This window comes from Clostridium zeae (assembly GCF_017312485.1).
GTDB classification, from domain to species: Bacteria; Bacillota; Clostridia; order Clostridiales; family Clostridiaceae; genus Clostridium_AR; species Clostridium_AR zeae.
The window spans coordinates 749,728-1,672,473 of record NZ_BMBA01000001.1 but is presented as its reverse complement, the minus strand read 5'-3'; the positions used below and the strand labels follow the sequence as shown (position 1 = coordinate 1,672,473).

At 31.1% G+C, this 922,746-nt stretch carries 863 protein-coding genes, 3 tRNA genes, 1 other RNA gene, 6 pseudogenes, 5 riboswitches and 4 other annotated features (1 of these 882 only partly in view); of the genes and pseudogenes, 669 read left to right on the top strand and 204 right to left on the bottom strand.

What is annotated here, in order from left to right:
* The first annotated feature begins 81 nt into the window (after positions 1–81).
* Positions 82–1,776 carry a methyl-accepting chemotaxis protein gene (locus J3477_RS07765; RefSeq protein WP_206869152.1) on the top strand — a complete coding sequence of 565 codons (1,695 nt, stop codon included), beginning with the start codon at positions 82–84 and terminating at the stop codon, positions 1,774–1,776.
* Here the strand turns inward: J3477_RS07765 and J3477_RS07760 are convergent.
* Positions 1,773–1,961 (bottom strand): hypothetical protein, encoded by a 189-nt coding sequence (locus J3477_RS07760; protein ID WP_206869150.1) that lies wholly within the window; start codon positions 1,959–1,961, stop codon positions 1,773–1,775. The two genes, J3477_RS07765 and J3477_RS07760, sit on opposite strands and share 4 nt — an antisense overlap.
* Positions 1,962–2,247: 286 nt before the next feature.
* On the opposite strand from J3477_RS07760, the gene J3477_RS07755 reads away from it, so the two are divergent.
* From J3477_RS07755 to J3477_RS07735, 5 genes are all read left to right on the top strand, one after another.
* Positions 2,248–2,946, top strand: a complete 699-nt coding sequence (locus J3477_RS07755) for a DUF2161 family putative PD-(D/E)XK-type phosphodiesterase (protein WP_206869148.1) — start codon at positions 2,248–2,250, stop codon at positions 2,944–2,946.
* A 311-nt stretch (positions 2,947–3,257) separates the two neighbouring features.
* Positions 3,258–4,904, top strand: coding sequence for a SulP family inorganic anion transporter (locus J3477_RS07750; RefSeq protein ID WP_228731231.1), 1,647 nt, complete (start codon positions 3,258–3,260; stop codon positions 4,902–4,904).
* Positions 4,905–5,026: 122 nt separating this feature from the next.
* A riboswitch (SAM riboswitch) is annotated at positions 5,027–5,139 on the top strand.
* An 86-nt stretch (positions 5,140–5,225) separates the two neighbouring features.
* Positions 5,226–5,891 carry an ECF-type riboflavin transporter substrate-binding protein gene (locus tag J3477_RS07745; protein WP_206869147.1) on the top strand — a complete coding sequence of 222 codons (666 nt, stop codon included), beginning with the start codon at positions 5,226–5,228 and terminating at the stop codon, positions 5,889–5,891.
* Between the two features lie 14 nt (positions 5,892–5,905).
* Positions 5,906–7,606, top strand: coding sequence for an ABC transporter ATP-binding protein (locus J3477_RS07740; RefSeq protein WP_206869146.1), 1,701 nt, complete (start codon positions 5,906–5,908; stop codon positions 7,604–7,606).
* The gene (locus J3477_RS07735) at positions 7,599–8,423 is read left to right on the top strand and encodes an energy-coupling factor transporter transmembrane component T family protein (RefSeq protein WP_206869145.1); all 825 of its coding nucleotides are present in this window, start codon (positions 7,599–7,601) and stop codon (positions 8,421–8,423) included. Before J3477_RS07740 ends, J3477_RS07735 begins: the two co-directional genes overlap by 8 nt.
* A 166-nt stretch (positions 8,424–8,589) precedes the next feature.
* On the opposite strand, the gene J3477_RS07730 is transcribed toward J3477_RS07735, so the two are convergent.
* Positions 8,590–9,489, bottom strand: a complete 900-nt coding sequence (locus J3477_RS07730; RefSeq protein ID WP_206869144.1) for a DMT family transporter — start codon at positions 9,487–9,489, stop codon at positions 8,590–8,592.
* Positions 9,490–9,770: 281 nt separating this feature from the next.
* Between J3477_RS07730 and J3477_RS07725 the strand changes: the two genes are divergently transcribed.
* The 15 genes from J3477_RS07725 to J3477_RS07660 all read left to right on the top strand — a co-directional run bounded on the left by J3477_RS07725 (position 9,771) and on the right by J3477_RS07660 (position 29,050).
* On the top strand, positions 9,771–11,930 hold the full coding sequence (locus tag J3477_RS07725; protein ID WP_206869143.1) for a YhgE/Pip domain-containing protein: 2,160 nt from the start codon (positions 9,771–9,773) through the stop codon (positions 11,928–11,930).
* An 18-nt stretch (positions 11,931–11,948) separates the two neighbouring features.
* Positions 11,949–14,105, top strand: coding sequence for a YhgE/Pip domain-containing protein (locus J3477_RS07720; RefSeq protein WP_206869142.1), 2,157 nt, complete (start codon positions 11,949–11,951; stop codon positions 14,103–14,105).
* Between the two features lie 264 nt (positions 14,106–14,369).
* The gene (locus J3477_RS07715; RefSeq protein ID WP_206869141.1) at positions 14,370–16,076 is read left to right on the top strand and encodes a diguanylate cyclase domain-containing protein; all 1,707 of its coding nucleotides are present in this window, start codon (positions 14,370–14,372) and stop codon (positions 16,074–16,076) included.
* 19 nt (positions 16,077–16,095) lie between these two features.
* Positions 16,096–16,767 carry an MgtC/SapB family protein gene (locus tag J3477_RS07710; protein ID WP_206869140.1) on the top strand — a complete coding sequence of 224 codons (672 nt, stop codon included), beginning with the start codon at positions 16,096–16,098 and terminating at the stop codon, positions 16,765–16,767.
* Positions 16,768–16,940: 173 nt separating this feature from the next.
* The gene (locus tag J3477_RS07705; protein WP_206869138.1) at positions 16,941–18,113 is read left to right on the top strand and encodes an NAD(P)-dependent malic enzyme; all 1,173 of its coding nucleotides are present in this window, start codon (positions 16,941–16,943) and stop codon (positions 18,111–18,113) included.
* Between the two features lie 106 nt (positions 18,114–18,219).
* Positions 18,220–19,779: a 2-isopropylmalate synthase gene (locus tag J3477_RS07700; protein ID WP_206869137.1), complete on the top strand. Its 1,560-nt coding sequence runs from the start codon at positions 18,220–18,222 to the stop codon at positions 19,777–19,779.
* Between the two features lie 70 nt (positions 19,780–19,849).
* Complete coding sequence (locus tag J3477_RS07695) at positions 19,850–20,332, top strand: hypothetical protein (protein ID WP_206869136.1); 483 nt, start codon at positions 19,850–19,852, stop codon at positions 20,330–20,332.
* 129 nt (positions 20,333–20,461) lie between these two features.
* Positions 20,462–20,584, top strand: a complete 123-nt coding sequence (locus J3477_RS26280; RefSeq protein ID WP_284691985.1) for a hypothetical protein — start codon at positions 20,462–20,464, stop codon at positions 20,582–20,584.
* A 388-nt stretch (positions 20,585–20,972) separates the two neighbouring features.
* Positions 20,973–21,977 (top strand): ABC transporter ATP-binding protein, encoded by a 1,005-nt coding sequence (locus J3477_RS07690; protein WP_206869135.1) that lies wholly within the window; start codon positions 20,973–20,975, stop codon positions 21,975–21,977.
* Positions 21,961–22,758, top strand: coding sequence for an ABC transporter permease (locus J3477_RS07685; RefSeq protein ID WP_206869134.1), 798 nt, complete (start codon positions 21,961–21,963; stop codon positions 22,756–22,758). Before J3477_RS07690 ends, J3477_RS07685 begins: the two co-directional genes overlap by 17 nt.
* Positions 22,742–23,539, top strand: a complete 798-nt coding sequence (locus tag J3477_RS07680; RefSeq protein ID WP_206869133.1) for an ABC transporter permease — start codon at positions 22,742–22,744, stop codon at positions 23,537–23,539. Before J3477_RS07685 ends, J3477_RS07680 begins: the two co-directional genes overlap by 17 nt.
* A 372-nt stretch (positions 23,540–23,911) precedes the next feature.
* Positions 23,912–26,149, top strand: coding sequence for a DNA helicase RecQ (gene recQ / locus J3477_RS07675; protein WP_206869131.1), 2,238 nt, complete (start codon positions 23,912–23,914; stop codon positions 26,147–26,149).
* An 18-nt stretch (positions 26,150–26,167) separates the two neighbouring features.
* Positions 26,168–26,959, top strand: a complete 792-nt coding sequence (locus J3477_RS07670; RefSeq protein ID WP_206869129.1) for an EFR1 family ferrodoxin — start codon at positions 26,168–26,170, stop codon at positions 26,957–26,959.
* Positions 26,960–27,419: 460 nt separating this feature from the next.
* Positions 27,420–28,652, top strand: coding sequence for an ammonium transporter (locus J3477_RS07665; protein WP_206869127.1), 1,233 nt, complete (start codon positions 27,420–27,422; stop codon positions 28,650–28,652).
* Between the two features lie 32 nt (positions 28,653–28,684).
* On the top strand, positions 28,685–29,050 hold the full coding sequence (locus tag J3477_RS07660; protein ID WP_200272677.1) for a P-II family nitrogen regulator: 366 nt from the start codon (positions 28,685–28,687) through the stop codon (positions 29,048–29,050).
* A gap of 294 nt (positions 29,051–29,344) precedes the next feature.
* Here J3477_RS07660 and J3477_RS07655 read toward each other — a convergent pair whose 3' ends face one another.
* Complete coding sequence (locus J3477_RS07655) at positions 29,345–30,352, bottom strand: polysaccharide deacetylase family protein (RefSeq protein ID WP_228731230.1); 1,008 nt, start codon at positions 30,350–30,352, stop codon at positions 29,345–29,347.
* Positions 30,353–30,733: 381 nt separating this feature from the next.
* On the opposite strand from J3477_RS07655, the gene J3477_RS07650 reads away from it, so the two are divergent.
* The 3 genes from J3477_RS07650 to J3477_RS07640 all read left to right on the top strand — a co-directional run bounded on the left by J3477_RS07650 (position 30,734) and on the right by J3477_RS07640 (position 35,842).
* Positions 30,734–33,367, top strand: coding sequence for an EAL domain-containing protein (locus J3477_RS07650; RefSeq protein ID WP_206869124.1), 2,634 nt, complete (start codon positions 30,734–30,736; stop codon positions 33,365–33,367).
* A 391-nt stretch (positions 33,368–33,758) separates the two neighbouring features.
* Complete coding sequence (locus J3477_RS07645; RefSeq protein WP_206869122.1) at positions 33,759–34,721, top strand: serine hydrolase; 963 nt, start codon at positions 33,759–33,761, stop codon at positions 34,719–34,721.
* A gap of 134 nt (positions 34,722–34,855) precedes the next feature.
* Positions 34,856–35,842, top strand: coding sequence for a Gfo/Idh/MocA family protein (locus J3477_RS07640; protein ID WP_206869120.1), 987 nt, complete (start codon positions 34,856–34,858; stop codon positions 35,840–35,842).
* Between the two features lie 302 nt (positions 35,843–36,144).
* Here J3477_RS07640 and ytaF read toward each other — a convergent pair whose 3' ends face one another.
* Both ytaF and J3477_RS07630 read right to left on the bottom strand, forming a co-directional pair.
* Positions 36,145–36,792 carry a sporulation membrane protein YtaF gene (ytaF, locus tag J3477_RS07635; RefSeq protein ID WP_228731254.1) on the bottom strand — a complete coding sequence of 216 codons (648 nt, stop codon included), beginning with the start codon at positions 36,790–36,792 and terminating at the stop codon, positions 36,145–36,147.
* A gap of 246 nt (positions 36,793–37,038) precedes the next feature.
* A complete protein-coding gene (locus tag J3477_RS07630; RefSeq protein ID WP_206869117.1) occupies positions 37,039–37,884 on the bottom strand; it encodes a C1 family peptidase in 846 nt (281 codons plus the stop codon).
* Between the two features lie 269 nt (positions 37,885–38,153).
* Between J3477_RS07630 and msrA the strand changes: the two genes are divergently transcribed.
* Both msrA and J3477_RS07620 read left to right on the top strand, forming a co-directional pair.
* The gene (gene msrA, locus J3477_RS07625) at positions 38,154–38,627 is read left to right on the top strand and encodes a peptide-methionine (S)-S-oxide reductase MsrA (RefSeq protein ID WP_206869115.1); all 474 of its coding nucleotides are present in this window, start codon (positions 38,154–38,156) and stop codon (positions 38,625–38,627) included.
* 409 nt (positions 38,628–39,036) lie between these two features.
* Positions 39,037–39,897 (top strand): hypothetical protein, encoded by an 861-nt coding sequence (locus J3477_RS07620; RefSeq protein ID WP_206869114.1) that lies wholly within the window; start codon positions 39,037–39,039, stop codon positions 39,895–39,897.
* Between the two features lie 276 nt (positions 39,898–40,173).
* Here J3477_RS07620 and J3477_RS07615 read toward each other — a convergent pair whose 3' ends face one another.
* Positions 40,174–40,776, bottom strand: a complete 603-nt coding sequence (locus J3477_RS07615; RefSeq protein WP_206869112.1) for a hypothetical protein — start codon at positions 40,774–40,776, stop codon at positions 40,174–40,176.
* A gap of 176 nt (positions 40,777–40,952) precedes the next feature.
* On the opposite strand from J3477_RS07615, the gene J3477_RS07610 reads away from it, so the two are divergent.
* Together J3477_RS07610 and J3477_RS07605 are read left to right on the top strand one after the other, a co-directional pair.
* On the top strand, positions 40,953–41,228 hold the full coding sequence (locus J3477_RS07610) for a putative Se/S carrier protein (RefSeq protein ID WP_206869111.1): 276 nt from the start codon (positions 40,953–40,955) through the stop codon (positions 41,226–41,228).
* Positions 41,229–41,249: 21 nt separating this feature from the next.
* Positions 41,250–42,395 (top strand): aminotransferase class V-fold PLP-dependent enzyme, encoded by a 1,146-nt coding sequence (locus J3477_RS07605; RefSeq protein WP_206869110.1) that lies wholly within the window; start codon positions 41,250–41,252, stop codon positions 42,393–42,395.
* Positions 42,396–42,527: 132 nt separating this feature from the next.
* Here the strand turns inward: J3477_RS07605 and J3477_RS07600 are convergent, their stop codons facing one another.
* Together J3477_RS07600 and J3477_RS07595 are read right to left on the bottom strand one after the other, a co-directional pair.
* The gene (locus J3477_RS07600; protein ID WP_206869109.1) at positions 42,528–44,162 is read right to left on the bottom strand and encodes a GumC domain-containing protein; all 1,635 of its coding nucleotides are present in this window, start codon (positions 44,160–44,162) and stop codon (positions 42,528–42,530) included.
* Positions 44,163–44,302: 140 nt separating this feature from the next.
* On the bottom strand, positions 44,303–45,628 hold the full coding sequence (locus J3477_RS07595; protein WP_206869108.1) for a hypothetical protein: 1,326 nt from the start codon (positions 45,626–45,628) through the stop codon (positions 44,303–44,305).
* A 229-nt stretch (positions 45,629–45,857) separates the two neighbouring features.
* On the opposite strand from J3477_RS07595, the gene J3477_RS07590 reads away from it, so the two are divergent.
* From J3477_RS07590 to recJ, 7 genes are all read left to right on the top strand, one after another.
* On the top strand, positions 45,858–46,124 hold the full coding sequence (locus J3477_RS07590) for a DUF1294 domain-containing protein (protein WP_183278534.1): 267 nt from the start codon (positions 45,858–45,860) through the stop codon (positions 46,122–46,124).
* Between the two features lie 256 nt (positions 46,125–46,380).
* Positions 46,381–47,793 carry a glycosyltransferase family 2 protein gene (locus J3477_RS07585; RefSeq protein ID WP_206869107.1) on the top strand — a complete coding sequence of 471 codons (1,413 nt, stop codon included), beginning with the start codon at positions 46,381–46,383 and terminating at the stop codon, positions 47,791–47,793.
* A 583-nt stretch (positions 47,794–48,376) separates the two neighbouring features.
* Positions 48,377–50,329 carry a DNA gyrase/topoisomerase IV subunit B gene (locus tag J3477_RS07580; RefSeq protein WP_206869106.1) on the top strand — a complete coding sequence of 651 codons (1,953 nt, stop codon included), beginning with the start codon at positions 48,377–48,379 and terminating at the stop codon, positions 50,327–50,329.
* Positions 50,330–50,346: 17 nt separating this feature from the next.
* On the top strand, positions 50,347–53,277 hold the full coding sequence (locus tag J3477_RS07575; RefSeq protein WP_206869104.1) for a DNA topoisomerase IV subunit A: 2,931 nt from the start codon (positions 50,347–50,349) through the stop codon (positions 53,275–53,277).
* 15 nt (positions 53,278–53,292) lie between these two features.
* On the top strand, positions 53,293–53,853 hold the full coding sequence (locus J3477_RS07570; RefSeq protein WP_206869103.1) for a DJ-1 family glyoxalase III: 561 nt from the start codon (positions 53,293–53,295) through the stop codon (positions 53,851–53,853).
* Between the two features lie 57 nt (positions 53,854–53,910).
* Positions 53,911–55,122, top strand: coding sequence for a M16 family metallopeptidase (locus J3477_RS07565; RefSeq protein WP_206869102.1), 1,212 nt, complete (start codon positions 53,911–53,913; stop codon positions 55,120–55,122).
* 13 nt (positions 55,123–55,135) lie between these two features.
* On the top strand, positions 55,136–56,914 hold the full coding sequence (recJ, locus tag J3477_RS07560) for a single-stranded-DNA-specific exonuclease RecJ (protein ID WP_206869101.1): 1,779 nt from the start codon (positions 55,136–55,138) through the stop codon (positions 56,912–56,914).
* A gap of 43 nt (positions 56,915–56,957) precedes the next feature.
* Here recJ and J3477_RS07555 read toward each other — a convergent pair whose 3' ends face one another.
* Positions 56,958–57,140 carry an alpha/beta-type small acid-soluble spore protein gene (locus tag J3477_RS07555; RefSeq protein ID WP_206869100.1) on the bottom strand — a complete coding sequence of 61 codons (183 nt, stop codon included), beginning with the start codon at positions 57,138–57,140 and terminating at the stop codon, positions 56,958–56,960.
* Positions 57,141–57,339: 199 nt separating this feature from the next.
* On the opposite strand from J3477_RS07555, the gene murG reads away from it, so the two are divergent.
* From murG to J3477_RS07240, 63 genes are all read left to right on the top strand, one after another.
* Positions 57,340–58,422, top strand: coding sequence for an undecaprenyldiphospho-muramoylpentapeptide beta-N-acetylglucosaminyltransferase (gene murG / locus J3477_RS07550; RefSeq protein WP_228731229.1), 1,083 nt, complete (start codon positions 57,340–57,342; stop codon positions 58,420–58,422).
* A gap of 271 nt (positions 58,423–58,693) precedes the next feature.
* Entirely contained in the window at positions 58,694–59,119 is a 426-nt protein-coding gene (locus J3477_RS07545; RefSeq protein WP_206869099.1) for a flavodoxin, read from the top strand.
* A gap of 127 nt (positions 59,120–59,246) precedes the next feature.
* Positions 59,247–62,768 (top strand): pyruvate:ferredoxin (flavodoxin) oxidoreductase, encoded by a 3,522-nt coding sequence (nifJ, locus tag J3477_RS07540; RefSeq protein ID WP_206869690.1) that lies wholly within the window; start codon positions 59,247–59,249, stop codon positions 62,766–62,768.
* Between the two features lie 352 nt (positions 62,769–63,120).
* Positions 63,121–63,495 carry a DUF1292 domain-containing protein gene (locus tag J3477_RS07535; protein ID WP_206869098.1) on the top strand — a complete coding sequence of 125 codons (375 nt, stop codon included), beginning with the start codon at positions 63,121–63,123 and terminating at the stop codon, positions 63,493–63,495.
* Positions 63,496–63,736: 241 nt separating this feature from the next.
* Complete coding sequence (locus tag J3477_RS07530) at positions 63,737–64,561, top strand: aminotransferase class IV (protein ID WP_206869097.1); 825 nt, start codon at positions 63,737–63,739, stop codon at positions 64,559–64,561.
* A gap of 102 nt (positions 64,562–64,663) precedes the next feature.
* Positions 64,664–66,565: a flagellar assembly protein A gene (locus tag J3477_RS07525; protein ID WP_206869096.1), complete on the top strand. Its 1,902-nt coding sequence runs from the start codon at positions 64,664–64,666 to the stop codon at positions 66,563–66,565.
* Between the two features lie 11 nt (positions 66,566–66,576).
* A complete protein-coding gene (locus J3477_RS07520; RefSeq protein WP_200272629.1) occupies positions 66,577–67,026 on the top strand; it encodes a chemotaxis protein CheW in 450 nt (149 codons plus the stop codon).
* 9 nt (positions 67,027–67,035) lie between these two features.
* Positions 67,036–67,524, top strand: a complete 489-nt coding sequence (locus J3477_RS07515) for a chemotaxis protein CheD (protein ID WP_206869095.1) — start codon at positions 67,036–67,038, stop codon at positions 67,522–67,524.
* Between the two features lie 13 nt (positions 67,525–67,537).
* The gene (locus J3477_RS07510) at positions 67,538–68,578 is read left to right on the top strand and encodes a protein-glutamate methylesterase/protein-glutamine glutaminase (RefSeq protein WP_206869093.1); all 1,041 of its coding nucleotides are present in this window, start codon (positions 67,538–67,540) and stop codon (positions 68,576–68,578) included.
* 10 nt (positions 68,579–68,588) lie between these two features.
* Positions 68,589–69,353: a CheR family methyltransferase gene (locus J3477_RS07505; RefSeq protein ID WP_206869092.1), complete on the top strand. Its 765-nt coding sequence runs from the start codon at positions 68,589–68,591 to the stop codon at positions 69,351–69,353.
* 326 nt (positions 69,354–69,679) lie between these two features.
* The gene (locus J3477_RS07500; protein WP_206869091.1) at positions 69,680–71,731 is read left to right on the top strand and encodes a chemotaxis protein CheA; all 2,052 of its coding nucleotides are present in this window, start codon (positions 69,680–69,682) and stop codon (positions 71,729–71,731) included.
* Positions 71,732–71,751: 20 nt separating this feature from the next.
* Complete coding sequence (locus tag J3477_RS07495; RefSeq protein ID WP_206869090.1) at positions 71,752–72,354, top strand: chemotaxis protein CheC; 603 nt, start codon at positions 71,752–71,754, stop codon at positions 72,352–72,354.
* Positions 72,355–72,369: 15 nt separating this feature from the next.
* Entirely contained in the window at positions 72,370–72,729 is a 360-nt protein-coding gene (locus J3477_RS07490) for a response regulator (protein ID WP_206869089.1), read from the top strand.
* Between the two features lie 15 nt (positions 72,730–72,744).
* Positions 72,745–73,146: a chemotaxis protein CheW gene (locus J3477_RS07485; protein WP_206869088.1), complete on the top strand. Its 402-nt coding sequence runs from the start codon at positions 72,745–72,747 to the stop codon at positions 73,144–73,146.
* A 21-nt stretch (positions 73,147–73,167) separates the two neighbouring features.
* Entirely contained in the window at positions 73,168–74,163 is a 996-nt protein-coding gene (gene fliM, locus J3477_RS07480) for a flagellar motor switch protein FliM (RefSeq protein WP_206869087.1), read from the top strand.
* Positions 74,156–75,322: a flagellar motor switch phosphatase FliY gene (gene fliY / locus J3477_RS07475; protein ID WP_206869086.1), complete on the top strand. Its 1,167-nt coding sequence runs from the start codon at positions 74,156–74,158 to the stop codon at positions 75,320–75,322. The genes fliM and fliY overlap by 8 nt, the downstream gene beginning before the upstream one ends.
* Before the next feature lie 426 nt (positions 75,323–75,748).
* The gene (gene flgM / locus J3477_RS07470) at positions 75,749–76,027 is read left to right on the top strand and encodes a flagellar biosynthesis anti-sigma factor FlgM (RefSeq protein ID WP_206869085.1); all 279 of its coding nucleotides are present in this window, start codon (positions 75,749–75,751) and stop codon (positions 76,025–76,027) included.
* Between the two features lies 1 nt (position 76,028).
* Entirely contained in the window at positions 76,029–76,439 is a 411-nt protein-coding gene (locus tag J3477_RS07465) for a flagellar protein FlgN (RefSeq protein ID WP_206869083.1), read from the top strand.
* A 14-nt stretch (positions 76,440–76,453) separates the two neighbouring features.
* Entirely contained in the window at positions 76,454–78,274 is a 1,821-nt protein-coding gene (gene flgK, locus J3477_RS07460; protein WP_206869082.1) for a flagellar hook-associated protein FlgK, read from the top strand.
* 15 nt (positions 78,275–78,289) lie between these two features.
* Positions 78,290–79,285 (top strand): flagellar hook-associated protein FlgL, encoded by a 996-nt coding sequence (gene flgL, locus J3477_RS07455; protein WP_206869081.1) that lies wholly within the window; start codon positions 78,290–78,292, stop codon positions 79,283–79,285.
* 19 nt (positions 79,286–79,304) lie between these two features.
* Positions 79,305–79,733 carry a flagellar assembly protein FliW gene (gene fliW / locus J3477_RS07450; protein WP_206869080.1) on the top strand — a complete coding sequence of 143 codons (429 nt, stop codon included), beginning with the start codon at positions 79,305–79,307 and terminating at the stop codon, positions 79,731–79,733.
* 1 nt (position 79,734) lies between these two features.
* Positions 79,735–79,950 (top strand): carbon storage regulator CsrA, encoded by a 216-nt coding sequence (gene csrA, locus J3477_RS07445; protein ID WP_206869079.1) that lies wholly within the window; start codon positions 79,735–79,737, stop codon positions 79,948–79,950.
* A gap of 10 nt (positions 79,951–79,960) precedes the next feature.
* Positions 79,961–80,317 (top strand): flagellar protein FlaG, encoded by a 357-nt coding sequence (locus J3477_RS07440; protein WP_206869078.1) that lies wholly within the window; start codon positions 79,961–79,963, stop codon positions 80,315–80,317.
* Positions 80,318–80,346: 29 nt separating this feature from the next.
* Positions 80,347–80,652, top strand: coding sequence for a hypothetical protein (locus J3477_RS07435; RefSeq protein ID WP_206869077.1), 306 nt, complete (start codon positions 80,347–80,349; stop codon positions 80,650–80,652).
* A gap of 9 nt (positions 80,653–80,661) precedes the next feature.
* Positions 80,662–81,048 (top strand): flagellar export chaperone FliS, encoded by a 387-nt coding sequence (gene fliS / locus J3477_RS07430; RefSeq protein ID WP_206869076.1) that lies wholly within the window; start codon positions 80,662–80,664, stop codon positions 81,046–81,048.
* Position 81,049: 1 nt separating this feature from the next.
* Positions 81,050–81,388: a flagellar protein FliT gene (gene fliT, locus J3477_RS07425; protein WP_206869075.1), complete on the top strand. Its 339-nt coding sequence runs from the start codon at positions 81,050–81,052 to the stop codon at positions 81,386–81,388.
* 15 nt (positions 81,389–81,403) lie between these two features.
* Positions 81,404–83,272 carry a flagellar filament capping protein FliD gene (gene fliD, locus J3477_RS07420; protein ID WP_206869074.1) on the top strand — a complete coding sequence of 623 codons (1,869 nt, stop codon included), beginning with the start codon at positions 81,404–81,406 and terminating at the stop codon, positions 83,270–83,272.
* Positions 83,273–83,946: 674 nt separating this feature from the next.
* Positions 83,947–85,197, top strand: coding sequence for a flagellin N-terminal helical domain-containing protein (locus J3477_RS07415; protein ID WP_206869073.1), 1,251 nt, complete (start codon positions 83,947–83,949; stop codon positions 85,195–85,197).
* Between the two features lie 269 nt (positions 85,198–85,466).
* A complete protein-coding gene (locus tag J3477_RS07410) occupies positions 85,467–85,643 on the top strand; it encodes a carbon storage regulator (RefSeq protein WP_206869072.1) in 177 nt (58 codons plus the stop codon).
* A gap of 106 nt (positions 85,644–85,749) precedes the next feature.
* Positions 85,750–87,000, top strand: coding sequence for a flagellin N-terminal helical domain-containing protein (locus tag J3477_RS07405; RefSeq protein WP_206869071.1), 1,251 nt, complete (start codon positions 85,750–85,752; stop codon positions 86,998–87,000).
* 118 nt (positions 87,001–87,118) lie between these two features.
* Positions 87,119–89,209 (top strand): glycosyltransferase family 2 protein, encoded by a 2,091-nt coding sequence (locus J3477_RS07400; protein WP_206869070.1) that lies wholly within the window; start codon positions 87,119–87,121, stop codon positions 89,207–89,209.
* Positions 89,210–89,408: 199 nt separating this feature from the next.
* Entirely contained in the window at positions 89,409–90,863 is a 1,455-nt protein-coding gene (locus tag J3477_RS07395) for a nucleoside-diphosphate sugar epimerase/dehydratase (RefSeq protein ID WP_206869068.1), read from the top strand.
* A gap of 424 nt (positions 90,864–91,287) precedes the next feature.
* A complete protein-coding gene (locus J3477_RS07390) occupies positions 91,288–91,605 on the top strand; it encodes a hypothetical protein (protein WP_206869065.1) in 318 nt (105 codons plus the stop codon).
* 207 nt (positions 91,606–91,812) lie between these two features.
* The gene (locus J3477_RS07385; protein WP_206869064.1) at positions 91,813–92,673 is read left to right on the top strand and encodes a flagellin N-terminal helical domain-containing protein; all 861 of its coding nucleotides are present in this window, start codon (positions 91,813–91,815) and stop codon (positions 92,671–92,673) included.
* 432 nt (positions 92,674–93,105) lie between these two features.
* Positions 93,106–93,504, top strand: coding sequence for a flagellar basal body rod protein FlgB (gene flgB / locus J3477_RS07380; protein ID WP_206869062.1), 399 nt, complete (start codon positions 93,106–93,108; stop codon positions 93,502–93,504).
* Positions 93,505–93,510: 6 nt separating this feature from the next.
* Positions 93,511–93,918: a flagellar basal body rod protein FlgC gene (gene flgC, locus J3477_RS07375; RefSeq protein WP_206869060.1), complete on the top strand. Its 408-nt coding sequence runs from the start codon at positions 93,511–93,513 to the stop codon at positions 93,916–93,918.
* A gap of 12 nt (positions 93,919–93,930) precedes the next feature.
* Positions 93,931–94,236, top strand: coding sequence for a flagellar hook-basal body complex protein FliE (gene fliE / locus J3477_RS07370; RefSeq protein ID WP_206869058.1), 306 nt, complete (start codon positions 93,931–93,933; stop codon positions 94,234–94,236).
* Positions 94,237–94,254: 18 nt separating this feature from the next.
* On the top strand, positions 94,255–95,826 hold the full coding sequence (fliF, locus tag J3477_RS07365) for a flagellar basal-body MS-ring/collar protein FliF (protein ID WP_206869057.1): 1,572 nt from the start codon (positions 94,255–94,257) through the stop codon (positions 95,824–95,826).
* A gap of 3 nt (positions 95,827–95,829) precedes the next feature.
* Positions 95,830–96,846 carry a flagellar motor switch protein FliG gene (gene fliG / locus J3477_RS07360; RefSeq protein ID WP_183278485.1) on the top strand — a complete coding sequence of 339 codons (1,017 nt, stop codon included), beginning with the start codon at positions 95,830–95,832 and terminating at the stop codon, positions 96,844–96,846.
* Positions 96,830–97,579: a FliH/SctL family protein gene (locus tag J3477_RS07355; protein ID WP_206869056.1), complete on the top strand. Its 750-nt coding sequence runs from the start codon at positions 96,830–96,832 to the stop codon at positions 97,577–97,579. Before fliG ends, J3477_RS07355 begins: the two co-directional genes overlap by 17 nt.
* 13 nt (positions 97,580–97,592) lie before the next feature.
* Positions 97,593–98,903, top strand: coding sequence for a flagellar protein export ATPase FliI (fliI, locus tag J3477_RS07350; RefSeq protein ID WP_284691984.1), 1,311 nt, complete (start codon positions 97,593–97,595; stop codon positions 98,901–98,903).
* Positions 98,904–98,909: 6 nt separating this feature from the next.
* On the top strand, positions 98,910–99,350 hold the full coding sequence (gene fliJ / locus J3477_RS07345) for a flagellar export protein FliJ (RefSeq protein ID WP_206869054.1): 441 nt from the start codon (positions 98,910–98,912) through the stop codon (positions 99,348–99,350).
* Positions 99,351–99,355: 5 nt separating this feature from the next.
* Positions 99,356–101,032 carry a flagellar hook-length control protein FliK gene (gene fliK, locus J3477_RS07340; protein ID WP_206869053.1) on the top strand — a complete coding sequence of 559 codons (1,677 nt, stop codon included), beginning with the start codon at positions 99,356–99,358 and terminating at the stop codon, positions 101,030–101,032.
* A gap of 11 nt (positions 101,033–101,043) precedes the next feature.
* On the top strand, positions 101,044–101,730 hold the full coding sequence (locus tag J3477_RS07335) for a flagellar hook capping FlgD N-terminal domain-containing protein (RefSeq protein ID WP_206869052.1): 687 nt from the start codon (positions 101,044–101,046) through the stop codon (positions 101,728–101,730).
* 10 nt (positions 101,731–101,740) lie between these two features.
* Complete coding sequence (locus J3477_RS07330) at positions 101,741–102,127, top strand: TIGR02530 family flagellar biosynthesis protein (RefSeq protein WP_206869051.1); 387 nt, start codon at positions 101,741–101,743, stop codon at positions 102,125–102,127.
* A 90-nt stretch (positions 102,128–102,217) separates the two neighbouring features.
* The gene (locus J3477_RS07325; RefSeq protein WP_206869049.1) at positions 102,218–104,950 is read left to right on the top strand and encodes a flagellar hook-basal body complex protein; all 2,733 of its coding nucleotides are present in this window, start codon (positions 102,218–102,220) and stop codon (positions 104,948–104,950) included.
* A 55-nt stretch (positions 104,951–105,005) separates the two neighbouring features.
* Positions 105,006–105,194 carry a flagellar FlbD family protein gene (locus J3477_RS07320; RefSeq protein ID WP_206869047.1) on the top strand — a complete coding sequence of 63 codons (189 nt, stop codon included), beginning with the start codon at positions 105,006–105,008 and terminating at the stop codon, positions 105,192–105,194.
* A gap of 13 nt (positions 105,195–105,207) precedes the next feature.
* Positions 105,208–106,017 (top strand): motility protein A, encoded by an 810-nt coding sequence (locus tag J3477_RS07315; protein WP_206869045.1) that lies wholly within the window; start codon positions 105,208–105,210, stop codon positions 106,015–106,017.
* Positions 106,010–106,717: an OmpA/MotB family protein gene (locus J3477_RS07310; RefSeq protein WP_206869044.1), complete on the top strand. Its 708-nt coding sequence runs from the start codon at positions 106,010–106,012 to the stop codon at positions 106,715–106,717. Before J3477_RS07315 ends, J3477_RS07310 begins: the two co-directional genes overlap by 8 nt.
* The gene (locus J3477_RS07305; RefSeq protein WP_206869043.1) at positions 106,717–107,217 is read left to right on the top strand and encodes a flagellar basal body-associated FliL family protein; all 501 of its coding nucleotides are present in this window, start codon (positions 106,717–106,719) and stop codon (positions 107,215–107,217) included. The genes J3477_RS07310 and J3477_RS07305 overlap by 1 nt, the downstream gene beginning before the upstream one ends.
* 14 nt (positions 107,218–107,231) lie before the next feature.
* Positions 107,232–107,600, top strand: coding sequence for a flagellar biosynthetic protein FliO (locus J3477_RS07300; RefSeq protein ID WP_206869042.1), 369 nt, complete (start codon positions 107,232–107,234; stop codon positions 107,598–107,600).
* Entirely contained in the window at positions 107,590–108,363 is a 774-nt protein-coding gene (fliP, locus tag J3477_RS07295; RefSeq protein WP_206869041.1) for a flagellar type III secretion system pore protein FliP, read from the top strand. The genes J3477_RS07300 and fliP overlap by 11 nt, the downstream gene beginning before the upstream one ends.
* Before the next feature lie 11 nt (positions 108,364–108,374).
* The gene (gene fliQ / locus J3477_RS07290; protein ID WP_206869040.1) at positions 108,375–108,644 is read left to right on the top strand and encodes a flagellar biosynthesis protein FliQ; all 270 of its coding nucleotides are present in this window, start codon (positions 108,375–108,377) and stop codon (positions 108,642–108,644) included.
* Positions 108,645–108,655: 11 nt separating this feature from the next.
* A complete protein-coding gene (locus tag J3477_RS07285) occupies positions 108,656–110,485 on the top strand; it encodes a fused FliR family export protein/FlhB family type III secretion system protein (protein WP_206869039.1) in 1,830 nt (609 codons plus the stop codon).
* Positions 110,486–110,505: 20 nt separating this feature from the next.
* The gene (gene flhA, locus J3477_RS07280; protein ID WP_206869038.1) at positions 110,506–112,569 is read left to right on the top strand and encodes a flagellar biosynthesis protein FlhA; all 2,064 of its coding nucleotides are present in this window, start codon (positions 110,506–110,508) and stop codon (positions 112,567–112,569) included.
* Positions 112,569–113,786 (top strand): flagellar biosynthesis GTPase FlhF, encoded by a 1,218-nt coding sequence (flhF, locus tag J3477_RS07275; protein ID WP_206869036.1) that lies wholly within the window; start codon positions 112,569–112,571, stop codon positions 113,784–113,786. The genes flhA and flhF overlap by 1 nt, the downstream gene beginning before the upstream one ends.
* Positions 113,780–114,640, top strand: a complete 861-nt coding sequence (locus J3477_RS07270) for a MinD/ParA family protein (RefSeq protein ID WP_206869035.1) — start codon at positions 113,780–113,782, stop codon at positions 114,638–114,640. Before flhF ends, J3477_RS07270 begins: the two co-directional genes overlap by 7 nt.
* Before the next feature lie 11 nt (positions 114,641–114,651).
* Positions 114,652–115,290 (top strand): flagellar brake protein, encoded by a 639-nt coding sequence (locus J3477_RS07265; RefSeq protein WP_206869034.1) that lies wholly within the window; start codon positions 114,652–114,654, stop codon positions 115,288–115,290.
* A gap of 13 nt (positions 115,291–115,303) precedes the next feature.
* The gene (locus J3477_RS07260) at positions 115,304–116,029 is read left to right on the top strand and encodes a FliA/WhiG family RNA polymerase sigma factor (protein ID WP_206869033.1); all 726 of its coding nucleotides are present in this window, start codon (positions 115,304–115,306) and stop codon (positions 116,027–116,029) included.
* Between the two features lie 13 nt (positions 116,030–116,042).
* Positions 116,043–116,489, top strand: a complete 447-nt coding sequence (locus J3477_RS07255) for a hypothetical protein (protein ID WP_206869032.1) — start codon at positions 116,043–116,045, stop codon at positions 116,487–116,489.
* Between the two features lie 77 nt (positions 116,490–116,566).
* Complete coding sequence (locus J3477_RS26275) at positions 116,567–116,689, top strand: hypothetical protein (protein ID WP_284691983.1); 123 nt, start codon at positions 116,567–116,569, stop codon at positions 116,687–116,689.
* Positions 116,686–117,459: a flagellar hook-basal body complex protein gene (locus tag J3477_RS07245; RefSeq protein ID WP_206869031.1), complete on the top strand. Its 774-nt coding sequence runs from the start codon at positions 116,686–116,688 to the stop codon at positions 117,457–117,459. Before J3477_RS26275 ends, J3477_RS07245 begins: the two co-directional genes overlap by 4 nt.
* Before the next feature lie 12 nt (positions 117,460–117,471).
* A complete protein-coding gene (locus tag J3477_RS07240; protein WP_206869030.1) occupies positions 117,472–118,251 on the top strand; it encodes a flagellar basal-body rod protein FlgG in 780 nt (259 codons plus the stop codon).
* Positions 118,252–118,346: 95 nt separating this feature from the next.
* Here the strand turns inward: J3477_RS07240 and J3477_RS07235 are convergent, their stop codons facing one another.
* Positions 118,347–119,987, bottom strand: a complete 1,641-nt coding sequence (locus tag J3477_RS07235) for a putative manganese-dependent inorganic diphosphatase (RefSeq protein ID WP_206869029.1) — start codon at positions 119,985–119,987, stop codon at positions 118,347–118,349.
* Positions 119,988–120,207: 220 nt separating this feature from the next.
* On the opposite strand from J3477_RS07235, the gene J3477_RS07230 reads away from it, so the two are divergent.
* Complete coding sequence (locus J3477_RS07230) at positions 120,208–122,757, top strand: calcium-translocating P-type ATPase, SERCA-type (protein ID WP_206869028.1); 2,550 nt, start codon at positions 120,208–120,210, stop codon at positions 122,755–122,757.
* 152 nt (positions 122,758–122,909) lie between these two features.
* On the opposite strand, the gene J3477_RS07225 is transcribed toward J3477_RS07230, so the two are convergent.
* Positions 122,910–123,326 carry a hypothetical protein gene (locus J3477_RS07225; protein ID WP_206869026.1) on the bottom strand — a complete coding sequence of 139 codons (417 nt, stop codon included), beginning with the start codon at positions 123,324–123,326 and terminating at the stop codon, positions 122,910–122,912.
* Between the two features lie 596 nt (positions 123,327–123,922).
* On the opposite strand from J3477_RS07225, the gene J3477_RS07220 reads away from it, so the two are divergent.
* The 13 genes from J3477_RS07220 to holA all read left to right on the top strand — a co-directional run bounded on the left by J3477_RS07220 (position 123,923) and on the right by holA (position 138,694).
* The gene (locus tag J3477_RS07220) at positions 123,923–124,876 is read left to right on the top strand and encodes a DUF4003 family protein (protein ID WP_206869024.1); all 954 of its coding nucleotides are present in this window, start codon (positions 123,923–123,925) and stop codon (positions 124,874–124,876) included.
* 90 nt (positions 124,877–124,966) lie between these two features.
* Positions 124,967–125,335, top strand: a complete 369-nt coding sequence (locus J3477_RS07215; RefSeq protein WP_206869023.1) for a hypothetical protein — start codon at positions 124,967–124,969, stop codon at positions 125,333–125,335.
* Between the two features lie 318 nt (positions 125,336–125,653).
* On the top strand, positions 125,654–126,328 hold the full coding sequence (deoC, locus tag J3477_RS07210) for a deoxyribose-phosphate aldolase (RefSeq protein ID WP_206869022.1): 675 nt from the start codon (positions 125,654–125,656) through the stop codon (positions 126,326–126,328).
* Positions 126,329–126,657: 329 nt separating this feature from the next.
* Positions 126,658–128,952: an AAA family ATPase gene (locus tag J3477_RS07205; RefSeq protein ID WP_206869021.1), complete on the top strand. Its 2,295-nt coding sequence runs from the start codon at positions 126,658–126,660 to the stop codon at positions 128,950–128,952.
* 266 nt (positions 128,953–129,218) lie between these two features.
* Positions 129,219–129,554 carry an anti-sigma F factor antagonist gene (gene spoIIAA, locus J3477_RS07200; protein WP_206869020.1) on the top strand — a complete coding sequence of 112 codons (336 nt, stop codon included), beginning with the start codon at positions 129,219–129,221 and terminating at the stop codon, positions 129,552–129,554.
* 15 nt (positions 129,555–129,569) lie between these two features.
* On the top strand, positions 129,570–130,001 hold the full coding sequence (spoIIAB, locus tag J3477_RS07195) for an anti-sigma F factor (RefSeq protein ID WP_284691982.1): 432 nt from the start codon (positions 129,570–129,572) through the stop codon (positions 129,999–130,001).
* A gap of 10 nt (positions 130,002–130,011) precedes the next feature.
* Complete coding sequence (gene sigF, locus J3477_RS07190) at positions 130,012–130,770, top strand: RNA polymerase sporulation sigma factor SigF (RefSeq protein ID WP_206869019.1); 759 nt, start codon at positions 130,012–130,014, stop codon at positions 130,768–130,770.
* Between the two features lie 391 nt (positions 130,771–131,161).
* Positions 131,162–131,620 carry a stage V sporulation protein AC gene (gene spoVAC / locus J3477_RS07185; RefSeq protein ID WP_200272511.1) on the top strand — a complete coding sequence of 153 codons (459 nt, stop codon included), beginning with the start codon at positions 131,162–131,164 and terminating at the stop codon, positions 131,618–131,620.
* Between the two features lie 53 nt (positions 131,621–131,673).
* Positions 131,674–132,717, top strand: a complete 1,044-nt coding sequence (spoVAD, locus tag J3477_RS07180) for a stage V sporulation protein AD (protein WP_206869018.1) — start codon at positions 131,674–131,676, stop codon at positions 132,715–132,717.
* 14 nt (positions 132,718–132,731) lie between these two features.
* Positions 132,732–133,091 carry a stage V sporulation protein AE gene (gene spoVAE / locus J3477_RS07175; RefSeq protein WP_206869017.1) on the top strand — a complete coding sequence of 120 codons (360 nt, stop codon included), beginning with the start codon at positions 132,732–132,734 and terminating at the stop codon, positions 133,089–133,091.
* Between the two features lie 173 nt (positions 133,092–133,264).
* Positions 133,265–135,793 (top strand): P-type ATPase actuator domain-containing protein, encoded by a 2,529-nt coding sequence (locus J3477_RS07170; protein WP_206869016.1) that lies wholly within the window; start codon positions 133,265–133,267, stop codon positions 135,791–135,793.
* A 293-nt stretch (positions 135,794–136,086) separates the two neighbouring features.
* Entirely contained in the window at positions 136,087–137,673 is a 1,587-nt protein-coding gene (locus tag J3477_RS07165; RefSeq protein ID WP_206869015.1) for a ComEC/Rec2 family competence protein, read from the top strand.
* Positions 137,666–138,694, top strand: a complete 1,029-nt coding sequence (holA, locus tag J3477_RS07160; RefSeq protein ID WP_206869014.1) for a DNA polymerase III subunit delta — start codon at positions 137,666–137,668, stop codon at positions 138,692–138,694. Before J3477_RS07165 ends, holA begins: the two co-directional genes overlap by 8 nt.
* A 344-nt stretch (positions 138,695–139,038) precedes the next feature.
* On the opposite strand, the gene rpsT is transcribed toward holA, so the two are convergent.
* Positions 139,039–139,302, bottom strand: coding sequence for a 30S ribosomal protein S20 (gene rpsT / locus J3477_RS07155; protein WP_128212528.1), 264 nt, complete (start codon positions 139,300–139,302; stop codon positions 139,039–139,041).
* A gap of 587 nt (positions 139,303–139,889) precedes the next feature.
* On the opposite strand from rpsT, the gene gpr reads away from it, so the two are divergent.
* The 9 genes from gpr to dnaJ all read left to right on the top strand — a co-directional run bounded on the left by gpr (position 139,890) and on the right by dnaJ (position 151,075).
* Complete coding sequence (gene gpr / locus J3477_RS07150) at positions 139,890–140,864, top strand: GPR endopeptidase (protein ID WP_206869013.1); 975 nt, start codon at positions 139,890–139,892, stop codon at positions 140,862–140,864.
* Positions 140,865–141,066: 202 nt separating this feature from the next.
* A complete protein-coding gene (locus J3477_RS07145; protein WP_206869012.1) occupies positions 141,067–142,152 on the top strand; it encodes a stage II sporulation protein P in 1,086 nt (361 codons plus the stop codon).
* A 79-nt stretch (positions 142,153–142,231) separates the two neighbouring features.
* The gene (locus tag J3477_RS07140) at positions 142,232–142,621 is read left to right on the top strand and encodes a sporulation-related protein NgaS (RefSeq protein WP_206869011.1); all 390 of its coding nucleotides are present in this window, start codon (positions 142,232–142,234) and stop codon (positions 142,619–142,621) included.
* A 121-nt stretch (positions 142,622–142,742) separates the two neighbouring features.
* Complete coding sequence (gene lepA / locus J3477_RS07135) at positions 142,743–144,548, top strand: translation elongation factor 4 (RefSeq protein WP_284691991.1); 1,806 nt, start codon at positions 142,743–142,745, stop codon at positions 144,546–144,548.
* Between the two features lie 75 nt (positions 144,549–144,623).
* The gene (gene hemW, locus J3477_RS07130; protein ID WP_206869008.1) at positions 144,624–145,751 is read left to right on the top strand and encodes a radical SAM family heme chaperone HemW; all 1,128 of its coding nucleotides are present in this window, start codon (positions 144,624–144,626) and stop codon (positions 145,749–145,751) included.
* A gap of 413 nt (positions 145,752–146,164) precedes the next feature.
* Entirely contained in the window at positions 146,165–147,190 is a 1,026-nt protein-coding gene (gene hrcA, locus J3477_RS07125; RefSeq protein ID WP_206869006.1) for a heat-inducible transcriptional repressor HrcA, read from the top strand.
* 106 nt (positions 147,191–147,296) lie between these two features.
* Positions 147,297–147,920 carry a nucleotide exchange factor GrpE gene (grpE, locus tag J3477_RS07120; protein WP_206869004.1) on the top strand — a complete coding sequence of 208 codons (624 nt, stop codon included), beginning with the start codon at positions 147,297–147,299 and terminating at the stop codon, positions 147,918–147,920.
* Positions 147,921–147,981: 61 nt separating this feature from the next.
* On the top strand, positions 147,982–149,835 hold the full coding sequence (gene dnaK / locus J3477_RS07115) for a molecular chaperone DnaK (RefSeq protein WP_206869002.1): 1,854 nt from the start codon (positions 147,982–147,984) through the stop codon (positions 149,833–149,835).
* Between the two features lie 88 nt (positions 149,836–149,923).
* A complete protein-coding gene (gene dnaJ / locus J3477_RS07110; RefSeq protein ID WP_206869001.1) occupies positions 149,924–151,075 on the top strand; it encodes a molecular chaperone DnaJ in 1,152 nt (383 codons plus the stop codon).
* Positions 151,076–151,325: 250 nt separating this feature from the next.
* Here the strand turns inward: dnaJ and J3477_RS07105 are convergent, their stop codons facing one another.
* On the bottom strand, positions 151,326–151,523 hold the full coding sequence (locus tag J3477_RS07105) for a hypothetical protein (RefSeq protein ID WP_206869000.1): 198 nt from the start codon (positions 151,521–151,523) through the stop codon (positions 151,326–151,328).
* Positions 151,524–152,022: 499 nt separating this feature from the next.
* On the opposite strand from J3477_RS07105, the gene prmA reads away from it, so the two are divergent.
* The 17 genes from prmA to ppdK all read left to right on the top strand — a co-directional run bounded on the left by prmA (position 152,023) and on the right by ppdK (position 168,236).
* On the top strand, positions 152,023–152,964 hold the full coding sequence (gene prmA / locus J3477_RS07100) for a 50S ribosomal protein L11 methyltransferase (protein ID WP_206868999.1): 942 nt from the start codon (positions 152,023–152,025) through the stop codon (positions 152,962–152,964).
* A gap of 20 nt (positions 152,965–152,984) precedes the next feature.
* Positions 152,985–153,737 carry a 16S rRNA (uracil(1498)-N(3))-methyltransferase gene (locus J3477_RS07095; RefSeq protein ID WP_206868998.1) on the top strand — a complete coding sequence of 251 codons (753 nt, stop codon included), beginning with the start codon at positions 152,985–152,987 and terminating at the stop codon, positions 153,735–153,737.
* Positions 153,734–155,038, top strand: a complete 1,305-nt coding sequence (gene mtaB / locus J3477_RS07090) for a tRNA (N(6)-L-threonylcarbamoyladenosine(37)-C(2))-methylthiotransferase MtaB (RefSeq protein ID WP_206868997.1) — start codon at positions 153,734–153,736, stop codon at positions 155,036–155,038. Before J3477_RS07095 ends, mtaB begins: the two co-directional genes overlap by 4 nt.
* 117 nt (positions 155,039–155,155) lie before the next feature.
* Positions 155,156–155,500 carry a histidine triad nucleotide-binding protein gene (locus J3477_RS07085; RefSeq protein WP_206868996.1) on the top strand — a complete coding sequence of 115 codons (345 nt, stop codon included), beginning with the start codon at positions 155,156–155,158 and terminating at the stop codon, positions 155,498–155,500.
* Positions 155,501–155,633: 133 nt separating this feature from the next.
* Positions 155,634–155,810: a 30S ribosomal protein S21 gene (gene rpsU / locus J3477_RS07080; RefSeq protein ID WP_072897356.1), complete on the top strand. Its 177-nt coding sequence runs from the start codon at positions 155,634–155,636 to the stop codon at positions 155,808–155,810.
* A gap of 26 nt (positions 155,811–155,836) precedes the next feature.
* A complete protein-coding gene (locus tag J3477_RS07075; protein ID WP_206868995.1) occupies positions 155,837–156,286 on the top strand; it encodes a GatB/YqeY domain-containing protein in 450 nt (149 codons plus the stop codon).
* A gap of 354 nt (positions 156,287–156,640) precedes the next feature.
* A complete protein-coding gene (gene yqfC, locus J3477_RS07070; protein ID WP_206868993.1) occupies positions 156,641–156,922 on the top strand; it encodes a sporulation protein YqfC in 282 nt (93 codons plus the stop codon).
* Positions 156,923–156,926: 4 nt separating this feature from the next.
* Positions 156,927–158,057, top strand: coding sequence for a sporulation protein YqfD (gene yqfD / locus J3477_RS07065; RefSeq protein WP_206868991.1), 1,131 nt, complete (start codon positions 156,927–156,929; stop codon positions 158,055–158,057).
* 114 nt (positions 158,058–158,171) lie between these two features.
* Positions 158,172–160,169: an HD family phosphohydrolase gene (locus tag J3477_RS07060; RefSeq protein ID WP_206869685.1), complete on the top strand. Its 1,998-nt coding sequence runs from the start codon at positions 158,172–158,174 to the stop codon at positions 160,167–160,169.
* Positions 160,170–160,649: 480 nt separating this feature from the next.
* Positions 160,650–161,156 (top strand): rRNA maturation RNase YbeY, encoded by a 507-nt coding sequence (gene ybeY / locus J3477_RS07055; protein ID WP_206868989.1) that lies wholly within the window; start codon positions 160,650–160,652, stop codon positions 161,154–161,156.
* Positions 161,157–161,167: 11 nt separating this feature from the next.
* Positions 161,168–161,866 (top strand): diacylglycerol kinase, encoded by a 699-nt coding sequence (locus J3477_RS07050; RefSeq protein ID WP_206868988.1) that lies wholly within the window; start codon positions 161,168–161,170, stop codon positions 161,864–161,866.
* 89 nt (positions 161,867–161,955) lie between these two features.
* Positions 161,956–162,351, top strand: coding sequence for a cytidine deaminase (locus J3477_RS07045; RefSeq protein WP_206868986.1), 396 nt, complete (start codon positions 161,956–161,958; stop codon positions 162,349–162,351).
* A gap of 12 nt (positions 162,352–162,363) precedes the next feature.
* Entirely contained in the window at positions 162,364–163,251 is an 888-nt protein-coding gene (era, locus tag J3477_RS07040; RefSeq protein WP_206868984.1) for a GTPase Era, read from the top strand.
* A gap of 17 nt (positions 163,252–163,268) precedes the next feature.
* The gene (gene recO, locus J3477_RS07035; RefSeq protein WP_206869684.1) at positions 163,269–164,009 is read left to right on the top strand and encodes a DNA repair protein RecO; all 741 of its coding nucleotides are present in this window, start codon (positions 163,269–163,271) and stop codon (positions 164,007–164,009) included.
* A 5-nt stretch (positions 164,010–164,014) separates the two neighbouring features.
* Positions 164,015–164,653 carry a DUF4342 domain-containing protein gene (locus J3477_RS07030; protein WP_206868982.1) on the top strand — a complete coding sequence of 213 codons (639 nt, stop codon included), beginning with the start codon at positions 164,015–164,017 and terminating at the stop codon, positions 164,651–164,653.
* A 192-nt stretch (positions 164,654–164,845) separates the two neighbouring features.
* A complete protein-coding gene (gene ccpN, locus J3477_RS07025; RefSeq protein WP_206868981.1) occupies positions 164,846–165,481 on the top strand; it encodes a transcriptional regulator CcpN in 636 nt (211 codons plus the stop codon).
* Between the two features lie 124 nt (positions 165,482–165,605).
* Positions 165,606–168,236 carry a pyruvate, phosphate dikinase gene (ppdK, locus tag J3477_RS07020; protein ID WP_206868979.1) on the top strand — a complete coding sequence of 877 codons (2,631 nt, stop codon included), beginning with the start codon at positions 165,606–165,608 and terminating at the stop codon, positions 168,234–168,236.
* 248 nt (positions 168,237–168,484) lie between these two features.
* Here ppdK and J3477_RS07015 read toward each other — a convergent pair whose 3' ends face one another.
* A complete protein-coding gene (locus tag J3477_RS07015) occupies positions 168,485–169,549 on the bottom strand; it encodes a CotS family spore coat protein (RefSeq protein ID WP_206868978.1) in 1,065 nt (354 codons plus the stop codon).
* 420 nt (positions 169,550–169,969) lie between these two features.
* Here J3477_RS07015 and J3477_RS07010 point away from each other — a divergent pair, with 420 nt between their 5' ends.
* The 8 genes from J3477_RS07010 to J3477_RS06975 all read left to right on the top strand — a co-directional run bounded on the left by J3477_RS07010 (position 169,970) and on the right by J3477_RS06975 (position 178,251).
* Entirely contained in the window at positions 169,970–170,998 is a 1,029-nt protein-coding gene (locus J3477_RS07010) for a deoxyguanosinetriphosphate triphosphohydrolase (RefSeq protein ID WP_206868977.1), read from the top strand.
* Positions 170,999–171,219: 221 nt separating this feature from the next.
* Positions 171,220–173,001, top strand: coding sequence for a DNA primase (dnaG, locus tag J3477_RS07005; RefSeq protein WP_206868976.1), 1,782 nt, complete (start codon positions 171,220–171,222; stop codon positions 172,999–173,001).
* 8 nt (positions 173,002–173,009) lie between these two features.
* Positions 173,010–174,164, top strand: coding sequence for an RNA polymerase sigma factor RpoD (gene rpoD / locus J3477_RS07000; RefSeq protein WP_206868975.1), 1,155 nt, complete (start codon positions 173,010–173,012; stop codon positions 174,162–174,164).
* Positions 174,165–174,298: 134 nt separating this feature from the next.
* A complete protein-coding gene (locus tag J3477_RS06995) occupies positions 174,299–175,186 on the top strand; it encodes a PH domain-containing protein (protein ID WP_206868974.1) in 888 nt (295 codons plus the stop codon).
* A 165-nt stretch (positions 175,187–175,351) separates the two neighbouring features.
* Positions 175,352–176,041 carry a tRNA (adenine(22)-N(1))-methyltransferase gene (locus J3477_RS06990; protein WP_206868972.1) on the top strand — a complete coding sequence of 230 codons (690 nt, stop codon included), beginning with the start codon at positions 175,352–175,354 and terminating at the stop codon, positions 176,039–176,041.
* Between the two features lies 1 nt (position 176,042).
* Complete coding sequence (locus J3477_RS06985; protein WP_206868970.1) at positions 176,043–176,846, top strand: Nif3-like dinuclear metal center hexameric protein; 804 nt, start codon at positions 176,043–176,045, stop codon at positions 176,844–176,846.
* 310 nt (positions 176,847–177,156) lie between these two features.
* On the top strand, positions 177,157–177,954 hold the full coding sequence (locus J3477_RS06980; protein WP_206868968.1) for a TIGR00266 family protein: 798 nt from the start codon (positions 177,157–177,159) through the stop codon (positions 177,952–177,954).
* A gap of 21 nt (positions 177,955–177,975) precedes the next feature.
* Positions 177,976–178,251, top strand: a complete 276-nt coding sequence (locus tag J3477_RS06975; protein WP_206868966.1) for a hypothetical protein — start codon at positions 177,976–177,978, stop codon at positions 178,249–178,251.
* A 242-nt stretch (positions 178,252–178,493) separates the two neighbouring features.
* On the opposite strand, the gene J3477_RS06970 is transcribed toward J3477_RS06975, so the two are convergent.
* Positions 178,494–178,802: a hypothetical protein gene (locus J3477_RS06970; protein ID WP_206868964.1), complete on the bottom strand. Its 309-nt coding sequence runs from the start codon at positions 178,800–178,802 to the stop codon at positions 178,494–178,496.
* A gap of 456 nt (positions 178,803–179,258) precedes the next feature.
* Here J3477_RS06970 and J3477_RS06965 point away from each other — a divergent pair, with 456 nt between their 5' ends.
* From J3477_RS06965 to J3477_RS26380, 37 genes and pseudogenes are all read left to right on the top strand, one after another.
* Positions 179,259–180,152: a LysR family transcriptional regulator gene (locus J3477_RS06965; RefSeq protein ID WP_206868962.1), complete on the top strand. Its 894-nt coding sequence runs from the start codon at positions 179,259–179,261 to the stop codon at positions 180,150–180,152.
* A 247-nt stretch (positions 180,153–180,399) separates the two neighbouring features.
* Positions 180,400–181,146, top strand: coding sequence for a DUF554 domain-containing protein (locus J3477_RS06960; RefSeq protein WP_206868961.1), 747 nt, complete (start codon positions 180,400–180,402; stop codon positions 181,144–181,146).
* Positions 181,147–181,362: 216 nt separating this feature from the next.
* Positions 181,363–181,735: RNase P RNA component class A (rnpB, locus tag J3477_RS06955), an RNA gene on the top strand.
* 813 nt (positions 181,736–182,548) lie between these two features.
* On the top strand, positions 182,549–183,184 hold the full coding sequence (locus J3477_RS06950) for a 4'-phosphopantetheinyl transferase family protein (RefSeq protein WP_206868960.1): 636 nt from the start codon (positions 182,549–182,551) through the stop codon (positions 183,182–183,184).
* Between the two features lie 34 nt (positions 183,185–183,218).
* Positions 183,219–184,307, top strand: a complete 1,089-nt coding sequence (locus tag J3477_RS06945) for a cysteine peptidase family C39 domain-containing protein (RefSeq protein ID WP_206868959.1) — start codon at positions 183,219–183,221, stop codon at positions 184,305–184,307.
* 29 nt (positions 184,308–184,336) lie between these two features.
* Positions 184,337–185,155: a hypothetical protein gene (locus tag J3477_RS06940; protein WP_206868958.1), complete on the top strand. Its 819-nt coding sequence runs from the start codon at positions 184,337–184,339 to the stop codon at positions 185,153–185,155.
* Positions 185,156–185,173: 18 nt separating this feature from the next.
* On the top strand, positions 185,174–185,944 hold the full coding sequence (locus J3477_RS06935) for an SDR family NAD(P)-dependent oxidoreductase (RefSeq protein WP_206868957.1): 771 nt from the start codon (positions 185,174–185,176) through the stop codon (positions 185,942–185,944).
* A 46-nt stretch (positions 185,945–185,990) separates the two neighbouring features.
* Positions 185,991–186,728, top strand: coding sequence for an SDR family oxidoreductase (locus J3477_RS06930; protein WP_206868956.1), 738 nt, complete (start codon positions 185,991–185,993; stop codon positions 186,726–186,728).
* A 99-nt stretch (positions 186,729–186,827) separates the two neighbouring features.
* Entirely contained in the window at positions 186,828–188,123 is a 1,296-nt protein-coding gene (locus tag J3477_RS06925; RefSeq protein ID WP_206868955.1) for a B12-binding domain-containing radical SAM protein, read from the top strand.
* Positions 188,123–188,881 (top strand): PIG-L deacetylase family protein, encoded by a 759-nt coding sequence (locus J3477_RS06920; RefSeq protein WP_206868953.1) that lies wholly within the window; start codon positions 188,123–188,125, stop codon positions 188,879–188,881. Before J3477_RS06925 ends, J3477_RS06920 begins: the two co-directional genes overlap by 1 nt.
* Positions 188,882–188,923: 42 nt before the next feature.
* A complete protein-coding gene (locus J3477_RS06915; protein ID WP_206868952.1) occupies positions 188,924–190,117 on the top strand; it encodes a beta-ketoacyl-[acyl-carrier-protein] synthase family protein in 1,194 nt (397 codons plus the stop codon).
* A gap of 18 nt (positions 190,118–190,135) precedes the next feature.
* Positions 190,136–191,119 carry a beta-ketoacyl-[acyl-carrier-protein] synthase family protein gene (locus J3477_RS06910; RefSeq protein WP_206868951.1) on the top strand — a complete coding sequence of 328 codons (984 nt, stop codon included), beginning with the start codon at positions 190,136–190,138 and terminating at the stop codon, positions 191,117–191,119.
* Between the two features lie 54 nt (positions 191,120–191,173).
* Positions 191,174–191,563, top strand: coding sequence for a hotdog family protein (locus J3477_RS06905; protein WP_206868950.1), 390 nt, complete (start codon positions 191,174–191,176; stop codon positions 191,561–191,563).
* 33 nt (positions 191,564–191,596) lie between these two features.
* On the top strand, positions 191,597–192,028 hold the full coding sequence (gene fabZ, locus J3477_RS06900; protein WP_206868949.1) for a 3-hydroxyacyl-ACP dehydratase FabZ: 432 nt from the start codon (positions 191,597–191,599) through the stop codon (positions 192,026–192,028).
* Positions 192,029–192,112: 84 nt separating this feature from the next.
* The gene (locus tag J3477_RS06895) at positions 192,113–193,057 is read left to right on the top strand and encodes a glycosyltransferase family 2 protein (protein ID WP_206868948.1); all 945 of its coding nucleotides are present in this window, start codon (positions 192,113–192,115) and stop codon (positions 193,055–193,057) included.
* Positions 193,058–193,077: 20 nt separating this feature from the next.
* Positions 193,078–194,094, top strand: coding sequence for a beta-ketoacyl-[acyl-carrier-protein] synthase family protein (locus J3477_RS06890; RefSeq protein ID WP_206868947.1), 1,017 nt, complete (start codon positions 193,078–193,080; stop codon positions 194,092–194,094).
* Positions 194,095–194,141: 47 nt separating this feature from the next.
* On the top strand, positions 194,142–195,335 hold the full coding sequence (locus J3477_RS06885; protein WP_206868945.1) for a beta-ketoacyl-[acyl-carrier-protein] synthase family protein: 1,194 nt from the start codon (positions 194,142–194,144) through the stop codon (positions 195,333–195,335).
* A 14-nt stretch (positions 195,336–195,349) separates the two neighbouring features.
* Positions 195,350–196,648: a hypothetical protein gene (locus J3477_RS06880; RefSeq protein WP_206868943.1), complete on the top strand. Its 1,299-nt coding sequence runs from the start codon at positions 195,350–195,352 to the stop codon at positions 196,646–196,648.
* Positions 196,649–196,664: 16 nt separating this feature from the next.
* Complete coding sequence (locus J3477_RS06875; protein ID WP_206868941.1) at positions 196,665–197,390, top strand: SDR family NAD(P)-dependent oxidoreductase; 726 nt, start codon at positions 196,665–196,667, stop codon at positions 197,388–197,390.
* On the top strand, positions 197,371–198,423 hold the full coding sequence (locus J3477_RS06870) for a radical SAM protein (protein WP_206868939.1): 1,053 nt from the start codon (positions 197,371–197,373) through the stop codon (positions 198,421–198,423). The genes J3477_RS06875 and J3477_RS06870 overlap by 20 nt, the downstream gene beginning before the upstream one ends.
* 37 nt (positions 198,424–198,460) lie before the next feature.
* Positions 198,461–199,765, top strand: a complete 1,305-nt coding sequence (locus J3477_RS06865) for a condensation domain-containing protein (RefSeq protein ID WP_206868937.1) — start codon at positions 198,461–198,463, stop codon at positions 199,763–199,765.
* 90 nt (positions 199,766–199,855) lie between these two features.
* Positions 199,856–200,146 (top strand): acyl carrier protein, encoded by a 291-nt coding sequence (locus J3477_RS06860; protein ID WP_206868935.1) that lies wholly within the window; start codon positions 199,856–199,858, stop codon positions 200,144–200,146.
* 129 nt (positions 200,147–200,275) lie between these two features.
* Entirely contained in the window at positions 200,276–200,566 is a 291-nt protein-coding gene (locus tag J3477_RS06855) for an acyl carrier protein (RefSeq protein ID WP_206868934.1), read from the top strand.
* A gap of 202 nt (positions 200,567–200,768) precedes the next feature.
* Positions 200,769–201,467, top strand: a complete 699-nt coding sequence (locus J3477_RS06850; protein WP_206868933.1) for an ABC transporter ATP-binding protein — start codon at positions 200,769–200,771, stop codon at positions 201,465–201,467.
* 16 nt (positions 201,468–201,483) lie between these two features.
* Positions 201,484–203,703, top strand: a complete 2,220-nt coding sequence (locus tag J3477_RS06845) for an ABC transporter permease (RefSeq protein ID WP_206868932.1) — start codon at positions 201,484–201,486, stop codon at positions 203,701–203,703.
* Between the two features lie 118 nt (positions 203,704–203,821).
* Positions 203,822–205,444, top strand: a complete 1,623-nt coding sequence (locus J3477_RS06840; RefSeq protein WP_206868930.1) for a phytoene desaturase family protein — start codon at positions 203,822–203,824, stop codon at positions 205,442–205,444.
* 5 nt (positions 205,445–205,449) lie between these two features.
* Positions 205,450–206,592, top strand: coding sequence for a DUF4872 domain-containing protein (locus tag J3477_RS06835; protein WP_206868928.1), 1,143 nt, complete (start codon positions 205,450–205,452; stop codon positions 206,590–206,592).
* A 54-nt stretch (positions 206,593–206,646) separates the two neighbouring features.
* Positions 206,647–207,705, top strand: coding sequence for a BtrH N-terminal domain-containing protein (locus J3477_RS06830; RefSeq protein ID WP_206868926.1), 1,059 nt, complete (start codon positions 206,647–206,649; stop codon positions 207,703–207,705).
* A gap of 20 nt (positions 207,706–207,725) precedes the next feature.
* Positions 207,726–208,475 (top strand): flavodoxin family protein, encoded by a 750-nt coding sequence (locus tag J3477_RS06825; RefSeq protein ID WP_206868925.1) that lies wholly within the window; start codon positions 207,726–207,728, stop codon positions 208,473–208,475.
* Positions 208,456–209,217 (top strand): MBL fold metallo-hydrolase, encoded by a 762-nt coding sequence (locus tag J3477_RS06820; protein WP_206868924.1) that lies wholly within the window; start codon positions 208,456–208,458, stop codon positions 209,215–209,217. Before J3477_RS06825 ends, J3477_RS06820 begins: the two co-directional genes overlap by 20 nt.
* Positions 209,218–209,276: 59 nt before the next feature.
* A complete protein-coding gene (locus J3477_RS06815; protein WP_206868923.1) occupies positions 209,277–210,875 on the top strand; it encodes a B12-binding domain-containing radical SAM protein in 1,599 nt (532 codons plus the stop codon).
* A 370-nt stretch (positions 210,876–211,245) separates the two neighbouring features.
* Entirely contained in the window at positions 211,246–211,686 is a 441-nt protein-coding gene (locus J3477_RS06810) for an acetyl-CoA carboxylase biotin carboxyl carrier protein (RefSeq protein WP_206868922.1), read from the top strand.
* Between the two features lie 17 nt (positions 211,687–211,703).
* Complete coding sequence (locus J3477_RS06805) at positions 211,704–213,077, top strand: acetyl-CoA carboxylase biotin carboxylase subunit (protein WP_206868921.1); 1,374 nt, start codon at positions 211,704–211,706, stop codon at positions 213,075–213,077.
* A complete protein-coding gene (accD, locus tag J3477_RS06800) occupies positions 213,061–213,882 on the top strand; it encodes an acetyl-CoA carboxylase, carboxyltransferase subunit beta (protein WP_206868920.1) in 822 nt (273 codons plus the stop codon). The genes J3477_RS06805 and accD overlap by 17 nt, the downstream gene beginning before the upstream one ends.
* Complete coding sequence (locus J3477_RS06795; RefSeq protein WP_206868918.1) at positions 213,866–214,684, top strand: acetyl-CoA carboxylase carboxyltransferase subunit alpha; 819 nt, start codon at positions 213,866–213,868, stop codon at positions 214,682–214,684. The genes accD and J3477_RS06795 overlap by 17 nt, the downstream gene beginning before the upstream one ends.
* Before the next feature lie 490 nt (positions 214,685–215,174).
* Entirely contained in the window at positions 215,175–216,332 is a 1,158-nt protein-coding gene (fliB, locus tag J3477_RS06790) for a flagellin lysine-N-methylase (protein ID WP_206868917.1), read from the top strand.
* 5 nt (positions 216,333–216,337) lie between these two features.
* Positions 216,338–216,409, top strand: a pseudogene (locus J3477_RS26380) (AraC family transcriptional regulator); the annotation flags it as partial.
* 163 nt (positions 216,410–216,572) lie between these two features.
* On the opposite strand, the gene J3477_RS06780 reads toward J3477_RS26380, so the two are convergent.
* Entirely contained in the window at positions 216,573–217,424 is an 852-nt protein-coding gene (locus J3477_RS06780) for a patatin-like phospholipase family protein (RefSeq protein ID WP_206868916.1), read from the bottom strand.
* A gap of 204 nt (positions 217,425–217,628) precedes the next feature.
* Here J3477_RS06780 and J3477_RS06775 point away from each other — a divergent pair, with 204 nt between their 5' ends.
* Positions 217,629–217,982 (top strand): MerR family transcriptional regulator, encoded by a 354-nt coding sequence (locus J3477_RS06775; protein ID WP_206868915.1) that lies wholly within the window; start codon positions 217,629–217,631, stop codon positions 217,980–217,982.
* 155 nt (positions 217,983–218,137) lie between these two features.
* Here J3477_RS06775 and J3477_RS06770 read toward each other — a convergent pair whose 3' ends face one another.
* A complete protein-coding gene (locus J3477_RS06770) occupies positions 218,138–219,877 on the bottom strand; it encodes an ABC-F family ATP-binding cassette domain-containing protein (protein WP_206868914.1) in 1,740 nt (579 codons plus the stop codon).
* Between the two features lie 486 nt (positions 219,878–220,363).
* Here J3477_RS06770 and truA point away from each other — a divergent pair, with 486 nt between their 5' ends.
* On the top strand, positions 220,364–221,110 hold the full coding sequence (gene truA / locus J3477_RS06765; protein WP_206868913.1) for a tRNA pseudouridine(38-40) synthase TruA: 747 nt from the start codon (positions 220,364–220,366) through the stop codon (positions 221,108–221,110).
* 232 nt (positions 221,111–221,342) lie between these two features.
* Positions 221,343–222,341, top strand: a complete 999-nt coding sequence (locus J3477_RS06760) for an oxidoreductase (RefSeq protein ID WP_206868912.1) — start codon at positions 221,343–221,345, stop codon at positions 222,339–222,341.
* 136 nt (positions 222,342–222,477) lie between these two features.
* Here J3477_RS06760 and J3477_RS06755 read toward each other — a convergent pair whose 3' ends face one another.
* The 4 genes from J3477_RS06755 to J3477_RS06740 all read right to left on the bottom strand — a co-directional run bounded on the left by J3477_RS06755 (position 222,478) and on the right by J3477_RS06740 (position 225,324).
* Positions 222,478–222,957: an HIT family protein gene (locus tag J3477_RS06755; protein ID WP_206868910.1), complete on the bottom strand. Its 480-nt coding sequence runs from the start codon at positions 222,955–222,957 to the stop codon at positions 222,478–222,480.
* A 117-nt stretch (positions 222,958–223,074) separates the two neighbouring features.
* Positions 223,075–223,965: a serine hydrolase domain-containing protein gene (locus J3477_RS06750; RefSeq protein WP_206868909.1), complete on the bottom strand. Its 891-nt coding sequence runs from the start codon at positions 223,963–223,965 to the stop codon at positions 223,075–223,077.
* Positions 223,966–224,044: 79 nt separating this feature from the next.
* A complete protein-coding gene (locus J3477_RS06745) occupies positions 224,045–224,605 on the bottom strand; it encodes a DUF6652 family protein (protein ID WP_206868908.1) in 561 nt (186 codons plus the stop codon).
* A 68-nt stretch (positions 224,606–224,673) separates the two neighbouring features.
* The gene (locus J3477_RS06740; protein WP_228731228.1) at positions 224,674–225,324 is read right to left on the bottom strand and encodes a class I SAM-dependent methyltransferase; all 651 of its coding nucleotides are present in this window, start codon (positions 225,322–225,324) and stop codon (positions 224,674–224,676) included.
* 336 nt (positions 225,325–225,660) lie between these two features.
* On the opposite strand from J3477_RS06740, the gene J3477_RS06735 reads away from it, so the two are divergent.
* Complete coding sequence (locus tag J3477_RS06735; protein WP_206868907.1) at positions 225,661–225,906, top strand: hypothetical protein; 246 nt, start codon at positions 225,661–225,663, stop codon at positions 225,904–225,906.
* Between the two features lie 171 nt (positions 225,907–226,077).
* Here the strand turns inward: J3477_RS06735 and J3477_RS06730 are convergent, their stop codons facing one another.
* Both J3477_RS06730 and J3477_RS06725 read right to left on the bottom strand, forming a co-directional pair.
* The gene (locus J3477_RS06730; RefSeq protein WP_206868906.1) at positions 226,078–226,362 is read right to left on the bottom strand and encodes a DUF4183 domain-containing protein; all 285 of its coding nucleotides are present in this window, start codon (positions 226,360–226,362) and stop codon (positions 226,078–226,080) included.
* Positions 226,363–226,452: 90 nt separating this feature from the next.
* The gene (locus tag J3477_RS06725) at positions 226,453–227,433 is read right to left on the bottom strand and encodes a DNRLRE domain-containing protein (RefSeq protein ID WP_206868905.1); all 981 of its coding nucleotides are present in this window, start codon (positions 227,431–227,433) and stop codon (positions 226,453–226,455) included.
* A 528-nt stretch (positions 227,434–227,961) separates the two neighbouring features.
* Here J3477_RS06725 and J3477_RS06720 point away from each other — a divergent pair.
* From J3477_RS06720 to J3477_RS06705, 4 genes are all read left to right on the top strand, one after another.
* A complete protein-coding gene (locus J3477_RS06720; RefSeq protein ID WP_206868904.1) occupies positions 227,962–228,828 on the top strand; it encodes a DMT family transporter in 867 nt (288 codons plus the stop codon).
* Positions 228,829–228,991: 163 nt separating this feature from the next.
* Positions 228,992–229,249: a binding site (T-box leader), on the top strand.
* 139 nt (positions 229,250–229,388) lie between these two features.
* A complete protein-coding gene (locus tag J3477_RS06715; protein WP_206868903.1) occupies positions 229,389–231,158 on the top strand; it encodes an alanine--tRNA ligase in 1,770 nt (589 codons plus the stop codon).
* A gap of 361 nt (positions 231,159–231,519) precedes the next feature.
* Positions 231,520–232,044, top strand: a complete 525-nt coding sequence (locus tag J3477_RS06710; protein ID WP_206868901.1) for an RNA polymerase sigma factor — start codon at positions 231,520–231,522, stop codon at positions 232,042–232,044.
* A gap of 1 nt (position 232,045) precedes the next feature.
* On the top strand, positions 232,046–233,080 hold the full coding sequence (locus J3477_RS06705) for a DUF4179 domain-containing protein (protein WP_206868900.1): 1,035 nt from the start codon (positions 232,046–232,048) through the stop codon (positions 233,078–233,080).
* Positions 233,081–233,320: 240 nt separating this feature from the next.
* Here J3477_RS06705 and J3477_RS06700 read toward each other — a convergent pair whose 3' ends face one another.
* Positions 233,321–233,860: a MarR family transcriptional regulator gene (locus J3477_RS06700; protein ID WP_206868899.1), complete on the bottom strand. Its 540-nt coding sequence runs from the start codon at positions 233,858–233,860 to the stop codon at positions 233,321–233,323.
* Between the two features lie 240 nt (positions 233,861–234,100).
* Between J3477_RS06700 and J3477_RS06695 the strand changes: the two genes are divergently transcribed.
* Entirely contained in the window at positions 234,101–234,910 is an 810-nt protein-coding gene (locus J3477_RS06695; RefSeq protein ID WP_206868898.1) for an EFR1 family ferrodoxin, read from the top strand.
* On the opposite strand, the gene J3477_RS06690 is transcribed toward J3477_RS06695, so the two are convergent.
* Complete coding sequence (locus J3477_RS06690; protein ID WP_228731227.1) at positions 234,884–235,705, bottom strand: Cof-type HAD-IIB family hydrolase; 822 nt, start codon at positions 235,703–235,705, stop codon at positions 234,884–234,886. The two genes, J3477_RS06695 and J3477_RS06690, sit on opposite strands and share 27 nt — an antisense overlap.
* 177 nt (positions 235,706–235,882) lie before the next feature.
* Entirely contained in the window at positions 235,883–236,770 is an 888-nt protein-coding gene (locus tag J3477_RS06685; RefSeq protein WP_206868897.1) for a helix-turn-helix transcriptional regulator, read from the bottom strand.
* A 378-nt stretch (positions 236,771–237,148) separates the two neighbouring features.
* On the opposite strand from J3477_RS06685, the gene J3477_RS06680 reads away from it, so the two are divergent.
* From J3477_RS06680 to J3477_RS06660, 5 genes are all read left to right on the top strand, one after another.
* Entirely contained in the window at positions 237,149–237,595 is a 447-nt protein-coding gene (locus J3477_RS06680) for a GNAT family N-acetyltransferase (protein ID WP_206868896.1), read from the top strand.
* 30 nt (positions 237,596–237,625) lie between these two features.
* Entirely contained in the window at positions 237,626–238,513 is an 888-nt protein-coding gene (locus J3477_RS06675; RefSeq protein WP_206868895.1) for a PHP domain-containing protein, read from the top strand.
* A gap of 134 nt (positions 238,514–238,647) precedes the next feature.
* Positions 238,648–239,262: a sugar O-acetyltransferase gene (locus tag J3477_RS06670; protein ID WP_206868894.1), complete on the top strand. Its 615-nt coding sequence runs from the start codon at positions 238,648–238,650 to the stop codon at positions 239,260–239,262.
* A 254-nt stretch (positions 239,263–239,516) separates the two neighbouring features.
* Positions 239,517–240,191 (top strand): hypothetical protein, encoded by a 675-nt coding sequence (locus J3477_RS06665; RefSeq protein ID WP_206868893.1) that lies wholly within the window; start codon positions 239,517–239,519, stop codon positions 240,189–240,191.
* A gap of 334 nt (positions 240,192–240,525) precedes the next feature.
* Positions 240,526–241,302 carry an SDR family NAD(P)-dependent oxidoreductase gene (locus J3477_RS06660; protein ID WP_206868891.1) on the top strand — a complete coding sequence of 259 codons (777 nt, stop codon included), beginning with the start codon at positions 240,526–240,528 and terminating at the stop codon, positions 241,300–241,302.
* A gap of 133 nt (positions 241,303–241,435) precedes the next feature.
* On the opposite strand, the gene J3477_RS06655 is transcribed toward J3477_RS06660, so the two are convergent.
* The 3 genes from J3477_RS06655 to J3477_RS06645 all read right to left on the bottom strand — a co-directional run bounded on the left by J3477_RS06655 (position 241,436) and on the right by J3477_RS06645 (position 246,079).
* Positions 241,436–241,942 carry a hypothetical protein gene (locus J3477_RS06655; RefSeq protein ID WP_206868890.1) on the bottom strand — a complete coding sequence of 169 codons (507 nt, stop codon included), beginning with the start codon at positions 241,940–241,942 and terminating at the stop codon, positions 241,436–241,438.
* A 262-nt stretch (positions 241,943–242,204) separates the two neighbouring features.
* The gene (locus J3477_RS06650) at positions 242,205–243,812 is read right to left on the bottom strand and encodes a xylulokinase (RefSeq protein WP_206868889.1); all 1,608 of its coding nucleotides are present in this window, start codon (positions 243,810–243,812) and stop codon (positions 242,205–242,207) included.
* A gap of 899 nt (positions 243,813–244,711) precedes the next feature.
* Entirely contained in the window at positions 244,712–246,079 is a 1,368-nt protein-coding gene (locus J3477_RS06645; protein WP_206868888.1) for a metallophosphoesterase, read from the bottom strand.
* Between the two features lie 374 nt (positions 246,080–246,453).
* Between J3477_RS06645 and J3477_RS26100 the strand changes: the two genes are divergently transcribed.
* The 5 genes from J3477_RS26100 to J3477_RS06625 all read left to right on the top strand — a co-directional run bounded on the left by J3477_RS26100 (position 246,454) and on the right by J3477_RS06625 (position 253,004).
* Complete coding sequence (locus J3477_RS26100; protein ID WP_228731226.1) at positions 246,454–247,023, top strand: hypothetical protein; 570 nt, start codon at positions 246,454–246,456, stop codon at positions 247,021–247,023.
* A gap of 6 nt (positions 247,024–247,029) precedes the next feature.
* Positions 247,030–247,356 carry a phosphodiester glycosidase family protein gene (locus tag J3477_RS26095; RefSeq protein ID WP_228731225.1) on the top strand — a complete coding sequence of 109 codons (327 nt, stop codon included), beginning with the start codon at positions 247,030–247,032 and terminating at the stop codon, positions 247,354–247,356.
* Positions 247,307–247,588, top strand: coding sequence for a hypothetical protein (locus J3477_RS06635; RefSeq protein WP_206868887.1), 282 nt, complete (start codon positions 247,307–247,309; stop codon positions 247,586–247,588). The genes J3477_RS26095 and J3477_RS06635 overlap by 50 nt, the downstream gene beginning before the upstream one ends.
* A gap of 625 nt (positions 247,589–248,213) precedes the next feature.
* A complete protein-coding gene (locus J3477_RS06630; RefSeq protein WP_206868886.1) occupies positions 248,214–250,877 on the top strand; it encodes a DEAD/DEAH box helicase in 2,664 nt (887 codons plus the stop codon).
* Positions 250,878–250,886: 9 nt separating this feature from the next.
* Positions 250,887–253,004 (top strand): ATP-dependent helicase, encoded by a 2,118-nt coding sequence (locus tag J3477_RS06625; RefSeq protein ID WP_206868885.1) that lies wholly within the window; start codon positions 250,887–250,889, stop codon positions 253,002–253,004.
* A 166-nt stretch (positions 253,005–253,170) separates the two neighbouring features.
* On the opposite strand, the gene J3477_RS06620 is transcribed toward J3477_RS06625, so the two are convergent.
* The 4 genes from J3477_RS06620 to J3477_RS06605 form a co-directional block, all read right to left on the bottom strand.
* The gene (locus J3477_RS06620) at positions 253,171–254,097 is read right to left on the bottom strand and encodes a DUF2935 domain-containing protein (protein WP_206868884.1); all 927 of its coding nucleotides are present in this window, start codon (positions 254,095–254,097) and stop codon (positions 253,171–253,173) included.
* 240 nt (positions 254,098–254,337) lie between these two features.
* Positions 254,338–254,763 carry a flavin reductase gene (locus tag J3477_RS06615; RefSeq protein ID WP_206868882.1) on the bottom strand — a complete coding sequence of 142 codons (426 nt, stop codon included), beginning with the start codon at positions 254,761–254,763 and terminating at the stop codon, positions 254,338–254,340.
* Positions 254,764–254,908: 145 nt separating this feature from the next.
* The gene (locus J3477_RS06610; protein WP_206868880.1) at positions 254,909–256,420 is read right to left on the bottom strand and encodes an MDR family MFS transporter; all 1,512 of its coding nucleotides are present in this window, start codon (positions 256,418–256,420) and stop codon (positions 254,909–254,911) included.
* 17 nt (positions 256,421–256,437) lie between these two features.
* Positions 256,438–257,007: a PadR family transcriptional regulator gene (locus J3477_RS06605; RefSeq protein ID WP_206868878.1), complete on the bottom strand. Its 570-nt coding sequence runs from the start codon at positions 257,005–257,007 to the stop codon at positions 256,438–256,440.
* A gap of 268 nt (positions 257,008–257,275) precedes the next feature.
* Here J3477_RS06605 and J3477_RS06600 point away from each other — a divergent pair, with 268 nt between their 5' ends.
* The 10 genes from J3477_RS06600 to J3477_RS06555 all read left to right on the top strand — a co-directional run bounded on the left by J3477_RS06600 (position 257,276) and on the right by J3477_RS06555 (position 268,028).
* Positions 257,276–258,094 carry a TIM barrel protein gene (locus J3477_RS06600; protein WP_206868876.1) on the top strand — a complete coding sequence of 273 codons (819 nt, stop codon included), beginning with the start codon at positions 257,276–257,278 and terminating at the stop codon, positions 258,092–258,094.
* A 236-nt stretch (positions 258,095–258,330) separates the two neighbouring features.
* Positions 258,331–259,446 carry a cellulase-like family protein gene (locus tag J3477_RS06595; protein ID WP_206868874.1) on the top strand — a complete coding sequence of 372 codons (1,116 nt, stop codon included), beginning with the start codon at positions 258,331–258,333 and terminating at the stop codon, positions 259,444–259,446.
* Between the two features lie 63 nt (positions 259,447–259,509).
* Positions 259,510–259,896, top strand: a complete 387-nt coding sequence (locus J3477_RS06590) for a MerR family transcriptional regulator (protein ID WP_206868872.1) — start codon at positions 259,510–259,512, stop codon at positions 259,894–259,896.
* Positions 259,897–260,171: 275 nt separating this feature from the next.
* Positions 260,172–261,101, top strand: a complete 930-nt coding sequence (locus J3477_RS06585; RefSeq protein WP_206868871.1) for an ArsR/SmtB family transcription factor — start codon at positions 260,172–260,174, stop codon at positions 261,099–261,101.
* A 308-nt stretch (positions 261,102–261,409) separates the two neighbouring features.
* On the top strand, positions 261,410–262,423 hold the full coding sequence (locus J3477_RS06580) for a hypothetical protein (protein WP_206868869.1): 1,014 nt from the start codon (positions 261,410–261,412) through the stop codon (positions 262,421–262,423).
* Between the two features lie 110 nt (positions 262,424–262,533).
* Positions 262,534–263,799 (top strand): extracellular solute-binding protein, encoded by a 1,266-nt coding sequence (locus tag J3477_RS06575; protein ID WP_206868867.1) that lies wholly within the window; start codon positions 262,534–262,536, stop codon positions 263,797–263,799.
* Between the two features lie 210 nt (positions 263,800–264,009).
* Entirely contained in the window at positions 264,010–264,879 is an 870-nt protein-coding gene (locus J3477_RS06570; RefSeq protein ID WP_206868865.1) for a carbohydrate ABC transporter permease, read from the top strand.
* Positions 264,880–264,897: 18 nt separating this feature from the next.
* Positions 264,898–265,740 (top strand): carbohydrate ABC transporter permease, encoded by an 843-nt coding sequence (locus J3477_RS06565; protein ID WP_206868864.1) that lies wholly within the window; start codon positions 264,898–264,900, stop codon positions 265,738–265,740.
* 33 nt (positions 265,741–265,773) lie between these two features.
* Positions 265,774–267,546, top strand: coding sequence for a glycoside hydrolase family 2 protein (locus J3477_RS06560; RefSeq protein ID WP_206868863.1), 1,773 nt, complete (start codon positions 265,774–265,776; stop codon positions 267,544–267,546).
* Positions 267,547–267,626: 80 nt separating this feature from the next.
* The gene (locus tag J3477_RS06555; protein WP_206868862.1) at positions 267,627–268,028 is read left to right on the top strand and encodes a hypothetical protein; all 402 of its coding nucleotides are present in this window, start codon (positions 267,627–267,629) and stop codon (positions 268,026–268,028) included.
* 123 nt (positions 268,029–268,151) lie between these two features.
* On the opposite strand, the gene J3477_RS06550 is transcribed toward J3477_RS06555, so the two are convergent.
* A complete protein-coding gene (locus J3477_RS06550; protein ID WP_206868861.1) occupies positions 268,152–269,477 on the bottom strand; it encodes a hypothetical protein in 1,326 nt (441 codons plus the stop codon).
* A complete protein-coding gene (locus J3477_RS06545) occupies positions 269,470–269,949 on the bottom strand; it encodes an RNA polymerase sigma factor (protein WP_228731224.1) in 480 nt (159 codons plus the stop codon). Before J3477_RS06545 ends, J3477_RS06550 begins: the two co-directional genes overlap by 8 nt.
* Positions 269,950–270,194: 245 nt before the next feature.
* Here J3477_RS06545 and J3477_RS06540 point away from each other — a divergent pair, with 245 nt between their 5' ends.
* Positions 270,195–270,587, top strand: coding sequence for a hypothetical protein (locus J3477_RS06540; RefSeq protein WP_206868860.1), 393 nt, complete (start codon positions 270,195–270,197; stop codon positions 270,585–270,587).
* 27 nt (positions 270,588–270,614) lie between these two features.
* Positions 270,615–271,403 (top strand): hypothetical protein, encoded by a 789-nt coding sequence (locus J3477_RS06535; protein ID WP_206868859.1) that lies wholly within the window; start codon positions 270,615–270,617, stop codon positions 271,401–271,403.
* A gap of 230 nt (positions 271,404–271,633) precedes the next feature.
* On the opposite strand, the gene J3477_RS06530 is transcribed toward J3477_RS06535, so the two are convergent.
* The 3 genes from J3477_RS06530 to J3477_RS06520 all read right to left on the bottom strand — a co-directional run bounded on the left by J3477_RS06530 (position 271,634) and on the right by J3477_RS06520 (position 274,824).
* Positions 271,634–272,032 (bottom strand): hypothetical protein, encoded by a 399-nt coding sequence (locus J3477_RS06530; protein WP_206868858.1) that lies wholly within the window; start codon positions 272,030–272,032, stop codon positions 271,634–271,636.
* Positions 272,033–272,123: 91 nt separating this feature from the next.
* Positions 272,124–273,527: a multicopper oxidase domain-containing protein gene (locus J3477_RS06525; RefSeq protein WP_206868857.1), complete on the bottom strand. Its 1,404-nt coding sequence runs from the start codon at positions 273,525–273,527 to the stop codon at positions 272,124–272,126.
* Positions 273,528–273,777: 250 nt separating this feature from the next.
* On the bottom strand, positions 273,778–274,824 hold the full coding sequence (locus J3477_RS06520) for a glycoside hydrolase family 43 protein (RefSeq protein WP_206868856.1): 1,047 nt from the start codon (positions 274,822–274,824) through the stop codon (positions 273,778–273,780).
* A 437-nt stretch (positions 274,825–275,261) separates the two neighbouring features.
* On the opposite strand from J3477_RS06520, the gene J3477_RS06515 reads away from it, so the two are divergent.
* The 9 genes from J3477_RS06515 (at position 275,262) to J3477_RS26345 (ending at position 288,991) form a co-directional block, all read left to right on the top strand.
* Positions 275,262–278,408: an alpha-mannosidase gene (locus tag J3477_RS06515; protein WP_206868855.1), complete on the top strand. Its 3,147-nt coding sequence runs from the start codon at positions 275,262–275,264 to the stop codon at positions 278,406–278,408.
* 250 nt (positions 278,409–278,658) lie between these two features.
* Complete coding sequence (locus tag J3477_RS06510; RefSeq protein WP_206868854.1) at positions 278,659–279,105, top strand: MarR family winged helix-turn-helix transcriptional regulator; 447 nt, start codon at positions 278,659–278,661, stop codon at positions 279,103–279,105.
* A 273-nt stretch (positions 279,106–279,378) separates the two neighbouring features.
* Positions 279,379–279,738: a (2Fe-2S)-binding protein gene (locus J3477_RS06505; protein WP_228731223.1), complete on the top strand. Its 360-nt coding sequence runs from the start codon at positions 279,379–279,381 to the stop codon at positions 279,736–279,738.
* A 267-nt stretch (positions 279,739–280,005) separates the two neighbouring features.
* The gene (locus tag J3477_RS06500) at positions 280,006–280,527 is read left to right on the top strand and encodes a nitroreductase family protein (protein WP_206868852.1); all 522 of its coding nucleotides are present in this window, start codon (positions 280,006–280,008) and stop codon (positions 280,525–280,527) included.
* A gap of 19 nt (positions 280,528–280,546) precedes the next feature.
* Complete coding sequence (locus J3477_RS06495; protein ID WP_206868851.1) at positions 280,547–281,131, top strand: hypothetical protein; 585 nt, start codon at positions 280,547–280,549, stop codon at positions 281,129–281,131.
* A gap of 296 nt (positions 281,132–281,427) precedes the next feature.
* Entirely contained in the window at positions 281,428–283,083 is a 1,656-nt protein-coding gene (gene hcp, locus J3477_RS06490; RefSeq protein ID WP_206868849.1) for a hydroxylamine reductase, read from the top strand.
* Positions 283,084–283,477: 394 nt separating this feature from the next.
* Positions 283,478–283,921, top strand: a complete 444-nt coding sequence (locus tag J3477_RS06485; RefSeq protein ID WP_206868848.1) for a MarR family winged helix-turn-helix transcriptional regulator — start codon at positions 283,478–283,480, stop codon at positions 283,919–283,921.
* 4 nt (positions 283,922–283,925) lie between these two features.
* Positions 283,926–285,653: an ABC transporter ATP-binding protein gene (locus J3477_RS06480; protein WP_206868847.1), complete on the top strand. Its 1,728-nt coding sequence runs from the start codon at positions 283,926–283,928 to the stop codon at positions 285,651–285,653.
* A 1,475-nt stretch (positions 285,654–287,128) separates the two neighbouring features.
* Entirely contained in the window at positions 287,129–288,991 is a 1,863-nt protein-coding gene (locus J3477_RS26345; RefSeq protein ID WP_371876589.1) for an ABC transporter ATP-binding protein, read from the top strand.
* Positions 288,992–289,159: 168 nt separating this feature from the next.
* Here J3477_RS26345 and J3477_RS06470 read toward each other — a convergent pair whose 3' ends face one another.
* A complete protein-coding gene (locus J3477_RS06470; RefSeq protein WP_206868846.1) occupies positions 289,160–289,498 on the bottom strand; it encodes a winged helix-turn-helix transcriptional regulator in 339 nt (112 codons plus the stop codon).
* Positions 289,499–289,892: 394 nt separating this feature from the next.
* On the opposite strand from J3477_RS06470, the gene J3477_RS06465 reads away from it, so the two are divergent.
* The 11 genes and pseudogenes from J3477_RS06465 (at position 289,893) to J3477_RS06430 (ending at position 295,812) form a co-directional block, all read left to right on the top strand.
* Complete coding sequence (locus J3477_RS06465; protein WP_206868845.1) at positions 289,893–290,090, top strand: DUF1450 domain-containing protein; 198 nt, start codon at positions 289,893–289,895, stop codon at positions 290,088–290,090.
* Positions 290,091–290,378: 288 nt separating this feature from the next.
* A complete protein-coding gene (locus J3477_RS06460; RefSeq protein WP_206868844.1) occupies positions 290,379–290,882 on the top strand; it encodes a flavodoxin in 504 nt (167 codons plus the stop codon).
* A 584-nt stretch (positions 290,883–291,466) separates the two neighbouring features.
* Positions 291,467–292,000 carry a flavodoxin gene (locus J3477_RS06455; RefSeq protein ID WP_308483198.1) on the top strand — a complete coding sequence of 178 codons (534 nt, stop codon included), beginning with the start codon at positions 291,467–291,469 and terminating at the stop codon, positions 291,998–292,000.
* 149 nt (positions 292,001–292,149) lie between these two features.
* Positions 292,150–292,320, top strand: a pseudogene (locus J3477_RS06450) (iron-containing alcohol dehydrogenase); the annotation flags it as partial.
* A gap of 61 nt (positions 292,321–292,381) precedes the next feature.
* Positions 292,382–293,362, top strand: coding sequence for an aldo/keto reductase (locus J3477_RS06445; protein ID WP_206868840.1), 981 nt, complete (start codon positions 292,382–292,384; stop codon positions 293,360–293,362).
* Between the two features lie 47 nt (positions 293,363–293,409).
* The gene (locus J3477_RS06440; RefSeq protein ID WP_206868838.1) at positions 293,410–293,826 is read left to right on the top strand and encodes a (R)-mandelonitrile lyase; all 417 of its coding nucleotides are present in this window, start codon (positions 293,410–293,412) and stop codon (positions 293,824–293,826) included.
* Between the two features lie 265 nt (positions 293,827–294,091).
* Positions 294,092–294,250, top strand: a complete 159-nt coding sequence (locus J3477_RS26085; RefSeq protein WP_228731221.1) for a hypothetical protein — start codon at positions 294,092–294,094, stop codon at positions 294,248–294,250.
* A 403-nt stretch (positions 294,251–294,653) separates the two neighbouring features.
* Complete coding sequence (locus J3477_RS26265; protein WP_284691981.1) at positions 294,654–294,776, top strand: hypothetical protein; 123 nt, start codon at positions 294,654–294,656, stop codon at positions 294,774–294,776.
* Positions 294,758–294,883, top strand: a complete 126-nt coding sequence (locus tag J3477_RS26260) for a hypothetical protein (protein WP_284691980.1) — start codon at positions 294,758–294,760, stop codon at positions 294,881–294,883. The genes J3477_RS26265 and J3477_RS26260 overlap by 19 nt, the downstream gene beginning before the upstream one ends.
* Positions 294,884–294,894: 11 nt before the next feature.
* Positions 294,895–295,209 (top strand): annotated as a pseudogene (locus tag J3477_RS26255) (recombinase family protein); the annotation flags it as partial.
* Positions 295,186–295,812, top strand: coding sequence for a recombinase family protein (locus J3477_RS06430; RefSeq protein ID WP_308483200.1), 627 nt, complete (start codon positions 295,186–295,188; stop codon positions 295,810–295,812). The pseudogene J3477_RS26255 and the gene J3477_RS06430, both read left to right, overlap by 24 nt.
* Positions 295,813–295,864: 52 nt before the next feature.
* Here the strand turns inward: J3477_RS06430 and J3477_RS06425 are convergent, their stop codons facing one another.
* Complete coding sequence (locus J3477_RS06425) at positions 295,865–296,746, bottom strand: LysR family transcriptional regulator (protein WP_206868834.1); 882 nt, start codon at positions 296,744–296,746, stop codon at positions 295,865–295,867.
* 268 nt (positions 296,747–297,014) lie between these two features.
* Between J3477_RS06425 and J3477_RS06420 the strand changes: the two genes are divergently transcribed.
* Positions 297,015–297,551, top strand: a complete 537-nt coding sequence (locus J3477_RS06420) for a cysteine hydrolase family protein (protein ID WP_206868832.1) — start codon at positions 297,015–297,017, stop codon at positions 297,549–297,551.
* A gap of 259 nt (positions 297,552–297,810) precedes the next feature.
* On the opposite strand, the gene J3477_RS06415 is transcribed toward J3477_RS06420, so the two are convergent.
* The 3 genes from J3477_RS06415 to J3477_RS06405 all read right to left on the bottom strand — a co-directional run bounded on the left by J3477_RS06415 (position 297,811) and on the right by J3477_RS06405 (position 302,034).
* Positions 297,811–299,070, bottom strand: coding sequence for an MFS transporter (locus J3477_RS06415; protein ID WP_206868831.1), 1,260 nt, complete (start codon positions 299,068–299,070; stop codon positions 297,811–297,813).
* 560 nt (positions 299,071–299,630) lie between these two features.
* Positions 299,631–300,998 carry a glycosyltransferase gene (locus tag J3477_RS06410; protein ID WP_206868830.1) on the bottom strand — a complete coding sequence of 456 codons (1,368 nt, stop codon included), beginning with the start codon at positions 300,996–300,998 and terminating at the stop codon, positions 299,631–299,633.
* Between the two features lie 103 nt (positions 300,999–301,101).
* Complete coding sequence (locus tag J3477_RS06405) at positions 301,102–302,034, bottom strand: phosphotriesterase family protein (protein ID WP_206868829.1); 933 nt, start codon at positions 302,032–302,034, stop codon at positions 301,102–301,104.
* A gap of 282 nt (positions 302,035–302,316) precedes the next feature.
* Here J3477_RS06405 and J3477_RS06400 point away from each other — a divergent pair, with 282 nt between their 5' ends.
* From J3477_RS06400 to J3477_RS06380, 5 genes and pseudogenes are all read left to right on the top strand, one after another.
* Positions 302,317–303,240 (top strand): helix-turn-helix transcriptional regulator, encoded by a 924-nt coding sequence (locus tag J3477_RS06400; protein ID WP_206868828.1) that lies wholly within the window; start codon positions 302,317–302,319, stop codon positions 303,238–303,240.
* Positions 303,241–303,271: 31 nt separating this feature from the next.
* Positions 303,272–303,562: pseudogene (locus J3477_RS06395) on the top strand (winged helix-turn-helix transcriptional regulator); the annotation flags it as partial.
* Positions 303,563–303,836: 274 nt separating this feature from the next.
* Complete coding sequence (locus J3477_RS06390) at positions 303,837–304,757, top strand: ABC transporter ATP-binding protein (RefSeq protein WP_206868827.1); 921 nt, start codon at positions 303,837–303,839, stop codon at positions 304,755–304,757.
* 1 nt (position 304,758) lies between these two features.
* Positions 304,759–305,595 (top strand): ABC transporter permease, encoded by an 837-nt coding sequence (locus J3477_RS06385; RefSeq protein WP_206868821.1) that lies wholly within the window; start codon positions 304,759–304,761, stop codon positions 305,593–305,595.
* Positions 305,596–305,942: 347 nt separating this feature from the next.
* Entirely contained in the window at positions 305,943–306,284 is a 342-nt protein-coding gene (locus J3477_RS06380) for a zinc ribbon domain-containing protein YjdM (protein ID WP_206868820.1), read from the top strand.
* Between the two features lie 97 nt (positions 306,285–306,381).
* Here J3477_RS06380 and J3477_RS06375 read toward each other — a convergent pair whose 3' ends face one another.
* Positions 306,382–307,641, bottom strand: a complete 1,260-nt coding sequence (locus tag J3477_RS06375; protein WP_206868819.1) for a DUF2334 domain-containing protein — start codon at positions 307,639–307,641, stop codon at positions 306,382–306,384.
* 240 nt (positions 307,642–307,881) lie between these two features.
* Between J3477_RS06375 and J3477_RS06370 the strand changes: the two genes are divergently transcribed.
* From J3477_RS06370 to J3477_RS06360, 3 genes are all read left to right on the top strand, one after another.
* The gene (locus tag J3477_RS06370; RefSeq protein WP_206868818.1) at positions 307,882–308,670 is read left to right on the top strand and encodes a gluconate 5-dehydrogenase; all 789 of its coding nucleotides are present in this window, start codon (positions 307,882–307,884) and stop codon (positions 308,668–308,670) included.
* Positions 308,671–308,780: 110 nt separating this feature from the next.
* A complete protein-coding gene (locus tag J3477_RS06365; protein WP_228731220.1) occupies positions 308,781–311,192 on the top strand; it encodes a histidine kinase N-terminal 7TM domain-containing diguanylate cyclase in 2,412 nt (803 codons plus the stop codon).
* A gap of 69 nt (positions 311,193–311,261) precedes the next feature.
* Positions 311,262–312,131: a helix-turn-helix domain-containing protein gene (locus J3477_RS06360; protein WP_206868816.1), complete on the top strand. Its 870-nt coding sequence runs from the start codon at positions 311,262–311,264 to the stop codon at positions 312,129–312,131.
* Between the two features lie 74 nt (positions 312,132–312,205).
* Here J3477_RS06360 and J3477_RS06355 read toward each other — a convergent pair whose 3' ends face one another.
* A complete protein-coding gene (locus J3477_RS06355; RefSeq protein ID WP_206868815.1) occupies positions 312,206–312,598 on the bottom strand; it encodes a pyridoxamine 5'-phosphate oxidase family protein in 393 nt (130 codons plus the stop codon).
* A gap of 764 nt (positions 312,599–313,362) precedes the next feature.
* On the opposite strand from J3477_RS06355, the gene kdpF reads away from it, so the two are divergent.
* From kdpF to J3477_RS06285, 14 genes are all read left to right on the top strand, one after another.
* Positions 313,363–313,440: a K(+)-transporting ATPase subunit F gene (gene kdpF, locus J3477_RS26375; protein ID WP_206869679.1), complete on the top strand. Its 78-nt coding sequence runs from the start codon at positions 313,363–313,365 to the stop codon at positions 313,438–313,440.
* A gap of 35 nt (positions 313,441–313,475) precedes the next feature.
* Positions 313,476–315,155 carry a potassium-transporting ATPase subunit KdpA gene (gene kdpA / locus J3477_RS06345; RefSeq protein WP_206868813.1) on the top strand — a complete coding sequence of 560 codons (1,680 nt, stop codon included), beginning with the start codon at positions 313,476–313,478 and terminating at the stop codon, positions 315,153–315,155.
* A gap of 51 nt (positions 315,156–315,206) precedes the next feature.
* Positions 315,207–317,264, top strand: coding sequence for a potassium-transporting ATPase subunit KdpB (gene kdpB, locus J3477_RS06340; RefSeq protein ID WP_206868811.1), 2,058 nt, complete (start codon positions 315,207–315,209; stop codon positions 317,262–317,264).
* Positions 317,265–317,283: 19 nt separating this feature from the next.
* Positions 317,284–317,922: a K(+)-transporting ATPase subunit C gene (locus J3477_RS06335; protein WP_206868809.1), complete on the top strand. Its 639-nt coding sequence runs from the start codon at positions 317,284–317,286 to the stop codon at positions 317,920–317,922.
* A 183-nt stretch (positions 317,923–318,105) separates the two neighbouring features.
* A complete protein-coding gene (locus tag J3477_RS06330; protein WP_206868807.1) occupies positions 318,106–318,645 on the top strand; it encodes a transcriptional regulator in 540 nt (179 codons plus the stop codon).
* Positions 318,646–318,665: 20 nt separating this feature from the next.
* Positions 318,666–320,492 (top strand): ATP-binding protein, encoded by a 1,827-nt coding sequence (locus J3477_RS06325; protein ID WP_206868805.1) that lies wholly within the window; start codon positions 318,666–318,668, stop codon positions 320,490–320,492.
* 116 nt (positions 320,493–320,608) lie between these two features.
* Complete coding sequence (locus J3477_RS06320) at positions 320,609–321,220, top strand: response regulator (RefSeq protein ID WP_206868804.1); 612 nt, start codon at positions 320,609–320,611, stop codon at positions 321,218–321,220.
* A 92-nt stretch (positions 321,221–321,312) separates the two neighbouring features.
* On the top strand, positions 321,313–322,401 hold the full coding sequence (locus tag J3477_RS26250; protein WP_206868803.1) for a sensor histidine kinase KdpD: 1,089 nt from the start codon (positions 321,313–321,315) through the stop codon (positions 322,399–322,401).
* Between the two features lie 63 nt (positions 322,402–322,464).
* Positions 322,465–323,601 carry a sensor histidine kinase KdpD gene (locus J3477_RS06310; RefSeq protein ID WP_206868802.1) on the top strand — a complete coding sequence of 379 codons (1,137 nt, stop codon included), beginning with the start codon at positions 322,465–322,467 and terminating at the stop codon, positions 323,599–323,601.
* A gap of 294 nt (positions 323,602–323,895) precedes the next feature.
* Positions 323,896–324,858 (top strand): mevalonate kinase, encoded by a 963-nt coding sequence (gene mvk, locus J3477_RS06305; RefSeq protein ID WP_206868801.1) that lies wholly within the window; start codon positions 323,896–323,898, stop codon positions 324,856–324,858.
* 17 nt (positions 324,859–324,875) lie between these two features.
* Positions 324,876–325,853, top strand: a complete 978-nt coding sequence (gene mvaD / locus J3477_RS06300) for a diphosphomevalonate decarboxylase (protein ID WP_206868800.1) — start codon at positions 324,876–324,878, stop codon at positions 325,851–325,853.
* Between the two features lie 13 nt (positions 325,854–325,866).
* Entirely contained in the window at positions 325,867–326,142 is a 276-nt protein-coding gene (locus J3477_RS06295; protein WP_206868799.1) for a hypothetical protein, read from the top strand.
* A gap of 1 nt (position 326,143) precedes the next feature.
* Positions 326,144–327,502, top strand: coding sequence for a tripartite tricarboxylate transporter permease (locus J3477_RS06290; protein ID WP_206868798.1), 1,359 nt, complete (start codon positions 326,144–326,146; stop codon positions 327,500–327,502).
* A 131-nt stretch (positions 327,503–327,633) separates the two neighbouring features.
* On the top strand, positions 327,634–328,758 hold the full coding sequence (locus J3477_RS06285) for a phosphomevalonate kinase (protein WP_206868796.1): 1,125 nt from the start codon (positions 327,634–327,636) through the stop codon (positions 328,756–328,758).
* A gap of 210 nt (positions 328,759–328,968) precedes the next feature.
* On the opposite strand, the gene J3477_RS06280 is transcribed toward J3477_RS06285, so the two are convergent.
* Together J3477_RS06280 and J3477_RS26075 are read right to left on the bottom strand one after the other, a co-directional pair.
* A complete protein-coding gene (locus J3477_RS06280) occupies positions 328,969–329,406 on the bottom strand; it encodes an ImmA/IrrE family metallo-endopeptidase (protein ID WP_200265984.1) in 438 nt (145 codons plus the stop codon).
* 23 nt (positions 329,407–329,429) lie between these two features.
* Positions 329,430–329,834: a helix-turn-helix domain-containing protein gene (locus J3477_RS26075; RefSeq protein ID WP_228731219.1), complete on the bottom strand. Its 405-nt coding sequence runs from the start codon at positions 329,832–329,834 to the stop codon at positions 329,430–329,432.
* Between the two features lie 261 nt (positions 329,835–330,095).
* On the opposite strand from J3477_RS26075, the gene J3477_RS06270 reads away from it, so the two are divergent.
* The 32 genes from J3477_RS06270 (at position 330,096) to J3477_RS06115 (ending at position 355,493) form a co-directional block, all read left to right on the top strand.
* On the top strand, positions 330,096–330,320 hold the full coding sequence (locus tag J3477_RS06270; RefSeq protein ID WP_206868795.1) for a helix-turn-helix transcriptional regulator: 225 nt from the start codon (positions 330,096–330,098) through the stop codon (positions 330,318–330,320).
* 126 nt (positions 330,321–330,446) lie between these two features.
* Entirely contained in the window at positions 330,447–330,593 is a 147-nt protein-coding gene (locus J3477_RS06265; protein ID WP_206868794.1) for a hypothetical protein, read from the top strand.
* Between the two features lie 122 nt (positions 330,594–330,715).
* A complete protein-coding gene (locus tag J3477_RS06260; protein ID WP_206868793.1) occupies positions 330,716–330,991 on the top strand; it encodes a hypothetical protein in 276 nt (91 codons plus the stop codon).
* 250 nt (positions 330,992–331,241) lie between these two features.
* On the top strand, positions 331,242–331,703 hold the full coding sequence (locus J3477_RS06255; protein ID WP_206868792.1) for a DUF722 domain-containing protein: 462 nt from the start codon (positions 331,242–331,244) through the stop codon (positions 331,701–331,703).
* Between the two features lie 171 nt (positions 331,704–331,874).
* Positions 331,875–332,378: a terminase small subunit gene (locus tag J3477_RS06250; protein WP_206868791.1), complete on the top strand. Its 504-nt coding sequence runs from the start codon at positions 331,875–331,877 to the stop codon at positions 332,376–332,378.
* Positions 332,365–333,621 carry a PBSX family phage terminase large subunit gene (locus J3477_RS06245; protein ID WP_206868790.1) on the top strand — a complete coding sequence of 419 codons (1,257 nt, stop codon included), beginning with the start codon at positions 332,365–332,367 and terminating at the stop codon, positions 333,619–333,621. Before J3477_RS06250 ends, J3477_RS06245 begins: the two co-directional genes overlap by 14 nt.
* A 13-nt stretch (positions 333,622–333,634) precedes the next feature.
* Positions 333,635–335,125, top strand: a complete 1,491-nt coding sequence (locus J3477_RS06240; protein WP_206868788.1) for a phage portal protein — start codon at positions 333,635–333,637, stop codon at positions 335,123–335,125.
* Positions 335,118–336,998 (top strand): phage minor head protein, encoded by a 1,881-nt coding sequence (locus J3477_RS06235; protein ID WP_206868786.1) that lies wholly within the window; start codon positions 335,118–335,120, stop codon positions 336,996–336,998. The genes J3477_RS06240 and J3477_RS06235 overlap by 8 nt, the downstream gene beginning before the upstream one ends.
* Before the next feature lie 28 nt (positions 336,999–337,026).
* The gene (locus J3477_RS06230; RefSeq protein WP_206868784.1) at positions 337,027–337,515 is read left to right on the top strand and encodes a hypothetical protein; all 489 of its coding nucleotides are present in this window, start codon (positions 337,027–337,029) and stop codon (positions 337,513–337,515) included.
* A gap of 498 nt (positions 337,516–338,013) precedes the next feature.
* Entirely contained in the window at positions 338,014–338,637 is a 624-nt protein-coding gene (locus J3477_RS06225) for a phage scaffolding protein (RefSeq protein ID WP_206868782.1), read from the top strand.
* Between the two features lie 16 nt (positions 338,638–338,653).
* Positions 338,654–339,469 carry a phage major capsid protein gene (locus J3477_RS06220; protein ID WP_206868780.1) on the top strand — a complete coding sequence of 272 codons (816 nt, stop codon included), beginning with the start codon at positions 338,654–338,656 and terminating at the stop codon, positions 339,467–339,469.
* 108 nt (positions 339,470–339,577) lie between these two features.
* Complete coding sequence (locus tag J3477_RS06215) at positions 339,578–340,135, top strand: hypothetical protein (RefSeq protein WP_206868779.1); 558 nt, start codon at positions 339,578–339,580, stop codon at positions 340,133–340,135.
* Positions 340,135–340,461, top strand: a complete 327-nt coding sequence (locus J3477_RS06210; RefSeq protein ID WP_206868778.1) for a phage head completion protein — start codon at positions 340,135–340,137, stop codon at positions 340,459–340,461. Before J3477_RS06215 ends, J3477_RS06210 begins: the two co-directional genes overlap by 1 nt.
* Positions 340,461–340,895: an HK97-gp10 family putative phage morphogenesis protein gene (locus J3477_RS06205; RefSeq protein WP_206868777.1), complete on the top strand. Its 435-nt coding sequence runs from the start codon at positions 340,461–340,463 to the stop codon at positions 340,893–340,895. Before J3477_RS06210 ends, J3477_RS06205 begins: the two co-directional genes overlap by 1 nt.
* On the top strand, positions 340,892–341,260 hold the full coding sequence (locus J3477_RS06200) for a hypothetical protein (RefSeq protein WP_228731218.1): 369 nt from the start codon (positions 340,892–340,894) through the stop codon (positions 341,258–341,260). Before J3477_RS06205 ends, J3477_RS06200 begins: the two co-directional genes overlap by 4 nt.
* A gap of 3 nt (positions 341,261–341,263) precedes the next feature.
* Positions 341,264–341,872 carry a hypothetical protein gene (locus J3477_RS06195; protein WP_206868776.1) on the top strand — a complete coding sequence of 203 codons (609 nt, stop codon included), beginning with the start codon at positions 341,264–341,266 and terminating at the stop codon, positions 341,870–341,872.
* 40 nt (positions 341,873–341,912) lie between these two features.
* Positions 341,913–342,350, top strand: a complete 438-nt coding sequence (locus J3477_RS06190) for a hypothetical protein (protein ID WP_206868775.1) — start codon at positions 341,913–341,915, stop codon at positions 342,348–342,350.
* Positions 342,351–342,358: 8 nt separating this feature from the next.
* Positions 342,359–342,625, top strand: coding sequence for a hypothetical protein (locus J3477_RS06185; RefSeq protein WP_206868774.1), 267 nt, complete (start codon positions 342,359–342,361; stop codon positions 342,623–342,625).
* A 4-nt stretch (positions 342,626–342,629) separates the two neighbouring features.
* Positions 342,630–344,846: a phage tail protein gene (locus J3477_RS06180; protein ID WP_206868772.1), complete on the top strand. Its 2,217-nt coding sequence runs from the start codon at positions 342,630–342,632 to the stop codon at positions 344,844–344,846.
* Positions 344,843–345,562, top strand: a complete 720-nt coding sequence (locus J3477_RS06175) for a distal tail protein Dit (protein ID WP_206868770.1) — start codon at positions 344,843–344,845, stop codon at positions 345,560–345,562. Before J3477_RS06180 ends, J3477_RS06175 begins: the two co-directional genes overlap by 4 nt.
* 20 nt (positions 345,563–345,582) lie before the next feature.
* Positions 345,583–345,966, top strand: coding sequence for a phage tail fiber protein (locus J3477_RS06170; protein WP_206868769.1), 384 nt, complete (start codon positions 345,583–345,585; stop codon positions 345,964–345,966).
* Between the two features lie 13 nt (positions 345,967–345,979).
* Positions 345,980–346,798, top strand: coding sequence for a hypothetical protein (locus J3477_RS06165; RefSeq protein ID WP_206868768.1), 819 nt, complete (start codon positions 345,980–345,982; stop codon positions 346,796–346,798).
* Positions 346,798–347,127 carry a BppU family phage baseplate upper protein gene (locus J3477_RS06160; RefSeq protein ID WP_206868767.1) on the top strand — a complete coding sequence of 110 codons (330 nt, stop codon included), beginning with the start codon at positions 346,798–346,800 and terminating at the stop codon, positions 347,125–347,127. The genes J3477_RS06165 and J3477_RS06160 overlap by 1 nt, the downstream gene beginning before the upstream one ends.
* Positions 347,127–347,945, top strand: coding sequence for a gp53-like domain-containing protein (locus J3477_RS06155; protein ID WP_206868766.1), 819 nt, complete (start codon positions 347,127–347,129; stop codon positions 347,943–347,945). Before J3477_RS06160 ends, J3477_RS06155 begins: the two co-directional genes overlap by 1 nt.
* Positions 347,946–347,955: 10 nt before the next feature.
* Positions 347,956–348,237, top strand: coding sequence for a hypothetical protein (locus J3477_RS06150; RefSeq protein WP_206868765.1), 282 nt, complete (start codon positions 347,956–347,958; stop codon positions 348,235–348,237).
* Positions 348,237–348,383, top strand: coding sequence for a hypothetical protein (locus tag J3477_RS06145; RefSeq protein WP_206868764.1), 147 nt, complete (start codon positions 348,237–348,239; stop codon positions 348,381–348,383). The genes J3477_RS06150 and J3477_RS06145 overlap by 1 nt, the downstream gene beginning before the upstream one ends.
* A 26-nt stretch (positions 348,384–348,409) precedes the next feature.
* The gene (locus J3477_RS06140) at positions 348,410–350,431 is read left to right on the top strand and encodes a phage tail spike protein (RefSeq protein WP_206868763.1); all 2,022 of its coding nucleotides are present in this window, start codon (positions 348,410–348,412) and stop codon (positions 350,429–350,431) included.
* Between the two features lie 11 nt (positions 350,432–350,442).
* Entirely contained in the window at positions 350,443–350,709 is a 267-nt protein-coding gene (locus J3477_RS06135; RefSeq protein WP_206868761.1) for a hypothetical protein, read from the top strand.
* Between the two features lie 60 nt (positions 350,710–350,769).
* Positions 350,770–351,201: a phage holin family protein gene (locus tag J3477_RS06130; RefSeq protein ID WP_228731217.1), complete on the top strand. Its 432-nt coding sequence runs from the start codon at positions 350,770–350,772 to the stop codon at positions 351,199–351,201.
* A 39-nt stretch (positions 351,202–351,240) separates the two neighbouring features.
* The gene (locus J3477_RS06125) at positions 351,241–352,137 is read left to right on the top strand and encodes a peptidoglycan recognition protein family protein (protein WP_206868758.1); all 897 of its coding nucleotides are present in this window, start codon (positions 351,241–351,243) and stop codon (positions 352,135–352,137) included.
* 331 nt (positions 352,138–352,468) lie between these two features.
* Positions 352,469–354,460, top strand: coding sequence for a methyl-accepting chemotaxis protein (locus J3477_RS06120; RefSeq protein ID WP_206868757.1), 1,992 nt, complete (start codon positions 352,469–352,471; stop codon positions 354,458–354,460).
* Positions 354,461–354,512: 52 nt separating this feature from the next.
* Positions 354,513–355,493 (top strand): substrate-binding domain-containing protein, encoded by a 981-nt coding sequence (locus J3477_RS06115; protein ID WP_206868756.1) that lies wholly within the window; start codon positions 354,513–354,515, stop codon positions 355,491–355,493.
* Between the two features lie 523 nt (positions 355,494–356,016).
* On the opposite strand, the gene J3477_RS06110 is transcribed toward J3477_RS06115, so the two are convergent.
* Positions 356,017–356,439: an HIT family protein gene (locus tag J3477_RS06110; RefSeq protein WP_206868755.1), complete on the bottom strand. Its 423-nt coding sequence runs from the start codon at positions 356,437–356,439 to the stop codon at positions 356,017–356,019.
* A 1,202-nt stretch (positions 356,440–357,641) separates the two neighbouring features.
* Complete coding sequence (locus J3477_RS06105) at positions 357,642–358,031, bottom strand: YmaF family protein (RefSeq protein ID WP_206868754.1); 390 nt, start codon at positions 358,029–358,031, stop codon at positions 357,642–357,644.
* 311 nt (positions 358,032–358,342) lie between these two features.
* Here J3477_RS06105 and J3477_RS06100 point away from each other — a divergent pair, with 311 nt between their 5' ends.
* Positions 358,343–358,519: an aspartyl-phosphate phosphatase Spo0E family protein gene (locus J3477_RS06100; protein WP_206868753.1), complete on the top strand. Its 177-nt coding sequence runs from the start codon at positions 358,343–358,345 to the stop codon at positions 358,517–358,519.
* 145 nt (positions 358,520–358,664) lie between these two features.
* Positions 358,665–359,783, top strand: a complete 1,119-nt coding sequence (gene ald, locus J3477_RS06095; protein WP_206868752.1) for an alanine dehydrogenase — start codon at positions 358,665–358,667, stop codon at positions 359,781–359,783.
* A gap of 106 nt (positions 359,784–359,889) precedes the next feature.
* Here ald and J3477_RS06090 read toward each other — a convergent pair whose 3' ends face one another.
* Positions 359,890–361,062 (bottom strand): 3D domain-containing protein, encoded by a 1,173-nt coding sequence (locus J3477_RS06090; protein WP_206868750.1) that lies wholly within the window; start codon positions 361,060–361,062, stop codon positions 359,890–359,892.
* A 366-nt stretch (positions 361,063–361,428) separates the two neighbouring features.
* Positions 361,429–362,130: a hypothetical protein gene (locus J3477_RS06085; protein WP_206868749.1), complete on the bottom strand. Its 702-nt coding sequence runs from the start codon at positions 362,128–362,130 to the stop codon at positions 361,429–361,431.
* A 939-nt stretch (positions 362,131–363,069) separates the two neighbouring features.
* Here J3477_RS06085 and J3477_RS06080 point away from each other — a divergent pair.
* The 8 genes from J3477_RS06080 (at position 363,070) to J3477_RS06045 (ending at position 372,003) form a co-directional block, all read left to right on the top strand.
* Entirely contained in the window at positions 363,070–365,160 is a 2,091-nt protein-coding gene (locus J3477_RS06080) for a PAS domain-containing sensor histidine kinase (RefSeq protein ID WP_206868747.1), read from the top strand.
* Between the two features lie 307 nt (positions 365,161–365,467).
* Entirely contained in the window at positions 365,468–366,631 is a 1,164-nt protein-coding gene (locus tag J3477_RS06075; protein WP_206868744.1) for an ABC transporter substrate-binding protein, read from the top strand.
* 36 nt (positions 366,632–366,667) lie between these two features.
* Entirely contained in the window at positions 366,668–367,543 is an 876-nt protein-coding gene (locus tag J3477_RS06070) for a branched-chain amino acid ABC transporter permease (RefSeq protein WP_206868743.1), read from the top strand.
* An 8-nt stretch (positions 367,544–367,551) separates the two neighbouring features.
* Positions 367,552–368,508: a branched-chain amino acid ABC transporter permease gene (locus J3477_RS06065; protein WP_206868742.1), complete on the top strand. Its 957-nt coding sequence runs from the start codon at positions 367,552–367,554 to the stop codon at positions 368,506–368,508.
* A complete protein-coding gene (locus tag J3477_RS06060; RefSeq protein WP_206868741.1) occupies positions 368,508–369,284 on the top strand; it encodes an ABC transporter ATP-binding protein in 777 nt (258 codons plus the stop codon). The genes J3477_RS06065 and J3477_RS06060 overlap by 1 nt, the downstream gene beginning before the upstream one ends.
* Before the next feature lies 1 nt (position 369,285).
* Positions 369,286–369,990: an ABC transporter ATP-binding protein gene (locus tag J3477_RS06055; RefSeq protein WP_206868740.1), complete on the top strand. Its 705-nt coding sequence runs from the start codon at positions 369,286–369,288 to the stop codon at positions 369,988–369,990.
* 204 nt (positions 369,991–370,194) lie between these two features.
* Positions 370,195–371,154 (top strand): UV DNA damage repair endonuclease UvsE, encoded by a 960-nt coding sequence (gene uvsE, locus J3477_RS06050; RefSeq protein WP_206868739.1) that lies wholly within the window; start codon positions 370,195–370,197, stop codon positions 371,152–371,154.
* A gap of 321 nt (positions 371,155–371,475) precedes the next feature.
* The gene (locus J3477_RS06045) at positions 371,476–372,003 is read left to right on the top strand and encodes a WYL domain-containing transcriptional regulator (protein WP_206868738.1); all 528 of its coding nucleotides are present in this window, start codon (positions 371,476–371,478) and stop codon (positions 372,001–372,003) included.
* A 149-nt stretch (positions 372,004–372,152) separates the two neighbouring features.
* Here J3477_RS06045 and J3477_RS06040 read toward each other — a convergent pair whose 3' ends face one another.
* Positions 372,153–373,058 carry a DMT family transporter gene (locus tag J3477_RS06040; RefSeq protein ID WP_228731251.1) on the bottom strand — a complete coding sequence of 302 codons (906 nt, stop codon included), beginning with the start codon at positions 373,056–373,058 and terminating at the stop codon, positions 372,153–372,155.
* Between the two features lie 140 nt (positions 373,059–373,198).
* On the opposite strand from J3477_RS06040, the gene J3477_RS06035 reads away from it, so the two are divergent.
* Complete coding sequence (locus J3477_RS06035) at positions 373,199–373,714, top strand: peptidoglycan recognition protein family protein (protein ID WP_206868734.1); 516 nt, start codon at positions 373,199–373,201, stop codon at positions 373,712–373,714.
* A 135-nt stretch (positions 373,715–373,849) separates the two neighbouring features.
* On the opposite strand, the gene J3477_RS06030 is transcribed toward J3477_RS06035, so the two are convergent.
* The 3 genes from J3477_RS06030 to J3477_RS06020 form a co-directional block, all read right to left on the bottom strand.
* Positions 373,850–375,082, bottom strand: coding sequence for a DEAD/DEAH box helicase (locus tag J3477_RS06030; RefSeq protein ID WP_206869677.1), 1,233 nt, complete (start codon positions 375,080–375,082; stop codon positions 373,850–373,852).
* Positions 375,083–375,425: 343 nt separating this feature from the next.
* Complete coding sequence (locus J3477_RS06025; RefSeq protein ID WP_206868732.1) at positions 375,426–376,784, bottom strand: PFL family protein; 1,359 nt, start codon at positions 376,782–376,784, stop codon at positions 375,426–375,428.
* 34 nt (positions 376,785–376,818) lie between these two features.
* Complete coding sequence (locus tag J3477_RS06020) at positions 376,819–377,088, bottom strand: ACT domain-containing protein (protein ID WP_206868730.1); 270 nt, start codon at positions 377,086–377,088, stop codon at positions 376,819–376,821.
* A gap of 201 nt (positions 377,089–377,289) precedes the next feature.
* Positions 377,290–377,381: riboswitch (glycine riboswitch) on the bottom strand.
* Positions 377,382–377,742: 361 nt separating this feature from the next.
* Between J3477_RS06020 and J3477_RS06015 the strand changes: the two genes are divergently transcribed.
* The 4 genes from J3477_RS06015 to J3477_RS06000 all read left to right on the top strand — a co-directional run bounded on the left by J3477_RS06015 (position 377,743) and on the right by J3477_RS06000 (position 382,822).
* Positions 377,743–378,705, top strand: a complete 963-nt coding sequence (locus tag J3477_RS06015) for a cobalamin biosynthesis protein (protein ID WP_206868729.1) — start codon at positions 377,743–377,745, stop codon at positions 378,703–378,705.
* Positions 378,686–379,744, top strand: coding sequence for a pyridoxal phosphate-dependent aminotransferase (locus J3477_RS06010; protein WP_206868728.1), 1,059 nt, complete (start codon positions 378,686–378,688; stop codon positions 379,742–379,744). The genes J3477_RS06015 and J3477_RS06010 overlap by 20 nt, the downstream gene beginning before the upstream one ends.
* Before the next feature lie 310 nt (positions 379,745–380,054).
* Positions 380,055–380,615: a nitroreductase family protein gene (locus J3477_RS06005; protein WP_206868727.1), complete on the top strand. Its 561-nt coding sequence runs from the start codon at positions 380,055–380,057 to the stop codon at positions 380,613–380,615.
* 257 nt (positions 380,616–380,872) lie between these two features.
* Positions 380,873–382,822: a GTP-binding protein gene (locus tag J3477_RS06000; RefSeq protein WP_206868726.1), complete on the top strand. Its 1,950-nt coding sequence runs from the start codon at positions 380,873–380,875 to the stop codon at positions 382,820–382,822.
* A gap of 173 nt (positions 382,823–382,995) precedes the next feature.
* Here the strand turns inward: J3477_RS06000 and J3477_RS05995 are convergent, their stop codons facing one another.
* Both J3477_RS05995 and infC (J3477_RS05990) read right to left on the bottom strand, forming a co-directional pair.
* A complete protein-coding gene (locus tag J3477_RS05995; protein ID WP_206868725.1) occupies positions 382,996–383,478 on the bottom strand; it encodes a CarD family transcriptional regulator in 483 nt (160 codons plus the stop codon).
* 213 nt (positions 383,479–383,691) lie between these two features.
* Positions 383,692–384,225: a translation initiation factor IF-3 gene (infC, locus tag J3477_RS05990; RefSeq protein ID WP_371876570.1), complete on the bottom strand. Its 534-nt coding sequence runs from the start codon at positions 384,223–384,225 to the stop codon at positions 383,692–383,694.
* A gap of 243 nt (positions 384,226–384,468) precedes the next feature.
* Here infC (J3477_RS05990) and J3477_RS05985 point away from each other — a divergent pair, with 243 nt between their 5' ends.
* The 4 genes from J3477_RS05985 (at position 384,469) to J3477_RS05970 (ending at position 386,966) form a co-directional block, all read left to right on the top strand.
* Positions 384,469–384,717 carry a hypothetical protein gene (locus J3477_RS05985; RefSeq protein ID WP_206868724.1) on the top strand — a complete coding sequence of 83 codons (249 nt, stop codon included), beginning with the start codon at positions 384,469–384,471 and terminating at the stop codon, positions 384,715–384,717.
* Complete coding sequence (locus J3477_RS05980; RefSeq protein WP_206868723.1) at positions 384,699–385,163, top strand: chemotaxis protein CheX; 465 nt, start codon at positions 384,699–384,701, stop codon at positions 385,161–385,163. The genes J3477_RS05985 and J3477_RS05980 overlap by 19 nt, the downstream gene beginning before the upstream one ends.
* A gap of 429 nt (positions 385,164–385,592) precedes the next feature.
* Positions 385,593–386,060 (top strand): chemotaxis protein CheX, encoded by a 468-nt coding sequence (locus tag J3477_RS05975; protein ID WP_206868721.1) that lies wholly within the window; start codon positions 385,593–385,595, stop codon positions 386,058–386,060.
* A 30-nt stretch (positions 386,061–386,090) separates the two neighbouring features.
* A complete protein-coding gene (locus J3477_RS05970) occupies positions 386,091–386,966 on the top strand; it encodes a DMT family transporter (protein WP_206868720.1) in 876 nt (291 codons plus the stop codon).
* A 72-nt stretch (positions 386,967–387,038) separates the two neighbouring features.
* On the opposite strand, the gene J3477_RS05965 is transcribed toward J3477_RS05970, so the two are convergent.
* On the bottom strand, positions 387,039–387,542 hold the full coding sequence (locus J3477_RS05965; protein ID WP_206868719.1) for a folate family ECF transporter S component: 504 nt from the start codon (positions 387,540–387,542) through the stop codon (positions 387,039–387,041).
* A gap of 67 nt (positions 387,543–387,609) precedes the next feature.
* A riboswitch (THF riboswitch) is annotated at positions 387,610–387,711 on the bottom strand.
* 280 nt (positions 387,712–387,991) lie between these two features.
* Between J3477_RS05965 and J3477_RS05960 the strand changes: the two genes are divergently transcribed.
* The 4 genes from J3477_RS05960 to J3477_RS05945 all read left to right on the top strand — a co-directional run bounded on the left by J3477_RS05960 (position 387,992) and on the right by J3477_RS05945 (position 392,829).
* Positions 387,992–388,813, top strand: a complete 822-nt coding sequence (locus tag J3477_RS05960; protein ID WP_206868718.1) for a YdcF family protein — start codon at positions 387,992–387,994, stop codon at positions 388,811–388,813.
* A gap of 337 nt (positions 388,814–389,150) precedes the next feature.
* On the top strand, positions 389,151–389,624 hold the full coding sequence (locus tag J3477_RS05955) for a MarR family winged helix-turn-helix transcriptional regulator (RefSeq protein WP_206868717.1): 474 nt from the start codon (positions 389,151–389,153) through the stop codon (positions 389,622–389,624).
* Positions 389,608–391,068, top strand: a complete 1,461-nt coding sequence (locus tag J3477_RS05950; RefSeq protein ID WP_206868716.1) for an MFS transporter — start codon at positions 389,608–389,610, stop codon at positions 391,066–391,068. Before J3477_RS05955 ends, J3477_RS05950 begins: the two co-directional genes overlap by 17 nt.
* A gap of 396 nt (positions 391,069–391,464) precedes the next feature.
* The gene (locus J3477_RS05945) at positions 391,465–392,829 is read left to right on the top strand and encodes an APC family permease (protein ID WP_206868715.1); all 1,365 of its coding nucleotides are present in this window, start codon (positions 391,465–391,467) and stop codon (positions 392,827–392,829) included.
* Positions 392,830–392,942: 113 nt separating this feature from the next.
* Here J3477_RS05945 and rpsD read toward each other — a convergent pair whose 3' ends face one another.
* A complete protein-coding gene (gene rpsD / locus J3477_RS05940) occupies positions 392,943–393,521 on the bottom strand; it encodes a 30S ribosomal protein S4 (RefSeq protein WP_206868714.1) in 579 nt (192 codons plus the stop codon).
* Positions 393,522–393,837: 316 nt separating this feature from the next.
* Positions 393,838–394,278: a tellurite resistance TerB family protein gene (locus tag J3477_RS05935; RefSeq protein ID WP_206868712.1), complete on the bottom strand. Its 441-nt coding sequence runs from the start codon at positions 394,276–394,278 to the stop codon at positions 393,838–393,840.
* 309 nt (positions 394,279–394,587) lie between these two features.
* Between J3477_RS05935 and J3477_RS05930 the strand changes: the two genes are divergently transcribed.
* From J3477_RS05930 to J3477_RS05895, 8 genes are all read left to right on the top strand, one after another.
* The gene (locus tag J3477_RS05930; protein ID WP_206868711.1) at positions 394,588–395,568 is read left to right on the top strand and encodes a ribonuclease Z; all 981 of its coding nucleotides are present in this window, start codon (positions 394,588–394,590) and stop codon (positions 395,566–395,568) included.
* 111 nt (positions 395,569–395,679) lie between these two features.
* On the top strand, positions 395,680–396,666 hold the full coding sequence (locus tag J3477_RS05925) for a Gfo/Idh/MocA family protein (RefSeq protein WP_206868710.1): 987 nt from the start codon (positions 395,680–395,682) through the stop codon (positions 396,664–396,666).
* A 70-nt stretch (positions 396,667–396,736) separates the two neighbouring features.
* The gene (locus J3477_RS05920) at positions 396,737–397,633 is read left to right on the top strand and encodes a DUF2156 domain-containing protein (protein WP_228731216.1); all 897 of its coding nucleotides are present in this window, start codon (positions 396,737–396,739) and stop codon (positions 397,631–397,633) included.
* A 12-nt stretch (positions 397,634–397,645) separates the two neighbouring features.
* On the top strand, positions 397,646–398,197 hold the full coding sequence (locus tag J3477_RS05915; protein ID WP_206868709.1) for a GNAT family N-acetyltransferase: 552 nt from the start codon (positions 397,646–397,648) through the stop codon (positions 398,195–398,197).
* A gap of 373 nt (positions 398,198–398,570) precedes the next feature.
* A complete protein-coding gene (locus tag J3477_RS05910; RefSeq protein WP_206868708.1) occupies positions 398,571–399,563 on the top strand; it encodes a DUF4003 family protein in 993 nt (330 codons plus the stop codon).
* A gap of 342 nt (positions 399,564–399,905) precedes the next feature.
* The gene (locus J3477_RS05905) at positions 399,906–402,227 is read left to right on the top strand and encodes a VIT and vWA domain-containing protein (RefSeq protein WP_206868707.1); all 2,322 of its coding nucleotides are present in this window, start codon (positions 399,906–399,908) and stop codon (positions 402,225–402,227) included.
* 130 nt (positions 402,228–402,357) lie between these two features.
* A complete protein-coding gene (locus J3477_RS05900) occupies positions 402,358–403,218 on the top strand; it encodes a DegV family protein (RefSeq protein ID WP_206868706.1) in 861 nt (286 codons plus the stop codon).
* Positions 403,219–403,846: 628 nt separating this feature from the next.
* Positions 403,847–405,580, top strand: a complete 1,734-nt coding sequence (locus J3477_RS05895) for a ferredoxin hydrogenase (protein WP_206868705.1) — start codon at positions 403,847–403,849, stop codon at positions 405,578–405,580.
* Positions 405,581–405,652: 72 nt separating this feature from the next.
* Here J3477_RS05895 and dusA read toward each other — a convergent pair whose 3' ends face one another.
* Complete coding sequence (gene dusA, locus J3477_RS05890; protein WP_206868704.1) at positions 405,653–406,678, bottom strand: tRNA dihydrouridine(20/20a) synthase DusA; 1,026 nt, start codon at positions 406,676–406,678, stop codon at positions 405,653–405,655.
* Positions 406,679–407,032: 354 nt separating this feature from the next.
* A riboswitch (Lysine riboswitch) is annotated at positions 407,033–407,205 on the top strand.
* Between the two features lie 227 nt (positions 407,206–407,432).
* On the opposite strand from dusA, the gene J3477_RS05885 reads away from it, so the two are divergent.
* On the top strand, positions 407,433–408,632 hold the full coding sequence (locus tag J3477_RS05885; RefSeq protein WP_206868703.1) for an aspartate kinase: 1,200 nt from the start codon (positions 407,433–407,435) through the stop codon (positions 408,630–408,632).
* A gap of 189 nt (positions 408,633–408,821) precedes the next feature.
* On the opposite strand, the gene J3477_RS05880 is transcribed toward J3477_RS05885, so the two are convergent.
* A complete protein-coding gene (locus J3477_RS05880; protein ID WP_206868702.1) occupies positions 408,822–409,502 on the bottom strand; it encodes a DUF554 domain-containing protein in 681 nt (226 codons plus the stop codon).
* A 31-nt stretch (positions 409,503–409,533) separates the two neighbouring features.
* On the bottom strand, positions 409,534–410,646 hold the full coding sequence (locus tag J3477_RS05875) for a M20 metallopeptidase family protein (protein ID WP_206868701.1): 1,113 nt from the start codon (positions 410,644–410,646) through the stop codon (positions 409,534–409,536).
* Between the two features lie 289 nt (positions 410,647–410,935).
* On the opposite strand from J3477_RS05875, the gene J3477_RS05870 reads away from it, so the two are divergent.
* The gene (locus J3477_RS05870) at positions 410,936–412,210 is read left to right on the top strand and encodes a DL-endopeptidase inhibitor IseA family protein (protein ID WP_206868700.1); all 1,275 of its coding nucleotides are present in this window, start codon (positions 410,936–410,938) and stop codon (positions 412,208–412,210) included.
* A gap of 233 nt (positions 412,211–412,443) precedes the next feature.
* On the opposite strand, the gene trhA is transcribed toward J3477_RS05870, so the two are convergent.
* Complete coding sequence (trhA, locus tag J3477_RS05865; protein WP_206868699.1) at positions 412,444–413,091, bottom strand: PAQR family membrane homeostasis protein TrhA; 648 nt, start codon at positions 413,089–413,091, stop codon at positions 412,444–412,446.
* Positions 413,092–413,318: 227 nt separating this feature from the next.
* On the opposite strand from trhA, the gene J3477_RS05860 reads away from it, so the two are divergent.
* From J3477_RS05860 to J3477_RS05850, 3 genes are all read left to right on the top strand, one after another.
* Positions 413,319–413,900: a DUF1836 domain-containing protein gene (locus tag J3477_RS05860; protein ID WP_206868698.1), complete on the top strand. Its 582-nt coding sequence runs from the start codon at positions 413,319–413,321 to the stop codon at positions 413,898–413,900.
* Positions 413,901–413,930: 30 nt separating this feature from the next.
* On the top strand, positions 413,931–414,659 hold the full coding sequence (locus tag J3477_RS05855) for a PAS domain S-box protein (RefSeq protein WP_206868696.1): 729 nt from the start codon (positions 413,931–413,933) through the stop codon (positions 414,657–414,659).
* Positions 414,660–414,725: 66 nt separating this feature from the next.
* Positions 414,726–415,115: a hypothetical protein gene (locus J3477_RS05850; protein ID WP_206868694.1), complete on the top strand. Its 390-nt coding sequence runs from the start codon at positions 414,726–414,728 to the stop codon at positions 415,113–415,115.
* Between the two features lie 58 nt (positions 415,116–415,173).
* On the opposite strand, the gene J3477_RS05845 is transcribed toward J3477_RS05850, so the two are convergent.
* Complete coding sequence (locus J3477_RS05845; protein ID WP_371876569.1) at positions 415,174–415,659, bottom strand: HD domain-containing protein; 486 nt, start codon at positions 415,657–415,659, stop codon at positions 415,174–415,176.
* Between the two features lie 356 nt (positions 415,660–416,015).
* Here J3477_RS05845 and adhE point away from each other — a divergent pair, with 356 nt between their 5' ends.
* Entirely contained in the window at positions 416,016–418,616 is a 2,601-nt protein-coding gene (gene adhE, locus J3477_RS05840; RefSeq protein ID WP_206868692.1) for a bifunctional acetaldehyde-CoA/alcohol dehydrogenase, read from the top strand.
* Positions 418,617–418,727: 111 nt separating this feature from the next.
* On the opposite strand, the gene dapF is transcribed toward adhE, so the two are convergent.
* Complete coding sequence (gene dapF / locus J3477_RS05835; protein WP_206868689.1) at positions 418,728–419,696, bottom strand: diaminopimelate epimerase; 969 nt, start codon at positions 419,694–419,696, stop codon at positions 418,728–418,730.
* A 529-nt stretch (positions 419,697–420,225) separates the two neighbouring features.
* Here dapF and J3477_RS05830 point away from each other — a divergent pair.
* The 4 genes from J3477_RS05830 (at position 420,226) to speE (ending at position 422,728) form a co-directional block, all read left to right on the top strand.
* Positions 420,226–420,792 (top strand): hypothetical protein, encoded by a 567-nt coding sequence (locus tag J3477_RS05830; RefSeq protein WP_206868687.1) that lies wholly within the window; start codon positions 420,226–420,228, stop codon positions 420,790–420,792.
* A 116-nt stretch (positions 420,793–420,908) separates the two neighbouring features.
* Positions 420,909–421,082: a small, acid-soluble spore protein, alpha/beta type gene (locus J3477_RS05825; RefSeq protein ID WP_206868685.1), complete on the top strand. Its 174-nt coding sequence runs from the start codon at positions 420,909–420,911 to the stop codon at positions 421,080–421,082.
* Positions 421,083–421,442: 360 nt separating this feature from the next.
* Positions 421,443–421,859, top strand: coding sequence for an adenosylmethionine decarboxylase (speD, locus tag J3477_RS05820; RefSeq protein WP_284691988.1), 417 nt, complete (start codon positions 421,443–421,445; stop codon positions 421,857–421,859).
* A 17-nt stretch (positions 421,860–421,876) separates the two neighbouring features.
* On the top strand, positions 421,877–422,728 hold the full coding sequence (gene speE / locus J3477_RS05815) for a polyamine aminopropyltransferase (RefSeq protein ID WP_206868682.1): 852 nt from the start codon (positions 421,877–421,879) through the stop codon (positions 422,726–422,728).
* Between the two features lie 141 nt (positions 422,729–422,869).
* Here the strand turns inward: speE and J3477_RS05810 are convergent, their stop codons facing one another.
* Positions 422,870–423,139 (bottom strand): acylphosphatase, encoded by a 270-nt coding sequence (locus J3477_RS05810; protein WP_206868680.1) that lies wholly within the window; start codon positions 423,137–423,139, stop codon positions 422,870–422,872.
* Between the two features lie 252 nt (positions 423,140–423,391).
* Here J3477_RS05810 and ndk point away from each other — a divergent pair, with 252 nt between their 5' ends.
* The gene (gene ndk / locus J3477_RS05805) at positions 423,392–423,808 is read left to right on the top strand and encodes a nucleoside-diphosphate kinase (RefSeq protein WP_206868678.1); all 417 of its coding nucleotides are present in this window, start codon (positions 423,392–423,394) and stop codon (positions 423,806–423,808) included.
* Positions 423,809–423,830: 22 nt separating this feature from the next.
* On the opposite strand, the gene J3477_RS05800 is transcribed toward ndk, so the two are convergent.
* From J3477_RS05800 to J3477_RS05780, 5 genes are read right to left on the bottom strand one after another with little or no spacing between them, the layout of a single operon-like run.
* Positions 423,831–424,880, bottom strand: coding sequence for an ABC transporter substrate-binding protein (locus J3477_RS05800; RefSeq protein WP_371876588.1), 1,050 nt, complete (start codon positions 424,878–424,880; stop codon positions 423,831–423,833).
* Between the two features lie 10 nt (positions 424,881–424,890).
* Positions 424,891–425,667, bottom strand: a complete 777-nt coding sequence (locus J3477_RS05795; protein ID WP_206868677.1) for an ABC transporter permease — start codon at positions 425,665–425,667, stop codon at positions 424,891–424,893.
* Positions 425,661–426,500, bottom strand: a complete 840-nt coding sequence (locus J3477_RS05790; RefSeq protein ID WP_371876587.1) for an ABC transporter permease — start codon at positions 426,498–426,500, stop codon at positions 425,661–425,663. Before J3477_RS05790 ends, J3477_RS05795 begins: the two co-directional genes overlap by 7 nt.
* Positions 426,497–427,546 (bottom strand): spermidine/putrescine ABC transporter ATP-binding protein, encoded by a 1,050-nt coding sequence (gene potA / locus J3477_RS05785; protein ID WP_371876586.1) that lies wholly within the window; start codon positions 427,544–427,546, stop codon positions 426,497–426,499. Before potA ends, J3477_RS05790 begins: the two co-directional genes overlap by 4 nt.
* Before the next feature lie 16 nt (positions 427,547–427,562).
* Positions 427,563–428,102, bottom strand: a complete 540-nt coding sequence (locus J3477_RS05780; protein ID WP_206868674.1) for a helix-turn-helix domain-containing protein — start codon at positions 428,100–428,102, stop codon at positions 427,563–427,565.
* A gap of 349 nt (positions 428,103–428,451) precedes the next feature.
* On the opposite strand from J3477_RS05780, the gene J3477_RS05775 reads away from it, so the two are divergent.
* From J3477_RS05775 to J3477_RS05765, 3 genes are all read left to right on the top strand, one after another.
* The gene (locus J3477_RS05775; RefSeq protein WP_206868672.1) at positions 428,452–429,543 is read left to right on the top strand and encodes a GNAT family N-acetyltransferase; all 1,092 of its coding nucleotides are present in this window, start codon (positions 428,452–428,454) and stop codon (positions 429,541–429,543) included.
* A 108-nt stretch (positions 429,544–429,651) separates the two neighbouring features.
* A complete protein-coding gene (locus J3477_RS05770; protein WP_206868670.1) occupies positions 429,652–430,077 on the top strand; it encodes a DUF2721 domain-containing protein in 426 nt (141 codons plus the stop codon).
* Positions 430,078–430,122: 45 nt separating this feature from the next.
* A complete protein-coding gene (locus J3477_RS05765) occupies positions 430,123–430,521 on the top strand; it encodes a hypothetical protein (RefSeq protein ID WP_206868668.1) in 399 nt (132 codons plus the stop codon).
* 57 nt (positions 430,522–430,578) lie between these two features.
* Here J3477_RS05765 and J3477_RS05760 read toward each other — a convergent pair whose 3' ends face one another.
* Entirely contained in the window at positions 430,579–433,086 is a 2,508-nt protein-coding gene (locus J3477_RS05760) for a transglycosylase domain-containing protein (RefSeq protein WP_228731214.1), read from the bottom strand.
* Positions 433,087–433,178: 92 nt separating this feature from the next.
* On the opposite strand from J3477_RS05760, the gene yunB reads away from it, so the two are divergent.
* The gene (yunB, locus tag J3477_RS05755) at positions 433,179–433,838 is read left to right on the top strand and encodes a sporulation protein YunB (protein ID WP_206868667.1); all 660 of its coding nucleotides are present in this window, start codon (positions 433,179–433,181) and stop codon (positions 433,836–433,838) included.
* Between the two features lie 17 nt (positions 433,839–433,855).
* Here yunB and hpt read toward each other — a convergent pair whose 3' ends face one another.
* The gene (gene hpt, locus J3477_RS05750; RefSeq protein ID WP_206868666.1) at positions 433,856–434,383 is read right to left on the bottom strand and encodes a hypoxanthine phosphoribosyltransferase; all 528 of its coding nucleotides are present in this window, start codon (positions 434,381–434,383) and stop codon (positions 433,856–433,858) included.
* Positions 434,384–434,704: 321 nt separating this feature from the next.
* Here hpt and hflX point away from each other — a divergent pair, with 321 nt between their 5' ends.
* The 7 genes from hflX to J3477_RS05715 all read left to right on the top strand — a co-directional run bounded on the left by hflX (position 434,705) and on the right by J3477_RS05715 (position 441,461).
* Complete coding sequence (gene hflX / locus J3477_RS05745; RefSeq protein ID WP_206868665.1) at positions 434,705–436,495, top strand: GTPase HflX; 1,791 nt, start codon at positions 434,705–434,707, stop codon at positions 436,493–436,495.
* 77 nt (positions 436,496–436,572) lie between these two features.
* A complete protein-coding gene (locus J3477_RS05740; RefSeq protein WP_206868664.1) occupies positions 436,573–437,157 on the top strand; it encodes a hypothetical protein in 585 nt (194 codons plus the stop codon).
* A 52-nt stretch (positions 437,158–437,209) separates the two neighbouring features.
* Complete coding sequence (locus J3477_RS05735; RefSeq protein ID WP_206868663.1) at positions 437,210–437,431, top strand: hypothetical protein; 222 nt, start codon at positions 437,210–437,212, stop codon at positions 437,429–437,431.
* Between the two features lie 112 nt (positions 437,432–437,543).
* Positions 437,544–438,437: a nucleotidyltransferase domain-containing protein gene (locus J3477_RS05730; protein WP_206868662.1), complete on the top strand. Its 894-nt coding sequence runs from the start codon at positions 437,544–437,546 to the stop codon at positions 438,435–438,437.
* Between the two features lie 43 nt (positions 438,438–438,480).
* On the top strand, positions 438,481–439,917 hold the full coding sequence (gene pdxR / locus J3477_RS05725; RefSeq protein ID WP_206868661.1) for a MocR-like pyridoxine biosynthesis transcription factor PdxR: 1,437 nt from the start codon (positions 438,481–438,483) through the stop codon (positions 439,915–439,917).
* Positions 439,898–440,545, top strand: a complete 648-nt coding sequence (locus tag J3477_RS05720) for a YigZ family protein (RefSeq protein ID WP_206868660.1) — start codon at positions 439,898–439,900, stop codon at positions 440,543–440,545. Before pdxR ends, J3477_RS05720 begins: the two co-directional genes overlap by 20 nt.
* Positions 440,546–440,720: 175 nt before the next feature.
* Positions 440,721–441,461 carry a YebC/PmpR family DNA-binding transcriptional regulator gene (locus J3477_RS05715; protein WP_206868658.1) on the top strand — a complete coding sequence of 247 codons (741 nt, stop codon included), beginning with the start codon at positions 440,721–440,723 and terminating at the stop codon, positions 441,459–441,461.
* 583 nt (positions 441,462–442,044) lie between these two features.
* Here the strand turns inward: J3477_RS05715 and J3477_RS05710 are convergent.
* From J3477_RS05710 to J3477_RS05690, 5 genes are all read right to left on the bottom strand, one after another.
* A complete protein-coding gene (locus J3477_RS05710; protein ID WP_206868657.1) occupies positions 442,045–444,270 on the bottom strand; it encodes a sensor domain-containing diguanylate cyclase in 2,226 nt (741 codons plus the stop codon).
* A 310-nt stretch (positions 444,271–444,580) separates the two neighbouring features.
* Positions 444,581–445,576, bottom strand: coding sequence for a substrate-binding domain-containing protein (locus tag J3477_RS05705; protein ID WP_206868656.1), 996 nt, complete (start codon positions 445,574–445,576; stop codon positions 444,581–444,583).
* Positions 445,577–445,592: 16 nt separating this feature from the next.
* Complete coding sequence (locus tag J3477_RS05700; protein WP_206868655.1) at positions 445,593–446,609, bottom strand: ABC transporter permease; 1,017 nt, start codon at positions 446,607–446,609, stop codon at positions 445,593–445,595.
* A gap of 33 nt (positions 446,610–446,642) precedes the next feature.
* A complete protein-coding gene (locus J3477_RS05695) occupies positions 446,643–448,148 on the bottom strand; it encodes a sugar ABC transporter ATP-binding protein (RefSeq protein ID WP_206868654.1) in 1,506 nt (501 codons plus the stop codon).
* On the bottom strand, positions 448,149–448,943 hold the full coding sequence (locus J3477_RS05690; protein WP_206868653.1) for a DeoR/GlpR family DNA-binding transcription regulator: 795 nt from the start codon (positions 448,941–448,943) through the stop codon (positions 448,149–448,151). It abuts the gene before it with no gap.
* A gap of 438 nt (positions 448,944–449,381) precedes the next feature.
* Here J3477_RS05690 and chvE point away from each other — a divergent pair, with 438 nt between their 5' ends.
* From chvE to mmsB, 3 genes are all read left to right on the top strand, one after another.
* Positions 449,382–450,461 carry a multiple monosaccharide ABC transporter substrate-binding protein gene (gene chvE, locus J3477_RS05685; protein ID WP_206868651.1) on the top strand — a complete coding sequence of 360 codons (1,080 nt, stop codon included), beginning with the start codon at positions 449,382–449,384 and terminating at the stop codon, positions 450,459–450,461.
* Between the two features lie 155 nt (positions 450,462–450,616).
* Positions 450,617–452,179, top strand: a complete 1,563-nt coding sequence (gene mmsA, locus J3477_RS05680) for a multiple monosaccharide ABC transporter ATP-binding protein (protein ID WP_206868649.1) — start codon at positions 450,617–450,619, stop codon at positions 452,177–452,179.
* On the top strand, positions 452,172–453,338 hold the full coding sequence (mmsB, locus tag J3477_RS05675; protein WP_206868647.1) for a multiple monosaccharide ABC transporter permease: 1,167 nt from the start codon (positions 452,172–452,174) through the stop codon (positions 453,336–453,338). Before mmsA ends, mmsB begins: the two co-directional genes overlap by 8 nt.
* Positions 453,339–453,656: 318 nt before the next feature.
* Here the strand turns inward: mmsB and sufU are convergent, their stop codons facing one another.
* Genes sufU through sufC form a run of 5 tightly spaced genes read right to left on the bottom strand, consistent with a single transcriptional unit; the run spans position 453,657 to position 458,575 of the window.
* On the bottom strand, positions 453,657–454,085 hold the full coding sequence (gene sufU, locus J3477_RS05670) for a Fe-S cluster assembly sulfur transfer protein SufU (protein WP_206868645.1): 429 nt from the start codon (positions 454,083–454,085) through the stop codon (positions 453,657–453,659).
* Positions 454,072–455,298 carry a cysteine desulfurase gene (locus J3477_RS05665; RefSeq protein WP_206868643.1) on the bottom strand — a complete coding sequence of 409 codons (1,227 nt, stop codon included), beginning with the start codon at positions 455,296–455,298 and terminating at the stop codon, positions 454,072–454,074. Before J3477_RS05665 ends, sufU begins: the two co-directional genes overlap by 14 nt.
* Entirely contained in the window at positions 455,291–456,400 is a 1,110-nt protein-coding gene (gene sufD / locus J3477_RS05660) for a Fe-S cluster assembly protein SufD (protein ID WP_206868641.1), read from the bottom strand. Before sufD ends, J3477_RS05665 begins: the two co-directional genes overlap by 8 nt.
* A 13-nt stretch (positions 456,401–456,413) precedes the next feature.
* Positions 456,414–457,814: a Fe-S cluster assembly protein SufB gene (gene sufB / locus J3477_RS05655; RefSeq protein ID WP_206868639.1), complete on the bottom strand. Its 1,401-nt coding sequence runs from the start codon at positions 457,812–457,814 to the stop codon at positions 456,414–456,416.
* Between the two features lie 8 nt (positions 457,815–457,822).
* Positions 457,823–458,575 carry a Fe-S cluster assembly ATPase SufC gene (gene sufC / locus J3477_RS05650; protein WP_206868637.1) on the bottom strand — a complete coding sequence of 251 codons (753 nt, stop codon included), beginning with the start codon at positions 458,573–458,575 and terminating at the stop codon, positions 457,823–457,825.
* Positions 458,576–458,783: 208 nt separating this feature from the next.
* On the opposite strand from sufC, the gene J3477_RS05645 reads away from it, so the two are divergent.
* The 20 genes from J3477_RS05645 to J3477_RS05550 all read left to right on the top strand — a co-directional run bounded on the left by J3477_RS05645 (position 458,784) and on the right by J3477_RS05550 (position 478,463).
* Positions 458,784–459,371 (top strand): hypothetical protein, encoded by a 588-nt coding sequence (locus tag J3477_RS05645; RefSeq protein ID WP_206868636.1) that lies wholly within the window; start codon positions 458,784–458,786, stop codon positions 459,369–459,371.
* Positions 459,372–459,993: 622 nt separating this feature from the next.
* Positions 459,994–460,599: a Holliday junction branch migration protein RuvA gene (ruvA, locus tag J3477_RS05640; RefSeq protein ID WP_206868634.1), complete on the top strand. Its 606-nt coding sequence runs from the start codon at positions 459,994–459,996 to the stop codon at positions 460,597–460,599.
* Between the two features lie 25 nt (positions 460,600–460,624).
* The gene (gene ruvB / locus J3477_RS05635) at positions 460,625–461,650 is read left to right on the top strand and encodes a Holliday junction branch migration DNA helicase RuvB (protein WP_371876585.1); all 1,026 of its coding nucleotides are present in this window, start codon (positions 460,625–460,627) and stop codon (positions 461,648–461,650) included.
* Between the two features lie 11 nt (positions 461,651–461,661).
* Complete coding sequence (gene queA / locus J3477_RS05630; protein WP_206868632.1) at positions 461,662–462,687, top strand: tRNA preQ1(34) S-adenosylmethionine ribosyltransferase-isomerase QueA; 1,026 nt, start codon at positions 461,662–461,664, stop codon at positions 462,685–462,687.
* A 23-nt stretch (positions 462,688–462,710) separates the two neighbouring features.
* Complete coding sequence (gene tgt / locus J3477_RS05625) at positions 462,711–463,850, top strand: tRNA guanosine(34) transglycosylase Tgt (protein WP_206868631.1); 1,140 nt, start codon at positions 462,711–462,713, stop codon at positions 463,848–463,850.
* Between the two features lie 27 nt (positions 463,851–463,877).
* Positions 463,878–464,156, top strand: a complete 279-nt coding sequence (yajC, locus tag J3477_RS05620) for a preprotein translocase subunit YajC (RefSeq protein WP_206868630.1) — start codon at positions 463,878–463,880, stop codon at positions 464,154–464,156.
* A 53-nt stretch (positions 464,157–464,209) separates the two neighbouring features.
* Positions 464,210–464,578 (top strand): TIGR04086 family membrane protein, encoded by a 369-nt coding sequence (locus tag J3477_RS05615; RefSeq protein WP_206868629.1) that lies wholly within the window; start codon positions 464,210–464,212, stop codon positions 464,576–464,578.
* A gap of 69 nt (positions 464,579–464,647) precedes the next feature.
* Positions 464,648–464,785, top strand: coding sequence for a six-cysteine ranthipeptide SCIFF (scfA, locus tag J3477_RS05610; RefSeq protein ID WP_128212712.1), 138 nt, complete (start codon positions 464,648–464,650; stop codon positions 464,783–464,785).
* Positions 464,786–464,855: 70 nt separating this feature from the next.
* Positions 464,856–466,217 (top strand): thioether cross-link-forming SCIFF peptide maturase, encoded by a 1,362-nt coding sequence (gene scfB, locus J3477_RS05605; RefSeq protein ID WP_206868628.1) that lies wholly within the window; start codon positions 464,856–464,858, stop codon positions 466,215–466,217.
* A 76-nt stretch (positions 466,218–466,293) separates the two neighbouring features.
* Entirely contained in the window at positions 466,294–467,559 is a 1,266-nt protein-coding gene (secD, locus tag J3477_RS05600) for a protein translocase subunit SecD (protein ID WP_206868626.1), read from the top strand.
* 5 nt (positions 467,560–467,564) lie between these two features.
* A complete protein-coding gene (gene secF, locus J3477_RS05595) occupies positions 467,565–468,434 on the top strand; it encodes a protein translocase subunit SecF (RefSeq protein ID WP_206868624.1) in 870 nt (289 codons plus the stop codon).
* Between the two features lie 146 nt (positions 468,435–468,580).
* Positions 468,581–469,432 carry a DHH family phosphoesterase gene (locus tag J3477_RS05590; protein WP_206868622.1) on the top strand — a complete coding sequence of 284 codons (852 nt, stop codon included), beginning with the start codon at positions 468,581–468,583 and terminating at the stop codon, positions 469,430–469,432.
* A 38-nt stretch (positions 469,433–469,470) separates the two neighbouring features.
* Entirely contained in the window at positions 469,471–469,989 is a 519-nt protein-coding gene (locus J3477_RS05585; protein ID WP_206868621.1) for an adenine phosphoribosyltransferase, read from the top strand.
* 181 nt (positions 469,990–470,170) lie between these two features.
* A complete protein-coding gene (locus J3477_RS05580; RefSeq protein WP_206868619.1) occupies positions 470,171–472,354 on the top strand; it encodes a RelA/SpoT family protein in 2,184 nt (727 codons plus the stop codon).
* A 15-nt stretch (positions 472,355–472,369) separates the two neighbouring features.
* Positions 472,370–472,819 carry a D-aminoacyl-tRNA deacylase gene (gene dtd / locus J3477_RS05575; RefSeq protein WP_206868618.1) on the top strand — a complete coding sequence of 150 codons (450 nt, stop codon included), beginning with the start codon at positions 472,370–472,372 and terminating at the stop codon, positions 472,817–472,819.
* A 12-nt stretch (positions 472,820–472,831) separates the two neighbouring features.
* Positions 472,832–473,431 (top strand): MBL fold metallo-hydrolase, encoded by a 600-nt coding sequence (locus J3477_RS05570; protein WP_206868616.1) that lies wholly within the window; start codon positions 472,832–472,834, stop codon positions 473,429–473,431.
* A 26-nt stretch (positions 473,432–473,457) separates the two neighbouring features.
* Complete coding sequence (locus tag J3477_RS05565) at positions 473,458–474,882, top strand: coproporphyrinogen III oxidase (protein ID WP_206868615.1); 1,425 nt, start codon at positions 473,458–473,460, stop codon at positions 474,880–474,882.
* 16 nt (positions 474,883–474,898) lie between these two features.
* On the top strand, positions 474,899–476,155 hold the full coding sequence (gene hisS / locus J3477_RS05560; RefSeq protein WP_206868614.1) for a histidine--tRNA ligase: 1,257 nt from the start codon (positions 474,899–474,901) through the stop codon (positions 476,153–476,155).
* 11 nt (positions 476,156–476,166) lie between these two features.
* The gene (gene aspS / locus J3477_RS05555; RefSeq protein WP_206868613.1) at positions 476,167–477,951 is read left to right on the top strand and encodes an aspartate--tRNA ligase; all 1,785 of its coding nucleotides are present in this window, start codon (positions 476,167–476,169) and stop codon (positions 477,949–477,951) included.
* A gap of 215 nt (positions 477,952–478,166) precedes the next feature.
* The gene (locus J3477_RS05550; RefSeq protein WP_206868612.1) at positions 478,167–478,463 is read left to right on the top strand and encodes a metal-sensitive transcriptional regulator; all 297 of its coding nucleotides are present in this window, start codon (positions 478,167–478,169) and stop codon (positions 478,461–478,463) included.
* A 55-nt stretch (positions 478,464–478,518) separates the two neighbouring features.
* Here J3477_RS05550 and J3477_RS05545 read toward each other — a convergent pair whose 3' ends face one another.
* Both J3477_RS05545 and J3477_RS05540 read right to left on the bottom strand, forming a co-directional pair.
* Positions 478,519–478,983 (bottom strand): threonine/serine exporter family protein, encoded by a 465-nt coding sequence (locus J3477_RS05545; protein ID WP_371876584.1) that lies wholly within the window; start codon positions 478,981–478,983, stop codon positions 478,519–478,521.
* A gap of 4 nt (positions 478,984–478,987) precedes the next feature.
* Positions 478,988–479,755: a threonine/serine exporter family protein gene (locus J3477_RS05540; RefSeq protein WP_206868610.1), complete on the bottom strand. Its 768-nt coding sequence runs from the start codon at positions 479,753–479,755 to the stop codon at positions 478,988–478,990.
* Between the two features lie 458 nt (positions 479,756–480,213).
* On the opposite strand from J3477_RS05540, the gene glyA reads away from it, so the two are divergent.
* The 3 genes from glyA to ymfI all read left to right on the top strand — a co-directional run bounded on the left by glyA (position 480,214) and on the right by ymfI (position 483,507).
* A complete protein-coding gene (gene glyA / locus J3477_RS05535; RefSeq protein ID WP_206868609.1) occupies positions 480,214–481,449 on the top strand; it encodes a serine hydroxymethyltransferase in 1,236 nt (411 codons plus the stop codon).
* Positions 481,450–481,766: 317 nt separating this feature from the next.
* Positions 481,767–482,702 (top strand): dipeptidase, encoded by a 936-nt coding sequence (locus J3477_RS05530; RefSeq protein ID WP_206868608.1) that lies wholly within the window; start codon positions 481,767–481,769, stop codon positions 482,700–482,702.
* A 61-nt stretch (positions 482,703–482,763) separates the two neighbouring features.
* On the top strand, positions 482,764–483,507 hold the full coding sequence (gene ymfI, locus J3477_RS05525; protein ID WP_206868607.1) for an elongation factor P 5-aminopentanone reductase: 744 nt from the start codon (positions 482,764–482,766) through the stop codon (positions 483,505–483,507).
* Between the two features lie 135 nt (positions 483,508–483,642).
* Here the strand turns inward: ymfI and J3477_RS05520 are convergent, their stop codons facing one another.
* Both J3477_RS05520 and J3477_RS05515 read right to left on the bottom strand, forming a co-directional pair.
* Positions 483,643–485,136 carry a sensor histidine kinase gene (locus J3477_RS05520; protein ID WP_206868606.1) on the bottom strand — a complete coding sequence of 498 codons (1,494 nt, stop codon included), beginning with the start codon at positions 485,134–485,136 and terminating at the stop codon, positions 483,643–483,645.
* Positions 485,133–485,807, bottom strand: a complete 675-nt coding sequence (locus J3477_RS05515) for a response regulator (RefSeq protein ID WP_206868605.1) — start codon at positions 485,805–485,807, stop codon at positions 485,133–485,135. Before J3477_RS05515 ends, J3477_RS05520 begins: the two co-directional genes overlap by 4 nt.
* Before the next feature lie 314 nt (positions 485,808–486,121).
* On the opposite strand from J3477_RS05515, the gene J3477_RS05510 reads away from it, so the two are divergent.
* From J3477_RS05510 to J3477_RS05500, 3 genes are read left to right on the top strand one after another with little or no spacing between them, the layout of a single operon-like run.
* Positions 486,122–487,393 carry a M16 family metallopeptidase gene (locus J3477_RS05510; RefSeq protein ID WP_206868604.1) on the top strand — a complete coding sequence of 424 codons (1,272 nt, stop codon included), beginning with the start codon at positions 486,122–486,124 and terminating at the stop codon, positions 487,391–487,393.
* Positions 487,386–488,027, top strand: coding sequence for a recombination regulator RecX (recX, locus tag J3477_RS05505; RefSeq protein ID WP_206868603.1), 642 nt, complete (start codon positions 487,386–487,388; stop codon positions 488,025–488,027). The genes J3477_RS05510 and recX overlap by 8 nt, the downstream gene beginning before the upstream one ends.
* Positions 488,028–488,033: 6 nt before the next feature.
* A complete protein-coding gene (locus J3477_RS05500; RefSeq protein ID WP_206868602.1) occupies positions 488,034–489,203 on the top strand; it encodes a transglutaminase-like domain-containing protein in 1,170 nt (389 codons plus the stop codon).
* A 13-nt stretch (positions 489,204–489,216) separates the two neighbouring features.
* On the opposite strand, the gene J3477_RS05495 is transcribed toward J3477_RS05500, so the two are convergent.
* Positions 489,217–489,573, bottom strand: a complete 357-nt coding sequence (locus J3477_RS05495) for a tetratricopeptide repeat protein (RefSeq protein ID WP_206868601.1) — start codon at positions 489,571–489,573, stop codon at positions 489,217–489,219.
* Positions 489,574–489,748: 175 nt separating this feature from the next.
* On the opposite strand from J3477_RS05495, the gene J3477_RS05490 reads away from it, so the two are divergent.
* From J3477_RS05490 to J3477_RS05470, 5 genes are all read left to right on the top strand, one after another.
* The gene (locus tag J3477_RS05490) at positions 489,749–494,023 is read left to right on the top strand and encodes a 2-hydroxyacyl-CoA dehydratase (RefSeq protein ID WP_206868600.1); all 4,275 of its coding nucleotides are present in this window, start codon (positions 489,749–489,751) and stop codon (positions 494,021–494,023) included.
* A gap of 56 nt (positions 494,024–494,079) precedes the next feature.
* Positions 494,080–494,379: a binding site (T-box leader), on the top strand.
* Positions 494,380–494,550: 171 nt separating this feature from the next.
* On the top strand, positions 494,551–497,193 hold the full coding sequence (locus J3477_RS05485; RefSeq protein WP_206868599.1) for a valine--tRNA ligase: 2,643 nt from the start codon (positions 494,551–494,553) through the stop codon (positions 497,191–497,193).
* Between the two features lie 14 nt (positions 497,194–497,207).
* Entirely contained in the window at positions 497,208–498,515 is a 1,308-nt protein-coding gene (locus J3477_RS05480) for a bifunctional folylpolyglutamate synthase/dihydrofolate synthase (RefSeq protein ID WP_206868598.1), read from the top strand.
* A 309-nt stretch (positions 498,516–498,824) separates the two neighbouring features.
* Complete coding sequence (locus J3477_RS05475; protein WP_206868597.1) at positions 498,825–500,684, top strand: LTA synthase family protein; 1,860 nt, start codon at positions 498,825–498,827, stop codon at positions 500,682–500,684.
* Between the two features lie 12 nt (positions 500,685–500,696).
* Positions 500,697–500,999 (top strand): hypothetical protein, encoded by a 303-nt coding sequence (locus J3477_RS05470; protein ID WP_206868595.1) that lies wholly within the window; start codon positions 500,697–500,699, stop codon positions 500,997–500,999.
* Between the two features lie 583 nt (positions 501,000–501,582).
* Here J3477_RS05470 and J3477_RS05465 read toward each other — a convergent pair.
* Both J3477_RS05465 and J3477_RS05460 read right to left on the bottom strand, forming a co-directional pair.
* A complete protein-coding gene (locus tag J3477_RS05465; RefSeq protein ID WP_206868594.1) occupies positions 501,583–502,323 on the bottom strand; it encodes a TIGR03915 family putative DNA repair protein in 741 nt (246 codons plus the stop codon).
* Positions 502,324–502,335: 12 nt separating this feature from the next.
* Entirely contained in the window at positions 502,336–503,691 is a 1,356-nt protein-coding gene (locus tag J3477_RS05460; protein ID WP_206868593.1) for a putative DNA modification/repair radical SAM protein, read from the bottom strand.
* A 293-nt stretch (positions 503,692–503,984) separates the two neighbouring features.
* On the opposite strand from J3477_RS05460, the gene J3477_RS05455 reads away from it, so the two are divergent.
* A complete protein-coding gene (locus J3477_RS05455) occupies positions 503,985–505,181 on the top strand; it encodes a glycosyltransferase family 4 protein (RefSeq protein WP_206868592.1) in 1,197 nt (398 codons plus the stop codon).
* 132 nt (positions 505,182–505,313) lie between these two features.
* On the opposite strand, the gene J3477_RS05450 is transcribed toward J3477_RS05455, so the two are convergent.
* From J3477_RS05450 to J3477_RS05430, 5 genes are all read right to left on the bottom strand, one after another.
* Positions 505,314–506,330 (bottom strand): lysylphosphatidylglycerol synthase transmembrane domain-containing protein, encoded by a 1,017-nt coding sequence (locus J3477_RS05450; RefSeq protein WP_206868591.1) that lies wholly within the window; start codon positions 506,328–506,330, stop codon positions 505,314–505,316.
* The gene (locus tag J3477_RS05445) at positions 506,331–507,368 is read right to left on the bottom strand and encodes a glycosyltransferase family 4 protein (protein WP_206868590.1); all 1,038 of its coding nucleotides are present in this window, start codon (positions 507,366–507,368) and stop codon (positions 506,331–506,333) included.
* Between the two features lie 360 nt (positions 507,369–507,728).
* On the bottom strand, positions 507,729–508,373 hold the full coding sequence (locus J3477_RS05440; protein WP_206868589.1) for a hypothetical protein: 645 nt from the start codon (positions 508,371–508,373) through the stop codon (positions 507,729–507,731).
* A 421-nt stretch (positions 508,374–508,794) separates the two neighbouring features.
* On the bottom strand, positions 508,795–509,046 hold the full coding sequence (locus J3477_RS05435) for a TIGR03905 family TSCPD domain-containing protein (RefSeq protein ID WP_206868587.1): 252 nt from the start codon (positions 509,044–509,046) through the stop codon (positions 508,795–508,797).
* A gap of 360 nt (positions 509,047–509,406) precedes the next feature.
* Complete coding sequence (locus J3477_RS05430; protein ID WP_206868585.1) at positions 509,407–509,937, bottom strand: DUF4364 family protein; 531 nt, start codon at positions 509,935–509,937, stop codon at positions 509,407–509,409.
* A gap of 137 nt (positions 509,938–510,074) precedes the next feature.
* On the opposite strand from J3477_RS05430, the gene J3477_RS05425 reads away from it, so the two are divergent.
* Complete coding sequence (locus J3477_RS05425) at positions 510,075–510,827, top strand: polysaccharide deacetylase family protein (protein ID WP_371876567.1); 753 nt, start codon at positions 510,075–510,077, stop codon at positions 510,825–510,827.
* Positions 510,828–510,943: 116 nt separating this feature from the next.
* Positions 510,944–511,603: a single-stranded DNA-binding protein gene (locus tag J3477_RS05420; protein ID WP_183278219.1), complete on the top strand. Its 660-nt coding sequence runs from the start codon at positions 510,944–510,946 to the stop codon at positions 511,601–511,603.
* A 95-nt stretch (positions 511,604–511,698) separates the two neighbouring features.
* Here J3477_RS05420 and dapD read toward each other — a convergent pair whose 3' ends face one another.
* Positions 511,699–512,409 carry a 2,3,4,5-tetrahydropyridine-2,6-dicarboxylate N-acetyltransferase gene (gene dapD / locus J3477_RS05415; RefSeq protein ID WP_206868583.1) on the bottom strand — a complete coding sequence of 237 codons (711 nt, stop codon included), beginning with the start codon at positions 512,407–512,409 and terminating at the stop codon, positions 511,699–511,701.
* Between the two features lie 479 nt (positions 512,410–512,888).
* On the opposite strand from dapD, the gene cobO reads away from it, so the two are divergent.
* Positions 512,889–513,428, top strand: a complete 540-nt coding sequence (cobO, locus tag J3477_RS05410; protein WP_206868582.1) for a cob(I)yrinic acid a,c-diamide adenosyltransferase — start codon at positions 512,889–512,891, stop codon at positions 513,426–513,428.
* 1 nt (position 513,429) lies between these two features.
* A complete protein-coding gene (locus J3477_RS05405) occupies positions 513,430–514,569 on the top strand; it encodes a pyridoxal phosphate-dependent aminotransferase (RefSeq protein WP_206868581.1) in 1,140 nt (379 codons plus the stop codon).
* 70 nt (positions 514,570–514,639) lie between these two features.
* Here the strand turns inward: J3477_RS05405 and dapB are convergent, their stop codons facing one another.
* Genes dapB through J3477_RS05390 form a run of 3 tightly spaced genes read right to left on the bottom strand, consistent with a single transcriptional unit; the run spans position 514,640 to position 517,328 of the window.
* Complete coding sequence (gene dapB / locus J3477_RS05400) at positions 514,640–515,401, bottom strand: 4-hydroxy-tetrahydrodipicolinate reductase (RefSeq protein WP_206868580.1); 762 nt, start codon at positions 515,399–515,401, stop codon at positions 514,640–514,642.
* A 13-nt stretch (positions 515,402–515,414) separates the two neighbouring features.
* Positions 515,415–516,296, bottom strand: a complete 882-nt coding sequence (dapA, locus tag J3477_RS05395; protein ID WP_206868579.1) for a 4-hydroxy-tetrahydrodipicolinate synthase — start codon at positions 516,294–516,296, stop codon at positions 515,415–515,417.
* Positions 516,297–516,338: 42 nt separating this feature from the next.
* Complete coding sequence (locus J3477_RS05390; protein ID WP_206868578.1) at positions 516,339–517,328, bottom strand: aspartate-semialdehyde dehydrogenase; 990 nt, start codon at positions 517,326–517,328, stop codon at positions 516,339–516,341.
* A 540-nt stretch (positions 517,329–517,868) separates the two neighbouring features.
* Here J3477_RS05390 and J3477_RS05385 point away from each other — a divergent pair.
* From J3477_RS05385 to J3477_RS05310, 16 genes are all read left to right on the top strand, one after another.
* The gene (locus J3477_RS05385; protein WP_206868575.1) at positions 517,869–518,120 is read left to right on the top strand and encodes an alpha/beta-type small acid-soluble spore protein; all 252 of its coding nucleotides are present in this window, start codon (positions 517,869–517,871) and stop codon (positions 518,118–518,120) included.
* A 388-nt stretch (positions 518,121–518,508) separates the two neighbouring features.
* Positions 518,509–519,258 (top strand): class I SAM-dependent DNA methyltransferase, encoded by a 750-nt coding sequence (locus tag J3477_RS05380; protein ID WP_206868574.1) that lies wholly within the window; start codon positions 518,509–518,511, stop codon positions 519,256–519,258.
* A 2-nt stretch (positions 519,259–519,260) separates the two neighbouring features.
* Positions 519,261–520,145 carry an Hsp33 family molecular chaperone HslO gene (gene hslO, locus J3477_RS05375; RefSeq protein WP_206868572.1) on the top strand — a complete coding sequence of 295 codons (885 nt, stop codon included), beginning with the start codon at positions 519,261–519,263 and terminating at the stop codon, positions 520,143–520,145.
* Between the two features lie 59 nt (positions 520,146–520,204).
* Positions 520,205–520,281: transfer RNA gene (locus J3477_RS05370), tRNA-Asp, on the top strand.
* 3 nt (positions 520,282–520,284) lie between these two features.
* Positions 520,285–520,360 (top strand) — tRNA-Phe (locus tag J3477_RS05365).
* A gap of 18 nt (positions 520,361–520,378) precedes the next feature.
* A tRNA-Cys gene (locus J3477_RS05360) sits at positions 520,379–520,453 on the top strand.
* Positions 520,454–520,722: 269 nt separating this feature from the next.
* Positions 520,723–521,382 carry a nucleoside deaminase gene (locus J3477_RS05355; protein ID WP_206868570.1) on the top strand — a complete coding sequence of 220 codons (660 nt, stop codon included), beginning with the start codon at positions 520,723–520,725 and terminating at the stop codon, positions 521,380–521,382.
* Entirely contained in the window at positions 521,366–522,049 is a 684-nt protein-coding gene (locus tag J3477_RS05350) for a hypothetical protein (RefSeq protein ID WP_206868568.1), read from the top strand. Before J3477_RS05355 ends, J3477_RS05350 begins: the two co-directional genes overlap by 17 nt.
* Before the next feature lie 215 nt (positions 522,050–522,264).
* On the top strand, positions 522,265–522,585 hold the full coding sequence (locus J3477_RS05345) for a rhodanese-like domain-containing protein (protein WP_206868567.1): 321 nt from the start codon (positions 522,265–522,267) through the stop codon (positions 522,583–522,585).
* A gap of 143 nt (positions 522,586–522,728) precedes the next feature.
* Entirely contained in the window at positions 522,729–523,013 is a 285-nt protein-coding gene (locus tag J3477_RS05340) for an ArsR/SmtB family transcription factor (RefSeq protein WP_228731249.1), read from the top strand.
* A 70-nt stretch (positions 523,014–523,083) separates the two neighbouring features.
* The gene (locus J3477_RS05335) at positions 523,084–523,539 is read left to right on the top strand and encodes an 8-oxo-dGTP diphosphatase (protein WP_206868563.1); all 456 of its coding nucleotides are present in this window, start codon (positions 523,084–523,086) and stop codon (positions 523,537–523,539) included.
* 84 nt (positions 523,540–523,623) lie between these two features.
* On the top strand, positions 523,624–524,160 hold the full coding sequence (locus J3477_RS05330; protein ID WP_206868561.1) for a cysteine hydrolase family protein: 537 nt from the start codon (positions 523,624–523,626) through the stop codon (positions 524,158–524,160).
* A gap of 537 nt (positions 524,161–524,697) precedes the next feature.
* Positions 524,698–526,158: a TROVE domain-containing protein gene (locus J3477_RS05325; RefSeq protein WP_206868558.1), complete on the top strand. Its 1,461-nt coding sequence runs from the start codon at positions 524,698–524,700 to the stop codon at positions 526,156–526,158.
* Complete coding sequence (locus tag J3477_RS05320; protein ID WP_206868557.1) at positions 526,139–527,359, top strand: RtcB family protein; 1,221 nt, start codon at positions 526,139–526,141, stop codon at positions 527,357–527,359. The genes J3477_RS05325 and J3477_RS05320 overlap by 20 nt, the downstream gene beginning before the upstream one ends.
* A gap of 104 nt (positions 527,360–527,463) precedes the next feature.
* Complete coding sequence (locus tag J3477_RS05315) at positions 527,464–528,747, top strand: WYL domain-containing protein (RefSeq protein WP_206868555.1); 1,284 nt, start codon at positions 527,464–527,466, stop codon at positions 528,745–528,747.
* Positions 528,731–529,738 carry a WCX domain-containing protein gene (locus J3477_RS05310; RefSeq protein WP_206868554.1) on the top strand — a complete coding sequence of 336 codons (1,008 nt, stop codon included), beginning with the start codon at positions 528,731–528,733 and terminating at the stop codon, positions 529,736–529,738. Before J3477_RS05315 ends, J3477_RS05310 begins: the two co-directional genes overlap by 17 nt.
* Before the next feature lie 103 nt (positions 529,739–529,841).
* Here the strand turns inward: J3477_RS05310 and J3477_RS05305 are convergent, their stop codons facing one another.
* Both J3477_RS05305 and zupT read right to left on the bottom strand, forming a co-directional pair.
* Positions 529,842–530,360 carry a nitroreductase family protein gene (locus J3477_RS05305; protein WP_206868553.1) on the bottom strand — a complete coding sequence of 173 codons (519 nt, stop codon included), beginning with the start codon at positions 530,358–530,360 and terminating at the stop codon, positions 529,842–529,844.
* 270 nt (positions 530,361–530,630) lie between these two features.
* Positions 530,631–531,425 carry a zinc transporter ZupT gene (gene zupT / locus J3477_RS05300; RefSeq protein ID WP_206868551.1) on the bottom strand — a complete coding sequence of 265 codons (795 nt, stop codon included), beginning with the start codon at positions 531,423–531,425 and terminating at the stop codon, positions 530,631–530,633.
* 512 nt (positions 531,426–531,937) lie between these two features.
* Here zupT and J3477_RS05295 point away from each other — a divergent pair.
* The 12 genes from J3477_RS05295 (at position 531,938) to J3477_RS05240 (ending at position 545,044) form a co-directional block, all read left to right on the top strand.
* Positions 531,938–532,684 carry a nitroreductase family protein gene (locus J3477_RS05295; RefSeq protein ID WP_206868550.1) on the top strand — a complete coding sequence of 249 codons (747 nt, stop codon included), beginning with the start codon at positions 531,938–531,940 and terminating at the stop codon, positions 532,682–532,684.
* Positions 532,685–533,271: 587 nt separating this feature from the next.
* Entirely contained in the window at positions 533,272–534,630 is a 1,359-nt protein-coding gene (locus tag J3477_RS05290; protein ID WP_206868549.1) for an ABC transporter substrate-binding protein, read from the top strand.
* A gap of 495 nt (positions 534,631–535,125) precedes the next feature.
* The gene (locus tag J3477_RS05285) at positions 535,126–535,968 is read left to right on the top strand and encodes a carbohydrate ABC transporter permease (protein WP_206868548.1); all 843 of its coding nucleotides are present in this window, start codon (positions 535,126–535,128) and stop codon (positions 535,966–535,968) included.
* Entirely contained in the window at positions 535,968–536,801 is an 834-nt protein-coding gene (locus J3477_RS05280; protein WP_206868547.1) for a carbohydrate ABC transporter permease, read from the top strand. The genes J3477_RS05285 and J3477_RS05280 overlap by 1 nt, the downstream gene beginning before the upstream one ends.
* A 40-nt stretch (positions 536,802–536,841) precedes the next feature.
* Positions 536,842–538,320 carry a 4-alpha-glucanotransferase gene (malQ, locus tag J3477_RS05275; protein WP_206868546.1) on the top strand — a complete coding sequence of 493 codons (1,479 nt, stop codon included), beginning with the start codon at positions 536,842–536,844 and terminating at the stop codon, positions 538,318–538,320.
* 151 nt (positions 538,321–538,471) lie between these two features.
* Entirely contained in the window at positions 538,472–539,500 is a 1,029-nt protein-coding gene (locus tag J3477_RS05270; RefSeq protein ID WP_206868545.1) for a LacI family DNA-binding transcriptional regulator, read from the top strand.
* A gap of 177 nt (positions 539,501–539,677) precedes the next feature.
* Positions 539,678–539,902, top strand: coding sequence for a hypothetical protein (locus tag J3477_RS05265; protein ID WP_206868543.1), 225 nt, complete (start codon positions 539,678–539,680; stop codon positions 539,900–539,902).
* 87 nt (positions 539,903–539,989) lie between these two features.
* Complete coding sequence (locus J3477_RS05260; RefSeq protein ID WP_206868541.1) at positions 539,990–540,880, top strand: NUDIX hydrolase; 891 nt, start codon at positions 539,990–539,992, stop codon at positions 540,878–540,880.
* Between the two features lie 19 nt (positions 540,881–540,899).
* Positions 540,900–541,691: a phosphoribosyltransferase family protein gene (locus J3477_RS05255; RefSeq protein WP_206868539.1), complete on the top strand. Its 792-nt coding sequence runs from the start codon at positions 540,900–540,902 to the stop codon at positions 541,689–541,691.
* Positions 541,692–541,703: 12 nt separating this feature from the next.
* Positions 541,704–542,243, top strand: a complete 540-nt coding sequence (locus tag J3477_RS05250; protein WP_206868538.1) for a cysteine hydrolase family protein — start codon at positions 541,704–541,706, stop codon at positions 542,241–542,243.
* Positions 542,244–542,306: 63 nt separating this feature from the next.
* Positions 542,307–543,776, top strand: a complete 1,470-nt coding sequence (locus J3477_RS05245) for a nicotinate phosphoribosyltransferase (RefSeq protein ID WP_206869669.1) — start codon at positions 542,307–542,309, stop codon at positions 543,774–543,776.
* 578 nt (positions 543,777–544,354) lie between these two features.
* Positions 544,355–545,044 carry a putative ABC transporter permease gene (locus J3477_RS05240; protein WP_206868537.1) on the top strand — a complete coding sequence of 230 codons (690 nt, stop codon included), beginning with the start codon at positions 544,355–544,357 and terminating at the stop codon, positions 545,042–545,044.
* Here the strand turns inward: J3477_RS05240 and J3477_RS05235 are convergent.
* The 3 genes from J3477_RS05235 to J3477_RS05225 form a co-directional block, all read right to left on the bottom strand.
* Complete coding sequence (locus tag J3477_RS05235) at positions 545,026–545,601, bottom strand: GNAT family N-acetyltransferase (RefSeq protein ID WP_206868536.1); 576 nt, start codon at positions 545,599–545,601, stop codon at positions 545,026–545,028. The genes J3477_RS05240 and J3477_RS05235 overlap by 19 nt on opposite strands.
* A 284-nt stretch (positions 545,602–545,885) precedes the next feature.
* The gene (locus J3477_RS05230; RefSeq protein ID WP_206868535.1) at positions 545,886–546,281 is read right to left on the bottom strand and encodes an HsmA family protein; all 396 of its coding nucleotides are present in this window, start codon (positions 546,279–546,281) and stop codon (positions 545,886–545,888) included.
* 347 nt (positions 546,282–546,628) lie between these two features.
* Positions 546,629–547,333, bottom strand: a complete 705-nt coding sequence (locus J3477_RS05225) for a DUF6873 family GME fold protein (protein ID WP_206868534.1) — start codon at positions 547,331–547,333, stop codon at positions 546,629–546,631.
* A gap of 265 nt (positions 547,334–547,598) precedes the next feature.
* On the opposite strand from J3477_RS05225, the gene ytxC reads away from it, so the two are divergent.
* The 13 genes from ytxC (at position 547,599) to J3477_RS05160 (ending at position 563,219) form a co-directional block, all read left to right on the top strand.
* On the top strand, positions 547,599–548,489 hold the full coding sequence (gene ytxC, locus J3477_RS05220; protein WP_206868533.1) for a putative sporulation protein YtxC: 891 nt from the start codon (positions 547,599–547,601) through the stop codon (positions 548,487–548,489).
* A 42-nt stretch (positions 548,490–548,531) separates the two neighbouring features.
* Positions 548,532–548,655: a sequence feature (ribosomal protein L20 leader region), on the top strand.
* A gap of 36 nt (positions 548,656–548,691) precedes the next feature.
* A complete protein-coding gene (infC, locus tag J3477_RS05215) occupies positions 548,692–549,204 on the top strand; it encodes a translation initiation factor IF-3 (protein WP_206869668.1) in 513 nt (170 codons plus the stop codon).
* Positions 549,205–549,224: 20 nt separating this feature from the next.
* Positions 549,225–549,422 carry a 50S ribosomal protein L35 gene (rpmI, locus tag J3477_RS05210; protein ID WP_183278181.1) on the top strand — a complete coding sequence of 66 codons (198 nt, stop codon included), beginning with the start codon at positions 549,225–549,227 and terminating at the stop codon, positions 549,420–549,422.
* A gap of 25 nt (positions 549,423–549,447) precedes the next feature.
* The gene (gene rplT / locus J3477_RS05205; RefSeq protein WP_183278180.1) at positions 549,448–549,807 is read left to right on the top strand and encodes a 50S ribosomal protein L20; all 360 of its coding nucleotides are present in this window, start codon (positions 549,448–549,450) and stop codon (positions 549,805–549,807) included.
* Positions 549,808–550,365: 558 nt separating this feature from the next.
* A complete protein-coding gene (locus tag J3477_RS05200) occupies positions 550,366–551,712 on the top strand; it encodes a TrkH family potassium uptake protein (protein ID WP_206868530.1) in 1,347 nt (448 codons plus the stop codon).
* A gap of 11 nt (positions 551,713–551,723) precedes the next feature.
* Entirely contained in the window at positions 551,724–552,389 is a 666-nt protein-coding gene (locus J3477_RS05195; RefSeq protein ID WP_206868528.1) for a potassium channel family protein, read from the top strand.
* Positions 552,390–552,405: 16 nt separating this feature from the next.
* Positions 552,406–553,182 carry a TrmH family RNA methyltransferase gene (locus tag J3477_RS05190; RefSeq protein WP_206868526.1) on the top strand — a complete coding sequence of 259 codons (777 nt, stop codon included), beginning with the start codon at positions 552,406–552,408 and terminating at the stop codon, positions 553,180–553,182.
* 50 nt (positions 553,183–553,232) lie between these two features.
* Positions 553,233–553,438, top strand: a binding site (T-box leader).
* A gap of 60 nt (positions 553,439–553,498) precedes the next feature.
* Positions 553,499–554,518, top strand: a complete 1,020-nt coding sequence (pheS, locus tag J3477_RS05185; protein WP_206868524.1) for a phenylalanine--tRNA ligase subunit alpha — start codon at positions 553,499–553,501, stop codon at positions 554,516–554,518.
* A 12-nt stretch (positions 554,519–554,530) separates the two neighbouring features.
* Positions 554,531–556,909 (top strand): phenylalanine--tRNA ligase subunit beta, encoded by a 2,379-nt coding sequence (gene pheT / locus J3477_RS05180; protein WP_206868523.1) that lies wholly within the window; start codon positions 554,531–554,533, stop codon positions 556,907–556,909.
* 288 nt (positions 556,910–557,197) lie between these two features.
* The gene (zapA, locus tag J3477_RS05175; protein WP_206868522.1) at positions 557,198–557,872 is read left to right on the top strand and encodes a cell division protein ZapA; all 675 of its coding nucleotides are present in this window, start codon (positions 557,198–557,200) and stop codon (positions 557,870–557,872) included.
* Positions 557,873–558,033: 161 nt separating this feature from the next.
* Positions 558,034–560,391: a U32 family peptidase gene (locus J3477_RS05170; RefSeq protein WP_206868521.1), complete on the top strand. Its 2,358-nt coding sequence runs from the start codon at positions 558,034–558,036 to the stop codon at positions 560,389–560,391.
* A 12-nt stretch (positions 560,392–560,403) separates the two neighbouring features.
* Positions 560,404–562,761 carry an endonuclease MutS2 gene (locus J3477_RS05165; protein WP_206868520.1) on the top strand — a complete coding sequence of 786 codons (2,358 nt, stop codon included), beginning with the start codon at positions 560,404–560,406 and terminating at the stop codon, positions 562,759–562,761.
* 17 nt (positions 562,762–562,778) lie between these two features.
* Positions 562,779–563,219 carry a 2-thiouracil desulfurase family protein gene (locus J3477_RS05160; RefSeq protein ID WP_206868519.1) on the top strand — a complete coding sequence of 147 codons (441 nt, stop codon included), beginning with the start codon at positions 562,779–562,781 and terminating at the stop codon, positions 563,217–563,219.
* 115 nt (positions 563,220–563,334) lie between these two features.
* On the opposite strand, the gene J3477_RS05155 is transcribed toward J3477_RS05160, so the two are convergent.
* Positions 563,335–564,798: an aminotransferase class I/II-fold pyridoxal phosphate-dependent enzyme gene (locus J3477_RS05155; RefSeq protein ID WP_206868517.1), complete on the bottom strand. Its 1,464-nt coding sequence runs from the start codon at positions 564,796–564,798 to the stop codon at positions 563,335–563,337.
* Positions 564,799–564,945: 147 nt separating this feature from the next.
* On the opposite strand from J3477_RS05155, the gene J3477_RS05150 reads away from it, so the two are divergent.
* The 10 genes from J3477_RS05150 to J3477_RS05105 all read left to right on the top strand — a co-directional run bounded on the left by J3477_RS05150 (position 564,946) and on the right by J3477_RS05105 (position 575,950).
* Positions 564,946–565,530 carry a 50S ribosomal protein L25 gene (locus tag J3477_RS05150; protein WP_206868516.1) on the top strand — a complete coding sequence of 195 codons (585 nt, stop codon included), beginning with the start codon at positions 564,946–564,948 and terminating at the stop codon, positions 565,528–565,530.
* Between the two features lie 309 nt (positions 565,531–565,839).
* Positions 565,840–567,570 (top strand): phospho-sugar mutase, encoded by a 1,731-nt coding sequence (locus J3477_RS05145; RefSeq protein ID WP_206868515.1) that lies wholly within the window; start codon positions 565,840–565,842, stop codon positions 567,568–567,570.
* A 311-nt stretch (positions 567,571–567,881) separates the two neighbouring features.
* Positions 567,882–568,970 (top strand): tetratricopeptide repeat protein, encoded by a 1,089-nt coding sequence (locus J3477_RS05140; protein WP_206868514.1) that lies wholly within the window; start codon positions 567,882–567,884, stop codon positions 568,968–568,970.
* A 3-nt stretch (positions 568,971–568,973) separates the two neighbouring features.
* Positions 568,974–569,639 (top strand): YveK family protein, encoded by a 666-nt coding sequence (locus J3477_RS05135; protein WP_206868513.1) that lies wholly within the window; start codon positions 568,974–568,976, stop codon positions 569,637–569,639.
* Between the two features lie 12 nt (positions 569,640–569,651).
* Entirely contained in the window at positions 569,652–570,332 is a 681-nt protein-coding gene (locus tag J3477_RS05130) for a CpsD/CapB family tyrosine-protein kinase (protein ID WP_206868511.1), read from the top strand.
* 5 nt (positions 570,333–570,337) lie between these two features.
* Positions 570,338–571,108 carry a tyrosine-protein phosphatase gene (locus J3477_RS05125; protein ID WP_206868510.1) on the top strand — a complete coding sequence of 257 codons (771 nt, stop codon included), beginning with the start codon at positions 570,338–570,340 and terminating at the stop codon, positions 571,106–571,108.
* 288 nt (positions 571,109–571,396) lie between these two features.
* Complete coding sequence (locus tag J3477_RS05120; protein WP_206868508.1) at positions 571,397–572,791, top strand: sugar transferase; 1,395 nt, start codon at positions 571,397–571,399, stop codon at positions 572,789–572,791.
* 53 nt (positions 572,792–572,844) lie between these two features.
* Positions 572,845–574,068, top strand: coding sequence for an O-antigen ligase family protein (locus tag J3477_RS05115; protein WP_206868506.1), 1,224 nt, complete (start codon positions 572,845–572,847; stop codon positions 574,066–574,068).
* A gap of 12 nt (positions 574,069–574,080) precedes the next feature.
* The gene (locus tag J3477_RS05110; RefSeq protein WP_206868504.1) at positions 574,081–575,211 is read left to right on the top strand and encodes a glycosyltransferase family 4 protein; all 1,131 of its coding nucleotides are present in this window, start codon (positions 574,081–574,083) and stop codon (positions 575,209–575,211) included.
* A gap of 1 nt (position 575,212) precedes the next feature.
* Positions 575,213–575,950 (top strand): WecB/TagA/CpsF family glycosyltransferase, encoded by a 738-nt coding sequence (locus J3477_RS05105; RefSeq protein ID WP_206868502.1) that lies wholly within the window; start codon positions 575,213–575,215, stop codon positions 575,948–575,950.
* 162 nt (positions 575,951–576,112) lie between these two features.
* Here J3477_RS05105 and J3477_RS05100 read toward each other — a convergent pair whose 3' ends face one another.
* The 4 genes from J3477_RS05100 to pdaA all read right to left on the bottom strand — a co-directional run bounded on the left by J3477_RS05100 (position 576,113) and on the right by pdaA (position 579,849).
* Positions 576,113–576,748: a cyclodeaminase/cyclohydrolase family protein gene (locus tag J3477_RS05100; protein ID WP_206868500.1), complete on the bottom strand. Its 636-nt coding sequence runs from the start codon at positions 576,746–576,748 to the stop codon at positions 576,113–576,115.
* Positions 576,749–576,806: 58 nt separating this feature from the next.
* The gene (locus J3477_RS05095) at positions 576,807–577,718 is read right to left on the bottom strand and encodes a glycosyltransferase family 2 protein (RefSeq protein ID WP_206868498.1); all 912 of its coding nucleotides are present in this window, start codon (positions 577,716–577,718) and stop codon (positions 576,807–576,809) included.
* Between the two features lie 12 nt (positions 577,719–577,730).
* Positions 577,731–578,783 carry a glycosyltransferase family 4 protein gene (locus J3477_RS05090; protein ID WP_206868496.1) on the bottom strand — a complete coding sequence of 351 codons (1,053 nt, stop codon included), beginning with the start codon at positions 578,781–578,783 and terminating at the stop codon, positions 577,731–577,733.
* A 244-nt stretch (positions 578,784–579,027) separates the two neighbouring features.
* Entirely contained in the window at positions 579,028–579,849 is an 822-nt protein-coding gene (pdaA, locus tag J3477_RS05085; RefSeq protein WP_206868495.1) for a delta-lactam-biosynthetic de-N-acetylase, read from the bottom strand.
* A 272-nt stretch (positions 579,850–580,121) separates the two neighbouring features.
* Here pdaA and ychF point away from each other — a divergent pair, with 272 nt between their 5' ends.
* From ychF to J3477_RS04975, 22 genes are all read left to right on the top strand, one after another.
* Positions 580,122–581,219 carry a redox-regulated ATPase YchF gene (gene ychF, locus J3477_RS05080; RefSeq protein WP_206868494.1) on the top strand — a complete coding sequence of 366 codons (1,098 nt, stop codon included), beginning with the start codon at positions 580,122–580,124 and terminating at the stop codon, positions 581,217–581,219.
* A gap of 385 nt (positions 581,220–581,604) precedes the next feature.
* On the top strand, positions 581,605–582,033 hold the full coding sequence (mraZ, locus tag J3477_RS05075; RefSeq protein WP_206868493.1) for a division/cell wall cluster transcriptional repressor MraZ: 429 nt from the start codon (positions 581,605–581,607) through the stop codon (positions 582,031–582,033).
* An 11-nt stretch (positions 582,034–582,044) separates the two neighbouring features.
* Positions 582,045–582,983 (top strand): 16S rRNA (cytosine(1402)-N(4))-methyltransferase RsmH, encoded by a 939-nt coding sequence (rsmH, locus tag J3477_RS05070; protein WP_206868492.1) that lies wholly within the window; start codon positions 582,045–582,047, stop codon positions 582,981–582,983.
* A gap of 38 nt (positions 582,984–583,021) precedes the next feature.
* Positions 583,022–583,516, top strand: a complete 495-nt coding sequence (locus J3477_RS05065; protein ID WP_228731248.1) for a septum formation initiator family protein — start codon at positions 583,022–583,024, stop codon at positions 583,514–583,516.
* A gap of 409 nt (positions 583,517–583,925) precedes the next feature.
* On the top strand, positions 583,926–586,130 hold the full coding sequence (locus J3477_RS05060) for a stage V sporulation protein D (RefSeq protein WP_206868490.1): 2,205 nt from the start codon (positions 583,926–583,928) through the stop codon (positions 586,128–586,130).
* A gap of 171 nt (positions 586,131–586,301) precedes the next feature.
* Positions 586,302–587,774 carry a UDP-N-acetylmuramoyl-L-alanyl-D-glutamate--2,6-diaminopimelate ligase gene (locus J3477_RS05055; protein WP_206868489.1) on the top strand — a complete coding sequence of 491 codons (1,473 nt, stop codon included), beginning with the start codon at positions 586,302–586,304 and terminating at the stop codon, positions 587,772–587,774.
* Positions 587,768–589,132, top strand: a complete 1,365-nt coding sequence (locus J3477_RS05050; protein WP_206868487.1) for a UDP-N-acetylmuramoyl-tripeptide--D-alanyl-D-alanine ligase — start codon at positions 587,768–587,770, stop codon at positions 589,130–589,132. The genes J3477_RS05055 and J3477_RS05050 overlap by 7 nt, the downstream gene beginning before the upstream one ends.
* 36 nt (positions 589,133–589,168) lie before the next feature.
* Positions 589,169–590,131, top strand: coding sequence for a phospho-N-acetylmuramoyl-pentapeptide-transferase (mraY, locus tag J3477_RS05045; protein ID WP_206868486.1), 963 nt, complete (start codon positions 589,169–589,171; stop codon positions 590,129–590,131).
* Positions 590,132–590,151: 20 nt separating this feature from the next.
* A complete protein-coding gene (gene spoVE, locus J3477_RS05040; RefSeq protein WP_206868485.1) occupies positions 590,152–591,270 on the top strand; it encodes a stage V sporulation protein E in 1,119 nt (372 codons plus the stop codon).
* A gap of 392 nt (positions 591,271–591,662) precedes the next feature.
* The gene (locus J3477_RS05035; protein WP_206868483.1) at positions 591,663–592,412 is read left to right on the top strand and encodes a cell division protein FtsQ/DivIB; all 750 of its coding nucleotides are present in this window, start codon (positions 591,663–591,665) and stop codon (positions 592,410–592,412) included.
* A gap of 12 nt (positions 592,413–592,424) precedes the next feature.
* Positions 592,425–593,138 carry a DUF881 domain-containing protein gene (locus J3477_RS05030; RefSeq protein WP_206868481.1) on the top strand — a complete coding sequence of 238 codons (714 nt, stop codon included), beginning with the start codon at positions 592,425–592,427 and terminating at the stop codon, positions 593,136–593,138.
* Positions 593,139–593,151: 13 nt separating this feature from the next.
* Positions 593,152–593,490, top strand: a complete 339-nt coding sequence (locus tag J3477_RS05025) for a small basic family protein (protein WP_206868480.1) — start codon at positions 593,152–593,154, stop codon at positions 593,488–593,490.
* 12 nt (positions 593,491–593,502) lie between these two features.
* Positions 593,503–594,243, top strand: a complete 741-nt coding sequence (locus tag J3477_RS05020) for a DUF881 domain-containing protein (RefSeq protein WP_206868478.1) — start codon at positions 593,503–593,505, stop codon at positions 594,241–594,243.
* 79 nt (positions 594,244–594,322) lie between these two features.
* Entirely contained in the window at positions 594,323–594,976 is a 654-nt protein-coding gene (locus J3477_RS05015; protein ID WP_206868476.1) for a YggS family pyridoxal phosphate-dependent enzyme, read from the top strand.
* A gap of 15 nt (positions 594,977–594,991) precedes the next feature.
* Positions 594,992–595,441, top strand: coding sequence for a cell division protein SepF (locus J3477_RS05010; RefSeq protein WP_206868474.1), 450 nt, complete (start codon positions 594,992–594,994; stop codon positions 595,439–595,441).
* Between the two features lie 38 nt (positions 595,442–595,479).
* Positions 595,480–595,818, top strand: a complete 339-nt coding sequence (locus J3477_RS26370) for a YggT family protein (RefSeq protein WP_503826900.1) — start codon at positions 595,480–595,482, stop codon at positions 595,816–595,818.
* 1 nt (position 595,819) lies between these two features.
* Entirely contained in the window at positions 595,820–596,584 is a 765-nt protein-coding gene (locus J3477_RS05000; protein WP_206868470.1) for a YlmH family RNA-binding protein, read from the top strand.
* A gap of 14 nt (positions 596,585–596,598) precedes the next feature.
* Positions 596,599–597,201: a DivIVA domain-containing protein gene (locus J3477_RS04995; protein WP_206868468.1), complete on the top strand. Its 603-nt coding sequence runs from the start codon at positions 596,599–596,601 to the stop codon at positions 597,199–597,201.
* A gap of 369 nt (positions 597,202–597,570) precedes the next feature.
* The gene (locus J3477_RS04990; protein WP_206868466.1) at positions 597,571–598,182 is read left to right on the top strand and encodes a TraR/DksA C4-type zinc finger protein; all 612 of its coding nucleotides are present in this window, start codon (positions 597,571–597,573) and stop codon (positions 598,180–598,182) included.
* Positions 598,183–598,214: 32 nt separating this feature from the next.
* Complete coding sequence (locus J3477_RS04985) at positions 598,215–599,117, top strand: RluA family pseudouridine synthase (protein ID WP_206868465.1); 903 nt, start codon at positions 598,215–598,217, stop codon at positions 599,115–599,117.
* Positions 599,118–599,170: 53 nt separating this feature from the next.
* Positions 599,171–599,707 (top strand): bifunctional pyr operon transcriptional regulator/uracil phosphoribosyltransferase PyrR, encoded by a 537-nt coding sequence (gene pyrR, locus J3477_RS04980; protein ID WP_206868464.1) that lies wholly within the window; start codon positions 599,171–599,173, stop codon positions 599,705–599,707.
* A 28-nt stretch (positions 599,708–599,735) separates the two neighbouring features.
* Positions 599,736–600,851 carry a THUMP domain-containing class I SAM-dependent RNA methyltransferase gene (locus tag J3477_RS04975; RefSeq protein ID WP_206868463.1) on the top strand — a complete coding sequence of 372 codons (1,116 nt, stop codon included), beginning with the start codon at positions 599,736–599,738 and terminating at the stop codon, positions 600,849–600,851.
* 37 nt (positions 600,852–600,888) lie between these two features.
* On the opposite strand, the gene J3477_RS04970 is transcribed toward J3477_RS04975, so the two are convergent.
* Positions 600,889–602,604, bottom strand: a complete 1,716-nt coding sequence (locus tag J3477_RS04970) for an Rqc2 family fibronectin-binding protein (protein WP_206868462.1) — start codon at positions 602,602–602,604, stop codon at positions 600,889–600,891.
* An 81-nt stretch (positions 602,605–602,685) separates the two neighbouring features.
* Between J3477_RS04970 and J3477_RS04965 the strand changes: the two genes are divergently transcribed.
* From J3477_RS04965 to scpB, 42 genes are all read left to right on the top strand, one after another.
* A complete protein-coding gene (locus tag J3477_RS04965; protein WP_206868461.1) occupies positions 602,686–603,684 on the top strand; it encodes a hypothetical protein in 999 nt (332 codons plus the stop codon).
* A 250-nt stretch (positions 603,685–603,934) separates the two neighbouring features.
* Positions 603,935–605,338, top strand: a complete 1,404-nt coding sequence (locus tag J3477_RS04960) for a GspE/PulE family protein (protein WP_206868460.1) — start codon at positions 603,935–603,937, stop codon at positions 605,336–605,338.
* A complete protein-coding gene (locus J3477_RS04955; protein ID WP_206868459.1) occupies positions 605,335–606,363 on the top strand; it encodes a type II secretion system F family protein in 1,029 nt (342 codons plus the stop codon). The genes J3477_RS04960 and J3477_RS04955 overlap by 4 nt, the downstream gene beginning before the upstream one ends.
* Positions 606,309–606,800, top strand: a complete 492-nt coding sequence (locus tag J3477_RS04950) for a prepilin-type N-terminal cleavage/methylation domain-containing protein (protein ID WP_206868458.1) — start codon at positions 606,309–606,311, stop codon at positions 606,798–606,800. Before J3477_RS04955 ends, J3477_RS04950 begins: the two co-directional genes overlap by 55 nt.
* Entirely contained in the window at positions 606,781–607,254 is a 474-nt protein-coding gene (locus J3477_RS04945; RefSeq protein ID WP_206868457.1) for a hypothetical protein, read from the top strand. Before J3477_RS04950 ends, J3477_RS04945 begins: the two co-directional genes overlap by 20 nt.
* Entirely contained in the window at positions 607,254–607,721 is a 468-nt protein-coding gene (locus J3477_RS04940; RefSeq protein WP_206868455.1) for a hypothetical protein, read from the top strand. Before J3477_RS04945 ends, J3477_RS04940 begins: the two co-directional genes overlap by 1 nt.
* The gene (locus J3477_RS04935) at positions 607,700–607,876 is read left to right on the top strand and encodes a hypothetical protein (protein ID WP_206868453.1); all 177 of its coding nucleotides are present in this window, start codon (positions 607,700–607,702) and stop codon (positions 607,874–607,876) included. Before J3477_RS04940 ends, J3477_RS04935 begins: the two co-directional genes overlap by 22 nt.
* Entirely contained in the window at positions 607,866–608,474 is a 609-nt protein-coding gene (locus J3477_RS04930) for a hypothetical protein (RefSeq protein ID WP_206868451.1), read from the top strand. Before J3477_RS04935 ends, J3477_RS04930 begins: the two co-directional genes overlap by 11 nt.
* Before the next feature lie 85 nt (positions 608,475–608,559).
* Positions 608,560–608,904: a hypothetical protein gene (locus tag J3477_RS04925; protein ID WP_206868449.1), complete on the top strand. Its 345-nt coding sequence runs from the start codon at positions 608,560–608,562 to the stop codon at positions 608,902–608,904.
* Positions 608,901–609,314, top strand: a complete 414-nt coding sequence (locus J3477_RS04920; RefSeq protein WP_206868448.1) for a hypothetical protein — start codon at positions 608,901–608,903, stop codon at positions 609,312–609,314. Before J3477_RS04925 ends, J3477_RS04920 begins: the two co-directional genes overlap by 4 nt.
* Entirely contained in the window at positions 609,307–609,825 is a 519-nt protein-coding gene (locus tag J3477_RS04915; RefSeq protein ID WP_206868447.1) for a shikimate kinase, read from the top strand. Before J3477_RS04920 ends, J3477_RS04915 begins: the two co-directional genes overlap by 8 nt.
* A 249-nt stretch (positions 609,826–610,074) precedes the next feature.
* Positions 610,075–610,632: an elongation factor P gene (efp, locus tag J3477_RS04910; protein ID WP_183278123.1), complete on the top strand. Its 558-nt coding sequence runs from the start codon at positions 610,075–610,077 to the stop codon at positions 610,630–610,632.
* A gap of 221 nt (positions 610,633–610,853) precedes the next feature.
* Positions 610,854–611,219, top strand: a complete 366-nt coding sequence (locus J3477_RS04905; protein WP_206868446.1) for a CD1247 N-terminal domain-containing protein — start codon at positions 610,854–610,856, stop codon at positions 611,217–611,219.
* Between the two features lie 217 nt (positions 611,220–611,436).
* Positions 611,437–612,351: a stage III sporulation protein AA gene (gene spoIIIAA, locus J3477_RS04900; protein ID WP_206868445.1), complete on the top strand. Its 915-nt coding sequence runs from the start codon at positions 611,437–611,439 to the stop codon at positions 612,349–612,351.
* Complete coding sequence (spoIIIAB, locus tag J3477_RS04895) at positions 612,341–612,862, top strand: stage III sporulation protein SpoIIIAB (RefSeq protein WP_206868444.1); 522 nt, start codon at positions 612,341–612,343, stop codon at positions 612,860–612,862. Before spoIIIAA ends, spoIIIAB begins: the two co-directional genes overlap by 11 nt.
* A gap of 14 nt (positions 612,863–612,876) precedes the next feature.
* The gene (gene spoIIIAC / locus J3477_RS04890; protein ID WP_128212850.1) at positions 612,877–613,074 is read left to right on the top strand and encodes a stage III sporulation protein AC; all 198 of its coding nucleotides are present in this window, start codon (positions 612,877–612,879) and stop codon (positions 613,072–613,074) included.
* An 8-nt stretch (positions 613,075–613,082) separates the two neighbouring features.
* Positions 613,083–613,472, top strand: a complete 390-nt coding sequence (spoIIIAD, locus tag J3477_RS04885; protein WP_183278119.1) for a stage III sporulation protein AD — start codon at positions 613,083–613,085, stop codon at positions 613,470–613,472.
* A 2-nt stretch (positions 613,473–613,474) separates the two neighbouring features.
* Complete coding sequence (spoIIIAE, locus tag J3477_RS04880) at positions 613,475–614,635, top strand: stage III sporulation protein AE (RefSeq protein WP_206868443.1); 1,161 nt, start codon at positions 613,475–613,477, stop codon at positions 614,633–614,635.
* 5 nt (positions 614,636–614,640) lie between these two features.
* Positions 614,641–615,186: a stage III sporulation protein AF gene (gene spoIIIAF, locus J3477_RS04875; RefSeq protein WP_206868441.1), complete on the top strand. Its 546-nt coding sequence runs from the start codon at positions 614,641–614,643 to the stop codon at positions 615,184–615,186.
* A 7-nt stretch (positions 615,187–615,193) separates the two neighbouring features.
* The gene (spoIIIAG, locus tag J3477_RS04870) at positions 615,194–615,790 is read left to right on the top strand and encodes a stage III sporulation protein AG (protein ID WP_206868439.1); all 597 of its coding nucleotides are present in this window, start codon (positions 615,194–615,196) and stop codon (positions 615,788–615,790) included.
* Between the two features lie 38 nt (positions 615,791–615,828).
* Complete coding sequence (locus J3477_RS04865; RefSeq protein WP_206868438.1) at positions 615,829–616,332, top strand: SpoIIIAH-like family protein; 504 nt, start codon at positions 615,829–615,831, stop codon at positions 616,330–616,332.
* Positions 616,333–616,417: 85 nt separating this feature from the next.
* Positions 616,418–616,810: an Asp23/Gls24 family envelope stress response protein gene (locus J3477_RS04860; protein ID WP_206868437.1), complete on the top strand. Its 393-nt coding sequence runs from the start codon at positions 616,418–616,420 to the stop codon at positions 616,808–616,810.
* A 639-nt stretch (positions 616,811–617,449) separates the two neighbouring features.
* Positions 617,450–617,854 carry a transcription antitermination factor NusB gene (gene nusB, locus J3477_RS04855; RefSeq protein WP_206868436.1) on the top strand — a complete coding sequence of 135 codons (405 nt, stop codon included), beginning with the start codon at positions 617,450–617,452 and terminating at the stop codon, positions 617,852–617,854.
* Between the two features lie 26 nt (positions 617,855–617,880).
* Entirely contained in the window at positions 617,881–618,753 is an 873-nt protein-coding gene (locus tag J3477_RS04850) for a bifunctional 5,10-methylenetetrahydrofolate dehydrogenase/5,10-methenyltetrahydrofolate cyclohydrolase (RefSeq protein ID WP_206868435.1), read from the top strand.
* Positions 618,719–619,918, top strand: coding sequence for an exodeoxyribonuclease VII large subunit (xseA, locus tag J3477_RS04845; protein WP_206868434.1), 1,200 nt, complete (start codon positions 618,719–618,721; stop codon positions 619,916–619,918). Before J3477_RS04850 ends, xseA begins: the two co-directional genes overlap by 35 nt.
* Before the next feature lie 8 nt (positions 619,919–619,926).
* Positions 619,927–620,148 (top strand): exodeoxyribonuclease VII small subunit, encoded by a 222-nt coding sequence (gene xseB / locus J3477_RS04840; RefSeq protein ID WP_206868433.1) that lies wholly within the window; start codon positions 619,927–619,929, stop codon positions 620,146–620,148.
* A gap of 44 nt (positions 620,149–620,192) precedes the next feature.
* Positions 620,193–621,065, top strand: coding sequence for a polyprenyl synthetase family protein (locus J3477_RS04835; protein ID WP_206868432.1), 873 nt, complete (start codon positions 620,193–620,195; stop codon positions 621,063–621,065).
* A 22-nt stretch (positions 621,066–621,087) separates the two neighbouring features.
* Positions 621,088–622,947 (top strand): 1-deoxy-D-xylulose-5-phosphate synthase, encoded by a 1,860-nt coding sequence (gene dxs, locus J3477_RS04830; RefSeq protein WP_206868431.1) that lies wholly within the window; start codon positions 621,088–621,090, stop codon positions 622,945–622,947.
* 247 nt (positions 622,948–623,194) lie between these two features.
* On the top strand, positions 623,195–624,004 hold the full coding sequence (locus J3477_RS04825) for a TlyA family RNA methyltransferase (protein WP_206868429.1): 810 nt from the start codon (positions 623,195–623,197) through the stop codon (positions 624,002–624,004).
* Between the two features lie 13 nt (positions 624,005–624,017).
* The gene (locus tag J3477_RS04820) at positions 624,018–624,854 is read left to right on the top strand and encodes an NAD(+)/NADH kinase (RefSeq protein WP_206868428.1); all 837 of its coding nucleotides are present in this window, start codon (positions 624,018–624,020) and stop codon (positions 624,852–624,854) included.
* Between the two features lie 12 nt (positions 624,855–624,866).
* The gene (locus tag J3477_RS04815; protein ID WP_206868427.1) at positions 624,867–625,319 is read left to right on the top strand and encodes an arginine repressor; all 453 of its coding nucleotides are present in this window, start codon (positions 624,867–624,869) and stop codon (positions 625,317–625,319) included.
* Positions 625,320–625,340: 21 nt separating this feature from the next.
* Entirely contained in the window at positions 625,341–627,038 is a 1,698-nt protein-coding gene (gene recN / locus J3477_RS04810) for a DNA repair protein RecN (protein WP_206868426.1), read from the top strand.
* A 220-nt stretch (positions 627,039–627,258) separates the two neighbouring features.
* Positions 627,259–628,446 (top strand): SpoIVB peptidase, encoded by a 1,188-nt coding sequence (gene spoIVB, locus J3477_RS04805; protein WP_206868425.1) that lies wholly within the window; start codon positions 627,259–627,261, stop codon positions 628,444–628,446.
* Between the two features lie 162 nt (positions 628,447–628,608).
* Positions 628,609–629,424: a sporulation transcription factor Spo0A gene (spo0A, locus tag J3477_RS04800; protein ID WP_183278102.1), complete on the top strand. Its 816-nt coding sequence runs from the start codon at positions 628,609–628,611 to the stop codon at positions 629,422–629,424.
* Positions 629,425–629,704: 280 nt separating this feature from the next.
* The gene (locus J3477_RS04795; RefSeq protein WP_206868424.1) at positions 629,705–630,163 is read left to right on the top strand and encodes a MerR family transcriptional regulator; all 459 of its coding nucleotides are present in this window, start codon (positions 629,705–629,707) and stop codon (positions 630,161–630,163) included.
* 292 nt (positions 630,164–630,455) lie between these two features.
* A riboswitch (SAM riboswitch) is annotated at positions 630,456–630,556 on the top strand.
* A gap of 103 nt (positions 630,557–630,659) precedes the next feature.
* The gene (locus J3477_RS04790; RefSeq protein WP_206868423.1) at positions 630,660–631,013 is read left to right on the top strand and encodes a hypothetical protein; all 354 of its coding nucleotides are present in this window, start codon (positions 630,660–630,662) and stop codon (positions 631,011–631,013) included.
* A 193-nt stretch (positions 631,014–631,206) separates the two neighbouring features.
* The gene (locus tag J3477_RS04785) at positions 631,207–631,731 is read left to right on the top strand and encodes an NUDIX hydrolase (RefSeq protein WP_206868422.1); all 525 of its coding nucleotides are present in this window, start codon (positions 631,207–631,209) and stop codon (positions 631,729–631,731) included.
* A gap of 116 nt (positions 631,732–631,847) precedes the next feature.
* Entirely contained in the window at positions 631,848–632,477 is a 630-nt protein-coding gene (gene spoIIM / locus J3477_RS04780; RefSeq protein WP_206868421.1) for a stage II sporulation protein M, read from the top strand.
* An 11-nt stretch (positions 632,478–632,488) separates the two neighbouring features.
* Entirely contained in the window at positions 632,489–633,358 is an 870-nt protein-coding gene (locus J3477_RS04775) for a tyrosine-type recombinase/integrase (RefSeq protein WP_206868420.1), read from the top strand.
* A gap of 235 nt (positions 633,359–633,593) precedes the next feature.
* Positions 633,594–634,757 carry a D-alanyl-D-alanine carboxypeptidase family protein gene (locus tag J3477_RS04770; protein ID WP_206868419.1) on the top strand — a complete coding sequence of 388 codons (1,164 nt, stop codon included), beginning with the start codon at positions 633,594–633,596 and terminating at the stop codon, positions 634,755–634,757.
* Positions 634,758–635,216: 459 nt separating this feature from the next.
* Positions 635,217–635,963, top strand: coding sequence for a segregation/condensation protein A (locus J3477_RS04765; RefSeq protein WP_206868418.1), 747 nt, complete (start codon positions 635,217–635,219; stop codon positions 635,961–635,963).
* Between the two features lie 46 nt (positions 635,964–636,009).
* Positions 636,010–636,558: an SMC-Scp complex subunit ScpB gene (gene scpB / locus J3477_RS04760; protein ID WP_250648845.1), complete on the top strand. Its 549-nt coding sequence runs from the start codon at positions 636,010–636,012 to the stop codon at positions 636,556–636,558.
* A gap of 193 nt (positions 636,559–636,751) precedes the next feature.
* Here the strand turns inward: scpB and ytfJ are convergent, their stop codons facing one another.
* Complete coding sequence (gene ytfJ, locus J3477_RS04755; RefSeq protein WP_206868415.1) at positions 636,752–637,165, bottom strand: GerW family sporulation protein; 414 nt, start codon at positions 637,163–637,165, stop codon at positions 636,752–636,754.
* Positions 637,155–637,730, bottom strand: a complete 576-nt coding sequence (locus J3477_RS04750; RefSeq protein ID WP_206868414.1) for a DUF2953 domain-containing protein — start codon at positions 637,728–637,730, stop codon at positions 637,155–637,157. Before J3477_RS04750 ends, ytfJ begins: the two co-directional genes overlap by 11 nt.
* 333 nt (positions 637,731–638,063) lie before the next feature.
* Here J3477_RS04750 and J3477_RS04745 point away from each other — a divergent pair.
* Positions 638,064–638,897 (top strand): annotated as a pseudogene (locus J3477_RS04745) (D-alanyl-D-alanine carboxypeptidase family protein); the annotation flags it as partial.
* A gap of 608 nt (positions 638,898–639,505) precedes the next feature.
* On the opposite strand, the gene J3477_RS04740 reads toward J3477_RS04745, so the two are convergent.
* The gene (locus J3477_RS04740) at positions 639,506–641,101 is read right to left on the bottom strand and encodes a recombinase family protein (protein WP_206868413.1); all 1,596 of its coding nucleotides are present in this window, start codon (positions 641,099–641,101) and stop codon (positions 639,506–639,508) included.
* A gap of 147 nt (positions 641,102–641,248) precedes the next feature.
* Between J3477_RS04740 and J3477_RS04735 the strand changes: the two genes are divergently transcribed.
* Positions 641,249–641,404, top strand: coding sequence for a hypothetical protein (locus J3477_RS04735; protein ID WP_206868412.1), 156 nt, complete (start codon positions 641,249–641,251; stop codon positions 641,402–641,404).
* Positions 641,405–641,605: 201 nt separating this feature from the next.
* Complete coding sequence (locus J3477_RS04730; protein ID WP_206868411.1) at positions 641,606–642,784, top strand: helix-turn-helix domain-containing protein; 1,179 nt, start codon at positions 641,606–641,608, stop codon at positions 642,782–642,784.
* 646 nt (positions 642,785–643,430) lie between these two features.
* Here the strand turns inward: J3477_RS04730 and J3477_RS04725 are convergent.
* Positions 643,431–644,339: an IS1/IS1595 family N-terminal zinc-binding domain-containing protein gene (locus J3477_RS04725; protein WP_206868410.1), complete on the bottom strand. Its 909-nt coding sequence runs from the start codon at positions 644,337–644,339 to the stop codon at positions 643,431–643,433.
* Positions 644,340–645,050: 711 nt separating this feature from the next.
* Between J3477_RS04725 and J3477_RS04720 the strand changes: the two genes are divergently transcribed.
* The 12 genes from J3477_RS04720 (at position 645,051) to J3477_RS04665 (ending at position 655,266) form a co-directional block, all read left to right on the top strand.
* Entirely contained in the window at positions 645,051–645,356 is a 306-nt protein-coding gene (locus tag J3477_RS04720) for a hypothetical protein (RefSeq protein WP_206868409.1), read from the top strand.
* A 68-nt stretch (positions 645,357–645,424) separates the two neighbouring features.
* Positions 645,425–646,510, top strand: a complete 1,086-nt coding sequence (locus J3477_RS04715; protein WP_206868408.1) for an ABC transporter permease — start codon at positions 645,425–645,427, stop codon at positions 646,508–646,510.
* 2 nt (positions 646,511–646,512) lie between these two features.
* Complete coding sequence (locus tag J3477_RS04710; RefSeq protein WP_206868407.1) at positions 646,513–647,826, top strand: ABC transporter permease family protein; 1,314 nt, start codon at positions 646,513–646,515, stop codon at positions 647,824–647,826.
* 6 nt (positions 647,827–647,832) lie between these two features.
* Positions 647,833–648,516: an ABC transporter ATP-binding protein gene (locus tag J3477_RS04705; RefSeq protein ID WP_206868406.1), complete on the top strand. Its 684-nt coding sequence runs from the start codon at positions 647,833–647,835 to the stop codon at positions 648,514–648,516.
* A gap of 5 nt (positions 648,517–648,521) precedes the next feature.
* A complete protein-coding gene (locus J3477_RS04700) occupies positions 648,522–648,911 on the top strand; it encodes a hypothetical protein (protein WP_206868404.1) in 390 nt (129 codons plus the stop codon).
* Positions 648,912–649,454: 543 nt separating this feature from the next.
* Complete coding sequence (locus J3477_RS04695; RefSeq protein ID WP_206868402.1) at positions 649,455–650,015, top strand: sigma-70 family RNA polymerase sigma factor; 561 nt, start codon at positions 649,455–649,457, stop codon at positions 650,013–650,015.
* Position 650,016: 1 nt separating this feature from the next.
* Entirely contained in the window at positions 650,017–651,426 is a 1,410-nt protein-coding gene (locus J3477_RS04690; protein WP_206868400.1) for a DUF4179 domain-containing protein, read from the top strand.
* Positions 651,427–651,718: 292 nt separating this feature from the next.
* Positions 651,719–653,095, top strand: coding sequence for a glycoside hydrolase family 1 protein (locus tag J3477_RS04685; protein WP_206868399.1), 1,377 nt, complete (start codon positions 651,719–651,721; stop codon positions 653,093–653,095).
* Positions 653,096–653,215: 120 nt separating this feature from the next.
* Positions 653,216–653,644, top strand: a complete 429-nt coding sequence (locus J3477_RS04680; protein ID WP_206868398.1) for a YfjL-like protein — start codon at positions 653,216–653,218, stop codon at positions 653,642–653,644.
* Positions 653,645–653,791: 147 nt separating this feature from the next.
* Positions 653,792–654,241 (top strand): helix-turn-helix transcriptional regulator, encoded by a 450-nt coding sequence (locus J3477_RS04675; protein ID WP_206868397.1) that lies wholly within the window; start codon positions 653,792–653,794, stop codon positions 654,239–654,241.
* A 136-nt stretch (positions 654,242–654,377) separates the two neighbouring features.
* Positions 654,378–654,722, top strand: coding sequence for a DUF2651 family protein (locus J3477_RS04670; RefSeq protein ID WP_206868396.1), 345 nt, complete (start codon positions 654,378–654,380; stop codon positions 654,720–654,722).
* A 52-nt stretch (positions 654,723–654,774) separates the two neighbouring features.
* Positions 654,775–655,266, top strand: coding sequence for an HAD-IA family hydrolase (locus J3477_RS04665; RefSeq protein WP_228731212.1), 492 nt, complete (start codon positions 654,775–654,777; stop codon positions 655,264–655,266).
* A 214-nt stretch (positions 655,267–655,480) separates the two neighbouring features.
* Here the strand turns inward: J3477_RS04665 and J3477_RS04660 are convergent, their stop codons facing one another.
* Both J3477_RS04660 and J3477_RS04655 read right to left on the bottom strand, forming a co-directional pair.
* Complete coding sequence (locus tag J3477_RS04660; protein ID WP_206868394.1) at positions 655,481–656,686, bottom strand: AGE family epimerase/isomerase; 1,206 nt, start codon at positions 656,684–656,686, stop codon at positions 655,481–655,483.
* A 280-nt stretch (positions 656,687–656,966) separates the two neighbouring features.
* Positions 656,967–658,685 (bottom strand): methyl-accepting chemotaxis protein, encoded by a 1,719-nt coding sequence (locus J3477_RS04655; RefSeq protein ID WP_206868393.1) that lies wholly within the window; start codon positions 658,683–658,685, stop codon positions 656,967–656,969.
* Between the two features lie 308 nt (positions 658,686–658,993).
* Here J3477_RS04655 and J3477_RS04650 point away from each other — a divergent pair, with 308 nt between their 5' ends.
* The 13 genes from J3477_RS04650 (at position 658,994) to J3477_RS04590 (ending at position 674,235) form a co-directional block, all read left to right on the top strand.
* Positions 658,994–659,287, top strand: coding sequence for a hypothetical protein (locus J3477_RS04650; RefSeq protein WP_206868392.1), 294 nt, complete (start codon positions 658,994–658,996; stop codon positions 659,285–659,287).
* 195 nt (positions 659,288–659,482) lie between these two features.
* On the top strand, positions 659,483–660,202 hold the full coding sequence (locus J3477_RS04645; RefSeq protein WP_206868391.1) for a phosphatase: 720 nt from the start codon (positions 659,483–659,485) through the stop codon (positions 660,200–660,202).
* 67 nt (positions 660,203–660,269) lie between these two features.
* The gene (locus J3477_RS04640; RefSeq protein ID WP_371876566.1) at positions 660,270–661,442 is read left to right on the top strand and encodes an AI-2E family transporter; all 1,173 of its coding nucleotides are present in this window, start codon (positions 660,270–660,272) and stop codon (positions 661,440–661,442) included.
* Between the two features lie 543 nt (positions 661,443–661,985).
* Entirely contained in the window at positions 661,986–664,154 is a 2,169-nt protein-coding gene (locus tag J3477_RS04635; protein WP_206868389.1) for an alpha-amylase family glycosyl hydrolase, read from the top strand.
* A 219-nt stretch (positions 664,155–664,373) separates the two neighbouring features.
* The gene (locus J3477_RS04630; protein WP_206868388.1) at positions 664,374–665,291 is read left to right on the top strand and encodes a LacI family DNA-binding transcriptional regulator; all 918 of its coding nucleotides are present in this window, start codon (positions 664,374–664,376) and stop codon (positions 665,289–665,291) included.
* Positions 665,292–666,017: 726 nt separating this feature from the next.
* Positions 666,018–668,111, top strand: coding sequence for a sensor histidine kinase (locus tag J3477_RS04625; RefSeq protein WP_206868387.1), 2,094 nt, complete (start codon positions 666,018–666,020; stop codon positions 668,109–668,111).
* A 602-nt stretch (positions 668,112–668,713) separates the two neighbouring features.
* Positions 668,714–669,061: a hypothetical protein gene (locus tag J3477_RS04620; RefSeq protein ID WP_206868385.1), complete on the top strand. Its 348-nt coding sequence runs from the start codon at positions 668,714–668,716 to the stop codon at positions 669,059–669,061.
* A 38-nt stretch (positions 669,062–669,099) separates the two neighbouring features.
* Positions 669,100–669,279, top strand: coding sequence for a DUF4177 domain-containing protein (locus J3477_RS04615; RefSeq protein WP_206868384.1), 180 nt, complete (start codon positions 669,100–669,102; stop codon positions 669,277–669,279).
* Positions 669,280–669,322: 43 nt separating this feature from the next.
* Positions 669,323–669,493: a hypothetical protein gene (locus J3477_RS04610; protein WP_206868383.1), complete on the top strand. Its 171-nt coding sequence runs from the start codon at positions 669,323–669,325 to the stop codon at positions 669,491–669,493.
* A 53-nt stretch (positions 669,494–669,546) separates the two neighbouring features.
* Positions 669,547–670,524, top strand: coding sequence for a sulfide/dihydroorotate dehydrogenase-like FAD/NAD-binding protein (locus J3477_RS04605; RefSeq protein ID WP_206868382.1), 978 nt, complete (start codon positions 669,547–669,549; stop codon positions 670,522–670,524).
* Positions 670,521–671,798 (top strand): FAD-dependent oxidoreductase, encoded by a 1,278-nt coding sequence (locus J3477_RS04600; protein WP_206868381.1) that lies wholly within the window; start codon positions 670,521–670,523, stop codon positions 671,796–671,798. Before J3477_RS04605 ends, J3477_RS04600 begins: the two co-directional genes overlap by 4 nt.
* 1,661 nt (positions 671,799–673,459) lie before the next feature.
* Positions 673,460–673,600 carry a hypothetical protein gene (locus J3477_RS04595; protein WP_308483197.1) on the top strand — a complete coding sequence of 47 codons (141 nt, stop codon included), beginning with the start codon at positions 673,460–673,462 and terminating at the stop codon, positions 673,598–673,600.
* Positions 673,601–673,884: 284 nt separating this feature from the next.
* Positions 673,885–674,235 carry a DUF898 domain-containing protein gene (locus J3477_RS04590; protein ID WP_228731211.1) on the top strand — a complete coding sequence of 117 codons (351 nt, stop codon included), beginning with the start codon at positions 673,885–673,887 and terminating at the stop codon, positions 674,233–674,235.
* A gap of 29 nt (positions 674,236–674,264) precedes the next feature.
* On the opposite strand, the gene J3477_RS04585 is transcribed toward J3477_RS04590, so the two are convergent.
* The 12 genes from J3477_RS04585 to J3477_RS04535 form a co-directional block, all read right to left on the bottom strand.
* Entirely contained in the window at positions 674,265–674,741 is a 477-nt protein-coding gene (locus J3477_RS04585) for a hypothetical protein (RefSeq protein ID WP_206868380.1), read from the bottom strand.
* 172 nt (positions 674,742–674,913) lie between these two features.
* Entirely contained in the window at positions 674,914–675,492 is a 579-nt protein-coding gene (locus tag J3477_RS04580) for a hypothetical protein (protein WP_206868379.1), read from the bottom strand.
* Between the two features lie 89 nt (positions 675,493–675,581).
* On the bottom strand, positions 675,582–675,710 hold the full coding sequence (locus J3477_RS26245) for a hypothetical protein (RefSeq protein ID WP_284691977.1): 129 nt from the start codon (positions 675,708–675,710) through the stop codon (positions 675,582–675,584).
* 283 nt (positions 675,711–675,993) lie between these two features.
* Positions 675,994–676,323 (bottom strand): DUF6572 domain-containing protein, encoded by a 330-nt coding sequence (locus tag J3477_RS04575; protein WP_206868377.1) that lies wholly within the window; start codon positions 676,321–676,323, stop codon positions 675,994–675,996.
* A gap of 138 nt (positions 676,324–676,461) precedes the next feature.
* Positions 676,462–676,947 (bottom strand): hypothetical protein, encoded by a 486-nt coding sequence (locus tag J3477_RS04570; RefSeq protein ID WP_206868376.1) that lies wholly within the window; start codon positions 676,945–676,947, stop codon positions 676,462–676,464.
* Between the two features lie 119 nt (positions 676,948–677,066).
* Positions 677,067–677,471: a DUF7668 domain-containing protein gene (locus J3477_RS04565; RefSeq protein ID WP_206868372.1), complete on the bottom strand. Its 405-nt coding sequence runs from the start codon at positions 677,469–677,471 to the stop codon at positions 677,067–677,069.
* Between the two features lie 70 nt (positions 677,472–677,541).
* Positions 677,542–678,045, bottom strand: coding sequence for a hypothetical protein (locus J3477_RS04560; RefSeq protein WP_206868370.1), 504 nt, complete (start codon positions 678,043–678,045; stop codon positions 677,542–677,544).
* A gap of 142 nt (positions 678,046–678,187) precedes the next feature.
* Entirely contained in the window at positions 678,188–678,628 is a 441-nt protein-coding gene (locus tag J3477_RS04555; RefSeq protein ID WP_206868368.1) for an SMI1/KNR4 family protein, read from the bottom strand.
* 54 nt (positions 678,629–678,682) lie between these two features.
* Positions 678,683–679,096, bottom strand: a complete 414-nt coding sequence (locus tag J3477_RS04550; protein ID WP_503826899.1) for a YfbO family protein — start codon at positions 679,094–679,096, stop codon at positions 678,683–678,685.
* 91 nt (positions 679,097–679,187) lie between these two features.
* Positions 679,188–679,586, bottom strand: a complete 399-nt coding sequence (locus J3477_RS04545) for a hypothetical protein (protein ID WP_206868366.1) — start codon at positions 679,584–679,586, stop codon at positions 679,188–679,190.
* Between the two features lie 136 nt (positions 679,587–679,722).
* The gene (locus J3477_RS04540) at positions 679,723–680,205 is read right to left on the bottom strand and encodes a hypothetical protein (protein WP_206868365.1); all 483 of its coding nucleotides are present in this window, start codon (positions 680,203–680,205) and stop codon (positions 679,723–679,725) included.
* 93 nt (positions 680,206–680,298) lie between these two features.
* Positions 680,299–680,766 carry a helix-turn-helix domain-containing protein gene (locus tag J3477_RS04535; protein WP_206868364.1) on the bottom strand — a complete coding sequence of 156 codons (468 nt, stop codon included), beginning with the start codon at positions 680,764–680,766 and terminating at the stop codon, positions 680,299–680,301.
* An 84-nt stretch (positions 680,767–680,850) separates the two neighbouring features.
* On the opposite strand from J3477_RS04535, the gene J3477_RS26365 reads away from it, so the two are divergent.
* Positions 680,851–681,027, top strand: coding sequence for a helix-turn-helix domain-containing protein (locus J3477_RS26365; RefSeq protein WP_206869664.1), 177 nt, complete (start codon positions 680,851–680,853; stop codon positions 681,025–681,027).
* Between the two features lie 205 nt (positions 681,028–681,232).
* A complete protein-coding gene (locus J3477_RS04525; protein ID WP_206868363.1) occupies positions 681,233–682,345 on the top strand; it encodes a DnaD domain protein in 1,113 nt (370 codons plus the stop codon).
* A gap of 241 nt (positions 682,346–682,586) precedes the next feature.
* On the opposite strand, the gene J3477_RS26070 is transcribed toward J3477_RS04525, so the two are convergent.
* The 5 genes from J3477_RS26070 to J3477_RS04500 form a co-directional block, all read right to left on the bottom strand.
* Positions 682,587–682,913 carry a PD-(D/E)XK nuclease family transposase gene (locus tag J3477_RS26070; RefSeq protein WP_228731247.1) on the bottom strand — a complete coding sequence of 109 codons (327 nt, stop codon included), beginning with the start codon at positions 682,911–682,913 and terminating at the stop codon, positions 682,587–682,589.
* Positions 682,914–683,145: 232 nt separating this feature from the next.
* Positions 683,146–683,361, bottom strand: coding sequence for a DUF2922 domain-containing protein (locus J3477_RS04515; RefSeq protein WP_206868362.1), 216 nt, complete (start codon positions 683,359–683,361; stop codon positions 683,146–683,148).
* A gap of 46 nt (positions 683,362–683,407) precedes the next feature.
* Complete coding sequence (locus J3477_RS04510) at positions 683,408–683,632, bottom strand: DUF1659 domain-containing protein (protein WP_206868361.1); 225 nt, start codon at positions 683,630–683,632, stop codon at positions 683,408–683,410.
* Positions 683,633–683,775: 143 nt separating this feature from the next.
* On the bottom strand, positions 683,776–683,964 hold the full coding sequence (locus J3477_RS04505) for a YvrJ family protein (RefSeq protein ID WP_206868360.1): 189 nt from the start codon (positions 683,962–683,964) through the stop codon (positions 683,776–683,778).
* 47 nt (positions 683,965–684,011) lie between these two features.
* Positions 684,012–684,512, bottom strand: a complete 501-nt coding sequence (locus tag J3477_RS04500; protein WP_206868359.1) for a hypothetical protein — start codon at positions 684,510–684,512, stop codon at positions 684,012–684,014.
* Positions 684,513–684,850: 338 nt separating this feature from the next.
* Here J3477_RS04500 and J3477_RS04495 point away from each other — a divergent pair, with 338 nt between their 5' ends.
* The 3 genes from J3477_RS04495 (at position 684,851) to J3477_RS04485 (ending at position 685,775) form a co-directional block, all read left to right on the top strand.
* Positions 684,851–685,114 (top strand): hypothetical protein, encoded by a 264-nt coding sequence (locus J3477_RS04495; RefSeq protein WP_206868358.1) that lies wholly within the window; start codon positions 684,851–684,853, stop codon positions 685,112–685,114.
* Positions 685,115–685,189: 75 nt separating this feature from the next.
* Complete coding sequence (locus tag J3477_RS04490) at positions 685,190–685,411, top strand: DUF1659 domain-containing protein (protein WP_206868357.1); 222 nt, start codon at positions 685,190–685,192, stop codon at positions 685,409–685,411.
* A gap of 142 nt (positions 685,412–685,553) precedes the next feature.
* Entirely contained in the window at positions 685,554–685,775 is a 222-nt protein-coding gene (locus J3477_RS04485) for a DUF2922 domain-containing protein (protein ID WP_228731210.1), read from the top strand.
* A 238-nt stretch (positions 685,776–686,013) separates the two neighbouring features.
* Here the strand turns inward: J3477_RS04485 and J3477_RS04480 are convergent, their stop codons facing one another.
* The 4 genes from J3477_RS04480 to J3477_RS26240 form a co-directional block, all read right to left on the bottom strand.
* Entirely contained in the window at positions 686,014–686,583 is a 570-nt protein-coding gene (locus J3477_RS04480) for a flavin reductase family protein (RefSeq protein WP_206868356.1), read from the bottom strand.
* A gap of 379 nt (positions 686,584–686,962) precedes the next feature.
* Positions 686,963–687,130 (bottom strand): HTH domain-containing protein, encoded by a 168-nt coding sequence (locus J3477_RS04475; RefSeq protein WP_206868355.1) that lies wholly within the window; start codon positions 687,128–687,130, stop codon positions 686,963–686,965.
* Positions 687,131–687,249: 119 nt separating this feature from the next.
* Positions 687,250–687,750, bottom strand: coding sequence for a hypothetical protein (locus tag J3477_RS04470; protein WP_206868354.1), 501 nt, complete (start codon positions 687,748–687,750; stop codon positions 687,250–687,252).
* A gap of 39 nt (positions 687,751–687,789) precedes the next feature.
* Positions 687,790–687,921: a hypothetical protein gene (locus tag J3477_RS26240; protein ID WP_284691976.1), complete on the bottom strand. Its 132-nt coding sequence runs from the start codon at positions 687,919–687,921 to the stop codon at positions 687,790–687,792.
* Between the two features lie 450 nt (positions 687,922–688,371).
* Here J3477_RS26240 and J3477_RS04465 point away from each other — a divergent pair, with 450 nt between their 5' ends.
* Positions 688,372–688,539, top strand: a complete 168-nt coding sequence (locus J3477_RS04465; RefSeq protein ID WP_206868353.1) for a hypothetical protein — start codon at positions 688,372–688,374, stop codon at positions 688,537–688,539.
* A gap of 316 nt (positions 688,540–688,855) precedes the next feature.
* Here the strand turns inward: J3477_RS04465 and J3477_RS04460 are convergent, their stop codons facing one another.
* Positions 688,856–689,839 carry an aldo/keto reductase gene (locus J3477_RS04460; RefSeq protein ID WP_206868352.1) on the bottom strand — a complete coding sequence of 328 codons (984 nt, stop codon included), beginning with the start codon at positions 689,837–689,839 and terminating at the stop codon, positions 688,856–688,858.
* Between the two features lie 152 nt (positions 689,840–689,991).
* Between J3477_RS04460 and J3477_RS04455 the strand changes: the two genes are divergently transcribed.
* Positions 689,992–690,579, top strand: coding sequence for a TetR/AcrR family transcriptional regulator (locus J3477_RS04455; protein WP_206868351.1), 588 nt, complete (start codon positions 689,992–689,994; stop codon positions 690,577–690,579).
* A gap of 167 nt (positions 690,580–690,746) precedes the next feature.
* On the opposite strand, the gene J3477_RS04450 is transcribed toward J3477_RS04455, so the two are convergent.
* Both J3477_RS04450 and J3477_RS04445 read right to left on the bottom strand, forming a co-directional pair.
* Positions 690,747–691,154, bottom strand: coding sequence for a GNAT family N-acetyltransferase (locus tag J3477_RS04450; protein ID WP_206868350.1), 408 nt, complete (start codon positions 691,152–691,154; stop codon positions 690,747–690,749).
* 118 nt (positions 691,155–691,272) lie between these two features.
* Positions 691,273–691,527 carry a hypothetical protein gene (locus tag J3477_RS04445; protein ID WP_206868349.1) on the bottom strand — a complete coding sequence of 85 codons (255 nt, stop codon included), beginning with the start codon at positions 691,525–691,527 and terminating at the stop codon, positions 691,273–691,275.
* Between the two features lie 733 nt (positions 691,528–692,260).
* On the opposite strand from J3477_RS04445, the gene J3477_RS04440 reads away from it, so the two are divergent.
* On the top strand, positions 692,261–692,716 hold the full coding sequence (locus J3477_RS04440; RefSeq protein WP_206868348.1) for a hypothetical protein: 456 nt from the start codon (positions 692,261–692,263) through the stop codon (positions 692,714–692,716).
* Positions 692,717–692,895: 179 nt separating this feature from the next.
* On the opposite strand, the gene J3477_RS04435 is transcribed toward J3477_RS04440, so the two are convergent.
* On the bottom strand, positions 692,896–693,348 hold the full coding sequence (locus J3477_RS04435) for a MarR family winged helix-turn-helix transcriptional regulator (protein WP_206868347.1): 453 nt from the start codon (positions 693,346–693,348) through the stop codon (positions 692,896–692,898).
* A 211-nt stretch (positions 693,349–693,559) separates the two neighbouring features.
* Here J3477_RS04435 and J3477_RS04430 point away from each other — a divergent pair, with 211 nt between their 5' ends.
* The gene (locus J3477_RS04430; RefSeq protein ID WP_206868346.1) at positions 693,560–694,846 is read left to right on the top strand and encodes an amidohydrolase family protein; all 1,287 of its coding nucleotides are present in this window, start codon (positions 693,560–693,562) and stop codon (positions 694,844–694,846) included.
* A gap of 340 nt (positions 694,847–695,186) precedes the next feature.
* Here J3477_RS04430 and J3477_RS04425 read toward each other — a convergent pair whose 3' ends face one another.
* Genes J3477_RS04425 through J3477_RS04415 form a run of 3 tightly spaced genes read right to left on the bottom strand, consistent with a single transcriptional unit; the run spans position 695,187 to position 696,196 of the window.
* Entirely contained in the window at positions 695,187–695,414 is a 228-nt protein-coding gene (locus J3477_RS04425) for a hypothetical protein (RefSeq protein ID WP_206868345.1), read from the bottom strand.
* Positions 695,415–695,442: 28 nt separating this feature from the next.
* On the bottom strand, positions 695,443–695,766 hold the full coding sequence (locus tag J3477_RS04420) for an ArsR/SmtB family transcription factor (protein ID WP_206868344.1): 324 nt from the start codon (positions 695,764–695,766) through the stop codon (positions 695,443–695,445).
* Complete coding sequence (locus tag J3477_RS04415; protein WP_206868343.1) at positions 695,744–696,196, bottom strand: SRPBCC family protein; 453 nt, start codon at positions 696,194–696,196, stop codon at positions 695,744–695,746. Before J3477_RS04415 ends, J3477_RS04420 begins: the two co-directional genes overlap by 23 nt.
* A 537-nt stretch (positions 696,197–696,733) precedes the next feature.
* Here J3477_RS04415 and J3477_RS04410 point away from each other — a divergent pair.
* From J3477_RS04410 to J3477_RS04400, 3 genes are all read left to right on the top strand, one after another.
* Positions 696,734–697,498: an EFR1 family ferrodoxin gene (locus tag J3477_RS04410; RefSeq protein ID WP_206868342.1), complete on the top strand. Its 765-nt coding sequence runs from the start codon at positions 696,734–696,736 to the stop codon at positions 697,496–697,498.
* A gap of 418 nt (positions 697,499–697,916) precedes the next feature.
* Entirely contained in the window at positions 697,917–698,261 is a 345-nt protein-coding gene (locus J3477_RS04405; protein WP_206868341.1) for a nuclear transport factor 2 family protein, read from the top strand.
* 91 nt (positions 698,262–698,352) lie between these two features.
* Positions 698,353–698,508, top strand: coding sequence for a hypothetical protein (locus J3477_RS04400; RefSeq protein WP_228731209.1), 156 nt, complete (start codon positions 698,353–698,355; stop codon positions 698,506–698,508).
* Positions 698,509–698,921: 413 nt separating this feature from the next.
* On the opposite strand, the gene J3477_RS04395 is transcribed toward J3477_RS04400, so the two are convergent.
* From J3477_RS04395 to J3477_RS04375, 5 genes are all read right to left on the bottom strand, one after another.
* Complete coding sequence (locus J3477_RS04395) at positions 698,922–699,581, bottom strand: ABC-2 transporter permease (RefSeq protein ID WP_206868340.1); 660 nt, start codon at positions 699,579–699,581, stop codon at positions 698,922–698,924.
* The gene (locus J3477_RS04390; RefSeq protein WP_206868339.1) at positions 699,574–700,437 is read right to left on the bottom strand and encodes an ABC transporter ATP-binding protein; all 864 of its coding nucleotides are present in this window, start codon (positions 700,435–700,437) and stop codon (positions 699,574–699,576) included. Before J3477_RS04390 ends, J3477_RS04395 begins: the two co-directional genes overlap by 8 nt.
* Complete coding sequence (locus tag J3477_RS04385; RefSeq protein WP_206868338.1) at positions 700,430–700,813, bottom strand: GntR family transcriptional regulator; 384 nt, start codon at positions 700,811–700,813, stop codon at positions 700,430–700,432. The genes J3477_RS04390 and J3477_RS04385 overlap by 8 nt, the downstream gene beginning before the upstream one ends.
* A gap of 436 nt (positions 700,814–701,249) precedes the next feature.
* Positions 701,250–701,465 carry a DUF2922 domain-containing protein gene (locus J3477_RS04380; protein WP_206868337.1) on the bottom strand — a complete coding sequence of 72 codons (216 nt, stop codon included), beginning with the start codon at positions 701,463–701,465 and terminating at the stop codon, positions 701,250–701,252.
* 42 nt (positions 701,466–701,507) lie between these two features.
* Positions 701,508–701,732 (bottom strand): DUF1659 domain-containing protein, encoded by a 225-nt coding sequence (locus J3477_RS04375; RefSeq protein ID WP_206868336.1) that lies wholly within the window; start codon positions 701,730–701,732, stop codon positions 701,508–701,510.
* A 243-nt stretch (positions 701,733–701,975) separates the two neighbouring features.
* On the opposite strand from J3477_RS04375, the gene J3477_RS04370 reads away from it, so the two are divergent.
* Positions 701,976–702,365, top strand: coding sequence for a hypothetical protein (locus J3477_RS04370; RefSeq protein WP_206868335.1), 390 nt, complete (start codon positions 701,976–701,978; stop codon positions 702,363–702,365).
* Positions 702,366–702,675: 310 nt separating this feature from the next.
* Here the strand turns inward: J3477_RS04370 and J3477_RS04365 are convergent, their stop codons facing one another.
* Both J3477_RS04365 and J3477_RS04360 read right to left on the bottom strand, forming a co-directional pair.
* Positions 702,676–704,067: a sensor histidine kinase gene (locus tag J3477_RS04365; protein WP_206869660.1), complete on the bottom strand. Its 1,392-nt coding sequence runs from the start codon at positions 704,065–704,067 to the stop codon at positions 702,676–702,678.
* On the bottom strand, positions 704,067–704,780 hold the full coding sequence (locus tag J3477_RS04360) for a response regulator transcription factor (RefSeq protein WP_206868334.1): 714 nt from the start codon (positions 704,778–704,780) through the stop codon (positions 704,067–704,069). Before J3477_RS04360 ends, J3477_RS04365 begins: the two co-directional genes overlap by 1 nt.
* A gap of 356 nt (positions 704,781–705,136) precedes the next feature.
* On the opposite strand from J3477_RS04360, the gene J3477_RS04355 reads away from it, so the two are divergent.
* The 8 genes from J3477_RS04355 (at position 705,137) to J3477_RS04320 (ending at position 710,064) form a co-directional block, all read left to right on the top strand.
* Positions 705,137–705,382 carry an SHOCT domain-containing protein gene (locus J3477_RS04355; protein WP_206868333.1) on the top strand — a complete coding sequence of 82 codons (246 nt, stop codon included), beginning with the start codon at positions 705,137–705,139 and terminating at the stop codon, positions 705,380–705,382.
* 178 nt (positions 705,383–705,560) lie between these two features.
* Positions 705,561–705,881, top strand: coding sequence for a rhodanese-like domain-containing protein (locus J3477_RS04350; RefSeq protein ID WP_206868332.1), 321 nt, complete (start codon positions 705,561–705,563; stop codon positions 705,879–705,881).
* 128 nt (positions 705,882–706,009) lie between these two features.
* A complete protein-coding gene (locus tag J3477_RS04345) occupies positions 706,010–706,372 on the top strand; it encodes a C-GCAxxG-C-C family (seleno)protein (RefSeq protein ID WP_206868331.1) in 363 nt (120 codons plus the stop codon).
* Between the two features lie 203 nt (positions 706,373–706,575).
* A complete protein-coding gene (locus J3477_RS04340; RefSeq protein WP_206868330.1) occupies positions 706,576–707,751 on the top strand; it encodes an ROK family protein in 1,176 nt (391 codons plus the stop codon).
* Between the two features lie 22 nt (positions 707,752–707,773).
* Positions 707,774–708,607 carry a sulfite exporter TauE/SafE family protein gene (locus J3477_RS04335; protein ID WP_206868329.1) on the top strand — a complete coding sequence of 278 codons (834 nt, stop codon included), beginning with the start codon at positions 707,774–707,776 and terminating at the stop codon, positions 708,605–708,607.
* 26 nt (positions 708,608–708,633) lie between these two features.
* Entirely contained in the window at positions 708,634–708,996 is a 363-nt protein-coding gene (locus J3477_RS04330; RefSeq protein WP_209016907.1) for a DUF1634 domain-containing protein, read from the top strand.
* Positions 708,997–709,157: 161 nt separating this feature from the next.
* Positions 709,158–709,754 carry a sulfurtransferase-like selenium metabolism protein YedF gene (gene yedF / locus J3477_RS04325; RefSeq protein ID WP_206868328.1) on the top strand — a complete coding sequence of 199 codons (597 nt, stop codon included), beginning with the start codon at positions 709,158–709,160 and terminating at the stop codon, positions 709,752–709,754.
* 97 nt (positions 709,755–709,851) lie between these two features.
* Entirely contained in the window at positions 709,852–710,064 is a 213-nt protein-coding gene (locus J3477_RS04320; RefSeq protein WP_206868327.1) for a PF20097 family protein, read from the top strand.
* Positions 710,065–710,157: 93 nt separating this feature from the next.
* On the opposite strand, the gene selD is transcribed toward J3477_RS04320, so the two are convergent.
* On the bottom strand, positions 710,158–711,195 hold the full coding sequence (selD, locus tag J3477_RS04315) for a selenide, water dikinase SelD (protein WP_206868326.1): 1,038 nt from the start codon (positions 711,193–711,195) through the stop codon (positions 710,158–710,160).
* A 391-nt stretch (positions 711,196–711,586) separates the two neighbouring features.
* Here selD and mnmH point away from each other — a divergent pair, with 391 nt between their 5' ends.
* Both mnmH and J3477_RS04305 read left to right on the top strand, forming a co-directional pair.
* Entirely contained in the window at positions 711,587–712,693 is a 1,107-nt protein-coding gene (mnmH, locus tag J3477_RS04310) for a tRNA 2-selenouridine(34) synthase MnmH (protein ID WP_206868325.1), read from the top strand.
* A 668-nt stretch (positions 712,694–713,361) separates the two neighbouring features.
* On the top strand, positions 713,362–714,309 hold the full coding sequence (locus J3477_RS04305) for a metallophosphoesterase family protein (RefSeq protein WP_206868324.1): 948 nt from the start codon (positions 713,362–713,364) through the stop codon (positions 714,307–714,309).
* Positions 714,310–714,496: 187 nt separating this feature from the next.
* Here J3477_RS04305 and J3477_RS04300 read toward each other — a convergent pair whose 3' ends face one another.
* A complete protein-coding gene (locus J3477_RS04300; RefSeq protein ID WP_206868323.1) occupies positions 714,497–714,889 on the bottom strand; it encodes a hypothetical protein in 393 nt (130 codons plus the stop codon).
* Positions 714,890–715,002: 113 nt separating this feature from the next.
* Positions 715,003–715,719 (bottom strand): GNAT family N-acetyltransferase, encoded by a 717-nt coding sequence (locus J3477_RS04295; protein WP_206868322.1) that lies wholly within the window; start codon positions 715,717–715,719, stop codon positions 715,003–715,005.
* Between the two features lie 632 nt (positions 715,720–716,351).
* On the opposite strand from J3477_RS04295, the gene J3477_RS04290 reads away from it, so the two are divergent.
* The 5 genes from J3477_RS04290 (at position 716,352) to J3477_RS04270 (ending at position 722,748) form a co-directional block, all read left to right on the top strand.
* Positions 716,352–716,573, top strand: coding sequence for a YdbC family protein (locus J3477_RS04290; RefSeq protein ID WP_206868321.1), 222 nt, complete (start codon positions 716,352–716,354; stop codon positions 716,571–716,573).
* A 62-nt stretch (positions 716,574–716,635) separates the two neighbouring features.
* Complete coding sequence (locus tag J3477_RS04285) at positions 716,636–717,631, top strand: tetratricopeptide repeat protein (RefSeq protein ID WP_206868320.1); 996 nt, start codon at positions 716,636–716,638, stop codon at positions 717,629–717,631.
* Between the two features lie 708 nt (positions 717,632–718,339).
* On the top strand, positions 718,340–719,047 hold the full coding sequence (locus J3477_RS04280; RefSeq protein ID WP_206868319.1) for a TMEM165/GDT1 family protein: 708 nt from the start codon (positions 718,340–718,342) through the stop codon (positions 719,045–719,047).
* A 29-nt stretch (positions 719,048–719,076) separates the two neighbouring features.
* Positions 719,077–719,946, top strand: a complete 870-nt coding sequence (locus J3477_RS04275; RefSeq protein ID WP_206868318.1) for a cation diffusion facilitator family transporter — start codon at positions 719,077–719,079, stop codon at positions 719,944–719,946.
* 1,122 nt (positions 719,947–721,068) lie between these two features.
* A complete protein-coding gene (locus J3477_RS04270; protein WP_206868317.1) occupies positions 721,069–722,748 on the top strand; it encodes a ribonuclease J in 1,680 nt (559 codons plus the stop codon).
* Between the two features lie 187 nt (positions 722,749–722,935).
* Here J3477_RS04270 and J3477_RS04265 read toward each other — a convergent pair whose 3' ends face one another.
* Positions 722,936–723,385 carry an NUDIX hydrolase gene (locus tag J3477_RS04265; protein WP_206868316.1) on the bottom strand — a complete coding sequence of 150 codons (450 nt, stop codon included), beginning with the start codon at positions 723,383–723,385 and terminating at the stop codon, positions 722,936–722,938.
* Positions 723,386–723,678: 293 nt separating this feature from the next.
* On the opposite strand from J3477_RS04265, the gene J3477_RS04260 reads away from it, so the two are divergent.
* The 21 genes from J3477_RS04260 (at position 723,679) to J3477_RS04160 (ending at position 774,447) form a co-directional block, all read left to right on the top strand.
* Complete coding sequence (locus tag J3477_RS04260; protein ID WP_206868315.1) at positions 723,679–723,906, top strand: single-stranded DNA-binding protein; 228 nt, start codon at positions 723,679–723,681, stop codon at positions 723,904–723,906.
* A gap of 438 nt (positions 723,907–724,344) precedes the next feature.
* Entirely contained in the window at positions 724,345–724,701 is a 357-nt protein-coding gene (locus J3477_RS04255) for a YmaF family protein (protein ID WP_206868314.1), read from the top strand.
* Between the two features lie 278 nt (positions 724,702–724,979).
* Positions 724,980–726,590 carry a beta-N-acetylhexosaminidase gene (locus tag J3477_RS04250; protein WP_206868313.1) on the top strand — a complete coding sequence of 537 codons (1,611 nt, stop codon included), beginning with the start codon at positions 724,980–724,982 and terminating at the stop codon, positions 726,588–726,590.
* 199 nt (positions 726,591–726,789) lie between these two features.
* Positions 726,790–727,488 (top strand): response regulator transcription factor, encoded by a 699-nt coding sequence (locus J3477_RS04245; protein WP_284691975.1) that lies wholly within the window; start codon positions 726,790–726,792, stop codon positions 727,486–727,488.
* A gap of 1 nt (position 727,489) precedes the next feature.
* Positions 727,490–728,425, top strand: coding sequence for a sensor histidine kinase (locus J3477_RS04240; protein WP_206868312.1), 936 nt, complete (start codon positions 727,490–727,492; stop codon positions 728,423–728,425).
* 147 nt (positions 728,426–728,572) lie between these two features.
* On the top strand, positions 728,573–729,496 hold the full coding sequence (locus J3477_RS04235; protein WP_206868311.1) for an ABC transporter ATP-binding protein: 924 nt from the start codon (positions 728,573–728,575) through the stop codon (positions 729,494–729,496).
* Complete coding sequence (locus J3477_RS04230; protein ID WP_206868310.1) at positions 729,489–730,184, top strand: ABC transporter permease; 696 nt, start codon at positions 729,489–729,491, stop codon at positions 730,182–730,184. The genes J3477_RS04235 and J3477_RS04230 overlap by 8 nt, the downstream gene beginning before the upstream one ends.
* Positions 730,185–730,241: 57 nt before the next feature.
* Positions 730,242–730,976: a thioesterase II family protein gene (locus tag J3477_RS04225; protein WP_206868309.1), complete on the top strand. Its 735-nt coding sequence runs from the start codon at positions 730,242–730,244 to the stop codon at positions 730,974–730,976.
* Positions 730,977–731,128: 152 nt separating this feature from the next.
* Positions 731,129–732,472 (top strand): serine hydrolase domain-containing protein, encoded by a 1,344-nt coding sequence (locus J3477_RS04220; protein WP_206868308.1) that lies wholly within the window; start codon positions 731,129–731,131, stop codon positions 732,470–732,472.
* A 58-nt stretch (positions 732,473–732,530) separates the two neighbouring features.
* Positions 732,531–733,385 carry a CPBP family intramembrane glutamic endopeptidase gene (locus J3477_RS04215; protein ID WP_206868307.1) on the top strand — a complete coding sequence of 285 codons (855 nt, stop codon included), beginning with the start codon at positions 732,531–732,533 and terminating at the stop codon, positions 733,383–733,385.
* A 1,324-nt stretch (positions 733,386–734,709) separates the two neighbouring features.
* A complete protein-coding gene (locus tag J3477_RS04210; protein WP_206868306.1) occupies positions 734,710–736,011 on the top strand; it encodes an AMP-binding protein in 1,302 nt (433 codons plus the stop codon).
* A 752-nt stretch (positions 736,012–736,763) separates the two neighbouring features.
* Positions 736,764–742,442, top strand: a complete 5,679-nt coding sequence (locus J3477_RS04205) for a non-ribosomal peptide synthetase (protein WP_228731208.1) — start codon at positions 736,764–736,766, stop codon at positions 742,440–742,442.
* 18 nt (positions 742,443–742,460) lie between these two features.
* Positions 742,461–755,945, top strand: a complete 13,485-nt coding sequence (locus J3477_RS04200; protein WP_206868304.1) for a non-ribosomal peptide synthetase — start codon at positions 742,461–742,463, stop codon at positions 755,943–755,945.
* A 144-nt stretch (positions 755,946–756,089) separates the two neighbouring features.
* A complete protein-coding gene (locus tag J3477_RS04195) occupies positions 756,090–762,317 on the top strand; it encodes a non-ribosomal peptide synthetase (protein ID WP_206868303.1) in 6,228 nt (2,075 codons plus the stop codon).
* A gap of 98 nt (positions 762,318–762,415) precedes the next feature.
* The gene (gene fabD, locus J3477_RS04190) at positions 762,416–763,666 is read left to right on the top strand and encodes an ACP S-malonyltransferase (protein ID WP_206868302.1); all 1,251 of its coding nucleotides are present in this window, start codon (positions 762,416–762,418) and stop codon (positions 763,664–763,666) included.
* Positions 763,667–763,838: 172 nt separating this feature from the next.
* The gene (locus J3477_RS04185) at positions 763,839–767,408 is read left to right on the top strand and encodes a beta-ketoacyl synthase N-terminal-like domain-containing protein (protein WP_228731246.1); all 3,570 of its coding nucleotides are present in this window, start codon (positions 763,839–763,841) and stop codon (positions 767,406–767,408) included.
* A 12-nt stretch (positions 767,409–767,420) separates the two neighbouring features.
* Positions 767,421–768,677: an MFS transporter gene (locus J3477_RS04180; RefSeq protein ID WP_206868300.1), complete on the top strand. Its 1,257-nt coding sequence runs from the start codon at positions 767,421–767,423 to the stop codon at positions 768,675–768,677.
* Between the two features lie 303 nt (positions 768,678–768,980).
* Positions 768,981–771,560, top strand: coding sequence for a UvrD-helicase domain-containing protein (locus J3477_RS04175; RefSeq protein ID WP_206868299.1), 2,580 nt, complete (start codon positions 768,981–768,983; stop codon positions 771,558–771,560).
* A gap of 183 nt (positions 771,561–771,743) precedes the next feature.
* Positions 771,744–772,166, top strand: a complete 423-nt coding sequence (locus J3477_RS04170) for an SRPBCC family protein (RefSeq protein WP_206868298.1) — start codon at positions 771,744–771,746, stop codon at positions 772,164–772,166.
* A 143-nt stretch (positions 772,167–772,309) separates the two neighbouring features.
* Positions 772,310–773,089 carry a PD-(D/E)XK nuclease family protein gene (locus tag J3477_RS04165; RefSeq protein ID WP_206868297.1) on the top strand — a complete coding sequence of 260 codons (780 nt, stop codon included), beginning with the start codon at positions 772,310–772,312 and terminating at the stop codon, positions 773,087–773,089.
* Positions 773,090–773,838: 749 nt separating this feature from the next.
* A complete protein-coding gene (locus tag J3477_RS04160; protein WP_206868296.1) occupies positions 773,839–774,447 on the top strand; it encodes a histidine phosphatase family protein in 609 nt (202 codons plus the stop codon).
* 179 nt (positions 774,448–774,626) lie between these two features.
* On the opposite strand, the gene J3477_RS04155 is transcribed toward J3477_RS04160, so the two are convergent.
* Both J3477_RS04155 and J3477_RS04150 read right to left on the bottom strand, forming a co-directional pair.
* A complete protein-coding gene (locus J3477_RS04155) occupies positions 774,627–775,052 on the bottom strand; it encodes a hypothetical protein (protein ID WP_206868295.1) in 426 nt (141 codons plus the stop codon).
* 460 nt (positions 775,053–775,512) lie between these two features.
* Positions 775,513–776,109 carry a methyltransferase family protein gene (locus J3477_RS04150; protein WP_206868294.1) on the bottom strand — a complete coding sequence of 199 codons (597 nt, stop codon included), beginning with the start codon at positions 776,107–776,109 and terminating at the stop codon, positions 775,513–775,515.
* Between the two features lie 484 nt (positions 776,110–776,593).
* On the opposite strand from J3477_RS04150, the gene J3477_RS26065 reads away from it, so the two are divergent.
* The 6 genes from J3477_RS26065 (at position 776,594) to J3477_RS04125 (ending at position 780,961) form a co-directional block, all read left to right on the top strand.
* Positions 776,594–776,743 carry a hypothetical protein gene (locus J3477_RS26065; protein ID WP_228731207.1) on the top strand — a complete coding sequence of 50 codons (150 nt, stop codon included), beginning with the start codon at positions 776,594–776,596 and terminating at the stop codon, positions 776,741–776,743.
* The gene (locus J3477_RS04145) at positions 776,721–776,966 is read left to right on the top strand and encodes a DeoR/GlpR family DNA-binding transcription regulator (RefSeq protein ID WP_228731206.1); all 246 of its coding nucleotides are present in this window, start codon (positions 776,721–776,723) and stop codon (positions 776,964–776,966) included. The genes J3477_RS26065 and J3477_RS04145 overlap by 23 nt, the downstream gene beginning before the upstream one ends.
* A 72-nt stretch (positions 776,967–777,038) precedes the next feature.
* Positions 777,039–777,791 carry a DeoR/GlpR family DNA-binding transcription regulator gene (locus J3477_RS04140; protein WP_206868293.1) on the top strand — a complete coding sequence of 251 codons (753 nt, stop codon included), beginning with the start codon at positions 777,039–777,041 and terminating at the stop codon, positions 777,789–777,791.
* 96 nt (positions 777,792–777,887) lie between these two features.
* Positions 777,888–778,697 carry a Cof-type HAD-IIB family hydrolase gene (locus J3477_RS04135; protein WP_206868292.1) on the top strand — a complete coding sequence of 270 codons (810 nt, stop codon included), beginning with the start codon at positions 777,888–777,890 and terminating at the stop codon, positions 778,695–778,697.
* A gap of 326 nt (positions 778,698–779,023) precedes the next feature.
* Positions 779,024–779,557 (top strand): sigma-70 family RNA polymerase sigma factor, encoded by a 534-nt coding sequence (locus tag J3477_RS04130; RefSeq protein ID WP_228731205.1) that lies wholly within the window; start codon positions 779,024–779,026, stop codon positions 779,555–779,557.
* A gap of 9 nt (positions 779,558–779,566) precedes the next feature.
* Entirely contained in the window at positions 779,567–780,961 is a 1,395-nt protein-coding gene (locus J3477_RS04125; protein WP_206868291.1) for a DUF4179 domain-containing protein, read from the top strand.
* Between the two features lie 116 nt (positions 780,962–781,077).
* Here J3477_RS04125 and J3477_RS04120 read toward each other — a convergent pair whose 3' ends face one another.
* Positions 781,078–781,392, bottom strand: coding sequence for a demethoxyubiquinone hydroxylase family protein (locus J3477_RS04120; protein ID WP_206868290.1), 315 nt, complete (start codon positions 781,390–781,392; stop codon positions 781,078–781,080).
* A gap of 319 nt (positions 781,393–781,711) precedes the next feature.
* Between J3477_RS04120 and J3477_RS04115 the strand changes: the two genes are divergently transcribed.
* On the top strand, positions 781,712–782,902 hold the full coding sequence (locus tag J3477_RS04115) for a trans-sulfuration enzyme family protein (protein WP_206868289.1): 1,191 nt from the start codon (positions 781,712–781,714) through the stop codon (positions 782,900–782,902).
* Positions 782,903–783,262: 360 nt separating this feature from the next.
* Here J3477_RS04115 and J3477_RS04110 read toward each other — a convergent pair whose 3' ends face one another.
* Positions 783,263–783,643, bottom strand: a complete 381-nt coding sequence (locus J3477_RS04110) for a nuclear transport factor 2 family protein (RefSeq protein WP_206868288.1) — start codon at positions 783,641–783,643, stop codon at positions 783,263–783,265.
* A 344-nt stretch (positions 783,644–783,987) separates the two neighbouring features.
* Between J3477_RS04110 and J3477_RS04105 the strand changes: the two genes are divergently transcribed.
* The gene (locus J3477_RS04105) at positions 783,988–784,491 is read left to right on the top strand and encodes a DUF6323 family protein (RefSeq protein ID WP_206868287.1); all 504 of its coding nucleotides are present in this window, start codon (positions 783,988–783,990) and stop codon (positions 784,489–784,491) included.
* Positions 784,491–785,849 (top strand): DUF6179 domain-containing protein, encoded by a 1,359-nt coding sequence (locus J3477_RS04100; protein WP_206868286.1) that lies wholly within the window; start codon positions 784,491–784,493, stop codon positions 785,847–785,849. The genes J3477_RS04105 and J3477_RS04100 overlap by 1 nt, the downstream gene beginning before the upstream one ends.
* 139 nt (positions 785,850–785,988) lie before the next feature.
* Here J3477_RS04100 and J3477_RS04095 read toward each other — a convergent pair whose 3' ends face one another.
* Positions 785,989–786,552: a hypothetical protein gene (locus tag J3477_RS04095; RefSeq protein ID WP_206868285.1), complete on the bottom strand. Its 564-nt coding sequence runs from the start codon at positions 786,550–786,552 to the stop codon at positions 785,989–785,991.
* A 279-nt stretch (positions 786,553–786,831) separates the two neighbouring features.
* On the opposite strand from J3477_RS04095, the gene J3477_RS04090 reads away from it, so the two are divergent.
* The 6 genes from J3477_RS04090 (at position 786,832) to J3477_RS04065 (ending at position 797,160) form a co-directional block, all read left to right on the top strand.
* A complete protein-coding gene (locus tag J3477_RS04090; protein ID WP_183277995.1) occupies positions 786,832–787,149 on the top strand; it encodes a PadR family transcriptional regulator in 318 nt (105 codons plus the stop codon).
* Complete coding sequence (locus J3477_RS04085) at positions 787,146–787,721, top strand: DUF1700 domain-containing protein (RefSeq protein ID WP_206868284.1); 576 nt, start codon at positions 787,146–787,148, stop codon at positions 787,719–787,721. Before J3477_RS04090 ends, J3477_RS04085 begins: the two co-directional genes overlap by 4 nt.
* 484 nt (positions 787,722–788,205) lie before the next feature.
* On the top strand, positions 788,206–788,514 hold the full coding sequence (locus J3477_RS04080) for a nucleoside triphosphate pyrophosphohydrolase (RefSeq protein ID WP_206868283.1): 309 nt from the start codon (positions 788,206–788,208) through the stop codon (positions 788,512–788,514).
* Between the two features lie 798 nt (positions 788,515–789,312).
* Positions 789,313–795,837, top strand: a complete 6,525-nt coding sequence (locus J3477_RS04075) for a glycoside hydrolase domain-containing protein (protein WP_206868282.1) — start codon at positions 789,313–789,315, stop codon at positions 795,835–795,837.
* A gap of 14 nt (positions 795,838–795,851) precedes the next feature.
* Complete coding sequence (locus J3477_RS04070) at positions 795,852–796,286, top strand: hypothetical protein (RefSeq protein ID WP_206868281.1); 435 nt, start codon at positions 795,852–795,854, stop codon at positions 796,284–796,286.
* Positions 796,287–796,539: 253 nt separating this feature from the next.
* Positions 796,540–797,160, top strand: coding sequence for an RHS repeat-associated core domain-containing protein (locus J3477_RS04065; protein ID WP_206868280.1), 621 nt, complete (start codon positions 796,540–796,542; stop codon positions 797,158–797,160).
* A 203-nt stretch (positions 797,161–797,363) separates the two neighbouring features.
* Here the strand turns inward: J3477_RS04065 and J3477_RS04060 are convergent, their stop codons facing one another.
* The 5 genes from J3477_RS04060 to J3477_RS04040 form a co-directional block, all read right to left on the bottom strand.
* Positions 797,364–798,158: an ABC transporter permease subunit gene (locus tag J3477_RS04060; RefSeq protein WP_206868279.1), complete on the bottom strand. Its 795-nt coding sequence runs from the start codon at positions 798,156–798,158 to the stop codon at positions 797,364–797,366.
* Positions 798,159–798,197: 39 nt separating this feature from the next.
* Positions 798,198–798,998 (bottom strand): ABC transporter permease, encoded by an 801-nt coding sequence (locus J3477_RS04055; RefSeq protein WP_206868278.1) that lies wholly within the window; start codon positions 798,996–798,998, stop codon positions 798,198–798,200.
* Positions 798,999–799,002: 4 nt separating this feature from the next.
* Positions 799,003–799,884 (bottom strand): ABC transporter ATP-binding protein, encoded by an 882-nt coding sequence (locus J3477_RS04050; RefSeq protein WP_206868277.1) that lies wholly within the window; start codon positions 799,882–799,884, stop codon positions 799,003–799,005.
* Between the two features lie 118 nt (positions 799,885–800,002).
* On the bottom strand, positions 800,003–800,617 hold the full coding sequence (locus tag J3477_RS04045) for a TetR/AcrR family transcriptional regulator (protein WP_206868276.1): 615 nt from the start codon (positions 800,615–800,617) through the stop codon (positions 800,003–800,005).
* Between the two features lie 450 nt (positions 800,618–801,067).
* Positions 801,068–803,299 (bottom strand): serine hydrolase domain-containing protein, encoded by a 2,232-nt coding sequence (locus J3477_RS04040; protein WP_228731204.1) that lies wholly within the window; start codon positions 803,297–803,299, stop codon positions 801,068–801,070.
* A gap of 282 nt (positions 803,300–803,581) precedes the next feature.
* On the opposite strand from J3477_RS04040, the gene J3477_RS04035 reads away from it, so the two are divergent.
* Positions 803,582–803,824, top strand: coding sequence for a hypothetical protein (locus tag J3477_RS04035; protein WP_206868275.1), 243 nt, complete (start codon positions 803,582–803,584; stop codon positions 803,822–803,824).
* 482 nt (positions 803,825–804,306) lie between these two features.
* Here J3477_RS04035 and J3477_RS04030 read toward each other — a convergent pair whose 3' ends face one another.
* Positions 804,307–804,876: a TetR/AcrR family transcriptional regulator gene (locus tag J3477_RS04030; RefSeq protein WP_206868274.1), complete on the bottom strand. Its 570-nt coding sequence runs from the start codon at positions 804,874–804,876 to the stop codon at positions 804,307–804,309.
* Positions 804,877–805,334: 458 nt separating this feature from the next.
* Between J3477_RS04030 and J3477_RS04025 the strand changes: the two genes are divergently transcribed.
* From J3477_RS04025 to J3477_RS04010, 4 genes are all read left to right on the top strand, one after another.
* Complete coding sequence (locus J3477_RS04025; RefSeq protein ID WP_206868273.1) at positions 805,335–806,606, top strand: tetratricopeptide repeat protein; 1,272 nt, start codon at positions 805,335–805,337, stop codon at positions 806,604–806,606.
* A gap of 92 nt (positions 806,607–806,698) precedes the next feature.
* A complete protein-coding gene (locus J3477_RS04020) occupies positions 806,699–806,839 on the top strand; it encodes a hypothetical protein (protein WP_206868272.1) in 141 nt (46 codons plus the stop codon).
* 341 nt (positions 806,840–807,180) lie between these two features.
* Positions 807,181–808,689, top strand: a complete 1,509-nt coding sequence (locus J3477_RS04015) for a hypothetical protein (protein ID WP_206868271.1) — start codon at positions 807,181–807,183, stop codon at positions 808,687–808,689.
* A 260-nt stretch (positions 808,690–808,949) separates the two neighbouring features.
* Positions 808,950–810,329, top strand: a complete 1,380-nt coding sequence (locus J3477_RS04010; protein WP_206868270.1) for a tetratricopeptide repeat protein — start codon at positions 808,950–808,952, stop codon at positions 810,327–810,329.
* A gap of 89 nt (positions 810,330–810,418) precedes the next feature.
* Here the strand turns inward: J3477_RS04010 and J3477_RS04005 are convergent, their stop codons facing one another.
* Positions 810,419–810,730: a DUF3784 domain-containing protein gene (locus tag J3477_RS04005; protein ID WP_206868269.1), complete on the bottom strand. Its 312-nt coding sequence runs from the start codon at positions 810,728–810,730 to the stop codon at positions 810,419–810,421.
* Positions 810,731–811,061: 331 nt separating this feature from the next.
* Here J3477_RS04005 and J3477_RS04000 point away from each other — a divergent pair, with 331 nt between their 5' ends.
* The 4 genes from J3477_RS04000 to J3477_RS03985 all read left to right on the top strand — a co-directional run bounded on the left by J3477_RS04000 (position 811,062) and on the right by J3477_RS03985 (position 815,365).
* Positions 811,062–811,550, top strand: coding sequence for a hypothetical protein (locus J3477_RS04000; protein ID WP_206868268.1), 489 nt, complete (start codon positions 811,062–811,064; stop codon positions 811,548–811,550).
* A 657-nt stretch (positions 811,551–812,207) separates the two neighbouring features.
* Entirely contained in the window at positions 812,208–813,686 is a 1,479-nt protein-coding gene (locus tag J3477_RS03995; protein WP_206868267.1) for an Lsa family ABC-F type ribosomal protection protein, read from the top strand.
* A gap of 631 nt (positions 813,687–814,317) precedes the next feature.
* Positions 814,318–814,809 (top strand): DUF5643 domain-containing protein, encoded by a 492-nt coding sequence (locus J3477_RS03990; protein ID WP_206868266.1) that lies wholly within the window; start codon positions 814,318–814,320, stop codon positions 814,807–814,809.
* Complete coding sequence (locus J3477_RS03985) at positions 814,796–815,365, top strand: hypothetical protein (RefSeq protein ID WP_206868265.1); 570 nt, start codon at positions 814,796–814,798, stop codon at positions 815,363–815,365. Before J3477_RS03990 ends, J3477_RS03985 begins: the two co-directional genes overlap by 14 nt.
* A 144-nt stretch (positions 815,366–815,509) precedes the next feature.
* On the opposite strand, the gene J3477_RS03980 is transcribed toward J3477_RS03985, so the two are convergent.
* From J3477_RS03980 to gdhA, 3 genes are all read right to left on the bottom strand, one after another.
* Positions 815,510–815,953: a hypothetical protein gene (locus J3477_RS03980; protein WP_206868264.1), complete on the bottom strand. Its 444-nt coding sequence runs from the start codon at positions 815,951–815,953 to the stop codon at positions 815,510–815,512.
* Between the two features lie 444 nt (positions 815,954–816,397).
* Entirely contained in the window at positions 816,398–818,449 is a 2,052-nt protein-coding gene (nrdJ, locus tag J3477_RS03975) for a ribonucleoside-triphosphate reductase, adenosylcobalamin-dependent (RefSeq protein WP_206868263.1), read from the bottom strand.
* A gap of 607 nt (positions 818,450–819,056) precedes the next feature.
* Positions 819,057–820,388 carry an NADP-specific glutamate dehydrogenase gene (gene gdhA / locus J3477_RS03970; RefSeq protein ID WP_206868262.1) on the bottom strand — a complete coding sequence of 444 codons (1,332 nt, stop codon included), beginning with the start codon at positions 820,386–820,388 and terminating at the stop codon, positions 819,057–819,059.
* Positions 820,389–820,943: 555 nt separating this feature from the next.
* Here gdhA and J3477_RS03965 point away from each other — a divergent pair.
* From J3477_RS03965 to J3477_RS03935, 7 genes are all read left to right on the top strand, one after another.
* Positions 820,944–821,372 carry a DUF4829 domain-containing protein gene (locus tag J3477_RS03965; protein ID WP_206868261.1) on the top strand — a complete coding sequence of 143 codons (429 nt, stop codon included), beginning with the start codon at positions 820,944–820,946 and terminating at the stop codon, positions 821,370–821,372.
* Between the two features lie 247 nt (positions 821,373–821,619).
* Positions 821,620–823,929, top strand: a complete 2,310-nt coding sequence (locus tag J3477_RS03960; protein WP_206868260.1) for a VWA domain-containing protein — start codon at positions 821,620–821,622, stop codon at positions 823,927–823,929.
* A gap of 165 nt (positions 823,930–824,094) precedes the next feature.
* Complete coding sequence (locus J3477_RS03955) at positions 824,095–826,875, top strand: tubulin-like doman-containing protein (protein ID WP_206868259.1); 2,781 nt, start codon at positions 824,095–824,097, stop codon at positions 826,873–826,875.
* A gap of 14 nt (positions 826,876–826,889) precedes the next feature.
* Positions 826,890–829,028 carry a zinc metalloprotease gene (locus J3477_RS03950; protein WP_206868258.1) on the top strand — a complete coding sequence of 713 codons (2,139 nt, stop codon included), beginning with the start codon at positions 826,890–826,892 and terminating at the stop codon, positions 829,026–829,028.
* Positions 829,025–830,092, top strand: coding sequence for a hypothetical protein (locus J3477_RS03945; protein WP_206868257.1), 1,068 nt, complete (start codon positions 829,025–829,027; stop codon positions 830,090–830,092). The genes J3477_RS03950 and J3477_RS03945 overlap by 4 nt, the downstream gene beginning before the upstream one ends.
* A 62-nt stretch (positions 830,093–830,154) precedes the next feature.
* Positions 830,155–830,307, top strand: a complete 153-nt coding sequence (locus J3477_RS03940) for a hypothetical protein (RefSeq protein ID WP_206868256.1) — start codon at positions 830,155–830,157, stop codon at positions 830,305–830,307.
* A 114-nt stretch (positions 830,308–830,421) separates the two neighbouring features.
* A complete protein-coding gene (locus tag J3477_RS03935; RefSeq protein WP_206868255.1) occupies positions 830,422–830,700 on the top strand; it encodes a DUF3892 domain-containing protein in 279 nt (92 codons plus the stop codon).
* Between the two features lie 109 nt (positions 830,701–830,809).
* Here J3477_RS03935 and J3477_RS03930 read toward each other — a convergent pair whose 3' ends face one another.
* Positions 830,810–831,241, bottom strand: coding sequence for a DUF6442 family protein (locus J3477_RS03930; RefSeq protein WP_206868254.1), 432 nt, complete (start codon positions 831,239–831,241; stop codon positions 830,810–830,812).
* A 5-nt stretch (positions 831,242–831,246) separates the two neighbouring features.
* Positions 831,247–831,444 (bottom strand): helix-turn-helix transcriptional regulator, encoded by a 198-nt coding sequence (locus J3477_RS03925; RefSeq protein ID WP_206868253.1) that lies wholly within the window; start codon positions 831,442–831,444, stop codon positions 831,247–831,249.
* Between the two features lie 455 nt (positions 831,445–831,899).
* On the opposite strand from J3477_RS03925, the gene J3477_RS03920 reads away from it, so the two are divergent.
* Positions 831,900–832,523 carry a class I SAM-dependent methyltransferase gene (locus tag J3477_RS03920; protein ID WP_206868252.1) on the top strand — a complete coding sequence of 208 codons (624 nt, stop codon included), beginning with the start codon at positions 831,900–831,902 and terminating at the stop codon, positions 832,521–832,523.
* 169 nt (positions 832,524–832,692) lie between these two features.
* Here the strand turns inward: J3477_RS03920 and J3477_RS03915 are convergent, their stop codons facing one another.
* Positions 832,693–834,099: an MATE family efflux transporter gene (locus J3477_RS03915; RefSeq protein ID WP_228731203.1), complete on the bottom strand. Its 1,407-nt coding sequence runs from the start codon at positions 834,097–834,099 to the stop codon at positions 832,693–832,695.
* A 452-nt stretch (positions 834,100–834,551) separates the two neighbouring features.
* On the opposite strand from J3477_RS03915, the gene J3477_RS26235 reads away from it, so the two are divergent.
* The 7 genes from J3477_RS26235 to J3477_RS03885 all read left to right on the top strand — a co-directional run bounded on the left by J3477_RS26235 (position 834,552) and on the right by J3477_RS03885 (position 841,603).
* Positions 834,552–834,683: a hypothetical protein gene (locus J3477_RS26235; protein WP_284691974.1), complete on the top strand. Its 132-nt coding sequence runs from the start codon at positions 834,552–834,554 to the stop codon at positions 834,681–834,683.
* A gap of 362 nt (positions 834,684–835,045) precedes the next feature.
* Positions 835,046–835,738, top strand: a complete 693-nt coding sequence (locus J3477_RS03910; RefSeq protein ID WP_206868251.1) for a response regulator transcription factor — start codon at positions 835,046–835,048, stop codon at positions 835,736–835,738.
* Positions 835,739–835,742: 4 nt separating this feature from the next.
* Positions 835,743–836,795, top strand: coding sequence for a HAMP domain-containing sensor histidine kinase (locus tag J3477_RS03905; RefSeq protein WP_206868250.1), 1,053 nt, complete (start codon positions 835,743–835,745; stop codon positions 836,793–836,795).
* 327 nt (positions 836,796–837,122) lie between these two features.
* Entirely contained in the window at positions 837,123–838,289 is a 1,167-nt protein-coding gene (locus tag J3477_RS03900; protein ID WP_206868249.1) for an alpha/beta hydrolase, read from the top strand.
* Between the two features lie 595 nt (positions 838,290–838,884).
* A complete protein-coding gene (locus J3477_RS03895) occupies positions 838,885–839,250 on the top strand; it encodes an ArsR/SmtB family transcription factor (RefSeq protein WP_206868248.1) in 366 nt (121 codons plus the stop codon).
* Between the two features lie 24 nt (positions 839,251–839,274).
* The gene (locus tag J3477_RS03890; protein ID WP_206868247.1) at positions 839,275–840,144 is read left to right on the top strand and encodes an aldo/keto reductase; all 870 of its coding nucleotides are present in this window, start codon (positions 839,275–839,277) and stop codon (positions 840,142–840,144) included.
* Positions 840,145–840,307: 163 nt separating this feature from the next.
* Positions 840,308–841,603, top strand: a complete 1,296-nt coding sequence (locus J3477_RS03885) for a hemolysin family protein (RefSeq protein WP_206868246.1) — start codon at positions 840,308–840,310, stop codon at positions 841,601–841,603.
* 383 nt (positions 841,604–841,986) lie between these two features.
* On the opposite strand, the gene J3477_RS03880 is transcribed toward J3477_RS03885, so the two are convergent.
* The gene (locus tag J3477_RS03880; RefSeq protein WP_206868245.1) at positions 841,987–842,328 is read right to left on the bottom strand and encodes an SH3 domain-containing protein; all 342 of its coding nucleotides are present in this window, start codon (positions 842,326–842,328) and stop codon (positions 841,987–841,989) included.
* A 676-nt stretch (positions 842,329–843,004) separates the two neighbouring features.
* Between J3477_RS03880 and J3477_RS03875 the strand changes: the two genes are divergently transcribed.
* Positions 843,005–843,565: a sigma-70 family RNA polymerase sigma factor gene (locus tag J3477_RS03875; protein ID WP_206868244.1), complete on the top strand. Its 561-nt coding sequence runs from the start codon at positions 843,005–843,007 to the stop codon at positions 843,563–843,565.
* 1 nt (position 843,566) lies between these two features.
* Positions 843,567–844,916, top strand: coding sequence for a DUF4179 domain-containing protein (locus J3477_RS03870; protein WP_206868243.1), 1,350 nt, complete (start codon positions 843,567–843,569; stop codon positions 844,914–844,916).
* An 80-nt stretch (positions 844,917–844,996) separates the two neighbouring features.
* Here the strand turns inward: J3477_RS03870 and J3477_RS03865 are convergent, their stop codons facing one another.
* Positions 844,997–845,185, bottom strand: a complete 189-nt coding sequence (locus J3477_RS03865; protein ID WP_183277956.1) for a YvrJ family protein — start codon at positions 845,183–845,185, stop codon at positions 844,997–844,999.
* A 159-nt stretch (positions 845,186–845,344) separates the two neighbouring features.
* Here J3477_RS03865 and J3477_RS03860 point away from each other — a divergent pair, with 159 nt between their 5' ends.
* Positions 845,345–845,590: a DUF2922 domain-containing protein gene (locus tag J3477_RS03860; RefSeq protein WP_228731202.1), complete on the top strand. Its 246-nt coding sequence runs from the start codon at positions 845,345–845,347 to the stop codon at positions 845,588–845,590.
* Between the two features lie 116 nt (positions 845,591–845,706).
* Here J3477_RS03860 and J3477_RS03855 read toward each other — a convergent pair whose 3' ends face one another.
* From J3477_RS03855 to J3477_RS03845, 3 genes are all read right to left on the bottom strand, one after another.
* Entirely contained in the window at positions 845,707–847,056 is a 1,350-nt protein-coding gene (locus J3477_RS03855; RefSeq protein ID WP_206868242.1) for a helix-turn-helix domain-containing protein, read from the bottom strand.
* A 202-nt stretch (positions 847,057–847,258) separates the two neighbouring features.
* Positions 847,259–847,951, bottom strand: coding sequence for a GNAT family N-acetyltransferase (locus J3477_RS03850; protein ID WP_206868241.1), 693 nt, complete (start codon positions 847,949–847,951; stop codon positions 847,259–847,261).
* Between the two features lie 131 nt (positions 847,952–848,082).
* Positions 848,083–849,003, bottom strand: a complete 921-nt coding sequence (locus J3477_RS03845; RefSeq protein ID WP_206868240.1) for a LysR family transcriptional regulator — start codon at positions 849,001–849,003, stop codon at positions 848,083–848,085.
* 143 nt (positions 849,004–849,146) lie between these two features.
* Between J3477_RS03845 and J3477_RS03840 the strand changes: the two genes are divergently transcribed.
* Positions 849,147–849,659, top strand: a complete 513-nt coding sequence (locus J3477_RS03840) for a GNAT family N-acetyltransferase (protein WP_206868239.1) — start codon at positions 849,147–849,149, stop codon at positions 849,657–849,659.
* Positions 849,660–849,686: 27 nt separating this feature from the next.
* Positions 849,687–850,028 (top strand): GlpM family protein, encoded by a 342-nt coding sequence (locus J3477_RS03835; protein ID WP_206868238.1) that lies wholly within the window; start codon positions 849,687–849,689, stop codon positions 850,026–850,028.
* Positions 850,029–850,119: 91 nt separating this feature from the next.
* On the opposite strand, the gene J3477_RS03830 is transcribed toward J3477_RS03835, so the two are convergent.
* Positions 850,120–851,061: a DMT family transporter gene (locus tag J3477_RS03830; protein ID WP_206868237.1), complete on the bottom strand. Its 942-nt coding sequence runs from the start codon at positions 851,059–851,061 to the stop codon at positions 850,120–850,122.
* Between the two features lie 309 nt (positions 851,062–851,370).
* Between J3477_RS03830 and J3477_RS03825 the strand changes: the two genes are divergently transcribed.
* From J3477_RS03825 to J3477_RS03810, 5 genes are all read left to right on the top strand, one after another.
* A complete protein-coding gene (locus J3477_RS03825) occupies positions 851,371–851,823 on the top strand; it encodes a VOC family protein (protein WP_206868236.1) in 453 nt (150 codons plus the stop codon).
* 89 nt (positions 851,824–851,912) lie between these two features.
* The gene (locus J3477_RS26230) at positions 851,913–852,035 is read left to right on the top strand and encodes a hypothetical protein (RefSeq protein ID WP_284691973.1); all 123 of its coding nucleotides are present in this window, start codon (positions 851,913–851,915) and stop codon (positions 852,033–852,035) included.
* Positions 852,020–852,217 (top strand): hypothetical protein, encoded by a 198-nt coding sequence (locus J3477_RS26060; protein WP_228731201.1) that lies wholly within the window; start codon positions 852,020–852,022, stop codon positions 852,215–852,217. Before J3477_RS26230 ends, J3477_RS26060 begins: the two co-directional genes overlap by 16 nt.
* A gap of 39 nt (positions 852,218–852,256) precedes the next feature.
* Complete coding sequence (locus tag J3477_RS03815) at positions 852,257–852,772, top strand: 2'-5' RNA ligase family protein (RefSeq protein ID WP_206868235.1); 516 nt, start codon at positions 852,257–852,259, stop codon at positions 852,770–852,772.
* A 69-nt stretch (positions 852,773–852,841) separates the two neighbouring features.
* Positions 852,842–853,615, top strand: a complete 774-nt coding sequence (locus tag J3477_RS03810) for a class I SAM-dependent methyltransferase (RefSeq protein ID WP_206868234.1) — start codon at positions 852,842–852,844, stop codon at positions 853,613–853,615.
* Positions 853,616–853,689: 74 nt separating this feature from the next.
* Here the strand turns inward: J3477_RS03810 and J3477_RS03805 are convergent, their stop codons facing one another.
* A complete protein-coding gene (locus J3477_RS03805; RefSeq protein WP_206868233.1) occupies positions 853,690–854,199 on the bottom strand; it encodes an HXXEE domain-containing protein in 510 nt (169 codons plus the stop codon).
* Positions 854,200–854,352: 153 nt separating this feature from the next.
* On the opposite strand from J3477_RS03805, the gene J3477_RS03800 reads away from it, so the two are divergent.
* The 13 genes from J3477_RS03800 (at position 854,353) to J3477_RS03740 (ending at position 867,177) form a co-directional block, all read left to right on the top strand.
* Positions 854,353–854,922 carry a TetR/AcrR family transcriptional regulator gene (locus J3477_RS03800; RefSeq protein ID WP_206868232.1) on the top strand — a complete coding sequence of 190 codons (570 nt, stop codon included), beginning with the start codon at positions 854,353–854,355 and terminating at the stop codon, positions 854,920–854,922.
* Positions 854,923–855,232: 310 nt separating this feature from the next.
* Positions 855,233–855,508, top strand: a complete 276-nt coding sequence (locus tag J3477_RS03795) for a CD3324 family protein (RefSeq protein ID WP_206868231.1) — start codon at positions 855,233–855,235, stop codon at positions 855,506–855,508.
* 206 nt (positions 855,509–855,714) lie between these two features.
* Positions 855,715–857,268, top strand: coding sequence for an ABC-F family ATP-binding cassette domain-containing protein (locus J3477_RS03790; RefSeq protein WP_206868230.1), 1,554 nt, complete (start codon positions 855,715–855,717; stop codon positions 857,266–857,268).
* Between the two features lie 100 nt (positions 857,269–857,368).
* Positions 857,369–858,655, top strand: coding sequence for an MFS transporter (locus tag J3477_RS03785; protein WP_206868229.1), 1,287 nt, complete (start codon positions 857,369–857,371; stop codon positions 858,653–858,655).
* A 229-nt stretch (positions 858,656–858,884) separates the two neighbouring features.
* A complete protein-coding gene (locus J3477_RS03780; RefSeq protein WP_206868228.1) occupies positions 858,885–859,064 on the top strand; it encodes a hypothetical protein in 180 nt (59 codons plus the stop codon).
* 81 nt (positions 859,065–859,145) lie between these two features.
* On the top strand, positions 859,146–859,304 hold the full coding sequence (locus J3477_RS03775; protein WP_206868227.1) for a hypothetical protein: 159 nt from the start codon (positions 859,146–859,148) through the stop codon (positions 859,302–859,304).
* Positions 859,305–859,726: 422 nt separating this feature from the next.
* Positions 859,727–860,284 carry a GNAT family N-acetyltransferase gene (locus tag J3477_RS03770; RefSeq protein WP_206868226.1) on the top strand — a complete coding sequence of 186 codons (558 nt, stop codon included), beginning with the start codon at positions 859,727–859,729 and terminating at the stop codon, positions 860,282–860,284.
* Between the two features lie 663 nt (positions 860,285–860,947).
* Positions 860,948–861,592, top strand: coding sequence for a TetR/AcrR family transcriptional regulator (locus tag J3477_RS03765; RefSeq protein WP_206868225.1), 645 nt, complete (start codon positions 860,948–860,950; stop codon positions 861,590–861,592).
* An 83-nt stretch (positions 861,593–861,675) separates the two neighbouring features.
* Positions 861,676–862,692, top strand: a complete 1,017-nt coding sequence (locus tag J3477_RS03760; RefSeq protein WP_228731200.1) for a fumarylacetoacetate hydrolase family protein — start codon at positions 861,676–861,678, stop codon at positions 862,690–862,692.
* 281 nt (positions 862,693–862,973) lie between these two features.
* Positions 862,974–864,098 (top strand): radical SAM protein, encoded by a 1,125-nt coding sequence (locus J3477_RS03755; RefSeq protein WP_206868224.1) that lies wholly within the window; start codon positions 862,974–862,976, stop codon positions 864,096–864,098.
* A 205-nt stretch (positions 864,099–864,303) separates the two neighbouring features.
* Complete coding sequence (locus J3477_RS03750; RefSeq protein WP_206868223.1) at positions 864,304–865,380, top strand: helix-turn-helix domain-containing protein; 1,077 nt, start codon at positions 864,304–864,306, stop codon at positions 865,378–865,380.
* Positions 865,381–865,501: 121 nt separating this feature from the next.
* Positions 865,502–866,074 carry an RNA 2'-phosphotransferase gene (locus J3477_RS03745; RefSeq protein ID WP_206868222.1) on the top strand — a complete coding sequence of 191 codons (573 nt, stop codon included), beginning with the start codon at positions 865,502–865,504 and terminating at the stop codon, positions 866,072–866,074.
* 221 nt (positions 866,075–866,295) lie between these two features.
* On the top strand, positions 866,296–867,177 hold the full coding sequence (locus J3477_RS03740; protein WP_206868221.1) for an AraC family transcriptional regulator: 882 nt from the start codon (positions 866,296–866,298) through the stop codon (positions 867,175–867,177).
* Between the two features lie 145 nt (positions 867,178–867,322).
* Here J3477_RS03740 and J3477_RS03735 read toward each other — a convergent pair whose 3' ends face one another.
* Entirely contained in the window at positions 867,323–867,643 is a 321-nt protein-coding gene (locus J3477_RS03735) for a winged helix-turn-helix transcriptional regulator (protein WP_206868220.1), read from the bottom strand.
* A 106-nt stretch (positions 867,644–867,749) separates the two neighbouring features.
* Here J3477_RS03735 and J3477_RS03730 point away from each other — a divergent pair, with 106 nt between their 5' ends.
* Complete coding sequence (locus J3477_RS03730; protein WP_206868219.1) at positions 867,750–868,538, top strand: amidohydrolase family protein; 789 nt, start codon at positions 867,750–867,752, stop codon at positions 868,536–868,538.
* Positions 868,539–868,886: 348 nt separating this feature from the next.
* The gene (locus tag J3477_RS26055; protein ID WP_228731199.1) at positions 868,887–872,192 is read left to right on the top strand and encodes an ATP-binding protein; all 3,306 of its coding nucleotides are present in this window, start codon (positions 868,887–868,889) and stop codon (positions 872,190–872,192) included.
* 105 nt (positions 872,193–872,297) lie between these two features.
* Here J3477_RS26055 and J3477_RS03720 read toward each other — a convergent pair whose 3' ends face one another.
* Positions 872,298–873,293, bottom strand: a complete 996-nt coding sequence (locus J3477_RS03720) for an AraC family transcriptional regulator (RefSeq protein ID WP_206868218.1) — start codon at positions 873,291–873,293, stop codon at positions 872,298–872,300.
* A gap of 261 nt (positions 873,294–873,554) precedes the next feature.
* On the opposite strand from J3477_RS03720, the gene J3477_RS03715 reads away from it, so the two are divergent.
* The gene (locus tag J3477_RS03715; RefSeq protein WP_206868217.1) at positions 873,555–874,922 is read left to right on the top strand and encodes a PTS transporter subunit EIIC; all 1,368 of its coding nucleotides are present in this window, start codon (positions 873,555–873,557) and stop codon (positions 874,920–874,922) included.
* Positions 874,923–875,206: 284 nt separating this feature from the next.
* Entirely contained in the window at positions 875,207–877,864 is a 2,658-nt protein-coding gene (locus tag J3477_RS03710) for a glycosylhydrolase-like jelly roll fold domain-containing protein (RefSeq protein ID WP_206868216.1), read from the top strand.
* 157 nt (positions 877,865–878,021) lie between these two features.
* On the opposite strand, the gene J3477_RS03705 is transcribed toward J3477_RS03710, so the two are convergent.
* On the bottom strand, positions 878,022–878,606 hold the full coding sequence (locus tag J3477_RS03705; RefSeq protein WP_206868215.1) for a TetR/AcrR family transcriptional regulator: 585 nt from the start codon (positions 878,604–878,606) through the stop codon (positions 878,022–878,024).
* A gap of 209 nt (positions 878,607–878,815) precedes the next feature.
* Here J3477_RS03705 and J3477_RS03700 point away from each other — a divergent pair, with 209 nt between their 5' ends.
* Positions 878,816–880,225, top strand: coding sequence for an MDR family MFS transporter (locus J3477_RS03700; protein ID WP_206868214.1), 1,410 nt, complete (start codon positions 878,816–878,818; stop codon positions 880,223–880,225).
* Between the two features lie 204 nt (positions 880,226–880,429).
* Here the strand turns inward: J3477_RS03700 and J3477_RS03695 are convergent, their stop codons facing one another.
* Positions 880,430–881,311 (bottom strand): LysR family transcriptional regulator, encoded by an 882-nt coding sequence (locus J3477_RS03695; protein ID WP_206868213.1) that lies wholly within the window; start codon positions 881,309–881,311, stop codon positions 880,430–880,432.
* Positions 881,312–881,615: 304 nt separating this feature from the next.
* Here J3477_RS03695 and J3477_RS03690 point away from each other — a divergent pair, with 304 nt between their 5' ends.
* The 3 genes from J3477_RS03690 (at position 881,616) to J3477_RS03680 (ending at position 884,513) form a co-directional block, all read left to right on the top strand.
* Entirely contained in the window at positions 881,616–881,960 is a 345-nt protein-coding gene (locus J3477_RS03690; protein ID WP_228731245.1) for a LysE family transporter, read from the top strand.
* A gap of 222 nt (positions 881,961–882,182) precedes the next feature.
* Positions 882,183–882,716: a CDP-alcohol phosphatidyltransferase family protein gene (locus tag J3477_RS03685; protein WP_206868212.1), complete on the top strand. Its 534-nt coding sequence runs from the start codon at positions 882,183–882,185 to the stop codon at positions 882,714–882,716.
* Positions 882,717–883,034: 318 nt separating this feature from the next.
* Positions 883,035–884,513: a DUF4153 domain-containing protein gene (locus J3477_RS03680; protein WP_206868211.1), complete on the top strand. Its 1,479-nt coding sequence runs from the start codon at positions 883,035–883,037 to the stop codon at positions 884,511–884,513.
* A 21-nt stretch (positions 884,514–884,534) separates the two neighbouring features.
* Here the strand turns inward: J3477_RS03680 and J3477_RS03675 are convergent, their stop codons facing one another.
* A complete protein-coding gene (locus J3477_RS03675; RefSeq protein WP_206868210.1) occupies positions 884,535–885,119 on the bottom strand; it encodes a hypothetical protein in 585 nt (194 codons plus the stop codon).
* A 76-nt stretch (positions 885,120–885,195) separates the two neighbouring features.
* Entirely contained in the window at positions 885,196–886,062 is an 867-nt protein-coding gene (locus J3477_RS03670; protein ID WP_206868209.1) for a LysR family transcriptional regulator, read from the bottom strand.
* A 116-nt stretch (positions 886,063–886,178) separates the two neighbouring features.
* Here J3477_RS03670 and J3477_RS03665 point away from each other — a divergent pair, with 116 nt between their 5' ends.
* The 6 genes from J3477_RS03665 to J3477_RS03640 all read left to right on the top strand — a co-directional run bounded on the left by J3477_RS03665 (position 886,179) and on the right by J3477_RS03640 (position 891,313).
* Entirely contained in the window at positions 886,179–886,730 is a 552-nt protein-coding gene (locus J3477_RS03665; protein ID WP_206868208.1) for a cysteine hydrolase family protein, read from the top strand.
* A gap of 159 nt (positions 886,731–886,889) precedes the next feature.
* On the top strand, positions 886,890–887,210 hold the full coding sequence (locus tag J3477_RS03660) for a hypothetical protein (protein WP_206868207.1): 321 nt from the start codon (positions 886,890–886,892) through the stop codon (positions 887,208–887,210).
* A 176-nt stretch (positions 887,211–887,386) separates the two neighbouring features.
* Positions 887,387–888,166 carry a glutamate racemase gene (gene murI, locus J3477_RS03655; RefSeq protein ID WP_206868206.1) on the top strand — a complete coding sequence of 260 codons (780 nt, stop codon included), beginning with the start codon at positions 887,387–887,389 and terminating at the stop codon, positions 888,164–888,166.
* Between the two features lie 284 nt (positions 888,167–888,450).
* A complete protein-coding gene (locus J3477_RS03650; protein WP_206868205.1) occupies positions 888,451–889,194 on the top strand; it encodes a MurR/RpiR family transcriptional regulator in 744 nt (247 codons plus the stop codon).
* A gap of 87 nt (positions 889,195–889,281) precedes the next feature.
* The gene (locus J3477_RS03645; RefSeq protein ID WP_206868204.1) at positions 889,282–890,733 is read left to right on the top strand and encodes a 6-phospho-beta-glucosidase; all 1,452 of its coding nucleotides are present in this window, start codon (positions 889,282–889,284) and stop codon (positions 890,731–890,733) included.
* Positions 890,726–891,313, top strand: a complete 588-nt coding sequence (locus J3477_RS03640) for a DUF6198 family protein (RefSeq protein WP_206868203.1) — start codon at positions 890,726–890,728, stop codon at positions 891,311–891,313. Before J3477_RS03645 ends, J3477_RS03640 begins: the two co-directional genes overlap by 8 nt.
* Before the next feature lie 362 nt (positions 891,314–891,675).
* Here J3477_RS03640 and J3477_RS03635 read toward each other — a convergent pair whose 3' ends face one another.
* Complete coding sequence (locus tag J3477_RS03635) at positions 891,676–891,999, bottom strand: pyridoxamine 5'-phosphate oxidase family protein (RefSeq protein WP_206868202.1); 324 nt, start codon at positions 891,997–891,999, stop codon at positions 891,676–891,678.
* A gap of 127 nt (positions 892,000–892,126) precedes the next feature.
* Between J3477_RS03635 and J3477_RS03630 the strand changes: the two genes are divergently transcribed.
* From J3477_RS03630 to J3477_RS03615, 4 genes and pseudogenes are all read left to right on the top strand, one after another.
* The gene (locus J3477_RS03630) at positions 892,127–893,050 is read left to right on the top strand and encodes a helix-turn-helix transcriptional regulator (RefSeq protein ID WP_206868201.1); all 924 of its coding nucleotides are present in this window, start codon (positions 892,127–892,129) and stop codon (positions 893,048–893,050) included.
* 172 nt (positions 893,051–893,222) lie between these two features.
* Complete coding sequence (locus J3477_RS03625) at positions 893,223–893,963, top strand: DNA/RNA nuclease SfsA (RefSeq protein WP_228731198.1); 741 nt, start codon at positions 893,223–893,225, stop codon at positions 893,961–893,963.
* Between the two features lie 378 nt (positions 893,964–894,341).
* Positions 894,342–894,590 (top strand): annotated as a pseudogene (locus tag J3477_RS03620) (hypothetical protein).
* Positions 894,591–894,607: 17 nt separating this feature from the next.
* Positions 894,608–895,267: a M15 family metallopeptidase gene (locus tag J3477_RS03615; RefSeq protein ID WP_206868200.1), complete on the top strand. Its 660-nt coding sequence runs from the start codon at positions 894,608–894,610 to the stop codon at positions 895,265–895,267.
* A 168-nt stretch (positions 895,268–895,435) separates the two neighbouring features.
* Here J3477_RS03615 and pdxT read toward each other — a convergent pair whose 3' ends face one another.
* Positions 895,436–896,032 (bottom strand): pyridoxal 5'-phosphate synthase glutaminase subunit PdxT, encoded by a 597-nt coding sequence (gene pdxT, locus J3477_RS03610; RefSeq protein ID WP_206868199.1) that lies wholly within the window; start codon positions 896,030–896,032, stop codon positions 895,436–895,438.
* Between the two features lie 2 nt (positions 896,033–896,034).
* On the bottom strand, positions 896,035–896,904 hold the full coding sequence (gene pdxS, locus J3477_RS03605; RefSeq protein WP_206868198.1) for a pyridoxal 5'-phosphate synthase lyase subunit PdxS: 870 nt from the start codon (positions 896,902–896,904) through the stop codon (positions 896,035–896,037).
* 190 nt (positions 896,905–897,094) lie between these two features.
* On the opposite strand from pdxS, the gene J3477_RS03600 reads away from it, so the two are divergent.
* The 7 genes from J3477_RS03600 (at position 897,095) to J3477_RS03570 (ending at position 903,544) form a co-directional block, all read left to right on the top strand.
* Complete coding sequence (locus J3477_RS03600) at positions 897,095–897,649, top strand: biotin transporter BioY (RefSeq protein WP_228731197.1); 555 nt, start codon at positions 897,095–897,097, stop codon at positions 897,647–897,649.
* Between the two features lie 19 nt (positions 897,650–897,668).
* Positions 897,669–898,652 carry a biotin synthase BioB gene (gene bioB / locus J3477_RS03595; protein ID WP_206868197.1) on the top strand — a complete coding sequence of 328 codons (984 nt, stop codon included), beginning with the start codon at positions 897,669–897,671 and terminating at the stop codon, positions 898,650–898,652.
* On the top strand, positions 898,645–899,370 hold the full coding sequence (gene bioD, locus J3477_RS03590; protein ID WP_206868196.1) for a dethiobiotin synthase: 726 nt from the start codon (positions 898,645–898,647) through the stop codon (positions 899,368–899,370). The genes bioB and bioD overlap by 8 nt, the downstream gene beginning before the upstream one ends.
* An 18-nt stretch (positions 899,371–899,388) precedes the next feature.
* Positions 899,389–900,750, top strand: coding sequence for an adenosylmethionine--8-amino-7-oxononanoate transaminase (gene bioA / locus J3477_RS03585; protein WP_206869648.1), 1,362 nt, complete (start codon positions 899,389–899,391; stop codon positions 900,748–900,750).
* A gap of 206 nt (positions 900,751–900,956) precedes the next feature.
* Positions 900,957–901,367, top strand: coding sequence for a peptide deformylase (locus J3477_RS03580; protein ID WP_206868195.1), 411 nt, complete (start codon positions 900,957–900,959; stop codon positions 901,365–901,367).
* Positions 901,368–901,512: 145 nt separating this feature from the next.
* Positions 901,513–902,523: a sensor domain-containing diguanylate cyclase gene (locus J3477_RS03575; RefSeq protein ID WP_206868194.1), complete on the top strand. Its 1,011-nt coding sequence runs from the start codon at positions 901,513–901,515 to the stop codon at positions 902,521–902,523.
* Positions 902,524–903,031: 508 nt separating this feature from the next.
* Positions 903,032–903,544: a GNAT family N-acetyltransferase gene (locus tag J3477_RS03570; protein WP_206868193.1), complete on the top strand. Its 513-nt coding sequence runs from the start codon at positions 903,032–903,034 to the stop codon at positions 903,542–903,544.
* 95 nt (positions 903,545–903,639) lie between these two features.
* Here the strand turns inward: J3477_RS03570 and J3477_RS03565 are convergent, their stop codons facing one another.
* Positions 903,640–904,104, bottom strand: coding sequence for a DUF8821 family protein (locus J3477_RS03565; RefSeq protein WP_206868192.1), 465 nt, complete (start codon positions 904,102–904,104; stop codon positions 903,640–903,642).
* A gap of 21 nt (positions 904,105–904,125) precedes the next feature.
* Positions 904,126–904,605, bottom strand: a complete 480-nt coding sequence (locus tag J3477_RS03560; protein ID WP_206868191.1) for a GyrI-like domain-containing protein — start codon at positions 904,603–904,605, stop codon at positions 904,126–904,128.
* A 109-nt stretch (positions 904,606–904,714) separates the two neighbouring features.
* On the opposite strand from J3477_RS03560, the gene J3477_RS03555 reads away from it, so the two are divergent.
* The 7 genes from J3477_RS03555 to J3477_RS03525 all read left to right on the top strand — a co-directional run bounded on the left by J3477_RS03555 (position 904,715) and on the right by J3477_RS03525 (position 910,438).
* Positions 904,715–905,677: a helix-turn-helix transcriptional regulator gene (locus J3477_RS03555; protein WP_206868190.1), complete on the top strand. Its 963-nt coding sequence runs from the start codon at positions 904,715–904,717 to the stop codon at positions 905,675–905,677.
* Positions 905,678–905,933: 256 nt separating this feature from the next.
* Positions 905,934–906,389 (top strand): AraC family transcriptional regulator, encoded by a 456-nt coding sequence (locus tag J3477_RS03550; protein ID WP_206868189.1) that lies wholly within the window; start codon positions 905,934–905,936, stop codon positions 906,387–906,389.
* 85 nt (positions 906,390–906,474) lie between these two features.
* The gene (locus J3477_RS03545; RefSeq protein WP_206868188.1) at positions 906,475–907,362 is read left to right on the top strand and encodes an alpha/beta fold hydrolase; all 888 of its coding nucleotides are present in this window, start codon (positions 906,475–906,477) and stop codon (positions 907,360–907,362) included.
* A 50-nt stretch (positions 907,363–907,412) separates the two neighbouring features.
* Positions 907,413–907,940: an NUDIX hydrolase gene (locus J3477_RS03540; RefSeq protein ID WP_206868187.1), complete on the top strand. Its 528-nt coding sequence runs from the start codon at positions 907,413–907,415 to the stop codon at positions 907,938–907,940.
* A 325-nt stretch (positions 907,941–908,265) separates the two neighbouring features.
* The gene (locus tag J3477_RS03535) at positions 908,266–908,664 is read left to right on the top strand and encodes a hypothetical protein (RefSeq protein WP_206868186.1); all 399 of its coding nucleotides are present in this window, start codon (positions 908,266–908,268) and stop codon (positions 908,662–908,664) included.
* 79 nt (positions 908,665–908,743) lie between these two features.
* Complete coding sequence (locus tag J3477_RS03530) at positions 908,744–909,241, top strand: GNAT family N-acetyltransferase (protein ID WP_206868185.1); 498 nt, start codon at positions 908,744–908,746, stop codon at positions 909,239–909,241.
* Positions 909,242–909,493: 252 nt separating this feature from the next.
* Positions 909,494–910,438, top strand: a complete 945-nt coding sequence (locus J3477_RS03525) for a GNAT family N-acetyltransferase (RefSeq protein WP_206868184.1) — start codon at positions 909,494–909,496, stop codon at positions 910,436–910,438.
* A gap of 51 nt (positions 910,439–910,489) precedes the next feature.
* Here J3477_RS03525 and J3477_RS03520 read toward each other — a convergent pair whose 3' ends face one another.
* The 6 genes from J3477_RS03520 to J3477_RS03495 form a co-directional block, all read right to left on the bottom strand.
* A complete protein-coding gene (locus tag J3477_RS03520) occupies positions 910,490–911,242 on the bottom strand; it encodes an ABC transporter permease (RefSeq protein ID WP_206868183.1) in 753 nt (250 codons plus the stop codon).
* Positions 911,232–912,173 (bottom strand): ABC transporter ATP-binding protein, encoded by a 942-nt coding sequence (locus tag J3477_RS03515; protein WP_206868182.1) that lies wholly within the window; start codon positions 912,171–912,173, stop codon positions 911,232–911,234. The genes J3477_RS03520 and J3477_RS03515 overlap by 11 nt, the downstream gene beginning before the upstream one ends.
* The gene (locus tag J3477_RS03510; RefSeq protein ID WP_206868181.1) at positions 912,170–912,352 is read right to left on the bottom strand and encodes a PLDc N-terminal domain-containing protein; all 183 of its coding nucleotides are present in this window, start codon (positions 912,350–912,352) and stop codon (positions 912,170–912,172) included. The genes J3477_RS03515 and J3477_RS03510 overlap by 4 nt, the downstream gene beginning before the upstream one ends.
* 201 nt (positions 912,353–912,553) lie before the next feature.
* A complete protein-coding gene (locus tag J3477_RS03505; protein WP_206868180.1) occupies positions 912,554–912,934 on the bottom strand; it encodes a hypothetical protein in 381 nt (126 codons plus the stop codon).
* A 1-nt stretch (position 912,935) separates the two neighbouring features.
* Complete coding sequence (gene sigY / locus J3477_RS03500) at positions 912,936–913,472, bottom strand: RNA polymerase sigma factor SigY (RefSeq protein ID WP_206868179.1); 537 nt, start codon at positions 913,470–913,472, stop codon at positions 912,936–912,938.
* Positions 913,473–913,630: 158 nt separating this feature from the next.
* Positions 913,631–914,599 (bottom strand): AraC family transcriptional regulator, encoded by a 969-nt coding sequence (locus J3477_RS03495; protein WP_206868178.1) that lies wholly within the window; start codon positions 914,597–914,599, stop codon positions 913,631–913,633.
* 307 nt (positions 914,600–914,906) lie between these two features.
* Here J3477_RS03495 and J3477_RS03490 point away from each other — a divergent pair, with 307 nt between their 5' ends.
* Positions 914,907–915,950, top strand: coding sequence for an oxidoreductase (locus J3477_RS03490; RefSeq protein ID WP_206868177.1), 1,044 nt, complete (start codon positions 914,907–914,909; stop codon positions 915,948–915,950).
* Between the two features lie 207 nt (positions 915,951–916,157).
* Here J3477_RS03490 and J3477_RS03485 read toward each other — a convergent pair whose 3' ends face one another.
* The 6 genes from J3477_RS03485 to J3477_RS03460 form a co-directional block, all read right to left on the bottom strand.
* A complete protein-coding gene (locus J3477_RS03485) occupies positions 916,158–916,736 on the bottom strand; it encodes a serine/threonine protein kinase (RefSeq protein ID WP_206869646.1) in 579 nt (192 codons plus the stop codon).
* 99 nt (positions 916,737–916,835) lie between these two features.
* Positions 916,836–918,317: a family 1 glycosylhydrolase gene (locus J3477_RS03480; RefSeq protein ID WP_206868176.1), complete on the bottom strand. Its 1,482-nt coding sequence runs from the start codon at positions 918,315–918,317 to the stop codon at positions 916,836–916,838.
* Positions 918,318–919,802 (bottom strand): family 1 glycosylhydrolase, encoded by a 1,485-nt coding sequence (locus J3477_RS03475; RefSeq protein ID WP_206868175.1) that lies wholly within the window; start codon positions 919,800–919,802, stop codon positions 918,318–918,320.
* A gap of 168 nt (positions 919,803–919,970) precedes the next feature.
* Positions 919,971–921,263, bottom strand: coding sequence for a PTS sugar transporter subunit IIC (locus J3477_RS03470; RefSeq protein ID WP_206868174.1), 1,293 nt, complete (start codon positions 921,261–921,263; stop codon positions 919,971–919,973).
* A 19-nt stretch (positions 921,264–921,282) separates the two neighbouring features.
* Entirely contained in the window at positions 921,283–921,582 is a 300-nt protein-coding gene (locus J3477_RS03465; RefSeq protein WP_206868173.1) for a PTS sugar transporter subunit IIB, read from the bottom strand.
* Between the two features lie 18 nt (positions 921,583–921,600).
* Positions 921,601–921,909 carry a PTS lactose/cellobiose transporter subunit IIA gene (locus J3477_RS03460; RefSeq protein WP_206868172.1) on the bottom strand — a complete coding sequence of 103 codons (309 nt, stop codon included), beginning with the start codon at positions 921,907–921,909 and terminating at the stop codon, positions 921,601–921,603.
* Between the two features lie 380 nt (positions 921,910–922,289).
* Here J3477_RS03460 and J3477_RS03455 point away from each other — a divergent pair, with 380 nt between their 5' ends.
* Positions 922,290–922,746: the 5' portion of a DUF3284 domain-containing protein gene (locus J3477_RS03455; RefSeq protein ID WP_206868171.1), read on the top strand. 41 nt of this gene lie beyond the right edge of the window; only the first 457 of its 498 coding nucleotides appear in the window; it begins with the start codon at positions 922,290–922,292; its stop codon lies beyond the right edge, outside the window.

The window sequence follows — 922,746 nt, the reverse complement described above, 5'->3', positions numbered from 1 at the left end:
AAAATATGGCGATAAAATAAATAAACAAGTATAATTGTAATTGGTAAAATTTGCAGCAATTGTAGAAAGAGGGGAAAAAGAATGAGATTAAAATGGAGAGTTACTTTAATTATATCGTTAACACTTCTTATATTTTCTTCACTACTTGGAGGTATTATTTACTATAAAGTTACCAAAGTAATTGAAATGAAGATATCAAATGAACTGGATACTAATTCAAATATGGGATTACTTATCTTAGATAAGAAGTATCAAGGAAGTTGGAAGATACAAGATGGAAAACTATATAAAGGAGATAATCTTATTAACGAAGATTATTCTGTTATAGACGAAATTAAAGAAAAAACAGGTATGTATGTTACTATCTTTATGGGTGATACTAGAGTGGCTACCAATGTTAAAGATAAAGATGGTAAAAGAAGTATAGGGACAAAAGCAAGTGAAGTGGTTGTAGACAAAGTTATTAAAGGCGGAAATTCTTATGTAGGTAAAGTAAATATACAAGGAATTGATGTACAAGCTAACTATGTACCTTTAAAAGATAAAGATGGTACTGTGGTAGGTATGTGGTTTGTTGGTATAGCGCAAGAAGATGTTCAAAAGGAATTGACATCTATGGCAATATACATCGGTGGATTTAGTATTGCTGTAATAGTTATAGGTGCTTTCATCGCATTTGGTATAGCTAAGTATATAACTAAAGATTTAGAAATATTGGAAAACAAAATTGAAGTATTTTCATCTGGTGATTTTAGTAGTGACATTGATAAAAGAGTACTAGGAAGAAAAGATGAAATAGGTAATATAAGTAAAGCAGTAGCAGGAATGCAGGATGGTATTAGATCTATAGTGAAAAAGGTTATGGAAGAGACTAAAACTATAGAAGATAATATTGAAACTATTAATTCAAGGCTTGACAATCTACAGGTTGATATAGAAAGTATTTCTTCAACAACTCAAGAATTATCTGCAGGATTGGAAGAAACCTCTGCTTCAGCACAAGAGATGAATGAGACCTCCGAGATGATTGAAACATCAATAGAAGAGACTTCGGAAAAAGCTAAGAGTGGTAAAGATGCATCTGAGCAAATAAATAAAAGAGCAGACGAATTGAAGAAAAAAGCTGTGAATTCCCAAAGAATAGCGAAGGATATATATGATAAGACTCAAAAAAATATGATTGTCTCTATAGAAAAAGCAAGATCAATTGAAAAGATAAAATTGTTATCTGAAACTATTCTTACAATAGCTTCACAAACAAATTTACTGGCTTTAAATGCAGCGATTGAGGCAGCAAGTGCAGGTGATGCAGGAAGAGGTTTTTCTGTAGTAGCTGAGGAAGTAAGAAAGCTTGCTGAAAATTCACAAAAGGCAGCTACAGAAATTCAAAATGTTACAAAGTTAGTTATTGATTCCGTAGATAATTTAACTGAAGACTCTCAAAATATGCTTAAATTTATGGATACCACTGTTTTTAATGACTATAATGTATTTGTTCAAACAGGAGAACAGTATAGAGAAGATGCAGTTTTCGTAGAAAGACTAGTATCAGACTTCTCATTAACCTCAGATGAATTGGCGAAGTCAATAAGTAATATGGTAACAACAATTAATGAGATAACTAGTGCTGCTAATGATGGAGCAATGGGGTCAACTAATATAGCTGAAAAGACAATGACTATGGTGGAAAATGTAAACAAGTTAGTTGAAGAAGCAAGATGTACCAAGAATAGTTCAGAGAATCTAGAAAAAAGTATAAGTAAATTTAAAATTTAGGTGTTATTAAAGCACTGTGTTGAAATTAAGAGGTTATACATCCGATGCTTTAATGAGCTTACGCAAAGAATTAATATGATTTTGTCATATTCCATGGCTAAAACTGTAAACTCACTACGTTCGAACAGTACAGTTTTTACGCCATTCCATCTGAAAAAATCATTTAATTCTAATAGCTCGCTCATATAGCATCTCCTTTATAACCACTTAATTTCAAAAATACTCTTAAACATAGTCAAAATTTAATAAATATGAATTATATACCACTTCAATGTAAAAACATATGAAGTGGTATATTTATATTACTGTAAAGTTTTTATAGTAATATATTGAGAAATTGATTATTATGAAAATATGTTAAATAAAAGTAACTTGTAATAATCAACGAGATTTTTAGTAGAGTATATTACCAGGTTAGTTTTGTTGTAAATAGTTATAGGAAAGACTAATTAACATGTGGAGAGTTGAATAATGAAGAAGGATTTTTTATTTGAAGAAGAATTGTATAAACCTGTTAGAGAATATTTATTAAGCATTGGGTATGATGTCAAAGCTGAAGTGGGTAATTGCGATGTTTTTGCTATGAAGGATGAGAAAATAGCTGTAGTAGAGCTCAAAAAAGGCTTAACCATAGAGTTATTAGTACAAGCTACAAATAGGCAAAAATTTGCCGACTTAGTATATGTAGCTATTCCTAAGCCTAAAATTAATTTTTTCAGTAAGAAGTGGAAAGATATCTGTAATTTAATAAGAAGACTACAACTAGGACTTATATTAGTTTCTAAAAAAGATAATGAGTATGCGGTAAAGATTGCTATAGAACCTGCTCCTTTTGATATAAAGAAAAGCATAAACTCAGGAAAGAAAAAAAGAAATAGTTTAGTGAAAGAATTTAAAGGACGAAGCCTTGAAGATAATGTCGGAGGTAGCAAAGGTAAAAAGTTAATGACAGCTTACAGAGAGCAGTCTATAAAGATAGCAGAGTATATGATGGAAAATGGTCCTACTTCTGCTGCAAAGCTTTCAAAAGTCGGGTTCGAACATAAGAAAACTTATTCTATTCTTTATAAGAATTATTATGGATGGTTTAAGAAACTGGATAAGGGGATGTATGAATTAAGTGAAGTAGGAGTAGAAGAGATTAAAAATAGATTATTGTTAATAGGTTAATTTAAAATAGAAAAGCAAACCTAGAAGGATTGGAAAATGAATAATATATCCACAAATGTGATGAAGCTTGTAGGAAGTTATTCAATAGATAAACAATTAAAAAAATTGGAACATTTACTTTAAAGTTGGATTTATGTGTTATAATTTCTACGGCTTAACAATGTACATCTAAAGAAGTGCTACTTCAATCAAAAAGTCATTTTAAGAATTATTGCGTGTGGTGAGTTCTTATATGACGTTGAAAAGACAGAAGATATAAAGTAGTAAATCTGTAGATGTATGTAATTAATTAAAATATCGGGGGGATAAAAATGTTATTAGTTCCGAAGTCTGTAACCTGCATGAAAGGATATACAAAGGAACAATTTACAAAAGATTTTATTTCAGGAATTATAGTTGCTATCATTGCACTACCTCTATCTATAGCGTTAGCTATTGCCTCAGGAGTATCACCTGAAAAGGGGCTGTATACAGCGATAATTGGAGGGTTTATTGTATCTATGCTTGGGGGAAGTAGGGTACAAATAGGTGGACCCACAGGTGCATTTGTAGTTATAGTTTATGGAATAATACAAAAATATGGATTAGATGGTCTTATAGTTTCTACTATAATGGCGGGGATTTTCTTAATAATAATCGGCGCATTAAAACTGGGTAGTTTTATTAAGTTTATACCATCTTCAATTACAACTGGATTTACAAGTGGAATAGCCATAACAATTTTTTCAACTCAGATTAAGGATTTGCTTGGACTCAAAATACAGTCCGTACCTTCAGAGTTTATAGGCAAATGGGAAGCTTACATTAGAAATATAGGAACTATCAATTTATCAAGTGCGCTTATAGCATTGCTTACACTTGCTATTATAATTACCTGGCCTAAAATAAATAAAAAAATACCAGGAACTTTTGTTGCCATAATAATAGTAACTATAATTACTGTTGTATTTAATCTGCCAATTAATACTATAGGAAAACAGTTTGGACATATATCCTCGTCTCTACCAAGTTTTTCAATGCCAAGAATAAATATGAAGATGATAAATGAACTTTTAATGCCATCATTGACAATAGCTATTCTTGGAGGTGTTGAATCATTACTTTCTGCTGTAGTAGCAGATGGAATGATTGGAGGAAAGCATCGTTCAAATATGGAATTGATTGCTCAGGGAACTGCTAATATATTTTCTGCAGCCTTTGGTGGTATTCCTGTCACTGGAGCAATAGCAAGAACTGCCGCTAATGTTAAAAATGGTGGAAGAACTCCTGTTGCAGGAATGGTTCATTCACTTGGATTACTTGTTATACTATTAGTCTGCATGCCATATGTAAAGTTAGTTCCGATGTCAGCTTTAGCCGCAGTTTTAGTAATGGTTTCTTACAATATGGGAGAGTGGTCTGCTTTTAAAGATATATTTAAAGCACCAAAAAGTGATTATTTGGTTTTCATTGTTACTTTTATCTTAACAATTGTACTAGATTTAGTTGTAGCAATTGGTGTAGGTGTGGTTCTTGCTTCATTATTATTTATGAAAAAGATGGCTGAAGTAACAGAAGTTAAATACATATTAGATGATGATATAAGCGAAGATGAAGAAAGCTCTATGAATGAGCAAGAAAGTTTGGAAGAGGGAGTTGCTGTGTTTGAAATTACAGGTCCATTTTTCTTTGGAGCTGCTAACAAATTCGTTAGCGCTATAACTGAGATGGGGGCTCCGCCTAAAACCTTAATAATAAAAATGAGCAAAGTACCTTATATGGATTCTACTGCATACCATTCTTTCGAAATGTTGATTGATATATGCAAAAGAAATAACACAACACTTAAGCTCATGAATATTCAAGAACAACCAATGAAGATGCTTAGGAAATATGGCTTTATTGAGATGCTTGGAGAAGAAAATATCATTGACAATATTGAAGGTAATATTGTAAATAAAGATATGAAAGTTAGTTAGTTAAATGTCAAATGTAAAACACATAACAATAATAACATATATTGACATAAAAGCTTTTGCGCAATATAATTAAGTACATAGTAAAACATGTGTATATAAAATATTTAAAAATTAATAATGTTCACTTATCAAGAGTGGTGGAGGGACTGGCCCTGTGAAACCCAACAACCGGCATTTTAATTGTATCGGTGTTAAATCCTGCAGATAGTTATATATAACTTCTGGAAGATAAGATAGATAGAAATTGTTTATTTTAAGCTATTCTTCTTATTTTTAGGAAGAATAGCTTTTTAATTTAAAAAAATTTAAGGGGGCTTTTTTATGGAAGGAATCAAAAACTTTTTTACATCAGTAGCAACATCTCAAGGTATTATTTCTTTTATACTTGTAGCAGTGCTAATCATAGCAGTAGTATATTTTGCAAAAGCAAAAGGTTCTAAGATCTCGCTTTCAACTAGGGATGTTGTAGCTATAGGTATTGGGGCTGCTTTGTATACCGCTTTATCCTTTATATCTATTCCTATAGGTCCAAATACATCCTTTAGAGTTGCAGTGGCTTTACTAGCAATTTTTGGAGCAATCTTCGGTCCAATAGTAGGTTTTTTAGTGGGATTTATAGGGCATGCGCTAAATGATGCTCTAGCTTATGGCTCAGTTTGGTGGAGCTGGGTATTCATGTCGGCATCTATTGGATTACTTGCAGGCTTTATTAGATTTGATAAGAAGTTTAATCCATTGATAGGAGCTATTTCAAAGAAGAATTATATACAACTATATATTTATTCTTTAGCGGGTATAGTAGTAGGAAGTATTATTTCATACTTTGGAGATGTCTTTTTATATGGGGAGCCAGCAGATAAGGTATGGCTTCAGATTATATTAGCAGGTGCTACTAATTTGGTAATTCTTGCAGTGATAGCTAATCCAGTAATTATAGCCATAGCAAGATTAAGAAAGAGTAATAGCAATCTTGAGGTAAGTGAGTAAGGAGGAAGTTTAATTTGGAGGCTATAGAGTTTCAAGAATTTAGTTTTAGGTATAACAACTTAAAGGAGTATACCTTAAAGAATATAAATCTAAAACTTAATATAGGAGAAAAAATTCTAATAGCTGGTCCAAGTGGTAGTGGAAAATCAACTTTAGCCCATTGTATAAATGGGCTAATTCCTTTTATGTATGAAGGTGAGATAAAAGGAAAGATAATGGTTGATGGAATAGAACCACATAGGAGCAGCTTGCATGATGTAAGTAGATATGTAGGGACAATACTTCAGGATCAAGATGGACAGTTTGTTGGAATAAGTGTTGGAGAAGACGTAGCGTTTTTTTATGAAAACCATAATATACCAAAGGAAGAGATGGTAGAAGGTGTTAGAAAAGTATTAACTGAGGTAGGTATGCTTGACTATATTAATGAGACTCCTCAAAATCTCAGTGGAGGACAAAAGCAAAAGATTTCTATGGCGGGGATACTAACTTCGGACTGTGAGATACTTTTATTTGATGAGCCTTTAGCAAATTTGGACCCTGCAAGTAGCAAAAAGGCAATGAAGAAAATAGCGGATATAAATAATAGAACTAAAAAAACAGTTATAGTTATCGAGCATAGAATAGAAGACGTACTTGAGCAAAACTTTGATAGAGTAATATTGATTGATAATGGAGAAATAAGATATGATGGTACACCGGATGAATTATTAGCACTTGACTTATTGAAAAAGTACGGAATTAGAGAGCCTCTTTATATTGAAGCGATTAAGAAATGCGATGTGAATATCACTGTAGAAGATAAAATTTCATACATAGCCAATACAATTAAATTCAAAGAGGCATTAATAAGGAATTTTGAAGAATATAATATGCAGCAGGAACAAAGACAAAATCGTGAGCTACTAACTATTGAAAATATAAATTTTAAGTATTTTAAGGAGCAACACAATATATTAGAGAATGTTAGTTTTTCAATTAATAAAGGAGAGCTAGTTGCTATATTAGGAAATAATGGGGCAGGAAAATCTACGCTTATGAAGATACTTACTGGGATTGAAAATCAGAAAAAAGGTTCCGTTAAATATCTTGGAAAACCCATAGATAAATGGTCTATTAAGAAAAGAGCTGACATAATAGGCTATGTAATGCAGAATCCCAATCATATGATAACCCAAAATATGATTTTTGATGAAGTAGCTTTCGCACTTAGAAATAGAAAATATGATGAAAAGTCTGTGGAGGAAAAGGTTTTAAAGGTGTTAAAGCTTTGTGGGTTATATAAATACAGAAATTGGCCAGTAGCATCTCTTAGCTATGGGCAGAAAAAAAGAGTAACAATAGCATCAATATTAGCGGTAGAACCTGAAATTATAATTCTTGATGAGCCTACTGCAGGACAAGATTATAGAACTTACAAAGAATTCATGGGATTCATAGAAGAGGTAAAGAGTGCTGGAGTTACAATAATTATGATAACTCATGATATGAATTTATCCTTAGAATATTCTGATAGAGCTATTGTGTTATCTGAGGGAAAGGTTATCGGAGATGGTTCATTATTTTCATTAATTTCAGATGAAGTTTTAGTAAATAAAGCTGATTTGCAACAACCGTCATTATATAAAATGGCAGAAATATTTGATATAAAAGAAAAAGGGGCATTTGTTGCACATTTTATAAAAAAGATGAGGGAGGGCTTTGTTTATGAATAGAAGCGGATCACTTTATATAGAAAAAGAGTCTTTATTTCATAAGCTTGATGGAAGTGTAAAACTGTTAATGTTAATTTTATGGACAATATTCATATTTATGTTTATGGATATTAGGATATTTATTTTAATGTCCTTAATAGGCTTTGCTTTTATAAGTATAGCTAAATTACCGTTAAAAAATATAGCTCCACTTTTAGTATTCATAATAATATTTACTTTCATGAACTCTCTGTTACTCTTTATCATAACTCCGCAATATGGATCAAGCCTAACAGGCAGATATACAGTATTATTAAATTTATTTGGCTATAAATTAACCTATGAAACTTTATTCTACGCTATAACTTTATCTGTGAAATATTTATCTATACTACCTATTACAATAATATTCATATTTACCACTCATCCAAGTAAGTTTGCTAGTAGTCTTAATAGAATAGGAGTATCCTATAAGGTTGCTTATGCTGTTAATATAGCTCTTAGATATATTCCAGATGTAAAGGACGAGGTTAGAAATATAGTCAATGCACAGCAAGCTAGAGGAGTAGCCTTTAAAAGAGGAGATGCCTCAGTTTACAGGATATTAAAAAATTATATAGTAATTTTGATACCATTAATTATATCTTCTTTAAATAGGGTTGAGGTTATATCTAATGCTATGGAGCTTAGAGGCTTTGGCATAAGTAAAAAAAGAACCTGGTATAATAGAGAGCCATTGCACAAGAACGATTTGATTTTTATAGTTTTATCTATTGTACTTGTTATACTTGGTATATTTTTAAAACAAAACTTTTCTATAGGGTTTTGGTACCCGTAGTAGATTGGATTAGAAGTATATAAGTTTAATTAAGGAGAAGATGAAGTTAGATTACTAGCTATTTATTGGCAGCGTGATAGACTGTGTAAGTAAAATAAAAAGGTGATTCAAAATAGTAAGTTAATATTTTGAATCACCTTTTTATTTTTGCATATATTTAGAGAAGTTATTTAAACTTATTTGTTCCCCAAACCCCAGTAAGTATCAAAGCAGAACCTATAAAATGATATATATGAAAGCTTTCTTTTAGTATTAGAACGCCAGCAACTATTGATACAATGGTTGATACATTAGAGAACACTGACATTTTGGAAGCTTGAATCTTTGAAAGGGTAAAGTTAGTTAGGAAGTATGCGATTATAGATGATACTATTCCTAAATATAGTATGGAGATTATAAAAGTAAGACTTTTTAATGGTTCAAAGTATTTATGAATATCCCCGTTTATATATACATCAATTAAGTTCATCACGGTAAAGCAAAGTGCTGCAAAAAACATCATAAAGTAGGTGATTTCAATTGGTGTATAATGCTTGGATACTTTTCTTGATATTATAGTATAAAAACCAGCTGAAGTTACTGCTCCAAGTAATAAAAATATTCCTAAGGGAGAAGTTTCTTGTCCACTAGTACTGCTCATTATGCCAATAAGTGCAACTCCTAGAACTGAAATTATTATAAAAACAACTCTGGTTATAGAAGGAATTTCGTTTAAGATGTAGATTCCCAGCAGGGTAACAGCAATAGGAATTAATGAAAGCATTAACCCTGAAACAGAGGAAGAAGCATTCTTTACTCCATAGGTCTCAAAGATAAAATATACTACTGGTTCAGCTAAACCTAAAACAAGTAATCCTCCAAGTGGTTTATTTCTGTAATCAACTTTTATCACCCTAAATATAATAAACACAGTCATAACTAAAAAGGCTAGTAAAAAACGAAAGGATACAAGCATAAAAGGACTTGCAACCGTAAGTGCCTGTTTTGAAAATAAAAAACTAAGACCAAAAATTATTGAACTTATAGATACTGCAACATAAGGCAGTAGATTATTTTTCTTATCCATTAAATATAATCTCCTTAAATTTTAAATATACATATAAATATATTCACATATATTTGTAAATTATATAAAGGTACACTAGGTGAAAAGTTTGTCTATCTTTAATCCAAGAAGTTATTATATTTTAATAAGTTAGTTATGTCAAACATTGATGCTAATCTCTAAACAATTATTTAGTTTTGGTTGTAAATTGTCTTATTGTAAAAATTACTATATAATACTTAAGTTGAGAGAGGACAACTATTAGATATATGAAAAGATAATATATCTGTAAGGGGGATACAATGAAGAATATTTTAAAAGTTTTTAAGAGAGATATGAAAAGCATAGCCAAAAATCCTATTGCGTTATTAATTGTTGGTGGACTATGTATAATTCCTTCATTATATGCTTGGGTCAACATAAAAGCTTGTTGGGATCCATATGAAAATACAAGCACTATACCAGTAGCAGTAGTAAATAATGATAAGAAGGTAACCTTTAGAGGGAAAGACATCAATATTGGGGATGAGGTTGTTAAGAAACTAAAAGAAAATAAAAAAATAGGGTGGACCTTTGTTAATTCTAAATCTGCAAGTTTAGGGGTGGTTGATGGAACTTATTATGCAGTTATTGAGATTCCAGAAGATTTTTCTTCAAGCTTTCTAAGTGTATTATCAGGTAATCCTAAAAAACCTCAAATTAACTATAAGGTAGATACAAAAGCAAACCCTGTGGCAACTAAGATTACTGGAGTTGCAAAAAATACATTAACTGAAGAAGTGACTTCAAATTTTGTTGAGACAGTAAATGAGACTATCTTTTCATCCCTAAATGATGTAGGTCAAAATGCTGAAAAAAATAAACAAGATATAATAAAATTAAAAGACAATATAATAAATATGAACAAAAATATGGATTTTATCTTAAGTACCCTTCAAAATATTAATACTAGATCTGGAGATCTAAGCAAGTTTATGACAGAGATAAAATCCACACTGCCTTCTATAAGCAGTGGTCTTGATGCTGCAGTACAAAGTAATGAGAATAATAAAAACTTGATAAAGTCTACTCAAAATTCAATGAATAGTTCCTTTGATAATATTAATACTACATTAAATGAATCACAGGCTTCATCGTATAGAATTCAAGCCTCCATAAAAGAATTGAATGCGTCTACTTCTAGTGCTGCAGAGACTCAGACTAATACAATTATTGGGCAAATCACTATGGAGATAAGCAATATAAACAATGGGATTAATTCTGCAATAGATTTCCTTCAAAAAGTGAATGAGGCAAGTCCTAATAGTGAAGTTACTAAAATGATAACATCACTAAAGAATATTCAATCAGCTTTAAATGATGAAAGAGGCAGGCTCGATACAGCAAGAACTCAGTTAAATGAGGCAAATAAGATAAATAAAGATATGGTTGATTCTATAAACAATGGAGCAACTAATATGAATACTCAAATAATAAATGCAACTAAACAATATAACACTAGCACGAGGGCTTCATTAAACAGCATAGCTAATAATCTTATTACTGCTACAAGCGATGCTAATGATTTGTTAAAGTCAGCAAAGGAACTTAACAATCAAATAGATAAGCTTATGAATACTGCAATAGATGGTAGCAATTTAGCAAATAAGGTATCTGGAGATATGAATTACAGGTTGCTTGAGTTTAAAGATACTATAAGAAAGTTAAGTGAGAAGCTTGAGCTAGTAAATAATAATGATTTAGTTCAGATAATAAGTATCCTGCAAAGTAATCCTAAGTTTATGGGAGATTTTGTAGCAGATCCTATAAACTTAAAGGAAGAGGCTATAAATGCAATTCCAAACTATGGTTCTGCAATGGCACCAATATATACAGTATTAGCCCTTTGGGTTGGCTGTTTACTGCTTACGTCCTTATTAAAAACTTCTTCAGCACCTTTTGAAGGAAGTGATGCCATATCCTTGAGAGAAAAACATTTTGGCAAGATGCTGACCTTTGTGACCTTAGCTTCTATTCAGGCCTTTATTGTTTCAGTAGGTAATAAGGTGTTATTAGATGTTTATACAGTAAATACAGCATTGATGATAATCTTTGCTATCGTATCCTCAATAACCTTTGCAATAATAACCTTTACCTTAGTTTCAATACTCGGAAATATAGGTAAGGCAATAGCAATAATATTTATGATAATACAGTTAGCAGGTAGTGGTGGAACATATCCAATTCAAGTGGATCCTATGATTTTTAGAATACTTCAGCCATTATTTCCATTTACCTATAGCGTAGGAGGCTTTAGAGAGGCAATAGCTGGTCCGCTTATAAGCAGTGTAGTGCTTGATTTTACTGTATTAATTATAATTGCAGCAGTATTTATTTTGATAGGTTTCTTTCTTAAAGAACCTTTACATGATAAGATTCACAAATTTGAAACTAGATTTGAGGAATCTGGTATTGGAGAATAAGAGTAGAAGGAGCGAGTTATGGGAAAAGTTTTTAAAGTATTTAAAAGAGATCTAAGAACTATAGTCAAAAATCCTGCAGCTTTAGCTATAGTAATTGGGCTATGTGTATTACCATCTCTTTATGCATGGATAAATATAAAGGCCTGCTGGGATCCGTATGCTAATACAGGGAATCTACCAGTAGCTATAGTAAATAATGATGAAGGTACAACTTTTAATGGTAAAAATATAAATGCAGGAGAGCAGATAGTTACAGAATTAAAGAAAAACAAATCAATTGGTTGGGTCTTTGTAGATCAGTGGCAAGGAAATTATGGGCTTAATGAAGGAAAATATTATGCTCTTATAGAGATACCTTCTGATTTTTCAAAAGGACTTGTAAGCCTTACCACAGTGACACCAAAGAAACCTGATATAGTGTATAGAGTAAACCAGAAGCTAAATGCTATAGCTGCTAAGATTACTAATGCAGCAAAAGATCAAGTAGCAAAAAGTATCAAAAGTAACTTTGTTGATACTGTAAACAAAGAGGCTTTAAAGACTATAAATTCAGTTGGAGAAGAATTTAATGTAAATAAAGCTCAGATAATTCAATTAAAAGACACAGTTTCACAAGCTAGTAGCGATGTAGAAGGGATAAAAAAGTACATAACAGAGGCAAATTCTAATTCAGAGGCGCTTCAGAAGTATTTAGGCGATGTAAAAACTAAATTACCTAAAATAACAGAGCAGATAAATAGTTTGCAAAAGGCTACTGAGGCAAGTAAGGAACTAACAATATCAACTAAACAAAGTATAAATTCACTAGCCTCAACCTTAAACAGCGACATAGGAAGAATTGAAAATATAAATAGCCAAAATCAAGCTCTTTTACAAAAATTGAGGGATATTAATAACGGAACAAGTACAGATAATTTCACCACAATCCTAGGTGAAATGTCCAATATAATGGATTCCTTAGATAAATTGGTAGATGCAGATATTAAAAGTTTAGAGGCATTAAATGAAAGTCATCCTAATAGCCAGATTACTTCACTTATAAACTCATTAAAAACTCTTAAGATTATAATTGGAACAGAAAAAACAAATCTTAATAATTTGAAGTCTTCTATAAATAATGGAGCAACAAAAGATAGCATTAATACATCATTAGATCAGATATCTAAGGTAAGTAATGAATTAACAAATCAGGTTGTTAGTATCTCAAACAGTTTTTATTCCAGTGCAATTGGAGTTATGAATGCTATTGCTGATGGGATGACAGCAAATCTAGATAATATAAATTCAGTCTTAGAATCTACAAAGGTTATAGTACCTCAATTAGATGCTTTAGCCAATTTTGGCATAGCTAGCAGCAAAGCGACGGTTGATCAAGCAAATGATCTTAATAGCAAACTTTCATCGCTTCAGATAGAATTGAATAAATTAAGTGATAAAATGAAGGATCTAAATAATGATAATATTGATCAAATAATTAAACTAATGAAGATGAATCCAGATGAGATAGCTGGTTTTATATCGTCTCCAATAGATGTAAAAGAAATAGAGGTATACGATGCTGGAATTTTTGGAATAGGGCTTACTCCATTTTATACAGTACTTGCAATATGGGTTGGAGCTTTGCTATTATCATCATTACTAACTGTAGAAGCAAAAGATTTTGAAGCTGAAGAAAAGATGAATCTGGTGCAGAAACATTTTGGGAAGATGCTACTTTTTCTTATGATTTCTATGATTCAAGCAGTAATAGTAACTTTGGGAGATAAATATATATTAGGTGTTAATGCAGTAGACATGAGATTAATGATTATATTTGCACTACTTTCTGCAGTAACCTTTACTATAATAATTTTTACTTTAGTCTCTATCTTTGGAAATGTAGGTAAAGCTGTAGCAGTAGTAATAATGGTATTTCAAATTGCTGGTGCTGGAGGTATATATCCTATACAAACTAATCCGAAAATATTTGGCGTATTGCAGCCTTTATGGCCTTTTACCTATGCAATAAATGGATTTAGAGAAGCCATAGCAGGCCCAGTTTGGGATGCAGTTTATAAAAATTTCAGTGCATTAGCTATGTTTGCTCTAATTTTTCTAATGCTTGTGATACTTAAAAAGCCATTTCATAAACTAACTGAATTTATGGAGCACAAATTTAAAGAAGCAGGTATTTAAAAAAAGCCATTATCATGTTCTTGTAAAGCTTTATGCAATTATATGAACTGATAGTGGTTTTTTGTGTTATTATAATTTATAGTGAAGTATAAGGAAAATTAATACTAGATTTGTTAGATTTAACTACTAATTTTATTTAGGTAACCAGTTGGATATTAATAGAGCTATTATTAAATTTGAGGATAGTGGGATATAATTTTTAAATATATAAAATTATATTAAAATACAATCGATAATATAAAAAAGACTATGGAGGGGAAATAGTTGCATTTACTAAAACCATCGATTAGATTAATGGGAAACCTAACTTATATAAAAAAATTTGCCTTAATATTTGCAATAATTCTTTTGCCCATGTCTATAATGATGGGAATGTTTATACTGCAAATAAGTAAGCAGCTGGATTATGCAAAAAAACAAAAAATAGGCTTAGAGTACAATATAGCTTTAAACAACCTCACTACGGATATCCAAAAACATAGAGGGTTAGTTACGGTTTTTCTAAGCGGAGATGCAGATTTTCAGAGATTCATAGAAAAAAATGAAGATAATATAAATCTTGATATAGAAAAGATATTAGAACTAAACAAACGGTATGACCCACAGCTAAAGGTTCAGGATAAATGGAACTTGTTGGATAAGGAATGGATTGAGGTAAAGAATAACTTAAATTTTTCACCGTTAGAAAAATCCTTTGAAGAGCATACAAAATTAATTGGAGACATAAATGATTTAGTTCAGTATGTTGCAGATATTTCAGAGTTAAGGATACAAAGTAAGATAGAGAACTATTATTTAGCTGATAACTTAATAAATGTACTCCCTCAGATAACAGAACAAATGGGAGAGGTAAGAGCAATTGGGACTAGATCTGTAGCAAAGAAAAGTTTAACGGCGTATGATAGAGAGTCACTAGAATTTATAACTAAGCTTATAAAGCAGGAACTAAAAGATACTGAAAAAAGCATGCAGATAATATCAAATCACACATCAAATAAGGAATTTGTAGAACAATATTATAAAGAAGCTGTAGAGGGTGCTGAAGAGTTTATTTATAGTCTAAATAATAATCTGCTTTCTACAAAGAATATAACAATTGACGCTGAAAGTTATTTTAGTTATGCAACAGATATGCTTGGAAGGATTGATAAATTATCATTAACTGAGGCTAGTATGCTTCAAATTGACTATAACGAACAAATAAAACAATTAGAATTAAGTAGAAATATAATAACACTCATAATTTTTACTATTTTGTTTTTCATAATTTATCTTTTTGTAGGTTTCTATAAGTCTATCTTAGGAAGTATTTTATCTATAAAATCAGCTGCGGGAAGAATAGCAAAGGGGGATTTATCTGGTAGAATACAACTAGAATGCAAGGATGAAGTAAAGGAGATAGGGGATTCTGTAAATAAGATGCTGGATAAACTCATTGACAATTATTACGAAGTTGAAAAGGCAAGAGCTTTATCGGAAAAGGTAGCTAATCATGATTGGCTAACTGGGGTACCAAATAGGGCTTTTTTTATGAAAAAACTGCAAGAGACCATAGAAGAATGCAGAGAGGTAGATGGCAAGTTCACTCTTTTATTTTTAGATTTGGATAGATTTAAATGGATTAATGACAATTTAGGTCATCAAATAGGAGATATAGTTCTAAAAGAAATTGCTAAGAGATTGGTGGAAACAGTAAACAAGAAAGGAATTGTGTGTAGATTAGGCGGAGATGAGTTTACAATAATTCTAAAAGGCATTTTTCAAATAGAAGATGTTAAGGAATATATTAATATGATAGAGGAATCCATTGAACAACCTTTAAGCTTAAGTGATGATAGATGCAGTGTAGGAGCAAGTATAGGGTATGTAACATATCCTAATGAAGGAAAGGAACTTGATGAGCTTATAAGTAAGGCAGATACAGCAATGTATTTAGTGAAAAAAGAAAAGAAAGTTAGAGCTAGAGATTAATAACAGGTAAGGTGATATAATGGATTACAATCTAATGTTAGATCAACTACTTAAGCTTCTTTTAGCTTCTTTTTGTGGCATACTCGTGGGTTGGGAAAGAAAAAGTAGAATGAAGGAAGCGGGAATAAGAACTCATTTCATTGTTGCCCTTGGGGCTGCATTGATGATGATAATTTCAAAATATGGCTTTCAAGATCAGGCTGAGCTTTTAAAAGTACCAATTGATCCAACCAGAATAGCTGCACAGATTGTCAGTGGAGTTGGTTTCTTAGGTGCTGGAGCAATATTTATGCAAAAAAATACTATTAGGGGGCTTACCACTGCTGCAGGTATATGGGTAACAGCAGGTATCGGAATGGCTGTTGGTGCTGGAATATATTCCGTTGGATTTGCTGCTACAATTATAATTATAATAGGTCAGACAGTTCTTCATAGAGACTATAAATGGTTGTCATCTCCCAAAGTAGCACAGATTAATATAACAGCTGTAAATCATGAAAAAGTGGTAAAAGATATAAATGAAAGATTGAAGAATAACGGAATTAATATCTTAAAGATTAAGATATTAAAAAGACATGAAGATGAATTGATAGATTTAAAAATAGTAGTTAAAATTAATGCATCTGTTACTCCTATTGATATAGTTGATATTATAGAAAGTGATAAAAATGTAAGATCGGTAGAAGTATAAAACAGTAAGAAAAATTACCTATATTTAAGAATTTTATCTTTTTCTTAAAAATATAGGTGTTTGCTATAGAAATAAATTTATTTTTTAAGTAATATTAAAGAGGCAGAGCTTTTAATACGTAAAATTAGTGTTTATCTTTATTGAAAAGACTAATTTGTGGGAGGAGACAAGTAATGAATTATTTTGAAGAAAGCCTAAAGGTACACGAAGAGAATAGGGGAAAGATAGAAGTTATATCCAAACTAAAGGTTGAAACAAGAGACGAACTAAGTATTGCTTATACTCCAGGAGTAGCTGAGCCTTGTAAAAAAATTCATGAAAATAAAGATGATGTATACAAATATACTGCGAAAGGAAACCTAGTTGCAGTTGTAACTGATGGAACGGCTGTGTTAGGACTTGGAGATATAGGACCAGAAGCGGGACTTCCAGTTATGGAAGGGAAAGCTATTCTTTTTAAAGAATTTGCAGGAGTTGATGCATTTCCTATAGCACTAGATTCTAAAGATCCTGATGATATTGTTAAGACGGTGAAGCTTATTGCTCCAGGTTTTGGTGGAATTAATCTGGAAGATATATCTGCTCCAAGATGTTTTGAGATAGAGGAAAGATTGAAAAAGGAATTGGATATTCCAGTTTTTCATGATGACCAGCATGGAACAGCTGTAGTTGTTTTATCTGGAGTAATAAATGCGTTGAAAATAGTGAAAAAAAATATAGAGGATATAAAGGTAGTAGTAAATGGGGCTGGTGCTGCTGGAACAGCAATAGCTAAATTATTATTGTCACTTGGTGTTAAAAACCTTATAGCTTGTGATAAAGTTGGTATTTTATATGACGGAATAGAAAACGTAGATGATGCTAAAAAAGCTTTAGCAAAGATATCTAATCCTGATAAAATACAAGGAAGTTTATCTGATGCATTAGTAGCTGCAGATGTATTTATAGGGGTATCTGCTCCAGGCATATTAAAGCCAGAAATGATAAAACGTATGAATAAGGATGCCATAGTTTTTGCAATGGCAAATCCTATACCTGAGATTATGCCAGATGAAGCTAGGGAAGCTGGAATAAAGGTTATAGGAACTGGAAGATCAGACTTTCCAAATCAAATCAATAATGTTTTAGCTTTTCCAGGTATTTTTAGAGGGGCTCTAGATGTGAGAGCGAAAGAGATAAATGAAGAAATGAAGATTGCAGCTGCTTATGCTATTGCAAACTTTGTTAAGGAAGAGGATTTATCTCCAGATAATGTAATTCCAAGTGCTTTGGATAAGGGAATAGCAAAAGTAGTTGCAGAAGCTGTTGCTAAGGCAGCAAGGGAAACTGGAGTTGCTAGAATTTAGAAAACAATATTGAATAAGATAAACTGTAGAAAAATAAAAGAATTAAAAGATATGTCTGATCAATTTGGGCATATTTTTTTATTATAGTAAGTTGGGGGTTAGATATATGACAAAGAAAATTTTGGTACTAGATACTACCTTGAGAGATGGTGAACAAGTTCAAGGTGTGAAGCTTAATCTGTATGAAAAATTAAAAATAGCTGATCAGCTAAAGAATTTAAATGTAGATATAATAGATGCAGGTTTTCCGGCAAGTTCTACTCAAGAATTTAAGACAGTAGAGACCATTTCAAAGAAACTTGGTAGCCACACATCAATATCTGCAATAGCAAGAGCTGTAAGAGAAGATATAGATCTGGCGTATAAATGCTTAAAGTACGCAGAAAATCCTTTGATTCATATATCTTTAGGAGTTTCAGATATACACATTAATAAGAAGCTTAGAAAAACTAGAGAGCAGATATTGCTACAAAGTGAAGAGGCTATAAAGTATGCAAAGAAATTTTGTGATGACGTACAATTTTCTTTTGAAGACTCAATAAGAGCAGATTTTGATTATCTATGGAACAGTATAGAAAATGCAGTAAAAGCAGGTGCTACAGTAATCAATATAGCAGATACAGTTGGTTATGGAGTTCCAGAGGAATTCGGTCAGTTGATAAATAAAATAAATTACCGATTAAAAAATCTAAATGATAGCATTATCTTGAGCGTACACTGCCATAATGATATGGGGCTGGCCACTGCAAACACTTTAGCGGCTATAAAAAATGGTGCGGACAAGATAGAGGGAACTATAAATGGTGTAGGAGAAAGAGCTGGTAATGCTGCCATAGAAGAAATAGCTATGTCACTAAAGGTACGTGAAGATTATTATAAAGCTCATACTAACCTAATAACTACAGAAATTAAGAAAACTTCTAGTCTTGTAAGTTATATTATGGGATTAGATGTTTCAGCAAATAAGCCTATTGTGGGAGCAAATTCCTTTAAACACTCTTCCGGTATACATAAGGCAGGTGCGATAAAGAGTAGAGATGTGTATGAAATCATTCATCCAGAAGACATAGGAAGAGAAGACTCAGATATAATCTTGACCATGCATTCTGGAAAAAGTGAACTTAGAGATGCGCTCATAAAGATGGGATTTGAAAAGTTTACTGATGAAGAATTTAATCATATATTTGATAAGTTCCAAGAAATAGTAGAATTAAAGAAAGAAGTATACGACTATGATATTTACTTTCTTATAGAAGACATTGTTGATTTAAATACTGATTTAGGCGATGAAATAATTGAGAAGCGTAAAAATCTTTATGAGCTTGTAGATCTTCAGGTAATAAGTAATAGTATTTTTCCCTCCGCCAGTGTTAAGCTTAAGAGAGGAGACAAGATTTACAAAAAGAGTAGTATAGGTAACGGTGCAGTAGATGCTTTATATACAGCTATAAAAGAAGTTGCTGAGCTTGATGTAGATTTAAAAGAGTATAAAATAAGCAGTATTTCAAGAGGTAAAGAAGCACTTGGAAAGGTGACGATTAACCTAAGTCATAATAAGAAAAATTATATTTCTAGAGCTATAGATACAGATATAATAAAAGCTAGTGCAATGGCTTTTATTAATGCACTAAATAATATTCTAATGGACAAAATAAAATATAATTAGAGTGTATGGAAAGTTTTAAAAAATAGTGTATAATTTATTAGGGAACAAATGTTTTTGGAGATGTTATGAAATGTATACTATTATTGATTTATTGGAAAAGTTAATTGTTATAGAAAAAAATTCGGAAGAAGGATATCTAATACTAGCTAGTAATGAGGACATTAACGAAAGAGTAAGGATATTAGCAAGAGTTTTCGCTAAAAAGCATGGAAGACATTCTGAAAGATACAAAGAGATGAAGAGTAAAATTAATGGGAACAAGGAAATAGAGATAGATTTCTTCACCTATGATAAAGCTGCTAAGCTTATTTATGAATTTATAAGCTTAAAAAAGAGTAATCTGCATTGTACTAGGACTAAAGATGTTTTAGATATCGCATTGAAATTTCAAAAGGAACAATTATCTCTAGTTTTAAGCATAAGAGGTCTCTTAGTAAAATCACAAGCTGATATAGGGACTGAGAACTATAAGATACTTACTAGTATAATAGAAGAAGAAAAACAACATATAAAAGATTTAGAAAACCTTCGAAATAAAGCGATTGAAAAATAAGTAGAAGCATCGATTCATTTAATATTGTGGATGATGCTTCTACTTATTTTTTTGAGCTGATAAAGCACCGTATTGAAATTATGGGATTAAATATATTTAAATTTAAAATCCTAAAAAGTAAATAATTTAATGTATGAATTTAGCGCTACTTCTGAAGTTGTGGATAAGGTTAAGGTAATAGAGGATAGTATTTTAAAAAGTAGAGAAAGCGCAGAAGGTCTTAGAGATATAGTATCAAGATTTAGATTATAATATAGCTTAAGTTTAAGTAAATCTTGAGCTAAGGCAGAATTATGAAAAGTTATTTTTTAAAATAATAAAAAACTGACATATTAAATAATAATGTACTTGTTTTAAATTATATATTTTTAAGATGTAGCAATTATTTCTTTAAATTTGTATAAATATTACAAAAGTGTGAACTAGATGTGAATTGGCGTTTACAACTGCTTACAAATAATGTATAATAACTTTAATATGAGAGTGTATCTAGGGTTCCGGTGTAACTACGTCTGGTCCGAGCGATACAGGATTTTTTCTACACTTTTAGGATAAAAGCCTAAAGGACGAGTCTCAAGATGAGATTTGTCTTTTGGGCTTTTTTTTGTTTTTTAAACATCAATATAAGGAGATGGTATATGTGGAAATAATTACAGTAAGGAACTTGTACAAAAAGTTCAAGGTGAAAACTAAGGCACCAGGATTAAGAGGAAGTTTAAATTCTATTATTTCACCAAAATACAGAGAGGTTGAAGCGGTAAGAGATGTATCTTTTACTGTGGAAAAGGGTGAAATACTAGCCTTTATTGGGCCAAACGGAGCAGGAAAATCCACTACTATAAAAATGATGACAGGAATACTTCATCCAACTGATGGGCATATAGAGGTTGCAGGTATGAATCCTGCAAAAGAGCGAAAGCGGTTAAGCTATCAGATAGGAACTGTATTCGGACAAAAGTCGCAATTGTGGTTTCATTTACCTCCAATAGATAGCTTTAATTTACTGGGAAATATTTATGATATGGATAAAAATAAATTGAAAAAAAGAATAAATTTTCTTAAAGAGATCTTTGAGATAGAGGAGCTTATGGATATTCCAGTTAGAAAGCTTTCCTTAGGTCAGAGGATAAGGTGTGAGATTGCTGCTTCCATACTACATGAGCCAGATATAATATTTTTGGATGAGCCAACAATAGGATTAGATGTAGTAGTAAAGCAAAATATAAGGGATCTAATTCTTAGATTAAATAGTGAAGAAAAGACAACCATATTTTTGACTTCCCATGATTCAGGTGATATAGAGCAGTTATGCAAAAGAGCAATAATAATAAATCATGGAGAGATAGTTTTAAATGAAAGTATAAAAGATCTTAAACATAACTATCTAAACAAGAAAGTTATAGATATAAAATACGATTGCCATATTGATTTGCTTCAGGAGGAATTTAATGTAATTAAGAAAAAGGATAGTGCTTTAAAGGTAGAGGTGGACACTTCAAACCAAGATATTGAGGCTGTTTTAAATTGTTTAATCAATAAAGGTAAGGTAAAGGATATAACCATATCAGACCCTCCATTAGAAGACATAATATCACATATATATAAAGCTAATAGGAAGGGGGATGGGTATGCGGTTAATTCGTAAATATCTTCAGATTTCAAAGATAAATATGTCTAATAATCTGGTTTATTTTTGGAACTTTATAAGTAAAAATTTATTTTTTGTATTTATAATGTTTATATATTTGATGCTTTGGAAGAATATTTATGGCAGCAAAGGCAATTTAATAGCAGGCTTTAGTTTAAATCAAATGATATGGTACTTGATATTTACAGAACTTGTAACCTTATCACGAACGGATATTCATCTACAAGTAAATGATGATGTAAAGACCGGTAATATAGCCTATCTTTTAAATAAGCCTTATAATTACATTGCATATTGTTTTTCATATTTTGTGGGGGAATTAGGAATTAAACTATTAACAAATGCTATTATAGGAGTAATAATAGGAGTAATATATGTAGGTCCACTTAATAGTTTTAACTTAATTACTTTACCTTTTATATTCATATCATTGGTAGTGGGATGTATAATAAACTTTTTTATTTATATAACTATTGCGCTAACCTCATTTTGGTTTGAAGATAATAATGCTTTCTTTTGGATTTATTCAAAACTTATCTTTACATTAGGGGGAATGCTTATGCCTATAGAACTTTTCCCTAAATGGCTAAAGAATATCTCTAATTTTCTTCCTTTTTCCTACGTAACTTATGTACCTGCAAAATTAGCAGTTAATTTTTCTTTTTATGATTTTTCAAGGCAGTTTATGATTCAACTTCTATACCTTTGTATATTTATTTTGCTGTCAGCGACAATGTATAGAAAGGGGGCAAGGAATTTAAATGTTAATGGAGGTTAGAAAATCAATAAAATTAATATTATATTACTTTAAATTCAACTTATCTGCTGTTATGGAGTATAGAGTAAGTTTTCTAGTACAAGTATTTGGAATGATACTAAATAATTCTGCGTTTATATTTTTCTGGTGGGTATTGTTTAAAAATGTAAATTCTATAGGAGGCTACGGATTTAAGGATGTTATGATGCTTTGGTCTATAATGTCCACTAGTTTTGGTGTAAGTTTTTTAGTTTTTGGTAATGTAGGAAATATAACAAAAATGATACTAAATGGAGAATTAGATACTTATCTTCTTCAACCTAAGGATGCTCTAATAAATATACTTTGTTCTAAAACAATAGTTTCAGCATGGGGAGATACTCTTTATGGAGTAATATTATTTATTATCATGAATGGGTTTCATATTAAAAGTTTTATGTTGTTTATACTATTTTGCATTACAGGAGCACTTATATTTGCATCAGTACTTATAACCTGTCATAGTTTTAGTTTCTATGCGGGAAATTTAGAAAGTTTAGCTCAGCTTGTGACTGAATTTATGATTAGTTTTGCAATATATCCAGAAGGAATATTTAAAGGTGCGGTAAAGTATGTACTTTATACAGCTATACCAACGGTATTTATGGTTTATATTCCGGCAGAGATTGTAATAAATTTTTCATTAATAAAAGCATTAGAAGTTTTAGCAGTTACTGTAGTGTGGATAATTATTGCCTACGCAGCGTTCTATAAAGGACTGAAAAAGTATGAATCTGGTAACTTGATAATAAATAAGCTATAAAAAGTGTAAGCTTTCACAAAGAAACATAGAACTTGGAGATGTTAAAGAACCAGGGTGAAATTGAATGGTTATACATCCGATGCTTTAATGAGGCTTCGCAAAGAAATAATATAATTTTGTCATATTACATGGCGTATGGGTGGTATTTGTATTTAAAAGACTGACTTTACAAATTATGAAGAGTCAGTCTTCTTTATTTGTTTAATGGTTGTTTATAATGTTGAATGATATTCTTTAACATAAAAAATTAAATTAATGAAGTTGTGATATAATTAAAAACATAATGATATAAGGGCGTTGTACAGTGAAAAAATTGGATATAATCTTTAATATGATACGAGTAGGTTTCTTATAGAAGGAGTAACATTAATAATGAATTTAGATTTTAATAAGGATATTACAGATTTAAATGATAAAGCTTTAGAGATATTAAATAAATATTATGGATATAGTTCTTTTAGAGCTGGACAAAAACAAATAATAGAAGAGATCCTAAAAGGTAATGATGCCGTAGCCATAATGCCAACAGGTGGAGGAAAATCTATATGTTATCAAGTACCTGCAATGATTGTAGAAGGCCTTACAATTGTTGTTTCTCCTTTGATATCGCTCATGAAGGATCAGGTAGATGCAATTAGAGATATAGGAATTGAGTCAGCATATATAAATAGTACCTTATCAAGTAGAGAAATAGATGAAATTTTTCAATTAGCATTATCAGGGAATTTGAAAATACTATATGTAGCCCCAGAAAGACTGGAAACTTCACAGTTTTTGGACTTAGTCTCAAAAGTGCATGTTGGTTTTGTTGCTATAGATGAAGCCCACTGTGTATCACAATGGGGACATGATTTTAGAACCAGTTATAGATTTATTAAAAGTTTTATAGGTATATTAAAAACAAGACCTATAGTAGCGGCATTTACTGCAACAGCTACAAATGAAGTAAGAGAAGATATAATAAAGCTTTTAGGATTAAGGGAACCTAAAGTTTTTATATCTGGTTTTGATAGAGAAAATATAAAGATAAATGTTGTTAAAGGAATTAATAAAAAGAAATATATAGTTGATTTTATAAAGAAAAATATAGATTCGGCCGGAATTATCTATGCCGCTACAAGAAAAGAAGTCGATTCTCTTTATGATCAATTCAATGATAAAGACATAAGTTGTACTAGATATCATGCTGGACTAAGTGATGATGAAAGAAGTAAGAACCAAGAAGATTTTGTTTATGATAGATATAATGTAATGATTGCTACAAATGCTTTTGGTATGGGAATTGATAAACCCAATATTCGATATGTTATTCATTATAATATGCCTAAAAATATAGAAGGATATTATCAAGAGATTGGTAGAGCGGGAAGAGACGGAGAAGAGAGTGAGGCTATACTTTTATTTTCTCCAGGGGACATACATACACAAAAATATATTATTGATATCGGAACTAGTAATGAGGCTAGAAAAGCTAACGAATATAAGAAGCTTCAAAATATGACTGATTTGGTTTATAGTAATGACTGCTACAGAAAATATATATTAAATTATTTTGGAGAACAGTATGATACACACTGCAATAACTGCAGTAATTGTGAAGTAGAAGGTGAGCTTACAAATAAAACCTTAGATGCCCAAAAAGTTCTATCCTGTGTGTACAGGATGAAAAGATCATATGGAGCAACGGTATTGATAGATACCTTAAGAGGCTCAGAAAATAAAAAGATAAAAGATCTAGGTTTTCATAGACTTACAACATATGGAATAATGAGAGATTACTCAAAGGATGATCTTAAAAACTTCATAAACACTTTAGTTTCACATAGGATATTGAGCTATGATGAAGGAGAGTATCCAGTAGTAAGGCTTAATGAAAAGTCAATGGCAGTGCTTAGAGGAGAAGAAGAGGTTTGGTTTAAAGAAATTCAAAAGACCAGCAAGATTGTTGAAGATAATGCATTGTTTGATATATTAAGAAATCTTAGAAGAGAGATTGCTTTAGAAGAAAAGGTTCCACCATATATAGTTTTTGGTGATGCAACTCTAAAAGAAATTAGTGGAAGATTCCCTGAAACTATGGAACAGCTTAGTGATATATCCGGTGTAGGAGAGTTAAAGTTAAATAAGTATGGAGAAAGATTTCTTGATGTAGTTTTAGAATATGTGGAAAGCAATAAAATTGAAGTTCAATTTGAATACAAAAAGAAAGAAAAGAGTATAAAGAGTAATGATGAACCAACGGATTTAGATGAAGAGACTTCTAAAAAGGGAAAAACAGCAAAAGAACAAAAAGAAGGAAAGAAAAAATCATATATGTTAACAATTGAAATGCTAAGAGAAAATCTTAGTTTGTTAAATATAGCAAAAGAGCGTGAAATAACTATTTCTACAGTATGCAGCCATTTAGAGCAGTATGCTTTAGAAGGAAATCAAATAGATTTTTCAGTAGATTTTAGTGATATACTTAGTAAAGAGCAAGAAATAGTTATACTAGAAGTTGTCAAAGAAGTTGGGGCTGATAAACTTAAACCAATAAAAGAAAAAGTTGATGACACCATAACTTATGATCACATAAAGGTGGCATTGTTAAAGAAGAGACTAGCAATATAATTTTTATGGGGTGATGGAATGATATTTTACTTTTCAGGTACAGGTAATTCACTATATGTGGCTAAGACTATAGCTAAAAATATAGGCGATGATTATACGTCAATAGCATCAATAATAAATGCTTCTAGTGAAGAATATGTTTATTGCTTAAAAGAAAATGAAGCAATAGGCTTTGTTTTTCCAACTTATGCTTGGGCAACACCTAAGGTTGTAGAAGCTTTTATAGATAAATTAATATTAAAAAATTATAAAGATAATTTCATCTATTCTATAGCAACTTGTGGAGGAAATAGTGGAAATTTATTAAAAGCCTTTGGAAAATTAATAAAGGAAAAAAATATGAACTTAAATAGTGGATTTGTGGTTCGCATGCCAAATAACTATATTATATCTTCAGATATTGATAATGAGAAGATTACTGAAGAGAAGCTTAGCAAAGCAAAAGAGTATATAGAATATATAAGTGAAAACATAAAAAGTCGAAGGGCAAACGTATTTGAAAGTGTAAATGCTTTTTACGATAAGCCTTTAACAAAGCTAGTTAGCCCTCTTTTTAACAAGTTTGCACTAAATAATACAAAAAAGTTTTATGTAAACAGTAACTGTACTTCTTGTGGATTATGCGAGAAGATTTGTGTTTCAAATACTATAAAAGTTAGTGTAAAACCTGTATGGGGAGACAAGTGTACACAATGTTTAGCATGCATAAATTGGTGTCCTGTTAAAGCGATACAATACGGAAAAGGAACAGAGAAAAGGAAAAGATATAATAATAAAAATATAAGCGCAAATGAATTAGTAATTAGATAATCATAATTATTTATGAAGTTTGAAATCTAACTACAAGTAAAAATAAAATTAATTTAAAGGACGGAATTTCCTTATTTTTATTTGGATATACACACTTGTAAAAGGATCACTAATGAAAAATGTATTAGTGATTTTTTTATTTACTCTTTATGAAACTATAATATTAATAATTACAGTTTGTATTTAATAAAGATAAATATTATATCAAGTTTATTCTTAAAATACAATGATTATAGTCATAAAATATGAAATAATATTAATTTAATCAATACATACTAATGAAAACGTTAGTAAAATCTTATTTTCATAAAAAAGTGCTGTTTTTTGTTGAAAAATTAGCATTTTGTTGATACCCCCCTTTAAGATTTATAAAATAAGAACATGAAATAATTTAAATTTTAAATTTGTAGTTTAATAATTTTAACTACTGAAAAATAATATTAAAAAGGGGGAAATTTTTATGAACGGGGTAAACGGAGCAGATACGACCTTTGTAATCTTTGCAACAGCATTAGTTATGCTGATGACTCCAGGACTTGCATTATTCTATGGAGGAATGGTAAGAAGAAAAAATGTACTAAGTACTACAATGCATAGTTATGCAGCAGTAGCAATAGTATCAATTCAATGGATTCTGATTGGATATTCATTATGCTTTGGAACAGATATTGGGGGAATTCTAGGAGGATTCAATTTCTTAGGATTAAATGGTGTAACATTTGCACCAAATGCTGATTATGCAGCTACAATACCTCATCAAGCGTTTATGTTATTCCAACTTATGTTTGCAATAATAACTCCAGCATTAATATCTGGAGCAGTAGCTGAAAGAGTTAAATTTTTATCTTTTGCAGTATTCATACTACTTTGGAGTACTTTTGTGTATGATCCTGTTGCACATTGGGTATGGGGTGTAGGTGGTTGGATTAGAAATCTTGGTGCATTAGACTTTGCAGGAGGTAATGTTGTTCATATAAGTTCTGGTGTTTCGGCATTAGTTTTCGCAATAGTACTAGGTAAGAGAAAGAGATTAGAAACAATAACTCCACACAATATACCAATGACAGTTCTTGGGGCAGGAGTGTTATGGTTTGGTTGGTTCGGATTTAATGCAGGAAGTGCTTTAGCTATAAATGATGTTGCACTTAATGCATTTATAACAACAAATACATCAGCTGCTATGTCAGCAATCAGCTGGGGATTATGTGAGTATTTACACAGAAAGAAGGTTACTTCATTAGGAATAGCTAGTGGAGCTGTAGCAGGACTAGTAGCAATAACTCCAGGTGCTGGTTTTGTAACACCTTTCTCAGCTTTAGCAATTGGTCTTATAGGTGGAGCTGTATGCTTCTATGCTGTAACTGTTCTTAAGAAAAAATTCGGATATGATGATGCTTTAGATGCATTTGGATGTCATGGAATAGGCGGTATCTGGGGTGGTATAGCAACTGGTATATTCGCTTCAAAAGCAGTAAATTCAGCAGGAGCAGATGGATTAATATACGGAAATCTACATCTTTTAGGTGCTCAATTAGTTGCTATACTGGCAACAGTTGCATATTCTGCTATAATTACATTTATAATATTAAAAGTAATGAATGCAGTATCAGCTTTAAGAGTAAAAGATGAAGATGAACAAGCAGGATTAGATGTATCACAACATGGTGAAGATGCTTACGGTGGAATTATCTAATTAGCAATATGAATGAAAAGGAGGCTATATAAATGGGAGAAAAACTTAGCAAAATTGACATAATAATATCACCTGCTAGATTTGATGAATTAAAAGATGCATTGTGTGCTATTGGCATAACAGGGATGACAGTATCTAATGTATTAGGCTGCGGCATGCAAAAAGGTCATAAGGAATATTATAGAGGCTTAGCAGTAGAAATGAATTTACTTCCTAAAATAAAACTAGAAATCGTTGTTTGTGATGTTCCAGTTGATTTAGTAGTGGAAACAGCTAAGAAGATACTTCATACAGGAAAAATTGGGGATGGAAAGATTTTTGTCTATGATGTGGAAAATGTTATAAGAATAAGCACTGGACAAGAAGGAAGAGATGCGCTTCAGTATTCAAAAGAATAAATTTTATTTACTCAACAAAAAAGATCGAACGGGATTAATTCCTGTTCGATTTTTTTACTGTAAAAGAAATTATAAAATTTTAATTTTAGTTAAAATTAGATATTTCAATATTTTCAGAAGTTTATTATAGCTATACAGTAAAAAATAGAACTTATTCGCCTGCCAGAATTTCCTCACATACGTTCAGAAAAGGCAGATGCGCAAAAAAAGCTCGCTGAAGAAGGACGCTTCAGCGACTTTTTTATTCTAGTCTCTGTAAATCACCGTGTTGAATATAGCCATTAAAAAAACAAATTACTCTAATGTCTTAAATTCGTAGCCTTGAGTGCTTAGATATTCAATTATGCTAGGCAAGGCTTTTGCTGTTTCTTCTTTGCCATAGGTATCGTGCATAAGTATGATTACTTTATTCTTATTTGACACTGATTCCTTTACCATTTGAAGTAATTCTTGTGAATTCTTTTTCTTTCCTTCTGCATCTGAGTCAGAGGCATTCCAATCTACAGAGAGATATTTTTCTTGTTTTAATCGTTGATCAAAGTGTGGAAGATTGGGATCATGATAATAGGATCTACTCATGTATCCACCAGGTAGTCTTATAAGCCTTGTATTGAATTTATTTCCTAGGATGTCCTTTAAAATAGTATTAGTTCGATATACTTCTGACATAAAGTAGTCTGTATCTATCTTGTTATTAGGATATAACTTGTTTAAATCATGCGAATAGGTGTGATTTCCGATAGAGTTACCATCAGAATATATCTTGCTTACTAGGTTTCTACTTTGATCATTTTTTTGTATATTGTTGCCCAATAGAAAAAATGTTGCATTTATCTTATATTTTTTCAATGTGTCTAACACTTTTGGAGTAATAGTAGTTGAGGGACCATCATCAAAGGTTAAATAGGCAGTTTTCTTACCATCCTCTAAGAGAGCATCTTCAAACCTAGTTGAAGCTTTAGTTGGATTTATAGGACTTATATCATTAACAGGAGGATTAGTATAAGTGGAGTCGGAAATATTTTTAGAAGATAGTATAGAGTTTAGCTCAAGATACTTGAAGTTAAAAGTAGTATTTGTACTTTCGGAGCTAGTTATAACATTCTTTTCGTTATAGAGATACGAAGAATCACCCTGTGTGACAGTGAGACTATAATTATTGCTAATGAGATACCTATCGACTAGGATTATAGTGGAAAGTATTAGAGCTAGAGTAATAAAAATAATTGAAAATACTACGAACCTAAACATCTTCATAAGTTTTGTAAAAGTCTTATTTACAAACTTAAAAATCTTTAACATAATTAAACTTATTACCTCCCCAAATGAAAAGTAATTGTCTGATTGCTAGCCTGTTAATTTCAATATGGTGCTTTAATATTGATAATTTATAATATGCTTAAGAAATTGAAAAGGGAATAGAGATATTATTACAATGTTGTTACTTATTTCATATGGCTTCATGGTAGAATTTTAGAAAGATGATGTACAAAGAGTTAAGATTAGGTTTAACCATGTTCATTAGGATAGTGTAAAGTTTTTAACTTGAAAATAACATCTTCAATAAATAGTTTTAAGTTTAAAGTTGTCCATCTTTATTGATAACTGCATAGTTAATAAGGTATAATTTTAAAATATAGATGTCTAGATTTGATACAGTTACCAAAACTAGGAGGATTAAAAATGAATTTTATGTATAGATTAAGGATGAGATCAAAACTCATAATAGCATTTACGGTAATTTCACTTTTCAGTGGAGTAATAGGAGTGGTTGCATTAAAAAATATTAAAGATCTCAATAATAATAGTTCGATTATGCACGAAAGAAATTCAAGAGTAATAAAAGACATTACATTATTTAAATCTAATTTGGTCCAAATTAATCTTGATATTTATATGATAATAGATAAGAAAAATTCAGATAAAGTAAAAACTTTAGTAGACGAAATAAATAGCTTGAAATACCAGGATGATGAATTACTAGCTGATTATGAGAAACATATAGTAGACACTGATGATAGGAAATTATTTGGTGAATTAAAAAATATATTGAGCGTATATAGGGAATATAGAGAAAGATTATTAGCATACATAGATGAAGAAAACTATGATAAAGCGTGGACCATATATAATGATTTAGAAATAATAAGTGATAATATAGTAAAAAATACTGAAAATTATATTGAATTTAACTCAAGAGTTGCTGAGAAGTATGACAATTATAATAAGCAGTTATATCATGATACTATTATATCAACAATTACTATAGGGGTATTAGGATTTATAATTTCAATACTTTTAGGTTATTTTATAGCCTATAGAATTTCTGGTAAAATAAAGATCATATTAGATTTTGCAAAATCTTTAACTGAAGGTAATCTGGAACACAAAATAACTATGAAATCTAGAGATGAGATTGGTCAGTTAGCAATCGCATTAAACAAAGCTGCGGATAAAAGAAAAGAGTACGAAGAAAACTTAATGAGTAGTTATGAGGAACTTGAAGCATCCTATGAAGAAGTGAGAGCTTTAGAGCAGGAGTTAAGAGAAAAATATAATGATCTAGAAGCTTCATTCGAGGAAATAACAGCTCTAGAACAAGAGTTAAGAGAAAAGTATACAGAAATATCAATCAATGAAGAATTACTAAGAAATAATGAAGAGTGGTACAAGCTTATAACAGAAGCATCTTATGATGCACTATGGGATTGGAGTATAAAAGAAGGAAAAATGTTTTTTTCAGATCAATGGTACAAGATATTAGGCTATGATAAGGAAAAGACAAAAAATATAGATTGGACTACGTTAGTTAATGAAGAAGACCTAGAAAGGCTTCAAAATGTTATTAAAGAGAATTGGGAAAATAAAAGTTCAGTCTTTACAATAGAGTATAGAATTAAAGATGTCAATGGAATATACACATGGATGCAAACTATAGGGAAAACATTATTTAATTCAGAAGGAAAGCCATATAGGTTAGCAGGATCACATAAAAATATAACAGATATAAAGGAATATCAACATCGTTTAGAATACATAGCATACCATGATTATTTAACGGATTTGCCTAATAGGCAGTATATGCATAAAGTAGCAGAGAAGTATTTTGGTAAGAAAGATGGGTGTGAACGTAGTAAAAGTGCATTAATATTTGTAGATATTGATAATTTTAAATACATAAATGATACTTTAGGTCATAACTTTGGCGATTTTTTAATTTGCGCTATTGCTGATAGACTTGATAGAATCAAGGGATCAGAGGATTTATTGATTAGATTAGGTGGAGATGAGTTTGTAATAATATTAAATTCAATTGAAGATATAGAGCAAGTAGAGGATTTCTGCAATGCTATGTTAGCGTGTTTTGAATCATCATTTAATGTAGATAACAATTACTTACAGGTCACATCCAGTATTGGAATAGCAATTTACCCAGAAGACGGTAAAGGAATAGATGATCTTTTGACTAAAGCAGATATAGCAATGTATAAATCGAAAAGTTTAGGTAAAAACAACTATACATTCTTCCATTCAGGAATGAATGACAAAGTGATTGAAAGAATGGAAATAGAAAGATACTTAAGAAATGCATTAGATAAAAATGAATTTGTCCTTTATTATCAACCTCAAGTTGATGCTAATACTGGTATGATATGTAGCTTTGAAGCTCTAATTAGATGGAATAGTCCAGAATTAGGCTTTGTACCTCCAGATAGATTTATTACGTTAGCAGAAGAAAATCATAAGATAATAGATATTGGAAACTGGGTACTTAGAAGTGCATGTGAGTTTATAAAAGAAGTACATACAAATGGTCATGATAAATGTTATATATCAATAAATGTATCAGTAATCCAATTAATGCAAAGTGATTTTGTAGATAATGTTTTAAAGATTATAAATGATATTACAATAGATCCAAATTGTATCGAACTAGAGATTACAGAATCTATATTTATTGAAACTTATGACAGCATAAGTGACAAGTTGAATAGATTGAGAGAGATAGGAATTAAAATAGCTCTTGATGACTTTGGTAAGGGATACTCCTCGTTAAGTTATCTGAAACAGCTACCTATTAGTACTTTAAAAATTGATAAGACATTCATAGATGATGTTGCGGAAGAACACAAGGTATCTTTAGTTGAGAATATAATAGATATAGGACATAAAATGAATCTAAAAGTTGTTGCAGAAGGTGTAGAAACTGAGGAACAATTAGATTACCTAAATAAATATAGTTGTGATAGGATACAAGGATATTACTTTAGTAGACCAGTTCCTCAAAGGGAAGCCATCAGTTTGCTTAATAGGTAAGAAAAAAGCTTAGCAGTGAATAATATTTCAATGCTAGGCTTTTTTACTGTTAAGGAATGATGTGTCTTCTGCCATAATAGATTTCGAATAAAATAATCCATATAAGCTAAGTCTATATACGAGAGACGAAAGGGGTGTTTCTATGTTTGGAAAATATGTAGAAATAATTTTTACAGCCATATCTGTTCTTATTGTTGTATGGACTGTTTTAGTACTTGTTGTTGATAGGGAAAAGGCATAAATAGTTGATTAGTTTTTATATAAATTATGTGTTAAATTTGTGTAATAATTATTTAAATGCACACAATTTCACACACTCATCTCACAGTTATTATAAAAATACCTTCTATAATAAATTAAGAAGGTATTTTTATATGAGAGGTTGATAGGTGTGAAAAAGAAATACGTGTATGCCTGTATGGTTGCAGTTATTGTCATAATAGTTTTTATAGGCTATAAAAATAATGGACAGGCTGAGGTTTTGGCTAATCAAAATGCAGTTGCTACAAATTCTAATACAAATACTATAGAAGATACAGATACGTTAATAGCTGAGCATAAAGAGATAGACGATGAAAAGCTTGCAGAGTTAAAAGAGGCTGAGGAAATAAAAGTAAACAAACAAAAAAAACTAGATGAACTTAAAGCAAAGGTTGAAGAATTTATAAAAGATAATAAGGACAATGTTGGAATAGCTTATTATGATTTAAATTCATCTTTAGGCTTTAGTATAAATGGGGACAAGACGTTTAAAGCTGCTAGTACTGTAAAGGTTCCTATTAGTATGGCTACTGTTGACCTTATAAAAGAAAATAAATTGACTATGGATCAAGGTGTTATTTACTCATCTCAGGATTATGAGGATGGAGCTGGTATATTGCAGGGTACCAGTAGACTAAGGAAACCCATAGATATAAATACATTAATTGACTACTCGATAAAGTATTCCGACAATATAGCAGTAAATATGCTTTTAAGGACTATTACACCAGAGTATAAATACTCATACATTGAGAATATAGTAAAGCATACAGTAAACAGAGCTGAAAATGAATCATCAGCTTTAGATTCTTTAGAAATATTAAAAAAGTTATATTTTAATAATGACAATAATGCTTATTACAAGAGAATTATAGACGACATGAAAGATACAATCTATCATGATAGAATTGATAAGTACATACCACAAGAAATCGTTGCACATAAGATTGGAGATTATGAAGATTACGTAAATGACATAGGAATAATATATGCAGATGAACCTTATATATTAACAGTGTTCACAAAAAACACCAATGGAAATCCTAATGAACTTATAGCTAAGCTTTCGAAGTATATATATGAAAATAGATAAAGTTGAAATCTTGTACTATTAATATTACAATTGTTTTAATATACAATTATATGCTTAGATTATAATAATGTTGGGTTATATAAATTATTTATAAACTTAAGTATATAATATTATTCTTACATTAGGAGGAAGGTATGATTAGATTTGGTGTTATAGGTACAAGTTGGATAACGCACGCATTTATTAAAGGTGCTAGTAATGTACAGGATTTTAAGCTGTCAGCTATTTATTCTCGTGATTTAGAGAAAGCAAAGGAATTTGGTAAGGCGTATGAGGAAATAACTTATTTCACGTCACTAGAAGAAATGGCTCAAAGTGATATTATAGATGCAGTATATATAGCGAGCCCTAATTCACTACACTGCCAACAGTCAATATTATTTCTTAAGAATAAAAAACATGTAATATGTGAAAAGGCCTTTGCTTCTAACTCAATGGAAGTGGAAGCTATGATAAATGAGGCAAAAAAGAACAAGGTTGTATTGATGGAAGCTTTGAAATCGCATTTCTTTCCTAATTTTAAAGTTATAGAAGAAAATATCTATAAGTTAGGCAAAATAAGAAGATACATAGGCAACTATTGTCAGTATTCATCAAGATATGATACTTACAAATCTGGAATAAGAGTTAATACTTTTGATGCAAGTTTCTCAAATGGATCAATAATGGATATAGGAATATACTGTATTCATCCAATGGTGAAGCTTTTTGGACTTCCAAAACAAATAACTGCATCTGCGTATCTTCTAAAGTCTGGAGTAGATGGAGAAGGTTCGGTGCTAGCAAAATATGAGGATATGGATGCTGTTATAATGCACTCAAAGATAGCCTATTCTTATTCACCAAGTGAGATACAAGGTGAGAACGGAACAATGATTATAGACAAAATAGGATCTCCAGAAAATATTGAAATAATTTATAGGAATGGAGAAAGAGAAGTTTTGACTGTGCCTCAGATAGAAGATAATATGTTTTATGAGGCAGAGGAATTTATTAACCTCATAAATGAAGGAAAAATTGAATCAAAGGTTAATTCACACGAACATTCTCTAAATGTGATGAAGTTAGTGGACGAGATAAGAAGCCAAACAGGTGTCAAATTTCCTGCTGATAGTGAATAAAGATGAAACATTTCAATCCGAAATCAATTTCTAAAACTCCTCTGGGTTCTGAGAGGAAAATTTGGAAATATAAATTAAATTATGAAGTGGTTCATCTATATAGGATTCCTAACTCAACTATTAATTTATACGTGCCCAATAATCACTAGAAGTCGGGAGTATCGAACAAGTATAACTTAAGTTTCGATATAGGAATCCTTTAGTTTGATTATATATAAAACACCAATTTAAATCTTTAAATTGGTGTTTTACTATTTTGAAAGTATATTATTAGATATTAAAAACTTGTAGCTTTTATATTTTTAATTTAGGGCAAGTTCAAATAAGCCTAATGATATTAATATTAATGCTGAAATTAATGGAGCTGCACTACCTAATTTTTTTGCTAGGAACTTATTACCTAAGAACATACCAATTGGAATAACAATTATACTAAAGATAAAGGTGAATAAGGTGGTTCTAATAATATCTAAGCCAGCTATACTTCCACCGATACCTAGTCCTACATTGTTAATTGCTAATGCTACAGATAGTGAAAACGATTCTTTTAAATCTATTGTACCAGAATGATCAAAATCAGCTACTTCAGGATTATCCAGTAGATTCATACAACTTCTGTTATTACTAGAATCTGATTGGTTGATTGATTGTATGTTTTTAATGGACCTATAATAATCATATAAAAACCATAATCCAATTAGCAATAAAATAGTACTACCGATAATGTTGGCTGTTTGGGGAGCAAGTAAATTTGCAAGAGCCAAACCTAGAGACATTGATATAAATGTACCTAAAGAAGAAACTATGCTTATGACTAAATTACTAAAAAAGCTTATTTTTATATTCTTTACTCCATAGGCTAGAGCCACAGTAAAGTTATCTATACTACTTGTAAAAACAAATAGTATTATTGCAAGTAAATTCATGTTATCCCTCCTTTGTGACTTAATTTTAATATATTGGAAAGAAGGGATATGTGTTACAGGTATTCATGCTTGTAAATTAAAATAAACATATAGATATGTTGAAAATTTTTATTAAAAATTTATCACTTAAAACAATATAACAACTCATATTTTGAAACTGGGATTTTATAAATGTTCGAAAATCACTAAGTGACATGATTTTCGAACAAGTATAAATCTAGTATTTAGTCAATAAGCATAAATTGCTATTTTAACAAGGAATAAGTTGAGTTAAAAAGACCAATCCTTGTTTAGAACATACCAAAAATCATTTGCAAGTCCTTTTAAGATATATTCGTAAGGAAGATAACCATAACCATCTTCACCCCAGTTTTCTCCCCAGGAATTTCTTATTATTAAGGCTCCATAGCTAGAATTTCCTGTTAACTTATTAATTGACAAGTATTTATCATCATAACCTACAGCCATAACTGAATGTCCACCAACTAGCTTGTTATGGATAGTTGGAAATAATATCTCCCCTGATTTTTCTGCGTAGTCAATGCAGTCGTATACGGAAAAACCAAAAATACATGGAAGCTGTAAACATAATAGTTCTTTAATTTTTTGAAGAAGATTCTCTGAATCTTTGTTTGTATCTAGTTTGAAAAAAATCAAATCCTTATAGTTATCTCTAAAACCATAACAAAAGGCCTTTGGTTCTTCATCAATTTGAACAGAGTTTTTTGAATAATATCTTTCAGGAGGCATACCAAATTGAATTAAGGAGTTTAGCGCAGATCGAAATGATACACCAGTATCTCCGATGTTGCCCAAAAGGGACCTGGAATTTTTATAAACAAAAAGAGATGAACCTTCGGTGTTTTTTCCGAACACCCTATTTTCAAAGTATTCAATTAAACTTACCAACGCTTCAGTTGTAGAAGAGTTGAGTAGTTCTTGATTTTTTATTGGTGAACACCATTTTCTGAGATCTATAAAGCTTGGGTGATTGTCTTCAGTTTTTTTATTTGATGCGCAAAGGTTGTTTATAATAGCTTTGACTTCAGGGGTATCCTCTGTATAATCATTTATGTCGTTGTAGTCAGGAATCCAGCCTAATCTATGATGTAGCATAAAAAAAACCTCCTTAGTAAAGAAATAGTTTGTAAATAATTATTTCTCTCATATACATATATGCAAGAAAAGTGTAATTTGAAATAGAAAAAAGTCAAAAAAACACAAATAAAGGTGAAGATATTGTATTATAGTTATATTTTGATAAAATATAATTACAATTAATTAATATTTACTACAAGTTGGTTTGCGGAATTTAGTGAGTTAGGTATAAATTAGTATTGTGCAGAAAATCCTATATAAAATATAGGAATAAGGAGGGGATATATATGAAAGAAATAGTATTTGCAGGTGGTTGTTTTTGGGGAGTAGAAGAGTTTATGTCTAGAAAAAATGGTGTAAAAGAAACTAAAGTTGGATACGCAAATGGAGAAAAAAGTGATCCTACTTATGAAGAAGTATGTACAGGAACTACTGGCCATGCAGAAGCTTGTTATGTAAAGTACGATGAAGAAAACTTATCTTTAAATGAGCTACTAGATGAATATTGGAGCATAGTAGAACCAACAGTAATTAACAGGCAAGGAAATGATATAGGACATCAATATAGAACTGGAATTTACTATATTGATAAGGATGATTTGAAAGTTATTGAACAAAGTAAGGAAGAACAACAAAAAAATTATAATAAACCTATTGTGACTGAGATAATACCATTAAAATGTTTTTATAATGCAGAAGAATATCATCAAAAATATTTAAAGAAAAACCCAGGCGGTTATTGCCACATAAAATTAGATTAGTAAGCTAATTTATTTAAAGTTCACTATGGATTCTAGAAAATAGAATTAGTAGTGAACTTTATTTTTTAAAAAATAATTTATAAAAAATTTCAAATTTTTATAAATTATAGATAACAAATAGAGAAGCTTTTGAATATTATATACCGAACGACTTAGTAATTATGTGTAAGGATTAATTCAGTAGGAATTTACTGTATAAAAAGGTCTTAAATGATGGCAGATTTATTTACAATATTTAATAAGTTGCAAAGATTTTTTTATAATTGATTGCCTATTTATTCAAATTAAAGCAATATATAAAAAAATTAGCAAAATGATTCTATATCACAAGGTAATAAGAACACTTTTATATTAGCAACATAATATATTATTGAAGTGTCTAACGTAAAATGGAATAGGAGGATATATTATGCAAGAAAATTTTGAGGTAAAAGGAATGGCTCCATGCCCTTCACCAATCAGCGATGAATGTATAATAGCCCACAGAGTATATGGGAAATGCAGACAACAAGATTGCTTGAGACCATTTGATAGCACAGTTTTAACACCACCTCCAGGAGCAATAGAAATAAGTTCATCTAGATTAGGAGAGGTTGGCACTATTAGTGGTAGTGTAATAGTTGGCGGACCTATCGCTCCAGGTGAAATAATTGCTTTTAATAGCTCAGTAGCTGCAGTAAGGATTGTGCCAGGATCATTTAGAGTATCTGACATAAGAGTTACAATTAATCCAAGCGCATTTGGACAAGATGGATTTTATGACGTAACAATAGTATATACTTTTACGTATTTAATCAATTTGCTTGATGCGACTGGAACTCCAATACCAGTAACTCTTACTGTAACTGGAGAAACACCAACTTCAATTACTAACATTTGTGCTTTCACAACTTACACAAAAACTCTATGTCTATTCGGTGGAGAAGCTAGTGAACAAACAATTACTACAGCTAATACTTTATATAGTCCACAAACATCAAGTGTAAATTTTGGAAATTTACCATACGCACTTGTTCAAGCAATTGCTAATCCATTACAACAACCTATAATTGGAGTATATGAAAATGGTTCAGGAACAATTGAATATCATGCTGATGTTGTTATAGGATTATTTACAATTATCAAACTTTACAGAATAGTCAACATGACAGTTAGCTCAAGTGGAGATTGTGATATACCTGAATGTGAACCTATCACAGGAGATCCATGTGAATTCTTTAATAGCTTGCCATTCCCATTCGAAGACTTTGACCCACCAACAACTTTATAGGAATATGAGTGCCAACATACTTAGATATGTTGGCACTTTTTTTCATTATAGGAAAATATAAAATTTTAATACTAGCTAAACCTAGAAGTTTCAACAGCTTTGATAGCTCTTTTAGCATATAGTAAAAAAATAAAACTTGTTCTCCTGTAAGTTTCTACATGTATATTTGGAAAGGCAGATGCACAAAAAAATCATTGAAGAAGGACGTTTTAGCTATTTTTTAATAAAGTATATTTTTAAAAACAAAAAGGGCTGCCAGAAGGCAGTCCCTCATAATTATCCTATTATAGGTGGTATTACAGGTGGTATTAGAGATGCTGTAGTTGTTGTAGGTGTAACACAAACACAGTTTACTTGAGTAAGTGGAATGCCTGGTTTTTCTTCAGCGATAATATTATAGAATAAACCTTGAGCAACACTATTAACAGTTAAAGTAGCTAAAGCAACTGTAATTCCAGAAGTAATTACATAAACTCTAAAGAAATAGCTAGCACTACCCGCACATTGTGAAACAGTTGGATCATCTACAAACTGGAATGGTAGAACATCATAAATTGTTGCACCGGCTAAAAGAGCTAATCCGCTAACAATAGTTTGTCTTGATCTAAATATTGGAGTAGTAGATGTATTACTTCTAAAAACTTCTAAAACTACATCAAGTGATCCAGTTGCAGCTATGGTTGCGAGTGTAGTAAATACTAGAGGAATTGTACCTTCAATAAAAACTCTATTACCTCTTGTAGATAAAGGTAATGTTAAACTTCCTATAGTTACTGGAGTACCAATACCAGCTACAGCAGGAACTGGAATAGGAATAGTAGTTGTACCTGTTATTGAAACGAAATTAGTTGGGGTCTCAATTAAAAAAGGTGTAGCCATGAATTAAAAACCTCCCTTTCATGTAAATCTATTATATATTATGATATTTGTCGTATTTCGGTTACTAATGGAATAACAAGAAAAAATCTATTATGCACTTTATTTTTGGATATCAGTGTAGTTTTTATCTATTATTGAATATATTATATTAAATTGTTTTATAGCAGGTGATTTAAATGAGAGACTTAAATGTATGTATAATAGCTTTTTCTTCTACTAGTCAGAGTGTAAATCTTTATAAGATATTAAAAAACAAAAAATACAATGTGGTTATGATACAAACTCCTTGTACTATATCAGCAGGCTGTGCCAGGTCAATAGAACTTAAAGAAAAGGATTTAGATGCAGTAGTAAACGAGATAAAACAAAATAACCTTGAGATTAAAGGCATATACAGAAGGGTTCTAAATGATAGTACAAGGCGTTATTATTACTCAGAAATTGATATTTAAAAATTATTTAGGGAGGTTAATATGGTTTATATAGATAATGCCGCTACATCTTTCCCAAAGCCAGAATTCGTTTATGATTCGGTTTTAGATTGCATGAAAAGATATTGTGCAAACCCTGGAAGAGGGTCACATAAATTATCACTGGAATGTGAGCTGAAGATAATTGATACAAGACAAAGGATAAGTGAGTTATTCAATATAGATGATATTATGAATATTATTTTCACTAGCAATACTACTGAAGGCCTGAACATAGCAATTAAAGGGGGATTAGAGAGTGGAGATCATGTAATAACTACTTCTATTGAGCATAACTCTGTATATAGGCCTTTAAGAAAGCTGAAGGATATAGGAGTTGAAGTCTCAATTATTTCTGTTGATAAAAAGGGATATGTAAATTTAGAGGAACTACAAAAAAGTATAAAAGTAAACACTAAGGCATTGATAATAAATCATGGATCAAATGTATTAGGGACTGTTCAAAATATTGAGGAGATAGGAAAAATAGCAAAAGAAAACAATCTTATATTCATTGTAGATGCAGCCCAAACAGCTGGAATTTTTAATATAGATGTAAAGAAAATGAATATTGATATTATGGCTTTTCCGGGACATAAATGTTTATATGGGCCACAAGGAATTGGAGGTCTTTATATAGGTGATTCAGTTAAGATTGATACTTTTAAGGAAGGCGGAACTGGCAGTAATTCAAATATAATGGAACAGCCAAGTTTTATGCCCGATAAATTTGAGAGTGGTACATTAAATACTCCTGGAATTGTTGGACTCGGTGCTGGAATAGATTTTATTTCAAATATAGGTGTTAATAAAATACGAAAGCATGATCAAGAAATGTCTTTGTACCTAACATCAGAACTACAAAAGCTACCATATGTTTTTATGTATGGAGAAGATGATTGTGAAAAGAAGTGCCCCGTAGTCTCTTTCAATGTAGATGGTTATGATAGCTCGGAAGTAGGTGAGTTTTTAAATAGTAAAGAGATATACTTGCGTACAGGATATCATTGTGCTCCTATTATACATAATATAATAGGAACTAAGAATCTGGGCACAGTTAGAGCAAGTTTTGGATATTTTAATACAACTGAAGATGTAGAAAAGTTAATATCTGCAGTGAAAGAATTGTATGGCTTAAAGAGGATATAACATATAAAAATTGGAGGAGTAGCAAAGATCGTAATCTTAAATGCTACTCCTATTAATTATTGGCTGAAGATGTAATTGTATGCTTAAAATAAAAACCAAATTTACAATTGAAGAAATTTATTTCCTATAAAATTACTCTTCATCGTTAAATATACGTTTTATAAATGAAGATTTCTTTTGCTTAGCACTAAGCTCTTCTATTGAGCTATTTAAATTATTTACCTGACTTAGAAGTTCTGAGTTCTTTTGTGTAAGTGATGATAAAGTTTTCTCTTTACTTGTTAACTGTTCTTTTAAGGTTTCGATTGTTTTGGTTAGAGTATCTATTTGATTAGTTTCGGAGGATTTTAAAGATTGTGCTTGAATCAAATTAGAAGCATTTTTGTAGGTATTTACTTGACTATCTAAATTAGATATTACCTTATTTAGCTCTTCTATTTTATTCTTATATGTTGAGACGGAACTATGCTTATCTGCTAGTCTTTTTTCAAGATCAGTTATTTTATTTTCTTTATTAAGTAAGTTTTGATATAAAGATGAAATATTTGCCTTTAGTTTTAGATTTTCTTCATCGTTTATATTAGTGGTTTTTGATAAATTCTTTATTTTATCTTCGTTGAGTGCTGTTTTATATTTCAGATCTTTAAGTGTATTTTCAAGTGTAGTTATATGTTGTTGTTTTTCAAAGAGTTGTTTTTCGTATTCGATCAACTTTAATGCATTTATTTTTAGTGAGTTGTAGCTATTGGCATCTTTTGTATCATCAGATCTTTCTTTATTTGATAGTGAAAGATCTATATAGTAAGAACTTCCAATAATCATGTTACTGTTGTTGTTTTTTGAAAAGAATATATTATTTACTACTATCGGATTATTGGTTTGGTAGTTTACTTTGAATATTAGATTCTTTGGTTCAAGTTGTATATCATTAGAAGAAGAGTCTCCTTTTAAAAAGTCTATAATCTTGGTTGAAATCGCTTGATCAGTCACTGATGTAAAAAAGAATTTGCCGTGAAAAAAAGCTGTTGAGCAGGCTAATAATCTAGAATTACTAATTATATCGCTTTTAACCATATTAGAAGGAATTCCATATCCATATTTAAGTTGGCCTCTTTTTTGGCTATTAACCTTATAGCAATATGATAATACTTCACCTTCAGCTACAATAAAAGAGTAGTCTTCAATCGGAAGGTAAGAGGTATCTAAGATGTTAAAACCTTCCCAGTTATTTTTAACAGCGTCATATTTTTTAAAGCCTAGGCAGCTGTTTTTCATTTTTTTGTTATAGCATAAGTATATATTATTGCCTACAGTACACGATATAAACGAATAAGGAATGGAACTATCAATTAGGTCCAACATAAGTGGAGAAGTAAGTTTTAAATCTGGTGTAATAAGTCTATGATATAAAAAGGTTGTGCTATCTGTTGTTTTTGAATAAATAATATTTAAATGATTATTAAGTGAAATTATCTCTATGTAATCGCTGGCTAAATGATTATTTGTGATTATTGAACTTGTCAAGGTTTCGTCAACCATGCAATGCATGATTATGCTATTATTTGAACTCTGAGTAAATATATATATGGTATCATTTTTTGTTAAGATAACACTAAGTAATGCTTTGCAACTGTCAATAATAACTCTTTCATTACCAAAGCCATTATTATCAAAAATTCTAAGGCAAATTTGAGATTCATTCTGATAGATATACCAGATAGAATCTCCTATTTCTAAGGTGTATTCGTTATATTTATTAGCTAACATAATATAATTACATCCTCCATTCTTATATATTAATAATGATTAAATTACTCTAACAGATATCATTCTAAATGATTTGCATTTCAAAATGATAAATCTATTAATATAGAATATGCAGTGACAACGTAGAGATAGTACTTGTTTTACTTATTATTCTTATTGTTGAGTCTTAACAATTCGTCTATAATTTTACTCTTATCATCTATCACATTTAATAAGTTTGATATCAAGTCTTCATAGTATTTTTTAGTTTTTATATTAAAACTCATAAATCTAGATAATTTTTTCTCATATTGCTTATTTGTTGAATCAAGAGAGGTTTTTAAAATATCAATTTCCTTATTTTTTTGTTGAAGTAATTTTATATAATTTGAAGTAAGAGAATTCATAGTGGATAACAAGTGATTAATAAATTTATCATTACTTTTGGTTAATATATTTTCGGTACTATCAGTATTTGTAGTTGATGTAGGTAAAGTTAGTGCAGTTTGGGCACTAAGAATTTTATTGTTTTTTAAGAGTTCATTATCAAATAGTGATTTAGCAAAAACTTTTTCTGATATAAAGCCGCTGTATTCAGAAAATGTAGAAGAAATCTTAAATATTGTTGCTGCAATGTTGTTGTTATTGTTTTCAATATTAACGACACTTGTCCAATTTTTAAGGTCATAGGAAGTTGTCATATATAAATTAAGTCCAGTAGACCAATTTATATAAAATTTGTTGTTATAAAAAGATAGCATTGGTTTTGTTATAGGTGCATTGACATTAATCTGATTTTCTTCGGAAAAAAGAAATTTGTCTTTGAAGAAAGTAATAGATCTTTGAAAAAGAAAAATATCTTTATTAATTGTTTTATTATAAAAAATAACAATCTCATTTTCAGCTGACAAAACATTTATAGCGAAAGCATTAGGAATATCAAAAGATCGTATTTTAGTTAAATCAGTATCGTTTATAAGGCTTAGAGAATAAATATTTTTGGTATAGTCTTCACATATTAATAAAATTAATTTATCATCTAAAAAACCGGTATATAAAGGATAGGAATATCTTAAACAATTAATTTTACATAATTCGTATGATTGACAACTATTTGACACAATTCCGTGGTAAATATATGATATAGTATTCTTTAAATTAGATAATCTATAGAAATAATGGATGGATGTTTTAGTAACTTCTAGTGATATGAAGTCCATTTTTCTGTATGGATAGTTTGAGGTTTTAAGCCATTGAGTTTCTATTTCATCTAATTGCGAAATATTGAGTTTCAGTAGCCCTAGCTTAGAATCAAAGGTTAGGAATAGTATAAAAATAAAATTTGAATTATATTTTACATCAAACATCTCTACATTTTGTTGAAGTATCCAATGAAATGTAGAATTATAAAATTCTATTGATGCATTTTTAAGTTTTATGTAAAAAATATTATTGTTAAAATTAATAACTAAAAACTTATTATTCATAAAATCACCACAATCTATTATTTTGGATATATAATCTGAAAACATACAAACTTGTACTTAATATAAAATTATGATATAGATGCAGTATTTAGCACATAAGTAGAATAAATAATGTTTTGGATGTACAACTTCTTAATAAAATTTATATTTTCAAATTCTCCTCTCAGAACCCAGAGGAGTTTCGAAAATAGTTTTCAGATTGGAGTGGCACATCTTTAGAGGAGTAAAGATGATAATATATTATTTTTTATTTATAAACCTTATAGGTTTTTTAATTATGTATATAGACAAGAGAAGAGCCATAAAAGGTAAGTGGAGAATTTCAGAAAAGAGCTTATTCTTGGTTGCCATAATTGGAGGAAGCTTAGGTGCAATTATCTCAATGAATTTATTTAGGCATAAAACCAAGCATTGGTATTTTAAATATGGACTACCATTTTTATTTTGTGTACAAATAATATTAATAATTATTGGGAAAAATATTTTTGGGAAATAAGAATTTTATATTTAAAAGTCAAAAAAAGATGAAAATATCAATAAACAAACGATTACATTTTTTATATGCAAATACAGCACCGCTTTAAAATGAAAAAGTATAAATATTAATATGTAGATGGACTTGATTTTTTCTTGTGATTGAAATATAGTATATAAGGATTTTGAACTGTATTTATAATCGAGATTTTTAATGGTTATTGTTATAAAATAGAAATTTCAGTATATGGTACTAATAAAAAATGGGAGTGAATTACATGGGGAATTTTGTGTATTATATAACCGCTGCAACCAAGGTATTCCAAATTGTAGTCTACACACTAACTTTGTATTATTTAATGTTAAGCTTGTTTGGGCTATACAGACGAAAAGAGAAGAAGAACTATACTCCAAATAAAAAATTTGCTATGATAGTTGCTGCTCATAACGAAGAAGTGGTTATTGCAAACCTTATTGAAAGTTTAAAACATCAAGACTATCCAAAAGAGCTATATGATATTTTTGTGATTGCAGATAATTGTACTGATTCAACTGCAGATATATCAAGAAAACATGGCGCTAAGGTCTTTGAAAGAATGAATAAGGAAAAAAGAGGTAAAGGTTATGCACTTGAATGGATGTTCGATAAGATATTCAAGATGGACAAGAAGTATGATGCTATAGCAATATTTGATGCTGATAATTTAGTTTCACCTAATTTTATCAAAGAAATGAATTCAAAGATGTGTGAAGGATACAAGGTTGTACAAGGATATTTAGATAGTAAGAACCCAGAAGATTCATGGATTACTCAAAGTTACTCTATATCCTTCTGGTCTTCAAATAGAGCCTTTCAGTTAGCTAGAGCTAATCTGGGTCTATCTAATCAGATAGGCGGCACAGGATTCGCGGTTGATGTAGAAATACTCAAAAAATTAGGATGGGGCGCTACATGCCTTACTGAAGATTTAGAGTTCACTTGCAAACTAGTGCTAAATGGAGAAAAAGTAGGATGGGCTCATGATGCCATAGTATTTGATGAAAAGCCTCTTACTTTAAAAGACTCTTGGAATCAGAGAAAAAGATGGATGCAAGGTTTCTCAGATGTAGCTTCCAGATTTTTTGTTAGACTTATAAAAAAGGCAGTTAAAGATAGAGACTATGTAGCTTTTGACTGCGCGCTTTATGTGGCTCAGCCTTTTATGACTTTGATGGTAGCATTATCACTTTGTCTTACTGTTATCCAAAGTAATTTTGGTATTGGATTATTTACTATTGATCAAATGTTCTCTAAAGATAGTATATGGATATGGAGAAGCTTTAGTATGTTCCAATTTCTACTAACTCCTTTTATATTAATAGTGGATAAAAAGCTTACAAAGAAATTCTTTGCTGTTCTCCTATTATATTCAACAAATGTTTTAGTTCTACCATGGTTTATAGAAGCTATGGAGAAGACTAAGGATTTTACTTTTATAGCATCAGTGAACATAGTATTTACACTTGGATTCATAGCCGTAATTATGGTTATTATGGGTAAGAAAGCTACTTTGTTATTCTTTAGATATCTTTTATATGGAATATATACTTTAACTTGGGTACCAATAACAATACAAGGTATAATGAATAAAAATAACAAAGAATGGTCACACACTAAACATGTAAGACAAATTGGAATATATGATGTATAAATTGATACCCAATGCTTAAGCATTGGGTATTTTGTTTTACTAATGTGTTTAAATAAAGTCTTATTTTATTGATGGGTTGAATTAAGTGTGGTCTTATATGTAAGATAACTCTGATATTTATTGGAATTATATTTTCGAAGTAGCTCATTATTAAGGAAGCTTTTAAAATATAGATATAAACGGAAGTAATATATATAAAAAAATTGATAATATATAGAAATTTAAGGTGGATTGAGGTTTAAAAATATATAAAATTTCAATATTATTACAATTATCTTGATAATAGTTGAAATATTAATTACAATTACATGATGTAGTATATCTATAATAATAATATGGAATAGATATATGCGAACAAATGTTTGACATAATTTATTAAAGTATTTATACTTTGATAATGAGGAATTGAAATCTTTGTGTAGACATGATTGAATCTCGAAAATGAAGTCGCTAGTCTACTATTATTAGATTATAGTTAGGGAATTCATAAATTCTGTACTTATAATTCAAGAATTGAAATACAGGATACGAAAGAATAATATAAAGTGTGTTATATAGGTATTAATTACTTTGGAGGAGAATGATGGAAAAGGAAATTTTAAATAGCAGTTATGATGTTACAGATCTTACGTCACTTGAAAAACTTGAACCGGTAAGGATAAGACCTGGAATGTATATAGGTTCTACTGGGAGTAAAGGACTGCATCATTGTGTATGGGAAGTTCTTGATAATGCTATTGATGAAATAACAAATGGGTTTGGAGATACAGCAATTGTATTATTAAATAAAGATAAAAGTGTAACTGTTCTTGATAATGGAAGAGGTGTTCCAACAGGGATACATCCTATTAAGAAAAAATCTGGTGTAGAGATGGTATATACTGAGCTTCATACAGGTGGTAAGTTCAATAATAAAAACTATAAGACTTCTGGAGGTCTACATGGAGTTGGAGCTGCTGTAGTAAACGCATTGTCAAAATGGCTAGAAGTAGAAGTGTATCAGAATGGTAAGATATACAGACAAAGATTTGAGTATGCAATGGATAAGCAATTAAAAAAGCTTATGCCGGGTACACCTGTAACTAAGTTAGAGATTATAGGTGAGACTGATAAGACTGGTACTAAAGTAACCTTTATGCCTGATGATGAAATTTTTTCCAGTACAGATTTTAAATTCGATGTAATAGATGAAAGATTAAAAGAGTTAGCTTTCCAGAATAAAGGAATAAAGCTTAAATTTATTGATGATAGAAAAGAAGAAAGTGTAATAAAAGAGTACTATTCAGAAAGAGGTCTATTAGATTTTATAGAATATCTTAATGAAAGTAAAACACCTATCCATCAAGAACCGATCTTGTTTTCAGGTGAAAAAGAGATAGATGGGATAAATATGTATGGGGAAGCATGCATACAGTTTACTGATTCGTCCACTGAGTATATAGCCAGCTATGTAAATAATATACCTACAACTGAAGCTGGAACTCATGAAACTGGATTTAAGACAGGAATGACAAGGGCCTACAAAGAATGGGCTAAAAAGCTTGGCTTAATTAAAGAGAAAGATAAAGAATTCGAAGGTGATGACTTAAGAGAGGGCATGACCGCAATTGTAAGAATAAAGATATCTAATCCTATGTTTGAAGGACAAACTAAAACTAAGCTTGGTAATAATGAAGCTTATACTATGATGAATGAACTTGCATATATAAGATTTTCTGAATGGATTGAAGATAACAAGGAAACAGCTACAGCTGTAATTAATAATGCACTTGATGCTGCTGCAAGAAGAGAGAAAATAAGAAAAATAAATGAAGCAGAAAAGAAAAAAATAGGAAAAGGTGCTGCGCCTCTAGCTGGAAAAATAGCAGTTTGTACTTTGAAGGACAATACTCAAACTGAGTTTATAGTAGTGGAAGGGGATTCTGCTGGTGGTTCTGCTAAACAGGCTAGAGACAGAAGATTTCAGACTATAATGCCTTCAAAGGGAAAGATAATGAACACCGAGAAGCAAAAACTAGAAAATGTACTTGCTAGTGAAGAATTAAAAATATTTAATGCAGCAGTAGGTACTGGAACTTTAGATAACTATAAAGAAAAAGATTTAAGATATGATAAGATTATAATAATGAGTGATGCTGATGTTGATGGATATCATATTAGAACCTTGTGGATGACATACATATACAGGTATATGAGACCGTTAATAGCCAATGGACATCTATATCTTGCACAACCTCCACTTTACAAGGTATATAAGAATACTAAGAATGGCGAGGTTTCTGAGTATGCTTATAGTGATGAAGAATTAGAGCAAGCAAAGAAAACCATTGGAAAAGGTGCTTTGATACAAAGATATAAGGGACTTGGAGAGATGAATCCAGAACAGTTGTGGGACACTACACTTAATCCGGAGACAAGAACCCTTTATCAGGTTAATATAGATGATGCTGCTAAGGCTGAAAAAATGGTCTCTTTACTTATGGGGGATGTTGTTGAGCCACGTAAAAAATATCTTTATAAATATGCTGAGTTTTAGATAGGAGGAGTATTTAAATGGCGAAAAAGAATGAAGCGATTCCTAAGGATAATAATATAATTCCTATAGCTATAGAAGAGGCAATGCCTGATAACTACCTGCCTTATGCAGTTGAGGTAGCTAAGGATAGAGCATTACCGGACGTAAGAGATGGATTAAAACCAGTTCATAGAAGAATTCTTTACGGAGCGTACCTTCTAAGAGCTTTCCCTGATAAGCCATACTATAAATCTGCAAGAATAGTTGGAGATATTTTAGGTAAATTTCACCCACACGGTGATTCTTCTGTTTATGAATCAATGGTAATTTTGGCTCAAAACTTTACTACTAGAGAACCATTGATAGATGGACATGGAAACTGGGGATCAATTGATGGTGATAGTGCAGCTGCTATGAGATATACAGAAGCGAGACTTGCACCTATTGCTATGGAAATGATTAGAGATATAGATAAGGGAATAGTTGAGATGGTTCCTAACTATTCTGACACTGAATTGGAGCCTAAGGTTTTACCTAGTAGATACCCAAATCTTTTAGTGAACGGAGCTTTCGGGATAGCTGTTGGTCTTGCTACAAATATACCACCTCATAATCTAAAAGAGGTTTCAGATGGAGTTTTGGCTTATATAGAAAATCCAGAAATAACAACAAAAGAATTAATGAACTTTATAAAAGGACCTGACCTTCCAACTGGTGGCATATTAATAGGCAAAAATTCTATGCTTTCTGCTTATGAAACTGGTGAAGGAAAAGTTACATTAAGAGCTAAGACAAGTATCGAGAAGCTAGAAAATGGGAGATTAGGCATTGTTATAACTGAGTTTCCATATAGAAGAAATAAGGCTAAGCTTCTTCAGCTTATTTCTGAGATGACAGGAGATAAGAGGCATGCTAAAGCTTTAGAAGCTATAACAGATATAAGGGATGAATCTGATAGAACAGGTATCAGGGCTGTAATTGAACTAAGGAAAAATGCTGATGAAAATATTGCTGATAAAGTATTAAAATATTTATTTAAAAAGACAGACCTTCAGTGCAATATAAGCTTTAATATGGTTGCTCTTGCAGACGGTAAACCTGAAACAATGGGACTAAAGACTATAATAGGGCATTATGTTAACCATCAAAAGGATATTGTTACAAAACGAACTATAAGAGAATTAGAAGTAGCAGAAAAGAGATTTCATATCGTAGAAGGCTTTATAAAGGCTATCGATATAATGGATCAAATAATCGAAACAATTAGAGCTTCTAAATCTAAAAAAGATGCATCTATAAATCTAATAGACAGATTTGGATTTAGCGAGATTCAAGCTGAAGCTATATTGGAATTAATGCTTTATAGATTGACGGGCCTTGAAATAAAAGAGTTCCAAAAGGAACATAAGGAACTAGATAGGATTATAAAGAGATTAAGAAAAATATTAAGTGACGAAAAAGAACTTTTAAAGGTAGTAAAAGAAGAATTAAAAGAAGTTACGGATAAATTTGCTAGTGCTAGAAGAACTGCAGTGATAGAAGATGATAGTGAAGCTAAAATAGATATAGAGGAACTTATAATAGCTGAAGATGTTATGCTAACCCTATCAAATGATGGATTTATAAAGAGAGTGCCTTTAAAATCTTACAATAGATCAAATTCAAATCCAGAAGATATTGAATATAGAGAAGGAGATTACCTTAAGTATTGTTTCAGTTCTAACACGAAGGATAATATATTATTTTTCACTGATAAGGGTAATATGTATCAAGCTAAGTGTAACCTTATACCAGAGTACAAGTGGAAGGATAAGGGAGAAAGAATTGATGAAATTATAAAGGTATTATCTATAGATGAAGAAAAGATAATAATGGCTTTATCAGTAGACAACTTTATGCCAAATAAATGTTTTGAATTTATAACTTCGAAAGCAGTTATAAAGAAGACTGCTATGGACAAATTTGTAACTGCATACTCTAAACTTTTGGCTATTAGATTAAAGGAAAATGAAAAGCTAGTAGATGTAAGATTAATAGATTTTGAAAAAGAAGCTAAGTTTATACATTTGAAAACAAAGTTAGGTTTGGACTTTCAAGTTGAAGAACCTGAATTGGAGCTTGTTGATAGAAATATAATAGGAATTCCTTTGAGTCCTATAAGTCAAGAAGACGAAGTTGTAAGAATAGAGTACATAGATGAATATAATTTTGCTGATTTTATAGTTGGTGTAAATAAAAAAGGAAATATGAAAATATATAAGAAGGCATTAAAAGACGTCTTTATGAAGACTGCTACACTTTCAAATGAGCAAATTTTGATATTTACATCAAAAGGTAATATGTACAAAATTCCAAGCTATTTAATACAAACCATTTCAGATGAGATAAATATAAGAATGTTAGTAGATGGATTTAGTGATGATGAAGTGGTATTAAGTTTGAGCTCTGAAAAAGATTTTAATGAAGAAAAGTCTGTAATGTTCTTTACAAAGAATGGACTAGTAAAGAAAACGATAATGAAAGAGTTTGAAGGAAATAGCAGTAGCCAAGTAGCATACAAGTTGAAAAATAATGATGATGAAGTAGTTGCAGTTAAGGTGTATAAAAACATAGGTAATGCAGACATTCTAATGGCAACTAAGAAGGGTATGGTTATAAAGTTCTCTGAAGAAAATGTTTCACCTATGGGAAGAGTTGCTTCTGGAGTAACAGGGATAAGTTTGAAGGAAGATGACTCAGTTGTTTTTGGATCAGTGTTAAAGTCGGTTATTGAAAGTAAAAATAACAAGAGTTATAATGAAATTGCAGCAGAAATGGTAGCAGCAGAGAAAGTTATTTTAGTTTCAAATAATGGTGACAAAAAGGAAATTATGTTAGAGGAAATCAAGACACAAAATAGAGCTGGTAGAGGGAATTGTCTAATTGTTGTACTGCAAAATGATTATATAAAAGAAGTGCAACTTAAATAGGAGGTTAGAGGTTATATGAAAAAGGTATTGGTATTACTAGCGGAAGGCTTTGAAGAAATTGAAGCGCTTACTGTAGTTGACGTGCTTAGAAGAGCAAATGTAGAGTGTCAAACATGCAGCATTAAAGATAAAGAGGTATCTGGATCTCATGATATATTAGTATTGGCAGATATAACTTTAGAAAGTGAAGAATTAAATAGCTATGATGCTATAGTTTTGCCAGGAGGTATGCCGGGAGCTTCTAATCTTAAAGAAAACTTAAGAGTTATTGAGCTTGTTAAGGATTATTATGCTTCGGGAAAAATCGTTGCAGCAATTTGTGCAGCACCAATAGTCTTAGCTAAAGCAGGAATAATTGACGGTAAGTTATTAACTTCATATCCGTCTTTTGATAAGCAATTAGAGCACTGTATTTATAAAGATGAGCTAGTTGTGGTAGATGGAAATATAATAACAAGTAGAGGTCCAGCTACAACATTACCTTTTGCATTTAAACTACTAGAGAAACTAGGGTATGAACAAGAAGCTAATGATTTAAAAGAAGGTATGATGTTCAATTTTTTACTTAACAAATAGTATTTGTTCCTAGAGGGGATCCTCTAGGAACTTTTAAATTTTCTTTTGGAGGTTTTTATGGAAAAGCTTGTTTTAAATAATGGAGTTAGACTCTTATATGAACATAGAGAGTCGTACGTAACCTCATTTTGTATCGGGTTTGAAGCTGGTGCTAATGCAGAAGTGAATTTCAAGCTTGGAACTGCACATGCGCTTGAACATATGCTGTTTAAAGGAACGACTACGCTAGATGAAGATGAAATTAATTTAAAGTGTGATAGACTTTTTGGATTTAATAATGCTATGACAAATTTCCCCTATTGTATTTATTACGGAACTTCCTCTAATGAAGATTTTGTTGAAGCTTTCTCTTTATATTCGGATATAATACTAAATCCTACTTTAAGTGAGGTTGGATTTAAAGAAGAGATGGATGTAATATTACAAGAATTTAATGAATGGAAGGAAGATTTTAGCCAGTTTTGTGAAGATGAATTGTTTTATAATTCATATGAAGGAAAAAGGTTAAAAGATATTATCATTGGCACTGAAGACTCAATAAAAGAAATTAATATAGATGATTTAAAGAACTTCTACAAAAAATATTATGTACCGGAAAATTGTGTGATTTCAGTGGTTACAAGTATTTCTTTTGATAACGTAAAATCGGTAGTTAATAGCTTGTTCTCAAGTTTTGAAGGAAGATATAGTAAACAAATAGCTAGTGATGAGTCTATAAAATCAGGGATTCACTACAAGGAGGTCAGTGGTTTTGATGGGGCAAAAATACAGTATATATATGATATAAGCATGTTAGATACAAAAGAAGTAGAAGCTCTTAGAATATTTAATATGTGGTTTGGTGAAGGCGTAAGTTCTAGATTGTTTGATAAGGTTAGAACAAAAAGCGGATTAGCCTATGAGATATTCAGCACTGTGAAAAATGAATTAAATATAAAGTTGATTTCTATTAATTGCAGTACATCTAAAAATAGTGTTGATAAATGTCTTAATATTATAGATTTACTTGTTGATAATGCGATTAACGATTTTCAGATGCTAACGCAAGAAGATATTAATTATTTAATAAAGAGATTGAAACTTAAACGTGCACTAGACTTAGAAAAGAGTATTGTATTAGCAAATAGACTTACAATCTACGAGCTTATGTACAAAAAAGGTAAAATGGTTTTTGATGAATTGGAATTTGAATACGAGATTAATAAGAAAGATATAATTAGCGTGATGAAAAAAGTATTTGTAAACCCTTCAAAACAAGTACTTTGGTGATGGAGATATATATATGAGTGAAAATTGGCTTTTGATAAACAAAGGAGTTGCAGATGCAAATAAGCTTATAAAGGAATTAAATATAAGCCAATTCACTGCAAGATTGTTGGTAAATAGAGATCTAACTAATGTAAAGCTAGCTGAGAAATTTCTATATGGCGAGATAAATGAATTGTATGATGCGCACCTTATGAAAGATATGGATAAGGCAGTAGCTATGATAAAGCATGCTATTGAGAATAATAGAAAAATTATAATATATGGAGATTATGATTGTGATGGAGTTAACAGTACTGTAATTCTAAATAATGCTTTAAAGAATTGCAATGCAAACTACAGTTATTATATTCCTAATCGAGAAGACGAAGGTTATGGAATGAATAGCAATAGAATAAAAAAGTTAAAGGAAGAAGGATACGAGTTAATATTGACCTGTGATAATGGAATTGCTGCTTTTGAGCAGGTTGATTTAGCTAAAGCTTTAGGTATGGATGTAATAATAACTGATCACCATGATATTCCTATTTTTAAGGAGGAAGATGGGAGTATTATTGAGAAGTTCCCTAATGCAGATGCAGTCGTAAATCCTAAAAGAAGTGATTGTCAGTATCCCTTTAAGAAGTTATGTGGTGCAGGGGTAGCTTTTAAATTAGTTCAGTGTTTGTATGAAGCTTTAGGGATTTCAAAGGATAAGGTTTATGATTTACTTGAATTTGCGGCTATAGCTACTGTATGCGATGTAGTGGATTTAGTAGATGAAAATAGAATACTAGTAAAAGAAGGTTTAAAAAGGATTAATAATACTAAAAATATAGGCTTAAAAGCATTGATGAAGCAAACTAATCTAGAGGGTAAAGTAGTAGGTGCATATCATCTTGGATTTGTAATTGGACCTTGCGTAAATGCTACTGGTAGATTAGAAACCGCAGATTTATCCGTTGAACTGCTTATTACAAATGAGAATGATAGAGCATCTGAACTTGCAAAAGAACTACATGAATTAAATCAAAGAAGACAAGAAATGACTACTGAGAGTGTCGAACTAATTGAAGAGCAAATTGTAAGAAATCATATGGAAAAAGATAAGGTGTTAGTAGTTTATAATAATACAATTCATGAAAGTATTGCGGGGATTGTAGCTGGTAGAATTAGAGAAAAATATAATGTTCCAGCTTTGATTTTGACACAAGGAAAAGAAATGGCTAAAGGTTCAGCACGGTCTATAGAAGAATATAATATGTTTGAGGAATTATCTAATTGTAAGGAATTATTAGATAAGTTTGGCGGCCATCCAATGGCGGCAGGATTGTCTGTTAAAGAAGAAAATATACCTAAACTTAGAGAAAAGTTGCTAGAAGGCTGTAATCTAAAGGATGAAGATATAGTTCCAAAGGTTAGAATAGACTTACGACTTCCTTTAGCATATGTAAATGAACAGGTTGTAGATGAATTAGAGAAGCTTGAGCCATTTGGAAAAGGAAATAATACTCCTTTGTTTGGAGAAAAGTCTGTGGAAACTATTAGAATATGGGCTATAGGGAAAGAAAAAAATATATTAAAGTTTAGATTTAAGATGCTAGGTAGCAATTATAGTATGGACGGAATTTGCTTCAATAAATATGAAGAATTTAAAGAACAATTCATAGATAAATATGGAGAAAATGAATTTCTTAACGTTTTAGATACTTCATTTTGTAACTTTAAAATGGATTTTCTTTTTTATCCGTCTATAAATGAGTATAACGGTAATAGAAGTATTCAAGCCATAATTAAAAGTATTAGACTATGCTAAAAAGGGGTACGAAATATCGTATCCCTTTTTTTGTGTGGAAAAACTATAAACTCTTCTCATACTGTTCAATCATTCTTTTTACCATTTCTCCACCAACTTTACCACATTGGTTAGCAGAAACGGTTCCATTATAGTCTGAAAATTGAACCCCTAATTCATTAGCTACTTCATATTTGAATTTAGATAAGCCGTTTTTAGATTCTGGTATTAATACTTTTTGAGCCATATAATATACCTCCTATCTAATTAATTTATTAATCATACGATAATATTTTGTCCTTAAAGCAATAAATTGATAATATAGGATTGATGGAATAATAGTCATTAAATTTATATTAAAAAATCTAGTTCATCTTTTTAGTTGATTTTAATATAATATAGATGGCTATAATTCAATTAGGGAAAAATTTAAGGGGATGATTTTTTTGAAAAAATATAAAATAATTATGACTGGTGGAGGAACTGCAGGACATGTAACTCCTAACCTTGCGCTAGTACCTGAGCTGATGAAAGAAAACTTTGATATAAAATACATAGGAAGTAAAGATGGCATAGAGAAAGATATAATAAAAAATTCCTCTAATATGGAGTACTTTGGTATATCTAGTGGTAAGCTTAGGAGATATTTTGATGTGAAAAATTTCTCGGATCCGTTTAAGGTCGTAAAAGGAATGGTAGAGGCTTATAAAATAATAACAAAAGAAAAGCCGGATATAGTATTCTCCAAGGGAGGATTTGTTACTGTTCCTGTTGTTATAGCAGCATCAATTAAAAAAGTACCAGTGGTGACTCATGAATCAGATATAACTCCTGGGCTTGCTAATAAGCTTGCAGCACCATTTTGTAATAAGCTCTGTGTAACTTTTTCAGAAAGTTTAAAATATATAAAAGATGACAAAGGTGTTTATACAGGCACGCCTATAAGAAAAGAATTATTTGAAGGCAGTGCTATTAAAGGGAAAAAATTATGCGGATTTAATGATAATAAACCAGTACTATTTGTTATAGGTGGAAGTCTTGGATCAAAAGTAATAAATGAAACTGTAAGAAGCTCATTAAATGATTTGGTAGGAAAATATAATATAATTCATATATGCGGAAAAGGAAATTCTGATTCATCTTGCAAGGATATAAAAGGGTATGTTCAATTTGAGTATGTGTCAGAAGAATTGCCAGATTTAATGAATGCTGCAGATTATATTATTTCAAGAGCAGGGGCAAATGTAATATTTGAAATACTAGCTTTAAAGAAACCTAATATTCTCATTCCATTATCAGCAAAGGTTAGCAGAGGGGATCAGGTTTTAAATGCGAAGTCATTTAAAAATAGCGGATTTAGTCTTGTTATAGAGGATGAAGAGCTAACAAAAGAAAGACTTTTAGAGCAACTGGAGATATTAAAAAGTGACAGAAATAAATATATAACCAATATGCGTGAGAGCAAAGGTAAGGATGGAGTAGCTAATATAGTTGAGGTAATAATGAATTGCGTTAGAGAGAAAAAATAATTTCTCCAAAAATGCGGAATTGAGAGAAAATTTAAAAAATAGTCCGATAAAATAGAATAATTAGCAATAACAAGGAAATAAGGGGTTTTGTAATGAAAATAGGCGGTATTATACCGGTTTGTGCTCTGCAAGAATAAATTTACGGAATATATTAAAATATGAAACTTGAAAAATAATTTCCATACTGTATAATATTTATGTGGACAAAGGGCAGAATTTGTAGCCACAACAAGTTGTTAAGAATTTAACAAGCGAATGAGGTGCTGTTACGATGAAGAAAGTATCAATAATTTACTGGAGCAACGGGGGAAACGTTGAAGTTTTAGCAGATGCAATAGCAGCAAGTGCCAAAGAAAATGGCGCAGAGGTTATGATTAAACATGTAACTGATGCTACTGTTGATGATGTTATGAATGCCGATTCAGTTGCTTTTGGAAGTCCATCAATGGACAATAATAGAATAGAACAACAAGAGATGGAACCTTACATAAACCAATTTAAGTTACTGCCTAACAATGGCAAAAAACTAATTCTTTTTGGATCATACGGCTGGGATGAAGGACAATTCATAATCGATTGGTCTGATAGAATGAAGGATTATGGTTTTAATGTAGTTGATATTCTTGCAGTTAAAGAATCACCTAGTGAAGAACAACTTAGAAAAGCTAGAGAACTAGGAAAAGAACTTGCGAGATAGAACTCTCAGTAAATAATCAAAAATAACAGTCAATCTTATTTTTCTAAAATATTTATTATTTTAGAATAACTCATCATACAAAACAATTATCAAAACAATATAAGAAAGAGGGGTCAACTCGATGGCAATTAGAAAAATGAAAACTATGGATGGTAATACTGCTGCTGCACATATCGCATACGCATTTACAGACGTAGCAGCTATATACCCAATAACACCATCATCACCAATGGCTGAACATGTTGATGAATGGGTTGCTCAAGGAAGAAAGAACATATTTGGACAAAAGGTAAAGGTAATGGAAATGCAATCAGAAGCTGGTGCAGCTGGTGCAGTTCACGGTTCATTACAAGCAGGAGCTTTAACTACAACTTTTACAGCTTCTCAAGGTTTACTATTAATGATCCCAAATATGTACAAAATTGCTGGTGAATTACTACCAGGAGTATTCCATGTTTCAGCTAGAGCATTAGCTGCAAATTCATTAAATATATTCGGTGACCATCAAGATGTTATGGCTGCAAGACAAACTGGTTTTGCAATGTTAGCTGAAGGTTCTGTACAAGAAGTTATGGATTTATCAGCAGTTGCTCACCTTACAGCTATAAAATCAAGAATACCATTTGTTAATTTCTTCGATGGATTCAGAACATCACATGAAATACAAAAGATAGAAGTTTTAGAGTATGATGAATTAGCTAAACTTCTTGATACTGATGCAGTAGAAGCGTTCAGAAGAAGAGCTTTAAATCCTGATCATCCAGTTACAAGAGGTACAGCTCAAAACCCTGATGTATACTTCCAAGAAAGAGAAGTTGTTAATAAATATTATGATGTTATACCAGAAATAGTTGAAGGCTATATGGCTGAAATAACTAAATTAACTGGTAGAGAATATCACACATTTGACTACTATGGAGCTCCAGATGCTGATAGAGTTATAGTTGCTATGGGTTCAGTTACTGACCTTATAGAAGAAACTATAGATTACTTAAATGCAAATGGAAACAAAGTTGGTCTTGTAAAGGTAAGATTATTCAGACCATTCTCAGTTGAAAGAATGTTAAAGGTTATACCTGCAACTGTTAAGAGAATAGCTGTTTTAGACAGAACTAAAGAACCAGGATCAGCTGCTGAACCATTATTCTTAGAAGTTAAGAATGCTTTCTACGGAAAAGAAAATGCTCCAGTTGTAGTTGGTGGAAGATATGGTTTAGGTTCAAAGGATACAGTTCCAGCTCACATAGTTTCAGTTTATGAAAACTTACTTAAGGATGAGCCTAAAGATGGATTCACAGTTGCTATAGTTGATGATGTTACTAATACATCATTAGATGCTATAACTGCTGATATAGATACAACTCCAGAAGGAACTAAAGCATGTAAGTTCTGGGGACTTGGATCAGACGGTACTGTTGGTGCTAACAAGAGTGCTATAAAGATAATCGGAGACCATACTGATATGTATGCTCAAGGTTACTTTGCATATGATTCAAAGAAATCTGGTGGTATAACTGTATCTCATTTAAGATTTGGTAAGAAAGCTATAAAATCACCTTACTTAATAAATAAAGCTGATTTCGTTGCTTGTCATAACCAATCATATGTATACAAATACAACGTATTAGATGGATTAAAGAAGAATGGATCATTCTTACTTAACTCTATCTGGACACCAGAAGAAGTAGAAGCAAATTTACCAGCAAGCTATAAGAGATATATCGCTAAAAACAACATTAAGTTCTACACTTTAAATGCTGTTAAGATAGCTCAAGAAATTGGTCTTGGTGGAAGAATAAACATGATAATGCAATCTGCATTCTTCAAGTTAGCTGACATAATTCCAGTAGAAGATGCTATTAAATACTTAAAGGACGCTGTTGTTTCTTCATATGGTAAGAAGGGACAAAACGTTGTTGATATGAACAATGCTGCTATAGATAAGGGTGTTGATTCAGTTGTTGCTATAGAAGTACCTGCAAGCTGGGCTGATGCAGTTGATGCAGAAGTTGTTGATGCTAAGGTTAAACCAGAATTCGTAACTAAGATAGTTGAACCAATGAACAGACAAGAAGGAGATTCACTTCCAGTATCAGCATTCTTAGGTGGAATGGAAGACGGAACTTTCGAAAATGGTACAGCTGCTTACGAAAAGAGAGGTATTGCTATAAACGTACCAGAATGGCAAGCAGATAAGTGTATACAATGTAACCAATGTTCATATGTATGTCCACATGCTGTAATCAGACCATTCTTATTAAGCGAAACAGAAAAGAACAATGCTCCAGAAGGAATGAAGATAGTAGCAGCTAAAGCATTAAAGACTGCTGAACCTATGTCATTCACAATGGCAATAAGCCCACTTGACTGTTCAGGATGCGGAAACTGTGCTCAAGTTTGTCCAGCTCCAGAAAAAGCTTTAATAATGAAGCCACAAGCTTCACAACATGTTGAAATTCCAGCTTGGGAATATGCTACTGAAGCTGTTGCTCCAAAAGCTAACCCTATGAGCAAGACAACATTAAAAGGAAGCCAATTTGAACAACCATTACTTGAGTTCTCAGGTGCTTGTGCTGGTTGTGGAGAAACTCCATACGCTAAGCTTGTAACTCAATTATACGGTGATAGAATGATGGTAGCTAATGCTACTGGATGTTCATCAATTTGGGGAGGATCTGCTCCTTCAACACCATACACTAAGAACCATCTAGGACATGGTCCAGCATGGGCAAACTCATTATTTGAAGATAATGCTGAGTTTGGAATGGGTATGTACCTTGGAGTTGCTGCTATAAGAGAAAGATTAGCTGTAACAGTTAAATCTGCTTTAGAAGCTGATTTAAGCGAAACAACTAAGGCTGTTTTAGGTGATTGGTTAGAAAATATAAACAACGGTGAAGGTACTAGAGATAGAGCTGACAGAGTTATAGCTGCTTTAGAAACTGAAACTGCTGAAATAGCAAAAGAAATATTAAACGAAAAAGATTTCTTAGTTAAGAGATCACAATGGATCTTCGGTGGAGACGGTTGGGCTTACGACATCGGTTTCGGTGGATTAGATCACGTTCTTGCATCAGGAGAAGATATAAATGTTCTTGTATTTGATACAGAAGTTTACTCAAATACAGGTGGTCAATCATCTAAGTCAACTCCAACTGCTGCTATAGCTAAGTTTGCTGCTAGCGGTAAGAGAACTAAGAAGAAAGATCTTGGAATGATGGCTATGAGCTATGGTTATGTATATGTTGCTCAGATTTCAATGGGTGCAGATAAGAACCAAACTCTTAAAGCTATAGCTGAAGCTGAAGCTTATCCAGGTCCATCATTAATAATAGCTTATGCTCCATGTATAAACCATGGATTAAAAGCTGGTATGGGTAACAGCCAATTAGAAGCTAAGAAAGCTGTTGAGTCAGGATACTGGGCTATGTACAGATACAACCCAACTCTTAAGGAACAAGGTAAGAAGTCATTCTCACTTGATTCTAAAGAACCAACTGCTGACTTCAAGGCATTTTTAATGGGCGAAGTAAGATATGCTTCACTTGCTAAGGCATTCCCAGAAGCTGCAGATGCTTTATTTGAAAAGACTTATGAAGATGCTATGGAAAGATTAGAAAACTATAAGAGACTTGCTACTCAAGAATAGTTGAATGATGATAAGGGAACTAGCTCTGCTAGTTCCCTTGTTTTTTGAAAAGTATGATGCATAGAACTTTTGTAAAAAAATTATGAAATTATGCATTATAAGGATAAAAATTTATCATAATATGAAGGTTGGAAGTTAGATAATATAAAAGTATTTTCTATAGTAGAAGTTGTTATAAAAAATAATAGATATATACACTAATTTTCTATGTCTAAAGTCTTATTAAAAGTAATAATATTTATTAAAGAATAAAAAAAGCTTTTATTAATCCTAATATTAGGGTAAAATTAAAACATACTATTTTATTAAAGGAGGTGAATTTCACACATCATTTAGATTGTGTGAATCACATATGTCAGATAAAGAAAAAGATACTTGCGGATGTGGCTGTGGCTGCGAAGATAATGGTTTAGAATTAAAAGAAGAAAATACATGTGGCTGTGGCGACGAAGGTTGTGGAGATGACGATTGCGGATGTGGCCATGACCATGATCATGATCATGAAAGTTTCGTTGTAGATTTAGAAGATGAAAACGGCAATGTAGTAAGTTGTGAAGTTATAGATGCTTTTGAATATAAAGAAAAAGAATATGTTTTAGTTCAAAACCCTAATGATGGATCAGTATACTTATTTAAATCAGAGGGTGAAGAAGGAGAACTTTCAATACCTGATGATGAAGAATTTGAAGAAGTTACAAAGTACTATGAGTCTGAATTAGCTCAATAGTTGAAGAAGGCGGTTTATACCGCCTTTTTTTTATTCTTTAATAAATTAAACTTCATTTTAAATTTAATTGATGATTTTAAAATTGTATACAATTATTTAATCACATAATTGTATGGTATTTATTAATTAATATATAATATAAAGTAGATAAAGATATATCACTTCAATATGAAAATATAAATTTAATTGTGAAGTGATACATCAATGCAAATTAATAAAATTGTGAATTGAGGGGATAAAAATGAGTGAATGTTATTCAAATAAATTTATTTTAAATGGTACATCTAGAGTTAAAGAAAAATTTGACGATAATATACTAAGAAGAAAAGGAATAGTGTATGAAGTTATAAGAGTAATAGATGGAGTACCTCTTTTTTTAGAAAAGCATCTAGAAAGGATGAATAATTCATTCTCTTTAATAAATAAAGAGATCAAGTATGATAAGGAGGAAATAAAGGAACAAATTGAAACTCTAATAAAAGAAGTTAATGTATTTGAAGGAAATATAAAATTATTAATGGATTCAGAAAGCGATGATAGAAATCTTTTAGTATACTTTGTTAAACATTCATATCCTACAAATGACCAATACGAAAATGGTGTAAATACTACACTGTTCTTTGGTGAAAGAGAAAATCCTAATGCAAAAATAGTGAATACAGATTTCAGAACATTAGTAAATGAGCAAATAAAAGAAAAAAATTGCTACGAAGCTATTTTAGTAGATAGAAATGGTTTTATAACAGAAGGTAGTAAATCTAATATATTTATGGTAAGAGAAGATGAGATATTAACATCGCCATTGGAAGATGTTCTTCCGGGGGTTACAAGAGGTTCTATCATAGATATATGTAAAGATAATAATATATCAATAAAGAAAGAAAAGATATCTTACAAAGATATTGGAACCTTAGATGGTATGTTTATAACAGGTACATCTCCTAAGATTCTTCCTATTGCGAATGTTGATAAAATAACTTTAAATTCGCCAAAGAACACAGTGATTTTAGAACTAATAAGATTATATAATAAAAAAATTGATGAATATATTAAATCTGCTAAATAATATTTGAATGAAATTATAATTCACATTAAAATTTAAATTACAATTAAACCTTAATATGGTATACTAAAAGCAGTAAATGACTCTTGGGGGGTGTGAGTAATTATGGAATATGTATATGAAGCATTAACTATTGAAGAATGTATCAAATTAGCAGAAGCGGAACTTAATATATCTGCAGAAGATTTTGATTATGAAGTGATTGAGAAAAAGGGTATGCTTAGAAGAAAATACAAAATTAGAGTTTCACCCAAGAATAATACCCCAAACCATGATGGAAAGGTAGCTGTGAAAAACGGAAGTTTTATAGTTACTAATCCTTTAGAACAGGGATCACCTGCAAAAGTATTCACAAGTGACAATGTCATTCTATATATAGATAATAAAAAAGTTGAAGATTTTTGTAGTATAACCGAAAATAATTCTATAAGGTATGATATTATAAATCAAGAAGCAAAAAGAGAAATGAATATAGTTACTTCGGATGACGAAATGACTGCAATGGCTTCGGTTAAATATATTCCTAAAAGAGTATATAAATTATGTGATTCAGAAAGCGTGAGTGTATTAAATTTAAAGACAGAACTTGACTACGAAGAATATCCTCCAAAGTTTAATGAGCTTGAAATTAAAAAGGTTTTATCTGAAAGAGGGATTGTAAGTGGTATAATTTTAGAGAACTTAAAATCTTTGTGCACCGGAGATGAACAAGGTGAAATCTTAGTTGCAGAAGGTAAAAAAGTGAAAGATACAGTACACGACCAATTGACTATACTTTTCAGAGATAAACAAAAAAGAATAGTGTCTGAAGATGAGACAATTGACTTTAGAAATATGAATCAGATAGTTACTGTTCAATCAGGAGAACTAATAGCTACATTAGTAAAAGGTTCAGAGGGAAAGCCAGGAATAAATATAAGTGGTAAGGTTGTAAAGCCTGAAAAGTATAAAGAATTACAATTGAATGCAGGCGAAGGATGTAAAATTGATGGTAGTAATATAATCGCCACAGCTGATGGAAGACCGGACTTTAAAAATAATACTATTTCAGTGAATAAGATATACGAAGCAACATCTGATGTGAATCTAGCTTCAGGAAATCTTAATTTCACTGGTGATATACATATAGGAGCAAATGTTAGTCAAGGAATGACTATAAAAGCTGGAAAATCTATAACGATTGATGGTTCTGTAGAGGGTTCTCATATTATTTCAAACGATCAAACTTTAATAAAAGGTAGTATTATTGGATCAACCATTGAAGCTGGTGGTAAAGACTTCTTAATACAACAACAATTAGATGAATTACAAAACTTAAAAAATTCAATGTTACAGCTGACTAGTACAATACTAGAGATTAAAGAACATAATTTATTGGGTGTTGATAGAAGCGATGGTGAAATAATTAAGGTTCTAATTGAAAACAAATTTAAGAGTATAACAACTAATTCGTTAAACATAATCAGATTATTCTCTAAATCTGATGAAGAAGGTAAAAATATAAGCAGGTTAGTAAAGCAAATGCTTATAGGTCTTGGACCAACCACAATTAAGCATTTTAGCGAGTTGGACAAGTTAGTGGTATTAGCAGATGAGTATATTAAAGATATTCAAGGGAAAGTTAATATCCCTGCTGACATTAGTATAAATTATTGTCAAGATTCTACAATAAGTTCGTCAGGAAGTATATACTTAAATGGTAAAGGACAATATATATCTCATTTAACATGCAGTGGAAGTATAATTTTTACTCAAAGCGGCAGCGTGTCTAGAGGGGGATATTTGAAAGCTGAAAATGAAATAAGATGTAAGACTATTGGTAGTACTGGCGGAGTTAAGACAAAAGCTTCTGTTTCGAAAATCGGGCACATATATGCTGATATTGCATATCACAATACTATTTTTGCGATTGGAGAAAGAGAAATAGTCCTAGAAGAGCCTTCAAGGGATGTTCATGTATACATGGATGAACTTGGAGATATAATAATAGATAAGTTTCGCTTATAAGGGGGATTAAAATGGCTAACAAGGAAATAAAGTTACTGATTTTTAGTTTAAATGGAGAACATTACGCTACTGATATAATGGAAGTAGAAAGAATATTAGGTTATGAAACACCAACGGTGTTACCTGATGTACCAAGTTTCGTTGACGGAGTTATTAATTATGAAGAAAGCATTTTACCTGTAGTTAATTTGTCTAAAAAGTTTGGGTTTAATACTAAAGTAAATTTAGCTGAAACAAAGATTATTGTAGTTAAAGAAAGTGAATCTAAGATGGGCATTATCGTAGATAATGTTTATGAAGTCAAAGATGTGGAAGTTAATTTAATAGAAAACCCTCCAGCAATTGCTGCAAGTATTTCAAGAAGATACATAAAAGGACTAATAAGATTAAAGGAAAATATAGTAATCCTCTTAGATTTATCTAAAATTTTAACAGAGGAAGAAAAAACTAAGTTGCTATAAGGTGGTTCTATGATAGATGCAGAAGTTAAAGTAGGTATTGCTGATTTAAATACTGTAAGTAATCCAGATAAAATAATGACCATAGGACTAGGTTCTTGCGTTGGAATAGCAGTATTTGATAAAGTTAAATTGATTGGTGGTTTGTCACATATAATGTTACCTGATTCAACTCAGTTTAAAGAAGTGAAAAATCCATATAAATTTGCTGATTTAGCTATTCCGATTCTAATTGAAAAGATGGAAAAGTTAGGGTGCCAAAAAAGAAATTTGGTTGTAAAAATAGCTGGAGGAGCATCCATGTTTAATTTTTCTGATAAGAGCATGATAAGTGATATTGGAAAAAGAAATGGTGAAGCTGTAGCGAAGACTTTAAAAGAATTACAACTTCAAGTTCTTGCTTCTCACCTAGGTGGAAACAAAGGTAGAACAATGGTTTTAGATTCAAAAACTGGCAAGGTAATAATAAAGATTGTAGGACAAGGTATTATAGAACTTTAATGGAGTGATAATCTTGAATAAAATAAGAGTTATGGTAGTAGACGATTCTGCACTTATGAGAAAAATAATTTCTGACATGATAAATGAAGAGACAGATATGGAAGTTATAGCTACTGCAAGAAATGGTGAGGAGTTCGTTGACAAGGTTGGAGGTTATAATCCAGATGTAATTACCTTAGACGTAGAAATGCCGAAAATGGATGGTATTACTGCGCTGAAAAAATTGAAACTCACAAATAGAAATGCTAAAGTTATAATGTTAAGTAGCTTAACCACAAGCTCTTCTAGAACAACATTGGATTGTTTAGATGCTGGTGCTGCCGATTTCGTGTCAAAGCCATCAGGATCGATTTCGCTTGATATTAATAAGGTTAAGCTTGAGTTAGTACATAAAATAAGAGCAGTAGCATCCATAAAAAGATCATTGTTTGATTTTAAAGTTGAGGCAAAGGAGCCTGCAAAATTTATTACTACTAAGAAAGCTTCTAATAAAATAGAGGCAGTGGTAATTGGTGCATCTACAGGTGGCCCTAGAGCACTTCAAACTGTATTGACAGAACTTCCTAAAGATTTAGAGGTTCCTGTGTTAGTGGTTCAGCATATGCCAGCAGGATTTACAAAGACCTTCTCAGAAAGATTAAATAATCTTTGTAACCTTAAGGTTGTAGAAGCAGAAAACGATATGAGAATTGAAAAAAATGTTATATATATTGCTCCAGGTGGTTATCACATGGAAGTATCTAAGGATAAAAGAATTTCGTTAAATCAAGAACCAAGTATATGGGGAGTAAGACCAGCAGTAGATAAACTATTTAATAGCTCAGCTGCTGTCTATGGTAAGAACTTATTATCTGTGGTACTCACTGGAATGGGAAAAGATGGTGCACAAGGTACAGTATCTATAAAAAATGCTGGAGGACATACTATTTCAGAGGATGAGTCTACATGTACTATTTATGGAATGCCTAAAGCCACTTTTGAAACAGGGAAAGTTGATGAAGTATTACCATTAGGATATATAGCAAAAAAAATCGTTACATTAATGAAAGGATAGTAGATAAACTATGGATTTTAGCCAGTTTCATCAATGGGTACATAAAGAACTAGGTATTAATCTATCTGCGTATAAACCAACCCAGCTTAATAGAAGAATAGAAAGTTTAATGACAAGATTGGGCGTAAAATCATTAGAAGAATATACGAAGTTGATTAAAACGGACAGAGAGCATAGACAAAGATTCTTGGACTTTATAACTATAAATGTTACAGAATTTTTTAGAAATCCAGAATTATTTGAAGAGTTAGAGGCTATCTTGAAAAAAGAGTCTGCAGCTAATAATAGTCTTAAGATCTGGAGTGCAGCTTGTTCTATTGGTTGTGAGCCGTATTCGATCTCTATGATTTTGAATAATGTAAGTCCCAATGGCAGACACAAGATATTAGCTACTGATATCGATAATACAATTCTTCAGAAAGCTAAGCTTGGAGAATATACTGATAACGAAATGAAAAATGTAAAACCTAGAGAAATGGAAAAGTACTTTAAGAAAGTTAAAGATAAGTATTATATCGAACAAAGTGTGAAAAACATGGTTACTTTCAAAAAGCATGACCTTATATTAGATAGTTATGAGAGTAACTTTGACTTAATCGTATGTAGAAATGTAGTTATTTATTTTAATGTAGATGTTAAAAATGATATATACAAGAGATTTGCAGCATCCCTTAAAAAAGGTGGTTTATTATTTGTAGGTGCTACTGAAAGTATATATAATTATAAAGATTTTGGTTTTGAAAAGGCTTCTACTTTTATTTATAGAAAATTATAAAAGTTAATAATTGCTATAAAGAAATTAACTACTTCATACGAATAATAAGTGTTGAATAACTGAAAAGGTTAGGCAATTTTCACATATTTTAAATAAATATATGATATATAATTGCTGTATATTACAAAAAAATGACTATTCTAATTTATTATTTAGCTATAATTGATATTTACTGATTAGTTAATTTTGCTAATAATAACTGTTAAGTGCTAAAAAGGAATACAGGAGGCATGACAATTAATAATTGTCATGTGCTACGGAGAATAACAGGAGGCGTAACAATTGATAATTGTTACGTGCTTCGAAGAATAACAGGAGGGATAACAATGGACACATCTCAATATCTTTCAATGTTCTTAGAAGAGTCCATGGACAATTTGCAGACTCTAAATGAATCTTTACTTGACTTAGAACAAAAACCAGATGATATTGACAAGTTAAATGAAATATTTAGAGTAGCTCATACTATAAAAGGTATGGCAGCAACAATGGGATTTAGTGATATAGCAGAACTAACTCATAAAATGGAGGATGTTCTTTCTAAATTTAGAGAAGGTGAACTGAAAGTTACTCAAAATGTAGTTACAGTTCTTTTTGATTGCTTAGATACTCTTGAAAGAATGGTAAATAACATATCAGAAGGTATAGAAGAAAAAGTTGAAATAGAAAATATAATGAAAGCTTTACATGATATAAGTACTAATGAACAGCAAGACAGTGTTGCTGTGGATATAGTAGAAGAAATATCAGAAAATAAGAGTTCATCAGATTATGTAATAGACATAAATGAATATGACATGAATGTAATTAAGCAAGCTCATGAAAAGGGCTATAAGGCTATAAGAGTTTTCATAAGTCTTAATGAGAATACTTTATTAAAGTCTGCTAGAGCTTTTTTAATATTTAAAGAGTTAGAAGAGCATGGAGAAGTTATAAAATCATATCCTTCTACAGAAGATATAGAAAACGAAAACTTTGATTTTAGCATTGAACTTATTGTAATTACTACACTAAATGCTGAAGAAATTGAAAAACTTGTTAAAAATATTTCAGAAGTGGATAAAGTTTCTACAGAAGAAGTCGAATTAAGAATAGAAAAAGTAAATGAAATTGCAACCACTAAAGATGAATCAGTAGCTAAGGCTGAAGTAAATGAAACGTCAAAAACGGTAGCGCCTAAATCTATAGTTACGAATAAAGAAAAAGTTGAAGAAAAAAAGAGCAATAGTCCATCTGGTCAAACCAAAAAGGTTCATCAATCAGTAAGAGTTGATTTGGAACGTCTAGATAAGCTAATGAACATGGTTTCTGAGTTAGTTATACATAGAACTAGATTAGAACAAATAAGCACAAGTTATAGAGCTCAAGAGCTAAATGAAACTCTTGAACAAGTTGCTAGAACAACCTCTGACTTGCAAGATCTTGTTATGAAGATAAGAATGCTTCCTCTAGAAGTTGTATTTAATAGATTCCCTAGAATGATTAGAGATCTTTCTGTAGAATTGAATAAGGAAATTAACTTCATTGTTGAAGGTCAAGATACAGAATTAGATAGAACTGTAATAGATGAAATTGGGGAACCATTAATCCACTTATTAAGAAATGCTGCTGATCATGGAGTAGAAAGCAAAGAAGATAGAGCTAAGTCAGGTAAAGATCCTGTAGGTACAATAAGATTGTCCGCTTATCAAGAAGGTACAAAAGCTGTAATAAGAGTAGAAGATGATGGTAATGGTATTGATGTTGAAAAGGTTAGACGTAAAGCTGAAAGAGTAGGCATAAACACTGAAGGAATGACTGAAAATGATATAAAGAATTTAATTTTCTCTCAAGGCTTTAGCACTAACGAAGTAGTAACAGATATATCAGGTAGAGGCGTAGGTATGGATGTTGTAAAAACAAAAATATCTGCACTTGGAGGAACTGTTGATGTAGTAAGTGAAATAGGAAAAGGTTCAAGTTTTATAATAAGACTTCCTCTTACTCTTCAAATAATTCAAGCGTTGCTTGTTAAGGTTGGAGAAGAGACACTTGCAATTTCTTTAGGGTTTATCGACAGAGTTATAGATTATAAAGAAGATAGAATAAAGAAGACTAATGGAAGAGAAGTTATAGTATATAGAGAAAATGTTATACCTCTAATTAGGCTTAATGAAACTTTACAAATTGATACTAGCAAAAAGGATAAGAATTTTATTATAATAGTTAAGGTTGGAGATAAAGTTGTTGGTCTTTTAGTTGATTCTTTATTAGGACAGCAAGAAATAGTAATAAAACCTTTAGGAAAAACTCTTGAAGGATTAAATGAGTATATTGGAGCGACAATACTTGGTAATGGTCTTGTTACACTTATACTTGATGTAGGTGCTTTAATCTAGGAACTAGAAGGAGGATTGTGATGGATTATACTCAATTAAGTGCACTTCAACTAGATGCTCTTAAAGAAGTAAGTAATATTGGTGCAGGAAATGCAGCAACGGCTCTTTCTCAATTGCTAAATAGAAAAATTGATATGACAGTTCCAAATGTTAAGGTAATAGATTTTATGGATATTTATAATTTTGTTTCTGAGGAAGAATTGGTGGCAGCGGTACTAGTAAAAGTACTTGGTGATGCACCAGGAAATATATTATTTGTATTTGAAAAATCTATAGCTTCTAATATAATAGAAGTACTGACTGGAATGAAGGAAGATGAGTTTAGTGAGATGGGAAATTCAGTGCTATGTGAAATAGGTAATATTATTTCAGCAGCATATATGAATGCAATAGCAAGACTTACAAACTTGAGCATTATGCCATCAGTTCCAGCTGTGGCGTTTGATATGCTAAGTGCGATATTAAGCTCTACCTTTGTAGAGTCAGCACAGTATTCAGATAATGTATTGGAAATAGAAACAATGCTATTAGGCGAAGATTCAGAAAACATTGGTGGACATTTTTACTTTGTTCCTAATCCTGGATCTTTAGAAAAAATATTAAATTCAATAGGCGTAATATAGATAGGGGGATTCTAAATGGCTAGAGTATTAATTGTTGATGACGCGGCATTTATGAGAATGATGATAAAGGATATTCTTGAAAAAAATGGATTTGAAGTTGTAGGTGAAGCAAGTAATGGAATTAAGGCTGTAGAGCTTTATAAGAAGGAAAGACCAGATGTAGTAACTATGGATATAACAATGCCAGACATGGATGGGATTGAAGCAGTTAAAAACATCAAAGCATTTGATCCAGCAGCTAAGGTAATAATGTGCAGTGCCATGGGCCAACAAGGTATGGTTATGGATGCAATAAGAGCAGGTGCAAAAGATTTTATAGTAAAACCATTCCAAGCAGATAGAGTGTTAGAAGCAATCAAAAAGGCAATTGGTTAATAAGGGGGCATGAAAATGCAAGTTGTTGTTTTTAAGATAAGTGATGAACTTTTTGCTGTAGAGACATCTAAAGTTCAGAGCATTACTGATATGACAGAAGTGACCAAAGTACCAAAAGCCCCAGAGCACATTAGAGGACTTATAAACCTTAGAGGTAGCATAATACCTCTACTGGATATAAATCTACTACTTAATATACCAAAGTCGTCAAAAGTTCAAAGTAACATAATAATATTGAATGTTGATGATGAGCAAGTAGGTATATCTGTTGATGAGGTTGAAGAGGTTTTAGAAATTGATGAAAAACTTATTCAAAGACTTGAGAATGAAAAGTATCAAAGCTATGTAAAAGGTATAGTGAATTTTGATGATAAACTAGTTACATTAGTAGATATAAGTAAAATACTAAAAATTTAATTAGTGAAGTGAGGTAAGCGTATGGCAGATGTATTATCACAAAGTGAAATAGACGCCCTATTGTCTGCCTTGTCTGCTGGAGAGCTTGAGCCAGAGGAATTGCAAAAAGATGAAGAAAAGCAAAAAGTGAAAGTTTATGACTTTAGGAGTCCTCAAAAGTTTTCTAAAGAGCATATAAGGGCACTTGAACTTATACATGATAATTTTGCAAGAATAATATCTAATTTTCTTACTGCTCAGGTGAGAAAAAATACAAAGGTTAAAATAGAAAACATAGAGCAGGTAACCTATGAGGAGTTTATACATAGTGTATCTAATCCAACTACACTGCTTTTGTTTAAAATGCCACCTTTAAATGGTTCAATTCTTTTTGAGATGAATCCTAGTTTCTCCTTTCAAGTTATTGATATACTGTTAGGAGGAACAGGAGAGCGAAGACATGTAAGTAAAGAATTTACAGATATAGACAAAAATATAATCACTCAAGTAGGAACAGGAGTATTATCAAATCTAAAGCTTGCTTGGGAAGATGTGATGGATATTGATATAGAAGTAGAGAGTTTAGAAACTAATCCTGCTTTAAACCAGACATTAGCTCCAAATGAGCCAGTAGCATTAATAACTTTTTCAGTAGAAATGGGTAAGAGTAATACTTTTATAAATCTTTGTATACCTTACTTAAGTATAGAAAAGATTCTTGATAAACTAGTAATGAGAAACTGGTTCCAAGCAGGTGCTGAGGAAGATCTTGAACATACAAGACATGATTTAGAAAAGAGATTGGATGTCGTAGATGTAAATGTTAAGGTAGAGCTTGGTAGTACAGAAATTAGTATAGATGATTTCTTAAGATTGGTGACTGGTGATGTGATTAAACTTGATAACAAGTATAATAGTCCTGTAACAGTAGTAGTTGAAGAAGAAAAATGTTACCTGGCCAAACCAGGTATAGTTGGTAAAAATATGGGAGTAGCCATACTTGACATTATAGGTAAGGATGTGGAAGATTATGAGTAATGGATTTCTTACACAAGAAGAGATAGATTCTTTGTTAAATGGTCCATCAACACCAGCCGAATCCACAACAGGTAACACTGAAGAAAGTATTTCAGATATAGATAAAGATCTGTTAGGTGAGATAGGAAATATCTCAATGGGTTCAGCTTCAACAGCTCTTTCCCAGATAATTAATCAGTCGGTTAATATTACTACTCCAGTAGTAAGCACAACAACTTTGGGAGAGCTAAAAGAGCAATTTCATATTCCTAATATAGTACTTGAAGTAGAATATACTTCGGGAATATTAGGTAAGAATATATTAATAATGCAAATCAATGATGCTGCAGTAATAGCTAACCTTATGATGGGTGGAGATGGTACTGTAAATACTACAGAATTATCAGAAATAGAACTAAGTGCAGTTCAGGAAGCAATGAACCAGATGATTGGTTCTGCAGCAACCTCTATGGCTACTATGTTTGCAAGAGAAGTAAATATATCACCGCCTATTTCAAAGACTTGGGATGAAGCAAATGAGCCAATTTCAGAAGGTATTACTGATGACGATATTTTAGTTAAAGTATCCTTCAAACTAACAATTGGTGATTTGGTAGATAGTAACATAATGCAGTTATTACCACTAAAAACTGCTAAAAAGATTGTTTCAATAATGATGGGGGAAGAGCAGCAAAGTGAACCGGCTATTGAGCAACCTAGAGTGGAAGAAAGAGCACCACAACAGGAAGTAAGAGCGGCTAGTAATCACGAACCATCTAATACATATCATGCCCAAGAAAGTCGAAATGACTATAATAACTTTGTACAAGAAAAACCTATATATCAAGAGCAAAGAACTCCTGTGGAAGTTCATCAAGCATCTTTTGATAATTTAGCTTCAAGTCCTTCTGGGCCAGCACATAAAAATATAGATTTAATATTAGATGTTCCATTAGAAATATCTGTGGTTCTTGGTAGAACTAAGAAAAGTATTAAAGATATTTTATCTCTAAGTAATGGATCGTTAATTGAACTAGATAAAGTTGCTGATGAACCTGTAGAGATTTTAGTTAATGGCAAAAGAGTAGCTTTTGGTGAAGTTGTGGTAGTTGATGAAAACTTTGGAGTAAGAATCACAAGTATCGTAAGCAACGCAGAGAGAATAAAGTCTTTGAAATGATAAAAAGCACTGTTCCTGAATCAAGCAGGAAAGTGCTTTTTATTATTTCAAAATTATTTCAATATTAAGCGTTGTTTGAAATTAAATGGTTAAACATATTTTAATATTAATGTATATTATGTGTTTTAACTGTATAGATAACTTGAATTAAATAAGTAAACTTATATTTTAAAGCTATAATATATAAGTTTGAGTAAAAAATAAAATAAACTTTAGTAGTTTTGGAAACAATATAAATGTTAAAATTTTGTTAATAAATTGTGACTTTTTCTAACAGGTTCATAATAAGGTATAGGATGTCAAAAATGGCACTTAAAATGAGTTTTAATAATTAGGAAATTTTTACAAATATAAAAACTAAGTATAAACTAATTTATTCAATGCACGATAATATAAGTAGTGAATACAGTACAGTGGAGGTAAGTTATGAATATCAAAGGAGTAGGACCAACTAGAAATGTAATTGATATATATAATGTTAACAAAGTAAAAGCAACTCAAAAAGCTGAAAGCGTGAAAAAGGATAGTTTAGAAATATCAGGAGCAGCTAGAGCTTTAAGTAACTTTTCTTTAGGAGATGATGTAATGCCTAGAAGTGAAAAGGTTGAAGCATTAAGAATGCAAGTTGCAAATGGAACATATAAACCAAACAATGAAAAAATAGCACAGTCAATGATTAATTCTATAAGTGAAGGAAGGGTTTAATATGTACGAAGAGCTTATTAATGTAATACTTAGTGAAAAAGAAGCACTTAATAAGCTTCTTTCGTTACTAGACAATCAATATTTATTTATAATTAAAAAAGATGTATTTGGATTAGATGATGTTGCAAACAAAATACAGGCTTGCAATAAAGAAATTGCTGAAGAAGAAGTGAAAAGAAGAAAGCTTGTTAAAAGCAATTCTATGAAAGAAGTTGTATTTTCTTCAGGGAACGAAAGACTTGAAGAAAGTTATAGAGATATTTTGAAACTTTTAGAAGCAGTGAGACTTCAAAAGGATACAAATGATTTACTCTTAAAGCAGCAACTTTCATATACTAATCAAATGTTAAGTTATATAAATCCAAACAGAGAAATGAAAACTTATAACTCATACGGAAAAATGTCAAGGTAGTAGGGGGAGGAAATATGTCAGGTTTATTTTCTACATTTAATATAGCAAAAAGCGGTATGGCAGTTCAGCAAAAATCAATTGATGTAACTTCGCATAATATAGCAAATGCGAATACAGCTGGATACTCTAGACAAAGAGCAAACATAGAAACCACAAGACCACAATCTTTAGGTGGTATGGAAGCAGGACAACTAGGAACAGGAGCTCAGGTTTCAACAGTTGAGAGAATAAGAGATACTTTTTTAGATTATCAAGTAAGAAATGAGACTAGTATATCTGGTCAATATAGTACTAGAGATAATTTTTTAAGCCAGATTGAAGATGTTTTTACAGAACCATCTGATACTGGTATATCATCATTGATGGGAAAATTCTTCGATTCATGGCAACAATTGTCCAAGCAACCACAGAGTTCAAATGCAAGAACTGTAGTTGTTCAGCAAACTTTAGCTCTTACTGATTCATTAAATCATACATATACACAACTTAGAGATTTAAAAAATAATGCACAAAGTCTTATAAAGAATACTGTAACTGATATGAACAGTACTTTAAATCAAATTGGTGAACTAAATAAAGAAATAATAAGTGTTAAAAATGCTGGAGATACGCCTAATGATTTAATGGATAAAAGAGATCTGTTAATAGACCAGTTATCTAGCAAATTTAACCTAACTATAGATAAGAAAGCTTTTGAAGGAATTAATTTAAAGCCTGCAGATGTAAATGGTATGAAGGCTCCAGAACTAGTTAAAGCTGATGGAGATACCCAAGTTGCTAGATTTTCATATATAAGCAGTATGGAAAAAGATCCAAGTGATGATTCTGGTACTACTTATAAGATAACCTATTATAAGCTTGGAAATATGGACAATGAAAATAATAAACAAACAATAACTTTAACTAATGTTAGTCCTGATCAAGCTAAAGAAATTGAAGAGACAAGAGTTATTTGGGGAAATAGTGATGGAGTTGCAACTAAAGCAGATGGATATCCATTAAAAGATGGATCAACTGTAGATGTACAAGAACTTAAATTGTTTTCACCTGCATCTGGAGAAGTAAAAGGAAATATAACAATACAAAAAGATATTGATAATTATATAGATCAAGTAAACAAGTTAGCTAAATCTATAGCATTTACAGTTAATGCTATACATAGTGGTATGTCAAGTACAACTAGTAATGGATTTCCAGATAAAGATTATATGCCTTTATTCGTAAATAAATCAGTAGCTAGATATAGTGTTAATGGTCAGATGATAAATCTTGATGATACTTTAAGTAATGAATCAGAAATAACAGCAGAAAATATAACGGTAAATAAAGAAATTCTTAGTGATGTTATGAAATTAAAGACAAAAACAAGAGATTCTGATTTTGCGTATGCTTCACAAAATACTGTAGATGGTGAAGGTGATGGAGCTAGAGCCTTGGCCATTGCTCAGCTTAAGAATAATTTAATTGATATTCAGGATGTTGGGACTACAGTGAAATCTAGAGCAGACCTTTTCAATATGTCAAAAGGAAAAGCAGTGCTAAAGGATAACGGCATGACAATCGAAAATAATAATAATGGAACTACTTTAGAAGCGTACTTTAAAGATTCTATAGATAAATTAGGGGTACAAGCTCAAGAAGCAACCAGAATGGTAAGTAACCAGCAACAACTTTTAGATTCGCTAAATCAAACTAAAGATAGTGTGTCTGGAGTTTCACTTGATGAAGAGATGGCTAACTTAGTGCAATTTCAACATGCATATAGTGCAAATGCAAAGGTTATAGCTACAGTAGACGAGCTTCTTGATGTAGTAGTAAATGGATTAAAGAAATAGTAAAGGAGTATTTAAATGAGAGTTACTAATAGAATGTTATCAAATAACTTCCTAAGTGATATGAGAACAAATCTTAATAATATGAAAACTCTTCAATCTCAGTTATCATCAGGAAAAGAGATAAGAAGACCATCAGATGATCCTTTTAAAGTTGCAAGAGCGATGCAGCTTAATACAGATATATCTGCCAATAAGCAGTACAATGAAAATATAAGTGATACTATAAACTGGCTAGATGCTACAGATACATCTTTAGATCAAATCACTCAATCTGTTCAAAGAATAAGAGAACTTGTAGTATCATCTGGAAATGCAGCTTATGGTTCAGATGAAAGAAGAGCTATAAAGGATGAGCTTAATCAGAAGGTTTCAGAAGTATCTCAAATATTAAATTCAAATTTCGATGGTAAGTATATCTTCGGTGGTAGTAAGGTAACATCAAAACCAATGGGAGTAAAGGATTTTGATGCAAATGGAAATAAAGGATTATTCTTTGCAGGAAAAGATGGTGAAGAGCTTTCGGTAAACTCCACAGATATTACTATGTCAAGTCAGATGGATATGATAAAAGCAAAGCTACCTGTGGAAGTATCACAAGGTGTAACTATGGATTACAATGTAAGTGCATATGATGTGTTAAATTTCACAAGTGAAAAAGGAAAGCAAATAAATGTTAGCAATTTGTTGAATAATATAATTACTAACTTAGATTCATCTTCTCCTGATGCACAAAGCAAACTTACAGGAGAAAACCTAGATGACTTAACTGCTGCAGCTAGTAATATACTGAAAATCAGATCAGAAGTTGGAGCAAAAGAAAATAGAATGGATTCTGCAAAAGATAAAAATGATCAAGAAAATTACAATTTAACTGAAGTATTATCAAATACTGAAGATATAGATATAACTCAAAAAACAATGGAATACAGCACAATGCAGACTGTGTATATGGCATCACTGCAAACAAGCGCAAAAATAATTCAGCCATCTCTAATGGATTACTTGAGATAGCAGTATTGGAGGGGATTTTATGAAACTAGAGACTAAATACCATGGTATATTAAATTATGAAGAAGAGGATATAATAACTTTTGCTAAAGGATTACCAGGCCTTCAAGATTTGAAAAAGTTTATACTTGTTGATTTTGAAGAGAATCCGATTTTTAAGATACTACACTCAGTTGAAGATGAGGAGGTTGGGTTAGTCACAGTTTCCCCTTTCGATTTTATAAATGAATACGAATTTGAACTTAAGGATTCTATAGTAGAAAGACTTGCAATAAAGGATTCTAATGAAATCCTAGTATTAAATACAGTGACCCTAAGTTCTAAAGTTGAAAATATTACTACTAACTTAAAAGCACCTATAATAATAAATACAAAAGCAAAGCTTGGGGAACAAATAATCATAGACAATGAAAAGTATATGATAAAACATCCTCTACTAAGGAGTGAGTAATATGTTAGTACTAACTAGAAAGAAAGGTCAATCATTACTGATTGGTGATGATATAGAAATTTCAGTTATAAAGCTTGATGACGGAAGTGTAAAACTCGCAATAAGAGCACCGAAAGAACTAAGTATTCTTAGGAAAGAACTTGTTAAAGAAATTGAAGATGAAAATAAAAATGCTACTATAATAGATTTAAGTATTCTTAAAAATCTCAATAAATAGAGGTGTACGTATGGAGATAAGAGTTAATCAAGGAACTGGAATGCAGACAAATGTAGATGCAACTACCCAACCAAAACCAATAACAACTGATATATCTGTACAAGACGATAAAAATTCCATAGATACTAAAGATAAAAGTGATGAACGTGAGATAAAAAAAGCTGTAGATAAACTTAATAAGTTCCTTGAAGGGGATAATGCTCATGCAGTATATGAAATGCATGATAAATTTAAAAATGATTTAATGATTAAAATAGTTGATGATAAAACAAAAGAGGTGCTTATGGAAGTGCCTCCTAAAAAGATTTTGGACATGGTTGCCAAGTTATGCGAATTAGTAGGAGTAGTTTTCGATAAAAAGGCATAGATATAATTAAATATTTGGGAGGAATCTATATGGATTTTAAGTTGAATAAGATAGATACCGACCTAAGAGAAAAGCTCAAAGAACAAACTAGGGATGGTAAGGTTCATTCTAAGGATGGAATAAAGATTGAAACACAAGTTGATAGCTATAAATATAGAGAACCGAATAAACAAAAAAAGAAAGACAAGCATAAAGAGTCTTTTAAAGAGATAATAAAAGAACAGAAGACAGTAACTGTAGACGGATATAAGCCTGATACTGTTGAAGTTCAAGTAGTGAAAGAAAAAGACTCGAAAGAAAACTATAGAGGTGTATTTATAGATGTTAAAAAATAGGAGGATATTATGTACGCAAATAATGGATATAATGTATATAAAAACAACAGTGTAAATTATGCATCCAAGGAACAACTATTACTTATGCTGCTTGATGGAGCGGTAAAATACTCTAAGATAGGTAGACAAGCAATTGAAGATAAGGATATAAAAAAGGCTAATGAGAATATAAAAAGAACTGAAGATATATTTACAGAACTTATGGTAAGTCTAGATACAAATGCTGGTGAGTGGGCAAAATCACTATTTGCAGTATATGAATTTATAAATTATCAACTTATGCAAGCTAATATAAAGAAAGATACTTCAATAATGGATACAGTAATTCCGATGATAGAAGATATAAGAAATACTTGGCAGGAAGCAGAAAAACTTTCAAAGGCAGCAGTAAGATAATATGAGTTCCTTGAGAGAAATACTATCAGATTATAGGGAACTAACTGATAAGTTGATTTTATCTATAGAAGAAGAATCGGAAGAAAACTTTCTTAGACTATTAGAAGCTAAACAAGATTTAATTGATTCAATTAATGAAATTGGGTATGATTCAAAAATGTTTAGTGAAATTTCTAAAGAACTAGGATTGCTAGAGCAAGATAAAAAGCTACATCAGATTATTGAAGAGAAAAAGCTTTCTATTAAGGAAGAGATAAAGAAAATTAATGATAAAAAGAATGCGACTAATGCATATAATAATACTTATAAAGGTTTTAACCTAATAAACAAAAAGATTTAGAATGGAGGGATTTTCTTGAATATATCAGGAGCGTCTGGTAGTAGCAGCAGTACTACCGATTACACCAGAATAACAGGACTTGCCAGTGGATTGGATGTTGATGGGCTAGTAAAACAAGCTTTAAGTGCCGATCAAACAAAAATAGATAAGGTGAAGCAGGATTCTCAATATGTTCAGTGGCAACAAGAGGCTTATGTAGGATATATAAAAGACCTTAAGGATTTTGCGAGCTCTTTTGACATACTACAAACAGATAACATGATGACTTCATCAACCTATACCGGAACTTCAGTTTCCAGCGTTATGGCATCTACAGGTGTAGCTGGAGATAATTACTTAACGGCATCTACATATCCAGGAGCAGTAAAGGGAAACTATCAAGTTAAGATAAATAGTTTGGCTCAAACTGCAAAAAGTCAAAGTTATTTTAATACTTTAAATTCAACTTCTTCTAATCCAACAGATTGGAGTGGACAGCAATTATCTTTTACAGTAGGGGCTGATCCTACAGTTAGGACTATTACATTAGGTAATTTTACTGGTGCAAATGTAATGGATGATGTAATCGCTGACTTAAACAATAAGATTAGTGCTAATCCAAGTTTAGCTGGGCAGATAAGTGCTGGTAAGGATTCAACAGGAAAGTTGAATATATCATCAACCTCTAATAGTGATATAACATATGTAGGTAATGCAGGTGGAGATTTAATTTCCACAAGTAATAAAACGCTTAAGACCTATACAGGTGATACAAAGCTATCGGATTTAGGTATAAATTCAGGTTCTTTTACTATTTCTATCAGTGGGCAAGACTTTAATGTAACAGTTGATAGTACGAAGACAATAAGTCAATTTGAAAGTGATATGCAAAATATTAAGTCGGGAAATACACCGATAACTCAATATTTTAACATTAACTTTAGTGATTTGACTAAGAAACTAACTATAGAGACTAAAAACACAGGTTCAACAAATAATTTTACTATAAAAGCTGATACTACTGGAAATGCTACAGCTATATTAGGGATAAATGGATCCTATACTGGACAAGATGCTAGTGTGTCAATTAAAGCTCCTGGAGAAGCAAACTTTACTCAAGTGACTAAGGGATCAAATAGCTTTACTTTGGATAATGTTACTTACAATTTGCAAAATGCTACAGCAGGAGATACTGTTAATTTAAATGTAAAAGCTGATGCTTCTTCTGCAGTTGATAAATTTAAAAAGTTTATAGATAAGTATAATGCTTTAATAGATAAAATAAATACAAGCATAACTCAAAAGAAAAACTATGATTATAAACCTTTAACAGACGCTCAAAAGTCTTCAATGACAGCAGATCAAATAACTGCTTGGGAGACTAAGGCTAAGGAAGGTATATTAAGAAGAGATGATACTTTAAGTAATTTGGTTTCAAGTATGAGACAAGCAGTTTATGATGCAGTTAGCGGTGCAGGAATAAGTATAACTGATATTGGTATAACAACTACTTCTAACTACATGGATGGTGGTAAATTAAAAATAGATGAAACTAAGTTAAAGGCTGCAATTGAGCAAAAAGGCGATTTGGTTAAAAACTTGTTTACTAAATCTGGTACTACTAATAGTGATAAGGGAATATTCCAAAGATTTAAGGATGTTTTAAACAATGTGGCAGGAACTGACGGTACTTTAATTAAAAAAGCTGGTTATATAAATACTAGATGGGTAAGTCAAAATGATTTATCTAAGAGTATAGCTCAAAAAACTCAAAAGATAAAAGATATGCAGGAAACTATGAAAGCAAAACAGCAACATCTTTATAATATGTATTCTACTCTTGAGAGTAATTTAAATAAATTAAATTCTCAAAGTAGTTGGCTTACATCGCAAATGAGCGGTTAAAGGTTAGAAGATACTAATAGTATCTTCTTTTTTATTTTGACACTGCTAAAGTACTATGCTGAAATTAAATATAACCTTTATATTAAAGATTATCATTAAATAAGTTTTTATAAAAAAACTATAAAGTGTTGTTTGAAGTTAACGATTAATATAGTATAAAGATAAAAAATATTAATAAACAGAAGTTGTTAATTAATGTAATTATCTGAAAATTTATAAGAAGAGCAAAATCTTATAAAAGAGTTTAAAGAAGTAGTAAAGTATCACAGAAATGCAACGATAATAAAATACAAAGATAAAAAATATTAATAAACAAAGATTGTTAATTGATATAATTATCTGAAACTTTATAAGAAGAACAAAATCTTATAAAAAAAGTTTAAAGAAGTTGTAAAGTATCACAGAAATGCAACGATAATAAAGTATAAAGATAAAAAATATTAATAAACAAGGATTGTTAATTAATATAATTATCTGAAACTTTATAAGAAGTAACAAAATCTTATAAAAATATTTTAAAAAAGTAGTAAAGTATCACAAAAACCTAACGATAATAAAGCATAAGGGTGATAAACACTACTTAAAAGATCTTAATATGTTAGTAAGTTCAAAGAACTTAACTATAAATAAAAATTGGACATGGATGTCCGTTAAAAATCAGGGAGGGTTTTATAATGATAATCAATCACAATTTAGCAGGTAACAATGCAATTAGACAAATGAATACTAACTCAACAAATGCTAGTAAGTCTATGCAAAAGCTTTCTTCAGGTCTTAGAATAAATGGAGCTTCAGATGATGCAGCAGGATTAGCAATATCAGAAAAAATGAGAGGCCAAATAAGAGGTCTTGATCAAGCATCAAGCAATGCTCAAGATGGTATCTCTATGGTACAAACAGCTGAAGGTGCATTAAATGAAACAACATCAATTCTTCAAAGAATGAGAGAACTTTCAGTTCAATCAGCTAATGATACATCTACTAACGATGATAGAACTGCTATCCAATCAGAAATGGGACAATTAGAAAATGAAATTGATAGAATAGGTAACACAACTCAATTCAACACTAAGAACCTTTTAGATGGATCAATGGGTAAGGCTGTAAACACAGCAGTAGCTAACATAAACACAAGTGATGTATTAAAGACTGGTGGTGCAGCAGCAGCAGCAGCTGATACTTTAGTAGGATTACAAGATAAGAATGGTAACAGCTTAGGAATCACTGCAACTGATACAGTTACAATATCATATGTTAAGGGCGGAACTACAGTTTCAAATACTTTTACAGCAGCAGCACTTACTGTAGCAGCTCTTGGAACTACTGATGGAACAACAGCAAATACTGACTATGCAGTAGCTGCTAATGCAAATGGATCAATGAGTGTTACAGCTGCAACAGCTGGTATATCAAACGCTGTTGAAGGATTTACTGTATCAGTAAAAGATTCAGCAGGAAATACAAAAACTGCAGCAACAAATGCATTATCTTCATTCGCTGAAACAACTTCAGCTGCAGATGTAAGAACAGATGGAAGTGCAACACTTCAAATAGGTGCAAACACTAACCAAAGCTTAAGTATTGATATCAACGATATGAGATCATCAGCTCTAGGAGTATCAGGACTTCAAGTTACTACTCAAAACCAAGCTAACGTAGCTATCAAAGTTATAGATAACGCTACACAAAAGGTATCAGCAGAAAGAGCTAAATTAGGTGCTTACCAAAACAGATTAGAGCACACAATCAATAACTTAGGAACTTCAAGTGAAAACTTAACATCAGCTGAATCAAGAATAAGAGACGTTGATATGGCTAAAGAAATGTCTACATTCTCTAAGAACAACATTCTTAGCCAGGCTGCTCAAGCTATGCTTGCACAAGCTAACCAACAACCACAACAAGTTCTTCAATTATTAAGATAATAGAGTAAAGTATTTAGTAAGTTTTATATTTAAGAGTCAGAGATTTAGGTCTCTGACTCTATATTAAAAAAATATAAAAAAACTTAAAAAAATTTCAAAAAAAGTATAAAGTTTATCTTTAGATATACGAATTAATAAATATAAAGTGAAAATTACATAAATACAATTAATAATCATGGATGATTAATAGACTTATCTCATTTTGCAGGAGGCAAAGGGTAGATAAGTATATTAATCATCCGTTTTTTGCGATTTCAAGGAGGAAGAGTATGTTAGTATTAGGCAGGAAGCCAGGGGAATATGTAGTGATAGGTGATAATATCACTGTAAAGGTAGTGAAAAGCGAAAACGGAGATTTAAGACTTGCAATTGACGCTCCTAGAGATATAAAAATCACAAGAGGTGAAGTTTGGGAGCAAGAACATAAAAATGGACAAGCAATATAAAAATAAATAATGTAAACTCATTAGGTAGTAATGCCATCAAGGCTTTAACTATAAATAAATACAGTGGAAAAGGATGTCCACTTTAAAATCAGGGAGGGAATTTACTATGATAATTAATCACAACTTAGCAGGTAATAATGCTATAAGACAAATGAACACAAACTCAACTAATGCTAGCAAGTCTATGCAAAAGCTTTCTTCAGGTCTTAGAATCAATGGAGCTTCAGATGATGCAGCAGGATTAGCAATATCAGAAAAAATGAGAGGCCAAATAAGAGGTCTTGATCAAGCATCAAGCAATGCTCAAGATGGTATCTCAATGGTACAAACAGCTGAAGGTGCATTAAATGAAACAACTTCAATTCTTCAAAGAATGAGAGAACTTTCAGTTCAATCATCTAATGATACTTCAACTAACGATGATAGAACAGCTATCCAATCAGAAATGGGTCAATTAGAAAATGAAATTGATAGAATAGGTAACACAACTCAATTCAACACTAAGAACCTTTTAGATGGATCAATGGGTAAGGCTGTAAATGCATCAGTTGCAAACGTAAATACTAGTGCAGTATTAAAGACAGGTGCTGCAGTTCCAATAGCTGCTATGACTGTAACTCTAGGTACATTAGAAGATTCTAATGGAAATAACTTAGGTATTCAAGCAGGAGATTCATTAACATTATCTTATGTTAAGAATGGTACTACAGTAACAACATCATTAGCAGGAAATGTTGCTGCAACAACAGCTCTTTCAGATGTAAGTTCATTACTAGGAGCAGATGGAGCATTAACTATAAGTGGTGGTGCTTTAGTTGCAACAGCAGCTACTGCAGGTGTTGCAGGTGCTATAGAAGGTCTTACTATAACAGTTAAGGATGCTTCAGGAAACACAAGAACAGCAGCTACAAATGGTTTATCTTCATTTAAAGAAACTACTTCAGCTGCAGATGTAAGAGCTGATGGAAGTGCTACACTACAAATAGGTGCTAACACTAACCAAAACTTAACAATAGACATAAATGATATGAGATCAGCTGCTTTAGGAGTTGCAGGTTTACAAGTTAATACTCAAACTCAAGCAAACGTTGCTATAAAAGTTATAGACAATGCTACTCAAAAGGTTTCTGCTGAAAGAGCTAAACTTGGTGCTTACCAAAACAGATTAGAACACACTATCAACAACTTAGGAACTTCATCTGAAAACTTAACTTCAGCTGAATCAAGAATAAGAGACGTTGATATGGCTAAAGAAATGTCTAACTTCTCTAAGAACAACATTCTTAGCCAGGCTGCTCAAGCTATGCTTGCTCAAGCTAACCAACAACCACAACAAGTTCTTCAATTATTAAGATAATTAATATAAAGTAAGAACGAGAGAGTCAGAGAATATCTTTTCTCTGGCTCTTTTATTAAATTAATGATATATTTTCATAAGTATGTATTATTAATTTAATAAACTATGTGGGGGTGCAATGGTGAGTATAAAGGTAAGTGTATGTATAATGATTAAAAATGAAGAAAAGAATTTATATAGATGCCTAAAAAGTATACAACCAATTCTAGATGCTGGGATTGGTGAATTGATAATAGTTGATACTGGATCAGAAGATTCATCTATTGATATAGCTAAGCAGTATACGGATAGGATATATGAGCACAAATGGACAAATGATTTTGCGGAAATGAGAAATATAACTATTTCATATGCTGTTGGAGAATGGGTTTTTATAATCGATGCAGACGAAGAAATAGAGAACCCAGATGATTTAGTAAAGCTTTTGACTCAGGATTTAGCTGGGTATAATACAATAAGAATTAATCTTAAGAATTATCTTACTACGAACAATAAGGAAAGTGAAAACTCTTATAATGTTTGTGCTCTAGATAGATTGTTTAGAAAAACTAATGACTTCAAATTTGTAGGGAAAATTCATGAGCAGCCAAAATCTAAACCTATGGTACTATTTAGTGATGTTTTTGTGGGACATTATGGATATATATGGGAAGATGAGGAGTTTACTAGATATAAATGTGAGAGAAACTGTACCTTGCTTATAAGTGAAATTGAGAAAGACCCTGATAATGTGTATCTAAATTTTCAACTAGCGGCTTCATATTCAACGGTTGATATTGAAAAAAGTCTATACCAAATAAGGAAGACATATGGATTGGTGAAAAAAGTCTCTTTGGTGGAAAAGCAAAGGTATCTGTATATATATAATTTATATGGGAGAATAGCTGTTGGATTAAGAAAATACAGTGAGGCTATTGAAATATGTTCTGAAGGCTTAAGTGTTAATAGTGATTATATAGATTTGTATTTTATTATTGGAATCTGCTATAAAAATTTGAGTGCATTTGATAATGCGCTAATTTATTTAAATAAATTTTTAGAATGTAAAAACAACTTCGGTAAAACTCAATTATCTAAGAATTCTACAGTTGCGATTTACTATAATAATGAAGGATCTGGCCAATTGGCTTTATATAATATCTGTCTTATATATTTAGAGTTGAAGGAATTCGATGAATTAGTTAAATATATTGAAAAAATGAAAACAGGAGATCTTAAGGCTTCAATAATAGTGGAATTGTTTGAATATGAAGAATATGAAAAAATATTTTTTAATTATTTTTATGAAATATTCAATGATTTAGATATGAGAAAAGCTTTTGTAGGATCACTAGAAGTGAAGAGGACAAAAGAAGATGTGAAATCTTTGTTTTCAAAAAAGATAATTAAATTTTATAATAACTTTGGTTTAGAGTATGATGAATATTATCTGTTAAATTTGACTAGAAATAGCATTGAAGAGAGCGTGTTTTTACCACAGGAAAGTTTTTATGCTATAAAGAAGCTCGATTATGATATGTTGCCTGATTATTATGGAGATATATTATTGTACATTATAGAGTTTGATTTGAACTTAAGCAGCATTAAAAATTATCTTAGTATAATTGATTTAATAAGATTTATGAGTTATATACTTGAAAACTACAAGTCTAAAAAGGTATATAATTCGATAGTTAATTATCTATATAAGTATAATGATGAAGGATATTTAGGATATTGGATTGCAATTGCTAGTAATTTGCTACTTAGTGATAAGTTAGAAGATAAAGATTATATAACATTATTTGATATGTATATGCCTAAAGGAATAAGCTATATACATAAATTATACAATCCCATTATCTTCAATGAGGATTTACAGGATAATATAACAAACCTTGAGCATAGGTTTTTTATGTATTTAGAAAAGGCTGAAAATAATAAACAAGATACTGCTAAATATATACTATACTTAAGGAAAGCATTGAAAGTATTCCCTATGAAAAAGGCTATAGAAAATAAACTTAAAGATATAAAGGAAAAACAGAATCAGGAAAATATGAGCTTTGAGCATAAAGATGAATTAATTGAGTACAAAAAAATATTTAAGAGAAATATTAAAGTTTTAATAGAAGCTCAAAAGTTGGATGAAGCGAAGAGTTTTATTGAAGAATTCTTGAAATTATTTCCAGACGATTCGGAAATTATGGCGCTTGAGTATAACTTATAAAATTATATTATTATTGAGTAGGGGTTATAATTATTACATTAAGCTAATAGGTGAACTTATAGTGTACTTTGAGGAGTATATTATGCTTAAAAAAGATATTAAAAATAAGAACTAAGCGTAATATTATAAAATCGTTAGCAGATATTCCTTTTAAATAATAAAACGTAAAGCTCGAAGTTATCGTAGAAAGGAAAAAAGATTGGTTAATTTTATAGAGATTGAAATGATAGCTAAGAATATTAATATTATTATTAATATGACAAGTGAAAAAATAGATGATGATCCATATTCTAAAGAGGTTATTGATACAATAAATTCTTTAATTAGTGCTTTTGTTCATTTAAATAATGAAATGAACCTTGTTTTTTTACAATATCCCAAAAGTAATTTAAATGAAGACATGAATGAAATAGCTAATAATTTTGAAGAATTGATTAAGTGTTATGAATCAAGAGAGAGTATTTTAATTAAAGATATATTCATGAATAAATTAGTATTGAAATTTAATGTATTATATAAAAATTTAAGTGAATTTTTTTCTAATATCACTGGAGTAAAAAAAATAATAGTTATTGGAGTAAATAAATTATCTAATAAAATAGGGAGTTTAATAGACAAGGGAAAATATGAAATAATTGCGTTTATTAGTGATGATGTTGAATTAAGAGGAAAATGGTTAAATGGCATTCCTATCCATGGAAGTGAAGAATCTAAATGGATTAAATATGATTATGTAATAAGCGCAAGTAACTCCAATTGGCATTTACAAGAAAATAATTCTATTAATATCTATGATTATATAAAAAGATATTATGACTATGAAATTTATAGAGCTTATGATTATTACGTTAAATGTAAAGGGTCACTTGATTCATTTGTAACAGGAATATCCTATGCAGAGGTTGCAATAAATACGCAACAGTTACCATACAACATAATAAATCTAGCAGTTTCTAGCCAAGATTTATTTTATGATTATGAATGGGCGAAAATGGTGTTAAATAATAACGAAATAGCGAAAAACATAAAGTTTGCAATTATAGGACTGAGTTATTATAGCTTTGAATACGACCTTTCTAAGAGCAACTTTAAGGATCGGGTATATATGTATTATTCAATATTTAAAACTTGTCATAGTCATCCTTATTATGATGAGATAATTAAAAGTTATAATAAATTTCACAAGGTTGCATCAAAGATATTCAAAAGGGATTACATGGATTCAATTTATAGTCTATTGAAAGAAAATAGCGATTCTTTATGGGAAAGTTTGGTTAGCGGAGTTATGGATGAAGAAGTAATTGAAAGGGATAAATGGATGGTTGAAAAAGATTGTGATAAAAATTATCCATTAACAGTTGAAGAAAATACTATGATTCTTAAAAAGTATTTATCATTACTTAAATCAAAAGAAATTAAACCTATTGTAGTTATATGCCCAGTAAGTAAGCATTATTATTCAAAGTTTTCGCCTAGAATAAAGGCTGAGTTTATTGACATTATGAATAAAATTAAAAACGAATTTGATATAGAAGTACTTGATTATTTTGAATCTAAAGAATTCACAGATCAAGATTTCTATAATGTATCTCACTTGAATAAAGATGGTGCTAAAAAATTTACAAAACTATTGAATGATAGTATAAAAATTTGAAGTTATAAAATATACATTAACTTGGCGACTGAGTTTTTTGACTTTTTATTAGATTAATGTAGGGGAACGCCAATGAATATTTTGTGTGTCATAACAGCAATTTCGGTGTAGCTTAAGTTATCTTTGTATTCAAAAAAATTATTAAAGAAATTGTGGAATAATAGTGGAAGGGATAGTGATGAAGCTATTCCTTTTTTTATGTTGTAGAATCTTTATTAACATTCTTAATACTGAAAACCAATTATTGGGAAAGTTTTTATCTATATGCGAACTATATAGCAATTAATTCTAAAGTAATCAGAAAAAAGCACGATAAAATACCATAGAATGATTATATAGTAATAAAATGGATTGTAGGATGTTTACTACTTTAGTGTAGACATTTGATATATTATATAATTCAAACGGAATAGAGGTGAGTCCCATGTATTTTGATGAATATATTGTTTTAAGAAAAGATGATGTTGAAAAAATAAAAAATAAACTCAATATATTAAAGCTTCTGGTAGAAGATCCTTATGCAAAAGAAAAGGTAGAAGAGGTTCTTGGTATTGTAAATACGGATCAGTCAAAGAGTGAAAGTAAATCAATAGATGAAGTTATTTATAATAAAATGAAAGAAACCAAAAGCACTAATCCAGAATTAAGTGCTGACTTATATGTGATATATAGAAAGCTTCAAGAAAAGAAGATAAATCCAGCAGAAGCTATACGATTATATAAAATCTACATAAGTGATTAGAGGGGTTATAGAAGTTTGAACAAATATAGAGCAATATTAAATTTAAGCTAAAGTAATCTAATAACTTAGACGATATAAATATATATAAGTTTTGATAAAATTATATTTAGTGGAAGTTTGAAAATTAATTTTAAGTATATGTTGACAGCTTTGTTATAATGAGGCATATTTTGAATAATTATAAAAAATAAGTACGGAGTGATGAAGATGAGATTATATCATAATTTGGCGTCTTTAGATTTATACAGGAATTATAAGAAAGGTTTAGTGGACCAAAATGCTGCTATGGGAAAAATATCTTCTGGTTCAAAACTAAATTCTTCTAAAGAAAATCCTAACGCTATCGGTAGAAGTGAGCTTATTAGAATGCAGATAAGAGGCACTGATGCAGCTAGCAAGAACGTACAGGACGGGGTGTCCATAATGCAGACGGTTGATGGCGCATTGAGTTCAGTTAGTGATTCTCTTGTTAGAATGAAAGAACTAACAGTGCAAGGTAGCAGTGGCACTTTGAGTAACGATGACAGGCAGTCAATACAAAAAGAGATAGATCAGCTTAAACAGCATATAAATGAAGTAGGTACTAACACTGAATTTAATGGATTGAAGTTATTGAGCAGTGACTTAGTAACTGACAATAGTAAGCCTTATATGCAAACAATGATGTCTGGTGCCAATGTAGGAGATAATATTGATATTCCAATGTACAATATAAGAGTTGATCTGATTAAAAGCAGTAATGGAAGCGACATAAGTCAATTAGATGTTACTGATCCTAGTAAAAGCAATACCAATCTACAAACAGTAGATGATGCTATTAATCAAATTAATGGGATGAGAAGTAAATATGGAGCACTACAAAACAGATTTGAAACAGCAGCAGATAATTTAAGCAGTAGTAATGAGGTTTTGCAAAGAGCAGATAGTCAACTTAGAGATGCAGATATAGCTCAAGAGATGATGGAATTTTCGAAAAGCGGTATTTTAGTACAATCAGCTACAGCGCTTATGGCTCAGTCAAATAAGTTCCCACAAGATGTTTTAAATGTATTAAGTAGAGTAAAGTAGATACTACAAATTATGTAGTATCTACTTTTTCTTTAATTTAATTTAAGTATGGTAAGAAAATCTAAATTACTCAATAAAATTATAAATTATTTCTGATGACAAAATTCGATATTTTATATATAATCAATTCATGATGACGAACAATTCAAATCAGTTTGAATATTCTGAAAATTATCGCTAAGGTGTATCTTGTAAAAATTTAAATGCACAAATTTAATTATTTTTTACATTTAGTTAAAATTTAATCTAGAAAAATATGAGAAATTGAGATATAATTTTTAACATAAGTAGTTTTATTACAAAAAAGCTTAGTTTATTACAAAAAAGTATATAAAAATTACTTTATTTTTAAAACGTTAATAGTAAAATATAAATAAATAGAAAATATTTTTAAGATTACAGTAAAAAACATTCGAATGGTGGTGGAATTTAATGACGATTAATAGAGTGGATTCAGATAATTATACTTATAATCTTATTAAGAGAGGATTAGACGTTTCTTCATTAAGATCTAAGGTAATCGCTAATAACATGGCAAATATAAATACAGCTGGTTATAAGAGAAGTACAGTTTCTTTTGAAGATACACTTAAAGATGCATCAAGTGATATAGAGAATACAGGATACACTAATGTTGATGAAAATAGCTATGGACAAGTTAAATTGGACAAAGATACATCTTCAAGTATGAGAACAGATGGAAATAATGTAGATTTAGACTCAGAAAAAGTAAATCAAGCGGCTAATACACTGCTTTACAATGCTTTGATAACTCAAGCTAATAATAAGCTTAGTATGACTAGATATGTTATTACTGGTGGTGGGAGGTAATAGATAATGGGAAGTTTGTTCAGTGCTCTAAGAATAAGTGCAAGTGGTTTATCTGCAGAAAGATTAAGATTAGATACGATATCTTCTAATATAGCTAATGCAAATACTACAAGAGGTGAAAATGGTAAGCCTTATGTTAGAAAAGTAGCTGTATTCCAGGAAAACTTAGACGGTGCATTAGGTATGAACGGGGTAAAGGCTGTTGGTATAGAAGAGGACAAGTCACCTCTAAAGAAAGAGTATGATCCTACAAATCCTGAAGCAGATAAAGATGGATATGTAACTATGCCAAACGTAAATATATTAAATGAAATGGCCGATATGATCGCAGCATCAAGATCATATGAAGCTAACGTTGATACTTTAAACGCAGGAAAAAGTATGTTTATGAAAGCTTTAGAAATAGGTAAATAAGGAGAATAAAATATGAGAATAAATAGTTTTGTACCAGATACAAAGGTCTTTGAAAAAGATATAACACAAAATACTCAAGATAATGCTGGAAATGGTGGAGTAAGTTTTCTGGATACATTAAAAGAGAAGTTAAATGAGGTTAATGATCAACAAATACAAGCAAATGATTTAACTGATAAATTAGTAAAAGGCGATAATGTAGATGTACATCAAGTAATGTTATCTACTGAAGAAGCTAAAATGAGTTTAGAATTAGCCGTACAAGTTAGAAATAAGTTATTAGATGCTTATCAAGAAATAAATAGAATGCAGTTGTAATAGATAGGAGTGCTACTAATGAATAAGCTATTAGAGAGCCTTAAAGGTTTTATGGAAAAAATTAAAGCTATGAGTAAAGGTAAAAAGATAGCTTTAGGCATCTCCATTTTAGCTGTGGTGATCGCAATCATAACTTATACTATTATATCCGGTAATAATAAGTACGGAATACTATTTTCTAATTTGGCTGCAGATGATGCTCAAGTTGTTACAACAAAGCTAAAGGCAGACAAAGTTGATATGAAGATATCAGGTAGTAGTATTCTTGTGCCTAAAACTCAAATCGATGAGTTGAGACTGGAACTTGCGCCACAGCTAACAGATGGGAGTAAAGGATACGAACTAATGGATAGTGGTAGCTCCTTCGGTATGACTGATGAGGAGTTCAAATTAAAGAAGTTAAGAATGCAGCAAGGAGAGCTTGAAAAGACAATCAAGAGCTTTAGTGAAATTGAAAGCGCAAGAGTACATATAACCCCTGCTGAAGATTCTGTTTTTGTAAAAGATAAAACACCTGGTAAAGCGTCTGTATATTTGAAACTTAAAACTGGAGCTAAAATATCAAATGACCAAGTTAAAGCTATGGTTTCTTTAGTGTCAGGAGCTACTGAAAATATACCTAAGGAAAACATAGAAGTAGTAGATGATAAAATGAATCTTTTATCAAAGGGTTTATACGACGAAAATGGTCAAGAAGCAGCATCTTCAAGCATTGAAAAGAGACAAGGGGCACAAGCAGATTACGAAAAGAATTTAGAAAAGAACATAGTAGAGCTTTTAGAACCTGTAATAGGTAAGGATAAGGTTAAAGCTAAAGTAAGTGCTACGCTTGATTTAGATTCTAAACAAAAAACTGTAGTAACATATGATCCTAATAAGGTTGTAAATAAACAACAAACAACTAAGCAAACTGGAACTGATAGTAATGGAACTACTTCTCAAAGCCCAGTTGATAACAATTCTTCTAATACAATCGCTGCAACTACTGGGGGACAAAATGTTAGTTCAAATGAATCTCAGAATGTTGAATATTCAGTTGGAAGCACTGAAGAAAAGACCATAAGTGCTCCAGGAGAAGTAAAGAGAGTAACAGCTTCAGTAATAGTTGATGGAAAAATGGACTCTGCAACACAAGATGCTATAAAGAACATAGTTTCAAGCGCAATTGGATTTAAGCAAGATAGAGGAGATGAAATAAATGTCCTTGGAATGAGCTTTGATCCAACAGAAAAAGCAGCAATTCAAAAACAGATAGATCAAATGAATGCTGATGCAGCTAATGAAAAGAAGATGGCTCTTTATAAGACTCTAGGGGTTGCTGGAGCAGCAGCTTTAGTCTTGATAATAGGGATAATATTAGTAATTAGAAGGTTTAGAAAACCAGCTGAGGAAGAAAGACAACATATACTAGATGTAGTTGTGAATGATAGAATAGATCCAAAGGATATAGAGAGATTTGAACCAATTAACTTTGATGTCAATAATGAAAAGACTCATATGGAAAACGAAATTAAAAAATATGCTACTGATAAACCAGAACAAGTAGCTGAGATAATTAAGTCGTGGTTAGCAGAGAATGAGAGGGGATAGGTAATGCCAAGAGAAGGTACTAAATTAACTGGAATGCAAAAAGCAGCTATACTTTTTATCACTCTTGGTCCTGAAGCTTCTGCAGGAATAATTAAGAAGTTACCAGAGAGTGAGATACAAAAGATTACGTATGAGATAGCTAATATCACTTCAGTTAGTGCAGAACAAAGAGAAGAAATATTAAATGAATTTCTTGAAATGAATAAAGCAAGAGATTATATAGTTGAGGGTGGAATGGATTATGCAAGAGTCTTGTTATCAAAGGCTCTTGGACAGCAAAGAGCATCAGAAATTCTGGAGAAAGTAACAGAAGTAACTCAGCAGTATAGACCGTTTTCTATTGCTAGAAAAGCTGATGCACACCAATTACTTAATGTTATTTCAAATGAACACCCTCAAACTATTGCCTTGATTTTATGCTATCTTCAAGCAGAAAAAGCAGCGCAAGTTATAGCGGAATTACCTGAGGAACTACAAAGTGATGTTGCATTTAGAATTGCAAGCATGAACAATACCTCACCTATGGTAATAAAAGAAATTGAGAAGGTTTTAGAAAGTAAATTATCATCTATAGTTAGAACAGAAGTAACTAGCTTAGGTGGAGTTGATACTTTAGTTGATATATTAAATCAGGTTGACAGAACAACTGAAAAGAATATAACTGAAAGCTTAGAAAGAGAAGATGCAGATCTTGCTGAAAAGATTAAGAGCAGCATGTTTGTATTTGAAGATATCATCACTCTTGATGATGTATCAATTCAAAGAATACTTAGAGAAACAGATGCTAAAGAGTTGGCACTGGCGCTTAAGGGTTGTTCAGAAGAAGTGGCAAATGCTATATTTAAAAATCAATCTAAGAGAGCCGCTGCTTCATTAAAAGAAGATATGGAATTCTTAGGACCAGTAAGACTTATGGATGTTGAAAAAGCACAACAAAAGATTGTTTCTATAATTAGAAGATTAGATGAAGCTGGAGAAATAATTCTAGCAAGAGGTGGAGAAGATGCAATCATCCTTTAGTGTTATTAAAAGCAATATTGTAACTTCAGGAAATAGTAGAAAAATAAATACAGATTATGAGCAAAAGAGCCTTATGGAAGAGATGTTTTTGAACGATCCTGAAGAAGCTGCAAGAATGGTTGAAAGTTACAAGAATATTAGTGAAAATATAATAAAAAATGCTCAAATACAAAAAGATGCAATACTAGAAGCCGCATATGTACAAGCTCAAGAATTAGAACGAGAAGCCTATGAAAAAGGTTATAGGCAAGGTACTGAAAATGGCTATGAAGATGGATATAAAGAAGCTTATGAAAAAAACATAGAATTAGCTAAAAATGAAGCTAATTCTATCATAAGCAATGCTAACAATATGCTGTTTTCTGCAAAACAACAATATGAAGCATATCTAGAAGAAAAAAAGGAACAGATCATAAGACTATCAGTGGAAATGACTGAGAAGATATTAAAAGAAAAATTGGGAACGGAGCATGGGCTGGACTCTATAGTTGAGGATGTTATAGCTGAATCTAAGGGAACAAAAACTTTTGTTATTAAATGCAATTCTATACATATCGAATCTGTTAAGGCACAACTTGAACTATGGAAGAGTAGATTTGTTATACAGGGGGAGATTTTTGTTATAGAAGATTCTTCACTTAATCCAGGTAATGCAGTGGTAGAAAAGGAAAACGGAACTGTAAAAGTAGGTATTGATATATCAATGGAAAAGTTAAGAGAGGCACTTCTATAGCAGGAGGTATATGATGATCTCGATTGATTTTGAAGCAATAATCAATAATTTAGATGAAATAAACTTCAATCATTATGAAGGTAGAGTCAAGAAGGTAATAGGTCTTACTATTGAAGTAGAGGGAATTAGGGCTTTTGTAGGAGAACTTTGTACCATATATAATGAAAGAAATAAACCAATAAAATGTGAAGTTGTAGGTTTTAGAGATGATTCCGTTATATTAATGCCCTTAGGTGAGTTAATTGGCATTTCACCAGGATGCAAGGTAGTACCTGAAGGAAGACCCTTAAGTGTTAGATGTAGTGACGAGCTTCTTGGTAAAATGTTAGATGGCTTAGGAATACCTTTTGATGGCAAAGAAATAAATAGTGGAGAATACTATCAGCTTGATAATTCACCTCCTGATCCTATGAGAAGAAGAAGAATTAAGGATGTACTCCCAACTGGAGTAAGAGCAATTGATGGATTTCTAACTTGCGGTGATGGACAAAGAATTGGAATATTTGCAGGTAGTGGAGTTGGTAAAAGTACAACTTTAGGAATGATTGCTAGAGAAGCTGAAGCAGATGTAAATGTAATTGCATTGATAGGGGAAAGAGGAAGAGAAGTTCTTGACTTTATTGAAAAAGATCTTGGCCCTGAAGGTATGAAAAGGTCAGTAGTTATATGTGCTACATCAGATCAGCCAGCGCTTGTAAGATTAAAAGGAGCCTTAACAGCAACTGCAATAGCTGAATATTTTAGAGATAAAGGAAAAAAAGTTATTCTAATGATGGACTCGGTAACTAGATTTGCAATGGCACAAAGAGAAGTTGGTCTAGCGATTGGAGAGCCGCCAGCTACTAAAGGATATACACCATCTGTTTTCGCAATGCTACCTAAACTCATGGAACGTGCAGGTACCTCAGATAAAGGTTCGATAACAGCTTTCTATACTGTACTTGTTGATGGTGATGACTTTAATGAACCAATTGCTGATGCTGTAAGAGGTATACTTGATGGACATATAGTGCTTTCCAGAGCATTAGCTCATAAAAATCACTATCCTGCTATAGACGTACTAAATTCTGTATCAAGACTTATGCCTACTATAGCAGAAGAGGTTCACAAGGAAGTAAGTTCTTTTGCCAGAGATCTTTTAGCTACATATAAAGAATCAGAGGATTTGATAAATATAGGAGCTTACGTAAGAGGCAGTAACAGAAAAGTGGATATGGCAATTGATTATCATGACTTCATAATAAACTTTTTAAAACAAGGAATAGATGAAAAATCTACATACGAAGAAAGTAAAAATAGACTTATTTCAATGTTTAAAGGATAGGATATCATGGCAAATGGATTTAAGTTTAGTCTTCAAAAAGTTCTAGATATTAGAGTAGAAAAGGAAGAGGAAAGCAAAAGACTTTTTCAAAATACTCAAAGAGAAAAGATAATAATTGAACAAAACATTAAAGAGATGAACGAAAGTTTTGAACAATACAAAAGCATAAAAAGTGGTGAATCAGCAGCTTATCAGAAGATTAAGAGAAATTATTTAAATGCTTTAAGTGTAGGAATACAAAATAAAGAAAAAGAACTTGAGAATAAAGACAAAGAGTTGAACTACAGAAGAGAAGATCTCAAGAAAAAACAGATAGATAAAAAGACTGTTGAAATACTTAAGGAGAAAAGATATGGAGCTTTCATCAAAGAGCTTGATAGACAAGAGCAGATTACAAATGATGAATTTGCTTTATACGCTCACCTTAGGAACATTGAAAGGAGGTGAATAAAGTGAATATAAGTGGAGTTAATAATGTACTTGATTTAATGCAGGTGAATACAAGTAGTCAAAGTAACCAAGCTGTAAACAGTAAAAATGAAAGTAATCAAAGCGATTCCAAGTTTTCATCAATTTTGTCTAAAACAGCAGCAAATAAGAATGATATAAAAAACAACGATGTAGTTGATAAATCAGATGATAACAAATTAGACAATACTTTATCGGAGCTTAAGCAAATTAAAGAACAGTTGGATAACAAGGGTGATAGCTTACAAAAACAAGTATCTGAGATTTTTCCAAAGGAAAAAACTGAAGTTATAGATTCAATCGTTGATTCTATAAAGCAAATTATTAAAGAAGTCTCTGAAGGAGACAAAGATATTAATAATTTACTAGGGGCACCTACTAATAATACACAAGATAAAACTGATGTAGATAATAGTAATTTCCAAGGAAATAATCAGACTGATAAAGATAATGTAGAAAATGATATAGATAAACTTGTTGCAATTTTGACTATGTTCTTGATGGGCAATAATACTCAGGTAAATAATGAAACTACAGCAGATGCTACTACTAGTAATAATGCTAAAGGTTCTGATTCTGAAGGTGTGTTATCAATAAAAGAAGCATTAAGCAATGTAAAACTTATGGATTTAGCTGTTAAGGATTTTGCTAATAAGGGTCAGAACATTGATTCTGAAGCAAGTGTACAGGCAAAATCATCAAGTATAGTTACAGAAATAATGAGTCTATTGGAAAAGGTTGATGATTCACAAACTCAAGGAGCCATACAATTAGATAGCAAAACAAAGGAAAATCTACAAAATTTAATTGAAACTGTTGTAAATGACAAACCACAAGAGGAGAAGTCATTAAAAACAAATGCAGATACAAAAGATGTTAAACAAGTTATTCTTGACTTAATTAATATAAAAAATAATGTTAAGGAAAGTGATTTACAAAAGGATGGTACTAATAAAGACAAAGTATCAGCAAATGTAAATAACTTGTATGTAGCTGCTAATAGATTCAGAACAAATGAAAGTAATGTAACTGTTGATAATTCAACAAAGAAGCTAACTTCTGATTCTAATGATGGTGATAAATTACTAAAATCTATCATTGGTGATAAGGATAACAATGTTCAGAGTAAGTTTTCAATGATGGTTGATCAGATAAAAAATAATACTCAAGCTGTTGCTACCCCAAATGAACAACCTGTTATTAATAAAAACACAATGATAAATGATATAGTTAAATCAATAAAGTACATGGAAAAATTAGATGTTAAAGAATTAACTTTAAAGACTAATCCAGGAAACTTAGGGGAAATAACTATAAAATTAACTTTAGATACAAATACAATGAAAGCCACATTAACAGCTAACACAAAAGAAGCTTATGGCCTTTTGAATGATAATCTAAAGGAACTACAAAAGAGTTTAAGCTCTAATGGGATTAAGATACCAGAAGTTGCTATAGAGCTTAGAAATGACAATTACAATAATCCAAACAGAGATCCAAACTCTCAAGCAGCGAACTTTGGATTTGGAAGTGAACAAAAAGAAAATAGAAATCAAGGAAATAGTAGTAGAGGTGGTAGCAATTCATCAGATGATGAGATAAGTATTGAGGATAATACTAGGCAGGCTACCATAAATAATAATCTTAATTATTTAGTATAGGAGGTGTTATAATGGCTACAGATATAAATTCAACTAGCTATGTACAAAATTATGATGGGTCAAGAGCTACTTCAAGAGGTACAACAATAATACAACCTGGTAAGGATATGGACAAGAATTCATTTTTGAAAATTTTATCTGCAGAGTTATCAAACCAAGATCCAGATAACGCAAAGGATAGTACACAGTACATATCACAGATGGCACAGTTCACTTCAATGGAACAAATGGCAAACTTAAATACTACAATGAGTTCATTCGCATCTAACTCACTTGTAGGCAAAGGTGTTACTATGAAAGACCTTGACGAAACAGGAACTCCGTATACAGGAGTAGTTAAGGCTGTATCTACTAAAAATGGTGAAACTACAATCAGCGTTGCTGTAAGTGTCAATGGACAAAATCAGTATAAAGATTTTTCAATGAGCAATATTGATACTGTCTTAGATGTACCAGATAGCACAATTGGACCTATATCAAATATCAATGGAAATATGTCTTTCTTATCAGCAGCATCACTAATTGGTAAGCAAGCAGAGTTCTCAGATAAAGATAGTGCAGGTAATGCTTATAAAGGAATAGTAAAAGGAGTATCAAAGGAAAATGGAGTTATAAACTTATCAGTTAAGGTTGATGGATCAGATACGCTTAAGACCTTCACTTATGATAAGTTAACAAAAGTAAATTCTGTAGAATAGGGTGATAGGTGTGAGTTATAGAATAGTAAATGGTAAGCCGTATTTAGTTGGTAACCTTGCTGCACCTTCACAAACATCAAAAAGTACAACTGATGTAAGTAAAAAGAGTTTTAAAGACATACTTAATGAAAAAGTAAATTCAAAAAATTATGGGTATAAGATATCTAACCATGCATCAGAAAGACTGAAAGATATAAATTTCTCAAATGCAGATTACATGGAAATTCAAAGAGGATTTGATTTAGCCAAGGAGAAGGGTGCAAAGAATACGGTCATGGTATACAAGGATGTGGCTTTGATTGCCAGTGTAGAGAATAATACAATAATAACTGCGGTAGAGAAGAACAGAGCTCAAGAAAATGTATTCACTAATGTAGATAGCGTAGTAATTTTATAAACAAGAGGCTGGACCTAAGATAGGGGGCCTCACCTTGTGGAAGGATAGAAGCAAGGTATTTTAAATTAAAATTTTGGGAGGTCAATATATATGTTAAGATCAATGTATTCAGGAATTAGTGGAATGAAAGCAAACCAAACTAAGCTAGATGTTATAGGTAATAATATAGCCAACGTTGGAACTACAGGATTTAAATCTTCAACTGCAAGATTTCAAGATATGCTTAGCCAAAGTGTTAAGGATTCTATGGCGCCAAATGCAAACCAAGGTGGTGTAAACTCAGCGCAAGTTGGTCTTGGAGTTAAACTTGCGAGTATAGATTCAGTAATGAAGCAAGGTAACTTACAACCTACAGGAAGAGCTTTAGATATGGCTATCGATGGAGATGGATTCTTCATGGTTAGTAAAGGTTCAGCAGTATTTGGGGACAATCAGTTAGAAGTAAACCAGAGATCTGGAGCACATAATATAACTGCTCAATCAATGACAAATTCAGGTGCTCAGCTTATGTACACTAGAGATGGAGCTTTTAGCTTGGATGAACAAGGAAACTTAATAACTGCAGATGGATACAGAGTTATGGGATATGCATTAAGCAATGATGATACATCAGTTGCTCCAAGTGGTCAAACACCAAACAAAGTTAATTTAGATGGTTTAGATATTAAGTTTGGTCCTGGAGCTGCTTTAAATGGCTATAAGGTTGTTGCTGGTCAAATAGGACCACAGACAGTTACTTCTGCGGTAGTAGATAAAGCAAATAAGCAAATTGTAGTTAATGGAGATTTTGCAACTACTGGAGCTCTAACAGCAGCACAGGTAGAATCAGCTGTTAACAAGGCTCTTGACTCAGCTGGAATAGCTCAGAGCGTAACAGTTGCAGGTAAACCAGATCCAATAGCTAAGTTAGCATCTGATAAAACTTTAGGAGGTTTAGACGATGCAGCACCAGGTAATGTAACTGCTGGAGGCTTAACTTTCCAATTTGGTAATGGAAGCCAATTGGAAGGATATACCATAGAGCTTGGTAAAATAGGAGCTAATACAACAACTGATGCCCACGTTCAAACTACAGCTCCAAAGAAAATTATAGTAGATGTAGATATGGTAAATGGAAATGTAAGTAATGATGATATAAAGAATATTATAAATCAAAGATTAGGCGAGCAAAAGATTACTCAAACTGTGGACAAGGTAACAGGATCACTTGCAAGCTTATCACAATCAAATGTAGCTACTGATAAACTTGGTTCTTATAAGGCGCAACCAGGAACTGTAGATACAACAACTGGAGCTGCAAAAGCTAATATCGGCGGATTGGCATTTGATTTCACTAACGGTGGAAAATTAAATGGTTATACAATAAAGTATGGTGATACTACTCCTACGTCAGCTGTTGGTGTAACTGTAGATAAATCAAACATGGTTATAACAATCACAGGAGATTATACTACAGCAGGAACTTTAGGTGCAAATCTTACTGCTTTAAAAACTTCATTTAATAATGAATTAAGTAAGAATGGCATAAGTGCTCCACAATTAAACAATGTAACAGGAAGTGTAACAACTTCTCCAGTTACAGACTTAGGAAAGATAGATAATGGTAGTGATGACAGCAAGCCATCAGATATTACAGTTGCAAACTTAAAGTTATCTTTCCCTGTTGGATCAACTTACAACGGATATAGATTCCAAATAGCTGACGTAGCACCAGCTACTCCAGGAGTAACTGCACAATGTGATGCTACAAATAAGGTTATAACAATTTCAGGAGATTTCTTGAATCCAAATGGAGTGAGTTCAACACAATTACAGAATGCAATAAAATCTGCAATATTAAGTGCTTCTCCAGCAGTACAAACAAATGTTGCAGCTGATCCAGTGGTTAATGCTGCAAACTATGATACTAATTATGCTATTACAGTAGGAAGCGGTACTGGAAAGACATACACAAGCCTTGTATCAGATAATATTTCTGGAGGTTCAGATAAGCAAGCTCCTCAAATAAAGGGTGAAGTTTTAGGGTTAACTTTTGCTGCAGGTCCAGGAGCAGCTTTAAATGGATATACAGTACAAATTGGTAAGGTTACACAAGGAACTGATACTTCAGTAGATGTTGACACTGTTAATAAAAAGATAATAATAAATGGTGATTTTGTAACTCCAGGTATTGCTATAGACAGATTAAATAGAAAGATAAATGATGCTTTAAGTAGTGCTCAAATAAATCAGACTCTTTCAGTACCAACTACTTCAAGTGTAAGGAAATTAAGTGATTCACAAGCCTTTTCTGATATTTCAGATGGAGGTACTCCAGTTGAAAGTTTAGATAGCAATGGAGACGTTACTTTTGTTGATGGAACTAAGGCTGTAAAAGCATACGATGGAGCATTAAAAACTTTAAGAATCCCAGAAAAGGTTAAAATACCTGGAACAGATACAGAACTTAGAATAAAAAGCTACACAATAGATAAAAATGGTATAATAAACGGAGTTCTTGAAGATGGAAAGGTTGCAGCATTAGGACAGGTAGCAATGGCTGGATTTAAGAATTCATCAGGACTTACTAAACTTGGTGGTAACCTTTATGCTCAATCAGTAAACTCTGGAGAAGCTACTATAAAGAGTGGATCAAACACTAGAGATGATGATAACAGTAAGGGATTTGGAGATGCACTTCAAGGTATGCTTGAAATGTCAAACGTTGACCTTGCAGAACAATTTACTGATATGATAACTGCTACAAGAGCTTTCCAAGCAAGTAGTAAGATGATCAATACTGGTGATGAAATACTTCAAGATATAATCAACTTAAAGAGATAATAAAAAATATATGGGACATCTAAATGATGTCCCATACAACTAATAGGAGGCTTTTATGATTAATGTTACTGGTATGAATAATCAGGAATTTGTTTTAAATGCTGAACATATAGAGAAAATTGAAGAAGTTCCAGAAACTATAATTACTCTTACTAATGGAAAGAAATATATTGTACTTGAAACTGTAGAAGAAGTAGTAGATAAAGTTGTAAGGTACAAGAATAAAATATTTACTCTAAAGTAATGGGAGGTAAGCTATGAAGAAGTTTGATTCGCTTACTGTAATAGGGCTAGTAGCTGGAGTAATTATGTTGATTTTTGGAATGCACAATAGTGCGGGGTTCAAAATATTTTTTGATTTTCCGTCTGTGTTAATAGCAGTAGGGGGATCATTTTGTGCACTAATAGTAAATTATTCTTTAGATGAAATTAAGAATATTATTAAAATATTCATTTCAGCAACAAAGGATACTGAGATTTCAGGAAGTGAAATTGTAACTAAGTTTACCGATATATCAAAAAAAGCAAGAAGAGATGGACTACTGTCTTTAGATGATTATATAAATACCCTGGAAGATGAATTTCTCAAAAATGGTTTAAGAATGGTTATTGATGGAACAGAGCCAGAAATGATTAAGGAAATAATGGAACTAGAAATTGATGAGATGATAAATAGACATACTAAAGGAGCAAACATCTTTAAGTCTTGGGGCAACTATGCACCAGCCTTTGGGATGATAGGTACTTTAATTGGACTTATACAAATGCTTAATAACTTGAATGATTCAGGTTCTTTAGCTTCAGGTATGGCTATGGCTCTTGTACCAACTCTTTATGGAGTTATTTTAGCTAATGTAATACTTAATCCTATTTCAGCTAACTTAGTTGTTAAAAGCGAAAAAGAAGTTGCAACGAGAGAGATGATAGTGCAAGGGGTTATTTCAATACAAGCAGGAGTAAATCCTAGAATGATGGAACAAAAGCTTGTTAAGTATCTTTCACCTAAGGAAAGATTGGAATATCTAAAAAATACAAGCAGTCTAAAAGGGGCTGTATCTAATGGCTAGGAGAAGAGTACAGAAGGAACAAGTTAAAAATGACCAATGGCTAATCCCATTTTCAAGTACTACATTAGTTCTTTTGATACTTTTTATATTATTATATTCCTTTTCAACTATGGATGAGAAAAGTTTGTCTTCAATACCGGCTTCACTACAAGGTCTATTAGCGGGACAAGGTGCAAAGGGTAAAGCACAGAGTACGGTTACTGTAGAGAATACTGTAAGTGACTTGGAAAAGAAGGCAAATATCGATGAAATATATACAAAGTTTAAAAAAGTTATAGAAGATAATAAGCTTGGAGCATCAGTTGAAGTAAAACAAGATGATAGAGGGGTTATACTGCAACTTAAAGATAGTATGTTATTTGAATCAGGTAAAGCTGATTTGATTCCAGATAGTAAAAATTTGCTTGATAAACTTGGAAATCTAATTAAAACTGTTCCAAATAATATAATTGTTGAAGGGCATACTGATAATGTGCCTATAAACACATATAAATTTCAGAGCAATTGGGATCTTTCTGCTTCGAGAGCAGTTAATGTTGTTAAATTTTTTATTGATCAAGAAAATGTGAATGCTGCTAGATTTACAGCTGCAGGGTTTGGAGAATATAAACCTATTGTTGATAATTCCACAGCTGAAAATAGAGCTAAAAATAGAAGAATAAATATCTTGATAGTTGCAATAGAAAGGGAGAAGAAGTAATGGCTGAGAAGAAAGAAAAAAAAGAAAAAAAAGAAAAGGCAGAAAAAACCGGGGGGGGGAAGAGTAATATTATCATAATAGTTTTACTTGTCCTAATCCTAGCTGGTATGGGCTTTTTTGGAGGATACTACGTTCTTTACGTAAAGGGAAAAGACAGTTCAAGTACCTCTAGTTCAAAGGTAGTTGCTAAAGTTTCAGAAGCTTATTTGGAACTTGGAGAATACACAGTAAATCTAAATGATGACAAAGAAAAGCATTATCTTAAAACAAAGGTATCAATTGGTTATGATAAAACTAATAAAAAGCTTACAACAGAAGCAACTGATGATCTAATTGCACTACAATCAACAGCGCTTGAATACCTACAATCAAAAAAGGCTGAGGATTTTAAATCTGCAAACTTAGAACAAGTAAAGAAAGAACTTATTGATAATCTAAATAAAAGAGTAACAAAAGGGCAATTTACTGAGGCATACTTTCAAGAACTTATAGTACAGTAAGGGATGATTAAATTATGGATTTATTTTTTCTAATTATAAAATTAGTGTTTAGTTTTCTACTTATATTATGTTTGGCACTAATTTCGCTAAAACTTACTGGAAACAAGTATAATAGTCTTCAAAAAGGTAGATATATAAAGGTAATAGAGAAGATTCAGTTATCTAAAGAAATATCCATAGTGCTTCTTCAGATTGGTAGCAGAGGTATTGTAATGAGTTGCTCTCAAAACAGTACAGAAAAACTAGAGGAAATTGATGAAGAGACTTTGAAAAATATATTGGAAAGCAAGGATCAGTTTCAACAGGATATGATGAAGAAGTACTCGGATATTATCGGAAATATTAAGGTAAAAGGATTTAAAGGAAAACAAGATGAAATTTAAAAAGAAATACATATTTATTTTAATACTAGCTTTTGTCTTAATAGGACTTACTACATATAAAGCACAAGCGGCGCCACAGGATACCCCTGTACCTAATGTTAATATTACTGTGGGAAATACAACTAATCCTAAGGATTATGTGTCAAATATAAAACTTTTGGTAATGTTAACATTAATTTCAGTACTACCATCCTTTCTAATCATGATGACCAGTTTTACTAGGATTGTAGTAGTTTTCTCTTTCCTTAAAAATGCAATAGGAGCACAACAGTCTATACCTAACCAAGTTTTGATTGGGTTGGCATTATTTTTAACTATATTTATTATGCAACCAGTGTATAATGATATTAACACCAATGCATTGCAGCCTTATATGGACAATAAAATAACTCAGCAGCAAGCTATAGATGTTGGTTCAAAACCATTAAGGCAATTCATGTTGAAACAGACAAGACAGAAAGACTTAAAGCTTTTCATTGAAGCTGCAAAATTGGATGCGACTAAAATAGATGAAACTACAGTTCCTCTATATGTTGTAATTCCGGCTTTTGCTATTAGTGAGTTAAAAACAGCTTTTCAAATTGGCTTTTTGATTTTTTTGCCTTTTTTAATAATAGATATGGTAGTTTCCAGTGTTCTAATGTCTATGGGTATGTTTATGTTACCGCCAGCTATGATCTCTCTACCATTTAAGCTTCTTTTGTTTGTTTTGGTAGATGGATGGTACTTACTAGTGAAATCGTTAATTATGAGTTTTTCTTGAGGTGAGCTAATATGAGTGAACAATTAGTTATAGGAATAATAAAGGATGCATTAACAACCGCATTATATCTTTCAGCACCTTTTTTGGTGATTTCACTAGTACTTGGTTTATTAATAAGTATTTTTCAAGCGTCTACTCAGATACAAGAGCAGACACTTACTTTTGTCCCAAAACTCGTAGCAGTTGCAGCTGTTGGATTACTATTAGGTAGTTGGATGTTGACACAACTAATGTCTTTCACTGAGCGAATATTTCAAATGATCTCAAATATAGTACATTAAAGGTGATAGACTTGATAGATACAGCGTACTTTTTAGCGATATTTTTTATCTTTTTAAGACTCTTAACATTCTTTACAATAATACCTAATTTTTTTCCTTCAGGAACACCTGCAACCTTTAAAATATCTTTAAATCTTATATTATCAATGATACTAGTAGGAACAATAGACATAAGTGCGATTCAAAATATCCAAAGCAATTATACAATAATAATTTATGCGTTAAATGAAGTTATGACAGGAATAACCTTGGGCTTTGTAACGTCTATTATATTCTATGTTGTAGAAATGGCGGGAAGCCTTATGGATCAGCAGATAGGTCTTAGTATGATATCTATGTTTGATCCAAACACAAAGTCTAACTCAAGTTTATTATCTAGAGTTTTATATTGGGTAGCTATATTGATTTTTTTCATAGTAGATGGGCATCACATGCTTATCAAAGAACTTTCTAGCAGTTATAAGATTGTAGGTATAGGTAAAAGTATTATATTTCAAAACAGCATTATGAGCATACTTAATTCTTTTACTCAGTATTTTATAATAGGTTTGAAAATTGCAATACCAATAGTATTGATAATAATAATAACTGATTTAACTATGGGACTTATATCAAGAACAGTGCCACAGCTAAATATAATGATACTTGGAATGCCTATCAAGATGTTAGTTGGAATAGCTTCATTTATGATAGCACTTCCTATGATAATAAAAGCAATTGTAGCAGCTTTCAGTTATCTACCAGATGTATACCAAAATATATATAAGGCGTTGCCCCTAGTATTCATATTCGCTGCAGAAGATAAGACTGAAGAGGCAACTCCTAAGAAGAAATCTGAAGCGAGAAAGAAAGGTCAAATACCTCGTAGTAAGGATGTAAACCTTGCATTGACTTTAGTGGCGTGCACACTTGTAATAGCTGCACTTGGTGGATATATAGGAAATGATCTAAAATATAATCTTATATATTTTTTATCAAATAACTTTCACCAAGAAATTAATTTAAGATATCTAAGTGGTTTATCCTTAATGGTGACTTATAGGATAATGAAGGATTTAATACCTATAGTGGTACCTATAATGGTTATTGGTATTGTAGCTTCAGTTGCACAAAGTGGTTTCTTGTTTACAAGTGAACCGCTTAAACCATCCTTAGGAAAACTTAATCCACTAAAAGGAATAAAAAATATGTTCTCTAAGAAAAATTTCGTCGACTTAGGGAAAAACTTTATAGTAGTTTGCATATTGTCATATATTGGCTATGACTTTGTAAAATCAAACTATTCAGAGATTATAAACATTGGAAACTTCTATTTACCATCCTTAGGGGGAGAGTTCAAAAGATTATTACTTAACATCTTTATGAAAATTACTTTAGTTTTGGTGGTAATAGCAGCAGCAGATTATTTTATGCAGAGAAGAATGTATAATAAAGAAATGAGGATGTCCAAACAAGAAGTAAAAGAAGAGTTTAAGCAAATGGAAGGGGACCCTCAGATTAAAAATAGAATAAAACAAAGACAAAGAGAAATGGCGACTAAAAGAATGATGCAAGCTGTTCCAGATGCAACTGTAGTAATAACAAATCCTACTCATCTGGCCATAGCAATAAAATACCAAGAAGGAAATATGGAAGCGCCAAAGGTAATAGCAAAAGGTGCTGATAATATAGCTCTTAGAATAAAAGAAATAGCTAAGGAAAATGATATTCCTATATTAGAAAACAAGCCTTTAGCAAGACTTATATATGAGCAGGTAGATGTAGATAGAGAGATACCTGCAGATATGTATCAAGCGGTAGCTGAGATACTAGCAATAGTTTTTAAGATGAAGAAAAAGTAGGAAAGGGATGAGATTAATTTATGGAAGGTAGCAGAAAGATAAGCTTGAAAAAGAATCTAGACGTAGTTGTTGCGTTAGGTGTAATAGGCATAATATTAATGATAATAATACCTTTCCCGGCAGCTATGCTAGATATACTAATAGCACTGAACATAACCTTATCAGTGGTTATAGCTCTTATAACTATGTTTACAACAAATGTATTGCAGTTATCCGTTTTTCCAACCTTATTGTTGGTTACAACACTATTTAGACTTGGACTTAACATATCTTCCACAAGACTTGTATTAACTGGTGGATATGCTGGGCAAGTAATAGATGCCTTTGGTGAATTTGTTATCAGGGGTAACTATGTGGTAGGTATTATAATATTTCTAATCATAATGGTTGTTCAGTTCGTTGTAATAACTAACGGTTCTGGAAGAGTATCAGAAGTAGCAGCTAGATTTACACTGGATGCATTGCCAGGTAAACAAATGAGTATTGATGCTGATTTGAATGCAGGGCTTATAGATGAAATGGGTGCTAAGAAAAGAAGATCAGACCTTCAGTCTGAAGTTGATTTCTATGGAGCCATGGATGGTGCTTCTAAGTTCGTTAAAGGAGATGCCATTGCAGCTATCATTATAACCTTAATAAATGCACTTGGAGGTATAATAATTGGTAGTGTTATGATGGGACTTCCTATAGCGGAAGCCGCGCAAAAGTTTGTAAGACTTTCTATAGGTGATGGTTTAGTGAGTCAGGTTCCAGCCCTATTAATATCTACAGCTTCAGGTATACTAGTAACTAGATCTGGTAATGCAGAGAACTTTGGATCAGTTGTTTCAAAGCAGCTTACAGGCTTCCCAATAGTTTTAGGACTTGCGTCAGTATTAATGTTATTCTTAGCATTAATACCTGCAATGCCAAAACCGCCGTTTTTAATAATGGCTGTTGGTTTTGGAGCAGGAGCTTATGCATTATATAAAGATGAACAAGAAAAGATTGTACGAGAGATTGTCCAAGAAGAAGAAGCTATTGCTGAAGTAGAAAGAAAAGAGCCTGAAAATGTAATGACTCTTATACAAGTTGAGCCTATGGAAGTAGAGATTGGATACGGTCTTATTCCATTGGCGGATGAAAGCAACGGTGGAGACTTATTACAAAGAATCGCTTCAGTAAGAAGACAATGTGCTATAGAAATGGGAATAGTGGTTCAACCTATAAGAATTAGGGACAACCTTCAACTTAAAACAAATGAATATGTTATAAAGATTAGAGGAACAGTAGTAACAAGTTCAGAAATGATGCCAAACATGCTTTTATGTATGGATCCATCTGGTGAAAATGCAGATATACCAGGTATTAGAACAATTGAGCCTACCTTTGGACTTCCAGCTATGTGGATAAACAAGGATCAAAGGGAGGAAGCTGAAATTAAGGGGTTAACAGTTGTAGATCCAACTACTGTAATGGTTACTCATTTAACTGAAACGATAAAAGCACATTCTTATGAATTATTAGGAAGACAAGAAGTTAAACTAATAGTGGATAATACTAAAGAAAAGTATAGTGCCGTTGTAGATGAACTTATACCTGACTTAATGACAATAGGAGAATTACAAAAAGTATTACAAAGCTTATTAAGGGAGAAGGTTCCAATAAAAGATATGGTAACTATTATGGAATCTTTAGCAGATAACTCAAGAAATACGAAAGATATTGAGCTTCTCACTGAGTATGTTAGATTTGCATTATCAAGAACTATATGTAATCAGATAATTGATGAAAATAGAAGAGTATCTGTTGTAACATTGGATCCACAGATTGAAGAAGTGATAGTAAGCAACATTCAAAAGTCTATCAATGGATCTTTCCCAGCAGTTGATCCAGATACTACTACAATAATATTTAATTCAATAAAAAACACTTTAGATTCTGTTTACTTTTTCAATAATCAAGCAGTTATTTTAGTATCACCAAATGTGAGAGCTCCTTTCAGAAAGCTAATAGAGATGGTATTTCCTCATGTTATGGTAATATCTCTAAATGAGATTCCTAATGATGTAGAGATTAGAACTGAAGGAGTAGTGACGTTTTAATGATTATTAAAAGATACATGGTTAAAAACATGAATGAGGCGATGACAAGAATCAGATATGAGCTTGGAAAAGATGCCGTTATAATAAGTCAGAGAAAAGTAAAAAAACCTGGATTCATTGGCATCTTTTCACCAAAAATGATAGAGGTAACAGCTGCAGTAGAAAATGCATCAAAAAAAGACGGAGCTGATAATAGAAAAAAAGAAGATACTTTGGAAGACTCCATAGAGAGTATAAAAAAGTTAATGAATGATCAGATTTCTAGTACCAAAAATGGTGCAAATTATAAAACAGATAGAGAAGATGATGGGAATTTTACAAGCAGTGCAAGCTCTAAAAGGTTGATAAATGAGACATTAAAGGATTCGTATTCTCCAAATAATACTCAAGACTATATAGTAAAAGAAATGAGAGAAATGAAAAGTTTAATTTCTAAGGTGATATCTGGTGAAGATGCTAAAGAAAAACCCTATGAAAATATCCGAAAAAGCCTTATAAATAATGATATAGAAGAAAATTTAGCGGAAACTTTAATTAAAGATATACCTTTATCTGCAGAGCATGATGAGCAAGCTTTAGAAAATGTTATAGAAAAAAGAATTAAAGTCGAGAACGTGGATTTAAATGGACCGGTAGTATTAGTAGGGCCCACCGGTGTCGGTAAAACTACTACTATAGCAAAGCTTGCAGGTAGAATGGCATTAATCGAAAAGAAAAAAGTAGGACTTATAACAGTAGATACATATAGGATTGGTGCTGTAGATCAATTAAAGACTTATGCAGAAATCATGAATTTAGAGTTTAAAGTAGTTATAACAATCAAAGAGATGGAAGAGGCGGTAAACTCCATGAAAGATTGTGATGTAATACTTATAGATACTACAGGAAGAAGCAGTAAGAACTCAATGCAAATATCTGAACTAAGAGCCTTTGTACAAAAAGTCAATTCAGATAACATACATTTAGTTATAAGTGCTACTACCAAAAATCGTGATATAAAGTCAATCGTTGAAGGTTTTAAGATATTAAATTACAATCACGTGATAATAACTAAACTAGATGAGACTTCCGTATATGGATCCATTTTAAATATATTGCAATTGGCAGATAAACCAATAAGCTTTATGACTACAGGCCAAACAGTTCCAGATGACATAACTATTTTTACAAAAGAACAGATAGCTAAGCTCATTATGGGGGAGGATAATATATGTTAGATCAAGCTGAGAGCCTTAGAAAGCTTGCGCAGAGTAGCAATCCTTCTTTTACAAAAAAAGGAAAAATAATAACTATAACCTCAGGAAAAGGTGGAGTTGGGAAAAGCAACTTTGTAGTAAATCTAGGGATTCATTTGCAAAAGATGGGTAAAAAAGTATTAATCTTCGATGCTGACATAGGAATGGCAAATGATGATGTTTTAATGGGAATCTCTTCGAGGTATAATATATTTGATGTTATAAATAATAATAAAAACTTAAATGATGTTTTAGCAACAGGACCATTCGGTATAAAACTATTACCAGGAGGCTCAGGGCTTAACAAGGTAGAAGATTTATCAGATGAAGAGAGAGAAGTGTTCTTAAGTAAAATTTCTGAGATAGAAGATTTTGATTATATATTTATGGATACTGGAGCAGGTATTAATAGAACTGTATTGGCATTTATATCTTGTTGTGATGAGCTTATCGTTATAACTACACCAGAACCTACTTCTTTGACAGATGCTTATAGTCTTTTGAAAGCTACAAGTCATTTTAAGATAAAAGATAGGGCAAATGTAGTAGTAAATAAAGCTCTTTCATATAAAGAAGGAGAAGAAACGTTTTCTAAGTTTGAAAACGTAGTAAATAAGTTTCTAGGCATGAACTTAAAATACTATGGATGTGTGCTAGATGATAAGAAATTAGTTCAAGCTGTTAGAGAACAGATGCCTTTTATAGTAAGATATCCAGGCTCAGATGCTGCAGAATGTATTCAAAATATAGGAAATCATTTACTCGGATCTGCTGAAAAAGAAAATGGAACTGGAGTTCAGGGATTGTTCAAAAAGATATTTAAGATATTTTCGTAGGAGTGAATTAGATGGGCAATTTAACTTTATTAGTAAACAACAGACTAGATGTATTGTTTGAAGAAAAAATATACCGATGTCAGATTCAAGACATAGGGGAAAATTTCTTTAACATAAATTTACCTGCAAGCGAGGGTCAATACCTAACTGTTCCAAGGGGATTAGATTTAGAATTTATGAGCTTTTGTGATGATGGAGATGTTTTCAAGTTTAAATCTACAATAATTTCTAGGTCACAAGAGAATAATATACCTATGTATGTTATGACTAATCCATATGACATACTAAAAATACAAAGAAGAGATTATGTAAGAGTTAAAGTTGCTCAAATAATAAGTTATATTACTGGGGATTATAAAGTAGAGGATGTAGAACAGCTTAAACTAAATACTGCAATATTATTAGACTTAAGTGGCGGAGGAATGAGAGTAAAGCTTAAGGAAAAGCTATCAAAGGGTGATAGTATTATCTCTGAACTTAAATATGGTAATCAACAAGTATTAATAAAGGGAACTATCGTAAGGGTAGAAACCACTGAAGATAAACAATGGATTTATGGTGTGATTTTTGATAACATAGATGAAAGAACTAGAGATAAGATCATAAGAATGGTGTTTGATATAATGAGAAAACAAAGAGAATTACTCTAAGGGAGGAATTTATATGGCAGTACAAGGTGCTTTAGCGTATAGAGACAAAATAGTAGAAAAATACATACCATTAGTTAAGTATATAGCATCTAGAGTTATTCTTGGCAAAAGCAAATATGTTGAGTATGATGATCTAGTTGGTTATGGTATGGTTGGTCTCATGGACGCAATGAACAAGTTTGACGAGAGTAAAGGAATGAAGTTTTCGACCTATGCTTCTATAAGAATAAAAGGTGCAATGATTGATGAAATAAGAAGAAATAGCCCTATATCAAAGGGTGCTATGGATAAACTTAATAGATACAATGAAGTAATAGACTCTCTTCAAAAAAGCTTAGGTAGAGAACCAAGCAATGAGGAAATAGCTAAAGCACTTAATATGTCATTAGAGAGTGTAGGGGAAATTGAAAACTACATAAACTACATATCCATAGTGTCATTGGAAAATATTATATTTTCAGATGATGATGATATTTCAATCATGGGCATAATAGAAGATAAAAACAGTCCTAGTCCTGAAAAAACCTTGGAAGAAAAAGAAGAGGTTGAGATGTTAAGTAAGGCTTTAGGCTTATTAAATGAAAAAGATGGAATTGTATTAAGCTTATATTACTATGAAGGTCTTACACTTAAAGAAATAGGTAAGGTATTAGAAGTATCAGAGTCAAGAGTATGTCAATTACATAGTAGAGCAATAAGAAATCTAAGAGCAGCTATGAAGAAGCTTCATTACATATAAAGAGGTAATTAAAATGCCATTTGTACTTATTATTATTGGAGTATTGCTTATTATAATAAATTATAGAGCTTTAAAAAAAGAAGACGGTTCCTTTGAGAAAATCCTTGAGCAAAGAGGAGAAAGAGTAGAAGAGCATGATATAGAAATTGGTAATCTAAGAAGAGAGTTTAGCGAAACTATATTAGAGCTCCAGTTGGAAATAGAAAGATTAAAAGCTATTAAGAATAGTGAAGAATCTGTCGATAATAAAAGTGGTGCTATCGATTATCGTATAGATGACGAAGCATCATACCAAGAATCTGTTTCTATGACTAAAAACTCAAATAAAAATATGATTTCTGATAAAGCAAGGTCAGTGAAGGAACTTTTAGATAAGGGCTTCACTGATGACCAGATTTGCGAAGAACTTGCTATTGGAAAGGGGGAAGTACTATTAATAAAAGGATTATACAAAAAGTAAGAGAAATATTTCTATTTCTAGCTGATAAAAAAATATTACTTGGAATTGGTATAGGAATTTTAATAGGTACTTTCTGCATGTTTGGTTATCAATACAATGTAAGTATGTCAAAAGAAAGAATTGAAGAAAAAGCTAGAGGCTATGGAATGATATACCAGGATGAGAGCAAAGTAATATTTGATAAGGATGTGAAAAAGTGATTAGAGGGTTATATACAGCTGTAAATGCTATGGTGACTTTAGAAGCAAAGCAAGATGTTATTACAAACAATATGGCGAACGCCAATACAAATGGATACAAGGCTGAAGATTTGAAGGTAAAAAAATTTCAAGATGTGTTAATACAAAATAAAGATAAAGTTGTTGGCGGTCAAAACGTAAAAAATACAATAGGAAGTTTGAGTCTTGGAGCGAGTATTGATGGAACAGATGTAGAATTTACTCAAGGTACTCTTTCAAGTACTGATAATGATACAGATATGGCTATCGATGGAAGAGGTTTCTTTTCTGTAAAGAGAGGAGATAAAACATATTTCACAAGGGATGGTCAGTTTAGGATTAATACAGCTGGATATTTAGTAACTAGCGAAGGTGATAGCGTTATGGGACAAAATATAAAAACTGGTGCCTCTGAGCCTATTTATGTTGGAAATGGTAAACTTACTGTTGATAACAATAATAATGTTATTGTCAATGGTGTGCCTCAATATAAAATGCAGGTTGCTGATTTTAATGATTACAAAAATCTTAAAAAACTTGGAGATAATTTGTATGAATCAAGTGAAACTCCTAATTACAACGGACAAGTTTATGTAAAACAAAAGACACTTGAAAAATCAAATGTTAATATAGTAAATGAAATGGTAAATATGATGACTGTCATGAGAAGCTTTGAAACAACTCAAAAAGTAGTACAAACTATGGATGAGACTTTATCAAAAGCAGCTAATGAAGTTGGATCAGTTAGATAATAGGAGGTAAGCATGTTTAGAGTTTTATGGAATGGAAAAAGCGCAATGCTTGCAAACCAAGAAAAGTTAGATTCAATATCTAATAACTTAGCAAATGTCGGCACTACAGGATATAAAAGAGTAGATGTATCCTTTAAAGATTTAATGCAGGAAAGTTTAGATAAGCAAGGTTATCCTGTTAATGATAAAACAGCTTATACCGGTACAGGTGTAAGAGCATCCTCGTGGGTTAGAGATGACTCTCAGGGACAGTTGCAGGAAACAAAAAAGTCTTCTGATTTAGCTTTAGACGGTGAAGGATATTTTAGAGTTAAACAGGCAGATGGGTCTGTGGCTTATAGTAGAGATGGATCCTTTAAGGTTGACACCAATGGGAATTTAGTTGACGCTAAAGGTAATTTTTTAGATGTTGAATATGCCGCTGGGTATAATAAAGATAATGTAGCGTTACAGGATAAACTAAGTAGTGACAACTTCACAATAGATAAACAAGGAACTATAACTTTAAAAGATAGTAATAAAGTTGTAGGACAAGTTCCTATATATACTGCAGTAGGAAACGACGCATTTACATCTGTAGGTGAGAGCTTGTATGTTCCAAAAGCTGGTGCTCAAGTTGTAAAGAGCACTAATGTTGATGTACTTCAAGGCTATGTAGAAAATGCAAATGTTGACATGGGTAAAGAGTTTGCAGATATGATAGTAACGCAAAGAGCATTCCAATTAGGCTCAAAAGCAATAACTACTGCTGATGAGATGTGGGGAATGATAAATAACTTAAAATCAAGGTAAAGATACTTCTTTACCTTGATTTTTTATGTTATAGTTACTTGATATTTTAATACTATAGCAAAAAAAATCAGCTAGAAATTCTAGCTGATTTTTTGTTATAGATTTGCTATTGCATTAGTTATAGGTGGAATAACTTGTTTCTTTCTTGAAAGAACGCCAGGAAGATAAGCAGTACTTTCACTTAAAGTTACTTTAAATGCTCTTTCAGCAATTTCAGGAAGTTTTCCTGCAACTAAAAGTTGAGAACCTTCATTTATAATGTCTGTTAGAAGAAGCATTACTACCTTTAAACCTGATTCCTCAGCTTTTCTTTCCATGTATGCAAGCATTTCATCCTTTAATGGCATAAAGCCTTCTATGTCCATTGTATTTACTTGAGCCACACCAACTTTAATTCCTTCTATTGTAAAAGGTTTAAAGTCTTGGTTGAATATTTGTTCAACAGTTTTTCCTTTTAATGATGTACCTGCTTTAAACATCTCTTGTGCATAAGCTTCTGCATCTATACCAGCTATTCCAGCAAGCTTTAAGCAGATTTCTTTATCTACTGGAGTACAAGTAGGAGATCTGAATAGTAATGTATCTGAAATTATAGCACTAGCAAGTAATCCAGCAGCTTCTTTAGATGGAGTAAGTCCGTTCTCGAAGAATCTCTTTGCTACTATAGTAGAGGTACTTCCAAGAGGCTCGTTTCTAAAGTAAATCGGATTTCCAGTTTGGATGTCTGCAACTCTATGATGATCTATTATTTCTAATATTTCTGCATCTTCAAGACCATTTACTGATTGACCTCTTTCATTATGATCTACTTGAATTACCTTTTTCTTGTGGTTAGAAATCAAGTGGTATCTTGATATACTACCTACAACTTTATTTTCTGCATCTACTACTGGATAACTTCTGTATCTAGTTTCCGCCATAACATGCTTTATATCATCAGCTAATTCATCAGTTGAAAATGAAACTAAGTTATCTGTAGCCATAACATATTCAACAGGAATTGATTGAACTATAAATCTTGAAGCGGTAAATGAATCATAAGGAGTAGAGATTATTGTAACTCCATTAGATTTTGCCTTTTCAAGAATGTCAGCATTCATTTTATGAGAACCTGTGATTATTATTAATGAAGCTTTTATATCAATAAGAGCTTCTTGGGTTTCAGCTCTATCACCAACGATTGCTATATCTCCAGCTGCAACCACTTGTTTCATTGTATCTGGTTGCATAGCTGCTACAACAATTTTACCAGGATAAGTGGTATTATCAGGATTTATGTATAGTGCTTCACCAGAAAGTGCATCTAATATATTTTCTATAGGAGTATTGCTTTTTCCTAATATGCAATTATCCCATATATCCATATAGCTTGAAGTTAAGTTTGCTGTTGAAAGAATTCCTATTAAGTGCTTGTGGGAATCTACTACAGGTATAGACTTAACATTGTTATCCTTCATAACATGCCAAGCTTGCTTTAATGAAATCTCAGGTGTAACTGACTCGATTCTATCAAATTCTAAATCCTCTACCTTTAATTTAACTGTTTCTAGGAATTTAGGCTTTTCTACTCCAAAATAGTTTAGTACAAATTGAGTTTCTTGGTTAGGTTCACCAAGTCTAACAGGTATAGCAGGAATGTCTCCGCTTTTGTTTTTAAATTCTGCGTATCCTATTGCAGCACATATTGAGTCTGAATCAGGATTTTTGTGACCAGTAACATATATAATGTCTTTCACTGAACGAATCCTCCTTTGTGATAATTTATTATACTAATATATTCTAATAGTTAGTATGTAAATTGTAAAGATTGTTACTGTAAACTTATATATAAACTACTTCATATTTGGAGTTTAAGGATCGAAGTAGTTTATCTATATAAACACTATTACAATGTTCTAACTAATAGCCTGTCTACATATATTATTATAGATGTTACAGAGAAAAGGGGGAACTAGAGTGATACAGGAAAAGGAACTTATAAGAGGGCTTTCTTCTTCGGAAGCGGAAAGAAGAATCAAAAATTTTGGCTTAAATGAGTTAAGTCATAAAAAAAGCGTCTCTCCTGTGATATTATTCCTATCCCAGTTCAATGATTTTATGGTTTGGGTTCTTATGGGGGCAACCATTGTATCAGGACTAATGGGAGAAAAGGCAGATGCAATCACTATATTAATAATTGTGATAATCAATGCTATACTGGGATTTATTCAGGAGTTTAGAACAGAAAAATCTTTAGAAGCGCTTAAATCTTTAGCTGCACCTACGTGTAAGGCGTATAGAGATGGAAATATAAAAGTTATTAATGCTAAATATCTTACCCTTGGAGATATCGTAGTATTGGAATCAGGTGATAGGATTCCTGCTGATGGTGAAGTTATAGAAAGTACAGCTTTGATGGTGGACGAGTCTCTCCTTACTGGAGAATCAGTAGGCGTAAACAAAAGTGTAAATAAAAAAGATTGTAATGTTTATATGGGTACAAACGTATTAAAAGGAAAAGCTTTTATTAAGGTTACTCAAATTGGTATGAATACTGAGATGGGTAAGATAGCTAATCTTCTTCAAAACATTGAAGAAGAAAAATCACCGTTAAAAGAACGATTAGAATCACTAGGAAGAGTATTAGTTATTTTATGTTTAGTAATATGCGCAGTAGTTACTGTGATGGGAATAATAAGAGGAAATGACTTAACTGAAATGTTCTTACTAGGAATAAGCTTAGCAGTAGCAGCTATACCTGAAGGTTTACCAGCTATTGTAACAGTTGCTCTTGCTTTAGGCGTATCTAGAATGCTAAAGAGAAATGCCTTAGTTAGAAAACTGCCAGCAGTGGAAACTTTGGGTTGTACGTCTATAATATGTAGTGATAAAACAGGTACCTTGACTCAAAATAACATGACTGTAAAAGAAGTATATATGAATGGGAAAATATTTAATTTAAATGAAGAGAAACTTCCTCCAAATCCAATGCTCACTAGATCATTTGTATTCTGTAATGACTGCAATTATAATTTTAGTGAGAAATATGTGGACAAGGCTCTTCATGGAGATCCAACAGAAACCGCACTTATAAAGCTTTATTTTAAAGAGGTTGGAACTTTAAAAGGATTTTTAGCAAGTGGACATAGAGTATTTGATATTCCATTTGATTCTACAAGAAAAATGATGAGTGTAATAATGAAGGAAAATGGAAAAGAAATATGTTACGTAAAGGGAGCTCCTGAAAGATTATTAGAAAAGTGTAATTATATATATGAAGACGGTAAAGTAAAACCACTGACATATCAAAGGAAAAGGCAGATTGGAACTTTTGTTGACTCCATGTCAAATAGAGCCTTAAGATGTATTGGAGCTGCTTACAAAGATACTAATATTCAAAGAGATGACTCACTTGAGAGTAATTTAATATTCTTAGGAATTGCAGGAATAATAGATCCTCCAAGATTAGAAGTAAAAGATGCTGTATTAAGATGTAGATTAGCTGGTATAAAGCCTGTAATGATAACTGGTGACCACCAGAATACAGCCTTTGCTATAGCAAAGGATCTTAATATATGTTCAACTCCAGATCAAGTAATTACTGGAGAAGATATTGAAAAAATGAGTGATAAAGAACTATATGAAAAGGTCCAAAAGATAAGAGTTTTTGCTAGAGTAAGTCCAAATCATAAATTAAGAATAGTAAAAGCATTCAAAAAGAATGGTAATATAGTAGCAATGACTGGAGATGGAGTAAATGATGCTCCTGCTATAAAGGAAGCAGATATAGGTATATCTATGGGGATATCAGGAACTGATGTTACAAAAGAAGCATCTTCTATGATATTAATGGATGATAATTTTGCCACTATCGTAGCAGCTGTAGAAGAGGGAAGAGTTATATACTCAAATATTAGAAAATTTATAAGATATCTATTGTCTTGTAATATAGGTGAAGTATTAACTATGCTCCTAGCATCAATTTTTTATCTTCCAACCCCATTAGCACCAATTCAGATATTGTTTGTAAACTTGGCTACAGATGGGCTTCCAGCCATAGCCTTAGGAGTTGATCCAGCAGATCAAGATATAATGAAGCAAAGACCTAGAGAAAAAAATGAAAGTGTATTTTCAAGAGGCCTTACTGAAAAGATAGTTGTTAGAGGGACACTTATTGGTATATGTACACTGTTCTCATTTATGGTAGGCATATATTACGGATGGGATCTTAATACAAGCAGAACGCTAGCATTATGTACTTTAGTAATGTCTCAGTTAATTCACGTTTTCGAGTGTAGATCAGAAAGACATTCTATATTTGAAATAAAGTTTTTGACAAATCCATATTTGGTTGGAGCGGTAAGTATTTCGGTAACAATGCTACTAGCCATACTTTATATACCTTTCTTCCAGGGGATATTCCATACTACACCACTGATGATAGGACAATGGCTTATAGTACTGTTCTTCTCAGGAGTAATAGCCTTTATAAATAGTGTTTATCTATATATAAAAGTCAAAAAATAGGTTTTGGCTAGATAGAAAAATAAAAATTAGGTGCATCTCCAGTAAATACTATATGAACAAGCAGTTAGAATTAAATGATTTATGGACATGTGCCTAATTTTTAAAGTAATATTAGCCAAAATGAAAAAGAATTGCGAAGGTTCGCAATTCTTTTATTTTGTTCTAGTAACTTGCTGTTGTTTAGCTTTCTTTATTTGTGAATGATCTACTGGGAATAAATCCTTCTTAGTAGTGAAGTTTATAACGTTCATTATCTGAATTACATCACCGGATGATTTTGATTTTTTATCACTCTTTAAACCTTGGATCATAACATTATGACCTTGATTAATTGCTATAAATTCTGGCTTTTTAAACCATCTATTCTTTTTGTAAGAACATTTAATAACTGCCTTACTTCTCTCTGGTCTTATTATTAGGGTAGCTGCTATTGTATGAAATATCCAAAGAATAGTTTTTTCTTCAACCTTAGCTGATATAACTGTTCCTTGAAATTGAGCCATTCTATCACCATACTTTTTTATGTATGAGTCAGTATAATATTTCGATAGTTTTTCCTTAAAACCCATAGTTAAAACTCCTTTTCATATTCAAATATTATAAGTCCATTTTAGTAGTTTAACTTAAACAATTAACTAAGGCCAGAAAATCTTTTATTCTAAATCTAATTCATTTTTAAATTATCATATATCAAGAATTGTGGTTAATATATAGATAAAAAACAGTATTCACACACTAATCTTGATAAGTAGGACCTATATAAAAAGCATATGTACGTTTCAATTAATATTTATAATTTAGCTAGTTTACAAAAAAATAATTAATTTCACATAATGCCAATTATATTTTTCAATAAAATAATTATAAGAATTAGAAATTTATTAAATAAAGAGCACATATGTCTACAGTTAAGTTTAAGCGTTAAAACCTATAAAACATAATAAACAACTAGTATTATAGCATACAATTGATGTTAATAAAATAGCAAAGTAGAAAATCAACCTTATACTTTATTATAAGCAAAAACTTAACTAATAATCATAAATATAATTAACAACATTGTTACAATTTATTAATTGATATTATGGAGAATAAATAATACAATTAGTATATGATATTTAATAACCTTTAAAAGGATAAGCAGGACTTAGAAAGAGGTAAAGCTATGGATAGTATACTTAAAAAGAATGTGGATTTAATGATAAATAATTATATAAAAAGTAAAAATAAATTGAGGTATGATGGAGATTTGTTAAATCATTTTGCAGCACTGATACTTACGAGCTCAGCTAAAGAGTTAAATTATGAGAAAATTAGAGCTATAAGAAAATTTATAAAAGATAGTACAAGCTGGTTTTCTACTTTTAGGGGAAATAATTTATATGTCATTTCAATATTGTTATCACTTGAAGAAGAGTGGCAGCAAAGATTTATAAGAATACAAAAGTGGGAAGAACATTTAAAAGATAATGGTTTTGTTGAAAGCCCATATTTATCCATAGGTATATGGATTTTGACGGAAAATTTTAAGGATGAAGAGATGTATACGGTATCAGAAAGAATGAGAGAAATCTTTTTATTGATGAAAGAAGAATATCACAATGTAACTTCTTCAGATGACTATATTATATGTGCGATTTTGGTGACTCAAGGGTTGAGTAGTCGTACATATATGGACATAACTAACAAAGCCTATGATAAGATAACTGATTATGATTTTACTACTAATAATGGTTCTCAAACTTTAGCAACAATATTATGTACAAATCCAGATCAATGGAATAATAATTTAGAAAAGACTATTGATATATGTAAACTAGTAAAGAATAATGTTGGAAGTATACAGCCTCAATATGTAGGGGTTATTGGTGTTGCATCTACGGTTATAAACGATGCTGATGGTTTCATGAGAGAAGTTTATAGTGTGGAAAAATACTTGAATGGACTTCCTGATTATCAATTTTTTATGGATAGAGGCTTTAGATTGATGATTTCTATGTTTATGGTTATACTTAGTAAGAAGCAGCTTAAAACTAATTATTTAAATTCAATAATGGCTCTTATAATAAATTACAGTTTAGTGAGTCAGCAGCAGGCTATAATATCTAGAGCAAACTAAGAGATGGATTATCTCTCTATATAACTTAGAAAGTATAAATTAATTAAGAAGTGGTATACATAAGGTGTACCACTTTAACAGGGAGTAATGATGAAAAATAGCTTAAAGAATTATAGAGTAGTTTTCTTAACTATTCTCTTTTTAGAATGTTTTTTTATGAGTGGGGTTTACTTCTATAAACAGCTGAGTGTGCCAGTTTTGGCAGGAATGATACCAACTGAAAGTCAAACTATAGTGTTAAGTACACTGTATATTCTAAAACTCATTCTGCTTATCTTCGTAATATTTAAGATGAGAAGTACATATAAAATCTTTATAATAATAAGTATGATAATAGGTATTTCTACTATATTATATGAGAAAATGAATTTGATCTTCATTTTAGCTGAAGGAGTACTTTGCATAGTAAGTATATTAACTATAATCTGCTCATCTGAAAGAATTAAAGTTCGTAAGTAAATAGATTAACATTTAAATTTTAGGCTATGTTTAAGCATATTGTTGAAATTAATTCTTTTCGTAAGTCCATTAAAGCATCGAATTGATAAACACTTAATTTCAACACGGTGCTTCAACATCGCCAAATTTTATTACAAAGTGATACATCTATAAAGATGTAGACTAAAAATATATATAAGATTATAATGAATATGTGTTTCGATACTTACTTCAATATTATATATTTAAGAAGAAATAAAATAATTGTTGAAGCTGAAACTATATAAAAACTATGAAATATAAAAATTTATTAAAACTTTTAATAAATAGGAGGAAGAAATGAATAAAGAACAATTAGCTAGAATGATCGATCATACTTTACTTAAACCAGAGGCTACAAAAGCTGGTGTAGAAAAACTTTGTAAGGAAGCACTTGAATATAACTTTGCATCAGTATGTGTAAACCCTTCCAATGTAGAATTGGCAGCAAAGTTATTAAACGGAAGTGAAGTAAAGGTTTGTACTGTAATCGGATTCCCTTTGGGAGCCAATACTAAAGAGGTTAAAGCCTTTGAAACAAGTGATGCAATACTTAAAGGTGCAAACGAAGTAGATATGGTTATAAATATAGGAAAATTAAAAGATAAAGATTATGAGTATGTAAAAGAAGATATAAAAGCAGTTGTAGATGCTGCTAGAGGGAAAGCGCTTACAAAAGTTATAATAGAATCTTGTTTATTGACTGATGATGAGAAAGTAATTGCTTGCAAACTTTCTAAGGAAGCAGGAGCAGATTTTGTTAAAACTTCAACAGGTTTCTCAACTGGTGGAGCAACCGAAGCTGATATTAAGTTAATGAGAGAAACTGTTGGTCCAGACTTAGGCGTTAAAGCTTCTGGTGGAGTTAGAAGTCAAGAAGGTGCTTTAAAAATGATTGAAAATGGTGCTACAAGAATTGGTGCATCAGCTTCTATAGAAATATGTGAAGGCAAGAAATCTGACTCTACTTATTAAGATATACACATATATATGGATAACTTTAAAACTAAAGCTAGTTTTAAAATTCTGATTAATTGTAATCAGAGGATTAAAAGGATTTTATCTACTGTGTAGAATATAAATGAATTCTATAATTAAATATAAAATTGATTAAAAGGTATAGATTATGTGTAATGGTCTATACCTTTTTCGTATTTTGATGAAACTTGATGAAATATATTGAAAAATTTTATACCTAAAATTAAAAAAATAGAATATTAATATAGTAAATTACTTTATAGAGGAGGGAACTGCTCTAATAAATTGGGGAAAGATTAACTTTTGCAATTTTTGAGTGGGACGTTATGAAGAGAGAGTTAACTCCACAAGAGGTCGTTTATAATGTAGATTTTAATCGATTATCTAGAACAGAGGATAAAAAGTTTATACCAGAATATACTGAGGTCTATAAGAATATTGAAACTGCTTTACACATAGAGAAAGAGGGATTTAACGTTTATCTTATAGACTTATTTTCTAAAGAAAAACTTGAAAATATAATTAGTTTTATTGAAGATAGTCTTAGTAGTAGGTCATGTCCAAAGGATATTTGTTATGTAACACTAGAGGATCCTAGATATCCTACTCCATTGTTTATTGCTAATGGTAAGGGAAAGAAATTCAAAGACAGATTAGAAGCAATCAAAAGCTTTTATCTGGAGAAAATATTTAATTTTTATAACTCATCATCAAATAAAGAAAAAGAAACAATAATAGAGGAAATACAGAGAAAGAGAACTGATTATATTGAAGATCTTGTTCAAATGGCTAAGAATGAAGGGTTTGATGTAAAAGCCACTACCAATGGATTTGCATTTATACCTCTAAAAGAGGGTGAAGCCATGACTGAAAAAGAGTATGATGGGTTAGAACAAAATTCAAAAGAACAGATTGTAACAAAGGCAAGTAAACTTAAAACTGGAGCAGAAGATGTCTTGGAGCAGTTAAAGGATATTGAATTAAACTCAATAGATAAAATAAAGAGAATATTTAAAAGTTATTTGGATGAAGAATCAAAAGATATTAAGGAAGATATATTTAAAGAGTTTATAGAAGAAAAGGAAGCTTTAGAATATTTAAATAATGTCTGCAGTTTAATAGAAGAAGAAACTATTGAAAATTATTCTATGAACTATGAAGATGATATGGAAAAGATAGATGAAATAGTAAATAGAAATAATATCAATCTTCTAGTTGATAATAAGGATGTAAAATATCCTAAAGTTATATTTGAAGAGGATCCAAGTGTAAACAACTTGATCGGAAGCATTGATTATGAAAATCATAATGGAGTATATTCAACAGATGTATCACTTATCACAGCAGGTTCATTATTAAATGCTAATGAAGGGTGTTTGATAATTAGAGCAAGTTCGCTTCTAAATAACGCCGGAAGCTATTATTATTTGAGAAAAACTCTTATGAGTAATAAAGTAAGCTATGATTATAATAGAGGTTATTTGGAGTTCTTAGCTCTAAATGGTATGAAGCCAATACCAATTGATATAAATTTGAAGATTATAATAATAGGGGATAGTGAGACATATGATACTTTATACACTTATGATGAAGATTTTAAGAACCTTTTCAAAATAAAAGCAGAGTATAATCCTTATGTGCTCATAAATGAAGAAGTGAAAAATTCATTGGCCACTATGATAGATGAAATTAAAACGAAAAACAATTTGTTAAGTATAAGTAGCGAAGCAATTAATGAAATAGGAAAATTTCTATCAAGAAAAGCTCAAGATAAGCACAAGATATTTATCGATGATGAAGAGATAGGAAGAATACTTATACTAGCAAATAACGTGGCAAAGAAAATTGATAAAAGATTAATAGGACGTAAAGAAATAATTGCAGTAGCTTATAATGAACAGTTGATAGAAAAAGATATAATTGAAATGTTTAAAGAAAGAAAGATGTTAATTGATGTAAAGTCAAAGGTAGTTGGAAGTATAAATGGTTTATCGGTTTTAGATACAGGCTATTATAGTTTTGGTAAGCCTACTAGAATAACCTGTATATGTTATAAAGGTGTAGGAAGAATCGTAGATGTGCATAGGGAAAGCAATTTAAGTGGTAATATACATGCAAAATCTATCGATATCTTAAAAGGTCTATTAAATACTCTTATAGATCCTTATTCTAGAATTCCTGTTGATTTTCATGTGAGCTTTGAACAGACTTATGGCATGCTTGAAGGCGACAGTGCATCTATTGCTGAGCTGGTCTGCATGATTTCCGCTATAAGTAAAATCCCTATAAAGCAAAATATAGCTGTCACAGGCTCCTTAAACCAATTTGGAGAAGTACAGCCTATAGGTGGAGTTAATGAGAAGATAGAAGGATTTTATAAGGTATGTAAAAGTATTGATACAGTTTTTGGTAAAGGAGTAATTATTCCATCATCTAACGTAAATGATATTATACTGAATAATGAAGTAGAAAGATCTATAGAAAATGGGGAATTCCACCTTTATGCCATCAACGATATAAATGATGCAATTCAAATTCTTATGGCTGATGAGACATGTACTTTAGAAGATATTTTGAGTTCAATAAAAAGTGAAATAGCCTTGTATAATAAAATTAAATAAGAACTTGTAATTAAGTGAAAAGAGAGGTGAATTGCCTCTCTTTTTACTTTAACACAGATATGAAAACTATGTATTACTTAATTTTTTATGATCGTTACTGGTAGTATCTATAATTACATTTATACTAAAAAATACCATAAAATAGAAATATATGATAAATATGTTTGACTTAGTACAAATTTTTATGATAGAATTATGGAAAAAGAAGGAAACTAAATTGGCAAAATAGCTAAGGAGGTGAATTACTCTATTTTAGAGTAATATTTATGGATTTAAATTTTAAAAAAGTTGAAGATAATTTGATTGTGGCACTGACAGGTGAATTAGACCACCATAGTGCAGAGGAAATAAGAGTGAAAGTTGATGATAGAATTGATAGGGATGGAGTGAAAAGTCTTGTCTTTGATTTTTCAAGAGTAACTTTTATGGATAGTTCAGGAATAGGAATGGTTATAGGAAGATATAAGAGACTTTCAATGAGAAATGGTAAAGTAAGTGTAGTGGCAGCAAATAAAAATGTAAAGAGAGTATTTGAATTATCGGGTATGTTCAAAATTATTAATTCTTACGAAAGCATAAACGATGCTATTAAATGCATTTAACAAGGGGGAATTAGCGTGGAAGGAAATAAAATGAAGATAGAATTTTTAAGTAAATCTCAAAATGAGGGTTTTGCAAGAGTTGCTGTAGCTGCTTTTATATCTCAACTTGACCCAACAATAGAAGAATTAAGTGATGTCAAAACTGCTGTATCAGAAGCTGTAACCAATTCAATAATTCATGGCTATGAAGAGAAAGAAGATGGGATAGTTAGTATAGAAACCATATTGGAGGGTAGTGAAGCTACTATTATAATTGAAGATGCTGGAACTGGAATTAAAGACTTAAATGTAGCAATGCAACCACTGTATACTTCTAGACCTGACTTAGAAAGATCTGGTATGGGATTTACTGTTATGGAGACTTTCATGGACTCTTTAGAGGTGTTTAGTAATGGAGTAAAGGGAACTAAGATAGTAATGAAAAAGAAATTCAATTCTGTAGGTTAGGTGATAATCTATGGAGTATAATAATTTTAAAAGAGAAGAGTTCAATTATAATGACAATACAGAACTTATAAGGCAGGCAAAAAAGGGCAGTACAGAAGCAATGAATAGACTTATTGAGATTAATATGCCTTTAGTTTCATCTATTAGCAGAAAATTTCTTAATAGGGGCTATGATTATGAAGACATATTTCAGATAGGATCTATAGGGCTTGTAAAGGCTATCAATAATTTTGATGATTCCTTCAATGTAAAATTCTCAACATATGCTGTACCGATGATTATGGGAGAAATAAAAAGATTTTTAAGAGATGATGGTTTTATAAAAGTATCTAGAAATACAAAAACCTTAGCAAGAAAACTTCACTTCAGTAGAGAAGAGCTTTCAAAAAAGTTGGACAGAGAGCCTACTATTGAAGAGTTAGCAGAGTATTCAGGGATAGACAAGGAAGAAATTGTGTTTGCTTTAGAATCCGCTAATAGTATGCAATACCTGTATGATACAATACACCAAGATGATGGTTCACCAGTGCTATTAATCGATAAGATAGCTGAAAATGGTGAAGAAGATGCAGAAATGGTAGACAGGTTAGCTTTAAAGGAAGCATTAAAAAGTTTAGAGCCAAAATCAAGACAGATAATACTTCTTAGATATTTTAAAGATAAAACCCAGATACAGGTAGCAAAGATGCTTGGGATTAGCCAAGTACAAGTTTCTAGGATAGAAAAGAAAGTACTTCAGCAAATGCGGAAAAAATTATCTGAATTTTAAAAAACGGATGGATAACCACCGTTTTTTTTGTTTAAAAGCTTTCAAAGTACTGTAATGAAATTAAATGATTAATCATCCGATGTTTTAATAAGCTTGCTTAACCATTTAATTTAAATAATAACTTTGATACTTTATTAATGATAAGAAAACTTAATACGTATAACTAATTATAATAGTAAAGATCGATAATGAAAATTAGCGGTCTTTATTTTGCATTTTTTAGAAACTAAATTTTGGTGCTTATAAATATTCTATAATTCCACAAAATATAACCATAATAATTGAAATTTGGTTTTTAAGTTGGCATAACAATAATTAAATCATACAAGGTTCTAGTTGATATAAATATGTATCCAAAGTTAAAAAAGTTTAAAAAGGAAGAAGGGAGCATATGGAAGCAAAAGAAGAGAAAATAAAGAAAAGGTTTGATCAGCTGTCAAAGGAATCTGAGCCTAAGCCTAAACTACTTAGGAATTGTATCAATGCTTTTATAGTCGGCGGTATTATTTGCGATATTGGTGAATTTTTTTCTAACACTCTTACATCCTGGGGTGTGGCAAAAGACGATACGGCTACATGGGTTGCTATAATAATGGTGTTTATAGGAGCATTGTTAACTGGTGTAGGGATATATGACAAGATAGCAGCATTTGCAGGAGCAGGTACTGTAGTTCCTATAACAGGATTTGCAAATTCTATAGTATCTCCAGCTATTGAATTTAAAAAGGAAGGTTTTATTTTTGGGCTTGCAGCAAAAATGTTTACTATAGCTGGTCCAGTATTGGTGTATGGCATTGGGACCTCTGTAATAGTAGGAATAGTCTATTATATAATTGATTTGTTTTATTAAAAATAAAATCTGTATAATCTAATGATTTAAGCCATAAAAAGTGAGGGATAGTTATGAAAAATGCACATAAGAAGGTAGGAAAGCAGACAGTAAAACTGGATAATCCACCTAAGATAATTTGTACTACAAGCATTGTTGGACCTAAAGAAGGAGATGGACCATTAAAAGATTATTTTGACATAATACTTAGTGATGATACCAATGGTAAGGAAACTTTTGAAAAAGCTGAGACATCGATGATGTACACTGCTATAAAAGAAACTATAGAAAAAGCAGGATTAAATGAAGAAGACATTGACTATTTATTTGCAGGAGATTTACTTAATCAATTAGCTTCATCAAGTTTTGCAGCAAGAGACATAAATATCCCTTTTGTAGGGTTGTACGGAGCTTGCTCAACAATGGCTGAATCTATTGGACTTGCATCACTAATTATGGATGGTGGATATGCAGAAAATGTAATTGCAGCTACCTCTTCACATTTTAGTGCGGCAGAACGACAATTTAGGTTTCCGCTTGAATATGGTTCGCAGAGATCAGAGGTAGCACAATGGACTGTAACAGGTGCTGGTGCTATGTTATTATCCCACAGCGGCAACAAACCAGCAGTGACATACGTGACTACTGGATTAGTTAAGGATTACGGAATAAGAGATGCTTCAAATATGGGAGCAGCTATGGCACCAGCAGCAGTTGATACAATTTATAGACATTTCCAAGATACTGGTCGAACTCCAGAAGACTATGACATAATTGCTACTGGTGATTTAGGTCTTGTTGGTAAAGAAATAACAAGCAAGTTGCTATTAGAATATGGTTATGATATAAGAGATGTTTATGTGGATTGTGGATCTGTTATATATGATAATGAGAGACAAAAAACTAACTCAGGAGCTAGTGGATGTGGGTGTTCTGCAGTAGTGACCTGTGGATACTTTTATAAAAAGATGCTAAAAGGGGAAATAAAGAGATTGTTATTGGTTTCAACTGGTGCTCTTATGAGTACTACAACCTCTCTTCAGGGAGAGTCAATTCCAGGAATAGCTCATGCAGTAGCTATTGAGTATGACGATAAGCTATCTTGTGACAGTGATTAGGAGGATATATACCAATGAGTGAATATGTATATGCATTTGTAATTGGAGGAGCTATGTGTGTAATAGCTCAGATATTAATGGATAAGACAAAACTTACGCCAGCAAGAATATTGGTTGCATTTGTTACTATTGGAGCTATACTTGGAGCATTTAATATATATGATAAACTTATAGACATAGGAGGAGCAGGTGCTACTGTACCTTTACCAGGCTTTGGAAACTCACTATCCAAAGCTGCAATTAAAGAAGTAAAAGAAAAAGGAATAATAGGTGCTTTTACTGGAGGAATAAAAGGAACAGCTGGCGGAATAACTGCTGCAATCTTCTTTGGTTATATAATGGGACTAATATTTAATCCTAAAACGAAGTCTTAGTGATGAATTTAAGAAAAAATAAGTTTGTTCACTAGAAATACTATCTCTGTTATAATGCTTATATAAAATGATTTTTTGATAGTTTATTTACTATTATTACATATATGTAATAAAGTGTTACAGTCTATTAAACGAAAATTAACTAGCAAATAAATGTGACAGGAGCAAAAATTGTGGAGAGATGGTATAACATTCCTTGGAGTAAGGTGATTGATAAATTAGAAAGTGATTTAAATAAAGGATTAAGTAGTGATGAGGTAAATAAGAGAAGAGAATTAAATGGAACGAACATAATGCCTATATCAGTAGAGCAAACTTCAAGAACTATACTTCTAAAGTTGCTGCTTAAACCATGGTTTTTTATAATGCTGGCTACAACAGCAATTTTTATCTTTTTTCATTTCTTTCTACAAGCAGGTGTGATAATTTTATTAGCCTTAGCAACAATGGCAATAAGATATTATGAAGTTTTAAAAAGCAGGAAAGAACTAAATGTATTAAATGGATTAGATTATACATCTACTCGTGTTTTAAGAAATGGCGTAAGAGGAGATATAAAATCTGAAGAATTAGTGGTTGGGGATATTGTAGTTCTTAAAAAGAATCAATTAGTACCAGCAGATATAAGAGTAATAGAAAGTGAAGAATTAAAAGTTAATGAGAAAAATATCACTGGAGAAGATTTTATAAGTGAAAAGTATGAAACTATGATAGAGGGTGCGGTTAACTCTTTATCTGAGATGAAAAATATAGTATTTAAAGGAAGTACAGTTGTTCATGGCGATGGATTAGGTATAGTGGTAGCTACAGGAGCCACTTCTCAACTAGGGAAAAATATGGCCTTACTAAACAGCTCTGGAATAAGAAAAAATACCTTAGGCATAGAATTGGAACAAAAGCTTAACTCAATTACAATTTATTCAACATTAATTGCTGGAGCTATTGCTTTGCTTATTAATGCAGTTTCTGGAAAGAGTGCAGATGTAAACTTAGTAGTTTCCGAAGTATATTCTGTTCAAACCTTAGGATATGTAGTTATAGTAATACTTTTCATATATTTATATAAAAAATATCTAAAACAAGATGGAATTGAAGTGATAAACCTCTCAGTTTTAAGTGATCAAAAGAAAATAGATATAATTTTTCTAGAAAAAATAGGAGCGATATCTATTAATAAGATGATCGTAAAGAAAATGTATACAGATGAAAAAGTTTATAACGAAGATGAAGGTGATAACAATGATATAAACCTTCAAAGAATGATAAATATAGGCTTGCTGACAAACAATGCTATATATAACGTTAACGATGATACTGGAAAAGGTGATATAACAGAGATTGCCCTTCTTAGAATTGGAGCTAATAGAGGTATTTATAAGGGAATGCTTATGACTAAGCAAAGAAGGATTTTTGAGATTCCATTTGATTTAGAAAGAAGAATGGTAACAACTTTAAATAAAGTAGAAAGAAATTATAGAGCTAATTTAAGAGGCGCCTTAGATGAAGTTTTAAGCAGATGTACTCATATCATGAAAGAAGGCGTAGAAAAGGAAATAACGGAAGAAGATATAGAAAATATAAAGAACTGTGATTATAACTTTTCTAATGATGGTCTTATAACAATGGGATTTGCCTATCGAAGCTTTGGATATCAGCCGACACCAGACGAAAATATTGAAAGTAATTTAGTTTTTGTAGGAATAATGGCATTTCTTAATCCAGTGGTTGATGAAAGTGATGATATAATAAATACTTTAAAGAGGAACAATATTGCTCCCATGCTTATAACAGAAGATAATAAAATAGCTGCGGCAAAGACTGCAAGTGATATATCTTTAATTAATAGTATGGATGAAGTGATATCAGGAGTTGAGTTAGATTCTATTAGCGATGATGAGATGATAAGTTTACTTTCTAAAGTAAAAGTATTTTCAAGAATCTCCTATGAAATGAAAAATAGGATAATAAATATGTTTATAAATGATGGATATAACGTGGCGGTAGTTGGAGATAATTTAACAGACCTTCCATCATTAAGTGCAGCTCAACTAGGAATATCTTATGGCGATAAGTGCTCTAGTTTAGTGAAGAAATTATCAGACGTGTATATAAAAGAAGACTGTTTACATAAATTTTTAGAACTAAAAATGAAGCTTACTATATTAAGAAGAAATATATATATTGGTAGTAGCTTACTAAAATATTTATTAGCATTACAAATTTCATCAATAATAATCCCTGAAATATTAAATCTCAGCTTCACTAAGGATATTTATTTGATAGCTGCAGAGAATATAATAACAATTCCACTTTTAGCTGTTGGTCTTTTATTTAGTGATAAGTATATAAAAAGAGAACCTAGTTCAATTTATTTAGTTGCTACAGCTTTAAGTCAAACATTCTTAATAGGAGTGATATGTAAGCTGGTAGCTGGTATGAACTATGGAATTATGATAACAAGCTGTTTCTATCTGCTTCTATTAATAAAAGCAGTGGTTATTTTTGATATAAAGCTAAATGCAACTGAAATAGTAAAAAGGTTGTTGATTTCGAGTATTAGCGTTTATGTGGGAATAACTACAGCAGCATTATTAATAGCATATAAAGCAGATGTAAAAGGTATAGTAGTTTCAATAATATTTATAGCTTTATGTGGTATTGCTGAAATTTTATCGAATAAGTGGAAAGAATATATGATATAGCACTTATTTGAAAGGAACAAGTATTATATATAGTTTAAGTTATTGAATGATTCTTAAGTGAAGATACTTAAAATAGAATTTTAATAATTAAACTATTATATAAAATACTTTTATTTAAAATGATAACTAAATTTATAAACAACGAAGAGATAAGTAGACCGGCAGTTAGTATATTAATTTCTTGTATAACGGGTATTATAACTTTCAATTTTATTCAAAAAAATATCTATGGTGCAGTGTTAGTTGCTGCATCATTTTTTTTATTACATTTTATTATATATGGGAAAAAGTTCATGGTGGTTATTTGTATATTTTTTATAGCTTCATATATAAATTGCTTAATATACTATTCCTTAGATTCTGAATATAAAACTGTATTTAAAGTAATTGCTGTTAATCCTAAAAATAAAATTGTAGAGATAGGCAGGCAAAGTTTTAAAATTGAAGGAATGAACACAGACCTTAAAGATGGAAGTAAGTATTTGATATATGGAAGTTATAGGCATGAACCAGATATTGAAAAAGGTATAGTTGGAAATATTAAGGTTGAAAAATATAATTTTTTAGAATATGGATTTAGTGGAAGCGTTAATTCTAAACAAGACGATTTTTATAATATATTGAAAAACTATATAGGGGAGGAAGGCTCGGCATTAGTATGTTCTGCTGCCTTTGGATACACAAAATACATTAAAAATGAGCAAAATGTGCTTATGAGTAAATATGGAATAATCCATGTAGTATCAGTTTCAGGCTTTCATATCGCAGTGATATATTCTATTATAGAAAAACTACTTGGTTTCAAATTTGCTTTAGTGTTAAGCTTTATATATACATTATTTAGTGGTGGAAAGTCTTCAACTTGGAGAGCTTTTTTAATGATATTTATTCTTAAACTTTCCAAAAAGGTATATAGAAAGTATGATTCCATATCTGCATTAAGCTTCTCGGCTATACTATTGTTGGTTTATAAACCATACTTCATATATGATATAGGTTTTAATTTATCGTACTTGTCTACCTTAGGTATATTACTGTTTTATAATAAGTTGAAAATAAAACTCTATAAATTACCACAAATACTAAGTGATACTTTCTGTATTTCAATAGCAGCACAAGTTTTTTCCTTTCCAGTAGCTACTTTAGCCTTAAATAACTTTTCTCCAAATTTCATGTGGGGAAATCTTTTTCTATTACCGTTATTTACGCCTATAGTAATCTTGGGAAATATAGCTTTTATGCTAATGTGGAACGGAACGCTTCTTAAGGTTACAGCTTATATAATAAAAGTATTTATAATAGCTTTACAGGGAGGTATATCAGTTATTGATAAATTTTCTTTGAATATTACAACAATAAATCCTAGTATTGTATATGGATATGTATTGTTGCTTATATGCTTTTACATGTACAAAAACGGTTGTAAAAAAGCTAAGCATGTTCTGTGGATGGTGGCTTTTGTTGTTATTTTATCAATGTACAAATTTGAAACTAAGGTAACTATTATAACTGATGGCAAAACAAAAGCAGTATTGCTGGAACAAGGTTTTCGTAGGGCCTTAATCACTAAGACCTTATCAGGGTACAATTATAATATCTTGAATAAAAATTACTATCCTACTGAAAGTATAGAATGGAAGAGTAAAAAATTGTATTCATACAATGGTATAACAATAATTCCTAAAGATGAAGAAAAGGAAATAGCAATATTAAGCAACAAAAATAGTTATATTCTAACTATTAATAATCAACCTTATGTTTGTAATCAATCCTATGATATAATAAAAATTGATGAAAATAAAAGCTTTATATTAGATCAAAATGATGCTAGAGCTTTAAATGATAATATATTAGACTCTGAAGGTGATAACAGTGATTGATTTAGATGGATTAGATAACTCTATAAAAAAAGGAAAATTAGAAGGCTGTTATGTTTTTGTTGGATTAGACGAAATGATAATAAATGAAAACATAGATAAAATAATTGATAAAACTGTGGATGGTCAATTCAAAGACTTAAATTACGTGAAATTAGATGGTATGAAAACAACTTTTGATGAAATGATGAATGCCTGTGAGACTATGCCTTTCTTTAGTGATAAAAAGGTAGTTGTAGTATATAGAGCAAATTTTTTAAGAGATAAAGCTGATGCTGCAGGAACTAAAGTTTACAATCAGTTGGTGGAATATTTGAAAAATCCACCTCCTCACTGTATATTAGTTCTTTACTATCTGCAAAACGATAAAAGAGAAAATCCTAATAGGAATAAGAAACTAACTACCATGGAGAAGAGTGCTACTGTTGTTAAAGTAGATAAATTAAAAGGCGATAAGTTATATAAAAAGGTCAACTCGATCTTTGAGGAAAAAGGGAAAACAATTGGTAAAATAGAATTAAGATATTTTTGCGATGCAGTTGAAAATAACTTTAATATAATTGAGAGAGAAATTGATAAACTAATAAGCTATACGGAAGGAAGAGACATTACTCGAGAAGATATAATAAAGATGCTTCCGCACAAAAGTGAAGATGATGTTTTTGATTTAGTTGATTTTATAAGCCAAAAGAAGTCGGAAAAATCTATAGATATAATGAATGAGCTTATAAATAAAGGTGAAAATTTAATGTTGATATTATCTCTTATACAAACTCAATTCACTATGCTATATAAAATAAAGCTCGGAATAGATAAAGGTAAAAATAAAGATGATCTAGCAAAAGAAATAAGAAGACCAGCTTTTATTTGTGAAAAGCTTATGGCGCAGAGTAGAAAGTTTTCATATAAGCAGCTTTATAATTGTATGAAGTTGTGCATAGATACAGAAAAGAAATTGAAAAGCACTGGGTTTGACAAAAAGACAGAGATGGAAATTATGATAATGAGTACCTTGATGGTTTAATAAAAAGGCACTATTAAAGTACCTGAAATTAAGTGGTTATCCATCCAATGCTTTAATGAGCTTACGCAAAAAATCATTTAATTCTAATAGCTAGCTCATATAGCATCTCCTGTATAACTGCTTAATTTGAAAAATTGTATTAGTATTTTAAAACAAAAAAGAAGTTAGTATAATACTAACTTCTTTTTTCGTTGAGAACCAGCTTCTAACTATTAATTTATGGATGCTCGAAAATAATAACATTGTTATTTTTGAACATGCATAAATTAAGTTTTTATTCTGGAGCTCAAAAATAGATATTGAGAGAAATAAATAACCGGTCTTTAGACCGGTTTACAAGCTTATTATGCTATAGTGTTTAACTTAGCAGCTAATCTTGATTTCTTTCTAGCAGCCATATTCTTATGGATTACTCCTTTAGCAGCAGCCATATCTAAAGCTCTTGCAGCGTCCTTATAAGTAACCTTAGCTTCTTCAACATTGTTAGCGCCAGCAGCTACTTCAAACTTCTTTATAGCTGTTTTAAGAGCAGATTTTATAATCTTATTTCTTAAAGTTTTAGTTTCAATAACTTTAATTCTCTTTTTAGCTGATTTAATATTTGCCATTCATGTTCACCCCCTTCAATTTTATAGGGTCTCTGCAGCTTTGGGGAAATCTGCGTACGAGTTCATATTCAACAAGTGATATTATAGCATTGATAAATGGCTAATTCAAGTACTATTTTATTTTTTTAAGCCAACCAATCTAGTTTATTCCAGTTAATATTATACAAAAACTAACATCACGTAAGTTATTTATTACATATTATTTGTTGTCAAAAAACATTAAATTTATACAAAAATTTTAAAATCAATTTACTAAATATAACTATATACTATTCTTAATGCCATAGAATCCTTAAGTTAACTATTAATTTATTGTGCCTAATAATCAGCAAAAGCCTTGATTATACAACAAGTATAGATTAAATTTTAGTATGTAAATTTTATAAAATACTTTAATTCTAGTAGAAATTCATTTGTACATATATAAAATATTTGCAAGATTTGATTAAAGATAAAAATCTCCATGGCTCAAATATGGTGATTTTTATGTGAAGTAATACAGCATCAGCTTTGAAATATATATAATTAATAATTATCACTTTTATGGGATAAAATATGTATAAAATATTTTGTATAGAGGTGACTATATGATAAACGTAAGAACTGATTTAGCTGTAGAGGCACGAGAGTTATATAAGCAAATAAATAAGAGAGAAGCTGATGGGATTATTTCTGAAGAAGAAGAGATAGATAATATAAAAATAACTACTGTTAAGATAATGAATGAAGATGGTGCGGCTAAGATTGGAAAACCGATAGGTACATATATTACTATAGATATACCAGAATTTACCCATTATGATGGAGAAATAATGGATGATGTATCTGAAGTGTTAAATAATAGTATGCAAAAATTGATTGGTTCAAATACTTCTAAGACTGCGCTAGTAGTTGGACTTGGAAATTGGAAGGTAACTCCCGATGCTCTAGGCCCAAAGGTTGTAGAAAAACTAATGATTACAAGACACTTAAAAGCTGTAATGCCAGATTCTATTGACGAATCAGTAAGACCTGTATGTGCTCTAGCTCCAGGAGTTCTAGGCATTACTGGTATAGAAACTGGGGAAATAATTAAAGCAGTAGCAGATAAAATAAAACCTGATATGGTTATATGTATAGATGCATTAGCTTCAAGAAGTATAAGAAGAGTTAACAGAACTATACAAATTGCTAATACTGGAATTTCTCCAGGCGCTGGGATTGGCAACAAGAGAATGGAGATTAATGAAGAAAACTTAGGCATTCCGGTCATAGCAATAGGAGTTCCTACTGTAGTTGATGCCGCTACAATAGTAAATGATGCTATGGATTTAGTTTTAGATGAAATGGTGAGTCAATCTACTGAAGGTGGAGAGTTTTATAACATGCTTAGAAGTATTGATAAAAATGAAAAAAGTCATTTAATTAAGTCTTTATTAAATCCGCATGTTGGAGATTTAATGGTTACTCCGAAGGAAGTGGATGTAGTTATAGATTCAGTTTCGAAAATAATATCTAACGGATTGAACATGGCATTACAATCTAATTTAGATATGGATGATATAAATAAATTCATGAGTTAATAACTAGGAGCTGTTAAAGCAGTTAGTTGAAATTAAATGGTTAAGCATCTCCTGCATAACCATTTAATTTCAATAATAGTTTTAAACGTAGCCTAAAATTAAGTGATACACCTATAACTAAAATCATATTTAAATTGTAATTTAGGTTAACATAATCTATAGACTTGTCTCATATAAATATTTAATATGAGGAGGGGATATAGTGTATTATAATAGAAGGAGAGTAAAAGAGCATAATTCATTAAAAACTATGTTGCTTATGGGTATCTGCTTAGTAATTGCTGTTACTATGTTATTTACTAATGTAAGAACATCATTACTAAAGAATTCATTTCTATATATCAAGGCTATTGAAACATCTATACCGTATTTTGGCGTAAGTGTACAAGCTGATAATAGTAGTTTTAAGAACATATCTTTGAGAGATAGTATTTATGACAAGATTAGCTCTGATATAGTAAGTCCGTCTAAATTATTATCTGCTGAAATACCATTCTTAAACATTGGCAGTGATGAAAAAGAATATGAGGAAAATTTCGCTACAATAAATCCTTTTAATCTTTCAGATGCAGCTGTTGCTAAAATTAATCCAGAAGAGCTTCAGCAGCAGCAAGGGCAACAACCGAATAGTCAAACTCCAGTAAAGGTATCGGCAGCATTTAACCCAAATTTGAAAAAACAATTAAATGAATCTAAGCCAGAAATCTTAATATATCATACTCATACAACTGAGGCATATAAGCCTGCTGGTGCTGATTCCACTGAGGAACAGTATAGTGTTGTAGGTGTTGGAACTCAATTAGAAAAAGAACTTGAAAATTATGGGATATCAGTTATCCATGATAAGACAATGCATAGCATGGTGTATAATGATAGTTATTTAAGATCCGCTGAAACTGTAAAGAAATATCTAAATAAATATGGTAATAATTTTAAATTGATTATAGATCTCCATAGAGATTCTGCAGAAAGTAAGAGTTCTAGTACCACAAACTTAAATGGTGAAAATGTATCAAAGATGATGTTTGTAACAGCACAAAATACACCTTATTATCAGCAGAATAATGCAATAACAGAGAGTTTGAATGAAACAGCTAGAAAGCTTTTTCCTGGATTTTCGAAAGGTATACTATCATATAAGAGAGGTATGAATTCCTTTAACCAAAATCTTAGCAATCATTCAATCTTAATAGAAATTGGTTCAGATATAAATACTAGTCAAGAGTCTCAAGGTTCAGCAAAGTATGTTGCTAGAATTATTGCAGAATATTTAAATGGTAAAAAATAAGATGAATTGGCATAAGTGAATAAATTTTCCAAAAATTGAACATCCTTATAGATATAAATCATATCTTGGGGGTGTTTTTTTGAGAAAGATAGCAAATATTATTATAGTAATGATGGTTATCTCCTTCATGCTGTGGGGAATTATAAATATAAATATTATAAATACAGCTTCTCTGAGCAAAGGTACAGACGGTGTAAGTTCCATATCACAGGCTGATTACAAAGAATTAAAAGATGAATTTGGACAGGATTTCTTAGGTCTTTTAGAGGATGACTGTGAGGTTAAGATTCATGATGAAGATGGAAGTTACAAGTTAGAGTTCAATGGTAAGTACTACAATATAGACGCCATAGGATCAAAACTGAAGTCACTTGGCATAATAAAAGAAAAAGGCTATTGGGTTTTTAATAAAATTAGCGATGGTGTAGAGTACTTTTATGAAAAAGTTAGTAATAAGATTAGTGGTTAAATAACATAATTTTATAGTTATTGACAATCAAGCTGGATACTATGATATAATTTAACAAGATTTAATCTACATGGGGGTGAAAACTGTTCCAAGGATATTCCTTGAGGATGGGTTTATGAATATGCAAAGTAATAGACAGAAACACATAAGAAACTTTTCAATAGTTGCACATATCGATCATGGTAAGTCTACTTTAGCAGATAGACTTCTTGAAACAACAGGAACTTTAACACAAAGAGAAATGGAAGAACAAGTTTTAGATAATATGGAGCTTGAAAGAGAAAGAGGCATTACAATAAAATCGCAGGCTGCAAGACTTGTTTATAGAAGAGAAGATGGAGAAGAGTTTATATTAAACTTGATAGATACTCCTGGACACGTAGATTTTAATTATGAAGTATCTAGAAGCTTGGCTGCTTGTGAGGGTGCTGTTCTAGTAGTTGATGCGACACAAGGAATACAAGCACAGACACTAGCAAACTGTTATTTGGCTTTAGATAATAATCTAGAGATTGTTCCAGTAATAAATAAAATTGATCTTCCTAGTGCGAGACCGGAAGAAATAAAGCAAGAGATAGAAGACGTTATAGGAATTGAATCTCATGATGCACCTCTTATATCGGCAAAGACTGGACTTAATATAATTGATGTATTGAATTCAGTAATTGAAAAAGTTCCAGCACCAAGTGGAGATGAAGAGGCACCATTGCAAGCACTTATATTTGACTCGTTTTATGATAGTTATAAGGGCGTAGTTTCTTATGTAAGAGTTAAAGAAGGAACCGTTAAGGTTGGAACTAAAATAAAACTAATGGCTACAAACAAAGTTTATGAAGTTACAGAGGTAGGTGTATTTACTCCAGGATTTATGCCTATTTCAGAACTTAGAGCTGGTGATGTTGGATATGTTACCGGTTCAATAAAAAATGTTAGAGATGCTAGAGTAGGTGATACTATAACTGAAGCTGATCGACCTACTAGTATTGCACTTCCAGGATACAAACCTGCAGTTCCTATGGTTTTCTCAGGTATATATCCTGTAGACGGAGCTAAGTATGAAGAGCTTAAGGAAGCTTTAGAAAAGCTTCAAATAAATGATGCAGCACTTTCTTTTGAACCAGAAACTTCAGTTGCTTTAGGTTTTGGATTTAGATGTGGATTCTTAGGATTACTACATATGGAAATAATACAGGAAAGAATTGAAAGAGAATTTAATCTAGATATTATTACTACAGCACCGTCCGTTATATACAAGGTTATAAAGACAGATGGTGAATTAATAGAACTTACAAATCCAACAAATCTTCCTGAGCCAACTGAAATTGACTATATGGAGGAGCCTATAGTTAAGGCTTCTATAATAAGCCCAACAGAATACGTTGGACCGATAATGGACCTTTGCCAAGAGAGAAGAGGAAAATATATTGATATGGAATATATTGAGACAACAAGAGTTGTTATCAATTATGAGATTCCTCTAAATGAAATAGTTTATGATTTCTTTGATGCGCTAAAGTCAAGAACTAAAGGTTATGCATCTCTTGATTATGAGCTAAAAGGTTATGAAACTTCAGAGCTTGTTAAGTTAGATATTCTTCTAAACGGAGATACTGTTGACGCATTGTCAATGATAGTTCCAAAAGAAAGAGCATATCATAAGGGTAGAGGAATAGCTGAAAAGCTAAAGGAAATAATTCCAAGACAGCTATTTGAAATTCCAATACAAGCTGCAGTAGGATCTAAAATTATTGCAAGAGAAACAGTAAAAGCAATGAGAAAAGACGTACTTGCAAAATGTTATGGTGGAGATATATCCAGAAAGAAGAAACTTTTAGAAAAGCAAAAAGAAGGAAAGAAGAGAATGAGACAGGTTGGTTCTGTTGAAGTTCCACAAGAAGCATTTATGTCTGTTTTAAAAGTTGATTAGAAAGTTCCTATATCAAAACTATAGGTTTTATTATGAAGTCGTGCATCTAAAGATGATTTGATTGGAGGTAACAGTATGGAAAAAATAGCGCTTTATGTACATATACCATTCTGTAAACAAAAGTGTTTTTACTGTGATTTTCATTCATTTCAAGGTATGGAAGAAGCTATGGAGAGATATACTAAAGCTCTTATAGAAGAAATAAATAGAAAAGCTCAAAAATATGAAATTACAAGTGTTTTTATAGGTGGGGGAACTCCCACCTATTTATATTTACCTCTATTTGAAGAACTTTTAAAGTGTATAGGAAGCTTAAATCTTTCAAAAGACATTGAATACACTGTTGAGTGCAATCCAGGAACCTTGAATGATGAAATTTTAGAAGTTATGAAGAAAAATAAAGTTAATAGGCTTTCACTTGGGTTACAGGCATGTCAAGATAATCTATTAACTGTCATAGGTCGAATACACAACTATAAGGAATTTGAAGAAAACTATCATCTAGCTAGAAGCAAAGGGTTTGATAATATAAATGTGGATCTTATGTACGGGCTTCCTGGTCAAAAGGTTGACCAATGGAAGGAAAGCCTAAGTAAGATAATAAAATTAAATCCAGAGCACATATCAGCTTATAGCCTCATAGTAGAGGAAGATACGGTTTTTTATAGATGGTACGAGCAAAATAAACTAAATCTTCCAACAGAAGATCAAGAACGAGAGATGAATGATTTGACACATTCGTTATTAAAAGATAGTGGGTACGATAGGTATGAGATTTCTAATTATGCTAAGGAAGGAAAAGAATGCAAACATAACTTAGTATATTGGAATTTAGAAGATTATATAGCCTGCGGTACAGGGGCGTCCTCATATATAAGTGGAATAAGATATAAAAATTTATCCAATATGAACAAATATATGGAAGCAATTGAAAAGAATTTAGAAGAATATGAAGAAGTAATAAAAAATTCATCAGAAGATAATATTGAAGAATTTATGTTTATGGGACTAAGGAAATTAGAAGGAATATCAGAGGATAAGTTTAAGAAAAGATTTAAGATTTCTATAGATGATGTTTTTAAAGATGTTATAGATAAACATGTAAAAGAAGGGCTTTTAATAAGAGAAAGTGGTATGATTTTCTTAAGTGAAAAAGGAATAGAACTATCAAATTATGTTATGAGTGATTTTATGTTAAATTAAATAAAAAATATAGGTGCTGTTAAAATATAAAAGAATGTATGAATTCATATGCTATATAAATTCATACATTCTTTTGAATTTTGTGGAGAGAAAATGGGGATATTAAGTTGATTATGAGCAGATAAGTGCTTGTAGATAAGAAATATAGTTATAAGTATATATAAAAAATATAGATTAGAAAGTGAGGATAGGTAATAAAAAAATATCATTGATTTTTACAAAATAAGCATTTAGGAGAAATCAAGAGGAATTGTGAGAATATAAGAGTAAATCTGTAAATAATAGCTCAAATTAATTTAATCTATAGATTTATTAACTTAATTCAAATTGACAAAAAATTATATAAATAATATATTTAAATCGTAGTCATTAGCACTCGACTTAAGTGAGTGCTAACAAAAGAGGTGATATTAGTGATAGATGAAAGAAAAATTAAAATTCTTGAGGCAATAATAAATGACTATATAATGACTGGAGAACCAGTAGGATCAAGAACTATCGCTAAAAAATATGATTTAGGAATAAGTTCAGCTACAATCAGAAATGAAATGTCTGACTTAGAAGAGTTAGGATATCTTGAGCAACCTCATGCATCTGCTGGTAGAATTCCATCAAGTAAAGGATATAGATTATATGTTGATAAATTAATGGAATTTCAGGGTGTTAGTTTAGAAGAAGAACTTCTAATTAAGAAATATCTTATAGATTCTGCTCTTTTTGAAGTGGATAGAATGATAAAGCAAGCAAGTACACTTTTATCACAATTAACAAAGCTTACTTGCGTTGTAAATGCACCTTCTGTTAAGAAAAGTGTTATAAAGTCTATACAACTTATGATTGTAGATCAATTTAACCTTCTTTGTGTTATTGTTACTGATAGCGGAGCTATAAAAAATAGTCTTATTAAGGTAACTAATATACCTACATTAGAAACATTATCAAAGATAAACGATATATTGAATATAAGACTTAAAGATCTAACTATAGAACAAATAAACTTAGTTACTATTAACAAGCTAAAAAAAGATTTGTTAGGTTTTGATGAAATATTTAATGCATTGATACCAGCATTGTATGAAACCTTAAATACATCTGAAGGTGAAGTATTTATGGAAGGTACAACTAACATATTTAACTATCCTGAGTACAATGATATAGAAAAAGCTAAGGAGATATTATCTCTTCTTTATGATAAGGACAATGTTTCTAAATTGATAGTAAGTGATGATAATATTTCTATAAGAATAGGTGACGAAAATTATCTTCCTGAGGCAAAAGATTGCAGCGTAATTTCTGCTGTATACACCTTAGGTGGTAAAAATACTGGGACCATTGCTTTAATTGGACCTACAAGAATCAACTATCCTAAGGTATTATCCATTATGGCTGAAGTTATGAAAGAACTTAATGAGTCGCTTAAGAATCAACGCTTGAAATAAATATAAATAATTATATTTTTATAGTATAAAGTAAAGAATAGCAATGGGTTTGATATATTAAGAAAAACCTATTTCATAAAAAAGAGATGAGGTGTAGTAACAAGATATGAAAGAAGTGAATAACGAAAATATCAATGAACAAGAAGATGTAAATACTTCAGAAGTTGAAAATGAAAATTTAGAAGAAAAAGATACTCTAGAAGAAGTTCTAGAAGGTGAGATTTTAGAAGATATTGAATTTGAAAGTAGTAACGACAATGTTACATCTTTTAAAGATGAAATAACAAAACTTAAGAATGAAAACTCGAAATTAAACAATGAATTAGATGCATTAAAAGAAAGACTTTTAAGATTAAATGCAGAGTATGAAAACTTTAGAAAGAGAACTTCTAAAGAAAAAGAAGGTATTTATACTGATGCTTGTGAGGACGTACTTAAAGAAATGTTCCCAGTATTAGATAATCTTGAAAGAGCTGTAACTGTTGATGGAAGTGTTGATGACCTTAAAAAGGGTGTAGACATGACTGTAAGGCAGTTCAAAAATGCCTTTGAAAAACTAGGAGTAGAGGAAATAGAAGCTAACGGTGAATTTGACCCGAATTTACATCAAGCAGTAATGCATATAGAAGATGGAAATTTAGGTGCCAACACCATAGCAGATGTCTTTCAAAAAGGCTATAAAAAAGGTAGCAAGGTTCTTAGGTTCACTATGGTTAAAGTAGCAAACTAGTAAACATACTTTTATTTGAATAAATTAATTAAATTCGTGATTAATGAGGAGGAAATAGCAAATGTCAAAGGTTATAGGTATCGATTTAGGAACAACTAATTCTTGTGTAGCTGTTATGGAAGGAGGAGAACCTGTAGTTATAGCAAACTCAGAAGGTGCAAGAACAACTCCTTCAGTAGTATCTTTCCAAGCTAACGGAGAAAGATTAGTTGGTCAAGTAGCTAAAAGACAAGCGATTACAAATCCAGATAAAACAATAATATCAATAAAGAGACATATGGGAACTAACCATAAGACTACTATTGATGGTAAGGACTATACTCCACAAGAAATATCAGCTATGGTTCTTCAAAAGATAAAGGCTGATGCTGAAGCATACTTGGGAGAAACTGTAACTCAAGCAGTTATAACGGTTCCAGCATATTTCAATGACTCACAAAGACAAGCGACTAAAGATGCAGGTAAGATAGCTGGTCTTGAAGTTTTAAGAATAATAAACGAACCAACTGCAGCATCATTAGCTTACGGTCTTGATAAGACAGACCATAGTCATAAAATATTTGTTTATGACTTAGGTGGTGGTACTTTCGACGTATCAATACTTGAACTTGGTGATGGAGTATTTGAAGTTAAAGCGACAAACGGAGATACTCGCCTTGGTGGAGATGACTTTGATCAAAAGATTATAGATTATATAGCAGCTGATTTTAAATCACAACATGGAATTGATTTAAGAAATGATAAGATGGCTTTACAAAGACTTAAAGAAGCAGCTGAAAAAGCTAAGATAGAGCTTTCGTCTTCAACTCAAACTATAATAAATCTTCCATTTATAACAGCTGATGCTACAGGTCCAAAACATATTGAATTAACTCTTACAAGAGCTAAATTCAATGAAATAACTGGCGACTTAGTTGAAAGAACAATAGAGCCAATGAGAAAAGCACTAGCTGACTCAGGATTAAGCTTAAATGATATAGATAAGATAGTATTAGTTGGTGGTTCTACAAGAATACCAGCAGTTCAAGAAGCTGTTAAGAAGTTTACAGGAAAAGAACCTTCAAAGGGAGTTAACCCAGATGAATGTGTTGCAGTAGGTGCTGCTATACAAGCTGGTGTATTAACTGGAGATGTTAAGGATGTATTACTTCTAGATGTAACTCCATTAAGCCTTGGTATAGAAACATTAGGAGGAGTAGCAACTCCATTAATAGAAAGAAATACAACTATACCTACAAGAAAGAGTCAAGTATTCTCAACTGCAGCAGATAACCAAACATCAGTTGAAATACATGTTGTTCAAGGTGAAAGACAAATGGCAGCTGACAACAAGACTCTTGGTAGATTTACGCTATCAGGAATACTTCCAGCTAGAAGAGGAGTTCCTCAAATAGAAGTTACTTTTGATATAGATGCTAATGGTATCGTAAAGGTATCTGCAGTTGATAAAGGAACTGGAAAAGAAGCTAATATAACTATAACTGCTTCAACTAACCTAAGTGATGATGAAATTGATAAGGCAGTTAAGGAAGCTGAAAGATTTGCAGAAGAAGATAAAAAGAGAAAAGAATCAATAGAAGTTAAGAACAATGCAGATCAAGTTGTATATCAAACAGAACAAACTTTAACTGAATTAGGTGATAAGGTTTCTGCTGAAGATAAGGCTAAGATACAAGCTAAACTTGAAGATGTTAAGAAGGTTAAAGATGGAGAAGATATAGAAGCTATAAAGAAAGCTACAGAAGATTTAACTCAAGAATTCTATGCTATTTCATCTAAGATATATGGTGATGCAAATGCACAAGGTGGTGCTGGATTTGATCCGAATGCTGCTAATGCAGGCGGAGCAAACACAGGAGCTGCTCATGATGACAATGTAGTAGATGCTGACTTCAAGGTTGATGAAGATAAATAGTTGTAACAAAGCGAGTATTTAATATATAATATGACAGGGAAGGCAACTCGTCTTCCCTTTAATATTATAACTTAGGTGGTGGAGATAATTGGCAGGCAAAGACTTTTACAGTGTACTTGGGCTTGAAAAAGGTGCAAGTGATGATGAAATAAAAAAAGCATTTAGAAAGCAAGCTCTAAAATATCATCCAGATAGAAACCCTGGTGATCATGAGGCTGAAGAAAAATTTAAAGAATTAAATGAAGCTTACCAAGTTTTAAGTGATCCTCAGAAGAAAGCTCAATATGACCAATTTGGAACAACAGACTTTAATGCAGGTGGTGGTGCATCAGGTTTTGATGGATTCGATTTTGGTGGTGGATTTGGTGATATATTTGAAAGTATCTTTGGTGGAGGTTTTGGCGGCGGTGGAGCTAGAAGAAACGGTCCACAAAGAGGTAATGATATAGAATATACTCTTAATCTTTCTTTTGAAGAAGCTGTTTTTGGTATGGAAAAAGAGATATCTATAACTAGAAGTGAAAATTGTGAAACTTGTAGAGGTTCAGGAGCAAAACCAGGAACATCACCAAAGACATGTTCTAAATGTGGTGGTACTGGACAAATAAGAGCACAAAGACAAACTCCTTTTGGTAACTTTGTTTCTCAATCCGCTTGTGACAAGTGTGGAGGAAAAGGTCATGTGATTGAAGATCCATGTCCAGACTGTAGAGGAAAAGGTAAAGTTAGAAAAACAAGAAAGATAAAAGTTAATGTTCCAGCAGGGGTTGATACTGGCAATGTAATGCCGCTAAGAGGACAAGGAGAACATGGTGATAACAATGGTGCTCCAGGAGATTTGTATCTAAGAATCAACGTAGCTCCTTCTAAGGTGTTTAAAAGACAAGGTTTTGATATTTACTTAGATTATCACTTAGATATGATAAGAGCGACGATGGGAACAGAAATAAAGGTTCCTACTGTTGACGGAGATGTTAAGTACACAGTACCAGCTGGTACACAACCTGGAACTTTGTTTAGACTTAAAGCTAAAGGTGTTCCTAGAGTTAATTCATCAGGAAGAGGAGATCAATATGTTAATGTAATAGTTGATATTCCTAAGAGCCTTAATGAAAAACAAAAAGAAGCTCTAAATATGTTCTTAGAAGCATCAGGAGAAAAGATTCAGCATGATTCCAATGAGAACAAAGATCACAAAGACAAAGATAAAAAAGGTTTTATGGGAAAAATATTCGGATAGAAAGCCTTTTTAAAAAGCCAAGAATACAATTTAGTATTCTTGGCTTTTAGATTTTTGCTCTGTTAAAAGGCTGTACTAAAATTAAGTGGTTAGTTATCCGATGATTTAATGAGCTCACGCATATAGAGTCTACAACCTAACCACTTAATTTTAACAATATCTTTAAACATAGCATAATTTTTTATAATTATTTGAATAAAAGATCATTTGAAAAATTAGTTTTAGGGAGGTATTGGGGAGTTGTATAAATTTATAGAAGAATATTAGTATTTAATTCAGTGACTTCTAATTGATGCTTTAGTTTTAGAAATTCCATTTCTAAAACATCGATACTTTTTTCATATCTATCCTTATCAGCAGGATTTTTAGCACTAGCTAATAATTTTCCTAAATCGAACATCTTAGAATCAATTTCAATTATTCTTTTCATTGCTTCATAACAATTCATGTTATCTACCACCTATTACGAAATATTTACTTGTTATGATATGCAAATAGTTATATAAAGGTGAGTTGTTTTTTGGTAAGGGTAAGTTACGAAAAGGTTTAAATAGGTGCTATTTCGTAACTAAATATATTTTGAACCTCAAATGAACTATAAATTTAAGATGAAGTGGTTCATCTAAAGATGAATTACTTCAATCAGAAAACTATTTTTAAAACTCTCACGGTTTCTGGTGAGAAAATTTAAAAATATAAACTTAAGAAGAGGTGGTTAATCTATATATATTTACAGAAGGTATGGTAAAGTGTAAAATATATTAGTTGTGATAAGCTAATATTTTGTATTAAAATATTACATATGTTTTAAGTGGACAGTATATGTTCAAGATTGTAGTATGAGTATTTATTTAAGTAATACTTGTTAAATATTCTATATTTAAGTACATTGTGTGTATTTTTTGGATAGAAAATATATTAACCAAAGCAAGAAAGGATTGATTTATATGAACGGAACATGGATAGAAATAAAGGTAATAAGTAAAAGTGAGGCTTTAGAACCAGTTTCAGGTATATTCTATGGATTAGACTGCAAAGGGGTTGCTATAGAAGATCCAAATGACATATTAACAAGAGAGCAAGGGCCTCTTACTTGGGATTTTGCAGATATAAATATATTAGAACATAAGGGGAAAGCTGCGGTTGTTAAGGGGTATTTCTCTGATGAAGATAATATAGCAGAAGTGGTTACATATATTAAAGAAAAACTTGTAGAACTTAAAGAGTCTGGAATAGATATAGGTGAAGGTGAAGTTATAGCAACTGAAATGAAGGAAGAAGATTGGGCTAATAACTGGAAGCAATATTATAAGCCTACTAAAATAGGTGATAGAATAGTGATAAAACCTATATGGGAACAGTATGAAAATGCTGGAGATGATCTCGTAGTTGAAATAGATCCAGGAATGGCTTTTGGTACAGGAACACATGAAACTACAAGAATGTGTGTTGAGTCACTTGAAAAAAATGTGAAAGAAAATTCGGTGGTTTTTGATATAGGTACAGGATCAGGAATACTTGCAATAGTTGCATCTATGCTTGGTGCAAAACATGTTGTAGGTGTAGATCTAGACCCAGTAGCAGTAGACTCTGCGAAAGAAAATATAGGTTTCAATAATTTAAATAATATTGAAATATTAGAAGGAAATCTTTTAGATGTAGTAAATGGGAAAGCTGATATAGTTGTAGCAAACATAATAGCAGAGATAATATGCATACTTGTTGATGATGTTAAGCAAGCAATGAACCAAGGTGGATTATTTATAACTTCAGGAATAATCCATGATAGAAGACAAATGGTTATAGATAAATTAGAAGCTTCAGGCTTTGAAGTTGTTGAAGTGAACAAAGATGGAGAATGGAACTGTATTGTAGCAAGAGTAAAATAGACTTTTAAGGAGAATGTGGAATGCATAAATTTTTCACACCAAAGGAGACCTTTACTGATACACATGCTATTATTTCTGGAGATGACGTAAAGCATATTTATAGAGTTCTAAGATTAGAAGCCGGAGAAAAGATAGCTATAAACAATTTAGAAGGTAAAGAATACCTTGGAGAAATTGAAGAGATTACAAAACAATACGTTAAGGTTAAAATCGTTGAAGAATTAGGTTGTAATAATGAAAGTAATATAAATATCACGTTGTTTCAAGGTTTACCTAAATCAACAAAGATGGATTTGATAGTACAGAAGTGCACTGAATTAGGCATAAGGAAAATTACTCCTTTAATTACTAGTAGAGTGGATGTAAAGTTAAAGGGTGAATTTAAAAAGATTGATAGACTGCATAGAATAGCATTAGAGGCGTCTAAGCAGTCTAAGAGAACAATTATACCTGATATAGATGAGCCTGTTGAATTTGGTTCTATGATTGATATGTTAGGTAATATGGATATGATAGTAGTACCGTATGAGAATGCTACGGGTTATGGAATAAGAAATGCTATAAGTGAAATAGGTGATAAGACAATTAAAAATATAGCTATTGTTATAGGACCTGAAGGCGGATTTGAAGAATATGAAATAGATAATCTTAAGAAAAGTGGAGCTCATATTGTAACTTTAGGACCAAGAATCTTAAGAACAGAGACTGCTGGATTTACAGCAGTATCTCTATTGCAATATGAACTTGGAGATATAGGAGGAAATGATCAATGAAAGTAGCTTTTTCTACATTAGGTTGTAGAGTAAATCAATATGAATCAGAAGCTATGGCAGAAAAGTTTATAAGGGAAGGGTATGAAGTTGTTGATTTCGATACTTTTGCTGACGTATATGTGATAAATACATGTACTGTTACTAATATGGGTGATAAAAAGTCAAGACAGATAATTGGTAGAGCTAGACGTGAAAATGAAGCTGCTACAATTGCAGTTGTTGGCTGTTACTCTCAAATCGCCCCTAATGAGGTTGGAAATATAGAAGGGGTAGATGTTGTACTTGGCACAAGAAACAAAGGAGAGATAGTTTATTGGGTAAATAAAGCTATCGATGAAGGTAAACAACAAGTCCAAGTTTCACCTGTGCTTAAAAACAATGTGTTTGAAGATTTAAATATAGAAGAATATCAAGATAAAACTAGAGCTTTTTTAAAGATACAAGATGGCTGCAATAGATTTTGCTCTTACTGTTTAATTCCATATGCTAGAGGGGCTGTTTGTTCTAAGGATCCTGAAAAAATAAAGGAAGAAGTACAAAAGCTTTCAGAGCATGGTTTTAAGGAAATAATACTATCAGGTATACATACTGCTTCTTACGGAGTTGACTTAGAAGAAAAGATTACTTTAGTGGATATATTAGAAGTTATTGAAGCAATAGACGGTATTGAAAGAGTAAGAATAGGTTCAATTGATCCTACATTCTTTACTGAAGAAGTAGTGGCTCGTATATCAAAGCTAAAAAAATTATGCCATCATTTCCATCTTTCCTTACAAAGTGGTTCAGATGAAACTTTAAGAAGAATGAATAGAAAATATACAGCTAAAGATTATAAAGATATAGTTAACATATTAAGAAACTCTTTTGCGGATGTATCCATAACTACTGATGTAATTGTTGGTTTCCCAGGTGAATCTGAGGTAGAATTTAAAGAAACTTATGAATTCTTAAAAGATATTAAACTAACGAAAACTCATGTGTTTAAATACAGTCCAAGAAAAGGTACAAGGGCTGCAACAATGGAAAAACAAGTTGACGGAAATATCAAAGAAGAAAGAAGTAAACTTTTAATTGAATTAAATGAATATAATGAAGGTAAGTTCACCGAAGGTTTAATAGAAACAGAGCAAAAGGTATTATTTGAGCAAGCAGTTCAATCAATGGAAGGTTATTACGAAGGATATACTGAAAATTATGTAAAAGTAGTTGCAAAATTTGATTGTGATTCTGTGATAGGTAAGATAATGCCAACAAAGCTTTTAGAAAATAAAAATGATTATGCTATTGGAGAAATAATATAGTTTTTGTTTAGAATATTATGGTTAAATTACTGTTTTTAGTGGTAAGATATATTTAGAAAGATATTTTTGCTATCAACTGGTAAGAGTTTTGTAGTTTTTAAAAGGAGGTGAACTATTATGGAAAATTGTATCTTTTGTAAAATAGCAAAAGGTGAGATACCTTCAAAAAAAATATATGAAGATGAAGATGTGATAGCTTTCAATGACATTAGTCCTGAGGCTCCAACACACTTTCTAGTGATTCCTAAAAAACATATAGAAAGTGTTAATCATATTGATGATGAAACCAATAAAGTGATTGCACATATATTCAGTGTTATTAATAAACTAGTAAGAGAGCTTAACATAGCAGATTCTGGATATAGAGTTGTTAATAACTGTGGTAAGGATGGAGGACAAACAGTTAATCACATGCATTTTCATGTGTTAGGTGGAAGAGAATTAAAATGGCCTCCAGGTTAAAAACTACGTAAAATTAGCGATGAAATTCTTGACAGTATTGAAAGCTCTATTGTATAATATAGCGTGTGTTGTTAAGCCCACAGCTGTGATATATTAGAACAGTATATAGCTAGCGGAGGGAGGGAAAAAAGGAATGTCAGAAATTAGAGTTAGAGAAAACGAATCATTAGATCAAGCACTTAGAAGATTTAAAAGACAATGTGCTAGAGCGGGTGTTCTTTCTGAAGTTAGAAAAAGAGAACACTATGAAAAGCCAAGCGTAAAGAGAAAGAAAAAGTCAGAAGCTGCTAGAAAAAGAAAGTTTAAGTAAGAATTTCTTTGGAAGAAGGTAGAATGATGCCAACAATAAAAGAAAGACTTCAAGAAGACTGGAAGCAAGCCTTAAAGGCGAGAGATAAATTTAAAGCTGAAACATTAAGCACTGCTAGGTCTGCAGTACTTTTAGTTGAAAAAACTGAAGTAGTACAGCTTGAGGACGAACGAGTTATAGAAATTCTATCTAGAGAAGTCAAGCAAAGAAGAGAGTCTATGCTTGAATTCGAAAAGGGAAATAGACAAGATCTTGTAGACAAAGTAAATGCTGAAATCCAGATTTTGTTAAATTACCTTCCTCAGCAGTTAAGTGAAGACGAAATTTTAGAAATCATCAGAGAAGCAGCTATCGAAGTGGGCGCGAATAACATGAAAGACATGGGTAAGGTTATGTCAGCGGTAAGACCTAAAATAGTAGGTAGAGCTGATGGTAAACTTGTTAGTCAAATGGTAAAAGATTATTTAAATAAATAAAAAAGAACTCAATTTGAGTTCTTTTTTGTTTTTTAGCCTTAAACTTTAGATAGTAATAAATTAAATTTAATAATAATTAAAAAAAATAAGTAGCCCTTAAAAAAACTCTATACCTTTTGATTATATTATCATAATTAAAAGGTATAGAGTTTTTTTATTATAGATGAACCATTTCATAATTAAACTTATATTTTCAAATTATCCTCTCAGAAACCTGCGGAGTTTTGAAAATAGATTTCAGATTGAAGTGTTTTATCTTTAATATACATTTTCAAAATGCAATGTATAAAATTAGCATTTATAAAGCGTTCGACTCATAAACTAATATGAAAGTACTTATCGGGAGTTTTATGAATGGAGCGTAAAATAGATAAAGTTAAAGAGGGACTGGCAGAAAAACTAGATTTGCCACGTGATATCGTGCTTAATATTCCTAAAATAGTTATAACTGGTGATAATGAGATTATTATTGAAAATCACAAAGGGATAATATCCTTTGATAGTAGTGAAATAAAAATAAATTCCAAAGTAGGAACAATCACATTAGATGGAGTTAATCTGGAAATTTTATTTATAGGAGGTAATACAATAACTATAAGTGGTAAATTTAAATCTTTAATATATGAGGGGTTATGATGATATGGATTTTAAAAAGTACAGTAAAGGTATAGTGAAGCTTGAGGTTAAGGTTTTATATCCTGAAAAGTTTATAAATCTTCTATGGAAAAATGGTATACTTGCTAAAAATATTCAAAAGATAGATATTTCAACTATAACTATTGAGGTGGAATTAAATGATTATAATGCAGTTATAGAATGTGCCAAAAAAGTAAAGGCGCGTGTTAAAGTAATAGGTAGAAAAGGAATTACATTTTTACTTTTAAGGATGAAAAAAAGAAGCACATTGATGGCGGGGGCAGTTCTATTTTTAGCAATATTGTTTTATCTCTCAACATACATATGGAGTGTTCAAGTTGATACTGGTAAGTATTTATCGCCTTATGAAATAAGACAACAGTTGGCAAGGCTTGGTATTAAACCAGGGGTAAGGAAGTCTCTAGTTGATTTTAGAGATTTGGAAAAGAAACTAGAAGATGGAAATGGAGAGATAATGTGGGTGAGAGCCAGAATAGAAGGATCAACTTTGAAGATTAAAGTTGAAGAAAAAATAAATCCTCCAGAGATAGTAAAAAACGTTAATGAAAATGATGTTGTAGCGAAAATGGATGGAGAAGTGGTTAGGGTTTATACGACCTCTGGTACTGCAGCGGTTAATCAAGGAGAATTGGTAAAAAAGGGACAAGTTCTTATAAGGGGGATACAAGGAAAAGAAGGCGCCGAATATAAGGTGAATGCTGATGGTAAGGTTCTTGCAAATACTTTTTACGAGAAAATAATTGAGTTGCAGGTAAGTGGAAATGTAGAAGAAAGGACCGGTAATAAACAGGAAGCTTTATACATTGAATTATTCGGTAAGAAAATTTATCTAAAAAAACCTACAAAAGAATTTAGTGACTATGATAAAATAGAAAATAAGGGTAAAATATTAAATAAAGTAGTATATTATGAGAAAAGTTCTAAACCTATAAGTGAAGACAAGGAGAGTATGATAGAAAAAGCCTCAGATACTTTATATGATTCTATAATGAAGGATATTGATAAACAAGGTAAGTTTGTAAAAAAACTAGTAAACACAGAGGATATTGGAGAGGGAAAAATTAGACTTAAAGTAGCTGTAGTCATAGAACAGAATATAGCGATGAAACCATAAACTAAAAGAGGATGTAAAGTGGTTAACTGAAAATAAGCCTAATAAGAAGGTGTGATTTTGAGTAGAGAAAGAAAATTTATTATTAAATTTATAAAAAACCCTAAAAGAATAATTATGTTTACATTAACCTTTATAATAGTATATCTATGTACTATATCTTCTCTTGTAACCAAAAAATATGATTTAAGAGAGGGAGATATTTCAAAAGTAGATATAAAAGCTCCGAGGGAGATAGTTGATCAAGATGCAACTACAAAGAGACAGCAAGCAGAGGCTGACAAGTATGGACAACAGTATACCTTAAAAACGGATATACAGAAGGATGCTGAGGATAATGTAAGAACTTTTTTTAATAAAATAAGCACGTTAAAGGATTCAACTATACCCGATGCAGAAAAGATAAATCAAGTCAGTAAATTAACCGCTGTTAAGCTGGACAGTGATGAAATAGGAAGCTTAATAGCTTTGCCAAAAGAAAATATTAAGTCAATATCTGATTTGGTAATATCGGGTTTGGAGAAGGCTTATGAGAAGAATATACAAGAAGATCAACCTTCAGACTTACAGAATGCAAAGAGTATATTTGACAATGAAATATCAAATTCTAATTACAATAGAAATATAAAGGATATTTTAAAGAATATAGGTTATTATCAAATCAAAGCAAATCTGTTTTTTGATAAGGATAAGACTGAAGAAAAGAAGAAGGAAGCAATTAAAGAAGTTGCGCCTATTGTTATAAAAAAGAATCAAACTATCATAAAAGAAGGAGAGCCTGCAACAGAAGATCAGATAAAGATCTTAGACTCTCTTGGTTTACTTAATAACTCAGGTATAAATATAATTATATATCTTTCTACAGCAGTATTTGTTGCTGCTATACTATCTCTACAATATAGATATTTAAACAAATACTACAAAAATATCTATGAGGATAATAGTAAGTTGTTGCTTATTAATATAGTTAATATAACTTCATTGATATTAGCTAGGACTTTAGCTATAATATCACCATTTTTGATACCGTTAGCTTGTGCTCCAATACTGCTAACTTTACTTATAAACTATAAAGTATCCTTAGTTTTAAGTTTGTTCAATTGCATACTTATAGCTGGAGCTGTGAACTTTAATCCAGAAGTTATAGTGTTAGCAGCTTTAAATTCAATTATCGGAGCTACATCATTAAGAAAAATAGAACAAAGAAATGATATATTATATTCAACACTATTCTTGTCGATTATTGTTGCTATAGTATGCTTTACTCAAGGGATGATACTTTCAAATAATATTTTAGATGTGTTATTAAAATCAGGTTTTGTCATAATAGGATGTTTATTTTCTGGAGTTATGGCAGTGGGATTGTTGCCTTTCTTTGAAAGTACTTTTGATGTAGTAACTACAGTTAAGCTTTTAGAACTTTCAAATCCCAATAATCCTCTCTTAAAGAAGCTACTTATGGAGGCTCCTGGAACTTATCATCATAGCATGATGGTTGCAAACCTATCTGAAGTAGCAGCAGAAGAGGTTGGGGGAAATCCTGTGTTAGCTAGGATTGGATCTTACTATCATGATGTGGGAAAAACAAGAAGACCATACTTTTTTAAAGAAAATCAAATTGGCAAGGAAAATCCTCATGATAAAATAACTCCAAATTTGAGTACACTTATAATAATTTCACATGTAAAAGATGGATTAGAGCTTGCACGAGAATATAACCTTCCACAGGTGATAAGAGATATAATTGAACAACACCATGGAACAACTTTAGTTAAATATTTTTATGTAACTATGAAAAATAATGCTGAAAATCCTGGTGAAATAAAAGAAGAAGACTTTAGGTATCCAGGACCAAAACCAGAGAGCAAGGAAGCTGCAATAATAATGCTTGCTGATAGTGTTGAAGCTGCAGTTAGGTCGATAAGTGATCCTACTAAGGGCAAGATAGAAGAAATGGTAAATAAGATAGTAAAAGATAAACTATATACTGGTGAACTAGATAACTGTGATCTTACCCTTAAAGATATTAATAAAATTTCTAAGTGCTTTTTAAAAGTACTAAATGGAATATATCATCAGAGAATAGAATATCCAACAGAGAAAGATAAGCTTTAAGATACTATTAACTACGGTATTGAAATTGAGGTGTCACTCCTCCGATACTTAGATGAGCTTCGCAAAGAATTAATATGATTTTGGTAGGATTACATAGCTAAAACTGCATAGCTCACTACGTTCGGACAATGCAGTTTTACTCTTTATTAATCAAGCTTTCATATAAGTTTTTTATATATAAAACTTTAAGAAATTAAAAAAGTATATATAAAGAGTAAAAAGTGAGAATATGTCGCCTGACAGAATTTCTTCACATACGTTCAGAAAAGGCAGATGCGCAAAAAAATCACTAATGAAGGACAATTAGCGATTTTTTGAAGCTATTCCACCTACCAAAATTATTTAATTCTAATAGCTTGCTCATATAGTATCTTCCGTAGTAACACCTCAATTTCAATAGAAGCTTTAACTTAATATATTTAATATATGAAAAAGAATAAATAACTAGATCTAATATAAAGTGATTTACGGAGTGATAATATGATTTTTATAGACAATAGACAGGATAAGATGTCAGTAGACAGTGAGTTTGAAAAAATAATTGAGGAAGTAATACTAGCAGCTCTTAAAGAGGAATTGGTTGATAAAGCTTGTGAGATAAGTGTGATTTTTGTAGATAATGATTCTATTAAAGAAATAAACAAGGAAACTAGAGATATAGATAGAGAAACAGATGTACTTTCTTTTCCGATGTTAGATTATCCTAAGGGGAAAGTATACAAGGATGCTTACTTGAATTATAACTTTGATGCATCTTTCTTTAATGAAGGAGACTTAGTTTTAGGCGATGTGGTACTGTCTTTGGAGAAGGCAAAGGAACAAAGTGAAGATTTTAATCACTCTTTTACAAGAGAATGTTGCTATTTAGTGGTTCATTCTATTTTGCACCTTTTAGGATATGATCATATGGAAGAAGATGAAAAAAAGATTATGAGAGAAAGAGAAGAAAGTATACTTGGAAAACTAAATATAACTAGAGAGGTTTAATAGGGGGAAATATGAAAGTAAGAAAATTGGTTGATAGCTTCAATTATGCAATTAACGGTATTATACATTCAGTAAGAACCCAACGGAATATGAGGATTCATATAGCAGTAGCCCTTGTGGTTCTTACTGCTTGTTTTATATATGATATTAAGAAGTTTGAGTTCCTTATTTTAGCAGTAACAATAACAATGGTTATTGCGGCAGAACTTATGAATACTGCTATAGAGCATGTTGTTGATATGACTACAAATTATTATCATCCGTTAGCAAAGCTTGCAAAAAATGCAGCAGCAGGTGGGGTATTGGTTACAGCAATAAATGCTATTTTGGTTGGTTATGTGATATTTTGGGATAAACTTACCAATGTGACATATCATACAATCGGAATGATAAGGCAGTCAGAACCATATACTATTTTTATCGTTTTAGTAATTGTATGCTTAATGACAATAGCTGCTAAAGCTTTTTTCGGAGAAGGAACTCCTCTTAAGGGTGGAATGCCTAGTGGGCATAGTGCGCTGGCATTTTCTTTGGCTACTGCTATAGCCTTAATAACTGAGGAACCTTTATGCATTATGCTTAGCTACTTAATGGCTTTTATAACTGCTCAAAGCAGGGTGGATTCAGAAGTTCATAGTATATGGGAAGTTATTGTAGGAGCGATATTTGGTACTTTTCTAACTTTAATTGTATTTAAACTATTTAATTAAATTCCTGTAAGGAAATCCTCTAGCTTGTAAATAATATTAATAGTGCTATAATTTATTTTGCACCAAAAAACAATTGGGGGTAATAAAAAATGTATGAAGAGCTTATAAAAGCAGCTATAAATGCGAGAAGTAAGGCTTATGCACCTTATTCGAACTTCCCTGTGGGAGCCGCTATAATGAGTGATGGAAAAATCTTTGAAGGATGCAATATTGAGAATGCTTCTTTTGGAGCTACTAACTGTGCTGAAAGAACTGCTATATTTAAGGCTGTTTCTGAAGGACATCAAACAATAGAAGCTGTGGCTGTTATTGGAGATGTAAATGCTTTTACATATCCTTGTGGAATATGCAGACAGGTTATTGCTGAATTTGCAAAAGATAAAAAGATCCCTATTATAATAATCAAAAATGAGAAAGAATATATAGTGAAGACTTTAGAGGACATACTACCAGGTATATTTTCAAAAGAAGACTTAAATAAATAACTAGGAGGACAAATGTTTAAATCAGGATATATAACTATTGTAGGTAGACCAAATGTGGGGAAATCTACGCTTTTAAATCACCTAATGGGAGAAAAATTATCAATAGTCTCCAACAAACCGCAAACAACTAGAAACAACATTAAGACTATATTAACGGCAGAGGATTATCAGATGATATTCGTTGATACTCCTGGAATGCATAAACCTAAACATAAATTAGGTGAATATATGATGACTTCAGCTAAAGAATCTTTAAATGAAGTTGATTTAGTTTTATTTTTAATCACTCCAGATGTAGAAATTGGCAGAGGTGATTCATATATTATTGAAGGTCTTAAGGATATAAAAGCGCCAGTTATTCTAGTTGTAAATAAGGTGGATGAAAATACTAAAGAGAGAGTTGCAGAGACTCTAAAGAACTATTCAGAGACAATGAGCTTTGCGGAAATAATACCAATATCAGCTCTTAAAGGAAAAAATACAACTACTCTTTTAGATTTAATTGTAAAATATCTTCCTGAAGGACCAAAATTTTATCCGGAAGATATGATTACTGATGTTCAGGAAAGGTTTGTAATTTCTGAAATAGTTAGAGAAAAGGCACTTAGAACTTTAAATGAGGAAGTTCCTCATGGAATAGCTGTTGATATAATTCAAATGAAACAAAATGAAAGAGGCTTGTATAATATTGAGGTTGACTTAATCTGTGAAAAAGATTCACATAAGGGAATAATCATAGGTAAGAATGGTCAAACACTAAAACGTATAGGTGAAAGTGCTAGATACGAAATTGAGAAATTTTTAAGAGAAAGAGTAAACTTAAAGATCTGGGTTAAGGTAAGAAAAGAATGGAGAGATAATCCTTTATTTTTAAGAGAACTTGGATATAAGAAAAAATAAGTAGGAGATGAGGATTTCTGTCTATTTTTGAAACGAATGGTGTAGTAATTAAGGCTCAAGATTTTAAAGAAAATGATAAATTAATATGGTTATATACAGAAAAGTTAGGTAAGATAGCGGTTATTGCTAAGGGTGCCAAAAAAAGTAAAAGTAGACATTTATCTCTTACTCTCCCATTATGCTACGGTGAATTCGTAGTTTTTAAAGGGAAAAATCTGTACACTCTCTCAGAAGGGAGAATAACCAGCTCTTTTCAAGGATTACTAAATAATTTAGAAAAACTTACATATTCAACATACATTTGTGAACTAATAGATATATGCGTAACAGATGAAGAGGATAACGGGAAGTTATTTAAAGATTTTGTTACCTGTCTATATTTATTAAATACGGATGCTCTTGACTATGAGCTTTTAATTAGGAGTTTTGAACTTAAAATATTAAAGGCTACAGGATATGGATTAAATCTAGATAATTGTGCATACTGTAAAAAAAGTATAAATTCTGCCGCATACATAAACATGTCTTTTTATGGGGGTGTGTGCGAAGAATGTCCGAAAGAACATGGCATATCTTTGTCTAAAGGTGCATACAGTGCATTAAAGTATTTAAATACCGCACCAATGGATAAAATATATAGACTTAATATTAATAAGACAGTAAAAGATGAAATTGCAAAAATTACAGCATACATTATTAATTCTAATTATTCTAAAAAACCAAAAAGTTTAGAAATGCTAAATTATATTAAGGAGTGATAAAAATGAGTGAAGTTACTTTAGAAAAAGTTGACCAAGTAAGACAAAGAACAGGTGTTAGTTATGCTGAAGCAAAAAATGCTTTAGAAGTAAATAATGGAGAAGTTCTTGATGCTTTGATTTATATTGAAGAAGTAAAGAGTCATGATAAAAATTATGAAAGTGAGTGGAAATCCGAAAAAGAAGAAGGCTCACAAAAATACGAAACAATAGAAGAATTTAAAGCTTGGTTATCTGAATTAATTAAAAAGGGAAATGTATCTAGAATTAAAATAAGAAAAGATGAGAAAGTATTAATCGATGTACCGGTTAATGCTGGAATTGCTGCGGGAGTTATTGCTTTAGTTTTACCTCAATTATTAGCTATAGGTATAATTACAGCTATTGCTACTAAGATCACAATAGAAATAACTAAAGAAGATGGGTCTGTTGAAGTTGTAAATAAGGTGGTAAAAGAGACTGTTTCTGATGTAAAAGATATGGCTAATGATCTAAAGGATAAAGCAACAGATTTGGCTGAAAACTTAAAAGATAAGTTCAATTCAGTGAAAAATGAGAAATCTGCTGGCAAAAATGTTCATGTAGATAATGATTCACCAGTTTATACCTATACAGTTAAATTTGATGAAGTGGATAAAGAATAAGGAATTTAAAGAAAAATAAGAAAATTCAGATGAAATAAGAGGGAAATGAGGAATATTCAAAGAATTTGAAAGATTATTCAGAAAATTTGGCATAGTCAAACTTTGATATAGTGATATAATAAGTTATGTAAAACGTATACGGTTCTGAATAATCAGAATATTCCTCTATTAAAACGAAAGAGGGGAAGGACATTGAAGTTATCACCGCGTCAGGAAGAGATAATAAAGCTTGTAAAAGAGGGACAGCCTATTACCTCAGAAGCGCTAGCTTCAAAGCTTGGGGTTACTAGAGCAGCATTAAGGCCAGATTTAGCAGTACTTACTATGATTGGTGCCTTAGATGCAAGACCTAAGGTAGGTTATGTTTATACTGAGAAGCCAATGAATAACCTCTTGTATGAGCACATCGCCAATATAAAGGTTAAAGACATAATGTCTAAGCCTGCATTTGTAAACGAAGAAACTATGGTATATGACGCGATAGTTAATCTTTTTTTAACGGATGTAGGAACACTATTTGTTGAGAGTGATGGCTTTTTAATAGGTGCAGTTTCAAGAAAAGATTTCTTGAAGATAGCTATAGGTGGAACAGATATACATAAAGTTCCTGTAGGAGTCATAATGACTAGAATGCCTAATATAATATTTGTAAGCAAAGAAGAAAGCGCATATAATGCAGCAAAAAAGATAATAGAGCATGAAATAGATTCTATTCCGGTGGTTGAAAAAGTTCTTGATGAGGAACAAAAGGATCAATATAAGATAATTGGAAAGATATCTAAAACAAATATAACAAAATTGTTTGTAAAAATGGGAAATGGTCAATAATTAAGGGTAAGTAATACAATCTATGGTTCACAGTTCAATTCGTCAGCTTTCGGAGCATTAGCTCTGTTAAGTATATATATATAAACATATTAATATAAATAGTATTGAACGGAGGAGTATTGAGATGGAGATCAAAAAATATGTTTACCTCTTCAAAGAAGGTAAGGCATCAATGAAAAATTTACTGGGAGGTAAAGGTGCTAATTTAGCTGAGATGACAACTTTGGGTATACCTGTTCCACAAGGATTTATAGTAACTACAGAAGCTTGTAATAAATACTATGAAGATGGAAGAAAGATTTCACCAGAAATAATAAATCAAATTCATGAAAAACTAGCTCAGTTAGAAGAAATATCAGGTAAAAAATTCGGTGATTTAAGTAAACCTCTTTTAGTTTCTGTAAGATCTGGAGCAAGAGTATCAATGCCAGGTATGATGGATACAATATTAAACCTTGGTTTAAATGATGATGCTGTTGAAGCTATGGCAAGTCTTACAAACAATCCAAGATTTGCATATGATTCATATAGAAGATTTATTCAAATGTTCTCAGACGTTGTTATGGGGATAGAAAAGAGATTATTTGAAGCTAAAATCGATGAGATGAAAGAAGAAAAGGGTGTACATTTCGATACAGATTTAACTGCTGATGATCTTAAAGAATTAGTTGTAAGATTTAAGGCACTTTATAAGAAAGAAAAAGGTGAGGACTTCCCACAAGATCCTAAAGATCAGCTTATAGAATCAATCACTGCTGTATTTAGATCATGGGATAACCCAAGAGCTATAGTATATAGAAGACTTAATGATATACCTGGGGATTGGGGAACTGCTGTAAACGTTCAAGAGATGGTTTTCGGTAATAAAGGAGAAACATCAGGTACAGGAGTTGCGTTCTCAAGAGACCCTTCTACAGGAGAAAATGCAATATATGGTGAGTACTTAATGAATGCTCAAGGTGAGGACGTTGTTGCTGGTATAAGAACTCCTCAACCAATTGCTAAATTACAGGAACAAAATCCTGAAATTTATAAGCAATTCGAAGACATAGTTAATACTTTAGAAAAACATTATAGAGATATGCAAGATATGGAGTTCACAATAGAAGAAGGAACTTTATATTTCTTACAAACTAGAAATGGTAAGAGAACTGCTCAATCAGCATTAAAGATTGCTGTAGATCTAGTTGAAGAAGGAATGCTTACAAAGGAAGAAGCACTTCTAAAAGTTGATCCAAAGCAATTAGACTCATTACTTCATCCAACTTTTGACCCTGCTGAAATGAAAAAGGTTGAAGTTGTAGCTAAGGGGTTACCAGCTTCACCAGGTGCTGCATGTGGAAAAATAGCATTCTCAGCTGAAGAAGCTAAAGAAAGAGCAGCAAATGGAGAAACTGTAGTTTTAGTAAGACTTGAAACATCTCCAGAAGATATAGAAGGTATGATAGCTGCAAGAGGTATCTTAACTGTAAGAGGTGGTATGACATCACATGCTGCAGTTGTTGCTAGAGGTATGGGAACTTGTTGCGTTGCTGGTTGTGGAGAATTAAAGATTAGCGAAGCTAATAGAACATTAGAAGTTGCAGGTAAGACTTTAACTGCTAATGATTGGATATCAATAGATGGTTCAACAGGTAATATATATGCTCAAGCTATAAAGACAGTTTCACCTGAAATAAGCGGGTATTTCGCAACATTTATGGGATGGGCTGATGAAACAAGAAAGTTAAAAGTTAGAACAAACGCTGATACACCAAGAGATACAGTTCAAGCAGTAGAATTTGGTGCAGAAGGTATTGGACTATGCAGAACAGAGCACATGTTCTTCGCTGAAGATAGAATTGCTGCTGTTAGAGAAATGATAGTTGCTAAGACTGTAGAGCAAAGAAGAAAAGCTTTAGATAAGCTTCTTCCAATGCAAAGAGGCGATTTCGCATCTATGTACGAGGCTCTAGAAGGAAGACCAGCTACTATAAGATTCTTAGATCCACCACTACATGAATTCTTACCTCAAGCTGAAGAAGATATCATAGCTTTAGCTAAGGAAATGGATATAACTTATGAGGAGCTTAAAGCAACTTGTGAGGAGTTACATGAATTCAACCCAATGATGGGTCATAGAGGATGCCGTTTGGCTGTTTCATACCCAGAAATAGCTGAAATGCAAACAAGAGCTGTTATCGAAGCTGCTATTGAAGTTAGAAACAATAAAGGCTATGATGTAGTTCCTGAAATAATGATTCCATTAGTTGGCGAAATAAAAGAATTAAAATATGTTAAAGATATAGTAGTAGAAACTGCTAAGACAGTTATGAGTGAAAAAGGTGTAGAAATACCTTTCAAAGTGGGTACAATGATAGAAATTCCTAGAGCTGCTTTAACAGCAGATATTATAGCTAAAGAAGCTGAATTCTTCTCATTTGGTACTAATGACTTAACTCAAATGACTTTTGGTTTCTCAAGAGATGATGCTGCTAAGTTCTTAAAAGACTACTATGAAAAGAAGATCTATGAACAAGATCCATTTGCTAAGATTGACCAAACAGGTGTTGGTCAATTGATGAAGATAGCAGTTGAAAAAGGTAGATCTGAAAGAGCTGATATCAAGCTTGGTATCTGTGGAGAACACGGTGGAGATCCTTCTTCAGTAGAATTCTGCCATGCATTAGGTTTAGATTATGTATCATGTTCACCATTTAGAGTTCCAATAGCTAGATTAGCTGCTGCTCAAGCTCAAATTAAAAATCCAAGATAGTATTTAAATAAAAAGAAACCTAATTTCAATTAGGTTTCTTTTTTAATGTATAGGAAACTACAAAATTAAACCCCATGAATAGATAGAAATATAGATTTCCATGTATTCATGGGGTTTAAAGTTCCTAACTCAACTATTAATTTATACATACCCGAAAATTCCCATTAGCCAGGATTTTCGAACAAGTATAAATTAAATTTCGATTAATGGACTCTTTAGTTCACTAATATTTTGAATATAACTTCTAATTATATATCTAATGCATAATGATTTCTTAAATGATCGGTTAATTCAGAGATAAAGTTAAGTTGGTAATCAGTTTTGTTAACTGTTTTTTCTAATAAGTTGCAGAAAGAATTCTTATTACATTTCTTTATGTTGTTATAATAGTCTTTAGAGATTCTCCAATATTTTTGAGGGAAGGATAAGTATACTAAAATATACTTAATATCATCAATAGTCAGTTTGTTTATCTCGTTATAATTTTTTATACAATTGATAGCTATTTCTACATCCCACTTGGTATTGTCTCTTTTTAGAAGTCGTCTTAGATAATAAGAAATATCATGTGCAATGTAGTCGTATGAGCACTTATCAAAGTCAATAATCCAAATGCCTTTTGACTTATCAAAGATAATATTCTTATTTACATAATCACCGTGACATAGGGAGGATGTAAGATTATCTCTATTAATGGTAGAAGCAGTTTCTAACGCTAACTTTGCTAAATCTATGTTTTTATCAAAGCTATCCAAGAACATTTTAGAAAACTTATCTTTATACAAGTATGCAGAGTTTGAACATATTAAAAGTTTTTGAAAATGTTTATTGATGGATATGTATAAGTCATCATATCCTTTCTTTATTTTACTACCTGGTATTGGGAAAAAATCTTTTGACGAATAATGCATTTTTGCTAAGTATTTTGAAGTTTCAACTATGTTGTCTATGTCGTCATAATTACATTTTTCTCCATCTACCCATGGAGTAAGTACGAAAAGCATATCATTATAATTTACAAATCTACTTTTATTTACTGTTGGCAAAAATCTTGGGACATTAATACCATTCCTATAAAGCCATTCCATAGCAGAATAGACAAAGAGTAACTCTGGTTCTGTATAATAAACTTTTTTTAAACAATAAGTTTTGTTGTTGTAATCAATTTTATAAACGGCTCTCTGCTTGTCTGTATTCTTCAACTTTATTTGCTCTATGGAGGCTTCTTTCAAATTGTAGTAAGGTAAGACGTGCTTTCCTACATTTGATTCAGATAATAAGCTGGCAGCAGCTGCATGCAATTCCTTTGGCATAAATACCTCCTTCACATAAAAATTCATATTATATTAATATTATGAAAATTATTACATTATACGTATGTTTTATAATTTTATTTTTACTATGTTTAATTATCATGATGAATTTAAAAAGGATCTCTCTGAAAGTTTGATTTTTAATGATTGGTTATAGGATATTTTGATATGAATATCTGAGTTTCAAAAAGTTATTAAAAAGAGGAAGCTTTATATAACAAGAATAAACTGAAGTGTAAGAGGGGGTTTTGTGTAAGGGAATAAAATTTTAGAAAAAAATTTTCTTGATTTGAATAATAATTTTATATTAATAATTATAAAATTGTAATAGTTTGAAAAAAATTGCAAATGATAAATAGTAGCATAATTTTGAAGGATTTTAAGAAAATATATAGAATATCTATAAAAGGAGGTGATTATATGACTATAAGGGAAAAAATTGAAGGTTTTGAAAGTTTGACACTGATTAAAGAGGCTTCTTTTTCTAACAAAACAAAGGGAAGGGAAAAAAGTGAAGAACAAGATCATATAAGAACCTGTTATATGGTTGATAGAGACAGAATACTTCATTGTAAATCTTTTAGGAGGCTTAAACATAAAACACAGGTTTTTATAAAGACGTCTTCAGATCATTATAGAACTAGACTTACACATACCTTAGAAGTTTCTCAAATAGCTAGGACAATTGCTGTTGGCATAGGATTAAATGAATATCTAGTTGAAGCTATAACACTTGGTCATGATTTAGGTCATGTAGCCTTTGCACATATGGGTGAAGAAGTATTAAATGAATTCTTAAAAGATGGTTTTAGACATAACGAACAAAGCGTTAGAGTAGTAAAACGACTTGAAAAAGAAGGAAGAGGGTTAAATTTATGCTTTGAGGTTATAGATGGTATAGAACATCATAGCGGCTTTACGAATGGTATTGCTAAGGCAGCAACCTTAGAAGGTCAAGTGGTGAGATATAGTGATAAGATGGCATATGTGAACCATGATATAGATGATTCTATAAGAGCAGGACTTCTTAGGGAGGATGAAATCCCTAAAGATATAATTAATATATTAGGTAAAACTAATTCTGAAAGAATAAATATTTTGGTAACGGATTGTATTGAAAATACACTGAACAACATAAAAAAAGGTGATATAAAGGTTTCTTTAAGTGACGAGGTTGGAGATGCAATGACTAAATTAAGAAGCTTTATGTTTAAAAAAGTGTATCTTGGGGATATATTAAAGATTGAAAGAGATAAAGCTAAATTTGTATTAAGACATGTGATTGAATATTTTATGAAACACCCTGAAGAGATGCCTAACATATATCAACAAATTTCGGAGCAAGAAGGTTTAGAAAGAGCTGTTGCTGATTATGCGGCTGGTATGAGTGATGATTATTGTCTTAATATGTTTAATAAAATATATGTACCTAAATTTGTGATTTATTAATAAATTTAGGACTAAAAGTTATATAATCATAAAAAAATATTAGTTATTTATATATAAGAAGGAAAATTAAAGGAAATAACGAATAATAAACATTACTTGAAGTTATAAAGTTTAATAATAAATTTGAAAAAATGTAGAACATAAAGAAGGATTTTATCAACTTATGTCGAATATTATAAAACTTGCAAAGAAATAAATTTATTTTAAGGTGGTTATGCTCCTTGAAAATATCAGAAGAACTTTTAGAAAAGATAAAAGAACAAAATGATATTGTGGATGTAATCTCAGAAACAGTTAGACTTAAAAGAGCTGGAAGAAACTATTCAGGACTATGTCCTTTTCATAGTGAAAAAACTCCATCTTTTTCAGTTACACAAGAAAAACAGATATATAAATGTTTTGGTTGTGGTGAAGCTGGTAATGTTATTACTTTCATAATGAAAACTAGAAATTTATCTTACTTTGATGCGGCTAGATTTTTAGCAGAAAGAGCCAATATACCGCTAGAAAGTGAGAGCCCAGGTAAGAGTAAGATAAATTGGAAGAAAGATTTACTTCATAAAATTAATACCGAAGCTGCAAGATATTTCTTTTCTAATCTTCAAAACGTCAAAATGCCAAAAGAGTATTTCCTACGAAGAGGTATTACTGAAAATACAATAAAAAAATTTGGATTAGGATACTCGGCGGATAGTTGGAATTCTTTGCTTAACTTCCTAAAAAGGAAGGGATATAAAGAAGAGGTAATAATTGAATCTGGGCTAGCTGTAAAAAGTGAAAAAGGAAGAGTCTACGATAGATTTAGAAATAGAGTAATGTTCCCAGTGTTCGATTATAAAGGAAAAGTTATAGGGTTTGGTGGAAGAGTGCTTGATGATTCTAAGCCTAAGTATTTAAACTCTCCAGAAACCTTAGTATTTCAAAAGGGTACTAATTTATATGGTCTAAACTTTGCTATAAAACAGGGAATACCAGAAAGATATTTTATTATGGTAGAGGGATATATGGACTGTATTTCACTTCATCAGTATGGAATAACAAATGTAGTGGCATCGTTAGGGACTGCATTAACTACAGGTCAGGCAAGACTTTTGAAAAGATATGCTGATAGAGTAATAATATCTTATGATGCAGATATAGCAGGTCAAAATGCTACTATAAGAGGATTGGAAATACTGAGAAGTGCTGGGTTTGATGTTAGAGTTCTGACAGTTCCTCAAGGAAAAGATCCAGATGAATACATAAGAAGCAATGGAAGAGAGGCATTTTTAAGGTTAATTGATTCAGCACAGCCTCTAATAGAATATAGATTGTTTAGAGCAAGAGAAGGAATAAACTTTAATGATAATGAAGAAATTATTAAATATGGAGAAAGAGTTACAGAGATAATAGCTGACTTGAATCCTGTGGAAAAAGATGTGTATGTAAAAAAAATCGCTGAAGATACAGGACTCCGTGAACAGTCATTGTACGACTTATTATCAAAAAAAATGACAAAAAACAATGAATCTTCTCTTAACATGAATAATAAGGAAGAATTTGGAACAAAATTATATGTAGAGCCAGCTTATATTAAGTCTGAAAGAAGTTTGCTTAAAATTATGTCAAATAAAGAATTCTATCAATATATAATTGGGCATATATCTAGAGAGGACTTAATTTTAGATTCTCATAAAAAAATATTTTCAATAATAACATCTTTATTTGAAGAAGGGAAAGAAGATATACATTCCCTAATAGAATTTAGATGTGATGATGGTGAAAGTTTAAAAGAATGGATACTTATAAGAGAAATTGAGACGATGATTTCAGAAAGTAATATGGAGAAAATCATCAATGATTATATAAAAGAAATTAAAAAGCAAAGTTTAGAAAATCACAAAAAAGAAATCTTACATAAGCTGAAACAATATGAAGACAAAGGATTGTTTCGAGAATCAATTGAGCTAGTAAGAGAAGCTAAAGAAGTAGACGAGAAACTTAAAAGATTAGAAAGGGGTTAAGTACGGATATGGCGGAAGGAGGTATTAACATGGAAACTATTGAAAAGGCAAATAAAGCTAAACCAACAAAGGATAAAGCAGTAGCCGCTAAAGTTGACGCTAAAGACAAAAATGCTAAGATGGGGATTGTTAAGAAACTCATAGAAAAAGGTAAGAAGAGTGGTACTTTAACATATAAAGAAATTATGGATGAATTAGATGAAATAGATCTAAGTCCAGACCAAATCGAAAAAATCTATGAAGTTTTAGAATCTATGGGAATAGAAGTAATAGGTGATATTGCTGAATCAGAGAATATCGAAGAAGAATTAGATCTTTCTATACCAGAAGGGATAGCAATAGATGACCCTGTTAGGATGTATCTTAAAGAGATAGGTAAAGTTCCTTTGTTATCATCCGATGAAGAAATCAGACTTGCTGAAAGAATCGAAGAGGGAGATCAGTATGCAAAGAAAAAGCTTGCTGAGGCTAACTTAAGATTGGTTGTAAGTATAGCAAAAAGATATGTTGGAAGAGGAATGCTTTTCCTAGATCTTATCCAAGAAGGAAATTTGGGATTAATAAAGGCTGTTGAAAAGTTTGATTATAGAAAAGGCTTTAAGTTCTCAACTTATGCTACTTGGTGGATAAGACAGGCGATTACTAGAGCAATAGCAGATCAGGCTAGAACTATAAGAATACCAGTTCATATGGTGGAAACTATAAATAAATTGATAAGAGTACAAAGACAATTACTTCAAGAGCTTGGAAGAGATCCATTGCCAGAAGAGTTATCAAAACATATGGATATGCCTGTTGATAAGGTAAGAGAAATATTAAAGATTGCTCAAGAGCCAGTTTCATTAGAAACACCTATAGGTGAAGAAGAAGATAGCCATTTAGGTGATTTTATACCTGATGATGAAGCTCCAGCACCAGCAGAAGCAGCAGCATTTACTATGTTAAAAGAACAACTTATCAATGTACTTGATACATTAACTCCTAGAGAAGAAAAAGTATTAAGACTTAGATTTGGTTTAGATGACGGAAGAGCAAGAACTCTTGAAGAAGTAGGAAAAGAGTTTAACGTAACTAGAGAAAGAATAAGACAAATAGAAGCTAAGGCATTAAGAAAGCTAAGACATCCAAGCAGAAGCAAAAAGCTAAAGGATTATCTAGACTAAAAGCACCTACACATGGTGCTTTTAATCTTAGGTAGGGCGAATTCTTTAACAATTTATAAACAATACCAAAAATTGGTGGTAACATTGTTAGGAAGGCCATAGATTTATGATATAATGACTTTGAGGTGGTAGGTTTGGAAATTTATAAACCCCGTAGAGGGATTGCCATTTATGAGCTGTTGTTTTTTATAATAGCTGTAAATATAATAATATATTTTGGAGTACAATATTTTAATACATATACAGAGATAAGTCTTGTTAAGATTTTTTCTGTTGCTTTCTCTATATATTGCTTATTTTATGTACTACAGACAGTTACTCTAAGATACAAAATACACTCAAATGGTGTTGAGATAAATGCTCTTTGGGGGATAAAGAAAATTTTTATACCATATGAAAAAATAGATGGATATAATGTTCAAACAGGAGCTATAAAGGGAATGAATCTTTCTGGGGTTGGTAGGACTATGTACAACTACGGAAGATCAGTGATAGAGGATGTTGGAACAAGCCATATGTTTGTTACTTCTAGCAAACAGGTATTATATATTCATACTGATGAGATAAGTTACGGTATTTCACCAAATGATATAGATTCATTTTTAACTAAGTTCAAGGAAAAAGATATCGAGCAAAAAAACTTTGATATTAAATACAATAAAAACAGGGATTTGTTCAAAGAAAAAAGCTTTCTTTTCCCATTTATGCTTGTGGCACTTATAATCGTATATATGACACTTAACCCTTTTGTTCTTTATTTGATGAATAAGCTTCCGGATAGTATGCCTCTATTTTTTGATGCAACATTTAGACCGGTAGTAGAGGGAACAGGAAAACAGTTTGCTTTTAGACAAATGACTTATGGAGCACTAAATATGATAATACTATTTTGTATGCATTATGCAGCATATTTTTGTGCTAAGTATGACAAGAGATCTGCTTATAAATATATCTATATAGCTTTACTTATTTCTTCAGTATTTTTAGCTATACAAATTAGAATACTACACTTATATCTATAATAAAAAACTTGAAGTAGGTAAGTTTTTAGAAGCAAAGATATGATTCTTAACTTTTTAAAAAATTTACCTAAGAAGGTTTATATCAATAATAGATAGGATAGTGTTATGTTTAATATAGTAGAATTTTTTATAAGCAAATGATGGATTTATAGAAAGGTGAACTTGATGGAACTTAGTAAAAGGTTACAAACCATAGTTAATAATATTGATAAATGTGACAGCATAGCTGATATTGGTACAGATCATGGATATGTACCAATTTATTGCGTAAAAAATGAAATTTGCAGTAAAGCTATAGCATCTGATATAAATAAAGGTCCTATTGAAAAAGCAAAATTCAATGTGTCAATGGATGGACTTGAGAAGAGTATAGATTGTAGACTTGGACCTGGACTTTCTACTTTAAAAGAAAATGAAGTAGAAGCGGTAGTTATAGCAGGGATGGGTGGTAATTTAACTAGAGATATATTACTAGAAGATATAGATAAGATTAAGAAATGCTCATTCATTATACTTCAGCCTGCTCAAAACCCTGAAGTGTTAAGAGAGTTTTTATATAGTAGCAAATTTGAAGTGCTTGATGAAGATATTTGCTTTGATGAAGGAAAATACTATGAATTGTTTAAAGTTAGGTTTAATAAAAGTAATAGACCTTTAGAGTTTGATGATTCTATCTACTTTGAGATAAGCCCTGTAATTTTGAAAAAGAAAAGTGAAACCTTCATAAGTTTTATAGAGTCAAAGATATCAAAATATGAAAGCATATTGAGTTTTATAAAAGAAGATACTATTCATGCAAAACAAAAGAGAGCTGAGCTAGAAGTTAAAATTTCTAAACTTAAGGAGATATTGTAGTATGAAGGTATTTGAGATATCAAAAATAGTAGAAGAACTTGCACCTAAAGCTTTAAAAGAAGATTTTGATAATGTTGGGCTTATGGTTGGAGATAGTGATGCAGAAGTATCTACTATATTAGTTGCTTTAGATTGTACCCTGAGTGTAATTGAAGAGGCAAAGGAAATTGGTGCACAGATGATACTAACCCATCATCCAATACTTTTCCTAAAGCCTAAGACAATTACTAAGGATACCTTATTAGGCAAAAAACTTATAGAACTTATAAAAAATGATATAAATGTATACAGTGCTCATACTAATTTAGACTCCACTAAAGATGGTATGAATGATACTATAGTTAAAATGTTAGGGTTTAAGATTGATAAAATCCTTGAAGTTTCTAATAGCTCAAAGAATGGAGATGCTGGTATAGGCAGATTAGTTTCTTTAGATACTCCTATGGAATTATCAGAGTTAGTGAATATAATAAAGAAAAAACTATCAATTCAAAACCTAAGATTTAGTGGAGACTTAAATAAGAAGATAAAGAAAATCGCTATAATAAATGGTAGCGGACAAGATTTTTTTGCAATTTCTAAAAGATATGGTGCAGATTGTATCATAACTGGAGACACTACTTATCATTATGTAAGTGATTATACAGAAGAAGGAATTTCAATTTTAGATATAGGACATTTTGGTTCGGAATGGCCATTGTTTATAGATATATGTGATAGGTTAACAGAAAAGATCCTTTCGGTTGATAAGAATGTAAGAGTTGTGGTTTCAAAAACCAATAGAGATCCATATAATTTTATATAGTAATATTTAGAACAGCTTAATAGAAATTAGGCTGTTTTTTTATTTTTTAGTAAATTGTGATTCATTTAAATCTATGGATAAGTATGCGTAATAGAGTTAAAACACAATATAAGTTAAAGAATAAAAAAAGAAGAATATGTCCTCATAATAAATAAATCGTCATATGGAACAATAAATATGTATAAGATGTTATTATATTTTAACATTAACTTATAGATAACTTAAAATTTTCTTAAGTTACTAAAAATATATTTTATTTGCACAAATTTTCAAATAGAATATTATTATAAACATATAAGGAGTGATTTTATTGTATTCACATGAAATAGACTACAAAATCTATGGAGATGATATGCAGTTCGTAGAAATAGAGTTAGATCCAAATGAAACTGTATTTGCAGAAGCAGGTGCGATGATGATGATGGATCAAACCATGAAGATGGAAACAATCTTTGGTGATGGAACAAATGCTAACAGTGGATTTATGGGCAAGTTGTTTTCAGCAGGAAAAAGAGTTATAACTGGTGAAAGTTTATTTATGACTGCATTCACTAACACAGGTTATGGAAAGGCACAAGTTTCTTTTGCAGCTCCTTATCCTGGTAAGATAATACCTATGGACTTATCAAAACTAGGTGGAAAGCTTATATGTCAAAAAGATGCTTTTTTATGTGCAGCTAAAGGTGTATCTGTAGGAATTGACTTTAGACGAAAATTAAGCGTAGGATTCTTTGGTGGAGAAGGATTTATACTTGAAAAGCTTGAAGGAGATGGATTAGCTTTCGTTCATGCTGGTGGAACGATAACAAGGAAAGATCTTATGCCAGGGCAAACTTTAAAGATAGATACTGGATGTCTTGTAGCAATGACAAGAGATGTTCACTATGATATCGAATTTGTAGGTGGAATAAAGAACACTTTATTTGGTGGAGAAGGATTGTTCCTAGCTACCTTAACAGGACCAGGATCTGTATGGGTTCAAAGCTTACCATTCTCAAGATTAGCTTCTAGAGTATTTGCAGCTTCAGGTATGCGTGGCGGCGGAAGAAAAGATGAAGGAAGCATATTAGGTTCATTAGGTAATTTTTTAGATGGTGATGGTTTCTAACAATTTTTGGGGTTGAGAGGTGTGTCAAAAAAGAAGAGTTACAAGAACTATGACTTTAATAACACTGGCAAAAGTTATGATGATCTAGGTGAAGATTTTAAAAAGTTAGGTACTGATATTAAGAACATATATAAAAAGGTTGATTACAAAGTACCTATGAAGTTCAAAAAAAGTACAAATTTATTAAAGTATCTAATAATATCAGCTATAATTGTATTGCTTGTGTTTACAAGAATAGGTATACCAATAGCCATACTAATGCTTATAGCTGCTTTGTATATGAGTAATAAGCATTAGAAATTAAGAGTAAGTACTAAAAATATATAATCTTATAATAAAGCTTTAAAGAATTAAAGTTGATATGAAATCTAAAAAGATGACTCTTGCATTAAGCGGAGTCATCTTTCATTTTAAACATAATATTTATTTAGGTTATTTTAAAATAAGGCGATGTGAAATTAAGTGGTTATACATCCGATGCTTTAATGAGCTTACGCAAAGAATTAATATGATCTTATCATATTCCATAGCTAAAATAATTATTTATATTCTATATAACCTCTCTTTTTGCTTTGTAATAACAATAAAAAATTTATAGTATAAAATCCAGCAAGTCCTAATATAACAAATATACTATCAAGATTAAAAACAATTATTAAAAATCCATAGGCAATAAGATATATAGTATTTATAATAGCAAAGTTAAATTGTAAAGCCAAAAATTCATATGATTTTACAACTTTGATTTTTGATCTTCTACTATAATAATTAAGCTTGTTTTTACATAAAACAGAATATATTAAGTAGATTACTCCAATAAATACAGGTATTAAACCAATAAAATTCATTTCAATCCTTCCTTTCATACTTAGAATAGAATTAAGTTATTATATGTTTAATTATAACATGTATTACATTATTTGAGATTAGGGCGCTTTAAATTTTTGAGGGTTTTAAAGCACCAAGCTGAAATTAATTGATTAGTAATTCAACTCTATATGAAGATTTGCATTAAAAGATTATTTGATTTTTCACAAGATGTTTATTATGCTTAAATAGTTACACATTACAAAGGTATTTAAGTATTATAATACTAATAAGTTATTTAGTATGGCTTATTTTGAGTATTTTGACTTTATTTAGTTATGCCATAGATGAAGAGCAGCAATTTAATATATTTTAAAGAATGATTAAAGATGCACCAGTTCAATGAAAAATCTATTTTTAATACTCTCACTTATTCTGGTGATAGAATTTAAAAAGAAATTTTGTTACGAAGAGGTACATTTATAGTAGGAGTAGCTATGGAAATCCGTCAATTGAAGTTTTTTATAAAAGTAGCAGAGTATAAAAATTTTACTTTAGCAGCAGAAGAAATTTGTATATCTCAATCCTCCTTATCAAAACACATTAAGACTTTGGAAAATGAATTAGGAGTAAAGCTTTTTGATAGGAGCAAGAGAAGCGTAAAGCTTACTGAAGCTGGTATAGAACTTTTAAATTATGCTAATGTAATGATTAATACATATAATGAGATGCATATAGCAATGAATGAATATAAGGAAAGTAATAGAAAAACTTTAACAATAGGTACGATTCCAGTTATGACTCAATATGGAATCCCATCACTAATTGCAAGCTTTGCTAAGAAAAATATTGATATTGATATCAACATTACTGAGGGCACTGGTCCTGAGATCTTATCATTTCTTGATAATGCGAAAATTGATTTGGCATTAATTCGTACAGTTTCATTATCAGGAGATAGTTATAAAATAAACCCACTGATAGATGATGATTTAGTAATGATTGTTTCAAAGAATCATCAGTTCGCAAAAAAAACTTCTGTTGATTTAGCTAAGGCATCTAAAGAAAATTTTATATTTTTAGATTCTGGTGCAGGAATATATGATATTAGCTTAAAAGCCTGCAGAGAGTCAGGATTTGAACCTAAAATTATATATAACTATAGCAGAATAGAAACTATCATTGGAATTGTAGCTGAGGGGATAGGAATATCCTTATTAATGAGAAAAGTAGTAGAGTTTTTCAATAATAAGGATGTAGTAATGGTAGACTTAGAACAAAGAGTTACTACTAATTTAGCTTTAGTTGCGCAAGCTCAAAAAAAGTCAACTGAAGCTATGAGAAAGTTCTATTCCTATACAGATGAATGGCTTAAAGCAAACAAAGCGTAGTGGATAAATAAATAATAAAACTTAAATAATTAATAATCACAGTAGAATCATATTTATAAGAATATGATATCAGTTGTTTAAGGCATATTAAGAAAAGATATATTCCAAAATGGAATATATCTTTTCTAATTCTGAATTGCTTCATAGTAATGGTCTAAATTATAATAAAATGAGGTTTAGACTAGAAGGTGTTTTGAATCCTTTTTAGTTATAAATTATATGAGTTAGTTAATGGAGGATAATTAAAATGCCAATTGGAGTAATAGTTAATGCATGTACAGTACTTTTTGGAGGAATAATAGGAGCAATTTTAGGTGATAAAATACCAGTGAGATTAAGAAAAGCTTTGCCATTAACTTTTGGAGTAGCATCAATGGGAATGGGCGTGAATTATATAGTAAGAGTACACACTCTTCCTGCCGTAATCCTAGCCTTAATACTTGGAAGCGCTATTGGTGAATTGATTAAGTTAGAAGAGATAATAGGTAAGTGGGCTAAAAAAGCTAAAGAACCTATTGAAGGATTATTTTCTAGTAATAAAAACGATGTTTATGATGAAGTTGCAGTTACCTTAGAAAATCAAGATGCTTTTATGGAGAAGTTTGTTGGAATATTGATTTTATTTTGTGCCAGTGGAACTGGTATATTTGGTGCATTAAATGAAGGTATGACAGGAGATCACTCAATATTAATTACAAAGTCAATTCTAGACCTTTTTACAGCAGGAATATTTGCAGCTAGTCTTGGAATATTAGTAGGATTCATTTGTATTCCCCAAATAGTTATATTACTTACTTTGTTTTTTGGAGCGACCTTTATATTACCAATGACTACACCAAATATGATTGCTGATTTTACTGCATGTGGTGGAATAATAATGTTAGCAACAGGTTTTCGCATAAGTGAGATTAAGAACTTTCCAGTAGCCAATATGATACCAGCACTTATCTTGGTGATGCCTATATCACATTTATGGGCTGTATTTATTCATTAATTTGTGATTATTTACTAGGGATTGATAACTCTAAACTTAGGACTATCTTTTTGAGATTTTTTAAGTTTTGAAAAGAGTTTTTTAAATATAGGCTTAATTATAGGGTTGTCCATATAAAATTATAAACTGATAGTAGAAAAATTTAGTCATATTATATTAAATATACTAAGAAAAATTATTTGCTTTATGTCGATTATTATGATAAGATAAATCTTGCGAGTAAGCCAGACAATCGCTGCTGACGACAGTCAGGAGAGGAAAGTCCGAGCTCCGCAGGGCAGGGTGCTGGATAACGTCCAGTCGAGGCGACTCGAAGGAAAGTGCAACAGAGATATACCGCCAGAATTCTTTTTAAGAATGAGTATGATATTTATATCATCTGGTAAGGGTGGAAAGGCGAGGTAAGAGCTCACCAGCGTGATGGCGACTTCACGGCTCTGTAAACCCCACCTGGAGCAAGATCGAATAGAGAGGCATTATGGGATTGCCCGTCCCGCCTCTGGGTGTATCGCTGGAGCCCCTCGGCAACGTTGGGCCTAGATAGATGATTGTCAAATACAGAACTCGGCTTACAGACTTATCTCGCATATATGAAAACCACCACGTTAAAGCGTGGTGGTTTTCTTTTTCTTATTTTAACAATATTTTAAGTTATTTAAAAGCTTTCTTTAAAAAACTGAGTATATGGCTTGTCTTCGTTTAACTTAATTGTCTTCGATGATTCCTTTTATAAATCTAACTATTACTAATAAGTATGGGGATAAAGAGATTGAAAAATTATAGATGAAAAAAATTCAACTATTATATTGAATATTATTAGCCGGTATTAATAAATAGCGATGTTACAAATTTAGTTATATTTTGAATCTTTATAACACTATGAGACATAAAAAAAGCTATAAAGTAACGAATTTACATAGATGTAACAAAGAAAATGTAAATATATATATAATTTACAATAAATGCTTGTTTTTTATAGAATAATGTAGTAATGTAAGTGATATAAAAGTATTTGTCGTTAAGTGGAAAAATGAAATATAAATGGAAAAAATAATACACAATTCTATGGAACAATTAAAAACATATAGATAAAATCTAAAATAATTAACCTGAGAGAAGATTTGAAACATATCTTAACAAAAACATTCCAAAAATAAAAATAATTTCAAAAGTAAATTAACCTAAATTAATAAAGGTGCGTTGCAATATTGTTATGTATCTTGTAAGAAGAATAATGCTTCAATATCCCAAAACTATTATAAAAGATATTTATATTAAGAAAGAAAATTGATTGCTTTAATGGAGAGGGTGTGTAGTAAAAAATATAATTATGTTCAAAGAAGTAAATGAAAAATTGAATACTTGTATTGCAATATGTTCACAATTTGTAGATGCGCGAAGTATGAAAGAAAGTTTATCTGAGAAGGAAAATATTCATTTTTTAAATTTACATGGAAAGATTAAAAAAAAAGAATTTTTAATTGGTAGATATTCAGCTAAATGTGCCGTGAGTGGATTGGCAGATAATTTGTCAATGAATGAAATAACTGTGAGAAATGGTTTTTCTGGCGAACCTCTGATAGACACGAATGGCGAACAACAATATTATATATCTATCTCTCATAAAGGTAATGTAAGTGTTTCAATTGCCTCTAATTTAACAGAGTTTTTAGGCATTGACTTAGAGTATGATGATAAGAATCGTTTTGAAGCAATAGAGCTTATATGTTCAGAGAAAGAAAAAATAAAATTTCTTCCATATGGATTACATATAATTTTGTGGACTGCAAAGGAAGCTTTATCGAAGGCACTTAAGACCGGATTAATAGAAGGTTTAAGGAAATATGAGATAGAGAGTATAAGATTAGAAAATGATGTTTGGTATGGTACATATTCTTATTTTAAACAGTTTAAATTTCAAACTATTGTTTTATATGGATATGTAGTAACAATAGTGTTACCTACGTTTATTGATATAAATATTGATACGAAGAGTATCAAACAATTTTTTGAGTCCTTGGAAGATATAGAAAACTAAAATGTATGAATTTGATTTTGAGAGGTTATTGTAAATGATTGAGAAATATAAAGATATTCATAGGATAGGTATGCATTGCGAGACTGTGGCAGTGCGTGACATTATACATTACTATGGCACTGATTTAACTTTTCATGATTTACTTGGACTAGCAGGTACACTTGCTACATTTTGTTGTAAGCCGCATTCTTATAATGCTGATGTACCATATTTAAGCTTAAGTGGTTATACATCCAATATTACAATTGATGCGGCAAATACGCTAGGGTTAGATGTAATAACTTACAATTATGATACATTTGAAAATTCTTTTAAGCTGATTTGTGAGTATGTTGGCAATAAAATACCAGTAATTGTACGTTTATCTTATAATGAGTATGCACCTAAAATATATGAACAGAGGCCATTTTCTAGTGAAATAGAAGAGTGTGTTGATATTAATTTTGGGGTTCATTATATACAAATACTTGCTTTTAATGAAGCGGAGCAGTGTGTATATTTTGCAGAGAGTGATAGGCCAGATATACAGTCAATGCCAGTACAATTGTTGAAAAATGCAATGAATGCAAAAGCCAAGGAGATGCCAGTTGAAAATGAGTTTATGGTCATAATGCCACCAACTAAGCCAATTACTTTAGGAAAAAATCAGATCCTTTCATCATTTCAAAAAATGTACCTAAAGACATGTAATAATTTTAATTTCGGAGATCAAGCATTTGTTGGAGTAGGAGGGGTTGAAAAGTTTAGGAAGGAATTTCTTGAAATATTAAATACCTGTGACGAAGCATATATACGTGCCAATGTGGCGTGGTTACTAATATCAACAGGAGCAGTCTTCAAAAGTAATATTTTATATAAGAGCTCATTAAAACGCTATTGTGATACTGCTCAAAAGATAACTAATAATATTAGATTTGTGAATCTTAGTAAAATAGCTGGAAAGCTAGAGAGAAGCTGGAGAGCATTCAATAATGATTTGTATAATTATATCTATGACAAAGAAATCGATAAACTTAAGTATAGGATAGAGAATATGGATGATCTTATGTCCTTGGAAAATGAGTACTCAGATGAACTCAGAAATACTATGCACACTATTTTTGAGGATGCAAATATTGTATGATTCAATAAGATTTGAGGTGAAATATAAGAGTGAGATTCTATTCAGATGAGATAATCCTAAGTAAATATATGCAAAATTATGACAAGGAAAAATTTACAGAGACAGTTTGTTTTGGTTTAGGGTGTGGTTTGCAATTTGATTATGATTCAATGACAGGTGTTATTTCACCACTTCGCAGAAATGTTATAGAACGTTTTTTTCAAAGGATGGCCTATCCAGTTAAAGTAATATGTATCAAGGAAAGTTATTCATATCCAATTAAACAGATACGAGAATATATAAACAATGGATGCATACCAATAATACAATTTAAGGAACAGTATGGATTAATAAATGACATAGATTCTAAAAATAATTTTTTTATACAAGATTATGAAGGAAAACAAGAAAAACTTCTAATCAGTGAAGTGTTACAAGCTAGTAGCGTATGCAGAGTGTTTCTTATTGATAACTGCTTTAATGAGCATTTTCCATCAAATTATGATTTAAAGATTATATATCGTAGTGCAATTTGGATAGATGCTTCAGAATGCCTTCGTTCAACTTCTTATTTAATGGGATTAAGAGAATATGATGATTATAGTGATGATATGAAATACAGTTTGACTTCTTTATTCCAAATGACACGGAGTAAATACGCAGATTGGTTAGATAAAGTATCTGATGAATTGGAGGATAATTCTTTTTCAATTGCTTCGGAGAAATGCCGTTTGATAGCAGAGTTGTGGAGTAAATATCAAGAATCTATTAGCCAAAGCAAAAATGGAAAGTTATTGCTGAAGGATATTTATGCTCATGAAAACGAGCTGTGTAAAGATTTATGTAATATAGTTCAAGTAAAAATATAAGTGGCAGGGTGTGAGAATTTGAGTGAAGAGTATGAAAACAAAGATCATATAAAGAAGACCATTATAGTTACTGGTGGGAGTAGAGGAATTGGAAAAAGCATTGCAAAAGAATTGGCGGAACTTGGTTTTAATATAGCAATATTATATGAAAAAGATAGTAAAGCAGCTGAAGAAACTGCTTTTGAGATTGAGAAAGATAGTGGTATAGAATGTTTAACATATCAGGCATCTGTTGCAGATGTCACAGCTATCAATCAATGTGTTAACGACATTGAATGTAAAGGCGGCAAAATATATGGTTTGATTAATAATGCAGGAATTATTAGAGATGGATTTCTTATGACTATGCCTGAAAATGATTGGTTGAGTGTTATAAATACAAATTTGTTTGGTACGTTTAACTGCTCAAAGGCAGTACTTCCTTTAATGAAAAAGAATGGTGGCGGGATCATTGTAAATATTGCATCTATAAGTGGAATAAAAGGTGAAGCAGCACAGGTTAATTATTCGGCAACGAAGTCTGCAATAGTTGGATTCACACGTTCTCTGGCAGTTGAACTTATCGAACATTCAATAAGTGTTTATGCAATCGCGCCTGGTTTTATTGAAACCGAAATGGTAAAAGTATTATCGCCTAAGATTGTAGAGAACAATATAAAAAATATTCCTATGCACAGATTTGGAAAAACAGATGATATTGCAAATATAATAAGGTTTATTTTTAAAGAAAATCCAAGTTATATGCAAGGACATGTTTTTATACCGGACGGAGGCTTGAATTGCATTTAAGCTTTGCAGAATTGAAAAATAGTGTAATGGAAAAGAGGGAGAACTAGTGAACTTTTTGATTATATGCAAATTGAATGAATTGGACTACATGATATGCAAATCAATGGCTAAGAATGGGTACAATGTTTATTTTAGTTATGCTGCTGAAAATAGCGGCTATGCGGAAAAATTAATTTCTGACTCTACAGTGGAAGGGAATTTTCACGGCAAGCTTATCGACGTAAGTAGAAAGGAATCTATAATTGCGATGTTAGAGGAGTTTTCAACATTAAAAGTTTCGTTGGATTGTTTTGTGACATCAATAAATTTATGTTTTTCAAAGTCATTTGAAGAAATTAGCATCGAAGAGATGCAGCTAATGATTAATGAAAATATTAACAGCATGTTTTATGCTTCAAAGCATGCTTTACCTATGTTGATGGAGAGCAAAGCTTTATATTGTAATATCATAGATTCATGTGCATACAACTCCGTAAAAGGTTTGACAGCATATTCAATGACACAGGCTGCAAGTATAGGTTTTATGAAATCTTTTTCTAAAGAGTATGCAAGGTATGGTGTACGAATGATTAATATAGTAACTGATATCATAAGTAACAATCAGCTATCAAGCTACTTAAGCAATGTAGAGATGAAATCATTAAAAAAGAGAAAATTGTCTATGAAACTAAGTGAAATTAGCGAAATATGTGAAGAGATTACTAATATATTGTGTACTTCGAAACATATCACAGGTCACAGTATATTTGTAGATAATTTAGCTACTGACTACATATTTTGTTGATTTTACTGTATATCTAAAAATGATAAAAATCAAACAATACAAAGAAAATTATTTTTGTAAAGTGTTTACTAAGTAAGCGGAACAAAAGGGGGGGATTTAATGAAGGTATTGCTAATAATGCCAACTGTTCATAAAGAAGGTATTGAACGTGTAAAACCATTTTGGCTACCACCACTAGGACTTGCAACAATTGCATCATATATACCAAATGATGTTGATGTTGAAATTATTGATGAGAATATAAAGGATATCGATTTTAATATTAATGTGGATTTAGTTGGAATATCATGTATGACAAGTCAAGCAAATCGCGCTTATGATATTGCAAGAGAATTTAGAAAACGAAATGTAACAGTGGTCATAGGAGGGTATCATCCAAGTTCATTACCTGAAGAAGCAGCAAAGCATGTTGATGCTGTAATGGTTGGTGAGGGAGAAGGAATATGGGAACGTTTAATTAATGATTTTAAAAATAACGATGTGAAAAAATATTATAGACATGAAGATGGCTTCCCAGTATTATGTGAACTACCAAGACCAAGACGAGATCTTTTGGCTGATGGATATCAGATGATTAACACAATTCAAACAGCTCGAGGATGTCCATATGCTTGCGAATTTTGTAATGTTTCTACCTTTTTTGGAAGACAGTATAGAGTGAAACCTATTGATGAAATTGTTGCTGAAGTTAAAGAAATGAAAGAAAAGTATGGCGATATGTTTTTCTTTGTGGATGATGAAATTACAGCAAATCCTAAACGTAGCATAGAATTGTTCAAAGCACTTACCCCATTAAAAATTCATTGGTGGAGTCAAGCAACATTGCGAAATATGACAAGTAACCCTGATGTTATTAAATATGCTAAAGATAGTGGCTGTTTTATTATGGTTGTTGGGTTAGAGACTATTAATGAAAAAAATATGGAAAAAATGAATAAAGCACATAATTCTATTGCTAGTTATGAAGAGCAAATTGCAATGATTCAAGAGAATGGTATATACCTGAACCCCAGTTTTACATTTGGACATGATAATGATACTGCTGAAACTTTTGAGAATGTGCATAAATTTATAAATAGAAATAATATTGCAATGGCTACCTTTAACATTTTAACTCCATTACCAAATACTAAGTTTTATAATCGCCTAATGGAGGAAAATAGAATTTTTGAACATGATTGGAGTAAATATAACATGGGGAATTGTGTGTTTAATCCAAAAAGTATGTCAGCACAGGAGCTTGACAGATGCTTTCAAGAATTTTGCAGAAAGTTCTATTCAATTCATGAGATAGGTATTAGGGTTAGTAAGGTAAGAAAAGAAGACAGGGGACTTTTGTATGGATTTAACCTTGGATATAAAAAGATGCTTGATAAATTTGGAGTGATAATGTAATGATACAAATTCTAAATAAAATCTTAAGTAGAACTACAAAAGTTATTCCAATTCCAAAGTATTGCTTGCCAAGTATCTCTAAAGCACTTATAGTAGCACCGCATATGGATGATGATATCGTAGGGTGTGGTGGAACAATACATAGGATAGGACAAGCTGGCGCTGAAGTTAGTGTTTTATATCTTACTAATGGATGCCGTGGAAACTCAAATATGCAATATGATGAACAGCTTGGGAATGTAAGAAGATTAGAAGCAGAAAAAGCTTTTCACTACATCACTGGAGAAAGGTTCAAGAACTTATTTTATATGGATATTTGTGATGAGTGTGTATCAAAACATCTTGAGGAAACGGATGACTTGAAAAAAATTCTTATGAAGGATGAATATGATGCGATTTTTGTTCCATATGTTCTTGATATTCACCCAGATCATCGTGCAGCAAATTATCTGTTGACCAATGTGTTGGAGAAAATTGATAAAAAAATAACGATATATTTCTACGAAGTATGGGTCCCTCTTATACCAAATTTGATAGTAGATATAACTGCAAGTTTTTCAGAAAAGTGCAATGCGATGAAAATGCATGAATCTCAAATGGCAACAAAAAATTATATTAAGATGATTAGTTGTTTAAACGGATATCGTGCAAATTTTGCAGATAGAGATGAAATGTTATATGCAGAGGCATTTTATAAATGCTCAATTGATGAATACATTCAGATAATTAGCGAAGTGCGACAGGGTTTGGTTTACTAACAGGGAATTTAATATAATTAAGTTTTGGAAGGAAGGCCTGATATGAAAATAGTTGTAACAGGACTTGGAGTCCTAAATTGTATAGGTAAAAATAAGGATGATTTTTGGAAAAATCTTTGTAATGGTGAAAGTGGTTTAGCTACAGTTTTTCCTAATGCGATAGATGAGAGTAACATCATGAAGATTGGTGGATTCATACATGATGAAGACAGCAGGTTGATAGACCCTGGATGCAATCGGACAACAGCATTAGCAATGGTAGCATTTGATGAAGCAATCAAGGACGCTGGAATTGTTATTGATGAAAGTAACAAGGAACGTGTAGGTATATCTGTAGGAACGTCGATTGGTGGGTATCAAGAAGTCGAAAAATATCAAAGAAGTGTGAAAAATGAGTTTGAGTATGATACTAAAAATAGCGTTCAAATATATCCTGCTTACACAGCACACAAAATTGCTGATAAATATGGTATTGAAGGTCCATTAGTAACAAATGGAGCAGCTTGCGCAGCTAGTTCAAATTCCTTTGGAAGTGCACTTGCACTTATGAAAAGTGGAGAATGTGATGTTATTATTACAGGTGGCTGTGACCCAGCTTCTTATATGTCACAATATGGTTTTTTTGCACTAAAAGCACTGGCTAAAGAATTATGTAGACCGTTTAACAAGGACCGAAAGGGAGTACTTATTGGTGAGGCAGCAGCTTTTCTTGTTTTAGAAACATATGAACATGCTAAGGCGCGTAACGCAAAAATATACTGTGAAGTTGCTGGTTATGGTTGTAGCAATGATTCATATCATGCAACGGCTCCTGATCCTAAGGCTGGTGGGGCTATAAGAAGTATAGAACGCGCCCTAGATTATGCAGGGATTAAGGCCTGTGATATTGAGTATATCAATATGCATGGAACAGGAACTAAGCTTAACGATGTTATGGAACTTCTTGCATTAGATATGGTATGGGGTGAACATGCAAAAAGTGTTTACTTTTCATCTATAAAGGGATCAGTTGGTCACACCCTTGGATGTGCAGGAGCATTGGAGGCATTAGCAAGTGTATTATCGTTGTATAACGGTGTAATCCCTCCAACAGCATTGCTTGAAGAGCAGATTGCAGAGGGATACTCAGTGGTTAAAGATAAAATGATTCATAAAAAAATGAATTTTGTTATGTCAAATTCATTTGCGTTTGGTGGAAATTCTTCTTGTGTAATTTTTAAAGCAGTTAAAAAATAGAAAGGGGCGAAAGTTTAATTGAAAGATATTGTTATTACGTCGATAGGAACTGTCTCATCACTTGGTATCGGTTTTGATGATTATACACGAAGGTATAAGAATAAAGAGCTAATAAAGTTTGAAAATATTGATATTGATATGTACTGCGGAGATATGGCAATTAGACGCAATGATCGATTTACTAAATTTGCTCTTGCTGCATTTAGAGATATGATGAATAACTCAAGTTATCTTGATATTGATCCTGATGAACGTGGGATTATTGAAAATACAATTTTTGGACCCTTAAATACAGTAAATGATTTTATGCATACAGCAATGGATGGCGGGTTGAGTGAAACAAGCCCAATGCTATTTTCAAATACAGTAATTAATGCAGGGCTTGGAAAGATTTCTATTGAGTACAAGCTTAAGGGCGTTAGTTATATGCTATGTGGAACAAATCCGTTGTTTTACGCTATAAGTGATTTAGAATCTATGCATTCAAAAGTTTTGTTCGCTGGTGGTGTAGATGATGCAAAAAGTAAATTAGTATTTGTAGATGATGAAGAACGAGTTTTTCATGAAAGTGCTGCTTTTATAGGCCTTGAAAGAAGAGTTGATGCAGTGGCACGAGGTGCATCAATTATAGCACATATAAATGGTATTGGGACTACAAACTTTATTAATTATTTTGATGATAGAAATATCTCGCAGAAAAAGATATATGATTCAATGAAAAAAGCAATTGATGATGCAGACATAAAAACTGAAGAGATAGGAAGGATATATTTATTCTCAGTAGAGGAAAGTACAGAAACAGAGGCAGTCAGAGCTTTATTTAATGGATGTAGTAATAATATGATATTTAGTCGCAATAATTATGATGCATTTTTGAGTGCCGGAGAATTTTTTACATTGTTTGATGCAATCATTGATATGGATTCAGATGAACATACAGCTCCTGCATTGGTAAATATTAAGGCATTCAATTGTATCATTAGTTTGGTTATTAATTTGTAATGTATTGAAATTTTAAAAGCTGAAAAGATGGCTTTTATGCTGATGAGGTTCAAGATGAGCATATTGTTACAAAAATTTCCTATGATTTATGTTGATAGATTCAAGAAAAATAATGGAGAAGATTATTTTGTTGGAATTGCGAATTTTACTATAGATGAGACTGAAGGAGATTTTATGCCAATACTTTTAATAGAAGGTATGGGGCAAACCGTTGAGTATAACCTTCGTTCAAAGTTGGACTTAAACGGAAAAAAATTGATATTAGCTGCAGTGAAAAGTTTTGAAATACTTTTGTTGAATTTTAAAAATGAAAATCTTGAATATCATGTAATTGATATTAAAAGCCAGTTTGGATTCTTTACTTCAAATGTTGTAGTATGGGATACTACTGCAGAAAATGCGGTTGTAATGTCGGCAGAAGTTGTACATAAACTTGAGAAGTGATTTCATTAAATATAACGAAAAAGGATGTTGTATATGGTTTTAGAAATTAAGGATATTATGAAGGCTCTTCCTCACCGGTACCCGTTTCTATTATGCGACAGAATACTTGAGGTTGAGTATGGTAAGGCGGTAAAAGGAATAAAAAATGTTACAATAAATGAACCTTTTTTTCAAGGACATTTTCCTGATGAACCAATAATGCCAGGAGTGCTTATACTTGAGTCAATGGCACAGGTTGGGGGGTTCATTTTTTACAAATCAGATGAAATTGAAAAATCGTTAAAAGGTAAGATTGTGAAAATAAATGAAGCTAAATTTCTTAGAACAGTTTTGCCAGGGGATGTTCTTGAAGTGACAGGCAAATTGGTTGAACGTAGTGGTAATTACTCACAAGTAGATTTGTTTGCGAAAGTAGGCGGTAGAGTTGTTGCGAAAGCAATGATTACATATGCTTTTAACATATAGAGATAGTTTCTAATTATAATGTATGACAATTTGAGTGGGTATTCTTAAAACTCATAATCTATATTCATTGAGAGGAGAAGTAGTATGAAGCTAAGTGTTATTATACCGACATATAATAATTTGCAAAGACTTAAGATTTCACTATCATATCTTGAGCAGCAAGATATGGATAAGAGTGAATATGACATTATATTGGTTGATGATGGATCAAATGATGGTACATCAGAGTACCTGGGCTCATTAGAAACTGAAATGAATTTATTAGTGGTTAGACAAGAAAATATGGGACAAGCTAAAGCACGAAATGTCGCGCTTTCATTAGCTGAAGGTGAGTATGTACTTTTTATCGATGATGATGTTATAGCTGACAGGGATTTTCTCACAAAACACTATGAAAGTCATATGAATTATAACGATCCAAACCTTGTTGTGGTAGGTCAGATAAAAAATATCCCATTTGCCAATTATGAAGCTGCTATAGAGTTGATTAATAGTAAGGATTATTTAAAATGCAATGAGTTGGATACATTTGTAAAGCAAGACCCTTACCTAAATATTAGAAACTGGGTTTGGGATTATAGCTTGGAATATGTATCATGGCTTGCATTTACAACAGCAAATGCATCCATGAGTAGAGATCTTGTTAGGAATGTTGGTGGTTTTGATGAGGGATTTGTTGGATGGGGCCCAGAAGATGTTGAGATGGGATATCGTTTGAAAGATGCTGGTGCCGTATTTGAGTTCAAAGAGAATATAAAAAACTATCATCTAGATAAAGCTAAATCGCAGGATACATTTTATTCTGGCTTGAAAAGAAACCTTAGATATTTGACAGAAACTAAATATCCAGGAAATGAAGAGATAGGTAAGTATATTCTGTTTATTGGAGGTCAAATAAGTATCGAGGAATTTAATGCTTTTTGTTCAAAAGGAGCATTAATTTATAATCAAAATGGAAGCGAGCATCATTTCGAATTTATTAATTACTTTTTAAATAAAGTTAAAGAGAGAGAACTGGTAGCTATTTAAAAGAAGGGATGTAAAGCTATATGTGCAAAAAGAGTGAAATATATATAACTGGCATTGATATCGGCATAAAAGAATATGGGGACAGCTTTTTAAATCTTACTGAAGATATTCCATATTTAATTGCACGGCGTATGGATGATTTTTCACTTATGCTTGTGCAAGCAGCAAAAAATGCTATTAAAGATTCTGGGCTTGATAATATGGAAAAGCAAAATTGTGGTGCTGTTTTTAGCACATATTGGGGACCACTTAAATCTACAGAGAAGTTTTTTCTTTCGCTGATAAACGAAGGTGCAGAAAATGTTCCGCCTTCATTATTTCCTAATTTAGTTACAAATGCTGCTCTAGGCCAAGTATGTAAGATATATAAAATATTTAATTGCACTTCCTTTTTGATTGCAACGGCTCCAGTTGAATATGCAATGGAATTAATGAAGGAAAAAGGGAATCGATATATGCTGATAGCAGAATGCGATGAATTATTTGAAAGTAATATTGCAGCATGTGTTTCAGCAGGGATACTTGATCAAGATGATTTTACATTTAAAGACACTGACGTAAAATGTGCTGGCGGCTATTCAGCATTTGTTTTACAAAAACTAGACGATTTGAAGGAGTATAGTGGGAAAATATACGCGAAGATTTTGGCATCATCAAGTATATATGCTCCTATGATTATAAATCAGCTTGATGTTGATACTGTTGCGGAAAGATTTGAAATTGCAGCAAGAAGTGCGTTGAAAGAAGCTGAAATTTCTATAGATGAAATCGGTAGTATTGTATCTTTTTCAAATGGCAGTGAGTATACAGAAGAAATTGAAAACAAAGCAATGAGTAAATTGTTTGGTGAAAGATTTTTAGATATTAAAACTGTAAAACCAAAGAAGAAAATAGGTGAAGTTTTTGGAGAGGGTTCCTCAATTGCGATGAAAACTGGTATAGATTTGATTAGTGCAGTTAATTATGATGGCAGGGGAATTATGTGTTGTTCGTATACACCTGGTAATAACATAAATGTAACTATCCTATGTAAGTAAATTTATAAATATAATGAATTTCTAGGGTTTTTGAAAGGAATGATTGTATGGAAAGGCGAAGAATTGTTGTTACTGGAATAGGAATTGAAACATCTATCGGGGCAAATATTAAAGAATTTACTAGTTCGCTAATGCAAGGAATATCTGGAGTTGACAAAATAAATATATTTGATGCACAGAGTTATAGGACTAATAAAGCAGCATATATAAAAAAAGTTACATGTAAAGACAACACTCGCGGGAGGATATTTGCAATACTAGACAATATTTGTGATCAGGCTGTACGCGATAGTGCATTAAGTGTTAGCGGTGCTGATATAGGAGTCTCAATTGGAAGTTGTCTAGGTAACGTTGATTGTCTTGATAAATATTATGATGAGCTTGTACATGAAAATGATATATCGCCTCTGACAATTATGGACCAGCCTCATATACATGCAGCTTCGTATATAGCGCAAAAATATAATTTCTATAATATTGCATCAGTATCAGATACTGCGTGTTCATCAGCAGCTAATGCTATTGGATTTGCAATTGAGCGAATTAGGAGTGGAAAAGCAGAAGTGATGTTGACTGGTGGAGTTGATCCATTCAGCCGTTTATCACAGGGAGGATTTGGAGCACTTAAGAATTTAACAACTTCTACAAATCGTCCACTTTCAGATGATTGTGATGGAATAGTTCTCGGAGAAGGTGGAGGAGTTATGATATTTGAGGAACTTCAGCATGCACTGAGACGAAACGCGAAGATATATTGTGAGATTGGAGGATATGGGATTGGAAATGATGCATATCACGAAACGAAGCCAGATCCAAAGTCTGGAGGAGCAATACGTGCTTTAACAGATTGTCTACAAGACAGCAGTATAGACATATGTGATGTAGATTACATCAATGCTCATGGAACTGGAACAAGACTTAATGATTCAATGGAATTAAATGCTATTTCTAAAGTATTCGGTAAGTATGCGAAGCAAATACCTGTTAGCACAATCAAACCAATGGTTGGACATACACTTGGAGCATCAGGTGCAATTGAACTAATAGCATGTATAATAAGTATTCAAAATAAGTTCATACCACCAACCATAAATCATCTGAAAAGTATGAAGGCTTTTGAGGACATAGATGTTATTCCAAATAAAGCACGAATAGTTAAAAAGTTAAATGTTGCACTAAGCAGTTCATTTGCGTTTGGTGGTAATATGGCAGTAATTTCATGCAAAAAATATAACTCGTAATGAGGGGTTAAATTATGAAAAGGTATAATACAGTTATTGTAGGAAATAGCATAACAAATTTGATATGTAGCGCACTACTAGCTAATTCAGGACAAAAAATAATGTACATACGGATAAAGAATAAAGATAGAGGTGTTGGATATTTTCCTGAACGCAATGGTGAATTCCCTATTTGTGAATATTCTTTTGACTGCGAGTCAGGTATATTCCATGAATTACTACAAGAGCTTAAACTTGGAGAAAAAATTCATTGTGAAAAGGAACTTCCTTATTTAGGTTATATTTTAAACGATGAAAAATTAAGTTGCGAATATAGCTGGGATGGATTTAAGCAGCTTATAATAGCGAGATTTAGGGAAGAACAAGAAGCTATTAGAAATTTCTTCTCACTTATAGAAAAGCTTAGTGATGAGTGGATATACATGGTGAATTCTAGCGAATTTCCGAAGTTGGAAAAAATAATGAATATGGCAAAGTATTCGCATGTAAAGTATGTAGATCATATTCATAAAACTTTTAATGATATAAGCCTAATAAAAATATTAGAACAGGAAGTTGTATCCAAAGATGTATCTTTGCCTGTAATGGCTGGATATATAATGCAGTTATTTAATGGCAAAAGAATTGAAGGTGGGTATAAGGAGCTTGAAAATCATTTGTATTCAATTGTATATAAATCATCCTATGTAATAGAAGCTGAAGAAGCTGATGTTAAATATGAATATTATTCAGAAGAGAAATGTTTTAATGTGAGTATAGATGAAAATAATTATTTAAGCGATACATTGGTTTTGAATACCGATTTTCTAGGGATGTTTGTACCCAAAAAAGAGGACGTATCTAAACACCATATATTTTATATAAATTGTTTAATAGATAAAAAAAGTAGTCCAAATGGAAATATATATAAATATTGTGGAGGTTTAATTGGAGGTGACAATGATAAGTCAGATTATTATTGTGTGATTTCTGAAAGTGAGGATAAAGTTCAGGCTCGTGTATTCATTTCTGATGCAAAAAATATTGATGTAGATTTGGTGGTAGAGGATGTCATAATGCAGGTTACTAATTTATGTGGAGTAGTAATTTCGTATGATATAGTTGACGAGTCAGAAATCAACCAATATTTCCAGTGGCATAATGGGCAGATAAATGAATGGAGTTTTTCGCCTACCGATTTTAAGGAGAATCCACTTACAAAAAAATATAGTCCTTCTGGATTATATTTAACTAATACTTGGGGGCGCGCGTTTATAACCTCTGCTAAAATAACTGCTAAAAATATAATAATGAGTAGTAAGGAGTTTAACTGAAAAGAGGGGAAAATTCTTGAAAGAGGATGAAAAAAAAATATATCTGGTAACAGGTGGCTCTCGCGGTATAGGAAAAGCCATATGTGAAAAACTGGCTGGTGAAGAATCAATTGTAATTATAAATTATCGAGATAATGATGAAATGGCAGCAGATACATTAAAACGAGTTGAGAATCATGGTGGACATGGAGAATTATTTAAATGTGATGTTTCTGATTATTATGCTGTAAAAAATATGATTAATGAAATTATTAAAAAATATAAAAAAATAGACGGTCTTGTGAATAATGCAGGTATTTTACTTATGAGATATTTTATGTTTACATCAAAGGAAGATTGGAATAATGTTATGAATACTAATCTTAACGGCGTGTTTAACTGTGTGAAGTGTGTACTACCCGAAATGATACGACGTGAAAAAGGGAGAATTATAAATATTTCATCTGTTGCAACACGTAAAGTAATAGAAGGAAGCGTTGCATATACTGTATCTAAATATGCTATAAATGGATTTACGAAATCTCTTGCAAAAGAAGTAATGAAATATAATATTACAATTAACGGTATTAGCAGTGGGTTTATTGATACTGATATGATAAAAGGTTGTGAGGGGTATGGTATTAATACTGAAAAAAAGGGAAAGGCAGAAGACATAGCGGAATGGGTAAAGTTTCTTTTGAGTGATAATTGTAGATTTATTTCAGGAGACATTATATCAGTAGATGGTGGCAGTTCACTCTAAGGATTTTATATATTCGAAAGGAATAGAGATGATGGATAAATCAATTAGAATGGTTTGTGTTAAGTTAACCTATAAGTGTAATTTAAATTGTTTTATGTGTGGACAGAGGAAAATGCAATATGAAAAAAGGTGTCAGGAAATTGATTTAGAAAACATAAAAAAAGTAATAGAAGAATGTGGGGACTTAAGATATGGAGTGTACCTATGGGGCGGAGAGCCGCTTGTATACTCACAATTTGGTGAATTACTGAGTTATTTATATGATAACAGAATTTTTACTACAATTAATACAAATGGCGTTAATTTAAACAAGTTTACTGAATTGATGGCAAGTTATGAAGGTTTTTCAAAAATCATAGTTTCGATAGATGGAATTGGAGAAACTCATGATAGAATACGTGGAATTAGCGGGACATTTAATCGTATCAGTAACAATCTTGCAAAATTAAACAGCATGAGAAAAAAGAATCTTATGATAGCATCTAATACAGTAGTAACATCAGAGAACTACGGAAGCCTATTTGAAATTATTAATGGAATTTCTGAATTAGGTGTTGATACGATGGAATGTCAGTTACCAATGTTCTTTAGTGATTTATGTGGAGCTAATTATGAAAATGTACTTATGTCTGAATTTGGTATGCAAGCAGATACATGGAGTGGATTTAGAGGTGACTATAGTAATATTGAGATTCCAATACTATTATCGGAACTTAAAAAGATACAGCAGAAATTTGGAAGACGGTTTAGACTTGTACCAAATCTCTCTGAAACCGACTTACAATCATATTTTACCACTCCAGATGATAATTTAAAAACGCATAAATGTTCTTTGCCATTCAGCCAAGTTAGTATTGAGCCTAATGGAGATGTCGTAATATGTCCAGACTTTCCTGATTATATTGTGGGAAATATTTACGACGAAAGTATTAATTCAATTTGGCAGAATGAGCGGATAAATCAGTTTCGCAAATATATTATGAAAAATAATCTTTCATTATGTAGCAGATGCTGTAATTTCTATCAATTTTAATTTTACATTAAAAATATAAAAATAGGAGAAAATTTACATGGAAAAAAAGAGTCCTTTGTTGGCAGAAAGAATACATTATCGCTCGGTGGCCACAAATATGACATTCTCTGCTGAATTGTTAGGGAAATATAATCATACAGCAATGTTATCAGCTGTCAAGCGCCTTCCTCAAATTCATCCTATATTAAATATAAATGTAGTTCAAGAAGATGATGGAAATATTTATTATACGTATGGTAAACATTATCCCACATTAAGATTATACTCAGAAGACACTAGGGTATTGATTAAAGTAGAGAGTAAGCGTAGTTTTTCATTAAAAAATGAGTGTTTATTGAGAATTTTTGTGCAGTATTATGAGGATTACTTTTCAGTTGTTATGGTTGCCCATCATATTATGGGTGATGCAAGGTCCATAATGATTTTGTTAAATGATCTACTGGAACTTTATGGAGGAAAATCAGTTGAAGCAATAGATGAGCCGGTTTTACTGCCTTTATCTGATCAGTTTCCTGAAGAGGCAAAATTATCAACGAGACAACAGTTTTATGTTGATTATTTAAATACAAAATGGAAAAAAGAAAAACGTTTATTTAGTGATAAAGAATTTGATAAAGTATATTCTAAATTTTATGAATCTCATGATATCTGTTTTGAAAGCTTATGTTTAAAAAAAGATGAAACAAATGTGTTACATTCAAAATGCAAGGAACATAAGGTTACTATAACATCAGCATTAGCTATTTGGGTTTTAAGATCTATATATGAAACATTGTCTGACTTTTTTTCTAAAGATATGCAGGTTAATATCCCAGTAAGTGTTAAGAAAGAATTTAATTTTATACCTCAACGATGCGTAGGAAATTATTGCTCTAATATTAGTTTGAAATATACTTATAAAGAAATGCTGGATTTTTGGGAAGAAATAGAATGGTTTCATGAAAAAATGACACAAAAACTCAATGATAATAAAGAAAAATATATGTCTCTTAATATGATGATGGCAATAGATGGAAGTCTTCAGGATGCAATATCTTTTTCAACATTTGGAGATTTCGACAGTCTTATAGCTAAGCAAATGGCTGAGTTATTTAATGTATCGCACAGTTCTTCAAATATTGAAATATCTAATGTAGGACAAACTTCTATCAATAAATTAATAGGAAAGAATGAACTAAGAGATATATTGTATATACCGCCTCGAGATTTATCTAATATATTAACACTTGGAGTTATAGGATTCCATGACAGGATTAATTTATGTGTGGTTTATGATGCTGCTGTTATACCAAAATCAAAAATTACAGATTTAGTAAATAGTATTATGAAAATATGTAATTAGAATTTATAAGGATCCTACATTCAGAATATATATTAATGCAATGATTTCTGGATGTTTGAAATACAATTAAATAAAAGGGAGGAGTATAAAATGAGTGAAATGATTAGTTACAGAGTAAAGAAATGTATTATTGAAAGGCTTAATCTTAGAATTGAGCCTGAAAATGTTGATGATGAAGCTGCAATTTTTGCTTCAGATGACATGGAAGAACAGGAGGACGGTGGAATTATTAAAAATCTTGGTCTTGATTCCATTGATGCGCTTGAAATTATTGTTGCCGTAGGTAAAGAATTTGATATAAAAATTGATGATGAAGATATGCATGTTCTTCAAAATCTAAAAACACTTACTGATTATGTAACAGGTAAGTTAGAACAATAATTTTATTTTTATCAATAAGTAGGTGAAGTAATAGCTTTAAATTATTATATATGTATTCAAAAACATACATATAATTAAATAATTATTAGATTTCTAAAATAAATTTATATAAAAGTGGAGGAATAAAAGATGAATGAAACAATTAGTTACAGAGTAAAGAAGAGTATAATTGAAAGGCTTAATCTTAGGATTGAACCTGAAAATGTTGATGATGAAGCTGCAATTTTTGCTTCAGATGATATGGAAGAACAGGAAGATGGTGTAATTATTAAAAATCTTGGGCTTGATTCCATCGATGCACTGGAAATTATTGTTGCTGTAGGCAAAGAATTTGATATAAAGATTGATGATGAAGATATGCATGTTCTTCAAAATCTAAAAACACTTACCGATTATATAACAAGTAAAATAGAGCAATAGTTTTGCTTTTATATTAAAAATATTAAATTTAATATATTTGATTAGCATTATTCTATATTAAATCATTAATTTATGAAATGTATAAAATTCTCTTCTGGTAAAATCCAGAGGAGAATGCTTTATACATAAGATTAAAATTAGTTTTTCAATGAAAGAAATTCGCAGGAGTATTAAAAGATATAGGCCTGCTAGCGGAGGAAATATGCAACTTGTTATTAATAATCTTTCAAAAAGCTATGGAACTAAAGAATCTAATAATAAGGTGTTAGATAATATTAGTTTTGAAATTGAAAAGGGACAGATTTGTACGATTATAGGACCATCAGGTTCAGGAAAGTCAACTTTACTCAATATTATTGGCGGTTTGGATTACGCAGATTCAGGTAGAATTGTTTTTGATGATGAAGAACTTACTGCAATGAATAAAACACAGCTTGGACTATACAGAAGAAATAATTTAGGTTTCATTTTTCAATTCTATAATCTTATACCCAATCTCACTGCTAAAGAAAATATTGAAGTTTGTCAGTATCTATCCAAAGATGCAATTGAAATAGATGAATTATTAGAAACACTTGAATTGAGCAATCATGCATCAAAATTTCCAAATGAGATGTCAGGAGGACAACAACAACGTGTGGCTATTGCACGTGCATTAGTAAAAAATCCTAAGCTTTTGCTATGTGATGAACCAACTGGTGCACTTGATTACAAAAACTCAAAAGAAGTTCTACGTTTAATTGAGAGATTAAATAAGAAATACGGTACTACTATCGTAATAGTAACGCATAATACTGCAATAAGTCATATGTCAAATGTGGTCTTGAAACTTAAAGATGGAAAGATAGATCAGTTAATCTATAATACAAGTGTTGAAAGTGCTGATAATATCGATTGGTAAGTGGAAGGATAAAGAGATGTTAATTAATAAAAGAAATATTCGTGATTTGCGGAAAAACTTTATACGCCATTTTGGAATTTTCATTTTCATATTGATTAGTAGTATGGTGATGGTGGGAATATCAAGTTCAATAGACTCAGTAATATCCACTGTTTCTAACTTATTTGTGCAAAGTAATGTTGAGGATGGTTATTTTGAATCCACTAAGCCATTATCAAATAAAACGTTAGATGAAATTTCTGTAAGTGGTATAAATATTGAGGATGAGTCATATCAAGATGAAAAAAATGATAATGGAAAAGTACTAAGAATTTTTAGAAATAGGAGTGAAATTAATTTACTAAAATTAATTCAAGGAAGAGATGCCTTAAAAAGTGGTGAAATTGTTCTTAGTAGAGGTTTTGCAGAAAATAATAATTATAATATTGGAGAAAAGATAAAAGTAAAAGATAAAGACTATTTGATAGTAGGATATGCTACTACCCCGGATTATGTAAATGCAATAAGGGAGCCGTCGGATGTTATAGCGGATTATAGTACATTTGGGCTTGGTTATATGTATATATCTGATGCAAATGATTATTTTGATTCGGCAAAAGTTAAATACCATTATTCTTATCGTCTAAACGGTCATAATAAGGACTCCTTGAGTAACATTATTAAGAAAGATTATAATATTATTTCTATGGTAGATAAGTTAGATAACGTCAGAATTACTGGTTACGAGTCTGATATAAAAATGATAAAAAATGTATCTATTATCATGGCTGCAGTTTTAGTGATATTAGTTGCTTTTTTAATATGTAACTATATCGCATCAGTAATTGAGTCTGAATGTGTTGTAATTGGTACCCTCTTTTCTTTAGGGTATTCCCGCAGAGAGTTATGCAGACATTATATCTCCCTTCCAGCAATAATAGTTACATTTGGTAGCATTGTTGGAACTTTGTGTGGATTCTTATTTGGTGATGTATTCGTAAAATCAGCAATACAATCGTATAATTTTCCTGTTATTAGAAGAGTGCTTCAACCTTATCAACTGATGCTTGGTATTGTATTTCCGATAGTATTTGTATTGATAATTAATATTAGATTATTGCTAAGTAAATTGTCAATTGAGCCGCTAAAACTTTTGCGTAAAGACATAAAGAAAAAATCACACCTTTCTTATATTAGAATCAAGAGATTTAATTTTTTAAAGCGTTTTAAAATAAAAGAAATGCTTAACAATATAAATAATTTCTTTGTGTTAACCTTAGGTGTTATACTGACAGTTTTTCTTATGATGTTTAGTTTAGGTATATGGAGCTCTATGAAAAACTATACGAACGATATTGGTAGTGAAATAAAGTACAATTATAGTTATTATCTTAATTTCACAGATGGTCTTCGAAGCTTTGAGGATGCTGAAAAAATAAATAATACTGAGATGACACTTGTTTTAAAAGATGATAATTCCGATAAAATAATTTTATCTGGTATAGATTCTGATTGTAAGTTTTATAATTTCTCAATAGCTGATAATGAAACTGGTGTATATGTCTCTACGAACGTTAGTCAAAAATTTGGCATTAACGTAGGAGATGATATTACGCTTATGGATTCTAATAGCAAAAAAAATTATAGTACTAAAGTTAAAGCGGTTGTAGAAAGCAAAAATGGGCTTTATTTATTCATGAATCGTGAAAAAATGAACGAATTACTTGGAAAGAGCTCAGATTACTATAATATGATTTTAAGTAAAGACAAATTGGATATTGGGAAAAATTATATTTATAAGGAAGTAACAAAGGATAGCTTGATTTCAGATGTTGAGAGTGTTATGAATAGGCTGATTCCATTGTGTATATTGATCATGGCTATTTCAGTTTGTATTTGCATAGTACTCATTCTAATACTTATAAAAATACAGTTTGATCAGAGTTCATTTTCGGTATCACTTGTTGGATGTGTTGGTTATAATCCAAGTGAAATATCCTCTGTATATACATTTACAATAAAAGCAGCGCTTGCTACAGGGGTGTTTATTGGTATTCCATTATCATATTTTATTTTCAGAGCATTATGGCCTAAGCTCATCATGTCGATGAGCACTTATATCAATGTCCGTTATAATTGGTATTGTTACTTGTTGATATGCGGGATGTATATAGTCTGCTATTTTATTAGTTTACTAAGGTTTAGAAAAAAAGTGAAAACAATCGACTATGTTACAGTTATGAAAGCAAGAGAATAATTATTAACTGATAGGAAAAGAAATGTAATTGAAAATTATAACATGTGGCATTTTAGCATGTTATAGTTTTCTATCAAAAAATTTTTAAATAAATAAAGAGAAAATGCGAGGGATAAATATGTATAAAAAAAGCTATGATTGCGTTATAGTCGGTTCTGGTCTTGGAGGATTGTCTGCGGCAGCATATCTTGCAACACATGGAAAATCTGTTTGTGTTTTGGAACAGGCAAAGAATTTTGGTGGTTACGGTCAGACTTTTGTGAAGGATGGGTTTGCATTTGACTGCGCAATACATTCTGTATTTAGTTGGAAATTCGTTCGTTCTTGTCTTAAAGAATTAGGTGGCAATACTAGTTTAGGTGTTGTTCCTGCAAGACGTGGAGATCATATTATCTTTGAAGATGGTGATTATTGGGCAACTACATTTCCTTACATGACAAAAACTCTACAGGAGAAGTTTCCAGAGGAGAAAGAGGCAATTGAAAAATATTTTGGAGACCTTGTAAAAAGTATGACAGCTTTGCTAGAAATAAGTTCTAAAACAGACGCAAGTAAAGAAGAAATTCTAAATGCAGTCAGAAAGTATCCATATCTTTGGCTTAATTCGCTTGAAGATGTAATGGATCACTATTTTACTTCTTCTGACGTGAAGGCATATATTTTAGGAACACATGACGCATATCTCTATGACTATGCGTGGAATTACTCAGCTTATCATCTGTTTCATATAAAGCAAATTAATCAAGGACATGCAATAAAAGGTGGAAGCCGTAATTTAGTTGATGAGTTTGTTCGTATAATTAAGATAAATGGTGGAGAACTATATAATTCTTCACTGGTTACAAAAATTGGAGTTGAGAATAATAAAGCCACTGGAGTTGTTCTTGATGATGGAACCGAAATAAAAGCAAATACTGCAGTCATTTCCAACGCTGATGCTAAATTGACAATAGAAAAAATGATTGGGATAGAGAACGTACCTAAAACAATGCTTGATGAGTTTAAATTATGGGACAAGAGTGGATATTCTCTCTCTTATTACATAGTTAATCTTGGTCTTGATATTGATTTACATGAGAAATATGGCATGGAGCATGATCTTACAATATACTTCCCTTCAAAAGATATTCCACGTGTGCATAAGGATATTAATAATAATATTTTACCAGAGGATTTTTGGCTATGGATGGTATTTCCATCAGTTAACGATCCGACTGTTGCGCCTCCAGGGTGTTCAACAGCTATTATTTCCATGCTTGTTCCTTATACGATGCTTAATGAGACAGAGTGCGAAAAGGATTATTTCGATGGATTCCGTCAAGTAAAAGATAAAGGTGAAAAATATTATGCTAAAAAAGAGGAAGTTGCTAATGAGATGATTGCCATGGCAGAACGTGTATTACCTGAATTATCTGAACATATTGTAGTTAAAGAAGTATGGACGCCTCAGAGTTTTCAGGATGCTACACTCAACCATCATGGAGCTACAATTGGATTTATAAAGTTACCTCCTACATCAGAAACTAAGCATCAGATGGACAAGCTAGGAATGCCAGCATGTACTGATATTGATTCTTTATATATGGTTGGTCATTGGACTGAATTTGGTCTATCAGCAGGCTCAGTTATAAACTCAGGTAGAAGTGTTGCTTATAAAATTCTTGGCATTCCTCTACCACCTAAATGTACTTCAGATAAGAATGATAGAGTAAAGAACTTTAGTAAGGAAATTTTGGTGTAATCGCAATGTTGTTAAAAAAAATTATAAGAAATCATGAACCAACATCGTTTGATGTTCCGCATATAGCACGGCTATATGCGGAAATATGTAATTATTATGGTTATAACATATCTCCACACATGGCTTTCGGGATAGGTATGGGAATGTCATTTGAGTATATGAGAGGTGAAAAGTATCAACTTTCACCGGATTTTATAGTCGAAGGAACATATTTCGCTGGCAGTTTCTCAAAGGATAGACGGCGCCTTGCAAAACATTTACGCGTATGGCTTGATGTTTATAGAGGTAATTCTGATAAAAAGGCGTATGAAAGTTATGTTGGTATGCTATCGCAAGGTATTCCAATTATTGCTGAGGTAAATTTAACGTTGTATCACGGTTTCCTTAGGCAGAGTTATCAAACAACTATTGAAGATTGCAAATATGCTGAACGTATATTTAATATTCATCACGGTTACTATTTAAATGGGTATTCCATAATTATTGCAGGAATTGACGAAGAAACTCGCGATATCATTTGTCTTGATGTAAATCTTAATGGAACAATAATAATTCCTTACAATGAATTTATGAAAATGCATTCTCATAGAGAGGCGTATATAAATGCTGAGTATGAATGGATAGATATATTGATTCCTAAGCATAAACAACTTAACCCACCTAAATTTGCTTTACTTGAATCAATAAAAGATGATATTAGCAATCTAGAGTCGCCTGTTATTTTTAATGATGATTATATTATTGGGATAGATGGAATGAAGCAACTTTATTTAGATATAAAAGAATGTATGTGTCAGCATATAGATAAAAAACTAAAGGATGCCATTGAAAAGATCTATTATACTAGTGAAATACAATATGGAAGAACAGGACTATATAGAAAGACGTATGCTCAATTTCTTTATGAAGCTAGCGAGTATTATCCAGTACTTTTAGAGCCGGCACGTCTTTATGAAAAACTTGCTGAAGAGTGGAGTGAAGTACTTAACTTGATAAGAAATAGTACTTTAGTAAAAGATGAAGTAAATGATATTGTACAGGCTTTGGAACGGATAGTTAAGCTAGAAGTGGAGGCATGCACACTATTAAAATGTACTACTGATGAGGTATATGAAAAGCTTAGCAAAAGCAAATTGACAGTTAGTTAATGTGAAGAGTATTTACTAATACTGGTTTCATGGAAATAAGGAAGGGTGATTTTAATGATGAAATATGTCTCCAATATAGATCATTATATTGGTTCGCATTGCAGCTCCACTTTGATGAGCGATGTACTAAGGAAATATAATATTAATCTAAGTGAAGAAATGTGTTTTGGAATCGGTTCAGGACTTGGTTTTTTATATAGAAAATGCTGGTCACCATCCTACTATATGATACTTGGGAGAGGGCATGATATTGAGGAAAAAATAGGCCAGCACCTAGGCTTTTTTACTGACATCAATATATCATACGATAATGATGTGGCGTGGAACGAGGTGAAAAAATTAATTGATTCGGACCGACCTGTAATCTTAGATGTTGATGCAGCACTTCTTCCTTATATGAAATCACGTTTTTCTCTTTTTGATTATGTACGTTATGGTGGTCACAAGGCATGCCTCGTAGGTTATGATGATGATGCTCATAAAGTTGCTCTCGTTGATTATGCTTGGCAAAATATACAGATTGTAAGTTATGAGGAGCTTGCTAAGGCACGTAATTCTGATATCGGTGAATTTCCATCAGCAAATATGTGGATAAGTTTTTATTTCCCACAAAAGAAATTAGAAGTAGAGGATGCTATTTTTCGTGGAATTGGATACAACATACATACAATGAAGCATCCAGTAACTACTCAGACAGGGCTCAGTGGAATGGAAAAATTCTTGCGTCAGGTAACATATTGGCCTATTGAGAAAAATGAAGAGCAAGTAAGAAAAAATGCATATATAGCATATATGATGTTAGAAACTGTTGGAACAGGCGGAGGAAATTTTAGAAAGATATATGCAAGATTTCTTAAAGAAGCTGGTAATCTACTTGGTATAAATGACTTAACTCATATGAGTGATATATATTTCAATTTAGCTAGTAATTGGTCAGAAATAGCAAAGCTTCTTAAAAAAAGTAGTGATGATATAAAAACAGGTATTTTTAAAGAAGACAATTATGGGCAGAGGCTTTTGGAGGAAACTAGTATAACTGAAAAATTGGCAATTGATGAACTTGAACGTATCGTAATTAAAAACTTTGCAAGTGGTTACTTGTTTATTAGTTAAGGAATAGATAGGAGAAATAAATGGACAAGATAAGGATTTTAATGATTAATGGTACACAAGCATCTAAAGAAAAAATAGGCTTTAAGAGAGGTAAGAGCAATACGGGTTTCGTATTTAACCACATAGAGAACCGGCTTAGAGGGGTTTTTCCTAATTGTGATATCGAAACTTTATTATTGAATGATTATAATATAGTGCCTTGTAATAGCTGCGCAATATGTTGCGTTCCAGGAGGGAAATGTCCATTGCAGGATATGCCTGATGATAGTGTAGAGTTTATAGTAAATAAGATGCTTGATGCAGATGTGATAGTATTTGGAGTACCAGTCTATTGCATGGGAATTCCAGGTAAGACGAAAAGTTTTTTTGATAGATTGGCAGAATATTTTCATATTCCTAAATTCATTGCAAAACCATGCATTTCTGTAACAACCTATAACCTATCTGATGAACTTGCAAAACTGTTCATGTCTAAAGCATTTAAAATGTTAGGGTCACAGTATATTGGGAATCTGAGTGCTAGCGTACTAGGAGATGCTTTCGGTAATTTATTAATTGATAATATGGATGATTTTGAAGTCGATCTAAGTACAATTCTTTCCACATTAAAGAAGGTAGTTGATAAAGAAATAACTATAGAACCTTCGGAGAGTGATAAGGCTATGTTTGAGAAGGTAAAACAGCGCTGGATTAATAATAAAAGATATACAAAAGTCATCTACAAATATTGGAAGGAACGTGGTTTATTGGATGCTGAATACTATTACTAATGTGAAAATAATCCTAAAGGGAGTGGGGTTTCCTGAATTTTCTGGTACATGTACTTATATTAAGACTTTGAATCATAACATTCTTGTGGACACTGGTTCATTTGAACATAGGGGACAACTTTTGGAGAATTTAAATAAGTTAGATCTAAATCCATGTGACATTGATGCTGTTATATTGACACATATGCATATAGATCATTTTTCAAATTTGAGCATGTTTGAGAATGCTAAGATTTATACAACAAAAGCTGAGCTTAAAGCATATGAAAATGTTGTTTTGATGAAGAAAAAATATACAGAAACTGATGCAATGGATGAAGTATTTAATGATTCTAATTGGAAAAAATTTTATAACAGCGGATTTATGGATAGCCAGAAAAAGAAAATATATCAAAGCATAGCCCCATTATCTCAAAAGCAGTATGATAATATAGTTTTCATTGATGATGTTGAAAAATTATTTGATACATTGGAGTTTATCCAGTTCTATGGACATTCTGATGATCCGAGAGGTGTCAGAATAAATTATGGATGTAGATCAATTGTTATATGCGGAGATGCTGTTACAAACAAGCGATGGTTTGATCGCGTTATTGGTCAAGGTGATTTACCTAAAGGTGATTATAAAGATATTGTTCGCAATATCACTATAGCTTCAGAGAAGACAAATGTTATAATACCAGGCCATGGACTTCCGTTTGATTTGAAAACGAATGAATACGATAAAAGCTTTTTATTATAAACGTTGCGTAAAATTAAATATATAAAGGATAAGCGATTTATTAGTAAAGGGGTGAACTAATGAAGTTGTTATTAGTAAATAGTATAGTTAAGAAGGATTATTGTGAGCCTGTTGGAATATTGTTCTTGGCAGCTTATTTGAGAGACAGAGGTTTTAATGTTAGGGTGTACGATCCTCAAATATATGGAGACGAAGACTATAAGGGGTTAGCAAAAGAATGTAGTGAAGAAGAATATGAATTTGTGGGGATATCAGTTTTGTCATCAACTGATATATCGCTTAAATTGATAAAAGAAATGAGTGATGTAATCCGAAAGCAATTGCCTAATACAATAATTGGCTGTGGCGGTGGAGGGGCATCATTAAGATATAATGATCTTTTGGACTTGGATAATATAGACTTAGTAATGGTAGGTGAAGGGGAACTAACAATTGTAGATGTGGCATATGCAATAAATAGGGGATATAAATTTGAAGCTATACCTGGAGTTGTCACTAAAAGTTGTAGAACATATAAGAAGCGGGAACTAATCCAAAATTTAGATGCCATCCCATTCATGGCAAGAGACACGTTGGAAGAGAGAATAAAAGAATTAAACAGTGATAAAGTAAGACATTTTGAAGTAAGTATAGTTTGTGGAAGAGGTTGTTTGGGAGGATGTACTTTTTGTACTAATATAAGTGTTGCAAAATTGTGTAAGGGAGATAGATATAGAAAAAGAAGCATTGAAAGTCTAGCAAAAGAAATGGAGATGTTAAATAGTAAGTATGGTGTAACACGTTTCAGTTTTTGGGATGATAGTTTCATCCCAAAAGGAGAAGAAGGATACGAAAAAGCTGATAACATCTTAAGGGTTTTTAATAAATTAAGTTTTAAACCAGCATTTGGAATACAGATGAGAATTGATGCAATTGATGAACAAACAATTGATAAATTGCAAAAAGCAGGAATGCAAAATATATACATTGGTGTGGAAAATATCAATGAAGAGGAATTGAGAGTATTAGGAAAGAATGTTTCAAGCGAAGAAATAAAAAATGCATTAGATATTTTGTATAAATATGGTTATTCTTATAATAGTGAAGATCCATATCATATTAGAATTGGGTATATTGCTTTTACACCATTTACAAGTGTAAAAAAAATATGCCAAAATATTGAATTTGTTAATGAATACAAAATTCCAGTGGATGTATTAAATAGAAAGCTTATGGCTTTATACGATACGCCAGTTAGAAAGTACTTAGATAGCAAGGGGTTGCTAGTAGGGGATTTTGAATGGAAATTTATTGATGCAGATGTGGAAGTACTTTATAAGATTGTTGATAAAATAACGAAGTCGTATTCATTTTGGTATGATTCTGTAAGATATATAAGCAAAATAGCTAAGCACAATGGAATAGAACTAAAATGGAATGAGATTAATAAAATAGAAGAAGAATTAACGACAATAACAAGAAATGAATTGAATATATTATCAAGCAAATTATTATGTGATAAACGAGTATTTAATATGCTTGATGACATAATAAATGATGCAATACGTAAGATTGAACAGGTTTCTATAAAGTACAGCGTCAAGCAAATGTATGATTCATTTATTGAGAACTATGAAAAAGAAGTAAATGAATATGAAAAGATACATATGTATTTTTGAATTTAAAATTTTCTTATAGATTTTTTATAAGCTTTTAAAAGAAATAATTATCATTGTTAGATAATTTAGATACAAATCATCTTGTTTTAGTAAGAATACATTTACTGAAAGCCTTTCTTTTTTACCAAAATACTAAAGTCTTACTAATAATATATTAAATTAGTCACATTCGTAGTTTTAAGTATTAGTGCTATAGTATTGTCATAATATTAAGGAGTTGTCCATATTACGTTAATATTATTCATACAGAATATGTTAATAATGTATAGTTCTTATATAGACTCAATCCATAATATTATAAGGTTAATAATTTTAAATAAATGTTTTTATCGATATTGGTACAATTTTGTATATTTTAGGGAGAATAAAAATGGATATTGGAGATATTAAGGAATTATTAAATTTTATAGAAAAATCTAGTTTTTCTAAAGTTGAGCTTAATATAAAAGGCGATTCTATTAAGCTGGAGAAGATAGACAATCAGGAGATAAGTGTAGATAGCATTTCCTCTTTTAGAGATGGTGAATACAAAGGCTGTAAAGAATCATATTGTATTAATGAAAACTCAAAGATAGAAGAAATTAAGGCTCCTATGGTTGGAGTGTTTCATAACTCGGTAAATCCTGAAGAAGAGCCTTTTCTTAGTGTAGGTGCAAAAATAAAAAAAGGTGATGTAATAGGAATAATAGAAGCTATGAAGCTTATGAATGAAATAGAAAGTCAGTATGAAGGAGAAGTATTTGAAATCTGCAAAAAAGAAAATGAAGTTGTAGGATATGGTGATGTACTTGTAAAGATTAAGATCAGTTAGGTGGTGATGGGGGAATTATGGAGGGAAATGGTATAAAAAAGGTATTAATAGCTAATAGAGGCGAAATTGCAGTAAGGATCATAAGGGCCTGCAAGGAATTAGGTATAAAAACTGTTGCAGCATATTCTGAAGAAGATAAAGATGCACTTAGTACTACTCTCGCAGATGAATCAATTTGTATAGGTGGGGCTCCAGCTAAAGATAGTTATTTGAATATTCCAAATATAATAAGTGCATGTGATGTAACTGGAGCAGATAGCATACATCCAGGGGTAGGTTTCTTATCAGAAGATCCTAAGTTTGCGAGGATATGTAAAGAATGCGGGATAAACTTTATTGGTCCTAATAGTGAAACTATATCAATGATGGGAGATAAAGCTAGAGCAAAAAAAATAATGAAAAGCTTAAATGTTCCTATAATACCAGGTTCTGATGGAGAGATAGACTCTTTAGAAGATGCAATAAAAATAGCGAATAATATAGGTTATCCTGTAATGTTAAAAGCATCCTTTGGCGGTGGTGGGAAAGGTATAAGAGTAGTTAATAATGATGATGAGCTTAAGAAGGAGTACTACGTTTCAAAGTTAGAGTCTAAGGCATGCTTTGAAAGTGAAAAAATATACATTGAAAAAATTATAAAAGCTCCAAAACATATCGAATTTCAGATAATGGCGGATCAATACGGAAATGTAGTACATCTAGGAGAAAGAGATTGTTCGATGCAGAGGAATAATCAAAAGGTTATTGAAGAATCTCCTTGTAATTATATATCAGATGAACTGAGAAAAGAGATTGGAGAAGTTGCCATTAAAGTTGCAAAAGAAGTTGGTTATGTTAATGCAGGTACTGTTGAATTTTTGCTTGATAATAAGAATAATTACTATTTTATGGAGATGAATACAAGAATTCAAGTAGAGCATCCAATTACAGAATCAATTACTAGCATTGACCTAGTTAAGGAACAAATAATGGTAGCAGGTGGTAGAAAGCTCTCTTTTACCCAGGATGATATTAATTTAAGAGGACATGCAATTGAATGTAGAATAAATGCAGAAAATCCTAGCAATGGCTTTAAGCCTTGTTCTGGAAAAATATATACACTTATATTTCCAGGAGGCGCAGGGATTAGAATTGATAGTAGTGCATATAGTAACTGTACTATATCTCCATATTATGATTCTATGATTGCAAAAATAATTGCTTATGGTAGGGACAGAAATGAATCCATTCAGAGGATGAGGAGAGCACTTGGTGAACTTAAACTTGAAGGAATTATTACAAATATAGAATTTCAAACTTGGTTGTTGGAACAAAAAGAATTTTTAAACGGAAGTTATAATACAGAATTTTTATCGAATAAGTTGGTGGGAATGAATGGATTCGTTAAGTAGAGTTATGATTAAAAAAGGAATGTGGACAAAATGTAAGAAGTGTTCAAATATTATATATACAAAGGAATTGAAAGAAAATCAAAGTGTTTGTCCTAAATGTAGTAATCATCTAAGATTGAGTGCTAAAGATAGAATTGATCAGATTATAGATGATGGTACTTTTGAGGAGATGCATGCTGAGATTGAAACTAAGAATATTTTTAAATTTGAGGGTTATGATGAAAAGTTAAAAGAGAACAAAGAAAAAAATTCAATAAATGAGGCTGTAATTATAGGTTGTGGCAATATACATGGAATAAAGGTAGCTATTGGAGTAATGGATAGTAATTTTATGATGGGTAGTATGGGAACTGTAGTAGGAGAAAAAATTGCGAGATTAGTGGAGTTTTCTAGTAAAGAAAAATTGCCTATGGTATTGTTTTGTACTTCTGGAGGTGCAAGAATGCAAGAGGGAATCTTATCACTAATGCAAATGGCAAAGATATCATTTACGTTAGCAAGATTTAAGGAACAAGGTGGATTATATATATCAGTACTAACAGATCCAACAACAGGGGGAGTTAGTGCAAGTTTTGCAATGCAAGGAGATATAATAATTAGTGAACCAAATGCGTTGATAGGTTTTGCAGGTAAAAAAGTAATACAGAATACTATAAAAGAAGAGCTACCAAATGATTTACAAAGAGCCGAGTTTTTATTTAAAAAAGGATTAATAGACAAAATAGTTAATAGGAAAGAAATGAAAAAGTTTTTGTTTGATATACTTGATATAAACAAGGGGATATACTATGAACCAAGAAAATAATGTAATAAATAATGCATGGGAGAAAGTTAAACTTTCTCGTAATATAAACAGACCTAGTTCAGAGTATTATATAAATAATATTAGTGATAAGTTTGTTGAATTACATGGAGATAGATGTTATGGTGATGATAGCGCTGTTATTGCTGGTATTTGTAAAATAGATGGCATATCTGCAACAATTATAGGTATAACGAAAGGAAATAATACTAAAGAAAATATAAAAAGAAACTTTGGCATGCCGAAACCAGAAGGTTATAAAAAGTCTTATAGACTAATGAAGTATGCGGAAAATCATAATATGCCAATCTTATGTTTCGTAGATACTCCTGGTGCATATTGTGGTGTTGAAGCGGAAGAAAATGGACAAGGTATGGCTATTGCAAATAATTTGTTAGAAATGAGTAGATTAAAGGTTCCCATAATATCCATCTTTATAGGAGAAGGTGGTAGTGGAGGGGCATTAGCCTTAGGGATTGCAGATAAAGTATTAATGTTAGAAAATGCAATATACTCAATTTTATCTCCAGAAGGTTTTTCTAGTATATTATGGAAGGATGCAAGTAGAACTGCCGAAGCAGCTAGTGTTATGAAGTTGACAGCAAATGATTTGAAAGAAATAGGCATTATTGACCGAATAATTGAAGAACCAGATGGCGGTGCGCATAATAATAGACAGCAGATGACAAGTACATTAAAGTTGATTATTGTTGAAGAATTAAAAAAGTTAATGGAGTGTAATATAGACATCATTTTAGAAAGAAGATATGATAAATTTAGAAAAGTAGGAAATACATTTGACTAAGCAATTAAATAACTCCACTTACAAACTTATTGCTTATCTATATTAAAACCGTCATGGTAATTCATGATGGTTTTTTGCTCATACTAGCACCTTTAGTTATCAATCTCCGAATTTCTATCAGTCGTGTGGATATGAAGTTTTTGCAGAGTTAGATAACTATCCTGATAACATAACACAGTACTTTCTGAAAAAAACTTTTAGTAGTAAAAAATAAGATACTCAAACTGAGCATCTTATTTTAATTGCATTAACTCGCATATATGGTATTCATAATTTCAACAATAATTCTACCTAGTTAAAATAGAGTTTGTACTAAAAACATATAGATTGCCGTTCCTCTTACCTAATAAAAATATACCAATATTTAAGTGAAAACTTTGTTTCAAAGTCTACAGGTGCCTATTACAAATACTTGTTTACTTGATGATATAATCAATTGGTATTAAAATAAAGGAATAACTTAAAAAATATAAATAGGATGAGGTAAAAAATGAAGATTCGAGTACCAGATTATTTAAAAAAATTCAAATGTATAGCCTCAGAATGTGAAGATACATGCTGTGCTGGGTGGGAAATTGTAATTGATGATGAAACATATAGTAAATATAAAAGGGTAGATGGAGAGTTTGGAAAAAGACTACGAAATAAGATAGTGAACCGTGATGGAGAAAATATATTTGTATTAAAAGGCAATGACTGTGCATTTCTAAATGAAAACAAAATGTGTGATATATATACTGAGCTTGGAGCTGATAGTCTATGCTATACTTGCAGACAGTTTCCAAGATACACTGAAGAGTTTGGAGGATTACGTGAGATAGGGATATCACTGTCCTGCCCGGAAGCAGCAAGAATAATATTAAGAGATAATAAAAAGGTAAAGTTTGAAGTAAGTGAAATTCAAGAAGAAATAACTTCATATAATGATATTAACGCTATGCTTTTTATAAATCTTTTGCAAAGTAGAAAAATCGTTTTGGATATGCTTCAAAATCGTGATATTGTTCTAGAGGATAGAGTTTCTCTAATTCTGAAATTTACTAGTGAAATTCAGTCAGTAATAGATGAAAATAATATACTGGGAATAAAGAATGTAAATGAAAAATACTTAAACAATGACATTAAAAATGAATTTATTAATAGTTTAGATAAGTATAAAAATAAGGGGACTATCAAATATAATAACATCTATGAATTTTTTAAAGTCTTCAAAGAATTAAAACATATAAACCCTAATGATCCATTAGGATTACATAAGGTATTAAGTTATTTTTGGCAGTGCAATAGTGATGCAGAGCTCTATTTAGATAAACATAAACAATTTAATAAGTATTATAAAGATAAATTATACAAGTTTGAAAATCTGTTAGTTTACTTTGTATTTAGATATTTTATGAAGGCAGTTTTTGATTATGATGTATCTGCAAAAGTGAAAACAGCGGTGGTTAGTTATATAATGATTAAGGAATTATTTTTGTTTAGGTGGATAGAAAGTGGAAAGCTTACTGATGAAGATGCAGTAGACATAATGCACATGTATTCTAAAGACGTTGAACATTTGGAGGAAAATATAGAAAAGCTAGCAGAGATATTTGAAACTAACAATGTGTTTAACTTAGATGGATTTTTAAGCGTATTGATGAACTAATAGCTTTGGAGGCAGGTTTTAATGGAATAAGTTATTTTGGAAAAGTATTTAAAAAATATATGAATTGTACTCCTTCTGAATATAGAAATAAATATGGTGTAAAAAAAGCACAAAAAACCGTACTGATTTTTTTCAGTACGGTTTTACTATTTTTTATATCAGAGTTAACACCTTTTATTCTTAGGGGTACCTTTTCTCCAGCAATATTAAAGAAGGTTAAGGATAGTGTATGTTTAATAATTATTCCCAAGTTTTATAAACACCTGCAACTTCTCTTATCCCTTGTTCAAATCCAGCCTTTGCAGAGGAAGCAGCATGAGTTGGAGCATAAGGATTTTTGCCAATTGCTAAAATACTATCGTTGTCAGGAATTATAAGAGATACAGCAGCTCTTTTTCGCATCTCTTCAACATCTTCTTTAACGCTCGGAACTAAGCCATACTTTTGTGGCATAGGGGATAAAATCACCACTTTGTCATAAGAACCAGATAAAAATGCATTTGTACTTGAAACCATACCTCCATCAATCCAATCCCTATCATTAAAAGCTACAAAAGGCCAAAGGCCTGGCACAGCACCACTTGCATTCACTGCATCTATGAGTGAAGTATCTGAATCTTTATCAAATACATGTAGATCTCCTGTTTCTGCATCTACTGCAGTGACTTTTAATTTTGATGGCCAGATAGTTGTAGTAAGTCTTGATTCTACAACTGCCTGACGCTCTTCTTTTGAGATTTTGGAAGGATATTTTTTAGCTATGTCCCCAAACAGCTTCCCAATCTTCTTTTTATCATCTTTTCCGTATATAAAGGCTGCAGTCCATAATTTCATAATTTCTGAGCCAACTGATACATTAACTTCTGATTTATTTGGGATGAATTGAGAATCATAAAGCTTTCTCATATCATAACCACTTGCCAATGCAGTTCCAACAAATGAACCTGCAGAGGTGCCAATAATTACATCTGCCTCTGATAAATCAATACCTTCCTGTAACAAGGCCGTAATTATTCCAATCTCCCAAGCTATGCCGGTTACACCTCCACCGCCTAATACAACTGCTCGTGTTTTTTTATTAGTATTTTGCATTATAATCCTCTCCATTTCTTTTAGAATAGATAAAATACTTCAGTCATTGGACTCAAAATAAAGATTTCGATGATTCTACGAATCTTTATTTTGATCAATTCTAATAGGAAGTAGTTTATCTATATGTTGACTAATTAATTGATCAAAATGTATTATAAACTATGAAGTAAGGTTTAGAGTCAAGGGAATTCAGCGAGGTTTTTTATGAAAATAAATGAAGTATCAAAAAGAACAGGATTATCTATCTCTACTATTAGATTTTACGAAAAACAAGATTTGATCCCTGAAAAGTATTTTAGTAGAGACTCAAATAACTATCGTAATTATTCTGAAGATATAATAGACTACCTCATAATGATAAAGACAGTTCATTTAGTAGGTTTCTCCCTAGGAGAGATTAGAGAGATTCAAAAAAGTAATTCGAATTTGATTTCTATTGATACAAAGATTGAACTTTTACAAAAAAAGATAGAAGAAGTGCAAATCCAAAAAGAAAATCTAGATAAAACTGAGGCAATATTGAAGAAAATGCTTAAAAATAAATTGAATCTTTTGTAATACAGTGGTTCAATGTACATCGCACACAAAAAAACCACTATAAAAATATAGTGGTTTTTTATGTTTAAATTTAGAATATTAATTTGAACTAATATAAATTTTTATTTTACAAATTCAATGTTTCCTTATATTGATTACATTGCCACTAACTAAATTTAGAGTAACTTAATTAGCTCTTCTAACTCTTCTGACAAAGTTTTTGCAAGCGTAAAATCAGTAGCTTTTAAAGCTAATTCTATTTTTGTTTCAAGTGATTTTTTATTTTGTTCAATTTCCAAATAGTCTTTGCCGAAATGATTAGCATAAATCATTTTTTTAAATTTGCGCATATTCATTTTCCTAATAGTCTTATCTTCAATGATTAAAAGAGAATCCATACAGTTTACTATAGTATAGAAATCATGAGAAATCATTAAAATCGAACCATTATAGTTTTTTATGGCTTTTTCTAAGGCTATTTGTGAATAGGTGTCTAAATGACTTGTTGGTTCATCAAGAAGCAACAGATTTGCGTCACTAGCAGAAAGTTTAGCCAATTGAAGCATATTTTTTTCGCCACCAGATAAAGTTCCTATCTTTCTATTAATCATTTCTTCTTCAAAACCATAGTCTAAAATATGTGATTTAATATCTTCATAAGTTTTAAAACCAGCATCAAAGAACTCTTGAAGGATGGTATTAGAATCATTTAGCGTCTTATTTTGGATCTGAGATAAATAAGCTACTTTAGCCTTTTCATTTAGCTCAATAGAATCATGATTATTTTCAAAGATTTCTTGAAGTAAAGTGGTTTTTCCTGTACCATTTGAACCGATAATTGCTACCTTTTCAGTAGCTTTAACCTCAAAGTTAACATTTTCTAGAAGTACATCATCAAAGGAAACACTATAATTATTAACTTTTAAAGCAATGTCTTCTTTGATTTTATTACCTGTAACTAAACCGATATCCACTTCCTTAATATCTACAAAAGGTGCTTTAATTCTGCGTTTTTCTAATCTTTCTTGAATTTTAACTCTAGCATTTAGAGTTCTACCTCTAAAAGCTTCAGCGTTCTCAGTAGCAATAATTCTTAGTTTATTTATTAATATCTCGTTTCTCTCAATTTCTTCAGTATCAGCAGCAGCTAGTTCTTGTAATTCAATTTTAGTTTGAAGTAATGTGAAGTTATAATCAATATAGCTTCCATCAAACTCTTGTAACTCCATGTTTTCAAGGTGAATAATTTTGTTGAAACAATGATTCAATAGATATCTATTGTGTGTAATAACTAACATTGTTCCCTTGTGTGAATTAATTAGATTTTTAAGAGAATTAAGGTTTCCGAAGTCTAAAAACACATCTGGTTCATCCATAATAATTAAGTCTGGACTATTTAGCATTGCCTTTATTACTTGGATAAGCTTGAATTCCCCGCCACTAAGTTCAGATATCATTAAATCTTTATAATTGATTAAATTTGCAAGATTTAAATTTTTATTAATAATATCTTCGAAATTATCCCCATTAATTGCAGTAAATGCGTCTAAAGCTTGTTGATACTTTTCTAGTAGAGTATCAATATCCGAAGATGTTTCCATTTCAGTGCAAATAGATGTTATTTCATTTTGTAGTTTAATAAACTCTTCTCCTACATATTCAAAAACTGTAGTGTCTTTTATCTTGTCCAGTTGAGAGAATTGGCTTACATACCCAATTCTAGAATTTGGATACATATCTAACGTACCATCGAACATATATTTTTCTGGATCCATAATTATATCTATTAGCGTACTTTTTCCACTGCCATTTGTTCCTATAAAAGCACAATGTTGACCATATTCTAATGTAAATGAAATATTTTTATATAGATCCTTCTCTGGAAATGAGTAGGACAAATTATCGATTTTTAGCATAGTATACCTCGCTTTATAATTAAAAAAGAGCCTATAAAAATAGGCGCTTTAATATAATATTTTAGTAATTGAAATTTTACATTTGATTTTTATGTAATAAATACATTTTACTAAGTTTAATATTGACAGCATAACACCTTTTTAAACTAAGTTCAATCATTTCTAGGGTTCCAATTTCAATTGTTAATATATACATGTACAAAAATATTAAGATGTCAGGATTTTTGAGCAAGTATGGATTAAATTTCCTTAGAGGAACCCTATAATATAAGCAACAACAAATTGGAGAAGCACTTTTAACTTCAAATACAGCCTTAGCAATTATGGTATCCATAAGACTGGTTACTTCATCTTTTGTTACAAGATATTTTTTATAAAGAGAGTAAACCTCATAAAGAATTTCTAAAAACAAAGTTTACATATATAAACTTATCTTGGTATATGATAAAATGTATTGATTGGTATTTAGTAAAAAGGAGGATTCAAATGCAAAATTATAAGATGATGATAGCCTATGACGGTAGAAAATATACAGGGTATAATAAATCCAAAGATAACGCGGAAAAGAGTATTGAAGGTAAGTTAGAATTGATATTATCAAAACTCTATGAAAAGGAGATAGAGGTTATTGGTGCGGTTAATACTGATGCTGGGGTACACGCTAAAGGGCAAATTGTTAATTTTATAGCACCAGATAGTAGGTTAAGCGAAAAAGAAATTTTTGAGTATTTCGAAAAATATTTAACTGATGATATTATTATATTATCAGTAGAAACTGTTGATGAAAGATTTCATAGTAGATATTTAATGAAAAGTGCAACTTACGAATATCGATTATGGAAGAAAGATGCTCCTAATCGTCCTTTGTTTGAAAGACAATATGTTAACTTAATGAATCAAACAATAAATGTAGCTAAAAGTAAAGAAGCTGCAAAGCACCTTGTAGGTGAGCATGATTTCTTAGCTTTTACTACTAATAAGAAAACAAAGAAATCAATTAAAAAAATACTTTCTCTTGATGTAAGGGAAACTACAAATGAAATTATTATTACTATGACAGCAAATGGATTTTTATTAAATATGGAAAGAGTAATAGTAGGTACAATAATTCAAGTGGGACTTGGTCAATTACCTATGAATACAATTGAGAAAGCTTTTGAGTCTAAGGATTTGAAGGATGTAGGTCATAAAGCAAGTGCAGACGCGCTTTGTTTATTAAGTATTCAATATTAGTACATATATTTTTTAAAAGTTTATGTTATGGATGTACCACTTCATTGTAAAATTTATATTTTCAGATTGAAGTGGTACATCTTTTTTATATAGACTATAGTTATATAAGTGTTGATATGACTAAGATTTTTCATTGGACTCACGTTAAAATTATATATTAAATAGTTGTACTAGCTATGTTGTTTTGTCATTTATGATATGAAAGAAAAAGATTAGCGAAGGATGTGGAAAAATGAGTAATAGATCGATTCTACTTAAAAATCTTATAGTTAAAGGATTTACTTTTGAAAACAGATATGCTTGTGCCCCTTTTGACATAGCAACGGCAACAGAGGATGGATTGATTACAGAGGAATTATTATCAATCTACAAACAACGCACGGGTCCATCTCTTATAGTTGTTGAACAGGCAGCTGTAGCACGTGCCGGCCAATATAGAGAGAAGCTTATATATGTTGATAGAGATGAATGTATAGAAGGATTAGCAAAGCTTGCAGATATTATACATAAGAATAACCAAGTTGGAATTGTTCAGATAAATCATGCGGGAAGTGCTGCTAACGTTGAACTGACAGGAATGGAAGCTGTCGCTCCATCTGCTGTAATAAACCCTGCCTTCAAACGTACATTACCAAAGGCTTTGAATATTGAGGAAATTCAAAAAATAAAAGAGGATTTTGTGAAGGCTGCGCTGAGAGTTAAAAAGGCAGGGTTTGATGGTGTAGAAATACACAATTGCCATGGATTCCTATTGACTCAATTTTTGTCTCCAATAACTAATTTAAGAACTGATGAATATGGTGGAAGCCTGGAAAATAGAAGTCGTCTTCTTTTAGAGATAACAACAGAGGTGAGAAAGGCTATAGGCGAGGACTCCCTATTACTAGTTCGTCTTGGATTGGATGATCTGCTTCCAGGAGGGCTAACTCTTGAAGAAGGATGTCAGGTGGCAGAAAAACTTGTTGAAGCGGGAATAGATATTCTTGATACCTCATCAGGTATGCTTCCGCCACTTGTATTAAAAGGCCCAGCGATGCTAAGAGATATGATTAAAACTGTAAAGTCAAGAGTAACAGTTCCGGTTATTGGTGCTGGTGATTTGGAAGATGTTGAAATATCAGCGGATATGATTGAAAAGGGTGAGGTTGATTTTATAGCGCTTGGAAGACCTATATTAAAACAGCCAAACTTTGTGGAAGGCTTATTAGAAAAAATAAAGAATGAAGCCTAATTGACTTAGATGAGTATTTTTCTTAGCATTAATAAGAAAAATACTTAATTTCAATGTAGACGATTCAGAATCAATTTCATCAGGATTAAGTTCTTCAAAAGAATATATTCCTACATTGCAATAATCACTCATTCAATTAGGTCGCATTTATTCTTTTCTTACTAAAATACTCCTTTAGTTTTTGTGCGTATTCTATTCGCTCTTCTGATTTAGAATTTACTCTATCTGTTTTATAAAAATTATCATCTTTGTATCTCGGAAACACATGTAAATGATAATGCCATACATCTTGACCTCCACAAGGTTCATTGTGCTGTCTTGAAGATACACCGTCACATCTATATGTTTCCTTTAATGCAAGTGCAACTTCCTTCTCCATATCATGTATTCTATGAGATAATTCTGATGGTAAATCATAAATATTTTCTATATGTTTATTAGGAATTATTATTATATGACCTTTATTATTCTCCCACCAACCAGATGCAATGAAAACAGTAATATAATCATCTCTAAACACTATATCATCTTGTTTAGTATTTAGATGTTCATTTTCAACCCCTTCGACTATTAAGCAGAAAGGACAAGTGTAGCCTATTGGTTCATGATTGTACATAGATTTCCTCCTAAATGATTAATTCGCTATAATTTACTCATACGACACAGCATAAGATGATGATTTATTCCTCTATGAAAGAAGTTATAAAACCCAACCAATGCTAGTAATTTTATCTTATAACTTTGGAAGAATATAACTCCACATTGCACGCAGGATATCCTTATGGTTGATTTCATTATGGGATGTAACAGTAATAACAGCGTTATAATCAGTTAAAACCACACACAATTGACCATACATGCCGTCTGCTCGATAAGTGTTGGGGGGAGTACACTTCCAAACCTGATATCCATAGCCACCTCTTGTTTCAGCATCATTTTTGGAGGTGGTATCTACCCAATCAGAATGCATTAGGTTTACATAATCAACAGGAACGATTTGTTTATCCTTATATACGCCATTTTGTAGTAAGGTTATCCCAATGCGAGAAAACTCTTCAGTTGTTAGATACAAACCGCCTGAGCAGGATGTATGTCCATGTTGGCAGGTGTTCCATTGAGGATTTACAATTTCCAACATATCAAAAATGCGAGGTTTTAAATATTCCAGCATTATTTTACCGCTCACTTTTTCTACAAGCCGACCAAGCATGTAACTACATAAATCCTCATAATAGAAATTAGAACCAGCTTCTTTTTTCATCTCGGAGATAAAGAAAAGCTCTGCTCTGTCTTTAGAATTATATTGACTAAAATCCTCAAACATGTGTCCAGAGCTCATCCGTAACAAATGTCGGATAGTTATTTTTTCTGAACCTGAATAGGCGATATCCTTGTATTCTGGAAAAAAATCTAGGACATAATCGGACAATCGTAAACGACCTTCGTTTTCAGCTATGCCAATTCCCACAGATGCAAAGGTTTTTGATGCAGAGTAGAGATTTTCTCTATCATTACTTCGGAATCGATGTTCATCCAGCATTTTTCCGTTTTGATAAACATGAATGCCGTATACCCATAGATTTTTTTCAATTACAGAAAGTTGGAAATCCGATAACAATCCCATTTGAATCCCTCCATATTGTTTATTGTATTAATTTTATTCACTTGAACCTTGATGCATAAGCTATTATTATAGATAATTTCTATTCATTAATTTTCACGACTTTATTTTTGACTAGTAAAATTACTGTATCTATTACATCTAGAACAAAACATAGTTGTAGTATTATGTGTAGTATCAGTTTTCCTGTCTTAACCCTTTTTTCTTTATATAAAATTAATGAAAAACCTATTCCATAACTTGATGTAAATATCACTGTAAGGTATGCAAAAAAAACAGGAATTAAAAATAATAATGGTATAGGTGTGAACAAAATAAATCCTCTAGATGCAGCAAAAAATAGTAAAAACAATAAAACATATATAATAAAATTAATAACAAAGTAAGGAATTACTCCAAATTTAAGTGCTTTCATATTCTTTCTCATGGAGTCATAGTCACTGTTTTTTAAAAGAATAAAAGAGTTTACAGTGTTTATTCCTGCAAAAATTATGTTGAAAATTTCTGAAACAATAAGTGCAACTACTAATAGCCACTTTACTGTATTACCATGTATTAATCCTCTCACCAGAAAAAATAATGATAAGATTACTATAGAAAGGTTAAAGTATAGCCCTATCAGTGTGTTTCTAGTATTTTTCATAGATCTCCTCCCGCTTAAAGTTCACTGTATATTACAATATGCAGTAAACTTAGTCATATTAGTAATTGTTACTTTACCGCTTTGATTAACGAAGCACTAGTCCATCTTTTCTCCACTGAAATATTACTAAAGCCAACATCAGAAAGGAGAGTGAGCTCAGTATCTAAGGCAAGAGGAACATCAATATGAATAGTTCCAAAAGGAGCTTGTTGCTTCCTATATAACTCTTCTGCATTTTTAAGTAAGTTAATTTCAGTGTCTTTGTCTTTGCAAACAGTATCACCATTTATGAAATATGCACCTATTTTCAAACAAGCATATATTTTTTTATAGAGTTTAGTTTTTTGCTCTATATTAAAATGATGAAGGGAATAAGTTGAAAGCACAAGGTCAAAGCTGTTTTCTGTGAATGGAACATCAAAATATGAACCACAAATTGTATTTAAGATCATCCTTTGATGTAAGTCTTTTTTTTGTAGCTGTTCTAGCATGCCTTGAGAAATATCGATGGCAGTAACTGTTGAAGAATGTTTAATTCTTTCTATTTCTAACCCTGTACCACAGCCAAGAACTAAAATATTCTTAGGTTCTCCGCAGATATTGAACTGTTTCTCGATTTCATCATAGAATTCACTCATACCAAGATCTTGATAAAAGTTTCTATCATAATCTGAAGCACATTTATTAAAATGTACATCCATATTTTCCACTTTAAGCACTATTAGTTACCCCCTTCTTATTTAGAATTTTTTAATGGAATAGTTTTCTATTTATCTAATTATATATTAGATAATTGAATATATACAAATATTTTACAAAAAACAATAGATAAATTTATTTATAAACCTATTTAATGTATTTAAAGATTTGGTTTCAAAAGACAGGTGTAAATAGGTGCAACCTATAAATTAATTTTTTTGTGATTATATAACATAGGCCGCTTTATATGGGGAAGGTTTAGAATTTTCTGTATTATAAGTATTTATTATTATGTTTTTCCTACGATAATTATAATAGAAACATTCAATTGAATATCCAAGGAAGGAGTTTTATGTATGGCTGATGAAAAGAAAGTAGAACGCATTATTTCAGTATCTAAAGTCCGTGTCATACAGAAAGAGTATAAGTTTAGGAATATTCTCCTTAAAAAGAAGAAACAGTGGCGTAACAAGGATGGTAAAGCTGCTGAAGATAAAAATGAAGAGGACTATATGGCTCATAAGAGTTATGTAGAGGAAGTAAAGACAGCCTTAATGTATGGAGATGTTGGGCACGGTGTGATATTAGATAAAAAAGTCTAGTAGCAAAAGTGTAGCTATTTTAGTTTAGTTATGATGTAATTTTCATAAAATATGAAACCCACCACGGTAAAACGTGGTGAGTCTCTGTTTCAAAAGATATATGATAAAAAGTGCTACATAGTAGCAATAAATTTTGTTTGATAGAAAAATTTTAATATAAATGATAATATACTAGCTTACTACAAATTGGACTGTAATTGGAGTGCCAGCATCTAATGCATCTCCTCCAGGAATAGTTATCGCTGTGGTAGTTACAGAAGAAGTATCAGCTGTTTGAAGTATTCCATTAATGAACAGATTGTAGTAGCTGAATGTGCTTGGAAATGCTGTAGCTGCAGTACCAGCATCATTTGTAAAAGCTGTGGCAGCAATTGCAAAGGTCGCTCCTGTTCCTGTACCAGCTCCAATTGTAGAAGCGAATCTTCTGCTGTTTTGATATGGTGTTGTTATTGGCATTTTTTCGCCCCCTTTCTTTATCAGTATATTCATGAGTCACTAATTAGTTACTAATTAGTGACTTATAAAAGAAAATATATACACTACTAATTAAGAAACTAAAGAAGAAAATTGAATGATCTCTACAATTATTGGGGTGCCTTCGTAAATTGTGGTGCCTTCTGTATTTAAAGTCAATGCATTTGAAGTTATACTGTATATTTGTCCTATTTGTAATATTCCGTTTATGAATAGGTTAGTATAGCTATTAGGACCAAGCCCTGAAAAAGATGAAATAGGATTTCCAGAATCATCTTTGAAGGAGTTAGCCGGAATGATTATTGGATCTGGTGAAGACAAATCTGATTCCGCAATATAATAATATCTATTGGCTGAAGGGATAATGGTTATTTGTGGGAGTGGTCCGGTAGGACCAGTGACTCCGGTCGCGCCAGTAGTTCCAGTAGGACCGGTAACTCCAGTCACACCAGTAAAACCAGTAGCTCCAGTAGGGCCAGTGACTCCAGTCGCACCAGTAGCTCCAGTTGCGCCAGTAATTCCTCCAGCACTTGATGATATATAGTTAACAATTAACTTTGGTGCTAAGGTACTAATAGAAAACTCATTGCTATAAAAACCTAATAATCCACTGAAAATATCTTCACTAATTAATTCAAGTCCATAATTTATGAAATTACCATTTATCCATCCTATAACTAATTCTGTAACATCAATATCAATATAATTATTTAATGAATCATTTGAGACATAATAACTGATGGATGTTTTAGAAATTCTTGGTTGGGTATCGTAGGTAACTGTATCGGCACTAAAACTATCAGTAACTCGATAGATATTAACCTTTTGAATTCTAAGTCCATCTTTTCTGTAGACGTAGAGTCGAAGATATGCATTTGTTAATATATCTCCAACTGTTATCTGTGGAGTATTAAAGATTAGTAAACTTCTATAGATATGCTTGGTATAGATAGATTTCCCAACCAATAAAGCACCAATGTTTCCAAAGTTAGTATCAGGATGTGAATTAGTAATAAAAGTATCCCCGGTTGGTATTTGTTCGATCACCGGCATTTTAAATCATCCTCTCAAAAGATTAATATATATTAAATTTTATATTATACAATCAAATAATTATAAAATTTCTCTATTGTATGATATGTGGAACTTGCTAGTTTTGTTCAAATTTCTAAATGATTTTAGATACAGATATGCGAATAAGTGGATGTGGTAAATCAACAAATTCTTTTGAATTCATAAAAAGAAACACTGACATGAAATATATGATTTTAGTTCCTATAAAGTTTACTGAGGTATGAAGAGAGTGTATATTTATTATTTCTGAGTTCACTCATAAAATAAACCTTTTAAATGTTCTTTGATTATTAAAGGCTATCTTGATACTTAACCTACATTATGATAATTTATTAAAGGCGGCATAACTCAATTTTTAATTTAGATTATGTTTACGAGTATTGTTGAAATTAATTCTTTGCGTAAGCTCATTAAAGCGTTGGATGATTAACCAATTAATTTCAACACGGTTCTTTAACTGAGTCAAAAGCAATGTGAAATTATCTTATAGAAAGTAGGTTTATACTTATGAAACTTGGCTACATTACTTCTATACTTTCAGCCATTTTATTCGGACTTGCAGGGGTTCTTATTAAGCTTATATTCTCTTTTAATATAGACTCTATTGATCTTATAATATTACAATATACATTTGTTGTGATTTTACTGTTTATCCCGTTATCAATATTTAATATTAAAATATTAAAAGTAGGGAAGACAGATTTTTTAAGGCTTATGGTACTTGGTGTATTGGGGGACTGCTTTATGACAGTGTTTTATTATAAGTCCTTTTACTATCTTCCAGTAGGGATAGCTACAGTACTCTTATATACATCACCGATTTTTATTTATTTATATTCGGTATTTTTTGAAAAGAATAAGTTTACTATTAAGAGCTTTATTTTACTTATTGCAATATTTATTGGTTGTTCAATGGTTATTGGAATTTTACCTTTTTCATATTCAACTACAGGCATAATTTACGGCGTTTTAGCAGCTGCATGTTTTGGTTTTATGAATGTATATTCCTCTAAAAAGCTTAAGGATATTAATTCAATAAGTCTAACCTTTTATTCTATGCTATTCTCTTTGATTTTTCTTTGTATATATAGATTGCCTACTAAGGGCTTAGAATTAAATCTGCCGATAAAGGTTTATATTTATATAATGATATTGTCTTTGTTATGTGCTTTTTTACCACTGATGTTATTTTATTATTCTATAAAACGTATTGGATCTTTTAATACTTCTGTCATTGGTAACTTAGAGGTACCTACAGCTATCCTATCTGGGTTTCTTATATTTAATGAGGAAATAGGAGTGATTCAATTAATAGGTACTATGATAATATTACTGGGTGTGTACAATATAGAAAAACACAGTGCCATTGAATAGATATATATCATATCCTTATATTAAGGTCTATTGTTGAAACGGAGCTTAAATATAATAAGAGTTTAATAAAGATAATATATAAGAGGAACTGTTTCCTTTATTAATTTAGGCTTATATGTTGACATTAGTTTCCTGTTGTGGTAACTTTAATACAACTTAAAATTCAAAGGCTATGATGAGAAGTAGTAAATATAAGCTGAAGTTACAGAGAGAAGAGGTTGGTGGAAGTCTTCACGAAAGCTATATTGAAGCAGTCTCTGAGCTATGGACCGAAAAGAGAGATCTTAGTAGGCTTCTTCGGATTTTCTACCGTTAAAAAGAAACTTGTATCAGGTGACATTTTGAGCACCTCGTACTTGCAGAGTGCAGAGTTAATCTCTGAATTTAGGTGGTAACACGGATTGTATAGTTCGCCCTAAGCTGAAAGTTTATTCAGCTTAGGGCTTTTTTACTTTATAAGAAATTATAAAACATTCAAGTTAGCTAAAGCCAGATGTTTCAATGGCCTTAGAAGTTTTATATGGCTATATTTTTCATTTTTAGTGTAAAGGAGAATTAAAATGAAGGCAAATGAATTAAGAAAGATGTATGTAGAGTTTTTTGAAAAGAGAGGGCATAAAGAAATAAATTCAGCATCTTTGCTTCCTGACAATGATCCAAGTGTACTTTTTACTACAGCAGGAATGCATCCCCTTGTTCCGTACTTGTTAGGAGAAAAACACCCACAAGGAAAGCGGCTAGTAGACATTCAAAAATGTGTTCGAACCTGTGACATAGATGAGGTAGGAGATGATACCCATTTAACCTTTTTTGAGATGCTTGGCAACTGGTCTCTAGGAGATTATTTTAAGGAAGAGTCTATTACAATGAGCTATTTATTTCTTACAGAGTATTTAAATATACCTGTAGAAAGACTTGCAGTCACTGTATTTGAAGGTAATTCTCTAGTGCCGAGAGATACAGAATCAGCAGAGATATGGATTAGAAATGGACTTAAGAAAGAACAGATTTATTTTTATGGTAGAGATGAGAATTGGTGGGGGCCAGCTGGAAAAACTGGGCCATGTGGTCCTGATACAGAAATCTTCTATGATATGGGCAAAGAAAAATGTGGAGAAAATTGTGGACCTGCATGTAGTTGTGGAAAGTATGTGGAGATATGGAATAATGTTTTCATGGAATACAATAAAAATGAAGACGGAACTTATTCTGAGCTTCTACAGAAGAATGTAGATACTGGAATGGGATTAGAGCGTGTACTAACGATTTTTAACGGTTATAAGAATGTATATGAAACCGAATTATTTCAACCTATTATAGAAAAGATAGAAAGTCTTACAGGTGTAAATTATACAGAAGAAAATAAGAATACCTTTCGTATAATCAGTGATCATATGAGAGCATCAACTTTTATCTTAGGAGATCCAAAGGGAGTAACACCATCAAATTCTGAACAAGGATATATACTAAGAAGACTTATAAGGCGTACCATCAGGTTAGTAAAAAAACTTGGAGTAAATAGCAATATTATTTGCAGTATTGCTGAAGTAATTATTGAAAATTATGGGGAGATATATTCTGAATTAGTCAAAAACAAAAGTTTTGTTTTAGAGCAACTTGAAAAGGAATATCTATTATTCTCAAAAACTCTAGATAGCGGTTTGAAGATGGCTGAGAGATATTTTTCTAAATTAGAAGAGGGCAATAGCTTAAGTGGAGATTTAGCTTTTAAATTATATGATACCTTTGGATTTCCAATTGAATTTACTGTTGAACTTGCCTCAGAACGAAAGATAAATGTAGATATACCTGTTTTTGAAGAAAAATTTAGAGAACATCAAGAAAAGTCTAGAAAAGGTGCAGCTGAGAAGTTTAAAGGAGGGCTTGCAGACAACAGCGAGAGGACGACTAAGCTTCATACAGCTACTCATTTATTAAATGCTGCTCTTCGAAAGGTGCTAGGAAACACTGTATACCAAAGGGGAAGCAATATTAACTCAGAAAGACTGAGATTTGATTTTTCCTTTGACAGAAAGCTCACTAAGGACGAGTTAGAACAGGTAGAAAAAATAGTAAATGAAGCTATAGAAAAAGGAATAGATGTTATGTGTACCGAAGAAACCTTAGAAGAAGCAAAGGCAGAAGAAGCAATTGGAGTTTTTGAGAGTAAGTATGGTGAGATTGTAAAAGTATATGCTATTCCTGGATACTCCAAAGAGATATGCGGAGGACCACATGCTTCAAATACAGAAGAGCTAAAGAGTTTCAAAATATTGAAGGAAGAAAGTTCATCTTCTGGGGTAAGAAGAATTAAGGCTACTATAGGATAATGAAATCCAGATTAGCATGTATATATACTTTTTATAATAACGGGTATGGATATTAAAACGACACATGTAATCCCTTTGTACCGTAATCAGATTTACGTGCAAGGCACTACATGTGTCGTTTATTTGAATTAATTATTTACTATTTAATTTTTAGATTAGCAGGTAATATATTATATTTTCGAAAAAATCAAGCTAATCAGTAGATAAGAGTTTTGAAAATATTGTAGGATTAAAAGTGTATCTTAAAAAATTATAAGTTTGTAAATAAATATATGCAACTAATTTTATGGTAGGTTTGTCTAATATATGTATGGAAAATTCAGTATGCGCATATTGATATATATCTTCATGGGAGGAATTTATGGAGAAATTGATATTAAAAGCACAAAAGGGTGATAGTGAAGCCTTTATTGAAGCTATTAATTATATCTTGCCTCAGCTTTATAAAATAGCTAAAACTAGATTAAATTCTGAGGAAGATATAGGTGATGCTATTCAAGATACAATTATCAGTGCTTTTGAGAATATAAGCACTTTAAAGAATCTAGAGTTTTTTAAAACTTGGGTAGTTAGAATATTGATAAATAAATGTAATGATATTTATAAGAAGAATAACAAGGTAGTTTATCTGGAAACGCTAGATAATTGTTCTGAAATTCACTGCTCAAGCAATGATGCGGCTATAGATAAGATAGATATTCAAGATGCAATTAAGCATTTGTCCAAAGATTATCAAAATACAATTAACTTATATTATGGCAGTGGTTTTACTACTAAAGAGATTGGACAAATCCTCAATGAAAGTGAAGGCACTATTAAATCAAGACTTTCAAGAGCTAGAAATATTCTTAAAAATTATTTGTTGAATTATAGGGAGGTAAGATAAAATGGATGACTTCTTAGATAATCAGATAAAGATATTATTAAATGAAGATGAAGGTATTCCAGAAGGAGTAATGAATAAAATTAATACTTCCTTTGAAATCATAAGAGAAAAAGAAAGGTCGGCTAAAGCAAAGAAAAATAGAGTAAGGAGAAGATTTTCAGCAGTTGCTGCAGTTCTTTTGCTTATTGTAGGAATATCTTCATATAAGCCAGTTTTTGCTGCAGTTAAGGGATTTTTATTCGGAGCTGGTGACAGAGGATTACAAAGAGCTGTTGACAATAACTACATGCAAAAGCTTTCAAACATATATACTGAAGCTGATTCCATACGGATTGAAGCTACAGATATAGTTGTGGACTCAAGTAAACTTGCTATTAATATAAAGTTAAACTTTAAAGATGCTAGTATTATAAAAGACAAGGATAATATAATGTTTGCCTTTAATTTAAAAGATGAAAAGGGAAATATAATAATAGATGATGGAGGTGGTATAGTAAAAGGCTGGATGCAAATGCCAGATTTAAGCAGAAAAGAATTTGGAGAAGCTGTAGTTTCTATAGTAATGGATTCGTCAGAAGCAAAGATTCCTAAGAGCAAGAATTTATTGTTAGAAGTTCGTAGAATCTATTTAGAGAAGAACAATGAATTGGAGAAGAGGATTAATGGAAGTTGGCAATTAAATATACCTTTGGAAGCAACCTTTGTGAATAGTAAAACTATTAAATATGAACCTTTAGATAATAACAGTAGATTAGAGGTAATAAGCGCTGAAGCTTTTCCTACAGGAATGGTAGTTAAATTCAGAGCTAAAAATAATGGACAGGAACAGTTAGTAAATAAGGCGAAACTAATTGGAAGTAATGATAAAAAATATACAATAGCTGGTTCGGCTTCAATGGAGGATCTACCAGAAAGCAAGGCTCTTGTAATTATGAACTTTGATGCAACTTCTTTTGATGATTTAGATGAGCTAAAACTTAAGGTAGAAAACTTGGATGGCAAGGATGAAGTTGTTACTTTAAGAAAGGTGAAATAAGCTTGTTATTATACAGGAATTGGTAGTTATAATTAAAATATAACATTAGTGAAAAAGACTGCAAAAATAATAAAAATCATGTAAGGTTATTACCAAGATTACAGAAGAAAATTGTAACTATCATTATAAAAGTCATGAGTTTGATGTTGATGATTATAACGAGTAATTTCATCTAGTATAAAAGATTTAAGAGCTGATGATTTTCTGAAAAATAAGATGTTCATATTGGACATCTTATTTTTAGTGAGTATCTTCGTTTGCCCATGTTACCTCTTGAAAATCTTTAAGGAAACGAATAAGAAACTGTAACTCAGTATGATCGTATTTTTTCAAGAAACTGTTGATTCCTGAGTCAATTTGTTTATGCAAAGCTTCATGTAGTTCAAAAAGTTCTTTACCTAGAGGAGTTATATAAAAATTGCTCTCTTTTTTATTATTAGGCAATGGCGTCTTGATAATAAGCTTTTTTGAAATAAGTTTTTTTATGATTTTAGACACAGTGCCTTTAGGAATGGCAGTTTCTTTAGAAATAGTTATGCTGTTTACTGGTTCAAATCGACCGATTGCATCTAATACATGCAGTCCTATACCTGAAATTTCTTGAAGAATTTCGGCATTTACTGTACTGTTGCAATTTTCTAACAACCACTTTTTCTCATCATCTTCTTCTGAAGCATGTCGTGCTACTGTATTTGAAAACTGCATTCTTATCTCTTTTATAAGCTTTTCTTTATTTTCATTGCTATTTAAATCTTTATAATTATCAGATAAGTTACTCATGTTAAATCTCCTTGGTAGTTGGATTTATGGAAAGAAAAATATTTAGAGTTCTTATATTTATTTGTAAGTTCATATTTTTCAATATGAATTTTTTGATTAAACAATACAATTATATATTATAACATAAAAATGTCATTAGTTTCGTGGAAACTATATTGACAAAATTAAGGTGAATCGCTATTATTGTTTCTAGGAAACTATTTTTAAAATTGACTACGATTAATGAAAGGAATAATTTTTATGAATACAATAATATACTACTTTACTGGTACAGGCAACAGTTTGAAGGTCTCAAAAGATTTATCTCAATACCTTGATAATTCAGAATTGATACAAATCAGACAAGAAGGTTTATCACATCAGTTATTTGCTGATGCAGATACTATTGGTTTTGTAGTACCAACAATTTTTAGTGGAATACCTAAGCTAGTAGATCAATTTATAAAACAGTTAGAGTTTAGAAAAAAATCACCATATATATTTGTTATTTCTACCCATGGAGATCCTAACGGTATTGGGATTGTATTTGAACAAATCGAGAAACTATTAGCAGAAAAAGGGCTTTGTTTAGCTTCATGTTTTGATATAAGAATGCCTCATAACGTGCCAGAAAAAGACCATTTAACAACTAATGAGGAGAAAAAGCGACTTTTTCAAGAAGAAACTACTAAAATTCCTATTATTGCAGAGAGTATTAAAAGAGGTGAATTGATTCAACATAAACATAAAAAAATTAAAAGTATTTTTGAACGTATGATTTATAATACTACATATAAATCTACCATTAGCAATTCTTTTGATAAAGGCTTTTATGCTGATGAAAAATGTATAAACTGTACAACTTGTAATAAGATTTGCCCAGCTCAAAATATTGAAATGAGAGATGGAAAGCCAATGTGGAAACAACATAATTGTCAATTGTGTTTTGGGTGTTTACAATGGTGTCCTAAAGAAGCTATTCAGTACAAGAAAAGAACAGTGGGAATAGAGCGTTATCATCATCCGGAAATAAAAGCAAAGGAATTATTCTATGATCCCATGTTCTTCTAAAAAAACAGCAATACCATCGTTGTCATTATCAGCAGTAACAAAATCGGCAACGGATTTAGATTTTTCGCTTCCATTGGCCATAACTACACCAATACCTGCATTTTCTATCATATCGGCATCATTATCTGCATCTCCGAAAACAAGGAGATCGCCCAAGGTAAGTCCGTGCAAATTCATGACTTCTTTAAGACCATTTGTTTTGGTTACTCTTGGGTCCATATATTCATAGAGAATGCTTGCAGTTTTTAGGCTTGCACATTTATAATTTGGATTACTAAAAGTCTTGCTGCGTTCTATTACCTTGTCCATATATTCTGGATTACAAATGATCATAATTTTGCCCTGTGGAGTCTTTAGAAGCTCATGGAAATCTACAATTTCATAAGGCAGTTTATCTAGCTTTGATAGTAATTTTATATATTCATCATCTTTGTAGCCAATCAAAATTCCATCCTTAGGTATACAGAAGTTTAAATCCATATGTTCATAATGCTTAATGATTTCCCAAATCAATTCTCCATCAAGCGGAAAACTGGACTTTTGTATCCCAAGAGACATATCATCAATTTCACTACCACCCATTCCTACAATGCAGTCTACAAGGCCTTCGATATTCCATTCTTTCAATAAGTTTTGGCAAGATACCGCATCTCTGCCTGTTGAAAGACCAAAAAGAATTCCTTTTTCTCTAACTTTTTTAATTGCGGTTACTGTCTTTTCTGTTACATAACCTTCGTTGCATAGAAGTGTTCCATCTACATCAACCATAATTGCTTTAAATTGATCTATCACCATATTATTACCCCCATTTCAAATTATTTAATTTGTTTCTTAATATATATGATAATTAAGCTTTTACTATTTATAAATTTTTGTTTGTACTAATAATGCTGTAATTATAGTCTGAAAAAAATGTTTAAGCTATAAGATTGTTCTATAAAAATATAACAATAGTATTTTTATAAATTAAATTCAAATAAGCTTCTTTTTTCTATATTGCATTGGTGTAAAACCAAAATTTTTATGGAATATTTCAGTAAAATAGCTGGAACCGTTAAAGCCGCACTGAAGAGCTACTTCAGTAACTGAAAGTGAAGGGATATATAAAAGTTCGATACTTTTTTCTAATCGATATTCTGTCAGATAAGAAATTGGGGTCTTATGTAAAATTAATTGAAAAATGTCACAACAACTACTACGGCATACATTTCCAGCGGCAGAGATCTCCTTTAGAGATATTTTTCTCTGATAATTCTTCTGTATAAAACCTATCATGTTATGCATAGCTTCTAATTTTTTATTATCAGTGTTTTCATTAGTTGAGATATTGTTTTTCATATCTTGGTGAAGCCTATAACATAAGGAATGAAGGAGGCTCATAAGCTGTAGCTCAAAACCATCTTGTTCGTCTTCACATAATTTATATATTTGTTCTAGAATGTCCATTAAATTTCTTTGCCAAGATATTTCTTGAGTCAATATAAAAAAAGGATGTGAAGTATCTGAACATATTGGAAGTACATAAGCATCTCTAATTCTTTCAATTGTAGAAATAAGATAAGGGTGTATCAGTATGCAGATAAAATTACAGTCAGAACCATCTGCAGAAAAACCGTAATGCATCTGTTCGGAATTTACAAAAATACACTGACCCTCTTGTATTTCATATACTTTTCCGTTTACGCAATAAGACATTTTTCCTTTTAAAACTAGTGTGAATTCCCAATCCTTATGCCAATGATTTGCAGCAGCCATATTTGGATAGTCTGAAAGTAAGGCTTGCTTTGCACGAATAGGAAAGTCAGTGAAATTATATGAAACAATTTCTGAATTATCACTTAATAATTGTATTTCTAACATAGATTTTCCTCCAAACGTTATAAGTTCTTAGGACGTGTTTGAAAATATGGACTGTTCATTTAAACCTAATTAGTATATCTTTAAAAGTTATATATCAATTTTAACTCATTACCTTAATATAAATCTATATACGATTGTTATAAAAATTAAAACTATTTTTATATAATTATCATAAATTACAGAATATTATTATATTGTAAGTTAAATATGAAAAGAAATGAAAGAGTTTTGCTTGGGAGGTAGATTATTATTAAAAATAATAATATAAATATAAGAAAATATCGACATGATGATAAACCATATCTAAGGAGTATATGTAAGGAAACTGCATGGGATGAATATAAGATAAATGATAATAAACTTGAGGGTGTATGTGTTATGTTTAATGATTATTTCACAGAACAGGAGCCTGAACATATATGGGTGGCAGTTGATAAAGATGATAAACCTATAGGATATGTAATCTGCAATACGGATTATATTAGGTATAAACAATTGATGTATCAAATATATTACCCAAGACTTAAGGAGTTATCACCAGAAGATATTGAGTTTTTTGAAAGCTTCTTATTTGATTTAGATAAAGTTGCATATAATCATCCAGCACACTTTCATATTGATATACTACCTGGACATCAGAGGGAGGGGATTGGTCACAAGCTATTAGACGCATTAGGAAAACAACTTATAAGTGAAGAGTTTGAAACCATGATGCTATACGCAAGTTCTAGAAATTCTGTGGGATACTATTTTTATTTAAAATATGGATTTAAAGAAATTTATAATTATAAAAAAGATGCAGTAGCGTTGGCGTATTATTTATAAAATAAACTTATGAAAAAGGAGATAGAGAAGATGAGTTATATAGATTTGCATATGCATTCTTGTTATAGCGATGATGGAGAGTTTAAGCCTCAGAGACTAGTGGATTTTTGCTTAGATAAAAACATAAGATATTTTTCAATTGCAGACCATAACTCTGTAAGAGCGATAAAAGAAGCAAAAGAGTATTGCATTGGTAAAGCTATTGAAATTATTCCTGCCATAGAACTGGATTGTACTATTGATAAGGTCAATTTACATGTTTTAGGGTATGGGATAGATTATAGTAAAAAAGTATTTAATGAAATTGAAGAGAACATTATTAACCAAGAGCAAATTGCTTCAAAAGAGCGCATGAGGTTAGTTAGAGCGCTAGGCATAGACTTTTCAGATGAAATTATTAGTTCTTTATCAAGGAATGGAGTAGTTAATGGTGAGATGATTGCTGAAGCTGCTATGATATTTGATAAGGACCATGAAAATCAGTTACTTATGCCTTATTATGAAAATGGATCTAGGAGTGATAATCCATATGTGAATTTTTATTGGGATTATTGTGCACAAGGTAAGCCTGCTTATGTTGAAGTAAAGTTCATAAGCTTGAAAGAAGCAGTTAAGATCATTAAGGAAAGTGGAGGAATACCAGTTTTAGCTCACCCTGGAAATAATGTTAAGGAAAACGCAAAGCTATTAGAAGACATAATTGGATGTGGAATTAAGGGTATAGAAGTTTATAGCAGCTATCATAATAAAGAACAAGTAGCTTTTTATAAAGAATTTGCAATAAAACATAAATTGCTTTTAACTTGTGGAAGTGATTTTCACGGAAAAACTAAACCTAGTATATCTTTAGGTGGAACGGAATGTAATCACAATGAAGATAGGATAATATCAGAATTAAAGGCTAGTATAAATTTGTAAATAGATACAAAAGGAAATTGCATAATAACAGTAGAATAATGGATAAAGAGCTGTGTGAATGCGAAGTAGAGCTCATTGTTAAATTACATGTTACTAAAAATAATAGTTTACTTATAGAAAAGGAGAATTGAGAAATGAATCAAAAGGAAAGAATGTTAGCAGGGTTGCCATATAAAGCTTGGTTAGATGGACTTTCAGAAGAAAGAATGGAAAATAAACTAAAAATACATGAGTACAATTTATTAAGTCCAGATAAGAAAGATAAAATAGAGGAATTAATTAAAGATATATTGGGAAAAACCGGTGATAACATTGTTGTAGAGCAACCGTTCCACTGCGATTATGGTAAAAATATTGAAGTTGGCAATAATTTTTTTGCTAATTATAATTTAACAATATTGGACGTTGGTAAGGTGATAATCGGTAAAAATGCACAGTTTGCACCCAATGTTTCTCTGTATACAGCAGGGCATCCAATACATCCTGATTCACGAAATTCTGGATATGAATATGGGGTTGGTATAACAATCGGAGATAATGTTTGGCTTGGTGGAAGTGTTGTTGTGAACCCTGGAGTTCATATCGGCAATAATGTTGTTATTGGTTCTGGGAGTGTGGTAACAAAGGATATACCTGATAATGTTATCGCTGTAGGAAATCCATGTAAGGTTATTCGTGAGATTACAGAAGAAGATCGTAAGTATTATTATAAAAACTATGAGTTTGATGTTGAGGATTATAACGAGTAAGTTCAACTAATATAAAAAAATTAATAATTGAGAGTTAAAAAATAAGATGTTCATAATGAGCGTCTTATTTTTATCTAGATAAAGCTTATAAAGAAGTTCATATAAAAATGAATGATTGTAAAGTTGACATAATAGTAAAATATTGTTATTGTAGTTAAAGAGAAATATTTTGTAAAATTTTAACAGAAATCATTTCGATATGGGAAATTTATTTTCTGTATTATTTGAGTATATAAAGTGAGGAGAAAAATAAAATGAATAAAAATATTATAAAAACAAGAGCGATTATTTCTATTCTGATTTGCATGATGACTTTTACTGTTTATGGATGTAGTGCAAAAACTTCAAAAAATAGCACTTCTTCTAATAGTGGTACAAGCCAAGATAATAAGGCTGCAGAAACGAAAGTAGATAATACAACAGATACTAAAGCTGATAATACAACTGACTCTAAAGCAAATACTACAGCAGACACTAAAGTAAATGCACCAACAACACCTAAAGTAAATACCACCACAGGAACTAGTGATGCAGAAGATTTAATTAAAGTTCCTGATAAGATAGTGTATTATAATAAAGGAAAACAAACAGTTATAGATAAAAAGAACAAGAAGTTTGATAAGATAGTAAAGCTAGTAAAAGCAAGAGTTACCAGTGCAAATGATATTTATAAAACTTCTATAAGCAGTAAAGATATAGAAAAACAGGAAAAAAGCAATAATGTTGTAGAATTTATATATACCAGTAAGATAACTATGAACTGGAAGTATGGGAAAGACAATAAGTCTGATTGTAAATTAGTATACAACTCTATAGTATTTCCGTTAGATGGTCAAAATAGCAAGATGGCTATTTTCACTCCTACTTCAGCTGGCCCAATAGGACCATTGAAGGATGCAAAAGAATTATTAAATTATATTAAAAGTTAGAAGATTCCTTTAAAAGGGTAAATTTGAATATATTATCCTAATATGCATCCGTGAAGACAGATAAGCAAAAAGCCGCTAAAGAATGTCACTTTAGTGGCTTTTGCACTGTAATTTATATTTTTTCATCTTATATTCCTTTTCTCCAGGATCATTGCCCACATCTATTTAGAATAAGATTTAAATAATCCATTTTATCCATGGCGGAATTATTAAGCTGGAGTTTTTTGGATTGCAATTTCTTTCCTGTGTTATTAGAATAAGACTTAACAGTTACTTTCGTTGAGTATGCATTATTAGAATGTAGAACAAATTAGTTTAAGAAGAGGTGTTAGAAATGTTAAAAGACAAAATAGTTTTTATAAGTGGCGCTAGTAGCGGTATAGGTGAGGCTGCGGCAATAAGATTTGCAAAAGAAGGAGCGATTCTTGTTCTTTGTGCAAGAGATCTAGAGAAGCTTGATAATTTAAAAAATCAATTAGTGAAAGAGTATAAAGCTGAGGTTCACACATATAAGCTAGATGTTCGCGATAAAAAGGCTATTGATAGTGTTTTTGAAAGTATGCCTGAAAACTTAAGAAATATAGATATATTGGTTAATAACGCAGGTCTTGCTCAAGGTCTTGAAAAGGTTCATGAAGAAAGCGTTGATGATTTTGATGTTATGATAGACACTAATATCAAAGGTCTTCTGTATCTTACAAGAAAAGTAGTTCCGATAATGATTGAAAATGGAAGAGGCCATGTAATTAATATCGGATCTACAGCTGGAATAGTTGCATATCCAGGAGGAACTGTTTACTGTGCTACAAAGGCTGCAGTAAAGTTTATCAGTGACGGTTTGAGAATGGATGTGGTTGACACACCTATAAAAGTAACAAATATACAACCTGGTATGGTAGAGACAAACTTTAGTGTTATAAGATTCCATGGAGATCAGGAAAAAGCAGATGCTGTTTATCAAGGAATTGAACCATTAACAGCAGAAGATATAGCAGACGTAATACTATATACTGCCTCTGTGCCTGCACATGTGCAAATATGTGAAGTGACGGTAACGCCAACTCATCAAGCTACAGCTGGCGTGGTTCACAAAGAGAAAGTATCAAAATAGTTTAGTGATTTATTATACGATTAAAATGTAAGAGCTACTTAATTAGTAATAAAGTAATTGCTAATTAAGTAGCTCTTTAATCAAGTTTCGATAATTTAAATTTGAATAGTAAGTGATAAATCCATGTTTCAATTTATATTGTAATAATACGGGAAGTGCCTATGACTTGCCCACAAGCGTTTAAGGCATTTACCTGTATATATTTAGATGGAGTATCAACTTTAATTGCTGTTTCAAATCCAGTGCTAGGAGTACTATTATTTACTACTAATAAGCAATTAGGTGATGGACCAGTTAATACCTGCCAAGCAGTAGTTTCTGTAGAGCCGTTCCATGAAGCAAAAACTATTACAGAGTTAGAATCCTCTTTTGCTACAACTGTAGGGGGATAAAGGGGCAAGCCTATCCATTCATTTTTAAAAGCGCGATAAGAAATATTTTCATTAGGAAACTGCATATCATATAAAAAATTTAATGAAGGATCGTCCACAGTATTTCCTTTGTATGAGGATTCAGATAAATAAGGTTGCTGTCCCCATCCTATAAACTGATTTCCATTTGTTAGTTTTTGCATGTTTCCTTGACTTGGAACATATAGTAGCTTGTCATTATAGTAAGTGTTAGTTGCATGAGCTATCATGTTTTTGAAATCAAGCTTATGAAATTAATTTATGTTTTGACATCTTTCGGAGAGCTTAAGGGGAATTAAATGAATATCTAAAAAATGGAATATTTGCACAAAGCATAGTATTTTGAGGATTTTAAATTACATAGCAAAAGCACCACAAAATCGAGTTTTGTGATGCCTTTAGTTAATGATTAAAATATACCATTGATTTTAAAGTGAATTACACATTTATTCGGAAGTAAAGCAAGCTTAACTTGCTAAATAGATCAATAAGCTATTTAAGGTTATCAACAGCAGCTCTTTCGATAGTAAGTCCATTGGTGTAACGCTTCATGAACTCATCAAAGCCTTTTACATCCTTCGCATCTGGATACATCTTTGTAACCACTTCTCCTGCAAATACTTTCTGTGATAAATAATCATCTAGGGTCTCATTTTCAGTCTTGTTAAGCATATAGGCAGCAAGTACCGCAATTCCCCATGCTCCACCTTCTCCAGCGGTTTCCATTACAGATACAGGAGCATTAATAGCAGCAGCCATAATCTTTTGTCCAACTCCCTTAGTCTTAAACAATCCACCGTGACCAAGCATCTCCTCAACCTTAACACCTTCTTCTTTAAGAAGAATATCTAGGCCAGTCTTTAGTGCACCTAAAGAAGTAAATAGATGTACACGCATGAAGTTGGATAAATTAAATTTACTTTCTGGAGTACGTACAAATAATGGACGGCCTTCTTCAAAATTAGTTATATGTTCACCTGAGAAATAGTTATAAGCAAGCAAACCGCCACAATCTGCATCACCTTCAAGAGCTTTGTTATATAAGGTTGCAAATAGCTTATCCATGTTAACTTCCATACCCATTGCCTCAGAATACTCTTTAAATAATCCAACCCAGGCATTAAGATCAGAGGTGCAGTTGTTACAGTGAACCATAGCTACTAGGTTACCTGTAGGAGTTGTAACTAAATCTATCTCCTCATATGCCTTTGTTAAATCTTTCTCCAGTACAATCATTGCAAAGACAGAAGTTCCTGCTGAGACATTACCAGTACGTTGTGCGATGCTGTTAGTGGCAACCATACCTGTTCCAGCGTCACCTTCTGGAGGACAAAGTGGAATGCCTGGTTTTAAGTTTCCAGTAACATCTAGAAGCCTTGCGCCTTCTTCAGTAAGAACACCAGCATTTTCACCAGCTAATAAAACTTTTGGGAAGATATCTGTAAATTTCCATGAGAATTTTTTATGAGCAATTAATTCATCGAACTGTTCAACCATTTTTCCATTGTAGTTTTTAGTTTCTATATCAATAGGGAACATTCCAGAAGCTTCTCCGATACCTATAACCTTTTCACCTGTCAGCTTCCAATGTACATATCCTTCTAAGGTTGTTTGGAAATCTATATCAGACACATGTTCTTCGCCATTTAATATGGCTTGATAAAGATGAGCGATACTCCATCTTTGAGGAATATGGTAGTTGAAAACTTTAGTCAATTCTTCTGAAGCTTTTTCAGTAATAGTGTTACGCCATGTACGGAAAGGTACTAAAAGTTCTCCTTCTTTGTTGAAAACCATGTAACCATGCATCATAGCACTAAAACCTATTGCACCAATAGTTTGAAGAGGCACACCGTATTTTTCTTTTACGTTGTTAGCCATGTTTTGATAACTTTCCTGTATGCCTGTCCAAACTTCGTCTAGGCTGTATGTCCATATATTGTTTATATAGCTGTTTTCCCAGTCATGACTACCAGAAGCTATAGGTGTATTATTTTCACCAAGTAGAACTGCTTTAATTCTAGTAGAACCAAGTTCAATGCCAAGTACTGTTTTTCCGTTGATAATGGAATTTTTAATATCATTTTTTGTAATACTCAATTTTTATTCCTCCATTAAAATATTGTAATAATAATATTTAAATAATCATTATTGAAAACTTATTGATGGTTACATTTATTAAATAAATGTTTAAATCGTATACATAATGTACGTACAATTACAATCGAAATCTTAAAATTAAGTAGCTATTCATACAATGTTTTAATGAACTTACGCAAACAATTAATATGACAAAATCATATTCCACCGATGCACCACTTCATAATAGATTTTATATTTTCAAATCCTCTGCTCAGAACCCAGCAGAGTTTTGAAAATAGTTTAATGATTGAAGTGTTGCATCTTTGGCTAAAACTGTAAACTCACTACGTTCTAACAGTATAGTTTTTACTCTTTATTAAGCATTCTTTTTTGTAGATATCTCATAATCTAGTAATCTAATAGTTACTTATAGTAGGAAACGCTGATTTGTATTGTTGTAATAAAATAACATTCATACAAAACAAGTTTTTTGTACGTACAATTTATAGTGTTATTGTACTATTAAAAAAACATTTAATCAATATGATTTTAGGAAGAATTAAAATTTTTAATTTGTTAAGAGCATTGTCCAATGATGATGAGTGTGAGTAACTTTTACTATTTATACAATGCTGCCATAGGTCAGCAGTTAAATATAAATGGTCCAAGCTTTCTTTATTTTTGTAATTAGAGAGCGGAGTTACCTAGGTGCAACAGAAAGTGGATGAACTAAGATCAATCCAATAATCCACTCCCTAAATTTATTGGATTATCAAGACCAGATAAAAATCTAGTTGATAGGTTGGCTAGTTTTTCTGAAGAATCTTCAAAGTCAATCTTTACCCATAAAGAAAGAAGTGAGCAAATAGTGGAAGCAATAAATCCTAATACATACACTTCTAGCTTAAGCAACTTTTTTATTTGCTTTTAGAAACCTTATTATGAAGTTTAATGTATAAATTATTATCATCAGTATCTTTATCACTTGATATGCTTTGAACATAATTCTTAAAGAAACCTTCTGCTGAATTAGTCAAAAGTTTAAATCCTTCGGAGTTTATGACATCCTTAGAATTCAAATTTTCAGTTCCTGCAAAATATCTTAGATTTAAGGTTTTCATCGTTGCAGACATTAATCTTATCTCATCATCCGAGTAGTTATCTGTTACAGTAAAGTGTTTAGAAATCATATTATAAGCAAAATTACCAAAATAGTCTTCTGAATACTTGGTAAAATTATTAAGTTTTTCATCTACTATCCCGTTGCTTTTTGCCCAATCTTCTACATCTACTTTAGTAGTATTATAAGTATAACTGTCATCTTGAGCAGAATACTTAAGTATTCCGTATTGATGAGGATATGTGGCCAATGAATTTGTGGCGATATCGTACAGTTCAGGTTTGTCCTTATTATCAGAAGCGATGTCCTGAATGTGGATATGCCCGCTTAGAACTAGATTCAAATTATCCTCTTTAAAGTTTTTAAGAACTACCTCGTTGTTATCTATGGTAAACCCTTTACGTACAATCTCACTGTGATCCAGGATATTGTGGTGCATTACAGTTATTATATTTGCTCCTTTTTCTTTAGCTAAGTCACTACATTTCTTTATCCAGGTTAAGGTTTTGGAAGATAGTTCACCACCTAACTGAGGAGCTCCTGAACCTATATTGCTCTTATATTTATTAGTATCAAGCATGAGAAGCCAGACGTCTTTGCTTGGAGTAGCAAGATAACTTAGGGAGTCATCATCCTTTGAAATTGCTTCATCATAACCGAAATCAGAATATATTTCACTGAAATCTTTAGCAGTTATATAGTCTGTAACATACTGATTATCTCCTTTGAAGCCTCGAGCATAAGGATTTAAGATGTCATGATTTCCAGGAATAACATATACTGAAGTGCCGCTTTCCTCGATAGCTTTGAGTTTTTTTGCTAAATCTAGATGGCTTTGCTTTTCTCCGTTGGAGGTAAGATCGCCGCTAATTATAAGTATATCTGGTTTTTTATCTTTAATATTTGAAACAAATGCCTCAGTTATTGGCTCTATTTCTTCAAGCTCTTTACCATCTCCTGAAGCAACAAATTTTTGAAAGGCTACTCCATTGTCTGTAAGGCTCTTGGATAAGTAATGCAAATCCGTAGTTATATAGAAATTTATATCCTTGCCAGGTTTTATCCTATAATCTTTTTTTAGGTTTATAGATGAACTACTGCAGCCAGCTAAAATGAAAATACCAGCGGTTAAAATTATTAATTTACATACTTTTGAGATATTCATATACTCGCCATCCTTGATTAAGATATTTTTATATTGTTTTTTACACTGATCTATTCACTTTAAGAGCATCAAATATAGTGCTTGAAGATGCTTGTCTATCAAGATACCGTGGATTCATTATATAGTCGCAGAAAGGAAAAATCAAATGAAATTTAATTACATTTAAGTTTCATTTAAGCTTTAAAATATATTATTTATACATGATAGTAATTGTGCTTTGAAACGCAGTAAGGTGAATAACTTATTAGATAATAATGAGTTTAAAAGAAACAAGGCAATTATAATTTACAAGGTAATATAAGAAGTTGTATTTTATGCGAAGTTATGAAGAGTAAAATTATTACTTATTACATCAAGAAAGGATGAATTGAAAAATGAAAAAAATTTTATCAAAACCTTATAGATGGGCTGGTATTTTTTCTGTTTTATTTACAGCCGCAGTTACGTTTACTTTGATGGAGACTTTTGTGTTGACTAAATCTATGGCAAAAGTTACAACAACATCATCTGTTGTAAGTCAAAGCACAACATCTAAATCAGCACAAGCAGCTACCCAATCAAATTCGACCGTTACTGATAATTCATATCAAGATGAAAATATTAAAATTACAATTGATACAGTTCGCAAAGATAACACAACTATGTATGTGGCAGATATTCAGGTATCAGATGTTTCGTACTTAAAAACAGCACTAGCTAATGATACTTATGGGAGAAATATTAAGGCTACAACTTCAGAAATGGCAGCAGGAAAGAACGCTATCTTCGCAATAAATGGAGATTATTATGGTTTCAGAGATACTGGCTACGTATTGCGAAATGGTACTGCATATAGAACTACAGCTGGTGAAAATGAAGGGCTCGTTATAGATAAGGAAGGAAATTTATCAGTGGTTTCAGAAGATACTGTAAGTTTACAGTCTTTAAGTGATAAAGGAGCATGACAGGTATTGTCCTTTGGACCTGGCCTTGTAGAAAATGGTCAAATTACTGTGGATAGTTCAAGTGAAGTGGGCCAATCTATGAGTAGCAACCCAAGAACTGCCATTGGGCAGATTTCAAAGCTGCATTATATTGTAATAGTATCTGATGGACGTACAAGCGAGAGTGCTGGACTTTCCCTTCTTCAACTTGCTGAAGAGTTTAAGGAAAGAGGATGCACTACAGCTTATAACCTGGATGGAGGTGGATCATCTACAATGTATTTTAACGGTAGCAATGACTTGGATGTTTTTATACCCACTGATTGGAGGAACTTTATTCTATTTCGCAATTAATGGATTTGCAAACAAGATTAGTAGATTTAGTGGTTATAGATTAACTTGTAATTTATACAATTCTGGTATAGCAACCTTGACCTTTGGCAGTTTTTTAAAGGGAGTTATTCAGATAGCAGGGGCAAGCTCGCCATACATAGTGTTTTATTATGTAGTGGGAAGTCTGTTCGTTGCAGCAGGTTTGATTTTGATGCTAGTGATGGTTGCAAATCAGAAGAGAGTTAATATATAAAAAGTAATACTAAAACTTTTATTGATCAGGTGCATTTAAGCCGTCTACGCATATTTATCTACGGCTTTATCTTTAATATAAATTCCTATAGAATAAAAAAATCATAGTTATAAATGATGAAGATTTATTTGATTAACGGACAAGATCCCGCGGCAGAAATGTCGTGGAATTTTGTAAGATAAAATGTTAGGATCATTGCCATTAAAAAAAGTAGTAAACTAATTAATATTCCAACCGCAGACGACTTTTTTTGATTTTCTGAATTAATGTTATTATTTAGATTTGTAATTTATGCAACTCCTTCTTAGTATTTAGGTGTAGTTAAAGCACTGTGTTGAAATTAATTGGTTAATCGTCTTTAATACGCCTGCGCAATAAATTTATAATGCTTTAATGGTAATTGAGGATCTATACAGAATATGTTAATGAACTGAGATGTAATTATGCACGCTTTGGGCTATAATTAATATGAATAACTTCGATATGAAGAAACTTGCAATTTATAGAGTTCCTAGCTCAACTATTAATTTATACATGTCCGAAAATCCCCAGAAGCCGGGATTTTCGAACAAATATAAATTAAGTTTCGACATAGGAACTCTTTAGTAGAACAGGAGCAACTTTAATGAAGATAGATGATTTAATCATATACAATAAGACAATGCCAAAAAGAGATGCAAAGTATGAGGACTTTCCAAGTAATTTATCACAGGAACTCTGTGGGTATCTTTCTGAAAAAGGAATTGATAAATTATATTGTCATCAAGCAGAGATGTTTGAAAAAGCAATGGATAGAAATAATGTTGTAATAACCACATCTACTGCTAGTGGAAAGACTCTTAGTTTTTTACTTCCGGTTATTCAGGAAATTCTAGCTAACCCACTTGCAAGAGCAATTTTTATATATCCTACAAAAGCATTGGCAAGTGATCAATATCGTGCCATTTTACCTTACTTAGAATATTTCGGAGAAAATAGGATTTCAGCAGGTGTTTATGATGGAGATACAACTGTAAATGAAAGAAGCAGAATCAGAAAAAATGCCAACATTATCTTAACAAACCCGGAGATGATAAATGCCGCATTTTTACCGAATCACAGTAAGTTTGGATTCGATTTTATATTTTCTAATCTTAAGTATGTGGTAATTGATGAACTACATACCTATAGAGGTGCTTTTGGTTCGCACCTAGGAAATGTTTTTAGAAGACTAGGAAGAGTATGCAGATATTATAATTCATCACCGCAATATCTATGTAGTTCGGCAACCATAGCTAATCCTGTTGAACTGGCAGAAGAAATCTGCGGACAAAAATTTATTAGAGTAGACAAGGATGGTTCGCCAGCTGCAAAAAGGAGGTTCATGCTTGTACAACCTCCTAAGATTATGGGTAAGGATAAAAAATATTATGGGCAGGTTCAAACAACAACAGTTGCTGCTGATTTAATACCTGATTTAGTAGAAGCTGATAACAGTTTTATTGCTTTTGCAAAGTCAAGAAGAAACGTGGAAGTCGTATTAAAGGAATCAAGAGATAAATTAGAAGTGGAGAACTTTTTTGGAGCATCCTTAGCAGATAAGATATCAGGATATAGGGGTGGTTATACCCCATTAGAGCGTAAAGAAATTGAAAACAAAATGATCACTGGAGTTTTACGAGGATTAATCTCTACCAACGCCTTAGAATTAGGTATAGATATTGGTAAGATTGATACCACAGTGCTTGTTGGATATCCAGGAACAAGAGCATCTTTTTGGCAGCAGACAGGAAGAGCAGGTAGAAGTGGAAAAGAAAGCTCCAATTATTTAATTCTTGATAGTCTGCCTTTTGATCAGTATATAGCAATTAATCCAGATTGGCTTTTTGAAAGTGGAAGTGAAAATGCAGTAATTGATAAAAATAATCTTCTGATTGAATTAGCACACATACGTGCTGCAGCAGCTGAAATACCATTAACTTTGGATGATATCTCGATTTTCCCTGATCTTGGAGAAACAATTCCTGTTTTAATAAGAGCAAAGGAGTTGACAAATCAGAGTGGAAAGTTTGCATGGAACGGTAATTCCTTTCCAGCAGGAGATTTTAGTTTAAGAAACATTGATAAGTTTCGATACAAACTCATTAATAAAGAGAATAATAAAGAAATTACTGAAATGGATGAAATGCAGGCCTTCCGTGAGATTCATAATGGGGCGATTTACATGCATGATGGAATTCAGTATCAGGTTATCAAGCTTGATTTGGAAAGTAAAACTGCATTCTGCATACCTTTTAACGGAAACTATTATACAATGCCAGGAGCTAATACAGATATCAGGATTATTCAAGGCAGTAAAGATACAGATTATAACCGTGTTAAGATTACTTTTGGTGATGTAAATGTTAATGAAGTTGTGTATATGTATAAAAAATTGCAGTTCCACAATCATCAAAATTTAGGTTTTGAGCATTTAGAAAAACCATTATCTAAAGATTTTGATACTGAAAGTACTTGGATAAGGATTCCGGACAATGTGGTTACGGTATATAGAAGATTGCTTCAGGAGAGTCAAAATGGCATGATCATAAGAAACAATCATTTTGAAGGTTTGTGCTACGCTATTAAAAATGCAGCAATGATGTCTACTATGACAGAACAGGAAGACATGGGAGTTGTAATGTCAAATAACGCAACAGAAATAAGTGGAAATTTTAATGAAGAAGTATATATGTTTGTTTATGATAAATATATAGGGGGCCTCGGGTATGCGGAAAAAGTATTTGATTTAACTACACAGATTATAGAAGCTGCAATTAAACTGGTAGGTGGATGTGTCTGTGAAGGTGGTTGTGCTGCATGCATAGGTGATTATAAATTGGATAAAGCCATGGTTCTATGGGGGTTAAAGAATTTATTAGAGGAAATTGAAGCTCCAAAGGGCACTAAGCTTATTGAATACGCTCCATCAACATTTATTAATAAACAATTTAGATTTAATGAGCTTGGAGAAAAATGGCAAGAATTCTGTGAATATATGCAGGGAAATGGAGATTCATTTGCAAAGTTTTTAAGTACAATTACTGAGGTAGAGATAGATAATCGCACTTTAACTTTAGTTTTGCAGAATGCTTTTTATAAAGAATGGGCAATGGAAGAAACTAATAGGAAAAGTATAATAAATATTATATCTTTTCACACAGATGCTCCGTCAGGACTCCAATTAAAAGTAAGACTTGAAGACACCGCTGATGATAGAAGCAATATAAAAAATAAATTACAAAGAAGATATGAAGATCTTGTGGAATAGGAGGACTACATGCATTACCAAAAAGAAATTGAGAGATTAAATGAATATCAAAAAGAAGCGGTTTTAGATGAAAGTGATGCATGTGTTGTAAATGCAAACGTAGGTAGTGGTAAAACAACAGTGCTAATTTCAAAGATTGTATATCTTCACTATGCCAAAAACATCAGTTATAAAGATATGATTGTATTGACCTTTACTAATAAAGCGGCTAATGAAATCAAAGAAAGATTACTTGCTTTAGATCGCAGTATACAATTAGAAGAATTAAAGGGGTTTGGAACTTTTCATAGTGTTGCACTTCATTTGCTTAAAGATAGATTATCTGTGGAGAAAAAAGGATATACAAAGGATTTTTTAGTAATAGAGCCTGAAGAAGAGTTAGATATTGCCATGGAAATCATACATGAAGAAAAACTGACAATTAAGTATAAAAATAGGCTGAAAAAACGACTGGAACAGGCAAGTGCTGTAGAGAGAGAAGAGGAAAAGGTTTCTAAGTATAATGATGATATATTTAAGTTAGTTCAGCTGCTAAGAGAAGGGAAAATAAAACAAAATAAAATGTCCTTTTCAGATATATTGGAAAATGTAAATCTTTTATTGGAGGATAACATAGTATCTCCAAAGTGGATTATTATTGATGAGGTTCAAGACAGTGACAAACAGCAGCTTGAGTTTATTGATAGATTAAAAAGTTCGGATGCTAAATTATTTGCAGTTGGTGACCCTAATCAGGTTATTTATAGCTGGCGAGGAAGTACATTAAATGTATTTTATACATTAAAACATAAATATAAAGCTAAGGAACTGTCTCTTCCAATTAATTACCGCTCCAGTAGTTCTATTTTAGAAGCAGCTAGGTGTTTTTTACTAGACGGAAGTGAATTAAAAGGAATGCGTGAACCTGGAAGTAAGATTATAGTGAAAAAGCAGTATAATCCATTTAATGAAGCTTGTTATCTTGTTGATAAAATTAAGGAAATACATAAATCAGGTGTAAGGTATAGTGATATTGCGATTTTTTATCGGTTGCAGAATCAATCTCAGGTTTTTGAAGATGTGTTTTTGAAAAATGAAATTCCTTATGAAGTATCTATGAAGAAAAATATACGTGATATTCCTGTGCTTAATTGGATGATTAAACTCTTACGGTTTTCTATGAATCCAAATGATTTTTCATCTGTAGTGCATGTTCTTAGTAATAAAGATTATGGTGAACGAATAAAGGAAGCTGTTGCGAGAAAGATAGTGAGAGAGCAAAACATAGAAAAATCAGAGCTATATATGAAAATGTATCAGTTTCTTAAGGAATGTTCTGAAATAACCAAAGCTAAAGAAATATATGACTATTTTGAATTAGATAAATATATAAGACCAACTTCCGCTACTTACAAAGAGGATAAAGAATCTATTTGTACTTTGCTTGATATTATTATGGAATACGTGAAAGAAAAGCAAATGAAATTTCTTGATGGGCTTAGGGATTTTGTAAACTCTTCTGCCTTATATGGTGTTAATATACTGAAGAAGGATATAAGTAGTGATACAGATTCAATTAAGCTTATGACCTTACATGCTTCTAAGGGGTTAGAGTTTTCGCATGTATTTATTACAGGTGTAAATTACGGATTGATTCCATTGAATACAAGAGATATGGAAGAAGAAGAGGAGATGAGGCTATTTTTTGTTGGTATGACGAGAGCAAAGGATTATCTAGAGCTTTCCTATTATACAAATCCTGATTATCAAAGGGTAGCCTCGGGGGAAAGTAGATATATTCACATGATACCAACCAAGCTCATAGAGAGTGATGAGGTTAAAAGCTCTAATGTTAATTTACAAGAGCTAAAAAAGCAGATTCAAGAAGCAAGAAATGAATACAAGGAAGAAACAGTAACAACAAAAGTAGTGGTTGGAGAAGTAAATATCGCAACTGAACCAGAAATTGAGGTGGCAGTTGAAATAGATAATGAAATAGTAGCGGAAGTATCCATAAAACTGGTTCGTCATAAAAAATATGGAACAGGAAAAGTTCTTAAAGAAGATGATATGATGATTGAAGTGGATTTTGAGAATTACGGAATAAAAGAATTTATAAAAGCTTTTAGTGAACTTGAATTTTTATAAATATGTTTAGCGATGTTAAAGCACCGTGTTGAAATAAAGTGGTTATACATCCGATGCTCTTTAGATGAACAACTCTACAATTAAACTTATATTTTTAGGATTAGAGTTGTTCATCATGATTATCTTAGTTAAGGCTGCTTTGGAAAAATACTGAATATAATGGAGCTTATTCAGATTTACTGAATATTTTTAATAGACGTAGATAATGATTTGCTTCACGCAATGTATGATCTGCTAAAAGTGGTATTATAATAGATTTGATCTTGCATTCTAATAAGCCTTGAGTTCCTTGTGCTTTAAACTTACTAATTTCTATAGTTGCATTAAGACTGTCTTCTGTAACTTGGGAGCTTGGTATTGTTTGTTGCATAGCTTCTTTTGCTTCTTTTGTCAATTGATCAAATTCATTTCCAAAGTTATCAGCTGTCTTAATAAGTTCATTTTCTGTTGGATCAAGAAGTCCACGAATAAATTTGGAATGTTCTGCCATAATTCGGTTCCAAAAGATTTCTTGAGTATAAGTTTCTTTTTGTAAGTCAACTTCTTCTCTATTCTGTAAGCTCAGAATAATATTAGAATAAAATTTAGCTTCTCTTAAAATATGATCTATAAGTAAAGGATAATTAACTGTGAACATTTTGCAAGATAAAACATTTGATAGTAGCAGGGTTTTAAATTTTATTAGGGAATTTACCAAGGACATAATTCTGTGATTAAGGGAAAATACTCTTTGCTCAAGAACAGCACTATCAATTTTGAAAGTACCTCCAACTAAATTGCCTTCTGCTTCAGTTAAGTTAACAGGGATATTTACTCCAGTGAAATATGCTGAAGCTGCTTCAGCCTTCGATGTGAAAGGCGTTATTACTTCTCCAGAACATAATACCTCAGAGCTAACAATACCGTTAGACAATGAAATGGCTTCTGCTAAAAGTCTGTCAAATTCCATACGAAAGTTATCTGCATGTGTCATATAATCTGAATCTTTTGGAGTGAAGCCTATTTGTAAAAAGAATGAATGCTCTTTCATGATACGTGCGAAAAAGAGATGTAATTCTAGTGATTGTCTTATAAAATCACCTCTAGAAAGCATATTAAGATCTCCTCTAATAATTTGATTCAATATTATTTTATTAAAGAATTAAGAATATGATACTACTAAATAAAAAACCGCACACTTTTATAATTTTAGTGTGCGGTTAAAATACTATGTTTTCAGATATAGGGTTCCAACTTCAACTATTAAGTTATGCATGCCTGATAATTCCCAGAAGCCGCGATTATCAAACATGTATAACTTAAGTTTTCGTAATGGAACCCTTTGGTATTATTGTTATAAAGTATATTTTTTGCTATCATTGCTTTCAAAGGATTTTACAAGACCATAGATTAAATTATCTTGTTCAATTCCTTCAAGATGCAATACATCCAGAACTTCTACAAGCATACAATTGGTTGCGTCATCAATTAATATGGCAGAATCATTAACTGTATATTTGATATCTGTAAATTTATCTGTATCATCTGAATGGCTGTTGCCGAGTGCATCAACTACATCCTGTTGATTTTCATTCAATGCACTAACTCCTATGATATCGCCTTTACTAATATTCTTTCCGGTTACACTTTGAGTACCTAGTAGCATTAGAACTTTATCGTAATCAGCCTGCATTGACCACGCGCATATCATACCATATTTCTTTTCGTTTTTTATAAAGCTAATAGCATTAGCTCCGTAATTAAAAGCACTAAGATTCATTTTTTAGCTCCTTAAAATTTTTTGTTTAGCATGTAATTACTTTAATTATATCAATTTATATGGAAAAATAAACATTAAGGTTTATTTTTACCATTAAAGGTTGATTTTGCTTTAACATGTTTTGAATCAAATACTTAGTTATAAATTAAACGGCCATTTCTTGATCCAAATTATTATTATTTATAAGTGCTTTATTTTTCTTCTTATCATTTAAAAAGAAAGATAAGACTAAAGAAATTACAGTTAAAGCTATAACGAACAAAAAAGTAGTATTGATGCCTTTAATTGTGGCGTTCAAGATTTCTGATTTATAAAGTAATGCATTTGTCTTCATAAGTGCTTTGTCAGGGGCATTGGATTTAGCCACATTAGACATTACAGTTATCAAAATTGCAGATCCAATTGAACCTGCCACTTGTTTAGACATATTAACAACTGCAGTGGCATGTGGAAGTAGTTTGTTAGACAAATCATTCATTCCTGCAGTCTGCATTGGCATTATAACAAGTGCGATTCCAACATATCTAATTGAGTATAATACAGTAATATAAGTAGTAGATACATCTTGATGCAAATTTGCAAAAGGTATAGAGGCAATAATCAAAAGTATAATACCTGGTATGGCTAATTTTTTTGCACCAATCTTATCAAATAGACGTCCGGATACTAGCATCATTACTGCCATTAATAATGCACCTGGCAAAAGTACTAATCCGCTTGTAAAAGCTGATTTACCTAGTATAGTTTGAAGGAAAATTGGTAATATAATGCTTGATCCAACAGATGCTATATTTAAAATACTTCCTATTATAGTAGTTAGGGTAAATATCTTAGATTTGAATACGCGCATTTCAAGCATTGGGTTCTTCATTGCAAGTTGTCTCCATATAAATAAAGCACTAATAATTGCACCAGAAATTATGCTAACAATAACAGTAGCATCAGTCCAACCGTTGTTTCCAGCATTACTAAAACCATATAACATTGCTCCGAAACCTAGGGTGGATAGAGAAATGGATAAAAAATCTATCTTAGGACTTTTAAGTGGTATAACATCTTTCATGAAGAAAGTTAGGAAAATCATATCTAAAATTATTATTGGAATTAGCATGTAGAATAAATAATGCCAGCTTAATCTGTCGATAATAATTCCTGCTAAGGTAGGTCCTATTGCGGGGGCAAAGCACACAACCAAGCCATATAAGCCCATTGCAGAACCTCTTTTTTCAGGAGAAAAAATAAGAAGAAGCACAGTGTTAATTAGTGGTGCCATTATTCCGGCCCCTATAGCTTGAACGACTCTTCCGATTAAAAGAACTTCAAAGCTTGGAGAGAAAGCGCATATTATTGTTCCGACTCCAAAGATTAACATTGAAAATATGAATAGTTTTTTTGTTGAAATCTTTTCAAGTAGTAATGCTGTTAAAGGAATCATTATAGCATTAACAAGCATAAATGCTGTTGTAAGCCACTGTACTGTACTTGCTGTTATTTTGAAGTATCCCATTATTTGAGGTAATGCAGTAGATAGTATTGATTGATTCAAAATTGAAACAAAGGATCCAACCATAATTGCAATAATGAGTAGTGTTTTGTTGTACTCTTTTCCATGAATATCTCTATTAAAGGATTGTTTTTCTAAAACTCTTGCTTCCATTAATTTGTCTTCCCTTCTTAATTAAAATCTTCATCTAAAAAACTGAAGTCTTCCAGTTTGTATACTTTTTTCACCCAATGGCACCACTTTAAACCCAGTATAGCGTCATTTAAAGCTCTTTGAGTTAATATATAACCACCAAATAATGATGAAGAGGTGTTCTTTAAAGTGTCACTTGACATAAGTTTAAGTTTCTCTATTGAACCTTTATAATGATCAATTTTTTTCTTGTATTTTATTTCAAGTTCATCAAGAAGCTTTTCTCCTGCATCAGTATCCATACATTTAATGCAATATAATTTTAAAGTCATCTCATCTCTAACAACTGCTTCATCTGTATCGGATAGGAACCAATCCTGCAAAACTGATTTCCCTTGCGTTGTTAAGTTGTATATCTTTTTATCAGGCTTTCCGTTTTGATTTACTAAAGTTAAAGCTATTAGTTCTTTTTCTTCTAGTTCAGAAAGTAAAGGATATATGGCACTGTGAGTAGAGCGCCAAAATCTATTTATTTTTGTGGTCAAATCATAACCTGTCATTGGTTCTGTAGATAATAGGCTGAGAAGCCCATAAGACAATTTATTCATAAACTTAGTCTCCTTAGTATAGTAGCACTTCATATGTGCATTAATTTATTTAAAACTAATTTCTATATGTCAAAAATGACATATGTTAATCAATAATTTATATAGTATATTAATATTAACTATATGTCAATAATGACATATAGCATTACGAATTTTCTTCTGTTTTTTACTAATCTAAATTAAGATTTAATTCGTTATAATAGGAAATAATAAAATGAACCAAATAATTTGGTAATTAGTATTTGAAAATACTGTGAGGATAAATTAAATGGATGAATTATTATTTGGAATTTCAGGGTTACCAATTTGGAGTGGAATAAAAAATATTAACTATGCTTCGGGAATAAAGTATATAAAGTCCATAGGGTTAGATGCAATGGAGCTTCTTTTTGTGAGAAACGTTAATGTAACAGACAAAAATAAGGAGGCGATCTTGAAAGCTAAGATGGATAACAATATTTATCTATCAGCTCATGGATCGCATTATATCAATCTAAATGCGTATGAAACTGAAAAACAAGATCAGTCGATAGAAAGAATTATAAAAGCTGCTGAAGGATTGGCAAAGGTTAAGGGGAGAAGCCTAGTATTTCATCCAGGATTTTATTTGAAAGATTCAAAAGAGGAAGCATACAAAATGATAAAAGAAAATTTGCAAAGGCTTAATGAAAATGGAGTAGATTATAGACTTGAGACAACAGGGAAAGGAACTCAGTTTGGTACACTTGAGGAATTAGTTTCTATTTGCAAGGAAGTTAACACATGTAAACTATGTATAGATTTTTCTCATATTCATGCAAGAGGAAATGGGTGTTTAAAAGGTTATAATGATTTTGCAAAAATACTTCAATATATTGGTGAGCAGCTTGGTCGTCCTGCTTTAGATGATATGCATATTCACATGGGAGGAATAAATTATAATGAAAAAGGTGAGAAGCATCATCTTCCTTTATTAGAAAGCGATTTTAATTATCTAGAATGCCTAAAAGCTTTAAAAGATTTTAAGATTAAGGGCTGTGTTATTTTAGAAGGACCAATGGTTGAAAAAGATGCGTTATTATTGAAGGATACTTACAAAAAAATATAAACTGAAGAACTCTCTAATTAGTTGTAAAAAGTTCTTGGATTATATTTATTGATTCTTGTACTTAAATGTGTTAAATTCAAATTGGAAAAATTGTGAAATAATATAAAATATTGAAATTAGTATTCTGATTTTTAATACAATTCAGCTAAAAGCTTGAGTTAGAAAGTTGATAGTATATATAAACGTTTTTAATTTAATTTGTATATGGAATTATTGTAATAGAGAGGAGAGAAATTATGGGGAGACTAAATTTAGATCGACCATTAGCAATAACTATGTGGGATTTTTCATGGCTTGAAAGACGATGGCCTGGTGCGGGATACGAGGATTGGGACAAGATTCTTGAAGAATTAAAAGAGAGAGGATATGATGTGGTGAGAATTGATGCATATCCGCATCTCCTAGCTACTGATGCATTTAAAGAGTGGACTTTGATACCGTTTTGGAATTTGCAGACCTGGGGGAGTCAATCTGTAAATAAGGTAACAGTGTATAATAATCTCAAGGAATTTCTAGAAAAATGTAAGAAATATGAGATAAAAGTAGCCTTATCTACCTGGTTTAGAGAAGATGAATGTAAAACAGCTATGAACATAAGAACTCCAGAAGATCATGGACAAGTGTGGAAGATTACTTTAGATTATATAAAAGAATGGGGGCTTATAGATAATATATTATATGTAGATTTATGCAATGAATTTCCACTAACTTGCTGGGCGCCATTTTTAGAAGGTGTATATGGAAAAGATCAATTTGTTAGAGATTCCGAGGAAATTAGTAATTGGATGAAGGAATCTATAAAATATTTAAGGCAATACTATACTGATATTCCTTTATGTTATTCGTTTGTAATACCATATACCAACAGCGAAGAAGATGTATCTTATATGGATTTAATAGAACCGCACATTTGGATGGCTCAATCAAGTGATTTTTATGAAGTTGTAGGTTATAACTATGAAAGATTTGATTCTATTGGATATGATAACCTTGCGAAGTATGGTGAGAAGACGTATAGAGAAAATCCATCCTATTGGAAGAACTGTTTGGCAAAGAACATAGAGAATGTGGCACAATGGTCTATAAAGACAGGAGAACCAATTATAACTACTGAATGCTGGGGAGTGGTAGATTATAAGGATTGGCCTCTTCTTAATTGGGATTGGGTGAAAGAGCTCTGTGAATTTGGAGTTAAAGAGGCAATAAGTACTGGAAGATGGATTGCAATTGCTACTAGTAACTTCTGCGGACCGCAATTTAAAGGAATGTGGAGAGATATTCAGTGGCATAAAAAACTCACGGATCTGATACATGAAAGTAGATTAACCTTAGATTTTGTGGAGTCGGAATAAAATTCCATTGACTTGGAGTTAACTCCAAACCTTATAATGTTAAATACTAGGAGGTGAAATGATATGACGATTGCAGAAGTAAGTGAAAAATTTGATTTATCACAGGATACACTCCGCTATTATGAACGTATCGGATTGATTCCTCCTGTGAACCGTAGTAAAAGTAAAATAAGAGATTATACAGAAGAAGACTGTAAATGGGTTGAATTCATAAGATGTATGAGAAGTGCTGGTCTTCCTATTGAAGTGTTAATTGAGTATGTTACCCTATTCCAAGAAGGTGATGGCACTGTTGAAGCAAGAAAAGAACTCCTAATGGAGCAGCGTGATCAGCTTGTATTAAAGATGGAAGAACTGAAAAGTACTATAGAACGTTTAAACGGTAAAATTGCAAGATATGAAGATACAATAGGAAAAAAGGAAAAGGGATTAAAAAGATCCCAAGATTAAGTTTCTTATGATAAGAGTGATGATGGCATTAAACGCTACTTATCACTCTTTTAATTCGTCAAAAATTTAAATTTTCTATTAACTGGTAGAAGTCTTAAACTAGACTTGTTATACTTATATTTAAACATACCAAAAAGTATGGAATAAAGTTAAAAATGTGAAATAAATACCTTGATTTTCCAAAAAAATAATTATATAATAAAGGTGTAATAAAACATAAATATTGTAATAAATATTTTGTTTGATGTTACCTACACAGAAGGGAAGATAAATCAATGAGTAAGATTGTAGATTTGGATTTAGAAAGAAGCGATGAATTGTACAACATAGCTAAAGCCTTAGCTTCTGAAGTTAGATTAGAAATAATAAAACTTTTGAATTATAACAGTCATAATGTAAACGAAATCGCGGAAAAACTTAATATACCTACTTCAACTGCTGCGCTTAATGTAAAAATTCTTGAGGATGCTGGTATTATCAATACAGAACTTCAACCTGGTGTGAGAGGATCCATGAAAGTATGTAGTAGGAAGATGGATAAAATCAATATACAACTTGATACGGTGAATCTGCATTCGCAAGATAATTCTTTCTATATTAATATGCCACTTGGAAATTTCGTTGATTGTGAAGTTCATCCTACATGTGGTATGGTAAACGAAAATGGGTTTATAGATTCGGAAGATGATCCTAGAAGATTCTATAATCCGATGAGAACAACAGCTCAACTTATTTGGTTTCACAAAGGCTATATAGAATACCGTTTTCCGAATAATGTTCTCCAGATAGGAAAAGAAAAATTATTTGAAGTGTCTATGGAATTATGTTCTGAAGCACCAAATTATAGAAACAATTGGCCTTCGGATATAACGATGTGGGTAAATGGGATAGAAGTTGGAACTTGGACTAGTCCTGGAGATTTTGGTGGTAGAAGAGGAAGGTTGAACCCTATATGGTGGTCTGATGGTTGTACGCAATATGGACTGTTGAAAACCTGGAGAGTAAACAAGGAAGGGTCTTTTATAGATGAGACTAGAATGTCAAGTGTCAAAATCGAGGATTTAAAGCTTAAAGAGGACAAATTTATAACTGTTCGAATTGGAGTAAAAGAAGATGCTAAACATGTAGGTGGAGTGAATATCTTTGGTGAAAAGTTTGGTGATTACGAACAGAATATAGTTATGAGAATAGATTATAGTATGTAAGATATATGTGATTTTTGGAATGAATTTTTAAAACTCTCACCAGTTTTGGTGAGAGTGGTAGAAAAAGTGCATTTAATTCAGAGTGGTACATGCATAGTGAGGTTAGTATAAATGAATGTAGTATTTTTTTACTTAATCCTACATAAAAATTATTATATTACAATAAATGTGTTTTATATTGCTTTTTTTATGAAAAGTATTTATTCTGCAGGCTTACAAAATAAATTTTGATGAAAACGATGTCAAATACTGATGGAGATAAAGTTGATTGTATTAAATTTACCAAATTACAAAACAAGAGGTGAACGATGGGAAGAAATTTTTCAATAGATATATTTAAAGGGCTTCTGGTTATTGGGATGGTATTGGTGCATATTATGCAGTTCTTTTCAGATCCAGCTATATCACCCTCGGTACAATATGTAATTAATATAGGAAATGTAATCACTTTTTCTGGATTTGTATTTTGTTTTGGTTATGTTGCCGAAATTTCATATCTTGAAAAAGATTTGAAGTGTGTATACAAAAAAATAATAAAAAACAGTATAAAAACATTAATAGCTTTTTATGTCTCTGGCAGTGCATTTCAGCTATTTGTAGCAGGCCGTCCAATTGAATGGAACACTTTTAAGGAGATAATTCTATTAAATACTATGCCAGGATGGTCAGAATTTTTAGCCTCTTTTGCTTATTTTAGTCTTGTAACCTTAATACTTTTTAGACCTTTTAAGAAAGTTCTAAGTATTAAAATTTTATTTTGGATAATTTTCTTTAGCTTATTTTTAACCTGTTTTATACCATACGAAAAGATAACAATTAATCAATTAGGTGTACTTATAGGAACTAATAAATTTGCAGCTTTCCCAGTGCTGCAGTATATGCCTTTTTATATGCTAGGAATGTACTTTAAAAAGTATGACATAAAGTTCAATTTAGCCTTTGCAGGAGGTGCGCTATTATTAAGTGTGTACCCTATATACGAGATAATTGTTTTAAAAGCACCTCCTTGCAGATTCCCCCCTTCATTGTCGTGGATAGTTGCGCCAATGTTTATATTATATTTGTACTATTTGGCAGCAATAATGCTTGAAAGATTCATTTTATATTTAAAGCCTATTATAGCTTTTGGACAAAATGTACTTTTTTGTTTAGTAGTAAGCAATATATTCATTTTCTCTCTAGATTCAAAATTCAACAAATTAATACTAAAGCCTTTAGAGTGCATATATATGGAAGTAATTTTTTTAGCTATAGTATATTACTTTGTATCAATAGTATCAAAGGTAAAGAAATCATCTGATAATATTGTTAAAACTTCTTAGTGGACAAATATGTTATTAATCAGTAAGTGTAAATTTTTTTGCTTGTATACGTAAACCTTATCATAGATTTACGTTTAAATATACAATACATTATTTTTGGAGGAGATATTATGAATCGTAAAATTAAAACAATACTTAGCGTTGTCCTTTCGACCTTAACTATTACCTCACTATTTGCTGGATGCGGTAAAGGGGGCAGTTCTGCCACTTCAGCATCTACATCCAAGAATGAAATCGTACTTTGGACGCCACTTACTGGCCCAGATGGTGACACAATGACTTCGATAATAGCTGAATATAATAAGACAAATCCAAAATATAAAGTTAAACACGTACCTATAGAAGCAAATGATATGTATACGAAGATACCTAGTGTTGTAAGCTCAGGTAAAAATGTTCCTGATTTAACAATTGTACATGCTGAAAGAATTCCTTTATTCGTAAAAAATGATATGCTAGTTTCTTATGATGATGCTATATCAAAGGATGGAAATAATATTAAGGAAGAGAATTATTTAAAAGAAGGTTGGAGAGTTGGAGCTGTAGACAACAAGAGATATGGTATTCCACTTGATGTTCACTCATATATTACTTACTACAATCCAGACCTACTAGCTAAGTATGGTCCTCACGTACTTGATGATGGAGTTATAACAATGGATGAAGTTAAAGAAGTAGGTGAAGCAGCTAAAAAAGATAAAATTGCAGCAATTGGTGTTGACTGGATGAGAGTTATGACATTAGCTTGGATAAAGCAATTAGGAGGAGATATAACTTCTGATGGAACAAAACCAACTGTTAACACTCCTGAAGCTGAAAAGGCTTTAACAACAATGAAGAGTTTTGTTACAGACAAAATTGCAACACAAGATGGTGATGATCCACAACAATTATTTATGAATGGAAAATTAATCTTCTGGCCAGAAGGAATTTGGATGCGTAATGGCTTAAAAGATGCAAAAGCACCTTGGAAAATGACTAACTTTATAACTTTTGATAAGAATAAACTAGTTAACTGGTCATCTTCTCACAACTTTGTAATGTTTAAAAACCCTGCAAGAGATGAAGCTAAAACACAGGGTGTTATAGATTTCTTAAAATGGATGCAAGCTAACTCATTAAAATGGGCTACAGATGCAGGACAAAACCCAGCGTCAATGGCAGTTCAAACAAGTGCTGAATTTGCAAAGGAACCACAAGCTTTCCTAGCTAAAGAACCAGAGGCTCTTCATGTATTCAATTATCAATACTATGGATATGTAGCTGAGTCCCTAGATAAGATTGTATTAGATACAGTTTTCGGTAAGATGGATATTAAAAAAGGACTAGAACAAGCACAAAAGGAAACAGAAGATAGAATAGCTAGCGGTAAGTAGTTATATATTAGGGATTGTGTTGAAGTTAAGGTGTCATCTCTTGTAGAAATATCTTAATTTCAACAATAATATCAAATATGAACACCTAAACTCGAAATATATTTTTAAAACTTCGCTAGATTCTCGTAGGAGAATTTAAAAATATAAATTACTTAAAAAAGTGAGTTATCTATAAATACAACTCTATAATAGGTGAGGTGAAACAATGTAATGGAGAAAAGAAAGTACACACCATATGTGTTTATAGCACCGCATTTGATTCTATTTATAGTTTTTTTCGGTATTCCAGCTATATTCGGAATAATAATTTCTTTTACTCAATGGAATCTTATGGGTACTCCTCAGTGGGTAGGACTTAAAAATTACGCTGAAATATTAGCTAATTCTAAGTCAACCTTTTATACCCAGTTTCATAATGGATTAAAGAACACTCTTACTTTTACCTTGTTCAGTGTACCTTTTTGTGTAATAGTTCCGTTATTGTTGGCTGCAGCTCTTAATGCGAAACCTAAGGGACACAAGATATTTCAATCTATATTTTACCTTCCAACCCTTTTTTCAATTTCATCAGTTATATTGGCTTGGGGATTTTTGTTTAATAAGAATTTTGGACCAATAAACAAGATTTTAGGTCAATCTATCAATTGGGGTGGCATTCAACCATATGTATGGATTGCTATTATAACTATCACTGTTTGGTGGTATATAGGAGGAAATATGGTTATATATCAAGCAGCCATAGCGGGCGTGCCTGCGGATTTATATGAAGCTGCATCGCTTGATGGAGCTGGAGCTGTGATGAAGTTCCTAAAAATCACGCTACCTTCAATCAAAAATCAACTTGCTTATACCCTTGTTATGACAACCATTGCTCAACTTAATATATATGGACAGCCTCTAATGTTTAGTAAAGGGGGACCAGCAGGGTCAACCACTGTACTTTTGATGTATATAAGACAAACAGCATTTGGTACTGGTGAATCAATCGCTGGTATAGCATCTGCCATGGCAGTTATGCTTGGATTGTGTATAGTTTTTGTCGCATCACTGCAATTCTATTTTCTTAGAGATAAAGATTAATTAAAGAGGTGATGAAGAATGGTATGGATTAAAAAGAAGGGCCCAAAAGTTGCCGCGTTTATATTTCTTTTTGCAATGGCGCTTATTTGGATACTTCCAGTCTTATATGCAGTATTATCTTCGTTTAAATCAAACGTTGAGATCAATTCAATGGGCTACAAATTATTACCACAGCAGTGGATAGTGGAAAACTATGTAAAAGTATTAACTAACTTTGACAGTGCACCTATAGTTAGATGGTTTCTAAATTCTTTACTTATAGCAGTATCTCAAACTGTCTTAGTGCTAATAATAGCTTCTTCTGCAGCTTACGCATACTCAAGACTTAAGTTCAAAGGAAGAGATTTTATATTCTGGATTCTTTTAAGCACTATGATGTTTCCAAGTATAGTTAATCTTATTCCACTATATAAAATAGTAAGTATGTTTAACTGGATAGACACGCCTCTTGCTATTATAGTTCCAGGTGTCTCAGGTGTATTTAACATATTTTTAATAAAACAGTTCATGGTAAGCATACCTAAAGAATACGATGAATCAGCAAGAATAGATGGTGCTAGCGATTTTCAGATATATACTAAAGTAATTTTACCACTTATAAGACCTGTATTAACAGTGGTAGCATTATTTACTTTCACTGGGGCTTGGAATGACTTTTTATGGCCATCAATTGTATACAACAATATTGAGAACTTACCATTAACCCCTGCTTTACAACTTTTCCAGGGTATGTACACAACAGATTATGGTCGTTTAACTACTTCGGCAGTTATAGCCATAATACCAACATTTATATTATATTTATTTACTCAAAAGTATTTCTTAGAAGGACTTAATTTATCATCTGGTATTAAGGGATAGAATAAAAACAAAACAACAGTAGGAGGAACTGATATGGCAATAAATATTGTTAGAAATGAACATCCACGTCCAAATTTTGAAAGAGAAACGTGGTTAAATTTAAATGGAGATTGGGATTTTGAATATGATGATAATGATTTAGGCTTAAAAAGCAAATGGTACCAAAACAATTCCTTTAGTAAAAAGATAGTGGTACCTTATGTATTTCAAAGTGAGCTTTCTGGTATAAATGAACAAGAGGTTCATGATATTGTATGGTATTCAAGAGAGCTTAATATTCCAGAAAAGCTAAAAAATAAGAGAATAAATCTTCATTTCGGCGCTGTTGATTATAAAGCGGATGTATGGGTAAATGGAAATCATGTTATAACTCATGAAGGAGGACATGTTCCTTTTTCAGTAGAAATTACTGATGTACTTAAAGATAGTGGAAATAAATTAGTGATTAGGGTAGAGGATTATACGTATGATTTAGAACTTCCTAGAGGTAAGCAGTACTGGAGGGAAAAATCAGAAGGAATATTTTATACTAGAACAACAGGAATATGGCAAACTGTATGGCTTGAGGCTGTTTCTGATAATTACTTACAAAACACATGGATTACTCCAGACCTTGATAATAAAAAAGTGCATGTGGAGTATGAGTTAGATAAGGCTTCAAGTAACACATATTTAGAAGTTACAATATCATTAAGAGACAAAGTGATTGTTCAAGATAAAATAGGTATAATAAATGGAAGAGGAAAAAGAGATTTCTGGTTAGATCAGAATATTACTATAGATTGGAATCATCAAGAATCCTGGGCTTGGACACCTGAAAATCCAGTACTTTTTGATATAAATTTTAAGGTTATAGTTGATGATGAGTGCATTGATGAGGTTAATTCATACTTTGGACTCCGAAAAGTTTCAATAGTTTCAGGAAAGTTCATGTTGAACAATAGACCTTATTTCCAAAAATTATTATTAGATCAAGGCTATTGGGAGAAATCACTATTAACCGCTCCAAGTGATGAGGATTTTGTAAAGGATATAAAATTAAGCAAGTCCATGGGATTTAACGGTGTTAGAAAACATCAAAAAATAGAAGATCCTAGATATCTTTATTGGGCAGATAAACTTGGCTTCCTTGTTTGGGGTGAAATTGCCAGTGCATATAATTATTCAAGAACTTATGTTGATCGTATCACTAAAGAATGGATGGATATGATAAAGCGTGATTACAATCATCCTTGTATAGTGGCGTGGACTCCTTTAAATGAATCTTGGGGAGTTGAAGGTATAATGAATAATAAGAATGAACAGGCTCATTCAGCATCCATGTACTGGTTAACTAAATCTTTGGATCAAACAAGGCCTGTGATATCTAATGATGGATGGGATCATACTAAAACAGATCTTCTTACAATCCATGACTATGAATGGAAAAATGAAGTTTTGAAAAGTAGATATGCATCTTTAGACAACATACTTAATTCTACACCAGCAGGAAGAACCATAGTTGCTCAAGGGTGGGAATATGAAGGACAGCCAATTATCGTATCTGAAATGGGTGGAATATCCTATCAAAAAAGTGATTGGAAGGGATGGGGCTACTCTTCAGCATCCTCAGATGAAGACTTTATTAAGAGATATTACGATGTAATTTCTCCATTACTTGAATCACCTTTGGTACAAGGTTTTGTATATACCCAAATAACTGATGTTGAACAAGAAATAAATGGATTACTTACTTATAAAAGAGAACCCAAGGTGGATGTGGATATAATAAAATCAATAAACGATGGAAAATGGAAACCTAATTAATATTCCTTTTAAGCAGTAATCTATGTTGATATATGTAGATTACTGCTTGTGTACATATTGAAAATGGAAGGAGCATATCTATGGATAGAAAATTTGAAAAGATACTAGCTTATATAGGAGGTTCATGGCAGATAATATCAGGATTAATCACTATAATTCCATATTCAACTATGATAAAAAGGCAAGGGTTTAACGTAACAGGTAGTTCGCAATTATCAATAAGTGCAACACAATCTGTTATTGATAGCATATATTCCTTTAGTACAACCATAGGAATATTATTTGTTGGAATAGGCCTACTTAATTTATATCTATCTAAAAGATTAAGAAGTGGAGAAGTGGAAAAGAAGATTCCTACTTGGTTTATATGTTGTGGAATAATATCTTTATTTGTGATGGATTTCATAAGCTGTGTAGTTTTTGTTGCATCAGGTTTAGTTGCTATGGCTAGGAATAAGTCAATAATTGCTATTAATAATTAGCTAAAATATGAAAAGAGGCTGATGTAATTGTTTTGATTGCATCAGCCTTCTTGTAAAATATCTTTATTATTGTTTTAATGTTTTAAAAGAAAGTTAGATGACTATATCAACACCTAATGGCAATCAATCATCTTGTCTATAAGCGGTAAAATCAGCTCGCAAGCCAGTATTATCTGGAGAGCTAGACATGAATACATCAATTATCTTTGAAGGATCCACACCTTTAAACTCATAAATTTTATTGATTCCAAATGTTCCTATTTGTTCCCCTTTTACATGATTTGGATCTCCACCTCCGATTATATAATCGTGACCATCGAACTTAATTATATCTGCAAACATGAAATTATATCTTAAATAAACCTTGTTATTTTTTACTATAATTGATTTGGTGGTGTCTTCACCTTTCATTTCATATAATTCGTAAGAGTAATTATCGACTTTTATAGTATCTAATTTATTTCCAATCTGTTCTTTTGAAGGGCTGTGATTAGTTTCACCATCAAAAGAATAAATTCCATGTTTTCTCCATTGTATTGAAGCGAATATTGGAAACATAGACTCTTCATCGCTTCCATATTTTGAAACGGGTAAAGGTTCTTTGTCTGTAAGGGTAGTGGTGTCTGCTATAACCTCTTCAGAATCATTTATATGGACAACTATGGATTTAGTAATATCATTCTTACTATATCTATAAGCTTTATAAGGACCGGCCATGCCTATATATTCTTCAACAGAATCTTTACTAATTGGATTTTTTTCAGTTTTAAGTTCATAGTTTATGCCATTCAGTTCTACATAGGAGAGATATTGATATGCTTTGAAGTAGTCATTCCCTATTTTTACGAAAACTTCACTAGAGGTATCATGATCTGAAACTTCATAAATGCTATAGTCATCAACTTTTCCTAAATATTTTCCGGGAGTTACATCGTTTATTGGATTATTTTGTATATACTGACTTTGAGTTATAAGGTAGGATTTATTATTAAATAAGATTGTATCTTTATGAGTATAATCTAAGCGGTAGTAATAGCCATTTGCAAACAATGCAATGCTCTTTGAAGATGGCATGTTTTTAATTTCATAAAAACCATCATATAAATGTTTAGAAATATTTTTTTGTATATCAGGATAGGCATCTTTTAATTTGTAGTAACTACCATTGTACCTATAATACTTACTCATTGAGACTCCATTTTGAATATTTTGTTGAGGTATAGGAACGCTTTCATTTTTAATTATATCTGAATTGGTGAAGGTGTAAGTTTTGGTTATTATGATACATAAAATGATGATTAAGAATGTTGCTAAACTGTACTTAGGTAAGATGATATGTTTTGTGGATGGAATATTACCTTTATGACTTATTTTGCTTTGAATATCGTCTATAAGTTCTAGTTTGATAGGTATCTTATTATTAGCGCTTTTATATACATCTTTAAACATCTCCATACTCTCCTTTCAATTTTATTTTTAAAAGAGCTTTTGCTCTATGCAATTGCGACTTAATGGTAGATTCTTTTATTTTTAATATTTTGCTCATATCAGAAATAGACATGTCTTCGTAATAATGTAAATGAATAACTGTTCGATATTTTAACGGCAGTTCTAATACACTTATATAAACTTCATTTTCTTCCTCAGTAAATTCAATATCATCAACAAGAGGAACTGTTCTTCTAAACCAAGCAGTAGTAAAAAGTTTATTGCTACAATTTATTGTAACTCTAAGTAACCAAGCTTTTATATGGTCTTCACTTTGAAATTTTATTTTTGAACTGAAATATCTGTAAAACACTTCTTGGAATATATCCTCTGAATCCGCTGTACTTTTTGTTCGTGATAATGCTAATTTATATACCATATCAGCATGCTTTTGTATTATTCCATTATCTATTTGTTTAGTTATATTCGTCAATGTCTATGCCTCCTTTCATTAATAATACGCCATAACTATATGAAAAGGTTGCATAGATGAAAAAAATAATTGAAGTATTTTACATATTGATATTTTATCTAAAATAAAAAAGTTGATGAAACTAAAAATTATCTTCGACTATAATTCAAGCATAAATTAATTTTGAAACAAACTATATGAGCCTACCCCCTAAAAGGGAGAAATGTTTTCGTATATATTAGCAAAAGAGTTTGGGAGAGGGTTATATGAAAGGGAAAGTTGTAGCATTATTATTAAGTACTGCATTCTTATTAGTTGGATGTGGGAGTCAAGAAAATTTAAATAAAGTTGAGCAGGGAAACAAGGCTAGCAGCGCACAATCGAGCACTGCAGAAACTAGTAAAACCCAGGCAAGTTCAACACAATCGGGTTCTACGACACAGTCAGGTGATACAGCACAAAATGGTACAAATGGACAAACTGGATCAAGTGTTACCACAGATTCTAACTCTGCTAAGACTAAAAATGTAAAAGCATTAACACAAGATCAAAAATCAGAGGTAAAGCAAAAAGTTGGAACAGCGATAAACAATGTAAATAATGCCTTACAATCAACACAAAATGTACCTGATGTAGATATAAGTGAAGCAAATAAATAGAAAAACAATAATAGGGGGATTAAATTTATGAAAACAAACAAGGTAGTATCTTTAATTATTGCAGGATTAATGCTTATGCCAAGTACAATGGTGTATGCAAAAGGTAATGATCAAGCCCATGGGAAAAGTACCCAAGCGAAACAACAAGTTACTCAAGTACAAACTACACAAAGTAATTCAACTGCAGTATTACATGGAAAAGGCAATTCTCAAACACAAGGTTCAAGCGCAAATAGCGTAGGAGCTAGCAAAAAAGAAGAAGCACAAGCTAAAAGAGATAGCAAACAACAGGAAATATCGGTTTTTAAATCGCAAATAAAATCATTACATACACAGATGACAACTTTAAGACAGCAAATAATTCCTTTACAAAAGGAAGTAGGTCAAAAGAAAGAGCAACTACAAACCATATTGCAACAATTGGAGTCTGGAGAAAAAACTTTGCCTGCTGATATGTTGAATTCTTTAATAACTCAGTCTCAAAAGCTTCTTGTGGATGGAACAAATTTAAAGGCTACTTCTGGAGTAACAAGTGATGCTACTGAGTCAGAAAGTAACTTAAAAAGTGGTAAGTTTAGTAATGCTATAAATTCATTAAATAATGTAATTGCAAAGTTTCAGGCAAGGCTTACTGCACTTAAGCAACTTAACACAGACCTTGATGCAATGCTTGCAATAGCTAATCAAGCTACAGTTCCAGTACCTGAAACAGGCACAACTACTCCAGCTCCAACAGAACCAGCTACATCAAATGGAGATACTTCAAATACAACCACTACACAACCTGTAGATAGCACAACTACAACTAATCAGTAATATAATCTGATGAAAATTAATGAAGAATTTTAGTGTACTATTAAAATATTATAATTAGAAAAATAATGGGCTGTTGAAAATGAACTAAATTAGTTCATTTTCAGCAGCCCATTAATTATATATGTTTAGGATGGCCTTACTTTGTTATATAGAAAAGGTACAGAAAGTTTACCATCCAATAAACGTAAATATATTTGAGAAAGTACTTTTAATATAAATCTTTAAGCTTTCTAAATTATAGTAACATGTTTCTTTTGATAGTCACTGAAGGTTACAGTAACTTTGGAATCATGTTTTATAACCTTACCAATATTCACAAACATCATATAACCGTTTCTGCCCCTACGGCCTTTTTGAGTAATCATTTTGCCGAATTTTGGTAGACTCAGAATCGGAAACTTTATTCCAGTAGCTTCATCTGTAATATAAATCTCACGGGGATCTTTAGCGATATAACCTGTTCTGTTAATTTTAAAACTAATACTTATAATATTATCATCGGCAGTTAAAATGCAACCGGTTATTTCAAAGGGACGATTCTTGGGTATCCAATTATAGTAATAGTATATGGAAAGAAGTGTTCCTGCGATGGCGGTTAAAACAATGATGGTAATTAATACCGTAATCATACATACCTCCCTTGGAATATTAGGAGTGCCTTAAGAAGGCACCCCTTAAATAATCTTTAGATATTAAAAATGCAAAGCTAGAACGATCGGTTTACTTGCATTTTGGACTAGGTTCTGGATCACAAGGATGATGAGGCCTTTCGTTTGGTAAATCGGTTTGAATAAATATCAATTGACCTCCTGGATATACACCATTATTTGTAACTTTATAATCATCGTGGTTATGGGCAATATAGAATTGAGGGAAGAAGAAATTATCTGATTCACCATAGTTGTGAAGTTCAAAGTTTCCTGGGAATGGACACAATGTGGTGCCTCCTTCCTCTGGAGTGTTAGCCCATAAGGTATTTGAACCTCCAAAGCCAGGCATAAAAGTACCTGCTGCTTTTGATTCAGTAGTGGCGTTATCAACCTGAGTCATTAAAGAAGGAAAACCTCCTTTACCGCAGAAAATATAATCAGCATAAAGTGGTCGTTTATCGTCTGCAATAAATAGAATGTCGTAGCTTTCTCCAGAACCAACTAATTGGGTGAAAACTTGTTCCCAGTGTGGTTGAGGATGTGCATCTTTATTTACTATTCTTCCATGCCAACCGTGTGTATGCCATGGAACTGGTTGATAACCCATGTTGATGAGACGAAGTAGAAATCTTTGTCCATTTTTAACATGAACATATGAGTCATATCCTGCTGGTATTTTATAAGCACCACCGCCTACTGAAACACCAGATGGTAAGAGTGTATCTGGAAAGGCACGTCCATTTACCAACCACCAATCAGGTTTAAAATCCACCGGATTAAAATCAGTTTGGTTCTGAACAGCGTCGTGCCATGTGGAATCTATATCAGATAAAAGTATTATATATTCTTTATCAAAAAAGCTTGTAAGCTCTGAGTTTGCAAAATTCCTATTAGTTATTCCTTTTGAGTTGGTAAATTTGGAGAGTTCTTCAGCTGAAGGATATACTATTAGCGCTCCATACATACCCATTTGTACATGTTCAGCAGCTTCCTGATGACAGTGGTAGAAATAACTTCCAGGGGATTCGGGTTTAAAGTAATAGGTTACACTTATCGAAGGTGTACCTATAGGAGTTACTGGTACTCCAAAGGAAGTTTCAGGTACTCCGTCAAGTTGTGTTGCTACGTGACCTCCATGGATATGAATGGTATGAACATCTAAAATCGGTTCTGCAGCTCTTAGTAAACCAAGGTTAGTTAGTGTTATAAATAGTTCATCATCCATGTCCATTTTTATTAGAGGAGAAGGAATTACAGCTGTTCCTCTTAGAGCATCTCGTGCTGTTATATTTGATGGATCGAGGCTTGGTTCAACAATTGTACATTTTCCTGAACATTTATCTTGAAACTTCCATAATCCTCCTACAAAGCCAAAAACATAGATGCTTCTACGTGGTAAACATCCTGTCGGATCAGTTGGAAGATCAATAAAACCATCAGTCGCATATAAGCTATAAAAAAGTTTTCTTCCCATGTTGCTTTTCCCCTTAATTATTTTATTTATAAATTTGTTGCTAATATAATATATGTACTCTTAAGATAAAAAGCTACATGACTTTTCTTTATAGAACATTTTTTTATAAAATAAAACAGCCTCTGATATACTGAAAACTGACTATTATAACATTTTTTGGAGCTGTAATATATTGTGGATAATTAAAATGTAAAAAGGGTGAAGATAATTAGTTTTTTTGTAACTATCTTTACCCTTTTCTTACTAAATATTAATCCTGCTTAGGTGTACCTGAAGGAACCTCAATAGTTTTTTGAAGATTAATAGGTTCACCAAATTTAGGATAATCATTTTCCCAGGTGAATTTTTGAGCTCTTATGCTTCTTCCATCCCATCCACCGTTAGCTGCTTCGCAAGCATGATATACAATCCAATCCTCATTACCATCTGTTGATTTTACAAAGGATGCATGGCCTGGACCGTATGCGGTTTCAGCTTTAGAGAAAACAGGTCCTGATTTTTTCCAGGAAGAAGGATTAAGTAGATCACCATCTGTATTTGTTAAAAGACCTAGACAATAATCTTCAGTCCAACTTCCGCTGGCAGAGTAAACTATATGGATGTTATTACCTTTTCTTAATATCTCTGGACCTTCATTGACATAAGGTTGTCCGATTGTCTCCCAAGTTTTTTCTGGCTTAGATATAAGTATTCTCTTACCGGATATTGTATATGGATTGCTCATTTCTGCAATATATAAATTTTGACTTACATTTGTATCGCTGTCCCATCCAGACCAAATAAAGTACAATTTGCCTTTGTTCTCTAGCACAGTTCCATCAATAGCCCATTTGTTTGTATCATCGCTTACTTTACCTTTAAAAGTGTATTCGCCTTGTGGATCTTCGGTTTTACATTCCAATACATACATTCTATGAGTTTCATTTTTTCCATCATCTGCAGCAAAATAGATATACCATTTATTATCTATGAAATGTAATTCAGGTGCCCAGGTTCCTTTGGAATAGTCTTTACCCAAAGGTGAGGTCCAAACGTTTACAGGTATGTCAACATCAATATCTTGAAGTCTTTTAGTTTTAGTTATGAAAATTTTATTATTTCCATTTGAATAGCAATAATAGTAATATCCGTCTTTTTGAATAACCCAAGGGTCAGCGCTTGGTGCAGATCTTATTGGATTTATAAAGGTTTCTTTCATCTCTTTTTTACCTCCTGCAAAATGATAGATTAATGTAATTGCTGCGATTAGTAATAAACTCAAAATTAATATAAATGTAAGCATTCTAGATTTTTTCATAAAACACCTCCTTATAATGAACAAGTCTTTCTGACTTTAGGGGCTGTTAAAGCACCGTGTTGAAATTAAGAAATAAAACCTATTCAGATATAGCGTTCATAATATGATGTGGATACAGTTATATTATAATATATTTTGTGGTAAAATATAACAAAAATATTATATTAAAACCATAATTTTGGATATATTTATATTGCTGAATTATGAAAAGCTTTCAATTAATATTGTTATAAAAAATATATGTAAAATGGCTTAATAGTTCGATTTAGATGCTAAATTATATTGTTCTTTTGTCCACTACTTAAGCATAGAATTGTAGTAGCGTATAAGATTGACAACTTAGTTTAATGTCTATTTTGAACAATAAATATGTAAATAAACATTTTTTATTCTAGCTAAATATTTATATAGCATCTAATAAAGAAAGGAAGAGAGTTATGTATTTTGCTATGGAAAGAATAAAGAGAATTTTATCAGAACTTAAGGATTATATCTGCATTAATAGATTAGACATTGATAACTACAAAATGAAAGCCTGTGGATATAATGAGTTTCTACTTCTAAATGAAGATACAGATCAATGGGAAGACTTTGAAAAAGGACAACTATGGGGAGGCAGAGATAAACACTTTTGGTTTAGAAAAACGGTTATTATACCTAAAGAATATGAGGGAAAAGCAGTTGTTTACGAAGTAACAACAGGTAAAGAGGGGCAGTGGGATGCTACAAATCCTCAATTTTTAGCATATGTAAATGGAAGTTTGATTCAAGGCTTGGATGTTAATCACAGGCAGATTTTATTGACTGAAAATGCAAAGGCAGATGAAAGCTACGAAATTTCATTATATGCTTATTCAGGAATGCTAGAAGGTTTAGTAGAGTTAAATACGTTTATTGCCATTCTAGAGACTGAAACTGAGAAATTATATTACAACATAAAAGTACCAATAGAAGTAGCAGAACTGTTAGATGAGGATGATAAAAGAAGAATCAATATATTGAGCTTTATGACAGAGGCCGTAAATATGTTGGATCTCAGATTAGCATTAAATGAAAGTTATTATAAATCTATAACAGAAGCTAATAAATATTTGGAGGAAGAATTCTATAGCAAATATTGTGGAGCTGACGAGGTTATTGAAGTATGCGTTGGACACACTCATATTGATGTAGCTTGGTTGTGGACTTTAGCTCAAACGAGAGAAAAGGTAGCGAGAAGTTTTTCTACAGTTTTAAGTTTAATGGAAAAATACCCAGAATATATTTTTATGTCTAGCCAACCCCAGCTATATAAATTTATTAAAGAAGATCACCCTGAGATATATGCACATATAAAAGAAAAGGTAAAGGAAGGCCGTTGGGAAGTTGAAGGAGCTATGTGGCTAGAGGCAGATTGTAACTTAACCTCTGGAGAATCTTTGGTTAGACAGATAATACATGGTAAGAACTTTTTTAAAGATGAGTTTGGAGTAGACAGTAAGCTTTTATGGTTACCGGATGTTTTCGGATATAGTGCAGCTCTTCCTCAAATTCTCCAAAAAAGTGGAGTAAATTACTTTATGACAACAAAGATAAGCTGGAATGAATACAATAAGATGCCTTATGATACTTTTACCTGGAGAGGAATAGATGGTTCTGAGGTTTTAACTCATTTTGTATCTACAACAGATTATAAAAAGGATGGAATTCCTGGGACAGGCACTACCTACAATGGTAATACTAATGCTTCTCAGATTATGGGTTGCTATCAGAGATATCAGCAGAAGGAGATAAATAGTGAGGTTTTAAATTGCTTTGGATATGGCGATGGTGGTGGTGGTGCCACAAAGGAAATGCTAGAAATGGCAAAACGTTTTGAAAAAGGGATACCTGGTGCCCCTAAGGTAAAGATGGGAAAAGCTTTAGATTTTTTCAATAACTTAAATGAAAATGTAAAAGGAAATAATAAACTTCCTAAATGGGTAGGAGAGCTTTATCTTGAATATCATAGAGGTACTTATACTTCTATGGCAAGAAATAAGAGATACAACAGAAACTCAGAATTTTTAAATTTGGAAGCTGAAATGCTCTCAGTATTAAATAGTGTTGTTACAGGAACAAGATATCCTAATGAGGAGTTGAAGGAATGCTGGGAAACTACACTTTTAAATCAATTCCATGACATAATTCCTGGTTCATCAATTAAGGAAGTGTATGAGGATTCTAAAACACAGTATGAAAAAATTAATGAAATCGCAAAGAAAGTTATAAGTACAGCAGTAGAAAATATTGCTTCAAAGCTGGAACTAGCACAAACCTCTGTAGTGGTATTTAACCATTTAGGATTTTTAAGAAATGATATAGCTGAGTTTGAACTTCCTTGTGGATGGGATGATGCTGAAATCTCTGATGGCGAAAGACCTATTGAGTCTCAGAGAATAAATGGTAATAAGATTGTGTTTTATGCAGAAGATATACCAGCAAAAGGCTATAAAACATTTAGTATCAGGAAAACACAGGAAGTAAAACCTGATGCAATTGATATTAAAATAGGAACTAAAAACATAGAAACAGAGTTTTTTAAAATACAATTAGATGAGAAGGCTCATTTTATTTCAATATATGACAAATTAAATGAGAGAGAAGTATTACAAGAAGGACAAAGAGGAAATGTTATACAGGCTTTTGAAGATAAACCACATAACTGGGACGCTTGGGATATTAATATCTACTATCAAGAGAAGATGTGGGAGATAGATGATGTTTCAAGTATTAAGATTATAGAAAAAGGAAATGTGAGGTCTTGTTTAGAAATTACTAGAAAGTTTTTAAATTCCACCTTAATTCAAAGGATTTATATATATAAGAATATTCCAAGGATTGACTTTGAAAATACAATAGATTGGAAGGAAAACCACATTCTTTTGAAGGTAGCTTTTCCTGTAGATGTTCATGCAGATAAGGCGACCTATGAGATACAATATGGAAATGTAGAGAGACCTACTCATTGGAATACTAGCTGGGACTATGCTCGTTTCGAGGTTTGTGCGCACAAATGGGCAGATTTATCTGAGGGAGGATACGGCGTTAGTATTCTGAATGACTGCAAGTATGGACATGATATAAAAGATTCTGTGATGAGATTATCCCTTTTAAAATCTCCTTCATACCCTAATGTTGACGCTGATAGAGAAATACACAAGTTTACCTACTCTCTTTATCCACACAGTGGAGATTTTAAGGAAGGTGGCACAGTAAAAATGGCATATAATCTTAATAGTCCACTTACTTCAAAAGTGGAAGAAGCACATATTGGAAACCTGCCACAGCATATGTCACTATTCAGTGTAGATAAAGAAAATGTAATGATAGAAGTTATAAAACAAGCTGAAGCAAGTGAAGACATTATTGTTAGAGTTTATGAATATCACAATAAAAGAACAAAAGTAAAGTGTAGCACTTCAAGTAACTTTGAAAGCTTATTTGAATGTGATCTGCTTGAAAATAATCTTAAAGAGCTGTTGCTGAATAATGGAGAATTTAGTTTTGAAATAAAACCTTATGAGATAAAGACCTTCAAGCTTAAGTGTAAAATAGAAATTTAGTTTATTTTATAGTAAATATTTGTTTTTGGAAATTTTTTTGAAGGTATAGTTATGCCAGCATCGATTAACTTTGATGCTGGTATGTTTTTTTACGAAAGGTTATTAAGTGCTTTTTAATTTTTTGCGTAAACTCATTAAAGCATGGGATGTATAACCAATTAATTTCAAAACGGTGCTTTAACAGCTCAAAAAATTAAAAATCTGCAAAAAATGATTGACGATATTACTAATTAGTAATATAATTCATAACATGGATAAAAAGAAGATATCATATGGTAAACTCAATGACTTAAATTTAAAGGTTGTAATCGCGCTAAACAGAGGAACTCAACATGTACATAAAAAAGAACTAAAAATAATCAAAGAGGGAGGACTAACATTTTCTCAATTTGGTGTTCTTGAGCTCTTGTATCATAAAGGTGATTTAAGAATCTCTGAAATTCTTGAAAAAATTCTAGCTACTGGAGGTAATATGACTGTTGTCATAGATAATCTAGCTAAGGATGGACTTGTTACGAGATGTAGTGACCCAAATGACAGACGAGTTAATTTGATTAGTATTACAGAAAAAGGAAAGAAGCTTATGAGCGATCTTTTTCCTAAACATGTAGAAAATATAAATGAGATATTAAGTGAATTATCTCAAAGTGAAAAAGAAACCTTAATTAGTATATTAAAGAAATTGCAAGGTGTATAACAAGATACACCTTTTACTTTGAAGATATATTACTAATTAGTAATATACTATTTAGTAATACTAAAAGATTAATATATACATAAGCAAAATCATTTTTATAACAAACTGGAATTATAAAAATTATATAGAAGTTTAAAAAGCAACATTAACATAAGATATAAATTTAAATTTATATATAGATAAATAGTACATTAAATTATTTTAAATAGGGGAGATAAAGCAATGCTAAAATCATTAATTTCAAAATTTTTTAAATCTAAAGGGGAAGATAAAATGGAAAACAAAGTAGTGTGTGGATGTTATAAAGTTACTGTACAAGATTTGAATAATGCAATTAAAAATGGAGCTAAATCCTTTGAAGAAGTACAAGACATTACAAAGGTAGGTACTGGTTGTGGTAAGTGTATTAACGGCAATAAAGAATTGGTAAATGAATTAATAATTAAAAAGAGAATAGATGAGAACCAAATTGTATGCGGATGCTTTAAGGTTACTGCACAAGATATAGTTGCGGCTGTAAAGAATGGTGCAAAATCTTTTGAAGAAGTACAAGCTGTTACTAAGATAGGTACTGGCTGTGGAGGATGTATTGAAGGTAATAAAGCATTAGTAAGCTACTTACTAAAAAAGTAATATTTTTAATTTATATAATATTAGAGACTATGATTGCGTCTAGCGGTTATAGTCTCTAATAAATTGTGAAGTTTAAGCAAATATTGGTAGAAGATTTTTATGTAAATAAGGTAACGCAAAGAAGGGGAGTATAATATGGATTATTTAAATAACATTGAAAGAAGTGTTAAAGAAATATGTAATGATGTATTTAGCTGGAGTATCAAAGCAAAAGCCAGAGTTTGCTGAATTAATAAAAGAAGAATATATGAAAATCGGGTAATTTTAATGAAAAATTTTGAGCAAATATGCAAGGATAGAAGTTCAATTAGAAAATTTATTGACAAAGAGATAGAAAAAGAAAAACTTTATCAAGTATTAAATATCATTAAAACTGCACCTTCAGCTGGAAATTTGCAGGCTTATGAGGTTATAGTAATGAAATCTAGTGATTTAAAAGAAAAGCTGTCTGAAGCAGCCCTTAATCAAGATTTTATAACCAAGGCTCCAATAGTACTTGTATTTGTTGCAAAGACAGCTGAATCTTTTATAAGATATGGGGAAAGAGGAAAAGTGCTTTATAGTATTCAAGATGCTACCATAGCGTGTACTTATGCAATGTTAGCTTGCGAAGCTTTAGGAATATCTTCAACTTGGGTCGGTGCATTCGATGAAGAGAAAGTAATAAAACTTCTTCATTGTAAAGAGGAAGAGACGCCGATTGCACTGCTACCTATAGGATATACATTAGCTCCAAAGATTTCTCTTACGAGAAGAAAAGAGAGTAATGAACTATTTAGAGAGATATAATTTCTAAGAGGGGAAGACAATGGATAAAGAAATGAAGGACAAATTTAATAAACTTATCAAAATGGTTCCATACTTTGATGATGAATATTGGACCTACTTTGGACATGGGGAGAGTTGGGGGAACAAGTGCTCTAGATGTTATATTAAAACAAAATCATATAATTCTCCTAATATTGAATGTATAAACTGTTGGAAGTTTGAGATATGGGAAGATAACCTGACTAGTTTAGATGATGCTATATTATTTCTTCTGGAAGAAGCAGAGAAGGATCATAATCTTAGTGGAAAGGTGATGAAAAATAAAGCTTTAGCTTATGAAGAAAAGGGAAAAAGATTAGGATCTGGAATTAGTCATTCGATACCAGAGAGTGCTAAACCTGATCGTTATTTAAGTGGTGAAATAACTAGTGACAGAGTAATATTGATATATAACCAGTCCATTGAAGAGAGAGAGATGAGAATGGATAGAATACTATTAGGGCTAAAAGAGAGAGGAATCTATAAAAAGGATAGTTTTCCTTATAGGAGAGGATGTATAGAGCCTCACGAAAAACTTTTTGGCCCTTGGGAGAATTGGTTTGAAATGAATAAAGACTACAAATAATATGTAAAAAATAAGATTATGTCGCCTGCCAGATTTTCCTCATATGCATTCGGAAAGGCAGATGCGTGAAAAAAGCTCGCTGAAGAAGGTCACTTCAGCGACTTTTTTATTGTATAGAAAATTATATAACAATGACTAGGGGATGGGGCACAGAAGTATGAAGGTTATTTTTTTTAGATGGAAAAGTGTATAAAGAATTTTGAATAGTAAATAATAAAGTGGTGAAATATAGGAGAAAACATTAAAGAACGGCTTATTACTTCGGAAATTAAAAATGTTAAAAAGGAGCTATAAATATGGAGAATTCAATGTTTTGTTATCAATGTGAGCAAACCTTTGGCGGTAAGGGATGCACTAAAAGTGGAGTTTGCGGGAAAACACCAGAAATAGCTAATCTGCAGGATTTGCTTGTATATCAATTAAAAGGAATATCTTGCTATGCAAAGCCATTGATTGAACAAGGGAAAATTATTGATAAGGAAATAGTTAAATTTGTAGAAAATGGACTTTTTACAACGCTAACAAATGTAAATTTTGATGCTGCTGTACATGTTAGATTATTGAAGGAGTCACAAAAGATAAAAGAAGCTTTAAGGGATGAGGCACCAGAAGGAAAATATCCTGATCAAGCTACATATAACCTTAGTGACACAAAAGAAGAAATGTTAAGAGATTCGGTGAAAGCAGGAATAATGTACGACGAAGATCTTAATGAAGATGTACGATCTTTAAGATCAACAATTTTATATGGCTTAAAAGGTGTAAGTGCATATGGACATCAAGCTAGGTTTCTTGGATACACTAGTCAACAAGTGGATAATATCTATTTTTTAGGTCTAGAAGCCACTACAAATGATGATTTGACTGTTGAAGAGCTTATTCGTATGACCATGAGGGTAGGGGATATGAGTGTAGAGGTAATGAAAACTCTAGATGATGCCAATACTACTACATACAGTAACCCATCACCTCATAAAGTAAATGTTAATATTGTAAAAGGACCATTTATTATAGTTTCTGGCCATGATTTGAGAGACTTAGAGATGCTTTTAGAGCAAACTGAAGGCAAGGGAATTAATATATATACTCATGGAGAAATGTTACCTTCACATGGATATAAAGAATTAAAGAAATACAAACATTTAGTTGGAAATTATGGTTCTGCATGGCAGAATCAGCAGAAAGAGTTTGACGGAATTCCGGGATGTATTCTAATGACTACTAATTGCTTGATGAGACCAAGAGAGACCTACGAAGATAGGATATTTAGCACAAGTGTTGTAGGTTGGGATGGAATAAAGCATATAGATATGAAAGAAGATGGAACTAAGGATTTTAGTGAAATAATAAATAAAGCATTGGAGCTTGGCGGTTTTGAAGAAAGTGAGGAAGAGAAAGAAATACTTGTAGGTTTTGGACATCATGCAACTTTATCACATGCTGAAACTATTGTTAATGCAGTTAAAGAAGGAAAGATAAGACACTTCTTCTTAATAGGTGGATGTGATGGAGCAAGACCAGGAAGAAATTATTATACTGAATTTGCAAAAATGGTTCCAGAAGATTGTGTGATACTTACATTAGCTTGTGGTAAATATAGATTCAATAAATTAGACTTTGGAACTGTAGCAGGATTGCCTAGGTTATTAGATGTAGGTCAATGTAATGATGCATATTCAGCAGTTAGGATTGCTACAGCTTTAGCAGATGCATTCGAGACAAGTGTAAATTCACTACCTTTAACAATTGTGCTTTCGTGGTATGAGCAAAAAGCAGTTGCTGATTTGTTAGCTTTATTATCACTTGGAATTAAAGGAATGTACTTAGGACCTAGTTTACCTGCATTTATATCTCCAAATGTATTGCAGTATTTAGTAGATACCTTTAACATAAAACCTATAAGTACTCCACAAGATGACTTACATTCTTCATTAAAGCAGGCTATGTGTTAGAAATATCCATATAACAACATGAATTATATCAAATAATTCTATTAACCCATATAAGTGCATTTAATTTATTTGCTTAGCTAGATAATCTAGCTAAGTTTTTTTTGTTTTCCAAGGATTTGAAATTGTATTTGTTTTTCCCTACATATATAAGTATGGTAATCAATTTTTGCAGACACAGTAAAAAATTATTTGGCTATAAGATTATAAATATATTTTCGAAGAGTGATATGTGTGAAAAATATGAAATAAATAAATATTTTCTGTAATCGTATTCCTGGTAAAAGCATATCTTGACTATATTAATTACGGTGATATAATTATTTCGTGTACGAATTAATTGGTTCCGAACAATTGCTATACGAATTAATTCGTTTGAAAAATAGGAGGAGGTAAAATGGATAAAAGCGATATCAATAGAGATATAACAAGGCTTTTCTTTGAAGTAAGTAAGACTATTCAACAAACCATGCGTAAAAACTTTGAAAAAAGTGAAGTAACTATGCCTCAAGGGATGGTACTACATATGCTAAGTGAGCATGGGGAAATGAAGATTAGTGATTTGAGCGATAAAGTTCATCTATCAAAGAGTACAGTTTCAGGTATAGTTGATAGATTAGAAAATCATGGATTAGTTGAAAGAACAAGAAATTCTGAAGATAGAAGAACTGTTTACGTAAAAGTGACTAAAAAGTTTGAAGAACAGCATAAGGGAATACATAGAAAAGCAGAAGAAAGCTTTGAAGATTTACTTAGCTCTGCAACTCCTGATGATAAGGAGAAAATAGTTCAAGGACTCAATACTTTGAAGAGAGTATTAATTGATAGAAAGGAGAGGTAGCTTTATGTTAAGACTTTATAAATTCTTAAAGCCATATACTGCTATGGTAATAGGAGTAGTGATTTTAGTAGCTTGTCAAGCTATCGGTGATCTTTACCTTCCTACTTTAATGTCAGATATAATAAATGATGGCGTTATGCAGGGAGATACAAGCAAGATTTTCCATATTGGAGGAGTGATGCTTCTAGTTGCTTTAGGAGGGGTTATATGCTCAGTTATAGCAAGTATGTTGTCATCTATATCTGCCTCAGGTCTTGGCGAAATAATTAGAAGCAAGGTATTTAGAAAAGTTGAGAGCTTTTCATTACATGAATTTGATAAGTTAGGTACAGCTACGCTTATCACTAGAACAACAAATGATATAACTCAAATTCAAACAGTTACAGTTATGATAATGCGTATGATGATAAATGCACCGATTATGTGTGTTGGTGGTATCATAATGGCTTATAGAAAAGATGGTTCTCTTACATGGGTATTAGGCGTTTCTATACCAGTTCTTATACTTGTTATAGCAATACTAGCATTAAAAATGATGCCACTTTTCAAAATGGTACAAGTAAAAATTGATAGAATTAACCTTGTATTGCGTGAAAAACTTACAGGAATAAGGGTTATACGTGCCTTTAATACTGTAGATAGAGAAACAAAGAGATTTAATGAAGCAAATAATGATCTAACAAATAATTATATCAAAGTTAATAGAATTATGGCCTTTATGATGCCTTCTATTATGCTTATAATGAACTTTACTTCTTTATCAATCCTTTGGTTTGGTGGATTACGTATAAGCGAAGGAAGCATGGATTTAGGAGCACTTTCTGCTTTTACTCAATACGCTATGCAAATCATGTTCTCAATGATCATGCTTGCAATGATGTTTATCATGGTTCCACGTGCTCAAGCAGCTGCAGTTAGAATAAATGAAGTGCTTGATACTGTACCTGAGATAACAGATGCAGAAAAGGTAAGAGAAGACTTTGAAGGTAGAGGATATGTTGAATTTAAGGATGTAAGCTTTAGCTATCACGGAGCTGAAGAAGCAGCACTTAGAAATATTTCCTTTGCAGCAAAACCAGGAGAAATTACTGCTATTATAGGAAGTACGGGTTCAGGTAAGTCTACATTAATAAACTTAATAACTAGATTCTACGATGTAAAAAGTGGAAGTGTATTAGTTGATGGAGTGGATGTTAGAGAGATTACTCAAGAATCACTAAGAAGCAAGATAGGTTTTGTTCCTCAAAAGGCAGTTTTATTCTCAGGAACAATAGCTGAAAATATAAAGTTTGGAAGTGACAATGCTACTGATGAAGAAATTAGGTATGCGGCTGAAGTAGCACAGGCTGCAGATTTTATAGCAACTATGGATGGAGGCTATGATCACGAAATAGCTCAAGGTGGTACAAACGTATCTGGTGGTCAAAAGCAGAGACTTTCTATAGCTAGAGCCTTAGTAAGAAAACCTGAGATTTACATTTTTGATGACAGCTTCTCAGCTCTTGACTTTAAGACAGATGCAAAACTTAGAGCTGCTCTTAAGAAAGAAACACAGGAATCAACCGTAATTATAGTTGCACAAAGAGTTGGTACAGTTATGGATGCAGATAGAATAATAGTTTTAGATGAAGGTTCTGTTGTAGGAATGGGAAATCATAAAGAATTATTACAAACCTGTGATGTTTATCGTGAAATTGTATCCTCACAACTTTCAGAGGAGGAGATAGCATGAGTGAAAACAGAGGAAATAGACCTGCTGGAGGAAGAAGAGGCGGAGGTCCAATGGGACCGATGGGAAGACCAGTAGAAAAAGCTAAGGACTTTAAAGGCTCTTTTAAAAGACTTTTAAGATATTTAAAGCCTCATAGAACAAATTTAATTGTTGTTCTTATATTTGCAATTTTAAGTACAACTTTTACGATAGCAGCACCAAAGATAACAAGTAAAGCAATGAATAAGCTTCAGAATGCTTATATGGCTCGTAAGATGCTTTCTGAGATGTCAAAGGGCCAAAATGAAGCTATGGACCAAATGAACAGCAAAATGGGTGATGTTCAAAAGGAAGTTTCTGATAAAATCGTTGATAAGATGGCTGATGGTCAAAAAACTGCTGTAGATAAAATAACTACAAGCATGGGTGATGGTCAAGCCAAAGCAGTTGATGAAATCTACAATAATGTAGCTATACAAATGTATCAAGGAGTAGTTACAGGACAAAAGACTGCTGTAGATAAAATCACTGCTCAAATGGCTACAGCTCAAAAGACAATGGTAGCTCAAGTTCAAAAGCAAATGCAACAAGCACAGCAAGCACAACAAGCTGCTCAACAGGCAGCACAAAGTGGAACAAGTGCTCAAGGTGCAGCTCAAGCTTCACAACCAGATGCACAAACTTTGGCAGCAATTCAAAGCTTAATGAAGCTTCCTATGATTGATGCTACAAATGATAGAGCAACAAGAGTTAAAACTACTCTTGATTTTATCAATCTACTTAAGGCTATGCCAGCTAATGGACAAATAGATAAGAATTCTTTAACTACATTAGAAGAATTATTAAATATTCCAATGCTAGATAAAGCTAAAGTTGGAAATGATAAAGTTAATGTAATTAAAAAATTCATGAGTACAGCTAAGAAATTACCAGGAGGCAGTTCTTCATCTAGCTCTATGAGTCTGGATACTGCTCAAATGAATGAAGTATATAACAGAATAGCAAAGATGACAGATTTTACTGCTAAAACATCAAGTTCAAGCACTAAAATGGATCAAAAGGCAACTGATGCCGTTCAAAAATTGCTAAAACTTCCTTTAATAAATGATATTAAAGATGCTACTGAAAAGAAGAATACACTAAATCAACTTATAGATATATTCAAGGATATGCCTGATATGTCAAGTGACAGTAGTTCTTCTGGTACTCAAATAAATAAAGCGGATTTAGATACTATTAAGGATTTATTAGCAGTGCAACAAATAAGCACAATCACTGACTCAAAAGAAAAGACAGCTGCGGTAATTAAACTAGTTGATATATTTGGCAAGATGCCTAAAAATGATACTACTTCAACTACAGATACAATGAATCCAGATCAGCTAAACAGTGTAAAACAGTTATTAGCTTTACCATCGTTAAATGCAATAACTGATGCAAGTGAAAAAGCTAAGGTTACAAGCCAGATGCTTGATATCTTCAGCAGTATGCCAGATATGGGTACTACAACTGATACAGATTCAAAGAATAAGATAGATACTAAGAGCATAAAGTCAATTCAGAAGTTTATAGCACTTCCTAAACTAGATACCTTGACAGATGCAAATCAAAGAGCAGAAGTATCTAGACAAATTATTGATTTAGGTAGTGAGTTATCTAAGACAATGGACAACGCTCCTACAAGTCCTAAAGATAATGTAAAGTTTACTGATGATCAAATTGACTCAGTAATTAAGGCTATAAAGGAAACAAACGGAGAGTATGACTTTAAATACATCGGAAACATAGCTATAGTTCTTATAGGAATGTATATAATTAGTGCAATTTTCAGCTTAATAATGGGTCTTGTAATGTCAGGGGTTGCTCAGAAGACAGTTAGAGACTTAAGAATGGAAGTTGATGAGAAGCTTTCAAGATTGCCACTTAAGTATTTTGATTTGCATGCTCACGGAGATATATTAAGTCGTGTTACAAATGACGTTGATACTATCGCAACTACCTTACAGCAAAGTTTAACACAAATAATTACATCTGTTATTACTATAATTGGTTATATCATAATGATGCTTACAATTAGTCCTATTTTAACACTTATTGTTATAGCAACATTACCACTATATGTTATAGCTACTGCTACAATTGCAAAGAAATCACAAAAGTACTTTGCAGCTCAACAAAAAGAAATTGGATTACTTAGTGGACATGTTGAAGAAATGTACACTGGACATAAGATAGTTAAAGCCTTTGGACATGAAAAAGATTCTATAGAAGAATTTGAAGCAATAAATAAGAGACTTAAGAATTCAGGTTGGAAAGCTCAATTTGTTTCAGGTATAATGTTCCCACTTATGAACTTTATAAGTAACTTAGGTTATGTTGGAATAAGTATGGTTGGTGGTATTTGGATAACAAAGAGTTTACTTGGTTTAGGTGATATACTTGCCTTCATACAATACTCAAGATCCTTTACTATGCCAATCGTTCAAACAGCAAATATAGCGAATGTAATTCAATCGACTATAGCTTGTGCTGAACGTGTCTTCCAAGTGCTTGATGAAGAAGAAGAAATTCCAGACAGCGCTGATGCAGTAGTAATAGAAAATCCTAAAGGTGAAGTTACATTCGAACATGTTGACTTTAGATATGTAGAAGATGTACCACTAATAGAAGATATGAACCTTGATGTTAAGCAAGGACATACAGTTGCTATTGTTGGACCTACTGGTGCTGGTAAGACCACACTTGTTAATCTTTTAATGCGTTTCTATGAGATAAATGCAGGTAAGATAAAAGTTGACGGTGTTGATATTAATGAAATTAAACGTAGTGAATTACGTAAGATGTTTGGTATGGTTCTTCAAGATACATGGCTATATAATGGATCTATTAAAGATAATATAGCATATGGAAAAGAAGGCGCTACAATGGAAGAGATTGTTCGTGCAGCAAAAGCAGCGCATGCTGACCACTTTATTAGAACACTGCCAGAAGGTTATGATACAGTTCTTAATGAAGAAGGAACAAATATTTCACAAGGTCAAAAGCAGCTTTTAACAATTGCCCGTGCAATACTTGCAGATCCTACAATCTTGATTCTTGATGAAGCAACAAGTAGTGTTGATACAAGAACAGAAGTGTTAATACAAAAGGCTATGAACAACTTAATGCAAAATAGAACAAGCTTCGTTATTGCTCATAGACTTTCAACTATTCGTGATGCAGAGCTTATCTTAGTTATGAATAAAGGAACAATAATAGAAATGGGTAACCATAACGAATTATTGAATAAAGGCGGCTTCTATGCTGATCTTTACAACAGTCAATTCTCAGGTGCAGACTTGGAAGTAGAGACTGTATAGTATAATATCAATTTTATAAAAATTAAAGTGGCTCATATGTGGGTAAAAATACTTACTCACATATGGCCACTTTTTTACTGTATATGAAAGTATAAAATTTTTAAGTTAGCTAAACCTATATATATCAATAGGTTTAGAAGTTTTTTATTTCTATAAGTATTTTATACATTACTCAAAGGATTTGGTGTCTTTGAAGGTCTCTTTTGCCCATTGCTCAATCATTTTTAAACTAGGAAGAATTTGTTTACCTCTTTCAGTTAAAAAATATTCTACACGTGGAGGAAGTTCAGCAAAAACTTTTTTTTCAATAAGACCATCTAGTTCAAGCTCATTAAGTTTTTCAGTCAATACCTTGTGACTAATATTGCCTGTAAATCTTTGTAGTTCTAAAAATCTTTTAGAGCCTTCATTTAAATTACATAGAATAACTGCTTTCCACTTTCCCCTTATTATTTCAAATGCTAAATCTAAATAACATACAAATTCTTTACCATTATAGCTGACCATGGTTTCTCCTTTCTAGATATATAGCTTCGTAATAAAACTTACCGTTTTCAATTCTCCCACCCAAAATCGTGATTATCTTACAAGTATAAATTAAGTTTCAGTATAGGAGCACTATATTAATATATCAAAGTTATAGATAAAATCAAATTAGATCTATAAAATAATTTGAATCTAGTAATTATCTAGTATTCAAAGGCTAATTACTTACTTTTAGGTAACCTCACTTACCTAAAAGTGCATACTTGTTTGTTTTATATTTATAAATTAAACTAGTTTCATTAAGATTTAAATACTTAGATTTCATAAATATTTTAGCGCACAAATATAGATATATAAGTGTTTCTATAATTAATGAAAATATCTTAATAGTAAAATATTTTAGGAGGAACAAGGAATGATTAAAGTTTGCCCAAATTGTTCAGGCGTTGATGTTGAAGAATTAAAGAAGAGTGTAGGAGAAGAAAATTTATATTTAGGCTGCATAGGATTGTGTGGACAAAATACAGGAAAAAGCTTTGGATATATAAATGATCAACTTGTTATTAAGGATTCAAGTGAAGAATTTATTGAAGCTGTAAAGATTGCAAATTAAATTTGTTAAAATAACTAAAATTATATAAAGATTAAAAGTGGCTAGGTCATTATTGGACTAGCCTTTTTTGTGTTTATGAATTATTAAGCATACAGAGTAAGAGTGAATTCAGTAGTGATTCAGTGATTTTTTCATTTTGCAACATTATTAAACATTAATTGAAGATGATTCAACATATACTGTATTAAATGAAAAAATTTAAGAAACACAATCACTACAGCAATATTATTTATTGATTGAAAAATAATTAGACAGATATCAAGAATACAAATATAAGGGGTGAAACCTATGTCAAAGACAGAGAATATACTTATAGCTTACTTTTCATATTCAGGAAATAGCAGAAGAGTTGCTGAATTAATTCAAGAAAAGACAGGGGGAGATATTTTTAGGATTGAGACAGTAAATCCGTACCCAACTGATTATAATGAAGTTGTTGATCTGGCTAAAAAGGAGCAGGAATATAACTATAGACCTAAACTTGCAACACAGGTTAATGACATGGGGGCATATGATGTAGTTTTTATTGGTTATCCTAACTGGTGGATAACAATGCCTATGGCTGTATTTACATTTTTGGAGGAATACGATCTTTCTGGGAAGATGGTGATACCTTTTTGTACACATAGGGGGAGTGGATTTGGTGGAAGTGTAGACGATATAGTGGAGCTTTGCCCAAATTCAACGATTATAGAGGGACTAGAAATCATGGATGACGAAAACATTGATCAACAAATTGATAGTTGGCTAGATAGAATACCTATTTCAAGTAGATTAAGCGTAAATAATTAGAATTAATTTTAACTACAATCTGATTGTAGGATACGTTAATTAGAATATGTATTTATTTAGCCGTAGAAGGAATGGTATAGCTAAAATATAGATAAACCATTAAAAAATAATAAAAGTATAAATGATATTTTAAATTTTAATGCTAATTTATGTAAACGGTTGGATATTGTATTTGCTAGTAAAATAAGACCTGAATTGTCATTACTAAGTATTTCATGATTTTTGGATATTTAGTCTGCAATTTTGGTCTTTTTTACTATCTAGAAAATTAAAAATACTTACATCAATAAAAAAGTATTTTGAATTTCATTTAAGGTACATCTTGTGCAAAGATAAACTCTAGTTTTTGTGCAAAACTAAATTCTAGAGTTATGTAAGATTAAATTCTACTTACATTAATAAAGAGTATTTTGAGTTTCATTTAAGGTTTATTTAAGGCCACAATTTGTGCAAGACTAAAATCGCTTAACACGAATTTAACCTTGCATTCACGAATTTACCTTTTCATTTTACAGAGCTACTACAAATTGTTGTTGACTTGGAGCTAACTCCAAGGAGTAAAGTTATTTTAGAAGAGGATGAAAGTGAGGAATAAAATAATGGATAGAAAATCTCTAATTGCTTATTTTTCAAGAGAAGGAAATAACTATGTGAGTGGTAATATTATAAATTTACCAGTGGGTAATACGGAAGTAGCAGCAACAATAATTCAGAAAATAACAGAAAGTGATATTTTTCGTATTGAGTCAATAAGCACTTATCCAAAGGATTACCATGAGACTACAGATGTGGCGAAGAAAGAACTTCGAGAAAGTGCTAGACCTGAGTTAACTAGTGAGGTTTCTAATATGGATTCATACGATGTGATATTTTTAGGATATCCGAATTGGTGGGGAACTATGCCAATGGCAGTTTTTACTTTTTTAGAATCATATGACTTTTCAAGAAAGACAATAGTTCCATTTTGTACTCATGAAGGAAGTGGGATGGGGCATAGTGAAAGCGATATAAAAAAACTTTGCCAAGGTGCTACAGTGGAAAGAGGTCTTCCGATTAAAGGCTGCAATGTTAAGGGAGCAGAAAAAGAGATTTCGAAGTGGGTTGAACGTATGGTTTAAGCTCTATAAGCCTGATTGTTACTATATATTTATATAAATATTTAATTATATGAATATATAATTTTATGATTATATAATGAAATGATTTTGATAGATATGGAGGATTAAGTATGAGTTTTAATATGTATATACCAACAAGAACTTTGTTTGGAGCAGGCTTAATCATACTAAGTAAAGCGTATTTCACTCATTTCATAAGCAAACATGTCTGTGATGATCGTTTTATACGTATGGCTAAAGCAATGGGTGGATTATTCTTAGTAGATAGATGTGAACTTAGTATAGAAGATTGTATAGATATCTATGAAGTTTATTCATAGATAAAAGTAATAGAAAAAAGGGTTAAATTTAAAGATAAATTAGAAGGAGAGGGTCAATAAAATGGAATACGTAAAACTAGGAAATACAGGTTTAGATGTATCAAGATTATGTCTTGGTTGTATGAGCTTTGGGGTGCCAGAAAGAGGAATAGCACCATGGTCACTTAATGAAGAAAATAGTAGACCTATAATTAAAAGAGCTATTGATTTAGGTATCAATTTTTTTGATACAGCTAATGTATATTCTGATGGAACCAGTGAAGAAATTGTAGGAAGAGCTTTAAAGGATTATGCTAAAAGAGATGAAATTGTCTTGGCGACTAAGGTTTATTTCCGTATGCATGAAGGTCCAAACGGAGCAGGACTTTCTAGAAAAGCTATTATGAACGAAATTGATAATAGTCTTAGTAGACTTGGAACTGATTATGTAGATTTATATCAGATTCACAGATGGGATTATAATACTCCAATTGAAGAAACTATGGAAGCCTTAAATGATGTTGTAAAGGCTGGGAAGGCAAGATATATCGGAGCTTCCTCAATGCATGCATGGCAATTTCAAAAAGCATTGCATATAGCAGATAAAAATGGCTGGACTAGATTTGTAACTATGCAAAATCTTTTAAATCTTTTATATCGTGAAGAAGAAAGAGAAATGCTGCCACTATGTAAAGAAGAAAAAATCGGTTTGATTCCTTGGAGTCCCCTTGCAAAAGGAAGATTAACTCGTGACTGGAATGAAAAAACTGAACGTTCATCCAACGATGAAGTTGGAGAAAAGTTTTTTCCTACATCAAATGAAGCTGATAGAAAAGTGGTTGAAAGAGTAGCACAATTGGCACAAAAGAGGGGTGTATCAAGAGCTCAAATAGCACTTGCATGGGTACTCCAAAAGGAACCAGTTACTTCTCCTATAATTGGATCTACTAAAGTATCTCACCTTGAAGATGCAGTAGCAGCACTTTCAGTAAAGTTAACAGCTGAAGAGATTGCGTTTCTAGAAGAGCCATATGTTCCTCACCAAGTCATAGGCTTTCAATAATAGTAGAAACATAATTATAAATTAAAGGTTTTAAAGGAGAATTAGATATGGATAAATTAAATGATTTAAGTGAAAGTATAATATTCTCGAAGGGTCAAAAGATTACCAATAATTATTTTATAGGAGATACATGGCTTGAAATGCTAGTAGGGAACGACAGTACTTTCAATTGCCCTATAGGAAATGTAACTTTTTCCCCAGGTGCAAGAAATAATTGGCATAAGCATCCAGGTGGACAGATTCTATTAGTTACTAGTGGCAAAGGATATTATCAAGAAGAAGGTAAGGAAGCTCAATTGCTTCAGGCTGGAGACGTGGTAAAAATATCTCCTAATGTGAAGCATTGGCATGGTGCTACAGCAGATAGCTGGTTTGCACACATAGCAATAAGTACTAATGTAAAAGAGGGAAATGCAGAATGGCTTGAACCAGTAACTGATGATGAATATAGTAGGTTAAAATGATAGTTTGATATACTTTTGGTTATTAATAATTGTGTATAAACCTTGATATAATTTGTGTGGTGGAGTTTCGCCTCCACCATGAAAGCCACAGTAGAAATGCTGTGGCTTTTTCAATTTATTGGTTTAGAATTATTTATGGTGAACCGTATCATAAATGACGTAGACTTTTTTGAAATAATTGAATTTGTAAATATATATTATAATATTGAAAACTCTTACCTTAGTGAAATGGGTAAGAGTATTTTTATTTTTTAAGGAGGTAGTAATGATGATAGAAGTAAGCTATTTAAGAGAGTATGGAAAGGTAAAGTCCTTACCAATGGAGGTGCAAGAAACTATTCAAGGTATATTGCAGATACTAGATACCGAATATGGAGCAGACAGAAATAAATATGAAGATGATGGAGGGTATGTGCTAGTTTAGAGTAAGAGAAAGACTTTTAAGAAATAAAGAACAAGACATATATTGATTGTACTGATGTTATTACTGAATATGTTGATAAAATAGTATGTAGTAACAGTGAAATTTACACAAATTCATTGATAATCTGTAATAATGATTATTCTATATTGCTAATAATTCCAATAGAACTAACATCACGAAATTTAAAAGATGATATAATAAACTAACAAGCCTTAATTGCCAATAGAACGGTGATTAAGGTTGTTATTATTGTAAAACTATAGGTGGTTGCCATGCTGAGGTAAGTAATTAACGACTCTAAAATATCGGAACTATGATGGTATTTACAGTGCTGATAGTGCTGATATCAAAGGTAATAGGAGTAAGACTACTCCATAGTTGACTATTAAAGGAGGAAGCTGTAATGGATAAGGAAAATGTAAGTTATGAAATATTTATAGATGTAATCGCAAAGATGGTTAAAAGGTATATAGATAATATACAAGCAACTAAGGAGGATGATGATAAATGCTTAAACGTAGGATAGCTGCTTACCTAAGAGTATCTACTGCTGAACAAGCTGAGGAAGGATATAGCATTGATGCACAGGAAAATGTAATAGCACAAAGATGTGAACAAGAAGAGGGTAATTAGTTGCTGTATATGCTGATAAAGGTATTAGCGGTAAGTCAATGACCAATAGACTTCAACTACAGCAAATGCTTAAAGATGCTAAGGAAGGCAAATTTGATGAAGTATGGGTATGGAAAACTAATCGTTTGGCACGTAACCAGTATGACTTACTAACAGTAGTTAGGGAACTTGAAAGATATAATGTAGCTTTTAAAAGCTGTTCAGAAGCATTTGAGACAACAACATCAGCAGGAAGACTTATGATGAATCTATTAGCTTCAATAGAAGAATTTGAAAGGGAAACAATAGTAGATAATGTAAAAATGGGAATGAAACAGAGAGCTAGAACTGGAAAGTGGAATGGTGGTATTGTTTTGGGTTATAAGTCGGTAATAGTAAATGAAAATAATACAAGATTAGAGATAGTTTCAGAAGAAGCTTCTACAGTAAGAAAGATATTTGAACTATATGCTTCTGGTAAGGGGTTAAAGGCTAGTACTAATCAGTTAAATCATGAAGGATATAAAACTAAAAAGGGGAATATGTTTGGAACTGGTGGTGTTAAAGATATTCTAATGAAGCCTGTATACATTGGTAAAATACGTTATAATGTAAGGGAGAATTGGAGTGAAAAGCGAAGAAAAGGATACAATAAAAACCCAATAATTGTTGATGGAGAGCATGAAGCTATAGTTCCTATAGAACTTTGGGACAAGGTTCAAGAAATGTATAAGTTCAAATGTGGCAAACCAAAGAAAGCTTTTGAAAGTAATTACATTCTAACTGGACTAATGAAATGCCCTGTTTGTGGTGCTTCAATGGTGGCAGGAAGGACTAAGAAGAAGCGAAAGGATGAAAAGGTACAGAAATATTTCATAAATAATAAGGAAGGAGAATCCTCTGATGACGGGGCTTCTTCTTCTTTTATTTTATTTACAATTAGAATATAATTAAGCATTGCAAATATAATATTTAGATATTGTTTGGTGGAGTTGAGTAATGCTAGCGAAGAAAAGAGGATGGTTTAAACTCATTCAACCATCGACTTACTGCTACCGAATTATTTCGCTGCTTGTTTAGTAATATGTAGCTTTCCATTCTTGGCGGCTTGCTTTCGAGAAGCTTTACTTCTACTAGTGAACCTTCTTCCAGAGATTTTCTAGCGGCGGACTCCATCATGAAGCTAAAGCCAATCCCTTCCTTTAAGAATGTAATGATGTTACTACTAATATTGATATCCAGTGGATATACGTAGTTTTTCGGAAAAACTGAATAGAACCATTCTTGAAATGATTCAGTCAGAATTGCAGAGGATAATAAAGGAAGATTTCTAAGCTCATCGTCTGTGATACCGCATGCAGCATAACTATTCTGTGCCCCAGTAACCAATATGATTTTGTCACTATAGAAGGGTTCACATAAAAATTGGGAAGATTTAATGTCCAAATATGTAAATGCAATATCTAATTGATTCTCATGAAGCATTTGTATCAGTTCTTCACTATGTTCAATAGTAACTTTTATTGCAATTCTTTTATTTTGCTGCATATATTTAAGAATCATGCCTTGAACATGACAATCGTAAATAGAGTGAACAGCACCTATATTAAGTGTATCTTTGAATAATTCCAGAGCTTTAAGCCGAGAAATAGCAGACTCATGTATGCTTAACAATTGTTTAGCATAGGGAAGAAAAACTTCTCCTGCATTTGTCAGTATTACATTTTTATTTGTACGTATAAATAAGGTTTCGCCAATATTATGTTCCAGATGTTTTATCCTGCTGGTGATGGTAGATTGAACCACATGTAGTTGTTCCGCTGTTTTAGTAAAGTTTTTCAGCTTAGCTAAGCAAATGAAGGTTTTTAAAAGCTCATAGTCCATGCTGCAAATCACTCCTCTCTATAATTAATATTTTCGATAGATGCAATTAAATATATTCGTTATACAAATAGAAAAACCTCTTTTATAATAAAATTTGTAAATAACAGATGCAATTATTCTATAAGGAAGTGAGAATATCATGTATATAATGAATTCAGAAATTTTAGTCAATATTATCTTGTGGTAATCAATTAAGACAAGCAATATAATGTTTGCTAATTTGAAATAATTAAGAAAAGATTATTTAAGAGCGAAAGGAAGAAAGTATATGAATAATATTGTTTTGTTGGTTGTAGATGTGCAAAATGCATTGATTAAGAAACATCCTTATAATGAAAAGAAAGTAATTGAAAATATTAAGAAACTTATTTTAACTGCAAGAAGTATTAATAAGGAAGTTATATATGTACGTCATGATGATGGAAAGGGTACCGAATTTGAGAAAGGTACAGATGGTTGGCAGATTTATTATGACGTAGCACCTAATAATAATGAGTATATCGTTGAAAAGGAGTATAATAGTGCTTTCCATAAAACTGGATTGAGAGAGTATTTAGAAAGTAAAAAGATAGATACTATTATACTTGTAGGACTTCAAGCAGAATATTGTATGGATGCTACTTTAAAAAGTGCATTTGATTATGAATATAAAATAATTATTCCAGAAGAAACAAATACAACTTTCGATAACGAGTTTCTATCTGGTGAGAAACTTTATGAATTTTACAATTATAAGATTTGGAATAAACGTTTTGCTAATGTTCTTTCAATGGACGATGTAATAAAAATTTTACTAGGTAATTAATGAATATAAGATGGCTTATCTTAAAGAGGATAAGCCTTTATTTGTTTAAGTTTTGGAAAAAGTCTACGTTAGAACTGATACGGTGAACCGTACCACAAGTAACGCAGACTTTTGCTTAAAGCCCTGGTATGACCAGCATAAAGAGGATTTATTTTAAATAAAACTGTAATAATATATGCTTATTTCAAAAATAGTAGATAACTAATTATGTAGTGCTACTATTTTTGATTTGTGTTGTACACAACACTATTGATATTCATTAGGTGGACATATTAATAACTTCTTGTTTGCTAACATAGCTTAGCAAAATAGCTTCAATAATAGCTCCAACTAGTACCATTAATAGGGGATAAAATATTTCAACTTTTCCATATAGTAATCCAAAGAAATTTATTCCTAGTAATTCTGCAACAGAATAAAACATAAATCGAACGCTGGCAAAACGGCCTAAATATTCATTTGGAACTCTTCTTTGAAAATATGAATTTAAAAATACAAAGCCGCTTGAATTAAACATTGTTGCTAGAAAACATATAACAGAAAAGTATATAACTAAAAGTATAATATGTATATTTAGATATTTTGAAAAATCATTGAATCCAGCAGCTAGTAAAATAGTAAATGGAATAATTTTACCCATTCGACTAACTTTAAGTGAAATAGCATCTGTGAACCTCCTTGTTAGTAAGATAACAATTACAGGTGATACTAAAGTTCCTACAATAATAAATGACTGAGTAATGCTCAGGGCATATACTGGAGCTTTAAATAAGTTGATGATAATAAGAGGTAAACCAATAGTATAAATTGGATTAATAAAAAATCTTGAAGAGCAAATGCCAAGTGTAGCAAATAATAAGTCTTTATTTTTAAATACTAAGTTTACACCTTGTTTAAAGTCCTGCAATAGATATATGCTTTTTTTGATATGATTACTTATCTTGTTAAACCTTAGGAAAATTGTAAATGTCATAACAAGAAGAAATGAAATTGCATCACAGATTAGTACAAATAAAATTCCTGAATTTGAATAAATTGCTGTGCCAAGTATAGGACCAACAAGCAAAGATAAATTTTGAACCCATGAAGTAAAAGAATTTGTTGCAATATAGTCTTTTTCATCAAATAGAAATGGTATTATTGAATTAGTAGCTGGATTATAAAAAGTATCTGCAATAGCATATGTAAACACAATAGAATATATCATTAATAAACTAATTTCTCCATTTACATAAATCATAAACAGCAATAATAATAAAAATAAACCTCTGAATCCGTCAAAAAATATCAGTAATTTTTTACGTTCTATCTTATCAACAATAACACCTGAAAAAGGATACAAGAAAATTTGAGGAATATATTTGGCGGATAAAATGAAAGCAAACATGCTTGATGATTTTGTATGCTCTAATACATAAAGTGATAATGCATAGAAGGTCATAGTACTTCCTAAATTAGAAATTCCTTGACCCAATGAATAGAGTAGAAAATTGCGATTTTTAAATAAATTAAAATTCATTATTATCTCTCCTTTTTAATAATGTATAAGCTTATGTTTTATAAGTCTTTAATATCAATGTGACTTTTAAAGTTTAACGTAGATTGACATCAAAGAAAATGTTTGATAATGCACATTTATTGCCTTCTATTGCTTATAAGATATTTGTTCTCAATCAAAGAGAGATTTCCATAGATTGCCTAGATATTACTTGACAATATTGTATTTTTACAATAAGATATGATTATTATATTAAATGAAAATATGGTATTTTGAGGTTTTTCTACTAATCCATATGTAAAAAAATACCAATTTAATGGTTTTATCGTAAATAGAACCCTTTGGAGTAATTCCAAGGGTTTTTGTTTTAACTTAAATAGTGGATAGAATTATCAATTATTATAATTAAGGTGACAGTCTCATGAGTTATTCTATAGCTTATAATTTAATTATGCATCCTTTTAGAGATTTATCTCTAAAAGGATGTTTTTATTCGTTAGTATCAATTTAATTTCTGTTAAATGAATTTTATGAAATAAGAGCTTTTCTATATCAATAAAGAATAAAAAATACTCATCTTTTTAGTTTATTCTTTGTGCTTTAACAATATATTGATATGCATCTAATTGCCATTTTAAGCTATCATCGATTAATTCTGATATTTTATTGATAAATTCATCATCTTGAGGTCCTCTTCCTATAAATACCTTTAGACAATATCTATCAATATATCCAGTACTAATAAACATTCTTCTGATTTCATTATAAGTAAAGAATTTTAAATGTGTTCTATCTAGTATTCCAGCATCTTCGTAAGTCCAGTTTCCATTTAAAAGCCCTCTTATAACACTATAATGCATAACATTCGGTATGCTAGCTAATATAAAGCCATCTTTTTTTAGAAACCTCTTTAAATCTAATAATACCTTAGAAGAATCATGCAGGTGCTCTAGTACATCTCCAAATATAATATAGTCAAAAAATTCTTCTTCACATTCTATTTTATCGGTTTCTATATTGTACCCTAGTATTTTGGCATTTTTTTGGGCTATTTTTGCAGCATTTAAGTTATACTCGACACCATATATATTAGCATTTTTATAAATATCTTTTATTCTCATTAATGTAGCTCCACAAGCACAACCAACCTCTAATACATTTATCGCCTTATCCTTTGGTGAATCCATTAAGCTTATAATGTTATGATTAACTCCACAGGAATATCCTATATCAAAGCCCCATTTATCTTTAAATTTAATGCTATTAGTAACCATTAAATTATTAAAAGCAAGTGAGTCTGCACCGAAGCTTACACTTCCATAGTGATGAATAAAGGTATCTTTACATAAAATTAGTTTGTATCCTGCATCAGTAATTCTAAAGCAATAGTCATCATCTTCATAATTTCCAGGTGAAAACCTTTCATCTAGGAGACCTATCTTAGCAACAACTTCTTTTTTTACAAGTAAACAAAATCCTATTAAAATAAGTCTATGCTCCCAATTTTCACTATTTGATTTATTATATTCTTCCGCAAATGCTTTCATTTCTTCTAAGTTATTGTAAGTTACAGCTATATTTTGAAAGTTAGAACAGTTGTTAGTAACAGGACCAACTGCCCCTACACTTTCATCACTATATAAAGCAGTAATTAAATTATCAAGCCAATTTTTTGTCACTACAGTATCATTATTAAGAAGTAAGATATTATCTCCTATTGCTATCTCTATTCCTTGATTACACCCTTTGGGAAATCCCTTATTATCTTCATTAAATATTGTTCTTATGTCCTTTTGCTCTTCTAACCACTTAGATGTTTCGTCAGTTGAATTATTGTCTACAACTATCAATTCATATGAATCTTTCTCTGTAAATTCTCTAATACTTTCTATACATTGTTTTGTATGTTCAAATTTATTATAAGTTAGTATGATTATACTAGTTTTCATCTATTTCTCCTAAATTTTCATTTACTATATAAATTATTATTAAACCTCTTTACCTGTTCATGAAATTTATAATTTATATATATAAACTATATGTTTTTACTTCTTAAAAGTCATAAAAACGTGAAGGATTCTCTATCAAAAGGCATTCAAGTTGTGACATAGTCAATCCATGCTGAAGACAATGTGGAACAAAGTCCTTAATCAAGGCACAATAGCGTTGAGTTCCATTTTCTTTATCACTTTCTTCATACATATCGTAGTCCTGTGATAATAATACCTGATGATTATAGCCGTGTGCAAAGGCATGCTTAAGCAAGTTTAATCGATCTGCATAGGTACCTTCTTGAATGATATCGAAGCCAACCCAATAGCCACTTTGAGCTACAGCTAAAATAGTTTTGAGATTGCTCTCTTTGTCTGCATGAGCCCAAACAAATTTGTGAGGAGGAACCTTCATTTCGTATAGAATGGACATAACCTGCTTCATTTGTTCAGCTTCCAGTACATGACAATGAATTGGAAGTCCAGTTGCTTTAGATGCTAGTGCAGCCGCTCTTAGCATAGCTTCATCCACTTCACTAATCTTCCCTCGATCAAAAAGTAGTTTGATATAGCCTGGCTTGATTTTTACACCTTCGATGGTATCTATACCTTCTTTAAAGTCCTCAATCCACCTTTTGGCTAAGCATTTCTCGAATTCTTCCTTGAAGATCAGATAAGTGTATTTCGGAATATTTGTGCCTGTGCAAGGAATAATCTTGACTTTAGAGGCTTTTGAAAGTTCATAAAGCAGTTTCAGGTTTTGTCCGCCTATAGGCGGAGAAGCTTCAACAACAGCATCACAGCCAGATGCTTTTAATGCTTTTAATATAGGTAGCACCTTCTCGGCAATTTTTTGGTTATACAGTTCATCATATTGTTTATTAAAATACATATTGCTGGCAAAGTTCTCATCAGATTCCCATTTAAAGTGCTCATGCGCCATCATCATACCCATACTAGTCCTATCTACTGGGCCGGTTACTGTATAAATCATAATGACCTCCTATTAATACTTTACTTTTAATTATATTATAGTGCTTAATAGCTGACAGCAGCATGTCAGTGAATGTAATTTAGTTTATGGCGAACTAATAAAAGACATAAATAACGGTACTTGCTGATGATATGTCTGATAATGTAGTATTATATTAAGGAAATTGAATCTTTATTTCGGATATGTTATTTGAGTATTAGGTAAATAAAATGCACAACAGGATTAATGCTAGATTTAGTTGATATAAAAATTCACTAAACTTATTTAAAGGAGATTTATTTTATGAAACAAGGAAGGCTATTATCGATTTTAATAATAATATCTCAAAAGGGTTTAGTAACAGGAAGAGAACTTGCTGAGCATTTTGAAGTATCATTAAGAACGATATATCGCGATATAGAAGAAATAAGTGAAACAGGGGTTCCTATAGCCGCTATTGGCGGAAAAGGTGGCGGATATTATATTATGGAAGATTATAATATAAATAATATCTTCATAAATAAGAAGGAAGTCGAACCCATAATTGCTGTAATGGATAATTTAAATTCTTTATTTGGAAAGAACCCTAAATTCAATGATATGGTTCTTAAGATTGAAACCTTACGTAATAAAGAAGAACACAGATATAGCAATCTTAATATAAATATGTCTCATTTTGCTATGGAGCAGGAACTTAGAGAATATTTATATTTGATTAATAAAGCCATTGAAGAAAGCAGAGTATTAGAATTTCAATATATAAACAGAAGAATGGAATATTCAAAAAGAATAGTGGAGCCTATTCAGATAGAGTTTAGTGTTGGACAATGGTTTATTATTGCCTTTTGCAGAGAAAGAAAAGACTATCGAAAGTTTAAGCTTATTAGAATAAGAAATATGAAATTAGGAGGCGACTTTATTAAAAGGCAAATTTCGCAACAGGAAATTAAAAAAATATTTGAGTATAGTTATGAAAAAAATAGTATTTTAGTAAAAATGAAGTTTTCTAGCAAAATTGGAGAACAATTAACTGAATATTTTCCAAAGGATAAAATTATACTTTTGGAGGATGGAGGGTATATTGTTGAGAACTTCTTTCCTAATGATGAAGGGTTGAAAAAGTTTATTTTAAACTTTGGAAAGGAATGTGAAGTTATAACTCCACTGAAACTAAGAAAAGAAATATTGGAATACATAGAAAGTATACGTATAAAATACAATGACTAAAGACTGACATGTTGCTATTAGTCATTAACATCTTGGTCACAAGTGGAAAGTTCTTATTTTAAGAAATTTACATGATGATGGGACACAAAGATTTAACCAACTGGAGAATGGAATTAATGGAATAAGTCAAAAAATGTTAACTCAGCAGCTTCGGCAAATGGAATCTGATGGATTAATTATTAGAAAGGTATACCCTGAAGTACCACCTAGAGTTGAATACTCACTTTCAGAATTAGTGAAGAGCTTAAAGCCAGTTTTAGATTCTATGAATATTTGGGGTGGAAATTATATTAAAGCTAATAGACACCTTTATAAAGATTAAAATGCTGATATAACTAGCTTTAATGAAACTGAAGTTACAGTAAGCTATGGTAATATGGCAAAGGTAACGTTATAATACTATTAAATCTCGTTATAATCTAATAAAGTGATTAAAATGTGGATTATAAGACATAATTAAGGATGTACCATTTCGTAATAAAATCAAATTTTTTAAATTCTCTCACCAAAATTCATGAAAGTTTTAAAGATAGGTTTCTGATCGAAGTGGTACATCTTTAATACAAAAGTTAAAAGCATGTGAAGGGGATGATGAAATGAATCCGATAATTGAAGTTAAAAATTTCACCAAAGAATATGGTGATTTTACAGCTGTAAATGATATTTCTTTTACAGTGGAGGAGGGGAGTATTTTTGCTTTTTTAGGGCCAAATGGAGCTGGAAAGAGCACTACGATAAATACTCTATGTACAATATTTGATAAGACATCAGGTACACTTATAATAGATGGAAAAGATGTTACTACACAAAAAAGTCAAGTTAGATCAACAATTGGAGTGGTATTTCAGGATTCAACGCTAGATTCAAAAATGACAATCGATGAAAATCTTAAAATGCATTGTGTCTTTTATAATGTTCCTAAAAAAGAAGTTGAAGAACGTATCCAGTTTGTTTTAAATTTAGTTGATTTATTGGGTGAAAGAAAGAAATTAGTTGGTGCTTTGTCAGGGGGAATGAAACGTAGAGTAGAAATTGCTCGTGGGTTAATTCACTATCCAAAAGTTTTATTTCTTGATGAGCCTACAACAGGGCTTGATCCACAAACACGAGCTCATATTTGGGAGTATATTTTGAAGCTTCAAAAAGAGAGAAATATAACTATTTTTCTTACGACCCATTATATGGAAGAGGCGGAAATATGCGATAAGATTGCAATTATGGATGGTGGAAGGATAGTAGCTCATGATACGCCATATGCTTTGAAAAAAATGTACACTAAAGATAAGGCTTATATCACTACAAAAAATGAAACTGAACTTGAAAAGTTGCTCACAGAATTTGAAATGAGTTATGTAAAAAAAGATACATACTATAAGGTTGACGCTGAAAACATAAATAGTTTATTGAAGGTTTTAAGTATGCAAAAAGATGTAATTACTGATATTGAAATAAAAAAAGGTACCTTTAATGACGTTTTCTTAGAAATAACCGGAAGAAAAATTAGGGAGGAGGCATAATATGAATACTGTATTTGCATTGTGGAAAAGAGGATTGAAAGCTTTTATAAGAAATAAAACAGGTTTGATTTTTTCACTTGTGTTCCCTTTTTTCTTTGTTTATGTATTTGGTGCTATTTTTAAAATTAACTCAATAGAAAACCCTATTGCATATATGCTCTCAGGAGTTATTATAACAACAGTGTTTGAAGGTTCACTTAATCTAGCCTCATCCACCGTTGATGATATGGTAAGCGGCTTTATGAAAGAAGTTTTAGTTTCTCCAGCTAAAAGAATAACTGTTGCTATGGGGCAATTATTATCGGCAGCAACCGTATCTACTATACAAGGAATTATGATATTAATTCTTGGATTATTTATAGGAATTAAATTTACCTCATGGGTAACACCGCTTTGGGTGCTTTTAGCTATGATAAGTGTTGGACTTGTTTTTTCAGGTGTTGGATTATATTTAGCTACCATTGTGCGTAATGGTCAAACGTTTCAAATAGTTAAAACTGCTGTAACTATGCCTTTAACCTTTATATCAGGAGCATATATTCCGTTATCTATGCTGCCTGATACTCTTAGATATGTTGCTTATATCAATCCAATGACCTATGCAACTGCTTTTTTCCGTATGGTTGTTTTGGAAAAAACAAATTTATCCTCTGCAGAACTTGTGAAACAGGGATTAGCTATTGAAATTCACGGATTTGTTGTTACTCCTATTATATCTTTTACTATCATCATGGTTATAGGGGTCATATTTTTGATATTATCAACTTATTCATTTGTGAAAACAGATTTTTCCCGTCTTAATAGAAGTTCAAGTGATGCCAGTGCATTATGGGGGTAATAAAAATCAGTTGATGCCCACAATATTTGTAATTCCTAAGTAGTAAGATCAAACCAACATATCATTAGAAAGATAATTAATGAGGTCTTCTAACTGTTTGTTAATTGAAAAAGAATATGGTATTATGTAATTTCGTAAAGTACTTATTATATATTTTAGATTTATAATTGCTATTTTTACGGATTTATAAAAATCAAAAATAATTCATTGATATAGAGAACAACTTTAAATTTAAAGCTTTTTAAAAACTCTAACGTATTGTGATCAGAGGCTTTACAAATATTGATTGAATATAAAGTGATTCATCTATCTTAGAATTAATAATAACAAACGGAGGAATTGAATTAATGAATAATTTGCCGAACTGTCCAAAATGTAATTCAGAATACACTTATGAAGATGGAGAGGTCCTAATTTGTCCAGAATGTTCTCATGAATGGACTGTAGGATCAGAAACTGAAAATAATGAAAATGTTAAAGTTGTTAAAGACTCCAATGGAAATATTTTAAGTGATGGTGATTCTGTAACAATAATTAAAGATCTTAAAGTGAAAGGTGCTTCATCAGCTTTAAAGAAGGGAACAAAAGTAAAAAATATACGCTTAGTTGATGGAGATCACAATATTGATTGTAAAATTGATGGATTTGGAGCAATGAGTTTAAAGTCTGAATTCGTTAAAAAGATATAAATATGCACCACTTCAATTTTGAAATATAAATTCTAAAATGAAGTGGTGCATTTTTGTATATTAAATATAAATACAGTTCTGATTCGCTAAAATTATTTTATACTTTAATTTTAGATTTCAAAAGTTTACATAATTTAGAGAAACTAAAGAAAGATTTAATAGATGTATTTTTCTCATTATTTATGCTTAAGTTTGTGATTTTTGAAAAGCTATACTTTTTATCGTATAAGGCTTTTACAATTTGGTGAAGCGGAGAATTCTCTGAATACTGGCTCAAGGGGTAGCCGTTAGTACCTTTTTTAAGAGTTATGTATTCAAAATCCTTATATGGGTGATAAAATAAACTAGCTAAGGTTTCCTCATCTAAATTATTTATTCTTTCAAGCATTTTCTCCGTACCGTCTTTTCCTTCTACGTAGCTTAAAGGTGTAGGGATATATAAAGTTCTGTGATTTCTTGGACTTTTAACAATTTCATCGCCCCAAATTCCTACACAGCCTTCATAAATTATGTCAAAATATTGTTCAAATATACTTTGCTGAAACTCAGTGGATGCATAATGAGGACTCTCAAAAAACTTAAATGGAAGTTCCAATGTCTTTGCGGTATTAATAGAGACTTCAACTCTTTTTCTTATACTTTTCTCATCATTATTACGTTCTTCATTAAATTCAGTACCTTCTGCACTTACTTCATAACCATACTGATGAGTATAGCCGTGTAAACCAATTTGGCCACCTTTATTTAGTAAATACTCAATTGTGAAAAGAAAGTTGGCGTTTGGCATGCTATAATGCTTAGATATATCATTGTCAATGCTATTTGGAGGATCAACAAATCGCGGTATCCATGCTATATGAAAGGGCACACCGGCTAAAAACATAAAATCTGCAACTACTCTGAATTTCTCCAAATTGTCAGAATTCAAATACTCATCACCTGCAGTTATGTCTTCAAATCTTATTAAAGCAACTTTTCCAGTAGGTCTTGTATCGAGCTCACTTTTATCTTTATTCCAATAAAGTGAAATAGATCTGCTATTATAATCCCATCTAGATTTAGCATTTAATATTCTGCATATATCAAATAGCGATAAATACAATACATCATCAACTATTGTAAATTTATAATCATCAGTCTTATAATTTATACATATTGAAGATTTCTGTTTAAATTGTATATTTATTTTACCTCTCGTTATATTAGACTCGCCTCCTAGTTGGGTAATAAACTCCAATAGGGGAAGAAAATAACGATTGATATCTCGGTATATAGGACTTTTAAACTTTAATGATTTTCTTTCAAAACTTATTTTTAAATTGGTTTCTATTAAAGATAATTGTTTATCATAAACCATTGCATCACTTCAACTCACTAAAGATTACTATGTACTACTAAAGTATGTTCATAGGTTTATAATTGCTATAAGATTAATAGCTTTTTAGCATTAAATTTAAGTGTGAAGTAGTTCATCTATATAGTTAGCAGTTCAAAATTTGCAATATTTTTTAAATAATATAACAAGAAATAGTTTAAATTTAAATGTATAATTAGTATATCAAAGGAAAAGATAATGAATTTTAGGAGGAATAGAGTAATGAGTATATTAAAAAGTTTTTCACTAGAAGGTAAAATTGCATTTGTTACAGGTGCATCATATGGTATAGGATTCGGTATTGCAAAGGCTTATGCAGAAGCTGGTGCAACTATAGTATTTAATGATATTAATCAAGAATTAGTTGATAAAGGAATAAAGGCTTATGAAGCAGAAGGCATAAAAGCTTTTGGTTATGTATGTGATGTTACAGATGAGCAAAAGGTAAATGAGACTGTTGAAAAGATAGAAAAAGAAGTTGGAGTTATTGATATTCTTGTAAATAACGCTGGAATAATTAAGAGAATTCCTATGATTGAAATGAAAGCTGAAGATTTTAGAAAAGTTATAGATGTTGACTTAAATGCACCATTTATCGTTTCTAAAGCTGTAATTCCTGGAATGATTAAAAAGGGACATGGAAAGATAATAAACATATGTTCAATGATGAGTGAATTAGGAAGAGAAACAGTTTCAGCATATGCAGCTGCAAAAGGTGGACTTAAGATGTTAACAAAGAATATTGCTTCTGAATATGGAGAATACAATATTCAATGTAATGGACTTGGACCAGGATATATAGCAACACCTCAAACGGCACCACTTAGAACAGAAGGACATCCTTTTAATAGCTTCATAATATCAAAGACTCCAGCAGCACGTTGGGGAGAAGCAGAAGATTTAACTGGACCAGCTATATTCCTAGCATCTGATGCCTCAGACTTCGTAAATGGTCATGTTTTATATGTAGACGGAGGGATCTTAGCTTACATCGGAAAACAACCAGAATAAAATAAAAACATATGAAATAACCCACAAAAATCTAAAAATTTTTGTGGGTTATTTTAATGGTAGAGATTTTTAGTAAATGTTTAGTATAATAGATAATTGGGGTGATATTTTTGAAGGTTAATATTTTGTTTAGTTTAGTGTTAATAGTATCAGCAATTGCACTTCTTTATATAGGATATTTTTCATGGAGGAGAGACAAAATATATGTTTCTATAGCTTTGCTTCCAGTATCAATTTATTCATTTGGATATGCTTTTGAGATATTATGTACAAGCATTGAAAACGTAAAGTTTTGGATTAAGGTGGAATATTTAGGGATATCATTTCTACCTGTAGTATGGTTATTATTTGCGCTTAAATTTAATGGGCATAGAGAAAAAATAAAAAAAAGCACAGTAGTACTATTATTTACTATCCCTGTTATAACATTAGTACTTAATTATACAAATGATTTTCATCACCTTTTTTATAAAGATATATACATGAATAATAGTGGTATATTTCCGATTGCAAATATAATAAGAGGGCCATGGTATTGGGTTAATATTATTTATACATATATATTGATGATTATAGGTCTAATAATTTTTATATTTGCTTATTTTAAAGCAGTGTCGATTATAAGAAAGCAAGTTTTATTTTTAATAATAGCCTGGATAATTCCATGGATTTTAGATATTATTTACATGCTACGAGTGTTTCGTTTTGAATTGGATTTATGTCCACTTGCCTTTTCTATTTCAGGAATAATTTCTTCTTATGCTATATTTAAATTTAAATTATTAAAAATTACCCCAATAGCGCTAGAGAAAGTTTTTTCAAATATGTTAGATGGAGTTATAATATTAGATTCTGAAAACAACATAGTTAATTTTAATAATGCATCAAAAAATATTATTTCTGAATTGAAGCACACAGAGGCAGGAGATAAAAAGATTGATGAGGTATTGAAAGCACATAAGGCATTATTAAAAGCTATAAGCAGTGATTCGTATACTGAAAATTTAATCAGTATAAAGGATAAAGGGCAATTAAGATATTACAAGTTAAATATTAATAATATATATGAAGGCTCTGGTGAAAGTATTGGAAAAATACTGATTTTAAACGATGTTACTGAATTTGAGTTACAGCGAGAAAAGTTATATAACAATCTTAAATTTATTGAAACTGTTATGGATGCTATCCCTAATCCTATATATTCTAAGGATGAGTACGGCATATATAATCATTGTAATAATGCATTTACAGAATATCTAGGGATTACTAAGGAAGACCTTATTGGAAATACTGCATATGCAGTATTTGAAGAGAAATTAGCAGAAGTATATGACAAAGCTGATATGGGTTTAATGAAAGAAGAAGGAACTCAAATTTATGAATCAAAGTTAATGCATAGGGACGGCACACAGCATGATGTGATGTTAAGCAAATCAGTTATTATAAATGAACAAGGTAGTGATAAAGGATTAGTTGGTGTTATATTAGATATTACAGAACAAAAAAAGAATAGGGAAAGAATAAATAAATTATCAACACTAAAGGAAGCAATGATAGACATTGGATATTGCATTAATGAAATATCAGATATCAATGATTTACTACAATTAATATTAGATAAGGTTATTAATTGTATTGATCCAACTAACTGTGGTTCTATATTGCTTTTAGACGAATGTGAAAGCTTAAAAATAGTTGCAGCTAAAGGGTATAATTCAGAACAAATCAAGGCATTCAAAATTTACTTGAAAGATGCATGGTTTAAAGATGGGGAAATTATTGATAGAACTGTTATTTTTAATGATATTGATAAAATGGAAATTGTAAGTATGTTAGATACAGCAGAAGGAAAGAAAATAAAATCTTTTATTAGTTCACCAATTTTTATTGATGGTAAGTGCTATGGATTTTTAAACATTGATAGTATATTTAATAATATTTTTGGCGAAGTGGATATAGAATTGATGGAATATATGACAAACCAAACATCTATTGCTATTACTAAGCATAAGCTTTACGAGGAAACTATATATTTATCTCGATACGATAAATTAAGTAATGTATACAATAGAAGCTATTTTGAACAATTACTTCACAACAATATTTATAATGAAAATGCAGACAAAAAAGAGTTTTTTGCAGCTATTTTTGATTTAAATGAACTTAAGTTTGTTAATGATAATTATGGACATTTAGCTGGAGATGAGTTAATAAAAACATTTGCAAAGGGGCTAATCAGTTTAGTCGGAGGTTCTGATATTATAGGAAGATTTGGAGGAGACGAATTTGTTGGAGTTTTCTTTAATGTGGATACCAAGAGTTTAATTGATAGATTTGAGAAATTGAGTGAACATTTTAAAAACAACCCAATAATCTTTGGGGAAAACAAAATAATTTGTAGCTATAGTTATGGTATTGCTAACTTCCCCAAAGATGGAGTTGAGTTTGATCAAATAATAAAAATTGCCGATAAACGTATGTATGAGTATAAGAGTAAAGTAAAAAATAAAGTGAATAAATAACTAGATTGTATATTAATATTGATTTTTAAGTTTGAGAGAAAATGTTTCCATGAATAAGAGGGTAATAAAATGGATTATATGTATTTACACTATTTTACGAAAGATACTAACTTTCCTTTCTTTATACAAACTGGTGAGCATGATATGGGGATGCCTATACATTTTCATTCGGATTTTTCTGAGCTAGTGATTGTATTAAACGGTACAGCTACTCATATTGTAAACTCAGAAAAGTATTTTATAAAAAAAGGAGATGTATTCGTGATAAATGAAAATACTTCTCATGGATACGAAGAAACTTGCGACTTTAAAATTTGCAACATTATGTATAAGCCAGAACATTTACACCAGGTTGGTAATGATCTAAAAAAATCTTCAGGATATGAGGCTCTTTTTGTTATTGAACCATTTTTAGCAAAAGAATATAGTTTTAAGAGTAAACTTAAACTAACTCTTTCTGATTACGAAAAAGTAAGAGAAATTATTTTTGATATGCTTAATGAATATCAAAATAAATATCAAGGATATCAGACAATGATATATTCTCACTTTATGGAGCTGGTAGTGTTTTTGTCCAGGCAGTATGATATTATCAGTTCAGAATTTAAAGATAATGTGATAAATATAGCGAAAGCGGTAGCCTATATGGAAAATCATTTTCGAGAACATATTAATTTAAAGGAGTTAGCTGATAAAGCAGAGCTTTCAGTTAGGCATTTCAATAGAATTTTTAAAGAAAATTATAAAACAACTCCTATGAATTATGTTATTAGACTACGTATTCAGTATGCAGGTTTATTATTAAGAAAAAGCAAGCTTTCAATATCTGATATAGCATATGAAAGTGGCTTTGATGATAGTAATTATTTTACAAGACAATTCAAGAAGGTTGAGGGAGCGTCACCAAAAGAATATCGTTTAAGCAGTGAGAAATTATAGTGTTATATTGAAATGCAACAAAACCACCATGCTTGAAGTATGGTGGTTTTTGTTAGAATTTAATTTATTAGTTATTATAGTGAAAAAGTTTCAGGTTCGCCAGTAAAGGAATAAATAGTAGCAGTTCCTTTAGTAAAATATAATACTGCAAAAATTCCGTCTTCAATGTTGTACATTGATTTTAAGGATGGAATAGTTTCAAGTGCAAGTTCTTTTACTTCACGTCTATCGTCATGGGCAACTTCTCCAGCTAAACGAATCCATTTTCCTTTATTCATAGCAGATATTTCAACCTTAGGGTTTTCTAACATTTGCTTAAAACATTCTTTTTTATTATTTGTAACAATGTATAGCTTTCCTTCATATTCAAAAACAGCACCAAAAGGTCTAACCCTTGGTTGATCTCCCTCTGTAGTTGCTAAATAAAAAGTACGGCTTTCTTGTAAGAATTCTAATGCTTTTTTCATAATTATTGCTCCTCTCCATTACTCATGCAAAATTCACGACATAGTAATAATAACATGTACAACTAAAAAAACAAGTACTATTTTTATGTATTGCTAGGATAAAAAATATACCGTAAAAGAAGCTATTATGGAGAATATCACACAAGCAACATTAACAAAACAACTGTGAATGTTGAAAGATTTTGGGTTTAATAGTGAGAACATTACACAAAAGTGTAGTGTTTTTTTGTTTTTACAATAAATAATGCTAAAAAATTTTTACACAATAAGTTTATATATATAGCTTAAAAATTAGAGAAAACGTTGCAAACACAACAATAACAAGAATAATTTCAAATAACAATGATTAGTTAACACAAAAAAAACTTACATCAGTTTTTATTAACTTTAAAAATTAAACTTTTATGGATAGCAACGCTAGATTGAAAATCAGAAAAGTAAAGAGAGCTAGAAGGTACTAGTTTCTTATAATTAACTCTAACAATGCCAAGAAAAATTATACATCGCTTTTTGGCGATTTTTGTTTTTTATAAGAAGGGTACTATAATGAACCTACAAAGAACAGATAAGGATTTTAGGGGGAACTACAAATGGGAAAAGATATTATTTTTATTGTTTTAATGATGGGGTTGTATTGTTCATTTAACTTACTAGTAAGATTTTGTGATAATGCAATTACTTCAAATCAAATTGATGAATAACTAGTAACAAAAAACGAAAATATAAGCTTATGCAATATGTCAATGCAATTAGGAGGTTAAGGTATGATCTTTTTAGGAATTTTAGTGGTAGCACTGTTTATTTATCTTGGGTATGCACTTCTTAATCCTGAGAAATTTTAAAAATGAAAGATTAAAAGTAATTTTGGAGGTTTATCATGGACATTTTACAAATAGTAATAACTTTAGTTTTATTTATACTATTAATTTTGCCAATGAGCAGATATTTATATAAGGTAGCAACTGGTGAAAAATCTTTTGTTGATCCTGTTTTGGACAAAGTAGATAATTTCATTTTCAAAATAACTGGCGTAAATAAAGAGGAGATGAATTGGAAAAAGTATGCTGCTACATTATTAATAAGTAATGTAATAATGGTAGTTATAGGATATGTAATTTTAAGAGTGCAGGGAATTGGACTTTTGAATCCTAATAAAATAGGAGGAATGGAACAAAGTCTCAGTTTCAATACTGCAATAAGTTTTATAACAAATACAAATCTTCAGGACTATAGTGGAGAGTCTGGACTTTCGTATCTTAGTCAAATGATTGTAATAATATTTTTGATGTTTACTTCTGCTGCTACAGGGTTTGCAGCTGCCTTAGCTTTTATAAGAGGACTTACAGGTAGAACAAAAACTGTTGGTAATTTCTTTGTGGATATTGTAAGAATAATAACAAGAGTCTTTATTCCACTTTCAATAGTAGTTTCAATTATTTTAATGTGGCAGGGGGTTCCTCAAACCTTATCACCTAACATTACAGTGAACACTATTGAAGGCAAATTACAGGATATTGCTGTTGGTCCGGTTGCGGCGTTAGAGGCAATAAAACATATTGGGACAAACGGAGGAGGTTTTTTTGGAGCAAATTCAGCTCATCCTTTTGAGAATCCAACTCCAATAACAAATTTGATCGAAATTCTTTCAATGATGCTTTTACCTGGTTCTTTAGTATTGACCTTTGGACTAATGCTTAAGAATAAAAAACAGGGATGGACAATATTTGCTGCAATGGCATTATTATTTATTATTGTACTTCCAGTAGCTTATTTTGCTGAAAAAGCAGGGAATCCTGTACTTGCACATATTGGTTTATCACAAGCGTTAGGAAATATGGAAGGCAAAGAAGTTAGATTTGGAATAGCTCAATCCTCATTATTCACTACGGTAACTACTGCTTTCACCACAGGAACAGTAAATAATATGCATGATTCACTTACTCCGCTCGGAGGTATGGTAGCACTTTGGAATATGATGATTAATGTAGTCTTTGGCGGTAAGGGTGTTGGCCTTATGGGGATGATAATGTATGCTATTTTGTCAGTATTCTTGTGTGGACTTATGATCGGAAGAACACCTGAATTTCTTAGAAAAAAAATTGAAGGAAAAGAAATGAAGCTAATCGCATTAGCAATAATAGTTCATCCTTTAATAATATTAATACCAACTGGATTAGCACTTGTAACTAAAAGTGGGCTTGCTGGCATCACCAATCCTGGGTATCATGGATTATCGCAAGTACTTTATCAATTTACATCTTCAGCAGCTAATAATGGTTCTGGATTTGAAGGCTTAGCGGATAATACAGTATTTTGGAATTCTATAACCGGATTTGTTATGCTTTTCGGAAGATATGTTTCAATGATACTACTATTAGCAGTTGCGGGTTCACTAGCACAAAAGCAACTCTTGCCAGAAAACGAAGCTTCTTTTAAGACAGATAATAAGATGTTCGTGTTTATATTAGTAGCGATAGTAATTATAATAGGTGCTTTAACATTCCTTCCAGCACTTGCTCTAGGACCTGTATCAGAGCATTTAACTCTAGGAAGGTAGGAATATCCTACTTAAGGTTACTTCATATATAGAATAAAGGAGTTAATTAAAATGAGTAAGAATGAAGGTAAAAAATTTATAAGTAAAGAAATAGCATTAAATGCTTTTAAAGATTCCTTTAAAAAATTAAATCCTAAGAGCATGGCAAAAAATCCAGTAATGTTTATTGTAGAGATAGGATTTATAATTTCTTTAATACTCACTGTATTTCCAGATGCCTTTGGAAAAAGTGGTGGAAACTTAAGGATTTACAACGGTATTGTTTGTTTTGTACTATTTATCACTGTGTTATTTGCTAATTTTGCTGAAGCTGTAGCAGAGGGAAGAGGAAAAGCACAAGCAGAAACCTTAAAAAAGACTAGAAAAGATACAAAAGCAAAACTTTTGAGTAAAAATGGAGAAATAACTGAAATTAGTGCAAGTGATTTAAAAAAGGGAGACATCGTGCTAGTTGAAACTGGTGACCTAATTCCAAATGACGGTGTTGTAATTGAAGGTCTTGCATCAGTAGATGAATCTGCAATTACTGGTGAATCTGCTCCAGTGTTAAAGGAAGCTGGTGGTGATTTTAGTTCAGTAACAGGAGGCACTAAAGTTCAGAGTGACTGGCTTAAAGTTGAAATATCAGCATCTCCAGGCGAATCCTTTTTAGATAAGATGATAAGTTTGGTTGAGGGCGCATCAAGGCAAAAGAGTCCAAATGAAATTGCATTAAGTACAGTTCTTGTTAGTTTAACAATAATATTTTTAATTGTTATTGTTTCACTTTTACCTATGGCTAAATATTCGAAAGTTGATATTCCTGTGTCTACACTTATAGCACTTTTGGTTTGTTTAATACCTACTACAATAGGGGGACTTTTATCTGCAATAGGAATTGCTGGAATGGATAGAGTTACAAGGTTTAATGTTATTGCAATGTCAGGTAAAGCAGTAGAAGCTTGTGGTGATGTAGATACAATGATCTTAGATAAGACAGGAACCATAACCTTTGGAAACAGAATGGCGGCTGAGTTTGTAGCTGTTGGTAAGCATACAGTAGAAGAAGTTACAAGATTTGCAGCACTTTCCTCAGTGAAGGATGGAACTCCTGAAGGAAGATCAATAGTAGAACTAGCAAAAAAGAATAATGTAATAATTGAGGAAAAAGAGTATAAAGATAGCGAGTTTATTGAGTTTACTGCTCAAACAAGAATGAGTGGAATGGATATAAGCGGAGGTGTGAAAATTAGAAAAGGAGCTACTGATGCAATTAAAGGTTTTGTTAAAGAATATGGTGGAGAAATTCCTGAAGAATTAGATAGTATAACAGAAAGAATTTCAAAGCTTGGAGGTACACCTTTAGTAGTTGCAGTTGATAAGCATATAGTTGGTGTTATATATCTAAAAGATACGGTAAAACCAGGTTTAGTTGAAAGATTTGCAAGGCTTAGAGAAATGGGAATAAAGACAGTAATGTGTACTGGAGATAACCCACTTACTGCTGCTACTATAGCAAAAGAAGCTGGAGTAGATGACTTTATAGCAGAATGTAAACCAGAAGATAAGATTTTTGTGATAAAGAAAGAACAATCACAAGGTAAAATTGTAGCAATGACTGGTGATGGTACAAATGATGCTCCTGCTTTAGCTCAAGCTGATGTTGGGCTAGCCATGAATAGTGGAACTCAATCAGCAAAAGAAGCTGCAAATATGGTTGATTTAGATTCAGATCCTACGAAAATTTTAGAAGTTGTAGAAATAGGAAAGCAGCTGCTTATAACAAGAGGTGCATTAACCACATTCAGTATAGCAAATGATATAGCTAAATATTTCGCAATAATCCCTGCTATATTTGCAGTTGCTATACCTGAAATGAATAAAATAAATATAATGGGACTTGCGACACCAACTAGTGCAGTTCTGGCAGCATTGATATTTAATGCAATTATAATACCGCTGCTAATACCTATAGCAATGAAAGGCGTAAAGTATAAGCCTATGAAAACTGAAAGAATGTTACTTAAAAATATAATGATTTATGGAGTAGGTGGAGTGATTGTACCCTTTGTAGGAATCAAATTAATTGATATATTAGTTTCACCACTTCTTAGAACACTAGGTATATAGCTATTGGAGGATATAAAATATGAAAAGTATAATAAAAAGTTCTTTATTGATGACTTTAGTGTTAATTGTGATATGTGGAGTTGCATATCCACTTCTTGTAACAGGTATAGGGCAAGTAGCCTTTAAAGATAAAGCTAATGGAAGTATAATTGAGTTTAATGGAAAGGCAACTGGTTCAAAGCTAATTGGTCAAAGCTTTACAGATCCAAGATTTTTTCAAGGAAGAGTATCAGCAGTTAACTATAATACCTATACTGAAGATGATAAAAAATTAGATAATAGCGGAAAAGCAGCTTATACTGGAGTAGCATCAGGTTCAGCGAATTTAGCACCTTCAAATCCAGCATTGACTGAAAGAGTAAAGAAAGATCTGGAAGCTTTCTTAAAAAGTCATCCAACTATTAAGCAAGAGGATATACCAGCGGATTTACTTACTAGCTCAGGTTCAGGTCTAGATCCAGAGATAAGCCCTCAAGCTGCAAGAATACAAATTGATGCGGTTTCAAAAGCTTCAGGCATTGATAAGAAGACATTAGAAGATATAGTGGTAAAGCATACAGAAGGAAGAAGTCTAGGAGTATTTGGAGATGAAAGAGTTAACGTATTGCTTGTTAATCTTGATATTGCAGATATTTTAAAAGGTGAAGGAAAGCTGTAGGTTAAAATAGTAGAGGATTTAAAAATATAAATTTTATTACGAAATGGTACATCAATAAATACACCACTTCAGAGCTAAATATTCTTTAGGAGAGGAATATTTGGAAAGAGGTGGTGTGTCTATATGTATTTATATCAAATTAAGGAATAAATTGGGTATTGATAAGCGTTGAGAGGTGATTAGATGCTTTCAGAAGATTATTCAAAAGTAATTGGATTAAGTGAGTTTAAAGCAGAACCATTGATGATTTTAGATAATGGATATAAAGTAAAGTATATAAATGATTCTTTCAAACAATATTTCAAGGTTGATGAGGGAAAGGCAATAGGTGAACATTTATTTAATATAATAAAAAATGTAGATTTCTTTAATTTTATTTTTGATTCAGTAAAATATAATTTGGACAGAATTTATCAAATAAGTGTTATATTTAATAAAAGACTATATTACTTTAACGTATCAGTAAAATCAATAGTGGATGATAAATCCTTTATAATGGTGTTGTTTACTAGGTTAAGTGAAACTGAGATAATTAGTATTATAAATAAAGAAACGGTTAAATGTATTTATGAAGATTTAATTGAGCCAGTAGCATCTCTAACATTAGCAGCGGATATGCTTAATAATATGTTAGAAGGATTAACGGATAAACAAATTCAAGCAATTAATGTAATATGGGAAGAAGTAGAGAAGATAAGTTGTATCATTAAAGGTTACGTTTGATTTTAATTGAGGTGAAGGATTTGAAAACTATTAAAGGTAAATTGACGGTAGTGTATATTGCTTTAATATTGATTATATTAGTTGTCGGAGCGGTTTCAGTTTTTAATGTATATACTCTTGGTAAATCAATAGATGGATTGATTACAGATAATTATAAAAGTATAGATGCAGTAGATAAGATGAGAAGAGCTATAGATGCACAAGATAGAGGAATACTAAAATATCTTCAGGGTGAAAAAGAAGATGCAGTAGAACTATTTTATGAAAACAATGATCAGTTTAATAAGTGGTATTATTTTGAGGAATATAACATTACTGAAAATGGTGAAGAAGATGCCGTTAAAAAAGTGAATACAAAATATGTTCAATTTAATAAAATGTTGTCTGAGCTTCAGGAAAAAGATAATGTGGCAGCTAACGATTTTTATAAAAAAGATATAACTCCTACACTTAATGAATTAAAAACAGATTTAGATGCATTGTCGGAATTAAATGAAAAAGCTATGTTTGATAAAAAACAACTTACAAGTAGCAGCGCTGAACATTCTATTTATATAATTTTTATAGTTTCTATAACTGCAGCGGCAGTTGGACTTTTCTTATCTGTAATCTTTACTAATAAATTTATTAGACCTATATATCTTCTAATAAATGCAGTTAAGTCGGTTAAAGAAGGAGAAGTAAATAAGCAGGCGGCTATTGTGTATGATGATGAGATTGGTCTTTTAGCCAGAGAATTTAATAATATGACCTATCGATTGTATGAATTTGAAAAAAGCACTAAAGGAACACTTTTAGCAGAAAAAAATAGATCTACAAGCATCATAAAAAGTATATCTGACCCATTGATGGTTCTTGATGCTAGCTTTAAGATTAAATTCGTGAATGATGCATGTGAAAGCTTTTTTGGTATTGACGAAGAAAACATCTTTAATAAACACTTTCTTCAAGTTGTTAAAAGAGTAGATTTATATGATTATGTATTTAAGATAGTTAGTGAAGGCAGTGAAGATGAGGGCGAAATAATTGATATAAAAAGAAATAATAAAACCTACTTTTTTAATGTTACTACTAGACCGATTAAAGATAAGGACTTGAAAATTGATGGCGTAATAGTATTGTTTAAAAATGTAACCGAATTAAAGCAACTAGAGATGTTAAAAACAGATTTTATTGGTACTGTTTCTCATGAATTAAAAACTCCACTTACATCTATAATGATGGGGGTAGGACTGTTAAAAAACAATAAAGTAGGAAGTTTAAACGAAAAGCAATTAAGAATAATCGAGACCTTTCAGGAAGATGTAGAAAAACTTAATGAATTAGTTTCGAATCTATTAAAGATATCTAAATTAGAAACTGATAGGGCGGTTTTTGATATAGAACCATGTAATATATTAGATGTAATCAATAAATCAATAGATGGATATACAGAGCTACTACAAGAAAAACGATTATCTGTTTATTATGAGTTATCAGAAAACCTTCCGAACGTAATGGCTGATCAGGAGAAGGTAACTTGGGTTTTAAATAATATAATTTCAAATGCTATAAGATATACGGAAAAAGGTTATATAACCATAGGAGCTTATAGTGATGAAAGTAAAATATATATTTACGTTAAAGACACAGGAAGAGGAATACCATTTGAGTATCTAGAAAAAATATTTGAAAAATTTGTGAGAGTTGAAGGCGTTCAGATAATGCCTGAAAGTACTGGACTTGGTCTCTCTATCGCAAAAGAAATAGTCGAAGCTCATGGAGGAGAAATATGGTGTGAAAGTAACGTTAATGAAGGTAGCAAATTTATTTTTACTTTGCCAATAGAGAGTAGAGAAAATGAATAGAAGTTGTACCAAGTGGTTACTTATGGAGTAATTATCTGGACATCATAAGCTAATTAATAATTCTATAAATATGCCAAGTTAAAAATGCTATTATTAGACATATGAAAGGAGTTTGTATGAAAAAGGTATTAATTATAGACGACACCAAGAATATTAGATCAATGCTAACAACTTGTCTTGAGATACGAGATTATGAGGTTATGGCAGCAGAAAATGGTATTGTAGCTCTAGAGATTCTAGAGAAGGCTGGAAAAGAAATAGACTTGATCTTTTTAGATATTAGAATGCCTGGACTCAGTGGTACAGAAGTATTGAAGGTATTGAGAGAAAAAAATATAAATAGTGCAGTTATCATAATGACAGCTTATGCAACAGTAAAAAATGCCATAGATTGTACAAAGCTTGGAGCTTTTGCGTATCTTCAAAAACCTTTCTCGCCAGATAGAGTTAATGCAATTATAGATGAAGTTGAAAATACGTATACTCCTAGTGAAGGAGAAGAGGGAAATTATAAAGAAAAGACTTGGAATGATGAAGCATATATAATTGAAGCAAAGGAAAATATTGAATTAAACAAATACAAGGAAGCTTTTGAAGTGTTGAAAAAAGCTTTAGCTAGTAATCCTTATAATAAAGAAGTTTACAAGCTAATTGGGAAGATAAACGAATTAGAAGGAAGCGAAGAAGAAGCAAACAGATTTTATGCAATTTCTGAATTGTTTTCGTGAGCATGAATTTGTTCATCTATAAAAATTAGACGCTGTTAACTTCAATAATACTTTTAAACATATCTAAAAATTAAATTTTATATGAGGTAAATATGAGTAATGAAACTGAAAGGGGAAAGCTTAAGATATTTTTAGGCTATGCACCTGGAGTTGGTAAAACTTATACAATGCTTAGAGAAGCAAATGAGATGCATGAAAATGGTGAGGATATTGTTATCGGCTATCTAGAGACTCATGGAAGAGCTGAAACGGAACAGCAAATAGGCAATTTATTTATTGTTCCTAGAAAAGAAATAGAGTATAAAGGGAGAAGTCTTGAAGAACTTGATAAAGAAGCAGTATTAAAACTCCATCCTAAATTTGTTCTTATCGATGAATTGGCGCACACTAATATACCTGAATGTAAAAATACAAAAAGATACGAGGATGTAGTAGAAATATTAGATGCTGGAATAAATGTAATATCTACATTAAACATTCAACATTTAGAGAGCATAAATGATGTTGTAGAGCGAATAACAGAAGTAAAAATTAGAGAAACAATTCCGGATAGTGTGTTAAGCTTAGCTGATGAGATAGTATTGGTTGACTTAACACCAGATGCGTTAATAAATAGGCTTTCAAGGGGCAAGATATATAAAAAAGATGTAATCACCAATGCATTAGGAAATTTTTTTAGAAAAGGAAATTTAACGGCTCTAAGAGAGATTGCTTTAATGGAAATGTCACTAGGAGCAAGCAAATTAGTACAAAATGTGGATGATGATTTTAATGTTACTCAATTTAGAGAAAATGAGTTCATTGTAGTTTGCGTTAGTTCAAATCCACTTGGGATAAATTTAATCAGAAGAGGATCAAGAATAGCTAAAACATATAAATGTAATTGGGTAGTAGTGGCTGTAGATTGTACTCATAGATTTGCTCCAACACCTTCAGAAAATGATAATAAGATTTTAGAAGGACATAAAAAATTGGCATTATCTCTTGGGGGAGAATTTACAATGCTTAAAGGTAAAAGTATCTCTGGAGAACTTAGTAAATTCATAAAAACAAGTAATGCTACTCAGGTGATAATTGGAAAAAGCAGACGGACTAAATTACAAACTTTAGTAAGAGGATCAACTATATCCAAACTTTTAAAATTTACTAGAAATGTAGAGTATCACATAATTCCTTATTAAAGATGTATCATTCTTATGTGAGATTAACAAATTAAACACATTTTATTTTAATGAGGTAGTATAATGTCAAATAAATTCACAAGAACAAGTCCAGAGATGGCATTAAGAATAGCTTCTAAAGAAAAAAGAGGTAAGTTGAAGATTTTCCTAGGTTATGCACCTGGGGTTGGAAAAACTTATTCTATGCTCAATGAAGCTAAAAGGAGAATCAAATATGGGCAAAACGTGGTGATTGGTTATATAGAACCTCACTATAGAAAAGATACTGAAAGAAATAAGCAAGGTATAAAGGAAATCCCTTTAAAAGAAATATCTTATAAAGGAAAGATATTCTATGAACCAGATATCGAAAAAATAATAGAATATATGCCGGAAACAGTTCTCATAGATGAATTAGCACATTCTAATGCTCCAACTAGTAAAAATTCTAAAAGATATGAAGATGTGTTAGAAATATTATCAAAAGGTATTAACGTATTAACTACCCTAAATATTCAGCATATAGAGACCTTAAATTTCCTAGCTTATAACATAACTAGAGTTGATGTTTCTGAAATAGTACCCTACGAAGTAGTAGATAATGCTGATGAAGTAATAGTAGTTGATGTTTCTCCAGAAGAGCTAATAAAGAGATTACAGGAGGGTAAGATTTTTAACAATAATTATAAAAATGCAACGGAAAATTATTTTCAAAAAAATACTTTAAGTGCCTTAAGATCTATTTGTTTAAAAGCTACAGCTGATGAAGTTGAAGATGACCTTTTTTCTTACATGCAACAAAAAAACATAACCTTAAACTGGCATGTAGCTGAAAGAATAATGGTATTTGTAGATTCAGAAGTTTCTTCCCAAAAATTAATAATAAGAGGAGAAAGGATGGCAAAGAAGTTTAATTCTGATCTTTTTGTTGTTTACTTAAAAAGAGAGAGCTTTTTTGATTTTACAAATAGCAAAAATACATCAATCGAAGAACGGTTAAAAGAAGTTTCTGAGAGTCTTGGAGCTAAATATTTCGTTATTCAAGAAAAAGAATATATAAAAACCTTATACAATTTTATTAAGGCGAATTATATCACATTTGTCCTTATAGGAAACAGCGAATCTATAAAGGGGAAATTTAAAAATTTCATTAAAATGTCTATGATTACAAAGTTGATTAAAAAGACAGATGGAGTAGAGTTTCATATTGTTCCTATTTAAAACGATTATGAAAATATATTATGGTGTGGTATTTGTTTTGACTTATAAAAATTGTAGAGCTAAATAGAAAGTAATAATCTACAGTGAATGAATTAAAAGGCGAGTATGTATAAATAATAATTAATATACATACTCGCCTTTTGTTATGCATATTAATTATTTAATGAAAATAAGTATTATTTGACAATTAAATTCTAATCGATTATTATTATCAATAGATATTTAATTGCGATTAGATGAAGTGAAAAGAGAAAGGCTATTTAATATTTATTATTTGATAAAGGAAGGTTTTATATGCGTACAGTTTCTACTAAGTCAGCCATCTGCGAGGCTCATAGTAAGTTGATTTTAGTTGGTGAACATGCAGTTGTTTACGGCAAGCCTGCTATAGCTATTCCATTTCCATTAAAGGTAAGAGTAATAATTCAAAAAGCGGTTGGGCCAATTATGTTTGAATCTTCTATTTATACTGGTCCTATTGACAAAATACCAGCGAAAATGGAAGGAATAAAAGCTTGTATAGAGGAAACACTGAGATATGCAAATCAACCTTTTGAAAATTTACGAATTAGAATTGATTCAGATATACCATTAGGTCGTGGACTGGGGTCTAGTGCAGCAATTGCAATTGCTATAGTTAGAAGTTTATTTTCTTTATTTGAACAAAAGCTTTCAAAGGAGCATTTATTTTCTCTTGTCCAAATTGCTGAAACTTATGCACATGGAAAACCAAGTGGAATTGATACGGTTGCAGAAATAAGCGAACATCCAATATGGTTTCAGAAGGAAAAAGAGATAGTTCCTTTGACTATAGGAAGGCCTTTATATATAGTTGTTGCTGATACTGGTAGAAATGGGGATACACATACCGCTGTTGATAATGTTAGAAAAAGATATGCTTCTGAAACTGCAAAAGTTCAAAATTCATTAGATGAAATAGCGAGAATTGTAGAGTTAGCAAGGGAAGCTATTCTTAATGGCGATATATATTTACTTGGGGATTTGCTTTATCGTAATCAAGAAGAACTTAAGATTCTTGGTGTCAGTGATGATGAATTAAATCACTTAATAGATATAGCTAGGAATGAGGGGGCTCTAGGTGCAAAGCTTACAGGAGGAGGTTTAGGTGGATGCATGCTAGCTCTTGGGAAAAGTTTAGAACATGCTGAAGTGATAGCAAAACGGTTGATGGATTCAGGAGCTTCTAATGTATGGTATTTTTCAACTGAAGAAAATATCTTGTATAGTCCAAAGTAGTAAAAGAGGTGATTTTGATGAAGGCTACGGCTATAGCCAATACTAATATTGCACTAATTAAATACTGGGGAAAACGGGATGAAACACTTTTTTTACCTATGAACAGTAGTTTATCTATAACCTTAGATAGTTTTTTTACTGTAACAACTGTTGAGTTTTGCAAAAATTTTGATAAGGATGTATTCTTTCTTAATGAACTACAGGCAACCGATAAAGAATCAAATAAAGTTTTTATCTTCCTCAATAAAGTAAGGGATCTTGCAGGGACTAACTTACATGCTAGGATATGTTCTGAAAATAGGGTTCCAACAGCAGCTGGTTTCGCTTCCTCTGCATCAGGCTTCGCAGCATTAGCTGCAGCAGCAACAAGAGCCCTTGAATTACAATTAAGTGAAAAGGAGTTATCAATGCTTGCTCGTCAGGGGTCAGGTTCTGCTTGCAGATCAGTTTATGGAGGATTTGTTGAATGGCAAAAAGGTATACAAATTGATGGAAAGGATTCTTTTGCAAAACAGATTTTAAGTGAAAAATCTTGGGATATTAGTATTCTTTCAGTGTTATTAGTTGCGGAGCCAAAAAAGGTGTCTAGTACAGAAGGGATGAAAAGAACCGTTAAAACTTCGCCTTTTTATTCAGGTTGGCTTAGTACTGTTGAAAAAGATCTTGAGGAAGCAAAAGAGGCAATAAGTTCTAGAGATTTTGAAAAGTTAGGAATTATAGTTGAAGCAAATGCAATGAAGATGCATGCAACAATGCTTGGAGCAAATCCACCAATTTTATATTGGCAAAAAGGAAGTATTGATGTAATTCACCATATTCATAAACTAAGATCAGAAGGAATTTATGCTTACTTTACAATTGATGCTGGACCAAATGTTAAAGTTCTATGCTTACCTAAAGATGAAAAGATAGTATATGAATCACTGTTAAGCTTGACTGATGTACAAGAGGTTATTATATGTCATCCAGGATCTGGAATTAAGTATTTGGAATAGGTAGGAGTTGAGTATGATGGAAAATTTAAATAATAGAATAAAGAAATCATCTACTAGTGATGATTTAAGAACTAATATTGAAGTGTGGGAAGACCTTGTTTCTATAAAAGAGCTTATTCTATCTCTCGTAATTTGCAGTGTTACTGCATTTGGTGGATATTTTCTTGCTCCTAAAGAACGCCCTAAACAACTATTTTTAGGCTTACTGGGAGCAATAATTGGATTTGTGATTTGCAGTATTATAATAAAGCCGAAAAGAGCATTTATAGAAATATCACAGGAGGATTAGTATGACTACTACTTTAATTTTACAAATGATTTTAGCAGCTGTTATTGCTGCAATTATATACACTATTATTGGTGTAGCACCAGGTACAGATGAAACTGCAACTATTGCTCCAGTAACACTGGTGTTGGTTTTATCAGGACTACAGCCAGCTGTAATATTATCTTTCTTTATCTCAGCAATAGTAGCAAGCAAATTGACTGATGCAATTCCAGTTTCTATAGCGGGAATCCCAGCAGGAGTTATGTCAACCCCAATGATAGAACATGCTATGGTGCTCAAGAGGTTTGGATTAACTGATACAAGTATTAGAAAGATGGCTTCAGGTTCTATTATTGGGACAATCGTTTCAGTACCAGTTAGTTTGTTACTAGCTCATGCATTAATTCCATTTGCTACAGTAATAAAGCAATATGGAGATCCAGTATTTTTTGTTGGAGCAATATTTTTAGCGTTGATGAGCAAAAATAAATGGGGAGCGCTTGTAGCTATAGTACCATTTGCTTTGTTAATCCAAGGACTTCGTCATCTTTATTGGGGGATGGGGGTAGTTCCTAAAGGCACTAATGTATCTATTTCTTTCTTCTTAGGAATAACAATAGGACCTGTTATTTTAACTCTATTTGAACTTTTAAATAAAGGAAAAAGAGATAACCTTGAAAGATTTGATAAAAAGAAAATTTATTTCAAAAAGGCTGAAAAAATTAAAACGGTTCCTAACCCATTTAAGATCCTAACAAAAAAAGAGACTATTTATAGTGCTATAACCTCCTTAATTGGTTCAGTGACCTTTATATTAAGTCCTGTTGGACTAACAACTTTCTTAGGAGAGCTGTTTTCTAGTCGAACTAAGGATCCAGTTGCTAAAGCTTCTCTTGCCATTTCCTGTATGGAAGCTTTAGCACATGCAACATATATTTCTGGAACATTGATACCACTTATTGCGCTGGGTATACCTCTATCACCAATGGCACTTGGACCAGCAAATCCACTTTTTAATGCTCCACCAGTTTATACATTAAAGAATAATATGCATCACCTATTATCTAATTCAGACTATATATGGGCAACTCTTATCGGTGCTATAGTAGCATTAGCGATCACATATTATATTACTGTAAAATATTCTGAGCAGATTTGCAGATTTGTATTTACCAAAATACCACATGAGGCAATGTTAGGTCTATTCTTTAGTTTAGTATTATTACTGGCTTATATGGATGCAGGGTTTATAAATGTTGCAGGAGTTTTATTAATAGGGATAGTAGGGGGAATTCTATATAGACTAGGAATCAATTATGGGGTTCAATTCATGGTACTGTACTCAGCACCATGGATTATAACAAAATTAGTAGGTATTTAAGCGGAATAGATCTCCCAGTTCTAGTCTACAAAATTTAGTTGCTGATTATATTAACTATTAATTGAAACTAAATTACTTAGTTAGATATTATTTGTAACTGGTGTATCTAATATCTTAATGGAGGAATTAAAATGTCTTATCTAAATTATAAAGTAAGAGTCCCGGGTAAGCTTATGGTTGCAGGTGAATATGCTGTTTTGGAACCAAATCAGAAATCTGTGGTAATTGCAGTTGATCGGTATGTAACAGCGAATATTCAACCATCCAAGGAAAATAAAATCTCTATTCCAAAGCTAGGGGTAGAAGATATTGCTTGGGAAATAAATGAAGAAAAGGTTCAATTTAATATTGAAGATTCGAGGCTAAACTTTATCGAAAACTCAATCTCGGTGGTGAATAGATTTTTACAGGAAAAATCTATTGATGTCATTCCATTTGAATTGCAGATTAAAAGTGGACTTGATGATCCTTCAACAGGTGAAAAGTATGGACTAGGTTCAAGTGCAGCAGTTGTAGTTGCTGTAATTTCAGCTATGTTAGCACTATATAGTGATGGAAAAGAGCAGCCTTCGCTTGATCAAATCTTTAAACTTTCAGCAATAGCTCATCTAAAATCACAAAAAAGTGGTTCAGGAGCCGATATTGCTGCTGCAGTTTATGGAGGTTGGCTTGAATATTCAGCATTTATGGGGAAATGGGTATTAAGTCAATTAGATCAAGGAACAAAACTAACGGAAATGATACAAAGTGACTGGCCAAACTTATCTATTAGAAAAATAACTCCTCCAACTTTACTTAAGTTAGCTGTTGGGTGGACAAAATCATCAGTAGCTACTGGGCCTATGATTAGGAAGATAGAAAATTTTCGTGAGCATAATTTAGAAGCTTATACCCAGTTTCTAATAGAAAGCTCTATTGCAGTGGAAAGACTGATAAAAGGCTTTGAGGTGGATGATTGCATAGAAGCGATTAATGCACTTAAACAAAATCGTAAAGCGCTTCAGAAGTTAGGTGATAATGCTAGAATTGATATTGAAACAGAAAAGCTGAAAGTCTTGTGTATAATTGCAGAAGAGTTTGGAAGTGGTAAATCGTCAGGTGCAGGAGGAGGAGACTGCGGAATTGCTTTTCTAAAAGATACCATCTATATGAAGGCTATGTATGAACAATGGAAAAATGCTGATATTAGTCCTTTAGACTTAAAGGTGTCTGAACTGGGATTATTTGTAGATGATATGATTGAGAAGGATTTTTAAGATAAAGAGAAATTCAAAAGGCCAATTAATGGCTTGATAGTTTCTCTACAATGATAAAACCATATCTTATAAGTTTATTGAAAAAGATTATATACTAAAAAAATAGCAGAAAAGATCTATAGTATAGATTGTAGATCATTTTCTGCTATTTTAATTAGGAACTAAATACGAACAAAGAAATACTTTTGTGAACATATGTTCGCTTGAAGTTTATAAATTAACCAGTTGCTTTAAAGGCTCATAGGGAATCTCTAAACAACTGGCGATTTGTTCTAGGGTCATCTCTCTTAATTCAACTTTGTCAAAAGAGATATCGCTTAGTTTAAATGCAAAATAGTTTGCTTGTTTTTCTAGTTTGTGTATATTAGAATATAGAAAACCTGCTGATAAAATACCAGTGTGGCATAATGCGTGACCTAGTTCATGCTTTAATACAAATTCCTTTAATGGATTTTCAAGTTTATTACTTATAAAAATTATTTCTGCACCGTTAAAGTGTCTGTAATAAAAAGCTTCATGACCATTAAGTATGATACTAGATGGATCCAGTCCTCTAATCTCTATTTCTAGACAGTCACATAGTTCGTAAACATCTCTCGTACCATACTCATCGACTAACCCTAATACAATGTTATCTATCCATTGCATCCTCATCACCTCTTTATCCAATGTTACTTTTTATATTTATGACTAATTAGCTCAAATTGATGTAACAACTCGTTAGCAAATTCTATAATCTCTTCATCTGACATCTTATTTATATCATAACCTCCAAAGGCAGCCATAGAAGGGAGTTTTAGAAGATACTCAGTGGCTTCCTTGGCAGTAGTGAATTCTTTATTTTCTTTTTCGGTTTCTTCATTCCAACCCATTAAATATGAAGGTGTAGTTTTTAAAGCTTTGGAAACTAAATCTAATTTATCTATAGCTAAATTCTTAATAAAACCTGTTTCGTATCTTTGCCAAGTTGACTTACTTATTCCAGTTAAATCTTGCATATCCTGATAGGATAATCCCAATGCTAATCGTCTGTTTTTGATTCTATCTATAACGTTACTAAGATCTTTATCATTCATTTTTTTACTCCTCTTTAAGCCTATGTGGATTTACCACTTTGTTTATATCTCCAAGTTCTGATTTCAAAAATTATATGAGCTTCGAAGATAATTTTTAGCTTGAGCTAATATATCCTCATATATATATTATAAAGTGTTTTTTCATATATGCAACGATATTTTTATAAAAAATAAAAAAATGTTGCATATATGACTTGATTTTGAAAAACAAACCATTTATAATAAAATCATCCCAAAAATGCAACGAAAGGAGAAATTATAATGCAAATCAACAAATTAAAAGCACGAATGATTGAGCAAGGATATACACAAAGAAGACTAGCAGATAGCATGGGAATAACAGTACAAACGCTAAATTCCAAAATTAATGGAAGGTCAGTATTTTCATTGAATGAGGCAATATCCATAAGTAAAATCTTAGATATTAAAAATCCAGAGGAAATTTTTTTTACAAGTACATCTCAAAAATGCAACGATATGAGTTAAGTAAACTTGAATTAAAGTTCATAGCTGTAAAAATAAGGGGGGGAAGTAAAGCACTTTATTAAAAAATTATAAAACATAAAAATATAGGATTAAATTTTTAAATAGTATGAGAAAGGATATTTAAGCATGGGAAAAATGATGTTGTTTTACCTAGAAGTAGGTAGAGAAGTTGAGAGGCTAACGGCTAAAGGATTAGAGTTTAATGCAGCATTAAGAGAAGCAAAAGAAACCTACAAAATAAAAAAAGAGTTGCCTAAGCAACTAAAAAAATAAAATTAAAAACCAAATTTATTATATTTCAAAAAATAAATATTTACAAGGCATAATTGTACAGTCTTTTTATAAATAGAGAAAAGAAAGATATTATATATAGAAAAATGGAAGGCAGGAATAATATGCTGAAACTAGAAAAGAATTTTAAAAATGACCCTGAGGTACCTCATGAGTTAGATATTGATGTGGATATGGTATCAATAGCTTTTGAAGTTCCTTATGAATTTGATATAAAACTTTTATTACATGACAAAACGTGGACAAGCCTAGAAGATGAATACCATAGACTTCGAGGTGAAGCTACCTATGAAGAAGTTGAGGACAAACTTCTTAGCTTTGAGGTTAGAATTGAAGAGTTAGAAGAGAAACTACAACAGCTCAATAATTACTTTAGTTAGGAGATAAACAGGGCAAGACCGCAAAAATTATAATAATAATGAAGTTAATACTAACATTAATATCCAAAGTAAATAAAAGGAATGTAAATTAGATAAAAGTAAAAAAGATAATAGGTAGTCTCAAGAAGTTAAGACTGTAATTTATAAGAAACAAAAATACTTTATGGATTATAAGCAAAGAGATTATTACTATGATCAGTTAGAAAGAAGATTATTAGGATGGGACAAATAATTAAGGAGTTGATATTTAATGAAGAATGAAGAGTTATTTAAGAAGCTTGAAGGAACTTTATATAATTATGAAAATATGGAAAAGGAAATTGAAAACCTGCAGCTAGAAATAGAAAGCATTAAAAATGAATATACTGGGTGCGGAGCTATAACCTATGAGGAAAGAACTGGACCAACCAATAAATTCAATTCAAGTGTGGAAAATGAAATCATATATAAAGAAAAGATGATAAATAATCTAAACAAAATGATTGAAGGTCGGAAGATTACTTTAAAGAAAATCGATAATGCTATCAATAGCAATGTACTCACCGATGTGGAGAAGGATTTGATTTATAAAAGGTATATAAAAGGACATGGAAGAGATTCCTGGTGGAAAATAGCTGTCGAATTAAATCTTACAGAAGCCAGAATATATCAATTAAGAGATAGTTCAATAAATAAGCTTGTTCCCATAGTGTACGTAGGACTTGTAGGGTAAAAACTATAGTAAGTATAGAGTATTAGCTATATTTTATAGGTGAAAATATGTGTTAAACTATTATTGTGGAATAAGGCAGGAACAAAGAATAAATAAAAAAATTATATGCTTTATTTTAAAAGCACTCATTTAATTGGGTGCTTTTATTCTACTAAAAAGGAGGTGGCATTAATGGCCAAATTAACAGCCAAACAGAAAGCATTTTGTGACGAATATTTAATCGACCTTAATGCTACTCAGGCGGCAATTAGAGCAGGATATAGTCCTCACTCAGCATCAGATATAGGATGTGAAAACCTTAAGAAGCCTTATATAAAAGAGTATATAGACAAAGCTATGGCAGAAAGATCTAAAAGAACTGGAATAAATCAAGACAGAGTTTTGAGGGAGCTTGCAAGACTAGGTTTTGTTAATGCCAGTGATTTAATTGATGTAGATACAGCTGAAGTAAAAAATAATATCAGCAGGGATGATGCAGCAGCTATAGCTTCTATCAAGGTTAAGATAACACCTACAGAAGATGGAGAAGAGATAATTGAAAGGGAAGTAAAACTCTATAACAAAACAAAGAGTTTAGAACTTCTAGGTAAACACTTAGGCTTATTTACTGAAAAGATAAAAATTGAAGGAACAGTACCTGTTAAAATAGTGGATGATATAGATGAAGGCTATTAACTTAAGATCTATAATAGCACCTAGTTTTTACGAGGCTCACAAACACATAAAGAGAAGGCTTCATACTCATTACTGGTTTAAAGGCGGTAGAGGTAGTGCGAAGTCCTCTTTTATCTCTATAGAAATAATCCTTAACCTGATGAAGGATTCTCTTAAGGGGGAGATTACCAATGGAGTAGTGTTTAGAAGGGTTAAGGATGTACTTAGAGGTTCTGTTTTTGAACAGATGCTATGGGCCATAGAAAAACTAGGCGTTAATAATGAATGGGAAGTAAATTATTCTCCTCTAAAATTAACTTATAAGCCAACAGGTCAAGTGATTCTTTTTAAAGGTGCAGATAATCCTAAGAAGCTTAAGTCCATTAAAGTATCTAAAGGCTACCTAAAATATATATGGTATGAAGAAGTAGATGAGTTTGAGGACTACGATAAAATAAGGAACATCAATCAGTCATTAATGAGAGGTGGTCCTTATTTTTTTGTATTCTATTCCTTTAACCCGCCAGAAAGTCAGAAAAATTGGACCAATATAGAAGTGCTTGAAGAGAGAAAAGATAAATTTGTTCATCATAGTACTTACTTAATGGTTGAAAAAGAATGGTTAGGAGAGCAGTTCATAATTGAAGCTGAGCATATGAAAAAGGTTAATCTAAATAAATATGAGCACGATTACCTAGGCCGCGTTACAGGTAATGGAGGAGAAGTATTTAGAAACCTAACTATAAGAGAAATAACGAAGGAAGAAATAGAAGTATTTGATAGGCTGAAGAATGGTTTGGATTTTGGTTATGCTGCAGATCCTTTGGCGTACTTACTTATGAACTATGATAAAACCAGAAAAAGACTATACATCTTCGGTGAAATTTATAAGGTTCAGTTAAGCAACAGTAAAGCAGTAGAGGAAATAAAAAAATTGAATCCTTCTAATAAGAGAATAACAGCAGATAGTGCAGAACCAAGAACTATAAATGAATTTAAAAAGTTAGGGCTAAATATAGCTGGCGCTAAAAAGGGTCCTGATAGCGTAGAGCATGGTTTAAAGTTCTTAAGCGAAGAGCTAGAAGAAATAATAATTGATCCAGTTAGATGCCCAAATGCTAAAAGAGAATTTCTTGGATACGAGCTTGAAAAAGATAAGGTGGGTAACTTTAAAGGGGAGTATCCTGATAAAAACAATCATACTATAGATGCTGCTAGATACGGTATGGAAGATGAAATTAATAATAAGAAGTGGTTAATTTAGGAGGTGAAGGAAGTTGTTATTAGATGTACTTTCAGAAAATAGCAGCTTAGCTGCTAGGGCCTTAGATAAGGCTATATTACAAGATAGAAGTTCAGAGTTTAAAAGAAAAGCCAGTTTAGGATTGAGTTACTATAAAGGTGAACATGAAATCCTAAATTATAGGCTTTTTTATTTTGATGCAAATGGTGTACTTAAGGAAGATAAGTATAAATCAAATGTAAAGATTCAGCATCAATTTCACACAGAGCTTGTAGATCAAAAGGTTCAGTATCTATTATCTAATCCAATAGAGGTTATAGCAGAAGAGGAAGAATTTCAAGAAAAACTTAAGGAGTATATTAATGAAGAATTCCATGAGCTGCTTCAAAATGCTCTAGAGGGTGCAAGTAATAAAGGTTTTGAGTATGTATATGCATACAAAGATGAAAATAATAAAATATCCTTTCAAATAGCAGATAGTTTAGGGGTTATCCCTGTTTATGATGAAGTTTATAACAGCAGACTAAAAGCTATAATCAGATACTATGATGCTGTAGCTTATGACAATGACAATGAAGTTATTATAACTAAAGCAGAGGTATGGACAGATAGTGAGGTCACTTACTATAGTCAGGATAAAAATAGACAAGGTTTTAAGATGGATATGGATATAAAGCCAAATCCTAAGCCTCATATAATATTAGAAGATGATAAAGCTATTTATGATGGCGGAGGCCTTGGATATATACCGTTTTTCAAACTTGAAAATAACAAATATCAAAAAACAGATTTAGATCCAATCAAATCACTTATAGATGATTATGACTTAATGGCCTGCAGTCTTTCAAACAATCTACAAGATTTCCAAGAAGCTATATATGTAGTTAAAGGATATTCTGGTGATAGTTTAGAGGAGCTTACAACTAATCTAAAGACTAAAAAGACTATTGGAACCGATGCAGAAGGTGGACTAGAGGTAAAAACCATAGATATACCAACAGAAGCTAGAAAAACTAAAATAGAACTGGATAAAGAAGCTATCTATAAATTTGGTATGGGTTTTGACAGTAGTCAGTTAGGTGATGGAAACATAACCAACATAGTAATAAAGTCTAGATATGCATTACTAGATTTAAAGTGCAATAAGGCAGAAACAAGACTAAGAAGGTTAATTAGAAATTTATTAAAGGTAGTAGTGGATGATATTAATTCTAGGTATAACACAAGCTATGATTGTAATTCTATTGAGATAAATCTAGTAAGAGAAACCATGGTAAACGAAGACTCAGTAGTTGTCAATGAAAAGACTAAAGCAGATACTAAAGGGGTGCTTATAAACAATGTACTTCTCGCAGGGAATACTATAAGTAGTGATACTAAGCTGAGACTTTTATGCGAGATCCTAGATCTTGATTATGAAGAAGAGAAGAAAACTTTAGAAACCCAAGAACCTTATGTAGATATGAATGCTCTAAGCGACCAGTTAATCAGCAAAGCTAATTCTGGTGGTGATGTAGTTGAGTAAATATCACGAAGAGCTTTTGAAATTAGCAGAAAAGGATGAAGATAGCACTAAAGCTTTACTTATGAAAGCTCATGTTTCAGCCATAGCTGATATGAAAAGCTCAATTGGAGATTACCTTCAAACAAATGAAAATATCCCTTTTGCAAAGCAGCTGGAGCTGAAAAAGATAGACAAGCTTTTAGATCAAATGAATGATATCTTAGGAAAGCTTTATGATAAAAACTATAACTCTATAGCTACTTATGGTAAAAGTACTCTTAACCGTGAATACTTTGGAGTTTTCTATGAAGTTGAAGGGGTATTAAATAGTGAACTTAATTTTGGTGGGCTAAAGGAAGATGAGATTAAAGAAGTCCTAGAAGCACCAGTAGCAGGTCTAAAACTCTCAGAAAGGCTTTATGATAAGCATCTAAATGAAATAAAACTAAAGGTAAAAGGTGCTGTAACAGAAGGGTTAATCAATAATAAAGGCTATGGAGAATTAGCTAAAAATCTAAGTGATATAGGAAATTCTAATTACAATAACACTGTAAAAATAGCTGTAACTGAGGCAGGAAGGATAAAATCCTTAGCAAAACAAAAAGGCTTAGAAGAAGCAGTAAAAAGTGGAGTTAGTTTAAAGAAAAAATGGATTGCAGTTTCAGATAAGAAAACAAGAGTAGATCACCAACAATTAAATGGACAAGTAGTTGATATAGATGAAAAGTTTCACTTACATGGCTATTCAACCTCTCAGCCTAGATTATTTGGAGTGGCTAAGGAGGATATAGGTTGCAGATGCGACTGTGAGACAGTGGTGGAAGAAGATTCTGTTATAGCTGAAAATAATAAGGTCTCAGAAGTTAAGAAGTATGATAATTTTGAACAGTGGTATAAGGATAGAGTAAATAATAATGAAAGATTAGATGATGGCAAATCTAGTAGTACTTCAATTAAAGATAAAACTGCTTCTGCAAATAAACAAGATAATGAAGGGCTTTTAGAGAAAGATGGAATTAGGTATAATGATATTGGAAATGTAGCCAGTGTTTTTGAACATAAGTATGGTAAGCTTATACAAGTTGAAAGGTTAAAATATTACGAAAAATTGAAAGAAGGCGTAATCGATGATACTGCATGGAGCAAATTAAGTAAATATGCTGATGAAAATGATGTTAACTTAAATAGTATTTCGTGGGATGAAAAAATGTCGATGATAGAGAAATTTAAATCTGAGATAATTGCGGATTTGAACTCTATGCGATATGTTAAAGATAATTCTAATGAATTATTAAAATTATCTGATGTTAGGCTGGATGATTGCATAAATAATGGATATAATCCTGAAGATTATTATAGAATACTAAATGAAGATAAAAATAATAGAACCCCAGATGATTACTTAACATCGTTAAAAAATACGAAATTGACCGAAAATTGGAGAGAGGCATTTTATGGTAATGGCAGTAGTGTTGTAATTAGTTATATGCCTAAAGATGCTTATAATAATTTTGTTTTAGGATATGGAACAATTGGTAGACCAGGTGAAAAAGGTGGACAGTTCGTACTTCCACAAAAAATTGGTGATTCAATTGAAAGTAAGTTAGCTAATCTAGGGTCTATTTCAAATTCTAATGAAGAATTTAAAGTGCAACTCGCAAAAGAATTAGGCTTGCCTGAAGATGTATTTGCTAATGGTGTAGTAAGAGTGGAAATTCCATTAGATGGGGATATTAATTTACACATTGTAACTGGAGTTGAGGATGGTTGTAATTATCAATGGATTCCAGGTGGAAAGACATTAGGAGGAACTACTGAAGGTATAATTAGGCAGATTACTAGGGATAAAGATATGGAGCTGTTTAGAAAAATCACAGATAATGTAAAAAAATGATTTTTAAAATAAGGAGAGATATTAATATATGAATGAAAAATTAAACAGACAGGGGCTAGTTCTTGCAATTGATAGGAATGAATTAGATGAATTTTTAAGTGGAAGTGGAATGTATAGACTTGGCTATAATTCATATGCTCCTGGTAGCACAATGCTAAATTTATCTCCTGCAATGAAATCTATTTATGATTATTATATTGATGAACCAGAAAAAAGGGTAGATTTAGAGTTAGAAAAAACATTATTAAATTGGTTAACTTGGAAATCAGGAGTTGGAGTATTTGCTGTATTTTCTGTTTTAAGTTATCAATTAAAAATGGAACAAAGTGATAAATCACCATTTAATATAAATAAAGATAAAATTATTATAGCATTAAAAGAGGCGATTAATATATATAGTGATAAACTGAAAAATATTAAGAGATATGAAGGCGTGTCGTTAAACGAGGGGCTATGGGAAGCTATGCAAATTGAAGATAAAATGAATATTGATAATTATGGAATAAAGATATTATAAGGTATTAAATTCATGGAATGATACATTACATTTCAAATGATATAATTATGAAAATAAATATTTTTACAATAAAATGAGTTAATTCATAACAAGTATTCTATATAATGTCATACAACACAAAAAGATTAATTAACCTAAAATAGAAAAACTAGAAAAGAAAGCACAAAGTAAAAACTATAGTAAGTATAGAGTATCCACTATATTTCACAGCCCAAAATCTGTGTTAAACTATTATTGTGGAATAAGGCAGAAATGAACAAGTAATAAAAATTTAATAGTTATATTATTTTCTATGTAAGCACTCATAAGTTTGAGTGCTTTTATTATACCCCAAATTAAATATATGTAAAGAATAAGGCTTTAACTTAATTAAATAAAGTCTGGTTCTTATAATATTCCACCACATCTTTTTATAACTATTGCAGATGTAAAAGAACAAAGGTTGAAACCTAACTTGGACACATACCAAGTAAAAAAGTGTATTAGGAGGGAAAGTAGATGGACTTAAAGGAATTGTTAAAAGCTCAAGGGTTAAATGAAGAAATTGTAAATAAGATAACTTCAGCAATGAAGGAAAATAAGGTTTACGCAACTTCAGAAGAAAATGCTGATATAAGGATTTTGAAGCTTAAGGAAGAAAGAGATCAAGCTCAGAATGACCTAAAAGAAGCAAATAAAACCTTAAAAGAGCTTAAGAAAAGTAATGCTGATATCGAGAGTCTTCAAAGCACCATATCAAAATATGAGGGAGAGATGAAGGATCTTGAAAAAGCAAGAACTAAAGATAAGAAGGAATTTGACGTAAAAAGTAAGCTTAAGGATGCTGGCTGTAAGGATATAGATTATATACTCTACAAACTAGGTGATATTGAAAATCTGGATGTAGAGAAGGAACTTGATGTTAAGATAAAAAAGCTTAGAGAAAGTCATATAGATTTCTTTAATAATCAACAAGATTTAGTAAAACAACAACAAAGACAAGATCCTAAGGTTATTGTAAACAAGCTTCCAGGATTGGAAGGTCAGGTAAAGACCTTTAGCAAGGAAAATGTTTCAAGAATGTCTCCAAAGGAGATTAACGCTAATTGGGATCTAATAAAAGATTTAGATTTAAGTAAATAAGAGAGGATGATGTTAAATGGCAGTATCAAATTTTATACCAACAATATGGGAGGCTAGATTAATAGCAAATTATCACAAGGCATCTGTTGCTGATGTGGTTACAACTCCACCAACTGAAATAAAAGGAAACAAAGTTATATTTAATAATGTAGGCTCAGTGGCAATAAAGGATTATATAGGAGAAGTTCAATGGGATGACTTAGAGACTCCTACTGTTGAGATTGACATGGATCAAAAAAAATATTGGGCTATAAAGCTTGATGATGTAGATAAGATTCAAGCAGCAGGAGAGTTAATTGATGCCCATACAGCTGAAGCTGCTGCAACTCTAAACGAACTTATAGATACTCATGTTCTTTCAAAGGTAGCATTAGGTGCAGGAAAGAAACTAGGTGCTAAGACTGTAAATGGAAGCAATGCTTATGACTTGCTTGTAGATATGGGAACTGAGCTGAATAAGAGGAAGGTGCCAAAGGTTAATAGATATGCAGTTATTAACTCTGACTTCTTAGGCTTACTATCAAAGGATGATAGATTTGCTAAGCAGCCAGTAACTTTAGAAAATGGAGTGGTTGAAGGTCAGATTATAAATGGCTTCCAGCTTATAGTATCTGAAGAACTACCTGTTAACGCAGGAGCAGTTACAGTTATAGGGCTTTATAAAGGTGCAACAGGTCATGGAAAGCAGCTTGAAGAAACAGAAGCAATGAGACTTCAAGGAGCTTTTGCAGATGGTATGAGAGGTCTTTGTGTACATGGCACAGGAGTTATTAAAAAAGAAGGCATAGTAACTGCAGAAGTGACTATACAAAATGCAGCTGCTGGAGCTTAATATGTAATTTATTTGCCCTTCAGCTTTAGCACATGTAGTTGGAAAGAAATATGGGCAAAAAAATTAGTAAGAAGCTTCACACTAGCATTTGCATAAGGTGGTGATTAGTTGATAATTACTTTAGATAAAGCAAAGAAATTAATACCTGTAGATGATACATCAAAAGATTTTGAGCTAGAAGAAAAACTTAAAGCTCTAGAGATAATGGTAAGAAACCTAACGAACAATAAATTTCTAGATAATAAGATAAGAAGTTATAAAAAACTTAATTTTCAAGTTGAAGGCAATGTTATCTCAGGAAATAATTTTTTGAAATTAGGCTTTAGACAAGGCGATTCAATAGATATAGATGAATGTTTATTAAATAAAGGCATCTTCACTATATCAGAAGTAACAGATACTTATATAAAGGTAGATGAAGCTATACTGGAGGAGCAAGGTTCTGCACTTGTAACTAAGATAGCTTATCCTTATGACTTAGTACAAGGGGTAATAAAGTTAATACAGTATGATCTTAAAATGGCTGACAAGTTAGGGATTAAACAGGAAAGCATATCAAGATATTCAGTGACTTATTACGATGTGAATTCTACTGAAAGCATAGAGGGATATCCAGCAGTTTTAATGAAATTTTTAAACAAGTATAAAAAGCTGAGGTGGGCTTAATGAATTTTGATGATTGTGATCAATACTCAGTTTGCGTTATAAATAAGCTTGAAAATGGAATTGGGGGATTTATAGAGGTTCCGACAGAGTTGTTTAAAGTTAAAGGATTTTTAGATCTTCTAAGTGGAGAAGAAAAAACAACTAATAATTCTTTTATGGAAGAATCTACTCATATCTTCTTAACTGAGTATATAGAAGGTATAAAAAGAAAAGTACATTATATCAAGGATGAGCAGGGCAACAGATATGATATCACTTTGGTAGATGATCCAATGAAGTTTCATAGGCATCTAGAAATATACTTAAAGTTCATTGGTGACAAGTAATGTTTCAAGATAACTCTGATGCATGTAAAGAAGCTATAAGGCAGGTACAAGTAAAGTGGCTTAAGGAAGTTGGAGAATTATTAGTGAGCGCCATAAAACCACTGGTTCCAGTTGATACCTCAAAACTTAAAAATTCAATTTCATACAAGGTTAATGAAGGTGATATGTCTGTAATAATAGGTACTGGGGAAGATTATGCTATATATGTTGAGTTCGGAACTGGTGAATTTGCAGAAAATGGGCAAGGGAGAAGAGGCGGATGGGTATACAATGATCCCATAACAGGAGAGAAAATATTTACCTATGGCGAACATCCTAAACCTTATATGAGGCCAGGATACAGAGGTCAGAAGAAAAATATACAAGCTTTACTAGAAAAGTGCCTAAAAGATATTGGGGCTAATGCTAGTATAGGCTTTAAGAAGGTGAAATGATGATACCTTTTTTGGAAGAATTAAATAAAGAATTTAAAAATTTATGCTCTGAAAGTTATTTAGAATATAATACCTCGGAAAGTGTCAAATATCCATATTTGACCTATTCACTTTCCAGTGAAAATTTAGAAGATCAAGAAGGCTTTTATATTGATGTAGATATATTTGATGATTGTGGAGCAAACACAATTGAATTAGAAAATTTAATGCATGATATAAAGCAGCACTTTAAAAGTAACTATATACTTACTGATAAAGTGCTGCTTCAGTTTAAGTATAATACTACAAGAAATATTCCAACTGGTTCAGAAATGATTAAAAGAAGGAATATTCAATTATATTGTAAAGTTGATTGGAGGAAATAATAAATGGCAACAACAGATTTAAAAACTACAGGATATAGCTCAGACACAGCAAAGCATTACTTACTTGATGCAGGGGCTATTTTTAAGAATGTAAAGTATGATAGCACATCAAAAAAATATACAGGTGATCCATTAGGGGCTACTGTAGGTGGAAGTAAACTTAATATTGCAATTGGTTTAAGACAACCAGAAGTTGATGGTTTATTAACTGAGGTAAAAGGCAATGATGTAATCGAAAGTGTGAAGGCTACTTTAGAAGGGACTTTAAAGGAATGGAAGAAGGAAAATATAGCTAGTGCCTTATTTGCTGATATTAAAGATGCTGATGGAACAACAGCTCCAACTGGTTATAAGATAATTACAGGAAGAAATAAGGTTTTAGATAGTGATTATATATCCAATATAGCTTATGTAGGGAAAATAGCTGGAGAAACTAACCCAGTTATAATAATTCTTAAAAATGCTTTAAATACTGCTGGGCTTTCAGTAGAAACTAAGGATAAAACAGAAGCTGGAATACCAATAAAGTTTGAGGCTAGAGCTGATGCGGACAAACCTGAAGACTACAATGGTATATGGCAGATCATATATCCAGAAACAATAACAACTTAGACTAGGAATTAATTCCTAGTCTTTTAATTTAGGAGGAACCATGGAAAATATTAAATTAGAGATGAGAAAGTTAAGTGGTCAAGATTTATTTCCTATGATGAAGATTTTAGCAAAGGTTAAAGTCAAGGATATGATTCTTGATTTCATAAAGAAAAGAGCTGAAGTAGCTAAGAAAAGCCAAGAAGCCTTAAGTGTAGAAGATAGTGAAGGAACTAAAGAGTACACAGAAGAAGAAAAGATGGAGATAGGTATGGAGCTGTTTGCAGATATACTAAATACAACTATGTGTAACTTAGACTTAGCAAAAGAAGATATAAATCTATTATTATCTTCAGTATGTACTGTAGATGTAAAAGATATTAGAGAGCTTGGAATGCTTGAGTACACAAATCTAGTTATGGAGTTCTTTTCTAAGGAGGAACTTGTTGATTTTTTCAAATGTATTGCTTCATCCAACGTGTTTCAGAGTTTAAGATAAAGGATTTATTGTTTAAAAGATATGCAAATGTAAATGAGCTTTTAGAGACCTTTAATGATTTTGGAGACCTAAGAGATTATTTGCTTTCATTATTAGATAAATCCATGGATGAAGAGATGTACGAATATTATATTCATAAATCAATTTTGTCTGATATAACTTATCAAGACTTTAAGGACAAGATAATAAATCAGATAAATGCATCACAACTGACAGCTAAGGATGTAGACGAAATTATGGAAGATGCCTTTAAATATATAGAGCCAAGGAGGTGATATTATGGGAATGATGGAGCTATTCACCATGGGAGGCAGAATAGTAACCAATGCTGATGAGGCACATGAAGGTTTAGATAAGGTTACTAATAAAGCTAAAGAAAGCGAAGGTAAAATGGGCAGTGCCTTTAAACGAATAGGAAATGCTATTGTTGAAGCCTTTGATGTAGATAAGGTAATAGATTTTGGTAAGAAGATGGTTGAAACAACTGCTAATATCCAAGCTTTAGATTCACAGTTCACTCAAACCTTTAAAGGTGATCAAGCTAAAGCTATGGAGCTTATCACAAAACAAGCTAAGGATCAAAATATATTTGTTGATAGACTTAAAGGAACATGGTCAAGCTTTTATGGAACCTTTAGAGGAAATGGGGCTAATGCTAATGAATCATTGGATTTGACAAAAAGGTATATGAAGTCAGCGGCAGATGCAGCAGCATATTATGATACCTCTCTTGAGGATGTAGTTGGAAGCCTAAAATCAATTACTATGGGAAATTTTGAAGCAGGAGATGCTATTGGAGTCAATATCAATGCAACAAAAATGGATACTATTGCAAAAGAAAAGTATAAAAAATCCTGGGAAGATCTAAATGATACTCAAAAGGAGTTTTTGCTAATAGACACAGTGGAGGGAATCTATAAAAATTCAGGGGCAATGGGGCAGGCTTCTCGTGAAGCTAGTAACTATTCAAATGTGGTTGAGAATCTGAAAGCTACTTGGGAGAGATTCATATCAGTATTTGGAGCTCCTGTACTTGATGTGGTAGTTGGAGTGTTAAAAAATATAACTGATACAATTCAGCAACTTACAGCTAAAGCTCAGAGCTTTAACCTAGGTACCTTTATGTCACAATTGTCAGATGCAGGAGGAATAGCTGGAAATTTAGGAAATACTATAAATAGCTTAAAGAATATTTTCTTTACATTAAGGGATGGGTTTATAGAAATAGTCTCAGATATTACGAAAACAGCTCAAGATTGGTATAACAAGAATCAAAATACCATTAATAAAATTATTCAAACCTTTAACGATTGTTTAAATGTAGTGAAAGGGATAATACAGGATAGTATAAAATTAATAATGAATATATGGGATGCTTTTGGAGCCCATATATTAGATGGAACAGCAAGTTCTTTACAGACTTCTTTAGAATGGATACTAAATATTCTTACAATTCTTAGAGAAGGCTTTTTTCAGTTAGTTTCAGCCATAATTAAGACCGCTGAGGATTGGTTCAACAATAACCAAGATACTGTTAATAGGATTATTCAAATATTTAATAATTGTCTTACTATGGTTAAAAGTATTATACAAGATGGAACAACTATAATAATGGCAATATGGAATACTTTCGGTAAATACATTTTTGATATTGCAGTAGCCTATTTAGGGTGGATACTTGAAAAAGTTCAAGCTGTACTTCTAATTATAAGTGGAGTATTTCATGTTGTTGCATCATTAATAAAAGGCGATTGGCAAGGAGTATGGGATGGCATTAAGGCAATCTTGTTTGGTGCATTAGAATATTTATATATGCTAATAATTGAGAAACTAATTGGAGCAATAGTAAATCAAATAAAAGGCTTTGGTAGCAAAGTTTCAGAAGTTTTCAGCAGCATAAAAAATTATATTGCAGAAATTTGGACTAGCATATCTAGTTCTGTCTCTGGTGCGGTAGAAAGAATTGCAGCTAAACTTGAAGGAACCTTCGGGGGACTAAAAGGTACTGTATCAAAAATATGGAGTGGAATAAAGGATGCAATATGGTCACCAATATCTGAAGCAGAGCAATTGTTACAAAAGTTTGTTGGTAAGGTAAAAAGTTGGTTTACAGATTTATTTCCTAAGATTAAGCTGCCACATTTTACTTTAAGCGGAAGTATAGATCCACTAAAGTGGTTTACTCAAGGAGTTCCAAAGTTAGGTGTTGAATGGTACGCTGAAGGAGGAATAATGACTAAGCCAATGGCTTTTGGTATTAATCCAACTACTGGCAATGTGATGGCTGGAGGCGAGCCGAGTACAGGAGGAGAAGCAATAATGCCTCTAAATAAGCTTCCAGAATTAATGGCAGAAGCAATAAGAAAAGTAGGTTTTGGAAATAATATTGTTCAAGTCATGCTTCCTGATGGCAGAATTTTAGCCGAGCTAGTAGCGGAAAATCAAGATGTAATTGATAGATATAATAGCAGAGAATTAGGAGGGAGCTTTAAGTGATAACAAGCCTTATATTTAATAAATGTGATAGTGTTAAGGACTTTGGATTATATCTAACTGAACGACCTTCTATACCATTAACCCTTGAAGATAGTGAGAGTATTACTATAGATGGGCGAAGTGGTACATTAACAAGGAGTTTAGGAACATATAAGGATAAAACAATACCTTGTAAGTTTCGAGTGATTTCAAAAGAAAATTTTTATAGAAACCTAGACAGAATAATAGAATGGTTTAACTATATAGAAGATAATAATCTGATTTTTAGCTTTGATGAAGAAAGAATATACAAAGTTAAAAAAGTAAATTGTAGTGATAATATAACGCAGCAATTAGATTTATATGGGGATTTTGAGGCTAAATTTATATGTGAGCCTTTCAAGTATCAAGTGAATGAAGATTTTATTACGCTAACAAACAATAGCACTATATATAATGTAGGAAACGTATATAGTGAGCCTTATTATAAGGTGTATGGTACTGGAAATCTTACTTTAACCATAAATGATAATACTATATTTTTGAATAATATTAATGGATATATAGAATTAGATGTTTTAAAGGGATTAGCTTATAAAGATATTTATAACTATAACTATATGGATAGTACTAACGGAGAATTTAAGGATCTACAATTACAAAGAGGTAAGAATACTATTAATTTAAGTAGTAATGTGACAAAGATAGAAGTAAAACCAAGATGGAGATTTTTATAATAGAGAGGAGATATTAAATTATGAGTATGAGCAATTATTTAGAGGATAAATTACTAAATTTAGTGTTAAGAAACACAGCTTACACACAACCTACGACAGTTTATTTAGCGTTATACACAAGTGATCCAGGAGAGGCAGATTCAGGAACTGAGGTAAGCGGTGGAGCTTATGTAAGACAAGCTATAACTTTTGGAGTACCTTCTTCAAACACTGTAAGTAATACAAATACAATAACTTTCCCAGTAGCAACAGCTTCTTGGGGCACAGTAACTCATGTAGGAATAAGGGATGCTGTATCAGCAGGCAATTTGCTATTTAGTGCAGCTCTAGGAACTAGCCAAGCGGTTGGAGTTAATAATCAGATGATATTTAACGCAGGGCAAGTAACGGTTAATTTAGATTAAGGGGTGATGCTTCATGGCAGACCTCATTTATAATTCGGTTTCTATAAAAGTTATTGGAAGCTTACAAGGTAATAGTAGCTATGCTAATTTAGTTAATTTTACTTTTGGTCAATTAAATAATTATCGATATGATTCGCTAACCTTTGAAGTTCTTAAAATGATGTTTGTAAATGCAGTAAGTATAAATAGTGTTACTTCAATAACAGCTAATGCTATAAATGCTACCGTAAAATACAATAATACAAGCATTACTGGAAAATCAACAATTACAGCGAATTGTATAGTGAAAAAATATGTATATTCAGATATATTGGGAGTTTCCAATACTTTAGTAAATGCGCTTAATAAATTTTATGTTGATGTAGATATGACGGGGACTTCTAGCATTTTAACTAATGCAATAACAATGCGATATAGTTCTGCAAATGTCATAAGTAATACAATAATAATAGCTAATGCAACTTTAAGGCTAATTAGATATTCTACAGCAGCGATAACAGCAAAAACAGCAATTGGGTTTATTGGATGGAAAAAGACCTTAATATACAGAAATGCAAGTTTTGTTGGAAGATATTCTATTGTAGCAGGTAGCCAAAATATTAAACCTAGTAAGCAGACCTTATTATTTAATTTACCACTTAAGAAAATAATGGAAAATATTATCAATTTTAATAAATTCACTAATTTGAATACAAGTTTTGGATTTGATGCGAATTTAGACTGGGATAACTATTCAACGCTAAACGGTATGAATTTTGGACAACTAAATGCAAAGAAATATATAGATTTAGCTACTATTGATATAACGTTAGAGAGAGGAGTGATTGTTTAATGCTTAAAGTAGCAAAAGGAGATAAAGGAATAAATTTTAAACTTACTTTTTATGATAGTTCTGGTGCAAATATTTCTTTAACTGGTGTTACCATTAGAGTTAAATTGTTTAAAGATGGAGCTCTATTAAAGAATATAACTAGCGTGGATAATAATAGCCACGTTATTATTTTGGATCAAATTAATGGCATATGCCAGTATACTTTGCAAGGAGAGGATACCGCAGCAGCAGGTATTTATACTCTATATATTAGTATAGAAACTATAGATTTTATAATAACTGGTGAGCAAACAATACAATATCAGGTTTACGAGGAAGGAGTGGTATAATGCCTTTAATAATACCAAGTAAAACAATAAATGATAGTTTTAATTTATCAGATTTTCAAAATGATTTTAACTATTTAAACAACAATAAATCCAACAATGATGGAAGCAGTATTTATTATTTAGCCGGTGCAGGATCTACTGGAAACAATTATTGGGCGAAAGTATGTAGTGTTACATTAACTTATCAGTACGCGAATTCAGAAGTAAGATTTGAACTGTTTGGAGGAGCTAGTGGAAGCGGTGGCATATTTCCTAGGGCTACTGTGGAATGCAGAGTAAAACAACAAAATCCTCTAGGTCAAAATCCAAGCGTGGACTTAAATATCAGTAATGCCACTATAATTGGTAATGCCAACGTAAAAGCTGTCACTACTGTTAGTGCTACAAATTGCATTACAGATATATATGTGCAATATACAAATTATTATGAAAACTATTGTATATGTCCTATTTTTAATGCAGGTGGATTTATCTTTTATAACAATTTATCGATAATCAGTGTACTGCCAACTGGAACATTTCAAACAGTATCTAGTCTCAAATATGCAACTAACTTCAATGGTAATGGATATAAAGTATTAGATAGTGGAATAATCCTTCAATGGGGGGGATTAAGTGTAAGTACTGGTATAACGGTAACATTCCCTATAGCATTTCCTAATATATGCCTAAAAGTGTATTCACAGGTTGCATCAACAGATGGAAGATATGGTTGTGTAGCTCCAGGCACAGTTACAAGTTCTGGATTTACTGCTTATGTAAATGGTGTAACCAGCGGTGATTTTAGGTGGTATGATTACTGGGCTATAGGATATTAGGAGGTTTAATATGCAATATTTATTTATGCAAAATGGGAAAATTGGGTTTAAAGATAGTTTAGTTCATGAAATATTAGAGACTGATATACCAATAAGTGGTGAAATTTATAAACAATTTTTTGATGAATTAGGCAAAGGAAAAGAATATGGAATCAATGATGTAAATGGACAAACTTTTGAAGAAATATTTAAAGAAGTTGAGATAACTCATATAGAAATACCAAAAAGCGAATTTGAATTAAGAATCGAAGCTTTAGAAAATTTACAGTTGACACAGGGGGGCTTGATATAATGGTTAATCAAATATATGTAGATATGTTAGTAAGAAAAATTAAAAATGGTGAAATAAATCCCACTACAAATGAATTTTTTAAGATTGAAGATATTAAGATTAAAGAATATCAGGATGCAGTACAGGCTAAACTTGAATCACAGTAGAATTTTACCTAAAAGAGGGTGATATAGTGATAACTATTTATAATATGCTTAGTTCTAGGGATGAAATCTTAAATACTAATGGACTGGCAATACTAGATGATATCTGCATAAGTGGAAAAATAACAGAGAAATTAAATGGTGAATATGGGTTACAAGCAACTTTTTTAATGGATAAGGAATTTAATAGACACAATTACATTGAACAAGAAGCTATTATAAGATGTAATGATATATATGGATATGAGATATTTAGAATAGCTAAATTGACTAAAACTTTGAATGGTAGAATAGAAGTTTATGCTAGACACATAACATATGATACTACTAATATGTGGCTTGAAGATGTAAGACCAACTGAGCTTAATGGATATGAATTTTTAAACTGGATTTTCACACATACTACAACGCCAAATTTAGGATTTACTTATTCCAGTGATATAGCAGAGCAAGGAACAAGTTATTTTTTAAATAAAAGCGTATATGAAGCTATATTCAGTGCTGATAACAGTTTTCTTAACAGACTAGGTGGAGAAGTATCGAGAAGACAATATAATATTGCAATTAATAATTCGATAGGTTCAGATAATAATGTGATTATCAAGAGTAGAAAAAATTTGACAGGATTTGAGGCATATACAGATATAGACACAGTTATAACAAGAATTTATCCAAAGGGGAATAATGGATTAAATATAGCGGGCAAGTATATAGATTCTCCTTATTTAGGGAATTATGCTACTGTTAAGAGTGCTGAAATACAGTTTAATATCGGTATAGATGATAAAAATGGTATAACTGAAACTATGGCTAAACAGCAATTACTTGAAGCAGCACAAAAGAAATTTAGTGCAGATAAGATTGATATTCTTAAAGCCCAATATAAAATAAATTTTGTAGATATTTCAAAAACAGAGGAATATAAAGACTTTGCAATATTAGAGGAAATTAGGCTAGGTGATATAATCACAGTATATGAAGATAATTTCAAAATGAATGTTAAGGTTAAAGTCATAGAACGGTACTGGGACATTAAAAGGCAAGAGCACACAAGCATTACTTTAAGTAATTATGCTATTCAAAGCAATGTAACTACAATAAATAAAATAATAAATACTTTAAATCAGTTTAAGGATCCTCAAAGTGGATTTATAAATCAAGCTAAAGAGCAAATGAAAATGGGATTAGATAATAGTCATGTAATAGTAAAGCTAAATGAAATCTTAGCTATGGATACTACAGATAAAGCTACTGCAAAGGAAGGGTTACAACTTTGTAAAGATGGTTTGTTAGCATATAATAACGGATTTGATTCTGATCCTGTAGTGGCAATTATGATAGACGGTACAATAAATGGGAGTTTAGTTCGTACTGGCGTAATTCAATCTCTTGATGGAACTTTTAAGCTTGATTTAGGTGGTGGAAAGCTTAAAACCTATGATTCTAGTGGCCTAAAAGCTATAGAAATGGTTAATCAAGACATAAAATTCTACGATTTTCAAAGTGGTTCAAATGCACAAACTGGTGCAATAATGTCTACCTATAGTGGTAATGATACCAGTAAAAATGGATTGACTATAGGAGCAGAGAATAACAAATATATAGCTATTGGAAAACATACGAGTCCAACTAATACAGAAAGTTTTATTGATTTTGATATGGGAGCTTTAGGAAATCCGTACCCTATAACGTTCTATAAAGACGTATATGCTTATGGAGATTTTAAACAGAAACTAAATAATAACTATTATTATCCTATTACTATTGTTCAGAGTGGTAATGTATGGATAACAACAAACCAAGAAGTTAGAATAAACTTAGATGATTCTTTTAATTATTGTAGTTTTAAAAGTGTTAATGTCTCAATAATTGTAACATATAGAAATACCTATAGTTCACTTGGAGAATTTTATTTAAATAGCTATTATATAGAAAATAATCAACTTATATTAAAAGGTGGAGTAACTCACTTATTAATAAACAATGGAACAAATACTTGGGTTACTGATGGTAAAATGAATGTTCAGTATCAGGTAATAGGTTCAAAATAGGAGGAAGTAAAATGATATTTATAACATATTATAAAAGAGATGGAGAAATAACTTCACCTTGCATAGTAGATGAAAATGAACAGACTCTTGAAAGCCTTTTCGGCGATAGAGCAGGAGATATAAAACAAATTTGTGATTCTATATCATTTAGTTTAGAGGATGGAAGTAAAGAGAGTGGTTTCCTAAATGAAATAATAAGAGGAAATTATAAAGTAAATCTTGAAACTAAGCAGTTAGAGAAAAAGAGTTCAGAAGAATTTAATATTAAGTATATGTAAGCAGTTAGGTTAGCTAATTGCTTTTTTATTTTATTAAATAGTATGAAGGAAGGGGTAAAAGTGGACAAAGAAAATATTTTAAAAACAAGCATCGCAGCAATAGGCACAGGAGTGACTTGGGCCTTTGGAGCTTGGGATACTGCACTTATGGTATTAATAGCATTTATGGCATTAGATTATTCAACAGGACTTTTGAAGGCTTATATTAATAAAGTAATATCAAGTGATGTTGGATTAAGAGGTATAGCTAGAAAAGCAGTTATATTTATAGTACTTATAGTTGCAGTACTTTTAGATAGGCTGCTAAATACAGGGACATGGGTATTTAGAACCTTGGTTTGCTATTTTTATATAGCAAATGAAGGAATAAGTTTATTAGAAAACTGTACAGGTCTTGGGTTACCAATACCTGTACAGTTGAAAGATGCCTTAGTTCAACTAAAAGAAGGAAATAAGAAAGAAATAATAACTGATAAAAAAGAGGCTCAATAGAGCTTCTTTTTTATTGTATATGATATGAGGAGAATAGCAATGAATATAATAGAAACTCAATTAAATTGGAATGGGAACTTCCTAGAAGGAGAAAACAAACCTTCAAGAATAGTATTGCATCATGCTGAGGCTTCAAAATGTACCGTATATGATATACACAGCTGGCATTTAGCTAGAGGATGGGCAGGCATAGGATATCATTACTTAGTCAGAAAAGATGGTACAATCTACAGAGGCAGAAAAGAAAGTTGGAGAGGTTCGCACTGCCCATCAGCTAATTTTAATAGCATAGGGATTTGCTTTGAAGGTTCTTACATGCTTGAAGAAATGCCTCAAGCTCAATTAAATTCAGGATTAGAGCTTATTAACGATATAAAGAGGAGATATGGAAATTTGAATGTATATGGTCATAGAGAACTATATCAAACATCTTGCCCAGGAGATAAATTTCCATTAGAAGCAATGAAAAATCAAATCATAAGCTCTCAGGTTATAACCTCGGCTTCATCAGAACAGTCTACTATTGAACAAGCTAAATTTACTTATCCTAATAATGCGAAAATACAAGGAGATTGGTTTTACGTTAGAGATAAAGATGGTACAGTAGTTCCAGCAAGAAGAGTTGATGACGGTGATCATATAACTGTATTGAATGTATTTTTCTCTAAGCAGTTAGTAGAGATTGAATATCCAACTGCTTCTGGAGTTAGAAAAGGATATATAACTAACAGTAGACTAATAAACTATTATAATCCTTATAATTGGATAAATGAGGATTTATCAAAGGAAACATATGAATCACCTAATGGTATATGTATAGGTTCATTAAATCCAAATGAAAGAGCTACTATACTTTATAAAGTTGGTGAGTGGATTCATGTAGTTTATACAACTGCAAAAGGGGAATTCACTAAAAGTGGTTATATAAGAGTTTAAAAAATAATTTTCAGATTGAAGAATGTATTTCTATATCTTTAGATATGAAGGTTTATATCGAAGCGATCTATCAATGTAGAAAATATTGTTCTTTGTACTTGGAATAGTAAAATAAGTTCACTATATGTTATAAAGTGGTAACAATATTGTTGATTTGTTAGAAATATAATAAAAAATAAAAGAAAAATTACTGGAGCACATTGAGGAAAATAAAAAATATGTCGAAAAATATCAAAAAATGTGCAACACCCTCTAAATTATTCATAAATGTTACGATAATTAGATTGGGGAAAAGGATGAATAAACGATTTTTTATTGAAGGGAGATTCTTATGAATACAAAACAAAAGAAAAGCAAGAGTTCTATCAAGATAAAGCTGCTTGCAATTATTATTCCACTTATGGCTATAGCTGTTTCCTTGCTCATTGTCATATCCTATACAAAATCCAAAAACATTATTACAAATTCAGCAAATGATCTTTTGGAGACATCTAGCAAGAAGCAAGTTAATCAAATTGAGTCTTGGCTAAATGAGAATTTAGCATCATTTAGTTCCATTAAAGCTTCAATTGAGAGCACACAACTAAATGACAGCCAGGTGCAAGGTTTACTAAATAAGTCCTATGGATATAACAGCAATTATCCAGAAGGATTTTACATTGCTGATGAAAAGGGAAATTTATTTAAAGCAGAAAAATCTAATAAATCTGATAAAGATGTTTTAGGTTCAACTTGGTATAAACAGGGAATTACACGAATTAACATGGGGTTTGGTACTCCTTATAAGAATTCAGAAGGCAAAAATATTATTAGTGCATCAGGTATATTGAATGATAAATCAGGTAAGATAAAGGTTCTTTCAGTAGATCTTTCTTTGGACAAAATATCAATAATAGTAAATTCAATGACTGATATGAAAGATTCAGAATCATTGCTAGTAGATAAAAACGATAAAACAATATTAGCATACGGTGATAATGCACTTATCTCCACTAAACTTGATTCAAATAATGATAATAAGTTTTTAAAGGAAGTAGCAGAAAAGTTAGATAAGAGAGAGTACAATTCAGAAGAATTAGACAATAATATGGTTGCGTTTAAGCAAGTGGAAGGAACTAACTGGGTACTTGTATCATATGTTCCAACAAAATCTATTTTAGCAGAGCTCTTAAAACTTCGTACTTTTATGATAATAATCGCTATTATATCAATTATAATTTTGGCAGTTCTAGTAGAAAGAGTAGTACAAATTGTAATAAAGCCAATTAAGAAGCTTACAGATACTATTGTTGCAATGACTCATGGTGATTTTACAGTAGATGTAGAGTTAAAAGGTAACGATGAAATTTCTGTTATGTTAGAAAGTGTAAAGGAATTTATAACAGTTATGAGGAGTATGATAAATAATATTGGTATTATGTCGGCTAATTTAAATGTACAAGCTGAGGGAAGTAATGCAATTTCTAAAGAGTTATATGATTCATCAAAGATTCAATCGCAGTCTATGGAGAGCTTAAATCTTACTGTAGAACAGTTAGCAAGCTCAGTGAGTGAAGTAGCACAAAATACAACTACATTAGCAAACGTGGTATCTACAACAAGAGATGACAGCATTAATGTAGATGAAAAGATGAAGGAAACAATTAGTGTTTCAGAAAAAGGACGACAAGATATGGAGAAGGTAAATGCAGCAATGGCAAACATAAGAGATTCCATAAGATCTCTTGAAGGTGCTATAGGGAATGTAGGGAAATCTTCTACTGAAATAACTAATATTATTAATGTCATCGGAAGCATTGCAGAACAGACAAATCTCTTATCATTAAATGCATCCATCGAGGCTGCGAGAGCAGGAGAAGCAGGAAAAGGTTTTGCAGTTGTTGCTATGGAAATTGGAAAATTAGCAAAAACAAGCTCAGATTCAGTTAAAGATATATCAGAGCTTGTAAATGGAATAAATAGACTTGTTTCAGATACTGTAAGCCAAGCACGTGAGAGTGCAGAGCATATAGCTGATAGTAGTTACTTAATAAGTGGTACTGCAGATACCTTTGATAGTATTTTTGATATGATCAATGAAACAAACAAGTTAATACAAGGTATGATTGATAAAATAGGAAATTTAGATGAAGTTGCAGCATCAGTAGCAGCTATAGCTGAACAACAAGCAGCAAGTTCGGAAGAAATTCTAGCTACTTCAGAAGTGATGGTTATTCAGGCAAATAGTACCACTCAAAATAGTGAAAAGGTAGCAGTTGATGCCGAAACGTTATCGGCTACAGCTGATGAGCTTGGTAAGCAAGTTAAGATATTTAAGTTGTAAGAGGCAAAGATTGATTGGAAAAGCCTGCATAATAAAATCAGGGGGAAAACATATGAGGAAAAAGATATCATTAATGTTAATTATAATTATTAGTTTAGTTATATTTTCAGGTTGTAGCACAAAGAATAATACAGTTTCGAATAAGAAAGTTAAGATTTTATTCGCTGTTTCAAACGCTTCTGATTCATATCGTAAACTGCTAGCAGATAGTGCTAAGAGTTATGCTGAAAGTAAAGGGATTGAGTTAGATGTCAAGGATGCAGCTGGAGTAATAGAAACTCAAGTTTCTCAAATAAAAGAGGCTGTTTCTAGTGGTTATAATGTAATTGTATGTGCACCAGTAGACCCAACTACAGCACTAGAGCTTGAAAAAGTTGCAAAAGGAGTACCTATAGTTTTTATGAATAGTGAACCAGATGGGAAGCTGTTAGAGAAGAATAAGTATATTTATGTTTCTTCAAATGAAGAGGTTGCTGGGCAGTATGAAGCTGAGTATATCCTAAATTACTTGAAAAATAAGAGTGATATTAAAGTTGTCTTATTGAAAGGAGAGAAGGGACATAGAGCTACAAAAGGACGTACAGAGGCAGTTAAGCAAACTTTTGCTGATAAAGGTATAAATGCTGAGTATGTATTTGAAGATAATGCGGATTGGAGCAGAGAAAAGGCTAAAGAGATGCTTAAAATATTTTTAACTACAGGAAAGAAATTTGATTGCATAATTGCCAATAATGATAATATGGCACTGGGAGCTATGGATGCTTTAAGAGAGAGTAATATTGATCCTTCGACAGTTCCTATTTTAGGTGTAGATGCCACGAGTGATGCATGTAAAGCTATAAAAGATGGAAGTATTCAGCTTTCGGTATATCAATCTGCAAAAGGACAAAGCATAAGTGCGGTGGAAGCTGCAATTAGACTAGGATCAGGAAATAATCTCTCTGGGATAGAAAACTTAACTAGTGATGGTAAATATATATGGATACCATTTGAGAAAGTAGATAAAACTAATGTTGATAAATATATGAATTAAAACAATAAAATACATTTTTTATATGAATTTTATGAGGCTTCACTATTTACTAGTGAGCCTTTTTTACTATTTAAATTTTTTATTAGGGCTCCTAAAATTACTAGTTAGTTAAACTATACTCAGCATTATAAAAATTACTATGAATATTACCTTTTCAAAAGGAAAAGCTAACTTCTGAAAGGAGTGAGTATTTATGGTTAAGTCTAAAAACAATTTAAAAGAACAGAACAAACAAAACACTAATGTAGGAACTAAAAGAACTGAAAGTGGTGAAGGACAACAAAAGAAAAACAAGCCAAAGTAATAACTAATTAATATATAATTTGATGATATAGCTTTATAGTAGCACTAATTATATAATTTATTTTTAAAAGAAGCTATTGCAAAATGCATAAAGTACTTAGAAAAAGGCCGTGCATAAAAAGGAAAACAAACCTCCTTATATGCAGGGCTAATTTTATATGAGAATTTAAATATATTCTATTGTTTTTGATGTAATAGTTTTTTTGTAGGTCATGAAGTTTTATAGATTTGCTTTTATTGCATCAATTATCTCTGCATATTCTTTATCACTAAGCTTAAGATTGTTTGTAGGATTCATTTCGAAAGTTCCACCCCAGCTATAGCCGTCTTTATATTTTGGTACAACGTGGAAGTGAAGATGTGGAAGCTTGTCTGAATAAGCACCAAGGTTCATTTTATCAGCACCAAATGCTGTCTTAATAGCTTTTGCAGCTGTCGCTACATCTTTCATAAATAAAGCAAGTTCACTTTCACTTATTTCAAATAATTCATTTACATGATTATCATAAGCAACAACACATCTGCCTTTATAGGTTTGCTCTTTGAATAAATATAGAGTTGAAACATTAAGTTTGGTTACCTTTAACATCAGGATATCTAATCTTTCATCTTTTTCACAATAAAAACAAGTATCTTTTTCCATCAATAACACCTCATTAAGTTAATTTGCACACGTGTGCAATTATATATATTGTAACTCTTTTTATATACGTTTACAACATGCTAATATAAAGATAATAATTGAATTTATATTTTTTTCTTCTATTGAAATCTAGTTACGTACATTAACTATGACAAATATTATGATTCTAAAGGTGGTTAAAAGTTTATAAATGTGTAAGCAAAAGAAAAGCCTATACAGGCTTTTTCAACAAAATATCCCTATTAACAGGCTACCATTAATAAGTTATATTTATTTAAATATCTATTTTGCTGATATAGAGTGATTAATATCTTGTATACAGAGAAGCGTTATGGCTAAGTAAAGTAATTACTAGTTAAATTAGTATTTTTTTTGTTACTAATACGTAGTATTTATAACAAAATAAAAGTGGAAAAGAATATGATAGAAAAGAAAAAAATATGTTCCAATTATTAAAGTAAATGACTCTTCCCATTAATACACCGCAACCTTCAGCTGCAGTTATTAAAAATGCACCTACTATCATGGTTACATAGGGATTAAAATTATACTTTTTACATATGTATATACAAGTACAAGGAAAAGTACAAAACAAACCTAAATTAAATGGTGTTCCAGCAAGGTCGGATAGTTCAAATGGGTAAAGGTTCCAGAAAAAATAAAAACCAAAATCGTTACTAAGAAAAGCTAACGTGCTAGCTAAAGGAGCAACAATATAAATGATTTTTCGATCTTTAACAATAATCAATGTTACTATCCATGGTATGATAAACCCTAAAAAAATATTTATAAGAATAAAAATCACCTCTCAAATTAACTTTGAATAAGTTAACATTTATTATTAAGCGATGTATTTTAATTGATATATCTTTCTACAGTGTATTCAATTTAGGAAGTCAGGAATTGTTAAACAAATGAATTAAATTGTAATGCATGTTTTGATGTGTATTTAGTAAAAATAAGTAAAGTGTAAAAATAGATTGAAATTTGAATTATGCTAAGGTATAAAAAATCTCATGTTACTATTTTATCTACAAAAAAAGATATTATTCATTACTCTAATATTTGTAAAAAATCATTAAAATAAGTTGAAGAAATTATTATATTGGCACTTCAATATTTTTATGAAAAAACTTTTTAGAACTTATATATTATTTTACTTATGATAAATAAAAAGGAGAGGTCACCCTCTCCAAAAAATATTAAGTCAATGGACTTTCAATTAGTGTTGCAAATATAAATTTGTGACGATGACCATCATTCATTGTTGTGATGCCAGTAACTAAATGAACGTGCTTACCATTTCCAACATCGATTGCTGGTCCAGTAGTCATGCTGATCACATGGAAATGATCGAAAAAGTCAGTGTTTACATACAATCTATGAACATGTGATCTTCCACATGGTATGGCTTGTCCTGTAACTCCTGCGAAACGATGATTGTGTCTTTCGTCATTTTCTTCAGCAAGTTTTGTACTTCCTAAGAATTCATGAACATGTCTTTGTTTGGTAGATGGATCAACATATCTCTCATTATAGTCATCAAGGTCATTATAGTCATCATAAGGTCCTTTTGAGTGTTCATATGCCATATGAATCTCTCCTTTATCTTTAGTATCACTACATTATATGCAACAGATATTAAAGTGTTCATTAAAATTAATTGAATTTGCTAGTAATCTAAAAATTGGAAGGAATTATTACTGTAATAATCATCAATACTAATAAAGTAATGATTTGTCTAAATATATAAATATCAAAGATTTTTAAATTTTTTTAATAGTATGCAGGATTCATAGTATAGAGTCTAAAGATATAAATTCAATTAATATAGCTTAAGAGTGAAGCGACTGAAATTAGTTCAATTATTATAGCTATATTTTGATTATTATGGAGGATAACAATGGCAGAATTAGAAGATTTATTAAAGGATATTGACAAATTAAGAGAAAGGCTACAGTTTTTAATTGAAAAAAAACAGTGGAATTTAGTTGATGATGAAGTTGTTACTGCAAGCAAAGCTTTAAATTTTGCTTTAAATCAGTACAATAAATTTTTAAAAGAAAAGATTGGTGAATAGTAGTATCAAACATAAACGAATAAAATATAATATAGTATAACAAAGAAATTATATACTAATATAAATTAATGTCATAGAATACAATGGTGTTGCAGATAATTTGAACTTCTGTGCACTTTTTTTTTGAATATATAGGAGGGGTACTATGATTATCGGGCTTGTTAAAGAGATAAAAAATAATGAGAATAGAGTAGGACTTACACCTAGTGGAGTTTCCGTATTAGTAAAACGAGGGCATAAGGTTTTAGTAGAAAAATCAGCAGGAATAGGCAGTGGTTTTGAAGATGAGCAGTATTCAAAGGCTGGCGCAGAGTTAATTAATGAAAAGGCTTCTGTATTTAATAATTCTGATATAATTGTAAAAGTTAAGGAGCCACTAGAAGAGGAATATGATCTATTCAAAGAAGGGCAAACGTTATATACCTACTTACATCTTGCACCAAATCTAAAGCTTACTAAAGCCTTACTAAAGAAAAAAGTGATAGGAATTGCATATGAAACTGTACAGTTGAAGAATGGAAGACTTCCATTACTTGTACCAATGAGTGAAATAGCAGGAAGAATGTCAGTTCAAATTGGAGCAAACTTACTTCAAAAGTATAACGGAGGCTCAGGTATATTGCTAGGAGGGGTTCCTGGTGTAATTCCAGGTGAAGTAGTTATAATTGGGGGAGGTATAGTTGGAACAAATGCAGCAAAGATAGCTTGTGGATTAGGCGCAAAAGTAACAATAGTTGATATAAATAATGAAAGATTAGCTTATCTTGATGATATATTTTTTGGAAGAGTTACTACTCTAACCTGTAACGAATATAATGTAGCTAAAGCTGTTGAGAAAGCAGATTTATTAATAGGAGCTGTTTTGGTTGCTGGAGCAAGTGCACCTAAAATTGTTACGAGCGAAATGGTTAAATCAATGAAAAAAGGTTCAGTTATTGTAGATGTAGCCATAGACCAAGGTGGATCTATTGAAACTATTGATAGAGTTACCACACATGATAATCCATGTTATGAGAAATATGGAATCGTTCATTATTCGGTAGCAAATATGCCGGGTGCAGTTCCAAGAACTTCGACTTTGGCATTAGAATCAGCTACTCTACCTTATTTAATAGAGTTAGTGGATAATGGTGTAAGAGAGGCTATGATAAAGGATGAAGCGCTTTTGTTAGGACTTAATACGTATCTTGGTTCAGTAACTTGTGAAGCAGTTGCAGAAAGTTTAAAGCTTCCATATACAAATCCAGAAACCTTATTAAAATAAAGTCAGAAAAAGATCATAATAAGTGAAAATAGGAGTGATAATTGAATTTGGAATTATCACTCCTATTTTGATTTTGTATTAAATGTTTCAGCTTTAAAAAGAGGTATTACCACTCATTAGGATAAGCTACTATATGAACAGTAATGCTTCTTCTTCCCCAAGAAGTGCATTCAGTTTCAGAATTAAAGTATAAATCTACTATATTTCCTCGGATGGCCCCTCCAGTATCAGCGGCAATAGCAGTACCATATCCTGGAATAAATAGTTTTGAACCAAGTGGTATAACGGAAGGATCAACGGCTACTGTACTAATGCCATCAGGTGAACGCAGCGGCTTTAATCCTATGGCAGTAACATAACCACCAGTATATGCAGTGGAACTCATACTAAGTGTAGCTTTATATTGATCATTTGAGCCTCTTGATATAACAGTATCAGAAGTAGATTTACTGGCTATAATTGCTGATAACTTATTTTTGGCAACACCTAAGTATTTTTGTGCCTTAGATTTAACAGAAGAAGTGCTTATTTGAGGTATCAATCCACTTAATGTGCTGATAGCATTCCTTACATCTGTTTCTGACGAACTGTCAGAGTCTATTATAGCTATGGAATGAGATATTAATTTTGTCTCATTTGCTTCAATTACTGCAGCTAAAGCCTCTTTTTGCAATGAAAATTGTTTTGCTAGCTGTTGTTGTTGTTGTTTTTTATCATTTAATGTTTTCAAACTTGCTTCAGTGTCTTTTTTTAATTCTTTAAGTTGCTGATTTTTCTTATTCAAATCTTCCATTGATTGATTTACAGTTTCTTTCTCAGAATTAAGCTGATTTATTAGTTGCTTATCCAAAGAAATGATTTTTCCTACTGCAGATAATTTGGAAAAGAAATCACCTAAGTCGGTAGAACTTAAAAGGATTGAAAGATAGTTGTTATCTAAGCCACTCTTATACATACCTCTAAGCCTATTCCCTAAAATGTTTTTATTTGCCTCGATTTCTTTTTTATATTGATCTAATTTACTTTCAGTTAATTTTATTTCTTTTTCTGTCTGGGCTATATTTTGGTTATCATCATTGAGTTTATTATTAAGCTTGTCCATTTCTGAGTTAATGCCTGCCATTTCAGCATTAAGTTCTTTAATCTTATCATCCAATTGCTGAAAACTTTTTTTGCTCTCTGCTATGGTTTGCTCTGTATTATCTGAAGCTAGTACGTTAATACCACAACTTAATGTAATAACAAATGCTAAAACCATATAAAAAATCTTTTTACACATAGCAAAATTCTCCTTTTATACTTACAGTGGCTTATTGATATTATAACATAGTTTTTGAATATTCCAAATTTGTGTAATACAAACTTTGTGTATCATACTATAAACTACATTTATAAGTTTATGCATTCAATATACATAAACATTCAAGTTTTTTTCTAAAATTTTTATTAAATATAATCTTAATAGATTTTGTGAATATGGTGATACATTATTATATACGTATGTAGCTAGGTAAATTGAGTGGTAACTAGTTGTATTATTTTATAGATACTAATGTATATAAGTACTGAAGTTTAAATCAAACATAAATTAATTTAAGACAACTCAAGCTAATGGGTTGTCTTAAACTAATTGTTTTATATTCTTTTAAAGTATTGAGCCTAGTAAAAACCAAGGTAATGGATTGAAACCAGGATTATAATAGTATGGATAATGGTATGGATATTTGTATCCGTAATTATATCCGTAATATGGATAATGATGACCATGACCATGGCCGTACATATTATATGGTCTAGCAATTACTTGTTGAGAAGCATCTGATGTATCAGTCATGTCATCAGGGGAAGTGCTTTGATTAGTTTGAGCTCCTATATTAGTTTGCCCCATAGAAGGCATAGGAGACATAGAGCTAGGATTCATTTGTCCCATAGGGGTCATAGGAGACATAGAACCAGGCATCATCTGACCCATAGGAGTCATAGGAGACATAGAACCAGGCATCATCTGACCCATAGGAGTCATAGGAGACATAGAACCAGGCATCATTTGTCCCATAGGAGTCATAGAAGACATAGAACCAGGCATCATCTGACCCATAGAAGTCATAGAAGACCCCATCATTCCAGTTAGATGAGCACTTCCTTGGTAGTATGGATTAGGTAAAAATGGTAAGTTACATAGATTATTGCTCCAATTAGTATAATCAGTTCCAGGCACTGAACCTTGCATAGTACCTTGCATAGTACCTTGGTTGGTATAATTTGGTGTAGTTCCTTGAACATTGGGATTCATTTGATATTCATCATTTCTTAACTCTTCATTTATTTCATATTGCTCGGTGTACATTGTTTCCTCCAAAAGAATATATCTTACACTTAATGTTATATGAAATACAATTCATTTTGTTCTTGTTAATAATAAAAATTACCATAAATATATGTGAAATAGATAGTGTTTTGATAAAAATAATAAAGATGTACCGCTTTAACATGAAAACTATTTATAAAATTGCGATAGATTTTGAGAGGAGAATTTAGAAATAGCAATTTTTTTGTGAGGAGATACATCTCTATAGGATTTAGGATAATTAAATCGAAATAATAATTAACGAAAATATAGATTCAAAACAAAATCACTAATTAGTAAGACTACTAGACCTATAATAATTGTTATCGTTACTTCTGGTGGTATAAAGCTTCTTATCTTCATATTGTTCACCTCTTCAATTTAATTAGCACTTCCAAATAAACAGGCCTCATAAAAACAAAATTCTGGAAAATCAGTGTAGAAATAAAAAAAGTGAATAGGAAGTGGTTACTATTAGTATTGTCACTCTATAACTAATTAATCTATTTAATATTATTTTGAAAACAAATATTTATTTTAGGCTATGTTAAAGCACCGTGTTGAAATTAAGTGGTTATCCATCTGGAAAAATCATTTAATTCTAATAGCTCGCTCATATAGCATCTCCTTCATAACCACTTAATTTCAACAATACTCTTAAACATAGCCAAATTTTAAAATAATAAAATTGCATAAAAATTTTGTAACTAAGTTTTATAAATCAATTGAACTAATAACTACCTTTAAGTAACATTTGATTTTTCTACATTAAATTCAACTATTTTTAGAGAGTGAAAAAATGATCTAAAGTAGGCTTATATGACGAATGATGTCGTAAAAAATATGTAACAAATTGGTAAGTAAAATAAAGGGAAATCATACCGATTATAGAATAATATAATTAATAATTTAGTTGCTTATAGAGGAGATGATTAAGATATGGTAAGGAACAACCAGCAGTTGTTAAGCACCTACAATAGTAAGAATAATTCAGAAATGCTCCACGATTCGTTAAGCTATTTTATGAGAAATAATAAGTTCTATGTTGATTTACTAGATGGGTTATTAGAAGCAGTTATAATCCACAGGAATAATAAGATTGTCTTTGCCAACAGATTTGCATTAAAGATGTTTTCTATAAGCTCTTTTGATAAAATCATAGGTAAAAACTTTACAAAATTTGTAGACAATTACTTTGTTTCGAATAGTAATTCAAGTGAGGAGAATCAAGAGAGTAGTAATTATAACGCTAAATTAATTGATGATGATTGCGAACAAGATGTAAAGATAAAAAATTCTAGTATTACATTTGATTATGAGGAATACAATATTACATATATTCAACCTAGTATTAATGTGAAAAAAAATAATTCTAATAAAGAGATAGTTCATAAAGAGATTGTTGAAAAGAACAATTATGTTGAAAATAATATAAAGGAAGCAATTGACGATGAAGCAAGTAATTGGGAGATAATTAATAACTTAAAAAAGGGGATCGCTGTCTATAGAAGTTATAATAAAGGTAAAGATTTTTCAATAGTATTTATGAATGTAGTAGCGGAGGAATTGATAGATATTAAATATTCTGACTACCTCAATAAAAATATAATTGAAGTATTTCCAAACTTGGTTAATAGTAGGTTCTTAAGAGTAATTAAGCGGGTATATACTACTGGTAATAATGAGAATGCATCATTTAAATTATACAAAGATAATAAGTATAAACTTTTTAATGGTAACTATTTCTTTAAGTTAAAAAATGGAGATGTTGTTTCTGTTTTTGAAAACATTCAGGAAGATATATTTTACGATTCAAAATATAGAATGCTTTCTATGTTGTTTGATAAATCAAAAGATATGATATTATTTATTGGCAACGATGGAGAAATCTTAGACGCCAATAAAGCTGCATTAAAACTTTATGGGTATACAAAAAGGGAAATTATTAATAAAACTATATTTGACCTATCTGCTTCAAAAGCAAAAGGAATAATAAATAAACAAATACAGTTAGCTTCTATAGGTGGGACTTTATATAATACAGTCCATAAGGATAAAGATGGTAGAGACTTTATTGTTGAAGTAAGTTCAGTAGGGATTATGATTAATGAGAAGAAAGTGGTTTGTAGTATAATTAGAAATATTTCTAGTAGAAATGCATCCTATATAGATATGGATGTGATACGACAAAATGAAATAAATCAAAATAGATATGAGGATTATATATCCAAGCTTATACCAATTCTAGCTCATGAACTTAGGACTCCACTTAATGTTTTGATGTGTTCCCTGCAAGTTTTAAATCTTTATATGAAGGATTCAAATACCATAGAAAATAATTTATCAAAAATAAATTACAATTCCTCAGTAATGCAGCAAAGTAGTTATAGATTATTAAAATTGATTAATAATATAATCGATTCAACTATAATCGATTCAAATGGCTTAAGGCTTAATTATAGATTATATGATGTTGTGGAAATTATTGAGGATACAGTTTTTATTGTAAGTAATTATGTAAATGAAAATGTTAAGAGTAAGAATATTGAGATTAATTTTTTTACTAGCTTAAGTTCTAAATTTGTATATCTAGATTTAGAAAGGCTTCAAAATATACTATTAAAAATACTATCAAATTCAGTTAAATTTTCAGAAGATAGAAATAAAATATACATTTCTATTGGTGAAGATATGTCTGAGAACTTAGAAATAGTGATTTATAATATGGGAGCAACAATGGATGGTGGAGATATCCAACATATATTTGATAAGTTCTCCTTCAATAAAAATAAATTGGCAAAGAGTCATGAAGGCATTGGACTCGGATTATTCATAGTAAGAAATATAGTAGAACTACATGGATGGAGTATTGAGGCTCGTAATTGTGTAGATATGTCTGGTAGTAAATTTGTATTAAAAATACCATACAATAAACATCTGAAAGCAGATGAGTTAGATAGAAAGACACAATATGATATTTTAGAAGAAGAATTAATTCAAAAAATAAAAATCGAATTTTCAGATATATAGCTTCATTTTTAACAATTTGATCATATACTAGGTGTATGATTGAATTGTTTTTTTATTTATTAACATATTATTAATATTTTTATCATTTTAAAATTGAAGTATATAAAAAAACGTTTACTGGAAAGGGTTATTTATTAAAATGTTAAAAACATGGCTATTTATGTGTGTAATATCTAAAATATGAACGCTAATTATGAATAATTATTAAAAAAATATGAAAAATCTTATTGATTTTTCATTAATTAATTGTTAATATTAATAAAAAGACATGTATAAAAAAGCAATATATAAAAAGGGGGACTCAATTATGAAAAAGAAGATACTTGTAGCTACATTAGCGGTAGCAATGGTTGCTAGCTTATTTGTAGGTTGTAGCAGCAAAAAGGATGGAGAAGCAGGAACAAGTGGAGATGTTATTAAAATTGGTTCTATAGCGCCACTTACAGGTAAAGTTGCAACTTATGGACAATCAGTTAAGGAAGGGGTTCAATTAGCTGAGAAGGAAATTAACGATAAGGGCGGTATTAACGGAAAGAAGGTTCAAGTAGTTTTTGAAGATGACCAAGCTGACCAAAATGCAGCTATTAATGCTTTTAATAAATTAGTTGATGATGAAAAAGTTTCAGCAGTAATTGGGGCGGTTACATCTGGAGCTACTCTAGCAGTTGCACCAAATGCAACTCAAGCTAAGATTCCTCTAATAACACCAACTGCAACTGAACCAACGATCACAAAGGTTGGCGGTGAATATGTATTTAGAGGTTGTTATGTAGATTCATATCAAGGTCAAGTTATGGCTAACTATGCAGCAACTGATCTTGGAAAGAAAACGGCAGCAGTTCTTTACAATGTTGGATCTGATTACTCAAAAGGTATAGCTGAAGCTTTCAAAAAGCAATTTGAGGCAAAAGGCGGAAAAGTTGTAGAGTTTTCAACATACAACAATGACGATAAAGATTTCAATGCTCAATTAACTAAAATAAAGGGTTCAAATCCAGATGTATTACTTTTACCAGATTACTACAACGTAGTTGGTCTTATAGCTAAACAAGCTAAGGCTGTAGGAATAAATTCTCAATTACTAGGTGTAGATGGATGGGATTCATCAGATCTATACAAAATCGGCGGAGATGCAGTTAAGGGTGCTTTATTTATAAATCACTACTTCCCTGGAGATACAGCTAAAGAAGTGCAAGATTATGTTGCAGCATATAAGAAAGAATATAACAAAGAACCAGATGCTCTTGCTGCTTTAGGGTATGACTCAGCAAAGATACTATTTAAAGCTATAGAAAATGCTAAGAGTACTGATGGAGATAAAATAAAAGATGCTCTTGCTAAGGTTGAATACACAGGAGTTACAGGTAAATTACAATTTAACTCAGAAAGAACAGCTGTAAAAGGCGCTGCTATATTAAAGGTTGAGGGAGATAAGAATTCACTTGTAACAAAAGTTGATCCTGTTAAGTAAAGATAATTAAGGATTAAGATATATAGGGGGACTACTATGGAGTTACTACAGCAATTGATTAATGGACTATCACTTGGAAGCATATATGCTCTTCTAGCGTTAGGATATACTATGGTATATGGTATAATCCAGCTTATAAACTTCGCACACGGAGACATATATATGATTGGTGCCTTTGCAGGCTTCTTCGTGGCTACAAAGCTTAACCTATCATTCCTACCTACTTTGATAATAGCAATGATCGTATCAGCAGTTTTAGGAATAGTTATAGAAAAGGTAGCGTATAAACCACTTAGAAAATCACCTAGAATTACGCTTCTAATCACAGCTATAGGTGTATCGTTATTACTGGAAAATGGAATGAGATTTATAGTGGGACCTGCTCCTAAGAGTTTCCCAAGTCTCATCGAATCTGCAAAAATAAATATAGGTTCACTTCAAGTAACCAACATACAACTTATAACTTTGGGTGTTTCATTGCTCTTAGTTGTATTGCTCCAGTTTATAGTTTATAGAACCAAAGTTGGTAAGGCTATGAGAGCAGCTTCTTTTGACATTGAAGCTGCATCCCTAATGGGGATTAACGTAAATAATACAATATCATTTACCTTTGCTTTAGGATCTGCACTTGCAGGTGCAGCTGGTGTTTTAGTAGCACTTGCTTGGACAACAATAGATCCTTACATGGGAATGATGCCTGGAATTAAGGCCTTTGTGGCAGCTGTACTTGGCGGAATAGGGGTTATTCCAGGAGCACTTATTGGTGGGTTATTTATGGGAGTAGCTGAAACTTTGACTAAAGCATATATATCCACAAGACTTTCAGATGCAATAGCATTTTCAATATTAATTATAGTTCTACTTATCAAGCCTTCAGGTCTTTTAGGTAAGATAACTAGAGAGAAAGTGTAGGTGACAGCATGAAGAAGATAGTGAATTACTTAATATACGCAGTTCTAATAGTAGGCATTTTCTTTTTGCTTAATTATTTATTGCAAGAAAGAATTATAAACAGATTTTATGGTGGACTTATTACCTTAGTATGTATAAATATAATATTAGCAGTTTCCTTAAATCTTATAACTGGTTTTACAGGACAATTATGTTTAGGACATGCGGGATTTATGTCAATAGGTGCATACACCGCAGCTATCCTTACATCTAAGCTTCAGTATAACTTTCCAATTGCATTAATTGCAGGTGGAGTGCTTGCAGCAGTTGTAGCTTTAATAGTAGGATTGCCTACTCTTAAACTAAAAGGTGATTATTTTGCAATAACTACTTTAGGTGTAGGTGAAATCATAAGAGTTATTCTTACTAACATTGATTACACTGGAGGGCCAAGAGGGTTTACAGGTATACCTCCAAAAACAACTTTTACTTGGGCATATTTTGTAATGGTTGCGGTTGTTATAATAGTTTTTAATATAATACACTCAGCTCAAGGAAGAAGTATGATAGCAGTAAGAGAAAATGAAATTGCAGCAGAAGCAATGGGGGTTAATACAGCAAGATATAAAGTAACTGCATTTATAATAGCAGCATTTTTAGCTGGTGTTGGTGGCGGCCTTTATGCCCATTACTCTAAGTTTTTAATACCAAGTTACTTTGATTTTATGAAATCCATAGAAGTTTTAACTTTTGTAGTTTTTGGTGGTATGGGTTCTTTATCAGGATCAATAATAGCAAGTGGTATATTAACTTTTTTACCAGAACTACTAAGACCTATAAAGGATTTCAGAATGATTATATACTCAATTGCATTAATAGTTCTTATGATATTTAGACCACAAGGATTACTTGGAACTAAAGAAGTAAGCTTAAGTGTATTTAATAAGTTTTTAAAAAAGGAAAGTAAGGAAGGAGGGGTAGTGTAATGTTAAAAGTTGAAAACTTAACTATTCAATTTGGTGGACTTAAAGCAGTATCTGAGTTCGCACTAGAGATAAATGAAAAAGAAGTTGTTGGTCTTATAGGACCGAATGGGGCTGGAAAGACTACGGTATTTAATATGCTTACAGGGGTTTACTCTCCAACTGAAGGGTCAATATCTTATAAAGGTGAAAAGATACATGGGTTAAAGCCATATTGCATTACTCAAAAGAAGATAGCAAGAACCTTCCAGAATATAAGACTTTTTAAAAGCCTTACTGTACTAGATAATGTGAAAATATCTTTTGGCTATAGTGTTAAATATAATTTATTTCATGCAATTTTTAGAACTCCTAAGTTTTTTAAGATTGAAAAAGAAATTGAAGAAAAATGTCTTGAGCTTTTAGAGGCTTTTGGATTAAGAGAGAAAGCTTATGATTTAGCTAGCAACCTTTCCTATGGAGAGCAAAGAAGACTGGAGATAGCTAGAGCTTTAGCTGCTGGCCCAGAACTACTTCTGTTAGATGAACCTGCAGCTGGAATGAATCCACAAGAAACACAAGATTTAATGAGAATGATAAATTGGATTAAAGATAAATTCGGTGTATCAGTACTTCTAATTGAACATGATATGAAATTAGTTATGGGTATTTGTGAAAAGATTGCGGTATTAGATTACGGTAAGAAGATTGCTGAAGGAACACCAGAACAAATTAAAAATAATCCAAGAGTTATAGAAGCTTACTTAGGTGAAGCTTATACAAGTGAGGAGGCTATTTAGAATGCTTAAGGTTAACAACTTGAATGTTTACTACGATGGAATACACGCCCTTAAGGATATAAATATAGAAGTTAATGAAGGGGAAATAGTTACGCTAATTGGAGCTAATGGAGCAGGAAAGACATCTACGCTTAGAGCTATTTCTGGACTTACTCCTTACAAAACTGGTGATATTCAGTTCAATAATAAGACTATAAAGAGTGTTCAACCTCACAAATTAGTGGGTTATGGAATAGGTCATGTACCAGAGGGCAGAAAGATTTTTGCTAATCTTTCAGTTAAGGAAAATCTTGAACTTGGTGCTTATCTTCGTAATGACAAAGATGGAATTAAAAAAGATTATGAAATGATATATGACAAATTCCCTAGACTAAAAGAAAGAATTAACCAACTAGCTGGTACTCTTTCAGGTGGTGAGCAACAAATGCTTGCTATTGGTAGAGCTCTTATGAATAGGCCAAAACTATTACTTTTAGATGAGCCATCAATGGGACTTGCACCTATAGTAGTAAAGAACATTTTTGATACAATACAGGAAATAAACAAAGGTGGAACTACCATATTATTAGTTGAGCAAAATGCTCATATGGCTTTATCCATTGCAAATAGAGCATATGTTTTAGAAACAGGAAATGTAGTTCTAAGTGGAAATGCTGATGCAGTGCTTAAAGATGAAAAAGTAAGAAGTGCATATCTAGGCGAATAGAAAGCTTAAGAATATCTCAATACTTTAAAACATGGTTTAGATTAATAATAAAATAGAGAAATATTAAAAAGTATTTTAATTATATGATTAAGATACTTTTTTTATTGTATTACAATATTTTATTATTTGTTTTTTCGTAGTGGTAGCATATAAAAATAATAATTTTAGAGAAACATAATTACAAATATTAAGGGAGATGATAAAGTGATTTTAAGATTAGGCTATGTGGCTATTGCTTTAAAGTTACCTAAAACAACCTCATCAAGTACAGTTACTTATGCAACCTATAGTAAACTTACTAATGAAGAGAGTAAGCTGAATAAGCTAAAAGCAACCACGCTTTCAAATTTAGATAATCTATATAAAATACTGCAATATAATGTTGAAAACCAGTTGCATTTTTATAGAATAACTTCTGCTTTAATACCACTTGCTACTCATCCTGAGGTTATGTGGAAATATAGAGAGCTGTTTTCTAAAGATTTTAAAAGAATAGGAGATTTAGTTAGAAAAAATCAAATGAGAGTAGATACACATCCAGATGAATTTAATGTTATTAATTCTCTTAGAGAAGATGTAGTTGTTGCAACAGAGAGAAACTTGTGGCCGCATGTACATCTGTTTCAAGATATGAACTACCAAGAAGGAAAGATGGTTCTTCATGTTGGAAGTAGTGCAGGTGGAAAAGAAGAGGCGTTAGAGCGGTTTAAAGTTAATTTTAGAAAGTTTCCTAAGGAAATAACTTCAAGGCTTATGATAGAAAATGATGATAAAACCTTTAATGTAAGAGAAGTGCTTTCGCTATGCAGAGATATAAATGCACCAATGGTATTAGATGCTCATCACCACCTGTGTAATAATGATGGGGAAGAGCTTAAGGATTACATAAGCCATATTTTTGATACTTGGAAAGACCAGAGTCTTCCAGCAAAGTTTCATTTTTCTTCTCCAAAGGAAGGTGAGATGGATAGAAAACATGCAGATTTTATTGACCCTGAAGCTTTTGTAAGATTTATAGAATTATGCAGAAACGTAAATAAGGATATGGATGTTATGCTTGAGGCAAAACAAAAAGATCTTGCAGTATATCAGCTAGCTGATGATATAGAAAAAATAAAACCAGAATGGAAAAGAATTGATGTTAGTACCTTTGAAATAAAATAATGGTTCTGTTTATAACAGTTGTTAAATTAATTTGTTAGTCATCCGATGCTTTAATGAGCTACGCAAAGAATTAATATGATTTTGTCATATTCCATGGCTAAAACTGTAAACTCACTACGTTCGAACAGTACAGTTTATTAACGCCATTCCATCTGAAAAAATCATTTAATTCTAATAGCTTGCTCATATAGCATCTCCTGAATAACAAATTAATTTCAACGATACTCTTAAACATAAGCATAATAATATAAAATAAATATATTGTTATTTGCCACTGTGGATTTTATAATATAAATAAAGTATATGGAAAAAGGTGATGTTATGGCTAGTAACTATATTAAGTTTTATACCTTTTTTGACATTTTAAGTAAACACAGTGATGATAAGAACATGCTATCTATGAAAAAAATATTACTGATGATGGAAGAACGAACCGGAGATAAGATTGACAGAAGGACTATATATGAGTACATAAAAAATTTAAAAGAACTAGGTTATGACATAAGTGACTATTCAGAAAACAAGAGAGGGTATTTTTTGAAGCAGGCGGTGTTTAGTTCGAACGATACTGCTAAGAAATTTACTGATTATAGAAAACAAATTAAAACTGATATCACAATTGAATTTCATAATGACCTGAAGCCTGAACTTATAAGTGAGTTTAAAGAAAATATTGATTTAATTAGAGAAGCAGATACAACATTTTTAGCTGTAGTTCATATGGTATATGATGAATCTGCTATTGGATGGATATTAAGCTTTGGTAGCAAAGCAAAAGTTGTGGAACCACCTGAATTAAAATATGCAATCAAAGAAGAGATTAATAAGTTAAATGACATATATTCCTAAGAAAATATAAAGCACCATCAGAGATTAAGGTTTAATTGCTCTGATAGTGCTTTTATTGTTTCGTGTTAAAGTAACATGTTGAAATTAAGTGGTTATCAAGCCTATGCTTTAATGAGCCTACGCAAAGAATTAATATGATTTTGTCATATCTATAAAAATAAAATACCTACACCAACTATTGTAATTAAAGCACCTATTACTTCTTTTACAGTAGTTTTTTCTTTAAAAATTACAATTGAAGCAGGTATAATCAATATCCTTGAAATGGATGTTATGGTTGAAGAAATCCCCGTTGTAGTATATTGTACTGATAAAAGGGATAGTGAAACTCCTAAAAATGGGCCAAATAATGAACCTATTGTTATGTTTCTCATAGCAGTGGTATCCTTACAGGCTTTAAAAAGGTTCTTCCATCCTTTTGCAAAAGTTATAACTATGCCGAAACCTATTATAGCAGCAATTATACGTATTTGAGTGGCAGCAAAAGGATCGTAGTTTCCCATTCCGAATTTGCTAAAAATCAAACCAAATGCTTGTCCGAAAGCTCCTATAAGTGCGTATATTAATCCTTTTATAGGATGAGAAAGCTTGATTTTTTTCTCGCCTGAATCTTTAACTAAAATAACTAAAGCGATACCGCCTAAAGTTATGAACATACCAAGTAAATCCTTTAAAGACAAGGTTTCACCTAAAATTAGAAAACCTGCTAAAGCTGATATTGGTGGAACTGTGGCCATAATTAAAGTTGATAATCTAGAACCTATTTCTACATACGCTTGAAATAAAAAGAGATCACCAATAACAAATCCTATAAGTCCAGAAACAAAAAGCCATGTCCAATTCTGTAAAGAAGCATCGAAAGGTAGAAACATACCTCTAGTAACTAAAGTATAGATACCAATAAAAATGAACGCCAATATTAATCTTATGTAATTTACAGATAGAGATCCTACCTTCTTGCCAGCTGTTTCAAAAGCTATTGGTGAAACAGTCCAACATACAGCTGTGGCTAAAGCTGCTATTTCTCCTATGTTTGAATGAAACAAATTGCCCACCTCCGAAGTTGATAAAAAATTTTTCACGTACAACCTATATTAACACAGTATCACGGTAAATTGCTATATCAATTTATAAATTTGTGTCACTAAGAGTTAGAAAACATAAGCTAATATAGAGAAATATTAAGGAGAACAAAATGAATAAATTTCAAAGAGCTTTTAATCGTTTATTCAATAGACAAATTCAACCAAAGATAGTTGAGGTGAACTACAAATGGGCAACTCCATTACAATTTACAATGAAGCCTCAGATGTTGGTGTATCATCATACTGTAGAGCTTGGTAAAACACCTCAGGAAATACATCAATTACATGTAAATAGAGGGTGGGCTGGAATAGGCTATCACTTCTATATAAGAAAAGATGGGACAATTTATAGAGGAAGACCTGAAAATGCAGTTGGATCTCATGCACCGGGATTTAATAATATAGCGTTAGGAATAGCTTTTGAAGGAAATTTTATGGTAGAAAAACCAACACAGCAACAAATAGATTCTGCTATAATATTATCTAAATACTTAGTGAAGAAGTACGGAATTAAGGATCTTAGAAGGCATAAAGATGTGAAACCAACCACTGAGTGCCCAGGAGTTAACTTCCCATTTGATTATATTAAATCACAGGTTTTAGGGGGAGGCAGCAGAGCCTTATAGATATATGTAGATTTGTGAGAAGTACACAAATTTAATAAACTATATCATTGAAACAATGTTCAGTGATATAGTTTTATTTTTTATTCTTATGTCAAAAAGTAGCTTTAGCAATTTTTTTGACATAAGAGCAATAAATTACTTTTTCTTATGGACTACATTCTTAGTTGTAGATTTTTTCTTTTTATTAGGATTAGATTGATAATTATCATGCTTAAGCTCTTTTGCTTCATCTAACTCTAATATTTCTCCTTTATAGATGGCCTTTTGTGACATCTTGATATTGAAGGTGCTTTCAAATTTATGTATTGTTGGTAGTTCTCTATCGGTAACTATTGAAAGAGCAGTTCCGCTTTGACCAGCTCTACCAGTTCTACCTACTCTATGTAAGTACTCTTTAGGATCCTCTGGGAGGTCTAAATTAAAGATATGAGTAACACCCTTTACATCAAGTCCTCTGGCAGCGATATCTGAAGCTACTAATACTTGATATTTACCACTTCTAAAGCCTTCTAAAGCCTTTTTTCTTTCTTCCTTAGTGCTAGTTCCATATATTCCATAAGCTTTTACTTTGTGAAACTGAAGCTTTAGTGTAGTGTCTTCTGTTTCTTCACTTTTGTTTATAAAGACAATTGCTTTTTTCGTACCGGAAGCATGGATTAATTTTCTAAGCACTTCCATCTTATCTCTACGCTCGGTTACTACAAATAGGTGATCTATAGTGGAACTTACGCTATTATCCTCATCTAACTTAATTAGTACAGGGTCCTTCATTATTTCCTTTGCTACCTTTTCACTTTCTGGAGTTATGGTAGCTGAGAAGATCATTATTTGTCTATCTCTAAGTGTAGACTTAATTATATCTTTTACTGGAGCGATATTATTATCATTTAATAATCTGTCTCCCTCGTCTATAACTATGGTTTTAACTGTATGGGCACTTATTTTTTTTAGCTTAATTAGCTCCAATACTCTACCAGGAGTACCTACAATTATATGTGGTTTAACTTTTAAGTTTTCTATCTGTCTTTTTATATTAACTTCACCAATTATAGAAGTTGAGCTTACTGGTAAAGTGGAATTTGTAGCTAGAAGTTTTATCTCTCTATCTATCTGCATTACTAGTTCATGAGTAGGGGCCAATATAACTGCCTGCATTTCTCTTTTTGAAGAATCTATTTTGTTAAATATAGGTAGTAAATAGGCTAAGGTTTTTCCACTTCCAGTTTGTGATTTACCTATAATATCCTTGTTTTCTAAAGCAATAGGAATAACCTTTTCTTGAATTTCAGTAGGGGTTGATATTTGTGACTTCGCTAATCCCTCAATAAGAGTTACAGGAAGTAATAGTTTTTCGAATGAGCTCACAATAATAATCTCCTTTATTATACGATTTAAATATGAAGTGGTACATCCATATTTAATTATTAATCATAGATATACAGTTAATAAGTATAGTAAAAAAACTTGCATAAGTCTATACATAGTATAGTAATTTGTCAAATATAAGTTTTTTTATTCTTTTAAAATTTATAATTTACTTAAATATGTACATAAGTATGCGTAATAGTCTTAAAACATAGAAGCTGTTAAACAATCGTCTAGAAATTAAGTGGTCATTTATCCGATGCCTTAATGAGCTTATGCAAAGAATAAAAAAACCACTGGTAATATTAAAATATCAGTCCAGTGGTTAATACTCTAAATTATTATTTTAGTTCTTGAAGCTATGGATTGGTGCAGGTATTCTACCGCCTCTTTTTATAAAATCTTCAGAAGAATATTTGCTTACAGCCATTATTGGAGCAGTTCCTAGAAGTCCTCCAAATTCAACTTCATCACCTAAAGTTTTTCCGTATACAGGGATGATTCTTACCCCAGTAGTCTTGTTGTTTATAACTCCTATAGCAGCTTCATCAGCTATTATACCTGAAATTGTAGAAGCAGGAGTATCTCCTGGTATAGCAACCATGTCAAGTCCAACAGAACATACACAAGTCATTGCTTCTAATTTTTCTAAGCTTAAAGAACCGTTCTTTACTGCTGCTATCATACCTTCATCTTCGCTTATAGGAATGAAAGCACCACTTAATCCACCTACATGGTAAGAAGCCATTACGCCTCCTTTTTTAACTGCATCGTTTAGCATAGCTAGTGCAGCAGTTGTTCCGTGGCAACCACAGCTCTCTAATCCCATTTCTTCTAATATTCTTGCAACTGAATCACCAACAGCTGGAGTAGGCGCTAATGATAAATCGATGATACCAAAAGGAGTATCTAATCTTCTTGAAGCTTCATGTGCGATAAGCTGACCAGCTCTTGTTATCTTGAAAGCAGTTTTCTTAATTGTTTCTGCCAAAACATCGAAGGATTCACCTCTAACTGACTCTAAAGCTGCCTTAACAACTCCTGGACCACTGATACCTAAATTTATTATTGCTTCTGCTTCTCCTACACCGTGATATGCTCCTGCCATAAATGGATTGTCATCAACTGCATTTGCAAATACAACTAGTTTAGCGCATCCGATAGAATCTCTATCTCTTGTTAAATATGCAGCTTGCTTTATTATTTCTCCCATATGTGCAACTGCATCCATATTTATTCCAGATTTAGTACAGCCAACATTTATAGAAGCACACACTTTGTCAGTAACTGCTAGAGCTTCTGGGATAGAATCAATCAGTATTCTATCACCTTTAGAATAACCTTTCTGAACTAGAGCAGAAAAACCACCGATAAAGTTTACTCCAACTTCTTTTGCAGCTTTATCAAGAATTTTAGCATATTCTACATAGTTAGTATCACTAGAACTTTGGGCTACCAATGATATGGGTGTAACTGCTATTCTCTTATTTATAATAGGAATACCGAATTCAGCCTCAAGCTGATTTCCTACTTTAACAAGATTTTCAGCTCTCTTAGTGATTTTATCATATATAAGTTGTCTTGATATCTTTCCATCGCTATGACAACAATCTAAAAGAGAAATTCCCATAGTTATAGTTCTAATATCAAGTTTTTCTTTTTCAATCATGTTTATGGTTTCAAGTATGTTTTGAGTATTTATCAAAATTAATTCCTCCAGTACGATGATATTTAGTTTTTTAGATAGTATGCATTGAGTTGAAAAGAGCTTCTTGTTGAATTCTTATTGATACATCTAAGTTAGTTCCTAAAGTATCTAAAGCGATTTTTAGCTCTGCGAAATCTATAGTTGCTTTTGAAAGATCAGCAAGCATTATCATTGTGAAGAAGCCGTCGAGTAAAGTTTGAGTTATATCTAAAACATTTACGTTACTTTCTTTTAATACAGAAGTAACCTCATATATTATTCCTACTTTATCCTTTCCTATAACAGTTATTAGTGATCTCATAGAATCATCTCTCCTTAATAATTTTATTTTGTAATAATTACATGTTTTATGTATTGGAAATAAAAGAGTCGCTGAATCTAGAAAAGTAACTAAAATTGGTATGTATCTAGATCCTATATAGTAAAAAAGAGCCTAATAATAGTATTAGCCTCTGAAGATCGAATATTAAAAAGGATTATACATGAAAAAATGCATAAACTTTTTTAATGCTCTGTCCTTTTACCTGAGAGTTTCGCCATGAAAATGGTTTTCCCCTTCGGTGCTCAAAAAAGAGTCTCTCCAGAGTTCCGTCCAATAGCGGTTTAAAATATATCCCGCCACCTTCAACCGGAATTATTAAATTAATAAAATTATATCATAAATATTTATATTTTCAATAAGTAAAACTAATTTATATTAATTATTGACTAAATACTACCTAAAGTGCTACGATTTATGTGATTTTATGCTTTATATTATAGATAGTCGATTATAAAGATGAAACCCTTCAATCCTTGAACTCAAAATACAGATTTAGATGAAACTACAAATCTTTATTTTGATAGATTTAAATATGAAGTAGTGTATCTATAGTTGAATAATTATAAAATGGACTATCAATATAAGATGAGGAATTTATTAAATAAGCTTAATAAGAATAAGGAAGTATGGTTTATGATAAGTATATGTATAGCATTAATAGTTGATTTTATTTTAGGAGATCCATATTGGTTTCCTCATCCGGTAAGATTTATAGGTAAATACATAAGCATGTTTCAAAATTTAATAAAGAAGATGAACCTAAAAGATATGGCTTTAAAGGTTGCAGGAATTGTTTTAACTTTAACAACAGTATGTTTATGTTTTGGAGTGACCTATTTTGTACTTAAGATAAGCAAGAGTATTTCAATTTATTTATATATAGTATTCAATATATTTATAATGTGGACAACTATCGCAGCAAAGTGTTTAGCAAGTGAAGGACTTAAAATATACAAGATACTAAAGCAAGGAAACATAGTTGAAGCAAGAAAGCAACTTTCTTATATAGTTGGAAGAGATACGGAAAATCTAAATGAGCAACAGATTGCAAAAGCAGTGATAGAGACAATCTCAGAAAATTGTTCTGATGGCATAATAGCTCCTTTATTTTATATGTTTATAGGGGGAGCACCTTTGGCCATGGCCTATAAAGCTGTAAATACTTTGGATTCAATGGTTGGATATAAAGAAGGAATGTTTTTAAACTTTGGATGGGCGTCTGCTAAATTTGATGATATTGTGAATTTTATACCAGCTAGAATAACAGGAATAATGATGGTGATTGCTGCATTTATATTATCATATGATTATAAAAATAGTGCGAAAGTATTTATGAAAGATAGAAAAAAGCACTCAAGTCCTAACTCCGCTCATCCAGAAGCTGCTGTAGCTGGAGCATTAGGAATTGAACTAGGTGGAACCAACTATTATTTTGGTAAACCGGTGAAAAAACCTACTATTGGAGTCAATAAAAAAGACTTACAAGTTGATTATATAAAAGATTCGATTAAACTAATGTATGGCTCTTATATATTATCAACTGCAGCATTTTTTATAATAAAAGGAGTGATTTTAGGTGGAATATCATGGTGGTAATATATATGAACATAATAAAACTATAATTGATTTTAGCAGCAATATAAATCCATTAGGTGTGCCTCAGTGCTTTAAACATGCATTGCTTGAAGGGATTGCAGACTTCACAGTTTATCCAGATAGAGAGTATAAAAAGTTAAGACAAAATATTGCAAGATATATTGGAAATGTATCTATTGAAGATATAATACCTGGTAATGGTGCTGTAGACATAATATATAGGGCTTTGGAAGCAATTGAATACAAGAATCTATATATATCAAGACCAACCTTCTCTGAATATAAGAGGGCAGGGGAAAAGGCAAAAATGGTGGTAAAAGAAATTAATATATATGAGCAAGAGTATGAAGGGTTAAGCTTAGAATGCTTAATCGAAAATATTGAGGAACAATCTGTTGTTCTATTATGCAACCCTAATAACCCAACTGGTACTTTAATAGAGAAAACAGAGTTTTTAGAACTACTGAAAAGTCTTCAAAAAACTAAGTCGTTTCTTATAATAGATGAGGCTTTTATTGAGTTTGCACCAAAGTTTAAAGATGCATCTATGGTTGAATATATAAGCCAATATGATAATCTGCTTATAATAAGAGCTGCTACAAAGTTTTTTGGACTTCCAGGTATTAGACTTGGATACGGAGTCACTAGAAATATTGACCTCATAAAGAGTATTGAAAGAAATATGGAACCGTGGAGTGTAAATACAGCTGCAGAAATAGCTGCTAGTTGCATTTTCGATGATCAGGAGTATATAAATGCCACTTTGGATTGGATTGGCTCAGAAAGACGGTATTTATATGAAAAGCTTAGTAAACTTAATGGACTAAAGGTTTATACTTCAAGTTCAAATTTTCTATTTTTAGAGCTTTTAGATGAAAAGATGGATGCTTATGAGTTACAGAAAAAGCTTCTTGAATACAATATTTTGATAAGACTCCCGAAAGGTTTCAATGGAGTTAGTAGATATAACTTTAGAATTGCTATAAAAGATAGGATAAATAATGACATTTTAATTAATTCATTAAAAGAAATAATATAGGGCGCCTGAATCGAAACTTAATGTATACTTGTTCGAAAATTACGTGCATATGACTTTTAGCATATATAAATTAAAAGTTGAACTAAGAACTCTATAGAAGCAAATATTATATTGGTTACTTTATTATAGTAAATTATATAAAAATATTTGCTTTACTTTTGTGAGAAAAGAGATATAATGGATTATATGAATAAGTTGCTACTATGTACCAAACAATAGTTGTTATACATTTTAAAGTATTTATAAAACTATAGTTACAAGTTAAGGAGCAATTTTTATGAAATTATATAGTATTTAGGAGGCAAATAGAATGAGTGAGGCAATAAAAGTTTTATTAAACAGAAGAAGTACAAGAGTTTTTAAAGATGAACAAATCAAAGATGAAGAATTAGAGACAATATTAGAAGCAGGAAAATTCGCGCCAAGTGCTATAAATCAACAATCATGGCATTTTACTGTAATTCAAAATAAGGAAGTAATAGATTTACTTGCTGAAACATTTAAGGAAGTACTTTTAAACTCAGATCAAGAAGCAATGGTTAAGAGAGCTCAAAGTGCAAACTTTAAGCCATACTATAATGCACCAACACTTATAATAGTTTCAGGAGATAAGAATTCTGTAGCTCCAAAGGCTGATTGCGGTGCTGCAACTGAAAACTTATTGATTGCAGCAGAGGCAATAGGAATAGGGTCTTGCTGGCTTGGAAGCTCAGACTACATATTCAATTCACCTAAAGCAGCTGAGCTTAAAGAAAAATTAGGGATACCTGAAACACATGAACCATTATATTCAGCTATTTTTGGATATAAGGCTAATGACAACGCAAAAGCAGCTCCAAGAAAAGAAAATACAGTTAATTATATAAGATAAATAACAACATGCTGTTATTTTAGGAATTCGTAAAAAGACATATAAAACCATTTTTAAATGGGCTTATATGTCTTTTGTTTTTTATTTGAATTTTCCTTATTTTGATATAGTTACTTAAGGATAGTCTAAGTAAAAAGCATTACTAAATTCAGAGACTTTTTTATTAGTATAATACATCATTTGAAGTGGATTGCACTTAGGCATCGTAAACAGGTATAATCTAAGATATATATTTTTATTTGACTGAGGGTGATGAAGTGAATAAGACAATTGGACTACTGGCTCATGTTGATGCTGGAAAAACAACTTTTGCAGAGCAAGTATTATTCTCTACCAAAAGCATAAAAAATAGAGGAAGAGTGGATTATAAGAATTCCTTTTTAGACAATCATAGCATAGAAAAGGAAAGAGGCATAACCATATTCTCTGAACAAGCTAATTTTGAATATAATGGATCAAAGTATTATTTGTTAGATACTCCAGGACATATAGATTTTTCTCCTGAGATGGAAAGAGCTTTAAAAATCATGGATTATGCTATACTTATAATCAGTGCTGTGGAAGGTATCCAAGCCTATACGGAGACTTTATGGCATTTACTAAGAATGCATAAAATACCAACGTTTATCTTTATTAATAAAATAGATAGAGTTGGTTCTGATTTGGAAAAATTGATGTTTGAAATTAGAAAACAGTTTACAGTTGACATAATTTATTTTGATGAGTCACTTAGAACCGAAGGTTTAAAAGAGCAACAGATAGAATTTATTGCTGAGAGAGATGAGCGTCTACTGGAAGATTACCTTAATGATACATACACAGATGAAAGATGTGTTGATTCATTAAGGGGATTGATAAAGCAAAACAAGCTGTTTCCGGCGTTTAGTGGATCTGCCCTGCAAGATATTGGAGTTAAGGAGTTTTTAGATAACTTAGACTATTTAACTTATACTGATTATTCTGAGATAAATGAGTTTAGTGGTAGAGTGTATAAGGTTAAATATGATGAAAGAGGTAATCGAATAAGTTATATTAAAGCTACAGCTGGTGTTTTAAACGTAAAAGATCAAATTAAAGTCTCAGAGGAAGATATAGTTGAAAAGATAAATCAAATAAGAATTTATAATGGAAATAAATTTATAACAACTGATAAAGCTGTTGCTGGTGAAATAGTTGGAGTCACTGGACTAACAAGATTTAATGCCGGTGATGTAATAGGAGAAGTTGGTGAAAAATCCACTTATGATATGGTACCTACGCTTAAATCAAAGGTGATTTTTGATAAGACTCTAAATGAAAAGGAAGTATTGAGTTACTTTAGAATACTTGAAGATGAAGATCCTTCCTTGAACATAGTATGGGACGAAAGTTTAAAAGAGATACAAATACATGTTATGGGGACTATTCAGCTAGAAGTATTGAAAAAAGTAGTAGAAGAGAGATTTAAAATAGCTATAGAGTTTGGCCCTTGTGAAATTTTATATAAAGAAACTATCCAAGAAATAACTGTTGGATATGGACATTTTGAACCATTAAAGCATTATGCGGAAGTGCACATAAAATTAGAGCCGGGAGATAGAAACCAAGGAATAAAGTTTGAAAACTTATGTCATGCAGATGATTTGACAGTAGGACATCAAAATTTAATAAAAACTCATGTGTTTGAAAAAGATCATAAGGGGATACTTGTTGGGGCTCCCATTACTGACATAAAAATTTCGTTGCTTACTGGACGTGCTCATAACAAGCATACTAGTGGAGGAGATTTTAGAGAAGCTACACTAAGAGCATTAAGACAAGGTCTTGAAAAGGCAAATAGTAGAATACTTGAGCCTTATTATAGATTTAGAATTGAAGTTCAACTTGAACAATTGGGAAGAGTAATTTCTGATATGGAAAAGCTAAGTTCACAATGTGAACCCCCTGTAATTGAGGGGGATAAAGTAATTATATTTGGTAGAGGTCCTGTCTCTAAACTTATGAACTATGGAATGGAATTTATCAATATAAGTAGTGGAAGAGGTCGAATTAATTTTATTTTTGACGGGTATGATCTCTGTCATAACGAAGAAGAAGTAATAGCTAAAATTAAATATGATAAAAAAGCTGATATTGAGTATACTTCTTCATCGGTATTTTGCTCCAAGGGACAGAGTTTCATAGTTGATGGAAGTAAAGCAGAGAGTTATATGCACTGCTTACACTAATAAATTAAAAATTGAGAAACTAAAATCGTAAAGCTTAGTTTAGCGTGTAGTCACTCTATAAAAATATATAGAAAGGCTATGTAATGTAAATGAGATTATAAATATGATACGAATATGTAAGTGCACAATAGGCTGCTGACGTTATGTCAGTAGCTTTTTGTAATAAATATAACTTATGATATAACTGAATTAATTAAGCTAGATGCCTCTGCTTCAGATATATTTTTGATTAAAGATATTTCTCCAACTAATAGCTTTTTTGCAGTGTTTAACATTTGTTTTTCACTAGAATTAAGTGGCTTCTTGCTATTTAGTAGTAGTAAATCACGAACTACCTCTGAACCTTCTTTCAAATCACCACTTTTAACTTTTCTTAAGTTTGTTTGATATCTCTCTTTATAGTTAAGAGCATCATCTAATTGTGCATCATTAGTAGTAAAGCTTTGTAATACTAGTTCAAGTGTTTCCTCATCTGATATAGGTCTTATACCAGAAGTTGATATTTTATCTTTAGGAATCATAACCTGCATACTATTATTTACCATGTTTATTATAAAATAATTACACTTGACTTGAGAAATTTCTTTTTCCTCAACTCTGTCTATTATACCGGCACCTTGCATAGGATAAATAATTTTATCACCAATTTTAAACAACAGAACACCTCCATGTGAATAGTCTACTTAATTCATTATAATATATTAATGAAAAAATAGCAAATTTTAATGATATCACAAGATATGTGTATATGTCAATAATTTCCCTTAGGAAATTTTTAAAAAGAAAATTAATTATAAATTTATAGAAGAAGCCTATAAGCATGGGAGCTTATAGGCTTCTTCTATAAATTCAATTAATGAATAATCAGTTTATTTACTAATTTTTGGCGCGATAATTATGAACATATTTCTTCCTTCAAACTGAGCGGATTTTTCTACTACACCTAAATCCCCAATCTTGTTAATGAAGATTTCAAGAATCTTAGAGCCAGTGCCAGCAGTGTTATTTTGTCTTCCTCTAAATCTAACTGATACTTTTACTTTATTCCCACTAGATAAAAACTTTTTAGCATTATTACATTTTATATCTATGTCATGCTCTTCGATAGTAGGGCTTAATCTTACTTCTTTAAGTTCTACTATTTTCTGATTCTTTTTAGCTTCTTTTTGTTTCTTTGATTGCTCATATAAATGCTTGCTGTAATCCATTATTCTGCATACAGGTGGAACAGCAGTGGGAGAAATCATAACCAAATCAAGATTTTGTTCTCTTGCTAATCTTAAAGCGTCTTCGGTTTTCATAATCTGACTATTCTCACCAGACAATCTTATTTCCTTACTTCTTATATTTTCATTTAAATCTAAATTTTTATTAATATACAACACCTCCAAAATAATAAGCATTTAGCTCATTATTTAATAGTATAACTTTAATCCATTTTATGCAAGAATTAAATTGATTTCTTACATTATTTTTTCATTTATTTCTATTAATATTCAGTTTATATGAGCATAAAAAGATATTTATATCATTAAAGAACTTATATTGTCTGAAAATAAAATCATTTTTTAAATTAAATTCAGTAAAGAATTATAGTAAAGTGCTCGATATTTACAATATGTTATTTAGATAGGGAGTGTTTATTTTTGGCGAAAACAAAAATTGTTATAGTTGACGATTCACCATTTTCTCTAGCTATTATTAGAGAAATTATTGAGCAAATATCCAAAGGTATTTCAGTTGCAATAGGAATAATAGGTAAATACTCTGGAAGAATAATATTTGATATATCTTATGAGACCTCAGAAAATATTGCGAAAAAAGTATTAAAAAGAAAAGCTAAAATGAATGTTGGTTTTAAAAAGGAGGATGGAGAATGGATGTCAAATATATAAATCCTTTTCTTGATGCATTTTCTAATGTATTTCCTCAATTAGGCATTAATGAAATAAGGAAAGGCTCTGTGAGGGTAAAAGAAGCTTCAGTAGAAAGTCCTGGAGTAATAATTATTTTAGGAATAGTAGGCGATGTTAAAGGTAACGTCATATATACTACAACAATAGATGCAGCAAAAAGTATTGCTCAGATTATGATGATGGGAATGCCTGTGCCAGAATTAAACGAAATGGCACAAAGCGCTATTTCTGAGCTCACTAATATGCTTACAGCTAATGCATGTATTAGCTTTGAACGAGAAGGCATTCATATCGATATATCAACTCCTACACTAATGTATGGACAGTTCACAGCTAAAGCAAGTTCTAATAAAGTATTATGTATTGAAATGTTTGTTAATAATATGCCTTTTGAAGTAAATATATCTCTAGATAAAATATTGTAAAAGAAAAATAAAGTATTATATATAATTGCAATTAAAAAATAAAACTTATTCATCTGCCAGGTTTTCTTCATATACATTAAATCAGGCAGATGCACAAAAAAAGTCGTTAAACAAGATCGCTTTAACGATTTTTTTGTTCTTTAAGGAATTATAATAAAACTAAATTCTAGAATATACGAAGGGGATAATTGTAAATCTAAAGAAAAAAGAAGATTATATAAGCTCCCTGAATTATCTTACATGTATCAAGAAAAGGCAGATAAGTAAAAAAATAAAATTTAAATAGTTGACAAATGTTTTGACAGTATTACATATTTTTATACTAATTATTTATATATTGTTTATCTATAAAATTAATTTGATATGTAAATAATAAAAATGCTATAATTTATTCAATAACCTATAACATAAGAGATTGGAGTGCTTAAGATGAAAGTAGAATATATTAATCCTATCGTAGAAGCAAGTAAAAATGTTATAAATCAAATTACAGGGTTTAATCCTAGTTTAGGTAAAATCTATAAAAAAACAATTCCATATTCAGTTGATGCTGTTGTGGTACTTATAGGACTAACTGGACAGATACAAGGAAGTGTTAACATTTCTCTAAATAGAAATTTAGCGTTGAAGATTGTATCTGCTATGATGGGTGGTATGGAAGTAAAAGAATTAGATGAGATAGCCAAAAGTGCTATATCTGAGTTGTGCAATATGATTCTAGGTAATGCAGCGACAATATTCTACTCAAACAATATAAGCATTGATATAACTCCTCCTATCATAATGACAGGTACAAATATAGAAATTAGTCAGGCGAATTCAGTTGTAATAAGTATTCCATTAAACTTTGATAATGGAGATAAGTTAGAACTAGATATTTCTTATAAAGAAAAGTAATCTTACTATTTAACAATTAGGAGTAAAATAATGACAAAAGATATGAAGGCAGATCTATATCTTATAACGGTTACGGCTTTTTGGGGGCTAAGTTTTCCAATAATGAGCGTAGCTCTTAAAACAATTCCTCCGTATAGTTATATTGCAATAAGATATACTTTAGGAGCAATAATTTTAACGGCTTTTTTTCATAAAAAATTTAAAACTATAAAACCTAGAGATTTAAAAATAGCAGCTTTAATAGGAGTAGCACTACTAATAGGTATTATATTTCAAGTAGTTGGGCTTACATATACAACTTCAAGCAAATCTGCTTTTATTACAGGATTAAATGTAGTCTTTGTGCCAGTTATGTTGGCAGTCATTTATAAGAAGATTCCAGATATAAAGACAATTATAGGTATTTTACTATCCTTAGTGGGTCTTTACATTTTATCTGCAAAAGGAGCCTCAGGAATTAATTTTGGAGACTTTTTGACCCTTTTAGGGTCAATTGCTTTTGCTGCTCAGATAATACTTGTAGACAAGTATGCAAAAGAAGTAGATTCTGGGCTTTTAACATCTTTAGAACTATTTATAGTTGGGATATTTAGTTTTATACCAGCTATTGGAATTGAAAAGCTACATTTTGAATTCACTAAAACTGTGGTTATAGCACTTTTAGTAACAACAATACTTTGTACTGTTATAGCGATGTGGGTCCAAAATGAAATGCAGCCATATACTAATCCAACTCATGCAGCTATAATTTATTTGGGAGAGCCTGTTTTTGGGGCAATATTTTCTATATTTATTGGGGACAAACTTACTGGTAATAGTCTTATTGGGTCGCTTTTAATTTTAATTGGGATGATTGCAATAAATTTAAAGATAGGAACTTCACAACAGAGCAGTGAGGAGTTCTGATGTACCTGTTAGAAATGGGAAAAATCAATATATTAGTAAGGCATCAGTGAATATTCGCTGATGCCTTGATTTTTAGTTTACTTCTGATTTTATAGCTGAATCTAAGTAATTCCACAACACATAAATTAAAAATATTTCTATGGGAATCATTATTAGTGTTTTGGTTAGCCTAGGAATTAAAAGTATAGCTACAGCTTTACCTGTAATAATAGATAGCCAAAAGGTATTCAATCCAATATCTACAATCAATTTAACAAAAATTGAAGAAATGGATATTCTTAAAATTGATATATTCTTCTTGTGAAGAATAATTCCATAGATAAGTCCAGATAAAAAAGCACTTAAGGTAAATCCGGGGAAATAAGTTCCTTGCGGAAAAATAAGCATCCCTAATATATCTGAAGTAGCTGCGCATATTGCACCTAGTACTGGGCCAAATAATATGCTTGAAAATATCAATGGAATAAATCCGAAGCCAATACGTAATATTGGAGTTTGAATTGATAGAAATCTTGTAAGTATTATTTGTAAAGTAATGAAAAGTGATAACAAGACAAGGGTTTTTGTATTTTTCAAGTAAGAGCACCTCCTCTCTTTAATTATGGCAAATAAACCACATTAAGAGATAAATGCTCTTTTATGTGGCAGCGGAATGCAACTATAGTACCGCAAATCCTTAAGATTTTTCGTCCAGTGGCAAACTTCCCGTCCAACTGGCACTTAACGCACTATAATCTACTCTGCCTTATATGCTGTTAAAGATGGATAACTTTTAATCTAAAATTACTTTGAAGCTCTGCCAGATTTTGATCAGAGCTTAAAAATATAAATTGAATTAGGAAGGAATCCTTCTATATTAAAATTTTAAAACAATAAGTGTTGAAATTCAACTACCTATGTACTAGTTATATGCTTTTTATATATAAATACAAGGAGAATGGTATATTATATAATTAATCATAAATGTTTATAAATTGTAATTTAAGATAAGAGAAATAAAAGGTGGATGAAAGGAAGAGTTAAAGATGATTAAAGATAATGATGTTCTAAATAAGGAAATCATAAATGATATAAATATGATAGGAATGTTTTTAGCCAAAAGAGATATAAATCAGTTGAGTTGTGATGAATTACATAACAGGTACGGAATTAAGAAAGCTGATATAATTCTTCTTCTCGGGAATAGTATAACTAATACTATTGAAGTAACTCAAAAAATTTTTAAGGATGGAATAGCTGATAAAATTATGGTAGTAGGGGGAATAGGTCATTCTACTTCTTACTTAATAAACAATGTAAAAAATAATAATAAATATCAAGCTATAGAGACTAAAGACAAAGCAGAAGCAGAGATTATATGTGAAATTCTTATTAATGTATATGGGATAAGTGAAAATGATATAATTATAGAAAATCAATCAACTAACTGTGGAGATAATGCATATAAGGCCTTTGATATGTTAAGAGAGTTGAATATAGAAGCTGGATCGATTATATTGCTTCAAGATCCTACAATGCAGCTTAGAAGTGATGCGTCTTTTAGAAAAGCATGGCGTGATGAGGATAAAGTGAAATTTATAAACTATGCTCCATTCTTGCCTAAAGTGAAACTTTTTAATAATAAAATTATATTTGAAAATACAAATATAGACGGAATATGGGAGGTGGATAGATACTTATCACTAATAATGGGGGAAATACCGAGATTAAAAGATGACGAATATGGTTATGGACCAAAAGGAAAGTACTTTATAGAACATGTTGATATCCCAGAAGAGATAATTGAAGCATATTTAAGAATTGAACCAATACTTAAGAAATATCTAGATATGAGAAAAATAGTGTAATACAGAAAATTAAATAACATATTTAGATTAGCAAACCATTTTATTGAAACATTAATGTTAAGATAATAAGCCAATAAAGTGGTTTTAATTTAATCTATATGGTTGACTAGTCAACTATATGGTGATAGTATAATATTTGGTAACGCATCTATACACAAATTATTTTATAATAAGGCAGATATTTTAAGTTTAGTATATTTAGAAATAAGGAGAGTTTTGAAAAGAATATTGAAGAGTATAATAGTACATATTTATATATGTAGTTTACTAATATAATGCGCATTTGCAGATTCAAATACAAGAAAATATGAAATGTTTTTAGAAGAAGGTGAAGCATATGGATGATAGCAGAACTAGTCTAATTAAGCTTGTAAATAAGTTATACAGATCTACCCAAGCTCAGTTAGATGTTTCATTAGAAAAGTTTAATCTTACTAGCGGAATGTATTCGTATATTTTGATTCTTGAGAATCATGAAGGTATAAGTCAAAATTGTATAAGTAAAAAACTCAATGTTGATAAGGCGATGTCTGCTAGAACTATAAAGAAGCTTATAGAACTTGATTACATAAGGAAAGAAGTTGATGAAGAAGATTCAAGAGCTTATAGGCTGTTTTTGAGTGATAAGGCAAGGAAGATCATACCTGAAATAAAAAAAGAAATCAGAGACTGGATTGATATAATTTCCTTAGGATCGCATGAGGAAGATGTTGATAAAGTGATTGCTTTCTTGAATAATGCATTAAAGAATGCAAAAAACTATAAGATGAGTAAAGAAGAGGGGGACAAAAATAATGGAGAATGTAAATGATAGGATCTATAAAAATAGATGGCTTATATTATTTAATGTTGTACTTATGACTTTTATGTCATGCTTAGATAGTAGCATAGTAAATGTAGCACTGCCTGTAATGTCAAAAAAGCTTAATGTTAATATGGCTTCAATTGAGTGGGTAGTAACAAGCTATTTGATAACTATTTCATCTATAATTCTTATATTTGGAAGATTGGGTGACATAAAAGGTAAAACTAAGGTATTTAGTTTTGGAATAATTATGTTTACCTTAGGATCGTTAATGTGTGGGTTATCTAATTCATTATGGCTTTTAGTAGCGGCTAGAATTATACAAGCAATTGGTGCTTCAGCGACAATGTCAACAAGTCAAGGAATAATAACAAGTGTTTTTCCGCCGCATGAAAGAGGAAAAGCTTTGGGGATGTCAGGTACAGCAGTGGCTTTAGGTACTATGGTTGGACCTCCATTAGGTGGCTTCATAGTTTATTTAGTAAGTTGGAAATATATATTCTTAATAAATGTCCCTATTGGATTAATAACCTTTGTAATGTCATACAAGATTCTTCCTAAGTCTAAGGGGAATATATCAAATGAAAGACTTGATCTAAAAGGAGCTGCATTATTTACAATAGCTATTGTTATGATGTTTGTAGCCATTATAAAAGGACAACAATTGGGATATGGCAATCCTATTATTTTAGGTAGCTTGCTGATAGCTATGATATCATTCACAGCTTTCATCTATGTTGAAAAAAGAGTTAAAGAGCCTATGTTAGAACTTTCAATATTTAAGAATAAGCTATTTTCTCTCAGTGTTTTTTGTGGGTTTATATCTTTTGTTGCCATCAGTTGTTCTAATATAATTCAGCCTTTTTATCTACAGGATGTTATGAAGCTATCATCTTCAGTTACAGGACTATTTATGATGGTTTCACCTTTGATATTAGCGTTCATAGCTCCAATAAGCGGTCATATGTCAGATAAGATTGGATCAGAGGTATTAACTTTTATAGGCCTTATAGCTTCAAGCTTTGGATTAATGTTAATGTCAACTTTGAATCAAAATTCTTCAATGATAATCTTAATTATATTTATGGCAATACTATCAATGGGAAATGGAATGTTTCAATCGCCTAATAATTCTCTAATAATGTCAACTGTTCCTAAGAGTAAATTAGGTATAGCAGGAAGTGTTAATGCATTAGTTAGAAATCTAGGTATGAACTTTGGAATTTCTTTATCAACTGCCCTATTATACAATAGAATGAGTTATAAGATTGGATATCAAGTTGCTAACTTTGTTCCAGGTAGAGAGGATGTATTTGTATACGGAATGAGATACTCATACTTAGCAGCTAGCCTTATATGTGCAATAGGTGCAATATTAACAGCTATGAGATTGTATAGTAGAAAGAAATCGCAAAAAAGAGTTGAAGATATAATTGAAAAAATAAGTTAGAAACATGAAGCTGTACCTATTAGGTGCAGTTTTTTTATCAGAAAATGTAAAACTTTTAAGTTAAATAAACTTAGATATTTCAATTTTTTAAGATATTTTTGGATTTGGCAGTTAAGCCGGATATAGTGAGTATGCATAATTGTTTTATAAATATATTATCGAAAGTTGACTAAGAGTGCTTTTGTCTATAGAATTATATAATGTAAAAGTGAAAATATAAATAAATAGCATTACTTTAGTAAATCTAATAAAGTAAAAATAATAACGCATATTAAGAGTATAAAGGTTTACAAAACTGAATATACCTATGTATCTTTAAAGTTTAAAGAACCAATTAATTTCAACAATATTCTTAAACATAGCCTAAAGAAAAAATGTACAGAAAGGATGAAGCTTATGAAGAATTCAAAAGATAATAGCAAAAAGATGGATTTAGACGAAAGTAGTTTGAAAAAAGAAATAGGGTTACCTGAAGCTATAACAATGGTTATAGGAATAGTTATAGGCTCAGGGATTTTCTTTAAAGCAACAACAGTTTTTGGTAATGCAGGAAGTTCATTGTTAGGTATATGTGCATGGATAGCTGGTGGTATCATAACAATGGCATCTGCTTTAACTGTAGCAGAAATAGCGGCAGCAATCCCTAAAACTGGAGGAGTGTTTGCTTATTTGAAAGAGCTATATGGGGAACAGTGGGCTTTTTTATTTGGATGGGTTCAAACTGTTATATACGTACCAGGAGTAGTAGCTGCCTTATCTATCGTTTTTGCAACACAAGCTACATATTTTATAGACTTATCTAAAACAGGGCAAAAGATACTTGGAATCTTTATTATATTATTTATTATGACTATTAATGTACTATCTACAAAACTAGGTAGTAAGGTTCAATTTATTGCTACACTTGCTAAACTTATTCCTATTGTAGTAATAATAGCATTTGGTCTGATAAATGGTGGAGAGCATAATTTTATAAATTTAAATGTAGTAAAAGGTGGAAGCTCAGGGTTAGCTGGCTTTGGTGCAGCTATCTTAGGGACTTTATGGGCATATGACGGATGGATAAGTGTTGGTAATATGGCTGGTGAACTAAAGAAACCTAAACGAGACCTGCCTAGATCAATAATTATAGGCCTTACTATAATTATTGCTGTATATATTTTAGTGAATATAGCGTTGTTAAAAATTATGCCGTTAGGGGATATAATTGCATCTAACAAGCCAGCATCTGATGCATCAGTAATACTGTTTGGAAGTAATGGAGCTGCTTTAATTGCAGGTGGTATAATGATATCTATTTTTGGAGCTCTTAATGGTTATTTGATGACTGGAGTTAGAATTCCATATGCTATGGCTCAGGAAAAATTAATGCCTTTTTCAAAATTCTTCGGTAAAGTTGATGAGAGATTTAGTACACCAATGAATGCATTTATATTTGAAGTATTTTTGGCTATATTATATGTAATTTCAGGATCTTTCGATACGCTTACAAACTTAGCTGTTTTCGTAATGTGGATATTCTTTGTAATGACAGTAGCAGGTATATTTATATTAAGAACAAGGTATAAAGACATGAAAAGAGAATATTCAGTTCCATTGTATCCAATTATTCCTCTAATAGGAATAGTTGGGGGAGTATATATTATAATAAGTACAATGATAACTGATAAATATAATGCTCTATATGGGGTTTGTATAACTCTCATAGGAATTCCGGTATATCTGTATATTAAAAGAAAAAAAGTAAATTCAATAGACTAATAAAAAATAAAAGCTATACTTAAATTGTGATTTAAGTATAGCTTAATTTATTCATTAATCTAAATTTATAAAAGTCTGATTTTATAAAAAATCAGAATAATTAACACACATAATTAGTTCTTTGAGTAAAATTCTATTATCTTTGGGAATTTTACGTCTACAGGGATGTCTTCTATGTTTGGCATGTTTTTTATAGTACCACTTAAGGATTCAATATCCTTTTCTATATAATTTACAGTAGGTAATATAGAATTAAAGTTTTCAACAAACATTTCAGTCTTCTTTGAAGCTTCTTTAAGTGAAATTACGTCACCTACTTTTAGCTTATAAGAAGGGATGTCTACTTTTTGACCGTTGACCCTTATGTGTCCATGAGTTACCATTTGTCTTGATTGTCTTAAGGTTGAACCGAAGCCCATTCTATAGACTATATTATCTAATCTCAGTTCTAATCTTTGAATTAGAACTACTTCAGATTTTTCTTTTGAACTCATTGCTTCAAAAACATATCTTCTAAACTGTTTTTCTAGGACACCATAATATGCCTTTAGTTTTTGCTTTTCTAAAAGTTGTTCTCCGTATTCGGATAACTTTTGTTTCTTAATCCCTCTATTTAATGCTTTAGGGTGATTAAATACATTTACACCAAGTCGTCTTGCAACTTTAAATCTTGGTCCCATTGATCTTGCCATTTGAATCCTCCAATAAAATATATTTTCGCGGTTTCAAACTTTATACCAGACAGCCAAGAAAAATTATATCATAGTTAAAAAGAAATGTAAATGAGATTCATTATCTTTTGTATTCCTTTTATGGAATTTTTTATTCTTTATGTATTTTAAATTTAATAATTTCTGTAGTTATGAATGCGTAACGGGTTTAAAATGAAATATAAGGTAAAAGAATAAAAAAATAAAACTTATTCGCCTGTAAGTTTCCTCATATACATTCTGAAAGGCAGATGCGCAAAAAAATTCACTGAAGAAAATCGCTTCAGTGAATTTTTTATTAAACTAATAGTTCTGATATTCTAACCTTTAACTCAGAAATTTTGCTTTCATAATCAATAACAGTTATTTCATATAAATCTTTTATATCCTTAAAAAAGTTAAGGAAAGAAGTTTGTTTAGCTTCATTAACATTAAAAGCATCAGCTACCTTAGATAAAAAAGCAGTTTCTTCTGCTGAATACAAGCCATCTACTAGGGCAAGTCCAACTAATTCAAAATATATTATATTTTGAATTCTTGAAGTAGAAGAAGTTAAAGCTTTTATGGTTTCATCAAAGGATAATGAGTCCACCTCTGAGCTATTTAAAGAAAGCTCTTCTAAATATTCTAATATTAGCTGTTCTTCTTTTTCTGAAAATACTTTGTCTACATTTGCTAGATTCTTAACTAGGTTAATAAATAGTATTGATTCTTTTTTGGATAATTCGTTTAAAAACATTATAGTACCTCCCAAATTAAATGATTTATATATTTATTAAAAACTTAATAGCAATTATATTGTTTTACGTGAATATATAAAAATAATTGTATAATTATAATTATATGCTTATATTTAATATTGTTATTATATAATTCTTAAAATTCTTACTTTAATAGTACAACTTAACACAATACTTGTAAATATATGCCTGGAATTAAACGAGCGTATTTTAGAGATTATAAATGAAAAATCTGGTATATACGACTCAATTGAAGTGTTTCACCTTTATCAGTAAAGATAAAGAATAAAATATGTGAGGTGATTAAAATGTTAGATTTAGCATTTTTAGGATGTGGTGGAACTATGCCTATGCCTGAACGTTTTCTAGCTTCAATGTTGCTAAAATATAATGGCAGAAAGATACTTATTGATTGTGGTGAAGGAACTCAGGTATCGATGAGAAAGTTGGGATGGGGATTTAAATCAATAGATATAATTTGTATAACTCATTTTCATGGAGACCATATACTTGGATTGCCAGGACTTTTAGCAACAATAAGTAATAGTGGTAGAGAAGAACCTATATATATAATAGGACCTATAGGTCTATACGAGGTTATGGATGGATTAAAAGTAGTTATACCTTATTTAGCTTTTGAAGTTTTTATAATTGAGAACCCTAAAGACTCTATACTAGTAGATTTTGAAAAGGATAAAGCAGTTCTGTTTCAAAATGATAAAAATACATCAGCAAAAGAAGAACAACAGCTTAAAGCGCAACTAGAAATAAGCACATCAGAACTGGATCATTCCAGTCCGTGTATTGGCTATAGTTTTTGTATTAAAAGATCTCCTAAGTTTGATGTAGAGAAAGCAATTGAAAATCAAGTCCCTAAAGTATTATGGAGTAAATTACAAAAAAATGAGCTTCAAGATTTTGAAGGAAAGACATACACACCATCTATGGTTTTAGCAGAAGAGAGGAAAGGGATGAAGATAAGCTATATAACAGATACAAGACCAATAGAAAGTATAAGAGGATTTGTTGAAGGTAGTGATTTATTCGTATGTGAAGGTACTTATGGAGCTGATGAGGACATAGAAAAAGCTATGAAAAATAAACATATGACCTTTAGAGAAAGTGCAACTATTGCCAAAGAAGCTAATGTTGATGAACTTATTATAACTCATTATAGCCCTGCTATGATGAATCCAGGAGAATATATTGAGAATGCTGCAAATATTTTTAAAAATTCATCATTGGCTTATGATGGAGCAGTAAAAACAATAAACTTTAAAGGAAATTGAAGCTATAAGCTATTTATGAGGAGAATCCGCCAAATTATATTTGTTAAAATAGCGAACTAGGTTGTATAATTATAGTAGATTATAATTAGTAATTGTTTAGGCGGTGTATTTATGAAGAGTTTAAAATGGGCTATATTAGGACCAGGGCTTATTGCAAAGGATTTTGCTGCAGCAATAAAGGAAGTTAATGGAGAAGTATATGCAGTAGGTTCTCGTTCCTATGATAGAGCCGAAGCCTTTGCTAATCAATATGGAATAAGCAAGGCATATGGAAATTATGAAGAGATGTTAAAGGATGAAGCTATAGATGTAGTTTATATATCTACTCCACATAGCAATCATTATGAATATATCATGATGGCTTTACAATATAATAAACATGTACTTTGTGAGAAGGCAATAGTACTTAATGGAAATCAGTTGGACAACATTATTTCTTTGGCAAAGGAGAAAAATCTAGTTGTAGCAGAAGCTATGACCATATATCATATGCCATTATTTAAAAAATTAAAAGGCTTAATAAACGAAGGCACAATTGGTCAATTAAAGATGATTAATGTTTCATTTGGAAGCTGTAAGGAATATGATATTACAAATAGATTTTTTAATAAGGAATTGGCTGGAGGGGCCTTGTTTGATATTGGAAGTTATGCGTTATCTCTTACAAGATTGTTCCTGTCAGCACAGCCTGATGAGATTATGACAACCGTTAAGAAATTTGAGACTGGTGTAGATGAACAATCAGGGATAATTTTAAAAAATTCGAAGGATGAGATGGCTGTAGTTACGTTGACCATGAGAGCTAAGTTACCTAAGAGAGCAGTTATAGCAGGTGACCTAGCATATATAACAGTCGAGGATTATCCAAGAGCTGATGAAGCTATCATAACATATCTAAATGGAACTGTAGAGAAGATAAGTTGCGGTGATAAGAATAAAGCACTATTATATGAAGTAGAAGATATGAATGATAGTATTTTAAGTTTGAATAAGGCTGATGATTTAAATAGCTTAGAGCTTTCTAAGGATGTTATGAGTATAATGGATGAAACTAGGAGACAATGGGGTATATCCTATGGTAAATCAGACGAAATTTAAGATATAGTATAGAATAATTAGTATTTTTAAGACAATCATGGTGTTATGTAGACATCAGAGGAGGATACCAATGATACAGTTCAAAACATTAGAGCTTAGTGATAAGGATATATTTCAAAAATATTTAAAGAATTATAAGTTTTCAACTTATGAATATTCATATTTGACTTTATATTTGTGGAAAAATTTGTTTAAGGTTGAATTTGGATTTTTCGATGGAGCTTTAATCATAAAAAAGACTGAAAACCATACAGGCACATATTTTATGGAGCCAATTGGTTATACAAATGACAATCTGAGGTCTATAATAAATGAATTAATAAATATAAAGAAAGAAGATTCTAATATTAAGACTCTTTTTAGAGATATTGAGGAGAACTTTCTAATTAAGTTAAAAGAATTATATGGTGAAGAGCTCATTATAGAAGAAGATGAGGATAATTTTGATTATATATATGAAACTGAAAAGCTAGCTACCTTATCAGGAAAAAAGCTTCATAGCAAAAAAAACAAATATAATCAATTTGTAAAAAGTTATAGATATGAGATAAGAGATATAAGGGAAGAGAAGGTATTAGAAGATTGCATAGCCTTTGAAACAAAGTGGAATATAGAAAAAGATCAATTAGATGAGCAGTTAGTGATAGAAGAACAAGGAGTTAAAGAGGTACTAGAAAATCTTGAATCCTTAAATGCTATAGGTATAGCTGTATATGTTGATGATGATATTGCTGGATTTACTATTGGTGAGATAGTAAATGATGATATGGCAATAATACACATCGAAAAAGGGAATATAGATTATCAAGGAATATATGCTTTTATAAATAGATCTTTTGTAAATGAATATTTATGTAATATAAAATATATAAATAGAGAAGAAGATAGAGGTATTGCAGGACTTAGGAAAGCAAAGCTAGCTTATCAACCAATAAGACTTGAAAGGAAATATATAGTTAATATATAAAGGTGCTATCTTATGAAAGTGCTACTTAAAGGGGAAAATGTAAAGCTCGATTCGATTAAAGATGAAGATTTTACTTACATTAATTCATGGTATGATGATTCGGATTTTTTGAGATATTATGATATGATTCCTTCTATCCCAATGGGAGAAAAAGAGGTTCGTGAAGTATTTGAAGAATTTAAAGGAACACAGGAGCGAATGATATTTGCTGTGAGGGATGTTTCTTCTAATGAGATAATTGGTGTGATAGGTTTTGATGATATAATATGGAGTAATAGAGTAGCAACACTGTTTATAGGTATAGGAAATACAAAATATAGGAATAAAGGTCTTGGAAAAGAATCTATAAGGCTTTTAATAGAGTTTGGATTTGCAGAACTTAATTTTCATAGAATACAACTAAATGTGTTGGCTTACAATACTAGTGCTATAAAATTGTATGAATCTGTTGGGTTTAAGAGAGAGGGAGAATATAGAGAGTTTATACTAAGAGATTACAAAAGATATTCTATGTATCTATACGGTTTATTAAAAGATGAGTGGATAGAGATAAATAAAATTTAATATAAGAAATAGGCACTGAATTTGTTAATATACTGTTGATAAATTCAGTGTTTTTTTCATATATCTTTTAGTCATGATGTTATTAGATGGAATAAAAGAGCTAATGGGTGTATATAGATAGAGTACAGAAAAAACTAAAAATATTTATTAATTCTGATAGCTCGCTCATATAGCATCTCCTTTATAACCATTTAATTTCAACAATACTCTTAAATATAGCCATTAATTAAACCTTCTATGGGTACTGATTAGTTATTATCAATGTTAACAAAAATATATGAAATCTTAACAAAAAGATTATTTACATATAGGATAATATGTATTACTATATTATATAAAGAGTTATTAATTACTGTTTAATATGGAGGGCGTTATGAATTCGTTAATTGCAGATAGAACTAACTTAATGATCGATAATTTTCATAAATTAAAACATGGATTTAGATGGGAAGCTAACTTAGTTAAGCACTTCATAGCAATGTCACAAGCTATAGATAATAGAAAGTCTGAGATGGAAACTTTATTAAGGATAAGAGATTATATAAAGACACATACTAGCTGGGTATCATATTTTAGAGGTACAAATGAATTGATTTTTGTGAACTTATTATCGGGTGAGGAAAATTATGCTGATTCGTTCAGTAATGTTCAAGATGTATATGAACATATGAAACGTAGTGGTTTTAGAAGTAGTCCATATCTACCTATGGCAGCTTATGCAATAGCCTCTAGTTCTGAGAAAACTCAGTGGAACAAAAGCATTGAAAGAATGGCGAGATTTTACGATGGAATGAAGAAAAATCACTTTTGGATAACATCGTCTGATGACTATGTTTACGCTGCAATATTAGCAACAACAGATTTTAATATTGAAGAGACTTTAAATAAAGTAGAAAATTATTATGATGTATTGAGTAAAGATGGATTTTATAAAGGGAATTCGTTACAGACATTATCTCATATACTAGCCTTAAGTGAAGGTGACGTAGAAGAGAATTGCAGGAGAACTGTAGCTTTATATAAAAAACTAAAAGGTGAAAAATGTAAGCTTAGGTATGACGCGTTAGCAACCTTAGGGCTCCTTGCATTATTGTCTATTGATGTTGATACATTAGTTTCTGAAATAAAAGAGGTTTATGATTATATACATTCTGTAGACGGATATGGATTTTGGAGTTTAGATACATCAAATAGAACTATGATTGCAGCAAGTATAGTAGCTAGCCACTATATAGATAATATAAAGAATGGTGTTTTACAATTATCAGTAGGAAATAGTATACATGCTATATTGATAGCTCAACAGCAAGCAGCAACTGCTGCAGCTTGCGCAGCCGTAGCCAGTGCATCAGCAGCATCTAGCTAAATATAACACTATATTTAAAGAATATTTTGAAGGAGCGTAGATTAAATAAACTAGGCTCCTTTTACTGTAAATGAAAAATTATAAAAAATTCTACTTAATAAGAATCTATTTAAGTGATTTTGTCTAAACTATTATTTTAAGAATATTAAAAAAACTCTTTACAATTATGAAGATTAGAAATAAAATTTAAAAAAGACTAGAAAAATATGGTGAGCAAAATAAAGATAACTTTTAAGTTATGATTAATCACCGTAATGGAGTTAAATGTAGATTAGTTATTAATGTAAGCAAATATAACTATCATAAAGATAGAGAATATAGAAGGATGTAGGAGGCAACGAGATGATGAGCTTAAGTGATGTAACAGTAGAAAGATTGAGTATTAATGGTCATATATGCGGTGAATTTGTAGAGTTCACATTATCTCAATCATTTAAAAATAATACTGGAAAAACAATAGATGGAGAATACGCTTTTCCAATGACAGAAACCGGTGTGTTAACTGGATTAGAAGTTAGAATAGGAGATAGGATTTTAGAGTCTGTGGTTGAAGGAAAAGCTGATGTAGAGAAGATTTATAGTGATGTACTTCAGGATGGGATTAACCCACTCAAATTAGAGAGTTATGAGAATAATTTATATAAACTAACCATAAAAGATATATTACCTAGCGAGCTAGTAAAAATAAAGGTATCTTATATGGATCATATGCCATATGAGGATGATGGATATAGCTTAGTGCTTCCTAAAATAATAACCAATGGATTAATACCTAATAAGTTTTATTTCAGTATCATAGTTAAGTCCATGGGGGAGATGCTTATAGAATCGTCTTCACATAAAATAAATATAGAGAGAGAAGATGAGACTTTATGCAAGATAACTCTTGAGGATGGAGAGTTATTAGATAGAGATTTTATACTTGATCTAACAGAAAAATGTCCTATAGAAGCAAGTGGCATGTATTATACCGTTGATGAAGAGAAAGAAGAATCAATACTTTACTTAAATATTTTCCCAAAACTTGATGAAGAGCTAAATGATAGTGGAAATAATTATATGTTCATTTTAGATAAATCAAACTCTATGATGGGAGAAAAGCTAGAACAAGGAAAGAATGCTCTTCAGCTTTGTTTAAGAAATCTAGATGACAATGATACCTTTAACATTATAGCTTTTGATGAGGAAATTTTAATTTTTTCAGAGCAAGGGAAGGTGCTATATACTCAAGAAAACTTAAGAAAAGCTAGTGAATTTATTAATTCGCTTTCACCAAGCAGCGAGGAAGAAAACCTGATCGAAGCTTTAAAGATAGCTTTAAATGAGAAAAATAAGCAAGGTGATTCTACGATTTTGTTATTTACAGATGATAATGTGGAGGATGAAGAAGAAGATATAATCTTAAATTATGTAAAAGAAAACATTGGTGATAACAGAATATTCCCATTTGGTATGGACACATCCGTAAATAGTTATTTTATAAACAAAATTGCTGAGATAGGTTATGGAAAGCCAGAATTCATTTATTATGATGAAAAAATTGAAGATTTGGTAGTAAGACAATTTAGCAGAATAAATAGTCCTCAGATAGATGTGTTAAAAATTGACTGGGGAAATTTAGAGGTTTTAAGAACTTATCCAAGAAGTATTGAGTATCTTTACGATAGAGAACAGTTCTCCATATTCGCACTGGTTAAGGGAGCTATTGAAGGTGATATAAGCATAATAGGAAAGGTTGGAGAAGAGGATTATAGTGTTACTATAAATATGGATTCTTTTGACTTAGAAGAAAACGTAGATCTTATAAGAAAAGCTTGGAGTAGAATGCGTATAGAATCTATAAGTGAGAGAATGAGAGGCGAGCGTGGAGAAATTGCTGAGTCAATGAGGAACAAGATAATAGAAATATCTAAAGAGAGCGGAATATTAAGTGAAGAAACAGAACTTCTTATGGTGGAAAGTTTCCAAGAACCAGTTTTGGGAGCAATAATTAGAAAGACAGTTCCGCTTATAGTTTCTGAGGAAGCTTTGAAAGATTTTGCAAGTGGATATTTCATAGATTCGCCGCGTTTCCTTTATAATACCTCTGAAAAGTTGAATAAAAGTAGACCTAAAGTTGAAGCAAAGAAAGAAGTTTCCAGAGATCAATTATTAAAACTTATTGCTAGGAATCAATTTGCAGAAGGGTCATTTGATAATTCAGAGGAAAGTACTTTATATGACAGGATAGAAAATACATGTTTATCATTGATTGCTTTTGGGCTAGGTAAGGAAGATTTAAATCTTTATAACAAGCAGATAGATAAAGGCATAAAGTATGTAGCTAGAACCTTAACTGATGTTGAAGAGTTATTGGATGAGAATCTTTGTATGCTAACATTAAGTACATTCAAGGCTGTTGAGAAAAAAGGATTACTTAGATCAAAGACAGAACAAGATATAGTTGAAGCTGTGAATGTAATCAAAGAAGTAATTAAATATAACGAATATGCTGCATTAGAGGGACTAATGAAACTTAATAGATTTGATATAATTACTGAAATTGCAATAAGCTTTATAACCTCAGAAGCTATTGATAGTGAGCAGTTGTTTGAAAATATACAATACAATTTAAAAGAAGATATAAGAGATGTGGCCAAATATGCTATATTAAAGTTGATATAAGATTCTATAAATGCTTGTAAAAGTTATCTTTTACAAGCATTTATAAATTATATAGTAGTAGGAATTATTTGTATTAATTTATATAAAAGAGTATAATTTTAGACAAAGAATCTTACTGGAGGTAATAATCTTGAGTATAAAAATAATAACAGACAGTACCTCATATATACCGGAGGACTTGATTAAAAAATATGATATTTCTGTATGTCCATTAAATGTAATATTTCAAGGTCAAAGTTATAATGAAACTACTATGGATAGGGCCGCTTTTTATGAAGAAATATTAATATCTAATGAAATACCAACATCTTCTCAACCTGGCTTGGAAGATCTTTATAAAATATTTGAAAAAGAAATTTTGAAGAAAAACTCAATAGTTGGGATATTTTTGTCATCTGAAATGAGTGGTACATATTCAAGTGCAAATCTTGTGAAAGAAATGATATTGGACAAATATCCTGATGGTAAAATAGAGATCCTTGATTCAGAGTCAAATTGCATGCAGATGGGATATGCTGTACTTGCAGCTGCAAAAGCTTCTCATGAAGGAAAATCAATTGAGGATATTGTAGACGAAGTGGAAAAAATGAAACAAAGAAGTAGATTTTTATTTGTTCCTAATACGTTAGATTATCTAAAAAAAGGTGGAAGAATAGGTGGAGCATCTGCACTAATAGGAGCTTTCCTTAAGATACGTCCTATACTTACTGTTGAGAATGGAAAAACTTCAATATTCGCGAAAGTAAGGACAAAGAAGAGAGCTATAGACACAATTGTTGAAGCTTTTAGGAAAGATATAGATAAAAATAATTTAGGTGAAGTAGTTGTGCATCATATAAATTCAGAGATAGAAGGAAAAGAACTAGCAAAAACCATAGAGGAAATAGTAAAAACAAAAGTACAATTATGTGATATAGGGCCAGTTATAGGATTACATGTAGGCCCAGCAACTGTAGGTTTAGCTTATTACACAAAGAATCCTCTTAGATAAATTAATTTAAATAAAAACAATATATATGTACCATTTTGTAATAAACTTCTATTTTAAATTATTTCAACTGAAGACGTGAAATAATTTAAAATAGAGTTCGGAGCGAAATGGTACATTTTTATATAAAGATGAAGCACTTCATTCCAAAAACTATTTTCAAAGCCTCTCTAGGTTCTGAGAGGAGAATTTGAAAATAAAAATTTACTTATGAAGTGGTTGATCTATACTATAGAAACTTAATTTATGAAAATTTTCTAAAAAGGATTAAAATTTGACGGAAAGTAGGTTAAAAAAATAACAAAGTTTTGTATTGACAATTCCGACAAAATTGCTAAACTTTAACTGAGTGAAGTTATTAGGCTAATTTTCCAATTTTCAGACTAATTAAATTATCAAAAAAACATAGGTTTTTTTGATAAAAACAAAAATTTTTCATAACACCATCGTTGTAAACGTTTTTATGAGAAAAAAATAAATTTAATTTAAAATATTACATAGGATTTTCTTTAACAATCTGCTAAAATATAAATGCACATTATGATTTTGATTATAAGAAGTACAAGATGTAAGGCAAAGCCTTACTAAAAGTCGCATTTATTCAAATGATATTTTAATCAGAGGTGAAAGAATGAAAAATATAATATTAAACGGTAATGCTGTACAAGTAAATGAAGATATGACAATCCTAAAACTTGCTAGAGATAACGGAATAGATATATCAACACTTTGCTTTTTAAAAGATTGTAACGATGTTGGTAACTGTGGAGTGTGTGTAGTTGAAATCGAAGGAAGAGATGAACTAGCAACTTCTTGCAATACATATGTAGAAGACGGAATGGTTATAACAACTAATTCTGAAAGAGTACAAAACCACGTAAAAGAAAGAGTGTCAACTATGCTTGATAGACATGAATTCAAGTGTGGACCTTGTAAGAGAAGAGAAAACTGTGAATTCTTAAAGTTAGTAATTAAAACTAAAGCGAAAGCGTCTAAACCATTCGTAGTGGCTGATAAGTCAGAATACGTTGATGATAGAAGTGCTTCACTTGTAATTGACAGAACTAAATGTGTACTTTGCGGTAGATGTGTTGCTAAGTGTGAGAAGAAGACTGGAACAAGCTCAATAAAGTTTGTTGAAAAAGATGGACAAAAGGTTATAGGAAATGAAAGCGGTAAGTGCTTTGATGATACTAATTGCTTATTATGTGGACAATGTATTATAGCTTGCCCAGTAGATGCATTGTCAGAAAAACTTCATATTGATAGAGTTAAAGAAGCTTTAGCTGATCCAGAAAAGCACGTAATAGTTGCTATGGCTCCATCTGTAAGAACTTCTTTAGGTGAATTATTCAATATGGGATTTGGAGTAGATGTAACAGGAAAAGCTTATACGGCTTTAAGAAATTTAGGTTTTGATAAAATTTTTGATATAAACTTTGGAGCTGACATGACTATCATGGAAGAAGCTACAGAATTAATTCAAAGAATAGAAGCAAATGGACCATTCCCAATGTTTACTTCTTGCTGCCCAGGTTGGGTTAGACAAGTTGAGAACTATTTCCCAGAAATGCTTGGAAATCTTTCATCAGCTAAGTCACCACAACAAATATTTGGTACAGCAACTAAAACATACTATCCAGAAATAGCAGGATTAGATCCTAAGAATGTATTTACTGTAACAGTTATGCCATGTACTTCAAAGAAGGCTGAAGCTGATAGACCAGAAATGGAAATCAACGGACTTAGACAGATTGATGCAGTTTTAACTGTAAGAGAAATTGCTAAGATGATCAAAGAAGTTAAAATGAATTTTGCAGCTCTAGAAGATGGTATAGCTGATCCAGCTATGGGTGAATACACTGGTGCTGGTACTATATTCGGAGCAACAGGCGGAGTTATGGAAGCAGCATTAAGAACTGCTAAAGACTTTGTTGAAAAGAAAGATCTTGAAAATGTTGATTACGAAATAGTAAGAGGCTTAAATGGAATAAAGGAAGCTACAGTTGAAATAGGTGGAAACAACTATAACATTGCTGTTGTAAATGGATCTGCTAATTTATTCGAATTTATGAACTCTAACAGAATGAAAGAAAAGGAATACCACTTTATCGAAGTTATGGCCTGTGAAGGTGGTTGTGTAAATGGTGGTGGACAACCTCATGTTAACTCAGCTACATTAGAAACAGTAGATATAAAGACAGTAAGAGCATCTGTACTTTACAATCAAGATAAGGGTATGGCAAAGAGAAAGTCTCATGAAAATGCTGCATTATTAAAGATGTATGAAACTTATATGGGAACTCCAGGTGAAGGTAGAGCACATCATTTACTACACCACAAATATACACCTAAAACAAAGTAAGATGATTGATAAAAGAGTTTGAGATTTCTCAAACTCTTTTTTTAATGTATAAGTAAATTGAAAATTTAAATATCATAGCTCTTTATCTAGTACATCTTGTGGTAAAGAAGCTAAAGCATCACTTAATAGACTACTTTTAGTTCCATTTGAAGGTGTTGAAATCAATCTCTTCCACATAGTACTACCGGATTGATTTTGGAATAAACCTAGTATGTGTGATAAAGCTAAGTGAGTATTTTCCCCTTTGATTTCTAAGTCCTTGATGTATGGTATGAAACCTTCGATAATAGCTCTTCTTGTCAATTGTCCTGTAGGTTTAGAATCGTAGAAAGAGTCAAATCTAGCTATAAAAGCAGGGTTTGAATATGCTTCTCTTCCAATCATAACACTATCTACATGTGTTAAATGGTGGTGTATGTCATCCAAGGTTTTGATTCCTCCATTTATCTCAATAATAGAATTTGGAAACTCTTTTTTTATAGTATATACCATGGCGTAGTCCAGAGGGGGAATCTCTCTATTTTCCTTAGGACTTAAGCCTTCTAAAATAGCTATTCTAGCATGTAGTATATTTCTATCTGGAGCTGCCTTATTTATTATGCTCATGAAGTCTGAAAGATGGTTGAAATCATTAAAGGATCCATAAGGCATAAAGGAAGAAATAACTTTAGAACTACTAATTCCTATTCTATGTTTTACTGTAACAGGCTTTTTAGTTGCACTCTTCATTGAAGAAATCATTTCAGCTATTAACTCGGGATAAGCCATAAGTGATGCACCCATCATATTTCCTGAAACTTTATCTGAAGGGCAGCCTGCGTTTAAGTTTATCTCATCGTAATTCCATTCTTCTGCTATTTTCACTGCCTTATATAACTCTTCAGGATTAGATCCTGCGATTTGTAGAGCTATTGGGTTTTCAAAAGGATTAAAATCTAAGAGCTTTTTTTTATCTCCATTTATTATTGCTTGAGCTGTAATCATTTCAGTATATAGTAAAGTCTTTTTAGTTAATAGTCTAGCAAAGTATCTGAAATGCCTATCTGTCTTATCGACCATTGGTGCAATGCTTATTAAGTGGTTAAAAGTATTGTTCATATATATTCTCCTAAGTAATATATCTAAATGTTTAATGCTGCTAAGCGCCGCGGTGAAATTAAGTGGCACATCTATAGTAATCATCATCAATTAATAATTATTATAAATAAGAGTTAGCCAAAAATGCAATCTAATTATTTTATAAATTTAAAATCAATTGGCGGTGTATGAATATATTATAAGACTTAACAGATTATGTTACGATTAATATACAATTAATGAATAAATATTCCTTATGTATACAAAGCCTAGAAATATCTTTAATGAGAAAAATATTTTAATATGTTTAATTTAGGTATTGAAAAGTTTTTGATAATATGTTAGCATAAAGTGAACTTAATATTATCTAAAGAAACCTAGGGTAGAGGTGCTGGATGTTAAAAGTACTCATGAGTAGCTGGTAGGCGATGATTCATGAAGAAAGGAGCAACAGCCGAAGAGAGTGTACAGCAAATATATTCTCTGGCTATGCGTATAAGATATGTATAGTTGTCACTTAAATTTATAAGTGGAGAGCTACAAGGTGACACGAGATGCGTATTTAATATTTTTGTGTTTTTATGCAGCTAAGGTGTACCTTGGCTGCATTTATTTTATTGAAGCCAAATATGAGATTCTTTTTAAAAAATGATTTATAATACATTTCATATAATAAATATTGATTGTTTCTAATGATGTGTAAAGAATACTTGTAGAAAATAATAATTTAAGCAGCAACAGCCTTGGGGAAATTTTATAAAAAGGGGGCTTCTAGTTGAAGACAATAGTACAGAAATATGGTGGAAGTTCAGTGGCTACTGCTGAAAAAATTCAAAAAGTAGCAGATAAACTTATCAAAAAGAAAAATGCAGGGAATAACGTAGTTGCAGTAGTTTCAGCTATGGGGGATACTACTGATGATTTAATTAATCTTGCAATGTCAGTTAGCGACAATCCTGACAAAAGAGAGATGGATGCGTTAATTTCAACAGGTGAAATTATTTCCGCTTCACTTTTAGCTATGGCGTTAAAGAGTAAAGGATATGATGCTATAAGCTATACAGCATATCAAATCGGAATAAAGACTTCAGGTATTTATGGAAAGTCTCTAATTGATGATATTGATGTAAAGAAGATAGAAAGTAGTCTTAACGAAGGAAAGATTGTTATTGTTGCAGGCTTTCAAGGAGTAAATGAAATTGGGGACATTACAACCCTTGGAAGAGGTGGTTCTGATACTTCAGCAGTGGCACTGGCTGTAAAGCTTAAAGGAGACTGTGAAATATATACTGATGTAGATGGTATATATAGCTGCGATCCAAGAAAGTTTAAGGAAGCAAAGAAACTTGATTTTATAGATTATGAAGAGATGCTTGAGCTTGCTAGTCTTGGTGCTCAAGTAATGCATTCTAGAAGTGTTGAACTCGCACAAAAGTATGACATTCCTATATATGTAGGACTCAGTTGTAGTGATATTAAAGGAACAGTAATTAAGGGGGTAAAGGATATGAATTTAGAGAGTAAACCAGTAACAGGTCTTGCAACTAGCGATGAGGATGTATCGGTAACGGTACAAAACTTATCTTCTAATATAAATATTTTATCAGATTTATTTGAAGCTATTGCAAATAGAAAAATTAATATAGATATGATATCTCAAACAGCTCCGATGGATAATTTAGTAAATGTATCATTCACAATACCTAAGAATGAAATAAAGGAGTGCATGGAAATACTGACTGATTTTTCAAGCAAAGACAATATACTAATTGATGAAGATATAACAAAGTTTTCACTAGTAGGGTTAGGTATGAAAAATACTACTGGGGTTGCGGCAAGACTATTCAAGGTGTTTTCTGAAGCTAATATAGAAGTTAAGATGATAACAACCTCTGAAATCAGAATTACCTGTGCGATAAAGCAAGAGTACAAGCTTAAAGCTATTGAAACAGCAGCTAAGCATTTTAATTTATAATATAAAGTCAGCTTACAAGTATTATGTAAGCTGATTTTTTTACAGTAAAGGTAGATGCACAAAAAAATCACTGAAGAAAGCTACTTCAGCGATTTTTTTCACAGATTTATATTTAGCGGTATAACTTTATAGATGAATAGAAAGTTATACTGCTTGTTTTCTAAATTAGATACTAATAGAAGTCTTTAACTATGCAAAAAAAGAATATATCATAGGTATTATTATAGCAGGAAGTAGGTTCGCTACCTTAATTTTAGTAATACCTAGCATATTAAAGCTTAAACCAATAATAAGCAAACTTCCTACTGCCGTCATGCTGTTTATCACTGTAGTTGTTAAGATTCCTTGAATAAGTGTAGCAAGTAGTGTTATTGCTCCTTGATATATTAATACTGCAAAGGCAGAAAATATAACACCAATACCAAGTGTTGAAGCAAAAACTATTGATGAAATACCATCTAGAATGGACTTATTAAACAATACGGTATGATTGCCCTCAAGACCACTTTGTAGGGAACCAACTATTGCCATAGCTCCAACACAAAATAATAAGGATGAAGTGACAAAACCTTCAGCAATAGGGGAATTTTTAGTCATTTTATTAAACTTTTCCTCAATGAATACCCCGAATTTACTTAGTAAGTTATCTATATCAATAAGCTCACCAATTAAAGCTCCCACTGCAATTGATATAATTATTAATAGTGGATTATCTCCTTTTAAGGTACCAGAAATACCTATATACAAAACACACAAAGCAAGACCATTCATAATAGTTTTGCTTAATTTTTCTGGAATTCCTCCTTTTAAGAGTAATCCCAATATGCCTCCAATGACTATAGCCCCAAAGTTTACTAAAGTACCTAACAAAACTTTTCCCCCCAATAAAATTAAAATTTGATTACGCGTTTAAAACATAGTTTACAAGAGTATATATACCATAATACAATGCCTCAAATGATCCGTTAAAATTAGGTGAATGTAGTGGTGCTTCGCCTTTAGTACCATCTGAGATTCCAAGTCTAAAATGTACTGATGGAACTTTCTCGCAATAGAAAGAAAAATCCTCTGCTGTAAAAGTTTTTTCTAATGGCATAACATTATTTTCACCTAGGGCTTTTTTACTAATCTTAGTAAATTTCTCTGTTAAAGTCTTATCACTTATAACTGGTGGATAATATACATTGTAATGGGATGATACTGAACAACTATATTTTTTTCCTATTTCTTCAGCTTCAGCTAAAATTTGATTTTGAAGTTTCTTTTTAAAATCCATATCAAAGGTTCTTACCGTTCCTTTAACCACTGCTTCCTCGGCTATAACATTTCCTACTGTACCGCATTGCAAAGTAGTGAATGTAAGAATGTGAGGATTTAATGGATTGTTTTCTATTTTTGTTTTTATAGTCATGGTATTTATAAAATCCATTGCTGGGTATAATGGATTTATACAAATATAAGGCATTGCTGCATGACCACCTTTTCCTTTAAATGTAATGATAAAATCATCAACTGAAGCCATAGATGGGCCAGGTGAAACTTCAATTGTTCCCACAGGAACCTTTGGCCATACATGAAAGCCAATCATTTCAGTTACTTCAGGATTCTTTAGAACACCTTCCTCAATCATAACCTTTGCACCGCCAATTGCTTCTTCTGCAGGCTGAAATAAGAATTTCACTGTTTTTTTTACACCTAATTTCTTTAAGACTAGGGCAGTACCTAATACTGTTGACATATGAAAATCGTGTCCGCAGGAGTGACGAGGACCAGCAACGTTTATAGCATCTATGTCTGTCCTTATGCCAATTGCCTTGGAGTCATCTCCTAGTATCGCAACTAATCCTGTTTTAGCAATCTTCTTACTCTCATAACCCATAGAGTTTAAAAATTCAAGAAGTAGCTCTTGTGTTTTATATTCCTCAAATGAAAGCTCAGGAGTAGCATGAAGTTTATGCCACATACTAATTACTTCTTCTAAGTTTTCTTCTATTACTTTTTTAATAATATCCATATAATCAACCCTCTTTTCTAAAATAAAATTAGTATTTATTATAAGGATATGAAAATAAGAGACTTATGTCAATTAAATATAAAAAAGTGTCCAAATTGAGCAAAAATGAATTTTTACAGTGATGTAAGGAAATGTTTCAGTGTGCTATAATTTTATAGTTGAAAATGTAAGAATATTATTAAGCGAACTCATACTTATATTTATTGGAAAATCCTAGTATTATAGGATTTTTCTACTTTAATAAATTAATAATTGGAGTTATAACAACATAATAAAACGGAGGAATAGCATGACTAAGAAATTAATTTTAACATTAACTTTATTTCTAATTATTAGTTTATCATTATTCGGATGCACTAAGAGTAATGATAATAATAAAACTAATAAAGAGGATATATTAAATCAATTAAATAAGGTTTATTCTGAAAAGAAATATCCAGAATCAGTATCAAAATATGCTGAGTTTATAGCTGCTGGAGGGGAAGCTAAAGAGTTTGGTAAATTAGATGAACTTATGCTGAATTTTATAAAAGAAAAGTTTGCTAAAGATAAATCGTGGACAACCGTTGTGGATATGAATAAAGATGGATATGCTTTTGGGGATTTAGATAATGACAAGATTCCTGAAATATATATTATTCCTTATAATAGTAAGGGAGAAAAAAAATCTTCTTTGAAGGTTTATCAATATAAGAAAGACAAATATCAGGATTTAAGTGATAGTGTAGCTCCGTCTAACCCTGCATTTCCAGGTGAACTGGTAGTAGGAAAAATAAATGATGAGACTTACGGACTAATAGACAACTCGGCTGTATCTAAAGATTCAAATATCGATGTTTATATAATGAATAAAGGAAAGCTTGAAAGACTTATAAATAGTACTGTAAGTGGATTAAAAAAATATGCTCAAGATGTTAATGAAGATGGCGTATTAGAAATACCTCAGGTAAATGATGACAAAAAACTCACTTGGTATAAATTTGATAAGAATCTAAAGCCAATAGCTGTTAAAGAAGAGAAAATAGATACAAATGACAATTCACAAGTTGCAATAAAGGAAAATAAGGATACAGGAAATAATATTGCGGCAAAGGATACAAAAAAATCAGTTGATACTACTGCAATTGTAAAATCGTTAAAAGACGAGGAAATCTTAAGTAAATTAATAGTAGGAAGAAACTTTGAGATTAGCAAACTGATGGGAATAGGAGATAGTAGCCAAACTATTACTATAGATAGTTTAAGTTATGCGGTTATCAAAGATCAGAATATAAATGTAGAGAATGAAATTAAGTCATTTAATCAATACTTTTCGAAGGCTTTTGTTAATAATCATGTTAGAAGTTTTTTTAAAGAAAGTGATGGAAAGAAGTATGTTCTTTTTGGTCAAGGACTAAGTAATGGGGAAACTTTTACAAAGGTGCTAAGCAGTGATCAAGGGTCAAATAAGATTAATGCCAGAGTGGAATATGTAGATGGAGATGTTTCAGATGTTTGTAATGTAGAGCTAGTATATGAAGATAATGCTTGGAAGATTAACGACGGAACATTATTGATAAAATAAGCACTGTAAATTAATATGATTTTGTTATAGTTGTATCACTTTAAGCTAAACATATATGCATTAGAAAAGGCTTATACGTAAAGAACTCACTGAAGAAAATCTCTTCAGTGAGTTCTTTACGTATAAGATAACTAAAAGTATATGTGAAACTTTTTTTAAGTATGAGATTACTAAAAAATAATCGAAGGAAAGTGTAAAATTAACAAAATAATTTTTAGAAAAATACCTTCAAATTATAAAATAAAAGCATAAATTAGATAAAAATGACTTAAACTTCCTAATAAAACGAATATATGAAATAATTCATGAAATCCAAATTTTGAAGATATATTTGGAGATTTTAACGCGTAAATTACTCCTCCAACGGTATATAATACTCCGCCAATTATGAGCCAAATGAAACCAGGCATTAATAGTGTTCTATATAAAGGTGCACTGAAGGTTAAAGCCAGCCAACCCATTATTATGTAAAATGCTGTATATAGCCATCTTGGGCAGTCGAACCAAAATATCTTTAGAAAGATTCCTGCGATTGCTAAAGTCCATACAGTGGATAGAACAAATACTTTTAAAAATCCGTCTAGAACTCCTAAACATATAGGTGTATAAGTACCTGCAATGAGTACAAAAATCATTGCGTGATCAAATTTTCTTAGAATAAGCAGTCTATTTGAAGAAGATTTTGACCAGTGATATATGGAACTTGCACTATATAAAAAAATTAAAGATAGTCCAAAAATAATGGCTCCTGTTAGTCTTGAAGGTAAAGAGTCATTTGCATCAATTACTTTCAAAATCATAAAAACTAGTCCGACTAAAGATGCTATAGCACCAAAAAAATGAGTTAAACTATTAACTGGCTCTCTTATATATTTTATCATAATATCAACTCCTATAAATATTCTATGAAGTGGTTTGTATAACTACTTGTTATCTTTATTACAGTATACGACATAGTGGGTTGTTTGTGCAATATTTATTATAAATGAAATTACAATATTTATTCATCATAACTATAAAATTCTTGTATTATCTAGTATTTTCTATTAATATTAAAATAAGTGGTTTTGAAAACTACTTATTGCATTTGAAAACTAGGGAGGAAAATATGAATAACGTAGATTTGGAATTAGATTCAAATATCCTGAAAATGATCTTTGAGGATTTACATTTTAATAATGAAATACAACCTGAGCAAATACCTAATTTGGATTTATATATGGACCAAGTAATAACACTATTTGAAAGCAATCTATTTGAAACCAAAAGAAGTGTGGAAGATAAATTACTTACTAAAACAATGATAAATAATTATACTAAAGATAAGTTACTTATGGCAGCAAAGAAAAAAAAATATACTAGAGATCATGTAATTCTTATGATTATTATTTATAATTTAAAGCAAAGCTTAGCTATTAATGATATTAAGAATATACTAAAACCTATAGTTGATAAGATAGAAAATAATGAACTAGTTGATTTAGATTCATTATATAATAAGTACTTGTTAATAAAAAATAATAATTCTGAAGAAATAAAAGCTTCAGCAGAGCAAAAGTTAAAAGAAGTTAAGGATGAAGATGGGGATGTCCTGTTATATATTCTTTCCATAATTGATATGGCAAATGGTTATAGAAAAATTGCAGAAAAGTTAATTGATAAGTTTTTTTTGGATACGAAAGAAAAATAAATAATACAATCATGCTTATGGAGGGATTCCATGAAAAGTTACTTGGGTGATGATTTTTCAGATATAAACTTTAATATGGTAAAAAGAGAGTTTTATTTTGTTGCAGATCAAATGAGTAGAATTATATATATAGAAGATGGAATTGAGGCCTTATTAGAACAAAAAGCTGAAGAATTGATTGGAAAAAATCTCTCTGATATTATAGGAGAACAAAAGGTACTAATACAATTTAAAGAAGTGGCGGGTAAAGAAAACACCATATCTATGCCAGTTTTAACGAAAAATAAAGTCATTACACATATAAATATATTATATAGATCTCATTATATTGAGGAAATACATAAAGGATATTATGGTTCGATTATAAATGTGACAAAAGAAAAAGACTTAGAACATAGACATCAGTTATTAACAAAAATATTAGATAATTCAAAGGATATAATATATTATTTTAGAGTACAACCTAAAGGATTTGAATACATAAGTAAATCTATTGAGAAGGTGCTTGGATATACTCCAGAAGATTATTATAATGATCCGGAATTGGTTTTTAGTACCGCCCATCCAGATTATATTAAAGAGTTGAATGATAAAGCGGAAGGAAATGCTGATTATTCGAAACCCATTATAACAAGGTGGAGAGATAAGAATGGGGTATTTCATTATATTGAAGATTATTCAATACCCGAATATAATATGTTCGGAGAGTTAATTGGAGTTTTTGGAGTATGTAGGGATGTAACGGGAAAGCATAAGTAATGATTTTTAGAATGCCTTGGTAAGATTAAGCATACATTTACAGTAAAGCGATAAAAGAGGGTTAGTATGGAGGATATAAAAACACAATCATTTTATCAACATATGAGTTTTACTGGCAGAAAAAATGCAGAAGATTTAATAAAATCACTTAAATTATCAAATGATATGAGAAGAATTAGAGTAGTCATGTACTCAACTATAGTATTTGTAGGGACGGTAGGGTTGTACTTAAATTTTAAAGAATCAATAAATATGGTGTTTATACCGTTGGCTACTTTATTAGGCATTGAAGTGGTAGAAAAGCTTACAGCTTCACAAATAAAAAAACCTGAAGATATTAGAAAGTCTATTATGACTAGTTTAAAAAATCATTGTTTTTCTTGTGATGGTAAGTGTGATTGCGATGAGGAATTTAAAGAATATATGCTCCGCAAACATAATATTAGGTTATTCTAGAAAATAAAAAGGTAGGAATTCAAAATAAAATGGATTCCTACCTTTTGGTTTTCTAGACTTACATATAAATAGATTCAAGAAGCTCCTTACCGGAAGAGGTTCTGAAGATCTTTTCTTCTATTACAGCAATATTGTCTTTTGGTATTTCATCTTCATATATGTTAACTAAAAAATCAGCTTCCACTAAAATTTGAAAGTCTACAGAATCTATTTTATCATAACTATGATGATTACCTATAAGGTAGCAAACTCTATCAACTATAGATGAATTTAGATGTAAATTGCCTAATAGTTCTTTTGCTACAGGGGGGCCCTCTATTTCTTGATACTTACCATTTGATGAATTGTATTTTTGTTCACTTACCTTAATGCCTATATCATGCAGAATTGCAGAAATTTCTAAAATAAAAAGGTCATCTTTAGATACTTGTTCTAGCTCTCCAATAATTTTAGCGAAGGAATGTACTTTTAATGCGTGATTTATTCTTTTGATATCGCCTTCAAAGTATTTGATCATTATATTAGCAATATTAGAAATTATCATATATATGCCTCCTATTTTTAACATTAATATACTTGTATAGATGAAACACTTTAATCTGAAAACTTGAAATAAATTTATATTGATTAAGTCAGTACCGTAAGTTTTATTTTAGGAATTTGATACTGCTTCAAAAAAACACTTACTTATAAATAGTATAACTAAGTATTAAGGGTTTTTCTATATTAACAAACATTAAAGTTTAACTATACGTTGCAGTTTTGAAAGTCTATTGCATATTTTTTTAACCTAGAATATTCCTGCATACATATTGAGAATAATAAGAACAAAATCACGTCGATATGATGATAAAAAGGCGGATGAGGCTTAGTATTGCGTAAATAAAAGGAGGAATTTAAATGAAAGTAACCAATTCTGAAGAATTGAGCAAGAGAATATCAAAAGTAAGGGAAGCACAAAGGATTTACTCAGCATATACCCAAGAACAGGTTGATGAAATATTTAGGCAGGCAGCAATGGCCGCAAACAATGCTAGAATAGTTCTTGCAAAATTAGCTGCTGAAGAAACTGGTATGGGAGTAGTAGAAGATAAAGTTATAAAAAATCATTTTGCATCTGAATACATATATAATAAATATAAGAATGATAGAACCTGTGGATTATTAGATTATGATGAATCATTTGGAATAGCAAGAGTGGCAGAGCCAATTGGAGTAGTAGCGGCTATAATTCCAACAACTAATCCAACTTCGACGGCTATCTTTAAAGCACTGATCTCACTGAAAACAAGAAATGGAATAATATTTTCACCTCATCCTAGAGCAAAGGCTTCAACTATAGCAGCTGCAAAGATAGTGTTAGATGCGGCGGTTAAAGCAGGAGCACCAGAAGATATAATAGGATGGATTGATGAGCCTTCAGTTGAACTATCACAGATGGTCATGAGAGAGGCAGACATAATACTTGCAACTGGAGGACCGGCTATGGTAAAAGCTGCTTATTCGTCAGGAAAGCCAGCTTTAGGAGTTGGTTCAGGTAATACTCCTGTAATTATTGATGAAAGTGCTCATATAAAGACCGCAGTAAGCTCAATACTTTTATCAAAGACTTTTGATAATGGAATGATCTGTGCATCAGAGCAAGCTTTAGTTGTTCTAGAAAAAGTATATGATGAAGTTAGAAAAGAGCTTCATGACAGAGGAGCTTATATATTAGATGAAGAAGAAAGAGAAAAAGTAGGAAAAGTTATACTAAATGAAAAAGGAGGACTTAACTCTGACATAGTAGGACAGTCAGCATATAAGATTGCAGAATTGGCAGGTATTGAAGTGCCAAGATATTCAAAGGTATTAGTTGGAGAGGTAGAATCAGTTGAACTAGAAGAACCGTTCTCTCATGAAAAACTTTCACCGGTATTAGCGATGTATTGTGTTAAAAGCTTTGATGAAGCTTTGGTCAAAGCTTCAAGATTAGTTGAACTAGGGGGATTTGGGCATACGTCGGTATTATACACAGATCAGTCAAGAAATGCAGAAAGAATAGGAAAGTTTGGTGCAGCTATGAAGACCGCTAGGACAATAGTAAATATGCCTGCATCACAAGGAGCAATTGGAGATATCTACAATTTTAAACTTGCGCCATCTTTAACTTTAGGTTGCGGATCTTGGGGAGGAAACTCTGTATCTGAAAATGTTGGACCAAAGCATTTGTTGAATATAAAGAATGTTGCAGAGAGGAGAGAAAATATGCTTTGGTTCAGAGTTCCAGAGAAAATATACTTTAAGTATGGATCTCTTGCTGTAGCATTAAGAGAATTAGTAGACATAGGCAAAAAGAGGGCGTTTATTGTAACTGATAAGGTTTTATATGATTTAGGATATGCCGATATGGCTATAAAAGTCTTGGAAGAAGGGCATGTTGACTTTAAAGTGTTTTATGATGTAGAACCAGATCCAACTTTAGCTACTGCTAAAAATGGAGCAGATCAAATGGATAAGTTTAAGCCAGATGTAATAATAGCGTTAGGTGGTGGATCACCTATGGACTGCGCTAAGATAATGTGGGTTATGTATGAACATCCAGAGGTAAGATTTGAGGATTTAGCAATGAGATTTATGGATATAAGAAAGAGAGTATATACATTCCCAGAGCTCGGACAAAAAGCTATGATGGTATCTATCCCAACATCAGCAGGAACTGGTTCTGAAGTAACTCCATTTGCTGTAATTACAGACGAAAAGACAGGAATAAAATATCCTTTAGCAGATTATGAACTTACTCCAGATATGGCAATAATCGATGCTGAACTTATGATGAATATGCCAAAAAGTTTAACAGCTGCATCTGGAATAGATGCCTTAACTCATGCGATTGAAGCTTATGTGTCAGTGTTAGCGTCAGAATATACAAACGGCTTAGCATTAGAAGCAATAAGACTTATATTTAAGTATCTACCACAGGCTTATAATGAAGGTACAACTAATATAAAAGCAAGAGAAAAAATGGCACATGCAGCTACAATAGCAGGAATGTCCTTTGCCAATGCATTTTTAGGAGTATGCCACTCAATGGCACATAAGCTAGGATCAATGCATCATGTACCTCATGGGGTAGCAAATGCATTGCTTATAGATGAAGTTATAAGATTCAATGCAGTAGATGATCCAAGAAAACAAACAGCATTTCCTCAATATAGGTATCCAAATGCAAAATGGAGATATACAGTTATTGCTGACTATTTAAAGCTTGGAGGGATCAATGAAGAAGAAAAAATTGAAAATCTTATAAGAGCTATAGATGATTTGAAGGCTAGAGTTGGAATGCCAATAACTATAGAAGAATGGGGTGTTTCTAAAGAAAAGTTCTACTCTTCATTAGATGAAATGGTAGAGCAAGCTTTTGATGATCAATGTACTGGAGCAAATCCAAGATATCCACTTATGGGAGAGCTTAGACAGATGTATATAAATGCTTTTGAGGGGTACAATATAGGAGTTTGAATTTAGTAAGTAACATGTTGAAATTAAGTGGTTATCCATCCAGCATCTCCTGCATAACCACTTAATTTCAAATTACTGTAACTTAGATATCTTCCTAAATAACTCTATAGTTTATGCTATAACATTTTTAGTGTAATTGAGAAATTGATCATAGCTAGCAACTTCTTCTTCAAAATCTTTAATATTTGAAAGTGAAGTTAACTTTAAGGAATCATCCAAGTTTGCTGAAGAAGAATATACATAGGAACCATTTCCTATGAATCTAATCTTGTAATTGTTTTTATCATCTTTATTAACATATATCTTTATCATACCACCATCATTATATATGTTAAGTTCTGTGCCATATAAATTAGGATTATTTAAGCAATAAGCAGCACTAGAAGCTGTCATACCTGTACCGCAGGATTTTGTTATACCTACACCACGCTCATAAGTAGTGACATATATGCTGTTCTCCTCAAGAACTCTTACGAAATTAACATTTACACCTTGTGGAAAAACAGATTTATTTGTATTACCTTCTTTACCTATTCTAACTATTTCATCTCTGCTTAACTGATTAATAAATGTAACTACATGTGGGTTTGTTATACTTACTGCAGTGAAAAGTAAGTGGTCAGATAAAGCAGGAATGCTATCGTTTATTAAGGTATCTTTTGAATGGTTAAAAGGAAGAGAGTTCACATTAAAATTAACTGTATCTATCTCTATTTCAACGGTTCTAACTCCGTCAAAGATTTCTGGAACAGCCTTTACATCATATTTAGCTTTCATTGTTTCAACAGTAATAAACTCTTTTGCTAGAACATCAATTAAATATCTTCCTACACATCTTAAACCATTTCCACACATCTCAGGTTCTGTTCCATCAGCATTAAATATTCTCATTTTCCCATCACAGAAAGAACTGTTTTGAACAAATAATATTCCATCAGCCCCTATTTTTCCAGTTCTATCACATAGTTCAATAGCTAAGCTTCTTCTATTTTCTTCTGTCAAATTAAGAGATTCATTTAATTCATCTATTAATATGAAGTCATTTCCTGAACCATGGCATTTTATAAAGTCTATTTTCATTTATATTCCCCCAATGCAATATATAGATATCCATAACTTCACTAAAAAATACTGTATTTAAAGTTTCAATGAAAGAGCTCATTAAAACTTAAAAAACACATCTTAGATTGAAGTAATTCATCTTTTTTAATTACTTTATTATAGCAAAGTGATTATATTGTAGCAACCATATCTTATTTACTAAATATTATTAGCAGATGCACAGTTTGTTTGGATTTCATAAGAGGCATTAAAAAAGGAAGATAACCACTATTTGTTGAAAATAAATGGTAAATTACTATTGTATAACTATTTTATTTTATCGTATAATACTATAGATAAATTGCATCATAAATGAAGTTTTTAAAAACTAATTAGATTAAAGAAGTTTTTAATTTTGCGATCGCTGTAAGTTATTTTATGCTCTTTTAGGTAAAATATCTCATATTATTAGTAAAATTGGTATAATATACTTACAACAAATATTTATATTTGATATTTGAGTGAATTTTACTTTTTAGTAAAGTATTATAAAGAAGGAAGTGTACTTATGGGTGACTTAACAGTAAATGATATAATAGCAGATAGACCTTGTGGCAGCATTACTCCATTAGTAGTTGGACTTGAAGATAAGTTATATCCAATTATTATAATAAAGGAGATGAAAGAGGATCTATTGAGTATTTGCGTAGATACACCCATGGGAGTAAAGAGTACATCTATTGGTGATAAAAAAGCGAATGTATATGCCATAATATTAAAATTTGGTGAAGATTTTGAGAATATATATGATATATGGTTCAATTATGGAGATGAAAATCATCAGGATTTCCTAAAGCTTTTGAGAGAGCAGCATAGAATTGTGATAGATTTTAGAGATGAAAATAACGAAAGATATTTAACATTAGAATTTGAAAATACCGTAAGAGAACATATAGATGATTATATTGAAAAATGTTCTGAAAAGATGCTTGTTAGAAGTAAAAAAAATGATAACGTAATTAAATTAGATTCATTAGAAAAGTATAATGTATGGAATGATGATGATATTGATAATTTGATGGATAATATATTTACTGACTATCCATCAATACAGGAATTATGGGAAGATTTATAAAAGGGCAGAAGTTCTTTCTTTGTTAATATGTTGCAGGTATAGGCTACAAAAAAATACTAATACTAGTATCATGTAGATTAGTATTACTAAAGTAGCTTTTAAGGAGTGATATACTTATGTCTCATAAAAATAATAAGAACAGCAAAGATAATAAAAAATCAAATCCTAAAACAAAGAAAGAATTAGAGCATATGAAGATGGAAACTGCAAATGAGATTGGATACTCAAAGGAATCAAAAAAGTTAGGAAAAAATAAGCATAGGTCAGTGCAGACTGATACTAATGAATAGACTGTTTTAACAGTCTATTTTTTTCATTTAATTCTAACAGCTATATTAGAGCATTTTGTCAGTAATTCCTTAATTTTAAAAACAATTTTGAAAATATCTCAAAAGTAAGTTTAAAGATATTGATTTAAGTTAATAAAAGATATGGCTAGAATATGTGTTAATCATAAAATCTATTGACAAATTTTTAAAATATGATATATTTTATTTGTACTTAATATTAATAAACTCTTGGTTTAGTAAAAGTAAACTTTATTAAACCAAGAGTTTAGTTGAGGTTAGAGGATAAATAGGTAAATATTTATATTAAATTTTAATATTTCAATATCAGTTTTTTTAATATTAGGAGGGGTTATAATGAAAATTGAGCAACTTGGAAGACATATATTGGTAGAGTATTACAATTGTGACAAGGATATAATAAGTAATCATAGCTTAATTGAAGAGTATATGAATGAAGCGGCAAGAAGATCAGGTGCAACTATAGTTACAAGTTGTTTTCATACCTTTAATCCATGGGGAGTTAGTGGAGCTGTAATTATACAAGAGTCACATTTAACAATCCACACATGGCCTGAATATGGGTATGCTTCTGTTGACTTATATACTTGTGGGGATAGTGTTAATCCTTGGAAAGCATTTAATTATTTAGAGGATATGCTTAAGGCTGAAAGAAGTGAATCAACTGAGGTATCAAGAGGAATAATTGAAAAGATAAAGAACTATTCTGATGGTCAATATGACAATTTAGATGTTACACATAAACCAATGAATGAATAGTGTTTGGAGGAATAAAAATGGAATTGTGGTATACAGAAAATCAGACACCTAACGTAAAGTTTTCAATGAAGGTAAAGAGTCATCTCTATGCAGAGAAGAGCCCTTTCCAAGAGATAGAAGTAATTGATACTTATGAATTTGGAAGAGTTTTGGTAATAGATGGTTGGACTATGGTTACTGAAAAAGATGAGTTCATTTATCATGAAATGATTACTCACGTGGCACTTTCTACAAACCCTGATATAAAAAGAGTTTTAGTAATAGGTGCTGGTGATGGTGGAACTGTAAGAGAATTAACTAGATATGAAACTATAGAAAAGATAGATATGGTAGAAATAGATGAAGTAGTGGTTAAAGCTTCTAAAGAATTCTTACCTTTCACTGCATGTAAACTTGATGATCCAAGGGTTAATCTGTACTTCGAAGATGGTATAAAGTTTGTTGAAGGAAAGATAGCTGAGTATGATCTTATAATAGTTGATTCTACTGATCCTATTGGACCAGGAGAAGGATTATTTACGGTAGATTTCTATAACAACTGCTTTAAGGCTCTTACTGAGAAAGGAATATTGGTTAATCAAGGGGAGAGTCCTTATTATCCTAATAATTCAAGAGAAATGAAAAGAGCACACTCAAAACTTAAGAAGATATTCCCAATATGTGAGGCGTATCAATACCATATGCCGACATATGCATCTGGACATTGGTTATTTGGCTTTGCATCAAAGGCTCTTCACCCTATAAAAGATTTCAAAGAAGGAAATCTTGAGAAACTTGGGTTAAAAACTAAGTACTATAATAAGAATATACATGTGGGTGCTTTTGCGCTTCCAAACTATGTTATAGAACAGCTTAATTCTGAAGAATAGTTTGAGTTAATAAAGTATAATAGTACTTTATATGTTAACATATGGAGTAATAAAGCCTGTAAAGAAACAGTAATTTTATATAGTAAAAAAAGCAGAGTCTTTGTTCTACTAAAGGTAGGCAAAGACTCTAAATTTTGTAATCTAAACAATCCTGAAAGATTTTTCTTTTTCAAGTGAAGGAATTTCTTCTACCTTACATTCAATAACTCTTGAAAATCCATTTCCCCTCTTAACCCTGGCTAAAAAAGCATCTACGTGTTCGTTATCACCTTGAGCAAAAATCTCTACATCGCCATTGCTAAGATTTGTGGCAGTACCAGTTATGCTAAGTAAAGAGGCTGTATATTGAACGAAGTATCTAAACCCTACTCCTTGAACCCTTCCTTGGACAATGATATGATATCTTATCATACTCATTCCTCCTCAAGACTTATTTAATAGAATTATAACAGATTTTTATGAACCTTAACAATTGTAAATATAATCTAAAGCTTTATATGAGATAATGTTATTTATATTATCGTAAAAATTATAATTATATTTATGTTTATTTTTCATGAAAATGAGCAAAAATTACAATGGTGGAGTAATTTTAAAAATATTTACAATATGATCTTTGATAAGTATAATAAAATTAGAAAACATTTACAGGAGGTGAAGGTGATGGATATAGAAAAAAGTTTGGTTCTTATAAAACCTGATGCAGTGGAAAGACATGTAACAGGGAAAATAATTGATCTATACGAGAGTAATGGGCTAAGGGTAATTGGACTTAAAATGGTTAGAGTCAGTGAAGAATTGGCTAGAGTACATTATGCAGAGCACGATGGTAAAGTATTTTTTGATGAATTATTGAAATATATTACAAGAAGCCCAGTAGTTGCTATGGTACTGGAAGGACAAGGGGCTATAGATAAAGTAAGAAAGATAAACGGTAACACAAATCCTGAAATGGCTGAGTATGGAACTATAAGAAAAAAGTTTGGTGTAAACAAAACTGAAAACTCAGTGCATGCCTCTGACTGTAGAGAAAGTGCTCAAAAAGAAATCAAGTTATGGTTTCCTGAATTTGAACAATAAAAAAAGCCTATAAAGGCTTTTTTTAGTTTGATTTAACTTGTAACCAAGCATCATCATATTTTTTTAGATTTTCTCCAAGGTCAACAAAAACTTCACACTTCTTTAGCACGTCGTCAGAAGGATAAGCGGTAGGATCATTCTTTATTTTATCATCCAACAATTCCAAGGCTGCTTTATTTGGAGTAGAGTAACCAATGTACTCTGTATTTTGTTTAGATACTTCAGGATCTAGTAGGAAATTTATAAATTGTTCTGCTTCAGTTTTATGTTTAGCATTCTTTGGTATGCATAAAGTATCAAACCATTTATTACTTCCTTCCTTTGGGACAACATATTCAAGGTTTGCGTTTTTTTGTTTCATTGTCACAGCATCACCTGAATAAACAACTGCAAGCGCAGCCTCTTCAGCAACCATTCTATCCTTTACTTCATCATTTACATATGCAAGAACTAATGGCTTTTGCTTTATTAATTCCTCTTTAGCTTTTGTTATTTCATCATCTTTAGTTGTGTTAAGTGAATAACCTAATCTTCTAAGGGACACTCCTATAGAATCTCTTATAGATTCAATCATGAAAATTTGTCCTTTATACTTTGTATTCCAAAGTATATTCCAGCTATCTACTGGATCTTTAACTAATTTTTTATTGTATATAATGCCATAAGTTCCCCACATATAAGGAACAGAGTATTCATTTTTTGGATCATATGAAAGATTTTTAAATTTTTCATCTATATTCTTGTAATTTTCAACTTTACTAAAGTCTATTTTCTCTAGCATATCTTCCTTAATCATTTTTTCTACCATATAATCAGAAGGCACAACTATATCATAACTAGAATTTCCACCTTTCAACTTCTGGTACATAATTTCGTTTGTATCATAGGTTTCATAATTAACTTTAATTCCGGTTTTATCTTCAAATTGCTTTAATAAATCCTCATCTATGTAGTCACCAACATTATATACATTCAATACCTTTTTGCCTGACTCAGTAGATTTACTGTTACAGCCAGCGAATAATGAAGTGCAAATTATAATTGTAGCAATCAGTGGAATTATTTTTTTCATTTTAATCAATTTATTCACCTCTTATTAAAGATTCTTTATTATTAACTATTAATAATAAAGTTAAAACTACAATGAACATCAATGTAGACAAAGCATTTATTTCAGGCTTTATTCCTCTCTTGGCCATAGAGTATACCTCTATAGAAAGATTAGTAACACCTGAGCCGGTAGTGAAGAAACTTATTACAAAATCATCTATTGACATTGTAAATGCTATCAAAAAGCCAGATATTATTCCAGGTTTAATTTGTGGTAATATAACCTTTCTAAGTGTGTAGCTTGGAGTAGCTCCAAGATCCATAGCTGCTTCTTCAATGTTATTTGGTAACTGCTTAAGCTTAGGTAGCACTGATAGTATTACATATGGTAAATTAAAGGTTATATGGGCTAGAAGCATAGTAGTAAACCCAAAATTAAAACTAAAGAAAGCAAATAGACTCATTAAAGCAATTCCTGTAACTATATCTGGATTTAAAACTGGAAGATAGTTTATATTAAGAATTATTTTTTTTCTTAATCCTCTCATCTTAAATATACCAATAGAACTTAGAGTTCCCACAACAGTTGATACAGTCGCAGATATAATCGCTACACTTAAAGTATAGTAAAGAGCTGTTAAAATTCTATCATCACTTATAAGCTCTTTATACCATTTAAAAGTGAAACCTTCCCATACGGCCATTGATTTTGAATTGTTGAATGAAAATATAATCAATACAATTATTGGAGCGTATAAGAATAAAAAAACTAAGGATAAATAAAATTTAGATCCTAATTTTTTTACCATACTTGTCCACCACCTTCTTTATTTTCATTTCCGTCAAATTTAGTCATAATGGCCATTGATAGTAATATTATAAGCATCATAAATATAGAGATAGAAGAACCAAAATTCCAATCGCCTATATTAGTAAATTGCTGCTCTATAAGATTTCCTAGAAGCATATATTGACCTCCACCTAGAAGTCTTGAAATCACAAAGGTTGTTACAGCAGGCATAAATACCATAGATATTCCTGAGATAACCCCTGGTAAAGTAAGTGGAAATATTACTTTGCCAAAAACTTGAGCTTTATTTGCGCCTAAATCATGTGCGGCGTTTATAAGGCTTTCGTCTATTTTTATGATTACAGTATATATTGGAAGCACCATATAAGGAAGAAAATTATATACCATGCCTAAAAGTACAGCTGAGTCAGTGTATAATAAAGTTATAGATGGAAGACCTAGCTTAATTAATAGGGTGTTTATAAAACCGGTTTTTCCCAGTATGGACATCCATGCATATGTTCTTAAAAGAAAATTCATCCACATTGGCAAAATAAATAATAATATGAATAAATTTCTTCTTTTTAAGTTTATTTTTGAAATAAAGTATGCAGCAGGATATCCTATTATAAGACATAATATAGTAGAAATTAATGCAAGATAAATTGATCTCCAAAAAACTTTTAAATATATTGGGCTAATAAGTTTGTGATAGTTGTCCATTGAAAATATAAAGGAACCGTTAACTTTTTTTGTGAAACTAAAGAATAAGACCATAAAAAGGGGGATTACAATAAAAAGTACACTCCAAATAAAATATGGGTAAGCTGCATAGGAACGCTTTTTCACTATGTAGTTATCCTTTTTCTCATTATATGTATATCTTCAGGATAAATATTTAAACCTATCATTGAGCCAATTGGAGCACTTTTTGTATTGTGTATCAGCCATTTTCTATCATGTTCTAGAACTTCCAGTTCGTAATGAACTCCTTTAAAAATAACTGAAGTGATTTTTCCCTTAAGCATTCCTTTTTCAGGATCAACTATCTTTATATCTTCTGGTCTTATAACAACATCTACATTCTCATTATTCGAAAAACCTTTGTCAACGCATTCAAATTCAATATCACAAAACATAACTCTATAATCTTTTAACATAACTCCATCAATTATATTGCTCTCTCCAATAAACTTAGCCACAAATGAATTTATTGGTTCGTTATATATATCTTCAGGTGTCCCCATTTGTTGTACTATTCCCTTATCCATGACAACAATAGTATCAGACATAGTAAGTGCCTCTTCTTGGTCATGGGTTACAAAAACAAAGGTGATACCTAGCTTTTGTTGTATATTTTTTAATTCCAACTGCATTTCTTTTCTCAGTTTAAGATCTAGAGCTCCAAGTGGTTCGTCTAGCAGTAGCACCTTAGGTTCATTTACTAAAGCTCTAGCAATTGCTACTCTCTGTTGCTGGCCACCACTGAGAGAATCTATATCTCTTTTTTCGAAGCCTTCCAAAGCAACTAATTTTAAAATTGATGTAACCTTTTCTTTAATAGTAGGTTTAGAGAGCTTTTTTATCTTAAGGCCAAAAGCAATATTGTCATAAACATTTAGATGAGGGAAAAGAGCGTAATTTTGAAAGACAGTATTAATTTGTCTATTATAAGGTGCAATATTGTTAATATTATTTCCTTCAAAAGATATTGTTCCAATATCAACGTTTTCGAAGCCAGCTAACATTTTCAAAGTAGTGGTCTTGCCACAACCGCTTGGTCCAAGAAGAGTTAAAAATTCATTTTTTTTAATACATAGATTTAAATCATCAATTATCTTTATATTATTGAAGCTTTTTGATACATTTTTAATTTCAATAATGTTATCATTCAAAATAAACACCTCTCTTATATTAGAATGAAGGAGGAGTACTTACCCAAATAACCTTAGCTTCTGTTTTACCACAATTTGAGATGAAATGATTAGCCTTAGGTTTGAAGTAAAAACTCTCACCTTTTTTTAATCTTACTTTTCTGTCACCTAAGTGAAGATTAATAATTCCACATAAAACGAAGCCAAATTCTTCTCCTTCATGTGGTTCTTCTTCTACATATCTTCCACCAGGGTCGAGAGTAATCATTATTGGTTCCATTGCATTTTTCTGTGCATTTGGAACTAGCCACATAAGCTTATATTTTAGTTCTTCGCTTTCAGTTTCAAACATGTCATCATATGTGAAAGTGATTTTTTCGTTTGAATCATCACTGAAAAATTCAGTTAGATTCGTTCCGAGAATATCTAGAATATCCATTAGCGTCGCAATTGAAGGGGATGTTAGGTCGTTTTCCAACTGAGATATAAAACCTTTTGAAAGCTCACATCTATTTGCAAGTTCTTCTTGTGTAAGTTGTTTTTCAATTCTTAATCTTCGAATCTTTTCTCCAATTTGCATGCTGCATATCCTCCATTTTTATAATAGGTAAAAAATTACACATACGTATTACTAAACAAATTGTTTATAATTACTAAACAAACAAGGTTATTATATTAATTTTTACTAACTAAATCAATACTTTTAAGAAAAAAAGTAAAATTTGTTTATTTTTTAGAATGAAGGTAAAAACTTTGAACTCGGTATTTTTTTGAGTAGGTCTAAATAATGTGTTATATAAGAATTTTTTAGTCAAAATAATGATGGCTATGTAAAGATTCTTATATAAAAAGTAGTGCTATTGAGATATAATTAATTTATGAAAATATTAGAAGTATAAGTTTTAAATATGGAAATTGGGTGATTTTTTATGAAGATTAGTGATTTATATAGAAGAGATGGAAAATTAGTTTATATAAAACAACCAAGGTTTGAAGAATTAAATTATGTAAAAAAGTTATGGTGTGATTATGAAACCATGAAGGATGTAGGTGGCGTGTTTACATTCCAAGAAGATAAATGGGGAAATTTCTATAAAAAAATGGTCATGCCTACAGATGGAAAAAACTTTTATTGTTTGATTTTTAATAAGGAAGATACACCTGTGGGTGAGGTAAGCTTTCATGGTTATGATTCAGCAACAAAAATTGCTAGATTTAATTTAAAGGTAGAGTCTAGTCATAGGGGGCAAGGATATGGAGCCGAGGCTACAAAACTTATTTTAGAATACTTTTTCTATGAGTTTGGTGGACTTGTTATTATGGATTCGGTTTCAAACAAGAAGTCTCAGGAATCCTTTTTAAAGTTGGGCTTTGAAGCAGTTGCAAGGCACGGAAATGATATAACTTTTAAATTGACAAAAGAAAAATTTCTTGTAGAAGAGAGCTGTGAAAATAAAAATGTATCAATCATAGTTTTGGAAGGTGCAGATTTATTAAGTATAAGTGGGCCGATTGAGATATTTTCTTTAGCTAATAAAATTCATGACAAAAATATATTTGATGTTAATACAATTGGCATTGAAGATGGAATGGTAGAAACTTCTAGCGGGTTTAAGCTTTCTGCAAACTCAGCTTTTTCTCAAAGTGACTGCCCAAACATACTTATTATACCAAGTGGAAAATATACCGAAGATATTTTGAATAATCAAAAACTAAGTGATTTTTTAAAGAGATGTTATTATGAATGTGAGATGGTTTTAGTAATAGATTCTGGTATAATGTTACTTGCAAAGTCGAATTTGATAAAAGACATGCCTATAGCTGTGCACTCTAAGTTAAGAAATAAAATTCAAGAGATCTGTCCGAAGGTTAAGATTGTTAACAAATCAATGGTTGATAACGGAAGAGTAATGATAGGTTCAAGTATAATGAGTAGTTTAGATATTTGCATCAATGCAATAAAAAAGCTGTTAGGTGAAGAAAAAGTAGTAGAGATAATAAATCATATGGAAAATAAATAGAAGGTATTAGAGAAACACTTAAAGGTATATTTTATGACTATAGTATGTTAGTAATCTTAAATAATAGATTTAACATTCTGTAGCCAATTTGTTTTTAGGAGGGATATTTTGAAGCTTGAACTTACAACACCTGCATTACTTTTTACAGCGATTTCTCTTCTTATATCTGCATATACTAGCAGGTTTGCTACATTAGCTCAACTGCTTAGACAATTAGACCTACAGTATAGAAAGATGCCAGAAAAGCGAGTTTTGGCGCAAATAAAGAATTTAAATAAAAGAGTGAGACTTATTAAATACATGCAAACTATGGGAGTATTTAGTTTCTTTTTATGTGTTTTATCGATGTTAGCATTATTTTTAAATAAACAAGTTATAGGACAGATAACTTTTGGCATAAGCTTGGTAGCGCTTCTAATATCCTTATTACTTTCATTGTTAGAACTACAAATATCAGTAAATGCTATAGTATATCAATTAGAAGATTTGACTGAAATCAGTAATAAACTAAATGAGAAAAATAAAACTGAATAAAGCTTGAATGAAATGTCACTTTTACAAATGAGAAGGATGAATATAATGATTGGAATTAAAATTGAAAAAAATAGGACTAGAAACTTAATTCTGAGAGCACATATAAAAGATGAATTTAAAGAAAATTCCATAGTGAGAAGGTGTTTATTGGATAGCAAGAAGCTAAAGGGGAAGAGTATGTACCCTTATGTTATTCCTTTGAAATACCTTGCCATAATAGTAAATAATTTAGATAAGAGTTTATTAAAAATACATAAGAATAGCATAAATAGTTTTTTAGAATTTTCTGATGAATATGATGAATTCTATTATTATGAAGTGGAAGCTAATGCGAAATATATGAAAAAGTGGAGAGAAGTAGGATGTCCTAAAATATATAGGATAAATATTGATATAGATAACAAATGCTTAGATAAGGAAATTGCTTTTCAAAGAATGATGTAAAAAAGGTAGCTCGTATGAGCTACCTTTTTCTAGTGATTTGAACTTCCATTAGTGTTATTAGTGTTGCCCACTAGCTGGAGTCCAAAGATTATTATTCGGATTATTGGTAGTGGAATTATTATTAGTAGGATTATTATTAGGATTTGCGTTTGTATTGTTGGATCCATTATTTCCAGTGTTTCCGTTATTTGCTCCGTTATTGTTATTAGCGCTGTTATCTGTAGGTGGAGGAGTAGGTTTTGTATCATCCTGCTCCGTTGGTAATCCTATTCCTGCTTGAGTTGAATTTTTGACAAATACTCTTTCCTCGATCAAGTTAGCAGGTGTATTATCTGTGGCAAGTTTACCGTTAGCTTTATTTATCTTAGCTGTTACGTGAACATCACATAGTGCTGTAGGTTGAGTTCCATCTATGAATATATCCTGCACAACTCTGTTACCTCTAGAATCTTTGCTGCATAAATCAGTAGGGGATTTTCCAGAGTCAATACATACTGAAGCTTTTACTATTCCAGAAGGCATTTCGATTTCTTTATATTGTAATCCATTATGAGCTACAGCCATGATTTTACCCCAAATTGGCGAAACTGCAGAACCACTAAAGCCTTTAAGTGTAGTTGGTTGGTCATAACCTACCCACACAGCTCCAGATAAGTAAGGTGTTAACCCAGAGAACCATAAATCTTTATTATCAGTAGTAGTACCTGTTTTACCAGCGACTGGTATATCTCCAAACTTTGCTGGAGCAGAAGACCAGCTAACAGGACCTTTTAACAAATCATACATTACATATGCAGATTGAGGTGACAATATTTTTTTTGTTTCAGGCGTCTTATCAAGTATTACCTTACCTGTAGCATCTTTAACTGTAGTATATAAAATAGGTTCAGTGTATACACCTGAATTACCGAAGGTTCCGTAGGCTGCAGCCATTATATAGCTGTTTCCACCGTCTCTATCCTTTGGATCATTGTTAAACTGACCTAGAGCTAGAGTTGCTATACTTGATTTTGATGCTTTGTTGTATTTAAGACCAAACTTTTCACCATAAGAAAGACCAACATTAGTTCCTATAGCATCTTCTATTTTTACTGCTACAGGGTTTCTTGAATATTTAAGTGCATCTCTTAAAGATATAGTTCCTTTATAAGTACCATCTTCATTCTTAGGATTCCAAAGCTGACCCTTGTCGTCTTTAGGATATTTTTTGCTTATTTCTTCAGGCAAAGGAGTATCTTCCTCTGGACTTGCAGGTGTCATTAATTTCATGTCTATTGCAGGTCCGTATACAGTAAGTGGTTTAGTTGCAGAACCTACTGAACGAAGTCCAGAAGTACTATAGGCTCTGTTTATGCTCATAGGAGGTTGATTACCTCTACCGCCTACCATAGCTTTGACTTGACCTGTTTTGTAATCCATTATAGTAGCAGAAGCTTGAAGTTTAGGCCATTTGTAACTTCCAGATTCATAATATTCATTTTTATTGTTTGATAAATTAAAGTTATTGCTGTCATCAAGTATTTGCTGAGTAGCTTGTTGAAGATCTCGGTCCATTGTAGTATATATTTTTAAACCACCGTTTGTAAGCATCTTTGAAGCTTCAGCCTCAGAATATTTATATTTTTGCATCAAATCATTCTTTACTTGTTGTATAACAGGTCTTGAAAACCATTCAAAATTCATTTTCTCAGTAACGCTTGTTTTTTGCTGGAATCCAAAGTTTCCTGCGTCAACATCTTTAATTGCCTGATCGTACTGAGCTTGGGTTATTGTTTGTCTCTCTAACATCTTAGATAGAACAGTCTTTGTTCTATTACGATAAGATGTAGGACTCTTTTGGTTTTGTGGTGAAAAGGCATCATAGTATGAAGGTGCCTGATTCATACCTGCAAGGTATGCACACTGTACCAAAGTTAATTTTTTGTCTTTTACACTTTGACCAAAATATTTAAGTGAAGCAGCTTCAACTCCATATACCTGTCCACCTAAGGGGATTGTGTTTAGATAGGCTTCTAATATTTGTGGTTTAGTTAAAAGTCCCTCTAATTTTAATGCTAAATACATTTCAGTTATTTTTCTTTGAGGTGTAACATCATTAGTTAAAATAGTGTTTTTAAGTAATTGTTGCGTTAAAGTGGATGCACCATGAACTCCTCTTTTTCCTGTAATTATATTCTTTACATCAATATAAATAGCTCCAAGTATTCTTTGGGGATCAATTCCTTTGTGTTCATAAAATCTTTCATCTTCAATGGAGACAAAAGCATCCTTAAGTGATTGAGGAATATCATCGGAAGATACGACTATACGTTGAACATCAGTTTGAACATTATCCATTAACTGTTCTTTATTATCATATATACGGGATTGTTGACTAAGTGAAAGAACGTTATTTACGTTTAATTCAGGTGCGTTTTTTACGATTGCATAAACGTACCCACCACCAACTACAAATGCCGATAATATTAAAAATAAAAATGAAAATAGAAATATTCTAAGTACTTTCCTAGACTTCTTCTTCTTTTTACGTTTGTTATTTATATTCTTTTTCTTCTTCTCTGCCATCTCATCCTCCTAAAATTTAATTTCAAGCAGGAAATAAAAATATTCTACAACATTATAGCATATTAATAAGATGAATACACTATGATAAGTAGGTGAAAAAAATTAGGACAAGCAAATATAAAAAATTAAAATTAATAATTATTTCATGTTCATTTGTAATCATATCCACTTTTTCCTGTTTTATATACTATTTTGATAAAATTATTACTCCAACAGTTATGGTAGTGGCAAATGCTGAGATGAGATCTAAGGCAACAGAAATAATAAACCAAAATATATTAGAGGTCTATTCACAAAAATTTAATTATGATGACATAATAAGAGTTGACAAGGATAACGAAGGTAATATAGTAATGCTAAAGGCTGATACTGTAAAGATGAGTGCCATTGCGGCAGAGGTTGCTTTAAAGTCTCAAAAAGAACTTAATTCCATAGGATCAGTTGGCATAAAACTACCGCTGGGATATATAACTAAGAGTAACATAATGTCTTATTGGGGACCAAAAATCACGGTAAAAATGGAACCTTTGGGAAGGATAGAAACAAAATACTCTTCGGATTTTGAAACTGCGGGAATAAATCAAACTAGACACAAAATTTATATTGAAGTTTATACTAAGATGAAAGTAATAATTCCATTAGAACATGATGAAGTAGAAGTGAAAAATCAGATACCTATAGCTGAAACAGTAATAGTAGGAAAAATTCCAAGAACATCTATAGATTTAAATATGGATGGAATAAAAAAATAAAACACACAAAGTGTGTTTTATTTTTCTTCCCAGTTAAATACATAAGGAACATTTCTATAGTAATCTCCATAGTTAAGTCCATAACCAACTACAAAAACATCTTCAATTTGGAAACAGCAGTAATTAGGTTCTATTGATACCTTTCTTCTTGAAGGCTTATCTAATAATACACAAGTCTTTACAGATAAAGCACCAAATTTTTTAACATGATTTACAACGAAATCCATTGTTATGCCTGAATCAACGATATCATCGACTATTAATACATCATAGCCTTCTATATTATCAGGAATATCATTAACCACTTTTACTACACCAGTAGTTTCTTCTGAATGTCCATAGCTTGAAGTAGTCATAAAACCTATTTTTGCATTTGTATCTATATTTCTAACTAAATCAGCAGCAAATATAAAGCTACCTCTTAATAAAGATAAAACATATAGGTTCTTACCTTTATAATCTTCTGTTATAACTTTACCTATTTCCTTTATTCTAGCTGAAATTTGTTCTTCACTAAAAAGTATATTACGGTTTTTATCCTCCATGATGATCCTCCATCAAAATTAAATTATATAATTATATTTTTCTTTATTGTTGTATTTTAGATGTTTTTAAAATATAAATACATCTTTAGTTCCATCCACAATAAAAAAATATATTTTATTCGTATTGCACTAGTTAAGGAAAGACTTAACTACTTAAATATTAACAAAAATTAATTTTAAGATAAATTAATTTTTATTTGTAAATAGAATCTTTATAAAACGCTCAAAATAATATAGCAACATTTACAAAGTTGTTTTTATAATATAAAATAATATGAAAGTTGTCAAGTAAGGATATACCTTAAAGGAGGTGCTTATATTATGATATATGGAAACGTTGAAGGCGTAAAAAATAGTATATTAAATGAACTAGAGAGTATTTATGACTATAAGGTACCAAAGTACTCTGTTTGCATAGAAGAAATAGTAAATAAAATAGCAGAAATTACTACTACATTAGAGAGAGAAGTAAGTATAGCAATTGATAGAAAAGGCTCAATTGTAAGTGTGGCTATTGGAGATAGTACATCTGTTGAAATGCCGTTAATTGATATAAGTGAAAAAAAGTTATCCGGTGTAAGAATAATACATACGCATCCAAATGGTGTTTCAAATCTATCGGCGTTAGATTTGTCTGCTTTGCTTAAGCTAAAGCTTGATTGTATAGTAGCAGTAGGAGTATCTGAAGGAACAGTTACTGATCTATCCTTGGGTTTTTGTTTTGTTGAAAACGACAAGCTCATAACTGAAGAAGAAACAAACCTATCAGTGGAAACTGTTTTAAACATTAATATATTAGATAGAATTAATCACATAGAAAATATTATTAAGTCTAATAATGTTATTGAAGATTATTCAGAAAAAGCTATTATTGTTGGGTGTGATAGTGAGGATAGTTTAGATGAGCTTGAAGAATTAACTAAGGCATGTGACATTCCTGTTATAACTAGGGTTTTTCAAAATAGAAACAAAATAGACGCTGCGTTTTTTATAGGTAGTGGAAAAGTGGCAGAAATCGCTATGTTAAGACAGACTTATAGAGCAAATTTAATAATATTTGATGATGAACTGTCTGGATCACAAGTTAGAAATCTTGAAGAAGCCATAGGAACTAAGGTAATAGATAGAACGACTCTTATATTAGAGATATTTGCTAGAAGAGCTAAAACAAGGGAAGCAAAGATTCAAGTAGAATTAGCTCAACTTAAATATAGACTTACAAGGCTTGGAGGCTTAGGTACTATTTTATCTAGAACTGGTGGAGGTATTGGTACTAGAGGTCCTGGAGAAAAGAAGTTGGAGACTGATAGAAGACATATAAGGGAAGAAATTTATGATCTATCAAGTGAACTTAAAAAGATAAAGAAAAATAGAGAAACTCAAAGAGAGAAGAGGAACAAGCAAAATATACCTCAAATTTCCTTAGTAGGATACACTAATGCTGGAAAATCAACACTTAGAAACTCTCTTTGCGATCTAGCGTCTTCTAGGGACACAGTGAATAAAGAAAAAGTATTTGAAGCTGATATGCTTTTCGCAACCTTGGATACCACTACAAGAGCTATTACACTTTTAGACAATAGAGTAGCAACCCTTACTGATACAGTAGGATTTGTAAGAAAGCTGCCTCATGATTTGGTAGAAGCCTTCAAATCTACTTTGGAAGAAGTTATATTCTCAGATATATTGTGCCATGTAGTTGATGCATCATCTTCCTATGCACAGGAACAAATTTATGCAGTTGAAGAGGTGCTTGCAGAACTAGGTGTGAGGGAAAAACCAATAATATTAGTATTGAACAAAATTGATAAAACAACCAATGATGTAGTAGAAGAATTACGAAAAGATAACTCTCAATATGAAATAATAGAAATATCAGCTAAAAATAAGATTAATTTAGATAGTCTTTTAAGAGAAGTCGCTAAACAGTTACCAAGTAAAATGAGAGATATAGAAGTTCTGGTTCCTTACTCTGACCAGCATATGGTAGCTTTTCTTCATAGAAACGGTAAGGTTCTTGAAGAGGAATATAAAGAAGATGGTACATATATAAAAGCTACTGTGGATGAAGAGATTTATAATAAAAGTAAGAGTTACGAACTGCAACATTAACTTTTTTCGCGATTGAATAAAATAACTCTTTTTCTAATATAAATATATATGACTAATATCGAGAGTTGAATATCAATATGGATGAAAAGGGTAAAGAAAAGGGTAAAGAAAAGGATAAAGAGTTTCAAGAAAATAATAGTTCTGATGACGAGGAAACAGAAGAAATTGATGAGTCGAAGGATACTGGTGATAGATTTATCAATCAAGGAGTGGGAACATACCCAGCTACTGGTCAGGGACCAAATCCAAGCAGTGCCCTATATCAATTACAAACTGCTGCTGACAAACAAAAAAGCTCATCAGGAAATGGTTCAGATACTATCCCTAAAACTGCTAGTAACTATTTGCTGGCTGGAGATGTAATTGCTAAAACTGATGAGCTAAAAACAGCCACACAATCACTTCAGGTTAATGAACTGGAAAAGATATACTTTGATAGAAAACTCAAACCTCTGGTCGATTTAATTTGGGAGCTTAGTACTACAGCCCAAAACTTTGCTGGTATGTCTAACCTTATTCAAGCTAATAATTATGGTAAAAAAAGAGATGTTAAAAAAGCTCTAGATTTATCAGTGGATATACTAGATGAAGCCGATGAACTATGGGGTTTAGTAAAAACAAGAGTAAGATTTTTTGCGAAAAATATAGATCCGTATGAATAACCCTCCAAAATTAAGGTTTATATTATAATATAAACTTTTGGAGGGATTTATTATGGAAAGAATTTGTCCTTTATGTAACAGTTTGTCAGATATAAAAATCACATGTTCAGTATGTGGAGGTGAGATGGAAGACAAAGGAAGAGTACAGGAATTTAGAGACTCTTACGCACCTGAAGATGAGGTAGAATATGAAAATGGAGATTGCCGACATGTGTTTCAATGTGATAAATGCAAGAAATTAAAAAATGTTGGAATAAAAAGCTTATACATATAACAATTTGCAGTGTTACTTTATTATGGTGAAGTTTTATGTTTCATAGTATAATAAGTACTGAAATAATTTATAGAAGATATATTCAAAAATTATATATTGGGGGCTAATATATATGACAAATGAAATTTTGAGATACCAGAAGGTTTTTAACTCTGTTATTGATAGATTAAGAAAAAATGAAGATATTCTAGCTGTTATGGCTTTTGGAAGCATGGTCACCGGTGACCTTTGGGAAGGGTCAGATATTGATATCTTCGTGATAGTGAAGGAACAGCAAGAGAGTATAAGAAATATTTATACTGAAGAAAATGGTATTTCAGTACATATGAAACTATTAAATAAGGAAAATTTTTTGAATTTTTATGAAAATAATGTTATTGGAGGATATATGCATAGAATACTAATATCCTCTAAATTAATATTCTCGAAGAATGAGTACATAACAAATGTTTTTAATAGCTTTAGATATATAAACGATAGTGAAAGAGAAAAATGGAATTTAGTTTATCTAGGAGATATACTAAAAGATATAAGTCACTGTAAGAAATTAATTGCTAATAACAATATAAAATCAGCTTATTTAGCCTGCATGAGAACTGTTGAAAATTTTGCAAGCTTATTTCTAAACTTTAATGGTTACTTAGTAAGCAAAGATGTTGTAAGCGTTGCTATAAATTTAGATGATAACTTTCACTTTATTTTAGACAAACTTGTTAATGAATCTGATGACTTGGAAGAGGCTATACATGGCGCTTTAAAATTTGTTGAAGATTTTTTAGAAAAAAATATTAGAAGCTGCTGCAGTGCTTTAATAAAATACTTTAGAGAACATAAAGACTTTATGAGTGCTGAAGAGATAAAATTAGATGTGTTTTTTAAAGGATTTAATATACATATGGAAGATATCTTAAAAGAATTATCATCTAGGAAAATAATAAGAAAAGATTTTAGAAGTATAAAAAGTCTTTCTGGAAACTTAATAGGTGAGGAAAATGTATATTGCTAAAGGTATTCATATATAGGGATGCCTATTAGTTTAGGGGAATATTATGGATAAATATAGATTGAAATTTAATGATGAACTTAATAAATATATTCAATTATATGCACATATAAAAAGTTTAATTGATAAAAATCAAATTGAAGATGGTGAAAAGCTTCCATCAATAAGAGAATTAGCAGATTTTTTAAAATTAAATAAAGTTACTATAATTAATGCTTATAAAAAACTACAAGCAGAAGGTTATGCTAATCAAAAAATTGGTAGTGGGACTTATGCTAAGAGAAGAGATAGCATAAAAGGATTTAAGAAGAGTTACTCTATTACCTTTAAAAAGCTTAGTAGTGGGAGACTTAGTGATGTTATAGATTTTACAGGAGAGACAACCTCTGCAGATTTTTTTCCTGTGGCTGATTTGAAAGCGGTTTTAAATGATGTTCTTGATAGAGATGGTGCAGAAGCTTTAATATATCAAGATGTTTTAGGTTATGAAAAGTTAAGAGAGAGAATAAATGAAAAGTTTTGGGATAATAAATTAGATTTTGATGATATACTTATAGTTTCTGGAGCACAGCAAGGAATAGATATAGTTTCAAAAGCACTTATCAATGTAAATGATAATATCATTGTTGAAAAGCCTACTTATAGTGGAGCACTTTCTGTATTCAAGTCAAGAAAAGCAAATATATTTGAAGTGCCAATAGAGAAAGATGGTGTGGACTTAGAGGCACTGAAAAAAATACTAAAAAAGAATAAGATCAAATGCTTTTATTTTATGAGTTATTTTCAAAACCCTTCTACTGTAAGCTATTCGGATTATAAAAAAGAAGAACTCCTAAAACTAGCAGAAGAACATGATTTTTATATTATTGAAGACGATTATTTATCTGAGCTTATATATGATGAAAGCACTAAGTATTCTTCTATGAAATCTTATGATAAAAATGATCGTGTAATATATATAAAGAGCTTTTCTAAGATATTTTTACCAGGAATAAGGATTGGCTATTTAGTATGTCCTAGGATATTTAAGGATTCTGTACAGAACTCAAAGGTCAATACGGATATATCCACGTCTTCCCTTATGCAAAGGGCTCTTGAAATGTATATGGAAAGAGAGTATTGGGTTGAACATATTAAACTTTTGAATGTGCAATATAAAGAAAGATATGACTTTATGAAAACAGAGATTCAAAATAAATTAAATGAAAGAGTAGAATTTGATCCTCCAGGTGGAGGTTTACATTTTTATCTTAAACTTAGTGAGAGCATACAAATAAATTCTATAGAATTGTTTTATAAACTGAGAGAAAAAGGCATACTGATAACCCCTGGTGTTATGTTTTATAAACATTCAAAAGAAGGAGAAAGATATTTTAAAATAGGTTTTTCTCAAACTGACTGTGATAAGATAAAAAAAGGTATAGATATAATTTCTAGTGCACTATCAGAGGAGGCTAAAGTTTATGGCGTACCTAACGATTAAAGGTTACGGAGAAGATAGCTTTGATGAAAAAAAATCAGAGTTTATTGGATACATTAAAAGAACAGAATCAGAAGGAGAAGCAAAGGCCTTTGTTGCTGAGATAAAGAATAAACATAAGGATGCTACTCATAATTGTTATGCTTATATAGTTGGACAAAATATGAATATACAAAGATATAGTGATGATGGAGAACCTCAAGGAACAGCAGGAATCCCTATTCTTGAAGTTATAAAGAAAAATGAAATTACAGATTGTACTGTAGTAGTAACTCGATATTTCGGAGGAATTCTTTTAGGCGCAGGAGGACTCACAAGAGCATATACAAAAGGTGCGGCTGTGGCTATAAAAGCTGCTGGAATAGTGGATAAGGTAATAGGCGTAAGAATCAATATCACATTAGAATACGATTTGTTAGGGAAGGTCCAGTATATATGCGGCCAAAACCAATGGCATATCGAAAATATAGATTATACAGATGTAGTAGATCTATATATTTTGGCTGAGAAGCAAGAAAGTGAAATAATTAAACAAAGTATGACGGAACAAACTAACGGAAAAGTAATCATTTTTGAGGATGAAGAAGGATTATATTTTAGGCAAGATAATAGACTTTTTAAAGAAATATAAGTTTATAAGTAATTGCATTGAATATTAATAACTTAATGTAGCTCAAAATGTTTAGATTGGCTTAAATGGGTATATTTAGCGCTAGTCGAGAGTTTGATAAGTTGAATATGAAAAATGGCTATGATATAATATTTAGGAATTTATTGTATTCATATGATGGTTAGGAGGAACAATAATGTCAGGACATTCAAAATGGCATAATATACAAGCAAAAAAAGGTAAAGTTGATTCTAGAAGAGGTAAGGTTTTTACAAAGATAGGTAAAGAACTTGCAATGGCAATAAAAAATGGTGGAGCAAATCTTGATACAAATTCAAAGCTTAGAGATGTTGTAGCTAAAGCAAAAGCTGCAAACATGCCTAATGATAATATACAAAGAGCAATAAAGAAAGCTGCTGGTGAAGCTGATACAGTTACATATGAAGAAATCGTTTATGAAGGATATGGTCCATCAGGAGTAGCAGTTATAGTAGAAACGTTAACTGACAACAAAAACAGAACTGCTGGTAATGTAAGACACGCTTTCACAAAACAAGGTGGAAATATGGGTGCATTAGGATGCGTAAGCTTTATGTTCCAAAAGAAAGGTGAAATCGTAATAGAAAAATCAGATTCAGTGGATGAAGACGAATTAATGATGATGGCTTTAGATGCAGGTGCTGAGGATTTTTCAGCTGAAGATGAGGTGTTTGTTATAACCACTTCACCTGAAGAGTTTGGTTCAGTAAGAGAAACTTTAGAATCAAACGGGTTAGAATTCTTAGAAGCTGATATTAAAGCAGTTGCAGATACATACACAGCAATAGACCAAGAAACGTCAGTTAAGTTCCAAAAGATGCTTGACCAATTAGAAGATGACGATGACGTTCAGAACGTTTATCACAATGCTGAGTTCCCTGAAGGATGGGAAGGATAGTAGGCTGTTGATTTAGTATTTTCAATGGTTTAGAGGATTCTTTTATTAATTGAAAGGTGATTTTTGGCTGCTATATAGGTCAAAATAATCACATAGTTTAAAGGATCTGCTTCATGAGGATATAATAAAAACACTCTTAAAGGTTGTATGAAAACAACTGAAGGAGTGTTTTTTATTATGTATTTTAATTTAATGGGAAAGAGTAGGATTTTTATTCAGTAGTGTAATTTATAAAATTATATGACTTAGATAGAGAGGCTATATAAAAAAGTAAGGGGGGACACTGCGTGTAGCGGTGTCCAGATAAGGTTAGGGAAAAGAACACAACAATATAAGTGTTCCTGTGTATAATTATAAACCAAGGTAACAGTAATATCAAGCCTTTTGTAACAAAAATAATTAATTAATGTAAAAATGATAGGGAATTTGATTTTAGCACAACGATTAAGTGTTGATTTATAATTGGATTTAATGTTAAGAATAACATAAGATGCAATGATAAAGACACTAACCAAGTTTAATTTTACTTGATTAGTGTCTTTAAATATAATGCAAGCTACTAAGTTATCCTTATAGTATTATTTTAATTTATAAAACTAGCTATCTGATTTTTTCCTCTTTTTTTAGCAAGGTATAGAGCATCATCGGCTTTGTTCATAAATTCATTGATAGTTAGGTCAGCGCTTGGAATTAATGAAGTTATTCCGATTGATAATGTGACTTTATCCGATACTGTTGAAAATTTATGTGGTATATTTGCTATAGCTACTTTTTGCTTTAAGCTTTCGCCAAAGTCTAAAGCTCTTTCTAGTTTATATTCAGGTAATACAACTACAAATTCATCTCCACCATATCTTGCAGGAAAATAATTTTCATCTTTAACACTGGAAAGAATATTAGCTATGGTAACAATACATTTATCGCCGGCAATATGACCATAGTTGTCGTTATACTCTTTAAAGTTATCTATGTCAAAAATTATTAGAGATAAAACTTTTTTCTCTTGTACATGCTTTTCCCATAGTTCATATAAATATTTATCAAGCTTTCTTCTATTAGGAATTTTAGTCATACTATCATTTTCAGAAAGAAATAATAATTTTTCGTTTAATTTTTTTAGTTCAAATTGAACGGCATGTGTTTTCTCTATTTCCATCTCTAATTGTTTTGATTTTATAGCGTTGTTTATAGCGATTGCAGCATATGAAGACAGTGATTTAACCATTTCTACATGATAAGGTGTAAAAGAGTTTTTTTCTTCACTTTGTATAGACATAACACCAATTATCTTAGAATTCACCTTAAGGGGGCAGAAAATTAAAGACTGTAATTCGTACTGATCTTTATCCATAACGGCTTTATAGGTTTCACTATTCATGTATTTTGAAAATTCTTTGTTCATATCATTTATGATTACAAAGTCCTCTGTTTCAATACATATGCTTGTAAAGTTTGAATGATTTTCAACATTAGTGCTTTTCTTTTTTTTCTTTTTACCGTGCTCAATTACATCTAAGTAGTTAACTACGGAGTTTTCTTCGTCGTATAGGCCTATGCTCAAATATGTTAAGTCCATAAAGTTTTTTATACTCGAATAAAGAATATCGATAATAGAATCTAAATCTAAGTTTGAAGTGATTTTTTGGCCTAATTCACTTATTATAGATAATTTCTCTACAACCGTTTGGAGAGATTCTGATTTTCTTTGAAGATTTTCATTATTATCTATTATTTCTTTCTTTTCTATCTCAATTTTTTTGATTTTTTTACTTATATTCAAATTGTTTATTCTATGTTTATTTAAATATGCCGCATTGATTCTTTCGTTCTCTAGATGCATATTAAAATAATTAAAAGCAGTCTGAAAATCTTTAAGTTCAGCATAAAAAATTGATAGAATAGAAGCTGTCTCTGATATCTTTTCTATAAAATTATTTTTTATAGATAGATCGTAAGCCTTGTGAAGAATAGTTAATGATTTTTTTAAATCATTTCTATCCTTAAGATATTGATAATAATTTATATAAACATCTATTTCATTATAAGGTGAACATTGAGCTTCAATTCTATCTATTGTGATATTAAAATACTCATCTGCCTTTTCAAAATCATTCTTCTTCCAATAGGTTAGGGCAGCAAGTTTATAACATTCTGGTTGACCTAATGTATAATTATATTTTTTAAAATATTCTAGTGCTCTAAAGGATAGGGCGTTTGCTTTATCATACTCTTGAAGTAGATAATATAATTCTCCCAAGCTGAGAATTGTAACACCTCTAGAAAATTGAAAATCATAATTTTTATCGATATCATAAGCTCTATTACAGTATTCTAAGGACTCATCATAGGCTTTGAGAAGCTTATAGTTTTCAGCAATATTGTTTAATGTACGAACCATTGCTTTCTCTTTTGATGAATTAATGTCAAACTTCTTTCCCTCATCCACTAAATAGGCTACTTCTTCAGCATTATTATAGAAGTCCATACCTCTTTCATAATCACCGAGCTCACTAAAGGTGTTGCCTAATAAATTGTAAGAACTCCATTGGAGATCATATATATTTTCTTTAATAAAAAAATCTAGAGAGTCAAAGGTCAAACTTATAGCTTCTTCATAATTTCCTATAGTATAGTAACAGCTAGAAATCATATGCTTTGATGCTGCTGTACCTAAATCGTAGTTTATACTTTCTGATAGTGATAGGGCTTCTAATGAAAGCTTTATGGCTTTTTCAGGATTATTATATCTAACTTCATTTATTTTTAAGAGAAGCATGTCTATTTCATTTATATTAGTTTCTGTATTCATAAGAACTCCCCATTTATTTATAAAACTTTTAATTTTATTTATAAATATACCATAAACCTACATTGAATCCAACAAAATTATAATAATATGTTAAATTTTAATTAAATAATAATAATAAAGGTAAAAAATAGGGCGATAAATTTTTAATATTAATAGTTTAACCAATTATTAATATTTAATGATAATAAAAATGGAAAATATATTATAACAATTTTAAATAAAAGGTATTGTTAAAGAACAGTGTTGAAATTGACTGTGAGTATTTTAAACTGCAAATAGAAAAATTCTTATAAGATAGCAGATGATAGAGTTATGGATTAAGGGTGTTTAAATATGAATCTACATTCTCTTCTGTTATGACAGTTACACCAGTATCAACAAAATCAGGAATTGTAGAAACTTGTTCTTTAGAGTTGAAAAATTTAGGATCGCTAAGTTTATATAGAAAATCCATAGCTGAGTAACCCATCTTATAAGTATTTTGAGCTATAGTAGCGTTTATAACACCATTCTTTATAGCGCCTAATGTTCCTTGATCGGTATCAAAGCCAATTATTTTAACTTTTCCTTCTAAATTGGCCTCTTTAACAGCTGTAGCAGCACCGACACCACTATTAGCGTCAGTGCAAAAAATGCCTTTTATATTAGGGTGTATTTGAAGATAGCTTGATATTATTTTAGCTGATTCTATTGTGTCTCCGTTACAATTCCCTATTTGAACTATTTTCATATTTTTATAGTTTCGAGTAATCTTATTTATAAAGCCTTGAACTCTCTGTTCATGATTTTCTTGAGCTGGAATAGTCATTACTGCAATTTCTCCACCAGATGGTCCAAGTAAATTTGCTAAAGTTTCAGCTGCTATAGAGCCAGCCTTCTCGTTACTAGTGGATAGATAGGAAAATCTATTGCTAGATGGAGAGTCGGCATCAAAAGTTACTACAGGAATTCCCATAGCAATTGCTTTGTTAATTGAATTTGTAAAAGCATTTGGATTTGCACAAGAAATAGCAATTCCAGCAGGTTTTTTTGATATTATTTGTTCTAATATAGTAACTTCTTGATTGATATCATATTGTGTGCTACCAGTAAAAAAAGTGTTAACTCCTAGCTCTTTACCTTTTTCAGAAAATCCGTTATAGCTACCTTTCCAATATTCTATACCAGAAAGAAACGTAACCATATAATAGTCCTTGTTAATTTTTAATTGACTGGAAGGACTATTATCTTTATATATATGAATGATAAATGAGAGAACAATAATGAATACCGTGGAAATAGATAAAACTAGTGTTTTCTTTTTCATATATTACCAAATCCTTTTATTTATTTAATTTTCTTTTATGAGAGAAAAAATCGAAAGTAATAGCAGTTAGTAATATTATACCGTTTATAAAATCTTGCCAATATACAGGAACATTTAACAATATGAGTCCGTTATTTATAATATTGAGTAGTACTACACCAAGGATACCACCAAGTATGGTGCCTTCACCACCGCTTAGACTGGCTCCGCCAATAACGGCAGCTGAGATTCCTCGCATGCTGACATCTGCACCCAATCCAATTGAGGGTGTTGCTACAGAAAATCTAGACATATTTATTATTCCAGCAAAACTTGCTAAGAATGCAGCTAATAAATAGACGCATATTTTTACTTTGGTTGTATTTATACCAGTAAGTATAGCTGCATTTTCATTACTTCCTGTATAAAACACTTGTCTTAGAAGATCTGATTTTCTTGCAATAAAATCGAAAATTAAGCTTAATAAAATAAATAATAATACAACGATTGGTACTCCAAGAAAGGATCCTTGGCCAAGTTTGAAAAATGATTCTGGGGCATTAAATAATGATATTGGGGAACCTTCGGTTATTACATACGATAGACCACGTACTATTCCCATCACAGCAATTGTGGTTATAAAAGGGTTTAATCCTATTTTTCCAATGAAAAAACCATTTATTAGTCCGCAAATTAATCCTACTGAGAGGCCAATAATGCATGCCAACCAAATATTAGCACCAGCCCTAAAGAGTACTGCAGCAGTAATGGAAGAGAGTGACATCACAGAACCTAATGAAAAATCTATTCCACCACATATAAGTACGAGAGTTATACCTATAGTCAATATTCCATCAGAAGAAAGTCCGATTGCAGTGGAAAAAATATTTTTTTCTGTTAAAAAATGTGGAGATACAATAGCTAAAAAAGTGCAGCTTAGAATAATAGAGATCATAACAGTACCTTCTCGAGCGTTTCTTATCTTATAAATGGCACTGTATAAAAGTTTTTCAAAGTGTTTTAAGTTAGATTTAGATGATCTTTGAGAATTCATTGTTTACTCCTCTCATACATTTGATTAGTTAACTTAGTTTAGTTCAAAACTACCGGTACAATAGAACATTATTTTTTCAGGAGTAGCCGCATTTTTTTCTAAGTTAGCAACTAGTTTGCCTTCGTAGATAACTAAAATTCTATCGCACATTCCTATTAATTCATTAATATCAGACGAAATCAGTATTATAGAAACATTTTTTGATACTAGTTCATTCATAATGTTATAGATATCTACCTTAGATGGGATATCTACACTTCTAGTAGGTTCATCCATTATCAAAACTTTAGATTTGCACATGATCCACTTTGAGAATAAGGTTTTTTGTTGATTTCCGCCACTTAAAAAATTTACCTTATCGCTGATTGAAGAAGATTTAATGTTTACTCTTTTTGAATAGCTACTTGTCAATTCTTTTTCAATTTTTGAATCAATAAGGTGTCTGTGAGTAACTTTGTTTAGACTTGCTGAGGATATATTATTACAAATTGATATATTATGAAAAAGCCCTTCGTTGATCCTGTCTTGTGGTATATATCCAATACCAGCCTTTACGGCATCGAATGTAGAATTTAACGTTAAAGGCTTATTGTTTATATAAATATTTCCTGAATCCATTCTGTTAGCACCAAAGAGACACTTGATCATATTGCTTTTTCCAGAACCGGCTAAACCAACGATACCTAGAATTTCTCTTTCTCTCAAAGAAAAAGAGATGTTTTTTGCATAATTTTTATAATTAAGACTTTCTGCTCTAAAGATTTCTTTACCTAATTTCATTTCTAGCTTAGGATAACGTTTTCTTAATTCCAAGCCAGACATCATATGGAGAAGCTCATCTATATCATAGTTATCAATAGTTTGGTTTCCTACTATTTCCCCATCTCTAATAACTATAATTTTATCTCCGATTTTTTTTATTTTTTCTATATTGTGAGTTATATATATAATTGATGTTCCGTTCCTTTTTAATTCATTTATCATGTCAAAAAGAAATTTACACTCCATATCTGTTAAAGAGGAGGTTGGCTCGTCCATTATTATAAGTTTGGCTTTTGATATATATGCTTTGCAAATAGCTACGATTTGCTTTTCGGCTAAATCTAATTCAGATACATTCTTTTTATAATCTAGGGGTATGTTGAATTTCTTGAACAAATCTTTACAGTTCTTATTTAGTAAATGTCTATCAACTAATTTAAGTCCACGATATTTATAGGGTAGATTGCCTATAAATATATTTTCTGCTACAGAAAAATGGTCAAAAAGGGAGGTGTCTTGATGAATCATCTCAATTCCGTGATTTTTTGCGTCTCTTGGATTTGAAATATGCACCTCTTTGTCATCTATAAGGATTTTTCCACTATCTATCGGACTTATGCCCATTATAGTATTCATTAATGAAGATTTGCCTGAGCCATTCTGGCCTAACAATATTAGTACTTCACCAAAATTTAGTTCTAAAGAAATATCCTTAAGTGAGAAGTATTCTGAAAACCTTTTTGAAACTTTGGATAACTTCAATACTAATTGATTCATTTATATTCCACCTTCATAAGAATTAAATGCTGTATATAGCTTTATATTATTATCAAAAAAGTAGTTCTTGTAATTATCAGGAATATTTGGATTAGTAATTATTTTGTTTGCTATGTCTAAAGATGAGCCAATTTGATAAAAAGCTATATTATCAAAGCAATTATATGTACAAACCATAATTATCTCTTTAGTTATTTGCAACATCTCTTTAATAACAGAAGCTTTATCCATTCCTTGAATGGTGTAACCCCTGTTAGTAGATATTCCATCAACTTCGATAAAGGTTTTAGAAACATAAAATCTTTTTAAGTTTTCTTCAGTAAGCTTTCCGTTTAAAGTCATTGATGATGGATCTAAATCCCCGCCGGGTATTATCACTTTTATGGAGGGATTAGAATTTAATTCGTACGCAATGTTAAGATCATTTGTAAGAACTGTTATATTCTTTTTCGAAAGTAGTTTTTTTGCAATATGTAGATTTGTAAGTCCAGGGCTTAGAAGTATCACATCATTATCATCAATCATGTGCGAAGCTATATTGCTTATCTCTTCTCTTTCGTTCATCAAGGGATCATAACTAGATAGCGGAATATCAATATTTTCTTCAGAGGCAGTTTCATTTAGTATTGCACCACCATGAGTTCTTGATAAAAAACCCTCCGATTCCAATTTTTCTAGATCACGTCTTATAGTAACTTCTGTCACGTTTAGCATACTACTAAGACTTGTTACGTTTATATGTTTTTTATCTAATAAGATACTTTTTATTATTCTTAGTCTTTCTGCTGCGAACATATTATCCTCCAAGTTTCGAGTAAGTATATAAAAATTATATATTATAGTTTAATTATGCACAATAAAGAAAGTAAAAAAACAAAAATGAAATTACATATTAAAACTTAAACGATAAAAATTTATGACTAATATAAAGGCTTATTAGCTTTAAATCTAGACAAATTGTGGATATTTGCATAAATCAAAAGATAATACAAAATAAAACGAACAAAAACGAAAATAAAAATAAAAAAATGTATTGCAAAACGAAAAATATGGTGATAATATAAAGTTGTAAGTTACGGTAAACGTAAACATTCATATTTATATCAAATACTTCAGAGTTATTTTATTGTTTTGGATGTTCGTTTGCTTTCGAATTCGATTATTTAAAGTTTGATGATTATATTTTTATATAATTAAAATTTAAAACATTAAATGGGTGAAAGGGGTAGTTTTATGAAAAAGTTATTAGTGGGATTACTAACAGTTGCCATGGCATTTACTTTAACTGCATGTGGAACTAAAAAAGAAGATGCAACATCTTCAACAAAGAAAAAGATAGGTATTGCTATGCCTACGAAATCTTCACAAAGATGGATTGATGACGGGAATAATATGGTATCAGAGTTGAAAAAGTTAGGATATGATACAGACCTTCAATATGCTGAAGATGTTGTTGAAAATCAGGTGTCACAAATTGAAAATATGATTACTAAAGGTGCAAATCTTTTAGTTGTAGCATCTATAGATGGTGAAGCTTTATCTGATGTATTGCAAAAAGCTAAAGATGCTAATATACCTGTAATATCTTATGACAGATTGATAAAGAAAACTTCTAATGTTGACTACTATGTAAGTTTTGATAATTTCAAGGTTGGTGTTCTTCAAGGACAATATATAGAAGAAAAGTTAGGATTAAAGGATGGTAAAGGGCCTTTTAACATAGAGTTGTTTGCTGGTTCGCCTGATGATAACAATGCTTATTACTTCTTTGATGGTGCTATGTCGGTGTTGAAGCCATATATAGACAAAGGTAAATTAGTAGTAAAAAGTGGACAAACAAAATTTGATCAAATTGCTATTTTAAGATGGGATGGAGCAACTGCTCAAGCAAGAATGGATAATCTTCTAAGTAAATATTATGCTACAGATAAAGTTGACATTGTATTATCTCCATTTGATGGAATTTCTATGGGTATAATTTCATCACTTAAAGGTGTTGGATATGGAAAGTCAGACAAGAAAATGCCTATAGTTACAGGGCAAGATGCTGAATTAGCTTCAGTAAAATCAATAATTGCTGGCGAACAAACAGAAACAATCTTCAAAGATACAAGAGTTTTGGCAAAACAAGCTGCTAAGATGGCAGACCAAATGATTAAGGGGGATAAAGTAGAAGTTAATGATGAAAAGACTTATAACAATGGAAATAAGGTAGTGCCTTCCTTCCTTTGTGTACCTGAAAACGTAGATAAAGATAACTATAAGAAAGAACTTATAGATAGTGGTTATTACAGTGAAGATAAACTTAAGTAGTGATAAAGTTCGTTAATTAAAATGTCATTAAATATTAAATGCTCCAAGAAATTAAGCTATTGAGACAGTGTGTGAAGCACATATAAAGATAAATAAGTTTAGTGATTGCCGGAAAAGGCATCACTAAATTTATTTAAGCAAGGAGATGAATAAATATGTCAGAAATTCTTTTAGAGATGAAAAATATTACAAAGACTTTTCCAGGTGTTAAAGCTTTAAATAATGTAAATTTGAAGGTTAAAAAAGGAGAAATTCATGCTCTTGTTGGAGAAAATGGAGCAGGTAAATCAACTTTAATGAAAGTTTTAAGTGGAGTATACCCTCACGGAACATATGAGGGAGATATTCTTTTTGAAGGTAAGGTGTGTGAGTTTGGGAACATAAAAGAAAGTGAAAATTTAGGTATTGTAATAATACATCAAGAATTAGCTTTGATTCCTTATTTATCAATAGCTGAAAACATATACTTAGGAAATGAATTAACCAAAAGAGGAAAGTTGAGTGGAGGGGTAGTGGATTGGACTCAGACACGATTGTCTACTTCAGTACTTTTGAAAACAGTTGGACTTGATGAGAGTTCTGAAACTCCTATCATTAATCTTGGTGTAGGAAAGCAGCAGCTTGTGGAGATTGCTAAGGCATTATCTAAGAATGTTAGACTTCTAATTTTAGATGAACCAACAGCAGCTTTAAATGAAGATGACAGTGAAAACTTATTGAACTTAATGTTAGATTTAAAAAACAAAGGTATATCATGTATATTGATATCACATAAACTCAATGAAGTTTCTAAAGTTGCAGATTCTATAACTATAATTAGAGATGGTGCCACTATTGAGACGATAGACGTAGGAGAAGGAAAGATAAGCGAAGATAGAATAATAAAAGGAATGGTAGGTAGAGATCTTACTGATCGTTTCCCAAAAAGAGAAAACGTACAAGTAGGCGAAGTATTCTTTGAAGTAAAGGATTGGGAGGTGTATCACCCTCTTCAAGAAGATAGAAAAGTTATTGATAATGTAAGTATAAGCATTAAAAAAGGTGAAGTAGTTGGTATAGCAGGACTTATGGGTTCAGGAAGAACTGAATTTGCTATGAGTTTATTCGGTAGAGCTTATGGTAAAAAAATAAGTGGTAAGGTTTTAAAAAATGGCAAAGAGATACATCTTACTAATGTAAGCAAGGCAATAGAAGAAGGTATTGCCTATGTAACTGAAGATAGAAAGACCTGCGGTCTTATATTAACGGATGACATAAAGAAAAATATCTCTATGGCTAATTTAAATAAGTTATCAAAAAATCTAGTAATTAATGAAAATGAAGAAATTCTTGTTGCGGAAGAATTCCGTAAAAAGATGAATATAAAGTCTCCAAATATATTTCAAGCAACAGGCAATCTAAGTGGAGGTAACCAGCAAAAAGTCGTTCTTAGTAAATGGATATTCACTGATCCTGATTTGCTAATATTGGATGAACCTACAAGAGGAATAGATGTAGGGGCAAAGTATGAAATTTATACTATAATTAATAAACTTGTAGAAGATGGAAAAGGCGTACTTCTTATTTCTTCTGAATTACCTGAAGTATTAGGCATGTGCGATAGGATATATGTAATGAATGAAGGTAGAGTAGTGGGGGAATTAGATGGTAAAGAGGCTACACAAGAAAAGATAATGAAATATATAGTAAATGGTCATAGGGGGAAGGAAAATGGATAGTTTAAAAAAGGTATTTAAAAATAATATAAGACAATATGGGATGATAATTGCATTAATATCTATAGTAATACTTTTTCAAATATTAACAGGAGGTTCTTTACTGAAGCCGCTAAACGTAACTAATCTTATACTTCAAAATAGTTATATATTAGTTTTGGCAATTGGTATGTTGTTGGTTATAGTGGACTTTAATGTTGATCTTTCTGTTGGTTCTGTAGCTGCATTTATTGGTGCACTTTCTGCAATTTTTATGGTTAGCAATAAGATGAATTTTTTGCTGGCTATAGTAATATCTTTAGTTATCGGTGGTCTGATAGGTGCGTTTCAAGGATTTTGGGTTTCTTACGTAAAAATACCATCCTTTATAGTAACTCTTGCAAGTATGCTTATATTTAGAGGGTTAACTATGGTAGCATTAAAAGGTCAATCTATAGGTCCTTTCCCAACAAGTTTTCAAAAGATTGCTTCTGGATTTATACCAGACTTTTTCAATGGGAGAGGAATTCATATAACTACAGTTCTAATAGGTATAATTGGGTCGGTATTATATATATTTAGTCAAGTCAAGAAGAAAAAGACTCAAGAAAAATATGGGTTTGAACAGGAAGCTACAGGTATATTTGTTGGTAAAATAGTGGTAGTAGTAGCTGCAGTAAATGCTTTTACCTTGGTATTAGCTGAATATAGAGGTCTTCCAAATGTTTTAGTTCTACTTTTTGTATTGATAGCTGCTTATACATTTATAACAAGTAAAACTATAATAGGAAGAAGAATTTATGCAGTTGGAGGCAATGAAAAAGCAGCGGCGTTATCAGGTATTAAAACAAAGAAGTTAACTTTTTGGGTATTCATAAACATGGGAGTGTTGGCAGCTCTATCGGGATTAGTATTCGCTGCAAGACTTAATGCTGGAACTCCTAAAGCAGGAAATGGCTTTGAACTTGATGCCATTGCAGCTTGTTATATAGGTGGAGCATCCGCTAGCGGTGGAGTTGGTACGATAATTGGAGCTATAATTGGTGGACTAGTTATGGGCGTAATGAACAACGGTATGTCTTTAGTGGGTCTAGGAATAGATTGGCAACAGGCCATAAAAGGTCTTGTACTATTGCTTGCAGTAGCTTTTGATATATATACAAAATCAAAAAGTGCAAAATAGTATTTATACTATAAGTTTCAAAGATGTTATTAAACATAGAATATAGTGGCAATGATTATTTGATTTATAAAGTTGTATTTTTCAAATGCTAAATATTAAGAAAGATCCCCTTGATTTTATATATAGTTTTAGTATAGGATAATACAACATTATTAAAGATGTATTGATTAGAATTGTATTTTGTTTTTTAAAATCCCATTAATCTAGTCAGTGAGTATTAAAAGAGAAGTTCAATAATAATTTATGCATCAATATTAAGAAGGGATTCTCTAAAAATTTAGGAATCCCTTCTTATATTGATATCAAGATATATTAAAGTTATTCGGTTTTAATAGCTTCATTTAAGGTATGCCATGCCAGTACAGCACATTTTACTCTTGCAGGCATATTAGATATATTTTTGAATATGAGAGCATCTTCGAGCTTTTCTAATTCTTCGTCATCAGTTATATCTTTTTTAATCATTGAAATAAAAGTATTTACAAGTTCTAAGGCTTCGTTTTTTCTTTTCCCTTTAATAAGGTCTATCATTATAGAAGTAGAGGCTTGAGAAATAGCACAACCTGTACCCGTGAAAGCGGCATCTTTTATATAATCACCATCAAATTTTATTTCTAATTGTATTTCATCACCGCAGCTTGGATTGTGACCTTTTTCTACTCTATCCAATTCTTCTAAGTGACGTTTATTTCTAGTTGAGTTGTTATGCTCCATTATTAGTTGAGTGTATATATTACTGAGATCCATAACCAAATAACCTCCTAGCGTACTCAAGTGCAGTTACTAGAGCATCTATATCTTCTTTATTATTGTAGATTGAAACACTTAGTCTACAGGTAGAATTTATATTTAGATATCTCATAAGTGGTTGAGCACAGTGATTACCAGCTCTTACACATACTCCTTTTGAATCAAGAATTGTAGCTAAGTCATGAGGATGTATACCATCAATGGTAAATGATATAACCGAGCCAAGCAAATCTTTGTTGGTTGTAGTATAAATCTTTACAAAGCCAAGTTCGTTTAATTTATCGTAGGCGTATGAAATAATCTCATGCTCGTGTCTAATTATATTGTCTATACCTATTAAATTTATGAAATCAATAGCTTCTGATAGACCGATAACGCCTTCGACGTTTTGAGTACCACCTTCGAATTTGTGAGGTAGCTCTGCGAAGGTAGTTTCTTGTTCATAAACATATTCTACCATGTCACCACCATATAAGAATGGAGGCATTTCTTCTAATAATTCTTGCTTACCATAAAGCACGCCTATGCCCATAGGTGCAAACATTTTATGACCAGAGAATACTAAGAAATCAGCATCTAATTTTTGTACATCTACTTTTCTGTGGGCTATGCTCTGAGCAGCATCAATAACAACCTTAGCTCCAACTTCATGAGCTTTATGAATTATATATTCTACTGGATTTAAGGTTCCAAGTACATTAGAAGCGTGACCTATAGCTACTAATTTGGTCTTGTCTGTTATCTTTTTATCTATTTCATCCATTGTATATTCATAGTTAGAGTCAATATATAAATAATTTAGTTTGCAGCCTTTTGCAAGAGCTATTTGCTGCCAAGGAATAAGATTTGAGTGATGCTCTGTAATCCCTATGACTATTTCATCATCTTTATTTAATTTTAAGTTCCCGTAAGAATATGCAATTAAATTTAGCGCTTCAGTAGTTCCCTTAGTAAAGATTATTTCTTTTGATGATTTTGCATTTATAAAATCTTTTACCTTTTCTCTACCTTGCTCAAAACTATCAGTTGCTTTGACACTTAAAGTATAAGCCCCTCTATGAGGATTTGCGTTTATTTCCTTATAATATTTATTCAAAGCTTCTATAACAGATAATGGCTTTTGAGTGGTGGCAGCACTATCAAGATATACCACTGGAAAGTCATTAAAACTTTGATCTAAAATAGGGAAGAGTTGTTTTAAGTTATTCATTTTTCAGTCTATCCTTAACTGAATTCATTAATTGCTGCCTTAAATTATCTACTGGTATTTTATCTATTATTGGTGTTAGATATCCCTCTATCATAAGCTTTTTAGCATTAAGTTCACTTATGCCTCTGCTCATAAGATAGAATAATGAGTCTTCATCGATTTTTCCTGCTGAAGCAGCATGTTGACCTTCAATATCATGTTCGCTGCATAAGAGTAGGGGGATCGAGTTATTTCTTGCGTTTTTGGATAGAAGCATAACATATTCTTCCTCAGAACCTTTTGACTTAGAAGAACCTGTTTTGAAATCTAATGTTCCTCTAAATGTTTTTTTAGCCTTATCAGCTAAAACACCTTTTACATCTATAGTACTAGAGGTTTTCTTTCCAATATGAGTCATTTTAAAGTTTATATCTATCAATCTATCTGCATCTCCATAGTAAACGGAACTAATAGTACTTTCACAGTTATCACCTACAAGATCAGATGAATAGTTTGTTATAGCTTTCTTAGCACCTAATTCTATAGGAATAAGATTAACTTTTGCTCCTTCTTCTACTTTTGAAAAAAGAGAATTAAAATGATTAGTATTGTAGTTTAGATTTTGAACTATAAAAATATTTATAGTAGAATCTTTTTTTGCATGTATTTTAGTAAAACCATTGTGATAGTAAATGCTTTCACCAGCAGATGTATAGTTGATTAAAACATCAATTGTACTTTTTTCTCCTAAAACAATTAGATTTTTATCTACAACCTTAGGATTTTCAGAATTTAATTCATAATCAATATAAATTAAGTCTTCAATGGTTCTGTGATCTTTTACTTCCAGTGAAAAGCCACAATTATTTGAATCAATGACTTCGTCTAACTGTATTCTCGAAACACCTTCAAAATTACCTGTATTAAACACATCAACTAAAGTATTAGATTTTTCTATTGGATGAAGAGAGTAGTCTGAAGTTTCTTTGAACTTGCAGTATTCTCTTTCGTAATTAACGCTTGGAATATCTATCTCTTCATTTAAAGATACATTGTTTACTTTAAGCCATCTAAATGTGCTTACTGGTATTGTGTTTAGGTCTTTTAATATTTTGTTTTCCAATCTTCATCCCTCCTTATCCAATAGTACCTTCAAGTTCTATGTTTATTAAGTTATTCATTTCTACAGCATATTCAAGAGGTAGTTCCTTTGTGATAGGATCAACAAAGCCTCTTACTATCATAGCTTTGGCTTCTTCTTCATCAATACCTCTGCTCATTAAATAGAAAATTGCATCATCGCTGATTCTTCCTATTTTAGCTTCGTGTCCGATATCTACTTCGTCATTTTCAATCTGAATTACTGGTATAGTATCTGATTTTGATTTACTATCTAACATCAAGGATTCACAAGATACATAAGATTTAGAGTTTACTGCATTGCTGTTAATCTTTACTACACCTCTATAGATAGCAGTACCACCATCTTTAGATATTGATTTTGAATGTATAGTAGAAGAAGTGTTTGGAGCTGCATGAACTACCTTTGTACCTGTATCTAGGGTTTGGCCGCTTGATGCAAAAGTTATTCCTGTAAATTCTGATTTTGCTCCTTCGCCTTTTAGTATGCTCATCGGATAAAGCATAGAAACTTTGGAACCAAAAGATCCTGATACCCATTCGATTGAACCATTTTTTTCTACAACACATCTTTTGGTGTTTAAGTTAAGCATGTTTCTTGACCAGTTCTCTATAGTTGAATATCTAAGTTTTGCATCCTCTCTTACAAATAGTTCTACGCATCCAGCATGTAAATTTGTTACGCTATATTTAGGTGCAGAACAACCTTCTATAAAATGAAGCTTTGCTCCTTTTTCTACAATTATTAGTGTGTGTTCAAATTGACCTGATCCAGGCGAGTTTAGTCTGAAGTAACTTTGCAGTGGAATGTCTACTTGAACTCCTTCTGGCACATATACAAAAGAGCCACCTGACCACACAGCGCCATGAAGTGCAGCAAACTTATGATCACTTGGAGGAACTAGCTTCATAAAATGTTCTCTTACTATATCCTCATATTCTCTTACAGCTGTCTCCATATCAGTATACACAACACCTTGTTTAACTAATTCTTCCTTAACATTGTGATAAACTACTTCAGAGTCATATTGAGCTCCAACTCCTGCAAGGGATTCTCTTTCAGCTTGAGGGATACCAAGTCTTTCGAAGGTGCTCTTTATATCTTCAGGAACCTTATCCCAAGATCCTGTCATTGGAGTATCTGGCTTAACATAAGTTACTATGTTGTCCATATCAAGTTCACTTATATCTGGACCCCAGGTAGGTACGGATATAGAATTATATATTTTTAATGATTTAAGTCTAAAGTTTAACATCCATTCTGGCTCATTTTTTTCTTTAGATATGTTAATTATTATGTCTTCTGTTAATCCTTTTTCAGACTTATAGCTAAAGTTATCTTCATTATAGATATCGTAAATTCCTCTATCTATGTCATCAACATATGTTTTACTCATGTTATCACCTACTTATTTATTTCGCTTAGAAATTTTTCGAAACCATTACTATTTATTTCTTCTACTAAAGATGCACCACCTGTATGAATTATCTTACCATCAACCAAAACGTGGACGAAATCTGGACTGATATGCTCCAGTATTTTTGTATTATGAGTTATTATTAGCATTGAGTTCTCATCGTTCTTATACATGCTAACACCTTGGGATACAAGTTTAACTGCATCTACATCTAAACCTGAATCAGTTTCATCAAGAATAGCGAGCTTAGGCTCTAGAAGTATCATTTGAAGAATTTCATTTTTCTTCTTTTCTCCACCAGAGAAACCTACATTTAAATATCTTTCTGCATATTCTTTATTTATTTTTAATAAATCCATTTTCTTTTGAAGTTTCATGTTAAAGCTTAAATAACTTATCTGTTTATCTTCAATGTTAGATTTTGCTGTTCTTATAAAGTTTTCAACTGTTATTCCAGGTACTTCCTCAGGGGCTTGAAAGGATAGGAATATTCCTTTTTTAGCTCTTACATCTGGTTTAAAATCATTTATATTTTCACCTTCGAACAAAATATCTCCATTCACAACGGTGTATTTTGGATGCCCCATTATTGTATTGGCAAGAGTAGACTTTCCGGCACCGTTTGGCCCCATAACAACATGGACTTCACCTTTATTTATTTTAAGGTTTAAACCTTTTAAAATTTCCTTATCATCAACCTTGGTTTTAAGGTTATTAATTTCCAAAAGTAATTCTTTCATTATTATTGCACCTCAATTTCTTAATGTAGAGTGTTTTACTCTGAATTATATTTAAATCATAGCACTATGTGATAATTAAGTCAATATTGGATGAATCTATATAATTCTTTTGTATTGTTTGCAGAACTTTAAGTTTAAATACCATTGATTGCAAAAATATGTATATTATTTTTGTTAATAGTCAAAAATATCCAATAGAGGTGATTATATGAAGAAAAATTTGTTAAAAATATCAATTCTTATATTAATTTCTTCCATGGTATTTTTACTAAGCTATTATATTACTAAATCATACTTAGCAGATAAAAAAACAAGTGGAAGCAATGTTGTATATAATTCAGAAAACGGTTATTTAAAAGACAGTTTGAAGTTGATACTTAAAACGAAAAGCCAAGGATCAAGCGAGTTTGTTATCGATGGAGAGTATACTGTAAAGGAACTAAAAAAAGACTTAGGATTAGAGCAGGGGTTAAATAAGGAACAGTTAGAAAAACATTTTAACACTCTAAATTATAGTATTGAGAGCATGGATGATTCTCAAATAGTTCTTAGCAGATCGTTTATAAGCAAGCTTCAGCCTAAAAAGTATTATTTAGGAGAAAAAAATGATTTCTTTGCTATATACAAAACAGATGATAAAGGGGTGCCTTATATAGAAAATCCTGCTTCGGATATCTATACAGATAAAAAGAAAGTAAGCACATTACCAGAACAAGATAAAAAAGATATAGTGAATTTTAAAAAGCAGTTTAATACAAGAGATGATGCAGAAGAAGCAGCCAGTGGATACTTTTAATAATGGCGATGTTAAAGCACTGTGTTGAAATTAAGTGTTTATCCATCCGATGCTTTAATGAGCTTACGCAAAGAATTAATATGATTTTGTCATATTCCATGGCTAAAACTGTAAACTCACTACGTTCGAACAGTACAGTTTATTAACGCCATTCCATCTGAAAAAATCATTTAATTCTAGTAGCTCGCTCATATAGCATCTCCTTTATAACCACTTAATTTCAACAATACTCTTAAACATAGCCTTAATAATTGATTTAAAGTATAACAAAATATTTGTATTTTTATGATAATAAAAAAATAAATTATGGGTTTAGTAGGTGCAGATTTTTAATGTGAATTTCTACTAAGCCTTTTATTTTTGTATTGTATAAAGAAGTATCAGTTCGAACCGAAATCTATTTTTAAAACTCTAACGGCTTTTTGTGAGAGAATTTAAAAAAATAAACTTTATTACGAAGTGGTACATCAATAGTGAAATATGTTTTTTTGTGAACCTTGAAAGTAGTCTGTCATAAAATTCAATATTAATAAATAGATTTCCTCTGTTGATAAAAATAAGGTAAAATGTTAAAGTATTATGTAGGTTTAAAACTGTTTGATAGGCATTTGGAGGTATTTTAATGTACGAATATATAATAGGTAAGTATAAGGGCATAAATAAAGACTATGCTATTTTAGAAAATAACGGAATTGGATATAAAGTTTTTACATCAGGAAGTACCCTTGCAAAAATGCCTAAGGTTGATGAAGAAGTAAAGTTGTTTTTAGAGCAGATAGTTAGGGAAGATTTTATAGGTCTATACGGTTTTTTAACAAAGGAAGAATTAGACTTGTTTAAATTATTATTAACTATAAACGGTGTGGGAGCAAAAGCTGCATTGTCATTATTGTCAATAAGCTCACCTTTAAATTTAAAGTACGCTATAATGACTGGTGATGAAAAACATATTACAAGAGCGCCTGGAGTAGGTAAGAAGACTGCGCAAAGAATAATACTTGAACTTAGAGATAAACTTAAGCCTAATGAAGATTTAATGCCAAGTGATTTTGTGAAAAATCTTTCTGAAGATGACGATAGTTATGCTTCAAATATATCAGAAGCATTAGCTGCTTTATTAGCATTAGGATATACTGAGAAGGAAGCTCAGAGAGCTCTTGGTAGTGTTAAACAAAATGATAGTATCGAGAATATAGTTAAAAACTGTTTAAAAGTACTTATGAATTAAGAGGTGAACATATTTGGAAGATAGAATAACATCATCTAATAAGAATGAAGAAGAATTAAATTCTGAATATAGCTTAAGACCTCAGAAATTGAGTGAATACATAGGGCAGGATAAGGTGAAAGAAAGACTGAGTATTTTCATACAAGCTGCCAAGAATAGAGGAGAAGCACTTGATCATGCGTTGTTATATGGTCCGCCAGGACTGGGGAAAACAACTTTAGCGAACATTATAGCAAAAGAGATGAGTGGTAATTTGAAAGTTACTTCTGGTCCTGCAATTGAAAGGGCTGGGGATCTTGCGGCTATACTTACAACTCTAAATGATAATGATGTGCTTTTTATCGATGAAATTCATAGACTTAACAGAAGTGTTGAAGAGATACTTTATCCTGCTATGGAAGATTATGCTTTGGATATAGTGATAGGAAAAGGGGCATCAGCTAAATCTATTAGGATAGATTTACCTAAATTCACATTGATAGGTGCTACTACTAGAATTGGAATGTTAACTGCACCTCTTCGCGACAGATTTGGAGTGCTGTGCTCCATGGAGTACTATACGGACATACAATTAAAGGAGATTATAGTGAGGTCGGCTAGTATACTTGATTGCGAAATGACTGAAGAAGGCGCTTTCGAGATAGCAAGAAGATCTAGAGGTACCCCAAGAATCGCTAACAGACTTCTAAAAAGAGTTAGAGATTATTCTGAAGTTAAGGGTAATAATATTGTAGATATAGATGCTGCAAGAGCTGCTCTAGAGCTGTTGGAAGTTGATAGTCAAGGCTTTGATAGAATTGATAATGGTATATTAGAAGCTATTATAGATAATTTTAACGGAGGTCCAGTTGGAATTGAAACCTTAGCTTATTTTATAGGCGAAGAATTTGATACTATTGAAGATGTATATGAACCATATCTCCTTCAAAGGGGATTTATAGTTAGAACACCAAGGGGAAGAGTTGCTACAGATAAGGCATACAAGCACTTGGGTAGAAGTAAGACAAAGAATAATGGAGATGTTAGACAATCTAGCTTATTTGACAAATAGGAGAGGATAGAATGAAAGCAAGTGATTTTTATTTTGATTTACCAGAAGAACTTATAGCACAGGTTCCTTTAGAAGAAAGAGATTCTTCAAGGCTTATGGTTCTTGATAAGAATAGTGGGGAAATACAGCATAAGATATTTCATGATGTTTTAGATTACTTTAATGAAGGTGATACTTTAGTACTTAATAATACTAGAGTGCTACCTGCAAGGCTTATAGGTGAAAAAGAAGACTCTAAAGGTAAGATTGAGTTTTTACTTCTTAAAAGAGTAGATAATGACAGATGGGAATGTCTTGCGAAGCCTGGAAAAAGAGCTAAGGTGGGCACAAGATTTACATTTGGAGATGGTAAGCTAACAGCTGTGGTTAAAGATATAGCTGAAGAAGGAAATAGAATTATTGAGTTTAGCTATGAAGGTATATTTGAACAAGTTTTGGATGAATTAGGTCAAATGCCTCTTCCGCCATATATACATGAAAAGTTAGAAGATAAAGAAAGATATCAAACAGTATATTCTAAAGAAAAGGGATCTGCGGCTGCACCTACAGCAGGGCTACACTTTACAAAGGAATTACTTGAAGTGATAAAACAAAGAGGCGTGAATGTAGTGTATCTTACTCTTCATGTTGGTCTTGGAACATTCAGACCGGTTAAGGTTGAAGATGTAGAAAATCATAATATGCATTCAGAGTTTTATCAGCTTTCTAAGGAAGCAGCTGAAATTATAAATAATACAAAAAAAGCAGGGAAAAGAGTAATAGCGGTTGGAACTACTTCTACTAGAACTTTGGAAACAATAGCTGATAGCGAAGGGCTATTAAAAGAATCTAGTGGATGGACTGATATATTTATATATCCTGGATATAAATATAAGGTTGTAGATGCTTTGATAACTAATTTTCATCTACCAGAATCAACCCTTATAATGCTAGTAAGTGCATTGGCAGGTAAAGAAAATATACTAAATGCTTATAATATAGCTGTTAAAGAAGGCTATAGATTTTTCTCCTTTGGAGATGCTATGTTTATACATTAAAAGTTGGATAAGGAAGTGGAACTTTGACTAAAAGATATACTTTACTAAAAAAAGATGGAAAAGCAAGAAGAGGGCAATTTGTTACTCCTCATGGAACTATACAGACGCCTGTATTTATGAATGTTGGGACTTTGGCAGCTATTAAAGGTGCTGTATCTTCAATGGACTTGAAAGAAATAAATTGTCAAGTGGAACTTTCAAATACATACCACTTACATTTAAGACCTAGTGATAAGGTTGTTAAAAAGATGGGTGGACTACATAAGTTTATGAATTGGGATAGACCAATTCTTACTGATTCAGGTGGATTCCAAGTTTTCTCTTTATCAAGCATGAGAAAGATTAAGGAAGAAGGAGTTTATTTTAACTCACACTTAGATGGTAAGAAAATTTTTATGGGACCAGAAGAAAGTATGCAGATTCAGAGCAATCTTGCATCAACTATTGCTATGGCTTTCGATGAATGTGTTTCTAACCCTTCACCTAGAGAATACGTGGAAGCATCTGTAGAACGAACTACAAGATGGCTTGAAAGATGCGTAAAAGAAATGAAAAGACTTAATTCTTTAGAGGATACAATAAATAAAGAGCAACTTTTATTTGGGATAAATCAAGGTGGAGTTTATGATGATATAAGAGTTGAGCATGCAAAAATAATAGCTAAGATGGATTTGGATGGCTATGCTATTGGAGGTCTTGCTGTTGGGGAAACTCATGAGGAAATGTATAGGATCATTGATGCTGTAGTTCCTCATCTACCAGAAGATAAGCCTATATATCTTATGGGGGTTGGCCTGCCAAGTAATATACTTGAAGCAGTTGAAAGAGGCGTGGACTTTTTCGATTGTGTACTTCCAGCTAGAAATGGAAGGCATGGACATGTGTTTACTAAAAATGGTAAGATAAATATAATGAATGCTCAATTTGAGACAGATTCAAGACCTATAGATGAGGGATGCCAATGTCCAACTTGTAAGAACTATACTAGGGCATACATAAGACACTTATTTAAGGCTAAAGAGATGCTTGCTATGAGATTATGTGTACTACATAATTTATATTTCTATAATACTCTAATGCAAGATATAAGAGATGCTATTGATGGCGGATATTTCGCAGACTTCAAGAAACAAAAGCTTGAAGAATGGGGAGGAAGAGCCTAATATAATTTATTTATAAGGAGGATTTATATGCAATACATTATTCAACTTTTACCGTTAATAGTAGTATTCGTGATTTTTTATGCTTTACTAATAATACCGGAAAGAAAAAGAAAAAAACAATATCAAGCAATGCTAAATGATTTGAAAGTTAATGATGAGATCATGAGTAAAGGTGGTATCATCGGTAAAGTGGTAAATCTTCAAGATGATTATGTAATATTAGAGAGTGGTCCTGATAGAGCTAGAATAAAGCTTTCAAGACAAGGAATAGCTAATGTTATAAATACAAAAGAAGATAATAAATAGGTTATATTACACCCCTTGTCCACATAGAATTTAGTGGATAGGGGGTGTTTATTTTGGAGTGGAGCAGGTATTTTGCAAATGTTGCAAAAGGAGTTTTGAGAGCTCTTATTGCTACTATGATTTTTGTTGTAATAATCAGTATAGTAATGAGCTTTAGTTTACTAAGTCTTAAGGCCTTAAGCGTAATCTGGGTAGTTATCACTTGCTTAAGTATTTTACTAGGTGCTATATACTCTTCCCGTAAAAACGGTGAGAAGGGTTGGCTCGTAGGATTTGGTGTTGGTCTTTGTTACTTTATAATTGTTTTGATTATCTCTGCTGTGTTTAAAGGTAATATTTCTTTGTCATTAAATGACCTTTGGAGAGCTCTACTTGCTTTGGCAGTAGGAGCATTATCTGGAATGTTAGGAATAAATCTATAAAAAGTCTTTATTATACCTATTTTATGTGATATAATAACGTGGTAATCGAATAGAATGGAGGAGTATGAAATGAAGCATATTAAAACAATAAACAGATCAAGCCTTAAGAACAGTCTTTGTAAGCCAGGATGTAAGGAATGTGCTAATTCATGCCAATCAGCTTGTAAGACTTCATGTACAGTAGCGAACTTAGCGTGTGAAAATTAATTATAAAATAATGAAGTAGTGGCAGTAACTTTTAAGTTACTGCCATAAATCTAGTTAGGAGGAATTTAAATTGGCATTAATCCACAAATTTACTAAAGGTAATGAATATTATGTGATTGATGTAAATTCTGGTAGCGTTCATATAGTTGACAAGCTTATTTATGATCTTATAGATGATGAGAAGTTAAGAGATAGAGAACAATTAATAAATGATTTTTCAGGAATTTACACAAAAGAAGAAATAGAAGAAGCTTTTTATGATATAAATGAATTAATTGAGGAAGGTATGTTATATTCGAAGGATTTATATGAGGATATAGCAATGAGTGATAGAGATGATAGCTACATAAAGGCCCTTTGCTTAAATGTAGTGCATGATTGTAACCTTAGATGCAAATACTGCTTTGCAGATGAAGGTGAGTATAAAGGTTGCAGAAAACCAATGAGTGCTGAAACAGGTAAAAAGGCAATAGATTGGGTCATAAAGAAGTCAGGCCCAAGAAAAAATATAGAAGTTGACCTTTTTGGTGGTGAACCACTAATGGTATTCGACACTATTAAGGAAATAGTTGATTACGCTAGAGTACAGGAGAAGATACACAAAAAGAATATTAGATTTACAATGACAACAAATGCAACATTATTAAATGATGAAATAATGGAATATATTGATAAAAACATGGGGAATATAATACTGTCTATAGATGGTAGAAAAAATATCAATGATGCAGTAAGAGTAAGAGTAGATGGAAGTGGTAGTTACGATAGAATATTACCAAAAATAAAGCAAATGGTGGATAAGAGAGATAAATCTAAGCAATATTATGCTAGAGGTACTTTCACAAGAAATAATACCGATTTCTTTGAAGACGTAATGGCTTTAGCTAATGAAGGTTTTAAAGAAATATCCATAGAGCCAGTTGTTCTTCCAGATGAACATGAGCTTTCATTGAGAAGAGAAGATTTACCGGTTATATTTGATCAATATGATAAACTTTATGATGAAATGGTTAAGAGATATAAAGAGGGAAAAGACCAATTTACATTCTATCATTTTAATATTGATTTAAATGGTGGTCCATGTGTATATAAGAGGATATCTGGATGTGGTGCAGGACATGAATATGTTGCTATAACACCTGATGGAGAAATATACCCATGTCATCAATTTGTAGGAAATAAGGATTTCCTTATTGGTAACTTAGATACTTTAGAAATAGATAGTGATTTAGAACAAGAATTTAAAACTGCACATATTTATAATAAACCAAAATGCAAAGAATGTTGGGCAAGATTTTATTGCAGCGGGGGCTGTCAAGCAAACAACTTTAACTTTAATGGCGACATACATGTACCATATGAGATAGGTTGTGAGATGCAAAAAAAGAGAATTGAGTGTGCGATTGCTCTAAAAGCTGTTACAATGGAATAGAAACCTCCCATTTATTGACATAATGTGGGGCAGGTATTATAATTTACTGTATGAGAATTAACAGAGGGGGATAAAAATGAAAACAAAAGGCAAAGGCAAAAGTATTATACTTTTTACTCTCTGCGTTGTAGGAATATTTTTTCTAGCATTCGCAGGATTTCATGGTCTTGTTGTCGGTTCTGGATCAAACCAGTGGGAATTCAAATCATTTGAAAAGTCAATTACAAAAGGGTTGGATTTACAAGGTGGAGTATCTGTAATTATGGAAATTCAATCAGACAAAGCTGTCAAGAAGGAAGATCTAGATAAAACTAAAGCAATGCTTTCACTTAGAGTTAATAAAGCTGGAGTTGCTGAAACAGTTGTTACAACAGAAGGTAACAAAAGAATCAGAGTTGATATTCCGGGACAATATGATTCTAAGAGTATTGTAGACAGCTTAAGTAAAACTGGGGAGTTAAGCTTTAAAGATCCTGATGGAAATGTGCTATTAACTGGTAAGGATGTTTCTAAAGCTACTTCAGGTACAGATCAACAAACAGGACAGATAATTGTATCATTAGAATTTAATGATGCAGGAAAGAAAAAGTTTGCAGATGCAACTACAAAGCTTATTGGAAAGCAAATCTCAATATCTATGGATGAAGATGTACTTACAAGTCCAGTAGTTCAAAATGCAATTATAGATGGAAAAGCTCAAATTACAGGAAATAAAACAGCTGAAGAAGCTAATAAAATAGCTGCTATAATAAATGCAGGTGCACTTCCTATGCCTGTAAAAGCAGTATCTACTCAAACTGTAGGTGCTCAGCTTGGTGCAAATGCGCTACCTAATGCATTAAAAGCAGGAGCTGTTGGTATAGCTATTATTTTCGTATTTATGTTGCTTTATTATAGAGGCCCTGGATTGATTGCATGTTTAGGTCTAACATTATTTATTTCATTGGTTTTATTTACCTTTATAGCAGTAGGTGTTACTTTAACGTTACCTGGTATAGCTGCACTTCTACTTACAATAGGTATGGCGGTAGACGCAAATGTACTTATGTTTGAAAGAATAAGGGAAGAAATAAGAACAGGTAAGTCAGTAAAAACATCAGTTAAAGCTGGTTTCCATAATGCGATGTCATCAATAGTTGACTCGAATTTAACTACTATAATTTCATCCTTAGTATTATATTTCTTTGGGTCAGGTCCTGTAAAAGGATTTGCACTTACACTACTAATTGGTGTTGTTTTGAGTATGTTTACAGCTATAATAATAGTTAGACTATTAATGAATTTGGCTGTTAATGCTGGATTTTTAAGCAAACCATCGTTATTTAGGGTTAAAAGGGGGTAAAACAGATGTTTAAGATTATTGAAAAAACAAAAATATGGTTTATTTCCTCTTTGTTAATAATAGCGATTGGTGTTGGCTTTATGATATATAGAGGCGGACTAAACTTTGGAATAGACTTTAGAGGTGGTACGCAAATAACTATAGATTTCAAAAAAGATTTTAATAAAGCTGAAGCTGATGCGATAATAAAGAAATATTTGGATGATGCTGTAACAAATACTGTTAATAATACTCAGCTTGAGATTAAGACAAAATACATGGATACTACGAAAGTTGGTAACCTAACAAAGGATATCAAGGACAAATATAAAATAGAAGATAAAGATTTCACTAAGCAGGAGATAGGTCAATCTATAGGTAGTGAACTTACTAAAAATTCTTTTATTGCATTAGGTATATCTCTAGCAGTAATTCTATTATATATTGCAGTAAGATTTGAATTTAATTTTGGTATTGCAGCCATTGCGGCATTAGTTCATGACGTGCTAATAACTTTAACAGTATATTCAGTATTTAATATACCTGTTAACACTCCATTTATAGCAGCAGTTCTTACTATAATAGGTTATTCAATGAGTGATACAATAGTAATTTTTGATAGAATAAGAGAAAATACTAAGAAATATAGAAAAATGCATTATGTTGAACTTGCAAATAGAAGTATAACACAAACTTTTGCAAGATCAATTAATACTGCTTTGACAACCTTGATAACAACAAGTGCAGTTTATTTCTTTGTACCTTCAGTAAGAGATTTTGCGTTCCCTCTTATAATAGGAATAGTTTCAGGTGCTTATTCATCAATCTTTATAGCAAGCCCAATTTGGGTTATGCTTAAAAATAGAAAAGAAAAAGCTAAAGTAAAGACAGCTTAGAATTGATTTTTAGCAGATAATTTGACAAAAAGTTACAGGCCTTCACGTAAATTGTGGAGGTCTGTCATATTTTCTCCAAAAGTGTTTGTCAAAACTACAATTTTAAATTATAATATAGTTGTTTTCTATTTTTGGAGGAGTTAGTCATGGAAAAATTTTGGGAGAGCATTTATCGCCCTAGCTATATAACTGGATACAATCCATTTATAATAAAAAATATGAATAAGGCCATAGAAAGATTGGTTAAAGCAATAAACCTAAGAGAAAAAATCGTTATATACTCAGGTTGCGATGTTGATGGTTTGTGCGGCTTAGCCTCCCTTTTGCTTGTTTTAAAATACTTAAATGCAGATGTTGAGTATTATGTAAGTGATGAAAAAAACAATTCGCACAATTTAGAGACTGAAACTCTAAAAAATCACATACACTTTTTAGGAGCAGAGCTTCTTATAACTGTAGGTTGTGGGATAGAATCGAAAGATCAAGAAATTCTCTGTAACAAGTTAGGTATAGATTTGATTGTTACAGAAAATAGAAAGCTAAAACCTGATTTTAGAGCAATTTATATAAATCCGAGCCAAGACGGCTGTTCATATAGATATAAAAGTTTATCTGCTTCTGGAGTAACTTTTAAGTTGATGCAAGCAATTGCAATATATTATAATATGAAGAGTATAAACAGATATTTGGATTTGATTTTAATTGGGACGATTTCGTCTGAAGCAGAGGACAAAGGAGAAAATTCTGTTTTTATTAAGGAAGGAGCTAACTTTCTTAATAACACCAATAATTATGGATTAAGGGCAATAATGGAATTCTATAATATTGTTGAATTTAATTATGATAGCATAAGAAAAATAATAGATGTAATAACTCCTGCAATTGGGGCTGTGGACAAGAAGGATAATGCTAGAATTGTTGTAGAGCTTTTAACGACTAATGATATATCAAGGGCAAGACAAATAACAAAATACTTATATAATGAAAAGATTAGATAAGGTTACATAATCAATTAATAATTATTGGAGGAATAAAAATGGATATTAAAAGTAAAATTAGAATAATTGATAACTTTCCTAAGGAAGGAATAAGCTTTAAGGATATTACTACTTTGATAGGTGATGGAGAAGGATTAAGAGCTTCAATAGATGAAATAGCTAACTATCTAAAAGAAAAACAAATTGATGTAGTAGTAGGACCAGAAGCGAGAGGGTTTATTTTTGGAGTTCCAGTTGCATATGCATTAGGAGTTGGTTTTGTTCCAGTTAGAAAAAAGGGAAAACTTCCTTTTGATACAGTAGCAGTAGAATATGAACTAGAGTACGGTAAGGATTGCTTAGAGATTCATAAGGATTCTATAAAGCCAGGTGCAAGAGTTGCTATTGTAGACGATTTATTGGCTACAGGTGGTACCATTGGTGCTGTTGCAAAGCTTATAGAACAAGTTGGTGGTGAAGTGGTATCCCTTGCTTTTGCTATAGAACTTACTGAACTTAATGGAAGAGATAAACTTAAGAATTATGATATAACATCATTAGTTCAATATGATTTATAAAAAAAATCACTAAACTCATAATACTAAGAAAAATATATGTAATAAAAAAACATACATATATATATCCATTGAAAAATCGATATATATATAATATAATAGTAGATATATTTGGCTGGTTAATAAACCAGCCTTTGACTTTAGATACGGAATTTAACAATTATGAACGAGGAGTGTAATTCGTATGCTTGATATTTTAATTGAAAAAGTTAAACATAACTGTAATAACGTAGATCTAGCACTTATAGAAAAAGCATATAATTTGGCTGCAGATGCGCACAAATCCCAAAAAAGAGAATCTGGTGAACCGTACATAATTCATCCTGAGAGTGTAGCCTCAATACTAGCAGAGTTAGGTATGGATACAAATACTATAGCTGCAGGACTTTTGCATGATGTAATAGAAGATACGAATTATACTTATAATGATATAAAAAACATGTTCAATGAGGAAGTTGCTAATCTTGTTGAGGGCGTAACTAAGCTTGATATGATTAGGTATAAGACAAAAGAAGAACAACAGGCTGATAATGTAAGAAAGATGCTTCTTGCAATGGCAAAAGACATAAGAGTGATTATCATAAAGCTTGCTGATAGACTTCACAATATGAGAACTTTAAAGTTTATGCCTGAAGAAAAACAAAAGGAAAAAGCTAAGGAAACCTTAGATATTTTCGCACCTCTTGCACATAGACTAGGTATGTCTAAAATAAAATGGGAACTTGAGGATTTAGCGTTTAGGTATCTACATTCAGAAGAATATTATGATTTAGTAAAACAAATCGCTGAAAAAAGAGCTGAAAGAGAAAATTATATAGAAAGCATAATAAATGAACTTACCGAAAATCTAGAAAATGCAGGTATAGACTCAGATATTGATGGAAGACCAAAGCATTTTTATAGTATATATAGAAAGATGGTAAATAAGAACAAGAATATAGAGCAAATCTTTGATCTTACTGCTATAAGAATATTAGTGAATTCCGTTAAAGATTGTTATGCAGCTTTAGGTATAGTTCATACAATCTATAAGCCATTGCCAGGCAGATTTAAAGATTATATAGCTATGCCTAAACCTAACATGTATCAATCACTACATACTACCGTAATAGGTCATCAGGGAAAGACATTTGAAATCCAAATTAGGACCTTTGAAATGCATAAAACTGCTGAATATGGTATAGCTGCGCATTGGAAATATAAAGAAGGCGCAGCAGAAAATAGAGAAGATTCTTTTGAAACTAAGCTATCTTGGCTTAGGGATATGCTTGAATGGCAGAAGGACACTGCAGACGCAGAAGAATTCATGGAAGGCTTTAAACTGGACTTATTTTCAGATGAAATATTTGTCTTTACCCCAAAAGGAATTGTTATAAGTTTACCAAATGATGCAACTCCAATTGATTTTGCATACAAGATTCATACTGACGTAGGAAATAAGTGTGTAGGATCAAAAGTAAACGGTAAAATGGTTCCATTGGATTATAGATTGAAAACTGGTGAAATAGTTGAGATACTTACGTCATCAGTTGCTAAAGGACCTAATATTGACTGGCTTAATATTGCTACAAGTAATCAAGCTAAAAGTAAGATAAAACAGTGGTTTAAGAGAGCAAAGAGAGAAGAAAATATTGATAAAGGTAAAGATGTTATAGAACGTGAAGCAAAAAAGCAACTTGTAAACTTTATGGATCTTATTAAAGGAGAAGGTTACGAGAAGCTTTTAAAGAAATATAACAACTTGAGAAATGTAGATGATATATACGCTGCTGTTGGTATTGGGATGGTATCTGCATCTACAATAATATCTAGGTTAAAGGAATATAGTGTTAATGAGAAAGCAGTACAATCTACTGAACAAATAACAAAGAACATAGAAGAACATATTTCAAAAGGTGAAAGAGTACATAAAAAAGATATTAATTACGGAATAACTGTAAAAGGTGAAAGTAACTTAATGGTTCGTTTTGCTAAGTGTTGTAATCCAGTGCCAGGTGATGAAGTAGTTGGATTTATCACAAGAGGTAGAGGGATTTCAGTACATAGAAAAGATTGCAGCAACTTTAAAACCATAATGAATGAAGAACCAGAAAAGATAGTTGAAGTAAATTGGGGTGGAGCGAAAGGTGCTTATACTGCTGAAATTCAAGTTAGGTCAGAAGATAGAGATGGACTCCTTGCTGATATTATGACTGTGATTACAGAATCAAAGCTTCCTTTAAATGGTCTCAATGCAAATTCTACTAAGACAAATACTGCTTTAATAAATATTAAAGTAAAGATAGATAATGTAGATCAACTTAAAGAATTAATGAGAAAGATAAAAAAACTTAAAGGCGTTCTTGATGTATATAGAATGAATAGCTAAATAGGATGTGATGGAATGAGAGCAGTTGTTCAAAGAGTAAAGAGCTCTTCTGTTACTGTTGATAACAATATCGTAGGTGAAATAGCTACTGGTTTTAATGTGCTTTTAGGTATAAGTAAAGACGATAGTGTTGATGACTTAAAGTACATAAAGGACAAAATCATAAATCTTAGAGTATTTGAAGATGAAAATGGAAAGATGAATAAATCTCTTCAAGATGTAAATGGTGAACTTCTTTTAATATCTCAGTTTACTTTGTATGGCGATTGTAGAAAAGGAAGAAGACCTAATTTCATGGAAGCACTTGGCGGAGAAGAAGCAAAAAAACTTTATGATATGTTTGTTGATATGTGCAAAAGTGAGGACCTAAAAGTAGAAACAGGAATGTTTGGAGCGGATATGAAGGTTCAGATATTAAATGATGGGCCAGTAACTTTAATACTTGATAGTAAAAAGAATTTTTAAGGAGGACTTAATATGAATATAGCTAGAATTCCAGTTGGTTCAAATCTTGAAAATTGTTATATTGTTGTAAATGACGAGTCTAATGAAGGAATTATTATAGATCCAGGTGCAGATAGTGAAAAGATAATAGATTTTATAGATTCTAAAAATATAAAGCCAGTAGTAATTCTAATAACCCATGGGCATTTTGACCATGTTGGTGCAGTGGTAGATATTATGGATAAGTATGGAGTGGAATTTTATATAAATGAAATTGAAGAAGAACTCATACTTAAAAATACTTATGTTTTTGGCAACTTGCCAAAGGCTAATCACTATCTTGCAGATGAACAAGAGTTAGAGTTTGCAGGCATTAAGATTAAATGCATACACACACCGGGGCATACACCTGGTGGAATAAGCTTCTTAATAGGTGATATACTTATATCTGGTGATACTTTATTCCAACAGTCGATAGGAAGAACTGACTTTACAGGTGGAGATTTCGCCACTTTGATAAATAGTATCACAGAAAAGCTAATGGTTTTAGATGATTCTGTAAGAGTATTGCCTGGTCATGGGGATACTACAACTATCGGATTCGAAAGAAGTAATAATCCATTTTTAGAATAGTTTATACCTTTATGTAAGGAGCGTATATGGAAATTAAGATAAAACTAAATGATGAAAAGTATAGGTATGATGTATATCAAATGTTTAATATTTTCTTCACCTTTCAAGACATTTCTTTTGTTAAGGAAGGTGAAGATTTCTGCGTGTCTATAAATGGTGATTATATGGAATTGCTTAAAGACCAAGAAATTCTTTTTGAAGGAAATATAAAAGACGGTAAAAAAGAAGAGATAAAAAAGAGTATTTTTACTGCTTTATCAAGTCTTACTGGCGAAAAATATCCATGGGGAACAATGATTGGAATAAGGCCTAGTAAGAGAGCATTGAAGCTTATAAACGAAGGTGTTTCAGAAGAGGAAATAGTTAAGCATTATTCTGATGAGTTTTTGGTGGAAAAAGAGAAGGCTGAACTATGTATTGAAGTGGCTAAATATGAAGAGAAGTTTATAAATAAAGATTCAAAAATCATTAGCATATATGTTGGAATGCCATTTTGTCCAACAAGGTGTTTGTATTGTTCTTTCGCATCTAATCCAATCGGTGGATGTAAGAAACAAGTTGATCCTTATTTAGAAGCTCTTTCGAAAGAAATTGGTTCTATTAAAGATTATGTAGAAAGCAAAGATTTGATTATTGAAACTGTCTATTTTGGTGGTGGTACACCTACTGCAGTAGATGATGAACAATTTGAAGATATAATGAAAAAGGTATATGAAAGCTTTGTTTTAGATAAGAATATTAAAGAGTTTACAGTGGAGTGTGGAAGACCTGATAGTATAACTTCAAAAAAGCTCGAAACAATGAGAAGGTATTCAGTAGATAGAATAAGTATAAATCCTCAAACTATGAATGATATTACTTTAAAAGAAATAGGTAGAAATCATTCTGTAGAAGATGTAATAGACAAATTCAATCTTGCCAGAAGTTTAGGCTTTGATAATATAAATATGGATATTATTGTTGGTTTACCAAATGAAGGTTTGAAAGAAGTAGAAAATACCTATAGAAGAATACTTGAGCTAAAACCAGAGAGCTTAACTGTACATGGAATGTCTATAAAGAGAAGTTCTAGATTGCATGAGAACCTAGTTTTAAAACAGACTATTCATATTCCGAAGCAGGAAGAACTTAATAAAATGTACAAAGAGACTAAAAAGCTGGCTGAAGATTTAGATATGCACCCATACTATATGTATAGGCAAAAAAATATGGTTGGAAACATGGAGAATGTGGGCTATTCAAAGGTTGATAAAGAATGTATATATAATATTCAAATGATTGAAGATAGCCAAACCATAATAGCTTTAGGGGCAGATGCTGTGTCAAAAGTGGTGTTTTTGGATGAAAATAGAATAGAGCGCTTTGGAAATGTTAAGGATGTTAAAGAATATATAAATAGAATTGACGAAATGATAGAAGGTAAAATAACCTTATTTAACACATTATATTAGTTTTGGAGGTAGTAACATGTCATCAATACAGGCACCTAAAGGAACCAAGGATATGCTGCCAAGTGACGCATATAAATGGCATTATGTAGAAGAGAAGTTTAGAAAATTATCAAGAGAATATGGTATAAGAGAAATAAGAACTCCTATGTTTGAACATACAGAATTATTCTTAAGAGGAGTTGGAGAGACCACTGATATCGTTCAAAAGGAAATGTACACTTTTGAAGATAAAGGTGGAAGAAGTGTAACTTTAAAGCCAGAAGGAACTGCGCCAGCAGTTAGAGCTTTTATTGAAAGCAGCCTGTATGCAGATGCACAGCCTACAAAGCTTTATTATTTTACGCCTGCATTTAGATATGAAAATGTTCAAAAGGGTAGATTAAGACAGTTTCATCAATATGGTATAGAGGTATTTGGATCTAAAGAAGCATCTATAGATGCTGAAATTATATCACTTGCAATGAGAGCTTTAGGAGAGTTTGGACTGAATGATCTTAGTTTAAATATAAACAGTTTGGGATGTCCTCATTGTAGAGAAAAGTTTAACAATGCGCTTAAAGAGTATCTTAAGGAAAATTACGATAATCTTTGTGCAACCTGTAAAACTAGATTTGAAAGAAATCCTATGAGAATACTTGACTGTAAAGAACACAAGTGTAAGGGAATCACTGAAAAGGCTCCGGTTATACTAGACTTCATTTGTGAAGAGTGCAGTATTCATTTTGATAACTTGAAAGGGTACTTAGATGCATTAGGGATAAAATATAATGTTGATTCTAAAATAGTAAGAGGCTTAGATTATTATACAAAAACAGTTTTTGAGATAATCCATGATGGATTAACAGTTTGTGGTGGAGGAAGATATGATAAGCTTATTGAAGAAATTGGCGGTCCTTCAATGCCAGCTTTTGGATTTGGATTAGGACTTGAAAGACTTCTTATGATAATAGAAAATCAAGGAGTGGAGATTCCAAAACCAAATTATATTGACTTATTTGTTGGATCTATTGGGGAAAAATCTAATTTTGAAGCATTAAAATTGATTTGCGATTTAAGAAAAAATGGAATATACTGTGAATGTGATCATATGAAGAAGAGTGTTAAAGCTCAAATGAAATATGCTAATAAAATAGGAGCAAGATTCACTTTAATATTAGGTGAAGATGAAATTGCAAATAAATCTGCAAAACTTAAAAATATGAGTAATGGCGAAGAAAGCATAGTAAATCTTACTGATTTAGATTTCTTAGCTAAATTAATAAAAGAGCAATAGGAGGATACACCATGGGTGAAGCATTACAAGGATTAAAGAGAACCATAATGTGTGGTGAAGTAAGAGAAAGTAATATAGGCGAAAACATAACAGTAATGGGATGGGTTCAAAGAAGAAGAAATTTAGGCGGATTAGAATTCGTAGATTTAAGAGATAGAACAGGAATACTTCAAGTTGTTTTTGGAGATGAGATAAACAGTGAAGCATTTAACAAAGCTGGCAGTATAAGATCAGAATACTGTATTGCTGTTACTGGTGAAGTAGTAAAAAGAGAAGCTCCGAACAACAATATTCTAACTGGTATGGTAGAACTAAAGGCTGAGTACATAAAAATATTATCTGAATCTGAAACTCCACCTATATATATAAAAGAAAATTTAGATGCAGCTGAAAATATAAGATTAAAATATAGATATCTTGATCTAAGAAGACCGGATATGCAAAATATATTCATGATAAGACACAGAGCTACTAAAGCTATAAGAGATTATCTAGATAATAATGGCTTCTTAGAAGTTGAAACTCCAATACTAACAAAGTCAACTCCTGAAGGAGCTAGAGACTATCTAGTGCCTTCAAGAAATTATCCGGGAATGTTTTATGCATTACCTCAATCACCACAGTTATTTAAACAACTTTTAATGGTTTCAGGTTTTGATAAATACTTCCAAATAGCTAAATGCTTTAGAGATGAAGATTTAAGAGCTAACAGACAGCCTGAATTTACTCAAGTTGACCTTGAAATGAGCTTTGTTGAAGCTGATGATGTAATTGCATTAAATGAAGGATTAATAGCTCATGTATTTAAAGAAGTTTTAGGTGTGGAAGTTAAACTTCCAATAAAGAGAATGACTTTTAAAGAAGGTATGGAAAAATACGGTTCAGATAAACCAGATTTAAGATTTGGTATGGAAATTACTGATCTTACTGAAGCTGTTAAATTTGCAGAATTTAAAGTGTTTGCTGATGCAATAGCAAATAACGGATCTGTTAGAGCTCTTAACTTAAAAGGTGGAGCTTCTATGGGAAGAAAAGATATAGATAGATTAGGTGAATTCGTTAAGACATTCAAAGCTAAAGGATTAGCTTGGATCCAACTTAAAGATGGAGAAGTTAAATCTCCAATAGCTAAGTTCTTAAAGGAAGATGAACTTAAAAATATTATAAATACAATGAATGCAGAAGACGGAGATTTAATTTTAATCGTTGCAGATAAAAACTCTGTAGTTTTCCAAAGCTTAGGACAACTAAGATTAGAATTGGCTAAGAAGTTTGATTTAATAAAGGATAAGAATGAATTTAACTTCACATGGATTACTGAGTTCCCACTTTTCGAATATGATGAAGAAGAAGGAAGATATTTTGCAGCACATCATCCATTCACAATGCCAATGGATGAAGATATTGAATTCTTAACATCTGAACCTGGAAAGGTTAGAGCTAAGGCTTATGACTTAGTTCTTAATGGAGAAGAACTTGGTGGAGGATCTATAAGAATCCACGATACTAAACTTCAAGAAAAGATGTTTGAAGCTCTAGGCTTTACAACTGAATCAGCTTGGGAAAAGTTTGGATTCTTACTTGAAGCCTTTAAATTCGGACCACCACCTCACGGAGGATTAGCATTTGGTCTTGATAGAATGATAATGTTCTTAGCTGGTACTGATAACATTAAAGATGTTATAACATTCCCTAAGAATCAAAATGCATTCTGTTATTTAACTGAAGCTCCAAATGTTGTGGATGAAAAACAATTAACAGAGCTTGGAATTGCAACTGTAAAAAGTGAAAAATAAACTGCTGTAAATTAAAGCAGTTGATGATATGGAAAATAACTTCAATATTTATTATTGGGGTTATTTTTTTATATAAAAAATAAAATTTTTATGATAACTCAATTTAGAAATTTCAAATGTAATTCTTTGTATTAAAGAAGTTATTTATTGTATAAAAGAGCCTCAGATGATACAATATATACCGTATACTGGTATACTAACAGGAGTGATATATTATGGATGAAATAATTGATGATATGGTAGATGAAAAAAGTGAAAAGCTTAAGAAGGATATATTAGTAAGGCTAAGAAGAATAGAAGGTCAAGTTAAAGGCATTCATGGAATGATAGATAAAAATGTATGCTGTCCAGATGTTCTTGTTCAAATAGCAGCTATTAGAGCGGCTATAAATAAGGTTGGAGCATTGATTATAGAAGATTATGCGAGAAATTGTATGGGCATTCCTAATGATTCAGACGCAGAAGAAGGTTTACAACAGCTGATTAAAACAATAAATACCTTTATGAAGTAATTTGATTAAAAAAAATAGGCATTCCTAATGGGATGCCTATTTTTGATGATTAGAATCAATATGGTCGTCTATTCTTATCTATTAACTCTATATAATGATGCCTAGCAGAACTAATCAATCTCGTGATTGTTGAAACAAATATTACTCCCAGTGCCAATGTTCCAGCACTTGCTAAAGTTGTAGCTAAAGTTTGAAAAGATTTATTCATATCTCCTCTAATAGCTTCGTACATTGTATAATACATTCCTCCACCTGGCACAAGAGGTATAAGGGCACAAATAACTATTGTAGTAACTGGAGTTTTAAGTATTCTAGCACATGCTTCAGAATACGCACTGAATACAATTGATGAAATAAATAGACCAGCTATATCTGAACCTGTTTTCTGCAGAGCAAGTTTATAAATTATCCAGCTTATCATACCACCGATAGAAGAAAAAATTAAGTTTTTTCCTTTTATATTAAAGATTATACCAAATCCGAAGGTAGCAATAAAAGCAGCTATAGTTTCTTTAAACAACATATTATATACCCCCAAACTTATTAAACCAAAGAATTAGCACAACACCGGTCCCAACAGCAATAGAGATAGCTATTAAGAATGCTTCAGCAGCTCTTGTAAGTCCAGAAACTAAATCGCCGGCAATAGTATCTCGTATAGCATTTGTTATTGCTAGACCTGGAACTAGGAGCATTACTGAACCTATTATAACTTTATCTACATTAGAACCTATACCTTCACTAACTAAAATTAGAGCCATACCTGCAACTATAGAGCCGCTTATACTATTTATGAAGAAGTCATTTATGCTAAACTCACTGCAGAGATTCGAAAATAACTTTATAACAACTCCAATGATAAAGGCAGAAAGAAAATCCTTAATATTGCCGCCAAACAATATGGAAAATGCAGCAGCACCTAAGGCAGAGAAAAATACTGTTACAGGAGCACTATATCTTTTTCCGTTTTCAATATTGATAAGCTCGTTATAAAATTGATCAACTGTAAGATTTAAAGTTTTTATATTTCGTGACAAATCATTAACTTTAGAGATTTTTTCTAGGTTAACAGTTCTTCTATGTATCCTCTTTATAAGAGAGGTAGTTTTATGATTTTCATCTGAAACAGAAGACATTATACCTGTAGGTGTAACAAAACTTTCAGCATATTCTACTCCGAAAGCTTTACATATTCTCCAAATGGTTTCTTCAACCCTGTAAGTTTCTCCACCGCTCTCTAGTATAATTTGGCCAGCGAAGGTGGCAACATGTAAAATTCTATTTATGTCCATAATAACCTCATCGAAATTTAATAATTGATTATTAGTAGTGTTTTAATATTAACGGTGCTACAGGAATTTATACCAGGTACATTTATAAGCTTAATATTCGTTTGATCTTATAACCTTAACTATCAGCAGTTTCCGACCCGTATAATTGAAGTTTACTCCATAAAATCACTATGTTAAAATCGCACCAGTTGTATTATAACATATATATTGTGGTAACTTAATTATTTAGCTAAGATTTTAATAATAATTAACCGTGGATTAATTTAATTATAAACTCTTTAATATTTATTCTGGCTTTAGTAGGAAAAATTGAAATACCTAAAATAGCATTAATGAGATATTTTAACAATACATATAGGTGAAAATGTTTTCATTACAATTTTTATTAACTAGTTATATTGATTAAATTCTTATTAAAACATATAATCAATATAAACGAAAGAAATTGGGGTGATTGAATGGATTTTAATAATTTAAAAAACAATGACAAAGATATATATGATCTTGTAGAAAAAGAACTACATAGACAACAAAATGGAATTGAACTTATAGCTTCTGAAAACTTTACTAGCGAAGCAGTTATGGAAGCCATGGGATCATATTTAACTAACAAATACGCTGAAGGATATCCAAGCAAAAGATACTATGGCGGATGTCACGTAGTAGATGAAGTAGAAGAGATAGCAAGAGAAAGAGCGAAAAAACTTTTTGGAGCTGAACATGCTAATGTACAGCCACATTCAGGTTCTCAGGCAAACATGGCAGTATATTTTTCTGTATTAAATCATGGAGATACAGTTTTAGGGATGGATCTTAGCAATGGAGGACATCTAACTCACGGATCACCAGTGAATTTTTCAGGAAAGTTATTTAAATTTGTCTCTTATAAAGTAGATAAAACTACTGAAACAATAGATTACGAAGATGTTAGAAAGCTTGCTTTAGACTGCAAGCCAAAAATGATAGTTGCTGGAGCAAGCGCATATTCAAGAACTCTTGATTTTGAAAAATTCAGAGCTATTGCTGATGAAGTTGGAGCATACTTAATGGTGGATATGGCTCATATTGCTGGACTTGTGGCTACAGGAGATCATCCATCACCAGTTCCTTATGCTGATTTTGTTACTTCAACAACTCATAAGACTCTAAGAGGTCCAAGAGGTGGACTAATTCTTTGTAAGGAAAAGTATGCAAAGGATATTGATAAAACTATCTTCCCTGGAATGCAAGGTGGACCACTTATGCATATAATTGCTGGGAAAGCTGTTTGTTTCAAGGAAGCATTAGAGCCTTCATTTAAGGAATATACAACTCAAGTTATAAAAAATGCTAAGGTTCTTGGTGAAGAGTTAATAGCTAGAGGATTTAAATTGGTATCTAACGGTACTGATAATCATTTGTTACTTGTAGATTTAAGCAACAAAGACATAACTGGTAAAGAAGCAGAAATACTTCTTGATACTATAGGTATAACAGTAAATAAGAATACAGTGCCAAATGAAACTAGAAGCCCATTTGTAACAAGCGGAGTAAGAATAGGAACTCCTGCAGTTACAACAAGAGGTTTTGTTGAAGCTGATATGAAAGAAATTGCTGAAATAATTGACTATGTAATAACTAATAAGGATGGAGATCTTTCTTTTGCAAAGGAAAAAGTGAAAGTACTTTGTAATAAATATCCATTGTATAAGTAATTTTTATTAAGCATATGATTGAACCATTGTAGCTGAATACTCATATATCCTCCTAAAGTTGTAGGAAGACTCATGTGATTAATTGAAGCTGCAGTGGTTCATATTTATTTATAATTAGTATGATAGGATATGTTTAAGAGTATTGTTGAAATTAAGTGGTTATAAAGCATCTGATGTATAATCACTTAATTTCAACACGGTGCTTTAACAACCACTTAAGACAAAGGTGATGAAAGTTTTTATTTTAATTGATCATACTTTGAAGAGGTACATCTTTAGCGTAAAAGTGATAAAATAGTATAAAAGGGAGTGATTGTATGAATTTTATTGATTTACATTGTGATACGGCATTGAAGCTATTTAGTGATAAAGAGGCTAAGTTAAAAGAAAATCAGTTTTCAGTTGATATAATGAAATTAAAGTCTGGCAATGCTAAAGCTCAATTTTTTGCATTATTCTTAGAAAAAGATCAATGTGGCGATTTAAAAAATGATTGCATTGATATGTATAAAAGATTGGTTAGTGAATTAGATGAAAATAAATCTGATATAGCTTTAGTAAGAAATTATGACCAGTACTTAAAATGTCAAAATGAAAATAAACTAGGAGCTTTTATAACTATAGAAGAAGGCGGAGCAATAGCTGGTGATATAAATAATCTGCAAGAATTCTATGATATGGGGATTAGATTAATAACCTTGACTTGGAATTTTGAGAATGAAATTGGATATCCACATTGCAAAAAAGAATATGCAGATAAGGGATTGAAACCCTTTGGTATAGAAGTGGTTAAAAAAATGAATGATCTTGGGATGATTATAGATGTTTCACATTTATCTGATGGTGGATTTTTTGATGTAGCTAAATATTCAACAAAACCTTTTGTTGCATCTCATTCAAATTCTAGAGCAATAAGAAACCATACTAGAAATTTAACAGATGATATGATAAAGATACTAAGCACTGCAGGCGGAGTGATGGGAATAAACTTCTGCAGCGGTTTTGTAGGTAAGAGTAAGACTACAAAAATAGATGATATGGTAGAGCATATTAAGAACATAAGAAAAATTGGTGGAATAGATTGTATAGCTTTAGGTAGTGACTTTGATGGAATAGAAAACGAAGTTGAAATAAAAGATGCAAGTGAAATGGGAAAATTAGCAGATGCTCTTCTAAAAAATAATTTCTCTTATGATGACGTTGAAAAGATATTTTATAAAAATGCGGAAAGAATTATAAGAGAAGTATTATAGTAAAAGATAAGCAGCTTTGGCTAATTTAAAGCTAGATATAGATTTCGTAGGTGGATATTTTATGAATGATTTAAATGGAAAAGTAGTAATAGTAACTGGCGCTTCAAAAGGTATCGGAAAAGACATATCAATAAATTTAGCATCTAAAGGAGCGTTAATTGTGGTCAACTATAATATGGACCATGAAGGAGCAGAAGAAGTTGTCAGTTATATTAAAGAAAATGGTGGTTATGCAGTAGCATTTCAAAGCAATGTAGGAATATACTCAGAAGCTCAAAGACTGATAGAATTTACATCTCAAACCTTTGGCAAAATTGATATTCTCATAAATAATGCAGGTGTTTCATATATTGGACTATTGATGGATATGAATGAAAATGAGATAGATAAACTGATAGATACTAACATCAAAGGTGTAATGTATACATCAAAATTTACAATTCCATATTTCTTAAATAGAGGAAAAGGTATAATTATAAATATATCTTCAATATGGGGTCAGTCAGGTGCGGCTTGTGAGGCTATTTATAGTGCTACTAAGGGAGCAGTAAACAGTTTTACTAAAGCCTTAGCAAAAGAGCTTGCGCCATCTAAGATAAGAGTCAATGGGATAGCACCTGGAGTTATAAATACATCTATGAATAAGTGGCTTTCAGAAGAAGAAAAGAACATGCTAATAGATGAGATACCAATGTGTAGATTTGGTGAAGGTAATGAGGTTGCTGAAGTTGTAAGCTTTTTATGCTCAGACCAATCATCTTATCTGACAGGTCAAATACTCACAGTGGATGGTGGAATGATTTAATATAATTATTTATAAATATAGATTTACTAATTTAAAGTAAGATATAACTAAATAATTTAGCGATAAAAGCCATACATAAATGAGAAAAAATATCTCATAATATGTATGGCTTTATACCTATAAATGATCAATATTTTATTCAACTTCAGTTGTGTTAATATTATCTAAATTCAAGTCAAAGAAAAATTCAACCCCATTTACGGTGTTTCTTACTCCGAAGGTACTATTATGTTGTGTAAGCATTTGCTTAACAATGGCAAGGCCAAGGCCACTACTTCCTTCAGAACGGCTTCTCGCCTTATCAACTCTGTAAAATTGAACCCAAACTTTTTCTAAATCATCCTTTTGCAAGAAAGCACCTGTGTTTTCGATGGAGAATAAAGCTTTGGTGCTATCAACACCTATAAATATATTTATATTTTCATTTTCGTTAGTATACTTTATAGCATTAGTTATGAAGTTTGTTATAACACTTTCTATCTTAAATTCATCACCAATTACCATGATAATATTTTCATCAGAATAAGATTTGTTTATTTTTAAATTTTTTTCTGCAAAAGTGTTTGAGTATTTAAATAGTATTTCGTTAGTAAGAGATATTATATCAAAGGTATCTATTTGAAGTTTGTTGCTATCTGATTCAAGTCTTGAGAGTTCAAGCATATCCATAACCAACTTATTCATTTTATTAGATTCATCAATTATTATATCTAGGTATATATCCTTAGCCTCTCCATCAACAATATTATCCTTTAATCCTTCTGCGTATCCTTCGATAATTCCTATTGGAGTCTTTAGTTCATGTGAAACTCCCGCAATAAAATCTTTACGAATTTTTTCCAGTTTACGTTCTTTCTCAATATCAGCCTGTAATTTTTGGTTTTTTGTTCTCAAGTCAGTTAAAGCATTAGATAAGTTTTCTGATAGAAAGTTAAGCGTTTTAGCAAGATCGCCTATCTCATCTTCTCTATCGGATATACATTTTTCAGTGAAGTCCATGGAAGACATCTTACGAGCAACCTTATTAAGCCTCTTAAGTGGTTTTGATATTAAATCTGAGTATATAAAGGATAGTATAAGACCTATAAAAATCAAGGCAACAAAAATGTATTTATAAAACTGTCCTATTATTGAAGAGGCTTCTTTAATGCTCTGGAAAGAATAAACCGTTATTAATATTGAGTCGTTTTTCGTGTTAATAGACATAGGTGTTATTACTACTATATGTTTTATATTGTGCTCTTTATTGTCATAAACTTGGCTTAAAGTTTTTCCTGAACTAAAGATATCAGAAATATTGTCTGGGCTAATAAGCGAATTAAAAATGCTACTTGTTACATCTAAACTTTGATCTGAACCATACATAGGGAGCCCATTTGACGAATAAATACCTGCCTGAGCACTGGTACTGTACTGTAAATTGTTTAATCCACTGATTATCGCGTTTCTGTTTGTGGTACCTGAGTATGAAGTTTTAAAGTTTTCCACACTAGCTACCAGTAGTTTCATTTTTTTATCAGTATAAAAGCGCTCAAAGAAAAACATCTGAAATAAAGCAGCTGCAACCATTAAAGCTATTATTAGCCCAAAGGTGATTACGAAAATTCTCTTTGATATACTTTGCTTCATTCTTTCACCTCAAACTTATATCCACTTCCTCTAACAGTAGTTATGAACTCAGATTTATCCAAAAGTTTTTCTCTTAATCTTTTAATATTTGTATCTACAGTTCTTAAATCTCCATAGTAATCAATCCCCCATACACTATCTAAGATCTGATCTCTTGTAAGAGCAATACCTTCATTGGAAACTAAGTAAATCAATAGATCAAATTCTTTTGGTGATAGGTTTATAGTTTTATCGTAAACCATAACCTCATGTGAAATCTTATTTATCTTTAGACCATCATAGTCCATTATATTTGTATCAGTTTTATTACTAGTTCTTTTTAAAAGAGCTTTTACTTTAGCTACTAAAACCTTTGGGCTAAAAGGTTTTGTTACGTAATCATCTGCCCCAAGCTCATAGCCTAATAATTTATCATCTTCCTCACTACGAGCAGTAAGCATTATTATAGGAGTTGTAGAAACCTCACGTATTTTTTTACATACCTCGAACCCATTAAGCTCTGGCATCATTATATCTAGAATCACTAGGTCAATTTTTTCTTCAGAATATATGTTCAATGCTTCTTTACCGTTCTTTGCTTCAAATATTTTAAAGTTCTCTTTTAAAAAATAATCCCTTAAAAGAAATCGAATTCTTATTTCATCTTCGACAATAAGTAATGTTAAACCCATAATTAAACCTCCTTGAAACTATTACAATTTCATTATACCTAAGAAATGTGTCAATATATAGACAATGAATCTATTTATTCAAATTAATATTATAATTGAGTTTATATTGATATTATTATAAAATGTATAGATAAAGATGTACCAATTCAACTGGGAACAACTTTCAAAGCTCTTCTGAAATCAGAGAAGAAAGGTTGAGGACATAAATTTAATATGAAGTGGTGCATTTAAAAATGTATCAAGAAGGTTCGATTTAGAATTGCTAATATTACTTAAATATAAAATTGAGCGTTAATGAGAAATGGAGATTTTTAATGTATAAATTGAATTTAGACAGTAAGGCTACGAAGCTTAACAATGGGCTTAATGTAATAACCATAAAGAAAGATACACAACTTGCTTCTATAAATGTAGGGGTGAAGGTTGGTTCATTAAATGAGGGAGTAAATGAAAAAGGTGTGGCTCATTTCATTGAACATATGTTATTTAAAGGAACTAAGACAAGAGATAATAAAACATTGAATGACCAGTTGGAGTTCTTAGGTGGGGAGTATAATGCATATACTGATTTTTGTTCTACCGTGTATAGTGTGACTTGTCTTCAAGAGGAGATTGAGAAAGCAATAGAACTCCTTGGAGATATGGTTATAGAATCAACCTTTGACAAAGATGAACTGGAGAAGGAAAGAGGGGTCATCCTAGCTGAAATAAAAACCAGTAAAGATGATATAGAAGATTTGAGTTTCAAGAGAATTAATGAAATTGCTTTTGAGTATAGCCCTTTAAGATATGAGATAAGTGGAGACGAAGAAAGTGTAAGTAGGTTTACTAAAGGAGATTTACTGAGTTTTTATAGGAAATTTTATACTCCAGATAATACTACAATAACAATTGTTTCATCTTATGATCATGAAGAAGCTATATCAATTATTTCTAAATTCTTTGGTGCGTGGAATGGCACATTAAATCATATAGATGAGATAGAATTTGAAAAAAATAAGGAAGTTACTGTAACTACGTATAAAAGGGATATAGAGTTAAGTACTATAACATATTTATATACTTTAGATAATATAGATAAGGATGAAGAATTAGCTCTAAAGATTCTTAATCACAAATTTGGTGAAAGTGCTAATTCTATACTTTTTAGAGAGCTTAGAGAGGAAAGAGGACTTGCGTACGATATATATACTAATTTAGATTTAGGTAATGATATTAGAACTTTATATATATTTACTTCAGTTGAAGATGAGAATATCGAAGAAGCTCTTAATGCAATAAATGACTGTATAGACAAGATAAAAACAGAGGAGATTCCTTTTCCTAAGAGTACCATAGAACTAATGAAAAAGGTTCATAAAACTGCAGTGGTATCTACTCTAGATGATAGTTCTGAGCTCTCAAATTATGTACTTAATCAAATTCTTGAAGAAGAACCAATAGATGAATTTATACATGATATGGAAAGACTTAATCATATCGAAAATATAGATTTATATGATATTGCAAGAAAGGTTTTTAATAACCCTACAATTCATATTTTAAGATCAGATGCAGATAAGGAAGCAGAGGATATAGATGAGTAAAATCACTGGTATAGAGGTACAAAAAAAGAATCCTAAAAGAGTAAATATATTTATCGACGAAGAATTTTCTTTTGGATGTGATGCAGAGTTAATTTATAGATATGGACTTAGAAAAGATGAAAAAGTTGATGTAGAGAAAATCAAAACAATAATCGAAGAAGAAGATTTTATTAAATGCAAGAATGCTGCATTAAAGACCATTGAAAGAGCTTATAAGACTGAGAAAGAAATAAGGGATAAATTAATATCGAAAGCTTTTCCAGAAAATTTGATAAAGAGAACATTAGAATTTTTAAAAGAATATAATTTCTTAGATGATAAATTATATACTGAAATGTACTTAAAAGATAAGATTGGAAATCAGGGTAAAAATAAAATTTATTATAGTTTATTAAGAAAAGGTGTTTCAGAGGAACTATTAAAGGATAAAATAAATAATGTAGATACAGAAAGAGAAGAAGAAGGTGCCTATATATTATGTAAGAAAAAGTACGATTCGTTAATAAAGAGAGAATCGGACACATTAAAAATATCACAAAAACTATTTAGGTTTATGGCATCTAAGGGATATGAATTTGAAATGATTAATAGATTGATAAAGAAGGTAATGAAAACTGATCAATTTATGGAGTAGATGATTATGAATTTTAATACTACAAATCTTATACTAATAGCTGTGTTTGTGATACCTGTAATTGCAGGTTTTATAAACAAATTTAGTTCAGAAGATGCTATGGAAGAGATCCTTGATATAGAAAAAAGTATTGCTTTATTTTTATCAATAGTTCTTGCTGTAATCTATTGTTCTAAACAAGAATTATTACCTAAAATAGTAGATTATTTAAGTAGCTTATCAGATTACTTAGATACTATCTTAAACGGATATAGGCAGATAAGCTATTATGCTGTGTTTTTGATTATAATTTATTTGGTATATAATATAATATTTATTTTAATAAGAATATTCAATAGGTTCACGGTACAACCATTCATAAATACCTTAAGTAGGTATTCTCAAAGCAAGGGAAATGTGTTTAGAGGATTCGTTGGAGCCATATTTGCATTGCCGAGAGCTATTATATTTTTAATAATTATCTGTATATCTTTGAACTTTATAAACTACCTTAATTTTCCTAGTGAAGTAAAAAAATCAATCAACGGAAGTGCTATATATAAAACTATAAGCAAAAATGTAATAAACCCGATTACAACTTCTCCTATAGTGAAAGAGATACCAAGAGTCTTAAATGACTCACTTAAAATAAAGGTAGTAAAAGTTGATGAAAATCAAAATAATAAAAATAGTAGTAAGAGCACAAATGCAAGAGAAGTAATTTATTATAATGGGGTAACATTAGATCAGGGGATTAAATCAAATGAAACAATAAATCAGGAGGCTTTAAAACTTACTAGATTTAAAAGCAGTGACAAAGAGAAAGCTAAGTCGTTATATTCCTGGATTGGTACAAACATAGAGTATGATGATAATAAAGCTAATGAAATACTAAGCAATAACTTTAGAGTACAGTCTGGAGCTATACCTACTTATGAAACAAGGACTGGAATTTGCTTTGATTACTCATGTCTTTATGTTGCAATGGCAAGAGCTGCTAACCTTAAGGTTAGATTAGTTATTGGGCAAGGATACAACGGGGAACAATGGGTGAATCATGCATGGAATGAAGTTTATATAAGAGAAGAAAATCGTTGGATAACAGTAGATACTACTTTTTATAAAGCTGGAAATTATTTTGATTCTAAAAGATTTTATAACGATCATAAAATAGAAAAAGTTGCAGGAGAATGGTAAAAAGCACCTAACTTTAAGGTGCTTTTTTGTATTTATTAACAATTAAATTAATTGCTTTTTCACAATCCTTATCGCTGTTATCTAATGCCCATGCCATATTGAAATAGCGTAGTGCTTTTTGAGGACTATTAATCATAGAATAACAATAAGCTAAGTTAAAGAAATATTTAGCATCTAAATTTAAGTCAATGGCTTTAGAAAGCATATCAATTGCCCTTGAGAAATCCTTGAGCTTTATATAACAAACACTTGCATTGTAGTAGGAATAAGGCTCGTTATCTTTTTCTTCTATAGCTTTGATATAATAGGAGAGGGCTTCCCCATAATTTTTATTGTTATAAAGTTCATTACCTTTAACAAAACTACTCATAAAAATCCTCCAATACTTTTACAACAAATGTAATTAATCTCTTTAATAATTATTGACATAGGCTATAAGAATATTCATGTAAAAAAATATTACTTACATAATTAACAAAAATATTTTATAATATAATAATGATATTATTTATATTACTTATTATTATTAGTTTGGAGATGAGAATATGACAAAGTTTCATATGGGACTTGATGTTGGTTCTACAACTGTTAAGATGGTGTTGCTAGATAACAGAGACAACATAGTCTATAGCAAGTATAAGAGGCATTTTTCAGATATAAGAAGTACTATAATAGCACTTATAAGAGATGGCTATAAGCATGTAAAAGACGTCGATGTTACTGTAAATGTAACCGGTTCTGGTGGACTTTCAGTTTCCAAATGGCTTGATATAACTTTTATACAAGAAGTAATTGCATGTACTAAAACCGTAGAAAGCTATATTCCTGAGACAGATGTTGTAATTGAGCTTGGTGGAGAAGACGCTAAGATAACATATTTTGATGGTAATTTGGAACAAAGAATGAATGGAAGCTGTGCAGGTGGAACTGGTGCGTTTATAGATCAGATGGCATCACTTCTTAAAACCGATGCAAGCGGTTTAAATGATATGGCTAAACAGCACTCTGTTATATACCCTATAGCAGCAAGATGTGGGGTTTTTGCAAAAACAGATGTACAACCATTATTGAATGAAGGTGCTAGAAAAGAAGATATAGCAGCTTCGATTTTCCAGGCAGTAGTTACTCAAACTATTAGTGGACTTGCTTGTGGAAAACCAATAAGAGGAAGGGTAGCCTTCTTAGGAGGACCGCTGTACTTTTTATCAGAGCTTAGACAAAGATTTATAGAAACTTTAAATTTAACTGAAGAACAGGTAATATTCCCTGAAAATTCGCAGCTATTCGTCGCGATGGGAGCAGCTTTATCATCTAAGGAAGATAAACTAATATCTTATAAAAAGTTATTAGAAAAAGTTAGTGAGATAAAGACTATGCAAACCACTGAGATAGAAAGATTAGCACCGCTTTTTGCAGATCAGAAAGATTATGATGATTTTAAAGCAAGACATGATAAGGCTACAGCAAAGAAAAGAGATTTGGATAGTTACTCTGGTAAGGCTTATCTAGGAATTGATGCGGGATCAACAACTACTAAAGTGGTATTGATTAGTGATAATAATGAGATACTTTACTCCTATTACGGAAGTAATCAAGGTAGTCCTTTAAATAGAGTTATAGGTATATTAAATGACTTGTATTCAAAGCTTCCGGCAGATGTTGAGATTGCGAATTCTACTGTTACTGGTTATGGAGAAAGCTTAATTAAGGCAGCTCTTCATATCGATATAGGTGAAATAGAAACAATAGCTCATTATAAGGCTGCGGAGCATTTCTTACCAGGTGTTGATTTTATATTAGACATCGGTGGACAGGATATGAAATGTTTTAAGATTAAGAATGGCGTAATAGATAGTATCCTACTTAATGAAGCTTGTTCATCAGGTTGTGGATCTTTTATAGAAACCTTCGCTAACTCTTTAAATATGGAAATAGCTGATTTTGCTAAGGAAGCTGTTTTATCTGAACAGCCTGTTGACCTTGGTTCAAGATGTACAGTATTTATGAACTCAAGAGTTAAACAAGCACAAAAAGAAGGGGCTTTAGTTGGAGATATATCTGCTGGACTTTCTTATTCAGTAATAAAAAATGCAGTTTTCAAAGTTATAAAGATAAGAGATCCTAAAGAATTAGGCAAGAAGATAATCGTTCAAGGTGGTACTTTCTATAATGATGCAGTGCTTAGAGGTTTTGAGCTTCTTTCAGAAAGAGAAGCTGTTAGACCTGATATAGCAGGTCTTATGGGAGCTTTTGGAGCTGCTATAATAGCTAAGGAAAGATTAGAAGAAGGAAGAAAAACAACACTTCTTGAAAAAGAACAATTAGAAAGTTTTACTATAGATACTGATTTGAGAAGATGTGGACTTTGTGGAAATAACTGTCTTTTAACTATTAACAAATTCTCTACAGATGAAGAGTACATATCGGGTAATAGATGTGAAAGACCATTAGGTAAAGATAAAAAGAAGAATGATATACCAAATTTATATGATTATAAGCTTAAAAGAACTTTTAGTTATAGACCACTTAAAAAGGATGAAGCAAAGAGAGGTACTATAGGAATTCCTAGGGTACTAAATTTCTACGAAAATTATCCGTTTTGGTTCACAATGTTGACAAAGCTTGGTTTTAGAGTTGAATTATCACCAATTTCATCAAAGAAAATTTATGAAATGGGTATAGAATCAATACCTTCAGAATCAGCTTGTTATCCTGCTAAAATAGTTCATGGGCATATAGAGGCATTAATAGAAAGAGGAATAAAGAATATATTCTATCCAAGTGTTGCCTTTGAACAAAAAGAGTTTAAAGAAGCTAACAACAATTATAATTGTCCTATAGTTACTTCATATCCAGAAGTAATAAAAAATAATATGGACGTTATTAAGGAAAAAGATATAAACTTTATGAATCCTTTCTTCTCACTGAACAATAAAGAAAGACTTTATAAGAGAATTGAGGACGAGTTTAAGAGCTTTGGAGTAACAGCTAATGAAGCAAAGGAAGCTATCGATGCTGCTTGGGAAGAAAGAGAGCAGTATAAGAGAGATATTCAAGCAAAGGGTGAAGAAGTACTGGAATACTTACAGAAGACTGGTAAGAAAGGAATAGTACTTGCTGGTAGACCATACCATATAGATCCTGAAATAAATCACGGTATACCAGATGTTATTACAAGCTTTGGAATGGCTGTTCTTACTGAAGATAGTGTAAGTCATCTAGGAAAAGTCCAAAGACCACTTAGAGTTGTAGACCAATGGGTTTATCATTCAAGATTATATTCAGCTGCAAGCTTTGTAGCTACTCAAGAAAATCTTGAATTAATCCAGCTTAATTCTTTTGGATGTGGGCTAGATGCAGTAACAACTGACCAAGTGCAAGAGATTTTAGCAAGTGATGGTAAGATATATACAGTATTAAAGATAGATGAAGGAAATAATTTAGGAGCTATTAAGATAAGAATAAGATCATTAAAAGCAGCTTTAGAGGAAAGAGAAAGAAATGGGTATGTTCCACACAAAGAAGATACAAGCTATCATACAGTTCCTTTCACTAAGGAAATGAGAAAGACTCATACAATTTTAGCTCCACAAATGTCACCAATACATTTTGAGTTAGTGCAAGAAGCTTTTAATGCAAGTGGATACAATATGGAGGTTTTACCTTCCACAGATAAACAAGCTGTTGAAGAAGGATTAAAATTTGTAAATAATGATGCTTGTTATCCATCAATAATAGTTGTAGGCCAAATGATACATGCCCTTAAATCAGGTAAATATGATCCAAATAACACTTCAGTTATAATAACTCAAACTGGTGGTGGATGTAGAGCAACTAACTATGTTGGTTTCTTAAAGAAAGCATTAAGAGAAGCAGGATATCAAGGGATTCCTATAATTTCTTTAAATGCAGTAGGATTAGAACCACAACCTGGATTTAAGATAACTCCAAAACTTTTAGACAAAGCACTTATGGCGTTAGTATATGGAGATCTTTTAATGAGGGTTCTGTATAGAGTGAGACCTTATGAAAAAGTTAAGGGGTCGGCTAATGCGCTATATGAAAAGTGGAATAAGCTAGCTAAAGAAAATGTTATAAAAGGTGGACATAGATTATTTAAGAATAATGTCAAGAATATAATAAGAGAATTTGATGATTTTGATATAACTGATGAAGTAAAGCCAAAGGTTGGAGTTGTAGGAGAAATACTTGTTAAATTCCACCCAACGGCTAACAATGATGTGGTAAATCTTCTTGAAGCTGAAGGTGCTGAAGCTGTTGTACCAGATTTGCTTGATTTCTTCTTCTACTCAGCTTATGACCAAGACTTTAAGTCTAAGTACTTATCATTTGGTAAGATGGGAAGAGAAATATCTAATGCAGCTATATGGTTTATGGAGAGATACAGAAACACAATGAAGGAAGAACTTGCTAGAAGTAATAGATTCTATCCTCCAAAGCATATTAAAGAATTAGGAGAACTTGCATCAACAATATTATCTCTTGGACATCAAACAGGAGAAGGTTGGTTCCTAACAGCTGAAATGCTTGAACTCATAGAAAGTGGAGTTAATAATGTAATCTGTATGCAGCCATTTGCGTGCCTGCCAAACCACGTTACAGGTAAAGGTATGATAAAGGCTATAAGGCATAAATACCCTATGTCAAATATAACTGCAATAGATTATGATCCAGGTGCTTCAGAAGTTAATCAGTTAAACAGAATTAAATTAATGCTTTCTGTAGCCTTCAAAAATCTTAAAGAAAATGAAGAAATAAAGAAAGAAGTATTTGAAGAAGTAGCAACAAGTAAAAAATAATATCTCAATAGTTGACAAAATATGATGTTGTAATATAATATTACTATAATTTATATGTAAAAGCTTTGAAAAAGAGGAGTAAAGGCATAGAACATAATAAGAGAGAAAAATCCGTAGGCTGTAAGGTTTTTCGTATGGTGTGCTTTGAAGGTAGCTTTTGAGCTTCTCTGCTGAATAAAGGAAATTAAATAAATGCTAAGTTATAGTTTTATATTTACTGTAGTAGATATAAAAACTTGGTAGCTTGAATATAATTCCTTAAGTAGGTAGAGACGGTAGCGATATCGTTAAAGGTTAAAGAGCTCTTAACTTAGGTTGAGAGAAAAAAGGTGGTACCGCGAGTCTTCGTCCTTTTATGGATGAAGGCTCTTTTTTTATTTCTATTTAAAAGACTTATCACCATTAGTTCGCTGCTAAAAATTTGTAGATAATATGGAATTTTGAAATCAGAAGCTAAGATATGTGGTAAAGCTTTATACAATAACATTTAGAAAAATTATTTACCGGGAAATTAAGGAGGAACTTAGATGCTAGAAGAAAAGAATATTGCAACTACCTATAATCCAAAAGAATTTGAAGAAAGACTTTATAATACTTGGGAGGAAAAGAAATACTTTACTCCAGAAGTTGATGAAAATAAAAAGCCATATACAATAATAATGCCGCCACCAAATATAACTGGTAAGCTTCACTTAGGTCATGCACTTGATAATACTCTTCAAGATATGCTTATAAGATTTAAGAGAATGCAAGGTTTTAGTACTTTATGGCTTCCAGGAGAAGACCATGCGAGTATAGCTACTGAAGTTAAAGTAGAGAATGAATTATTAAAGCAAGGCCTTAAGAAAAAGGAAATGGGAAGAGAAGCTTTCCTTGAAAAAGTTTGGGAATGGACTGATGAATACAGAGAAAGAATAAGAACTCAGCTTAAGAAGATGGGATGTTCTGCTGATTTTACAAGAGAAGCATTCACAATGGATGAAAATCTAAATAAAGCTGTAAAGCATGTATTCGTAAAATTGTATAATGAAGGTCTTATATACCAAGGAAATAGAATAACTAACTGGTGTCCAAAATGTCAGACTGCATTATCTGACGCAGAAATAGAATATGAAGAGCACGAAGGAAACTTCTGGCACATTAAATACCCAGTTAAAGATTCAGGTGAATTCTTAGAAATTGCTACAACAAGACCAGAAACTCTACTGGGAGATACAGCAGTTGCAGTAAATCCTAGTGATGAGAGATTTAAACACTTAATAGGAAAAACTTTAATACTTCCATTAGTAGGTAGAGAAATACCAGTAGTAGCAGATGACTATGTTGATATAGAGTTTGGAACTGGAGCAGTTAAGATAACTCCAGCCCATGATCCTAACGACTATGAAGTTGGAAAGAGACACAATCTTCCACAAATTAGAGTTATGGATGATAAAGGTACTATAAATGAATTAGGTGGCAAATACCAAGGTTTAGATAGATATGATGCTAGAAAGCAAATGGTTAAGGACTTAGACGAGCAAGGTCTTTTAGTAAAGATTAAGCCTCATACTCACAATGTAGGAACTCATGATAGATGTAGCACAGTTATAGAACCAATAATATCAAAACAATGGTATGTTAAGATGGAATCTTTAGCAAAGCCAGCAGTAGATGCTGTAAAAGAAAAGAAGACAAAGTTCATACCTGAAAGATTTGAAAAGACATACTTTAACTGGATGGAAAACATTCAAGATTGGTGTATATCAAGACAATTATGGTGGGGACATAGAATTCCAGTTTGGTATTGTAAGGATTGTGGAGAGCTAATAGTTTCAGAAGGAACTCCAACAACATGTTCAAAATGTAATTCAGAAAGCCTTTACCAAGAAACAGATGTGCTTGATACTTGGTTTTCATCAGCACTATGGCCTTTCTCAACACTTGGATGGCCAGATAAAACTGATGATTTAAAATATTTCTATCCAACAAGTACTTTAGTTACAGGTTACGATATTATCTTCTTCTGGGTAGCAAGAATGATTTTCTCAGGTATTCATAACATGGGAGAAGTTCCATTTGAAAATGTATTAATCCACGGAATCATAAGAGATTCTGAAGGTAAGAAGATGAGTAAATCTCTTGGAAATGGTGTAGATCCATTAGATGTAATCGAAACTTACGGTGCAGATGCTTTAAGATTTATGCTTGTAAATGGTAATGCACCAGGAAATGATATAAGATTCTTCCCAGAAAAAGTTGAATCTGCAAGAAACTTTGCGAATAAGATCTGGAATGCTTCAAGATTTGTTATGATGAATCTTGATAGAGAGCTTATGGATAAGTATAAAGATTGTACTGAATACAGCTTAGCAGATAAATATATTCTTTCAAAGCTTAATACCATAGTAAAAGAAGTAACTGATAACATCGAAAACTTTGAACTTGGTATTGCACTTCAAAAGATATATGACTTTATGTGGACTGAACTTTGTGATTGGTATATAGAGCTTGCAAAACCAGTTTTATATGGTAATGATGAAAAGTCAAAGGGAGTTGTATACAATGTATTATTTAAGGTGCTTACAACAGGATTACAACTTCTACACCCAGTAATGCCTTTTATAACTGAAGAAATATACACTCACTTAGATGCAGAATATGAATCAATAACAATATCAAAGTGGCCAGTATATGAAGAAAATCTTCATGATGATATAGCAGAAAAAGACATGACTTTAATAATTGAGACTATAAAGGCTCTAAGAAATGTAAGAGCGGAAATGAATGTACCACCATCTAGAAAAGCTAAGGTTATCGCTTATATTGGGGATGAAAGTAAAAGAGCTTTCGAAAATGGAAGCTCATATATAGAAAAGTTAGCTTCTGCTTCAGAAGTAGCATTTATTGCAGATAAGAAAGAAGTTCCTGAAAATGCTGTATCAGTTGTAGTTCAAGCTGGAGAGTTATTTATGCCTCTACTTGACTTAGTTGATAGAGAAAAAGAATTAGAAAGATTAAATAAAGAAAAGACTAAGCTTGAAGGCGAAATAACAAGAGTTGAAAAAAAGGTAAACAATCCAGGCTTTGTTAATAAGGCACCTAAGGAAGTTGTTGATGCTGAAAGAGCTAAGGGAGAGAAATATAAAGAAATGCTAGAAGCAGTACTTGCAAGAATTAGTTCATTATAATAGGTGGCGTTCTTATGAATTATGATGAAGCTATAAAATATATAACTGAAACTGCAAAGTTTGGAAGTAATTATGGCTTAGAGAGGACTGAGAAGCTTTTAGAGCTTCTTGGCTCTCCTCATAAAAAGCTGAAAGCAATCCATATAGCAGGTACAAACGGAAAAGGGTCAACTACATCAATGATAACTTCAATTCTTATGGAGGCTGGGTATAAGGTAGGAATGTACACTTCTCCGTATATCGAGGAGTTTGAAGAGAGAATCCAGATTAATAAAAATAATATACCTAAAGCTGATTTAGCAAAAGTAGTTACTGATGTTAAAATTGCTGTAGATGAAGTGATTAGACTTGGATATGATAGTCCTACGGAATTTGAAATAATAACGGCAGCTATGTTTAAATATTTTTATGATGAAAATGTAGATTATGCTGTAGTAGAGGTTGGTCTTGGTGGAAGGTTAGATTCTACCAATGTTGTAACTCCAATGCTTTCTGTAATAACTTCAATAAGTTTTGATCATATGAATATTCTAGGAGATACCTTAGAAAAAATAGCATATGAAAAGGCTGGCATAATTAAAGAAAATGTTCCATTAGTTGTTTATCCATTAGTGGATGATGCGATGAAAGTTATTGAAAAAATAGCTAGTGAAAGAAATGCTAAGATATATAAGGTAAATAATCAATGGGCAGAGCTTATAGAACCAAAAGAAGAAAATAATTTCCAAAGTGTTTTAATTACAACCGATAGTGAATCCTATAATATTAAATTGTCTCTACTTGGTAAACACCAATTATTAAATTGTACAGTTGCTATAAAGGCTATTGAAATACTTAAAGAAATTGGTGTTTCTATAGAGAATCAACATGTATTAAATGCATTAGCTAAGGTAACCTGGAGTGGAAGAATGGAAGTTATGAACTCTTCACCTTTAGTTGTTATTGACGGAGCACATAACATAGATGGGATCACCAAACTGGTTGACAGTATAAACACATATTTTAAGTATAATAAACTCAAAGTTATAGTTGGGATACTAGCGGATAAACAAGTAGAAGCTATGATAGATAAGATAAGCACTATAGCTGACTCTGCAATAGTAACTACCCCTCATAATGATAGAGCTGAAGCGTCTACTGTTATCAAAGAATTACTTGATAAAAAAGGTATACAGTCAGAGATAGTTGAAGATTATAGAGCTTCTTTTGTCAAAGCTTTTACTTCTTCACAAAAAGATGACTTAATACTTGTGTGTGGCTCGCTATATATGATAGGTGATATGAGAAAAACCATAAGATCTGTTTTAAAGGAAGTACTCTAAGAGGAGCACTTCTTTTTTCTTCATAACCATTTAATTTTAACACATGCTTTAATAAAAGTTTTTTTAAATTTAAATTTAAGAATTGGTTAAGATTTTGTTAAAATTTTGTTCATAGACAAAATTTTTAACCATGTTATAATTAAAGGGTTCCAGAATCAAAACTTTGGTTGTGATTGCCCGATGAGCAATGGTTTGGGTGATAATATGGGATATAAAAATTAATACTTGAGCTAGGAACTCCATATATGCTCTTTTATTATTAAAATTAAATATTAACTCTTGATTCAATCCTAATTTGGAGGTTACTATATGTTAAATTACGAAAGACCTATTAAAAGAAGAACGCCAGGAGAAATAATAAAAAAAGCTGCTTTAATTATAAAGGAAAGCTATTTTTTTTGGTATTGTTTTGCAGCTATATTAGTAAAGTCATTGTTGTTTATAGCTTTAATATCAGATGATAAAGCTAATGGAATCGTTCCAATGAGAGTTTTTTATTCAATGCCTCCTTTCCTTGTTTATTTTAGTTTTATTTGTTTAGTTCTATCCTTTGGATTTTTGTTTAGAAACAAAGGACAAACTATTGCTTTCTTAATAATAAATACAATAATAAGTATTCTGTATATTGGGGACTTATGGTATTTTAGAAGTAACAGCTCATTTTTAAGTTTACATATGTTCAGTATGACTTCAAACTTAGATAATTTGAGTAGCAGTGTTATTTCAATGATAAGAATAGTAGATATCATATTTGTTTTAGATTTAATAATACAAATAGCACTTATGATTAAAAGGCGTTCAAAGGCAAAGTATCATAAAAGAAGTGTTATTGCATTTTTGATGTTATTAATTGTTCCAACTTTATATCTAACGTACGCTCATTATAAGATAGATGATCTTAATAAAGGGTTCACAAATCAGATGATTTTTAGGAAAAGTTGGTCGCCAAATCAAACTATGTCTAACCTTACACCAATAGGGTACCATATATTCGACTCCTACAATTTTTATGTAGAGAGTAAACCTTATGTTATCTCTAACTCAGAACAAAAAAACGTACAAAAATGGTTTGATGATAAAAAAGAAAATCTTCCTGATAATGAATATAAGGGAATGTTTAAAGGAAAGAATTTATTAGTAATACAATGGGAATCTTTAGAGAACTTTGTTATAAACCAAAAGGTAGATAATCAAGAGATTACACCAACTTTAAATAGAATTTTATCAAATAGTATATACTTCAATAATTTCTATGAGCAGACTTATAATGGTACAAGCTCTGATGGTGAGCTTATAACACAGACTTCAGTATTTCCTGTTAGAGAAGGAGCAACTTTCTTTAGATATCCAACTAATACATATGAATATTCATTACCTAATGTAATGAAGAGTTTAGGATATACTACGTTAGCGTCACATCCTGATAAAGGATCTTACTGGAATTGGATGCCTGCACTTAAGTCTATAGGATTTGAGAAGGCCATTGATTCTACAAATTATAATATTGAAGAAGTTATAAACTTAGGTATAAGTGATAAGAGTTATTTGAAGCAGTTGCCAGAAAAGATAAAAGCTCTTAAATCTCCATTTTATGCTTATACAGTTACTTTAACTAGTCATGCTCCATTTGATATACCAGAAAAATATAGAGAAATTAAACTACCGAAAGCGCTGGAAGGCACAAAGCTTGGAGGCTACTTCCAAAGTATCCAGTATACAGATAAATATATAGGACAAATGCTTGAGGAGTTAGATAAATCTGGAGTATTAGATAATACTGTAGTGGTTTTTTATGGAGATCATGAAGGTGTTCACAAGTTCTATGATGATGAACTTAAGAACATTTCATATGAGGGTGATTGGTGGAAAGAAAATAATAGGAGAGTTCCTCTTATTATATATTCAAAAGGATATAATGGAAAAACTATATCAACCTATGGTGGTCAATGTGACACACTACCTACTTTAGCTTATCTTTTCGGTGCCGATGTTAATGCAATGGAAGATAAGATATTTGGAAGAAATCTTTTGAATACGAAAAAGAATTATACTGTTTTATCGACTAGACAGTTTTTAGGTACTGAAAGCTACGCAGGCGAAAAAGACAAAATGCTTGAAAGTATTGACTTAGGTGACAAGCTTATCAGAGCAGATTATTTTAAGAAATAGGAGAAGATTACTATGGAAAATAATATTTTAGAAAAAGAAGTTGTAAATGAGACAGAAATAAAGCTAGCTAAAAGAAGTGAATTTCTATATATTATACCATTATTGAGTCTAATTTTCCCTATAGTCTCTATTGAGGGGTTAGTACCTTGGGCTGTAGCTATATACTTTTGTTATAAAGGAGTTAGCTCTATAAATAAATACGAAAAACCTCTTAAAAGATGCATAAGCTATTTGGTTGTTAGTGGTGTTATAATAGCAGCATATAATGTACTAGTTTACCTTGTAAGTAATTACCTTGTTAAATTGTTAATGTAATAATATAAAGACATGCTAGTTTAATTGAGCGAAGATTTGATCATGGAGTGAAACTATATAAAAATAGTAATGAAGAAAAACAGCTTTATAGAAATCCTAAAGGATAGTCTTAAAGCTGTTTTTTCGTTTTTAGTAGTTTAAGTTTGAATATCAGTTAATGTTTAAGAATATTGTTGAAATTAAGTGGTTATGCAGGAGATGCTATATGAGCGAGCAATTAGAACTAAATGATTTTGTCAGATGGAATGGCTCTAAAAAATCGCTAATTGTTCTTTATTAGTGATTTTTTTACGCATCTGCCTTTTTTGAACGTATGTGAAGAAATTCTGGCAGGCGATATATTTTTACTTTTTACTTTTTAAGCCTATAGCGTTTTTATTTTATTAAATTTAAGATATAAAATATTTATAGAATGCGTGGATTTTTAAAAAGTAAAACTGTACTGTTCGAACGAAGTGAGTTTACAGTTTTAGCCATGGAATATGAAAAAATCATATTAATTCTCTGCGTAAGCTCATTAAAGCATTGGATGAATAACCACTTAATTTCAACATGGTACTTTAATAGCATCCAATAGCACATTTTATTTAACTTCAGTGAGATGAGTCCAATATCTTTTAGGCATATGTTGTCTTCTTAGTTTTTCATTTTTTCTTTCTTCTATATTAACTGAGTTATAAAAGGTTTTCCAAAGTTTTTCAAAGTCTGAATCAACTTTAAGATTTTCTAATTTAAGTCCATCTTCTTTAAAAAAATCTATTATGGTTGCATCTTTTCTGTCGTAAAAGATTGCTATTTCACGTTTTATATCGTGGATTATAAAATTTTGATCAGAGAATCTAGTACTAAAATGATTTATCAAAAGTGGCAGTATGTTATGGTCTGGCTCAATAGATGCGTAATAAGTTAAAGTACCTATCTCTTTAAATCTAACAAAACCTTTAAATCTATGAGCCTCATAGGATACTCTTTGATTGTATTTGTCTACCTTCATGATAATATCGTTATTTTTTGCTAGATTTGCTTTTATTCCATATGTAAAACATAATTTTAAGTACTCTAAAATCAAGGCTTCACTATCAGGATATTCACTAAGATATACATTATATAAGTTTTCTAGGGTACTCGAGTTAAGTTTACGATCTATTGAAGTATATACTCTGTCATATTTATCTTCCTCGGTAGCAATGTCTACATGTTCAGCAAGAAGACTGGGAGTGTAGTTAATGTTTCTTTTTATTGTGCATTGTTGCTTACAAGAAAACGCATAAAATATTGCGGTAAGTAAACCTTCAAAGGTGCCATCGTAGGTAAATTCCTTCATGAAACAGCCCTCCTAAATTTCGCCAGTTAACGAAGTAGATTTATCGCTAAGTAATAAAAGTTTTCTATTAGAATCAATTGTGTTAAAATCCTTTGGAAGTAAGAACTTTTTATCAATATGATCAAATAAATTCAATTGTTCACCTTCTTGCTCTATAATATTCAAATCAAATTTAGGTGTAAGTACATTCTTTATCCTTTCTTCATCGAGAGGAACGGAACCAAAATATTTCCCTTTACAAGTTATAAAATATTGTGCTCTTTTTAATACAACTCCAAGTTTCTTTAAATCGTAAAAATCAAGAGAATTTATTTTTCTAGCACTGATTATTTTCTGAGCACCTCTTATTCCGATTCCAGGAATTCTGATAAGCATTTCATATGGAGCTCTGTTAATTTCGATTGGGAATAAGTGTATGTTATTTAAAGCCCAAAAGGTTTTGGGATCAAAGTTTATATCAAAGTTAGGATTTCTATCAGATAATAGCTCGTCAGCTTTGAAGCCATAAAGTCTTAGAAGCCAATCACCTTGATAAAGTCTATGTTCTCTCAAAGTAGGTGGGTTTCTTAATTCAGGGAGATTATTTCCTGTATTTACTGGAACATAGGCAGAGTAATAAACTCTTTTTAAAGAATATTTATTATAAAGTCCTTCAGAAAGATTAAGTATATTTAAATCACTTTCTTTAGTAGCGCCTACTATTAGCTGTGTACTTTGTCCACCAGGAACAAACAATGGAGCCTTCTTAAAAAATCTATTTTCAGTTTTACTTATTTGGATGTTATTTCTAATCAATTTCATTGGTTGAAGAATAGTTTCTTTTGTTTTTTCTGGAGCTAAGAGCTTTAAGGATTGTGAAGATGGAAGCTCTAGATTTACGCTCATTCTGTCAGCAAAAGAACCAGCTCTTTTTATAAGGTCCTCATCTGCTCCAGGAATAGCCTTTAGGTGAATATACCCTTTAAAGCCATGCACAACTCTAAGTTTCTCCACTACTCTTGTTAAAGTCTCCATAGTAAAATTAGCATTCTTAAAAACTGCAGAGCTTAAAAATAATCCTTCTATATAATTTCTTCTATAAAAATTCATAGTAAGTTCTACGACTTCATCTGCAGTAAACGCAGCTCTTTCAACATCGTTGCTTCTACGATTTATGCAGTAAGCACAATCATAGATGCAGTAGTTTGTTAAGAGTATCTTAAGCAAAGAAATACATCTTCCATCAGGAGTAAAACTATGACATATTCCGCAGCTAGCTACAGAGCCTAAGTCGCCTTTTTTGGAAGATCTATTTGAACCTGAAGATGAGCAAGAAACATCATATCTGGCAGCACCACTTAGGATTCTTAATTTTTCATTTATATCCATTTAATCACCATCTTTATGTTAATAAATATATTATAACCAAATAGGTTAAATAGAACAAGTGTTCTTAATATGTTTTGCTGAAAAATAAATTTATATACAAAATGATTTTGAATTTCTCCTGCCAAATTTTCTTCATATGCATTCGGAAAGGCAGATGCGCAAAAAAAAATCGCCGAAGAAAGTCGCTTCAGCGATTTTTTATTTAATTAATGGAAACACTAGTTAATGTTTAGAGGAAATTTGTAGTTTAGATAAAAAATGTTCTTAAATAGCAGTAACAGGAGGCAAAGCTAATGAAGATTGTGATAACAACAGATACGTATTTCCCCATGGTAAATGGTGTAATCACCTCGGTGAACAATTTATATAATGAATTAAAAAGAATGGGACATAAGGTTAAGATTCTAACTTTATCTCATAGCAGCCATGAAGAAATACATGGGGATGTATACTATTTGAAATCTTTTGGAATAGGGGTTTACCCTGATGCTAGAATTAAATTCCCTTTACATAACAAATTAGTAAATGAAATTATAAGATGGAATCCAGATATTATCCATTCTCAAACAGAGTTTTCTATGATGATGGTATCAAAATATATTTCAAATAAGTTAGATATTCCGCATATACATACTTATCATACGATGTATGAAGATTATCTATGTTATTTATTAGGCGGAAAAATAATAAATAAAAATACTTCAGCTAAAATGATAAAGATGTTGTTAAATAGTTTAGATAGTATTATAGCACCGACAGAAAAAGCTAAAAGTTCACTAGTAGGTTATGGAATTAATAAACCGATTTACGTTATTCCAACTGGAATAGACTTGAGCATATTTAAACAACAAGTTTCTCCAGAAGAAAAACAGGAAATTATGAATATGCTTAAGATTAAAAGGGAAGATAGAATTGTAGCATATATAGGTAGAATTGGACAGGAAAAAAATATAAGTGAAATAATTTCATTTATGCCTAAGTTAATGAAGAAAAATAGAAACATAAAGCTCTTAATTGTAGGTGGGGGACCATACTTAGATAACTTGAAAAATCAAGTGATTAGTGAAAATATAGAGGAGAAAGTTATATTTACTGGAATGGTAAATTCAAATGAGGTATATAAATACTATAAAATTGCTGAAATATTTGTTACAGCATCAACTAGCGAAACTCAAGGATTAACTTATCTTGAATCATTAAGTAGTGGATGTCCAGTAGTATGCAAGTACGATCCATGTATTGAAGGAGTGATTGATCAAGGAAAGAATGGTTATACATATAAGAAAGAATCAGAATTTGAAGAACACATTGATAGAATTTTAAAGGATGATTTATTAAGAAATGATATGAAAAAATATGCTGAAATAAAAGCTAATGAATATTCAAGTAGAATTTTTGCAAATAAAGTTTTAGAAAAGTATATTAGAGCAATAAATAGAAGTGAGGAAATAGGGTTAGATTTAGGTACTTTGATAAACCACAAAACTTAATATAATAAAATCTTTAAGTTATAATAAGATTCTGAAAACAAATAAAAGAGTTTATGGAGTGGACCACTTTATAGATGATGATGCATAAAGTGGAATTCTATAAATAAAAACTAGTATAATACAACTATTATACTAGTTTTTATTTAACTTATTATTGGGTAGTAATAAAGTAAATATACTGCCAATTGCGATTGAAGAGTAGTACGTGATTAATCTCCATAAGAAAATTGCTGTTATAATGGTCCCTGATTTAAAAAATAAACCATACATAAGGTAAAAGCCACCTTCAGCACCACCTTCAGCTCCTGGAAGGGGGATTATTGCCATAAAGTTTATTAAGAAAATTTGAGCTGCTATCATTGTAAAGAGATCAACATAATTAAATCCAAAGCTTCTATAAATACAATAAGGTATAGTAAAGTATGCCAGCCACTGCAAAAATGTAAAAATAGATGCATAGATACATAATTTTTTATATTTAATAATCGTAGTGGCAGTTTTATGAAATGTTTCTAATTCAGCTTCAACATGTCTATAAGTTTCTTCAGGATTCTTCATTAACTTTATTTTTTTTAGTACATTTAAGCAAAAATTTAATATGTTTCGGGTTAACTTTTTACTTATTAAAAACAATGTTGCAATTATCATAATTATTACATGTACCACAAGGCCAGATATACAAAAATATAAAAAATAGGGTACTTTTGAATAAAAATATTTAAACTTAAATAATATTGCTAAGATTAAAATAATAATGTTTATAACTTGATGTAGCATGAACTTAATCATCAATATAGAAACGCCAGTACCAGCAGGAATTCCGCTTTCATTCATTTCATATAATTGGGCAGGATGGCTAGCAGCAGCAAAAGGAGTGATAGCTCCAAAAAATTGACCAATCACTTCAAATCTTAAGCATTTAGTGAACAAGTTATCAATTTTATAAAATTGTTTAATTATAACATATAACACCAACATTTCGAAAAACAAAAACATAATCATCATTAGCACTGATAATATAATCCAGCCTGCGCTTAAATTTCTTATTTCACGTATTAATGTATTAAGACCTTTAGTAAAAAGGAAAAATGATAGGAAAATACAAGCAGAAACTACCACAATGATTATGTTTAATATCTTATTCTTCATTTACTTTCTCCCGAGTTTCTTATTATAGATTTCATCATAAAACTGTCTCCACATTTGTAATACATAATCTTTAGAATAAAAATCATGGCATTTGGCTGAATTATCACACCAAAGTTTATAGTTTACACCTTTATCCTCAATAGATTTTATTAAGTTAGTGAATTCTACATTATTGTTTCCTTTTAAATAACTATCAAACAGAATATTTTTATATATATCCAAATCTCGTAGAAGTATAGGTGTTTTTAATGCCATAGCCTCTAGAATTGACATAGGAAAAAGTTCATTAAATGATGGCAAAAACATTAAATCACAAATATTATAAATATCATTCATGTTGCTTCTTTCAACTATGCCTAAAAACTTAACATTAGATGGTGGATTTTCAATGATTTTTTTTAATTCTTTATAACCATCAGTTATTGAACCGAAGGAAAAACCACCAGCCCAGATAAACTGTATGTCAGGAAGTGTTTTTGCAACTTCAATAAAATCCGTTACACCTTTTCTAGTCTGAACTTGACCAACTCCTAAGACAATGAATTTGTCTAAAGGAATTTTGTATTCATTCTTTATAGCATTGATTTTAGAAATATCATATCTATAAAAATTATCTTCTGATACGAAGTTTGGAATATAGGTTACCTTATGTTCATCAATTTTATAACTTTTCAGAACATCTATAAAATAAGGATTAACTACCACCAAATGGTCAACACTTTTGTAAAACCAAATCATATATTTATAAAATATCTTTTTTATAAATGATGGTAGTTTTAGGCTTTCTTCAATAGTTTCTGGCACAAAATGCACATATGCCACACTTGTTCCGAGAAGTTTTGCCAGTGGAATGCTTAAGAAAAATTTGAAATCAATTGTATGATAGTGCATTATATCACAAAAGAATATGTTGTTTACCTTTACCTTATAGTTTTCTGTAAGGCCATGTGTTACTAAATTCACTTGCTCGATATAGGCAGACATAACTCCTTGGCCTTTTATTTTTTCAGCAGAGGAGAGCATATTAATAGTAGGCATGAAAGTTCCTCCTTTAAAAGTTATTAAATTACTTTCATGCTTAGTTTTTGTATATTTTAATTACATATTCTTAATTGCAACATTTAATGTAAAAAAATATATAGATATAAAGGTAGGTTTATATTATAGATAGTAAATTTAAATATATGAAACAACAAATACATGAAAAAAACCGCCCATGATATATCGAAGTATCATGAGCAGTTTTATAGAGAATGTTTGTATGTTTTTCATAGTATGGATTTCTAATCAATTAATTTTATATTAATTTAGGATGCATATTAATTCTCTGAGAACATAATTGAAGCATCATATGTAGGTGAAATTCAGTTTAATTGAAGTTTCAAAAAAACAATTTATTTAAGCAAAATACGCCAACCTTATTATGTCTTTAGGTCTCCTGTTATTCCAAAGCAAATCTAAATCAATTTCATGAAATTCTCCATAAGTTGAAACTGAAATATAATACTTATTATTTTTTTGTTCAAAGCGTAGATTTGTTATTGTCATCCAATGCCAAGTGTATTCTTCTAGTTCTTTTACTGGATGTTTAAGTACTAAAATAGCAACTGGCAATTTCAGATGAAGTGCTTCAGAGATAAAGTCCATAGCTTCTTGCATATTTGCTTGTTCATCTAATATATGGGGAACCAATGATACGCCTCTGCTTTCGCAAAAAGCTAAAATATTATCGCTAAATTGAGTCACAGAAGTAAGTCCAAACATACCTGGAACTACAAACTTTCGAACTTCTATCATATGTTCTATAAAATCTTGTTTATTTATAATATCCTTGTAAGGATAAAGTTTACTAAACTTATCTGGAACTAACTTGGATAAGTAAGCAGTTATATTAGCTGCAGCAACAGGACCACAACCGCTTAATTGGTGCGTCTTTTTGGGAAACCAATACTGACTTCCACCATAATGTATGTTGTCAGAGTCGTAAATTGAGAGTTTGATTTCTAAAAGTTTAGAATGATTTTGTGTATTAAAGTCTTCCATTGCTACCACCTTTCTGCATAATCTTCCTTATTTTTTAAAGCTATATAAGAATCTAAATATCATGTGAAGCTAAAGTACAGCTATCAAGTATTCATAGATGCTCATATTGAGTTTAAAATATAAATTAGCTAGTATTACTACTATACTATATTTTTATCCCATAGGAAAGTGTAAAATCTTCAAGCAACTGTGACTCAGAGAGTTCATTATCTTAATCTATAACTTTATATTAAGTGAAAAATAAAATTTATCAGTTTGTAAGATTTCTCATATACACTAAGAAAGGCTTATATACAAAGAAGACGTTATAGAGATTTTTTATTACTGAGTAATTTATATAGATATTATGAGAGTTTAGAATGTGAAAAAAGCATGAAGGATATAAATATCTTTTCATGCTTTTTGCTACAAGGGTATATAATTATATAGTTTTGCTTAAATATTCTTCTAAAGCTTTTGATAATTGATCTGGACATGAAGTGCCCTTAGTTCCGCAAGTGATACCTCTTAATCTGTTCATAGCATCATTAACTTCCATACCTTCGATAAGTGAAGATATTCCTTTTAGGTTACCATTACAGCCTCCTAAAAAGTTTACGCTAGATATCTTGTTGTCAACTATTTCAAAACTTACTTCCTTTGCACACACGTTAGATGTTTTGTATGAGTTCATTTAAGTCTTCCCCCTCTTAAATTTGATTTTATATTGAACATAATCTGTAGAGATTATATCCAAGTTTGTTTTTAAAGTAATTATACTACATTACTAGGTTTTATTAAAGTGGCATTAATGATAAGCTTAATATCTTACATATGAGCATCTGCCTTTCTGAATATATATTAGGAAAATTTGGCAGTCAAATACGTTTTGTTTTTTTACTGTATAGACATGAAAAAACTCTAAGCCATTGAAATATCTAGGTTTAGTTAGTTTTAAATTTTAGAGGTTTCTTTACAGTAAAAAAATATACATGCGTAAGAACAATCTTTATTAAGAGAGTTTTTAGCATGCATTTTACATGTATCAAATTTCCTACTTATCTTCTATGAGTACGTTGATTATATTATTGTAGATTATGGAAGGATTTTCTTTCCACTTGCTACATAATGCAACGGCTTGTTTTTTTGAAGCTACACTTACTTTTAAATCCATCAATAAACTATCATCTTCCACTGCTTTTAAATTAACTACAAAAGTATTGTTTTGGTCTGGTGTATAATCTGCAGATATAGTAAGTTCTCTTTTAATTTTTTCTATACTTGATTTTAGATAATCATCTATTACATTTAATCGCTGAGGAGAAATTCTATCCTTGAATAAAGTTAAAACTTTATTTCCTACATCCGTAATATATAACAGTTTCTTTTCATTCGTATCTTCATATTTAATAAAACCTGAAGAGATAAGCTCTGTAATATACTGTTGAAGGAAAAAGTAATTAATGAAACTATTTTCTAAAACAATTTCAGTTAATTGGGCATTAGATATTGGATACTTAATAGATTTAATTATATATAAAAGCAGAAGCTTGTTTTCCGCTAGTTCTAATGTGTTATCATTCATACGTTTATCCTCCCACTCACCAGTATAGCTTTATTATAGCATAAAACTTAACTATTTCTATATGAAAATTTTTATTGTCATTATTTAGTAGCTTGCTGAATATTATTTTAAAGAGACTTCATTGTGGAGGAATTCATTTGAAGAAAAACAAAATAATTATATTTTTGATTGTAGTACTAATATTTGTCACAACAGCTATTGCCTCAACAGTAGTGAATGCTTGGATGGTAAAAAAGTCCTTACCTATATATTCTGTTGATACTAAGGATAAGAAAATTTCTATAACCTTTGATATCAATTGGACAGATGAGGACAACCTTGGAAGTATATTAGACATTATGAAGGAATATAATGTAAAAGGTACATTTTTTATCATGGGAGGCTGGGTAAATTCAAATGAAGAAAATGTAGAGAAACTAAAAAAAATAAAGGAAGGAGGGAATGAAATAGCCAATCATAGCTATATACATCCAGATTTTACTAAAATATCAACTGATAGGATGGTTTCTGAAATAAAGAAGACTGAAGATATTATATATAATAATACCGGATATAAGACCAAGCTTTTTAGGTGTCCAAGCGGTTCTTATAATGATACCGTGGTAAATGCAGTTAAAAAGATGGGGTATTACTGTATACAGTGGGATGTTGATAGTGTTGATTGGAAGAACAAAGGAGCAGATGAAGAATATGAAAGAGTAATTAAAAATGTAAAGCCAGGCTCAATATTGCTTTTCCATAATAATGGAAAGTATACTCCTGAAAATCTAAAAAAAATCTTTCAGAAGCTGAAGAGTGAAGGTTATGAATTTGTACCTGTAGGTGACCTTATTTATAAGGATAATTTTGATTTGGACAACGATGGTAAACAACATAAAGTTAACCAATAAAAAAACATATTGTAAAAAAGGCATTAAATGTATTATAATGGAAATAAGTTGTTTTCTAATTTATACTTTATAACAAAAAATAAAAATTTTAAAAAACGAGGGAGAGAGGGGTTTAAATGGATAATTTAATGTTAAATAATAAAATTTACCTTGAGGGAACTGTTGCTTCAGGATTGGATTTTAGCCACGAGATGTATGGGGAGAAGTTCCTTACTTTTTCTTTAGAGGTAATGAGATTAAGTGATTCAAAGGATATGTTAAACATTACAATATCTGAAAGATTACTTACTAGTTTTGATTTAAGCATAGGGACTGATATAATTGTTGAAGGACAATTGAGGTCTTATAATAAATTTGTAGATGGAGCTAACAAGCTTATATTAACAGTTTTTGCTCGTGACATTAGACCATGTGATGAAAGAAGCAAAAACCCAAATGAAATTTTTTTAGACGGGTATATATGTAAGGAACCAGTATATAGGACAACTCCTTTTGGCAGAGAGATTGCTGATGTACTGCTTGCTGTAAATAGAGCTTACAACAAATCCGACTATATACCTACAATAGCATGGGGAAGAAACTCAAGATTCTGCCAGACTTTAAGCGTTGGAGATAATATTAGAATATGGGGAAGACTTCAAAGCAGAGAGTATCAAAAAAAGGTTTCTGATGAAGAAGTTATTAGAAAAGTAGCTTACGAAGTTTCAATTTCAAAGATGGAAAGAGTAAATGGGGAAAATGAATTAGTAGATGATGATCAAATAGGTGCAGTTTAAAAGCTAGTTTGAACATATTAAAAGGGCGAGTATTCGCCCTTATTTTTTTGTTAAAAAAGAATCACTAATATATTTTCATTAGTGATTCTTTATCGTTACTTTCTTAAATCATCAAGTATTTGAGTTTTGTCTTTTGTCTTATCATCAACTTTTTTAATTATCTTTGCAGGAGTTCCAGCAACAACAACTCCTGCTGGTACGTCGTCTACGACAACTGATCCAGCTGCAACCACTGATCCAGCTCCAACCTTTACTCCTTCAAGAATAACTGAGTTTGCACCTATAAGAACATCATCTTCGATTATACATGGTGTTTTGCTAGGTGGTTCTAGAACACCAGCTACAACAGCGCCAGCACCAAGATGTACTCTCTTTCCAAGCTTTCCTCTAGCACCAACTACAGCGTTCATATCAACCATAGTTGCTTCGCCTATTTCAGCGCCTATATTTATTACGGCACCCATCATTATAACAGCATTCTTTTCTATTGTAACCTTATCTCTTATAATAGCACCTGGTTCAATTCTAGCATCTATATCAAGTAAGTTTAGCATAGGGATTGCTGAGTTTCTTCTATCATTTTCAACTCTAAAATGTTTTACTTTATGTTTATTATCAAGAATTACTCTTGTAATGTCATCGCTTTCGCCGAAAAGTACGTAAAAATTGTCAGAGCCATACCATTCGATATTTGTCATGTCGCTATCTTTTAAATCTCCATTAACGTAAACTTTTACTGGAGTTGATTTCTTTGATTCTTTTATAAATCTAGCTATTTCATATGGATCAGTAAAATTATAACTCATTATATCATCCTTTCCTCTATTGCGTAGTTATGTAATATGCAATAAGATAATTATAATAAAACTTAACTGATTATGAAAGGGGTAAGGAGAAAAAATTCATTTTTTATAAAATATTATGGCGAAATTGCCTCAGCTTATGTAAAATATATTTTATAATATTTTAAATTATAAATACATTTTTTGCCAATTAGTCAATGTATTATGATTTTATTTAAGATTCTAAAAACAGAGAGACCCTTGTATAATTGCTGATTGCAATGGTGTATTGAAAGTTTTTTTTATAAATAACATATAAATAAATATTGTACCAGGGCTTATTAGATAAATTAGTATGGTTTTAATTGAAAATTTTTAAAGTATATAATTTAATGAATTTTTATGCAGTTTAATAGAATAAATATGTAAAAATAAAAGGGCAAGCGAAACTCATAGATGATGTTATTTCCCTTGATATAAATGCGAAAGAGGAGTGATAATTGATGGCGAAGTTAGAAAAAGGGTATGTTCAGATATATACAGGAAATGGTAAAGGAAAGACTACTGCTGCATTAGGATTAGCTTTCAGGGCTGTGGGAGATGGAATGAGAGTAATTATGGTCCAGTTTTTAAAGAGTAATAAAACTGGTGAACTTAATTCTTCAGAATTACATTCACCTAATTTTAAGATATATAGATTTGAAAAAAGAAGGGGCTTTGTTTGGACATTAAATGATCAAGAGAAGCTTGAGCTGAAGAGTGAAATAATGGAGGCATACAATTTTGTTAAAGAGGTAATAAAAGAAAGAAAATGTGATATATTGATACTAGACGAGGTAATGGCTGCTATTTACAATAACTTTCTAGAAGTTTCAATGATTACAGACCTTATAGACAGCAAACCTGAAGATATGGAATTGATTTTGACGGGTAGAAATGCTCCAAAAGAATTAATTGAAAGAGCAGATTTAGTAACAGAAATGAAGGATATTAAGCATTATTATGAAAAAGGCGTAGTAGCAAGAGAGGGGATAGAATATTAATATGAATAGTAATGTAAATAAAATAGAACTTTCAGGTATAAGAAAATTTTCTAATAAGGTTGCAAAAATACAAGGTGCTATATCACTTACCCTTGGCCAGCCTGACTTTCCAGTGCCTAAGAAGATCAAAGAAGCGATGATAGAGGCTTTAGAGCAAGGAAAAACCACATATACATCAAATGCAGGATTAGAGCAATTAAGAGATGAGATAAGCAGATATTTAGATAGCTTTGGAATCGAATATGACAAAGACGAAATTTGTATAACAGCAGGAGGTAGTGAAGCTCTTTTTACAGTGTTTACGACCTTGATAGATAAAGGAGAAAAGGTACTGATTCCAACTCCTGCATATCCGGCGTATGAAAGCTGTGTTAAGCTTGTAGGCGGAGAAGTGGTTAACTATAAGTTGAATAATGATTTTTCTCTAAATATAGATTTTTTAGAGGAAGCTGTACAGGATAGTGGTTCAAGATATCTTTTGTTATCTTTTCCTACAAATCCTACAGGTGCAATACTTGAAGAGAAGCAGCTAAGTGAGCTTAAAGAGCTTATATTAAAATATGATCTAACTGTGATAACAGATGAAATGTACAGTGCACTTTGTTATGATGAATATCATTCCATAGGTCAAGTTAAGGAGATTAAAGATAAGGTTATATTCATTGGTGGATTTTCTAAAATATTTTCAATGACAGGATTAAGATTAGGCTACTTCTGCTTAAATAAGGACTTAATGGATGACTTTATGAAGGTGCATCAATATAATGTATCATGTGCTACTTCAATATCTCAATATGGTGCATATGTTGGACTTAGAGAATGTCTTAACGATGTTGAATATATGAAAGCCCAATTTATAAAGAGAAGAGACTATGTATATAATAGGCTTAAGGATATGGGTTTTGAAGTGGAATTACCTAAGGGAGCATTCTATATATTCCCGTCGATAAAAAAATTCAATATGAGTTCAGAGGAATTTTGTGAATTATTATTAGAGAAAAAGAAAGTAGCTTGTGTTCCAGGAAGTGCTTTTGGCCAAGGTGGAGAGGGCTTTATGAGAATTTCATATTGTTATAGTACTGAAGAATTAGAAAAAGCTTTAGATTTGATCGAAGAGTTTATAAAAGAACTTGAGAAATAAAGATAGTTTGTGTTTGGGAAATATTAAAAGGCTGCAGTAGATTGTTCGTCTACTGCAGCCTTTTTGTATTTTAGAATGATAGATTCAATACATCTTCCATATCGTAATGGCCTGGTTTTGAGACTTTACCCATGTAAGCACTTGCTTTTAAAGCACCTACAGCGAAAACTTCTCTTGAAATAGCTTTATGTGTTATTTCAATAACTTCACCATCTCCGGCAAAAATAACGTCGTGATCTCCAACTATACTTCCACCACGTATTGCATGAATACCGATTTCCTTATGGTCTCTCTTTGCGATTCCTTCTCTTCCATATACGAAGTGTGTATCTTCTTCAATAGAGTTCTTTATAGTTTCAGCAAGCATAACTGCTGTACCAGAAGGAGCATCCACTTTTTGATTATGATGCTTTTCTATAACTTCAATATCGAAGTTTTCATATAGAACAGGTGATATTTTTCTAAGAAGCATGTTTACAAGATTTACTCCAACACTCATGTTAGCAGATCTAAATACAGGAAGTACCTTTGATTTTTCTTCAATTAAAGCCAAATCTTCAGTAGCATATCCAGTAGAACAAAGAACCACTGGTTTGCTATTTTTCTCTGAAAAAGCTAGTATTGGTCTTAGTGAATCTGGTCTCGAAAAATCAAGTAATACATCGTATTCTAAGGTGCATTCATTTAAATCACTAAAAATAGGATAACTTCTTTCACCTTTTGGAAATTTATCTATTCCAGCTACTATTAGAAGATTTTCATCTTTTTCTACAAGATTTGAAATAACTGTTCCCATCTTTCCACAGCAACCGTTCAATATTATTTTTGTCATAGTTTTACCCCCATTACTTTACAAGATTATGCTTTCTTAAAACATTGTTTAATTTTTCAAGATTTTCGCCTTCCATTTTATAAAGAGGTAATCTTAAAGGTCCAACATTGTAATTCATTAGATTTAAAGCTGTCTTTACTGGAATTGGATTAGGTTCTATAAATAAAGTGTTTGCGAGTTCTAAAGTACCTATTTGAATATCTAAAGCTTCCTTTGTCTTTCCTGTTAAGAAAAGTTCGCACATATCATGAACTTCTCTAGGAATAACATTTGCAAGCACTGATATTACACCTATTCCTCCTAAAGATAGTATAGGAATTATCTGGTCATCATTTCCGGAGTATATATCTATTTTATCACCACAAAGAGCCTTTGTTTTTGCTATTTGGCTTAAATCTCCGCTTGCTTCTTTAACTGCTACTATATTTTTTAGTTCAGTAAGCTTCAAAAGAACATTCGGGCTTATATTTACATTTGTTCTAGCTGGTACATTATAAAGTATAATTGGTGTATTTACAGCATTATCTATAGCTTTAAAATGTTCTATTAATCCTCTTTCAGATGTCTTATTATAGTAAGGCGTTATTATTAAAAGTCCATCAACGCCTATACTTTCAGCCCATTTGCTCATCTCGATAGAGTAAGCAGTATTATTAGTTCCTGTACCTGCAATTACTGGTACTCTCTTTTTAACCACATCTACAGTAAACTTTATAGTTTCCTTCTTTTCGCTTTCAGTCATGGTTGAAGCTTCACCTGTAGTGCCGCATACAACTATAGCATCAGTTTTATTTGATATATGCCATTCAAGAAGTTCTTCTAACTTTTTAAAATCAACTCCATTTTCCGTAAAAGGAGTAACTATAGCAACACCAGATCCTTTAAACAAAGACATAATTATACCTCCATGCCTAATAAATTTGAAAATATTTTATAATTATTTGTCCTTAATCATTATCTCAGCAATTTGTACTGCATTTAAAGCAGCGCCTTTTCTTATGTTGTCAGCAACAACCCAAAGGTTTAAACCATTAGCTAAACTAAAATCTCTTCTGATTCTACCCACATAAACATCATCCTTACCATCTACGTATAATGGTGTCGGATACTTTATGCTCTTAATATCATCATATACAACTACACCTTGAGAGTTTCCAAGTAAAGTAAGAACATCTTCGAGATTAAACTCTTTTAAAAGTTCAACATTAATACTTTCACTATGGCTGTTTAATACCGGAACCCTTGCTGTTGTAGCTGTGATTTTTAAATCATCATTATGGAGAATTTTTCTGGTTTCAAGTATCATTTTTATTTCTTCTTTAGTGTATCCATCTTCAGTGAATACATCGATATGAGGAAGAATGTTTCCTGCTATAGGATAAGGAAATTTCTTTGGTGCTTCTCCTTTAACTCCATCTTGAAGGTCTAATATTCCTTGAAGGCCAGCACCAGATACAGCTTGATAAGTAGAATATACGATTCTCTTTATTCCATACGTATCATAAAGTGGCTTTAAAGCAACCACTGCCTGAATGGTAGAGCAGTTAGGATTTGCAATTATTCCATTATGCCAAGAGATATCTTCTGGATTAACTTCTGGAACTACAAGAGGGACCTTAGGATCCATTCTCCAAGCACTACTATTATCTATAACAACTGCACCTATTTCTGCGAATTTAGGAGCAAACTGAAGACTTGCGTCTCCACCAGCAGAAAATAATGCAAAATCAATTTTCTTCGATTTAATATTCTCATCACATAATTCTTCAACAACATAATCAATATCTTTAAATTTCATAGTCTTGCCTGCAGATCTCTTTGATGCAAACAAGTACAGGTTTTTAATTGGAAAATCCCTTTCTGCAAGTATTTCAATGAACTTTCTTCCAACATTACCTGTTGCCCCAACAATTGCTACATTAAACAAAACAATCCCTCCTAAGTTTTTTTAAATTTATGCATAAATATAAATCAAATCTATTATATCACAATCCTAATGTTACATTAAATTAATTATACACTATAATTTATGCTACAGATGAAATTTTTTGAATTTTAAATTTTAATTTTCGCATAATATATGTATGTAGCATCATAATAAAGAGTATATTTTTAAATCATATCAAGGTGTTATCTTTTATCTTTAATATTTTCCACAACAGATGATAGCTTGTAATGGTAGCATTAAAAACTGTATATTTAATAGAATTTTTATGAAAGTTTAGTTAAGTATAAAAAAATTGAAGAACTGTAGAGTCTTGAAAAATATATATGTAATAGGGCCATTTAAAATATTGAGGTAGACATGAATAAAAAGTAGTATTGAAAGCCTACATGTAACTTTTCTTTATGTATTAATAATTAACATAATAAATTTGGTTATTGTATTCAGCTAAATAGTAGTAGGGGTATAACTGTAAATTGATATGGCAATAATAGAAAAAAATAAGAAAAAGGAGACTTTCTTATGAGTAAAACACCATTAAAAAAAGTCATAAAATCTAAAATCAAATCAAATAGAGAGCTGTCTGATGCTGAAAAGCTTAGAGAGTCTATGAAATATGAAATTGCAGAAGAATTGGGACTTAAAGATAAAGTTGATTCAGAAGGTTGGGGTGGGCTAACTGCAGAAGAAACTGGAAGAATAGGCGGTATAATGACTAAAAGAAAAAAGAATCTTAAAATACCGAGCAATGATGAAATTTTAGGAAGAAAGTAAGAAGACGATGTACCATTTCGTAGTAAAACGTATATTTTTGGAATCTTTAACTACAAGAATTGAGAGGTTTGAAAATATAAAGGGATCGAATTGGTACATCTTTATTTGGATAGATTTAAACATGAAGTAGTTTATCTAAAGGGTTCCATTGTGAAAACTTAAGTTATACATGTTCGAAAATAGTGGTTTCTGAGGATTTTCGGGCATGCATAACTTAATGGTTGAAGTTGGAACATTATATATACTAACAAACTAGGAATGATGCTTTTAACTAGTGAAAATGTATCATTTTAGCGAATAAAAAGGGAAAGATAAACATATATCATTGACTTAGCAGAAAATTAATAATATATTATTTAGTAGATTTAGTGTGGGGGATTATTATTAAATGGACAGCTATAATAAATTTGCAAATCTTTATGATCAATTGATATATGAAGATATTAACTATAACAGTATAAGCGACTTCATTTTGGATTTATGTAAAAATAACAACATAAATTATGAGTATTACTTAGACTTAGCTTGTGGAACAGGAAATGTAGCAGCAATCTTAGGGAAGAACTTTAAAAACATATTTTTAGTTGATTCATCAGATAGTATGCTTATAAATGCAGACAAAAAATTTAGGGAAGAAAGAATGAAATGTAAGATAGTATGTCAGGATATGAGTGAACTATCTCTTAATAGAAAGTTTGATTTAGTTACTTGCGTTTTGGATTCAACTAATTACATATTAGATATTGAAGATTTAAGAAACTATTTTCTTTCTGTAAAAAGACATATGAGTGAAAATGGAATCTTTGTTTTTGATATAAATTCCTATTATAAATTAAGTGATATTCTCGGTAACAATATTTTTACATATAATTCTGAAGAGATTTTTTACACTTGGGAGAATATATTTGAAGATGAAATAGTGGAGATGAATCTAACCTTTTTCGTTAAAAATGGAGAGCTATATGAAAGGTTTGAAGAAATTCATGAAGAAAGAGCTTACAAAGAAGATTTTATAGAGTCAATGGTGAAGGACGCAGGGTTCGAAATAATTGGAAAGTACGATGGATATAAGAATAGCTGTATAGAACGAGATAGTGAAAGAATAGTATATGTTCTTAAGAATTTGGAGGTAAATTAATTATGAATGATAAGATTATAAGAGCTACGGCTAAAAATGGAATGGTTAGAATTATAGCTGGAATAACTACTAATTTAGTTGACGAAGGAACAAAAATACATGAATGCAGCACTACAGCAGCTGCGGCTTTTGGAAGAATGCTTACAGCAGGAACTCTAATGGGAGCAATGCTAAAATCTGAAAAGGAAATTTTAACGCTTCAAATCAATGGTGGAGGAGATGCAAAAGGTATTACCGTAACTGCATATCCAGATTGTACAGTTAAGGGATATATAGGAAACCCAGCAGTTGAACCTCCTTTAAATATTAAAGGAAAACTTGATGTAGGTGGAGCTATAGGAAAGAATGGTAACTTAACTGTAATAAGAGATTTAGGTCTAAAAGATCCTTACGTAGGACAAGTGCCAATTTATACTGGAGAGGTAGCAGAAGATCTTGCGTATTACTTTACAACATCTGAGCAAACACCATCTGCTGTGGCGCTTGGAGTTTTAGTTAATAATGATTTATCAATTAAAGCTGCTGGTGGATTTATAATTCAAATGATGCCTGGGGCTGACGAACTATTAGCTGATCTTCTATCTTATAGAATGGAAGAAATACCACCTGTGACTACTATGATAACTGAAGGAAAAACTATTGAAGAAATAGTTGAATATATATTCGATGGAATGGATTTAAAGATCAATGATAGCATTGAACCACTATATAAATGTGATTGCTCAAGAGAAAAAGTTGAAAGAGCTTTTATAAGTATTGGTCTAAAAGATCTTACTGAAATATATGAAGAAGGAAAAGAAGAAGAATTAAAATGCCATTTTTGCAACAAGGCTTATAAATTCACTAATGAACAAGTTGGAGAATTAATAAATACTTTGACGAAATAATTTATTGACAAAGTCTTCTAAAGTTCATATAATATAATACGTGGACGATAGAAGCATATGGCTCAGTAGCTCAGTTGGTTAGAGTGCCGGCCTGTCACGCCGGAGGTCGAGGGTTCGAGCCCCTTCTGAGTCGCCACGTGGCTAGATAGCTCAGTCGGTAGAGCAGAGGACTGAAAATCCTCGTGTCCCTGGTTCGATTCCTGGTCTGGCCACCATTTATTTTAATTTAATTTGGCGCTATAGCCAAGCGGTAAGGTCAAGGTCTGCAAAACCTTTATGCCCCGGTTCAAATCCGGGTGGCGCCTCCAAATTAATATCGAAAGAAAGTGACCTGTATTATAACTTGAAAGAAGTTATAATACAGGTCACTTTTTACTATTTAAAAAGTTATATAGTTAAATAGACAAAAATTTAAAAAGTTTTATAGATTGAATTTTTAAATTTTATTAAATTTAGGATGAGATAATTATTAGGAAGCTGAAGAGTAATTCAAGCATTAAAACAACTAAAAATACAAATTTTACGGCATATTGTGCTATAATAACTATAAATTGTAAATTTTAAAGGGGAGATTTTAATGTGGAGAGATTTAAATTATGCTTGGCAGGAAGCGTTTTCTTTAGCTTGGGAATCTTTTAAGAAAAATACTATTCCAATTGGTGCTGTTATAGTTGATGAGAACGGAAAGATAATATCAAGAGGTAGAAATAGAATCTTTGATACTTTAAGTAATAATCCATTGGCTGGTACTGGAATGGCACATGCGGAAACTACTGCTATGCTAGCTTTGAAACGAGAAGAACATCTAAATATAAAAAAATATACATTGTATACAACAATGGAGCCATGTCCAATGTGTTTTGGAGCTATGCTTATGGTGGGAATAAGAAATATAAAATATGCAGCAAGAGATGGCTATGCTGGGGCTACAGAACTAAATGATAAAATGAGTTATATAAAGAGTAAAAATATGAATTTTAGTAGAGAAAATGAGGAGTTGGAGGCATTTCAGATTTGCCTTCAAGCAGCGTACGAATATAAAACACAACATATCCTACAGCAAGCCGTGCTAGATTCTTGGAGTGAATATTGCAGTAATGGAGTTTTGTTAGCAAAGGAATTGTATGAAGAAGGATATTTTCAAAATGCTTTAAGTATGAGCAAACCAATTGAGAAAATATACGATGAAATAACTGACAGATTATATAAGGGAGAAAGTTTTGAAAAAATTATCTAAAGTGCAGAAAATAATACTTTGCTATTTAGGATTAGCAATATTGTTTGTGTTGCAAGGAAATAGCAATAATACAAAAGATATATTTGTAGAAAGAATATTTAAACCTCTTAAAGGTAATAATTGGACATTTCACTATGCTGGATTAATAGTTATAGTAGGAATATATTGTTGTTTACAACAACTTAATGAAATAAGAGAAAAAGCTATAATTAAGACAGCTTTAAGAAGAGTGATGATAACAGTAGTATTGATAAGTGTTTTTCCTGAAATGTGGAATCAGTGTATTCAAATCTATAAAGGATCCTTTATAGATTTAAAATCTATATATCTAGATAGAGATAAAACTTCAGTGAACTTTAACGGAAATAATGACGAACTAAATGTAAATGGAAGTATAGAAATAATAAATTGCAGTAATTATACACAAAAATTTTACATAAAAATTAAGTCACCATCTTTCGTAAAAGAAGATATAAAGCAAGAATATATTACTTTAAAAAATGAATTTATAGTACATCCAAAAGAACAGAAAAAGCTATCTGTCAGTGAAAATCTGAGGTTTGATAAGGAAGCCAAATATTCAGGATATAGCTCAAAAGTCTTTGAATATATATTGTTTAATGATAAAGATGAAGTTGCTTTCGAAGGAATGTCAAATGAAAATTAAATAGAGTATTATTATATATAAAAAATATATATTATCCATATAGATTTTCCTGTAAATTGATTGGGTCATTATTTCATGTATTGACTTAAGCAAAAGAATGAAATATCATATAAGTAAATAAGTAAGTTCTAATATTCTTATATTATTAAGTTGTATTTTTGGTAATTAAGGGAATAATATAAAATATATTTTTATGATATCAATGGAGGAATTATATGTTTTCATTCATTAAAAGAGGAAATTTTAGAGCAATAAGTGTTCATGATGTTGATGATGTTATAAATAAGATAAATTTAATAGATATAAGAGAGCCGTATGAGTACGAAGATGGGCATATTCCGAAAGCAATGAATATACCTATGGGAGCAATACTTAGAGATCCAGAAAAATATTTAGATAAAGAAAAAGAATATCATATAATATGTCAATCTGGAGGTAGAAGTGCAAAGACTTGTAGCGAGCTTAGTACAAGGGGATACAAGGTAGTAAATGTATCTGGCGGAACTGGATCATATTTAAGATCGCTTGAGAGGTAGAACATAAATCTACAAAAATGTTTGAGTATAAAGTCAAATAGAATGTTAAAGTGTATTATATAAGTATGATGAAAATAAAAACAAACACCTATTTAGTAAATTGAATTCACCTATATAAGTTGAAAGATAGGAGAGGCAGGGATATAATGCTAGACAAAGCTAAAGAAGTTTCAGAAGTTTTAAAGGTACTTGCAAATGAAAATAGACTACTGATAGTGTGCCATTTACTGGAAAGACCTATGACAGTAAGTGAACTGAATGAGAGTTTGAGTAATTTGACTCAATCTGCTATTTCTCAGCATTTAGCTATGCTAAAAGCACACAAGATAGTTGATTATAACAAAAAAGGATTAACTAGTACTTACTTTATTTTAGATCTAAGAGTAAGTAAACTAGTAGAAGTACTAAGAGATAATTATTGTAAATAATTTCGTTTGAAGTCCTATCAAGACTTAAGGTTTTGATAGGATTTTTCCATAGTAAAGGGGGATAGGAATAATGTCAAAAGTAGAATTGACCAATATGTGCATGATTTATGATAAATTAAATAACAAGGTTTTAGTTCAAAATAGGATTAAATCATGGAAAGGAATATCATTTCCGGGAGGTCATATAGAAGATGGAGAAAGCATAGTAGAATCAACTATCAGAGAGATAAGAGAAGAAACAGGTCTTACTGTATATAATTTAGAAGCTTGTGGAGTTATATATTGGTACAATGATGAAACAAAAGAAAAATATTTTGTGTTCAATTTTAGAACTGAGAACTTTAGTGGAGACCTCATAGAAAATACAATTGAAGGTAATGTATTTTGGGTAGATAAAGATAATTTACAAGAGCTTGCGCTTGCTGATGGCTTCAAAGAGCGATTACCAATGTTTTTCGAAAATAAGTACTCGGAGGGCTTTGGTGTATGGAACGAACATACTTTAAGTAAATTAAGATTGCTATAGAGTTTAGCTAGTACAAGCTATTTTTGAGTAGTATAATTTAACTTTAAGTGTTTTCTATATTAATTTGAAAGTGAGGATTTTGTAATGGCTAAAGAAACAGCACTGTTAATTGTAGATGTACAAGTTGCTATGTATTCCTATGAGAATCAATCCTTATATAATGGTGAGAAGGTTCTAGATAATATTTATCTTTTACTTCAAAAGGCTAGAAATACAGGTACTCCAGTAATCTACATTCAACATACTAGTAAAGATGAAGATGAGTATAATAGAACAAAACCAACATGGCATATTCATCCCAAAATAACACCATTGGACAATGAAACTGTAATAGAGAAGACAACTTGGGATTCATTTTATAAAACAGGTTTAGATGATACCCTAAAAGAAAAAGGAATTAAAAAACTAATTATAGTAGGAATGCAGACAGAATTCTGCTTGGATACTACTTGTAGATGTGCTTATAGTTTAGGATATCATGATAATGTATTAGTTAGAGATGCAAATAGTACTTTTGATGGACCTGTACTAACTTCAAAGCAAATAGTTGAGCATCATAACACTCTTTTGGGTGGAAGATTTGTTAAGTCTATGTATACAGATGAAATTGAGTTTAACTAAAAATATAATATATATCTATAATTGAAAAATTTAGATAAGAGAATAATATATACTTGCTGAACATTAATAGCAATATAATAATTTAATATATTTATTAACATTAACACGCTATGTAGCTTAGGTTGGAGCTCTTAGCGTGTTTAATTTATATGTTAATACTTAAGTCTTTTAATGTACTCTTAAGAAACATTGCAAGGTTTTTGTCTGTAAGTTTTATCCTTAAGTTTATATAATATACATTGTAAGGAAGATACTTACAGATGGAGCAGTGCATATTCGAGATACTTCGATTAGAGTTGTAGGTGTCGCTGGTTCGATTCCAGCTTCATTTGTCTTAGGCAGATGAATAGCTCAGTTGGTAGAGCACTAAGGATGTATCACTTTGATCTGAAAATTATTTTTTAAATATAAATATGATTATTAAGTGTTACATCAGTTACTCGGATAGTTTTTCTCTCTGTCATATTAAAACGTTAATTAAATTTCTATTTACTAAATAAAAGCTTTATAAATTATAAAAAGAATGGAGGTTACAAAATGAGCAAATTTAATAGAATAAACGGGTATTCTAGGAATAAATCAGGTCATATTGCATATGAAATGCCTTTAAAAGATAGATTAGTATCTGGAGTCCTAACAAGCTTATTTGGTGAGGCTAAGTTTTATGGAGATAACTCTAATGATTTATTGAAAGACATTAGGAAAGCTATTAAAGAAGACCCCAGTTTTGTAGCTAATCTTTCTTTATATTCTAGAAGAGAATTTCACTTAAGAAGTATATCTCATGTATTAACTGGAGAGCTTGCATATTCAAAAGAAGGAAAGCCCTATGTAAGAGAATTACTAAACCAAGTAGTAGAGAGAGTAGATGATATGACTGAAATTCTTTCATATTATATCAATACCTACGGAAAACCACTGCCAAATTCTTTAAAAAAGGGGATAGCTGATAAGTTTTTAACCTTTGATGAATATTCTTTAGGAAAGTATAATAGAAAAAAAGCTATTATGTTAAAGGATATATTATGTCTTACTCATCCAAAACCTAAGAATAAAGAACAGGAAACATTGTTTAAGGCTGTATTAGAGGATACAATAAAAACTCCTGAAACTTGGGAAAGTACTTTATCAAAGAGAGGTAATACTAAGGAAGCTTGGGAAGCACTTATAGAAAGCAATAAGCTTGGATATATGACTATGCTTCGTAATTTAAGAAATATAATAAATGCAAGACCAGATAATATTGAAAAGGTATATACAGCATTAAGTGATGAAAATAGAGTTTTAAAAAGTAAGCAGCTACCTTTCAGATATTATACTGCCTATAAGAATTTAAAAAATCAGAGAAATATAACTTCAAAGGCTTATAGTGCTTTAGAAAAAGCTATGAAAATATCAACTAAAAATATAGAGGAATTAAAAGGTTTAACACTTATTGCAGCAGATGTTTCGGGTTCAATGAATTCTAATTTAAGCGATAAGGGTGATACAACCTGTGCAGAAATTGCAGTGTTATTTATGGCCATGGCAAACCACATATGTGAAGAGGCAATAACAGTTTCCTTTGATTATACTCTTCATCATAATCCAATGTCTAACGAAGGCGGCATTATTGCTAATGCTGAATCTGTGAATGTTACAGGTGGAGGCACAGATATTGCACTACCAATAAAATATTTAATAGAAAATAATATATATATTGATAGAATAATAATAATTTCAGATAATGAGATAAATTGTGGTTATGAAAATACTTGTCAAAGATTAGTGGAGGAATATAGGAGTAAAATTAACCCTAATGTTTGGGTTCATGCTATTGATTTATTAGGTTATGGAACTCAGCAATTTAAGGGAAACAGGGTAAATATAATTGCTGGATGGAATGAAAAAGTTCTGGAGTTTATTAATAAAGCAGAGTTGGGAGTCAGTACAATAACTAAGGAAATAGAAGAATATTATTTTAAAGGGGAGAATAACTATGATAGAAGTACAGGGTAAATATAGCGGGGCTAAGATTTTTACAGACAATATTGAGGAAGAGGCGCTAAATCAGATATATAATTTATGTAATCAAAGTTTTACTGAAGGATGTAAGGTTAGAATAATGCCAGATACACATGCAGGCGCAGGATGTGTTATAGGTTTTACAGCTGACTTAGGGGATAAGGTTATACCTAATATTGTAGGTGTAGATATAGGATGTGGAATGCTTACTGTGGAGCTCGGCAAAGATGAAATAGATTTAGAGCTACTAGATGAAGTAATAAATAAATATGTTCCATCAGGAATGTCAACACATGAAGGTAGAATAGTGAGATTTAAAAGGCTTGCGGAATTAGAGTGTAACAGAGCACTTAATAATAGTAAAAGAATTGAAAGAAGTATAGGAACCTTAGGTGGTGGAAATCACTTTATAGAAGTTGACAAAGACGAAGATGGGAATCATTATTTAGTTATTCATTCAGGAAGCAGAAACTTAGGAAAGCAAGTTGCTGAATATTATCAGAGCTTAGCAATAGATATTTGCAGCGGAAAAGAGAGCTTCTTTGAAGAAAAAGAAGCATTGATTAAGGAATATAAGTCTCAAGGAAAAAGAAAAGAAATTGAAAAAGAACTTAAAAAGTTGAAGGAAAAATATGATGAACTTCAGCCTAAATATCCAAGACAACTTTGTTTTTTATCAGGAAAATATAGAGAGTTTTACCTAAAGGATATGGAAATATGTCAAGAATATGCAGTGCTTAATAGAGAGACTATGGCTTCTATAATACTTAATAGGATGTTTGGTAGGGATCTAAATAGTTATAACTTCTTTCACACAACTCATAACTATATAAATTTTAAGGACAATATCATAAGAAAAGGCAGCATAGCAGCATACAAAGGTGAACAGCTATTGATTCCTATAAATATGAGAGATGGAAGCATACTTTGCAGGGGAAAAGGTAACGAAGACTGGAACTATTCTGCACCACATGGAGCTGGTAGGCTTATGAGCAGAACTAAGGCAAAAGAAACTGTATCCTTAGAGGAGTATAAAGCTTCTATGTCAGGAATATTTACAACTTCAGTAAATGAAGCTACCATTGATGAGGCACCTATGGTTTATAAACCAATAGAAGAAATTCTAGCTAACATTAATGAAACTGCAGAAGATATTAAAATAATTAAACCAATTTATAATTTTAAGGCAAATTAAATGAATTTACTTTTTTTAATCCTCTGACTGCTTTTTTATAAGTAGTCAGTTTTTTGTGGAATGACAGGTGCTATGATAATATAAGTTATATAGGGGGTGTTAAAATGTTTAGTGACTTTATTAAGCACTATAATAATATTAGATGGATATTAAGAGATGTTTTTTTATACGGATGTTTTTCAAGAGAAGCCTTAGAGGATAAAACTTCTTTGAGTTCTAGAAAGATAAGCTACGAGATGAGAAGGATACAGCAGTATCTTGAAAAAGATTTAATAAAGGTAGATAAGGATGGCAGGAATAAGCTATTAAATCTAAGTTACGATTCTCTTTCTAATCCAAGTAATTTTTTAGTTAACACCTACTATAATAAGAGCTTTACAAAGATTGATTTAGTATTGTACTTTTATATATTGTTAATTCTTAATTCAAAGAAAAAAGCCTTATCACTTTCAAAAATTGAAGACGTTTTAGTTAAGGAAACAAGCTTTAACCCAGATAGCATTTCTAGCAAAACCATAGAAAGAAAACTTAAAGAGATGGAAAGTGAACTTGGATTACTTAAGATGAGTAAAACTGGGAGAGTAAAGAACTATGAAGTTTCTGACGACATACTAAATACTTTATCAAATCAGGAGTTGGAGCACCTCTTATATATTGTAAATCTTTATAAAAATATTGCTTTCCCAATGGTAGCAGGACATTATTTTGAAGAAACTCTTAAGAACTATATGAAATTTGAAAGAGACATAAAAATAGATTTTAAAGAAGCTTTTCAGTATAAAAATCTTCATTTTCATCCTGTAGTTGAAGAGGAGATATTATGGGAGATAGTTACAGCTATTAATGAAAAAAAGAGTATAAACTATGACTCTATTTCTAGGAGGCGCAATACACAAAAACTGGGAAATCTTACTCCGTATAAGATTAGGTATGATGTGAAGTATGGAAGATTTTATATAGTGGCTTTTACAAAAGGTAAAAAATGCGTAAATGCAAGACTGGATAGAGTTTATAATCTTAAGGCTGTAAAAGAAGAACTTGAAGATATTAACTTAGATGTGTTGTACCATAAGTCAATGGGTAATAGCTGGTCAGCAGTACATTTGAATGGAGATTCTCCTTGTGAGAAGGTTGAGTTTTCAGTGGTTATAGGTAAGAAAGAAGATGTCTATATAGTTGAAAAGATAAAAAATGAACTTAAAAATTACACTATGGATATTCATGGAGGAGTATATGAATTTACAACTTTAGTTAATGATGCATATGAGATGTGTCCATGGATTAGAGAATATTCATCATATATAATAATTAAATCCCCAATACAGCTTAGGAGAAAGATTAAAAAAGACTGGAAGGAGATGCTAAAGCTTTATGGAGTTATTTCATGAAAGTAAAAATAGATATTTCTCATTAGTATTAAAAATATTGAATTTATGCAATGACGGTTTATGTGAAGAAGACATAAAGATTATAATAGATGAAGGTGAATATGAGGAAAAGGTTATTGGTAAAGATTTTAAAACTTTTCAGGGCCTCATGTTGAATAAATATGATGAAGAAGATAACCTAAATCTAATTAGGAATGAAGAAGGAAAGTTTTATCCATTACTTTCTGTAGATACGAAAGCACCTGTTCCAATAAGATTTACTACTGTAGAGAAGCAGTGGATTAAGGAGCTATTAAAGGACTCAATATTAAAGAGGCTTATAGGTGAGGATATAGTATTAAAGTTAGAGCAGGCACTAAAAGACGTAAAGGGAAATAATATAAGTAGCATTATAGAAAAGACAAATACAGTAAGTAATTTAAAGGTAGTTCAAGAGGATGCTTACTATAAAAATTTCTATAAGATACTTCAAGCTATAAAAGAAGAGAGAGAAATAATTTATGATAATGTAGACAAATTTTCAAGACAATATAAGGCTGTAAGAGGCTTGCCTCTAAAAATAGAGTACTCAACAAAAGATGAAGTTTTAAGAGTTTCTATGTATTATATTGAAGAAAATAGATCTATTATGGTAAATCTTCATACCATGTTCAATATAGAGCTAAAAGAGGATACCTTGTGTAAGCTTTCTAAGAAGGAAATTTATGCAGTTATAAAAGATACAAAATATTGTAAAGAGCCCATTGTACTAGAGTTGATAGATGAAAAGTTTGCAATGGAGAGATGTTTTATGAGCTTCTCTTCTTACGAAAGATATACAAGGATAATTGGAGAAGGAAAGTATGAAGTAAAACTGTATTATTACACCTTTGAAGAAACTGAAGTTATAAGAAGAATATTAAGTCTTGGACCTCATGTAAAGGTGGTTGAACCTATTAGAATAAGAGAAAAGATTATAGATTTAGTAAAAAGGGCTTTAGAAATAGATTAGGAGGATATGGTTGCTAAAATAGACCATATCCTCCTAATTCTTATCTTGATTTTATAGGAATATAAATTTTTAGCTATATACTAATACTTGGAATTTTACCGTATTAAAATTCATTGTAAAAAACAGTCTCAGAAATATCTTTTCTTTTTTCATGATTAGGATTTGGTTTTGAATCCTTACTTGGATATCCTAATGGGAAGATGCACACAGGAACAAGATTTTCTGGGATATTGAAGGCTTTTACAACAGCCTCGGGATCAAAGTGACCAACCCATGTTGTACCTAACCCAAGTTCAGCAGCTTGAAGCATCATATGAGTTGCAACAATACTACCATCTATGTCAGTATGAATTTTTTCATCATATTTACGCTTCCAAGCCTCGTTTTTATCAGCGCATACTATTAGTGCCATAGGAGCATTGAAAGAATAGATAGTACAATCTTTTAACTTAGCAACAGCTTCATCACTTTCAACCACCAAAATTCTTTGAGGTTGAAGGTTAGCTGCAGTAGGGGCTATTCTACCTGCTTCTAATATCAAATCTAATTTAGCCTTTTCTATTTTTCTAGAATCAAAATTTCTTACTGAATATCTTTCTTTAGCAAGTTCAATAAAACTCATAAAAGTACCTCCTCATAATATAAAGTATCTATTTAAAAATTATATATGATGATATTGGAAAAAGTAAGTATGCACATATTTGTTATTTACTAACTTTACAGTAAGTATGGTTGGTATTATATTTTTTGTTTGACATAGCATATTATCTACTATTTTAGATAGCTAATTGGTAGTAATTTAATGATTTTGGAAGAATTAAAATTTCAGTTGACTCAATTTATTAATTTATAGAATACAGTCTTAAAATATTATAATTTAACTAAGGACTTGTTATAAAAATAACAGTAAACTAACAGCCATTACAGCCATTCCTGAGATAAGGCCGTATATGTAGAGATTTTGATCGCCGTAGTCCCTTGCTGCTGGAATTAATTCATTCAAAGATATAAATACCATAATTCCAGCTACTGCTGCAAATATGATACCAAAGGTAAGATTATTTATAAAAGGCATAAGTATTAGATATCCAATTATTGCACCTAAAGGTTCGGAAAGGCCTGAAAAGAAAGAGTAAAGAAAGGCTTTTTTTCTGTCGCCGGTTGCATAATAGATTGGAACTGATACTGAAATACCTTCAGGTATATTGTGAATGGCAATAGCAATAGCAATTGGAACTGCTATAGATGGACTGTGTATTGCAGAAATAAATGTTGCAATTCCCTCTGGAAAGTTATGAATCGCAATAGCAAGTGCAGTTAATACTCCTATTCTAAGTAATTTTACATCAGAATAGCCATTGCTAAACTTAAGGCTGTATGTAGCGGTAGAACTTTCTTCACTTGGAATAAAAGTGTCAATTAGGTATATGAGAAGAATACCACAGAAGAAAGAGATCACTGTAAGCCAAGAGCCATTTCTTACTCCAAGTTCAGCTGTTAAAGAATCTTTTGCATTTACAAAAATCTCAACAAGGGAAACGTAAATCATAACCCCTGCTGAGAAGCCAAGACTTAATGAAAGAAATTTAGTGTTTGTCTTTTTTGTGAAAAAAGCCAAAGTGCTTCCTATGCCTGTTGATAAACCTGCCAAAAGACTTAATCCAAAGGCAAATAGTACGTTATTCATCTAACATCCTCCTTTAAAAACGTAAAGCTCCAATAAGTAATCACCTAAAAATAGGATAGGTTTAATGCTTGTCCGATAATTTATGAGATAATTAAAAGGTAAAGCGCGTTATATACTATATATAATATGCATATTGAAGCTGTAAATTTGCTATACCTTGATAAATATGATTTTCATTTATAGATTATGCTTAATATCCTACTTGAACTAAGTGGAATTGTTTGGTAGATATATAAATTAATAAATGAAATAACTAATATATAGATATTAGGCCGTGGTTTTGATATATAATAGGACTATATTAATTTAGATAAGTATGGGAATTCTTTGATGCGGTGATTTTTCAATAAGTATAGATTTAAGTATATAAAGATGAAATACTTTAATCTGAGGCTTATTTTTAAAACTACTCTGGGTTATGAGAGGAAAATTTGAAAATATAAATTTTATTATGAAGTGTTACATCCATGTACATATAAGAAAATTAAATAAAATAGGGGAGAAAAGATGAGATGAATGAAGTTTTAGAACAAATAAAAACAAGAAAATCAATGAGGGTATTTGAAGACAGAAAAATTGAAGATGATATTAAGAAGGAAATATTGCAGGCCGCTTTTGAAGCTCCGACTGCAGGGGCAATGATGCTTTATAGCATAATAGATATAACTGATAAAACACTAAAAGAAAGACTGTCAGTACTTTGTGACAACCAACCTTTTATTGCTAATGCTCCAATGGTAGTGATATTTCTTGCTGATTATCAAAGATGGTATGATTCATTTGTTTATACAGATTGCAAACCTAGAAAACCGGGAGAAGGAGATATTCTACTAGCCATGGCAGATGCAATGATAGCAGCGCAAAATACAGTGATTGCAGCCCAGTCAGTAGGAGTAGGGTCTTGCTATATTGGTGATATAATTGAAAACTGTGAGCAGATTACAGAAATATTAGAATTACCTGATTTTGTTATACCAGCTTGCATGTTAGTTTACGGCTATCCTGTTGATGCTCAAAAAAATAGAAAGAAACCAGTGAGGTTTGAGAAGCAATATATAGTTTCTGAGAATAAATATCATAGACTTTCTGAGGAAGAACATATGGAAATGCATAAAGCAAAGAATGAGGATTCTGGAATAAAGGCTAAGAATATAATAGAGCAAGTTCAAGCTTTCTGCAAAAGAAAGTATATGTCTGAATTTGCTAATGAGATGAATAGATCTGCATCAAGTTACCTTGAAAAGTTTAGAAATAAGTAAAGTTAACCTTTATAAGTTTTATAAAAATATTTTATAGCTATCAAAATTTTAAGTTGATAGCTATTTTTTTATTTAAATATATCTTGAACAGTTTCAATTTAAATAGATTGTAAAAATAGCTCGTTCATATAGTGTCTCCTGCATGACTACTTAGTTTCAACAATATTATTAAACATAGACTAATAGTAAAAGAAGCGTAAGTGCTTCTTTTATTTTTATATAGGAAAATATAAAGTTCTCAAACTATAAAAATTTAGGAATTTTAATAGATTTACAGTTTTTTTAAGTTATAAAGTAAAAAATGAAACTCACTTAACTGCCAAATTTTTATTTCTAGTACCGCATAATATCAAATTATGTGATCTGAATAAAAAAAATAGCTATAATATTTCGGAAATTGAATTAAAAGTGAAAAAAATAGAAGAAAATAATTACCAAAATATGGTTGTAAACGTATTTAAAACATGCTATATTTAATTTGTAATAATTGGAAACGGTACCGACAACGATACCAATGGTTAATTATTTATTCATCAATAGATATTGATGATGACTTTACAAATAATTATAGGGGAGAGGAAATTATTATGAAAAAGAAGTTACTAGGTCTTGTAATGTGTGTGGCTATGGGGTCTACTTTATTCGCAGGGTGTGGAAACAGTGGTAAAACATCAACATCAGCAACAAAAGAAATTTATTTCTTAAATTTCAAACCTGAAATTGCTCAAGTATATGACAATATAGCAAAGGATTATGAAAAAGAAAAAGGTGTTAAGGTTAAAGTTGTTACAGCAGCAAGTGGTACTTATGAAACAACTTTGAAATCAGAGATAGCAAAATCCGATGCACCAACAATATTCCAGATAAATGGTCCTGTAGGATATCAAAGCTGGAAGGATTATACTTTAGATTTAAAGGATACAAAACTTTATAGTTATTTAACAGATAAATCTTTAGCAGTAAAGAGTGGTGACGGAGTTTATGGTATTCCATATGCAATAGAAGGTTATGGCATAATTTATAACGAAGCGATTATGAAAAAATATTTTGCACTTACTGATAAAGCTGTATCAATAAATTCTACAACTGAAATAACTAATTATGATACTTTGAAGAAAGTTGTTGAAGATATGACTAAGCATAAAGATCAACTTGGTATAAAAGGTGTGTTTGCATCAACTTCATTAAAATCAGGAGAACAATGGAGATGGCAGACTCATTTAGCAAATCTACCTTTCTATTATGAATTTAAAGAAAATACTAAATATGACAATACGATTTTAGCAGGTCTTGCAGCAGATAAAATTGACTTCAAATATGCAAATAATTATAAAAATATCTTTGACCTATATATTAATAACTCATGCACAGATAAAAAATTATTAGGAAGTAAGTCTGTGGATGATTCAATGGCTGATTTTGCCCTTGGTAATGCAGCGATGGTTCAAAATGGTAACTGGGCTTGGAATCAAATAAAGGGTGTTAGCGGAAATAAGGTACAAGAATCTGATATCAAATTCATGCCAATATATACAGGTGTAGCTGGCGAAGAAAAGCAAGGCTTATGCATAGGTACCGAAAACTTCTTTGCAATTAACAGTAAGGTTTCAAAAGAAAAACAAAATGAATCAATTGCATTCCTTGAATGGCTATTCTCAAGTGACACAGGTAAAAAGTATGTAACAAAGGATTTAGGATTTATAGCTCCATTTAATACCTTCAGTGATAGTGAAAAACCATCAGATCCATTAGCGAAGGAAGTTTTAAGCTGGAACAGCAAAGGTGGAAACAACGTAGCTTGGACATTTGCGGCCTTCCCAAGTGAAAATTTTAAGAATGCTTTTGGTGATGCATTGTTAGAATATAGCCAAGGTAATAGATCTTGGGATGACGTAGTAAAGACAGTAAAGGAATCATGGCAAACAGAAAAAGCTAATAAGAAATAATGAAATTATAATTAAACTATGTGAAATTAATTGGTTACCCATCCGACGCTTTAATGAGCTTACGCAAAGAATTAATATGATTTTGTCATATTCCATGGCTAAAACTGTAAACTCACTGCGTTCGAACAGTACAGCTTTACTTTTTAAAAACCCATGCATTCTATAAAATTTTATATCTTAAATTTAATAAAATAAAAATGCTATATGATTAAAAAGTAAAAATGTATTGCCTGCCAGAATTTCTTCACGTACGTTCAGAAAAGGCAGATGCGTAAAAAAATCACTAATAAAGAACGATTAGCGATTTTTTAGAGCCATTCCATCTGAAAAAATCATTTAATTCTAATAGCTCGCTCATATAGCATCTACTGAATAACCAATTAATTTCAATAAATATTATTAAACATAACTATAACTTAAAATAAATAACTAATGGTGAGCTTAGAGGGAAAATTCTAACTCACCATTTTAAAATTAATAGTAGGAGAAGATAACGTGGAGAAGATATTAAAAAAATATTTTCATATTTTTGTACTTCCAACCTTGGTAGCCTTTTTAATAGCTTTTTTAGTTCCGTTTATATTAGGGATGTATTTATCTTTCACAGAGTTTACAACAGTAACTAATTCTAAGTTTATAGGATTAAGTAATTACGTAAAGGCAATTCATAATAAAGATTTTATGAATGCATTGATTTTTACTGCTAAGTTTACTGTGATATCAGTGATAACAATAAATATATTTGCTTTTATATTAGCACTGCTGCTAACTAGAGGAAAAAAGGGTTCTAATATCTTTAGATCTGCCTTTTTTATGCCTAATTTAATAGGGGGGATTGTTCTCGGATATATATGGCAACTTATTATTAATGGCGTTTTGTATAAATTTGGTGTTACTATGACTTATGATCCTAAGTTTGGCTTCTATGGTCTTGTAGTTTTAATGAATTGGCAACTTATAGGCTATATGATGATTATATATATTGCTGGAATTCAAAATGTTCCTGAGGATCTTGTAGAAGCAGCAAAGATAGATGGGGCAAGCTCCTTTAGAATACTTAGAAATATAAAGATACCTATGATTATGCCTTCTATAACAATATGTTTATTCCTAACTATATCAAACTCTTTTAAGCTATTTGACCAGAACTTAGCATTGACTGCAGGAGCACCTGCAAAAAAAACAGCTATGCTAGCATTAGATATATACAATACTTTCTATGGCTCTGTTGGCTGGGAAGGTGTAGGCCAAGCAAAAGCAGTTCTGTTCTTTTTACTAGTTGGAGTATTTGCATTTGCGCAGCTTATATTTACAAGAAGTAGGGAGGTAGAAAGTTAATGAAGGACTCAAAGGTAAAAGATAGTGTAATATTTGTTATATTGATTGTACTTGCTATAGCATTTGTAGTTCCTATTCTAATAGTGTTAATGAACTCTTTTAAAGGTAAATTCTTTATTAGCGATACTCCTTTTGCTTTTCCAACAAAACAAACCTTTACTGGGTTAGAAAACTATACTAATGGTTTGATAAAGACGGGATTTTTAAAAGCTTTTGGATACTCGTTTTTTATTACTGTATCTTCGGTGTTTGTTATAGTGTTATTCACATCAATGACAGGGTGGTATATAACTAGAGTTAAAACAAAAATAACTAAGTCTATGTATTATTTATTTGTATTTTCAATGATTGTACCATTTCAGATGGTAATGTTTACTACAACTAAGGTTGCTAATATGCTTCATTTAGATAACCCTATTGGGATTATTGTCGTATATCTTGGATTTGCTTCAGGCTTATCTGTGTTTATGTTTTCTGGTTTTGTAAAGTCTATACCTCTAGAGATTGAAGAAGCGGCTCTTATTGATGGATGCAATCCTATTCAGACCTTTTTTAAGATTGTATTTCCAATCCTAAAACCTATATCTATAACTGTTTCAATACTCAATGCAATGTGGATATGGAATGATTATTTGCTTCCTTACTTACTTATAGGTAGTGAATATAAGACTATACCAATAGCGATTCAATATTTAAAAGGTGGATATGGTTCTATAGATATGGGAGCAATGATGGCAATGCTAGTATTGGCTATAGTACCAATTGTTATATTCTACTTCACTTGTCAAAAACACATTATTAAAGGAATAGCAGCAGGAGCTGTTAAAGGGTAAGGTGAATATAATATAAAATATACTATAAAGGAGGAGAACTATGAGAGCCAGTGGTGTATTATTGCCTATATCAAGTTTACCAGGAAAATATGGCATAGGGACTTTTTCAAAAGATGCATATGAGCTTATAGATAAGCTGAAAGCATCAGGACAAAAATTTTGGCAGATACTGCCTCTAGGGCCAACTGGGTATGGTGATTCACCTTACCAATCATTTTCTACTTTTGCTGGAAATTCGTATTTTATTGATTTAGAAGCTTTGATTTATGAGGGATATTTAACAAAGGAAGAATGTGAAAGCTATGATTTTGGAAACAGTGATAGATACACTGATTATGAGAAAATATACCTATCTAGATTCAAGATATTAAGAATTGCATATGAGAGAAGTAATATTACTAATAATAGTGAATTTAATGAATTTGTAAAAGAAAATTCTTATTGGTTAGAAGATTATTCTCTTTATATGGCTATTAAAAATGCTTATGGTGGTGTGAGCTGGAGTGAATGGGATGCGGATATAAAACTTAGAGGACCGTCTTCCATGGAACAATACAAAAATAAATATGCAGATGAAATATTGTTTTATAAATTTCAACAGTTTATGTTTATAAGGCAGTGGCTAAAGCTAAAAGCTTATGCAAATCAGGAGGGTATAAAGATAATAGGTGATATTCCAATATATGTAGCTTTTGATAGTGCAGATGCTTGGGCTAATCCGCAGTTGTTTCAATTTGATTCAAACAGGTGTCCGATTTCTGTAGCAGGATGTCCACCTGATGCTTTTTCTGCAACTGGTCAGCTATGGGGAAACCCGTTATATGATTGGGAGTATCACAAGAGAACTTCATATGCTTGGTGGATACAGAGAATTGCTTATTCTTTTAAACTATATGATGTTGTTAGGGTGGATCATTTTAGAGGGTTTGATGAATATTATTCAATTCCTTTTGGTGCTATTACTGCACAAACAGGACAATGGAGGAAAGGGCCAGGTTATGATATTTTTAATGCTGTAAAAAATGCTCTTGGAGATTTAGATATAATTGCTGAAGATTTAGGGTTCCTTACCGAAAGTGTGCTGGAACTTGTTAGAAGAACTGGCTACCCAGGAATGAAGGTACTAGAGTTTGCTTTTGATTCAAGAGAAGCAGGAGACTATATGCCTCATAATTATAATAGAAATTCGATTGTATATACAGGAACTCACGATAATGAGACTATTTCAGAATGGTACCATAAACTTAATTCTGAAGATAAAAAATTAGCAAATGATTATTTAGATATTGATGAAAATAATATAGAGGATATCCATTGGAAGTTTATAAGATTAGCCTTTTCAACGGTATCAGACCTCGCTATTATTCCAATGCAGGATTATTTAGGTCTTGGAAGTGAAGGTAGGATAAACATACCTTCTACCTTGGGAAATAATTGGAAGTGGAGACTTTTAGACAATGAGTTTACAACAGAACTAGTAGAGAAAATAAGAAAAGTCACCAAGTTATACGGAAGGTAAGCAATGAAATCCCCATCTATTTTTTGGGGATTTCAAAATTCGTTAAGAAACCAATTATATTTACAAATTTTTAATATTATAATAATATTATACATAAAATGATGAGTTTTAACAAAATTATTAGGCTTGAGGAATGAGAAGGATGGGTAATATGGAGATAATTACAATAAAAGATATTGCAAAATTATGTGGAGTAGGGGTAAGCACTGTTTCTAGAGCTATAAATAATCACCCTGATATTAATGAGGAAACTAAGGCCATGATTATGCAAGTTATTAAAGAAAATAACTATGTGCCTAATAATAGTGCGCGTAATCTTAAAAGAACTGACTCTAAAGCCATTGCAGTTCTTATAAAAGGTATTACTAATCCTTTCTTCAGTAATATGATTAAAATATTCGAAAAAAAGATAAAAGAAAAGAAGTATTCCTTCATTCTTCAGCACGTTGATAATAAAGAAAATGAAGTAGATATAGCTATTGAACTTATAAAAGAAAAAAAGCTTAAAGGCATTGTGTTCTTAGGAGGTCACTTTTCTCATCCAGACGAAAAACTAAGAATGTTAAATGTGCCCTTTGTTTTAAGCACTATTGCAACTATGGAAAGTTTAGATAAATCCATCTGTTCTTCGGTATCCGTTGACGATTTTAAGGAAAGTTATAAAGTTGTAGATTATTTATGCAAACAAGGTCATCAAAAAATAGCAATAATAACTGCTGCCACTGATGATGAAAGTATTGGTATGCTTAGATTCAATGGATATACCAGTGCCTTAAAAGATAATGGAATTGAAATAAATGAAAATTTAATTGGCATAATGAAAGATGAACTTGAAAGTTATTCTATGGAAAATGGTTATGCTGTTGCTACAGAACTTTTACATAAGAGTGAGGAGTTTACTGCAATCTATGCTATTTGTGATAGCATGGCTATAGGCGCATGTAAGGCTATTTTTGATATGGGTAAAACCGTTCCGGAAGATTATTCAGTTGCAGGATTTGACGGACTTGATATCGCTAGTTATTACAATCCTTCTATAACAACTATTAGACAACCAGTTGAAGAAATAGCTGAAGAAACTATAAAGATTTTGTTCGATGTTATTGGTAAGAAAACCTTAGCTGAGCATAAAACTTTTCAAGGGGAACTTGTTGTAGGACAATCTACTAAGAACATATAAAAATAATGAATTCTAAGAATTAAATAAAATTTAGGTACACTAAAGGAGATAGGATTGCCATAAACTTTGCAAACCTATCTTTTGCTATATAGGAAATGTATAAAAAACAAAATTTCTTGTGAAGTATTACACTTTAACATCGTATTAACTAATGAGAAAAGAAAAAGAGGTGAAAAAATGGACATTAATGAAGAAAATATTCTAGAGCAATTGAAAAATAAGAACCACAAAGCTTTAGAATATATAATCTATACTTACTCTAATTTAATTTTCAGGGTAGTGATAAATGTACTGGGGGAGAGTAATAGAGAGGCAGCTAGTGAATGTATTAATGATATTTTGCTTATTGTTTGGAATAAACACCATTTAAATGTAAAATTAAATACAAATGATAAAAATTAGTTGACAAAAAATAGAATAAAGCATATTATAAATACATAATATCGATTTGATATTATCTAAAAGATAATAAGTTGGAGAGTGTAAAACTTGGATAAACATTTTATAGATAACGAAGCAGAATTTCTTAAAAACTATGATGTAAATCAATATGAAAGACCTAGTGTAACAAATGATGTAATAATATTTACCACAGATGATATAAAAGAAGATAATCAAAGAAAGGTTCCTAAAAAGGGCATGCAGGTTCTTTTGGTTAAAAGAGATGAGTACCCTGAAAAGGGTAAGTGGTCCATTCCAGGTGGTTTTATTGATATAAATGAAGGACTGGAAGAGGGCGCGAAAAGAAAATTAAGAGAAAAAACAGGGGTAGAGGATGTTTATATTGAGCAGCTTTACACCTTTGGAGATATAAATAGAGATAAGAGAACTAGGGTTATTAGCATAGGAAACATGGCCTTAATTGAAAAAGAAATTATAAAGTTTGAGCAAACAAATGAATTGAAAGAAAGTAAGTGGTTTTGGATAGATAAAGTTCTTGTTGAAACTAAAAAAAATCATAGTTATATAGAAAATAATCACATACTCACTCTAAAATCTGAAGATAATGAGGTTGAAGTAAAATACCAAGTAATTGAGAAGATTGATAGAAATATATATAGAAGAAAAGAAATGAACTATATTCTGTTAGATGGATCAGCAGAAAATCTAGCTTTTGATCATTATAAGATTTTGGATTATGCAATTGATAGATTAAGAAATAAAGTAGAATATACGCCAATTGCCTTTAATCTACTTCCAAGATTATTTACAGTAAAAGAATTACAAAATGTATATGAAGCCATAATGGGAAGAGAAATACTGAATTTTAGACGAAAAATGGAAGATATGATCATCGAAACTGATGAAAAAATAGAAGGAAAGCCTTTTAGACCTGCAAAAGTATTCAAATTCAACGAAAACTGGGAACATAATTTTTAAAATATGGAGGGAAGTTTTTATGATATATCTAAATAATAAAAAAGTACAAATTAAGAAGTTTCCTAACGGAGAAGCTTTAATTAACAATGAGAGTTTAGCTATTAATAGTTATGATAATGAAATAAAGATAAAATTTGAAAGCGATGAAGATATAACTCATTTGATATTTTTAAAAGGACATTTAGATGAACTAAATAAAAAATGCAGTCTTATAGTTCCATATATGCCTTATTCAAGAATGGATAGAACTGAGGGGATGACGGTTTTTACGTTGAAACATCTTTGTAGATTGATAAATAGCTTAAATTTTGAAAGAGTTACTGTATATGAGCCTCATTCAGAGGTGTCTGTTGCATTGTTAGATAGAGTTAAGGTTGTCAATATGTCTCAAGCTTTGACAAAAGAACTTTTGAAGGGTTTTAATGATGATGAAATATATTTAGTTTATCCAGATGCAGGGGCTGCAAAAAGATATGAAAAGCAGCTAGAGCATGGAAAGGTACTTACAGCAAATAAAGAAAGAGATTTTAAAACAGGGCGTATCAATAGTCTTAAAATAAATGGAGAGGTTTCCGCTAAAGCTTTTAAAGCAGTAATTGTTGATGATTTATGCTCGAAAGGTGGAACCTTTATATTAACTGCAGAAGAGCTTAAAAAGCTTGGGGCTGAGGAAATATATCTAGTTGTAACTCACTGTGAAGATACCATTTTTGAAGGCGATATATTGAAGACTGATTTGATTAAAGAAGTATTTACAACTAATAGCATATTAAGCAAAGCTCACGAAAAAATTAAAGTACATGAAATATAGGAGGGGATATTTATGAGAAAGTTGTTAGTAGTGGTTGATTATCAAAAGGATTTTGTAGATGGAGCACTAGGATTTGATAAGGCTGTAGAGCTTGAAAAACCTATATATGATAAAGTTAAGAAATATCTACATGAAGGTGAAAAAGTTCTATTTACCTATGACACTCATCATGAAAATTACCTAGAAACAAGAGAAGGAAAGAACTTACCTGTGATTCACTGTATCGAGAGTACAGAAGGCCATGACCTTTATGGAAGTCTTAAGGAATTTAAGAAGGTGAAAAATACCTATCATTATAATAAAGGAAGTTTTGGAATAAGCCCTGCAGATATGATTAAGATATCAGAAGAACTAGGTGAGGATATAGAGTCAATTGAGGTTGTAGGAGTAGTTACAAATATGTGTGTTGTAAGTAATGTAGTAACCTTTCAGTCACAGTATACAAATGCTGATATAAGTGTAGATGGTGCATTATGTGCAAGCTTCGATGAAGCTCTTCATGATAAAGCATTACATGTAATTGAAAGCTTACAAGTTAAGGTTGTTAGATAAAAAAGTATTATTATATAAATATTAATCCGAAGAAATATATTTATAGAGAATAAAAGGGGAATAATTATGAATCCATTACTTCTTACAGATTTTTATAAAACTATTCATCATATATGCTATGCAGAAGGTATGACTAAGCTTGTTAGTTATTGGACTCCAAGAATGTCTAGAAAAGAAAAGATGAATAAGGTGGTTATGTTTGGACTTCAATCCTTTTTAAAAAAGTATTTGATTGAGTATTTTAATGAGAACTTTTTTAATGCTTCAAAAGAAGAAATAATATCGGAATACAAAAGAATTATATCTAGAACAATGGGAGAGATAGCTGCAGATACAAAGCATATCGAAGCACTCCATGATCTAGGATATCTACCAATACAGATTAAGGCTATAGAAGAGGGAGAGAGAGTAAATATAAAAACTCCTATGATCGAAATAACTAATACTCATGAGGACTTTGCTTGGCTTGTTAACTATTTAGAAACCTTCATGAGCTGCAATATATGGCAGCCTATGACTAGTGCGACTATAGCTTATAGATATAGAGAGATAGTAGAAGGTTATTATAATAAAACCGTAGACAATGGAGAGGTTAGAAGAGCTTGTGGTGATTTCAGTATGAGAGGTTTCAGCTCGATAGAGAGTGCGCAATCTAGCAGTTCAGGGCATTTGCTTTCTTTTATAGGCACTGCTACGATACCAGCAATTGATTATTTAGAAAAGTATTATAATTGTAATATTGATGAAGAAGTAGTTGCTGTTGGAACGCCATCAACGGAGCATAGTGTTATGTGTAGTTATGGAGAAGATGAAATCGGTGCATATAAAACTCTTATAAAGGATAAGTTCCCTAAGGGAAATCTAAGTATAGTATCAGACACCTATGATTACTGGAAGGTTATAACCTCCATACTACCAAAACTAAAAGAGGATATCCTAAAAAGAGATGGTAAAATAATAATAAGAGGGGATAGTGGAGATCCTGTTAAGATAATCTGCGGAGATAAGGATGCTTTAAAGGACAGTCCAGAATATAAAGGAACTGTAGAACTTCTATACGAAATCTTCGGAGGTCATATAAATACTAAAGGTTACAAGGTGTTGAATGAAAAAATAGGAACTATTTATGGTGATAGCATTACAGTTGAAAGATGTGAAGAGATATGTAAGGGTCTTGAGAAGAAAGGTTTTGCAGTAAGCAACTGTACTCTAGGCATAGGTTCTTATACTTATCAGTATAACACTAGAGATACCTTTGGATTTGCATTAAAAGCTACTCATGCAATAATAAATGGAAAAGAGAAATTTATATTTAAGGATCCAAAAACAGATACAGACAACTTTAAAAAATCTCAAAAAGGTATGTGTTATGTTTATAGAGATGGACAAGATATTCTGTATAAGGACGAATTAACTTTAAGTGAACAAGAAACACTAAGTGATAATCTTTTAAAGACTGTATTTAAAGATGGGAAGCTTGTTAAAGACTTTTCACTAAAAGAAATAAGAGATAGATTACATTCAAGATTTTAAAATATGAACATTAAACTAAAAACTAGATGTATTTAAAAAAGATATTAAAAGTTCAGCATTAATTTATTTAATGTTGGGCTTTTTCTTTATTGTAAAGTAAAATGTAGAATTTTCAGCTTAACTGAACCTAAATAATTAAATGGGTTTAGAAGTTTTTACTTATCAAATTTAAATACAAATGCATATTAATAATTATAAGACTAAAATTTAATATTTATTGCTAAAGATGAAACACTTCGGTCAAAAGGATATTTTTAAAACTCTCACGGGTTCTGGTGAGAGAATTTAGAAATATAAATTTTATTACGAAGTGGTTCATCTATAAATTTAGGAAGGGGGGAGAATAATATATTTTTTATAATATGTGAAACTTGGTATTAGTTAGTATTTATCTTAAATATAAATAAATATAATGGGAAATTCACGAAGTTGATCAATAAGTAGTTTATTTTGATTCTTGAATTTCAAATCTGATAAATATGTTTTTAGATATACGAATTTATGATATATGGAAAGCAATTTTAAAGTATGAGAAAAAAAGCTTAAGATGACAAAAAAATGATGAAGGAGATATTAATATGTTATTTTCAAAAGATCCACTTAAAGAGAAAAATAAAACTTTTGCAGAAGGGCTTAATTTTTATAAGCTAGTGTGGATTTTCTTTATTGGCAGCATATTAGGAGTTTTGGTGGAAACTTTATGGTGTTTCTTAACTCTACATAGAATAGAAAGCAGAAGTGGATTAATTTATGGTCCATTTAATTTGGTTTATGGTTTTGGGTCAATTTTGATAACCCTAAGTTTATACTGGGTTCGTAAAAAAGACAGCATATATGTTTTTATAGGTGGATTTTTAGTTGGAGGAGTCTTTGAATATATTTGTAGTTGGACACAAGAAGTGATATTTGGCACAGTGTCGTGGGAGTACAGTGGAATTATACTTAATATTCAAGGAAGAACTAATTTGTTTTATTGTATATTTTGGGGGATTTTATCTGTCATCTGGATTAAAGTAATTTACCCAGGTATGTCTACAATTATTGAAAAAATGCCATATAAAAAAGGAATAATCATAACCTGGGTTATCATAGGATTTATGGTCTTTAACACTAGTATTTCAGCTATGGCAGTATTTAGAGGAACTGAGAGACACAGTGGAGTACCTGCTTCTAATTCTATTGAAAGATTTTTAGACAAACACTATCCTGATGCAAAACTGAAAAAGGTTTATCCTAATATGATGTATGTTCAGAACAAAGCAAAATGATTTTTTGTTAGTCCGAAAATAACTCTATCTTCGAATAAAGCAGTTTTGAAATTAAAAGAAATACCTTTTATCAAAAGTTCTTCCTTAAAGCCAAGCTTAACAACTAGATGTATGGAGCGTTCGTTGTCAGGATGAATTGATGCTTCTACTTTTGTTAAATTTATTATATTAAAGGAAAAGTTTAATACTTTTATTACGCACTCAGTCATTATATTTTGATTTAGATATTTGCTGTTTAGCATATAACCTATTTCTGCTTTGAAATTAAAAATGTCAAAGCTATGCAAGGATATTAACCCAACCACTTTGTCAGTTAATTTATCTGCAATGCACCAACGGATAAATTTTTTATTTAAATACCCTTTAAGAAAAGCTATAACTGTTTTCTTTGACTGCTCCATATCGCTCATAGCTTCAGTTTGTTGATATTTTACGGCAAGTGGGTCAGAGTACAATTCATATAAATCTTTATAATCTTTAGCTTTAACCTGTCTTAATATAAATCTCTCTGTTTCTAGTTCAGGAAAATTTATAAAAATGGAATCTATTGAATTCATTTATGCTCCTTTATTAAAGATATCCTATTTTTTTGAGTGGATACAAAGATATTTTATCATAAATTACAAATTTTGTGTGAAGGGCTACAGAAACTTAAATCCGTTTAATGAATTTCCTTGTTTTATTATTTAACTTATATTATGTTTTTAGTCTTTTGCACATAATTAGCCAAATTACTTGCCAAAGCTAATTTTTAAAGGATAATAAAAAGCTTAGCTGATCTTACACAGCTAAGCTTTAAATATGTAGCAATAAAAAATGAAGGAAATGAATTGCTTTAATACTATTTGGACATTCCCATAAACATGCCTATAAAATATGGAATCAACCAAACTAGCCATACAAAAATACTAAACTTATGAAAAATTTTTTTCTTTTTAACATCATTAGAGTATATAACATAGGTAGCCCAAAGTGCATGGAACGCCATAAGTAATATTGCTAAAGCTCCAGTTATACCATGTATATTTTGAGCTAGACTTGATTTTACAGAATTACCTTCCTTCGCAATCATAGTCATTAAACTAGTACCCACTGTATCAAATAAAAAACCAGTCCAAAAAACACATACCTGATACTTTGTTAAAATCTTTGTCTTTCTTTCCCAAAAAACACCTATAGTATAAAATACTAATGCTAAAGTGATCGATATTATAGCAATTATTAATTTAAAATCCATTGTAGTACCTCCTCTGTTCTAATCATTAATATTATATAACTGATTTGTGGTCTAAACATGACCAAATTTCACTAAAACAACATGTCTGACTTTTAAATTTATATTTTAAAATTCTCCTCTCAGAACCCAGAAGAATTTAGAAAATAGATTTTGGGTTGAAGTGTTTCGCATCTAAGCAATAACTTGATTTTGATATGTTATTTAAAACATAACAGCATAATACTACTTTATACAACTACTTGTTGTTTTTTGTTTGGAGAATTATAAATTTTTTTGACATAAATAGAAAGTAATTATTATATGCATATCTATCAACATTTATTCATTGTAAGCGTAAAATATATGGATTAGGCAGAGAAAAACATTAAACTTCCTCTATCAACCAATGGAGTATCACTAAGAAAAATAGGTTTAATTTGATGCTTATTTAAAAAACTTAGTACTAGTTCACCATATTTATAATTTTTTAAATTGCCATAAAAGACAAGTTCTCTTTCGGAAAGTAAACCACAGGTTCCACCTATAAAACCATAATTTAGCCCAGGTAAATCAATATCACCAGGAGGAAGAAGCAAAACATCAAAATCTTTTGAAATTAGTTCCTTATATATTTTTATATCAGAAGTTATTATAGCTCTTTCGCTTATAACTGCACAGGAACATTTAGTGTATCCTTGAGTTACATTGATAAGTGTTTTATGTTCAATATATTTTAGTAGCATTTTATCTGTAAACTTTATATTGTGTATAAAAGTGTTTTTTAAATTAACAGCGTTTAATATTATATCTTCAGGGTACTTTGAAGATAAGCTTTTATCTGAAAAGACCTGATTTAATCCTGTTTTTTTAAATTCCACTATAAAATCTTCAGACATATCTTTGTGAACTAAAACGGTGTTATTATCCAATATGTTAAGCTGTATATCTGGATGACCATCGATAGCAGGATATAAGTTTTTGCATCTAGGTACTTTAATCATAACAACATTTAAAGATCTTAAGTTTTTTTCTTCTTCTGGTAAAATTCTGTAATCAACAAAACAATAATTCAATATATCACTCCTTAAATTTTAATTGTGGCAATGTACATAATATATTTTAAAGATTAGTATAAAAAATTCATTTTGTCCTATAAGTGAAAGTTCATTAAAAAATAAATTTTTTTAATTAAAATATAGCTAGATTAAAGTGTGTTAACCCCAGTAAAGTAAGTGTAATAGATAAATTAGAATCATGCAATGTCGATTTGTGAATGTTTAATTTCTGTATATAGGAGAAATTTTAATACATACTATATTTAAGAAAGGAGTGAGCGGAATGTTATTGCTGAAGCTTGCTTACGAAGGAGAACAGTACTTCATAGAAGATATACAGAATATAAGAACTATGCTAAAAGAAAAAAATATAACAATTGGTATTTCTGAAAGTTTAGAGAATAATACCCACTTCGTAAAGATATTTTGTGATGATGATGACTATAATGATAGATTAAAATCAATAATATATCTCTATATAAGCAACATACTATATAGAGTTGTGATAGATGTATTTAAGAAAAGAGAAATGTTTGAATATCTTACAGACACATATTTTTTCTTAAAGCATGATGAACTTCTAGAAGTTGAAGAAGATATAATGAGTGTATTAAATATGCAAGAAGCCATTTCTGATGAAACAAGTGTTTACTGTATGAATAGAATTAATTCTATAATTGAAGTAATAAGAGCTTGCATAGAGGAAAATGATGAAATTAATATAAACGGTTTTATTACGTTTAGAATGAAGGAACTGATAGGGGAAATAGAGAGGATAATTGATAAAGTAGTAGAAAAATATATGGTTGAGAAAGAATACAAAGAATTCATAAAACTTCTTAAATACTTTGTTGATATACAGGAAAGCAGAATAGAAGAAGTAAATATAATTGTAAAAGATGATGGTGGATATAAGATAACTAATAGTGATGGAAAAGATATATTTCAAGATTTTATAAGCGACTTAAGTGAATGTAAGCTTGGTGCTGGAGTTAATGTAGAAGATGTTATAATAAGTGGTCTTATAACTAATTGTCCTGAAAAGATAATTATTCACAATAGGGAGTTATGCGTAAATAGAGAGTTTTTAGATACCATAACAAATGTGTTCGAGGAAAGAGTAGAATTTTGCGATGATTGCAAAATTTGTGAGAAAAATAAAATAAAAATTTAATATAGTATTGACAGTAATTACTGCAAATGATATATTATTTATTGTGTCAAGAAGAAACAGCCGTTTCTCACCTTACAGCAAAGCTAGTAAGGTTATGAATTACTTACGTTTTTTTTCGGTGAATGTGGTAATTGAGGGCGGCTTTATGCCGCCCTTTTATTATTTATATAAAGGTGTTCTTATCTACCGGAGGTGAAAAAATATTAATAAAGATTTTGCAATCAATGAAGAAATTAGACAAAAAGAATTGAGAATTCTTTCTGATGATGGTAGCCAGTTAGGTATAATGCCTACAAGAGAAGCTTTAAAGCTAGCTGAAGAAAAGGAACTTGATTTGGTTTTGATTTCCCCAACTGCCAATCCACCTGTAGGTAGGATTATGGATTTTGGGAAATTCATATACGAACAGTCTAAAAAAGAAAAGGAAGCCAAGAAAAAGCAAAAAGTTATTAGTGTTAAAGAAATCAGATTTAGCCCTAACATTGAAGAACACGATGTTGAAATCAAAGCAAATAATGCCAAGAAATTTCTTGAAGATGGAGACAAGGTAAAGATAACTGTAAGGTTTAGAGGTAGAGAGGCTGATTATGCACATGTAGGATATAAGATACTTGAAGACTTTTTATCTAGAGTATCAGAATTATGTGTGGTTGAAAAGCCTGCTAAACTAGAGGGCAGAAATATGATTATGATTTTGGCTCCTAAAAAAGCATAACTTGAGAGGAGGAAACTATAATGCCAAAAATGAAAACTCATAGAGGTGCAGCAAAGAGATTTAAAAAGACAGGATCAGGTAAGTTGAAGAGAGCTAAAGCTTTCAAGAGCCATATATTAACTAAGAAGAGTTCTAAGAGAAAGAGAAATCTTAGAAAAACTGCTTACGTTTCAACTGCACAAGAAAAAGCAATGAAGAAGTTATTACCATATCTATAAGAATACGGAGTAGGAGGTTTGTAATATGGCAAGAGTTAAAAGAGCAGTAAACGCTCGTAAAAATCATAAAAAGGTATTGAAGCTTGCAAAAGGTTACTACGGTGGAAAGAGCAAGTTATTCAAAACAGCAAACGAATCAGTAGTAAGAGCATTAAGAAATGCTTATGTTGGTAGAAGATTAAAGAAGAGAGATTACAGAAAACTTTGGATAGCAAGAATAAATGCTGCTACAAGAGTTAATGGTCTTTCATATTCAAGATTCATGAATGGAATCAAATTAGCTGGTGTTGATATAAACAGAAAGATGCTTTCAGAAATCGCTATAAACGATGCAAAGGCATTTACTGATTTAGTTGAATTAGCAAAAAAGCACTTAAACGCTTAATATAGAAATGCGACTTTATGTCGCATTTTTTTTGCTTTATAGGAAAATAAAAAAATTAGCTTACTTGAACCTAGATATTTCAATGATAACAGAAAGTCACTTCAGCGATTTTTTTATTCTTTAGAAAATTATAATTCAATGAGATTTGTGTACAAGAATGTGTAACAGACTTAAAATGTAATATAAGTTAAAGAATAAAAAAGAAGAATATGTCGCCTGCCAAATTTTCCTCATATACATTCGGAAAGGCAGATGCGCAAAAAAATCACTGAAGAAAAGTCACTTCAGCGATTTTTTTATTCCCTTTTTTTACAATGCAAATTATTGTATAATGAATATAAATATTTGTTTGAGTTGTTAATAAAGGCATAAGACTTTAGTGATTAGATAAAATAGTAATTGCAAAGTATTATGCAGAATTTAATTTTAAGGTTAAAAAAATGTTAGTTCAATTGGGAAACTATTTTTTTAACCTTCTATGGATTCTAAGAGAAAAGTTGGAGACATGAAATTTATCATATACTATGTAAAAGAATGTATGAAGTAGAGGTGAAATTGATGAACATAACTTTAAGACGTAAATTTAAGTTTAATGCTGTTCAGACTCTTTCTTTGGGATTTGCAATTGTAATTCTCATAGGGGGAGTTCTGTTGAGTTTGCCTATATCTTCGCAAGATGGCTCAGCTACAGATTTTATAGATAGCCTGTTTACTTCTACTACAGCGGTTTGTGTTACAGGACTGGTAACCTTAGATACTGGTACTCATTGGAATTATTTTGGCAAGACTGTTATAATGATATTGATACAAGTTGGTGGGCTAGGGTTTATGTCCTTTGCCACTTTAATAGCGATTCTTATAGGCAAAAAGATAACTCTTAAAGAAAGATTAGTAATGCAAGAAGCTATGAATACCTTTGGTATTCAAGGGTTAGTTAAAATGGTTAGATATATATTGATTTTTACATTTTCAGTAGAAGGTCTTGGTGCACTTTTATATTCTACACAGTTTATTCCGGAATTTGGATGGTTGAAAGGTATATATTATAGTATTTTTCATTCGGTTTCCGCTTTTTGCAATGCAGGAGTAGATTTGTTGGGGGACTTTAGAAGTTTAACTATATATTATAATAATTCAGTAATCATTCTAACAACAGCAGCATTAATAATAATTGGTGGTCTCGGGTTTACAGTTTGGATGGAGATATATAACTTTAAAGGCATTAAGAAGTTATCTTTTCATTCAAAAATGGTAATTCTAATTACAACAGTATTAGTATTTGGCGGAGCGCTTTTAATGTTTCTATTTGAATTTAATAACCCTGGAACTATGAGAAGTATGAATTTAAAAGATAAACTTGTAAATTCATTTTTTGCATCAGTAACACCTAGAACTGCAGGGTTTAAATCTATATATACTGCAAATATGACTCCAGCAGGTAAATTGCTTACTATAATCTTAATGTTTATAGGAGGATCTTCAGGTTCTACTGCCGGAGGAATAAAAACAACTACCTTCGGTATATTAATTTTTACATTAATATCAACCATAAAAGGTAGAGAAGATACAGAAGTGTTTAAGAAGAGAGTATCAAAAGAGACTGTATATAAATCCTTTGCTATATTTAGTATTGCATTAGCTTTAGTTTTGTCAGTAACTATGGTGCTATCAATTACTGAAGTATCAGCGCCTTTTGAATCCTTATTATATGAAGCAACTTCTGCTTTTGGAACAGTTGGGTTAACTCTAGGCTTAACGCCTAAATTAAGCTTGATTGGAAAGATGCTTATAATATTAACTATGTATCTAGGAAGAGTTGGTCCTCTTACTGTGGCAGTTGCTATAACAAAAGTAAAGAAAAAGCAAAATTATAAATATCCAGAGGACAAGATATTGGTAGGGTAGGAGGAATTTATATGAGTAATAAACAATTTGTTGTTATTGGACTTGGAAGATTTGGTACTTCTGTTGCAAAAACTCTTTATGATTTAGGAAATGATGTTTTGGCAATTGATGTAGATGAAGATCTTGTTCAAGAAATCTCTGATAGTGTGACTCATGCAGTTCAAATGGATGCTACAGATGAAAGTGCTTTAAAGACCCTAGGAATTAGAAACTTTGATGTAGCTGTAATAACCATAGGGGAGAATATTCAAGCAAGTGTCATGGTTACACTTTTGGTAAAGGAATTAGGCGTAAAATATATTGTAGCTAAAGGTCATAGCGATCTTCATGCTAAGGTTTTATATAAAATAGGTGCTGATAGAGTAATACTTCCTGAGAAAGATATGGGAGTTAGGGTAGCACATAATTTAGTATCTTCAACTATATTAGATTATATAGACCTTTCACCTGATTATAGTATAATAGAAATAGAAAGTCCGAAAGAGTGGCATAATAATACTATAAGAGATTTAAGTCTTAGAACAAGATTTGGAATAAACGTAATGGCTATAAAGAAGGAAAATGATATAAATATAACTCCAAACGCTGAAGAAGTAATTGAACCTGGTGATATATTAGTTGCTATTGGTTCAACAGAAGATTTAGGTAAGTTGGAATCATTTATATCAAGAAAATAATTCAGAGGTGTAAGTAGTGCATTTAATTGAAAGTAACGATAACAAACATTTTAAAGAACTAAAGAAGTTAAAAGAAAAAAAGTATAGAAAACAGCTTGGTTTATATATAATTGAAGGATTAAGATTTGTTGAAGAGGCAGTAAAAGCTAATGCTGTTATAGACGAGATTATTATTGATGAAGCAAAGCAAGAAAAATTTGAAGATATATATTTAAAAGTTAGTGATGATAAAATTACACTTTTAAAATCATCATTATTTAATCAATTATCGAGTACAGAAAACCCTCAGGGTATTATTGCTGTTATAAAAACCGGCTCCAGTGAGAATAATTATAAGGGGAGTTTTTATGTACTTTTAGATAAACTACAAGATCCAGGAAATGTTGGTGCTATAATAAGGACTGCTCATGCAGCAGCAGTTGATGGAATAATAGTTCGAGATGGTACAGTTGATATATACAATGATAAAACACTTAGGAGTACAATGGGATCTATATTCCACACTAACATAATAGAAGATAAAAACCTTGAAGTGGTACAAAAGTTTAAGGAAGATGGTTTTAAGCTATTGGCAAGTTCTTTAGATACTGATTTTAACTATTATGAAGTAGATTTAAGTGATAAGATTATTTTAGTTGTAGGTAACGAAGGAAATGGAGTATCTGATGAGATTTATCAGCTTTGTGACCTGAAAGCTAAGATACCTATGCCAGGAAATGCAGAATCTTTGAACGCTTCAGTAGCTGCTTCTATAATGATTTATGAAAAAGTTAGGCAAAACTTAATCAAATAGTATTGAACTAACATGGATTAATATGTATAATAGGCTATAGAATTGAATATGAAAAAACTGTGAATGAGAGAGTAAGAATATTTTAGCTTTACAGGGAGAAGAGATCAAAGACTGGAAGTCTCTTTATTGATATATATTCTGAAGTTCACTCAGGAGTTCTAACTGTGAAATAAAGTAGTAGTTAGCGGGGAACCGTTATATATATAAGAGAGTATTAAGCTAATTAGGGTGGTACCGCGGAACCTCCGTCCCTTTATAGGGGCGGTTTTTATTTTGCAAAAAAATGCAGTTTTACTTTTTGAAAGGAGAAAACAATATGAAAGAAAAACTTTTAGAAATCAAGGATAGTGCATTAAAAGTTCTTGAAGATGTAAAAAACAGTAGTGAGATTGAGAATATTAGAGTTAAATATTTAGGTAAAAAAGGTGAATTAACTACAATATTAAGAGGTATGGGAGGTCTTACAAATGAAGAAAGACCAATCATAGGTAAGCTTGCAAATGAAGTGAGAGCAGAAATTGAAAGTAGACTAGAAGAGATTTCCTCGGAAATAAAGAATATTGAAAAGAAAAAGAAACTTGAAGGTGAAGTTATAGATATAACTATGCCTGGTAGAAAAAATTTAGTAGGTAAGAGGCATCCACTAGATTTAACATTAGAGCATATGAAGGAAATATTCATATCAATGGGCTTTACTATAGAGGAAGGTCCTGAAATAGAAAAAGATTATTACAACTTCGAAGCTCTTAATATACCAAAGAACCATCCGGCAAGAAGTGAACAAGATACATTCTATATAAATGATAACGTGGTTTTAAGAACTCAAACTTCGCCTGTGCAAATAAGAGTTATGGAAAAACAAAAACCGCCTATAAAAATGATATCGCCAGGTAAAGTATTTAGATCAGATGCGGCTGATGCTACACATTCACCAATATTTTATCAAATGGAAGGTTTAGTAATTGATAAGGGGATAACTTTTGCTGATTTAAAGGGAACTCTAGAATTATTCGCTAAAAAGATGTTTGGAGAAAATGTTCAAACTAAATTTAGACCACATCACTTCCCGTTCACTGAACCATCTGCAGAAATGGATGCAACTTGCTTCGTTTGCGGAGGAGAAGGCTGTAGAGTATGTAAAGGCAGTGGTTGGATTGAACTTTATGGATGCGGTATGGTGCACCCACAAGTTCTGAGAAACTGTGGTATAGATCCAGAAGAGTATAGCGGATTTGCTTTCGGAATGGGTGTAGACAGAATGGTAATGCTTAAATACGGCATTGATGATATAAGACAACTATACGAAAGTGATATGAGATTTTTAAATCAGTTTTAGGAGGAATTTAATATGAAAGTACCATATTTATGGCTAAAAGACTATGTAAATATAGATATAGATGCAAAAGAACTAGCTGATAGACTTACTCTATCAGGATCAAAGGTTGAGGAAGTAATAACCTCAGGAGAAGATATAACAAATGTTGTAACTGGTAAGCTTCTTAAGATAGAGCCACATCCAGATGCAGAAAAACTTGTTATATGTCAAGTTGAAGTAGGGCAAGAAGAACCTGTTCAAATAGTTACAGGAGCTAAGAACATGAAGGAAAATGACATAGTTCCAGTTGCTCTTCATGGTTCAAATTTACCAAATGGATTAAAGATAAAGAAGGGTAAGCTTAGAGGCGTTGTTTCAAATGGAATGATGTGTTCTGAAGAAGAACTGGGAATAGCTGGAGACGAACCAGTTCATGGACTTATGATATTACCTGAAAATACACCACTTGGTAAGGATATAAAAGATGTATTAGGACTAAATAAGGCTGTAATAGATTTTGAAATAACATCAAACAGACCAGATTGCTTAAGTGTACTAGGAATAGCTAGAGAAACAGCTGCTACTTTAGGGATAGAGTACAAAAATCCTTCAGTAGAATATAAGACTAGTGGAACAGGCAATATAGAAGACATCGTTAAGGTAGAAGTAAAAGATGCTTTATGCAGAAGATATATGGCTAGAGCTGTAAAAGATATAAAGATAGAACCATCACCAACATGGATGCAAGAAAGACTTCTGGAAGCTGGAGTTAGACCAATAAACAATGTTGTAGATATAACTAACTTTGTTATGTTAGAGCTTGGTCAACCAATGCATGCATTCGATAAAAGAGAAATTAAATCAAACAAGATTGTTGTTGAGAGAGCAAAGGAAAATGAAAAGTTTGTGACTCTTGATGAGATAGAGAGAAATCTAGATACAGATGTTCTTTGTATAAAAGATGGTGAAGAAACTATAGGCCTTGCTGGAATAATGGGCGGACTTCAATCAGGAATAAAAGATGATACAACTGAAGTAATCTTTGAAGGTGCTAGTTTTGATGGAACTAACATTCGTGTAAATTCTAAAAAACTTAACCTTAGAACAGAAGCATCTTCAAGATTCGAAAAAGATATAGATCCTAATTTAGCTGAACTTGCTTTGAACAGAGCTTGTGCACTTATAGAAGAACTTAAAGTAGGTACTATAGTAGAGGGAACTATAGATATATATAATGAAAGAAAAGAACCTCATACTATGACAGTAGATTCTAGCTGGGTGAATAGATTCTTAGGAACAACTCTTTCAAAGGAACAAATGAAAGAATACCTAGATAGATTAGAGCTTAAAACAACTATTGAAAATGATAATTTGATCATAGCTGTACCAACTTTCAGAATCGACATAGCAATAAAAGAAGATATAGCAGAAGAAATTGCAAGAATATACGGTTATAACAACGTACCTATGACAGTAATTGGTGCTAACTCTCCTAAGGATGCTAAAAATAAGAAGTTAAAGTTAGATGATTTAGTTATAAATACTATGATTTCAAGTGGATTAAACCAATCTATTTCTTACTCTTTTGTAAGTCCTAAGGTATTTGATATGATAAATTTACCTTCAGATAGTGAACTTAGAAATGTAGTTAAGATTAAAAATCCATTAGGTGAAGATTATAGTATAATGAGAACATCTACACTTCCTTCAATGTTAGAATGTCTTGGAAGAAACTATTCAAGAAGCAATGAATTTGCAAGGTTATTTGAACTTGGTAAGGTTTATCTACCAAAGGCTGATGAAAATCAATTACCTAACGAAAAAAATATACTTACAATAGGTCTATATGGAGCTGTTGATTATTTAGATCTTAAGGGCGTAGTAGAAAATCTTATAGACGCAATGGGAATAAAGAATACATCATATAAGAGACAAAGTGAAAATGTAAGTTATCACCCAGGAAAAACTGCTGAATTATTTATAGGAAAAGAAAAAGTAGGAGTACTTGGTGAAATACATCCTGATGTAGCTGATAATTATGGAATAGATACAAATGCTTATGTGGCAGAGCTTGATTTAGATATACTTTATGCAAATTCTAAAACAGAGAAAAAGTATAAACCATTACCAAAGTATCCTGCGGTAACAAGAGATATAGCTTTGTTAGTTGAAGATGCAATATTAGTTCAAGAAATTGAAGAAACTATAAGAAAAGCTGGTGGAAATTTAGTAGAAACTGTGAAGTTATTTGACGTATATAAAGGAAAGCAAATACCAGAGGGTAAAAAGAGCATAGCTTATGCTATTTCTTATAGAGATGAGAATAAGACTTTAACTGATAATGAAGTAAATAAGGTGCATGATAAGATATTACGTTCATTAGAATATAAGCTAGGAGCGCAATTAAGATAAAATAATCAATAATTAAATTATTGATAGAATATGAATCAATCCCTCTGAATTAACATGTTTTTGTGTATCAAGGGATTGGTTCTTTTTTTTACTGTACAGGAAAGTATATAATTGTATGCTAGCTAAATCGAAGGATTTTAATTGCATTGCTAGATTTTTAAAGGTAAAAATATGCAATTAAAACGATGGATAATTAAGTAAAATTAAAGTTGTATAAATAAACTTTGAAATTATATATATTTATATGATAACATTAAAGAAAGATATTGATTATTAAGAGGTGTTGTTATGGGCTCCGTAACTGTAAGAATAAATGGAATTGATTATAATCTAAAGGGAAAAGATGATGAAGAATACTTAAATTATATAGCTAAATATGTTGATGAAAAGGTTAAAGAAATACTAAGTAAGAATAATAAACTTAGTTCTGTTGCGGCTACTGCTCTTGCAGCTATAAATATATCAGATGAACTTTTTAAAGTTAATAATGATTATAATGATCTTTTGGGAAATTTTGAAGATCTTCAAAAAGAAAATGATGAGCTTAAGCAACGCATAGAGGATGTAGAACTAAAAGAACAAGAAGAAAAACAAGAGTATTTATCTATGATGCAAGCTATAGAAGATTTAAGGCTAGAAAAACTTTCTTTAGAAGAAAAAAATTCATCCTTATTAGAAGCTTTAAATTCTAAAAATAATGAATTAGAAGAATTAAAGAGTGTAGAATTAAATGAAGAGCATGAAGATTTAAGTGAGCAAATAACTGAGCTTGAAGCAGCTGCGAAGAAGCTTTTAGAAGAAAATAACTCATTGAAATTAGTAAATAGAGAAATAAAATTTGAGCTTCAAAGTTCTAAATATAAAGTTATGGACTTGGAGAAGAAGTATTTGGATAGTCAAATTAATTTAGCAACTGAGATAAAGAAAAGAGAGCCTTATTTAAAGGTAAAGGATAATAAATAGAATTATATACTCGAAAGCTTACTTGCATGACAAGTAAGCTTTTCTTCTGATATAATAGGGGAGTACGATTTTTTATAAAAGACTATATAGCCATAGTTTTGGATTATACAATATTAGAAGGATAGCAGTTTATACTGCATTATCATAGGAGAGATGAACTGATGAATAAAATTGAGCTTTTGGCACCAGCAGGAAGCAAAGAAAGTTTATATGCAGCAATAAATAAGGGTGCAGATGCTGTTTATCTAGGTGGAAGTAAATTTTCTGCAAGAGCATATGCTTCAAATTTTAATGATGAACAATTGGAAGAAGTTCTGGATTATGCACATATGTATGGTGTCAAAGTATATATAACTATAAATACATTGATAAAAGAAAATGAATTTGATGAAGCTTTAAATTATATAGATTTTTTGAATAGAATTGGTGTAGATGGCCTGATAATACAAGATTTAGGCTTATTTAATGAAACTAAGAAAAGATATACACAAATAGAACTTCACGGATCCACACAAATGACTGTGCATAATGGTGATGGGGCTTTATTCTTTAAAGAGAGTGGCTTCAAGAGAATAGTGCTTTCAAGAGAATTGTCATTAAAAGAAATTGAATATATATCCAAAGAACTTAATATAGAAACTGAGATATTTGTTCACGGTGCTCTATGTGTATGCTATTCAGGACAATGTCTTATGAGCAGCATGATAGGTGGAAGAAGTGGAAACAGAGGTAGATGTGCTCAATCTTGCAGACTTCCTTATAATATTATAAGGATAGGAGATAAGGCAAAGAAAGAGGGGTATTTGCTAAGTCCAAAAGATATGTGTACAATAGAGGATGTGGAACAAATTGTAAACACAGGAACGGCATCTCTAAAAATTGAAGGAAGAATGAAAAGACCTGAATATGTGGCTGGAGTAGTGGAAGCTTATAGAGATGCAGTAGATAGTGTAATAGATAAAAATAAAGATTTTAATGTAAATACTTCAAAAGATACACTTATGCAATTGTTTAATAGAGAGGGATTCTCTAAAGCATATCTATATAAAAATGAAGGAAAAGATATGATGGCATTTAAAAATCCTAAAAATACTGGTGTATATATAGGATTTGTAAACAGTAAAGGTGAAGTGGTTCTAGAAAAAAGTGTTTCAGTAGGAGATGGAATAAGCTGTGGTAAAGACGGATTTACCATAAGTAAGATACTTGCAGGAAAGAATAGCTTAGAAAATGCGGATAAAGGTATGAGTGTGAAGCTATTACCTGCAAGATATAAGAACAACGATAAGCTTTATAAAACTTTAGATGTAGAACTAATGGAAAAGTATAAACCGTCTTACTTAAATCCTTTTGAAAATAAAATTGAAATGAAGGCTTCTATGATTTTTAAAGTTGGCGAGCCTATGAATATTACTTTAACTTATAATGATAAAGACTATGAGGTAAAGGGTGAAGTAGTTCAAGCGGCTCTTAAAAAACCTCTATCTAGAGATAAGGTTGAAGAAAATATAATGAAATCTGGGGAAACGCCTTATAAGATAAATTCTATAGAGTTTTTAAGTTTTGAAGAAGGGTTTGTACCGGTATCGTCGATAAATGCTTTAAGAAGAGAGTTAATTGAAGCTATTGAAGCAAGTGAAATAAAGAAATATAAAAGAGAAGTAAGTGAAGTAGAATATGACAAGTCAGACGACAAGGAGAGAAATGCTGAAGAATTTAAGGGTATTTTATATACTGTAAGAACTAAACAACAGTTAAAAGCAGTTGTTGAAAACAATTGTGAGAACTATGCAGTAGATGTTTTCGGAAAAAGCTTAGGTTCTTTGTTAGAAGAAGATATAAAAAATATAGATTTATCGAAAGTATACTTAAAAGTGCCTAATATAATAAAAAATGAGTATCAATATGTTTGCTCAATTATTGATAAATATATTGATAATATTAAAGGAATTGTAACTGCTAATGCAGGAATTATATATAGATATAATAGTAAAACTAGTATAATTGGTGATTATAAGCTTAATATATTTAACAGTAAAGCTGCAGAGTTTTATGAAAAGTCTATTGATGTGCTGCCTATAAGTGTTGAGCTTAATAGGAGTGAAATGATTTCCATAACTAAAGGAAGAAAAGCTTCATATCAAGCTTTAATTTACGGAAGAGTTGAAATGATGGTTAGTGAGTATTGCCCGATAGGAAGTACTTTTGGACAGAAAAGCTCTAATAATAATTGTAATCAAAGTTGCATAAAAGACGATTTTATCTTAGAAGATAGAATGAAGGAAAAGTTTGTGATGACTACTGATAGGTTCTGTAGATCACATATATATAATAGCGTTCCTTTAAACCTTATAGATGAGATTGAAAGAATGGAGCAGATTGGAATAAACAGCTTTAGAGTGGATTTTATTGATGAGGATTATAATGAAGCTAGCCGTATTATAAGGGTGATTAAAAAAGAAGAAGATAACAAAAATATCAATTATACAAAGGGTCATTATAAAAGAGGAGTAGAATAAAGGAGAAATCTTATGAATGAGAAGGCATTAAGAATTCTAGAATTTAATAAAGTAAAAGAAGAGATAAAAAAATATGCACTTACAGGTGCTTCAAAGGATACTATAGATGAGCTTACTCCATATGAAAATATACATGAAGTGAAGGAACATCTTCAAGAAACCAAAGAAGCTTTAACCTTGCTTCAAAAGAAGGGAGCACCACCTTTTGAAGGATTATACGATGTAAGAGAAGCTGTCACAAGAGCTGGAAAAGGTGGTACATTGAATCCAGGGCAGCTACTCAGAATAGGTAACATGGTGAGATGTGCTAGAAGATTTATAGATTTCATAAAAAGAAAAGATGAAGAGGAATCTTATAATATATTAGAAGATATATGTGCAGGCTTGACACCTATAAGAAAGTTAGAGGATACTATCTTCACTGCAATAATAGGTGAAGAAGAAATATCTGATAAAGCTAGTCAAACTCTTAATAATATAAGAAGATCGCTTAAAGAAAAAAATTCTTCGGTTAGGGATAAAGTTAACTCTATCTTAAGAGAAAACTCAAAGTTTTTACAGGATAACCTTTATACCATGAGAGGTGATAGATATGTTATCCCTGTAAAAGCAGAGCATAAAGGTTCAGTACCAGGGCTTATTCATGATCAAAGTTCAACAGGAGCAACGCTTTTTATAGAACCTATGAGCTTGGTTAAGATAAACAATGAAATCAAAGAGCTTATGTTAAAAGAAAAAGCTGAAATTGAAAGAATACTTCAAGAGTTGTCAGGTTTTGTTTATGATGAAATTATAGCTGTTAGAAATAATGCTAATATTTTAAATGAATTAGATTTTATATTTGCAAAGGCTAAATATGCAAGTAATATTGATGGAATATGTCCTGCAGTTAATGGAAATGGAATAGTGGATTTAGTTCAAGCTAAACATCCGCTTATAGATCCTAAAAGGGTTGTTTCTTCAGACATATATTTAGGAAGAGAGTTTACAAGTCTTGTGGTAACAGGTCCAAACACTGGTGGTAAGACTGTGACTTTAAAGACTGTTGGGTTACTTCATATAATGGCTATGAGTGGGGTTTTGATACCTGCTAGAGAAAATTCTACAGTAAGTTTCTTTAGAGAAATATATGCTGATATAGGAGATGAACAAAGTATTGAACAAAGTTTATCTACTTTTTCCTCTCATATGACTAATATAGTATCAATAATGGAAGAGGCAGATAATGAATCCCTTATTTTATTTGATGAATTGGGTGCAGGTACAGATCCTACTGAAGGTGCAGCGCTTGCTGTAGCTATACTTGAAACATTAAGGCATAGAAACTGTAAGATAGTTGCTACAACACATTATAGTGAGCTAAAAGGATATGCATTAAGAACTATTGGTGTTGAAAATGCATCGGTAGAATTTGATGTGGAAACTTTAAGACCAACTTATAAGCTTTTGATAGGTATACCAGGTAAATCAAATGCCTTTGAAATATCAAGAAGATTAGGCTTAAGTAATGATGTAATAGAGAAATCAAAAGAATTAATCTCAAGTGAGTCGCTTCAATTTGAGGATTTAATACAGAGTCTTCAAGAAAAGAGTATGAAAGCAGAGAGAGATGCAAGAGAAGCTGAAATCTTAAAGCTTGATGCTAGAAAGCTTAGAGAAAAATATGAAGTAAAGTTAGAAAACTTAGAGAAGACTAGGGAAAATGCTTTTGGAGAGGCAAGAAGAGAAGCTAAACAAATCCTTAGAGAAGCCAAAGAAGAAGCAGATCAAATTCTTAAGAATATGAGGGAACTTGAGAGATTAGGATATGACTCTGATGCAAGAAGAAAATTAGAAGAGCAGAGAAGTAAGTTAAGAAATAAGCTCGATAAAACAGAAGCTGTAATAAATAAGGCTGAAAAGGATAATGGCGAAACAATTGAAGTTGTTAAACCAGGAATGGAAGCGTTCTTGCCTTCTTTAAATCAGAAAGTAATTATATTAACTATGCCTGATTCAAAAGGCGATGTTCAAGTTGAAGCTGGTATAATGAAGGTAAATGTTAAGTTAAAGGACCTAAGAAAGTCTAAAGAGACTAAAGAAGTTAAGAAAAAGGTAAGACGTGAGGCAAATCTTAATACTAAGTCAGTAGCTAGTTCTGTGGATTTAAGAGGTCTTGATGCTGAGGAAGCTTGTTATAACGCTGATAAATACTTGGATGAAGCATATATGGGTGGTCTTGGAGAAGTGTCTTTGATCCACGGAAAAGGAACAGGAATTCTGAGAAAAAGCATAAATGATATGCTAAAGAGTCATCCGCATGTTAAGTCTTATAGACTAGGCGAATATGGCGAAGGTGGAACCGGAGTTACTGTAGTTCAATTAAAGTAAAAACGGAGTATTTGTATATGATTATAATAAGTGCATGTTTATGTGGCTGCAATTGTAAGTATAATGGTGGGAACAACTATAATGAAAAGATAAAGAAAATTTATGATGAGGGTGAAGCTATACTTGTTTGCCCTGAAGAGATGGCTGGTCTTAGCACACCTAGAGAACCTGTAGAAATACAAGGTGGAAGCGGAGTGGATGTTTTAGAAGGCAGAGCTAAAGTGTTATCAGCTAATGGAACAGATGTTACTGAGGAGTTTATTAAAGGTGCTAATAAAGTGCTGGATATAGCTGTTAAAAACAATGTTAAGAAAGCAATTTTAAAAGCTAAAAGTCCTTCCTGTGGAGCTGGAAAGATATATGATGGTACATTTTCTGGTAAGATTGTTGAAGGAAATGGTGTCACAGCAGAACTTTTAAAGTTAAACGGGATAGAAGTATTTAGTGAAGCGGATTAAAAAGAATAAAAAAAGAAAAATGTGTCGCCTGTAAGTTTCCTCATATGCATTCGGAAAGGCAGATGCGCAAAAAAATCACTGAAGAAAATCGCTTCAGTGATTTTTTATATAAAGTTTATTTTGAAACAACTTTAATATATTCAACTTTTGAGTCTTCAGTACCTTGTACGTAAAGACCAACCTCTTTTAGTTCTTCAACGTATTTTATAATTTCTTCTGTTATTATCTCACCAGGGCAAAGAAGTGGAATACCAGGTGGATATGCAAGTAAGAATTCACCACTTACTTTTCCAATGCTATCTCTAAGAAGTATTGATTCTTTCCTGCTATTAAAGGCATCTCTAGGAATAAGAACACTCTCAGGAATAGATGGTATATCTAAAAAGTCAGGTCTTACCTTTCCTTTAGAAGAATATTCATCAGATATCTCTCTAAGTGCGTGTAATAACTTATCTATACTTTGCTTTGTATCTCCAAAAGAACCTACAGCAAGCACGCTATATAAATCAGAAAGTTCCATTTGTATATGATATTTGTTTGATAATATCATATCTAATTCATATCCCGTAATTCCTAAGTCTCTACAAGTTATAGTAATCTTAGTTGGATCTAAAGCTACAACTCCAGGTCTTCCTAGTATTTCTTCTCCAAAACAGTAGAAACCATTAATTTTATTTATTTCAGTTCGAGCATAATTAGCTAAATCTATAGTTTTATCTAAAAGTTCTTCTCCATTTAAAGCAATTTGTCTTCTAGCACAATCTAAACTTGCCATCAAAATATAAGATGGTGAAGTTGTTTGAAGTAAGTTCAGAACTTGCTGAACTCTAGCTGGATCAATATAATTGCTTTTAACCTGAAGTAAAGAACACTGAGTCAATGCTCCAATTATTTTATGAGTGCTTTGTGCACAGATATCAGCACCTGCTTCCATTGCAGACATAGGGAGTTTTTCATTAAACTTTAGATGAGGACCATGAGCTTCATCTACTATTAAAGGAATATCATAACTGTGAACAATATCAGCAATTTCCTTGATTGCGGTTGCAACACCATAGTACGTAGGGTTTATTATTAATACAGCCTTAGCATCTTTATTTTCTTCTAAAACTCTTTTTACTGTTTCAGGGGTAACACCGTGAGCTATACCTAACTTTTTATCAAGCTCTGGCTGCATAAATACAGGAACTGCTCCACTAAGTATTATTCCAGCTGTAATTGATTTATGGACATTTCTAGGGACAATTATCTTATCACCTTGACTTACCACAGACATAATCATGGCTTGAATTGCACCTGATGTTCCATGGATTGAGAAAAACGAAGCATCTGAACCATATGCATCAGCAGCAAGCTCTTGTGCTTTTTTTATTGGTCCTGTTGGATGATGTAGGCTATCAACTAATTTAAACACCGTTACGTCTATCTTAAATGGGTTTTCACCTATAAAGTTTTTGAATTCCTCATCTATTCCTACGCCTTTCTTATGACCAGGAACGTGAAATGGAATTGTATCTCTATCTACATATTCCATTAGGGCATCAAACAAAGGAGTTTCATTTTGGTCAAATCTGTACACTTTGATACCGCACCTTCTTTCAACAAATAAATATCTTTTATGAAAAACAATATAATTATATGTTATGAGTAACTGTAATGCAATAAAAAAATTGATATGAATAATATTTATTTCTTCTGACAATACTATAAGGCAGGAGGGATTAAAGTGGAAAATATTAAATTGAACAGTAGAAGTAACAAAATAGGTAAAACAGCTAATAAGACAAGAAGAGCGGGAAAGGTTCCAGGCATTGTATATGGAAAAGGAATGCACAACTTTATGTTCGAAATAGGTGAGTTAGAATTGAATCAAATTATCACTGAACATGGAGAGCATGGTGTAATAGATATTGACTTAGAAGAACAAAATAAGAAAGTACTAATTAAAGAGCTTCAAAGAGATCCTGTTACACATAAGATAATTCACTTAGATTTGGAAACCATAGATAAAGACCAAAAGATTATTACAACTGTACCAGTTCACTTTAAAGGAGAGGGCGTAATAAATTCCTACGGAGCTATAATTCAAAAAGAAAAATCAGCAGTAAAGGTAAGCTGTACTCCTGATAAGTTGCCTAAATTTTTAGAGCTAGATGTTTCTCAATCTACTATAGGAAGCACTTATAAAATATGTGATTTGGAAGTAGGCGCAGAAATATCAATAGTTGATGACTTAAATACTGTCCTTGGTTCTGTAAGCTATGAGCAAAAGATAGTAGAGGCTGTGGAGCCAGAAGAGAAAAAAGGATAACTAAGCCCTATGACTACATAGGGTTTATTTGTACTCTTTGGAAAAATATAATATACATAAATTAAGTGATAGTGCTATTATATAACGATTTTTAAAATTGATTAACCTATAGTATGAAAAAAGTAGAATAGAGCTACTGTGAGAATTTCATAATATTTATTATAAAAATAAGATGCGTAAAAAATTGCAAAATAAAGGCCCATTAATATATATATAATTCATATAATTTCATAAATTTGTATATAAAAGTTTTAATTGTCCATTTTTTAGTGTATAATATTTTATGTTAAATTATAAGGAGGGATAATAATGACATACAGAGAAAAATACGAACAATGGATACAATCACCTACTATTAATGAAGATATAAAGAATGAATTAAGAAGTATAACTGATGAGAAGGAAATTGAAGATAGATTTTATAAAGAATTAGATTTTGGTACAGGTGGGCTAAGAGGCGTTATTGGAGCAGGAACTAACAGGATGAACATATATACTGTAGGAAAGGCAACTCAAGGGCTTGCTGATTATATAAATGAAGCGTATACAGAAGGTAAGTCAGCTGCTATTGCATATGACTCAAGAAATATGTCAAGAGAATTTGCTAAAGCTGCGGCTTTAACTTTGTGTGCAAATGGTATAAAAGTATATCTATTTGAAGATTTAAGACCAACGCCAATGTTGTCATATACGGTTAGAAAGTTAAACTGTAAATCAGGTATAGTAATAACAGCATCTCATAATCCTAAGCAATATAATGGATATAAGGTATATGGTGATGATGGTGGACAAGTTACAGATGAACCAGCAAAGAAGATAATAGGATATGTAAATGCAATATCTGATTATGCTGATATTAAATCATTAAGTGAAGAAGAAGCATTAGAAAAAGGACTGCTTCAATATATAGGTGAAGATGTAGATAAGACTTATATAGATGCAGTTAAAGGGTTAACAATAAGAAAAGAGTTAGTTGCTTTAAATGCTAAAGATTTAAAGGTTATTTATACTCCGATTCATGGGTCAGGTAATATTCCTGTGAGAAGAGTTTTAAATGAGTTAGGTTATGAAAACCTACATTTAGTAAAAGAACAAGAACAGCCAGATGGAAACTTTCCGACAGCATCATATCCTAATCCGGAAGAACCAGCTGTATTTAAGTTGGCTTTAGAACTTGCAAAAGAAGTTCAACCAGATATAATCTTTGGAACGGATCCAGATTGTGATAGAATTGGGGTTGTTGTTAAGGATAATGAAGGTGAATATAGAGTTTTAACAGGAAATCAAACAGGAATGCTTTTAACGCATTATGTTTTAGATGCGCTTAAAGACACAAATAGTTTACCAAGCAATGGTACAGTAATTAAGACCATTGTAACAACTGAAGCGGTAAGAAAGATGGCTGCTCACTATAATGTTACGTTAATAGATGTATTAACAGGATTCAAATATATTGGAGAAAAGATTAGAGAGTTTGAAGAAACAGGAAGCCACAAATATCTTTTTGGTTTTGAAGAAAGCTATGGATACCTAGCAGGAGAGTTTGTAAGAGATAAAGATGCTGTAATTGCATCTATGTTAATTGCAGAAATGACACTTTATTATAAATCAAAAGGTAAGACATTATATGATGGCTTAATCGATATTTATAATGAGTATGGATTCTATAAAGAAAATCTAGTTTCTCTTGAGTTAAAAGGAAAAGAAGGTCAAGAAAAGATAGCAAGTTGCATAGATAATATGAGAAACAACCCAGTATCTGATGTAAATGGAGTTAAGATAATTAAGAGATTTGACTATAAGAAGAGTGAAGAAATAGATGTTATGGGTAATTCTGTAAATTCAATAGATTTGCCAAAGTCTAATGTTCTTAAATATATTTTAGAAGATGATTCTTGGTTTGTAGTTAGACCTTCTGGTACTGAACCAAAGATGAAGGTATACTTATCCATTGTTGGCAGTAGCTTAGTAGATGCAGAAAACAAGATAAAGAAGTATACTGAAGAAGTGATGAAAATTATAAACGAAAAGTTAAGTTAAATTTGAAAATATAATTAAAGATAAACAAGTCAGTTAATAATGATATATTTTCAATTTCTATCTGAAGAATTTGCTGATAAAACTAAAAAGATAGAATCTTATTAAAAACAAGTTTATCTAAAAAATACCACTTCAAGTTGCAAACTATTTTCAAAACTCCTCTGGTTTATGAGAGGAGTTTTGAAAATATAGATTCTAAAATGAAGTGGTATAGCTATATATAATATATTTTGTTACGTTATAGACACATTAAGAATATAATTAATTATTTTACAATATTATAGAAAGAATTGAACAATGGGGTGAATGTATTGGACTATAATTCACTTTTTAAGGATAAGCTATCTAAACTATTATTTTTAGAAATAAAAAATGTTGAGGCTTTTTTAAAAAAGATAAGTGATAAAGAAATAAAGTTAAAAAATAATGAGTTATTTATTCCAGTAAGTATGGAATTTTTAGCGGAAAAAGTAAAACAAAATCAAGAACTTAAGGATATACCATTATATGAATTTATTGAAGGTATGTTTTATGCAATAGGTGCAGATGAGAAATTTTCTTATAATGAAGATTATAAGAATATCTTGGACTCAATAAGCAACTCAAAAGAAGCTATTAAAGGAATAGTTGCTTCAAAAGTTAAACAAGGAAATTATAATGATAGTTATGTGCTTTTAAGAGGACTATGTAGGTCATACGGGGAAGAGGAAATCTTTGAAAAGTTATTAGTAGTAGGAAGTACCATAAGAGAAAATAATAGAGATTTTAAAAATTTACATCTCGAAGATATAGAAAATTACAAAAAAGCTTATCCTAAGAGTGCTTTACCTTATATGTATGAGGCGTTGACTTTAAAAGATGAGGGAGAGTATTCAAAGGTCTTAATGTCACTTAACGAATACATAAGGCTTGGTGGAGAAAAAACAGCTGAGATTGAACAACTTTTCTTAGAAGTTTCTGATATTGTTGCATATGAGAAAGGAAAAGAAGAAATTGATGTTAATCCTTTAGAAGCTATAAAAAAACTTCTGCCTTTATTAGACAAATTTGAAGATAATCCACTTATATATTATTATATTGGTTTATCATATAGAAAGCTTGATAATTACGAAAAAGCAATATATTATTTAAATGAGAGTTTAGAAATAGACAGTTCTATTGTAGAGACCGTAAATGAATTGGGAATAAATTATGCTGCTATGGGAGATTTTGAAAATGCAATAATGTATTTTAGAAAAGCTTTTGAAGCAACTAAAGATGTTGAGATATGTACCAATCTAGTAATGTGCTATTACAATATCGGAAAAATGGATGATGCAAAGATCCACTTAGATATAGCTAACAAACTTGAGCCAAATGACGAAATTGTTAAACAGCTAAATAAAATAATAGGGGGATAATTAATGGAATTAAAAGAATACTTTAACATTGTAAGAAAAAGATTATTATTAGTTATTTTAATAACTTTAAGTTGTACTTTGATAAGTGCAGTAGTGAGCTACTTTGTGATAAAACCAGTTTATAAAGCTGATATATCTGTACTGATTGGACAAAATCAAAAGAGTGACTCTGCTACAAAGGAAAACTATAACGATGTGATGATGTATCAAAAGATGGTTAAGACATATAGTATCTTTGTTCAGACTAAAACAGTTGCTAATGATGTAATAAATGAATTGAATTTAGATATGAATGCAGACCAGTTAATTAAGATGATTTCTGTTGCACCTAAAGGTGATACTGAATTTTTAACTATTACAGTAAAATCAAAGGATAAGGGGCAAGTTGCAAAGATTGCAAATCAGATTGCTAAATCCTTAAAAAAGGAATCTATTGAAATTTACAATCAAGACAATATTAAGTTAGTTGATGATGCGGTAGAACCAACAAGTCCAGACAGTCCAAGACCACTTTTAAATATTGCAGTAGCATTGTTTGTTGGTCTTATGTTGTCAATAGGTATTGTTTTCCTAATCGAATATCTTGACAATACAGTTAAGGATGAAGAAGAATTGACAAGATTACTTGGGGTTCCTGTAATAGGTGTAATTCCTACAATTGAAGAATAAAGGAGGAAGCCAATGGATAAGAATTTAATTTCTTTAGTTAATAATAAATCTAGAGGGGCTGAGGCCTTTAGAACTCTAAGAACAAATATACAATACTCTTCGCTTGACGAAGAAATGCGTGTAATTGTAGTAACTTCATCAAGCCCTTCAGAAGGTAAGAGTACTGTTATATCAAATTTAGCTACTTCAATGGCTCAAGCAGGTAAAAAGGTATTACTTATAGACTGCGATTTTAGAAGACCTACTATTCATAAGAAATTTGGTATTCCAAATTCAAAGGGATTAGCAAATATAATAATAGGTGAAAACAAAATTGAAGAATGTTTAAAAGCAACAGAGATAAAGAATCTTTATATACTAACATGTGGTACTTTGCCACCTAACCCATCGGAACTTTTAGGTAGCAAATCAATGACTAAATATCTTAATGAATTTAAGGAAATATTTGATATAGTTCTAATAGATGCACCTCCAGTTTTAGCAGTTACTGATGCTCAGATACTTTCTGTTAATGCTGACGGAACATTACTTGTAGCTTCTTATGGAAAGACGGAAAAGAAAGCAATTGCAAAATCTAAAGAAATGTTGGACAAGGTAGGCGGGAAGCTGGTTGGTGTAGTATTAAACATGGTTCCAACTAAAGCAAACGAGTACTACTATAGTAAGTATTATGGTTATTATGAAAAAGAGTAGGTGATATGATGATTGATTTTCATAGCCATATAATACCTAATGTAGATGATGGATCACAGTCTTTTGATATAACAAAAGATATGCTTAAGAATTCTGCCCTGGAGGGCGCAACACATATTTGCGCCACTTCACACTATATACCTGGTGAATTCGAGCAACAAAAAGATATTTATGATAGTACCTTTTTAAAGGTTAAGGAAATAGGTCAAGATATGGGGATTAATGTTATTAAAGGGTTAGAGGTTTATATAACTCCTAATCTTTTGGAACTTTATAACAATGGTTTGATCTGGTGTCTCAATGATAGAAAATATATGCTTATAGAGCTTCCTATGAGAGAATTTCCGCTATATACTGAAGATGTATTTTATGAGCTGAGGCTAAAAGGTGTTACTCCTATATTAGCTCACCCAGAACGAAATTTTAAAATTTCAAATAATCCAGAAATATTAAAAAATCTTGTTGAGCAAGGAAATCTTGCACAGATTAATGCTGGAAGCTTAACTGGTGCTTATGGAAATACAATAAAGGAAGCTGCGGAACAACTAGTTAAGAGAAATTTAGTGCATATGGTTGGAAGCGATGGACATAACAATGAGAGAAGAAACACTTTTATTAAAAAAGCCTTTTCTAATATAAAAGAACTTAACCCTGAATTACATAAGTGGATTAAAGAAAATGAAATTAATATATTGAACGGGGAAGATGTTTCTCCGTTGTCGGTAAGAGAATTAAAGAAAGCAAGTTTATTTTCTAGGTTATTTAGTAAGAAGTGATTAGTATATCTAATTGCTTCTTTTTTTGCTGTAAAGAAAAGTATAAGAATTTTATGACATCTAAACCTAGAGGTTTTAAGTGTTTAGCATAGCTTTTTAGGAAGTACAGAAAAAATTAAACTCGTTTGCCTGCTAAATGTTCCTCATATGCATTCGGAAAGGCAGATGCGCAAATAAATTATTTAAGAAAGTCGTTTCATTGATTCTTTTATTAATATATATATAATTTGACTTTAAAATATATTGAGTGTAAAATTATTAAGAGTTTAAAAGTTTTAGAGGTGACTTATGAAGAGGAACAATATAGTTACAGAGTTTTTTAAATTTGGTACTTATTTTATAGATGCAGTTTTAGTTGTTTTTTCGGTGTATCTGTCTTTTTTAATACAGTTTAAGTCAACCCCACCAGATTACAACTTTAATCCATTTATTAACATAATACCTTTTATAGTTATAGCTTATTTAATATATATGTATGTGTTTGGGCTTGGTGATTTACTTAAGAAGAGTGTTACAGAAACTATATATTCAATAGGTTTAACAGTTGCCGCGTTATTTATAACAACAGCAGGAATAACCTTTTTTGCACGTGGTTTTGCGTATCCAAGAATGGTTCTTGTTATAAGCACTATTGTACAATTTGTGATTTTATCTATTTGGAGAACTGTTGTGTGGAAGATAAACAGATCTTTTCATGGTGTAAAAGAGTGTTTAGTTATAGGAGAAAGTTCGCTGGAATATTTAACTAAGAAGATATTATTAAAGCAAAGAGATTTATATAAAATAAAGTATATATGTGGTAGTAAAAGTAAAAATATTGACAACTATCTAGATAATGTAGATGTAGTTTTTATATGTAATGATGTAGAACTAAATGTTAAAAAGAAAATAGTAGACAGTTGTCTTGCAAGTAGAAAAAGTATATATATAATTCCTGATATATACGAGATTGCAATACTTAATTCAAAGTTAAACAGAGCTGATGATATCCCGATGTTTAAAGTTCAAAAATTAGGATTAACCTTAGAGGCAAGATTCTTTAAGCGCTTACTGGATATAATTGTATCTTTAGTGGGAATAATACTTTCTAGCCCTATTATGCTTATTGTAATAGCAGCAATAAAGTTATCTGATGGAGGAACAATATTCTACAAGCAAGAAAGAGTTACTATAGATGAAAAAAGTTTTTTTGTGCTAAAGTTTAGGACTATGGTAATGAATGCTGAGAAACTTACTGGACCAGTGCTTGCTGGAGAGTCCGATCCTAGAATAACTAAGCTTGGAAGAATTTTAAGAGCTACAAGGCTTGATGAGCTGCCACAATTCTTTAATATACTTTTAGGAGATATGAGTGTAGTTGGGCCTAGACCAGAAAGACCATTTTTCGTAGAACAGTTTAAAGATGAAATACCAGATTATAAATATAGAACCATTGTGAAAGCAGGGCTTACAGGACTTGCTCAAGTGCTAGGTAAGTATTCAACTACTCCAGAAGATAAGGCAAGATATGATATATTATATATCAAGAATTACTCTATACTTCTTGATTTAAAACTAATCTTACAGACTATAAAAATAATGTTTATGAAAGAAAGTTCAGAAGGCTTAAAGGATGATCTGCCTTTGACAAAGCTGATAAAGACTACTAATGCTGAAATAACTATAGATAAAATCGAAGACTAATTACCAAATAGGAGGCTCTTTAGTCTCCTATTATTATAGGGGGAAATACTACAATGAAAGACTTTGCAAATATTTTGTTCTGTATTTATATATTTTTAATTCCATTGATTCCTTCAGAAATAAACGGGAAGAATTATAGTAATCTATCACAAATAGTATTGTTTTTAGCAGTTGTTTTATACGTATTTCAAATAATAAAAACAAAAAAGGTATATAAAATAAAGCAGAATATTATGGAGTTCATAACAAACAAAATTTATATAGCATTAATAATATTCCTAGGAATAATGGTTTTATCTGCACTTTATGCTACTGACAAATCTCTTGCAATAAAGGAGAGTATTAGATTCTTTACTTATATTGTAACAATGTATTTGGTGAGCCAGTGTTTTGATGAAAGAGAAAAAGAAAGAGTTATCTTTACACTTATCTTTACTACTTTTATTGTTTCGATTTTAGGAATAATACAATACTTTACTGGAATTGGAGCAGAAATGCATATATATTCATCTGCAAGACCAAGAATACAGGCAACTTTAGATAATCCAAATACCTTAGGAGCCTTTCAGGTGCTTATGTTGTTTCCTTTAGTATCTTTGATGAGAGTAAAACAAAAAAACATTACATTAAAAATATCTATAATAATTACAACTGTTTTATGTTTTTCTAATATAGTTATGTCGATGTCAAGGAGTGCATTGATAGGTCTTGGTGTAGGAATAATATTATTAATATTTATTTTTGGAAAAAGAATATTGATATTAATAGTACCTATTGGTGCAGTTTTATTTACTATGCCGAGTGCTCTAAGTAGAATAAAACAAATTACTGACAAAACACAAAACGATTCAAGAATAAAGATATGGAATGTAGCCGCTAAAATGATAAAAGATCATCCTATAGGTGGAGTAGGTAATGGTAACTTTATAACTAATTATCCTAAGTATGTAAAAATGTACCCTCAGTTTAAAGAAGAAGGTGTAGATGTTTTTCCAAGTCATAATTCATATTTAAAGGTTGGAAGTGAACTTGGAGTTATTGGAGAGTTAAGCTTTATTGTAATTCTTCTATTAATTTTAAGAGAAGCCTTTTATTTTATAAAAAACAAAGGTGAATCACTAAACTCATTCTTTATAGAAGGTTTTGTTGTTGGGCTGATACCTTTTCTAGTTATGAATTGCTTTGATAACATTCTATTTGTACCAAAGGTAGCAACATATTTTTGGATAATTGTCGCAATACTTTTTTCCTATAGGAAGAAAAAAAGTACTTTTTAGGAGCGTGAGAAAATGTCATATAAAGTAGCTCAAATAATCACTCAGGCAGAAATGGGCGGAGCTCAAAAACATCTTTTGATCTTAAGTGAGGAATTAAAGAAGTTGGGCAATGAGGTTAAGGTATATGCAGGGCAAGGATCAGGTCTAGAACTGCAACTACAGAAACTAAATATAGATTTTAAGAGAGTAGCAAATTTGAAAAGAGAAATATCTTTAGTTTACGATTTAAAAGCAATAATAAGCTTTATAAAGATGTTTAGAAAAGAAAAGTTTGATATCGTACATTGTCATAGTTCAAAAGCTGGTTTGGTTGGTAGGATTGCTGCAAGACTTGCAGGAGTAAAAATTGTAACTTATACTGCTCATGGTTTTGTATTTAATGAACCTATGAGTAGCTCAAAAAGAAAAATATATATAGCTATTGAAAAGATAGGTGCATTATTTGGAAATAGATTGATAGCAGTTTCGAAGAAGGACTATCAGTGTGCAATTGATTATAAATTGGGACGTAAGAAAAATATTTATTATATACCTAATGCAGTAAATGAAGTTGATAGAAAATCTCTTAAAAGCTGTGATGTTTTGAAACAACAGCTTCAAGTAGAAAATGATTTTGTATTAGGAGTTGCTGCTAATTTTTATGAAACTAAAGGGCATCGATATTTTATAGATGCTTTGATTAAGTTAACAAATGAAGGGTATAAATTTTCTTGTCTTCTAATTGGAGATGGAAAGACTAAAGAAGAAATGATGAAAAAGGCAGAAGGGTATAACAACATAAAGTTTTTAGGTTTTAGAAAAGATAACTATGATTTAATAAACTGCATGGATTTGTTTGTACTTCCTTCAGTAAAAGAAGGTATGCCTTATGCAGTATTAGAAGCAATGACTTTAGCTAAACCCATACTATGTACAAGAGTTGGTGCACTTACTGATATGATAGAGGATGGAAACAATGGTTTTATAGTAGATCCTGAAAGTGTAGAGCAGCTATATGAAAAGCTTAAATATATATTAGATAATAAAGATGTACTTATTAATGTTGGGAAAAGTGGCTATAATTATTATAAGAAGAACTTTACAGTAGATTTATTTGTTAAAGATGTACTTAAAGTCTATGATAAAACAATGGAGAGTAGATAAAGTGTTCAGTAATATACTTGGCTATAAGATTTTTAATCAAAGTAAGAGTAAATTAATAGAATTGGTTTTTACTAAGAAAAAGATATGCATAATATCAGGTAATCCAGAAGTTTTGCTTAACGGTATGAATAATAAAAATCTTTTTGATAGATTTAACAGTGATGATTTTATAATAATTCCTGATGGTGTTGGAACGGTTGTTTCAGCTAAAATTGCTGGACAACCAGTTCGAGAAAAGATTGCAGGGATTGAGGTAATGGATGAACTTTTAAGGTTGTCAAATGAAAAAGGATATAAGGTTTACCTATTAGGAGCTTCAGAGGATGTAATTCAGAGATGTAAAAGCAATATCATTAGCAAATATAAAAATATTGATATATGTGGATGTAGGAATGGATATTTTAAAGATGATGAAATGAATGAAATTGTTGAAGATATAAAAGTTTCTAAAGCTGACATGTTATTTGTGGCACTGGGATCACCAAAACAAGAAAACTTTATTATTGAAAATATGGAACAATTACCGTGCAGCATATATATGCCAGTTGGAGGAAGCTTTGATATTTTTGCTGGAAAATTAAATAGAGCTCCGAAAATAATGCTAAAATTAGGGCTTGAATGGCTATATAGAGTTTGGAAGGAGCCTTTTAGAATAAAAAGATTGGGGAAAATCCCTAAATTTATATTTATTGTTTTCCTAAATAGGATAGGTCTATTTAAAAAGGCTGAAAGCAAGTAATTATGAGAGGTGTTAAAGCACCATGTTGAAATTAAAGATAATCTTAATTTAATACGAATAAAGCCATGCATAATAGAGAAATTAGCTCTCCATTTATACATGGCTTTCGTAATATTTAGGGCTTTAATACACTATACAACAGCATATTTTTACATTAATATATTAAATTTTATCATAAACTAAAGTCATTATTACTTTTTTTAGTTCTTCAGCTTTCTTCAATAGATTATTGCAATCTTCTTTTATTTGAATATTAGAATCACTTTGTATAAACTTTAAATTTACCATTACATTTAAAATTGAACTTTCTATTGATGCATAAGCTAGTATAGCAGAAACACCAGCATCTGAAATTACATTTGTGTTTCCATACATAGCAGCAGTTTTAATATGTTCCATCACATCAACTAATTCTTTTGCAAGGTTTAATGGAACTAACATCGCATTCTGAAGACCAGCTTGAATTTGTCCTTCTCTTACTTCAAGGTTTTCTTCTGTATCTTTTGGTAATTTATAAGCCGACATTAAACTTGAAAAAGCTTCTCCATCCTTATCTATAAAACTTAGAAAATCCTCTGTCTTTTTCCTGCAGCTATCCATTGCGGCAAATACTATATCCTTTTCATTTTCGCTAATACTAGCAAAGGCCTTTTTATTTACCGTAAGATTAAATACCATACTGCTTAAAGCTGTTGATAGGGAAGCTGATACTGCAGCTGCACCACCACCACCTGGTACAGGACTACTTGAACTCAACTCATCTATAAAATCATTAATGCTCTTATCTTTAAAATACATATAAAAAACCTCCTAAACTTTTGTACATCTCTAATTTAATTTCAGTATTTCAATATAATTATCCCAAAAATTGATTAACCTCTTTCATATCTATCTTATTAGTATCAGCTTTTAAGCCTGATAAATAAGTTTTAAAAATAGATATAGGTTCCTTTTTGATAAGCATTCTTCCTACGGTTTCTATAAGAATATAAAAAGAAAAAAGTATCTTATGATAAAATTTTGCGTTTCTTCTCATAAATACAATTCTGTTTCTATTCAAAAAGAAATAACTTAATCCTTTGTACTTAGAAATTGTAGCCGATTGTTTATGATAAATTTTGCTGTCTGTAATGCAAGTAAGATCAAAACCAGCTCTTTTAGCTTTTAAGCAAAATTCAGTTTCTTCAAAAAACAGAAAATACATTTCAGGGATTAATCCTATTTTTTTTAAGACCTCAGTTCTTGCAACGAAGCATGCACCACCAAGATAATCAACAGATAAAGTTTTATCTGTTAAGGAACTGTATGGAGCATTCTTACCTTTTGCTTGTGCGAGACCAGTGAATAAATTAATGTTTGCTCCCATAGATTGTATTTTATCTCTTTCCTCAAAATCACAGATACATGGCCCGGCTATTCCAGCACCTTTGTTTATCTCCAAGTATGAGATTATTTTTGATAAAAAATCATTTTCAACTTCTACATCATTATTTAAAATACATACGTAATCAGGATTGTGTTTTAGTGCATATTCTATTCCTATATTGTTGCCATGGGCGTATCCTAAATTTGTATTATTAGTTATGAGTGTGAATTTGTCAGCACTTTGACGTAATACTTCAACTGAGTTGTCATTGGAATTGTTGTCTACAACAATAACTTTATAATTATCATAATCTATGTTTAGAACGCTATCTAAACATCTAAGAGTTTCTTTATAAGAATTAAAATTTAATATTACTATAAATACTAAAGGTTTCTTGTTCATAAAATCTCCTTGCTATCTGGTAATTTCGCTATATAGGTTCATTACTATTTTATCCCAATCATAGTTTTCTTGTATAAGATTTACATTGTTTGTTGAAAGCCTTTCAATATCTTCATTTGAAATGTAGTGAGATAATGTATTTGCTAAATCTTCAGTGTTTGAATCCTCAATTAGACTTCCACCATTATCCGCCACTAGTTCATTTGCAATTCCAACATTGGTAGAGATGATTATATTGCCAAGAGCAGCTGCTTCTATAAGAACAATTCCAAAACTTTCAAAGTGAGAGGTTAAACAGAAAATTTTTGATTTTCCGTAAATATCCATAAGGCCTTTTCTATCAGATATTGCACCAGTAAGTTTAATTTTATTTATCAAACTTGGATGTTTTTGAACACAAGTTTCTACATAATCAGTGAACGCTTCAGTATTTTCGCCTACAAGTATTAAATTCCAAGGTAAATCATTATTACTTTCATTTAGTTTGACGAACGCCTCAACTAACATTTCTGAGTTTTTTTCCTCTGCTCCCAGTCTTCCAACATGCAGAATGTTATTTTCTTTATTCTCAAATTTAATATTTTTTGATTTAAACAAATCATAATCTATACCATTTGGTATGTACTTAAATTTCTCTTTAAAATTCGGCAATAATAGTTGTATTTCATTGAAAAGCTTCTTTTGCTCTACTCCGATTATATCAACTTTCTTAAAAAAGTAATTGAAAAACTTACGTCCTGCTGTGCTTAGAGACTTTATTTTGCTTATTAAATTTTCAGTACAGTCTAATTTAAGAAATATTTTTCCGTTTTTATTATAATGCTTATATACTATTGCATATACCACAGATCTCATAGTTACATGAAATAATTGTAGAACATCTATGGTTTTAGCATTTTTTCTTAAATATAAAGAGCCATCGATAATATCATTATTATGTTTATTACTCATAAAATCTAGTTTTAGACCTTTTAGGTCACCATCTATGTAATCATATCTATCATTATTGTAGCAGGCTACATAACTTTCAACAGAATATAATTTATGAAGTTTGTAGGCAATCATTCCTACATCCTTGATTAAATGCACATTTTTTGCTTGGGGAAATAAAACACAATATTTCAAATTTTTCACCTTCTTGTACACAAAATAATTGAGTTATTTACAATTATAATATATATATCACATAATTAAAACCATATTTGGAATGAGAAAAGTTTAAGTTGAAAGTTATAAATAAATAAACTACTTCTCAATCAGCTTTTTTCGTAAAAGCAAATATATTGAAGTAGTTTATCTAATGCAAACTTTATTTTAAATCATCCAAAGATTTAAACTCGTATCCTTGGGACTTCCATTCTTTTAATAACTCATCTAGGATTTTTGTATTAGTGTTTGAAACAGCATGTAAAAGTACTATACATCCATCACTTGTTCGTTCTAAGATTCTTTTTTTAGCAGCTACAGGGTCTGGCTGTTGATCAACTAACCAATCTTTATAAGCAAAACTCCAAAATATTGTTTTATAACCTAAATCCTTAGTCTTAGCTAAAGAAGCTTCACTATATCTCCCCATTGGTGGTCTAAAGTAAGGTGGCATTTTTTTACCTGTGAGTTTTGTGTATTCCTCTTCAACTTCAGTAAATTCCTTTTTGAATTTTTCAGGATCAGTTACTGAAGCCATAGAAGGATGATGAGAAGAATGATTGCAAACAAGGTGTCCTTCTGAATCCATACGTTTTATTAAATCTGGGTTTTGAAGGATATAAGGTTTTACCACAAAAAAGGCCGCAGGAACCTTGTTTTCTTTTAGTACATCTAGTATTTTGCCTGTATTTCCATTTTCATAACCCTCATCAAAAGTTATATACAGTACTTTCTTAGAAGTATCACCAATATAATAACTATCATAATTAAATACGAAGTTTTTAGTTTCTTTCGGAGCATCAGGTGTAGAATTTTTATTCCACATATAATACCAACTGTATTCCTTGTTGCTTAAAGAATGTTCTGTATGTGTATTAAATTTAAAAAAATCAAATTTACTAAGGTCGAAGCTAACATTTGTAGTAGCTATGGACGTAATAAGTGAAATATTTATTAAAGTGTTTTTTAAAAAAGAAAAATTCATTTAAATCACCTCGATTATATTGTTTTCATAAAATCTATTAGGATACTGGTGTTATATAGCCATTAATTCCACATAATATAACTTGTTGAAATGTTGTCTTTACTAAGGTATAATCTTATAAGTGTTATTTATTAGTTTAAAGTTACCACTTTATTTCGATTTTGAATTTAATGCCTTATTATTTATGAAACAAAAAATTAAATATTTTTAATTAAGGCTTTTCAATATTTAAAACTATTACGTGGTATTAAAGTTAGAAAGGATGTACATAAATGAAATTAGGTATTGTTGGATTACCAAATGTAGGGAAAAGTACTTTATTTAATGCTATTACTAAAGCAGGCGCTGAATCAGCAAATTATCCATTTTGTACTATAGAACCTAATGTAGGTGTTGTTAGTGTTCCGGATAAAAGATTAGATGTACTACAAGAAATGTATAATTCTAAAAAGAAAGTTTTTACTTCAGTGGAGTTTTATGATATTGCAGGATTAGTAAGAGGAGCAAGCAAGGGCGAAGGACTTGGAAATAAGTTTTTATCCCATATAAGAGAAGTTGAAGCGATTTGTCATGTGGTTAGATGCTTTAATGATGAAAATGTTGTTCACGTTGAAGGTTCAGTAGATCCTATAAGAGATATAGAAACAATAAACTTAGAACTTATATTTTCTGATCTAGAAATTCTTGAAAGAAGAATGGAAAAGGCAATGAAGCTTGTAAGATCAGGTGATAAAAAGGCAAAAGAAGAGTATGCTTTAATGGAAAGAATGAAGGCTCATTTAGAATCAAATAAGCCGGTTAGAACATTAGAAGTTACTGAAGAGGAAAATGAATTTGTTCAATCATTGTTCCTAATCAGCTCAAAATCTGTTCTATATGTTTGCAATATATCAGAAGATGATATGATGGAAGGCAATCTTGACAATGAGTATGTAAAGATTGTTAAAGGGCATGCTGCTGGAGAAAATGCAGAAGTAGTTGTAATATGTGCAAAATTAGAAGAAGAACTTTCTTCATTAGAAGATGATGAAAAGGCAGAATTACTAGAAGAATATGGTTTAGATCAAGCAGGTTTAGATAAGCTAATAAACGTAAGCTATAGACTACTTGGACTTGTTAGTTACTTGACAGCTGGACCACAAGAAATAAGAGCTTGGACTATTACCACAGGAATGAAGGCACCACAAGCAGCTGGTAAGATACACTCAGATATAGAAAGAGGATTTATCAGAGCTGAAGTTATAGCATTCAATGATTTGGTAAACTGTGGATCAGAAGCAGCGGCTAAAGAAAAAGGGTTATACAGATTAGAAGGTAAAGAATATATAGTAAAAGACGGAGACGTTATATTATTTAGATTTAATGTATAGTTTTATTTAAATTATTAGCCTTTTATATCTATATGGAAAAAATAAAATTTATTTGTCTGTCGTTTTTATTCATATAAGTCTAGAAAGGCAGATGTGCAAAAAAATCGCTAAGTGAAGAACACTTTGGCGATTTTTTTTTTGTTCCTATTTATGGTAATAAAGTGATATTTAATGCGGTAATTATTATGTTTTTGTAAGTTGTATGAATAATAACCAAAATAAGGATTATATCTATGGCTAAATATTAATTTTATTTTGAAAAAAATTAAAAAATCTATAAAAAAGGAGGGATTTTAAATTTTTTATAGAATAATAAAGTTAAAGTGGTGAAAAGTGGTGTAAAGTGGTGACGCTTTCCACATTTATACCTAGTTTGAGGTGTGAGATGTTTATAGGGGAATACCAACATGGGTTGGACAATAAAAACAGAATAATCATGCCTTCTAAATTTAGAGAAGAACTAGGCAATAAATTCATCATGACTAAAGGATTAGATGGATGCTTATACGTTTATCCATTAACAGAGTGGAAGGTGTTAGAAGAAAAACTTAAAAGTCTTCCTCTAACTAATAAAGACGCTAGAGCCTTTGTGCGTTTCTTTTTCTCAGGGGCAACTGAGATAGAAACTGATAAACAGGGAAGAGGTGTCATTCCTCAAAATCTTATTGAATACGCAGCAATAAATAAGGAAATAGTAAGTATTGGAGTTTTAACTAGAATTGAAATATGGGGCAAGGAAAAGTGGGTAAACTACAATAATTCTGATATAGATTTTGATGCTATAGCAGAAAAGATGAGTGACTTAGGAATATAAGGAGAAACGATATGGAATTTAAGCATGTGTCAGTGTTGTTAAATGAATGTATAGAAGCTTTAAATATAAAGGAAGATGGAATTTATGTAGATTGTACCTTAGGTGGTGCTGGACATTCTTCAGAGATAGTAAAAAGACTTTCTGACAAAGGAAGACTTATAGGAATTGATCAAGATAAAGATGCTTTAAGCGCGGCAGGTAAGAGACTTGAAGAATATGGGGCTAGAGTTACACTAGTTCATGATAACTTCTATAACATAGATTCTATTTTAACTACTTTAAATATAGAAAAAGTTGATGGAATACTTATGGATTTAGGGGTTTCATCATATCAGCTAGACGCTGGTGAGAGAGGTTTTAGTTATATGCAAGATGCTCCTCTTGATATGAGGATGAATAGGGAAAATAAATTTTCAGCTTATGAAGTAATAAATGGGTATAGCAGCGAGGAATTATTTAAAGTAATAAAAAGATACGGAGAAGAAAACTTTGCTAGTAGAATTGCTAACTTTATTGTAAGAGAGAGAGAGAAGGGTCCGATAGAGACGACCTTTCAGCTAGTTGACATAATAAAAGCAGCAATACCTGCTAAGGCTAGAAGAGAAGGGCCTCATCCAGCAAAGAGAACTTTTCAGGCTATAAGAATCGAGGTAAATAAAGAGCTATTTATTCTTGATAAGGCAATTACAGATGGTGTAAGAAGATTAAATGATGATGGCAGAATGGCTATAATAACTTTCCATTCTCTTGAAGATAGAATAGTAAAAACTGTTTTTAAGGAACTTGAAAATCCATGCACATGTCCTAAGGAATTTCCTGTTTGTGTGTGTGGAAAGGTTTCGGAAGTGAAAGTATTAACTAGAAAACCTATAGAACCATCAGATATTGAAGTTGAGGAAAATCCAAGAAGTAGAAGCGCTAAGTTAAGGGTTGTACAAAAAAATAAATAAAGTAGTTATATTATGGTAGGGATGTGAATAAGTTGGTAGTGAAGGAATTCGATTATGTTAACGGTAATACAGCGTTAAATCCGAAAAGAAAGGTCAATGACCCACAAAGAGATAAACAATATGAGGATCTTAAAAAGTCTAAAATCGATAGAGATAGGAGACTGAAGGAAAGACAAAAAAGAAATAGAAGAGCTGCCACTCAGGTTATTGTAATGCTTTTTGTTTTAGGGATTGCAACAATTTGGAGAGATGTAAAGGTCTATACTGTTCAAGCTCAGCTAACTCAAATAAACGCAGATATAAAGGAGACTAGTGCTGAAAATGAATCGTTAAAGGCTGAAATACTTAAATCTTCTTCGTTAGATACAATTAAAACGACAGCTGAAAGTAAATTAGGAATGATTATCCCAGGGGATGGGGACGTCTTAAGAACAAATTCTAACGAAAATTATTTTGCTGCAAACGTAAAGGACAAGCATGCTACTAATAATAGTTGGAGTCTTTTAGCTAAGATTAAAGAATTTTTATTCTAGTAGGATATATTTATCTAAGCTGTGTTAAGATGTTTAATTTGTTCTTTGAATTTTAAAAATCCATGATGAATATTTTTGTATAAAATGAGGGCTAATTTATCATCTAAATTTGTCTTGGTATATTTATGTATTTTGTTAAACTACTTCAAGTGTTAATTGAGTAAGAAAGAAATTTTTATAAGGGTTTCTATCTTACTCTAATGATTGAAGTAGTTTATGTTCAAAATAAAAGATTGCTTAATACAGAGAATATTTGAAAGCATAGTTTATTTGTAAGGGGATATATTTATCGATAAATAATGCATCTGGAAAAATAAAGTTCAGTAGAATAGTTAAATATTAAATAAGTTAATATTAAAGAATAACTTTATTTCTGAATGATCGAGCAATGTTTTTGGAGGTATAGTTATTGATTGAGCATAATTACAGGGATAAAGCTACCACTAAGAAGAGAATGTGGATAACAGTAGTTTTTTTAACTATTTTATTCTTTGGATTAACTTTAAGATTAGCGTATGTAATGATAGTTAAGAGCAACGAATATTCAACTAAGGCTGTTGAACAATGGACAAGTAAAGTGCAAATAGATGCTGTAAGGGGAAAGATTTTAGATCGCAATGGCTCAGAATTAGCTGTTAGTGGTAACGTCTATAGAGTAGATTTTGACTTAAACGCTATTAGAGAGTACTTAAGGAAACATAAACTTACAAGCCAGGATATTGCTCCTAAAATAGCAACTGCATTAGGCCTTACTGAAAAAGAAATATTGGATAAACTTAATACTAAGCTGCCTAGCGGAGCGGATGCTGGAGCGGCGCATGTGGTTAGAAGAATAGAAAAAGATATTGCTGATAAAGTTAAAGCACTACAAATAAATGGAGTAATGGTATCTCCTGATACGAAGAGATATTATCCTAACAATAATTTATTATCTCATGTTCTAGGAAATACAAATTCTGATGGTAAAGGGCTTAATGGAGTAGAACTTCAATATGACAAAGAACTTTCAGGAATGCCAGGAGTGAGAATAGCTGAAATTAACAGAAAAAGTGAAGACTTGCCATATACTATTTCAAGTTTCACGGCTCCAATTCCAGGTAAAGATGTAGAGTTAACTATTGATAGACAAATACAAATGTTTGCAGATAAAGCTGCAGCGCAAGCTTTAAGCGACAATAAAGCAAAAGCAGTAAGTGTTATAGTTATGGATCCTAAAACTGGAGAAGTATTAGCTATGGCAAACAAGCCAGATTTCAATCCAAATACTCCTTATGAGGGAGCTGAAAACTTCGATGGAGCAACAGCTACAGACAAGCTTCAGAAAATGTGGAGAAATAGAGCTGTAAGTGATTCTTTTGAACCGGGATCTATATTTAAGGTTTTTACAGCAATAGCTGCTATGGAAGAAGGGGTCGCTGATAAAGGCGAGACATATTCTTGTTCAGGTAGTGTTAGAGTATTAAACAGAATTATAAAGTGTTGGAAAAGAAGTGGACATGGAACAGAGACCTTTGGAGAGATAATAAAAAATTCATGTAACATGGGATTTATAGAAGTAGGTAAGAAGTTAGGTAAGGAAAAATTAGCTGAATATATAAAGAAGTTTGGGTTTGGTGCAAAATCAGGAGTAGATCTTCCTGGTGAAGCTAAGGGGATAACTAAATCAGCTGCAACAATAACTGATATTGACCTTGCAACTATTTCCTTTGGACAAACTAACACAGTAAATCCTATCCAATTCATGGCTGCATTTAATACAATTGCTAACAATGGTACATGGATTCAACCTCATGTAATGAAAGAAGTAAGTCATGTAGATGATCAAGGAAAGCGAGTAGTTGATAGAAAGTTTGATCCTAAGACACAACAAGTAGTAAGTGCAGAAAAGACAACAAAACTAAGAGATTATCTTGAAAAAGTTGTTTCTGAAGGGTCTGGAAAGAGGACATATATTGAAGGGTATCATATTGCGGGTAAAACAGGAACAGCTCAGAAAGTAAATCCAACTAATGGAACCTATGAAAGTGGAAAATATATTTCGTCCTTTGTAGGAATGGCCCCTGCGAGTGATCCAAAGCTTACTGTTATGGTTTCAATTGATGAAGCAAGTGCAGGAGAGTATTATGGTGGTGTTATTGCTGTGCCAGTAGCAAAAACAGTATTTAACGATATATTCAATTATTTAGATCCTTCTGCTATATCAAAGGATACAAGTAGCATTGTAAGCGCTCCTGACGTAATTGTTCCTGAAGTTAGAGGGATGAAAATAGATGAAGCTAAGAAAAAACTTAAGGAATTTAAGCTAGATTTTGATATAGAGGGACAGGGAGAGTATGTGACAGATATCAAGCCTACACCTGGTTATACAGTAAAGGAAGGCAGTAAGGTCAATCTTTACAGTGGAAGTTCAGGAAATTATAATAAAGATGTTATTGTTCCTGACATAAAGGGCTATACTAAAGAGGGAGCTACTAAAATTCTTGAAAAAGTGGGTCTTAAAGGTGATTTCTCTGGAGAAGGTCTTATGGTTGATGAACAAAGTATTAAACCAGGAGAAGTTGTGAAAAAAGGAGATTCTATCAGACTTACCTTAAGTGATGATGTAGATGATTAATTAGCATGTGGCTTCTAGCCACATGCTAGTATTTTGTTATATTGCCGCAATATTTATAAAAGCAGCATTTAATGAATATTAATTAATATTTGGTACTTAGTTATCAGAATGTATATCTATATATCATTTAGGAGGATTTAATAGCATATTATTTAAGGAGATGAGTGGACAATGCTTCTAAGAAACTTATTAAATGAAATAGAATTTGAACTTATAAAAGGAAGTTTGGATCAAAATGTAAATAAGATTACCTATGATAATAGGAAAACTGAAGATGGAGATATTTTCTTCTGCATTAAAGGTTTTGCAAGTGATGGTCATAAGTTTGCAAATAGTGCTGTAAAAAATGGAGCTAAGGTAGTATTTTGTATGGATGATCTAAGTATTAGTGAAGACATTACTGTACTTAAGGTAAAAGATACAAGAAAGACGATGGCATTGATAGCTTCAAATTATTATGAAAGACCTACAGAAAAGCTGAAAGTGATAGGCATAACTGGAACAAATGGTAAGACAACCTCTGCTTTTATGACAAAAAAGATTCTTGAGGATAGTGGTTATAAAGTTGGATTAATAGGAACTATAGCGAACTACATCGGAGATAGAGTTATTAAGACAGAAAGAACTACTCCTGAATCTTTAGAACTTCAAGAACTTTTTAATGAAATGGTTCAAGAGAAGGTTGAGTATTGTGTTATGGAGGTTTCTTCACATGCGTTAGAACTTGATAGAGTATACGGAATAAGGTTTGTAGGCGCAATATTTTCAAATTTAACAAGAGATCATCTGGATTTTCATAAGACATTTGAAAATTATTATAATGCTAAATTTAAACTGTTTGAGAGGACAGATAAGGCTGTAATAAATTTAGATGACGATTATGGGAAAAATATAATTGCAGATTTGAAAAGTAAAAATATAAAAACAGATGTATTTACTTACGGTATTAATGAAAATACTGATATAAAAGCTAGGGATATTGTTAACTCATCAAAAGGTGTCAAGTTCAATGTAACTTTAGATAACAAAGAATATGAATTTAATCTTCAGATGCCTGGTTTATATAATGTTTATAATGCACTTTCAGTAATAACTTTAGCTATGCACTTAGGTATCGAAATGAAATCAATAGTTAAAGGCCTAAATAAGGCGGTTGTTCCAGGAAGATGTGAGAGAACAGCTATTGAATACGATATTCCATATGAAGTAATAATTGATTACGCTCATACTCCAGATGGGTTAGAGAATATACTTAAAACCGCTAGAGAGTTTACTACTAATAGACTAATATCTGTATTTGGATGTGGTGGAGATAGAGATAAAGTTAAAAGACCTATGATGGGAAAGCTTGGCACAGAGCTAAGCGATATAGCTATTGTTACTTCTGATAATCCTAGAAGTGAGGAACCTATGTCAATAATAAATGACATTATAGAAGGTTTGAATACCAATAGTTATAAAATTGTTGAAAATAGGAGAGAAGCTATTAAAACTGCGCTTGAGATTGGTAAGTCAGGAGATGTAATAGTAATTGCAGGAAAAGGACACGAAAATTATCAAATTTTAAAAGATAAAACCATTCATTTTGATGAAAGGGAAGTAGTGGTAGAAATATTAGAGCAATTAGGAGTGAAAAAATGTTAGACTTAACCTTAGATGAGATCGTAAAAGCTGTAGATGGTAATTTTATCACAACAAATAAAAATGAACATTTTGAAAAAGTTAGTACAGATACAAGAAAAATTGAAAAAGATAGTATATTCTTTGCACTTAGAGGCGAGAATTTTAATGGTAATAATTATATAAAAGAAGCAATTGATAAAGGCGCAAGTATTTGTATAGTAGATGAAAATAAAGAAGAATTTTTAGGCTACGAAGCGAATGTTATAAAAGTAGAAGATTCGAAAAAGGCTCTTCAAAAACTTGCTAAGTACTATAGAGAAAAATTAGGGTTAAAGGTTATAGGCATTACAGGCTCAAATGGTAAGACATCAAGTAAAGATATCTTAGCAGCCATATTAGGAGAAAAGTACACTGTATTTAAGACTAAAGGCAATTTTAACAATGATATAGGCTTGCCACTTATGATACTTGAACTTGATAGAACTTTTGATATTGCAGTGTTAGAGATGGGAATGAGTAATTTAAATGAAATTCACCTTCTTGCTGATATAGCGAGACCAGACATTGCAATAATAACTAATATAGGATTATCACATATAGAAAACCTCAAGACTAGAGAAAATATTTTAAAAGCAAAGATGGAAATAGTTGATTATTTCAATGAAGGAAATACTTTAATTATTAATGGAGATGATGATCTTCTAGATGGTGTTGCTAGTAATTACTACAAAATTATTAAAACAGGTCTAGATGATTCGAATAACATCACTGCTGAAAATGTAGTATTATTAAAAGATCATAGTGAATTCGAAGTAAACCTTCAAGGACAAAAAGGTTCTTTTGAGTTACCGATGCTTGGAAAACACAGCGTGCAAAATTGCCTGCTTTGTATTGCAGCAGGAAACTTGATTGGCTTATCATTGGATGAAATGAATAATGGATTAAGAAATATACAATCAACTTCCATGAGGTTGGAGATAATTGAAACCAATAAAATTACAATTGTTAATGATTGCTATAATGCAAGTCCGTCATCCATGAAAGCTGCAATAGAAGTTATGAAAAACATAGATGGATGTAGGAAAGTTGCTATACTTGGAACCATGAGAGAACTTGGTGATGAATCACTAAATGCGCATATCGATACTGGAGTTTATGCAAAGAATAATGGTATAGATTTATTATTATGTTGCGGTGATTACTCAGAAGGTTTTAAAACTGGCTTTTCAGATGAAGGGTGTATTGTTTTTCAATCAAAAGAACAGTTAATTAAAACGTTGGGAGAACTAATAAAAGAAAGAGATGTTGTTCTTGTTAAAGCATCAAGAAGTATGAAGTTTGAAGAAATAGTCAACGAGCTTAAAAAAATGAATCTATAACCAAGGAGGTGAGCTGTCTAGTATAGACGGCAATATATGGGGAATTTAGCTAATACAGCGTTAATAATATCAATTTTAATAAGTTTTATTGTGGCATCAATAATTGGTCCAGTTATAATACCTCTTTTACATAGGCTTAAATTTGGACAAAACATAAGAGAAGATGGTCCAAGAAGTCATTTGAAAAAGGCAGGAACACCAACAATTGGAGGAATAATATTTATATTAGCCACATTAATTACCATGCTTGTCATGATTCCTAGTTTCACTGATGAGTCTATGGTAGTGTTATATGCATTTATAGCCTTTGGGTTTGTAGGATTTTTGGATGACCTATTGAAGATTATTCATAGGAATAACTTGGGCTTAAGAGCATGGCAGAAGATGGTGCTACTTCTTATAGTTTCTGGAGCATTAGCTTATTATGCATATGTAAGCATAGGAACTTCAATAAATGTACCATTTTCTAGACAACAATGGGAAATGGGATGGTTATTTATACCTTTTATAATAATCTATTTTGCAGCAACAACTAATGCAGTAAATCTTACAGATGGATTGGATGGACTAGCAACTTCAATAACTATATTAGTAATGACTTTCCTATCTATCCTAAGCTTAAATATGGGACATTATAGACTTTCTATATTTTGTGTTGCGCTAGCTGGAGCTTTACTAGGATTTTTAAGATTTAATGCATTTCCGGCTAGAATATTTATGGGAGATACAGGCTCACTTGCGCTAGGAGGAGCTGTAGCTGCTATAGCTATGATGCTTAAAATGGAACTTGTTATAATAATTGTTGGGGGAATTTATGTTTTAGAAACCCTTTCGGTTATAATCCAAGTAGCCTCTTTTAAGCTTACTGGAAAAAGAGTATTTAAGATGGCACCGATCCATCATCACTTTGAGCAGTTGGGATGGAGTGAAACAAAGATTGTTTCGGTATTCTCAATTTGTACCCTTTTACTTTGTCTTATTGCCTTTTTGTCTTTGTAGTAATTATAGGAGGAATTTGAATGAAAAAAAACAAGCCTAAAATGGGACAAATCGATTATGTAATGTTTTATACGATTTTCTTCCTGTTGGCTATTGGTGTAGTAATGGTATATAGTGCTAGTTCATACTACGCAATGTATAAGAATAATGATAGTATGTTCTTTTTAAAGAAACAGCTACAGTGGTCTGTTCTAGGCGTGGCAGTTATGTTTTTTATGATGTCTGTTGATTATCATAAGATTAAGAAGTATACAAGAATAATGATGATTATATCAATACCTTTGCTAGTAGCAGTTCTTTTCTCAAAAGATGTTAATGGTGCGAAAAGATGGATACAACTAGGGCCACTAGGGCAGTTTCAGCCGTCGGAGTTGGTTAAGTATGTTGTTGTTCTGTTTATGGCTACCAGCATGGAGAAAAAAGGAGAAAAGATGAAAACCTTCAAAGAAGGGGTTTTGCCTTATTTAATAGTATCAGGATTCTTTGCAGGAATGATTCTTTTAGAGAAAAACCTAAGTATTGCATCTGTAATAATGATAGTTACACTTATAGTAATGTTTGTAGCAGGTGCTAAATCTACTACTCTTGGATTTGGAGTAGTGCCAGCTATGTTTGCGGCAGCAACCTTCTTTATATTTAGTGAAGATTATAGAAAAAGAAGACTTCTAAACTTCTTGAATCCATGGCAGGATCCTGCTGGTGATGGTTACCAGCTAATTCAATCTTTCTATGCACTTGGTGCAGGAGGAGTTACTGGACTTGGGATAGGACAATCAAGACAAAAGACTTTGTATATGCCAGAACCACATAATGACTTTATATTTGCTATAATAGGAGAAGAGTTAGGACTTATAGGCTGTGCATTAATAATAATTCTATTCATTATCTTTGTTTTTAGAGGAATTAGAATTGCTATGAGTGCTAAAGATGCCTTTGGAACCTTGTTAGCTACAGGGATAACATCCATAGTTGCGGTTCAAGCTATTATTAATATAGCCGTTGTAACTGGATCAATGCCTGTTACAGGGGTGCCATTACCGTTTATAAGCTACGGGGGAAGTTCTCTGGTCATTAACATGGCCGCCATGGGAGTCCTTCTCAATATATCGAGACAAGTAGAGAAAAAGAGATTGATATAAATTTATTGAGATGTGTCAATTCAAACATAAAACTATTTTCAAAACTCTCACGGTTCTTTGTGAGAGAATTTGAAAATATAAATTTATTATGAAGTGGCATATCTATAATAGACAAATTAAATTGAATAATATAAAATAGAATAGCTGAGCCTATGAACGGCCAGCTTTTTGTTTTGATATATTTATTTTTTTGATATATTAATATATCAAAAAAATACACGATAATATAAAAAAGTTTATTTTTAGTCTAAATAATTGAGAGTAATATATTTACATAATAAACAATATCTTTTAATAATTTTGTAATGAAAAAACATAGATATAATGTTATTATATAAATTGTAATATAACCATAATTTTAGTAATTATATCAAAAGTTAAGAAGGTATCGTATGAATAATGAAATAAATGAATATATAAAAAAACACAAAAAGAAAAAAGTTAGAAAAAAAATGGTTTTATTTTTTGTTTTCTTCTTTTCTATAACTATTCTTATATTGTTAAAGGCTCCATTTTTTAATATTGCTGATATCAAAGTTGAAAATAATAAGATAATAGATAGTAAAGAAATTGTAGATAGATCAGAGTTATTTGGAAAAAATATTTTTTATATAAATCAAAAGGATGTTAGTAATAAAATTACAGAAAATCCTTATATAGAGCAAGTTAATCTAAAAAGAATATTTCCTAATGGAATCATTATAAATGTGATAGAAAGAAAGGCTGTATTTTTTGTAAAGAGTTCTGATGAAATATATGTACTAAATTTTGAACTGAAAATTCTAGAAAAAAGGGCTAGTATAGATGGATTAAATCTTACTGAGCTTACAGGGGTTTCTCCAACTTCTACTGAAGTAGGGTCATATTTGACAAGTGATGAGAAAATAAAAAGAATTGCGAACAATATAGGCAAACTACTAGAAGAGAATAAGAGCGATGTAAAGTTCAATTTAGTAAATTTAGAAAATAGCACCTCATTAAATATTTTAGTAGGTGACGTAAAGTTGTTGTTAGGTAATGATGAAAATCTTGAGACTAAACTTAACAATTGCATAAAAATATTAAAAGATAGTAGTTTAGGAATTACTAAAGGTTACATAGATGTTAGTTTTGATGGAGATCCAGTTATAAAAAAAGAATAAGGAGGAAGTACGATGAAAAAGGTAACTTCGCAAATAGTTGTTGCTATTGTATGTGCATTGTTAGGATTTTTATTGGCATATCAATTTAAATTGATAAATAATAAAGAAAGCGCCGTTAAAGATAATGTAGATAAAACAGATATCACAGCTGAAATAGATGCTCTTAAGAAAGAAAAAGATGAACTTGTAAAGCAGAATAACTCTTTGACTGAAGATTTGAAGAAAATAGAAGAGTCAGCAGCTAAAAAAGGAGATGTAAATACAGAAGTAAAGCAACAGTTAGACAAAACTAGAATGATACTAGGTACTGTTGATGTAAAAGGTCAAGGTGTGATTTTTTATCTTACACCAAAGTCCTCGATTTTTTCTAGCAATAATGCAGATTATATATCTGAAAACGAACTTATTCATATAGTTAATATTTTAAATTTTTCTGGTGCAGAAGCGATATCTATAAACGAGAAAAGAGTTACCTCTCAGACAGGTATAAAAAATGCAAGTAATTATATTTGGATTGGCTCAAATGAAAGAATATCACCAAGTGATAAAATAGTGATAAAAGCAATAGGTGATAAAGCAAAACTAGACGCAGGATTAACTTTTCAAGGCGCTTTAGATTACGGTGTTCTATCCAATTATGAAAGAAAAATAGAGAAAAGTAATGAGGTAGTTATACCTAAATCATCTCAAGTTATTCATAACGATTTTATTAAACCTGTACAGTAGGAGTGATTATTAAATGATAGCATTCATAGGACTTTTGATTGGAATTATAGTGGGAATTATTTGGAAGGTGGATATACCAGAAAAATTTTCGCCATATATGTCAGTTGCTATACTAGCTTGTTTAGATTCTGTTTTTGGAGCCATTAGAGCTAGTTTATCAAAGAATTTTCAAGCGGATATTTTTATTTCAGGTTTCTTTGGAAATGCTGCACTTGCGGTAGCTTTAGCTTATTTAGGAGATAAACTTGGAATTCCTATTTACATAGCTGCAGTAATAGTTTTTGGTGGAAGAATTTTTGATAATTTTGCTATAGTGAGAAGGCTTTTGATCGAGAAAGCAAGATCCCGATAGAGGGGTGTATATATGAGAAATAACGAAGCATCAATATTTGTTTTTATAGCTTCAATTATAATAGGGATTCTTATCGCTCTCAATATAAATTTAAAAGGGACCACTAGAAGTTTTCAAATGAGTGCTAAACAGTACCAAGATGCATATAACCAGAAAAATAAGTTATATGGAGAAGTGTCTAATCTTAGAGATTCTAATTCTAAAATGATTGAAAAGATGAATAAATATAAATATGATGATACTAAGAGTGAAAAAATAACTCAGGACATTAATGATGAATCCAATAGTAATAAAATGGAAGTGGGATTTAGTGGAGTAAAAGGTAAAGGTGTAAAGATAACCTTAAGAGATGGTACAATTGGTACAACTGAAGGATATGAAGAGGAAAATACTCAACTTATACTGCTACGAACTATACATGATGATGATATGATAAGAGTTGTAAATGAGCTGAGAGTTGCTGGTGCAGAGGCAATATCTATTGGAGGACAGAGAGTTCTTCCAAACACAGCAATTTTGTGTAACTGGGCTTTTTTAAATATTAATGGAGTACAGATACCTGGGCCTTCTTTTGAAGTGTATGCTATCGGAGATCCGGACACTCTTGATGGTATATTAAAACGAGATGATGGTTTCATAAGATCCCTAATGAATAGGGGAGTTGAAATATCTATAGAGAAGAAAGATAATATAAATATAGTTCCTTATCTAGGAGATACGAATTTTGATAATCTTACATCTAAAACAAAATAGGTGTAAGATTTAAATATTTTGAAGGATTTTTTAAGTTTATGAAGAATATATATTTTAAAGAAGTGGAGGCATGATTATTTTGAGTATAAAAAAGAATATAGAGCAGATAAAAGAATCTATGCCGGAAGATGTGACTTTAGTTGCTGTTTCCAAGACTAAGCCTATTGAGCTTCTGGAGGAAGCTTACACGGCAGGGATTAGGGACTTTGGTGAAAATAAAGTTCAAGAACTAGTAGAAAAATTTGAACTTTTTCATAAGGACGTAAGATGGCACTTTATAGGACATCTGCAGACCAATAAGGTAAAGTATATAATTGATAAGGCTTATCTTATTCATTCTTTAGACAGCACAAAACTTCTTAAGGAGCTTGAAAAACAATGCTCTAAGAACCAAATGCAGATAAATACACTTATGCAAATTAATATCGGCAAGGAAGATACCAAATATGGTTTTTACGAAGAACAGCTACATGAGGTATTAAATGAGGTAGAAAGATGTAATTATGTAAAAATTAAAGGAATAATGGTTATTATTCCTAAAGGTAATGAAGAAAGTAACCGATATTATTTTAAAAGAACAAAAAATATTTTTGAAAATATTAAGAAACAGAAATACCAAAATGTAACTATGGAAATACTATCTATGGGAATGACTCATGACTATGAAATTGCAATAGAAGAAGGAGCCACTCTTGTTAGGATAGGTGAGGGGATTTTTGGTAAGAGAATATAAATAGGAGGATTAACTATGGCTGCAAAAATGTTTAACAAGATGAAAGAGATTTTAGGCTTTGAGGAATACGATGAAGAGTACGATGAATTTGATGAAGAAGAAGAATTAGCTGCAGATGAGACCCTTGAACCAGTATTATCAGGTAAGAAAAATAATAAGGTTGTAAACATTCATTCTGCTGCATCAGCTAAAGTTATGATAACAAAACCGTCTGCTTATGAGGATGCAACTGAAATTTGCGATGCACTGAAGAGTAGAAAGATTGTAGTTGTAAATACAAGTAACTTAGAAAATAAGATAGCTCAACGACTTTTAGATTTTATAAGCGGTGCTTGCTTTGCACTTGCTGGTGAATTGCAAGAAGTTGAGAGAGGTGTATATATACTATCACCATCTAATGTAGAAGTTACTAGTGAACTTAAGAGTGAACTTTCAACAAAGGGACTATTTAATTGGTCAAAGTAAAGGTGTGCCTGTTCAAATCTTAAAAAAATTTCAAAACTATCTTATGCATTAAGAGAAAATTTGAAAATATAAAATCAATTATTAAGTGGTACATCTATGAATCGGAGGAGATTTATATACCTTTAATAGAAGAAATTTTAACATTGTTATTTGACTTTATACAGTTTATGATCTTTGTGGATGTGATACTTTCTCTTGTTTTCATGGGGAAAGATAATAAATTAACTTATTATGTGAGAATAATTACTGACCCAATATTATCACCTTTTCAAAAATTACAAAGGAAAATCGTACCTAACTCTCCTTTGGATTTTTCACCAATACTAGCTATAGTTGCACTATCTATTATCCAAACTATAGTTTTTGCAATAGTATAGTATGAATAAAAAAGAATTCATTTCAATACTTGAATTAGACGACATAGGTGAGTATAGTAACTTATATAATAAGCTAACAACTTCCATTGAGAGAGATATTCCTATTGTAACTAATGAGTTTTATGCCCCTATTATATGGAATAGACTACAAGAATATTTTAAAGGAATAGGGGTAAGTATTCTTGTTGAAGGTGGCTTTGAAGATAGTGAACGCAGAATGATAGCAGTTAATTTTTTTGATGTTGATTGGCCGTATGAAATTCTTCAAATAGACTATAACGGTAAGTTTGGAACTTTAGGACATAGAGATTTTTTGGGAGCTATCCTATCTCTAGGAATAAAGCGTGAAAAAATTGGCGATTTAAGAGTAAAAGATTTTAGTTGTTTTGTTTCTGTACATAAGGATGTTTATGAATATATTACCTCTAATCTTACAAAGATAGGAAGGCATAGCATAAACATAAAAACTATTAAGGATTTAGAAATAGTACCTAAAGTTGATTTCGAAGAAGTAAATATACAAGTCGCTTCTATGAGATTAGATGCCATAGTTGCGTCAATAAGCAGAAAATCAAGAAATGATGCTATGGATTTGATTTCTAATGGGAGTGTACTTTTAAACTACAAGGAAAATAGGAATAAGAGTACCGAAATAAAGTTAAAGAGTACAATAACAATAAGAGGCATAGGTAAATTTATAATTGAAGATATTGTCGGTAAAACAAAAAGTGATAATTTGAAACTAATGGTAAAAAAATATAAATAGCAGAGGTGATTCACATGAAACTGACTCCCATGGAAATAAACAACAAAGAATTTAAAAGAGGTTTAAGAGGATATAGTTCTGATGAAGTAGATGAATTTTTAGAAAAAGTAGTTGAAGATTACGAAGATTTATACAAAGAAAATTCATTATTAAAAGAAAAGCTAGCATCAGTAGGGGAAAAAGTTGAGCATTATGCAAAGATAGAAAATACTATACAAAATACTTTATTATTAGCTCAAAATACAGCAGAACAAGCAAAATTAAACGCTCAAAAAGAAGCTGAATTGGTTGTAAATAGTGCTAATGAAACTGCTCAAAAAATACTTGATAAGGCTCATAATGATGTTATTCAGATTAATGATGAATACGATAGAGTAAAGCAAGAATTTGTAAAGTTCCGTGCTCAGTTTAGAAATTTCATGAAGACTCAGCTAGAAACTTTTGATGATCTTGAAAAGAGCTTTATTAAAAATTTTAACATATCTCATCCAATTGAAGAAATAAGTGAAAAAGATATACATAATGGCATAGAGGAAAATGCTGTAAATAATTATAAAAACGAACAAGTAGAAAAAGATGATATGGAAGAAATAAAGAGTTTTTTCGCTAACAGATAGTTTTACTTCTGATTTTAAGAATCCATTGATTATTTTCTATGAATAACCACTTCATTAATTAATATTTCAAACTTGTATTGCGAAAGTAACTCAGAGTTTTGTTATATTAAATGAGTGAGGTGGTTTATTTTATTTTAGTCTATGTTGAAGAATATTATTGAAATTGAGTGGTTATGAAAGCTCATTAAAGCATCGGATGAATAACCACTTAATTTCAACACAGTCGCTATTAGATTATAAATAAAACTTATATCATCTTTTGTTAATCATATTATATTTATAACTTTGTTATAAAAAGTCTATCTTTTGAAAGAATAATAATAGATAAATCACTTTTGAAAACCAATTCTTTTGAAAGGAAGCGATAATATGGACAGAAAGGATTATGATAGATATCGTATTAAATTAAATAATGAAAAAGAGAGAGTTCTAGGAATAATAGAACAACTAAAAGAAAATGAAGCCGTAGATTCTTATGCAGAAATGGCTTCGGAACTTTCTTTTTATGATAACCACCCAGCAGATTTGGCTTCTGAAACTTTCGATTTTGAAAGAGGTAAGGCACTAAAAGGTAATGAACGTGAGATACTTAGTAAGATTGAGGAAAGTTTACAATCATTGGATCAGGGGAAATATGGTGTATGTAAAAAATGTGGTGTAGAAATAAGTAAGGAAAGACTTGACTTTCTTCCATACGCGCAATATTGTATTAAGTGTCAAAATGTTATAGGTTCAATAAAAGAATATAGGAGTAACAAAAGACCAATAGAAGAAGATGTTATAGGAAATCCTTTTGGTAATGGTTATAATGATTATAACGAATATGAAAAGGTTGGCTTTGATGCTGAAGATTCTTTTCAGGCGGTTGATTCCTATAATAGATTACAAAATAGGTTTGATGTATATGATGATGATGACATGTATGTGGAGCCAGTAGAGAAGGTAAGTAACGAGCAGTATAAGAACCAATTACCGGATTAATGATAAGGGATGGGGGAAATTTTTTATATACTATGGATGAGTTAATTTTTGAAATAAGTTCAGAAGAAAAAGATATAAGGATAGATAAATTTTTATCAGAAAAGATAACAGATAGATCTAGGTCTCATATTCAGAACTTAATTGATAATGAGGCAGTACTTGTTAATAATAAAATAATAAAAAGTAACTACAAATTAAAAGAAAATGATGTTATCATTTTAAATATACCTGAGCCAGAAATATTAAGTGTGGAACCAGAAAATTTGGACATAGATATTATATACGAAGATGATGATGTTGTTGTTGTCAATAAAAAGCAAGGGATGGTTGTTCATCCTGCACCAGGTAATTATAATGGAACATTAGTAAATGCTCTGTTATATCACTGTAAAGATTTATCCGGCATAAATGGAGTGATAAGACCTGGAATAGTTCATAGAATCGATAAAGATACATCGGGGATTTTGGTAGTAGCAAAAAACGATTTTGCTCATAGTAAATTAACAGAACAGTTTAAAGTTCACTCTATAAAAAGAGAGTATTATGCACTTACAGAAGGTTTATTTAAGAATGAAAATGGTGTTGTTGATAAGCCTATAGCTAGGCATCCACAGGACAGAATAAAAATGGCTATAGTTGAAGGTGGAAGAAGAGCAGTTACACATTATGAAGTCATAGAGAGATTTAAGAGTAACACATTGGTTAAATGTAGTTTGGAAACAGGTAGAACACATCAAATAAGAGTGCATATGGCTTACTTAGGACATCCTTTAGTGGGAGATCCAGTATACGGCTTTAAAAAACAAAAATTTAAGTTAGAAGGACAAATGCTCCATGCAAAAAAACTTGGTTTTATACATCCAACTAAAAATACCTATATGGAGTTTACGTCTGAGCTACCGCCATATTTTTTAGATATTTTAAATAAACTTTAGTATATGTTTAAAGTTAATAATGAAGAAGTAATTAATTTGGAGGAGAGTATAATATGAATCTAAAGGCAATACTTTTAGATGAAGAAGCTATAAGAAGAAGTTTAGTGAGAATAGCTCATGAAATAATTGAAAAAAACAAAGGCGTTGATGATATTGTCCTTATAGGTATAAAAAGAAGAGGATATCCTATAGCTAAGAGAATATCTGCTCTTATTGAAAAATTCGAAGGGGTAAAAGTTCCTGTTGGAAGTGTAGATATTACTTTATATAGGGATGATTTAACTGATATTGGGGACAAACCAACAGTTAAAGAATCTGATATTGGTGTTACAGTGAAAAATAAGAAAGTTATTATTGTTGATGATGTGCTTTACACATGTAGAACTGTAAGAGCTGCCATAGAAGCAATTATGGATTCAGGAAGACCTGAAAATATACAATTAGCAGTTCTAATAGATAGAGGACATAAAGAACTTCCTATAAGAGCAGATTTTGTAGGGAAGAATGTACCAACATCAAAGTTGGAAAATATAGGAGTAGAGATACTAGAAATTGATGGAGTTGATTCCGTCAAGATATATGAAAGATAAACTTAGAGATAAGAATAGGAGTTTGTAAATGGATTATGATTTAATAGCCACCAGTACTTTTGGGATAGAATCTATTACGGCAAAGGAACTAAAAAAGCTTGGATATGAAGATTTGACTATTGAGAATGGTAAAGTTACTTTTTCAGGCGACGAAATGGATATTGCGATAACAAATACTTGGCTTAGAACAGCAGACAGAATATTAATAAAAATGGCTGAATTTAAAGCTACAACCTTTGAAGAACTTTTTCAAGGAACGCTTTCAGTTGATTGGGGAAGTATAATTCCTGCAGATGGTAAAATGCATGTTGTAGGAAAATCAATAAAATCTACTTTATTTAGTGTACCTGATTGCCAGTCTATTGTTAAGAAAGCAGTAGTTAAAAGTATGCAAAGTAAGTATAATACTGAATGGTTCCCAGAAGATGGACCAGTGTATAAAATAGAGGTTGCTCTTTTAAAAGACATTGTTACTTTAACTATCGATACAACAGGACCTGGTTTACATAAAAGAGGGTATAGAGAAAATGCAGGTGAAGCACCTCTTAAAGAAACTTTAGCAGCAAGCTTAGTGCTTATCTCAAGATGGACAAATGAAAATTTGTTAATAGACCCATTCTGCGGTTCAGGGACTATATTGATTGAGGCTGCAATGATAGGTGCAAATCAAGCACCAGGGTTGTATAGAAAATTTGAATGTGAAAATTGGCCTACAATGGATAAAGAAATCTTCGATCAAGTTAGAGAAGGGGCTTTAAGCTCAATTAAGAATTTTGATATGAAGCTTATCGGTTACGATATAAATGGTCCAGTTCTTAGAAAAGCAAGAGAAAATGCTCAGAAGGCAAAGGTTGATAAATACATAGATTTTCAAAAGTTAGATTTCTATGAATTTTCTTCAAAAAAGAAATATGGCTTCATTATAACTAATCCACCATATGGACAAAGAATTGGTGAAATAAATGAAGTTAAGAATCTTTATAAGAAATTAGGAGAGCAGCATGATAACCTTCCAACTTGGGATATGAACGTGCTTACATCCTTCGAAGGCTTTGAGGACATCTTTGGTGAAAAGTCTTCAAAGAACAGAAAGCTTTATAATGGTAAGATAAAGTGTTATTACTATCAATACTTGGCTAAGTAATAGTTTTTGTAGATAATTAAAAATAAAAAGAGTGTGATTACACTCTTTTTATTTTTGGTTCTTCTGGGGTTATATATAATGTTTTATTTGTATAATATATTACCATTCCAGGTTTTGCTCCAGAAGGTTTCTTAACATTTTTTACGATAGTATAGTCAATAGGAATTTTTGTTGAATCTTTTCCTTTACTATAATATGCAGCTAGGTTAGCAGCTTCAAGAAGAGTTGTATCAGTAAAATCTCTTCCCTTTATAATTACGTGAGATCCAGGAATAATCTTTGTATGGAGCCAAGTGTCATTTTTGTCGGCAAATTTTAAAGTTAAGTAGTCGTTTTGTATATTATTTTTGCCAACATAGATGTCAATACCTTCTGAAGAAACAAAGTGTATAGGTTTAGAAGGTTTTGGTGCCTTGCCGCTAGATTTCTTGAATTTTATATATCCTTCAGTTATAAGTTCTGATTTTATATCTTCAATTTCAGTGTAGTTCTCAGCATTTAGAAGATTTGTGAGCACAGAACTTAAGTATTTTAACTCATCTTCATTCTTTTCTAATTGGAGTATGGCAGATTCTTCAGATTTTTTCATTTTATTGTACTTCTTATAATAATATTGAATATTTTCTGAAGGTGTCTTATTTGTATCTAAAGTAATTGTGATATCTTCGCCGTCTTCGCTATAGAAATTGGATAGTGTAACTTTATCAAGTCCTTTAGAAATACTATAAATATATGCTGATAATATATCACCCTTAATTTTATAGTCATTTTTTTCGGAACATTCTTCTAAGTTTTTCTCAAGGATTCTCTTCTTCTTTTCACATCTATCTATATTGGTAGTGATAAGCTTTTGAAGATCCTGAGATTTTGAATGAAGTCTATCTTGTTTATCTTTAGCGTGGTAAAAGCTCTCTAAAAGAGTTGAAGGATCATCATAAGAAATCATTTCATAATTATCATATAAATCCAACTTCAAACAATAGAAATCTTTTAATGTCTTACTTTCCTTATCAATATAAGAGATAAAATTTTTGCGCTCATCAAGTGATTCGAAAAATTCTTTTACAAATTGGTATAAATTATTAATATCAAATATATACTTTTTTGTAAACATATTATATAATTCTTTTGATAAAATTTTACTAACACCAGTTAAGAGCTTAGAAAAGAAATTTTCATTAAATTCAATTTTGTTTTCTGATAGATAATTTTCTAAATCAATTTTTTCAAAGGAAAAAGGATTTATTTTATTACTGTCTGGGGGAAGTACATATTGAACTCCAGGATAAAGTACTCTGTAACTATTTATATCAGGAGTTATATGTTTAATTGATTCCATGACTTTATTGTCTCTTTTTCTAATGAGGGTTATATTACTGTGTCTTCCCATTATTTCAATCATCAATGTATAGACGCTGTCAAAACCCAATTCGTCAGTGGATTCGAAATCAATTACAACGATTCTATCACCTTTGTATTGATATATATCTAAGATTTTGCTTCCTAGTAGGTATTTTCTTAGAACCATACAAAACATAGGAGGTTGATTTGGATTCTCCTTTGAGATTTTTGTGAATTGTATTCTTGGATTATTGGCACTTGCTGAAATAAGTAGTTTTAAGCGATTTGAGCCTCTAATTGTTAGAATAACCTCATCCTTTTCAGGTTGATTGACTTTATCTATTTTGCAATTTAATAAGTTTTCTTTTAAACTCTTTATTAGGGTTGATAAAAATACTCCGTCTAAAGCCATAATATCTTCCTTTCATACTTAACTAAAAATAGTATAACATTTTTCACCATTTTATATCAATAAAATGAGCTGGTGATAAAAATGAAAAAAATTATAGTTGCCTTAATGGTAATTATGTGTGTAATTTTATTTGGCTGCAATGATGAAAAAACAGAACAAGTTAATGATGAAAAAAGCAATGTTCAGTGGTCGCAGCATTTGATAATGTACTCCAATGGAGATAACTATACTTATTATAGCATAAATGATGAAAGTATAAGGAAAGCAGAACCTTTAGTATCAGGAAACTTACTATATATTAATTCTGATAAACAAATAGTGCTATATCAAGATATAGATAGTAAAGTATACTATTTAAGTAAGAACGGAAATAAACTAAAATTAAATATAAAAGAGCAGATAAAAAAATGCCAAGTTAGTCCAGATGGTGAAAAAATACTTTATAGTGTAGAAAAAGAGGATGGCTCAATAAGTTACTACCTTTATTCAGTACAAAAAAACATTTCTTCAGAACTAGGAGATTTAATAATTTCTGGTGATATGTATTTTTGGAAGGATAAAGACAGTGTAATATTTTATGGAATTGATGGAGAAAACAAAGGAGGAATATTTGAGTATAATTCAGATACTAAAAAAATTAATAAGAGTCTAATCATAAAAGGTATAGTTGAAAAATTCGTTGAAGACAATGGAGCTTTTGTATATATTGTAAACAATGATGATAAAAGAAAAACCTATATGCTGGACCCAAATGAGTTTAAAGAAAAATTGGTGTCTGAAAAAATACAGAAAATTGGTGATATTTATTATAATGGAAAAGAATTATATTTTACAGGATTAGTAAAGGATAATGTATATAGTTTATATAGAATACCTTTAAATCAAGGAAGTCCCGTAAGATTAATATATGATTTCCCAAATGGAGTTGTTGAAGATAAGAAGATACTGGGCTTAGGAAATACAATAATTCTAGTAGGACATGATGAAGATAAAAATGAATTAATAGCGCGATACAATATAAAAGAAAAGGCTATTGAAATATTAGTTGATAATCAAGGGCAATATGATATTTTATTTTAAACATGTATTTAAAGTTAAATTTAAGTACATGTTTTTTATTTTAGGGTTTTTAAAACATCGTGTTGAAATTAAGTGCTTAAAGATTACTTATTTTTTAATGGAAAAATAGCTTTTCTACGAGACAATGTCTATAAATGGAGAGAAAGCTTTTAAATAAATGTATTTAAGGTGTGCTATTTTAATACGGTGTAACCAATATAGCGTTTAAAGTTACAAAAATGTGGACATAATACTATTAGGGAGGGGTTATATGGTTGATATAAAGGAAATTGATATAGATACTCTTAAGAAAGTACCTAAGAATGCTGCAGTGGCTATGAAGGTACTACCTTATAAAGAAGATAAAGAGTCGGTATATGCGCTATGTGTAACTGATTCTATTGAAAGTAGTGAATATTTAAATTTTGTGTTTGAAAAGAATATAAATTATAACAAGGTTTCACAAGAGCAGTTTAATCAATTTATCAAAAAGTTTTATTTAGCTATTAGCAATAAAGATAATAAATTAAATAAAGATGTTATAGTAGCAGATATTATGCAAGAGTATATATCTTACTCTATTGATAAGGGGGCTAGTGATATTCACATTGAACCTATGGAAAATCAAGCTATAATTCGTATAAGAGTGGATGGAAAGCTTATTATATTTAGAAAGACAGATAAAGCAATATATAATTCACTGCTTACCAGAATGAAGCTTTTAGCTAATATGGATATTACTGAAAAGAGAAAGCCACAAGATGGAAAAATATTATTCTCACGTAAAAATAAAAAGTATGATATTAGGGTTTCTTCCATTCCAACTGTTTACGGGGAAAAACTTGTTTTAAGGATACTTTATAATCAAATATTTCCCTTTGAAATTCATAATCTTAGTTATAATGAAAAACAGATTGAGGCCATAAATAAACTAATTGAGCTAAAACATGGATTGGTATTGATATGCGGTCCCACTGGAAGCGGAAAATCAACAACTCTGTACTCAATTTTAAAGAGCATAAATAGAAATGATATAAATATTACAACCATTGAAGATCCAGTTGAAATATTTATAGATGGCATAAGTCAAATAAATGTAAACGAAAAAGCTGGAATAACCTTTTCAAGTGGATTACGTAGCATCTTGAGACAAGACCCAGATGTCATAATGATAGGTGAGATAAGGGATGAAGAAACTGCAAAGATAGCACTAAGAGCATCTATAACAGGACATAAAGTATATTCTACAATACATACTAATTCTGCTATAGAGGTATTTTCAAGATTGAAAGATATGGGGACAGAAGAATATTTACTTCTTGATGCTATCAAAGGAGTTATAGCTCAGAGACTAGTTAGAAAATTATGCGATTGCAAAATGGAATATATGTCAGGTGAGTATGAAAAAAAACATGGCGAAGTACAAAGTGGAAGTAGGCTGTACAAACCGAATGGATGTAAAAAGTGCAATGAAACAGGGTATTCGGGGCGAGTCTTAATAAGTGAGATTTTGCTTGTTGATAGAAATAATAGGGATAGAATTAATTCGTTCATTCAGAATCAGAAAAATATAGATACTCAAAAAGAATTAAAAAATCAATGTAAGATACTTCTTGAAAATGGAGTAATATCTTTTGTGGATTACCTAGAATTTGTGGAGGGAGAAGCTTTTTGACAAGAAATAAAGTTAAATATGATTGTATTATTAGAATAAGTTCAGATCTTTCTATGCTTTTAGGGGCAGGCATATCTATTTTTAACGCTTTTAAGATTCTTTCAAGTTCAGTAAGTGATAAGAAATATAAACTTATCTTAAATAAAATAGTTGAAAAGATTCATGGAGGGAGTTCTTTAGCGGATGCGTTTCAAGAGTATACTGAGTACTTCCCGGAACTATACATACAAATGATACATATTGGAGAGGCAAGTGGAAATCTCTCTACAGTGCTTGAGGAGCTAAGCAGTTATTATACCATTAAAAGAGATATTAAGAAGAAAGTCATTAATGTTTCTATATATCCGATTATTTTAGTGGTTACTTTGATAACTATGCTTATATTTTATGTACAAGTTATTTCGCCTGCAGTTGGAGAGTTTGTGCAAGGGTCGGGTGGTAATGTTCCTTGGTACACGAAAAATATTCTTTCAATTTGCAAATTTATAAGAGAAAACAATTTTCTTGTTATTTTATCTTTTGTTTGCTGGAGTAGTGTAATATTTTTATTGTTTAATCTTATATTAAAAAACAAAATCTTTGTAAGCATATTAAATAAAAATAAGTTCATGAGAAATTTTAAAGAAGTTTTAGAGATAGAAGCTCTACTTTTGATAACTAAATGTGGGCTTCCATTAGTTCTTGGCCTTGAGATATTAATTGATATATTTAATAGCAGTAAAGTCCATTATTGCTTTAATGATATAAAAATATCGATAAATAATGGTATGAATTTAAGTACTGCTTTTTACAATATTGGCACTTTTTCTGAACTTAGTTTAAACATGATAACTATAGGAGAAGAATCAGGCAAATTAGACTATGCTTTAGAAAAACTAAAAGCTATGTTGGTTAATAATCTGCAAAAAAATATAGAAACGTTGACTTCGTTTATACAACCTATATTGATTTTAGTGATTGGAGTATTAGTATGTCTTCTAATATTAATAATGATGGTTCCTATTTATTCAAGCATGAACATCTAGGAAGAACTAAAGGGGTTACTTTGATAGAACTAATAATTTATATTTCAATTTTACTGATTTTTATATCAGTATTTTGGATATCCTACAAGAATCTTTCTAAAATATATGAAGATAATTATAAGGATGATTTAAAAAAAGAAGTCCATAGTTTAATAACTTTTTCCACGTATTCATGCAAAAATATGAAACATGATGGAAAAGTGATTTTTAATAGGGAGCAAGTGGTGTTTAAGATAGGGGATACTGTAAAAAAACAAATAAATTTAAGAAAGGGATATGTAATAAGCTTTAATACGGGGACTGTGGATAATCTAATGTTGATAAACAACAATGGCAAAATTTATACATCAGGAACTATTACAATACAATGCCCCACTGGGGGGAACATAGCAATGAGCATATCAGTAGATAATTTATATGTTAAGGTTAAAGAATGATGAAAAGAAGCTTAAGATGATTAGAAAAAGAGGAAATATACTTATTGATGCTATAGTTGGAACTGCTATATTGCTATCAATTTCAGTAGCAATTTTCTTTACATTAGAAGTTAATGAAAAAAATTATGGTTTAAATAAACAGAAAGCTAAAAATAATCAAGCTCTAGATTATGTGATAAAAGAATTGAAATATAACTATACTTACGAGCAATTAAAGGTAAAAGCTATAGATCCTTTAGGAGTATATAAGTTAAAGATAGAGGATTTAACCTTAGATAATCTGAAATCAAAAGAACTTTTTTTGTTATGTAGTCAATGTTCAAGTAATTATATTAGTTTAAAGTTTTCCGATGATTTAGATGGAAAATATATAAATATCAATTTAGAACTTAATAGTTCTACAAATGGTATTAATTTAAACAAGACATATTCACTAAGAAAGGTTAAAAGTTGATGAAGAAAAAAGGCTATCTATTGGCAGAGCTTTTACTATATATATCAATAGCTATGATTATTTTAGCAATCACCTTTAATATTTTAATTATATGCTTAAAGGATTTTAACAAAGGAAAAAAAGATGAAATAGCATATGATAATATGATTAATCTAGTTAACTATTTAGATAATCAGATTAATGAACCTGGGTCTAAGAAATATACAGTAGAGAATAGCAAATTTACTATTTCATTAGATACCTCAGATCATGAGGATAGAATTTTTACATTATCTTCAGGAGAACTAAGATTTTTAAGAGTGGGTTATGTAGCTAATGGTGCAAACAAAATCACAGTATTAAAGGAAAGTAAGACTTTATTGGCAGGAGTAAAGATTCTGAGCTTTTACCAAAAAAATAATTTGTTGTATCTAGATATCAAAGTTGGAGAAGAGGAGGTAAAGAAATGTTTAGCTCTAAAAAAATAAGAAAAGGATATGTATCTTTGGAGATACTTATAATTCTATCCATTGCGTTATCTATAAGCACTATGGCACTTTTAAGAACATCCAGAAGCTACGACCTAACTAACCTAGAAGAACAGGCAATTTTAAATGAAATGAGTGCATTTAATGAGAAGTAACTTTATAATTATTGATTCATATAGAGAGTCCTATAGCGAAAAGTTTAATAAGAAAAGGCCTGCGAGTATTATAGTTACAGAAAAAGAACTATTCATTAGAGAGTTTGAGTTCTCAAGTAGAAAAAATCTAAAGCAATTTTTGGATGGAGAAATTAAGACTATGTTTGATACTTCAAAGTTTTTGTTTCATTATGAAATAGAAACTCATAAAAAGAGAAAAGTATTAACTATTTATGGTATAAATGCAAATGAAAAAATAGAAATACTCTGTTCAAGTTTCAAGATAAAGAATATTAATCCTATACAGTATTTAGTGGTCAATGCGGTGGAAAAAGTTATTAAGGACAGAAGCTTTAGTATTATATATAGTTTCGCTAAAACTACATATTTCATTGACGTAGAGGATGGAAGTATAAAACATAATAAATTATATAAACAAGATTATGATGTTATTAACTTAGAGGAGGTTGTAAATTACAATCACTGCCCTATGCAAAAAAATATATATGTTGTTGGGAAAAGTAAGGATAGCTTTATTTATGATGCAACTAAGTATAATGTAGCATATTTAGAAAGAGAGGCTATAAATATACCATAGAATATACAAAAAATTTTGGCCTGAAAAAGTGATTGAACTAAAGAATAGGAAAATGCTCAGTCAGTTAAATAGAATAATAGTATATATGATTATACTAAATTTGTGTTTAATTCCATTCTCGTATAATAAATACTTAGACTTAAAACAACAAATTAAAGAGAAGGAAAAGTTACAAATAGAAGCTAAAACAACTCTAGATGAGAGTAAAGATAAAAAACAGGTGGATTTTTCATTTATAGAAAAAATATCTAAACTTGTGGCGAACATGAATATAAAAGATTTTAGTTATGAAGATAATACTATAACTTTTATAGGCAATTACGATATGCTTGATTCCTATATAAAGTATTTTACTGAGAACAGGTTTGAACTAATAAATGTAGATAGACAAAATGAAAAAGACTCGAGATTTGTAGTGAGGATAACATGAAAAAAGTTATTGGTAGAATGTTAGTTATAGTTGCCTTTTTATGTTTTATTTCAATTCAAGTAATTTATAATTTAATGCAAAAAAAGTATGATTATGAATTAAATAATAAGTTAGAGCCTAGAAGTATAAACAATGTTCATTTAAGTAATGAGGATAAAGTTAAAGAACCTCTCTATGATGTTATAAGTAAACTTAAAGAGAAGGAAGAGATAAGTATTAATAGCATAACAAAAAAAGATGGATATAAAGAAATTAGTTTTAGTGTTAATACTGAGATAAAAAAATTGACAAATTTAGTTGCTTTTTTTCAAGACAATGATATCATAATTATAAAGTATAATATCCAACAAAAGGATAATGTGCTTAAATGCAATATTTTGGGGCAATATAGGGGGAAAGCAAATGAATAATGTAATTTTAGTAGGAATGCCTTGTTCAGGAAAGACTACTGTAGGAAAGGCTTTAGCTGAAAGAAAAAAGGCTGAATATATTGACACTGATCAATATATAATAGCTAATGCTTCTAAATCAATTGAAGAAATATTTAGTGAACATGGAGAAGAATATTTCAGACAAATGGAGAGAAGTGTCATACTAGATGTAATAGCTAAGTTGGAAAATAATGTAGTTTCCACTGGTGGCGGAATGCCAATAAAATCAAATAATATGGAATTGTTAAAAAATTACGGAACAGTAATTTATCTTAAAACAACTATAAAAAATTTGAGTGATAGACTTGATAGAAAAAATAGACCTTTGTTTAAGGATCCAGATGCTGTGAAAACTTTAGAAAACTTATTGAATAGTAGATCCTCCATCTACGAAAAAGCTGATATTATCATAGAATGCAATGATGATACACCAGATGAAATCTGTGCAAAAATCATAATGTCCATAAATAGTATAAATACCCATTTTTAATTAAAATAATTGCAATTAATCTCACCTTCTGATAAAATATCATTGTTGTGTGTGAGTGAGGGTTAATTTGTGATGTGTTTTAAGATAGAAATTAAACGAAAATTTGACTTTTTATAGAGAAATTATGCACTACGCTCAATAGCCCATGAAGAATTCTTTTTTGAATTCGCAGCTTAAGGTTGTTGGTATTAAATTACCTGAACGGGTTATAATATATAATGAATTAATAGATTTTGGAGGGATACCATAATGATATCAGCAGGAGATTTAAGAAAAGGTACAACTTTTGAATTAGATGGACAAGTGTTTACTGTTGTTGATTTCCTACATGTTAAACCAGGTAAGGGAGCAGCATTCGTTAGAACAAAATTAAGATATGTAATGTCAGTTGGAGTTATAGATAGAAACTTCAACCCAACTGAAAAACTTCAAGAAGCTGTTATTGAAAGAAAAGAAATGCAATACTTATATTCAGATGGAGAACTATACTACTTCATGGATCAAGAGACATTTGAACAAATTCCTCTTAATCACGAAAAAGTTGAAGATGCAATAAAGTTCTTAAAAGAGAACATGTTTGCAGTAATCAAGTTCTACAAGGGATCAGCTTTCTCTGTTGAAGCTCCAAACTTTGTTGAACTACAAGTAACTGAAACTGAACCAGGTGTTAAAGGAAATACTGCTACAAACGTTCAAAAACCAGCAACTGTTGAAACTGGCGCTGTAGTAAACGTGCCTATATTTGTAAATGAAGGTGACGTAATAAGAATCGACACAAGATCTGGGGAATACATGGAAAGAGTATAGGCTGAATATATGCTAAGTTCAATATGAACTTAGCATATTCATTTTATTCTTTATAAAGTTTGGCTATCTTTAAGAAAAATATGGCAATTAGTTGGTTATACAGGAGACGCTATATGAGTGCGCAATTAGAATTAAAGCGGTGTATGATTAACCAATTAATTTCAACACGGTGCTTTAACAGCACCTAAAGTTTTTATCCTAACTTAAAGGATGTGTAGAATATGAAGGAATTAAAAGAAAAAATATCAAAGCTTAGTGAATTTCTTAGTGGAGATTCTGGTACGGAAGACAAAAATTTTAAAGCTGCTGTAATAGAAATCTTAGGTGATATTTGTGACGAGGTAGAAAGTCTTCAAGTTAATCAAGAAAGTTTAGCAGAAAATGTAGAATTTTTAAATAACGATATCTCTGATATACAAGAGGATTTATTTGAAGATGTATCTGTAGATGACTTGGAATGCGGAGATGAAGAATATGTTGAGATAACATGTAAGAATTGTGGAAAAGGTATATTCTTTGAGCAGTCTGCATTAGATAATAATACTATAATTCCATGTCCTTACTGTGGCTCAGAAATCAATAAATAGACTACTTATTTAGTAAGTAGAGAATAAAAATTAATTTGGTTGTCGTATAAAGACTTAGCATTTAACGATCTAACCTTAAAAAGAAGCCAGCAAATTATTTTGTTAAATAATTTGCTGGCTTCTTTTTACTTTATAACTTTTTTTAAACAGGTGTAATATTTTTTTACTTAACTTAATAATATTATACAAATAACAAAAGTTGAGAGAGGGGGATTTTATGGATGATTTAAAAAATGTTCTACCGATAAATTTGTTAAGGCTCATAGAAGATAGGCCAGATTCAAGTAAACTACAAGAGATAAGACTTAAGTGTAATAAACCAGTGATGTTAAACATAGACAATAAAGAAGTAATCCTAAATTACACCACTAATCAAAATGAAATTAATAATATCTTTAACAAGATAAGTAATTTCTCCGTTTATGCCTTTGAGGAAGACATAAAGCAAGGTTTTATAACTATTAGAGGTGGTCATAGAATAGGGGTTACAGGGCATTGGGTAAATGATGACGGAGTAATAAAGTCATTAAAGTCGGTTTTTTCTATAAATATAAGAATAGCCAGAGAAATAATAGGTTGTTCTGATAGTTTACTACCACATGTCACAAAAGGGGACAAGGTGTACAATACTATCTTAGTATCTCCTCCTAAATGTGGTAAGACGACTTTACTTAGAGACCTTGTAAGAAATATTTCAAATGGATATTTAAAATATAATGTAACTGGGAAAAAAGTATGTGTTATAGATGAGAGAAGTGAAATCGCAGCATGTCATATGGGGATTCCGCAGATGGATGTAGGAGTAAGAACAGATATTTATGATAACTGTTTGAAATATGTGGGACTTATGATGGCTATACGATGTATGTCTCCTGAAGTTATCGTATGTGATGAGATTGGTACAGACAGGGATGTTGAAGCAATTGTTTCGGCTTTTAATTGCGGAGTGAATATTATCTCCACTATACATGGAAACAACGAATATGATCTTTATAGTAGACCAGTATTTAAGAAGCTACTTGAAAATAAAGTCATCGAAAAAATAATAGTTTTAAGTAATAAAAATGGAGTTGGAACCATAGATAAAATAGTGGACATTAATTCAGATGGGCAGGTGATAAATGTTGGTTAAATATCTACTGCTACTTATAATAATGGCTTTGACATCAGCAACTGGGTTTGTATATGGAGAAAAGTTTAAGAAAAGGGTGTTTTGCCTTCATGAACTTATAAATGGATATGTAAATTTAGAGAATGAAATGACCTATACCTTTACTCCATTACCAGAAGCCTTTATTAATACTGGAAAGAGACTTAAAGATCCCATAGCACAGTTGTTTTATTCTATAGGTACTAGACTTAAAGATAATGAAGCTGACAACGTGTTTATGTCTACGAAGGATAGTTTAGAGCTCCATAAGGAAAGGATTAATCTTAACGAAGTTGACATAGATATAATTTTAGATTTGGCAAAGTCTTTGGGGACTACTGGTATTGATGGGCAAAGAAAGATATTTTCCATAACCATAGACAGAATAAAAAGCAATACAGAAAAAGCGGAAAAAGAGTGCGATAAATATTCTAAGATGTATAAATCACTTGGTGTATGTGTTGGATTTATGCTAATTATCTTCTTGATTTAGTAGGAGGCGAGTAAATGTTAGATCTTTCTCTCATTTTTAAAATTGCAGGCGCAGGTATAATATTGCTTATCATTGATAAAGTCTTGAAAGGCAGTGGAAAAGATGATGTTGCTACTATAGCTAATATTGCTGGAATTGTGATAATACTTACCATGGTTATAAATTTAATCAGTAAGTTATTCGATTCAGTAAAAACCATGTTTATGCTTTAGGTGTGGACATGCTTATTGTAAAGATTGTTGGATTTTGTTTTGTATCTTTATTCCTATATCTGCTGCTAAAAGAAAGGAAAAGTGAAATTTCAGTATTCATATCAATAGTCGCAGGAATATTGATATTTCTTGTACTGATTCCTCAAATAACTCAAATAATTGATTTTGTAAACAATATGGCAAACAAAGCTAATATAGATACTGCTTATATCGGAATTGTACTAAAAATTGTTGGAATAGCATATCTTACATCTTTCTGTAGTGAAATATGCAAAGATTCAGGAGCAAATAGTATAGCATCAAAGGTTGAGTTTTCAGGAAAAGTTATGATACTGGTATTATCAATCCCGGTACTTATGGCTGTACTGGACTCTATATTAAGTATAATGCAGGTGTGATTATGAAAAAATGGTATACGTTACTAATAAGTTTTTTTCTGGTCATCATGACCAGTAAAGTGGTATACGCAGATGATAATGTGGACAAGCAACAAATAGATAATAGTAATCAAATACAAAGGTTATATCAATATATGGATAATATGAAAACTAATGAAGAAATCATGAATGGTATGAGTCCAAGTGAATATGTCAAAAGCTATTTGAAGGATGGAAAAGATCCTCTAAGCTTTGATAGGATCGTTGGAGCCTGTGTAAGTGTATTCGTTAAAGAGGTGCAGTCAACACTAAAATTAATGATATCAGTAATAGTCCTTGCTATTCTTAGTACTCTTTTAAAAAATATACAAGGAGCTTTCTCCAGTGAAAACATAAGTAATATAGCATTTTACGCCTGTTACGCTGTGATGATACTTATACTAAGTAAGAGTTTCTTGATATCAGTAAACTTAGCGAAGGATACTATTAAACAGCTTACAGACTTTGTTGCTGTGTTATTGCCGGCACTTGTGCTTTTATTGTCAACAGCTGGCGGAATAACTCAGGCAGCTACAATGGATCCTATAGTCCTAGGTGCAGTTAGCTTAACGCCTAGACTATATGTAGACATAATAATTCCATTAATCTTGATGATATTCGTCCTAGGGTTCGTAAACAATATATCAAATGAGCACAAAATTGACGGACTCGTGAAAGTAGGTAAGCAAGTGATTTTGTGGATGCAAGGAATAGTGCTTACAATTTTCATTGGATTACTTACGGTTAGGGGAATAGCATCAAATACAATAGATGCAGTAACTTTAAAGACAGCAAAATTTGCTGTAGATAATTTTATACCAATAGTTGGAAAAGCTTTGTCTGATGCTATAGCCACTGTGGCTGGATACTCATTGCTACTTAAGAATGCTGTAAGTTCTATTGGACTTATAATTATGATATTCTTAATGCTTTTTCCGATAATAAAGATGGTAGTTATGGTTTTTATCTATAAAATTTCTGCTGCTGTTATAGAACCTGTAGCGGATAAAAGGATTGTAAGTTGTATAACGACCGCTGCAGATTCTTTAGTTTTAATTACCTCGAGCCTTATAAGTATAACAGTTATGTTTTTTGTTATGACTGCAATAATGTCAAGTGCAGGCAAGTTCATAGTGGGAGGTTAGAGCTTATGGATCTACTTAGAAGCTGGATAATCTCTTTATGTACAACCTTAATATTCATGACTGCAATAGAGTTATTATTGCCTGATAACAGTACAAAGAAATATGTGAAATTTGTTCTTGGTCTTATTTTAATAGCAGTTATTATAAATCCGTTTATAAGGCTATTTACCAAGAACACTATAGATATTAATACTTTTGTAGCAAAATATGAGAATATTGCTGCTTCAAATGCTGATAATAGCAGCACCACTAGTGTTACAGAAGAAAAGTTCTTTTCTAATCTAGAAAAGAACTGTGTCCAATTGATAAAAACTAATTTAAGTGACTTAAACTGCGATGTAAAAATTTCAGGTAAGCTTGATGTAAAAGCGACAAGTTTTGATATAAATCATATCGAAGTTTATGTAAAAGATAAAAAGGTAAATAGTACAACTGTAAATAGTACAAATAAACAAGAATTTAACTCTACTACAAGCAAACAAATTAAAAGCATATTAAGTAAGGAGCTAAATATAGATGAGAAAAAAATATATGTGTATAAAGGTGAGTGATTAGAAAGTGGATTTTTCAAAGTTATTCCAAAAGCTAAAAAACTCTTCAGAAGGTGCTAAGACAAAAAATTTAATTTTAATATGTTTAACATTTATATTTATTTATATAGTGTTTACTTTTTTTACAAATAAACCAATGATACCTACATTTTCTTCAAATCAAAATAATACACAACAGAGTGTTGCGACAGATAAACAAACAAGACAACAGTATGAGGATGAGCAAAAGAGTCAACTTAAAAATATCTTAAAACAAATAGAGGGGGTTGGGAATGTAGATGTAATGATAACCTTTGAAAGTGACGAAACCAAGGTTCCAGCAGTAGACACAAATTCTCAAAAAAATACTAATGAAACCACTGACAAGGAGGGAGGGAAACAAAGTAACAGTCAAGAGTCAGATTCAAGTAAGGTTGTTATAACTTCCAATAGTAGTGGAAATGAGCCTCTTATAGTGAAAACATATAAGCCAAAAGTGGTTGGAGTAGTTGTTGTAGCTGAAGGTTCAGAAAATAGTAAGATAAAATACGACATTTCAAAAGCAGTGTCGAATTTATATAATTTGCCAATGGATAAAGTTAATGTATATCCGATGAAAAAGTAGCATATAATTCTATGAAAACAGATGGGAGGTTTTTGTAAATGAACAGAAAACAAGCAGGTATAATTTTAACACTACTAGCACTTATAGTATGTGCTGGTATCTTAGCAGCGAGGGTTAATGGACAAGTCGATGATGGGACAGGCAGTAACTTAACATCATTACCATTCACAAACACTGACAAGCAAACATCAAACACAAAGGATTATTTCTATGAATCAAGAAACGATAGAGAGCAACAAGACTCTCAAACAATGCAGAACTTAAAATCTATAATAGAAGATAAGAATACATCTGCAAATCAAAAAACTGAGGCTCAAAAAGAGCTTACAGCTTTAACAATGGCTAGAGATTATGAAACTAGAATTGAATTAAGTGTAAAAGGTAAAGGATTTGATGATGCACTTTGCCTAATAGAAGGAAATAAAGCTAGAGTAATAGTTAAGTCAAAAGACAGCTTAAATGAAAAGCAAAGCATACAAATACAAGAATCTGTAGCTAGCGTTTCAAAGATAAAAGATGTTGTAATAGAGGCAAAACAATAACAATTGTATTCACAATAATATTTTGATATAATATACCTATGATTAACAGGTTTTGCTAATGTAAAGCTTAAGGAGGTTGTGAGCGTTGGAAGAATTAAATAGAGAAGAAACAAACGTTGGAGTTGTAAAGATTTCTGATGAAGTTGTTAGTGTTATAGCTGGTATAGCTGCAGCAGAAATTAGTGGAGTAGTAGAAAGTAATCCAGGTGTTACTGGTGGAATAACTCAAATATTTACTGGTAAGAAGAATACTGGAAAAGGTGTAAAAGTATCAATTGAAAATGGTGAAGCACAGATAGAGTTAACTTTAGCAGTACTTTATGGAACAAGAATTCCTGACGTAGTTGTGCAGGTTCAAGATAATGTTAAAAAGACTGTTGAAGCTATGACAGGATTATCTGTTGCAGCAGTTAATATTTTTATACAAAACATAATTGTTCCTAAGAATGATGAGAAGTCAGAAGAAGTTCATGAGTAGTTTTAAACCCTCTGTTTACAGAGGGTATTTCCTTGTGTAGAATTATATAGTTGAACAACTTGGGATAATTACGAAAACTTAATTTATACTAGTTTTAAAATAGTTAGCTCAGAAGAATTTCTGGACTGTATAAATTAATGGTTGAGTTAAGAGCTGTATATTAGTAGATTTATTAATAAGTAACGTAGTCTCACTGTTTAAGCTTTTTATTTTTCGACTATAATAATAATGTTATACTTTTAAATGTATACTAATAAAATCCATAAATATTTTTTTATATTTACCCTTTTAGATGTTTTTGATCAATTATTACTAGAGGATATTTACTAATTTAATTAGTGTGTTAATCTAGGATTTGTTATAATGAAAGCAATGGAAAGAACTTATAAAATATAATGGACTTATTTTACCGTGTAGGAACTTATAAAATTTTTAAGCTAAATAAATCTATAGATTTCAATGGTTTTAGAAATTTTTTATGACTATATTGTAAAAAAGATAAAACTTATTCGCCTGCCAAATTTTCCTCATATGAATTCGGAAAGGCAGATGCGTAAAAAAACTCACTGAAAAAAATCGCTTCAGCGACTTTTTTTGATTATATAAAATATTAATACCTTTTAAAGTCTAGGAGGACATATGAACAGAATAAAAACTAGAGAAATTGCAGTACAACTTACATACCAAATGATGATAAATAAAGAAGAGCCATCAGAAGCTATAGAGAGCTTTAAAGAAGATTTTGAAGGTGACATAACTGAAATAGATGATACATATTTAAATCAAGTTATTAATGGCGTAAACGAAAATAAAGAACAATTAGATGCTGTTATAGAAAAGTATTTAGTTAACTGGAAGCTTGGTAGAGTGTCAAAAGTTAATCTATCAATTTTAAGAGTAGCGCTTTATGAAATACTTCATTTTGAAGATATTCCCAATAAAGTAGCTATTAATGAGGCTTTAGAGATTGCTAAGAAGTTCTCAGATGAGAAATCAGTTTCTTTCATTAATGGAGTATTAGATAAAGCATTAAAAGATATGTAGTTTTAGTAAGTTTGGGGGCTATGAATATGGGCGAGATAATTGATGGAAAGAAAGTTGCAGCAACCGTTAAGGAAGATATCAAAGAATTTGTAAGAAGTAGTATTGAAAAAGGAAAGAAAGTTCCAACAGTTGCTTCAATCCTTATTGGAGATGATGGTGGTTCAATTTACTATCAAAACAGTCAGTTTAAGATTGCAGCTGATTTGGGGATTGATTATAAGAAAATTAATTTGACTTCTAGTTGTTCTGAAGAGGAAGCGATTAATACTATAAAGCAATTAAATGAGGATAAAGATATTAACGGTATAATTTTATTACTACCTTTGCCAGCTAGTCTTGATGAAAAGAAGATTATTGCTGCTATAGATCCTTCAAAGGACATAGATTGTCTTACTGATGTATCAATAGGAAAGTTTTATAGTGGAAATGACGGATTTATCCCATGTACTCCAAGAAGTGTAATGACGCTATTAGACTACTATAATATTCCTCTAGAAGGAAAAAAAGCTGTAGTAGTAGGCAGAAGCAATGTTGTAGGGAAGCCTGTTGCACAATTACTTCTCCAAAAGAACTCAACTGTAACAATATGCCATTCAAGAACAAATAATCTAAAGGATGTTTGTAGTGAAGCGGATATTTTAGTTGTAGCTATGGGAAAACCACATTTTATAGATAAGAGTTATATAAAGAAGGATGCAGTGGTAATAGATGTAGGAACTTCTTCGTTAAACGGAAAGATCACTGGTGATGTTTTGTTTGATGACGTAGTAACAAAAGCTGCAATGATTACTCCAGTACCAGGAGGAGTAGGATCACTTACAACTACCCTTCTATTTTTAAATGTATGTGAGGCGATGGAAGATTATGATTCTAAAGACTCTTTCGGTAACAGAAGTTAATAATTATTTAAAAAAAATAGCAGATAATGATTTTATTCTTAACAATCTAAAAGTCAAAGGAGAAGTGTCTAACTTTAAAGTTCATTCAAGTGGACATATTTATTTTTCCTTAAAGGATGAAAATAGCAAGGTGAATTGTGTTATTTTTAAGAGTGATGCTGTGAATGTATCGCCAAGTATTAAGGATGGGACAAAGGTTGAGATAAGAGGAAGACTTTCAATATATACTAGAGATGGTTCGTATCAGGTTTATTGCAAAGAGATAAATGAATATGGAGTAGGGGACTTATATGCTCAATTCGAGCAATTAAAGAAACAGCTATTAAATGAAGGGCTTTTTGATGAAAAATACAAAAAGCCTATTCCATATTTACCAAGGACAGTAGGTGTTATCACTTCTGAAACGGGAGCTGCAATAAGAGATATAATAAATGTATTACAAAGAAGAAGTCCTTATTTAGATATAGTTATATATCCATCATTAGTTCAAGGTAAAGATGCACCAGTTAGTCTAATAGAGGGAATAAAGTATTTTAATAAAAAAAAGAGCGCTGATGTGATTATAATAAGCCGTGGAGGAGGTTCTATTGAAGAACTCTGGGCATTTAATGACAAAAGTTTAGCTTATGAAATATTTAAATCAAAAATTCCTGTAGTTTCTGGGGTAGGACATGAAATAGATTTTACTATAACTGATTTTGTAAGTGATTTGAGAGCACCTACACCATCTGCTGCTGCAGAAGTTGTAGCTCCTAAGCTTGAAGAAATAAATAACAATTTAATTAGGCATAAGGCATATTTGAATCAATTTATTAATAGTAGGATAATCAATGAAAAAGAAAAAATAAACTATGTTAATAGAATCTTAGAAAATAATAGTCCAAAGAATTTGATAATTAACAAATATAGAGATGTAGACAGCAAAAAAGAAAAATTGACTAATCTAATAATGAAAAAAATTGAAAATAATAGATCAAATCTAATTAATATAAATAATATGTTAACATTACTCAATCCAATAAATGTTTTGAACAAAGGTTATGCTATAATAGAGGATAACAATGGAAAGTTAGTTCAAGATATAGATACTTTAAATTCCTTGCAGGAGATTGAAGTAAAGATGAAAGATGGAAGCGGTAATTTTAAAATTGAACCTAAAAGGTGAGGTGTCTTATGGTAAAGAAAAGTGAATCTTATGATGAGATGTTTAATAAACTTGATGACATAGTAAAAGACCTTGAAAGTTCTGAATTAAATTTAGAGGAATCATTAAAGGTTTACGAAGAAGGGGTAAAATTGGTTAATAAGCTTTATAAGACTCTCAATGACATGGAAGGAAAAATAAAGGTTATTAATGCAAAAGAAGAAGTTAAAGATTTTACTATTGAAGAATAGAGGACTAAAACTTCAAATTTACGTTAAAATAAAAGGAGTAAGTAATGAGCATTGAAGATATCAAAGGACTGATAGATGAATATCTTGATAATTATTTCATCGACAAAGGTGGAGAAAATAAGTTAATATATGATGCAATGGCTTATAGCCTAAATATAGGTGGCAAAAGAATACGCCCCATAATAATGATGTTAACTTATAACTTGTATAAGGAAAATTTTCAAGACATACTGCCTATGGCTGGAGCTTTAGAAATGATACATACATATTCGCTTATACATGATGACTTACCTTGTATGGATAATGATGATTTAAGACGCGGAAAACCTACCAGTCATAAAGTTTTTGGAGAAGCTATGGCAGTTTTAGCAGGTGACGGTCTTCTTAATGAGGCTTTTTCAATTATGATTAATTACTCCTGTTCAGACAAGAGGTTAGAAGCCTTAGAAGCAACAAAAGTAATAACGGATGCTGCTGGCGGAAAGGGAATGATTGGTGGTCAGGTAGTAGACATAATTAATGAAGGTAAATCAATTTCAGAAGATACACTTAAATATATGCATGAAAAGAAAACAGGTGAACTGATTAAGGCAGCCATATTAGCTGGAGCAATTTTGGGTGAGGCAACTGAAAGAGATATTGATATTTTAAAAGAATACGGATATAAATTAGGTCTTGCTTTTCAAATAAAGGATGATATTTTAGATGTTTTAGGCAGCACAGAAAAGCTTGGTAAAAAAGTGAAAAGCGATGAAAATAATAATAAAACTAACTTTATTACTGTTTATGGGATAGAAAAATCTGAAGGGTTATGTAAAGAAATTACGGCAGAATGTTTAGCTCTTTTAGAAAAATTAAATAAAGATACAGGTAAACTTAAGGAGTTAACTCTAGAGCTTTTACATAGAGAATCATAATTAAATAGAAGGAATGAAAAATATGTATAGATATTTAGATAAAATCAAATGTCCTAATGATGTTAAAAAATTAAATTCACATGAAATTTTAGCACTTTCAGGTGAAATAAGAGAGTTCTTAATTGATAATGTATCTAAGACTGGTGGGCATTTAGCATCAAATTTAGGTGTTGTAGAAGTAACTTTAAGTTTATTTAAGGTATTTAATCTAGAAAAAGATAAGATTGTTTGGGACGTAGGTCATCAAAGCTATGTACATAAAATTCTCACAGGAAGAAAAGATAAATTTGAAACTTTAAGAAAATATGGTGGAATAAGTGGATTTCCTAAGCGATGTGAAAGCAAGTATGATTCATTTGATACAGGACATAGTAGTACATCTATATCAGCAGCCTTAGGTATGGCAAGAGCAAGAGATATATTGAAAAAAGATAATCATGTGATAGCAGTGATTGGTGATGGTGCTTTAACAGGCGGAATGGCTTTCGAAGCACTTAATGATGTAGGATATAGTAAAACAAACCTAATAATAATTTTGAATGATAATCAGATGTCTATATCAGATAATGTTGGGGGACTTTCAACTTATTTAAGTAAGGTTAGATTAGATCCAGGTTATAATAGACTGAAGAATGAAATTAACAATACCTTAAACCAAACAACTGTAGGTAAAAATATAGCTACTTCAATAAGTAAGATAAAAGATAGTATAAAGCAGTTAGTAGTGCCTAGTATGCTTTTTGAAGATATGGGATTGAAATATTTAGGTCCAATCGATGGACATAATATAGATGAAATAAGTGATATGCTTTACAAAGCAAAAAAATCAGATGGACCAGTAATTATACATACAATTACTCAAAAAGGAAAAGGGTACAATTTTGCAGAAGAGAATCCTAACAAATTTCACAGTATAGCTCCTTTTGATAGTTGTAGTGGAGAGTTATGTCCTTCAAACAAAAGAACCTATTCAAATGCCTTTGGAGAAAGTTTAATTGACATTGCTAAAGAGATTGATGAAGTTGTAGCTGTAACTGCAGCTATGCCTGATGGAACTGGACTTAAGAAATTTGCACAAGAATTTCCACACAGATTTTTCGATGTAGGAATAGCAGAACAGCATGCAACAACATTGGCAGCTGGAATGGCAAAGGAAGGTTTAAAACCAGTATTTGCAGTATACTCAACGTTCTTGCAAAGAGCTTATGATCAGGTGTTGCATGATGTGTGTGTGCAGAATCTGCCAGTAGTTTTTGCTATAGACAGAGCTGGTATAGTTGGAGAAGATGGAGAAACACATCAAGGAGTATTTGATATATCTTATCTTTCACATATACCTAATCTAAATATAGTTGCACCGAAGTGTTTAGAAGAAGTGAAACCTATACTAAGATGGGCACTTATGCAAGATGAACCAGTGGCTATTAGATACCCAAGAGGTGGAGATATACCAGGGATAGAATTAAGTCCTATTGAAAAAGTAGAAAAAGGTAAATGGGATTTAATGAGAAAAGGTAAAGATATAGTTATAATTGCTACCGGTAAGATGGTTCAACATTCAGAAGCAGCTATTAAACTTCTTGGAGAAGAGTATAATGTAGGATTAATTAATGCTACATTTATAAAACCATTAGACAAAAAACTTTTAGATGATATAGCTAAAGATTACAAATATGTAATTACAGTAGAAGACAATGTTATAAGCGGTGGACTAGGTAGCGAAATATTAAGTTACCTTAATGCAATAGAATATAATGGTAAGATTGTAAACTTAGGATATGAAGATAAATTTATACAACATGGAGATTTAAGTACTTTATATAAATTGAACAAACTTGATATTACTTCAATAAAAGATGAAATAGTAAATACATTAAAATAGAACAATATAAATTTAATTTAAGACTAGGTTAAAGCACTGTATTGAAATTTAGGTATCACTTATAGTATATCTAGTGGTAATACCTAAATTTCAACAGTAATCTTAAACATGGCTTTAGTTATAGGGTTCCATTACGAAAACTATTTTTAAAACTCTAACGGATTCTGGTGAGAGAATTTTAAAATATAAATTTAAGTAGGAAGTGGTTCATCTATATATACATAATTGCAGATATAGAGGAGATAAAATGGGAGACAAAAAAGAAAGATTGGACATTCTTCTTGTGGAGAAGGGATTTTTTCAATCTAGAGAAAGAGCAAAGACCAGCATAATGGCTGGAAATGTTTTTATAGATGGAAGAAGAGTAGATAAAAGTGGCGAAAAGGTAAAGGTAGAAGCAGAAATTGTAGTAAAAGGTAATGATATTCCTTATGTGAGCAGAGGTGGCTTTAAATTAGAGAAAGCTATAAAATCCTTTGATATCGAGCTAAAGGATAAGGTATGCTTAGATATAGGAGCATCCACTGGTGGATTTACTGATTGTATGCTACAAAATGGATCAAAAAAGGTTTATGCAATCGATGTTGGTTATGGACAGTTTGCTTGGAAGCTTAGAACTGATGAGAGAGTTGTATGTATGGAAAGAACTAATGTAAGATACGTAACTGAAGATCAATTAGCTGAGAAAGCAGATTTTGCTTCGATCGATGTATCGTTTATATCTCTTACAAAAGTAACTCCTGCAGTAGTAAATCTTCTTCAAGAACAAGGTGAGGTTGTAGCACTAATAAAGCCTCAATTTGAAGCAGGAAGAGAGAAAGTTGGTAAAAAAGGCGTAGTTAGAGATCCAGAAACTCATAAAGAAGTAATTAAGAAAATTGTAGGATTTATATTATCGCTAAATTTATCAATCAAAGGCTTAGATTTTTCGCCAATCAAAGGACCTGAAGGAAATATTGAGTATTTAGTATACTTTACTAAAGCACAATATGAAGCAGATTTTAATATAGATGAAAGAATTGATAAGGTAGTTCAGGACTCTCATAATAACATATAGCCTGGAGGGAACTATGAGAAATATAGGAATTTTCATTAATCCATCTAAAGATAAAGATGGTTCAATAATTAATGCAATAATAAAGAAAACACAAGAATATTTTCAGAATTCATATGTTTTTAGAGTTCAAAACCATAAAGATATTGAAAAAAATATAGATATAGATTGTCTAATGGTTTTAGGCGGTGATGGAACTATTCTAGGAGCAACAAGAGATTTAGCAGTACCAACTGATCTAGCTATATTTGGCATAAATATAGGTAATCTTGGATTTCTTACAAGTGTTGATATTAAATGTGTTGATTATGCATTAGAGTGTCTAAAAAATAAAAAGTTTAGATATGAAAAAAGAATGATGCTAAAATGTAATGTTCAATGTGCTAGTGGGACTTATGATAATATAGCCTTAAATGATATAGTTATAGCTAAGGGTACTCTTTCAAGAATGGTAAAATATAAGATTCTTGTTGATAACAAATTTTATTCATCGTTCAAAGGTGACGGAGTTATAATATCAACTCCTACTGGATCGACAGCCTATTCATTTTCAGCAGGTGGGCCTCTAATAATGCCGTCACTAGAAATTATAACTATAGTTCCTATATGTTCTCATACTCCGACAATGAAGCCTATTGTTATAAATGGCAGCAGTACAGTGGAAATACAAGCTGAAAGTTTTGCAGAAGAAATATTTTTAACTGTGGATGGGCAAAAATCCATAAAATTGAGTAATAATTGCAAGATAATGGTTGGGAAAAATGAAAAGTCTTGTAACTTAATACTTTTAGATGAATATGACTATTTTAACGTACTTAGAAAAAAAATCTTAAGCCAAGATGGCGAATGGTAAGGTGAGGGTAACGTGAAATCAAAGAGGCATACAAAGATTTTAGAAATAATTAACAACAGGTCAGTTGAAACACAAGAGGAACTTGCAGATACATTAAAGAATGAAGGCTTTGATGTGACTCAAGCGACTGTCTCTAGAGATATAAAAACTTTAAAGTTAATAAAAGTACTTGGTTCAGATGGAAAATACAAGTATGCATCTATTAATAATAGTACAAATGATATGAGTGATAAAATGGCCAATATATTTTCTAATACTGTTTTACATGTAGAAAATGTAGATAAGATGGTTGTGGTAAAAACTTTGTCAGGATCAGCATCTGCTGCTGCTGAAGCAATAGATACTTTACATTTTTCTGACATAGCAGGAACTATAGCTGGTGATAATACAATTTTTATTTTGGTTAGAAGTATAGATAAAGCTGAAGAATTAGTTTCTAAGATGAGAAGAATGATAAATACTTAAATTTAAGTAAGGTGGGTTAAGATGTTATTACAACTTACTATTGAGAACTTTGCACTTATAGAGAAAATTTGTTTAAGCTTTGATAAAGGATTTAATATACTTTCCGGAGAAACAGGAGCAGGTAAATCAATAATTATTGATGCTATAAATTATGTGCTTGGAGGAAAGTTTAATAAAGATATTATCAGAACTGGTGAAAATAAAACTTTTGTAGAAGCTATATTTGATATAGAAAGCACAAGAACAAAGAATGCACTTGAAGAATTAGAGATAGAAACAGATGACCTTATTATAATATCAAGAGAATCTTTTCAAAATGGAAAATCTGTTATTAAAGTAAATGGTAAAAGTTTAATCATTTCTTCACTTAAAAAGCTTACTGAGACCTTGGTGGATATTCATGGTCAGCACGAAAATCAAAATCTTATGAATAAATCTAGTCATATTAACTATTTAGATAGTTTTGGTGAAGAAAGTATTTCGGAAACCTTATCTGAGTATAGAAAACTTTTTAATGAAGTTTCAGTGATAGAAGAGAAGATTAGAGAGCTTAGAGGTAATGAAGATAATGAAAAGCTTGCCAATTATATTAAATATCAGATCGATGACATAGATGAAGGTAAGTTAAAGCCTGAAGAAGAAACTGAATTAAATGAAAAACTAGCTATATTGTCAAATGCTGAAAAAATAAGCAAAGTTCTTTCTCATACATATAATGATTTAAGAGGGGGAAGTGAAGATGGATCGATTATTGATAAATTATCTCGTATCTGCTATGATCTGTCCTCTATAACTAAATATTCAGATAAGATAAAAAAGAGCTATGAAGATTTAAATGAAATATTTTATAATTTACAGGAAATTTCCAATGAATTTAGAGATATAAGTGATGAATATGTTTTTGATGATGATGAATTGGACAGGGTTAATAGAAGAACTTATGAAATAGGATTATATAAGAAGAAATATGGAGAGACTATAGAAATTATATTAGATTATAGAATGCAGCTAGAAGAACAGTATAATCAGATAGTAAACTCCGAACAAATAATCAGTTCATTAGTAGACGAAAAAAATAAGATTTACCAGAATATGAGAATATTAAGCGATAAGTTGCATAACTTAAGAATTACAATAGGAAAAGATCTTGAAGAGAGGATAAGTTCAGAATTAAGATTTGTAGGTTTAGAGAAAAGTAAATTCAGTATCGATATAAGTTCTGTAGACGAATTTAATATATATGGGATGGATAAAGTATTATTCCTCATTTCTACAAATCCTGGAGAACCTTTAAAGTCTTTAGAAAAAGTAGTATCTGGTGGAGAACTTTCAAGAATAATGTTATCTTTAAAAACAGTCTTTGTTAATAAAGATAAAATACCTACAGTAATATTTGATGAAATAGATACAGGAATAAGTGGCAGAATTGCTCAAGCGGTAGGAGAAAAAATGTATGAAGTCTCTGTTAAACATCAAGTTTTTTGCATAACTCACCTTCCGCAGATAGCTTCAATGTCAGACAATCATTTCCTAATATCTAAGCATGTTGATGGAGAAAAGACATATACTAAGGTTAAAACAATGAATTCTGATGAAAAAGACTTAGAGGTAGCTAAAATGATTGGCGGAGTTGAAGTAACTTCAGCTACTTTAGTAAATGCAAAAGAAATGGTTGAATTGGCAAATATTAAGAAAAACAAAATGAAATCTAATACATAATAAATGAAAATTTAGGAAAAATAGAACTATTAAATGTAGTTCTATTTTTTTGTTTTTATAGAATATTAGCGAGGTTTACATAAAAATTCAAGTAAAAATTTTATTAAAAGAAGATAAAATTAGTATTATTTTATTTTTATTGTCTTTAATAACAAAGTTAATACAGCATATGCATTTATATTTGTGGGTAACTTAAATGTAAAGAGAAGGAGGAGATAAAATGAATATGAAGCTTATAAAAAATTTGTTTTGCGTATTAAGTTTATTTATGTTCGTAAGCTTTTACACATTCTCTTCTAATGAATTTACAACCACTAGAAGTTACACGAATATAGTGCAGAAGGGATACAGTAACATTCTTACATACTTTAATAAAGATACAAGTAGCAAAGAAGTTCAGGCAAAACCAAAAGCACTAGCAATGGTACCAATGAAATCAGTTTTTTCTCAAAAAACTGAAGAGTTAGAATTATATCCTGGTGGTAGTTGTGTAGGTGTCAAAATACAAACCAAAGGAGTCCTAGTAGTGGGATTTTCAGATATTGAAACAAATGAAGGAAAAGCTGAAAGCCCAAGTAGAAAAGCAGGGATAGAATTAGGTGATGTGGTTTTAAAGATAAATAATGAGGAAATACAAAACTCCAAGGACTTAATAAGGAAACTAAACAATTTGACCACTTCTAATGTGACAGTAACTATAGATCGTAATAATCAGATAGTAGATAAAACTATTAATAGTATAAAAGCTACCACAGACGAAAAATACAAAATAGGTTTGTGGGTAAGAGATTCTACTGCAGGAGTGGGAACATTAACTTTTTATGATGCTAAAACTCAAAAATTTGGGGCTTTAGGACATCCGATAACAGATAATGATACAAATACTATACTAAGTATAAGAGATGGATCTTTAGTTAATACATCAATAATTAGTGTGCGAAAAGGTCAAAAAGGAACACCTGGAGAATTAAAAGGTGTATTTGTAGAAGAAGAGAATTCTTTAGGATCAATAGTAAACAATACTGTTTGTGGTATATTTGGAACAGCAAATAAAACATTAGGTACTAGAAGCAGTGCGCCTTTAAAAGTTGGATTCAGAGATGAAATAAAAGAAGGAAAAGCGAAAATAATAACAACTATTGATGAAAGTGGTCCACAAATGTACGATATTGAAATCGTCAAACTTTTATCTCAAGATAAACCTGGTCCAAAGAGCATGATTATAAAAGTAACGGATCCTAAGTTGTTAGAAAAAACAGGTGGTATTGTTCAAGGGATGAGTGGAAGTCCAATTATACAAAATAATAAAATAGTTGGAGCAGTAACACATGTTTTAATAAATAAACCTGATGTAGGATATGGTATTTATATAGAATGGATGTTAAAAGATGCGGGTATTATACAGTAACATAAAAGTAAATATTGTGATATAATTAAAAAAGATATCTTAATAAGATATCTTTTTTTAAATAAAAAAATTTTTAAGAAGGAAATAAAGAACTTTTGTCGAATTTATTTAATTGTAATTAATTGTTAATAATTGGAATGATTATGCGAAGGGGAGAATTTTATGCAAGAATCAAAAATATCAGTATTAATAGCAGACGATAATAAGGAATTCTGTAATATATTAAATGATTATCTTCTTAATCAGAGAGATATAATAGTAACTGGAATTGCTAAGGATGGGTTAGAAGCTCTTAAATTAATAGAGGAAAGAAAGCCTGATCTAGTTGTATTAGATATAATTATGCCACATTTAGATGGACTAGGAGTTTTAGAAAAACTTGCTTCCATGAACTTAGACCCATTTCCAAGGATAATTGTACTTTCTGCTGTAGGGCAAGATAAAATTACTCAAAGAGCAATAACTCTTGGCGCAGATTACTATGTTGTTAAACCATTTGACATGGATGTATTTACAAAGAGAATAAGACAAATGTTCAATGATACAATATCTGGAGATTCTACTAGAAAAACTGTACCTTTAATGGAAACACCAGAAGTTAAGGTGGAAACTAAAAAAGAACCATTAGATTTAGAATCTGAAATAACAAGCATCATTCATGAAATTGGAGTTCCTGCTCATATTAAGGGATATATGTATTTGAGAGAAGCTATAAGCATGGTAGTAAATGATATGGAATTGTTATCTGCAGTGACAAAAGAATTGTATCCTTCTATAGCAAAGAGATATAATACCACTGCTAGTAGAGTTGAAAGAGCTATAAGACATGCTATAGAAGTAGCTTGGGGAAGAGGACAAGTGGATGCTATAAACAAACTATTTGGCTATACTGTTCACAATGATAAGGGCAAGCCAACAAATTCTGAATTTATTGCTATGGTCGCAGATAAATTAAGACTTAAAAATAAAGTGAGCTAACATATTGAAATAGCTTTTAAAATTTGAATGATTTGAAAGAGTAATATAACCTTTTTTGGATATATTCAAATTTATAAATTTTAAACAATTTATAATAGGCCTTCTATTTTCACTTAGGTGATGTAGAAGGTTTTTATTTTTTAAATGTAAAAAAATATAGGATAAAATTTTTAACATAAATTAATAAATTAGGAGGTTAAAAGCTAACTATGGAGAATATACATAAGTAACATAATAAGTAAGTCTATGTATATTATTAACGATATAAAGGGAGGTTAATATGCGGAAAATATTTAATGATGGAGAAATTATAAAAAGAGTTTATAATGTTGTCATAAAAGGAAACGCTATGCCAATAGCAATTGTTCTGTTAGCAATCAGTTTGTTTTTTAGTGCAAGCATTTTAGAAAAATCAATGAAACAACTAGCAAATTCATATGAGTTGAATGGGCAGTCTAGTGCAAACGGAATGTATGCTATAGCACAATCAAATTCTAATATAGGAAATGTAATGAACAATCAAAATAACAATAATCTAACTATAAATTCAACTAATAACAAAACGATGCTTGATTTTGTAGATACTTATAGATATTTAAATATGTCAGAAGATGATTTGAATAAGCTTGTTGCGAGTCCAGATGCCAAAATTCCTTTCCTAAAGGTTAATGGAAAATACATTTTTTATAAAAATGCACTAGATAAGTGGTTAGAAACTGCAAGAGTTGAAGTTAAGTGATTTAGTATAGCAAATAATATAAAAAATGCTAAAATGTAAATAAAGTGATAACAATTTTAAAACAACAATAATTTTATTGACTTTAAAGTACATAAATATTATAATATAATAAAAGTTAATAATATTTATCAAGAGTTATGGAAGAGGATTAGCTCGTTTGTACCATAACACCAACCTGTTTTATTCAAGGTGGTAATGCTAATAAGGATAAGCGGTTTTTTAATTGTAAACTACCTCTTATCGTATGATTAGAGGTTTATTTTATTTTTATTAATCTAAAATTTAATAAGTTTGCTTATAAAGAGTAAGGGAGAGAATGGGCTCGATGAACTTACAGCAACCTACCACGGTGTGGTGCTAAAACCTACCATATTTTATATGGGACTATAAGATTGATATAGAGATTATGGCTTCCTTATAGATATAAGGAAGTCTTTTTTATTGTAAAGTAAGGTGTAAAATTATTAGCAATTTTTAAATAAAAGGAGAGATGTTTGTGAAGGGTTTAAATGAAGTAAAGAAAGGTGGATTTAGTAGAAACTCTTTTTCGGATACAGTGATAAGAAGTAGTGCAAATACAGAAGAATATGTAAGCTATGTTATTTCGTTGATAAATAGCAATCTATTTAGTGGAGCGGATGCAGTAGACTATTTATTAGATGAGGAAAGTCTTTGTTTATATCATGGGCAGAACGAATTTCTAAATATATCACAGAAATATGTAGATAACTTTAGACAAAGAGGAAATTTTGCTTTTGACAAATTTATACTTGATATATTGTCAGCTAATGGCTTTGATATAAATAAACGTAATAATTACTATAACAAGTTGAAGAGAGTATGCATGTAATTATAGTTTAAACTTAGAGATAAGCTTAATCTATATTTACTTTTGTGAAAATTTGGTATATTATTTAACTTAAAATGAAAATCGATAAAATCTTCTAATATATAAAAATAAAATTTTTGTGGATATACCATAATATTATTAGTTAAAAAAACATTGAAGATTTATTAAAAATGTGAAAGTTCGGAGGATGATTATGAGTTTTAAGTTAGATGAAAAAACTTTACAAGAGGATTTGAAATATACTGGAGATTATATAAAAGTAGTAAGAAGTAAGGTAGAACTTCCAGATGGAAGAGTTGGACATAGAGATATAGTTAGACATCCAGGGGCTGTGGCTATAGTAGCTATCAAAGATAATGGAATGATTTTAATAGTAGAGCAATTTAGAAAACCAGTAGAAAAGATACTCCTTGAGATACCGGCAGGCAAGTTAAATGCTGGTGAAAATCCTATGGAAGCGGCAAAAAGAGAGTTAGAAGAGGAAACTGGTTACAGCTGTAGTCATATCCAGTTCTTAGGTAAGATAGCGACAGCACCTGGATTTTGTGATGAGTACATAGGGATTTATAAAGCAACAGGACTTATTAAAGGTGAGACAGACTTTGATGATGATGAATTTATAAATCTAAAAGAATTTAAATTAGAGGAATTAAAAGATATGATAAGGCAAGGTAAAATTGAAGATGGAAAAACTATTGCAGCTCTTCAATTTATATAGATAAAATATTTGTTAAAAAAAGTTCATCTTATATTCACCAAATACATAATTTCTTTAAGTATATCTTGAGAGATTTGAACATAATATTTATTAAGCAAAAAAAGGGGGATAAAAAGATGAACACATTTATTAATAAAATTAATGAAAACTTAAGACAAAATAAATTAATTTACTTAATAATTACTGCGGTATTTATTATAGGATTAGTTTTAGGAATTTACTCGATACTTTATATGAGCCAAGCTAGTAAAAATGATGTTACGAGCTATTTTAATAGTTTTGTTTCTTCAGTAAGCGATAAGCAGATAAATTATAAAGACTTGATAATTGAATCCTTAAAAAACAATCTAATATTCTTCATTGGAATATTATTGTTAGGCTTTATAATAGTAGGAGCACCTTTTGTACTTATTATAGTACTTGTTAAAGGCTTTTTAATTGGGTTTTCATTTTCTTTATTGGTAAATATACTTGGTAACCGTGGAGTTGGACTAGCTCTCATTGCACTGGTGCCTCAAAATATTGTTATCGTACCTTTTATAATAATATGTAGTTCTTTAGCAGTACAGTTTTCTATGGCAAAGCTTAAAAGTAAGTTTACTAAATCAGTAGTTTCCAATGAGGCTATTTTAAGTTATGTTAACTTCTATTTATTTTCAGCTATATTTTTAGTTGCAGGAATATTCTTAGAAACTTATATAGTTCCTAATTTGATGAAAATAATAATCAAGAAATTTTATGTATAGGATGTTTTAATATGAATGATTTTATTAATTTATATAAAGAAAATTTAATAGCTAAGAATAAGAGCAATAATACTATAGAAGCATATATAACAGATATTGTTGGATATTATAATTTTCTAAAGGAAAATAATATAGATCCTTTAGAAAATGATTATTCAGTGAACTGCTATGTACAAGCTATTACTGAAACAAAAAGCGTAAAATCAATAGAAAGATGTGTTATAGCTTTAAGAAGTTACTATAGATTCTTAAGTGATAAGAATTTAGTTAAGGAAGTTCCTAAATTTCCTAAGGTTGACAGAAATGAAAGAAGGGACATAGGTCCAATTTTGACTGTTGAAGAAGTGGAGAAAATAATAAATTGTATTGATATAAGCAATATAAAAGGAGTAAGAGATAGAGCAGTTTTAGAGATGCTTTATGGAACTGGGATTAAGGCTACAGAGGCGATTTCCTTGACTGTTGATGATGTTAATCTAGATCTTAACTTTATTACTTGTAAGGATGGAAGAGGGTTAGAACGAATAATTCCATTTGGAAGAGCGGCTAGAAATGCAATTATCGAGTATTTAAGTCAAAGAGAAAAGATAAGCAAAGATGAGAAAATGTTATTTTTAAATTTGAATGGAAAGGGTTTAACAAGACAGGGAGTTTGGAGGATCGTTAAAGAGTATAATGAAAAAGCAAGCATAAAAAAGATTATAAATCTTAACACTTTGAGGCATTCTTTTGCTATACATTTATTAGAAAATGGAGCTAATCCAAAGATTGTACAGCAACTTATGGGAACGCATGTAATGAACTATATGGACTTATATTTTGATTACGTTTCTAAGGACAAAGTAAATATTTCCTATAATAATTTTCATCCAAGAGCGTAAATTAAATTTTATAATATTAAGCTATATTTAAGAATATTGTTGAAACTAATTGGTTATATAGCGTCGGATGATTAACCAATTAATTTCAACACGATGTTTTAACAGCACATAATATTAAAAAAGAAACTTTAGATTTCAATTACCGTTGTTACGGTATATTTTATAGTCTGGAGTTTCTTTTTTTGTCATAAATTATTTTATTTTGGTAAAAATAATGTCGAAAGGAGGAGTATATATGAAAAAGATTAAATATCAATCAATATGTTTTGCATTATCATTAATTTTCTTATTAGGATTATTTTCATTTCCTGTATTAGCTGATGAACAAATAAAGGTAGAGGCAAAATCAGCAATATTAATGGAGGCTGTAAGTGGTAAAATACTTTTTGAGCAAAATTCTCATGAAAAATTTGCACCAGCTTCAGTTACAAAGGTAATGACTATGCTTTTAGCTATGGAGGCTGTAGATAGTGGAAAGATAAAATTAAATGATAAGATTACAGCCAGCGAAAATGCCAAAAAGATGGGTGGAAGCACAATGCTTCTTGATACAGGTGAGATAAGAACTGTTGAGGAAATTCTTAAAGGTATTGCAATAGCTTCAGGAAATGATGCTGCCGTAGCAATGGCAGAATATCTTGCAGGTACTGAAGACAGTTTTGTAGGTCTTATGAATGAAAAAGCACAAGCTTTAGGCATGAAGGATACTACTTTTAAAAACTGTACTGGACTTCCTGCTGATGGACACATGTCGACTGCTTATGATATTTCACTAATGTCAAGGGAGTTATTGAAACATCCACAGATACTAAAATACACTGGTACATATATGGATAACATATCTGAAGGAAGAAAATCACCTATAGAACTTGTAAACCATAATAAGCTTGTTAGATTTTTTAAAGGCTGCGATGGACTTAAAACTGGTTTTACAAATGATGCAAAATACTGCATATCAGCAACTGCTACAAGAGATGGTGTAAGAATGCTTTCAGTAATTATGGGAGCACCAACCTTCAAAATCAGAAACAGAGATGCTAGTATGTTATTAAACTTTGGCTTCTCAAAGTTTGAAAGCAAAAAGCTATTTGTTAAGGATCAAGATGTTGAAAAGATAAGCATGAGTAAAGATGGAGAAAAGTTCTTTATGGCAAAAGCTAAAACTGATGCTGTTGTAACCATCGAAAAAGGATCTGCTGATAAGATTACTAAAAAGTTATCATTGAAAACAGATAAAATTAAATTTAAAAAAGGTGAAACAGTAGGAAAATGTGATTTCTTCTTAGGAGAAGAATTAATAGGATCGGTTGAATTGTATTCTGACAGAGATATAAAGAAAGCTAATTTCTTAGAGAATATAAAATACAATTTCCAAAACCTTTTCAAAGGTGGAGTATAAGAAGGAGTAAAATCCTTCTTTTTTACTGTTAAGACCAGTATAAAATTTTTTGCTAGCTAAACCTAGTAATTTCAAGAGTTTAGAACAGCTATTTAGGGTAGACAGTAAAAAATAAAATTTATGTCGCCTGCCAAGTTTCCCTCATATGCATTCGGAAAGGCAGATGCGTTAAAAAAGCTTGCTGAAGAAGGTCGCTTCAGCGACTTTTTTATTGCCTTTTTTGATTTATTGCTTAATAATCTTTAAATTGATATTATATATATAGGAAGTTTTAAGACAAGCGATACTTCTTAGTATTTCGCTTTTATATTTTGGCTATGTTTAAAACTATCGTTGAAGTTAAATAATTATACGTAAGCTAATTAAAGCAGCGGATAATTAAACTCTTAATTTCAACAGGATGTTTTACAGTGGCTATATTTTACATACTTTAATGAATTAAAAAATAGGAGAGATTATATGCAGCTTCCAAGCATTAAGATAACGAATTTCGAAGGACCATTTGATCTTCTTTTGCATTTAATAAAGCAGAATAAGATGGAAATTCATGATATTAAGATATATGAACTTACAAATCAATATATGGATTATTTAAACACAATGAAGGAGATGGATTTAGATATTACATCCGAATTTATAGTGGTAGCAGCAACCTTGCTTGAAATTAAGTCAAAGATGCTCCTCCCTAAGCCGGTTAAGGAAGATGAAGAGGACAAAGATCCAAAGCTTGATTTAGTTGAGAAACTTATAATATATAAGAAAATAAAAAATGCAGCAATATTTCTTAGCAAAAAAAGTTTATATACAGGCAAAATATTTACAAAAAAGCCTGAGATAATAGAAGACATGGGTAAAGATAACACTGAAGATTTGCTCTTAAATATAACAATGCTTGATTTGTACAATATTTTTAATCAGCTTATCAATAACTATAAAAATAAGCAGAATACAACTGTTATAGAAAAGAGAATATATGCAGATAAGTACAAATTGGAGGATAAGATGAGTTATATCTCAGAGACAATACTTAGCAGAAAGCATATTGACTTTGAGAATCTTTTATTTGAATGTGAGTCAAAGTTAGAAAAGGTAGTAACATTTCTAGCAGTACTTGAACTCATTAAACAGAGAGTGATAAAAGTAATACAGGAAGATAGCTTTTCTAACATATACATAGAGAGGAATGAATTTAGTGGACAAGATTAGTATAGATCAATTAGGTTTTGAGGAGTTTTCTACGAAAATACAGTATATGTCAGTAATAGAATCTCTACTTTTTGTAACTGGGGAACCATTAGGACCTAAAGATTTAGCGAGAATATTAGAGTGTGATATAGATTTTGTGGAAGAAATAGTAGAATCAATGATAAGAGAATATGAGAATCAAGGAAGAGGAATAAAGATTATAAGCATTAATGGCATGTATCAATTAGTAACAAAGCCACAAAACAGTGATTATGTACAAAAGCTGCTTAAAAAGAATACAAGACAATCCTTATCACAAGCTTCTTTAGAAAGCTTAGCGATAATAGCATATAAACAGCCAGTTACCCGTGTGGAAATTGATGAAATTCGTGGAGTAAAAAGTGATAGTGCAGTACAGAAACTTATGGAAAAGAATTTAATTAAGGAAATGGGGAGACTAGAGGTTCCTGGTAGACCTATTCAATACGGAACTACTGAAGAATTTTTAAGGCAATTTGGCCTCGAGGACTTAAAAGAGCTTCCTTCATTAGACTTATTTGAAGAAATTGAAGAAGTTGAAAATACGCAAGATTTGAATCAATTTGAGGAGCAATAATTAAAACAGAATTTTTGAATATACATATTTTTATGTAATGTTTAATAGGGTACATAGTGAATAGTAGTAAATGGTACATCCAATGATGATAAAGTTTAATGATATATGAAACAAAATCATATGAAGCTAATGATTTTTAAAAGAATAAGCAAATATAGACTTTCACTATATGTGAAAGTCTATATTTTTAGTCTTATTGATTGGTTTCAGGTTTGTCGCAATTTTCTTCCTTGTTAGTTTTAGGCTTTGAAAAGAAATCTTTAATAACCTCTAAGACTTGAGGAACATTATCCACAATTCTATCGTAGGTATTAGTTTGATTTACTGGAAGAAGTCTTACTGAGTTTTCTCTAAGAACTAAAAATGCAACTGGTCTAACGGTAACCCCTGCGCCAGAGCCCCCACCAAATGGATACTTTTCAGGAACTTCTTTACCAAACTCACTTCCGCCAGAAGCAAAACCGAAAGATACTCTAGAAATAGGAATTATATAACTTCCATCTTTTGTTTCTACAGCATCCCCTATTACAGTGTTAACGTCTATCATTTCTCGTAGACTTTCCATGGTTGTTTTCATTAAGTTTTCAATTGGATGATTACATTCCATAACTTTCCCCTTTAGGGTCCACCTCCTTATATTTTAAGGACAATAATATTAATAAAATCATATATATAATTTTTACTAAATTTAAAAAAATTATACTTTTTATTTTAATTTTTACTGAAATACCTTCTGATTGAAAATTAGGAGTTAATTTGGTGTTATTTTCTACAATCTTAAAAGGGATATTTATTATCATATAAATTGTTGTAATAACTTGATATATGATACCGTAAATTTTAGCTGTACTAGCAGCATCTCCTGTGGAATAATTCATTTCATAACATAATCTCATTTTAGGTTTTATCCGATTATGATTTAATCTGTAAACTATTTTTTTCAAAACATCTATATTAAATTGAAGCTTTTTCTTCTTAGGTTTTTTCTTTTCTTTTTTAGTTTTGCACTCTTCCTTTTCTTTTTTCTTTTTTAATGTTTTTTGCAATGAAAATACTTTAAATCTATATATATAAACTTCTAAGTCTAAATCTTGAAATATTATTTTAAGTTTTATAGGAAAAGGCACTATTAATAATAAAAGTATTACTATAAAAATATATAATGCGAGCATTAGCATTCCTCCAAAAATAAAGGATATACAAATCCTTCTACTTATAGTATTTCCAGTTTTTTTATGTATAACCATCTATATCTAGGTTATTTCAATTTTATTTTGGGGAATTTATATATATAGCTTTGCTAACTTGACAAATGATTATATTGATATCTTTATGTTAGATGATGATTTCTTAAAAACTGTTGGCATAGTAAAGTCTCACTAAAATATAAATAAAAATAAATTTATCTTTTTATAGAAAATCATAAAATGGTTTCAAAATATATGTGAGTATAAAACAATAAGTGTTACTTTGCTAAAATATAAAAAAGGACTGATGTTATGAATATTAAAAAAGGAATTAGTTATTTTTTGAGCTTCCTTCTTATTAGCTTATTAATAGGTAACAATATAACAGTCTATGGTAAAGATTTAACTCCAAGTGCTAGATATGTATTAGCAATGGATAGGAATTCAAAACAAGTATTATATAATAAAAATGGTTATATGCCTGTTCCAATGGCTAGTACAACGAAAATAATGACAGCTCTTATAACTTTACAAAATAAGAATCTTGATGAAAAAGTAGTTATTAGCAAAAATGCAGCATCAATAAGAGGTTCAACAGTGGGATTTAGAAGTGGAGAAGAGATAAGTATACATGAACTTGTCTTTGGGCTTATGACTAGATCAGGTAATGATGCAGCTATTGCACTAGCAGAAGCTCAAGCGGGAAGTGTAGAAAATTTTGCAACGCTTATGAGTTCTTTTGCTACAAGTTTAGGGCTTATGGATGCTCATTTTGAGTCGCCTCATGGATTGGACAGCCAGAATCACTATTCATCAGCTTATGATATGGCTTTATTAACTTCTGTTGCAATGCAAAATGAAAAGTTTAGAGAAATAGCATCGGTAAAGGAATTAAGAAAAGAAAAATATGGCTTCACAAGGGATTATACAAATATAAATAAAATATTACATAGAATACCTGAAGCTAATGGAGTTAAAACCGGTTATACAGGTCAAGCAGGAAAATGTCTAGTATCCTCCGTAAATTTAAATGGGAGAGACATAATAATAGTTGTCTTTAATTGCCCAGATAGATGGGAAGCTACTGAGAAGGTTTATAATTATATAAAAGAAAACTATGATTTTCATTCAGTAGCTGTGAGTGAAGCTATCGGAAAAGAAGTAGTAGAGAAAAATGGTTATAATTCAGAAAGTAAGATAGATTTTGTATTACCTAAAGGAAAAAGTTACAAAATTGATTACACTGACTTTTGTAATAAAAAAGGTGAAATTGGTGGTAAGGTAACAGTTGTCGATAGTGATGGCAATGAAGTTATAAAGAAATTTGTTAATAAAAAATAGAGTCTTTAAAGGCTCTGTTTTTTATTAGCAAGAACATATTAAGTATATGGAAAACTAAGTTTTTATAAGTTATTAAAAATGTGTCACTTAATCTAAAATCTATTTTTAAAACTCTTTTGGGTTTTGAGAGGAATTTTAAAAATATAAATTTTATAAAGCAAAATTTGGGTATATATATAAATTATATTGAATAAAAATAAAATTACGAAATTGGATATCTATAGTAACCAAATGAGTTATGATGAAATAATTTAGTAGTATAGGATTTTAAATATTATAATTATATAGGCTAAAGAAATCTTAAATAATTATTGTGGAGGAGTAGATGGACAGAGAGTTAATAGATTGTATTGATGCTGGAACTGAATATTGTCCTTCGGTTATAAAAAAGCATCATTTTAAAGCGACTCAGCTATAAATTATGATTGTATAAATTTAATTTTAAGTTCCATAGTATCTCCGTCCCAATATATTGTGTCAATTATAGTGCTTAGCAAATTTCTTTTATGGCCAACGTTTTTTATAACTTCATATTCATCTCCAGGTATACGTAGAACTTCATCAAGGAAGTTAACATTAGGAAAGCTTGATTCATTTAATTTTGTTTTATTATGATTATTCAACTTGAATTTTAAATCTTGCAATTCTATGTCTAGTTTTTCAACTTCTTTAATTATATACTTGGATACTTCTTCTTTTCCACAAAGCGATAGTTGTTTAACTAAGTTACTTATTAGATGTTCTTTTTCTTTTATTGATGATTTCAAAATATTAATATTCTTTTCTTCATATGTTCCTTTTTCATAGAGTTGTATTAAAGAAGAAAGTGACTTGATTAATAAATCTTTATCATAGGCTTTAATTTGGTTGACTAGAAGATTGTCTAATATATCAACTCTTACATTTTTATTGTCACAGCTAGATCCATTGCTGTTATCTTTAGCAGAGCATACATAGTAATCAAGTCTTTTATTTTGTTTTTCAGATTTATGGCCTTGCTTTATCTTCATATTAGCTCCACACTTTCCACAAACTAATAATCCAGCTAGGAGAGCAGTATTATCACCTGTGCCGAGCCTTTTGATTTTCTTTTCTTTATTTTTATCTAGGAAGTTTTGTACTTTTATCCAGTCTTCAGAATTTATTATGCCTTGATGTCTAGAAACGGCAACTATCCATTCAGTAATATCTCTGTCAGTTGTGATGTTTTTAGTTTTATTATAAGTAAGATATCCATTTCCGTTTGGTTCACCAAATACATTCATGCCTGATTGTTTTAAGAAGTTGTTTGTTGTTTCAGAGGACTTTACGTATAAGGGACTTGTGAGAATTCTTCTGAGTTGCATAGTTGACCATTGCCCTCCAATTTTGCCTTTTATATTTGATGAATTTAAATATCTTGAAACCTTTGATAAAGAATGTAGTTCTAGGTATTTAGAAAAAATTAAATTGATTATATTGAGTTCTGATTCTAGTGGGCAGAGTTGCATTAATGAACGTTCTTTAAACTCGCTATCAATATAAGTAACTCTTTCGGAAGCAAAACCAAAGGGTTCTTGTCCTCCGAGCCACCTACCTGATTTTGCAAGTTGAAGCATATTGTCGCGAACTCTTTCGGCTATAGTTTCTCTCTCTAGTTGAGCGAAAACACTAGCGATATAAATCATTGCACGTCCCATAGGAGTAGTGGTATCAAATTGCTCCCTAATGCTTATAAAATTAATTTTATATTTTTGAAGCATATCTAAAGTAGTTGAAAAATCTGCTACATTTCTGCTTATACGATCAAGTCTATAACATATAAGCACATCAAATAAGCTTTTCTTTGCATCCTTCAAAAGCTGCTGAAATCTAGGTCTATTAGTATTACCGCCTGAGAACCCTTCATCTTCATAGATAATATAATCCTTGATACCGATATTAGAGCCGTATTGTTTACATAATTCTATTTGATTTTCAATTGAGTCACCTTTGCCGGTAAAAATAGATTTTCTACTATAGATAGCTGCTTTCATAAGTACCTCCTAGGCTTTATGATATTATTCTAATAAAGTAGAATTAAAAATATGACACATAATTTATGTAGTGACTAATATATGTTTAACACTTAATTATATTTATTCATATTATATAAGTAATAATGGTTGAAGAGGGTTCGTTATATGAATAAAAAAATTACTATAATCTTAGAAGGGAAGCTAACAGAAGAAATGAAAATAGAATATGCAAAAACATTGGCTGTTAGCTTGCTTAATGAGTATGGGGAGAGTGCTTGCGTAGAATTGCTAAATCTTAATAAAAATGTAGATGAGCAATAAAATGTTGGATTACCTTTTTAATAAAAAAATACATATTAATGTTGGAAATTACAAAAAAAGGTGTATAATAATTAATAGCTTAGTTATAAAATTTAGCATTAAGTATGTAATTATAAAACAAAGTGATTTACTAAAGTTTAATTGAATTTATAGTTGACTTTAAATATTATTTGGAAAATATATTTATTAAGGAGTGATTCAATGAATTTTTATAATCCAAGTGAAAAAATAAAATTTATGAGAAAGAATTTACATATGAGTCAAGCTGATTTAGAGCATATTAATATGACAAGAGCTTTTATAAGTATGATGGAGAGTGGAAGAAGAAATGTTACTAAGGCAAGCTCAAAGCTTTTATATGAAAAGTTTAGTGAAAGAGCTAAGACTTTAGGAATTGAACTAAACATAGATGAAGATTATTTTTCAACATTACCACAGGAAGATGCTAAAGCGTTCTGCGAAAAAGAGCTTAAAAAAGATATCTCCCATGAGGGGATAGAAAGTCTAATTGCTATAGCAATAGGTTTCAACTTAGACAATATTTTAGCAGAAGCATATAAAAAGAATGGGGACAAGTATTATAAGGAGGGTAATTATAACAATGCATTTATGAGCTTTACTAATGCACTTGGTAAATTCAAGGAACTTAAAAACTTTAAAGAACAGTTATTTATTTATAATTGTTTAGGAGCATGCAAAAGTGTAATAAGCGAGCATAAGGACGCAGTATTTTATTTTCAAGAATGTATCAATTACTCGGTGAAACAAAACGATTATTTTCATTATATAAAAGCGAGTTTTAATTTAGCAAGGTCATATAGTTATCTTCAAAGATATGAGGAGTGTTTAAAATTAATAAATGAAAATATCTTAGAAAGTAATTTGCAAGTGGATGAACAATACAAAATAAATTCGATGATTGTAAGAGCTAATGCATTATATTCTTTAGATAAACAAGAAGAAGCTTTGTCAGAATATTACTCGATAATTGATGAAGTAGGAGATAAAAATGAATTAGTATTATCAATAGTATACACTAATTTAGGAGAGCATTACTATAGAGTCGAGCAGTTAGATAAGAGTTTAAAATATACAAATGAAGCACAAAGGCTTAAAAATAAAGTAAATAAAAGAAGCCTTTCTGTAGTATTAAATACAAAGGGAAAAATATTATTTAAACAAGGCTTACTTGATGAAAGCGCATTGGTTCTTGAGTTAGCAGTGAGTAAAGCAAAAGAGTACTGTAACTATGAATCTCTATTAGAAAATCTTAAAGATTTGATAAAGGTTTATGAGAAAATGAATGACATAGATAAGATGAAAGAGCTTTCCCTGGAATTGATAAATTTTCATGAAAATAAGAATAGTATATTAATTTGAAAGAAAACAACCTTGTAAATTGGTTGTTTTTTTATATTCGCTCAATTTACTATTTAAATCCCTAAAAGATTAGTGGAAAAACAAATGTAGCTAAGTAGTAATTGGAAAACTGCGATTACCCTTGGCGCAAATCGGTAAAAAAGCAATAGAAATTGAGAAAGATGATTTTTGAACGCATTAATATAAATTTAACTGAAACTAATTAAGTCTTTAGTTAAGAGATAGTCTTGTATACCTTATATCGTTATATAAGCTTGAATAAGTATAATGTAGATTAAAAAGATAGAACGACGATGATTTTTGTACAAAAAAGAATTATGATCAAGTACTATATGCATGCTATATATAAAATCACTTGAATTATGTATTAAAAAAATGTTGGTAATTATCCGAGAAGTTGACGAAAAACTAAGCAAGATAAATAGTTACTTATAAATTTTTATAAAGATTTATAAGTATAAATATGTAGTAAAACTAAATTATTTGAATATATTAGACCAACTACAATAAAAAAATAGTTTAAATATGATATAACTCATATTTTGCCTTACTTAATAAATAAGTATAGTAAAATATCAAATCATTGAAAGAAAATTTAGTGAAATCCTATTGGTTGTCCCACGATGCGTTAGTAAAAAAAAATTAATTAATATAAGTGGTTTTTTATAATTCTAACTTTGCTAGTTCTTATGAATTTATCTCCCTTTAGAAGATTATGAAACATTAGATTAACGCTGCTAATTGCTAAATCTAATTTCAATAATACAAAAAAGCTAAGATATCTTTGAAGATATTTTGTAGCTACACCATGAAAAGTTTTAAACCAATCCTTTATATTTGATCTGAAATATTTAAAGCTATCATCTGCTTCTACTTTTAAAAATCTTTTTTTATTGTGTTTTCTTGCTACTTGAGACAGATATCTGTCACCATAATGAACAATATAAGAAATTTTTTCTATCCTAGAGTACAGCTTTATATTAAAAGTTGTAAGATTCCAACAAGAATTGAACAAAGGTTTTACAAACATTGAATTATCATCACCCTTTGCCCCAATAATCCACACATTCTTTCTTAAATTAATGGGACAATCTCTATTTATATTAATACTTTTTACATTTCTGCAACCTTTAAAATTCTCATGTATAATAGTTTTACCAACATGGACAATCCCTCTTAACTTATTAGGGGTAATATCTAGATTTATTGAATGAAGTATTTTATGTCTCCAATAAAATGCTGTAACTAAGCTAATATTTAGCTTTTTAGCACAAAATCTTAGTGATTTCTTTTCTAATAATAGTTCAATGAACCCCATCCAGGTCCTAGTATCTTTTTTTGAATAGCTCCACAAAGAATTAGTTGTCTTAGAAAAAGTTATTCCACAGATTTTACATTTATATCGTTGTATCCCTTTATAAAACCCATATTTAATATATTCTCTACATTTGCAAGATGGGCAATGACTGACAAGTCTATTAGTATATAAATCTTTTTTTAAAGCTTGATTTATAAAGGATTCTAGCTTTTTAAATTTTATATCTTGCTGTATCAAAAGAAACACCTCCAATGTAAATAAACATATTAGATACAATGCTTTATATGTCATCTTAATTCTTGCCTTCTTACTAAATCTCTAATCATTACCAACATTTTTTTAATACATTCGTTAAGTGCTTTTATCGAGTAAAAGCTTTCTTCTTACAAACCAATAATGGGGAAAATTTATTTTAAGTAATTTGTATAATAATTTATCTTAATTCCGAGGTTCACAAAAAAGAGCATAGTTTAAATTGTAAATGTACAATTAAGAGGAGATGACGTAAGAATAAAAGACTATTGATGATGATTTTAGTTAATATTGAATTAATAAAATAAAATGTAACTAAAATAAATTCTTATTTGTGTAAATCGTATAATATAAGGGTTTAAATTAAAATCACTTACAATTTTTTATTGATGTTTCTGGAATTATTATGCAAAAATATAATGATAATTAAATTCCGTGAACAAATATGTAAAATAATGTAATGGATATTAATTAACAAATATATTTAATTATAGTGAAATTTATTTGTGTTACGTTAGTAAAACTGTTGATAAATCATATTTCTGTTCGTAAAAATGTATTCAAAATATAAAGGTAACAAAAATATTTGATACTTTTTAATAAAAATATAAAATATTGGAATATGTCGTTATATGTATAACGAAAAACGTGGCAAATTGTGTAAAACCTGGTAGAATATTTTTTGGAGGTGGTTTTATGAAAAAATATTTTAAAACAAAGGTGGCTGCACTTGCATTATCAGCAGTTATATTAGTTCCAACTGTTGCAAGTGCTGCTACAGATTATGGTTGCGACGTGACTAGAAATGCTGTAGGTTATTTAAGTGCATGGGGATGGACTTCAAATTATGGACATCAATGTAGAGTAAGAATAACAGTTGCAGGAAGTGTGTTTGACAAAACTGCTAAAAATAGTATAAGCGGTTCAGCTGAAGCATTTTCAAGCACAGCATATCACAATCATTATGTAGATTACAATTTGATATACTCAGGAAGCAACTAAAAAAGTGATGTAAATCCAGCGATAGCTGGATTTACATTGCTATAATGAATTTTTAAGGAGATAATAGAATGAAATTTAGAAGACGATTTACACAGAGTGGTATTTTCGTATTTATAATAATATTTACCATTTCATTATTTGTATCATTAGGAGCAAATACAGTACAAACCCTATATGAGAATACAGCACAATTTAATCAATTAATATCATCTAAGGCTATTGGATTTAATGTAAATCAGTCAGAAAAAATTTCTGGAGATCAATTAATGGATGTAATAAAAAGTAAGAAAGACATCTGTTTGATAAAAGATCAAATTTTTTATAGTATCTATACTGGTAAAGCGATTTTTTTTAATTATGATATGAATATGCAAGTACCAATAATTAGTGGTAGGTTTTTAAACAAAAATGATTTTAGTGAAAATGAACCTTTAATCGTAATTGGTAAAGATATGAAGGATGAAATAGTTGTTAAAAATGGAGAGGAATTTATAAATTACAACAATGAAATGTATAAAGTAGTTGGGGTTATGGGGTATAGCAACAGAGCTTCAATACTAGATAATACTTTTTTTATAAAGCTAGATTCTTTTCTAAGTAAGTATAAGGAGTTACAAATAATTAACAGTAGTTGGCTAGTAGATGGAAGAACTAATGATACAGAAGCTTTGTTCGACGAATTAAATAAAGATTTGAATAATAAAAATAAAGTTACATTGTCTAAGTTAGAGGTGGACAGATCGCAAAGTTCAATTTCGAATGCACTCAGCAACCGAAAGTTTACCATTATAACAATAATCGTTACTATATTAGTAATAGGACTTAATATAGTTAATATAACTTATAATTATGTAGCAAATAAGCGTAAAGAAATTGGAATAAAAAAGTCTTTGGGTGGTACAAACTTTATAATTGCCATTGAAATAATATGTGAATTTGAGATTATATCTTTAATTGCTTTTTTATTGTCTCAAATAGTATATTTTACTATCATTAGGTTTGGGACACTAAGTCAAGTTTTTGGAAGTAATGTGTACTTTTTATCAGGAGTTTTAACACTGGTGGTTGTTATTATCATTACATTTATAATTTCATTAATTCCTATTAGAAGAACATTGAAAATTGATATTAGCGATGCTATGAAAGGGAGATAGAAATGCTGAATTTTAATTACGCACTATTAGGATTGGCTAAGCGAAAGAGATTTGTACTTCTTTCTGTTTTTCAGTTATCAGTTTCGCTATTATTTTTATATAGTAGTATATATTTAAGTAATCAAGTAAGCTTTGGAAATAGTAAAATACTAAAGTTATTTGATAATAAGATTATTTTCAAAATGCAAAATAAAGATGATTATTATGATATCGTATATAGAAATGAAGGAGATACTGAAAAGTATGAACAATTTGATGAGTACTTAAAAAGTTCCCAAAAGTTTAAACATGTAAGTTATACACAATCATTAATGGCGTTTTCTGATTTTGATGGTTCCAGCCAATTTGGTCCTAAATATGGAGGTTTTTCTTTAAATAAAGAAAATATTAATTTTAATGGTGTATATTCGCTTACTTTAGATGATAGATATTTAGATGCTTTTGCATTAAAGTTAGATAGTGGAAAGCTGTTTCAGAAAACAGATTATTATAGGAGTATAAATAGCAAGGAAATTACACCCATTATAATGGGCAGTGATTATAAAGAAAAATTTAAGTTGAATGATATTGTTAAGTTTCTAGAAAATGATGTTGTTAAGGAAGCTAAAGTTATTGGATTTATTGAAAAAGACCAATACTTCATAGCAGATCAAATGTCTTTTAATAATTTGACTAGCTTGAATAAGTTTATTTTATTTCCTCAAAGAAAGCTTGGAGTGGAGGCTTATAATAGTGTAGCTGATGATAAATTGAAAGCTGCTAACTACAAATTAGATGTGTACAATAATATCACAAATTCTTTTATTATAATTGATAATAAATATAAAGGACAGGAAGATGAAATTGCTAATGAAATTGCTTCGAAGTCTAGGGATATGAAATTCTTTAACTTTAAGGTGTATAGTGTACAAAAAGAATTGGATAGATTTACTCAAATGTTTAGAGATCAGAATAATATAATAAACACAATATTTGTGATAGTGTTAGGTATATGCTCTATAGGAATTATATCTAATACTATATATTCACTTAGGAGTAAATATAAGGAGTTTGCAGTGCATATAATGAGTGGTGCAAGTTTATTTGATATTGCTATAAGAGTATTTTATGAAATTTTAGTACTAGCAGTAATTTCAGGGTATGTGTGCTACTGGTTTATAATTGGTGTGCAGAAAGCTGGAATGATAAAGTTTGATACTTTAGCATTTATAAAGTTACAAGTTTTCAATTTGCTTATTGCTGTATTAATTTCAATTGTTCCAATTATGGATGTTATGAAGGTTCAGCTAAATACGCTTTTGAAAGGAAAGGAGTAACTAATTATGATTAATATTACAGCTGTTGAGAAATCATATGGAAAATCAGATTCATTGGTTACAGCATTAAAAAAGGTAGATGTGCAAATAGAACGAGGAGAAATGGTGGCCATAGTTGGAGCATCTGGTTCTGGTAAGTCTACATTATTAAATATTATTGGGTGCCTTGATAAAGCAACTTCTGGACAATATCTATTTGATGGAACAAATGTGCAGGATTTAAATCAAAGAGCTTTAGCAAAATTGAGAAATAAAGGTTTTGGATTTGTTGTTCAATATTTTGCTTTGATTGATGATTACACTGTGTATGAGAACATTGAAATTCCACTTAAGTATGGAAAAGTAAATAAAAAACTGAGAGAACAGAAGATTGAAGCACTTCTTGAAAAATTGCAAATTGCAGATAAAAGGAACAAGACTCCAAAGGAATTATCTGGTGGACAATGCCAAAGAGTAGCTATAGCAAGGGCATTAGTAAATGATCCAGATATTATATTAGCTGATGAGCCTACTGGAGCATTAGATAAGAAAACTGGCGAAGAAGTTGTTGAGATATTCAGAAGTTTAAATGAAGAAGGAAAGACTATAGTGATAGTTACTCATGATGAAAAGGTTGCAAGAAGCTGTAATAGGATAATAACCATCGAAGATGGAATGATATGTAAGAATGAAATTATAAGTAGAGGGTGATATTTATGAAGAAAAAGAAATATATAGTAGGTTTAGTTGTTATAGTGGTTTTAGCTGTAGGTGTACTTGCTTTTCAAAAACTTGCACATGGAAGGAATATTTCTAATATGAATGGAACTTTTGAGAGCGCAGATTCAGAAGGCTTAACAAAAAATTTCAGTGCAAAAGGCGGTTACGACAATATTAAAATACAAGCAAAAGGAGAAATTACTGAAGGAACGATCAAGGTTACAGTAACTGATCCAAAAGGAAATAATGTTTGGGAGAGCAATATTAGTAAGGACAATGCATCAGAAGTTAAAGAGTTTAAGACTGTTACTGGTGATTGGAAGATAAACGTTACTCCAGAAAAAACTAATGGTAAGTATATAATTGACTGTACTCAGGAGAAATAAAACATATAATTAAATGTTAAAACATAAAATTATTAATATGTAATTTTAAGAGGTGCTAGAGGATATAATCTGAGCTACCTCTTTTTTAACTGTAAAGGAGAGGCTAAAGTTTTAAAGATAGCCTTACCAACATTTTTTTAATACATAATCATATATAGTTTAAATAGTGCCAACAGTTCAGGTATTCGATATAAGTTATTAAATGGCAACAGATATTATAATAAAATACATTTAATATTGATATTGATCTGTAGGTAATGTATATTATTTTTAATTAGTCATTTTAGATATAATTAGGAATAGGTAAAAACTAGCCAATTTAACCTGAGGTATATTTTTATAAAACTAAACCGAGGAGTTTAGGTAAGATTGAAGGGCAATTGGTTTTAGAAATTAAAGATTGATAAGTTGTTAAAAACAGCACTGATATTTTCGGGTATTAATGCTGCTTTTTATTGTGTAAGAAATTTGGGGAAATATACTGTTTTTTTGAGACCTCATATTAAATTATTACGTCTTTATAAGTGAGAGGACGGTGTGGAAATGAAGATAAGCGAAGACAACTTGGTTAAAGAACTTAAAAGTAAGAATCCGAAGGCACTGGATTATGTGGTGAAAAATTATAGCAATCTTATCTTTAAAGTCATTATTTCAGTAATTGGAAGTGCAAAAAGAGAAGAAGCAATGGAATGTTTAAATGATGTGCTTCTTAAGGTGTGGGAGAAAATAAGTTATCATGATGAGACAAAAAATAAATTTTCATCTTGGCTTATTGCTGTAAGTAAATATAATGCATTGGATTATAAAAGAAAACTAAGCAAGACTGAAGAAGAAAGTAATATAGAAGAGCTTATGTTAGCGGATGAGAAGCAGGTAGAAGAACAAATTCTATGTAATGAGAATAGACAAGAACTTCTTAAAGTGATTGATACTCTAGGAAGTCCAGATAAAGATATTTTTATAAGAAAATATTTCATGGGAGAGTCAATAAACGATATAAGTGAAGCTTTGAACCTATCTAAACCAGCAATTAAAAATAGACTTTTTAGAGGAAGAAAGGTTTTAAAAGACAAATTAAATCCAATAGAAATGGAGGCGCTTTAGTATGGGAAAAGATATATATGAAGAATTTGATAGTATTTATTTTGATAAAGCTGAGTTTGAAAATGTTGAAGACTCGTTGTCAGAGATAGAGATTAAAAGGCTCAATAAGAATTTGAAAAAAAGGATATTTAAGTACGATAAAAAATATATAAAGGCTGCAGCAATTGCTTCAATAACATTAATAATAGGAGCTAGCGTTATGACACCGGCTTTTGCGAAAACAATAGTTCAATATATCCCGGCTATGGAGAGCTTATATGGAAAACTTGGATACTATAGTGAGTATAAGGATTTTTCACAATATATAGGTGAGAGTAAAGAGGATAAAGGATATAAATTTACTATAGATAAGCTTGTGGCTGATCAAGATACGGTGTTAGTTGCATTAAGGATAACAAAACCAGGATTAAATAATAAGCTAAAGGAAAAGGATAGCCAGGTTGATTTTATAATGACCGCAGATCTTACAGGAATGGATAGAGGTACGATTGCAGGAGGAGGATTATATAAAAGAGTTGTTGACGAAAATACTTCACTGGTACTTCTAGAAAATGAAGCGGTAGTAGGAAAGACTTTACCTAAAAGATTTAATATGAATTTAAATATTTTTTCGACTTCTAATGAGGGGATTAAGGTTGATTTTCAGCTCCCAGTATCAAGAGAAAAAATAGAAGAAGAAACCATAGTCAAAAAGAGTTTAGGCATGAGCGAAATAGAAGATAAGTTTAAGATTAATTTAAGTGAAATAAAGGTAAGCCCATTAAACACGAAGATAAAATATTCTATCGATAAAAGCAACGATGAAAATACTTTTGTAAGTTTTTATTGTTATGATGATAAAGGTAATATATACCTAGATATGGGAGGAAGAGCAGATGACAGCAATGAAAAATCAGGTGTTGTAAGTGGAATTGAGAAGAATGCTAATAAACTATATATTGTTCCTTATATTATGCAATATGCAAGTAAAGAAGAGAAAAAAATTGAAAGTTTTGATTTTGTGGGAAAACTATACGATGTTAATACCATTAGAGAATTTAATTTCAAAGAAGATGGTAAAATCAATGTTTATAATATAGAAAAGAAAGGTGAGAAGATTAAATTTTATTATACATTTGTAGGACCAGAGGGGTTTTTAGGTAAACAAGATATCATACAGCTATACGAGCTTAAAGGAAATAACCAAGATACTGCACGATTAAAAGAAATTAACGAAGAAAACCGAGATGATATAGCTTTAATTTCAAAGAAAGATATAAAGATGTATAAGCCTGACTTGAGTAAACCTAATAATTATTGTATAGAGTTTACAAATATAGATTTGGATAAGAACTATGTATATTCGGTAGGGTGCGTTCCGGTTCCTAAAATGATAACTGGGGATAAGATTGAGGTTAATCTTAGTAAGTAGTATAAATTGATTTTGTATTAAGTATACATTCTCATCAATATGCAGCTATAGTTCCATTTAGGAAATAAAGAAAAAAGAAGCATAAGAGAATTTAATAAATGAAGTGGCATTAATATAACACTGTATTAATGCTACTTTTTTATTTTAAGATGAAAAAGTAATACTCAGAAATTTAGTTGTTTCAAATGTATGCTTTTAAATTAATTGTATAGACAAGAATCCAAATTCATAATAATGAGAGGTAGAATAAAATTAAAGGTTACAACATTATTATAAAAAGGAGAATACGATTATGGGTGAAAATAATAAGGGTATAATTCCAGAAGGTTTTTTATGGGGAAGTGCAGTAACTTCTTTCCAAAGCGAAGGAGCTTATAATGAAGGCGGAAAGGGAGTTTCTATAGTTGATAAAAGAGAAATTCCAGAAGGTTTTTCTGATTGGACTGTAGCTGTAGATTTTTATCATAGATATAAAGAGGATATAAAATTATTTAAGGAATTAGGAATTAATTCATATAGAACAAGTATTTCCTGGGCAAGAGTTATGCCAAATGGTGAAGGTGAAGTTAATGAGGAAGGGTTAAAATTCTATGATGACTTATTTGACGAATTATTAGCAAATGGAATAGAGCCAGTAATAACACTTTATCATTTTGATGTACCAAATGCTTTAGCAGAAAAGTATAATGGTTTTGCCTCAAGAAAAGTAGTAGATCTATTTGCAGATTATGCAAAGCTCGTATTTGAAAGATATAAAGATAAGGTTAAGTATTGGATAACTTTTAATGAGCAAAATTTAGTGCTTATTATGAATGAATATTGGGGCGTAACAACTCCAGAAGGTGCTAACAGAGAAGCATTAGCATATCAAGTAACTCACAATGTATTCATAGCTCATGCTAAAGCTACAAAGCTATTACATGAAATTATTCCTGATGCAAAGATGGGGGGAATGGTAGCTTATACTACAACATACCCAATGACTTGCAAGCCAGAGGATGCATTAGCAAATCAAAAGGTAAAGGAATTATTTAATGACTTATACTTTGATGTATTTGCTCATGGAGAATATCCAACATATATAACAAGCCTATGGAATAAGAGAAACATAAAACCAGTGTTTGAAGCTGGTGATGAGGAATTATTAAAAGAAAATACAGTAGATTATTTAACATTTAGCTATTATAGAAGTGATGTAGTAAAGGCTGTTTCAGATGAAGAAGAAAGCACTGCTTTATTTAAAGGAATAACAAGAAATCCTCATCTAGATGCAAATGAGTGGGGATGGGCAATAGATCCAATAGGTTTTAGAATAGCATTAAAAGAGGTGTATGCTAGATATAGAATGCCTATTTTTATTACTGAAAATGGAATTGGTGTTAGAGAAGAATTAAATGAGAATAACACTGTAGAAGATGATTACAGAATTGACTATTTGAGAGATCATATAAAAGAAATGAAGCTTGCAATGGAAGAAGGCGTAGAGGTAATAGGCTATTTAACTTGGGGCTGTACAGATATTCTAAGTTCACACGGTGAAATGAAGAAGAGATATGGATTTATCTTCGTAAATCGTGATGAAACTGATTTAAGAGATCTAAAGAGATACAATAAAAAGAGCTTTGATTGGTTCAAGAAGGTTACTGAATCAAATGGAGAAATATTGTAATTAATGGAATAAATATATTGCACAAAACTCACCTTTAGTGTAAAATTACACTAAAGGTGAGTTTTGTGCTTCTATATTTTATATATGTTACGACTAATTATTTGAAGGGAGGAGGCAGCATTGAGATATTTGAAATGGGCCAGTATAGTTTTTTTAATTTTAACTATACTTTTATTTTTTATGAATATTGTAGATGGACTCTACGGAAATCCTGTGAGTAAATACTTGGCAAGTAGGCAAATAACAAGGTATATTAGTGATGTTGTGCATATAAAAAAGTTTGAGATTAAGTCGATAAACAAGAATTTCGTATATGGTGGGTATTATTTTGCTGATGTGTACGATGAAGATAATAATAACAAATTTACTATAGCAGCAACGGAAAAAAATGTTGTTTCTAATGTTCTTAGTGATATAGAGCCACAAATAAATGTAGATGAAACTAATTATTCTCCAATAATTTTAGAGAATGCCCTAAAAATAAGCTTTATATTATTTGCTTTAAGTTCTATTATATATTTTTATGGTTGCTTGTTTAGAAAAGGTTAGGCTATATGATGCATAGGAAGATTTTTTAGGTAATACAATAACAAATTAGATTTATCAGGCACCTAGAATTTATTCATATAGTTTCAGAAAATGCAGATACGTTAAAAAAACTAAATTAAAGGTATTTAAAAGTGGAAGGTGTTCGTGATGACAAGAGAAGAATTTATAAAAAAAGTTGATGAAAAGCTAAAGCTTATAAGGACTGAAAAAGGATATACGCAAGATAAGATGGCTGAAATACTAGGGATTTCTAAAAAAACATTGGTGCAAGTTGAAAAAGAAAGAGGTAGCTTAGGTTGGGCAGTAGCTGTTGCCACATGTATGATTTTTAAGAATAGTGAAATTCTTGAGTTAACTTTTGGAGGAGATATTGATGAAATTATCATGTCTTTATCCTTTAAAAATGAAGAAAGAAAACATGCTCCAACTCTTGGAGGAAAGGTGTGGTGGAACAATATAAAAAGTGAAAAAGGATTTATTATACAACAGAATATAATTTCAAACCATTATAGAATTCTAGATAGCAACAACAGAAGGATTTGTTATTCTTTTGAGAAAGAGTATATAGATAAGAGATTTAAAGAACTTACAGATTAGAGATGTATAATATAAGGACCTAAAGCAAGAAGTAATAGAAAATTAAATATATATATTTTGTATAGATGTATAAGTAGATATAAAGTTATACGGATACATGAATGTATAAATTAACAGATAAAATGAGGAGGAGAGAATGAAAATTAAAAATGCAATAGTAATCTTATTTCCCTCTATTATTATGTTGCTAATAATTGTATTTTATTTTTCAAATGATAGAATTAGAGAGTATGATAAAATGGGACTTTTAATATTATCTCTTTTATTTATATTCCCTATTTTGTTTGCAATACAAGGAGTTATTTTAGGCAAAAAGAAAATAAATGTATTTTTGGCATTGGGTATTTCCACAGCAGTATTCGCAATTTTATCATTAATATGGCTAAATTCATCAGCATTATTTTATTGTGTGATTTATTTACCTTTGGGTATGCTGGGTTATTTATTTGGAAGATGGTTTTATGGTAAAAGTAATGAATAAATAGATAAATTGATGTATAAGTAAAGGACTGGTGTAGGTGATAAAAGGGATTTTGTTTGATTGGCATGGAGTGTTAGTTGAAAGTGATGAAGGTAAAAGTGAAAGAACAAAGCTTATTTACAGTAAACTCATGGAAAACACTGCTACTGAAGATGAGATTATAGAGATTGTTAAATCATATAAAAAATATGAGCCATTGTGGGAATTGCTACCTACTTTAAAGCAATACTTTAAAATGTGTGTTGTTAACAATGGACCTAAGGCAACTTATGATTATTGGGATAAATACTATGGATATTCTGAATTTATGGGGTTCGTTAATTCAGAAATTGAAGGGGTAGAGAAGCCTGAACCTGAAATTTATAAAATAGCATGTGAAAAGGTAGGTGTAAACACTGATGAAGTGATTTATATGGATGATAGCTGCGGTTTTCCTGAAGAAACAGAGCAGCTAAATATGAATTTTATACATTGGGATTCAACAGAAAATGGCCTTAAAAAATTCAAGGAATTCTTAGAAAAGTATGCGGATATTAAACTTTAAATACAATATATAAAAACAGTTAAATAATCTGTTAATAAAAGTAACTGCTAGTTGGACGGACAATCACTAGCAGTTATTTTTTACTGTATATTCGCAAAGTTTTAATGAAAAGCCTTTATTAAGTATAATAAAAAAGCTATCTTTTAGAATAGTCAATCATAATAAATGAAAATTTATAAGTCAGAACATTCATAATGGTAAAAAGAAAACTATATCAATTAGCCATAAGAGCTTTAATAACCTCATAACAATTTGAAACAGGGTGATAATCTACTTTAGGTATAGGAGTTTTCAAATTGTCATATTTAGTGTTAGTTCTGTTTAGTATTTGGTGCCAACCCCCATGTTCATTATCAATAAAGAATGTCTCACAGTAAGTAGATATATAAGTATATACATTCCAGTAATAGGCTTCCTTACTATCGGAGGCTAAAAGTGCTGAGGCACCAAGAGTCTCTGCCATTATCCAAAAGTGTTTATCTGTGTCAATCGGAGAACCTTTTTGAGATATGGAGTAGAAGATACCACCATACTCGTTGTCTACTGCCTTTGACATTGTAGTGTTATAAAGATATTCAGCCTTTATTGCCATCCAATCTTGTGAGAAGTTTCTCTTAAGCATTAAAAGCAATTTACTCCACTGAATAGAAAAACCAGGTATAAAAGCTGCAGAGCTAATATCTTCTTCGGATTCTTTGCCGTAGCTCCAATCAATTTGCCAATTTTCATCGTAATGATCCCAAATCATGCCACCGGATTTTGAGGCCAGTTTTACTGTAACGGATTTCGATAATTCATAACATTTCTTAAGGAATTTCTTATCAGCAGTTGCTTCGTAAGCTGCTATCATAGCTTCACACATATGCATATTTGCTTGTTGACTGCGGTATGGAGAGGTAATAGTGAAATCTCTATTTATTTCATTTACATATAACTCATGATGAGGTTCCCAAAAATGTTTTTCAAGAAGTTCATAAACATACTCAATTATATCTTTAGCAGGCTGTATACCTGCCTCATATGCTTTAGACGCAGCAAGTAATACAAAAGCATGAGCTGTGGTAGATTTAGTGGAATCTGACACCAGTTGTCTTTTTAGTGTCCAGTAGTATCCACCATTATTTTTATCTAGGTGGAATTCTTGTAAGAATTTCAATCCATGCTCTGCTGCCTCCATGCACCATAAAGCTTCCTTATCTAATAATGCACCAATGCTAAACATATAAATAAATTTTGCAGTTCCTAAAATATGTTTTGTTTCAAAGTCACCAACGGCTCCGTCATCAAGAAAGTAACTAAAATAGCCACCATTTTCATAATCCATGCACTTTGGATAATAAAATTCAAGTATTTGAAAAATATGATTTTTTAACCACTCAGGGTTTTGAAAATCTGAGCTATATACAGACTTATTGACCATTTTTTCACCACCTTAACATTAAAATATATTCTCTTAAAAATCTATATATTCGTTAAGTTTATTGGGATTAAATATTAAAAGATAAATTGGAACACTTTCCACATATTGAAGAGAATGAGAGATTTTCTAATGGGATAATTAGGTGTAAGATTTCATGATGGTATAGAAAAAAGGTTCAGTGGGGGGCACAGAACCTTTTTTGTGGTTATTAAATTAGCATGATATATCAATGTATTGGTATACTAATAAGGCAAGATACTTGAGCAACGATATTAGCTAGTTATTTTAGTGTGAATTGTTGTATAAGCTTTCCTAATTTTAACGCGCTGTCAGCATTACTATCTGAAGATGCTAGGATTGAATCATTTTTACCACTAACTTCAACTATACTTGAAGCTATATTAGTTGACGATTTAGCTACTTCTGTTACAGAGATTGCAACATCATCCATGCTTTTTGTGATTTGGTCTACTGTAGTTGAAATATTTTTTGAAACTTCTGCAAAGCCTCCAATTAACTCCTTAAAGGTATCACCATCTTTTTTGTACTCGTCACTGATTGTGATTAATTTTTCGTAATCTTTTAAAACATCTTTTTCTATAAACATCAATACATCTTGAGATGAACCTGCTAGTTTGCTAACTGATTGAAGTACTGCATTAATCTTTGTTTGTATTTCAGAAACTGCGATAGAAGATTGCTCCGCAAGTCTTCTTACTTCATCTGCAACTACTGCAAAGCCTTTACCAGCTTCACCAGCTCTTGCAGATTCTATTGCAGCATTTAAAGCTAATAGATTAGTTTGGCTAGCTATGGCATCAATACTGTTTGCTACATCTGATATTTCATTTACTACAGCTACTTCAGCAAGTGCTTTCTCAAGATTCATCCTTGTCTCATTGTATATTTTTTCTGCGTTTTGTCTAGAGCTAACAGATTCTTTATTTATAGCAGTTGCTTTTTGTTGAATATTTAATGCTATATTTAAACCTTGTTGAGCTTTTTCTGAAGTTGTATTTATTTCATCTCTTACATTAGAAGTCATTGCGGATACTTCTTGAACTGCTGCTGAGGATTCTTCCATACCAGCTGAAATTTCCTCTGTAGCAGCTGATATTTGTTCGATTTGTGAGCTTACTTCTGTAAATAAGTTATTTGTTACTTCGCTACTTTGAAGAATACTTTCACTTTCCTCTTTTATGGAAAGCATACTTATATTAAGCTTATCCACAGCATCATTTAATGCAATAACAGTGTTTCCGATTTCATCTTTAGCTGCAACTTCCATTTGGAGATTGAAATTACCTTCTGCAAGTTTTGTTGAACCATTCATTACTTCTTTAACTTGATTTACAATACTTCTTCTAATAATATAAGTAGCAAGGATACCTAGTATAATACTTATAACCAGTATTATAATCATTTGAGTAGAAGTAGTGGCTGTTGTAGATCTGCCTTTTTCAGCTTCAATTTGCATTGAAGTATTTTGTAAACTTATAATATCCTCAATACTTTTAAATAGAGTAGCTTGAGGAGTATCAATTTCATTAATTATAGCTTCCAATTGTGCATTAGTAAGTGAGGTTTGTGTAGCTGTAACCATAGCTTTATCAAAGGCAGAAAATGCTGCTGTTGCATTAGTTTGAAGTGCCTGATAAACGTCTTTACTTTCATTTGTTACTATAAGTGTACCTAATTCCTTATTACTGTCGTCGAATATCTTTTTGTTGTCAGTAATGATCTTTTGCTGCGCTGCGATATAATTAGGGTTACTACTTATTGCTATGTTTCTAAAACTAATTGCTATCTTGTTAATGCTACTTCTCATTTGATAAGCTAGACTAACCTTTTTGTTCTCAACGTTTACTAATCTAGAAACACTTTGATTTATGGCATTCAATCTAAATATGGCTAGTGCAGAGGAAAGCATTACAAGTAATATCATTAAAGAGAAGCCAATTATTAGTTTGTTTGAAAGTTTAATCTTATTGAATTTCATAACAACACTCCTTAAATATTTAATCATTAATTTATACTAGTTTTTTCGACAAAATTTGCACTAAACTTTAATGGAATCTTAAGGTGATATTAATTTAACTATGTAAAGAGATTGTTCATGTTATACAAAATAAATTGAGATGTTAATTCTTTGTGTAAGTTCAGCTAAATAGCATTGGGTGACTAATAACTTAACATTCTTATAAATAGTGAAATAAGGTTTGTATTCAGCATAGAAAGAACTTTAAGAACATATTAATTACAGAATTAATTTAAGAAATTTGTTTTATAGAAAGGGGTAAAATTTAGATGAAAAAGAAATTAATAGTCACTATTATACTTATTACCACTGCTGCTTTTTTAGTAAGTTGCGTACCAGGTGATGGAAGTCACTCTACATCGAATCCAGCAGGGTTTTTCTCTGGAATCTGGCATGGGTGGATTGCGCCTATTTCTCTTGTTGGAGAGCTTTTTAACAATAAAATTAGAGTGTATGAGATCAATAACACAGGGTGGTGGTATGATTTAGGGTTTTATACTGCTATAATCAGTGGATTTGGTGGATTATCTTTATTTAGAAAGAAAAATTCGGATAAAAAATAATGTATAGTATCTAGATAGAAATGCAGCGGTTTTACCAATAATATCAAATTAAATTCTTGTTAAAAAAAGTAACAATATGAAATGAATCCTTGGTTAAGAGTGATTTTACTATGACCTTATAAATAAACCAAATGTTAAAATGAGAATAAAAATATGCTATAATGATAATAAAGACTTAGGACAAGGAGTTTTCATATGAATATAGAATTAGACGTTCACACACATACAATTGCAAGTGGCCATGCGTATAGCACCATAAGAGAGATGGCTAAAGCTGCTTCTGAAAAAGGCCTAAAGCTTTTAGGGATAACAGAACATGCACCTGGAATACCAGGAACTTGTGAACCGATTTATTTTGGAAATCTAAGAGTTGTTCCAAGAGAAATGTATGGGGTGGAACTAATGCTTGGCTCAGAGATAAATATTTTAGATTATAATGGAACTTTAAGCTTAGAAGAGAGATATATTGACAAATTAGATGTTAGAATTGCTGGTATTCATAAGTTTTGCTATGAATATGGGACTATAGAACAAAATACCAGTGCGGTGCTAGGAGCAATTAAACATCCCAAAATAGATATTATAAGTCACCCAGATGACGGTGATTGCCCACTTGACTACGAAGTTATCGTACAAGGTGCAAAACAGTATAACACCTTATTGGAACTTAATAATAATTCAATAAATCCAGAAAATCAAAGGAAAAATGCAAGAGAAAATAGTATTTATATGCTTAATCTTTGCAAAAAGTACGAAGTACCTATAATACTTGGAAGTGATGCTCATTTTGATGAGCATGTGGGTAAGCTAAACCTAGTATTTGAAGTACTTAAGGAAGTAAGTTTTCCAGAAAAATTAGTAATAAATCAATCAGTGGAAGAGTTTAAGAGGATGATTAATAAGAATAGACCTTAGGCATATGTGCTTATTATAATATAAGCTAATTACAGTAAGCTAAAAAACATTAGATTAGAAAGGTAAGGTGCCAATGAAATTAGATAAAAAATTATTACAATATTCTTTATATGCTGTTGGAACTGTTATGATTATATATATTGGAATATCAATCTTAAATAACATAGTAAATATATATAATTTAGTATCTAGTGGATTAAGAACAGCTTATGGGCTAGTTAAGCCTCTTTTAATAGCTTTGGTGATTGCATATTTATTAAAACCAGGTGTTAACGCTATAGAAAAATTTCTAGAAAAAAGGCAGATATTTAAGAAACCAGCTACTAGAAGGACTGTAGGAATATTTGTAGTTTATGCTCTGATGATAGGACTATTTTTATCAATTATTATAGGAATATATATAATGGTCGGTGGAAAGCTTTCAAACAACACAACTATAGCAAATATGACATCATATCTAAATGAATACTTGAACAATACAAAGTTATCTGTAAACTATATTAGTGAGAAGCTGCAAAGTTTGAATATATCAATCCCAACTGATTTAAATGAAAAGATTGCACAAGTAGTGAGTTATGTACAAACCTATGTAACAGCAAGCATAGGCGGGTTTGCAAATTTTGTTGTATCAATGGGTGGCAATATAGCAACATTCTTCATTGCTCTAATATTAAGCATTTATTTGGTTAAAGATTCTGAGTATTTTAAGGATATATGGAATAAAATATTTAATCTTTTGTTTGGAAGAAGTAAAGCAGGAAATAAGCTAAGAGAGATATTTGCTATTTTAGATGACACTTTTAATAATTACATAAGAGGACAGCTCCTAGAAGCTTCTATGGTAGGGATTTTGTCTGCAATAGTGCTTTATTTTATAGGAATAGATTATGCATTTGTCATTGGTATAATAGCGGGGATATGTAATATGATTCCGTACGTAGGGCCTTTAGTAGGTACTGTACTGGCAGTTGTTATGGCACTACTTAGTGGAGAACCTATTACCGCATTATGGGCAATAGTAGGAATGCTTGCAGTTCAGCAAGTTGATAACAATTTCCTTGCTCCTAAAATTGTAGGTGATAGTGTAGGACTTCACCCTGTATTTACAATGCTAGCAATTTTAATCGGTGGCAATGTTGGAGGGCTTATTGGTATGCTTATAGCTGTTCCAGTGGCTGCTTCATTAAAGATAATATTCTCAAAATGGTACAATGAGCATATGGAGAAATCAAGAGTTTAATAGGTATAAGGTCTTAATATTAATACCGCATGTACTATATCTTTGAAATTCAATTTGTAAAAATAGAGCTATAAAAATATAAGAATTTAAGAATAGCGGGAGTAGCGATACTTCCGCTTTTTTATTCTTTAGGAAATTATATTTTAGATAGAAGTGTTGATAAGTATGTGACTATGGCTTAAATGCTATATCAGAGAAAGAATAAAAAATAAAATTTATGTCGCCTGCCAGAATTTCTTCAAATACGTTCAGAAAAGGCAGATCCTTAAAAGGCTTCAATAAAAAGGTTGTGTCAGGAACCTTTTTGTGCAATTATATGTAAAATGAGTATATTTTAAGTAACAAAAAATATATATGAAAAATACTTTGGTAACACTTGACATTAACCAAATGTATTGTGTATAGTAAATTACATAAGATATATCTTTATCACTTAACCGATTAAGTTAATACCTTAGTAGAGGAGGGAAGAAATAGAAGAAAAAAATTTTTCTTTATTATGAAAACGGTTGCGCAGAGAATTTATATTTTTGGAGGGGAAAAATGAGAAAAGCTACAAGATTATTAAGAAATAAATTATTACCTTTATTACTTTCATTAGCATTAATATTACCTATTTATGTTACTCAAAATACTAATCCATTAATAGTTAAGGCAGCAGGTGCATATACAGGGGATGCATCAGTATCAAATAAGGTTGACTTTTCAACAGATGTTATATATCAGATTGTTACTGATCGTTTCTCAGATGGTAATACTGCAAACAATCCTACAGGAGCCTTATACGATTCAACAAAAACTCAGCTAAAAAAATACTTTGGTGGTGACTGGCAAGGTGTTATCAACAAGATAAATGATGGATATTTATCAAACATGGGTATCACAGCTATTTGGGTATCACAACCAGTTGAAAATATATATTCAGTATTCGCCGATGGAAGTACAGCTTACCATGGTTACTGGGCAAGAGACTTCAAGAATACTAATCCTTACTTTGGAAACTTCACAGATTTTCAAAATATGGTCAATGCAGCACATGCAAAAAATATAAAAGTTGTAATAGACTTTGCACCAAATCATACTTCTCCAGCAGATCAAACAAATACAAGCTATGCAGAAAATGGAAAGCTATATGATAACGGTACATTACTTGGTTCATACTCAAATGACCCAACTGGAATGTTCCATCATAATGGAGGAACTGATTTTTCAAGCTTAGAAGATGGTATTTACAAGAACTTATATGACTTAGCAGACTTAGAACATCAAAACAATACTGTAGATTCTTACATGAAATCAGCTATAAAGAAATGGCTTGATTTAGGAATAGATGGTATCAGAATGGATGCTGTAAAGCATATGGCTATGGGATGGCAAAAGAATTTCATGGACACTGTTTATGGATACAAGCCTGTATTTACTTTTGGTGAATGGTTCTTAGGAACTAATGAAGTTGATCCAAACAATCACTACTTCGCAAACAATAGTGGTATGAGTTTATTAGATTTCAGATTCTCTCAAAAAGTAAGACAAGTATTTAGAGATGGTACTGATACAATGTATGGACTTGATTCAATGGTATCAGGTACTCAAACAGCATATGAAGATGTAAACGATCAAGTTACTTTTATCGATAACCACGATATGGACAGATTCACAAAAGATGGTGCTAGTACTAAAACTACAGACCTAGCGCTTGTATATACTTTAACATCAAGAGGTGTACCTGCAATATACTACGGAACTGAGCAGTATATGACTGGTAACGGAGATCCTAATAACAGAGCTATGATGACTGGTTTCAACAATACAACTAATGCATATCAAATCGTACAAAAGTTAGCACCATTAAGAAAGACAAACCCAGCGATAGCTTATGGAAATACAACACAAAAGTGGATCAACAACGATGTATATGTTTATGAAAGAAAGTTTGGTAATAGTGTTGCAGTAATAGCTGTTAACAAGAACCTAACTACTAGTGCAAATATAAGTGGACTTATAACCTCACTTCCAGCTGGAACTTACAGTGATGTACTTGGAGGATTAACTTCAGGTAATGGAATAACAGTAGGAACTGGTGGAGCAGTAAATACCTTTACTTTAGCTGCTGGAGGAGCTGCTGTATGGCAATACACTGCAACTTCTAATGCACCTACTATAGGACATGTTGGTCAGCCAATGGCAAGACCAGGTGAAACTGTAGTAATTGATGGTAGAGGCTTTGGCTCAACTACAGGAACTGTAACTTTTGGAACAACAGCAGCAACAATAGTATCATGGAGCGATAGCCAAGTTAAAGCTGTAGTACCAAATGTAGCAGCTGGTAAAGTAAATGTTTCATTAAAGACATCCGGTGGAACTGCTAGTAATACCTATGCAAACTATGACATATTATCAGGACCTCAGGTTCTAGTAAGATTTGTAGTAAACAATGCTACTACAGCACTCGGAGAAAATGTTTACCTGGCTGGTAGTGTTGCTGAATTAGGTAACTGGGATCCAAATAAAGCAATAGGTGCAATGTTCAACCAAGTAGTATACAAATATCCTTCATGGTACTATGATGTAAGTGTTCCAGCAGGAACTACTATACAGTTCAAATACTTGAAGAAAAATGGTTCAACTGTAACATGGGAAAGTGGATCAAACCATACTTACACTGTTCCTTCTAATGCAACCGGAATAGTTACAGTTAACTGGCAGCCATAATATTTGAGATTTTAGGGGAGCTAATACAAAGGACTTTTGTCTTTTGTTATTAGCTCCTTTTTGTTAAAATTTAATATGTGGATAAAAATGCAGAAGTGTAAAAAATAGAACTTATTCACCTGCAAAATTTTCCTCATATACATTCGGAAAGGCAGATGCGCAAAAAAACTCACTGAAGAAGGTCGATTCAGCGACTTTTTTAAGAAAGGCTGTGAATCAATGAAGCAAGTTACTATGAGAGATGTAGCTAAGGTAGCAGGTGTATCTGTTGCAACAGTTTCATACGTTATAAATAATAATGAAAAAGAATCTATACCAGAGGATACAAAAATAAAAGTCATAAATGCAATAGAACAGTTAGGATATGTTCCAAACCTTACAGCAAGGTCACTAACTAGAAAAAAGTCCGGACTCATAGGAGTTTTTATAATGAGTAGTGACTTAGACCATGCACCATGGAGACTAGAAAGTCATTCTAAATTTATAAGTGAACTAGTTAAAATGTTGTATGATCTTAATTACCATGTAATTATAGAGTATCTAGGCGACTCAAAAAAAGATTTAAATATAATTCGTGAAAGAGCTCTAGATGCAGTTTTTTTAGTAGATATAAATGCAGAAGAAGTATATGATACTGCAAGTATGTTTAAGGTACCCATTATAATTGTAGATAACTTTATTGAAGATACTATTTTTCATAAGGTTTTAATAGACTATAAATCAGCTATTGAAGAAGGAATAAGACTGTTACAATGCAATTCTCCTTATATAGTTGTGGATTCAGAAAATAGTAAATCAATTATTGAAAGAATATATAAAGAAAATAACGATTTTAAAGATAAGATATATGTAGTAAGAAACATAGATAGCTTTTATAAGTTTTTAAAGGATAACCAGCAGAGAAAGTTTATTATATTTAATGAATTCTTATCGGTGTTAGCTAAGGATCATATAGAAACTAAAAATGCCGTGGCCGTTTGTACATCGGGAAATGAGTATTTACTGGAAGCTTACAAAAACAGAATATATTTTGATAATAAAAGAAAGGCTAAAATGTCAGTAGATATAATACTAGATTATATAAATAAGAGATACCATGAGAATAAGTTTACTTTTATAGAGCCAGAGAAGAGATAGTTCATTTTTATTTGATTTGCCACATAAAGAATTTATGCTACTAGCAAGGGGGCTAGTAGCATAAAAAGAAGAGTAGCGCGTAATTTAAGCAAATTGGTATGTATTTACAGGGGAAAATGTGTGTTGAATAAATGAAATAGGGTGTATTAATGTTAATATTTGTATTTATGTATTAATTATATTAATTTATGTACAATCTAGCTAGGGTGATTTTTTTAGATTAAGGTGCAAAATTTTGGATTGTATATTAACATGTATCTGAAAGATTTTATATAGTTACATAATGTTATTGTCTAATACTGACTATTTTTTATATAGATACCTGTCTTAAATTCTTAAAATATATAGATGAATCATTTTATAATTAAACTTATATTTTTAAATTATCCTAAAAAATAAGCTTTTGTTTATAAATTTTTGAAAATATTAAAAAAATGAAAGCGTTACATAGAAAATATTGTTATAATATGATTAATTGGGCAGTTATTAATAAATTAGGCTTACTAAAAGTATTTTTTCGATGAAATTAGATATATAAACTTTAAATTTCTTTAAATAATGTGCTTTAATCAAGGCGCAGTTCCATTGAATATTTCTATAGAGTATTACAATAGATAAATTAATAGAAAAAGTGACGAGTAAATATGATAATAATATTTTGAATATAGATATTGCTTTAAAGAGTATAAGATCTTAGGAATAAAATATATGAGTGTAGGTGATAAAATGATTAAGACAGCGAAGTATATTAGTAAAAGTACCACGGATTTTAGTATTAAAAATGAAGTAATAAAGAGTTTACTATTAATAATCTTAAGTATTTGCATTTCACAAAAACTCATAGAAGCGGACTACATGTTTTACCATAGTATAGTTATGTTTATTGGTATAATAATATGTTTTGCTATCTACTTCTTTGCCAGTAATACCTATAAGCTAAGTAACAATGATTTTTTTATGCTTTTAGGTATGGGGTTTTTGACAGTTGGGACCATCGATGTACTTCATACTGTGACTTATTTCAATGTAGGAATATTTGGTCTAAATTCAGCTAATTTATCCTCTTCCCTTTGGATTTCAGCTAGGTACATTAGTAGTATAACTATTTTAATATCAAGTATATTACTATATAGAGGAATTAAAAAAATCAACATCAATATGTTCAGATGCATATACATAATTGCTCTAGTAGCAATTCTATTAAGTATATATGTTTTTAAAATCTTTCCAGTTAACTATATAGAAGGTATAGGTAATACATTATTCAATCAAGCCAGTAGAGTAATCATAATTATAGTCCTTTTTATAAGCGGTATAATACTATATAAGGCTTCTAATAGAGAGAACAAAGAATTGATTTTTTTTATGGAATTATATATTATTTTTACAATAATAAATAAAATACTTCTTCTTTTATTTGATTACACTCTATGCATTGAAAATACCAGTGCTTTTGTTTTTAGGACAATCGCTTTTTATATGTTATACAAAGGTGTGGTTCAGTGCGGTCTTAAACAACCGTTTAATAAAGTCACTGGGGCATTAATAGAGACAAAGGATAGACTTGAGCAGGAAAGTGATCTTAGAATAATGTTTGAAGAGGCTATGGTAAATAATGAAGAGTGTTATAGAATTCTTATTGAGAATTCAAGTGACGCTATAGTTATTCATTCGGATTATAAGCATGTATTTGCAAATGAAACAGCAGCAAAAATGCTTGGCTTTTCTAAAGCGCAAGATTTCATGAAGGTTGATTTTACTAAATTTATTGAAGAAGAAAAATTTAACAAAAGTATGGAAATATATAATGATATACTTACAAATAAGAGAAGTGGTGAAACATATGATACTACGCTTATAACTATAGATGGAAGACAAATTTCTGTTAAAATTCATGGGACTTATATTATATACCGAGGAAAGCCTTCTGTTCTTATAGTTTTTAAAGACTTAAGTACTCAAAAGAAAGTAGAGAAATTATCAGCTGACATTGAAGAAAAAGGAAAAATGCTTGAAGATACAATATATCTTAATAAGCGCATAACAGAACACTTTGCAAATGTTTCTCATGAACTTAGAACTCCTTTAAATGTAATACTCGGAGCAATTCAAATATTAGCATTATATGATTCCCATGATTCTATGATAAATTCTATAGATAAAATACAATCATATTACAAAACCATAAAACAGAACTGCTATAGACTTCTGAGGCTAGTCAATAATCTAATTGATCTATCAAAGATTGATTCAGGCTTTTTCGAGCTTAAAAAAAGAAATGGAAATATAGTAGATGTTATAGAAGATATCACTATGTCAGTAGTAAGCTATTGCGAGAGTAAAAATATAACTCTTATCTTCGATACTGAAGTAGAAGAAAAGTATATGGCCTTTGACTACGATAAAATCGAAAGAATAATGCTTAATTTGCTTTCAAATGCTATTAAGTTCACAAACGAAGGCGGTACGATATTTGTATACATTGAGGATGTAGGAAAAGAGATAAGTATAATTGTTAAAGATAGTGGAGTTGGAATAGATGAACAGCATCAGGAACTTATATTTGAAAGATATAGACAAGCTGATAATGCTCTTTTAAATTTTGTTCAAGGCACTGGAATAGGATTGTCATTAGTAAAAGCACTGGTTGAACTTCATAAAGGCTTAATACATGTGAAAAGTAAGCTAGGGGAAGGCACAGAGTTTTATATTACTTTACCGGTAGAAATTTTAGATACTCCACAAGAAGAACATAAAGAGACGGAAGTTAGATCTAATGTGGAGAGAATAAGTATCGAGTTTTCTGATATATATTCTTAGAGTTTAAATGCTTTATGATATAAAAGCATTGTGTTGAAATTAATTTGTTAGTCATCCGATGCTTTAATGAGACTTCGCAAAGAATTAATATGATTTTCTCATATTCCATGGCTAAAACTGTAAACTCACTACGTTCGAACAGTACAGTTTTGCTTTTTAAAAATCCATGCATTCTATAAATATTTTATATCTTAAATTTAATAAAATAAAAATGCTATATTATTAAAAAGTAAAAATATATCGCCTGCCAGAATTTCTTCACATACGTTCAGAAAAGGCAGATGCGTAAAAAAATCACGAATAAAGAACGATTAGCGATTTTTTAGAGCCACTACATATGAAAAAATCATTTAATTCTAATAGCTCGCTCATATAGCATCTCCTGCCTAACAAATTAATTTCAATAATAATATTACTTATAACTAAACCTAAAATAATCTTGAATATATATGCTTTTGAGGCTTCTCCTTAGAAATTAGGAGAAGCCTTAAATTTTATATCTCAAGTATGAAGCTATATGGTAAAAATTGTAGAATGACGAATATTCCTGTGGTAATATATGTAATATAAAGTAATGATATTAAGGGGGAATTATATTGAAAATGGGGCTGAAAAATAAGAAAGTTATAATTAGTTTAATTGTTGTAGTTGTTTTAGTGGCAGTTTTAGGTACAGTTTATTTAAATAAGAGAAGAAGGTATGGACTTACGCCTGAAGATGCTTGTAAGTTATATTTACAGACTGTTACATCAAAGCATTATGATTTAATTGAAGTAAAACCTGCTCGAATTGTTGGAGAAACAGCCATTTGCGGCATAGTAAGCAATGATAAATATAACTTTTTTAATCAAAATAATGGCAGAGCAGATGGAGAAAATATACATTTGTTTCACTTAAAAAATACTTCAAAGGGTTGGTATGTCACTGAAGATAATTCGGATGATAAATAGATTTTATAGGTGAAAAAGTAAGTAAGGGGAGGGATTTTATGTATAAGTATACATATGTGGAGGCAAAAACCGAAGGGTTGTTTGGAGATGCCAATCATAAAGAATTAATTAATGAATACAGTTCAAAAGGATGGAGATTTGTAACCGCAATACCTACAAAATTTGATGGTCATGGATTAGTGAAAAGGTTTGATTTAGTTTTTGAAAAGGAAGAATAGTGGCCTTTTAAAGGATTATATTTAGGGAATTGAGGGGAGTTTTATGGCATTAATTATTATGTCTATATTAAGTGGAGCTGTAGCTTTTTATATTGGAGGGGCAATATTTAATGGAGAGCCAGTAATGACTTGCATTTTTACATTTGTATTTTTCTTGGCGCCTGGTTTATATACTTTAGAGAGAATTTATTTAAAGTTGGATGAGAAAAAATAGTACCTAAAAAAACAGCTATAAATAAAAAGGTTCGCATTTGCGAGCCTTTTCATTTGCAAAAAAGTCGCTCTTTTATAACAGAACCATGCCCTTGTCATTTAGCAGAAGCTGGTGAATGTATATTGTGCTCTCAGCTACATGGAAAGTGTTTTTGCGATTGCCTCAATTGGAAGGGTGTTTGTATATATCAGGAATTTAACAACAATGGAAAAGCAGCTAAGAAAGGGAGAGAGACTTTTAGATGTAAAGTAAAAGAAGTAGGACATCTAGAAGGCGATGTATTACTTATTAGGTTCATTGCCCCACACAAGCTTGCCTTAGATTTAGTTCATCCTGGTAGTTATGTTTTTATTAGAACAGATGAAAACTTCTATTTTGATGTTCCAATATCTATTATGGAGTCAGATATAGAAAGTGATATAGTATCTATAATGATTGAAATAAGGGGAATTAAAACAAAGAAACTACTTGATATAAAGATAGATGATGAAATGGTCATAAGGGGGCCATATTGGAATGGAGTTTTTGGACTAAAATCTATAAATGAGTTAAAGGATAACAAAGCTCTTGTTATTGCAAGAGGAATAGGTATGGCACCATCGATACCAGTAATAAGAAAACTTTCAAACAACAAAAATACTTTAAAAATAGTGATAGACAAGTCTCCCTATAAAGATGTGTATGTGAATGAATATCTAAAACAATATACTGAAGGCCATGAAGAGATTAATACTATTGATAAAGGTAAGCTTACAGATGAAATCAAAAAGCTTATTGAAGAAGAAATTGCAAAGGGTGTTACTCTTATTCATGTAGCTGGAGCAGATATATTGAGCTTCAAGGTTATTGAGTTCTTAAACAGCATTAATAAGAGAGATGTTAAAGTGTCTTGTTGCAATAATGCAAAAATGTGTTGTGGTGAAGGAGTTTGTGGTAGTTGTACTGCTAGATTCCAAGGACACAAGGTTAAGAGGTTATGTAAGGTACAGACAGATCCAAGGAATATTTTTGAGGGGAGAAGATTTATATGAAGATAGTAGTAATAGGTGGAGGTTGGGCAGGTTGTGCAGCTGCGATTACTGCTAAAAAGGCTGGAGCAGAAGTTCACATTTTTGAAAAAACAGATCTTCTACTTGGACTAGGCAATGTTGGCGGAATCATGAGAAACAACGGAAGGTATACTGCCTCTGAAGAGCTTATAGCTTTAGGAGCAGGAGATTTAATTAATATAACAGATAGAGTGAGCAGACACAGGAATATTGATTTCCCGGGACATAAACATGCAAGTCTCTATGATGTAAACAAAATAGAAGGTGAAGTATTAAACTATCTAAAAGAGCTAGATATTAATGTTCATACAGTTGCCAGAGTAACTGATATAAGCATGGAAGGAAAAAAGATAACAGGAATTTACTTAGCTGATGGAAGCTATGTTGAAGGGGATGTATTTATAGAAACTACAGGTTCTACTGGACCAATGGGTAACTGTTTAAGATATGGTAATGGATGCTCTATGTGTATTTTAAGATGCCCAGCTTTTGGACCAAGAATCAGTATAAGTGAAAGAGCAGGGGTTTCTGATATCCAAGGTGAAAGAAACGGAGATGAGCTTGGAGCCTTCAGTGGTTCTTGTAAGTTAGCAAAAGAAAGTTTAGCAAAAGATATAGTAGAGCAGCTTGATGAAACAGGTGTTGTAATACTACAAGTACCAGAAGAAGATATAAACTACGGAAAACTAGAAGCAAAGGTTTGTCAGCAATACGCTCTAAAAGAATTTGCAGAAAATATAATCTTATTAGATACAGGACATGCGAAGCTGATGACTTCCTATTATCCTTTAGATAAACTTAGAAAGATAAAAGGACTAGAAAGTGCAAAATACGTTGATCCATATGCAGGAAGCAAAGGAAACTCAATAAGATATCTATCAGTGGCACCAAGAACAGATGACATGAAGGTTATAGGAGTAGATAACTTATTCTGTGCTGGAGAAAAAGCAGGACTTTTTGTTGGGCATACAGAAGCTATAAGTACAGGATCGCTTGCAGGTCACAATGCAGTAAGATTTGCACTAGGAATGCCAGCGCTAATCCTTCCAAGAGCAGTTGCTATAGGTGATATGATAAGCTATGCTAACGAAAAATCAGTGACAAGAGAAGGAAGAAAAGGCAGATTCACCTTTGCAGGCTCAGACTATTTTAAGAGAATGCAGGCAGAAGGACTTTACACTATAGATAAAGAAGAAATAGCAAGAAGAATAGAAAAATTAAATCTTACAAATGTGTTTGGGATGAAGCTTGTGTAGTAAGTAAATTAATATAAAAGATTGAATAGTATGAAGGAGCTTGGCTAGAGGGTGATTGCTGGGCTCTTTTTTGTGAAATAACATTAAAATGTTTTCAAACTCTCATTTTAGGTATATGTAAATAGATAATCTTTGAAAGTTGAATAATATTAATAGTTTCTTATTTTTTATGTTCATATGCAATTTCGATTGTGGACAACCTAATTTCAAAACTAAGCAATGTAGGTGCAGCTAATGTAATACAAATAACCTTTTTTATAAGAGTGTTTATTATTTTATCACTTATTCATGATTTAGCCCCAAGGTTTAAAAAAAGCATTTCGACTTTATATAGTGCCTTAGCATTTTTTGTATATGTAAATATAGATTCTAAAGCAGGAGATAAATTATTTTTGGCAACACTTTTATTTGTATTGTACATAATTTTATATAATATATACTTATATAAAAAGCCGTCTTACTCAAAGTCTAAGTAATCAAGTTAAGAAAATTATTATATATTAAAATTTAATACATAATTTAAACATTAATAATTATAAATAGTTAAGTTAATTAAAATACCGTATTATTCAATAGTAGCTTTGGATTTGCGGTATTCTTTATGTCTAGAGTTAAAACAGTGAAAACAATAAATATTTTATGAAAATTTAATATCAAGAAAATAATAAACAAACTTATATAGGCTATTACTGAAGAGATTCTACCATACTTAGCTGAAGTTTATATAAATTCTAGGATGATTTTGAACCAAGGTAAGAGCAATTGTAAGTATCAAAGGGAAGATTAGAAAAATAAGAAATAAATAAAAAATAAATAAAAAATCACAAGGCAGTTATATGGACTGCCTTGTGGAAATGTAATTATGGTTATTGGGATCTGCATTAAGGATTATTGACAGTTTTTAAATATAATAAACAATTTAATAATTATAAAAGGGTCTGTGAAGATGATAAAAATAGTATTTTCAATTATATTATCATCATAGTATTTGCAATAGCTGCATTAAGGAAGGCAATAGCAAAGAAAACACCTCAGCAAAGCAAAAGTAGAATTTGTATATACAATGATCAGGTAAATGTTATGATATGCAATGCAAGTATTGTGCAAGCATAAGGTAATAGTGATAACTGCGGTGGACTTAGAATTAAGAAATATAATAAATAAATGAAGCAATAAATTATATTAAAAATTTAGATAGAGAATATAAGTATGCAGTAAGAAAAATAATAAAGACTAATTTGAAAATTAGATAAATAGAGCTTACTATTCAAGATATGCAGATAATTTGGATGCTTTTTGTTTTTGGGAAAAATATAAACACCTGCAACGTTAAGCTGTAGGTGTTTATATTTTGTTTATTATATTTCTACAAGGTTTTTTTATTAGGTGGGGTCACTTGATTGCGTTAATCAAGCAATTCCTTACTTTTACATTAGCAAAAGTACATCATAATAGGTTCGATAAGCATAACTGCTACAAGTAAAATTGCAATAATTCGCAGAAATGCTTTTCTTTTATGAATCCTCATAAAAAAACCTCCTTTATTCTATTTTAATGTTACTAGGCTAAGTTATTTATTAAATGTGGTTCTATTTGGCGATAAATGGCTATATTTAAACTGTTAAGTATTTATTGTGTATATAAAAAAGAGGGGGGGACATATGCAAAGCATTTATACAAGCTATGAATGTAATTCATGTAAAAAAGAAAGTGTGCTTATAATAGAAGAACTAAGTGGTTTTAAAGGATACTTGCAATGGCCGTACTGCTCTAGCAAAAGACAGGAAAGAAAAGCTAACTGACAACTTTAAGAAATGTATGGGTGAGAGAAGTTATAAAAGAGTAAATGGAGCGATAAAGCAGAGATGAGTAAGTCTAAAGTATTATGGGATAGAAAAGGTAAGCTGATAATTAAGAATAAACAGCTAAAGGAAGTTTGTTTTATTTCTTAGTATTGAATATATAATATTGGTGTTTGAAATCTGTTATTATATACAAAAAGGTAAAACAATGTAAAAAAAGTGCGAAAATTAGAAGGGAAATTCCTTTTTATGGAGAATAATCTTTATAGAAGGAGGTGAGGTTGTTGACAGAATTAAATGTGAACATAAATACTAATGGAAATATTGTAAAAGGCAAGTCTTATTTTGATGGTGGTCTACTACAATTAATAGGTTGGAGTTTACTAGGCGGAATTATAACTATTATTACATTTGGAATTTGTTACCCTTGGGCATTGTGTATGGTATATGGATGGAAAATAAATCATACAGTTGTCGAAGGAAGAAGATTAAAATTTACTGGTTCAGCAATAGGACTGTTTGGTAATTGGATAAAGTGGTTGCTATTAACTATTATCACAATTGGTATATATGGTTTTTGGGTAGGAATTGCTTTAGAAAAATGGAAAGTTAAAAATACTATATTTGCAGATTAAGTTGAAGAGCTCATTAGGGCTCTTTCTAATTATTCAATTTTATCGGCCTTTATGATGAAACCTGAATGTTTTAAAAATGTAATTTTATACTTATAGTTTTCAGATATATTTGATTTGAAAAAATGGGCTTCTTTAATTGGAACATCACTGTCATTAATATATATTGAAGAATAGCCTTTACCATAATCATTTCTATAGACAATTCCTTCAACATAATTATAATTGCCACTTACCAATGAAGGCAAATCCATGTACATAGGAATTATTATAATTTTAAAACATATCAATAAAGCTACTGCCATGAAACCATTACTAAAGTAAAAAAGAATTGTTTTGATTTTGCTTGGCTTATAGTCAAAGTGAAGATATGAATAACTACTATGTGCAATTCTTTGTTTAGATCTATGGTCTTTAAATAGGATATAAATGCATATTGGAATCATTATAGAAGTAAAGCTAAACAATATAAGATTTATTATGAACTCAATTAAATATTTATTAAACAATTAAAAACACCTCAACTATATATTTTTATAACAAATTTAATACCTTGTGGGTAGAGAAGTCCTCCTTTTAAAGATAATAGGTTAGTTAAATATTTTTGAATGGCTAGATAAATAGTTGCTTAATTAGGCAAAAACAAAAGAGGCATTTTTACGGTATACGTTTTACAAAAAACTAGTCTAAGTAGTACGCGCTGGTATCTACAAGTTCATTAAATCTAGATAAAAGTTCTTTAATAAAAACAGTTAGTTCAGACCAATTTTCAGGCCCGTCTTCCCACCAACGAATATCTAAGTTGTAAAATGATTGTTTAAGCGATAATTCATAAAGGGTGCCATCACACCCAGTTGGACTACTGCTAGGAAATGGTGTTATTCTAATCTCTTGTAACTTAGAAATCAAGTTTTCAGCAAAATAAGCTTTTAAATCATACTTTCTACTTACTATTGTTGGCTTTATATCTAGAGGTCTTGCAGAAGAAAGGGGATTATTTGCTTTGCTTTTAGACTGTATTGAGTTAAACTTTTTAAAATCTTCATCTCCATCCCAATATGTTTTAACAATAAAATATTCGATAGTATTGCCGTTTATTACTTTAAAAACTTCCCAGTTAACTATAGGGTCAAATGATGGCATATATAGAATTTTTAGTAGTCTTACACTATGGTGCTCACTTGAAATATATCCTTTTTTTATTAATCCATCTACATCACCTAACATCCACCTAAGGGCAGAGAAATCATGAAAATTCAATTATGTACCTCCAATCAGACAGAAATTAGTCATTATTTATTTCACTGATAATCTATTTAATAGTTTTTTGTTACAAGATAGTTTTAAATTTAATCCACAAAATGAACATCTATCATTTCTACACAATATTTCAGTATGCAATCTTCCATAGTTTGTGATGATATTGCTTCATTATTATCATAACCTAGGAACATCCAGTAGTTTGATATAGCATACAAAAATTCGCCCTTCATACTTTTATCTAATTCTTCAAATAATTTTATTTCTAGTTCAGCGACTAGAACATCATCAAACTTCCAATAAGGTTAAATTTTGACATCTACTTTACGTATAAGTTCTGAAGGAATATGAGATAATACATTCTTTACAGTTTCTGTTGCTATATCATTATCTGTAGTTTTAATAAATAGTCTTATAAACAACTTTGTTATCTCCTTAATATTTTTAGGATTAATGTTGATTTGATTATAAAATTAGGATTAACTTTCAAATAGATGATTGTTATGTACCTTCAGGTAGAAGTGATACAACGGTTATACCTAGTTTGTTTAATTTCTTATTTACAACTTCAAGAAATTTATAGCAGTTCTTTGTGATACTATATTTAAAATGAATTTCTATAGTGTATTCACTAATATCTATATTAGGATAAATAACTTTAAATTGTTTGTCTTCTATAAAATTAATATAGGAATTAACCTTTTCTTGAAGCAAAATAAGATGCTCATGTTCCTTATCCCAAGAGAGGTGATCAGAAATCATTAATATAATTCTACTAGAATCTTTATTTATACCTATGGCATCAATCTTGTCTTTTTCTAATACTGACATATAGTCGTCTCCCTTTTATTAATATAACTATATAAAGAGTCCGCGTCCTACTTTTAATAACCAATACTATTATTTCAGTTAATACTAAGCATACTTACAAACAGTAAGAATGGGACTTAAAATATCATATAATTAGTATTAGTCTTTTGTAGGTATATCATATAAGTCAATAAACAAATTAAGGGATTTATTAAGTTCGCTGATAACCTCAAATACCGGTTGTAATGTTTCTTCTACACCATCTATAAAAAGATCAATATGAAATTTTAAAGTTTTTCCTAGTTGTCTCCCATAAGGGGTTACAGGAGCAAGTGCGTAAGGCCTTAATTGAATTCTTATACCAGATCTTGCGTGGTCATTTACGAACCAAGTTATAAATTCAAGTGAACTAAAACTTTCAATCGAGTTGTCTAATGTAAATTCAAATTGTACAAGTATCTCATTTTTAAGACCTCCATTAGTCCTTAGAAGAGTAGCATGAGGAAGATGGGAGTATTCATGTATAGCTAATAATTCTGAGTCTATAGGTTCCAAATCATTTATGCCACTTTCTATTGTAGATATTCCCTTTAGTCTTAAAATCGTGTTATGAAAGTTTTCAATATCTAATGGATAATTACTCATTTTTATCTCCTATATTTTTAAAGATTAAAAAATTAATTTATTATTTTATTTTGAATAAGATAAATCAAAACATTTTTTATTATTATTATAGAAATCAAATATGAATGTATAGCTATATCTTATATAGTGATACCACTTTCAAAAATAACTTTTAAATATTCTCCTTCAAATAGAAATTGGAGGCTTAGTATTAGATCATTTGGTTCTCCATCTGTGGTAAGTTGGTACTCGTAACCGAAACCACTATTATCATTATAGATATAGATATCTTCCTGCATATATTTACTTCCATCTGAATATTTAGGGTTAAATGTACATGGAACATCATATTTATCTATTTTTTGTAAGTCATTATCTTCTTTAAAGTGTTCTATTGCATCAGATAATAATGTTGCATTCCAATCGTTAGCTTCATCAACTTTTTCAAAAACAGTAGTGTAATTACTATCAGCGATAGCATCAACAATTTCTCTACAGAAATTCATAATAATTTCTTCTTCTTTTCCAGATATGTTTTTAAGCATAATATCCTCCTATTTAAACATGAGTTACTTCTTTTTTTACAATATGTAAGTGAAAGAGAAATCTTTTAAATTACATAACTACAAAGTGTCCATCAGGATAAGATCCATCCCATGAACATGCCCATCTACCAGTAGAATTAACCACGAACACCTTTGAGAAAAATCCTTCCCTGTCAAGTATAGATTCTATACAAGCCCATGCTGTATCTCGTTTTATAAAATCAATTATTTCAAAACTTAGCCCATAATCCTCACTAGCTAAGCCCATATTTTCTTGTCTAATTTGAAATGCATAAAAGCATTTTTCTATTATAGGTCCTAAATGGTCGGAAACTTTATCAAATATATAATCAATACTATCATTACCTATGACGTTTATTGATATATTTTCTAGGTTAATCACTTCGACTGACCATACATTAAGCATACTTTCATTCCAGGAATCCCAAGCCTCAATAAAAGAAGAAGCAACCGTATAGTTATTACTAATATCGCCGCATTTAGAAAACCAATTTATTTTTTCTGCAATTGATATAAAATCACTTGTGTTTTCAATTATATTTTTTGTAACCATCAAATCCTCCAGAAAAATTGTATATTGTACCATTGGTATAAGGGGGAATTATATCTTGTGTTTTATTGAAGCAGGGGAGAGGTCTTAATGTTTTAGTGGTTTCTTTCGTTAATATACTAATAAAAATTACAAAGCTATAATATTAAAGATTATCTATAGCTTCTTTAAGTGAATCTAACAAGTATTCATAGAAGTTATTGTTTCTAAATATTATTCCATCCCTATCATGCATTGACCAGGTTACTACGGGACATTCACATTTACTCATTCGATTAGTATCTAAACAATATACCCATTCACCAATATCTTGGATAACGATTAGGCCAATTGGCATACCATAGCTACGATACTTTTCTGTACTGCTTACAACTGGTAAGTGTCCATCTCTTCCAACACCAATTATATCGAAACCTATACCTCCGCATCCATAAGTCTTTATATACCATTTATAGCTGTCAGGTAGAGTAACATCCAATTTAATTTCAGTTTCATCAATTAAAGACTCATCTATACTTCCAAGGAAAAATCCTTCATCATAATAAGTAGCTATTAAATCCTCTATTTTTTCTCTTATATGTATCATTTTTTCCTCCAAATTCTTATCAGAGTTTTCTTATGGATATAAACAAATTTGAGGCTAGTCCCACCATAAGGAGAGAAGTTTGTATCCATCATTTAAGTAGGGGATAGGAAGTGAAGGCTCATCCGTTAAATTTAATTCACGTACTTCAGGGGGTACTTGCCCAAAACATTCATTTACACAAGCTTCCTCTATATCACTGCTTACTGCTATGAGTGCTGTGTCAGAATAAGGCCATTGTTCATCAATATCTGTTATCATTATCCAAATATCTTGAACGTTATCTAAACTTTTTATCTTCTTAAAAGCTACATAGAATTCATTTACATTAAAATCTTCATCGCATGCATTGGCAGCAAAGGAATATTCTATTGTATTTCCTTCAAAAAAATCTTCTATACTAACCAAAATATCTATATCGCTTTCCATTCCGCCAAGATGTTCAATTTTCTCTAAAAGTTTGTTTTTTATTTTAAGTCACCTCAATAATTAAAGCTCTATAAGTTATTTATATCAGTTGCATCAGATTTCAAAGTAAGGTAGTACCATTGCGTAAAGAATCTTAGATTGAAGAACTGTCGATACCCCAAACTTCAAAAATATCAATCTCAGATTTTGTAAATAAGGTAATTTCTAAGCCTAAATAACCATCTTCTTTATCTCTAAGAAATTCTGTTAATACTGTACTAACCATTATTTGAAATCCTAAGGGGATTAACCTCTTGATATACGAAACATTATCAATATAGTAATTGCCAGTTAATTTACTTCGTGTTGGAAATAATTCATCTTCATCCACAAAGCATAAACTATCGTCATTTATATATTTTAAAATCTCTTCATGGACAATTGATAATATTTCAGTCCAACGAGAAGTTAGTTTTTCGTATTCATTTAAACTTATTTCATCGTTTAATTTAATATTTGGAACTGATGCTCCTTTTGTTAATCGTATGTTCATAGGAACTCCTATCAGATGTTTAAATAGTATCTTTAATATTGCACAATTTATTGACTATACTTCAGTTGGAAATTTAAAATTACTTCTGAAAACTGATTTTAGTAAAAGGCTTTATACTTTTTGACAGGAAAACACATTAATAAATAAATCTCTTAGCATATTCAGAGTACATGTTTAAAAAATTCTTTAAATCTTTGCAAATTACATTTAAATTACCGTAGGTACCACTAGATGCTAGATAATAACCGTCTGATAAATAATGAATCATTTGTTCTATATCAGAAGCTAAAGGTATATGAGTTTTTGATATAACGAACTTATATAAAATAGTGCAGATTTCATGGGCAGTGAATTTGTTTTTGGTATAAGCATATGAGCATAATCCAAGAAATGTGTTTAGAACATTTTGATTATTTGGGATACCGTTAATCTCATAAAGTTTTAAAGCTATATCTTCTACCTTAGTATTTTGCATTAGCGAAATTTCAATAATTTCATACTCAATATTTTCCTCATATTCAATAATCTTGTCAGCCCATTTAATAACATCGATTTTCATGAATAGACCTGTAACTAATCCTATACGATATATCTCAGCTGTATCTTTTAATGGAAGCATATATTCACATCCTTTTAACTACTGTTAGACTAATTGGTTTTAATCTAAATTTGATAAAAATATTAAAAGACTGTTTGCTCTTTAAGGAATGTTTCATAGGCGAAGTTCATTCGTATCTTTTCTACTCTTAAATTTCTTGTTTATCTTTTTAGCTTGGCTAACGCCATAGGATAGTGCATCTACAATACTTTCTAGTGCTTCTTTTGATATTGGCTCACCTGAAAGAGTGAGATCATCAGCTTCCATCAAAATATACTTAATTCTTTCTAGTATTTTTTCAACATCTTTTTCATTATTTTCAATAAGAAAATCATCATCTAAGCCTTCGATTTCATAATATCCAGCAAGTCTCATAAAAAAGTCGTAGTGGGCGTCATAAGCAATACTTATACGTTTCAAAGTTTCAGGAGTAGGCTTGACTGGAGCACCATTTCTTGGATCAATTCCTTTTTCCAGAGTACTTAAATATGAATGACTTATGCCAATAAGCTTTGCAGCATCTCGTAGGCTCAGGTTAAGTTCATCTCTTCTAATTTTTAGTATTTCATGTAAAGTTATCATAAATTAAACACCTCGATACTATTGTAATGCATAGATTACAGAATTGGAAGTTATTTTCAAAAAAATGTTCTACTTGCTTGACAAATATGTAATTCAAGAATTACAATAAACTGGAAAGGAAGTGTAATACATGAAGAACAAAATAAAAATATTAAGAAAAGAAATGAATATTACACAGATAAACTAGCAAAAAAGCTAGGTATAACAAGACCTACATTATCAAATATAGAAAGAGGGGTGAAATTCCTAAAGGTGAATTGATTTTAAAGATAGCCAACTATTTTAAAAACCTGTAGAGCAGATTTTTTTTTGTAGAGTGTAATGCATGGTTAACAAAATAGAATATTTTATTAAATCAGCTGATTAGGATAAACATTCATGATTCATGTAGGACAAAACAGTAGGAACATAAGATAAGTAAAAGTAGATATTTATATAAAATATTAGAATTTAGAGAGGTGTATTTATGTCATATAGATTAATTTATGAAGAATTTTGGACAGATCCGAGGACTTTAGAGGAAATGTCTCCTGAGGATAAGCTTTTCTACCTATATCTTTTAAGCAACCCTTCAACTACAAGTATAGGGATTTATGTTATAACTAAAAAGAAAATGGCCTTTGAGCTTGGCTATAGTATTGAGACTATAGAAAGTCTTATGGAACGATTTATTAATCATCATAAGGTTATAAGCTATAACAAGTCTACTAGAGAGCTAGCCATTAAAAATTGGGGCAAATACAATCTGTCTAGGGGAGGTAAGCCTGTAATAGATTGCATAACAAAAGAGTTGAAGCAAGTTAAGGACAAGTCTTTTATAGCCTATATTGCTGAACATATACAAAATAAACCAATAAAAGATTTATTTTTAAACTTTTGCGATAACTTAACGAATCGTAGAGAGGGTAATGAAGGAGTCGTTATACGTAAGGACCCCAATACAGAGAGAGATACAGATACAAAAAACTATACAAATACACCTACAGATACAGAGAAAGATAAGTATACAGAAGATGATACCGAAGCATTAAAGTATAACAATCAAATACAAAGCACAGAAATATGTGAAAGTAGTAATCAAAACACCAGTAACATTCAATCTGCTGAAGCTGAAAGAAACAATACACTAGCACAGAAGCCATTTTTATCTAAGCCTAGCGATAATCAAATTGAATCAAATCCATATTTTCCAGGGGATCTCCAGTCTCATGAAGTACAGCCTGATGAAGTACTTACCCTATCTAAGTATTATGAAGCAGCAATAGGGAATCAGTGTACAGCAAATTTAGCTGCGCTAAAGATGGCCGTATCTCAGCATGGCTCTGAATATGTAAAACTGGCAATGGATAAGGCTATAGAACTAGGAAAGCCTAACATGAGCTATATTAATGGCATATTAAAAAACTGGTCTAAAGAAGGCTACCCTAGGGAATCAGAAAATAATAAAACAACTAAAGGATATGGAAGTAGTGGAAAACTTAGATTTGCTGATTATGAACAGAGGATTTATGACTATGATGATTTGGAGCAAAAATTGCTTTATGGAATTGGTAAGGAAGGAGGAGAGGATAATGACTAGGACTAATGTGAAGCTTGGTATGGAGAATAGTAGGTTGAGAGATAAAGTATGGTCTAGAGATTTTAATGGTAATGGAATTGTCTGTATATCTAAATTATTGTGATATACAAATTAGTTAAGTGTGATTTAGCAAATAATGAGATAACACTAGGAAAAGGAAGAGATTAGGAATTGAAAATTATAGTTTGTAAAACAAAAAGGAGTCTTTTAAGACTCCTAAAATTCAAATATATATTGCAAACTAATTCCTTAAATTTTTAACTGTTTCAAGAGGTAGACCAGTTTTAAGGGCAATGGTTTCATCATCGATTAAACCAAGCAAGTTTTTAGCAATCTCAATAGCTTTTTGATTAGTTCCTTGCTCAAACCCTTGTTCTCTTGCAGTTTTTTCTCTTGTCATTTGATCCATAATTTCCGCATCTATATGTTCATTGTTTTTAGTTTTTACTCGAACATCTAAAATTCCTTTTTTATCTTCCTTGAATTCTCTAAGAAGCTCTGTATTCAAAAACTCTATACCTTGAAAATCTTCCTTATTTAATCTTAGGGCTGCACTTAGAAATGCAATTAAGATATTAAATTATGTTAAACCGATTTATACTTGAAACAAACTAGTGACTATTTGAAAGAGAATTAATTATATTGGGGCTGTAAGGGGAAGTTTAGTAATATTAGCTAACAGTAAATAAATCTTGTCTACTAGATGATTAAAAAATGAAGTGAAATAAAGAACCCCAATCTAAACTGTTAGCAAGATTGAGGTTCTTTTAGGTTAGGTATGCATTCTATGAGCCTTATGATTAAAGATCAAACTTAGTAGTCTGTCTTTGAGAAAGCTGAGCACCGTATTTTGAAGCTAAAGAAACACCTTTGTTTTCAAATACATCCTTAGCTATGATGGTATCCATAAGGGCATTTACCTCAGCTTTTGTTATATCAGGTTTAACACCTGCTATACTTAAAGATGCCTTGTCCCCAGCAGCATTAATGAAGGTTAAAGATAAAGTATATTCCATGATTTTTCTCCTTTCTTTCTATTAGATTTGGTGGTTAAAATTCTTTCTATGCATTTACTATTTTTGATGCTTCGTTTAGATAGTAGTCTCTGGTGTCAGCACTTAAAGCATTTTTGATTGCTTCAGCTACAGCATAAATATTTTCAGGTGTCGCTGATTTCTTAACTCCTGAGAAAGACTTCTTTCTGTAGATCTTTGCACCTAGCTTGTCTGTGCCACTTTCAACTTCTATTGCAAATGAAGTTGAGTCTAAAACTTTGTTTACTGCCATAATGTTTTCCTCCTTTTAAAGTTTAGTTGTAAAGTCAAAAGCTTTAAGTTTTTTGGCTTTCACTTAATATATATGCCTTAGTGAAAAAGTTTTGGGAAATTATAACATTTTTTTAGAGTGGTTATATATTTTTAATTGGGTTTTTAGGCACTTTTATCTTCATTTGAATAATCAATAACCACTCCAAGTTTAGTTGAGATTATAGTATTGAGCTTATTGATTGAAGCTGTTAATCCAACAATTTGTTTCTCAAGTCTTATAAGTAGGTATGCACTTATAGCAACTGGAAATCCCATGTTGGCAATTACGTTTACTAAATCAGTAACCTCCATATTTAAATCACCACCTTTCATAATGTATATATGCCGCTAGTGAAAAATTAAAGGAATTTACCACCTTCTTTGAAAATATAGTCATGATATTTTTTTACGGCTGCATCAATTATCGTGCTTAGATAAGCGTTAGGATCAGGATTAGCTGCTTTAATTTCATTTAGAAGTCTTGCAGTAGATACTCTAAACTTAAAACTACGAGTTATTGTAAAAGCCTCTCCATCAATAGGAGGGGTTATGCCATTAGGGTGCGACTTAAGAGTTCTGTTATCTATAAGAGGATTTTTACGATTAGACTTTTGAGCAATGTTTTTATCCTGGTTGTTATTATAAATATTAAGCTCTATTTTATTATTAGATTTGTCCTCACTAATAGAAGGAGGATCTTCATTAATTAATGGAGTAGCAGAAGCTTCTTCGCAAAAATTGAAGCTAGCAACAGGAGTACCTACTATCTCAGTTTCTACAAAACCATTCATGTCCAACTCTTCTTCATAAGCCAAATCATCCTTATCTATTGTGAAAGCTTTTGATTTTCTTTTAGCCATGTGTATTTCCTCCAAATTTTTTCTATAGATGTACCACTTCGTAATAATATTGTTGAATTATATTTTATTTGGATCTGTTCTATAAATATTTGAAACTATCTATCTATAAATTCTTATATGCCTTAGCTGCATAAATTTAAGTAAAAAAAACCAGTTTGAAACAGTGGAAAAACAGCGTAAACCCGCATGAATACTATATATTTATATAATTTTTTAATTTTATAATTAGATGATTTTATAATTATATAAATAAACCCTAAAAATCAGGCTTTGAGGCATATATCTTAATTAGAAGGATAAAAAATACTTGATTAATTGTGAAAGAGAGGAAATGTTTTATGGGTAAGGATTCTTTATTAATTAATTCAGAAGAGGGACAGAGGCTTGATAAGCTGCAGATAGCATTAGCAATAAAAAATTCAACTTATGGGCAGGAGCTAAACTGCACACTGTTAGACAATGAGGTTATAAAAGATTGCGAAGGCTGCTCCTTAAAGTATATCTGCCACAAACTTGATGAACTGGCTGAAGACTATACTGCAAAGACAACTAAGGTCATAAACAGCTTTAGCTTTGAAGATGAATTTGGACAAGCTGAGTAAAGGCTTAATAGGAAAGTATAACTACCTATATAATGAGGAGTTGAATATAAACTCTATGAAAGGAGGTGAGTAGGGATGGCAACAGCAATATTAAGCAGCAATGCAATGATATTAAAATACAAAACAGGAACTAATGATAAAGGAGACGACATCTTTGGCAGTCAAAGATTTTCAAATCTAAGACTTGACTTAACTGACGATGATCTATATGAAGTAGGCAAGGCCCTAGAAGGTTTAATCAGCTCAGATTTAGTTTATATAAGAAAACAACAAGACTATTTAGTTGAGGATATATAGGAGACTGTGAAAAAAACTATTCTATAGGTTTCACTGTACTTGGCGTGGAACACCACCAGCGGACAGCGAAAAGGAGTAGCTATATTTTTCACATCCTTAATAAACAAAGAATATCAAATTATAAGTAAAGGAGTGAAGAAAAGTGATAACAAAGTACTTAGTTCTTACCTTTAAGAATGAGAGTGGAGATAAAATCAATCTATCTCTAAAAGGAATCAAGGATAAGTTAACTGCTGAAGAAATATCAAAGGCTATGGATGTTATAATAAGCAAAAATGCCTTCTATAGTTCTGGCGGCAAGCTTATTCAGAAATCTGGAGCTCAGATTATAACTAAGAATGTTGATGAATATAAGGTGGGGTAGAATGGGGAAAAGCAACCTGAGAGTGAACTGCGCTATGTTAAGCAGAGGGAGTGGTTCAGCTCGGGTTGATTTTTTTATGTAGGGGGTATGTTTTTCTTGTATTAAGACATAAAAACACTGCAAAACTCAATTATGAATAATGCAGTGTTTTGATTAATTATTCGTTTTTATTTATGTGACGTAAAATTAAGAAGATTTCAAATTAGCTTAACTTTAATATTATATGTTTATGATTAATCTAATATTCTTTAATATAATCACCGATTTTTCCTAAATGTTTACCTATAGAATGATAATGTCCTGAATATACAACTGGGTCAAATAGTGTCAAATCAATTCCGTCAGATATATCTATATCATTATCAATTTGAACATTTTTAATGTCACAAAAAAAGGTATCAGAATCACCTGTTTGTACAATCTTTTTAACCTCGCATTCATATACCCATTTACTTAAGTCAAGTGTAGGTACATGTAAAACCTCGCCATTGCTGTAGTCATATGGAGTCTTTTCTTTTATCCCATTATTTCCAGAGTTGTTTCCGAAATAATCCACTAAATATAACATATTTGTACTTACAAGATTAGCAGATAGTTGTTTTGTTTTTATTACATTTAGTTTTGTTTTCTTTGAACCAAACATGCTTATTACAAGCATATAGTGGTCATTGGCACCATTGTCGCAAGTAACGCTCACCCAAGTTATTGGGGCAAAGTTAACATTGCCATCCTCATCATAAGTGCCAATTAGAAAAGTTGGTTGTACACACATGGAATGTTGAATTCCCATAGACTTTCTATTGCTCATCTCTTCTTCACCTCCCTTTACTGAAAAAATATAAATAATCGCTAGGTCGCAATAAATTTACAACCATGAGTTAATTACTTGTAATTATACCACCATAAACCAATTTGCTGCAGGAGATGTATAATTAATTAAAAATTCTAATATTGTTTTGTTCACCGCATTATTCAATTTTTAAAGAACATTGTTCGCATTTTTTATTTCATCAGTTATGTCGTCTTTTTTTCAAGTTACGTACTAATAATGAACATATCTTAATTAAAATATGTTCCGTTCCATGATTTTACATCTATTGTCTCATCTTCATTAAGTAACGGCAAATCCTTATCTCTAATAATAGAGCTTCTAACCCATGAATCATTCTTCTTTATAATTATAATAGCTATTTTTTCCTATCGATAAAATCTTTGAGCCAAGTATAATCTACGCCTAGAATTTTACTTAAGGATTTTAGTTCAAGCTTATAAGTTTGCAGTAAAGCATTAATTTTTTTCCTAAGAAAATCATCACCATCGGTTAAATTGGTAGAAACTATAGATATTCCCTCCATAATAGCCTCCTAAATTGATATTTATAGGTAATTCTTGTGTAATATTTGATTACATATGCAGTTAGGGGTATTGTTTTGTTTGATGGGGGAGGTTGGAATTTATATGCTAGAAATGTGTCTCAATAGTACCATTGCCAAAGCTGATAATTATATTCGTCATCACTAGCTAAAGCAACTTCAATTACTCTTTTATCTAATAGGTCAATTAAGCAAAAACCCTTGCTAAAACCACATTTGAGAGAGCCGTGTAAATCATTTGCTTTATCTTGATGATGCCATAATTGAAGTATTGATTCAGATAAGTCATTAAGAATGATTTTAGCATAACCTTCAGAATATTCATTTGTAGTAAAGACATATTCCTTTTTGCTTGTTAATTCTGCTTTATCTATAATCCAATTAATACATTGATTATCATTAGCCGCATATGTCAATTTACTGTTTGGCTTAATCTTGCTTTTTTTCCATAATTCATAGTAGGAAGATATTATTTGTTTATAAGTCTCTCTTTCTTCACCAGCTTCGTAAATTTCTATAGTAGTTATTGTATTCATGGATCTCATTAAATTTTTAAAATATAAATTATTCTTTTTTTGTTCAATTAAATCTTTTCTATCCATAATGCAATTCTCCTAATAGTTTTTTATAGACTAAATTGATTAAGTTGAATCTTTTAAAGAATTAAAAGATTTTAGATCGTCACATAATTTATATCCTAGTTCATCCTCAACCAAATTCCAATTTACTTCTCTCTCAGCTGGTTTTAATGTGCTAAATTCTTTGATATTCATATCCTATTCTCCTGTTTTATTATATTTATTAATCTCAATAATTAATGAAAAGAAAAACGATATTAAAAAGATAATATTTTGGTTAATTATCTACAAATTACTATTTCTCTATTACTCTTATTTATTGTAACATATTTTGTAAATACAATATTACTAATGATAGGGTATTTTAAAGTGAAAACACACGCTTATAACCTATATTAATATCTATGGCTGTAAACCTCATTTATTTATGGTACAGCTCTTCGAATCACCTCTAAGTGAAGTTTTTCCATTTTGTTCTTGTGTATATATTCTACATAATTATGGTATAATTCAGAAGTGATATTTTGAAATCCGTAGTGGATGGCTGCGGAGGTTTTGAACGTTTTATCTCCCTCTATAAGGATTTTAGATCTTTATAGCTTTTGGGCTATTGGTGAATTATTTCATCATAGCTAGGGGGTGGTATTGGATATGTTTGATACTTTTATAAAGTGTATATCAGTTATTTATGTAATTAAATTAATTCTTAAAAATAATCTTTTTATACATCATTTAAAAATTAAGATTAAATTTCTTGGTCTTGATATAGAAGTTAAAAGCAAAGAAAAAAGTGCCCCATCCGTGAAAGATTAGCACTTTTTCTAAGATTCATAATTAAAACATAAATCTAATCCAATAGCCCTAAAACAAAATAAATGTTCTAAGACTTAGCTTAGTGTTGACGCACTAAGCTTTTCTTATTTATATTATATCAAATTTTTACGAAAAATAAACCACTAAATTTTTTATTTTAAAATTTCAATAAAACTCATTTGCTCTTTGTGTAATCCCATGCTGGTATTATACGTAGGCCACTTGGTAGAAGGAAAAAGCAACCTAAGATTGAACTGCACTATGTCAAGGAGAGTAATTGGTTCAGCTCAGGTTGTTTTTCAAAATATGCTTTTTCTTAGCGAACCATTATTCCATTCTTGAAGGATAATCCATTAGGCTGAGCACCACCGGCTATGGCATTTTCAGGTATAGCAGCTTCAATTTGTTCTAGCTCAGTTTTACTAAGAGTAATCCCCATAGCTTTTATTCCATCCTGAATTTGGGACACCTTTTTAGCACCAACTAGTGGCACAATGTCCTCACCTTTTGCTAAAACCCAAGCAACAGCCAGTTGGGACAAAGTAATTTGCTTTTCTTTGGCTATGTCATTTAATGCTTCAACTAGAGAAAGATTTTTTTCTAAATTTTCTTTTGAGAACAGGGGAAGTCTCGCATTTGGACCCTCTACTTTACGGTCTTTTGACCAATTGCCACCAAGCAAGCCATAAGCTAATGAGCCAAAAGCTACAACACCAATTCCAAGCTCTCTAGCTGTAGGCAAAATTTCCTTTTCTATGCTACGATTGAAAAGAGAATATTCCGATTCTACAAAGCTAATTGGATGTACTGAATGAGCCCTTCTTAAAGTGTCAGCATCAACTTCTGTAAGTCCTATATGTTTTACATATCCTGCCTTTACTAATTCTGAAATGGCTCCTATTGTCTCTTCAACAGGTATTGCTTGGTCAATTCTTCCTGGCTGATAAAGATCTATATAGTCCACCTTTAACCTTTTAAGTGAATAGGTAATATAGTTCTTTATAGTTAGAGGTCTTACATCTAAACCATAATAATTTCCTTTAGGATCACTTAACCCACCAAACTTTACAGATATAAAAGCTTTGTCTCGCTTGTATCCGATAAGTGCTTCTCCAATCAGCATTTCGTTATAACCGCTACTATAGAAATCTCCAGTGTTAATAAGCTGTATTCCAGCATCTAGGGCAGCATGAATTGTAGATATGCTTTCAGATTTATCTGGATATCCTGTAGTATTTGTCATACGCATACATCCAAGGCCAAGTCTTGCTATGTCGATGCCGTTTCTTGTGTAATTCATAATAAAATCCTCCATTTTTGTTTTAACTTTTAGCATTCATAAAAGGCTCTATACTAATAATTAGTACACTAGTACTAATATATTGACATATTAGCACGACTGTACTAACATGTCAATAAGAGAACAGTCGTTAAAATTGAGAGGTATATACCATGAATGAAGACAAAAAAAATGAGATCCTGGAAATTAGCAGGAAATTATTTAATGAGCAAGGGTATAATAATGTTTCTATGAGAACTATTGCAGATGCCCTTAATATAAGTGTTGGGAATCTTACATATCATTATAAAAAAAAGGAAGACTTGGTTGAGGCTGTGATACTTGAACAAAACAAGAGTTTTAGTATTCAAAAGACTCCAACCACATTAATTGAATTAAATGAATTTTTTATTCAGGGAATAAAGCATCAAAAAGATAACTCATACTATTATCGCCACTATGATCAGTTAGCAAAAATAAGCCCAAAAGTTTATCAAATACAATTGTCTAATATAAATAAAAGGCGTGAGGCCCTGCAGAATTGTATTGCTACTTTGCAAAAAAACGGATTTATTGTAGAGGAAGAAATTCCAGGGCAAATGAATGGGATAATTGAAGTGTTAAATTTGATTAAAATATACTGGAATCCTTCCAGTGATTTGTTTGGTGGAGTAGATATCATGACCTGCTTTTGGAGCATAATCTATCCCATACTAACAGAAAAAGGCAAAATAGTATATCGTGAAGAAATACAGGAGTAGATAACTAAAACTTATAGTACCTAAAATGGTTGTTTTTTTATATAGGTATATGTTTTTCTTGGATTGTTACATAAAAAGACCGCAGGATTCAGTTGAATAATGCGGTCTTTTAAATAAGTATTTGTCTTTATCGGTGTTACGTTAAATGATAATTAATTCTTTGGATTTTAATATGCCAAACTAAAATATTCAGGTCCTTTAATGAAACCAAGATTTTGATATAATATTTGAGCAGGATTTCCTACCAAAACCCCTAGTCCAATAACAGGGGAAATCTTATTGGCATTATTTATTGAATTTAGTATCATAGCTTTTGCAATACCTTGTCTTCTATATTCAGGCAAAACAGAAACTTGATATATTGTTGAAAAATTATTTTTAGAATCAGGATAAATCCCTGCTATGCAAGCACCGATAATTTTGTTCCTGTCTTTAGTCTTAACTATTGTTCCAAAATGTAAAGTGTTAGTCTCTGAAAATGAAGCAAATCGCCTGTTTATTTCTTTTTCTTTCTCAGAAATATTAGGTTTACCATATACAGTTGAAGTATATCCGTTTAGATGAGCTTCGTACACAACACGTATTATCTCATCTTCAATTATCGTTAATTAAAGTATTTTAAATTTTACTAAGAAAAGAATTATCTTCGTTTAAAATTGTAGAAACTATAGAAATTCCACATATGATAGTCGATTAAGCGCTAGTGAGTTTTTTATAACTATAAAAGAAAAGCAAACTTGAGATTAAAAGCAAGGGTCTTAAATAAACAGCGCCTTTATTGAAGACTATAGATATAATAAATAATATTAGATATACTATTGAGAGTGTTAAATTAACTTGCTTTTTAGAGTTGCTTTTTTCTTTGTAATATAAAAACACACCAAATAGTGGTAAAAACAAAATAGATATGAATAATACAGAAATAATGTGATTTAAAACTTCAATCATAATAATCCTCCAGGTTAACTAATTTATATATTACAAATAAAGTAGTATTAGTTTATATTATACATGAATTAAGTGTTTCAAAATTATCAACGACCATATATTTTTTCTCATTACTAATTTTCTTTCAAAAAAGTTTTTATGATATATTGTAACATATTTTGTAAATACCATAATCTTATGGTATTAAATTTTCTACCAACACAGATAGCTGTAGGCAATTAATAGTAATCTTGCTGCATAAGGTTAAAAACAACCGTTATTTATGTAATTTAATATGTGAAAAGAGTTTAATTATAGATAAAGCAAATCCAATTAAAATGCAAATTAGAAACCTGGACAAGGCGCAATAAAGTAGACATAAAGATATGAAAAATAGTGAAAGGTGTCTGCTTTATAAGCAAAAAAGTAGAGTAGTATGAATGGTGGATAAAGTTGTTAGGTGTTACAATTATTAACTGGTGGCGTGTTGACACTTCTTTGGAAATATGGATATAATAGTAATGTTTGTATAACATGTCCACATTGCTGATATAAAAATATTAAATGTGGGTTAATCGAATAACATGATAATGGTATGGTGACTTAAGGCTTAAGTTATATAGATGTACCACTTCATATTGAAACTTATTATTTTTAAATTCTCTCACCAGAATCCGTGAGAGTTTTAAAAATAGACTTCGGATTGAAGTGGTACATCTTTAAGACTGTACTAAAAAACAGGAGGATGATGAAAATGAAAATGAAGAAACTTGGGACAATTAGTCTTTGCGTGGCTCTGCTAATACCAGTATTTACTGGGTGTAGCTCTAGCCCTAAATCTACAAGCACTAGCAGTGCTAGCACTACCACTAAAAAGGAAATACCTGACTTGAAGGGTGACTGGAAACAAGAAAATAGCAAATCTGCTGACAGTTATCAAACTGCAACAATAAGTGGTGATACGATTGAAATTTACTGGGTAGGTGATAAGGGAGATACAAAATCACTTTATTGGGCTGGTTCTTTTGACGCTCCAACCACTGCTGACGAACCTTATTCATGGACTTCGAAAAATGACCATAGTAAAACTAAAAGTTCTTTGCTAGCTTCAAATGATGATACTAAAAAAATTACATACCAAAACGGTGAATTAAGCTATGAAGCTTCTGCTATGGGAACCACTACAACAGTTAAACTGAAAAAGAAATAGTGACAACAACAAAAGGTATTGAGGAATTTCTTATATAGCATAATTAAACAAGCTTAGTGATGCAGTTAAAATCCAATTATCGAAATTAAATTACGTATTTTATAAGAATAGTAAAAGCATAAGAACACTTGTTATTTTAAGATAGCAGGTGTTCTTATACTTTTATAATAAGCTATTTCCTATTCAATTTCTTTGATTTCGTTTTGAATGTCTGCAGAAATAGCGGCCATTTTGATTTTATAACTTGTTTCAACAGCAGCTGTTCTTTCTTCTGGTGTTAAGTCAGATAAAATAGTTTTGTTCCATTGAGCTATAATTTTATTCCAAAATAATGTGAAGTCTTCGGCAGCTTCAGTTGCATATACTTTTTTAACTCGTTGATTTGAGGGATCTTCTTGTCTTGTAACTAATCCTGAAGTCACTAACGTTTTAATAGAACGGGCTATAACCGATTTATCCATTGACAAGTTAATGGCAATATCATCTTGGATAGTTCCAGGGTTAGCACAGACATGTATTAAAACCATTGCATCAGAAAAGTTCATATTACGATCGGATAATGCAGCTTTTATAAAAAGTTGTGATTTTCTATATATAGCACCACAATAATTGAGATAATGTAATTCCTCCATGTGATTAAATCTCCTTAATAAATACCAAATTTACTTTAATTATATAGTACCAAATTGTGTTCATCAAGCAATTTGTAGATATTATCAACAAAATACAAAGTCAACGGTTGACAAAATCAACTGTGTGAAATAAAATACGAATATAGATGATTGCTTCTCAAGATTATTTGAATAGAGACAAAAGTGTATTTTGAAAGGGGAAAATAATATTATGAGAAATGAAATAATTACAGCTATTACAAATGTTCGTATTTTTGATGGAGAGAAAGTAATTGATGAGCAGAACGTAATAATTAAAGGAGAAAAAATTATTGCTGTTGGTGGAGAAATACCTGCTGGAGCAGTAATAATAGATGGTAAAGGCGGGAGTTTAATGCCTGGTCTTATTGATTCTCATGTGCATACTGATATAGACGGACTTCGCCATGCGTTGAGATTTGGGGTTACTACTGAATTAGAAATGATGGGGGGGTATACAAAAAACGCTCGTGAGAGAGAATTAAAGGGTATTGATGATATAGCAGATGTAAAATCAGCGGGGATGGGCGTAACTCCAAAAGGTGGACATCCTGACGAACTAATAGGCGATGGTATACCAGATTTTGTGCTTAAAGAAATGGAAAAGATGACAGAAGAGGAAAGGGAGGCATTTCTAGCAACCTTTGAAGAGGAGGAAAAGCAAGAAGAGATATGTATAAATACAGTAAAGGATGCTATAAAGCATGTAGATAAGCAGGTGGCAGAAGGATCGGATTATATTAAAATCTTAATCGAAGAGGGAACAGTTATGAACTCTCCAGGGCTTCCTGTATTTAGTGATGATATCTATAAGGCAGCAGTAGATGAAGCCCACAAATTAAATAAGATTGTGCTTGCCCATGTGCTTACTGCAGAGTCATCAAAAACAGCAATTGAAGTTGGAGTAGATGGACTAGCTCATGTATTTGTTGATCGTCCTACTTGGACCCCAGACTTAATAAAAACTATAGCTAAAAGTGGTGCTTTTGTGACTCCTTGTCTTTCACTTAATTCTTCTATTATAGGAAGAATTCCTTCTGAGTTTGCAAGCGATTCACGCGTTAGTTCAAAACTTAGTGAGGATTGGATAAAAACATTGAATTCAAGTTTCAATACCTATCCACAAGGAACTATGGAGGATAGCTTCAATAATGTAATGGATCTTCGTAATGCAGGTGTAGATATTTTAGTTGGTACAGATGTTTCAATGCCTGTACCATCACTTGGAGGACTAGCACATGGTGCAAGTGTTCACCATGAACTTCAGTTACTTGTAGAAGCTGGATTTACACCTATAGAGGCATTAAGAGCAGCAACTTCTGTTCCAGCACGTTGTTTTAGTCTCACAGACAGAGGACGTATTGTGGAGGGATCACGCGCTGACTTATTGTTGGTTGAGGGAGATCCAACTACAAACATATCTGATACATTATCAATCAAAGCAGTATGGAGTAGAGGGAAACGACTAGAAAAAATATAATACAGAGTGGATTATCAAAAGATTCAGGTAGCCTTTTTAATAACATGAAATAAATTGAAGGAACCCAATTTTAATTGTGTAAATAGGGAAAGTTTTAACAAGACCTTCTGGATTGTATTCGGACTTTTTGCACTTTTGGTTGCATTTCGTGCTTTCCAAATCCTAGGGCAGTGGCCTGCAATTGCACTAAGCTTTCTTGCTGGATGAAATAAAATTTTAACGCTGGTAAAAAGCTATATTGCTTATTCCCAGCGTTAAAATAGTGGTTTAATATTGATATCTTTAGAGTTAGCTGTGTTAAGATATTAATATTATCTATATGTATAAAGACACTTACATTCTATAATGTTGATGAAAAGTGATTCATTGCCTTTTTAACTTCTTCAATTGATTCAGGTTTTAATACTGCAAAAAACTTAGGCATTATTTCCTGTAAATACGTCATGTCGAAGGTTCCTGCAGCTTGTTTTGCAAAGCTTTCTTCTAATAGTGCTTTAGCTTCTTCCTTTTTGTCATCCATTGCTCTCTCAATAAAAAAATTATAAAATAGCTCTTGTCCTTGATTCATAAATAAACATTCCCTTCATTATCTTATTTTAAAAATCATTGTTTTCTACGAAATTTTTTAAATCCTTTAGTTTTTTGTCCCAAAACTCTGAATATGTTTGAAGCCATTCTTGTACTTCCACAAGTGGTTTTGGCGATATTTGATATACTGTGTTCCTACCAAGCTTACTTGACTCAATTAAGTCTGCATCTTGTAAAATTTTTATATGCTTTGAAACTGCTGTACGTGTGATTTCAAAGTTACTTGAAATATCTTTAAGCGCTAAATTTCCACTAGAAAGCATATCTAATATAGCTCTTCGTGTTGGGTCTGCAATTGCAAAGAAAACATCATTTTCTTCCCGATTTTTCATTAGGCGTATCACCTTCCTCATGAGTTTGTTTAAACTCTTCCAAAATGTGTCCCCAGCCATCATACATTGTTTCGCGAATCTTCTCTGTGCCTTCAACCCAGCCAGAATGAATTAAAATGAATTGTGTTCCACCATTATCCGGCTTAAGCTTAAAGGTAATATAATGTTCTAAGCCATTGCCACTCCAGGAAAAACCAAGTTTATATGGAGGTTCTAGCTCCTTTACTACACATTGTATTGTTCCATCCCATCCACCCATAGGTTCACGTTTCAAGGTGAAACAATTACCTAGCTCTGCTTTAATGGTAGAGGGCATTAACCAACTGGATAAACCTTTGGCTGTTGAAACAGCCTTCCATACCTTTTGTATATCTGCATCAATCTTAATAGAACGAAGAATATCTGGTAAACTTTTTCGATTACTTTCCATTTATTCACCTCACTTTCATGAACTATAAAGGAAACCATAAGGTTTCATATGTATTATATGACACCTTATGGTTTCTTGTCAATTAATGATTTATATTTTGAATAGCCATAGTTAATTTTTTTGAATCAATTAGTTAAATACATGTGAATATTGATTAGTTTTTGATATAGTCAGAAATATTTTCATAATCAATCATACTAAACAGTTCCTGTGGAGAATATTTATAACACGCTTTTCCATAACCCAGTCATCAAATGCTATATTACTTTATTATTGAAGATGAACAATAAATTTGTGCCAAGTTACATACTTGATATGTTGTAAACTAAAATAAAATATGATAAAATTGACATTACAAGTTACAAATTATAAATAATGAAACTAGTAATAAAGGTTTATGATTAATGCAAAATAAGGAACAATAATAGGGATTTAGTACAGGTTGATCTAAAAAATGTACTAGGTGTGGCATTTGTCCACTGAGAGTCTGTACAAATCGACATTTGAAAAAATATATATACTTAAGGGGGATTTAAAATGGCAAAGAATATAATATTTTATTTTTCTGGTACAGGTAACAGTCTTAAAGTGGCAAAAGATATAGCTGAGTCAATAAGTGACTGCGAGCTAATTTCAATGGGAAAATCGTATAAGTTAAGTGATACATACCAGCAAATTGGCTTTGTGTATCCTATTTATGTCGGAGGTATGCCAGGAGTGGTTGAGAGGTTTATAAAAGCACTTGACCTTTCTGAAAATAGAGATAGCTTTATTTTTGCTGTTTGCACAAGTGGAAGCGGGCAAGCTGGCGGTTTGACCAACATCAGCAAAATCCTTGAGGGTAAGGGTGGTAAACTTAGCTACGGTGCACCAATTAGATGTTTTTCTAATTATGTTGGGTTGTATGCCATGGGGGACAATGTGGATAGTAAAGCAAAGGCACAAAGTGAGGCCACAAAGCTGGTTATTAAGGACATTCAAGGTTTCGCTATAAAGCCTCCAATTAAAAAAATTTCGATGTCAATACTTCATGGACCATTTATAAAGTGGCTTTCAAAAAGGGATAAAGCCTTCAATGTAAGCGAAGCTTGCAACAGTTGCGCAACCTGCAGTAAGGTCTGTCCAGTAGAAAATATAAAAATGGAAGATGGTAAGCCAGCATTTCAGCATCATTGTGAGCAGTGTATGGCTTGCATTCAATGGTGTCCTAAGAAAGCTATAAACGTTAAGAATAAAACACAAAACCGTGGAAGGTATCATCATCCAGAAGTAAAACTTGCGGATATGATTAACAAAAAATAATAATACCTGTGTAAAAAAATGAGCTATTATGATCCTTATCATATTGGCTCATTTTTTTATGAATTAAGTAATTGTAAAAGGATTATTTTGAGTTTGAAGTATTAGAAAATACAGAAGATAATATGAATTTTAAAACAGAAGTCCAGAACTATATTAGATAACTTTAAGAAAGATAAGATTAGAAAGGTACACTACTAAATGATAGAATTCTGCACCATTCTTCCAATAAGACGTTCGGCAGCTTTTTCTGTTCGATTATAGCTGGTAAAAAACTACGAACTAAGCGTACAGTTAAAAAATATTTTGATTTTAGCTGTTATAAGTTGACGCGATGTGGTCAAGTTATACTTGTTATAGTAAAAAGGATAAATAATATAAAATAGTCATTAAAATATGAAACTATAAAGGAGATATATAAATGAATGTAAAATTACAACAACCTATAGAAACTTATTTCGATGCAACTAATAATCAAGATCCAAAGAGGTTTATTTCGATTTTTGATGAAGACTCCATAGTATTGGATGAAGGTCAGGAGTTAGTTGGATTAGAAAAAATTATGGTTTGGGGAGAAAAAAATCATTTTGAGGCTAATATTAAATTAGAAGTGGTTAAGGCTATTAATGAAGATTCTACAACTATTGTTACGGCAAAAGTAGATGGAGATTTTGATAAGACTGGCCTTCCTGATCCGTTACTACTGGATTATCATTTCACTGTAACAAAAGGATTGGTGAGTAAGCTAGAGATTTTACTTGCTTAATTTAATCAAGGAAATAAATATATTATGTAGTTGAAAATGGATTCTTATTAGTTGATTAATTATAGGAATCTTCATATATTTAAAACAGTTGATGGACAATAAATTACCTTTAAAGTATATGAATGGTGAATCAGCTGAAGAATACAAAAAAGCACTAGGCGCAGCTTCAATAGAAAATATTGAACCATTAGTTCAATATATACAAAAACAAAAGGATTTTATTGAAGATAATAGAAACATGTTTTGATGCTTTTAAATTTACGATCAAAATTGTGAAGATAATGTAAAGAGAAATTTATGTTTCAATTTGAACAATGGTTAAATGAAGGAAGCGGACTTTTAATTAATAGAAAAGTCCGCTTACTTTAAGTTTTTCTGTAATAATTAGGTTACTTTTTGCCTTTCAGTGGCTTCAGCATATTGGTCTTTCCGCACTTTGGACATTTAACACTACATTTTCCATCCAAGCTATGGTCAGTGAACATATAATTGAAAAAACTCACCTGAAAGTCCTCGCCACATTCTGAGCAGTTAAAGTGATGTGTGGATGATCTGATGGCGAGTCTAATCATGTGAAAGATAATAATAATACCAAGTATAAGGGGAATAAGTAAGCTTCTTTTCATGAAACAATCCTCCTTAAAAAAATTTGTATTAATGTTAAAGTTCTTTCCTTGTGTAGATCAGGTTAGCAATAAGCCCAGATGCCGTAAGCAGTAGAAGTCCAATCAGAATGCCGAAGATTGGGATCAAAGCCGGATTATCTGTGAAAAACCTTATGACTTTGTCAAGATCGCTGATGAAATTGGTTTTTTTCGTCATAAATAAGATTACCACCGCGATTACATACATAGGTAGCATCGTGAATATATAGGCTTTCGCGAAAGAGAACTTAAAGTAGATTGGGTAGGAAATACTGGCTGCGAAACAGAAATATATAAATGCCAACATGAGTGTGGACCAAAAGGTGAAGGAATCCAATCTTGTGTCCATAATCTGCGACATTACGAAGCCTAGTATTCCGGAAATTACGGCATACACTGTGCCTATAATCAGCGCGAATAGGTATCTGGCAATAATCATTTCAGACTTTTTCAGTGGAAGAATGCCATAGAGCTTGTCGCTATGGTTTTTCTCATGTATGGAGAAAATAGTACCACTTGAGGTAACCGCAAATACCATAGTGAATATCATCGTATAGATAGGTCCCTTTGATATCATGCCGATTAAGGTTGCTGGAATTAGCAAAATGGCAGTCAATTGTAAAGTGGACTTGCCTGCAAAAAAGTCTAGTTTTAAGGCATTTATAATTCTATTCATAAGATGTGCCCCCTTTGCTGATGTAAATCAGAATTTCATCAATGGTAGGTGGTTCGGTTACTATACTTCTTGGCAGCCCTTTAAGCTCTGGCACCGGAATCATCCCAGTAAAGCCGGTGGATGTAACTGATAAGCCGATGATTTTCTTTTTCATGTCAGTGGTCAAATCGGTTTTGCTTCCCTTGACCATAGAAAAATGCTCAAGCAAGCTGTCCTTCGTACCGGTGTAGAAAACCCTGCCGTTGTCAATTAGCGTTATATAATCCGCGATTTGCTCCAGATCGGAGGTAATATGTGTAGAGAAAAATACACTCTTTTCTCCGTCAGAGATATACTCTCTTAAAATTTCAAGAAACTCATCACGGGCTACTGGATCAAGGCCACTAGTTGGTTCATCTAGGATCAGTAACTTCGCGTCGTGAGACATGGCTACCGCCAGCATCAGCTTCATTTTCATGCCCCGGGATAGATCTTTTACCTGTTTCTTTTGAGATAGTTTAAATTTTTTGATGTATTCCCAGTACAAATTGCTATCCCATCCGCTGTAAAAGCCCTGGATGGCTTTTTCCACATCTTTTACACGCCATGTGTCCACAAAGAAAATCTCGTCAAACACTACAGCAAGTTTCTGCTTGACTGCCAGTTCATCCCGCATATTGTCTAACCCAAAGATCTTGATTTCACCACCATCTTTTGAAGCCATGTTAAGGATGCATCGGATGGTAGTGGTTTTACCTGCACCGTTTTGGCCGACAAATCCCATAATGTATCCGATGGGCAATGAAAAAGATACTGAATCTAACGTGAAATCGTTGTAAGTTTTATGGAGATTAAGTACTTCCAAAGCATTACTCATATTGATTTCCCTCCAATGTAAATTCAAATAGTTTTTGTAGTTCTTCCCGTGGTAGTTTTGCGATGCGAGCTGCATTTATCGCAGCATTGAAGCCGTCCTCAATTTTGCGGAGAAGTTGTTCACGTATCAGGTCACTGTCTTTTGGAGCAACATAACACCCCTTGCCTTGTACATTAATTATATAGCCTTCTTGCTCAAGTTCGGTGTATGCTCTAGTAGTAGTAATGACGCTGACCTTCAAATCCGCAGCCAGTTGTCGAATAGAAGGCAATATATCGCCTTCGTTTATTTCATCGTTCAGAATAGATTCTTTTACCTGTTCTTTGATTTGCTCATAAATCGGAATTCCGGAGGAGTTTTTGATTATTATCGTCAATAATGTTCACCTCTGTATCATTTGAGTTATTACAGTCCATTGTGTATATACTGTATATGAGAAATAATAACACTTGATTTGTACCTAGTCAATGGGTAGTTTTTTAAGATTCTGAAAATATTCAAACTCCAATTGGACTTATGTAAAAGTTTTGGACTGAAAAAGAAAGGATATATTTAAAGGGATTTGTAATGCCTTTGAATTAAATGCATCAGAGCATAGTAAGCCTGAAGAGCAAACCAGGAGAGAAATTGAATTGATGAAAGCCTAAAGTAATTTACTTTAGGCTTTTAGGTTAGATATTACTTTCTAAAGAATATAAAAATATCCCATAGGATAGACCTTCCAGAAAGTATCTACTCTATGGGATATAATATATTTGCTGTAATTAAGTTTGAGGTTTTTTAGTTAAATATCCATACTACGAAATTTCTGATTAAAGATCAAACTTAGTAGTCTGTCTTTGAGAAAGCTGAGCACTGTACTTTGAGGCTAAAGAAACACCTTTGTTTTCAAATATATCCTTGGTTATGATGGTGTCCATAAGTGCATTTACCTCAGCTTTTGTTATATCAGGCTTAACACCTGCTATACTTAGGGATGCCTTGTCCCCTGTTGCATTAATGAAGGTTAAAGATAATGTGTATTCCATAATTTTTCTCCTTTCAATTAACTAGATTTGATTGTTTATTTACTATGCATTTACTATTTTTGATGCTTCGTTTAAGTAATAGTCTCTAGTACCAGCACTTAAAACAGCTTTGATAGCATCAGCAACAGCAAATATGTTTTCAGGTGTTGTATTCTTCTTTACTCCTGAAAAAGTCTTCTTTTTGTAGATCTTTGCACCTGTCTTGTCGGTTCCACTTTCAACCTCGATTGAAAATGAAGTTGAGTCTAAATGTTTGCTTATTGCCATAATGTTTTCCTCCTTTTAAAATTAGTTTTGAAGCTTAAAGCCTTGTGTCTTCAGCTTTCAATTAGTATATATGCGGTAGTGAAAAAGTTTGGGGAAAATAATAAAGTTTTTTTATAGGTTTAGTAAAATAACTAGGTAGCGGAGGAATAGGCATTAAACTAAAAATCAAACTCATAATTCCCCCACAATTATAGTTTACTATGTACTCATAGTAAGAAATTAAGTGAATAGGGGGATGTTAAAATGAAGAAAAAAGTATTAGTTATTATGATTACTGGTATATTAACTATTGGAGCAGTGACTGTTGCTTATGCAAAGGGAAATGATAATGCAACTAGATTTGGGCCTCGAGGTTCTATGATGTATCAGAATACTATAGATAGAAATGAAACATATAACAAAATGATAGATGTAATGAAAAATAATGGGTTTGAAGATGCTGCAAAGGCTATGGAAAGTAAAGATTATAATGCAATGAGTACATTCATGAGTAAACTTACTGATGAAGAGTATAAGAGAATGACTGATTTGATGGAACAGAATGGTTTTAAAAATATGGGTCAGATGATGCGTTCTGTAGATAAAAATAATATGGTTAATATACACAATTCTATGATGAAAAACAATAGGTAAAGGCGATGTAAAGCACCGTGTTGAAATTAAGTGGTTATACATCCGACGCTTTAATGAGCTTACGCAAAGAATTAATATGATTTTCTCATATTCCATGGCTAAAACTGTAAACTCACTACGTTCGAACAGTACAGTTTATTAACGCCACTCCATCTGAAAAAATAATTTAATTCTAGTAGCTCGCTCATATAGCATCTCCTTTATAACCACTTAATTTCAACAATACTCTTAAACATAGCCTAAGTAAAATATAAAGACGTATTCTGAGTTGATACGTCTTTATACTTTCATATTAATTATAAAAAGATACTTATGCCGGAAAGCAGATAGTAAAAGTAGTCCCTTCATTTTCTTTACTGTGAGCAGATATTTTCCCACCGTGGGCTTCTACAAAAGCTTTGGTTATAGTAAGGCCTATACCTGATCCGCCGGTGTTTTTGTTACGAGATAAATCACTTCTATAAAACCGTTCAAAAATATAAGGTAAATCTTTTTCAGGAATACCAATTCCAGTATCAATAACCTTGATAATTATATTTTGGTTTTCTTTCTTCAAAGTTACAGTAACCCTACCATTTTCTTTTAAATATCTATAGGAATTTGATAGTAGGTTAGTTACTATTTGCTTGAATTTATCTTTATCAAGTATAGTTGTTATTTCTGGCTCAATTATCTCATTTAGTTCGTAATTTTCTTTTATATAAAGAGGTTTAAAAGAATCTATTATTTTTTCTAATTCATTAGATATATTTACTTCACTTTTATTTAAGTTAAGGTTTGTTTGCTCTAGTTTAGCTAAGTTACGAAGATTATCTACAAGCTTAGTTAGCCTCTCTATTTCTTCATAAAAAGATTCAAACCTTTCAGGGGTTGGTTCCCAAATACCATCTATAAACGCTTCAATATGAGTTTTAAGAGTTGTTAAAGGAGTTCTTAGTTCGTGTGCAATATCTGAGGTCATTCTTTTTCGAAGCATTTCTTGATCGTTTAAAGTTTCAGCTAGGTAATTTATAGAGTTGGAAAGTTCATCAATTTCTTTTGTGTTAGTATTAACTATGGATCTGACTTCAAGATTACCAGCTCTCATGATATTAGCTGTTTTAGTTATGTTAATAATAGGCTTTGAAATACCTTTTGAAATTACGATGCTGATTAGTAATCCAAAGACTAAAGCTATAACAGCGGATAATAAAAAAGAATGATTTAAGGTACTCATAAAGGTAACAGAACCAGAAGATAGATATGAGGTTCCAAAATAACCAATAATAATAGTACCAACATTTTTGTTATTAATAGATAATGGATATTTGTTTTCAGTATATTCGCCTAAGTTCATACCTGAAAAATTTTTCATCATAGAGCCCATCATCATATTTCCCATGTGATTATTTTGCTTCAAATAATCATTACCTGAAGAGTATAAGGTAGTATCATTTAAATCTCTTACTTCGATATATAGTTTTTGTAACTCAGCATATCTCTGAATTTCATCTTTATTTGTATTTGTGAAATTATTTTGTTTAGCATATAAATCTTCAATGATTTTTATGGCATCATTCTCTTTAGATTTATGTTCATCAATTAAATATTCTTTAAACTTTTGGCTTACTGTGTAATTTGATATAAAACTTGTTAAAGCAATTGATCCTAAAATGGCTATTAGTATGGCAATGGATAATTTTTTCATTAAGGATATTTTCATCATTTCACCTCATTTGAGTTTGGTGTAAATTTATATCCCATGCCATAAATAGTTGTGATATATTTAGGGTCTTTTGGATTGTCTTCAATTTTTTGACGGATATTTTTAATGTAAGTATCTATTGTTCTATCAAAACCCTCATAATCAATGCCAAAAGCTTTATCTACTAGCTGTTCTCTTGAAAATACCTGCCCTGGATTTGTAAGTAATACTATTAAAACTTTAAATTCATTGGTTGTTAAACTTACAGTTTTTCCTTGCTTTTTAACTAATATTTTTTTTATATCCACCTCTAGATCTCCGTTATTAAAGGTTAAAACATCAGCTAGTGGAATAGTATCTTTATAGGATCTTCTTAGAAGTGCTCTAACTCTTACAACTAGCTCACGAACACTGAAAGGTTTAGTTATATAATCATCAGCCCCAATAGATATACCATCTATTCGCTCATCTTCATCAGCTTTTGCAGTAAGCATAATGATAGGGACACTAGAAAGCGTTCTTATTTTATGACATACGTCTTCGCCTGTGATATTTGGTAACATTAAATCTAGAATTATAAGATGAAAGGTATCTTTTTTAAATATATTTAGAGCTTCTTCTCCGTTTGAAGCAGTAGTTACCTCATAATTTTCTTTCTCCAAATAAGCTTTTACTACATCAAATATTTTTTGCTCATCATCAACTACCAGTATTTTAAAATCATTTTTCAAAAGAATCACCTCTAATTTTAAGTACTTTGAATTCATTATAGTTTATACCTATTTAAAAAACTATAAAAAGCTGAACTTAATTATATAAAAGGAGTGTGGAGGAATTATGAAGAAATCATAGATTGGGGATTTTTATAAAGTATTAGCAAAGAATTATATTCTCCATAATCTCTCCATAATTAAGTACTACAATTAAAGAAAAGTTAGAGCTTTAAGATTAATTATTAAAACCTAATAAAGATGAAACACTTCAATCCGAAATCTATTTTCAAAACTCCTCTGGGTTCTGAGAGGAGAATTTGAAAATATAAGTTTAATTATGAAGTGGTTCATCTAAAATAAAGGAGGAATTTTATATGTTTTGTAATGTATATGGTGGATTTAGAGGTTATGGAGGGCCAAATTTTTTTATGATGATACCAATGCTTATAATATTTTTAGCAATAATCTATTTCGTATTTAAAGCAATAAGCTCAAAGAATTTTAATGCGCCTATTGATAAATATTCATCAAATGCAATGGATATTTTGAATGAGAGATTTGTTAAAGGTGAAATAGATGAAGAAGAATATTCATTAAAGAAGAAGCAATTACTTAAATAAATTAAAGGGAATATATCTTCAGAAAATGAGTCCAGCTAGTGGTTTACAGCTGGGCTCTTTGTTTCTTTTTTTAGTGTTGTAAATAAATATTGACAATTTATAAAAATAAGAATAACATAAGTATATAAGAATATTCTAATATATAAATATATTTATTAAATTTCTTGGAGGTAGGAAAATGTTTGAGTTTTTGTTTAAGAGCAATATCAAGTCTGTAAAGGTAAATGATATAGGAGAACTTTTAGGTAAGATAAATCTTATTGATGTTAGGGAAACGTATGAATTTAAAAATGGGCATCTACCTTCAGCTAAAAATATACCAGTGAATAAAATTATTGCTGAAGCAGATAAGTTTCTTGATAAATCGAAAGAATATCATATTATCTGTCAATCTGGAGCTAGAAGTTCAAGAGTTTGCAATGCTTTAAACAAAAGTGGTTTTAAAGTTGTAAATGTATCGGGTGGTACAAGTGGATATACAGGAAATATAAAAAGATAAGTTGATGAAGTGTGCTAAAGGTGATAATCTATAAAAAGTGTAAGAAAGTTTACAGAATAGTAGGGATTATATCTAAAAATTTATTATATAACAAATTAAGTTAGTTTATTTATTAGGAGGAATTTAAAATGAATAAAGCATCAGAATATCATAAACAAGGATTTACTTGTGGAGAAGCAGTTATAAAAGCATACAATGAGAAAAATAATACTAATATTCCTGTAGGGCTTGGAAGTGGTATGGGAACAGGTTTTACAATAGGAAGCGTTTGTGGAGCTGTAGGAGCTGCAGCTGTGATTATAGGATCTTTAAAAGGTAGAGAAAGTAATACAGAGCAAAATGAGGCAAGAGCCCTTACCAATCAGTTAATGAAAGATGTGCGTGAAAAGTACGGAGCGGAGACTTGTAAAGAATTAAAGAAGAATGGTATTAGCTGTGCTGAAATAATTGAGCATACATTTGAAAGTTTAAATGAAATAGTTAATAAATAGGATTTTAAGTTCCCTGATTTGTAGCATAATATTAGTGCTATAAATCAGGGAACTTATTTTTTGCTATAAATGAAAATGTAAAATTTTATTGCTACTTAAACTTAGTAATTTTAAGTGATTAGTAAAGCTTTTTAAGAGATACAGCAAAAAACTTGTTTCCAAAATGAAAAAAAGTATTATAATATAGTAAAGGGGGCGAGTAAATGATAGATAATCATAAGGCCTTGCATAATTTAGATGCTAGAAGTATTGAGCTCCTAAAAATTATACAAAAAAATGGTCCTGTAACTAAAAGTAAGTTAGAGGATATGACCAAGTTGAAAAAAAGTACCTTGAATCGTGAATTAGAATTCTTATGTGAGAGTATGCTTGTAACTGAGATTTTAGCTGAAGAATCAACTGGTGGCAGAAAGCCTTCATTATTTGAGGTTAATGATACTAAGTATTATCTTATTGGTGTAGATATTTCAAGAACTTATATACAGATAATGATTACTAATTTGAAGATGGATATATTAGATGAAGCAACAATCTTTGGAGATTTCTCTGTTAAGGAACAAGAAAATATAATAATGGAAAATATTAAGCAACTACTTTCAAAGGCAAGTATTTCTGTTTCTAACGTTATTGGCATAGGAATGGGTGTGGTAGTTCAAATCCACGAAAAAGAAGAATTTAATAAAAATAATGAATTAAATAAAGCAATAGAAAAAAATCTAGGATTGCCTGTTTTCATAGACAATGGAGCTAACACTGCTTTAATTGGGGAATATAACTTTGGAATTGGCAAGGGAAAACACGGCTTATTATATGTTCACTGTGGTGTGGGTCTAAGATCTGCAGTAATTTCAAATGGAAATATTGTAAGAACCATAAACAATAGTGAGGATGCATTTGGGCATATGACAGTAGATATTGGTGGCGAACTATGCACCTGTGGAAATTATGGGTGTGTTGAGAGTTATACTTCTATATCAAAAATCACATGGAAATTTATAAATGAAGTTAAAAAAGGTAAGATGACCAAGCTAGATAAGGCTCTTGAAGAAGTTGATTATATTGATATCTGCAATCTTGCAGACAGTGGAGATGAAACAGCAAAGAGCATTTTGGCTGATGCAGCTATATATTTTGGTACAGGACTTGCAAATTTTATTAAGATATTGGCTCCTCAAATGATAATACTTAGTGGACCTCTAGTAGAGCATTCAGCACTTTTTTATGAGAGCAGTAAAAGTGCAGCATTAAGAAAATGTTATATAGCTAATAGCAATTCTATTGAATTTTGCAGAGGTGGATTTTTTGAAAATAAATCTATTGCTATAGGAGCTGCTTATTTGGCCTTTGATGAAATATTAAAAAATAGTTTGAGGAAGTGATATTTAATATGGAGGTGTTTATATGTTGTTAATTGTAATTAAAATACTTATTATCTCTATATTAGCTGGAATATTTGGTTCAATTTTAGGACTAGGTGGAGGAATTATAATAACGCCAGTGCTAACGTTGATGTTTGGCATAGACATAAAATATGCAATTGGAGCAAGTATTGTTTCAGTGATAGCAACTTCAAGTGGGGCAGCAGTTGCATATGTAAGAGATAAAATTACAAATATAAGAATAGGGATGTTTTTAGAGATAGCTACAACTATAGGAGCAATAACTGGTGCGTTTATTAGCGGCTTTGTTAATCCTAAGTATCTATATGTAGTTTTTGGAGTACTTTTACTTTATTCTGCTTTAGCTATGCTCAAAAAGAAAGGACAAGAGTTGCCAGATGATATAATTACCCATCCAATGGCTGTAAAATTAAGGCTTAATGGAGAGTATCATGATAAGGCGCTAAACAAGGACATAAGCTACAATGTAGCAGGGGTATATGGGGGTTTTGGCATGATGTACGTAGCTGGTGTAATTTCAGGACTGCTTGGAATTGGAAGTGGTATATTTAAAGTGATGGCTATGGATTTGTTCATGAAATTGCCCTTAAAGGTGTCAAGTGCAACAAGCAATTTTATGATTGGGGTAACTGCAGCTGCAAGTGCTGGAGTGTATTTGATTAGAGGGGATATAGATCCTAAATTAGCGGCTCCAGTAGCTTTAGGGGTATTGGTTGGTGCTACAATAGGTACTAAAATAATGCAAAATATAAAAAGTAAGACAATAAGACTGATATTTATACCTGTCCTTGGGTATGTTTCTATACAAATGATAGTTAAAGGTTTTGGAATGTAATAGACAAGGAGGTAAATGCTTTTATTATGGAAAAGAATTCGAAAATAGATGAAATGGAAGTTATAATCAGTGGATTTTTAAGAGTTGGTGTATTACTAAGTGCAATTGTAATATTTGCTGGATTAATGATGTTTTTAATTACAGGTGTAAGCGGTTATGTAGATGGATATTTTCCTACTACTTTATCTGAAATATTTGGTGGACTACTAATGTTGAAACCATATGCAGTTATTATGACAGGAATGATAATACTGATTTTAACCCCAGTATTTCGTGTTGCTGTGTCAATTATTGTTTTTGTAAAAGAAAAGGACTATCTATATACAAAGATTACTCTTGTAGTTTTCATTATACTTTTAGTGAGTTTCGTCTTAGGTAAAGTGGAATAAGAGATAGAGTAAAGGCTATTCTATGAAGGTGGCAAAAATTTTTTATGTTAGTATAAGAGTTAGAGCTTTCAATAGTTGATATTAGGGCTATAACTGGTTAATTAATATAATATTATAGTGTATAATTAATATAGAAATAATTTTCCTGAAAGGTGATTAAGATGAGTAAAAACATAGATGCAAGAGGAAAGAACTGTCCTATGCCTGTAATGATGGCAAAGAAGGAAATTGAACAAGGTGGAAAGTTTTTTACAGTTCAAGTTGATAATAAAATTGCAGTAGAAAATCTTAGAAAGTTTGCTAACAGTCAAGGGTTTGAGCTCAGTGTTGAAGAAGCTAATGGTGATTTTAATGTGAAGTTTTCTAATGGCTGTGAAGAATGTGAAGAGATAATAGCAAAGGTTGAAAACAGAAAACCTCTTGGAGATTGGTGTGTGTTTGTAAATAAAAGTACAATCGGAATTGGAAATGAAGAACTTGGACAATCATTAATGAAGATGTTCTTTTACACAGTATCAGAATCTGAGGATTATCCAAAGGCAGTATTATTTATGAATGATGGAGTAAAGGTTCCAACCTTAAATGATCAGGCAGCTGAACATTTAAAGAAGTTAGAAGAAGCAGGAGTTGAACTTTTAATTTGTGGAGCTTGTCTCGATTTCTATGAATTAAAAGAAAAGGTTTCTGTAGGACAGATAAGTAATATGTATACAATTGTTGAAGTGATGAAGTCAGCTGGAAAGGTAATTACATTATAATTTCGTAATTTAATAAGGCGGTTTTAGTGAGTAGTGCAGTAAAATAAGTTTTCACTGCTCATATTTTTAGTTTAAAACATGGGAATGGGGGAATTAAATGGAATGTCCGTACTGTCATAAAGAGGCTAAAAAAGGTTTCATATATACAAGAGAAGGTTCTTTAAAATGGATTGAAGAATCAAATGATAAAGGGCTATTTTTTAACGCCTTTGCTAGTGGTGTAGTAATGAGAAACTATGAAGATTTAAATAAAATAGAAGCTTATTATTGCAAGGCTTGTAAAAAGATGATTATGGATGTATTTGAGTAAAAAATAAAGGTATGCAAAATTAAGCATACCATTTTTTTATATTTAGACTTTTCTCTATAATATTAAAGTCTTTATCTTGTAAATACAGTATCTTTAATTTACAACAATTGAATGTTCCTTTTTATCAGTTACTTGACCTATAATTCTTGCCCATGGAGTATGGCATTCCATCCTAGATAAATATTCTTTGGCATCTTTCTCTGGCATAGACAGTAGTAGTCCTCCTGAAGTTTGAGGATCAAGAAGTACATCATGCATTTCCTCAGTAACATTAGTGCCAGTACTAAATATGTCTTTTAAATAATCTTTGTTATTGTACATTCCCTCTGGAATAATTCCCATACTTGCATATTCTAAAACTTTTGGAAGTATAGCGACTTTATCACTAAAAATTTCAATTGTCTTATCACTTCCGCTAGCCATCTCGTAACCATGGCCAATTAAGCTGAAACCTGTAATGTCAGTACATGCATTTACCTTTAAGTTTGCAAAGGATTCTTTTGCAAACTTATTTAATTCAGTCATTATTTTAGTAACTTCTTTTATTTCATCAAGAGTTAATAGCTCAGCTTTTGCAGCAGTATTTAAAATACCGATGCCAAGTGGCTTAGTTAAAACTAGTACATCACCAGTTTTAGCATTGCTATTAGTAAGTATTTCACTTGGATGAGCAAAGCCAGTAACACAAAGTCCATATTTAGGAGTAGGATCTGCTATTGTATGTCCTCCTGCAATAATTGCACCAGCTTCTTGAACCTTACTATATCCACCAGCTAAGATATCATGCATTATCGATGGATCTAAGCAAGATGGAAAGCATAATAAATTCATTGCTACAGCTGGATTTCCTCCCATAGCGTATATATCACTTAAAGCATTTGCAGCTGCTATTTGTCCAAAAGTATATGGATCGTCTACCATGGGCGGAAAGAAATCAACGGTTTGTATTACTACTTTATCATCAGATACCTTATAAACAAGGGCATCATCTTTTTTATCAAAGCCTACCAAAAGGTTAGAATCCTCAAATTTAGGTAAGTTTTTTAGAACAGAATCTAAAACACTTGGTCCTATCTTAGCAGCACAACCTGAAGTTTTAGTAAGTGAAGTTAGTTTTATGTTATTGTCCATTATATTATCCTCCAGTACTTTATGTCAATTCAATAATAGCTCGCTCATATAGTAGCTTCTTTATAGCCACTTAATTTCAACAACACTATTAAATACTTTATTATTATAAGATTTCATGGAATTGTCTATAATCAAAATAAGTCTCTATATTAATCATTATAAATGAAAATTAATAATTTCAGTAGTTTAAATGTGTAGTTTTAAGTTGTGAATTTGTATAACTTTCAGCAGTAATATATAATTTATAATTGTTATGGATGTACCACTTCATAATAAAATATATATTTTCAAATTCTTCTCTCAGAACCCAGAGGAGTTTTGAAAATAGTTTTCGGATTGAAGTGGCACATCTATAGAAAAACATCAGAAAGATGAAACAGAAGGAAGAAAAATGAAGAAATTAAGTGTAACAAATGATTTTAAAAGTATAGTATTAAAAAATACAAAATTAATAGATTTAAGAGCTCCGATCGAATATGAAAAAGGAGCAATGTTAAATTCGATAAATTTACCTATATTGTCTAATGAAGAAAGGCATATTATAGGTATTTGCTATAAGGAAAAAGGTAATGATGAAGCTACTAAACTTGGATATAAGCTTGTAGCTGGAAGCATAAAAGAGGATAGAGTAAGCTCATGGGTGAATCAATTTGAGGAAGATTCAAATACAATGATTTATTGCTTTAGAGGGGGATCACGCTCAACTATAGCACAGAACTGGATATATGAAGCAACAAATAGGGATATAGTGAAGCTAGATGGAGGATATAAGGCTTTTCGTAATTATCTTATAAATTCATTAGAGCCAGAAAACATTAAAGCAGTGCCATTAGTTTTAACTGGTTATACAGGTTCAGGTAAAACAATATTATTAAATAATTTAAAGAACTCTATAGACTTAGAGGGAATAGCTCATCATAGAGGCTCTACCTTTGGACATTTTGTGACGCCACAACCAACACAAATAAATTTTGAAAATAACTTAGCTTATAGTGCGATAAAACATGAAGCTAAAAATTATAAATATATGATTTTAGAAGATGAAAGTAAAAATATCGGAAAGAGCTTTATACCTAAAGAGTTTTATAATTATTTTCAAAGTGGAGATGTAATATTCTTAGATGCTACTATAGAAGAAAGAGTTTATAACATATTGGAAGAATATGTTATAAATGGTCAAAGAGAGCATATTGAAGCACTTAAAGATAGAGATTTAGGATTACAGGCATGGTTAGACGACATGGTAGCTAGCATGGAAAGGGTTAAAGGTAAGCTTGGCGGAGATAGGATGAAGGTAATAGATGAAGAACTCAAACTTGCTTTTAAAACTCAAAAGGATACCAATGATGTAGATAAACACAGAAATTGGATAGAATTATTTCTAACTAACTATTACGACCCAATGTATAAGCATTCTTTAGAAAAAGCTAATAGAAATATAGTATTTAGAGGCAACAGCAGAGAAGTATTAGAGTTTGTTGAAGGTTTGGAGCAGTAATTAAGAAGAAAATCCTATAATATTTTTTTCCTTAAGCAACTTGGTTATATATTAAATTTTATTTTCATAACAAATTAGCTATTTTCATAATATTATAAATATAGATGTTATTTTTGCTTAAAACTCTATATTAATAGGTAAATTGTTTTAAGGAGGAAGTTTTATGTCAGCAATACAGATGGGACCAATTTTATATGTTCAAAATAAAACCAATGAGGATTTAGAAAATATATTTTTTACATTGGATTATCATGATAAAGAGGCAGTATATTGTTTGTGATAAACTTCATTCAAATGACTTCTCAAACATAAAAGTGGCAGTTAGCAAAATAAATGCTGATGGTTCTTTAGTTTTTGATGTAATCTTAAATTATGATCCACTTAAAACACATTAAGAAAAACATTATAAAAGCTAAGTCAATATAAATGAGTTCAGGTAACTTTTGTAGCTGGACTCTTTATTTTTTTTATAGGAAATTGTATGAAGTTTATATTAGGCAAAGTCAGTAATTTTAATCACTTAGCTAGTTTTTTTATATATTATATATTTAACTTAATAAAGAAATCCATTATAATTTATTACAATAATGTGAAAAATAATAAGTACCACTACATATATGTTAACTTTCGTTTCATAAAATACTATGGATTTAAGAGGGGTGATTAAAATGAAGAAGACTCAGATAATTGTTGTTGTAATTATATTAATTATTGCTGGTGTAATCTTTACTTCGTATATAAATGAAAATAAACATACCGATAAAGCTGCCGTAGCACCGGCTTCTAATGCAGATCTTGCTTTTGCAGTACTTGGTGATGTCCATGATGATATTGAACATTTTAAAGGGGCAATTGATGATTTGAATACAATAAATTCTAACATGGATGCATTAGTACTAAACGGAGACACAGTTGGGCAAGGCATAGAGACTCAATATGCTTCAATGAAGAAAGAATTGATTGAAAATAAGAATTTGATCCCTAAAACAATTATTAAAAATATAGGTAATCATGAGTTTTTTGATTACAGTATAAAAGTTAATTCGCCAGAACAAGTTCAAACTTTCATAAAAAGATATCTTGAGTTTTCAGGCGAAGAAAAGGTATATCATGATACCTGGGTAAAAAACTATCATTTTATATCTCTAGGATCTGAGGACGGGAATTCTAAAACCATAGACTCAGTTTCAGCTTTTATATCCGATGAACAGTTGAATTGGTTTAAAGAAAAGATAGGTGAAAATTATCAAAAAGGAAAACCTATATTTGTATTCTTACATCAACCTCTAGATAGTGGAAATAAAAATATGGCTTCTTCTAAACAAAGTAAACAAGTCAGAGAAATACTTTCGAAATATCCTGAAGCAATTCTGTTCACTTCACACACACATAGAGATTTAGTTGAAAGCAGTGTTGTGGTGGATCAACCCTTTACTATGATACATACAGGAGCTGTTTATTATACTGTTATACCTGATGCAAATAGTAAAGGAGGTAGAAAAAACTTACCTTACATTAAGGGGTTATATGTGGAAGTTAACGGAAATAAGGTTGTTGTTAAAGGAAGAGATATGAAGGAAAATAAGTGGATATTTACAAAAGAAATTAATAAATAATAGCTTTTTAAACCTATTGCTAAATAAGAAATTTATAGCAGCAGTTTATATTATGTATTTACTTTCAAATACGATATCTATAAAAAAGAGAATTACATATCTTGCTGTAGGAACAGTAATACTTTTGGCAGCAATACCAATGGTGATATGGGGATGAGAGGAGGCTTTGGATTCGGTGGTAACAGCATTAATACAACCGATTTACTGAACCACCCATCCTTTTTTTTGTATCATATTGTCTGTGTGTTTTTGAAACATCTTTCAACCATTCATCTATTTCGTTTTTGTAGAAATACTTCTTATCATTTACTGTGAAGTAAGGAAACATCATTCTAGTAAATATTTTTGATTGGTCTAATGCAGCTTTTTCAGTGTTAATTATTCCTTGAAGTTCTGCTTCAGGCATATCAAGATATTTGGCTGCTTGAGATAAATTTAAAACATTACTCTCAATTGAAGGGCTAGTTGAAATTTGTGGCTTTGCGGATTTTGATAACGAATAACCTACAAAAATTGAACCAAATACTATGGATAAAGAAAGTAGAATAATTGAAATTGATAATACTTTTTTATTTTCCAATACATTTTCACCTCTCTAAATAATTACTTTTACTTATAGGTACTTGTTAAAATGAGGGGAATAACAATTTACTATTCTTTAGATTTAGAACTGTTTTTGAGTTTATTCATTTTCTAAGCTTCTGAAATATCTTGTGCAACATAGCTCACCCAAATAGGAAAAAAGCCTGTATTAAGTGCAACAGTTGTTGAAGCAATATTAGGGCTCCAAGTAGTATAAAATGGCATCATATCACATTTTTCAATTTCATCAGCTAGTGTTTTTACAAGATAGGCAGCTAGACCTTTATTACGATGTTCTGGAAGAGTATCTATACCGATTTGCCATAACTTACCCATAGTTTCATCAGCACCAGCTAAGGCAACAAGCTGATTTTCTTTATACGCTCCAAAAGCTATAACATCATTTTTATAGTTTAATGCGTTGTTAAAAACTTTGTTTATATATAAATCTCTTATATTATCTTTATAAAATAATTTATATTCATAATCACAAGGCTTATTTATAAGCTTATCATTATGTAAATACAAATATCTAACTTGTTCGCCTCCAAGCATTTTTCCAAACTCTCGTAATTTAGCTTCAATAGCAAATAAGTTTTCTCTGTTTATAATGAAGTGTGCTGGTGTCGTTGAAAAATTTTCTACACACCATTCATAAATGAGTGGATCTACTTTTATAACTGCATTTTTCCCAAAGGTAATTACATTAAAAAATGTGTCATTAGATTGGATGAATACATTGTCATTTTGTTTAAATAAATTTGGAGAGCAATTCCATAGGATAGCTAGTTGCTCCTGGGCAAAGTTTATTTTACTTGATTTGTTCATAAAGGGCACCACCTTAATTTGTTCACATTACTGTAATAAGGTAAATCCTCATCAAATAGTAGCAATTTATCTGTTTGGTAATGTTGATATATGTATACATTATACCATTATTATCCATAAAATTCATTAGGAACATTATAAGAGTTAAGATGAAAGAAGTTGACGTATTGGGTCAATAATCTTAATATTAGAGTTAATGAATTCTTATATCGAAAGTTGATTTATACTCATTCGAAAATTACGCACTTATGACTTTTAAAATGAATGAAGTAATAGTTGGGGTAGGAACTTTATAGACATAGCAAATGTTAAGTTATTGGTAAATCAAAGATATTAAGGATTTACTATTAAAATTATTGGTGATGTTAAAGCACTGTGTTGAAATTAATTGGTTAATCATCCGACGCTTTAATGAGCTTACGCAAAGAATTAATATGATTTTGTCATATTCCATGGCTAAAACTGTAAACTCACTACGTTCGAACAATACAGTTTATTAACGCCATTCCATCTGAAAAAATCATTTAATTCTAATAGCTCGCTCATATAGCGTCTCCTGTATAACCAATTAATTTCAACAATATCCTTAAACATAGCCAAATTATTAAAAGAAATTATAGGAGGATATCAGTATGGCAGATATTAAATTTGAGATAAAAGAAAGTTTAGGAACCCTTTCAGAATCATCTAAGGGGTGGAAGAAAGAAGTAAATCTGATTAGCTGGAATGATAAAGAAGCTAAGTATGACATTAGAGAATGGGACTCAGAACATAAGAAGATGGGTAAAGGTGTGACCTTCTCTAAAGATGAAATGAAGGAATTAAGAGATATTTTAAATAATATGGATTTATAAGATAAAGTTTAAATCTAGATTCATGTTTGGTTACGGAAACAACAAGTAGATGGGAGTAAAAGATGTATATCATAATTATATTATTATTAGGTGTTTTCGCTATAGTAGCACTAAATTTTAAAAATATAGCAAATTCTAAAGAAGATCAGTATAATGCATTTATTGAGAAAGGAAATGAATTCCTGAGTAGTGGTCAATATGATAGTGCACTTGCTGAATTTGATAGGGCAATTGAAATAGAACCTACTGATATTGGTACCTATTATTTAAAGAGTAGTATACATCTTAAATTAAATGATTTTAATAATGTTATTTTGAATACAACTAAGATAATAGAAATAGATAAGTTTAATCCGTTAGCGTATTATCTAAGAGCATATTCATATCTACAAAATAAAGATTTTGATAAAGCAATTAAAGATTTTTCTGAAAGCATAAATATGAATATTTCAGCAGAGTATTTACCTTCAGCATATAGTGGCAGAGGAGAGGCATACCTTGGAATTAAGAATTTCATGAAAGCCTTAGATGATTACAAAAAAGCAATTAGTATGGATGATAAAGAATATTTGTATTTTAAGAATATGGGACTTATATATTTAAAAGTCAGAGGATATGGTGAAGCTGTAGAATATTATTCAAAAGCAATTTCTCTTAAGCCTGATTCTAGTGAATGCTTTAACGATAGAGCCTTTGCTTATATTTTATTGAAAGATTATGAAAATGCTTTAGCTGATGTATTAAAAGCTAAAGAGCTAAATCAAAGTTTTGCAGCTTTATACAAAAATTATGCCTATATACAAATAAAACTAGGAGACATTAAGTTTGCTGAAGAAAGTATTAAGAAAGCAATTGCACTTGATTCAAATAACGGTGATTTTTATATTATACTAGCAGCGATTAATCTGATAAATGATGAACATGAACCTTTCTATAATAATTTAGAATTGGCTGAAAATATTGGGATAAACTTTTTAGATTATTTTCAAGATGATATGTTTGACAAAGTGAGAAATAGCGATAGGTTCTTAAAGTTCTATAGAAAATTGTTTTTTTAAGAAGCGGTAATTTAGTTAGCAAGTTTATCAATAAATGTATTTTGGTCATCTTTAATAAATATACCATTAGCTAATTTGCATTATCAGTTGATGAGAATAATTAAATGAAAAAGATGATAATATAACTGGAAATATAAGAAACTTTAATATAAATTCATTATTTATCTAAATTTGGAATATCAATTGACAAAAGATAATAAAATATAATATAATTTTATTATCAAATAAAGAAGTATAGTTAAAAGGGAGTAACTGCCTTGAAAAAGGTGATACAGTCAACATACTGACCATTGGTCTGGTTGTATCGTAACTAATTTTAGTTAAGTGAGACTTTTAACACAATGAATTCATTGTGTTAGAGGTCTTTTTTGATGTTAAATATTTTTTCATCAAAAAAGATTTCTACACAGTGTATGTTTGTTGTGTTGAAAGTCTTTATTTCTGTATAGCAAAGTATAAAGTTTTTAAGCTAGATAAACCTAGATATTTCAATGGCTTTAGAAGCATTTTATGGCTATACAGAAAAAACAAATCTTATTCGCCTGCAAGATTTTCCTCATATACATTCGGAAATGCAGATGCGCAAAAAAATCTGCTGAAGAAGGTCGCTTCAGCGATTTTTAAAATTTTAATTAATAAATTAAAGAGAGGAAAGGAGATTTAGTCATCTTAAGTAAAGCTATCATAATAATTAAGGGGAGATAAAATATGGCATCATTCATCAAAGCTTTGCTGCTAGTAGTAGTCGCTGAAATGGGAGATAAGACTCAGCTTTTAGCGATGGCTATGGCAAGCAAGTATAAAGCAAAGCAAGTGCTTTTGGGAGTTTTAGTAGCTACTATTTTAAATCATGCTTTAGCCGTTGCGGTTGGAAGTTATTTGAGTACTATGATACCAATGAATGTGGTTAAAATAGTTGCTGCAGTTTCTTTTTTAATTTTTGGTCTTTGGACTATACGTGGAGATAAATTAGAGGATGAAGAAAATAAAAAGGTGAAATTTGGACCTATAGTTACAGTTGCAATTGCATTCTTTTTAGCTGAGATGGGAGATAAAACTCAACTTATGACTATAACTATTGCTGCTGAAAACTCGCAGCCTTTGTTCATCTTAATGGGAACAACAGTGGGAATGCTTATAGCTGATGGAATTGGTATTTTAGGTGGTGCATGGATGTGCAGACATATACCAGAAATATATATAAAATGGGTGGCAGGAATAGTATTTATGTTTTTTGGAATTTTAACTTTATATAATTCTGTACCAAATTCATTCTTAACACCTTTATATATTTCTTTATTTTTAGGAATACTAGGAGTACTTATATATTTATTTGGAGTTAAATTTGCATATTTTGGACAGGTTTGTGAAAGAAAAGTTGTAAAAATGGAAGAGTCTGAAGTTGTGAATGAATAAAATTTATTATTAATCAAGGAGTGAAGTTAATGGATGAAAGGTTTAACAATCTAAAACTAGCCGAGCGAGGAGCTAGAGTAAGTATTCTTGCATATATTGCATTATCTCTAGTTAAAGTAGGAATTGGTTATATATCAGGGTCAGAAGCACTATCTGCAGATGGAATTAATAATACAACTGATATAATAGCTTCTGTTGCTGTGTTAATCGGACTTAAAATATCAAGAATACCAGCAGATGAAGATCATCCTTATGGACATTTCAGGGCAGAAACCATAGCCTCGCTTGTTGCTTCCTTGATTATGATAGCAGTGGGACTAAATGTATTGTATAATGCAGTTCAATCGATTATTCATTTTAAAGCAAAAGCACCAGATTTGATATCAGCTGCAGTGGCTGTTTTATGTGCAGGAATTATATATGTTGTGTATAGATATAATAAGAAAATTGCAGTTAAAATAAACAGTGCAGGTCTTATGGCTGCAGCTAAGGATAATCTTTCTGATGCCTGGGTGAGCATTGGTACTGCAACTGGAATTATAGCCTCACAGTTTGGATTACCATGGATTGATCCACTTGCTGCAGTTATTGTTGGAATACTAATAATTAAAACTGGGTGGGATATATTTAGAGAATCCTCTCATAATCTTACTGATGGCTTTAGTAAGGAAGAGCTGGATAATATAACTGAGAACATAAAATTAGTGGCTGGTGTTGAAAAAGTAAAAGTGATACGAGCACGTGCTGTTGGTAATAATATTCTTATAGATGCTACTGTAGGTGTTAATTCAGATTTAAATGTAGTTCAGGCACACAGTATCACTGAAGAAATAGAAAGAAATTTAAAAAGTAATTTTAATATTGCAGAGGCAATGATTCATGTAGAACCAAATGAATAATTTAATAGATGGGTGCTGTTAAAGCACCGTGCTGAAATTAAGTGGTTATCCATCCGATACTTTAATGAGCCTACGCAAAGAATTAATATGATTTTATCATATTCCATGGCTAAAACTGTAAACTCACTACGTTCGAACAGTACAGTTTATTAACGCCATTTCATCTGAAAAAATCATTTAATTCTAATAGCTCGCTCATAGAGCATCTCCTTTATAACCACTTAATTTCAACAATACTCTTAAATAAGCCAATAGATAATATTATGAAATTATAGACAACAAAACCTTAACATAAAGCATATAGAAAGTATTTGTAATAATACACTTAAGTTCTGTATTAAAAAAATGTTGGTAGTTATACAGGTTCATGAAGAGCAATTGATTTAGTTTGATATTGCTTATAAATTAGAATTTTCTCTAAATTTCTAGGCAAATAGTTAATAAAATTTGACTGAATGTGGATACTCGTGATAATATCACATTAAGTACGATTTTAGAAAAAGCAGATATTTTTAATAAAAAAAGGGAAATATAATAAATAGATGCTTATAAAAAAAGATGAATGAATATAAGTTAATTAAAAATTACTCTAGATTTATATTTATTCACGTTTTTTTATAAATGCAAAAAATATTTATACAAGAAACTTTACAGTGCGGATAATTTGAGTTTATTTTCAATCTTTGCGAAATTATTAAAGTTGCACCACTTCAATATAAAAACATTTTTAATATTCTACTGTTTTTTAAAGCAGAAACTTTAAAATAATGAAGCAATATGAAGTGATACATAGTTATAAATTCCTTAGACAAAATAACTTTAGAGATGAAAAACTTTAATAGGTAATATTGATGATCGGAATCAAAAAATTATAGCGATATTAAAAATTTAGTAGTAACTAAGTTCTATTTTTTATTCTTTTGAAAATTATAATATTTAAAAGATTATATTTTATCATAAGAAAAAGGTGATTTTTATCGGGATAAAGAATACAGAAGGAGAATTTATTGCTTTCCAGAATTTCTTTAGATTAGTTTGGAAAGGGTAGATGCGCAGAAAGATCACTAATTTAAAAGCGTGCTAGCAATTCTCCATACCTCTAGTTACAAGTTAGGAGAAAATATGATAAATAAAGTTAAAAACAGAAGTAGAATAAAGGTTATACCTTTAGGCGGGTTAGGAGAGATAGGTAAAAATCTAACTGTTTTCGAATATGAAGACGAGATAGTAATAATAGACTGTGGATTAGCTTTTCCAGATGAAGAGCTTCTTGGAATTGATCTTATAATTCCAGACATAGCTTATCTTCAGAAGAACAAGGATAAAGTTAAAGGGTTTTTTATAACTCATGGACATGAAGATCATATTGGTGCTTTACCATATGTTTTAAAACAATTAAACGTTCCTGTGTATGGAACAAAATTAACTTTAGGGTTAATTGAAAGTAAGTTAGAAGAACACAAAATACTCAATGACTGTAGTTTAAATCTGATAAAAGCAAGTGATATAGTAGAGATAGGCAATAATTTCAAAGTTGAATTTATAAGAACAAATCACAGTATAGCAGACAGTGTATCTATTGCTTTGCATACGCCAGTAGGTATAATAGTTCACACTGGAGATTTTAAAATTGACTTTACACCAATTGATGGAGAAACTATAGATTTAAATAGATATGCACAATTAGGTAAAAAAGGTGTACTTCTTCTAATGGCAGATAGTACAAATGCTACTCGTAAGGGATATACAATGTCTGAAAGCACTGTTGGTGAGGCTTTAGAGAATCTTTTTCTAAAGGCAGATGGCAGAATAATAGTAGCTACTTTTGCATCAAATATCCATAGAATACAGCAAATTGCTAATGCTTCTGTAAAGCATAATAGGAAGATTGCATTAAGTGGAAGAAGTATGGAAAAAATATGTAAAGTTGCTATTGAACTTGGATATTTGTCTATACCTGAAGGTGTATTTATAGAATTAAATGATATTAAAAAATATGCAAATGATAGAATTACAATAATCACTACTGGTAGCCAAGGTGAACCAATGTCCGCATTAACAAGAATAGCACTTGGAACTCATAAGAGCATTCAAATAGAAAAAGGAGATATGGTTATTATCTCAGCAACACCTATACCAGGAAACCAAAAGCCTGTTTCTAATGTTATAAATGATTTAACAAAGAAGGGTGCTAATGTAGTTTATAAGTCAATAGAGGATATACATGTTTCAGGGCATGCTTGTGAAGAGGAAATTAAGCTTATTCATACCTTGTTAAGACCAAAGTTCTTTATGCCTGTACATGGTGAATATAGACATTTAAAAAGACATGGTGAAATAGCGGAAAGCATTGGAATGGATAAATCAAACATATTCGTATTAGAAATAGGAGATGTTTTAGAAGTATCTAGAAAGAAAGCTCAAAAAGCTGGTAAGGTAATTGCGGGAAGAATCCTTATAGATGGATCTGGCGTAGGAGATGTTGGTAATGTGGTACTTCGCGACAGAAAAAATCTAGGTGAAGATGGTATTATAACCGTAGTTGTAGTTATAGATAAAGAAAGCAAATCAATAGTTTCAGGACCAGACATAGTAACAAGAGGCTTTGTATATGTTAGAGATTCAGAGAAATTAATTAAAGAGATTAGACAGATAGCAACTGAAAGTATAGAGAAATGCCTAGAAAACAATGTAATGCAGTGGTCAGAAATAAAGAACACTATAAGACGAGAAATAGATGGCTTCATATACAGAAAAATGAAGAGAAAACCTACAATTTTGCCAGTTATTACTGAGATATAAACCTAAACATCTGGTAATGTAAGTGTGGTATGTAAAAGAGTTCAGTCAAGATTTGTTGGCTGAACTCTTTGGTTTTGTGTAAGAAAATTTCTTTATATGTGACATATTTATTCTTTGCGTAAGCTCATTAAAGCATCGGATGGATAACCACTTAATTTCAAAACGCTACATTCAATAGCGCCTAAGTTTAAATTTTTTCTACTCTTAACCTAACACTCTCTGCTTTATTAATACTTTTCTTTAACCAACTAGGTGCCTTAGGATTTGACAATATTTCATCATAACCCATCCAGTGAACTTCACTTACTTCATCTTCAGACATACATCGAGGTTCTCCTGACTCATATTTACATAGAAACCCTATGTTTACTACTATATACCCCTTATCTGATACGAAAGAATTGCTTTCTATATAGTGAAAGGAGTTTGAAATTTCAATTCCAACTTCCTCTAAAACTTCTCTTTTCACAGAATTCTCTAAAACATTATTTTCAGCCATTCTTTCTTCAACCTTACCGCCAACTAAAGATAAAACTCCTGGAGCATGTTCTTCTTTTTCGCTTCTTTTTATAATTAAATACTTATCAATTTTGTAGATTGCAGCTTCAACATTTATTACATATAGTGGATTGCTCATGTTTTTCTCCTTTCCATTTTAATGCTTTTACTTATACTATATAGTATAAATTGTAATTATAAGTAAGACAAGGTATAATATTTAAAATAAGAAATTGAATCTGGCTTTTTTCTTAAATAGAAAGAGAGGAATAAAACTAAATAAAACCTCATATAGTTACTTATATTAACAAAGTAAAAAAAGGTAGCAAACTAAAAGCTTTTTTAACAGTAATAATATTTCTGTATATGTATATATTGTAATAAGCAGAAATGTTTACATTTACATTCAAAATCGTATTAAGGAGTGACTTTATGAATCCGTTATTAAGCACAGCTATCACAGAAGTGTCTAATCTTAAAGTAGGAGAAGAATTCTTAGTAAAAGACTTATTTAAGGGATATGTGTGGAAAAGACTAAACAAATCAACACGTCTTAACTTAGGTATTTTATTTCTTAACGAGGTACGTAATAACTCTTCTTTAAAGGTAACCATTCTGGAAAAAACCTCTTCAAATCAGCAAGTGTATTTAAAAGAATAACTATTACTCAATTTTATATCTAATAAGAATATTAGTTAGCAAAGGATAAATTCTTTCATAAATTAAAGATTTTTAAATTAGGTTATGTTTAAGTGACCAAGTTGAAAATTTTCTAAATATTTTTCTATCCATAATTTTAATTGTTTTATAAAAAATTTGATTTAAACAAAAGTACTAGACATAACCTAATAGCAAGACACTTTGGTATGTTATAAAAGCATTAGAATCTAGGAAATATCATTGTAAATAAAGAAGTACTTAACTTAATAAATATTTTGCTATCAGATTTAATCAATTCAGATCTGATTTTTTTTGTCAATAAATATTAATAAATTAAAGGAAATTTAAAAACTAAGAACCTTTTAACTTTACATAAATATAATATAGTATAGCAGACTTTAATGTTTGCAATTTAATCTCACAAAGGTGGAAGCAGAAATGGAGAAAGACTACCAAAATATCCTTATATGTCCAGATGTACCACAGACACATGTTCATGAATTTGAAGAAAGCACAAAATTAGCAGAAGAAGGCGATGATAGACATAATCATCGTGTTGCAGGTGTCACTGGGGAAATAATACCAATAGGTGGAGGAAGACACGTTCACCCATATGGGGTTTCAAATACCGATTTTCTTGATCATCATCATGAGATAGGTGGAACAACAGGACCTGATATTCCTATTCCAAATACAAATAAACATGTTCATGTTATTGCTGGAAATACAACTTGTAATGATGGACATTCCCATGAATATCTATTTACAAGTCAGATTAATAGTCCATTAGTATAGACGAAAATATAAAATTTAAAATATAGAGCCGTGGATTTGAATTTTAATCTAAATCTACGGCTTTTGTGTTTTTGGAATACTACAGGTTATAGCTATAAGTAAAAGATAATAACTTTAGTTAAATTTTAAAAAAATTTAGAGTATATATTTTTCAATTAGGATATAAGCTAATGATGAATTTTCTAGGCAAGTTACTATAAAATAAACCTGAAGGCTAGAACAGGGTTATTTTTAAAACAGTCTTAAATATTCCTAAAATAAATAAGGATGGTGAACAAATGAAAAGTATATATGATAAACAGTGGAGGTCTAAATTTATAAAAATACTTTTGATAATTATCGTAATAATTTTTTCTACAATGACTTATACAAAAAAAGATGAAGTAAAAGCAAAGGATTTACCACCGAGCAGTAATAATATCATTCCAAAACCTTTAAGCTATGAAAAAGGTAGTGGTAAATTTGTTCTTACAAGCAATACTTCAATATATGTAAAAGGAAATAATGAGAAGGAAACAGAAGAAATCAGTAAGGTGGCAGAATTTCTAAGAGAAAAATTGAAAGCTTCAACCGGTTTTGAATTGAAAATTTTAAAAGCTGAGAATGTTCCAGCACAAAGTATTTATTTAACTACCGTTGGAGCACAAGCTGATAAGGGAAATGAAGGATATACAATAGCAACTACTGCACAAGGTGTAAAGATAACAGCATACAAACCAGAAGGAATTTCAAGAGCAGTTCAAACCCTAAGGCAGTTACTTCCTCCAGCTATTGAGAAAAATAACTTGGTTTCAGGGGTAGAATGGAGCATCCCAGTTTCAACAATAGAAGATAAACCAGAATATAGCAATAGAGGATTAATGCTTGATGTTGCTAGACACTTTTTTACTGTGGATGAAATAAAACGTCAAATAGATCATGCTGCTCAGTATAAGATAAATAGAGTTCATCTACATCTAAGTGATGATCAAGGCTGGCGTTTAGAAATAAAGAAATGGCCAGATTTAACTGCCATAGGTGGAAGTACACAAGTAGGTGGAGGACCTGGTGGTTATTATACACAGGAACAATTTAAAGATATAGTTAGATATGCAGCTGATAGATATGTAGAGATAGTTCCAGAATTTGATATGCCAGGACACAGCAATGCAGCCTTAGCTTCTTATGGATTCTTAAATCCAGACGGTAAAAAGAAACCGTTATATACAGGAACAAAGGTGGGTTTTAGTTCTTTTATGACTCACGATGAGAAGACTTATGGATTTATTGAAGATGTAATTAAGGAAGTTTCTGAGATTTCCCCTTCAAAATATTTTCATATAGGTGGAGATGAAGCCTTAAGTACTAAGAAGGCAGATTACGATTATTTTGTTGGAAGAGTGGCTAATATAGTTAAGAAATATGGCAAGACTCCAATAGGCTGGGATCCAATTGATACCTCTCCTTCAATAGACTCAAGTGTGGTTCTGCAAAATTGGAAAGATTCAAATAGTGCAGCTAGACAAAAAAATATGAAAATTATCGCCTCAGTAGCAAAAAAAGCTTATCTTGATATGAAGTACGACGAAACAACACCATATGGTTTGACATGGGCAGGATATATTCCAGTAGAAACTGCTTATACATGGGATCCTACCGATTTTGCTCCAAAGAATTTAGTTTTAGGGTTAGAAGCTCCACTATGGACTGAAACAATCCCTAATGAGAAAGCTATGGATTATATGATATATCCAAGACTTTTAGGATATGCAGAAATAGGGTGGACGCCTAAAGCAGATAGAAATTGGATGGAGTATAAAAATAGACTAAAGAGTCAAGAAGAAAGAATGGAGAATCAAGGCATAAAGTTTTATAAAGATATTAGTGTATGGGGGAATAATACCAAATGATTAATCACTGAAATATATATGGATTTGTACATGAAATAGAGATTCTTATTAATTTGAGAATCTCTATTTTATTCACTTTACTACAAGATGTCTGTGCAAAAACTTTCACTATTTTAGCTTTTATACTAAACTATTTATTAATTTCTATATTTAATATATAATAAACTTATGCATATTTGGAAAAAAGAGGTGAAATCGTATGACAAATAAAATCTTGCTTATTGAAGACGATAAAGCTATAAGTGAAATGGTTGAAAATTACCTAAAAAAAGAAGGTGCTAGTGTAATTACTGCATTTGATGGAGAAGAAGGAGTAGGTAAGTTTTTTAGTGATACATTTGACTTAATAATTCTTGATATAATGATGCCAAAATTAGATGGAATAGAAGTTATGAAAATTATTAGAGAAAGAAGCGTAGTTCCTATATTAATTATGTCAGCTAAGGACAGTGATGTGGATAAGGCATTAGGACTAGTGTTAGGTGCTGATGATTATATAGGCAAGCCTTTTTCAATGATAGAACTTTGTGCACGAATTAAGGCTGCAATAAGACGAGCTAATCAATACTCCAAAACTAATGAAAAAAAAGAAGAAAGTATTATCAATATTTATGATCTTACTATCGATTTGGACAATTATTTAATTAGGAAAAAAGGTGAAATTATACAGCTAACTTCAAAGGAATTCGATATATTGAAGCTGTTCATATTAAATCCTAATAGAGTTTTTACTAAAGCACAAATTTATGACTTTGTTTGGAATGATGGCTATTATGGTGATGAAAATGTTATAAATGTCCATATGAGACGATTGAGAGAGAAGATAGAAGATAATCCTTCAGAGCCTAAATATATAAGAACACTATGGGGTATAGGTTATAAATTAGGAGAATATTAATATGATTATTTTTTTATTGATAGTAGTGTTTATACTGATAGGCATGAATTATTTTCAATATATTTTACGGAAGAACAGAAATTTGAATCTAATATACATTGAAAAAAAAATAAATAATATTATATACAATAATTCCAGTGAAAAGCTTTTGGTTTTTACTGACGACAAAGAGCTTAAATCTATCTTAATTGCAATGAACAAGCTTTTAGACAAAAATCAAAAAGTTTTAGCAGAAAGTTCAAAGTCGGAAATTACAATGAAAAAGATGCTTTCAAATATATCCCACGATTTGAAAACACCTTTAACAGTGATACTGGGGTACGTTGAGACAATGAGACTTGATGAGAATATTGATTATAAAGAAATGGGGGAATTGTTGTCAAAGGTAGAGAATAAGACTAAAGAAGTATTGGAGCTTATTAATAAATTCTTTGATTTGGCTAAGTTAGAGTCTGGAGATAAGGATATACCTCTAACAAGAGTCAATATAAATGAAATTTGCAAAAAGAATATATTGGTCTTCTACGATATTTTAACTAAGAAAGGCTTTGAGGTTAGCATTGATATCCAGGAAAAAAATATTTATTGTCAAGGAAATGAAGAAGCTTTAGACAGAATCATAAACAATTTAATTTCAAATGCAATCAAATATGGAAATGACGGAAAGTTAATAGGACTTTCTTTAAGAAGTGATGATAAGTACGCATATGTAGAAATTTGGGATAAAGGTAAGGGAATTAGTGAAATACATAAGGACAGAGTTTTTGAAAGGATGTATACACTTGAAGATTCAAGAAATAAACAATATCAAGGTAGTGGTCTTGGACTTACCATAACTAAAAGACTTGTTGAAAAGCTGGGTGGTGAGATTTTTCTAGAGAGTGAGCCATATAAAAAAACGTCATTTATATTTAAGTTAAAAAGAATAAACTATTAATTGTTCTGTAATACAAGATGCTCCATATAAGGAGTATCTTATTTTTTTCAAAAGCAAACTTAAGAATTTTGTAAGAATTAAGTAATAAAAAAGAAAAGTTTATTCACTATTATAGAATTATGGAGAGTAGTTAAAGGAGAAAAGAGTATGGGGTATATATTAAAAACCAATAATTTATCAAAGATTTATGATGGTAATGAAGTTGTGTCAAACGTGAATATCAAAGTTAAAGAAGGAGAAATTTACGGGTTCTTAGGTCCTAATGGAGCAGGAAAAACAACCATCATGAAGATGATAACGAATTTAGTTAAGCCTACAAGTGGTGAAATTGAAATTTTTGGTGAGAATTTAACACATAAATCTTATGATATTTTAAAAAGGATAGGTAGTATCATAGAATATCCTATACTCTATGATAAGCTTACAGCAAGAGAAAATTTAGAGCTTCATTGTGAATATATGGGGTATCATGATAAGAAAGTTATTGATGAAGCTTTGGAGCTTGTTAATCTAAGAAATGTTGAATATAAACTGATAAATGATTTCTCGCTAGGAATGAAACAACGACTTGGAATAGCAAGAGCTATAACTACTAAGCCTGAATTACTGATATTAGATGAACCGATTAACGGACTTGATCCTATAGGAATTAAGGAATTAAGAAATTTATTTAAGATGCTAAGCAAAGAGTACGGTATAACCATATTGATTTCAAGCCATATATTAGCGGAGATTGAATTGATAGCTGATACTATAGGGGTTATAAATAATGGGAAATTATTAGAAGAGATTTCAATGGAAGCTGTTAAAGAAAGAAATACAGAATATATAGAGCTTGTTACAAATGACTATAAGAAAGCAGCATATGTTTTATCACGAAACTTAAATATATCAAATTTTAGAGTAGAAGATAATGGGGAAATAAAGATTTATGACGATAATATATCTTCTAATATTATATTCAAAACTCTAGTCTTAAATGATGTAGAAATTGAGTCAGTAATAAAGAAGAAGAGTTCACTAGAAGATTATTTTTTACATTTATTAAATGGTGGTGGTATTAGTGCTTAAGTTGATAAAGTTAGAGTTAAGAAAGGTTAAAATTGGCTTTTATATTAAAAGAGCTTTATTTGCAAATCTAGTTGTAATTCTAATTTTTTTCTTGATGATTATATCACCTAAGGATGGAAGAAATATAGAGTTTACTAGTTTTATAAACACTTTTATAATGGTTGAATCTCTGATAAAAGCTGTTTTTATAATATTTGCATCTGTATTGTTATCAAGATTTGTTATTGAAGAATATAAGAACAAAACTATTACTGTTTTATTTACATATCCTATAAATAGAAAAAAGTTAATAATATCAAAATTAATGATTGTGGTATTATTCACTTTTATAGCTATAGTTTTATCTAATATATTAGTAGATTTTATACTTTACAATATAAATATATTTTACAATTTTGTTCCTAGTAAATTGACAATGACTACTGTGATTGAAAGTTTAATTATTATTTTCCTTAATGCTTTAGTTTCTTCAACAGCGGCTTTAATACCTATGTATGTTGGGATGAAGAAAAAGTCTGTACCAACTACAATAGTATCTTCAATATTGATTATGTTCTTAATATGTTCCAACAGTGGATGCTACTCATTAAAGTTTATTAGCATAATACCAATACTACTTTCAATTCTAGGTATTTTTGTCACATATCTTTCAATCATTGATATAGAACATGAAGATATAATTATATAAATAATTTATTATTATCCACATTTATTGAAAATTAAGTTAAGAAAGGGTTGATATGTAATGATATTAATTTGTTTACCATATGCAGGTGGAGCAAGCTATATATACAGTAGATGGAATAAGCATACGGATGAATCTATACTGGTAGTACCTATAGAACTTAAAGGAAGAGGAAAGAGATATGGGGAAGCTTTTTATGAAGATTTTGAAGATGCAGTTAATGATATCTACAATAATATAGACGACATTATTGATAAAAATGATTATGCGATATTTGGACATAGTATGGGAAGTCTGTTGGCATATGAACTATATTATAAGATTGAAAGAGATAATAGAAAAATACCTCAGCATATATTTTTCTCTGGTTGCAGAGCACCAGGCCTTGGAAGGTTGACCAATATTAATTGTAAATTGCCTGACTATGAATTTATGAAGCAAGTAGTTGAACTTGGGGGAACTTCTGATGAAATAATGAATAATAAGGAACTTATGGAAATATACGTACCTATACTAAAAAGTGATATAAGTATGTATCAAAATTATAGATATATAGAAAAGGATAATAAGATCAATTGTGATATATCAGTACTATATGGAAGAAAAGACTCAATTACTATTGATGAATTACGTTCTTGGGAAAACCAGGCTGGCAAGAGTTTTAATATGTATGAATTTGAGGGGAATCATTTTTTTATTAACGATAATAAAGAGGAAGTTATAAATATTATAAATAAAGTATCAGGTGAGAGAGAAGTCGAAATATGTCGGCTTAATGTGGATAACCACCGATAGTTATATCGATTACATCAAATTAATCGAAATAAAATTTAAATATAGAATTAAATTGCATATAAGGAGGGAGTAAAATTAGATACGCTATTTTTTGCATTATATTTATTTTATTAGTTTCAAATTCATATATAGCAAAAGCTTCAGATAATGACTTGGATACTAATAGTATAGATAATTATATAAAAATAAGAATGGGAAAAGAAAAAATACCAGGGGTTTCGCTTGGTATTGTTAAAGATAATAAGATTATATATTTGAAGGGGTATGGAAAAGCAAATGAAAAAGGTGATTTAGTTACAGAAAAAACACCGTTTATTTTAGGATCGGTAAGTAAATCATTTACAGCTCTAGCTATAATGCAACTTTATGAAAGCGGAAAACTTGATATAGATAAACCTGTTAAACAGTATTTACCTTGGTTTCAAGTAAAAGATAAAGAAGCAACTGAGAAAATAACTATCAGAAATTTGTTAACACATACAAGCGGATTAAGTAATATGACAAACTATGATGAATTAATAAAAGATGATATTCCTTTGGAGGAATTTGTGAAAAAATTAAAAGATACAAATATAACTAAACCTGTCAATGCTACTTTTCAATACTCTAATATAGGATATTCTATCTTAGGCGAAGTCATACAAAAAGTATCAGGAGTATCTTACAGTGAATATATAGAAAAAAATGTTTTTTTACCACTTCAAATGAATAATAGCTATACTTCGCAAGATGAGGCTAAAAAAAATGGACTTGCAACTGGGTATTTCTCTAGTTTTATGTTTAAAATTCCTATAAATCAAAGAGAACATATTGCTAGTATTCCATGCGGTTACATTATATCTTCAGCTGAAGATATGTGCCATTACTTAATTGCCAATCTTAACAGTGGAATTTATAATAAGCAACCAGTAATAAGCGAAAGTTTGTTAGAGAAAATGCATAGTAAGATTGTTTATTTTGGTCGTGGAAATTATTATGGTATGGGATGGGTTAGCGATTCAGACTATGTGTGGCATAATGGCGAGTCAGAGAATTTTTGGTCTGATTTATTTATTGACAAAACTAAAAAAATAGGAGTTGTTATGCTCTTTAATACAAGTGATAATTTAGCAAGTTACGACTATATAGCTCGTGGAGTTATGAATATAGCTGAAGGAAATAAACAAGATAATTATATTAGAAGCTCTTTACGACCAATAATGAATATATTATTAGTTATATTTTTTGTTTTATCAATAGTTGAATTAGTATCATTGGTAAGGTGGGTTAAAGACTTCGAATTTATTGATATTCAAGTCCAAGCGGAAGTGGTTAAGGTAATATTCATTAATTTTATTATACCTATTGCCGTTTATATTTTGGGAGTGAGAGGTGTATGTAATTTATTTAATGGACCTGCTAAGTGGATGCCAGATGTAATAGCTACTGTAATGGTTTTACCAATCGCATTATTAATTTCTGGCTTAGTAAAAATATTTATGTTGATTAAGCATTAGATATAAGTATGTTAGTAGGGATAACAGACATTAAAAAATGATTTTGAAGGAGAGTTTAATGATAAATACTAAATTAAATAAGAATCTAAAAATAATTTTTACATCAATAACATTAACAATTATAGGAAGTATTATATTGGGGATAATAACACGGTATGGAAGAATGAGAAATATTGCGATATTTAACAGTTCTCCGATAGTGAACACACTTTTAGAATCAATGATTGTGTTTATTCAGTACTTAACTATTAAAATATATAACAACGGAAAATTTACCATGGATTCAATAGGATTGGATTGCAGCAACAAGAAACTAAAATATATTTTATCAGGTATGATATTTGGAATATTAAACTTTTCTGTATTAATGATTGCTTTGTACATTATGGGATATGCAAAATATGAAGGAAGTGGATTTGGGCACTATCCAACAAATGTTCTTATTGATTTTGTATTCAATGTCTTTATTATGGCTATTTTTGCTGCAGTTTGTGAAGAAATATTTTTTAGAGGAGTATTATTAAACTATCTAAATAAATATAAAGGCAAAACCTTTGCGGTTATAGTAAGTTCCTTAATATTTTCGCTACCGCACTTCTCAAGATATGGCTCTTTAACTGCACTCGCGTATATATTCATAATGGGAATAGTACTTGGATATTGTTATATTATAACCCAATCATTATATGTATCAATAGGGTTACATTTTACAACAAATTTTTTGACTTCTTTAATTAATCCAGGACAAATAAGCGTTATCATAATTGAACTTAATCCAAATATAACATCAGATCAGTTATCAATTATAATATTTATTGTATATTCAGTTATAAATTTAATTACAGCTACAGCACTGGTGATACTAGATAAAAAAATAAAAAATAAAAAGAAAGTTATAGATAGTATTTATTAGCATAATATAAAAAAAGTTTTCAAGCCATATTTAATTGTTAATTATTCGATAATATATCGATGTTATTAGTAATTAAATGTGGCTTTTTTATATAAAAGAAAGCACATTATAAAAAAAGTAACTATTATTCACGATAAAACTGTAGTTGTGATACTATTTGTGAATTCTATTTTTGCTTATGAGTAAACTTTAGGCATAAATTATATTTTACATAAAAGTTACAAATCAATCTAGAATCCACTTAATATAGCTTTTGTATATATATGCACTATAAATCCATGGGGATAAAAATAGATAATATAATATTACAAAATAAAAATGAGTCTTATGATAAAAATATGTGTTTTCTTAGTGTGCTAAAGAATTTTTAGTGACTTAAGTATATATAATTAGTGAAAAAAATTATTGAGTAACTATTAAGGTGATATTTTGTGCATATATGCTTTAAAAAAGTGTTAATAAATACGTTTATGTCACGAAAGTGTGCATTTATGAGTTAAAAGTGATTTGTTAGAAGAATTTACAGTATAATGAATTTGCAAAATAATTGAATATATTCAATATATGAACAAGATGGAAGTGCAAAATTATAAACTTAAAAATGTTAAAACATGCAAAAGGAGAAGGATTTATCCCTTTTGTTATAACGCTATGCTTAGAATTTTTAAAAATTATTCATAAAAATACTTAAATTGAAAATTAACTGTTTTTATTTACAGTTTTGCATGGCAAGAAACTGTTAGCATAGTTCACAGATTATTCTAGTGATAAGAAGTAAACAAACTAAATCACTATACAAGAGAATCTTTTAAGGAGGTTAGATTTAGAGGAGAGTTATTTTAAATGCACTTATAAAAGTTAACTGCATTAGAAGATTAAATAGGTTAAACCTAAGCTATTTTACTATTAGGTTTATAAATTTACGCAATTTTGTATGTAATAACATAAAGGGATTATCTAAAGACAAATTGAAAAAACAACTCTAAAGCTATATGGATATAAGTGTTTTCATAATTAGAGTTCATTAATATGTTAAATGAATTACTTAATTAAATAATTCTGTGACTTAAAGTTCTACTATTTATTTCTATGTTGCTGGAATTCTTATTAACAATATTTTCTAAGTTTATAAAATGATAACATTAAATCAAAAGTTCATTTACTTAAGAGATAGTATATATACTAATGGTTTCCGTAAGTATTTTATCAGTTCAGCGGAATAGATGTGCATAAGCAAAAGGAAGTTTAAATACTAATGTTAATTAAATTAATGTTTTTTTAATTTTGACTACGGGACATTTTAGATGAAAAGGTGGGAGAATGATTGAGTAGAAATTTATTAAAAAATATAAATGTCGAAGATTGTAGAAGTAAAAATAAAAAAGATGTAATTAAGTTTGAACTTATAGATAAGATAAGATTTTACAATAATAAAATGATAGAAGAATCCAAATTATCAACTTTTGCATTACAAATATCAATAGTAATTATTCTTTTAAAGAAATATACAAGTAATGAAGATTTGATACTAGGTTTAGTGAAAACTGATACTTATGAAAATTTAAACCAAGAAGAAAGCGATGTGTTTTTTATAAGGAATGACATGAGTATTGAAAGTCAATTTTTAAAACTTTTTGAAGATGTAAAAAACACTATAGAGAGTATATACAATAACAATGTAAAGAACGGTATTAGAAATGAGCAGTTGAATGAAAAATCATACTTAAGTGATATGCTAATTGGTTCTAATATAATTAATTCAGGCATTGATATAAGTGAATTTGATAATAATTTAATTCTATTATTTGATGAAGAGAATGATAAGGTAAATGTTACAATCGGTTACAATACGGATTTATATAGCAAAGAATATATATATGGGTTATATAAGCACATGCAAAACATATTAAATTGCATAATTAAGAATCCAGAAATAAATATAATTGATATACAAATATTGGATGAAGAAGAAAAGAAAAAGATACTATATGAATTTAATAATACTAAAATACAGTATGATATGAAGAAGACAACTAAAAATTTATTGGAAGAACAAGTGGAAAGAACACCTAATAATATAGCAGTAGTATTTGAAGATAAGAAATTAACTTATAGAGAATTAAACGAAAAAGCTAACAGACTTGCAAGAACCTTGAGAGAAAAAGGTGTAAAAGCAGGTACTATTGTTGGAATAATGATAGAAAGATCTCTAGAAATGTTAGTAGGAGTGCTTGCTGTTGTAAAATCTGGTGGCGCATACCTACCTATTGATTCAGAATATCCCAAGGACAGAATTGATTATATTCTATCTGACAGCAAAGCGAGCATCTTATTAACTCAAAAGAGTTTAAAGGATAAGGTTGATTATGTTGAGAAAACTTTATTTTTAGATGATGACAATGTATATTCAAACGAAATTAGTAATCTTAATGATATAAGTGTGGCAGATGATTTAGCTTATATCATCTACACATCAGGAACAACAGGAAAACCAAAGGGGGTAATGCTTACTCATAAAGGTTTAAATAATCTAAAGATTACATTTAGAGACTACATGAAAGTAAATAAAGAAGATAAGATAATACAGTTTGCAAGTTTTTCATTCGATGGTGCGACACGTTGCTAATTGAAAAGTTTGGCCATTAACTTATATAGTTAATGAACTGATAATCTGAAAAGTCAAATGATAGAGTAACGTCTTGAAGGGCTTTCTCTGAGATTCCGAATAGCGGTTTTATTAATAGGAATGAAATTGTTATAAGCTCGGTAAAGTCGGCTGAGATTATATCCTAATGGCAGAAGCCAAGGAAAAGCGAACCAGAGGTGGTCGAGTATAAGATAGGTCGGGAGTCCATAAAATGTCTATGGTAAGAATGCTTCTTAATGAAGCTGACGAAATTCTGAATGTACAGATCTAAAATGAGAAAGGGTAGAAATGCTCTATTACCAAAAGGTAGTGTTTGTGAGGACAAGTAAGAGGCATCGTTATGAAAATCCTTATACTGTTATAGGCAGTATGTGCTATTTAAATAGCTAGCAAGCAGGTCTAGAAGAATTACCTAAGGACATATGTAAGGATAAGATTATTGGAACGTGGTAAGCTGATAACACTGAGGACTTATTTCCTGAGACGTGGTAGCAAGGAAAGGAGAATCTATAACTTGCTTTTATATCAGTGAAAGTAGTGGCACAGTACTGTTGAAGCTAGTGAAAGCTAGTGGAGGGATAGCCACAAGTCAATGTTTTATAATTTTAAAGTAATCAATACATAAGTGTTTTGAAGAAAGTAGTTATATTGTTAAACTTTTTAAATCAAAAATGGATTACTTACTTAAGAAAGTTATTAGTACATTGATGGAACGCAGTGTGCGATGAAAGTTGCATGCACTGTGTGAGGGAGGGGAAAAGATAGAGATTAAATCAAAGTCTTACCTATTCCTATCGTCTGTTTGGGAAATTTTTATGTCATTATTTAATGGAGCTGAATTGCACATTCTTTCAAAAGATACTATAAGTGACTATGAAAGATTTGAGGACTATTTGAGCAATAATAATATAACAATTGCTAATTTACCTCCTATGTATGTAAATAATCTAAATCATGACAGAGTAAAATCTTTAAGAATACTGTTAACTGCAGGTTCGGTTATAGATAAAAAGTTATTGAACATGTGGAGCAACAAACTAGATTATATAAATGGATATGGACCAACAGAAACTACAGTTTGCACAACCCTTTGGAAATACGAAAGTAGCGTTGAAAAGTTGGCAAGTGTGCCTATTGGTAAACCAATAAATAATCTGAGTGTCTATATAATAAATAAGAATAAGGAATTGTTACCAATTGGTGTAGCTGGAGAACTATGTGTATCAGGAGATAGTCTAGCGCTGGGGTATTTGAACAAGGAAGAATTAACTAATGAAAAGTTTATCGATAATCCTTTTATTAAAGGAATTAAAATGTATAAGACTGGTGATTTAGTAAAATGGCTGCCAGATGGGAATATTGAGTATATAGGAAGAATAGATAATCAAGTTAAAATAAGAGGCTTTAGAATAGAGTTAGGTGAAATTGAAAGTGCATTAAATAAGTGCTATGAAATTAAAGAAAGCTCAGTAATAGCCAGAAAGGATGCTAATGGAGAACTAAAACTTATAGCATACCTTGTATTTAACAAAGGTGAATCGGAAACACAATTATCAAATATTAAGGCTCAGATTAAGAATAAGTTGCCAGGATATATGATGCCTTCTTATTATGTAAAGCTTGATAAAATGCCACTTACCGTAAATGGTAAAATTGATACCAAAAATCTTCCAGAAGTAGACTATGCTAATCTTATTCAGCAGGAGTATATAGCACCAAGTAATGAGACTGAGACTGCATTGGCTCAAATATGGCAAAAGGTTTTAGGGGTGAAAAACATTGGGATCATGGATGATTTCTTTGATTTAGGTGGGCATTCACTAAAAGCTGGAGTAGTGGTTTCGGAAATTAGAAGGAAATTTGAAAGAGAGATTAATGTAAAGAATTTATTTAATAATTCTAATATAAAATCTTTAGCACGCTTTATTGAAAAACAAGATAAAAAGAAATATGAAGAAATACAAATATGTAAAGAGAAGAAGTATTACAAGGCATCTTCTGCTGAAGCAAGAATGTATATTTCATGGCAGTTGAATAAAGATAGCCTCGAATACAATCTGCCTATAATGATAGAAATGGAAGAAAACATTGATAAAAATAAAATTGAAGCTGCTCTAAACAAGCTTATAAGTAGGCATGAATCATTAAGAACAAGTTTTGAGATTATAGATGGAGTAGTGGTTCAAAAAATATTAGATAATTGGAACTTAGATTTTAAATATAAAGAGTTAAATAATGAAAATTTAAAAAGTGAAATAGAGAATTTTATAAAACCATTTGATTTAAATAAAGCACCATTGTTAAGAAGTGAACTGGTAAAGCTTGGTGAGAGAGACTATAAACTGATTGTTGACTTTCATCATATTGCAGTAGATGGGGTATCAAGTTCAATAATTATGAGTGAGCTTGAGAATTATTACGAAGGTGGTAAATTAGAGGAATTAAAGATTCAGTACAAAGATTATTCTGAATGGCAAAATAGTAAAGAGCAACAAGAAGCTTTAAAAATACAAGAACAGTATTGGTTAAAGAAATTTGAGGATGATGTTCCTGTTCTAGAATTAATAACTGATTATGAAAGACCTAAAATAAGAATGGTGGAAGGACATAGAATAAACTTTAATGTCAACGAAAATTTAACAGCAATGCTTAGAAAGCTAGCGAAGGAAACAGGAACTACCTTATATATGGTTTTACTTTCAGCATTCAATGTTTTGTTATCAAAGTATAGTGGACAAGAGGACATTGTAATAGGAACAGTTGAAGCAGGAAGGGAAAAAGCAGAACTGAAGAATCTTGTCGGAATGTTTGTAAATACAGTTGTTATTAGAAACTATCCTAAATCAAGTAAAGCTTACAGAGAGTTTTTAGAGGAAGTTAAAAATAACATAATAAGTGATTTTGAAAATAAAGAATACCAATACCAGAATCTAATTGAAAAATTAAATATAAAAAGAGATGCAAGTAGAAATCCTATGTTTGATGTAATGTTTGTTGTTGAAAACATGGAATTAAACAATAAGTATAAAATTACTGAATTAAAGCTTGATATTGCAAAGTTTGATTTGAATTTAATAGCAACTGAAGTTGATAATACCATAAATTTTAATCTTGAGTATAGTGTAAATCTGTTTAAGAAAGACACAATAGAAAGAATGGTTACAAGTTATGTAAACATATTAACTTGTGTAGCAGAGCGATCTGACGTGAAGCTATCAGAGATAGATATGTTGAGTAAAGAAGAGAAGAACAAGGTTATTTATGAATTTAATGCTACAAATAGAGCTTATGAATCAGGAAAAACAATACAAGAATTGTTTGAGGAGCAAGTAGTTAAGACTCCAGAAAATATAGTTGTAGGGTATGAAAACAGCAATTTGACCTATAAACAATTGAATGAAAGTTCTAATTCATTAGCTAGAGTACTGAGAGAAAAAGGCATAAGTTCAGAGAGCATAGTTGGAATAATGATGGAACGCTCAGTTGATATGCTAGTTGGGATAATGGGAATTTTAAAGTCAGGAGGAGCCTACTTACCAATAGATCCGGAATATCCAGAAGATAGAATAAAGTATATGCTTACTGATAGTAATGCAAAGCTACTTTTAACGCAAACAAAGTTGATGGAAAAAGTTGATTTTAGTGGAGAGACTATTAACTTAGATGATAAAGAGTTGTACGGAAGAGATAATAGTAACTTGGACAAGGTGTGCTGTGAGGAAAACTTAGCCTATGTTATCTATACATCAGGAACAACAGGAAATCCTAAGGGAGTAATGGTAGAGCACAAAGCGTTAGTAAATTTATGTAACTGGCATAATGACTATTATGAAGTTAGCGAAAAGGATAAGGCTACGAAGTATGCAGGCTTTGCATTTGATGCCTCTGTATGGGAGATATTCCCTTACTTAATAAAGGGAGCAGCCATAGAGATAATACCAAAGGACATAATGTTAGATGTAGAGAGACTGCATGAATACTACAACGAAAAAGGTATAACAATAAGCTTTCTTCCAACTCAAGTATGTGAGCAGTTTATAAACTTTGAAAGTAAGTCTTTAAGAGTGTTGCTAACAGGAGCGGATAAACTTAAAACCTACAAGGAAACAAATTATAAGCTAGTTAACAACTATGGGCCAACAGAAAACACAGTAGTAAGCACAAGCTTTATTGTGGACAAGCAGTATAAAAATATACCTATAGGAAAACCAATTCATAACACCTCCGTATATATACTGTCAAAGGACGGTGAAACAGCTCCAATAGGCGTACCAGGAGAGCTATGTGTAGCTGGGGATAACCTGGCAAGAGGATACATTAACAGAGAGGAATTAACAAGAGAGAAATTTGTTGATAATCCTTTTGAACCTGGAAAAAAGATGTACAAGACTGGAGATTTAGCAAGATGGCTTGCAGATGGTAATATCGAATATCTAGGTAGAATTGATAATCAAGTTAAGATAAGAGGTTATAGGATAGAAATAGGTGAAATAGAAAGTCAGATGCTGAAGATACCTGCCATAAAAGAAGCGGTAGTAGTGGCAAGGACAGACGACAATGGAAATAGTTACTTGTGCAGCTATGTAACAGCTGAAGAGGAGATCGCAGCTTCTACAATAAAAGAAGAGCTTGCTAATGAACTGCCGATGTATATGATACCAAGCTATATATGTACATTAGATAAATTACCTATTACGACAAATGGAAAAGTAGATAAGAAAGCTTTGCCAGATATAGAGAACTGTGGCTTAATACAAGAAAATTATGAATCACCAAGAGATAAAGTAGAAGAAATTTTAGTGGATATATGGCAGACAGTACTAGGAGTAAAGAAAGTAGGAATAAATAGTAACTATTATGAATTGGGTGGCGATTCAATAAAGTCTATACAAATAGTATCAAGGCTTCGTCAAAATAAGTTAAATTTGGAAGTTAAAGATTTGATGAAGTATAGAACAATTAAGGAACTGAGTCCAAGAGTTGAGGATATCAGTAGTGATATAAATCAAGAAATTGTAGAAGGAATAGTACAATTTACGCCTATACAAAAATGGTTCTTTGAACAAAAATTTTTGGAAGAGAATCACTTTAATCAGTCTAACATATTCGAGAAGAAAGGCTCGATTGATGAAGATATATTAAGGAAAGCTTTTGCTAAAATAGTTGAGCATCATGATGCATTAAGGATGATATATAAGAAGGATGAAGAAGTAATCCAAGTAAATAGGGGAATAGAAAGTTCAGAGGATATATTTACTCTAGATGTTTATGATTTGAAAAATGATAATCATTACAAAAATACAATAGAGCAAATATCAAATAGAATTCAAGAGAGTATGGATTTGGAGAAAGGAATTTTAGTTAAACTAGCCATTTTCAAAACTCAAAAAGAAGATTATCTTCTGATAGCGATGCATCACATGATTATTGATGGAGTGTCATGGAGAATATTGCAAGAGGATTTGGAAAATTCTTATTTATGTGTACAGGAAGATAGAGAAATTGAGTTGCCTTTGAAAACAATTTCTTTTAAAGAATGGGCTGAAAGACTTAATAATTATGCTAATAGTAAAGAGTTTCTCAAAGAAAAGAAGTATTGGAAGCAAGTAGAAGAGACGCAAATTGATATGTTAACTAAAGATGACACAACAGATAGTATATCTCAATGTGAGTATAGCGAAGTTAAACTAACTTTTTCAAAAGATGAAACAGAAGATATTTTAAGAAAGACTAGTCATGCTTATAATACAGAAATAAATGACATATTGCTCTGCGCACTTGGCATTACACTTAAAGAATGGAAAGGTATTGATAATATAGCCGTAAACCTTGAAGGACATGGGCGAGAAGAAATATTAGTGAACACTTCGATTGACAGAACTATTGGATGGTTTACATCTATGTATCCAGTGGTTTTAGATATGAATAACGCTGATGAACTTTCAAGCTGTATTAAAAATACTAAGGAGATGTTAAGACGCATTCCGAATAAAGGGGTAGGATATAGTATATTAAAATATTTAACCAGTGATGAAAACAAGAAAGATATAGAGTTTAAGATTATGCCAGAAATTAGCTTTAACTATCTTGGTGAATTTAATCAGGATGAAAATAAAGGGATATTTACGTATTCGGACTTGAAGAGAGGTAATGAGAACTCACCTTTAAACTTTATGTATGAAAGTATAAATATAAATGGTTTGACAGTAAATAAGGAAATGCAGTTTGACTTTGGCAGTAATTCTTATGGTTATGAAGAAATTGAGATATTATCAAAAAAATATAAAGAAAATGTAATTAAAATTGCAGAGCACTGTAAGAATAAGAAAGAGAAAGAGAATACACTATCTGACTATGGTGATAATGATTTAAGCCTAGAAGATCTAAATGAAATATTATTAAATAATTAAAAAGAGGAGAGGTTAAATTTGGCAGTAGAAAAAATACATTCATTAACTCCTATGCAAGAAGGAATGCTATATAGTGCAATAAATGACAAAGATTCAAGTGCTTATTTTCAGCAAGCAGTGTTTAGTGTAGAAGGAACTTTAGATGTATTGATACTAAATAAAGTGATTAATAAACTTATAAATAGATATGAGATTTTGAGAACTGCAATATATTATAAAAATATGAGCAAGCCAAAGCAAGTTGTTCTTACAGAAAGAGAAATTCAAATAGATTATAAAGATATTAGCGCTATTAATAATGGTGAAAAAATAAGTTACTTGCAAAAATTAAAGAAGAACGATATTAACAAGGGATTTGATTTGACAAATGATCCTTTAATAAGATTATCTGTTGTAAAGACTGAGTGCTCTAGGTATGAGGTGGTATTTAGCTTCCATCATATAATTATGGATGGATGGTGCATTGGAATACTAATGAATGACATAAGACAAATGTATAGAGGCATGCTTAAAGGGGAAGATTTAAGACTTCAAAAGACTGAAGATTATAGCAAATACCTTGAGTGGTTAGGTAAACAGGATAAAAATGAAGCAACATCTTACTGGAAGAATTATCTTGAGGGATATGAAACTGAGATTAAATTACCTTTATATAATAAAGAAAAAAAAGGTGAATTTGATAATAAGGATAAAAATATAAAAATAAATAAAACTATGACCAATAAATTAATGAGAGTGGCTAGATCAAGCAGTGTTACTTTAAATGCAGTTATACAAACTGCTTGGGGAGTTCTACTTCAAAGATATAATAATACTGATGATGTAGTATTCGGATCTGTAGTTTCAGGAAGAACAAGTGAAGTAAAAGGAATAGAAGGTATGGTAGGCATTTTTATTAATACCGTGCCTATTAGAGTAAGAGGAGATATAAACAGACAATTTTCAGAACTAGTAACTGATGTAAATGAAAATTTTTCGGACATGAACAAGTATAGTTATGTTTCACTAGGAGAAGTGCAAGGATTAACAATACTTAAAAGCAAATTGATTAATCACCTACTAGCTTTTGAAAATTTTCCTGTTGATAAGAGTTCAGGTGAACATAGTGAAAATACAGTTAAGATTGTTGACAATGAATTTTTTGAACAAATAAATTATGATTTTGGGTTGGTAATAACAGCTAATGATCAAATAGATCTATTATTTAAATATAACGGAAATGTTTATGAAGAAGAAACAATAAACCAAATAGCGGATAATTTTTTCAATATATTGAAATGTATAGCAGAGAAAAAAAATATAAAACTATCAGAAATAGATATGTTTAGTGATAAAGAAAGAGATAAGTTATTATGTAAATTCAATGATACATTTAGAAGTTACCCTAAAGAAAAGACAATACAAGAATTATTTGAAGAACAAGTAGAGTTAAGGCCTGATAAAGTAGCAATAACTTTTGAAGATAAAAAGATAACTTATAGAGAACTAAATGAAAAATCAAATAGTCTAGCTAGGATATTAAGGGATAAGGGAGTTAAGGCTGATCATGCAGTAGGAATAATGGCAGAAAAATCCTTAGAAAGCTTGATTGGGATTATAGCTATCTTAAAGGCTGGAGGAGCTTATTTACCTATAGATTCACGGTATCCAGATGAAAGAATACAATATATGCTAAAGGACAGCGGATGTAAGCTTTTACTAAGCGAGATAACAATATCAGATTCTATAGTTTTTGATGGAGAAATATTAGATTTATGCAATGAAGAATTATTTTCATGCAAAATAGATAATCTAGAAAATATAAATACTTCGGACGATTTAGCTTATTTAATATATACATCTGGAACTACTGGTAAACCTAAGGGTGTAATGTGTGAGCATAAAAATGTTACTAGACTAGTTAAAAACACAAACTTTGTTCAGTTCAAAGATGATGATAAAATACTACAAACCGGATCGATGGTATTTGATGCTTCAACCTTTGAAGTATGGGGGGCTCTCTTAAATGGACTCGGACTATGCCTTGCTAAAAACGATGTTATACTTACACCAGAGTTATTTGAGAAATTAGTAAAACATGAGAAGGTAACAGTGTTATGGCTTACATCGGAGTTATTTAATCAAATAGCTGATGAGAATGTAAAAGTATTTGAGACCTTAAGGTATTTATTAGTTGGAGGAGATGTAATATCACCAAAATACATTAATTTAGTGAGGGAACGATTCACTGCTTTAAAGGTTATAAATGGTTATGGACCAACTGAAAATACTACTTTTTCAACAACTTATCAAATAGAAAGAGATCATTTTTCAAATATCCCTATAGGTAAACCTATTGCAAATTCAAAGACTTATATATTGGATATGAACTATTCAATAATGCCTATAGGAGCTTATGGAGAGTTATGTGTAAGCGGAGATGGATTGGGAAGAGGTTATCTAAATAGAGAAGAATTAACAAACGAAAAGTTTGTAGATAATCCATTTGAATTAGGAACAAAGATGTACAAGACCGGAGACTTGGTAAGATGGCTTCCTGATGGGAATATAGAGTTTTTAGGTAGGGTAGATAACCAAATAAAAATAAGGGGCTTTAGAATAGAAATAGGTGAAATAGAAAATGAAATCCTAAAACTTGAAAATGTAAATGAGGCAGTGGTAGTTTGTAGGACTGATGATAATAATAAGAAATACTTATGTGCTTATATAACAACTGAAGTAGACATAGAAATATCGCATATAAAGGAAGAACTTAAGAAAGAGCTGCCATCCTATATGATACCAAACTATATACAAAAGTTGGAAAGAATGCCTCTAACAATTAACGGTAAAGTAGATAGGAATGCATTACCTGATATAGATAAAAGTGAGTTTTTAAAAGAGGAATATGAAGCTCCGAGAAATGAAACAGAAGAAATCTTAGCTAAGGTTTGGTCTGACGTCTTAGGGGTAGAGAATGTTGGAATTAATAATAATTATTATGAATTAGGTGGAGATTCAATAAAATCTATTCAAATAGTATCGAGACTTAATAAGCACAATATGAAACTTGAAGTTAAGGATATAATGAAATATCCAGTGATAAAAGAACTAAGTAGTAGGGTGCAATTTACAGTGAGTAAAATAGATCAAGGAGTAGTAGAAGGGAAAGTAGAGTTGACCCCTATACAAAAATGGTTTTTCGAAAATAAATTCATTAAAGAAAACCACTTTAATCAAGCTAATATTTTTTCGAAAAATGGTCCGATTGATGAAGATGTATTAAACAGAGCATTTATAGAAATAATTAAGCATCATGATGGATTAAGAATGATGTATAAGAACAATGAGGAGATATCTCAAATAAATAGAGGACTCGAAGATATAGAAAATATATTTACTATGGAAGTCCATGACTTAAGAACAGATAAAAATTATAAAAAGACTACAGAAAATATATCAGGCCATATTCAAGAGCAAATGGATATAGAAAAAGGTAATCTAATAAAACTAGCCTTATTTAAAACTGAACATCAGGATTTCTTATTGATCACTATACATCATATGGTTATAGATGGAATATCGTGGAGAATACTGATGGAAGACTTAGAAACTGCATATACAACAATTGAGAAGGGAAGAAAAGTAGAGCTTCCTCTAAAGACAACATCTTTTAAAGAATGGGCTGAAAAACTCAAGACATATGCAGATAGTAAGGAATTGCTTAGGGAAAAAAGATATTGGAGACAAATAGAGGAAAGTAAAGTAGAAGAGATAAAAAAAGATCTCTTAAGAGACAATATTAATTACGACGCATACAAAGAGGTTGTAGTGAATTTCTCTAAGGAGGAGACAGAAAATCTTTTAAGAAAAACTAATTTTGCTTATAATACTGAAATAAACGATATTTTACTATGCGCCCTTGGACACGCAATAAGCAATTGGAGTTCAAACGATAAAGTTCTAGTAGGACTTGAGGGGCATGGCAGAGAGGATATAATGAAGGAGGTTTCTATAGATAGAACAATCGGTTGGTTCACTTCAATGTATCCAGTGATTATAAATATAGGACAAGAACATGATCTTTCATATTCTATAAGAAGTGTTAAAGAAAGTTTAAGAAGTATACCTAACAAAGGTATAGGTTATGGTATATTGAAATACCTAACAAGTGAAGAAAATAAGAAGGATATATATTTTAAACAGAAGCCTGAAATAACTTTCAACTATCTCGGAGAATTGAGTCAGAAAGATGATAAAAACTTATTTAAATATTGTGACTTAAAAAGAGGCGAGGATAGTTCCCCATTAAATACAACTGATGAGATGATGAGCATAAACGGAATGAGTATAAATGGAGAACTGATATTCATATTTAGAAGTAAGAGATATAAGGATGAGGCAGTAGAAGAACTAGCTAATTTCTATAAAGAAAGTATCCTAAAAATAGTAGAGCATTGTAAAGACAAAAAAGAAAAAGAAAGTACGCCATGGGATTATGGAGATAAAGATTTAAGTTTAGAAGACTTGGATATTATTATTTCAAAATATAAAGCAATAGAAAAAATACATTCACTTACTTCTATGCAAGAAGGTATGCTTTATAGCTTAGTGACTGATGAAAAATCACATGCATATTTTGAACAAAATATAATTTCTCTTGAAGGAGAATTAAGAGTAGAAGTTTTAAATAGAGTATTTAATAAACTTATAGACAGATATGAAATATTAAGGACTTCAATATTCTATAAAGACATACGTAAGCCTAAGCAAGTTGTTTTAAAGAAAAGAGAAATAGTAATAGATTTTATAGATATAAGTAATGGTAATGAAGATGAAAAGAGTAGTTACCTAGAAAACTTTAAAAAAACCGACATGGATAGAGGCTTTGATTTAACTAATGATCCATTGATAAGATTAACTGCAATAAAAATTGAAGATAGGAAATATAAGGTTATCTGCAGCTTCCATCATATTATCCTTGATGGATGGTGTGTTGGCATATTGCTAAATGATATTACAAAGGCTTATAAAGCTATTATAAATAACGAGGAGATTAAGTTTGAAAAAACAGAAAGTTATAGTAAATATTTAAACTGGCTTGATGACCAAGATAAGGAAGAGTCACTTGGATATTGGAAGAGATATTTACAAGGGTATGAGAATGAAGTAAAAATACCAGTATCTGGACAGCATGAAACAACAGGATTTGAAAACAGAGCAGAAGAAGTGAAGATAGATAAAGCACTGACAGATAAATTAAAGAAGGTTGCCAAGTCTATTGGTGTTACTTTAAATGCTGTTGTACAAACTGCTTGGGGAGTTTTGCTTCAAAAATACAATAACTCAGATGATGTGGTATTTGGATCTGTAGTTTCAGGAAGACCTAGTGAAATAAAAGGAATAGAAGGTATGGTTGGTATGTTTATAAACGCTATACCTATTAGAGTCAACTCAAGTGAAATAAAAGAGTTTAGTAATTTAGCTAAGAAAGTAAATGAAGATTTTATCGAAATTAATAAATATAGTTATTCGTCCTTAGCTGAAGTTCAAGGGTTAACTAATCTAAAAAATAGGTTAATTAAACATATCGTAGTTTATGAAAATTATCCTATTGATACGAAATCCATTTATAGTGGAGAAAGTAGTAATTCGGTTAGGATTGTAGATAATGAAAATATCGAACACACAAGCTATGACTTTGGATTAATTGTCGTGGCAGACGAAGAAATAGATTTGTTATTAAAATATAATGGAAATGTGTATGACAGAGAAATAATTAAACAGATAGGTGATAATTTCTATAATATATTAAAATTCATATCTGTAAAGCAAGATGCTAAGTTGTCAGAAATAGATATGTACAGTACAGAAGATAGAAATAAGATATTATATGAATTTAATGATACTTTTAGAAGTTATCCTAAGGAGAAGACAATACATGAATTATTTAAAGAGCAGGTAGAAATAAATCCTAATAAGATAGCATTGGTATTTGAAGATAAAAAGATAACTTATAAAGAGTTAGACGAAAGATCAAATAGTATTGCAAGAATATTGAGAAATAAGGGCGTAAAAGCTGATTCAATAGTAGGAATAGTAGCAGAAAGATCTTTGGAGACATTAATTGCAATCGTAGGTATCTTAAAGTCTGGAGGAGCATATTTACCTATTGATTCAAGATACCCAGATGAGAGAATACAGTATATGTTAAAGGACAGTGGATGTAAGATTTTACTAAGTGAAATATCTATATCAGATGAAATAGTTTTTGATGGGGAAATATTAAACTTATGTAATGATCAGTTATTTACCGATGATTTTAGTGAGTTAGAAAATATAAATACGGCCAATGACTTAGCATATGTAATATATACATCAGGAACTACTGGGAAGCCTAAGGGCGTAATGTGTGAGCATAGAAATGTTACTAGATTGATTAAAAATACAAATTACATTGAATTTAAAGCTGATGATAGAATTTTACAAACTGGATCGATGGTATTCGATGCTTCAACCTTTGAAGTTTGGGGAGCTTTACTAAATGGAATTGAGCTATATCTTGCTAAGAATGACGTTATACTTTCTCCAGAATTACTTGAGAATGCAGTAAAAGAAAACCACATAACAATCTTATGGTTAACAACGGAATTATTTAATCAAATAGCTGATGAGAATGTTAAAGTATATGAAGGCTTAAGATATATACTAACTGGAGGAGATGTAGCAGCACCTAAATATATCAATTTAGTAACAACAAGTTTTCCTAAATTAAAATTTATTCATTGCTATGGACCAACAGAAAACACCACATATTCAACAACTTATTTGGTAGAAAAAGAGTTCGTTTCTAATGTTCCAATAGGTAAACCTATTGCTAATTCAAAAGCTTATATAGTGGATAGAAATAATGGATTAATGCCAATAGGCACTTACGGTGAATTATGTGTTAGTGGAGATGGATTAGCGAGAGGTTACTTAAATAGAGAGGAATTGACAAACGAAAAGTTTGTAGATAATCCATTTGAACCAGGAACAAAGATGTACAAGTCTGGTGATTTAGCAAGATGGCTGCCTGATGGAAATATAGAGTTCTTAGGAAGAGTGGATAACCAAGTTAAAATTAGAGGATTCAGAATAGAAATTGGTGAGATAGAAAACGAGCTTCTAAAACTTGAAGAAGTAAATGAAGCTGTAGTGATTTGTAGAACTGATGAAAATAGTAAAAAATATTTATGTGCTTTTATAACTACAGAATCAGATTCAGATACGTCAGATATAAAGGAAGAGCTTAAAAAGAGATTGCCGTTATATATGATACCAAGTTATATTGTTAGGTTAGAAAAACTTCCTGTAACAATTAATGGAAAGATAGATAGAAATGCTTTGCCTAAAATAAATAAGAGTGAGCTAATAAAAGATGAATATGAAGCTGCAAGAAATGAAATTGAAGAAACTTTAATTAAAGTTTGGTCAGAAGTATTAGGTGTTGAGAATATTGGAATTAATAATAACTATTATGAGCTGGGTGGAGATTCCATAAAATCTATACAGATTGTATCAAGACTTAATAAGTATAATATGAAACTTGAAATAAAAGATATAATGAAATATCCAGTTATAAAGGATCTTAGTAGTAAGGTTAAGAATACAGTTAGCAGGATAGATCAAGGGGCAGTACAAGGAGAGGTAAAATTAACTCCTATACAGAAGTGGTTCTTTGAAAGTAAGTTTACTGCAGAAAATCACTTCAATCAAGCTAATATATTCTCTAAAAAAGGTTCAATTGATGAAGAAATATTAAAGAAAGCCTTCCTAGAGATTGTTAAGCATCATGATGGATTAAGAATGATCTATAAGAAAGATGAACAAATAATTCAGATAAATAGAGGTATTGAAGAATTACAAGACACATTTACTATAGATGTTTTTGATCTAAAGGATGATAAAGATTATGAAAAAACCATAGATAAGCTTTCGGGAGAAATTCAAGAGAAGATGGATTTAGAAAACGGTATTTTATTGAAATTAGCTGTCTTTAAAACTGAATATCAAGATTATCTATTAGTTGCAATACATCATTTGGTTGTAGATGGAATATCTTGGAGAATTATTCTCGAAGATTTAGAAAGTTTATATACAAGCATTGAAAAAGGTTTAAAAGCAGAGTTGCCTCTAAAGACAACATCATTTGAGGCGTGGTCTGAAAAGTTAAATACTTATGCTAATAGTAGAGGATTTCTTCGAGAAAAAAGATATTGGAAGCAGTTAGAAGAGGTAAATGTATCAGAAATAAGAAAGGATTTTGTTAGTTCTGGAAACGATAAGTGTGAATACAAAGAAGTTGTAATAAGTTTCACAAAAGAAGAGACAGAAGATCTTTTAAGGAAAACTGCATTTGCTTACAACACAGAGATAAATGATATTTTGCTTTGTGCACTTGGACTTTCAATAAAGAATTGGAGTTCTAATGACAATGTGTTAGTAAGCCTTGAAGGTCACGGAAGAGAAAATATACTAAGAGATGTTTCTATCGATAGAACAATCGGTTGGTTTACATCAATGTATCCATTGGTTTTAGATATGAAACATGATTATGATCTTGGATATACTATAAAAGCAACAAAGGAAAACTTAAGACATATACCAAATAAGGGAATTGGATATGGAATATTAAAATATTTAACACACAATGATAATAAGAGTGATATTGAGTTTAAATTAAAGCCGGAAATAAGCTTCAATTATCTTGGAGAATTTAATGAAAGTAATGAAGAAGCCATATTTAAATATTCTCAACTAAGAAGAGGAAATGATAGCTCTGAATTAAACATCATTAAAGAATATATTGGAATAAATGGAATGATAGTTGATGGAGTGTTAAACTTTAGTTTTGCCTATAGAAGTCTAGACTATAAAGATGAAACTATAAAGGACTTATCAATTATTTATAAAGATAATTTGAGTAAGATTGTAAATCATTGTAGGAATAAGCAGGAAAAAGAAAAGACTCCATGGGATTATGGTGATAATGCTTTAAGTCTTGAAGACTTAAGAATAATTAGTTCACAACAACAAGACATAGAAAAAATACATTTATTAACTCCTATGCAAGAAGGTATGCTATATAACTTGATTAGTGATGAAACTTCTCATGCGTATTTTGAACAAAGTATATTTACGTTAGAAGGGATTTTAAATATAGAAGCTTTAAATGAGGCGTTTAATAAACTTATAGATAGATATGAAATACTGAGGACAGTGATTTTTTATAAAGGTATAAGTAAGCCTAAACAAGTTGTATTAAAAAATAGAAATATAAAAATAAACTATATCGATGTAAGTCATATCGACGAAATGGAAAAGGAAGTTTATATTGAAAACTTTAAAAAGATTGATATGAATAAAGGTTTTGACTTAACTAACGAGATGCTTATAAGGATATCAGTCATTAAGACACATGACAATAAATATAAGGTTATTTGCAGCTTCCATCATATCATTCTTGATGGATGGTGTATCGGAATATTATTAAAAGACATAATTACTATGTACAATGCTTTTGATAAAGGTGAAAAATTAGAGTTTGAAGGTAAAGATGATTTTAGTAAGTATTTAGAATGGTTAGACAATCAAGATAAGGAAGAAGCACTTGAATGCTGGGAAAAATATTTACAAGGCTATGAAGGAGAAAGTAAGGTTCCTTCAACTGATGAAAATCAAGAGTTGAAATTCGAGAATAGACTGCAACGAGTAAAAATACAGAAAGAGTTAGCAGATAAGATAAGAAAAATAGCTCACTCAAATAGAATCACAACAAGTTCAGTAATGCAGACTGCATGGGGAGTTTTACTTCAAAAATACAATAATACAGATGATGTAGTGTTTGGATCTATAGTTTCAGGAAGACCTAGTGACTTAAAAGGTGTAGAAACTATGGTAGGAATCTTTATAAATACTATTCCTATTAGAATAACTGGAAGTGGTGATAAGAGCTTCTTACAATTATCGAAGGAATTAAATAAGAACTTCATTGAAATGAATAAATATAATTATGTGTCATTAGCAGATGTACAGGCTTTAACCTCAGTTAAAAACAAGTTGATTAATCATATTGTAGCCTATGAAAATTATCCACTTGACGCAAATATTTTTGATGGTAAGGAAAAGTCAGTAAGAATAATAGATAATGATACATTTGAACAAACTAATTATGATTTTGGATTAGTAATAACAGAATATGATGATATAGAACTTCTAATAAAGTATAATGGTTCAGTTTATAAGGATGAGACAATAAAAGAAGTTGGAGAAAATTTATACAATATATTAACATGTGTAGCAGAAAATTCTGATGTGAAGCTATCAGAGATAGACATGTTGAGTAAAGAAGAGAAGAACAAGGTTATCTATGAGTTCAATGATACGAAGAGAGATTATGTATCAGGAAAAACTATACAAGAATTGTTTGAGGCGCAAGTAGAGAAGACTCCAGACAATATAGTTGTAGGACATGAAAATAGTGAATTAACTTATAGAGAGTTGAATGAAAAAGCTAATTCATTGGCTAGGGTGTTAAGGCAAAAAGGCATAAGTTCAGAGAGCATAGTTGGAATCATGTTGGAACGCTCAGTTGATATGCTAGTTGGCATAATGGGAATCCTAAAGTCAGGAGGAGCCTATGTGCCAATAGATCCGGAATATCCAGAGGATAGGATAAAGTATATGCTTACTGATAGTAATGCAAAGCTTCTATTAACACAAACAAGTTTGATGGAAAAAGTTGATTTTGATGGTGAGACTATCAATCTAGGTGATAAAGAGCTATATGAAAGACATGACAGTAACCTGGACAAGGTATGCTGTGAGGACAACTTAGCATATGTTATCTACACGTCAGGAACAACAGGAAATCCTAAGGGAGTAATGGTAGAGCACAAGGCTTTAGTAAATCTATGTAACTGGCATAATGACTATTATGAAGTTAGCGAAAAGGATAAGGCTACGAAGTATGCAGGCTTTGCATTTGATGCCTCTGTATGGGAAATATTCCCTTACTTAATAAAGGGAGCAGCCATAGAGATAATACCAAAGGACATAATGTTAGATGTAGAGAGACTGCATGAATATTACAACGAAAAAGGTATAACAATAAGTTTCCTACCAACTCAGGTATGTGAGCAGTTTATAAACTTTGAAAGTAAGTCTTTAAGAGTGCTGTTAACAGGAGCAGATAAGCTAAAAACCTACAAAGAGACCAATTATAAATTGGTAAATAACTATGGACCAACAGAGAACACAGTAGTAAGCACAAGCTTTGTAGTAGACAAACAGTACAAAAATATACCTATAGGAAAACCAATTCACAACACCTCTGTATATATACAGTCAAAGGATGGACAAACAGTGCCTGTAGGTATACCAGGAGAACTATGTGTAGCTGGTGACAATCTGGCAAGAGGATATATTAACAAAGAAGATTTGACAAGGGAGAGATTTGTTGATAATCCTTTTGAGCCAGGAAGAAAGATGTACAAGACTGGAGATATAGCAAGATGGCTTCCAGATGGCAATATAGAGTATCTAGGTAGAATAGATGATCAGGTTAAGATAAGAGGTTATAGGATAGAGATAGGTGAAATAGAAAGTCAGATGTTGAAGATACCTGCGATAAAAGAAGCGGTAGTAGTGGCAAGAACGGATGACAATGGAAATAGCTATTTGTGTAGCTATGTAACAGCTGAAGAAGAGATAGCTGCTTCAACTATAAAAGAGGAATTGGCTAAAAATTTACCGAGATATATGGTGCCGAATTATCATATACAAGTAGATACTATACCATTAACTTTAAATGGTAAGGTTGATAAGAAATCTTTACTGAATATAGAACCTAAAGAAAGAGAAGAAATCTACTGTGAAGCTCCTAGTACTGAAATAGAGAAAAAACTGATGGAGATATGGAAAAAGCAACTGGGTGTAGAGAGCATTGGTATAGATGATGATTACTTTGAGCTTGGAGGACATTCATTAAAGGCAGCAAGTATTATATCAAATATAAGAGTTGAGTTAGAAGTAGATATAAAAATTAAGGATCTATTCAATAACCCAAATATCAAAGCCTTATCGAAATTAATTGAAAGTATGGAAAGAGAACAGTATGTCGAAATAAAGAGAGTTGGGGAAAAGGATTATTATATAGCTTCTTCTGCTGAAAGAAGATTATATGCATTATGGGAATTAAATAAAGACAGCATAGAGTACAATGTTCCTTTAATGTTAGAGCTAAACATGAAATTAGATAAAGATAGAGTTGAAGCGACCTTAAATAAACTTATCGAAAGACACGAAATTTTTAGGACAAGATTAGAAATTTCACAAGGTGAAGTTATTCAAAGAGTAATGAATGAGTGGAAGTTGGATTTTAAATATGAAGAAATAGATATAAACGATGCCAAATATAGAATAGATAACTTTATTAAACCATTTGACTTAGCTAGTATGCCCTTACTAAGAGGTGAGCTCCTAAAACTGGAAGAGGAAAAATATATATTTATGGTTGATTTCCATCATATAACTATGGATGCGGGATCCATGCCTATAATTATAAATGAGTTTATAACATTATATAAGGGTGAAGCGTTAGATGAAGTAAGTTATCAATACAAAGACTATTCAGAATGGCAAAATGGTCTAAAGGAAGCTGGAATACTAAGAAGGCAGGAAGAGTATTGGATGAATAGATTCCAAGGCGGTATACCTACTCTTAACTTAAGAAGTGATTTTGAAAGACCTAAAGTCAGAAGTGTTGACGGTGACAGAATAAGATTGGCTTTAGATAGAGAGTTAGCCGTAAAGCTTATAAATATGGCACAGAGAACAGGAAATACAGTATATACATTACTGCTAGCAGCCTATAATGTTTTGTTATTCAAATACAGTGACCAAGAGGATATAGTAGTAGGAACAGTAGAAGCTGGAAGAAGAAGAAAAGAATTTGAAAACATTGTTGGAATGTTCGTAAATACACTTGCTCTTAGAAATTATCCTGAAAAAGATAAAGACTTTAGAGATTTCCTAGAAGAAGTAAAAGAAAATGTAGTAAATGACTTTGATAATGGAGACTACCAGTTTGAAGACCTCATTGAAAAGTTAGAAATAAAGAGAGATGCAAGTAGAAGTCCAATATTTGACGTACTATTTGTATTTGAAAATTCAAGCTTAATTGATCAAAATGAAAAAATAAGGCCAGTAAACTTAGAATTTAATATATCCAAGTTTGACTTAACCTTATTTGTACAACAGATAGAAGATGAAATTGAATTTAGCGTAGAATATAGTACCTGCTTATTTAAAAAAGAAACTATGGAAAGATTTTTAGAGCATTATGTAAATATATTAATGAATATTACTGATGATATAGACATTAAGCTCAAGGATATAAATTTAATTTCAAATGATAAAAGACAGGCGTTGGATAATATAAAATCTAGGCCAGTAATAGATAGTGTTGAATTTGATTTTTAAAAGTTTAGAAAAATAGTTAAAGTAGTTATACTCTATCTCTAAGCTAGCAAGATCTCTTGATGGGATAGAGTATAATCTATAACTAAAAATGCCGTTTCATAGATACCGTAAATGAACTTGCTTAAAGTACAGGGGGATGATGCAGTGAAGAATAAATTGGATATTAATGAATTCATATTAATGGATGAATTAAAAGCACAACTAAAATATTGGAGCGGAAGATTAAAAGATAATGTGTCTAAAGATGATATATTATATGACTACACAAAGTTAAATCAAGTAAAAGAATACAAAGATATGGAAATAATGCTTCCAAAAGACTTTGAAGAAAATGTCTTAAAAATATGCAAAAATAATGACTTTAATTTAATGGTTTTTCTTTCATCTATATTGAAATGTATGTTGAAAAAATACTATGGATTAAACGAAAGTTTTATAATTACTCCATTATTAAAGGATCAATACACAGATGGATATAATGGATGTGTACTTATAGATACAAAAATTGAAGATGAGATGAGTCTAAAAAAAGTAGTTCTACAAGAAAGTCAAAATTTTAAACAAGCCTTTATAAATGGTGATTATCCATTAGAATTGATACTAAAAAGCTTAGGGATGAGTATAAATTCATCAAAAGAAAGCTTTAAGATTGGATTTTTATATAAAAATTTGCAGGAGTATGAATTTATCGAAGCGTATGAATTTGGGCTACTGTTTATCTTTGATAAGACTTCGGAAGGTATAAAACTAGAGATCAAGTATGATGTAAATAAATATAACGATTTGGAAGTAAAAAATATTTTTGATAGATATATATTTATAGCAGCTAACTTGTTAGATAACGTTGATTTAGATATTAAATCTATAAAGTCTATAAATTTAAGTGAGAGAGATAAACTTTTATATGAATTTAATAATGCTAAGGATGATTATCATAAGAACAAAACTATAAAGGAATTATTTGAAGAGCAAGTAAATAGAACTCCAGAAAAAGTAGCAGTAGTATTTGAAGGCAGAAAACTAACTTATAGGCAGCTGAATCATAGAGCCAACTCTTTAGCTATATCATTGAGAGAAAGTGGTGTCAAAGAAGATACCATTGTAGCAATAATGTTGGAACGTTCTATTGAGATGATAGTTGGAATAGTTGCTGTTTTAAAGTCTGGAGGGGCTTATCTGCCAATAGATACGGAATATCCGTCTGAAAGAATAGAATATATGCTAGATGATAGTAAAGCGAAAACATTGGTGACAGAGGATTCATTAAAAAATAAGGTTAATTTCGATGGATTAGTTATAGATATAAAGGATGAATCTTTATATGAAAATGATACAAATAACTTAGTTACCGTATGTAATCCAAATAGTTTAGCCTATGTTATCTACACATCTGGAACCACAGGTAAGCCAAAAGGAGTAGCAATACAACATAGAAGTTTAATAAATTATAAAACTTGGTTCTCAAAAACTATAGGATTAAGTGAAGCAGACAAAAGTGTGCTATTGTCTTCTTATGCCTTTGATTTGAGTTATACAACACTATATTCTGCACTCTTATCTGGATGTGAGCTTCATGTTATTTCGAAAGACATATATATGGAGCCAGATCTTCTAGTGAGTTATTTTTTTGAAAATCAAATAACTTATATAAAGTTAACTCCTTCGCTATTCAGTATGATAATTACGTCTAATAAATATAAAAAACTTCCAATGTACAGTTACTTGAGAGCTATTGTAATTGGGGGAGAAGCTATAAATGTGGATGATGTTGAGAATTATTTAAGTAGATATCCAGATACTTTAATCCTAAATCACTATGGTCCAACTGAAACTACAATTGGTACAGCTGCATGCCTTATAAACCGATTTAACATAAAAGAATTTAAACAAAGACCAAATATAGGAAAACCAATAAGTAATGCAAAGGCTTATATATTGGGAGTAAATAATGAGTTATTGCCTATTGGAGTTGCAGGTGAGCTATGTATTGGTGGGGATGGATTAGCAAGAGGATATTTGTATAGAGATGATGTAACAAAAAGTAAATTTATAGTTAATCCTTTTAATGACGAAGAAAAGTTATATAAGACTGGGGATTTAGCGAAATGGCTTCCTGATGGTAGCATAGAATATTTAGGAAGATTGGATAATCAGGTTAAAATAAGAGGGTATAGAGTAGAAATAGAAGAGATAGAAATCCAAATTTTAAAATTAAAAAACATAAAAGCGGTATCAATATTGCTAAAGGCAGATAATTCTGGAGAAAAATTTTTATGTGCGTACATTGTAGTAAATAAAAAAATCAATATTTCAGAATTGAAAGAAGAGTTAAAAAAATATCTGCCTTCATATATGATACCAAGTTATATAATCGAAATAGATAAAATGCCTATTACTCAAAATGGAAAAATAGATAAGCGTAGTTTAGAAAAAATAGATATCTCTCAGACCGCAAAGGATAATTATGAAGAACCAAAAAGCTATGTAGAAAAGAAACTTGCTAGTATATGGGAGAGAGTGCTTAAAAAAGAGCAGATAGGTATTAACGATGATTTTTTTGAGTGCGGAGGACATTCATTAAAAGCAGCTATATTAGCATCAGAAATAAGAGCGGAACTAGATGTAGAAATAAGTGTTAAAGAAATATTTAGTAATCCTATACTAGTCTCTTTAGGTAAACTAATTGAATCTAAAAATAAGCATGAGTATATAAGGATAAAAAGAGCTGAAGAGCAAGAGTATTACAAACCTTCCTCAGCAGAAAAAAGAATATACACACTGTGGGAAATGAATAAGAACAGTGTGGAATATAATATGCCACTATTCATTGAATATAAGAAAGAAATTAATAAAGATAAAGTAGAAAAGACATTAAATGAGATCATAAACAGACATGAAGCATTAAGAACAAGTTTTAGAATTATAGATCGTGAATTGGTTCAAAAGATAAATCAGGAATGTAAACTGGATTTTAAATATAAAGAAATAAGTAGGGCAAATATAAATGATGAAATAAGCAGTTTTGTAAAACCATTTGACTTGGAAAAGGCACCGTTATTGAGAGGCAAACTTGTTAAGTTAGAAGATAAAGATTATGTGCTCATGTTAGATTTTCATCACATAGTAGTAGATGGAGTTTCAAGGGCGTTAATAATGGATGAATTCAATAGGATTTACAATGGACAATCTGTTGAGGAGCTAGAAATCCAATATAAGGATTATTCTGAATGGCAAAACAGTAAAGAGCAACAAGAAGCTTTGAAAATACAAGAACAATATTGGTTAAAGAGATTTGAGAATGATGTTCCTGTATTAAACTTAATAACTGATTATGAAAGACCTAAAGTAAAAAAGTCAGAAGGAAGCAAAGTAGATTTTGAAATAAGTGAAGGTCTAGCTTTTAAGTTAAATGATTTGGCCAAGCAAACAGGTTCTACCTTATATATGGTACTATTATCAGCTTTTAATATTTTACTATCAAAATATAGTGGACAAGAAGATATTGTTGTAGGAACTGTAGAGGCAGGAAGAGTAAGGTTGGAACTGAAAAATGTTGTAGGAATGTTTGTAAACACTATGGTTCTAAGAAACTATCCATCAGGAAACAAGGCTTACAGAGATTTTCTGGAAGAGGTAAAAGATAATACAATAAATGATTTTGATAATAGAGAATACCAATTTGAGAATCTAGTTGATAAATTGAATATAAAAAGAGATGCAAGTAGAAATCCTATGTTTGATGTAATGTTTGTATTAGAAAATATGAATGATGGAAACGGAGACATAAGTAATATTAGTTTAGGTCTTGAAATATCCAAATTTGATATAACTTTAGCAGCTTGTGAGTTAGAAAACTCAATTAAATTTAACTTGGAATATAGTGTGAACTTATTCAAAAAAGACACAATAGAAAGAATGATTACAAGTTATGTAAACATATTAACTTGTGTAGCAGAGCGATCTGACGTGAAGCTATCAGAGATAGATATGTTGAGTAAAGAAGAGAAGAACAAGGTTATTTATGAATTTAATGCTACAAATAGAGCTTATGAATCAGGAAAAACAATACAAGAATTGTTTGAGGAGCAAGTAGTTAAGACTCCAGACAATATAGTTGTAGGGTATGAAAACTGCCATTTGACCTATAAACAATTGAATGAAAAAGCTAATTCATTGGCTAGGGTGTTAAGGCAAAAAGGCATAAGTTCAGAGAGCATAGTTGGAATAATGATGGAACGCTCAGTTGATATGCTAGTTGGGATAATGGGAATTTTAAAGTCAGGAGGAGCCTACTTACCAATAGATCCGGAATATCCAGAAGATAGAATAAAGTATATGCTTACTGATAGTAATGCAAAGATACTTTTAACGCAAACAAAGTTGATGGAAAAAGTTGATTTTAGTGGAGAGACTATTAACTTAGATGATAAAGAGTTATACGGAAGAGATAATAGTAACTTGGACAAGGTGTGCTGTGAGGAAAACTTAGCCTATGTTATCTATACATCAGGAACAACAGGAAATCCTAAGGGAGTAATGGTAGAGCACAAGGCTTTAGTAAATCTATGTAACTGGCATAATGACTATTATGAAGTTAGCGAAAAGGATAAGGCTACGAAGTATGCAGGCTTTGCATTTGATGCCTCTGTATGGGAGATATTCCCTTACTTAATAAAGGGAGCAGCCATAGAGATAATACCAAAGGACATAATGTTAGATGTAGAGAGACTGCATGAATACTACAACGAAAAAGGTATAACAATAAGCTTTCTTCCAACTCAAGTATGTGAGCAGTTTATAAACTTTGAAAGTAAGTCTTTAAGAGTGTTGCTAACAGGAGCGGATAAACTTAAAACCTACAAGGAAACAAATTATAAGCTAGTTAACAACTATGGGCCAACAGAAAACACAGTAGTAAGCACAAGCTTTATTGTGGACAAGCAGTATAAAAATATACCTATAGGAAAGCCAATCCAAAACACCTCTGTATATATACTGTCAAAGGACGGTGAAACAGCGCCAATAGGAGTACCAGGAGAGCTATGTGTAGCTGGGGCTAACCTGGCAAGAGGATACATTAACAGAGAAGAATTAACAAGAGAGAAATTTGTTGATAATCCTTTTGAACCTGGAAAAAAGATGTACAAGACTGGAGATTTAGCGAGATGGCTTGCAGATGGTAATATCGAATATCTAGGTAGAATAGATAATCAAGTTAAGATAAGAGGCTTTAGAATTGAAATAGCAGAAATAGAAGTAGCGGTACAAAAAAATGAGAAAATACAAAGCTGCGCAATTGTCTGTATTGATAACAAATTAGGAGAAAAAGATCTGATCTTATATTACGTAGTCAAAGAAGATATAAGTTCCAATGAATTGAGACAATACTTAAGAGCCATTCTCCCTATTTACATGATTCCACAAGAATTTATTCAAGTAGAAAAAATACCGATTACTTTTAATGGAAAAGTAGATTTGAAAGCCATCTCCAAAATGGAGGCTATTAATTCAGACTCTGAAGATTTAAAAGAGGAAGAAACTACTGAAGTTGAAAAGAGCATTAAAAACATTTGGGTAAATATTATTGGAAATGAGAAGATAGCAATATATGATAATTTTTTTGATATAGGCGGAGATTCTATGAAGCTTATATCTATGCATAATGAATTAAAGAAGTTATACAGCGACAGAGTTATTGAAGTGGCAGATATATTTGCTTATCCTACTATAAATAGTTTGGCAACTTTTATTCAACAGGCTGAGCAAAAAAGTACCAGAGCAAACAAAGTCTTAGAAACGGTAGAATTTAAAGATGAATATATAGTTTCAGATAGAAAGCTTAGTAAATCAAGGGTATTGAAATATAAAATGAGTTCTGAAGCAATTAACATGATGAATAAGCTATGCAAAAATAATAATTTTAAAAAAGAACATTTATTTCTGGCTAGTTATGTATTTTTATTAGCACAAGCATCTAAGAAAAAGGAAATAAATATTAACGTATTGTTGAATTCAGATGATGTTGTAAGTGAAATAAAAATTGACATTAGTAAGATAAAGAATTTTTATGAAATTATTAGTTTGATGGAGAAAGAGCTTGAAAAATGTAAAGATGATAGCAAGTATAGGCTTAGTTTGTCTAGACTAGAGAGAAGAGAGAGTAATTATAATTCTAGAACAGTAATTTTTGCAAGTGTTGATAGATTTGATAGAAATCAGTTTAACAACTATGACTTAATTATTGCATTCAGTACTATTAATAATGAATTTGAGTGTTTATATAATGAAAAAAATTTAAAAGATGACAGAATTCATGTATTGTTCAATAATTATGCCAATTTAATAAATAAAGTAATAGGTGTAACTAAGTAAATGGCAAATCAGAGGTTATCATTGTTATAAATAATAAATAGATAACCGCAATTATATTAATTTTATCGATTAAATAAATCAGTAGAAATGAGGTAAATATGAGTAAACTTGCTTTTTTATATTCAGGTCAAGGCTCACAATATGTAGGAATGTGTAAAGGTATGTATGATGAATTTGCAATTGTCAGACAAACCTTTGAAGAAGCGAATGAAATACTTGGCTTTGATTTAAGAAATCTATGTTTCAACGGAGATTTGAAAGAACTATCAAAAACTGAAAATACTCAGCCGTGTATTTTAACAGTTAGTATAGCTCAAATGAGGGTTTATATGCAAGAACTACGAATCGAACCATCCTTTTTAGCAGGTCATAGTCTTGGTGAGTACTCTGCGTTAGTAGGAGCAGGAGCTATCGAGTTTGCAGATGCTTTGAGACTAGTCCGACTTAGAGGTAAATTCATGAAAGAATCAGAAAAAACAAAAAGTGGCTCGATGATGGCAATTAGAAATATTAGTGAAAAAATCGTATCTGATGAGATTGATAGAATTTTATCAGAAGGAAATATTATTTGTATTTCCAATTATAATGGGGCTGATAATTTAGTTATATCTGGAGAGAGTGAAGCTGTAAAAGGCGCTGGTGAGGTGTTAAAAAGTAGAGGAGCAGAGGTTATTGGTTTAAATGTTAGTTCGGCTTTCCACTCTCCGCTAATGGAAAAAGCTGCAGAAAAGTTGAAAAGTGAATTAGACAAATACAAGTTTAATGATTTGAAATACAATGTAATATCAAATGTTACGGCTCTACCATATAGGATAGAAGATAATATTGCAGATATGTTAACCAGTCAAATTGTTAAGCCTGTAAGATGGAAAAGCACAATGGATTATTTGAGTGAAAATGGTGTAGATACCATAGTTGAATTTGGTCCAAGGGCTACATTAAGAAATTTAGCAAAAGCTAATATGAAAAATATTAGAGCATATAGTTATGATAAAAAGGATGATGTTGTAAGTTTAAAAGAAAATGTAGAAAGTAAACTAAGAAATAAAAGGTACAATATAATTTCTAGAAGCTTAGGTATGGCTGTAAGTACAAAGAATTATAACTCAAATAATGAACAATATAAAAAAGGCGTAGTAGAGCCTTATGAAAAGATAGAAAGGCTTAGATTGGAATTAGAAGCGAAAAATATAGAACCTTCCATTGAACAAATGAATAGTGCTGTAGAGATGTTAAAATCAGTTTTTAAAACTAAAGGAACAACAAAGGCTGAACAAGTGGAAAGATTTCGACAGTTATTTAAGGAAACAAATACTGAAAAGTACTTTAAAAACTTTCATATAATATAAATTTGGTAAAAGGCAGCAGTTGCATTGGTTGAATAAAACGCATGTCAGTTTATCAGTAAGATACAATATACAGCTATAGACTTAACCAATGCAAGAATTAGAAACTATAAGAAAATAAATTATAAGGTTAAGGAAGTTTCCATACTTATAAGGAGGGATGAATTTGTCTAATATGTTTATTGATCTAGAGGATTTACAATTTGATATATTTGATTCTGATGCTAGTGAAAATAGAGAGGTAATTGTAGAAGAGCTATCTAACAATGATGTGGCAATTATTGGTATATCATGTAAGTTTGCATCAACCGATAATCTAGACGAATATTGGGAGTTGCTTAAAAATGGAGAAAATGGAGTGTGTGAGCTTCCAAAGGAACGAAAAGTGGATGTAGATAAATACTTTGAATATGTTGGTATTAAGAATAAAAACCAAGAACTAAAATACGATAAATTATCATACATGAAAGAAATTGATAAGTTTGATAACGGTTTTTTTGGTATTAATTTAAATGAAGCACAGTTAATGGATCCTAATCAAAGGATTTTTTTGCAAATAGCATGGCAAGCATTAGAGGATGCTGGATATGCAGGTAATAAAATAAAAGGTACAAAAACAGGAATATACATGGCTGTATGTAATAGTATAGTTGAACAATACAGTAAGTATATTGAGCATGCAGATCCTTCCTTTATTGGCAGTATTGTGCTTGGAAATTTAAAATCTGTTATGGCGAGTAGATTATCCTATATTTTAGATTTAAAAGGACCTGCATTAGCAATAGATACTGCTTGTTCGTCAGCACTTACTGCCATACATCAAGCTTGTCAAGGGATAAGAAATGGTGACTGTGAGATGGCTCTAGTTGGAGGTACAAATATAGCTATTTTGCCTGGCATACAATCAATAGAAAGAGTCAAGATTGGGATAGAATCTTCTGATTGCTTGACCAAAACTTTTGATGATAGTTCTGATGGTACTAATACAGGTGAAGGATGTGCTGCAATATTATTGAAGTCTTTAGATGCTGCTATTAGAGATAAGGATCAAATTTATGCAGTTGTTAAGGGAAGTGCTATTAACCAAGATGGGAGTTCAATCGGAATCACAGCACCTAATGCGAAAGCTCAAGAAAATGTTATTTTAGATGCTTGGAAGAATTCAAATATAAGTCCTGAAACAATTTCATATATTGAGGCTCATGGAACAGGAACTAAATTAGGGGATCCAATAGAAATAAAAGCAATTACAAATGCTTTTAATAAGTACACTGATAAAAAGCAATTCTGTGCAATAGGTTCTGCAAAAACGAATATTGGACATACAGATGGTATAGCAGGCTTAGCTGGTATTATAAAAGCTATAATGGCGATAAAAAATAGAAAGATTCCACCAAATATAAACTTTAAAGTACCAAATAGAAATATAGATTTTAAAAATTCTCCAGTTTACGTAAATGATAGGCTTAGTGATTGGACTAATGATGGAGAATTGCTTAGATGTGGAGTTAGTAGCTTTGGAATGAGCGGGACAAATGGTCACTTAATACTTGAGGAACCAAAAAAGTTTAGTGAAGATATAAAAGAAAATAGTGATTTAGATATTATAACCTTTTCAGCAATGAGTTTAGCATCTTTAAATGGATTAATTGCTGAATATAGAGATTTCTTAAATCGTAAAGAACAGATTAGCTTTTCTGATATATGTTACACAGTTAAAACTGGTAGAAAGCATTGCAAGTATAGAGTGGCATTAATTGTTAGAGATGAAGAAGATTTAAGAAATAAAATTGCTGATTTAAGTAATAAGACTCTAGAAAAATATATGTTTACTGAGAGTTCTGAAGAAGACAAGGCTAAATTCGCTAAGAGAGTAGATTACAGTATTAACAGATTTTTGGAAAGTAGCAGGAAAGATGTAGACGCACTTAAGGAGTTATGTGAATTATACGAAAAGGGTGTAGATATAGATTGGGAGAAGTTTTATAGAGATGGGAGTAGAAGAAAGGTCAGCCTGCCTAAATATCACTTTGATAGAAATAGATGCTGGTTCAACTTACCTAGAAATAGATCGGTGGAACATAAATTTATAGAGGTATATGAATTTATTAAAAAAGAAAATTTACCTGATAATATAGTTGAACAATTAGATAAGGCTATGGAAGGTTATAAAGGATATGTAAGTTCTTTAGATAAAAATTATGGTGATAAACCTAGAATTAAGCTTATAGGAAGGCAGGATAATAACTATACAGAAAAAGAAAAAGATATTGCAGATGCATGGTTTGAGCTAACAGGTTATAACGAGGTTAATATATTTGATGACTTATTAGCAATGGGGATTGATTCCTTGCAAGCTTCAATATTTGTTGGGAAATTAAGAGGAAAATTTGACGTAAGTTTGGCAGATGTGTATAAATACAACACAATAAATAGCTTAGCTATAAATATTAGATGCATTAATGCCAACTTAAAAGAAAAGCTTGATAATATAAAAGAAGTTTTAAAATGTAGCCCCACAGCTGGATCTATAATAGAAGATAAAGAACTAAAAGTTAAAGTTTTAGATTATAAAGAAAAAAATAAAATTTATGAAAATATAAATTTAAATAAAAAAGATAAATACGAAAATATCTTGCTTACAGGGGTAACTGGGTATCTAGGCGTGCACATACTTTCTAGATTAATGAATTCTACTGAAAGTAATGTATATGCAATTGTTAGGTCAAGTAATAGTATTGATTCTGGGAAAAGACTTGAAGAAAAGATTAAATATTACTTCGATGAGGATTTTTATTATAGATTCAAAAAAAGAATATTTATTGTAGATGGGGATTTAGCTCATGAAAACTTTGGACTAGGCGAGGACGAGTATAAGGAACTTTCAGAAAAAGTAGACTGTATCATACATTCAGCGGCTAATGCAAATCATTTTGGAAGATATCAAGAGTTCCATGAAGCAAATGTACTTGCTACAGAAAGGATATTAAGTTTTGCAAAGAATATAAAATTTAAGGATGTAAATTATATCTCTTCACTTGCTGTGGGACAAGGTTTGATGAATAGTAATAAAGCTGAGATGTTTTCTGAATATGAGGAAGATATAAGCGATGAAAAGATACAAGGATATTATGGGAAAACTAAACTAATTGCAGAAAAAGCAGTAATAAGAGCCAGAAGAGAAGGTATAAACGCTAACATCTTTAGAATCGCTAATATAACTTGTAATTCTGCAAATGGAAAATTTCAAGAAAATATTAATAACAATGCTTTTTATTTAATACTCAAGTCTTTTATAAGAATGGAGAAGGTTCCAGATATAGATATACCTTTTGATTGTTCTTTTGTTGATTATGTAAGTCTTGCAATAGTTTTATTATTTAATAGAGCAGAGCTAAAAAATCAAATTTATCACATTAGAAATCCATATCTAGGAAATATCCCAAATGTAATAGCGAATGATAAATATAATTTAAATGTAAGTAAGGTTTCAATTGATGAATTCTTTGATTATTTGTATCTTCATAATGATGATGCAAATATGGTAGAATATGTTCAAAATTTAATGATACATCTATTTGGTGATTTAAATGCAGAGATATTAGAAAGCCATGCGAATAGGATTCACATAGAACAAGGTAAGACAAATATGATTCTAAGTATGTTAGGATTCCAATGGCCCAAAATAAAAGAATATAATTTTTCTGACATGTTTGATTACTGCAGGAGAGTTAAGTTCATCTAGGAGGATAATATTATGAATTTATTTAAGAATAGAACATTTAGTTTGTTTGTCTCAGGATCAATTATCACTATAATGGGAGATGCATTTCTCGATTTTGCGTTAGCATTGTATATATTAAAGTTAACTGGATCAGCATCTAAGTTTGCTTTTATTCTAACATTAGCTGTTATTCCTAATATTGTTTTAGGTCCAATTGCAGGAGTAATAGTAGATAGGCTAGACAAGAAGAAAATATTGGTAGGATTTGACTTAATAAGAGGCGTGGTCCTTGTATTGTTCATTGCACTAAGTAGTAAAGGGTCACTAGGTATAACTGGAATTTATATTATGGCCATAATATTTGGTATTTGTTCAGTAATATATCAACCCTGCGTTTCAACAGTAATTCCACATATACTGGAAAGAGAGGATCTTGTGAAGGGAAATATGATATACAGAACAGCTTTGCAAATAGGACAAATCATAGCACCTATGATAGCTGCATTAATATATCATAGTAAGGGGATTGAATTTGTTATAGGTATTGATGCAGTAACGTTTTTCTTAATGGCGTTTATTGCAACACTTTATAAATTTAAAGATATTCCAAATAGAAAGAGAAATTCCGTATTTAGTGATATTAAATCAGGAATCACTCTATTTAAAGATAAACAAATATTTTCACTTGCATTGAATGGAATGTTTAGTTATGTATTTGTACTACCATTGTTTACTGTTGGTATGCCGTTTATAATAAAAAATATTTTTAATGGAAGTGACCAAAACTACTCTGTTGTTCAAACTGCAATTTCTATAGCGTCTGTTTCTATGGTACTTACTATACCTAGAATTAATAAAAAGATGAATGAGATTAAGGCTTTAAATTTCAGTATGAGTGGAATGCTTTTGGGGATTGCCAGTATGCTTTTACTTGCAAATGGAACAATCTTTAGCTATTTAAAGGAAAATAATTTAATGATGGTTGTGTTTTTAGTTGTGGTATCATTTGTATTCTACTTATCATTTGCTAATTATGGAGTATTTTACTTAACAATTAGCCAAAAGAAAGTTAATAGTGAGTTCTTAGGAAGATATAATTCAATGTTACTAATGATGTTTGCAATTGGAAGTATACTAGGAAACTTTATATTTGGATATCTATACGACACAAAGATTATAACTTATGCTGTAATTGTTGGAATAGTAGGTATGATTATTAAATTTGCTTTAAATACGTTAGTAAAACCAATAGAAGAACCCGTAAGCGAATTGAGTTTGAATTCTGATTAGGAATAAAATAAGTACCCTTAAATAATATGCAAGCTTCTGAAATAACTTTTAGATAATTAACTTAATAAATGTAGTTTTAGAAAAGACCCTAGTAGAGAATATTGTAGTTCTACTAGGGTTTTAAAATTATCTATGCCAGAAGTTAGGAGAGATTGATAAGAAAGCTGGAAGCTATTCTTTCTAGAAAATATTTAATAGTTAAATTAGAATGAAAATTTTAAAACATTCTAGGTAATATGTAAGATGATAGTAGTGTAAGGGTAATTAGTATGGTAAAATAATACACAATATAGGGATGAGAGGGTGAGTGTTATTAGAATAGAGGATTTATTTATTAAAAGTGGATTTAACCCTAATAAAGCTCAAGAAGAGTCTATAAAGAATATAAATGGTCCATTATATCTAGTGGCTGGTCCTGGTTCAGGTAAGACTAGAGTATTGTTATGGAGATGTGTAAATCTAATAGTATTTCATGATGTTAAACCGGAAGAAATATTTTTAAGTACCTTTACAGAGAAAGCAGCGGAGCAACTTAAAGCAGGTCTAACTTCACTGCTGGCGCTTGCCACAGCAGAAACAAAAAAGCACTATGATATTTCTAATATGTATGTAGGGACGGTACATTCATTATGTCAAAGATTTATTTTAGATAAAAGATTTAAAAATGACTTGAAGAAAAAACGCCCTATTATCATGCAGGAGATAGATCAGTATTTTTATGTCAGCAGTAATAAATTCTTAGGTAGAGCTGAAAGAGTCTTGGGACTTACTGATACATATAAGGAAGAAATAAAAGAATACTTAGGGGCTAGATCTATTTCTAAGAATTCCATAGTAAATTCTTTAATAGCTCTATTTAATAGATTTTCAGAAGAGTGTATAGAAGTAGATAGAGTGATAAATAATCCAGAAGGTGATGAAACACTTTCGATGCTCGGAAAATTATATAAATTTTATCTTGAAAGTCTCAAAAATGAACCAAGACAAACTATTGACTTATCATTACTCCAGCAATTTGGCTATATGGTTTTATGTGAAAGCTATAATAGTGAAAAGATTTTTAAACACATCATTATAGATGAATATCAAGATACTAATAACATTCAAGAAAAGATATTTTTTAAGCTTGCAAATAAATTCAAGAATATCTGCGTTGTAGGTGACGATGATCAGTCGCTTTATAGATTTAGAGGTGCAACAGTTGAAAATTTTGTTCAGTTTGATATTAGATGTAAAGATTATTTAGATATTGAACCAAAGAAGATTAAACTAAATATTAACTATAGATCTAGAAAGAAGATTGTTGAGTATTATACGAATTTTATGGAAAAAGAAAACTGGGCAAATGAAACTTTAAACGGTAGCTTCTATAGAAATGTAGATAAAGACATAAAAGCGCATAGTTCTGATAATGGAATCTCAGTAGTAACCACTGTAGGTGAATCTCCAGATAAAGTGTACAGAGAAATTGCTTTAAAAGTAAAAGAAATGCTAGATAAAAAGGTGATTTCAGATCCATCAGAGGTTGCAGTGTTGTTCACTTACTTAAAAGGTAACAGTAATGCACCAAAATTAAAGGCTGAGTTTAAAAAGGTAGGAATAGAGGTCTATGCACCTCGTGCAGGCAGATTTTTTGATAATCCTGAACCCATGGACATTTTTGGGTTGATCTTTTATTTATTTGGAACACCAGAAATAGAAGAGAGATTTAATGTAGGAAAGCATAAGGAGTTTAATGATTGGATACAGCAGTGCTTATTTTCAGCAGAGAATATAATAGCTGAGGATTATGAACTTCAATGCTTTATTGATAAAACAATATTTGAATTAGACAACTTAAAAAATGATTATTTTGAAATACTAAAGTATTTGGAAAAAAGTAATATTTCATTAAATGACTCAATGGATAGAAAAAGCTGTGAAAATTTGAAGAAGGCATTAAAGGACAAATTGTCAGAAACAGGTCAAAAGGAAATTAATAAAAAATCCTTAGAAAGAATAATAGAAAAGAAGATCAATGAAGGTATAAACCTAAATTATCGATGGCTTATTACGAGAATTAATTCTTTAGACTGGAACCTATTAGATTTATTTTATCAGCTATGCGGTTTTGATAGATTCAAAAAAGTTTTTGACGATGCTGAAAATGGTATTGATGAAGGTCCTATTTATAATTTATCTAATATAACTAATTATCTTCACTTTTTTATTGAACATAACGTCGGATTAATAACCGGACAAGCACTCTATGAAGAAACCTTCGTGAGGGTATTTGTAACTTCTTATTTAGGAGCTTTATATAAAAGAGAAGAAGGAGATTATGAGATTAAAGCTGAGCCAATACCAAAAGGTAGAGTTTCATTTCTAACTATACATCAGGCAAAAGGTTTAGAATTTCCTGTAGTTATTTTAGGAGCGGTGCCACCAGTTATGAACAATGAGAACAAATTGGAGGCTTTAGTAAGACCTTATTTAAATGGAGAATATGAACCATTAAATAAAATAGCTCATTTTGATAGAATGAGATCTTATTATGTAGCTTTGTCCAGAGCAGAGATTTTACTTATAATACCAAATTTCAGAGGTTTAGGTCAGAGAATGCATCCATATTTTAAGGATGATATTGCAAATGCCAGATTACCTTTAATTCAAAGTTTAGAGGTAGATTCAATGCCAAAAGCTAATAAGAAAGATGAAACTATAGCAAAGGTTTATTCCTATACAACTCATTATTTAGCTTACAATGATTGCCCTAGAAAATATATGATATATAAAAAATACAACTTTGTGCCAGCTAGAACTACCATAACCTTCTTTGGTAGCTTGGTGCATAATACCTTAGAAGATATCCATAATTATTATATAGAAATGAGAAGCATATGAAAAGAAAACTAGAAGATACTAAGATTATTGATGTATAGATGTACCAGTTCGAACCGAAATCTATTTTTAAAACTCTCATGGCTTCTGGTGAGAGAATTTAAAAATATAAGTTTTATTACGAAGTGGTACATCCATAAAACAATAAAATCAAAATATAAACTTATATTAAAGGAGAGAACTATTATGGAAAATAATAAAACAATAAATATAATGACAACGGTAAATGCACCAGTAGAAAAGGTATGGAAATGCTGGACAGAGCCTGAGCATATAAAGAAGTGGAACAGCGCTTCAGAAGATTGGCATACTACTGTTGCAGAAAATGATTTAAGAGTTGGAGGTAAATTTCTTTCAAGAATGGAAGCTAAAGATGGAAGTTTTGGCTTTGATTTTGGGGGTATTTATGATGAAGTTAAATTGCATGAAGTTCTAGCTTACACTTTAGGAGATGAAAGAAAAGTTCAAATAACCTTTATAGATCAAGGTGATAAAACAGAGATTAATGAAGCTTTTGAAGCAGAGGATACTAATCCCATTGAGATGCAGAAAAATGGATGGCAATCAATTTTAGATAATTTTAAAAGATATACCGAATCTCAAGTCTAAGGATAATAATCAGCAATGCAAAATGGTGGCATGCATAACTTAATAGTTGAAATTGGAGGCTTATAGCTTCTTTATCAGAAGCGTTGCGTAAAGAGTACGTAATTATATCTTAAGCATATGTAAAATGGGATGAGGGGTATAGTATGGATATAAAGAAATTGAGAGAGCTATTTGAGGATAATTACGAAGAATTAAAATACGAAACTGGACGTTCCATAACTTTAAACATGAAAGAGTTTGCATGGCAGCAGGTAAAATTATATTATGAAAAGCTAGGAAAAGTAGCTAAAGATATGACAGAAGCTGAGGTTAAGCTAATACTGCCAGAGCAAGTAACTCCAAAGGGGAAAAAATATACAATAGAAGGTATTGTAGATATAGTAGAAAAGGAAGACAATATAACACTGTATGATATAAAAATTCATAATGCAGAAGAAGTTCGAAATGATAAGGATCTATATAGAGGACAGCTTAATGTTTACGCTCATATGTGGAAAAACCTTAAGGGCACTGAAATAAATAATATGGCAGTAATAGCAACTGCCCCTCCTCCAAAACTTAGACAAGCAACCAGTATTGGCGACGAAATAGCAGTAGATATAATCGATGATTGGAATCCTATTGTTGAACTTGAAATTGATAATAATGAGTTCGAAAAACAGATAAAATGCTTTGGTGAAACTGTAGATAAAATTGAAGAGGGAGAATTTAAAGCACCACCTCTGTCAAAATTAAAAGAAGTTAAGAAAGGGCAGAAAGCTCCATTTGGCACTGCAGTATGCAGACATTGTGATGCTAGGCATTCCTGCAATTCTTATAGTCAGTACATAAATAAGGTGAAATTAGATGAAGAAATTTTAGAAGTAGTTGAATCTGAAGATATGGTAGAGCAAGATGAATGGAAGGATGCTTTTATGAAGTAGGTTGGAGTTAGAGTGGTTTGTATAGTAATATGAAACCCTGAAGGTATGTATTAAATAAATGTTGGTGGTTTTTAAAGATTGCAATGGACAAGTAGTATTGCTAAATATATTTAAATGAAATGATAATTATAGATGTTTCATTTATTCAGGTATTTATGTAGTATAAAACACTGAGGATATGTATTAAATAAATGTTGTTAGAATTTCAAGAACTAGGTGGACATGCATTGCGGTAAAAAGATCTTACGAAGACAGTTGGATTTAAATGATTATGTTAAATACAGTTCTTAAGTGTGAGTCTTATAGTTATAAAAACCACTGAGATACTGTATTAAATAAATGTTGGTAAATCATCAGGAAAAATGTGGATATGCGTTGTAGAAAATTTTAATTAAAGGAAAGCCTCTAGCTAAATATAAATATTGTAATAATTCTATTATTTAGATAAAGCAGGAGTAAAAATAATATTTAAATAATATTATAAATTTAAATATTATTATAAATTTAAATAATGCTCTTAGGATACTTAGTGTTGATTGATAGTCTATAATCACTAAATTCTAAATGATATAAGTAAGTGAGAAAATATTTAAACCAGTGTTCAATAAGATTTAACTATGTAATTTAGTTTTAATTAATAGTTAATAGAATCAGCAACAAAATTTTGTAGAGTAGAACTGAGATATCTATAATTTATTTATGAATCATATTAAAGAATAATATATTAGATTGGAATTGAGGAGTATCATATGAAAAGCATCATTACAATTCAACATACACAATCAATTCATCATACAAACGGAATGGTTGGTTCATGGACAGATTGGGATTTATCTGATTTGGGGAAAATCCAAGCAGATAAAATAGGCACAAAGTTAGCAGCAGAATTACAAGGGAAAGAATATATAATGTATTCATCGGATTTATTGCGTGCCAAGAATACTGCAGAAATAGTTTCTAAGCACTTAGCTATAACTCCAATTCTTACTGAAGCATTAAGGGAACGAAATTTGGGGGTAGCAGTAGGTAAATCAGTACAATGGTTAAGAGAAAACATTCAATGTCAAGAAAAAACGGTTGATGATAGGATGTTCCATGATGCAGAATCACGTAGAGATGTATGGAACAGATTATTAGATTTTTATAGAATTATATTAGCAGATAAAAATGAAAATATAATCATAGTTTCGCACGGTGATACATTGAGTATCTTTAATGCTATGTGGCTTGGGTTAGATATTGAGGCTTTAAATAAATGCGATTTATTTGGTATGGCTGGTGGAGTTTCCTTTATGACTGAGACTCAAGATGGAAAGCATATTATTAGACGATTAAGTGATATGTCATATTTAAAATAATTAAATCATAAGCGTACGATTTAAAACAACCTTATTTTAAGGTTTTTAAAGAAAGACTATGGTTAATAACGGTGTTGATAATATGACAATTTTTAAGGGAAGTCAAAAATGACTTCCCTTAAATCACATTTTATTAAAAATGCAATTTAGAATAATGAAGATTATGCTCATGTTCTCTATCATATTTCCAAATTAGTATTCTCCGTTGAATCTTTATCTGTTGCTAAACGAAAGAAAAGTATTGCTTGTATGACTGTAACTAAAGCCATAATAATCTTCTCAAATAATGTTACACCAAGTAAATTAGCAATTGTATTTAAGCAAACAAAAACAAATGATAGCCATAAGTATACTTTTAAAAAAAATTTGAACCGTCCGAATTTAATCAATCCAGATGCTATTGCAACAATTGGTATTCCAAAACACATTATAAAAATACTGGTGATTGCTGTTTGATATGCAGTTTGGTAACTATCTAATCTTCCGCCTCCAATAGAATTATATGGCAATATTTTAAGTATAACTAACAGAAAGACAACAATTGTAAAAATGTTCATTAAGATTATGCCAATACCTGCGGTCTTTTTACCTATTTTATATAGCATTTTATCTCCCCCACATATTCACGCATTAATATTCATTTATAAGCATGTAAGATAAATTCAGAAGCAATTTAATTTTATCTGAATTACAGTATCCAATGATTATATAAATAATATCTGCATTTTCTTACTATTATATCTTTATTGAATTATACAACATAGTAATACAATTATTCAAATATTTAACATAATTAGTTATAAACTACTTACTTGATTTTAAAATCCTTTAACTTCGTTTCAGAATGAGATGTTTGTGACTGAACTAAAATATGTCTAGTCTTTACATTATCCTTCTCAGTATTAAAAACTGTAATCATTTAAATCAGTACATGTAGTTAGCAAGGTATTTTATGGCGACATTGTGAAGACTATACATCCATTCTTTTAGTTTATTATGGAAAGCATTTATGTGTTGTATATGATATATGACTTCCTGATGCTTCCCACACTATAAATATTTTTATTACTTTTTAGCTCCAATATAACGACATGTGCTGTTTTTATAATCCAGATAATCTTGGCCAAAAATTGTAGGAAGAAACTTTTCTTCTTCTAATATTTGAAAATGGAAAATCAAAATTGTAGCACAGGTAAATAATATGTTAATTACATTAGAGAAGGACAGTGAAATACCAATGTATAATAAATAAAATCCAACAAATGCAGGATTTCTACTGTATTTATAGATTCCTGCCTTAACTAGCTTAGTCTTTTGAGTATTATCAACTCCAGCTCTCCAACTATCACGCATGGTTGCCATTGCAGTTATAAATATTATTACGCCCAGTAAAGCAATAAAAAAGCCTATATATCTTATTGTATTGCTTTCTAATATAAGAGGAAGTTTTTTTATAAATATAATGCTAATTAGTTGAATTAGGGCTATAAGAATAGTGGAAATTTTTAAGCATATTTCTATTATAAGAGTTTTCTTAGGTTTGCTACCCTTACCCATCCTATCAGTCTTAATGCCATTTCTACTTTGAAGAAATGCTTTGGTAAAATAACTGACATAAAAAGTAATTAAAATTATTAAACCGATGATATTTTCTGTATTCAAGTTATCACTCCTTTCTAAGAATAATTATATTCGATTTTCATTAAAAGTTTGATATATTACCAACATTTATTTAATACATAGGATAAGTGTTTTTTTATGTACAGTAGAAAGCATGATAATTTGTGAATCGAATAAAAGTTGATTTGAAAATGTGTTTCATTAAAAGTCTGATATCCTACCAACATTTATTTGATACATAACATAAGTGTCTTTTTATGTGTAGTAGAAAGCATGATAAATTGAGGATCAAATAAAAGTTAATTCGAATATGGGCTTAATTAAAAGTTTGATATATTACCAACATTTATTTGATACATAGCGTAAGTGCTTTTTATGTATTGTAGGAAGTGTCATAGATTAAAAATTGAATAAAACTTAATTTAAATAGTTTTTATGCATGTAATAAAAACAAAATACTTATAATCACTTAAAAATATTTGACTTATTACTTATAAAAGCTTATTGTTAATATAGAGGTGATTACATGGATAAAGAAATTAGCTGTAAAAATCCAAGCGAAAATAATATGCAGTCATATAGAGAAAGATTAAATTTAAATATTGATGAGAAAGAAAAAATTGTTGAAAAGGCTATGATTTTTATCCATAACAATGGAACAGGGAATTTATTATGAAGATGAAGAAGATGTTTTTATAAAACAAGAGGTTATAAAAAGGTCTAAAAAGGTGATTTTACTTGCTGAGCATCAGAAATATGAAACTAATAATTACTATAAAGGATTAGCTTTAGATAAAATAAATATTATTATTGTTGATCCATTGTCAGTAGCTTTCTTTGTAGATATTATAAAAACAAAAAACATTGAAATTAATCCTAATTGCTTAATTATCATGTAGTGAAAAGATATAAGTTAATTGGTGAGTTAGGAACTGTATATTTAATAAACTAAGAAATAAGGTGGAGAAGTAATGTATCAGGAAGAAAGACTTTTAAAAATATTAGAATATTTAAATGATCATAATACAATGTCTATTCATGATATTTGTGAAATGTTCAATGTATCGAGAGATACTGCGCGTCGTGATATCTTGAAGCTTATTGATAATGGAACTGCGATTCGTACTCATGGAGGAATAAGCTTACCAATTTTAAAAAACACCATTAAAGAGTATAGAGAGAGAATTGAAGCCTATTCAGAGGAGAAGAGAGATATTGCAAAAAGAGCTTTAGATTTTATTGAGGAAGATAAGCATTATTTTTTCGATGTTTCTACAATAATAAACTTTTTATCAAAAGAGATCAATAAACCTATTTGGGTACTTACCCATTCACTAGATAATATTGAAGTGCTTTCTGAAAAGAAAGATATATCAGTTAATTCTATTGGGGGACTTCTTAATAATAAAAATAGATTTTTTTATAAAGCCGACTGGATAAATTACATCGATGGATTAAGGTTCGATATAGCATTCTTAGGAGCAGCATCCATAACACAAGATGGGATTTATTATGTGGATGAAGAAGATGCTGTTATTAAGCAAGCGGCTGCAAAAAAGGCTGATACAGTAATTGTTCTTGCTGAATATGAGAAATTTAAACGCTTAAGTTATTATAAAGGTATAAATTGGGATCAAATAGATGTTATAATCACTGATAAAATGCCACCTTCTGCTTTTACAAAGATTATAGAGGATTATGATATTCAACTGATTATTGCTTAGGATAGGTTATCTGTTAGACAAAAAAAGATATCCAAGTTATATATTGTAAAACTAAGTTAGTGTTATAAATGTAAAATGTTTTAGGGGGATTTGTTTATGAATAATTTTAAAATGGTATGTTTAGATATTGATGGAACCTTATTAAATTCTAATCACAAAATTACTGAGAAAGTAAAAGCCGCAATCGATATAGTTGCAAATAAAAAGAATATACCTGTGATATTAGTTTCTGCTAGAATGCCGAAGGGAATAAAGTTTTTACAAAGAGAACTTGAAATAGAACAACCAATTATTTGCTACAGTGGGGCTTTGATTTTAGACAAAGAAGGCAAAGTACTTTCCAAAGAATTTATAAATGTCTTAGAATTTGAGAAAATATATAAATTAGTTAAAGAACATAATATTCACATTAGTTTATATAAAGACGACGAATGGTATATAGAAGAGATGGACTATTGGGCTATACAAGAAAGTGAAATAACAAATATTACTCCGAAAATTATAGATTTCAAAGAGTTAATCAAGTTGTGGAAAAAAGAAGGGACAGGTCCTAATAAGATTTTATGTATGTCAAGTGCCGATGAAATAAATATATTAAAAGAAAATATCAAATCGGTGGAGCTGAACATATATCCCTCTAAATCAACATACTTAGAAGTTATGCCGATTAAGGCATCTAAAACATCTGCAATTAATTGTCTGCAAAAGGAATTAGGTATAAATAAAGCTGAGATAATAGCTATGGGTGATAATTATAATGATATAGACATGTTAGAGTATGCAGGGGTAGGAGTAGCTATGGGAAATGCTCCGGAGGATGTAAAGAAACATGCAAATGATGTGACTTTAACAAATGATGAAGATGGAGTAGGGAAAGCGTTAGAAAAGTATATCATTAATTTATAATATTCTTGATCTATAGAGCGATAATTATTAACTTGCGTAAGTAATAAATTTTATATATGAGTGATATAGTTTAGGTGTCTAGGTGGAGAAAATCCACTAGGCATTTTTTATTGTAAGGCAAGTATAAAATTTTATTGTTATCTAAATCTAGTAATTTCAAGTGCGCGGCATAGCTTTTTCGTTTCGGAGGAATTGAATTTGTTTTGTAGAATTTAGGTATAGAATGAAATAAAAAAAATTTTATGAACCTTTCATGTAAGTAGTTTATCTAATGTATGTAAGAGTACTTAGCTAAGACTTTTAGAACGCAGTAAGGAGGAGATGAGTTGGAATTTATCTCGACAATAAATAATACCAATAGTTCAGAACTAGATGTAAAGCTTGCTAAGAAAGGTGATAAAGAAGCCTTTAGCAGGATAATTGAAAATAATAAAGTGACTTTATATAGAATAGCACTGAGCATGCTTAAGGAAAAACAGGATATAGAAGATGCAATTCAAAATACAATAATTAAAGCTTATGAAGGAATTGTTTACTTAAAAAAAGATAAGTTTTTTAAAACTTGGCTTATAAAAATCTTAATAAATGAATGCAACTCCATACTAAGAAAAAGAAAAAAGGTAGTGCCTATTGAGGAAGTAAGCGCAGATATAGCTATTGCAGATGACTACAGTAATATGGAGCTTACTAATGCAGTTAATTTACTTGAAGAGGACTTGAAAGTAGTAACGATTCTATTCTATTTTGAAGATATTGCGCAAAAAGATATAGCAAAGCTATTAGCTATTCCTGAGGGAACAGTGAAATCTAGGCTTTCTAGGGCAAGAACTAAACTTTATGAAATGCTTAAGGAAAGGTAGGGGATGTATATGAATAATGATTTGTTAATTGATGATATATTAAAGGAAAAGGCGAATGGTGAAGTTTTAAGATTACCTGAGGATTTAGATTTAAAGCTAAAACAAACTTTAATGGATTTGCCTGTAAGAAAAAAGAATAATAAAGTAGTTAAAAGAACTGCTGCAGCTGCGGTACTTGCCGTAGTAGTGGTTACAAGTTTAAGTGCTGCTTTTCCTGCATATGCACGTAGTATGCCAGTGATAGGCTCAGTGTTTCAGTTTTTAAGTGACAGAAATTTTATTGATAAAGAATATGTTAAGTACAGCTCAGATTTAAATCTATCAAAAACTTCAAATGGTACAACCGTAACAATAAATAGTATAGCTTATGATGGAATAGACCTAAGTATTGCTTACACTGTTGAAAGCGAAAAAGAAATTAAGAATTCACCACATATAATGGATAAAGAATTTAAAATCAATGGAAAGGTCACGAGCTTTGGATCTGGTGGTACAGGGGAGCTCATAAATAAAAATACTTATGTTGGAGTAGATAGTTTTAATGTATCCAATGATTATTTACCAGAAGAACAAAGAAAGTTTATCTTAGGTGGAGATGTTGTTATCCCAGATGATTTTACAATGGATTTAAATATAAAGGAATTTTCTGATGGAACAAAAGGACAATGGGATTTTAAATTTAAGGTTTCTTTGGATCAAATAAAAGGAAAAGTAAAAGTAAAATCTGTGAAAACTTCTATAGATTTATCAAAAATTGTGCCTAATCTGAAAGTAAATGAAGTTATTTTTACTCCTATGAATACAGTTTTAAGAACTGAATCAGATAATGGGTCGGTAGAGGAGTCGGCTAGATATATTATTTTTGATGATAAAGGAAAAAGTTTATCAGAGAAAGGGTCAGAAGCTTTTGGGTCTGCTGATACTAATAAGATGTACTGGCAATATAATTTTAAAAATGTATATGATGACACTAAGTCAGTGACCTTCATCCCAATGACACACATTAAGGGTTATAAGGATAAAGTAAAAATAGATGCAGATGGAGTTTATACGTTTGAGAGTAAGTCAACTCAATTAAATTTAAATGAAACTACTGTTTTATCTGAAGGAAAGTTTGGTGATTACAAGATAAATAAGGTTGAATTACTTCAGGATAAGACTTTAGTTTACTATGAATGCACTAATCTTCTTCGAGGATTTCAAACATATGGCTTGAAGGTAAAAGATGACAACGGAAAAGAATATTGCTTAGAAAAAGATAGTGTAAAGGATCTTGGCAACAACAAATTTGTAGCAGAGATAGAACCACTAAGAAAAGATAAAAAGTATACAATAACAGCAGATGATTTAGAAAAAATATATGATGTAAGAGAGGATTTAAAGTTTACTGTTGATGTGAAATAAATAAAAAATAACCCCAAGACAATCTAATTTTAAAATAGTCTTGGGGTTATTTTATGACGATTTTTCAAGATATACAACTTATGTTTCAGATAAGGATTTCTAACTATAATATTACGTTATTGTAGTTGTGATTGAAAATTATGAGCTTGTTGATCTTGGATTTTTTGTCTACCTTTTTCAGTGTTTTCAGCTTCTTTTGGACATATTATATAAAGTAACTGTTGTAATTCTCCAACATGCCTTCTTTCTTCATCTGCAATATGATACAAAACTTTTTTAGCTCTTTCATCATTTGTAGCCATTGCATGAGCCTCGTAACCAATAATAGCTTCAAGTTCCCCTGCGATATCTACTCTTAGGGCTTGTGCTAATTCATCATTTGTCATTTGTCTTGGAACATTTGCAATAAAAGGGTTTCCTAGTAATGCCATAAAAACACATCCTTTTCAATATTATATTTACAATTTCAATCTAATTTATTCGAAAACATATAATTAGCTTTTAACAAAGTAGGGATTTGTATTCATTGATTAGATAATTACAACTATAAATTTAAGTATGTGGTTAAGCGCATTTTTTAGTTTGTACCTTTTATTGACAAATAATAGAGAAAGTATTAGCATATATACCAAAGTATTCAAATAGATTTAGTATGTAAACTTTGGGGAGCTATTTAGAATATGTAACTTAATGGGTAGTAAGAGAATTCTGAAGTGCAATAAGATTTATACAAAACAAGGGGGCTAAATAATGAGTGAAAGAAAGTATGGAAAAGAATATGGATTTTTGACGAGGGCAGTGCATGCTGGAAATGATGTGGACAAGGATACTGGTGCTATTAAAAGACCACTTACCATGGCTAACAGCTATGAATTGCCTTATGATCCAGCAGAGTTAAACTGGAGTGGTGCTGGAAAAGCACTTTATACTCGTAATGGAGGTTCAAATCAGCAGTATTTACAAGAAAAATTATCTGTATTAGAAGGCGGAGAAGACTGTGTGGCTTTAGCTTCAGGTGTTGCAGCGCTATCAGGAATTTTCTTCTCTTTGCTTCAGACTGGGGATCATGTTGTTTTCTCAAACGTGACTTATATAGCAGTTTACCGCTTACTTAACGAATTATTACCTAAAAAATATAATATTGAAACAACAATTATAGACACCTCAGACTTAGAGGCAGTTAAAAAAGCGATTAGACCTAACACTAAACTAATTCATATAGAAACTCCAGCAAACCCTACTTTAAAAATAAGTGATATTGAAGAGATAGCAAAGATAGCTCATAGTGTAGGAGCTTTACTTTCTGTTGATAATACCTTTGCTTCGCCTTATAATCAAAGACCGCTTGAACTTGGTGCAGACCTTTCCGTGGAAAGTTTAACTAAATATATTAATGGACATGGAGATGCAATGGGGGGAGCTGTTATTGGTTCAAAAGAGCTTATTGATAAAATAAAATCAGAAGCAATGATCAATAATGGAGGAGTACTTAGTCCTTTCAATGCATGGATGATTATGAGAGGAGCTGTAACCCTTCCACTTCGCATGAGGCAGCACAATGAAAGTGCACTTAAGATAGCTAAGTTTTTAGAAAGCCATGAAGCTATACGCTTTGTTGCTTATCCAGGGCTTGAAAGTCATAAAGGCCATGATATAGCTAAGAAACAGATGAAAAATGGTTTCTCTGGAGTAATGGCTTTTGGTCTTAAAGCAGATCATGATACTCATAACCGCTTTGTAAGTCATCTTAAAGTTATAACTTCGGCAGTATCCTTAGGTCATGATGAAAGTCTTATAGTATTTTTAGGAGAAGATGATGAGCGTCAATATCTTTATCCAGAAGAATTCCATGAAGGTTTCTTTAGATTTAGCGTAGGTATTGAAGATGCTGAAGATATCATTGAAGATATTAGGCAGGCACTTGAGAAGGTTGAATTATAGTTATTTTTAATAAAATAGCTATGAAATATATATTCTTCTGAGCAGATAAATTGCTTCAATCCTTAAACTCCCAAAAAAGATTTCTACGATTGTCCGAATGTTTATTCGGAGAAATTAAAATATGAAGAAATTTATCTGTATATGAACCACTTCTTACTTAAATTTATATTTCAAAACTTCTCAGGAACCTGAGAAGTTTTGAAAATAGATTTAGGATTGAAGTGGTTCATCTTTATAGGGTTACTAACTCAACTATTAATTTATACGTGCCCGAAAATCCCTAGAAACCGGGATTTTCGGGCACGTATAAATTAAGTTTCGATATAGGAAATCTTTATTAACGTAAAGTTACAAAAAGAATTATATATATTCTTTAGTAGTTAAAGTTCCCTGATGAAAAAACATTTTCCACTTACCGTTATAGCATTTCCATATTGAGCTACGAAGTGAATATTTTTTATCTTCATTTGCTTCGTTATGCTTTATCACCTTATATGTTGCTAATATACAATCATCACTTAGTTCCGCTGCTGAAAAGTCCTTTATTTCCCAGTTTATATTTTGTTTGGTAGCACTATCATCTATTTTGTCGCCTTTCTTATAATGATACACATATCCAGAACTACTGAATTCAGTAAAATCATCTGCTAGTAATTCACTGGTCTTTTCGGAGGATTGTCTTATTTCAGGTTTTAATAAATCATTTTCAAGTTGTAGTATATAGCTTTCTAGTGAGTCCATTTTTTACCTCCCGATAATATATCTATATAAAACTTTATCGTTTTTAACATGCTTTTTCAAATTGTATTAGAGTCTTAAGTATAAGGGGTTAATAGAATCAGCAACTAAACTTTTAAGATTAGAACTGTGAGATTTATAGTAAATAACTGAAAAGATATTTTTAATAAAAACCTTTACGAGACACAAAGAAATGTAAAAAAGGGCATAAAAAATATCATTGACTTACAACAAGCGCAATGATAGAATTATACATTATGATATTAAAATTACCTGTATATATTTATCATAACATAAATAAAAATAAAAGTCAATAGGAAAATTAAAAAAGTTTAGGGGGTTAATTTGTGGAAAAAAGTCTAATATTTATGAAAAATTCTATTTTAACTAAGCAGACCTTATCTGAAATTCAACAGATTAACGAGGAGACTTTAGAATATGGACTAAAGCTTTCAGAAAATGATATAAAGGCTATCTTGGAGACAAGAAACACCGCTTTAAGTAGCAATGGAAGAGTAGAATTTGGAGGAGGTCTAATAAAAAAGATTATCATTGCTTTTTGTGATTCGCCCTTTATTCACCAGCATAATTATGTTGAAACCATTACTGATCTTGTAGATGCTTTTTATTATTTCAAAAACGAAACCTTGGAGGAGATAAGTGATGACGATCTTATCCAGTTCATGAAGGATTGTTTTAATGAAAAATGCAGAGGGGATTTGGATTTACTTAGGTACAGATACTTATACCAATTGGTTCACAACGTAAAGTACGGAGCCAATGATTATTTAAAAGAAGATATGGAAGAGTACATGGATGATTATATGGATGGGGAAGGATATGAAGAATAATGGAAAACTTTATAATCAATCAAGAAGAGTCCTTAAAAGGCTTAATAAGCAAAGAACATTATTTTCAATCGCTGCTTCAGATAGCATATTCAAATAATTTGCTAAGCATAAGAGAACTTGAGATTATCCAGCTTCAAATGTTTGAGCTTCTTACAGAAATAGTTGGCTATTATACAAGAGATGAAAGCTCTTCTGTTAGAGAAGAAGTGGCTGAACAGATTATACTATCATTTTCTTATACCCTAGGACTATGTTTAAAAAAGCAGCCAACAATAAAGGAAAATATAGAACTAATTAAAAGTACAAAGCTTAAACAATTATTCACAGAAGGAGAAAAGATACTGAAATCTAAGGTTGAGCTATGCGAAAATCTATTAAATACTGTATATGAAACTAGACTAAGGGTAGAAACCTTTGCTTATACAGATACCATAGATTATGGAATTCCTCTGTTTTTCAAAGACTATGATATTAGATTTGCAAGCCACGAAACTCCAGCTTCTATAGATTATCCTCTTGCCGTTGATGTACGTAATCTGGTGGGAATCGAATATATAGAAGAGTATTTAAACAAAGTAATTCTTGAAAATAAGTTTTGTTCATTATTTGACGCAAAAGAGATTGAAGCTTTATTAAAAGGCTTTAACAAGGAGTATTCTCACATGCTGGTCAATGTATTTCAGCTTACTCTAACTAATTATATAGGGTGCATTCTTACGGGAAAGGTTGGAACATCTTTAGATATAAGTGAAGGGGATAGGGCATACATCTGCAGCATGATTAAAGATTTGCCTGAAGAAATGTTAGAAAAGTTAATTCTTATGGCTTCAGAAACATTATGCGATAACCTTTGTATTGAAGATCAAGTTCTTATTAAATATATAAAGGAAACGGCACAGGATATCATTCCTCAAATAGAAAATGCTATTAAAATTGATAAGTTAGAAAGAGTATTTATTACCTTAAAGAAATCAGAAGAAAATTTTCTTAAATATGAGGATGGGGAAAGCTTAAGTAATAGCTCATTTAGACAGATAACTGAGGAAATAAGAGCTTGCCATAGGGTGGAAGAGAAGATAGAAATTATAACAGATGAAATTCACAGTCTAAAAGATATAGTGGATGTACTGGGAGCTGACTGCATATTTGAGGATGAATTTATAGAAGTATTCAAAGCGTTAGAGGATTTTGAAATAGCTCTATTAATTAAAGCTACTTCAACTAGTAAAGCTTTTGATAATGAGTATGGAACAGAAAGCGAAAAAGAATGGCAAAAAAAGCTGAAGGAATATTTAGACAGCCTTAATGCTTTAAGGAGAGAAGAGTTATTAAGAGTGGCTGAGGGAATTGAAGTATAGATGACGAAACTATTGCAATAAAAATAGGTCTTTTTGTAAGTTTTAAAATATTGCAAAAGTGATAAGAAAGATAAAAGGAACCCTCGGGTTCCTTTTATTAATTTTATAAGAATAATTGGATTTAGTATTTCAATAATAACTATTGAATTGTAGTGGTCATTACCCCTTTATATTTTCTAAAGTTTAAGATAATTCTACCAATAATAAATGAAGCGATATAAGGGAACGAAAGAACAAAAGTCACAAAATGGGCTAATTGATATGGTGGTCTACTCCATATATCATAACGGCTTCCCATTGAAATTAATGGTCTTAAACAAAACGCGAGTATGTCGTTTGGTAGAATTTCTGTGAGCCCCATCAGCATCATAAATATTAACATGACTATTCCAACTACTATATTCATTGACATTTCAACCTTTTTATATTCACCATTAAAACCAATAAAGATCCATACACTTATAAACAAACAAGATGTAAATAATATCAAAAGTATGTATCCAAAGAAATCTAAAGAGCTCGTAGTAATTACAATGTACATTAGAAAAAAACTTAATAATGGCACTATGCCTAGCAAAAAGACATGAATTGGAACACTAATTTTTCTTTGTCTGACTATACCCTTAAAGTAATTCCATGAAAAATAGACGATAAGTCCTGTTGCTAACAGTAAAATCAAATTTGATAAACCTAAATACCCCATATTTAATATCCTCCCTTTAGTTAATTCGAAGTGCTTTATTGCTTCGAAGTAGCTCATATGTAAATTATACTATAATATACAATTAATTTACATATAAAAGAGAATTATTGTAAAAATATACAAAGGTTTTAGAGAAACAACTTCTTATGATTTAAGATTTATATCTGAATTACGTTACAATATTAATACTTTTGACTTTTTCATTCAGTATCTTGCAATAAACAGTACTGAGTGATATACTATTCTTAAATCATACATATAAAGGAAGAAAGACATAAGATGAATACTCAATTAAAAAAAGGCATATTAGAATTATGTGTTTTATGTATACTTTCAGAAGGTGATCGTTATGGCTATGAGTTAGTAAATGAAATATCAAAGAATATAGCCATTTCTGATGGAACTATATATCCTATATTGAGAAGACTTAATAACGAAGGATATTTTGAGACTTATTTAAAAGAATCACAAGAAGGGCCACCAAGAAAGTATTATAGATTAACTGACTTAGGAAAGACAACTAAAGACGAATTGTTAGAAGAATGGGTTGGATTTGTAAATGGAGTGAATAATATAGTAAAGGGGCATAAAGAATGAGAAAAGATGAATTTATGAGAGAAATGGAAGTAAATCTAGATAAAGTATCAGAATCTGAGCGGAAAGAGATCTTATACGATTATGAAGAGCATTTTAGAATAGCAAAGGAAAATGGAAAGGCAGACGAAGAAATATGCATGGAGCTAGGCGACCCAAAAGAGATTGCCAATAGCTATAAGGATTCCTTTAAAGATAAAAATAGTTTAAGTGAATATAGAAATGAAAGTGTAAAGGTAATGCCAATCTCTAAATATAGTGATATGAGAAGATCAGTAGGGGTATTTGCTATAGCTGCTGGAATGATTATAATGATTTTTACAATTCACTCCATATTCTCAGGTCATAGAAGCAGTGTTAAGAATGCTTCAGTGAATCAGATAAGGATTGGTGATAAAAATATTGATCAGTCAGGCGTTCATGGAGACGGAATAAGCATTGATAAAGATGGAATCAGCATGCCTGGATTAACTATTAACGATGATGGAATCTCTGCAGAAGATGTTAACATTGATTCAAAGGGGATAAGCGGACCGGAATTTAAGATAGATAAGGACGGAGTAAAAATTAACTAAATATTAGGAAAAGAACCTACAAGCACAAATCTGTAGTGAACCGCACATTTATATAGGCTCAGTTCACATCGGATATGTGCTTTTTATTTTTATATAAATATGTTGAATCTGCTTAAAGCCGCATGTTTCCTATATATTTATATAATTATATGATTTTATAATTATAAAATCAGATGATTATATATTTAAATGAATAGATAAATATAAGATTATTTGAGGATTCCTATATAGAAACGCAAGTTATATTTGCTTTATAATCTCGGCTTATGTGGACCATTGCGCACATATAACTTAATAGTTCAGTTATGAAACCTATATCTATATTTTCGATAATAGCAATTGCTGCCACTTTCCATGAAATTTTAAACGAAGATCTCAGTAGCCTTTAGTGGTATAATTTACATAATAATAAATGTGGATGAAATGAAATATAATCCCATAGGCAATGATTAGACATAGAGATTATTTGAAGAGGTGCATGAAGATGAAGGTATATAACAAATTAGTAAGAGATAAAATTCCCGAAATCATAGAGAAGCAGGGGAATGAATGTGAGATAGAGATAGTATCAAAGGAAAGTAAATACATATATTTAGAGGAGAAACTAAAAGAAGAGGTCAACGAGTACTTAGAAGATAAAAACCTAGAAGAATTAGCAGATATAATGGAAGTACTTTTTGGACTTGCTGATGCCTTAGGTTATAGTGAGAAAGAATTAATAGCTGCGAGAAATAAAAAGCTAGAGGAACGTGGTGGGTTTAAGGATGGAATTGTATTGAAGTCTACTAAGTAATTGGAATTGAATTGGGAACAGATAACTCTACATAAAATATATTAAAAAGGACTAACATCAATTAAAAAAAGTGTTAGTCTTTTTTACGTGAAAAATTTAAAAAAGTAAAAGTCATACCTTCTCAATTTAATATTGGCACATCTATATATCTAGATAAAAGCCCTAGTTATTCCTTTTGCAATTGCAGTTATTTAAGAAAAACTGGATACACATCCCCTAGAAATAAAGCCCAACTGAGTGATCTGGTACCATCAACGGTTAATAAATCAATGGGTTCTATACTATAAAACAAAGCCAGGATATATATATTGCCGCAAAATTGCAACTATGAAAAACCAGATAATATCTATATTCACCGGCTGAAAGCTTAATTGAAAACATATAAATCTATTCCACAAATCAAATGGTTTGTAAACTATGTAACTGCAAAAAATGTAGAAAAATGAAAGAAAAATTATATTTACAAGAAAAGTAGACAGGAATAATATTAAAATGGTTATTCTGACCTATATAAAACGTCATTATAAATACAAAAAGTAATATTTTTGTTTATTGTTTTTAGAATTGTATTTCAACTTTGATAAAGATGTTCTTCATATTATAGCTGACAACTGTGTTTTTGCTCGATTCAAAACCTAATAAGTTAATCAATTACCCCCTTATAACGATGTGAATTTCAGTTTGTTCATAGCGGACATATCCATGTGAATAGTTTGAAGTTCGTCTCGATTACATAGAGCAATTAAATATTTTTCGTTTTTATCTGTATATTAAATTATGAAAGGAATGGTGGTAAAAATGAAGCAAATGCGGAAAATAACAGCTGTTGTATTGCTCGTAGCTTTCTTATCTTCTCAGATTACGTCACTTAGCGATGTATTTGGCATAAAGACTTTACCAGCTACTGCGGCAACAAATGATGTTAAGGCTAATTCTTCAAAAGATGATGCATCAAAGAAGGAAGTTAGCAGTACAAGTGGGACAAGCAGTAATACAAGTAATTCTACAGGTAGTACCACAAATAATGCTGAAAAGGGTGCTAGTAATGCCAGTGATGGTACCAACAACAATTCAAAGGACGATAAAAATAGCACCGTAGGGACTAGTGATAATAAAAACAATAACGGAAGTGGGACAAGCTCTAATACCAGTGATGGTTCAAGTAAAACTACTAGCAGTACAACTAGTTCCAGTGGTTCTAGTAATTCAAATGCAAAGGTAGACAGTAGCAGTAAAGCTTCTAACACTCCATATACGTCAGCCGATAGATCAAACCTATTAAATGCTGAGTTATTTGCTAGTACAGCAAGCATTGATCAAATGGTTTTAACAGTTCAGCAGTGGCTTAATCAAACTTATGGTTCAAATGCAAAATTCAAAAGTGTTTTTCCAAATGGAGTTACTGAAAGTGGACAAACGGGTAATGAAGTTGAGCAAGCTTTGATTACTGCAATGCAAATTGAATTAGGGATAACAACTCCTACAGGTACCTTTGGACCTGCTACAACTTCAGCTTTTAAGACAATTACAATAAGAGCATCAAACAATATAACAACTCCAACTAATATGGAGTATATATTGCAGGGAGGTTTTTATTGTAAAGGCTATTCACCTGGAGGTTTTTCAGGGATATTTTATACCCAAACCCAAAATGCAGTAAAGCAATTCCAAGCTGATGCTGGACTTGCAAATTGCGATGGCGTTGTAACTGCCATGGTCATGAAGGCTCTTTTAAACACAGATCCATTTGTTTTATCCTACAATGGTGACTCGAAAATAAGACAGATACAGCAGAATTTAAACAATAAATATAATGCTTATACAGGACTTCTACCTACAAATGGAGTATATGTTGCTGCTACTAATAAAGCCTTAATTTATGCTCTGCAGGCAGAAGAGGGACTTAGTACTAGTACTGCAAATGGGGCTTTTGGTCCTACAACCACTTCGAGTTGTCCAACTCTACAGTCAGGCGATACTAGAACTAACTTTGTAAAGCTCTTGCAATACGCCTTGTATTGTAATGGCTTTGATCCTGGTGCCTTTGATGGTGTATACGGAAGTGGTGTAACTTCAGCGGTAAAGTCCTTCCAATCCTTAATGCGTCTTCCTGTAACAGGTATTGCAGATATGCCTACTATAAAGGCTACACTTGCAAGCTGTGGAGATACCAATAGATCAGCCACTGCAGCAGATTGTGCAACTATATTAACAAATGCTACAGCAACTACCTTAAAGAACAATGGATATAATATGATCGGAAGATATTTAACAGGAAAAGCAAATGGAATAAGTAAAGCACTGACAGCTTCCGAAATCAAGATAATCTTTAACAATGGATTAAAGTTCTTCCCAATTTACGAAACTAGTGGAACCTATCTTTCGTATTTTACAGCTTCTCAGGGAATCACTGATGCAGCAAATGCAATTAATGCATCTGCAAACCTTGGATTACCTAGCGGTACCACCATTTATTTTGCTGTAGATTTTGATGCTATGGACTCAGATGTTACAAGTAATGTAATACCTTACTTCCAAGCTATAAGTTCATATTTTAACAGCCATAATGGTAATGGATACAAGATTGGTGTGTATGGAGCAAGAAATGTGGCAGCAAGAGTATATAGTGCAGGTTATGCTTCTAATATCTTTGTTTGTGATATGTCCACTGGCTTTAGTGGTAATCTTGGCTATAAGATACCTACTCAATGGGCCTTTGATCAATTTGCTACAGTAACTATAGGTAGCGGTACAGCAGGACAGCTTGAGATTGATAAAGATAGTTTTTCTGGAAATGATCCAGGAGTTAGCTATGTAGTTGCAAGCTCCAATACTCCACAGGTTTATTCAGATGTTCCAGTGATGCCAGGCGAAACAAAGGTTGCCGATCCTGTGGATTCTAGTACAGGCTCCCATATAATAGAGAAAAGTTTCTTAGAAGTGCAAGGTGCACAAAAATTCTCCTTTGAACTAAACTATAACTCATCACAGCTTTCAACAGGTGCAATGGGTAAAGGCTGGTACAACAATTACGAGATGAGAATTGAAAAACAGCCTGATGGATCCTTATATTATTACACCTATCCATCCTCATATATTACCTTTACACAAAGCTCAACAGCAGGTGTATATACAACTAGTACAACTGGAAAGAAGAACTGGAGTATAACAGTAAATTCTGATGGCACATATTTATTAAATTGCGGAAACAATATAAAATACGGCTTTGATAAATATGGTGCATTAACTAAAGTTCAAAACAAACTTGGTATGGTTATCAATGTAACCTATCCAAACTCATTAACTATGGTTATCACTGAGCCTATTTCTGGAAAGGCAATAACAGTAAATTATAGCAATGGCTTTGTAAGCAGTATTACTGATAGTGCCACAAGGACAGTAAGCTTCCAGTATGACAACAATATGTGTTTATCAGCGATTACTGACGAAAACGGTAAGACTGAAAAATACACCTACGACTCTGCAGGTCATGTTTTGACTGGAACTGATGGTGACAATGAACTATACTTTACAGATACTTATGACAGTACAGGAAAAATAACTTCACAAGATGATGGTGTTTCAGGAAACAAGCTCACATATTTTAGCTATGATACAACCTCAGTAAGTGGTCAAACTATTGTCACTGTCACAGATAGGAATGGAAATAGCTATAAGAATGTTTTCAATAGCAATAAACAGCTTTTATCTTCCATAGATCAGAACGGTAATACGAAAAAATATACTTATGATGACAATGGAAATATACTAACTGAAACTGATGGTAATGGAAATGTTACAACAAAAACCTATGACACCAATAACAATCTGTTAACCACAACAGATGCAGTAGGTTCAAAGACAACCTTCACCTATGATTCAAATAATAATATGTTGTCTCAGAAAAATCCGGATGGTGGTACTACACAATATACCTATGACAGTAATAACAGAATTTTAACTAGTACAGACGCCCGTGGAAATATTACTAAATATGTTTATGATACTAATGGTCTTCCTATAGAAAAAGATATTAGTGATCATAAATATACCTTTACCTATCAAAGTGGACTAGTAGGTACAGCAACAGATCCACAGTTAGGGGCTACTACCTTTACCTATGATGGTGCTGGACATGTAGCTACCTCCACTGATGCAAAAGGAAATAAGATAACAAATTCCTACGATAAAAAGGGAAATCTATTAAGTAAGACAGATCCAAATGGAGGAATAGTTTCATATACCTATGACAGTAGAGGAAGTCTAATAACTCAGACAGATGCTAATGGTAACAAAAGATCCTATGTCTATAATGCTAACAATAAAGTTACATCTATGACCGATGAAAAAGGTGGAATTAAGACTTATACCTATGATGGTGAGGATAGAGAAATTCAAGTTAAGGATGCCCAAGGAAATATAACCTCAACCTCCTATGATGCTAGTGGTCGTGTCACAAGTAAGACTGATGCCAATGGCAATATAACAAAGTATACCTATGATGCAGTGGGCAATGTTCTAACTACAACAAAACCAAGTGGTGGAACTATCACTGATACCTATTATGCTAACAATAAGTTAAAGACAGAAACTGATGCCGCAGGTAATCTTAACACTTACAAGTATGATACAAACTGGAGACTTAGCTCTATTACAGATCCACTAGGAAACTCAACTGCAAATACCTATGACCTTCAAGGTAATCTTTTGAGTGAAACTGATAAAATGGGAGATGTGACAACTTACACCTATGACTCCTATGGAAACCTGCTCACAAAAACAGACCCTAATGGAAATATAACTACCTATACTTATGATGGAAATAACAAAAGAACAAGTATAAAAGATGCGCTAGGAAATATGACTACTTATGCTTATGATTTAGCTGGTCTACTTAAATCAGCTACTGATGCAAATAGCCATACTGTAACCTATACCTATGATGCTGATGGAAGACTAACAGCACAAACAGATGCACTTGGAAATGTCATAAGTACCTTATATGATGCTAATGGAAACACAGTTAAAAGGACTGATGGCAATGGAAATTCAAAAACTTTTGCTTATGATGCAGCTAATTTACTCATATCTTCAGTGGACGAGTTGGGGAATAAGACAAGCAATACGTACGATTCGATAGGAAATCTTACTCAAGTGGTTGATGCCATGGGCAATAAGACCGTTTCAAAGTATGATGCAGGTGGAAGACTTATATCCGTAACTGATGCCATGAATGGAGTAAGCACTTGTCAGTACACTGCTGATGGAAATACTGCGTCTCTTACAGGACCAGCAGGAGAAACTACTGCTTATACCTATGATACTTCTGGCAGAATGACTTCTGAAAGCACTCCATCTGGAGGGAAAATAAGCTACACTTATAATTCCTTAAATCTACTATCTGAGCTTACAAATGCTAGAGGACAAAAAAAAGACTATACCTATGATGCAGCAGGAAGGGTTAAAAGCTTTACCGATACTGAAGGTACAACCTCTTATACCTATGATAAGAATGGTAATGTGCTTACAGTTACTGATGCACAAGGCACTATAACTCGTCAGTTCGATGCTCTAAATCGAGTTGTAAAATATACTGATGTAAATAAAAATGTGATACAATACAGCTATGATGCTGTAGGCAATCTCTCATCTATTACCTATCCAAACGGAAGCAAGGTAAGCTATGCATATGATGCGGGAAATCATCTTTCAACCGTTACAGACTGGGCAAATAGAGTAACAACTTATAGTTATGACAAGAGTGGAAACCTTATAAAAACAGTAAGACCAGATGGAAGTATACTAACTGAAGGCTATGATGCAGCAAGAAGACTTACTTCAATGAAAGATACAGATAAATCTGGTAATATAATAAATAGTTACACTTATGAATACAATGCAAATGGTCAAATCACAAAGGAAGTATCTTCAAATGGTCAGATTACTTCAACAATGACCTATGATGCTCTAGGCAGAGTGATGAGCCGAAGCGATGTTGACTCCACAGGTAAAGCTACAGCAAGTTATACTTATACCTATGATGCTGCAGGAAATATAACCTCTGGCGGCGGCACAATGACTTACGACAAGAACAACAGACTCATTACCTATAATGGAAGTACTATATCCTACGACCTTGATGGAAACATGACCAGCGGTATTCTTAAGGGAAGTTCAACAAACTTCACTTATGATTCAGGGAATAGACTTACTCAAGCAGGTGGGGCAACCTATGCTTATGATGCTTTAAATAACCGTATCTCACAAACTGTAAACAGTAAAAAGACTACTTATGTATATGACGGTATTTCAAACGATTTAAGCAGACTACTGGTTAGCACAGATTCAACTGGAAATAGCACTTATTATGTATATGGTATAGGTCTTCTAGGTGAAGAAAGCTCAGGTGGCTATCTTGTATACCACTATGACCTAAGAGGAAGCACAACAGCTATAACTAACTTGCAGCAAGTAGTTACTGATAGATATACCTACGGAGCATATGGCGAGCTTTTGACTCACACTGGAACTGCTACAACCTCTTTCTTATACAATGGCCGTGACGGTGTTATGACTGATTCCAACGGACTTTACTATATGAGAGCTCGTTACTATTCACCAGAACTTAAGAGATTCATAAATGCCGATACCTTAAAAGGTTCAATCAATAATGGAGAAACTCTTAATAACTACGCTTATGCCAATGGAAATCCAATCTCTATGATTGACCCGTTTGGTAGATGTGCGGATATGGCAAGTGATGTGGGTCATACTGTTTTAGACACCTTAGGTTTAATACCATTTTTAGGAGCAGTACCAGATACAGCAAATGCAGTGTGGTATGCCTTCCAAGGAAAATGGGGATATGCAGGATTGTCTTTATCATGTGCAATACCTTTCTTTGGAGACTTTGCTGACGCAGGAAAAATAGCTAAAGATGCTGTTGATATAGGAAAAGATGCTAAACTTATTTCTAAAATTGGGGAGGAAGCTGAAGCTACTAACAAAGGTTGGCAAGTTGGTGATGATATTAATGCTTTAACAAAAGCAGGGAATTACCCATCTTGGAATACCGTAAAATCTAGGTATTGGAAGAATGTAGCTAATGCTGCTGAAGAGGGAGAATACTCAGCAGAAAATTTAGCTAAGATGTCAAAGGGAAGGGCGCCTCTACATGATGAAATAGGAGTACCAAAAGAATTACATCATATAGAAGGTAGGGGAGGTACTGACCCACATAATATAAATAATCTTACAGAATTGTGGCCATGGGAGCATGCTGATGTTGACCCATTTAGGTTCTACAATGGACCAAGACCATAGAAAGGAAGAAAATAATGATTGATAAAATTGGAAAAGAAAAAATTATAAATAAGGCTTTTGAAGGGAGAAATGATGTAATAAAGTGGGATATACAGAAAATCTCAAATGGACAAAATATAAAAATTACTTTCATTAGCAAAAATTCACCTAAAAAACAAGGGATAAGACTTGCAACAGATAATGGAATTGAAGTAAATGGACAACTATATACATCAATTCAATTGTGGGATGATACGTCTCCAAAGGAAGTTATTTGTAAATGTTATACCAAGGATGAGTGCTTGAGCATCTACAATATGTGGGATAAAGGTAATGGGGCACAATCTCAATCGCATACATCAGGAATGATTGTGGTGGAAAATGACAATATATTGACCTATAACTGTAATGATATTGGATTTGATACGAATTTTGATAAGTTAATTTTTACACTAGAAAAACTAGATTAAAAAATTAATTACATTTCTTACAAAATATTCACTGCAAAATTATTAGGTGTGAAGGTCATTTTTGAAGCTTAATAAATTATGATATCTGTGGGGATGTATTGCACCTATAAACTAACAGCATAATATTAATAATGCAGTGACAAAAGGACATAATGAACTAGCTGAAAAACAATGAACTGCTCTCTGTCAAGTTGACGGGGAGCAGTTCAAAAGAGTAGGCTAGTTTATTCTTATACAATGGTAGTACGGTGTTATGACTGATTCCAACGGACTTTACTATATGAGAGCTCGTTACTACTCACCAGAACTTAAGAGATTCATAAATGCTGATACCCTAAAAGGTACCATCAACAATGGAGAAACTCTTAATAACTACGCTTATGCAAATGGAAACCCAATATCCATGGTTGATCCATTTGGTAGATGCGCAGATATGGCAAGTGATGTGGGGCATACTGCTTTAAATACCTTAGGCTTAATATCATTTTTAGGTGCAGTACCAGATACAGCAAATGCGGTGTGGTATGCCTTCCAAGGAAAATGGGGATATGCAGGATTGTCTTTAGTTAGTGCTATACCTTTCTTCGGGGATTTTGGTGACGCAGGAAAAATAGCTAAAGATGAAGTTGATATAGGAAAAGATGCTAAGCTTATTTTTGGTGTAGATAGAACCATGATGTCGGTTACTACAGATCCAGCTGTAGCTCAAAGATTTGCTGGAGAATATGGTAAGGTGTATGAGGCACTTATACTAGAATCAAAGCTGATTCCACAGACGTTAAGTGATGCTAGGGAAAGTGAATATCTAATCAAATTTGTGGTTGGAAGGGTGAGATTGCAAATACAACTATACCAAGTCTATACGATACTGTGAAAGATAGGCAAGGAGCTCTAAATTCTGCATGGAATCTACATGAAGTAAATTGCCTAACTTGTGGTAAAAAGCTAACGAGAAATGCCATTTGGGCTGAGGAAACATTAAGTAATTAGAAATTTACTGCATAATGTAGAGAAAACTAATAACAAAAAATCAGCCCCGCATACAAAGTGCAGGGCTGATTTTTATTTTATCTTTATTTAAACAGATAAATCCCTCTTATTATAGAAGAAGTAAGTGAGTATGGAAAATAGTGCTATCATTATGATTGTTATAATAACTATCACGAAGTTCAATCCGTTTCCATTTACAATATCCACATAACTAAAATATTTAAAAGGTGAAAGTACATTTAAAAAGTTCATACGATCTGTTATATCAGTAATCTTTGATATTACAAAGGAAAATAGTAATATGGAAGTAGCAACTGAGCCTGATACTTTAGCTTTTTTCATAAAAGCTGATAACAAGGCGCCAAGTGAAAGGAAAATCAGCTGAATGATAAACATGCTAACGAAGAATGTAAATATCTCTCCATTAATTGAATTTCCTTTATTATATACTCCAACCATAGCTATAGAAGAAACCAAGGTGATTAAATTAATAATCACTATATTTACTAAGGCTGCAAGAAGCTTTGAAGTTATTATTGTAGATCTAGAAACTGGTTTAACAATCAAAAACTCTGTGGTTTTATCTCTTTCTTCCTTTGCTATAATACCATTACCTAAGAGTACGGCATGAATAGCCACTGTTATTTCGATGTAAAGAAATAAGAATGCGAAGAAACCTCCCATGCTGGCAACATCATAGGCACCTATACCTAATAATGCTTTTAAAGTTGCGGGCATTTTATTAAGAACCTCGCTAGCAGAACCACCACTTGAATAGGCTGTATACTTTGCCATACCGCTTACAACCAATAAAACCATACATATGCTCCATATTATAAGAGCTTTTCTGTTGGCTTTTAATTCTCTTATAAAAATATTCATAATTAGACCTCCTTATAATTAAATCCAAGTGCATTAAGCTTACACTGCATGGATATCCTTTTTGTTATAAACGATATAGCTTACAATAATAGAAATAACTACAATTGCTATTCCGGTAATCATATATGAAGCCTCATAGCTTGTGTTCTTTATGATATAAGGAATATCAAAATATCTAAAAGGAGAGATGTAACGAGTAGCATCAACGTCTTTTCCAGTAGCAATAAGTGCGCCTATCATGTACAATCCAAAGACTACTCCTAGTGATAAAGGAAGAATATTTTTAAGTTTCTTGAAAAATACTGAAGAAATCATTCCTATTGCAAGAAATATAACTTGGATGAAAAATAATGTAAGGTTAATCAAGAAAAATGCTTTTAAATCAAAGTCTGAGGTTTTAACCGCATTTGCCATGATAAAAGAAACAGTTAAGAAAATCACATTTGTAATAACTATATCAGTAAAAGCTGCTAAAAGTTTTGCAGTTACAATGGAGGTACGTGACACTGGTTTTACTAGTAGGAAATCAGCTGTTCTTTCTCTAGCTTCTCTAGAAAGTATTGAAACTCCAAGATTCATCGCTTGAACGGCTCCAAAAACTACGATAAAGGAAAATATCATTGAATAAAATCCTAAAATTGATGTAATAGTGTCAAGGTTAATACCTAAGATTGCTCTAACTGGTGCTGGGTAGTTTCCCAGTAAGGTTTTAAAATCCTCAGCATCTTTTGCCATTCCAGGATATATGGAAAGATAAAGTGCAAGCAATGCAACTAGAGAAACCGTCCATATAATTGTTGTTTTTCGGAGAGATTTTAGTTCATGTAGAAACATATTCATAGTACTAATCCTCCTTATTATAATAATGCATAAAGATTTCCTCTAAATCTGGTTCTTCAATGGATATATTACTTAAATCGATTTCGGCAAGCTTTTTAGTGATGGAGTTAATATTACCCTTAAAGATGAAACTAGCTGTTGTGCCTTCTATGTTAAAATTGCTTACTCCACTAATATTAAATTCATCTTTTTTAATGCCTGATTTAGCTTCAATGCTGATTTTTTTGTAGTTATTTTCTTGAAGAGTGCTCATTTTTTCAAGCTTAATTATTTTACCATCTTTTATAAAAGCTACACGGTCGCACATCTTTTGAACTTCACCTAGGATATGAGAGGAGAAGAATACAGTTGCACCTTTTTTATTTTCCTCTTTGATAAGCTCAAAAAATCTTTGCTGCATTAATGGGTCGAGACCACTTGTTGGTTCATCTAGTATGATTAGCTTTGGTTCATGTAAAAGTCCTTGTACGATGCCGACTTTCTTTTTGTTCCCAAAGGAAAGATCATCTATTTTCTTTTTTAAATCTAGATCCATAATTTCTGCAAGTTCATGAATTCTTTTAGTACAGTCCTTTTTGTAAAAGCTTGCAGAGTATTTTAACAAATCTATAACCTTCATATTATCGTAATAGAAAACTTCTGATGGAAGATAACCTAAAGATTGTCTTACTTCAGGACTTTCAATGCAATTCTTTCCGAATATAGTTGCACTTCCACTAGTTGGATAGATAAGCCCTAAAAGTGTTCTAATAGTAGTGGACTTTCCAGCACCATTTGGTCCAATGAAACCGAATATTTCTCCTTCTTCAATATTTAGATTAACATCAATGATACCTCTAGACTTACCATACTGTTTTGTAAGATTGCTAATTTCAATCACATTCATAATTTAAGCCTCCCAAATTTTAATATTATTATAAGGTTCTTTAATAATTACAAATCCATAGTTCAGCTTCTAATTTATACTGTAGTTACAGCTTTAATATGTATTTAAGGTTTAAGTACTACAAATATTCTTCTTTATAAAAGTTCTTTTTTAACATATTAAGACAATCGTAAAATTCATTACAGATGCCTTCGAAATCTACATCTGTTTTACCTGAAAACTGATTCATAAAGCCATCAGCCATCCAAGTGAGCATTTTCATTACAACTTTAAGATCAACTGATTCTTTAAACTTTGATACCTCTATACCATCTAAGGCGATTTTTTCTCTAAAGCCGTCCCCTTGTGAGATGATAGCTTTAATATCATCCTTAACTTCTTCATCAGCTTCAAAATACATACTTGTCAAAAAGGTAGGAATAGCAGTGTACTGCTTCATAACAGAAAGTTCAATTTCAGTAGTCATTTTGATTCTGTCAAAAAAGTCAGTAACTGTGTTATCAAATCTATTAATGATCTCATTCACAACAATATTTCCGCAAAGTTCAATTAAATAAAGGTAAAGGGCTTTTTTTGTACCAAAATAGTGAAATACCATGGCTTTAGATATCCCAGCAGCAGAAGCAATATCATTGACTGAAGCTTTTTTATAACCATTTGATCCAAAAATTTTTAGAGCTGCATTTATAATTGTATCTTGCTTTTCCTTTGGCAAGTTTTTAAATTTTTCCAAGAACACCACCTCACAATTGCTATAAACCGAATCGGTTTACTTAATTGTAACTCTATAAACCGATTTGGTCAATGGGGATAGGGAAATATTTTTGTGTCGTCTTTTCTCTAAAGTAAATGCTTAAAATATTGTTAAGAAGTGCTTCTTAAAGCATCTTTGAAAACATATTTATATAGCTATATGTTTATTGATAGCAGCTCGGTGAAAGAGATACTATTTTAAAAGCCTAGTACTATGTATTAAATAAATGTTGGTGATTATATGGTAGGGCAAAGAAGCGTAATGTTGCCAAAAATATTTTAAGATGTTATGAGTAGATTAGGCTACTTATAAATATAAAGAAAATGCAGATGAATAGTACATCTGCATTTTTGTAAGAAGTAATTTATGTGATTTAGGAAGTCTTTATAGGGGTACTAGCCTAATTATTAATTTATACATGGGCCCCCTTTAGTTGTTGTACTGAACCTTAAATTCAGAATGTGCGCTACCTAAGAATACGATTGTTCCGTCCTTAGGTAATTTAACTTTGTTGGAGCCTGTAACTAATGAATCATTTACTAGTGTGCCATTGCTATCGTAAACTACAAAGGCTGAATTGCATGGAAGATTTACAGTAATTTCTTTATCAGCAGATTCGCTACCAATCTTATACCACTTTGCAAATCCATCTTTATCAATTTTACAAGTGAAAGCACTTTTTGAAGAGAGAGTATCTATTGCAGAGTCTTCTATATAAATTCTACCATCAGCACTTAGGTATTCGTACCTACCAAGCTTAAAGAAATTAAAATCTACTAGATCTCGTGACATAGTACCTGGTCCATCTAATATAGAAACTGCTGTATTTTTATCTACAATTTTATTTGCTCCTAAATATCCTTCAAAGCCTTTTGAAAAGCCTACCTGCGCAACAGGATATCCACGAAGATAGAGCATTGAGGAATATTTTTCATTTAAGAGGTAATAATTTTTTCCATCTCTTTTATCCCAAGCCTTAGCGATATTTTCTGGAAGTGTATTAAGAGTTTCCTTTTGTGCAACATAATAGTCGATAGCAGTTTGTCCAAGAAGAGGAAGACTTGCATATATTCCTTCTTCAAGATAGGTTTCTCCATTAGTTTCCTTTACTAGCTTAAGTTTTTCAGTACCATCAGAGGATACAAAGTAACCATCTTTAGTATAATTGAAAGTCTGTGTACCGTATTGTGGCATTTGAGGATAGGATAAACTTAAGGTGCCGCCTTCAGTATCTACCTTGGTATCAAGAAATCCTGAAGATGATAGATATTTGCCTTCGAGATTTTTGATTTCTGCTGGTACTGTTGCTTTTTCTGAGGCAGGAAAAGTCTTATCTGGTTTAATTTCATTTATGACACCTTTTTCTTTTAATGCAGCAAGAAGTATCTCTTGAGCCATTACTTGATCGTAAGTACTGGAGGAGCCTGAACTCACCACTGCCACTGCCATATTTTGATCTGGAAGGACTGTAAAGTTAGTGTGATAGTAGAGTGTATCGCCGCCTTTGGATAAAGCTTTTATATTATATTGATTGAAAGGATAGGTATTTACATCATCCCAGCCTAAACCATAGCCTAACACATTATCATTATCTTCAGGCCAAACCCCTCTTAGATATTCTTTATTCTCCATTGCTTTAATAGATTTCTTTGAAAGAACTCCGTTTGAATTATTTGTGAAGGTTGTTGCAAAGTTACATAAATCTTCTGCACTTGAATAAATACCACCAGCACCGATAGCAAGAAAATTTTCTGCTGGTAAAGCTTCAGAGATTCCATTAGCATATGTCTTGGCTAACTTTTCTCTATCAAATGAACTTACTGGAGTCTTTGTGTCTTCCATTTTTAATGGATTTAAGATTGTCCTCGTTATATAGTTTGTAAAGCTTGTCCCTGTAACACGTTCTACTAGGATTTCAGCTAAGGTAAAGCCATCATTGCAATACACTGAGTATTCACCAGGATTAGCCTTTAGACGTTGAGTTCTTAGTTGTGCTAAGAAAGTATCATGAGCATTTGTATCATTATCTCCAAAAAGTAATGCATTAGATAAGCTTGAGCCCATAAGTCCAGAAGAATGATTTAGAAGCATTCTAACTGTAATCTTTTTATATCTTTCATCTGCCATTTTAAATTCTCTAATATATTGGGTAACTGGAGCATCTAAGTTGATTCTGCCCTTGTCTACTAAAGTCATTACTGCAGTTGTAGCAAACATTTTGCTTACTGAGCCAATACCGTACATAGTGTCAGCTGTAGGAGTAGTAGCTTTCTCTACGGAGGCTAGTCCTGAATTACCAGATAGTACGATTTTACCATTGTCTATCAAGGCATATTGAAGGCTTGTACACCCATAGTAAGACGTAATGACAGAAGCCTTTTCATCAGCAACTGCTTTTGTTGCAGCATAAGCTGAATCCGAAGAGCTTTTAACAAGTGAATTTTTTTTGTTAAGCTGTGAAGATATATTTGGCTTTGGCGCCTTATAACCATCGATAGTTGTAAAAGGTAGATCAGTTGTAGGGAAATCCGTTTTTATACTTGTAAACGGAAGTTTTGCAGCTGGTGTTCCTCCAGTAATAATATCTTCAGCAAAAACTGTAGTTGTTGTAGATGCCGAAAAAAGCATCATTAATGAAAATGCTAACAATCGCTTTTTCATTATAAATCCCCCTTCTCTTTTATAAAAAATTTATCCAATAAACTGTATTTGGTTAACATAAATCTTTGATTGAGATATTAAAGAAAGATAACCTTATACAAATTTTGGTAATAACATAATAACATAACACTAAATTAAAAGTCTTAAGAAATAATAAAAAATACCTAAAGAATAACTTAAGTTTGAATTTTATGTCAAATCTAAAAACAGTATTTATATAAGTGTATACGAAGTGACACAAAAATTTCTGTCAAAATCTTCATAAATATAGAGGTATAAAACTTGAAATGGGAAATAGATAACTTTTATAATTTCCCATATATCTTTGGTGACTTACAATCTAAAGTCTTCTATGACATGTATTTAGAAAAAGGGCAAGAGTTTGTAGATAAATATGATGGTTTTTTAGCTAACGATGGAAAAGGAAACTTGTGTGATATACTGAGAACATTTGATATAGATATAAATAATCCTAAATTTTGGGATAATACCTATAAGATAATTGGAGATATGATAGATATATAAATCTATTGGAATAGAAAAGCAAAGAGGAGTAAAAAGAGATGCTCATATGTTGTACAAAAAAACTACAAGAGGTGGCAGGAATAAAGCCTGAGTTAAGTATGACGGGAGAAACTCCCACTTACATGAGTTTAATATATTTAATGAAAAAGACGAGTTTATTACAAAAATCGTAAGTAACTATGATGAACTTATGGATGTACACTTTGATAACAATATAGCTGTTGAAGATGAAGTTTCTATATAGTTATGTATTAAATAAATGTTGTTGTTTATATAAAATAGCTTGTCCTTTATAATAACAACATTTATTTAATACATTTATCAAGTGGATTTTTTATGTTTGTTAAATACTCAACTGAAGCAGATTTTTCTGAGCACTTACGTTGTATTATGTTTGGTTGTGGTTAATGTATTTTTCTATAATCACCATATAGAATAACTTACACATTAGGCAATTATAAGAGTTTTAGTCAAATTAAATTCTAAATATGATTAGTAGTTCCAAAGTTTTCAAGTGCTTTGACTATGCTACCATGTATTAAAATATTTACTCTTGCTATAATAGCAGATGGGTCATCTTTCATACCTTTGCCAATCCATTCAAGCATAAGGCCTACAAAGGCATATTTATAAAAATGTGCTATAAACGCCTTATCGTCATCATTTCTTACAGTGATACCACTAGCCTTTTCTTCTACAACACCAAGTAAAAGATTATAAGTTTCACTATAGAGATAATTTTCTAAGTGTTCTCGATTAAGGGAGTGATAGGTATTTAAAACGAAATCTTTATTATTAGAAACGTATTCAAAAATTTGCATAAAGCCCTGCTGCCAGGTATCATATGTCTTTTTGTCTCCAAGGGCTTGTGAAGCTTCGTTAGTATAAATCCATTCAACAAGATCATATATGTCCTTAAAATGATAGTAGAAGGTTTGTCTATTAACTTCACAATCCTCTACAATATCAAAAATAGTGATTTTATCCATAGGCTTTTGAGATAATAATTTTTTTAATGACGCAGCAAGTGCTTTTTTAGTTGTTTGTGCCATGTGTGTCCCTCCGATTTCGAGCCGCCATAATATTGCTAAAGAGAAATAGTATCTTTTTTAATAAGATAATATTTATTAAATATCTAGATTATAAAAAGTCTTAATTAATAACAAAAAGCAGGTTCTATAAGTTTATTAGCTTATAGGTTTTGTGATTAAGAGGTTTCGATAATCTCATACAATATATTATATAGCTTAAATAGCATGTTAGCTATATTGCATAACTTGATGTATTTAAATTTGTCGTAAATAAAATTTGATTTGGACATAACGGATATAAAGTTGTATAACAAAAAACATAAAAATAAGAGACAACTAATAGGCTATGCTTGTAAAAACATTAAAGAAATTAACAAATTTTCTTGAAATAATGGTGCAAATTGTAAGAGGTTAGTTTATAATTGATAGTAAGTGTAAAAAAATGACAGCGATAAGCTAATGAAATGGGGTGGAGAACATTGGAATTTCATAGTCCAAGTGAAAAAATCAAACTTATGAGAAAGAAGTTTAGAGTTAACCAAGCTGAGTTAGAAGGCATAAACATGACTAGAGCTTTTATCAGCATGATGGAAAGCGGGAGAAGAAATGTAAGTAAGGCTAGTTCTAAACTTCTTGCAGAAAAATTTAATAAAATTGCAAATAGGATTTCAGTTAACTTAAATTTAGATGATGAATATTTTTCAAGAACTCCAAAGGAAGATGCAATTCATTATTGCAATGAAGAACTAAAGAATGATCCTAATCACGATAAGTTAGAAGAACTTATTGAGATATCTGAAGACTTTGAATTAGATGATTTACAGGCTGAAATGTACAAGCTTCAAGGGGAGAAGTATTATAATAAAGAAGACTTTAAGGAAGCGTTCTCTTACTTTCGTAAGGCTTTAGGCAAGTACAAAGAGCTTAGAGATAGAAAGTCGCAAGTAAGAATATATCAACTACTTGGTATCTGTAAGAGTAGAAGAGAAGAACATGAGGATGCTATTTATTACTTTAAAGAGGCTATAGCTTATGCGAGAGAAGAAAAAAATAAGAGAGTATTCTATAAAGGTAAATATAATCTAGCAGTTAGTTATATGTTAACTCAGCAATATGATAAGAGTTTAGAGACACTTGATCAAATAATTTTTGATAAAGCAGATGAAATTGATTTTGATATACTAGTTAATGTAAAAACTCTGAAAGGCTATGAATTGGCGTATTTAGATAGAGTTGAAGAAGCTATTGACGAAGATTTAAGTTTGATTGATATTTTAAGGGACAAAGATGATGAAAATCTATCTATGGTATATAATAATATAGCTGATGCTTATTACAAGATAGGTGACTATGAGAAAAGCTTAAAATTTGTTGATAAAGCGAAGAAAGTAAAAGTTAGCAAGCCAATGCTTTCACAAATACTAAATACCAAAGGTAAGGTTCTATTTAAGACAGGCTTTTATCAAGAAAGTATACTTGTATTAGGTTTAGCTATTGATTTAGCAGAAGAATATAAGAGATTTGACTATCTTCTAGAAAGTTGTAAGGATTTGATATCAGTATATGAATCTGCGAACGATTATAAAAGCATACAAGATTTAATGAACAGATTATTAGAGATTTTAGATACTAATGATGTCAAATCTGGTAAAGCATATGCGGTTCTAAAGCTAGCAGAAGTATCAGCAAAAATGGATAGTAGTAGCGAAACTGTAAGATATCTAAACAAATTGGAGATTTTATTGCAATAAATTTAACTAATATTAACAATTTATATTTCATATTTCATGGCAATTTGTGTATAATATATTATAATTGCTTTATAAAATGAGGAGGATGGGATATGAGAAATAAATTTTTTAAAACCATTGGAGGTATGCTTTTAGTTTGCATGTTAGTAATACCAGTGATAGGAAGCAAGAGCTTACCAACACATGGCGGGATAATTACTATTGATGGAGCTTATCAGCCTGCTGGTGAATAAAACTTAACATAAAGGACTAGATAAACTTATTTAATAAGACTTATCTAGTCCTTTCTATTTAAACGATTAAGTTTAGTTAATATTAATTGAATATACAAAAACTTATGTATTACATATCTCTTACAAAGAATATTTTAAATTAAATCGATTTTATTTTTATTTACTATCAGAAAAAACTTGATCCATTTAGATATATTTAATACAACTTAGAGGAATTTAAGGCCCTATATAGAAATTTTAATAAGACTAATAAGGAAAAAAATAAAGTGTTTTTAGCTATATATGAGTTCAGAAAAAATTGGTCATATAACACAAAATAATTAATCACAGAGGTGAGAGATTTGAAGGTTGGATTCTTATTTGGAGCTGGAGCAGAGGCTGGTTATGGGTTGCCATCTGGAGGAAAGTTTGCTCTTGAAATATTTAGGCAGGATACTACAGAGATAAAAGAATTATTTAAGGAACAGAGAGAAAAAATTGATGGTTCTACATACTATGCAGCCAGTTGGCTTCCTGATGATTATAAAACTAAGAGTGTAAGTTCTTTTGGAAAAACGGTTTTTGAAGCTATTATCAAAGATACCATTGAACATAATAGAGAGAAAATAATCGCGAAGATTAATGACTTCGATGCAATAGCGAAGGAGGAAGAAGGAAAACTTAAAGGAAGCTATAGTAAGACATATGCACAAATAGTAAATGAGACTTTAGGAACATCACTGAAAAACTGCAACATGAAGCATGAAATATCCTTTATAGATTATTTTAATGAAGGGAATAAGCTCTTTGAAAGCAATTATTTTTCTTCCTTGCTAAAGCTATATAAAACTCCCGGAGTGTTTGAGGGCAATACGAAATACGAGCTTAGGAAAATTATTTTGGCTATATTTCAGCTTCAAATAGGAGCTTTAAGTGAGAATTTAACTAGAAAGATAAATGACGGTATATTTAAGGATAAAGATGATTCCATAGATTTTCTTGATGATATAGGGGATGTTATTCAACTGAATTCACAGTCAACAGGTTTATCAGGACTAGAATATGTTATGGAAAATAAGACTATAGAATTAAAATCAAAAGGAGATCTTATTCTAAGCTTTGCAAGAAATATAATAGAAACAATATATTCTTCGGTGCTCGACTATAAGTCGCTTATAGATTCAAACTGGCATTACCTATACTGTCCAAAAGATGAATGGGCTAAGTTTTGTAAGATTAATATATTTTTGCTTTCGGTTAGAGAATATATAGTAAAGCAACTAGGGGATACATCTAGAATAAAGGCTGATGGCTATTATCATGATTTAATTTCTGCTATTAAAAAAAATATAGTTGAACCTACAACTATTGCTACCACAAATTATAATGTATTTATTCAGGAAATATTAAAAGATGATATCTGCTTTTTAAATGGATCCACAGATATATGGTATGATCCCTATGTAAATAGATTAGGAAAAAAAGAAGAGCTATCAAAGTGGGAGCAGCATTTTCTAGTACCTTTAATCTTCACTCAAAGCGGTACTAAACCTATGACTTCAATAGAAATGTCCAAGCGTTATGTTAAAATGTATGAGAATTTTAAAGAATCCGATAAAATATGTATCGTAGGCTTTGGGTTTAATAAAGATGATGAACATATCAATGGGATACTAAGAACACTGATTGATATTGACGATAAAAAGGTTGTTGTAATCGATTTGGATAATGGAAGAGGAAATGAAAATTTCAAGGAGAACATTGTGAATAAACTGAAGGTTTACAATGAAGATAATTTACAGGTTGTTTTAGTAGATTATGATAGAAAAGTTGAAGGTGCGAGCTGGCTTGATAGAGTAAAGTGCTTGTAAAAATTAATACAATTTCCACATTATTTCTTTGCTTTTTTAAAAAATTATGTATAATAGAAAGGGCGAATTTTTTAAAAGAACAAAAGGTTTTAGAGGGTTATTTTGCAAAAGTTTGATTTGTGCATATGTAAAATATAGTAGTAATTGATGGCTTTTATGTATGCGTAAATATGGATGTACCACTTTATAATAAAATTTGTATTTTCAGATTGAAGTAGTGCATATTTAATGTGAACCCTAGGCTAGAAAGGTTGAAGTAAGTGAAAGATTTTTATGGAGTTTTAGAATTAGAAAGACAAGCTACAAAGGAAGAAATAAAAGGAGCATATTTTGCAGCTGCAAGAAAATTTCCTTTTGATAGATATGAAGTAGAATTTATGGACATAAGAGGGGCTTATGAGGTTTTAAGCAACCATAAGACTAAAGAAGAATATGATGTTGTTATTGTTATGTCTAATGAGATAAAAGAAAAGTACGAGAAGGCAAAAGAGTTTATCAGAGAAGGAGAAGTAAGCTCCGCAGTTAAAGTTCTTGAGGAAATACTAAAGGATAATCCTAAGCTTCTCATAGTAAGAGCACTTTTAGCAGATATTTATTTGAAAAATAATAATAGTGGGAAAGCTATAAAGATTTATGAAGAACTTTCAAAGGAAGAGTCTGAAAATGCAGCTTTTTCAGGTTATCTTGCTAATGCATACCATATAAGAGGCTGGCAGAAGAAGGCGATAAAGGCTTATGAAAGAGCATTAGAACTTGATGCTGATAATATATCTTTATGGATTGGACTTTGCGATGCTCATGCAAAGGATGAAAATTATGATGAGGCTAAAGAGACTATAGAAAAAGCTCTAGAGATCCAAAAAGAGATCAGCTTTATTGCTGCATTATATTTTAGACTTATAATGCTTGAAATAAGCTTTGGAATGAACTCTTCAATAAGCGATCCTATTGATAAGCTTGTAGTACTTGCTCAAAATAATTCAGAAATTAAAGAGGACATTGCTTGGATTCTATGCGATATTGCAAGATATTTCATGCAGCTAGGTGGAGCAGAAGAGGCTGAAATACTTAATAATGCTGCAATTGGAATTTTACCACAGGATGAAAATGTGTTAGATACTAAGAAAGAAATTGAGAATTTCAATAAGTATGCTGACTTGTTTGGTAAATTAAGTGACGATGAAGAGATAAAACAAGAAATTGGTGTTCTCATTGGGCTAGAGGTGCTTCCTGACAGCGTTTTAGACTTAGATGAAGATGGAAAAGATGCCTTGGCTTATTATAATGAATATCAAATATTATCCCAATATGATGACTATAAAGCTTCAATTCAAAAACTTAAAAAGGGTTATCCTGAGTTTTACGAATTGATTAGAGACTTCCTTGATAAAGCGGCTAATGATGGTGAAAGAAGAAAGATGCTTAAAGGTTATGAAAAGCATAGTGATAGATTCTTTGAACTGATAAACGGCTCACCAGATTTATTTAAAGGTGAAGACGGTAACTTAGACGATGGACAACCAGCAGCAGAAAACTTTAATGAGGTAGTAACCTTTGTTAGAGAAGAGCCTAAGATAGGAAGAAATGATCCTTGTACTTGCGGAAGCGGTAAAAAGTATAAGAAGTGTTGTGGTAACTAGCTATAGAGTTCCAACTTCGGCTATTAATTTATACATGTTAATAGTTATAGTTGTGCTATTTTCGGACATCTATAAATTAAATTTCGATTCTACTTTCTAAATCTATTATTTGAGTTTGTATAAATAACAAGAAATATTGCGGTTCCGATAAAAAGCGTAAAGCCGATAACAAAGATAATATGTTGATTTAGTAAAGTGCTTAATCCCCACAAGAAAACTGAAAAAGCAAACATAAACATTGCCTTTCCCATAAACTTACATAGGGCTTTTTCATCATATTTAGCTTTTTCTTCTTTACTTGAAGTATTATACCCTGATATTAGGAAAGCGCCTTTTCCTAAAGAGAAGATTATTCCTAAAATAACGAACAGTGCAATTATTACGATTAGTCCAACTGGCATTATAAATTACCTCTTTATTAAAATCATTATTGAAATATTTATTGAATCTAAAGTTTTTATGTACTTGCTTGTTCCGAAGTATATTAGCTTGTCGTTACAGTAGTTGCTAATATATAAATATATTGTAATATGTAAAAGGCGAATAACGCAATTTATATAAATGGTTACAAAATAGGCGGTATCTTAAGAAAAGTAAAGCTACGACATGATAATTTTGGGGTAATGTGAAATACATGCTAATAAGAGGCGATAAAAACGACAAATTAGTAGTAGAATAATTATTGTGAAATGTTTTTTTGCTAAAGATGTACCAATTATAGGAGAAAATTATATGAATAAAAAGAAGCCCCTTGTATTAGTAATAGTAGGTCTGCTAGTGATAATAGCTATTACATTATTAATGAAGCACAATATACCGGCTAAGCTAAATGAACATAGAAGTATAGCAGCTCCGGATAGTATTATTTATTATAAGAAAGATGGCAAGGTTACTTTAACGAAGTCAGATTATAGATTTTACTCTATAGTTAATATAACTAATGAAAGAGTTAAGGGAATCAAAGATATGTATAAAAGCTTATATATGTTGGAGGATTTAAAGAAGAAGGGCACTTTGCTTGAATTTGATTATTCTGAAAAACAAACCTTTCAGTATGCTGTAAGGCCTACGGAATTAAGAACTGTTACTTATACTAAGCTTTATTTTGATTTGGATAAAAACGATAGTATAAGTAATCAAATGGACTTTGAAGGTGAAGGATATGGTCCTATTGGGCCTTTACTGACTGATGATAAATTGTTAGATATATTAAATAAATAGTTTTTGAGAATTGAATCCTTAAGAATGATATTTTACAATTGAATTATAGATTGTTATTATGCTTTAGATTCTGGAAACAGACTATATATAATGAATGGCAATATATCTCAATTCAATAGCTGTTGACATATTTGAAGTATAAGCGTAAAATAATAAGAAAAATCGGAATTTGAGGTGAAAAAATGTATAATTTTTCTTGCTAATTTTTAAAGTACAACATACACAAAAATAAATGGAGTAATTCTGTTTTTTTGTCGTACTTTTTTGTGCAAGAAAGTTATTCTTTTTTTCTCTTAATATATACTTTTGTGCTATGCCTTAGTGCCTAGCTTAACTTTGTATATCTATGAGCTGTAAGAATAATAATTTCTTGCGGCTCTTATTTTTGCTTTTTTTATTACAAGAGGAGGATTAAAAATGAAAATTGAAGATACTTTGCTAACGCATGATATTCTCCATATAGAGCCGGTTACTTTTGGCGACGCTAATATGGAGTAATAACAAGGTCGCCTTTTGTTCCGACTTTGTTATTTAAAAGTTTATAAAGGGATTACCTTAAAATTGATTTGTATTTTATCCTTTGCAATAATACGCAGAGTTTTAAAATAGTTTTAGATTTTGGGTTTTCTGGATTTAATTACAGAGGAGGACGATAATATGTCTATGATAAATGTTACTAATTTAACCTTCGCTTATGAGGGGAGTTATGATAATATATTTGAAAATGTAAGCTTTCAAATCGATACCGATTGGAAGCTAGGTTTTACCGGAAGGAATGGAAGAGGAAAGACCACTTTTCTAAATCTTCTTCTAGGAAAATACGAATATAAAGGAAATATTTCAGCTAATGTAAACTTTGAATATTTTCCCTATGAAGTTAAGGAGCAAGAGAATTTCACCATAGATATCATAAGAGAAATCAGTCCAAATTCAATGGATTGGGAAATAGTAAAAGAATTATCTATGCTTGATATGGATTATGATGCTTTATATAGGCAGTTTTACACACTATCTAAAGGTGAGCAGACTAAGGCTCTACTTGCAGCAATGTTTTTAAAGGAAAACTCTTTTTTACTTATTGATGAACCTACTAATCATTTGGATATTGAAGGTAGAAAGAAATTAAGTGATTACCTTAAAAAGAAGAAGGGATTTATCTTGATTTCTCATGATAGAGCTTTTTTGGATAATTGTGTTGATCATATCTTGGCAATCAATAAAACTAATATAGAAATACAAAAAGGTAACTTTTCTTCATGGTGGAGAAACAAAGAATTACAGGATGGTTTTGAACTGGCGGAAAATGAAAAACTTAAAAAAGATATCAATAGGCTTTCTGAAGCGGCAAAACGTTCCTCAAGCTGGTCTGATAAAGTTGAAAGCAGCAAGTTTGGAACTACTAATTCTGGAAGCAAATTAGATAAAGGTTATGTTGGACACAAAGCTGCAAAAATGATGCAGCGTGCTAAAAATATAGAGGCTAGACAGCAAAATGCCATTGAAGAAAAATCAAAGCTTCTTAAAAATATTGAATCTAATGAAAGTTTAAAAATAGTTCCTCTTACTTTTCACGATAAAAGACTTGTGGAGCTTTCAGAGGTCTCCATTCAATACGAGGATAAAACTGTGTGCGAAAAAATAAGCTTTACCGTTGAGCAAGGAGAAAGAGTTGCAATTCAAGGTAAGAATGGCAGTGGGAAATCAAGTATTTTGAAGTTAATAAATGGAGAAAATATCCCTCATGATGGTATTGTAAGGAAAAATAATAAACTGATAATTTCCTATGTTTCTCAAGATACCTCTGCTCTACAGGGAAATCTAACTGAGTATGCAGAGAAAAACTCTATAGATGAAAGTTTATTCAAAGCAATGCTTAGAAAGCTTGATTTTTCAAGAGAACAGTTTGAAAAGAACATGGAGGACTTTAGTGGAGGTCAGAAGAAGAAGGTATTGATAGCAAAAAGCTTGTGTGATAGAGCCCATATTTATATCTGGGATGAACCACTAAACTTTATTGATGTAATCTCACGTATGCAGATAGAAGAACTGTTGATGGAATATGAACCAACAATCTTGTTTGTTGAACATGATATTACTTTTTGTGAGAATGTAGCAACTAAGACTATAAGATTGTAGTAGATCTTTATAGGAGGTTATAGTAAAAAAATTTGACTTGTAGTTATTATAACTTGAAGAAACTAATTATAATTGTAGAAAAAATACCAATTATATAACCACAAGTTAAGGATTTTAATTTCAGATATATAATTATAAGAAGTAAAAGGTATAGCAGAGTTTTGCTATACCTTTTATTGCGTCTCTTAAAGCAAATTATATATCAGTAAACAGCTTTTCTTGGATAAGAAGAGGATGTAATGAATGCTATTTTAAATACCTATAGTTATGTATTAAAGAAATGTTGGTGGAATTAGAGCTTGTACATCCGATATAAAAGTTCAATCTAGTTTTGAAAAAATTTAATGGAATTCTAAAAAGATAATCCAATTATAAAAGTGAAAATAATTTACTTGAATCTTAATAAGTTTTATATAAAAATACATTTTATTAATCTATTTTTCTCTTAAATACGATGATATACTAATATATGGATGTATTGTAAATTAATAAAAATAGCCGTGAAAATATAAATTAAATGATTACTAAAATTTGAATTATCAAAAGAAGATAATAAAAGTAAAAATTTAATACGCTAGATTCAGAGAAGAGAATATAAATTTTATTATAAAACAGAATCAATAATAGAGATTTGGGGGAGAGAAAAATTAAGAAGTTAAGAAGAACAATAATAGTAATTTGCTTGATTATACTTTTCATTGACATATTTACAAATTTGCCTGAGAGTAAATACTATGATAAAGAGTTAAAAGAGCTGGTGAGCCAGAAAAAAGCACAGGTAATTGAAGTTAACAAAGATATGAAGATAGACAAGGATACTATATCAATTAAGAGAATCATTAACACTGATGATAAAACCTATATTAGATTTACATATAAAATTTTAGAACAAGGATGGTCTTTTCCTACTAGTGCAATTAATTTATATGATGATAAAGGAAGGCAATATAAATATAAGGGTGGAGAAGCGATAGGCAAGATATGGGGACAGGATGTATTAATAGAAGTTGAAAAGATAGATGAAGATGCTAAGTCTATAACTCTAAAACTTAACTGGTATGATAGAAAGGCCGAAATGACGATTTCACTTGATAAGGAGAAGAATGTTAATGAAAATAAGTAAGAAAAACATAAGTGGAATTATAGAGTGGAGTATAGCGATTGTACTTGTAATTATATGTTATAAATATTCATTTTTATCATATGGGAGTTTTTCACCTTTAAAAGCACATGAACTGTCAGAGAGAACTTTTCACTATGGACCTTCAAAGGTAGTAAAGACTATAGACATTGATGAAGGCAAAATATATTTATGCAGATATAAAGATTGGTTTTCAGCAGATACAGTCAATAAGGAGATAATTAAATGGTATCCAGGAGATGGAGTAGGCGGAACACCTATAGATTCTTCAAAACAAGTATCTTATAGCTGGAGTGGATCTGGAACTAAGAATAATGAAATGTTTATGAAAGTCTATGGCTATGTAAGCGATCCTAAAATAACCACTATTCTAATTGAAGGGGAAGATAAAATCAGCGTACCTAAGTATCAATTAGATGAAAGTAGAATGTTCATCTTTAATTGGAACGAAGATAATAAGCAAAATAAAACAAAGTATCTAGTTGGATTTGATAAGCAAGGGAAAGTTATTTATAAAGAAGAGCTTACTGGTTTATAAATTGTGTAAAAGGCGACTGTTGGTTAAATCAACAGTCGCCTTTTAATATGATGTATATATTGACTAAATTATTAAATTAAATTGTACATCTGCATATAGTTTGAGTAATAGAGTAGCAAATAATATTATAAAAGCATACTAAATTTATGCTACTGGATCTTTATCTTTTAAAGAAAACACTATAAATGGCACAGTGAACCCTAATATACTGAGAATTGTATAAAGAGTGGCACTTTCAGGTTTATAGAGTTTATATAGTTTATTTAATGCAAATAGTATAAGAATAAAATTGACCAATGACACTAAAGTGCCTAAAACATGCACATGGCGAAACACTACAAATATGATGGAGGCTACTGGTAGTACAATCTCAATATTTGGAACATCATAATCAAAGATTTTGAGACCTTTAATTAACTTACCTAAGATGTACAGCTGAGCTATAGGAATCCATGCTACCCAAGGGTTTTCCAATCCTTGACGCACTGCCATAGTATATAAAGCATAAGCCATAAAAATATAGAGAACTAAAGAAATTATGAAGAAGAAAAATATGAAAAATCCGAGTAGAGCAAGAAATTGATACATTAAATCACCTATCCTTTATTATTTAATAATTTATACTAGCAACTTGGATTAAATATTACAGAAGGTATAACTAAATTCGATTTATATCTGTTAGGCGAACTCATTTTAGCACAATTCTGTATCGTGAATAAATTAATAGTTGAAGTTGGAATAGTATAGTATAGACTAAATCAATTTCTGAGTATACTCCTTTTTATATAGCTCGATTTTGTAGAAATTGAGTAAGTTCTTCCTATTATAAAAATCAAGCAATATGCGAAGAAAGATGTAAGCAGGTAAAGCATTATTCAAATAAGCTTATATGGGATAAGTAAATATTTTTATGGAGAATTTTTTGAATAAGTCAAATTTTTATAAATGCATAGAATATGAAAAATCACTGGCAAAGAAACCAGTGATTTTTTTACTATAAAGGAAAGTGCAAAATTTTATTGAAATGTTAGTTTATTTTATAGGACACACACCAGTGCTACATTCACTATCATCTAGATCATGTTCATCACCATGCTCGTATTTCATTAATAGTTTAGCATCAAAAGGTTTCATGTTTGATACTCTAGTTTCATATTCCTCTTTTGTAATTGCTTCATAAGGTAAAAGAGGATAGTAGCTATCATCTAAAGACAAGAAGGATATACCAACTATTGAATTCCAGTTTTCATAAACCCAGTCTTCAACTAAAGCCCATTCCTTTTCTCTTACACTTACAGTAATACTTGCATTGTGGTCTACGTAATTGTCCATAAACATTTTATATATTTCAAGTTGCTCTATTGCTGAGACATCATATTTGGTTTTGCCTTTAGGTGCCTCAACAGGGAATTCGATAACTAAAGTTCTGGCATTTTCCATTGTAGAACCATTTTCAGGGTGCACAGGATATCCTAATTCTTGGCATACTTTAACTAATGCATCTTCAGCATTTATTCTTATCCTTCTCACATAATATGGAGAGTGAGAAAAGTGAAGTCCACTAGAAACCGTAGGAAGTAGTGACAAGGTACCTTCAGGCTTTAAGGTTGTAACAAGTAGTGATCTATTTAAGCCTAAAGAGTCTGCTAATTCATCAGCAGCTTTTCTGGCAGTAAATCTTAGCTTTTTTAGTAGATCAACTTGATCAGCTATACTCATGCCAACTGCATTTATAGCATCTTGATACCCTGTGATACTCACCCCTAGCAGTCTATCTCTCTTTAATTTATAATCCCATTCAGGGAGTTCAAGTTCCACAAGTGTTAATCTATAAGATGCTCTGGTTAGTAGTGAATGAGTTTTTAATAATCCATCTATATCAAGTTTTCCATCCTTTACATGGGCCATAATATTAGTAGTAACCAGATTACAAGTTTGACGGTCGTCGAGTAGCACCTCTCCACAGGGATTAGTTCCTTTAAAATTAGGGTTACGTCTTAAAGCTTCAGCGCCATTGTAGCTTGCTGGTTCGCCACTAAATTTCATTTGCTGAAACTGCCATTTCCAAAAATCTTTAGAAGGTTTTTCAAAGTGGATTATGGTATTATTGGATAATGCCCTATGTATAATGTCTTCATTTACAATCCAATTTCCATTTGAATCTTGAGTATATAAGCCATTCTTTGCTTGAATTGTTTCAGAATCATTGACGTCTATTAAGCCGATTTCAGCAGATCTTCTAACTCCGCCCACAACTACATTTTCAGCAATTATATTGGCAAAATCCAGCATATCAATAGCGCGTACCTTACCTTCAACGGCAGCTTTTCCAATTCTTTTGTTTACTACCTTATGAAATTTAATAAACATATTTTTTAAGCTATCATGCCCAGAAGCAGTTCCGCCGAAACGGATTAATCTTTCTCCTCTAGGTCTTACACTATCGTAATCTATCTCAATTGTTACGATATGCTTATATTCTTTTCTAGTAACTATGTCAAAATACATTTTTAAAGCCTGAGCCCAGCCCTCTTTTGAGTCTCCTACGTGTATATTAGCTTTAGTATTTTCATTAGAAAAATCTAGAGCTGTGGATTCTAATCTATTATTTTTACTTTTAGGTTCATATTCCTTATTTATAACTTCAACAAGTCTTATTTTAGGAAGATATTTAACATCCTGTTCAAGAACTCTAAATCCTACGCCTGTTCCAACCATTAATGCATAAAATAGCTCACCTAGTTTATCAAAACCATCCAATATAATAAGGCTGCAATTAAAATTTGCAAGAGCATGATCATTTACAGCTGCAGTTCCACCTATCCAAAAGGTACGTCCGCTAAGAAATCCCTTTAAGTTAAATACCAAATCAAATAATTCCTCAGCTTCTTCCTTCGAAGTATTAGAATCTAAACTGCAATTATATTCAACAGCTCTTTCAACGGTTTCAAGCCATGTTTCACGTCTTCCTTCTCTAGGCAACCATCTTGAATAAGTTCTATAATAAACAAAACTGCCTAATGGGGCTAATGGATTAAATTCCATATATCGATTTAAAAATTCTTGACTTAGTAACTTTTTCATAAAAAATCCTCCTTGAAAAGCATATCTCCTTTTTATATCGATGTACCACTGCGTAATAAAATTTATATTTTAAAATTCTCTCACCACAAGCTGTGAGAATTTTAAAAATATATTTCGGTTCGAAATGTTACATCTTTAGACTAACCAATTCATATTAAAATCCATATTTTCAAAATGAAGTAGTACATAGGTAAGTGTATAATTTAAAAGTAATACCATATATAGTGTGATGTTTTCTAAATAATACTACATGTGGTATAAATATGTCAAATGGTTTACTTAAATAATTCATCGTGAAAATTGAATAAATTAATAATAAAGTCAATGAATTTTAGTATAATTAATGACTATGTATACTTAGAAGGGGGATATACAATAATTAATTTATGAAATTCATATTTAATAAAAGTTATAAAAATAATTTTTATATATTTAAAATTATGAACCCAGGGCTATAATTATAAAAATTATTGTCCTGGGTTAATTTATAGGTATATTGTTTTAACTATATATAGCATAGATACGCTATTTTCAAATATAAATAGAAACTTAAGTTTCAAAAAAAGAAAACGTAAGGGTAAGAGCAATTAGGCTAAAGTCCGTAAAACTAAATGCCCTGTGCATACATAGCCTCAGCAACCTTAATAAATCCGGAGATATTAGCTCCTATAACCAAATTATCTTCAAAACCGTATTCACTGGCAGTGCTACTACATTTTTCATATATTCCTTTCATTATGTCCTGAAGCTTAGAGTCTACTTCCTCGAAGGTCCAAGAATATCTCATGCTGTTTTGGGACATTTCAAGAGCAGAAGTAGCTACACCACCAGCATTAGCAGCTTTTGCAGGTCCAAAGATTATCTTGTTTTTAATAAACAGATCAGCAGCTTCCATTGTTGAAGGCATATTTGCACCTTCTCCAACAGCATAACACCCATTAGCAATTAGAGCTTTAGCAGAATTTTCATCAATTTCATTTTGAGTTGCACATGGAAGTGCTACATCGCATTTGACATTCCATATTCCTTTGAAGCCTTCGGTATAGGTTGCAGTAGAGTGATACTTTACATATTCACTTATTCTTTTTCTTTCCACTTCTTTTATCTTTCGAATAGTAGAGAGGTTTATTCCATTAGCATCATAGATATATCCGTTTGAATCACTCATAGCTACAACCTTTGCGCCAAGCTCAGTTGCTTTTTGGTTTGCATAAATAGCAACATTACCTGATCCTGAAATAACAACAGTGGCACCATCAAAAGACTTACCTTTAGCTTTTAAGGCTTCATTCATGAAATAGCATAAGCCATAACCTGTGGCTTCTTTTCTAGCAAGACTTCCTCCCCAGCCGAGGCCTTTTCCTGTTAATACCCCAGTAAACTCATTGTTTATCTTCTTATACATCCCGTATAAATATCCGATTTCACGACCGCCAACTCCAATATCACCAGCAGGTACGTCTGTATTTTCCCCAATATGTCTATTAAGTTCTAGCATAAAGCTCTGACAAAATCTCTTTATTTCTCCGTCTGATTTACCCTTAGGATCGAAGTCACTACCACCTTTGCCGCCTCCTATTGGAAGTCCAGTTAGTGAGTTTTTGAAGATTTGTTCAAAGCCTAAGAATTTAATTATTCCTATATTAACTGATGGATGGAAACGAAGTCCACCTTTATAAGGTCCAAGGGCACTGTTAAACTGAACTCTAAAACCTCTATTAATATGTTCCTCGCCTCTGTCATCTATCCAAGGAACTCTAAAAATTATTTGTCTTTCAGGTTCTACTATTTTATCAAAAATCTTATCTTTTACCCATTCAGGGTGTTTTTCAGCAACTGGTTCAAGAGATAAGAGCACTTCTTCTACTGCTTGATGAAACTCAGGTTCATTTGGATTTCTTTTTATAACATCATCCATTACATGTCTTAAAATTTGCATTAAAATGGCCTCCTATTTAAAGTTGTTATTAAGTATTATTGACAAATTTAGCAGGAACAAGAGATTTATATTATTAATTATAAACCTTTACAAACTATAGCTAAAGAGTATAGCTACGGAAAATTGAGTTATACATGATTGCTTAGTGTAAAGAGGTAAAGTTTTCATTTTAATTTATGCTAGTTTGGGATATATATTCTTTCAAGTAGCATTATTCTGGATTTTGAAGTTTCAGATGCAGATCTTAAATATGAATTTAAAAAATTAGATTTTAATTTATGAAGTAATTGCTTTTGCTGATGTGAATATCTAAATAATAAAAGATTGTGTATTGAAGAGTGCTTAGTTTTAATGAATAGCTGTAATTATTTTGAAAATAGTCTTAAACTCATTAATGTTATTGTATGATTATATAGATAAACTACTTCATATTTAAATCTATCAAAATAAAGCTTTGTAGCTTCATCGAAATCTTTATTTTGAGTTCAAGGACTGAAGTGTTCATCTTTAAATACAACACTGAATTAATATTCTGATATTAAGAAGGGGAGTTTTATGAGGAAGATTATAGTGTCATTTTGTACAATACTATTGGTGCTATCATTGTCAGGTTGTAAGACAAATAGTACAAACAACAGATTAACTGTAGATAGTGGACAGTCTATTAAATTTACTAAAGAAGAAATAAATAAAGCAGTAGATTGTGTAAAAAATAATTTTGCTTTTAAAGGTTGTACGCTTACAAAGGTATGGTATGATGAAGAAAAATCCAAATCTCTTTCTGAAGGTTATATGAAAAATGGGAGAGGTTCTGTAAATGGAGTAAAGCCAGAGAATGTTATTGTTTTGTTATCAAATTTTGATGTTGACGGGTCAGGTAATAATCCTGTATTAACCCCAAATTCTACTTATTCAGATTACCAGTGGATATTAATAAGAGATAGTAAAGATAGTGATTGGGTAATAGATGATAAAGGATACTAAAAATTTAATAGCTATATTAAGCTTAGAGATTTATAAAATAAAATTTTATATAACTCACATTTAAGAAAAGCATTCAATGCAGATATTGAGTGTTTTTTTGTTTTTGGATTAACTTGCAACTATTGATTTCTACAGGCTTTAAAAGAGACTTAAGAAAAGTTTAAGAATTAGAGTTTCCTGTGTTTAGTTCTAATTAAAATCAATTTTAAATAGTATATTAAGGTATATTCATTAGGGAGGGAGAGAGTTGAGAAAAGATAAATTTAGGAAATCAAAGTTATGTATTATTGCGATATTAGCGGCTTTTATATTTAGTTTTATCAATATAGGTATACCTAACAAAACAAAATCAGTTAAAGCTGCAGAGCAAAATAATGAAAAGAATCTAATTATTTTAATAGATAAATCCTTAAGTATGAAGAAAACAGACCCATTTGGATTATCATTAGTAGCTGGGGTTATGCTTATGGATACTCTAAGTGACAAGGTAAATGTGAATGTTTTGGGCTTTGGAGAAGCGGTGACTTATGATAAAAAGCTTAGTGAAAAACCTTCACGAGAAAGTTTAAAGACCTTTTTTCAGGCTATAAAGTTTGAAGATAGAGGTACTGATCTTAAGGAAGGTTTGAAGGAAGCTATTTCTCAGCTTGATGGAGTAACCGGGGATAAGTCAATTATTGTTTTGTCTGATGGCAAGGAAGATCCTGTTAATGGGATCACCGCAAGTCATGAAAGCGAGCTTAATTCCTTAGTTAAGAAAGCCTATTCCTCAAAGATAAAGATTAACACCATAGGACTTTCAAAGGATGTGGATCAAAATAGATTAAATTCCATAGCGTTTAACACTGATGGAGATTTTCTATATTGTGAAAACTCTGCAGAGCTTTTCAATGCATTTAGTAAGATGCTTGGTGATATGGAGGGCTTCTATACCATAGCTAACTACAATACCCAAAGTCAAAAAAGTCAGGAAATTAAGTTAAGTTCAATGATTGATGAGGTTATTATAAAGGTCGCTTCCTGTGAAAATAAATCACCTTTAGTTAGTGTTACTTCAAATGGTGAGGAGGTTCCAGCAGATAAAACTGGTGATACTTATAAGATTTATAGATTAAAAAATGACAGTGATAAAACCTTAAAGATAGATAGCAAAGACAATTCTAAGAATTCTGTTATTGTTCAAATAAAAAGTAAAGCAAGCATAAATATAAATGCAACACAGACTACTCTAAATATACCAAAAGGAATACCTTTAAAGTTTGATATAACAGTGGATAGCGACAAAAAGTTAGATGGAGTTTATCTTCAAAAGAAGGAGCAAGATAAGATTGAAAACCTTAATAATAAGGTAGGGGATGTTTTTAAGTATGAATTCAATAAGGACAAGCCTGGTCAATATCCAATTACCCTAATAGCTCAAGATGGAAATGGCGGTATCATTGGGGTTAAGGAAGTAGTTATACATGTTAATGATTATCCACCTTTTTATTATGAGGCAGGGCTGCCTAAAAATGTAAAACTGGGAGATAAAATGAAGTTAAAACTTGTACCTAAGGATGGTACAAAGATTACGAGCTTAGGTGGAACTGTAGTTATAGATGACGGAAAGGAAAAGAAGGAATATCCGTTAAAGGTTGAAAATGGAGCTCTTTTAAGTGAAATTGAATTTGATAAAAAAGGAATAGTTAATATTTCTACTAGTATAAATGGAGTAGTGAATAACGAAAGCTTTAGCTATTATCTGCCTTATGAAAGTCTTAATGTAATAGACAAGCCGTGCGTTGATATTGAAGGAGTTACTTCATCTAAGAAAAATTATAAGCTTGGGGAGGCTGTAAATTTAAATATAAAACTAGGTAATGTCATACTGTATGACAAAGAAAAAGTAGAGGTTTTAGATGGAGATAAAAACAAAGTAGGAGAGTTTGAAGTTGCTCCCGAAGGACCAAAGGAAATATTAGTTTCAATAAAACCTATAAAAAATTCAAGAAACTTGAAGCTTTCCTTTAAGACCGCAGATGATGTGAAAGTAACTGAAAGTATAACTACAAAAATAGTGGTATTATCAGGTGCACTATACTATCTAAACTTATTCAAGATTCCATTAATAATTGTAGTTATCTTTGTTTTAACAGCTTTGTTCTTATACCTCTTAGGAAAGAGCTCTTTTAAGAAAAACATTGAGAGCTATAGTATAGCCAAAGAATTAGATTGCACCGTTGGTTCAAGAACTAGTTCAATAAATCTTTCTATGAATTTGCAGCAAAATACTATGTATCTAAACTTTAATAATAGGCTTAAAGCTTTAGCCATAGATGATATAGATGACAATGCCATAGGATATTTTTCTCTTGCAATAGAGGACAAACCTCAATTCCTACTTGGTTTGATCTATCTAATTAAAAAGGAAAATATCTTTAAATTTAATTATTGCGGTACAGAACCACAGGAAATTCTATTTAATGATGAAGAGGTAGGAAGTGAAGTAGCCTATACACCAGGAGTGGAGGTGTCCTTAACAATCAAAAAAGAAAAAATCAGAGTTAATTTTATGTAGTTCATTTGTTAAAAAGTAAAATCACAATTTGGAAATGTTTGTAGTTATCGTTGAAAATCATATTAATCTTCTGCGAAACTCATTTAAGTATCGGAATAGTGGCACCTAAATTTCAACACAGTACACAAACATAACCTGAAATTTGTTATATTTGGGAGGTATACAATGCGTAACATGGAAGTTCCAAAAGATATTATGCCCACTTTAGTTATTGGACTCGGAGGTACAGGCTTTCAAGTTATTAAAAGACTTAAGAAGCTATTTAGTAAAAGATATGGTGGTAAAAAGCTACCTATAAGATATTTGATTATCGATACAGACTTAAAATCTTTCTTAGATGATGATATAGATAACAACGAAAAGTGTCAGTTGAGATTTGGAGAGGGTGTTAAGACAACTTTAGATTGGGCTTATAATAATCAATACTTTGATTGGCTTCCTAAAAATCCACCAATAACTCCTGATTTCTTTACCTCAACAGATCAAGGTGCAGGACTAATGAGACCTATAGGTAGAATGTACTTAGCGAAAAATGCACAGCTGGTATATGATACTTTAAATACTGCAAAGAACGATCTTGTTGATCTACACAAGGTATTAACAGATGTTGGAGAAGCTTATTTAGAAAACATAGATAGGCATAAGGTTTATGTAGTTGGATCTTTGGCTGGGGGCACTGGTTGCGGTACTTTTTTAGATGTAGCTGTAATGTTGTCAAAGGTATTCAACAGAGATAATACAAATATAATTGGCTTATTCACCTTAGAAAGCTGTTATGATGACAAGCTTTCTTCAGATTTAGATGCTCAAAATAGAAGTAAGGCAAACTGTTATGCTGCACTTAAAGAATTGGAGTTTTTCATGTCTTCTATTACCAATCCAGATGATGAAAAATACTCCTTTAAGTACAATAATATAGGAGAAATCAAGCTTGAAAAGAAGCTTTTTGATATCTGTTATCTTCTTGAAAATAAAAATGAAATGGGTGGAGTGTTAACAAATATTGAAGATATTTATGATTTGTGCTCTCTTCAGCTGTTCCAGGAGGTAGGCACAAAGCTTGGATCTCAGTTAAGAGCTGATTATGCTAATTTTATATGTAAAGATAAGGACCCAGTATTGAAAAGGGATAGACATTTTAGTACTTTCTCATCTTCTTCGATGGAAGTGCCAGTGGAAAATTTAAGACGATACTGTGCTTATAGACTTACTTCTGAGATATTATCAAAGATATCTAATTCAAGTGAAGAGGAGAGCCTTTACGAAATAGCTCAAAACTTAGCATTAGAGATCAATGAAGCCTTAGAAATAACAGAGAGACTTAAGGATTTTAGAAGCAGTAATAGATATAGTGGAAAGAAATATGCTGAGTTTATAGGTAAAAAAGGGAATCTTAAGAGAGTTGAAAATATCTCTGATGAAAGATATCAGGAATGGAAAAGTGAACAGGAGAATAGCAGAGAGTTAATTAATAAAATCCTCAGCAGCTTTGTAAATGAAAAGGCTGTAGAATATGGCCTAATTAATTTAAATTCAATCTTTACTGAACTTAAGGCAGCTTTTGCAAGTGATTATGAAAATTATGCAGATTTCAATAATAAGAGCACTGTTGATAGAGCAAATATTGAAAACAGCATGGACAATATAAAAGATAAAAAAATCAAAAACGGTAAGAAAGATGTAGACGGCAAACTGATTTCTGATTTTAATAAGTTTGTAGATCAAAAATTTGGAGAGCTGGCTTATAAGATCCTAAAGAAAAAGTATGACCTGTCAGCAGGGATTATTGATGATTGTAAGTCTAGTATTAGTGCTGTAATAGGAGATATAAATGCTTCTATTAATCAAGTTAACAATAGGCTGAATAAAATCAACTATCAGGCAAACAAAAAGTATGGCGGAAATATTATTTCCAGAGAAATGATTACAAAGGAATTTTACGAACACTATTATTATGAAAGTTTTGGTAAGAATCTTACAGAAAAAGTTGCAGCAATGTTCAAGGATATGAGCATTATTTCCGTTATTAAAGAAGGAAAAGATAAGCTTTTGGAAATTTGTGAAAGAGAATTTGATAAGGTCGATTCTAAGATTAATATAATGGAGATCTTAGAACAAAACGCAAAAGATAAAAATATAAGTATAAATGACTATGTTAAAGAGCAGCTTGAGATAACCTCTAAGCTATCTAAGCCATTTTGGTCTGCTGTAAAAAATCCAGAAGTATCATGGACCGAATGTTATTACATTGGAGCAATAAAGGATGAAAATATAACCAATGGCTTCACAATAAAACCACAAGAACCTATAGACAATTGGATCAGAAGTCAAACAGGCGAAAGATCAAGACAAGCAAGATATGTGGAAACAACAAATCCATATTCAATTGATGTAATTCATATAACCATGGGAGCTTGCGCAGGATATCTACCAGATATAAAAAATTACAAGCAGTTTTATTTAAGACTTCTTTCCACAAAGGCTTATCCACTACATCTAAACGAGTCATATATAGGACTTAGTGATTTGGATCTAGATACAGAAAAACTGATGGAGGATTACTATCTATCCTTAGCTTACGGGTTAATAATAAATGTTGATGGAGACTTTGTTAAAAATCTTAGATATGAGGATGGCTTCAAATATATCTATTCTTCTCCTTACTGCATTGAGTTTGAAGGTAGCGCGGAAGAGTGTATGGAATTCCCTAAAAACAAGGCAAGCATAGATAAGAAGTTGATCTTAGGTACCTCTCAGGAAGAAGTTATTAATAAAATAGCACAAGACAAGCAGTTGGTTAAATTAATACATGATTTTGTGGTATCCATAGAAAAGAGCTTTAAAAAGGAAGAACTAAAAGAGCATATGATAAAATTCATCTCAGATGAAGTAAATGAGAAGGATTTTATCGCGTATGAGAAGCTTAAATATAAAACATCATTATAGTAGAGGTGTTTTAAATGAATGAAGTATTCAATCCTTCATTAGTAATTTCAGCAGGGCCTTCTGGTAAAAAGGCCCTGGACTTTTTAAATAATATGCTCTTAGAAATACCTGATCACTTTTTAAATCTAATAGAATATTGCCATATAGAAAGTATTGATGAGATAAAGAGTGAGCTTCAAGAAATAGTGGATAACAAGCTTTTATCAGCTAAAAATCTTAACAAGCTTGTAGATTTGGGATATAAGGTTAGAAATGAGAATATTGAAGGCGTAAAGATAAATATTTATGTGCTTTGGGATATGTATAGTGCTGAAATACCTGCAAGTGAATTAATTGAACTTATTTATGGACTGAATTACGGAAATGTAGATAAGTCACAGTATTCAGGGGTGTCTTTATACATCATTCCAATAGTTCATAAGGAATGGGCGTATAATGAAGAAGAAAAATTAAGGGGAGTAAATAATTTAAGTACAATTGTTAAGTTCATTACTAAGCAGGAAAATATGATAAATATTGATTCTAAGATATATCTTCTTCATAGCATCTCAAAAGACGGTACAAGAATCTCAAAAGAAGAGTTAGAATATATAAGCTCTCATTTAATATATTTAAATATAGTTCCATCAAAGCAGTCGCCTTTATCATATTTTAACCAAAGGATATTAATGCACGAAGGCGACTTTAAGGTTGGTACCATTGGAATATCAGCTTTATCAGTTCGAAAGGATAAGCTTTTAAAAGAGTTTTCAGGCTATCTTGTTTTTGATCTTATGGAGCGGGCCATAAGTTTTGAAAAGTATATTGATTATAGTGCGTATGATAGCTTTAGAAACATTAAAAGAAGCCTCCATATAAATGAGTTTAAAAACGGAGTGCCGCTTATAGATGGCGATGAACCTACACTAAAGCTCAATGAAGATATAGAAGTCAATTTAACACATAACATTTGGGATTATCCTAGAATCATGAAAAATTGGGAAGGGGTATTTGAACAAAAATATCTAGGAGAAATAAAGAAAAAGATAGACAAAAGTTCCATAGATATAACAGCTAGAGCTAAAGAGACAATTAATAGAGATTTACATGAAGTATCTTTAAGTTATAGCCTGAAACAAGGTGAAAACTTCTTGCTAGATTTATTAAAAAATGCAGAAGAGCAGTCTACAGGTTATGGAACTAAGTCACCTAAGGATATAAGTTATTTAAATGAATCCTTGAAGAAGAAGGTTTGCAACTATCCAAATTATATTGGGTTTATAGTGAAGATGGTTATTCTTATAACCTTTTTAATATATTCTTCAAATAACCTGTTTTTTTCTTATCTAAGTATGGGCATGAGAATTATATATGTAATCTTATTAATAGGCCTAACATCCTCTATTACTTGGTTAGACTACAAATATAAAGTGAAAAAGTTTAATGATTTCATAAAGACTTATATAGATGAAGTTTATAAAAATTCAGGTATCTTAGTTAAGCAATATATGGAAAATAAATTAGCTGAAGTCCAAAAATCTATAATAGATTATATTAGTGGAAAGCTTGAGGAAGTAGATGAAGGTATAGAAAATTGCAGAAAAGTAAGATCAGATATTTTAGCTTTAACTCAATATAATGATTTAGATGACGAAAATCTTATAACCAGCTTGCTTGATTTTAAAGATAGAAAAAGGTTCTACGAAACTCAAAGTAAAGATCTTGGAAGCATTTATTCAGGTCTTGCAGCAAAGCTTTTAGATATTAAACAGTTTAGGGAAGAAACGATAAAGGAGATTATAGAAGAGTATGCAATTGAAGTTTCAAAAAGCTATATAGCTTTAGATTTTTATGAATTTTTAAAATTCAAATATGGGGAGAATTTAAATGAAGGGATCTCAAGCTGGATTGATAAAGGAGTGATTAAATCTAAAGAATTACTTCAGTATAATAATAGCCGAGAGTTAGAAAAGCATGGTATGTTTGTAGCAACAAAAGGTTTTGTAGAAGCTACAAAGTATGTGCTAAACTCAAAACTAAGTGGATATGAGATTTCTACCATTGACGGGGAAGATATTTTTATGGATAGCATATCCATAATTAAGCTTACTTTAGGAGTGAAGCTTAGCAGCATAACTCCTTTTATGAATATAAGGGAGGGGAACAATATATGATAGAAATTATTGCTTTGTTTTTAGTTATAGTATTCTATGTGATTCCTCTAAACCTTCCGGTATATTGGCTTTGTATAAAATTTGCAGATTATCTCCTAGAAACTTTTCCGAATTCGCCCTTTAAGTTTTTGCTTTATATATCATCGGATTATTTACCTCCTTCAATCTATTTCGTAAGCTTTGTACTTCTATTTTTACTGCTTTATTTTTTATTAAGTAATGTAGTAAGAAAAAGTCTATTTGTATTTAAAAATATAGATATAAGTAAGTGGAGCTTAATTAAATATTCCAAAGGACAAAGCTCTATAAACCTTGCTGCAAGAGTTCTTATCATTTTATCATTGATTGTTCAAATATTTTTTAAAGTAATAGATATTAAGATTATAGTATTCGGTATGCTTTGTTTAATATTTATTTTTAAAGAATTGAAGAATAAGAAGATTAGGAAAGATTTAGAAAGTGAAATAAAATCCGATAAGAAAGCTATAGATAAAGAATTAGCGAAAGATAGTGGTAAAGCTTATATCGAGTTTAACTGGAGCTACACTATGGATGCTTTAAATATAAAGAAGCCTATAGACTTTAAAGTTAGCTTAAATAAAGGAGATAAACACTTAGTTCAAGATGAGGAAAACCAGCTAGAAGTTGAGAAGAATATTAAAGACTTCGGAGAACAGATTAAAGAATTATGTGATTCAAATGGCTTGGATAATTTTCATAAAATCTCAGTGGTTTACTCTCTATTGAGTAAATTTAAATATAAGAAAGAAGTAGATAATAAAATTTTTACTCTGCAAAAGCCATCCGAAACCTTAGAAAAACAGGAAGGTGACAACTATTCCTTAGGTGTTTGCGTTGCTGCAATCTTAAGAGCTATGGATATGGAAGTTATAGAACTAAAAATCCCGTTAAAAGATGGACAAACTAACCTTGCGCTTGCGGTAGAAGGCGCAGATGAACTAGTCGGCAACTATTACACTAATGATAATAAACAATACTTTTATTGTGAGTTAAAGGAAGACAACAGCTTTAGAATTGGAGAAGTGCCAAGCACTGATAAATAATTGTTTGTAGCTTATTGTGATTATCATCATAATATATAATAAAAACAAAATAGGGTGATAGCATGGATAAGGTAATAAACATAGAAGACATGATATTATTCAAAAAAGCTTGTGAGATTCTCAAAGAAAATAAGATTTCTTTCAACGAGGAAAAACTTAAAAATAATCCTGAGCTTTGTAAAGAAATAATGAAATTGCTGAGTAGGTATGACTAGCTTAAACGTATAGGTTGTTTTAGCAACTTTTTTATAAATTAATTAAAATCATGTATATACCTTCGATAACTGCTTAAACTTAATATGTATTAAGTTTAAGAAAGGAATGATCATATGCCTATAGATAAAAACTTTGCGCACACAATAGCTAAAATTATAAAAGATGAGGACGATCAGATAATATTATATGAATTAGACAATGGAGAAAGAATTTCAACAGGCGAAGCTGTTATGTTTGCAAAACAAGGAGTACTTAAAGATGTTGAAATAGCTAAAGCAAAAAATGGAACAGAATATCTTAAATGCGTATCAGAAGATGGTAGCGAACCAAACAATGTATCTGAGACACATATGAAAAGAGATGCACAAGATTCAGGGCAGTTCTTCCAATAATAAGTCTGAATATGATTATTTAATATTATGATACTAAAAAACAGCGTGGACTAAGACATCCAGGCTGTTTTTCTTTTAAATTCTATATCAATGCTGGCTTAAACTTAAGCTACATTGTTTTATCAAATTTGTAACGATAATAAATGCCATAGCCGACGATAAATAAATATGCAAAAACTAAAAGAAGGAGAGCTATCATATCAATTCCCATCAAACCAAAGGCAAGGATTAAGGCACCAAATATAAATACCATCATATCATAGGCTTTAGCCTTTGCAAGATTTGCAATAGAAATATTACGTTCATCTGATTTTTCAATTTTAATTTGCTTATCAATTTCAGGATAGTTTTTTAATGCTTTACGGCTGATAATCTCTCCCATGCCATGACCAAAAATTCCACATCCTAAGCCTATAGATATATAGGGTAATGCTCTTAAAATACCTTGCGGTTCAAGAATTGTTTTAATAAGATATAATCCTATGATTAATAGCAGCAATCCAAATGTCACGAAAAGGTAATTTGCAACACCTTTTTTCATTTTATTTAATCCTCCTCATAAATAAAAATTTCTTCGATACTCATATTGAAATATTTTGCAATTTTAAATGCTAATACAATTGATGGGTTGTATCTTCCGTTTTCTAGGGAACCAATTGTTTGTCTTGACACTTCAAGAGCAGTTGCTAGATCTTCTTGCTTTATCCCATGTTTCTTTCGTATCTCTTCTAAACGATTTTTCACAGTACCACTCCTTATAATGTAAAGCTTACTTTCCATAATTTAATATTAGCATTTCTTACTATCTATGTCAAGTTTGCTTTCCATAAAATAAGATGGAACTCAATATTTAATTTCTATTGAAGGATTGACAAGAACAATTATTATTAATACAATTATAGATAAAAAGAGTCTGCAATATCTTTTGTGTGTTTTATACAAGAAGACATTTCATTTTTAGATGTGATAAGGGCAATAGAAGAGCAGTGTATTATTTAATTTTGAAGTTTTCTATTTGTTTGTTAGGGTTTAAAAATTTTTCATATCTCAATTGTAGATATAAAATATCTGTAATAACGGTGATATAAGAAAAGTTAAACATGAAATTTAGTAGATAATAATTTGTAATAGATGTACTTCTTATTACAAACAATGTTTAAGTATTGTTCATTAGAAAATATTTTGAAGGAGAGCTGTATATGGGAGAATTTTGGGAAGATAGTTTCGTAGATAAACAAATGATGTGGGGAGCTGAACCTGCAGATTCTACAATTCAGGCAAAGGACTTTTTTATTGAGAATAAAGTAAAAGACATACTAATTCCTGGTATTGGGTATGGAAGAAATGCAAAGATCTTTATAGACAACGGAATTGATGTAACAGGTATTGAGATATCACAAACTGCTATTGATTTAGCAAGACAAAATGGAATTGAGATCCCTATATATCATGGCTCTGTCACAGATATGCCCTTTGACAACAAACTTTACTATGGAATATTCTGCTATGCACTTATACATTTATTAGATAAGGAGCAAAGGGAAAAACTAATTCAAGATTGTTATAATCAGCTAAAGCCTAACGGATATATGATTTTTACTGCTGTGTCAAAAAAGGCTCCGATGTTTGGAAAAGGTAAAAAACTTAGTGAAGACTGGTTCGAGACAATGGAAGGCGTAAGAATATTTTTCTATGATTTTGACTCTGCAAAAGAGGAGTTTGGAAAATATAATCTGCTAGAAGTATCAGAAATAGATGAACCAAATAAGGATAGGCCAGGTAATCATTCAATAAACTTCATGGTTATGAAATGTAAAAAGTAGGATAAGAGCAGTTTATCTGTTTAAATGAATGTTTATATTTAGGAGTATTGTTAAAATTAATTGGTTATACAGGAGACGCTATATGAGCGAGCTATTAGAATTAAATGATTTTTTCAGATGGATAACCAATTAATTTTAACACAATGGCTAGTAAATTTATTTAGAGAAATTATACAGAAGCAAGTTTTTTGGCCTCACTTTTGCTTTCTTTTTTAGATAGGACAGAAACCCACTTTATTCTGGTTATTAAAATAGTTGTGATTATTGCTGCCATGTAATTTGAGAATAAATTGCCCCAGAATACTGAATAAAAGCTGAGCACATGTTCTGTTGCTAGGATAAATACATATCTTAAAAGCCATATTCTAAGGAAGCCCATAATAAGAGGTATTCCTGTACGTCCGAGACCTATGAAGGCACCTTGCTCTACCATACATATCCCAAAGCCTATTACAGAATAGGTATATATATGAAGAGATTTGTTAGCAACTTCAAGTACATCATGTTTGTTGGTAAATAAAACCGTTAGGTAAGGAGACAGCGGAACTACTGTAATAATTAACAGTGCTGCGGTAATAGCGCTCACTATGCAGCCTTCTATACAGGATTTGCGAGCTTTATCACCTTGTCCTGCTCCCACATTCATGCTTACCATAGTAGTTACAGCAGAACCAAAGGCTGACGGTAATATGAAGCAAACTGAGGTTATATTTCCTGCGATTCCTTGACCAGTCAAAACAATAGGACCGTACTTTTCAATTTCATTATTTATAAGGAAGAAACCTAAGCTAAGCATTAAGCTTGATATCATAGAAGGTATTCCTATCTTTACAAGCTTGAACAAAATCTTAAAATCAAATTTAAAACCCTTCAGTATAAGCTTGTCATCTCCTTCTTTAACGAACAGTTCATAAAACATCCAAATGCAGATAATTAGGTTTGCAGCAAAGGAGGACATAACTGAACCTACAAGCCCTAGAGGGAAAACAACGATAAACAATATATTAAATAGAAATTTTAAAACCAACATTAGCATCATTCTTATGAAGGTAGCTTCAGGTTTTCCATTGGCATTTTTTATAGAGTTATATATAGCTTCAAGAAATAAAAAAGGAAGAACTAATGAATTTAGTGCAAGATACAAAAAAACATCATGAGATATTTGTGGATCAACTCGGCTTGATATAGGAAATGCGATCACGTAAAGTATAGGAGCTGTTATTATTCCTATAAGAAATGAGAATACCACAACTTGGGTTGAAACCTGCTTTGCCTTTTTATAGTGACCTCTGCCGTTCATCTGACCAATAATTGCGATTGCAGCCACGCTAAGACCTTGAGAAAGAGCTATGGCCATATTTATAATTGGACCTGAGTAGGTTATTGCACTTGCACCAATGGTTCCAACAATATTATTTATAAAAATTCCATCCATTACAGGTATTATGGATTGAACTAGTCCCATCATAAGCGTTGGGATTGATAGTAAGAAAAGAGTCGAAAGTATAGGACCATTTAATATCAATTCACGTCTTTCTTCAGTATTTTGGCGTAAAAAACCTAAATTCATATTCATATTTACACTCACCAGCCTTCAATAAAATCTCTAAATATACTATTAATATTTGATGTATAAAATAAAGCTTGTCGCTTTGAATATCATGTAAGATATATTATCGATAAAAAAAATTTATAGTGAAATAACCACCAATAAGTATAAACCTAATGATTATTAGCTTCAAATATTGAAAATATAAGTAATCTAGACTTATTTAGATGAAATATCAATATATGGTCTCTGAAGGCTTTAGACCGCAGGAGATAAGGATTAAGCGATGAGAATAAGAGGCTAGAAAGGTATTTTTAATAATAATTAAATGAAATGCATTACAAATTTTCTATTTAAAAATATTATGTGTTTTTAACTTAAACTAAATATTATATTAACATTTTTAAAAAATATTATGGTGTAAGGTGTAGATATATAAAATATTTTGTCTTATAAGAATGCATGAAGTGATGATAGTTATGAGATTTAAAAGTACCACATTATTATTGATTTTGCCTGTGGTATTAGTTGCAACAGCAATTCTATCTATAACCAGTTATTATAGTGCAAAGGTATTAATAGAAAATCAAATTGATAACAGCATGAAATAAAATAAGCATATAATTGCATATTAAAAAAAAGAGTGCTATGCTTTTTATATAAGGTACTGTAGTACCTTAACTGAAAATTAATGTAATATATTTAAGTAATTATCAGCTCATTAACTGGATCAGTGGACTATCTGTGTCAACTATTGTATTTATTGGGGTCTATGTCAATATATTGTGGTGGAATTATGCTGATTCAAAATAGCAGGCATATCATAAATGATTATGTTAGCAGAAGCCGAGGCACCGCATTAAAAATGTAATTTTCGATTAGGCTTGGTTGCTAATTCAGCTAATGGCTACAGTTAAGTTATAACTTTGACTGTGGAAGAGAAAGCTTATTGAAGTAGCTCGGAGGTGCAAAAGTGCAAAAAAAGATATTAGTTGTAGATGACGATAAAGATATAGTAAAACTAATAACAAAGAGTTTTAGTTATGAGGGATTTGAAACCATTTCAGCATATTCTGGGAAAGAAGCCTTATGTGCATTGAAAGAAAATCACATTGATTTCATCATTCTTGATATAATGATGCCTGGTATGGATGGTCTTGATGTTTGCCGAAGCATCAGAAAATCTTATAATGCTCCAATTCTGTTTTTAAGCGCCCGGGGCACGGATATTGATAAAATCGTTGGGCTCGAAATAGGGGCAGATGATTACATGACAAAGCCCTTTAGTATTCAGGAACTTACTTCCAGGATAAAAGCCAACTTCAGAAAAGTTGACAGGCTTTTTAAAGAGTGGAATGAACTTAGTCCAAATAGAGAAACTGTTAATTCTCCTCTCATCTTGAATGATAAGACCTTTGAAGCATTTCTAAATAATAGAAAGCTTAATTTATCAACAAAGGAATTTCAAATATTGTCCATGCTCATGAATAACTCCAATAATGCATTTACTCGTGAGCAGATATATGAATATGTATGGGGAGACGAATATGGAGAATTAAATACCGTAACGGTTCATATAAAAAATATCCGTAAGAAACTTGGTCCTGAATATGACTTTATTAAAACAATTTGGGGCATTGGATATAAGTACAAGGAAGGAGAATGATAGCATGAAACTGAAAATAAAGCTTCCTCTACTGTTTCTGGTGATGTTTATATTTTTTATGATTTCAATTGGAATCTATTTAAAGTTTATCTTTGCAGAATATCCACATATATCTAGTTCATTATTTAATCCCTCATATATAGGAGTACTCTTTCCTATATTTGCTATTGCATGTTTTATCTTTATTATTTTGATTATGTATATTTATTTTTTTATAGAAAAACCCATTGGACTGCTTAATAGCAGATTGGAAAGAATAAATATTGTGAATCCATTGCCTCAACTTGCTCCAAGGAGTAATGATGAAATTGGAGATCTTTATAATCACTTTAATAAGATGGAAAAGAGGCTCCAACTAGCACATAAAGAGCAAACGGATATGATTGCTGCCATTGCTCACGATCTAAAAGCACCATTAACATCTATTAGTGGTTTTGCTGAACTGTTAGCCATGCACAAGGGTCTATCAGAAAATGAAAAGCAGGAATATTACGAGTTGATTCAAAAAAAGTCAAAATATATGGCTGAACTCATCAATGATTTTATATGCTTCACTAAAGAAAAACTGAATTTAGAATCCATGACCATGAAACCCGTTGATGCATCAAAATTATTTGAAACCATTGCCCTAGAATATGAATATGAGCTATCAGGACTTGACTGTGGGCTTGTGTGCAAACATTTATTCACGGCAAATACGATGCTTACGGTCAATGAAATTATGATAGGTCGGGTCTTTGGTAATCTCTTTAGTAATGTTGTAAGATATGGAGGAAAAAATGAGTTAAAAGTATATATGACTGGATACTCACAAGGGGTTTATGCTTATTTTGAAATTGAGGATAATGGGATTGGAGTGCCGGATGAGGATATATCTTCACTATTCCTTAAATTTTTCACTGCGGATAAATCCCGGCAAATTGAAAACGGTGGGATAGGACTTGGACTTGCAAGCTGTAAATCAATTATTGAACATCATGGTGGAGAAATCTATGCATATTCTTCTGAGTATGGCGGTTTGGGGATAAGATTCAGCCTTCCACTTGAAAAAAACTAATATTATTTTTCTATAATGAATTAAAGACCACTGCTGGTTGAGAGTATAGAACACAGGCAGTGGCCTTTTTGCTTCTTAGTTCTTTATAATTTTTTATATTCTATTTACAAAGCTTTATTTTCCTTTTAGGGCGGATTTATTTTTATATCTTAAAATTTACTTGTAGCTTAAAAACAGTAAGTAAATTGATAGGAGGAAATGATATGGTAGAGAAGCAAGTTCGCGGCACTGACATAGATAGGTGCTACTATTTCGAAACATGCATACTTGTACTTAATCAGAGAAGGACTGGAATAATCAATAGAACTAGAGAAGGAGGATACTGCAATGTCAATTGAGTTCAGCCGTTGGCCAAACAACTATATGATGTCGTATCAAGTAACTAAAGCTTTAGGCATGGCAAGTCTTGGTGCTACTGACGTCACCGAAATTTATGAAGCATGCAAAAAAATAGATCCAAACGATAAGGAAACATGGCATAGGGAATGGCTCATAACAGCAGAGGCTTTGGAAAAACATGGCAAGTGGGCAGAGGAGGTTGGAAACTGGTATACAGCACGTAACTGCTACATTCGTGCTTTGAATTACTACCGAATAGCTGAATATGCTGTAATGGAGAATGACACCGAGAAAATCCGCATATTTAGGAAAGTAAATGAACTCTTCGAAGCTGCCGGAAAGTACTTCGATGTCAAACCAGAGAAAATCCAAGTAGATTATGATGCTGTCAAGTTGGATGGGTACTTTTTCTCACCTTCTTGGATAAAAGGTCCGAAACCCACAATTTTGGCTCTCAATGGTGGTGATGAGTGGTCAGTTGAGAACTATTTCTGGTTAGGGCCAGCTTTTATTTCCTGTGGATATAACTTTATGGTCTATGATCAGCCTGGAACTGGTCTTTCAATGTACGAAAAGGGAAAGGGTAGGCGAGCTGACAGCGAGGCTTTTCATTCAAGAGCAATTGACTTTCTTCTAACTAGACCGGAAGTGGATCCTAGCAAGATTATTGTTCATGGTGAGAGTTTTGCTGCATATGACTCCCTTAGATTTGCTTCTTTCGACGACAGGATTGCTGCCGTAATCTCTGACGGAGGCACCCACGCATTCGACTGGGAAGCAATGCTAAAATGGATGCCACCAAGTTTGGCTGCTCACGGCATGAAAATTCTGGGTGCAAAAAGCTTGGATGACTTTGCGGAAAATCCTCGTTTTGCATACAATCTAGAGGGTGTGCTTCACCAGATAAAATGCCCACTTCTTGTGATGCACGGTGCGGAAGAGATATTAGTTCAGCCTAATCCGCTAACGCAAGCTCTTAAAAATTACGAGCAGGCTGGTTCGGAAAACAAGACGTTCTTCGCCATAGAGGATAGAAGACTTGGTGGATTAGAACACTGCCAGGTAGACAACATCAATGTTTTGCATGAGGTAGTACTTAATTGGCTTTGTTCCATTGGTCTTGGCCCTTCTGCACCTAGAACAAGTGATCGATAGGGTATTTTAAGTTAATTAGAAGTTGGAGATTATGAAACTTACATTTGGAATTATAGTTGTTAGAAAGCATGTAGCGAGATATTTTAATTAAAGAAAATTTTATTAATCACTTTAAAGAATTAACTGATGCAGTAATAAGAGAGCCATTTGCGATTATGTTAAATTATAATAATGATGAATTTAATGCTAAGTAACAGAAATAAAACCAATAGTAAGATTAGAGTCTATTACGGTGCCAGCCTCGTGACAAGTAATAAAAATGCACCGTTATACTAGTTACGTAGAACCATACCATAAATGACGTGGACTTTTTTGGAATGAGAAAAATTGTAAATATATATTATGATATTGACTACTCTTACCTCAGTGACATGGGTAAGAGTAGTCTTATTTTTCAAGGAGGTAATAATGATGATAGAAGTAAGCTACTTAAAGTGTCAGTGCTTATTATCTTTAGCAGTATAATAAAATATTCGTCTCGATTTACTTTACCAATGTTGATAAGGCAATCGTAAATTGCTATCATGAATTAAAGATTAAGCTATCGACATAATAAGAAGTAAATTATTTGATATCTATAAAAGGAGCCACATCAATGAATGAATTAGAAAATCTAGAGCAGCTGGAAAAGGAATTTAGAGAATGTAGACCTGTGCTAACAGCTATTGGAGATGAGACTAGACAATTAATTATTTTAAGTTTGTCTAAAGGAAGTTATCCGGGAATGAGAGTTGGAGAAATAAGTAAAAGAACAAACCTATCACGACCTGCAGTTTCTCATCATTTGAAGATATTAAAAGAAGCAAAAATTGTGAATGTGGTAAAACAAGGGACGATGAATTTTTATCATATAAATAATCCAAATAAAAGCGGACTAGTTTTGATGAAAGCATTATTTTCTCATCTTGAAGAATTTATGGTTGATTGCTGGAAGATGAGTTCAGATGAAACAAAAATATAAATTTGTCCTGAAAGGAGTAAATAAATGAATTTAATTAATAAAGAAATTGAAGCATTTAATGGCGTGAAAATTCCTCAAGTAGGCTTTGGAGTGTATAAAATAACTAAGAGAGAAGATTTCGAAATAGCAGTAGGAGAGGCTATTAAAATCGGTTATCGTCATTTCGATACGGCTAAAATATATGGGAATGAAAAAGCTTTAGGGTTAGAAATTCAGAAAAGTAAAATACCAAGAGAGGAGTTTTTTATCACCTCTAAAGTGTGGAATACGGAGCTTGGTTATGAAGCTACTAAGAAAGCCTTTGAAAGAACCTGTAAAAATTTAAGTATAGACTATATCGATATGTATTTAATTCATTTTGCAGCACCTGGTTATATTGAAGCCTGGAGAGCTATGGAGGAACTATACCTAGAGGGGAAAATCAAAGTCATAGGAGTTGCGAATTTTGAAGTTCAGCACCTTGAGAGATTAATGAAACAGTCGAAAATAACGCCAATGATTAACCAAATTGAAACTCATCCAGAGTTTCCACAAGATGAATTACATAATTATTTGGCGAAGCATAAAATTTTACATGAAGCTTGGGCTCCATTAGGACAAGGTAATAAAGAGTTATTTAATAATACAGTACTAAAAGAGATTGCAACTAATCATAAGAAAACAGTGGCTCAAGTGATCTTACGTTGGCATATACAAAGGGGAATTATTATAATTCCAAAATCATCAAACCCAAAAAGAATTAAAGAAAATATCCAGTTGTTTGACTTTGAACTGTCTATTGAAGAAATGGAAAAGATAAGTAAGCTTAATACAGGAAAAAGGTATTCCCATAGTCCTACAGGGTATATGGTTAATCCCCTTTATAATAAACTTATGAAAATACTTATTAAGTAAATTAGGGTTTTGAAAACGACATAAAACTTAGTTTGTTTACAATTATTGATTCACTTTATACTAAATGCGTTACATAAGTATGATATAATATTAGTTAACTATTTTAATTCATAAAACTATATAAATAAGAACATGTTATGACTTGAGGAGGATCTACTTATTTATGATTATTTTAATAAATGTTGCTATTGTATTATTACTTGTACTTATGAATGCTTTTTTCGTTGCGACAGAATTTGCGATGGTAAAGGTCAGAAAGTCTAGAATAGAAACCTTGGTGCTTGAAGGAGATAGAAATGCAAAACACACTTTAAGGGTTGTTAAGGATCTAAATTCATACTTATCAGCTTGCCAGCTAGGTATAACCTTAGCTTCTTTAGGTTTAGGATGGGTAGGAGAGCCTACTGTTGCAGATATGTTAATGCCGTTATTTAATCTATTTCATCTGCCAGAATCTGCTATACATTCAATTTCCTTTGTGTTAGGCTTTGCAATTATAACAGGCTTCCATATAGTACTTGGAGAGTTAGCTCCTAAATCATTGGCAATCATAAGTGCGGAGAAGGTAGCTATGTATACAGCTTTACCTCTTATAATGTTTTATAGAATTTCTTATCCTATAATGTGGCTTTTTAACCATAGTACAAACTTGGTATTAAAGATATTTGGGATTTCACAAGTTGACGAACATGAAGCTGCTCATACTGATGAAGAAATAAAAATATTGGTTGCGGAAAGCTATAATCATGGATTAATAGATAAAACTGAATTAACCTTTGTAGATAATATCTTTGATTTTTCAGAAACAACTGTAAAGGATATAATGATACCTCGTACTGATATGGCATGCATTTTTATTGAGGACTCTTTTGAGGATATAATAGCATATGCACTGCAAGAACAGTTAACTAGATATCCGGTATGTAGGAAAAGTAAAGATAATGTTATTGGATTTATTCACATTAAGGATTTATATAGGCTGAAAATTGAAGGAAGTAAGCAAAATATAGAAGATATCATTAGGGATATTAAGTTTGTTCCTGAGGCTATGTCAATCAGCGAATTATTGAAGGTATTCAAGAAAGAAAAAGCTCAGATGGCTATAATTATCGATGAATATGGTGGAACTTCTGGCTTAGTAACAAATGAGGATATTTTAGAAGAAATTGTTGGAGAAATTCAAGATGAGTTCGATGAGGAAGGGGAGGAAATTACTAAAACAGAAGATGATAATTACATTGTAGATGGTAAAATCATTCTTGATGATATAAATGAATTATTAAATACCTCTATTGATCCAGAAAACATTGATACCATTGGAGGATGGATTTATTCTCAGTTAACATCATATCCCCAAGTTAACGATAAAGTTGTTTATGAGAATTACGAGTTTATTGTATTAAAGTGTGACAGAAAGAGAATTAGCAAAGTACTTATTAAAAGTGTATCTAAAAATTAAGGTTATATATTTACCAAATACATGATTACGTATAGTTTAAATGACATTTTAAACAATAAAAACGGATTTTTAAAGTTAAATATATATACTACAAAATAAAATAAATTTATTAAAATATGCAAAAGAGCTAGTAAAACAATTATGTTTTACTAGCTCTTTATCATAGATGTATAACTCTATAATTAACTTATATTTGTAAAAGCTCTGGTTAGAAAACAGTAGAACTTTAGAAAATTTAGTTTTAGAGTTGGCCATCTTTATAAAAATATAATAGCAATTTAATTTCAAAAATATATTAGTTACAAATTCTTTTGAAGGTTTAAATTTGCCAAAGACCTCATATAACTATACCCATTCAAGTTTATGTCAATAATATATATATCTTATGGAACAATATGATCTACATCAGAGATTTTAACATAACACCAGCCTGATGTCCCAGGGATGTCTTTTACTGCATAAAACTTACTGCTTCCACAATCGTAAATATTTAAAGTAGAATGTGAAATTGTTGCAACTACTTTAGAAGAAGTACTTTTACTTGCATATATTTTTGCACTTACAAAATATGCTGCATCTAACTGTGTATAAGTAGCACTAGCTGTTGAAAAATTACTCGATATTTTATTTGTAGTATTTAAAGTTGCTGCAAATGCGCTTGTTGCTGGTAATGAAGTTGCTGCAATGATTCCTGAAATGGCTAAGCTTAATAATTTTTTATTCATGAAAAAATTCCTCCAAAAATTCTATATTTATATTACATTGATTTGTGTTTTTCAAGTAATATATCGAGTTAGGTATGTTTCTCGAGTAACATGAAAATTCATTTCTTAATATGGCTTTCTTTTGTTTATTAACCATATGGGACAAGTTAGATAATACATTAAGTGGGAAAAATTATCAAATGCTATAATTTGGCATGACAAGTTATTTCACATAATGTGCTGCAATTATGTTAAAAAATCACTTGATAGCTTTGAAATAATACACAAAAAGGCAAAATTAAGTTAATATAATATTTTTATATCTTGTGTAAAAGTGGAAATTGTTTATATTTTATATATGTAACGATTTTTTGTTGATAATGAATACTGATGCTGATGGAATAATTCTTTGATAGTTCGTTTACAGATTGGTAAAGGAGAAGTGTTAGTAGTTGAAAAAAAGAAATGCATGAATATCTTCAGAATAAGATTTAGAGAGTTTAGATATAAACGAGGATTTCAAGATGAAAATATATATACCGTATTTATAATATTGTTGTATAATTTAGTAACTTATTAAAAAAGTACATAAATTTTCAAGAAAGTTACGAAAAACATGAGAATAAATTTTAGAAATTACGTTATATAGAGTGTAAAAGCTTTTACAAGAAGTACCCTTATGCTAAGGAGATATACTATGAAATCAGACGAGAAAAATTATATTAAAAGATTAAAGGCTGGTCATGAAGATGCCTTGGACTATATCATTGACAATTACCTTCCAATTGTGAAAGGAACGGTATACAAGGTTCTTGGAGTATTTAAAGATGACGGTTTATTAGAAGAATGCATTAATGATGTATTCTTATCAGTATGGAATAATGCTGGTAAGTTTCAAGGAGACACAACAAATTTCAAACAGTGGATCTTTGCAGTATCTAAATTTAAAGCAATTGATTTTTATAGAAAGAAGATTAAGACTGCTGAAATGATTTTGGATGCAATTGAAATTGCTAGTGAAAAATCCATTGAAGATGAACTGATAACTAAGGAAAATGAAAAAGAAATATTAAAACTAATAAATGAACTTGAACCAATGGACAGAGAAATATTTATTCTAAAATTCTTTTTAGGATATAAAGCAGAAGAAATAGCAATAAAACTGAATGTTACAAAGTCATCTATTGATAATAGAATTTACAGAGGAAAGAAGAAATTGAAAGAGAAAGTATTAAATCTTAAACTGGAGGTGGTTTAACATGAAGGATATATATGAAATGTTAAATGACATCAATATAGATGATGAGGAGCTGTATGAGGCTTCTGTAAACTATGATGAGAAAAATAGAATAAAGCAAAATTTAAGAAAATCGATAACAAAAAAGAGATTATCGTATAAAAAGAAAATAGCAATAGCTGCTTCTCTTTCATTTATTGTAGTATCTTCTATAATAACTATTAAACCAGCTTTAGCGAGTAGTATTCCAATAATAGGAGATTTGATAAAAAGCGATTTATTAAATTTGAATAGTGAGTACGCTAATTATGTAGATGTAATAGGGAAGACCAAAACAAGCGGTGGGATTGAGGTTACCTTTGACAGTGCAATCGCTGATGACAACAAACTTTTCTTAAGTTTTACAGTGAAAAATAACAACGAGGAAATAAAAAATAATTACACTGATGCTCTACTGATTCCAACCTCACTTAAGGTAAATGGAAAAAGCGTAAGTACTGCAGCAGGGGCAACCACAAAATTTATAGACAAAAATACCATTAAAGTTTTAAAAAAGATTGACTGGTCAAATGATGTTAAAGAAAACAAGATGAACATAGACATAGATATATCAAAGATGTATGGAAAAAAAGGAAACTGGGGAGTTAAGTTCTTCCTTGATAAAAGCAAACAAGTAGAGAAAACTGTAGTGAAAAATATTAATAAACAAATTGAAGTTAATGGCAAAAAAGGTGAAATACTTTCAGCTACGTATTCTCCACTTACTTTAACTGTAAAAGGAAGTGGTCAGATTTATGAAAGTGAAGATGACAAATTAAGTGATTTTATTGTTTTAGATGATAAGGGACATGGTCTATGCTGGGATGGGGCAGTAGGAGGAAGTGATGGAATGATAGAGAAAGTGCCTACATGGAGAGATAACTTTATTAGTAGTCCTGATACTCAAAGTATAACTATAATTCCAGTTTATAGAACCAGGTCGCAAACTGAGGCTGATAAGCTACCACCAGTTAAAATGGATCTTCAAAATAAAAAGCCAATAATACTACCAGTGGATAGTGATAGAAGTGTTCTGATCAAAGATTACTTTTTAGAAGATGGTTACTTAGTTGTAAAGTATGCTAATGAGTACTTTGGCAAGGAAAGTTATAGACAGCTATGTGACTCGGAAATATATTTAACAGCAGATGGTACTCAGCTTGAATTCCCTAATGATGACAAAGCAAAATCACTTCAGGAAAAGTACGATAATGAAAATCAAGGATTGAGGATATATAAAATTGGAGATGCAAAAAATATTATGGTTGGTACTTACGATGGATCAAGGATTAAGATTTTAAAAGATTATAGTACTACTATTCAAGTTAAATAATAATATTTACATTATTAATATAATGAGCCTAGGAATATAAAGAACAGCTTGGAAATTTCCTCCAAGCTGTTTTTACATTCTTAGGCTATCTTGTTATTTTCAGCAGTGTCAATAACGATACCAAGTTTAGTAGAAATTATGGTATTGAGTTTGTTAATAGATGCTGTAAGGCCAATGATCTGTTTTTCAAGTCTTATTAGCAGATAGGCACTGGTTGCCACCGGAAAGCCTATGTTAGCAATAAGATTGACAAAATCATTTATCTCCATTAATATCACCTCCTAAATAACATATATGCTTTAGTGAGTAAGATTCTATAAGTATATTTGAAAATAGCAAAGTTTTTAGACTTTGGACCGTTAACTTTCAATAGCATTTCAAAAGTAGCCTTTATTAAAACATAAAAAGATAGATGGAGGTGATAAGTTATGGCAACATCAATATTAAGCGGGAATTCTATGATAATGAAGTATAAGACTGGTACTAATGAGAAGGGAAATAATATTAATCTATTGCTTAGAGGAATAAAGGATACTTTAACATCAGCGGAAATATCAAAGGCAATGGACACCATAATAGCTAAAAACACCTTCTTTAGTTCTGGTGGTAAGCTTGTGCAGAAAGTGACAGCGCAGATTATAACAAAGAATATTGATGAATATAAGGTAGGGTAAAAGTAAAAAAAATCTCTTTGTATTTCAAAACTTTTAAGGGAAGTGATAAAATCACTTCCCTTAATTAGAATTCTAGGGAATTTATAAGCTAATTTAGCTATGAATTTTTGTAGATACTATTCTTTTTCAAGTACAAAGGTTTCAAAGGCTTTAATAGCCCTGTCTCTCATCGTGAAGTCGTAAATACCGGTATTTAATAATCGAATTGTGAAAAACATATTTTCCATTATTGATATTTTGTAGTCATTTATAAATATTTCGTATGAGTATCCATTAATCTTTTCACAAAGACAGTTGTAATAATAGTCAATTAAAGGCTTAGCATATTTTTTGTCAGGCTCAATATGAAGGGCTAATAACATTGCAAGATCTTCTGTGCACAAACCAACTCTCACTGCTTCAAAGTCAATAAATTTAACTGTATTATCGTTTGATTTTGAAAGAAATGTATTTCCGGGGTGTAGATCACCATGAATAATTGTTATATTTTTTTTGGAATGAAATCTTGTGTCTATATAATTTATATATTGTTGCTTTAACAATTGGATAGCATCTTGAAAAAGATTGAGTTTTTTTGCATCTATGTTATTTTTGTGTATATCCCATACCTTTGGAATTTTACCAGACTCTTCATCTTTTCTGTATTTCAAAAAATCCTTTTCCATTCCATCTATATGAGCCAGTAGGTTTTCTTTGGTTTCATGACGCCAGTTAAGTCCTAATTGCTCGAATGTATCGCTGTTTTCCCAAAAAGTTGAATGTAGGTTTGCAGTTTCTCTTAATAATGAATAATAATTTTCTCTAAATTTATTGCCGTACTCATTATCTTCATCAAAATTAAATCCTTGTATATAATCATTCAAATCTTCCATAAGAATAATTTTTTTCTGAAAGTCAATGTAGTACAGTAGAGGTATTGTAGATATATGATGATAGAAAAGGCTGTAGCCATAGAGTTCTTTGTCGTCGCCTGAGTATATTTTTTCAATTAACTTGAACTCTTTTTGTGGAGACACTACGGTAATATATAAACTCGTATATCTAGAGTGCTTTTCAGCTTTTCCTCTAGTTACTATACAGTTTCCTACATTAGGGTTTGTTTTCTTTATAGAGTATATAATTGTATTATCATCCAAGCCTAGTATTTGTTCAGAACCTGTATTACTCCCTAATTGCTGAATTACGTATTTTGCAACATGTTCTGCCTGCATTTGAAGAATATTTGGTTTTTCTTCTTCAATTTTTTCATTAAAAGAATAAGCTGGCATAATTAACTCATCAATAGTACAGCTTAAAATCTGACAAAGGACTGGTAATAAAGATGTTTCTGGAAGTGAATGACCGTTTTCCCATTTACTAATAGCTTGAGGGGATATACAGAGCATTTCAGCTAATTTTTCCTGGGATAAACCATTTTTTTTTCGCAACGAAGCAATTTTTACCCCAACTTTTTTTATATCAAGCATAAAAAGTTCTCCTTCTAATTTTATTATCAGCGCTGATGATTTAATTATAGCTTTAAAAAAGCAAAAAACTATATAAAAAATAGGAAGTTGACTCAACTATTAGTTAACATCTTATTATCAAACGCAAACCTTATAAACAATTTTTAATTTTACGTCTATGTATAATAAAATCATGATTTAACTTCATTATGAATATAATTTTTTAGAATATCCAAAACAAGCTTTCCTTTGATATACTAAATCCAAGTTTGGTTTGTAAGGCTAAGGATTTTTCATTGTTTACTTCAATCTGTGCAAATGGGATTAAACCTTTTTCAAGCATTTGATTTATCATGTAACGTTCAAGCATTGCTCCATATCCCAAACGTCTATATTGAGGAAATACCTCTAAGATGCCTAGACTTCCTTCTAAATGATTTCCAATAAAGCCCATTAGTTCTCCATTCTTATATCCACCAAACAAATTTCCGTCCTTTAAAATTGCTTTGATTTCGCTAATCGACAATTTATCATAATGCGTTAATATAACATCTATTTGGTCTTCATCTAACTGCCTTATTTCTAAATCTTTACTTAGATTAAGTTTAACTTTATCCATGTATACTGCTTGATAACATTCAAGTTTTTCATTTAGTCCAAACTTGTTTAATATATAATCAACCATAAATTTTTGATGTGAGACAATTAGATTGCAGTTAGATATACTATTTAATAGTTCTTGTCCTTTTTTAAAATTGTCTACAGATAGCATATATGCATTACTTTTTAGTTCCTTTATCAGTACACCATCTGTATCAGCATATAGTATATCTACAGTATCTTTACGTATTGGCTCAATCATTCCCATATGTAATAATGGATTTTTTATTAAATATTTAATTGCTTTATCTTTCATATTTTTGCACCTTTAACTTTCTATTTTTGTAATAAATCTATGAGTCAAAGCTGTGAACTAAACTGCACTTAAGCGGTATTGAAAGGTATTTTAAATTAGGAGTTATAAGCTTCAGTTATTTAAAATGCAGCTTATAACTCTTTAGGTGCAGATTTTAACAACGCTGCTGTCAAAAAATCAATGTATAACAAAAGTTCTTCTGACAAAAATACATCTTTTCGTTTTACAAAACCAACTTGAATCTGATCGCTTCCTTCTAAAGGGATAGAAATAATATTGGAATTCGTGTAATTTTCCACAATACAGCCGGTTCCGAGATTGTAGCCATCGGTATTTGATAGGAGATTATCCATTGTACCCCTATCCTTAACATATACAAGCTTTGTGGTATTGTCTATATTTATGGATTCTTCTGCAAAATGGAGTAAGACATCATCCTGTTGATAAGTCAGATAGGGATAATGCTGTAGCTGTTCTAAGGTAATGGATTTGAAATTAGTTAGAGGATGTTCTTTTCTAAGAAAGACATGTTGTTTTAGTGAGGCGAGGGGTGTAAATTCTAATGAGTTTGATATAAAGTAACGCTCAAAAAGTCCCTTATTTAAATCCGTCAAAGATAAGATTCCAAGAATACTTCTGCTAGCACACACGTCGTCAATAACCTCAGTTGCCTTTCCCTCACGAATCGTCAATTCATATTTTTGCTCTGCAAAATAATGCATTAGATTTGCCACAGCTTCTATGGCAAAACTATAATGTTGTGATGAGATGGAAAACTTTATTAAGTCTGCTGCCTTATGCTTGTTAAAATGATAAGCGACAGATTCTGTTTGTTCCAGAATCATTTTAGCATAGAATAACAATTCAGTGCCTTCTTTTGTGAAGACAACTCCTTTATTTGTTCTATCAAGAATGGTAATACCTAAATCACTTTCTATTTCCTGTACTGCCTTACTGATACTAGGCTGAGTCACGTAAAGTGCAGAAGCTGCTTTGCTGATAGAATTATGCTTGGAAATCTCTACTATGTACTTAAACTGTTGCAGTGTCATTTCATCACTACCCCTTACCTCATTCTGCTTAACGGTTTGATATAACTTCATTCTATAGCAGGTAATTAATAAAGTCAATTTTACGGGTTGCAGGAGAAGGTGCTAAAATATAGGAAACAAGTTTGTTACAGAAGGAGTAGAAAATGATAAGAGAAGCAAATGAGAAGGATTTAAAGGATATTTTAGAAATTTATAACGATGCTATACTTAACACAACAGCGATTTATGCTTATAAGATTCAGACTCTTGAGGAGAAAAAACAATGGTACGAAAAGAAGAAGCAGGATGGATATCCTTTGTTAGTATTTGAAGAAAGTGATAAGGTGGTTGGGTTCGCTACATTTGGGCATTTTAGACAATGGCCAGCATATAAATATACAATAGAGCATTCCATATATGTTCATAAGGAATATAGAAATCATGGGATTGCAGCAAAGTTAATGAAGGATCTAATAAAAATTGCAAATGAAAGAGAGTATGCAACACTTGTTGCTGGTATTGATGCAGCAAATGAAGGCAGCATAAAAATGCATGAGAAAATGGGATTTGAATATTCAGGTACAGTAAAGAAGGCAGGCTTTAAATTTGGTAAATGGCTAGACTTAGCTTTTTATCAATTAGATTTAAAAGGACCTGAAGTGCCTCTAGAAGAATAAATCAGTTAAGGAAAGAAGAGATTACGATTGAATTTACTTATAAAATGCATTGTAGCTGTGATCATTATGATTGCTGTTCACTTTATATCAAAATCACATAATTATTATATTGCTGGATTAGTATTGAGTTTTCCTGGTTTAAGTATTCTTGCATATTATTTCATGTACAAAGAGCAAGGAGCTTCAAAAGTTCGTGTAACAACGCATTTTGCGATGTTATCAGCAATACCCTTTGTGATGTTTCTTTTTGCACTAAATTATGCTTTGAAAAAATACGACATATTTAATTCTATTTTAATATCAAGTATAGTTTGGATAGTTTTTTCGTCAATATTGATTATAATATGGAAGAATTTAAATATAGTTTAGCAATTATTTTAAAACTTTGTCCTAGCTTTATTTTAATATTTAAAGAGAAGCAACTTTAACGTAGCTTCTCTTTAATGCTTGTAATTACATATTAAAATATTTTAATCAAAACAACTCCTATCAACATAATAAGCAATCCAACTACTTGGATTGGAATAATTTTGTTCTTAACAGAATTTAGTAAACCAAATTGCTGAACTAATAAACTTCCTGCAATTTGTCCGAATAGAGCAAGAACTACAGTTTGACCAGTTCCGATTTGTCCAACTAAATAGACATTAATAAGAATATATAATGCCCCAATAAAACCGCCAATCCAGATCCACCAGGGTGCACCTTGAGTAATTGGTTTTTTAATATTTGAATAGGAGTGTTCTTTTAATCCTACTACAACAATCAAAATAGATGAACCAACAAAAAACGAAATAAAAGCTGCATGAAAAGTAGAATGAACCACACGACCTAACTGACCATTAATTGCTGATTGAATAGCCATCAAAAAACCTACTAATATACCTATAATCTGCCATATTAAAAGTTCAAATTTTTTCTTTTCTTTCTCTGATTTACTGTTGCTATTAGTCCTAACTGACTGTACAGCAACAGATAAAAATACTCCTATTAGTACGAGAACAACTCCAATAATTCTATTAAAGCCAAAAGAATGTTTCATTGAATTAAACCAACCAAAATTATCAATTATCATTCCCATGACACTCATTCCGAGAATTGGCATAACAGTTGTTTGCACACTTCCTAGTTTTGAAAATAGAAGAATATTTGAAGTAAGTGCAATAACACCACAAACACCTCCTAACCACAACCAATAAGGCTCAGTGGCAAATAGATGCAGTGGAACTGTAAGTGAAGAACCGCTAATTAGAGTAGCTGCTGTTAAAAAAATAGTTCCAATTACAAATGAGATCATTGAAGCCAAGAATGGAGAACCAACAAATTTTCTTAAATATGAGTTAATAGCTGTTTGGTTTGCCAGTCCTACCCCAATAACTATGGCTAAAACCGCTGTAAACATATAAAACCTCCTAATTTGAAAAAGTTACAATAGTAATTTTAAATAATTGCCGTACCATGAGGTTAATGGCAAAATAAATATAACATACTAAAGTAACTTTATGTCAAGTTTTTTAGTAGGGGATGAGGTGGGAGAAACAATCTTACAAAAGATAATTGACAGAAAAAGCTAATCAAAAACTATACCTTTTGATGGAAAACGGTATGATAATACAAAATATATTTACAAAAAATGTTATAATTAGAATAATAATAAAACTTTGATGTCATCAAAATAAGTAATAAACACTTATTTTATAGGAGGGATGAAATGCATTTAGGTTCAATTTATTTGATTGTAGATGATTTTAATAAATCAATTGATTTCTATGAAAAGCTATTACAGATTCCAGTTACCAGAAAAAATATGGACAGGTTTGCAATATTTGAGTTTGAAGGAAAGTGTATATCCATTATGAATGGACATTTTGACTCGGAAAATCCAAATTTAGTTGTACATAAGGGTGAGTATATAGAGTACTTTGATGATATGAAGTCAATTACTGCTGCTCCAAATACCCGTAAGTTTGTGCTAAATTTTTGGGATGAAAATCTTAGAAAAGAGTATGAGAGAGTTAAGAATTTAGATATTACTGACAAGCTCACAAAGATTAGATATGTATGTAATGTTAGCCCATATTATTACTTTCAATTCACAGATCCTGATGGAAATATTATTGAAGTTACTGGTGAATATGTTCCTGAAGAAGGGGAGTTTGAATAGTGGTGTATCCAAATAAGCATGTGATATATGGATGCATTTTCAGATAGTGAGATAGTGAAATAGTGAAATGGGAGATAAGAGGGATTGTTATGGAGTATAGAGAACTAAAAGAGTTGTGGGAAAAAGAGGAAAAGGATACCTTTGAAGGATGGGACTTTTCTCATTTAGAAAATAGATGCGAAGAAGAAAACTTACCTTGGATAATAACTTGAAAGAAATAGAAAAAGAGTTTTTTGAGGTCTTATATGCAAAAGAGTTTTTTCCATATCTACGGTTTAAGGATATTGGAGCATTGGTGTATTTTGCAAGAAAGATTCAATGGGAATTCCCAAAATTCTCTGTAGAGAGCTGTTTTGAAGAATTATGTAAATTGCATGTTTATGGTTGCCTATGATAGCGACAGCAAATAGATATTAATATAGGAGATATGACTATGGATACAAGGACTATTATGATTTTTCCTAAGTTTGAAAATATTCATATTATAGATAATATTCGTAAGAAATATGACCCCTTGGCAGATCTGGTGTTGCCACATATTACTTTGGTGTTTCCTTTTAATAGTGAGTTGACTAATGAAGAACTTAATTTTCATTTAGAAGAGTGTTTGAGGGGGATACCTTCATTTGAAATCCAATTACAAGGTTTTAGTAAACAGCAGGACAAATATGGAAACTACTTATTCTTAAATGTAATAAAAGGTATGGATGAAATAATAAACATTCATAGCATACTATATAAAGATAAATTAGAGAAGTTTGATTTAGGGTACGATTATATACCACACATGACAGTTGGAAAAGTATCTACTAAAGAATTACTTGATAAGGCGTTTGATGATGTAAGTAAGTGCAGTGATAGATTTTCCACTTTGGTTAATAAGATATCCATTGAAATGATTGGCGAACATGAGGAATCAATTATTGTAATAGAATATGAACTTAAGTAACAAACTTTCTAATTAGATTTTGGACTCAAGTAATTTAACTTTAGTAATTTAATGGAGGATTTATAACATATGGATAATGCTGACAAACAAGATTATGATAAGATGAATTGGTTATACAATGCTTTTTATGGAGATATGGACACAGAGCAAGTACAACGCTTGGAGTTTATAGAAAAGCATAAGAATTTGTTACAATCATATACGGATAAAGAAGTAACGATACTGGATTCTGCCTGTGGTAATGGGGTTCAGGCTACTGCATTAGCGCTAAATGGATATAAAGTTACTGCCACCGATATAAGTAAGGAAATGGTAAAGCTTGCAAATGAATTTTCAAAAAAACATAATGTGTCAATCTCAACATATGTTAAGGGATGGGTAGAGCTACCAAGTCTTTTTCAGAGACGGTTTGATATTGTGTTTAATGTAGGTAACTCAATCGTACATTCGCAAAATGAAGTAGAGAGAAAAAATAATATTTCTTCTATGGTTCAAGTACTTAAAGATAAAGGGACACTTGTTATAGAGACTCGCAATTGGGAGAAGATAGTAGCTGAAAACAAAAGATTTACTGTATATGATAAAATATCATATCTAAATAAAGAGTATATCCCAATGTATCATTGGAAATTGAATGGTATTGAGCAAGAGGCAGAGGTAGAGATTTTATTTCAAGAAATTTGGGAAGATAATCATGTTGAACTTTACAAGAATTCATTAAGTTTTACGCCATTTACACATATAAGTTTAGTAGATACAATGAAAACATTAGGCTTGAATATTATAAAAGATACATTTGATAAAGATTGCGACTGGTATATGATATATGGGAAAAAGGCATAGTTAATTTTTTGTATATTAATCGATATAAACAGGGAGATGAACTAAGTCATCTCCTTGTTTTCCTAACAACATAATTATTCCACTAATTTTGATAACAGATTGATGTTTTTATGAAGTATTTTCATATTTGCGAAAGCAAATATAATCCCTATAGTTACCCAAATGGTAATTTCAACAGCAGAGTAACTCAAGATATTCTGAGAAAGTTTTAAAATATAACAACATGGAATAACCGTAAGCCATGCGGTTATCTCACCTGGTACATACTGCCGATAGGACAATGGCAATAAAATAATATGGAATAAAATCAAATGTACGATATTTGCCACGAGCAAGCCGTACCATAAGCCATAAAACCCACTAATATTGCCAATCATAGTAACTATAAGCCATAAAATCAATTCTTCATATACACCAATTGCAATGCCAACTGTATTTTTTGTGCCTCCAAAGGGTGTTATAGGAAGATAAATATATTGTTTAAGACCTTTACTACACCATTGCTTTGCCATAATAATCTCTTCCATATCGTGCATAATGAATAGTAAGGGGAACAACCATGCAAACCATCTTAATTCATTCATTTTTTATCACTCCTTTAATATTTATTTTATTTATCTAGCTTAATCTTTCAATCATTAGTATTTAAAGGTTTGTATAGTTAAACTACAATAATAATACAAAGTGTTGTTTATCTATATAAATTATTCCAAGATAATGGTACGGAGGAATTCAATATGAGGGAAAATGATCTACGTGTTGTAAAAACGAAGAAAAATATAGAAGCATCTTTTATTTATTTACTTGGGCAAAAAGATTTTTATAAAATAACAGTACAGGATATATTGGACAGGGCTTTAATTAATCGATCTACATTTTACAAGCATTACACAGATAAATATCAGTTGGCTGAAAATCTTTGCAATCAAGTATTTGATTTGCTAAAGACTGGTGTAAAGGATAGACTTCACTGTGCTAATTTTGAAGATATTTTGATAGTTATAAAACCTTTATATCAAACACTATCTTCCAAACGGGAAGAAATTTTAGCTCTTTATACAATTAATACAGATAGAATTCATCTATATGAGGATATGTCTGATTTTCTAAAGAAAAGTTTTTATGAATATTTTAGAACAGAAAATAGAAAATCACCTGAGATTTTAGATTATTTATCCGATTTATATGCAGCGTTTGTTATGACTGCGATTAAGTGGTGCTTGCAAAATGACGGATATGAACAACTGGCTGATCATACTGAGCTTTTCTCTAAATTAGCAGAAGTGTTTGAATATCCATGTAAATGAGGAATCAATTATTAAGATTGAGTATAAACTGTAGTGAGAAGTTATTTAACCGCGACATTGCTTAAAAATATATAAATTTTATGCTATTTGAAATAATGTCTACAAAATTGACAAGTGGCCTCAAAATAGTTTATCATGGGATAAAAAGGAAGTGAATTAAGATGTTTTTAACAATAGTAGTAAGCTCCATGCAAAGCTTGTAGGATATGGAAAACTTTTGCTTGGAGCCAATAGATAAAGATTAGTTTTTCATATTTTATAAAGCGTTGCATCTTCATTTAGAAACTAAATGTTGATTGGAGCGAAGATTATGAGATATGAGAAAGCACAAAATATATTACCAAACAGTATAATAGAACAAATTCAAAAATACATTGATGGTGGATATATCTATATCCCTAGAAAAGACGAAAACAAAAAGGCTTGGGGAGAAAATACTGACACTAAAAAGCAACTTAGTGATAGAGATAATGAGATTCTTTATAAGTATTCCTCGGGAGTACCTGTTAAGTGCTTAGCTGAACAGTATTTCCTAACCGAAAGTAGCATTAGAAGAATAATAAGGAATAAAAGAAAATATGGATGATAGATGAGGCGTATTTTTCACAGTTAGCTCTGTGGGAAATATGCCTTTTGTTATTTCATATGAGCATGTTTATTACAGAAATATCTGGGACCTTGGACCACTAAGCTGTGGGTGATAGTATATGAATGTACCACTTCGTTTCAGCATTTATGGAGTGGAACTGCAATATTTATATAACTTATGACAGTGCAAGGAGGTGCAGACATATGAGCATTTTAACAATTGAAAATATGAACCATTCCTTTGGCGATAGGATACTGTTCAGCAATGCAGCCTTCAAATTATTTAAAGGAGAGCATGTTGGTCTTATTGGTGCTAATGGAGAAGGTAAATCAACCTTTATGAAGATTATTACAAATCAAATATTACCTGATAGCGGCACTATTGAATGGAATAGAAGGTATACCATAGGATATATGGATCAGCTTGTGGATTTGAAAGAAGGAATTACTGCCATAGATTTTTTGAAAGAAGCATTTATAAAGCTGTACCACATGGAAAGTAAGATTAATGATTTATATAATAAGCTTGGCAATATGGATACAGAAGAAATGAATCAGGCTTTAAACAAAATAGCCATAATGCAGGAAGCCTTAGATAAAAATGATTTTTACAGCATAAACTCAAAAATACAGGCAACGGCAGCAGGACTTGGATTTAAAGAGCTTTTAGAGAAAGAGGTATCAGCTTTAAGTGGAGGGCAGAGAACTAAGATTCTACTTGCAAAACTGCTTTTAGAAAAGCCTGATATTTTACTTTTAGATGAGCCAACTAACCATCTAGATGAAGAGCATATAGAATGGCTTAAAGGATACTTGATAGATTATAACGGTGCTTTTATAGTAATATCTCATGATAATAGCTTTTTAAACAGTGTAGTTAATGTGGTTTATAATCTTGAGCACAAGGAACTTACTAGATATGAAGGAAACTATGATTACTTTCTTAGGCTTTATGACATAAGAAAGCAGCAGAGGATAATTGAATATAAAGAGCAGCAAAAGGAAATTGAAAAGCTTGAGGAATATATAAGAAAAAATAAGGTGAGAACTGCAACTGCAAGGCAAGCTAAAGCTAGAGAAAAAAAGCTCAATAAAATTGAAAGAATAGAGATAAAGAAGGATATCAAAAAGCCATATTTTAATTTTAAAACTGTAGCAATGCCTGAAAAGATAATTTTTGAGACTAAGGGATTATCTATTGGCTACGATAAGCCCTTAAGTAAACCACTTAATTTAAAAATGGAGAGGGGGCAGAAGATAGCAATAACTGGAGCTAACGGTTTAGGAAAAACCACTCTTCTAAAAAGTCTACTTGGACTTCTAAAACCTATAGATGGAGAAATAGCTTTAAGTGAATATACAAAGATAGGATATTTTGAGCAGGAGCTCACAGAGGATAATGCTACCCCAGTTTTACACGATGTGTGGAATGTATTCCCTGACTTTACTATAACAGAAGTAAGAAAAAGTCTTGCTCAGTGTGGATTAACCTGGCAGCATATAGAAAGTCCTTTTAATATATTAAGCGGAGGAGAACAAGCTAAAGTAAGACTATGTAAGCTAATCAATAAACCTTCTAATATATTAGTTTTAGATGAACCTACAAATCATCTGGATCTTCATGCTAAGGAGGAACTTAAGCGTGCCTTAAAGGAATATGAGGGAAGCATAATTCTAGTGTGCCATGAACCGGAGTTTTATAGTGATATTGTGACGGAGGTTTGGGATTGTGGGGAGTGGACTGCTAAAATTCTATGATAATTTTATGTATGCTACGAAAACCCTCAAACAACATGATTTTTGAACAAGCATAACTTAAGTTTTCCTAATGGAACTCTTAAAAAAGGAGCTAGGTAATATGAATTCATTTAAAACTTCTATCAAGGAGCTTCGCAGCTTTTTAATTTTATGGCTTACACAAGCATTTTCAGCCTTAGGTAGTTCTATGACAAATTTTGCCTTAATTATATGGTCTTATCAGCAACATGGCTCTGCACTTATAACTGCACTGCTTTCTGTATGCACGTATGTACCCTATGTAGTTATGAGCATATTTGCAGGTGCCCTAAGTGATAAGTGGAACAAGAAAATCACAATGCTTATAAGCGATAGCTTTGCGGCACTGTGTACTGTTGCAGTACTGGTTTTATTAAAAACTGGTAGGCTAGAGATATGGCATCTTTATTGTTTGAATGCATTAAATGGACTTATGAATACAATTCAGCAACCCGCTGCGGATGTAACTATTAGTATTCTTACACCAAAAAAACACTACCAGAAGGTCAGTGGAATGCGTTCCTTTTCTAATTCTCTTATAAATATAATGACACCAATTATCGCAACGGCACTTTTAACCTTAACCAGCATGGATATGATCATAGCGTTTGATTTATTAACATTTGCAGTTGCTTTTATATCTCTGTTATGCTTCGTAAAAATACCAAAGGTGCAGCATGAAAATACGCAGAAAGAATCGGTTTTGCAGTCAGCAAAAAACGGATTACTTTTTTTGAAACATAACCGTGGAATTTTGGATCTGATTCTGTTTTTGGCTGCCATCAATTTTACTGCTTCTATGTTCAATGCAACTTTACCAGCTATGCTTTTATCGAGAGATGGAGAGGTAGCTCTTGGCGTTATTAATACTGTTACTGGAATTGCTATGCTGGTAGGTAGCATTTTTGCTTCTATACTGCCAGCGCCTAAAAGTCGTGTTCGAATGATTTGCAATGCACTAATGCTTTCAATGAGCACCGAAAATTTCTTTTTAGCCTTTGGGAAATCAATACAAGTATTATGTATAGGTGCAGTTTTAGGCTGGATTGCTATTCCGATTATGAGTTCCAATATGGATGTGTTATTTAGAAATTATATTCCAATAGATATGCAGGGGCGAGTTTATTCTGCAAGGAATACATTGCAGTTTTTTACAATCCCCATTGGATATTTCTTGGGTGGGGTATTAGTTGATAAAGTATTTGAACCATTTATGGCATTGCAACAACCAGGTGGGATATTGGCAATAGCATTCGGAATAGGAAAAGGGTCAGGTGCGGCATTTTTGTTTTTTATTCTTGGTATTGTGGGAGTCTTGACATGCCTTATATTTCGTAAAAATAGGTATATATGGCAATTGGAAAAATAGTAAGTTTATTTATATGGAATTTAAAAATGTTGAAGAATCACTTTGTCAAGGAAACAAAACAAGAAGATAACTTAGAGAGTCAGATGACTAATGAACGGCTACAGATAAATGAAAAATGGATATAATGACCGAACAGTAATAATATCAATAAGTATTATTGCTGTTTTTTATAACATTACCTATTATGATTATTGGAACGGTACTTTTGCTTAGGGAAGAGCATCAGCATATGCATATACATGAAGCCATTGAACATGAACATAGTCATAATCATAAGGATGAACACCATGACCATGAGCATCGATATGGAAGTATTATAAGTGGAAACCATTCACATTTTCATAAGCATGAGCTTATAGAGCATATTCACTCACATGCACCAGATATTCATCATAGACACGTGCAGTGATAAAATGAAAGAAATAAAGCTTTTTACAGAGATATAATCTAGTGGTATAATCTTAGAATATATATTTGGAGGTTAAACCGTATGATAGAATGTCAGTTATGTGAAGAGTATTTCGATGAAGAGGATATGACAGAATGTCCGGAATGTTTAAAGGAAATGTGCCAAGATTGTTATGAAAGGCATGTTCCTATTTGCTTTTATGTTTCAGAGCATAATAGTAGCGATATTGATAGTGAGTAGATAGAGTTCACGACCATAACGATAATTATGATTATGAAACTATATGTAAGGAATGCATTACTAAAATTGTTTAATAGTCCAGATTAGATGGAGTTAGTTTGAATAACTAGCTCTTTTAGTTTTGTAATTTCTGCAATATATGGAATTTTGGATCAAGATAAAAATATATATTATAAAGTCTTTATGTTATAGTATATTTTGGAAGTATATAAAGGAGTGGTTGCCAATGAGTAAGATATCAAAATTTCAGAATTTATATAGAACTGCTTCCAATATAAGAGCTTAAGAACATTTTGATGTACAATTTAAATGATAGTAAAGTATGTCTTCATAATATAATAAGTAGCTAAATTGGAGTAGTTAAAGAGTTATTGTAGGGTATAGCTATACCCAAATTTTGATTTTATGGAGGCAGAGTAAGAATGAGTAATAAGTTAATTAAAAGTGATGAGAATATAGATTTAAAGACAATGAACCATAGTTTGGAGACCGAAAGATTGATCATATTGCCATTACAATCACATCAGCTTGCATTAGCATTAGAAGATTATGCAAAAATGCAAACTGATTTGAGATTAAACTTAGTAAATACAACTCTTGATGAAGATATGAAATATGCAATGAAGGTAAGGTTAAGAAAGGTACTGGAGGATGCTAACAATTATTTGTGGCTAACTAATTGGGCTATAATTCATAAAGAAGAGAACCAAATAATTGGTTTCATAATACTTAAAGGATGCCCTAATGAACTTGGTGAGGTAATAGTTGGATATGTAATTGATGAAAGTCACCAAAGAAAAGGCTATGCAAGAGAAGCATTAAAGACATTGCTTCAATGGATATTTGAAAATCCGAAAGCACTTTATGTGATTGCAGATACGGAAAAAGCAAATATGCCATCAAACAAGCTTTTAGAAAATTTAGGGGCTGTTAGGTATAAGGAAAATGACGAAATAATATGGTGGAAAATTGAAAAGTGAAAATAAAAAATATAATAGTGAACAAATTAGAATTAATATATAGCATTTGCTAAAGGGTTTACTGCTACAAGTTTACAAAGAATTAAAAGGCTTATGGTGAAATTCTGAATAGTCACGCACTGCGTGACTAATTAAGTTGGATACACTATAGATAGAGAACATTTTTATGTTAGATATTTTGATAAAACTGTTACTGTTTGTTTTAATTGAGAGGAAAGTATCTTTTCTTTTAAAGAAGAAGTGAAAGTCAATATATTTGATGACCTAGCTATATGTTTAAAAGATGTAAAATTGTTTGAAGTATAAAATCCTTACACCGCTTTTAGCTGTTAGATTAATTAAATTTAAGTAAAAAAGAGCTCTATATTTTTAGGATGTAGAGCTTTTTTCTTTTGCCTTGAATTTGATTATAAGACTTTTAATACTAATATTTATTTGGAAAACACATAATTTCAGCTACTTTTCTCATAAAGGAAGAGAAACGAGTACTTAAATAGAAAGCGAAAGCAATGCAAAAACAGCAATAATATCAAATTGAGCCTGCTATGCCTGCTTCATTTATATTTAAATGCTTTCTGAAGTTTTATTATTGACATATTTATACAGTACGAATAATATATACCTATTGAACGTGTTCAAGTAAATTGTTAGAGGTGAATTATATTGGATGAAGTTAAGAACAGAATACTAGTTGCTGCAAAAGAATTATTTGCTGCTCAAGGATACAAGAAAACAACAATAAGACAAATAGTTGAAAAATCTGGTGTTTTGATTGGAAGTATATATCACTTTTTTGAAAGTAAGGAGGATATATTTGAGGCATTAGTTTTGATTTTATTTAATAGATGTGAAGCTTTAGTAAAGGAACGGTTTAGTGAAAAAGGAAATTCTGCCATGCAATATGCACTAATGTGTGCAATAGAACTCAAAGCAGTTGAAATGAATGAATTGATATGTGAGCTATACTATGAAGCTTATAGTTCAAACAAAATAATAGATAAGCTTATAGTTCGTGCGTCTGAAAGGTCCCAGCTATTGTTTGAAGAATATAATGTTGATTATACATATGAAGATTATTATATCCGTACATTAATGATAAAAGGTGCAATGAGGAGCTGTATTGCAAGTTATTATCAGAAAAAGGATATTGCATATGATAAAATGATTAATACATTTCTACAAATAAGTTTACAGGCTTTTAACGTAAATGAAGCAGAAATTCAACAAGTAACAAGACATATAGTGGAGATGCAAAAAGAAATAGTAGATATGGTATTAATAATAGAATCAGATGGTATTTTTATATAAAAGAACTATGCACTTTTTGAAAAAGGGATTTTTTAGCTGAATTTGAACATGTTAAAATGAAAAAAGTAAAAAAGGAAGTAATAATGATGAGATTAAAAAAAATAAAAATTAGTAATTGTGAAAAATATACATTATGTGTATGGAAGGATAATATATGGATTGCATTTCAAGCAGTTCTAGATGCAGTTCCGGATGATGGAACTAAAGAGCGTAAAGAACTTAAAGATAAATCTGATGATCTTATTGAATTTTTAAAAAACTATGATACTTTATATGTTAAGCTAGAAGAACTTATGAACCTTGCTCAAAAAAATAAAGCTGAATTGACGATGGAAGGTGAAGACGTAATGCCATTTAGACCTCTACTTTACCGTGATTTTATGCTCTGTGAAAAGCATATTATTAACAGTTCACGGGAGTATACTAAACAGATGACTCCAAAATTAATGCCTTTAATAAATGTCTATGAATGGGTCACTAACAAACCATTTCCTGCTTTTGTACCAAAAAGACCATGGTATGATAACCCTGTGTACTATAAGGGGAATGTGCTATCTTTCGTTGGAAACGGTGAAACCATAACATATCCTAAATATGCCACATTGAAAGATTATGAACTTGAGCTTGGAATGATCATTACAAAAGACGTGATAAATGCAACAGAGGAAGAGGGACTTAATGCTATAGGTGCATTTTGTGTATTTAATGACTTTAGTGCTAGAAATGTACAGGTAGACGAGATGAAAAAAACGGGGTTTGGTCCGTGTAAAGCAAAGGATTTTGCTAGTTCAATTTCTTCAGTGGTAGTTACAGCTAATGAAATACTACCAGTTATAGACTCTCTAGAAGCTAGAGTGTATATCAACAATAAAGAGGTAGCTCAAGGTAAACTTGATCAATTTTATCATTCACTTGGAAAAGCTGTATCTTATGCTTCAAAAGGTGAACAAGTCCATGCAGGGGAATTTATGGCAACTGGCACTATACCTAACTGCTGCGGAATGGAGAATAATGTGTTTTTAGAATGTGGAGATACTATTAGATTAGAGATTGATAAGGTAGGCGAACTAACCAATTCAATTAGCTGGAACTTATTATAAAACCATAAAGCTAAAAAGTTTATTTAATTTCTTCATTAAAAATGTCAATAATCTAGAAGAAGTATACAGTTTTTTGTTTTCATTATAATACACACGTGCTAAAATTAAAGTCTATGCTAAAAAACAATGTCGAAAATTATACTCTTTATTTACATACAAAACAGTATAATTGATATATAATTAGATGGATTCATGTATGTCTTTTGAAGAAGAGTATGTGGAAAAGCATAGCTAGAAGATTTGAATTGAATCTTCAAGAGGATAATTAGAGGAGGAACTTTATGAATATTTCAAAGAAGGATGCATTGAGTTGGTTTGAGTTTTTTGCAATGTTACCTGAGGATGAAGAACCAATGACAAAGCAACAAGAAATCATTTACGCTACCTTTGCCCAAATTGAGGCAGCGATTGATCATAGAAATGAAATGTTAATGTCGGAAATTAAAAATTTTAAAACCCTACAAAATAGAACTTTTTATGTAGGAAATGACAGTAAGTTTTCAAAAGGATGCACTTCTTGCCTATTTGGAACTGGTTTGAGTGCAATTAGAAAAACAAATAAATGCAACATACAGTGTAAGTTCTGCTACAATTATGGAGAGCTTGATTTTATTCCTCCAATCGGTGAAGGTATGTGGCAAATTGGAGAAACAAAATTTTATGAGAAGGATATAGATCTTCTTCTTTCAATACACAAGAAACCTACTGGTATTTCCTACGTTTATTTAGAACCATTTATGGAAATTGAAAAATACTATCCAGTTGTAAAGAAATTCAGAGATGCTAATATTCATCAACATTTATATACAAATGGTCTTTTAGCTACAGAAGAGACTTTGAAAGCATTAGCAGAAGCTGGTCTCGATGAAATACGTTTCAACTTAGGTGCATCTAACTGTGCTGACAAAGTTATTGAGAATATTAAAATAGCAAAGAAATATTTTAAAAGCGTAGGGATTGAAACTCCAATGACTCCTGAGTTTTTTGAAGTTTTCTTTGAGAAAAAGCAAGCTATATTAGATACAAAAGTAGATTTTATCAATTGTGCAGAATTGCATTTAAATGAGAATAACATAGACAACTATTATGGGGAAAACATGTATATCTCTAGACATGGTTATATATCACCAACATGGAGTAGAGAATTAACTCTGAAATTCATGAAAATAGCTGATGATGAACAATGGGATTTAGCAGTTCATGATTGCTCAAACCATACAAAATTTGCTAGAGACTTAAATTTAAGTAGCAAAGAAGGCAAGTGGTTCGGGGCAAGTAGCTATGGCTGTGAGTTCACGAAGATTCCATACGAAGTCTTTTTACCAATACTACGTGATGACAATTTCAAATTTTTAATTGAAGAAGAATTACCTACTGGCTATAGACCAGGAGAGTTGGTATTTTAATTTGAGGACTATAATATAAGAAAAAAGTGCTTTCGTTTGGCGGACGAAGCACTTTTTTCATTTGTCTTAAATTTAATTTTAAGGTTGAATCTTCTTCAAGTTTTTTTACTTAAATTCAACTTTCTCTCCATTGTGAGTAGGATAGATTCGTCTTATAATGAAGTTATCAAAGGACTTTGCATTGAGAAAAAACGGAGGTATTAGTTTGGATAGATTAAAGATTGGAGAAACAATTTTTCAATTAAGAAAAGCAAGAAATATTACTCAAGAACAGTTAGCTGCAATCGTTGGGGTTTCAGCAGGTGCAGTAAGCAAGTGGGAAAATGGAAATTCCACACCAGATATATCTCTTCTAGCACCCTTGGCACGAGCGTTAAATACATCCATAGATGAATTATTATCCTTTCAGTGTCAGCTTTCAGAGACAGAAGTTTCTAATATTAAACAAGAATTAATTACACTGTTTTTACATGAAGGTTATGCTGTAGGAGAAGAAAAATGTGTGATTTATTTAAATGAATATTCAAACAGTATACACCTTAAGTTTGAAGTGGCAACCTTACTTTATATGTATTTGGTAACGGCAGAGCATCCTACAGAAGAATTTATAAAATCAAAAAAAAAATATTCTTTATCCTTACTACAACAGGTAGTTGAGAGTAGGGAGTCTAAGTATACTCCAATAGCACTTTTTAGTATTGCGCAGATTCAGATGGATATGGGAGATTATGAAGAAAGTGAGAAGTCACTTAATGAGCTACCGCTATATCCAATTGATCCAGCAGTGTTATATACAGAACTTTATTTGAAACAAGGAAAGAATGATGAAACTGTAAAATGTTGTAGTAACAAATTACTAAACTACATAATTCATAGTTGTACTATGCTTAGTGTATTAGCTAAGGTTTCAAGGAAAGAGAAGGATTATGAAAAGGCAATTTTCTATTTAGATACATGGTATAATTTGCAGAAGATGTTCCAAATAGGTTTAGGTTCAGCGGCAGCTAATTATAGTAAATTATATATGGAAATCAATCAGATGGAAACTGCTGCAAGATGGTTCAAGATTTATGTAAAGGAATTTCTCTCTGCCAAATATGATCATAGCTTTAATCCATATTTTGAAAAAATTAAGCTTCAAGTTAATCCTGAAGGTCAGAAGATTATTAGAAAAAAAGTACTTCAATCAATCATTGATGAGGAGGATTTTAAAGTTTTGTCTGGAATATCAGACTATGAAGAAAGTATTAGAGAATTAAAGGCTGCTATGGCAAATATATAACTAAAACTAATAAGGAGTTCCTGTATTGAAACTTGATTTATGCCTGTTTGAAACCACTCACCTATGATTTTTTTCACGTATAACTTAATAGTTAAAGTTGGAACCCTATAAAGGAGTAAAAATGAAAGAAAATAGAGAAGACATAGAATTAGGAAAATTTATTAGCTTAATTTTAAGACATAGCCCAGATACTATAGGAATTACTCTCGATGCACATGGATGGGCAAAGATAGAAGATTTAATTAAAGGAATAAATAATGCAGGAAAAAGGATCAATTTTGAGACCCTTGAACGCATTGTTAAAGAGAATAATAAACAAAGATATAGTTTTAGTGATGATAGAACAAAAGTAAGAGCTAATCAGGGGCATTCAATAGATGTTGATGTGGAATTAGCGGAAAGTATTCCTCCGAAACACCTTTATCATGGTACCTCAAGAAGATTTATTGATAGTATTATGGATTTAGGTATACAGAAACAAAGCAGGCAATACGTACATTTGTCTATGGATTTTGATACAGCCAGGTCAGTAGGCGAACGTCATGGAAAGGTTATTGTACTTAAAATTAATTCTATAACAATGTTTAATAATGGACATAAATTCTATCTTTCAAAAAATGGAGTTTGGTTAACTGATTCTGTTCCTGTAGAGTATATATCACTTCAGAATAAGGATTACTTGGAACTTGAATAAACAAGGTTCCAAGTAATCCTTAATTATTTGTACAAAGAGTATATATTATGCAGGTATTTCTTATCTGTAAATAATTCATAATATGAACTAGATAAGATAAATCTAGGTGGAGTTGTAAGTAAAATATCAGTGAAGTGGTATACCCTACAAAACTGAACCAGATAAGTCGGATAGACCTATGCAAATTCTGATATCCTATTAATGAAAGGGGGAGATGCACAATGGATTCGCTAAAAAGAATGAATGATGCATTAGATTATATTGAAGAAAACCTTACAGATGATATTAATTTTAAAGAAGTGGCTAGATTGGCATTATGTTCAGAATATCATTTTCAAAGAATGTTTTCTTTCTTAGCAGGAATTTCTCTATCGGAATATATTCGTAGAAGACGACTTACTATTGCTGCTTTTGAACTTAATAATAATAGTAATGTTAGGGTGATTGATATAGCTATTAAATATGGATACAGTTCACCTGATTCCTTTACAAGAGCTTTTCAAAGCTTGCATGGTATAACGCCTTCTGAAGCAAGGATAAAAGGGCAATCATTGAAAGCATATCCAAGAATGACCTTTCAACTAACAATTAAAGGGGGAAATGAAATGAATTATAGAATAGTAGAAAAAGAGGCATTTAGCATAGTTGGTATCATGAAGAGAGTTCCAATTGTTTTTAGTGGAGTTAATCCTGGTATTGCAGAGATGTGGAAAAGTTTAAATGAAGAAATGATTCATCAGCTTAAAGAACTTTCCAATGTAGAGCCAAGAGGAATAATAAGCGCATCTACTAACTTCTCAGAAGGAAGAATGGAGGAAAAAGGGGAACTTGATCATTATATAGGAGTCGCTACAACAAGAGAGTTCCCAGTAAACTTAACAAAACTTGATGTTGCTGCATCAACATGGGCTGTATTTGAAGCTGTAGGACCATTTCCAGATACGCTTCAGAATGTATGGGGACGTATATATTCAGAATGGTTTCCAGCTTCAAGCTATGAGCAGGCAGAAGGACCGGAAATTTTATGGAATGAAAGTAAGGAGGTATCTTTACCAAATTACAAAAGCGAGATTTGGATACCAGTTAAAAGAGTGACACTTTAATCTGCAGTATATATTAAAACCTCTTCTGAGTAATCAGAAGAGGTTATGTTGTAAAGGAAACTATAGATATACCAATCCTATAATAAAAGAGTTAGTTTAAAAACTAGCTCTTTTTTGATAATTGATGATGACATTGCGATAACTATTATATGTTTTTTACGCCCCATTCGCACATGTCTTTTACAAGTTGGATAAGGCTTTCTCCTTTTTCGGTAAGAGAATATTCTACTTTTGGAGGAATTTGAGGGTATTCCTTTCGTAGTATAATATTTTCGCCTTCTAATTCTTTTAATTGGGAACTTAACATCTTATGTGTAATTCCATCAATGCTTTTCCTAATAACACCATATCTCACTGTTCCAGAGCAAGCAAGAAGGTAAATAATTTTTAATTTCCATTTTCCGCTGATGATAGATAAAGTATATTCGAAAGGTTCTTTATTGCTTACATAACAAAGTTCTTTCAATAATTCCACTCTCCTTTATGATAGTATAGCACAAAAAAGTGCATACTTTCATTTTTACATCACTTGATTATAATAAAATTAAGTTTAATATAGGGGGAGTACAAATATGATTATAGATGGACATTCACATGTTATTTTGCCAGTAGAAAAACATATAAAAATAATGGATGAGGCAGGTGTTGATAAGACTATATTATTTTCAACTTCTATACATCCAGAGGTGGTAGTGAATCTAGAAGATTTAAAAAGAGAAATGAAAAAATTAAATGATATAGTCAGTGGAAAAGGAAATTCCATGATACAGGTAAGAAATAAATCTATAAGGGAGCTTACTAATGTTATACAAGCATATCCATCAAGGTATGTTGGATTTGGAAATGTACCTATTGGGCTTAGTGAAAATGACACTAATTTATATATTGAAGAAAATATAGTAAATAACAAACTTGTAGGTATAGGTGAACTTACTCCAGCAAGTGGGCATATAAAAGTATTAAAACCTATTTTTCAGGCTTCAAGTGATTTGGGAAGTTTACCAATTTGGATACATGCGTTTAATCCTCTGGTTTTAGAGGATATAAAAGAAGTTGCTGAATTGTGTAAGGCTTATCCTAGTGTTCCAGTGATATTAGGGCATATGGGAGGAAGTAATTGGATGACCGCTATAGAGCTTGCCAAAGAAATGGAGAATCTATATCTTGATACATCAGCTTATTTTTCTACACTTGTATTAAAGATAGCAATAAATGAACTTCCTTTAAAATGTATCTTTGGTGTGGATATGCCTTATGGAGACTTGCAGTTATCAATAGAAGCAGTAAAAAAAGTAAGTAATGGAGCTTATGTAGCTAATGCGGTTTTAGGTGATAATATTGCGAGACTGTTAAAAATTTAAGCTTAAGGAAAGATGTATACTATAGACCTCTAATTGAATGGCTAGAATACATTAAGAAGCATGATTACACATTTTCTTGTTTTTTTAATAAACAGGCCGAAAAATCAATGCAGTGAAGAAGAACCTTGAGATAACAAGGTTCTTTTTTACTATAAGTATCGGCCTTGAAGACTATATTTTCAACGAATACAAATTGATTTTATCTATATAGACAGAGATAAAATATTTCATAATAAATATTCATAACCTCTATCAAACCATACAAAATAAATAGGAAATTAAGGAATAAAATGTTATAATGTTGGTATTTGAGTGAACTGGAGATAAGTGTATTTAGGGGGGATTCTTATGAAAAGGACTGTTACACTAAAAGGTGCCGTAGGGCTTCCTTTTATTGTTGTAAATGATGAGGTTATTGTAGAAATTAATCAAGCTTTTGCTGATATGATTGAATTTAGTATAGAAGATTTTTTGTATAAAAGTACTAAGGATCTATTTGAAATCTTAAGAATTGGCCCTAATTTCAGTGATGAAAATATAGATGAAACTTTTGAATATTTTTTATTTACAAAATCTCTTGAAGTTAAGGTTATTAATATTAGTGTAACAGAAGATTCAGATAGGAAAACTTACTTTTTTCAGGAAAAAGTTAATTCAAGACTTGAAGATAAATTTTGCTATCTCTATCCACAAATCACTGAAAATCTAGCTGGAATATTTATTTATAGTGTTCCAGACTTTACGTTGCTTAAAGCTAGCCAAATGGCACTTGATAGTCTTGATACACAATATAATACACCAGAAAATACCTATGGAAAACCAGTATATGAGATTATTTCAGGGTGGAAAGACAGTTATTTTGAATTTGTTTGGAAAGAGATAATAATCACAGGAAATCCTAGATACTTTAAAGGTTCTCAAAACGATGGTTTCGAAAGGGGAACAACTTATTGGGATACTACATTAACCCCTATAAAGGAATCTGGAAAGGTAAAGTATATTGTCATCAATTCCCAAGAAGTAACAGAAAGAGTTGTTAATCAAAAAAGACTAGAGGAACAAAATAAAACCATTAAATTCCAGAAGCAACAACTAGAAACTATAATTAATGGTTTATCTGATTATATAACCTTAATAGATAAGAACGGAAATTTTGTTAAGCAAGATAAGATCATCGAGCAAAGTGGCTTAGATATGGCAAATATATTTGACAAACCAGATCATGATTGTACTTACTATGATTTAGATGGAAATATGATTCCCCAAGAAGAAACACCAATATATAGAGTATATGGTGGAGAAGAAGTTGAAGAGACAAAATTAAGAGTAGTAATAGATGGTAAGAAAGAGGTATACCTAATAGGGAAAGGAAAACCTATTTATGATGAAAATGGTGAAGTGCTAATATATATAGTAATTTCTCAAGACATAACTGAATGGATAGAGAAAGAAAAGCTTATTAAACACCAAAAAGCTCAGTTGGAAGCTGCTATTGATAGCATGAATGAATCTGTTGCTATTTATGATGAGACTGGCAATGCTATACATATAAATTCTAAAGCACGTAAAGAACATCCTTTTATTCCGTTCAATATTAGCAGTTTTAATGATGAAAGGCGATTTTTTGATGTTGAGGATAACCTAATACCTTTTGACAGTTTACCTGCTAGCAGAGTTATGAGAGGTGAAAAAGTCAGTAATGAAAAAATAATTTATAAATTTGACGATAAGAACGTGATTTTAGAAGTTAATGCAGTTCCTGTTTTAGATTCGGAAAATAATTTCTTATCTGCAGTAGTAACTCACCATGATATTTCAAAAATAATGGGATATGAAAAGGAATTAACAAAGCAGAAGGAGCAACTTGAAGTAGAATTATCAGATGCCAAACTTCTGCAAAGTATAAGTATGGAACTCCTATTACAAGACGATGTACAGGTATTGTATGAAAAAATAATAGACGCTGCAATGAAAATAATGGATTCGGAATATGCAAGTATACAGATGCTTCACCTTGAAAATCATAGTAGCAATAAGCTCCAATTACTAGCTTTTAGAGGGTTCAATCCGGAAGCAGCAGAGTTTTGGGAATGGGTGCATGTAGAGTCAGGTTCTACTTGTGGTGAGGCTTTGCGTACAGGTCAACGTGTTATCGTCCCTAATGTAAATAAATGCCCATTTATTGAGGGCACAGAGGATCAAACTGTATATCTAAATACAGGTATTAATTCTGTCCAGACTACTCCATTATATTCCCGTAGTGGCAGAATGGTTGGGATGATATCTACTCACTGGCGAGAATGCTATAATCCTTCAGAACGTCAGTTGAGACTCTTAGATGTGGTAGCAAGACAAGCAGCAGACTTAATCGTGCAGAAGCTAGATGCTGAAAGGTTGCGTGAAGGTGAAGAAAATTTAAGAAAACAAAAAGAATTGCTTGAAGCTGTTATAGAGAATATGAATGATGCGCTATTTATAATGAATCCAGATGGTAGCTATATATATAATAACAAACGTGCCTATGACATGGGATTTAATGCAGAGAAGGCTAATGAATGCAGAGAATCTATAGAACATACAAAATATTATTATTTGGACGGAAAAGATCTAAGTATAGATGATATGCCAAGTTCGAGAATTTTAAAAGGAGAAAAGATAGACAATGTTATTGTAAAGTCTATTAGTCCTGACAAGATTAAATATCTTAGTCTAAATGGATGCCCTATTTATGACATCAGTGGCGATATGGTTTCTGCAATAGTATGTATTCGTGATATGACCGATTATATAGAGAATGTGGAAACTTTAAATGAAAATCAACTAAAGTTGGTACAAGTAGAACGGGAAAAGAATGAAGCACTAGAAAAAGTAATCGAAATGAAGGATGATTTTCTATCATTAATATCTCATGAATTCAGAACACCAATTAATGTTATTAACACAGCCATACAAACAATGAATTTTATTTGTAAAGATGATCTCACTGATAGAACCCAAAAATACATTAATATAATAAGGCAGAACACCTTTAGGCAATTAAGACTAGTAAATAATCTTTTAGATATTACTCGTTCTGATGCAGGAAGAATTAAAATTCATAAAAGAAATATAGACCTAGTCTTTCTTACGAACTCCATTGTAGAATCAGTTTACACCTATGCTTCACAAAAGGGGGTAGCAGTAATCTTTGCATCCACTATAGAAAGTAAAATAATAGGTATCGATGATGAGAAATACGAGAGGATACTTCTTAATCTTCTGTCAAATGCAATTAAATTTACTCCTGTAGGTAAGCTGATAACTGTAAAGCTACGTGCTACAAAAAATAAAGTATGCGTTGAAGTTAAAGATAATGGAATTGGTATCCCAGAGGATAAACTTGATGTCATATTTGATAGATTTGGACAGGTTGATAGCTCACTATCAAGACAAGCAGAAGGTGCTGGAATTGGATTGTCACTTGTTAAAAGATTTGTTGAAGCATTAAACGGGGACATATCAGTTAAAAGCAAGGTTGGTAAAGGAAGTACCTTTAAAATTATTCTTCCAGATGAGCAAGTTATAGAAGAGACAAATATAGAAACCTCAGCAGATTTAATGGATAATAGACTTATCCAAACAACAACAGTAGAGTTTTCTGATATATATTTATAATAATTAATAAAAGCAACTTGTTGTATATTATTCTTGCTTAAACTTATAGAATCGAAAAGATGATTTATACTAGTATTTAAGTCATCTTTTCGATTCTTAATTTTATTAATTATATGCTTTATGTTTTTCACGAAATTCATTTGGAGTTACACCAAAGTAGATTTTAAATTTTTTATAAAAAAAGTTTAGATTTTCATAGCCAATGTTATTTGCAATTTCGTAAATAGGCAAATCACTATTGGTAAGCAGAATAGAGGACTGGGTCAATTTCTGAGCTTGAATAAGTTCCTTAAAAGACTTATTGGTACTCTTTTTTATCAGAGAACTTAGGTAGTTGGGATGGAAATTAAAATGTGCTGCTGTAGAAGCTAAAGTGCAGGTCATATAATTTTCCTCTAAGTATTGAAGTATGTCGATGATTGTGGCATTTCTATTTGAAGCTGCTTGATATTGATTGGTCTCATACTGAAAGACCCTCATTAATTCTGTAAATATAAGTATCAAATAGCAATCTATGATTTCATCTGAGTATAGGGATTTATCAAAATACTCACATAGAAGTTCTCTTATATGTTTTGGAAGCTTTGTATTATTTTCTGAGTTGAAAATAATATAGTTATCGTGTTCTTTTCTGTCTGATAAAGCGTTTATCAAAAACTCTGAGATAATTCCTTTGCCTGACAATCTGCTTAGGAAGGAAGTTGAGAAGTATTCCCTGCTCATGAGAAGGTTGATTATAATATCATTTTCCGTAGTTGCCAAAACTGCATGAGGAACACCTGTATCTACTATGCACACCTGCCCTTCACTCAGTATTATTTCTTTGTCATTAATAATTTGAGTACAGTGGCCTGAATATATGTAGTTTAGCTCTATATAAGTGTGTATATGCATAGGAACTTCTGAAAAGCGAGTATGTTTGTTCAGAAGAAATTTACCATGTTGAAAAGCTTCATCAAAATTAAATATATATGCATTTTTTCCGTTTACATCAACCTGCTCCATGCTCTTATATATTTCAGAAATAAAAGGCTCTTCCTTGTGTCTCTTTTCACTTTCTGTCAAAGTACGCAGTTTTTTATCTAATTCAAAATATTCCATATACAAACTCCATTCTTTGCAAATAATATCTATAGCTTATAATATTAAGTTTGGTTAGTCAACATCTTTTGTTTTGATATTTTTGAAGCATTATATAAAATGTTATCATTTACATGTAGCAATTATAACAGTTTGTATTAAAGATGTACCACTTCAAACCGAAATCTATTTTCAAAACTCTTCTGGGTTTTGAGAGGGGTTTTTGAAAATATAAATTTTACTATGAAGTGGTACATCCATATATCGATGGGAGGAGAAAAAATGGATTTCAAAGCATTAGCAAAACAAGTAGTAGAGCTTGTTGGTGGAAAAGATAACATTGAAAGTGTAACACATTGTATAACAAGACTACGCTTTGTGTTAAAAGATGAGAAAATTGCAAACACAGAAGCAATTAAAAGCACAAAAGGTGTTTTATCTGTAGTAAAGCAAGGAGGACAATATCAAGTAGTTATAGGTAATGAGGTAGGAAAGGCATACGCTGCAGTAACTGAGGTACTTGGGATTAAAGAGAATGAGGCTTCGGCTGAAACTGCAGAAAGCGGGAAAAAAGACACTATATTTAATGCGCTTTTTAAAACTATTTCTGGTATCTTCAGCCCTGTGCTCGGCGCATTAGGGGGAGCTGGTCTTATGAAAGCAATGCTGGCAATATGTACTACCTTTCACTTGCTATCAGCAGATGCAGGAGCTTACAAAATTCTTTATGCCTTTGCAGATGGATTCTTTTACTTTTTACCAATAATTTTAGGTTTCTCTGCTGCAGCAAAATTCAAGTCAAATCAATATTTAGGAGCTGCTATTGGTGCTGCGCTTGTATATCCTGACATCATAACTGCTTTTAGTAAGCAAGCAAGTATGTCATTTTTAGGATTACCAGTAATTTTGATGAGTTATACAAGTTCTGTTTTTCCAATCATATTAGCAGTATATGTGGCATCAAAAGTAGAAAATTTCTTTAAGAAAACATTACCTACGCAAATGCAATTAATGTTTACACCTTTCTTTACAGCATTAATAGTAGTACCGCTAACCTTCTTGGTAATTGGGCCTATAGGAACATATATCAGCAGTGGATTAGCAGCTGCAACTTCAGGTATTTTTAATTTTAGTCCTATAATTGCAGGAATAATACTAGGGGCATTCTGGCAGTTAATTGTAATATTTGGACTTCACTATGCATTTATTCCAATTCTAATAAATAACATTGCAACTATGCATCAAGATCCTATTAATGCTATTCTTTCAGTGACTGTATTCGCATTGTCAGGAGCTACTTTAGGCTTTGCACTGAAAGTTAAGGATAAAGAAAAGAAAGCCTTCGGCTTCTCTAATGTTATTACAGGATTACTTGGTGTCACTGAACCGATCATTTACGGTATAGCGTTACCTTATAGAAAGGTTTTTGTAAGTGCCTTCATTGGTGGAGCTATAGGTGGTGCAATTACAGCTGCTGGCCATGTTGTTATGTATGGTTTCGCTGGTGGTGGATTACTGGGAGCGCCAATGTTTATCAACCCATCAGGTAGTAATAGTGGATTTATTGTATATATAATAGCTTCAGTAGTTTCATTTGTAGTTTCAGGTGTTGTAAGCTTCTTCTTCGGAGTAAAAGGGGACGAAAAATAATATTTAAGATATATATTTAATTAATTTAGGAGGATTACTTTTGTTAAAGATGTACAATTGGCTAATCCTCCTATTTGAATCTAATTCAAAATTAGTAATAAATAGTGATGATGTTAAGTTTGGTCAGTAAACATCTTGTGTTTTGATATTTTTATTAAGATATTTGAGTGATAATATTAATTTACTATGACTGATAGTACTTTAAAATGGCGTTTATTAAATATGTACAAATTAAGTTTCTGTAATGGAGCTTTTTAAAGATTAGCAGACAAGGAAGGTAAACTATGAAAAGATTGAATGAGGTTTTAAATAACGAAGAAAAAAATTATATACTGCCTTTCTTTTGGCAGCATGGTGAGGATGAAGAAACCCTAAGAGACTATATGAAGCATATAAATGAAGCAGGTATCAAAGCAGTTTGCATAGAATCAAGACCACATCCTGATTTTGTTGGACCTTTATGGTGGAGAGATATGGACATCATAATGGATGAAGCAAGAAAACGGGAAATGAAGGTTTGGGTACTGGATGACAGTCACTTTCCTACAGGCTATGCAGCAGGCAAGATAAAAGAGGAACATCCAGAACTTAAGAAGTGGTATTTAAATGCGCATCGCATGGATTTTCCAGGACCATTAAAAGACTCGTCTTTCATAATCAAATATTATCCAGGACGTGTATCAGCGATGCCTGGTTATAAAGGTGAAGATAAGATTTTAGCAGTTATAGCTGTTAAGATATCAGATACAGAAACAGGGGCAATTGATGAAAAGACTCTTATTGATGTTTCAGAATTTGTTAAGGATGGAGTTCTTTATTGGGACATACCGGAAGGAAAATGGAGTATATTTGTTGTATTTATGACTCGTAACGGTGGAGAAGAAACAACTAAAGATTATTTAAATCCAATAGTTGCTAAAGCTACAAGAGTTTTAATAGATACAGTATATGAACCTCATTACAACAGATATAAAGAGGATTTTGGAAAAACTTTGGCTGGATTCTTTTCTGATGAGCCAAGGTTTGGAAACTTAAAAGGCTTTGAAGGGGCTATCGGCAGAACTAAAATGGTATTGCCATGGAGCAATGATATGCTTGAAATATTGGAAAGTGAAATTGGAGAAGAGGTTTTAGTAAGTCTTCCACTTCTGTTTGCTGGTGGTGTAGGAGATAAGGATCATGCTATTAGATATCACTATATGGATATTGTAAGTAGGCTTTATGGTAAAAACTTCACGACACAGTTAGGTGATTGGTGCAGAGAGCATGGAGTGGAATATATAGGACATGTAATTGAGGATAACGGGGCGCACAGTAGATTAGGCTATGGACCAGGTCATTTCTTTAGAGCTTTAGATGGACAGGACATGTCCGGAATTGATGTTATTGGAGGGCAAATTGTTCCGGGGATGGAATTTTTGCACAGCGGATTTACTGCAGCAGGCTGGGATGGAGAATTCTTTCATTATGGTTTAGCCAAGCTAGGTGCTTCCTTGGGACACATAGATCCAAAGAAAAAGGGAAGAACCATGTGTGAACTTTTCGGAGCCTATGGATGGGTTGAAGGGTTAAAGTCCATGAAGTGGCTTACTGATCACCTTTTAGTTAGAGGTGTCAATAATTTTGTGCCTCATGCATTTTCTCCAAAGCCTTTTCCAGATTGGGATTGTCCACCACATTTTTATGCTGGAGGCAATGATCCTCAGTTCAGGTTTATGAAAAAGTGGTCAGATTATACTAATAGAATAAGTCACCTGCTTTCGGAAGGAACTCATATAGCACCTGTTGCTGTGTTATACCATGGAGAAGCTGAATGGTCAGGAGAGTATATGCCTTTCCATAAAGTAGTTAAGGAGCTAGTACAAAATCAAATCGATTGTGATATAATTCCAGCAGATGTTTTCAGTGGTGATCCTGCTGTGAGGGATGGAAAGTTATTTTTGAATAATGAAAGTTTTAAATGTCTTGTAATTCCTTATGCTGAAGCTTTACCACAGAATTTGTTAAAGAGTATATATGAACTCACAGAAAAAGGGCTTAAAGTGATTTTTATAAGTAAACTTACTGAGAGAGCTAGCGAAGGTGTTGAGATTAAGGAACTTATAGCTAAGTTGAAAGAAAGTAATAACTGTGAAATAGTACAGCTTAACGGTGTTGCAGAGAAAATAAAAGATTTAGGTATAAATGAAATTGTCCTAGATAGTTTTGAGCCTTACGTAACCTATTATCATTATAAACATAAGGATGAAGATATATTTATGTTCTTTAATGAGCATCCATATACCAACATAGATACAAAGGTATATATCCCATTGAATAAAAAATCTGTGTACTATGATGCTTTTAATAATTCAATAAAGGCCTGTAAATCTCAGTTTAGAGATGGAGGCGTAGAAATAGATCTAAATTTAAGTGCCTATGAGTCCAAGATTATTATATTTAGTAGTGATGATTTAGAAAATTATGATGTAGATAATATGGAAGATTTAAAAGAAGTAGAAGAGCTTAACATTGAAGGAAGCTGGAAAGTTTCTATGGCAGAACCTCTAGATTATCCAAACTTCAAGAAAGAGGTACATTTAGATAAATTGGTGAATTTATCAATACCTAATTTATATCCAAACTTTTCAGGGACTGTGAAATATGAAATAAATTTTGAAGTAAAAGAGACTGTAGAAAAAGCTCTATTGGATCTTGGCAGAGTTTATGAGATTGCAGAGCTGTGGTTAAACGGAGAAAATCTTGGAGTAAGAATATGTCCTCCATATAAGTTTGATATTTCGAGTTATTTAAAGAAGGGGACTAATTCTTTAGTAGTTGAAGTTACTAATACATTAGTTAAGGCTCATAAAGATGCCTTTTCCCAATATGCAATACAAGAACCAGTAGGACTGTTAGGGGCAGTTAAGGTGTTAACATATAAGGATCCAACTTTATGGTGATTTTCTGGCATGTATAAATTAATAGTTTAGTTAGGAACTTTATAAACCAGGGTAGTTAATGCCCTGGTTTTTCTGTGCTACTGTTAACAAATTCATAGTTTAAGCTAAAACGAAATGACTTTGGTATATCGTTTTAGCTATATAAATAAATGATTTTCTACATGTCTAAAGTATGTCTATAAGTTGGCATTAAGATATCATCAATCATATGTAATATGGTTTTTTTATTTAAATTGCCAACCAATACAGCATTAATAATCAAATTCATTGGTAGTGTTTTTGTAGTATTGGTAAGTTTTTCTTTATCTATTTCTTTTCGTTCATGTGCATAAGTAAATACTTGCTCCAAAATTGGAGTTAAAGCATTTTCTGTATTAATTGTGCTTAGTATATCTATAAACGAAACCTTTTGTAATTGATCGCGTAAGATTCCTCGAACTGTATCTGCCTCTAGTAATTCTATAATATCTACTAAGGGCAAGAAAAGCTCAACTAAATCTTCTTTTAAGTCACCAGAATTAGGAATTGCGATTTTAAATTCAGGTAAGTGTTGCTTTGCTGCTGCGATAATTATTTCAGCTTTCCCATTCCATCTCCTGTATAGAACTGTTTTTGTTGTACTAGCATTCTCTGCTATGCTATCCATCGTAAGGTTTTCATATCCATACTCTTTCAATAGTTTCCAGGTGCTATCAAGAATTGCTTCTTCTAACTCTTTTCCTCTTCGTCTATTTTTAATCATGAAATTTTCCTTCTAAAGATGAAACATTTTAATCCTAAATCTATTTTTAAAACTCCTCCCAGTTGTGATAAGAGAATTTGAAAATATAAATTTAAGCAAGAAGTGGGTCATCTATATCAAATTTTTTCTATTGACAATTATAACATAAGGGAATAACATATACTACATAGAAATAAGGTACTACAGTATCTTATTTGTGGAGGTGTATGATGGTAAAAGAAGTAACAATAAACAAATCAATGGTTGTAATTGCACTGATATTAGTTTTAGGGGCCATAGCTCCAATGTTAGATTCAACAATGACAAATGTTGCAGTAAATACAATTATGAAAGACTTTGGTGCTGGTGTTGATAGTATTCAATGGGTGAGCACAGGGTATGTATTAGCCTTAGGGATTATTGTTCCTATTACGGGCTGGGCTATCGAATGGATTGATGGGAAAAAACTTTATCTTTTTGGATTAATATTTTTCTTGATTGGATCAGTGATTGCTGCAATTTCTTCGTCCATAGGCGTATTAGTTGCTGGACGAGTAGTTCAAGGTATTGGAAGTGGAATTATAATACCTTTACTAACAACCTTAATCGTTCGTTCCTCAGGTGGTGAGAATTTAGGAAGTTTGATGTCTATTATAGGTATTCCTGCTGTATTAGCCCCAATTCTTGGACCTACCTTTGGTGGTTTTATCGTAAATTCATTGGACTGGCACTGGATTTTTTATATTAATGTTCCTATAGTAATTATCTCAGCATTATTGATTATCTTTGGTTTACCAAACTTTGAACCAAGTAAGAAAGGAAAGAAGTTGGATATTCCAAGCATTGTTTTCTTAGGTGGGTCCTTTACTAGTTTTATTTTAGGAATTTCTAAAGTAAGTAAATTAGTAGCAGGAACTTCAAAGGAAGCAATATTACCATTGATAATAAGTGCTTTACTTATGGGTGGTTATATAGTGTATGCTATTTTAAAAACAAATCGTGCATTAGTAAGCTTGAAGCTTTTCAAAATTAAAAATTTCTCAGCATCATCAATCTTATTATTGATGTCAGGTTTAACAGTGAATGGAGTAATGTTCTTATTACCACTTTATCTACAAAATATTCGTGGACTGAGTGTTGTTTGGTCAGGAATTTATTTAATTAGCCAGGGAGTTGGTTTACTGGTTTCTAGAAGTTTAGTTGGAAAGTTAACAGATAAGTTAGGAGCTAGAATTGTTGTACAAGTTTCAGTGTTTATTGGGATTGCTGGAACACTACCATTTACACTTTTTACAGCCTCAACAAATAATATTTGGATTCTTCTTGTTCTATTTATTCGTGGTATTGCTCAAGGCGGTTTAACAATTCCTGTGATGTCAGATTCTTATAACAATGTTCCGAAGGAACTAATATCTGAAGCAACTACTGCCACACGTATGCTGCAAAATATCGGAGGAGCAATTGGAACCGCTATTTTGGCTACTATTATTCAACATTCAATCGGGTCGCAAGCACCAACACAAGACTTACTTTTAACTTCTTATCATAATGCTTTTGTATTTACCGTTGTTAGTTTAGTGGTTGCCTTGATTCCTGCTTTCTTTTTAACTAATAATCGTAAAAAAGAAGCTATAAAATAAGAAAATTGGGAAACTGATTTATTTTGATGAAATAAGATGAGGTTTGTAATGTTAGAAGTATGAGTACTTAATAATACAATATTTTAGACATGCAATCATATGAAAAGCAACTGCTTTATGAATGAGATGTCCTATTTATACAAAAACTGGCTTACTTTAAATAGAGTAAGCCAGTTTTTGTAGTAAAGAGTATCTACATAAATCTTAAAAGTTTTCTCTTACTAACTGCATAAACAATGCCATTGCAGGACTGACCCATTTGTTTTTATGATAAGAGCATATTGCTGTGATTTTAGTATCAGAGCAGTTTGCTTTAATCTCTTTTAATTTATTATTTTTGAGCTCGTCCTCAACTACAAAACGAGGTAAGAATGATATTCCTAAATTACTTGACACACAATTTTTTATTGCTTCGATGCTCCATAGTTCTATAGTATTATTCAAGGTTATGTTATTATCACGAAGGTAATTTTCAAATATTCTTCTATAAATACAATTAGGTTCATTAATAACAAGGCTTGTATCTATTACTTGGTTTGGGGTACAGAAGTCAGCTTTACCCTGATCAAACGAAGGTGAACATACTAGAACTAAAGGAAATTCAGTTAACTCAACAGAGGTTAAACTTTCCTTATAAGTTCCCACATCATAAAGTAAACCTATGTCCATTTCGCCTTTCAAAAGCATTTCATTAATTACAAAGCAATTTAATGAAACTATAGAAATTTTTACATTAGGAGCTTTTTGCTTAAATAAACTAAGCACGTTTTGTAGTTTATAAGACATCAATGAATCTGCAATAGCAATTTTTAAATCTCCTCTTGGTATATTATCACTTTTACCTATACTTTCGATTTTTTTTACTGTTTCAAGTAACTGATCTGTATATGATATCAGTTCTTTTCCTAGAGGAGTTAAGATCATATTGCGTCCTATTTTTTCGAATAATTTTATTGAAAGTTCTTGCTCCAACTGCTGAATCTGTGATGTAACTGTAGATTGAGTGTAACCTATCTTCAATGCTGCATTTGAAAAACTACCTTCTTCAATAATACATTTAAATGTTTTGAGATGCCTTATATCCATATATATCACTCCAATCTCTATAGTGTCTATAATATATTTGAAAAAATGAATTGTCAATTCGAAAACATCAATTTTACAAATACATTGTGCTTTGTTAGTATAAATTAACGAAAGGAGATCTTGGAAAGCGTAATATAGGACAAGTATTTCTAAGAAGTATTTTAAGAAGGAGATTTATATCATGAATGTAGCAGCATTTTTAACTTTCACTCTATTAACAGCATTTACACCTGGACCAAATAATATATTAGCCATGTCCAACACTAGCAAGCATGGATTAAAAAAGAGTATTTGAGTAGCATATATTTTATGGCTTGCATGGCATGTTGCTAAAAGCAAATCAGATTCGCAGGAAGAAAGTATAGAAAAGGCAGATAGTTTTATCACAGGGTTTATTCTGCAATTTGTAAATGTAAAGATTATATTATATGGTATAACAGCTATTTCAACTTTTATCCTACCTTTTTATAGTTCTTTCTTTTCTATTGGAGCCTTCACATTACTAATCACAGTTTTTGGATGTTCTGGAGTTTTCGCTTGGGCGATTTTTGGTGCAGTATTCCAGAAATTTTTTGAGAGATATAGAATTACAGTGAATATAATAATGGCATTACTTTTAGTTTATTCTGCAATTACCTTAATCATATAAGAACAATCATTGACACTCATAAATAACTAGAATTATTGCTTACGTGTATTTTTGTTATCTTATTATAGAGCAGTAGAAATGAAGGCATAGTGTGGATTATAATAAAGTTAGGCTATGTTTAATTTCAACACGGTGCTTTAACATCGCATAAAGTTAAAAATAAATAAAAGCTTATTTAGGCTTATAGAAAAAAGATAAATCTATATTTTAAGAGGTAGTATAATGAAAAATATACCAAACATAATATCAATATTAAGAATTTTTTTATCTATAATTTTATTCACTTTGAAGCCCTTAACTTTACTATTTTTAATTGTATATTCTATTTGTGGATTTAGTGATATTATTGATGGATATATAGCAAGAAGAACTAATTCTACTAGTACTTTTGGTTCAATACTTGATAGTTTGGCTGATATTATTTTTATGAGTGCTGCAGTTGTTGTTTTTTTTCCAATAGTAGTTATGCCAATTAAAATATTAATATGGATAATACTGATTGCCTTTATTAGAATTGCCTCATTGTTGATAGTGTATTTCAAATATCATACTTTTGCTATTCTTCATACATATGCCAATAAGGCAACTGGCCTTTTTTTGTTTTGTTGTCCTTACTTATATATGTTTATTGATATAACTACTTTAGGATATGTGGCGTGCACTATTGCAAGTTTAGCTGCTATTGAAGAATTGTTGATAAATATAACATCAAAAGAATTATTAAGAAATATTTCATGGATATTTACAAAATATTGATAATAATTAACTTATATATCAATTCCCATATTGGATAAAACACAAGCAGGAGAGCCGAAAGGCTTTCCTTGTTTTATGTATATTCAATAATTTTTTATTGAAAAACGATAAATAATTATTGAAATTATTGAAAGTTTATAGTATTATGAAATCAGAAAGTTGGAAAATGGTTGAGAAGGTTTGTGGAACCAATTCCAATTTATACATATTAAAAACCGGAAAGGCAATAAGGTTTTCTATTATGAATACTATATGAACCGAGGTTAAATGTCAGCCGGCAGATATTTTAAAGTTTAGAGGAAATAAGGGAGTGACGGAATGGAAGATAATAAAAGTTTAGAAACTAAAACTAAGGATGGACTATATTGTATACTATTTTCATTGCTGTTGGGGGTGACCTTTGACAGATTATTTATTGACAAGTATCATGGAATATCTTTTTTCATATTTATAGCACTGTGTATTGGATTTTTCTTATGGTCCATAAGAGCTAGAAGTGTAGAAAAAAGTTTTGGCTGGTTTTTACTTATACCAATAGCCTTATTATCATTTAGTTTTTCAGTTTACACTAATCAAGTGTTTAATTTGTTCAATTTTTTAGGGGTTCCAATTCTTATGATTGCAAGCTCAATTTTAATAGTAAATCCCAAGCTTAAATGGGATAAAGCAAGTTTTATAGGTGAAATGTTAAGAAGAGCAGTAGGAGATATGTTTAATAATATTGGAAAGCCTTTTTCAATTTTAAAATCATCAATTAAGATAGGAAGAACTGTTAAAATGGAGGAAGGAAAAAAACAGATATTAATTGGTATACTTGTTTCCTTGCCATTGCTTTTGATATTAATAGTACTTTTAAGTTCTGCAGACATGGTTTTTGGTTACTACTTTGATAACCTAACAGAAATTTTTAATAATATAAATACCGGAGAACTTATACCTCATACCATTATAACTTTAGTTGTATTCTTTTATCTATTTGCTTACGTATGGAGTTTTAAAAGTGAGAAAAAGGTGGCTGAGAGAAGCTTGAAGTCTACAGTTTCAAGCTGGGGGAGTGTCACAATAATAACAGTATTGATTGCTTTGAATATACTATATCTGATTTTCACAGTGATTCAATTTTCTTATCTATATGGAGGAGCCAATGTAGCACTTCCTGCTGGTTTTAGTTATGCGGATTATGCTAGAAAAGGTTTTTTTGAGCTAGCAGCTGTTACCTGTATTAATTTTATAATAGTATTAAGCTGTGTAAAATATATAAATAAGGACAATACAAAACTTTTAAAGCTAGCAAACCTTCTTTTAACGATACTTGTAGCCTTCACTTTAAATATGCTTTTTTCTGCTAATTTTAAGCTTACTTTGTATGAGACTGCCTTTGGATATACTTTTTTAAGGGTATCAGTGCACTTATTTATGCTACTACTTTTCATACTTTGCCTAGTTGTAGCTACTGGCATTTGGTATAGAAAAATTCCTATAATGAAGAGCATAATTGTTATAACAATAAGTATGTATACTATAATAAACTATCTTAATATAGACGGTTTTATAGCTAAAAAAAATATAGAGCGTTATAATGAAACTGGAAAGGTGGATGCTTATTATTTAACTTACTTATCTTATGAAGCAGTTCCTTACTTGATAGAACTTAGAGACAAAGGCGACAATAATATAAAAACGATTATTAATGCAAATTTAAAATATAGAAAAGAAACACTTGATAGAGAAAAATCATGGAGTGAATTTAATTTTAGTAAGAATAGCGCTAGAAAAATATTAAACCAGGGGAATTAAAACCCTGGTTTTTCTGCTATATTATACGCAAGTTTGGCAAAGAACAATAATCTTATATGGAGTAGTCTGTGCTGGTATACTCTTAGTAGTTGGTCCGTATATGACCACTAGATTTCTATTTTCAAGTGGTCTTTCAAAAGGTTGATCGTTAGTTAGAAATACCTTAGTAGAAGGAGCGATATTTAGCTTCAACATTCCATCGCTACTTACTAAATCATTGTTAAAGTAATCTACAGTAACATTTTGCTGTGAGGAGTTTTTTGCCATGACTATTGCAGGATATTGAGGGGGATATATAAGGATTGCAGGTTTAGTGGCATCATAAAATCCTGTAACCTCATCTCCAACCTTAACTACTTCATGGTCAACAAAATAAGTTCCAGGAGAAATTACAAAATTTAGAGGCCCATGTTCTTTGCTTTCCAGAGACATTAAGTAATAGCAGCTTGACGGGTCATTTGGGGCTGGATAAAAATCTTCAATCCTTTTAACAATGCCACTAAAGGATGCAAATTTCGGAGTTTCCTGTCTCCAAGTTTCATGGAACAATGGATAAGCTGGTGGATTAATATGATAAGGGAAATATGAATATTGATTATTATACATAATTACTCCTTAAAATTGCTATAGTATAGAATTTACCATTAATAGTATATATGTAATTATTAAAAGTGTTACAGATTTAATTTGCTGACATATTAATGATTTTTTTTATAAAGGAAGTACTACATATCTCATTTTCTGTATAGATAACTTGACTATAAAAATCTTTATGGCTACTTTTAAACTCTAATTGAATAAGTGAATCAGAAGGCTTTATTAAAAAGCTTGGCAAAAAGCCGATTCCCCATTTATCAAGAATAGCTTGTTTTACTGCTTCAATGCTTCCAAGCTCCATTGCTATTTTGGGTTCATAGTTGTTTTTTGAAAATTCATCTAGAAGAAGGTTTCTGTAGTTACAGCCATATTCACTCAAAATAAAATTCTCGTCTTTAATATCATCAAAGCACAGTGAAGGCTTACTTGTTAAAGGATGATCCTCATTTGCAACAATCACAAGCTTTTCTTTTCTTATCTGTTGAGACTTAAAACCCTTGAATTCATGGAGGGTATCTATTATAAACATCATATCTAAAGCATTCTCTTTTAGCATAGTGTATAAAAGCGTTTGAGTACCATTAAAAAGTTGAATATTTATATCAGGGTATATACTTCTAATTTTTTGTATAATTAGAGGCAAATAAATATTAGATAATGAATTAATGGTACCAATTCTTATCGCTTTAAGCTTTGTCTTCATGATTTCTTTTTTGGATTTATCATATAGTTCCATGAGCTCATTTGCATACTTTTTAAGTGTTTCTCCTGAGGCAGTTGGTATCATCAAATTCCCTTTTCTTTCAAGTAGTTTTATTCCGCCATAAGCATTTTCAAGTTTTTGAATATGACTAGTTATGGTTGATTGAGAATAATCAAGGCGAATTGCAGCATTTGAATAATTTCCCACTTCGAGTACCGTTAAAAAAGTTTTTATCCACTGTAAGTCCATATAATCCTCCATAGAACTATCTAAAAAACCGATAGTTAGTATCTTAAATTATATATAACTAAATTCACCGTTTCAAGGTAGAATCTAATTGAAGAATGTAAGAGGAGGTATGAACGTTGAAAACTGCATTATTGATTATTGATGTACAAAATGATTACTTTAAAGGTGGTAAATGTGAGCTAGTAAATCCTATGAAAGCACTAGCAAATGTGGAGTATGCTCTGAACTATTTTAGAGAAAATTCTCAAACAATTATTCATGTTCAACATATAAATGACAATGGTACTATAACATATTTTTATCCAAATACTGATGGAGCAGAAATAAATGAGAGAGTGAAACCTATAAAAGGTGAATATCTCGTAAATAAAAATGATCCAAACTGCTTCTTTAAAACAAATTTGAGAGATATAATAAAAGATGAAAATATCACAACTCTAGTTATTTGTGGGATGATGACACATATGTGTATTGATACAACTGTAAGAGCTTGCCGATATGAAGGTATAGAGGTTATTCTTCTTAGTGATGCATGTGCAACAAAAAACTTGAAGATAAATGAAAAAACTATTTCTGCACAAACAGTTCATGATAGTTTTATTGCTGCATTGAATAACCGTTTTGCAAAGATTATTGAAACCGTATCTATTAATCAGATAAGTTTTTAGCAAATCATTAATTAGTAATGACATGTAGGAAAGATATAGATAAAACAGTTTAAAATAGAATCTATAAATCAAATAAAATACCATCAATAGTTGAATTGTCTTTTGGTATATTTTAAATTCATGGAACTGGAATATCTATTATTAAAAGGAGAGATTAAAATGGTCGATGAAAAGATTATAGAGGCCTTTCACATGATGTGGGACAACTTCCCTGGATCAGTTAGATTAATCCATAAGAATAGAACAGTACTAGCAGTAAATGAAATTGCTCGACAAAACGGATTTGAAGTTGGAGTTATGTGCATTAAGATTGGTTCGCCAGAAATTCATAGGGGCTGTAAGGCTAATGTCGCACTTTCTACAAAAAAAGCTCAAATTGGAAAGCTTGGAGAAGATAGAATTAGATACTGGATTCCTGTAACGGGTTATGATGATATTTATATTCATTTTTCCATAGATACTAAAACGGTGCAACTTTAATTTAAGGCACCGTTAAAGCACATGCTGAAATTAGGCGGTGGTTCATTGGGAAAATCATTTAATTCTAATGGCTTGCGCATATAGCATCCCTTTTATAATCACTTAATTTCAATAATACTCTTAAACATAGACTAATTTTAAAAATATAAATTTTATATATTGGAGGAAGAAGTGAAATGAAAATTGGTTTCTTTGATTCTGGTATAGGAGGTATTACTGTACTTCATGATACATTAAAGGTGTTACCTAATGAAGATTATATATATTATGCAGACACATTAAATGTTCCCTATGGACCAAAACCGAAAGAAGAAGTTAAAAAGTATATTTTTAATGCTGTTGAATTTATTATTGAGCAGGGAGTTAAGGCAATAGTTATTGCTTGCAATACTGCAACAAGTGTAGCAATCGCAGATTTAAGAGCTAAATACAGTGTTCCAATAATTGGCATGGAACCAGCTGTAAAACCTGCGGTTGAAAAGAATAAAAATGCAAATAAACGAGTTTTGGTAACTGCTACAGCCTTAACATTAAAAGAAGAAAAATTGCAAAATCTTATTACCAAATTAGATGACGAACATATTGTTGATCTATTACCTCTTCCAGGATTAGTTCAATATTCAGAAAAATTTGAGTTTGAAGAGGAAGTTGTATTACCGTATCTTAAAGAGCAATTGCTTAACTATGATCTAAATAACTATGAAACAATTGTCTTAGGATGCACTCATTTTTCTTATTATAAGGATATGTTTAGAAAATTGCTTCCATCACAGATTAATATTATTGATGGTAATGCTGGTACTGCTAGAAATCTAAAGAGGATTTTAGGAGAGATGAATTCCTTAGGTGAAGGAAGTGGTAAAATAACTTTCTACAATTCAGGTATTGAGTCTAAGGATAAAAATGAAATAGAGAAATATAGCAGATTGTTTGAAAGATTGGATGATATTGAATAATGGAATATGGTTTCTTTATTTAGCATTATAATAGGTGAATTGTACCATAAGTAAATGAGGTTTTTAGCCTTAGGCATTGATATTACTTGTTTAGGGCTATTTTTGTATGTGGAAATACTGTAACATAAGTAATAATATATAAAAGTTTAGCGATTGGTTTTATCAAATATGTTATAATCAAAAGAATTTAGATAAACGATAATTAAACTTTTAGTATAATGTAAATATTAATTTAGCTCTGTAGTTAAAGATATTTAGCGTTGATATTATGGGAGGTATTACTTTTGATAATTGATAAATTAAATGATGTATTAAACTCTAATGATCATCAAAGTACAACATATATTATAAGTTTGTACGTAAAAAAACATATTTATGAAATATATCAAATGACAATAGAAGAAGTTGCATCACAAAGTTTTGTATCAAAAGGTCAAATGTCAAAGTATGTTAAGTCTTTAGGTTTTAATTCTTACGGAGAATTTAAAACAGCATGCTTAGATTACTGTGAGTCACTTACAAGAAGAAAAGTTTTATTTTCTAAAGAACTGAGTTTAATTGAGAATAGCCATATCTTTACAAATAATATAAACAAAACGGTTGAATTTGTATCTCAAAATATTGATTATTCTATTCTTGAGCATATTATTAATGACATTAGTAGAAGTCAAAGACTATATATTTATGCACAGGGGGACGCCCGTTCTTTATGTAATCTGATTCAAATAGAATTTAGCACCTTTTATAAAGAGGTACTTATATGTGATGTTGATTTTTTAAAAGAATATAATTTTAAAGAAGACGACTTACTCATCATATTAAGTGTGAATGGACAGTCATTTTATTATGATAAAAGAATTATGAGAAGAATAGGAAATGCTAATGTTGATAGGTGGTTGATTACTTGTCACCAAAATATTGATTTTTCGAAGAAGTTATTAACTGTTCCATCAAATAATCAAATGTATAACGAATATGCCTTACGTCACATTCTTGATATTATTATTGCGAGGTTACGGTTAGAATAAGCAAAAAAGTTTCCATAATGGAAACTTTTTTGCTTATTACATAGGACGCAATTTATAATTATTAAAAAAACGTAGGAGGAATAGAAGATGGGATTTCCAAAAAACTTTTTATGGGGTGGTGCAACTGCTGCCAATCAGTGTGAAGGTGGTTATAATGAAGGTGGCAGAGGTCTAGCAAATGTTGATTTAATGCCACTTGGAAAAGATCGTTATAAAGTTGGTACAGGAGAAATGAGAATGTTTGATTTTGATGAAAAACATTTTTATCCGGCGCAGAAATCAATAGACATGTATCATAATTATAAGGAAGATATAGCTTTATTTGCACAAATGGGTTTTAAAACATATAGACTGTCAATTGCTTGGACAAGGATTTTTCCTAATGGAGATGAAGAAAAACCTAATGAAGAAGGTTTAGCCTTTTATGAAGATATGTTTAAAGAGTGTAAAAAATATGGTATTGAGCCATTAGTCACAATTAATCATTTTGATTGTCCGATGTATTTAATTAAAAAATACAGCGGATGGAGAAATAGAAAAATGATAGATTTCTATGTAAAATTCGCAAAAACATTATTTGAAAAATACAAGGGATTAGTAAAATACTGGTTAACATTTAATGAGATCAATATGATATTACATTTTCCATTTGTTGCTGCTGGATTATATTTTGAAAAGGTAGAAAATAAAAAACAAGCTATGATTACGGCTGCACATCATGAACTTATTGCAAGTGCACTAGTCACAAAAATAGCTCATGAAATTGATCCTGATAACCAAATCGGATGTATGATGGCGGCTGGTTCATATTATCCGGAAACATGTAAACCAGAAGACTACTGGAAAGCAATTTGTGATAATAGAGAAAGTTATATGTTTATAGATGTTCAATCATGGGGATATTATCCTAACTATGCACTAAAATGGGTAGAGAAGCAAGGTGCTATTATTCCTTTTAAAAATGGAGATAAAGAAATACTATTAAATAATACTGTTGATTTTATTAGCTTTTCTTATTATTCCTCAAGAGTAAGTAGTGCAAATCCAGAAAAAGGAACGCAAACAGAAAGCAATATTTTTGCATCTGTTGTAAATCCTTATTTAAAATCAAGCGATTGGGGATGGCAAATTGATCCATTAGGTTTAAGAATAACAATGAATGAATTATATGACCGTTATAAAAAACCTCTATTTATCGTAGAAAATGGATTAGGTGCCGAAGATAAAATTGAAAGTGATGGTACAATCATTGATAATTATCGTATTGATTATCTTAAAGAACATATTCAGGATATGAAGGATGCTATTGATGAAGATGGAGTAAATGTCATTGGTTATACATCATGGGGATGTATTGATTTGGTTTCAAATGGCACAGGAGAAATGAAAAAAAGATATGGATTTATTTATGTAGATAGAGATAATGAAGGAAATGGAACATTGAAGAGAATTCCTAAAAAATCATTTTATTGGTATAAAAGAGTGATTGCTTCAAATGGTGAGGACTTATCTTTAGAGGGGCTAGGTATGTATGAATAGAATTCTTTCATTTAAGAAAATATTAATAGTTATTTTTGGTTCGTCTATTATGGGGATTGGGATAGCGTTAGCCTTATCTACTTCATTGGGCGCTGATCCATTAGCGTGGGTTTGGGTAGGAATATCTACTACGTTTCCTATAAGTTTATTACAATCCAATTTATTAATCGCGGTATTAATGCTTATACCTCCTTTAATATTTGATCGTTCGCAATTAGGTATTGGAACGATTATACAACCAATAGTAGTGGGTATCGCAAATGAACAATGTCTTAAAATTTTACCTAATAATGAACATAATATTGTTATTCTTTTATTAGGTCTTGTAATTTTAGGGATAGGTGTAGGGATTTATACTAGTGCTGATTTTGGAAAGAATAGTTACGATTCTTGTATATTTTTAATTAATAAAAAAACAAAGATTTCTGTTGGATTATTAAGAAGTGCAGGAGATATGATTTTGTGTGTTTTAGGCTTATTTCTGAACAAGCAATTACTAGTAGGACCAATAATTGCTATTATAATTATCGGACCGGTCATGAATTATACTTTGAAAAGAATAAATATGAACGTAACTTAAAAAGTTAAATAACAATTTATGATATTTCTATATTCTAGCTTGGATATTATACCATAATTATATAAAATAGATATGGAGTATTAAATGGAAAAACCTCACTTACAGTAGTTACGGAGAACTGTACCATAAATGGCGTAAACTTTTTGTGTGAAATTATTGTAGAACTTGAGGTTCAGTATAGTGCAAATGTAATGATTAATATTTATAATGTATAAAAATAAGGACTTACAATAAAGTAAGTCCTTTATTCATGTATAATTCTGCTTAAATTTATCAATTTGAATTACAAAGAAAATTAGTTAAACTGTTATTTTTCCAGTATTATTGAAACCGACAATTACAAAAGCTTCATTAAAATGTATTTAGTAAATATCCATCATTGTACCTGCATTGTCAACAGTAGCTTGAAAACCAGGGGATTTTTTGATGAAGGCATCTTTTACATCATTCACTGATAAGTCACTTTTCTTGATTGTTGCATTGGAAACTCTTACGGCATCAAAGCCAACAGGAACAGTAGTAAAAGCCACTTTATTATTGTTTGTGATTTCAGTTACCTTAGGGGATTGTGAATATGTTGGCACATACACAACTTTTTTTTCAGGATCGTAAGCAAAAAGCATAATTCTTACGTTTGGAGTATTGTCGGAAGAAGTTGCAAGCGCAAGATCTATTCCTTCTGCCATAATTCTTTGTTAAAGTTCATATATTATCTCTCTTTTGTTTTGGTATATAGAAATAATATCACGATGTTTTGACATATGTATGTCAACAATTTATAATTAATATAAAAATTTGAGGAGTGATAAGAAAGTGAAGCTTGAAAGAGTTGTATCTATTATAATGTTGTTGCTTGTGCGGAAAAGAGTGTCTGCATTGGAACTTTCTAATATGTTTGAGGTTTCACTTAGAACCATATATCGTGATATAGAAACTATAGGTTATTCAGGTATTCCAATTGTCTCAACACCTGGGCCAAATGGTGGGTTTGGGATTTTGGAATCATATAAAATAGAAAAAGGTTTGTTTACTACTGAAGATATTATAGCATTATTGACTGCACTGGGTGCTTTCCAATCTGTACTGGAAAGCAAGGATATACTGAATACAATAGCAAAAATAAAAGGAATGGTTCCGGAAGAAAGCATTAATGATATGGAATTAAAGGCTAAGCAGATAACTATTGATAATACCCCCTGGATTGGTGCAAAAACATTAAAAATAGACATGGATAAAATGAAAGGTGCCATTAATGACAGACACCTATTGGAGATTAGCTACTCCAATCAGAAAGGTAAAGCAAGTAAACGTACAGTTGAGCCTTACAGATTAGTTTTTAAAGATTCGAGTTGGTATTTAGTTGGATACTGTACATTAAAACGAGAGTTCAGAGTATTTAAATTATCGCGTATTTCATACCTAAAGATAAAAGAGGATACGTTTGTTCCTAGAAATTTTGAAATTAGCAGTTTAAAACTAACCGGAAATGTTGAAAAGAAAACAATAAAAATGCTCATTGATTTATCTGCAAAGGAGTGGCTGATAGAAAATTTTGAAGTGCAGAAAATCGAAAGTGATGGAAATGGTAAGTTGATTGCTGAAATATTTTTTGTGGAAGATGATTTTGGTTATAGTCAATTGTTTCGTCTAGGAAAGTATGGAGAATGTCTGGAGCCGGAAAATGTACGCCTAGAAATGAAAAATAGATTAAATTCGCTGTTAAGTATATATGAATAGTATTTAATTTTATTTAAAATACCTGACATACATATGTCAATTGAACATTGTATAATAAACAAAAGTAAATTTTGAAGTGAGTGTACATTGTTATGAAATTTGATGGCAAACACTCTAAAATCTGCGAAAGCAAATCCAACAAAAATATTCAGCTTAGAATGGAAGTGTAAAGATGAACAATATGGATATTATATTTGAATCCCAATTAGTGGAAGGAACTATTCAGAAGAGAAAAAGCCAGTTTACAATTATTGTTGAAGTTGATGGTGTAGTGGTAACCTGTCATTGTCCCACTACAGGAAGAATAGCAAATATAGATTTAAGTGGCATACAATGCCTTTTATCAAAGAGTAAGGATTCAACCAGGAAGACCCCTTATACAGTAGAGGCAATTTCTTTAAACAGACCAGAGGACAAGGATAAATCCTGGATAGGAATAAATCAGAATGCTGTCAATCGCTATGTGGAGTATTATTTAAAAAATGACGGGTTTGCTGATATGATTGGTACAGGTAATGAAGTTCTCAGGGAGCAGGTTATTGGCATTTCAAAGCTTGATTTTCTGGTTGGCGATATCTATTTAGAAGTAAAGACACCATTGCAGCAGCTACAGGTACATATACCTGATTATGTAAAAATTAAAAAGAGTGCTCCTTTTTCTTCTACAGACCGTTTTGTAAAGCATATAACTCAGCTTGCAGATAGTTTAGAAAGTCATCAGAGAGCGATTTTGTTAACGTGCTTCATTTATGACAATCCTGGATTCCAGGTGATTGAACGTAGTACGCGTTATGAAGAAGTCACAGAGGCTGTATCATATGCAACAGATAAGGGTGTGGAAATATGGCAGGCTAATTTCAAAATCATACCGGCAGGAGTATGTCTGGATAAATATTTTAAACTAGATTTATAGTGCAGTGAGAAGGAGTATTTATTGATTAAAACAAATTTTAACTATATTAGTAAAGGCTATAGAAAGTTAATTATCTGAATTGTAAGTTATAATAATTAATAAAAAGTAAATTTTTGTAAACTGTGAGTATAGGCAGTTAGACGGAGGATAGATGGAGGAGGTTCTCCTTCTTATCTTATTTCTATAAAAAAGTTTATGATAAATCGAATATAAAGATTTTTATATAATTTATGCAGGTATAGCCAATATTTATATATGGATAAATTAATGATGCCTTACAAACCACAGAATAAGTAAAAATCAACCATAGTGGCTCTATTGCATAGAGTAAGGAATGTGTATAATAAAAAGGTGTAATATGGTTAACGAGATATAAATATGAATAATTATATTATAAAAGAAAGCGATGACGAGGAAGCAAAATTAATTATAGACAAGTTGGTTAATTATAATTTATCTATAGTTCCACAAACTCAAGAACAGCCTTTCATATGGATAAATAGAGTTATTAGAAATTTTTATTTTCAAGCAAAAGACTTATATATAAAACAATGATATGAAGTTTTTGGAATATTAGATAATTGTCCAGAAAATTATAGAAGATATTATATGAAAAAGAGTATATAGTTATAGGAGAAAAAAAGATGATACTTTTAAGTGACAAAAGGATACAAGAAGTAAATTGTATTGATAATAAGGAAAGAGTAATATCATTAAGAGATAAACATGAGAAGATTTTAATTGATGAAACAAGAAGCCAAATATCAAGTAGATCAGATTTATTTTGCTATGCAAGAGAATCAGTTATTAATAAATTAATACAAGCCACTAATTATCTTCCTAATGGATATAAATTTTTAATAAAAGAAGCATATAGACCATTATCAAGGCAAAGAAAATCGTTTGAAGAAGCATTTCAAGAATATAAAAGACAATATCCTATGAAAACTGATAGTCAAATTTATGATTTGACGTGTCAGTATGTGGCACCTGTTAAAGTTGCGGGACATCCAACTGGTGGAGCAATAGATATTACATTATTAAAAGATGGAATTGAAGTAGGAATGGGAACAGAATTCAATGATATACCTATTGAACCTGAAAATCTTACATACTTACATTCAAACTATATAAACAATGTGGCTAAAGAAAACCGAAAAATATTGATTAGTTGCATGGAAAAAGTAGGTTTTGAAAATTATCCAACTGAATGGTGGCATTGGTCTTATGGGGATTGTTATTGGGCATTTCTAAATAATTGCAATGCTTTATATGAACCAGTTGATGAGAAGTCAGTAAAATAGGAAACGTTAAAATAATTACAAAGACGAAAACTTCCTTTTTATAGCTATGAAAAACAACTATAATTTTTATAAGGAAAAGTATCTGATAAACAATACACTTATTGAGATGAAAAGGAGTAGCGGCTATTGCAGCTCATAAAAGAAGCAATAGCCGAGCAAGTCAGACAGCTAAGAAAGTTCATAAAGATCAGAAAAATTTTCTCTACACATATTTAAGAAGTACTTGTGCATTTCTAAGTTATTTGTTAATTCAGGATGAAATGATGTTGCAAGCATATTTCCTTGCCTTGCAGCTACTATGTTATTGTTTATCTTACATATTATCTGTACATTAGATTCTACCTTTGTGATATACGGTGCTCGTATAAATACTAAAGGTATTGGTTCGCTACAAATTTGTTCTATTTTTTGTTCGACTAGAAAGCTATTAATTTGCCCTCCGTAAGCATTTCTCCTAACAGTTATATCCATTGTCTGCAAATGCCTAGATTCATCATTTTCAATTTTTTTTGCAAGTAATATCATACCAGCGCAAGTACCCCACACAGGAAAACCATTCAATATTTTTTTTCTAAGCTTCTCTAAGATACCAGTTTCCTTTAAGAGCTTTCCAACGGTTGTACTTTCTCCACCTGGAAGAATAAGCCCGTCTAAACCATCCAACTCTTCAGCTTTTCGTACTTCAACTGCTTCACATCCAAGTGATTTTAAATGATTAATATGTTCTGATACTCCACCTTGAAGTGCTAGTACGGCTATTTTCACTTTTACCAACCTCTCTCTTCAAATTTAGTAGTTAATTCACTGCAATTTATACCAACCATTGGTTCTCCAAGGTCTTCTGATATTTCAGCAAGTATCTTAGGATCATTATAGTAGGTTGTAGCTAGAACTATGGCCTTTGCTCTTTTTTCTGGATCTCCTGATTTAAATATTCCTGAACCAACAAATACACCTTCTGCTCCAAGCTTCATCATAAGCGCTGCGTCTGCAGGTGTTGCAACTCCGCCAGCCGCAAAGTTAACTACTGGAAGCTTACCATTTTTCCAAACATATTCTATAAGGTGGTAAGGTGCACCAAATTCTTTCGATAAAGTCATTAATTCATCTTTTGGTGAATTTTTAACTCTTCTCATGTCATCCATAATACATCTCATATGTTTGACAGCTTGAACTACATCTCCTGTGCCAGCTTCACCTTTAGTTCTTATCATAGCTGCACCCTCACCAATTCTTCTTAAGGCCTCACCTAAATTTCTTGCACCACATACAAAAGGAACATTGAAACTTATTTTATCAATATGATATCTGTCATCAGCACATGTTAAAACTTCACTCTCATCTATAAAATCAATTCCTAGTGCCTCTAAAATTTCTGCTTCAACAAAATGTCCTATCCTAACTTTTGCCATAACTGGTATAGAAACTGCAGCTTTTATTTCTTTTATCATTTTAGGATCAGACATTCTTGCAACTCCGCCATCTTTTCTAATATCTGCTGGTACTTTCTCAAGTGCCATAACTGCACATGCCCCTGCTTTTTCAGCAATGATAGCCTGTTCAGCATTTATTACATCCATGATTACTCCACCTTTAAGCATTTGAGCTAGATTTCTATTTAATTCATATTTTGCCATATATAGTACCTCCGATTTTTGTTTTTATGTTTATTATAATGCGAATCAAATAAAGCGCAAATGTACCGGTACATTATATTAAATTTTATTTAATTCTTACTATTGTCAACCTATAAAGTAAAATTGGTTGACAATATGGAGCTTATTTATTATTATTTTCATAGAAATAAATATAAAGGGAGTAAATTTTATGAAAAATACACGGGAATTAATTTTAGTTGCTATGTTTGCAGCACTTACAGCAATTGGATCATTTATAAAAATACCAATACCATATGTACCATTTACGCTTCAATATTTATTTTGTGCTTTTGCCGGAATAATTTTAGGCTCAAGATTAGGAGCTTTATCGCAAATAGTTTATGTGTTAATAGGACTTGCTGGTGTACCTGTATTTACTGAAGGAGGAGGGTTAAGCTACATATTTAAACCTACATTTGGATATCTTATAGGATTTATCGTAGCGGCATATGTAATAGGAAAAGCAAGAGAGAATGTAAAAAAGCTGAATTTTATAAAGGCCATATGTATATTGCTTGTAGGTCTGTTTTTTATATACTTATTTGGGGTTGTTTACTTATATATTAGCTATAACTCATATTTAGGAAAAAATATTACCTTTTACTTCGCATTTTTTTATGGTTTTGTAGTTTGTATACCTGGGGATTTGGTATTAACAGTATTTGCGGCTTATATTTCAGTAAAAATATTGCCATTATTAAAGAAAAGTGGATACGTCCAATAGAAAGGTTTGAAAAAATAACATGATAGAATTTATTAAAGAGGTCGAGAAAAAAATTTTAGAGAATCAAGACATTACTTTTGAAGAGGCTGTAAAACTATCAACTATTGATGGACAGGAAGCTTTAGAACAATTATTCAATAGTGCTAATAAATTACGAGAAGTTTTTTCTGGTAAAGAGATAGACTTTTGTACAATCATGAACGCAAAGTCAGGACGTTGTTCCGAAGATTGTAAGTTTTGTGCACAATCTGCTCATTATAAAACTGAGGTTGAGGTATATGGATTAGTTTCAAAGGAAGCTGCTATAAAATTAGCAAAGGAAAACGAAAGCGAGGGAGTAAACAGGTTTTCTTTAGTTACAAGCGGTAGAGGAATTAATGGAAGTGAATTTGAGAAGGTTTTAGATATATATGAAGAACTAAACAAGGAAGTAAAAATAGATTTATGCGCTTCATTAGGAATAATGGAATATGAGCAATTTCTTAAGCTAAAAGAGAAGGGTATAACTATGTACCATCATAATTTAGAAACCAGCAGAGAATATTATGATAATATTTGTACAACCCACAGCTATGATGAAAGAATAGATACTATAAACGCAGCTAAGAACGCTGGTTTGGATATTTGTTCCGGAGGAATAATTGGTCTAGGAGAAAGCTTTGAGGATAGGATTAAACTAGCTTTTCAATTAAAGGAGTTAGAGGTTAAATCTATTCCAGTAAATATTCTGAATCCAATTAAGGGTACACCTTTAGAAAATGCAAAGAGTTTAACTCAGCAAGAAATATTAAAAACTATTGCTATTTTTAGATTAATAAATCCAGAAGCTTTTATAAGACTTGCTGGAGGAAGAAATCTTATTGATGAGTTTGGTGAAAATTGTTTTAATGCAGGAGCTAATGCTACAATCACAGGGAACTACCTTACAACATCAGGCAATAAAATAAGTGACGATAAAAAAATGATAAGTGATTTAAAGCTAGAGGTTAGGAAGAATGACTAAAGGTATATTTATAGTTGGAACAGATACTGATGTAGGTAAAACAATTATTACTGCTGGACTTATGCATCTTTTAAAAAGTAATGGTTACAATGCTACATATTTTAAAGCCGCATTAAGTGGTGCGGTGGAAATAGATAATAAACTTATTCCAGGTGATACGGAGCTTGTAAGTAAAGTAAGCAAATTAAAAGAGGATTATGAAAACATAACACCTTATATCTATAGAGAGGCTGTGAGTCCCCATCTTGCTGCGAAATTAGAAAATAATCCTATGAATTTAGATGTTATTAAAGAAAAATATGTTTATTTGAAAAACAAATATGATTATATAGTTGCTGAAGGAAGTGGAGGAATAGTATGCCCTTTAATAGATGATGAAAGAGGTTTATATGTTCTTGAGAATCTTATTAAAGATTTAAATATGAGTGTTCTTATAGTTGCAAAGGCTGGAGTTGGAACAATAAACCATTCGGTACTGACAGTAAAATATATAGAAAACTTAGGAATTAAGATTAAAGGTATCATAATAAACAATTATAAAGAAGAATTGCTTTATGATGATAATATCAGTATGATAGAAAAACTCACTAAAATTCCTGTTATAGGTAAACTTAAAACTATTGAAAATTTAGAGAATAATACAATTGAAGCTATTAGAACAAATTCTGAAGAGGCTTTTAGTGTTCATAAGATATTAGAATGTATGGAAGAGCTATAATAAGGATGGAATATGAATATGAATGATTATGTACAAAAAGACTTAAAATATATATGGCATCCCTGTAGTCAAATGAAGGACTATGAGGAGCTTAATCCAATTATTATAGAAAAAGGAGAAGGGGTTTGGTTATACGATATCGAAGGTAATAAATATTTAGACTGCATATCATCTTGGTGGACAAATACACTAGGACATAGTAATAAGAGAATAAATGAAGCTATAAAAAAACAAATAGATAGTATTGAACATGTTATATTTGCTAATTTCTCAAACAAGCCTGCTATAGAGTTAGCTGAAAAGCTTGTAAATATAACACCTGAAAAACTTACAAAAGTATTTTTTTCTGATAATGGCTCATCTGCCGTAGAAATAGCTTTGAAGATGAGCTTTCATTACAATATGCAGAAAGGAAAAACTAAAAAGAAGAGATTTGTTGCATTAAGTGATGCATATCATGGAGAAACTTTAGGTGCTTTGTCTGTTTGTGATATTGATGCATTTAATATGATATATAAGCATCTACTCTTAGATACATTAAGAGTAGATGGACCTGATTGTTATAGATGTAGATATAATTGTACTAGAGATAGCTGTAATGCTGAGTGCTTTGACAAAATGAAAAAGTGTATAATTGAAAACCATGAAGAGATAAGTGCTGTAATAGTTGAGCCTATGGTTCAAGGTGCTGCTGGTATGAAGATTTATTCACCTAATTATCTAAAGAAGCTCCGAGAACTTTGCAATATATATGAAATACACCTTATTGCAGATGAAATAGCAATGGGGTTTGGCAGGACTGGGGAGATGTTTGCTTGTAATCATGCTAAAATAAGTCCAGATTTTATGTGTCTTTCAAAAGGAATTTCTGCTGGATATATGCCGATGTCTGTAGTTATGACAACAGAGAAAATATACGATTGCTTTTATGGAGATTATAATGAGCGAAAATCATTTCTTCACAGTCACACTTATTCAGGCAATGCAATGGGGTGTGCCATTGCTTTAGAAAATATTAAGATATTTGAAGAAGATAATATTATTGAGAGTAATCGTACAAAAGCCCAATTAATAAGAGAACTCACACTAGAAAAATCAAAATATTCGAAGCATGTAGGTGAAGTGAGAAGTATAGGTATGATAACTGCTATTGAAATAGTAAAAGATAGACATACGAAAGAACTATATTCATGGGATATGAGAGTTGGATATGAAATTTATAAAATTGCTATCAGCAAAGGGTTACTATTAAGACCAATTGGAAATGTACTCTATTTTATACCGCCATATATTATAAATGAAGAAGAAATAAAATTTATGGTAAATACATGTTTTCAAAGTATAGAACAATATTTTATGAGGAATATAAATAGAACATGATTGAAAAATAAAAAGTAAGCCAATGATATTAAAACTATCATTGGCTTATGTTATAATTTTTTTGAGTTAAGGATGTGTATTAAGTAAAGAACTTATAGCTAATTATTATTAACATGTGATACGTAGAAAATAGTACAAAATGAAAGGAAGTGAGTTTTAGTGAGGAGTTGGTACTTAATAATACACTCGCTCACTAAAGACAAATTATGATAAAACCAATTGTAAAAGATATATTGTTTTTAGGACAAAAATCAGAAGAGGCAACTAAAAATGATATTGCAGTAATTGATGATTTAATAGATACATTGAGAGCAAACTTAGAGAATTGTGTTGGATTGGCTGGTAATATGATTGGAGTAAAAAAGCGTATATTGGTATTTGCTGCAGGCAACCTTATTGTGCCAATGATAAATCCAGTTATATTAAAGAAAGAAAAGCTTTATGAAACAGAAGAGAGTTGTTTATCTTTAATTGGATTTAGAAAAACAAAGAGATATGAAATCATAGAAGTGGAGTATCTTGATAGAAATTTTAAGAAGCAAAAACAAGTATTTACTGGATTTGTAGCACAAATAATTCAACATGAAATGGATCATTTTGAAGGTATAATAATCTAATTGAATAATTCTTTTAAATAGTGCTAGAATGGTGTCGAATATTGATGTAACAAGAAATCTAATGTATAATTTTTATTATATAAGCTAATTAATTTTGAGAAAATGGATTATAATCAACAGCAATAGAAAAGGTGGTTGGATAGTTTTGAACCAAAATAGTGTAAGCAATGAAAAGCTACTAGAAATCATTAAAGTACAGACTGAAGTAGCTCAGCAGGGAATGGATCTTGGTAACATAATGGATTTAGTAACACATCGAACTAAGCTTATTACTAATGCAGACGGTGCTTCTGTTGAATTAATTGAGAAAAAGGAACTGGTTTACAGTGCTGCATCTGGAATGGCTAAAAGGTTTTTAGGGTTACGATTGGGTATTGAGAATAGCCTTTCAGGGGAATGTATGGAGAAGAGAATACCTTTGATTAGCAATGATATTGAAATTGACGACAGAGTGAATAAAGCTGCATGTAGGCAAATCGGTCTTAATTCCATGATTGTAATGCCACTAATATGCATGAATGATGTGGTTGGCGTACTGAAGGTTCTTTCTGCTAAAGCTAATCATTTCAATGATGATGACATCAAAGTACTAGAGCTTATGTCTGGACTCATTGCAGCAGAGATGTTTAATGCAATGAAAAATGGGGAAAGTGAGTTGTTTTATAAAGCAACACATGATAATCTGACAGGGATATCTAACCGCTCTTTATTCTATGATAAATTGAGACAAAAATTGTCACAGGCTTCAAGAAAACAAGAGGAGTTCGGAATCATTACACTAGACATGGACGGGCTTAAGGAGATCAACGATAATTACGGGCACAGAGCAGGAGACGCAGCAATCAAAGAAGTTGCTTTGCGAATTAGCAGCGCTTTGCGTGAAAGAGACACGGTTTCCAGACTTGGTGGAGATGAGTTTGGAATCATTGTTGAAAACGTAATGGATCGAGATGAACTTAAGTCATTTATTCAGAGAATAGACTTTGAGATTACAAAACCTTTCGAATTTGAAGGTCATAAAATAAATCTTAGAGCTAGCATCGGATATGCACTTTTTAAAGAAGATGGCATTGAACTAGAAGTTTTGATTGAAAGGGCAGATAAATCTATGTATGAAGTAAAAAGAGAGCGAAAAGGGCATGGGAATGTACGCTGATATAATTTTAAAAGCAATATAACAAAATGTGCATTGATAATTATGTCAGTATGTTTTCTTATAAAATGTTCCATATCACGCAGCACATATGATTGGTGAAAGCTTATAACATGAACTAACTACCTTAATATATTCGATAATAAATAAAAGGATGCCACTGTTGGCATTCTTTTTTTGATTGATAACTTTCCATCGATCTAATGAAGGTGTGCTTTAAAACTGATAACGGAGTGTAAGTTACTTTCAATATAGTTAATAGAATTTTGAATTAAGTTGTAATAATCCACAGTATAATATACCACTTAAATGTAATATAATTATATGATATATTTTAAATGTTTTTTGATGCCTTTTTGCTTTATTTTGGCAAAGTTGATAGGGGAGTTTCTCGTCAATAATACTTGGCTAAGCCTATTTTCACATTTATAAATAATACTTTATAATCAATGAAATGTACAAATCAGAATTTGTATGACAGATTTTAATAAAATTTATAGGAGGTAGTAGCATGATATTAGAAACTGAAAGATTAGTTTTAAGAGAAATGACTCAAGCGGATTTTTTGGCTCTTTGCAAAATTTTACAGGATGATGATGTAATGTATGCTTATGAAGGTGCATTCAGCTCTGATGAAGTTCAAGGATGGCTTGATAGACAAATTGAACGATATAAAGAATTTGGCTTTGGACTTTGGGCAGTTGTTCTGAAAGAAACGGGTAAAATGATAGGGCAATGCGGGGTGTCGATGCAAGACTACAACGGTAGCAAGGTAATGGAAGTGGGATATCTTTTTCAAAAAGAACACTGGCATCATGGATATGCAAGTGAAGCCGCAATTGCCTGTAAAGAATACGCCTTTGATAAGTTAAATGCCAAAGAAGTATATTCTATTATTCGAGATACAAATATACCATCACAAAACGTAGCAATACGAAACGGAATGACTTGTATAGGTAAGTTTATCAAGCATTATCGTGGCGTTGATATGCCTCATTTTCTATTTTCTGCTAAGAAGATATAATGAATATAAAACGGTGTGCAACAAATTAAAGGCTCTAGCAAGTTTTGCCAGAGCCTTTACGATCTTTACTTAAAATCGTATTTTATTAGCCTACTTTAATATTCTCTTTTAATTACAAAGAATGAACCACGAATTGTTCCTGCTAGTTTTGATTTCTGCCTAGCAAACTTAAACTTTCCTTCTAATTCCTTTGGTACGTCCATTCCTTCAGAAAGCTTTAAACCAACAGCTCTTTTTTTAGGATCATCAACTGTATACATAACGTTTATACTAAGACCATCCTCATAAAAGACATATGTAAATTTGATATTTTCTACCTGAAAACAGGAGGTTTCTAAAGGTTTGGCTGCAAACTCAATATCACGTTCTTCTTTCAAAATTCTGTTTGCATAATCGAGAGTATCCTGACTTTCGCTAGCGGGTATAACTGTAAATTCATGTTTGTACTTGTTCATAAAATAGCGAGCTTCATTAGCACGTAAGCCTGCAAGCGCATCTGCTACAGGGGAAGTCTCTAAACCAGTTGTAGATACATTTTTAAAATCAACTATGTATGACATTTCCATGCCTCCTCTATATATTTATTTCTTAACCACAGGAATCCACATCTCTCCAAGAATTAAGCCGTTTTCCTGTCCAATTTCAACTGTTGCATTAGGTCCACCAACATATGCAAAATTATTTACTACCGGTAGGACCTCACCAAAGGCAATGCCAGCAAGCTTATTATTCAATTCATCTGCGGTTTTTCCTTCACCTTTAACAACAAGATAGTGTCCTTTAGGGAATTGTATAACTCTAGCTTCTTCTGGTGCTGCTGCATCTGACATTACACCAGCATAGTGCATCATCTTGTTATTCACCGCTTCGTTCACGGCAAAAATATAGTCATTTGTAGCTATTGCTTTTAAAGCATCAAGTCTTCCATCTTCACTAATTGACTGCCAAAAGTCTGATTTTTCCTTATTTAAACCAACAAAGTCTGTGTAATTGCTCTTAAGTTCAGTTCCAATACCTAAAACAATGAAGCTATCTTTTTCTTCTAGAGTATAATCTACCATTTTTAAAACCTTCCTTTTTTAAAATTAATCAAATTACTTAAATTATTTACTTGATAGGTATATAATATTCTTAAATCATGTCAAAAAATGATACTGTTTAGGAGACCGTATGAAAAAAGTTGAACGAATTAATATACTGATGAGATATATAAACAATCGCGCCAACTTCACAATCTCAGAAATCATGGAAGAGTTCAATATCTCTCGTTCCACAGCCATCAGAGATATCAGAGAAATTGAGACCATGGGGGTACCTCTAGTTGCGGAAGTTGGAAGGGATGGTGGGTATTTTGTTATGCACAATTCTGTTTTGCCTGCTGTTCGCTTTACTGATAATGAAGTCAAAGCACTTTTTATTGCTTTTATGGCTACAAGGAATGAACAACTCCCATATCTAAAGAGTCGTCAGTCTTTAACTGAAAAATTACTTGGACTTATATCAGAGAACCAGCAAGATGATCTCGTTCTTTTAAATCAAATATTGCTTTTTGAAGGAACAAACCCTAATAATCCTGATCTTCTTGAGCTTTCAGACCTTCCACATCCATTGTTAGAAAAACTAATACAAATCCTTCTTGTGGATAGATATTTATTGATTAATGTTAAAGAAGAGAAGACAATAAAATCTTACCAGATTTTTTTATTAAACCTTTATAATGAAAAAGGCCTTTGGCTTATTGAAGGCTTTGACTTAGAGGAAGAAAAGAATTTTATTTTTCCTGTGGACCAGCTTGAGGATGTCAAAACCTTTTCCATGAAAAAAAGATTAAGTAAGAAAAAGATTTTGGAAAAATTGAGTAAGCAAGAAGAAATGATTAACCTTATTGTTGAATTTGGGTCCAAAGCTATTGCCCAGTTCAGAAAATATCATCCTTTAAAAGTTACAATTTCATATACCAATCCTTATCAATCTACGGCTATTTTAAAGACTTTTGTTGACGTCAATAAGCCTGAGGAATTGGAGGAGATAATAAATTGGTTGCTTTTCCTAGGTGAGGATGTGAAGATTATGGAAATGCCAGAAGAAGTCTTAGGTGGTTTACAAGAAAGATTAAATTTATACTGCACATAATAAGTGAACGTTTTTCATCCTTTGAATGTTGTAAATAAAAATATAAGGTATAAAGATGAAATGCTTTAAGACTTAATTTCTAAATAAAGTAATTATTTTTGAGGTAAAACCGTAATGTTACCATATTGAGGGCCATGATCAACTCTTCAATTAAAACTAAAAATCAATAATTTTAAAAATTAAGTTGAAATACATTTTAAAGCAATATATGATGAATTCAGGCATCGATGTACTTTATAAAAAAAGAAGGTAAGTTATGGACATTAATATTGAAATAATACCATCATATAAAATTGCTTATATTAGAAGAACAGGTGTTTATGGTCCAGAGAATGCGAGTGTAATGGAAAGTTTAAAAAGCTGGGCTAAGGAAAAGCACTTATTTAATGAAAGTTCAATAATATTAGGTATAGCTCAAGATAATCCAAGGTTCACTGAACCCAAGGATTGTCGTTATGATGCATGCATAGTGGTTTCTGATGAATTTGAGCCTGAAAATGACTTAATTAACTTTGGAGAAATTATCGGTGGAAAGTATTGCGTATTTAAAATAAGTCATACAGTGGATGCTGTGGAAAAAGCATGGAATGAGATTTTTTCGGAGATATCAAAAAGAAATTATGCATTGGATGAGGGAAGACCGATTCTTGAACGATATACTACGGAAATGATAAATAGTCATTACTGCGAAATTTGTGTCCCAATAGTATAAAAAAGTCTATTGGATTAAAAGCTGTAGCCTCTGATTATCATCAGGGGCTACTAGATATTATACAAACTGGGGGATGAAGTTTTTTATGGATAAACGATATATAACTTTGAGAGATGGAAAAAGAATATACGTAGAAACTTATAATAAAGGTCATAAGCGTAATCTTTTAATGCTTCATGGTGGTCCAGGAGAAGGCTGTGGTGATTTGCGGTATCAAGCTATAAAGCTATCTGAGCATTTTAATGTGGTTATTTTTGACCAAAGAGGTGTTTTACGCTCTGAGAAAATTGAGGATGATGAAAATTTTGGATTAGAATTTCTAATTGATGATTGTGAGGATTTAAAAAATATATTAGGTTTCGATAGTTGGTCTGTATTGGGACATTCCTTTGGAGGCGAACTGGCTCTTTTGTATGCAATAAAATACCCTTCATCAGTAGGCAAAGTAATTTTTGAATGTCCAACATTCTATTATCCAATGTCTATACATTCTATATATATTAAATATATAAATATTGCAGAAAAAGCAGGTATGATTGAGTTCGCAAAAGAGATAAGGGAACTTGTAGACAATGCTTCAGATATTGGAGTTCTTACAGATAATATGCGAAGATTAATAACTGCTACTATGAAATTTGATCGTCAAATTGAAGTTTCAAAGGAAATAGAAGAAGTGAATAGTATTACAGATGCTACTGATGAACAATGGCAAAACGGTGGAACACATCTTTGTAGACTACAAAAAGAGGGTAAAATCAATGAAAATATGATACCACTTATATCTGAATTAAAATGTCCGTCACTTTTAATACTAGGTAAATATGACCCAGTGTGCTTTCATGAACAAATAGAGTTCTATTCAAAACATTCGTCTAAAGGAAGTATAATAACTTTTTATAATAGTGATCATAGAGCACACGACGAAGAACCTACTAAATTTACAGATACAGTGGTACAATTTATAAATAATTAATGATGATTCATAAAATAATAGTATATTGCATTTTAAGGAGAGGGTGAAATATGTTGAGAGAAATATGGGACGCTTATGATAAATATGGCAATAAGTTAGGCTATGATCAGTTTAGAGATGAACCAATTCCAGAAGGAGTTTATCATATTGTTGTTGAAATTTATACAGTAACATCAAACAAAGAAGTACTAATAACTCAAAGACATCAAAATAAACCATGGGCATTAAAATGGGAAATTACTGCAGGATCAATCTTGAAAGGTGAGACTCCAGAGCAAGGCGCTATCAGAGAGTTAAAGGAAGAAACAGGAATAGAGGTAAATGCTTCGGACTTAAATTTTGTATATTCGCATATTTATAAAAATGTTCCATCAATATATAAATGCTTTGTAGTATTTATAAATAAAGAAAAAACAAAGATTCAATTACAAGAAGGAGAAACAATTGATTATCGCTATATACCATACAATGAATTTAAAGAATTCATTAAAACAGATGATTATGTAGATGGTGCGAAAGATCGTTTTTATACTCATGAAAAATTCTTTGATAAAATTATATTATCTTTAGATGATTAATTTCTGTTATTTTAAATATTATTGATGAATCAAAATTAATAAGGTATTCTAATAATAAGCACTTGTCTTTTCTGGATGAGTGCATTTTCTATTTTTTTAAGTCTTTATTATTTGTAGTGTGATGTTATTATATTACAAATAGTGAAGACTTATTATAATGCATGGTATATATTGTATATAAATGTTATAATTGTAAGGTGTCGAGAGCAATAAGCTTTATAACACTTCTTTTGAAGACTTTCAGTGCGAGGATAACAGTATAGATATTCTTTATTCTGCTACTGCTTTTCATTGGATACCAGATAATATTGGATACCCAAAGGTATTGAGGTTATTAAAAGATAATGGAACCATAGCTTTATTTTGGAACAAGCCATCTCCAGCTGAGGAGGATTATTCTCTACATCTAGAAATTCAAAAGGTATATGAAAAATACTGGCCATCAACAGATAAGCCTTTAGAGAATAATAGTGAAAGGTATAAAAGAATTTCAGAAACCATTAAAGCTTACGGCTTTAGAGATCTAGAGGTGAAGCTATATCATAAGACGCGAAAGTTTTCTGCGGAACAATATATTTGTTTGTTAAATACTTACTCAGATCATAGAACTATGCCAAAAACTACAAAGCAATTATTTGAAAATGAAATTAAAGATACTATTAAGAAAAATGGGGACTTATTCAATATTCACGACACAATAGAATTATATTTGGCAAGAAAATAAGCTTATAGATAATATAAGGTGAATTTTAAATAGATATAATGTCAGTAAATAAAAGATATATTAGTTGGGAATTTATAAAATGAATTTAAAGGAAACAAAATTAGAAAAAATAACAATAGAATCAAAAGCAAAGCTTGAAAATTTAATCAGTTTGTACTTACACGACTTATCGGAGTTTGCAGCTGATTTGAAAATTAGTGAGGATGGAAAGTTTAAATATGATGGTTTGGAACTATATTTTAAATCTGAGGATTTAACTCCATATTTTATAACATACAGAGGTGAAGTGGCAGGTTTTGTCCTTTTTAATACTGGAAAATATGTTCCGAAGGATATTAACTATGTGATCCATGAACTATTTGTTCTAAAGGGTTTCAGAAATAAAGGCGTAGCAAATGAGGCAGTTAAAATACTGATGGAAACATATAAAGGAAGATACAAGGTTGTACAAATATCAATAAATAAAGTAGCAGTGAAGTTCTGGATAAAGTTTTACGAGAAGCAAGGTATTAAATATATAGAAGCAAAAGAGAAAGACGATGATATAGAGATTAATGTTCAGATATTTGATGTGTAATTGCAATTAATGAGAAACTTCATTTATGCGTTATTATAGATGAATCACTTCGTAATAGAGTTTATATTTTTAAATTCTATCACAACAACCCGTAAGAGTTTTAAAAATATATTTCGGATCGATGTGATTCATCTTTATAAATACTTTTTTGAAAGGAGAGGATTCGCGCAATGAATGTAAATTTTATGAATAATGTGCGTGCAAGGAGGGGTCACGCAGAATAAACCCTCCGTATATAAGTGGAGGATTATTATGGAAATTTTTGATTTTGAATTGAAACATGTGGAAGAGGCAAAATTGATTGCTATTAGTAATTACAATGAGGAACGTGAGTATGTAAAAGTATTACCGGAGATATATACTTTTCCTGACTTAGAGCATTTTGCAAACAATGGACTAGGTGTTGTAGCTTTTGATAATGGAAGAATGGTAGGATTTTTATGCTGTTATGAACCTTGGGAAAGTGCATATAATTCTAAGGCAAAGGGAACCTTTTCACCTATACATGCTCATGGCACTGTAAAAGAAAATAGATGTAGGGTATACCGAAAAATGTATGAAGCAGCTGCTGAAAAGTGGGTTAAGAATAAAATTACGTATCATTCAATAGCATTATATGCACATGATCAAGAGGCCGTAAATGCCATGTTTACCTATGGTTTTGGACTTAGGTGCATTGATGCCATTAGACCAATGGAAGGTTTAGAAATACAATGCAATAATGAAGTTATCTTTGAAGAACTTTCTAAGGCAGAGATTCCTAAAGTAAGAGAAATGCGTAAATTGCTAACTGAGCACTTAGGGCATAGTCCATGTTTTATGTATTCTACACAAGAAGTTTTTGAACGTTGGTTAACTCGTGCTGAAGCACGAAATACAAGACTGTTTGTTGCGATAGATGAGGAAAAGCCAATTGCTTTTGTAGAGATAGCAGGTGGAGGAGAAAACTTTGCAACGGAGGTCCCTGATATGTGCAATATATGTGGTGCTTTCTGCCTTCCAGAATATCGTGGAAAGAACATTTATCAGAGCTTGCTTAATTTTACGATTTTAAAATTGAAGGAAGAAGGATATAACAGGTTGGGAGTTGATTTTGAAAGTTTTAACCCTAATGCCAATATGTTTTGGACTAAGTATTTCACTTCATATACTAATGGTGTAGTTCGTAGAATCGATGAATGTGCTTTAAATAATTAAGATAATAATGCAGCCAACTAGTAAAAGTGGCTGCATTATTTTTTGAAAATTCTAAGCTTCAAACTCTCTTCTTTTAAATATTAATATAGAAGAAATAAATGCTAAAATAGTTAAAACAGCTGTTAACACCAAGGTTTTAATTGGTAACTCTGTTGAAAGCTTTGAGGCTTCCGTAATAAGTGCAAATGGATTTAGGGAGTATTTGAAGGTGCTTAAAAGTGTGAGGATAATATTAATTCCCATGGATATTAAAGCAACGCCCATGGATTTCTTTAATAAACTGCTAAACAAAAATATTATTGAAAGCATAAATAATATATACAAGTATACCAATAGGCAGCATAGCATAACAGCTTTAATAGAAGGAAAAACTTCATCAAATACCAAAAAGGAATAATATATATTAGTAAGCACAGAGATTGTACTTATTATAAATAATACCACTGCATAAAAACTAAATTTTGATAGTACAATAGAAGCTTTATAAGCTCCTTTGGTAATGGGAAGTATTACACCTCCTTTTGATATTTCATTGCAAAGAATTCCACCTAAAGTAAGACATAAAACCAACACACAAATTTGAGGCATATTGCTTCCTAGATAATTTGCAACAGAATCAATTGCATTAGTTTTGAAGATACTGGACATATCAGTACCGTACTGTTTTTCTAAAATCTTTGGAGTAAGCTTAAGCATTGGAGGTGTTGCTAGACCAAAGAAAAAGAAGCCCATAAATAGTATTATTAGTTTATTTTCTCTATTTGCTTCTATAAATTCCTTGTTTAAGTATGCTTTAAAGGTCATTTTGGTTACCTCCATTAATAATAGTAAAAAATATATCTTCTAAGGACACTTCTTTTTTAGTGAAAGCTTTTATAGGAGAGTTCAAGGATAATAAATAATTAAATAAATCTCTCTCATCGGTTAATGTATTGTTTGTGTAAATTAGAGTTATATCGTCCTTGATATTTATATTCTTTATAAAACTTGGGTAGCTTTTAGGTTCTATTTTATTACCGAATTTGACCTCGTAATAGCAGGCTCCATACTTATCCTTAAGAGAAGCTAGAGTAGTGGAAGATAAAATTTCACCCTTGTGAATTATAGTTATATAATCACAGATATTTTCTACATCGCTTAAAAGGTGAGTAGAAAAAAATACGGTCATTCCTCGTTCTTTTAAGCTTTTTATGATATTCATAACTTCTCTTCTGCCTTCAGGATCTAAAGCAGAGGTAGGTTCATCTAATATAACAAGTTCAGGATTATTGCAGATGGCAACTGCTATACCTAGCCTTTGGAGCATTCCCCCTGAAAGTGCCTTTATTGTCTTTTTTGAAGCATCCTTAAGACCAACTATTGAAAGCAGTTCTACAGTTGAAAAGGCTTTACCCTTCGCTTCAGAAAGGGAAAGAATAAAATCTAGGTACTCATGAACCTTCATATAGCTATAAAACTTAGGCTGCTGAGGAAGATAACCTATAGCTTCTCTCTCTTTATCATAACTTAATTCCCTTTCTCTAAAGATAACCTTGCCAGAGGTAGGCTTCTTTAAGCCACAGATAATATTCATAGTTGTAGTCTTGCCCGCTCCATTTTCTCCAATAAATCCATATATAACGCCTCTAGGAATTTTTATATTTATATCCTTAAGCACTTGAGACTTACCATAGCTTTTGTTTAAAGCATTAAGCTCTAAAGTGTATTCAGCTTTAGCTTGAAGGCTTTCCATCATTCTTCATCCTTTCCCAGTGCTAAGTAAAGAATGCAGCCAAGGGTGTTAAGACATAATATTGCCCAGAGCCATTTAGGAAGATATTTTACTGGGTTTCCTATTAGTTTTGCAAAACAATAAATTGAAAAAATCCCTTGAAGCAATAATACAGGCATTAGTATGGTTAAATCTATATTCATAATCTTAACTCCTCTTCTTTTTTAAATATAATTTTCTATAAATTAGATAGATTATGGTCGAACTTGGAATGTTCATGAGACCAATAATTCCCCAAATCCAAGGGTTTGGAATGCTTTTTTTCACCGCATCTCTAAATATCAGAGTGCCTTGGATAGTGACAAGTATAAGAAGAAAGATAATAATGATTATTTTACTGTCAATCATTTAGCTTCACTCCTTGCCTTTTTCTTTAGAAAAACCTGATTTAAGATAAGTAAAAATATCAATCCTAAAGATTGTATTGCTAAGGTGGCATATATGGAAACTCTTATATACATAAAGCCGATAAAAATCGATAAAAATCCAGCAAATAGTAGAAATTTAAAGGTTTCTTTTCTAAGCTTTTTGGCAAAACGAGTTTGATTTCCATTTTCCACAATAGAATTTATATCTATATTTACTGAAACCCTGGTTTCCAAGTCTTCTGCAAGATACATTTTATCTAAGATAACTTTTAAATCAGCTTCTTCCTTGCTTTCTTCATTTAGGGAACCATCATAGTATTTATCAATATTTTTATCTAAATTATCAAAGGGTTTCATTTTATTCACCTCCGTTAAATCTTGAAATTATTTCTTTTATTGCATAATGTAATCTTGAACGTACTGTACCTATTGGGCAATTTACTATAGAGCTGATTTCCTCGTAGCTGTAACCATAATAATGTTTTAGTATAAATACAGTTCTTTTATCAGCAGGCATTGTCCTTAATATCTTTAGAATCTCTTCTAGTTCTTCTTTTTTTACTAGTTCTTCTTCAGTAATAGAGGAAGACTGAAAAGTATCTAATAACATATCTGTTTCTTTGTTCCTTCTTAAGTAATCTCTATATTTATTGGTGGCGATTTTGATAAGCCACGTAGAAAACTTAGCATTAGAGACAAAGGAATCAATATGAACAACAGCAGATAACAGGGTATCTTGAACAATATCTTCAGTTAAATCTTTGTTTAAAGTAAGCTTTAATACATATCCCTTTAAAATAGAAAAGTTATTACTAATCAGTATTTCAAAAGCATATTTATCACCAGCCTTAGCTCTTGCTATTAAATTTTCTTCATTTTGATTTTTGAAATTCATGAATTCTACCTCTTCTTGCTGTTTTCATTACTTAAACGCAGGAATCTTAAAAAAGTTCAAAAGAAATTTAAAAAATTATAAAAATTTTATAATATGGTGTTTTGAATTTTACTGCTTTAGCTATTGGTGTACTTTGAAAAATAGCATAACTCCATTGGTTATTGGTCTTTCTCATATGATTCGTAATTTTCCGTTAGCCATTTGATATCTTTTTTTGGTGGTAATCCAAAATGTCGTTTATATTCTCTGTTGAATTGTGATAAACTTCCGTAGCCAACTTCCATAGCTGCCGATGTTGCATCCATAGCGCCGCTAAACATTAATCGCCTTGCCTCCTGAAGACGAAGCTGCTTTTGGTACTGCAAAGGTCCCATTGTAGTGATTGCTTTAAATTTATGCTGTAATCCTGAAACGCTCATGTTATTTGATTTTGCTAGTTCCTCCACATTAAAGGATTTTGAGTAATTCTCTCTAATCCAAGCAATAGCCTTTCCTATTCCGTCAGCTTGCTGTTCAAACAAAGCTTGTTGATAAAAAAGATGCCCATAGTCACCTGTTAATAAGCGGAAAATCAACTCACGTTTTATAAGCTCCGAAAGAAATGCCACTCCTTTGGGATTCTCGATTAGCTTTAATAGACGTATAAACAATTCCAAAAGTTCAGGATCTGACTTGCCGACAAATGCACCTGTACTTTGCTTTTTCATATTTTGCTTAATGTCTGTTTCTATATCCATAGCCACGGAAGCAATTTCCTTTGTGGTAAAATCAATACGCAGTCCTATAAAAGGTGAATCTACCGATGCATTAACGACTTGGCCAGATGCAGGCATATCAATCAAAGAAGCCAAATAATCTCCAGCGTAGTAATAAAACATCTCATTTCCCAAATGAATTTCCTTCATACCTTGAAGAATGATACAAAAGGAAGGGGTAAGTACACTTGGGGTTAATGGAGACGAGTATGTATGACGATTAATTATAAGAAATGGAATGATGGTTTTTGTATTGCCTTCTTCGCAGGTAATTCTTTTAGTAATAGTAATAAGTTGATCAATTAAATTTTGATTAATAGTGTTGTTCTCAATATCTACCGACGTAGAAATGTGAAATTTCTCCAGCTTCATATCAGGCTGCTCCTTTGCTTTTTGTTCGATTAAGCTCCAAATTGTATATAAATTTTAACTTGTAGCATAATGAAATTCAATAGGTTTGAATATGATTTGTTTTTTTATATTGCAGAATTAGGCAACTAATGTGCAGAAATAAACTAGTTATTTTTTACGGTTTAAAAGATAATATATTCATGCAAACAACAAGGTTTATATTAGTTAATACACTTTGATCAATTTAGGCTAGTTAGGTTTAGTTAAATCTATATTGTGCATAATACGCATTTTTTAGTCTAAGAAAAAGTAAGGAGAGTTGTTAAGAATGGATAATTATAAGATAACACCACAAATTCCAATAATATCAGGTTTTGGATTAGAAACAACAGCAAGTGAGGTGCTAAAAGGAATAGATTTGAATGGGAAGGTTGCAATTGTTACAGGCGGATATTCAGGAATCGGACTAGAAACAACCCGTGCTTTGGCTCAAGCTGGTGCAACGGTTATTGTTCCTGCACGTTCGATTGACAAAGCACGTGTTTTAATTGAAGGAATACCTGGCGTAGAATTGGAAGAGATGGATTTGATAAATCCAACATCAATTGACGAATTTTCAAGAAAATTTTTGGATTCCGGAAGAGCACTGGATATCCTAATAAATAACGCAGGAATAATGGCAGCACCTCTTAGTCGAGATGCTCGTGGCTTCGAAGCTCAATTTGCTACTAATCATCTTGGACATTTTCAGTTGACGGCAAGACTCTGGCCTGCATTAAAGAAATCTGGAAAAGCCAGAGTAGTATCCCTCTCATCAACAGGAATAAGATTTGGAGGAGTGAACTTTGACGATCCAAACTTTGAACACAGAGAGTATAACAAGTGGGGAGCTTATGGTCAGTCTAAGTCTGCCAACGCTTTGTTTGCTGTTGAGTTAGATCGCTTAGGACAGAAATATGGAGTTCGTGCATTTTCTGTTCATCCAGGAAGAATTTTAGGGACAAATTTGCAACGCTATATGGAAAATGAGGAAGTTGTGAAAAATGCTGTTTCTAATATATCTAAGAGTATATCTGTAGAGTTCAACCCTTCAAAGGATGTAGAAAAAACTGTAGCAAGTAGTGGAGGACAGAACGTTGAACAAGGTGCAGCAACTAGTGTGTGGTGTGCAACAAGTCCACAATTGGAAGGCAAAGGTGGGGTTTATTGCATGAATGTTGATATTGCTAATGTTATACCGGAAAGTTCTGTTAATGGAGACTTGAATCAAGTTATGACAGGTGTATTGTCATGGGCTATTGATCCCAAGATGGCAGAAAGGCTATGGAAACTTAGCGAAGATCTTACCGGTGTTGCCTTTAAAGCTGATTAATCAAAGTAAAATTAAAATAAGGATCAACCCTGAAAAATTACCAAAAGTTGAAGATGAAAAATCAGTAATATTATATTTTTATAGAAGTTAATGTAAAAAGGTCAGGACTTATATCAATCCTGACCTTTTTGTGTTGTATTAGTTAAGGGAGAAAAATATAGTAAGGGTTCATACTGATGGCTAATAAGAATACCTATATATGCAACTCTAGCAAGCTAGCATGTCTATAATAATTGTCTTCTTACGCATGTTTTCAAAGTATTCGTATCCCTTGATCCAATAATTAAGGAGGTTTTTATTGTAAGCTAAAAGATGTTTAAGAAATTCATCAAACAAATTAAGTTTTACTAATATTTTAATCATTTCTTTAGGATAAGGGATGTTTTTTTCGAAGACCTTCCTCGGATCAATTACTTGGATTTTTTCATCTTTATTTACAAAGATATGTGCATTTCTAATATCAATTCTCTTAAAGTTTAAACGCTTAAATTCCTCTACAAGTTCTATTATTTCAACGGAGAGGTTGTAAGATAATCCATTATTACTAATGTACTCGTATAAATTTGTTCCTTCAACATAATCTCTTAAAACTTTATTCTCAGTAATAAACATAACTTTAGGGAAAAACCTACTACCAGTAGATTTTTCCAAAATAGCAACTTCACTTTCAGCTTTCTTTTTGTCATAAAATATTTTTAAAGCAAAACCCTCTGGAGTTAAGTATACTGCTCCTTCATCTCCTTTTCCTAAAAACTCGCATTCTTTAATGTTTAAAATGTACCGCATATTATCCTCTAAATGATTGTTTTTAATATCATATGATTTTTGTTCTAAGAATTCCACTGTTTTCAAATATTTTTACAGCTAATATGAATAGGGAATTAATTATTCTAAATCTACCCCTTGAGTTTCGATTACTTTCTTATACCAATAGAAGCTGTCTTTTCTGCTTCTTTCTAAAGTTCCATTTCCTTTATCATCACGATCTACATAAACAAAGCCATAACGTTTCTTCATTTCACCAGTTCCTGCTGAAACCAAATCGATGCATCCCCACATTGTATATCCCATTAGATCAACGCCGTCAAGATTTATGGCATCTCTCATGGAGGCAATATTCTTACGTAAATAGTCTATACGATAAGTATCATGTACACATCCATCTTCCTCTTTTTGATCATCCCAACCAATACCATTTTCTACAATCCATAATGGTTTGTGATATCGATCATACAAGGTGTTTAGTGCGATTCTTAAGCATTCTGGATCCGTTGCCCAGCCCCAAGCATTTGTTTCTAAATATGGGTTCTTAATTCCCATCATTAGATTTCCACCAGCTTTATTTACATCTTCATGGGTTGAAATAGTAACAGAGCCATAACAAGAGAAACTTAGGAAGTCTGCTGAATATCTTTCAAGAAGTTCAAAATCTTCAGGTTCTGTATCTAATATAATGCCTTCTCTTTCATATTTCTTTAGTCTGTAAGCAGGGTAGTGACCACCAGTTTGTACATCAGAATAGAATAGACTAGTTTTAGCTGCTTCCATAACCATTAATTGATCTTTAGGATCACAAGAATAAGCATAAAGAGGCATGTATGCAAGCATTTGTCCAACTTTTATTTCACTGCTTATTTCGTGAGCGGCTTTAACTGACTTAGCACTTGCTATAAATTGATTGTGAGCTGCTTGTGCTTTGTTCTGAGGTGATGGATCATTTAGTCCTCCTGCAACAAATGGAGCAAACTCCATACAGTTAATTTCATTAAAGGTTAACCAATACTTTACTTTTCCTTCGTAGTATTTAAAAACTGTTTTTGCATAGTTTTCAAAGAAATCTATACATTTTCTGTTTGACCAACCACCATATTTAATTGTTAGATTAATTGGTGTTTCATAGTGAGATAAGGTTACTAAAGGTTCTATACCATATTTTGCACATTCATCAAAAACTTCATCGTAAAATTTTAACCCTTTTTCATTAGGTTCTGCATCATCACCATTAGGAAAAATACGTGCCCAGTTCATGCTTAGACGGAAAGTCTTAAAGCCCATCTCACCCATATATGCAATATCTTCTTTATAATGATGGTAGAAGTCAGTTGCAACATGGCTTGGATAGTATTCACCCTCAATAATTGCAGGAATACAATCTTCTGGAAGTTTTGTATTTGTACCAAAACCTATTATCGATCCTGTTTCACCAGTTTTTACATTTTTATAAGTTACTCGACGAGGAAGGGTATGAGAGCCAGCGGTCATAACATCAGAGGTGTTAATACCTTTTCCGCCCTCATTCCATCCACCTTCATATTGATTGGCGGCAGTAGCGCCACCCCATAAAAAGTCATTAGGAAAACCTTTCATTTACTTTACCTCCATTTCTAAATTTTCACCATTTGTCTCAATAACTTGTTTATACCAATAAAAACTATCTTTCTTTAATCTATTAAAAGTACCATTTCCTTCATCATCTTTATCTACATAAATAAATCCATAACGCTTAGACATTTGACCTGTTCCGGCACTAACTAAGTCAATGCATCCCCAGCTTGTATAAGCAATTAAATCAACACCATTATCAATTGCTTTCGCCATTTCTTTTATATGCTCACTCATATACTCGATACGATATGGGTCATGAATACTGCCATCTTCTTCAACTTTATCAACAGCACCAAATCCATTTTCAACAACCATAAGTGGAAGTTCATAACGATCATAAATTGTTTCTAGGTAATATCGAAGACCTAAGGCATCAGTACTCCAACCCCAATCAGAATACTTAAGATATGGATTCTTTGTTCCCATAGAGAAATTACCTCCAGCATTATTTTCTACCTTATGAGTCGTTACGATGCTAGAAGAGTAGTAGGAGAAAGTGTACATATCTACAGTTCCTTCTTTTAGATCCTTAAGATCTTCATCAGTTATATCTAACTTCACATTATGCTCATTCCATAAACGCTTTGCAAAGGTTGGATATTTTCCTTTACATTGAACATCTCCGCTATAGAAAATACCTTGCTCCCATTTATAACGTGTTAACATAACATCTTTTGGATCACAGGTCATAGGGTAGTTTGTAATTCCACAAATCATGCAACCGATCATAAACTCTGGGTTTATTTTATGTCCGATTTTAACTGCTTTTGCGCTTGCAACATACTGATAATGGAGCTGCTGATATGCTTCTTGATATATGTTGTCAGAAGGGGCATCAGTAAACATATCTAGGAACATAACTGTATTGTTGATTTCATTAAAGGTTAGCCAATACTTCACTAAGTCTTTATACTCATTGAAAATTGTTTCAGTGTAATGAACATAGAAATCGATCAGTTTTCTATTGTTCCAGCCATAATAAATTTCTTCTAAATATAAAGGGGTATCAAAATGAGAAATAGTAACTAATGGTTCAATATTATATTTTCTTAATTCCTCAAACACGGAACGATAAAAGTCTAATCCTTTTTGATTAGGCTTTTCCTCTTCACCATTAGGAAATATTCTAGACCAAGATATTGACATTCTAAACATCTTAAAGCCCATTTCAGCAAACAGTGCAATATCTTCTTTATAGTGATGATAGAAATCTATAGCTTCATGATTTGGGTAATAGTATCCATCAAATATTGCACCTTTAGCTCCTTCAGGCATATCAAATCCAAAGCCATTTACCTCTCCAGTTGTGCCATCAGGCAGCTTGTAGGTAACTGAGCGCATTTTATTATAAGAACCGGCAGTTGTCACATCTGTCCTGGCCAAGCCTCGACCATCAGTGTTATATGCACCTTCGCATTGATTAGCAGCAGTAGCACCGCCCCAATAAAAATTACTAGAAAAACTCATATCTTTTCTCCTTTCTTCAACTTGAAAAGCACCAGCTTTTTCAATGTATCGCTTCATTATAGAATTCATATTTTCATATGTGCTTCTTAAGATTCAGGAGCGGTTTGAAAATAATTTTAGGATTGAAGTAGTACACTTATATTTGCTGGCGCTTATTTTATTTTTTTACTATGCTTCTACTAGATCAGCAGCTGCTTCTTTAGCAACCAATTGCTTTTCATAAATCTTAAAGAATGGGTACCAAATTATTGCAGAAGGAATTAACATTAAATAATCCCAAACTGCATTTTGCCATCTTAAGGTAGATAAGTATGCACCAAAACCCATTGGAAGTAATGCTGAAATAGAAATCCAAGCAGGTTGTAAGAAACCAAATTTATATGCTAGATAGGTGCATAACATAACAAAAGGAATATTTAATACATAAGGTATACAAAGGATAGGGTTATACATAATTGGCATACCAAAAGTCATTGGCTCATTAATTCCAAACCATCCAGGAACTGCAGAGATTTTTGCAACTGCACTGATTTGTTTAGATTTAGAGCGAAGGCCCATTAGTGCAAGAGGCAATGTGTTTCCTGTACCACCGCAAATAGCTATTGCTGCAAATAATGCTACTGGATAGAATACAAGTGGTTGTCCAGCTGCGTGTGCTGCACCATTTGCAACTGCTGCTTGGATACCTAAAGGCATAAGAATTGGAACTAAAATCATAGTGCCGTGAATACCAAAACACCATAATAGTGCAGCAAAAATACCAAGGATGAACATACCTGGAACTGATGTTAACGCATTTAATGGAACACCTAGGAGCGCCATAAATCCTGAACAAACATTATAAGCTCCTCCTGTACCTACAGATACAGCGGTGGAAATAACTAAGAAAATAATAGCACTGAATAATAATGGTAAAATTGATGAAAAACCGTCTTGTAAGAATGGTGGAACAACATCTGGCATCTTAATACGGATGTTCTTATCAGCACAGTATTTTTCAATGTGCACAGACATAAACACAACAAGAAATCCGATAAACATACCTTGTGCTCCGAGATAAGTCATATTAATGCCAGTTGCACCTGTTTCAGTTATAATTAATGCACCAGCTACTAATAAGAAACAAACTAATGCGTCAACAGCATTCATAATAGGAGACTTCATTTTTAAGTTTTTTGCATAGTGGAATGCAAACAATGCAACGACCCACAAAGATAAGGAATTCATTGTAAATTGATAAGGTAAATAGATGATTGCATAAATTTTACTCTTTGAAGAAAATAGATTTAACATGGTTTCGCTGCCTACTGAACAAATAATTTGTGATATGGCACCAACCATTATGATACCCATTAAGGACATCATTGCAGCCTGAAGCGCAGATAAGAATTTGTTACTGCCCAGCTTTTGACCAAAATCCTGAAGTTTGATCATAAATTTACTTTCAAATAACTGTTCCATTTTACCTCTCCTTATTTCATTATTTTTCAGAATATAGCTTTTTTGCTAGCTTCATGATATTAGGACAATTTGCAACGGCATAGTCAAAGGATTGAATTGGAGCACATGGGAGTCCAGTGTTTTCCTTTACTTCTTTTAAGCGATAAGATACTTGAGGTCCCATTAAAACGATGTCATAATTTTGATACACATCTTGATACTCAGCGAGGCCCACTGCTTTAATATTAAGTTCTTCTCCAGCTTCCTTCCAATAGCTCTCCATTTTTTTCATCAAAATACTTGTTGACATTCCACCTGCACATACCAATAAAATTTTCATATATTTGATCCCCCTGATTTATTTATTTTTGTATAATAAAATAATTTCTTTTATAAGCTCATTTGCAAGCATGCTTGTCATTAAGTGATCCTGCGAGTGAACAAGTAACACATTAAGCTCTTGCTTAAAACCATTGGCTTCTTTAAATAATAATTCTGTTTGTGCTTTATGAGCTAGATTTGCTGCTACATCAGATTGTGCTAGAAGCTCTTCTGCTTTTTCAAAGTTTCCAGCTTTAGCTTCTCCCAAAGCTTGAAATGCAAAAGATCGTGCATCACCTGAATTTGCAATTATTGTCATTGATACTAAATCGTTTTCTTCGTCCATTGGATATCCCCCTTTTCTATATATGTAAATTATTTCCTGGAATGATTTTATTTTAGTGTATAAAAAATCTTTTGTCAAAACGATTACAAGACGGATTTAAAAGAGTTTTATACAGTATTAGATTAGTATATTTTCAAAAATACACTTGTTTTTCATAAAAATAAGTATTTTTTTAATCTTTATGACCTAGTGTATAAATTTAAATTACTTTTTTTATGTAGTGTATAATTGTGTTATTTATAAAGTATACTTTTTTACATTTTTATGATTTTATAAAAATGTTACATTTAGTATCAATGTAGGGATAGACAACTCTAAATTTAAGATTATTTTTATATTTTGTTGTATTTATTTTCCAAATGCTATGTTATAATGTGTCCATGAAACTAACAAGAATATTAAAAATAACTGAAAAAGACTTTTATGATTTTCTTGAAAACGATCTCTTATCTAATATTAATCAATGCAATGGTAAAGAATTAAGCGTGGAAGATATCAAGAAAGGACTGAAGTATTCAAAATATGATAACAACGCCCATACTCGCATTGATATATCAATATTAGAGTATAAAAGAGGAGAGCTTTACAAGTCAAAAATCAAAACATTTATGGACACAATAACTATTTCCTATGAAACTGAAGTAGTGGAGGAAGGCTTAAAAATCATATTTAATCAACATATCGAAAGCTTTGAAAAAGAGAAACACAATAAATTGATGAGAATGTTCAGTGAGGGAGTTTACTTTGGAAGAATGACAGATACTCTCTATGATATCCAAAAAAAGATCCTAAGTAGTAAACAGGGGATTACAGAACCTTTTACCCCACAGCCAGTAG

What these genes read in the sequence shown, in the direction of transcription:
- scpB (WP_250648845.1), top strand. Translation starts at nt 636,010, where the DNA reads ATGTCAGTAATAGAATCTCTACTTTTTGTAACTGGGGAACCATTAGGA.
- J3477_RS04435 (WP_206868347.1), bottom strand. Translation starts at nt 693,348, where the DNA reads ATGGAGGAATTACATTATCTCAATTATTGTGGTGCTATATATAGAAAA.
- flgB (WP_206869062.1), top strand. Translation starts at nt 93,106, where the DNA reads ATGACGATTAATAGAGTGGATTCAGATAATTATACTTATAATCTTATT.
- J3477_RS06190 (WP_206868775.1), top strand. Translation starts at nt 341,913, where the DNA reads ATGGAAAATATTAAATTAGAGATGAGAAAGTTAAGTGGTCAAGATTTA.
- J3477_RS05780 (WP_206868674.1), bottom strand. Translation starts at nt 428,102, where the DNA reads ATGCAAATTGGAGAAAAGATTCGAAGATTAAGAATTGAAAAACAACTT.
- J3477_RS04270 (WP_206868317.1), top strand. Translation starts at nt 721,069, where the DNA reads ATGATAAATAAAGTTAAAAACAGAAGTAGAATAAAGGTTATACCTTTA.
- J3477_RS05895 (WP_206868705.1), top strand. Translation starts at nt 403,847, where the DNA reads ATGAAAAATATAATATTAAACGGTAATGCTGTACAAGTAAATGAAGAT.
- J3477_RS05090 (WP_206868496.1), bottom strand. Translation starts at nt 578,783, where the DNA reads ATGATTGCCTACAAACTTCATAAATTATATTCTGTTGAAAGTTATGTA.
- J3477_RS06655 (WP_206868890.1), bottom strand. Translation starts at nt 241,942, where the DNA reads ATGATAGCTCATGCAACTAACACTTACTATAATGACAAGCTACTATAT.
- J3477_RS07010 (WP_206868977.1), top strand. Translation starts at nt 169,970, where the DNA reads ATGACTATAAGGGAAAAAATTGAAGGTTTTGAAAGTTTGACACTGATT.
- J3477_RS07015 (WP_206868978.1), bottom strand. Translation starts at nt 169,549, where the DNA reads ATGCCAAAGGAATTGCATGCAGCTGCTGCCAGCTTATTATCTGAATCA.
- J3477_RS07660 (WP_200272677.1), top strand. Translation starts at nt 28,685, where the DNA reads ATGGGAGAAAAACTTAGCAAAATTGACATAATAATATCACCTGCTAGA.
- J3477_RS05130 (WP_206868511.1), top strand. Translation starts at nt 569,652, where the DNA reads ATGGATAAGAATTTAATTTCTTTAGTTAATAATAAATCTAGAGGGGCT.
- J3477_RS04505 (WP_206868360.1), bottom strand. Translation starts at nt 683,964, where the DNA reads ATGGAGGTTACTGATTTAGTAAACGTAATTGCCAACATGGGATTTCCA.
- J3477_RS05810 (WP_206868680.1), bottom strand. Translation starts at nt 423,139, where the DNA reads ATGATAAGATATCATATCATTGTCCAAGGAAGGGTTCAAGGAGTAGGG.
- J3477_RS06250 (WP_206868791.1), top strand. Translation starts at nt 331,875, where the DNA reads ATGGCCAAATTAACAGCCAAACAGAAAGCATTTTGTGACGAATATTTA.
- J3477_RS04970 (WP_206868462.1), bottom strand. Translation starts at nt 602,604, where the DNA reads ATGGCTTTAGACGGAGTATTTTTATCAACCCTAATAAAGAGTTTAAAA.
- recX (WP_206868603.1), top strand. Translation starts at nt 487,386, where the DNA reads ATGAGTAAAATCACTGGTATAGAGGTACAAAAAAAGAATCCTAAAAGA.
- J3477_RS05705 (WP_206868656.1), bottom strand. Translation starts at nt 445,576, where the DNA reads ATGAAAAAGAAAACACTAGTTTTATCTATTTCCACGGTATTCATTATT.
- J3477_RS05875 (WP_206868701.1), bottom strand. Translation starts at nt 410,646, where the DNA reads ATGGATATTATTAAAAAAGTAATAGAAGAAAACTTAGAAGAAGTAATT.
- J3477_RS07755 (WP_206869148.1), top strand. Translation starts at nt 2,248, where the DNA reads ATGAAGAAGGATTTTTTATTTGAAGAAGAATTGTATAAACCTGTTAGA.
- J3477_RS07440 (WP_206869078.1), top strand. Translation starts at nt 79,961, where the DNA reads ATGGAGATAAGAGTTAATCAAGGAACTGGAATGCAGACAAATGTAGAT.
- J3477_RS04125 (WP_206868291.1), top strand. Translation starts at nt 779,567, where the DNA reads ATGAATAATGATTTGTTAATTGATGATATATTAAAGGAAAAGGCGAAT.
- fliB (WP_206868917.1), top strand. Translation starts at nt 215,175, where the DNA reads ATGAAGATTCGAGTACCAGATTATTTAAAAAAATTCAAATGTATAGCC.
- J3477_RS05330 (WP_206868561.1), top strand. Translation starts at nt 523,624, where the DNA reads ATGGCTAAAGAAACAGCACTGTTAATTGTAGATGTACAAGTTGCTATG.
- J3477_RS07730 (WP_206869144.1), bottom strand. Translation starts at nt 9,489, where the DNA reads ATGGATAAGAAAAATAATCTACTGCCTTATGTTGCAGTATCTATAAGT.
- J3477_RS06355 (WP_206868815.1), bottom strand. Translation starts at nt 312,598, where the DNA reads ATGAAAAAAGCATTAGAATTCTTACAAGAAAGCCGTACTTTTTATTTA.
- J3477_RS05495 (WP_206868601.1), bottom strand. Translation starts at nt 489,573, where the DNA reads ATGAGTAGTTTTGTTAAAGGTAATGAACTTTATAACAATAAAAATTAT.
- J3477_RS06515 (WP_206868855.1), top strand. Translation starts at nt 275,262, where the DNA reads ATGTATTTTGCTATGGAAAGAATAAAGAGAATTTTATCAGAACTTAAG.
- J3477_RS04085 (WP_206868284.1), top strand. Translation starts at nt 787,146, where the DNA reads ATGAGAAAAGATGAATTTATGAGAGAAATGGAAGTAAATCTAGATAAA.
- J3477_RS04345 (WP_206868331.1), top strand. Translation starts at nt 706,010, where the DNA reads ATGAATAAAGCATCAGAATATCATAAACAAGGATTTACTTGTGGAGAA.
- J3477_RS06555 (WP_206868862.1), top strand. Translation starts at nt 267,627, where the DNA reads ATGGATAGAAAATTTGAAAAGATACTAGCTTATATAGGAGGTTCATGG.
- J3477_RS06815 (WP_206868923.1), top strand. Translation starts at nt 209,277, where the DNA reads ATGAAGTTGTTATTAGTAAATAGTATAGTTAAGAAGGATTATTGTGAG.
- J3477_RS06020 (WP_206868730.1), bottom strand. Translation starts at nt 377,088, where the DNA reads ATGAGATCACTAATAACTGTTATAGGAAAGGATAAAGTAGGAATAATA.
- spoIIIAA (WP_206868445.1), top strand. Translation starts at nt 611,437, where the DNA reads ATGGATGATTTAAAAAATGTTCTACCGATAAATTTGTTAAGGCTCATA.
- adhE (WP_206868692.1), top strand. Translation starts at nt 416,016, where the DNA reads ATGAAAGTAACCAATTCTGAAGAATTGAGCAAGAGAATATCAAAAGTA.
- J3477_RS06405 (WP_206868829.1), bottom strand. Translation starts at nt 302,034, where the DNA reads ATGATTTATACAGTAACCGGCCCAGTAGATAGGACTAGTATGGGTATG.
- J3477_RS06950 (WP_206868960.1), top strand. Translation starts at nt 182,549, where the DNA reads ATGAAAGAAAGTTTATCTGAGAAGGAAAATATTCATTTTTTAAATTTA.
- spoVAD (WP_206869018.1), top strand. Translation starts at nt 131,674, where the DNA reads ATGAAAAATGCACATAAGAAGGTAGGAAAGCAGACAGTAAAACTGGAT.
- J3477_RS04705 (WP_206868406.1), top strand. Translation starts at nt 647,833, where the DNA reads ATGATTAATATTACAGCTGTTGAGAAATCATATGGAAAATCAGATTCA.
- rpoD (WP_206868975.1), top strand. Translation starts at nt 173,010, where the DNA reads ATGGCGGAAGGAGGTATTAACATGGAAACTATTGAAAAGGCAAATAAA.
- J3477_RS05355 (WP_206868570.1), top strand. Translation starts at nt 520,723, where the DNA reads ATGTGGAGAGATTTAAATTATGCTTGGCAGGAAGCGTTTTCTTTAGCT.
- J3477_RS05975 (WP_206868721.1), top strand. Translation starts at nt 385,593, where the DNA reads ATGAAAGTAGAATATATTAATCCTATCGTAGAAGCAAGTAAAAATGTT.
- dxs (WP_206868431.1), top strand. Translation starts at nt 621,088, where the DNA reads ATGTATAGATATTTAGATAAAATCAAATGTCCTAATGATGTTAAAAAA.
- J3477_RS26275 (WP_284691983.1), top strand. Translation starts at nt 116,567, where the DNA reads ATGTTTGGTTATCAATACAATGTAAGTATGTCAAAAGAAAGAATTGAA.
- pdaA (WP_206868495.1), bottom strand. Translation starts at nt 579,849, where the DNA reads ATGAATTTTTCTTTTTTAAAAAACACTTTAATAAATATTTCACTTATT.
- J3477_RS06265 (WP_206868794.1), top strand. Translation starts at nt 330,447, where the DNA reads ATGGGAAAAATGATGTTGTTTTACCTAGAAGTAGGTAGAGAAGTTGAG.
- J3477_RS04415 (WP_206868343.1), bottom strand. Translation starts at nt 696,196, where the DNA reads ATGGAAAGTAATCGAAAAAGTTTACCAGATATTCTTCGTTCTATTAAG.
- J3477_RS04535 (WP_206868364.1), bottom strand. Translation starts at nt 680,766, where the DNA reads ATGATAACTTTACATGAAATACTAAAAATTAGAAGAGATGAACTTAAC.
- pdxS (WP_206868198.1), bottom strand. Translation starts at nt 896,904, where the DNA reads ATGGCAAAATATGAATTAAATAGAAATCTAGCTCAAATGCTTAAAGGT.
- J3477_RS06310 (WP_206868802.1), top strand. Translation starts at nt 322,465, where the DNA reads ATGTCAAATAAATTCACAAGAACAAGTCCAGAGATGGCATTAAGAATA.
- J3477_RS06635 (WP_206868887.1), top strand. Translation starts at nt 247,307, where the DNA reads ATGTTTTTATACCCACTGATTGGAGGAACTTTATTCTATTTCGCAATT.
- J3477_RS05135 (WP_206868513.1), top strand. Translation starts at nt 568,974, where the DNA reads ATGGAATTAAAAGAATACTTTAACATTGTAAGAAAAAGATTATTATTA.
- J3477_RS04290 (WP_206868321.1), top strand. Translation starts at nt 716,352, where the DNA reads ATGGCAGATATTAAATTTGAGATAAAAGAAAGTTTAGGAACCCTTTCA.
- J3477_RS06695 (WP_206868898.1), top strand. Translation starts at nt 234,101, where the DNA reads ATGAATACAATAATATACTACTTTACTGGTACAGGCAACAGTTTGAAG.
- J3477_RS04245 (WP_284691975.1), top strand. Translation starts at nt 726,790, where the DNA reads ATGACAAATAAAATCTTGCTTATTGAAGACGATAAAGCTATAAGTGAA.
- J3477_RS06685 (WP_206868897.1), bottom strand. Translation starts at nt 236,770, where the DNA reads ATGTTAGAAATACAATTATTAAGTGATAATTCAGAAATTGTTTCATAT.
- J3477_RS06005 (WP_206868727.1), top strand. Translation starts at nt 380,055, where the DNA reads ATGAGTGAGGCAATAAAAGTTTTATTAAACAGAAGAAGTACAAGAGTT.
- yqfC (WP_206868993.1), top strand. Translation starts at nt 156,641, where the DNA reads ATGGAGCGTAAAATAGATAAAGTTAAAGAGGGACTGGCAGAAAAACTA.
- J3477_RS06125 (WP_206868758.1), top strand. Translation starts at nt 351,241, where the DNA reads ATGAATATAATAGAAACTCAATTAAATTGGAATGGGAACTTCCTAGAA.
- gdhA (WP_206868262.1), bottom strand. Translation starts at nt 820,388, where the DNA reads ATGCAAATTTTAAGACATGTAATGGATGATGTTATAAAAAGAAATCCA.
- J3477_RS04455 (WP_206868351.1), top strand. Translation starts at nt 689,992, where the DNA reads ATGAATGAAGACAAAAAAAATGAGATCCTGGAAATTAGCAGGAAATTA.
- J3477_RS03525 (WP_206868184.1), top strand. Translation starts at nt 909,494, where the DNA reads ATGGAAATTTTTGATTTTGAATTGAAACATGTGGAAGAGGCAAAATTG.
- J3477_RS07490 (WP_206869089.1), top strand. Translation starts at nt 72,370, where the DNA reads ATGGCTAGAGTATTAATTGTTGATGACGCGGCATTTATGAGAATGATG.
- chvE (WP_206868651.1), top strand. Translation starts at nt 449,382, where the DNA reads ATGAAAAAGTTATTAGTGGGATTACTAACAGTTGCCATGGCATTTACT.
- J3477_RS03660 (WP_206868207.1), top strand. Translation starts at nt 886,890, where the DNA reads ATGGTCGATGAAAAGATTATAGAGGCCTTTCACATGATGTGGGACAAC.
- J3477_RS04675 (WP_206868397.1), top strand. Translation starts at nt 653,792, where the DNA reads ATGACAAGAGAAGAATTTATAAAAAAAGTTGATGAAAAGCTAAAGCTT.
- J3477_RS03505 (WP_206868180.1), bottom strand. Translation starts at nt 912,934, where the DNA reads ATGAAACCCTTTGATAATTTAGATAAAAATATTGATAAATACTATGAT.
- J3477_RS07400 (WP_206869070.1), top strand. Translation starts at nt 87,119, where the DNA reads ATGGTGAGTATAAAGGTAAGTGTATGTATAATGATTAAAAATGAAGAA.
- J3477_RS05240 (WP_206868537.1), top strand. Translation starts at nt 544,355, where the DNA reads ATGTTATTTTCAAAAGATCCACTTAAAGAGAAAAATAAAACTTTTGCA.
- J3477_RS06530 (WP_206868858.1), bottom strand. Translation starts at nt 272,032, where the DNA reads ATGATTACGGTATTAATTACCATCATTGTTTTAACCGCCATCGCAGGA.
- J3477_RS05775 (WP_206868672.1), top strand. Translation starts at nt 428,452, where the DNA reads ATGAAGATTAGTGATTTATATAGAAGAGATGGAAAATTAGTTTATATA.
- dapD (WP_206868583.1), bottom strand. Translation starts at nt 512,409, where the DNA reads ATGAGTTATAATTTTACTGATCCATATGAAATAGCTAGATTTATAAAA.
- J3477_RS07630 (WP_206869117.1), bottom strand. Translation starts at nt 37,884, where the DNA reads ATGCTACATCATAGATTAGGCTGGATTCCTGACTACAACGACATAAAT.
- J3477_RS04775 (WP_206868420.1), top strand. Translation starts at nt 632,489, where the DNA reads ATGAATGATTTTATTAATTTATATAAAGAAAATTTAATAGCTAAGAAT.
- J3477_RS03760 (WP_228731200.1), top strand. Translation starts at nt 861,676, where the DNA reads ATGATGAGATTAAAAAAAATAAAAATTAGTAATTGTGAAAAATATACA.
- J3477_RS06465 (WP_206868845.1), top strand. Translation starts at nt 289,893, where the DNA reads ATGATTAAAGTTTGCCCAAATTGTTCAGGCGTTGATGTTGAAGAATTA.
- J3477_RS04090 (WP_183277995.1), top strand. Translation starts at nt 786,832, where the DNA reads ATGAATACTCAATTAAAAAAAGGCATATTAGAATTATGTGTTTTATGT.
- J3477_RS04020 (WP_206868272.1), top strand. Translation starts at nt 806,699, where the DNA reads ATGAGAAATAAATTTTTTAAAACCATTGGAGGTATGCTTTTAGTTTGC.
- rpsD (WP_206868714.1), bottom strand. Translation starts at nt 393,521, where the DNA reads ATGGCAAGATCAATGGGACCAAGATTTAAAGTTGCAAGACGACTTGGT.
- J3477_RS06580 (WP_206868869.1), top strand. Translation starts at nt 261,410, where the DNA reads ATGGGAAGAAATTTTTCAATAGATATATTTAAAGGGCTTCTGGTTATT.
- J3477_RS04000 (WP_206868268.1), top strand. Translation starts at nt 811,062, where the DNA reads ATGAATAAAAAGAAGCCCCTTGTATTAGTAATAGTAGGTCTGCTAGTG.
- J3477_RS03800 (WP_206868232.1), top strand. Translation starts at nt 854,353, where the DNA reads ATGAGGGAAAATGATCTACGTGTTGTAAAAACGAAGAAAAATATAGAA.
- recQ (WP_206869131.1), top strand. Translation starts at nt 23,912, where the DNA reads ATGAATTTAGATTTTAATAAGGATATTACAGATTTAAATGATAAAGCT.
- J3477_RS06990 (WP_206868972.1), top strand. Translation starts at nt 175,352, where the DNA reads ATGGAACTTAGTAAAAGGTTACAAACCATAGTTAATAATATTGATAAA.
- J3477_RS03805 (WP_206868233.1), bottom strand. Translation starts at nt 854,199, where the DNA reads ATGAATGAATTAAGATGGTTTGCATGGTTGTTCCCCTTACTATTCATT.
- J3477_RS06855 (WP_206868934.1), top strand. Translation starts at nt 200,276, where the DNA reads ATGAATGAAACAATTAGTTACAGAGTAAAGAAGAGTATAATTGAAAGG.
- J3477_RS07710 (WP_206869140.1), top strand. Translation starts at nt 16,096, where the DNA reads ATGGATTACAATCTAATGTTAGATCAACTACTTAAGCTTCTTTTAGCT.
- J3477_RS07670 (WP_206869129.1), top strand. Translation starts at nt 26,168, where the DNA reads ATGATATTTTACTTTTCAGGTACAGGTAATTCACTATATGTGGCTAAG.
- J3477_RS05740 (WP_206868664.1), top strand. Translation starts at nt 436,573, where the DNA reads ATGGATGAAAAGGGTAAAGAAAAGGGTAAAGAAAAGGATAAAGAGTTT.
- J3477_RS03715 (WP_206868217.1), top strand. Translation starts at nt 873,555, where the DNA reads ATGGATTTCAAAGCATTAGCAAAACAAGTAGTAGAGCTTGTTGGTGGA.
- J3477_RS06720 (WP_206868904.1), top strand. Translation starts at nt 227,962, where the DNA reads ATGAAACTTGGCTACATTACTTCTATACTTTCAGCCATTTTATTCGGA.
- J3477_RS04295 (WP_206868322.1), bottom strand. Translation starts at nt 715,719, where the DNA reads ATGAACAAATCAAGTAAAATAAACTTTGCCCAGGAGCAACTAGCTATC.
- sufU (WP_206868645.1), bottom strand. Translation starts at nt 454,085, where the DNA reads ATGGATCTCAGTAATATATACACTCAACTAATAATGGAGCATAACAAC.
- J3477_RS07745 (WP_206869147.1), top strand. Translation starts at nt 5,226, where the DNA reads ATGGAAGGAATCAAAAACTTTTTTACATCAGTAGCAACATCTCAAGGT.
- J3477_RS05095 (WP_206868498.1), bottom strand. Translation starts at nt 577,718, where the DNA reads ATGAACAAGAAACCTTTAGTATTTATAGTAATATTAAATTTTAATTCT.
- J3477_RS05860 (WP_206868698.1), top strand. Translation starts at nt 413,319, where the DNA reads ATGAATAACGTAGATTTGGAATTAGATTCAAATATCCTGAAAATGATC.
- mvaD (WP_206868800.1), top strand. Translation starts at nt 324,876, where the DNA reads ATGAAGGCTACGGCTATAGCCAATACTAATATTGCACTAATTAAATAC.
- J3477_RS05200 (WP_206868530.1), top strand. Translation starts at nt 550,366, where the DNA reads ATGAACATAACTTTAAGACGTAAATTTAAGTTTAATGCTGTTCAGACT.
- J3477_RS06680 (WP_206868896.1), top strand. Translation starts at nt 237,149, where the DNA reads ATGTTTAATGATTATTTCACAGAACAGGAGCCTGAACATATATGGGTG.
- J3477_RS05905 (WP_206868707.1), top strand. Translation starts at nt 399,906, where the DNA reads ATGATGAGCTTAAGTGATGTAACAGTAGAAAGATTGAGTATTAATGGT.
- J3477_RS03670 (WP_206868209.1), bottom strand. Translation starts at nt 886,062, where the DNA reads ATGGACTTACAGTGGATAAAAACTTTTTTAACGGTACTCGAAGTGGGA.
- J3477_RS06210 (WP_206868778.1), top strand. Translation starts at nt 340,135, where the DNA reads ATGAATTTTGATGATTGTGATCAATACTCAGTTTGCGTTATAAATAAG.
- J3477_RS05925 (WP_206868710.1), top strand. Translation starts at nt 395,680, where the DNA reads ATGAAGAGTTTAAAATGGGCTATATTAGGACCAGGGCTTATTGCAAAG.
- bioA (WP_206869648.1), top strand. Translation starts at nt 899,389, where the DNA reads ATGAATGATTATGTACAAAAAGACTTAAAATATATATGGCATCCCTGT.
- J3477_RS07500 (WP_206869091.1), top strand. Translation starts at nt 69,680, where the DNA reads ATGGACACATCTCAATATCTTTCAATGTTCTTAGAAGAGTCCATGGAC.
- J3477_RS07570 (WP_206869103.1), top strand. Translation starts at nt 53,293, where the DNA reads ATGAAAAAGGTATTGGTATTACTAGCGGAAGGCTTTGAAGAAATTGAA.
- efp (WP_183278123.1), top strand. Translation starts at nt 610,075, where the DNA reads ATGATATCAGCAGGAGATTTAAGAAAAGGTACAACTTTTGAATTAGAT.
- J3477_RS05795 (WP_206868677.1), bottom strand. Translation starts at nt 425,667, where the DNA reads ATGGTAAAAAAATTAGGATCTAAATTTTATTTATCCTTAGTTTTTTTA.
- J3477_RS06280 (WP_200265984.1), bottom strand. Translation starts at nt 329,406, where the DNA reads ATGCAATGGATAGATAACATTGTATTAGGGTTAGTCGATGAGTATGGT.
- spoIIIAE (WP_206868443.1), top strand. Translation starts at nt 613,475, where the DNA reads ATGAAAAAATGGTATACGTTACTAATAAGTTTTTTTCTGGTCATCATG.
- ruvA (WP_206868634.1), top strand. Translation starts at nt 459,994, where the DNA reads ATGTACGAATATATAATAGGTAAGTATAAGGGCATAAATAAAGACTAT.
- J3477_RS05845 (WP_371876569.1), bottom strand. Translation starts at nt 415,659, where the DNA reads ATGATAATTTCTAATATTGCTAATATAATGATCAAATACTTTGAAGGC.
- J3477_RS05480 (WP_206868598.1), top strand. Translation starts at nt 497,208, where the DNA reads ATGAATTATGATGAAGCTATAAAATATATAACTGAAACTGCAAAGTTT.
- J3477_RS05445 (WP_206868590.1), bottom strand. Translation starts at nt 507,368, where the DNA reads ATGCCTACTATTAATATGCTCTCCTCTGCTGAAAAAATAAAAGGCCAA.
- J3477_RS05850 (WP_206868694.1), top strand. Translation starts at nt 414,726, where the DNA reads ATGGAGGATATAAAAACACAATCATTTTATCAACATATGAGTTTTACT.
- J3477_RS06460 (WP_206868844.1), top strand. Translation starts at nt 290,379, where the DNA reads ATGTCAAAGACAGAGAATATACTTATAGCTTACTTTTCATATTCAGGA.
- J3477_RS06880 (WP_206868943.1), top strand. Translation starts at nt 195,350, where the DNA reads ATGAAAAGGTATAATACAGTTATTGTAGGAAATAGCATAACAAATTTG.
- spoIIAA (WP_206869020.1), top strand. Translation starts at nt 129,219, where the DNA reads ATGGATTTAAATTTTAAAAAAGTTGAAGATAATTTGATTGTGGCACTG.
- deoC (WP_206869022.1), top strand. Translation starts at nt 125,654, where the DNA reads ATGAATAAAGAACAATTAGCTAGAATGATCGATCATACTTTACTTAAA.
- J3477_RS05385 (WP_206868575.1), top strand. Translation starts at nt 517,869, where the DNA reads ATGAGTAAAACACCATTAAAAAAAGTCATAAAATCTAAAATCAAATCA.
- J3477_RS04950 (WP_206868458.1), top strand. Translation starts at nt 606,309, where the DNA reads ATGTCTTCTAATATTAATAATGATGGTTCCTATTTATTCAAGCATGAA.
- J3477_RS04080 (WP_206868283.1), top strand. Translation starts at nt 788,206, where the DNA reads ATGAAGGTATATAACAAATTAGTAAGAGATAAAATTCCCGAAATCATA.
- fabZ (WP_206868949.1), top strand. Translation starts at nt 191,597, where the DNA reads ATGGTTTTAGAAATTAAGGATATTATGAAGGCTCTTCCTCACCGGTAC.
- J3477_RS03875 (WP_206868244.1), top strand. Translation starts at nt 843,005, where the DNA reads ATGAAATCAGACGAGAAAAATTATATTAAAAGATTAAAGGCTGGTCAT.
- J3477_RS06840 (WP_206868930.1), top strand. Translation starts at nt 203,822, where the DNA reads ATGTATAAAAAAAGCTATGATTGCGTTATAGTCGGTTCTGGTCTTGGA.
- J3477_RS06320 (WP_206868804.1), top strand. Translation starts at nt 320,609, where the DNA reads ATGAAAAAGGTATTAATTATAGACGACACCAAGAATATTAGATCAATG.
- J3477_RS04140 (WP_206868293.1), top strand. Translation starts at nt 777,039, where the DNA reads ATGTATCAGGAAGAAAGACTTTTAAAAATATTAGAATATTTAAATGAT.
- J3477_RS26280 (WP_284691985.1), top strand. Translation starts at nt 20,462, where the DNA reads ATGTATGAATTTAGCGCTACTTCTGAAGTTGTGGATAAGGTTAAGGTA.
- J3477_RS05465 (WP_206868594.1), bottom strand. Translation starts at nt 502,323, where the DNA reads ATGAAGGAATTTACCTACGATGGCACCTTTGAAGGTTTACTTACCGCA.
- J3477_RS06945 (WP_206868959.1), top strand. Translation starts at nt 183,219, where the DNA reads ATGATTGAGAAATATAAAGATATTCATAGGATAGGTATGCATTGCGAG.
- yedF (WP_206868328.1), top strand. Translation starts at nt 709,158, where the DNA reads ATGAGTAAAAACATAGATGCAAGAGGAAAGAACTGTCCTATGCCTGTA.
- J3477_RS06965 (WP_206868962.1), top strand. Translation starts at nt 179,259, where the DNA reads ATGGAAATCCGTCAATTGAAGTTTTTTATAAAAGTAGCAGAGTATAAA.
- J3477_RS07300 (WP_206869042.1), top strand. Translation starts at nt 107,232, where the DNA reads ATGGATTTATTTTTTCTAATTATAAAATTAGTGTTTAGTTTTCTACTT.
- J3477_RS04670 (WP_206868396.1), top strand. Translation starts at nt 654,378, where the DNA reads ATGAAAATTAAAAATGCAATAGTAATCTTATTTCCCTCTATTATTATG.
- J3477_RS03560 (WP_206868191.1), bottom strand. Translation starts at nt 904,605, where the DNA reads ATGGTAGATTATACTCTAGAAGAAAAAGATAGCTTCATTGTTTTAGGT.
- J3477_RS05280 (WP_206868547.1), top strand. Translation starts at nt 535,968, where the DNA reads ATGAAGGACTCAAAGGTAAAAGATAGTGTAATATTTGTTATATTGATT.
- J3477_RS07575 (WP_206869104.1), top strand. Translation starts at nt 50,347, where the DNA reads ATGGCGAAAAAGAATGAAGCGATTCCTAAGGATAATAATATAATTCCT.
- J3477_RS04260 (WP_206868315.1), top strand. Translation starts at nt 723,679, where the DNA reads ATGAATCCGTTATTAAGCACAGCTATCACAGAAGTGTCTAATCTTAAA.
- J3477_RS06925 (WP_206868955.1), top strand. Translation starts at nt 186,828, where the DNA reads ATGAAGGTATTGCTAATAATGCCAACTGTTCATAAAGAAGGTATTGAA.
- J3477_RS06845 (WP_206868932.1), top strand. Translation starts at nt 201,484, where the DNA reads ATGTTAATTAATAAAAGAAATATTCGTGATTTGCGGAAAAACTTTATA.
- J3477_RS06565 (WP_206868864.1), top strand. Translation starts at nt 264,898, where the DNA reads ATGGTATGGATTAAAAAGAAGGGCCCAAAAGTTGCCGCGTTTATATTT.
- J3477_RS04615 (WP_206868384.1), top strand. Translation starts at nt 669,100, where the DNA reads ATGTATAAGTATACATATGTGGAGGCAAAAACCGAAGGGTTGTTTGGA.
- J3477_RS04350 (WP_206868332.1), top strand. Translation starts at nt 705,561, where the DNA reads ATGTTTGAGTTTTTGTTTAAGAGCAATATCAAGTCTGTAAAGGTAAAT.
- accD (WP_206868920.1), top strand. Translation starts at nt 213,061, where the DNA reads ATGGATTCGTTAAGTAGAGTTATGATTAAAAAAGGAATGTGGACAAAA.
- J3477_RS07320 (WP_206869047.1), top strand. Translation starts at nt 105,006, where the DNA reads ATGATTAATGTTACTGGTATGAATAATCAGGAATTTGTTTTAAATGCT.
- aspS (WP_206868613.1), top strand. Translation starts at nt 476,167, where the DNA reads ATGGGTGAAGCATTACAAGGATTAAAGAGAACCATAATGTGTGGTGAA.
- J3477_RS04700 (WP_206868404.1), top strand. Translation starts at nt 648,522, where the DNA reads ATGAAGAAAAAGAAATATATAGTAGGTTTAGTTGTTATAGTGGTTTTA.
- xseB (WP_206868433.1), top strand. Translation starts at nt 619,927, where the DNA reads ATGGTAAAGAAAAGTGAATCTTATGATGAGATGTTTAATAAACTTGAT.
- J3477_RS06675 (WP_206868895.1), top strand. Translation starts at nt 237,626, where the DNA reads ATGAGTTATATAGATTTGCATATGCATTCTTGTTATAGCGATGATGGA.
- flhA (WP_206869038.1), top strand. Translation starts at nt 110,506, where the DNA reads ATGGAAGGTAGCAGAAAGATAAGCTTGAAAAAGAATCTAGACGTAGTT.
- J3477_RS04740 (WP_206868413.1), bottom strand. Translation starts at nt 641,101, where the DNA reads ATGAAAGCAGCTATCTATAGTAGAAAATCTATTTTTACCGGCAAAGGT.
- J3477_RS05520 (WP_206868606.1), bottom strand. Translation starts at nt 485,136, where the DNA reads ATGAAGCAAAGTATATCAAAGAGAATTTTCGTAATCACCTTTGGGCTA.
- J3477_RS05825 (WP_206868685.1), top strand. Translation starts at nt 420,909, where the DNA reads ATGTCTCATAAAAATAATAAGAACAGCAAAGATAATAAAAAATCAAAT.
- J3477_RS07585 (WP_206869107.1), top strand. Translation starts at nt 46,381, where the DNA reads ATGGGGAATTTTGTGTATTATATAACCGCTGCAACCAAGGTATTCCAA.
- J3477_RS05145 (WP_206868515.1), top strand. Translation starts at nt 565,840, where the DNA reads ATGACATACAGAGAAAAATACGAACAATGGATACAATCACCTACTATT.
- cobO (WP_206868582.1), top strand. Translation starts at nt 512,889, where the DNA reads ATGGCGAAGTTAGAAAAAGGGTATGTTCAGATATATACAGGAAATGGT.
- J3477_RS06160 (WP_206868767.1), top strand. Translation starts at nt 346,798, where the DNA reads ATGCTTAAAGTAGCAAAAGGAGATAAAGGAATAAATTTTAAACTTACT.
- J3477_RS04075 (WP_206868282.1), top strand. Translation starts at nt 789,313, where the DNA reads ATGAAGCAAATGCGGAAAATAACAGCTGTTGTATTGCTCGTAGCTTTC.
- J3477_RS05435 (WP_206868587.1), bottom strand. Translation starts at nt 509,046, where the DNA reads ATGAACTCATACAAAACATCTAACGTGTGTGCAAAGGAAGTAAGTTTT.
- J3477_RS07555 (WP_206869100.1), bottom strand. Translation starts at nt 57,140, where the DNA reads ATGGCTCAAAAAGTATTAATACCAGAATCTAAAAACGGCTTATCTAAA.
- J3477_RS04825 (WP_206868429.1), top strand. Translation starts at nt 623,195, where the DNA reads ATGGGAGACAAAAAAGAAAGATTGGACATTCTTCTTGTGGAGAAGGGA.
- J3477_RS06045 (WP_206868738.1), top strand. Translation starts at nt 371,476, where the DNA reads ATGGCTAGTAACTATATTAAGTTTTATACCTTTTTTGACATTTTAAGT.
- J3477_RS06080 (WP_206868747.1), top strand. Translation starts at nt 363,070, where the DNA reads ATGGTAAGGAACAACCAGCAGTTGTTAAGCACCTACAATAGTAAGAAT.
- J3477_RS04365 (WP_206869660.1), bottom strand. Translation starts at nt 704,067, where the DNA reads ATGAAAATATCCTTAATGAAAAAATTATCCATTGCCATACTAATAGCC.
- flgK (WP_206869082.1), top strand. Translation starts at nt 76,454, where the DNA reads ATGTCAGGTTTATTTTCTACATTTAATATAGCAAAAAGCGGTATGGCA.
- fabD (WP_206868302.1), top strand. Translation starts at nt 762,416, where the DNA reads ATGAGTAAACTTGCTTTTTTATATTCAGGTCAAGGCTCACAATATGTA.
- J3477_RS05530 (WP_206868608.1), top strand. Translation starts at nt 481,767, where the DNA reads ATGAATTTTATTGATTTACATTGTGATACGGCATTGAAGCTATTTAGT.
- J3477_RS06745 (WP_206868908.1), bottom strand. Translation starts at nt 224,605, where the DNA reads ATGAAAAATACTAGAAACACACTGATAGGGCTATACTTTAACCTTTCT.
- J3477_RS06270 (WP_206868795.1), top strand. Translation starts at nt 330,096, where the DNA reads ATGCAAATCAACAAATTAAAAGCACGAATGATTGAGCAAGGATATACA.
- J3477_RS06750 (WP_206868909.1), bottom strand. Translation starts at nt 223,965, where the DNA reads ATGGGATTGTTATCGGATTTCCAACTTTCTGTAATTGAAAAAAATCTA.
- J3477_RS03840 (WP_206868239.1), top strand. Translation starts at nt 849,147, where the DNA reads ATGATAAGAGAAGCAAATGAGAAGGATTTAAAGGATATTTTAGAAATT.
- J3477_RS06730 (WP_206868906.1), bottom strand. Translation starts at nt 226,362, where the DNA reads ATGCCAATAACAACACCATATCAAAACAGCAGAAGATTCGCTTCTACA.
- J3477_RS03755 (WP_206868224.1), top strand. Translation starts at nt 862,974, where the DNA reads ATGAATATTTCAAAGAAGGATGCATTGAGTTGGTTTGAGTTTTTTGCA.
- spoIIIAF (WP_206868441.1), top strand. Translation starts at nt 614,641, where the DNA reads ATGGATCTACTTAGAAGCTGGATAATCTCTTTATGTACAACCTTAATA.
- mvk (WP_206868801.1), top strand. Translation starts at nt 323,896, where the DNA reads ATGCGTACAGTTTCTACTAAGTCAGCCATCTGCGAGGCTCATAGTAAG.
- J3477_RS05115 (WP_206868506.1), top strand. Translation starts at nt 572,845, where the DNA reads ATGAAAGACTTTGCAAATATTTTGTTCTGTATTTATATATTTTTAATT.
- J3477_RS05420 (WP_183278219.1), top strand. Translation starts at nt 510,944, where the DNA reads ATGGATAATTTAATGTTAAATAATAAAATTTACCTTGAGGGAACTGTT.
- J3477_RS06430 (WP_308483200.1), top strand. Translation starts at nt 295,186, where the DNA reads ATGGGAATGAAACAGAGAGCTAGAACTGGAAAGTGGAATGGTGGTATT.
- J3477_RS06725 (WP_206868905.1), bottom strand. Translation starts at nt 227,433, where the DNA reads ATGCCGGTGATCGAACAAATACCAACCGGGGATACTTTTATTACTAAT.
- J3477_RS06715 (WP_206868903.1), top strand. Translation starts at nt 229,389, where the DNA reads ATGAAGGCAAATGAATTAAGAAAGATGTATGTAGAGTTTTTTGAAAAG.
- J3477_RS05430 (WP_206868585.1), bottom strand. Translation starts at nt 509,937, where the DNA reads ATGAATGATAACACATTAGAACTAGCGGAAAACAAGCTTCTGCTTTTA.
- J3477_RS06440 (WP_206868838.1), top strand. Translation starts at nt 293,410, where the DNA reads ATGGATAAATTAAATGATTTAAGTGAAAGTATAATATTCTCGAAGGGT.
- J3477_RS03600 (WP_228731197.1), top strand. Translation starts at nt 897,095, where the DNA reads ATGAAAAATACACGGGAATTAATTTTAGTTGCTATGTTTGCAGCACTT.
- J3477_RS03710 (WP_206868216.1), top strand. Translation starts at nt 875,207, where the DNA reads ATGAAAAGATTGAATGAGGTTTTAAATAACGAAGAAAAAAATTATATA.
- J3477_RS06890 (WP_206868947.1), top strand. Translation starts at nt 193,078, where the DNA reads ATGTGCAAAAAGAGTGAAATATATATAACTGGCATTGATATCGGCATA.
- J3477_RS05450 (WP_206868591.1), bottom strand. Translation starts at nt 506,330, where the DNA reads ATGAAGAATAAGATATTAAACATAATCATTGTGGTAGTTTCTGCTTGT.
- J3477_RS03865 (WP_183277956.1), bottom strand. Translation starts at nt 845,185, where the DNA reads ATGGAGATAAATGATTTTGTCAATCTTATTGCTAACATAGGCTTTCCG.
- J3477_RS07760 (WP_206869150.1), bottom strand. Translation starts at nt 1,961, where the DNA reads ATGAGCGAGCTATTAGAATTAAATGATTTTTTCAGATGGAATGGCGTA.
- J3477_RS07165 (WP_206869015.1), top strand. Translation starts at nt 136,087, where the DNA reads ATGGTGGTTATTTGTATATTTTTTATAGCTTCATATATAAATTGCTTA.
- bioD (WP_206868196.1), top strand. Translation starts at nt 898,645, where the DNA reads ATGACTAAAGGTATATTTATAGTTGGAACAGATACTGATGTAGGTAAA.
- malQ (WP_206868546.1), top strand. Translation starts at nt 536,842, where the DNA reads ATGAGAGCCAGTGGTGTATTATTGCCTATATCAAGTTTACCAGGAAAA.
- J3477_RS06710 (WP_206868901.1), top strand. Translation starts at nt 231,520, where the DNA reads ATGGAGAAATTGATATTAAAAGCACAAAAGGGTGATAGTGAAGCCTTT.
- J3477_RS06960 (WP_206868961.1), top strand. Translation starts at nt 180,400, where the DNA reads ATGCCAATTGGAGTAATAGTTAATGCATGTACAGTACTTTTTGGAGGA.
- J3477_RS06505 (WP_228731223.1), top strand. Translation starts at nt 279,379, where the DNA reads ATGGAAAACAAAGTAGTGTGTGGATGTTATAAAGTTACTGTACAAGAT.
- J3477_RS06425 (WP_206868834.1), bottom strand. Translation starts at nt 296,746, where the DNA reads ATGGACTATGAGCTTTTAAAAACCTTCATTTGCTTAGCTAAGCTGAAA.
- J3477_RS06920 (WP_206868953.1), top strand. Translation starts at nt 188,123, where the DNA reads ATGATACAAATTCTAAATAAAATCTTAAGTAGAACTACAAAAGTTATT.
- J3477_RS05120 (WP_206868508.1), top strand. Translation starts at nt 571,397, where the DNA reads ATGAAGAGGAACAATATAGTTACAGAGTTTTTTAAATTTGGTACTTAT.
- J3477_RS04135 (WP_206868292.1), top strand. Translation starts at nt 777,888, where the DNA reads ATGAATAATTTTAAAATGGTATGTTTAGATATTGATGGAACCTTATTA.
- J3477_RS03980 (WP_206868264.1), bottom strand. Translation starts at nt 815,953, where the DNA reads ATGTATCAATTTCTTGCTCTACTCGGATTTTTCATATTTTTCTTCTTC.
- J3477_RS04410 (WP_206868342.1), top strand. Translation starts at nt 696,734, where the DNA reads ATGGCAAAGAATATAATATTTTATTTTTCTGGTACAGGTAACAGTCTT.
- J3477_RS07685 (WP_206869134.1), top strand. Translation starts at nt 21,961, where the DNA reads ATGCGGTTAATTCGTAAATATCTTCAGATTTCAAAGATAAATATGTCT.
- grpE (WP_206869004.1), top strand. Translation starts at nt 147,297, where the DNA reads ATGAAAGAAGTGAATAACGAAAATATCAATGAACAAGAAGATGTAAAT.
- J3477_RS07030 (WP_206868982.1), top strand. Translation starts at nt 164,015, where the DNA reads ATGAGTGAAGTTACTTTAGAAAAAGTTGACCAAGTAAGACAAAGAACA.
- J3477_RS06070 (WP_206868743.1), top strand. Translation starts at nt 366,668, where the DNA reads ATGGAGTTACTACAGCAATTGATTAATGGACTATCACTTGGAAGCATA.
- J3477_RS04120 (WP_206868290.1), bottom strand. Translation starts at nt 781,392, where the DNA reads ATGGCATTACTAGGAAACCCTTTTATTGCAAATGTTCCAAGACAAATG.
- J3477_RS04925 (WP_206868449.1), top strand. Translation starts at nt 608,560, where the DNA reads ATGATTATACTAAATTTGTGTTTAATTCCATTCTCGTATAATAAATAC.
- sufC (WP_206868637.1), bottom strand. Translation starts at nt 458,575, where the DNA reads ATGAAAGAATTACTTTTGGAAATTAATAACCTTAAAACCAAGGTTGAT.
- J3477_RS03915 (WP_228731203.1), bottom strand. Translation starts at nt 834,099, where the DNA reads ATGAATATGAATTTAGGTTTTTTACGCCAAAATACTGAAGAAAGACGT.
- flgL (WP_206869081.1), top strand. Translation starts at nt 78,290, where the DNA reads ATGAGAGTTACTAATAGAATGTTATCAAATAACTTCCTAAGTGATATG.
- J3477_RS04905 (WP_206868446.1), top strand. Translation starts at nt 610,854, where the DNA reads ATGAAGGAATTAAAAGAAAAAATATCAAAGCTTAGTGAATTTCTTAGT.
- J3477_RS05945 (WP_206868715.1), top strand. Translation starts at nt 391,465, where the DNA reads ATGAAGAATTCAAAAGATAATAGCAAAAAGATGGATTTAGACGAAAGT.
- J3477_RS05265 (WP_206868543.1), top strand. Translation starts at nt 539,678, where the DNA reads ATGGACATTAATGAAGAAAATATTCTAGAGCAATTGAAAAATAAGAAC.
- J3477_RS05915 (WP_206868709.1), top strand. Translation starts at nt 397,646, where the DNA reads ATGAAAGTGCTACTTAAAGGGGAAAATGTAAAGCTCGATTCGATTAAA.
- J3477_RS06670 (WP_206868894.1), top strand. Translation starts at nt 238,648, where the DNA reads ATGAATCAAAAGGAAAGAATGTTAGCAGGGTTGCCATATAAAGCTTGG.
- J3477_RS03930 (WP_206868254.1), bottom strand. Translation starts at nt 831,241, where the DNA reads ATGAAAAAAGGTGTTGCAAATTACCTTTTCGTGACATTTGGATTGCTG.
- J3477_RS03870 (WP_206868243.1), top strand. Translation starts at nt 843,567, where the DNA reads ATGAAGGATATATATGAAATGTTAAATGACATCAATATAGATGATGAG.
- J3477_RS04660 (WP_206868394.1), bottom strand. Translation starts at nt 656,686, where the DNA reads ATGGTCAATAAGTCTGTATATAGCTCAGATTTTCAAAACCCTGAGTGG.
- J3477_RS07525 (WP_206869096.1), top strand. Translation starts at nt 64,664, where the DNA reads ATGGAATATGTATATGAAGCATTAACTATTGAAGAATGTATCAAATTA.
- J3477_RS04100 (WP_206868286.1), top strand. Translation starts at nt 784,491, where the DNA reads ATGGAAAACTTTATAATCAATCAAGAAGAGTCCTTAAAAGGCTTAATA.
- J3477_RS05460 (WP_206868593.1), bottom strand. Translation starts at nt 503,691, where the DNA reads ATGGATATAAATGAAAAATTAAGAATCCTAAGTGGTGCTGCCAGATAT.
- J3477_RS07310 (WP_206869044.1), top strand. Translation starts at nt 106,010, where the DNA reads ATGGCTAGGAGAAGAGTACAGAAGGAACAAGTTAAAAATGACCAATGG.
- J3477_RS03950 (WP_206868258.1), top strand. Translation starts at nt 826,890, where the DNA reads ATGAATGAAGTATTCAATCCTTCATTAGTAATTTCAGCAGGGCCTTCT.
- J3477_RS06480 (WP_206868847.1), top strand. Translation starts at nt 283,926, where the DNA reads ATGTTAAGACTTTATAAATTCTTAAAGCCATATACTGCTATGGTAATA.
- J3477_RS07385 (WP_206869064.1), top strand. Translation starts at nt 91,813, where the DNA reads ATGAGATTATATCATAATTTGGCGTCTTTAGATTTATACAGGAATTAT.
- J3477_RS26055 (WP_228731199.1), top strand. Translation starts at nt 868,887, where the DNA reads ATGAAAAGGACTGTTACACTAAAAGGTGCCGTAGGGCTTCCTTTTATT.
- msrA (WP_206869115.1), top strand. Translation starts at nt 38,154, where the DNA reads ATGAAAGAAATAGTATTTGCAGGTGGTTGTTTTTGGGGAGTAGAAGAG.
- J3477_RS03880 (WP_206868245.1), bottom strand. Translation starts at nt 842,328, where the DNA reads ATGAATAAAAAATTATTAAGCTTAGCCATTTCAGGAATCATTGCAGCA.
- J3477_RS05550 (WP_206868612.1), top strand. Translation starts at nt 478,167, where the DNA reads ATGGATGAAATAATTGATGATATGGTAGATGAAAAAAGTGAAAAGCTT.
- J3477_RS04470 (WP_206868354.1), bottom strand. Translation starts at nt 687,750, where the DNA reads ATGGATAGAAAAGATTTAATTGAACAAAAAAAGAATAATTTATATTTT.
- infC (WP_371876570.1), bottom strand. Translation starts at nt 384,225, where the DNA reads ATGCTTATTATTTTGGAGGTGTTGTATATTAATAAAAATTTAGATTTA.
- ytxC (WP_206868533.1), top strand. Translation starts at nt 547,599, where the DNA reads ATGTTATTGCTGAAGCTTGCTTACGAAGGAGAACAGTACTTCATAGAA.
- J3477_RS07050 (WP_206868988.1), top strand. Translation starts at nt 161,168, where the DNA reads ATGAAAGTAAGAAAATTGGTTGATAGCTTCAATTATGCAATTAACGGT.
- J3477_RS07325 (WP_206869049.1), top strand. Translation starts at nt 102,218, where the DNA reads ATGTTAAGATCAATGTATTCAGGAATTAGTGGAATGAAAGCAAACCAA.
- J3477_RS07495 (WP_206869090.1), top strand. Translation starts at nt 71,752, where the DNA reads ATGGATTATACTCAATTAAGTGCACTTCAACTAGATGCTCTTAAAGAA.
- J3477_RS03935 (WP_206868255.1), top strand. Translation starts at nt 830,422, where the DNA reads ATGCCTATAGATAAAAACTTTGCGCACACAATAGCTAAAATTATAAAA.
- J3477_RS04030 (WP_206868274.1), bottom strand. Translation starts at nt 804,876, where the DNA reads ATGGCACAAACAACTAAAAAAGCACTTGCTGCGTCATTAAAAAAATTA.
- J3477_RS04235 (WP_206868311.1), top strand. Translation starts at nt 728,573, where the DNA reads ATGGGGTATATATTAAAAACCAATAATTTATCAAAGATTTATGATGGT.
- J3477_RS07545 (WP_206869099.1), top strand. Translation starts at nt 58,694, where the DNA reads ATGAAGAAAGTATCAATAATTTACTGGAGCAACGGGGGAAACGTTGAA.
- J3477_RS06155 (WP_206868766.1), top strand. Translation starts at nt 347,127, where the DNA reads ATGCCTTTAATAATACCAAGTAAAACAATAAATGATAGTTTTAATTTA.
- J3477_RS04990 (WP_206868466.1), top strand. Translation starts at nt 597,571, where the DNA reads ATGGACAGAAAGGATTATGATAGATATCGTATTAAATTAAATAATGAA.
- J3477_RS06200 (WP_228731218.1), top strand. Translation starts at nt 340,892, where the DNA reads ATGATGATACCTTTTTTGGAAGAATTAAATAAAGAATTTAAAAATTTA.
- rpsT (WP_128212528.1), bottom strand. Translation starts at nt 139,302, where the DNA reads ATGGCAAATATTAAATCAGCTAAAAAGAGAATTAAAGTTATTGAAACT.
- J3477_RS03920 (WP_206868252.1), top strand. Translation starts at nt 831,900, where the DNA reads ATGGGAGAATTTTGGGAAGATAGTTTCGTAGATAAACAAATGATGTGG.
- J3477_RS06770 (WP_206868914.1), bottom strand. Translation starts at nt 219,877, where the DNA reads ATGCTAAAAATCGATAATTTGTCCTACTCATTTCCAGAGAAGGATCTA.
- J3477_RS03900 (WP_206868249.1), top strand. Translation starts at nt 837,123, where the DNA reads ATGTCAATTGAGTTCAGCCGTTGGCCAAACAACTATATGATGTCGTAT.
- J3477_RS26265 (WP_284691981.1), top strand. Translation starts at nt 294,654, where the DNA reads ATGGATAAGGAAAATGTAAGTTATGAAATATTTATAGATGTAATCGCA.
- J3477_RS06115 (WP_206868756.1), top strand. Translation starts at nt 354,513, where the DNA reads ATGAGGAAAAAGATATCATTAATGTTAATTATAATTATTAGTTTAGTT.
- J3477_RS04510 (WP_206868361.1), bottom strand. Translation starts at nt 683,632, where the DNA reads ATGGCAGTAAACAAAGTTTTAGACTCAACTTCATTTGCAATAGAAGTT.
- J3477_RS04305 (WP_206868324.1), top strand. Translation starts at nt 713,362, where the DNA reads ATGAAGAAGACTCAGATAATTGTTGTTGTAATTATATTAATTATTGCT.
- J3477_RS03985 (WP_206868265.1), top strand. Translation starts at nt 814,796, where the DNA reads ATGAAAATAAGTAAGAAAAACATAAGTGGAATTATAGAGTGGAGTATA.
- J3477_RS07765 (WP_206869152.1), top strand. Translation starts at nt 82, where the DNA reads ATGAGATTAAAATGGAGAGTTACTTTAATTATATCGTTAACACTTCTT.
- J3477_RS06390 (WP_206868827.1), top strand. Translation starts at nt 303,837, where the DNA reads ATGAATCCGATAATTGAAGTTAAAAATTTCACCAAAGAATATGGTGAT.
- J3477_RS04170 (WP_206868298.1), top strand. Translation starts at nt 771,744, where the DNA reads ATGGAAAATAATAAAACAATAAATATAATGACAACGGTAAATGCACCA.
- J3477_RS07435 (WP_206869077.1), top strand. Translation starts at nt 80,347, where the DNA reads ATGGATTTTAAGTTGAATAAGATAGATACCGACCTAAGAGAAAAGCTC.
- J3477_RS03945 (WP_206868257.1), top strand. Translation starts at nt 829,025, where the DNA reads ATGATAGAAATTATTGCTTTGTTTTTAGTTATAGTATTCTATGTGATT.
- lepA (WP_284691991.1), top strand. Translation starts at nt 142,743, where the DNA reads ATGCAAAGTAATAGACAGAAACACATAAGAAACTTTTCAATAGTTGCA.
- J3477_RS06500 (WP_206868852.1), top strand. Translation starts at nt 280,006, where the DNA reads ATGAAAAATTTTGAGCAAATATGCAAGGATAGAAGTTCAATTAGAAAA.
- J3477_RS26085 (WP_228731221.1), top strand. Translation starts at nt 294,092, where the DNA reads ATGATGATAGAAGTAAGCTATTTAAGAGAGTATGGAAAGGTAAAGTCC.
- J3477_RS03545 (WP_206868188.1), top strand. Translation starts at nt 906,475, where the DNA reads ATGGATAAACGATATATAACTTTGAGAGATGGAAAAAGAATATACGTA.
- kdpF (WP_206869679.1), top strand. Translation starts at nt 313,363, where the DNA reads ATGATCTTTTTAGGAATTTTAGTGGTAGCACTGTTTATTTATCTTGGG.
- J3477_RS03675 (WP_206868210.1), bottom strand. Translation starts at nt 885,119, where the DNA reads ATGTATAATAATCAATATTCATATTTCCCTTATCATATTAATCCACCA.
- J3477_RS04630 (WP_206868388.1), top strand. Translation starts at nt 664,374, where the DNA reads ATGAAGCAAGTTACTATGAGAGATGTAGCTAAGGTAGCAGGTGTATCT.
- spoVAC (WP_200272511.1), top strand. Translation starts at nt 131,162, where the DNA reads ATGGAAGCAAAAGAAGAGAAAATAAAGAAAAGGTTTGATCAGCTGTCA.
- J3477_RS04730 (WP_206868411.1), top strand. Translation starts at nt 641,606, where the DNA reads ATGAATTTTTATAATCCAAGTGAAAAAATAAAATTTATGAGAAAGAAT.
- J3477_RS04685 (WP_206868399.1), top strand. Translation starts at nt 651,719, where the DNA reads ATGGGTGAAAATAATAAGGGTATAATTCCAGAAGGTTTTTTATGGGGA.
- rpmI (WP_183278181.1), top strand. Translation starts at nt 549,225, where the DNA reads ATGCCAAAAATGAAAACTCATAGAGGTGCAGCAAAGAGATTTAAAAAG.
- J3477_RS06805 (WP_206868921.1), top strand. Translation starts at nt 211,704, where the DNA reads ATGGAGGGAAATGGTATAAAAAAGGTATTAATAGCTAATAGAGGCGAA.
- J3477_RS04785 (WP_206868422.1), top strand. Translation starts at nt 631,207, where the DNA reads ATGAGTTTTAAGTTAGATGAAAAAACTTTACAAGAGGATTTGAAATAT.
- J3477_RS05380 (WP_206868574.1), top strand. Translation starts at nt 518,509, where the DNA reads ATGGACAGCTATAATAAATTTGCAAATCTTTATGATCAATTGATATAT.
- J3477_RS06255 (WP_206868792.1), top strand. Translation starts at nt 331,242, where the DNA reads ATGAAGAATGAAGAGTTATTTAAGAAGCTTGAAGGAACTTTATATAAT.
- J3477_RS05000 (WP_206868470.1), top strand. Translation starts at nt 595,820, where the DNA reads ATGAATAAAAAAGAATTCATTTCAATACTTGAATTAGACGACATAGGT.
- J3477_RS03965 (WP_206868261.1), top strand. Translation starts at nt 820,944, where the DNA reads ATGAGGAAGATTATAGTGTCATTTTGTACAATACTATTGGTGCTATCA.
- J3477_RS03995 (WP_206868267.1), top strand. Translation starts at nt 812,208, where the DNA reads ATGTCTATGATAAATGTTACTAATTTAACCTTCGCTTATGAGGGGAGT.
- fliF (WP_206869057.1), top strand. Translation starts at nt 94,255, where the DNA reads ATGAATAAGCTATTAGAGAGCCTTAAAGGTTTTATGGAAAAAATTAAA.
- J3477_RS07465 (WP_206869083.1), top strand. Translation starts at nt 76,029, where the DNA reads ATGTACGAAGAGCTTATTAATGTAATACTTAGTGAAAAAGAAGCACTT.
- secF (WP_206868624.1), top strand. Translation starts at nt 467,565, where the DNA reads ATGTTTAAGATTATTGAAAAAACAAAAATATGGTTTATTTCCTCTTTG.
- mraZ (WP_206868493.1), top strand. Translation starts at nt 581,605, where the DNA reads ATGTTTATAGGGGAATACCAACATGGGTTGGACAATAAAAACAGAATA.
- J3477_RS03885 (WP_206868246.1), top strand. Translation starts at nt 840,308, where the DNA reads ATGATTATTTTAATAAATGTTGCTATTGTATTATTACTTGTACTTATG.
- J3477_RS06570 (WP_206868865.1), top strand. Translation starts at nt 264,010, where the DNA reads ATGGAGAAAAGAAAGTACACACCATATGTGTTTATAGCACCGCATTTG.
- J3477_RS05920 (WP_228731216.1), top strand. Translation starts at nt 396,737, where the DNA reads ATGATACAGTTCAAAACATTAGAGCTTAGTGATAAGGATATATTTCAA.
- J3477_RS04565 (WP_206868372.1), bottom strand. Translation starts at nt 677,471, where the DNA reads ATGCTTAAAAACATATCTGGAAAAGAAGAAGAAATTATTATGAATTTC.
- J3477_RS04215 (WP_206868307.1), top strand. Translation starts at nt 732,531, where the DNA reads ATGATAAATACTAAATTAAATAAGAATCTAAAAATAATTTTTACATCA.
- speE (WP_206868682.1), top strand. Translation starts at nt 421,877, where the DNA reads ATGGAATTGTGGTATACAGAAAATCAGACACCTAACGTAAAGTTTTCA.
- J3477_RS07270 (WP_206869035.1), top strand. Translation starts at nt 113,780, where the DNA reads ATGTTAGATCAAGCTGAGAGCCTTAGAAAGCTTGCGCAGAGTAGCAAT.
- J3477_RS05720 (WP_206868660.1), top strand. Translation starts at nt 439,898, where the DNA reads ATGGCGTACCTAACGATTAAAGGTTACGGAGAAGATAGCTTTGATGAA.
- J3477_RS06165 (WP_206868768.1), top strand. Translation starts at nt 345,980, where the DNA reads ATGGCAGACCTCATTTATAATTCGGTTTCTATAAAAGTTATTGGAAGC.
- J3477_RS06360 (WP_206868816.1), top strand. Translation starts at nt 311,262, where the DNA reads ATGGATTATATGTATTTACACTATTTTACGAAAGATACTAACTTTCCT.
- J3477_RS04095 (WP_206868285.1), bottom strand. Translation starts at nt 786,552, where the DNA reads ATGGGGTATTTAGGTTTATCAAATTTGATTTTACTGTTAGCAACAGGA.
- J3477_RS06510 (WP_206868854.1), top strand. Translation starts at nt 278,659, where the DNA reads ATGGATAAAAAGAAGATATCATATGGTAAACTCAATGACTTAAATTTA.
- secD (WP_206868626.1), top strand. Translation starts at nt 466,294, where the DNA reads ATGAAAACAAAAGGCAAAGGCAAAAGTATTATACTTTTTACTCTCTGC.
- J3477_RS03490 (WP_206868177.1), top strand. Translation starts at nt 914,907, where the DNA reads ATGGATAATTATAAGATAACACCACAAATTCCAATAATATCAGGTTTT.
- J3477_RS03860 (WP_228731202.1), top strand. Translation starts at nt 845,345, where the DNA reads ATGGCAACATCAATATTAAGCGGGAATTCTATGATAATGAAGTATAAG.
- J3477_RS04005 (WP_206868269.1), bottom strand. Translation starts at nt 810,730, where the DNA reads ATGCCAGTTGGACTAATCGTAATAATTGCACTGTTCGTTATTTTAGGA.
- J3477_RS03890 (WP_206868247.1), top strand. Translation starts at nt 839,275, where the DNA reads ATGAATTTAATTAATAAAGAAATTGAAGCATTTAATGGCGTGAAAATT.
- flgC (WP_206869060.1), top strand. Translation starts at nt 93,511, where the DNA reads ATGGGAAGTTTGTTCAGTGCTCTAAGAATAAGTGCAAGTGGTTTATCT.
- J3477_RS03580 (WP_206868195.1), top strand. Translation starts at nt 900,957, where the DNA reads ATGATAAAACCAATTGTAAAAGATATATTGTTTTTAGGACAAAAATCA.
- J3477_RS04355 (WP_206868333.1), top strand. Translation starts at nt 705,137, where the DNA reads ATGTTTTGTAATGTATATGGTGGATTTAGAGGTTATGGAGGGCCAAAT.
- J3477_RS04710 (WP_206868407.1), top strand. Translation starts at nt 646,513, where the DNA reads ATGCTGAATTTTAATTACGCACTATTAGGATTGGCTAAGCGAAAGAGA.
- J3477_RS06335 (WP_206868809.1), top strand. Translation starts at nt 317,284, where the DNA reads ATGAAAAGTATAATAAAAAGTTCTTTATTGATGACTTTAGTGTTAATT.
- J3477_RS06590 (WP_206868872.1), top strand. Translation starts at nt 259,510, where the DNA reads ATGACGATTGCAGAAGTAAGTGAAAAATTTGATTTATCACAGGATACA.
- J3477_RS07305 (WP_206869043.1), top strand. Translation starts at nt 106,717, where the DNA reads ATGGCTGAGAAGAAAGAAAAAAAAGAAAAAAAAGAAAAGGCAGAAAAA.
- J3477_RS04110 (WP_206868288.1), bottom strand. Translation starts at nt 783,643, where the DNA reads ATGGACTCACTAGAAAGCTATATACTACAACTTGAAAATGATTTATTA.
- J3477_RS07205 (WP_206869021.1), top strand. Translation starts at nt 126,658, where the DNA reads ATGAAGAGAGAGTTAACTCCACAAGAGGTCGTTTATAATGTAGATTTT.
- J3477_RS06520 (WP_206868856.1), bottom strand. Translation starts at nt 274,824, where the DNA reads ATGAAAAAATCTAGAATGCTTACATTTATATTAATTTTGAGTTTATTA.
- mmsB (WP_206868647.1), top strand. Translation starts at nt 452,172, where the DNA reads ATGGATAGTTTAAAAAAGGTATTTAAAAATAATATAAGACAATATGGG.
- J3477_RS06600 (WP_206868876.1), top strand. Translation starts at nt 257,276, where the DNA reads ATGGATGAATTATTATTTGGAATTTCAGGGTTACCAATTTGGAGTGGA.
- spoIIIAD (WP_183278119.1), top strand. Translation starts at nt 613,083, where the DNA reads ATGCTTATTGTAAAGATTGTTGGATTTTGTTTTGTATCTTTATTCCTA.
- J3477_RS05050 (WP_206868487.1), top strand. Translation starts at nt 587,768, where the DNA reads ATGTTAGACTTAACCTTAGATGAGATCGTAAAAGCTGTAGATGGTAAT.
- J3477_RS04765 (WP_206868418.1), top strand. Translation starts at nt 635,217, where the DNA reads ATGCAGCTTCCAAGCATTAAGATAACGAATTTCGAAGGACCATTTGAT.
- J3477_RS07695 (WP_206869136.1), top strand. Translation starts at nt 19,850, where the DNA reads ATGTATACTATTATTGATTTATTGGAAAAGTTAATTGTTATAGAAAAA.
- fliI (WP_284691984.1), top strand. Translation starts at nt 97,593, where the DNA reads ATGATCTCGATTGATTTTGAAGCAATAATCAATAATTTAGATGAAATA.
- J3477_RS07220 (WP_206869024.1), top strand. Translation starts at nt 123,923, where the DNA reads ATGGATAGTATACTTAAAAAGAATGTGGATTTAATGATAAATAATTAT.
- ymfI (WP_206868607.1), top strand. Translation starts at nt 482,764, where the DNA reads ATGAATGATTTAAATGGAAAAGTAGTAATAGTAACTGGCGCTTCAAAA.
- J3477_RS05320 (WP_206868557.1), top strand. Translation starts at nt 526,139, where the DNA reads ATGATAGAAGTACAGGGTAAATATAGCGGGGCTAAGATTTTTACAGAC.
- J3477_RS07590 (WP_183278534.1), top strand. Translation starts at nt 45,858, where the DNA reads ATGATAATATATTATTTTTTATTTATAAACCTTATAGGTTTTTTAATT.
- J3477_RS04560 (WP_206868370.1), bottom strand. Translation starts at nt 678,045, where the DNA reads ATGGTTACAAAAAATATAATTGAAAACACAAGTGATTTTATATCAATT.
- J3477_RS04915 (WP_206868447.1), top strand. Translation starts at nt 609,307, where the DNA reads ATGAATAATGTAATTTTAGTAGGAATGCCTTGTTCAGGAAAGACTACT.
- J3477_RS05270 (WP_206868545.1), top strand. Translation starts at nt 538,472, where the DNA reads ATGGAGATAATTACAATAAAAGATATTGCAAAATTATGTGGAGTAGGG.
- J3477_RS03830 (WP_206868237.1), bottom strand. Translation starts at nt 851,061, where the DNA reads ATGTTTACAGCGGTTTTAGCCATAGTTATTGGGGTAGGACTGGCAAAC.
- J3477_RS03940 (WP_206868256.1), top strand. Translation starts at nt 830,155, where the DNA reads ATGGATAAGGTAATAAACATAGAAGACATGATATTATTCAAAAAAGCT.
- J3477_RS26235 (WP_284691974.1), top strand. Translation starts at nt 834,552, where the DNA reads ATGAGATTTAAAAGTACCACATTATTATTGATTTTGCCTGTGGTATTA.
- J3477_RS04795 (WP_206868424.1), top strand. Translation starts at nt 629,705, where the DNA reads ATGCGGAAAATATTTAATGATGGAGAAATTATAAAAAGAGTTTATAAT.
- J3477_RS05020 (WP_206868478.1), top strand. Translation starts at nt 593,503, where the DNA reads ATGAGAAATAACGAAGCATCAATATTTGTTTTTATAGCTTCAATTATA.
- J3477_RS04425 (WP_206868345.1), bottom strand. Translation starts at nt 695,414, where the DNA reads ATGAATCAAGGACAAGAGCTATTTTATAATTTTTTTATTGAGAGAGCA.
- kdpA (WP_206868813.1), top strand. Translation starts at nt 313,476, where the DNA reads ATGGACATTTTACAAATAGTAATAACTTTAGTTTTATTTATACTATTA.
- fliM (WP_206869087.1), top strand. Translation starts at nt 73,168, where the DNA reads ATGGCAGATGTATTATCACAAAGTGAAATAGACGCCCTATTGTCTGCC.
- J3477_RS26230 (WP_284691973.1), top strand. Translation starts at nt 851,913, where the DNA reads ATGGAGTATAGAGAACTAAAAGAGTTGTGGGAAAAAGAGGAAAAGGAT.
- J3477_RS03640 (WP_206868203.1), top strand. Translation starts at nt 890,726, where the DNA reads ATGAATAGAATTCTTTCATTTAAGAAAATATTAATAGTTATTTTTGGT.
- spoVAE (WP_206869017.1), top strand. Translation starts at nt 132,732, where the DNA reads ATGAGTGAATATGTATATGCATTTGTAATTGGAGGAGCTATGTGTGTA.
- J3477_RS06885 (WP_206868945.1), top strand. Translation starts at nt 194,142, where the DNA reads ATGGAAAGGCGAAGAATTGTTGTTACTGGAATAGGAATTGAAACATCT.
- J3477_RS04160 (WP_206868296.1), top strand. Translation starts at nt 773,839, where the DNA reads ATGAAAAGCATCATTACAATTCAACATACACAATCAATTCATCATACA.
- J3477_RS04490 (WP_206868357.1), top strand. Translation starts at nt 685,190, where the DNA reads ATGGCAACAGCAATATTAAGCAGCAATGCAATGATATTAAAATACAAA.
- prmA (WP_206868999.1), top strand. Translation starts at nt 152,023, where the DNA reads ATGAACGGAACATGGATAGAAATAAAGGTAATAAGTAAAAGTGAGGCT.
- spo0A (WP_183278102.1), top strand. Translation starts at nt 628,609, where the DNA reads ATGCAAGAATCAAAAATATCAGTATTAATAGCAGACGATAATAAGGAA.
- J3477_RS05690 (WP_206868653.1), bottom strand. Translation starts at nt 448,943, where the DNA reads ATGTTCGCAGCAGAAAGACTAAGAATAATAAAAAGTATCTTATTAGAT.
- fliT (WP_206869075.1), top strand. Translation starts at nt 81,050, where the DNA reads ATGAGTTCCTTGAGAGAAATACTATCAGATTATAGGGAACTAACTGAT.
- J3477_RS05645 (WP_206868636.1), top strand. Translation starts at nt 458,784, where the DNA reads ATGAAGAAAAATTTGTTAAAAATATCAATTCTTATATTAATTTCTTCC.
- J3477_RS07680 (WP_206869133.1), top strand. Translation starts at nt 22,742, where the DNA reads ATGTTAATGGAGGTTAGAAAATCAATAAAATTAATATTATATTACTTT.
- glyA (WP_206868609.1), top strand. Translation starts at nt 480,214, where the DNA reads ATGGATTTTAATAATTTAAAAAACAATGACAAAGATATATATGATCTT.
- J3477_RS03895 (WP_206868248.1), top strand. Translation starts at nt 838,885, where the DNA reads ATGAATGAATTAGAAAATCTAGAGCAGCTGGAAAAGGAATTTAGAGAA.
- dusA (WP_206868704.1), bottom strand. Translation starts at nt 406,678, where the DNA reads ATGAACAATACTTTTAACCACTTAATAAGCATTGCACCAATGGTCGAT.
- J3477_RS07410 (WP_206869072.1), top strand. Translation starts at nt 85,467, where the DNA reads ATGTTAGTATTAGGCAGGAAGCCAGGGGAATATGTAGTGATAGGTGAT.
- J3477_RS07640 (WP_206869120.1), top strand. Translation starts at nt 34,856, where the DNA reads ATGATTAGATTTGGTGTTATAGGTACAAGTTGGATAACGCACGCATTT.
- J3477_RS04985 (WP_206868465.1), top strand. Translation starts at nt 598,215, where the DNA reads ATGGATGAGTTAATTTTTGAAATAAGTTCAGAAGAAAAAGATATAAGG.
- J3477_RS06090 (WP_206868750.1), bottom strand. Translation starts at nt 361,062, where the DNA reads ATGTGTAAAAAGATTTTTTATATGGTTTTAGCATTTGTTATTACATTA.
- J3477_RS03795 (WP_206868231.1), top strand. Translation starts at nt 855,233, where the DNA reads ATGAGATATGAGAAAGCACAAAATATATTACCAAACAGTATAATAGAA.
- J3477_RS07315 (WP_206869045.1), top strand. Translation starts at nt 105,208, where the DNA reads ATGAAGAAGTTTGATTCGCTTACTGTAATAGGGCTAGTAGCTGGAGTA.
- J3477_RS03550 (WP_206868189.1), top strand. Translation starts at nt 905,934, where the DNA reads ATGGACATTAATATTGAAATAATACCATCATATAAAATTGCTTATATT.
- J3477_RS04430 (WP_206868346.1), top strand. Translation starts at nt 693,560, where the DNA reads ATGAGAAATGAAATAATTACAGCTATTACAAATGTTCGTATTTTTGAT.
- J3477_RS03845 (WP_206868240.1), bottom strand. Translation starts at nt 849,003, where the DNA reads ATGACACTGCAACAGTTTAAGTACATAGTAGAGATTTCCAAGCATAAT.
- J3477_RS04420 (WP_206868344.1), bottom strand. Translation starts at nt 695,766, where the DNA reads ATGAAAAATCGGGAAGAAAATGATGTTTTCTTTGCAATTGCAGACCCA.
- J3477_RS06525 (WP_206868857.1), bottom strand. Translation starts at nt 273,527, where the DNA reads ATGGGAAGAAAACTTTTTTATAGCTTATATGCGACTGATGGTTTTATT.
- J3477_RS06015 (WP_206868729.1), top strand. Translation starts at nt 377,743, where the DNA reads ATGATAAGTATATGTATAGCATTAATAGTTGATTTTATTTTAGGAGAT.
- J3477_RS06610 (WP_206868880.1), bottom strand. Translation starts at nt 256,420, where the DNA reads ATGGAAGCAAGAGTTTTAGAAAAACAATCCTTTAATAGAGATATTCAT.
- J3477_RS06180 (WP_206868772.1), top strand. Translation starts at nt 342,630, where the DNA reads ATGGGAATGATGGAGCTATTCACCATGGGAGGCAGAATAGTAACCAAT.
- J3477_RS04835 (WP_206868432.1), top strand. Translation starts at nt 620,193, where the DNA reads ATGAGCATTGAAGATATCAAAGGACTGATAGATGAATATCTTGATAAT.
- J3477_RS03645 (WP_206868204.1), top strand. Translation starts at nt 889,282, where the DNA reads ATGGGATTTCCAAAAAACTTTTTATGGGGTGGTGCAACTGCTGCCAAT.
- J3477_RS06560 (WP_206868863.1), top strand. Translation starts at nt 265,774, where the DNA reads ATGGCAATAAATATTGTTAGAAATGAACATCCACGTCCAAATTTTGAA.
- J3477_RS05310 (WP_206868554.1), top strand. Translation starts at nt 528,731, where the DNA reads ATGGAGTTATTTCATGAAAGTAAAAATAGATATTTCTCATTAGTATTA.
- J3477_RS04165 (WP_206868297.1), top strand. Translation starts at nt 772,310, where the DNA reads ATGGATATAAAGAAATTGAGAGAGCTATTTGAGGATAATTACGAAGAA.
- J3477_RS06415 (WP_206868831.1), bottom strand. Translation starts at nt 299,070, where the DNA reads ATGAATTTTAATTTATTTAAAAATCGCAATTTTCTACTCTATTCATTG.
- J3477_RS06585 (WP_206868871.1), top strand. Translation starts at nt 260,172, where the DNA reads ATGAGTAAGATTGTAGATTTGGATTTAGAAAGAAGCGATGAATTGTAC.
- mnmH (WP_206868325.1), top strand. Translation starts at nt 711,587, where the DNA reads ATGAAGAAATTAAGTGTAACAAATGATTTTAAAAGTATAGTATTAAAA.
- J3477_RS03485 (WP_206869646.1), bottom strand. Translation starts at nt 916,736, where the DNA reads ATGCGGTACATTTTAAACATTAAAGAATGCGAGTTTTTAGGAAAAGGA.
- J3477_RS06665 (WP_206868893.1), top strand. Translation starts at nt 239,517, where the DNA reads ATGAATAAAAATATTATAAAAACAAGAGCGATTATTTCTATTCTGATT.
- J3477_RS04575 (WP_206868377.1), bottom strand. Translation starts at nt 676,323, where the DNA reads ATGTCAGTATTAGAAAAAGACAAGATTGATGCCATAGGTATAAATAAA.
- yajC (WP_206868630.1), top strand. Translation starts at nt 463,878, where the DNA reads ATGCAATACATTATTCAACTTTTACCGTTAATAGTAGTATTCGTGATT.
- J3477_RS07595 (WP_206869108.1), bottom strand. Translation starts at nt 45,628, where the DNA reads ATGAATAATAAGTTTTTAGTTATTAATTTTAACAATAATATTTTTTAC.
- J3477_RS05540 (WP_206868610.1), bottom strand. Translation starts at nt 479,755, where the DNA reads ATGGACATAAATAGAATTTTACATGTTGCCACCTTCGCTGGCCAAATT.
- J3477_RS05165 (WP_206868520.1), top strand. Translation starts at nt 560,404, where the DNA reads ATGAATGAGAAGGCATTAAGAATTCTAGAATTTAATAAAGTAAAAGAA.
- pheS (WP_206868524.1), top strand. Translation starts at nt 553,499, where the DNA reads ATGAAAGAAAAACTTTTAGAAATCAAGGATAGTGCATTAAAAGTTCTT.
- J3477_RS05500 (WP_206868602.1), top strand. Translation starts at nt 488,034, where the DNA reads ATGAATTTTAATACTACAAATCTTATACTAATAGCTGTGTTTGTGATA.
- spoVE (WP_206868485.1), top strand. Translation starts at nt 590,152, where the DNA reads ATGAAAAAAAACAAGCCTAAAATGGGACAAATCGATTATGTAATGTTT.
- J3477_RS04940 (WP_206868455.1), top strand. Translation starts at nt 607,254, where the DNA reads ATGAAGAAAAAAGGCTATCTATTGGCAGAGCTTTTACTATATATATCA.
- J3477_RS03855 (WP_206868242.1), bottom strand. Translation starts at nt 847,056, where the DNA reads ATGCTTGATATAAAAAAAGTTGGGGTAAAAATTGCTTCGTTGCGAAAA.
- fliS (WP_206869076.1), top strand. Translation starts at nt 80,662, where the DNA reads ATGTACGCAAATAATGGATATAATGTATATAAAAACAACAGTGTAAAT.
- J3477_RS06620 (WP_206868884.1), bottom strand. Translation starts at nt 254,097, where the DNA reads ATGCTTTCTAGAGGTGATTTTATAAGACAATCACTAGAATTACATCTC.
- J3477_RS05125 (WP_206868510.1), top strand. Translation starts at nt 570,338, where the DNA reads ATGATGATTGATTTTCATAGCCATATAATACCTAATGTAGATGATGGA.
- J3477_RS05250 (WP_206868538.1), top strand. Translation starts at nt 541,704, where the DNA reads ATGAGAAAGTTGTTAGTAGTGGTTGATTATCAAAAGGATTTTGTAGAT.
- J3477_RS07750 (WP_228731231.1), top strand. Translation starts at nt 3,258, where the DNA reads ATGTTATTAGTTCCGAAGTCTGTAACCTGCATGAAAGGATATACAAAG.
- J3477_RS07665 (WP_206869127.1), top strand. Translation starts at nt 27,420, where the DNA reads ATGAACGGGGTAAACGGAGCAGATACGACCTTTGTAATCTTTGCAACA.
- J3477_RS06775 (WP_206868915.1), top strand. Translation starts at nt 217,629, where the DNA reads ATGAAAATAAATGAAGTATCAAAAAGAACAGGATTATCTATCTCTACT.
- J3477_RS04650 (WP_206868392.1), top strand. Translation starts at nt 658,994, where the DNA reads ATGAAAAAGAAATTAATAGTCACTATTATACTTATTACCACTGCTGCT.
- J3477_RS07255 (WP_206869032.1), top strand. Translation starts at nt 116,043, where the DNA reads ATGCCATTTGTACTTATTATTATTGGAGTATTGCTTATTATAATAAAT.
- scfA (WP_128212712.1), top strand. Translation starts at nt 464,648, where the DNA reads ATGAAGCATATTAAAACAATAAACAGATCAAGCCTTAAGAACAGTCTT.
- J3477_RS06810 (WP_206868922.1), top strand. Translation starts at nt 211,246, where the DNA reads ATGGATATTGGAGATATTAAGGAATTATTAAATTTTATAGAAAAATCT.
- J3477_RS04265 (WP_206868316.1), bottom strand. Translation starts at nt 723,385, where the DNA reads ATGAGCAATCCACTATATGTAATAAATGTTGAAGCTGCAATCTACAAA.
- J3477_RS07530 (WP_206869097.1), top strand. Translation starts at nt 63,737, where the DNA reads ATGAGTGAATGTTATTCAAATAAATTTATTTTAAATGGTACATCTAGA.
- J3477_RS04690 (WP_206868400.1), top strand. Translation starts at nt 650,017, where the DNA reads ATGGGAAAAGATATATATGAAGAATTTGATAGTATTTATTTTGATAAA.
- J3477_RS07335 (WP_206869052.1), top strand. Translation starts at nt 101,044, where the DNA reads ATGGCTACAGATATAAATTCAACTAGCTATGTACAAAATTATGATGGG.
- J3477_RS06690 (WP_228731227.1), bottom strand. Translation starts at nt 235,705, where the DNA reads ATGGTGATAGATCAATTTAAAGCAATTATGGTTGATGTAGATGGAACA.
- J3477_RS04285 (WP_206868320.1), top strand. Translation starts at nt 716,636, where the DNA reads ATGTATATCATAATTATATTATTATTAGGTGTTTTCGCTATAGTAGCA.
- J3477_RS07240 (WP_206869030.1), top strand. Translation starts at nt 117,472, where the DNA reads ATGTTTAGAGTTTTATGGAATGGAAAAAGCGCAATGCTTGCAAACCAA.
- J3477_RS26240 (WP_284691976.1), bottom strand. Translation starts at nt 687,921, where the DNA reads ATGAATATCAAAGAATTTAGCACATTAAAACCAGCTGAGAGAGAAGTA.
- J3477_RS07580 (WP_206869106.1), top strand. Translation starts at nt 48,377, where the DNA reads ATGGAAAAGGAAATTTTAAATAGCAGTTATGATGTTACAGATCTTACG.
- murI (WP_206868206.1), top strand. Translation starts at nt 887,387, where the DNA reads ATGAAAATTGGTTTCTTTGATTCTGGTATAGGAGGTATTACTGTACTT.
- J3477_RS06065 (WP_206868742.1), top strand. Translation starts at nt 367,552, where the DNA reads ATGAAGAAGATAGTGAATTACTTAATATACGCAGTTCTAATAGTAGGC.
- J3477_RS05930 (WP_206868711.1), top strand. Translation starts at nt 394,588, where the DNA reads ATGTTAGATTTAGCATTTTTAGGATGTGGTGGAACTATGCCTATGCCT.
- J3477_RS04480 (WP_206868356.1), bottom strand. Translation starts at nt 686,583, where the DNA reads ATGAGCAATAGAAAGTCTATGGGAATTCAACATTCCATGTGTGTACAA.
- pdxR (WP_206868661.1), top strand. Translation starts at nt 438,481, where the DNA reads ATGGATAAATATAGATTGAAATTTAATGATGAACTTAATAAATATATT.
- J3477_RS03850 (WP_206868241.1), bottom strand. Translation starts at nt 847,951, where the DNA reads ATGAAAGATAAAGCAATTAAATATTTAATAAAAAATCCATTATTACAT.
- J3477_RS05230 (WP_206868535.1), bottom strand. Translation starts at nt 546,281, where the DNA reads ATGGATTTTAAATTAATAATTGCTATAATATCGATCACTTTAGCATTA.
- hflX (WP_206868665.1), top strand. Translation starts at nt 434,705, where the DNA reads ATGATATATGGAAACGTTGAAGGCGTAAAAAATAGTATATTAAATGAA.
- J3477_RS05590 (WP_206868622.1), top strand. Translation starts at nt 468,581, where the DNA reads ATGGAAAAATTTTGGGAGAGCATTTATCGCCCTAGCTATATAACTGGA.
- J3477_RS07505 (WP_206869092.1), top strand. Translation starts at nt 68,589, where the DNA reads ATGGATTTTAGCCAGTTTCATCAATGGGTACATAAAGAACTAGGTATT.
- J3477_RS07405 (WP_206869071.1), top strand. Translation starts at nt 85,750, where the DNA reads ATGATAATTAATCACAACTTAGCAGGTAATAATGCTATAAGACAAATG.
- J3477_RS03905 (WP_206868250.1), top strand. Translation starts at nt 835,743, where the DNA reads ATGAAACTGAAAATAAAGCTTCCTCTACTGTTTCTGGTGATGTTTATA.
- J3477_RS06820 (WP_206868924.1), top strand. Translation starts at nt 208,456, where the DNA reads ATGCTGAATACTATTACTAATGTGAAAATAATCCTAAAGGGAGTGGGG.
- J3477_RS05035 (WP_206868483.1), top strand. Translation starts at nt 591,663, where the DNA reads ATGAATAATGAAATAAATGAATATATAAAAAAACACAAAAAGAAAAAA.
- J3477_RS03635 (WP_206868202.1), bottom strand. Translation starts at nt 891,999, where the DNA reads ATGGCAGAAGGAATAGATCTTGCGCTTGCAACTTCTTCCGACAATACT.
- J3477_RS07600 (WP_206869109.1), bottom strand. Translation starts at nt 44,162, where the DNA reads ATGTTAGCTAATAAATATAACGAATACACCTTAGAAATAGGAGATTCT.
- J3477_RS06170 (WP_206868769.1), top strand. Translation starts at nt 345,583, where the DNA reads ATGAGTATGAGCAATTATTTAGAGGATAAATTACTAAATTTAGTGTTA.
- J3477_RS06495 (WP_206868851.1), top strand. Translation starts at nt 280,547, where the DNA reads ATGGATAAAGAAATGAAGGACAAATTTAATAAACTTATCAAAATGGTT.
- hisS (WP_206868614.1), top strand. Translation starts at nt 474,899, where the DNA reads ATGTCATCAATACAGGCACCTAAAGGAACCAAGGATATGCTGCCAAGT.
- recN (WP_206868426.1), top strand. Translation starts at nt 625,341, where the DNA reads ATGTTATTACAACTTACTATTGAGAACTTTGCACTTATAGAGAAAATT.
- J3477_RS04500 (WP_206868359.1), bottom strand. Translation starts at nt 684,512, where the DNA reads ATGGCTAAAAGAAAATCAAAAGCTTTCACAATAGATAAGGATGATTTG.
- J3477_RS04275 (WP_206868318.1), top strand. Translation starts at nt 719,077, where the DNA reads ATGGATGAAAGGTTTAACAATCTAAAACTAGCCGAGCGAGGAGCTAGA.
- J3477_RS07725 (WP_206869143.1), top strand. Translation starts at nt 9,771, where the DNA reads ATGAAGAATATTTTAAAAGTTTTTAAGAGAGATATGAAAAGCATAGCC.
- J3477_RS04400 (WP_228731209.1), top strand. Translation starts at nt 698,353, where the DNA reads ATGGACAATAAATTACCTTTAAAGTATATGAATGGTGAATCAGCTGAA.
- J3477_RS05160 (WP_206868519.1), top strand. Translation starts at nt 562,779, where the DNA reads ATGATTATAATAAGTGCATGTTTATGTGGCTGCAATTGTAAGTATAAT.
- J3477_RS04625 (WP_206868387.1), top strand. Translation starts at nt 666,018, where the DNA reads ATGATTAAGACAGCGAAGTATATTAGTAAAAGTACCACGGATTTTAGT.
- bioB (WP_206868197.1), top strand. Translation starts at nt 897,669, where the DNA reads ATGATAGAATTTATTAAAGAGGTCGAGAAAAAAATTTTAGAGAATCAA.
- fliQ (WP_206869040.1), top strand. Translation starts at nt 108,375, where the DNA reads ATGAGTGAACAATTAGTTATAGGAATAATAAAGGATGCATTAACAACC.
- J3477_RS04395 (WP_206868340.1), bottom strand. Translation starts at nt 699,581, where the DNA reads ATGAATAGAATTATAAATGCCTTAAAACTAGACTTTTTTGCAGGCAAG.
- J3477_RS04440 (WP_206868348.1), top strand. Translation starts at nt 692,261, where the DNA reads ATGAAAATGAAGAAACTTGGGACAATTAGTCTTTGCGTGGCTCTGCTA.
- J3477_RS07060 (WP_206869685.1), top strand. Translation starts at nt 158,172, where the DNA reads ATGTTTACATTAACCTTTATAATAGTATATCTATGTACTATATCTTCT.
- fliW (WP_206869080.1), top strand. Translation starts at nt 79,305, where the DNA reads ATGAAACTAGAGACTAAATACCATGGTATATTAAATTATGAAGAAGAG.
- J3477_RS04995 (WP_206868468.1), top strand. Translation starts at nt 596,599, where the DNA reads ATGAAACTGACTCCCATGGAAATAAACAACAAAGAATTTAAAAGAGGT.
- J3477_RS04370 (WP_206868335.1), top strand. Translation starts at nt 701,976, where the DNA reads ATGAAGAAAAAAGTATTAGTTATTATGATTACTGGTATATTAACTATT.
- J3477_RS03790 (WP_206868230.1), top strand. Translation starts at nt 855,715, where the DNA reads ATGAGCATTTTAACAATTGAAAATATGAACCATTCCTTTGGCGATAGG.
- ychF (WP_206868494.1), top strand. Translation starts at nt 580,122, where the DNA reads ATGAAATTAGGTATTGTTGGATTACCAAATGTAGGGAAAAGTACTTTA.
- J3477_RS05765 (WP_206868668.1), top strand. Translation starts at nt 430,123, where the DNA reads ATGATTGGAATTAAAATTGAAAAAAATAGGACTAGAAACTTAATTCTG.
- J3477_RS06035 (WP_206868734.1), top strand. Translation starts at nt 373,199, where the DNA reads ATGAATAAATTTCAAAGAGCTTTTAATCGTTTATTCAATAGACAAATT.
- J3477_RS06825 (WP_206868925.1), top strand. Translation starts at nt 207,726, where the DNA reads ATGGACAAGATAAGGATTTTAATGATTAATGGTACACAAGCATCTAAA.
- J3477_RS03740 (WP_206868221.1), top strand. Translation starts at nt 866,296, where the DNA reads ATGGATTCGCTAAAAAGAATGAATGATGCATTAGATTATATTGAAGAA.
- J3477_RS06060 (WP_206868741.1), top strand. Translation starts at nt 368,508, where the DNA reads ATGTTAAAAGTTGAAAACTTAACTATTCAATTTGGTGGACTTAAAGCA.
- J3477_RS07720 (WP_206869142.1), top strand. Translation starts at nt 11,949, where the DNA reads ATGGGAAAAGTTTTTAAAGTATTTAAAAGAGATCTAAGAACTATAGTC.
- rsmH (WP_206868492.1), top strand. Translation starts at nt 582,045, where the DNA reads ATGGAATTTAAGCATGTGTCAGTGTTGTTAAATGAATGTATAGAAGCT.
- J3477_RS05730 (WP_206868662.1), top strand. Translation starts at nt 437,544, where the DNA reads ATGACAAATGAAATTTTGAGATACCAGAAGGTTTTTAACTCTGTTATT.
- mmsA (WP_206868649.1), top strand. Translation starts at nt 450,617, where the DNA reads ATGTCAGAAATTCTTTTAGAGATGAAAAATATTACAAAGACTTTTCCA.
- fliP (WP_206869041.1), top strand. Translation starts at nt 107,590, where the DNA reads ATGAAATTTAAAAAGAAATACATATTTATTTTAATACTAGCTTTTGTC.
- J3477_RS04770 (WP_206868419.1), top strand. Translation starts at nt 633,594, where the DNA reads ATGAAAAAGATTAAATATCAATCAATATGTTTTGCATTATCATTAATT.
- J3477_RS07045 (WP_206868986.1), top strand. Translation starts at nt 161,956, where the DNA reads ATGTATGAAGAGCTTATAAAAGCAGCTATAAATGCGAGAAGTAAGGCT.
- J3477_RS03555 (WP_206868190.1), top strand. Translation starts at nt 904,715, where the DNA reads ATGAAAAAAGTTGAACGAATTAATATACTGATGAGATATATAAACAAT.
- J3477_RS03495 (WP_206868178.1), bottom strand. Translation starts at nt 914,599, where the DNA reads ATGAAGCTGGAGAAATTTCACATTTCTACGTCGGTAGATATTGAGAAC.
- J3477_RS03815 (WP_206868235.1), top strand. Translation starts at nt 852,257, where the DNA reads ATGGATACAAGGACTATTATGATTTTTCCTAAGTTTGAAAATATTCAT.
- J3477_RS06075 (WP_206868744.1), top strand. Translation starts at nt 365,468, where the DNA reads ATGAAAAAGAAGATACTTGTAGCTACATTAGCGGTAGCAATGGTTGCT.
- fliY (WP_206869086.1), top strand. Translation starts at nt 74,156, where the DNA reads ATGAGTAATGGATTTCTTACACAAGAAGAGATAGATTCTTTGTTAAAT.
- fliJ (WP_206869054.1), top strand. Translation starts at nt 98,910, where the DNA reads ATGGCAAATGGATTTAAGTTTAGTCTTCAAAAAGTTCTAGATATTAGA.
- J3477_RS07705 (WP_206869138.1), top strand. Translation starts at nt 16,941, where the DNA reads ATGAATTATTTTGAAGAAAGCCTAAAGGTACACGAAGAGAATAGGGGA.
- J3477_RS07700 (WP_206869137.1), top strand. Translation starts at nt 18,220, where the DNA reads ATGACAAAGAAAATTTTGGTACTAGATACTACCTTGAGAGATGGTGAA.
- J3477_RS03745 (WP_206868222.1), top strand. Translation starts at nt 865,502, where the DNA reads ATGAAAGAAAATAGAGAAGACATAGAATTAGGAAAATTTATTAGCTTA.
- J3477_RS03770 (WP_206868226.1), top strand. Translation starts at nt 859,727, where the DNA reads ATGAGTAATAAGTTAATTAAAAGTGATGAGAATATAGATTTAAAGACA.
- J3477_RS06110 (WP_206868755.1), bottom strand. Translation starts at nt 356,439, where the DNA reads ATGGAAAAAGATACTTGTTTTTATTGTGAAAAAGATGAAAGATTAGAT.
- J3477_RS05255 (WP_206868539.1), top strand. Translation starts at nt 540,900, where the DNA reads ATGATATATCTAAATAATAAAAAAGTACAAATTAAGAAGTTTCCTAAC.
- J3477_RS06705 (WP_206868900.1), top strand. Translation starts at nt 232,046, where the DNA reads ATGGATGACTTCTTAGATAATCAGATAAAGATATTATTAAATGAAGAT.
- J3477_RS04335 (WP_206868329.1), top strand. Translation starts at nt 707,774, where the DNA reads ATGTTGTTAATTGTAATTAAAATACTTATTATCTCTATATTAGCTGGA.
- truA (WP_206868913.1), top strand. Translation starts at nt 220,364, where the DNA reads ATGCAAAATTATAAGATGATGATAGCCTATGACGGTAGAAAATATACA.
- J3477_RS03480 (WP_206868176.1), bottom strand. Translation starts at nt 918,317, where the DNA reads ATGAAAGGTTTTCCTAATGACTTTTTATGGGGTGGCGCTACTGCCGCC.
- J3477_RS26065 (WP_228731207.1), top strand. Translation starts at nt 776,594, where the DNA reads ATGGATAAAGAAATTAGCTGTAAAAATCCAAGCGAAAATAATATGCAG.
- J3477_RS26075 (WP_228731219.1), bottom strand. Translation starts at nt 329,834, where the DNA reads ATGAATGATAAAGATCTTAGTAACGTTATAGATAGAATCAAAAACAGA.
- J3477_RS03615 (WP_206868200.1), top strand. Translation starts at nt 894,608, where the DNA reads ATGATACTTTTAAGTGACAAAAGGATACAAGAAGTAAATTGTATTGAT.
- J3477_RS07260 (WP_206869033.1), top strand. Translation starts at nt 115,304, where the DNA reads ATGGCAGTACAAGGTGCTTTAGCGTATAGAGACAAAATAGTAGAAAAA.
- J3477_RS05510 (WP_206868604.1), top strand. Translation starts at nt 486,122, where the DNA reads ATGTATAAATTGAATTTAGACAGTAAGGCTACGAAGCTTAACAATGGG.
- hslO (WP_206868572.1), top strand. Translation starts at nt 519,261, where the DNA reads ATGAATGATAAGATTATAAGAGCTACGGCTAAAAATGGAATGGTTAGA.
- J3477_RS05490 (WP_206868600.1), top strand. Translation starts at nt 489,749, where the DNA reads ATGACAAAGTTTCATATGGGACTTGATGTTGGTTCTACAACTGTTAAG.
- J3477_RS07415 (WP_206869073.1), top strand. Translation starts at nt 83,947, where the DNA reads ATGATAATCAATCACAATTTAGCAGGTAACAATGCAATTAGACAAATG.
- J3477_RS03955 (WP_206868259.1), top strand. Translation starts at nt 824,095, where the DNA reads ATGCGTAACATGGAAGTTCCAAAAGATATTATGCCCACTTTAGTTATT.
- J3477_RS05870 (WP_206868700.1), top strand. Translation starts at nt 410,936, where the DNA reads ATGACTAAGAAATTAATTTTAACATTAACTTTATTTCTAATTATTAGT.
- recJ (WP_206869101.1), top strand. Translation starts at nt 55,136, where the DNA reads ATGAGTGAAAATTGGCTTTTGATAAACAAAGGAGTTGCAGATGCAAAT.
- J3477_RS04610 (WP_206868383.1), top strand. Translation starts at nt 669,323, where the DNA reads ATGGCATTAATTATTATGTCTATATTAAGTGGAGCTGTAGCTTTTTAT.
- J3477_RS06870 (WP_206868939.1), top strand. Translation starts at nt 197,371, where the DNA reads ATGGTGGCAGTTCACTCTAAGGATTTTATATATTCGAAAGGAATAGAG.
- J3477_RS06835 (WP_206868928.1), top strand. Translation starts at nt 205,450, where the DNA reads ATGTTGTTAAAAAAAATTATAAGAAATCATGAACCAACATCGTTTGAT.
- J3477_RS07225 (WP_206869026.1), bottom strand. Translation starts at nt 123,326, where the DNA reads ATGGGTTTTAAGGAAAAACTATCGAAATATTATACTGACTCATACATA.
- J3477_RS06760 (WP_206868912.1), top strand. Translation starts at nt 221,343, where the DNA reads ATGAGTAATAGATCGATTCTACTTAAAAATCTTATAGTTAAAGGATTT.
- J3477_RS04495 (WP_206868358.1), top strand. Translation starts at nt 684,851, where the DNA reads ATGGGTAAGGATTCTTTATTAATTAATTCAGAAGAGGGACAGAGGCTT.
- J3477_RS04155 (WP_206868295.1), bottom strand. Translation starts at nt 775,052, where the DNA reads ATGCTATATAAAATAGGTAAAAAGACCGCAGGTATTGGCATAATCTTA.
- J3477_RS03465 (WP_206868173.1), bottom strand. Translation starts at nt 921,582, where the DNA reads ATGAAAATTTTATTGGTATGTGCAGGTGGAATGTCAACAAGTATTTTG.
- J3477_RS06645 (WP_206868888.1), bottom strand. Translation starts at nt 246,079, where the DNA reads ATGAATATCTCAAAAGTATGTAAATTAATAATTTTAACCGCTGGTATT.
- J3477_RS06550 (WP_206868861.1), bottom strand. Translation starts at nt 269,477, where the DNA reads ATGTTTAAAGATGTATATAAAAGCGCTAATAATAAGATACCTATCAAA.
- J3477_RS04525 (WP_206868363.1), top strand. Translation starts at nt 681,233, where the DNA reads ATGTCATATAGATTAATTTATGAAGAATTTTGGACAGATCCGAGGACT.
- J3477_RS05715 (WP_206868658.1), top strand. Translation starts at nt 440,721, where the DNA reads ATGTCAGGACATTCAAAATGGCATAATATACAAGCAAAAAAAGGTAAA.
- J3477_RS06850 (WP_206868933.1), top strand. Translation starts at nt 200,769, where the DNA reads ATGCAACTTGTTATTAATAATCTTTCAAAAAGCTATGGAACTAAAGAA.
- J3477_RS05970 (WP_206868720.1), top strand. Translation starts at nt 386,091, where the DNA reads ATGACAAAAGATATGAAGGCAGATCTATATCTTATAACGGTTACGGCT.
- J3477_RS06400 (WP_206868828.1), top strand. Translation starts at nt 302,317, where the DNA reads ATGAAACAAGGAAGGCTATTATCGATTTTAATAATAATATCTCAAAAG.
- J3477_RS06595 (WP_206868874.1), top strand. Translation starts at nt 258,331, where the DNA reads ATGGGGAGACTAAATTTAGATCGACCATTAGCAATAACTATGTGGGAT.
- J3477_RS05910 (WP_206868708.1), top strand. Translation starts at nt 398,571, where the DNA reads ATGAATTCGTTAATTGCAGATAGAACTAACTTAATGATCGATAATTTT.
- J3477_RS06755 (WP_206868910.1), bottom strand. Translation starts at nt 222,957, where the DNA reads ATGTACAATCATGAACCAATAGGCTACACTTGTCCTTTCTGCTTAATA.
- J3477_RS04555 (WP_206868368.1), bottom strand. Translation starts at nt 678,628, where the DNA reads ATGATACATATAAGAGAAAAAATAGAGGATTTAATAGCTACTTATTAT.
- J3477_RS06100 (WP_206868753.1), top strand. Translation starts at nt 358,343, where the DNA reads ATGGCAGAATTAGAAGATTTATTAAAGGATATTGACAAATTAAGAGAA.
- kdpB (WP_206868811.1), top strand. Translation starts at nt 315,207, where the DNA reads ATGAGTAAGAATGAAGGTAAAAAATTTATAAGTAAAGAAATAGCATTA.
- J3477_RS03475 (WP_206868175.1), bottom strand. Translation starts at nt 919,802, where the DNA reads ATGAGTTTTTCTAGTAATTTTTATTGGGGCGGTGCTACTGCTGCTAAT.
- J3477_RS06605 (WP_206868878.1), bottom strand. Translation starts at nt 257,007, where the DNA reads ATGAATAAATTGTCTTATGGGCTTCTCAGCCTATTATCTACAGAACCA.
- sufB (WP_206868639.1), bottom strand. Translation starts at nt 457,814, where the DNA reads ATGAGTAAAACATATGTTGATGACATAGATAGAGGAATTTACGATATC.
- J3477_RS06330 (WP_206868807.1), top strand. Translation starts at nt 318,106, where the DNA reads ATGCTTTCAGAAGATTATTCAAAAGTAATTGGATTAAGTGAGTTTAAA.
- J3477_RS07565 (WP_206869102.1), top strand. Translation starts at nt 53,911, where the DNA reads ATGGAAAAGCTTGTTTTAAATAATGGAGTTAGACTCTTATATGAACAT.
- J3477_RS04460 (WP_206868352.1), bottom strand. Translation starts at nt 689,839, where the DNA reads ATGAATTACACAAGAAACGGCATCGACATAGCAAGACTTGGCCTTGGA.
- J3477_RS04255 (WP_206868314.1), top strand. Translation starts at nt 724,345, where the DNA reads ATGGAGAAAGACTACCAAAATATCCTTATATGTCCAGATGTACCACAG.
- spoIVB (WP_206868425.1), top strand. Translation starts at nt 627,259, where the DNA reads ATGAATATGAAGCTTATAAAAAATTTGTTTTGCGTATTAAGTTTATTT.
- J3477_RS04040 (WP_228731204.1), bottom strand. Translation starts at nt 803,299, where the DNA reads ATGAAAAAGCGATTGTTAGCATTTTCATTAATGATGCTTTTTTCGGCA.
- sigF (WP_206869019.1), top strand. Translation starts at nt 130,012, where the DNA reads ATGGAGTATAATAATTTTAAAAGAGAAGAGTTCAATTATAATGACAAT.
- hemW (WP_206869008.1), top strand. Translation starts at nt 144,624, where the DNA reads ATGGAAAAAATAGCGCTTTATGTACATATACCATTCTGTAAACAAAAG.
- J3477_RS06150 (WP_206868765.1), top strand. Translation starts at nt 347,956, where the DNA reads ATGCAATATTTATTTATGCAAAATGGGAAAATTGGGTTTAAAGATAGT.
- J3477_RS04635 (WP_206868389.1), top strand. Translation starts at nt 661,986, where the DNA reads ATGAGAAAAGCTACAAGATTATTAAGAAATAAATTATTACCTTTATTA.
- J3477_RS07075 (WP_206868995.1), top strand. Translation starts at nt 155,837, where the DNA reads ATGCCAACAATAAAAGAAAGACTTCAAGAAGACTGGAAGCAAGCCTTA.
- spoIIIAB (WP_206868444.1), top strand. Translation starts at nt 612,341, where the DNA reads ATGTTGGTTAAATATCTACTGCTACTTATAATAATGGCTTTGACATCA.
- J3477_RS06375 (WP_206868819.1), bottom strand. Translation starts at nt 307,641, where the DNA reads ATGGTTTATGATAAACAATTATCTTTAATAGAAACCAATTTAAAAATA.
- spoIIIAC (WP_128212850.1), top strand. Translation starts at nt 612,877, where the DNA reads ATGTTAGATCTTTCTCTCATTTTTAAAATTGCAGGCGCAGGTATAATA.
- J3477_RS05760 (WP_228731214.1), bottom strand. Translation starts at nt 433,086, where the DNA reads ATGGCAGAGAAGAAGAAAAAGAATATAAATAACAAACGTAAAAAGAAG.
- J3477_RS05800 (WP_371876588.1), bottom strand. Translation starts at nt 424,880, where the DNA reads ATGAAAAAAATAATTCCACTGATTGCTACAATTATAATTTGCACTTCA.
- J3477_RS07535 (WP_206869098.1), top strand. Translation starts at nt 63,121, where the DNA reads ATGTCAGATAAAGAAAAAGATACTTGCGGATGTGGCTGTGGCTGCGAA.
- J3477_RS03695 (WP_206868213.1), bottom strand. Translation starts at nt 881,311, where the DNA reads ATGGATATAAGGCATCTCAAAACATTTAAATGTATTATTGAAGAAGGT.
- J3477_RS04240 (WP_206868312.1), top strand. Translation starts at nt 727,490, where the DNA reads ATGATTATTTTTTTATTGATAGTAGTGTTTATACTGATAGGCATGAAT.
- ald (WP_206868752.1), top strand. Translation starts at nt 358,665, where the DNA reads ATGATTATCGGGCTTGTTAAAGAGATAAAAAATAATGAGAATAGAGTA.
- J3477_RS04735 (WP_206868412.1), top strand. Translation starts at nt 641,249, where the DNA reads ATGAATAAAAAAATTACTATAATCTTAGAAGGGAAGCTAACAGAAGAA.
- J3477_RS06105 (WP_206868754.1), bottom strand. Translation starts at nt 358,031, where the DNA reads ATGGCATATGAACACTCAAAAGGACCTTATGATGACTATAATGACCTT.
- J3477_RS04930 (WP_206868451.1), top strand. Translation starts at nt 607,866, where the DNA reads ATGAGAAGTAACTTTATAATTATTGATTCATATAGAGAGTCCTATAGC.
- J3477_RS07515 (WP_206869095.1), top strand. Translation starts at nt 67,036, where the DNA reads ATGATAGATGCAGAAGTTAAAGTAGGTATTGCTGATTTAAATACTGTA.
- J3477_RS05515 (WP_206868605.1), bottom strand. Translation starts at nt 485,807, where the DNA reads ATGGGTTTAACATTACTTATTGTCGAAGATGAAATAAGAATTCGATTT.
- J3477_RS06540 (WP_206868860.1), top strand. Translation starts at nt 270,195, where the DNA reads ATGAAAGGGAAAGTTGTAGCATTATTATTAAGTACTGCATTCTTATTA.
- J3477_RS04185 (WP_228731246.1), top strand. Translation starts at nt 763,839, where the DNA reads ATGTTTATTGATCTAGAGGATTTACAATTTGATATATTTGATTCTGAT.
- J3477_RS05325 (WP_206868558.1), top strand. Translation starts at nt 524,698, where the DNA reads ATGAGCAAATTTAATAGAATAAACGGGTATTCTAGGAATAAATCAGGT.
- queA (WP_206868632.1), top strand. Translation starts at nt 461,662, where the DNA reads ATGAAAGCAAGTGATTTTTATTTTGATTTACCAGAAGAACTTATAGCA.
- J3477_RS05455 (WP_206868592.1), top strand. Translation starts at nt 503,985, where the DNA reads ATGAAGATTGTGATAACAACAGATACGTATTTCCCCATGGTAAATGGT.
- J3477_RS04965 (WP_206868461.1), top strand. Translation starts at nt 602,686, where the DNA reads ATGAAAAAAATTATAGTTGCCTTAATGGTAATTATGTGTGTAATTTTA.
- J3477_RS07215 (WP_206869023.1), top strand. Translation starts at nt 124,967, where the DNA reads ATGAAAAATAGCTTAAAGAATTATAGAGTAGTTTTCTTAACTATTCTC.
- J3477_RS04820 (WP_206868428.1), top strand. Translation starts at nt 624,018, where the DNA reads ATGAGAAATATAGGAATTTTCATTAATCCATCTAAAGATAAAGATGGT.
- J3477_RS04475 (WP_206868355.1), bottom strand. Translation starts at nt 687,130, where the DNA reads ATGGAGGGAATATCTATAGTTTCTACCAATTTAACCGATGGTGATGAT.
- J3477_RS04340 (WP_206868330.1), top strand. Translation starts at nt 706,576, where the DNA reads ATGATAGATAATCATAAGGCCTTGCATAATTTAGATGCTAGAAGTATT.
- J3477_RS05345 (WP_206868567.1), top strand. Translation starts at nt 522,265, where the DNA reads ATGTTTTCATTCATTAAAAGAGGAAATTTTAGAGCAATAAGTGTTCAT.
- J3477_RS26345 (WP_371876589.1), top strand. Translation starts at nt 287,129, where the DNA reads ATGGGTACTACAACTGATACAGATTCAAAGAATAAGATAGATACTAAG.
- J3477_RS05485 (WP_206868599.1), top strand. Translation starts at nt 494,551, where the DNA reads ATGCTAGAAGAAAAGAATATTGCAACTACCTATAATCCAAAAGAATTT.
- ppdK (WP_206868979.1), top strand. Translation starts at nt 165,606, where the DNA reads ATGGAGATCAAAAAATATGTTTACCTCTTCAAAGAAGGTAAGGCATCA.
- J3477_RS05950 (WP_206868716.1), top strand. Translation starts at nt 389,608, where the DNA reads ATGGAGAATGTAAATGATAGGATCTATAAAAATAGATGGCTTATATTA.
- J3477_RS06120 (WP_206868757.1), top strand. Translation starts at nt 352,469, where the DNA reads ATGAATACAAAACAAAAGAAAAGCAAGAGTTCTATCAAGATAAAGCTG.
- J3477_RS06260 (WP_206868793.1), top strand. Translation starts at nt 330,716, where the DNA reads ATGCTGAAACTAGAAAAGAATTTTAAAAATGACCCTGAGGTACCTCAT.
- J3477_RS04330 (WP_209016907.1), top strand. Translation starts at nt 708,634, where the DNA reads ATGGAAAAGAATTCGAAAATAGATGAAATGGAAGTTATAATCAGTGGA.
- J3477_RS05295 (WP_206868550.1), top strand. Translation starts at nt 531,938, where the DNA reads ATGAATGAAGTTTTAGAACAAATAAAAACAAGAAAATCAATGAGGGTA.
- nrdJ (WP_206868263.1), bottom strand. Translation starts at nt 818,449, where the DNA reads ATGAAAAAGTTACTAAGTCAAGAATTTTTAAATCGATATATGGAATTT.
- J3477_RS05315 (WP_206868555.1), top strand. Translation starts at nt 527,464, where the DNA reads ATGTTTAGTGACTTTATTAAGCACTATAATAATATTAGATGGATATTA.
- J3477_RS06535 (WP_206868859.1), top strand. Translation starts at nt 270,615, where the DNA reads ATGAAAACAAACAAGGTAGTATCTTTAATTATTGCAGGATTAATGCTT.
- J3477_RS05110 (WP_206868504.1), top strand. Translation starts at nt 574,081, where the DNA reads ATGTCATATAAAGTAGCTCAAATAATCACTCAGGCAGAAATGGGCGGA.
- J3477_RS04960 (WP_206868460.1), top strand. Translation starts at nt 603,935, where the DNA reads ATGGTTGATATAAAGGAAATTGATATAGATACTCTTAAGAAAGTACCT.
- dapF (WP_206868689.1), bottom strand. Translation starts at nt 419,696, where the DNA reads ATGAAAATAGACTTTATAAAATGCCATGGTTCAGGAAATGACTTCATA.
- hcp (WP_206868849.1), top strand. Translation starts at nt 281,428, where the DNA reads ATGGAGAATTCAATGTTTTGTTATCAATGTGAGCAAACCTTTGGCGGT.
- J3477_RS04145 (WP_228731206.1), top strand. Translation starts at nt 776,721, where the DNA reads ATGGAACAGGGAATTTATTATGAAGATGAAGAAGATGTTTTTATAAAA.
- J3477_RS06905 (WP_206868950.1), top strand. Translation starts at nt 191,174, where the DNA reads ATGAGCATATTGTTACAAAAATTTCCTATGATTTATGTTGATAGATTC.
- J3477_RS07085 (WP_206868996.1), top strand. Translation starts at nt 155,156, where the DNA reads ATGGAAAATTGTATCTTTTGTAAAATAGCAAAAGGTGAGATACCTTCA.
- J3477_RS05710 (WP_206868657.1), bottom strand. Translation starts at nt 444,270, where the DNA reads ATGAATACAGAAACTAATATAAATGAAATAGACATGCTTCTCTTAAAA.
- J3477_RS03810 (WP_206868234.1), top strand. Translation starts at nt 852,842, where the DNA reads ATGGATAATGCTGACAAACAAGATTATGATAAGATGAATTGGTTATAC.
- J3477_RS07265 (WP_206869034.1), top strand. Translation starts at nt 114,652, where the DNA reads ATGGGCAATTTAACTTTATTAGTAAACAACAGACTAGATGTATTGTTT.
- J3477_RS07615 (WP_206869112.1), bottom strand. Translation starts at nt 40,776, where the DNA reads ATGGCTACACCTTTTTTAATTGAGACCCCAACTAATTTCGTTTCAATA.
- J3477_RS04975 (WP_206868463.1), top strand. Translation starts at nt 599,736, where the DNA reads ATGGATTATGATTTAATAGCCACCAGTACTTTTGGGATAGAATCTATT.
- csrA (WP_206869079.1), top strand. Translation starts at nt 79,735, where the DNA reads ATGTTAGTACTAACTAGAAAGAAAGGTCAATCATTACTGATTGGTGAT.
- J3477_RS04390 (WP_206868339.1), bottom strand. Translation starts at nt 700,437, where the DNA reads ATGAGTAATGCTTTGGAAGTACTTAATCTCCATAAAACTTACAACGAT.
- J3477_RS04645 (WP_206868391.1), top strand. Translation starts at nt 659,483, where the DNA reads ATGAATATAGAATTAGACGTTCACACACATACAATTGCAAGTGGCCAT.
- fliE (WP_206869058.1), top strand. Translation starts at nt 93,931, where the DNA reads ATGAGAATAAATAGTTTTGTACCAGATACAAAGGTCTTTGAAAAAGAT.
- J3477_RS05335 (WP_206868563.1), top strand. Translation starts at nt 523,084, where the DNA reads ATGTCAAAAGTAGAATTGACCAATATGTGCATGATTTATGATAAATTA.
- J3477_RS03625 (WP_228731198.1), top strand. Translation starts at nt 893,223, where the DNA reads ATGAACAATATGGATATTATATTTGAATCCCAATTAGTGGAAGGAACT.
- J3477_RS06370 (WP_206868818.1), top strand. Translation starts at nt 307,882, where the DNA reads ATGAGTATATTAAAAAGTTTTTCACTAGAAGGTAAAATTGCATTTGTT.
- J3477_RS06970 (WP_206868964.1), bottom strand. Translation starts at nt 178,802, where the DNA reads ATGAATTTTATTGGTTTAATACCTGTATTTATTGGAGTAATCTACTTA.
- J3477_RS04515 (WP_206868362.1), bottom strand. Translation starts at nt 683,361, where the DNA reads ATGGAATATACTTTATCTTTAACCTTCATTAATGCTGCTGGGGACAAG.
- J3477_RS03730 (WP_206868219.1), top strand. Translation starts at nt 867,750, where the DNA reads ATGATTATAGATGGACATTCACATGTTATTTTGCCAGTAGAAAAACAT.
- J3477_RS04540 (WP_206868365.1), bottom strand. Translation starts at nt 680,205, where the DNA reads ATGCTTCCATTAAAAGATACAGCTGAGATATATCGTATAGGATTAGTT.
- J3477_RS03470 (WP_206868174.1), bottom strand. Translation starts at nt 921,263, where the DNA reads ATGGAACAGTTATTTGAAAGTAAATTTATGATCAAACTTCAGGATTTT.
- J3477_RS05025 (WP_206868480.1), top strand. Translation starts at nt 593,152, where the DNA reads ATGATAGCATTCATAGGACTTTTGATTGGAATTATAGTGGGAATTATT.
- J3477_RS05290 (WP_206868549.1), top strand. Translation starts at nt 533,272, where the DNA reads ATGAAAAAGAAGTTACTAGGTCTTGTAATGTGTGTGGCTATGGGGTCT.
- J3477_RS03685 (WP_206868212.1), top strand. Translation starts at nt 882,183, where the DNA reads ATGAAAAATATACCAAACATAATATCAATATTAAGAATTTTTTTATCT.
- J3477_RS04850 (WP_206868435.1), top strand. Translation starts at nt 617,881, where the DNA reads ATGGGCGAGATAATTGATGGAAAGAAAGTTGCAGCAACCGTTAAGGAA.
- J3477_RS03540 (WP_206868187.1), top strand. Translation starts at nt 907,413, where the DNA reads ATGTTGAGAGAAATATGGGACGCTTATGATAAATATGGCAATAAGTTA.
- J3477_RS07355 (WP_206869056.1), top strand. Translation starts at nt 96,830, where the DNA reads ATGCAATCATCCTTTAGTGTTATTAAAAGCAATATTGTAACTTCAGGA.
- J3477_RS04865 (WP_206868438.1), top strand. Translation starts at nt 615,829, where the DNA reads ATGAACAGAAAACAAGCAGGTATAATTTTAACACTACTAGCACTTATA.
- J3477_RS03720 (WP_206868218.1), bottom strand. Translation starts at nt 873,293, where the DNA reads ATGGAATATTTTGAATTAGATAAAAAACTGCGTACTTTGACAGAAAGT.
- J3477_RS04600 (WP_206868381.1), top strand. Translation starts at nt 670,521, where the DNA reads ATGAAGATAGTAGTAATAGGTGGAGGTTGGGCAGGTTGTGCAGCTGCG.
- J3477_RS03780 (WP_206868228.1), top strand. Translation starts at nt 858,885, where the DNA reads ATGCATATACATGAAGCCATTGAACATGAACATAGTCATAATCATAAG.
- J3477_RS05960 (WP_206868718.1), top strand. Translation starts at nt 387,992, where the DNA reads ATGATTAAAGATAATGATGTTCTAAATAAGGAAATCATAAATGATATA.
- J3477_RS06895 (WP_206868948.1), top strand. Translation starts at nt 192,113, where the DNA reads ATGAAGCTAAGTGTTATTATACCGACATATAATAATTTGCAAAGACTT.
- J3477_RS07095 (WP_206868998.1), top strand. Translation starts at nt 152,985, where the DNA reads ATGCATAAATTTTTCACACCAAAGGAGACCTTTACTGATACACATGCT.
- zapA (WP_206868522.1), top strand. Translation starts at nt 557,198, where the DNA reads ATGGGCTCCGTAACTGTAAGAATAAATGGAATTGATTATAATCTAAAG.
- J3477_RS06660 (WP_206868891.1), top strand. Translation starts at nt 240,526, where the DNA reads ATGTTAAAAGACAAAATAGTTTTTATAAGTGGCGCTAGTAGCGGTATA.
- selD (WP_206868326.1), bottom strand. Translation starts at nt 711,195, where the DNA reads ATGGACAATAACATAAAACTAACTTCACTTACTAAAACTTCAGGTTGT.
- J3477_RS04935 (WP_206868453.1), top strand. Translation starts at nt 607,700, where the DNA reads ATGTTTAGCTCTAAAAAAATAAGAAAAGGATATGTATCTTTGGAGATA.
- J3477_RS05235 (WP_206868536.1), bottom strand. Translation starts at nt 545,601, where the DNA reads ATGAATTCAATAGATTCCATTTTTATAAATTTTCCTGAACTAGAAACA.
- dapA (WP_206868579.1), bottom strand. Translation starts at nt 516,296, where the DNA reads ATGTCTTTGTTTAAAGGATCTGGTGTTGCTATAGTTACTCCTTTTACG.
- J3477_RS05980 (WP_206868723.1), top strand. Translation starts at nt 384,699, where the DNA reads ATGGATGTCAAATATATAAATCCTTTTCTTGATGCATTTTCTAATGTA.
- J3477_RS05830 (WP_206868687.1), top strand. Translation starts at nt 420,226, where the DNA reads ATGGGTGACTTAACAGTAAATGATATAATAGCAGATAGACCTTGTGGC.
- hpt (WP_206868666.1), bottom strand. Translation starts at nt 434,383, where the DNA reads ATGGAGGATAAAAACCGTAATATACTTTTTAGTGAAGAACAAATTTCA.
- J3477_RS07610 (WP_206869111.1), top strand. Translation starts at nt 40,953, where the DNA reads ATGAGAGACTTAAATGTATGTATAATAGCTTTTTCTTCTACTAGTCAG.
- dtd (WP_206868618.1), top strand. Translation starts at nt 472,370, where the DNA reads ATGAGAGCAGTTGTTCAAAGAGTAAAGAGCTCTTCTGTTACTGTTGAT.
- J3477_RS05010 (WP_206868474.1), top strand. Translation starts at nt 594,992, where the DNA reads ATGGCTGCAAAAATGTTTAACAAGATGAAAGAGATTTTAGGCTTTGAG.
- sigY (WP_206868179.1), bottom strand. Translation starts at nt 913,472, where the DNA reads ATGAATTTCAAAAATCAAAATGAAGAAAATTTAATAGCAAGAGCTAAG.
- J3477_RS06205 (WP_206868777.1), top strand. Translation starts at nt 340,461, where the DNA reads ATGTTTCAAGATAACTCTGATGCATGTAAAGAAGCTATAAGGCAGGTA.
- J3477_RS04620 (WP_206868385.1), top strand. Translation starts at nt 668,714, where the DNA reads ATGGGGCTGAAAAATAAGAAAGTTATAATTAGTTTAATTGTTGTAGTT.
- J3477_RS04695 (WP_206868402.1), top strand. Translation starts at nt 649,455, where the DNA reads ATGAAGATAAGCGAAGACAACTTGGTTAAAGAACTTAAAAGTAAGAAT.
- J3477_RS05475 (WP_206868597.1), top strand. Translation starts at nt 498,825, where the DNA reads ATGTTAAATTACGAAAGACCTATTAAAAGAAGAACGCCAGGAGAAATA.
- J3477_RS04070 (WP_206868281.1), top strand. Translation starts at nt 795,852, where the DNA reads ATGATTGATAAAATTGGAAAAGAAAAAATTATAAATAAGGCTTTTGAA.
- J3477_RS06380 (WP_206868820.1), top strand. Translation starts at nt 305,943, where the DNA reads ATGAATAATTTGCCGAACTGTCCAAAATGTAATTCAGAATACACTTAT.
- J3477_RS03530 (WP_206868185.1), top strand. Translation starts at nt 908,744, where the DNA reads ATGAATTTAAAGGAAACAAAATTAGAAAAAATAACAATAGAATCAAAA.
- J3477_RS05195 (WP_206868528.1), top strand. Translation starts at nt 551,724, where the DNA reads ATGAGTAATAAACAATTTGTTGTTATTGGACTTGGAAGATTTGGTACT.
- J3477_RS06245 (WP_206868790.1), top strand. Translation starts at nt 332,365, where the DNA reads ATGAAGGCTATTAACTTAAGATCTATAATAGCACCTAGTTTTTACGAG.
- J3477_RS05665 (WP_206868643.1), bottom strand. Translation starts at nt 455,298, where the DNA reads ATGAATAACTTAAAACAACTCTTCCCTATTTTAGATCAAAGTTTTAAT.
- J3477_RS06735 (WP_206868907.1), top strand. Translation starts at nt 225,661, where the DNA reads ATGGCTGATGAAAAGAAAGTAGAACGCATTATTTCAGTATCTAAAGTC.
- pyrR (WP_206868464.1), top strand. Translation starts at nt 599,171, where the DNA reads ATGAATCTAAAGGCAATACTTTTAGATGAAGAAGCTATAAGAAGAAGT.
- J3477_RS05585 (WP_206868621.1), top strand. Translation starts at nt 469,471, where the DNA reads ATGGATATTAAAAGTAAAATTAGAATAATTGATAACTTTCCTAAGGAA.
- J3477_RS03825 (WP_206868236.1), top strand. Translation starts at nt 851,371, where the DNA reads ATGCATTTAGGTTCAATTTATTTGATTGTAGATGATTTTAATAAATCA.
- J3477_RS07485 (WP_206869088.1), top strand. Translation starts at nt 72,745, where the DNA reads ATGCAAGTTGTTGTTTTTAAGATAAGTGATGAACTTTTTGCTGTAGAG.
- J3477_RS06145 (WP_206868764.1), top strand. Translation starts at nt 348,237, where the DNA reads ATGGTTAATCAAATATATGTAGATATGTTAGTAAGAAAAATTAAAAAT.
- J3477_RS04065 (WP_206868280.1), top strand. Translation starts at nt 796,540, where the DNA reads ATGACTGATTCCAACGGACTTTACTATATGAGAGCTCGTTACTACTCA.
- J3477_RS05700 (WP_206868655.1), bottom strand. Translation starts at nt 446,609, where the DNA reads ATGAATTCTCAAAGATCATCTAAATCTAACTTAAAACACTTTGAAAAA.
- J3477_RS04250 (WP_206868313.1), top strand. Translation starts at nt 724,980, where the DNA reads ATGAAAAGTATATATGATAAACAGTGGAGGTCTAAATTTATAAAAATA.
- J3477_RS03460 (WP_206868172.1), bottom strand. Translation starts at nt 921,909, where the DNA reads ATGGACGAAGAAAACGATTTAGTATCAATGACAATAATTGCAAATTCA.
- J3477_RS04655 (WP_206868393.1), bottom strand. Translation starts at nt 658,685, where the DNA reads ATGAAATTCAATAAGATTAAACTTTCAAACAAACTAATAATTGGCTTC.
- J3477_RS26100 (WP_228731226.1), top strand. Translation starts at nt 246,454, where the DNA reads ATGAAAAAAATTTTATCAAAACCTTATAGATGGGCTGGTATTTTTTCT.
- J3477_RS06195 (WP_206868776.1), top strand. Translation starts at nt 341,264, where the DNA reads ATGGCAACAACAGATTTAAAAACTACAGGATATAGCTCAGACACAGCA.
- J3477_RS06445 (WP_206868840.1), top strand. Translation starts at nt 292,382, where the DNA reads ATGGAATACGTAAAACTAGGAAATACAGGTTTAGATGTATCAAGATTA.
- J3477_RS04115 (WP_206868289.1), top strand. Translation starts at nt 781,712, where the DNA reads ATGAGTGAAAGAAAGTATGGAAAAGAATATGGATTTTTGACGAGGGCA.
- mraY (WP_206868486.1), top strand. Translation starts at nt 589,169, where the DNA reads ATGGGGAATTTAGCTAATACAGCGTTAATAATATCAATTTTAATAAGT.
- J3477_RS05955 (WP_206868717.1), top strand. Translation starts at nt 389,151, where the DNA reads ATGGATGATAGCAGAACTAGTCTAATTAAGCTTGTAAATAAGTTATAC.
- J3477_RS06985 (WP_206868970.1), top strand. Translation starts at nt 176,043, where the DNA reads ATGAAGGTATTTGAGATATCAAAAATAGTAGAAGAACTTGCACCTAAA.
- J3477_RS05030 (WP_206868481.1), top strand. Translation starts at nt 592,425, where the DNA reads ATGAAAAAGGTAACTTCGCAAATAGTTGTTGCTATTGTATGTGCATTG.
- J3477_RS04405 (WP_206868341.1), top strand. Translation starts at nt 697,917, where the DNA reads ATGAATGTAAAATTACAACAACCTATAGAAACTTATTTCGATGCAACT.
- J3477_RS05935 (WP_206868712.1), bottom strand. Translation starts at nt 394,278, where the DNA reads ATGTTTTTAAACGAATTATCCAAAAAAGAATCAATACTATTTATTAAC.
- J3477_RS26260 (WP_284691980.1), top strand. Translation starts at nt 294,758, where the DNA reads ATGCTTAAACGTAGGATAGCTGCTTACCTAAGAGTATCTACTGCTGAA.
- J3477_RS07655 (WP_228731230.1), bottom strand. Translation starts at nt 30,352, where the DNA reads ATGTTAAAGATTTTTAAGTTTGTAAATAAGACTTTTACAAAACTTATG.
- J3477_RS04375 (WP_206868336.1), bottom strand. Translation starts at nt 701,732, where the DNA reads ATGGCAATAAGCAAACATTTAGACTCAACTTCATTTTCAATCGAGGTT.
- J3477_RS07605 (WP_206869110.1), top strand. Translation starts at nt 41,250, where the DNA reads ATGGTTTATATAGATAATGCCGCTACATCTTTCCCAAAGCCAGAATTC.
- J3477_RS04920 (WP_206868448.1), top strand. Translation starts at nt 608,901, where the DNA reads ATGAAAAAAGTTATTGGTAGAATGTTAGTTATAGTTGCCTTTTTATGT.
- J3477_RS04180 (WP_206868300.1), top strand. Translation starts at nt 767,421, where the DNA reads ATGAATTTATTTAAGAATAGAACATTTAGTTTGTTTGTCTCAGGATCA.
- flgM (WP_206869085.1), top strand. Translation starts at nt 75,749, where the DNA reads ATGAATATCAAAGGAGTAGGACCAACTAGAAATGTAATTGATATATAT.
- J3477_RS04570 (WP_206868376.1), bottom strand. Translation starts at nt 676,947, where the DNA reads ATGAGTAATTATCCATTAGATATTGAAAACTTTCATAACACGATTTTA.
- J3477_RS06625 (WP_206868885.1), top strand. Translation starts at nt 250,887, where the DNA reads ATGCATTACCAAAAAGAAATTGAGAGATTAAATGAATATCAAAAAGAA.
- J3477_RS05570 (WP_206868616.1), top strand. Translation starts at nt 472,832, where the DNA reads ATGAATATAGCTAGAATTCCAGTTGGTTCAAATCTTGAAAATTGTTAT.
- flhF (WP_206869036.1), top strand. Translation starts at nt 112,569, where the DNA reads ATGATTATTAAAAGATACATGGTTAAAAACATGAATGAGGCGATGACA.
- J3477_RS07650 (WP_206869124.1), top strand. Translation starts at nt 30,734, where the DNA reads ATGAATTTTATGTATAGATTAAGGATGAGATCAAAACTCATAATAGCA.
- J3477_RS06295 (WP_206868799.1), top strand. Translation starts at nt 325,867, where the DNA reads ATGATGGAAAATTTAAATAATAGAATAAAGAAATCATCTACTAGTGAT.
- J3477_RS03700 (WP_206868214.1), top strand. Translation starts at nt 878,816, where the DNA reads ATGGTAAAAGAAGTAACAATAAACAAATCAATGGTTGTAATTGCACTG.
- mtaB (WP_206868997.1), top strand. Translation starts at nt 153,734, where the DNA reads ATGAAAGTAGCTTTTTCTACATTAGGTTGTAGAGTAAATCAATATGAA.
- J3477_RS04445 (WP_206868349.1), bottom strand. Translation starts at nt 691,527, where the DNA reads ATGATTGAAGTTTTAAATCACATTATTTCTGTATTATTCATATCTATT.
- J3477_RS04380 (WP_206868337.1), bottom strand. Translation starts at nt 701,465, where the DNA reads ATGGAATACACATTATCTTTAACCTTCATTAATGCAACAGGGGACAAG.
- J3477_RS03510 (WP_206868181.1), bottom strand. Translation starts at nt 912,352, where the DNA reads ATGAATATAGATTTAACCATACTAATGCCTGTATTATTGCTTCAAGGG.
- zupT (WP_206868551.1), bottom strand. Translation starts at nt 531,425, where the DNA reads ATGAATAACGTACTATTTGCCTTTGGATTAAGTCTTTTGGCAGGTTTA.
- J3477_RS07735 (WP_206869145.1), top strand. Translation starts at nt 7,599, where the DNA reads ATGAATAGAAGCGGATCACTTTATATAGAAAAAGAGTCTTTATTTCAT.
- ytfJ (WP_206868415.1), bottom strand. Translation starts at nt 637,165, where the DNA reads ATGGAATGTAATCATCCAATTGAAAACTTAATGAAAACAACCATGGAA.
- J3477_RS04225 (WP_206868309.1), top strand. Translation starts at nt 730,242, where the DNA reads ATGATATTAATTTGTTTACCATATGCAGGTGGAGCAAGCTATATATAC.
- J3477_RS06085 (WP_206868749.1), bottom strand. Translation starts at nt 362,130, where the DNA reads ATGTACACCGAGCAATATGAAATAAATGAAGAGTTAAGAAATGATGAA.
- J3477_RS07620 (WP_206869114.1), top strand. Translation starts at nt 39,037, where the DNA reads ATGCAAGAAAATTTTGAGGTAAAAGGAATGGCTCCATGCCCTTCACCA.
- J3477_RS04060 (WP_206868279.1), bottom strand. Translation starts at nt 798,158, where the DNA reads ATGAATATTTTTATAAGAGAATTAAAAGCCAACAGAAAAGCTCTTATA.
- J3477_RS06410 (WP_206868830.1), bottom strand. Translation starts at nt 300,998, where the DNA reads ATGAAAACTAGTATAATCATACTAACTTATAATAAATTTGAACATACA.
- rplT (WP_183278180.1), top strand. Translation starts at nt 549,448, where the DNA reads ATGGCAAGAGTTAAAAGAGCAGTAAACGCTCGTAAAAATCATAAAAAG.
- J3477_RS06630 (WP_206868886.1), top strand. Translation starts at nt 248,214, where the DNA reads ATGAAGATAGATGATTTAATCATATACAATAAGACAATGCCAAAAAGA.
- J3477_RS06485 (WP_206868848.1), top strand. Translation starts at nt 283,478, where the DNA reads ATGGATAAAAGCGATATCAATAGAGATATAACAAGGCTTTTCTTTGAA.
- J3477_RS06865 (WP_206868937.1), top strand. Translation starts at nt 198,461, where the DNA reads ATGGAAAAAAAGAGTCCTTTGTTGGCAGAAAGAATACATTATCGCTCG.
- J3477_RS07105 (WP_206869000.1), bottom strand. Translation starts at nt 151,523, where the DNA reads ATGAATTGTTATGAAGCAATGAAAAGAATAATTGAAATTGATTCTAAG.
- dnaK (WP_206869002.1), top strand. Translation starts at nt 147,982, where the DNA reads ATGTCAAAGGTTATAGGTATCGATTTAGGAACAACTAATTCTTGTGTA.
- J3477_RS06615 (WP_206868882.1), bottom strand. Translation starts at nt 254,763, where the DNA reads ATGAATCTTAGTGCTTTTAATTACGGAGCTAATGCTATTAGCTTTATA.
- J3477_RS04050 (WP_206868277.1), bottom strand. Translation starts at nt 799,884, where the DNA reads ATGAATGTGATTGAAATTAGCAATCTTACAAAACAGTATGGTAAGTCT.
- J3477_RS04750 (WP_206868414.1), bottom strand. Translation starts at nt 637,730, where the DNA reads ATGCTCGCATTATATATTTTTATAGTAATACTTTTATTATTAATAGTG.
- J3477_RS05735 (WP_206868663.1), top strand. Translation starts at nt 437,210, where the DNA reads ATGGAAAGAATTTGTCCTTTATGTAACAGTTTGTCAGATATAAAAATC.
- J3477_RS06915 (WP_206868952.1), top strand. Translation starts at nt 188,924, where the DNA reads ATGAAAATAGTTGTAACAGGACTTGGAGTCCTAAATTGTATAGGTAAA.
- J3477_RS03705 (WP_206868215.1), bottom strand. Translation starts at nt 878,606, where the DNA reads ATGATTAAAAATAGACGAAGAGGAAAAGAGTTAGAAGAAGCAATTCTT.
- J3477_RS05100 (WP_206868500.1), bottom strand. Translation starts at nt 576,748, where the DNA reads ATGTATTTTAAAGATAAGAGCATTAATGATTTTATAGATGAGTTGAGT.
- J3477_RS05855 (WP_206868696.1), top strand. Translation starts at nt 413,931, where the DNA reads ATGAAAAGTTACTTGGGTGATGATTTTTCAGATATAAACTTTAATATG.
- yqfD (WP_206868991.1), top strand. Translation starts at nt 156,927, where the DNA reads ATGGATTTTAAAAAGTACAGTAAAGGTATAGTGAAGCTTGAGGTTAAG.
- J3477_RS05565 (WP_206868615.1), top strand. Translation starts at nt 473,458, where the DNA reads ATGGAAATTAAGATAAAACTAAATGATGAAAAGTATAGGTATGATGTA.
- rpsU (WP_072897356.1), top strand. Translation starts at nt 155,634, where the DNA reads ATGTCAGAAATTAGAGTTAGAGAAAACGAATCATTAGATCAAGCACTT.
- J3477_RS06795 (WP_206868918.1), top strand. Translation starts at nt 213,866, where the DNA reads ATGAACCAAGAAAATAATGTAATAAATAATGCATGGGAGAAAGTTAAA.
- J3477_RS06575 (WP_206868867.1), top strand. Translation starts at nt 262,534, where the DNA reads ATGAATCGTAAAATTAAAACAATACTTAGCGTTGTCCTTTCGACCTTA.
- ndk (WP_206868678.1), top strand. Translation starts at nt 423,392, where the DNA reads ATGGATATAGAAAAAAGTTTGGTTCTTATAAAACCTGATGCAGTGGAA.
- dapB (WP_206868580.1), bottom strand. Translation starts at nt 515,401, where the DNA reads ATGACAAAAATAATATTGAACGGTTGCTGTGGAAAGATGGGAACAGTT.
- xseA (WP_206868434.1), top strand. Translation starts at nt 618,719, where the DNA reads ATGATTCTAAAGACTCTTTCGGTAACAGAAGTTAATAATTATTTAAAA.
- J3477_RS06290 (WP_206868798.1), top strand. Translation starts at nt 326,144, where the DNA reads ATGACTACTACTTTAATTTTACAAATGATTTTAGCAGCTGTTATTGCT.
- J3477_RS05440 (WP_206868589.1), bottom strand. Translation starts at nt 508,373, where the DNA reads ATGGAAGACTTTAATACACAAAATCATTCTAAACTTTTAGAAATCAAA.
- J3477_RS06285 (WP_206868796.1), top strand. Translation starts at nt 327,634, where the DNA reads ATGTCTTATCTAAATTATAAAGTAAGAGTCCCGGGTAAGCTTATGGTT.
- J3477_RS04720 (WP_206868409.1), top strand. Translation starts at nt 645,051, where the DNA reads ATGAAAAAATATTTTAAAACAAAGGTGGCTGCACTTGCATTATCAGCA.
- J3477_RS05170 (WP_206868521.1), top strand. Translation starts at nt 558,034, where the DNA reads ATGAATAAAATTGAGCTTTTGGCACCAGCAGGAAGCAAAGAAAGTTTA.
- J3477_RS06055 (WP_206868740.1), top strand. Translation starts at nt 369,286, where the DNA reads ATGCTTAAGGTTAACAACTTGAATGTTTACTACGATGGAATACACGCC.
- pheT (WP_206868523.1), top strand. Translation starts at nt 554,531, where the DNA reads ATGAAAGTACCATATTTATGGCTAAAAGACTATGTAAATATAGATATA.
- J3477_RS06420 (WP_206868832.1), top strand. Translation starts at nt 297,015, where the DNA reads ATGAATAATATTGTTTTGTTGGTTGTAGATGTGCAAAATGCATTGATT.
- J3477_RS05580 (WP_206868619.1), top strand. Translation starts at nt 470,171, where the DNA reads ATGCTTGATATTTTAATTGAAAAAGTTAAACATAACTGTAATAACGTA.
- J3477_RS06220 (WP_206868780.1), top strand. Translation starts at nt 338,654, where the DNA reads ATGGCAGTATCAAATTTTATACCAACAATATGGGAGGCTAGATTAATA.
- trhA (WP_206868699.1), bottom strand. Translation starts at nt 413,091, where the DNA reads ATGATAAAATATATAAGAGAGCCAGTTAATAGTTTAACTCATTTTTTT.
- J3477_RS05405 (WP_206868581.1), top strand. Translation starts at nt 513,430, where the DNA reads ATGAATAGTAATGTAAATAAAATAGAACTTTCAGGTATAAGAAAATTT.
- J3477_RS07390 (WP_206869065.1), top strand. Translation starts at nt 91,288, where the DNA reads ATGTATTTTGATGAATATATTGTTTTAAGAAAAGATGATGTTGAAAAA.
- J3477_RS04545 (WP_206868366.1), bottom strand. Translation starts at nt 679,586, where the DNA reads ATGAACATACGATTAACAAAAGGAGCATCAGTTCCAAATATTAAATTA.
- J3477_RS06225 (WP_206868782.1), top strand. Translation starts at nt 338,014, where the DNA reads ATGGACTTAAAGGAATTGTTAAAAGCTCAAGGGTTAAATGAAGAAATT.
- J3477_RS03775 (WP_206868227.1), top strand. Translation starts at nt 859,146, where the DNA reads ATGATAGAATGTCAGTTATGTGAAGAGTATTTCGATGAAGAGGATATG.
- J3477_RS06385 (WP_206868821.1), top strand. Translation starts at nt 304,759, where the DNA reads ATGAATACTGTATTTGCATTGTGGAAAAGAGGATTGAAAGCTTTTATA.
- J3477_RS06135 (WP_206868761.1), top strand. Translation starts at nt 350,443, where the DNA reads ATGATATTTATAACATATTATAAAAGAGATGGAGAAATAACTTCACCT.
- ybeY (WP_206868989.1), top strand. Translation starts at nt 160,650, where the DNA reads ATGATTTTTATAGACAATAGACAGGATAAGATGTCAGTAGACAGTGAG.
- J3477_RS04595 (WP_308483197.1), top strand. Translation starts at nt 673,460, where the DNA reads ATGCAAAGCATTTATACAAGCTATGAATGTAATTCATGTAAAAAAGAA.
- J3477_RS03570 (WP_206868193.1), top strand. Translation starts at nt 903,032, where the DNA reads ATGATATTAGAAACTGAAAGATTAGTTTTAAGAGAAATGACTCAAGCG.
- J3477_RS07520 (WP_200272629.1), top strand. Translation starts at nt 66,577, where the DNA reads ATGGCTAACAAGGAAATAAAGTTACTGATTTTTAGTTTAAATGGAGAA.
- J3477_RS04055 (WP_206868278.1), bottom strand. Translation starts at nt 798,998, where the DNA reads ATGAATATGTTTCTACATGAACTAAAATCTCTCCGAAAAACAACAATT.
- J3477_RS06830 (WP_206868926.1), top strand. Translation starts at nt 206,647, where the DNA reads ATGATGAAATATGTCTCCAATATAGATCATTATATTGGTTCGCATTGC.
- J3477_RS26250 (WP_206868803.1), top strand. Translation starts at nt 321,313, where the DNA reads ATGAGTAATGAAACTGAAAGGGGAAAGCTTAAGATATTTTTAGGCTAT.
- era (WP_206868984.1), top strand. Translation starts at nt 162,364, where the DNA reads ATGTTTAAATCAGGATATATAACTATTGTAGGTAGACCAAATGTGGGG.
- J3477_RS04320 (WP_206868327.1), top strand. Translation starts at nt 709,852, where the DNA reads ATGGAATGTCCGTACTGTCATAAAGAGGCTAAAAAAGGTTTCATATAT.
- J3477_RS04280 (WP_206868319.1), top strand. Translation starts at nt 718,340, where the DNA reads ATGGCATCATTCATCAAAGCTTTGCTGCTAGTAGTAGTCGCTGAAATG.
- J3477_RS03680 (WP_206868211.1), top strand. Translation starts at nt 883,035, where the DNA reads ATGGAAGATAATAAAAGTTTAGAAACTAAAACTAAGGATGGACTATAT.
- J3477_RS05695 (WP_206868654.1), bottom strand. Translation starts at nt 448,148, where the DNA reads ATGAATCAATTAGTATTGAAGTTATCCAAAGTTTCAAAAAGGTTTTCA.
- J3477_RS03515 (WP_206868182.1), bottom strand. Translation starts at nt 912,173, where the DNA reads ATGATGGAAAGCCTTCAAGCTAAAGCTGAATACACTTTAGAGCTTAAT.
- J3477_RS06230 (WP_206868784.1), top strand. Translation starts at nt 337,027, where the DNA reads ATGAATGAAAAATTAAACAGACAGGGGCTAGTTCTTGCAATTGATAGG.
- J3477_RS06780 (WP_206868916.1), bottom strand. Translation starts at nt 217,424, where the DNA reads ATGCAAAATACTAATAAAAAAACACGAGCAGTTGTATTAGGCGGTGGA.
- J3477_RS04945 (WP_206868457.1), top strand. Translation starts at nt 606,781, where the DNA reads ATGTTAAGGTTAAAGAATGATGAAAAGAAGCTTAAGATGATTAGAAAA.
- J3477_RS03565 (WP_206868192.1), bottom strand. Translation starts at nt 904,104, where the DNA reads ATGTCATACATAGTTGATTTTAAAAATGTATCTACAACTGGTTTAGAG.
- J3477_RS04715 (WP_206868408.1), top strand. Translation starts at nt 645,425, where the DNA reads ATGAAATTTAGAAGACGATTTACACAGAGTGGTATTTTCGTATTTATA.
- J3477_RS03520 (WP_206868183.1), bottom strand. Translation starts at nt 911,242, where the DNA reads ATGACCTTTAAAGCATACTTAAACAAGGAATTTATAGAAGCAAATAGA.
- J3477_RS03785 (WP_206868229.1), top strand. Translation starts at nt 857,369, where the DNA reads ATGAATTCATTTAAAACTTCTATCAAGGAGCTTCGCAGCTTTTTAATT.
- J3477_RS05055 (WP_206868489.1), top strand. Translation starts at nt 586,302, where the DNA reads ATGCTTCTAAGAAACTTATTAAATGAAATAGAATTTGAACTTATAAAA.
- J3477_RS06860 (WP_206868935.1), top strand. Translation starts at nt 199,856, where the DNA reads ATGAGTGAAATGATTAGTTACAGAGTAAAGAAATGTATTATTGAAAGG.
- J3477_RS06470 (WP_206868846.1), bottom strand. Translation starts at nt 289,498, where the DNA reads ATGGTCAGCTATAATGGTAAAGAATTTGTATGTTATTTAGATTTAGCA.
- J3477_RS05305 (WP_206868553.1), bottom strand. Translation starts at nt 530,360, where the DNA reads ATGAGTTTTATTGAACTTGCTAAAGAAAGATATTCAGTAAGAAATTTT.
- fliG (WP_183278485.1), top strand. Translation starts at nt 95,830, where the DNA reads ATGCCAAGAGAAGGTACTAAATTAACTGGAATGCAAAAAGCAGCTATA.
- J3477_RS05470 (WP_206868595.1), top strand. Translation starts at nt 500,697, where the DNA reads ATGGAAAATAATATTTTAGAAAAAGAAGTTGTAAATGAGACAGAAATA.
- gpr (WP_206869013.1), top strand. Translation starts at nt 139,890, where the DNA reads ATGATAAACGTAAGAACTGATTTAGCTGTAGAGGCACGAGAGTTATAT.
- spoIIM (WP_206868421.1), top strand. Translation starts at nt 631,848, where the DNA reads ATGAACACATTTATTAATAAAATTAATGAAAACTTAAGACAAAATAAA.
- nusB (WP_206868436.1), top strand. Translation starts at nt 617,450, where the DNA reads ATGAACAGAATAAAAACTAGAGAAATTGCAGTACAACTTACATACCAA.
- J3477_RS06700 (WP_206868899.1), bottom strand. Translation starts at nt 233,860, where the DNA reads ATGAGTAACTTATCTGATAATTATAAAGATTTAAATAGCAATGAAAAT.